Source organism: Candidatus Microthrix parvicella Bio17-1 (assembly GCF_000299415.1).
Lineage (GTDB): Bacteria > Actinomycetota > Acidimicrobiia > Acidimicrobiales > Microtrichaceae > Microthrix > Microthrix parvicella.
In genome coordinates this window covers 1-922746 of record NZ_AMPG01000001.1, presented here as the reverse complement: position 1 = coordinate 922746, position 922746 = coordinate 1, and the positions used below count along the sequence as shown (strand labels likewise).

At 66.5% G+C, this 922746-nt stretch carries 850 protein-coding genes, 13 tRNA genes, 3 rRNA genes, 1 other RNA gene, 15 pseudogenes and 2 riboswitches; of the genes and pseudogenes, 492 read left to right on the top strand and 390 right to left on the bottom strand.

Annotation, left to right across the window (positions count from 1 at the left end; genetic code table 11):
- The first annotated feature begins 47 nt into the window (after positions 1–47).
- From MPARV_RS0104530 to MPARV_RS0104520, 3 genes are all read left to right on the top strand, one after another.
- A complete protein-coding gene (locus MPARV_RS0104530) occupies positions 48–707 on the top strand; it encodes an ABC transporter permease (RefSeq protein ID WP_020377404.1) in 660 nt (219 codons plus the stop codon).
- Between the two features lie 108 nt (positions 708–815).
- Positions 816–2084, top strand: a complete 1269-nt coding sequence (locus tag MPARV_RS0104525; protein WP_012231581.1) for an ATP-binding cassette domain-containing protein — start codon at positions 816–818, stop codon at positions 2082–2084.
- The gene (locus MPARV_RS0104520) at positions 2081–2881 is read left to right on the top strand and encodes an ABC transporter permease (protein ID WP_012231579.1); all 801 of its coding nucleotides are present in this window, start codon (positions 2081–2083) and stop codon (positions 2879–2881) included. Before MPARV_RS0104525 ends, MPARV_RS0104520 begins: the two co-directional genes overlap by 4 nt.
- A 42-nt stretch (positions 2882–2923) precedes the next feature.
- On the opposite strand, the gene MPARV_RS0104515 is transcribed toward MPARV_RS0104520, so the two are convergent.
- The 5 genes from MPARV_RS0104515 to MPARV_RS0104495 form a co-directional block, all read right to left on the bottom strand.
- Complete coding sequence (locus MPARV_RS0104515) at positions 2924–3751, bottom strand: PhzF family phenazine biosynthesis protein (RefSeq protein WP_012231577.1); 828 nt, start codon at positions 3749–3751, stop codon at positions 2924–2926.
- A 48-nt stretch (positions 3752–3799) separates the two neighbouring features.
- Positions 3800–4885, bottom strand: a complete 1086-nt coding sequence (locus tag MPARV_RS0104510) for a CPBP family intramembrane glutamic endopeptidase (protein WP_031277254.1) — start codon at positions 4883–4885, stop codon at positions 3800–3802.
- Between the two features lie 46 nt (positions 4886–4931).
- Entirely contained in the window at positions 4932–5936 is a 1005-nt protein-coding gene (locus MPARV_RS0104505) for an aldo/keto reductase family protein (RefSeq protein WP_012231573.1), read from the bottom strand.
- A gap of 38 nt (positions 5937–5974) precedes the next feature.
- Positions 5975–7198, bottom strand: a complete 1224-nt coding sequence (locus MPARV_RS20815; protein ID WP_202948805.1) for an ABC transporter ATP-binding protein — start codon at positions 7196–7198, stop codon at positions 5975–5977.
- 89 nt (positions 7199–7287) lie between these two features.
- Complete coding sequence (locus tag MPARV_RS0104495; protein WP_100221219.1) at positions 7288–8502, bottom strand: undecaprenyl-diphosphate phosphatase; 1215 nt, start codon at positions 8500–8502, stop codon at positions 7288–7290.
- Positions 8503–8555: 53 nt separating this feature from the next.
- Between MPARV_RS0104495 and MPARV_RS0104490 the strand changes: the two genes are divergently transcribed.
- Positions 8556–9782 carry a YncE family protein gene (locus MPARV_RS0104490; RefSeq protein ID WP_100221218.1) on the top strand — a complete coding sequence of 409 codons (1227 nt, stop codon included), beginning with the start codon at positions 8556–8558 and terminating at the stop codon, positions 9780–9782.
- Between the two features lie 12 nt (positions 9783–9794).
- Here MPARV_RS0104490 and MPARV_RS20810 read toward each other — a convergent pair whose 3' ends face one another.
- The 3 genes from MPARV_RS20810 to lepB all read right to left on the bottom strand — a co-directional run bounded on the left by MPARV_RS20810 (position 9795) and on the right by lepB (position 13087).
- On the bottom strand, positions 9795–11828 hold the full coding sequence (locus MPARV_RS20810; protein WP_020377397.1) for a sensor histidine kinase: 2034 nt from the start codon (positions 11826–11828) through the stop codon (positions 9795–9797).
- Positions 11829–11895: 67 nt separating this feature from the next.
- Complete coding sequence (locus MPARV_RS0104480; protein ID WP_012231562.1) at positions 11896–12555, bottom strand: response regulator transcription factor; 660 nt, start codon at positions 12553–12555, stop codon at positions 11896–11898.
- 67 nt (positions 12556–12622) lie between these two features.
- Complete coding sequence (lepB, locus tag MPARV_RS22210) at positions 12623–13087, bottom strand: signal peptidase I (RefSeq protein WP_020377395.1); 465 nt, start codon at positions 13085–13087, stop codon at positions 12623–12625.
- An 83-nt stretch (positions 13088–13170) separates the two neighbouring features.
- Between lepB and sodN the strand changes: the two genes are divergently transcribed.
- Positions 13171–13584: a superoxide dismutase, Ni gene (gene sodN / locus MPARV_RS0104470; protein WP_012231558.1), complete on the top strand. Its 414-nt coding sequence runs from the start codon at positions 13171–13173 to the stop codon at positions 13582–13584.
- 49 nt (positions 13585–13633) lie between these two features.
- On the opposite strand, the gene MPARV_RS0104465 is transcribed toward sodN, so the two are convergent.
- The 6 genes from MPARV_RS0104465 to MPARV_RS22205 all read right to left on the bottom strand — a co-directional run bounded on the left by MPARV_RS0104465 (position 13634) and on the right by MPARV_RS22205 (position 20856).
- On the bottom strand, positions 13634–14395 hold the full coding sequence (locus MPARV_RS0104465; RefSeq protein ID WP_031277249.1) for a nitrilase-related carbon-nitrogen hydrolase: 762 nt from the start codon (positions 14393–14395) through the stop codon (positions 13634–13636).
- Positions 14396–14616: 221 nt separating this feature from the next.
- A complete protein-coding gene (locus tag MPARV_RS0104460; protein ID WP_020377394.1) occupies positions 14617–15519 on the bottom strand; it encodes an HNH endonuclease signature motif containing protein in 903 nt (300 codons plus the stop codon).
- A 766-nt stretch (positions 15520–16285) separates the two neighbouring features.
- Positions 16286–17662: an aminotransferase class I/II-fold pyridoxal phosphate-dependent enzyme gene (locus MPARV_RS0104450; RefSeq protein WP_020377392.1), complete on the bottom strand. Its 1377-nt coding sequence runs from the start codon at positions 17660–17662 to the stop codon at positions 16286–16288.
- Positions 17659–18699 carry an NAD-dependent epimerase/dehydratase family protein gene (locus tag MPARV_RS0104445; protein WP_020377391.1) on the bottom strand — a complete coding sequence of 347 codons (1041 nt, stop codon included), beginning with the start codon at positions 18697–18699 and terminating at the stop codon, positions 17659–17661. Before MPARV_RS0104445 ends, MPARV_RS0104450 begins: the two co-directional genes overlap by 4 nt.
- Before the next feature lie 244 nt (positions 18700–18943).
- A complete protein-coding gene (locus MPARV_RS0104440; RefSeq protein ID WP_012231547.1) occupies positions 18944–20146 on the bottom strand; it encodes an acetyl-CoA C-acetyltransferase in 1203 nt (400 codons plus the stop codon).
- Positions 20147–20283: 137 nt separating this feature from the next.
- Positions 20284–20856 carry a DUF1990 family protein gene (locus tag MPARV_RS22205; RefSeq protein WP_020377389.1) on the bottom strand — a complete coding sequence of 191 codons (573 nt, stop codon included), beginning with the start codon at positions 20854–20856 and terminating at the stop codon, positions 20284–20286.
- A 121-nt stretch (positions 20857–20977) separates the two neighbouring features.
- Here MPARV_RS22205 and MPARV_RS0104425 point away from each other — a divergent pair, with 121 nt between their 5' ends.
- Positions 20978–21166: a hypothetical protein gene (locus MPARV_RS0104425; protein ID WP_020377388.1), complete on the top strand. Its 189-nt coding sequence runs from the start codon at positions 20978–20980 to the stop codon at positions 21164–21166.
- A 13-nt stretch (positions 21167–21179) separates the two neighbouring features.
- On the opposite strand, the gene MPARV_RS0104420 is transcribed toward MPARV_RS0104425, so the two are convergent.
- From MPARV_RS0104420 to MPARV_RS0104410, 3 genes are all read right to left on the bottom strand, one after another.
- Positions 21180–21701, bottom strand: a complete 522-nt coding sequence (locus tag MPARV_RS0104420; RefSeq protein ID WP_020377387.1) for a MaoC family dehydratase — start codon at positions 21699–21701, stop codon at positions 21180–21182.
- A gap of 85 nt (positions 21702–21786) precedes the next feature.
- Positions 21787–22581: an SDR family oxidoreductase gene (locus MPARV_RS0104415; RefSeq protein ID WP_020377386.1), complete on the bottom strand. Its 795-nt coding sequence runs from the start codon at positions 22579–22581 to the stop codon at positions 21787–21789.
- A gap of 51 nt (positions 22582–22632) precedes the next feature.
- Positions 22633–23844 carry an acyl-CoA dehydrogenase family protein gene (locus MPARV_RS0104410; RefSeq protein ID WP_020377385.1) on the bottom strand — a complete coding sequence of 404 codons (1212 nt, stop codon included), beginning with the start codon at positions 23842–23844 and terminating at the stop codon, positions 22633–22635.
- A gap of 140 nt (positions 23845–23984) precedes the next feature.
- On the opposite strand from MPARV_RS0104410, the gene MPARV_RS22200 reads away from it, so the two are divergent.
- Positions 23985–24866 carry a CE1 family esterase gene (locus MPARV_RS22200; protein WP_020377384.1) on the top strand — a complete coding sequence of 294 codons (882 nt, stop codon included), beginning with the start codon at positions 23985–23987 and terminating at the stop codon, positions 24864–24866.
- A 22-nt stretch (positions 24867–24888) separates the two neighbouring features.
- Here the strand turns inward: MPARV_RS22200 and MPARV_RS0104400 are convergent, their stop codons facing one another.
- The 4 genes from MPARV_RS0104400 to MPARV_RS24100 all read right to left on the bottom strand — a co-directional run bounded on the left by MPARV_RS0104400 (position 24889) and on the right by MPARV_RS24100 (position 28750).
- Entirely contained in the window at positions 24889–25428 is a 540-nt protein-coding gene (locus MPARV_RS0104400; RefSeq protein ID WP_020377383.1) for a hypothetical protein, read from the bottom strand.
- A 57-nt stretch (positions 25429–25485) separates the two neighbouring features.
- Positions 25486–26202, bottom strand: a complete 717-nt coding sequence (locus MPARV_RS22195) for an iron-sulfur cluster biogenesis protein NfuA (RefSeq protein WP_012231535.1) — start codon at positions 26200–26202, stop codon at positions 25486–25488.
- Between the two features lie 104 nt (positions 26203–26306).
- Positions 26307–28262 (bottom strand): ABC-F family ATP-binding cassette domain-containing protein, encoded by a 1956-nt coding sequence (locus MPARV_RS0104390; protein WP_020377382.1) that lies wholly within the window; start codon positions 28260–28262, stop codon positions 26307–26309.
- Positions 28263–28306: 44 nt separating this feature from the next.
- Positions 28307–28750: a hypothetical protein gene (locus MPARV_RS24100; RefSeq protein WP_020377381.1), complete on the bottom strand. Its 444-nt coding sequence runs from the start codon at positions 28748–28750 to the stop codon at positions 28307–28309.
- 174 nt (positions 28751–28924) lie between these two features.
- Here MPARV_RS24100 and MPARV_RS0104380 point away from each other — a divergent pair, with 174 nt between their 5' ends.
- Complete coding sequence (locus tag MPARV_RS0104380; protein ID WP_051011884.1) at positions 28925–29638, top strand: crotonase/enoyl-CoA hydratase family protein; 714 nt, start codon at positions 28925–28927, stop codon at positions 29636–29638.
- 17 nt (positions 29639–29655) lie between these two features.
- Here the strand turns inward: MPARV_RS0104380 and MPARV_RS0104375 are convergent, their stop codons facing one another.
- The 3 genes from MPARV_RS0104375 to MPARV_RS22190 all read right to left on the bottom strand — a co-directional run bounded on the left by MPARV_RS0104375 (position 29656) and on the right by MPARV_RS22190 (position 31634).
- Positions 29656–30168, bottom strand: coding sequence for a hypothetical protein (locus tag MPARV_RS0104375; RefSeq protein WP_155852311.1), 513 nt, complete (start codon positions 30166–30168; stop codon positions 29656–29658).
- A complete protein-coding gene (locus MPARV_RS0104370) occupies positions 30168–30962 on the bottom strand; it encodes a ParA family protein (RefSeq protein ID WP_238538815.1) in 795 nt (264 codons plus the stop codon). Before MPARV_RS0104370 ends, MPARV_RS0104375 begins: the two co-directional genes overlap by 1 nt.
- A 63-nt stretch (positions 30963–31025) precedes the next feature.
- Positions 31026–31634, bottom strand: coding sequence for a TetR/AcrR family transcriptional regulator (locus MPARV_RS22190; protein WP_051011883.1), 609 nt, complete (start codon positions 31632–31634; stop codon positions 31026–31028).
- A 152-nt stretch (positions 31635–31786) separates the two neighbouring features.
- On the opposite strand from MPARV_RS22190, the gene mutM reads away from it, so the two are divergent.
- Entirely contained in the window at positions 31787–32674 is an 888-nt protein-coding gene (gene mutM, locus MPARV_RS0104360; RefSeq protein ID WP_031277240.1) for a bifunctional DNA-formamidopyrimidine glycosylase/DNA-(apurinic or apyrimidinic site) lyase, read from the top strand.
- A gap of 25 nt (positions 32675–32699) precedes the next feature.
- Here the strand turns inward: mutM and MPARV_RS22185 are convergent, their stop codons facing one another.
- On the bottom strand, positions 32700–34532 hold the full coding sequence (locus tag MPARV_RS22185) for a sensor domain-containing diguanylate cyclase (protein ID WP_238538814.1): 1833 nt from the start codon (positions 34530–34532) through the stop codon (positions 32700–32702).
- A gap of 390 nt (positions 34533–34922) precedes the next feature.
- Here MPARV_RS22185 and MPARV_RS0104350 point away from each other — a divergent pair, with 390 nt between their 5' ends.
- The gene (locus tag MPARV_RS0104350) at positions 34923–35375 is read left to right on the top strand and encodes a hypothetical protein (protein ID WP_155852310.1); all 453 of its coding nucleotides are present in this window, start codon (positions 34923–34925) and stop codon (positions 35373–35375) included.
- A 72-nt stretch (positions 35376–35447) separates the two neighbouring features.
- On the opposite strand, the gene dxs is transcribed toward MPARV_RS0104350, so the two are convergent.
- From dxs to MPARV_RS0104330, 4 genes are all read right to left on the bottom strand, one after another.
- Positions 35448–37307, bottom strand: coding sequence for a 1-deoxy-D-xylulose-5-phosphate synthase (gene dxs, locus MPARV_RS0104345; RefSeq protein ID WP_040055444.1), 1860 nt, complete (start codon positions 37305–37307; stop codon positions 35448–35450).
- 66 nt (positions 37308–37373) lie between these two features.
- Positions 37374–38495, bottom strand: a complete 1122-nt coding sequence (locus MPARV_RS0104340) for a lysylphosphatidylglycerol synthase transmembrane domain-containing protein (RefSeq protein WP_012231506.1) — start codon at positions 38493–38495, stop codon at positions 37374–37376.
- Positions 38492–39496: an alanine racemase gene (locus tag MPARV_RS0104335; RefSeq protein WP_012231504.1), complete on the bottom strand. Its 1005-nt coding sequence runs from the start codon at positions 39494–39496 to the stop codon at positions 38492–38494. Before MPARV_RS0104335 ends, MPARV_RS0104340 begins: the two co-directional genes overlap by 4 nt.
- Positions 39497–39531: 35 nt before the next feature.
- On the bottom strand, positions 39532–39909 hold the full coding sequence (locus MPARV_RS0104330; protein WP_012231502.1) for a thioesterase family protein: 378 nt from the start codon (positions 39907–39909) through the stop codon (positions 39532–39534).
- A 208-nt stretch (positions 39910–40117) separates the two neighbouring features.
- On the opposite strand from MPARV_RS0104330, the gene MPARV_RS0104325 reads away from it, so the two are divergent.
- From MPARV_RS0104325 to MPARV_RS0104315, 3 genes are read left to right on the top strand one after another with little or no spacing between them, the layout of a single operon-like run.
- Entirely contained in the window at positions 40118–41509 is a 1392-nt protein-coding gene (locus tag MPARV_RS0104325) for a TldD/PmbA family protein (protein ID WP_012231498.1), read from the top strand.
- 8 nt (positions 41510–41517) lie between these two features.
- Positions 41518–42894: a TldD/PmbA family protein gene (locus MPARV_RS0104320; RefSeq protein WP_157789454.1), complete on the top strand. Its 1377-nt coding sequence runs from the start codon at positions 41518–41520 to the stop codon at positions 42892–42894.
- Positions 42891–44339, top strand: coding sequence for a TldD/PmbA family protein (locus tag MPARV_RS0104315; RefSeq protein WP_020377373.1), 1449 nt, complete (start codon positions 42891–42893; stop codon positions 44337–44339). Before MPARV_RS0104320 ends, MPARV_RS0104315 begins: the two co-directional genes overlap by 4 nt.
- Before the next feature lie 10 nt (positions 44340–44349).
- On the opposite strand, the gene MPARV_RS0104310 is transcribed toward MPARV_RS0104315, so the two are convergent.
- The gene (locus tag MPARV_RS0104310) at positions 44350–45084 is read right to left on the bottom strand and encodes an SAF domain-containing protein (protein ID WP_031277238.1); all 735 of its coding nucleotides are present in this window, start codon (positions 45082–45084) and stop codon (positions 44350–44352) included.
- 281 nt (positions 45085–45365) lie between these two features.
- Between MPARV_RS0104310 and MPARV_RS22180 the strand changes: the two genes are divergently transcribed.
- The gene (locus MPARV_RS22180; RefSeq protein WP_012231480.1) at positions 45366–46718 is read left to right on the top strand and encodes a D-alanyl-D-alanine carboxypeptidase family protein; all 1353 of its coding nucleotides are present in this window, start codon (positions 45366–45368) and stop codon (positions 46716–46718) included.
- A gap of 20 nt (positions 46719–46738) precedes the next feature.
- On the opposite strand, the gene map is transcribed toward MPARV_RS22180, so the two are convergent.
- Complete coding sequence (gene map, locus MPARV_RS0104300; RefSeq protein WP_020377370.1) at positions 46739–47701, bottom strand: type I methionyl aminopeptidase; 963 nt, start codon at positions 47699–47701, stop codon at positions 46739–46741.
- 30 nt (positions 47702–47731) lie between these two features.
- Complete coding sequence (locus MPARV_RS0104295; protein ID WP_020377369.1) at positions 47732–48118, bottom strand: FmdB family zinc ribbon protein; 387 nt, start codon at positions 48116–48118, stop codon at positions 47732–47734.
- Between the two features lie 117 nt (positions 48119–48235).
- Here MPARV_RS0104295 and galU point away from each other — a divergent pair, with 117 nt between their 5' ends.
- The 6 genes from galU to MPARV_RS0104265 all read left to right on the top strand — a co-directional run bounded on the left by galU (position 48236) and on the right by MPARV_RS0104265 (position 53158).
- Positions 48236–49132, top strand: coding sequence for a UTP--glucose-1-phosphate uridylyltransferase GalU (gene galU / locus MPARV_RS0104290; protein WP_012231474.1), 897 nt, complete (start codon positions 48236–48238; stop codon positions 49130–49132).
- The gene (locus tag MPARV_RS0104285) at positions 49129–50340 is read left to right on the top strand and encodes a molybdopterin molybdotransferase MoeA (RefSeq protein WP_020377367.1); all 1212 of its coding nucleotides are present in this window, start codon (positions 49129–49131) and stop codon (positions 50338–50340) included. Before galU ends, MPARV_RS0104285 begins: the two co-directional genes overlap by 4 nt.
- 10 nt (positions 50341–50350) lie before the next feature.
- Positions 50351–51346, top strand: a complete 996-nt coding sequence (gene moaA / locus MPARV_RS0104280) for a GTP 3',8-cyclase MoaA (protein WP_020377366.1) — start codon at positions 50351–50353, stop codon at positions 51344–51346.
- Between the two features lie 17 nt (positions 51347–51363).
- The gene (gene moaC, locus MPARV_RS0104275; protein WP_012231468.1) at positions 51364–51903 is read left to right on the top strand and encodes a cyclic pyranopterin monophosphate synthase MoaC; all 540 of its coding nucleotides are present in this window, start codon (positions 51364–51366) and stop codon (positions 51901–51903) included.
- Positions 51904–52311: 408 nt separating this feature from the next.
- The gene (locus MPARV_RS0104270) at positions 52312–53043 is read left to right on the top strand and encodes a hypothetical protein (protein WP_155852309.1); all 732 of its coding nucleotides are present in this window, start codon (positions 52312–52314) and stop codon (positions 53041–53043) included.
- Between the two features lie 41 nt (positions 53044–53084).
- Positions 53085–53158, top strand: a tRNA-Ala gene (locus MPARV_RS0104265).
- Between the two features lie 90 nt (positions 53159–53248).
- Here MPARV_RS0104265 and MPARV_RS0104260 read toward each other — a convergent pair.
- Positions 53249–53818 (bottom strand): hypothetical protein, encoded by a 570-nt coding sequence (locus tag MPARV_RS0104260; RefSeq protein ID WP_012231462.1) that lies wholly within the window; start codon positions 53816–53818, stop codon positions 53249–53251.
- A 302-nt stretch (positions 53819–54120) separates the two neighbouring features.
- On the opposite strand from MPARV_RS0104260, the gene MPARV_RS0104255 reads away from it, so the two are divergent.
- Positions 54121–55896, top strand: a complete 1776-nt coding sequence (locus MPARV_RS0104255) for an MBOAT family O-acyltransferase (RefSeq protein ID WP_020377364.1) — start codon at positions 54121–54123, stop codon at positions 55894–55896.
- A gap of 361 nt (positions 55897–56257) precedes the next feature.
- Here the strand turns inward: MPARV_RS0104255 and MPARV_RS0104250 are convergent, their stop codons facing one another.
- From MPARV_RS0104250 to MPARV_RS0104240, 3 genes and pseudogenes are all read right to left on the bottom strand, one after another.
- Positions 56258–57058: a transposase gene (locus MPARV_RS0104250; RefSeq protein WP_274517206.1), complete on the bottom strand. Its 801-nt coding sequence runs from the start codon at positions 57056–57058 to the stop codon at positions 56258–56260.
- 173 nt (positions 57059–57231) lie between these two features.
- The gene (locus tag MPARV_RS25985; RefSeq protein ID WP_020377361.1) at positions 57232–57507 is read right to left on the bottom strand and encodes a helix-turn-helix domain-containing protein; all 276 of its coding nucleotides are present in this window, start codon (positions 57505–57507) and stop codon (positions 57232–57234) included.
- 128 nt (positions 57508–57635) lie between these two features.
- A pseudogene (locus MPARV_RS0104240) lies at positions 57636–58863 on the bottom strand (IS110 family RNA-guided transposase).
- A 729-nt stretch (positions 58864–59592) separates the two neighbouring features.
- Between MPARV_RS0104240 and MPARV_RS0104235 the strand changes: the two are divergent.
- From MPARV_RS0104235 to MPARV_RS0104225, 3 genes are read left to right on the top strand one after another with little or no spacing between them, the layout of a single operon-like run.
- On the top strand, positions 59593–60645 hold the full coding sequence (locus MPARV_RS0104235) for a chymotrypsin family serine protease (protein ID WP_155852308.1): 1053 nt from the start codon (positions 59593–59595) through the stop codon (positions 60643–60645).
- 54 nt (positions 60646–60699) lie between these two features.
- Entirely contained in the window at positions 60700–61728 is a 1029-nt protein-coding gene (locus tag MPARV_RS0104230) for a hypothetical protein (RefSeq protein WP_020377360.1), read from the top strand.
- Between the two features lie 2 nt (positions 61729–61730).
- On the top strand, positions 61731–62555 hold the full coding sequence (locus MPARV_RS0104225) for a GNAT family N-acetyltransferase (protein WP_031277235.1): 825 nt from the start codon (positions 61731–61733) through the stop codon (positions 62553–62555).
- A gap of 504 nt (positions 62556–63059) precedes the next feature.
- On the opposite strand, the gene MPARV_RS0104220 is transcribed toward MPARV_RS0104225, so the two are convergent.
- Positions 63060–63932 carry a tyrosine-type recombinase/integrase gene (locus MPARV_RS0104220; RefSeq protein ID WP_012231440.1) on the bottom strand — a complete coding sequence of 291 codons (873 nt, stop codon included), beginning with the start codon at positions 63930–63932 and terminating at the stop codon, positions 63060–63062.
- A gap of 149 nt (positions 63933–64081) precedes the next feature.
- Between MPARV_RS0104220 and MPARV_RS24545 the strand changes: the two genes are divergently transcribed.
- The 6 genes from MPARV_RS24545 (at position 64082) to MPARV_RS22165 (ending at position 68007) form a co-directional block, all read left to right on the top strand.
- The gene (locus MPARV_RS24545; protein WP_020377358.1) at positions 64082–64288 is read left to right on the top strand and encodes a restriction endonuclease; all 207 of its coding nucleotides are present in this window, start codon (positions 64082–64084) and stop codon (positions 64286–64288) included.
- A 35-nt stretch (positions 64289–64323) separates the two neighbouring features.
- Entirely contained in the window at positions 64324–64515 is a 192-nt protein-coding gene (locus MPARV_RS0104210; protein ID WP_020377357.1) for a hypothetical protein, read from the top strand.
- 65 nt (positions 64516–64580) lie between these two features.
- Entirely contained in the window at positions 64581–65369 is a 789-nt protein-coding gene (locus MPARV_RS0104205; protein ID WP_157789452.1) for a M90 family metallopeptidase, read from the top strand.
- Between the two features lie 197 nt (positions 65370–65566).
- On the top strand, positions 65567–66130 hold the full coding sequence (locus MPARV_RS22170) for a carboxymuconolactone decarboxylase family protein (RefSeq protein WP_172636554.1): 564 nt from the start codon (positions 65567–65569) through the stop codon (positions 66128–66130).
- Entirely contained in the window at positions 66127–67008 is an 882-nt protein-coding gene (locus MPARV_RS0104195; RefSeq protein ID WP_020377355.1) for a radical SAM protein, read from the top strand. Before MPARV_RS22170 ends, MPARV_RS0104195 begins: the two co-directional genes overlap by 4 nt.
- 78 nt (positions 67009–67086) lie before the next feature.
- Positions 67087–68007, top strand: coding sequence for a hypothetical protein (locus MPARV_RS22165; protein WP_012231412.1), 921 nt, complete (start codon positions 67087–67089; stop codon positions 68005–68007).
- On the opposite strand, the gene MPARV_RS0104185 is transcribed toward MPARV_RS22165, so the two are convergent.
- The gene (locus tag MPARV_RS0104185; protein WP_020377354.1) at positions 67997–68311 is read right to left on the bottom strand and encodes a GNAT family N-acetyltransferase; all 315 of its coding nucleotides are present in this window, start codon (positions 68309–68311) and stop codon (positions 67997–67999) included. The genes MPARV_RS22165 and MPARV_RS0104185 overlap by 11 nt on opposite strands.
- A 49-nt stretch (positions 68312–68360) precedes the next feature.
- Entirely contained in the window at positions 68361–68939 is a 579-nt protein-coding gene (locus MPARV_RS0104180; protein ID WP_020377353.1) for a thioredoxin family protein, read from the bottom strand.
- A 58-nt stretch (positions 68940–68997) separates the two neighbouring features.
- On the opposite strand from MPARV_RS0104180, the gene MPARV_RS0104175 reads away from it, so the two are divergent.
- The gene (locus MPARV_RS0104175) at positions 68998–69423 is read left to right on the top strand and encodes a CBS domain-containing protein (RefSeq protein WP_031277226.1); all 426 of its coding nucleotides are present in this window, start codon (positions 68998–69000) and stop codon (positions 69421–69423) included.
- 373 nt (positions 69424–69796) lie between these two features.
- Positions 69797–70888 (top strand): DUF459 domain-containing protein, encoded by a 1092-nt coding sequence (locus tag MPARV_RS0104165; RefSeq protein WP_157789451.1) that lies wholly within the window; start codon positions 69797–69799, stop codon positions 70886–70888.
- 48 nt (positions 70889–70936) lie between these two features.
- Here MPARV_RS0104165 and MPARV_RS0104160 read toward each other — a convergent pair whose 3' ends face one another.
- From MPARV_RS0104160 to MPARV_RS0104145, 4 genes are read right to left on the bottom strand one after another with little or no spacing between them, the layout of a single operon-like run.
- Positions 70937–71704, bottom strand: a complete 768-nt coding sequence (locus tag MPARV_RS0104160; RefSeq protein ID WP_020377351.1) for a prepilin peptidase — start codon at positions 71702–71704, stop codon at positions 70937–70939.
- A 57-nt stretch (positions 71705–71761) separates the two neighbouring features.
- Positions 71762–72493 (bottom strand): PIG-L deacetylase family protein, encoded by a 732-nt coding sequence (locus MPARV_RS0104155; RefSeq protein WP_012231401.1) that lies wholly within the window; start codon positions 72491–72493, stop codon positions 71762–71764.
- Positions 72490–74103 carry a class I adenylate-forming enzyme family protein gene (locus MPARV_RS0104150; RefSeq protein ID WP_012231399.1) on the bottom strand — a complete coding sequence of 538 codons (1614 nt, stop codon included), beginning with the start codon at positions 74101–74103 and terminating at the stop codon, positions 72490–72492. Before MPARV_RS0104150 ends, MPARV_RS0104155 begins: the two co-directional genes overlap by 4 nt.
- 3 nt (positions 74104–74106) lie before the next feature.
- The gene (locus MPARV_RS0104145) at positions 74107–74904 is read right to left on the bottom strand and encodes an enoyl-CoA hydratase/isomerase family protein (RefSeq protein WP_012231397.1); all 798 of its coding nucleotides are present in this window, start codon (positions 74902–74904) and stop codon (positions 74107–74109) included.
- Between the two features lie 129 nt (positions 74905–75033).
- On the opposite strand from MPARV_RS0104145, the gene MPARV_RS0104140 reads away from it, so the two are divergent.
- Complete coding sequence (locus MPARV_RS0104140) at positions 75034–76563, top strand: class I adenylate-forming enzyme family protein (protein WP_020377350.1); 1530 nt, start codon at positions 75034–75036, stop codon at positions 76561–76563.
- 39 nt (positions 76564–76602) lie between these two features.
- On the opposite strand, the gene MPARV_RS0104135 is transcribed toward MPARV_RS0104140, so the two are convergent.
- On the bottom strand, positions 76603–77925 hold the full coding sequence (locus tag MPARV_RS0104135) for a glycoside hydrolase family 3 N-terminal domain-containing protein (RefSeq protein ID WP_012231393.1): 1323 nt from the start codon (positions 77923–77925) through the stop codon (positions 76603–76605).
- 73 nt (positions 77926–77998) lie between these two features.
- Here MPARV_RS0104135 and MPARV_RS0104125 point away from each other — a divergent pair, with 73 nt between their 5' ends.
- The 7 genes from MPARV_RS0104125 to MPARV_RS0104090 all read left to right on the top strand — a co-directional run bounded on the left by MPARV_RS0104125 (position 77999) and on the right by MPARV_RS0104090 (position 86579).
- Complete coding sequence (locus tag MPARV_RS0104125; RefSeq protein WP_020377349.1) at positions 77999–80143, top strand: oxidoreductase; 2145 nt, start codon at positions 77999–78001, stop codon at positions 80141–80143.
- Positions 80144–80312: 169 nt separating this feature from the next.
- The gene (locus tag MPARV_RS22160; protein ID WP_020377348.1) at positions 80313–83435 is read left to right on the top strand and encodes a DEAD/DEAH box helicase; all 3123 of its coding nucleotides are present in this window, start codon (positions 80313–80315) and stop codon (positions 83433–83435) included.
- Positions 83436–83453: 18 nt separating this feature from the next.
- Positions 83454–83729, top strand: coding sequence for a hypothetical protein (locus MPARV_RS0104115; RefSeq protein WP_012231389.1), 276 nt, complete (start codon positions 83454–83456; stop codon positions 83727–83729).
- A 50-nt stretch (positions 83730–83779) separates the two neighbouring features.
- Positions 83780–84616, top strand: coding sequence for an SDR family NAD(P)-dependent oxidoreductase (locus MPARV_RS0104110; RefSeq protein ID WP_020377347.1), 837 nt, complete (start codon positions 83780–83782; stop codon positions 84614–84616).
- A gap of 233 nt (positions 84617–84849) precedes the next feature.
- Positions 84850–85398 carry an SRPBCC family protein gene (locus MPARV_RS0104105; protein ID WP_012231386.1) on the top strand — a complete coding sequence of 183 codons (549 nt, stop codon included), beginning with the start codon at positions 84850–84852 and terminating at the stop codon, positions 85396–85398.
- A gap of 293 nt (positions 85399–85691) precedes the next feature.
- Positions 85692–85850, top strand: a complete 159-nt coding sequence (locus tag MPARV_RS24540) for a hypothetical protein (RefSeq protein WP_020377346.1) — start codon at positions 85692–85694, stop codon at positions 85848–85850.
- Between the two features lie 33 nt (positions 85851–85883).
- Positions 85884–86579: an SDR family NAD(P)-dependent oxidoreductase gene (locus tag MPARV_RS0104090; protein WP_012231382.1), complete on the top strand. Its 696-nt coding sequence runs from the start codon at positions 85884–85886 to the stop codon at positions 86577–86579.
- Positions 86580–86614: 35 nt separating this feature from the next.
- Here the strand turns inward: MPARV_RS0104090 and MPARV_RS0104085 are convergent, their stop codons facing one another.
- From MPARV_RS0104085 to MPARV_RS0104075, 3 genes are read right to left on the bottom strand one after another with little or no spacing between them, the layout of a single operon-like run.
- Complete coding sequence (locus MPARV_RS0104085) at positions 86615–87253, bottom strand: alpha/beta fold hydrolase (protein WP_020377344.1); 639 nt, start codon at positions 87251–87253, stop codon at positions 86615–86617.
- 17 nt (positions 87254–87270) lie between these two features.
- Entirely contained in the window at positions 87271–87399 is a 129-nt protein-coding gene (locus tag MPARV_RS25780; RefSeq protein ID WP_274517200.1) for a hypothetical protein, read from the bottom strand.
- Positions 87400–87459: 60 nt separating this feature from the next.
- Positions 87460–88704, bottom strand: coding sequence for a GNAT family N-acetyltransferase (locus tag MPARV_RS0104075; protein ID WP_012231378.1), 1245 nt, complete (start codon positions 88702–88704; stop codon positions 87460–87462).
- 158 nt (positions 88705–88862) lie between these two features.
- Between MPARV_RS0104075 and MPARV_RS0104070 the strand changes: the two genes are divergently transcribed.
- The 5 genes from MPARV_RS0104070 (at position 88863) to MPARV_RS0104050 (ending at position 93545) form a co-directional block, all read left to right on the top strand.
- The gene (locus tag MPARV_RS0104070) at positions 88863–90104 is read left to right on the top strand and encodes a CaiB/BaiF CoA transferase family protein (RefSeq protein ID WP_020377341.1); all 1242 of its coding nucleotides are present in this window, start codon (positions 88863–88865) and stop codon (positions 90102–90104) included.
- A 157-nt stretch (positions 90105–90261) separates the two neighbouring features.
- A complete protein-coding gene (locus MPARV_RS0104065) occupies positions 90262–90564 on the top strand; it encodes a hypothetical protein (protein ID WP_012231373.1) in 303 nt (100 codons plus the stop codon).
- 113 nt (positions 90565–90677) lie between these two features.
- Positions 90678–91226 (top strand): DUF4112 domain-containing protein, encoded by a 549-nt coding sequence (locus MPARV_RS0104060; protein WP_157789450.1) that lies wholly within the window; start codon positions 90678–90680, stop codon positions 91224–91226.
- A 34-nt stretch (positions 91227–91260) separates the two neighbouring features.
- Entirely contained in the window at positions 91261–92916 is a 1656-nt protein-coding gene (locus MPARV_RS0104055; protein ID WP_020377339.1) for a FadD3 family acyl-CoA ligase, read from the top strand.
- A complete protein-coding gene (locus MPARV_RS0104050; protein WP_012231367.1) occupies positions 92913–93545 on the top strand; it encodes a TetR family transcriptional regulator in 633 nt (210 codons plus the stop codon). The genes MPARV_RS0104055 and MPARV_RS0104050 overlap by 4 nt, the downstream gene beginning before the upstream one ends.
- A gap of 22 nt (positions 93546–93567) precedes the next feature.
- Here MPARV_RS0104050 and MPARV_RS0104045 read toward each other — a convergent pair whose 3' ends face one another.
- The 3 genes from MPARV_RS0104045 to MPARV_RS0104035 all read right to left on the bottom strand — a co-directional run bounded on the left by MPARV_RS0104045 (position 93568) and on the right by MPARV_RS0104035 (position 96332).
- A complete protein-coding gene (locus MPARV_RS0104045; RefSeq protein WP_020377338.1) occupies positions 93568–94152 on the bottom strand; it encodes a TetR/AcrR family transcriptional regulator in 585 nt (194 codons plus the stop codon).
- Positions 94149–95768 (bottom strand): MFS transporter, encoded by a 1620-nt coding sequence (locus tag MPARV_RS0104040; protein WP_020377337.1) that lies wholly within the window; start codon positions 95766–95768, stop codon positions 94149–94151. The genes MPARV_RS0104045 and MPARV_RS0104040 overlap by 4 nt, the downstream gene beginning before the upstream one ends.
- A 108-nt stretch (positions 95769–95876) precedes the next feature.
- Positions 95877–96332 carry a cyclic nucleotide-binding domain-containing protein gene (locus MPARV_RS0104035; protein WP_012231361.1) on the bottom strand — a complete coding sequence of 152 codons (456 nt, stop codon included), beginning with the start codon at positions 96330–96332 and terminating at the stop codon, positions 95877–95879.
- 71 nt (positions 96333–96403) lie between these two features.
- Between MPARV_RS0104035 and MPARV_RS0104030 the strand changes: the two genes are divergently transcribed.
- From MPARV_RS0104030 to MPARV_RS0103980, 12 genes are all read left to right on the top strand, one after another.
- Positions 96404–96793: an EthD domain-containing protein gene (locus tag MPARV_RS0104030; RefSeq protein WP_020377336.1), complete on the top strand. Its 390-nt coding sequence runs from the start codon at positions 96404–96406 to the stop codon at positions 96791–96793.
- A complete protein-coding gene (locus MPARV_RS0104025; protein WP_157789449.1) occupies positions 96777–97646 on the top strand; it encodes an SDR family NAD(P)-dependent oxidoreductase in 870 nt (289 codons plus the stop codon). Before MPARV_RS0104030 ends, MPARV_RS0104025 begins: the two co-directional genes overlap by 17 nt.
- A 75-nt stretch (positions 97647–97721) precedes the next feature.
- Positions 97722–99539: a thiamine pyrophosphate-requiring protein gene (locus MPARV_RS0104020; RefSeq protein WP_020377334.1), complete on the top strand. Its 1818-nt coding sequence runs from the start codon at positions 97722–97724 to the stop codon at positions 99537–99539.
- Entirely contained in the window at positions 99539–101146 is a 1608-nt protein-coding gene (locus tag MPARV_RS0104015; RefSeq protein WP_020377333.1) for an FMN-binding glutamate synthase family protein, read from the top strand. Before MPARV_RS0104020 ends, MPARV_RS0104015 begins: the two co-directional genes overlap by 1 nt.
- Before the next feature lie 93 nt (positions 101147–101239).
- The gene (locus tag MPARV_RS0104010) at positions 101240–102583 is read left to right on the top strand and encodes an alkyl sulfatase dimerization domain-containing protein (protein WP_020377332.1); all 1344 of its coding nucleotides are present in this window, start codon (positions 101240–101242) and stop codon (positions 102581–102583) included.
- A gap of 65 nt (positions 102584–102648) precedes the next feature.
- Complete coding sequence (locus MPARV_RS0104005) at positions 102649–103836, top strand: amidohydrolase family protein (RefSeq protein WP_012231349.1); 1188 nt, start codon at positions 102649–102651, stop codon at positions 103834–103836.
- Between the two features lie 393 nt (positions 103837–104229).
- Positions 104230–104379: a hypothetical protein gene (locus MPARV_RS25520; RefSeq protein ID WP_238538812.1), complete on the top strand. Its 150-nt coding sequence runs from the start codon at positions 104230–104232 to the stop codon at positions 104377–104379.
- Positions 104367–105947, top strand: a complete 1581-nt coding sequence (locus tag MPARV_RS0104000) for an HNH endonuclease signature motif containing protein (protein ID WP_238538811.1) — start codon at positions 104367–104369, stop codon at positions 105945–105947. Before MPARV_RS25520 ends, MPARV_RS0104000 begins: the two co-directional genes overlap by 13 nt.
- 222 nt (positions 105948–106169) lie before the next feature.
- On the top strand, positions 106170–106673 hold the full coding sequence (locus MPARV_RS0103995; protein WP_020377330.1) for a hypothetical protein: 504 nt from the start codon (positions 106170–106172) through the stop codon (positions 106671–106673).
- A 101-nt stretch (positions 106674–106774) separates the two neighbouring features.
- A complete protein-coding gene (locus MPARV_RS0103990) occupies positions 106775–107659 on the top strand; it encodes an AzlC family ABC transporter permease (RefSeq protein WP_157789448.1) in 885 nt (294 codons plus the stop codon).
- On the top strand, positions 107656–107958 hold the full coding sequence (locus tag MPARV_RS0103985) for an AzlD domain-containing protein (protein WP_012227259.1): 303 nt from the start codon (positions 107656–107658) through the stop codon (positions 107956–107958). The genes MPARV_RS0103990 and MPARV_RS0103985 overlap by 4 nt, the downstream gene beginning before the upstream one ends.
- A 23-nt stretch (positions 107959–107981) precedes the next feature.
- Entirely contained in the window at positions 107982–108377 is a 396-nt protein-coding gene (locus MPARV_RS0103980; RefSeq protein WP_012227260.1) for a PaaI family thioesterase, read from the top strand.
- A gap of 16 nt (positions 108378–108393) precedes the next feature.
- On the opposite strand, the gene MPARV_RS0103975 is transcribed toward MPARV_RS0103980, so the two are convergent.
- Positions 108394–109968 carry a Ca2+-dependent phosphoinositide-specific phospholipase C gene (locus MPARV_RS0103975; protein WP_172636552.1) on the bottom strand — a complete coding sequence of 525 codons (1575 nt, stop codon included), beginning with the start codon at positions 109966–109968 and terminating at the stop codon, positions 108394–108396.
- A 131-nt stretch (positions 109969–110099) separates the two neighbouring features.
- On the opposite strand from MPARV_RS0103975, the gene MPARV_RS0103970 reads away from it, so the two are divergent.
- From MPARV_RS0103970 to MPARV_RS0103960, 3 genes are all read left to right on the top strand, one after another.
- On the top strand, positions 110100–110819 hold the full coding sequence (locus MPARV_RS0103970) for an enoyl-CoA hydratase/isomerase family protein (RefSeq protein ID WP_081582065.1): 720 nt from the start codon (positions 110100–110102) through the stop codon (positions 110817–110819).
- Between the two features lie 120 nt (positions 110820–110939).
- Positions 110940–112013: a Zn-dependent alcohol dehydrogenase gene (locus MPARV_RS0103965; RefSeq protein WP_031277202.1), complete on the top strand. Its 1074-nt coding sequence runs from the start codon at positions 110940–110942 to the stop codon at positions 112011–112013.
- A 64-nt stretch (positions 112014–112077) separates the two neighbouring features.
- The gene (locus tag MPARV_RS0103960; protein WP_012227266.1) at positions 112078–113037 is read left to right on the top strand and encodes a cyclase family protein; all 960 of its coding nucleotides are present in this window, start codon (positions 112078–112080) and stop codon (positions 113035–113037) included.
- Positions 113038–113039: 2 nt separating this feature from the next.
- On the opposite strand, the gene MPARV_RS0103955 is transcribed toward MPARV_RS0103960, so the two are convergent.
- A complete protein-coding gene (locus tag MPARV_RS0103955) occupies positions 113040–113501 on the bottom strand; it encodes an Hsp20/alpha crystallin family protein (RefSeq protein WP_012227268.1) in 462 nt (153 codons plus the stop codon).
- Positions 113502–113655: 154 nt separating this feature from the next.
- Here MPARV_RS0103955 and MPARV_RS0103950 point away from each other — a divergent pair, with 154 nt between their 5' ends.
- The 7 genes from MPARV_RS0103950 (at position 113656) to MPARV_RS0103920 (ending at position 120053) form a co-directional block, all read left to right on the top strand.
- Positions 113656–114144: a DUF2505 domain-containing protein gene (locus MPARV_RS0103950; protein ID WP_034393328.1), complete on the top strand. Its 489-nt coding sequence runs from the start codon at positions 113656–113658 to the stop codon at positions 114142–114144.
- A 33-nt stretch (positions 114145–114177) separates the two neighbouring features.
- On the top strand, positions 114178–115113 hold the full coding sequence (gene coaA, locus MPARV_RS0103945) for a type I pantothenate kinase (RefSeq protein ID WP_012227272.1): 936 nt from the start codon (positions 114178–114180) through the stop codon (positions 115111–115113).
- 144 nt (positions 115114–115257) lie between these two features.
- Positions 115258–116175: an SDR family NAD(P)-dependent oxidoreductase gene (locus tag MPARV_RS0103940; RefSeq protein WP_012227274.1), complete on the top strand. Its 918-nt coding sequence runs from the start codon at positions 115258–115260 to the stop codon at positions 116173–116175.
- A 77-nt stretch (positions 116176–116252) separates the two neighbouring features.
- A complete protein-coding gene (locus MPARV_RS0103935; protein ID WP_012227276.1) occupies positions 116253–117098 on the top strand; it encodes a DUF3097 family protein in 846 nt (281 codons plus the stop codon).
- Positions 117095–118399, top strand: coding sequence for a hypothetical protein (locus MPARV_RS0103930; RefSeq protein WP_020377325.1), 1305 nt, complete (start codon positions 117095–117097; stop codon positions 118397–118399). Before MPARV_RS0103935 ends, MPARV_RS0103930 begins: the two co-directional genes overlap by 4 nt.
- The gene (locus MPARV_RS0103925; RefSeq protein ID WP_031277201.1) at positions 118396–118980 is read left to right on the top strand and encodes a TetR family transcriptional regulator; all 585 of its coding nucleotides are present in this window, start codon (positions 118396–118398) and stop codon (positions 118978–118980) included. The genes MPARV_RS0103930 and MPARV_RS0103925 overlap by 4 nt, the downstream gene beginning before the upstream one ends.
- A gap of 74 nt (positions 118981–119054) precedes the next feature.
- Positions 119055–120053 carry an alpha/beta fold hydrolase gene (locus MPARV_RS0103920; protein WP_020377324.1) on the top strand — a complete coding sequence of 333 codons (999 nt, stop codon included), beginning with the start codon at positions 119055–119057 and terminating at the stop codon, positions 120051–120053.
- Positions 120054–120632: 579 nt separating this feature from the next.
- Here the strand turns inward: MPARV_RS0103920 and MPARV_RS0103910 are convergent.
- Positions 120633–121502 (bottom strand): amidohydrolase family protein, encoded by an 870-nt coding sequence (locus tag MPARV_RS0103910; protein ID WP_031277199.1) that lies wholly within the window; start codon positions 121500–121502, stop codon positions 120633–120635.
- A 79-nt stretch (positions 121503–121581) separates the two neighbouring features.
- Here MPARV_RS0103910 and MPARV_RS0103905 point away from each other — a divergent pair, with 79 nt between their 5' ends.
- The 4 genes from MPARV_RS0103905 to MPARV_RS0103890 all read left to right on the top strand — a co-directional run bounded on the left by MPARV_RS0103905 (position 121582) and on the right by MPARV_RS0103890 (position 127606).
- Positions 121582–123243 (top strand): acyl-CoA synthetase, encoded by a 1662-nt coding sequence (locus tag MPARV_RS0103905; RefSeq protein ID WP_020377322.1) that lies wholly within the window; start codon positions 121582–121584, stop codon positions 123241–123243.
- On the top strand, positions 123210–124367 hold the full coding sequence (locus MPARV_RS0103900) for an EamA family transporter (RefSeq protein WP_081582064.1): 1158 nt from the start codon (positions 123210–123212) through the stop codon (positions 124365–124367). The genes MPARV_RS0103905 and MPARV_RS0103900 overlap by 34 nt, the downstream gene beginning before the upstream one ends.
- A gap of 103 nt (positions 124368–124470) precedes the next feature.
- Positions 124471–126636 (top strand): ABC-F family ATP-binding cassette domain-containing protein, encoded by a 2166-nt coding sequence (locus MPARV_RS0103895; RefSeq protein ID WP_020377321.1) that lies wholly within the window; start codon positions 124471–124473, stop codon positions 126634–126636.
- Complete coding sequence (locus MPARV_RS0103890; protein ID WP_020377320.1) at positions 126629–127606, top strand: hypothetical protein; 978 nt, start codon at positions 126629–126631, stop codon at positions 127604–127606. The genes MPARV_RS0103895 and MPARV_RS0103890 overlap by 8 nt, the downstream gene beginning before the upstream one ends.
- Positions 127607–127639: 33 nt before the next feature.
- Here MPARV_RS0103890 and MPARV_RS0103885 read toward each other — a convergent pair whose 3' ends face one another.
- From MPARV_RS0103885 to MPARV_RS0103865, 5 genes are all read right to left on the bottom strand, one after another.
- A complete protein-coding gene (locus tag MPARV_RS0103885; RefSeq protein ID WP_012227291.1) occupies positions 127640–128299 on the bottom strand; it encodes a J domain-containing protein in 660 nt (219 codons plus the stop codon).
- A complete protein-coding gene (locus tag MPARV_RS0103880; RefSeq protein ID WP_040055359.1) occupies positions 128296–129624 on the bottom strand; it encodes an amidohydrolase family protein in 1329 nt (442 codons plus the stop codon). Before MPARV_RS0103880 ends, MPARV_RS0103885 begins: the two co-directional genes overlap by 4 nt.
- Entirely contained in the window at positions 129621–130523 is a 903-nt protein-coding gene (locus MPARV_RS0103875; protein ID WP_020377318.1) for a purine-nucleoside phosphorylase, read from the bottom strand. Before MPARV_RS0103875 ends, MPARV_RS0103880 begins: the two co-directional genes overlap by 4 nt.
- 43 nt (positions 130524–130566) lie before the next feature.
- Positions 130567–132222 carry an alkaline phosphatase D family protein gene (locus MPARV_RS0103870; protein WP_012227297.1) on the bottom strand — a complete coding sequence of 552 codons (1656 nt, stop codon included), beginning with the start codon at positions 132220–132222 and terminating at the stop codon, positions 130567–130569.
- 84 nt (positions 132223–132306) lie between these two features.
- Positions 132307–134868 (bottom strand): ABC transporter permease, encoded by a 2562-nt coding sequence (locus tag MPARV_RS0103865; RefSeq protein ID WP_020377317.1) that lies wholly within the window; start codon positions 134866–134868, stop codon positions 132307–132309.
- 81 nt (positions 134869–134949) lie between these two features.
- Here MPARV_RS0103865 and MPARV_RS0103860 point away from each other — a divergent pair, with 81 nt between their 5' ends.
- Entirely contained in the window at positions 134950–135846 is an 897-nt protein-coding gene (locus MPARV_RS0103860) for an enoyl-CoA hydratase-related protein (protein WP_020377316.1), read from the top strand.
- A gap of 1 nt (position 135847) precedes the next feature.
- Complete coding sequence (locus MPARV_RS0103855; protein WP_020377315.1) at positions 135848–136483, top strand: HAD family hydrolase; 636 nt, start codon at positions 135848–135850, stop codon at positions 136481–136483.
- A 212-nt stretch (positions 136484–136695) separates the two neighbouring features.
- On the opposite strand, the gene MPARV_RS0103845 is transcribed toward MPARV_RS0103855, so the two are convergent.
- The 5 genes from MPARV_RS0103845 to MPARV_RS0103825 all read right to left on the bottom strand — a co-directional run bounded on the left by MPARV_RS0103845 (position 136696) and on the right by MPARV_RS0103825 (position 141218).
- Positions 136696–137298, bottom strand: coding sequence for a hypothetical protein (locus MPARV_RS0103845; protein ID WP_012227305.1), 603 nt, complete (start codon positions 137296–137298; stop codon positions 136696–136698).
- 34 nt (positions 137299–137332) lie between these two features.
- A complete protein-coding gene (locus MPARV_RS20775) occupies positions 137333–138067 on the bottom strand; it encodes a VOC family protein (RefSeq protein ID WP_012227312.1) in 735 nt (244 codons plus the stop codon).
- A 20-nt stretch (positions 138068–138087) separates the two neighbouring features.
- The gene (locus MPARV_RS0103835) at positions 138088–139533 is read right to left on the bottom strand and encodes a cryptochrome/photolyase family protein (protein ID WP_031277191.1); all 1446 of its coding nucleotides are present in this window, start codon (positions 139531–139533) and stop codon (positions 138088–138090) included.
- A 13-nt stretch (positions 139534–139546) separates the two neighbouring features.
- Positions 139547–140077: a DUF4395 domain-containing protein gene (locus tag MPARV_RS0103830; RefSeq protein WP_020377312.1), complete on the bottom strand. Its 531-nt coding sequence runs from the start codon at positions 140075–140077 to the stop codon at positions 139547–139549.
- Positions 140078–140141: 64 nt separating this feature from the next.
- The gene (locus MPARV_RS0103825; protein WP_020377311.1) at positions 140142–141218 is read right to left on the bottom strand and encodes a Rieske 2Fe-2S domain-containing protein; all 1077 of its coding nucleotides are present in this window, start codon (positions 141216–141218) and stop codon (positions 140142–140144) included.
- A 165-nt stretch (positions 141219–141383) separates the two neighbouring features.
- On the opposite strand from MPARV_RS0103825, the gene MPARV_RS0103820 reads away from it, so the two are divergent.
- Positions 141384–142052 carry a histidine phosphatase family protein gene (locus tag MPARV_RS0103820; protein ID WP_012227322.1) on the top strand — a complete coding sequence of 223 codons (669 nt, stop codon included), beginning with the start codon at positions 141384–141386 and terminating at the stop codon, positions 142050–142052.
- 27 nt (positions 142053–142079) lie between these two features.
- On the opposite strand, the gene MPARV_RS0103815 is transcribed toward MPARV_RS0103820, so the two are convergent.
- Together MPARV_RS0103815 and MPARV_RS0103810 are read right to left on the bottom strand one after the other, a co-directional pair.
- Positions 142080–142568, bottom strand: a complete 489-nt coding sequence (locus tag MPARV_RS0103815) for an inorganic diphosphatase (RefSeq protein WP_012227324.1) — start codon at positions 142566–142568, stop codon at positions 142080–142082.
- 35 nt (positions 142569–142603) lie between these two features.
- On the bottom strand, positions 142604–143185 hold the full coding sequence (locus MPARV_RS0103810; RefSeq protein WP_012227326.1) for a TetR/AcrR family transcriptional regulator: 582 nt from the start codon (positions 143183–143185) through the stop codon (positions 142604–142606).
- Positions 143186–143282: 97 nt separating this feature from the next.
- On the opposite strand from MPARV_RS0103810, the gene MPARV_RS0103805 reads away from it, so the two are divergent.
- Entirely contained in the window at positions 143283–144299 is a 1017-nt protein-coding gene (locus tag MPARV_RS0103805; protein WP_012227328.1) for a polysaccharide deacetylase family protein, read from the top strand.
- Positions 144296–144559 carry a hypothetical protein gene (locus MPARV_RS0103800; RefSeq protein ID WP_012227330.1) on the top strand — a complete coding sequence of 88 codons (264 nt, stop codon included), beginning with the start codon at positions 144296–144298 and terminating at the stop codon, positions 144557–144559. The genes MPARV_RS0103805 and MPARV_RS0103800 overlap by 4 nt, the downstream gene beginning before the upstream one ends.
- 30 nt (positions 144560–144589) lie before the next feature.
- On the opposite strand, the gene folP is transcribed toward MPARV_RS0103800, so the two are convergent.
- From folP to MPARV_RS24530, 3 genes are read right to left on the bottom strand one after another with little or no spacing between them, the layout of a single operon-like run.
- Complete coding sequence (folP, locus tag MPARV_RS0103795) at positions 144590–145486, bottom strand: dihydropteroate synthase (RefSeq protein WP_012227332.1); 897 nt, start codon at positions 145484–145486, stop codon at positions 144590–144592.
- A 15-nt stretch (positions 145487–145501) separates the two neighbouring features.
- Positions 145502–145684, bottom strand: a complete 183-nt coding sequence (locus tag MPARV_RS24535) for a hypothetical protein (protein ID WP_020377310.1) — start codon at positions 145682–145684, stop codon at positions 145502–145504.
- Positions 145681–147300, bottom strand: coding sequence for a DUF5317 family protein (locus MPARV_RS24530; RefSeq protein ID WP_157789447.1), 1620 nt, complete (start codon positions 147298–147300; stop codon positions 145681–145683). The genes MPARV_RS24535 and MPARV_RS24530 overlap by 4 nt, the downstream gene beginning before the upstream one ends.
- A gap of 58 nt (positions 147301–147358) precedes the next feature.
- Between MPARV_RS24530 and MPARV_RS0103785 the strand changes: the two genes are divergently transcribed.
- Both MPARV_RS0103785 and MPARV_RS0103780 read left to right on the top strand, forming a co-directional pair.
- On the top strand, positions 147359–148258 hold the full coding sequence (locus MPARV_RS0103785) for an enoyl-CoA hydratase/isomerase family protein (RefSeq protein ID WP_157789446.1): 900 nt from the start codon (positions 147359–147361) through the stop codon (positions 148256–148258).
- The gene (locus MPARV_RS0103780; protein WP_020377307.1) at positions 148255–149016 is read left to right on the top strand and encodes an enoyl-CoA hydratase-related protein; all 762 of its coding nucleotides are present in this window, start codon (positions 148255–148257) and stop codon (positions 149014–149016) included. The genes MPARV_RS0103785 and MPARV_RS0103780 overlap by 4 nt, the downstream gene beginning before the upstream one ends.
- Before the next feature lie 57 nt (positions 149017–149073).
- Here the strand turns inward: MPARV_RS0103780 and MPARV_RS22155 are convergent, their stop codons facing one another.
- Positions 149074–149643, bottom strand: coding sequence for a septum formation family protein (locus MPARV_RS22155; protein WP_051011878.1), 570 nt, complete (start codon positions 149641–149643; stop codon positions 149074–149076).
- A 28-nt stretch (positions 149644–149671) separates the two neighbouring features.
- Positions 149672–150673: a sortase gene (locus tag MPARV_RS0103770; protein ID WP_020377305.1), complete on the bottom strand. Its 1002-nt coding sequence runs from the start codon at positions 150671–150673 to the stop codon at positions 149672–149674.
- Between the two features lie 57 nt (positions 150674–150730).
- On the opposite strand from MPARV_RS0103770, the gene ccmA reads away from it, so the two are divergent.
- The 9 genes from ccmA to MPARV_RS20765 are packed head-to-tail and all read left to right on the top strand — an operon-like array spanning position 150731 to position 158376.
- Positions 150731–151501, top strand: a complete 771-nt coding sequence (gene ccmA / locus MPARV_RS0103765; protein ID WP_012227342.1) for a heme ABC exporter ATP-binding protein CcmA — start codon at positions 150731–150733, stop codon at positions 151499–151501.
- A 4-nt stretch (positions 151502–151505) separates the two neighbouring features.
- A complete protein-coding gene (locus MPARV_RS0103760) occupies positions 151506–152186 on the top strand; it encodes a heme exporter protein CcmB (protein ID WP_172636551.1) in 681 nt (226 codons plus the stop codon).
- The gene (gene ccsA, locus MPARV_RS0103755) at positions 152183–153040 is read left to right on the top strand and encodes a cytochrome c biogenesis protein CcsA (RefSeq protein ID WP_012227344.1); all 858 of its coding nucleotides are present in this window, start codon (positions 152183–152185) and stop codon (positions 153038–153040) included. The genes MPARV_RS0103760 and ccsA overlap by 4 nt, the downstream gene beginning before the upstream one ends.
- Complete coding sequence (locus MPARV_RS0103750) at positions 153037–153267, top strand: hypothetical protein (protein WP_012227345.1); 231 nt, start codon at positions 153037–153039, stop codon at positions 153265–153267. The genes ccsA and MPARV_RS0103750 overlap by 4 nt, the downstream gene beginning before the upstream one ends.
- Entirely contained in the window at positions 153260–153745 is a 486-nt protein-coding gene (locus MPARV_RS0103745; protein ID WP_157789445.1) for a cytochrome c maturation protein CcmE, read from the top strand. The genes MPARV_RS0103750 and MPARV_RS0103745 overlap by 8 nt, the downstream gene beginning before the upstream one ends.
- Before the next feature lie 19 nt (positions 153746–153764).
- Positions 153765–155810: a heme lyase CcmF/NrfE family subunit gene (locus tag MPARV_RS0103740; RefSeq protein WP_012227347.1), complete on the top strand. Its 2046-nt coding sequence runs from the start codon at positions 153765–153767 to the stop codon at positions 155808–155810.
- Entirely contained in the window at positions 155807–156469 is a 663-nt protein-coding gene (locus MPARV_RS0103735; protein WP_012227348.1) for a TlpA family protein disulfide reductase, read from the top strand. The genes MPARV_RS0103740 and MPARV_RS0103735 overlap by 4 nt, the downstream gene beginning before the upstream one ends.
- Positions 156459–156971 (top strand): cytochrome c-type biogenesis protein, encoded by a 513-nt coding sequence (locus MPARV_RS0103730; protein WP_162143644.1) that lies wholly within the window; start codon positions 156459–156461, stop codon positions 156969–156971. The genes MPARV_RS0103735 and MPARV_RS0103730 overlap by 11 nt, the downstream gene beginning before the upstream one ends.
- The gene (locus tag MPARV_RS20765) at positions 156964–158376 is read left to right on the top strand and encodes a tetratricopeptide repeat protein (RefSeq protein ID WP_020377302.1); all 1413 of its coding nucleotides are present in this window, start codon (positions 156964–156966) and stop codon (positions 158374–158376) included. The genes MPARV_RS0103730 and MPARV_RS20765 overlap by 8 nt, the downstream gene beginning before the upstream one ends.
- Positions 158377–158461: 85 nt before the next feature.
- On the opposite strand, the gene MPARV_RS0103720 is transcribed toward MPARV_RS20765, so the two are convergent.
- Both MPARV_RS0103720 and MPARV_RS20760 read right to left on the bottom strand, forming a co-directional pair.
- On the bottom strand, positions 158462–159754 hold the full coding sequence (locus MPARV_RS0103720) for an HNH endonuclease signature motif containing protein (RefSeq protein ID WP_081582060.1): 1293 nt from the start codon (positions 159752–159754) through the stop codon (positions 158462–158464).
- Between the two features lie 148 nt (positions 159755–159902).
- A complete protein-coding gene (locus tag MPARV_RS20760; RefSeq protein ID WP_020377300.1) occupies positions 159903–160391 on the bottom strand; it encodes a SixA phosphatase family protein in 489 nt (162 codons plus the stop codon).
- Here MPARV_RS20760 and MPARV_RS25885 point away from each other — a divergent pair.
- Positions 160317–160670, top strand: a complete 354-nt coding sequence (locus MPARV_RS25885) for an acyl-CoA thioesterase domain-containing protein (protein WP_320408782.1) — start codon at positions 160317–160319, stop codon at positions 160668–160670. The genes MPARV_RS20760 and MPARV_RS25885 overlap by 75 nt on opposite strands.
- 44 nt (positions 160671–160714) lie before the next feature.
- Here the strand turns inward: MPARV_RS25885 and MPARV_RS0103705 are convergent, their stop codons facing one another.
- Positions 160715–161854: a cysteine desulfurase family protein gene (locus MPARV_RS0103705; protein ID WP_020377298.1), complete on the bottom strand. Its 1140-nt coding sequence runs from the start codon at positions 161852–161854 to the stop codon at positions 160715–160717.
- 115 nt (positions 161855–161969) lie between these two features.
- Between MPARV_RS0103705 and MPARV_RS0103700 the strand changes: the two genes are divergently transcribed.
- Entirely contained in the window at positions 161970–163124 is a 1155-nt protein-coding gene (locus MPARV_RS0103700) for an Mrp/NBP35 family ATP-binding protein (RefSeq protein ID WP_020377297.1), read from the top strand.
- On the opposite strand, the gene MPARV_RS0103695 is transcribed toward MPARV_RS0103700, so the two are convergent.
- Together MPARV_RS0103695 and MPARV_RS0103690 are read right to left on the bottom strand one after the other, a co-directional pair.
- On the bottom strand, positions 163111–164547 hold the full coding sequence (locus MPARV_RS0103695; protein ID WP_020377296.1) for a WS/DGAT/MGAT family O-acyltransferase: 1437 nt from the start codon (positions 164545–164547) through the stop codon (positions 163111–163113). The two genes, MPARV_RS0103700 and MPARV_RS0103695, sit on opposite strands and share 14 nt — an antisense overlap.
- Before the next feature lie 80 nt (positions 164548–164627).
- On the bottom strand, positions 164628–165734 hold the full coding sequence (locus MPARV_RS0103690; RefSeq protein ID WP_020377295.1) for a D-cysteine desulfhydrase family protein: 1107 nt from the start codon (positions 165732–165734) through the stop codon (positions 164628–164630).
- A gap of 205 nt (positions 165735–165939) precedes the next feature.
- On the opposite strand from MPARV_RS0103690, the gene MPARV_RS0103685 reads away from it, so the two are divergent.
- The 4 genes from MPARV_RS0103685 to MPARV_RS0103670 are packed head-to-tail and all read left to right on the top strand — an operon-like array spanning position 165940 to position 169896.
- On the top strand, positions 165940–166170 hold the full coding sequence (locus MPARV_RS0103685) for a DUF3107 domain-containing protein (RefSeq protein ID WP_012227361.1): 231 nt from the start codon (positions 165940–165942) through the stop codon (positions 166168–166170).
- 15 nt (positions 166171–166185) lie between these two features.
- Positions 166186–167157 (top strand): ArsA family ATPase, encoded by a 972-nt coding sequence (locus MPARV_RS0103680; RefSeq protein WP_012227363.1) that lies wholly within the window; start codon positions 166186–166188, stop codon positions 167155–167157.
- A 46-nt stretch (positions 167158–167203) separates the two neighbouring features.
- The gene (locus tag MPARV_RS0103675; protein WP_012227365.1) at positions 167204–168379 is read left to right on the top strand and encodes an ArsA family ATPase; all 1176 of its coding nucleotides are present in this window, start codon (positions 167204–167206) and stop codon (positions 168377–168379) included.
- Positions 168376–169896 (top strand): sensor histidine kinase, encoded by a 1521-nt coding sequence (locus tag MPARV_RS0103670; protein ID WP_020377292.1) that lies wholly within the window; start codon positions 168376–168378, stop codon positions 169894–169896. The genes MPARV_RS0103675 and MPARV_RS0103670 overlap by 4 nt, the downstream gene beginning before the upstream one ends.
- Before the next feature lie 65 nt (positions 169897–169961).
- On the opposite strand, the gene MPARV_RS0103665 is transcribed toward MPARV_RS0103670, so the two are convergent.
- Positions 169962–170252: a WhiB family transcriptional regulator gene (locus MPARV_RS0103665; RefSeq protein ID WP_012227369.1), complete on the bottom strand. Its 291-nt coding sequence runs from the start codon at positions 170250–170252 to the stop codon at positions 169962–169964.
- Positions 170253–170472: 220 nt separating this feature from the next.
- Between MPARV_RS0103665 and MPARV_RS22150 the strand changes: the two genes are divergently transcribed.
- Positions 170473–171249 (top strand): glycerophosphodiester phosphodiesterase, encoded by a 777-nt coding sequence (locus MPARV_RS22150; RefSeq protein WP_157789444.1) that lies wholly within the window; start codon positions 170473–170475, stop codon positions 171247–171249.
- Here the strand turns inward: MPARV_RS22150 and MPARV_RS0103655 are convergent.
- Complete coding sequence (locus MPARV_RS0103655; protein WP_012227373.1) at positions 171155–172249, bottom strand: diacylglycerol/lipid kinase family protein; 1095 nt, start codon at positions 172247–172249, stop codon at positions 171155–171157. The two genes, MPARV_RS22150 and MPARV_RS0103655, sit on opposite strands and share 95 nt — an antisense overlap.
- A 106-nt stretch (positions 172250–172355) precedes the next feature.
- Between MPARV_RS0103655 and MPARV_RS0103650 the strand changes: the two genes are divergently transcribed.
- Positions 172356–173138 carry an electron transfer flavoprotein subunit beta/FixA family protein gene (locus MPARV_RS0103650; protein WP_031277176.1) on the top strand — a complete coding sequence of 261 codons (783 nt, stop codon included), beginning with the start codon at positions 172356–172358 and terminating at the stop codon, positions 173136–173138.
- Positions 173139–173148: 10 nt separating this feature from the next.
- On the top strand, positions 173149–174129 hold the full coding sequence (locus MPARV_RS0103645) for an electron transfer flavoprotein subunit alpha/FixB family protein (protein ID WP_012227376.1): 981 nt from the start codon (positions 173149–173151) through the stop codon (positions 174127–174129).
- Positions 174130–174142: 13 nt separating this feature from the next.
- Here the strand turns inward: MPARV_RS0103645 and MPARV_RS0103640 are convergent, their stop codons facing one another.
- Genes MPARV_RS0103640 through MPARV_RS0103630 form a run of 3 tightly spaced genes read right to left on the bottom strand, consistent with a single transcriptional unit; the run spans position 174143 to position 176141 of the window.
- Entirely contained in the window at positions 174143–174880 is a 738-nt protein-coding gene (locus MPARV_RS0103640; RefSeq protein WP_020377288.1) for an SCO1664 family protein, read from the bottom strand.
- Positions 174881–174894: 14 nt separating this feature from the next.
- On the bottom strand, positions 174895–175374 hold the full coding sequence (locus MPARV_RS0103635) for a DUF3090 family protein (RefSeq protein WP_012227380.1): 480 nt from the start codon (positions 175372–175374) through the stop codon (positions 174895–174897).
- Between the two features lie 53 nt (positions 175375–175427).
- On the bottom strand, positions 175428–176141 hold the full coding sequence (locus MPARV_RS0103630; protein WP_020377286.1) for a histidine phosphatase family protein: 714 nt from the start codon (positions 176139–176141) through the stop codon (positions 175428–175430).
- Positions 176142–176242: 101 nt separating this feature from the next.
- On the opposite strand from MPARV_RS0103630, the gene MPARV_RS0103625 reads away from it, so the two are divergent.
- Entirely contained in the window at positions 176243–176965 is a 723-nt protein-coding gene (locus MPARV_RS0103625) for a uracil-DNA glycosylase (RefSeq protein WP_012227384.1), read from the top strand.
- Positions 176966–177021: 56 nt separating this feature from the next.
- A complete protein-coding gene (locus MPARV_RS0103620) occupies positions 177022–177435 on the top strand; it encodes a hypothetical protein (RefSeq protein WP_012227386.1) in 414 nt (137 codons plus the stop codon).
- Between the two features lie 48 nt (positions 177436–177483).
- Here MPARV_RS0103620 and MPARV_RS0103615 read toward each other — a convergent pair whose 3' ends face one another.
- The gene (locus MPARV_RS0103615; RefSeq protein ID WP_020377285.1) at positions 177484–178662 is read right to left on the bottom strand and encodes a Coenzyme F420 hydrogenase/dehydrogenase, beta subunit C-terminal domain; all 1179 of its coding nucleotides are present in this window, start codon (positions 178660–178662) and stop codon (positions 177484–177486) included.
- Positions 178663–178786: 124 nt separating this feature from the next.
- Between MPARV_RS0103615 and MPARV_RS0103610 the strand changes: the two genes are divergently transcribed.
- Positions 178787–180268, top strand: a complete 1482-nt coding sequence (locus MPARV_RS0103610; protein WP_172636549.1) for an LCP family protein — start codon at positions 178787–178789, stop codon at positions 180266–180268.
- A gap of 42 nt (positions 180269–180310) precedes the next feature.
- Here the strand turns inward: MPARV_RS0103610 and MPARV_RS0103605 are convergent, their stop codons facing one another.
- A complete protein-coding gene (locus MPARV_RS0103605; protein WP_020377283.1) occupies positions 180311–180793 on the bottom strand; it encodes a hypothetical protein in 483 nt (160 codons plus the stop codon).
- Positions 180794–180857: 64 nt separating this feature from the next.
- Between MPARV_RS0103605 and MPARV_RS0103600 the strand changes: the two genes are divergently transcribed.
- Positions 180858–181751, top strand: a complete 894-nt coding sequence (locus MPARV_RS0103600) for a hypothetical protein (RefSeq protein ID WP_012227394.1) — start codon at positions 180858–180860, stop codon at positions 181749–181751.
- Between the two features lie 92 nt (positions 181752–181843).
- On the top strand, positions 181844–182314 hold the full coding sequence (locus MPARV_RS0103590) for a TIGR03618 family F420-dependent PPOX class oxidoreductase (protein WP_031277173.1): 471 nt from the start codon (positions 181844–181846) through the stop codon (positions 182312–182314).
- 55 nt (positions 182315–182369) lie between these two features.
- Here MPARV_RS0103590 and MPARV_RS0103585 read toward each other — a convergent pair whose 3' ends face one another.
- Genes MPARV_RS0103585 through MPARV_RS0103575 form a run of 3 tightly spaced genes read right to left on the bottom strand, consistent with a single transcriptional unit; the run spans position 182370 to position 186171 of the window.
- Complete coding sequence (locus MPARV_RS0103585; RefSeq protein WP_020377279.1) at positions 182370–183188, bottom strand: Cof-type HAD-IIB family hydrolase; 819 nt, start codon at positions 183186–183188, stop codon at positions 182370–182372.
- Positions 183185–184438, bottom strand: a complete 1254-nt coding sequence (locus MPARV_RS0103580; protein WP_012227401.1) for an acyltransferase family protein — start codon at positions 184436–184438, stop codon at positions 183185–183187. Before MPARV_RS0103580 ends, MPARV_RS0103585 begins: the two co-directional genes overlap by 4 nt.
- Positions 184435–186171, bottom strand: a complete 1737-nt coding sequence (locus MPARV_RS0103575; RefSeq protein WP_020377277.1) for a hypothetical protein — start codon at positions 186169–186171, stop codon at positions 184435–184437. Before MPARV_RS0103575 ends, MPARV_RS0103580 begins: the two co-directional genes overlap by 4 nt.
- Before the next feature lie 120 nt (positions 186172–186291).
- Between MPARV_RS0103575 and MPARV_RS0103570 the strand changes: the two genes are divergently transcribed.
- The 5 genes from MPARV_RS0103570 to MPARV_RS0103550 are packed head-to-tail and all read left to right on the top strand — an operon-like array spanning position 186292 to position 197720.
- Positions 186292–187815 carry an ArnT family glycosyltransferase gene (locus MPARV_RS0103570; RefSeq protein WP_157789443.1) on the top strand — a complete coding sequence of 508 codons (1524 nt, stop codon included), beginning with the start codon at positions 186292–186294 and terminating at the stop codon, positions 187813–187815.
- Positions 187812–189629: a hypothetical protein gene (locus MPARV_RS0103565; RefSeq protein WP_012227408.1), complete on the top strand. Its 1818-nt coding sequence runs from the start codon at positions 187812–187814 to the stop codon at positions 189627–189629. The genes MPARV_RS0103570 and MPARV_RS0103565 overlap by 4 nt, the downstream gene beginning before the upstream one ends.
- Complete coding sequence (locus MPARV_RS0103560) at positions 189626–190786, top strand: acyltransferase family protein (RefSeq protein WP_020377275.1); 1161 nt, start codon at positions 189626–189628, stop codon at positions 190784–190786. The genes MPARV_RS0103565 and MPARV_RS0103560 overlap by 4 nt, the downstream gene beginning before the upstream one ends.
- The gene (locus tag MPARV_RS0103555) at positions 190783–193266 is read left to right on the top strand and encodes a YfhO family protein (protein WP_020377274.1); all 2484 of its coding nucleotides are present in this window, start codon (positions 190783–190785) and stop codon (positions 193264–193266) included. The genes MPARV_RS0103560 and MPARV_RS0103555 overlap by 4 nt, the downstream gene beginning before the upstream one ends.
- Positions 193267–193289: 23 nt before the next feature.
- Complete coding sequence (locus tag MPARV_RS0103550) at positions 193290–197720, top strand: glycosyltransferase family 39 protein (RefSeq protein WP_157789442.1); 4431 nt, start codon at positions 193290–193292, stop codon at positions 197718–197720.
- Positions 197721–197766: 46 nt separating this feature from the next.
- Here the strand turns inward: MPARV_RS0103550 and ppk2 (MPARV_RS0103545) are convergent, their stop codons facing one another.
- Together ppk2 (MPARV_RS0103545) and ppk2 (MPARV_RS20750) are read right to left on the bottom strand one after the other, a co-directional pair.
- Positions 197767–198621 (bottom strand): polyphosphate kinase 2, encoded by an 855-nt coding sequence (ppk2, locus tag MPARV_RS0103545; protein WP_020377273.1) that lies wholly within the window; start codon positions 198619–198621, stop codon positions 197767–197769.
- A 28-nt stretch (positions 198622–198649) separates the two neighbouring features.
- Positions 198650–199777: a polyphosphate kinase 2 gene (gene ppk2 / locus MPARV_RS20750; protein ID WP_020377272.1), complete on the bottom strand. Its 1128-nt coding sequence runs from the start codon at positions 199775–199777 to the stop codon at positions 198650–198652.
- Positions 199778–200023: 246 nt separating this feature from the next.
- Between ppk2 (MPARV_RS20750) and MPARV_RS0103530 the strand changes: the two genes are divergently transcribed.
- Positions 200024–200599 (top strand): hypothetical protein, encoded by a 576-nt coding sequence (locus MPARV_RS0103530; RefSeq protein ID WP_157789441.1) that lies wholly within the window; start codon positions 200024–200026, stop codon positions 200597–200599.
- On the top strand, positions 200592–202718 hold the full coding sequence (locus MPARV_RS0103525; protein ID WP_157789440.1) for an esterase/lipase family protein: 2127 nt from the start codon (positions 200592–200594) through the stop codon (positions 202716–202718). Before MPARV_RS0103530 ends, MPARV_RS0103525 begins: the two co-directional genes overlap by 8 nt.
- Before the next feature lie 251 nt (positions 202719–202969).
- Here MPARV_RS0103525 and MPARV_RS25775 read toward each other — a convergent pair whose 3' ends face one another.
- Positions 202970–203098, bottom strand: coding sequence for a hypothetical protein (locus tag MPARV_RS25775; protein WP_020377269.1), 129 nt, complete (start codon positions 203096–203098; stop codon positions 202970–202972).
- A gap of 219 nt (positions 203099–203317) precedes the next feature.
- On the opposite strand from MPARV_RS25775, the gene MPARV_RS0103515 reads away from it, so the two are divergent.
- The gene (locus MPARV_RS0103515; protein ID WP_020377268.1) at positions 203318–203578 is read left to right on the top strand and encodes a hypothetical protein; all 261 of its coding nucleotides are present in this window, start codon (positions 203318–203320) and stop codon (positions 203576–203578) included.
- A 105-nt stretch (positions 203579–203683) separates the two neighbouring features.
- Here the strand turns inward: MPARV_RS0103515 and MPARV_RS0103510 are convergent, their stop codons facing one another.
- The 6 genes from MPARV_RS0103510 to MPARV_RS0103485 form a co-directional block, all read right to left on the bottom strand.
- The gene (locus MPARV_RS0103510; RefSeq protein WP_020377267.1) at positions 203684–205381 is read right to left on the bottom strand and encodes a hypothetical protein; all 1698 of its coding nucleotides are present in this window, start codon (positions 205379–205381) and stop codon (positions 203684–203686) included.
- Positions 205382–205447: 66 nt separating this feature from the next.
- Positions 205448–208993: an NACHT and WD40 repeat domain-containing protein gene (locus MPARV_RS0103505; protein ID WP_020377266.1), complete on the bottom strand. Its 3546-nt coding sequence runs from the start codon at positions 208991–208993 to the stop codon at positions 205448–205450.
- Positions 208993–209520 (bottom strand): toll/interleukin-1 receptor domain-containing protein, encoded by a 528-nt coding sequence (locus MPARV_RS0103500; RefSeq protein WP_100221255.1) that lies wholly within the window; start codon positions 209518–209520, stop codon positions 208993–208995. The genes MPARV_RS0103505 and MPARV_RS0103500 overlap by 1 nt, the downstream gene beginning before the upstream one ends.
- Positions 209521–209668: 148 nt before the next feature.
- On the bottom strand, positions 209669–210706 hold the full coding sequence (locus MPARV_RS0103495; protein ID WP_020377264.1) for an NAD-dependent epimerase/dehydratase family protein: 1038 nt from the start codon (positions 210704–210706) through the stop codon (positions 209669–209671).
- Complete coding sequence (locus MPARV_RS0103490; protein ID WP_020377263.1) at positions 210703–212427, bottom strand: thiamine pyrophosphate-binding protein; 1725 nt, start codon at positions 212425–212427, stop codon at positions 210703–210705. Before MPARV_RS0103490 ends, MPARV_RS0103495 begins: the two co-directional genes overlap by 4 nt.
- A gap of 45 nt (positions 212428–212472) precedes the next feature.
- Positions 212473–213309 carry an SDR family NAD(P)-dependent oxidoreductase gene (locus MPARV_RS0103485; RefSeq protein ID WP_020377262.1) on the bottom strand — a complete coding sequence of 279 codons (837 nt, stop codon included), beginning with the start codon at positions 213307–213309 and terminating at the stop codon, positions 212473–212475.
- Positions 213310–213588: 279 nt separating this feature from the next.
- On the opposite strand from MPARV_RS0103485, the gene MPARV_RS0103480 reads away from it, so the two are divergent.
- Positions 213589–213765 (top strand): SulP family inorganic anion transporter, encoded by a 177-nt coding sequence (locus MPARV_RS0103480; protein WP_012227435.1) that lies wholly within the window; start codon positions 213589–213591, stop codon positions 213763–213765.
- 140 nt (positions 213766–213905) lie between these two features.
- Here the strand turns inward: MPARV_RS0103480 and MPARV_RS0103475 are convergent.
- From MPARV_RS0103475 to MPARV_RS0103460, 4 genes and pseudogenes are all read right to left on the bottom strand, one after another.
- A pseudogene (locus MPARV_RS0103475) lies at positions 213906–214604 on the bottom strand (ArsR/SmtB family transcription factor); the annotation flags it as partial.
- A gap of 3 nt (positions 214605–214607) precedes the next feature.
- Positions 214608–215042 (bottom strand): VOC family protein, encoded by a 435-nt coding sequence (locus tag MPARV_RS0103470; protein ID WP_012227439.1) that lies wholly within the window; start codon positions 215040–215042, stop codon positions 214608–214610.
- Positions 215043–215231: 189 nt separating this feature from the next.
- Complete coding sequence (locus MPARV_RS0103465; RefSeq protein ID WP_020377259.1) at positions 215232–215471, bottom strand: hypothetical protein; 240 nt, start codon at positions 215469–215471, stop codon at positions 215232–215234.
- 78 nt (positions 215472–215549) lie between these two features.
- On the bottom strand, positions 215550–216689 hold the full coding sequence (locus MPARV_RS0103460; protein ID WP_020377258.1) for a hypothetical protein: 1140 nt from the start codon (positions 216687–216689) through the stop codon (positions 215550–215552).
- A gap of 294 nt (positions 216690–216983) precedes the next feature.
- On the opposite strand from MPARV_RS0103460, the pseudogene MPARV_RS25980 reads away from it, so the two are divergent.
- Positions 216984–217058, top strand: a pseudogene (locus MPARV_RS25980) (hypothetical protein); the annotation flags it as partial.
- A gap of 139 nt (positions 217059–217197) precedes the next feature.
- On the opposite strand, the gene MPARV_RS25975 reads toward MPARV_RS25980, so the two are convergent.
- Positions 217198–217425: a transposase gene (locus MPARV_RS25975; RefSeq protein ID WP_420886229.1), complete on the bottom strand. Its 228-nt coding sequence runs from the start codon at positions 217423–217425 to the stop codon at positions 217198–217200.
- On the opposite strand from MPARV_RS25975, the gene MPARV_RS25515 reads away from it, so the two are divergent.
- Positions 217345–217746 (top strand): hypothetical protein, encoded by a 402-nt coding sequence (locus tag MPARV_RS25515; RefSeq protein ID WP_020377256.1) that lies wholly within the window; start codon positions 217345–217347, stop codon positions 217744–217746. The two genes, MPARV_RS25975 and MPARV_RS25515, sit on opposite strands and share 81 nt — an antisense overlap.
- Positions 217747–217786: 40 nt before the next feature.
- On the opposite strand, the gene MPARV_RS24525 is transcribed toward MPARV_RS25515, so the two are convergent.
- Together MPARV_RS24525 and MPARV_RS24520 are read right to left on the bottom strand one after the other, a co-directional pair.
- Positions 217787–217924 (bottom strand): hypothetical protein, encoded by a 138-nt coding sequence (locus MPARV_RS24525; RefSeq protein WP_020377255.1) that lies wholly within the window; start codon positions 217922–217924, stop codon positions 217787–217789.
- A gap of 28 nt (positions 217925–217952) precedes the next feature.
- Positions 217953–218099 (bottom strand): hypothetical protein, encoded by a 147-nt coding sequence (locus MPARV_RS24520; RefSeq protein WP_020377254.1) that lies wholly within the window; start codon positions 218097–218099, stop codon positions 217953–217955.
- A gap of 871 nt (positions 218100–218970) precedes the next feature.
- Here MPARV_RS24520 and MPARV_RS0103435 point away from each other — a divergent pair.
- On the top strand, positions 218971–220728 hold the full coding sequence (locus MPARV_RS0103435) for an SEC-C domain-containing protein (RefSeq protein ID WP_420886228.1): 1758 nt from the start codon (positions 218971–218973) through the stop codon (positions 220726–220728).
- A gap of 115 nt (positions 220729–220843) precedes the next feature.
- Here the strand turns inward: MPARV_RS0103435 and MPARV_RS0103430 are convergent, their stop codons facing one another.
- Complete coding sequence (locus tag MPARV_RS0103430) at positions 220844–222085, bottom strand: ATP-binding protein (protein ID WP_031277164.1); 1242 nt, start codon at positions 222083–222085, stop codon at positions 220844–220846.
- Positions 222086–222209: 124 nt separating this feature from the next.
- Entirely contained in the window at positions 222210–222389 is a 180-nt protein-coding gene (locus tag MPARV_RS0103425; protein ID WP_020377251.1) for a PIN domain-containing protein, read from the bottom strand.
- A 169-nt stretch (positions 222390–222558) separates the two neighbouring features.
- Here MPARV_RS0103425 and MPARV_RS0103415 point away from each other — a divergent pair, with 169 nt between their 5' ends.
- Positions 222559–222963 carry a hypothetical protein gene (locus tag MPARV_RS0103415; RefSeq protein ID WP_238538810.1) on the top strand — a complete coding sequence of 135 codons (405 nt, stop codon included), beginning with the start codon at positions 222559–222561 and terminating at the stop codon, positions 222961–222963.
- Between the two features lie 72 nt (positions 222964–223035).
- Here the strand turns inward: MPARV_RS0103415 and MPARV_RS24515 are convergent, their stop codons facing one another.
- Positions 223036–223200, bottom strand: a complete 165-nt coding sequence (locus tag MPARV_RS24515; protein WP_012225758.1) for a hypothetical protein — start codon at positions 223198–223200, stop codon at positions 223036–223038.
- Positions 223201–223342: 142 nt separating this feature from the next.
- Here MPARV_RS24515 and MPARV_RS0103405 point away from each other — a divergent pair, with 142 nt between their 5' ends.
- A complete protein-coding gene (locus MPARV_RS0103405; RefSeq protein ID WP_012225765.1) occupies positions 223343–223573 on the top strand; it encodes a hypothetical protein in 231 nt (76 codons plus the stop codon).
- Here MPARV_RS0103405 and MPARV_RS24270 read toward each other — a convergent pair.
- Positions 223570–223761 (bottom strand): hypothetical protein, encoded by a 192-nt coding sequence (locus MPARV_RS24270; RefSeq protein ID WP_012225767.1) that lies wholly within the window; start codon positions 223759–223761, stop codon positions 223570–223572. The two genes, MPARV_RS0103405 and MPARV_RS24270, sit on opposite strands and share 4 nt — an antisense overlap.
- Positions 223762–223784: 23 nt before the next feature.
- On the opposite strand from MPARV_RS24270, the gene MPARV_RS0103395 reads away from it, so the two are divergent.
- Both MPARV_RS0103395 and MPARV_RS24510 read left to right on the top strand, forming a co-directional pair.
- Positions 223785–224351, top strand: a complete 567-nt coding sequence (locus MPARV_RS0103395; protein WP_012225769.1) for a MarR family transcriptional regulator — start codon at positions 223785–223787, stop codon at positions 224349–224351.
- 160 nt (positions 224352–224511) lie between these two features.
- Complete coding sequence (locus MPARV_RS24510; protein ID WP_157789439.1) at positions 224512–224823, top strand: hypothetical protein; 312 nt, start codon at positions 224512–224514, stop codon at positions 224821–224823.
- A gap of 36 nt (positions 224824–224859) precedes the next feature.
- Here the strand turns inward: MPARV_RS24510 and MPARV_RS0103385 are convergent, their stop codons facing one another.
- The 5 genes from MPARV_RS0103385 to MPARV_RS22140 form a co-directional block, all read right to left on the bottom strand.
- On the bottom strand, positions 224860–228372 hold the full coding sequence (locus tag MPARV_RS0103385; protein ID WP_020377245.1) for a type I restriction endonuclease: 3513 nt from the start codon (positions 228370–228372) through the stop codon (positions 224860–224862).
- Positions 228369–229526, bottom strand: a complete 1158-nt coding sequence (locus MPARV_RS0103380; protein ID WP_157789438.1) for a restriction endonuclease subunit S — start codon at positions 229524–229526, stop codon at positions 228369–228371. Before MPARV_RS0103380 ends, MPARV_RS0103385 begins: the two co-directional genes overlap by 4 nt.
- Positions 229527–229636: 110 nt before the next feature.
- On the bottom strand, positions 229637–231694 hold the full coding sequence (locus tag MPARV_RS0103375) for a type I restriction-modification system subunit M (RefSeq protein ID WP_020377243.1): 2058 nt from the start codon (positions 231692–231694) through the stop codon (positions 229637–229639).
- Positions 231695–231785: 91 nt separating this feature from the next.
- Positions 231786–236522 (bottom strand): pentapeptide repeat-containing protein, encoded by a 4737-nt coding sequence (locus tag MPARV_RS22145; protein WP_172636548.1) that lies wholly within the window; start codon positions 236520–236522, stop codon positions 231786–231788.
- On the bottom strand, positions 236515–237018 hold the full coding sequence (locus tag MPARV_RS22140; protein ID WP_020377241.1) for a toll/interleukin-1 receptor domain-containing protein: 504 nt from the start codon (positions 237016–237018) through the stop codon (positions 236515–236517). Before MPARV_RS22140 ends, MPARV_RS22145 begins: the two co-directional genes overlap by 8 nt.
- A 251-nt stretch (positions 237019–237269) precedes the next feature.
- On the opposite strand from MPARV_RS22140, the gene MPARV_RS0103360 reads away from it, so the two are divergent.
- The 7 genes and pseudogenes from MPARV_RS0103360 to MPARV_RS0103335 all read left to right on the top strand — a co-directional run bounded on the left by MPARV_RS0103360 (position 237270) and on the right by MPARV_RS0103335 (position 241293).
- A complete protein-coding gene (locus MPARV_RS0103360; RefSeq protein ID WP_020377240.1) occupies positions 237270–237734 on the top strand; it encodes a helix-turn-helix domain-containing protein in 465 nt (154 codons plus the stop codon).
- A gap of 112 nt (positions 237735–237846) precedes the next feature.
- Positions 237847–238113 carry a VapC50 family PIN domain-containing toxin gene (locus MPARV_RS0103355; RefSeq protein ID WP_020377239.1) on the top strand — a complete coding sequence of 89 codons (267 nt, stop codon included), beginning with the start codon at positions 237847–237849 and terminating at the stop codon, positions 238111–238113.
- A gap of 152 nt (positions 238114–238265) precedes the next feature.
- A pseudogene (locus MPARV_RS25970) lies at positions 238266–239205 on the top strand (phosphotransferase).
- A gap of 49 nt (positions 239206–239254) precedes the next feature.
- Entirely contained in the window at positions 239255–239977 is a 723-nt protein-coding gene (locus MPARV_RS25965) for a DUF433 domain-containing protein (protein ID WP_031277155.1), read from the top strand.
- Positions 239952–240365 carry a PIN-like domain-containing protein gene (locus MPARV_RS24265; RefSeq protein ID WP_020377237.1) on the top strand — a complete coding sequence of 138 codons (414 nt, stop codon included), beginning with the start codon at positions 239952–239954 and terminating at the stop codon, positions 240363–240365. Before MPARV_RS25965 ends, MPARV_RS24265 begins: the two co-directional genes overlap by 26 nt.
- A gap of 200 nt (positions 240366–240565) precedes the next feature.
- Positions 240566–240835 carry a type II toxin-antitoxin system Phd/YefM family antitoxin gene (locus MPARV_RS0103340; protein WP_012225785.1) on the top strand — a complete coding sequence of 90 codons (270 nt, stop codon included), beginning with the start codon at positions 240566–240568 and terminating at the stop codon, positions 240833–240835.
- Positions 240835–241293, top strand: coding sequence for a type II toxin-antitoxin system VapC family toxin (locus MPARV_RS0103335; RefSeq protein ID WP_157789437.1), 459 nt, complete (start codon positions 240835–240837; stop codon positions 241291–241293). The genes MPARV_RS0103340 and MPARV_RS0103335 overlap by 1 nt, the downstream gene beginning before the upstream one ends.
- 208 nt (positions 241294–241501) lie before the next feature.
- Here the strand turns inward: MPARV_RS0103335 and MPARV_RS0103330 are convergent, their stop codons facing one another.
- Together MPARV_RS0103330 and MPARV_RS0103325 are read right to left on the bottom strand one after the other, a co-directional pair.
- Entirely contained in the window at positions 241502–243172 is a 1671-nt protein-coding gene (locus tag MPARV_RS0103330) for a CocE/NonD family hydrolase (RefSeq protein ID WP_051011875.1), read from the bottom strand.
- Between the two features lie 87 nt (positions 243173–243259).
- A complete protein-coding gene (locus tag MPARV_RS0103325; protein WP_012225788.1) occupies positions 243260–243688 on the bottom strand; it encodes a cupin domain-containing protein in 429 nt (142 codons plus the stop codon).
- A gap of 178 nt (positions 243689–243866) precedes the next feature.
- On the opposite strand from MPARV_RS0103325, the gene MPARV_RS0103320 reads away from it, so the two are divergent.
- Positions 243867–244679 (top strand): hypothetical protein, encoded by an 813-nt coding sequence (locus tag MPARV_RS0103320; RefSeq protein ID WP_157789436.1) that lies wholly within the window; start codon positions 243867–243869, stop codon positions 244677–244679.
- Positions 244680–244954: 275 nt separating this feature from the next.
- Here MPARV_RS0103320 and MPARV_RS25880 read toward each other — a convergent pair whose 3' ends face one another.
- From MPARV_RS25880 to MPARV_RS0103270, 9 genes are all read right to left on the bottom strand, one after another.
- Complete coding sequence (locus MPARV_RS25880) at positions 244955–245113, bottom strand: hypothetical protein (RefSeq protein ID WP_155852388.1); 159 nt, start codon at positions 245111–245113, stop codon at positions 244955–244957.
- Positions 245114–245375: 262 nt separating this feature from the next.
- Positions 245376–245873, bottom strand: a complete 498-nt coding sequence (locus MPARV_RS0103310; protein WP_020377232.1) for a hypothetical protein — start codon at positions 245871–245873, stop codon at positions 245376–245378.
- Between the two features lie 293 nt (positions 245874–246166).
- Positions 246167–246331, bottom strand: a complete 165-nt coding sequence (locus MPARV_RS24505) for a hypothetical protein (protein WP_157789435.1) — start codon at positions 246329–246331, stop codon at positions 246167–246169.
- 287 nt (positions 246332–246618) lie between these two features.
- Entirely contained in the window at positions 246619–247143 is a 525-nt protein-coding gene (locus MPARV_RS25960) for an FAD-dependent oxidoreductase (RefSeq protein WP_420886214.1), read from the bottom strand.
- A gap of 137 nt (positions 247144–247280) precedes the next feature.
- Positions 247281–247802 carry a hypothetical protein gene (locus MPARV_RS0103295; RefSeq protein WP_012225804.1) on the bottom strand — a complete coding sequence of 174 codons (522 nt, stop codon included), beginning with the start codon at positions 247800–247802 and terminating at the stop codon, positions 247281–247283.
- Positions 247803–248370: 568 nt separating this feature from the next.
- Positions 248371–248823 carry a DUF6325 family protein gene (locus MPARV_RS0103285; RefSeq protein ID WP_020377230.1) on the bottom strand — a complete coding sequence of 151 codons (453 nt, stop codon included), beginning with the start codon at positions 248821–248823 and terminating at the stop codon, positions 248371–248373.
- Positions 248824–249025: 202 nt separating this feature from the next.
- Positions 249026–249334, bottom strand: coding sequence for an SHOCT domain-containing protein (locus tag MPARV_RS0103280; protein ID WP_012225807.1), 309 nt, complete (start codon positions 249332–249334; stop codon positions 249026–249028).
- A 31-nt stretch (positions 249335–249365) separates the two neighbouring features.
- Positions 249366–249791: a DUF6325 family protein gene (locus tag MPARV_RS0103275; RefSeq protein ID WP_012225809.1), complete on the bottom strand. Its 426-nt coding sequence runs from the start codon at positions 249789–249791 to the stop codon at positions 249366–249368.
- Positions 249792–249829: 38 nt separating this feature from the next.
- Positions 249830–250633 (bottom strand): class I SAM-dependent methyltransferase, encoded by an 804-nt coding sequence (locus MPARV_RS0103270; RefSeq protein WP_020377228.1) that lies wholly within the window; start codon positions 250631–250633, stop codon positions 249830–249832.
- A gap of 125 nt (positions 250634–250758) precedes the next feature.
- On the opposite strand from MPARV_RS0103270, the gene MPARV_RS0103265 reads away from it, so the two are divergent.
- Positions 250759–252666: a CASTOR/POLLUX-related putative ion channel gene (locus MPARV_RS0103265; RefSeq protein ID WP_020377227.1), complete on the top strand. Its 1908-nt coding sequence runs from the start codon at positions 250759–250761 to the stop codon at positions 252664–252666.
- Between the two features lie 34 nt (positions 252667–252700).
- On the opposite strand, the gene MPARV_RS0103260 is transcribed toward MPARV_RS0103265, so the two are convergent.
- On the bottom strand, positions 252701–254059 hold the full coding sequence (locus MPARV_RS0103260) for an anaerobic sulfatase maturase (protein WP_020377226.1): 1359 nt from the start codon (positions 254057–254059) through the stop codon (positions 252701–252703).
- A gap of 170 nt (positions 254060–254229) precedes the next feature.
- Here MPARV_RS0103260 and MPARV_RS0103255 point away from each other — a divergent pair, with 170 nt between their 5' ends.
- Together MPARV_RS0103255 and MPARV_RS0103250 are read left to right on the top strand one after the other, a co-directional pair.
- Positions 254230–255333: a baeRF11 domain-containing protein gene (locus MPARV_RS0103255; RefSeq protein ID WP_020377225.1), complete on the top strand. Its 1104-nt coding sequence runs from the start codon at positions 254230–254232 to the stop codon at positions 255331–255333.
- Between the two features lie 279 nt (positions 255334–255612).
- Positions 255613–257097, top strand: coding sequence for an FAD-dependent monooxygenase (locus MPARV_RS0103250; RefSeq protein ID WP_020377224.1), 1485 nt, complete (start codon positions 255613–255615; stop codon positions 257095–257097).
- 32 nt (positions 257098–257129) lie between these two features.
- Here the strand turns inward: MPARV_RS0103250 and MPARV_RS25955 are convergent.
- Together MPARV_RS25955 and MPARV_RS0103240 are read right to left on the bottom strand one after the other, a co-directional pair.
- A pseudogene (locus MPARV_RS25955) lies at positions 257130–257502 on the bottom strand (VOC family protein).
- Positions 257503–257582: 80 nt separating this feature from the next.
- Positions 257583–258149, bottom strand: a complete 567-nt coding sequence (locus MPARV_RS0103240; RefSeq protein WP_020377221.1) for a TetR/AcrR family transcriptional regulator — start codon at positions 258147–258149, stop codon at positions 257583–257585.
- A gap of 76 nt (positions 258150–258225) precedes the next feature.
- Between MPARV_RS0103240 and MPARV_RS0103235 the strand changes: the two genes are divergently transcribed.
- Positions 258226–258807 carry a dihydrofolate reductase family protein gene (locus MPARV_RS0103235; protein WP_020377220.1) on the top strand — a complete coding sequence of 194 codons (582 nt, stop codon included), beginning with the start codon at positions 258226–258228 and terminating at the stop codon, positions 258805–258807.
- A 21-nt stretch (positions 258808–258828) separates the two neighbouring features.
- Here MPARV_RS0103235 and MPARV_RS0103230 read toward each other — a convergent pair whose 3' ends face one another.
- The 3 genes from MPARV_RS0103230 to MPARV_RS0103220 form a co-directional block, all read right to left on the bottom strand.
- On the bottom strand, positions 258829–259527 hold the full coding sequence (locus tag MPARV_RS0103230) for a RodZ family helix-turn-helix domain-containing protein (protein ID WP_157789433.1): 699 nt from the start codon (positions 259525–259527) through the stop codon (positions 258829–258831).
- 142 nt (positions 259528–259669) lie between these two features.
- Positions 259670–260272, bottom strand: coding sequence for a DUF998 domain-containing protein (locus MPARV_RS0103225; protein ID WP_020377219.1), 603 nt, complete (start codon positions 260270–260272; stop codon positions 259670–259672).
- Between the two features lie 43 nt (positions 260273–260315).
- Positions 260316–260846 carry a hypothetical protein gene (locus MPARV_RS0103220; RefSeq protein ID WP_020377218.1) on the bottom strand — a complete coding sequence of 177 codons (531 nt, stop codon included), beginning with the start codon at positions 260844–260846 and terminating at the stop codon, positions 260316–260318.
- Between the two features lie 292 nt (positions 260847–261138).
- On the opposite strand from MPARV_RS0103220, the gene MPARV_RS0103215 reads away from it, so the two are divergent.
- Together MPARV_RS0103215 and MPARV_RS0103210 are read left to right on the top strand one after the other, a co-directional pair.
- The gene (locus tag MPARV_RS0103215; protein WP_020377217.1) at positions 261139–262113 is read left to right on the top strand and encodes an ABC transporter ATP-binding protein; all 975 of its coding nucleotides are present in this window, start codon (positions 261139–261141) and stop codon (positions 262111–262113) included.
- Entirely contained in the window at positions 262110–262856 is a 747-nt protein-coding gene (locus MPARV_RS0103210; protein ID WP_020377216.1) for an ABC transporter permease, read from the top strand. Before MPARV_RS0103215 ends, MPARV_RS0103210 begins: the two co-directional genes overlap by 4 nt.
- Before the next feature lie 27 nt (positions 262857–262883).
- On the opposite strand, the gene MPARV_RS20740 is transcribed toward MPARV_RS0103210, so the two are convergent.
- Together MPARV_RS20740 and MPARV_RS25950 are read right to left on the bottom strand one after the other, a co-directional pair.
- On the bottom strand, positions 262884–263801 hold the full coding sequence (locus MPARV_RS20740; protein ID WP_051011874.1) for a flavin monoamine oxidase family protein: 918 nt from the start codon (positions 263799–263801) through the stop codon (positions 262884–262886).
- Positions 263802–263811: 10 nt separating this feature from the next.
- Positions 263812–264018, bottom strand: a pseudogene (locus tag MPARV_RS25950) (NAD(P)-binding protein); the annotation flags it as partial.
- A 99-nt stretch (positions 264019–264117) separates the two neighbouring features.
- On the opposite strand from MPARV_RS25950, the gene MPARV_RS0103200 reads away from it, so the two are divergent.
- The 3 genes from MPARV_RS0103200 to MPARV_RS0103190 are packed head-to-tail and all read left to right on the top strand — an operon-like array spanning position 264118 to position 266346.
- The gene (locus tag MPARV_RS0103200; protein WP_031277144.1) at positions 264118–264525 is read left to right on the top strand and encodes a YciI family protein; all 408 of its coding nucleotides are present in this window, start codon (positions 264118–264120) and stop codon (positions 264523–264525) included.
- Entirely contained in the window at positions 264474–265688 is a 1215-nt protein-coding gene (locus tag MPARV_RS0103195) for an RNA polymerase sigma factor (RefSeq protein ID WP_081582050.1), read from the top strand. The genes MPARV_RS0103200 and MPARV_RS0103195 overlap by 52 nt, the downstream gene beginning before the upstream one ends.
- A 49-nt stretch (positions 265689–265737) precedes the next feature.
- Complete coding sequence (locus MPARV_RS0103190) at positions 265738–266346, top strand: YdeI/OmpD-associated family protein (RefSeq protein ID WP_031277143.1); 609 nt, start codon at positions 265738–265740, stop codon at positions 266344–266346.
- 72 nt (positions 266347–266418) lie between these two features.
- Here MPARV_RS0103190 and MPARV_RS0103185 read toward each other — a convergent pair whose 3' ends face one another.
- Both MPARV_RS0103185 and MPARV_RS0103180 read right to left on the bottom strand, forming a co-directional pair.
- Positions 266419–266688, bottom strand: coding sequence for a hypothetical protein (locus MPARV_RS0103185; protein ID WP_020377212.1), 270 nt, complete (start codon positions 266686–266688; stop codon positions 266419–266421).
- 11 nt (positions 266689–266699) lie between these two features.
- On the bottom strand, positions 266700–267584 hold the full coding sequence (locus MPARV_RS0103180; RefSeq protein ID WP_020377211.1) for a hypothetical protein: 885 nt from the start codon (positions 267582–267584) through the stop codon (positions 266700–266702).
- 80 nt (positions 267585–267664) lie between these two features.
- On the opposite strand from MPARV_RS0103180, the gene MPARV_RS0103175 reads away from it, so the two are divergent.
- Together MPARV_RS0103175 and MPARV_RS0103170 are read left to right on the top strand one after the other, a co-directional pair.
- Entirely contained in the window at positions 267665–269803 is a 2139-nt protein-coding gene (locus MPARV_RS0103175; protein ID WP_020377210.1) for a sensor histidine kinase, read from the top strand.
- Entirely contained in the window at positions 269803–270504 is a 702-nt protein-coding gene (locus tag MPARV_RS0103170; protein WP_012225837.1) for a response regulator transcription factor, read from the top strand. Before MPARV_RS0103175 ends, MPARV_RS0103170 begins: the two co-directional genes overlap by 1 nt.
- A 501-nt stretch (positions 270505–271005) precedes the next feature.
- On the opposite strand, the gene MPARV_RS24500 is transcribed toward MPARV_RS0103170, so the two are convergent.
- Positions 271006–271173 carry a TIR domain-containing protein gene (locus MPARV_RS24500; RefSeq protein WP_012225839.1) on the bottom strand — a complete coding sequence of 56 codons (168 nt, stop codon included), beginning with the start codon at positions 271171–271173 and terminating at the stop codon, positions 271006–271008.
- 192 nt (positions 271174–271365) lie between these two features.
- Between MPARV_RS24500 and MPARV_RS22120 the strand changes: the two genes are divergently transcribed.
- Positions 271366–273339, top strand: a complete 1974-nt coding sequence (locus tag MPARV_RS22120; protein ID WP_051011873.1) for a RyR domain-containing protein — start codon at positions 271366–271368, stop codon at positions 273337–273339.
- Between the two features lie 21 nt (positions 273340–273360).
- Here the strand turns inward: MPARV_RS22120 and MPARV_RS22115 are convergent, their stop codons facing one another.
- Together MPARV_RS22115 and MPARV_RS22110 are read right to left on the bottom strand one after the other, a co-directional pair.
- Positions 273361–277716 carry an NACHT and WD40 repeat domain-containing protein gene (locus MPARV_RS22115; RefSeq protein ID WP_081582049.1) on the bottom strand — a complete coding sequence of 1452 codons (4356 nt, stop codon included), beginning with the start codon at positions 277714–277716 and terminating at the stop codon, positions 273361–273363.
- Positions 277709–278209, bottom strand: a complete 501-nt coding sequence (locus MPARV_RS22110; RefSeq protein WP_157789432.1) for a toll/interleukin-1 receptor domain-containing protein — start codon at positions 278207–278209, stop codon at positions 277709–277711. Before MPARV_RS22110 ends, MPARV_RS22115 begins: the two co-directional genes overlap by 8 nt.
- 127 nt (positions 278210–278336) lie before the next feature.
- Between MPARV_RS22110 and MPARV_RS25280 the strand changes: the two genes are divergently transcribed.
- On the top strand, positions 278337–278726 hold the full coding sequence (locus tag MPARV_RS25280; RefSeq protein ID WP_202948802.1) for a FitA-like ribbon-helix-helix domain-containing protein: 390 nt from the start codon (positions 278337–278339) through the stop codon (positions 278724–278726).
- Between the two features lie 249 nt (positions 278727–278975).
- Here MPARV_RS25280 and MPARV_RS0103135 read toward each other — a convergent pair whose 3' ends face one another.
- Positions 278976–280592, bottom strand: a complete 1617-nt coding sequence (locus MPARV_RS0103135) for an acyl-CoA dehydrogenase family protein (protein ID WP_020377203.1) — start codon at positions 280590–280592, stop codon at positions 278976–278978.
- A gap of 171 nt (positions 280593–280763) precedes the next feature.
- Here MPARV_RS0103135 and MPARV_RS0103130 point away from each other — a divergent pair, with 171 nt between their 5' ends.
- From MPARV_RS0103130 to MPARV_RS0103110, 5 genes are all read left to right on the top strand, one after another.
- Positions 280764–282677: a clostripain-related cysteine peptidase gene (locus MPARV_RS0103130; RefSeq protein ID WP_157789431.1), complete on the top strand. Its 1914-nt coding sequence runs from the start codon at positions 280764–280766 to the stop codon at positions 282675–282677.
- Between the two features lie 131 nt (positions 282678–282808).
- A complete protein-coding gene (locus MPARV_RS0103125) occupies positions 282809–283657 on the top strand; it encodes a class I SAM-dependent methyltransferase (RefSeq protein WP_020377201.1) in 849 nt (282 codons plus the stop codon).
- Positions 283654–284571, top strand: coding sequence for an HhH-GPD family protein (locus tag MPARV_RS22095; protein ID WP_100221216.1), 918 nt, complete (start codon positions 283654–283656; stop codon positions 284569–284571). The genes MPARV_RS0103125 and MPARV_RS22095 overlap by 4 nt, the downstream gene beginning before the upstream one ends.
- Before the next feature lie 21 nt (positions 284572–284592).
- Positions 284593–285417 carry an AraC family transcriptional regulator gene (locus MPARV_RS0103115; RefSeq protein ID WP_012225859.1) on the top strand — a complete coding sequence of 275 codons (825 nt, stop codon included), beginning with the start codon at positions 284593–284595 and terminating at the stop codon, positions 285415–285417.
- Positions 285418–285473: 56 nt separating this feature from the next.
- Positions 285474–285884 (top strand): VOC family protein, encoded by a 411-nt coding sequence (locus MPARV_RS0103110; protein WP_012225861.1) that lies wholly within the window; start codon positions 285474–285476, stop codon positions 285882–285884.
- Here MPARV_RS0103110 and MPARV_RS0103105 read toward each other — a convergent pair.
- From MPARV_RS0103105 to MPARV_RS0103080, 4 genes are all read right to left on the bottom strand, one after another.
- Positions 285869–287311, bottom strand: coding sequence for a lipase maturation factor family protein (locus MPARV_RS0103105; protein ID WP_020377198.1), 1443 nt, complete (start codon positions 287309–287311; stop codon positions 285869–285871). The two genes, MPARV_RS0103110 and MPARV_RS0103105, sit on opposite strands and share 16 nt — an antisense overlap.
- A gap of 98 nt (positions 287312–287409) precedes the next feature.
- On the bottom strand, positions 287410–287718 hold the full coding sequence (locus tag MPARV_RS0103095) for a hypothetical protein (RefSeq protein ID WP_020377196.1): 309 nt from the start codon (positions 287716–287718) through the stop codon (positions 287410–287412).
- Between the two features lie 25 nt (positions 287719–287743).
- Positions 287744–288289, bottom strand: a complete 546-nt coding sequence (locus MPARV_RS25875; RefSeq protein WP_320408784.1) for a UGSC family (seleno)protein — start codon at positions 288287–288289, stop codon at positions 287744–287746.
- 47 nt (positions 288290–288336) lie between these two features.
- Complete coding sequence (locus tag MPARV_RS0103080; protein ID WP_012225874.1) at positions 288337–289785, bottom strand: thioredoxin family protein; 1449 nt, start codon at positions 289783–289785, stop codon at positions 288337–288339.
- Between the two features lie 235 nt (positions 289786–290020).
- Between MPARV_RS0103080 and MPARV_RS0103075 the strand changes: the two genes are divergently transcribed.
- The 3 genes from MPARV_RS0103075 to MPARV_RS25765 all read left to right on the top strand — a co-directional run bounded on the left by MPARV_RS0103075 (position 290021) and on the right by MPARV_RS25765 (position 292164).
- The gene (locus tag MPARV_RS0103075; RefSeq protein WP_012225876.1) at positions 290021–290989 is read left to right on the top strand and encodes an MBL fold metallo-hydrolase; all 969 of its coding nucleotides are present in this window, start codon (positions 290021–290023) and stop codon (positions 290987–290989) included.
- An 85-nt stretch (positions 290990–291074) separates the two neighbouring features.
- The gene (locus tag MPARV_RS0103070; RefSeq protein ID WP_012225879.1) at positions 291075–291629 is read left to right on the top strand and encodes a flavin reductase family protein; all 555 of its coding nucleotides are present in this window, start codon (positions 291075–291077) and stop codon (positions 291627–291629) included.
- Positions 291630–291633: 4 nt separating this feature from the next.
- Positions 291634–292164, top strand: coding sequence for a gamma carbonic anhydrase family protein (locus MPARV_RS25765; protein ID WP_020377193.1), 531 nt, complete (start codon positions 291634–291636; stop codon positions 292162–292164).
- Positions 292165–292196: 32 nt separating this feature from the next.
- On the opposite strand, the gene MPARV_RS0103060 is transcribed toward MPARV_RS25765, so the two are convergent.
- Complete coding sequence (locus MPARV_RS0103060) at positions 292197–292706, bottom strand: DUF2752 domain-containing protein (protein WP_012225882.1); 510 nt, start codon at positions 292704–292706, stop codon at positions 292197–292199.
- On the opposite strand from MPARV_RS0103060, the gene MPARV_RS0103055 reads away from it, so the two are divergent.
- Positions 292707–293186, top strand: a complete 480-nt coding sequence (locus MPARV_RS0103055; RefSeq protein ID WP_155852391.1) for a hypothetical protein — start codon at positions 292707–292709, stop codon at positions 293184–293186.
- Positions 293165–293695 (top strand): EVE domain-containing protein, encoded by a 531-nt coding sequence (locus tag MPARV_RS0103050; protein WP_020377190.1) that lies wholly within the window; start codon positions 293165–293167, stop codon positions 293693–293695. The genes MPARV_RS0103055 and MPARV_RS0103050 overlap by 22 nt, the downstream gene beginning before the upstream one ends.
- 99 nt (positions 293696–293794) lie before the next feature.
- Here MPARV_RS0103050 and MPARV_RS25945 read toward each other — a convergent pair.
- Positions 293795–293965 (bottom strand): annotated as a pseudogene (locus tag MPARV_RS25945) (transcriptional repressor); the annotation flags it as partial.
- Positions 293966–294001: 36 nt separating this feature from the next.
- Between MPARV_RS25945 and MPARV_RS0103040 the strand changes: the two are divergent.
- On the top strand, positions 294002–295486 hold the full coding sequence (locus tag MPARV_RS0103040; protein WP_020377188.1) for a catalase: 1485 nt from the start codon (positions 294002–294004) through the stop codon (positions 295484–295486).
- Between the two features lie 64 nt (positions 295487–295550).
- Here MPARV_RS0103040 and MPARV_RS0103035 read toward each other — a convergent pair whose 3' ends face one another.
- The 4 genes from MPARV_RS0103035 to MPARV_RS0103020 all read right to left on the bottom strand — a co-directional run bounded on the left by MPARV_RS0103035 (position 295551) and on the right by MPARV_RS0103020 (position 301751).
- Positions 295551–297407: an ABC transporter ATP-binding protein gene (locus tag MPARV_RS0103035; protein WP_020377187.1), complete on the bottom strand. Its 1857-nt coding sequence runs from the start codon at positions 297405–297407 to the stop codon at positions 295551–295553.
- Positions 297408–297464: 57 nt separating this feature from the next.
- Complete coding sequence (locus tag MPARV_RS0103030; protein ID WP_012225888.1) at positions 297465–297998, bottom strand: hypothetical protein; 534 nt, start codon at positions 297996–297998, stop codon at positions 297465–297467.
- A gap of 75 nt (positions 297999–298073) precedes the next feature.
- Entirely contained in the window at positions 298074–299111 is a 1038-nt protein-coding gene (locus tag MPARV_RS0103025) for a hypothetical protein (RefSeq protein ID WP_012225889.1), read from the bottom strand.
- A 132-nt stretch (positions 299112–299243) separates the two neighbouring features.
- Positions 299244–301751: a DUF2157 domain-containing protein gene (locus tag MPARV_RS0103020; protein ID WP_020377186.1), complete on the bottom strand. Its 2508-nt coding sequence runs from the start codon at positions 301749–301751 to the stop codon at positions 299244–299246.
- 272 nt (positions 301752–302023) lie between these two features.
- Between MPARV_RS0103020 and MPARV_RS0103015 the strand changes: the two genes are divergently transcribed.
- Complete coding sequence (locus tag MPARV_RS0103015) at positions 302024–302374, top strand: 4a-hydroxytetrahydrobiopterin dehydratase (RefSeq protein ID WP_238538807.1); 351 nt, start codon at positions 302024–302026, stop codon at positions 302372–302374.
- Positions 302375–302414: 40 nt separating this feature from the next.
- Here MPARV_RS0103015 and MPARV_RS0103010 read toward each other — a convergent pair whose 3' ends face one another.
- Entirely contained in the window at positions 302415–303458 is a 1044-nt protein-coding gene (locus MPARV_RS0103010; RefSeq protein ID WP_020377184.1) for a TIGR03621 family F420-dependent LLM class oxidoreductase, read from the bottom strand.
- A gap of 78 nt (positions 303459–303536) precedes the next feature.
- Positions 303537–305102 carry an IMP dehydrogenase gene (gene guaB, locus MPARV_RS0103005; RefSeq protein ID WP_012225895.1) on the bottom strand — a complete coding sequence of 522 codons (1566 nt, stop codon included), beginning with the start codon at positions 305100–305102 and terminating at the stop codon, positions 303537–303539.
- A gap of 58 nt (positions 305103–305160) precedes the next feature.
- On the opposite strand from guaB, the gene MPARV_RS22090 reads away from it, so the two are divergent.
- On the top strand, positions 305161–307176 hold the full coding sequence (locus MPARV_RS22090) for a M23 family metallopeptidase (protein ID WP_051011870.1): 2016 nt from the start codon (positions 305161–305163) through the stop codon (positions 307174–307176).
- 25 nt (positions 307177–307201) lie between these two features.
- Here the strand turns inward: MPARV_RS22090 and sufU are convergent, their stop codons facing one another.
- The 3 genes from sufU to MPARV_RS0102985 all read right to left on the bottom strand — a co-directional run bounded on the left by sufU (position 307202) and on the right by MPARV_RS0102985 (position 309768).
- Positions 307202–307687 (bottom strand): Fe-S cluster assembly sulfur transfer protein SufU, encoded by a 486-nt coding sequence (gene sufU, locus MPARV_RS0102995; protein ID WP_012225899.1) that lies wholly within the window; start codon positions 307685–307687, stop codon positions 307202–307204.
- A 65-nt stretch (positions 307688–307752) separates the two neighbouring features.
- Positions 307753–309009 (bottom strand): aminotransferase class V-fold PLP-dependent enzyme, encoded by a 1257-nt coding sequence (locus MPARV_RS0102990; RefSeq protein ID WP_012225901.1) that lies wholly within the window; start codon positions 309007–309009, stop codon positions 307753–307755.
- Between the two features lie 132 nt (positions 309010–309141).
- A complete protein-coding gene (locus MPARV_RS0102985) occupies positions 309142–309768 on the bottom strand; it encodes an MBL fold metallo-hydrolase (protein WP_012225903.1) in 627 nt (208 codons plus the stop codon).
- A gap of 107 nt (positions 309769–309875) precedes the next feature.
- Here MPARV_RS0102985 and cysS point away from each other — a divergent pair, with 107 nt between their 5' ends.
- Both cysS and tpx read left to right on the top strand, forming a co-directional pair.
- On the top strand, positions 309876–311426 hold the full coding sequence (gene cysS / locus MPARV_RS0102980) for a cysteine--tRNA ligase (RefSeq protein WP_020377182.1): 1551 nt from the start codon (positions 309876–309878) through the stop codon (positions 311424–311426).
- Between the two features lie 117 nt (positions 311427–311543).
- A complete protein-coding gene (gene tpx / locus MPARV_RS0102975; protein ID WP_031277127.1) occupies positions 311544–312041 on the top strand; it encodes a thiol peroxidase in 498 nt (165 codons plus the stop codon).
- Between the two features lie 54 nt (positions 312042–312095).
- Here the strand turns inward: tpx and MPARV_RS0102970 are convergent, their stop codons facing one another.
- Both MPARV_RS0102970 and MPARV_RS0102965 read right to left on the bottom strand, forming a co-directional pair.
- Complete coding sequence (locus tag MPARV_RS0102970; RefSeq protein WP_012225909.1) at positions 312096–312515, bottom strand: type II toxin-antitoxin system VapC family toxin; 420 nt, start codon at positions 312513–312515, stop codon at positions 312096–312098.
- Positions 312512–312808, bottom strand: coding sequence for a type II toxin-antitoxin system Phd/YefM family antitoxin (locus MPARV_RS0102965; RefSeq protein WP_040055358.1), 297 nt, complete (start codon positions 312806–312808; stop codon positions 312512–312514). Before MPARV_RS0102965 ends, MPARV_RS0102970 begins: the two co-directional genes overlap by 4 nt.
- 165 nt (positions 312809–312973) lie before the next feature.
- Here MPARV_RS0102965 and MPARV_RS0102960 point away from each other — a divergent pair, with 165 nt between their 5' ends.
- The 9 genes from MPARV_RS0102960 to MPARV_RS0102920 all read left to right on the top strand — a co-directional run bounded on the left by MPARV_RS0102960 (position 312974) and on the right by MPARV_RS0102920 (position 325494).
- Positions 312974–314089: an acyl-CoA dehydrogenase family protein gene (locus MPARV_RS0102960; RefSeq protein ID WP_020377180.1), complete on the top strand. Its 1116-nt coding sequence runs from the start codon at positions 312974–312976 to the stop codon at positions 314087–314089.
- Positions 314090–314145: 56 nt separating this feature from the next.
- Positions 314146–314598, top strand: coding sequence for a hypothetical protein (locus MPARV_RS0102955; RefSeq protein ID WP_020377179.1), 453 nt, complete (start codon positions 314146–314148; stop codon positions 314596–314598).
- Between the two features lie 46 nt (positions 314599–314644).
- Positions 314645–314863 (top strand): hypothetical protein, encoded by a 219-nt coding sequence (locus MPARV_RS0102950; RefSeq protein ID WP_020377178.1) that lies wholly within the window; start codon positions 314645–314647, stop codon positions 314861–314863.
- 9 nt (positions 314864–314872) lie between these two features.
- Positions 314873–315673, top strand: coding sequence for an alpha/beta hydrolase family protein (locus MPARV_RS0102945; RefSeq protein ID WP_020377177.1), 801 nt, complete (start codon positions 314873–314875; stop codon positions 315671–315673).
- 89 nt (positions 315674–315762) lie between these two features.
- Entirely contained in the window at positions 315763–318507 is a 2745-nt protein-coding gene (gene aceE / locus MPARV_RS0102940) for a pyruvate dehydrogenase (acetyl-transferring), homodimeric type (RefSeq protein ID WP_020377176.1), read from the top strand.
- Between the two features lies 1 nt (position 318508).
- Positions 318509–319525: a ribonuclease H family protein gene (locus tag MPARV_RS23380; RefSeq protein WP_020377175.1), complete on the top strand. Its 1017-nt coding sequence runs from the start codon at positions 318509–318511 to the stop codon at positions 319523–319525.
- Between the two features lie 10 nt (positions 319526–319535).
- Positions 319536–323075, top strand: a complete 3540-nt coding sequence (locus MPARV_RS0102930) for a hydantoinase B/oxoprolinase family protein (RefSeq protein ID WP_172636547.1) — start codon at positions 319536–319538, stop codon at positions 323073–323075.
- An 88-nt stretch (positions 323076–323163) separates the two neighbouring features.
- Complete coding sequence (locus MPARV_RS0102925) at positions 323164–323949, top strand: SDR family NAD(P)-dependent oxidoreductase (protein ID WP_012225925.1); 786 nt, start codon at positions 323164–323166, stop codon at positions 323947–323949.
- A gap of 75 nt (positions 323950–324024) precedes the next feature.
- On the top strand, positions 324025–325494 hold the full coding sequence (locus MPARV_RS0102920) for a DUF3048 domain-containing protein (protein WP_012225926.1): 1470 nt from the start codon (positions 324025–324027) through the stop codon (positions 325492–325494).
- Between the two features lie 600 nt (positions 325495–326094).
- Here MPARV_RS0102920 and MPARV_RS0102915 read toward each other — a convergent pair.
- The 4 genes from MPARV_RS0102915 to MPARV_RS0102900 all read right to left on the bottom strand — a co-directional run bounded on the left by MPARV_RS0102915 (position 326095) and on the right by MPARV_RS0102900 (position 330143).
- Positions 326095–326733, bottom strand: coding sequence for an HAD-IB family hydrolase (locus MPARV_RS0102915; protein ID WP_031277124.1), 639 nt, complete (start codon positions 326731–326733; stop codon positions 326095–326097).
- A gap of 5 nt (positions 326734–326738) precedes the next feature.
- Entirely contained in the window at positions 326739–327173 is a 435-nt protein-coding gene (locus MPARV_RS0102910; RefSeq protein WP_012225929.1) for an SRPBCC family protein, read from the bottom strand.
- A 93-nt stretch (positions 327174–327266) separates the two neighbouring features.
- Complete coding sequence (locus MPARV_RS0102905) at positions 327267–328178, bottom strand: TIGR01777 family oxidoreductase (RefSeq protein ID WP_031277123.1); 912 nt, start codon at positions 328176–328178, stop codon at positions 327267–327269.
- A gap of 45 nt (positions 328179–328223) precedes the next feature.
- Positions 328224–330143, bottom strand: a complete 1920-nt coding sequence (locus tag MPARV_RS0102900) for an acyltransferase family protein (RefSeq protein ID WP_157789430.1) — start codon at positions 330141–330143, stop codon at positions 328224–328226.
- Positions 330144–330401: 258 nt separating this feature from the next.
- Here MPARV_RS0102900 and lpdA point away from each other — a divergent pair, with 258 nt between their 5' ends.
- From lpdA to MPARV_RS0102865, 7 genes and pseudogenes are all read left to right on the top strand, one after another.
- Entirely contained in the window at positions 330402–331829 is a 1428-nt protein-coding gene (gene lpdA, locus MPARV_RS0102890; protein ID WP_012225932.1) for a dihydrolipoyl dehydrogenase, read from the top strand.
- 56 nt (positions 331830–331885) lie between these two features.
- Entirely contained in the window at positions 331886–333391 is a 1506-nt protein-coding gene (locus tag MPARV_RS0102885) for a dihydrolipoamide acetyltransferase family protein (RefSeq protein WP_012225933.1), read from the top strand.
- Between the two features lie 25 nt (positions 333392–333416).
- Positions 333417–334034 (top strand): annotated as a pseudogene (gene lipB, locus MPARV_RS25940) (lipoyl(octanoyl) transferase LipB); the annotation flags it as partial.
- A gap of 204 nt (positions 334035–334238) precedes the next feature.
- Positions 334239–335192 (top strand): lipoyl synthase, encoded by a 954-nt coding sequence (lipA, locus tag MPARV_RS25935; RefSeq protein WP_051011921.1) that lies wholly within the window; start codon positions 334239–334241, stop codon positions 335190–335192.
- 31 nt (positions 335193–335223) lie between these two features.
- Entirely contained in the window at positions 335224–336477 is a 1254-nt protein-coding gene (locus MPARV_RS0102875; RefSeq protein ID WP_020377169.1) for an acyl-CoA dehydrogenase family protein, read from the top strand.
- A gap of 31 nt (positions 336478–336508) precedes the next feature.
- Entirely contained in the window at positions 336509–337369 is an 861-nt protein-coding gene (locus MPARV_RS0102870; RefSeq protein ID WP_020377168.1) for a hypothetical protein, read from the top strand.
- A 27-nt stretch (positions 337370–337396) separates the two neighbouring features.
- Positions 337397–338206, top strand: coding sequence for a fumarylacetoacetate hydrolase family protein (locus MPARV_RS0102865; RefSeq protein ID WP_202948801.1), 810 nt, complete (start codon positions 337397–337399; stop codon positions 338204–338206).
- A gap of 73 nt (positions 338207–338279) precedes the next feature.
- Here MPARV_RS0102865 and MPARV_RS22085 read toward each other — a convergent pair whose 3' ends face one another.
- Entirely contained in the window at positions 338280–339104 is an 825-nt protein-coding gene (locus MPARV_RS22085; RefSeq protein ID WP_202948800.1) for a transglycosylase family protein, read from the bottom strand.
- A 319-nt stretch (positions 339105–339423) separates the two neighbouring features.
- Here MPARV_RS22085 and ku point away from each other — a divergent pair, with 319 nt between their 5' ends.
- The 3 genes from ku (at position 339424) to MPARV_RS0102845 (ending at position 342661) form a co-directional block, all read left to right on the top strand.
- On the top strand, positions 339424–340260 hold the full coding sequence (ku, locus tag MPARV_RS0102855; protein ID WP_031277120.1) for a non-homologous end joining protein Ku: 837 nt from the start codon (positions 339424–339426) through the stop codon (positions 340258–340260).
- Positions 340261–340269: 9 nt separating this feature from the next.
- Positions 340270–341190 carry a non-homologous end-joining DNA ligase gene (gene ligD / locus MPARV_RS0102850; protein ID WP_020377164.1) on the top strand — a complete coding sequence of 307 codons (921 nt, stop codon included), beginning with the start codon at positions 340270–340272 and terminating at the stop codon, positions 341188–341190.
- A 76-nt stretch (positions 341191–341266) separates the two neighbouring features.
- On the top strand, positions 341267–342661 hold the full coding sequence (locus tag MPARV_RS0102845) for an ATP-binding protein (RefSeq protein WP_020377163.1): 1395 nt from the start codon (positions 341267–341269) through the stop codon (positions 342659–342661).
- Positions 342662–342670: 9 nt separating this feature from the next.
- Here MPARV_RS0102845 and MPARV_RS0102840 read toward each other — a convergent pair whose 3' ends face one another.
- The 3 genes from MPARV_RS0102840 to MPARV_RS24495 form a co-directional block, all read right to left on the bottom strand.
- On the bottom strand, positions 342671–343090 hold the full coding sequence (locus MPARV_RS0102840; protein ID WP_051011920.1) for a PIN domain-containing protein: 420 nt from the start codon (positions 343088–343090) through the stop codon (positions 342671–342673).
- Positions 343087–343341: a type II toxin-antitoxin system Phd/YefM family antitoxin gene (locus MPARV_RS0102835; RefSeq protein ID WP_020377161.1), complete on the bottom strand. Its 255-nt coding sequence runs from the start codon at positions 343339–343341 to the stop codon at positions 343087–343089. The genes MPARV_RS0102840 and MPARV_RS0102835 overlap by 4 nt, the downstream gene beginning before the upstream one ends.
- 168 nt (positions 343342–343509) lie before the next feature.
- Positions 343510–343650, bottom strand: a complete 141-nt coding sequence (locus MPARV_RS24495) for a hypothetical protein (RefSeq protein WP_020377160.1) — start codon at positions 343648–343650, stop codon at positions 343510–343512.
- A 186-nt stretch (positions 343651–343836) separates the two neighbouring features.
- Between MPARV_RS24495 and MPARV_RS0102825 the strand changes: the two genes are divergently transcribed.
- The 5 genes and pseudogenes from MPARV_RS0102825 to MPARV_RS25930 all read left to right on the top strand — a co-directional run.
- Positions 343837–345351, top strand: coding sequence for a hypothetical protein (locus tag MPARV_RS0102825; protein WP_020377159.1), 1515 nt, complete (start codon positions 343837–343839; stop codon positions 345349–345351).
- 57 nt (positions 345352–345408) lie between these two features.
- Entirely contained in the window at positions 345409–347319 is a 1911-nt protein-coding gene (locus MPARV_RS0102820) for a hypothetical protein (RefSeq protein ID WP_020377158.1), read from the top strand.
- A 227-nt stretch (positions 347320–347546) separates the two neighbouring features.
- Positions 347547–348398 (top strand): hypothetical protein, encoded by an 852-nt coding sequence (locus MPARV_RS0102810; RefSeq protein WP_020377156.1) that lies wholly within the window; start codon positions 347547–347549, stop codon positions 348396–348398.
- A 148-nt stretch (positions 348399–348546) separates the two neighbouring features.
- The gene (locus MPARV_RS0102800) at positions 348547–348852 is read left to right on the top strand and encodes a nucleotidyltransferase family protein (RefSeq protein WP_172636546.1); all 306 of its coding nucleotides are present in this window, start codon (positions 348547–348549) and stop codon (positions 348850–348852) included.
- 73 nt (positions 348853–348925) lie between these two features.
- Positions 348926–349186: pseudogene (locus tag MPARV_RS25930) on the top strand (HepT-like ribonuclease domain-containing protein); the annotation flags it as partial.
- Positions 349187–349391: 205 nt separating this feature from the next.
- On the opposite strand, the gene metH reads toward MPARV_RS25930, so the two are convergent.
- Entirely contained in the window at positions 349392–352955 is a 3564-nt protein-coding gene (gene metH / locus MPARV_RS0102790; protein WP_020377152.1) for a methionine synthase, read from the bottom strand.
- A gap of 271 nt (positions 352956–353226) precedes the next feature.
- On the opposite strand from metH, the gene MPARV_RS0102785 reads away from it, so the two are divergent.
- Genes MPARV_RS0102785 through MPARV_RS0102770 form a run of 4 tightly spaced genes read left to right on the top strand, consistent with a single transcriptional unit; the run spans position 353227 to position 359055 of the window.
- Positions 353227–353721: a hypothetical protein gene (locus MPARV_RS0102785; protein WP_012230245.1), complete on the top strand. Its 495-nt coding sequence runs from the start codon at positions 353227–353229 to the stop codon at positions 353719–353721.
- 1 nt (position 353722) lies between these two features.
- Positions 353723–356893, top strand: coding sequence for an S-layer homology domain-containing protein (locus MPARV_RS20695; protein ID WP_020377150.1), 3171 nt, complete (start codon positions 353723–353725; stop codon positions 356891–356893).
- Positions 356894–356930: 37 nt separating this feature from the next.
- Positions 356931–357587 (top strand): cob(I)yrinic acid a,c-diamide adenosyltransferase, encoded by a 657-nt coding sequence (locus tag MPARV_RS0102775; RefSeq protein WP_020377149.1) that lies wholly within the window; start codon positions 356931–356933, stop codon positions 357585–357587.
- Entirely contained in the window at positions 357580–359055 is a 1476-nt protein-coding gene (locus MPARV_RS0102770) for a leucyl aminopeptidase (RefSeq protein WP_020377148.1), read from the top strand. Before MPARV_RS0102775 ends, MPARV_RS0102770 begins: the two co-directional genes overlap by 8 nt.
- 42 nt (positions 359056–359097) lie before the next feature.
- Here the strand turns inward: MPARV_RS0102770 and MPARV_RS0102765 are convergent, their stop codons facing one another.
- On the bottom strand, positions 359098–360369 hold the full coding sequence (locus MPARV_RS0102765) for a GNAT family N-acetyltransferase (RefSeq protein WP_020377147.1): 1272 nt from the start codon (positions 360367–360369) through the stop codon (positions 359098–359100).
- Between the two features lie 72 nt (positions 360370–360441).
- Between MPARV_RS0102765 and MPARV_RS0102760 the strand changes: the two genes are divergently transcribed.
- Positions 360442–360894: a hypothetical protein gene (locus MPARV_RS0102760; protein WP_020377146.1), complete on the top strand. Its 453-nt coding sequence runs from the start codon at positions 360442–360444 to the stop codon at positions 360892–360894.
- A 32-nt stretch (positions 360895–360926) separates the two neighbouring features.
- Here the strand turns inward: MPARV_RS0102760 and MPARV_RS24490 are convergent, their stop codons facing one another.
- From MPARV_RS24490 to ung, 3 genes are all read right to left on the bottom strand, one after another.
- Complete coding sequence (locus tag MPARV_RS24490; protein ID WP_157789429.1) at positions 360927–361601, bottom strand: hypothetical protein; 675 nt, start codon at positions 361599–361601, stop codon at positions 360927–360929.
- Between the two features lie 103 nt (positions 361602–361704).
- Positions 361705–363024: an MATE family efflux transporter gene (locus tag MPARV_RS0102750; protein ID WP_020377144.1), complete on the bottom strand. Its 1320-nt coding sequence runs from the start codon at positions 363022–363024 to the stop codon at positions 361705–361707.
- Between the two features lie 70 nt (positions 363025–363094).
- A complete protein-coding gene (gene ung, locus MPARV_RS0102745; protein ID WP_020377143.1) occupies positions 363095–363757 on the bottom strand; it encodes a uracil-DNA glycosylase in 663 nt (220 codons plus the stop codon).
- Positions 363758–363812: 55 nt separating this feature from the next.
- On the opposite strand from ung, the gene MPARV_RS22080 reads away from it, so the two are divergent.
- From MPARV_RS22080 to MPARV_RS0102730, 3 genes are read left to right on the top strand one after another with little or no spacing between them, the layout of a single operon-like run.
- Positions 363813–364292 (top strand): SRPBCC family protein, encoded by a 480-nt coding sequence (locus MPARV_RS22080; RefSeq protein WP_012230258.1) that lies wholly within the window; start codon positions 363813–363815, stop codon positions 364290–364292.
- 59 nt (positions 364293–364351) lie between these two features.
- Positions 364352–365113, top strand: coding sequence for an ABC transporter ATP-binding protein (locus MPARV_RS0102735; RefSeq protein ID WP_020377142.1), 762 nt, complete (start codon positions 364352–364354; stop codon positions 365111–365113).
- Positions 365110–366777, top strand: a complete 1668-nt coding sequence (locus MPARV_RS0102730) for a hypothetical protein (RefSeq protein ID WP_020377141.1) — start codon at positions 365110–365112, stop codon at positions 366775–366777. The genes MPARV_RS0102735 and MPARV_RS0102730 overlap by 4 nt, the downstream gene beginning before the upstream one ends.
- Before the next feature lie 40 nt (positions 366778–366817).
- On the opposite strand, the gene MPARV_RS0102725 is transcribed toward MPARV_RS0102730, so the two are convergent.
- Together MPARV_RS0102725 and MPARV_RS0102720 are read right to left on the bottom strand one after the other, a co-directional pair.
- On the bottom strand, positions 366818–367339 hold the full coding sequence (locus tag MPARV_RS0102725) for a nucleotidyl transferase family protein (protein WP_012230266.1): 522 nt from the start codon (positions 367337–367339) through the stop codon (positions 366818–366820).
- Positions 367336–368052, bottom strand: a complete 717-nt coding sequence (locus tag MPARV_RS0102720; protein ID WP_020377139.1) for a type 1 glutamine amidotransferase — start codon at positions 368050–368052, stop codon at positions 367336–367338. Before MPARV_RS0102720 ends, MPARV_RS0102725 begins: the two co-directional genes overlap by 4 nt.
- A gap of 301 nt (positions 368053–368353) precedes the next feature.
- On the opposite strand from MPARV_RS0102720, the gene MPARV_RS0102715 reads away from it, so the two are divergent.
- Together MPARV_RS0102715 and ilvN are read left to right on the top strand one after the other, a co-directional pair.
- The gene (locus MPARV_RS0102715) at positions 368354–370219 is read left to right on the top strand and encodes an acetolactate synthase large subunit (protein WP_020377138.1); all 1866 of its coding nucleotides are present in this window, start codon (positions 368354–368356) and stop codon (positions 370217–370219) included.
- Complete coding sequence (gene ilvN / locus MPARV_RS0102710) at positions 370219–370722, top strand: acetolactate synthase small subunit (protein ID WP_012230273.1); 504 nt, start codon at positions 370219–370221, stop codon at positions 370720–370722. The genes MPARV_RS0102715 and ilvN overlap by 1 nt, the downstream gene beginning before the upstream one ends.
- Positions 370723–370741: 19 nt before the next feature.
- On the opposite strand, the gene MPARV_RS0102705 is transcribed toward ilvN, so the two are convergent.
- A complete protein-coding gene (locus MPARV_RS0102705; protein WP_157789427.1) occupies positions 370742–371440 on the bottom strand; it encodes a hypothetical protein in 699 nt (232 codons plus the stop codon).
- A gap of 239 nt (positions 371441–371679) precedes the next feature.
- Positions 371680–372534: a hypothetical protein gene (locus tag MPARV_RS0102700; protein ID WP_157789426.1), complete on the bottom strand. Its 855-nt coding sequence runs from the start codon at positions 372532–372534 to the stop codon at positions 371680–371682.
- A gap of 240 nt (positions 372535–372774) precedes the next feature.
- Between MPARV_RS0102700 and ilvC the strand changes: the two genes are divergently transcribed.
- Positions 372775–373803, top strand: a complete 1029-nt coding sequence (gene ilvC / locus MPARV_RS0102695; RefSeq protein ID WP_034394448.1) for a ketol-acid reductoisomerase — start codon at positions 372775–372777, stop codon at positions 373801–373803.
- Between the two features lie 123 nt (positions 373804–373926).
- Complete coding sequence (locus tag MPARV_RS0102690; protein ID WP_020377135.1) at positions 373927–374829, top strand: TIGR03564 family F420-dependent LLM class oxidoreductase; 903 nt, start codon at positions 373927–373929, stop codon at positions 374827–374829.
- A 29-nt stretch (positions 374830–374858) separates the two neighbouring features.
- Here the strand turns inward: MPARV_RS0102690 and MPARV_RS0102685 are convergent, their stop codons facing one another.
- Together MPARV_RS0102685 and MPARV_RS0102680 are read right to left on the bottom strand one after the other, a co-directional pair.
- Positions 374859–375413, bottom strand: coding sequence for an NUDIX hydrolase (locus MPARV_RS0102685; RefSeq protein WP_020377134.1), 555 nt, complete (start codon positions 375411–375413; stop codon positions 374859–374861).
- On the bottom strand, positions 375410–376132 hold the full coding sequence (locus MPARV_RS0102680; RefSeq protein ID WP_020377133.1) for a carboxymuconolactone decarboxylase family protein: 723 nt from the start codon (positions 376130–376132) through the stop codon (positions 375410–375412). The genes MPARV_RS0102685 and MPARV_RS0102680 overlap by 4 nt, the downstream gene beginning before the upstream one ends.
- Before the next feature lie 149 nt (positions 376133–376281).
- Between MPARV_RS0102680 and MPARV_RS0102675 the strand changes: the two genes are divergently transcribed.
- Entirely contained in the window at positions 376282–377607 is a 1326-nt protein-coding gene (locus MPARV_RS0102675) for a bifunctional o-acetylhomoserine/o-acetylserine sulfhydrylase (RefSeq protein WP_012230286.1), read from the top strand.
- A gap of 18 nt (positions 377608–377625) precedes the next feature.
- Here the strand turns inward: MPARV_RS0102675 and MPARV_RS22075 are convergent, their stop codons facing one another.
- The 3 genes from MPARV_RS22075 to MPARV_RS0102660 all read right to left on the bottom strand — a co-directional run bounded on the left by MPARV_RS22075 (position 377626) and on the right by MPARV_RS0102660 (position 380624).
- Complete coding sequence (locus MPARV_RS22075; RefSeq protein ID WP_012230288.1) at positions 377626–377916, bottom strand: hypothetical protein; 291 nt, start codon at positions 377914–377916, stop codon at positions 377626–377628.
- Between the two features lie 54 nt (positions 377917–377970).
- On the bottom strand, positions 377971–378741 hold the full coding sequence (locus MPARV_RS0102665) for an alpha/beta fold hydrolase (protein WP_012230289.1): 771 nt from the start codon (positions 378739–378741) through the stop codon (positions 377971–377973).
- A 74-nt stretch (positions 378742–378815) separates the two neighbouring features.
- Positions 378816–380624 (bottom strand): class I adenylate-forming enzyme family protein, encoded by a 1809-nt coding sequence (locus MPARV_RS0102660; protein WP_012230290.1) that lies wholly within the window; start codon positions 380622–380624, stop codon positions 378816–378818.
- 134 nt (positions 380625–380758) lie between these two features.
- On the opposite strand from MPARV_RS0102660, the gene MPARV_RS0102655 reads away from it, so the two are divergent.
- Positions 380759–381406, top strand: a complete 648-nt coding sequence (locus tag MPARV_RS0102655) for a hypothetical protein (RefSeq protein WP_012230291.1) — start codon at positions 380759–380761, stop codon at positions 381404–381406.
- A 1-nt stretch (position 381407) separates the two neighbouring features.
- On the opposite strand, the gene serC is transcribed toward MPARV_RS0102655, so the two are convergent.
- On the bottom strand, positions 381408–382535 hold the full coding sequence (gene serC / locus MPARV_RS0102650; RefSeq protein WP_020377132.1) for a phosphoserine transaminase: 1128 nt from the start codon (positions 382533–382535) through the stop codon (positions 381408–381410).
- Between the two features lie 134 nt (positions 382536–382669).
- Here serC and MPARV_RS0102645 point away from each other — a divergent pair, with 134 nt between their 5' ends.
- The 7 genes from MPARV_RS0102645 to MPARV_RS22070 all read left to right on the top strand — a co-directional run bounded on the left by MPARV_RS0102645 (position 382670) and on the right by MPARV_RS22070 (position 390239).
- Entirely contained in the window at positions 382670–383872 is a 1203-nt protein-coding gene (locus MPARV_RS0102645) for a pyridoxal phosphate-dependent aminotransferase (RefSeq protein ID WP_012230296.1), read from the top strand.
- A 145-nt stretch (positions 383873–384017) separates the two neighbouring features.
- Entirely contained in the window at positions 384018–386081 is a 2064-nt protein-coding gene (locus tag MPARV_RS0102640; RefSeq protein WP_202948799.1) for a S9 family peptidase, read from the top strand.
- A 141-nt stretch (positions 386082–386222) separates the two neighbouring features.
- Positions 386223–386951 (top strand): MBL fold metallo-hydrolase, encoded by a 729-nt coding sequence (locus MPARV_RS0102635; protein WP_012230300.1) that lies wholly within the window; start codon positions 386223–386225, stop codon positions 386949–386951.
- 13 nt (positions 386952–386964) lie between these two features.
- Positions 386965–387720 (top strand): ribonuclease PH, encoded by a 756-nt coding sequence (gene rph / locus MPARV_RS0102630; protein WP_020377130.1) that lies wholly within the window; start codon positions 386965–386967, stop codon positions 387718–387720.
- Positions 387721–387776: 56 nt separating this feature from the next.
- Positions 387777–388469 carry an RdgB/HAM1 family non-canonical purine NTP pyrophosphatase gene (gene rdgB, locus MPARV_RS0102625; protein ID WP_012230304.1) on the top strand — a complete coding sequence of 231 codons (693 nt, stop codon included), beginning with the start codon at positions 387777–387779 and terminating at the stop codon, positions 388467–388469.
- 114 nt (positions 388470–388583) lie between these two features.
- Positions 388584–389105, top strand: coding sequence for an HNH endonuclease (locus MPARV_RS0102620; protein ID WP_031277107.1), 522 nt, complete (start codon positions 388584–388586; stop codon positions 389103–389105).
- Between the two features lie 117 nt (positions 389106–389222).
- A complete protein-coding gene (locus MPARV_RS22070) occupies positions 389223–390239 on the top strand; it encodes a hypothetical protein (protein ID WP_051011868.1) in 1017 nt (338 codons plus the stop codon).
- Positions 390240–390285: 46 nt separating this feature from the next.
- On the opposite strand, the gene MPARV_RS0102610 is transcribed toward MPARV_RS22070, so the two are convergent.
- A tRNA-Leu gene (locus tag MPARV_RS0102610) sits at positions 390286–390369 on the bottom strand.
- 171 nt (positions 390370–390540) lie between these two features.
- On the opposite strand from MPARV_RS0102610, the gene MPARV_RS0102605 reads away from it, so the two are divergent.
- Positions 390541–391158 (top strand): ATP-dependent Clp protease proteolytic subunit, encoded by a 618-nt coding sequence (locus MPARV_RS0102605; RefSeq protein WP_012230309.1) that lies wholly within the window; start codon positions 390541–390543, stop codon positions 391156–391158.
- A gap of 16 nt (positions 391159–391174) precedes the next feature.
- On the opposite strand, the gene rpe is transcribed toward MPARV_RS0102605, so the two are convergent.
- Positions 391175–391849 carry a ribulose-phosphate 3-epimerase gene (rpe, locus tag MPARV_RS0102600; protein ID WP_100221249.1) on the bottom strand — a complete coding sequence of 225 codons (675 nt, stop codon included), beginning with the start codon at positions 391847–391849 and terminating at the stop codon, positions 391175–391177.
- A gap of 106 nt (positions 391850–391955) precedes the next feature.
- Here rpe and MPARV_RS0102595 point away from each other — a divergent pair, with 106 nt between their 5' ends.
- The 3 genes from MPARV_RS0102595 (at position 391956) to MPARV_RS0102580 (ending at position 395551) form a co-directional block, all read left to right on the top strand.
- Positions 391956–393182, top strand: a complete 1227-nt coding sequence (locus MPARV_RS0102595; RefSeq protein WP_031277103.1) for a class I SAM-dependent RNA methyltransferase — start codon at positions 391956–391958, stop codon at positions 393180–393182.
- 717 nt (positions 393183–393899) lie between these two features.
- A complete protein-coding gene (locus MPARV_RS0102585) occupies positions 393900–394751 on the top strand; it encodes a glutaminyl-peptide cyclotransferase (RefSeq protein ID WP_020377126.1) in 852 nt (283 codons plus the stop codon).
- The gene (locus MPARV_RS0102580; RefSeq protein ID WP_012230322.1) at positions 394748–395551 is read left to right on the top strand and encodes an oxygenase MpaB family protein; all 804 of its coding nucleotides are present in this window, start codon (positions 394748–394750) and stop codon (positions 395549–395551) included. Before MPARV_RS0102585 ends, MPARV_RS0102580 begins: the two co-directional genes overlap by 4 nt.
- Here MPARV_RS0102580 and MPARV_RS0102575 read toward each other — a convergent pair.
- From MPARV_RS0102575 to MPARV_RS0102560, 4 genes are all read right to left on the bottom strand, one after another.
- The gene (locus MPARV_RS0102575; RefSeq protein ID WP_020377125.1) at positions 395517–396542 is read right to left on the bottom strand and encodes a sucrase ferredoxin; all 1026 of its coding nucleotides are present in this window, start codon (positions 396540–396542) and stop codon (positions 395517–395519) included. The genes MPARV_RS0102580 and MPARV_RS0102575 overlap by 35 nt on opposite strands.
- On the bottom strand, positions 396529–397704 hold the full coding sequence (locus MPARV_RS0102570) for a JmjC domain-containing protein (protein ID WP_020377124.1): 1176 nt from the start codon (positions 397702–397704) through the stop codon (positions 396529–396531). Before MPARV_RS0102570 ends, MPARV_RS0102575 begins: the two co-directional genes overlap by 14 nt.
- Before the next feature lie 110 nt (positions 397705–397814).
- On the bottom strand, positions 397815–398000 hold the full coding sequence (locus MPARV_RS0102565) for a hypothetical protein (protein ID WP_012230328.1): 186 nt from the start codon (positions 397998–398000) through the stop codon (positions 397815–397817).
- An 82-nt stretch (positions 398001–398082) separates the two neighbouring features.
- Positions 398083–398544, bottom strand: coding sequence for an AMIN-like domain-containing (lipo)protein (locus MPARV_RS0102560; RefSeq protein ID WP_020377123.1), 462 nt, complete (start codon positions 398542–398544; stop codon positions 398083–398085).
- A gap of 439 nt (positions 398545–398983) precedes the next feature.
- On the opposite strand from MPARV_RS0102560, the gene MPARV_RS22060 reads away from it, so the two are divergent.
- On the top strand, positions 398984–399859 hold the full coding sequence (locus MPARV_RS22060; RefSeq protein ID WP_157789425.1) for an MOSC domain-containing protein: 876 nt from the start codon (positions 398984–398986) through the stop codon (positions 399857–399859).
- A gap of 16 nt (positions 399860–399875) precedes the next feature.
- Here the strand turns inward: MPARV_RS22060 and MPARV_RS0102550 are convergent, their stop codons facing one another.
- The 5 genes from MPARV_RS0102550 to MPARV_RS0102530 all read right to left on the bottom strand — a co-directional run bounded on the left by MPARV_RS0102550 (position 399876) and on the right by MPARV_RS0102530 (position 402982).
- On the bottom strand, positions 399876–400226 hold the full coding sequence (locus tag MPARV_RS0102550) for a YciI family protein (RefSeq protein ID WP_012230334.1): 351 nt from the start codon (positions 400224–400226) through the stop codon (positions 399876–399878).
- A gap of 87 nt (positions 400227–400313) precedes the next feature.
- Entirely contained in the window at positions 400314–400838 is a 525-nt protein-coding gene (locus tag MPARV_RS22055) for a RodZ family helix-turn-helix domain-containing protein (protein ID WP_238538804.1), read from the bottom strand.
- Between the two features lie 131 nt (positions 400839–400969).
- Positions 400970–401043, bottom strand: a tRNA-Lys gene (locus tag MPARV_RS0102540).
- 126 nt (positions 401044–401169) lie between these two features.
- Positions 401170–401246 (bottom strand) — tRNA-His (locus tag MPARV_RS0102535).
- 80 nt (positions 401247–401326) lie between these two features.
- A complete protein-coding gene (locus MPARV_RS0102530) occupies positions 401327–402982 on the bottom strand; it encodes a cellulase family glycosylhydrolase (RefSeq protein ID WP_020377120.1) in 1656 nt (551 codons plus the stop codon).
- Between the two features lie 208 nt (positions 402983–403190).
- Here MPARV_RS0102530 and MPARV_RS0102525 point away from each other — a divergent pair.
- Together MPARV_RS0102525 and MPARV_RS0102520 are read left to right on the top strand one after the other, a co-directional pair.
- Positions 403191–403264, top strand: a tRNA-Arg gene (locus MPARV_RS0102525).
- Positions 403265–403521: 257 nt separating this feature from the next.
- Entirely contained in the window at positions 403522–404583 is a 1062-nt protein-coding gene (locus MPARV_RS0102520) for a tyrosine-type recombinase/integrase (protein ID WP_020377119.1), read from the top strand.
- Here MPARV_RS0102520 and MPARV_RS0102515 read toward each other — a convergent pair.
- The 3 genes from MPARV_RS0102515 to MPARV_RS0102505 are packed head-to-tail and all read right to left on the bottom strand — an operon-like array spanning position 404555 to position 405399.
- Complete coding sequence (locus MPARV_RS0102515; RefSeq protein ID WP_020377118.1) at positions 404555–404767, bottom strand: MerR family transcriptional regulator; 213 nt, start codon at positions 404765–404767, stop codon at positions 404555–404557. The two genes, MPARV_RS0102520 and MPARV_RS0102515, sit on opposite strands and share 29 nt — an antisense overlap.
- On the bottom strand, positions 404764–405156 hold the full coding sequence (locus MPARV_RS0102510) for a hypothetical protein (RefSeq protein WP_020377117.1): 393 nt from the start codon (positions 405154–405156) through the stop codon (positions 404764–404766). The genes MPARV_RS0102515 and MPARV_RS0102510 overlap by 4 nt, the downstream gene beginning before the upstream one ends.
- A gap of 24 nt (positions 405157–405180) precedes the next feature.
- A complete protein-coding gene (locus MPARV_RS0102505) occupies positions 405181–405399 on the bottom strand; it encodes a hypothetical protein (RefSeq protein WP_020377116.1) in 219 nt (72 codons plus the stop codon).
- A 546-nt stretch (positions 405400–405945) separates the two neighbouring features.
- Here MPARV_RS0102505 and MPARV_RS0102495 point away from each other — a divergent pair.
- A complete protein-coding gene (locus MPARV_RS0102495; protein WP_020377114.1) occupies positions 405946–406320 on the top strand; it encodes a hypothetical protein in 375 nt (124 codons plus the stop codon).
- Between the two features lie 865 nt (positions 406321–407185).
- Here MPARV_RS0102495 and MPARV_RS0102490 read toward each other — a convergent pair.
- The 3 genes from MPARV_RS0102490 to MPARV_RS0102480 all read right to left on the bottom strand — a co-directional run bounded on the left by MPARV_RS0102490 (position 407186) and on the right by MPARV_RS0102480 (position 410251).
- Positions 407186–408682, bottom strand: a complete 1497-nt coding sequence (locus MPARV_RS0102490; protein WP_020377113.1) for a recombinase family protein — start codon at positions 408680–408682, stop codon at positions 407186–407188.
- Between the two features lie 93 nt (positions 408683–408775).
- Positions 408776–409861 carry a hypothetical protein gene (locus MPARV_RS22050; protein WP_157789424.1) on the bottom strand — a complete coding sequence of 362 codons (1086 nt, stop codon included), beginning with the start codon at positions 409859–409861 and terminating at the stop codon, positions 408776–408778.
- A gap of 9 nt (positions 409862–409870) precedes the next feature.
- Positions 409871–410251: a hypothetical protein gene (locus MPARV_RS0102480; RefSeq protein ID WP_020377111.1), complete on the bottom strand. Its 381-nt coding sequence runs from the start codon at positions 410249–410251 to the stop codon at positions 409871–409873.
- A gap of 245 nt (positions 410252–410496) precedes the next feature.
- On the opposite strand from MPARV_RS0102480, the gene MPARV_RS0102475 reads away from it, so the two are divergent.
- Complete coding sequence (locus MPARV_RS0102475) at positions 410497–411849, top strand: hypothetical protein (protein ID WP_157789423.1); 1353 nt, start codon at positions 410497–410499, stop codon at positions 411847–411849.
- Positions 411850–412007: 158 nt separating this feature from the next.
- Here MPARV_RS0102475 and MPARV_RS0102470 read toward each other — a convergent pair whose 3' ends face one another.
- A complete protein-coding gene (locus MPARV_RS0102470) occupies positions 412008–412589 on the bottom strand; it encodes a hypothetical protein (protein WP_157789422.1) in 582 nt (193 codons plus the stop codon).
- 266 nt (positions 412590–412855) lie between these two features.
- Positions 412856–414082, bottom strand: a pseudogene (locus tag MPARV_RS20675) (IS110 family RNA-guided transposase).
- 531 nt (positions 414083–414613) lie between these two features.
- Between MPARV_RS20675 and MPARV_RS22045 the strand changes: the two are divergent.
- Entirely contained in the window at positions 414614–414859 is a 246-nt protein-coding gene (locus MPARV_RS22045) for a hypothetical protein (protein ID WP_020377106.1), read from the top strand.
- Positions 414860–415348: 489 nt separating this feature from the next.
- Here the strand turns inward: MPARV_RS22045 and MPARV_RS0102455 are convergent, their stop codons facing one another.
- The 3 genes from MPARV_RS0102455 to MPARV_RS0102445 all read right to left on the bottom strand — a co-directional run bounded on the left by MPARV_RS0102455 (position 415349) and on the right by MPARV_RS0102445 (position 418317).
- Positions 415349–416341 carry an HTTM domain-containing protein gene (locus MPARV_RS0102455; RefSeq protein ID WP_020377105.1) on the bottom strand — a complete coding sequence of 331 codons (993 nt, stop codon included), beginning with the start codon at positions 416339–416341 and terminating at the stop codon, positions 415349–415351.
- On the bottom strand, positions 416338–417057 hold the full coding sequence (locus MPARV_RS0102450; RefSeq protein ID WP_020377104.1) for a hypothetical protein: 720 nt from the start codon (positions 417055–417057) through the stop codon (positions 416338–416340). Before MPARV_RS0102450 ends, MPARV_RS0102455 begins: the two co-directional genes overlap by 4 nt.
- Before the next feature lie 111 nt (positions 417058–417168).
- On the bottom strand, positions 417169–418317 hold the full coding sequence (locus tag MPARV_RS0102445; RefSeq protein ID WP_031277094.1) for an acyl-CoA dehydrogenase family protein: 1149 nt from the start codon (positions 418315–418317) through the stop codon (positions 417169–417171).
- A gap of 95 nt (positions 418318–418412) precedes the next feature.
- Here MPARV_RS0102445 and argJ point away from each other — a divergent pair, with 95 nt between their 5' ends.
- Positions 418413–419576 carry a bifunctional glutamate N-acetyltransferase/amino-acid acetyltransferase ArgJ gene (argJ, locus tag MPARV_RS0102440; protein ID WP_012230356.1) on the top strand — a complete coding sequence of 388 codons (1164 nt, stop codon included), beginning with the start codon at positions 418413–418415 and terminating at the stop codon, positions 419574–419576.
- A 47-nt stretch (positions 419577–419623) separates the two neighbouring features.
- Positions 419624–419890, top strand: a complete 267-nt coding sequence (locus tag MPARV_RS0102435; RefSeq protein WP_020377102.1) for a hypothetical protein — start codon at positions 419624–419626, stop codon at positions 419888–419890.
- A gap of 53 nt (positions 419891–419943) precedes the next feature.
- On the opposite strand, the gene MPARV_RS0102430 is transcribed toward MPARV_RS0102435, so the two are convergent.
- The 3 genes from MPARV_RS0102430 to MPARV_RS0102420 all read right to left on the bottom strand — a co-directional run bounded on the left by MPARV_RS0102430 (position 419944) and on the right by MPARV_RS0102420 (position 420514).
- Positions 419944–420015, bottom strand: a tRNA-Gly gene (locus MPARV_RS0102430).
- Positions 420016–420114: 99 nt separating this feature from the next.
- Positions 420115–420357 (bottom strand): microaggregate-binding protein 1, encoded by a 243-nt coding sequence (gene mbp1, locus MPARV_RS0102425; protein WP_012230359.1) that lies wholly within the window; start codon positions 420355–420357, stop codon positions 420115–420117.
- 83 nt (positions 420358–420440) lie between these two features.
- Positions 420441–420514, bottom strand: a tRNA-Pro gene (locus MPARV_RS0102420).
- A gap of 102 nt (positions 420515–420616) precedes the next feature.
- On the opposite strand from MPARV_RS0102420, the gene MPARV_RS0102415 reads away from it, so the two are divergent.
- The 21 genes from MPARV_RS0102415 (at position 420617) to MPARV_RS0102315 (ending at position 444291) form a co-directional block, all read left to right on the top strand.
- Complete coding sequence (locus tag MPARV_RS0102415; protein ID WP_012230361.1) at positions 420617–420904, top strand: DUF2516 family protein; 288 nt, start codon at positions 420617–420619, stop codon at positions 420902–420904.
- A 12-nt stretch (positions 420905–420916) separates the two neighbouring features.
- Entirely contained in the window at positions 420917–422410 is a 1494-nt protein-coding gene (gene tig, locus MPARV_RS0102410) for a trigger factor (protein ID WP_020377101.1), read from the top strand.
- A gap of 1 nt (position 422411) precedes the next feature.
- A complete protein-coding gene (locus MPARV_RS0102405) occupies positions 422412–423104 on the top strand; it encodes an ATP-dependent Clp protease proteolytic subunit (RefSeq protein ID WP_020377100.1) in 693 nt (230 codons plus the stop codon).
- Positions 423105–423265: 161 nt separating this feature from the next.
- Positions 423266–424543, top strand: coding sequence for an ATP-dependent Clp protease ATP-binding subunit ClpX (clpX, locus tag MPARV_RS0102400; protein WP_031277093.1), 1278 nt, complete (start codon positions 423266–423268; stop codon positions 424541–424543).
- 41 nt (positions 424544–424584) lie between these two features.
- On the top strand, positions 424585–425958 hold the full coding sequence (locus tag MPARV_RS0102395) for a bifunctional folylpolyglutamate synthase/dihydrofolate synthase (protein ID WP_020377099.1): 1374 nt from the start codon (positions 424585–424587) through the stop codon (positions 425956–425958).
- 99 nt (positions 425959–426057) lie between these two features.
- Entirely contained in the window at positions 426058–426465 is a 408-nt protein-coding gene (ndk, locus tag MPARV_RS0102390) for a nucleoside-diphosphate kinase (protein WP_012230372.1), read from the top strand.
- Between the two features lie 215 nt (positions 426466–426680).
- Entirely contained in the window at positions 426681–427712 is a 1032-nt protein-coding gene (locus MPARV_RS0102385; RefSeq protein WP_012230376.1) for a rod shape-determining protein, read from the top strand.
- A 67-nt stretch (positions 427713–427779) separates the two neighbouring features.
- On the top strand, positions 427780–428784 hold the full coding sequence (gene mreC / locus MPARV_RS0102380; protein WP_157789421.1) for a rod shape-determining protein MreC: 1005 nt from the start codon (positions 427780–427782) through the stop codon (positions 428782–428784).
- A gap of 18 nt (positions 428785–428802) precedes the next feature.
- Positions 428803–429306: a rod shape-determining protein MreD gene (gene mreD / locus MPARV_RS0102375; protein ID WP_012230380.1), complete on the top strand. Its 504-nt coding sequence runs from the start codon at positions 428803–428805 to the stop codon at positions 429304–429306.
- A gap of 144 nt (positions 429307–429450) precedes the next feature.
- Positions 429451–431496, top strand: a complete 2046-nt coding sequence (locus tag MPARV_RS0102370) for a penicillin-binding transpeptidase domain-containing protein (protein WP_020377096.1) — start codon at positions 429451–429453, stop codon at positions 431494–431496.
- Positions 431493–432653, top strand: coding sequence for a rod shape-determining protein RodA (rodA, locus tag MPARV_RS0102365; protein WP_081582043.1), 1161 nt, complete (start codon positions 431493–431495; stop codon positions 432651–432653). The genes MPARV_RS0102370 and rodA overlap by 4 nt, the downstream gene beginning before the upstream one ends.
- Positions 432654–432713: 60 nt before the next feature.
- Positions 432714–434696, top strand: a complete 1983-nt coding sequence (locus MPARV_RS0102360) for a TIGR03960 family B12-binding radical SAM protein (protein WP_012230387.1) — start codon at positions 432714–432716, stop codon at positions 434694–434696.
- A complete protein-coding gene (locus MPARV_RS0102355) occupies positions 434693–435391 on the top strand; it encodes a TIGR03936 family radical SAM-associated protein (protein WP_157789420.1) in 699 nt (232 codons plus the stop codon). The genes MPARV_RS0102360 and MPARV_RS0102355 overlap by 4 nt, the downstream gene beginning before the upstream one ends.
- Before the next feature lie 12 nt (positions 435392–435403).
- Complete coding sequence (locus MPARV_RS0102350) at positions 435404–437182, top strand: Rne/Rng family ribonuclease (RefSeq protein WP_081582041.1); 1779 nt, start codon at positions 435404–435406, stop codon at positions 437180–437182.
- 75 nt (positions 437183–437257) lie between these two features.
- Positions 437258–437563, top strand: coding sequence for a 50S ribosomal protein L21 (gene rplU, locus MPARV_RS0102345; protein ID WP_012230392.1), 306 nt, complete (start codon positions 437258–437260; stop codon positions 437561–437563).
- A gap of 15 nt (positions 437564–437578) precedes the next feature.
- Positions 437579–437833 carry a 50S ribosomal protein L27 gene (rpmA, locus tag MPARV_RS0102340; protein WP_020377092.1) on the top strand — a complete coding sequence of 85 codons (255 nt, stop codon included), beginning with the start codon at positions 437579–437581 and terminating at the stop codon, positions 437831–437833.
- 85 nt (positions 437834–437918) lie between these two features.
- Complete coding sequence (locus MPARV_RS22040) at positions 437919–438602, top strand: ComF family protein (RefSeq protein ID WP_020377091.1); 684 nt, start codon at positions 437919–437921, stop codon at positions 438600–438602.
- A gap of 13 nt (positions 438603–438615) precedes the next feature.
- Positions 438616–441357 carry a preprotein translocase subunit SecA gene (gene secA / locus MPARV_RS0102330; RefSeq protein WP_020377090.1) on the top strand — a complete coding sequence of 914 codons (2742 nt, stop codon included), beginning with the start codon at positions 438616–438618 and terminating at the stop codon, positions 441355–441357.
- 60 nt (positions 441358–441417) lie between these two features.
- Positions 441418–442524, top strand: coding sequence for a peptide chain release factor 2 (gene prfB, locus MPARV_RS0102325; RefSeq protein ID WP_012230399.1), 1107 nt, complete (start codon positions 441418–441420; stop codon positions 442522–442524).
- A 118-nt stretch (positions 442525–442642) separates the two neighbouring features.
- Complete coding sequence (gene ftsE, locus MPARV_RS0102320) at positions 442643–443320, top strand: cell division ATP-binding protein FtsE (protein ID WP_012230401.1); 678 nt, start codon at positions 442643–442645, stop codon at positions 443318–443320.
- Positions 443321–443394: 74 nt separating this feature from the next.
- Positions 443395–444291: a cell division protein FtsX gene (locus MPARV_RS0102315; RefSeq protein WP_020377089.1), complete on the top strand. Its 897-nt coding sequence runs from the start codon at positions 443395–443397 to the stop codon at positions 444289–444291.
- On the opposite strand, the gene MPARV_RS0102310 is transcribed toward MPARV_RS0102315, so the two are convergent.
- Entirely contained in the window at positions 444288–445034 is a 747-nt protein-coding gene (locus tag MPARV_RS0102310) for an aspartyl/asparaginyl beta-hydroxylase domain-containing protein (protein ID WP_020377088.1), read from the bottom strand. The two genes, MPARV_RS0102315 and MPARV_RS0102310, sit on opposite strands and share 4 nt — an antisense overlap.
- A 54-nt stretch (positions 445035–445088) precedes the next feature.
- Between MPARV_RS0102310 and MPARV_RS0102305 the strand changes: the two genes are divergently transcribed.
- On the top strand, positions 445089–447008 hold the full coding sequence (locus MPARV_RS0102305) for a DUF2207 domain-containing protein (protein WP_012230411.1): 1920 nt from the start codon (positions 445089–445091) through the stop codon (positions 447006–447008).
- Positions 447009–447047: 39 nt separating this feature from the next.
- On the opposite strand, the gene ssrA is transcribed toward MPARV_RS0102305, so the two are convergent.
- The 3 genes from ssrA to smpB all read right to left on the bottom strand — a co-directional run bounded on the left by ssrA (position 447048) and on the right by smpB (position 448841).
- Positions 447048–447430, bottom strand: a transfer-messenger RNA (tmRNA) gene (gene ssrA / locus MPARV_RS23370).
- A gap of 116 nt (positions 447431–447546) precedes the next feature.
- Positions 447547–448368, bottom strand: a complete 822-nt coding sequence (locus MPARV_RS0102300; RefSeq protein WP_157789419.1) for a hypothetical protein — start codon at positions 448366–448368, stop codon at positions 447547–447549.
- On the bottom strand, positions 448365–448841 hold the full coding sequence (gene smpB / locus MPARV_RS0102295; RefSeq protein ID WP_012230421.1) for an SsrA-binding protein SmpB: 477 nt from the start codon (positions 448839–448841) through the stop codon (positions 448365–448367). The genes MPARV_RS0102300 and smpB overlap by 4 nt, the downstream gene beginning before the upstream one ends.
- Before the next feature lie 48 nt (positions 448842–448889).
- Between smpB and MPARV_RS0102290 the strand changes: the two genes are divergently transcribed.
- The 4 genes from MPARV_RS0102290 (at position 448890) to trhA (ending at position 452291) form a co-directional block, all read left to right on the top strand.
- Complete coding sequence (locus MPARV_RS0102290) at positions 448890–449315, top strand: M67 family metallopeptidase (protein WP_020377085.1); 426 nt, start codon at positions 448890–448892, stop codon at positions 449313–449315.
- 168 nt (positions 449316–449483) lie between these two features.
- Complete coding sequence (locus MPARV_RS0102285) at positions 449484–450431, top strand: PLP-dependent cysteine synthase family protein (protein ID WP_031277083.1); 948 nt, start codon at positions 449484–449486, stop codon at positions 450429–450431.
- Between the two features lie 82 nt (positions 450432–450513).
- Entirely contained in the window at positions 450514–451512 is a 999-nt protein-coding gene (locus MPARV_RS0102280) for a pirin family protein (protein ID WP_020377083.1), read from the top strand.
- A gap of 83 nt (positions 451513–451595) precedes the next feature.
- Positions 451596–452291, top strand: coding sequence for a PAQR family membrane homeostasis protein TrhA (gene trhA, locus MPARV_RS0102275; protein WP_157789418.1), 696 nt, complete (start codon positions 451596–451598; stop codon positions 452289–452291).
- Between the two features lie 14 nt (positions 452292–452305).
- On the opposite strand, the gene MPARV_RS0102270 is transcribed toward trhA, so the two are convergent.
- The 3 genes from MPARV_RS0102270 to MPARV_RS0102260 form a co-directional block, all read right to left on the bottom strand.
- On the bottom strand, positions 452306–452752 hold the full coding sequence (locus tag MPARV_RS0102270) for a CAP domain-containing protein (RefSeq protein WP_031277081.1): 447 nt from the start codon (positions 452750–452752) through the stop codon (positions 452306–452308).
- 124 nt (positions 452753–452876) lie between these two features.
- Positions 452877–453338, bottom strand: a complete 462-nt coding sequence (locus MPARV_RS0102265; protein WP_235045288.1) for a cobalamin B12-binding domain-containing protein — start codon at positions 453336–453338, stop codon at positions 452877–452879.
- A 1-nt stretch (position 453339) separates the two neighbouring features.
- Positions 453340–455052 (bottom strand): acyl-CoA mutase large subunit family protein, encoded by a 1713-nt coding sequence (locus MPARV_RS0102260; protein ID WP_020377080.1) that lies wholly within the window; start codon positions 455050–455052, stop codon positions 453340–453342.
- 53 nt (positions 455053–455105) lie between these two features.
- Between MPARV_RS0102260 and MPARV_RS0102255 the strand changes: the two genes are divergently transcribed.
- The gene (locus MPARV_RS0102255; protein ID WP_012230445.1) at positions 455106–455753 is read left to right on the top strand and encodes an HAD family hydrolase; all 648 of its coding nucleotides are present in this window, start codon (positions 455106–455108) and stop codon (positions 455751–455753) included.
- Between the two features lie 9 nt (positions 455754–455762).
- Positions 455763–456797 carry a UDP-glucose 4-epimerase GalE gene (gene galE / locus MPARV_RS0102250; protein WP_012230454.1) on the top strand — a complete coding sequence of 345 codons (1035 nt, stop codon included), beginning with the start codon at positions 455763–455765 and terminating at the stop codon, positions 456795–456797.
- 72 nt (positions 456798–456869) lie between these two features.
- Here the strand turns inward: galE and MPARV_RS0102245 are convergent, their stop codons facing one another.
- Complete coding sequence (locus MPARV_RS0102245; RefSeq protein ID WP_202948798.1) at positions 456870–457766, bottom strand: EamA family transporter; 897 nt, start codon at positions 457764–457766, stop codon at positions 456870–456872.
- Between the two features lie 74 nt (positions 457767–457840).
- Between MPARV_RS0102245 and MPARV_RS0102240 the strand changes: the two genes are divergently transcribed.
- A complete protein-coding gene (locus tag MPARV_RS0102240) occupies positions 457841–458617 on the top strand; it encodes an SDR family oxidoreductase (protein WP_012230457.1) in 777 nt (258 codons plus the stop codon).
- A 48-nt stretch (positions 458618–458665) separates the two neighbouring features.
- Here the strand turns inward: MPARV_RS0102240 and MPARV_RS0102235 are convergent, their stop codons facing one another.
- Positions 458666–460147: an SDR family oxidoreductase gene (locus tag MPARV_RS0102235; protein WP_020377077.1), complete on the bottom strand. Its 1482-nt coding sequence runs from the start codon at positions 460145–460147 to the stop codon at positions 458666–458668.
- Positions 460148–460283: 136 nt separating this feature from the next.
- On the opposite strand from MPARV_RS0102235, the gene serA reads away from it, so the two are divergent.
- The 3 genes from serA (at position 460284) to MPARV_RS22035 (ending at position 462997) form a co-directional block, all read left to right on the top strand.
- Positions 460284–461846 (top strand): phosphoglycerate dehydrogenase, encoded by a 1563-nt coding sequence (gene serA / locus MPARV_RS0102230; protein WP_020377076.1) that lies wholly within the window; start codon positions 460284–460286, stop codon positions 461844–461846.
- 224 nt (positions 461847–462070) lie between these two features.
- Positions 462071–462304 (top strand): type IV toxin-antitoxin system AbiEi family antitoxin domain-containing protein, encoded by a 234-nt coding sequence (locus MPARV_RS0102225; RefSeq protein ID WP_020377075.1) that lies wholly within the window; start codon positions 462071–462073, stop codon positions 462302–462304.
- A 60-nt stretch (positions 462305–462364) separates the two neighbouring features.
- The gene (locus tag MPARV_RS22035; RefSeq protein ID WP_020377074.1) at positions 462365–462997 is read left to right on the top strand and encodes a hypothetical protein; all 633 of its coding nucleotides are present in this window, start codon (positions 462365–462367) and stop codon (positions 462995–462997) included.
- 34 nt (positions 462998–463031) lie between these two features.
- Here MPARV_RS22035 and MPARV_RS0102215 read toward each other — a convergent pair whose 3' ends face one another.
- From MPARV_RS0102215 to leuC, 3 genes are all read right to left on the bottom strand, one after another.
- Entirely contained in the window at positions 463032–463877 is an 846-nt protein-coding gene (locus MPARV_RS0102215) for a Bax inhibitor-1/YccA family protein (protein ID WP_020377073.1), read from the bottom strand.
- A gap of 39 nt (positions 463878–463916) precedes the next feature.
- The gene (gene leuD / locus MPARV_RS0102210; protein ID WP_012230462.1) at positions 463917–464519 is read right to left on the bottom strand and encodes a 3-isopropylmalate dehydratase small subunit; all 603 of its coding nucleotides are present in this window, start codon (positions 464517–464519) and stop codon (positions 463917–463919) included.
- A gap of 68 nt (positions 464520–464587) precedes the next feature.
- Positions 464588–466009, bottom strand: coding sequence for a 3-isopropylmalate dehydratase large subunit (leuC, locus tag MPARV_RS0102205; RefSeq protein ID WP_012230463.1), 1422 nt, complete (start codon positions 466007–466009; stop codon positions 464588–464590).
- A gap of 120 nt (positions 466010–466129) precedes the next feature.
- Between leuC and MPARV_RS0102200 the strand changes: the two genes are divergently transcribed.
- The gene (locus tag MPARV_RS0102200; RefSeq protein ID WP_020377072.1) at positions 466130–466804 is read left to right on the top strand and encodes an IclR family transcriptional regulator; all 675 of its coding nucleotides are present in this window, start codon (positions 466130–466132) and stop codon (positions 466802–466804) included.
- Positions 466797–468233 carry a gamma-glutamyltransferase gene (locus tag MPARV_RS0102195; protein WP_020377071.1) on the top strand — a complete coding sequence of 479 codons (1437 nt, stop codon included), beginning with the start codon at positions 466797–466799 and terminating at the stop codon, positions 468231–468233. The genes MPARV_RS0102200 and MPARV_RS0102195 overlap by 8 nt, the downstream gene beginning before the upstream one ends.
- A gap of 46 nt (positions 468234–468279) precedes the next feature.
- Here MPARV_RS0102195 and MPARV_RS0102190 read toward each other — a convergent pair whose 3' ends face one another.
- Positions 468280–469191: a 1,4-dihydroxy-2-naphthoyl-CoA synthase gene (locus MPARV_RS0102190; RefSeq protein WP_012230466.1), complete on the bottom strand. Its 912-nt coding sequence runs from the start codon at positions 469189–469191 to the stop codon at positions 468280–468282.
- A 100-nt stretch (positions 469192–469291) separates the two neighbouring features.
- Entirely contained in the window at positions 469292–470335 is a 1044-nt protein-coding gene (gene rsgA, locus MPARV_RS24485) for a ribosome small subunit-dependent GTPase A (protein WP_012230467.1), read from the bottom strand.
- A gap of 93 nt (positions 470336–470428) precedes the next feature.
- Here rsgA and MPARV_RS23365 point away from each other — a divergent pair, with 93 nt between their 5' ends.
- Entirely contained in the window at positions 470429–472045 is a 1617-nt protein-coding gene (locus MPARV_RS23365) for a Ppx/GppA phosphatase family protein (RefSeq protein WP_012230483.1), read from the top strand.
- A gap of 32 nt (positions 472046–472077) precedes the next feature.
- On the opposite strand, the gene mscL is transcribed toward MPARV_RS23365, so the two are convergent.
- Positions 472078–472455 carry a large conductance mechanosensitive channel protein MscL gene (gene mscL / locus MPARV_RS0102175; RefSeq protein ID WP_012230485.1) on the bottom strand — a complete coding sequence of 126 codons (378 nt, stop codon included), beginning with the start codon at positions 472453–472455 and terminating at the stop codon, positions 472078–472080.
- Between the two features lie 101 nt (positions 472456–472556).
- Positions 472557–473030 (bottom strand): GreA/GreB family elongation factor, encoded by a 474-nt coding sequence (locus MPARV_RS0102170; RefSeq protein WP_012230490.1) that lies wholly within the window; start codon positions 473028–473030, stop codon positions 472557–472559.
- Positions 473031–473307: 277 nt separating this feature from the next.
- Between MPARV_RS0102170 and MPARV_RS0102165 the strand changes: the two genes are divergently transcribed.
- From MPARV_RS0102165 to MPARV_RS0102150, 4 genes are all read left to right on the top strand, one after another.
- Entirely contained in the window at positions 473308–474321 is a 1014-nt protein-coding gene (locus tag MPARV_RS0102165) for a 3-isopropylmalate dehydrogenase (protein ID WP_031277074.1), read from the top strand.
- Between the two features lie 50 nt (positions 474322–474371).
- Positions 474372–475286 (top strand): branched-chain amino acid transaminase, encoded by a 915-nt coding sequence (locus tag MPARV_RS0102160; RefSeq protein ID WP_012230493.1) that lies wholly within the window; start codon positions 474372–474374, stop codon positions 475284–475286.
- Complete coding sequence (cimA, locus tag MPARV_RS0102155; RefSeq protein WP_020377066.1) at positions 475283–476908, top strand: citramalate synthase; 1626 nt, start codon at positions 475283–475285, stop codon at positions 476906–476908. Before MPARV_RS0102160 ends, cimA begins: the two co-directional genes overlap by 4 nt.
- 81 nt (positions 476909–476989) lie before the next feature.
- Positions 476990–477520: a hypothetical protein gene (locus MPARV_RS0102150; protein ID WP_172636543.1), complete on the top strand. Its 531-nt coding sequence runs from the start codon at positions 476990–476992 to the stop codon at positions 477518–477520.
- 22 nt (positions 477521–477542) lie between these two features.
- On the opposite strand, the gene MPARV_RS22030 is transcribed toward MPARV_RS0102150, so the two are convergent.
- The 9 genes from MPARV_RS22030 to MPARV_RS0102105 form a co-directional block, all read right to left on the bottom strand.
- Positions 477543–478550, bottom strand: a complete 1008-nt coding sequence (locus MPARV_RS22030; protein WP_051011865.1) for a L,D-transpeptidase family protein — start codon at positions 478548–478550, stop codon at positions 477543–477545.
- Positions 478551–478618: 68 nt separating this feature from the next.
- Positions 478619–479029, bottom strand: coding sequence for a MarR family winged helix-turn-helix transcriptional regulator (locus MPARV_RS0102140; protein WP_012230501.1), 411 nt, complete (start codon positions 479027–479029; stop codon positions 478619–478621).
- Positions 479022–480281, bottom strand: coding sequence for a chloride channel protein (locus MPARV_RS0102135; protein WP_012230503.1), 1260 nt, complete (start codon positions 480279–480281; stop codon positions 479022–479024). The genes MPARV_RS0102140 and MPARV_RS0102135 overlap by 8 nt, the downstream gene beginning before the upstream one ends.
- A 153-nt stretch (positions 480282–480434) precedes the next feature.
- Positions 480435–480507, bottom strand: a tRNA-Glu gene (locus MPARV_RS0102130).
- 78 nt (positions 480508–480585) lie between these two features.
- Positions 480586–480657, bottom strand: a tRNA-Gln gene (locus tag MPARV_RS0102125).
- Between the two features lie 92 nt (positions 480658–480749).
- Positions 480750–481358, bottom strand: a complete 609-nt coding sequence (locus MPARV_RS0102120; RefSeq protein WP_012230505.1) for a YdcF family protein — start codon at positions 481356–481358, stop codon at positions 480750–480752.
- Positions 481355–482779, bottom strand: coding sequence for a glutamate--tRNA ligase (gene gltX / locus MPARV_RS0102115; protein ID WP_031277068.1), 1425 nt, complete (start codon positions 482777–482779; stop codon positions 481355–481357). Before gltX ends, MPARV_RS0102120 begins: the two co-directional genes overlap by 4 nt.
- Positions 482780–482853: 74 nt before the next feature.
- Positions 482854–483501 carry a nitroreductase family protein gene (locus tag MPARV_RS0102110; RefSeq protein ID WP_012230509.1) on the bottom strand — a complete coding sequence of 216 codons (648 nt, stop codon included), beginning with the start codon at positions 483499–483501 and terminating at the stop codon, positions 482854–482856.
- A gap of 52 nt (positions 483502–483553) precedes the next feature.
- A complete protein-coding gene (locus MPARV_RS0102105; protein WP_012230511.1) occupies positions 483554–484438 on the bottom strand; it encodes a hypothetical protein in 885 nt (294 codons plus the stop codon).
- A 77-nt stretch (positions 484439–484515) separates the two neighbouring features.
- Between MPARV_RS0102105 and MPARV_RS0102100 the strand changes: the two genes are divergently transcribed.
- Both MPARV_RS0102100 and MPARV_RS0102095 read left to right on the top strand, forming a co-directional pair.
- On the top strand, positions 484516–485007 hold the full coding sequence (locus MPARV_RS0102100) for an HIT family protein (protein WP_020377060.1): 492 nt from the start codon (positions 484516–484518) through the stop codon (positions 485005–485007).
- A 32-nt stretch (positions 485008–485039) separates the two neighbouring features.
- Entirely contained in the window at positions 485040–485918 is an 879-nt protein-coding gene (locus tag MPARV_RS0102095) for a hypothetical protein (RefSeq protein ID WP_012230513.1), read from the top strand.
- Between the two features lie 11 nt (positions 485919–485929).
- On the opposite strand, the gene MPARV_RS20660 is transcribed toward MPARV_RS0102095, so the two are convergent.
- Together MPARV_RS20660 and cofC are read right to left on the bottom strand one after the other, a co-directional pair.
- Positions 485930–486748 carry a PIG-L deacetylase family protein gene (locus tag MPARV_RS20660; protein ID WP_012230514.1) on the bottom strand — a complete coding sequence of 273 codons (819 nt, stop codon included), beginning with the start codon at positions 486746–486748 and terminating at the stop codon, positions 485930–485932.
- 10 nt (positions 486749–486758) lie between these two features.
- Positions 486759–487442: a 2-phospho-L-lactate guanylyltransferase gene (gene cofC, locus MPARV_RS22025; RefSeq protein WP_012230517.1), complete on the bottom strand. Its 684-nt coding sequence runs from the start codon at positions 487440–487442 to the stop codon at positions 486759–486761.
- Positions 487443–487537: 95 nt separating this feature from the next.
- On the opposite strand from cofC, the gene MPARV_RS0102080 reads away from it, so the two are divergent.
- Together MPARV_RS0102080 and MPARV_RS20650 are read left to right on the top strand one after the other, a co-directional pair.
- Complete coding sequence (locus tag MPARV_RS0102080; protein ID WP_012230519.1) at positions 487538–488545, top strand: NAD(P)H-dependent glycerol-3-phosphate dehydrogenase; 1008 nt, start codon at positions 487538–487540, stop codon at positions 488543–488545.
- Positions 488538–490715 (top strand): hypothetical protein, encoded by a 2178-nt coding sequence (locus MPARV_RS20650; RefSeq protein ID WP_020377057.1) that lies wholly within the window; start codon positions 488538–488540, stop codon positions 490713–490715. Before MPARV_RS0102080 ends, MPARV_RS20650 begins: the two co-directional genes overlap by 8 nt.
- A gap of 113 nt (positions 490716–490828) precedes the next feature.
- Here the strand turns inward: MPARV_RS20650 and MPARV_RS0102070 are convergent, their stop codons facing one another.
- Positions 490829–491470, bottom strand: a complete 642-nt coding sequence (locus MPARV_RS0102070; RefSeq protein WP_020377056.1) for a tetratricopeptide repeat protein — start codon at positions 491468–491470, stop codon at positions 490829–490831.
- Between the two features lie 38 nt (positions 491471–491508).
- Here MPARV_RS0102070 and MPARV_RS0102065 point away from each other — a divergent pair, with 38 nt between their 5' ends.
- The 4 genes from MPARV_RS0102065 to MPARV_RS0102050 are packed head-to-tail and all read left to right on the top strand — an operon-like array spanning position 491509 to position 493986.
- Positions 491509–491946, top strand: coding sequence for an RpiB/LacA/LacB family sugar-phosphate isomerase (locus MPARV_RS0102065; RefSeq protein WP_012230524.1), 438 nt, complete (start codon positions 491509–491511; stop codon positions 491944–491946).
- Complete coding sequence (locus tag MPARV_RS0102060) at positions 491939–492661, top strand: ribonuclease HII (protein WP_020377055.1); 723 nt, start codon at positions 491939–491941, stop codon at positions 492659–492661. The genes MPARV_RS0102065 and MPARV_RS0102060 overlap by 8 nt, the downstream gene beginning before the upstream one ends.
- A 22-nt stretch (positions 492662–492683) precedes the next feature.
- Positions 492684–493634 (top strand): KPN_02809 family neutral zinc metallopeptidase, encoded by a 951-nt coding sequence (gene ypfJ / locus MPARV_RS0102055; protein ID WP_020377054.1) that lies wholly within the window; start codon positions 492684–492686, stop codon positions 493632–493634.
- Positions 493635–493653: 19 nt separating this feature from the next.
- Positions 493654–493986, top strand: coding sequence for a hypothetical protein (locus MPARV_RS0102050; protein WP_012230532.1), 333 nt, complete (start codon positions 493654–493656; stop codon positions 493984–493986).
- Positions 493987–494029: 43 nt separating this feature from the next.
- Here MPARV_RS0102050 and MPARV_RS0102045 read toward each other — a convergent pair whose 3' ends face one another.
- Positions 494030–494668, bottom strand: a complete 639-nt coding sequence (locus MPARV_RS0102045) for a hypothetical protein (protein WP_020377053.1) — start codon at positions 494666–494668, stop codon at positions 494030–494032.
- Positions 494669–494731: 63 nt separating this feature from the next.
- Here MPARV_RS0102045 and MPARV_RS0102040 point away from each other — a divergent pair, with 63 nt between their 5' ends.
- Complete coding sequence (locus MPARV_RS0102040; RefSeq protein ID WP_020377052.1) at positions 494732–495088, top strand: Lrp/AsnC family transcriptional regulator; 357 nt, start codon at positions 494732–494734, stop codon at positions 495086–495088.
- A gap of 148 nt (positions 495089–495236) precedes the next feature.
- On the opposite strand, the gene MPARV_RS0102035 is transcribed toward MPARV_RS0102040, so the two are convergent.
- Positions 495237–496637, bottom strand: a complete 1401-nt coding sequence (locus MPARV_RS0102035; RefSeq protein ID WP_012231233.1) for an IS1380 family transposase — start codon at positions 496635–496637, stop codon at positions 495237–495239.
- 349 nt (positions 496638–496986) lie between these two features.
- Here MPARV_RS0102035 and MPARV_RS0102025 point away from each other — a divergent pair, with 349 nt between their 5' ends.
- The 5 genes from MPARV_RS0102025 (at position 496987) to MPARV_RS0102005 (ending at position 500552) form a co-directional block, all read left to right on the top strand.
- Positions 496987–497547, top strand: a complete 561-nt coding sequence (locus MPARV_RS0102025; protein ID WP_238538801.1) for an O-acetyl-ADP-ribose deacetylase — start codon at positions 496987–496989, stop codon at positions 497545–497547.
- 156 nt (positions 497548–497703) lie between these two features.
- The gene (locus tag MPARV_RS0102020) at positions 497704–498789 is read left to right on the top strand and encodes an ABC transporter permease (protein WP_020377049.1); all 1086 of its coding nucleotides are present in this window, start codon (positions 497704–497706) and stop codon (positions 498787–498789) included.
- Positions 498790–498836: 47 nt separating this feature from the next.
- Entirely contained in the window at positions 498837–499520 is a 684-nt protein-coding gene (locus MPARV_RS0102015) for an ABC transporter ATP-binding protein (RefSeq protein ID WP_020377048.1), read from the top strand.
- 1 nt (position 499521) lies between these two features.
- On the top strand, positions 499522–500112 hold the full coding sequence (locus MPARV_RS22020; protein WP_012230542.1) for a TetR/AcrR family transcriptional regulator: 591 nt from the start codon (positions 499522–499524) through the stop codon (positions 500110–500112).
- 68 nt (positions 500113–500180) lie between these two features.
- On the top strand, positions 500181–500552 hold the full coding sequence (locus tag MPARV_RS0102005; protein ID WP_012230543.1) for an HNH endonuclease: 372 nt from the start codon (positions 500181–500183) through the stop codon (positions 500550–500552).
- Between the two features lie 29 nt (positions 500553–500581).
- Here the strand turns inward: MPARV_RS0102005 and MPARV_RS0102000 are convergent, their stop codons facing one another.
- Positions 500582–502150: a glycosyltransferase family 39 protein gene (locus MPARV_RS0102000; protein ID WP_031277059.1), complete on the bottom strand. Its 1569-nt coding sequence runs from the start codon at positions 502148–502150 to the stop codon at positions 500582–500584.
- A 62-nt stretch (positions 502151–502212) separates the two neighbouring features.
- Positions 502213–502818 carry a DJ-1/PfpI family protein gene (locus tag MPARV_RS0101995; RefSeq protein WP_012230545.1) on the bottom strand — a complete coding sequence of 202 codons (606 nt, stop codon included), beginning with the start codon at positions 502816–502818 and terminating at the stop codon, positions 502213–502215.
- A gap of 187 nt (positions 502819–503005) precedes the next feature.
- Here MPARV_RS0101995 and MPARV_RS0101990 point away from each other — a divergent pair, with 187 nt between their 5' ends.
- Positions 503006–503620 carry a hypothetical protein gene (locus MPARV_RS0101990; RefSeq protein ID WP_020377046.1) on the top strand — a complete coding sequence of 205 codons (615 nt, stop codon included), beginning with the start codon at positions 503006–503008 and terminating at the stop codon, positions 503618–503620.
- A gap of 18 nt (positions 503621–503638) precedes the next feature.
- Positions 503639–503983 (top strand): hypothetical protein, encoded by a 345-nt coding sequence (locus MPARV_RS0101985; protein ID WP_020377045.1) that lies wholly within the window; start codon positions 503639–503641, stop codon positions 503981–503983.
- On the opposite strand, the gene MPARV_RS0101980 is transcribed toward MPARV_RS0101985, so the two are convergent.
- Complete coding sequence (locus MPARV_RS0101980; RefSeq protein ID WP_012230550.1) at positions 503976–504272, bottom strand: hypothetical protein; 297 nt, start codon at positions 504270–504272, stop codon at positions 503976–503978. The two genes, MPARV_RS0101985 and MPARV_RS0101980, sit on opposite strands and share 8 nt — an antisense overlap.
- A 30-nt stretch (positions 504273–504302) precedes the next feature.
- Entirely contained in the window at positions 504303–505118 is an 816-nt protein-coding gene (locus MPARV_RS0101975) for a universal stress protein (RefSeq protein WP_012230551.1), read from the bottom strand.
- Between the two features lie 276 nt (positions 505119–505394).
- Between MPARV_RS0101975 and MPARV_RS0101965 the strand changes: the two genes are divergently transcribed.
- Positions 505395–506225: an EamA family transporter gene (locus tag MPARV_RS0101965; protein WP_020377044.1), complete on the top strand. Its 831-nt coding sequence runs from the start codon at positions 505395–505397 to the stop codon at positions 506223–506225.
- Positions 506226–506267: 42 nt separating this feature from the next.
- Here the strand turns inward: MPARV_RS0101965 and MPARV_RS0101960 are convergent, their stop codons facing one another.
- Together MPARV_RS0101960 and MPARV_RS0101955 are read right to left on the bottom strand one after the other, a co-directional pair.
- Positions 506268–507428 carry a serine hydrolase domain-containing protein gene (locus MPARV_RS0101960; RefSeq protein ID WP_051011864.1) on the bottom strand — a complete coding sequence of 387 codons (1161 nt, stop codon included), beginning with the start codon at positions 507426–507428 and terminating at the stop codon, positions 506268–506270.
- A gap of 28 nt (positions 507429–507456) precedes the next feature.
- A complete protein-coding gene (locus tag MPARV_RS0101955; RefSeq protein WP_020377042.1) occupies positions 507457–508521 on the bottom strand; it encodes an isopenicillin N synthase family dioxygenase in 1065 nt (354 codons plus the stop codon).
- A 35-nt stretch (positions 508522–508556) separates the two neighbouring features.
- Here MPARV_RS0101955 and MPARV_RS22015 point away from each other — a divergent pair, with 35 nt between their 5' ends.
- The 5 genes from MPARV_RS22015 (at position 508557) to MPARV_RS22010 (ending at position 514117) form a co-directional block, all read left to right on the top strand.
- Complete coding sequence (locus MPARV_RS22015) at positions 508557–509489, top strand: hypothetical protein (protein WP_020377041.1); 933 nt, start codon at positions 508557–508559, stop codon at positions 509487–509489.
- Positions 509490–509565: 76 nt separating this feature from the next.
- Positions 509566–511179, top strand: coding sequence for a DNA polymerase Y family protein (locus tag MPARV_RS0101945; RefSeq protein WP_020377040.1), 1614 nt, complete (start codon positions 509566–509568; stop codon positions 511177–511179).
- A gap of 48 nt (positions 511180–511227) precedes the next feature.
- Positions 511228–511968 (top strand): response regulator transcription factor, encoded by a 741-nt coding sequence (locus MPARV_RS0101940; RefSeq protein ID WP_012230562.1) that lies wholly within the window; start codon positions 511228–511230, stop codon positions 511966–511968.
- Between the two features lie 3 nt (positions 511969–511971).
- Entirely contained in the window at positions 511972–513372 is a 1401-nt protein-coding gene (locus MPARV_RS0101935) for a sensor histidine kinase (RefSeq protein WP_012230564.1), read from the top strand.
- 151 nt (positions 513373–513523) lie between these two features.
- Entirely contained in the window at positions 513524–514117 is a 594-nt protein-coding gene (locus MPARV_RS22010) for a M23 family metallopeptidase (protein ID WP_155852282.1), read from the top strand.
- Between the two features lie 17 nt (positions 514118–514134).
- Here MPARV_RS22010 and MPARV_RS0101925 read toward each other — a convergent pair whose 3' ends face one another.
- The 3 genes from MPARV_RS0101925 to rarD all read right to left on the bottom strand — a co-directional run bounded on the left by MPARV_RS0101925 (position 514135) and on the right by rarD (position 517616).
- On the bottom strand, positions 514135–514581 hold the full coding sequence (locus MPARV_RS0101925; protein ID WP_020377038.1) for a hypothetical protein: 447 nt from the start codon (positions 514579–514581) through the stop codon (positions 514135–514137).
- A gap of 116 nt (positions 514582–514697) precedes the next feature.
- Positions 514698–516569 carry a M3 family oligoendopeptidase gene (locus MPARV_RS0101920; RefSeq protein WP_020377037.1) on the bottom strand — a complete coding sequence of 624 codons (1872 nt, stop codon included), beginning with the start codon at positions 516567–516569 and terminating at the stop codon, positions 514698–514700.
- A 63-nt stretch (positions 516570–516632) separates the two neighbouring features.
- Positions 516633–517616, bottom strand: a complete 984-nt coding sequence (rarD, locus tag MPARV_RS0101915) for an EamA family transporter RarD (RefSeq protein WP_020377036.1) — start codon at positions 517614–517616, stop codon at positions 516633–516635.
- 127 nt (positions 517617–517743) lie between these two features.
- Between rarD and MPARV_RS0101910 the strand changes: the two genes are divergently transcribed.
- The 3 genes from MPARV_RS0101910 (at position 517744) to MPARV_RS0101900 (ending at position 522690) form a co-directional block, all read left to right on the top strand.
- Positions 517744–518880: a glutamate--cysteine ligase gene (locus tag MPARV_RS0101910; protein ID WP_020377035.1), complete on the top strand. Its 1137-nt coding sequence runs from the start codon at positions 517744–517746 to the stop codon at positions 518878–518880.
- The gene (locus MPARV_RS0101905) at positions 518864–520120 is read left to right on the top strand and encodes an amidohydrolase (protein ID WP_020377034.1); all 1257 of its coding nucleotides are present in this window, start codon (positions 518864–518866) and stop codon (positions 520118–520120) included. Before MPARV_RS0101910 ends, MPARV_RS0101905 begins: the two co-directional genes overlap by 17 nt.
- A gap of 155 nt (positions 520121–520275) precedes the next feature.
- Positions 520276–522690 carry a tetratricopeptide repeat protein gene (locus MPARV_RS0101900; protein WP_031277049.1) on the top strand — a complete coding sequence of 805 codons (2415 nt, stop codon included), beginning with the start codon at positions 520276–520278 and terminating at the stop codon, positions 522688–522690.
- A 127-nt stretch (positions 522691–522817) separates the two neighbouring features.
- Here MPARV_RS0101900 and MPARV_RS22005 read toward each other — a convergent pair whose 3' ends face one another.
- The 7 genes and pseudogenes from MPARV_RS22005 to MPARV_RS0101870 form a co-directional block, all read right to left on the bottom strand.
- Positions 522818–523306 (bottom strand): hypothetical protein, encoded by a 489-nt coding sequence (locus MPARV_RS22005; protein WP_020377032.1) that lies wholly within the window; start codon positions 523304–523306, stop codon positions 522818–522820.
- 39 nt (positions 523307–523345) lie between these two features.
- Positions 523346–524196 (bottom strand): annotated as a pseudogene (locus MPARV_RS20640) (ABC1 kinase family protein); the annotation flags it as partial.
- A gap of 172 nt (positions 524197–524368) precedes the next feature.
- Positions 524369–524773, bottom strand: a complete 405-nt coding sequence (locus MPARV_RS0101890; RefSeq protein WP_012230580.1) for a globin — start codon at positions 524771–524773, stop codon at positions 524369–524371.
- Positions 524770–525024, bottom strand: a complete 255-nt coding sequence (locus MPARV_RS0101885; RefSeq protein WP_012230581.1) for a GlsB/YeaQ/YmgE family stress response membrane protein — start codon at positions 525022–525024, stop codon at positions 524770–524772. The genes MPARV_RS0101890 and MPARV_RS0101885 overlap by 4 nt, the downstream gene beginning before the upstream one ends.
- 54 nt (positions 525025–525078) lie before the next feature.
- Positions 525079–525810: a PIG-L deacetylase family protein gene (locus MPARV_RS0101880; protein ID WP_020377029.1), complete on the bottom strand. Its 732-nt coding sequence runs from the start codon at positions 525808–525810 to the stop codon at positions 525079–525081.
- An 8-nt stretch (positions 525811–525818) separates the two neighbouring features.
- Positions 525819–526505 carry a potassium channel family protein gene (locus tag MPARV_RS0101875; protein WP_012230583.1) on the bottom strand — a complete coding sequence of 229 codons (687 nt, stop codon included), beginning with the start codon at positions 526503–526505 and terminating at the stop codon, positions 525819–525821.
- On the bottom strand, positions 526498–527853 hold the full coding sequence (locus tag MPARV_RS0101870; protein ID WP_020377028.1) for a TrkH family potassium uptake protein: 1356 nt from the start codon (positions 527851–527853) through the stop codon (positions 526498–526500). The genes MPARV_RS0101875 and MPARV_RS0101870 overlap by 8 nt, the downstream gene beginning before the upstream one ends.
- Positions 527854–527903: 50 nt before the next feature.
- Between MPARV_RS0101870 and MPARV_RS0101865 the strand changes: the two genes are divergently transcribed.
- From MPARV_RS0101865 to MPARV_RS0101850, 4 genes are all read left to right on the top strand, one after another.
- Positions 527904–528890 carry a potassium channel family protein gene (locus MPARV_RS0101865; protein ID WP_100221214.1) on the top strand — a complete coding sequence of 329 codons (987 nt, stop codon included), beginning with the start codon at positions 527904–527906 and terminating at the stop codon, positions 528888–528890.
- A gap of 81 nt (positions 528891–528971) precedes the next feature.
- Positions 528972–532556 (top strand): error-prone DNA polymerase, encoded by a 3585-nt coding sequence (locus MPARV_RS0101860; protein WP_020377026.1) that lies wholly within the window; start codon positions 528972–528974, stop codon positions 532554–532556.
- Between the two features lie 156 nt (positions 532557–532712).
- Entirely contained in the window at positions 532713–533738 is a 1026-nt protein-coding gene (locus MPARV_RS0101855; protein WP_202948797.1) for an acyl-CoA desaturase, read from the top strand.
- A gap of 131 nt (positions 533739–533869) precedes the next feature.
- Positions 533870–534601, top strand: a complete 732-nt coding sequence (locus MPARV_RS0101850) for an AIM24 family protein (protein WP_012230593.1) — start codon at positions 533870–533872, stop codon at positions 534599–534601.
- Here the strand turns inward: MPARV_RS0101850 and MPARV_RS0101845 are convergent.
- Entirely contained in the window at positions 534582–535202 is a 621-nt protein-coding gene (locus tag MPARV_RS0101845) for a DUF998 domain-containing protein (protein ID WP_020377024.1), read from the bottom strand. The two genes, MPARV_RS0101850 and MPARV_RS0101845, sit on opposite strands and share 20 nt — an antisense overlap.
- A 123-nt stretch (positions 535203–535325) precedes the next feature.
- On the opposite strand from MPARV_RS0101845, the gene MPARV_RS0101840 reads away from it, so the two are divergent.
- A complete protein-coding gene (locus MPARV_RS0101840; protein ID WP_235045290.1) occupies positions 535326–535715 on the top strand; it encodes an MmcQ/YjbR family DNA-binding protein in 390 nt (129 codons plus the stop codon).
- 69 nt (positions 535716–535784) lie between these two features.
- Here the strand turns inward: MPARV_RS0101840 and MPARV_RS0101835 are convergent, their stop codons facing one another.
- Both MPARV_RS0101835 and MPARV_RS0101830 read right to left on the bottom strand, forming a co-directional pair.
- Entirely contained in the window at positions 535785–538475 is a 2691-nt protein-coding gene (locus tag MPARV_RS0101835; protein WP_020377023.1) for an efflux RND transporter permease subunit, read from the bottom strand.
- A gap of 103 nt (positions 538476–538578) precedes the next feature.
- Positions 538579–539901 carry a DUF2254 domain-containing protein gene (locus MPARV_RS0101830; RefSeq protein WP_012230597.1) on the bottom strand — a complete coding sequence of 441 codons (1323 nt, stop codon included), beginning with the start codon at positions 539899–539901 and terminating at the stop codon, positions 538579–538581.
- A gap of 18 nt (positions 539902–539919) precedes the next feature.
- Here MPARV_RS0101830 and MPARV_RS0101825 point away from each other — a divergent pair, with 18 nt between their 5' ends.
- Entirely contained in the window at positions 539920–540474 is a 555-nt protein-coding gene (locus tag MPARV_RS0101825) for a phosphatase PAP2 family protein (RefSeq protein WP_012230598.1), read from the top strand.
- 67 nt (positions 540475–540541) lie between these two features.
- Complete coding sequence (locus MPARV_RS0101820) at positions 540542–541795, top strand: potassium channel family protein (RefSeq protein ID WP_012230599.1); 1254 nt, start codon at positions 540542–540544, stop codon at positions 541793–541795.
- Between the two features lie 9 nt (positions 541796–541804).
- Here the strand turns inward: MPARV_RS0101820 and MPARV_RS0101815 are convergent, their stop codons facing one another.
- From MPARV_RS0101815 to MPARV_RS21995, 3 genes are all read right to left on the bottom strand, one after another.
- Complete coding sequence (locus MPARV_RS0101815) at positions 541805–542764, bottom strand: cytochrome c oxidase assembly protein (protein ID WP_031277039.1); 960 nt, start codon at positions 542762–542764, stop codon at positions 541805–541807.
- 30 nt (positions 542765–542794) lie between these two features.
- Entirely contained in the window at positions 542795–543970 is a 1176-nt protein-coding gene (locus MPARV_RS22000) for an SCO family protein (RefSeq protein ID WP_020377020.1), read from the bottom strand.
- A gap of 115 nt (positions 543971–544085) precedes the next feature.
- Positions 544086–544727, bottom strand: coding sequence for a copper chaperone PCu(A)C (locus tag MPARV_RS21995; RefSeq protein ID WP_020377019.1), 642 nt, complete (start codon positions 544725–544727; stop codon positions 544086–544088).
- A gap of 126 nt (positions 544728–544853) precedes the next feature.
- Between MPARV_RS21995 and mca the strand changes: the two genes are divergently transcribed.
- The 3 genes from mca (at position 544854) to MPARV_RS0101785 (ending at position 547581) form a co-directional block, all read left to right on the top strand.
- Positions 544854–545777: a mycothiol conjugate amidase Mca gene (gene mca, locus MPARV_RS0101795; RefSeq protein ID WP_012230621.1), complete on the top strand. Its 924-nt coding sequence runs from the start codon at positions 544854–544856 to the stop codon at positions 545775–545777.
- A 104-nt stretch (positions 545778–545881) separates the two neighbouring features.
- Positions 545882–546607 carry a hypothetical protein gene (locus MPARV_RS0101790; RefSeq protein ID WP_155852285.1) on the top strand — a complete coding sequence of 242 codons (726 nt, stop codon included), beginning with the start codon at positions 545882–545884 and terminating at the stop codon, positions 546605–546607.
- A 104-nt stretch (positions 546608–546711) separates the two neighbouring features.
- Positions 546712–547581, top strand: a complete 870-nt coding sequence (locus tag MPARV_RS0101785) for a ChbG/HpnK family deacetylase (protein WP_020377016.1) — start codon at positions 546712–546714, stop codon at positions 547579–547581.
- Between the two features lie 42 nt (positions 547582–547623).
- On the opposite strand, the gene MPARV_RS20635 is transcribed toward MPARV_RS0101785, so the two are convergent.
- From MPARV_RS20635 to MPARV_RS0101770, 3 genes are all read right to left on the bottom strand, one after another.
- Positions 547624–548118 carry a thermonuclease family protein gene (locus MPARV_RS20635; protein WP_155852286.1) on the bottom strand — a complete coding sequence of 165 codons (495 nt, stop codon included), beginning with the start codon at positions 548116–548118 and terminating at the stop codon, positions 547624–547626.
- Positions 548119–548193: 75 nt separating this feature from the next.
- On the bottom strand, positions 548194–548571 hold the full coding sequence (locus MPARV_RS0101775; RefSeq protein WP_155852287.1) for a hypothetical protein: 378 nt from the start codon (positions 548569–548571) through the stop codon (positions 548194–548196).
- Between the two features lie 69 nt (positions 548572–548640).
- Positions 548641–550035, bottom strand: a complete 1395-nt coding sequence (locus MPARV_RS0101770; RefSeq protein WP_020377015.1) for an amidase — start codon at positions 550033–550035, stop codon at positions 548641–548643.
- Between the two features lie 24 nt (positions 550036–550059).
- On the opposite strand from MPARV_RS0101770, the gene MPARV_RS0101765 reads away from it, so the two are divergent.
- Both MPARV_RS0101765 and MPARV_RS0101760 read left to right on the top strand, forming a co-directional pair.
- Positions 550060–550923, top strand: a complete 864-nt coding sequence (locus tag MPARV_RS0101765; RefSeq protein ID WP_012230640.1) for an acyl-CoA thioesterase — start codon at positions 550060–550062, stop codon at positions 550921–550923.
- Positions 550924–550934: 11 nt separating this feature from the next.
- Entirely contained in the window at positions 550935–551888 is a 954-nt protein-coding gene (locus tag MPARV_RS0101760; protein WP_031277032.1) for an LLM class F420-dependent oxidoreductase, read from the top strand.
- Here the strand turns inward: MPARV_RS0101760 and MPARV_RS0101755 are convergent.
- A complete protein-coding gene (locus MPARV_RS0101755) occupies positions 551809–553410 on the bottom strand; it encodes a carotenoid oxygenase family protein (protein WP_020377014.1) in 1602 nt (533 codons plus the stop codon). The genes MPARV_RS0101760 and MPARV_RS0101755 overlap by 80 nt on opposite strands.
- Positions 553411–553541: 131 nt before the next feature.
- On the opposite strand from MPARV_RS0101755, the gene MPARV_RS0101750 reads away from it, so the two are divergent.
- Positions 553542–555077 carry a trypsin-like peptidase domain-containing protein gene (locus tag MPARV_RS0101750; protein ID WP_031277030.1) on the top strand — a complete coding sequence of 512 codons (1536 nt, stop codon included), beginning with the start codon at positions 553542–553544 and terminating at the stop codon, positions 555075–555077.
- Positions 555078–555102: 25 nt separating this feature from the next.
- Here the strand turns inward: MPARV_RS0101750 and MPARV_RS0101745 are convergent, their stop codons facing one another.
- Both MPARV_RS0101745 and MPARV_RS23360 read right to left on the bottom strand, forming a co-directional pair.
- Entirely contained in the window at positions 555103–555909 is an 807-nt protein-coding gene (locus MPARV_RS0101745; protein ID WP_012230648.1) for an SDR family oxidoreductase, read from the bottom strand.
- 46 nt (positions 555910–555955) lie between these two features.
- Complete coding sequence (locus MPARV_RS23360) at positions 555956–558466, bottom strand: LLM class flavin-dependent oxidoreductase (RefSeq protein WP_012230650.1); 2511 nt, start codon at positions 558464–558466, stop codon at positions 555956–555958.
- A 71-nt stretch (positions 558467–558537) separates the two neighbouring features.
- On the opposite strand from MPARV_RS23360, the gene MPARV_RS0101735 reads away from it, so the two are divergent.
- Positions 558538–558744, top strand: a complete 207-nt coding sequence (locus tag MPARV_RS0101735; RefSeq protein ID WP_155852288.1) for a hypothetical protein — start codon at positions 558538–558540, stop codon at positions 558742–558744.
- A gap of 54 nt (positions 558745–558798) precedes the next feature.
- Here the strand turns inward: MPARV_RS0101735 and MPARV_RS0101730 are convergent, their stop codons facing one another.
- The 5 genes from MPARV_RS0101730 to MPARV_RS0101710 all read right to left on the bottom strand — a co-directional run bounded on the left by MPARV_RS0101730 (position 558799) and on the right by MPARV_RS0101710 (position 564299).
- A complete protein-coding gene (locus tag MPARV_RS0101730; protein WP_172636542.1) occupies positions 558799–560205 on the bottom strand; it encodes a wax ester/triacylglycerol synthase domain-containing protein in 1407 nt (468 codons plus the stop codon).
- 34 nt (positions 560206–560239) lie between these two features.
- A complete protein-coding gene (locus MPARV_RS20630) occupies positions 560240–560899 on the bottom strand; it encodes a phosphatase PAP2 family protein (RefSeq protein WP_020377010.1) in 660 nt (219 codons plus the stop codon).
- Positions 560900–560990: 91 nt separating this feature from the next.
- Positions 560991–561812, bottom strand: coding sequence for a RecB family exonuclease (locus MPARV_RS0101720; RefSeq protein ID WP_020377009.1), 822 nt, complete (start codon positions 561810–561812; stop codon positions 560991–560993).
- A 364-nt stretch (positions 561813–562176) separates the two neighbouring features.
- Complete coding sequence (locus tag MPARV_RS0101715; protein WP_020377008.1) at positions 562177–563115, bottom strand: alpha/beta fold hydrolase; 939 nt, start codon at positions 563113–563115, stop codon at positions 562177–562179.
- Entirely contained in the window at positions 563112–564299 is a 1188-nt protein-coding gene (locus tag MPARV_RS0101710) for an acyl-CoA dehydrogenase family protein (RefSeq protein WP_031277023.1), read from the bottom strand. Before MPARV_RS0101710 ends, MPARV_RS0101715 begins: the two co-directional genes overlap by 4 nt.
- Before the next feature lie 114 nt (positions 564300–564413).
- Between MPARV_RS0101710 and betB the strand changes: the two genes are divergently transcribed.
- From betB to MPARV_RS0101695, 3 genes are read left to right on the top strand one after another with little or no spacing between them, the layout of a single operon-like run.
- Positions 564414–565922, top strand: a complete 1509-nt coding sequence (gene betB, locus MPARV_RS0101705) for a betaine-aldehyde dehydrogenase (protein WP_020377006.1) — start codon at positions 564414–564416, stop codon at positions 565920–565922.
- 55 nt (positions 565923–565977) lie between these two features.
- Complete coding sequence (gene betA / locus MPARV_RS0101700) at positions 565978–567636, top strand: choline dehydrogenase (RefSeq protein ID WP_020377005.1); 1659 nt, start codon at positions 565978–565980, stop codon at positions 567634–567636.
- 40 nt (positions 567637–567676) lie between these two features.
- Positions 567677–569497 carry a CAP domain-containing protein gene (locus MPARV_RS0101695; RefSeq protein ID WP_157789416.1) on the top strand — a complete coding sequence of 607 codons (1821 nt, stop codon included), beginning with the start codon at positions 567677–567679 and terminating at the stop codon, positions 569495–569497.
- Positions 569498–569541: 44 nt separating this feature from the next.
- Here the strand turns inward: MPARV_RS0101695 and MPARV_RS20625 are convergent, their stop codons facing one another.
- From MPARV_RS20625 to MPARV_RS0101670, 5 genes are all read right to left on the bottom strand, one after another.
- Positions 569542–570447, bottom strand: coding sequence for an SDR family oxidoreductase (locus MPARV_RS20625; protein ID WP_051011914.1), 906 nt, complete (start codon positions 570445–570447; stop codon positions 569542–569544).
- A 161-nt stretch (positions 570448–570608) separates the two neighbouring features.
- Positions 570609–572252 (bottom strand): RnfABCDGE type electron transport complex subunit D, encoded by a 1644-nt coding sequence (locus tag MPARV_RS0101685; RefSeq protein ID WP_020377003.1) that lies wholly within the window; start codon positions 572250–572252, stop codon positions 570609–570611.
- Positions 572249–573868, bottom strand: a complete 1620-nt coding sequence (locus MPARV_RS0101680) for a xylulokinase (protein ID WP_020377002.1) — start codon at positions 573866–573868, stop codon at positions 572249–572251. The genes MPARV_RS0101685 and MPARV_RS0101680 overlap by 4 nt, the downstream gene beginning before the upstream one ends.
- A gap of 20 nt (positions 573869–573888) precedes the next feature.
- Entirely contained in the window at positions 573889–575154 is a 1266-nt protein-coding gene (locus tag MPARV_RS0101675; RefSeq protein ID WP_081582029.1) for a saccharopine dehydrogenase family protein, read from the bottom strand.
- A gap of 35 nt (positions 575155–575189) precedes the next feature.
- A complete protein-coding gene (locus MPARV_RS0101670; protein ID WP_012230675.1) occupies positions 575190–576851 on the bottom strand; it encodes an acyl-CoA synthetase in 1662 nt (553 codons plus the stop codon).
- Between the two features lie 119 nt (positions 576852–576970).
- Here MPARV_RS0101670 and MPARV_RS0101665 point away from each other — a divergent pair, with 119 nt between their 5' ends.
- From MPARV_RS0101665 to MPARV_RS0101655, 3 genes are all read left to right on the top strand, one after another.
- On the top strand, positions 576971–578125 hold the full coding sequence (locus tag MPARV_RS0101665; RefSeq protein WP_012230676.1) for an acyl-CoA dehydrogenase family protein: 1155 nt from the start codon (positions 576971–576973) through the stop codon (positions 578123–578125).
- On the top strand, positions 578122–578868 hold the full coding sequence (locus MPARV_RS0101660; protein WP_012230677.1) for a class I SAM-dependent methyltransferase: 747 nt from the start codon (positions 578122–578124) through the stop codon (positions 578866–578868). The genes MPARV_RS0101665 and MPARV_RS0101660 overlap by 4 nt, the downstream gene beginning before the upstream one ends.
- Positions 578869–579015: 147 nt before the next feature.
- Positions 579016–579276 carry a hypothetical protein gene (locus tag MPARV_RS0101655; protein ID WP_157789415.1) on the top strand — a complete coding sequence of 87 codons (261 nt, stop codon included), beginning with the start codon at positions 579016–579018 and terminating at the stop codon, positions 579274–579276.
- Between the two features lie 13 nt (positions 579277–579289).
- On the opposite strand, the gene MPARV_RS0101650 is transcribed toward MPARV_RS0101655, so the two are convergent.
- Genes MPARV_RS0101650 through MPARV_RS0101640 form a run of 3 tightly spaced genes read right to left on the bottom strand, consistent with a single transcriptional unit; the run spans position 579290 to position 583715 of the window.
- Positions 579290–580909, bottom strand: coding sequence for a hypothetical protein (locus tag MPARV_RS0101650; protein WP_020376999.1), 1620 nt, complete (start codon positions 580907–580909; stop codon positions 579290–579292).
- Between the two features lie 5 nt (positions 580910–580914).
- Positions 580915–582726, bottom strand: a complete 1812-nt coding sequence (locus MPARV_RS0101645; protein ID WP_157789414.1) for a glycosyltransferase family protein — start codon at positions 582724–582726, stop codon at positions 580915–580917.
- 29 nt (positions 582727–582755) lie between these two features.
- Complete coding sequence (locus tag MPARV_RS0101640) at positions 582756–583715, bottom strand: glycosyltransferase family 2 protein (RefSeq protein ID WP_020376997.1); 960 nt, start codon at positions 583713–583715, stop codon at positions 582756–582758.
- 171 nt (positions 583716–583886) lie between these two features.
- Here MPARV_RS0101640 and MPARV_RS0101635 point away from each other — a divergent pair, with 171 nt between their 5' ends.
- The gene (locus MPARV_RS0101635; protein ID WP_157789413.1) at positions 583887–584873 is read left to right on the top strand and encodes a hypothetical protein; all 987 of its coding nucleotides are present in this window, start codon (positions 583887–583889) and stop codon (positions 584871–584873) included.
- Here the strand turns inward: MPARV_RS0101635 and MPARV_RS0101630 are convergent.
- Entirely contained in the window at positions 584845–585888 is a 1044-nt protein-coding gene (locus MPARV_RS0101630; protein ID WP_020376995.1) for a polysaccharide pyruvyl transferase family protein, read from the bottom strand. The two genes, MPARV_RS0101635 and MPARV_RS0101630, sit on opposite strands and share 29 nt — an antisense overlap.
- An 80-nt stretch (positions 585889–585968) precedes the next feature.
- Here MPARV_RS0101630 and MPARV_RS0101625 point away from each other — a divergent pair, with 80 nt between their 5' ends.
- From MPARV_RS0101625 to MPARV_RS21985, 4 genes are all read left to right on the top strand, one after another.
- Entirely contained in the window at positions 585969–587033 is a 1065-nt protein-coding gene (locus MPARV_RS0101625; RefSeq protein ID WP_020376994.1) for a hypothetical protein, read from the top strand.
- A gap of 82 nt (positions 587034–587115) precedes the next feature.
- The gene (locus MPARV_RS21990) at positions 587116–589428 is read left to right on the top strand and encodes an S-layer homology domain-containing protein (protein ID WP_020376993.1); all 2313 of its coding nucleotides are present in this window, start codon (positions 587116–587118) and stop codon (positions 589426–589428) included.
- A 9-nt stretch (positions 589429–589437) separates the two neighbouring features.
- On the top strand, positions 589438–590568 hold the full coding sequence (gene wecB / locus MPARV_RS0101615; protein ID WP_031277007.1) for a non-hydrolyzing UDP-N-acetylglucosamine 2-epimerase: 1131 nt from the start codon (positions 589438–589440) through the stop codon (positions 590566–590568).
- 244 nt (positions 590569–590812) lie between these two features.
- Complete coding sequence (locus MPARV_RS21985; protein WP_051011861.1) at positions 590813–592621, top strand: RCC1 domain-containing protein; 1809 nt, start codon at positions 590813–590815, stop codon at positions 592619–592621.
- A gap of 165 nt (positions 592622–592786) precedes the next feature.
- Here the strand turns inward: MPARV_RS21985 and MPARV_RS21980 are convergent, their stop codons facing one another.
- The 3 genes from MPARV_RS21980 to MPARV_RS0101595 all read right to left on the bottom strand — a co-directional run bounded on the left by MPARV_RS21980 (position 592787) and on the right by MPARV_RS0101595 (position 598368).
- Positions 592787–594592: an RCC1 domain-containing protein gene (locus tag MPARV_RS21980; RefSeq protein WP_051011860.1), complete on the bottom strand. Its 1806-nt coding sequence runs from the start codon at positions 594590–594592 to the stop codon at positions 592787–592789.
- A 40-nt stretch (positions 594593–594632) separates the two neighbouring features.
- The gene (locus MPARV_RS21975; RefSeq protein ID WP_012230714.1) at positions 594633–596405 is read right to left on the bottom strand and encodes an S-layer homology domain-containing protein; all 1773 of its coding nucleotides are present in this window, start codon (positions 596403–596405) and stop codon (positions 594633–594635) included.
- A gap of 262 nt (positions 596406–596667) precedes the next feature.
- Positions 596668–598368: an N-acyl-D-amino-acid deacylase family protein gene (locus tag MPARV_RS0101595; RefSeq protein WP_012230717.1), complete on the bottom strand. Its 1701-nt coding sequence runs from the start codon at positions 598366–598368 to the stop codon at positions 596668–596670.
- 101 nt (positions 598369–598469) lie between these two features.
- Here MPARV_RS0101595 and MPARV_RS0101590 point away from each other — a divergent pair, with 101 nt between their 5' ends.
- On the top strand, positions 598470–599132 hold the full coding sequence (locus tag MPARV_RS0101590; protein ID WP_012230718.1) for a hypothetical protein: 663 nt from the start codon (positions 598470–598472) through the stop codon (positions 599130–599132).
- A gap of 71 nt (positions 599133–599203) precedes the next feature.
- Positions 599204–600247, top strand: a complete 1044-nt coding sequence (locus MPARV_RS0101585) for an LLM class F420-dependent oxidoreductase (RefSeq protein ID WP_031276999.1) — start codon at positions 599204–599206, stop codon at positions 600245–600247.
- Positions 600248–600289: 42 nt separating this feature from the next.
- Here the strand turns inward: MPARV_RS0101585 and MPARV_RS0101580 are convergent, their stop codons facing one another.
- The 6 genes from MPARV_RS0101580 to MPARV_RS0101555 form a co-directional block, all read right to left on the bottom strand.
- Positions 600290–602827 carry a glycoside hydrolase family 65 protein gene (locus MPARV_RS0101580; RefSeq protein ID WP_020376988.1) on the bottom strand — a complete coding sequence of 846 codons (2538 nt, stop codon included), beginning with the start codon at positions 602825–602827 and terminating at the stop codon, positions 600290–600292.
- Positions 602824–603576: an HAD family hydrolase gene (locus tag MPARV_RS0101575; RefSeq protein ID WP_040055398.1), complete on the bottom strand. Its 753-nt coding sequence runs from the start codon at positions 603574–603576 to the stop codon at positions 602824–602826. Before MPARV_RS0101575 ends, MPARV_RS0101580 begins: the two co-directional genes overlap by 4 nt.
- 76 nt (positions 603577–603652) lie before the next feature.
- Complete coding sequence (gene rpsT / locus MPARV_RS0101570; RefSeq protein ID WP_012230722.1) at positions 603653–603922, bottom strand: 30S ribosomal protein S20; 270 nt, start codon at positions 603920–603922, stop codon at positions 603653–603655.
- Positions 603923–604081: 159 nt separating this feature from the next.
- Positions 604082–605392, bottom strand: a complete 1311-nt coding sequence (locus MPARV_RS0101565; protein ID WP_020376986.1) for a glycosyltransferase — start codon at positions 605390–605392, stop codon at positions 604082–604084.
- On the bottom strand, positions 605389–607026 hold the full coding sequence (locus MPARV_RS0101560) for a Mur ligase family protein (RefSeq protein ID WP_020376985.1): 1638 nt from the start codon (positions 607024–607026) through the stop codon (positions 605389–605391). The genes MPARV_RS0101565 and MPARV_RS0101560 overlap by 4 nt, the downstream gene beginning before the upstream one ends.
- The gene (locus MPARV_RS0101555; RefSeq protein WP_020376984.1) at positions 607023–608423 is read right to left on the bottom strand and encodes a hypothetical protein; all 1401 of its coding nucleotides are present in this window, start codon (positions 608421–608423) and stop codon (positions 607023–607025) included. Before MPARV_RS0101555 ends, MPARV_RS0101560 begins: the two co-directional genes overlap by 4 nt.
- A 72-nt stretch (positions 608424–608495) precedes the next feature.
- Between MPARV_RS0101555 and MPARV_RS21970 the strand changes: the two genes are divergently transcribed.
- The gene (locus tag MPARV_RS21970) at positions 608496–610073 is read left to right on the top strand and encodes a D-alanine--D-alanine ligase (protein ID WP_081582026.1); all 1578 of its coding nucleotides are present in this window, start codon (positions 608496–608498) and stop codon (positions 610071–610073) included.
- A gap of 54 nt (positions 610074–610127) precedes the next feature.
- Here MPARV_RS21970 and MPARV_RS0101545 read toward each other — a convergent pair whose 3' ends face one another.
- On the bottom strand, positions 610128–611450 hold the full coding sequence (locus MPARV_RS0101545) for a UDP-N-acetylmuramoyl-tripeptide--D-alanyl-D-alanine ligase (RefSeq protein WP_020376982.1): 1323 nt from the start codon (positions 611448–611450) through the stop codon (positions 610128–610130).
- 125 nt (positions 611451–611575) lie between these two features.
- On the opposite strand from MPARV_RS0101545, the gene MPARV_RS0101540 reads away from it, so the two are divergent.
- The 10 genes from MPARV_RS0101540 to MPARV_RS25275 all read left to right on the top strand — a co-directional run bounded on the left by MPARV_RS0101540 (position 611576) and on the right by MPARV_RS25275 (position 623604).
- Entirely contained in the window at positions 611576–611881 is a 306-nt protein-coding gene (locus MPARV_RS0101540; protein WP_012230733.1) for a trypco2 family protein, read from the top strand.
- A 3-nt stretch (positions 611882–611884) separates the two neighbouring features.
- On the top strand, positions 611885–612859 hold the full coding sequence (locus MPARV_RS0101535) for a trypsin-like peptidase domain-containing protein (protein ID WP_020376981.1): 975 nt from the start codon (positions 611885–611887) through the stop codon (positions 612857–612859).
- A 98-nt stretch (positions 612860–612957) separates the two neighbouring features.
- On the top strand, positions 612958–614358 hold the full coding sequence (locus tag MPARV_RS0101530) for an IS1380 family transposase (protein WP_238538799.1): 1401 nt from the start codon (positions 612958–612960) through the stop codon (positions 614356–614358).
- Between the two features lie 132 nt (positions 614359–614490).
- Positions 614491–616710 carry a tetratricopeptide repeat protein gene (locus MPARV_RS21965; protein WP_020376979.1) on the top strand — a complete coding sequence of 740 codons (2220 nt, stop codon included), beginning with the start codon at positions 614491–614493 and terminating at the stop codon, positions 616708–616710.
- Between the two features lie 14 nt (positions 616711–616724).
- Complete coding sequence (gene lepA / locus MPARV_RS0101520) at positions 616725–618506, top strand: translation elongation factor 4 (protein WP_012230748.1); 1782 nt, start codon at positions 616725–616727, stop codon at positions 618504–618506.
- Between the two features lie 174 nt (positions 618507–618680).
- The gene (gene hrcA / locus MPARV_RS0101515) at positions 618681–619736 is read left to right on the top strand and encodes a heat-inducible transcriptional repressor HrcA (protein ID WP_020376978.1); all 1056 of its coding nucleotides are present in this window, start codon (positions 618681–618683) and stop codon (positions 619734–619736) included.
- Between the two features lie 100 nt (positions 619737–619836).
- Positions 619837–620985 carry a molecular chaperone DnaJ gene (gene dnaJ / locus MPARV_RS0101510; protein ID WP_020376977.1) on the top strand — a complete coding sequence of 383 codons (1149 nt, stop codon included), beginning with the start codon at positions 619837–619839 and terminating at the stop codon, positions 620983–620985.
- Between the two features lie 37 nt (positions 620986–621022).
- Positions 621023–621784, top strand: a complete 762-nt coding sequence (locus tag MPARV_RS0101505; RefSeq protein WP_020376976.1) for an RsmE family RNA methyltransferase — start codon at positions 621023–621025, stop codon at positions 621782–621784.
- A gap of 127 nt (positions 621785–621911) precedes the next feature.
- The gene (locus MPARV_RS0101500) at positions 621912–622421 is read left to right on the top strand and encodes a transcriptional regulator (protein ID WP_012230758.1); all 510 of its coding nucleotides are present in this window, start codon (positions 621912–621914) and stop codon (positions 622419–622421) included.
- Between the two features lie 262 nt (positions 622422–622683).
- Positions 622684–623604 carry an Ltp family lipoprotein gene (locus MPARV_RS25275; protein WP_202948796.1) on the top strand — a complete coding sequence of 307 codons (921 nt, stop codon included), beginning with the start codon at positions 622684–622686 and terminating at the stop codon, positions 623602–623604.
- 52 nt (positions 623605–623656) lie between these two features.
- Here MPARV_RS25275 and MPARV_RS0101485 read toward each other — a convergent pair whose 3' ends face one another.
- The 12 genes from MPARV_RS0101485 to MPARV_RS0101430 form a co-directional block, all read right to left on the bottom strand.
- Positions 623657–624862, bottom strand: a complete 1206-nt coding sequence (locus tag MPARV_RS0101485) for an enolase C-terminal domain-like protein (protein ID WP_020376974.1) — start codon at positions 624860–624862, stop codon at positions 623657–623659.
- Positions 624863–624913: 51 nt separating this feature from the next.
- Positions 624914–625747, bottom strand: coding sequence for a hypothetical protein (locus MPARV_RS0101480; RefSeq protein ID WP_012230771.1), 834 nt, complete (start codon positions 625745–625747; stop codon positions 624914–624916).
- Positions 625744–627012, bottom strand: coding sequence for a serine/threonine-protein kinase (locus MPARV_RS0101475; RefSeq protein WP_020376973.1), 1269 nt, complete (start codon positions 627010–627012; stop codon positions 625744–625746). Before MPARV_RS0101475 ends, MPARV_RS0101480 begins: the two co-directional genes overlap by 4 nt.
- A 4-nt stretch (positions 627013–627016) precedes the next feature.
- Complete coding sequence (locus MPARV_RS0101470) at positions 627017–627472, bottom strand: pilus assembly protein TadG-related protein (RefSeq protein ID WP_012230773.1); 456 nt, start codon at positions 627470–627472, stop codon at positions 627017–627019.
- A gap of 23 nt (positions 627473–627495) precedes the next feature.
- Entirely contained in the window at positions 627496–627966 is a 471-nt protein-coding gene (locus tag MPARV_RS0101465; RefSeq protein WP_157789412.1) for a hypothetical protein, read from the bottom strand.
- Positions 627963–628295, bottom strand: coding sequence for a hypothetical protein (locus MPARV_RS0101460; protein WP_012230775.1), 333 nt, complete (start codon positions 628293–628295; stop codon positions 627963–627965). Before MPARV_RS0101460 ends, MPARV_RS0101465 begins: the two co-directional genes overlap by 4 nt.
- Before the next feature lie 83 nt (positions 628296–628378).
- Positions 628379–628618 (bottom strand): hypothetical protein, encoded by a 240-nt coding sequence (locus MPARV_RS0101455; protein ID WP_155852295.1) that lies wholly within the window; start codon positions 628616–628618, stop codon positions 628379–628381.
- Positions 628619–628690: 72 nt separating this feature from the next.
- The gene (locus MPARV_RS0101450; RefSeq protein ID WP_012230783.1) at positions 628691–629584 is read right to left on the bottom strand and encodes a type II secretion system F family protein; all 894 of its coding nucleotides are present in this window, start codon (positions 629582–629584) and stop codon (positions 628691–628693) included.
- Positions 629581–630465, bottom strand: coding sequence for a type II secretion system F family protein (locus MPARV_RS0101445; RefSeq protein WP_012230784.1), 885 nt, complete (start codon positions 630463–630465; stop codon positions 629581–629583). Before MPARV_RS0101445 ends, MPARV_RS0101450 begins: the two co-directional genes overlap by 4 nt.
- Positions 630462–631940, bottom strand: coding sequence for a TadA family conjugal transfer-associated ATPase (locus MPARV_RS0101440; RefSeq protein WP_020376970.1), 1479 nt, complete (start codon positions 631938–631940; stop codon positions 630462–630464). The genes MPARV_RS0101445 and MPARV_RS0101440 overlap by 4 nt, the downstream gene beginning before the upstream one ends.
- A complete protein-coding gene (locus tag MPARV_RS0101435) occupies positions 631937–633277 on the bottom strand; it encodes a CpaE/TadZ family protein (RefSeq protein ID WP_031276986.1) in 1341 nt (446 codons plus the stop codon). Before MPARV_RS0101435 ends, MPARV_RS0101440 begins: the two co-directional genes overlap by 4 nt.
- Positions 633270–634007, bottom strand: coding sequence for an SAF domain-containing protein (locus MPARV_RS0101430; protein WP_020376968.1), 738 nt, complete (start codon positions 634005–634007; stop codon positions 633270–633272). The genes MPARV_RS0101435 and MPARV_RS0101430 overlap by 8 nt, the downstream gene beginning before the upstream one ends.
- A gap of 468 nt (positions 634008–634475) precedes the next feature.
- Between MPARV_RS0101430 and MPARV_RS0101420 the strand changes: the two genes are divergently transcribed.
- The 8 genes from MPARV_RS0101420 (at position 634476) to MPARV_RS0101385 (ending at position 643254) form a co-directional block, all read left to right on the top strand.
- Entirely contained in the window at positions 634476–636113 is a 1638-nt protein-coding gene (locus MPARV_RS0101420; RefSeq protein WP_020376966.1) for a long-chain fatty acid--CoA ligase, read from the top strand.
- Between the two features lie 64 nt (positions 636114–636177).
- The gene (locus tag MPARV_RS21960; RefSeq protein WP_012230790.1) at positions 636178–637020 is read left to right on the top strand and encodes an SURF1 family protein; all 843 of its coding nucleotides are present in this window, start codon (positions 636178–636180) and stop codon (positions 637018–637020) included.
- Positions 637013–637648 carry a TetR/AcrR family transcriptional regulator gene (locus MPARV_RS0101410; RefSeq protein ID WP_020376964.1) on the top strand — a complete coding sequence of 212 codons (636 nt, stop codon included), beginning with the start codon at positions 637013–637015 and terminating at the stop codon, positions 637646–637648. Before MPARV_RS21960 ends, MPARV_RS0101410 begins: the two co-directional genes overlap by 8 nt.
- Before the next feature lie 87 nt (positions 637649–637735).
- Positions 637736–638638: a TetR/AcrR family transcriptional regulator gene (locus MPARV_RS21955; protein ID WP_012230793.1), complete on the top strand. Its 903-nt coding sequence runs from the start codon at positions 637736–637738 to the stop codon at positions 638636–638638.
- The gene (locus MPARV_RS0101400) at positions 638635–639801 is read left to right on the top strand and encodes a ferritin-like domain-containing protein (RefSeq protein WP_012230794.1); all 1167 of its coding nucleotides are present in this window, start codon (positions 638635–638637) and stop codon (positions 639799–639801) included. The genes MPARV_RS21955 and MPARV_RS0101400 overlap by 4 nt, the downstream gene beginning before the upstream one ends.
- A gap of 149 nt (positions 639802–639950) precedes the next feature.
- Positions 639951–640829, top strand: coding sequence for a 4-hydroxy-tetrahydrodipicolinate synthase (dapA, locus tag MPARV_RS0101395; RefSeq protein ID WP_012230795.1), 879 nt, complete (start codon positions 639951–639953; stop codon positions 640827–640829).
- 60 nt (positions 640830–640889) lie between these two features.
- Positions 640890–642551: a ribonuclease J gene (locus MPARV_RS0101390; protein ID WP_020376962.1), complete on the top strand. Its 1662-nt coding sequence runs from the start codon at positions 640890–640892 to the stop codon at positions 642549–642551.
- 34 nt (positions 642552–642585) lie between these two features.
- Positions 642586–643254: an alpha/beta fold hydrolase gene (locus tag MPARV_RS0101385; protein WP_051011913.1), complete on the top strand. Its 669-nt coding sequence runs from the start codon at positions 642586–642588 to the stop codon at positions 643252–643254.
- 1 nt (position 643255) lies between these two features.
- On the opposite strand, the gene MPARV_RS25490 is transcribed toward MPARV_RS0101385, so the two are convergent.
- The 3 genes and pseudogenes from MPARV_RS25490 to MPARV_RS0101370 form a co-directional block, all read right to left on the bottom strand.
- Complete coding sequence (locus tag MPARV_RS25490; protein ID WP_020376960.1) at positions 643256–643588, bottom strand: hypothetical protein; 333 nt, start codon at positions 643586–643588, stop codon at positions 643256–643258.
- A gap of 352 nt (positions 643589–643940) precedes the next feature.
- Positions 643941–644177 (bottom strand): annotated as a pseudogene (locus MPARV_RS25925) (hypothetical protein); the annotation flags it as partial.
- 131 nt (positions 644178–644308) lie between these two features.
- Entirely contained in the window at positions 644309–644779 is a 471-nt protein-coding gene (locus MPARV_RS0101370; RefSeq protein ID WP_012230807.1) for a flavodoxin family protein, read from the bottom strand.
- Positions 644780–644862: 83 nt separating this feature from the next.
- Here MPARV_RS0101370 and MPARV_RS0101365 point away from each other — a divergent pair, with 83 nt between their 5' ends.
- The 7 genes from MPARV_RS0101365 (at position 644863) to MPARV_RS0101335 (ending at position 654797) form a co-directional block, all read left to right on the top strand.
- Entirely contained in the window at positions 644863–647409 is a 2547-nt protein-coding gene (locus MPARV_RS0101365; RefSeq protein WP_157789411.1) for an FtsK/SpoIIIE family DNA translocase, read from the top strand.
- Between the two features lie 84 nt (positions 647410–647493).
- Positions 647494–648909: a MiaB/RimO family radical SAM methylthiotransferase gene (locus MPARV_RS0101360; protein WP_012230816.1), complete on the top strand. Its 1416-nt coding sequence runs from the start codon at positions 647494–647496 to the stop codon at positions 648907–648909.
- Between the two features lie 7 nt (positions 648910–648916).
- A complete protein-coding gene (locus tag MPARV_RS0101355) occupies positions 648917–649516 on the top strand; it encodes a CDP-alcohol phosphatidyltransferase family protein (RefSeq protein WP_157789410.1) in 600 nt (199 codons plus the stop codon).
- A gap of 52 nt (positions 649517–649568) precedes the next feature.
- Complete coding sequence (locus MPARV_RS25205) at positions 649569–650438, top strand: hypothetical protein (protein WP_031276981.1); 870 nt, start codon at positions 649569–649571, stop codon at positions 650436–650438.
- Positions 650439–650566: 128 nt separating this feature from the next.
- Positions 650567–651808 (top strand): competence/damage-inducible protein A, encoded by a 1242-nt coding sequence (locus MPARV_RS0101345; RefSeq protein ID WP_012230822.1) that lies wholly within the window; start codon positions 650567–650569, stop codon positions 651806–651808.
- On the top strand, positions 651805–653367 hold the full coding sequence (locus MPARV_RS0101340) for a MurL-like N-terminal domain-containing (protein WP_020376957.1): 1563 nt from the start codon (positions 651805–651807) through the stop codon (positions 653365–653367). Before MPARV_RS0101345 ends, MPARV_RS0101340 begins: the two co-directional genes overlap by 4 nt.
- 8 nt (positions 653368–653375) lie before the next feature.
- The gene (locus MPARV_RS0101335; RefSeq protein ID WP_020376956.1) at positions 653376–654797 is read left to right on the top strand and encodes a Mur ligase family protein; all 1422 of its coding nucleotides are present in this window, start codon (positions 653376–653378) and stop codon (positions 654795–654797) included.
- Here MPARV_RS0101335 and MPARV_RS0101330 read toward each other — a convergent pair.
- Positions 654784–655254 carry a nitroreductase family deazaflavin-dependent oxidoreductase gene (locus MPARV_RS0101330; RefSeq protein ID WP_020376955.1) on the bottom strand — a complete coding sequence of 157 codons (471 nt, stop codon included), beginning with the start codon at positions 655252–655254 and terminating at the stop codon, positions 654784–654786. The two genes, MPARV_RS0101335 and MPARV_RS0101330, sit on opposite strands and share 14 nt — an antisense overlap.
- 275 nt (positions 655255–655529) lie before the next feature.
- Between MPARV_RS0101330 and recA the strand changes: the two genes are divergently transcribed.
- Complete coding sequence (gene recA, locus MPARV_RS0101325) at positions 655530–656615, top strand: recombinase RecA (protein ID WP_012230830.1); 1086 nt, start codon at positions 655530–655532, stop codon at positions 656613–656615.
- A gap of 45 nt (positions 656616–656660) precedes the next feature.
- Here recA and fdhD read toward each other — a convergent pair whose 3' ends face one another.
- A complete protein-coding gene (gene fdhD / locus MPARV_RS0101320) occupies positions 656661–657632 on the bottom strand; it encodes a formate dehydrogenase accessory sulfurtransferase FdhD (protein WP_193788465.1) in 972 nt (323 codons plus the stop codon).
- Positions 657633–657795: 163 nt separating this feature from the next.
- Between fdhD and MPARV_RS21945 the strand changes: the two genes are divergently transcribed.
- Entirely contained in the window at positions 657796–658698 is a 903-nt protein-coding gene (locus MPARV_RS21945) for a nucleotidyltransferase family protein (protein ID WP_157789409.1), read from the top strand.
- Here MPARV_RS21945 and MPARV_RS0101310 read toward each other — a convergent pair.
- The gene (locus MPARV_RS0101310) at positions 658695–659966 is read right to left on the bottom strand and encodes an MFS transporter (RefSeq protein ID WP_020376952.1); all 1272 of its coding nucleotides are present in this window, start codon (positions 659964–659966) and stop codon (positions 658695–658697) included. The genes MPARV_RS21945 and MPARV_RS0101310 overlap by 4 nt on opposite strands.
- A gap of 91 nt (positions 659967–660057) precedes the next feature.
- Here MPARV_RS0101310 and MPARV_RS0101305 point away from each other — a divergent pair, with 91 nt between their 5' ends.
- Positions 660058–660447 (top strand): VOC family protein, encoded by a 390-nt coding sequence (locus tag MPARV_RS0101305; protein WP_012230835.1) that lies wholly within the window; start codon positions 660058–660060, stop codon positions 660445–660447.
- 30 nt (positions 660448–660477) lie between these two features.
- Here MPARV_RS0101305 and MPARV_RS0101300 read toward each other — a convergent pair whose 3' ends face one another.
- Positions 660478–662661: a glutamine synthetase III family protein gene (locus tag MPARV_RS0101300; RefSeq protein ID WP_020376951.1), complete on the bottom strand. Its 2184-nt coding sequence runs from the start codon at positions 662659–662661 to the stop codon at positions 660478–660480.
- Between the two features lie 161 nt (positions 662662–662822).
- Between MPARV_RS0101300 and MPARV_RS0101295 the strand changes: the two genes are divergently transcribed.
- From MPARV_RS0101295 to MPARV_RS0101240, 12 genes are all read left to right on the top strand, one after another.
- Entirely contained in the window at positions 662823–664322 is a 1500-nt protein-coding gene (locus tag MPARV_RS0101295) for a MiaB/RimO family radical SAM methylthiotransferase (RefSeq protein WP_020376950.1), read from the top strand.
- Complete coding sequence (locus tag MPARV_RS0101290; protein WP_012230841.1) at positions 664319–665047, top strand: phosphotransferase; 729 nt, start codon at positions 664319–664321, stop codon at positions 665045–665047. The genes MPARV_RS0101295 and MPARV_RS0101290 overlap by 4 nt, the downstream gene beginning before the upstream one ends.
- A 180-nt stretch (positions 665048–665227) precedes the next feature.
- On the top strand, positions 665228–665905 hold the full coding sequence (locus MPARV_RS0101285; protein ID WP_051011912.1) for a DNA-3-methyladenine glycosylase I: 678 nt from the start codon (positions 665228–665230) through the stop codon (positions 665903–665905).
- Positions 665902–668445, top strand: a complete 2544-nt coding sequence (locus tag MPARV_RS0101280) for a DEAD/DEAH box helicase (protein ID WP_020376948.1) — start codon at positions 665902–665904, stop codon at positions 668443–668445. Before MPARV_RS0101285 ends, MPARV_RS0101280 begins: the two co-directional genes overlap by 4 nt.
- A 137-nt stretch (positions 668446–668582) precedes the next feature.
- The gene (gene miaA, locus MPARV_RS0101275) at positions 668583–669575 is read left to right on the top strand and encodes a tRNA (adenosine(37)-N6)-dimethylallyltransferase MiaA (RefSeq protein WP_012230852.1); all 993 of its coding nucleotides are present in this window, start codon (positions 668583–668585) and stop codon (positions 669573–669575) included.
- 12 nt (positions 669576–669587) lie between these two features.
- Positions 669588–670391: a diaminopimelate epimerase gene (dapF, locus tag MPARV_RS0101270; RefSeq protein WP_012230853.1), complete on the top strand. Its 804-nt coding sequence runs from the start codon at positions 669588–669590 to the stop codon at positions 670389–670391.
- The gene (gene hflX, locus MPARV_RS0101265; protein WP_020376947.1) at positions 670388–671836 is read left to right on the top strand and encodes a GTPase HflX; all 1449 of its coding nucleotides are present in this window, start codon (positions 670388–670390) and stop codon (positions 671834–671836) included. The genes dapF and hflX overlap by 4 nt, the downstream gene beginning before the upstream one ends.
- 31 nt (positions 671837–671867) lie before the next feature.
- Positions 671868–672965: an aminotransferase class I/II-fold pyridoxal phosphate-dependent enzyme gene (locus MPARV_RS0101260; RefSeq protein ID WP_012230855.1), complete on the top strand. Its 1098-nt coding sequence runs from the start codon at positions 671868–671870 to the stop codon at positions 672963–672965.
- A 51-nt stretch (positions 672966–673016) separates the two neighbouring features.
- Positions 673017–673682: a hypothetical protein gene (locus tag MPARV_RS0101255; RefSeq protein WP_031276973.1), complete on the top strand. Its 666-nt coding sequence runs from the start codon at positions 673017–673019 to the stop codon at positions 673680–673682.
- A 53-nt stretch (positions 673683–673735) separates the two neighbouring features.
- Positions 673736–674461, top strand: a complete 726-nt coding sequence (locus tag MPARV_RS0101250) for a hypothetical protein (protein ID WP_012230861.1) — start codon at positions 673736–673738, stop codon at positions 674459–674461.
- The gene (gene dapE / locus MPARV_RS0101245; RefSeq protein WP_020376944.1) at positions 674418–675551 is read left to right on the top strand and encodes a succinyl-diaminopimelate desuccinylase; all 1134 of its coding nucleotides are present in this window, start codon (positions 674418–674420) and stop codon (positions 675549–675551) included. The genes MPARV_RS0101250 and dapE overlap by 44 nt, the downstream gene beginning before the upstream one ends.
- Before the next feature lie 101 nt (positions 675552–675652).
- Positions 675653–676726: a DapH/DapD/GlmU-related protein gene (locus MPARV_RS0101240; protein ID WP_012230866.1), complete on the top strand. Its 1074-nt coding sequence runs from the start codon at positions 675653–675655 to the stop codon at positions 676724–676726.
- A gap of 30 nt (positions 676727–676756) precedes the next feature.
- On the opposite strand, the gene lexA is transcribed toward MPARV_RS0101240, so the two are convergent.
- Positions 676757–677455, bottom strand: coding sequence for a transcriptional repressor LexA (lexA, locus tag MPARV_RS0101235; protein WP_012230868.1), 699 nt, complete (start codon positions 677453–677455; stop codon positions 676757–676759).
- A gap of 222 nt (positions 677456–677677) precedes the next feature.
- Between lexA and MPARV_RS0101230 the strand changes: the two genes are divergently transcribed.
- Both MPARV_RS0101230 and nrdR read left to right on the top strand, forming a co-directional pair.
- Positions 677678–678214: a LysM peptidoglycan-binding domain-containing protein gene (locus MPARV_RS0101230; protein WP_012230872.1), complete on the top strand. Its 537-nt coding sequence runs from the start codon at positions 677678–677680 to the stop codon at positions 678212–678214.
- A gap of 45 nt (positions 678215–678259) precedes the next feature.
- The gene (gene nrdR / locus MPARV_RS0101225) at positions 678260–678715 is read left to right on the top strand and encodes a transcriptional regulator NrdR (protein ID WP_031276970.1); all 456 of its coding nucleotides are present in this window, start codon (positions 678260–678262) and stop codon (positions 678713–678715) included.
- Position 678716: 1 nt separating this feature from the next.
- Here the strand turns inward: nrdR and MPARV_RS20595 are convergent, their stop codons facing one another.
- Positions 678717–679469 carry a dihydrofolate reductase family protein gene (locus MPARV_RS20595; protein ID WP_020376942.1) on the bottom strand — a complete coding sequence of 251 codons (753 nt, stop codon included), beginning with the start codon at positions 679467–679469 and terminating at the stop codon, positions 678717–678719.
- Positions 679470–680015: 546 nt separating this feature from the next.
- Here MPARV_RS20595 and MPARV_RS0101215 point away from each other — a divergent pair.
- The 3 genes from MPARV_RS0101215 (at position 680016) to lgt (ending at position 684579) form a co-directional block, all read left to right on the top strand.
- Positions 680016–682781: a vitamin B12-dependent ribonucleotide reductase gene (locus tag MPARV_RS0101215; RefSeq protein ID WP_020376941.1), complete on the top strand. Its 2766-nt coding sequence runs from the start codon at positions 680016–680018 to the stop codon at positions 682779–682781.
- A 217-nt stretch (positions 682782–682998) separates the two neighbouring features.
- Positions 682999–683502 (top strand): CarD family transcriptional regulator, encoded by a 504-nt coding sequence (locus MPARV_RS0101210; RefSeq protein WP_012230882.1) that lies wholly within the window; start codon positions 682999–683001, stop codon positions 683500–683502.
- 12 nt (positions 683503–683514) lie between these two features.
- Positions 683515–684579, top strand: coding sequence for a prolipoprotein diacylglyceryl transferase (gene lgt, locus MPARV_RS0101205; RefSeq protein ID WP_020376940.1), 1065 nt, complete (start codon positions 683515–683517; stop codon positions 684577–684579).
- Positions 684580–684623: 44 nt separating this feature from the next.
- Here the strand turns inward: lgt and MPARV_RS0101200 are convergent, their stop codons facing one another.
- Entirely contained in the window at positions 684624–685460 is an 837-nt protein-coding gene (locus tag MPARV_RS0101200; RefSeq protein WP_020376939.1) for a serine hydrolase domain-containing protein, read from the bottom strand.
- Positions 685461–685562: 102 nt separating this feature from the next.
- Between MPARV_RS0101200 and MPARV_RS0101195 the strand changes: the two genes are divergently transcribed.
- Positions 685563–686732 carry a DEAD/DEAH box helicase gene (locus MPARV_RS0101195; RefSeq protein ID WP_020376938.1) on the top strand — a complete coding sequence of 390 codons (1170 nt, stop codon included), beginning with the start codon at positions 685563–685565 and terminating at the stop codon, positions 686730–686732.
- A 140-nt stretch (positions 686733–686872) separates the two neighbouring features.
- Positions 686873–688603, top strand: coding sequence for an N-6 DNA methylase (locus MPARV_RS0101190; RefSeq protein ID WP_157789408.1), 1731 nt, complete (start codon positions 686873–686875; stop codon positions 688601–688603).
- On the opposite strand, the gene MPARV_RS21940 is transcribed toward MPARV_RS0101190, so the two are convergent.
- Positions 688604–690232 (bottom strand): N-acetylmuramoyl-L-alanine amidase, encoded by a 1629-nt coding sequence (locus MPARV_RS21940; RefSeq protein WP_172636541.1) that lies wholly within the window; start codon positions 690230–690232, stop codon positions 688604–688606.
- Positions 690233–691744: 1512 nt separating this feature from the next.
- Here MPARV_RS21940 and MPARV_RS0101175 point away from each other — a divergent pair.
- From MPARV_RS0101175 to MPARV_RS0101165, 3 genes are read left to right on the top strand one after another with little or no spacing between them, the layout of a single operon-like run.
- Positions 691745–692005 (top strand): hypothetical protein, encoded by a 261-nt coding sequence (locus MPARV_RS0101175; protein ID WP_020376934.1) that lies wholly within the window; start codon positions 691745–691747, stop codon positions 692003–692005.
- A gap of 6 nt (positions 692006–692011) precedes the next feature.
- Positions 692012–692302, top strand: a complete 291-nt coding sequence (locus tag MPARV_RS0101170) for a hypothetical protein (protein ID WP_020376933.1) — start codon at positions 692012–692014, stop codon at positions 692300–692302.
- A 10-nt stretch (positions 692303–692312) separates the two neighbouring features.
- A complete protein-coding gene (locus MPARV_RS0101165) occupies positions 692313–692930 on the top strand; it encodes a hypothetical protein (protein ID WP_020376932.1) in 618 nt (205 codons plus the stop codon).
- Between the two features lie 6 nt (positions 692931–692936).
- Here MPARV_RS0101165 and MPARV_RS0101160 read toward each other — a convergent pair whose 3' ends face one another.
- From MPARV_RS0101160 to MPARV_RS21935, 7 genes are all read right to left on the bottom strand, one after another.
- A complete protein-coding gene (locus MPARV_RS0101160; RefSeq protein ID WP_020376931.1) occupies positions 692937–694487 on the bottom strand; it encodes an AAA family ATPase in 1551 nt (516 codons plus the stop codon).
- Positions 694487–695020 (bottom strand): hypothetical protein, encoded by a 534-nt coding sequence (locus MPARV_RS0101155; protein WP_157789406.1) that lies wholly within the window; start codon positions 695018–695020, stop codon positions 694487–694489. The genes MPARV_RS0101160 and MPARV_RS0101155 overlap by 1 nt, the downstream gene beginning before the upstream one ends.
- Before the next feature lie 382 nt (positions 695021–695402).
- Positions 695403–697160, bottom strand: coding sequence for a CvpA family protein (locus tag MPARV_RS0101150; RefSeq protein WP_020376929.1), 1758 nt, complete (start codon positions 697158–697160; stop codon positions 695403–695405).
- 19 nt (positions 697161–697179) lie between these two features.
- On the bottom strand, positions 697180–697641 hold the full coding sequence (locus tag MPARV_RS24475) for a hypothetical protein (RefSeq protein ID WP_157789405.1): 462 nt from the start codon (positions 697639–697641) through the stop codon (positions 697180–697182).
- A gap of 38 nt (positions 697642–697679) precedes the next feature.
- The gene (locus tag MPARV_RS0101140) at positions 697680–698216 is read right to left on the bottom strand and encodes a hypothetical protein (RefSeq protein ID WP_020376927.1); all 537 of its coding nucleotides are present in this window, start codon (positions 698214–698216) and stop codon (positions 697680–697682) included.
- On the bottom strand, positions 698213–700366 hold the full coding sequence (locus MPARV_RS0101135; protein WP_157789404.1) for an FtsK/SpoIIIE domain-containing protein: 2154 nt from the start codon (positions 700364–700366) through the stop codon (positions 698213–698215). The genes MPARV_RS0101140 and MPARV_RS0101135 overlap by 4 nt, the downstream gene beginning before the upstream one ends.
- A 1343-nt stretch (positions 700367–701709) precedes the next feature.
- Positions 701710–702219 carry a hypothetical protein gene (locus tag MPARV_RS21935; RefSeq protein ID WP_020376925.1) on the bottom strand — a complete coding sequence of 170 codons (510 nt, stop codon included), beginning with the start codon at positions 702217–702219 and terminating at the stop codon, positions 701710–701712.
- A gap of 86 nt (positions 702220–702305) precedes the next feature.
- A riboswitch (SAM-I-IV-variant riboswitch) is annotated at positions 702306–702422 on the top strand.
- Positions 702423–702466: 44 nt separating this feature from the next.
- On the opposite strand from MPARV_RS21935, the gene metX reads away from it, so the two are divergent.
- The 7 genes from metX (at position 702467) to MPARV_RS0101095 (ending at position 708909) form a co-directional block, all read left to right on the top strand.
- The gene (metX, locus tag MPARV_RS0101125) at positions 702467–703759 is read left to right on the top strand and encodes a homoserine O-acetyltransferase MetX (protein ID WP_020376924.1); all 1293 of its coding nucleotides are present in this window, start codon (positions 702467–702469) and stop codon (positions 703757–703759) included.
- Positions 703756–704922, top strand: a complete 1167-nt coding sequence (locus tag MPARV_RS0101120; protein WP_012230908.1) for a trans-sulfuration enzyme family protein — start codon at positions 703756–703758, stop codon at positions 704920–704922. Before metX ends, MPARV_RS0101120 begins: the two co-directional genes overlap by 4 nt.
- Positions 704910–705713: a DNA-formamidopyrimidine glycosylase family protein gene (locus MPARV_RS0101115; RefSeq protein WP_012230910.1), complete on the top strand. Its 804-nt coding sequence runs from the start codon at positions 704910–704912 to the stop codon at positions 705711–705713. The genes MPARV_RS0101120 and MPARV_RS0101115 overlap by 13 nt, the downstream gene beginning before the upstream one ends.
- Before the next feature lie 110 nt (positions 705714–705823).
- Positions 705824–706948: a hypothetical protein gene (locus MPARV_RS0101110; protein WP_020376923.1), complete on the top strand. Its 1125-nt coding sequence runs from the start codon at positions 705824–705826 to the stop codon at positions 706946–706948.
- Positions 706949–706990: 42 nt separating this feature from the next.
- Positions 706991–707066, top strand: a tRNA-Gly gene (locus tag MPARV_RS0101105).
- A gap of 72 nt (positions 707067–707138) precedes the next feature.
- Positions 707139–708770, top strand: a complete 1632-nt coding sequence (locus MPARV_RS0101100) for an FAD-binding oxidoreductase (RefSeq protein WP_031276955.1) — start codon at positions 707139–707141, stop codon at positions 708768–708770.
- A 68-nt stretch (positions 708771–708838) separates the two neighbouring features.
- Positions 708839–708909 (top strand) — tRNA-Cys (locus MPARV_RS0101095).
- 492 nt (positions 708910–709401) lie between these two features.
- Here MPARV_RS0101095 and MPARV_RS24470 read toward each other — a convergent pair.
- Positions 709402–709554, bottom strand: a complete 153-nt coding sequence (locus MPARV_RS24470) for a hypothetical protein (RefSeq protein ID WP_020376921.1) — start codon at positions 709552–709554, stop codon at positions 709402–709404.
- A 24-nt stretch (positions 709555–709578) separates the two neighbouring features.
- Between MPARV_RS24470 and MPARV_RS0101085 the strand changes: the two genes are divergently transcribed.
- Both MPARV_RS0101085 and MPARV_RS0101080 read left to right on the top strand, forming a co-directional pair.
- Positions 709579–710196, top strand: a complete 618-nt coding sequence (locus MPARV_RS0101085) for a hypothetical protein (protein WP_157789403.1) — start codon at positions 709579–709581, stop codon at positions 710194–710196.
- 57 nt (positions 710197–710253) lie between these two features.
- A tRNA-Val gene (locus MPARV_RS0101080) sits at positions 710254–710327 on the top strand.
- Positions 710328–710346: 19 nt separating this feature from the next.
- Here the strand turns inward: MPARV_RS0101080 and MPARV_RS0101075 are convergent.
- Entirely contained in the window at positions 710347–710997 is a 651-nt protein-coding gene (locus MPARV_RS0101075) for a TIGR04282 family arsenosugar biosynthesis glycosyltransferase (RefSeq protein ID WP_012230920.1), read from the bottom strand.
- Complete coding sequence (locus MPARV_RS0101070; RefSeq protein WP_012230922.1) at positions 710990–711682, bottom strand: glycosyltransferase family 2 protein; 693 nt, start codon at positions 711680–711682, stop codon at positions 710990–710992. The genes MPARV_RS0101075 and MPARV_RS0101070 overlap by 8 nt, the downstream gene beginning before the upstream one ends.
- A 44-nt stretch (positions 711683–711726) precedes the next feature.
- Between MPARV_RS0101070 and MPARV_RS0101065 the strand changes: the two genes are divergently transcribed.
- From MPARV_RS0101065 to MPARV_RS0101055, 3 genes are all read left to right on the top strand, one after another.
- On the top strand, positions 711727–712812 hold the full coding sequence (locus MPARV_RS0101065; protein ID WP_020376919.1) for an NAD-dependent epimerase/dehydratase family protein: 1086 nt from the start codon (positions 711727–711729) through the stop codon (positions 712810–712812).
- Positions 712813–712889: 77 nt separating this feature from the next.
- The gene (locus MPARV_RS0101060; protein ID WP_020376918.1) at positions 712890–714203 is read left to right on the top strand and encodes a hypothetical protein; all 1314 of its coding nucleotides are present in this window, start codon (positions 712890–712892) and stop codon (positions 714201–714203) included.
- An 11-nt stretch (positions 714204–714214) separates the two neighbouring features.
- Positions 714215–715237, top strand: a complete 1023-nt coding sequence (locus MPARV_RS0101055) for an alpha/beta fold hydrolase (RefSeq protein ID WP_020376917.1) — start codon at positions 714215–714217, stop codon at positions 715235–715237.
- On the opposite strand, the gene MPARV_RS24465 is transcribed toward MPARV_RS0101055, so the two are convergent.
- Positions 715223–715414, bottom strand: coding sequence for a hypothetical protein (locus MPARV_RS24465; RefSeq protein ID WP_012230930.1), 192 nt, complete (start codon positions 715412–715414; stop codon positions 715223–715225). The two genes, MPARV_RS0101055 and MPARV_RS24465, sit on opposite strands and share 15 nt — an antisense overlap.
- Positions 715415–715438: 24 nt before the next feature.
- On the opposite strand from MPARV_RS24465, the gene hisD reads away from it, so the two are divergent.
- Genes hisD through MPARV_RS0101035 form a run of 3 tightly spaced genes read left to right on the top strand, consistent with a single transcriptional unit; the run spans position 715439 to position 718781 of the window.
- Positions 715439–716728: a histidinol dehydrogenase gene (gene hisD / locus MPARV_RS0101045; protein WP_012230932.1), complete on the top strand. Its 1290-nt coding sequence runs from the start codon at positions 715439–715441 to the stop codon at positions 716726–716728.
- Positions 716725–717813, top strand: a complete 1089-nt coding sequence (gene hisC / locus MPARV_RS0101040; protein ID WP_020376916.1) for a histidinol-phosphate transaminase — start codon at positions 716725–716727, stop codon at positions 717811–717813. The genes hisD and hisC (MPARV_RS0101040) overlap by 4 nt, the downstream gene beginning before the upstream one ends.
- Before the next feature lie 44 nt (positions 717814–717857).
- A complete protein-coding gene (locus MPARV_RS0101035; RefSeq protein ID WP_020376915.1) occupies positions 717858–718781 on the top strand; it encodes a hypothetical protein in 924 nt (307 codons plus the stop codon).
- A gap of 1 nt (position 718782) precedes the next feature.
- Here MPARV_RS0101035 and MPARV_RS0101030 read toward each other — a convergent pair whose 3' ends face one another.
- From MPARV_RS0101030 to MPARV_RS21930, 3 genes are read right to left on the bottom strand one after another with little or no spacing between them, the layout of a single operon-like run.
- The gene (locus tag MPARV_RS0101030) at positions 718783–719667 is read right to left on the bottom strand and encodes a DUF1996 domain-containing protein (protein WP_012230939.1); all 885 of its coding nucleotides are present in this window, start codon (positions 719665–719667) and stop codon (positions 718783–718785) included.
- On the bottom strand, positions 719664–721091 hold the full coding sequence (locus MPARV_RS20585; protein WP_012230941.1) for a right-handed parallel beta-helix repeat-containing protein: 1428 nt from the start codon (positions 721089–721091) through the stop codon (positions 719664–719666). Before MPARV_RS20585 ends, MPARV_RS0101030 begins: the two co-directional genes overlap by 4 nt.
- A gap of 43 nt (positions 721092–721134) precedes the next feature.
- Complete coding sequence (locus MPARV_RS21930; RefSeq protein WP_012230943.1) at positions 721135–721581, bottom strand: cupredoxin domain-containing protein; 447 nt, start codon at positions 721579–721581, stop codon at positions 721135–721137.
- Between the two features lie 105 nt (positions 721582–721686).
- On the opposite strand from MPARV_RS21930, the gene hisB reads away from it, so the two are divergent.
- The 12 genes from hisB (at position 721687) to MPARV_RS0100960 (ending at position 734713) form a co-directional block, all read left to right on the top strand.
- Positions 721687–722292: an imidazoleglycerol-phosphate dehydratase HisB gene (hisB, locus tag MPARV_RS0101015; protein WP_020376914.1), complete on the top strand. Its 606-nt coding sequence runs from the start codon at positions 721687–721689 to the stop codon at positions 722290–722292.
- Positions 722289–722915 (top strand): imidazole glycerol phosphate synthase subunit HisH, encoded by a 627-nt coding sequence (hisH, locus tag MPARV_RS0101010; protein ID WP_020376913.1) that lies wholly within the window; start codon positions 722289–722291, stop codon positions 722913–722915. The genes hisB and hisH overlap by 4 nt, the downstream gene beginning before the upstream one ends.
- Positions 722912–723703 carry an imidazole glycerol phosphate synthase subunit HisF gene (gene hisF / locus MPARV_RS0101005; protein ID WP_020376912.1) on the top strand — a complete coding sequence of 264 codons (792 nt, stop codon included), beginning with the start codon at positions 722912–722914 and terminating at the stop codon, positions 723701–723703. Before hisH ends, hisF begins: the two co-directional genes overlap by 4 nt.
- A 123-nt stretch (positions 723704–723826) precedes the next feature.
- Positions 723827–725689, top strand: coding sequence for a 2-oxoacid:acceptor oxidoreductase subunit alpha (locus tag MPARV_RS0101000; RefSeq protein WP_012230951.1), 1863 nt, complete (start codon positions 723827–723829; stop codon positions 725687–725689).
- A complete protein-coding gene (locus tag MPARV_RS0100995; RefSeq protein WP_031276943.1) occupies positions 725686–726720 on the top strand; it encodes a 2-oxoacid:ferredoxin oxidoreductase subunit beta in 1035 nt (344 codons plus the stop codon). Before MPARV_RS0101000 ends, MPARV_RS0100995 begins: the two co-directional genes overlap by 4 nt.
- Before the next feature lie 31 nt (positions 726721–726751).
- Positions 726752–727114, top strand: a complete 363-nt coding sequence (locus MPARV_RS0100990) for a GroES family chaperonin (protein ID WP_012230955.1) — start codon at positions 726752–726754, stop codon at positions 727112–727114.
- On the top strand, positions 727111–727443 hold the full coding sequence (gene hisI, locus MPARV_RS0100985; protein WP_020376910.1) for a phosphoribosyl-AMP cyclohydrolase: 333 nt from the start codon (positions 727111–727113) through the stop codon (positions 727441–727443). The genes MPARV_RS0100990 and hisI overlap by 4 nt, the downstream gene beginning before the upstream one ends.
- Positions 727443–729029, top strand: coding sequence for an anthranilate synthase component I (locus tag MPARV_RS0100980; protein WP_020376909.1), 1587 nt, complete (start codon positions 727443–727445; stop codon positions 729027–729029). Before hisI ends, MPARV_RS0100980 begins: the two co-directional genes overlap by 1 nt.
- Positions 729030–729206: 177 nt before the next feature.
- A complete protein-coding gene (locus MPARV_RS21925; RefSeq protein WP_172636540.1) occupies positions 729207–730670 on the top strand; it encodes a plastocyanin/azurin family copper-binding protein in 1464 nt (487 codons plus the stop codon).
- A 190-nt stretch (positions 730671–730860) separates the two neighbouring features.
- The gene (locus MPARV_RS0100970) at positions 730861–732294 is read left to right on the top strand and encodes an NADH-ubiquinone oxidoreductase-F iron-sulfur binding region domain-containing protein (RefSeq protein WP_172636539.1); all 1434 of its coding nucleotides are present in this window, start codon (positions 730861–730863) and stop codon (positions 732292–732294) included.
- 26 nt (positions 732295–732320) lie between these two features.
- Positions 732321–733463, top strand: a complete 1143-nt coding sequence (locus MPARV_RS0100965) for a zinc-binding dehydrogenase (RefSeq protein WP_020376906.1) — start codon at positions 732321–732323, stop codon at positions 733461–733463.
- Between the two features lie 122 nt (positions 733464–733585).
- Positions 733586–734713: an acyl-CoA dehydrogenase family protein gene (locus MPARV_RS0100960; protein ID WP_020376905.1), complete on the top strand. Its 1128-nt coding sequence runs from the start codon at positions 733586–733588 to the stop codon at positions 734711–734713.
- A gap of 22 nt (positions 734714–734735) precedes the next feature.
- Here MPARV_RS0100960 and MPARV_RS0100955 read toward each other — a convergent pair whose 3' ends face one another.
- Positions 734736–736289 (bottom strand): acyl-CoA synthetase, encoded by a 1554-nt coding sequence (locus MPARV_RS0100955; RefSeq protein ID WP_020376904.1) that lies wholly within the window; start codon positions 736287–736289, stop codon positions 734736–734738.
- 178 nt (positions 736290–736467) lie between these two features.
- Between MPARV_RS0100955 and MPARV_RS0100945 the strand changes: the two genes are divergently transcribed.
- Complete coding sequence (locus MPARV_RS0100945) at positions 736468–737568, top strand: pirin family protein (protein ID WP_020376903.1); 1101 nt, start codon at positions 736468–736470, stop codon at positions 737566–737568.
- Between the two features lie 67 nt (positions 737569–737635).
- Here MPARV_RS0100945 and MPARV_RS25920 read toward each other — a convergent pair.
- Positions 737636–737749: pseudogene (locus MPARV_RS25920) on the bottom strand (enoyl-CoA hydratase); the annotation flags it as partial.
- A gap of 212 nt (positions 737750–737961) precedes the next feature.
- Between MPARV_RS25920 and ygfZ the strand changes: the two are divergent.
- The 4 genes from ygfZ (at position 737962) to MPARV_RS0100920 (ending at position 742470) form a co-directional block, all read left to right on the top strand.
- Positions 737962–738942 (top strand): CAF17-like 4Fe-4S cluster assembly/insertion protein YgfZ, encoded by a 981-nt coding sequence (gene ygfZ / locus MPARV_RS20580; RefSeq protein WP_020376901.1) that lies wholly within the window; start codon positions 737962–737964, stop codon positions 738940–738942.
- Between the two features lie 101 nt (positions 738943–739043).
- Positions 739044–740393 carry an NAD(P)/FAD-dependent oxidoreductase gene (locus tag MPARV_RS0100930; RefSeq protein ID WP_020376900.1) on the top strand — a complete coding sequence of 450 codons (1350 nt, stop codon included), beginning with the start codon at positions 739044–739046 and terminating at the stop codon, positions 740391–740393.
- Positions 740390–741268: a DUF1365 domain-containing protein gene (locus MPARV_RS0100925; RefSeq protein WP_012230976.1), complete on the top strand. Its 879-nt coding sequence runs from the start codon at positions 740390–740392 to the stop codon at positions 741266–741268. Before MPARV_RS0100930 ends, MPARV_RS0100925 begins: the two co-directional genes overlap by 4 nt.
- Complete coding sequence (locus tag MPARV_RS0100920) at positions 741265–742470, top strand: SAM-dependent methyltransferase (RefSeq protein WP_012230978.1); 1206 nt, start codon at positions 741265–741267, stop codon at positions 742468–742470. The genes MPARV_RS0100925 and MPARV_RS0100920 overlap by 4 nt, the downstream gene beginning before the upstream one ends.
- Before the next feature lie 109 nt (positions 742471–742579).
- On the opposite strand, the gene rpiB is transcribed toward MPARV_RS0100920, so the two are convergent.
- Genes rpiB through MPARV_RS0100905 form a run of 3 tightly spaced genes read right to left on the bottom strand, consistent with a single transcriptional unit; the run spans position 742580 to position 744433 of the window.
- A complete protein-coding gene (gene rpiB / locus MPARV_RS0100915; RefSeq protein ID WP_012230980.1) occupies positions 742580–743026 on the bottom strand; it encodes a ribose 5-phosphate isomerase B in 447 nt (148 codons plus the stop codon).
- Between the two features lie 33 nt (positions 743027–743059).
- Entirely contained in the window at positions 743060–743848 is a 789-nt protein-coding gene (gene trpC / locus MPARV_RS0100910; RefSeq protein WP_031276932.1) for an indole-3-glycerol phosphate synthase TrpC, read from the bottom strand.
- Between the two features lie 30 nt (positions 743849–743878).
- Positions 743879–744433, bottom strand: a complete 555-nt coding sequence (locus tag MPARV_RS0100905) for a J domain-containing protein (RefSeq protein WP_012230982.1) — start codon at positions 744431–744433, stop codon at positions 743879–743881.
- Between the two features lie 139 nt (positions 744434–744572).
- Here MPARV_RS0100905 and MPARV_RS0100900 point away from each other — a divergent pair, with 139 nt between their 5' ends.
- From MPARV_RS0100900 to MPARV_RS0100890, 3 genes are read left to right on the top strand one after another with little or no spacing between them, the layout of a single operon-like run.
- Complete coding sequence (locus tag MPARV_RS0100900; RefSeq protein ID WP_020376898.1) at positions 744573–745226, top strand: phosphoribosylanthranilate isomerase; 654 nt, start codon at positions 744573–744575, stop codon at positions 745224–745226.
- A gap of 13 nt (positions 745227–745239) precedes the next feature.
- On the top strand, positions 745240–745968 hold the full coding sequence (deoC, locus tag MPARV_RS0100895) for a deoxyribose-phosphate aldolase (RefSeq protein ID WP_020376897.1): 729 nt from the start codon (positions 745240–745242) through the stop codon (positions 745966–745968).
- Entirely contained in the window at positions 745965–747299 is a 1335-nt protein-coding gene (locus tag MPARV_RS0100890; RefSeq protein ID WP_020376896.1) for an FAD-dependent oxidoreductase, read from the top strand. The genes deoC and MPARV_RS0100890 overlap by 4 nt, the downstream gene beginning before the upstream one ends.
- A 50-nt stretch (positions 747300–747349) precedes the next feature.
- Here MPARV_RS0100890 and MPARV_RS0100885 read toward each other — a convergent pair whose 3' ends face one another.
- From MPARV_RS0100885 to MPARV_RS0100865, 5 genes are read right to left on the bottom strand one after another with little or no spacing between them, the layout of a single operon-like run.
- A complete protein-coding gene (locus MPARV_RS0100885) occupies positions 747350–748957 on the bottom strand; it encodes a class I adenylate-forming enzyme family protein (RefSeq protein ID WP_020376895.1) in 1608 nt (535 codons plus the stop codon).
- Between the two features lie 2 nt (positions 748958–748959).
- Positions 748960–749883: an alpha/beta fold hydrolase gene (locus MPARV_RS0100880; RefSeq protein ID WP_020376894.1), complete on the bottom strand. Its 924-nt coding sequence runs from the start codon at positions 749881–749883 to the stop codon at positions 748960–748962.
- 58 nt (positions 749884–749941) lie between these two features.
- A complete protein-coding gene (locus MPARV_RS0100875) occupies positions 749942–750841 on the bottom strand; it encodes an SDR family oxidoreductase (protein WP_020376893.1) in 900 nt (299 codons plus the stop codon).
- A gap of 2 nt (positions 750842–750843) precedes the next feature.
- Positions 750844–751623 (bottom strand): enoyl-CoA hydratase/isomerase family protein, encoded by a 780-nt coding sequence (locus MPARV_RS0100870; RefSeq protein ID WP_020376892.1) that lies wholly within the window; start codon positions 751621–751623, stop codon positions 750844–750846.
- A complete protein-coding gene (locus MPARV_RS0100865) occupies positions 751620–753689 on the bottom strand; it encodes an adenylate/guanylate cyclase domain-containing protein (protein ID WP_020376891.1) in 2070 nt (689 codons plus the stop codon). Before MPARV_RS0100865 ends, MPARV_RS0100870 begins: the two co-directional genes overlap by 4 nt.
- 40 nt (positions 753690–753729) lie before the next feature.
- Here MPARV_RS0100865 and MPARV_RS0100860 point away from each other — a divergent pair, with 40 nt between their 5' ends.
- The 13 genes from MPARV_RS0100860 (at position 753730) to MPARV_RS21920 (ending at position 767615) form a co-directional block, all read left to right on the top strand.
- Positions 753730–754545: a thymidine kinase gene (locus tag MPARV_RS0100860; RefSeq protein WP_020376890.1), complete on the top strand. Its 816-nt coding sequence runs from the start codon at positions 753730–753732 to the stop codon at positions 754543–754545.
- Complete coding sequence (locus tag MPARV_RS0100855) at positions 754542–755345, top strand: class I SAM-dependent methyltransferase (RefSeq protein ID WP_020376889.1); 804 nt, start codon at positions 754542–754544, stop codon at positions 755343–755345. Before MPARV_RS0100860 ends, MPARV_RS0100855 begins: the two co-directional genes overlap by 4 nt.
- Positions 755346–755350: 5 nt before the next feature.
- The gene (gene rapZ / locus MPARV_RS0100850; RefSeq protein ID WP_031276926.1) at positions 755351–756202 is read left to right on the top strand and encodes an RNase adapter RapZ; all 852 of its coding nucleotides are present in this window, start codon (positions 755351–755353) and stop codon (positions 756200–756202) included.
- A 56-nt stretch (positions 756203–756258) separates the two neighbouring features.
- The gene (locus MPARV_RS0100845) at positions 756259–757194 is read left to right on the top strand and encodes a gluconeogenesis factor YvcK family protein (RefSeq protein ID WP_012231017.1); all 936 of its coding nucleotides are present in this window, start codon (positions 756259–756261) and stop codon (positions 757192–757194) included.
- Between the two features lie 102 nt (positions 757195–757296).
- Positions 757297–758304 (top strand): type I glyceraldehyde-3-phosphate dehydrogenase, encoded by a 1008-nt coding sequence (gene gap, locus MPARV_RS0100840; RefSeq protein WP_012231018.1) that lies wholly within the window; start codon positions 757297–757299, stop codon positions 758302–758304.
- Between the two features lie 6 nt (positions 758305–758310).
- Entirely contained in the window at positions 758311–759474 is a 1164-nt protein-coding gene (locus tag MPARV_RS0100835; RefSeq protein WP_020376887.1) for a phosphoglycerate kinase, read from the top strand.
- Positions 759475–759530: 56 nt separating this feature from the next.
- Positions 759531–760304 carry a triose-phosphate isomerase gene (gene tpiA / locus MPARV_RS0100830; RefSeq protein ID WP_012231021.1) on the top strand — a complete coding sequence of 258 codons (774 nt, stop codon included), beginning with the start codon at positions 759531–759533 and terminating at the stop codon, positions 760302–760304.
- Between the two features lie 47 nt (positions 760305–760351).
- Positions 760352–760582, top strand: coding sequence for a preprotein translocase subunit SecG (gene secG / locus MPARV_RS0100825; protein ID WP_012231023.1), 231 nt, complete (start codon positions 760352–760354; stop codon positions 760580–760582).
- Positions 760583–760676: 94 nt separating this feature from the next.
- On the top strand, positions 760677–760973 hold the full coding sequence (locus tag MPARV_RS0100820) for a hypothetical protein (RefSeq protein ID WP_155852302.1): 297 nt from the start codon (positions 760677–760679) through the stop codon (positions 760971–760973).
- A 43-nt stretch (positions 760974–761016) separates the two neighbouring features.
- Entirely contained in the window at positions 761017–761622 is a 606-nt protein-coding gene (locus tag MPARV_RS0100815; RefSeq protein WP_012231027.1) for an ANTAR domain-containing response regulator, read from the top strand.
- 10 nt (positions 761623–761632) lie between these two features.
- The gene (polA, locus tag MPARV_RS0100810) at positions 761633–764329 is read left to right on the top strand and encodes a DNA polymerase I (protein WP_020376885.1); all 2697 of its coding nucleotides are present in this window, start codon (positions 761633–761635) and stop codon (positions 764327–764329) included.
- A gap of 160 nt (positions 764330–764489) precedes the next feature.
- Positions 764490–766004: a 30S ribosomal protein S1 gene (gene rpsA / locus MPARV_RS0100805; protein ID WP_012231034.1), complete on the top strand. Its 1515-nt coding sequence runs from the start codon at positions 764490–764492 to the stop codon at positions 766002–766004.
- Positions 766005–766265: 261 nt separating this feature from the next.
- Entirely contained in the window at positions 766266–767615 is a 1350-nt protein-coding gene (locus MPARV_RS21920) for a CpaE/TadZ family protein (protein ID WP_020376884.1), read from the top strand.
- A 43-nt stretch (positions 767616–767658) separates the two neighbouring features.
- Here MPARV_RS21920 and MPARV_RS0100795 read toward each other — a convergent pair whose 3' ends face one another.
- A complete protein-coding gene (locus MPARV_RS0100795; protein ID WP_012231037.1) occupies positions 767659–768843 on the bottom strand; it encodes a D-alanine--D-alanine ligase family protein in 1185 nt (394 codons plus the stop codon).
- A gap of 142 nt (positions 768844–768985) precedes the next feature.
- Here MPARV_RS0100795 and MPARV_RS0100790 point away from each other — a divergent pair, with 142 nt between their 5' ends.
- Complete coding sequence (locus MPARV_RS0100790; protein ID WP_020376883.1) at positions 768986–770305, top strand: UDP-N-acetylmuramoyl-tripeptide--D-alanyl-D-alanine ligase; 1320 nt, start codon at positions 768986–768988, stop codon at positions 770303–770305.
- On the opposite strand, the gene MPARV_RS0100785 is transcribed toward MPARV_RS0100790, so the two are convergent.
- Positions 770283–771671, bottom strand: coding sequence for an MFS transporter (locus tag MPARV_RS0100785; RefSeq protein ID WP_020376882.1), 1389 nt, complete (start codon positions 771669–771671; stop codon positions 770283–770285). The two genes, MPARV_RS0100790 and MPARV_RS0100785, sit on opposite strands and share 23 nt — an antisense overlap.
- Positions 771672–771901: 230 nt before the next feature.
- Here MPARV_RS0100785 and MPARV_RS0100780 point away from each other — a divergent pair, with 230 nt between their 5' ends.
- Positions 771902–772549 (top strand): J domain-containing protein, encoded by a 648-nt coding sequence (locus MPARV_RS0100780; RefSeq protein WP_031276915.1) that lies wholly within the window; start codon positions 771902–771904, stop codon positions 772547–772549.
- A gap of 69 nt (positions 772550–772618) precedes the next feature.
- Positions 772619–772692, top strand: a tRNA-Val gene (locus tag MPARV_RS0100775).
- 195 nt (positions 772693–772887) lie between these two features.
- On the opposite strand, the gene MPARV_RS0100770 is transcribed toward MPARV_RS0100775, so the two are convergent.
- From MPARV_RS0100770 to MPARV_RS0100755, 4 genes are all read right to left on the bottom strand, one after another.
- Positions 772888–773112: a hypothetical protein gene (locus MPARV_RS0100770; RefSeq protein ID WP_020376881.1), complete on the bottom strand. Its 225-nt coding sequence runs from the start codon at positions 773110–773112 to the stop codon at positions 772888–772890.
- A 106-nt stretch (positions 773113–773218) separates the two neighbouring features.
- Positions 773219–773734 (bottom strand): hypothetical protein, encoded by a 516-nt coding sequence (locus MPARV_RS0100765; RefSeq protein WP_020376880.1) that lies wholly within the window; start codon positions 773732–773734, stop codon positions 773219–773221.
- The gene (locus tag MPARV_RS20575; RefSeq protein WP_012226895.1) at positions 773731–774144 is read right to left on the bottom strand and encodes a hypothetical protein; all 414 of its coding nucleotides are present in this window, start codon (positions 774142–774144) and stop codon (positions 773731–773733) included. Before MPARV_RS20575 ends, MPARV_RS0100765 begins: the two co-directional genes overlap by 4 nt.
- 108 nt (positions 774145–774252) lie before the next feature.
- Positions 774253–774450: a hypothetical protein gene (locus tag MPARV_RS0100755; protein WP_012226893.1), complete on the bottom strand. Its 198-nt coding sequence runs from the start codon at positions 774448–774450 to the stop codon at positions 774253–774255.
- 91 nt (positions 774451–774541) lie between these two features.
- Here MPARV_RS0100755 and MPARV_RS0100750 point away from each other — a divergent pair, with 91 nt between their 5' ends.
- From MPARV_RS0100750 to MPARV_RS0100740, 3 genes are all read left to right on the top strand, one after another.
- Complete coding sequence (locus MPARV_RS0100750) at positions 774542–775948, top strand: Fic family protein (RefSeq protein ID WP_020376878.1); 1407 nt, start codon at positions 774542–774544, stop codon at positions 775946–775948.
- 154 nt (positions 775949–776102) lie between these two features.
- On the top strand, positions 776103–777326 hold the full coding sequence (locus MPARV_RS0100745; protein WP_020376877.1) for an IS110 family RNA-guided transposase: 1224 nt from the start codon (positions 776103–776105) through the stop codon (positions 777324–777326).
- A gap of 52 nt (positions 777327–777378) precedes the next feature.
- Entirely contained in the window at positions 777379–777738 is a 360-nt protein-coding gene (locus MPARV_RS0100740) for a hypothetical protein (protein WP_012226889.1), read from the top strand.
- A 195-nt stretch (positions 777739–777933) separates the two neighbouring features.
- On the opposite strand, the gene MPARV_RS0100735 is transcribed toward MPARV_RS0100740, so the two are convergent.
- The 8 genes and pseudogenes from MPARV_RS0100735 to MPARV_RS25115 form a co-directional block, all read right to left on the bottom strand.
- The gene (locus MPARV_RS0100735) at positions 777934–778338 is read right to left on the bottom strand and encodes a type II toxin-antitoxin system VapC family toxin (protein WP_020376876.1); all 405 of its coding nucleotides are present in this window, start codon (positions 778336–778338) and stop codon (positions 777934–777936) included.
- Positions 778335–778565, bottom strand: coding sequence for a hypothetical protein (locus MPARV_RS0100730; protein ID WP_020376875.1), 231 nt, complete (start codon positions 778563–778565; stop codon positions 778335–778337). The genes MPARV_RS0100735 and MPARV_RS0100730 overlap by 4 nt, the downstream gene beginning before the upstream one ends.
- Positions 778566–778824: 259 nt before the next feature.
- Positions 778825–779274: a helix-turn-helix domain-containing protein gene (locus tag MPARV_RS0100725; RefSeq protein ID WP_012226881.1), complete on the bottom strand. Its 450-nt coding sequence runs from the start codon at positions 779272–779274 to the stop codon at positions 778825–778827.
- Position 779275: 1 nt separating this feature from the next.
- Entirely contained in the window at positions 779276–779671 is a 396-nt protein-coding gene (locus MPARV_RS0100720) for a hypothetical protein (RefSeq protein WP_157789402.1), read from the bottom strand.
- 30 nt (positions 779672–779701) lie between these two features.
- Positions 779702–780169 carry a YdeI/OmpD-associated family protein gene (locus MPARV_RS0100715; RefSeq protein ID WP_020376873.1) on the bottom strand — a complete coding sequence of 156 codons (468 nt, stop codon included), beginning with the start codon at positions 780167–780169 and terminating at the stop codon, positions 779702–779704.
- A 48-nt stretch (positions 780170–780217) separates the two neighbouring features.
- Positions 780218–780607, bottom strand: a pseudogene (locus MPARV_RS25915) (VOC family protein).
- A 25-nt stretch (positions 780608–780632) separates the two neighbouring features.
- Positions 780633–780887 (bottom strand): AraC family transcriptional regulator, encoded by a 255-nt coding sequence (locus MPARV_RS20565; RefSeq protein ID WP_040055379.1) that lies wholly within the window; start codon positions 780885–780887, stop codon positions 780633–780635.
- Between the two features lie 50 nt (positions 780888–780937).
- Positions 780938–781081: a hypothetical protein gene (locus MPARV_RS25115; RefSeq protein ID WP_020376871.1), complete on the bottom strand. Its 144-nt coding sequence runs from the start codon at positions 781079–781081 to the stop codon at positions 780938–780940.
- A 152-nt stretch (positions 781082–781233) separates the two neighbouring features.
- Here MPARV_RS25115 and MPARV_RS0100695 point away from each other — a divergent pair, with 152 nt between their 5' ends.
- Together MPARV_RS0100695 and MPARV_RS0100690 are read left to right on the top strand one after the other, a co-directional pair.
- A complete protein-coding gene (locus tag MPARV_RS0100695; protein WP_020376870.1) occupies positions 781234–782748 on the top strand; it encodes a flavin-containing monooxygenase in 1515 nt (504 codons plus the stop codon).
- Positions 782748–783602, top strand: coding sequence for an SDR family NAD(P)-dependent oxidoreductase (locus MPARV_RS0100690; protein ID WP_012226871.1), 855 nt, complete (start codon positions 782748–782750; stop codon positions 783600–783602). Before MPARV_RS0100695 ends, MPARV_RS0100690 begins: the two co-directional genes overlap by 1 nt.
- Before the next feature lie 46 nt (positions 783603–783648).
- On the opposite strand, the gene MPARV_RS0100685 is transcribed toward MPARV_RS0100690, so the two are convergent.
- Entirely contained in the window at positions 783649–785283 is a 1635-nt protein-coding gene (locus MPARV_RS0100685; protein WP_020376869.1) for an acyl-CoA dehydrogenase family protein, read from the bottom strand.
- 151 nt (positions 785284–785434) lie between these two features.
- Here MPARV_RS0100685 and MPARV_RS20560 point away from each other — a divergent pair, with 151 nt between their 5' ends.
- From MPARV_RS20560 to hisC (MPARV_RS0100635), 10 genes are all read left to right on the top strand, one after another.
- Positions 785435–786484 carry an alpha/beta hydrolase gene (locus MPARV_RS20560; RefSeq protein ID WP_012226867.1) on the top strand — a complete coding sequence of 350 codons (1050 nt, stop codon included), beginning with the start codon at positions 785435–785437 and terminating at the stop codon, positions 786482–786484.
- Positions 786485–786490: 6 nt separating this feature from the next.
- Positions 786491–786892 carry a hypothetical protein gene (locus MPARV_RS0100675; protein WP_012226866.1) on the top strand — a complete coding sequence of 134 codons (402 nt, stop codon included), beginning with the start codon at positions 786491–786493 and terminating at the stop codon, positions 786890–786892.
- Positions 786892–788040 (top strand): acyl-CoA dehydrogenase family protein, encoded by a 1149-nt coding sequence (locus tag MPARV_RS0100670; RefSeq protein ID WP_031276900.1) that lies wholly within the window; start codon positions 786892–786894, stop codon positions 788038–788040. The genes MPARV_RS0100675 and MPARV_RS0100670 overlap by 1 nt, the downstream gene beginning before the upstream one ends.
- Before the next feature lie 53 nt (positions 788041–788093).
- Positions 788094–788200, top strand: a riboswitch (TPP riboswitch).
- Positions 788187–788942, top strand: coding sequence for a thiamine diphosphokinase (locus MPARV_RS0100665; protein WP_157789400.1), 756 nt, complete (start codon positions 788187–788189; stop codon positions 788940–788942). It overlaps the preceding riboswitch by 14 nt.
- The gene (locus MPARV_RS0100660; RefSeq protein ID WP_020376867.1) at positions 788939–790096 is read left to right on the top strand and encodes a thiamine ABC transporter substrate-binding protein; all 1158 of its coding nucleotides are present in this window, start codon (positions 788939–788941) and stop codon (positions 790094–790096) included. The genes MPARV_RS0100665 and MPARV_RS0100660 overlap by 4 nt, the downstream gene beginning before the upstream one ends.
- On the top strand, positions 790093–791733 hold the full coding sequence (locus tag MPARV_RS0100655; protein ID WP_172636537.1) for an ABC transporter permease: 1641 nt from the start codon (positions 790093–790095) through the stop codon (positions 791731–791733). Before MPARV_RS0100660 ends, MPARV_RS0100655 begins: the two co-directional genes overlap by 4 nt.
- An 11-nt stretch (positions 791734–791744) precedes the next feature.
- A complete protein-coding gene (locus MPARV_RS0100650) occupies positions 791745–792212 on the top strand; it encodes an SRPBCC family protein (RefSeq protein ID WP_012226855.1) in 468 nt (155 codons plus the stop codon).
- A 32-nt stretch (positions 792213–792244) separates the two neighbouring features.
- Complete coding sequence (locus MPARV_RS0100645; RefSeq protein ID WP_020376865.1) at positions 792245–793228, top strand: 3-deoxy-7-phosphoheptulonate synthase; 984 nt, start codon at positions 792245–792247, stop codon at positions 793226–793228.
- Positions 793225–794841, top strand: coding sequence for a hypothetical protein (locus MPARV_RS0100640; RefSeq protein ID WP_020376864.1), 1617 nt, complete (start codon positions 793225–793227; stop codon positions 794839–794841). The genes MPARV_RS0100645 and MPARV_RS0100640 overlap by 4 nt, the downstream gene beginning before the upstream one ends.
- A gap of 15 nt (positions 794842–794856) precedes the next feature.
- Positions 794857–795927 carry a histidinol-phosphate transaminase gene (hisC, locus tag MPARV_RS0100635; protein WP_012226849.1) on the top strand — a complete coding sequence of 357 codons (1071 nt, stop codon included), beginning with the start codon at positions 794857–794859 and terminating at the stop codon, positions 795925–795927.
- 11 nt (positions 795928–795938) lie between these two features.
- Here hisC (MPARV_RS0100635) and MPARV_RS0100630 read toward each other — a convergent pair whose 3' ends face one another.
- A complete protein-coding gene (locus MPARV_RS0100630) occupies positions 795939–796208 on the bottom strand; it encodes a S1 domain-containing protein (protein ID WP_012226847.1) in 270 nt (89 codons plus the stop codon).
- A gap of 14 nt (positions 796209–796222) precedes the next feature.
- Positions 796223–796780, bottom strand: a complete 558-nt coding sequence (locus tag MPARV_RS0100625) for a hypothetical protein (protein WP_012226845.1) — start codon at positions 796778–796780, stop codon at positions 796223–796225.
- 464 nt (positions 796781–797244) lie between these two features.
- Here MPARV_RS0100625 and infC point away from each other — a divergent pair, with 464 nt between their 5' ends.
- The 6 genes from infC (at position 797245) to pheT (ending at position 803178) form a co-directional block, all read left to right on the top strand.
- Entirely contained in the window at positions 797245–797955 is a 711-nt protein-coding gene (infC, locus tag MPARV_RS0100620) for a translation initiation factor IF-3 (protein WP_320408726.1), read from the top strand.
- 105 nt (positions 797956–798060) lie between these two features.
- Positions 798061–798258, top strand: coding sequence for a 50S ribosomal protein L35 (gene rpmI / locus MPARV_RS0100615; protein ID WP_012226839.1), 198 nt, complete (start codon positions 798061–798063; stop codon positions 798256–798258).
- 70 nt (positions 798259–798328) lie between these two features.
- Complete coding sequence (gene rplT / locus MPARV_RS0100610; RefSeq protein WP_012226838.1) at positions 798329–798706, top strand: 50S ribosomal protein L20; 378 nt, start codon at positions 798329–798331, stop codon at positions 798704–798706.
- Between the two features lie 35 nt (positions 798707–798741).
- Positions 798742–799551 (top strand): TrmH family RNA methyltransferase, encoded by an 810-nt coding sequence (locus MPARV_RS0100605; protein ID WP_020376862.1) that lies wholly within the window; start codon positions 798742–798744, stop codon positions 799549–799551.
- A gap of 165 nt (positions 799552–799716) precedes the next feature.
- Entirely contained in the window at positions 799717–800745 is a 1029-nt protein-coding gene (gene pheS / locus MPARV_RS0100595) for a phenylalanine--tRNA ligase subunit alpha (RefSeq protein WP_012226834.1), read from the top strand.
- A gap of 18 nt (positions 800746–800763) precedes the next feature.
- The gene (pheT, locus tag MPARV_RS0100590) at positions 800764–803178 is read left to right on the top strand and encodes a phenylalanine--tRNA ligase subunit beta (protein WP_031276893.1); all 2415 of its coding nucleotides are present in this window, start codon (positions 800764–800766) and stop codon (positions 803176–803178) included.
- Between the two features lie 66 nt (positions 803179–803244).
- Here the strand turns inward: pheT and MPARV_RS0100585 are convergent, their stop codons facing one another.
- From MPARV_RS0100585 to argC, 4 genes are read right to left on the bottom strand one after another with little or no spacing between them, the layout of a single operon-like run.
- A complete protein-coding gene (locus MPARV_RS0100585; protein WP_012226830.1) occupies positions 803245–803598 on the bottom strand; it encodes a hypothetical protein in 354 nt (117 codons plus the stop codon).
- Complete coding sequence (locus MPARV_RS0100580; RefSeq protein WP_012226828.1) at positions 803595–804026, bottom strand: hypothetical protein; 432 nt, start codon at positions 804024–804026, stop codon at positions 803595–803597. Before MPARV_RS0100580 ends, MPARV_RS0100585 begins: the two co-directional genes overlap by 4 nt.
- 13 nt (positions 804027–804039) lie before the next feature.
- Positions 804040–805662, bottom strand: a complete 1623-nt coding sequence (locus tag MPARV_RS0100575) for a succinic semialdehyde dehydrogenase (protein ID WP_012226826.1) — start codon at positions 805660–805662, stop codon at positions 804040–804042.
- Between the two features lie 57 nt (positions 805663–805719).
- Positions 805720–806826, bottom strand: a complete 1107-nt coding sequence (argC, locus tag MPARV_RS0100570; RefSeq protein WP_012226824.1) for an N-acetyl-gamma-glutamyl-phosphate reductase — start codon at positions 806824–806826, stop codon at positions 805720–805722.
- 75 nt (positions 806827–806901) lie between these two features.
- On the opposite strand from argC, the gene argB reads away from it, so the two are divergent.
- From argB to MPARV_RS0100545, 5 genes are all read left to right on the top strand, one after another.
- The gene (gene argB / locus MPARV_RS0100565) at positions 806902–807852 is read left to right on the top strand and encodes an acetylglutamate kinase (RefSeq protein WP_020376860.1); all 951 of its coding nucleotides are present in this window, start codon (positions 806902–806904) and stop codon (positions 807850–807852) included.
- Between the two features lie 67 nt (positions 807853–807919).
- Entirely contained in the window at positions 807920–809101 is a 1182-nt protein-coding gene (locus MPARV_RS0100560) for an acetylornithine transaminase (RefSeq protein WP_034395753.1), read from the top strand.
- A gap of 70 nt (positions 809102–809171) precedes the next feature.
- A complete protein-coding gene (gene argF, locus MPARV_RS0100555; RefSeq protein WP_012226819.1) occupies positions 809172–810164 on the top strand; it encodes an ornithine carbamoyltransferase in 993 nt (330 codons plus the stop codon).
- Entirely contained in the window at positions 810157–810705 is a 549-nt protein-coding gene (locus MPARV_RS0100550) for an arginine repressor (RefSeq protein WP_020376857.1), read from the top strand. The genes argF and MPARV_RS0100550 overlap by 8 nt, the downstream gene beginning before the upstream one ends.
- Entirely contained in the window at positions 810702–811343 is a 642-nt protein-coding gene (locus MPARV_RS0100545; protein ID WP_020376856.1) for an ATP-dependent zinc protease family protein, read from the top strand. The genes MPARV_RS0100550 and MPARV_RS0100545 overlap by 4 nt, the downstream gene beginning before the upstream one ends.
- A gap of 6 nt (positions 811344–811349) precedes the next feature.
- Here the strand turns inward: MPARV_RS0100545 and argG are convergent, their stop codons facing one another.
- Positions 811350–812744 carry an argininosuccinate synthase gene (gene argG, locus MPARV_RS0100540; RefSeq protein WP_020376855.1) on the bottom strand — a complete coding sequence of 465 codons (1395 nt, stop codon included), beginning with the start codon at positions 812742–812744 and terminating at the stop codon, positions 811350–811352.
- Between the two features lie 178 nt (positions 812745–812922).
- On the opposite strand from argG, the gene rimK reads away from it, so the two are divergent.
- The 4 genes from rimK (at position 812923) to bfr (ending at position 815711) form a co-directional block, all read left to right on the top strand.
- Positions 812923–813834: a 30S ribosomal protein S6--L-glutamate ligase gene (rimK, locus tag MPARV_RS0100535; RefSeq protein WP_012226812.1), complete on the top strand. Its 912-nt coding sequence runs from the start codon at positions 812923–812925 to the stop codon at positions 813832–813834.
- A gap of 19 nt (positions 813835–813853) precedes the next feature.
- Complete coding sequence (locus MPARV_RS0100530) at positions 813854–814864, top strand: succinylglutamate desuccinylase/aspartoacylase family protein (RefSeq protein ID WP_051011858.1); 1011 nt, start codon at positions 813854–813856, stop codon at positions 814862–814864.
- 152 nt (positions 814865–815016) lie between these two features.
- Positions 815017–815244, top strand: a complete 228-nt coding sequence (locus MPARV_RS25910) for a (2Fe-2S)-binding protein (RefSeq protein WP_031276882.1) — start codon at positions 815017–815019, stop codon at positions 815242–815244.
- Positions 815241–815711 carry a bacterioferritin gene (gene bfr / locus MPARV_RS0100520; RefSeq protein WP_020376852.1) on the top strand — a complete coding sequence of 157 codons (471 nt, stop codon included), beginning with the start codon at positions 815241–815243 and terminating at the stop codon, positions 815709–815711. The genes MPARV_RS25910 and bfr overlap by 4 nt, the downstream gene beginning before the upstream one ends.
- Positions 815712–815744: 33 nt before the next feature.
- Here bfr and mgtE read toward each other — a convergent pair whose 3' ends face one another.
- The 3 genes from mgtE to MPARV_RS0100505 form a co-directional block, all read right to left on the bottom strand.
- Positions 815745–817106, bottom strand: coding sequence for a magnesium transporter (mgtE, locus tag MPARV_RS0100515; protein ID WP_012226800.1), 1362 nt, complete (start codon positions 817104–817106; stop codon positions 815745–815747).
- A gap of 108 nt (positions 817107–817214) precedes the next feature.
- Positions 817215–818480: a glutaminase A gene (gene glsA / locus MPARV_RS0100510; RefSeq protein WP_100221239.1), complete on the bottom strand. Its 1266-nt coding sequence runs from the start codon at positions 818478–818480 to the stop codon at positions 817215–817217.
- 11 nt (positions 818481–818491) lie between these two features.
- A complete protein-coding gene (locus MPARV_RS0100505; protein ID WP_020376850.1) occupies positions 818492–819463 on the bottom strand; it encodes a ribonuclease Z in 972 nt (323 codons plus the stop codon).
- A 208-nt stretch (positions 819464–819671) separates the two neighbouring features.
- On the opposite strand from MPARV_RS0100505, the gene argH reads away from it, so the two are divergent.
- Entirely contained in the window at positions 819672–821162 is a 1491-nt protein-coding gene (gene argH, locus MPARV_RS0100500; protein ID WP_238538791.1) for an argininosuccinate lyase, read from the top strand.
- A 100-nt stretch (positions 821163–821262) separates the two neighbouring features.
- The gene (locus MPARV_RS0100495) at positions 821263–821838 is read left to right on the top strand and encodes a DNA-3-methyladenine glycosylase (RefSeq protein ID WP_157789399.1); all 576 of its coding nucleotides are present in this window, start codon (positions 821263–821265) and stop codon (positions 821836–821838) included.
- A 48-nt stretch (positions 821839–821886) separates the two neighbouring features.
- Here the strand turns inward: MPARV_RS0100495 and MPARV_RS0100490 are convergent, their stop codons facing one another.
- Together MPARV_RS0100490 and MPARV_RS0100485 are read right to left on the bottom strand one after the other, a co-directional pair.
- Positions 821887–822492, bottom strand: coding sequence for a hypothetical protein (locus tag MPARV_RS0100490; RefSeq protein ID WP_012226794.1), 606 nt, complete (start codon positions 822490–822492; stop codon positions 821887–821889).
- Between the two features lie 107 nt (positions 822493–822599).
- Positions 822600–825056 carry a transglycosylase domain-containing protein gene (locus tag MPARV_RS0100485; RefSeq protein ID WP_051011857.1) on the bottom strand — a complete coding sequence of 819 codons (2457 nt, stop codon included), beginning with the start codon at positions 825054–825056 and terminating at the stop codon, positions 822600–822602.
- 110 nt (positions 825057–825166) lie between these two features.
- Between MPARV_RS0100485 and tyrS the strand changes: the two genes are divergently transcribed.
- From tyrS to MPARV_RS0100370, 23 genes are all read left to right on the top strand, one after another.
- Positions 825167–826531, top strand: coding sequence for a tyrosine--tRNA ligase (gene tyrS, locus MPARV_RS0100480; RefSeq protein WP_020376846.1), 1365 nt, complete (start codon positions 825167–825169; stop codon positions 826529–826531).
- Between the two features lie 531 nt (positions 826532–827062).
- A 16S ribosomal RNA gene (locus MPARV_RS0100475) occupies positions 827063–828585 on the top strand.
- A 238-nt stretch (positions 828586–828823) separates the two neighbouring features.
- A 23S ribosomal RNA gene (locus MPARV_RS0100470) occupies positions 828824–831886 on the top strand.
- A gap of 61 nt (positions 831887–831947) precedes the next feature.
- Positions 831948–832064 (top strand): 5S ribosomal RNA (gene rrf, locus MPARV_RS0100465).
- The 16S, 23S and 5S rRNA genes sit together here, the layout of an rRNA operon.
- Before the next feature lie 273 nt (positions 832065–832337).
- Positions 832338–832670 (top strand): hypothetical protein, encoded by a 333-nt coding sequence (locus MPARV_RS21915; protein WP_157789398.1) that lies wholly within the window; start codon positions 832338–832340, stop codon positions 832668–832670.
- A gap of 29 nt (positions 832671–832699) precedes the next feature.
- Positions 832700–833287 carry a tetratricopeptide repeat protein gene (locus tag MPARV_RS21910; RefSeq protein WP_157789397.1) on the top strand — a complete coding sequence of 196 codons (588 nt, stop codon included), beginning with the start codon at positions 832700–832702 and terminating at the stop codon, positions 833285–833287.
- A gap of 58 nt (positions 833288–833345) precedes the next feature.
- Entirely contained in the window at positions 833346–834401 is a 1056-nt protein-coding gene (locus tag MPARV_RS0100450) for a class I fructose-bisphosphate aldolase (protein ID WP_012226785.1), read from the top strand.
- 1 nt (position 834402) lies between these two features.
- A complete protein-coding gene (locus tag MPARV_RS0100445; RefSeq protein WP_020376842.1) occupies positions 834403–834774 on the top strand; it encodes a hypothetical protein in 372 nt (123 codons plus the stop codon).
- Positions 834775–834827: 53 nt separating this feature from the next.
- The gene (locus MPARV_RS0100440) at positions 834828–835634 is read left to right on the top strand and encodes a TlyA family RNA methyltransferase (RefSeq protein ID WP_274517202.1); all 807 of its coding nucleotides are present in this window, start codon (positions 834828–834830) and stop codon (positions 835632–835634) included.
- Positions 835627–836499, top strand: a complete 873-nt coding sequence (locus MPARV_RS0100435) for an NAD(+)/NADH kinase (RefSeq protein WP_020376840.1) — start codon at positions 835627–835629, stop codon at positions 836497–836499. The genes MPARV_RS0100440 and MPARV_RS0100435 overlap by 8 nt, the downstream gene beginning before the upstream one ends.
- An 82-nt stretch (positions 836500–836581) precedes the next feature.
- Complete coding sequence (locus MPARV_RS0100430) at positions 836582–838198, top strand: DNA repair protein RecN (protein WP_020376839.1); 1617 nt, start codon at positions 836582–836584, stop codon at positions 838196–838198.
- 53 nt (positions 838199–838251) lie between these two features.
- Positions 838252–839415: a putative cytokinetic ring protein SteA gene (gene steA / locus MPARV_RS0100425; protein ID WP_100221207.1), complete on the top strand. Its 1164-nt coding sequence runs from the start codon at positions 838252–838254 to the stop codon at positions 839413–839415.
- A complete protein-coding gene (locus tag MPARV_RS0100420) occupies positions 839412–840515 on the top strand; it encodes a copper transporter (protein ID WP_020376838.1) in 1104 nt (367 codons plus the stop codon). Before steA ends, MPARV_RS0100420 begins: the two co-directional genes overlap by 4 nt.
- Before the next feature lie 47 nt (positions 840516–840562).
- Positions 840563–842170 carry a lipid II flippase MurJ gene (locus MPARV_RS0100415; protein WP_020376837.1) on the top strand — a complete coding sequence of 536 codons (1608 nt, stop codon included), beginning with the start codon at positions 840563–840565 and terminating at the stop codon, positions 842168–842170.
- Between the two features lie 25 nt (positions 842171–842195).
- Positions 842196–845051, top strand: a complete 2856-nt coding sequence (locus MPARV_RS21905) for a glycosyltransferase family 2 protein (protein ID WP_157789396.1) — start codon at positions 842196–842198, stop codon at positions 845049–845051.
- A 39-nt stretch (positions 845052–845090) separates the two neighbouring features.
- Positions 845091–846860, top strand: a complete 1770-nt coding sequence (locus tag MPARV_RS0100405; RefSeq protein WP_020376835.1) for a CTP synthase — start codon at positions 845091–845093, stop codon at positions 846858–846860.
- Entirely contained in the window at positions 846853–847437 is a 585-nt protein-coding gene (locus tag MPARV_RS25270) for an NUDIX domain-containing protein (protein WP_020376834.1), read from the top strand. The genes MPARV_RS0100405 and MPARV_RS25270 overlap by 8 nt, the downstream gene beginning before the upstream one ends.
- Positions 847438–847447: 10 nt before the next feature.
- Positions 847448–848476 carry a tyrosine recombinase gene (locus tag MPARV_RS0100395; protein ID WP_031276859.1) on the top strand — a complete coding sequence of 343 codons (1029 nt, stop codon included), beginning with the start codon at positions 847448–847450 and terminating at the stop codon, positions 848474–848476.
- Complete coding sequence (locus MPARV_RS25110; RefSeq protein ID WP_020376832.1) at positions 848473–849108, top strand: hypothetical protein; 636 nt, start codon at positions 848473–848475, stop codon at positions 849106–849108. The genes MPARV_RS0100395 and MPARV_RS25110 overlap by 4 nt, the downstream gene beginning before the upstream one ends.
- A gap of 7 nt (positions 849109–849115) precedes the next feature.
- Positions 849116–849601 (top strand): hypothetical protein, encoded by a 486-nt coding sequence (locus tag MPARV_RS0100385; RefSeq protein WP_157789395.1) that lies wholly within the window; start codon positions 849116–849118, stop codon positions 849599–849601.
- Positions 849598–850464 carry a hypothetical protein gene (locus MPARV_RS0100380; RefSeq protein ID WP_020376830.1) on the top strand — a complete coding sequence of 289 codons (867 nt, stop codon included), beginning with the start codon at positions 849598–849600 and terminating at the stop codon, positions 850462–850464. Before MPARV_RS0100385 ends, MPARV_RS0100380 begins: the two co-directional genes overlap by 4 nt.
- Before the next feature lie 123 nt (positions 850465–850587).
- On the top strand, positions 850588–850776 hold the full coding sequence (locus MPARV_RS0100375) for a hypothetical protein (protein ID WP_157789394.1): 189 nt from the start codon (positions 850588–850590) through the stop codon (positions 850774–850776).
- Positions 850755–851069 carry an amidohydrolase family protein gene (locus tag MPARV_RS0100370; RefSeq protein WP_020376828.1) on the top strand — a complete coding sequence of 105 codons (315 nt, stop codon included), beginning with the start codon at positions 850755–850757 and terminating at the stop codon, positions 851067–851069. Before MPARV_RS0100375 ends, MPARV_RS0100370 begins: the two co-directional genes overlap by 22 nt.
- A gap of 130 nt (positions 851070–851199) precedes the next feature.
- Here the strand turns inward: MPARV_RS0100370 and trpS are convergent, their stop codons facing one another.
- Positions 851200–852222, bottom strand: a complete 1023-nt coding sequence (gene trpS, locus MPARV_RS0100365) for a tryptophan--tRNA ligase (RefSeq protein WP_012226759.1) — start codon at positions 852220–852222, stop codon at positions 851200–851202.
- A 242-nt stretch (positions 852223–852464) separates the two neighbouring features.
- Between trpS and MPARV_RS0100360 the strand changes: the two genes are divergently transcribed.
- Genes MPARV_RS0100360 through cmk form a run of 8 tightly spaced genes read left to right on the top strand, consistent with a single transcriptional unit; the run spans position 852465 to position 858676 of the window.
- A complete protein-coding gene (locus tag MPARV_RS0100360; protein ID WP_012226757.1) occupies positions 852465–853367 on the top strand; it encodes a ferritin-like domain-containing protein in 903 nt (300 codons plus the stop codon).
- A 2-nt stretch (positions 853368–853369) separates the two neighbouring features.
- Complete coding sequence (locus MPARV_RS0100355) at positions 853370–854170, top strand: ferritin-like domain-containing protein (protein ID WP_157789392.1); 801 nt, start codon at positions 853370–853372, stop codon at positions 854168–854170.
- Complete coding sequence (locus MPARV_RS0100350; protein WP_012226748.1) at positions 854167–854499, top strand: hypothetical protein; 333 nt, start codon at positions 854167–854169, stop codon at positions 854497–854499. Before MPARV_RS0100355 ends, MPARV_RS0100350 begins: the two co-directional genes overlap by 4 nt.
- 24 nt (positions 854500–854523) lie before the next feature.
- Positions 854524–855297 carry a segregation and condensation protein A gene (locus MPARV_RS0100345; protein ID WP_020376825.1) on the top strand — a complete coding sequence of 258 codons (774 nt, stop codon included), beginning with the start codon at positions 854524–854526 and terminating at the stop codon, positions 855295–855297.
- Positions 855287–855955: an SMC-Scp complex subunit ScpB gene (scpB, locus tag MPARV_RS0100340; protein ID WP_020376824.1), complete on the top strand. Its 669-nt coding sequence runs from the start codon at positions 855287–855289 to the stop codon at positions 855953–855955. The genes MPARV_RS0100345 and scpB overlap by 11 nt, the downstream gene beginning before the upstream one ends.
- Positions 855952–856785 (top strand): pseudouridine synthase, encoded by an 834-nt coding sequence (locus MPARV_RS0100335; protein ID WP_100221206.1) that lies wholly within the window; start codon positions 855952–855954, stop codon positions 856783–856785. Before scpB ends, MPARV_RS0100335 begins: the two co-directional genes overlap by 4 nt.
- 11 nt (positions 856786–856796) lie before the next feature.
- On the top strand, positions 856797–857201 hold the full coding sequence (gene aroH, locus MPARV_RS0100330; protein ID WP_012226742.1) for a chorismate mutase: 405 nt from the start codon (positions 856797–856799) through the stop codon (positions 857199–857201).
- Positions 857198–858676 (top strand): (d)CMP kinase, encoded by a 1479-nt coding sequence (gene cmk / locus MPARV_RS23350; protein ID WP_020376822.1) that lies wholly within the window; start codon positions 857198–857200, stop codon positions 858674–858676. Before aroH ends, cmk begins: the two co-directional genes overlap by 4 nt.
- A gap of 29 nt (positions 858677–858705) precedes the next feature.
- Here the strand turns inward: cmk and MPARV_RS21900 are convergent, their stop codons facing one another.
- Complete coding sequence (locus tag MPARV_RS21900; RefSeq protein WP_020376821.1) at positions 858706–860616, bottom strand: amidohydrolase; 1911 nt, start codon at positions 860614–860616, stop codon at positions 858706–858708.
- Positions 860617–860768: 152 nt separating this feature from the next.
- Here MPARV_RS21900 and gdhA point away from each other — a divergent pair, with 152 nt between their 5' ends.
- Positions 860769–862109: an NADP-specific glutamate dehydrogenase gene (gene gdhA / locus MPARV_RS0100310; protein ID WP_012226739.1), complete on the top strand. Its 1341-nt coding sequence runs from the start codon at positions 860769–860771 to the stop codon at positions 862107–862109.
- Between the two features lie 633 nt (positions 862110–862742).
- On the opposite strand, the gene MPARV_RS0100300 is transcribed toward gdhA, so the two are convergent.
- Together MPARV_RS0100300 and MPARV_RS0100295 are read right to left on the bottom strand one after the other, a co-directional pair.
- Entirely contained in the window at positions 862743–864407 is a 1665-nt protein-coding gene (locus tag MPARV_RS0100300; RefSeq protein WP_020376817.1) for a glycerol-3-phosphate dehydrogenase/oxidase, read from the bottom strand.
- Positions 864404–865477, bottom strand: coding sequence for a Gfo/Idh/MocA family protein (locus MPARV_RS0100295; RefSeq protein ID WP_020376816.1), 1074 nt, complete (start codon positions 865475–865477; stop codon positions 864404–864406). The genes MPARV_RS0100300 and MPARV_RS0100295 overlap by 4 nt, the downstream gene beginning before the upstream one ends.
- A 182-nt stretch (positions 865478–865659) precedes the next feature.
- Here MPARV_RS0100295 and MPARV_RS0100290 point away from each other — a divergent pair, with 182 nt between their 5' ends.
- The 6 genes from MPARV_RS0100290 to MPARV_RS0100265 all read left to right on the top strand — a co-directional run bounded on the left by MPARV_RS0100290 (position 865660) and on the right by MPARV_RS0100265 (position 873068).
- Positions 865660–867921, top strand: coding sequence for an arylsulfatase (locus MPARV_RS0100290; RefSeq protein WP_012226725.1), 2262 nt, complete (start codon positions 865660–865662; stop codon positions 867919–867921).
- 28 nt (positions 867922–867949) lie between these two features.
- Positions 867950–868795 carry a ribonuclease Z gene (locus tag MPARV_RS0100285; protein WP_020376815.1) on the top strand — a complete coding sequence of 282 codons (846 nt, stop codon included), beginning with the start codon at positions 867950–867952 and terminating at the stop codon, positions 868793–868795.
- Positions 868796–868851: 56 nt separating this feature from the next.
- Positions 868852–869724 carry an LLM class F420-dependent oxidoreductase gene (locus MPARV_RS0100280; protein WP_020376814.1) on the top strand — a complete coding sequence of 291 codons (873 nt, stop codon included), beginning with the start codon at positions 868852–868854 and terminating at the stop codon, positions 869722–869724.
- Between the two features lie 84 nt (positions 869725–869808).
- Positions 869809–870174 (top strand): DsrE family protein, encoded by a 366-nt coding sequence (locus MPARV_RS0100275; RefSeq protein WP_012226719.1) that lies wholly within the window; start codon positions 869809–869811, stop codon positions 870172–870174.
- A 43-nt stretch (positions 870175–870217) separates the two neighbouring features.
- Complete coding sequence (locus MPARV_RS0100270) at positions 870218–871390, top strand: alpha/beta hydrolase family protein (RefSeq protein WP_157789391.1); 1173 nt, start codon at positions 870218–870220, stop codon at positions 871388–871390.
- Positions 871391–871667: 277 nt separating this feature from the next.
- Positions 871668–873068 (top strand): IS1380 family transposase, encoded by a 1401-nt coding sequence (locus tag MPARV_RS0100265; protein ID WP_012231233.1) that lies wholly within the window; start codon positions 871668–871670, stop codon positions 873066–873068.
- Positions 873069–873242: 174 nt separating this feature from the next.
- Here MPARV_RS0100265 and MPARV_RS0100260 read toward each other — a convergent pair whose 3' ends face one another.
- Positions 873243–874868 carry an ABC-F family ATP-binding cassette domain-containing protein gene (locus tag MPARV_RS0100260; RefSeq protein WP_031276847.1) on the bottom strand — a complete coding sequence of 542 codons (1626 nt, stop codon included), beginning with the start codon at positions 874866–874868 and terminating at the stop codon, positions 873243–873245.
- A 25-nt stretch (positions 874869–874893) separates the two neighbouring features.
- Positions 874894–876642: an MFS transporter gene (locus MPARV_RS21895; protein WP_012226713.1), complete on the bottom strand. Its 1749-nt coding sequence runs from the start codon at positions 876640–876642 to the stop codon at positions 874894–874896.
- Positions 876643–876743: 101 nt separating this feature from the next.
- Here MPARV_RS21895 and MPARV_RS25265 point away from each other — a divergent pair, with 101 nt between their 5' ends.
- Complete coding sequence (locus MPARV_RS25265) at positions 876744–877412, top strand: alpha/beta hydrolase (protein ID WP_020376810.1); 669 nt, start codon at positions 876744–876746, stop codon at positions 877410–877412.
- Positions 877413–877434: 22 nt separating this feature from the next.
- Here the strand turns inward: MPARV_RS25265 and MPARV_RS0100245 are convergent, their stop codons facing one another.
- The 7 genes from MPARV_RS0100245 to MPARV_RS0100215 all read right to left on the bottom strand — a co-directional run bounded on the left by MPARV_RS0100245 (position 877435) and on the right by MPARV_RS0100215 (position 884700).
- Positions 877435–877806, bottom strand: a complete 372-nt coding sequence (locus MPARV_RS0100245; RefSeq protein WP_012226709.1) for a GntR family transcriptional regulator — start codon at positions 877804–877806, stop codon at positions 877435–877437.
- Positions 877803–878687, bottom strand: coding sequence for a hypothetical protein (locus tag MPARV_RS0100240; protein WP_020376809.1), 885 nt, complete (start codon positions 878685–878687; stop codon positions 877803–877805). The genes MPARV_RS0100245 and MPARV_RS0100240 overlap by 4 nt, the downstream gene beginning before the upstream one ends.
- A gap of 372 nt (positions 878688–879059) precedes the next feature.
- Positions 879060–880973 carry an alkyl/aryl-sulfatase gene (locus tag MPARV_RS0100235; protein ID WP_020376808.1) on the bottom strand — a complete coding sequence of 638 codons (1914 nt, stop codon included), beginning with the start codon at positions 880971–880973 and terminating at the stop codon, positions 879060–879062.
- Positions 880974–881026: 53 nt separating this feature from the next.
- Complete coding sequence (locus MPARV_RS0100230) at positions 881027–881329, bottom strand: GlsB/YeaQ/YmgE family stress response membrane protein (RefSeq protein ID WP_012226705.1); 303 nt, start codon at positions 881327–881329, stop codon at positions 881027–881029.
- Between the two features lie 254 nt (positions 881330–881583).
- Positions 881584–881937, bottom strand: coding sequence for a DUF202 domain-containing protein (locus MPARV_RS20540; RefSeq protein ID WP_020376807.1), 354 nt, complete (start codon positions 881935–881937; stop codon positions 881584–881586).
- The gene (locus MPARV_RS0100220; protein ID WP_012226701.1) at positions 881934–882350 is read right to left on the bottom strand and encodes a YidH family protein; all 417 of its coding nucleotides are present in this window, start codon (positions 882348–882350) and stop codon (positions 881934–881936) included. The genes MPARV_RS20540 and MPARV_RS0100220 overlap by 4 nt, the downstream gene beginning before the upstream one ends.
- 112 nt (positions 882351–882462) lie before the next feature.
- On the bottom strand, positions 882463–884700 hold the full coding sequence (locus MPARV_RS0100215; protein WP_157789389.1) for a CocE/NonD family hydrolase: 2238 nt from the start codon (positions 884698–884700) through the stop codon (positions 882463–882465).
- A gap of 73 nt (positions 884701–884773) precedes the next feature.
- On the opposite strand from MPARV_RS0100215, the gene MPARV_RS0100210 reads away from it, so the two are divergent.
- Entirely contained in the window at positions 884774–885463 is a 690-nt protein-coding gene (locus tag MPARV_RS0100210; RefSeq protein ID WP_202948794.1) for a protein-L-isoaspartate(D-aspartate) O-methyltransferase, read from the top strand.
- A gap of 9 nt (positions 885464–885472) precedes the next feature.
- Here MPARV_RS0100210 and MPARV_RS0100205 read toward each other — a convergent pair whose 3' ends face one another.
- From MPARV_RS0100205 to MPARV_RS20535, 5 genes are all read right to left on the bottom strand, one after another.
- Positions 885473–885802 carry an endonuclease/exonuclease/phosphatase family protein gene (locus MPARV_RS0100205; protein WP_031276844.1) on the bottom strand — a complete coding sequence of 110 codons (330 nt, stop codon included), beginning with the start codon at positions 885800–885802 and terminating at the stop codon, positions 885473–885475.
- A complete protein-coding gene (locus MPARV_RS0100200; RefSeq protein WP_157789388.1) occupies positions 885760–886272 on the bottom strand; it encodes an exonuclease/endonuclease/phosphatase family protein in 513 nt (170 codons plus the stop codon). Before MPARV_RS0100200 ends, MPARV_RS0100205 begins: the two co-directional genes overlap by 43 nt.
- A 93-nt stretch (positions 886273–886365) precedes the next feature.
- On the bottom strand, positions 886366–887580 hold the full coding sequence (locus tag MPARV_RS0100195; protein WP_012226693.1) for an NADH:flavin oxidoreductase: 1215 nt from the start codon (positions 887578–887580) through the stop codon (positions 886366–886368).
- 4 nt (positions 887581–887584) lie between these two features.
- Positions 887585–888421 (bottom strand): MOSC domain-containing protein, encoded by an 837-nt coding sequence (locus MPARV_RS0100190; RefSeq protein ID WP_020376804.1) that lies wholly within the window; start codon positions 888419–888421, stop codon positions 887585–887587.
- Positions 888422–888430: 9 nt separating this feature from the next.
- Positions 888431–889927, bottom strand: coding sequence for an alpha-L-fucosidase (locus MPARV_RS20535; protein WP_020376803.1), 1497 nt, complete (start codon positions 889925–889927; stop codon positions 888431–888433).
- Between the two features lie 147 nt (positions 889928–890074).
- On the opposite strand from MPARV_RS20535, the gene MPARV_RS0100180 reads away from it, so the two are divergent.
- Both MPARV_RS0100180 and MPARV_RS21890 read left to right on the top strand, forming a co-directional pair.
- The gene (locus MPARV_RS0100180) at positions 890075–891436 is read left to right on the top strand and encodes a diacylglycerol/lipid kinase family protein (RefSeq protein ID WP_031276842.1); all 1362 of its coding nucleotides are present in this window, start codon (positions 890075–890077) and stop codon (positions 891434–891436) included.
- A gap of 55 nt (positions 891437–891491) precedes the next feature.
- Complete coding sequence (locus MPARV_RS21890; RefSeq protein ID WP_020376801.1) at positions 891492–892145, top strand: phosphatase PAP2 family protein; 654 nt, start codon at positions 891492–891494, stop codon at positions 892143–892145.
- A gap of 18 nt (positions 892146–892163) precedes the next feature.
- Here MPARV_RS21890 and MPARV_RS0100170 read toward each other — a convergent pair whose 3' ends face one another.
- Positions 892164–892739, bottom strand: coding sequence for an HdeD family acid-resistance protein (locus MPARV_RS0100170; protein WP_012226684.1), 576 nt, complete (start codon positions 892737–892739; stop codon positions 892164–892166).
- Positions 892740–892911: 172 nt separating this feature from the next.
- Between MPARV_RS0100170 and MPARV_RS0100165 the strand changes: the two genes are divergently transcribed.
- Positions 892912–893559 carry an HD domain-containing protein gene (locus MPARV_RS0100165; RefSeq protein WP_020376800.1) on the top strand — a complete coding sequence of 216 codons (648 nt, stop codon included), beginning with the start codon at positions 892912–892914 and terminating at the stop codon, positions 893557–893559.
- Positions 893556–894509 carry an oxidoreductase gene (locus MPARV_RS0100160; protein WP_020376799.1) on the top strand — a complete coding sequence of 318 codons (954 nt, stop codon included), beginning with the start codon at positions 893556–893558 and terminating at the stop codon, positions 894507–894509. The genes MPARV_RS0100165 and MPARV_RS0100160 overlap by 4 nt, the downstream gene beginning before the upstream one ends.
- Before the next feature lie 84 nt (positions 894510–894593).
- On the opposite strand, the gene MPARV_RS25480 is transcribed toward MPARV_RS0100160, so the two are convergent.
- Positions 894594–896786 carry a RecQ family ATP-dependent DNA helicase gene (locus tag MPARV_RS25480; protein ID WP_020376798.1) on the bottom strand — a complete coding sequence of 731 codons (2193 nt, stop codon included), beginning with the start codon at positions 896784–896786 and terminating at the stop codon, positions 894594–894596.
- A gap of 44 nt (positions 896787–896830) precedes the next feature.
- Positions 896831–897739, bottom strand: coding sequence for a patatin-like phospholipase family protein (locus tag MPARV_RS20530; protein ID WP_012226676.1), 909 nt, complete (start codon positions 897737–897739; stop codon positions 896831–896833).
- Positions 897740–897942: 203 nt separating this feature from the next.
- Here MPARV_RS20530 and MPARV_RS0100145 point away from each other — a divergent pair, with 203 nt between their 5' ends.
- From MPARV_RS0100145 to MPARV_RS0100135, 3 genes are all read left to right on the top strand, one after another.
- The gene (locus MPARV_RS0100145; RefSeq protein ID WP_012226674.1) at positions 897943–900261 is read left to right on the top strand and encodes an arylsulfatase; all 2319 of its coding nucleotides are present in this window, start codon (positions 897943–897945) and stop codon (positions 900259–900261) included.
- Between the two features lie 63 nt (positions 900262–900324).
- On the top strand, positions 900325–900924 hold the full coding sequence (locus MPARV_RS0100140; protein ID WP_020376796.1) for a TetR family transcriptional regulator: 600 nt from the start codon (positions 900325–900327) through the stop codon (positions 900922–900924).
- Between the two features lie 78 nt (positions 900925–901002).
- The gene (locus tag MPARV_RS0100135) at positions 901003–902052 is read left to right on the top strand and encodes an SAM-dependent methyltransferase (protein WP_031276837.1); all 1050 of its coding nucleotides are present in this window, start codon (positions 901003–901005) and stop codon (positions 902050–902052) included.
- Positions 902053–902213: 161 nt separating this feature from the next.
- On the opposite strand, the gene MPARV_RS0100130 is transcribed toward MPARV_RS0100135, so the two are convergent.
- Entirely contained in the window at positions 902214–902414 is a 201-nt protein-coding gene (locus MPARV_RS0100130) for a cold-shock protein (RefSeq protein ID WP_012226668.1), read from the bottom strand.
- A 539-nt stretch (positions 902415–902953) separates the two neighbouring features.
- Here MPARV_RS0100130 and MPARV_RS0100125 point away from each other — a divergent pair.
- The gene (locus tag MPARV_RS0100125; protein WP_020376794.1) at positions 902954–903673 is read left to right on the top strand and encodes an EthD domain-containing protein; all 720 of its coding nucleotides are present in this window, start codon (positions 902954–902956) and stop codon (positions 903671–903673) included.
- Positions 903674–903704: 31 nt separating this feature from the next.
- Here the strand turns inward: MPARV_RS0100125 and MPARV_RS0100120 are convergent, their stop codons facing one another.
- Entirely contained in the window at positions 903705–905564 is a 1860-nt protein-coding gene (locus tag MPARV_RS0100120) for an acyclic terpene utilization AtuA family protein (protein WP_020376793.1), read from the bottom strand.
- Positions 905565–905569: 5 nt separating this feature from the next.
- Positions 905570–905857 (bottom strand): encapsulin-associated ferritin-like protein, encoded by a 288-nt coding sequence (locus MPARV_RS0100115; protein ID WP_012226662.1) that lies wholly within the window; start codon positions 905855–905857, stop codon positions 905570–905572.
- A gap of 438 nt (positions 905858–906295) precedes the next feature.
- On the opposite strand from MPARV_RS0100115, the gene MPARV_RS24070 reads away from it, so the two are divergent.
- Entirely contained in the window at positions 906296–907639 is a 1344-nt protein-coding gene (locus tag MPARV_RS24070) for a hypothetical protein (RefSeq protein ID WP_020376790.1), read from the top strand.
- Here MPARV_RS24070 and MPARV_RS24450 read toward each other — a convergent pair.
- From MPARV_RS24450 to MPARV_RS0100070, 7 genes are all read right to left on the bottom strand, one after another.
- The gene (locus MPARV_RS24450) at positions 907539–908318 is read right to left on the bottom strand and encodes a sulfotransferase family protein (protein WP_155852428.1); all 780 of its coding nucleotides are present in this window, start codon (positions 908316–908318) and stop codon (positions 907539–907541) included. The two genes, MPARV_RS24070 and MPARV_RS24450, sit on opposite strands and share 101 nt — an antisense overlap.
- Positions 908315–909367, bottom strand: a complete 1053-nt coding sequence (locus tag MPARV_RS0100095) for a glycosyltransferase family 2 protein (protein WP_020376788.1) — start codon at positions 909365–909367, stop codon at positions 908315–908317. Before MPARV_RS0100095 ends, MPARV_RS24450 begins: the two co-directional genes overlap by 4 nt.
- Complete coding sequence (rffA, locus tag MPARV_RS0100090; protein ID WP_157789387.1) at positions 909364–910536, bottom strand: dTDP-4-amino-4,6-dideoxygalactose transaminase; 1173 nt, start codon at positions 910534–910536, stop codon at positions 909364–909366. Before rffA ends, MPARV_RS0100095 begins: the two co-directional genes overlap by 4 nt.
- 102 nt (positions 910537–910638) lie before the next feature.
- Entirely contained in the window at positions 910639–911439 is an 801-nt protein-coding gene (locus MPARV_RS0100085; RefSeq protein ID WP_020376786.1) for a sulfite exporter TauE/SafE family protein, read from the bottom strand.
- Positions 911436–912227 carry a TVP38/TMEM64 family protein gene (locus tag MPARV_RS0100080; protein WP_020376785.1) on the bottom strand — a complete coding sequence of 264 codons (792 nt, stop codon included), beginning with the start codon at positions 912225–912227 and terminating at the stop codon, positions 911436–911438. Before MPARV_RS0100080 ends, MPARV_RS0100085 begins: the two co-directional genes overlap by 4 nt.
- 22 nt (positions 912228–912249) lie before the next feature.
- Positions 912250–913137, bottom strand: a complete 888-nt coding sequence (locus MPARV_RS0100075) for a maleylpyruvate isomerase family mycothiol-dependent enzyme (RefSeq protein WP_020376784.1) — start codon at positions 913135–913137, stop codon at positions 912250–912252.
- 127 nt (positions 913138–913264) lie between these two features.
- Positions 913265–914083 (bottom strand): SDR family NAD(P)-dependent oxidoreductase, encoded by an 819-nt coding sequence (locus MPARV_RS0100070; RefSeq protein WP_020376783.1) that lies wholly within the window; start codon positions 914081–914083, stop codon positions 913265–913267.
- 118 nt (positions 914084–914201) lie between these two features.
- Between MPARV_RS0100070 and MPARV_RS0100065 the strand changes: the two genes are divergently transcribed.
- The 8 genes and pseudogenes from MPARV_RS0100065 to MPARV_RS0100025 all read left to right on the top strand — a co-directional run bounded on the left by MPARV_RS0100065 (position 914202) and on the right by MPARV_RS0100025 (position 921256).
- Positions 914202–915224, top strand: coding sequence for a CE1 family esterase (locus tag MPARV_RS0100065; protein WP_031276833.1), 1023 nt, complete (start codon positions 914202–914204; stop codon positions 915222–915224).
- A gap of 169 nt (positions 915225–915393) precedes the next feature.
- Positions 915394–916059 carry a NeuD/PglB/VioB family sugar acetyltransferase gene (locus MPARV_RS0100060; protein ID WP_012226639.1) on the top strand — a complete coding sequence of 222 codons (666 nt, stop codon included), beginning with the start codon at positions 915394–915396 and terminating at the stop codon, positions 916057–916059.
- 82 nt (positions 916060–916141) lie between these two features.
- Positions 916142–917563: an amidase gene (locus tag MPARV_RS0100055; RefSeq protein WP_051011853.1), complete on the top strand. Its 1422-nt coding sequence runs from the start codon at positions 916142–916144 to the stop codon at positions 917561–917563.
- 45 nt (positions 917564–917608) lie between these two features.
- On the top strand, positions 917609–918412 hold the full coding sequence (locus tag MPARV_RS0100050) for an enoyl-CoA hydratase/isomerase family protein (protein ID WP_020376779.1): 804 nt from the start codon (positions 917609–917611) through the stop codon (positions 918410–918412).
- A 43-nt stretch (positions 918413–918455) separates the two neighbouring features.
- Positions 918456–919241 carry a siderophore-interacting protein gene (locus MPARV_RS20525; protein ID WP_020376778.1) on the top strand — a complete coding sequence of 262 codons (786 nt, stop codon included), beginning with the start codon at positions 918456–918458 and terminating at the stop codon, positions 919239–919241.
- 110 nt (positions 919242–919351) lie between these two features.
- Positions 919352–919845, top strand: a pseudogene (locus MPARV_RS25905) (aldo/keto reductase).
- Positions 919846–919853: 8 nt separating this feature from the next.
- Positions 919854–920156, top strand: coding sequence for a hypothetical protein (locus tag MPARV_RS0100030; protein WP_020376775.1), 303 nt, complete (start codon positions 919854–919856; stop codon positions 920154–920156).
- On the top strand, positions 920153–921256 hold the full coding sequence (locus MPARV_RS0100025; protein WP_020376774.1) for a nucleotidyltransferase family protein: 1104 nt from the start codon (positions 920153–920155) through the stop codon (positions 921254–921256). Before MPARV_RS0100030 ends, MPARV_RS0100025 begins: the two co-directional genes overlap by 4 nt.
- Before the next feature lie 38 nt (positions 921257–921294).
- On the opposite strand, the gene MPARV_RS25900 is transcribed toward MPARV_RS0100025, so the two are convergent.
- The 3 genes from MPARV_RS25900 to MPARV_RS0100010 form a co-directional block, all read right to left on the bottom strand.
- A complete protein-coding gene (locus MPARV_RS25900; RefSeq protein ID WP_202948792.1) occupies positions 921295–921615 on the bottom strand; it encodes a type II toxin-antitoxin system RelE family toxin in 321 nt (106 codons plus the stop codon).
- Positions 921569–921838, bottom strand: a complete 270-nt coding sequence (locus MPARV_RS0100015) for a type II toxin-antitoxin system Phd/YefM family antitoxin (RefSeq protein ID WP_020376773.1) — start codon at positions 921836–921838, stop codon at positions 921569–921571. Before MPARV_RS0100015 ends, MPARV_RS25900 begins: the two co-directional genes overlap by 47 nt.
- 79 nt (positions 921839–921917) lie before the next feature.
- Entirely contained in the window at positions 921918–922181 is a 264-nt protein-coding gene (locus MPARV_RS0100010; RefSeq protein ID WP_020376772.1) for a hypothetical protein, read from the bottom strand.
- Positions 922182–922746: the final 565 nt, after the last annotated feature.

Below are 922746 nucleotides of genomic sequence, written 5' to 3'. Positions count from 1 at the left end.
CCGCTGGGGCTCTCCGCCCCACCAACCTCGAGGGAGAGCAGCGCCGGATGGGTGAAAGCCTCAACAGTTTTCTCGAGTTCTTCTCAAAGAACTCAGACGATTTCATGGAGGCGTTGATTCGTCACGCCACCTACGTCGTCACGGTCACCATCACCGCCACCATCATTGCGGTGGCGGTGGGGGTGCTCGTCAGGCGCCGTCCGGTGGCCAGGGAGGTGGCGCTGGGAACCACCAGCGTCTTCATCACCATTCCCTCCCTGGCCCTGTTCACCCTGTTCATCCCGGTGCTGGGCCTGGGGTTCGCCCCCAGTTTCGTCGCCTTGTTGCTGTACGCCCTGTTGCCGATCATGCGCAACACCGTCACCGGGCTGAACAGCGTGAGCCCCGAGGTCCTGGAGTCGGCCAAGGGCATGGGCATGTCCAGCACTGAACGATTGTTCAAGGTTGAACTGCCCCTGGCCTGGCCGGTGATCATCACCGGAATCCGTGTTTCGGCGCTGCTGACCACAGGCATTGCAGCCATCGCCACGCTGATTGCGGGCGGCGGCTTCGGCGATTTCATCAAGAAGGGCCTCAGCCGCCTGGGCCTGCCGAACAGCCTGGAGGCGATCTGGCTGGGCACCCTGGGCACCATCGCCCTCGCCCTGACGTTTGACCTGATCTTCGTGATGGTTCGGCGTTTCACGACACCTCGTGGCATCCGCTGAACACGGCGACCTGATGCACAAACGTTCCGAACCACAGCCGTCCACGAACAACCATCGACGAACAAACCTTCGCGTGATCCCAGGACACGCACTTCAGGGGAGTCAACCGTGACCGAAACGCTCATCCAACTTCAGGGGGTCGGCAAGACCTATCCCGGCAGCGATGTCGCAGCGGTCGCCGACCTCGACCTTGAGATCAAGCGGGGCGAGATCCTGGTTCTGGTCGGCCCGTCCGGCTGCGGCAAGAGCACCACGCTGCGGTTGATCAACCGCATGATCGAGCCGACGACCGGCCGGATCATCTTCGAGGGCAACGACGTGACCAACGTCAACCCCGATCAGCTTCGACGCCAAATGGGTTACGTCATTCAGCAGATCGGGCTGTTCCCGCACCGCAACATCTATCAGAACATCGCGACGGTGCCTCGCCTGCTCGGTTGGAACAACTCCGACATTTTGGAGCGCGCCCGCTACCTGCTGACCATGGTGGGCATGGACCCCGATCAGTACCTGGGGCGGTACCCCAAGGAGTTGTCCGGTGGCCAGGCACAGCGGGTGGGTGTGGCTCGGGCGTTGGCCGCCGATCCGGACGTGTTGTTGATGGATGAGCCCTTCGGCGCCATCGACCCCATTACCCGCGACCGCTTGCAGAACGAGTTTCTCCGCCTGCAGGAGGAGATGCAGAAGACGATCGTGTTCGTCACCCACGACATCGACGAGGCGGTGAAGATGGGTGACAAGATCGCCATCCTGCGCGAGCAGTCCGTGGTGGCCCAGTTGGACACACCGACCAACATTTTGGCCAGTCCCGCCAACCCGTTCGTCGAGGAGTTCCTGGGCTCGGGCGCATTGCTGAAGGGCCTGACCCTGGCGAGGGTCCGCGATATCGAATTGCCGGAGTACCCGGTGGTCAGGATGCCCACCGATCGACCGGCCGTGCTTGCCGCGCTCGCCAACGCCGATTCCGATTGGGCGGTACTGCTCTCGCCGGACGATAAGCCACTGCGCTGGTTGAACGAGGCCGGCATCGAGCGAGGGGACAGCGCCATCGAACGGTCGGGCTCCGTCGTGCGGGTGACGGTCGAGCAGGAGGACACCCTGCGAGATGCGTTGGAGGCCATGATCCGGTCGACGGCAGGCTCTGCGTTGGTGGTGGATGCCGCCGGCCGATATCAGGGTGTGCTGACGCTGGAGGCGCTGGCCGAAATCACCCGTCACACCGAGGCCGGAGCACGGAACGAACAGGCCGTTCGCCGGGCGGAGGCGAGGGGGACGCCGGATCAGTCCACGGTGAGCGCCCCACCCGGCGATGCTCAGCCACCGACGGGTGATCAGGCGTCTGCTCGGGACATCGGGACCACGGCGGATCCATCGTGAGCGATCCAAACGCCTGGTCCGTCGCCAATGCCAAGGCGGCCGCACCCGCCGAGGTCGAGTCGGACGCGCCGGGACGGTCCTGGAACTTCGATCTGATCGTCACCCCCATCGCCATGTTGATGCTGTTGATCCTCTTGGTCACGGTGTGGACGTTTGCCGACATGGACAGAACCACTCAACGCATCCTGGCACCGGCCAACCTCCGCATCCAGACGCTGCAACACCTTCAGATCACGTTCTGGTCCACGCTGTTGGTGATCCTGATCGCCATACCGCTGGGGGTCTTTGTGACCCGGGAGGGCTTTCGTAAGTTCTCCGGCCCGATCTTGGCCGTGGCCAACTCGGGTCAGGCAATACCCGCCTTTGGGCTGCTGGTGTTGTTCGCAGCGTGGCTGGGCACTGGAGCTCGAACGGTGATTTTTGCACTGATCGTGTTCGGCATTTTGCCGGTGCTGCGCAACACCATGGTGGGTCTCGATCAGGTGGACCGCTCGTATATGGAAGCCGGCAAGGGCATGGGCTATTCCCGGTTCCATGTGCTGTCCCGCATCGAGTTGCCGTTGGCGGTGCCCATCATCCTGGCCGGGGTTCGTACGGCTTTGGTGATCAATGTCGGCACTGCTGCGTTGGCCACTTTCATCGGCGGTGGTGCGTTGGGCGAGACGATCAACTCAGGCCTGAAACTGCAGCGCAACACCGCGTTGTTTGTGGGCGCCGCACTCGTTGGCCTACTGGCGCTGCTGATCGACTGGTTGGCGGCCCTGGCCCAGTACTTCCTGAAACCAAAGGGCATCTAGGTCGCCGCGCCGGGGTACTGCTCTGGCGCTGCTGCTCTGGCGCTATCCCTCCAGGGCGGCCGCCTGGGTGAGGATCAGGTGACCCATCACCACCGCCCTGGCCGTGAGGATCACGCGGTCGCCATCCAGCGATGCTCGGAGGTTGCCACCCCGCTCCGACGCCTGGTCACATGCCAGGGTGTCTCGGCCCAGCCGGGAGCACCAGTACGGCGCGAGGAGGGCGTGGGCCGACCCGGTCACCGGATCCTCGGGTACGCCGAGCGTGGGCGCAAACACCCGGCTGACCACATCGAACGCGCCGTCGCCCTCGGCGGTGAGGATCAGCGGGCGAGCTTCGTGGGCGGCCAGGACCGACAGGTCGAGCCGGGCCGAACGAACCTGCTCGGCGTCGCTCAACACGGCCATGAGGAAGCCTGCATCGATGGCGCCGGGGCCACCGAGCACTTCCACGGGCGGTTGCGTCAGGCCCAGGCTCGGCCAATCCAACGACACCGTGGTCGGCTCAGCCGTCAGGGCCGGAAGGTCCATGTCGATTTCGCCACCGGCACTACGGCGACAGCACAACGTGCCGGACCTGGTGAAGAATTCGGCCACCTCGTCACGGTGGAGGTGCCCGTCGGCCCACAGCGTCGCAGCCGCAGCCACGGTGGCATGACCGCACAGGTTCACCTCGACCGTTGGCGTAAACCAGCGCAGCCGGTGGCCGCTGCCCTCGGGCCAGCAGAACGCGGTCTCAGACAGGCGCAGTTCGTTGGCGACCGACTGCATCCAGGAGTCCGACGGTGCCTGTGCCATGACGGCGACGGCCGCCTGATTGCCAGTGAACGGTCGGGAGGCGAACGCGTCGATGAGGGTGAGCGTGGTCGACATGGGGTCGAGTCTGGCCTTCGGGAGATCGGCGTTGGTGGATGCGGCCCGTTAGCGCATCTGGCCCGGGGGCCATGGCGGGGGCCGGCCGTGGGGCCATTGGGCGGTTGCATCCAAGCGTCCCAACGGTGGCTGCTGGGCTGATACCGGGTGCTGAAATTGGTCGGGGTACGTGCGGAGTGAGGCGGCCTGGTTGATGCGCCAGGTGCCGTAAAGATCCATACCCAATGCCGTGATCGATGCCAGCCCCAGCAGGGTGATCGCCCCCAGAATCGCCAATCCCGCCATGCCCTGGGCCAAGTCGCTCTTGGCATACCGGGGCAGCAGTCCGAAGCCCACGGCCACGGCATTGTTCAGTGCGTGGATGCCCACTCCCATCCACCACGACCTGGTGACCCGCACGTAGGCCAGCACCATGCCCACCAGTAGCTGAGGCAGGATGAAGGCCGGCAGAAACCAGGTGAACTCCGAGAAGTTGCCCAGATGTGCTGCGGCGAACACGGCGGTCAGTATCACGATGACGACGAACCGCGCCCGGGTTGGGATCAACACGGCGCCCCGCTCGGGACCCTTGGGAAGCAACAGCCGCAGCACGAGGCCGAGCACCACGATGATGGCCACCGTCATGCCAACCTCGACGAGCGAGGCCAACGCCTCCTGACGATCGCCCACGATCGCAGTTCCCAGCGACACACCGAACAGTCCGGGAACAAACATCACCGACAGCACGCCGACCCCGCCGGCGACGTGCCAGGGGCGAAGTGACATCGGCAGCCGGAAGGCCACCTCCTCCAGCAGCGGAGCGAGTAGCACCGCCGTGATCACGAGGACGATGGCCGAGCCGTTCTCCACCAGGTCACCGACGGCATTGTCGGGTTGCTTGCCTCCGAGACCGACGACCACCATGGTGACCATTACCGATGATGCGTAGGCGACCGCCAACGAGAGGCCCCACAACGGCAGAAACCACCTGGCGGCGGGTTGGTCGCGGAGGCGGTAGTTGCCACGCCCAGCCCAAAAACGCAGGTAGTCGCCCACCACGCTGACCGCCCGCTGGGCCGGGGGAGGGGTCTGCACAGTTGCAGGCGTGCTGCCGGCGACCGTCCATGGCGGCGGGTTTGATGTGGTGATGCTCACGGATTCCTCACCGGTCGAAGTGCCTGACCGCCAATCATGGTGCGGTCTACAACCGCTGCTTGGGCTGATCCTTGAGGGTTCGCTTGGCATCAGAGATCGATACGGGTTCAAGGATCGCCTCCACCTGGGCGACCAGGTCGTCGTCGAGGGTGATGTCCACCGCTTCGACGTTTCGGGTGACCTGATCGGCCCTTGATGCCCCGACGATCGCCGAGGCAACGTTGGGATTGCGCAGCACCCAGGCCAGGGCCATGTTGGCCATCGTCAACCCGGCTTCGTCGGCCAACGCAGACACCTGCTGAACGGCGGTGAGCACGTCGTCGTTCATCCAGCGGGAGATCATGTTCTTACCTCCGGCCTCGTCGGTGGCGCGACTGCCATCGGGTGGTTCCTCGCCGGGCTGATACTTACCGGTGAGGACCCCTTGGGCCAGAGGCGACCAGACGATCTGGCTGATACCCAACTCCTCGCAGGTGGGCACCACCTCCTCTTCGATCACCCGCCACAACAGCGAGTACTGGGGCTGGCTGGATACCAGTGGCACCTTCAGATCATCGGCCAACACCTTCGCATCGCGAATCTGCTCAGCCGTCCACTCGGAGACTCCCAGGTAGGCCACCTTCCCCTGATGGACCAGGTCGGCGAATGCCGACATGGTGACCTCCAGCGGAGTGCAATGGTCGTAGCGGTGAGCCTGATACAGGTCGATGTGGTCGGTGCCAAGCCGCTTGAGCGACCCATCGATTGACTCCATGATGTGCTTACGTGAGAGGCCCTGTTGGTTCAGGCCCGGCCCGGTGGGCCAGAACACTTTGGTAAACAACTCGATTGACTCGCGCTGGACACCCCGAAGTGCCTCTCCCAGCACGGTCTCGGCCTTGGTGCCTGCGTAAACGTCGGCGGTGTCGAAGGTGGTGATGCCTGCATCGAGTGCGGCGTGAACCGCCTCGATGGCTGCATCGTCCTCCACCTGTGATCCGTGGGTCAGCCAGTTGCCGTAGCTGATGGCCGACACCCGCATGCCCGAATTTCCCAAAAAACGATGCTCCATGGAGGCTCACCTTATGGGGCGGATCCGCCTCCCGGCGGTCACGGGTTTGGTCCGGGGGTAGGGCTCGGGCCCAGAGTTTGACCTCGGGCTACCTGCAGCGGAGGCCCGCCTTCGCCGTTGGTCTCCTGCCAGGCGGCGGTGACTGGCCCGCTTGGTGACACCACGGCCCGATCACCCTCGATCAGTGTCGGTGGGCCGAGCGTTCTGCTGGTGATGATGACGTCGTCGGATTGCAGGCGGGTCAAGGTGGAGTGACCCAGAAACTCCACCTGAGTCACGATCCACGCCCCGGTTGGCGAAGCCCGATGTGTCAGCGACTCCGGGCGGATCAGCACGGTTACGGGCACCGGTCCGGCGCCCGCGGTCCTGTCCGATGGCTCGGTTGTGTCGGCGGGCTCGGGTCGGTCGGCGGGTTCGGTTCGGTCGTGCAGCGACCCGGTATCCAGTGGCAGGTCACCCAAGGCGGTTGTCACGTGCGTTCGTCGCCCTTCGCCGGTGCCCGAAGCGACGGTGCCCCCTTCGACGGTGCCTGCGGGGACGGTTCCCGGCAACAGGTTGGCATCGCCCAGGAACGAGGCCACCCACGGATCGGCCGGGCACGCGTACACGTCGGCGGGTCGACCCACCTGAGCGATGCGGCCATCCCGAATCACCGCCACCCGGTCGCCGAGGGCGAATGCCTCATCACGGTCATGCGTGACGAACACTCCGGTGACCCCGATCGCACGCAGGGTGTGCCGGACCTCCCCTCGAACCGCGGCGCGGAGACCCGCGTCGAGGTTGGAGAAAGGTTCGTCCAACAAGACCACCCTGGGGCGTGGGGCGAGCGCTCGGGCCAGCGCCACCCGTTGTTGTTGGCCACCCGACAGGGTGTCGATTCTTCGGTCGCCAAAACCGGTCAGGTCCACCTGCCGCAATGCCTCGTCGATGCGTGGCGAACGTCGGCGCTCGCCCTTGGGCAGTCCAAACCCCACGTTGGATGCCACGGAAAGGTGCGGGAACAGTGCCCAGTCCTGAAACACCATGCCGACGCCACGACGCTCGGCCGGTACGAATCCGGTTCCTCCCGCCACGCGACGGTTGCCCAAGTCGATGGTTCCCCCGTCGGGACGATCCAGACCGGCGATCAGTCGCAAAAGTGTGGTCTTGCCTGAACCCGAAGGACCCAGGAGCGCCAGCAGTTCGCCCGGTTCGATGTCGAGGTCGATGCCGCCGAGCACCTCCACCCCGTCGAAGCGGCGGATGATGTTGTGCAACCTCACGGAGGTCCCCGTCGGTGAGGTCCCCGTCGGTGAGGTCCTGGTTACAGAGGGCGAAACCTCGGCGCCGGACGGTGGGCGCGCGAACTTGGTCAACCGATGGTTCCGGTGATCAACAACAGCGCACCGACGCCGGCGGCGACCAGGCGGTACCAGCCGAAGATGGCCAATGAACGCTGCTCCAACCATCTGACCATCCAGGTGATTGCGGCGGCGGCTGTTACGAAGGCCACCACGAGACCGAGGGTGATCTCGATTCCTCCGTACGCCTCGACGAGCAGCGACCCGTTGCTCAGAGCCTCGTACGCGGTGGCCGCCCCCAGTGTCAGCAACCCCAGAAGGAAGCTGAACTCCACTGCGGCCGACACGCTGAGCCCGACCAGTACGGCGGCCACGATGGTGACCAACGACCGGCTGGTGCCTGGCCACATGGCAAAAGCCTGGGCCACTCCAATGATCAACGCATGGCGGGGAGTGATGGCATCGAGTGACCGGCCCACTCTCCCCGGCGGTCGGGCGTCCTGACCGGGGGTGGTGCCTATCGACCCAGCGGTGTCGGCCCCCTTCCCACCTCCACTTCCACTTCCACCCGCAGCGGCCTCGGCGGCCTGCTTCTTGGCGATCCGGTCGCTGATCAACAGGATGGCCACGCCGCCGACCGCCCATGCGGCCACGATGGGCCACCCGGCGAACAGCCGTGACTTGATGGGGCCCTCGAAGAGAAACCCGATGACGGCCGCTGGAAGAAACGCCACCACGAGTGCGATCAGCAGGTTGCGGCCTTCCTCGGAGCGGCCGATCAGCCCTTGAAACACGGTGGCAATCCGTCTGCGATACAACACCAGCACCGCCAGGATGGCGCCCGCCTGAATGACGATGGCAAAGCTGTCGGCAGGCGCCTCCGTCGCCCGGGTGTCACCTACCCCGAGAAGACGCTGGGTGACATACAGGTGACCGGTGGACGAGATGGGCAGGTACTCAGTGACCCCCTCCACCACGCCAAGCACCACGGCCTTGGCCGGGTTCATCTGCTCTCGGGCTGCGGCAGTGTCGGGTGGGATCTCGTCGGTCGGGGACGCGCCTCCGTCAGTACCAGGGACGTCGGCCGTGCCGTTGGTGGCCCCAGCGGTGGTCGCACCGATCGGCGACCCGGACGAGGCGCCCACCCGTGACGTGACGAAGGTGCCGGCAATTGTCAGGGTTCCCAGCATCAACACCAGGATGAGTGCCGCCCTCATGGTCGGTGGATGGTGGAATCGACGTTCCCGCGGCATCGGCGGATTGGGAACGACTGGGGTGAGGCTCATCGGGCTCCGACGCTAACCCAGTCACGGTCGGCCGGATTTACTACAGTCCTGTGATGGCCCGTGCGGCACCTGGCACTCCAGTGTTTGCGGGCGCGTTGGTGCTCACGATTGTGGCGGTTCTGGCCGCGGGCATTCTGGGCGACCCGGGGCCAACGCAGCAGGTCAGCGCGTCCGACACGACGTCTCGTGACCTTGCCCCGGCCAAAACCGTCGCACAAGGCGGCACACCGGAACCGACTTCGACGGCGGTGCCCAACACCGCACCCGACGATGGCAAGACCGCCGATCAGCGCACCCTGAGCCTGGCGGGCACGATCACCGACCCCGCGCTGCGGCCCAAGTCGGTGGTTGCCTCGGGGAACGGCCTGTTCTTTGCACAGAACATGATGTACGCCCACAACGTGGCCGTGTACGACCGCGACCTCAAGCAGGTGAAGGTGATCGACGATGAGGTGGTCCCCTCCCTCTTCGGGCTCGAGGGCAGCGCGTCGTTGGAGGGCGCTCCGGTGGAGGCGGTGTTCACCTCGGACGGGTCTGAGGCGTACGTGTCTCAATACAAGCTGTATGGCCCCGGGAAGGACAATCCGGGCACCGATACATGCGCCAAGGGAACCTGGGACGACAGTTTCCTGTACCGAATCGCCACCGACACGCTGACGATCGATCAGGTGATTCCGGTTGGGCCGGTCCCCAAGTTCGTGGCGATCACACACGATGACGCCATGGTGCTGGTTTCCAATTGGTGCGGCTACGACCTGTCGATCGTCGATACGGCCACCGGAAAGGAGACCCGGCGGGTGGACATCGGTCGGTTCCCGCGTGGCATCGCGGTGGCCCCCGACGACTCGGTGGCGTACGTGACCGCCATGGGTACGTCCGACATCGCCGTGGTCGACCTGAAAACCTTCGATGTCTCGTGGATCAAGGGTGTGGGCGAGGCGCCCAGAAGCGTTGCGCTGTCCCCCGATGGCAAAACGCTGTACGTCACGCTGAATGGCGAAGCCGAGGTGAAGCGCATCGACACGGCGACGCGCCAGGTGACCGGCGAGGTGGTGACCGGCAATCAGCCCCGCTCGATGGTGCTCTCCGACGACGGCACGGCCCTGTACGTCGTGAACTATGCCGACGACACGGTATCGATGGTTCGCACCTCCGACATGACCGAGTTGCAGGAGTTGCCCACTCGGCATCACCCCATTGGCATCACCTACGACAAGGCCACCCGTCGCGTGTGGGTGGCGTGCTACGTGGGGGCCTTGATGGTGTTCGACAACACCTGAACCTTCGGCGGTTCACCATCGGGGCGTGCTCGCCGGAGAACCATCGGCCGAGAGCGGCAGCCGGAGGACCAACTGGGTGAGCGTCGGGTGATCGCCCCACTCCAAACTGCCGCCCAGCGCGTCGACGGCTCGGCGGGCCGAGGCGAGCCCGAACCCCCCGGACGGATGGTCCTCGGGCTGTTCATCGGTGCCCAGCGCAACTGCTGCTTCGTCCATCGAGGGCCCGCGGTACGGATTGGTGGCCTGGTTGGCCACCGTCAGGAGGGCACCGTCCTCATCCAGTACCAGGCTGATCTCAGGCGTCGGGTCGCTCGAATGTGCGAGCGCGTTGCTCAGGCCCTGATTGGCAACCTGCACCAGCACCTCCACGGCCTCACCACCCACCGGACGGTCGCCATGCACCGAGACCCGCGCGGCGAGCCCCAAGAGTTCATATCCGGCTGCGCAGGCCCCCAGCGCGTCGGTCAGCGCCTCGGACTCGTCAGCTTCGGCGCCGCTCAGCTCGGTCTCAAGGCTCGAAATGGTGGCGCCGATGATCCCTGCCAGGCGCTCGGGTGCATCATCGGGGTGGGTGAGCAGGTATCGCAACGACTGACAGGCTGTGTCGTGGACAGCGTCTTGAGCCGCCGCCAGTTCGGCCTCCGCGACCTGTTTGGCGACCGCCTCGATCGTGTAGTTGGCGCTGCGCTCCAGCTTGTCCAGTGCGGCCCAGATGGCGGTGTGTGAACGCCGAAGGGCCAACCCTGCCACCATGCCGTTCACCCAGTCGGCCTGCCAACGAAATCGGTGGGTTCGCACCTCCGGGGCGTAGTACCGATCCGCGAGGAACATGGCCGCCCCCATGAGGCTCCAGGTCGTGACCAGGTGCGCCCGGTCGGGAATCCTGGTTGCCGCCAATGCGACGTGCACCTGGGTTTGTCCGGCCGACCAGGTGCTGGCAACGTGTCGATCACTCGAGGCGCATTCGAAGGCCACCAGAAGGATGGCGAAGAGCGTGTCGGACCAAGGGCTCAGCGTTCGATCAAGAGCGGCGGGAGGTTCCTTCGAAGCTCCCGGACGCTGCCGGAGCCCGAATCGGCCCCAGGCGACCGAGGCGGTGTAGATCACCGTTGACGTCAGCCCGGCAACCACCCAGCCGCGACGCCGCTGTCGGTTGAAACGCGACACGGTCACGCTCACCGTGTTGAGCGCGGCCGTGGCGGCCACGGCGATATCGCCGACGGACAGCCCCCGTTCGGTGCGGTTCACCAGCCGTGTCATCTGGTCGATGTGTCCCCGGGCCGCGCTGGTGAGCGATGCTGCCCCGGTGTCTTCGGATCCGGCGAGCCACGCCCGAAGCGGCTCGTAGGTGGCGGCCGATTGGGTGAGCGCGGTATCCACACGTCCTGCTGTCAAGTGCTCCCGGATCTCGCGCAACGAGTCGACGGTGCGTTGCAGGTGCCGTTCCTGGACCTCTCGACGGGTTTGATCCGTGACCACCCGGGCCTGCTCCTCAACCAGGCGTGCGCTGGCCCGGTCGGCCTCAGCGCCAACCTTGGCGACTGCGGAGACGGCCCACCTCGACCCTGCTGCGACCCCGACGGCGTTCAGCATGTTTCGGCTGGCGGTCTCATGGGGCAACCAGGGTCGCCGGTAGGTGAACGCGTCCACCTGCGGGAGTAGATGGGCCAGCATCGCCGGTTCGGGGCGATGGGGCATCGCCAGTGCGATGGCCGACTGGCCCCACCATCCCCAGAGCCCAAACCAGTCGTCGCCGCGTCCGCGGTCGGCGTCGCGCACGATGGCGGGGGAGAGGGCCAGCAGCGCCAGCGAGGTGCCGATGACCTCGATCGCCGTCGCCGGATCGTTGACGGTGAGGTCCCGGCCTCGCCGACGGCGCCACTCCCACACCGTGGCCCCTCCGGCGATGCCGGTTGCCAGCCATCCCAGCGGTCTGCTTCGCGGGCCTCGGGTCGGGTCCATGGTGACCGCCGCGGCGTTTACCACCTGGCTTGCCCTCAGCAGGAGGTAGCCCTCCCACAGCGCCTTGACCACCAGGTGTTCCATGGAGGATGAAGCCGGTGTTGGTGCGGAGGGTTCATTCGGGGCGCTCTCGGGGCCTCGCACCGGAAAACTACGACTCGCTGGGGCCGAGGCCGTGTTCCACCGCCCAGGATGCAAGGGCCGAGCGCTTCTTGCCCTTCAGGTTCAGCTTGGTGATGATCGAACTGATCACATTGTCCACCGTGCCTCCGGCCAACCCCACCCGTTCGGCGATTTCCTTGCTGGTTGCACCGCTGGGGATTTCGTGGAGGACACGGCGTTCCAGGTCGGTCAACTCCTCGCCACCGGGCAGATACTCCACGCCTGCCTCGTAGGTTCGACCGGCGGCGGCCTCCAGTACGGCCGTGACCAATTCGCCGCCGGCGGCCGATTTGGAGACGAACCCCAGCGCACCGGCCTTCAGCGCCTCGTCGCGAATGATGGCCGATCCGTGCATCGTGTAGACGACTGACGGTATGCCCCATCCGGCCACGAGCGCCACGCTTTCGACACCTCGCGTCTCGTGGCGCACGGCCAGGTCGATCACGGCCACCTGCACCTGTGAAGGCGTTCGCAGTGGCAGCGGTACGGCACCGAAGGACGGGAAAGCCCCCAGGACCTCCAGCCTGGCGTCATCTCGTAACTCCTCGGCCACGCCCCGTCGGGTGAGCGGATGGTCGTCAACCGCAATCACTCGCACCGGCTTGTTGGGCACTGCCGATGAGTTGCCCCCTTGGTAACCCAAATTCATAGGTCCCTCCCTGGTCGGCAGGATAGCGCAAGTACATCGTTCTCTCATGAGACCAGTAGGTGGTCTCTCACGTCGGAACGGCTGAGGTCTTTCCACGGTGGACGACGTGAATCACCCTGCGCGTGCCGGCGATCGGTAGGGGGCCGAAGCTGCGTGAGTCCGATCGCGTCAGTTCGCGGGCGTCCGATGCCACAAACATCGACGATGTGGATACGTCCCAGCGTCCGTTTCGCCCAGAATGCCCTTGTGCCCAAGGTTCGGTGAGGGGTGCGTTGTCGATCAGCACCTGCCCATCCTCGATCGCCACCGTCTCGCCCGGCAGCCCCACGATGCGTTTCACCAGGATGAACCCGGGGCGCTCGGGGTGCTCCAGCACCACGATCGTTCCGCGTCGGGGTCGATGTAGCCGCATGGTCAACAGCCCGTCGTCCGGGCGCAGGGCCGGAGTCATCGAGTCCTCCGCCACCCGGTAGGGCGTGATGCCCAAACGTGCCAGCACCGCGGTGGTTCCGATCCCGAGATGGTGCTTCACGTGACGAGCATGCCAGTTTGGCAGTTCGGTTGACGGGTATATGTTGGGAGTTCAGAGTTCACGACCCGAGGAGAGTCTTCACGATGTTTACCGATGCACCCCTGGCCCACGCCCACTGCGACCTCTACTGCGGCGTGTACGACCCGGCTCAGGCCATGATCGAGGCGATGTCCTGCCTGAAGATCGCCAAGAAGTATGCCGATTCCGACGACGAGGTCTTTCGTGCCCGCTGCATCATCTTGAAGGAGGAGCGGGCCGAGTTGGTGAAGCAGCACATCATGGTGTTGTGGGCCGACTTCTTCACCGCCGATCACCGTAAGGAGTTCGCCAACCTGGACGATCTCGTGTGGCGGGCCATCCATCAGGGTGGTGAGGCGAAGAAGTCCATGGACCCGGCCGTCAGCCAGACCCTGGTCGACCTCATCAACGAGATCGCCGAGATCTTCTGGAAGACCGAGAAGTCCAAGGCCTCTGGCGTGTACCCGCCCAACGCCTAAGGGCCACACGCATTGACGCAGCGTTCTCGGGAGCGGCCGATCGGTGAGCTCAGGCTCGCCGATCGGCCAGGAACCCAAAGCGTTCCCGGGTGGCTGCTGTTGCTTGAGGGTCGATGTCGACGAGCAGCAGTGCCTCGCGTTCGGACGCTTGGGCCAGCACCTCACCGTTGGGGCTGATGACGGCCGAGTCCCCCGCATAGTTCAGGCCCGCGCCGTCGGTCCCCACGCGGTTCACTCCAATCACATATGCCAGGTTCTCGACCGCTCGAGCCCGCAGCAATGCCTGCCAGTGCTCGCGTCGAGGCCGTGGCCAGTTGGCAACCACCAGGTAGCCGTCCAAGTCGTTGGCTCGACTCCAGTAGTCGTAGCTGAAGCGAAGGTCGTAACACACGGTGAGGCCCCAGATCATGCCGTCGATCTCAACGGTGGCCAGGTCCTCGCCGGCGTCGTACACCTCGGGCTCCTTACCGAAGCTGAACGGATGGCGCTTGTCGTAAGTGGTCAATTCCCCTTCAGGCTCGGCCGCCACCAGGCGATTGACCGGCCGGCCGGAACCCGTGTCAATTGCGAGTGATCCAGCAATCCAGCAGCCCAGCGAGCGTGCCTGGTCGGCCATCCACGTGACGCTTGGGCCGTCGGGCGCCTCGGCGACCGCATCGCCATCGAGACTGAATCCGGTGGCGAACATCTCGGCCAGCACGATGAGACGGGCACCTGCGGCGGCTGCAGCCGCCAGGCGGGGCTCCAACGCAGCCCGAGTGGCGGGGGCATCCTCCCAGACGATGTCGTGTTGAACGGCGGCGATCAGCATGCTCCAAGTGTGCCGCTCGATCGACTCGACCGCACAGTTCATCGGGAGCACCCGGCCGTTCAGCCACTCGGCCGATCAGGGCGCAGGGGTACTTGGCCGACTTCTGCGGCGATGCACCCGGCCGATCAGGGCGCAGGGGCACTTGGCTGACTTCTGCGGCGACGCACACGGGCGTTCAGGCATTCGGGCAATCAGGGAGCGGCCTCGCCTGCCTCTTCCACCTACGCTGCTGTGGCATCCCGGGGTGGCCCGCCGGGAGATTGGCGGGATAGCCGTTGGGGTGGGCCTGGCCGCTGCCGGGTGTCTGGTTGCCGAGTGTCTGGTTGCTGTGACCTGTTCGGTTGCTGGGTATCCAATGGTGGGTCGCCGGTGCCGTCGGGCGGTTGGGTGACCATTCGGAACGCCCTGGCAGGGGGTGGTTGAACCTTCATGCCGTCGGAGGTCTTGGCGATGGTGAGGCCTTGTTCGTGGATCATGGTGTGGTGCCTTGAACAGACGATGCAAAGGTTATCGAGATCGGTGCCGCCGCCCGCTGACCACCAGGTGATGTGGTGAACCTGGCAGAACTCGGGGGAGGCGTGGCAGACGATGCAGCCGAGATCGCGAGCGGTGACTGCCAGCCTTTGAGCCGATGTGGCGAGGCGTGTTCGGCGGCCGAGCCACAACGGTTGGCCCTTTGCCCCGAAGATGGCAGGGATGATCTCGGCATCGCAGGCCAGCCGAGCGATCGTGTCGATGGGCAGCGGAGTGCCGTCTTCGAGCGTGCCGGCGCCGAGTTGTTGGCTGAGAAGGTCGAGGTTGGCGATGACGAGCAGTTGCGTGTGGTTTGGAGGGGGTGGCAGCGGAGCTTGGGCGGTGGGCAAGGTGTGGTCAGGAGTCGGCACGGCAGCGGTGTCGTTGGTGGGGGTGCTGTCGTTGGGGGTGCTGCCGCTGTGCGGGTCGACCTGATCGCCCTTGCTCGTGCTGGTGCTGGTGCTGGTGCTGGTGCCCGTGCCGGTGCTTGTGCTTGTGCCGGCGGACTGGCAGATGAGGGTTTCGAGGGCATCGGCGCGGCGTTGATCGACCTGACGCTTGTTTCGGACGCCTCCAGCCAGGTTCTCGGCCCTCCAAAGTTTGTCGACCATGGCCTGAAGCGGGTTGAGACCCGGGCGCCGGTGACCGGATCAAACTTGGCGAACAGGTGATGCATGCCGGTGTCAGGATCGATCCACATGGAGGCCATGCGGGCCCGTCGCTGACACCGGGCCTGGGTGTTGCCGCCGTCGGGTGAACCGTCGAGGTCGTCCTTACGCATGGTGCGGGCGAACTCGTCGGTGCTTTCGCCTCTTGCTCGCTCCAACAACGCTTCTTCGTTGGCGCGCACGTGCTTGGCGAGCGCCGGTTTGTTCATGCGTGACGCGAGTTGCTCGGCCTGGCCCTTGCTCATCTCGCCAGCCGCGAGCGCCTCACGGGTTTTGGACAACTTTTCCAACCCTTCGGCGGTTTTGGCTGCCCGGTTCGCCTCCCGGGACGACATTCCCCCGGCTTTGGTGAGTCGATCCGCTGGATCACTTCGACGGCGCTTCACCTCGGCGGCCACCAGCGATCGGCGGGCGGCGACCGCCGAGTCGACCTTGGCCAACGCGGTCAGCTCGGCATCCAAGGCTGCCAGGTCCAATCCGGATACGGCTCGACCGGCAGAGAGTCCTCTGCACAAGCAATTCATAGAACTCACCTCCCGTTGAAACTCGAAGAACTCGTCCGCCTCCGAAACCTCACCCGGTTGATAAACCTCGGATGAGGTGCCGAAACGAGCTGTGATGACAACAACCATGATACCGAACATGTGTTCGTAAGTCCAGGGATTGTTGTGGGATGCTGAGCGGTGGTGATCGGCGCCGTCGCTGAGGCCTACGAGGATGAACGCAACGGTCCTTGGGTCAGCGCGGAGAGGCGGCGGCCGGCCTCGGCAATCTGATCGGGTTGTTTGCAGAAGGCAAACCGCACCATTGCCCCGCCGCGGTCTGGGTCGACGTAGAACGCGCCCAACGGGATGGCACCCACGCCCACAGCCTCGGGGAGTCGCAGGCAGAAGTCACGGCCGTCAGCCACGCCGGTCCACGAGGCATCTGCGGTAATGAAGTAGCCGGCCTCGGGCGGGGTCACGTCGAATCCCACCCCGGCGAGGACATCCAACAGCAGACCTCGCTGCTGGTCGAGTCCGGCCCGTACCGCGTCGATCGGTGCCTCACCCATCGCCAATCCGGCGACGACACCCCTCTGAAGCGCGCCGGGAGAGGTGTAGGTGAGGAACTGCTGAGTGCGCCGCACCGCTTTGATCAGTTCTGGTGGACCGGATGCCCAGCCCACCTTCCATCCCGTCAGCGCAAAGGTCTTGCCCGCCGATGACAGGGTGATGGTGCGCTCGAACATGCCCGGCATGGTGGCCAGAGGTACGTGGCGGTGACCGTCGAAGCACAGGTGTTCGTAGACCTCGTCCGTGATCACCACCAGGTCTGCATCGATGGCCACCTTGGCGATGGCGTTGCGCTCTTCGTCGTCGAGCACCCGCCCGGTGGGGTTGTGGGGCGAGTTGATCAGCAGGGCCCGGGTGCGGTCGGTGACGGCGGCCTCGAGCGCATCGCCGTCGAGCCGCCACTTCGGCGGACGGAGCGTCACCGGTACCAGGCGTGCACCCGCCAGCGCTGCGACCGCTCCGTAGCTGTCGTAGCTGGGCTCAAGCACGATCACCTCGTCCCCCGGGGCACAGATGCCGAGCACCGATGCAGCGATGCCTTCCGTGCAGCCGACGGTCACCAACACGCCGGCGTCGGGGTCGACCTCGAGGTCGTAGTAGTGCCGCTGGTGGTGTGCGATGGCCTGACGCAACTCGGGAATGCCGGTGGCGGGGGCGTACTGGTTGGGACCGGACCGAAGTGCTGCGGCGGCTGCCTCGATCATCTCGATGGGACCGTCTGCGTCGGGTGCTCCTTGACCGAGGTTGATGGCGCCGTGGGCAGTGGCCAGCGCGCCCATCTCTGCGAAGATCGTGGTGCCAACGTCGGCCAGCGGATGGTGGGTCGAGAGCAATGGCCTCCGGGCCTTGGTGCCCGGGGCAGAGGTGCTGAGGGCAGAGTTGCCTGGGGCGGTTCGCTCCGGCGTGTCTGTCGACGAAGCGCCGATGGCTTCGGGCGTTGCGCCTTCGGGTGATGCGCCTTCGGGTGATGCGCCTTCGGGTGATGCGCCTTCGGGCGAAGGGTGAGCCGAGGAGCTGTGGGCGTTGCTCATCTCGTGATCGAACCTTCCGGGGTGGTGACGTTCAGACGGCCCGCCCATTGGGGATCGACGTGCCCCTCGGCGACGAGCCATCGGTAGGTGTCGGCGATGGTGCTCCATCGATCTCGAAACACGATGCCCAGGGTGTCGAGCGTCGGGGTTGAGTCCACCGGGACCATCCGGGTGGCGTTCTCCATGGCCTCACGAGTTAGTTCGAAGTCCACGGGGGCACGCACCGGGGCGGCTTCGGCGACGCGCCCCAATCCGCGCATGACGGCGCCCGGCACCCTTCGACGCCTTGGAGCCCGTCCGGTCATTTCGTCGAGAATGTCGGCCAGTTCGCCCCAGCGCACAAAGTGTCCACCCAGCATGAATCGGCGGGGTCCGCGGCCGGGGCGCATCATCGCAACGTGGGCGGCGGCAACGTCGCGTACATCCACCAGGTTGAGGCCGCTGGGCAGCACCCAACGGTCGCGAATCCAAGAGATGGCCGCCTGGTGCATGGCAGGCAACGTGGCGCCCGGCACGATTGGACCGAAAACACCGCCCGGGTAGGTGATGGTCACCGGGGCGCCGGCGACCTGCATCCCCCGAGCAAATCGCTCGGCATCGCATTTGGCACGGGAGTAGCCGTGAGCGACGGAACTCAACGGCGAGTTGACGGTGACGACCGATTCGTCCAGGTCGAACACCGACACCGACGACACCGAGATGATCGGATCCAACCGGGCTGCGGAGGCCAGTTCCAGCACGGTTTCTGCCGCCTGTGTGTTGAGGCGGTTAACCCGCTCGGCATCGCTGCGCTTGAGCGCAACGGTGGCGGCGGCGTGCAGCACGGCGTCACAGCCGTCGATCGCCCGGTGTACCGCTTCCCGGTCGGTGGCGTCCCCCACCATCACCTCGGTTGGCTCGGTGGCGAACGGGCGGAAGGTCCGGGCGATCCGTTCCGGTCGACGAACCAACAGCCTCACCTCATGGCCGTCCCGCAAGAGCGCCGCGGCGGTATGCGACCCGACCAAACCTGTACCACCAGTGACCAGAACCTTCACGTATGCCTCCCGGACACCATGGTGGCACCGTCCAGCCGTCGCGCCCAACGCCTGTGACCACGGGTCACGGCCCACGGGTCACGACCACGGCCACGGCCACGGCCACGGCCGCGGCGCCATAAGCCGCCGAGGCGCACACGGGCCTGGAATGCAAGCGAGCCCCACCGTGGTCGCCGCTTGGGCGATGAGGTGGGGCTCGCTGCGGAGGTCGCTCTGAGGAGCTCCTCCATTGGTGTGGGTGTTGTCAGCTCAGACGCTCGACCACCATGGCCATGCCCTGACCGCCGCCGACGCACATGCTTTCCACACCGAAGGTCTTGTCTGCGGTCTGGAGGTTGTGGATGAGGGTGGTCATGATGCGGGCGCCGGTCATGCCGAACGGGTGGCCCAGTGCGATTGAGCCGCCGCGGGTGTTCAGCTTGTCCATCGGGATGCCCAACTCGTCGGCGGACGGCAGCACCTGTGCGGCGAACGCCTCGTTGATCTCGACCAGGTCGATATCGTCGATCGACATGTTGGCTCGCCCGAGCGCCTGCTTGATCGCCTCGACCGGGCCGAGGCCCATGATCTCGGGGTTCAGGCCGGACACGCCGGAAGACACGATGCGGGCCAGCGGGGTCAGCCCCAACTCCTTGGCCAGGGTGTCCGACATGACGACGACGCCGGCAGCGCCATCGTTGAGCGGGCAGGCATTGCCGGCCGTCACGGTGCCGCCTGGGCGGAACACGGGCTGAAGGCCGGACAGCTTCTCGGCGGTGGTGCCACGACGGATGCCGTCATCGTCCTTGACGACGGTGCCGTCTGGCAGCGTGATCGGGGTGATCTCGTCCGCCCAGTAGCCCTCGTCCAGGCTTTGCTCGGACAGGTTCTGGCTGCGGGCGGCGAACTCGTCCTGCGCCTCGCGGCTGACCTGCTTGTACTCGGCCACGTTCTCGGCGGTCTGGCCCATGGCGATGTACACGTCGGGCAGGTTGTCGTGGGGCGCCCAGTCGGCTTCGTTGCCTTCGGCCAGCGTGGCGGTGCGTGCCTCGGCGTCGGCGAAGAGCGGGTTGTGGGGACCATCGGCCATGCCGTAGATGAACCGGCTGACCGTCTCGACCCCGGCTGCGACAAAGCAGTCGCCCTCGCCGGCCTTGATGGCGTGTGCGGCCATGCGGATCGTCATCAGGGACGAGGAGCAGTAGCGGTTGACGGTGACACCGGGGACCTGGTTCCAGCCCATGAGCACGGCGGTGGCCCGACCGATGTTGTGACCGGACTCGCCGGCCGGCTGACCACAGCCCATGATCAGGTCGTCGATGTGGTCGGGGGTGATCTGCGGGACCTTGCTCATCAGGTCGGTCAGCACCTGGGCGGACAGGTCGTCCGGGCGCATGTCCTTCAGGGAGCCCTTCATGGCCCGACCGATGGGGCTGCGGGCGGTGGCGACGATGACTGCTTCGGGCATGTTTCCTCCGGTAGTGGGTCGGCTGAATGCCGGCGACGCCGATCGACCAGGAGCGGTCGACGGCTGGATCGAGCGCTCAGCCGATCGTGGTTACCGCATGGTAACAACCGCTGGGCTCACGGCGCGAGCCGACGCGTTCAGCGGTGTGCCGTGACGGCGGGAACGGTGGTGAGACCGACGAGGTAGCTGTCGGTGGCGCGACGCTGGAAGAACCGCGTCACCGGCAGGCCAATGCGGGTGATCAGGTTGGCGGGACGCCATACCGCGTCGATCGCGGCGGTGAGTGCGCCACCGTCGTCCCGCTCGACGAGAAACAGCTCTTCGCCCACCTCCGGGTGGTGTGGGAGCGTGGCGTACACGAAGCCAAACCGGTCGGGCTCGTCGATCACCTCGACGATGCGGCAGGTGCCGGTGACCGAACCGGGTCCGACGGGGTAGGCGAAGGCCAGCGTGGTGCCGATCGCGATGTCGGGCGACGGGGGCGAGAGCGTGACGCCGGCCGATCGTTGCGCGGCCCAGTCGGTGATGGCCCGACGGGCGAGGTCGAAGTCGTCGTGTTCGACCAGGCGTGTCCAGCGGTCCCGCCGAAAGCCGCTCGGAACGGGGGAGTGCAGCATGCCCGCCGGTGCGGTTGGTGCCTCTGTCGCCGCCGACGCCGCCAGCCGGGCCAGCACATCGGTCGCCGGCTTGCCGAGGTGGAAGATCGACATGGCGGTCGCTCCTTGGTGTGGGTCGACGAAGGGGAGCTCGGCAAGCGATGCGAGGCCAACGTGCCGAACCCGAGGGCATTCAACGTACCTGTGTTCGCACCATGCCGTCGAGCGCCAGGGAGTGCCGCCGGGGCGCCATGGCGGTGGCGCCGTCTCACTCCAGATCGACGCCGAACTCGAACGGTTGGCGCACAGTGCCGAGGCGTTGTCGTCGGCTGTGGGTGAGGTGGTGCTCGCCGAATTGCGGCGGCACTTTGGCGGCTTCGTCACCGACTACCTGGACCGTGCGCGCAATCCCGAACCCGACTGACGGTCCGGGTGCTTCAGGGAAAAAAGCGGCTGACCGTGTCGACGACGCAGCTGGGCTTGGGGGCGCCGTCGACGGTGAGGCTCACCCGCACGACGGCCTGGGTGCCCCCGCCCACCTCATCGACCGACATCACCTCGGCGGTGCCCCGAACGAGCGAGCCAACCGGCACGGGCGACGGGAACCGCACCTTGTTGACGCCGACGTTGACGCCCATCGAGGTGCCGGTGACCTCCAGCATCTTTGGCAGCAGGTCGTTGACGAGCGACAGCGTGAGGTAGCCGTGGGCGATCGGCCCGCCGAAGGGGCTCTCGGCGTTGGCCCGCTCGACGTCGACGTGGATCCACTGATGATCGCCGGTGGCGGTGGCGAACGTGTTGACCCGCTCCTGGGTGACCTCCACACCTTCGCTGGGGCCCAGCGTGGTGCCGACCAGTGAGGCCAGGTCACCCAGGGCCACGGTCGTGACCGGCTGGGGGTTGACCGGCTGGGGGTTGACCGGCTGAGGGTTGGGCGTGGGGCTGGATGCGTCGCTCATCACTGGGTCCTGATCGCTTGAGGGGCGGGGTTGCTTGAGGGGCGGGGTTGCTTGAGGGCTGTCTATACGATCGGGCGGGGCCGGTTCAGGCGTGCTGGCTGGAGACCGAGATGACCTCGCCGGTCAGGTAGCTGGCCAGGTCCGAGGCGAGGAACACCATCACGTTGGCCACCTCCCACGGTTCGGCGCCCCGCCCGAAGGCCTCTTGGCCACGTAGCTGGTCGAGGAGCCCGTCGGGGGTGACCTTCTCGAGGAAGGCGTGCATTGCCAGGCTTGGTGCCACAGCGTTGATGCGCACGCCGTGCTCGGCCGCCTCCATGGCCGCCGAGCGCGTCAAAGCCATGACGCCGGCCTTGGCTGCCGCGTAGTGGGCCTGCAACTCCTGGGCGCGCCAGCCGAGCACCGAGGCGTTGTTGACGATGGCGCCTCGACTCCGTTCGTACATGTGGGGCAGAACGGCCCGCAGGCAACGGAAGGTGCCGGTGAGGGTGACGTCCAGCACCACCGACCACTGCTCGTCGGTCATATCGACGATCGGGGCGTTGCCGCCCAGGCCCGCGTTGTTCATCCACACGTCGATGCCGCCGAGCGCCTCGATGGAACCCGCGACCAGGTTTTGGACCTGGGCCTCGTCGGTGACGTTGCACAGGATGGTGGTGGGCCGGTCGCCCAGCTCGGCCAGCCGATCGGCGGTCTCGTTCAGGCGTCGCTCGTGGAGGTCGGAGATCACCAGTCGGGCACCCTCCAGCTGGCAGCGTTCGGCCAGAGCGGATCCGATACCGGTGCCGGCAGCGGCGGTGATGACCACGCCCTGGTCGGCCAACAGGTTCCGCCCCGGGGGTGGAGTTGGTGCGGTTGGGGCGGCGTGGTTTTCGGTCATGGTGGCTGCCTGTCGTTGCTCGGGTTGTGGGTGGACGTTGCCCGTGGTGTGCTACTTGGCGGCGGGTCGGGGCTCACGGGGCAGCCCAAGTGCACGCTCGCCGATGACGTTGCGTTGGATCTGGTTGGAACCGCCGTAGAGGGTGTCGGAACGGGTGAAGAAGAACAACCGGTGCGGCGCCGCCATCTCGTCGCCATCATGGGAGTTGTCCGCACGGCCATACGGCGTGAGCGTTGCCTCGGGCCCCAGTGCGGACATGGCGGCCTCGCCCATGTCGCGGTGCAGCGACGCCCAGTACAGCTTGTGGATCATCGCCTCGGGCATCAACTCGCCTGAGTCGCTCACACCCAGGCTGCGCACCGAGTTCCATCGCATGATCCGAAGTCGCACCGAGAGCGCCGCCAACTGCTGGCGCAGCGCCGGGTCGTCCCAGCGGCCCGTCCGTTTGGCGTCGGCGACGATGTCGGCGAACTCCCGCTCGAAGGCGGCCTGCTGGCCCAGCGTCAGTGCACCCCGCTCGAACGCGAGGGTGCCCATGGCCACTTTCCAGCCTTCTCCCGGTTGGCCGACCACCAGGTCGGCGTCGGTGCGGGCCCCATCGAAAAACACCTCGTTGAACTCGGCGGTGCCGGTGATCTGGCGGATTGGCCTGGTCTCCACCCCATCGGCATCCATCGGCACCAGCAGATAGCTGAGACCGTGGTGTCGGGTGCTGTCGGCCTCGGTGCGGGCCACGACGAAGCACCAATCCGACCATTGGGCCAGCGAGGTCCAGACCTTCTGTCCGTCGATCACCCACTGGTCGCCTTCAAGGCGAGCCTTGGTGGAGACGTTGGCCAGGTCGGAGCCGGCGTTGGGTTCGGAATAGCCCTGGCACCAGTACTCGGTGCCGTCGACGATGCCGGGGAGGAAGCGTTGCTGTTGTTCGGGGCTGCCGAAGTGGATCAGCGTGGGGCCAAGGAGGCCCTCACCGATCAGCCCGGCTCGACCCGGGCCTCCGGCCCGTGCATATTCCTCGTGGAAGATCACCTCCAGGTGCAACGGCAGGCCCCGGCCGCCGTGCTCGGTGGGCCAGCCCACACACGTCCAACCACCCGAGGCGAGCTCACGCTCCCACGCCATGCGCTCCGCAATGAAGGCGTGCTCGTCGCCGGGGCCTCCACGGCCCTTGAGCACGGCAAACTCGTCGGTCAGATGCTGGTGCATCCACGTGCGCACCTCGTCACGAAAGCTGTGCTCCTCGGCGGAGCGCCCGAAGTCCATGGTTACGTCTCCTCGGCGGTACGGGGGGGGGTGACCTACCGGGCGGATACTGCCATATCGGCGGCCCCGGAGCCTGATCACGGCACGGGTTCAGGCTTGCTGATTCGGACCCGCCACACTGGTGCGGTGGAGAAGGCGACGTGAAGCGAGGTCGACGGCGGCGCTGGCCATGGCTGCTGCTGATCATGATCGTCGCCGGCGGCGCGCTGGGTTGGTGGCTGAACGGTCGATCCTCGTCGTCCATGGAACGCCGCAGCATCTCGTCGGCGGGCGTCAAGCGGAACTTCGCCTGGTTCACACCGGAGTCGATTGCGCTGGAAGGCGGTCGGCATCCGTTGGTGATCGTGCTGCACAGCCTGGGCATGGAAGGCGAGGGGATCGCCTTCATCGGCGCCTGGGGTGCACCGGCCGAGCAGGAACGGTTCATGTTGGCGTTCCCCGATGGCTTCAATGACTCTTGGAATGCCGGCGTCTGTTGCGGCGCAAGCATGCGCAACGGCGTCGCCGATGTGACCTTCATCAACGATCTTGTGGCGTGGGCCAGGCAGCAGCCCAACGTTGATCCCAACCGCATCTCGTTGGCTGGATTCTCAAACGGGGGCATGCTGGCGCTGGCGGTTGCGTGCAACCCACCGGACGGCCTGGTTTCGGTGGCCACCTCCGGCTCGTTGCCCACGGCGGGTTGTACACCGGAGCTGCCTCCCGACGTGATGTTGATCACGTCGTCCTCCGATCCCATCGTGCCGCCCGACGGTGGATTTGGCACCCTCGCCCGCCAGGACGTGTCGGGGCCGTTTCCCTCCTTGGATGACTCGGTCCGGCTCATGTCCGAGTCGAGGGGCTGCGGCAAGGCACGGCCCGGTGAGGCACCGTTCCCTGGAACGTTCACCACGAGGACCTGCGCCGACGATGCCCGACTGGACACCGCCTACTGGCCCCAGCTTGGTCACAACTACGACGGCAGGGTGACCGAGTTGATGGTGTGGTGGTTGGGCCTCGGCTCCCCGGCCGGGCGGAACTGAGACCTCGTTTCGGGGAGCGCCGCTACGAGATGCCCGCCTGGGCGCGCGCCCTGCGGAGTGACGTGACCGAGCCGCCTGAGCCGCCCGCACCAACCCGGGCAGTACCTGCGGGATGACCGGCCCCAGCGCGACCGCCAACCCGTCGCACCGGTGGCTTGCGATCATGGCGGGGCCGGGTCTCTCGGCCGTCACGATCGAGGAAGCCCACCTCGGCGAGAGCCTCGAAGAGACGAACCGGGTGTGACGAGCGGGCGGCCAGACCCGGCTCGGTGGCCGGGTCGGCCAAGAACGCCAGGTAGGTCCACAACGACTCGGCCAGGTGCGGCGGTGCGTCGAGGCCCGTGGTGCGGCAGTACCTGGGCACCATCTCGTGGAGGAACACAGGAAAGTCGTTGATGCGGAAGCGCCGTTCGGGGCGACGGGCGGCTCGCGCGTCGGCGCGCGAGGTGCCCAGGATGATGGTGATGGCGGTGCGGTTGAGCGGGCGCCCGTTGGCCAAGGCCCAGCGGGCCGCCGCCACACGCAGGTTGCGAAGGTCGGGAGGGAGATCGGTGGAGGTCATGGCCCCATCATGCTGATGAGGTGTGACAATCTCACCCGTTCCGCTCACGCCCCAAACTCAGTAGAAGGGGTTGTCTCCGGAAGCGTGGTCGGTGACGTCGATGACGTTGCCGATCTCGGGGATGGCGGCGTTCAACTGCACCTGGATGCCCTGGGTGAGCGTCATCTGGGTCATGGAGCAGCCCTGACAGCCACCCCCCAGGGTGATGTACACCTGGTTGTCGTCGTCAACCCCCACCAGTGTGGCGAAGCCGCCGTGTGAGGCGAGGCCCGGGTTGATCACCTGCTCCAGAAGTTGCTGCACCTGGGAGGCCATGTCCCCGGAGCGGTCCAGCTCGACGCCGGCCAGCGGATCGGGGCGGTTGGGGTTGCGGATCACCAGGCCTGCCGAACCCGCCGCAGGCGTGTCCAGGACTGCACCGGTGAGGTCTGGAACCGTGGCTGCGGGGATCATGACGGTGAGGCCGTCCTGGAGGACCCTCAGATCGTCGTCGGCCGCATCAGACAGGTTCTCAAAGCTGAGGTCGTAGCTGTACTCGGCGCCGTTGGTGCCGGTGATCTCCACCCGCAGACCCAGTTGCTCCGGGTCCGGCTCGGTGTTCAGCACGCCCTGCACGACCTCCATGGCGGCCGGGGTGACGGTGAGTACCACGGCCTGTTCGGTCGCCCCGTCCGCGCCAACCTCGCTGACTGCGGGACCTGGGCGTTCGGCGGTGGCGACCGCCGATCCCTGATCGCTGTCACTGGTTGGGGTTGGGTCGGTGTCGACGGACACTTGGCCTCCAATTCGGGGTGGTTACGAAACAACTTTACCGGCCGAGGCGGCGCTGCCCCCAGCCGCGCCGGGCGTTGCTACTCGCCGGTTGGCCCGGCGCCGGGCTAAGCGGTCAGGCCCCGGCGCTCCAGGTCGTCGGCCATTTCCAGCCAGCGTTCCTCGGCAGACTCCAACTCGGCTTCCACCGCAGCAAGGTTGGCGCCGGCCTCGGCCAGCCGTTGGTGATCGTCGCCGATCCGGTGAAGCTCGTCGGTCAGGCGGTCCCGTTTGGCGCGGATCGAGTTCATCGATCGCTCCAATTCGCGCATACGGAAGCGCAAGGTGTTGGGGCTGGGCTGCTTGGCGCTGTCAGCACCAGGCGTGGGTGGAGTATTCGAGCCCTGCTTGGCGGCAGCGGCTCGTTTGGTCGCTTTGCTGCTGTGCGGCGTTGCACCTGCGCCGGGCGGGTTTCGGCTCGCTTCGTCGGTGGGGTCGCCTTGGGGGGTGGCGGGTGTCGAGGTGGTGACGGCTGACGTTGCGTGGCCCCGGCGGCGGCGCAGCCTGCGTTCGGCCTCCCATGCACCGAAGCCGCCTGGGCGTCGTCCGGCGAACCCGTCACCGTCCATGACGATCACGTCGGCCACGGTGCGCTCAAGAAACGCCCGGTCGTGGCTGACCACCACCAGGGCGCCGGGCCACTCGTCGAGAAAGTCCTCCAAGGCACGCAACGTGTCGAGGTCCAGGTCGTTGGTGGGTTCGTCCAAGAACAAAACATTGGGCCGCTTGGCAAGCGTCAGCACCAACTGCAGGCGGCGCTGCTCGCCACCCGAAAGCGTCCCGACCGGGGCCCATTGCGCATCGGTGTCGAACCAGAACGACTCCATCAGGGCCTTGTCGCGCCAGTCCGGCCGGCCGTCAACACCGCAGATGGCTTCCCACACGCGGTGCTTGGGGTTGAGACGGTCGCCGGTCTGGTCGAGCAGGGCCGTCACCGCGGTGTGGCCCTTGCGCCGGGTGCCCTCGGCCGGTTCGAGACGACCCGACAGGATGCTCATCAGGGTGGTCTTGCCGGCGCCGTTCGGCCCAACGATGCCCAGGCGCTCACGAGGGTCGAGGCGAAGTTCGACGTTGCGGAAGAGCCAACCGTCGTCGCGGTTCGCGTTTCCGGCCCGGTCGTTTGAGTGGCCCATCGGATGGTCGTTCGAGTGCGCCGGCGAGGTTTGGTATCGATGGCCGACACCCTCGAGTTCGACAACGACGTCGCCAAGACGTGGGGTGTCTCCGTGCAGTGCAAGTGCCTCGCCGCGGGTTGCGGTTGGGCGTTTCGTGCTGGTGATGGCCTCGGCGGTGGCGATCCGTGCTTTGGGCTTCGAGGTTCGAGCGGGCGCTCCACGTCGCAGCCAGGCCAGCTCGCTCTTGGCCAGGTTGCGTCGCACCGTCTCGGCCTGGACCGCCTCACTCTCGCGTCTGGCCTTGCCCTCCAGGTAACCGCCGTAGCCGCCCTGGTGCCGATGTGCGGTGCCCCGTTCCAACTCCACCACCGAGTTGCTGACCGCATCGAGCACGTGTCGATCGTGGGTGATCAACATGAGGGCGCCTTGGTAGCCGGCCAGGCGTTCCTCCAGCCAGGCGATCGCGTCGAGGTCCAGGTGGTTGGTCGGTTCGTCCAACAGCAGCAGGTCGGAGGGCACCGCCAGAGCCCGGGCCAGCGCCGCACGTTTCAACTGCCCGCCCGACAGGCGATCCACCGGGGCGTCCAGTAGTTCGCTCATACCCAGACGGTCGGCGACCGCCTGGGTTTCCCAGCCTCCGCCCATGGCCTCGGCCACGGTGCCCGAGCCCAGGTCGGGACGTTGTGTCATTTCGGCGGTGACCAGGTCCTTGCCTCGCCGAACGGTTCCCCGTTCGGGTTGGATGCGGCCCGAGATGACACCCATCAAGGTGGATTTGCCCGTGCCGTTGATGCCCACGATGCCCACCCGGTCGCCTTGGTGGATGGTGAGGTCAACGTTGTCGAGCAGTTCCCTGCCGGGGCGCGACATGCCAACGCCGACGAGGTCGACCACCACCTGGCCGCTCAACGGTTCATCACCGCCAGGTCAGGGTGTGAAATGGGCGTGCGCGCTCACGAACTCGGTGGCGGCGGTGGTGGTGGCGGGGAGGAGGGACCCGGCGGCGGCGCTGCAGTGGGTGCCGGGGGTGCGCCTGCCCCGGGAGGCGGGGGAGCCCCACCCGGGGGAGGTGGTGCTGTGGCCACCCCCGCGGCGGTGTGGGTGGCCTGACCTGGCGGAGGTGGTGGGGCTGCTGAGGTTCCGCCCGAGTGCACATGCTTTCGAACCACGTTGAGTGATCGTTGTGGATCGATCTTGGCCAGCTCTTCGAGAATCGTCTGGATCTCATCGGCGGTCGCCTGCGTGGCGGATCCTCGGTGTTGCGCCCACGTGAGTGCCCCCAGGTCGCGGAACAACTGCTCGCCACGCCGCTCGTTCTCGCCGTCGGGTGCGAACGTCGAATCCATGCTGCTGATCGCCTGATCGGCCATGGCCTTGGCCTTGTCCATGAAACCCATCGGTTACTCCCCTCGAGGTGGTAGATGCGCCTGTCGTTCAGCATAGGACCGCATCGATGCGTGGTGTTGTTGCCTCGATCGCCGAGAGCTGCTCAAGTACCGTGCCGAGACCGTCCGACGAGGTGGCCGAACCACATCGTTGACGAAGATCATCCCGACCAACAGGAGACCAAGATGAGCGAGCACGCGACCGACCAGGCGGTCCAGGTGAGCACGGAGGGCGACGTGGTGGTGGTCCGTCTTGATGACGGCAAGGCCAACGCGCTGAGCCACGGCATCATCGATGCCGTGGCGGCGGCGCTCGACGATGCCGCACTTGCCAAGGCGATGGTCCTCATCGGTCGTGAGGGAAAGTTCTCGGCCGGGTTCGATCTGTCGGTGATGACCAGCGGACCCCAGCAGGCCCGAGACCTCTTGGAGGCGGGCGCGAACCTGGCGATGAAGGCGTACCTCAGCCCGGTTCCGGTGGTGTTCGGCGTGACCGGCCACGCGTTGGCGATGGGCGCCATTCTCGCCTCGGTGGCCGACTACCGGGTGGGCGCCGAGGGCCCCTTCAAGCTGGGCCTCAACGAGGTGGGTATCGGTATGCCGGTGCCGCGCTTCGCGGTGGAATTGGTTCGTGACCGCCTGGCCCCGGCATGGTTCACCCGTTCCGCCCAGCATGGAGAGGTACTCGACCCGGCTCAGGCGTTGGCCGCCGGCTACCTCGACGAGCTGGCGGCGCTTGACGACGTGGAGGGGCGGGCCATCGCGGTGGCGACCGGCCTTGCCGAGCGGGTGCACCAGGGGTCGTTTCGCCTGACCCGGACCAACATCAGGGGGGCATTGGCCGCCCGGCTGGCCGAGGAGTTGGCAGAGGATCTGGCCGAGTTCAGCGTTGCAGGCTGAGCCCGCAACGCTGCGGGTTAGTTGGTGCGCCGTCTCCAGGCGATCATCCCGCCACCGAGCAGCGCAAGGATCAGCGCCACCAGTGAAGCGATGAGCAACCGGCGGTCCTGCTCGTCGGGCGGCGGCGCCGCCGGCACGAGCGGCTCGCGGCGAGCAGGCGCGCTGGGCAGATCGATTGCGTCGACGTCGGGTTCGACCGGGCCGGCGGCGCCGAGCAGTGGTGCCTCGGGCGGGGTGGGGTCGGTCGGGTCTGCGGCTGCTGCCTGATCCACCGGCTCGACGTCGGTCGGGCTCACCTGCACGGTCTCGGTGGATTCGGTGTTGCGCTTGCCCTCCCGGGAGGCTTTGGGAGGCAGCGACGCCGATTCGAGGTCTGACACGTCGACGCCTTCGGGCGGAGTGGGCGTGGGGTCCACCTTCACTGCTGCATGCTCGCCGGTGGCGTTCAGCATGGCGTCCATGGGCACGGCGCCCCCACGACCGGGATCGGTCGAGCGGGCTCGCTTCCCCTTGGGGTCGTATCCCGCCATCAAGCCACGCCCGAGATGCTGAGCTCGTGGCCCATGCGGTCCCACATGGCGTCGTACAGGTCGGCAAACTCGATGGATGCCTCCTCGGCGCCCGGCCGGGTCAGCGCATGGATGGGCAGCGATTGCGCAGCGGCCTCGGTCAGCGCCGCCCGTTGATGCACCGCCGGAAGGATCGCGTCGCCGTGGGTGGCCATCAACTCGTTGTGCCAGTACTGGGCATCACGTGTGCGGCCAACCCGGTTGACTGCAATGCCCACCAGTTCGGGCAGGCCGTTGCGACGGGCCTGCACACGCTCGAGGTTGGCCAGGATCTGATCGACCCCGTCGGAGGCCCAGGCCCCCGGCTCGGTGACGATCAACGTATGGGTCGCAGCGAACAAGGCGTTGATGGTGAGGAGGCCCAACGAGGGCGGACAGTCGATGAGGGTGAGGTCTGCATCGATGCCCTGCAACGCGGACGCGAGCCGATCTTGTGCGCCCACCGGATCGGTGGCCAACTGCATCTCGCGCTGGGCCAGGAGCGGCGAGCTAGGTGCAACACGTGGGATCGAGCGCAGGGGCGGTCGCTCCCAGGAGGAGAACTCGATCGATTGCGCCATCGAGCCGGGTTGAGCGCCAGCCAGTGCGTCGTCGACGCTTCTGGGCGCACCCGCGACACCAAGGCCGGAGGTGGCGTTTGCCTGTGGGTCAAGGTCCACCACCAACACCCGGGCACCGCGCATGGCGGCGGTTGCGGCCAGACCAAGGGTGACGGTGGTCTTGCCCACGCCGCCCTTCTGATTCACTACTGCCACTCTCGTCACGTTTGCAACGCTAGCCACCCGGGTTGTCCAACTCGGTGATGGGTGGTGGGGGCGTCAAGTGGTGGTGCCCCGCATCCGCAGGAGGAGGTCATCGACACGGTCGGTGTCGGCCCTGGGAAGGTCCAGTGCCCGGATGATGGTGCTCCCCAGGATGATGGAGAGGTACAGCAGCGATATGGCGTGCGGGTCCGTCGAGTCAGAGACCACGCCGAGGTCCCGGGCCAACACCGCCAGATCGGAGAGCTGTTCGCCGATCTGAACCAGATCGGGAACGATCGCTTCGCGCGCGTCTTCGTCGCGGGTGGCCATGGTGATGGCCTCCAGCATCAAGCGGTCGATGTCTCGGGTCTCGCCGGTGAGACGTTCGGCGACGCGTCTTGAGACGTTGGAATCCTCGATGTCCGCATGGGCGGCCTGATCGGTCATGTCGGCGACCAGACGCCGGCCCTCGGTCAGCAGTGCCTCGGCCAGGATCTCCATGCGGCTGCCGAAGTGGGCGTACAGCGCCCCCGTCGTGAACCCGGCGGCGTTGGTGATGTCCTGAACGCGGGTGTCGGCGTAGCCACGCTCAAGAAACACCTCGATTGCGGCAGCGATGAGGCGGGCGCGTGTGTCGGCCGATGTTCCTGGGCGCCCGCGTGGTCTGGGGGCTGAATCGGTCATGGTCGTCCCTCACGGAAGTAAAATTGTCGGTTCTTCACAATAGTTCAACGAAACACCCTTCGCGTCGGAGGCAGAAGTCTGTTTGAGTACCGGCCGGCCATCCGGTGGCTGCCACTGTCAAGGGCGGGGCGTTGCGGTGGCAGAGTGTTGCGGTGCCCGAACTGCCTGAGGTCGAGACGATTCGAGCGGCCCTGGCGCCTGAACTCACCGGTCGAACCGTTCTGGAGGCGTGGGGGCACCCGTCGGCCAAGTTCGTCCAGGCTCCCGGGGCCATCGGTGGCACGTTCACCGAGGTCGGCCGTCGGGGCAAGTACCTGCTGATGGGCTTGGCGGGCTTGTCGGGCTTGGACGAGGCCGAGCCAGTGCCGGGTCACCTCCGGACGTCCAGCGCCGAATCGTCAGGTTCCAGGTTGTCTGGCACCGAATTGGTGGTGCATCTGGGAATGACGGGGGTGCTGAGCCTGCAGCACGCCACAACGGTGGATCCGAGTGCGCATGTGCGCGCCTGGTGGGCGCTCGACGATGGTCGGTCGCTGGTGTTCAACGACGTGCGGCGCTTTGGACGAGTGGCCGTCGTTCCACGTGGGGGTCATTCATCCCTGGCCACGTTGGCAGCGCTGGGACCCGAACCCTTCGATCCCGGGTTCACGCCGACGGTGCTGAGAAGGGGTATCAACGCCACGACCCGTGCGATCAAGACGGCGTTGTTGTCACAGCGGATCGTGGCCGGTCTCGGCAACATCTATGCCGACGAGGCGCTGTGGCGGGCCGGCATCGATCCCCGACGTCGCGGGGGCCTGGGGGCACGACGGGCGGAGGCGTTGCACGGGGCCATCGTCGACGTGCTTGGCGATGCCATCGGACGCGGCGGCACGACGCTCCGCGACTACCGCACCCTCGATGGGGCCACGGGAAATTACCAGCAGCGACTTGAGGTGTATGGCCGTAATGGCCGGCCCTGCGTTCGATGTGGCACGGCGTTGCGAAGCATCACCCTGGATGCTCGAACCACAACGTGGTGTGTGCGTTGCCAACGATGATGGCCTTGCCGGGGGACGATATCGATCAGGCCCGGGTCGATCGCTCTCCGCCGAACACCTCCTCGGCAAGGGCGGGGGTGGCATAGACCGCCTGGTTTCGGCCTCGTTGTTTGGCCATCAACAACCCTGCGTCGGCAATCCGCACGATGTCCGGGAAGGCATCGCCCACCGAGGAGTGAGTGACGCCGAAGCTGGCGGTGAACAATGGGATGTCGTCGGTTCCGACGATTTTGGCGAGGGCGAGTTGGAGGCGCTCGAGAGCCTCCATCGAGGCCGAAACCGACAGCTCCGGGCAGATGATGAGAAACTCCTCTCCACCCAGCCGTGCCACCACGTCGGCGTCGCGCACGTTGGCCACCAGCATGGCGGCGAACGATTGCAGGGCACGATCGCCAACCTCGTGGCCAAACCGATCATTGATCGACTTGAATCGATCCAGGTCCGCCAGGACCATGACGAACGGCACCCCTTGGCTGAGCAACTGGCCAACCTGCATCTCGACCACCCGTCGGTTGACCAGCCCGGTGAGGCCATCGGTACTCGCCTGTTGTCTGGTGACCTCCAGCGTTCGAAGCGTGCCGATGTGGGTGGCAGCCTGATTGGCCAAATCGATGAGTTGGTCCCGGGTGCGGCTGTCGGGAGGGAGACGGTTGGGGGCGGCCACGTGGACCACGCCCAGGCCCTTCGAGTTGAAGGTCATGGGCACGCACACCGCCGAAACAGGTCCGCTCGGCCGTCCCCGCAACATCGGGCAACTGTTCATCGACTCCGAACTGTCGAACACCACGGTGTGGCCGCGGCGTAAGGCAAAGCAGCCGGCCTGATCGGTTACCGGGCAGCCCGGTGACCCGGCCGTGGGACCGGCTGCAACCTCGCTCAGCTCACCCGAGATCGGGTTGGCCAGCAACAACTCGCCCGGCAGCGCCGGCGCGACGAGTCCCAGGGCCTGCTCGACCACCGCAAACATGGCGGCTTCGGAGTCGGCGATCTCGAGTGCCTCGGCGATCACCCGATTCTGGGTGCCTCGTCGTGCGTCCTCGGACAGCCTGGAGAATCGCTCGCCCAGCTGCTCCGCCAGCCGATCGACGGCCTCCCCCAGACGTCCGAAGTCGTCGTTACCGACGAGGTTGGTGCGCACTTGGAACTGGCCCTGGGCGATCCAGTCCAGCGTCTGAACGACAGCGCGCAGTTGCCCGATGATCGGTCGCCATGCCCGCCATGTGAGCGCAACTCCTGCCAGGAGCAACAAGATGGGGATGACGGGAAAGTCGAGGCCACCACGTGCTCGGTTCGCTTCGAGCATCGTCGTCACCGATGGCATCGCGCCGGCCAGGTCGCTTTCGAGTTGGTCGTGGGCGGACCGACGCTGCTGGAAGAACTCCAGGTGTGAGTTGCGCGGCCCCTGGGCCGTCTTGGGGTCGTCCTGAGCCTGGGTCACCAGTCGTTGGATGAGGTCCATGTACGACCGGTCGGAGGCAAGGAGTCCGGCAACGGGTTCGCTCAACGAGTTGTCGATGTTCAGAGCCGTGGTTCTGGCGATGATCTTGTCGAGGGCGTCCGATTGCCCGGTCACCTGTTTGGCCGTCTCGGCCAGGTCGGCCTCGTTGCCACTGGTGAGGCCCTGAACCGCTACGGACCGGGCCAAGGCCACAGACACCTCGGCGTCGGAAACCGCTTGATACTGCCCGTGGGTCAGGCTCAGATGTCGGGCCATCTGACCGGTATGTTCGTTTCTGCTGCCGGCAGAGAAGGCGGCCAGTGCCGCCAGCACGACCACGACCAGCATCGGTCCTGCGATTCGAATCGCCAACGGCAGGTGCCAGGCGTCGCCGGGGTTGGTTGGCGGTGATGACTCCAAGGGCCAGCCTGCACCACCGGGTGCGGTCGGCCGGGCGGGTGGCCTCACCTCGTCCGGATCCGCGTTCGGAAGTGGCACGAACCATACGGCGGGCTCCGCGTGGAATGTCGCCCCTGGTGTGGATGCCTCGGTCCGCGCCCGGGTCATCGAATTTGGCTTGTGAACCATTGCCCGCCCTTGTTGCGTCGGCCTTGGATATGCCCGTGCTTCGGCTCATCGCCATGGCCCCAAGGGGCCTCAAACCGTCGTCTCGTGAATGGCGCACAGCCACCGATGGCGGTGCGCCAACGCAGGGTACGGAGGAGCGCGCTCTAAGTCCATGGGTTCCTTGGACGCATGCGGTGGTGCATCATCGCCAAATTCGGTTTCCGCTCGGGTAGCTTCATCGTCGTGTTTCTCCTTCTCCTGGTGTCCATGGCAGTGGCCGCCGGAGCGGTCGCCGCCAGATTCGCCCTCATGTGGTGGGCTCGCCAGCCGATCGGCGTGGTCCATATCGACCAGCGGGCCAGCCTTCACGTGGGTGCCAGGCTGATGGACGCCTCTGGTCGCTGCCACGGCGATGGTGAACTGGTGGTTGAGGACGGTCGGATTCGGGTGACGATGGGGGATGCGACGGTGCTGTGGCAGGCGGTGGTGGCCGTGGCGGGTGCGGTCTGCACCCAGCCTCGTCCGGCGGTCAGGTTGTCCGGCGAGGGCTGGAGCCTGCTGGTGGTGGTTGATCGCGCCCGGCCGGTTCCGGTGGCCGTCGGGCAGATCGGACGATTGCGGCAAACGACCACCGCTCAGCTGGTGATCGATGCCATCGGTGAGGTGGCGCCGAGCGACCACGCCGACGTGACCTAGCGGCAGCGCGTGGTGGAGCGGCAGCGCGTGCTGGAGCGGCGGCCGAGGCGATTGCCGAAAACCCGCCGGCGGTTACCCGGTCTGGTTTGAGGTGGTCCGCCGCCAGGCGGTGACCTCGGCCACGACCCCGTCGGCGTCGAGCCCGAGATCGGCGAGGATGACGTCCACGTTGCCGTGCGGAAGGTAGGCGACTGGAACGCCCAGGACACGCACGTCCGGGCCACCAACCGGCGCCAGGTCGCGCAGAGAGTCGGCGATCGCCGAGCCCACGCCGCCTTCTCTGAGCCCATCCTCGATGGTGACCACCAGATGGTGCCGGGCGGCGTCGGTCAGCAACTCGGCGTCCAAGGGCTTGACCACCCGTGGGTCCCACACGGTGCAGGCGATGCCCTCGTCGGCAAGCCGATCGGCGGCATCCTGGGCGGCGGCCAGCATCTTGCCCACCCCGATCAGGCACACGTCGGCGGCCTCGTCGGCGCGGGTGCATCGAGCCGACAGGCCCGACCCCACCTCGTCGGGTCCGACGTGTGGGGCGGCGGTCTTGGTCCAACGGATGGCAGCCGGGCCGTCGCAGAGGTCGAGTGCGTCGCCCATCATCTGCGGCAACTCCTGATACGACGAGGGGGCGAACACCACCATGTCTGGAACCTTGGTCAACAACACCATGTCCAACAGGCCATGGTGGGAGGCGCCATCGTTGCCGGTCACGCCCGCACGATCGAGGCAAAAGAGCACCGGCAGGTGGTGCAGGCCCACGTCCAGGTTCACCTGGTCGAACGCCCGGGTGAGGAAGGTGGAGTACACGGCGAAGACCGGCCGCAGCCCCATCATGGCCATGCCGGCGGCCGAGGTCACGGCATGCTGCTCGGCGATGCCCACATCGAAGACCCGATCGGGGAACCGCTCCATCATGGGCAGCAACCCAATGGAGTCGGGCATGGCGGCGGTCAGGGCCACCACCTCCGGGCGGGCTGCGGCTTCGGCGACGATCGCTTTGGAGAACGCGTCGGTGTAACTGCCTTCCTTCACCGAGCCCATGTCGTGCAGGTGCTTCACCGGGTCGTTCTCGGCGGGTGCGTAGCCCCGACCCTTTTGGGTCAGAACGTGAACCACCACCGGGCGGTCCATCTCCTTGGCCGTGGTCAGCGCTGTTTCCAGCGCGTCGATGTCGTGGCCGTCGAGGGGGCCCAGGTATGACACCCCGAGGTCTTCGAAGAACGCCGGCGGTTCAAACATCTCCCGCAGCGCGTGGGTGGCCGAATCCCAGCCTCGTTCGAGCACCTCACCCCCGGGCAGGTCGCGCACCAGCCGCTCGATCCGTGCGGTGTTTCGTCGGTACATGGGGTGAGCCCGCAGCTTCACCAGGCTGTCGCCCAGCCGGGAGGCCGTGGGGGCGTAGCTGCGGCCGTTGTCGTTGAGGATGGTGATCACCCTCCGGCCGCTGTTGCCGATGTTGTTAAGGCCTTCAAACGCCATGCCGCCGGTCAACGCACCGTCGCCGATCACTGCAACCACGTGGCGTTTCGGGCCGTCGCCCAGCTCGAGCGCGGTGGCCATGCCGTGGGCATAGGACAACACGGTGGACGCGTGTGAGTTCTCGATGAAGTCGTGTTCGGACTCGGCACGGCTGGGGTAACCCGACATGCCCCCTGCCTCGCGCAGGGTGGTGAACTCGGCGTGCCGGCCGGTGAGCAACTTGTGAACGTAGGCCTGGTGGCCGGTGTCCCACAGGATCAGGTCGTGGGGGGAGTGGAAGCTGCGGTGGAGTGCCAGGGTCAGTTCGACGGCGCCCAGGTTGGAGCCCAGGTGGCCGCCGCTGGGGCTGGCGTTCACCGAATCGACGATGAAGGTACGGATCTCCTCGGCCAGTTCTGCAAGCTGGTCACCGTCCAGTTTGCGAACATCCTTCGGGCCCTTGATCTCCTCCAGCAGCACGCTGGTCACCTCCACATTGCGAACGCTTCGATGCCGGGGCGTTCGCTCGACAAGGTGATGAGCCTACTCAGAGAAGGGTTCGTGCGAGGTCGGGCCCGACAGGCTGGGCCGGTAGCCGGTGGCGAACGCGGGGGCTCCCAGCGCCGAGACCGCCACCGTCGTCAGGTAATGCAACAGGCCAAGGGCGATCGCCTGGCCGTCCGGTGTTCCGATGGCGCCGAGGAGCACCACGAACGCTCCTTCGCGCACGCCCAGACCTCCCAGTCCGACGGGAAGATTCTGGGCGATGGCCACCGGTGGGAACAGCGCCAACACCACAAGCGGGGTCAGTCCGTTGATGCCGATGATTTGGCCCTCGGCCCACACCGAGGCGCACAGCACCAGTTGAAAGGCCAGCCCGGCCGCCAGCACGGTGGCGGCTCGGGCGGGATGGTGACGGGCCGCGGCCACCCCTCGGTGGATGCCAAACAGCAGGCCACGCCAGCCGGTGGGCGCGGCGCCGTCGATCACCCGCGACACCGCCACCCGGCCGACGGCGGCGTGACCCGCAGCGGCGAGCAGCGACATCAGCGCCACAAGTGTCCCCACGTTGATCGCCACCGCCAACGTCGTGGGCGTACCGGCCGACAGCAGCGACGGATGTACCGCCAGCGCCACCAGGCTGATCACCGGTAACACCACCCAACCGGTGAGGCGCTCCAGGGTGATCGAGGCGAATGCCGTGCCCACGTTGTCGAGGTCGGGGGTGGAGCGGGCGATTCGCACCACGTCGCCCCCAAAGGCGGTGGGCAGCACGTTGGAGACGAACTGGCCGGCCCAGGTCATCGACAACAGCCGACGGATCGGCAGCGGTTGATCGAACAGCATGAGTACCCGTTCCCAGCGCACCGCCTGCAGCGAGAGCGCACCGGCCTGCAGCCCGAGCGCCAACGCGATCCACCATGGCGTGGCGGCGGTCCAGGTGGGGACCAGGTCGGCGGCCGCCACGTCGGGCAGTTGCCAGATGAGCAGACCGAGGATGGCGGCGCTCAGCACCATCCGCAGCCAGGTGCTGCCCAGTGCCCGGCGAAGGGTGCTCGACGGATCCTTGTCCGCTGGGTGGTGGTTGGCGATCTGGTCGAGGGTACTGCCGCTCCAACCCGCAGAACCGCAGGTCCCCAGAACCCCAGAAACCCAGAACCTCACCAGTGGCGCAGGTCGATCTCCCAGGTGTCCACCACCTGGTCGCCGTTCACCAGTTGGAACCGCTCGTGACGGGCCACGGTTGGGTCGACGTGGGCGGACCAGAGCCGAACGCGGTCGCCCACCCGCCAGCTCTCAAATGTGTTGGGCAGCAGCGTGATGTGTTCGTCGGAGCAGAAGAACACCTCGCCGTCATCCCACGACGGGTTGCCGTGGTCCATACCGAAGGCCTTCAGGCCCGCATCGGCGATGATCCACCCCTTGGCGCTGACCGACACCACGGTGGCCAGCACCGACAGCGCCTTGGAAAACGGCAGGTCCAGCTTGGCGTAGTCGGTGTCCATCAGCGCATAGGACCCGGCCTGGATCTCGGTGCAGTGGGTGTTGACGTCGAACGTGCCGGTGCCGCCGCCCGAGACGACATCTCCCCCAACCTCGGCTGCGGCGGCAAGCAGCAGGTTCATCGCCTCGGCGGTGCGTTCGACGCGTTCGGTGCGGTCGGCCACCATCATCAGGTGGCCCTCGTAGCCCATCACCCCGCGCACTTCGAGCCCCGCCGAGCGGGCGGCCTCCCCAAGACGTGGTGCGTCGGCCGGATCGCAGCCACATCGGGGGAGCCCGACGTTGACGTCGATGAGCACCGAGCGCACCCCTCCGGTCGACGCAGCCGCAATCGTCTCGTCACTGTCGACTGCGACGGTGATGTTGGCCCGGTCGGCCAAGGCACCGAGGCGGGCGGTGTCCAGGGTTTCGTTGGCCAGCAGCAGGTCGTCGGTCAGCCCGGCCGCCACGAGCCCCTCGATCTCGCGGGGCGTCGCAGCGCAGAACCCGTGGTGCCCACCGGCAGCGAGGTGGCGAGCCAGCGCGGTGCTCTTGGTGGCCTTGACGTGCGGGCGCAGCGCCTCGCCGGGCAGCACCGCGTCCATGGCGGCCAGGTTGGCCTCGAACGCGGTGGTGTCGATCAACAGCGCCGGGGTGGTCAGGTCGTGGATGGAACGGGCCATCGGTCGGGTCTCCCAGGCGGGTTGAGGTGGTGTGATCAGTCCAGCTTGGACAGGAACTCGTCGGTGTTCACGACCACGCGGGTGACTTTGCCCGCGGCCACCAACCGGCCGTCCTCGTGGGCCGACACGGTGAAGGTCAGCCGGCGGCCCTCCACCTTGTCCAGGCTGGAGTCGACTCGGATCACGGCGCCGATGGCCGAGGGGGCGATGTGCTCCAGTTGGACACGCATGCCCACCGTGGTCATGCCTGCGGGCAACGTGTCCGCCAACGCCGATATTGAGGCCGCCTCGCACCACGCCAGCACCCGGGGCGTGCCCAGAACCTCAACGGAACCGGAGCCCAACGAGCGCGCGGTGTCGGCGTCGGCGACCGTGAACTCGACTTCGCCGCGAAGTCCGGGTGAGATTCCCATGGGTGCCCCTTGAGGGGCAGAGCCGCCCCGCGTCCGTCAGAGCAGGCAAGGCTAGTCACCCTGCGGTCCCAGGGATGTGGCCGAAGCCCCCGGCCGGCACGAGCCCTGCGACCGCGCCGGATCGGGCGCCCAGTGCCGGGGGGCCCGGTGTTGCGAGCGGTAGATTGCTCTGTTCACCTTGTTCCGCACCCGATCGAGAGCAGCGCCCGTGATTGAAGAGTCCACCCTGTCCGAGGTTCTGGCCACCGGCCTGTCCGGCGGTGCCGAGTTTGCCGAGGTGTTCGTGGAGGATCGACGTTCCACCTCGGCGGTCCTCGACGACGGCCGGGTGGAGGATGTGGCCACCGGTCGCGACCGGGGCGCCGGAATTCGGGTGGTGGTGGGGGAATCCACGGGTTTCGCCCACACCACCGACCTGAGCCCCGAGGGCCTGAATGCAGCAGCCCGCACTGCCGCGGCCGCTGCCCGCGACGGCAAGGGCGGCGCCACCATGGTGGAGCTCACGTCGGTGGAGGCGGCCAACCCGTCGGTGGTGCGCCTGTTCCCGGGCGACGTGGCCACCAGCGCCAAGGTGGAACTGCTCGGTCGGGCCGATCGCGCTGCCAGGGCGGCCGGATCGTCGATCAGCCAGGTGTCGGCCCGCTACGGGGACAGCAGGCGCCGTATTCAGGTGGCCAACTCCGATGGTGTGCTGGCGTCCGACGACCAGGTACGCACGTTGTTTTCGGTGTCGGCGGTGGCCAACGGCGACACCGGCATGCAGACCGGACGCGAGAGCATCGGCCACACGGTCGGATTTGAGCTGTTTGACGACCACAGCGTGGAGGAGTTGGCCGAGCGTGCCGCCCGCCGGGCGATCGTCAAGCTGGACGCCCGTCCGGCGCCATCGGGCACCCGCACCGTGGTGATCGGTCCGGGGGGTGGTGGCGTGATGTTCCACGAGGCGTGCGGCCACGGCTTGGAGGCCGATTTGGTTGGGAAGGCGGCGTCGGTCTTTGCCGGGCGTGTGGGTGAGCAGGTGGCCTCGCCGCTGGTGACGCTGGTTGACGACGGCACGATGGGCGGCGAATGGGGTGCCTTCGCCATCGACGATGAGGGCCGCCCCGCCCAACGCAACGTGCTGATCGAAGACGGCGTGTTGACCGATTTCATGTGGGATCTGCTGCGGGCCAGGAAGGAAGGCCGTGCCAGCTCCGGCAACGGTCGCCGCCAGAGCTACCAGCACCTGCCGATGGTGCGCATGACCAACACCTATCTGCTGGGCGGGGAAAGCGAACCCGACGACATCGTGGCCGACACCCCCAACGGTGTCTACATCGCGCACCTGGGAGGCGGCCAGGTGAACACCGCCACCGGCGACTTCGTGTTCGGTATGACCGAGGCCTACCTGATCGAGGACGGCAAGATCACCGAGCCGCTTCGTGACGGCAACCTGATCGGCAATGGTCCGGCTGCGTTGGCGTCGATCGACGCGGTGGGCAACGACTTTGCCATGGGCTCACCCGGTACCTGCGGTAAGGACGGTCAGGGTGTGCCGGTCGGTGACGGGGTGCCAACGCTTCGCGTCGGTGGGCTCACCGTCGGCGGCACCGCCGCGTGAGTGGCGGGGTGAGCGCCGCATCGAAGAACGCGGTCGGGTTGGACGATCCCGAGGCACTCCTCCAGCGGGCCGATGCCGTCATCGCGGCCGCCCGGCCCGGAGAGCAGGTGGAGGTCAGCCTGGGCGAGTCGATCGATACCGAGATCCGCGCCTACGGCGGTGCCGTCGAGTCGTTGTCCTCTGCGCGTTCCGTCGGCGCGTTGGTTCGGGTGATCGTCGGTGGCCGCAGCGGGGTGGCAACCACCACGCTGACCGACCCCGAGACGCTGGCCGGCCTGTTGGTCGAGGCCCGCACCAACGCTGCGGATGCCGGCGTTGATCCGGTGGCGGCGGTGGCCCGTCCGGACGGTGTGGCGCAACCGGACCTCGAACTGTACGACCCCAGGTTCGAGCTGTTGAGCGTCGACGACAAGGTCGACCTGGCCCTCGCCTTGGAGGCTGCCGTCATGTCCGGTGACCCCAGGATGAGCGGGGTTGAGGGTGCCGACTACGGCGACTCCGTGGTGGTCTCGGCGGTGGCGAACACGGCCGGGATCCGGGCGGCGCAGCGCGAAAGCGGCGCCGGGCTGTCGGTGTACGCGATGGCGACGGAGCGTGGCGAGACCCAGACCGGGTTCGGTTTTGCGGTCGGCCGCAGCGCCCAGGAGTTGTCGGTCGAGACCACTGCCGCCGAGGCCGTCGCCCGTACGGTTCAGCTGCTCGGTGCCACCAAACCGCCCAGTGGCAAAATGAACGTGGTGCTCGATCCTTGGGTCACCGCCCAGTTCATCGGCGTGATCGCCGAGATGTTGTCCGGCGAGGAGGTGCGTAAGAGGCGCACCCCATTCGCCGACCGGCTGGGTCAGGCGGTGGCCTCGAACCTGGTGACGTTGCTGGACGACCCGACCGATCCGAGGGCACCGGGCGCATCGCTCACCGATGACGAGGGCCTTGCCTGCCGCCGGGTCAACCTGATCGATGGCGGCACGCTGGTCGGCTACCTGCACAATTCGGTGACCGGCGGGGTGCTCGGGGGTGGTTCCACCGGCTCTGCGATTCGCTCCGGCTCGTCGCTCAGCGTCGGCCCCCGCGCCGTGCGTCTCATGCCGGGTCAGACCCCCCGGCCGGACGTGCTGGCGGCGGTCGGCGACGGTGTGCTGGTGACCGAGGTGTCCGGGCTGCACTCGGGGGTCAACCCCACATCGGGCGACTTCAGTTGCGGCGTGGAGGGGCTCCTCATCCGCAATGGCTGCGTGGCCGAGCCGATCCGGGAGGCCATCGTGGCGTCCACGCTGCAGCGGATGCTGACCGACGTGCTGGCGGTCGGTAACGACGAGACCTGGTTTCCGGTGGATGCTTCGGGCGTCACGCTGGCCATCGAGGGCCTCAGCCTGGCGGGCGCATGAGTGGCTCGGCCGCAGCGGTTGCCGCCGGCGTTCCTCCGGCTGGGGCTGATCGGGGACACCCCCCCGGGGGTGGTGACGGCGGCGCCGTGGCGCAGGCCACCGAGGCCGAGCTCCTGGCGCTGTGCCGGCGGGTTCGGGACCAGGCCTCACCGGGCGAGTATGTCGAGGTGGTGGCTGCCCGCAATGAAGGCACGTCCGTCAAGGTGCACGGCGGTGAGGTGGAGTCGCTGACCGCGTCGGTCACCGCTTCACTGGGCATCCGCGTGGTCGTCGATGGCCGGGCGGGCTTTGCCCATGCCGGTTCCCTTGCCGACGACGTGGTGGCCGAGACCCTGGCCCAGGCCCGGGAGAACGTGGCCTTCGCCGAGGTTGACCCCTTTCTGACTCTGGCCACTCCTGACGGGGTGGAGGTGGTGGCTCAGCCGGCGCTCCGCAACAACCTGGTGGCGGCCATTGCAGTGGACTCCAAGGTGGACCGGGCCCTCGAGCTTGAGCGCCGTACCCTCGACCTCGATCCTCGGGTCACCGGTGTGCGGGTTGCGAGCTACTCCGATGGCTGGGGCTCGAGTGCGCTGTGTTCCACCAACGACATCGAGGTTGCCTCGTCCGGCTCGCACTGCGCGGCGGCCACCCAGCCGCTGGTGGTGGCCGACGGTCAAACCCAGATCGGTGTCGGTTGGGATGCGACGCGTGACCCGGAACTGCTCGACCTGGCCGAGATCGCCGCCGATGGGGTGGAGCGTGCCACCCGTCTGCTGGGTGCCGTGCAACCGTCGAGTGGCCGGCTGCCCATCATGTTGGAGCCCCGCCTGGCCGCCACGCTGTGGGGCATCGTCGCCGGCATGTTGTCGGGGGAGGCGATCGTGAAAGGTCGGTCACCTTTTGCCGATCGCGTGGGTGAGATCGTGGCTGCATCCGGCTTCACGCTGTTGGACGACCCCACCGACCCGGCAGGCCTGGGCGCCGAGGAATTCGATGGCGAGGGCCTGGCGTGTCGCCGCAACGTGCTGATCGACGGTGGAACCCTCAGCGGATACCTGCACAACAGCACGACGGCCCATCGGATGGGAGTCGCCTCCAACGCATGCGCGGTGCGCGGCAGCCGATCGTTACCGGGCGCAGGTGCCGTGGCGTTGGCCATGATGCCGGGCTCCGGCACTCCCGAGCAGCTGCGGGCGCCGTTGGGGGAGGCCCTGCTGGTGAACAGCTTCACGGGTTTGCACTCGGGGGTGAACCCCACCTCGGGCGACTTCTCGGTGGGAGGCGATGGGCTGATGATCCGCAACGGCGAGCTTGCAGAGCCGGTGCGTGAGCTGACGCTTGCCTCGACCATTCAGCGGCTGATGAGCGGGGTGATCGCCATCGGCGGTGAGCTCGAGCGTCTTCCTTCGGGCTCGTCGATGCCGTGGGTCGTGATCGACGACGTGTCCATCGGCGGCAGCTGACGGCCGGCGGTTATCCGGGAGCGTCCAGCACGAGGGCAACCGAGCCTGAGAGTGCGATGCGTGCCACCTCATCGGCATCCCCCGGCGACACGGCCACCCAGGCCACCCAGCCGGTGGTGTCGGCGCCGGCACCCTGCGTCTCGTCGGCGGGTACGTGCTCTGAACTGCCTGCGGGTGGCGGACCCACCACCACGCCTGCGGAGGCAATCGGGAATTGCGTGCGTTCGGTATCGACCCCGATGGACGCCCCGGCCACCACCCGCACGCGGTCGCCCGGCTCCAACCGAGGTGCCAGCGTGCCCTCGGGGAACGCCACCACCGACCGGGTTCCCGCACCCGGGGTGCCGTCACCGACCAGCATGCCGGATCGGATGGGCTCGCCCTTTCCGACACTGCGGTCGAGCACCGGGGGGACGCCCTTTCGATTCAGATCGGTCCAGGAGTCTTCGTTGAGGGCGTCAACGGCCAAGGCCACGGCGGGAAGGCGCTTGATGCTGACCTGCTCGGCATCAAGGGTTGTGCCGGCGGCCAGGTTGCTGTTGGCCACCACCACCGCGTTCAGCGTTCCCCAGCGGTGATCGGCTGCTGTTGCGCGTGACTCGGCTCGTGCCACCAGACCGGTGCTGATCGCGGCCAACACGATGGCCGCCAGTACCTGAGGTGCCCGTTGGCGACGCAGCAGGTGCGCCAGATCGCCCAGTGGGTGTTCGGGCAGGGTGGTTGGGAGGAAACGGTGCCAGCTCACGGGGTCACCGTACGGATGGGACGCCACCGTTTCATCGGGTCGCCGGCACCGGGTTGCGAGGCTCGCAGGTCATCGGCGCGGCGAGGCGTGCAAGGCGTCACACTGAGCGAATGTTTTGACGAATGACCAGTTCGTACCTCATCGGCGCGCTATCGTTACAGAACCGTAACCCAATTGAGAGTTTTGTCATGCGCGTCTCGGCCGGAAGTCTTTGATGTCCCGACCGGCCCTCGCAACGTGATCCTCAGCCCGTTGTCCGTCCCCCGAACCCCCGAGGTGTGATGCGCTCACTCAAGCCCCGCTCTCCCCTGATCGTTGGCCTTGTCACCGTGTTGGCCAGCGTGACGATGTCGTCGGTTCCCGCCGGCGCCGCGCCGGTCAAGGTCGATCCGGCCAGCGAGGCGAAGCGTCTGGGCTCCGAGCGTGAACAGGTTCGTGCTCAGCGAGCCTCGAAGGCGACGCAGATCAACGCCCTCCGGGCCGATGACGACAAGGTGTCGGCTGCGCTCTCCGACCTGAGTAAGAACGTGTCCTCCCAGCAGGACCTGTTGTTGGAGGCGCAGAACGGTGTGCGCGACTCGGAACGACAGGCGAAAGAGGCGGAGCAGCGGGCAAAGGAGGCCGGGACCAAGCTTGGGTCGCTGCGCGACGGCCTGGCCGACCGTGCCGCCCAGGCCTTCGTCACGATGCCATCTCACAGCTTTGGTGCAGCGTCGGAGGATTCCAGCCCGAACCAGTTGATGACCCGGCGTACCTACCTCAACCTCGTGGCGGGTAACGACCGAACCCAGGTGGAAGACCTTCGAGCCACCGAGCAGGACCTGACCACGGCCAAGGCGAGCGCCAAGTCGGCCTCCGAACGGGCCCAGGCGCGCCGTGCCGAGGTCTCCTCACGCCTGGCCAAGCTGCAGGCGGCCCAAGCCGAGCAACTGGACTTTCAAGAGGCTGTGGCCGACCGGATTGCGTCCGCCTCGGCCGAGGCGGCGGGGCTGGAAAAGGCTGACGAGAAGCTGTCGACCGAGTTGGTGAAGCAGCAGTTGGCGCTGACCGCGCAACTGAAGCAGGCCGAGGAGCAGCGCAAGGCCAAGATCGCGGCGTTGCAGGCGGCCAAGCTGCAACAGGCGGCCCAGTTGAAGGCCGCCGGTGAAGCCCAAAGGTCCGGTGGCGGTGGTTCCTCGGCACCCTCAGGTGGCGGTGGCGGTGGCGGTGGAGGTGGCGGTGGAGCGCCCGTGGGTATCACGGGTAGCGGGAGCATCGTCAGCGTGGGCGGAATCCGCGTGCATCAGTCGATCGCCGGCAACCTGTCTCAGATGTTGGGCGCGGCCCGGGCATCCGGGATCAACCTTGGTGGCGGAGGGTTTCGTGACCCGGCCGACCAGGTTCGGGTGCGGCGGAGCAACTGTGGTTCGTCCAGCTACTCCATCTATCAGGCGCCGTCCTCATCGTGTCGGCCGCCGACGGCCATCCCCGGGACTTCGCAGCACGAGCGTGGCCTGGCCATCGACTTCACCTCGGGTGGTTCGGCGCTGAGCTCCGGCGGTTCCGGTTACAGCTGGTTGAAGGCCAACGCCTCCCGGTATGGCTTCCACAACCTCCCGGGAGAGCCCTGGCACTGGTCGACGACCGGCTCGTAGCCGAGCGGCCTTGACCCCGCTTAGGCGGTTGCGTCGACCTCGGTCACCGCAAAACGCTCCTCGGCGGGCTCGCCGTCGCTCGGCAGGGTCAACAGGTCAACACCGGCATCGGTGACCACCATGGTGTGTTCAAACTGAGCGGTGCGTTGCCCGGTGACGGTGAGCGCAGTCCAGTCGTCGTCCCACATCCACATGTCGGCAGGGCCAACGGTGATCATCGGCTCGATCGTGAAGGTCATGCCCTGCTCGAACACCGTGCCGGCCCGAGGGTCGAAGTAGTGCGGGATCTGCAGGCTGGTGTGGAACTGATCGCCAATGCCATGCCCGATGAACTCGCGCACGATACCGAATCGACCGCCGTGGCGGTCGACCTCGGCCTCGATGGCCCGACCGATGTCGTGGACACGACCGCCGGGTTTCACAGCATCGATTCCCGCGTGCATGGCGGCGCGGGTGACCTGCACCAGCCGCCTGCTCTCCTCGTCGACGTGGCCCACCAACACGGTGCAACTGGTGTCGCCGTGAACGCCGTTGTGGTACACGGTGACGTCCACGTTGATGATGTCGCCGTCGGCCAGTCGCCGACTGTCGGGAATGCCGTGACAGATCACTTCATTGACCGACGTGCACAGCGACTTGGGGAACCCGCGATAGTTGAGCGGGCTGGGGTAACAGTTGCGGGTGATCGAGGCCTCGTGGCCGATGCGGTCGAGCTCGTCGGTGGTGATGCCAACCTCAACTGCGGCGCACACCTCGTTGAGCACCTCGGCGGCCAGCCGGCCGGCCACCCGCATGCGTTCGATCTCATCGGGGGTGCGCACCGCTTGAGCCGCTCGTCGCGACGGCTCGCCGTCGGTTGCATACTCAGGTCGTCCGATGCCGCCGGGTACCGGACGGCGCGGGCTGATCAGGCCAGCCTCAACGGGCGGTGAGGGCGGGGGACTGGAGACGCGCCGGGTGCGACGCCGCTTGCGTTTTGCCATAGCGGCAGTCTGTCACGCCTGCCGCGTTGTTCAGTCGGCGGGCGACGATGCACCGGCGGTGGATTTCGCCGCGGACCCGGTGGGCTTTGAGTCTGACTTCTTGGATTCGGACGAGGTCGAGGAGGATTCCGAGCTGCTCGGCTTGTCGGAGCCGGAGGAGGGTTTGGAGTCGGAGGAGGACGCGCCATCGGCGCCGGTCTTGGCGGTCGATGGGGCGCTTGAGGACGAACCAGAACCGCCGCTGCGGCTGTCGGTCTTGTAGAAGCCCGAGCCTTTGAAGGAGATGCCGGGGGTGGAGAACAGCTTGCGCAGGCTGCCCGAGCAGTTGGGGCACTCGGTGAGCGCGTCGTCGGTGAACGCCTGGCGCACCTCCAACGACTCTCCGCAGTCCCTGCATCGGTATTCGTAGATCGGCATCACAACTCCAAGGGGGCGCTGGCACTCTCACCTGTCGAGTGCCAACGATACCGGGCGCTGGTGAGATCCCCAAAGCGGAAGGTCGTTTCCTTGGGTTCTGGTCGTAGGCTGTTGGCTATGAGTACAGCTGTTTCATCGCGTGTGACCAAGGCCGTGATCCCAGCCGCCGGATTGGGTACCCGCTTCCTGCCGGCCACCAAGGCGCAGCCCAAGGAGATGTTGCCGGTGGTCGATCGACCGGCCATCCAGTATGTGGTTGAGGAGGCGGTCGCCGCCGGAATCGATGACATCCTCATCATCACGGGCCGTAACAAACGCAGCTTGGAGGACCACTTCGATCGCAACTTCGAGCTGGAGTACCTGCTGGAGGCCAAGGGCAAGATGGACGAGCTGGGTGAGGTGGTCAACCTCGCCGACCTGGCCGACATTCACTTCGTGCGTCAGGGCGAACCGCTGGGTCTGGGGCATGCGGTCTCGGTGGCCCGCAAGCACATTGGGGACAATCCGTTCGTGGTCATGCTCGGCGACGACATCATGACCCACAGGCCGCCGTTGATCTCCGAGATGATGGATCTCCACTCCGAAACCGGCGGGTCGGTCATCGCCCTCAAGGAGGTGCCCCACAGCGACATCTCGTTGTATGGCTGCGCCGAGCCCGGCGCCCGCGACGGCAACGTGGTGGAGTTCCGAGGGGTGGTCGAGAAGCCGGCTCCAGAGGACGCCCCGTCCGACCTGGCGGTGGTGGGCAGATATCTGTTTACCCCCCGAATCTTCGAGTTTCTGGAGAACGCCGAGCCGGGTGTGGGTGGCGAGATCCAACTGACCGATGCCATGGATCAACTGCTCAAGGTGGAGCCGATGCACGGCCTGGTGTTCGATTCGGGTCGCTACGACATCGGGCAAAAGCTCGACTTCCTGCGTGCCACCGTGGAGCTGACCCTCGAGCGGGAGGACCTGGCGCCGGAGTTCTCGAAGTTCTTGGCCAAGCTGGTGGTCGACCGGGGTCTGGTGTGATTCCACTGGAGGAGGCCCGCTCCTACGTCCTGGGGCTGGGCACGCCCCTGGAATCCGTCGAGATGCCGGTGGGTGAGGCGGCGGGGCTGGTGTTGGCCGCCGATGTCGTGGCGGCGGACGCGGTACCGGGCGACGACAATTCGGCGATGGACGGCTGGGGCCTGCGTGCTGCCGATGCGACCGAACCCGGCACCACGTTGCGTGTGGTCGGTGCGCAGATGGCGGGTGTCGCCGACGAGGCCCTTCGCGTTGGGCCCGGGGAGGCGGTGCGGATCATGACCGGCGCCACGATCCCAGCCGGAGTCGACGCGGTCGAGATGGTCGAGCGCGCCGATGTGGACGGCGACTCGGTCACGCTGCACCTCCCGGTACCCGCTGCACAGTTCATTCGACGAGCCGGCGAGGATGCGGTCGCCGGTCAACGTGTGCTGCCGATCGGCACCCTGCTGACGCCGGCCGGCGTCGGGGTGGCCACGTCGGTCGGCGCCGCCCGGGTGACCGTGACGCGCCGACCCCGAGTTGGTGTGGTGTCCACCGGTGACGAACTGGTGAGCGGCGATCGGCCGCTTCGCAGCGGGGAGCTTCGCGACTCCAATCGTCCGGGGCTGCTGGCCGCCGTTGCCCGGTTGGGCGCCGAACCGGTGGATCTGGGCTGGGTTCCCGACGACGAGGCGCGCATCTCCGAGGTGCTGTTGCGCGGAGCCGAGAGCTGCGACCTGGTGCTCAGCTCGGGTGGTGTCTCGATGGGCGACGCCGACCTGGTGAAGGTGATCCTTGCCCGCCTGGGCGAGATGCGGTGGATGCAGGTGGCCATCAAGCCCGCCAAGCCGCTTGCCGCCGGAGTGGTCGGATCTACCCCGGTGGTGGGCCTTCCCGGTAACCCGGTGTCGTCGCACGTGTCGCTGCTGTTGTTTGGTGCCCCGCTGATCGCCCGGTTGGCCGGACGTCGCGACGACCCCATCGTTCGGGTTCGGGCGCTGGTCTCCGGCGGTCTGCCAGGTCACGCTGCCGGTGGTGGTGACGAGAAGACCCATTTCACCCGGGTTCAAACGTCGTGCGATGCGAACGGTGAGTGGACGGTTCGATCCGCAGGCGCTCAGGGCAGCCACCAACTGTCCACGATGGCGCTGGCCAATGGTCTGGCGGTGCAGCCTGGCGGGGTGGAGGTCCCGGCGGGCGCCACGGCGACGGTGTTGTTGCTGCCCTAGTCTGAGTCGGATGCAAGAGCTCACCGACACCTTTGGCAGAGTCCATCGAGACCTGCGTATCTCGGTGACCGATCGTTGCAATTTTCGCTGTACCTACTGCATGCCGGCGGAGGGCATGGACTGGCTGCCTCGGGACGAGGTGCTGAGTTTTGAAGAGATCGAGCGGATCGCCTCCTTGTTGGTGGATCGCTACGGCTTCGATTCCATCCGGCTCACGGGCGGCGAGCCCACCGTTCGGGCGCACCTGCCCCAACTGGTCGCCAAATTGGCCCGCCTGGACGTTGACCTGGCGCTCACCACCAATGGCGCCACGCTGGCACTGGTGGCCCCGGCGCTCGCCGATGCCGGGCTTGACCGCATCAACGTTTCGCTCGACACCTTGCACCCCGCCAGGTTCGTTGAGATGACTCGCCGCGACTCGCTTGCGGCGGTCATCGACGGGGTTCGTGCGGCCAAGGCGGCCGGGCTCGATCCCGTGAAGGTCAACGTGGTTGCCATGGCAGGGGTCAACGAGGACGAATTGATCGACTTTGCCGCCTTCGGTCGGGCCGAAGGCGTCGAGGTGCGTTTCATCGAGTTCATGCCCCTCGATGCCGACCAGGCTTGGAAGCGCTCCTCGGTGCTGACCCAGGCGGACATTGTCGAGCGCATCAGCGAGAGGTTTCCGCTGGTCGCCGAGCGTCGCGGGCACGCACCGGCCGACCGATTCGCCTACGTCGACGGCGGAGGTGCGCCGGGCAGCAGCCACGTCGGTGTGATCGCATCGGTCACCGAGCCGTTCTGCGGCAGCTGTGATCGGGTTCGTTTAACCGCCGACGGCAAACTTCGCAGTTGTCTGTTCGCCATGACCGAGACCGACCTCCGGGGCCTGATCCGCGCGGGTGCCGACGATGAAGCGTTGGCAGCCGCGATCGAGGGCTGTGTGCACGGCAAGTGGGCCGGTCACCGCATCGACCAGGTGAACTTCATCCGTCCTTCCCGTTCGATGAGCCAACTCGGCGGGTAGGGATAACCTCGCCGCTCATGGCCAACCAACCCCTCACTCACCTCGATCCGCTGGGGCGTGCCCGCATGGTGGATGTCACTCAGAAGGAGGTCACGGCCCGCCGTGCGCTGGCGAGGGGACGGGTCTTGATGACGGCGGAGACCACGGCGTTGATCGCCAGGGGCGAGGTCTCGAAGGGCGATGTCCTGGCAGTTGCCCGGGTTGCGGGTATCCAGGCGGCCAAGCGCACCAGCGATCTCATCCCGCTGTGTCACCCGGTGGGCATCGGCGGCATCTTCATCAACTTTCGCATCGATGATGAGTGGGTGGAGGTGGAGGCTCAGGTGGAAACGGTGGATCGCACCGGTGTGGAGATGGAGGCGCTGACCGCCGTCTCGGTGTCATGTCTCACCATTTACGACATGTGCAAGTCGGTCGATCGCTCGATGATGTTGGGGGAGATCACCCTGTGGGAGAAGACCGGCGGCCGGTCGGGCACGTACCGTCGTGAGGCAGTGGCTGAGAGTGGCAATGACCGTGACGACGATTCCGAGTCCTTGAGACCCTTCAACCGCTGAGAAATTCAGACGTGAAGTTTGTCACGCGAATGTCATGATTGGGCAAGGCGCCCCGCCGGACGGCCATCAATCCTCGTGCTCGAGAAACCGGCTCGAAGCCTTGCAGTGCCTTGAAATCCCGGGCTTGTAGCCTATTTTGAATGAGGTATAGCCGCTGAATCCCTTGTGGGCAACGGTAAGTGGGCGGCCGGCGATGGGCGGATTCTGCGACTGGCTCGTTGGCGAGTTGGTGTCGTTCGTTCGTAGCAATCGTATGGCGTACGTGTTACAGTTCGTCGTTGTAACGAGAACATTCAGCTGTCGAGCTGAGTGGTTTCACCCCCCGACGCCCCCCGATTGGCGCCGGTATCCACCATCCAGCGTCCCTCGGTTCGTACCGTGGGCAGAGTCCAGGGAGTACAGGACCACGTGAGGAACCCTACGGTGCTGGTGTTGTTGGGATTGGCTGTGGTGTGGGCACTTGTGCTCACACCCGATTTGGTGCGGATGTATCGCCAAACCACGTCGCGCCGTCCCACAGGCCTTCGAAACGTCACACAACCCGTTGCACGGCGCAGCGGCTCGGGCGCGGTGAGCGCTCTTGGTGCTCCGACGGCAGTGTCGAACGCCGCCATGAGCAGAACGCAGGCACAGCAGCGCCGGGCCATGGTGTTATTCGCCTTGATGGTGCTCTGCGCCGTCACTCTGATCGGCGGGGTGCTCAAGGGTGGTTCGGTGTGGGCCGTACACCTCGGCGTCGACGTGCTGCTGGCCGGCTACGTCTACATGCTGGCCACCCGCGCCCAGAACGCACGTGCCTCAAAGGCCCACCGCTCCGAGCGTGCTGCCCGGCGTGGTGCCGCACGGCCCCGCCCCTCCTACCTGCAGCACCAGGCCCCGTCGCCGCAGCCGGCCGGTGCTGTCGGCGAGGTCTACTACCTCGATGATGTCAGGCCCGGCAACGCCGTTGCAGGCTACGCGGCGCAACCCGCAGCCGAACCTGCGGCGTACTACGACGACTCCTACGTCGACGCCGAGACCTACTACTCCGACGTGGACGGCCAAGATGCCGCCTACGCCGGGTACGAGGTCGACGACTCCCAGAGCGAGTACTACGACGAGTGGGCCCAGCAGCCCCTCCGTCGTTCAGTGGGCTGGTAACGCACTCCGGTTGAGCCGGTAGTGTGTCGTGATCCCAACATGGGGGTGTAGCTCAGTTGGCTAGAGCGCATCGTTCGCAACGATGAGGTCGTGGGTTCGATTCCCATCACCTCCACCCATGTGATGCAGACGTAAACGCAGAAGCCCCCGAACCAGTGGTTCGGGGGCTTCTCCATGCACGGGCTGAGTTGCCCTTTCGGGTGTGTCAGGCGGCGGTGAACAGGTTGGGTGCGCGGCCCCTGCTGGCGTGGTCGGGGTCGGGCCCCAGCGACTTCACCTTCTTGGCGGCCACCAGATCGTCAACCACCTTGCGCACGGTGCCGATGCTGGCACCGGTGCCGGATTCGATGTCGTTGTAGGTCCACGTGCCGCTGCGACCTTGAACGTGGGCGGCGACGGTGGCGGCGTTGACCCGCTGCGAGCGAGCCGAAGTGGCCTTTCCACCCTTCGTGCCAAACCCGGCCTGGGCAAGCACCTCGGTGGGCACACCTTGACGACGAAATGCGTCAGCGGTGATGTCCTCTTCTTCGGCAAACTGCTTGGCCACGGAAATGAACTCTCGGACCACGGATTCGCCATCGGTGCTGCGCACACGATCGAGCTCTGACTCCAAACGCAGACGCTCGATCTGGTCGTCAGTAGCACTCAGTTCTGCCTGTACCTCCTCAACTCGATCGTGGTCGATCACAGAAGTTGGATCACTGAGGTAGTTGAGGTACCGGCGGACTGCGGCTTCCGGATTGGTTGTGTCTTGGGTTCGTGTGCTTGATGCCATGAAGCCACCATAGGCCTCAGAAATGAACTTTGCACTTTGAACGTCATCCGTATCGCTCGAACCGTGTTGGCTACCCTATGAACGCTCTGGGTCCATAGGGTGAATCACCCGGCACCTTGTGGGGTTTGATCTCAGGGGCTGCATCACGGGGCCGCCTGGAGCGGCACATCAAACCGACTGGCTATTGCCGCCTGGCGCCCACCCGAAGGCGCTGAACATCCACGAATCGGCGGCCGGCGTGTGGTTGACTGACCGGGCGTTGGGCACGCGGGCGGAGCCGCACCTGAAAGAGGCGCGCCACCATGCTCTTCCCCACCATGAGTTTCGCCCTCTTCTTTGTGGTGGTGCTTGGGGTCTCCTGGAGGCTCAACGAACGGCCTCAGGCATGGAAACTCTTCATGCTTGCAGCCAGCTACGTGTTTTACGGGGCCTGGAACTGGCGGTTTTTGGCGCTCATCATCGGGGCGAGCGTGGTCAACCATCTGGTGACCAAGGCAATGGAACCCCGTGCAGGCGCAGCGCGTCGTGCCTGGCTGGTTGTCGGCCTGCTCGCCAACCTGGGCACGCTGGGCTACTTCAAGTACTACGAGTTCTTTACCGAGTCGCTGGTGAGATTGCTGTCTCCGTTCGGGCTGGAGCCGCACGGCCTGGTGAAAACCGTGGCGTTACCGATTGCCATCAGCTTTTTCACCTTTCAGGGTCTCAGCTACCTCATCGACGTGTACCGGGGTGATGAGCGGACGTACTCCCTGCTGGACGTCAGCCTCTTTCTGGCGTTCTTCCCGCAATTGGTGGCCGGGCCCATCGTGCGCACCAGCGAGTTCATGCCCGAACTGCACAGCCGTCGCAACCCCGACGGGGTGGATGTGGCCCGCGCGGTGCGTCTGATTGGTCGAGGCCTGATCAAAAAGGTGGTGATCGCATCGTTGATGGCACAACTGGTCGATCCGGTGTTTGCCGCACCAGGCGGCTACACGGCATTCACGGTGTTTGTGGCGGTCCTGGCCTACGCCGTCCAGATCTACGCCGATTTCTCCGGCTACACCGACATTGCCATTGGCGTGGCGTTGTTGCTGGGCTTTCACTTCCCAGACAACTTCGACCGTCCTTATGCGTCGAGCAGTATTCAAGACTTTTGGCGTCGTTGGCACATGACGCTGTCGCGTTGGTTGCTCGACTATCTCTATATTCCGCTGGGGGGCAACCAGGGCGGCCGGGCACGCCAGTACCGCAACCTCATCTTGACCATGGCGCTCGGAGGACTCTGGCATGGCGCCAGCGGCACGTTCATCGTGTGGGGCCTCTACCAGGGGCTTGGCCTGGCGGGCGAGCGGTGGATGAGGGACCGCCGCCAAGAGGGTCGACCGCTGTCGGCAGGGGTGCGAGCCGCGTGGGTTCAGCGCCGTCAGGCGGTGAAGGCGCTTGCGCAGGAGAACGCCGCGTTCGAGGCCACGGGGCAGGCGCCTACGGTGCCCGTCTCGCACGATCAATGGAGCTTTGGGGGCTCCGGCAGGGCCCGGGCCACCTACGACACTGCGGGGCTGCGCCTCGACGCCGTTGAGGTGCGGGATGCCGGCCAGGGAGTCGGGTACGACGACGAAAGTTCGAACGACATGGGGGTGGCTCAGGCTGGTGCAGGAGGCCGGTGGCGCCGTCGCCGCCGCACCGATGAGATCCCCTTCGACGAGGAGTGGAGCCGGCTTCGGGCGGAGCTGGAAGACGACCGCCCGCCCCGCAGCGGGTGGCCACTGCCGGTGAAACGGGCGTTGGTGTTTGCCTTTGTGTGCGTCGGATGGGTGTTCTTCCGGGCACCGTCGCTGGGTGACGCGTTCGCCGTGCTCGGCCGGTTGTTCACCGGCTGGACAGGCGGGCAATCGCTGGTCACGCCGCTGATACTCGTGGTGGTCGCCGGCGCGATCGCTGCTCAGTACCTGCCCTCCAAGGTGGGCGACACCCTGGAGGTGGGGTTCTCCCGTTGGGCGCCACTTGCTCAGGCGCTGGCATTCGGCATCCTGCTCGCCGGGATCGACATCCTCGGTCCCCAGGGTGTGGCGCCCTTCATCTATTTTCAATTCTAGGAAAAACTAGAACAAAGCACTGGCTAACGTAGCATGCAATTGAGGTCGAACCTGATCGGGCGTCTCAGCCACCCGAGGTGGTGGGTTGTTGGCGATGAGTTCCTTGGTGAGGATCCTGGGGCCGAAGTCGGCTCTGGCTTGGGTGAGGACATCGGCGTCGGGGAGTTCGGTTGAGTACTAGGTGGCTGGTGTCTTTCGGGGTGACCTGAGGGCCGGGCCGGACCGGATGGTGGGGCTGGCTGTGACGGTGCTGGGTTGGGCTGGCTGGAGGGTGTGTGGGATGGGTGGGAACTGGGTCGGGCCGGTCGTGGTGCTGTGGTGGGGCCGGCGGTGGCGCCCGAGGAGGGCTTCTCTTGGTCTTTTAGGTTGCCGTGGCCCATCCGGTGGGGGTTGATCTCATCTCGAGCGCGCCGAGTCTGGCGACGTTCCGTGCTGCTGCGAGCAGCGCGAAGTCGGCGGCGACTTTCGTTTGGCCTCGGACTCTGGCCCGCCGTCCGCCGTGTTTGCGGAACATCAGGTGCGCGAGTTTCCGTTCGACCTTGGACCGGGTTGCCCGGTAGTCGGCCTGCCAATCGCTGTTGGTCTGTCGTTGCCGGGCGGCAGCTAACGCTGCTTCGAATTGTCCGACGCTGATCGTCCGCCCCGCCTTCGAGGTGGTGCACGCCTCGCGAAGCGGACACTCGCCACACGCGTCTCCGAAGGCGGCGGTGCCTGTGGTGGCGTCGGTGCTGCGACGGATCGTGACGGTCACGTTGTTCGGGCAGGTGACCGTGTCAGCGTCGAGATCGATGTTGAACTTGGCTTTCGAGAACCGGCCGTTCCGGTTGACGGGCTGCTGGGTCCGGCATCTCGACTCGACACCCGCATCGGTGAGGGCCTGTTGCATCCCGCCGGTCCCATACGCGGAGTCCCCATAAACAACCGGCACCTCGCCGTCGCCGTCGCCGTCGCCGTCGTGGGTGTCGGTGTCGGTGGGGAGGATGTCGTCGATGAGGTCGTTGGCGACCGCAGCATCACCGACGTTGCCCGGGGTGACGATCGTGGCGGTGATGATCTCGGAGTCAGGATCTTCGGCGATGTGGCCCTTGTATCCGTCAAAGCTCCGGGCTGCGGTCTTGTGGCCATGGAGAGGTCCTGTAAAACGATTTGTGTAAGTCCCTATGGCGGGTGCGCCACCGTGGTAGGGATGAAATGATGGGCGGGTGGCCGCTGGGGTGTGGTCGCCGTTCCCCCTTGGAGCTGTTAGCCCGTTGTAAGTCTGGTGCGAGGCCCGAAGGACCGGGGAGTGTTGCTTCGAGCACGAACCCCAGATTTTGATTCATTCCTGGTCTTCCCTCAGCGGCTGCACCGACGGGCATGACCTGGGAGGGTGAGCATCATTAGACGGTCCTGAGCGAAACGGTGACGCCACTTCGACACCGTCGCCGGGTTGCAGCCCTGCTCGGCCGCGATTGCGGTGTTGGTCTTGACGCTGTCCGCGCACGCCAACACGATCCGGCAACGCAACGCCAACGCTTGGGACGACGAATGCCGTCGCGCCCACCGTTCAAGCGTTTTTCGTTCGTTGCCGGACAGAGTGATCTGCACGGTTGGTCGTCCACGTCGGGCCATAGCGATTCCTCCACATGTTGGTCGGTTACACCCCGACCAACGCGCCCGAACCGCGAAAATTCCCGCTTCCACCATTTTCTTTACGAATTAGCCTGACAGCACACTAGACACCCCAGGTGTGGAAGGGGTCAAGCAGCGGTCTGGGTTGGGGCTGGTTGGCGGTGGGCCCAGGCGGTGTGTTCGTTGTAGGTGCTGCGGGTTCGTAGGCAGCCGTGGAGGTAGCCGACGAGCCGGTTGCCGAGGGCTCTGAGGGCTTGGTGGTGGAGGTCACCTGTGGTTCGTCGGTGGTCGTAGAACTGGCGGCAGCCGGGGCTTGTCGTGATCGCACAGAATGCCCATTGGTCGATGGCGTCGTAGAGGCGCCGGTTGCGGACGTGTCGGGCGAGGACTGCGTGTTTTTTGCCGGAGGCGATGGTGAGCGGTGACGTGCCGGCGTAGTTCCTGCGAGACTTGGCGGTGTCGTAGCGGTCGGGGTCGTCCCCGAACTCTGCGAGCACCCGGGCGCCGAGCACAACACCGAGTCCTGGCAGGGAGAGGTAGATGTCGGCGTCCGGGTGTTCATCAAAATGGGTGGCCAGCTCGGTTTCGAGTTCGCCAATGGCGTCGTTCAGCCCGGCGATCACCTCGACCAGCGCTTTCGTGGTCGCAGCAAACGCGGCCGCGACATCTGGTGGTGCGGTCAGTTGTGGTGTGCGCAACGCGGCTTGGATCTGGGTGGCCCGGTCGTCGAGGTTCCGTTGCCGTCCGCCTTTGCGGAGTGCTGAGCGGATCTGGGCGACCGACAGACGGCGGGCCAGCTCAGGATGCGGGGCTTTGCCCAGCACCGCGACCGCGTCACGATCGGCAAGGCTCTCGAATGCGACGAGTGCGGCGGGGAAGAACTCGCGGAGATCGTTGCGCAACCGGTTGGTGTGACGGGTCCGGTCCCAGATCAGGTTCTGATGTGACCGTGCCAGCACCTTCAACCCGGCGGCCTCGTCGGAGTCGCCGGCGACGGGCCGGTGGTTGTGCCGGTCGGTGCGAACCAGATCAGCCAACAGCTTGGCGTCACCAGGGTCGGACTTAGCGCCGGCGACGTTGTGTCGGTCCCGGTAGCGAGACACCGACAACGGGTTGATCGCATACACCCGATACCCGCCGGCGATCAGCGCTTGGACCCACATGCCCCGCTCGGTCTCGATCCCGACAATCACCTCGCCAGGGTCGGTGGTGTGCTCCGCGATCAACGCGTGGAGACCCGCGATCCCCTCGAGCCCTTCAGGGAACCGTTTCGCGGCAAGCTTTTCGCCGGTGTCGTTCATCAGATGGACGTCGTGATGGGGTCTCGGCCCAGTCATCGCCCACGAAAATGGTCATCGCATGCCCCCCTCGGTTTGGTTGGTTCAGATGTGTGAGCCTGCGGGCTTCCCGAGCGGCGACCTAATGGATCAGTGCTCTACGGCACGACACCCCATGAGCGCTTGATGGGCAACCCGAACCTGCCGACCGGGGCACGCTCTAGCGCTAGGAATCCCCGAAGGGCTCCAGGGCGTAACAGTGCTCACCGACCAGCGGCCCGAAACCAGGATCTCACGAACCCAGCACACCCATTAGGGCGTGAGGTCGGGTGCTTCGACGAGGTGGCGGCCGTGCCCAAGGTCGGTGATGTTCCAGCCCGTGAGGTCGTTGGCGTTGTCGAGGTGTGCTTGCTGGAGTACTTGGATACCGTGAGCGTCCGGGGTGTGGGTGCTTGGCCGGGCTCCAACGTCATGCGACGTTCACCTATTGACCCGCATGGTCGCAGCTCTCCAACTGTCGCGGGCCGGGACGACGATGGTGGACCCCATCGGTTCTGCCAAATCGAACAGAGTTGAAACATCTTCTTGTGCTGGCCTCGGTCGCATTGTACGTTCTTCATTCATGGGATTGAACCGTAACCCTCAAGCCAAGGCACTCGCCCGTGCACTCGGAGCATCTGCGCTCCTCGCTCCGTTGGCCCTATCGGGTGTCAGCACTGCTGGCGCTAGCCCGGCAGGCCCGTCACCTGAGCCCGATCCGTCGATCGATGACCCGCAGGTCAGCTACACCATCACAGCGGAGCGGTACTTGGATGAGGCTGCCAACGAGGAACTCGGGAAGGTCGAGGAGTCGATCCTCGGAGCGGTCGACTCTGCTCGCTTCGGAGGGCTCTGGCTGACAGCTGAAGGCGACGAGACCGGCGTGACGGTCGGGATCGTGGGGCCGACGTCGCGCGATCGTGAAGTACTGGAGGCGCTGGACCTCCCTGTCGACGTGAGCGTCGTCGAGTCGACGAGGTCAGCCGCTTCTCTTCGAGAGGAAGCGGGGAGCATCAATGAGAGGCTGTTGGAGGCGGGCATCGACGCGTCCGCAGTCCGCTACGACTTCAAGACCGGCCTGATCTACCTCAGCGTTGGCTCGAACGTCAACGATGAGGATCTCGCATCCGTCCAGGACACCTGGGAAGCTGACTGGGTGGTGTACGAGGGCCGGCAGGAAATCGGGATGACCTACCCGGACCCATCAGCTTCCGGAGTGCGCGAGTTCCACGAGACATCTCCCGGGTACTACGGCGCTTGTACCGCAGGGTTCTCCGGGGCGGTCAACGGCGGAGCCAAAGTGCAGTTCACGGCAGCGCATTGCGCGACCGGTGCTGGCAAAGCGGTCAACGCATCCCACGGCGACGCCAACGTCTCAGGGAACATTGCGAGCTACTACGGATCAGGGACCGTCTGGTCCCCAACCGGTGCGAACCAGCTCGACGTGATGCTGCACTCGTCCCCGAACGCAAGCCCGCACGTCTACATCAACTCGAACTACAAGCGGACCGTTGTCGGCCAGGCGAATCCCGTATGGCTGGAGACCAATATCTGCTACCGGGGCGCAACATCCGCATCTGAGAAATGCGGTGGGGTCAGCTATTTCTCCAACTTCAACGTGGGCGGACGCACATTCGACGGGTTCTGCCTGGGCGGAGCGAAGCCTCTTGGAGGTGACTCCGGCTCCGGCATGTACAAGAAGCTCTCCAATGACCGGGCGTCGGCCCGTGGTATCCTCTGGGGCTACCAGGGGTCAAACGGTTGCGGCACGTCGATCAACGACGACAGCGCGTTCATGGGCGCTCTCGTCTTGACAGGCTGAGCAGCTGCGGTCCAGACGTTGCAAATGTTCACACGACAGGCAGGGAGAACCGCAATGAGTAGGTCCATCTTCAGGTCAACCTCGATCGGCGTCTTCGCGATCGGTGCTTTGATCGGCGGGGTTGCGTTCATGACGGGAGCGTCCGGCATCGTAGGCAGCCCGACAGCTGCTGCCGTGCCATCTCAGGAGGAGCCTGAGCCGTATGTGATCTGCACAAGGGGCACCGACGATGAGGGCAAAGACACCATTGACCACGCAGTTGCTGCTCCGTGGGCCCCTGGGGCAGTCGCGTTGGAGCCAGGCGATCCGTTGCCCGAACCCGACGACGACCCGGACAACGTGATCGAGCCCCCCATCACGAACGGGATGATCGTCGAAGGTCGGGGTGCAGGGGAAGGCACGACCTACCTGATCACGATTGACTCCACTTGCGGGCTGGCAGACGATCCGCCAAGTGCCGCCGATCCGGTCCCACCCACGTCCTATCTGATTTGCACACAGGGCACCGACGATGAGGGTAAAGACACCATTGACCACCCGATCATTGCTCCGTGGGCCCCTGGGGCAGTCGCGTTGGAGCCAGGCGATCCGTTGCCCGAACCCGACAGCGACCCGGACAACGTGATCGAGCCCCCCATCACGAACGGGATGATCGTCGAAGGTCGGGGTGCAGGGGAAGGCACGACCTACCTGATCACGATTGACTCCACTTGCGGGCTGGCAGACGATCCGCCAAGTGCCGCCGATCCGGTCCCACCCACGTCCTATCTGATTTGCACACAGGGCACCGACGATGAGGGTAAAGACACCATTGACCACCCGATCATTGCTCCGTGGGCCCCTGGGGCAGTCGCGTTGGAGCCAGGCGATCCGTTGCCCGAACCCGACAGCGACCCGGACAACGTGATCGAGCCTCCCATCACGAACGGGATGACCGTCGAAGGTCGGGGTGCAGGGGAAGGCACGACCTACGTGATCACGATTGACTCCACTTGCGGGCTGGCAGATGCCGCTCCCGTCACAACAAGTCCGACTACAACCACGCAACCAGGGAATACCCTGCAGCCCTCATTTACGGGCTGAGCGTGGCATCTGGAACCGACGACACCTACAACGGGGCATCGCTCAACGCGATTGCGGCCCGTATGGCCAAGGATCCTGATGACCTCGACCTCGACGTCGGGTTGGATGAGCTGAGCAAGTACGACCGGACAAGAGTCTTGGCTCTGTTGACCGAGGGCGTAGAGCCTTCGAACGACGGCCTGTTGGAGTCCATCAGGACACTGCGCGAGGTTGCAGAGTGGCTGGATATCCGGGGCGCCAAGAGTCGGCGAATTATCCCGGTGGACCTCGCAACTGGGACGACGAGTCTGGTCAGGATCCGAGCTGTCCGGGGCGATGACCTGGAGCGGATTTATAGCGAGGTTTCAGACCCCGCCGTGGCAAACCGCTGGCGCTACCGTGGCCAGATCCCCTCCGCCGAACAGTTCGCCTCCACATTCGGAGAGGATGTCCTGGTTCAGTTCATCGCAGAAGAGCTGGTATCCAAAGCGCCCCTGTTCCTCAACGTGCTGTACGGATACGACTCGTTCGTCAACATCGCCTATTTCGGAGTTCTAGGACTGGGAAGTACTGGATCCGGAGTGGCGTTGCGCCGAGTTCACGGTGTAGTTCTGGCAATGGCCTACGGGTTCACGCGTTGGCCCCTTCGGAAGATCTACCTAGAGATACCCGGGTACAACGAGAACGTCATCGAGGGGCTGCCTCCCGACATTTGCCGGGTTGAGGGTCGACTGAAGGACTTCTACTTCCACGATGGAGTGTACTGGGACAAGCTCATCGTCGGCATCGAACGCACAGCGTTCTTCAGCGCTCTGGCCGAGCACTTTCCGCCGTCGATGACGGCGTAGGGCCTGTCGACCGACGCTCGCTCCCGTCCGTTACCGCCTTCTCCGCCAACACGCAGGCCACGACACGGTCTCGCCACCCATCCCCCAACACTGCGGACACCGCTGCGACGTGCGCTATACAGTTTTCTGTCGCAGCTACCTTCCGCCGGTCGAGGGTGGGACAGTCGGTCGTGCGAGCCCATTCGGTCGTGGAATCCTGATGCGTCAAGGAAGCGCTGAACGGACATAGCACCAGAGTCGCCACCCCCAAACCAGAACTACGAAACAGATCAGGGAGGTCGCGACGTCCGGCCCGAGTCGGCCGATCCAATCGGCCTTGCGACTGACCGCAGCCTGAACGCCATCGACTATCGCCGCTGCCAGCGCCACCCCCCCCGCTGGCCCCAGCGAGACCACACCGGCCGGTCCGCCAGCCCGGATCAGACGACGAAACCGGCACCTGACAACACAACCGACACCGCCCGGACCCCAGTTCCGGCCGACACCCCCATTTTCAGCACCCTGTTAGAGCGCGTTGACGGCTTGGGATGCGTCGGCTGGGTCGACCCAGGTGTAGATGGCGGTGCTGAGGGGTGTGGCGTGGCGGAGGAGTTCTTGGGTGGTGCGGAGGTCTCGGCCGGAGGTTTGGTAGACGGCGGTTGCGAAACGGTGTCGGAGTTGGTGGATGGTGGCGTCGATCCCGCATGAGCGGAGGTAGTCGGCGGCCTTGTGGGAGACGGACCATGCCTTGATGGGCTCGTCGTGTTTGTAGGTGTGGGGGAACACCCATCCTGCTTGGGGGAGTCCCCAGTCGGTGAGCGATTGGAGGACCGACGGGTGGGCGGGGACTACGCCCGGTCGTCCGCCCTTGCCTTCAGCGATCACGATCAGGTGTTGGGACAACAGCACGTTCTCGCCTCGGAGCATCGAGATTTCGGCGGCTCTGAGCCCGGTGTAGGCGGCGAGGCGGAGCCATGCGCGCATTCGTGCGTCTGCGAGAGCGATGGCCATTTCGAGGTCTGGTTCTCCGATTGGACGGGGGAGTCGTCGTGGGTGTTTCGGTCTCGGGAGGTATTCGGTGGGGTTGTCGGCGCGTCGACCGGTTCGGTGGAGCCACCCGAAATAGGAGCGGAGCCAGGATGCCTCCCCAGCGCGTGTGCCTTGGCTGAGCGGCTGACCGTTGGCCTTTGAACGAAGCAAGAAGTCACGGAGCTGGTCGGAGGTGGCATCTCGGAGCTGCGTGGGGCTGATGTGTCGAGACAATCGACCCAGCAGCGTGTTGTGCTGGTAGCGGGTCACAGGGCGAAGCCCGGCGAGTTCTTGGTCGGCCAGGTACTCACCAACGCATGAGTCGACCTCCTTGGGGTGAGCATTCACGATCCGCAGTCGGATCGCCACTTCCGGCAGCCTCTCATGACGCCGCAGGAACCTTGAGCAAGTCCACCCAGGCACCGTCACAACCGAGCCTTTGGGTAAATCGACTGGGGTTCAATCTACTTCCAGTTCTGACCCCCGGGGTACAGGCCCCGCCTACGACGTTCCGCCAGTTGCTGGAGAAGTTCGACGATTCGGCGAAAACGACCGCTGCGAAGGGCAACCGGTTCGAGAAGTTCTGTGAGGCCTATTTCCAGACCGACCCGCTGTGGGTGGAGCGGTTCGACGCGGTGTGGTTGTGGATGGATCGGCCCGGCCGGGATGGTCAGCCTGACACCGGGGTCGATTTGGTGGCCCGAGAGCGTGGCACCGGCCACTGATTCTTCGCCCTCACCAGGAGGCCGCTGTCGCCGACGTGATCGACGGCTTCAAGGCGGCGGATCGTGGCCAGCTGATCATGGCGAATCGATTGTCAACGGTCGAGATGACGGGCCCTGACAAGGCCTGGGATGTAGGCACCGAAATCGGGACTCTGCGGAACGAATCGCTTCGTCCGATGAGGGTGATCTCGCCGGTGGCTTGCTCGAACATCGACGGTTTCGCCTGATGCTGCGAGGATGGGTTCATGCTTGAACGCCTCAGTCCCAGTGGCCCAGCAGGGTGCTTCCCTCGATGACGGCCCTGGGCGACTGGTGGCGGAACCGCCGCGAACCGTTTGAATTTCCTGACGAGTGGCGCCGCATGCTGGAAGCGTGCGTGGCGCCGTGGGACACCTTGTCGGCGGACGAACGTGAGCGCATGGAACAACTGGTGCTGCAACTGATCGTCAACAAGCGGTGGGAGGCCACCGCCGGCATGGCCATCACCGACGAAATGAAGGTGGTGATCGCCGGGAATGCCGCCCTGTTGGTGCTGGAACTGGGCATCGAAGCGTACGGAAAGGTGGGGTCGATTCTGGTGGCGCCCCACGAAGTGCGGGTGTCGGGCAGGGAGTTCTCGTTTGTGCCGGGCCTGCTGACCGACGGGCCGGTGACGCTCTCGGGCGAGACCAGCGAGCGGGGTCCGGTGATGATCACGTGGAACTCGGTCACCCGGGAGGCCCGCCACCCGGAGCATGGACACAACGTGGTGTTCCACGAGTTCGCCCACAAGCTGGACCTGCTGGACGGGGTGGTGGACGGCACCCCGCCGCTGAGCGACCCGGCGTTGGTGGACCGCTGGGTGGAGGTGTTCACCCGGGAGTATGAGGCGGTGGGGCGGGGCGAGGGTTCGCCACTGCTGCGGGCGTACGCCTCGGTGAACCCGGGCGAGTTCTTTGCCGTGGTGACCGAGGTGTTTTTCACCCGAGGGTCGGAGCTGCGAGAGGATCGTGCCGATCTCTACGAACTGCTGGCGGGCTTCTACCGTCAGGACCCCGCCAAGCGAACCAGAATCGTCCGCAACGGCCTGCGCCGGGAATGAGTGAAGGGCTTGGTTGGCAGCGGGGCAGATGGCTCTGCGGCACCGACCACCGAACCGATTTCTCCCACCGTCAGCGGTTGAGTGACCCTCACCCCCATTCCGGCGGCGGGTCGGTAGGGTCACAGCCGTAGCCGGCGTGACGAGCAACGCTCACGGCCGGGTGGGGTTCAACCGACAATGGAATGAGAAACAAGCCCGTGACTCAAGTGGAACTGCTCGACCCAACCACGGCGCCGCTGTTGGTGGAGGATCTCTTCGCCGGTGGGGACCCCGGCCCGATTGCAGCAGCCTTCGCCCAGGTGCCCGAGCTGGCGTTGGTGGCCTTGCCGTTTTTGGGGGCGTCCTTGGGTGCTGGAAGCACCGGTGCCCGCGTGAAGGAACTGGCCATCCTGCGCACCTCGGCGGTGTTGGCCTGCCGCTACTGCGTGGCCGCCCACACGACGGTGGCGTTGGACGTGGGACTGACCGATGCCGAGGTACGGGGCCTTCGGGGCGAGGTGCAGTGGGCCGACGAGTTTGACGATCCGGCCGAGCTGGCGTTGCTGGCGTGGATCGACGAGGTGGCCGGAGGCCGGGGTGCCGTGAGCGCTGCGGTGACCGAGGCGGCCAAAGCACACTTTGAGGACTACGAACTGGTGGAGCTGACCAACACCATTGGGGTGACGATGTTGTTGAACAGGTTCTGCTCCGCGTTGAAATTGCCTGTGGGAGACGACACGCTGGCGAGGCTTGCCTCCGGCGGATTTGAGGTGGACCTGTGAGCGTCGAAGCACCAACGGATCCCGAAGCGACCGTGAACGAAACCGTCGGGCCCATCGCAGCGGCGATCGAGTCGGGCCTGCTGCCGGGCCGGGTCTGGGTGTACTCCAATTATCACTGCAACCTGGAGTGCGCCTACTGCCTGACCGAGTCGGCGCCCAGATCGACCCGTCGCATCATCGGCCCCGAGCAGATGGTGGCCATCGCAGAACAGGCCGCAGCGCTTGGCTTCAAAGAGGTGGGCGTCACCGGCGGCGAACCCTTCCTGCGGCGCGACCTGCCCGACATCATCGTGGCCATGTCGGAACACCTTCCGGTGACCGTGCTGACCAACGGCACGCTGTTTGGCGGCGACCGCCTGGATGCACTCGATGTGTTGGTGGATCGGCCGGTGCGCTTCCAGATTTCGTTGGACTCGCCCGACCCGGAGCCCAACGACGCGATGCGCGGTCCGTTGAACTACGCCAAGGTGGTGGACGCTGTGCCCCGCATGGTGGGGCGCGGTCACACCGTGCGGATCGCCACCACCGTGGATGAGGGCGCCATGATGCCCGATGACCAGGTCAGGCTGTGCGCCCTGCACCGCAGCTGGGGCATCACCGATGACGACCACCTGGTGCGCCCGATCATCACCAGCGGCCGTGCCGAAGACTCCGGCATGGGTGAACGCTTCGCCCGCGACCAGCTTCCACCCGAACTTACGATCTCCGACCACGGCGCCTTCTGGTCGGCGTTTGGGCCGACCGTGCACAAGGGGCGTACGGACACGCATCTGCTGATCACCCGAACCACCCTGCCGCTGGAGGTGCCCGCCCTGGCGCTGCTGGGCCTGGTGGAGGGGCGCCCGCCCGGTGCCGATGCCAGCATCGGCATCCGTTGAGCGTAAACGAACACGCCGACCGGTCGGTCGGCCCCATCATGAACCTTCAACCGGTCGACAACTGAGGAGCATTCGCTCATGTCCAAGACCATCCAGAAACCATCAGACCGGATTGCCGCCCTCACCGAGCGCACCGATGAGTTGTCCCGTCGATGGGCGCCCGCAGTGCTCCGGTGGACGGCAGCATTGTTGTGGCTGTCCAACCTGTCCTGGAAGGTGCCGACCGCCTTCGGTCGCACCGCCGACGGGTGCGGCAGCCTCTGCGCCTACGTGAACAAGGGCATCGAGTTTCGGGTGCTCCCCGGAAGCCCATGGGTCTTCGAAAACCTCGTTGCCCCCAACCTGTCGGTTTTCGGGTGGATCACCTTGTTTGTCGAGGCCACGCTGGTGGCCCTGTTGCTCTCGGGCCGCTACCTGCGCTTTGCGGCGGTGCTCGGGTTTGTGCAGGCGTTCGGCATTGGATTGTCCGTCGCCAATGCCGACGGCGAGTGGTACTGGAGCTACCTGCTGATGATGGCGCTGCACGTGGCCATCCTGGTGCTGGCACCCCGAACCCGTCCGGTCGGTAGGGCCGCCTTCGGTTGGATCCTGGTGGGGTACGGCGCCCTGGTGTCCATCGGCCACCTCAGCGGTCCAGTTGCCGGCGACGGCAACGGCACCTGGTGGGGCCCGTTCGCCGAACCGAATCAGGTGCCCGGCGACTTTGCCCGGAACGTGTTCCCAGGATCGATCCTGCTGGGACTGGTCCTCATCGCACTCGGCCTGGCGATGGCGTTGCTGGCGCCCCGACTGGATGAGTCGGTGCTGGTGCCCGCCGGGTGGGCGGTCGTTGGTGTCGCCGCCCTGTTGATGCTGACGTTCCGGGCTGACGGGCTGATCGTTGGCATGGGGTCGAAGGCCAGCACGGCGGCTGTGCTGGCCGCTGCAGGGTTGGCCCTCGCCGGCGTCGGCGCGTCGAACCGACCGGACGCCGACCAGCCGCAGCGATCTACCGCTTGATGAGGTAGGCCAGGTCTGGGTTGTCGTGCAGGTAGGCGGCGGCGAACGGGCACACGGGCACGACCGACAGGTTGCGCTCCACCACGTCGGCGATCACGCCGGCCATCAGCGCCGACCCCAAACCCTGGTTGCGAAGGGCGGGATCGGTTTCCACATGCGGGATGGTGATCTCGTCGCCATTCAGCGAATAGGCGGCGTGGCCAATGACCGAGCCGTCTCGAAGCAGTTCGTATCGACCATCCTCCGGTCGATTCACCACCTCGAGCGTGGCGGTGCTGTCGTTGACGTCGGCGCTGTTGCTCACATATCCCCCTTGGACCGTGGTCGACGCGGTGTGCGTCTTGCCTGCGACCCTAGCCAAGCCAGTTGGGCTCGCGGCCCACAGGCCACTTGATGTTGCAGCCCATCGACGGAAGCTGTTCCGCCGGAGGGGGAGCTCCGTCAAACACGGCATTGACGGCGGCCCGAAGGTCCGAGCCGGTGACGGGAATGTCGTTGCCCGGCCGGGCGGCATCGAAACGCCCCCGGTACGTCAAGGTTCCGGTGCCGTCGAAAAGGAAAAAGTCGGGGGTGCAGGCAGCACGGAACGCCTCGGCCACCTTGGCACCGGTATCCACCAGGTACGGAAAATCCCACCCGAAGGAGCGAGCCGTGGGTGCCATCCGTTCCGGGGCGTCATCGGGATACGCATCGGTGTCGTTCGAGTTGACGGCGACGACGGTGAGCCCACGGGCCGACCAACGTTGGGTCAGCAGGCCCAACTCGCGCCCGATATGCACCACGAACGGGCAGTGATTGCAGATGAACATCACCAGCACACCGGGGGTGCCCGGCGCCGCCGACGTGCTCCAGGTGGTGCCGTCGGCTTCCGGCAGCTCGAACGCCGGCAGCCTGGTGCCGAGGGGCATCATGGTGGAGAGTGTTCGGCTCATCGGGTGACTCCCATCCTTGGAACTGGCCGGGTCGGCTGTTCAGCGTACGCTGGGGGGCATGAGCGACAAGGCTGCACCGTCCATTTCCGAGGTGATGACCACAGAGGTGATCACCGCCGACCGGTCTCAGGCGTTGTCGGAGGTCTACGACCTGTTTGAGTCCCGGAACATCCACCACCTACCGGTGATGGATGGCCAGAAGCCGGTGGGCATGGTGTCGGCCAGCGACGTATTGCGGTTGGTCTACGACATCGAGGATCCGACCGACCGGATGATGCGGTCGATGCTGGACCACCAGTTCAACATCGATGATGCGATGACCGCTGATCTGGACACGCTGACGGTGGACGCCACCGTCCGCGACGCGGCCGACCGCCTGTCGGGCGGCGACTATCACTCGGTGGTGGTGATCGACGCCGTTGGGCACCTGGCTGGAATTGTCACCTCCACCGACTTGATTCGTTACCTGCGCGACCACGTCTGACCGCGAGGTCACGGGTGGGCGACCTGCTCGACGGGGGCATCCCCCGCGCGGTGCCTGGTCGGCCCTAACATCACCATCGGAGTTCGGATGACCCCCGCAGCGGCGGGCGGTTGACCCCATCACGCGAGCGGCACTGCCGACTGCGGAGGACTCCATGGCAATCCCAACCCGACCACGACGAACCGCCGGGCGTCGCTCCGACGGTAGGCCGGTTGACCGCCACGGGGATGGACGTCGGCACCACGGGCCCGTTCACCTGGAAGAGGCCTGGGAACCGGCGGAGCCGGCCGAAACTCTGGTACGAGGCCGCCGGCCTGAGCAGCCACCTCGACAAGCTGGTGGGGGAACACATCGCGGCCTGAAAAGAGTTCGTTTGGCGGACGGACAATCCGGGGGTCGGGTGCGCCTTGGCGTGCCCTACCAGTCGGTCTGGCTGAGCTACGTGATTGCGCTTCTGCTGTTTCTGATGTTGACCTCCGGCGACCTGGTCCGCACGGTGCGCGCCATGGACATTGGGCCGGTTCGCGCTGTCACGCTGCCGGTCGCCCAGGGGATCGATCGGGTGTCCAACCTGCTGTCGATCAACCGCCCGGCCGACGCGCTGGGTGCGGCGCTTGGGCGTGAGGTGCATGATCCGCCCGAACAACAGGTTGATTTCAAGGCGTCGAAGACCACCCCGGAGGACGCCACGCCGCCGCTGCGCGAGGTGACGGCCAACGTTCCCCTGGAGGTGCACGTGGTGGGCGACTCGATGGGCCAGCCGTTGGGCCAGTTGATGGAGTCGGCTGCGGTGAAGGACCCCACCTTGGACGTGACCTACGAGTACAAGATCTCCTCTGGCCTGGCGAGGCCGGACTACTACAACTGGCCGGCCCGACTGGCCGACGTCGCCTCCGAGGTCAAGCCGGAGGCCCTGGTGATGATGATCGGAGGCAACGACGCACAGGAGCTCACCGATCCCGGTGGCAACGTCGTGGCACGCCCCGGAACCCCCGGGTGGAGCGTCGAGTACCGGCACCGGGTTGATCAGGTGTTCGACGGGCTTCGGGCCGACAACCGGCGGCTCTTCTGGGTGTTGCAACCGAATGTGGCCTCGGCCAAGCACCAGGCCTCGGTGGTGGCAATGAACACCCAGGTGAGAGAATCCGCCGCCGATCGGCCCTGGGTGACCCTGATCGATGGGCCGGCGCTGACCGCCGGACCGGACGGCGGGTATGCCGACTTCGTCACGTTGCCCGACGGCAAGCAGATCAGCTGCCGCCATGGCGATGGTGTGCACCTCACCGTCGGCTGCACCCAATTGGTGAGCGACGCCACCGTCGATGAGATTGCCAAGACGTGGGCCATCGGCGAAACCGCTGCGCCCGCCGGCACCCCACTGGACCCGACCGACGGCAAGGATGCCTCCGGACCTCAGGGCGCCGCGGCGCCACCAACGGATCCGGCCGCATCCACTGACGGATAGCGGCCCTTCGGGTCAACGGTCGGCCTTCTGCCGAGGCGACGGAGTAGCTCAGAGCAGGTTGAGGATGGGACCGTGCACCCAGATGGTGACCAACGCGCCCAGGCCCAGGGCAGGGCCAAACGGAATGGGAGTCGAGCGTCCTGAGATCCCGTTGACGGCCAAACCCTGCACCACGGTGAGGGCCGACCCGAGGATCATGGCGGGGAGGACCAGCGGCCACGAGATCCAACCGAGGAACAGCCCCAGCAGTGCACCGAGCCGGACGTCGCCAAAGCCCAGACCGCTGGGCAGGATGAACCACGAGATGAGCAGGAACACGAAGTAGGCGGCGGCGCCGATCAGCGCGCCGATCAGGTTGCCCCAGCCGCCGATCCACAGCGAGGTGGCCGCCATGGCCACCAACCCGCCCGCCAGGCCACCCCAGACCAGCCGGCGAGGGATCAGCATGGTGCGAAGGTCGATGACCGACGTCATCACCAGGATCACCACCAGCAGCAGGTAGGCGGGAAGGGACGAGACCGGGCCGAGGGCGACCGTGGTGATGAGCGCCAACACCGGAGTGGCCAGCTGCGGCGCGATCCAACTCCAGCCACGCCGGGTGCGGCATGTGGTGCAGCTGCGTCCCGCTCCGAACCAGGATCTCACCGGAACGATGTCGCCGGTGGTGACCTCGGTGCCGCAGGCGTCGCATGCGGCCGGGCACGCAACGGCGAAGCCCTCGCCGTCGGCGTCTTCTGCGAAGCGGTGCACCGGCACGGCGACGACCCATCCGACGAGCAGTGAGCACAGCAACACCACGAGGATCACGCCGGCCATCACCCCAAGCCCATCGGCAGGGGCATCCGGATTTTCAGGGTCGCTCGACCCCCGACCTCAAGCGGTGTCGATGCGCTGAAACGTCTCGGCGAAGCGGCCCTCGGGCAGTGCGCACTCGACGGCGTTGGCGGCCATCATGTCCCGCACCATGCGATGAAGTTCGCTCTGCTCGGGGTGCTGGCTGCGATGACACGACAGGGCGGCCAGCTTGGCGTCGAGCGTGTCGGTGATGTCGACGTGTGTGTTGGGGTCTCGGCCCACCATCAGCCACACCTGGGGAACCGCCCAGGGGGCCAACCCCGCCTCGGCCAGCTCCCGATGTGCAAACTTTGTTCGGGCGTCGGGAAACACGGCCCGCATCGCGGCCTCCCCGGTGGCGAGATGGTCGGGGTGGGAGCGCCCGATTCGGACCCACTGTCGCTCTGGACTCATGGTGATCAGGCGGTGGGGCCGGTGGGTGCGGATGACCCGGGTGATGTCCCGGCGCAGCGCCAGGGTCGGCTCCACCGCACAATCCGGATAGCCCAGAAACTCCAGCCTGGTCACGCCCACGACGGCCGCCGCCTGCGTCTGCTCCTGGCGGCGGAGTTGGGCCACCGCCTCGCGGTCGGGCTCGTCGTCGAGCCCCCCGGCCTCGCCGTCGGTGACCACGCAGTAGGTCACCTCCACGCCGGCGGCGGTCCAGCGGGCCACGGTGCCGGCCGCCCCGAAATCGATGTCGTCGGGGTGGGCGAACACCGCAAGCACGCGTTCGATGCCGTCCAGCTGCGGGTCGTTGGAGAGGGTCATGCCCCGGAGCCTTCCCGGCGGTCCGGTCGCCCGCCAAGCTCGATGAGGAGCCGCCGGTCGACCTTGCCGGTGGTCCCCAGCGGAAGTGCCTCCAGCATGATCATCGCCTCGGGCAGTTTGTATCGGGCGATCAAGGCTTCGCCGTGCCGTCGCAGCGATTCGAGCGTTGGTGCAGCGAGCCCCGGTCGTGGCACCACGACGGCCACCCCCACCTCGCCCATCACCTCGTCGACCCTCGGCACGACCGCCACCTGTGCGACGGCGGGGTGATCGGCAAGAACTGCCTCCACCTCGGCGGGAAACACGTTGTACCCGCCGCGGATGTACATGTCGCCTCGCCGTCCCGCCAACCGGTAACGGCCAGGTCGTTCCGGGGTTGCCGGCTCCCGAACGGCCAGGTCACCGGTGCGAACCCAGCCGTCGGAGAGGGCGACGGCGGTGGCCTCCGGCGCCTCCCAGTACCCGGACATGGCACTCGGTGTTCGGATCCAGAGTTCGCCGAGCGAGTCGTCCGGTACCTCGGCGCCGTCGTCGTCTCGAATCGAGGCTTCGATGCCCGGACGTGGCCGCCCGATGGTGCGATCGTCGCCCGGGTGCTCCGGCCACGGCGGTGTGGCCAACCCGCAGCCGCCGGTCTCAGTGGACGAGTAGCGAATGGTGTACCCGGCGGCGAAGCGCTCGCGGGCCTCCCTCACCAGGGGGGTCGGGCTGGCGGCGCCTCCCACGATCAGCAGGTTCACCGCCGAGAGGTCGAGGGCGTCCATCTGCGCGGAACGCAACATCAGCGCCACTTGCGGCGCCACCGCACCGATCACGCCCATGCGCTCCCGTGCGACCAGCTCGAGCACGTCGTCGGCCCGCCAACGGTTGACCAGGTGAAGCCTGGTACCGGTTCGGAGGTACCACGGAAGCTTGGTCATCAGACCCACATGGGCAAACTGGGTGGACACGAACATCGGCCCACCGCCGCCCCACCGGTGGGCGATGGCGCCGAGATCGAGGGCGGCCACCGCCGAGAGCGCACCCTCGGTGAACCGCGCGGCCTTGGGCAGGCCGGTGGTACCCGAGGTGAACACCAGCGCCGCAGCGCGGCCGGGTAACGGTTGAGGGGCGCCGTCGAGCGGCGGAGGGCCTGCCACGCCGCCACCCTGGAACGCACATCGGTCCGCCTCCAGCTGTGCCGCCCACGGCGCACGACCCGGCTCGCAGGGCGTGACCAGCTCCACGTTGCGGTCGGCCGGAAGGCCGTCGGTCAGGGTCGGATCGGAGACCACCAGGACGGGATCGACCAGCTCCACCAGCGCGGCGCGTTCGGCCGGGGCGAGCGACGGGTTGACCCCCGCCGTGACGGCGCCCAGCGCCGACGCGGCAGCGTAGGCCACCAGATACTCCAGGCCCGATGGCAGGATCAATGCCACCCGGTCGCCCTCGCTGACACCCCGCCGGGCCATCCACCGGGCGACCGCCAGCGCCTGTTGCCACCAGCCTGCGTAACCCAGCGGCTCGTCATCCCAGCGGACCACCGCCGGCGCGTCGCCAAAGCGAACTGCGGCCTCGGCCAGCGTGGCTGCCAGGCTGACCGCCGGGCCCAGGGTTTGGGTGACTACCACCGGTTATCGAACGTTGGGCTTCACGCGTTTGCCGGAGGCGAAGAACGCCTGGCCCTCGGCCAGCGCCTCCACCGAGTTGCCGGCAGCCAGCAGAAAGCTGCCGAGGTCGAGGGCCTGACGGCGCGACAGCTCCTGGGCCATCCACAGGTTGCGGACCGTCGCAACAACGGCATCAGCCGGCTGGGAGGCGATCGCCTCGGCCGCCCAACGGGCCCGCTCGGCCAACCGATCGGCAGGGGTCACTTCGCTGACCAGCCCCACCTCCAGCGCGCGGGCCGCCGAGAGCCGCTCGTGGGCACCCAACAGCATCATCCGCATCAGGTCGCCGAAGGGCATGCGGGGTGCCAACAGCGTGGGTTCGAGCACCGCCGCCATGCCGTAGGTGACGTGGGGATCGAAGAAGGTGGCGCCCTCGGCGGCGATCAGAAACTCCACCTCGCCCAGCAGATAGAACGCGCCGCCACAGGCCATGCCGTTGACCGCTGCGATCACCGGCTTCCACATGCCGTGGGTTTTGGGCCCCAGCGCCTCGCCCGGATCCTGGTAGGTGTAGGGGTCGAAGCTGTAGTCGCCCTCGGTGGTGGGCACGGCATCCCGGTCGATACCGGTGCAGAACGCCGCATCGCCGGCGCCGGTCAGGACGACCGCACGCACCTCGCCGTCGTCGCGCAGGCGGGCCCACGCCTGCGGCAACTCCTCCAACATGGTGGCGTCGAACGCGTTGTAGCGGTCGGGGCGGTTCAGCGTCAGGGTGGCCACCCCGTCGGAGATGTCCAACAGCAAGGTCTGGTAGTCGCTCACCGCGTCACCCTACCCGGCTGATCTGACGGATCGTCAGGTGGCGAGGGGCTGCGTCGGCATCCGGTCGGGCGGTACCGTGACACCGTGCCGCGGAGGGGTCCCGGCACGTCACCGGGGGAGAGCAAGCACATGAAGGTTGACCTGAGCGTCATCGATTTCCTCGATCGGGCCGAGACCGTGTTTCCGGACCGGGTGGTGTTCGTGGACGAACCCGATCAAATCGCCGAGTCGTGGGGCGAGGTGACCGGCGCCGAGTTCGCCCGTCGGGCCCGCAACCAGGCCGCTCACCTGGACGCGCTTGGCATCGGGGTGGGGGAACGGGTGGCGATCATCTCGCAGAACTCGGCCCGCCTGGCCTGTGGATTCTTCGGGGTGTCGGGCTGGGGACGCGTCTACGTGCCGGTCAACTTCCGCCTCAGCCCGGCCGAGGTCGCCTACATCGTCGACCACTGCGGGGCCACGGTGTTGTTGTACGACCCGGAACTGGCCGACACCGTTGCCGACCTTGACGTCGCCCACAAGGTGATGCTGGGCACCGACAGCGATGTCGAATGGTTTTTCACCGACGGCGAGCCCGCACCCTGGGAGCCCGACGAGGACGCCACCGCCACCATCAACTACACGTCGGGCACCACCGCCCGCCCCAAGGGGGTGGAGCAGACCCACCGCTCGCTGTGGCTCAACGCCTCCACCTTTGGCTGGCACGCCGGGGTGAACGAGCGGGACGTCTACCTGCACACGCTGCCGATGTTTCACTGCAACGGGTGGGGCATGGTGTACGCCTCGCTGGGCATGGGCGTGAAACAGGTGGTGCTGCGCAAGGTGGACGGTGCCGAGATCCTGCGACGGATCGACCGCCACGGTGTCACGTTTGCCTGCGCCGCCCCGGCGGTCGTCGCGGCCGCCCTCGAAGCTGCGCCCGAGTTCGACCCGGTGCCCGGCCGTGACCGCATGCGGGTGATCGTGGCCGGTGCGCCCCCACCAACGCAGACCATCGAACGGGTGGAGGCCGAGCTTGGTTGGGAGTTCATCCAGATCTACGGGCTGACCGAGACCGCCCCGCTGATGACGATGAACCGCTGCCGGAGCGAATGGGACGACCTCGCACCATCGGAGCGGGCGTCCAACCTGGCGGCCGCCGGATCACCAACGATCGGCATGCGGGTGAGCGTGGACGCCTACGGGGAGGTGCTCGCCCGGGGCAACCACGTGCTCGAGGGGTACTGGGCTCAGCCGGAGGCCACCGCCGCGGCCATCGTCGACGGTTGGTTCCACACCGGCGACGGCGGCACGGTCGAGGGTGGCGTGGTCACCATCTCGGATCGCAAGAAGGACGTGATCATCTCGGGCGGCGAGAACGTCTCGTCGATCGAGGTGGAGGACGCGGTGTTCAGCCATCCCGAGGTGGCCGAAGTGGCGGTGATCGGGGTGCCGTCGGACAAGTGGGGCGAAACGGTGATGGCCCTGGTGGTGCGCACGGACGGCTCCACCCTCACCGAGGAGGCACTGATCGCCCACACCCGGCAGCGGCTGGCGGGTTACAAGTGCCCCAAGACGATCGAGTTTCGTGAGGAGTTGGTGCGGACCGCCACCGGCAAGCTGCAGAAGTTCAAGCTGCGTGCGCCCTACTGGGAGGGCCTCGACCGTCAGGTGAACTGAGCCGAGGCCGGCCTGATCAGCCGCTGCTCGGCGGACGGGTTACCCCTGGTCGGCCGGCTGGCCGCCACCCACCGGGTCGCGTTCCAGCACGGTGGTGCCCGAAGCGGCGCTGGTGCTCGTTTGGGCGTCGCCCGACGTGGTCGGCTGCGCGCCACCCTTGGAACAAGGTCCCTTCACACCCTTGAAGTCCAGCACCCGCTTGACCGACTCGTTCAGCCGCTTCTCCGAGATGGTGCCGTCCGCAACGGCCGCCACCAGCGCCGTGTGCACCTCGTCAACGTTCTGGGCTCCTGCGATCAATGCCACGTCGTTGCCGGCAACCAACGCCTGCACGGCGGCCTGGCTCTGTGTCCTCTGGTCGGCGATGGCGCCCATGATCAACGAGTCGGTGACGATCAGACCCTTGAAACCCAGGTCGTCGCGCAACAGCGCGATGCCTTCCGGCGACATCGTCACCGGCTCGCCGTTGGTGACGTCGGGGATCACCGCATGGGTGGTCATGATGGCGGGAATGCCGGCGTCGATGGCTGCTTTGAACGGAAGAAACTCCCGTTGCTTCAGTTCGTTGAGGCTGCTGACCCGCACCAACTCGCCGTGCGGGTCGGCGGTGGCGTAGCCGATTCCGGGAAAGTGCTTGGCGATTGGCTTGATCCCACCCTCGGTCATGCCATCGGCGGCCGCCAGCGCGAAGTCGACCACCACCTGCGGGTCGAGGGCGTACGAGCGACTCTTCAACGCGACGCCGAAGCCGACGTCGAGCACCGGAGCGAAGTTGGCCGTAAACCCCAACCCCGCCATCGACGTGGAGTACTTGGTCCACATCGCCTTGGTTTGGGCGGTCGACAGCGTACCCGTGGTGTCACGGGCCGACGGCAGCGGCTCGATCACCTTGTCCAGCCGTTGCACCGTGCCACCCTCCTCGTCGGACGCGACGGTCATGGGGACCTTGGTGTCGGCCGTGACGGCGGTGATCTGGCCCGCAATGTCGCCGCCCTGGTCCTCCAGCGCCCCGACCCCACCGATCTTTCCGGCTTTGGCGGAATCGGCGACGTTGGCCGGGGTTGCGGTCATCACCCACAACACCTGCCCGGCTTTTTCCTCGACGCTCAAGGTGTCGAGGCACGGCTTGAGCGGATCAAGGTCGATGCTCGCAGCGTCGGTGCCGCCCGATGAGGTGGTGCTCGGCGCGCTGTTGGTCGATACCGGGTCCTGAACGCCCACTGCGGTGACGTCCGACGACGTGGTGCCTGCGCATGCCCCGATGAGCGAGGTGGCGCCCAGCAGGGCGATGGCCGTACCGACGCGTCGGCGCCGCAGCCCGACCCCGCCGGCACCGAGGGAGGAGCGCCGATGATGGATCACCAGTGAATCGTACCGGCTGTGGTGCCGGCGTCGGTGGCCACCACCACGCCGCTGCGTTTGACACGCTGGTGGAATGGTCGCCTCATCCTCCGGTCCGCACCCCGAATTGCACCAATCGCTGACCCTTGGGCCGAAGACCGCTCGCAACCGGGTGTTGTTCGGTGCCCACCACACGTTGTTCGCCGAACCATCGCCGACCTATGGCGAGCCCGGCCTGGTGGGGGACCGACTGGTGACGTACCTGGCCGAGCGTGCTGCGGGTGGCGTCGGCACGGTGATCTGCGGCCCAACAGCGGTTCACCCCGACGCCGTCGCTGCTGCGCCGAACCTGCCCATCGCCTGGGACCGGCGGGTCATCGCCGGGTGGTCGTTGCTCGCCCGCACGCTTCAGGCCCACGGAGCGCTGGCCATGATCCAGTTGGGACACGACGGTCCAACGGCTGGGAGTGGCTGGACCAAACGGGCTGCGGTGTCGGCCGGTGGCGTCGGCTATCGCTTCGAGGCCCCCCGGTCGCTGAGCCTTGACGACCTGTCCGACCTGGTGACCCACTACGGGCGTGCGGCACGGCATGCCCGATCGGCTGGATTGGACGGCATCGAGGTGGATGCTGCGCACGGTGGCCTGCTGCATGGGTTTCTGTCTCCGGTCTTGAACGGCCGGCAGGACCGGTACGGGCGGGGCGCCGACGGTCGGCTGCGATTGCTGCGGGAGGTGCTGGTGGCGGTGCGGGAACGGGCGGGAGACGGGATGGCGGTCGGGCTGAGACTCGGCGTCGGCGTCGGCGTCGACGCCGGGGTGCGCTCCGGCCCGACCGGCGATCCGTCGGGCACGGTTGGATCGGGCGCCGGTGACCCGGCTGAGGTTGCCTCAGCCCTGGTGGTCGATGGCCTGGTCGACTTCCTCAATGTGGCCGTGGATCCGACGGCATCTTCTGGCTGGGGAGTCCAGGGTGGGTCGCCGTCGCTGTATCGCGACCACGGATACGGGATGGAGGCGGGCGCCGCGATCCGGGCCCGGGTGCGCAACGTCGGCGATGAGCGTCGACCGGTGCCCGTACTGGTCGGCGGCCGGTTGATCACCCCCGCCGAAGCAGCCAACGTGCTGGCTGTGGGGGCCGCCGACGGGGTGTGCATGGTGCGGGCCCTGATCGCCGACCCCGCATGGGTGTCCCGTGATCACGACGGCGAGGGTGGCCGCATTCGAGTCTGCACGGGTTGTAACGAGAGCTGTCACGGCAATGCTGTGCGAGGCGAGCCGGTCACCTGCGCCACCAACCCGGTGGTTGGGCGGGAAGCAACCCTGGGCCGAGACACCATGTTCAAGACGCGGGTGGGGCGCAGCGTGGTGGTCGTGGGGGCGGGTCCGGCGGGGCTGGAGGCAGCGTGGGTGGCGGCCGCTCGCGGCCATCGGGTCACCCTGCTGGAACGCGAGGCGCTCACCGGCGGGCGTATCAACCTTGCAAGCCGGTTGCCCGGGCGGGGTGAGCTGACCGGGTTTGTGACGTGGCGTGCCGCCGAATGCGAGCGGCGTGGAGTGACGCTGCGAACCGGCGAGACCGCCACGGCCGACTCGGTGCTGACCCTGGAGCCCGACGCCGTGGTGGTGGCCACCGGCGCGGTCGGCGACGCGTCGTCCGAGGTCGCCTGGCACCCGCCGATCATCGGGGTGGATCGTCCCGGCGTGCTCGACCATGAGGCTGCGCTCCGTGTCGTGCTGGCCGCCGGACCGCGGGCCTTGGGGGACCGCGTGGTGGTCGTCGACCTGGTGGGGTTCGTCGAGGCGTTCGGTCTGGCCGGGTTGCTGGCGGACGGCGAGGTGGAGACCACGCTGGTGTCGCCGTTTGCCGAGCCGACCGCCACCGACCCGGAGACCCGGCTGGAGTTGCTGCGACGCGCTCGACGGGCGGGTGTGGCGCATCTGCCGCACCACCTGGTGGAGGCGATCGAGCCGGCCGATCCGGCGGCTGAGCCCGACCCTGGGACGGGGTGGTGCGCGCTGCGAGTGAGGGGACGGGACAACCTTGGCCAGGCCGGCCTGTCGATCGATTGCGTCAGCACCGTGATCGTCAGAGCGCCCGCCCGTTCGGTCGACGGCCTGGCGGCCCAACTGGCCGAGGCCCGCCCAGGCCTTGAGGTGCACACCGTGGGCGACGCCCTGGCGCCGCGTTGGGCGGACCAGGCCATCGCCGACGGGCATCGGGTCGGCCGCCTGCTGTAGCGGGTGAGGCGGCCACCCGCTACGCTACGACTTCCGGAACTCCACCCGGACGGCGCGGCCAAGGGAACGGCCTGCACCATCCGAACCTTGGGGTGTCCGATGTCTTGGCGGTCGTGCCCCGCACCAGCGGGCGTGACGGTCAGTAGTTCGAAGGAGAACCCGCACAGGGATGAACCACCTGAGCCCTGCCCTTGAAGCCGCAGCCTGGGCCGCTGCCGACGGTGTCGCCACCGAAACCGACGTAGCGCTGCTCGAACGCGATCCGCTGCTGTGGCGTCGCCAGCTTGAAGTGTTGATCGACGACACCGAGGACTCGCTCGACCACGTGCGCAAGTTGCGTGGACCTGAGCGGGGTCGGGTGGTGGCTGATATCGAGGCCGAACTCGCACGCCTGGAGAGCGCCTATGACCGCATGCTGGCGCCGGGTGACCTGAGCGAAGTGTTGGTCGAGGCGGATCCGCCCGGCGAGGTTCGTTTGCAGGCCTCGTGGGCCGGCGGTCAGATCGTCGTTTGGGCTGCGGGTCCGAGCACGCTTCCGGCCGACAACGACGGTCTGGCCGACATTCTGGAACGCATCGGTGGGCCTGCGGTGGGTTGGAGCGTTCACCGGGATGTGTCGCTTCCCAACGGTGCCACCGCAGCGGCGTTGTCGATTCCTGTGGAGGAGTCACTGGGGTGGCTGGTTGCCGTCGGTGGAGGCCTGGGGCGCGACGGAGTGGGTGGAAGCGTCGCCTGGCTGGGCCGGGTTGCCGTCGCCGCCGTGCGCCAGGTTGCAACGGGGGCCATCGTCCCCATGCTGCACGGCGAGAAGCGTGATCGCGGTGGCGTGATGGACATGTCGGTGCGCTGGGTCCCTGCGCTGCTCGACCAGATCGACCTGGAGGAGATGTCCTCGGCCATGCCCGAGGCCGTCATCCTGCTGGCCCGCGCCGACGCCCGCTCGGTCACCTTGTCGGTGCTGCGTGCCGTCACCGACGCCATCGTGCGGGAGGCGTCGTCGCGCATCGAACTGCCCGCCCCACCGCCTCAGGTTCGCAACGCCTCAGGGGTGGCCGAAGCGTTCCTCACCCGGCTGGACGGATCGGCCTTCGAAGCGCCGATTTCGGCCGGGGCCGAAGTGTCCAAGCGTCTCGACCGCTGGTCGAAGTCGGTCACCGGATCTGGTCGCACCAGGCTGGTGGTGCAACTCGACCCGCCGGATTCCTCCGACGCATGGTTCCTGTCGGTGCTGGGCCCCGGGGCGGAGGGCAACCTCATGCCCATCGAGTTGGCGCTGACCGATCGCCCCGGGACGAAGGTTCTGGGTGACGAGCTGAATCGCCTGGAGCGCATTCTGCCCGCCCTGTTACGTCCGGGTGCGATGCGAAGGGGCCAGGTCTACCTCTCCACCGAGGAGGCCTGGGAGCTGATGAGTAGGGGCGGGCCCAGCCTTGCTGCTGCGGGTTACGACCTGCGGCTGCCGGCGTTGTCGCGCCGGAAGCCGTCGCCGTCGCTGCGGTTGTTCACCGAGCCCACCGGAGACTCGGTGGTGGGCGCCAACCAGCTGTCCAACGTGTCATGGTCGGCGCTGTTTGATGACGTCGAGCTGAGCGCCGAGGAGATCGCCCGCCTGGCCACCCAGGCCCGCCCGCTGGTGCAGAGCCATGGCAAGTGGGTGGAGCTCGACAAGGTGGACCTGAAGGAGGCGGCGGCGGCGCTGGCCGAGCGCTCGGTGCGTAGCCAGATGACCGGCGCCGAGATCCTGCGGGCCTCCGTCGGGCTCGACCGCGTGGCGCTCTCCGGTGGCGTGTCGGTTGAGGGCGAAAGCTGGGCGGGCCAGTTGCTGGCCCAAGCCCGCAACCTGCCCGTGCCCGACGCCAAGCCGGAAGGCTTCCACGGCGAACTGCGCGCCTACCAGGCCGAGGCGTTGGCGTGGCTCGGTTTCCTCGATGCCGTCGACCTGGGCGGCTGCCTGGCGCTCGACATGGGCCTGGGCAAAACCCCCACGGTGCTCGCTCACCTGGCCGCCCCCGGTTCAGAGGGTCCGTCGTTGGTGATCGCCCCGCCGGCGGTGGTTGGCAACTGGGCCGCCGAGGCCCGCCGGTTTACGCCAGGGCTGTCGGTGGTGGTGCACCACGGCGCAAACCGCGCTCAGGGAGCGGCATTCAAGCGGGCGGTGCGCAACAACGATGTGATTCTCACCACGTACGGCACGGCGGTGCGCGACGTGGGTCTGCTGGAGGATCACAACTGGGACAGGGTGGTGCTCGACGAGGCCCAGGCCATCAAGAACCCGGCCAATGAGACCTCACAACAGCTGCGTCGCCTCACCGCCCGCAGCCGAATCGCCCTCACCGGCACCCCCATTGAAAATGGGCTGGGCGATCTGTGGGCCATCCTCGACTTCTGTAATCCCGGGTTGGTCGGTTCCCGACCCGAGTTCATCGCCGGTCTTTCCGGCGAGGCCGAGGCGGCGCTGCGGGCGCTCAACGGCCTGTTGGTGTTCCGTCGCACCAAGTCCGAACCCGAGGTGGCCAAGGAGCTTCCCGACCGCATCGACGAGCTCGATCACTGCGCGATGACCAAGGAGCAGATCGGCCTGTACCAGGCGGTGCTCGACTCGCTGGTCGCCGACAGCTCCGAGGTGGGGGGCGACCCAAAGAAGGGTGCGGTGCTGGCGGCGATCACCGCGCTCAAGCAGATCTGCAACCACCCGGCCGCCTACCAACACGACGACCTGCCCCTCGATGGTCGGTCGGGCAAGCTGGCCCGGCTGGAAGAGATCATCGACACGGTGTTCGCCTCCGGCGAGCGCGTGCTGATCTTCACCCACTTCGCCTCGTGGGGCCGGCGGCTGGCCGAGTACCTCACCGAGAAGACCGGGGTGAAGATCTCCTCCTACGACGGGTCGCTGGCACGGGGTGCCCGCGACCGGTTGGTCAAGCAGTTTCAGGAGGGCGAAGGCCCGGGCGCGTTGGTGCTGTCACTGAAGGCGGGTGGCACCGGCCTCAACCTCACCGCGGCCAACCACGTGGTGCTCTACGACCGCTGGTGGAACCCGGCGGTGGAGGACCAGGCACGCGACCGCGCCTGGCGCATTGGCCAAACCAAGACCGTGATCTCGCACCGCCTGGTGTGCCCGGGCACCGTCGACGAACGGGTGGAGGAGGTGGTTTCGGGCAAGCGCCACATCGCCAACCTGGTGTTGCCCAAATCGTCGTCGCTTTCCGACCTCAACGGCGACCAGCTGCGCACGGCGCTTGGTCTCGAACCCGATGCAATGTTGACCGAGGACGATGTCGATGAACTGTGAACGGAAGGCCGGGGCCTGATGGTCAACCGATCGAAAAACAACCGACGCCGCAACAAGCGTAAGAAGTCGGTCGACCTCTGGCGGCCCGTGCCCATGCTGCCCGACCCGCGGCCGATCTCGGTGCAGGGTGATCCCACCACGTTGGTGCGGTCGCTCGGCAACCCGCCGCTCCCGGGGCAGCACAGCGTCGCCGAGCACTACCTGGCGGCAGTGGCAGAACGGGCCTCAGGCATGGCCGAGGCCCTCGCCGCGGCATCCGGACTGCTGGCGGTGCCCGAGGGCGATGATGACTAGGCGCCCACGAGCCACCGCCGGGGGCGGCCGATGACCGTCGGGGGCGGCCGATGACCGCCGTCGCAGACACTCCCGATGAGGCCTTCGGGCCGGACTGGGCCCGCCTGGACGATCGTTGGGTGCTCGTCACCGGCGCCGCCCGCGGCCTCGGCCGGGCCATAGCGCTCGGTGCCGCACGGTTTGGGGCCAACATCGTGGCGATCGACCGTGACGAGGTTGGTGTCATCAGTCTGCGGGGCGTCATCGAATCGCTAGGGGCCACCTGCCTGACCGGCGTCTGTGACGTTCGCGATTCAGATGCGGTCGACGAGGTGTTGGCCGACACGATGGCGCGTATCGACGGGCTTGATGTTCTGGTGAACAACGCGGGTGGCGGCTTCTGGGCTCCGTTTCTTGACGTGACGGCCAGGGGGGAGGCGGCGCTCATCGCCGAGAACTTCACCCAGGTCACCCACATGATTCGTAGCTGCGTGCCATACCTGGTGGAGGGCGGATCGATCGTGTCGGTCACCTCCATCGAGGGGCATCGGGCGGGCCCCGGTTTCGCGATCTATTCGGCGATGAAGGCGGCGGTCGAGAATCTCACCCGCACTCTGGCACTCGAGCTGGCCGATCGGCGCATCCGGGTGAACGCCGTGGCCCCCGACATGATCCCCACACCCGGCGACGATGCCTTGGCGGAAGCGGCCGGTGCGTTGGTCGACGACACCTACGATTCGCAACCATGGCCCGAGACGGGCACGCCCGATGACGCCGCCGGTGCCGTGATTTTTCTGGCCTCAGACATGTCCCGGTTCATCACCGGCTCCACCATTCACCTCGATGGTGGCACGTACGCCGCCTCCGGGTGGAAGCGCCGGCGATCCGACGGGGCCTGGCTGTTGTAGCCGGGCCGCAACATCGACAGCGTCTCCGCGCCTGGCCCCGCTGGCCCCGCTGGCCGCGCCCCACCCGCCCAGCCACCCTCGCCTGGCCACCGTCGCTGCACCCGAGCCCGATTCCACCCAGCGGGCCAGTTGTGGACTTTGGGTGGAATCCAACTCGGAAACCGAGTCCGAATCTACCCAAACAGAAAATCGCCTGGCGCCAGCTCCTGTGCTCAGCCTGACACGATGGGCGCATGGAGCTTCGCTCGGATAGCTCGTTTCGTTTCTCGCAGCCGCGGGCGGAAATGTGGGATGCCTTCACCAGCGTTGGCGAGTATCAACGATGGTGGCCATGGCTGGCCGGCTTCGATGGAACGGCGTTCGGGCAGGGGGAGCAGTGGTTCTGCGAGGTAAGTCCTCCGTTGCCCTACCGCCTGAACTTCTCGGTCACACTGACCGACGTGGTCCCCGAGAAGTTCGTGCGGGCCCGCATCGGCGGCGATATTGGTGGCTGGGCCGAGCTGAGCGCCACCGATGCGCCAGCCAAGGTGCGGCGCGGCGAACGAGTGACCCATGGTGAGGGAACAGCCGGGAGCGCTGGCTCGGTCGATTACCACGGATCAGCCGAGCGCGCCGGCGATCGGCAAGGTTGCGAGTTGCGGCTGCGCTCAGCGCTGTCGCCACAGAATCGCGTGCTGCGGCTGGTCACGCTGGGCGCCCGACCCGTGGCTCGCTTCGGTCACGACTGGGTGCTCGACAGCGGCGTCCGCCAGTTTCGACGCCGGCTCGACGACGAAGCCTAGATGACCACTCCGGTGATCCCCGAGGATGGCGTGAATCCGTGGGGGTCACGGCTGCCTGCAGCAGTGGTCGCCAAGGCGACGGTGTGAGGCTGCCGCCCGGCTGTGGCGCCCGGCGCCGGACAGCGGGCTGCGCACCGGACGGGATCAGGCCGCAACATTGATCGAGATGATCCCCCGGCTATGGGCGGAGCTCGACCGCCCGTGCTCCGAGGCTGCGGTCGACCATGCGATCGCTTGCGCCCAACGACGACTGGAGGCTCACGACGACGAGCGGGCCGTGTTGATGCACGGACGTGCACGAGTGGAACGCCCTTCGCTCGGACGACGCGTTCAAGCTGGTGGACGCCGAAGGCCTTCTGGCCGAACCGGCTGGGTGCCTGGACGGGTGTGGCACCGGAGCCGATCTGGGAATGGGGAGTGGCGGAACGCGTGTCTACCGCTGGGATGCCTAATGGCACCGCTGGGGAGCCTGGCAGACTGTCCCGGTGGGACGACGGGTGTTCATCACCGGGGTTGGCCGGGGGTTGGGGCGGGCGATCGCTGCCGGCCTCATGGCACAGGGCGACGACGTGTGGGGGTCGACCAGGTCGGGTGAGTGCGACCTTGGGCCGGCCGGAAGCGTGGCCCTGGACCTGAGAGACGAGGCGAGCATCGCCGCCGGAATCGCCGACCTCGCGGGACGGGTGGCCTCCATCGACCTGCTGATCAACTGCGCCGGTGCGGACGCACGGGCGTTCGGTCAGCCCAAGGGTGACAGCGGCCCGTTCGACTTCGATGCGGCCACGTTCAACGCGCTCTTGAACGTCAACGTCACGGGGCCGATGGTGGTGACCCGCGAGGCGATGCCGCTGCTGCGGGCCGGAGCCGACCCGATGATCGTCAACGTCAGCTCGCAGTTGGGCTCGATGCAGGTGGCCGCGCGGAAGGGGCGTGACAGCGCCTACTGCGTGTCGAAAGCGGCGCTCAACATGTTGAGCGTGAAGACGGCTGCGGCGCTTCGAGGCGAGGGCATCGGAGTCGTCATGTTGCACCCCGGGTGGGTGCAGACCGACATGGGAGGGCCCGCTGCCCCGATGAGCATCGACGAGTCGGTCGACGCCATCATCGAGACGCTGGGGTCGCTCACCATCGCAGATTCGGGCCGTTTCGTTCGTTGGGACGGCCACGATCACCCGTGGTAGCCAATGCGCTCCGAAGGTGAGGTTGGCTTGAGGACCTATCCGGCGTTGAGAACGTGGGCAAGCGTCCGGTCGGCTAGCTCGTCCCACACCGACGGTTGCGGGAGGTGGCCCATGCCGGACACCACGACCAATTCGGCGTCGGCGATGCCGGCGGCCAACGACTCGGCATGACGTAACGGCAGCACCCGGTCCAAGTCGCCGTGCACCACCAATGCCGACACCTCGATCCGAGCCAGACAGTCGACGGACGGCCGGCTGCCACGAAACGCCGCGTCCTGATGAATGGCCACGGCGTCGGGCCGGGGTTCTGCCCGTTCGGCGGCGCGTGCGAACTCCGCCTCCACCCAGGCGCGGTCGGAGGCCTCGGTCGTGGCCATGGCTCGAAGCATGCCGTCGACGGGGTCGGCCTCGAGCGCGGCAAAGAAGTCCTCTCCCATGCCAGCCTCAGGGTCCGGGCTCATGGCGGCGATGAAGGTGAGCGATGCCACCAGGTCGCTGCGACGATCCGCCAGGTCCACCAGCGTCATTCCGCCCATCGACACGCCGACGAGGTGCACGGGGCCGGCGCCGGTCGCAGCGATCACGGCGTCGGCATCATCGGTGAGGTCGCTCAGCGTGTAGCGGCCTCCGCCCGGGCCCGACAAGCCCGTGTCGCGTGGGTCGTAGCGGACCACGCTGCAACCTCCGGCGATCAGGCGATCCGAAACCGGGCAGGGAACAGGTCGCTGGAGTCGCCCCTGCCTGGAACCAGGAAGACCGTCGGTCCCGTTCCCAGCAACTCCCACCAGAGCGCTACTTCGCCGGCAGTTTCGGTGAACATGCGCCAACCATAGATCTCGCTCCCTTTCATCCTGTTGTGTTGCGTGAGGGCCTCGAACCCTCAGTACGGCCAATCGGAGAGGGGCGGCGGTAGGCGAAAGGCCACGTCGAGCGCAGTGAGTATCTCGGGCGGCCCGGCGAGCTGGTCGGTGATCGTGAGGCCCGTGGCGGGCCGGACACCCAGCCACAGCCGGGTGAAGGCGCCGACCGAAGCATCGAGCACAGGTGCCGAACCGGTGGGCAGCCCGTCGGTCACCCCCGACTCCTCACCGAGGTGCACCGTGTAGTCGCCGCCGATGCCCGGCCAGGTGGCGCCGGACCGCTCGACCAGCGGGTCGTGCAGCCGCAGGCCGAACGTGAGGTTGATCCCGGGCAGAGCGCAGGCCTCAATACAGCTGGCCAGATCGAGCAGGCGCCACTGCACCTTGGACCAGGCGGTGTGCAGCGGGCGGGCTGAGGCTCCGAAGTTGGCCTGGGATAGCTGGCGCATCGGCTCGGCGAGGAGCGCCTGCAACTGCACACCGGACGGCTCGCGGCTGATCGTCACCGACCGCACCTGGTCGCCGAGCGCCCGCAGCAGGCCCAACAGGTCGCGTAGCTGGTGGGGCTCCTCGTAGATCAGCCACTCGACGGTCAGCGGACCGTGGTGGCCAGCCATCGAACCCAGCAGGCAGTGGGTGAGGCGACCGTCATCGGAACGGAAACCCAGACCGACCGGTCGCTCCAGCTCGGCCAGGGCCTCGGGGACCAATGCCGGAAGCTCGACCATGACCGACCCGTGACCTCGATGTCGACGTAGCAACAGGTCGTAGATCTCGCGATGGTCCTCGACGCCGATCCTGACCGGTGGGCGATTGGGGACGGCAACGTCCAACGTGGCCGGATCGAACGACACGACATGGTCCTCGGCTCCGGTGCCGAAGCCGAACCGGTCGTAGTAGCCCTGATCGAAGATGCCCAGGCTGGCCATTGCGGCGCCGTCGTCGGCCGCTTCGGCCAGCGAACGGGCCACGAGCCCGCCGGCCAGCCCTTGATGCCGCGCCACGTGGCCGGCGGCGACGAAGGTGATCACCGCAAGGTCGAGGTCGAGCGCCGAAGGTCCAACGCCGTAGCGCATCGATCCTGGCACCGTTTGCACGACGCACTCGGCCGAACCGTTGAGATCGGCCACCACGGTTCGGCCGCCGTCGAGGATCTCGCCCAGCGCCGATGCTCGTGCCTCGGAGTTGTCGATCCACCCCGCCTCCCGCCAGATGCGGGTGACGGCTGCCAGGTCGCGCTCGGATTGGTACGGGCGCCCGGCCATCACCCCAGTCTTGTGCCCCTCGAGCTGCGGGGCAATCGAGTTGCGGTGGCGAGACTTGGGTGGGGTACCCCGATAGCCAGCTAGTTTCTGACGATCCGTCAGGTCGAGCGATCCGCTGCTCGACCGACCCTGTACCGACACAGCTCAAGGAGTACCCCGTGGCCGAAACCGCCAAGCCCCTGGCCGGCGTCCGCATCATCGAAAGCTCGCTGCTGGGCCCGGGCGCCGTCGGCACCCACCTGGCCGATTTGGGTGCCGAGGTGATCAAGGTGGAGAGTCCGGCCGGTGACTACATCCGGCGCATGACCTGGCCGATCATCGAGGGCGACTCGCTGCTGCACCACCACATCAGCCGCGGCAAGCGGTCGATCACCCTCGACCTGCGCACGCCCGAAGGCGTCGAGGTGTACAAGGACCTGGTGCGGGGCGCCGACGCCGTGGTGGAGGCCATGCGTCCCGGCGCCCTGGCCCGGCGTGGCCTGGGCTTCGACGACCTCAAGGAGGTCAACCCGTCGATCGTGTTCTGCACGATCTCGGGCTACGGCATGACCGGCCCGTACAAGGACCTGCCCAGCCACGGCATCGCCTACGACGCCTGGGGCGGGCTGATCAGCCCGGGTCGGGACGAGGAGGGCTTCCCCCGCATCGACGAGCACGCCTCGGTGGGCATGCACTCCGGCCCGCTGTTCGCCGCCTACGGCATCCTCGCCGGCATCATTCGTGCCCGCAGCACCGGCGAGCCCACCTACCTCGACATCGCCCAGAGCGACGCCTCGGTGGCGATGGACTGGCTGCGCATCGAGACCTACCTGGCCTACGAGCGGCCGGAGGATGTGGTGACCGGCAACCCTGCCGACGACTACGAGCGGCGCGAGCCGGGTACCGCCGGCATGCTCGGTGGGGTCCGCTACCAGTTCTACGATTCCTCCGACGGCATGGTGCTGTTCATGTCCTCCGAGCAGGAGTTCTGGAAGAACTTCTGTGGTGGCGTGGATCGCATGGACCTGTTCGAGAAGTGGCCGGGCAGCCAGTACGGCGACCATGCCCGGGGCAACCGGGAACTGCAGCGCGAGCTGGTGGCGATCTTCGCCTCCAAGACCACCGAGGAATGGGTGGAGTTCGCCGATGAGGTGAACACCCCGATCTGCCCGGTGAACACGCCCAAGACCGTGGCGGACGACCCGCAGTTTCAGGACCGCTTCCCGCTGCTCGGTCACGAGGAGCACGGCGCCGACATGATCGGCTCGGCCATCCACCTGGTGGGCGAGGAGCTGCCGGTGCCCACCCGTGCACCGACGGTCGGTCAGCACAACGACGAGATCCTTGCCGAGGTGCTGGGCTACGACGAAGCCAAGGTCGCAGCGCTGCGCCAGGCGGGTGCGCTGGGCGCCCCGCAGTAATCGCACCCGTGGTCCATCTGGGTGTGATCGCTGTGGCCCGGTCCGCAGTGATCACACCCAGTTCGGGCTTGGGTGGCTTTGCTGTGGCTCCGGCGGTGCGCCGATGGGAAGGGCACTGCGACCGGGCGTGTGCGGGCGGCCGCGTGAAGCTGCCGGCATGGCCTCCGCACCGATCGAATCGTCACCAACCTCGCCCGGCTGGTGGTTTCGCAGCCGGGAGACCGGCCGGATCACGATCGCCCAGGCGCCCAACCCGCCGTTGTGGATCTTCCTGGCCGCAACGCTGGGACGGTGGTTCGTCTCGGACGCCGGACCGTGGGCCGACCTCTTCTGGTGGGTCTCGACCGGGGCGCTGGCCTGGTGGGCGGCCGATGAGGTGATTCGGGGTGTCAATCCTTGGCGCCGGGTGATCGGTGGCGTGGGGCTGTTGTTCTTCGCCATGCGGCTGATCGGTCGCTGACGGTCGTCGTCCGTCGCAGCCTGTGGCCGTCCCTCGCGGCCCGTGGCCGTCACTCGTGCCCGGGCTGAGGCGAGGGGGCGTGCCGTCCACGCCACGTGTACAACAATGATGGGGTGTCCGCAGGTGAAGACGAGGTGATCGAGCCCGACGAGGTCATTCCCCCCGGGGACGACTCGGAGGCCGGCGGAACCGAGGGTGGACCTGCCGTGCCGCCCTACGTGGAGATGCTGGCGTGGATCCTCGACGACTGGTTTCGTATCCCGTTGACCAACAAGCGGGTGGGCATCGATGGGGCCATCGGCATGGTGCCCGTTGTTGGCGACGGCGCCGGCCTGGTGACCTCGGCCATCGTCATCGTCAGCGCGGTCGGCCAGGGCGTTTCGGCGCCCACGGTGATACGCATGGTCGGCAACGTCCTCTTCGACTCGATGCTGGGTGTGGTGCCGTTCATGGGCGATGCGTTCGACTTTGCATGGAAGTCGAACGCCAAGAACGTGCGACTCCTCAAAGCCGACCTTGCCGATCCGCAGCGGACGCGAAGATCGTCGCTGGCCGTGATGGCCATCTCGGTTGGCGTGGTGTTGGTTCTCACCGCGGCGACGGTGGCGGCCGCTGCGCTCGGGTTGTGGTTGATGGTGCGGCTGGGCGAAGCCATCTTCTGAGCAACGCGCTTGGTCGGCACTACCATCCAACGCTGTGTCAGAGCACCCAACAAATGACCCGCTTGCAGGCGATGTAACCGCTCCGCAGACCACCCCGGCGCTGCTCGCCCAGGTGGCGTCGCGCTATGGCGACGACCCGGGGGTGGTCGACGGCGACGTCGCCCTCACCTGGGCGCAGCTGGCCGGCCGCGCCGCAGAGTTGGCGAGGGCGGTGGCAGCACACGGCATCGAGGCGGGCGACCGGGTGGCCATCTGGGCGCCGAACTGTTGGGAGTGGGTGGTGGCCGTCCTGGGTCTGCACTCGGCCGGTGCGGTGCTGGTGCCGATCAACACGAGGTATCGGGGGGAGGAGGCGGCCCATCTGCTCGAGCGTTCGCAGGCACGGTTGCTTTTTACGGTGGGCGAGTTTTTGGGCACCGACTATCTGGCGTTGTTGGGCGACCGTCGCCCGGCGGTGACCGACACGGTGGTGGTGCTTCGCAGCGATGCCGACACGAACGATCTCACGACCGGTGAGACTCAGGGCGGCGCCGTGCTCGACCTGGCGACGTTCCTGGGTCGAGCCGGGGAGGTGGCCGACGCGGAGATCGACGCTCGCATTGCAGCGCTTGACGGCGACAGTCCCTCGGACATCCTCTTCACCTCCGGCACCACCGGGCAGCCGAAGGGGGCGGTCTGCACGCACGGCCAGGTGGTGCGGGCCTATGCCGCCTGGGCCAACGTGGTCGGGTTGACCCATGACGACCGCTACCTGGTGGTCAGCCCGTTCTTTCACGCCTTTGGCTACAAGGCGGGCATCATCGCCGCCATGACGGTGGGTTCGCCCATCTACCCCGAGCCGGTGTTCGACGTGAACAAGGTGATGGAGCGGGTTGCGGCCGAACAGATCTCGATGCTGCCCGGCCCGCCGACGCTGTACCAGAGCATGCTGAACCATCCGGATCTGGATACAGAGGCGCTGGCCGGCCTGCGCCTGGCGGTCACGGGTGCCGCGTCGGTGCCCGTCGAGCTGATCGAGGCGATGGGTGACACGCTCGGCTTCGAGACGGTGATCACCGGGTACGGGCTGACCGAGGCCTGCGGCATCGCCACGATGTGTCGCGACGGCGACGATCCGATGACCATCGCCACCACCTCGGGACGCGCGATCCCCGGCGTGGAGGTGGTCACGTTCGACGAGGCAGGCAACCCGACCGCAGCGGGTGTGCCGGGTGAGGTGCGCATACGTGGCTACAACGTCATGGTCGGGTACCTGGACGACCCGGAGGCGACTGCCGAGACCATCGACGCCGATGGATGGCTGGCCACCGGCGACATCGGGGTGCTCGATGCTGACGGCAACCTGGCCATCACCGACCGGTTGAAGGACATGTTCATCGTGGGTGGGTTCAACGCGTACCCCGCCGAGATCGAACGCCAACTGCTGTTGCACCCGGACGTGGCCCAGGCCGCGGTGATCGGGGTGCCCGACGGCCGGCTGGGTGAGGTCGGATACGCCTTTGTGGTGCCGACTGCCGGCGTGTCGATCGACGGCGCCGCCATCATCGCCTGGTGCCGCGAACACCTGGCCAACTTCAAAGTGCCCCGGTATGTGGAGTCGATCGACGAGTTGCCGTTCAACGCTGGTGGCAAGGTGATGAAGTTCCAGTTGCGGGATCGAGCGGCGGAGACGCTGGGCGACCACTCGTGAGCGCGCGGGCCGTCGACGGCCGCGTGCCGGGCCGGCGAGGCCTGGCCACCCGCCGACGGCTCCTCGAGTGCACCCGAACCATGCTGGGCTCGACCTCCTACCGGGACTTGAAGGTGGTGGACATTGCACGCGAGGCGGGCACATCGCCCGCCACCTTCTATCAGTACTTCACCGACGTTGACGCGGCCATCGCCGAGTTGGCGGGCGAGATGGCCACCGAGGGCGCCACCCGGCTGAGCGAGTTGTTGGCCAACACCACCTGGGCCGGCGAGGAGGCGGGTGATTCGGTGCGGGGCCTCGTCATCGGGTTCCTTCAGTTCTGGGAGGCCAATCGTCCATTGATGTCGGTGATCGACCTGTTGGCGGCCGAGGGGGAGGGGCAGGTTCGGGCGACGCGTGCGGACCTACTGGCCACATTCTCCACGGGTCTTGCCGACCGGGTTCGGTCCGACGGCAACCGCTCGGGTGCGACCAGCCCCTGGGCCATGGCCTCGGTGGCGGTGACGATGTTGGTGAACGTGGCCATCCAACGGGAGATGTTCGAAGCGTCGAAAATCCCTGCCGACGACCTGATCGACTCGGTGGCCCGGCTGCTGCAGGCTGCCGTCACCGGAACCGTCGACGCCTGAGCCTGTCACCGGGTACCGACGGTCAGGAGCTCGGGCCCAACAGCTGAGCGACGATTCGTCGGGGCAGGTCGGCGTCCGGCTCGGTGCCCCCCACCATCAGGCGGTGGGCCAGCACAGCCGGGCCGAATTCGGCGAACAGTTCCACATCGGTGCTTGGGGGCAGCTCGCCCCGTTTGACCGCTGAGGCGATCAGGGCCTGGACGTGGGCCCTTCTCTCGGCCACGAACGCACGCTGGTACTCGTCGTGAAGTTCGGGATACCGCGCCTTCTCGGAGACGAACGCGCACATCACCGGACCGTCGTCGCCTGCCATCGCCCGCTGCGCACCCTGCAACATCGCCAGCAGGTCGGCCCGAAGGTCGCCGGTGTCCACCAGCGGGACCAACGCCGAGCTGTGGCTGCGAAGCGCCTCCACCACCAGTTGTTCCTTGCTGGAAAACCGGCGGTAGATTGCCGCCTTCCCCACGCCCGCCCGGGTGGCGACCGCCTCCATCGACATGCCGCCAAAGCCAACGTCCACCAGCAGGTCGATCGCCGCGTCGAGGATGGCCCGTTCGGTTTCCGCCGACCGGGGTCGGCCCGGAGAGCGCACGACCGGCCCGCTCACGGCTCGACGGCGGGTACTCGCAAGCCGGCACCGGTGCCGATGGGCTCACCCGGAGGTGCCATGGTGGATCGCTCGTCGTCGAGGGCCCGGGCCGGGAGCCACTTCACAACCGACAACGCCGCGACGAACAGGATGCCGGCGGCCACGATGGAGGCCAGGTGCATGCCGGACACGAAGCTCTCCCGGGCCGCGGATTCGATCAGCGGTCGGACCGCTGAGGGCGCCTTTTCGGCGATGCCCAACGTCTTGCCGATTGAGTCGGTCAGCGGCTGGATGAACTGCTCGGGCACCTTGCCGGTGAGCTTCGCCGTCATCTCCGGTGCATAGCGAGACGACAACAACGAGCCCAGCACGGCCACGCCGACGGCACCGCCCGTTTGGCGGGTGGTGTCGTTCATCGCCGAGCCGACGCCGGCCTTGGCACGAGGCAGCGAACCCATGATTGAGTCGGTGGCGGGGGCCATGACGTTGCCCATGCCGAGCCCGAGCAGGCACGTCAGCAGGATCACCGGAACCATCGGGGTGGTCACCGTCAACTGGGTGAACGTGAGGAATGCCAGCCCACACACGGTGAGCCCGCCGGCGACCACCACCTTGTTGCCCAGCCGGTTTACCCAGATGCTGCTGAGCGGCGCGGCGATCATGATCACCACGGCCTGAGGCAACAGCACGGCCCCGGCCTTGATCGTCGAGTAGCCCAGCACCGACTGCAGGTATTGGGTGAGCAGGAAGATCATGCCGAACAGGCCGAGGAACGTCAGCGTGATGGCCCCGCTGGCGGCAGAGAAGCGGGGGTTCTTGAAGAACTCCAGGTTGAGCATCGGGTGATCACAACGCATCTCCCACACCATGAAGCCGACGAACAACGCGATCCCGGTGGCAAACCCGGCGAGGATCTCGGGCGAGGTCCAGCCGTGTGCCGGTGCCTCGATCACCGCGGCCAACAGCACGCCCAGGGCGGCGATCGACAGCAGCGCGCCCAACGGGTCGGCCTTTGACGGGTTGGGATCCTTGGACTCGGGGATGTAGCGGTAGCCGAAGATCAGCCCGGCGATCACGACGGGGATGTTGACCAGGAAGATCGAGCCCCACCAGAAGTGCGCCAGAAGAAAGCCACCGGTGACAGGCCCCACGCCCAGACCAAGTGCGGACACCCCCGCCCAGATTCCGATGGCCTTGGCGCGCTCCCTGGGTTCGGTGAAGACGTTGGTGAGTATGGAGAGGGTGGCGGGCATGATGAACGCGCCGCCGACTCCCATCAGCGCCCGGGTTCCGATCAGCAGGTTGGCGTCGGTCGCCATGGCGGAGAGCGCGGAGCCGATACCGAAGACGATGAGACCAACGGTGAGGAACCGGTAGCGGCCAAACCGGTCGCCGATGGTTCCGGTCGTCAGGAGCAATCCCGCAAACACGATGGTGTAGCTGTCGACGATCCATTGCAACTGGCTCTGTGACGCGCCGAGGCCCCCCTCGACCGGCAGCTTGGAGAGCCGAGGCAGCGCCACGTTGAGGATCGTGTTGTCCAACACGATCACCAGCAGGCTGACGCACAGCACGACCAGCGTGATCCATCGGTCGCGGTAGACCTCGTCGGGTTTGTTGACTTGGTCTCTCACGGGGGTTTCCTTCGTCGTGCGGGGACAGGCTGATTACGGAACGGTTCCGTATTGTTATGCGGTCACGCCTGTCCTGCCAACCCGCTCCACTGACATCGGACGGTCGGGCTACCCGGTGGGGTGCTGGAGTTGAGCTCGCAACTGCTGGTTCTCGTCGGACAATTCGACGAGGCGGTGGGTGATCCCGGTCAGCAGGGTGCGAGACATGGTTGGAAACTCATCCAACAGGCTGCGGAACGATCGCCGGTCGAGTACCTCCAGCGTGGAGTCCTCGGCAGCGGTCACCGTGGCCGTGCGTACCACATCGTCCAGCAAGGCGATCTCACCGAAGTAGTCACCGGCACCGATGGTGGCCAACTCCCGACCGTCCCGGCTGATGGTGGCCGAGCCCGACATGATCACAGCGAACTCCTTGCCCACTTTGCCCTCTTGGGCCAGGACGGTGCCTGTGGTCACGTCCAGCGTGTCGCTCAGTTGGTCGATTCGATCCAGTTCCTTTGGCGAACAGCCCTCGAACAACTTGATCTTGCGGAGGAAATCTCGGGGCACTGTGTGGTTGGACATGAGCCCAGGGTACCTACGCTGCGAAATGCGCAGGCGGCATTGTGGCCCATGGGTCTGGCAAGCTCGGACCCATGGTTCGGCTCTTCGCATTTCTTACCCGTCGTTCAGAACTGAGCCACGAGGAGTTCCTGGATCACTGGCTGAATGTTCATGGCCCGCTGATCGCCGGCACACCCGAGCTGGCACGGCACATCCGGCGCTACGAGCAGCACCCCCGGGCGGAAGCCGGCCCGATGTCGGGGAGCGAGCACTGCGATGGCGTCACCGTGCAGCACTTCGACTCGGCCGATGACCTGTGGGCGTTCACCGCCGAGCCCGCCTACGCCGAATTGATCGCTCCCGACGAGGCGGCGCTGTTGGACCTCCAGCGGTTGGTGTGGGTGATCACGGGCGAGCCGACCGTGGTGATTGGGGACGGGACGTCGACCGGTGGGGTTGGTGGCGATGTCGCCGGTGCCTGAGGTGGGGGACTTCGACGGGGCCCGTGTGTTGATCACCGGCGCAGCGTCGGGCATCGGCGAGGCGACAGCCCGGCTGCTCGCCGCCGGCGGCGCCCGACTGGCGCTGCTGGATCGCGATGGCGTGGAGCTGACCCGAGTGTCCGAAGAACTGGGTGCCGAGGCGATCGTCGCCAACGTGGCCGATGCCGATGCGGTTCGTTCGGGGGTCGAATCCGCTGCAGCGGCGCTCGGCGGGTTGGATCACCTGGTGAACAACGCGGGGACGGGTTCGCTCGGTCGCATCGAGCGGTACTCGGATCGAGACCTCGACCGGCTGATCGCCGTGAACCTCACCGGCGCCTACCGGGTTCTGGCCGCCGCGCTGGGGCATCTCCGGGAGCCACCGGCAGCCCTGCCCGGCGCCGGAGCGACGCCACAACACCGCAGCTCGGTGGTGAACGTGGCCTCTGCATCGGGGGTGAGACCGACGCTGGGGGAGGCCCCGTATTCGGCGGCCAAGGCGGGCCTGATCAGCCTCACTCAGTCCGCGGCGATGGAGGCGGCGCCCGAGGTGCGGGTGAACTGTGTGTCGCCCGGCTTCGTCGCCACGCCACTCAACCGGATGCTGTTGGATCTGCCCGACATCGAGGACACCTTGGCGGCAGCGACCCCGTTGGGTCGCGTGGGCACTGCCGACGAGGTGGCCCGGGTGATCGCCTTCCTGCTCTCCGAGGCCGCCTCGTATATCACCGGCCAAAACCTGGTGGTCGACGGCGGCAGCCTGCTGCCGAACTCCCAGGTTGACCCGGTGCTGGGCCCACTGCTCGGTTCGCGAAGCGCGGTCGAGTCGGAGGCTGCCTCCGGCCTCGCCTGAGAGCGATCTTCTCAAAATCGGAGGTGGAGCCGAACCGATGGAGTGAACCGTGAGCCCCCTGGGTACTGCTCCGGCATGGCGAACGTTTCCGACTACATCGTGCAGCGAATTCAAGAGTGGGGGGTCGATCTCGTTTTCGGCTACCCGGGTGACGGCATCAACGGGGTGGTCGGCGCCATCGACCGCTCGGACGGCGCGGTGCGCTTCGTGCAGGTGGCTCATGAAGAACTGGGCTCGTTCGGGGCCTGCGCGTACGCCAAGTATCACGATGACCCGGATGCGGTTGGCGTGTGCCTGTCCACCGGCGGGCCGGGTGCGGCGCACCTGATGGTGGGGCTCTACGACGCCAAGGCCGACCATCAGCCCGTCGTGGCCATCGTTGGGCAGGTGGCCCGCAGGTCGATCGGCGGTTCCTACCACCAGGAACTCGACCTCCTCACGATGTTCGCCGGGGTGGCTGACTACGTGGTGGAGGTGTCGACGCCGGCACAGGTTCGCCAAAGTGTCGACCGGGCCTTCCGGACCGCACTGGCCGACCGCACCGTCGCGGTGGTGATCCTGCCCAGCGACGTGCAGGAGGCCGACGCCGTACCCACGCCAGAACGAAGCAGGGGCGCGATTTACACCGGCACCAGCTATCAGCGCAGCGCGCCGTTGCCGTCCGACGAGCAACTCGATGCCGCAGCCGAGATCCTGAACACCGGAAGGAAGGTGGCGTTGCTCGTGGGCGCCGGTGCCCTCGGCGAAGGCGACGCTGTGTTGGAGGTGGCCGATCGGCTGGGTGCCGGGGTGGTGAAGGCGCTGCTGGGCAAGGCGGTGGTGAGCGACGACCACCCCAACGTCACGGGCCACCTTGGGCTGCTGGGCACCCGAGCCAGCTTCGAGCTGATGCAGGGCTGCGACACGCTGTTCATGATCGGTACCTCGTTTCCCTATGCCGATTGGCTGCCGCCCGATGGGGCGGTGCGTACCGTGCAGGTCGACATCGACGCCGCCCAGATCGGGCTGCACTATCCGGCCGATGTGGGGCTCGTGGGCGACACCGGGCGTACGTTGGCGGCGTTGCTCCCGCGGCTCCAGCGAACCGACGACCGCAGTTTCGTCGATGAGGTTGCCACGTGGCGGCGTCGCGACGATGCGATCCACGAGCAGCGGGCACTGTCGGACCACACGCCGATCACGCCGCAGCGCCCGTTCTGGGAGGCCAACCTGCGACTGCCCGACGATGCGGTCATTTCAGCCGACTCGGGGACCTCGGCCAACTGGTTTGCGCGCTACATCCACCCTCGGGGTACCCAGAAGACCTCGGTGTCGGGCAACCTCGGCTCGATGGTGCCCGGTGCCGCGTATGCCCTGGCCGCCAAGTTCGCGTGCCCCGATCGCCTGTCGGTCGGCTTCGTCGGCGACGGCGCCATGCAGATGTTGGGCATCAACGCCCTGATTACCGCCAAGCATTACTACGACACCTGGGACGATCCCCGCATGGTGCTGTGCGTGCTGAACAACGGCGACCTCAACCAGGTCACCTGGGAGATGCGGGCCATGGCCGGCAACCCCCGCTTCGAAGGCAGCCAGGCGCTGCCGGAGTTTCCGTTTGCGGACTACGCCGAACTGCTGGGCCTGGTGGGGGTCCGGGTGGAGGAGCCCGATGCGGTGGGCGCAGCATGGGACACCGTGCTTGCCGCCGATCGCCCCGCCGTGCTCGAGGTGATGTGTGATCCCAACGTGCCCACCGTGCCCGGGCACCTCACCATCGGCGAGGCGACCAACTACATCGAGGCGCTCGCCAAGGGTGACCCCGATGCTGCCCAGGTGGTGCTGCAATCGGCCCGGGAGTTGTGGGAGTCGGCCTCGGGGACCATGAAGGCTGCAATCAGTGAAAGGCTTGGATGATGAGTTTTCAGTTTCACCGGAGCGCTCCGTCACGGTTTGGTCCGTGGGCCACCTGCCTGGTGGGCATGCTGGCCGGAATCGTGCTGGTCGTCTTGCTCAGCTGGTGGTGGCTGTTCCTGGCCGTGCCGGCCACGGTGCTGTGGGTCATCGGAGTGATCGACTATCTCCAGCCTCACCACTCCATTCGCCGGATCTACCCGGTCATTGGGCGAATGCGATGGCTCGCAGAGGACCTGCGCCCCAAGATCCGTCAATACTTCGTCGAATCGGACACCGACGGTGCTCCGTACACCCTGGACACCCGGGCCGACGTGTACGACCGGGCCAAGGGCGGCGAGGGCATCGAGTCCTTCGGCACCGAACTCGACGTCTATGCCCAGGGATACGAGTGGTTCCTGCACTCGATCTACCCCAAGGTGCCGGCCGAAGGACAACACCGGGTGCGCATCGGCGAGGCCAGTGGAGCCATCCCGTATGACATGGCGCTGATGAACATCTCGGCGATGAGCTTTGGCTCGCTGTCGGGCCCGGCGATCACCGCGCTGAACGAGGGTGCCCGGCGGGGTGGCTTCGCCCACGACACCGGCGAGGGTGCGGTATCGCCGTACCATCGCCAGGGCGGCGACCTCGTGTGGGAGATCGGTACCGCCTACTTCGGCTGCCGCACCCCCGACGGCAAGTTCGACGCCGACCAGTTCGTCGATGAGTGCCGACAGACCGATGCCATCAAGATGATCTCGATCAAGTTGTCGCAGGGGGCCAAGCCGGGTCTGGGCGGGGTGCTGCCCGGCTCGAAGGTCACCCAGGAGATCGCCGACACCCGCGGGGTGCCGGTCGGGGAGACCGTCGTGTCGCCGGGGCACCACTCGGCCTTCGACGGGCCGGACGGCCTGGTGGAGTTCGTGGCCCGCCTGCGAGAGATCTCGGGCAATCGCCCCACCGGCTTCAAGCTGTGTGTGGGCCAGCGTACCGAGTTTCTGTCGGCGATCCGGGCGATGATCTCCGCCGACGTCTATCCCGACTTCATTATCGTGGACGGCTCCGAGGGCGGCACCGGCGCGGCGCCGCTCGAGTTTGAGGACCACGCCGGCGTGCCCCTCGACGACGGCCTCGCCACCGTCCACAGCGCGCTGGTCGGTGCCGGGATCCGCGGGCGGATTCGCATCGGCGCATCGGGCAAGGTGGGCAGCGGCTTCGATATCGCCCGTCGCCTCGCCCAGGGGGCCGACTACACCAACTCGGCCCGCACCATGATGTTTGCGCTGGGCTGCATCCAGGCCCAGGAGTGCCACACCAACAAGTGCCCCTCCGGGGTCACCAGCCACAACCCGATGGTCACTCGCGGCATCGACGTTGAGGACAAGGCCCAGCGGGTCTGCACCTACCAGCGGTCGACGGTCAACAACTTCAACACGATCCTGGGAGTACTGGGCCACACGTCGGCGTGCGACGTTCGACCGGACCAGTTCATGCGTCGGATCTCCCAGACCGAGAGCGTCCGGTACGACGAACTCTGGCCGGTGCTGCCCGAGGGCAGCCTGCTGGACGGCTCGGCGCCCGAGGCTTGGATGGACGATTGGAAGGCTGCCGGAGGAATCGCCGGCTGAGGAGGCACCGCCAACGCATACCGGCGGGTCGGCCGGCAAGATCGAGCGCAGTCGCTTCCGAATCTGTGAGGGTCTGATCGACGGGGGAAACACATGTCCGAGCATCCGATCGAGCTGTCCACCCGCATCATCGACACCGGCGCCACCGATGCGCCCAACCGGGTCACCAACGAGCTGTCCGAGTTGGTCGACGGAGTGGCCCTGGTCGAGTCATTCAGCCACTCGATCGCAGTCGACTCGGGCGACGGCCTTGCGGTGTTCGATACCTCTGGGGTGTTCACCGGGCAGGCGGTCACCGAGGCCTTGCGCGCCTGGTCGACCGACCCGGTGGACACCATCGTCTACACCCACGGGCACGCCGACCACGTGGGTGGCTCTGGTGCCCTGCTGGCCGATGGCCGGGCGCGGGGCCATCGCACTCCGACGGTGATCGGACACGAGGCGGTTCCTCAACGTATGGCCCGTTACGAACGCACCAATGGGTGGAACCTGGCCATCAACGCCCGCCAGTTCGGGGGCATCGGCCCCAAGGCCGGGTTGGGTGTTGGCGGCAATGCCCGGTTTCTGCCCGAGGATGTCGCATGGCCCACGCTGACCTACGCCGAGGCAACCACGGTGCGGGTGGGGGACCGCAGCTTCGAGCTGCACCATGACCGGGGCGAGACCGACGACCACAGCTGGGCCTGGTTCCCCGAGGAGCGCATGCTGCTCCCCGGCGATCTGTTCATCTGGGTCTTCCCGAACGCCGGCAACCCGCAGAAGGTACAGCGCTACGCCGACGAGTGGGCCGTGGCGCTGCGCAAGATGGCGGCGTTGCGCCCCGAGTTGTTCCTACCGGCCCATGGCCTTCCGATCGCCGGTGCTGACCGCATCGCGATGGTGCTCGACGAAGCCGCCACGGTGCTGGAGTACCTGGTGGGCGCCGTACTGGATCGTATGAATGCAGGCCTGGAATTGGAGCAGATCGTCGAGGAGGTGAAGGTACCGGCCGAGGTTTTGGAGAAGCCGTACCTGACTCCGACCTACGACGAGCCCGAGTTCGTGGTGCGCAACATCTGGCGTCGGTTCGGCGGCTGGTGGGATGGCAATGCCGCCTCGTTGAAGCCGCCGACGCGGGCTGCGGTCGGTGTCGAGCTGCTCGCGCTGGCCGGTGGCGCCGCCCCCGTCGTGGAGCGTGCCAAGGCATTGGCAGGTGAGGGCGACTTCCGTCTGGCCTGCGAGTTGGTGGAACTGGTTTCACGGGCGCTTCCCGATGATGCCGACGTCCACGAGGTGCGGGCCGAGCTCTACCTGGGGCGGCGTGACCGGGAGCTTTCGCTGATGTCCAAAGGGATTTTCGCGGCTGCAGCGCGATCCAGCCAGCACGCTGCGGGGGCCAAGGTCGAGCGTGGCGGCACCCGATCTACTGCCGGGCTCCACCTTTCAGGTGGCGGATAGCGCTGCCCAGGGCTTGACGCGGCCGTTTCTGACACACCGTCAGATTTGGGGGTTAGGCTGTCACCATGGACCTCCCGAAGATCATCTCGATCGACGACCACGTGATTGAACCGGCCGATGTTTGGCAGAGCCGTCTTCCGGCCAAGTACCGCGATGTAGGGCCCCGCGTCATCCAGGAGCGGGGCAAGATGCAGTTCGTTGGGGGCGTGTTCAGCTACGAACCCTCCGACGAGGGCGAGCTGTGTGACTGGTGGCTTTATGAGGACAAGCGGGTGCCGCAGACCCGCCTGTCGGCCGCAGCGGGCTTCAGCCGCGAAGAGGTGAAGGTCACCGGCATCACCTACGAGGAGATGCGCGACGGTTGCTACGACCCGGTCGCACGCCTGGCCGACATGGACATGAACCACACCGAAGCGCAGATGAGCTTCCCGTCGTTCCCCCGCTTCTGTGGCCAGACCTTCATGGAGGCCGAGGACAAGGAGCTGTCCGACCTGTGCGTGAAGGCCTACAACGACTGGATGGTCGAGGAGTGGTGCGCCGGCTCCGACGGCCGCCTGATTCCGCTGACGATCGTCCAACTGTGGGACGCCGAGTTGGCCGCCGCCGAGATCCATCGCAACGCCGAGCGAGGCGTGCGTGCGGTGTGCTTCTCGGAGATTCCCCCGTACCTCAACCTGCCCTCGATCCACACCGACTACTGGGAGCCGTTCTTCCGAGCGTGTGAGGAGACCGGGACGGTCATCAACATGCACATCGGGTCGAGCTCGAAGATGCCGTCGACGTCGACCGATGCGCCTGCTGCCGTCGGTTCCACGCTCACCTTTGGCAATGCGATGTCGTCGATGGCCGACTGGCTGTTCTCGGGCTGGCTCGACCGGCTGCCCACGCTGAAGCTGGCCTACTCCGAGGGTCAGATCGGCTGGATTCCCTACATCCTCGAGCGGGCCGACAACGTTTGGGAGGAGAACCGGGCGTGGGGCGGGTTCGGCGACAAGGTGCCCGAGCCGCCGTCCACCTACTACTACCGCCAGATCTACGGTTGCTTCTTCGATGACGTGTACGGCCTCGACAACCTGGAGAAGGTCGGGGTCAACAACATCTGCTTCGAGACCGATTATCCCCACTCTGACTCGACCTGGCCGCATTCCAAGGAGACGGCCGAGAAGCTGATGGGTCACCTCCCCGAGGACGTGATCTACAAACTGATGCGCGGCAACGCCATCGAAATGCTGGGCCTCGATTTCGACAAGTAAGTCGCTCTGCGCAGCCGCTAGCGGCTAGCCGCTAGCCGCTAGCCGCTCGGCCTGAGCTGACCTGCGGATTGTTCTCAAACAGGGTTTGTGGCGGCTTCGTTGTCACAGGCCATCGTCATACTGGCCTCATGCTCGACGTTTTCGACACGACTGAGGCGAAAGACTTTTCGGTGTATTTCGCCGAGGTCGACGCACGGTGGCATCCCGATTGGGGGTCCTCGGTGCCGGTCAGCGTGTTGGCGGGTTCGGTGGCCGACGCGGCACGCCTGTTGGTCGAGCGAGGAGTCGGCAAAGCACAGCCCCGCCAACCGTTGTGGGGTTCGGCTGTGGTTGCCGACGTTGCCGAGTCCGGCACCGCCAACCCGGGTGTAGCCGCTGCTGCAGGCACGGCAGATGCCGGGTCCGCTGGTGCCGCCGCCGACGGTGCCGACGGTGCCGCCGCCGACGGTGCTGCTGGTGCTGGTGCTGGTGCTGGTGCTGGTGCTGGTGCTGGTGCTGGTGCTGGTGCTGGTGCTGGGGGTGGGGTGGATGTGGCTGATTTGATGGTCGCGGTCGAGGCGATCGGCTTGTGCCGCCGGTTCCTGGCATCGGCCGAAGCCCAGATGATCGCCCGCCTTGAAGACACCAACGCGTCACTCAAACAACTCGGTGAACGCACCACGTCCTGGCTGAGCCGCACCCAGGAGGTCCCAGGCCCCCAGGCTGCTGAGACCACCCGGGTCGCCGCCAAACTCGATTCCACGTTCCACCGGTTCGCAGCAGCCTTGGCCGCAGGTGAGATCGATCACTCCTATTGTGCGGCGCTGGTGCGTGCCTCCAACGACCGCACCGAAACAGCGTTGGTTGATCTCCAGGACGAACTGTTGGGCCGTGTGACGGGACGCCGGTTCGGTTCGTGGCGACGCGAACTGTCTGCGGTGTGTGCCCTGTTGGACACTGAGGGCCCCGAACCTGCGGTCGAACACGACGACAAGGTGTTTCTGTCCGAAACCCTTGACGGTCTCGTTGATCTGAAGGGCACCTTCACCGGGTCGACCGCGGAGGAGATCCGACAGTTGGTCGAGGCCCACACCGACCGGTTGTACCGCCAGGCCCGCCGAGACACGAACCTTACCCCCGACCTGAGAGTCCCAACCCGGGCGGTCCTCCGAGCACGAGCATTGCTGGACCTGTTACGCCGGGGTTCCTCCGAGCAGTCCACCGGCGGTCCCGTCACCCACATCAACCTCGACATCGAAGCCGCACCCATCCCCGCCACCAACACCAACACCACCAACCCCGCAGACCGCAACGCCCAACATCCCGCCGTCGGGGATCCGCCCCCCGAGGTTCCCGCTGCCGAGGTTCCCGCTGCCGAGGTTCCCGCCGCCGGGGATCCGCCCCCCGACGATCCCGCTGCCGAGGTTCCCGCTGCCGGGGATCACCGCGCCGACGATCCCGCTGCCGGGGGTACCGCTGCCGGGGGTACCGCTGCCGGTCGTGGGCAGGCTCCCACACCGAACGACCGTGACGTTCCCACGAACGGTCGCAACGACGAGGGAAACAACAACCCTGCCAACCCTGCCGATCCGTTGGTGGTGTCGCAGGCCCCACCAGGAGGAGAAACCTCCCGTGACTGGTTCCGACGGATCCTCGGCCAACGCGGCGACGTCCTCGCCGGAACCGCCAAACTCGCCGACAACAACCTCTGGCGGCTCCTCTGCAACCCCACCATCCACACCTTCGTCACCACCTCCGCCCACGAAATCCTCCAAATGGGCCGAGCAGTCCGCACCGCCACCCCCGCACAACAACGCGCCCTCCGGGTCCGCGATGGCGGCTGCGTGTTCCCCGGCTGCGACACCCCCATTGGCTGGACCCAAGCCCACCACACCATCCACTGGTCCAAAGGCGGCCCCACCAACCTCGACTCAATGGCACTGCTCTGCACCACCCACCACGACATCACCCACCGCCACCACTGGCAGATGTCACCCAACCACCACCCCAACGGCCAACCCAACGGCACCTTCCACTGGACCACCCCCTCCGGACAAACCCTCCACTCACAACGCCACAGCGAAACCATCCCCTCACAACCAGGCGACGACGAGAGCGAAACCATCCCCTGAGCTGTCCGTGGGAACCGAGCCAGGCGGGTGCTGCTGTCGATGCTCCTGTGGGTCAGCAACTCCCACATCGGCCGTACACGCATCTCACTTCATCTGGAGCGTCGGAGGGCTCGATGTCGGAGACCGGATTTGTTGTGACAGTTCAACGGTGAGGTGCAGCCTCGGGACGCCCCGAATCGAAGGGTATGCACGTCGTGTACCCTGCATGTCGAAGGGGTGAATATGACGACGAGAACTGAAGTCCAAAACAACGGCCTGCGGCGTCGCTCGCTGGCCTCGCTGGTTGGCCTGGTTGCGGTGCTCTCGATGGTGACCGGGTGCGGTTGTTCGGCAACGCCACCTCCGGTGCACTCCGATCCCACCGTTGCGGTGATTCGACACGTCGTCGCCGAGGCCAACACGTTCGGTGGGGGAGGCAACCCGTTCAGCCGTGTGGTGATCGCACCCAAGCGGCTCAATGGTACCAACTTGAGCTCGTCGACCAAGGCTGCCATCAACGCCCAGTTGCGGGACCTGGGCCGCATCGAGGTATCGACCGCCAAGATTCGCGATGGTGAGGCGGCGATTCGGGTCGGCGCAGTTGTCCAGACCGCCCGCGGTGTGAACATCGAGGCCGACTTGTACTGCGGAAATGTGTGCGGTCAGTCCGCCACGTTCACCCTGGCACGAGGTGCGGGCGGAGGTTGGAGGGTCACCGGCACGTCCGGTGCGATCTCTGTTTCCTGACCGTCTCGCCTCCACCTGAAGACGGCTCGGTGAGGGCTTGACGGTGAGCGACCGGGAATCGGCGCTGCTCGACCGGGCGTGGCGTTCTAGAGTGCGCCGCTGTGTCGACTGAAGCGGGGGCATCCCCACTGCCGCCTTCGCCAACTCGGCGGGCGATCACGGGTTCCGTGTCGCTGTTCGTGCCGGCGATCCCGTTCGCCATGGTGCTTGGGGTGGCGATCGGTGAGTCGTCGATCAACAACCTGGTGGGCTGGTCGAGTTCGTGGATCATCTTTGGAGGTGCCAGCCAGCTGACCCTGATCACCATCCTGGCCGCCGGGGGCGCACCGCTCTCCGCCCTGGGCGCCGCACTGGCGGTCAACTCGCGTCACCTCATGTACTCAGCAGCGATCTCGTCCCGGTTCACAGACCAGCCGCGATGGTTCCGATGGTTGGCGCCGTACGTGCTGATCGACCAGCAGTTCGCTCTCACCGAACGGCTGGAGTACGACGCCGATGACTGGCGCCGCTTCTATCTGACCTCTGGAGCGGTGTTCTGGACGTTTTGGCAGACCACCGTGGCACTCGGAATCCTGCTGGGACCCCTCGTTCCGGCGTCGTGGGGGCTGGATTTTGCCGTGCCGCTGATGTTCCTCGGCTTGGTGGTTGTGGCCCTGAATCGCATGCCGGCAGTGGTGGCGGCGGTCAGCGGTGGGGTCGCCGCCTGGCTGTTCGCCGGGATGCCGAACAACCTGGGGCTGCTCTCCGGTGGCGTGGTTGGCGTGGTGATCGGCACGTTGGCCGACCGGGGGGATGCCGGCGACGGCGACAAGGCCGCCGAGCGGGTGGCGCTTGAAGCGGCAGAGGACATCGCCGATGAGTTCGCTCACCAGGAACACCCGGTAGATGGTGCGGTGGGCGGCTCGACCGATCGGCCGAGCGCAGGTCCGGCAGACGGCTCACCTGGTGGTCCACCTGACGGTCCGGCGGAAGGGCTTGAGCAGTGACGCTGCTGATCATTGTGCTCGTGGGAGTCGGCAGCTACCTCTTTCGCAGCGTGTTCATTTTGGCGCTGTCGGACCGGACCCCGCCTCCGGTCGTGTCCAAGGCGCTGCGCAACGTGGGGCCCGCCGTGTTGTCGGCCCTGGTCGCCACCGACCTGTGGGGCACCAACGCGCCTGCGGTGGGCACCCCTGAAATGGTCGGGGTGGTGGCAGCCGGCCTGGCAGCGTGGCGAACCCGCAACCTGATCGTGGCGGTGGTGGTGGGCATGGTCGTGCGCTGGGTGCTGATGGCCTGGCTGTAGACCACGGAACGTATCGTGGTTGGATGACCGCTCGACCTGAGAAGACGTCGTTCCCGCTGAAGGAGCACCTTGGCTTCACCATTCACGATGGTGAAGCCACCGGCACGGCCACGCTGCAACTCGACGAGCGCCACATGAACCCCCATGACGTCGCACATGGTTCAGTGGCATTTGCGTTGATGGACACCGCCATGGGGGCTGCGGTGATGAGCGTGATCGACGAAGGTGCCACGTGCGCCACCATCGAGATCCAAACACGCTTTCATCGTCCCGTCTCGAGCGGGCTGATCACGTCGGTCGCGACCGTGCTGACCGCTGGGCGTCGCGTCGTGCATCTTGAGGCCAAGACCTTCGACGAATCGGGCCATCTGATTGCGAGCGCAACCGGGAGCTTTGCGGTGATCCAGCCGTCGGCCTGACCCCGAGGCTGAACCCTTAGCCGGTGAACGAAGGGGCCAGGGGGGTGACTCCAGGGGCGCGTCCGCCGGACCCCGGCCCACCACCCGGACCGTTGCCGCCACCACCCGGACCATTGCCGGCGCTGCCGGGCCCGTTGCCGGCGCTACCCGGGCCGCTGGCGCCTGGGCCGTTGCCTGTACCCGCGGGGCCGTTGTTGCTGGACGGGCCGTTGTTGCTGGACGGGCCGTTGGGGGTCGACGGCGATTCCGTGGGCGGAGTGGGGGTCGGGGGCGGCGCAGGTGGCTCCGGCTCGGTCAGCGCCACGTCGTAACAGAACGCTGGTGCGCTCACCGGATTGCAGCGGGCGACCCGGTCGGGCCCAGCGGCCTTGGCGTTGAACGAGAGCGGCGAACGAAGTGCCGCGGAAGATTCACCCGGCGGGGACTCGTTGGGCGGCAGCGGCGACACGTAATCGGCGAACGGCAGACCGTACGTGCCGAGCAGTTCGGTGAGGCCCGGCACCGGATAGTCGGTGGACACCCATTGCGCGCCGGAGGCGAATGCCGCCCGCTGCATGGCCGTGTCGCCCGACTGGGCCTGACTGATCGGCGTGTCGGCCCGGGTTCGAACCACGTAACCGGCCTCGACTGCGTCAGTGATGGCCTGGGCGTCGCTGAATGGGTCGTTGAGCTTCACAAACGCCGCATCGGGCTGGCCGGGTGTGCCGGACGTGAACATCACCCGTCCTTCAAGCGCGGGATGACCCTCCTTGTAGCGCTCGGCGATGGCGCCGCCGTTGTCCATGAGGAACATGGTTTGACCCCGCATGGCAGCCATGTCGGGCCAGCCAGAACCGGTGACCACCTCGGGCAGCGTGGCGGCGTCACCGCGCAGGTCGTCCGGGGTGAAGATCTCGTCGTCGTTGAACACCGAACGAATCTCGGCGTCCAGGTCGTTGAGGCGCTCGGCGGTGTAGGGGAGCGGTGTCACCAGGTCGATGGGGAAGTCACCCGAGATTTCTTCGTCCTTCAGTTCCATCAGCACGGCGATTGGGAAGTGACCGGGGTGACCCTTGGACCAGGTCTTGATCTGTTCGAGGCACTGGGTCAGGAGCACGCAGGTGGTGCGCATATCGAAGTCGGGAATGTGCAGCACCTTGGTGCCGGGCTCCATCAGCTCGGGCGGATCCCAGACGGTGTAGTCGGCGTTGTACGGCGGAACCCCCTGGAGGATGTTTGCTGCCGGATTGGCGAATCGGCCGCCGTCGGGGTCGGCCGACACGTCAAGCTCGATCTGGCGGATGCCCTCGTTTGAGAACTGGTCAGGAAGCGGCGCGTGTTCGTACAGCAGTTCATTCGGGTTCAGACCGTCGGGCGCCACCGTCTTGGCGAAGTCGTACAGGCCTTTGTCGGGGGGCAGGTGGTAGCTGTTGTGAGTGCCCAGAAACTGCAACTGGTTGAGCTTCAGATCGTCCTGAGTGGGCGGCGTCGAAGGGGCGGACGGGTCTTGGGATGGGGAGGCGCCGACGTTGGTGGACGCCAACGGAATGAAGATCGCAGCGGCGGCGAGCGCCGCCGTTACCCGGTGGCGTACAAGCTTGCGATGCGACACGGTCCCTCCGACCTCTCCCGATGGGAGCATGATTCCATCGACACCGTACCGCTGTGTGACGCGGCGCACATGATGAAACGTCGGCAGGCCCTGTGCCCCCGGACTGATTTGCTGTGCGTCACACTGAGGTGATGAACCAACACGCCGGCGGGTCGGACCTCCAGAAGCAGTCGGAACAACCCTGGGGTTCGGTGACGCTGTCGGAGTCGGACGGCGTCGCGGTGCTCCGCCTGGGGGATGGCCTGAACACGGTTGACGGCTCGGTGTTGGATGCCGTGTTGGCCCTACTCGATCGGTTGGAGGCGGCCGAGGTGCCACCGGCTCTGGTCACGGTCGGTTCTCAGCGGGCCTACTGCACGGGCTATGACCTTGAATTCCTGGCAGGGCTCGAGCAACACGCGATGGAGTTTGAGGTCGAGCGGTCGTTGGACCTCCTGGCTCGGGTCCTGACCTACCCCGGAGCCACCGTTGCTGCGATATCGGGCCACGCCTTTGGTTACGGGGCCATGCTGGCCCTGGCCCACGATCAGCGTGTGATGCGCGCCGACCGCGGCTGGTTCTGTCTGCCGGAGGTGGACCTGGGGCTCGAGTTCCAGCCGTTCCAGTTGGCGCTGGTTCGGGCCCGGATGACACCTCAGGCGGCCCATCGGGCCATCACCACCGGGCACCGGTTCGGCGCTGCCGAAGCGGTGGCCGCAGGCATCGTCGAGGAGGTGGCCGAACTCGAAGAGACGGAGCGTCGAGCTTGCGAACTGGCTGGTGAGGGAGTCGGAAAGGCACCCGCCGTTTTGAAGGCCTTGAAGGCGGCGTTGTACGCCGAGGTGCTGGTGGCGCCCCGTCTTGGTCGTTGAACGCCATGGGCAGATGATCGGTTAGTTTCTGACGCATCGTCAGGAACGCTTCGGGGCGTCGACGCCCCGAAGCGACCATCGCAGATGAAGGGCAGTGGGGATATGAACGGCAGCGGTCAGTTGAGAGGCATCGTGTTCGACGGTGCCAAGGCGTCGGTTCGCGATGACATCGAACTTCGCGACCTGCGCGCCGGTGAGGTTCGGGTGCGAATCGAAGCGGCCGGGTTGTGTCACAGCGACGTGTCGGTGATCGACGGAACGATCCAGTTTCCACCGCCGGTGGTGCTGGGGCACGAGGGTGCCGGTGTCGTCGTGGGCGTTGCCCCTGACGTCACCAACCTGGCCGAGGGCGATCACGTGGTGCTGAGCACGCTTGGCAACTGCGGCACATGCGCGGAATGCGCCCGGGGCAAGCCGACGTTTTGCCGGGCCAACGCCGGTCGACTCGGTCGACCGTTCACGGTCGGAGGTCAGAAGGCATTTCAATTCGCCAACACGTCGGCCTTCGTCGAGGAGACGGTGGTGAAGGCCACGTCGGCCATCGCCATCCCGAAGGAGATGCCGCTGACCTCTGCGTCGCTGGTTGGCTGTGGCGTGATCACCGGTGTGGGTGCCGTGATCAACCGGGCCAAGGTCAGCCACGGCGAGTCGGCGGTTGTCATCGGCGTCGGTGGCATCGGCCTCAACGTGGTGCAGGGTCTGGCGCTGTCCGATGCGCTGCCGATCATTGCGGTGGACACCAACCCCGCCAAGGAACAGTTGGCCCGCGAGTTCGGCGCCACCCACTTCATCTGCGCGGGTGAGGGCGTCGACCTGGTCGAGGCCATCAGGGAGATCCGCCCCAACGGCGTCAATTACGTGTTCGAATGCGTGGGCTCGACCGCGTTGATCCGTCAATCCACCGACATGTTGGACTTCGGCGGAACCGTGGTGATGGTGGGTGTGCCCAAGATGGGTGCCGAAGCGAGCTTTGTAGTGAACACCATGTACAACGACAAGTCGATCACCGGCTGCCGTTACGGCTCGTCCCGTCCCGCCTACGACATCCCCATGCTGATTCGCCTCTACCAGGCGGGTCGCCTGAAGCTGGACGAGCTGGTCAGCGCCACGTATCCGCTGGAGGACTTCAACAAGGCGCTCGACGAACTGCACGAGGGCAAGTTGGCCCGTGGCGTGTTGTCGGTGTCGGGTTGAACCAAGTGCACCGGCGACGACGGCCCTCCGCCCCCGGGGCTGTGGGCCAAGGGAGTGTGACCTGATGGCGTTCTCCGAGGAGCTGCGCGAACTGGCCCAGAGGATCTCCAACTGGGGTCGTTGGGGCGATGACGACCAGAGGGGAACCGGCAACCTGTTGACACCCGAAGCGGCCCGGCGAGGCGCCGAGAGCGTGGTGGACGGCACGGCAATCCCGCTGGCGCTGCCCCTGTTGGGTGAGGGCAAAGGTGTGCAGATCGGCCAACCGGCAGGGCGTCTGAACGCCGTGCTGACGTTCACGACGATGAACGAACGAGACCCGATGGCACCCGGCATCTGGACCGGATGCGACGATCAGCTGACCATGTCGACCTCGGCCGGAACCCACATGGACGCACTGTCGCACGTGGCCTACGACGGGCTGCTCTACAACGGCCGGTCGACCGACACGATCGGCGCCGCCTCCGGTGCTACCTGGTGTGGCGCCGAGCAACTGCGACCGATCAGCACCCGGGCGATTCTCGTCGATGTGCCCCGCACCTTGGAGATCGAGTTCATGGATCCGGGGCAGCCGGTCACCGGCGCCGTGCTCGATGCCGCCATGGAGCGAGCTCGTGTCACCCCCGAGCCCGGCGACGTGTTGCTGGTGCGCACCGGTGATGTGCGCCACTATCTGAACGGCGACCGTCGCCGGTATGCCGTGGGCAAGGACTGGAAGCTGCCGGGTATCGGGGTGAGCTGCGTGGACTGGTTTGCGTCCCACGACGTGGCCGGGGTGTTCACCGACACCTACAGCCACGAGGTGTTTCCCCCAGAGACCGGTAACTGGGACGATCTGCTGGCCGTCCACCTGCTGTGCCTGCGCGACCTCGGGCTGATGCAGGGACAAAACTGGAACCTTGAGGAACTTGCCGACCACTGCGATGCGCATCCCGATCGCCCGGCGACCGCCCAGCTGACCGCCGTGCCCGAGCCGTTGGTGGGTGCCACCTCCACCCCGGTTGCGCCGGTGGCCCTCAGGTAGCGCTAGTCGTTGGAGGGTGCGCCGGCCGTGGCGACGACGACGGCCTCGCCCCCGAACTCACCGGTGGTCACACGGATGGCCAGTTGCCCGTGGCCGAGGCTGGCGGACACCGACGCACCGAACCCGTTGGGTACGTCGACGGTGCGCTCGTAGCCGCCATAGTGCCATTCGTGCAGGTCGTAGGTGCGGGTGGGTTCGGAACGCACGTGAGTCCAGAATCGCACCGTGCCGTCCCGAAGCTCGACGTTGACGTCCTCAGGGCTGACCCCGGGCACAGGCGCCACGATCACGTAGGCGCCGTCGGTTCGGTAGGTGTTCACCGCCACGTCCTGCGGCGAGCGCTCGAGGCTGTGCTCGGACGCTTTGGTGGAGGCGATGACGTCGTCGTGCTTGGCGACGTTCTCGGCCCGCGTTCCGATTGGGGTCTGTGTGGAGGATGCCGGGTTGGACGAGGTGGTGGTCATGTCAGCGACATACCCAGGTTCGGGGAGGTTCAATCCCGATCACGCGATTGGTCAGGGCTCAATCGCTGAGGGGGTGGGCCTGTGACCTACGCTCTCGGGTGTCGCACGACACCACACCCACCTCGGTGGGGTCAGGAGCCACAGCACCGTGAAGATGACCATGACCCACGACTTCGACCATCCCATCGACGAGGTCTGGGCGATGTTCTCAGACCCGGCCGCCCACGTGGCGAAATTTGAGGCGATGGGACACCGCGACATCGAGGTGATCGAAGAGGAGTCCTCCGATGATGGGCTGCGCATGGTGATCAAGCGGGTCACCGACCTTGACGTCCCCTCGATCGCCAAGAAGGTGCTGCCCTCCAGCCCAACCGTGACCACCGACGACGTGTGGAAGGACCACGGCGACGGCACCTACGGCGGACATTTCGCGGTCCAGATGGACGGCGTGCCCCAGCGGACCAAGGGCACCACCAGCCTGACCGCCAACGACGACGGCACCACGCACTACGAGGTGGAAATCGACGTTTCGGTGAAGGTGCCGCTGATCGGCGACAAGATCGCCAAGGCGTCCAAAGGCGAGCTGGAGAAGCAGCTCAACGCCGAATTCGCCGCCGGTGACGCCTGGCTTGCACAGGCCTGACCGGTCCGACCTGACAATCAGTCGAAACGCCGCGTGAACGCTCCGTCCCGCTATCGCAGCTTCGACCGCAACACCTGGGCGGGGTTGCGTGCCGCCACCCCGCTGACCCTGAGCGAGGCTGACGTTGCGGATCTGCGCGGCATCAACGATCGGCTCGACCTGCACGAGGTGGAGGAGGTATATCTGCCGCTGTCGAGGCTGCTGAGCCTGAGGGTCAGCGCCTCGCAGGAGCTTTTTCGTGCAACCGACACCTTTCTGGGTTCGCCGGCGGTCAAGGTGCCCTACCTTTTGGGCGTCGCCGGCTCGGTGGCGGTCGGCAAGTCGACGACGGCCCGTGTGCTGGCGGCCCTACTCAGCCGGTGGCCGCTCCACCCCAACGTGGCGCTGATCACCACCGACAACTTTCTGCACCCCAACGCCGTGCTGGCCGAGCGCGGTCTTATGGACCGCAAGGGCTTTCCGGAGAGTTACGATCGAGCGGCGCTCATCGACTTGCTCAGCCGCCTGAAGAGTGGCGATACCCAGGTCACCACACCCACCTACAGCCACGTCAGCTACGACATCGTGCCGGATGAGGTGCAAGCGATCCACGATCCGGACATCGTGATTGTTGAGGGGCTGAACGTTTTGCAGGCCCCCATGGTTGAGCGGGGGACCCCGGTGGTGTTCGTCTCGGACTTCTTCGACTCGTCGCTCTACGTCGACGCGCCGGAGGAGTTGGTGGAGCAGTGGTACGTCGAACGGTTCTTCAAGCTGCGCGAGACCGTGTTCCAGACCTCGGACAGCTACTTCACCACCTACGCCACGCTTGACGATGCCGACGCCGAGGCGACTGCCCGGCGGATCTGGCGCACCGTCAACGGTGCCAACCTGGCCGAAAACATTCTGCCCACCAGGGAGCGCGCCGACGTGATTTTGGAGAAGGGGCCTGCCCACCGCGTCGAACGGGTCCGCCTCCGGCGGCTGTGACCCCGCCTCCGGCGGCTGTGACCCCGCCTCCGGCGGCTGTGACCCCGCCTCCGGCGGCTGTGACCCCGCCTCGTCTGTAGCGCCTGGAGCCCCTCACCCTAGAATCTGACGGTCCGTCAGATTTCGTCGATGAGGAGCACACGCATGAGCAGGTTGTTGGAAGGCAAAGTGGCAGTGGTGACGGGGGCCGGCCAGGGCATCGGCCGCGGCCATGCGTTGGAGTTGGCCAAGCACGGCGCCAAAGTGCTGGTCAACGACCTGGGCAGTTCGGTGCACGGCGAAGGCACCGGCCGGGCGGCCGACGACACGGTGGCGTTGATCGTCGAGCGTGGCGGTGAGGCCGCCGCCAACTATGCCAACGTGGCCGACTACGCCGCTGCCGGCGAGATGGTTGCCCAGGCGGTTGACACCTTCGGGCAGCTCGACATCCTGGTGAACAACGCAGGCATCGTGCGGGACAGTGCCATCTGGAACATGGATGAGGCCGACTTCGACTCGGTGATCGCCGTGCACCTCAAGGGTGCGTGGGCTCCGTCCAAGCACGCCGCCGTCCACTGGCGGGAGCGCAACAAGGCCAACGGTGCCCCGGTGGGCGGCCGCATCATCAACACCACGTCGGGTGCGGGCCTGGTGGGCAACTTTGGCCAAACCAACTACGCCACCGCCAAGGCGGGCATCGCAGGCATGACCCAGACCCTCAGCCTGGAACTGGCCAAGATGGGCGTCACCGTCAACTGCGTGGGTCCGGCGGCAGCCACCCGCATCACCGCCACCATGCCCGGCGCACCCGCCGTCATCGAGGCCAACGACGTTGACGAGGGCGAGTGGAACCCGATGGATCCGTCGGTGTCGTCACCGCTGGTGGTCTGGCTGGCCTCTGACGAGGCGGCCCATGTCAACGGGCAGGTGATCAGGGCCGTGGCCGAGAACATCATCTGGATGAAGGGCTGGGCCGACGGACCGACGCTGAACAACAAGGGCAGGCGTTGGGACGCCTCCAAGTTGGGCGCCCAACTTGGTATCGACATCTTTGGCACGCGGGCCCCGGGCCTGCGTTACTGAGGTCGGCCGGTTGCGTTCGGCCCGACCGGCAGCGCGTATGCGCCAGTCGGGTCGTCCCTTCTTCTACCTTGGCGACCATGGCCCGTCGATCCCGCCCCGAATCCGCACCGGTACCCGGTGACGTGTTGGACCCGCGCAACGACGTCATCGCCGCGGGGCCACCGCAGCGGAGCGTGACGCCCACCGACGAGGTGGTGCATCGTGCTACAGGCGCGCGTGGCACGGTCGAGAAGTGGCACCGCGACTGGGTGGTGCTTCGGCTGCGCGGCGGAAGCACTCGGCGGGTGAACAATCTGGCGGGCGGGTTCTCGATGCACGGCGAAACCTTCTCGCTGACCGGGGTCTCCCGGACCCCAACGTCAACGGCGGTGCGGCGAACCGCCTCCGGGTCGATCGCTGCGCCGGACAGTGGGGCCAAGGTGGCCCGTGCGAGCCGTCTGTGGGTGGAGGGCGACCACGATGCCCGGCTGATCGAGCGCGTCTGGGGCGACGATCTGCGAGACGCCGCCATCGTGGTGGAGCCGCTGGGTGGAATCGATGATCTGGATGCGGCGGTCGCGCGCTTTGGGCCCGGCCCACAGGCCCGGTTGGCCGTCCTGGTGGACCATCTGGTGCCCGGAACGAAGGAGTGGCGTCTGACCGAGAACCAGCGCAGCGGCGCATCTCCTGACGTCACCGTCGTGGGGCATCCGTTCGTTGACGTGTGGCAGTGCGTACGACCGGGTGCGGTGGGCATCACGTCATGGCCCGAGGTGCCCAAGGGCGAGGACTGGAAGACCGGGATCTGTCGACGCCTGGGCTGGGGGACACCCCAGGACGGTTGGCGTCGTATCCTCGCCTCGGTGGACAGCTTCTCGGACCTTGATCCGACCCTGGTTGGCGCCGTGGAGTCGGCGCTCGACGCGTTGATCGACCTGACATGACCGAGCGCACGCTGCGCGCAGCGTTGGCCGGCGCACTGGCGGCATTGGGTGTTCGCCGGACGGTTGGGCTCGACCTCGGGCTGACCGGGGAAGGCCTGCCCCACATCGACGTGGAGGATCCCGACCTGGCCGTGCTGCTGGCCGACGCCGACGGGACGGTCAACGGCGGTCTCGGTGCGGCGGTGCTGGCCGGGCAACTGCTACACCTGTCCTCGCTGCCCGGCGGTACCGCGTACCCCGACACGGTCGGCTCGGCGGAGGAACTCCTGGACACCCTGGCCGCCATCGATCCGATGATGCCCGCCACGACGGCGCTGCACCTGGACCTCGACCTCGGCCAGGACGTTCCCTCCGACCTGTCGGTCACCGGTGAGCCCGAGCGGCAGATGGCCTTCCAGCTGAGCCCGTCGATGCAGGGTGCCAGGTTGGCGGTGGTCGCCGGTGTCGGCGTGGTGCGGGCCGATGCAACGTTTGCGCTGGCAGGTTTTGCGGAGCGCCTCGGGGTGCCGGTGCTGAACACCCCGATGGCCAAGGGCGTGTTCCGCTGGAACAGTCCCTACCATGCCGGAACCTGTGGTCTGCAGGCACGTGACCCCGAGCTGGGTGGGCTGAACTCGGCACAGGTGGTGATCCTCACCGGGGTTGGTGAGGACGAACTGCCATCCCGCCCAACAGGCAATGTGGTGGAGCTAGATCCTCGCCAGTTGTCGCTTGCGGCCGAGGGCTGGACCGCCCCCGATGGTGGGCCCGCCGCCCGTCCACCGCTGTACGACGCGCTGGCCGCGATCATCGGTCCGGCCTACGAAAGCGAAGGGTCGCCGCTGTCGGCCCCCCGGGCGGCGCTGCACCTGTCGGGAGCCGCGCCCGACCATGCCGTGGCGGTCGCTGAAGCCGATCTGGTTGGGTTCTGGGTTGGACGTGCCTTCCCGACCGCCACCGCAGGATCGGTGGTGATTCCCACCACACCGCTGCCCGGCTTTGCTGCTGCCGGTGCGCTGATGGCCCGCTTGGCCGGTCGGCCCGCAGTGGGAGTGCGCGCCGGTTCGGCCTCCGGCGAGCTGGAGGCGGCGACGCTGGCGCTGGCCGAGCGGCTTGGGGTTGGCGTTGCGGTTCAGGCTTGGTCACCGGACGCGCCTCGGCTGAGCGCTGACGACCACGCGCGGGCCACCGAAGAGGACTACCGCAGGGTTGGTGCTGCCGCTACCGGCTCGGCGGTTCGTCAGGTGGCCGTCGCCGTCGACGATCTCGATGCCATCGTCGAGGTTGCGGGTGCCCCGGTGGCGTGGGCGACGGGTACGTGAACGACACGATCCGATCAGGCCTGACCGTCGCCCAGGACGCACGCCGAACGCGCATGCTGCGCGAGTGCACGGCGCTGGCGTCGGAGGGTGGGTTCGACGGCGTGCAGATGCGGGACGTGGCCGCTCGCGCCGAGGTGGCGATCGGCACGCTCTACAGGTACTTCCCATCAAAGGAGTACCTGCTGGCCTCGGTGATGGAGTCTGAGGTGCGCGCGCTGGCCGATCACCTGGAGAACCGGCCGGCCGTGGGCGTCACTGCGGCCGAGCGGGTGCTCAACGTGCTCGGCCGTGCCAATCGTGCCCTTCTGGCCCGGCCCGACGTGTCCACCGCCCAGATCCGTGCGCTGGTCTCTGGCAACGCCGAGCTGGCCGAGGTGGTGCAGAGCGTCACCGATGCCATGCGCGCCCTGATCGTGACCGCGATGGGCGCGGAGCCGACCCCCGAGTCGATCGATATGGCCGACACCCTCTTCGACGTCTGGCTGGCCGCGCTGGTGGGCTGGATCTCGGGGATGACCGAGGGCGACGAGGTGCAGCGAAAGTTGGCTCGCACCGTGAGGCAGCTGTTGGGCGTGTCATAAGCTGACGGCTACATCCGACCCGGCATCCGGAACCCCCAGATGCCCGTGAGGTTCGGTGTCCCGGGGGCATTTTCATGGTTGAGCAGCTCAACGGCCGGTCCCACGGCGCAGGGAACACGGTGAGCCGGGCGGGAGGTGTCGACGATGATCGGCCGATCGACGAGGCCGAGGAGCACAACGTGCTTGGGTTGCCCTGGGGCGAGCGGATCGAGCTGCCCGGCCGGGGCAAGACGTTTTTCCGGCGGGTCGAGGGTCCGCCCGGGGCACCGACCGTTCTGTTGCTTCACGGCTGGGTCGCCAGCGGCGGCATGAACTACTTCAACGCCTTCGACGACCTGTCGAAACACTTCAACATCGTGGCCCCCGACATGCGGGGCCATGGCCGGGGCATTCGCTCGTGGCGCCGCTTCCGCCTGACCGACTGTGCCGACGATGCCGCCGCGCTGATCGAGCACCTGGGCTGCGGCCCGGTGATCGCCGTCGGGTACTCGATGGGCGGGCCGGTCGCGCAGCTACTGTGGAAGCGGCACCCCGAGCTGGTGTCAGGGCTGGTACTCGCCGCCACCGGCAGCTGGTTGGTGCCCGGCCTGCGTCAGCAGATCGTACTGGTCGGAGCCGTCTCGGCGGTCGCCGGGCCGCTGCGCCTCACCTGGGGGCTGCCCAAGTCGGTGCGAAAGCGGATCCCGATCGCCCCGAGCGGGTCGAGGCCCTCCACGATGCAACGGTGGGCCTCCGAGGAGATGCGACGCCATGACTGGCGCATGGTCACCGAGGCGGGCATGGCGGTCGCCACCTTCGACTCCCGGCGCTGGATCAGGCACTGCGACGTGCCGACCACCGTGCTGGTCACGACGCGCGACCGCGCCGTGTCCCCCCTCGAGCAGGCCCGCACCGCGCTGCTGATCCCCACCGCCGAGTTTGTGCGCTACGACGAGGGGCACCTGGCCCCGGCCATGGTGAGCTTCGGCCCCAAGCTCACCGAGGCGTGCCTCCACACGGCCAAACGAATCAGCGCCCCATCGTCGGCTGACACCACCGAGCCGGTCGATCTTCGGTTGGTCGAGTCGGACTGATGCCAGGCCGCATGGGGTTTGGGCCACCTGGGTCCTGACTGGTGACGAGGAGCAGGTTTCGAACCGGCGCTTTCGTGGCCGCCACAACCTTGTTGGCTGCGGGTTGTGGATGTTCGACGGCGCCGCCGCCGTTGCCGACGGGCACGACCAGCCAGACACTGAAGTCGGGGGAACGCAGCGCAGCTATCAGCTGACCATGCCGCAATCGGCGCAGCAGGCACGTGCCGGTTCGGTGACCTTGGTGATTGGCCTTCACGGCGGTATCGGGAGCGGTTCGCAGTTCGCGTCGACCACGAGGTCTCCCGCACTGACGGTGACGATCGGCAAGGTGGCGATCGTCGGTCATTCCAACGGCGCCATGCCGGCCTGGCGCAGCGCCTGTGAGAGCCCGGCCTGGCCTCGGCAGACGGGCCGGTCGCCGGGTCCTTCGAGGGTACCCAAGGGTGCGCCAAGGCCTCGGGTACCTCCCTGTTGGGGATTCACGGCGACGCGGGTCAGAACCACCCGATCGGCGGTGGCACAGGTTCCCGGAGCCTCGCCGGTGTCCAATATCGTTCGATGGCCGCGTCGCTCAGGCGTTCACGCGTTCAGGCCCAAAATCCGCTCGGCGTTGGTGCGCAGAAACCTGGGCCACACGTCGTCGTTGAACCCCACGTTGGGCAGCTCGGAGAAGATGCGCTCGTAGGTCAGCCCGGCGGGGAAGTATCCGGCGTAGATGATCTTTTCGCCGCCCCGGCTGTTGGCGTAGTCGATAATGGCCTGCGGGTAGTACTTCGGGGCGAAGGCCGAGGTGGAGTAATACAGGTTGGGCCACTTGATCATCAGCTTGACCGCCAGCGCCTCCCAGGGCTCGGCACCATGGCGCATCACAAACTTCAGCTCGGGAAAGAACCAGCACACCTCGTCGATCAGCTCAACCTTCTGGTCGGCCATCGGCACCCGCGGGCCGGGCACGCCGGCGGTGACGAAGATGGGCAGGTCCAACTCGACGCACTTGGCGTACAGCGGGTAGTAGCGGGCATCGTTGATGGCCACCCGGTAGGCGAACGGGGTGGTGGTCACCGCACGCACGCCGAACTCGGTGACGAGTCGCTCCAACAGGCGGACGGTGTCCATGCCGCCGTTGGGGTCCAACTCGGCGCAGGGGATGAACCGGTCGGGAAAGTCACGCAGTGCCCGGCGGGGTGCCTCGCGGTCGTCCTTGGCGACGTTCACCATGGCGCGCTCGACGCCGTGGGCATCCATGTTCATCAGCACCACCGCCACCGGGTCGGCCTCGGGATCGATCTCCGGGGGGATGTCCTTGAACATGTACGCGGCCGGCATCGTGAAGCTCTTCGACTCCTCATCTCGCAGATGAGGCTGTATGAACTTGTACACCTGGCTACGGTCTGGGGACGGAAACCCGACCATGGTGTCGATGATTCCAAGATCCGATGGCATACCCATCGGCTCAGACTAGAACACGTTGCAGTTTCAAGGGTCGGCGCAAGCGGGCACGAGCAGCATTGCCACACACAGGGGGAACATGAACGAACAGAGCACGACCGCAGCGACCTCACCGGTTCCTTGGAACCTGGCCGATCTTTGGGAGCTGACCACCGATCAGTATCCAGACCGCGAAGCGCTCGTGGTGGGGGAGCAGCGGGTCTCCTACCGGCAGATTGAGGAGCGGGCCAATGCGCTGGCACACGTCCTGACCGACGCGGGGGTGGGGCCGGGCGACCACGTGGCCTGCTACCTGCAGAACTGCGCGGAGTATGTCGAGACGATGCTGGCCGCGTTCAAGATCCGTGCAGTTCCGCTCAACGTCAACTACCGCTATGTGGCTGCCGAGCTGTCGCATCTGCTTCGGGATGGCGACGCGGTGGCGGTTGTCTTCCACCGGCGCTTCAGCGATTCCCTGGCCGAGGTGGCACCCGAACTCGACGACCTTCGCATCAGCCTGGTGGTTGACGACATCGACCCCCGGGCGGACGTGCCCACCACCGACCCGACCACGTTCGGGGCGCTCGACTACGACGACGCGGTGGGGGCGGCCTCGACCGATCGGGACTTCCCGGCTCGAAGCGGCGACGACGTCTACCTGATGTACACCGGCGGCACCACCGGTATGCCCAAGGGCGTCGAGTGGCGCATGGAGGATGCCTTCTTCGCCTGTGTCGGTGGAGGCGACCCGATGCGGCTCGTGGGCCCGGTGTCCACGGCCGAGGAACTGACCGAGCGAATCCTTGATGACGCCGTGGTGACGATGGCCTGCGCGCCGCTGATCCACGCCGCAGCCCAGTGGACCTCGATGTCCTGGTGGCTGTGCGGCGGACGGATGGTGCTGCTGCCCGGCAGCTTCGACGGTGCCGAGGTGTGGCGGCAGGTTGCCGCCGAAGGGGTCAACATCCTGATCCTCATCGGTGATGCGATGGCCCGCCCGCTGCTGGACGCGTGGGAGGCCGAGGGGCCCTTCGAGGTGCCCTCGCTGTACACGATTTCCTCCGGTGGGGCGCCGCTTCACCCCACTAACAAGACCCGTCTTCAGGAGATTCTCCCCAACCTGATCCTGGCCGACGGCTACGGCAGTTCCGAGACCGGATCACACGCCACCCAGCGGCTCATGCCGGGCGAGGATGCCAGCAAGGGCACTCGTTTTGCGATGGACCCGGCGGTGACCTGCGTGCTCGACGAGAACCTGCAGCCGGTCGAGCCGGGGTCGGGCAACATGGGCAGGGTTGCCCGCACCGGGCGAATGCCGCTGAGGTACTACGGCGACCCCAAGAAGACCGCAGAGACGTTTGTCGAGGTCGGCGGCGTCCGTTGGGCGGTCACCGGCGATCAGGCCACCGTCGACACCGACGGCACCATCACCGTGCTGGGCCGTGGCTCGGTCAGCATCAACACCGGCGGGGAAAAGGTGTTTCCCGAGGAGGTCGAGGCGGCGCTGAAAACCCACCCGGGCGTTTTCGACACCGTGGTGGTGGGCGTGCCCGACGAACGCTGGGGCGAGACGGTAGCCGCCGTCGTTGCGCCCAGGGAGGGCACCGAGCTGACCCTTGACGACCTGAAAGCACACGTGAAAGGCACGATCGCCGGGTACAAGGCCCCTCGCAAGCTGGTGCTGGTTGACGAGGTGGTGCGCTCGCCGACCGGCAAGGCCGACTACCCGTGGGCCAAGGAGCGGGCATCCTCGGAGGCGTGAACCAACGCTCGCACGGCAGTGATGGGCACGGCGGTAGTGGGCACGGCGGTAGTGGGCACGGCGGTAGTGGGCACGGCGGTAGTGGGCACGGCGGTAGTGGGCACAGCGGTAGTGGGCACGGCGGTAGTGGGCACGGCGGTAGTGGGCACAGCGGTGATGGGCACGGCGGTAGTGGGCACAGCCCGGGGACGATCGGTGCGCTGGCGGTCCTTGGTGCAGCGGTGCTGTGGGGCACGATCGGCCCGGTGGCCAACGGGTTGGCCGACCGTGGTCTGAGCCCGGTCACGATGGCCACGTGGCGGGCACTGGTGGCGGGCGTGGGGTTCTCGATGATCTGGCTGGTGCAGGCGCTGCGGGCACGGTTGCGGGGCTCCGGTGGCACGACCGGTGCTTCGGCATCGCCGTTGCGTCGACCCATGGTGTGGGTTCGGCTGGTGACGCTTGGGCTCATCGGCGTGTCGGTCTTCTACACGGCGCTGCCCGCAGCCATCGAGCGGGGCGGCATCACGCTGGCGTGGGTGCTGTTGTACACCGCACCGGTGTGGGTGTTGATCGGTTCGGTCATGCTGGGCTGGATGCGGCCGACGCCTCGCTCCGTCACGCTGGTGCTGGTGGCATCTGGCGGGGTGGCCCTTACCGCAGCGGCCGGAGGCGAAGGCGTGACCGTGAGCGCAGCGTCGGTCGCCTGGGGGCTGACCGCAGGGTTGAGCTACGCGAGCTACTACCTGGTTGGACGCACCCTGGTGGAGCTGCTGGGCCCGATTCGCACCTACGCCATCGCCATGCTGATCGGCGGGCTGGTGCTGGTGCCTTTTGCCGATCTGGCATGGCCCTCCTGGGATGTTGCCGGTCTGCTCGCTTTGCTGTCGTTGGCGTCAACGCTGCTGGCCTACCTGTTGCTTGGGGCGGGGCTGACCCGCATCTCGTCCACCCGGGCCTCGGTGATCGCCACCGCCGAACCGGTGGTGGCCACCGTGATGGCGGTGGCGGTGGCGGGGGAACGCCCCGGTGCGCCCGCCATCGTGGGCGGTGCGCTGGTGGTCGGCTCGGCCCTGGCGGCCGGCCTCGGCTCGCTCGACCCGTCCGCTCCGACCCCGGGCCCGGGAGCGGCGAGCGCCCTCTGAGGCGACGGTTTGCACCGGCCGGCGCTGTGAGCGCGCACCGCCCGCCGGTGTGGCGGGGCACGATGACCGAGCGGAGGGTCCCGCTCGGTAGCCTCGGCTGCTCATGATTTCGGTCTCCTCGCTCGAAAAGGCCCACGGCGGCCGTACGTTGTTTCGCAACGTCACCTTTCGGCTGCTGCCAGGCCGACGTATCGCCCTGGTGGGCGGCAACGGTGTTGGCAAGACCACGATCCTTGAGATCGTCGTTGGTCACCAGCAGGCTGATGCGGGCGACGTGCACCGCACCAAGGACCTGAGCGTCGGCTACCTGCCCCAGGACCTGACCGATGAGGTGCACGACACCGTGCTGGCTCACGTGATGGCGGGCGCAGGCGACCTGGCGGGCATGGAGAACGAACTGCGCTCGCTCGAGGCCGAAATGGCCTCGCCGGACGCGACCAAAGCAGAAGCGGCACTCGACGCGTACGGCGAGATCAGCACCCGCTTTGAGGCCGCCGGCGGCTATCAACTGGAGGCCGAGGCCCAGCGGGTGCTCGCCGGGTTGGGATTCAAGGCGACCGACGCCAACCGCAGCGTGTCCGAGCTGTCCGGGGGCTGGCGGATGCGGGCAACGCTGGCCCAGCTGCTGCTGTCCAAGCCGGAGGTGCTGGTGCTCGATGAGCCCACCAACCACCTCGACGTCGACTCGGTGACCTGGCTGGAGGAGCAGCTGGCCGCCTGGCCCGGATCGATCCTGTTTGTGTCCCACGACCGCGATTTCATCGATGCTGTGGCCGAGCGGGTCATCGAGGTGGTCGGTGGCGGCGCCACCGAATACGTCGGCGGGTTTGCCGAGTTCATCGTGCAACGCGAGGAACGGCTGGCCAACCTGCAGGCCCAGGCGGCCAGCCAGGCCAAGTCGGTGGCGGCCACCGAAAAGTTCATCGACCGATTCCGATACAAGGCCACCAAGGCCCGCCAGGTGCAGAGCCGCCTCAAGACCCTGGAAAAGCTCGACCGCATCGAACTGCCCGACCACCGCCAACTGGTGGCGAAGTTTGGATTCCCCAAGCCGCAGCGGTCCGCCCGTGTCGTGGCCGAGCTCGAAGACATCTCGGTGGGTTACGACGACGATGCACCGATCCTGACCGGGGTGAACCTGGTGGTCGAACGGGGCGAAAAGTGGGCGCTGGTGGGGCCCAATGGTGCAGGCAAGTCCACACTGGTGAAGCTCTTGCTGGGACAGCTCCAGGCCTCGGCGGGCCATGCCCAGCTGGGGGCCAACGTCGACGTGGCGTACTTCGCCCAGCAGCAGGTGGACGAGCTCGATCTTGACGCCACCGTGGAGGACACCTTTCGGGGGGCGGTTGGCGCCGACCCTGCGGGTCGCAACCTGCGGTCGATCCTGGGCAGTTTCGGGTTTCGCGGCGATGCCGTCGATCGGCTGGTGGGCGACATCTCCGGCGGTGAGCGCACCCGGCTGGCGCTCGCTTCGATCATGGTGAACCCGGTGAACCTGCTGGTGCTCGACGAGCCGACCAACCACCTCGACCTGCCCAGTTGCGACGTGCTGGAGGATGCGCTGGATGCCTATCCGGGCACGGTGTTGCTGGTGACCCACGATCGGCACCTGATCCGGTCGGTGGCCGAAGGGCTGATCGAGGTGCGCAACGGCACGGTGACGGTGCACACCGAGGTTGACGACGCCGTGCTGCATCCACACCCGCTGACCGGCTCGGTTTCGGGCTCGGGCGGGGGCAAGGCAGGGTCGAACAAATCGGGGTCGGGTCAATCCGGGTCGGGTAAATCCGGGTCGAGTAGGTCGACCGGCAGCGGCAGCGGCTCTGCCAGGGGCCCAAAAAGGGCTCAGAGTCAGGCGGCCAAGCAACGCACGCCTCGGGGCGCAGGCACTACTTCCGCCTCGGCTGGGGGCGCGTCGCCTCCCGCCTCCGGCGCCATGGCCACAGGCGCGTCGTCGAGCACAGCCGGCCGTGGCGGCAACCCCGCCGATCGGCGTAAGGCCTCCGCCGAGGAACGACAGCGTCACTCCAACGCAACCCGGGAGCTTCGCAAGCGGGTTCAGGCGGCCGAGAAGCGGGTGGGGCGCACCGAGGGCAGGGTCCTGGAGATCCAGGCCAAGATGGGTGACCCCGCCGTGTACGACGACGGCGACAAGGTGAAGGTGTTGGTTGCCGAACTGTCCGAGGCCAAGGACAAGGCCGCAGCCACCATGGCCGAGTGGGAGGGCCTGATGGCCGAGTTGGACGAGGTCGAAGCCGATCTTGGGTGAACAGCCGGGGCCGTTGGTGAGTTGGTGGCGGCGGCTTTTCGGTGGCGGTAGCGACGGTCTTGACGGCACCCGTGGCGTGGAACGGACCCGGGGGTACCCAACGTCGGGCAACCGGGCATCGTCGATGCACCTGTTCTGGGACCTGCCCGGACGATTCGTCGAAGTTGCGGTGACCGTCACGATCCTCGACGAGCCACCGACACACGATCTGTATTTCTGGGCGCTGCAGGTGAGCTTTGAGGACGCGGCGACCGGCCGCCGTGAGGGCGCCGCTCACACCGGCCCGCAATGGGCGTCCCAGCACCCGGGGCACGGCGCTGTGAACTGGGGCGGATACGGAGCCCGCGGCGAGTTGGACGGCGGGCCTGGTTGGCTGCCGTCCGCGGCCGGCAACGCCAACTCGATCGACTATCGGTGGCGGGTCGGCGTGCCCTACCGGCTGACCGTCTCGCGTGCCCCGGTGAGCACCGGGGCCGCCGACGATGGTCAAGCTCCGGGTGGTTACCCGGACGACTGGGATGGCTACCGTGCCGGCTCGAAGCATCTCAGCGGCGCCGCGGCGCCGACCGGATTCACGGCATGGCGGGCGACGATCACGCCGTTGGAGGGTTCGCGCGATGAGCTCAATGAGCTGTCCGAGCCGCAATCACAGCAACCGCAGGTAATCCGCGACCTCTGGGCGCCCGGTGACCTGCTGGTGTCACCGATGGTTTGGTCGGAGGTGTTCGCGCGATGCGATGCCGACAGCGTCCGCGTGGCGTGGGCCGAGCCGGTCGGCATCGATGAGCGGGGGCAGGAGCACCGTGCGACCTCGGCCAGGGTCAACTACCAGGCGGTTGGCGACGGTGGGTGTACCAACACCAACGTGGTCACGCTGGTCACCCCGGATGGTCCGGCCTGGGTGCAGACCACCAACGCTGAACGCACCACCCCGCAGGGTGCTTCCCTGCGTCTCGCCGATTCTCGCTGAGGCGGTTGGCGCAGCGTCGACCGCGTCGGTCCGTCAGCTCCAGCCGCGCTCGTTGCGGATCAGGCGGTAGGCCTCGTTGAGAATGCTCACGGTTGCTGCGGCACGAGTTCGCTGGGGTGTGAAGTCGGCCGAGTCGGGATAGTTGGCCGGCCGATCCCGTTCCACAAGTGCGAGGTAACGCCCGCGGACGGCTTGATCATCGGCGGTCCGGCCGACGCCGAGCACCCGATAAGGATCGACACCTACGGTTTGCATGGGGAGGTGCTCCGCCTGGCCGATGCCAGGAGCTGGTGCAGGCTCGTTCAGAGAGTCGGCCCAGCCGCCATAGTCCCGCTGGAACTGCGTCAGCAGATCTCGCAACGTGTCCGTGGCTTGTGAAGCTTGCTCGGCTTCGGGCTCCCCGTCGGGTGGCGCCCTCGATATGAGCCGCGTGAGGGTGCGGCTCAGCGCGGTGCCGATGATGGCGACCGCACCACCGACCGCCGCAGTGATCACGCCCTCCAGTGGCCGCGCCGGGGTGATCCGGCCAAGGAGGACCAGCAGACCGATCGCGGCCCCCGCTCCGGCGATCCACACGAGCGACCGCCGGACCTCGCTTCGACGCGTGCGTGCAAGATACAGGGTGGCGAGGCGAAAACCGGCCGCAAACGTGAATATGGTCCAGAGCGGTAGCCCCTGTGTGGATTTGCTCACCGAATTGCGGCCAGCACTTCGGGACGTCGCGCCGAGACGGCCGCCCGGGCGGCGGCGACATCCATGGTGAGCAGTGCGCGGTCGGCGACCACCCGGCGGCCGCCGACCCACACGTCGGTGACGTCGCCACGCCCAGCGGCGTACACCACCGTGCCCACGGGGTCGTAGGTCGGGGTGAGGTGTGGCGCACCGGGGTCGAGCACGACCAGGTCGGCCAGCTTGCCCGGCTCGATCGACCCCAACTCGTCGCCGGCGCCCAACAGCGTGGCCCCACCGATGGTCGCGGCCCGCAACACCTGGTGAGCGGTCATCACCGAGGCGTCGCCAGAGACACCCTTGTGGATGAGGGCCGCCAGGCGCATGGTGGCGAACAGGTCCAGGTCGTTGCTGGATGCCGGTCCGTCGGTACCAAGGCCCACGGTGACTCCGGCGTCGAGCAGCTCGGGGATGCGGGCGACGCCCGATCCCAACTTCAGGTTGGAGCCGGGGCAGTGGGCCACCGATGTGCCCGACCTGGCGATGGCGGCGATTTCGTCGTCGTCGAGGTGGACGGCGTGGGCCAGCACCACGTCGGCACCGAGCAGGCCAAGCGTGTCGAGCAGTTCGACGGGACGGAGACCGTGAGCTTCGCTGACCATGGCCACCTCACCTTCGGACTCGGCCGCGTGGGTGTGGATGCGGGCCCCAACCTCCCGGGCGGCGGCGGCCACGGCGCTGAGCTGGTCGGGAGCGAGGGTGTAGGTGGCGTGGGGGTGGGCCCAGCGGCCGATGGCCGTGTGCCACCCCTCGGCGGGTTCCCGGGTCCACAGGCGCCGGGCCCGTTGGACCTGTGCGTCGAAGCTGTTGCCCTCCGGCCCGGTGCCGCCCAGAAACGCAGGCCCTCCCGCCAGGCGCAGCCCGGCGTCGTGGGCCACCTCGGAGGCCACCTCATCCCAGAAGTACATGTCGAGGGCGGAGGTCACGCCACCCAGCAGCGACTCGGCGACGGCCAGCGCCACCCCGTCGCGCACGGCAGCGCTCGACAGCACTGCTGCCTCGGCGGGCATGACGAGTGCGAGGAAGCCCTCAAGGTTCACGTCGTCGGCCAGCCCCCGAAAGAGCGTCATGGCCAAATGCGTGTGGGCGTTGATCAGGCCCGGCATGACGATGGCGCCGCCCAACGGCCGGTGGACGGCTCCGGGCAGGAGGGCGGCCACCTCGGCGCCGGAGCCGACGGCGACGATCCGCTCACCCTCGATGGCGATGGCGCCGTGGTTGATCACGCGATCGGTTGGGTCGCAGGTGATCACCGTGCCTCCGGTGAGTACCACGCGCTCGCTGCTCATGATGGTGGGTCCTGCCAGAGGTCGTGGTGGGCGGCCAGCGCGGCGAGCACATCAGCCAGCAGGACGGCCAGCTCCGGGGCCGCTGCGTGGGCCACGTCCACCACCTCCTGGGCCGACAGCTTGCCGCCCAACCCGGCGGCGGCGTTGGTGATCAGGCTGATGCCGAGCACCTCCAGCCCCACCTGCCGGGCCGCGATGGTTTCGAGCACCATCGACTGGCCCACCAGGTCGGCACCCAGGCGACGGGCGGCAACGATCTCGGCCGGTGTCTCAAACTCGGGCCCGTGGAACCCTGCGTACACGCCCTCGGGCAGGTCGGGTGCCGCGTTGCGGGCCAGGTCACGCAGGCGGGGGTGATACGCGTCGGTGAGGTCGACGTGGCGCGAGTCGTTCGGCGGTGGGGGCAGCGGGCCGGTCAGCGGGGAGGCCCCGGTGAGGTTGAGCTGGTCGGTGACCAACGCGGGGCGACCCACCCCCCAGCCCTCCCGCATGCACCCTGCGGCGTTGGTCAGCACCACCACCCGGCATCCCGCCGCAGCGGCGGTGCGAACGCCGTGGGCGACGGCAGCCGGGCCGTGGCCCTCATAGAGGTGGGTGCGCCCGGTGAAAACCAGCGCTTGGACGCCGATACCGTCCGGTGTTTCGATCCGGACGCTGTGGACGTCGGAGCCGTGCCCCATGGCACCGGCGCGATGAAACCCGGCCAGGTCGGCGGTGGACACCGTGGCCGTGACGCCGAGCCGGTCGACCGCCCGCTGCCAGCCCGAACCCAGCCAAACGGCCAGGCGGTGGTCGTTTCGTCCCAGGGCCTCGGTCAGCTGTGCGGCCGCCAACCGGGCCGTCTCGAAGGGGCCGTGGCCCGCCGCCGGGTCGGCCGAGATCGGCGTCGGGGTCAGCAAGGCGAGATCGTGGCGGGATGCACGGCTGACAACGGCCTGGGGGTCATCCTTGCGTGACCTCGGTGGCCGTGTGCTCGCCTTTGGCGACCGCCCAGGTGGGGCCCACCGTGATCGGGCTGTCGGCATCCCAGACGTCGTCGACGTACCGGAACTCGCAGCTGAAGTCTTCCTGGGTGACGGTGCACACCGCGTAGCCGTGCTTGGCCTCGAAGTACCGCACCTGCGGGTTGAACTTGGTGTAGTCCTCAGAGAACAGGAAGGAACTGATGGCGGTGACGAGGAACTCGGGGCAGACCGCCGGGCCCTCCGCCGGGGGGATGGCGTCGGTGTCGTTCACATCGAACACGAAGCCGGCGTGGTAATCGCCGGTGAGCACCACCGGGTTGTCCACCTTGGCCAGCGCCGAGCGGATGGTGGCCCGCTCGGCGGGAAAGCCGTCCCAGGTGTCCTGGAAGAAGGTGGGGACCTGCGCCTTCGTTGCTGGATCCTCCACGGTGCCGGTCACCAGCCCGGCGAACAGCACGGGGTTGGCCAGCGCCGTCCAGGTCGTGGTCGACTGCTCCAGGCCCTCCAACAGCCAGGCCTTCTGGGTGTCGCCCAGGAGGGTGCGGTCCTTGTCGGACCGGGCCTCGCAGTCCGGAACCGTTCCCACCGGGTTGTCGCCCGGGCAGGCGCCCGGGTCGGTGTACTGGCGGGTGTCCAGGATGAACAGCTGGATCAGGCCGCCCACGTCGAGGGTGCGGTACACGACCAGCTCGCCGTTCTGCGGCGGCGGGAGCCGCACCGGCATGTGCTCCCACCAGGCCTGGTAGCCGGCCTGGCGCAGTTCGGGGTCGACGTCCTTGGTGTAGTTGTTCTGCACCTCGTGGTCGTCCCACGTGGCGAAGAACGGTGCCGTTTCGTGCGCCGCCTGCAACTGCTTGTCGCCTTTGACCTGGGCGTAGCGGGCTCGAAATCCGGGGAGGTCGGTGGGCACCTCGGAGGTGTAGTGACGGCTGGTGTCGCCGTTCGGGCCGGTGAGGATGTTTGGCAGTTCGTAGATGTAGTCGCCGAGGAACACGATTGCGTCCAAGTCGTCCAGCTTGGCCGCATCACCCCACGCCCCGTAGCGGCCTCCCTGGAAGTCCTGGCACGTGGCCATGGCAAACCGGAATTGGCCCGAGGACGGCTGGGAGTCATCGGTGGGCATGGTGCGGGTCCGGCCTACGGGTGACACGGCAGCGCCGATGGAGAATCGATACCAGTAGGTGCCATCGGGCTTGAGTCCGTCGACGGTGGCGTGCACCGAATGCGCGAAGTCGGCGGTGGCCACCTCGGCCCCGGATGCGACCACACTGTCGAACTTGGCGTCGGTGGCCACTTCCCAGCTCACGGGCACGGGTACCGAACCGATGCCTCCGTCCGCCTTGGAGGGGTTGGTTATCACGCGTGTCCAGAGGATCACGGAGGTGTCGTTGGGGTCGCCCGAGGCCACGCCAAGCGCAAACGGATCGCCGTTGAGTTTGGGCACCGGTGGCAGGCTGGTGGAGGTCTCGGTGGGTGGGATCGCCGTGCCGGTGGGGGAGTCGTCGGAACCGCACGCCGACAACGCGCCGACGCCAACCAGCGCAGTACCTCCGAGAAAGGTTCGCCTGGTGGTGGCCTGTGTCCTGCCGCTTGGCATTGGCGTCGCTCCGATGGTGTTGTCACCCGAGTCCATCGCGCTCAGTACACCACACCGAACCTTGCGGTCACCATTGATGCCGCCCCTTGTGGACCGCACTCGAAGCGCCGGGTGTGCGAACTACTCCTGCGAGATGGCATCCAGCACGTTCATTCTCGACGCTCGCCATGCGGGCCACAGGGCGGCGAACAGGCCCATGATCACCGTGACGAAGATGCACAGAATGATCCAGCTCCACGGGATGACGAGGGTGCCCGACAACGCGTCCGGAAGGACCTTGACCGCAGCGATGCCAAGGGTCGTGCCCACGGCCACGCCAAGTAGCCCGCCGAACACCGACGTGATCACCGCCTCCCGACGAACGATCTTGCGGATCTGCCTGCGGGTGGTGCCCACCGCGCGCAGCAGGCCGATCTCCCGCGTGCGTTCGTAGACCGAAAGCGCCAGCGTGTTGGCCACCCCGAGGCCGGCCACCAGCACCGACACCAGCAACAGCATCGACACCGCCTTGACCGCGATGTCCAGCGGCCCGGTCTGGCTTTTCTCGAATTCTCTGGGTGTGATCACCTCGGCGTTGGCAAATTCGCCCGCCACCGGCTCGATGGCCGCCTTGAGCGCCGTGTCGCTGGTGCCCGGTGTGCCTTTGACGGCGATCGCCTGGACGAACGTCTGGGCGCCCACCTGGTCGGCGATCGACTGGTCGATGATCACGTCCGACAGCGCGGCCGTGCGGGTGTAGATGGCACCAACCGTGGTGGTGGCGGTGGCCCCGGTGCCGGTGGACACCGTGATCCGGTCGCCCAGCTTGACGCCCTGCCTCTTCGCCGCATCGGCGGACAACCAGACCTGGCCGTCATCGGTGTTGGCTTGGCGGGTGGGACCTTCGGTGACACCCAGGTCATACACCTTGGGCACCTCGGCCAGGCCGGCCACCGCAACACCCGATGCCTCACCCCGAGGGCCGGCGACGGTGGCGTTGGAGAACGCCGTCGGCACCACGGCGGCAACACCCTGCGCCTTGGCTAGTGCGTCGGTGATGGAGGTGGGGTCGGGTGGGACCAGCTGGTTTGGGACCACGAACCAGGCGGCGGTGGTGTTGTTCCTCAGTTGGTTCTCAAGGCTCTGCTTCACCGACAACCCCACCGTGGCCACCAGTGCGATGAGTGCGAGGCCGATCATGAGCGCCCCGGCGGTGGTGGCGGTGCGGCGTGGGTTGCGCGCCGCGTTCGTGCGCGCCAGCGTCGCAATGGGGCCTCGTCCCAAGGGTGCGCCGATCAGCCGCACGGCCGGAGCGGCGATCAGCCGTGAGAGGCCGGCCAGGGCCAGGAACATCACCACTGCGCCGCCACCGATCAGGCCGATCCTGGAGCTGATCGAACGGCCGTCGCCCAGGCCGACGACGATGCCGGCAATGCCGATCACCAAGGCGATCGGTGCAATCAACAGGCCGCGAAGGCCACGGCCGGCCGGGGTGGCCTCGTGTTGGCGCATTGCCGCCACCGGCGCCACCCGCATGGCCCGCAGCGCGGGGAAGAGGGCCGAGGCGAGCGTGACGCCCATGCCGATGCCCAGGCCGACGGCCACCGTGCGGGTCGAGATCACCAGGTGCGCCCCGCGCTCGGTGTCGATGGCCCAGCCGGCGAGCGTGGACAATGCCAGCCCCGTCGCCAAACCGAGGATCGATGCCAGTACCCCGATCACGGCGGCCTCTCCGAGGACCGATGCGAACACCTGGCGTCTGCCGGCGCCGACGGCACGCAGTACCGCAAGTTCCTTGGTGCGTTGGGCGACCACGATGGAAAACGTGTTGGCCACCAGGAACGTGCCCACAAACAGGGTGATGCCGGCGAACACCAGCATGCCGGTCTCTATGCCGTCCACGATCGTGTTGATGATGCCGACCACCTGGGCGGTGAGATCGTCTGCGCTCCCGACGGTGACCCCGCTGGGCAGCCGGTCTTCGATTGCGGCCTTGACCGCACCGACGTCGGCGTCTGGAGCGACCGCCACCAGGATCGTGTCGACCCGATCGTCGCCGCCGAACAGCTCGGCGTTCACCACCGGGTCAAACACCGCTACGGCATCGGTGAACTGGAACATGGAGTTGGTGTCGGGCACCACCGGCGACACGATGGCCGTCATCGTCATCTGTCGACGGCCGGTGGGGAGGAACACCACAACGGTGTCACCCACCTGTGCGTTGGCTGCGGTCGTGCCGCCCTCGTTGACCGCCAACTGGTCGGGGCCCTTCGGCGCTGTGCCGGAGACGAGGTTCCACTGGGCCGGGTCGTAGGCCGAGGTGGTGGCCGAGCTTTGGATCTGACCCAGGGTGCCCTCGGTTCGGTCCGGCACCTCGAAGGCCACCCCCCGTTGGGTCTGCCCCACGGTGGTCGCTACGCCGTCCACACCCTTCAACTCGTCGGCCAACGAGGCGTCGAGGGTGCCGCTGAAACCAAAAGCAGTGAGTTTGGGGGAGACGAACAGCAAGCGATCGGTGCCCGGCACGCCGGTATCGGAACCCGGCAAGGCAGTCGAGGTTTGGTCGTCGAGGATGCCCCGCAGCTGATCGGCCAATCCGTAGGCCGTCGTGATGAACGTGACGCCGATGAACACGGCGAACGTGGTGAGCAGAAAGCGGAGGAGGTGCGCTCGGGTGCTTCGCAGGGTCAATCGCAGGATCACCGGTCCATTCTGTCAGCCGTCGCCCGGGTACCGTGGCGGCGAGCACCCGTTCGCCGATGCCTTCGATCACAGGAGTAAGCCATGAGCCCCGATGTCGCGGAGAATTCGCCCCAGAGCCCGGTGTCCCCGGCCGACTCGACCTGGGAGTGCTTCGACGTCGATCTGAGCGACGGGGTCGCCCACGTCCGGTTGAACCGTCCGGAGGCCTACAACTCGATGGTCCCGGCGTTCTGGACCGAGCTCCCCGCCATCGTGGAGGGGCTCGATGCCGCAGGCACCACCCGCGTGATGGTGCTGTCGTCGACCGGCAAGCACTTCTCGGCCGGAATGGACCTGGCGGTGTTCACCGAGGGCGGCCTTGGTGGTGCGTCGGGCGTGTCCGAGCAGGGGCGCCGCAACGCAGGCCTGTGGCTCATGGTGCAGCACCTCCAGCGCAGCTTCACCGCCCTGGCGAACGCCCGGTTTCCCGTGCTCGCAGCGGTGCAGGGCGGCTGTATCGGGGGCGCGGTCGACATGGTCGCGGCGGCCGATTGCCGCTATGGCACCGAGGACAGCTTCGTCTGCATTCAGGAGATCAACATCGCCATGACGGCCGACGTCGGCACGCTGCAGCGCCTGGGCAGGCTGGTGCCCGAGGGCGTGGCCCGCGAGTGGGCCTACACCGGCGACCGAATCCCGGCCGGACGCGTCCGTGAGGTTGGGTTTTTCAACGAGACCTTTGCCGACCATGAAGCGCTCGTCGCCGGCGTGCTCGAAATCGCACGGCGTATCGCCACCCAGTCGCCGCTGGCGATCTGGGGCACCAAAGAGGCCATCAGCTATGCCCGGGACCACTCCACTGCCGACGCCCTGCATCAGATGGCCGGGTGGCAGTCGGGCATGTTCCAGCCTGGCGACATGATGGAGGCCTTCACCGCCAAAGGCGAAAAGCGTGCGCCCGTGTTCGAGGGGCTGCCGCCACTCCCCGGAGCCCGCTGACGTGACGCTCGGCCTTTTCGACCTGGACAACACGTTGATCGACCGGCGTGCGATGTTTGCACGCTGGGCCTCGGGCATGCTGGAACGCCTTGGAATCGGCGAGGCCGACGGCCTGGCCTGGCTGATCGAGGTGGACGGCAACGGCTATGGCGACAAGGCCCGCTGGATGCCGCAGGCCGCCAAACGGTTCGACGTACCCGAAGAGGCGATCGCAGCAGACCGGACGACCCACTGGGTGGCGTCGATTCAGGTCGACCCAAACGTCGGGCCGGCCTTGGAGCGACTGAGTGATGCCGGGTGGACCCTGGGCATGGTGACCAACGGCCCGTCAACCCAGTGGGACAAGATCAACGCGACCGGGTTGGGAGTGCATTTCGACGCCGTGGTCGTGTCGGAGGTGGTCGGCACCCGCAAGCCCGACCCGGCCATCTTTGAGCTGGCCGCCGAGATGTGCGGCCGGCCGCTGGAGGGCTGGATGGTGGGAGACCATCCGCACTTCGACGTGGCGGGTGGCCGGGCCGTTGGTCTGTCGGGTGCCTGGATGCGAGGACCCGACCCGTGGCCGACGGGTCTTGAGCCGCCTGATCTGACGGTGGAGTCAATCGCGGAATTCGTCGACGCGGTGCTGGCCGGGTAGCCCGATTCCACCGGGGTTTCAGCCGGGCGTGATCAACCGTTCACGCCCTCGGGCCGGCGAACCACCTCGGTGCCCGGGCCCAACATCACGGCCGGTGCGCGGCGGGGTGTAGGCGTCGGCCCTGGCCACGTTGACCGAGTAGCCGAGGTCGTCCACCTTGGACGGCGGGGCGGGCGCACAACCGCAGCCCACCACCAGGAGCCCGATGGTGGCTAGGACTCGTCGTCGCTGGACGGCAGGAACTGGAAGGTCAGGTCACCCAGCTTGACCAGGGTGGAGGCCACCCAACCACCCATCGCCCCAAAATGGTCGTCGAGCACCGAGCCGTCCGCCAGCGTGGACTCGTCCAACTCGTAGGTTCCCTCGTAGGACACCTCGGCCGACCACTCGGTGCTGGTCAACTCTGCGTTGTGCAGGGCTTCGGTGGTCAGCCCCTCCCGGTGCAGTCGCTCCGGGCCCACCGCCGGACTGTCCGCGGGGAGGGCGGCCAACAACCCGGACAGGTCGGGCTGTTCGGACAGACGCTGGATGCGAAACGACACCTCGATCTCGATGCTGGGAGCCTCGGCGAGATCCTCGTCGATGTACCAGGAGCGGTACGCGGTCTGGCTCCAGGTGGGCCACTCCAGGGTGAGATCGGCCCGTATCCGTGGGGGTGTGCCTTCGCCGGGCAGCCCGTAGGAGGTTTCCCAGGTGACGTCTCCCAGCAGAATGTCGGTCTGGAAGCGCTCCTCGAAGGCCTGACGTTCCAACATGGCCCGTTCCATGGCGTCGCGCAGCGCTCCGATGGCGTCGGTGAAGACATGGTCGAGCATGGTCGGCGACCCTACTGTCACGCTCCTGGCGATGTCAGCCGCTGGACGTGAGGTGGGGGCTCATCACCACGGTGGGGACCGAGCCGCCGACCGCCTTGAATCGCAGGGTGGCGATGCGCCGTCCCGGCTGCACCGCCGGGCGGGGCGGCCCCAGGAGTTCGCCGAGACGGGCCGCGGTGTCGTCGAGATCGCCGGAGTTCAGCGCAAGTCCGAAGAAGGCGGCCGGCGCGTCGGGGGAGGCCGCCGCGGCGCCGACGTCGGCGGGTCCCACCAGCTCCACGATCACGGGTCCGGCCCAGAAAAAAACCTGCCGCATCGCTTCGCCGTCGCCGTCGGTGTCCCGGGTGCGACGGGCCTCGAAGCCGGCGCCGAGGAGCGCAGCGGTCGTTCGCTGCACGTGTGGTGAGCCGATGACGAGGTGATCCAGCCCGGTCACTCCGTTGTGATGGCCGGGGACGGATGTCCGGGCATCTTCGGCAACTTCGGCAACCTCGTCGGTCGGCTCGTCCGGCACCCAGGCGGTCGGCAGCCCGTCAATGTCTGCCGCGTTGATTGTGCCTTGCGTTGGCAGACCCTCGGCATGGGACACCAGGTCCCATCGCAGCAGGCCGCGCGGCCCGCCGTCGCCATGAAGCAGCACGCGCACTGCGCCCAGCAGCACCGAGTGGGGCGCAGCGCCCGTGGGTTCAGCGACAGCGAAACCGGCGCGACTCCAAGCTGACGCCGCGTCACCGACATGGAGGGTGTGGAGTTGAGGTCCGGCGGTCATCGTCGCGACGATACCGGTCCTTACCCTCGTTCACGGGCGTGCTGATACACGGCCAGCGTGCGCTGTCGAGCATCGCCATGGTCGACGATCGGGCGAGGATAGTGAGTGCCCAACTCGACGCCCGCTTCGGCAAGCACCCGGTCGGGTGCGGCCCCCGGCTCGTGGATCCAGGCGCGCGGGAGGTTGACGAGTTCCGGTACCCAACTGCGCACGAAGTCACCGTCGGGGTCGAACTTTTTGGCCTGTGTCGTCGGGTTGAAGATCCGAAAGTACGGCGCGGCGTCGGGACCGGTGCCAGCGACCCACTGCCAGTTGCCGACGTTCTGGGTGGTGTCGCCGTCCACCAGCAGGCGACGAAAGTGGGCTTCCCCCCAACGCCAGTCCACCAGCAGGTCCTTCACCAGAAAGGAGGCGACGATCATGCGCACGCGGTTGTGCATCCAGCCGGTGGCGGCCAACTGACGCATGCCGGCGTCGACGATTGGATAGCCGGTGGTGCCGGCACACCACGCCTCAAACTCCTCGTTGTCGTTCTGCCACTGCAACGCCTCGTAGGCGGGCCGCATGGGGTGCCGGGTGAGCCGTGGGTGCTCCCAGAGCAGGTGGGCGTACCAGTCGCGCCACGCCAACTGTCGAACGATCGCAGCGCCTCCGGGAACGTCGCGGAGTGCGACTGCGGCCCGTCGTGGCGACAGGGTGCCGAAGTGCAGGTCAACCGACAGCTCCGAGGTTGAGGCCAGATCGGGTCGATCCCGCTCGTCGCTGTAGCGGGCCGCCCGCTGCACGGCGGCATCGAGTCGGCCCAGCGCGGCCCGTGAGCCACCGGAGTGATGTGGGTCGTCGCCCGACCCGGGCAGGTCGCCAAGCGTGGTGGTGGTGCCGGTACCCCAGGCGGCCGAGGCCGGTGGCCGGGTGACCTCGGCAACCGAACGGTCGGGATCGGTCCTGTGATCCACCCAAGGATCCCAGGGGGTGTCCCGCCAGCGCTTGTAGAACGGGGTGAACACCTGGGACACGTCGCCCTTTGCCGTCGTCACCGACCTGGGGGGCACTACCAACGTGCCCCAGAAGGTGTGGAACGGCACCGGTTGATCACCATGAGTTCGGGCGGCGAGGGAATCCAGGGCGCGAAACACCCGTTGGTCCCGCCTGCGGCTGCCCGGTGCGGCGTCGGCGTTGGCGTACAGCGCATCGGCGCCCGCTTCCTCCATCACCTGGGGCACCACCGTGGCAGGGTCGCCGCTGCGCAGCCTCAGACGCCCGCCGAGCGCCTGCAGATCCTCGTCCAGCGCCCGAAGGTGGGCGGCAAGTTGGGTGCGCCGGTGCGGGCCGGCCAGGTCCATCACCGCGGGGTCCACCACGAACAGCGCCGTCACCCGGCGACATGCCCCCACCGCGGTGTCCCAGGCCGGGTTGTCGATCAGCCTGAGGTCCTTGCGGAACCAGACCACTCCGTGATCGTTCACTGCTGTAGCTGGTTCAGGTGCGTGGGGCCAGGGTGTCGTTGCCTCGAAGGCGCAGGGAGATGTCGGCGCATTCCGGGCAGTCTGCCGCGGAGAACACGCCCGCCTTTGCCAGGTAGCCGTACATGACGCATCCCAGGCACAGCCCGAACGCCGCCTCCAGTGATGCGGCCACCATGATCGCCGCCACCAGCGTGACACCCGGGCCGGTCAGGCCGAAGGCGAGCCAGGCCACTGCGGCGGCGGTGGACAATGCCGTGCCGATGCCCTGGGCGAATCGCTTGGGGGCGCCCGGTACCAGGCGCTCGGCATGGGCAAGCCGTGGTGCCACCACACGGGTGGCCAATTGTCCAAGGGGGCTGAGCGTCGGGCCGGTCAGCACCCGGGCCCAGAACCCCAATGCCAAGGGCACGACAAGCCAGCGGGCGCCGTCGATTCCGGCGGCGGTGGCCGCCAGGATGAGCCCGGTCAACAGCACCACTCCGGTGGCGACACTGCGGGCCGCCACCTCGTTGACCGGGTTGGGAAAGGAGAAGAGTGAGCGCACCGCAATACCCTACCAACTTGGTCGGGTATTGCCGCGATCGTCGCTCAGGCCAGAGTTGGGACGCCTACAGCTTGAACGCCGGGTCGGGGGTACCGAACTTCTTGGATGCGGTCAACTCCCGATCGTTCTCGGCCGGGTACGAGCCGTTGGGCGGGTACACCATGGCCTCGCCGTCCACCGGCTCGGCGTAGAACTGGCTGGCCCACTTGCGGAACTTCATGAACGGTCCGTCGTTGTCGGCCAGCGCCGGACGCACCAGGTGCGCCTTGTTCTGCCAGATCGGCATGTCCTCCAGCACCTGGTTGCCCACCTCGTCGGCGAACGCCTTGCCCACCGTGGATTCGGTGTCGGCGTCACCCAGCTTCTTGACGCGGAAGGTGAAGCGCAGCACGCACTTGTTGGCGCTGATCGGGGTGTTGCACCCCATCAGAAACGTGTCGACGATGCCCGAGAAGTGAATGACCGAGAGCCCGGGGCCCCAACTGTCGGAGTCGATGCGCCCGTCGACCACCCCACGCGGGGTCGGAAACTTTTGGACGCTGCGCATGAACGAGCGCTCGCCGTCGGTGTCGTAGCGCTCGAGCTCGGGCACCATGTCGGTGTTGTGCACGTACCGGAAGTGGGCGGCGTCCACGCCGTTCTCGGCGATCTCCTGCCACGGGGCCTCGATGACGTACTCCCGATGGATTGGGTCGGTCCATTGGTCGCTGTCCTCACCGAACTCCGCCAGTTCGGGCACCTCGAAGCTGGGGGGCGCATCGGTGGGGTGATACCACGCCATGATCACGCTGTTGCGTTCGACCGTGGGGTAGGGCTGCACCACCTCGCGCTTGTTCACGCGGGTCGAATACGGAATGTTGGTGTTCTTGCCCTCGCTGTCGAAGCGCCAGCCGTGGAAGGGGCACACGATCTCGCAGTTCTCGACCACGCCGCCGTGCCCCAGGTGGGCGCCCATGTGGGGGCAGAACGCATCCTGAACATGGGCCTCACCGTCGTTGTCGCGCCACAGCACCAGGTGGCGGCCGAAGTACTCCAGGGGCTCGACATCGCCGACGGCGAGGTCGGCGGAATACGCAACGACGAACCAGCCGAACGGTACGGGGAACGGTGATCTGATGGTGCCTAGGGGGCCGGTGACCATGGTGTCTCCTCTTTGGGACGTCGACGCCGGGTGGATGGCGCCGGGTGTCGTTCGACGACAAAACTAGAACGCGTTCTAGTCTAGGCCCCTGGCCTTCCCGTGCGCCCACCTCACCGGGTCGTGTGGCGTTCGACACGGCGGCGGGGTCGCTGGAACACTGAGCCGATGGCCTCCGACGCCCCGCTGCATCAACGCCCCTACGAGCCGCCCCCGGGCTCGGTGACCGTGACGCTGATCCGTCATGGGGCCTCCGCCCCCGTGGTGCCTGGGCGGCGACAGCCGATGTTGGACGGTCAGGGCAACCCGCCGCTCGACCCCATCGGGGTGGAGCAGGCCGAACGCACCGCCGAGGCACTGTGTCGGCCCGACCGGCATCCGTTCGAGGCCATCTATTGCTCGACGATGGTGCGCACCCAGCAGACCGCCGAGCCGTTGGCGCAACGCACCGGCCTCACGCCGGTGGTGCTGGCCGACCTTCGAGAGGTGTACCTGGGGGACCTGGAAGGCGGACTGTTGCGGGAGGCGGTTGCCACCGGCGACCCGATCTTTGAGCAGACGATGAGGGCCGAGCGCTGGGACACCATCCCGGGCGCCGAGTCCGAGGAGGCGTTCTCCGAACGGCTGGCCCGTGGGCTGGCAGTCGCGGTTGAGGGGCGGGTTGACCAGCGGGTGGCCCTGGTGGTGCACGGCGGCGTGATCGCCCGGATGTTGGCCGACCTGACCGGCGCCTCCAACTTTGCCTTCAAAGGTGCCGACAACGCGTCGGTGTCGGAGTTTGTGCTCTTGGAGGACGGCCGGCGCTGGCTGCGCAGCTACAACATCAGGTACTGGTAACGCGTTCTCGGCGCCACCACGCGCCTTTCAGGTCGGGTAGTTGGCCTTGGCGGCGGCGACGACCTTGAGGGCTTCCTCGCGGGTGTGCCAACCCCCCACCTTCACGTACTTGCCCGGCTCCAGGTCCTTGTAGACCTCGAAGAAGTGGCTGATCTCGGCCAACAGGTGCTCCGGGAGGTCGTCGATGTCCCGGTACTGCTCCTGGCGATGGTCGCCGTGCAGTACGCACAGGATCTTCTCGTCCCTGCCCTTCTCGTCGTGCATCATCAGCATGCCCACCACCCGCACCCGCAGGTGAACGCCCGGGTAGGTCGGCTCGCCGAGCAGCACCAGCGCATCGAGCGGATCGTCATCGTCGGCCAGCGTCTCGGGAAAGAAGCCGTACTCCATCGGGTAGACGGTGGCCTGAAACAGGTGGCGGTCCAGCCAGACGTCGCCGGTGTCGTGATCGATTTCGTACTTGTTGCGGGATCCCCTGGGGATCTCAACCACCACTTCGAACCAGTCTTCAGCCATGACCCAGCAACCTACCTGGCTGAGCCCGAGCCGGCTCAGGCCGTGCGGATGCCTCTCAGGCCGAACCAGGCCAGCTCACCCAACTGCGCAGCCAGTTCGGCGTGGTCGATGGTGCCCGGGTCGGCCATCCAACGCCGACACGTGGCCTCCGCCATGCCGACGATGCCGTGGGCCAACAAGCCCCGACGCTCCCGCGTGAGGCCGCTGATCACGATGTTGTTGGCAACGACGTCGGCGATGGCGTCCTCCACCTGGTGTGCCGCGGCCAGAAAATCGGGGTCGCGTTGGGTGCCCGCCGAGAACAACAGGTTGAACGCGCCGCGGTTGTCGTTGACCCAACCGAAGTAGGCGTCAAACCCCGCCTCGAGTTGTTGGCGGGGGGAGGGTGCGTCGACGGTGGCCTTGCCGATGACCTCCGAGAGACCGGCACCGATCTCGCCCAGCAGCTCGACGAACAGCTCCCGCTTGGATCCGAAGTGCTGATACAGCACCGGCTTGGTGACACCGGCGGCGTCGGCCACGTCGTTCATCGACGTGGAATAGAAGCCCCGTTCGGCAAACACGTCCAGTGCCACAGCCAGAAGCTGGAGGCGACGTTTGGCGGCGGGAAGACGCATGCCAGGAGTGTAGGAGCGCGGTCGGAGCCTGCGGGTAACCCGCTCGCAACCACGACCCGGCGGCGGTTGACGCGGCGTTGCCGGCTACCATGCCCGCGTGGCCGGCGGCATCACCTTCACCCTCGACTTTGAAGACCACTGGGCCGACCCGTCCGGCGAGTTGCGCTACGAGCAACTGGCCTGGGAGGTCTTGGGCTGGCTGGACTCCCTTGGTGTTCGGGGCAGCTGGTACTTCGTGGGCGAGCTGGGCAGCCGCCACCCGGACCTCGTCGCTGCGGTGGGGGCGGCAGGCCACGAGGTTGGTGTCCACGGCTGGACCCACACGCCCCTGCCGGAGTTGACACCCGCACGGTTCCGCGATGACGCGCGTCGGGCCAAGGGCGTGCTGGAGGATCTGAGCGGTACCGAGGTGGCGGGTTTTCGTGCACCCACCTACTCGCTGGTGAAGGAGTCGGTGTGGGCGACCGAGCTGCTGGCCGAGGAGGGGTACCGGTACTCCTCCGGGGTCTCGTCGCAGCGCAACCCGCTGTGGTGGTACCCGGGCGTGCCACCACACCCGTTCAGATGGCCCTCCGGGTTGTTGGAGACCTCGGGCCAGTTCGCCCGTGTGGCGGGCTTCGTCTACTACTTCGGCGGCGGCACCTTTCTTCGCGCCACGCCATGGTGGATGGTGCGGGAGGGGTTCGATCAGTGGGCCGAGCAGGGACTCGCCTTCGTGTACTGCCACCCCTACGATTTCGATCCCGGCGAGGAGCGCTTCCGGATCCCGGACGTGCCCGCCGTGCTGTCGCCCCTGCTGTGGGCCGGGCGTCGCAACATGTGGAGCCGGGTCGGCGCGCTGTTGGCCGACGCCGCACCCCCGTTGCTGGAACGCATCGACGAGATGGAGGCGCTGGCCGTCGCCGGTGGGGCCAACCCGATTTCCTTGAGTGCCTCCGGCGACGTGTGCGGGCCGCAGGCCTGGGCCGAGCGGCGGCATCTGCCCGTGTCGTCGACCGCAGGGCTGGGATCGTTGAAGCAACGTTGGAGAGGCCCCACGCCCGCGGACGCCGTCCGTTCGCGGCGCGGCCGGATTGGGCCACAGACCATCGCGAACACGAAGGAGCGAACATGACCGACCCCAACACCCCCATCGACCCGGTTCTGGCCAAGCGCGCCAGGGCCTCCGAGCTGGCCAACCTGGGTAAGCGGCTGGGCTACTCGGTGATTGGAATCGCCATCGTGGTGTTCGCCTTCGGCGCGATCACCCGATTCGAGGAGTGGATGGCGGTGGTGGTGACCACGTGCATGGTGCTGTCGGCCGTGTTCCTGGTGCCGGCGGTCATCGTCGGTTACGGGGTCAGCGCCGCCAACCGTGAGGAGCGGAACGCCTGACGCGTCCGTGGGACGGACGGCGGGGAGGCGTCAGGCCCGTCGTCGTCTCAGCTCGGCGGCCAGCCGTGCGTCGGGGGCCAACGACTCGAACCCGTCGAGGTGCCTCGTAACCATGAGGTAACGCCGCGCCTCGGCCACGTCATGCAGCCGGAAGATTCGCCGACCACCTCGACGGAGGTGGCCGAGTGCCGCCAACGTGCCGGCCAGACGCTCGTCGGGTGGCGATTGGGTCATCACGCCGATGACGTCCTTGCGGGAGATGGCCATCAGCACGGGTACGCCCAGCTCGTCAAACTCCTCGGCCCGCCGCAGCAACTCGAGGCTCTGTGCGGGGGTCTTGGCCAGGTCGACACCCGGATCGACGATGGTGGCGTCCACCGCTCCCGCTACCTGGCTCAGCTCGGCGAGTTGGAGTCGGAAGTAGTCGCCCACATCGGTGACGACGTCGTCGTAACGTTCGTTTTCCAGCAGCTTGGTCTTGGGCGCACCTGGATTGTGAGTGATCACGTGTGCGGCGCCGTACCGGACCGCCAGAGTGGCGAAGGCCACATGTTGTGCCCCGATGATGTTGTTGAGGACCGAGGCGCCTGCCCTCAACGCGGCCTCGGCAACCTCCACCCGATAGGAATCGACCGACAGCGGCACGTGGGGGAGCGCTTCGGCCAGTGCCTCGATGACCGGTATCACCCGCTCCAGTTCCTCGTCGACACCGATCTCGGGTACCGCCGGTGAGGCGGTCTGCCCGCCGACGTCCAGCAGGTCGGCGCCACCTGACACCAAGGACGCAGCGTGATCGATCACCAACTGCGGGGAGCTGTCCGAGCGGGGATCGGAGAAGGAGTCGGTATTGGCGTTGACAACCCCCATGATCAGGGGCCCGTCGTCAAAGTTGAGCCGCAGCCCGCGCTGAAGGAGGAGGTCGGTCATCCGGTTGCCGGTCGCTCAGTCCGAGGCCCCGGGCATCTCTGCGCCCGTGCCGGGAGTGCCGTCGGGTGGGTCGAGGTCGCGTCGGGGGCGACGGCCACGGGCAGATGCCGGCACCCGCCAGCGACCGGGAGTCGGCTCCTCGGGAGCGACCGCCGGGGTCGACTGAGTTTGGCTGAACGCCTCGTGCTCGGCCGTCAATGATCCCTCATCGATGCCGACGTCGTCGATGATGAAGTCGCTGACGTCGAGGTCGGCATGCTCGTCGAAGTCGACCTGCTCGTTCTGGTCGGGGGTGCCGACGTTTGCGTGCTCGACCGGCTGGACCCCTTGAGCGTCCGGTGGCGGAGGGGGCGGCGTTTCGAAGGTGGGTGGGGGTGCCCCGCGCCGTCGGACTCCTCCGGGCCGGGTGCCGGCCTCTGGCCTGGGTGGATCCGGCGGTGGCGGTGCCGGCGGTCCTGCCTGTGCCGGTTGTGCCGGTTGTGCCGGTTGTGCCGGTTGTGCCGGTTGTGCCGGTTGTGCCGGTTGTGCCGGTTGTGCCGGTTGTGCCGGTTGTGGGCTGGGTCGTATGACCGGGCGGAGTGCTGTCCGGCTGGACCGGTGACGGGCACCGCGGCGGTGGCATCGCTCGGCTCGGCGGCGGCGTTGTCGTCACCGATCGGTTGGTTGGTTGGTTCGACCCGTGGCGTGGGTGACGCAACGTAGGGGGCGGCCGCGTGGGACCGTTGCTGATCTCGCGTCTGGTTGGCCGCCCGAGACCAGCCGGGCGGCAGGTCGGCCGGGCCGCCGGAGTCCGTTGGGCGGCCGGATTCATCGGGCGTCGTGCGGGGCGGCAGTGAGGTCAGGGCGACCACGGACGACTCCCCGGTGTCCGGGTCGAGTCCGGACGGGGCGGGTCGGATGTCACCGTGGGGCGGCACCACGCGGCGTCGGGGGCGGTGGTCGTCGGCGTAGGCGTCGGGGCGGATCACACCCTCGCCCCGATCGCTGCGCGACACCGGTGAAACGGTGACGCCGGCATCGTTCAGGTCGCCCACCGAGTGCTCGTCGTCGAAGCCCTCCAGGCGGGGACCCAACACGTCGAGGGGAGCGGACGCGTCGGCGTTGCGCATCGGAACTGGGCGGACGTTGCCCGAACTGCCCAGTGTGACGTGCTCGACCTCGACGCCGTTCCGGTTGTCGGCGGGGCCCTGCCCCAAGGTCTCCAGAGCTTCCTGGTAGGTGGCCAGCGTGACCCGCGGGTTGCGGGCAGGTGGGGCGGGACCGCCGGCACGCACCTGTCTGCGGCGCAGGACCGCCTGGGTCACCAGGGTCACCCCGAGCAGCGCCACCAGGTCGCCGAAGGAGATGACCAACCCGATCGGCAGTGGCACCACCGCTCCAAGCGGGCGTAACAGGTCGTCGGCGTCGGCCAGATGGCGGGGACCTGTGAGCTGCACCGACGCCACCTGGGCCTGTTCGACGGCACCGGAGGACACCAGCGCCTCGGCGGACACCGGGGTGCCGCCGTTGATCAACATCGGCACGAGGTTCATCGCCAGGCCGATCGCAACCACCACCATGCCGCCGACGCGACGGTTCATCCAGGCGACGTAGACCAGCGCGGCCACCGAGGCGAGCCCGAGGATGAAGGGCACCACCCCGGACCAACTGAAGGCGTCGGCCAGCACCTGCACTGCGATCGCGCCGGCTGCCACCTCCCACGCGGCAGGACGCCACTGGAGGAGGTTGCCGAGGTTGCCGCCACCCAGCAATCCGATGCCGATACCGATGGCAATGGCGACCAGCACGGGAATTAGTGCCAGGAGCGCGCTCATGTGAACGACGCTAGTGGACCCCGGCACAGGGCGGCGCCATGGCGGTACCGTGGCAACCGTGACCGAATCGCCCCACTCGTCGAGCACCGTCCCCGCGTCCCCGCCTCAAGCGGCAACCTCCGGTGGCCGGCCGCCCGACGGTGACGTGCCGGCGGCGCCGATCAGGGCCCTGCCGGGCGAAGGGGTGGACGGCCTGGCCGTGGCGTTGTCGGGCCGGGTGCTGCGGGTCACGTTGAACCGTCCCGATCAGCGCAACTCCCTGACCTGGGCGATGATCGATGGGCTGCGTCGGATCTTCGTCGAGGTGCGAGGTGATGATCGGGTGGGAGCAGTGGTGCTGACCGGGGCCGGTGACCGGGCCTTCAGCGCCGGCGCGGACCTGTCGGGCATGACGGGGGGCTCGGCCCTGGCCATGCATGAGGCGCGGGGCCAACTTCCGGCGCTGTTTGAGGCCATGTGGGCCGCCGGAACGCCGACGGTGGCGTCGGTGCGGGGATACTGCCTTGCCGGGGGCATGGGCCTGGCCTTGGCGTGCGACCTGGTGGTGGCGGCCGACGACGCCGTGTTCGGCACGCCCGAGATCAATGTGGGTCTGTGGCCCTATGTCATCACGGTGCCGCTGCTCCGGTCGATGCCGCCGAAGCGGGCCCTGGAGTTGATGATGACCGGCCGTCGTATCGACGCCGCCGAGGCCGACCGGTTTGGCTTCTTGGCCCGCACGGTGCCGGTCGAGGAGTTGGAGGCGACGACCGACGAGTTGGCGGCCGGCCTGTCACGGGCGCCGAGCGGGGTGATGGCCTTGGGTCGCGACTCGTTCTACCGGGCGGTCGACGCGACGGCCGCCGACGCACTGTCTCACCTGCAGGCCATGCTGAGCCTGGGATCATCGTTGGACGACGCCGCCGAGGGCACCACGGCGTTCCTTGAAAAGCGTCAACCGAATTGGAGCGGATCATGATCAGCCCGGTCGAGCCCACCGATGCCCCAACCGTGCTCAGCGAGCGTCTCGTCGACGTTGCGGTGATCACCATCAATCGGCCTCGGCGGCGCAACGCCTTGGACGGTGCCACCGTTGCTGCGCTGCACCAGGCGATCTCCGACGCGGCGTCGGGGGCCCCCCGGGTCCTGGTGCTCACCGGAGCCGATGGCCACTTCTGCGCCGGTGCCGATATCACCACCACCGAGGATCCCGACTACACGATCGGGCTGCGGGCCATGCTGGATGCACTCGCCGGTCTCGCCTTTCCAACGATTGCCGCCATCGAGGGGTCCTGCATGGGGTTGGGTGTGCAACTGGCCCTGTCGGTCGACCTGCGGGTGGCCGCCGAGGATGTCCGATTTGCCGTGCCGGTGGCCCGCTTGGGCCTGTTGACCGATCATCGAACCCTGCAACGACTGGCCCTGGCGGTTGGATGGGGCATGGCCCGCTCGATGGTGCTCGCCGGTGATGTGTTGAACTTCGACGACGCCTGGCGGCTGGGCCTGGTGCAGCGTCGAGGGGGAGTGAACACGGCGCTGGAGTGGGCCGAGGACATCGCCAAGCTGGCGCCGCTCTCCCAGGCCGGAGCGAAGCTGGGGCTTGATCTGCTGGAGGAGCCGGTGGCCGACGATCCGCGCTATCGCGAGGCATTCCTGCGGGCCTGGGCGTCAGATGACCTGGCCGAAGGTCGCGCCGCATTCGCCGAAAGGCGCTCGCCCACATTCCGCGGCCGCTGACCCGCTGCGGCGCGGCGGTGTTCGGCACACGCCGTCACCGGTCGGATTCGGCCGGCGTCAGTACCCCGAGCCCTGCATCGAACCGGTGAGGTCGGCCTTCTTGCGGTGGTAGAGCACACAGCTCAGCTTTCGGTCGGCGCCCTTGGTCCACGAGACCCTCGTAGGAAACCAGGTCTCGATGTCCAGCTCGCTGTCCCTCCAAACCTGCCCAACGAAGCCTTCGAAACCTTGGAAGCAGTACTCCTCCGCGTAGTTTCGAACCGCGTCGTCGCCGGGGAAATCGGCATCGGTGCCCTCCGTAAAGGCGGCCACCTCGTACACCTCATACTGGTGGGGCTGGTCGCAGGGGACGATCAGCACCATCACGTTGCGCTGGCTGGGATCGGGCGCCGGGTCGTAGCAGTCGCCCACCCGAAGGTTCTCGACCCCGTCTGGCACGGCGTTGTCGGCCGGTTGAGACAGGTCGCGGTCGGTGCGGGAGGCCTCGGTCGTGGAGGTCGGCGCGGTGGTCGGCGGCACCGGGGCGTCGTTGCCGCCGCACCCAACGATCACGACCGCCGCCGCCACCACGGTGACCAACGAGGCGAAGGCCGCCCTGCGACGCCGTGAACCAGGCTGGTGTGTCACCGGGTGATCCAACGGAAGGTTCGACAACTCAGAGGCTGGGAATCCAGCGATTGATCCAGGTAAAGGCGAACCACAGGCAGTAGGTGAAGACGGGCAGCGCCACCAAATAGGCGATCCAACGCTTGGGTCCGAGGAACTGACCCACGCCGAAGGCAACCAGCCACACACCGAATGTTGCCGCCGACCAGGCCAACGCATTGGGCAGATGCTCCGAGTGCCAGCCCAGATCATCGAATGCCTCGTCCGGCCCGGCGGCCACCTCCAGCTCCTCGCCCGCCACTTCGGTGGTGGTGTCGGCCTTGTTGCCCCTCGTCGTGGCGGCAGGGTTACCGGTCAACTCGGCCGCCACGATGATGCGTTCGGCGGCGGAGTACTTCGGGTGGCACGCGGTCAGGGTCAGCCGGTTGTCGTCGAAGTCCTCCAGTACCGACACGTCCGAAGGATCGACGATCCAGTAGGCGGGGCCCTTCCGGCCCTTGGCGTCGGCGGGCGGTGGCAAAACCCGGTAGGTGAACTGGCCCTGACGGGTGTACACGCTGATGAGGTCGCCGGGCACCAACTCGTCGATGCGGTGAAACGGGGCGCCGTAGGTCACCCGGTGACCGGCGATGGCGGCATTGCCCTTTTGCCCGGGGAAGGGCGAGCCCAGGTAGTGGCCGGGGCCCTTCTTGAGGTCGTCCTTGTTGGTGCCCTCGACGAAGACCTTGCGCATGTCGATGCCCGCCTTGTTGAGGTCGGGCTTGAACTGGATGATGCCCAGGCTGTCGCCCTCAGCGGGTTTCGGCAGCTTCTTGACGTCGGCCGGGTCGATCGCGCCCAGCGACGCTGCCACCTTGTCGAGTTCCTCGGCATCGTCGGAAACCTTGGGGGTATCGGCGGGCAGGCTGTCCACCAGGTCGGCGGTGAGGTCGTTCTGGGCTCGGGACTCTTCCAGCTCGGTCCCCCACAGCTGGAACGCCACGAAGAGAAAGGTGATCACGCCCAGGGCGATCATCGTCTTACCCAAACCGGACAGCAGCCGCGCAAACATCGCGTGGAACTCTAGAGGGGACGGCCCGCAACGTGTCGGCACTAGGGTGGTCAGCCCATGGCCCCCGTCGTCCAGCTCTCGTCGGCGGTTGCCCTCCTGGGGCGCTTTCCGGCGTTGGCGGGCGTGGATCTCACCGTCGATGCGGGCGAAGTGGTGCTGTTGCAGGGCCCCAACGGCGCCGGCAAGACCACGCTGCTGCGGGTGTGCGCCGGCTTGGTTCCCGTGGTCGAGGGCACAGCCGTGGTGTTGGGCAGCGACCTGGTGGTCGATCCCACCACCGTCAGGCGACGGGTTGGCTACCTGGGCCATGGCTCGGGGCTCTACCCGGACCTGACGATTGCGGAGAACCTTCGGTTCTGGACCCGGGCCGCCGGCATCGACCTGGGACGGGCCGACGGACGAGCCGACTCCGAACTCACCGAGGTGACCGTTCGCCTCGGCCTGGACGGGAGATTGAAGGACCTGGCCGTTGCCCGACTGTCGGAGGGCCAGCGAAAGCGTGCCGCCCTGGCCGTCCTGGTGCTGAGGCGGCCCGAGCTGTGGCTGCTGGACGAGCCCCATGCCGGGTTGGACCGGGCGGGACGGGACCTGACCGACCAACTGATCGGAGACGCCGCCGCGGCGGGTGCGACGGTGATCATGTCCAGCCACGAGTTGGATCGGGCCCGCTCGGTGGCACGACGCATGGTCACCGTGGCGGGCGGCGTCATCACCAACGACACGATCAGCCCCGACATGATCAGCCCCGACCCCATCAGTCTCGTGGCGAACGACCCTTCGGCGCCGGCGGCCACCGACCCGACCGGGCCGGGGGTGTCCGATGGCTGACGGCATGAGGCGAATGATCGGCGATGCGTTGCTGATGGCCGCCAAAGACCTCCGTTTGGAATTCAAGGCCCGCGTGGGGTTGACGCAGGTGCTGCCCTTCGGGGTGTTGGTGTTGGTGGTGATGGCTTTTGCCCTCGACGCGGAGAGTCGGCTGCTGGTCGAGGTGTCCCCGGGATTGTTCTGGGTCACGGTCACCTTTGCCGCCGTGTTGATGGTGACCCGCTCGTCCGGGCTGGAGACCGAGGCGGGGGTTGGCGACGCGCTGCGCCTGTCGGGCATGGCTCCGTCGGCGGTGTTCCTGGGCAAGGCGGCGGCGGTGGCCGCCCAACTACTGGTTCTGGAGGTGACCCTGGCGGCCACGATGGCGGTGTTGTACCGCACGCCCCTCTCGGGCCCGGCCCTGGGGCTGGCCACCATGGTGGCCGCCACGGCAGGCATGGCCGCGGTCGGTACGCTGCTGGCTGCGCTGGCCTCCTCCACCGGGGGACGAGAAAGCCTCATCCCCCTGTTGATGCTGCCAGTGCTGGCCCCGGTGCTCATCGGTGCCACCCGTGCCACCGACGTGGCGCTGGGCGGCTCGGACGGCACCGGGGGATGGCCCTGGGTGGCGCTGCTCGGGGTGTTTGCGCTCAGCTATGTGTTACTCGGCGCACTGGCCTACCGGTCGCTGATGGAGGAATCATGACCACGACCCAGCCTGGACATTCAAGCGTCGCAGGCCCGCCGACGGATACTCGGGCCGATGCTGCCCAAGCCCCAACCGGTGGCTGGCCCACCGGAACCGGCTCAAAGGCCACGTTGGTGCTGGGCACCATCGTGGTGCTGGGCGGCGTGCTGTTGGCGGTGCTTGGCCTGGCGATTACCAAGCCGGACGTGCAACTGGGTGAGCGCATGCGGCCCATCTACGTGCACGTGCCCACCGTCTCGGCGGCGTATCTGTTGTTTGTCGTCAACGCCGTCGGCTCGGCCATGTGGCTGTGGCGCAAGTCTCGATTCTGGGATCAACTGGCCGCCGCCGCCGCCGAGGTCGGCCTGGTGTTTCTGGGCCTGACGCTGCTCACGGGCGCATTCTGGGGTCGGATCACCTGGGGCGTCTACTGGGACTGGGATGCACGCCTCACCTCGACGCTGGTGATGTTCCTGGCCTATCTGGGCTACGTGGCCTTGCGGGGTTCGATCCTCGACCCGACCACCCGCGCCACCCGTGCGGCGGTGCTGGGCCTCGGCTCGGCGCTGTTGATACCCCTGGTGCACAAGTCGGTCGACTGGTGGCGTTCCTACCATCAGGGAAGCACCCTGTTTGGCGAGCTCGACCCGGCGATGGGTGGGCTCCAGCTCTTCACCTTGTTTCTTGGGCTCACCGTGGGCACGGCCCTGGCCGCCTGGCTCCTGATCCACCGATTCCGGGTGGGCTGGCTGGAGTTGCAGGTGGAGGAGGGTGGCCTGTCCGAGGCCATCGATGCCCGACGGGCTGAGGCCGCCGGTGCTTCAGACGGCACGGCCGTCGAGCCGGTCGCAACCAAGGGGATGGACGCGTGAGCGCGATGGTGGCGGTGCAACAACTCAGAGCCGTTCTGGCCACTCCTCAGATCACCGCTGACGACCCCTGGCCGCTGATCTGGGTCGCCTGGGTGGTGACCTTTGGCACCTTCGCGGTGTATGCCTTCGTGCTGGTGCGGCGCGGCCGCCGCCTCAGTCGGCAGGTGCCGGGTGAGCGACGCCGCTTCCTGATCGGCGATGGCCAAGATGGAGGCACCCATGGCTGAATCACCGCTCGACCTTTCGCCCCGCACCGGCCCCGCTGACGCCGTTGCGCCTCGCAGCCGTTCAAGTCGCCGTGCCTGGATGCTGGTGGGCGTCGCGGTGCTGGCTGCGCTGGTGGTGGCCGTGGTGATGGGCCTGTCGGACGCCACCGTGTTTTTCCGCAACGTGGACGAGGCGGTGGCCCAGCGCAGCGAACTGGGCGACCAGGCGTTTCGTATGCAGGGATCGGTGGTCCCGGACAGCGTGACCAAGACCCCCAACGGGGTCACCTTCGACCTCACCTACAACGGCGCCACGGCCACCGTGGAACACTCGGGCAGCGAGCCTGCACTGTTTGAGAACACCGATATCCCCGTGGTGGCCGAGGGACAGTGGAAGGGCGACGTTTTTGAGAGCGAACGCCTGGTGATCAAGCACGACGAGAGCTACGACGAGGACAACCCCGACCGTATCGACGCCGCAAAGAACCAGGGCCGATGACGCGCGTGGCCGCCCGCCGGTGAGCAACGTCGGGCTCGGTCGTTTGGGCATCACCATCGGCCTGGTGGCTGCCGTCATGGGTGCCCTCGGCACCGCCATCGGCATGATCCGGAACCGCCCGGCCATGGTGCAATCGTCGCGCACCTACGCCTGGGCGGTGTTCGCCGGCGCGGTCACGGCGGTCATTGCCATGGAACGTGCGCTGATCACCCGCGACTTCACCGTGAAGTACGTGGCCGAGCACGGGTCCTCGAAGACCCCACCGTTGTTCAACGTGGCCACGATGTGGTCGGCCCTTGAGGGATCGATCCTGCTGTGGGTGATCCTGCTGTCGGGGTACCTGGCCTCGGTGGCCTGGCGATTCCGCAAGCGCGTCGACGACCACCTGGTGGGCTGGGCCCTGGTCACGATGTTCGGCATCGCCACCTTCTTCTTCCTGCTGTTGATGGGCCCTGCGAACCCGTTCGTGGCCACCCAGGTGCCGCCCGGCTTCGACGGCCCCGGCCCCAACCCGCTGCTGCAGAACCACATCCTGGTGGCCTTTCACCCGCCGCTGCTCTACTTGGGCTACGTCGGGTTTTCCGTGCCGTTTGCGTTTGCAGTCGGTGCGTTGGTCACCGGCCGCCTGGGGGAGGGCTGGCTGATCGAGACCCGTCGTTGGACCCTGCTGGCGTGGGGCGCCCTCACCGGCGGCATCGTGTTGGGGGCCTGGTGGAGCTACGAGGTGCTTGGCTGGGGCGGCTATTGGGGCTGGGATCCGGTGGAGATCGCCTCGTTCATGCCATGGCTGACCGCCACGGCCTTCCTGCACTCGGTGCTGGTGCAGGAACGGCGGGGCATGCTGCGGGTGTGGAACCTGGCGCTCCTGTGTTCCACGTTTGCGCTCACCATCTTCGGCACGTTCCTCACCCGATCGGGCGTGGTCAACTCGGTGCACGCCTTCTCCAACGGCACGGTCGGCCCGGTGCTGTTGGGCGGCTTCGGCCTGGTGGTCGCGCTCTCGATCGGTCTGATCGCCTGGCGTGGCGATCTGCTGCGTGGCGAGGGCCGCATCGACCGGGCCATGTCCAAGGAGGGGGCGCTGCTGGCGAACAACATCTTGTTTGCCGCGTTCACCTTCGTGATGCTGTTGGGCACCACGTTCCCCCTGGTGGTCGAGGCGCTCAACCGTGGCACCCTGTCCATCGGCGAGCCCTACTTCGAGCGCATGTCGGGCCCCATCGGCCTGGGGCTGCTGGGGTTGATGGCGATCGCGCCGGTCCTGCCGTGGCGGAGCGCCAACCCGGAGCTGCTGTCAAAGCGCCTGTTGTGGCCCGCCTGGTGCGGCGCTGCGGCGCTGGTGTTGGCGCTGCTGCTGGGCGCCCGCGGGGTGCAACCCCTGGTGGCGATCGGCCTGGCCGGGTTCGCCGGCGGTACCGCCATCCGTCACCTGATCCTTGCGGTGCGACGTCACGGCGTGCGGGGTCTTTTCGGTCGGGCATCGGGGGGCATGGTGGTGCACCTGGGCCTCGTGATCGTGGCGCTTGCGTTCACCGTGAGTGCCGCCTACTCCAGCAATGGGCAGTTCACGATGTCGAAGGGTGACACCGTGAAGCTGTCGGGTCACACGCTGACATACGAGGGCGTGACCCAGCGCGACCTGCCCCAGGGCATGGAGTACGTCATGGCGGTGCGCATCGACGACCAGGTGTACGAGCCGACGGTCACCCGGTATGCCTCGACCGGCCAGGTGATCGGCACGCCCTCGGTGAAGACCGGTCCGGCTCGGGACATCTACCTTGCGGTATCGGCGCCTCCCACTGAGTCGGAGCCACGCATCACGTTGCGGGCCATCATCCAACCCGGCATCTCGTGGCTGTGGGTTGGTGGCCTGGTGATGGTTCTGGGCACGGCCATGGCCGCTGTCCCGGAGGCGGGTCGTCGCCGTCGCGGCGGGCTCGCCGCCGACCCGTCGCCCGCCGCAACCCGCCCGACCCCCGACCCCACCGACGATGGTGCCGCACCCGATGTCGCCGGTGTGGATGGGCAGTCGAACGGCGAGTTGACGGGGGCGTCGACGTCGTGACCGACACAGCCGGTCCTGACGTGGAACGTCCGGCCCCATCGCGGGCCGAGGCCCCCGAGGTCACGAGGCCCGTGCCCGATGAGGGGCCGCGCTCCAACGTGCGTCGGACCGCCCTCGTGGTTGCGGGGGTCATGGTGCTGCTCTTTGGCGTGCTCGTCGTGGCCACCAAGGACAGCGATGATCCGAAGGACCCGGCCTCCTCGCCGCTGGTGGGTAAGCCCGCCCCGCCCTTGGCCACCACGACGCTCTCCGGCGGCAGCGTCGATCTGCGCGACTATCGGGGTCAGTGGGTATTGGTGAACTTCTTCGCCACCTGGTGCGTGCCGTGTCAGCAGGAGCACCCCGAGTTGGTGCGGTTCGCCGAGCAGCACGCCGCCTCCGGCGATGCCTCGGTGATCTCGGTGGCATTTCAGGACCAGCCCGAGGACCTGAAGGCGTTCTTTGAGAAGAACGGGGGCGACTGGCCGGTGGCGGTGGGTGACACCGCCCCGATTGCGCTGGACTTCGGCGTCGTGAAACTGCCCGAGAGTTACCTGGTGGCGCCCAACGGCGTGATCGCCGCCAAGGTTGCGGGTGGGGTGCGCGCCGACGATCTCGATCGGGTGATCTCCGAGGTGGGCGGCTCCGCTCAGGAGGGCCGGGGTGGCGATGGGAGCTGAGCGTCGTGCTCCGTTGTCGACGCGGCGGCTGGCCTGGGGACTGTTGGGCGTCGTCGTGTTGGTGGCGCTCGTTATCGGGGCCCTGGGACGTCGCAGTGCCGACGGCGAGGACCGGGTGATGGCGCTGGCCGCCCAGATCAGGTGTGTGCAGTGCTCGGGCGAGTCGGTGGCAGGCTCCCAGACCGATTTCGCCGTCGAGGCCCGGGAGGACATCCGCAAGCGGGTGGCCGCCGGTGCGACCGATGACGAGATCTTCGGCTACTTCTCGTCGCGTTACGACGACGTGCTCCTCAACCCGTCCTCATCGGGCCTGAGCGCCTTGGTGTGGGTGCTGCCGGTGGTGGTGTTCGGCGCCGCGGTGGCCGGGGCCGGCGTCAGCCTGCGTCAACGTAACGAACGCGGCGCCCGTCCAAGCGCCGAGGACCGACGCCTGGTTGAGACGGCCCTCGACGAGTGGCTGCGCACCGGGGACGACCACCACGAACGCGCCGATCATGGCTGAGCCCATCGAGGGCGACCGAGCAGGCGGCCGAGCGGAGGACCCCCACCTGGATCCCGCGCAGCGGCTTGCGTCGGAAGCCGAACGTGACGAACTGCTGGGCGCACTGGCCCGCCTGGAGGAGGACGCCGCGGCCGGCGACCTCGATGCTGAAGAGGCCGACGGGGTACGCGACGACCTGACGCTTCGGTTGGCGTCGGTGCTGCGGCGGCTGGACCCAAAGCCTGCTCCCACCGCCCAACGAAGTCGCCGGGCCCCTGGCGCCCAAGGAGCCCGACGCTCGTCCGATGGCTCCGATGGCTCCGATGGCTCCGATGGCTCCGATGGCTCCGATGGCTCCGATGGCTCCGACGGGTCCGACGGCGAATCGAACGGCCGTTCCTCGACGCCGCTTTGGCGCCGGAAGGGCAACCTGGCCGTGCTCGGCACGCTGTTGGTGATCGCGGTCATCGGCGGCGTATTGGTCGCTCAATCTGCGGGTACCCGGGCCCCGGGCGGGGCCATCTCCGGCGTCACCGGATTCAACGAACGTCTCGATGCGTGTCGCACCGAGCGGGGCGATCCCGACGCCGAAATCGCCTGCTACGAGGCGCTGCTCGACGAACGACCCGACGACAACGAGGCGCTCACCTACAGCGGTTGGGCGCTGGCCCGGGCCGGTCGGACCGATGAGGCCAGGAAGCGGTTCGACCGCGTGGTCAAGGCCGATCCCAGCTACCCGGACGTGCGCGTGTTTCGGGCCTCGGTCGACCTGCGCGCGGGTGACGCCAAGGCGGCACAGGCCGAGATCGATGCGTTCTGGGCCTCCGATCCGCCGCCGGGCATGGTGACGATCCTGCGCCAGCAGGGCCTCGAGTCGGCGGTGGCCGAGGCCAACCTGCCCGCCGACGTGCGGGAGTGCTGGCGCACAGTGTCCGATGCGGCGTCGGCCGCTGCGACCACAACGACCGCAGGCCAACCGCTCCCCGACGCCGAAGGGGCGCTCGGCCTGACCGACGGGCTGAAGTGCTTCGACGACCTGATCGAGGCCGAGCCGGACAACGTCGTGGCGCTCACCACCCAGGGTCTGGTCTTCACGGCTCTTGGCCAGGGTGTGTTCTACGACCAGGCGGTGAAGCGCCTGGACGAGGCGCTGAAGGTTGACCCGGAGGAGCCGACCGCGCTGCTGCTGTCGGCCGGGATCGCCAACGCCCGCGAAAACCCGAAGCTGGCGCTGGAGCTGCTGGATCGTTTCGACAAGCTGGGGGAGCGGCCCAGCGGCCTGCTGCCCCCCGACGTGACTGCGGAGGCGATCCGGGGCGTGGCCGAGGAACAGCTTGCAGCGAACTCGACCTCGACAACCGGCTCGACGTCGCCGGGCGAACCGCCGGCCGGCGCGACGACGACCACCACCCAAACCGGCGGCTGACCCGTTCGGCGAGCTTGGCGAAAGCCTGGTAGCCGCATCGGCGGAAGTATTCGGAGTGTCCCGCGGCCGCGTTCGACCCGGTCATTCAGGCGGCTTGGGTTCCGTCTGGTCGGGTGAGGCGCCAGGTGCCGTCGGGTTCTCGATGCACGGTGAACCCTTTTTGTTTCCATCGGTTGTGACGGCCACACAACGGTATTCCGTTGGTTGGGTTGGTGCCGCCGCCTTTGGCGTGTTCGTGGAGATGGTCGATCTCACAGGCTGAGACTTGGACCCAGCAGCCGGGCCACACACATCGTTGGTGGGGGCCGGAGGCTGCGGTGCGGGCCGATCCGGTGAACCGGCGGGCACGCCCGAGATCAATCACGACGCCTTTGGCGTCGACGACCATCCGCCGGAACGAGAACAGCAGCGAGTTGGTGGCTGCTTCGGTGGGGTCGATATCGAACCCGTCGGGGGTGCGACACATGTGGGTGTCCGGGCCGGGGCGCGGTGCACGATTGTCGCTCAGGGACGCCAGGAGTTCTTCGTAGGTTTCGGCCGACCAATGAATGTTGTGTATGAACCCAGGCGGCACAGCACCTTCAGGGGCCGCTGCAGCATCACGGAACAACCGGTGGAGTGCGTCCGCGCGACGTTGGGCGTCAGTGCGTTCCAAGTCGGCTTTGGTGACCCGGTCGCCCACCAGCACTTTCGCGGCGGCCCAGTCGGCCTTGAATTCTGCGTCGATGAAATGATCGAAGATCTCGCGCATCTCAGCGCCTTGCATCGTCCCAAACGATCCTGACAGGGTCCACGACGCGTCGATTGGATCCGGGATCAGTTTGAAGTCGCGCCCTTCGTGGTTGCGTTCGCCGGCCGGCTGGGGGCCGTCTTGGTCGACAAGGCGGGCCCAGCTGCGGGTTGTTTGGGCGAACCGTCGCGCGCTCATCAGCTTCGCGTCGTCCAACAACCGAAGCTGGCGGGCTTCCATCTCTGGGCGGACACGCGGGTTGGCGTGCACTTCACCGATGACCCGCATCTGGCTGGCACCCACCTGTCCGGCCTGCCATGCCTCAGCAACATCCGGGAGGTCACGGCACGCGGCCGCCACCTGGGTTCGAGCCTTGGCGTCGCCTTCAGAGAGTTTGGCGTGATGTCGGACCATCACCTTCGCCGACGCGTGACCATCAGCCGCGTGGAGGTTGTCGCGGTCGATCACAGCTACCAGCCCGGTTTGGGCGGCCGCCACGCGACGACTCAATGTTTCGAGTTCGGTGATCCACTGAATCGCATCACGGTCGTCGGCCGGGCTCATCCCGGTGGCAAACAAGGCGTCCAGCCCGTTGCCAATCGTGTCGATTGCTTCAGCCGCCTCCGCCAAGAGGACTATCGAACCCATGTTCGTAGTGTACCTCAATGAGCCGGTCTCGACCACCCAAAACCCTCTGATTTACAGGGTTTTCGAAGGTTTTCTCGACCGGATCGAACAAGTCGACACCACCCGTTGCGGATGGTTCACTGCGGGTGGCAAATGTCTGCCGGGGCCCCTACGAATTGGGCAGCTCCGAGGTGGCGGGAGGGGCGACGTAGGTACCTCCGCTGATACGGTCGCCATCGACGGTCAGAATCCAGATGGACCCTTTCACGAACCCTGCCGGACCCTCCACGGTCATGCCTCTGCCCTCGGCCCGGTGGATCAATGCCGGGATGAGGTCGCCGTGCGAGCACAGCACGGTGTCGGTGCCTCGTAGCAGCGCCTGCTCGACGACCCGCCACGTGATCTCGAGATCCGTGCCTTCGGCGAGCGCCTCGGTGGGCTCCACGTCGAGGCCGAGCCGGGCCGCAATCGGCTCGACGGTCTCAAGGCAGCGGGGCAGCGGGCTAGACCACAGGGCGCCGATCGGGCGGCCCCCCAATTGGTCGGCCATCCAGACCGCCTGGCGCAACCCCTTCCGATCCAGGTGCCGTTGAGTGTCCAGCGGGTCGCTGTTGTCGCGGGTTCCGGCTTTCCCGTGGCGGACGAGGTAGAGCGTCACGGCCGAAACGCTACTACCCGAACTGGGCCGTCCCTGCCGGGCCTTTGGTCACATTCTGGACACCTCCGACGAGCTCGCTGGAACGTGGCGTGGGGTCGCGTAGCGCCGTCTCCACCAGCGCCGGGTTGGTTGGCGTGCGTGTTCACTACCCGGTTCGTCACCGACGGCGTGATCGAGGAGGACGGCGAGATCTGGGACTCGGAGGGTCACCTGGTGGCACAGGGCCGTCAGCTGGCGTTGGTGCCCCGGCCCACAGGAAAGCTGCCCTCCGGGCTCTGATCCTCTGCCGACCAGCTCGCGATCGGCAGTTGTAGCCGGTCGGACTATCGGAGCGCTTGGAGCCGGTCGAGCACCTCGGGGGCTGCCTGGAGAAAACGGTCGATGTCGGCCGCGGTGGTCGACCAGCTGAGCGAAACCCTCATCGAGCGTTGGTCGTCGACACCCATTGCGGCCAGCACGGGGGAGGGCTCAAGACCCTCGGAGGCACACGACGAGCCCGAATGCACCGACACACCCGCCTGATCCAGCCCGATGAGGAGGGGCTGCGGTTCGATCTCGTCGAAGCCGAGGCAGATCAGATGGTCCAGCCGGTCAACGGGGTCGCCAAGCACCCGCACTCCGTCGGTGGCGTCGGCCCAGGTGGCGACCCGGTCGGTCTGGATGCGGGCGAATGCTGCGTGATGTTCTCGCCCAGCGACTGCGGCGTCCAACGCCGCGGCGAAGCCGAGGGCGAGGGCCACCGGTTCCATGCCGGCCCGCCGGGCCCGTTCCTGATCGCCGCCGACGATCAGGGGATCCAGCCGCAGTCCCCGCCTCACGAGGAGTGCCCCGATGCCGGGTGGACCGCCCAGCTTGTGGGCGGACAGCGACATCAGGTCGGCGCCAAGCTCGTCGAACGCGATGGGCTCGTGGCCGAGCGCGCCGCAGGCGTCGACGTGGCACAACACGCCCAGCTCCCGACAGGCGGCCACCGCGTCGGTGACGCGTTGACGGGTGCCCACCTCGTGGTTGGCCCACTGCAGGTGAACCAGACCGGTTGTCGTGGCTGTGGCCCGGTCGTCGGCCTGGATCGCGGCGATGAGCGAGTCGAGGTCCACCCTCCCGGTGTGGTCGACGGCCGCCCAGGTCACCGGACCTCGCTCGGCCCAGGCACGCACCGCCGAGTGCTCGATGGGCGCGGCGACGCTGTGCGGGCCGCGCCGGGCGGCGCCGAAGCAGGCGGCGGCGATCGCCTCGGACCCGCCGGAGGTGAACACGACCGATCTCGGTCGGGCACCCACCGCAGCGGCGACGTGTTCACGGGCCCATTCCAGCCGAGCCCGTGCCTCGGTGCCCTCGGTGTGGATGCGGCCGGGGTCGCCCAGCGGCCCGGTCCAGGCTTCGAGGAGCGCGGCCCGGGCCTCGGGGCGGAGGGGCTGGGTGGAGGCGCCGTCGAGGTACGCCCGGGTCGTTGAGGTGCCCATGGGAGGCGAATCCTATGGGCACTTCGTCGTGTAGTTCCCCTGGTGTCTCGTATTCCGACGTGACGTCGGTCGGCCCTCTTGGCGGAACGCTCGTGCCGCGGGAGACTGGCCGTCTATGGCATCCTCCTCCGTCCCCACCCGCGACGACATCATCGAGGCGCTCCGACCGGTGGAGGACCCCGAACTGCATCGATCGATCGTCGACCTCAACATGGTGCGCGACATCGATATTGACCTTCCGGTGGTGACGGTGCTGATCGCCCTCACCATTTCCGGGTGTCCGTTGAAGGACGAGATCACGCGGCGGGTGTCCGAGGCGGTCACCTCGCTGGAGGGCGTCGATCAGCTGAAGTTGAACTTCACCTCGATGACCGATGCCGAGCGTGCGGCGCTGCGCGAACAACTGCACGGCGACCCTGCCGCCACGGCGGGCAGCCACCAGGGGCACGGGCACGCCGAGGGTCGCCAGATCCCCTTCGCCCAACCCGGCAACAAAACCCGGGTGCTGCTGATCGCCTCGGGCAAGGGAGGCGTGGGTAAAAGCTCGGTCACCACCAACCTGGGCATCGCCCTGGCCCGTCAGGGCAAGAAGGTGTCGATCGTCGATGCCGACGTGTGGGGCTTCTCCATCCCACGCATGCTGGGCATCGAGCAACCGCCCACGGTGATCGACTCGATGATCGTGCCGCCCGAGGCCAACGGGGTCACCTGCATCTCGATGGGGTTCTTCGCTCAGGAGGATCAGGCGGTGATCTGGCGCGGCCCGATGCTGCACAAGGCCCTGGAGCAGTTCCTCACCGACGTGTACTGGGACGACCCTGACTATCTGGTGGTGGACCTGCCGCCGGGCACCGGCGACATCTCGCTGTCACTGGCCCAGTTTCTGCCTCGGGCCGAGGTGTACGTGGTGACCACACCCAACCCGGCCGCTCAGCGGGTGGCTCAGCGCAGCGCGTTCATGAGCCACAAGGTGAACCTCGAGGTGAAGGGCGTGATCGAGAACATGTCCTGGTTCACCGGGGACGACGGCAAGCGGTACGAGCTGTTCGGCGCCGGCGGCGGCCAGGAGTTGGCCGATCGCCTGGAGGTGCCCTTGTTGGGGCAGATCCCACTGGTTTCGGCGCTGCGCGAGGGTGGTGACCACGGCAACCCGATCATGTCGGTGGACCCCGATGCGGAAGCGTCAAAGGTGTTCGAGGTCATGGCCTCTCGCATCGACACCGAGTTGGCGCCCACCAGGCGCAGTCACCCCGAACTCAAGATTCTGTAGTTGGGGGCAGCTGGTCGCCGCGGTCGGCGGCGGCGGTGAGTGCGTCCAAACCCTGACCGATGGCGTCCAACACCTTGCGAACGTCAGGGATCAGCTCGGGGCACGTCACCACACCCAGCATCATCTCGCCGTCTGCCGAGAACACCGTGACGTTCAGTCCGGCGCCCTCGAGGAGCGGCCCAAACGGCCACATCCCGGTGACTTTGGCACCGGCCATGAACACCGGCACGGGTGCACCGGCCACGTTGGAGATCACCAGGTTGTGGACAGGTGGCAGCCGGTCGGCCAGGCCCAACCGCTTGTAGAGGTCGACCCCCACGCTGAACACCGGGCCTGGAATCAGTTCGGCGACATCGCCGATGAGGTCGGACCCCATCGCCGCATTGACCTCTTTGGATGCGGTGGAACTGCGTGACACGGCGGCGAGCATGGTCGCCGGATCGTCGAGGCCCATCGGCAACTCCACGAACATGGCCGATACCTGGTTGGAGGAGGCGTCGTCGGCGGCGCCGTGCACCGAGACCGGCACCGACACCACCAACGGTCGGTCCACCGCTTCACCGAGGTCGCTCAGATGGTTGCGCAGCCCGATGCCGGTGGCACACATCACCACGTCGTTGATCGTGACGCCGAAGTGATGGCGCAACCGCCGAAACTCCTCGAACGGGCGGCTGGTGAACGCAACCGAGCGTTCTGGCGTGAGGGACCGGTTGAACGGAGTGCGGGGCGCGTTCATCGGCTGGCCCGCGGCGGTGGAACCGCGGCGGCGCTGGGCGGCGGTGGCCAAGCCCGCGTCGGCCAGTGCCCGAGTGGTCCGCGAGAGGATCTGCAGGGGTCGCAGCGGCTCGGCGATGCGGGCACCGAGGCCGTCGCCCAGCAGGCGCGTGGCCGACGGCATTGCTTCGGGATCCCAACCTGGATCGTCCTCGGTGCGGCGAGGGCTGTCGGGCGTGAGGTCGAACAGGTCGGCCATCAGGGCAACGCCGGAGATGCCGTCGACGATGGCGTGATGCATCCGAAGCACCACGGCGGCGGCACCGCCGGTGAGGCCTTCGAGCAGCGTCATCTCCCAAAGCGGCCGATCCCGGGGCAGACGCCGACTCATCAGCTCGCCGATGTAGGCGGCCAGGTCATCGTGGGATGCGGGCTCGTCGAACCTGTGGAGCGAAAGGTGATGGTCGAGGTCGAAGTCGGGGTCGTCGACCCAGCGGGGCCTGTCGGCGCTGAGGGGCACGGTTGCCAGTCGCCGGCGGAAGGCTGGAATCAGCGGCACCCGGTCCGCCATGTGTGTCCGCAACGAGGCCGGATCGAAGCCGTCCGGGGCGGTTGACGGGTCGAGGCCGATGACCCCGGTGACCACCATGGGCGCAGACGGCGTTTCCAGGGAGAGGTACCACGCGTCGGATCCGCTGAGTCGTTCCATGCCACGAGCATCGCATCGCCCCGCCGTTCGAGCCAGCGATGTGTCCGGAGACCCCGACGGGCCGTGCTTGGCGTCCGCGGTCAGCGAAACTCGCCGGAGTAGGCAAACAGCCCGGGTGCCCCGCCGGTGTGCAGGAAGACCACCCGTTCATCGTCGCCGATGAGGCCCCGGCGCACCACGTCGATCAGCCCGGCGGCGGCCTTGCCGCTGTAGACCGGATCCAGCAGCAGGCCCTCGGTGCGGGCGAACAACTCGATGGCCTCGGTCGCCTCCCTGGTCGGTATGCCGTAACCATCCCCGCAGTAGCCGTCGAGAATGTCCACCGAGCCCTCGGCCACCGGGTTTCGGCCCAACATGGGTCCCAGCGCATCGAGCAGCGTGCGGGCGGCGGCCCTTGAGCGGGCGGCGCCCTCGTAGGTGTCGAACCCGGTGACCGCGGTGCCTGCACCCAGGGCATCCATGCCCGCCAGCAGCCCGGCATAGGTACCGCCGGTGGAAGTGGCCAGGACGATGCGGTGGAATCCCACCTCGGCCTCCACCGCCTGATGCACCAGTTCGATGGCGGCGTTGACGTAGCCGAGGGCACCCACGGGCGACGACCCGCCGGTGGGGATCCAGCTGACGATCTCGCCCGCTTCGGCCGCCGCCTCCTCGACGGCGCTGATGGCCGCCGCCGAGGACACGTCGTCGGTCACGCGATGGGTCGGCACACCAAGGATGCGAAACAGTGTCTGGTTGCCGTTGTCGACGTAGTCGTGGTCGTCGCGGGGCACCATCTCGGTGAGGACAAGCTCGCAGCCAAGCCCAAGCGCGTTGGCGGCGGCTGCGGTCTGCCGTGCGTGGTTGGACTGCAACGCACCGAAGGTACCCACGCGGGAGGCGCCCTCGGCGATCGCCTGGCCCATCAGGTACTCCAGCTTGCGAACCTTGTTGCCGCCCAGCGCCAGGCCGGTGCAATCGTCGCGCTTCACCCAGATCTCCGGCCCTCCGAGGGCCTCGGACAGCCGCTCGCACGGCTGCAGCGGCGTGGGCAGTGTGGCCAGGTGCCGACGCGGGTACGGGTCGAGCAGTGCCTGGGTGTCGGCGATGACCTGGGCCGCTGTGGGCGGCTCGTTGTCGGTCTGGGCCGGGTCGGTCCGGGCCGGGTCGGTCTGGGCCGGGTCGGTCTGGGCTGGGTCTTGAGCCATCCCCCCATCTTCGCAGGCAGGAACGGGGTGCCGGTCGCCCGCCTCGATATTTGGTCCTTCGGCGAGCGCTGCGGTTGGTGACGCGGTTGGTGACGCGGTGAGGCACCGGTCCGGCCGTCGGGCCGCGAATCGGCCGAGCGGGCAGGGCCGCGTAGCATGTGCGTGCGCCGCAACCGGCGCCGCCCACCACCTTCAGGAGCATGCAGTGGACATACGCATCGGAGTGACCCAGGCACCACGTGAGCTGGATCTGACCGTGGACGACGACCTGCGCGACGAATTGCACGACCGCATCGACGAGGCGGTGTCCGCCGGTGACGGGGTGCTGTGGCTGACCGACACGTCGGGGCGCGAGGTGGCGGTGCCGGTGGCCAAGATCGCGTACCTCGAGATGGGTCGCGACACCGGTGGGCGCTCCATCGGGTTCTCCAGCTAGCAACCCGACCCGCTGATGTCTTCGCTTCTGGATCGCAGACTGCTGTTCGTCACCGGCAAAGGTGGCGTCGGCAAGACGTCGGTGGCGTCGGCGTTGGCCCTGATGGGTGCACGGGCGGGCAAGCGCACCTTGGTGTGCGAGGTGGACGCCAAGGGCAACCTGGCCGACTTCTACGGTGTGGGGCCCCTGGCGTTTCAGCCCACCGAGGTGCAGCACAACCTGTTCGCCATGGCGATGAACACCGAGGAGTCCCTGCGGGAGTACCTCAAGTTGCAGCTCAAGTTGCCACTGCTGGCCCGGTTGGGCCCCATCGCCCGAGTATTTGATTTTGTGGCCACAGCGGCCCCCGGCGTGAAGGAGATTCTGACCGTCGGCAAGATCGCCTACGAGGTTCGGGAACGCAACTACGACCTGGTGGTGGTCGATGCGTCCGCCTCCGGGCACGTGGTGGGTCAGCTGGCGTCGCCGGTGGCGCTGGGCGAGCTGATCGGTGTCGGCGTGGTGCAGGCGCAGACCGCCTGGATGATCGATCTGCTGAAGGATCCTGCGACGACCGGGGTGGTGGTTGTGGCCACGCCGGAGGAGATGCCGGTGAACGAGACCCTCGAGCTGGTGGGACGCCTGGGCACCGAAACCGAAATCGACCTGGCCGGAGTGGTGGCCAACCGGGTACTGCCCGAGCTGTTCAGCCGGACGGAGGAGGAGTTGTTCGACGAGTTGGCCGAGTCGGTCCGTTCCGACGGGGATGCGTTGACCGGGGTCGACGACTCCCTGGGTGCCACCACCGGCGCCGGCCTCCAGGGCGTGGTCGAGGCGGCCGAGTTGGCGGTGGGGTTGCGCCGCTCACGCGTGCCGCATCTGCAACGGCTTCGAGCGGGGCTCCCGGAGGGCGTGCCATTGGTCAACCTGCCGATGCTGTTCATCCGCACACACGGCACACGGGTGACGCACGCCATCGCCGATCTTCTGGAAGAGGAGCTGGTCTGATGGGTTCGATCTCTCTGAGGAGTCCGACCCCGGGCGGGTGGCTGCGATGAGCGGCGCAAGCCTGCGAAACCTGGCATCGGCCCGGGAGGTGCTGGTGACGGCCGGCTCCGGTGGTGTGGGCAAGACCACCACCGCCGCAGCCGTGGCCACGATGGCGGCGTCGACGTTGGGGTTGAAGGTGTTGGTGGTCACCGTCGACCCGGCTCGTCGGTTGGCCAACGCCATGGGCCTGGAACGCTTCGGCAACGTCGAGGTTCGGGTGCCCGACGAGGCGTTCACCTCGGTGGGCATTCGCCCGACGGGCGAGCTGTGGGCGGCCATGTTGGACACCAAGGAGAGCTGGGACGACCTGGTGCGCAGCCATGCGCCCGACGCCGCCACCCGCGACGCCATCCTGGCCAACCCGCTCTACACCAACATCTCCTCGAAGTTCGTGCAGAGCCACGACTACGTCGCCATGGAGCGGCTCTACGAGCTGCACTCGTCTGGACGCTTCGACCTGATCGTGGTGGACACCCCACCCACCCGCAACGCACTCGACTTTCTTGATGCTCCAGAGCGCATGGCGGACTTCTTCTCCAGCCGCCTGCTGCGCTGGTTGATCGCCCCAAGCCGCTCGCGGGTGATCAACCTGGCCTCCAAACCGTTCTACACGGTCGCCGACCGCATCCTGGGCAGCCAGTTTCTGTCCGACATCGCCGAGTTCTTCATGTTGTTCCAGTCGATGTACGACGGTTTCGTCGAGCGTTCCCAGGCGGTCAGTCGGTTGCTGGCCTCCGCCGACACCAGCTTTGTGGTGGTGTCCACCCTGGAGGCGGCCGCGGCGCGCGAGGCGCGGCTTTTCATCGCCGAGCTGGACAAGCGCAACTACGACGTCGGCGCGCTGGTGCTCAACAAGACGCTGCCGGCGGGATTGACCGACAGGGCCGCCACCGTCACCGCCCACGACCTGGCCGAACACGGCGCCGCCCGCGCCGAGGTGCTGGCGGAACGCCTGGGGGTGGGCGAGGACGGCCGGGTGCCGCTGGGTCGCATGCTTCCCGAACTGGGGGAGAACTTCCTCCGCTTTCAGCTGGTGGCCGGACGCGAGGCCGAGGAGCGAGACCGCTTGACGGCCGATGCCGCCGTGGTGGCGAGCGTGCCCTACTTCGCCGAGGACATCACCGACATTGCGGGCCTTGTTCGCCTGGGTCGGCAACTCTGGGACGACTCCGAGAGGTGAACGAACTGCCCGAGGCACCCAACGCTCAGGTGGTGGTGCCGGAGGACCCACAGGAGGATCACCTCCGTCGCCTGGTGACCATGTGGGGTGTGCTGTCGGATCTGTCGTTTGGTGACCTGCTGTTGTACGTGCCGGCCGGTCGTGGCTACATGGTGCGCAGCCAGGTGCGGCCGGCGACGGGCCAGACGCTCTACAAGTCGGACCGGGTGGGCTCGTGGGCGGCCGGGGCCGATCGGCCCCATGTCGAGCGGGCATGGCGCTCTGGTGCGATCGAAGGGGGTGACCTGTTTGTCGAGGAGTTGGGTGTCAGCGTGACGGTTCAGGCCATTCCGGTTCGTTGGCGGAATCGCGTGGTTGCGGTGATGACCAGCGAGCAGGCGCCCACCCATCGTCAACCGGGCGAATTGGAGCGCACCTACCAGGCGATCTTCGAGCGTTTCGTTTCCATGATCGCCGCCGGCGAGTTTCCCTATGCGCCCGGCCCCGAGGACCGGGTGCTGAGCGAGCCGCCCCGGGTGGGCGACGGCATCCTCTTGTTGGATGGTGACGGCCGGGTGGTTTTTGCGTCGCCCAATGCCGTGTCGGCGTTGAACCGGGCGGGCGTCGAAGGTTCGGTGATGAACACGCACCTGGCCGAGGCGGGTTTGGACCAACTGGCCACGCGCCTGGCCTTTCGCACGCGTCGCCCCACGTCCGAGGAGGTGGCGGCCGGCTCGGTGGTGATCGACCTCGAGGTGCTCCCACTGCTGGAGCGGCAGGCGGTCAACGGTGCAGTGGTGTTTCTTCGGGATGTGTCGGAGATCCGCCAGCTCGACCTGTTGCTTCTCAGCAAGGACGCCACGATCCGAGAGATCCATCACCGGGTCAAGAACAACCTGCAGACCATCTCGTCCCTACTGCGGCTGCAGGGACGCCGGATTGCTCACCCAGAGGCCGATCGGGCCGTGAACGAGTCGGTACAGCGCATCCAGGCGATCGCAGTGGTGTACGAGCTGCTCAGCCGTGAGCATCGCGACGACGTGGAGCTGCGCGAGATCGTGGCGGCGATCGTGCGCACCATGGACCAGGTCACCGGCGCGCACGTGCTGATCCGCCTCTCGGGCACGGCGGGTCGGGTGCCATCCGACGCTGCCACCGCGCTGGCCATCGTGGTCAACGAGCTGATCCAAAACGCGCTCGACCACGCGTTTCCGCAGCTGGGGGAGGACGATCTCCCTCAGCCGATGGTGTGGGTCACCCTTGATCGGGAGGCCTCATCACTGCGGGTCGAGGTGGTGGACAACGGCATCGGGGTGCCCGAGGCGCTCGACCCGGCCGGTGGAGGGTTGGGCCTGACGATCGTCTCCTCGTTGGTCACCGAGGAGTTGGCCGGAACGATCGAGATTGGGCCCCGGCAGGGCGAGGGCGCAGGCCTGTCTGGCACCCGGGCACAGGTGGAGGTTGAGGTGGCCGACGTTGCGCCCGGTGGGAAGAACGACCCGACGCAGGAACTGCCCATCCTCCGCCTCGGCGGGTAACGACCGGAAGGCCGCCCGGGGTGGGGCGCGGCCGTTGGGCCGGGTTCAAACCCGGCGGTGTGGGTTCAGCTGGCCTTGCGGCGGGCTGCCACCCACTGGCGGCGCAGCTTGCGGCGCTCCTCCTCGGAGGTGCCGCCCCAGATACCGGAGTCCTGGTTGGTGGCGAGGGCGAACTCCAGGCACTGGGCCTTCGAGTCGCACGCATCGCACACCTCCTTGGCACTGTCGATTTGCTCGATCGCCGGCCCGGTGGTGCCGATGGGGAAGAACAGGTCCGGGTCGGTGTCCCGACACGCAGCTGTTGAACGCCAATCATCGGTATCGGTGAAGCTGCCGGGCTTGAGCGTCAGTGCCACTGTGATCCTCCAAGGGATTCGAGCGCGTTGCTGAACGCGCCATGGGTTACGTTGCAGCACGGTTCCAGGGGGGAAAACGTCGAGCGGGGTTCCTGGTTCGACGCACGGCGTGCTGGGTGAGCGGTCAGAACCTATCCAGAAGTGGCAGAGCTGTAAAGGAAAAGTTTCACAAAGTACGATGTGACATGCGTCTCGTGCTTGTGCGTGGAACCCTGTCACGGTGAACGAATCCACTTCCTCCAGCCCGCCGAGACCCACGATGCCGTTGGTGATCGCCCATCGAGGGGCCTCCGCCGAACGACCCGAGAACTCGCTGGCGGCGTTCGAGGAGGCGGCCCGGCAGGGCGCCGACGGTGTGGAGCTTGACGTTCGACTCACCGCAGACGACCAACTGGTGTTGTCTCACGATCGGCGGCTGAGCGATGGCACGGTGATCGATCGCACCACGGCGGCGGAACTGCGTCTGCGCCAGACGTTGGAGTCGTTGCCCGACGCGCTCGGGGTGGCACCCGGCATCGTCAACGTCGAGGTGAAATCCGATGAGTCCGCCGAGCATTTGGCCCGCCGCATGTTGGTGCTCGACCTGGTGCTGGCGCAGTTGGACGACCGGCCCGGATCGCAACGATTTGTGTTGTCGTCTTTTGATCTCGACATCCTGGCCCTGCTCCAGGGCATGGATTGTGCCCATCCCACCGGGTATCTGACCATGGGGGTACCCAAGCCGGCGCTGGCCCTCGACGTGGCCGCCTCGCTGGGCTGTAGCGCCTACAACCCGTGGTATCCCGAGGTGGATGAGGCGCTGGTCGCCGCTGCGCAGGCCCGTGGCTTGGAGGTGTGGACCTGGACGGTCAACGACTTCGACCATGCCGTCGACCTGGCGAAGCTGGGCGTGACCGCGTTGATCACCGACCACCCCGGAGCCATGCGGGCACACCTCGCCGCCGCCGGCTTCGTTGCCCCGGCCCCGGCCGACGGGGACGAGGGGGCCCCGGCGTGACCAGCGAGAGGTTGGCGGGTCGGGCATCGATCGTCAGCCCGGCCACCTCGCCGAGGTAGTCGCCGTCGACCTGCCACGGCAACGGGCGCAACGCCTCGATCCTGGCGTTTTCGAAGCCGCGGAACATTCGCACGGTGCGATGTTCGGCGACGCCTCCGCCTCGAAGGGCCGCCGTGGTCAGGCTGAGAAAGTCGAGCGCCCCAAACCGGGTGGCCACCACCAGTGTCGGGCGGGCGTCGAGGGTTGCCCTCGGGTCGACATCAAAGGCGCGGCTGCCAACGAAGGTGTACGGGTTTGAGTTGAGCACGAGGCACTGCCAACCCTCGACGACCTCACCGTCCACCTCGACGCGCATCCACGGTGACGTGCGGTCGGTGTCGCGAAAGAACGCCTTCAGGCCGGCATAGATGAACAGCAGGTGGTTGAGGTAACGCTTGAGGCTGCCGCGTCGCTCCACCTCGGCGACGGTGGCGGCGTCCCAACCGATGCCCACATGAAAGGTGAACCATCGTGGCGCCTCGCTCGGCGGGGAGGCCGGGCCGCGCCGGCGCGATGGGGCGCGATTCCCCGGTGCGGCTTCGTTCGCCAAGGGCACGCTGTCGTCCAACGGCGTCAGCGAGCTGACCCGACCCAACGACACTCGACGGATCAGCCCGAGGTCCAGGGCGTCGAGCAGCTGCAAGGTCGCCTGGATCGGGTCGTCGGCCAGCCCAAGCGTTCTGGCCAGCACATTGGTGGACCCGCCCGGCAGCACCGCGAGGGCGCAGTCGGTGCCCGCCAGGCCGTTGGCCACCTCGTTGAGGGTGCCATCGCCGCCGAGTGCCACCACCACCTCGATCCCGGAGGTGGACGCGGCCGCCGCCAACTCGGTGGCGTGCCCACGATGCTGGGTCAAGGCCACGTCAACCTCGTGGGCACCCGAGAGCAGCCTGGTGATGACCACTCGCTTGCGGGCGGTCACCGACGAGGCGGTGCAGTTGGCGATCAGCAGAATTCTCAAGGCGGCCGACGATACCGCCCTCGGAGGGGGCGAGGCGGGGAGCGAGGAGTCACCGGGAGACGGCGCGGTTTTGTTTGGACGCCGACCCGGAGGCACACTGTCCCCCATGAACGTCGTCGTCTGTGTCAAGCAGATCCCGGACCCGGCCGAGCCCGGTGACCTGGATCCCGAAACCAAGACCCTCAAGCGTGAGGGCAAGCTCATCCTGGATGAGTCCGACAGCTATGGCGTTGAAATGGCGCTGCAGCTGGTGGACACCGCCGGTGAGGGCGAGGTCACGCTGATCTCCATGGCCCCCAACGAGGAGGTGTCCGGCCTGCGCACCGCGCTGGCCATGGGCGCCGCCAAGGCGATCCTGGTGAGCGACCCTGCGTTGGCGGGCAGCGATGCGCTGACCACCGCCAAGGTGCTGGCCGCCGCCGCCAAGAAGGTGGAGGGCGCCGACCTGATCCTGACCGCCACCGAGAGCTCCGACGGCTACACGGGCACCGTGCCCGAGCAGCTCGCCGCCGTGCTCGATCTGCCGTCGGTCACGTTTGCCAAAGAGGTCGAGATCGCCGACGGCACCGTCAAGGTTCGCCGCCAGACCGAAGCCGGCTACAACGACGTCGAGTGCTCGCTGCCCGCCGTCGTGTCGGTGACCGCAGGCGTGGTCGAGCCCAGGTACCCGTCCTTCAAGGGCATCATGGCGGCCAAGTCCAAGCCGGTCGAAAACCTCACGGCGGCCGATCTCGGCTTCGACGCCTCCCAGGTGGGTTGGGCCGGTGCCGGCCAGGAGATCATCGACATCGCCAAGGCCCCCGAGCGCGAGGCCGGAGAAATCATCGAGGACGAGGGCGAAGCCTTCCAGTCCGTTGTGGACTATCTCGCCAACCTGAAGATCATCTGAGGAGTCGGACATGTCTGTTTCAACCATCTGGGTCTATACCGACCTCACCCAGCCGGAAGAGGGCCACGGCGAGCCCACCTCCACCACGCTGGAGTTGCTGGCCAAGGCCTCCGAACTGGCCGACACGGTGGTGGCCGTGGTCGGTGGTGACGGCGACGCCGTTGCGGCCACCCTGGGCGCCCACGGCGCCTCCAAGGTGCTGGCCACCGGCGACCTCACCGGTCGCCTCCCCGGCCCGCCGCTGGCAGCCGCCCTGGCCGACGCCATCGCCTCCGATGCGCCGGCCGCCATCCTCTTTGGCACCAGCTACGACGGTCGCGACGTTGCGGCCCGGCTGTCGGTCAAGCTCGACGCACCAGTGATCACCAACGTGGTGGACCTCATCGAGTCGGACGGTGCCCTGGTGGGCGTCGAGCCCATCTTCGGTGGCGCCACCAACGTGACCACCAGGTTCACCGGCGATCAGCCTGGAATCTTCCTCGTGCGACCCAAGTCGTTCGCTCCCGCGGAGGCGCCTTCGGGCGACGCGGCCACCGTCGAGGCGCTGCCTGTGCCCGATGTGGGTCAGTCCGGTGGCGCCAAGGTGACCAACGTGCACGTCGAGGAGACCGAGGGCCCGTCGCTGGACGACGCCACCGTCGTCGTCGCCGGCGGTCGTGGCATGGGCGACGCCGAGAAGTACCAGGCGGTGGAGGATCTGGCCAAGTTGCTGGGCGCCGCACCCGGTGCCTCGCGGGCCATCGTCGATGCCGGTTGGGTGCCCTACAGCTATCAGGTCGGTCAGACCGGCAAGGTGGTGAAGCCCGACGTCTATATCGCCGCCGGTATCTCGGGTGCCACCCAGCACCTGGTCGGCATGAAGGGCTCCAAGCACATCATCGCCATCAACAAGGATGCGGAGGCGCCGATCTTTTCGGTGGCCGACCTGGGCATCGTCGGCGACGTGCACAAGGTGCTGCCCAAGTTGATCGAGGCGATCCAGGCCCGCTGAGTCGGGTCGGTTGCTAGACGAGTGGCCAGGGGTAGCGCCGGCCGGTCGGGTCGCTGGGCAGTATGCCCGCCTCGGCCAGCCGGTGCGCCCGTTCCACCATTGCGCTCACCTCGTCGCGGTCCAGCAGGTCGGCAAACTCCGGGTCGATTGACTCGGTCGACCATGCGCCCAGCAACGAGCGCAGCTCGGCGTCGATCGGCTCGCCGGCAAAGTCCCACAAAACCGTGCGCACCTTCTCCTCGGTGTGAAAGCACAGGCCGTGGTCGATGGCATAGAGCCGATCGTCTGCGCCCAACAGACAGTGACCGGCCTTGCGGTCGGTGTTGTTGGCGACGATGTCGAACGCGGCCAGTCGAGCCAGGTCGGTTGCCCATCGCGGTTGTGTCACCAGGTCGAACGCGGTGACGTTCACGTCGCTGGGGATGAAGTATTGGACGGTGCCCACCCCCAGTGGAGCGTCGTGGCGCACCACGGTTGGCGGTACGAACGTCCAGCCGAGTTGAAGATCGAGCAGCTTGGCGGCCCGTTCGCGCCGCCACAGCCCGGCCGGAAAATCCCACAACGGGCGTTCACCGCGCTCGGGCTTGTAGATGGCGGTCAACCGCTGTCCCAACCGGCACACCCGCACGACGAACGTGGCATTGGAACTCCACGGGATGCGGCCGAGCACCTCGATGTCGCCGGCAGCCAACGCCGCCTCGACGGTTGGGTCGTCCGGTTCCAGCGTGGAGCCGAGGTCGAGTTCGGGCACGGGCTAGGCCGTCACTAGTTCAACCGTGGGCAGGCGTGCCCATGGGGGTCCATCGGCCGCCCGCACAGTTCGCAGATGGGTCGGCTGCCTGCCAACAGCCGTCCGGCCCGCTGCGCAAACCCTCGGGCGGTGGCCGCGGTCATGCGCACCTGCAACTCCCGGGGTTCCCCGGAGGCGGGCGCATCGTCGGATTCCGGCACCAGTTCCTCGGCGACCACCAGCACCGACCCGTCGGCGTCCTCGGCTGAAACCAGAAGGTTTCCCACCGTGAAGCCTTCGATGACCGGTTCGATGAGCTCACCCAGCGGTTCGATGGCACCCTCGTCGCCCACCAGCCGCATCAGAAACTGGGCCAGTGCCAGCACCTGCTCCTTCTCGCAACGCAGCGTGGTGATCCGGTGACCGTCCCGTGCCTGCAGGTAGAACACGCGGGCACCCGGATCGCCCACGGCGCCGGGAAGAAAGTCATCGGGATGGTCGAACATCTCAGACATGAACGCTCACGCTCCCGTCGATGGCTGCTGACCGCCTGAACTCATTGGGGGGATCATGCCGGAGCCAGGGCGGCGAGGTCGCCACCGGTCGAGTTCACGGCCAACACGATGGGCGCCCCGGCCCCCAGCAGGATCGGAGTGACCGAGGTGGGGCTGATCACCAGCCGCTGGAACTGGTCCAGGTGTGTGCCCGCCGCAAAGGCCACGTAGGTCTTGATCAGGTCGGCGTGGGAGACCAACACCACCGTGCCCCCAACACAGCGGTCGGCCCAGTGGTGCACGGCGCCCACCATGCGCTGTTGCATCTCCATGAACGACTCGCCACCGGGAAATCGAAACGTGGACGGATGGTTCTGCACACTGTGCCACTCGGGCCTGGTGCGGAGCCGATCGAGTGGCTGGTTGGTCCACTCGCCGAAGTCGGCCTCCAGGAGTGCATCGTCGGTGTCGACGGTGAGGTTGAGCGCTGCGGCGATCGGTGCTGCGGTCTCCTGAGTGCGTTCGATGTTGGAGGCCACCACCGCCCGCACACGGTCGCCGAGTGGGGCGATGCGTTTGGCCACGGCCTCGGCCTGGGTGACGCCCTGTTCGGACAGGTGGTTGCCGGGGGTGCGGCCATAGAGGACGCTGCCGGTCAGCTCCGTCAGCCCGTGACGGACCAACAGCACCAGCGTGTGGCTCGCTGTGTTTGCCGGGTCGGTCGGGTTTGCCGGGTCGGTCGGGTTGGGCTGGTCGGTCGGGTGATGGTCGTGCGAGGGGGTGGTCATTCCCCCACGAGGATACCGAGCAGGCGGCCCTCGGCCGACTCGGCGACCCGGCCGCCAGGCCCGCTCCCCTCCTCGGCAGGGGCGCGTGGCAGGCTGACAGCGTGACCAGCACCGGCTCAGATCCCTCGTCTGCGGAGGTACTCGCACAGATTGAAACGGAGATCGTTGCGTGCCGGGCCTGTCCGCGCCTGGTCGAGTGGCGAGAGCGCGTGGCCCGGGAAAAGCGTGCGGCCTTCGCCGACTGGGACTATTGGGGGCGCGGGGTGCCTGGCTGGGGGGACCCGCAGGCGTCGGTGGCGGTGGTGGGCTTGGCCCCGGCGGCACATGGGGCCAACCGCACCGGCCGGATGTTCTGCGGGGACCGATCCGGTGAGTGGCTGTACCGGGCGTTGTGGCGGGCCGGGTTTGCCAGCCAGGGCCACACCGAGTCGCGCGACGACGACATGGTTCTGTCCGACGTCTGGATCACCTCACCGGTGCATTGTGCCCCTCCGGACAACAAGCCGACCATCACCGAACGTGACAACTGCGTGGGCTATCTGGAGCGGGAGTTGGCGGCGCTGAGCAACGTGTCGGTGGTGGTGTCGCTGGGCGGGTTTGGGTTCTCGGTGCTTGCCCGCCTCTTTGACGTGTCACCCCGGCCCCGGTTTGGCCACGGCGTGGAGGTGGCCACGGCGGCCGGCCCCACCATCCTGGGCTGCTACCACGTCAGCCAGCAGAACACCTTCACCGGGCGCCTGACCGAGAACATGTTGGATGACACGTTTGCCCGAGCCCGGGCCATCGCCGGCCTTGCGGCGCACGACAATCGGGCACGTGGTTGAGCCGAACACGCGCTTCGAACTGCCTTGGGTGAGGGCCACTGGTACGCTCCGCAGCCGTGTTCAACCGTTTGGCCAGCCGCTCCCCTCAGCCCGCATCTCAGCCGAAGGCCTTCAGCGGCGCGCGGCGGGGCAGGTATGCCTCGGCCCTGATCGTTGGCATCCTGGTGCTGGGCGGCTGCTCCGATCTGCCCACCAATTACAACGAGCGGGCGGAAGCCAACTTCATGGTGGGCTGCAAGGACGGCTCCTCGGCTGAGTACTGCCGGTGCGTCTGGGCGCAACTGAAGAAGACCGTGCCCTGGAAAGAGTTCAACAAGTTCGACAAGTCGCAGTCGACCGCCGAAGAGGAAAACCGCAAGATCGTGATTCCGGCCGGTATCCAGGCGGCGATCGACAAGTGCAAGGAGGGTGGTTCGGACGCATCACCCACCACGACCGAGGCGCAAACCTCGACCACCAAGCCCGGGTAGTCGCCCAACCTCGGTTGATCCCCGGTTGAGACCCGGCGGGTGTGTCCGCTATTTCTTGACCGGCAGGCCCAGGCGTATCTCGGGTGCGGCCGTCGTTGGCCAGCGGGCCCGGCTGTTCTCGGCGAGGCGCCGCATGAGGGCGATCGCTCCGGGGTCGGAGTCGCCAGGTCGGGTCTCGAGTGACCCGTCGGCGATCATCCGCGACATGATCTCCCGGCCGAGATCGGTGCGCACGATCGTGAGCGTCCAGTCGGCGTTTGCTCCGATGCCGCCACAGCTGATGTCGGCGTGCTCGGCGGCGAAGTCGGGGCACATCTTGCAGCCTTCGCGGGTCCAGGCGTGGCACTCCTTGAGCGGCACCTCACGGTAGGTGCCGTCGGTCGTCCAAATCTGGAAGACGCCTTTGATGTTCATCTTGGCGATCTCGGAGCGCTTCAAGCCGTACTTTGGCCAGAAGAGTTCCTCGAAGATGGCGTCGTCAAACGTTTTGGAGCACAGCAGGCCCAGGTTGAACTTCACCGGCTTGGAGATCTTGCCCACCTTGCGGCTCCACATCACCGGCGGCACCGAACTCTGGCAGCTCATGCCGACCAACGCCAGATTCTTGTGGCCGGCTTCGAGGGCCTCGTCCATGGCCAGGGTGTTGGCCGAATAGGTGTAGCGGCTGCCCGCTGCGGCCAGGATCTCCTCGCGGTTGGCGGCGACTCCCGGCTTGGCCACCCACGAGTTGGCGTCACCCTCCAGAAAGCTCACCAGTGCGGCGTCGATGTAGTCGTGCTCCATCGCCCAGATCAGGATCGCCGACACCAGCCCGCCGTCCTGGCCCATTTCGTGCACCATCTTGTCCGACGCCCGGGTCAACAGGATGTCCTGGTAGATGCCGGCGACCTCGTCGTCGGTGCGTTCGCGTGCAAACAGGTGCTCGTTGGCCTGGGGTTCCCAGGCACGGAATCGTGGGCACGCCCTGGTGCAGGAGGTGCATCCCTTCTGGCCGTGGATGCAGTCGTCGGGCCCCAGTTCGTCCTCCAGGTGGAACGGCCGGTAACCGCCCTGGGCGTGGTCGTAACCGATCACGTCATGGGGGCAGGCGATGACGCATCCGGCACAGCCGGTGCACAGGCCGGTGTCGATGACCTCGGCCTTCAGTTCCTGCCACTGGTAGGTCCAGCGGGGTGGCTTGGCCGGCACGCCAGACGTGGGAGCGGCTTCGGGTGCGGTGTCAACCATGGGCGCAAATCTTACTGCCACCGTCCGGCGGCCTCCCACCGATATCGTGGTCGGACCGGGCCGTGGCGACCACCCCGTTTCGCTGTCGCCTCCCGGTGGCCCAACCCCCCGAGTTTGGCGACGTATGTCCAAAGTTGTTCTCAGATCCCGCAACCCTCGGCAACGCCGCCTCATGGCCCTGTGCGGCGCAGGGCTGGCGATGGTGTTGGTGGTTGCTGCGGCCGGCACCTGGGCGTGGGGGCGATACGCCAACGTGGACCGGGTGGATGTCGACCTGGAGGCCGTCTCCAAGCAGGGGCCCAGCAACTACCTGGTGGTCGGCTCGGACACCCGGGAGGGCATTACCTCCGACGCTGCCGGGTCTGGCGCCTTTCTCGATACTGCCGAGCAACAATCCGGCCACCGCTCCGACACCTTGATGGTGGTGCGGGTCGACCCGTCCAAAAAGGCGGTGTCGGTACTTTCGGTTCCCCGCGATCTGTGGGTGCAGATCGACGGCGAGGGTCACCGCATCAACGCCGCGTACAACGATGGCCCACAGGCGGTGATCGATGCGGTTCAGGAAAACCTCGGTGTGCCCGTCAACCACTACGTCGAGGTCGACTTCGTCGCCTTTCAGCGTCTGGTGGAAGCGGTCGGCGGCGTGCCCGTCTACGTGCCCGCACCGGTTCGGGACCGAAACTCCGGCCTGAACATCGGGGCCAAGGGTTGCGTCATGTTGGACCCCTACCAGGCGCTTGCGTTTTCGCGGGCCCGACACCTGCAATATCAAGAGCCGGACGGTACCTGGAGCACCGATCCCACCGGCGACCTCGGCCGCGTGACCCGCCAACAGATCTTTCTTCGCCGGGCCTTGAGCAGGGTGTCCAAGCTGAGCGTCACCAACGTCGGGGCCTTCGACACGCTGGGCTCCACCCTCACCAAGACCGTCACCCTCGACCAGGATCTGTCGTTGCGCACCCTGTTGGCGCTGGGCAGGCGGTTCCGCAGTTTCTCACCCGACGACCTTCAAACCTCGGTGGTGCCCACCACCGACGACACGTTGTCCTCCGGTGCGCAGGTGCAGCGGTTGGACGAGGCCGCGGCCCCGGCGGTGCTTGCGCCGTTCCGGGGGGAGGCACCCCAGCAGGCGCATGTCGATGCCGGACCGCAGCCGGAGCAGGTCAGCTTCGAGCTGCTCAACGGCACCGGCCGTGACGGCCTGGCTGCAAGCCTGGCCACCGAGTTCGAACGCTTTGGGTTCGTTTCCACCGGTGTCGGCAACCCGGCCGGTGGCAAGGTTGATCAATCGGAGATCCGCCACGGGCCCGACTCAAAGCCGTTGGCCGAGTTGGCGGCGTCCTACTTCGTCACCCCGGTGGACCTGGTGGAGGACGACAGCCTCGGTCCCGGCGACGTGCAGTTGGTGATCGGCACCGACTTCAACCGCTTTGATTGGCCCAAGGCCCAGGCCGCCGGGTCGGATGCAGGGGACCCGTCGCCTGACGAGGCCGCCGACGACGAGGCTGCGCCCGGTTCCGCAGCGCCCGCAAGCGCCCCGGCACCGCCGGCAGATCCGGTGGGTGTGGCCGTCGGCGATCCGCCCCCAGGCGTCACCTGTGGGTAGGGAGGCCCAGCCACCCGGCTCAACTCGGTGAACGAGCGTGCGTTAGGTGGCCGGCGACCCGGCGAATGCCACGGGATCGCCCACCTTGGGGATGGGAGGCGCCGACCACGACATGTCCTTGGCCAGACGATGGGCCAGCTCACGCCACTCGTCGGGTTGCCATCCCTCGGCGCGACCGACGATGTTGCAGTCGTTGTCGATATGCAAAATGGCGGGCAGTTCGGTGACCTCGGCGGCCTTGGCCAGGGTGCGGTCGGGGTCGGCGTAGGTGAGCAACCGCTCGGCCCACGGCCCAAGGAAGGCCCTGGTGTCGTACTCGTCGGCGGTGGCAACGAACGCCACCCGGCAGTCGGCGCCAAAGAACTGCGTCAGCATCTCACCGGCGGTGTCGAGCAGCCATGAACTCTCCACCGTGTAGGGGTCGACCACGACGACCACCAGATGGAACATCACCACCTGATCGGCGAGGGTGAGGGGCTTGCCCTGCAACGGGTGCAGTTCCAGGTCGGGTGAGAGCTGATCCACAGCCGCAAATCTAGCCCGCCGAGCTGTCAAAGCGCCCCTTTTCGCACTGTGCCCACGTTGTAGGTTGACGGACCTGCATCCCATCGAGCACCTCCGCTACGTCGCCCGGTCGGGTGGTGTCCCCGCCGCCATGCTGGTGGAGGAGACCGCCGAGGCCGTTCTGGGCCTGTCGTCGCGGTTCGGCCAGGTCGATTCCGCGGAGCTGTTGGTGGCATGTCGGCGTATTCTCAGCCGCCGTCCGGTCAGTGGGCCGCTGTGGTGGATGGCTGCCCGGGTGGTGACCGCAGCGGACGTGCGCCGCGAGGTCGCCGAGCTGCTGAGGGAGCTGGCCGCCGACCGAACGGCGGTGGAGTTGGAGGCGGCGTTGCCTCACGGAGCCACCGTGACCGTCGTGGGATGGTCGATCCAGGCCGCTCAGGGCCTCCTGCGTCGGGGCGATGTCAGTGTGTTGGCGCTCGACGCGCTGGGGGAGGGCGCCGAGTTGGCTCGGCAGCTGGGCCTGCGTGGCATCGTTGCCACCCGGGTGGCTCCCGAGGCCGTGGCGGCTGCGGTGGCTGCCAGCGATGCGGTGCTGGTGGAGGCGTCCATCGCAGGTCCCGGCGAGGCGCTGTGCGTCACCGGCTCGGTGCCGGCGGCGGCAGTGGCGCGCCACCTGGGCGTGCCGGTGTGGCTGGTGGCCGGTGTCGGGTACCGGGTGCCGCAGGCCCTCTATGACGTTGCCATCGCACGCTGGCAGGCCGAGCCCGATGGCCGCGTCGAGCCCGAACCCGCCGATGTGGGCCGGGACCCGACCGAGCCTCGCTTACGGAATGAGGAGCGCCTCGACGTGGCCTTGGTGGACCGCGTGGCGTGCGAGGCGGGCCTCCTGGCCGCGCCACCCATCCCGACGACGCCAAACTTTCCCCGGGTGCCCGAGCTGGAGCATTTGGGCGTGGTGTTGGCCGAGCGCGACCTGTAACGACGTGTGGCACGGCAACGCCATAGCCTCGGCGCCGACCACCGGCATCGTCGTGTTCGAGGTGTCCGATTCGACCAACACGTGGGGGACCCATGGCAAGTAACCGTCGAGACCAGATCCGCATGTCCGATGATGAGCAGGCCGAGTTTCTTGGTGGCCGTCGCTCCATGCAGGTTGCCACCCATGGCAAGGACGGCACCATCCATCTGGTGGCGATGTGGTACGGGTTCGAGGAAGGTCGCCCGGCCTTCGAGACCTTTGCCCGGAGCCAGAAGGTGGCCAACCTGCGCCGCGACGCCAACATCACGGTTCTGGTGGAGGACGGCGACAGCTACGAGACGCTGCGCGGTGTGCAGATCGTGGGGCGCGCCGAGCTGATCGAGGAGGGCGACCCCCGGGTGATCGATATCGCCGAGTCGGTGGTTGGCCGGTATATCGAGACCTCCAGCGCCCAGGAGCGGCGGGCCGTGGCCGAGGCGATGTCCAACAAGCGGGCCGCCGTGGTGGTTCACGCCGACAAGGTGGTCACCTGGGACCACCACAAGCTGGGCGGCGCCTACTGAGGTGGCTCACGCCGCCATCGGCTGCGGCGTCGCCGACCCCACGCCTGGGCGCCGCTCAGCCGAGCTCGGGAAATTCGCGTTCGAGGATGTGGGCCACGCCGCCCTCGTCGTTGGTGCCGGTGACCTCGTCGGCCATGCGACGCACGTGCGGTGCGCCGTTGGCCATCGCCACGCCCCAACCCGCCCAGCCGAGCATCTCCTCGTCGTTGACCTGATCGCCGAATGCCAGCACGTCGTCGGGTCGAAGCGACCACTCATCAACCAGCGCAGCCAGCGTCGCCGCCTTGTGCACGCCGGGAGCACTGATCTCGATCAGCGCCTCGTTCCCCGAGTGCGTCACCTTCGCCGCATCACCCACCTGGGTGCGGATGCGCTCGAAACGATCGGGATGAAACCGTTCGGCCCGGCACAGCACCTTGGTGATGGTGCCCGACAGCAGTTCGTCGAGCGGGCCCACCTCGGCGCCGTCGGCACTCAAATGTGGAGCGAAATCGGGGGTTCGGGCGTGCCGCATCGGGCGCTCCACGGCCCAGAGCAAATCGGGGTCCTCGCCCGCCAGCCGTTCGATGAGCCCGCCGATCAGGTCGACGTCGAGCGGAGCCGAACGCATCACCTCGCCGCTGCCGGGATCCCACACGACGGCACCGTTCAGGGCAATGACCGGGTCGGTGGTGCCGAGCCGCTCGGCCAGTTCGACGATCCAGCGCACGGGTCGCCCCGTGACCATGAGAAACCTTCCGCCGTGCGCTCGTACCCGATCGATGGCGCTCACGGTGCGGTCGGCCACGGCGTGGTCGGAACCCAGCAGGGTGCCATCCAGGTCGGAGGCCACGACGGGCCACCCGGCCCTCGAGAGGTCGGCGGCGTGCGTCATGTCCGAAACAACGACCTGAACCGTTGCAGAGGTTCCTCGACGACGAACCAGCCGATGGCGCCGCAAATCAATCCCAGAACAAAACCCACGGCCAGGGTGGCGGGAAACCAGACGTTGCCGAACCCCGTGCCGAGAAATGCCGGCAGACCCGGGTTGGGTTGGGCCAGCTCGGCGCCCAGGCGCTCGATCCAGGCGTTGTGCCACAGGTAGAGGCCATAGGAGAACGCACCAAACCACACCCCGATGCTGGAGGCCAACACCCGCCGGGTGATGCCTGCGCCGCCGGGCCGGCTCAGCGGGAACACCAACGCCAGGCCGATCAGCCCGTAGACCAACTGGCGGCGCTCCCAGAACCAGCCGGTGTAGCCCACGTTGAAGTCGGCGGGGCCGACCGCATAGGCGTACAGCACCAGGAGTGCCGCCGCCGCCAGCCACCACGGCCCAGCAAGGCGCGAGGCCTGCTGGAGGCGCCGAGTGGCCTGCGCGACTCGGGGTCGCAGGTGTTCGGCGACGCTTGTGCCGACCAGGTTGCGGGTGTGGAACACGGCAATCGCCATGCCGATGGCGAACAGGTCGATGTTGGTTGGCAGCCAAAGAAACGACATGCCACGCAGGGTGGAGTCGCCCCAGGAAACCTCGCCGAGCGACAAAACGAACCGGACCAGGTAGCCCGTGAGGAACAAGGCTCCGACCATTCCCCACTCCCGTCGGTCCGAGACGGCACCGCCGGACACCCGACGGCGACGTACCACCCATGAGATCAAAGGGACGACGGCGTAAAAGCTGAGTTCCACCGACAGCGACCAGCTCTGCGAGATGCCCTGAAACGCCAGACCGGGCCCGAACACGTGGGTCAGCGTGGCCTGGCTGAGCATCTCCCCAACCGAGTTGAAGGTGTTGAGCCCGAGGGCCCACAGGCCGAACAGGGCAAACCAGTACGCAGGCAGCAGGCGCAGCGCACGACGCCACCAGAAGGGCACGGTGGCAGGAACCGATCTGCCCGACAGGTGGGCTGCGGCGAAGGGTCGGTAGATGACAAACCCCGACAGCACGAAGAACACGGCGACGCCCACGTCGGCCACCCACGCCACTTCCGTAAACGGTGCGGTTCGCTGTGGTCCGGACACGTTGGCCGCGTGGTGCACCACGATCAACGATGCCGCGACCCCCCGAAGCCCATCCAGCCCCAGCAGGCGTGTGCGGTCACTGAGCGCCCTCGGTGCCACCGCACGCTTTGATGGGAGGCTCATCGACAGCGTTCCGACAACACGACGGTGTCCCACTCGCCGACCACGCAGAACTTCTCTTTCAGCACCTCGTTGGGTAGCGGGTCGCCCGGGTTGGCCGAGTCGTTGGGCTCGTCCCAGTCATCCCAAAACCGAGTTTGCAGCACCCAGTCGGCATTGGAGATGTCGGTGGCCAGTCCGTTACCGGCACGGTTGGCCAGTCCGGGGTCCATTTCGATGAAGTAGGTGCCGGGCACCAACTCGGGAAACATCCAATACACGATCGCGTCGGAGTAGGGCGTGAACCGAAGGTCTCCCGTGGCCACCACCAGGCTCTGGCCGCGCTTGGCCCGCTGGTCCAGCATGTCGATGGCGGCCTGCAGGTCGGCTGCCCGCTGGTGGTCTCCGTAGTAGTAGTGGCGGTCACCCCGGGACACTTTGATCGCATCCCGGTTGATGCCGACGCTTTGGCCCACCAGGTCGATGTAGGCCCGGGAGGTGTACTGGGGGGCCGACATCACCAGGCCGCCTCCGACCACCAGGGCGATGATGGCCGGCGCGAACCGGTTGGCCGAGTTGGCGTCGATGAGGTGGCCCTTCACGCGCCACTCGCCGGGCAACCAACCCTTCGAGCGCATCAGTTCGGCCGCAGCGACGGCCACCGCCGGCAGCGTGAGGCATCCCACCCAGGCCAGGTGGGTGGTGTCGGGTCGTTGCAACGCCTGGGGCAGGACGCCGACCGCCAGCGCACCAAGGGCGAGAAACCGGGCGGTGCGCGGGGTGTTGCGGTGACGCCACAGCACCGCCGCCACGCCGATCACCCCCAACGTGACCAAGACGAGCGCCCAAAACCACACGGCCACCTGCATCGGCGGGCTCAGTTGGGGCAGGGGCCAGCCGTTGGTGCGCAACGCAGCGGCCCGTTGCAGGGTGGAGGCGAGTTCGGTTGTTGATGGTGGGCTGGGCAGCGAACGTCCGCCGCGGAGTCGCAGCACCGGGTCGAGCACCATGCCGTTGATCGTCCGCGCCGGGCCCGCCAGTGCCAACTGGATCAGCATCGGTGCCACGCCCGCCGCAACGCCGGCGCCCAGCAACCGGCGGTCCCGCCCGGCCATCAGCCACCACATCAGGCCCAGCGACAACCCGATGGCCACGATCAGGTCGGGGCGATACAGCAAGGCCAGCCCGCCCAGCAGCCCGGCGATGGCGGGGCGCCACCGCACCCATCGGGAGATCGGAGGGCTGATGTCGGCATCGGTCAGGTCGGGGCCGGCGGTCTGCAGATCCAACGATGCAGTGGCCAGCACCAGCGACCACACCGCCAACGCAATGGCGCCGTCCCAAGCCAGGGCGGTCAGGCCCACCGGGGTGATCACCTGCACCAGCGCCGTGAGCGCCACGCCGGTGGCCAACAGTCGGGACCAGGGCCGAATCAAGGTGTAGAGACCAACGACCAGGGCCCCGTGTTGGAACCAGCCCACCAGGCGCTGCACCTCCAGCGACGCGCCGAACACCTTGTACACGCCGGCCAGCGCCCACAGGCTGCCGGGGCCATAGAGGTGCAGAAAGTCGACGTTGGGGACCTTGCCCGCAGCCACCAACTGGGGGAACAGCAGCATGAACCCCTCCTCCATCGGAGGCCCGGTGAAGCGAATCAGGCCGGGTAGGGGAGCGAGCAATGCCGCGGCCAACACTCCCCAGGCGATCAGGTCGCCGTTGTTTGGGCGGGGGAGGCGCACCACCCCAGCTTCACCCATGCCGCGTGCCGGCGTCCACGCTGGCGGTCTTGGACGCAACCTGGCTGTCGGTTGCGGCCAACGGGTTCCATGCCGGGTTCGCTCCAGGCCGTGAGGCGCTTGGACAACTACGCTCGCAGCGTGGCCCAACCCCCTCGCGACGAGAGCACCGCCTCCACTCGCACCGATCCCTCACCGCTCGACCCCTCTGCATCAGACTCCCCTGCGGTCGAGCCCTTCAACGACCCCTCCGTCGACGCCGACGCCGACATCGCTTCGCGGAGCTCGTTTCAGCGGCGGCTGTGGATGGTGGTGGCCCTTGCTCTGGTCGTCCGCCTGATCTGGGTGGTGTTCGCCGCGCGACAGCCCCAAGGCCTCACCGACATGACGCGTTACCTGGCGGCGGCCAGAGATATTGCTCTGGGCAAGGGCTACATCGATTTCTCCACGGCGCAACCGACCACCTACTACCCGCCGGGATACCCGATCTTCATCGGGGCGATCGCCTTCGTAATGCGCCCGTTCGGGTCGTTTGAGGATCGGCTGCCCTACGCCATTGCGGTGGTCCAGGCGTTTCTTGGTGCCGGTTCGGTGTATTTCCTCGGTCGCCTTGGCCGAAGCCTGTGGTCGGCCAAGGCGGGCCTGATTGCCGCGTTGGGCCTTGCGCTGTACCCAAACCTGGTCATGCACACCTCGGGGGTCCTGTCCGAGACGTTCTACATCTTCTTGATTCTGGCCTCGCTACACGTGCTGTTGGCCGTGCCGTTCGAGTCGTGGACAGGCCGACAGGCGTGGCTGCGCGCCGGCGGTTTCGGAGTGCTGTTCGGCATGGCGGCGCTGGTTCGACCCATTGCGCTTCCTGCGGTTGGGGTGCTGGTGGTGATCTGGCTTCGAGGCCGTACTGCGGCCTCCGGGAAAGATGGCCCGGCCCGCGGCTGGAGTCGGGCCTCCGCCATGAGGTGGAGTGCGGTGGCAGTGGTTGCCACCCTTGCGGTGGTCGGCGCCTGGACGGTGCGCAACACCCTGCGTATGAACCAGGTGGTGCTCATCTCGACCAACACCGGCGACAACCTGTGCATCGGCCACAGCTCTCAGGCCACCGGCGGGTTCCACCTGCGTCCGGGGTGCGTGGCCGTGGCCGGCGACACCACCGACGGCACCGCGGCGGAGGTGGCCCACGACAAGGAACTCACCAAGCGGTCGATCCGATGGACCATCGAGCATCCTGGCGAGGAACCCCGCCTGATGGTCAGCCGCATCTACCAGACCTTTCACGCCGACGACGACGCGGTGATGGTGGTGCAGGACTACCAGCACGAGTTGTGGCTGTCGCCCCTTCAGGAGGGCGCGCTGCGCATCGCCGCCAACGTCGCCTACGTCGTGGTGGGTATCGGTGGCCTGGTGGCATTGTTGTGGCGCCGCGAGTGGTGGCGGGGTCCCCGGCGGCAGATGTTTGTGTGGACCATGTTGGTGATGGCGGTCGTGCCGCTGGCCTTCTTCGGTGAGCCACGGTTCAAGGTTCCCGTGATCCCGTTTCTCATCGTGTTGGCGGCGGGGCTCTTCGGCCCCCCGGACACAGTGCTTCTCGATGACACAGTGCCTCTCGATGACACGGTGCTTCTTGATGACACGGTGCCCGCCGACGATCCAATGGAGGCCCGGTGACCGAGGCCCCGGCGAGATCACGCCGGGAGGTGGCCGTTGCTGCGGCGCTGGTGCTCGTTCCGTTGGCGATCACCGTGGTGGTGTTGGCGTTTCGTCACTGGTATCCCACCGGCGACCTGGCCCAGGCCGAGTTGCGGTTGCGCAGCTTCCCCTCCCACCCTCCGCTGGTGGGCGCGGCGGGCCGCATCGTGTCCGACGCCGGGGTGCAGGGCAACCATCCCGGCCCGGCGTTCTTCTGGGCGGCCTACCCGTTCTACCTGGTGCTCGGACGCTCGGCCTGGGCGTCCGAGGCCGCGGTCGCCATCCTGGGGGCCGCCTGGGTGACCACGGCGTTGTGGCTGGTTCGGCGAGTGGCGGGCACGGCCGTGATGGCGGGTGTCGCCGTGACCTTCGCCGTGCTGCTTGGCGGGTACGGGCTGGATGCGGGCACCCAGCTGTGGAACCCGTGGATGGCGCTGTGGCCCTTTACCGTGCTGGTTGTGGCGGTGTGGGCGGCGCTGACGGGACGCCGCACCCTGCCCCTTGCGGTCGCTGCGGCGTCGGTGGCGGTTCAGGCTCACGCCGGCTATGCCGTGGTGGCGCCCGCCTTGGTGCTGTCCGCAATCGCCGGAGTGGTCGCCCAGTTGTGGTGGGCCCGCCGCGGGGCCGACGGGGATTCGTCGTTCGGCGACCTCGGCGCCATGACCCCTCGCAGCTTTGGTGTCGACGTGGTGGTTGCGGCCGTGGTGGGTGCCTTGATGTGGAGCCCCCCGGTGGTCGACCAGTTCACCCACGATCCCGGCAACCTCACCATTCTCTGGCAGCACTTCACCTCCCCGGACGAAGCGGTGTTGGGCATGGGCCAGGCGGCACGCATCACGCTGCGACTGCTCGATCCGTTCGGCCAGTGGATCACCGGCGGGCTGTTCATCGAGGGTTCGCTGTGGCTGGGCCTGGCCATGGTGCTGGCCTGGCTGGCTTCGATGGTGCTCGCGTGGCGTCGGCGCTGGTGGGACGTGGTTCGTCTCGATGTCGTGGTGGGTGTGGCGGTGGCGGTGAGTGCCCTGTCAATCTCCCGGGCCTTCGGCGTGGTGGTGCTGTACCTGTTTCGCTGGGTGGTCGGCCTGACCGCCATGATGATCGTGGCCACGCTGTGGCCGGTCGTCCGTGAGTTGTGGGCCCGCTTCGGCGAGCGGGCCGATGGCTCGAAGGTGCGACGCGTTGCGACGATCGGCGCCGTCGGCGTGCTCGTGGCGCTCGGCGGTCTCAACACCGCCCGCATGGTCTCCACGGAGATCCCGTATCAGAACAGTTGGGCTCAGATGCCCGAGCTGATCAACCCGATCGTCGGTGCTCTCGACCCCGAGGCCACCTACGACGTGCGCTGGGAGGACCCGCTCAACCTGGGTGGCCTCGGCTTCGGCACCATCCTCGAGTTGGAGCGGCGCGGCTTTCACGTGGGTGCCCCGCCTCAGTTCTCGGCCGCCGTCGAACCGCATCGGGTGATTCAGCCGGGACAGGCCGACGCTGAGCTGTGGGTGGTGACCGGCAGCCGGACCAAGGCCTGGCGGGCCACCGCCGGGGTGGAGGAGTTGGCGTCGTTCGATCCGCGTAACGCCGCGCAGCGGGCCGAGACCGCTCGGCTCAAGTCCGAGGTGGCGGACGAGCTGGGGGCGGCGGGCATCGACTACGACCCCGACGCGCCCGTGGCCGTCTACCTGTTCGGCACCCAGGACATCCCCAAGGCGACGTTCAACAAGCTCACCCGCCTCACCGAACTGGGCGAGGAAACGGCGGTGTTCCGGGCACCTCCGGGCACGCTGCCCGCACCATGACCCGACCCCTCACCGTTGAACGGCCCCGAGGGTACGTCGACTCGCTCGATGGCATCCGGGCGCTGGCCGTTGCGGCGGTTTTTCTCTATCACACCGCCATCGGTTCCCAGCCGGGTGGGTTTCTGGGCGTCTCCACCTTCTTCACCCTGTCGGGTTTTCTCATCACCTCGCTGCTGATGCGGGAGCGTGATCGCACCGACACGATCGCACTGCCCAACTTCTGGTCCAGGCGTATTCGTCGCCTGGCGCCGGCCTCGTTCCTCAACGTGGCGCTGGTGTTGGCCATCACCGTGGCGGTGCCCTCGGCCTGGCCCCGAACGGGCATGGGTTGGGACACGGTGTCGGTGTTTGGCAACGTGTTCAACTGGCGCATCATCGCCGAGGGCGGCACCGCGGTGACCAGGTTCCTGTCGCCGTACTCGCCGCTCTGGTCGCTGGCGGTTGAAGAGCAGTTTTACGTGGTGTTCCCGGTGGTCGTCCTGGCGGTTGGAGCCGTTGCCGCCGGGCGGTCACGCCGTGCGCTGGCGTGGGTGTGTGGCGCCGGGGTGGTCGCCTCGATCCTGGCATCGTTGCTGATCACGCCCAGTGCTGCCTTTGGCCCGTCGGCACCATTGATGGAGCAGTTCCGCACCGATGTGCGCATGGGGGAGATTTTCGTCGGCTCGCTTTTGGCGTTGGCGGTCCCCACCTGGCGGGTGGTCAACGAGCGGTTCGCCGACGTGTTGGGTTGGGCGGGTCTGGCGGCCACGCTGGTGATCTGGCAGGTGGCCCGCGAACCACAGGCGTGGATTGTGCATGGGGGCTTGGTGCTGGTGGCCGTCGCCTCCGCGGCCCTGGTGTACGGGGCGTTGGCCGAGGGCTCCCTTGCCAAGGTGCTGGCCCTGCCACCTCTGCGCTACCTGGGTCGCATCAGCTATGGCGTGTATCTGTTTCATTGGCCGATCTTCCTGGCCACCCGTGACATTTTCTATTCCGACAACCGTCCGGCGTTGTTTGTCACCCGGGTGGTGCTGACGCTGGTCGTCGCCGCCCTCAGCTTCCACCTGGTGGAGGCGCCGATCCGCCACGGTCGTGCGCTTCCTGCGCCCTACCTGGCCATCGTTTGGGTGGCGGGTGCGGTCGGCCTCAGCGCAGTGGCATGGAGCCTCGCAACATGAGTGATGAGACCCCGGTGACAGACGATCCGTCCACGCAATCGCCCGAACCCTCGCCCAAGCCATCGTCCGAACCGTCGTCCGAACCGTCGTCCTCGGTGTGGACCAAGATTCGGGTGGGCCTGAGGCCGCCCGCCGAGCAGTCAATCGACGACGCCACCGACGGCTGGGGTCTGGCTCCGACCCGAGGAACCCCGCGCGAACACCTGGTTGCGGCGGTGTGGTTCGTCATGGTGGCCGCCGTGTTTCTCGCTCCGCTGTTCGGTGGCAAGTCGTTCTCGGTCGTCGGATCCAGGCAGACCGACGTGTACCCCTGGACCGCTCAGGACGGACCCCCCCAGGTTCCGGCGCAGTTCGACTCGGCCGACCTGAGCTATCCGTGGCAGTTGCAGCTGCAGGCCGCGCTGGATGAGGGCACGCTGCCGTTTTGGTCGCCCGACGTCTTCTCCGGCGGTGCCCCGCTCTACGCCAACGGAACCAGCGGGCAGCTGTACCCGCCTCGGCTGATCGCAGCGATGGCGCCGGAGCGTTGGGCTCACGACCTGTACGTTGCGTTCCACCTGGTGGCCGGCGGCCTCGTCACCTACCTCCTGTGTCGGGAGTTCAAGCGCTCCGCCCTGGCGGCGGTGATCGCCGGTACGGCCTGGATGCTGGGAAGCTTCAACCTGGGGTGGGTGCACCTCGAGGTGGTCACGTCGATGTTGGTGGCGTTGCCGCTGGGGCCGCTGCTTGTTCACCGCATGTGGCGCCGCAAAACCATGGGTTCGGTGGTGGCGACCGCAGCCGGGTTTGCCGTCATGATCATCTCGGGCCACCTGCTGTGGCAGTTGCTCGGTTGGCTGATCGCGTTGCTGTACGCCGCGGCGCTGGGCCTCACTTCGGCCGTCCGCTCCTGGCGATCCGGCGACCGCTCCGACGCCTGGGGTCACCTGTGGCGACCTCCCGTGGCCTTCGGGCTGGGCGGCGCACTGTCGGCGGTGGTGTTGGTGCCCACCCTGGTGAACCTCACCCAAACGCCTCGAAAGGCGTTCCCGGTCGATCTTCTCAAGGCGTTCGAGACACCCGCTGCAACCTTCACCTCCGAGTTCGTCGTCGGGCCGTCGTTCACCACTATGACCACCGGGGTCATGAACTATCATCTGGCCTTCGTGGGCACGGTGGTGGCGTTGCTTGCGGTGGTGGGGTTCTTCAGTCGACGTCCGGGATCGGCTCTGGCCCGCACGATCATGATCGTGACCGCGGGCGTGGCCACGGTGGGCTGGTTGGGACGCCTGGCCTACGACCTGGTGCCGGGCATGGACGTGTTCTACCCCTACGGGCGCCTGGCCGGGTGGTTTGCCCTCGGTGCGGTGCTGGCTGCGGCGTTGGGCTTCGATCTGCTCGTCGAGTTGGTGCAGCGACGATGGCCAACGGCGGCTGCGGGTCGGTGGGCCATGGCGGCGCCGGTGGCCGGAGTGTCGATCTGCGTGCTGACGGTGGCGCAACTGGTGCCGCTGGGCCACAACCTCAACCCGCCGTTTCAGCCCCGCGACGACGCCCATTGGTTTCCAGATACCCCGCTGATCCGCGAGGCTCGAAAACTCCAGCAGGACGCCCCCGGTGCGGGCCGCCTGGCTCCGATCGTGCTGGACCACGTCAAGTGGACCGAGGGTGGCCCAGCGATCCTTCGGTCCAACCACGCCGCCGCCGTCGGCCTTGATTCCACCTCCGGCTACGACTCCACCCTGCCCCTCCCGGCAGCCCAGACGCTCCGTTACCTGGGCGGCATGCCGGTGAAGCAGGTGCTGTCCGATCCGCTGGTTGGTGCGTTCGTGACCAACCTGGAGGTCGGCGTCACCAACTACGCCGCGTTGCGCTCGCAGGGCGTCACCGCCGTGGTGACCGTGCCCGAGATCGACCCCAACGACCCCAGGCTGGCGCCGCTGCGCCCCTACGAGGTCGCCTACAGCGGCCCCGACGGCAACCTGCTGCGTTTAGGCAATTCCGCCGGCGTCGTCTCGGTGCGCGACGACCTCAAGGTGCTCAACACCGACGCTGCAGTGTTCGAGGCGCTGCCGCTGGCGTCCAGCCCCAACGCGCCCATCTTCACCAGCGCGGCCGCCGTGGCCGACTCGGACCTCAGCGAGGCGACGATCGCGTCCCGCAACGATGAGGCGGCAAAGCAGGGTTCACGCACCTCGGCGAAGGTGACCGACCAGGGCATCAACAGCATCGTCGTCGATGTGCGCTCCGCCGGGCCTGCCTGGCTGCTGGTTGGAGCCAACGACGCGCCCGGCTGGACCGCCGACATCGACGGCGTATCGGTACCGATCGTGCGGGCCAACCACAACCACATGGCGGTGCCCATCGACGGCCCGGGAAGGGTCGAGTTCCACTACCGCCCGCCGGGGTTGCTCAGCGGGCTGGTGATCACGTTGGTGGCGCTCGCCCTGTGTGCCGGTCTGCTGGTCGCCGAGCGGGCCCGACGTCGCCTGATGGCCTGACCGGTCAACTAGCCTCACCCCCCGTGCCGACCAGGGACTCGCCAGTGCCAACGGGCGCCCCATCGGCCGCCGGCCCCCGTGGCGGCTCGGCGTTTGCCATGCTGGCGTTGGGTGCCGTCACCGCCGTGGCGCTGGGGTCGATGGCGGCCGCGGCCAATGGTCATCGGTTCTCGCTCGGTGCGGTGACCGCCCGGCTCGATGTTGGCATCACCGTGCTGTTCGTCATGGCCGGGTACCTGCTGTATCTGCCACTTGCCCGGGCCGTCACGGCGGACACCGCCCGGCCCGCGGCGCGCCGCTCGCTTCGGCGGTTGGCGCTCCGATTCCTCCCTGCCTACTGGGTGGTGTTGCTGATCGCCGCGTTCATCTATCGGCAGGCCCAGCCGATGACCGCGCTCGACCTGGCCTCCTACCTGACGCTCACCAACATCTATGCCCCGGACACGTTCCTTGGGCCCATCCCCCTGGCCTGGGCGCTGGCCACAGGCGCAGCGTTCTGCGTGTTTCTGCCGCTGTTTGCCTGGTGCGTGGCCAGGCCATCGGCCGAGGAGTCCCGACGGGTGCGTCACCAGTGGATCGGCCTGGCCGCCATGGTGCTCGTCGCCGTCGTGTTCCGCACCTGGGTCGTGTCGCTGGATGCACCTCAGCTCACCGTGCTCAGCCGCAGGGCCTGGCTGTTCAATCACCTCGACACCTTTGCGGTCGGCATGGCGTTGGCGCTGGCGCAGGTGGTTCGGGAGCGACGCATCGAGCAGGGCGAGTCGTCTGCCTGGTCGGCGCAGGTGTGGCGGCGCATTTCGTTCGCCGGTGCTGCGGTGGCGGTGGTGGCATTCGTCGTGCTGGTGGCGCTTGGGCTGTCCCGTCAGGCGTTGGTGTTCCCGGCCCCCCAGGAGTGGGCTCGTCATGTCCTCACCCTGGCGATCGGTGCCGGGTTGGTGATCGCCGTTGCGGCGGGATCCCGCGGGCCTTGGTTTGCTGTGCCGACACTGCCCTGGGGCCTGGGCCGGTGGCCGGCCCGTCTGGCCTACGGCGTGTTTCTGTGGCATGGCCTGGTGATCACCGTCTACGGATCCCGGCATCCCGACGCCGCGTTCAACCTGTCGTTCCTGCGCATGGCGTTGTTCGTCATCCCCATCGTGGTGCTGCTCGCGGCCCTCACCTGGGGTCTCGTGCAACGCCCGTCGTTGACGTACCTCGATCGACGCCTCCCCACCTTCGCCGCCGGCATGTGGGGCATCGGCATCGCCGGGTTGCTCTGGCGGCTGGTGTCGGTGCTGCACATCACCACGGTGCGTCCGGATGGCGGCGACCCGTTCTACTATCACATTCAGGCAGGTCTGCTCAGCGCCGGGCGGGGCTTCTCCGAGCCGTTCCGCTGGACGATGGACGGCACCCTGGAACCGACCGCCATCCATCCACCGCTCTATTCGATGTACCTGTCGATCAGTTCGTTCCTGGGCGCCGACACCTACCTGGCCCACAAGACCCTGTCGATTGTGGCCGGGGTGGGCGTCGTGGTCGTGATCGGGTTGATCGCTCGCCGCCTGGGCGGCGACTGGGCGGGGTGGATCGCCGCAGCCCTCGCAGCGTTCTACCCGCAGTTCTGGATCGTCGACGGGATCCTCTGGTCTGAGGGGCTGTTCACCCTGTTCATCGCGCTCACCGTGTGGGCCGCGTTCGCCTACAGCGATCGGCCCAGCCGGTGGGGCGCCGTGTGGCTGGGCCTGGCCGTGTCCGGCGCCGTGCTCACCCGGGGCGAGGCGCTCATCCTGGCTCCGATGCTGGTGGCGCCCCTGGTGTTCTTTGGTCCGTACCCGTTGCGGAGGTGGTGCCGCTCTCGGGCGGCGAAGGCCGAAGGCTCCGTTGCGTCGGATGAAACGCCGCCCGGCGAGCCGATGGGTAGCCGGCCGCCATGGAAGGAGCGGACCCTCCGCCTCGGCATCGCTGCGCTGGCTGTTGCGCTTCCCATCGTGCCGTGGTTGGCCCGCAACATGACCGCGTTCGAGCAGCCGATCACCCTGTCGTCCAATTCCGACGAGGTGCTGTACTACGCCAACTGCGTCGACAGCTATTACGGCGACTTCATCGGGTACTGGTCGTTCCCGTGCCAGGAGCGCGAGCGGCAGGTGGTTCAGGAGCCACGCGACGAGTCGGTACGGGTCAAGTTCTGGCGTGACAAGGGCATCGACTACGCCATGTCGCACAAGAGCCGCTGGCCGGTGGTCGTGGCGGCCCGCATCGGTCGTGTGCTCGAGGTCTACCGACCGGCTCAGGGGGCGAGGATCCTGTCGATCGAGGGGCGACCGCTGGGTTGGACCCAGTTCGGCCAGGTGATGTGGTGGTCGATGCTGCCCATCGCTGCGGTCGGCGCCTGGTTGTTGCGACGCCGCGGCCGATGGGCGTGGCCGCTGTGGTCGCAGGTGGTCATGGTGGTGGCGGTCAGCGTCCTCGTCTACGGCCACGTTCGGTTTCGTCCTCCGCTCGATCTGGCGGTGATCGTGTTCGCAGCGGTGGCCCTGTCCGCCGCGCTGCGCCGCGGCGCGGCGCGGGTGCTGACCACGTCGGCCGCCGCCCCGATCCTTGCGGCGCGGCCCGCTCCCGCCGGCCAGCACCTCGGCGATCGCCACGTCGACGGTCAGCACCTCCAAGATCACGGTGCTGAGCAGCCGACCGATCTCGATGATGCGAAGCCGCGCACCGCCCTCGGGGGTTGGTGGGGTGCGCGTCCGCGCCTGCGCACCGGCGTGGGGGTGGCCATCGTGGTGCTTGCGGTGTTGGCCCCGTTGCGTGAGTTGTTGCGCCGCCAGGGCGTACCCATGGAGGAGGGCTTCATGTTGGCCTTCCCTCAGCGGGTGCTGGCGGGCGACGTGCCCAACAAGGACTTTCTGCACCTCTACGGTCCTGGTGGCCTCTGGGCGCTCGCCGCCTGGTACAAGGTGTTCGGGGTCAACCTGGCTGCCGAGCGTTGGTTCGGCCTGTTGCAGTTGACGGGCATCATCGGAGGTGTCGCTGCGCTGGCCCGGGCCTGGGGTCGCCGCATGATGGTGATCGCCGGGGTGGCCTGCGCGGTCATTTCGCTGACCGCCGTTGGTCTGGTCGCCCTGGCCTGGAACGGCGGGCTGGCCTTGCTGGTGGGCTCGGTGGTGGCGCTTCGCTGGGCGCTCGCCGACGATTCGGATCACACCGCGCCGCTCGTGGCGACGGGTGTCCTGGGCGGCGCGGCTCTGCTGTTTCGGCCCGACCTCGTGCTGGTGGTGGGCCTGGTGGGCGTGGTCGCCCTCTGGCTGGCGGGCGACGGCCGGAAGCGGTTGTGGAAGGCGGGCGCGTCGGTGATGGCCGTCGGCTCACTCATTCTGATCCAGCTTGCGCTCGCCGGTCCCGGGGCCGCCATCAAGGGCATGCTCATCCAGCCGGTGTTCGATCTGCGCGCCGGGCGGGCGCTGCCGGTTCCGCCGTCGTGGGGCTCGATCGACGGGTTCGCACAGCGGGCGGCCATGATCGCCCCGCCCAGTTGGCCCCTGCCCATGCCCGGGCCCTCTCAGCAGGTGTTCCTCTGGTTCGTTGGGCTGCTGGCTGCCACGCTGCTGGCGGTGGTGACCGCCCTGGTGGTCGCCCACCGCAGCGGCTGGAGTGCCGTAGCGATCCGGGCCGACCGGGGTGCCCTCACCACGCTGCTCGTCGCTCCGCTGGCGCTCGGCATCCTGCCCCAGGCCATGCAGCGGGCCGACACCACGCACCTTGCCTGGGTGGGGTGCATCGTCATCCCGTTGACGCCCGGCCTGGTGTTCCAGCTCACCCGAGGTTGGGTGCGGCCCCGGTATCGCGGGGCGCTGGCTGTGGTGCTCGGTGGGGCACTGGTGGCGTCGATGGTGATCGTTGCGCCCATCTACACGCTTCGGCCCTACGCCGAGCGGGTGGTCGAGTCGGCCTCGTCGCCGCCGCCGGCCCAGTGGTCGCTGGCACGCGATGGCAAGAACTTTTGGTTGGGTGGCACCCCCATCACCACCGCCGCCCAGGCGCTTGCAGCCGACCTCGATGCCCTGAGCGAGCCGGGTCAGCGGCTCTTCGTCGGTCCGTCCGACCTATCGAAGACCCCGTACAGCGACGCCTACTGGTACTACATGTTCGGCGATCTCACCCCGGCCACCCGCTACATCGAGATGGATCCGGGCATCGCCGATGCGGCCGATTCTGGCCTGGCCGACGATCTGGCCGGCGCCGATTGGGTCATCCTCTCCCACCTCTGGGACAGCTGGGACGAGGCCAACACGTCGGGTGATACGGGTTCCAACGAGCCCAATGAGGTGCTGAACGCCCGGTTCTGTCGATACCGCAGCTACGGCGACAGCTTTGAGTTGTGGGCGCGCAGGCCGGCGACCGGCGACTGCCCGGCGCCTCAACCTCCCGTGCCGGTCAGCGCGCCACCCGCCAGAGACGCCCCTGTCTCAAACTGACACGGCCCACCACCGACTCACCGAAATCTCCAAGACCGCCGAGTCGTCAGGGGTAGTGGTCCGAAACGTACGTCTGGGTGTCGATCGGTGGCCTGATGTAGGTGTCAGCCTGGCGGGGCGGCAGCTCCAGACGCTGTGAGGTGAGGTCTTGATACGGCACCGAACCCAGCAGATGGCGGATGCAGTTCAGGCGGGCCTTGCGTTTGTCGTCGGCCTCCACCACCCACCACGGCGACTGCTTCGTGTCGGTGGCGGCAAACATCCGGTCCTTCGCCTTGGAGTAGTCCACCCATCGGGCCCGTGACTCCAGGTCCATCGGGCTCAGCTTCCAGCGCTTCTCGATGTTGTCGATTCGTCCTTGGAAGCGCTTCTCCTGCTCCTCGTCGGACACCGAGAACCAGTACTTCACCAGGATGATCCCGGCGCGCAGCAGCATGCGCTCAAAGTCGGGGCACGAGCGCAAAAACTCCTCGTACTCGTCGTCGGTGCAGAATCCCATCACGTGCTCGACCCCGGCACGGTTGTACCAACTTCGGTCGAACAGCACGATCTCCCCGGCTGCGGGCAGGTGCGCCGCGTAGCGCTGGAAGTACCACTGGGTTTCTTCGCGGTCGGTCGGCTTGTCGAGGGCGACCACCCGCACGATACGGGGATTGGTGCGTTCCACAATGCGCTTGATCGAACCGCCCTTGCCTGCGGCGTCGCGCCCCTCGAAGAGCACGCACACCCGCAGCCCTTCGTGGCGCACCCACTCCTGCAGCTTCACCAGCTCGCGCTGGAGGTGGCGCAGCTCGGCCTCGTACTCGGCTTTCGGTATCCGCCGGCCGCGCTGCTGCTCCACCTTGGCCTTGTTCTTCTTTTTGTTTTTCTTCTTGTTCTTTTTCTTCTCGTTTTTCGCCATGGTGCTCCTGTTCGTGCCCGGGTTCGGCTTAGCTCCGGAACTTGCCTCGTCGCATGCGTTCGGCCTCCATCAGCTCCACCTCTCGGGCGCCGGAGAGCACGATCTTGGGGTCGGGAACGAAGTCCAGGTCTGGGTTGCGGTCCTCGTAGTCCACCGAGTTGAGGATCACCTTCATGGCGTTGAGCCGCGCCTTGCGCTTGTTCTCCGAGCGAATCACCGACCAAGGCGTCTGGGCGGTGTGGCTGCGGCGCAGCATCTCGTACTTGTGGGTGGTGAATTCGTCCCAGTGCTCCTGGGCCTGCAGGTCGATCTCCGACAGCTTCCATTGCCGCAGGGGGTCATCCCGGCGGCGCTCGAAGCGGCGTTGCTGTTCCTTCTTCGACACCGAGAAGTACAGCTTCACCATGGCCGTGCCTTGACGCACCAGGTCTTTCTCAAATCCGACAACGCCGCGCAGGAAGTCGTCGTATTCCTTCTGGGTGCAAAAGCCGAACACCGGTTCGACCATTGCCCGGTTGTACCAACTGCGGTCGAAGAGCACCATCTCGCCGCCATGGGGAAACTGGGCGACGTAACGCTGCACGTACCACTGGGTGCGCTGCTCGTCGCTCGGCTTGCCCAGGGCCACGACGCGGTAGTGCTTCTCGTTCATGTAGCGGGTGACCCGGCGGATGGTGCCGCCCTTGCCGGCGGCGTCGCGGCCCTCGAACAGCACAATCATGCGCTTGTCGGTGTTCTCCAGATGACGTTGCAGCTTCAGCAGCTCCACCTGATAGGGCTTCAGCTTCTCCTCGCGGCGGTCGCGCTTGACCAGCTTTCGGTAGGCGCGGTCCCGCTCCTTGATCTCGCGACGCAGTTGTTTCACTTCGGTCGCCAGGTCGGGCTTCGAGCTGTTGCCCGCTTCTTCGGTGCCGCCATCTTTCGCCGCCGGCTCGACCGTTTTGTCGGACGTGCCGGTGGTGGGCATTGCGGCCACCCCGGCGGCTGCGTCACCGGGTTCAGGGCTGTTCATTGCATGCTCCGGCGTCCCGTCGGTGGTGGTGCTGTCGCTGGTCACGTGACCCTCCAGTAGCGTCGGCCGGGCCTGGTTGGTGGTGCGGACCAGACCTGACCGGTGGTCGGTCGGTTTGACCGGATCTCCCGTTGAACTCGTCATTCACGAGGTCTTCAACCGGCCTCACTGTGCTGGGTTGCGTGGCCGGAGTCGCTCGTGTCGACAGCCCCCGATCCTACTCTGATTCGGTCCTGGCCGGCTTCCGAAGTGTGTCCGGGTCGTACGGGCACCGATGGGGTCGACGGACGCAACGATGACCGGGTGGTCGACGTCTCCGGTGGCCTCAAGTCGGTGACCCTGGCATGCACAATGCGGTTGAGCTTTATTCAGCCGAAGGGATGAGTTCCTATGGATATGAAGATTTTTCACGTCACCGGAGGAGCAGATACGTTTTCCAGGATCGTGGTTCAGATTTCCTGCTGTTCGAACGCCGCCACCCTGGCCGCACTGTCGCCTCGATGGCTCACCCGACGTCGAGTAGCGGGTGTGCTCGCGGTCACAACAATGATGGCGGTCGGCTGCACCAGCAAGGTGACGTCGCCGTCGACGACGACCTCCGCGACCGTGGTCTCGACCGTGGTCTCGACCGAGGACGTGGAGCGGATCGTTGCGGCGGTCGTCGGTGAGGATGGCGCCGGGCCGGCGTTGGATCCGGTGGCGATGGAGGCCGCTGAGGGGCCGGTGCTCCCTGAGGGTGCCGAACTGACCCCCGACCCAGTGTCGGTCTTCGTGGAGGGTGACCAGGCCACCATTGACGTCTCCGTCGAAGTCGATGGGAAGACGCCCAGCCGCTATTGGGCCTTCCTGCACGAGGTGGACGGGAAGTGGCGGATCTACGCCACGATGCCCCTGGACCCACTCAAGTTGGACGGCGTGCCGCAGCCCTCCAGCACCGTCACCGCACGGGAGTCGTCCGATGGGTAGACCCGTCGCCGTGATCCTGCTGGTGGTGGGGGTGCTGTCCGGCATGGTGTCTCCCACACAGTCCGGTGCCACCAGCGATCCGTGGGTCTGCGGGGCCTATGACCAAACGGCGGAGGCGGGCCGCAAAGCAACCCCGGACGGCAACGGAACCACCCATCCCATCGTCTTCATTCATGGCATCACCGATAGTGACGCCGCCTGGACCGCCAAGCTTGATCGCTCGGACAATCCCTACACCAAGCTGGATCCTCCCCGATCCTTCGTCGACCAGATGGTGGGGATGGACGGAGCAACGGGCACCGTTCCGCAGGGCATCAAGCATGCCCAGGTGTACACCTTTTCGTACACAAAGAATTCCCTCCGCTGGGTTGACGACGAGCATGTGGGCGGGGAGTTCGCCAAGACCATCGATTGTCTGTACGAGAAGCACGGAACCCCGGTGGCGGTTGTTGCTCACTCGATGGGCGGGCTCGTCACCCGCTGGGTTGCCAACACCGACGACGGCGAGGGTCAACCGCGATCCGAGAAGCTGGGAAAGATCATCACGATCGGTACCCCGTACGACGGCTCCGCGCTCGCCACGGTTGCCAACGCCGGCATCGACGCGGCATCCAATCCCGCGTTGCCCACCAATTGGCTGCTGTGGCTGATGACCAGAGCATGCGGAGATCGGGGCACGGCCACGGGGGACGGGGACTGCGCTCTGCTGCCCGGACTCGGGTCACTGAAGAGCGAAGCGGGGAAGAAGCTGGCCTGGAAGTCCTCTGCGATTCGAGCGCTCGATCGCTGGCCGTCGACGAGCGACGTCTCAGCGGTTGCGGGTTCCATGCCAGTGCCCATCGGGCTCTTCGAGGCGCCCCTGATCGGCGAGCAGTCGGTCGATCTTGGCGATGTTGTGGTGACGACCGCCTCGGCAACGGCCGATCCTGGCCCGACCCGTGTTCAAACGTGTGACTTCTCCAAGAACGCGTCCGTGATGGAGAAGCTCAGCCAGTTGAGGCGCGGAGGCGATCGTCTGAATCGCCTCGGCGCCATGACGGTGGCCAGCGCGTGCTACCACAGCAATCTGACCAAGAACGTCGAGATCGGCGTGTACAGCCTGGGCCTGATGGCCGATTGGGTGGAGGCGCAGTCAGCGTCGATCTCCGAGATCGACCTGACCAATGCAACATTGCCGGCGGGATCCTGTCGATCTCCCGAAGCATGGACCAACGATGTGCCGATCCCGCTCAATGACGGGAAGGGCGAAGCGGAGAACTCCGACGGGTCATGGGCGTCGGTGATGGGTATCTCGGTGGCGGGTTACGGAGACCTGGACGGCGACGGCACCGAGGATGCATTGATCTCCGCAGAATGCACCGGTGGCACCCTCGAAGGGTGTTGCGCCGGGCAAACAAGCTTGCTGATCGTCGGGTTGGCCGTCCGTCAAGGGCCCAATGGGCTGGAGCTGATCGGTGATCCGCTCTGGCCATCCGATCGTGGCGAGTCGCTGGTGACCACCGACTCTCTTGAGCTCGACGGAACCACGGCGGTGCTCCACGAACGATTTGCTCGTCCGGGCGAGCAGGACTGTTGTCGCACCGCCTCTGCGCCCAGCCGGTGGACCTACTCCAAGGGCACGTGGAACATGGAGGGGCCGGTCGCCGACACCTCGCCAGACACCTCGACATCGGGTGGGCTGGTCATGACCGAGCAGTCTCTGGGGCCGGTTTCCATCGGTGATGAGCCGGCCATGGCGACAGCCGAGTTTTCCAAGCTGCTCGGCCCACCTCAGCGGGAAGGGGAGGCTCCCACCGAATGCATGGGCACAGGTCCGGTCGACTCCCAGATGGTGTCCTGGCCAGGTTTGACCATCATCTCGATCGATGAGGGGTCAGGGGTACGGGTCTACTCGATCAGCCTGAACAGCCAGGGGGACCTGGGCGGATCAACGGCGGCTGGACTTCGGGTTGGATCCCAAGAGTCCGAACTGCTCAACCTCTATTCAGACGCGGCAGGCCAACGAAATGACTACCCATCGCTCGAAGGTGCTTCCTACGACCTGGGCGGGGCGTTGAGCGCGTTTGTCGCCGACGGCGAGGTCACGGCTCTCTCGCTGAATCAGGTCGTCTGCACCTAGCGGAACTTTCCGGGCCATCGAGCTGAGGGCTGTTCGGTTTTGAGGTCGGGTTGGGGCTGGTTGCCTGTCGCCCCTTGGGATCCAGAGGTGGAGCATCCACCCTTTCGAGTGTCCGATCTGGTTTCCCAGGTCGCACCTGATGACCAACAGGGATGGCCGGCGTAGCTGCACAAGCATCCACAAAGGGAGGGGCGGGCACTGCCGGATGGGTAATGCTCGCCGGAGAACTGATGCGGCTCTCTCAGGCGCTTTCAGAGCTGCATCAGGCCAGAGGCGAGGCCCAACGAGCAACCGCCGTGCTCGAACATGCCCGAGCATCCCAGGCCAAACAACCCAAACCGAGCCGATCCGATCAGACCCACCAGGTCCAGCAGGCTCACCAGCTCAAACCCCAACGAGAGACCGGTTTCGGGCGGTAGGCCAGCGGGTGGAATGCTGCGGGCTTACTGGTGGTTGAGCGTCAGAGCCGGCGGCGCTCTGGCTCGCCGCTGGCTGAGCTGCGTTCCCGGTACTGGAGAAGTTTGATCACGAGATCAAAGACACCGAGGTAGAGCAAGGGGAGCACGAAACCTTGCCAATGGCCTCTCAGGACGACGACGGTGACCACCGCTGCAAGGAATGGCTGCCTTGGCGTAACAGCCAGACTCCTCGAACGCACCGCCCACCAAGCAGGCCATTACCTGTCGCTACGCCGACTCCTCGCGGACCTGGCCGGGATCCAAGAAACCACCCTGCTCTACCAAGGCGACAAAGGCCGGCCATGCGCCCGCCACATGACCACCACCATGACCCCCAACCAGCAACAGCTCTACGACCTGTTCAACCTCGACCAATACTCCCCAACCAAACGGCTTAGGTAATACACCCACCACACCCAAAACCCCTGTCACACCAACGAAAACCGGCCCTCCACGCCCACTAGCCAGGAAAGTCCCGCTGGCGCCAACGGTCGGGAAACCGGCCGATCATGGCACCCGGTAGTGGACGTCCCCGTTGGGTTCGATGCCGACCAACTCGAGGGTTCCGGCATCGTCCGGGTTCAGGAGCCCCGCCCACGGCGTGCCTGCAACGGCCGGCGTCACCACCACATCGGTGACGCCGAGACGCTTCAGTTCGGCCATTGCGGCCGGGCTTGGCAGATCCTTCAACGCGTTCGACCTGATGATGAACGACTGAGGGAAGGTGCCCGAGTAGCCGTTGAGTATCGGCCGGTGGTGTGCGGTCGATCGGAACACCGCGGAGATCTCGTGTTGGGGGATGAAGTCGATGCCGTCGTCGGCGATGTTCAGCGGCAGGTAGGCCACGGTGCCCGAGCCCTCGGCGAGTTGATGGTCCAGTGGGGTGACCGAAGCGGTGGGCAGATCGGACAGGTCAGGCCAGCCCTCGACGATGGGTATCAGCAGCAACGCCCCGGCGAGGGCGACGCGGGCGCCCATGCCGGCGCCGCGGCGCCGCACCAACGCATCGTCGAGCCACATGACGGCACCGGCGCACAGTACGGCCAGCCCCAACAACGCCAGCGTCCAGTAGCGGCCCGCCCCTCTGATGGCATCGAACCCCGGCAACTCGAAGAGCAGCCGCATCGGGGTGAACCGTCGCCATCCCGTGTCGCTCAGCCCGAAGCCCAGCACGGCGCCGAGCAGCACCAGGGCCAGGCCCAGGCTGCGTTGCGTGCGGCCCGTACGCCGCCATCCGAACCACCCGGCGGCGGCACCCAGCAGCGGGGCGAGCCCGGCAAACATCGGCAACAGCAGGCGGTCGGCGGGTGTCTTTGGTCCCAACCAGCGCCGCCACACCAGCACCCGGCTGTCCACCTGGCCCACCTGAGCCGACAGCGCGGCCACGGCAGCCAGCCCGTAGCTCGCCACCTCGCCCGAGTTCAGCACCCGCAGGTGCGCCAATGCGATGGGTACACATGGAATCGCACCCACGGCCAGGGAGCCCACCACGGCGCCAAACCGTCGCCACGACAGGTTTCGGTGGCGCACCGCCAACACCACCACCACGGTGAGGGCAAGAAACCCGGCCTGGTACACCGACGTTCCAATCGACACCAGCGCCGCCGATGCCAGTGCGAGGCACCCAAGAATGTCGGGCCGTTCGCCGTCGTCCTGGTCGAGCAGGCGCCAGATCCCCACCACCGCCAACGGCAGGCCCATGCGCCAGGTCATGTGCACGTGCAGCATGAAGAACGACGGCAGCGGGCCAAACGCGTACACCACACCCATCACCGCGCCCGCCAAATGTGAGCGTCGCAGCGTCCACCCGGCCCACCAGGCGGCGGCGAAGTTGGCGACCACGCCGATCAGCAACGCGGCGTTCACCACCGTGGTGGGGGAGCCACCCAACCAGCGCACCGGAAGGGTCACCAGCGCCGGTGCGATGCGGGTGTCGGAGTAGGCCAGCGTGTCGGGGGTGGGGGCAAAGATGTTGGCGTCAAACAACTTGTCGTCCGAAGTGACGGCGTGCTGCACCCAGTCCAGGTTCCACGCCTCGAACACCGGGTCGCCGGGGTCCAGCAGGGTGCCGCCGCCCCGAAGTATCAAGGGCCCCCAGACGACCAAGGTCAACAGCAGGCCACCAACGACCACCACCAGTGGCATGGGCACCCGCTGCCACGGAGCGCGTCCGTCCGGCTCGGCGTGCGCCTCTGGTGCGGTCATTCGACGCCGGGAGCCGAGAGCAAAGTCACCCGGTTAGTCAAGCGCCTCGGCAGATGCAGCGCACACTCAGGGTGTGTCGGCGAACGGGTGGGACCCAAAAGCATCCGGTGCCACAGCCTCGATCGGCAATCGAACCGGACCGTCGGGAGCCATCACGAGGGCACTGAGGTATCGCCAGGCGCCGGGTGTAGCCGCCAGTAAGTCCCCCCGAGCCGAAACCGTAGCTCGTTCAGGCACTGGTAGGGGCACGATTGGCGTGGTGAGCGTGCCGGTGGCGGCGTCGAAGACCCGCGCGGTCCCATCGATACCGGCGGTGGCGATCCGGGTGCCGTCGGGGCTGTAGGCCACCCCGCTCACCGAGCCGTTGTGGCCGGTGCACACGGTGAGTTCCTCGCCGGTGGCGGCGTCGAAGACCCGCGCGGTCCCATCGAGACCGGCGGTGGCGATCCGGGTGCCGTCGGGGCTGTAGGCCACCCCGCTCACCGAGCCGTTGTGGCCGGTGCACACGGTGAGTTCCTCGCCGGTGGCGGCGTCGAAGACCCGCGCGGTCCCATCGTCACCGGCGGTGGCGATCCGGGTGCCGTCGGGGCTGTAGGCCACCCCGCTCACCGAGCCGTTGTGGCCGCCCGGCAAGAGCCGGGCGAGAGGATTGATGCGTTGGGGCTGGGGCCAGTTGGGGGCGGGGGGGCGGGTGGCACCAATGTTGTCGGCGCCCAGAATGTCGCCGGCGGTCTCGCCGGTGCCGTCGGGCCAGATGCATCCGGTGATTCGACACCGAACCACCTTGCCTCGGGTCGTGGTGGCCGAGGAGAGGTCCATGTCGTTCAGCCGGCTCTCACGCATGAGCGCTGCCGGGAGCGAGGCGTCCTGCAGGTCGATCGTGCTCAGCGAGCAACCAAGGAACTCGGTCCGGTCCAGTCGGGCGGAGCGCATCGAGACCCGGTCCATCCGCACCCGGGAGAACACCGTGTCACGCAGATCCGTCTGGTCGAACGTGCAGCCCGAGAGGTTCAGCATTGCTCCGGTGGTGGGGCCCGCGACGTGTAAGTGTCGGAGCGAGGCACCGGTCAGGTTGAACCCGGTGAGGGTCCGGCCGGGGGCCTGCCGATCGTTGGCCGCCAGGCAATAACGAAACGCCAGCTCCGATGCCAGCGGGCGGGGGACCCGTGCCAGTTCGTCCAGTGTGGCCTGGAGTGCCGCCACGTCGCGGGCGGCATCGGGGTCGCTGCCCAGGCCAAGCGCCAGATCGACCAGAAACACGAGTGTTTCGGGCGAAGGGTTGGGGATGGCCCACGCCTCGTGGCGGCCTTCGACCAGGGCTCGCATCAGGTACCGGGCCAGGAAAAACTCCAGCAGCGAGGTGTGGGCAAACTCGAAACGATCCACGCCGGGCCGCACCACGAAGGTGGACGTGCGCAGGTCCTCGGCGAGCAATTCAAGTGCCGCCCGGTCGCCCCCGTAGAAGCGTTGCATTTCGGGTAGCGACTCGAGACGCTCGAACAGCCAGTTGTCGAGTGCAGCGTGGTCGATGCCCCTGCCTCCGCGACGCCAGAGGTGCGCCGCCAGGTCTTCCATCAGCAGCCGCTTGTCGGCTGAACGAATCAGATGATGGTTCTCGCCCCGCTCCAACCATTGGGTGACAAAGCCGTTATACAGCGTGGCGAGGCTGACCGGACGTTTCTCCTGGCGGGCCTGCCGCAATGCCGGCAACTGATCAGAGATGAGGCGCAGGTTGTAGGGCCGCTCGGCCAACTCCATCAGGTTGTGCACCATGGACAGCAACTCCATGGCTTGTCGAACCGAATCGGGGGTGTCCACCTCCCGTTCGATCTCGGTGAAGTGTTGCTGGAGGTAGTCGCGAATCTGAGCATCGTTGAACGGCAACAGATAGATGGCGCGGTACAGGTTCTTGACGGGTTCCTTGTCCTCACCGCCGAAGAACGAGCGTTCACGGTCGATCGTCGGGAAATAGTGGGTGCGACACGTCATCAACAGTCGGCCCGTGTGCTGACCGTCGTCCTCGATCATGGCGGGAGGCAGCGCCCGCCACAGTTCGCGTAGGAAGTCTCGGCCCTTGGCGGGGCTGAGATGCACCAGCACCTCGTCGAGGCCATCGAAGATCAGCAGCGCCCCTTGGTTGCGAACATGGTCCAGCACCACCCGGGCGTTCACGCTTTCACTATCGGCCACCTGCCAGGCATTTCGTAGCACGCTGTCGATCACCTCATTCAAGCGTGGAGCGCTTCGCAGTCCCGCCTCAACTGTGCGAAGGTCCAGATAGATGGACAGTGGTGGCGCCTCGTCCTGTGGCTCCTCGGTCCAGTCATGCCAGGCGTCGTTCAAATCGTTGTTCAGCACCATGGCGGTGGTGGTCTTGCCGGTGCCCAGGTCGCCAAGCATCACCCCATATGGCGCACCGTCCGGGTCGTTGGCCCATTGCCGCAGGTTGGTGACGGCGTCGAACGCCTCCGAGCGGTCAGAGCGCTGGGTGGCCAGTTGCTGCGAGCTGGACGTGCCCTCGGTGAGGTCGTAGCGGGCGGCGTCACCGTGGACGAAGATCTGCTCGGTCGGCAGCCTGCGGGCTAAAAGCCTCCCCTGGTGTTCGTGCTGCTTGGAGGGGTTGCACGGTTCGGTCATATCGCCGGTACTGAGAGATTCGAGGGTCTCGTCGCCGTGACGAGCAGTGCGGACGCCCCCCAGCAACAGCGCCACTACGGCGTCCGCCAACTCATCGGCGGCACGTGGCAGCGAATCTCTGCGGTTGGGCCAGGGCTTGCCTCCCCGAAAGACCATGGGTCGGTTGGTGGCAGATCCAAGCCTCCCGACGAGGTGCCCGTTCTTGATGTGGTCGGTTAGCGGTTCAATGCACACCGGCGCCGTACACGTGGTTGCCGGCCAGGGTGGGCCCTCGGCCAACCGCTTCAGCTCGGCATGGGTCAACAGCGGAATCACGATCGTCGCTTGGTTTCTGCGCCTCTTCCGGTGGGCCTCGGTTTGGCCCGCAACCAGGTTGCAGGTGGAGTAGCGCACAGCCAGGTTGGCGGCGGCGAGGTTGAGGTTCGTTTGGGTTCGCTGGTCGAGCAGCGTCTCCATCGCTTCAGCCATTTCCGACTCCTCCTCGCCGTGCTCAAGGTGCACCCACAGCGTGGTGGCGCCCAATTGCCGGGCGGTCCGCTCGTGGTCCGCCTGGTCGACGGCGTCCAACGTGACCGGGGAGGTCTCCAACGTGCGGCTGGCCAAGGTCGATACCCGGGCAACCTCGGCGCTGCCGGCCGGCATGCCCTCGGCCCACCAACCCCGACGTCCGGCGTCACCGGTGCGCTGGGTGTCGGTCTGTACCCGTATCGGCACTCCCGCCCGTTCGGCCTCACCGTTCAGCGCGTAGCGGAAGTCGCGAAACCTGTTGACCGCCTGCGGATGGTCGGGGAACAGCCTGTCCAGCGCAGCGCTCAGTAGAAACTCGGTGTCTGCCCCCTGTGTGGTGGCCAGCACGTCGGCCAGTTGGGTGCACCGGCCGCGCAGCGTGTGGCGGCCGCTCATGGTGGCCGACAGTTGATGCAGCAGAGGTACCGCCTGAGTGGCGGTCAGGCGTGGCCAGTCGTCGGTGGCCATCAGCCCAGCAGGCCGTTCTCGTCGAATCGGGTGGTCATGTCCTGCACCAGTTGATTGCAGAAGCGCTTCAGGTTCATCCCGCCGCATTCGCTGAACCACTGTCGCTGGGGCTTGCCCTTCTGTCTTAGCCGGTGGATCTGGTGTTGTTCCAGACCCTTCAGGTTGGCCGTCTGGAGGTTCACCGTTTCCAGCCCGACCGGCAGGATGATGGCGTCGTCGCGGTTGAGGAAGTGGGGCAGTTCCTCGGTGCCGATGTAGTCGCTGACCAAGAACGCAGGTGACACGAGGAACAGGCCGAAGTCGCTCTCGTCCATTGCCCGGTCGATCTCCTCCTGCCACCGGTGACCGGTGGCAAGGTGGCGTCGAGCGAACCATGCATCCACTCGGAAGCCGGCTGCCGAGTCCAGGCGGGGGCGAAGCAGGTCAAGAAAGCGGTCGACGAGTGCGATGTCGAACTCCGCGTAGCTGACGAAGCCCTTCAAGAGGGGAGAGTGTGGCTCTTCTGGCGTGGGATCGGGTTCGATCATCTGGCCATCGTAAGGATCCCGACCGGTATCGTCAACCGCTTTGAACAACGAATACAACGATCACGCAACGAACCTGACCAGATATGCACTCGCATCGACGAGAGAACGCCGGTCGAGCTCCGTCGGCGGGCCGGCGCCGCGGTGGCGGTCATTCCTCCAGGTCGTCGAGGTGGCCGTTGGCTCGGAGCCACTCCTCGGTGTGGGCCATGCCTTGGGCCAGGCTCACCTGCGGCGCCCAGCCCAGCAGCTCGTGGGCCTTGGCGTTGGACACGGGCCGTGACTTGTTGAGCATCTCCATGACGCCCCGGCCCAACTCGGTGGGTTTGCCCGCAAGCTGGAGGCTGCGCCTGGCGGCCTCGGCGATGGCGATCGCAGTACGGGTGGAGTAGCTGCGGGGTGGGCCGTCCAGCCCCAGCATGCGGTAGAAGTGCCCGAAGTATTCGGCGGTGCTGACCGGCTCCTCGCCGCCCAGATGGATGATGTGCCCGGCGGCCGCCTCGGTGGTGGCTGCGGCCAGGATGCCGTCGACCAGGTCGTCGACGTAGATGGCGGTGAACAGCCCCTCGCCGTGGTTCGGCAGCAGGAATCGGCCGGATCGAATGGCGGCCAGCGGCTCGAGCACCCAGGGCCGACAGCCCGGCCCGTAGACGTCGGCCGGGCGGATGATCGTGGCGGCCAGTTCGCCCGCGGCATGGGCGGCCAGCACCGCGTGCTCCCCCGCGATCTTGGTGTCGGTGTAGGGGTTGCCGGTGGGCATCAGCGGCCAGTGCTCGTCCAGGGGCGCATCAGGGTGAAACCGCTCGACCGCCTCGGTCTGGATCTGGGCGAATCGGCCCACGCCCATGGTGGACAGGTGCACGAACCGGCCGACCCCGGCGTCGGCCGCCGCCTCGATCACCCGGCGCGTGCCCACCACGTTCACCCCCCACGCCACGGCGGGGTTGACGTTGTTGGTCATCACCGCCGCGGTGTGGATCAGCACGTCGCACCCGTCCAGCAACCCCTGCCACGCCGCCGGATCGCAAATGTCGCCCGCCACGACACCCCGCTCCACTTCGGCAACGGTGTCCAGGCCCATCACCTCGGCACCCAGGCCCCGGCAGCGTTCGGCCAGTTTACGGCCCACAAAGCCGTTGGCGCCGGTGATGAACACCGAGCGTCCAGCGAGGGAGGGGAGCTCGCTCACAGCGTTCGGCTGTACTGGAACTGCTCGTAGCCGATGGCGTTGGTGTTCAGCTCGCCGTCGACCCGCACGTGGATCACCGCCGGTTTCCCCGACGCCACGGCGGCCTCCAGCGCTGGGACGAACCCGTCCATCGCGGTGACGTATTCGCCGTGGGCGCCCATCGCTTCGGCCATCAGGTCGTAACGCACGTCGGGTGAGATGTCGGTGCCCTGGTGGCGGGCCTCGTCGATGCCCTTGAACCGGTGGGCCGCCCGCTCCATGCCCCAGCCGCTGTCCACCGACACGATCGAGATCACCGGAAGCCCGGCCCGCACCGCGGTCTCGATCTCCATCGGGTTGAACCCGAAGGCGCCGTCGCCGCTGAGCAGGTAGACGGTTCGGTCGGGGGCGGCCAACTGGGCGCCGATGGCGAACGGCAGGCCCGTTCCCAGGTAGCCCATCTTCACCGAGTACAGGAACGAGTCGGGCCCGAAGATGGGGTTGAGCGCCACCGCCCAGAGGGTGGTGTTGCCGCCGTCGACCACGCAGATGGCGTCGCGGTCGAAGAACTCCCGAGCCGCCATCACCATCTGCCCCGGGTTGACGCCGTCGGTGCCTTCCGCCATCACAAACGGCACTGCGTTGTTCACGGTCTCGGCGTTCAAGGCGGCGTACTTCTCGGCATCGACCAGCGCAGCACGCCGTTCGCAGCGGACCTGCACCGCCTCGCCCAGCGCCGCCAGCGCGGCCTTGGCGTCGGCCACGATGGCTTCGTCCACCGGCCGGTTAAGGCCCATCGACATCGGGTCGCAGTCGATCTGAATGGTGTGCTGGGCGGCGGGGTCGCCCCAGGCCGGCGGCATGCCCCAGCCGTCGTACTCGCCCAGGCGGGCGCCCACCACCAGCACCACGTCGGCGTCGCTGCGCACGGCGCTGGTGGTGGCCATATCGAAGATGTGGAAGTAGTGGGGGTGATCCTCGGGCACCACCCCGCGGGCGCCCAGGCTGGTGCTCATACCGGCGGCCAGGTGGTCGCCGAGCGCCACGAACTCGTCGGCCGCCTTGGCCCAGGCGACGCCTTTGCCCGCATACAGGAAGGGGTGCTCGGCGTTGGCCAGCGCCTCCGCCGCCCGCTCGATGGCGGTCGGATCGCCTGAGCCCAGGTCGATCACCCGGTTCTGGACGGCCGGGGTGACGCGCAGGTCCGAGATGTCGATCTCCTGGGCCAGCAGTTCGTCGGGGATGGCCAGAAACGCCGGCCCGGGGCGGCCGGTGGTGGCCGCGCGGAACGCCGCCCGAATCAGCTCGGGCACCCGATCGGCCCGGGCGATCAGCGCCGAATACTTGGTGATCGGCCTGGCCATGTCCACCAGGTCGGTGGCCTGCCAGGCGCCGCCCCGCTCGGGCTGGGTGGTGGCGCTGCGCCGGGTGCAGGCGATGGCCACCACCGGGTGCCCCTCGCCGTGGGCGCTGGTAAGGCCCGCCAGCATGTTGGCTCCGCCCGGCCCCGGGTTGCCGATCACCACGGTGGGCCGGTGTCCGATGCGGGCATGGGCCTCGGCGATGTGGGTGGCCGCCTCCTCGTGGTGGGTGTTGAGGTAGTCGATCCCGTAGTCGCCCAACTGCGACACGAGCGGAATGTGGGCGCCGTCGACGATGCCGCACATAAACGTCACCCCCTCGGCCTGGAGACACTTCGCCATCAGCTCGCCCACGGTCATCGTTGTTCGCTCATCGGCCATGGAAGAAGGATGAACCATGCAGGGCGGAAGGGCCAGGGGCGATCGTCACAGGTCGTTCCGCCCGGCACTTTTTACGGCCCTGGCGACGATGCGGTCGGCCACGGCGGTGGTGACCCGCTCGGGCAACATCCGGGTCATCAGCGCGGCTCGGCGCGCCTTGGCGCCGGGGATCACGGTGAACCGGCCCCGGGCCAGGCCGTCGAGCATCTCCCGGCACGCCTCGTCGATGGGTAGCGTGCCCGCCACGTCCTTCAGCGCGCGGGTGGCCGGGTGCATGGTGGCGTCGTACTGGCGAACCATCGGGGTCATGATCTCCGGCGGGCAGATCACCGACACGCCGATGCCCTCGGGCGCGTACTCCAGGCGTAGCACCCGGGCCAGGCCGATCACGCCGGCCTTGGAGGCGGCGTATCCGGCGTAGGTGTAGCCGCCGGTGATGCCGGCCAGGGAGGCGATCAGCCCCAGCCGGGAGCCCGTGCCCATGTGGGGCAGCACTGCGGCGGCAAAGTTGCGGCTGCCGAACAGGTTGACCGCCACGGTGCGCTCGAAATCCTCCCGTTTCGCCTCGGCGAAGCGGTCGTTGATGCTCACCCCTGCGCTGTTGATCGCCAGTCGGGGCGCGCCGATGGCGGCCACGGCCTCGGCGACCGCCGCCGCCAGCGCGTCGGCGTCGCACACGTCCACCTCGGCGGTGCGCACCTGTTGGTCGACGTCGCTCCGTGCCCTCTCGATCTCGCCGCGCACCTCGGCCGGGATACTGCGGTCGAACACCGCCACCGAGGCGCCCCGGGCAGCCAGCAACCCCGCCAGGTGACGGCCGATGCCGCTTCCCCCGCCGGTGACGTAGAAGGTTCCCCAGTCGGCCGTCCGTGTCCTGCCCATGCGCCCCCCGACCCTGCGGGTCCGTTCTGTCGTGTCTATCGCACCGCCCACCCCTGAGTGTTCGACAACAGCCGAGCCGGGCGGCTGGGCTACGTGGCGGTCCCCGTTCGCCTCGTTTCAACCCGCCTGGGTGGGGTGCCACCGGTGAAGCGCCCACTGCCCACCGTCGAGTGGCTGCCCAGGTATCGGCGATCGCCGCCGTTGCCGCCAGCGCAGTGGTGACGACGGGGATGCCGGGCGGACGACAAGACCCCACAGCTGGTTGGTGCGGTGACCTTGATGGCGGGAGTGCTGTTTCTCGTGCTGGCGGTGCTCAAGATGGGATGGATCTCGCGGTTCCTCTCCAAGGCGGTCATCACCGGCTTCCTGCTCGGCGCTGCGATCGAGGTCGTCGTCGGTGAGCTTCCAAAAACGACGGGCACGGAGGTTGGACTTCGAGGCCGTCAACTCCATTGACTCCCCAGGTGTCGGAGAACTCGACCGCTTGGCGGGTGTTGACGGCGACCTGGGGGTCACGGTTCACTTCGCCCGCATGAAGCCTGACGCGCGAGCGGTGCTTGCGGCCCGACACACCCGGTGACCCGAGCGACGCTCCGTTAGGGCGAGCCCTCGGGTGGGCGATCCCCCAGGTACATCAGCGAGCCGGGGGTTGTGAGCAGTTCGCCCGTTTCGAGCCAGGTCTTCAGCCCGGACAGGATCATCGGCCAGCCGCCGAACAGCTGGTCGTTGGCGCCCTCTCGCAGTTGGTCGTGGGTGACGGTCAAGCGGCACGAGTCGCCGACGGGTTCGATCTCCCAGGTGACCCGGCTGGTCCCCTCGGCGATCACCTCGGGCCCCCACAGGGCCCGCATCGATTGCACCAGCTTGCGGGGTGGCTCCACCTCCAGGTTCTCGCCCTCGCCGAGCGGGTCCGAGCCGTTCGGGTGCGACATGGTGAACGAGGAGCCGGGCGTCCAGTCCGACCTCACGGCGGCCCCGAAGTTGTACTTCGCCCTGATGTCCGGGTCGGTGATCGCCTCCCACAGCCGCTCGGGCGTGGTCCGAATGTAGATCTCGAAAACCTTTTCCATGGTGTGCTCCAGTTCTTCCTTGAGGTCGACGAGGCCGGTGGTCCAGCCTTCGGTGAATTTGGACACCCAGCGGTCGTGGACCAGCCGGATGGGAACCGGGTTGAGGTAGTGCAACTTCTCGCGACCCCGTCGCTTGGTGACGACCAGCCCTGCCTCTTCCAGCAGACGCAGGTGCTTGGCCACCCCGACGCGGGACATGTCGAAGCGCTCGACCAAGGCGTTCAGCGGCTACTGCACGCAGAACTCGTTGCCCTCGGGGTCGGCCATCGTCACGTGATGACCCCCGGGCTCGTCGATCTCGTACAGGACCTCGGCACCGAGTTGGCGGAGCCGTTCCACCTCGTCGTCGCGGCGCTCGGCGCCGACGTTGAGGTCGAGGTGCAGCCGGTTCTTGTCGGTCTTGGCCGCGGGGTTGCGCTGAAACAGCAGGCGTGGCCCGGTCCCGCCGGGGTCGCCGACGCCGACCAGATCGTTCCAGTAGAGACGTCCGTCGTCCTCGTGGATAATGTCCCGAGTGGCCAGCCCGGCCTCGATCACCCGGTTGATCAGGTCGGTGGTGTTCTCCACCTCGTAGTGCAGCGCCTCGGCCCAGAAGCGGGCCTGGGCGAGCGGGTCGGTCGCATCGATGACGATCTGGATCGGAGTAGCGGCGTCGGTGCTCATGCAACCGGTTTACCGGGCACCGCCGGGCCAGTGCAACGGATTGGTGTACCCCCTGGAGCAGCGACCGAGCGCCGATATCGGGATCACTCCGAGACGTTTAGCGCCTCGGGCCCGGCCAGGTCGGTGGCTTTCCCCGGACCCACGATCCGTGTATCGGCCCGATGTCGTTGTCGATCATTCCGTTGATCGTCACCGTGATCCCCCGGCCCTCCCAACCGTGATCCCGGTCTCGGCACGCCACGTGAGGTAGGGGTTGAACTGCAACTGCGCCATGGGGAATGACGCTTTGATCGCGTGGTGTTCGCCGCGCACCAGCAGGTAGCTGGCGACGCCCACACCTCTGGTCGCGCCGGTCAGCGTGCCAACCGCCAACACGACGCCGTTGCGGGTGGAGGTTGCCAACAGCGAATACCCCGCGCTGATCGCCACAACCAACGCAAACCAGATGACCTACCAGGTCAGGATGATGCGTTCCCCGGCGTGCGACGCCGGGTCGCTTGTCGGAAGTCAGCGCACCGGTGGCGGCCAGGGCGGTGGTTGTCCCTCGACCCACGACCCGTGGACCGGCCCGATGTCGTCGTTCACCATGCCGAGGATCGTGACGACGACTCCATCGACCTCACCCGGTGCCGCTGACCATTCGGCCGCCCCTCGGGTCAGGCCGCGGAACACCGCTGCAGCCTCATCCCATCTCGCCTTGGTCGCCGGGCCGGCCCGCACGCAGACGTCCTCAACCAGCGATGCCCGCATCAGCAACTCGCCGTCGTTGAGCATTTCGGTTGACGCCTTGGAGACCTCTGTGCCGTTGACTTCCAGGCTCGACGATGAGTGCTTGCGAACCGGCACCACCCAGTAGTGGTCACCCTGTCCGAGCCACGCCTTGGTCGGCACCGGGTCGCCGTTGTGAGAGGCCACCCGCCGAAGGCCGTGAACCAATGGTCCGGGGTGACGTGTCGTCGCGACGGCCACCCCGTCGCTCAGCAGCCCCCAACCCCAGCGAATCCGTCGCCGAAGCTGAACGAGCAGCGCCACGGCGCCGATGGTCATGAACACCCCGATGATCAGGCGAGGCATCCCCTCGCCGCTCGTGGCGGCTCCAATCGCCGCGGCGGTCAACCAGAACGCCGCCACAAAGCCGATCACCAGGTTGGATGCAACGACCGCACGCCTGTTGCGGCGGGCCTTCGGATGGTGCAGGAGGCTCAACTGCAACGCCATCAACGAGTCGAGTTCTCCCGGTGTCAGGCCGTACTGCGCGGCTGACGACACCATCACTGCGCTCCCGTCCGCCCACGGGAGTGCGGCGACGTTGGGGCCTTCGCCCTCAAAGCGGTACACGGTTGGAGGCGCGATCCCGAGGGCGTTCGCATACTTCTCGGCGCGGCCGGTGAGCTCAGCGTCGTACTGCGATGGTGCTTTGGGGAACGCCGCCTTGATTGCGTGATGCTCGCCACGCACCAGCAGGTAGACGGCCGAACACGCTCCAACCAGCGCGCCGGCAACCAGACCGATCACCATCACGGTGACGCCACCTCCGACGGTGGCCAAGAGCGAGTAGCCGGCGCCGATCGCCACGACCACGACGAACCACACGATTATCCAGTTCCGGATGATGCGGGCCCCGGCGCCGCTGAGCTCCTCATGCATCGACCCATTCTGGTCGGCCGGGCCAACGGGGGTGATCCAGGCTCCGCCGAGGCAGCGGCGTTGCCGCAGTGTTTTGGCTGTCGATTGTGTCCGAACCCGGGTTGAGCTTGGGCTCATCGCAAGCCTCGCCACGGGGGTGCCGGTCAGCTCAGACCAGGTCGATCGGGCCCTGTCCGACCTGGGACATGCAGGGCTGATCCGGTTGCCGGTCAACGACCTCGCCCGACGTCGGTTGCTCGGTTTTCCCGTCGGGATGGCCGTTGGCCTCGACGCACCCAGTCCGACGGGCCGAACGGGGTGGCGGTCGGCGCCGACGGCACCGTCTACGTCGCCGACTCTGGCAACAGTCGCATTCGAAAGATCACCTGAACCCGGCGACTGGCCCCACCGCTCATCATGCGCGGGGACGGTTGACAACAGTTGTTGGGCGAATCAACGTGCCCGCCCTGAGCAGAAACAGTGACCCGTCGATGGCGATCTCCGACATGTCGAGCCCGATGATCCGGTCCTACGCGACCACCGCGTTCGCTGCAACCTTTTTGAACACCCCGGCATCGACCCACAGGCTGTAGCGCTCTCTGACGGTGGAATCGGAGACCTTCCCGCCACAGATCCTTTCGGCGTCTACCCAGGAGCAGCCGGTGGTCAAACGGACGTGCACAACGTCGAAACAGGTGCGGTCATCGATCCGTGGTCGGTGACCTCCTTTGGGATGATTGTCGACGTGTCGGGGGATGAACTGCTCGATAGATGCCCAGGCAGCATCATGACTTCGGGGTGGAACGCGCGCATAATGGTGGCCTCCACCGTTTTCGGGTGTTTGGTTGCACCTGCCATAAAAGCACAGGACAAACCCCGACCGGTGGACCCTTCGCCTCAGGTCCCAGCCGCCTTCACCAGCCAGCTGGACGACCCGCCGTTCGCTTCGAACGTACGTTCCCTCTTTCTACCCGCGCGGCCTCTTATTGCAGAAGGCCTCGATTCGGGTGCGGCCCGACCGTTGACAGGTGACGTGCTGGCCGAGATCCGAGCCAAGTCGTTTGAATCCGACGAGTGATTGCCAACCTGGGAGACGAGCCGAGGCGGTCGGTGGGCCGCTACGCCTCGGTGAGTTCCGTGGTCGTGGGAAGCGACACGTTCAGTGAGGACACGTCGATCTCGCCAACCAGTTCGGGCTTGGCAGAGGCACCCGTCGAGGCCACCACCTGCAACGTGAGCGACGACTTGGCCTCCATGTGCTGGGCGATGATCTGGACGCTCCGATCATGCCGCTCCGAGGGTCACCCGGTCGTAGGCGGGTTTGGCCACCGTTTCGATCTCGACCTCATCGGTCGTGGCGCCCTGGTCACACGTCGGGGCCGAGGCGATGGTCGTCGTCGAGGCCGCCCCGTCGTCCGCCGACGCTGCCATGTCGACGTTCCCCGGTTCACACTCATCTCAGCCTCGTCGTTCACGCCGCAAAGCACAGTAGCCACCGGCGCGGTGGCAAACTGGTGCCATGGTCATGAGCGACAAGGATGCTGGTGCGGCACTCGCAGAGGTGATCGGTGGTGGCGTCGTCCCCCGCTCCGAACTTCGCGATCGGCTGGCCGAGGCTGGGTACCGAATCAGCGCGAACGACGTCGATCGCCGCATCCAGATGGACCCTCGGTTCCTCGAGTTGGGGGACGGCATCGGATACATCCCCGGATTGACGGATGGCGTGGCGTTCAGCGTGTGGATCGACCCGGCGACGGCCGCTGAGGGCTACATCCTGATGAAGCCGGAACTGGACGCGATCGGGTGGTGGATCGTCGAATGCGCAGTCGATGTGTTCGACGAGTCAGGCGAGCGGATCGGTGACATCCAGAGCGACGGCTGGATGATCGACGACGTCGACACCGACGTGGTGGTGGGCCCCGACGGATGGCTTGATGCGTTCTCCGACTCGTGGGTGGCGTTCCGGGTCCGTCAGGGCAAGCTCGTGATCGAGCAACTCGTCGGCCCACCCGAAGTCGATCCCGATCGCGCCGCCGCAGCGCGGACGGCGTTTTACGCCGTCGCCGATCACCAGCAGTACCAGCCCCACGGTAGCGACGAGGTGGTTGACGTGATGCGGAGCCAGGTGTCGACCGTGCTCCACGAGGCCATTCGTGCCGATCATTCGCTGATGGCGGGCGAGCCGCTGCCATCGTCGACCGATCTTCTCGCCGCTGCGGGTCTGCGGGTCGAGCGGCGCTCGGTCGTGCCCGCCGATCTGGATCCCGAGGTGCTCGCCGACGCGGACAGGGAACGCCAATCGATGTTCCGATGGGGCGTCGACGCCGACGACGCGCTGGGAGCACAGATTCTGCTGGGCGCCATCGGACTTTATGCCGTGGAGAGCCCGATGGCGTTCGGGGCAACTCCCGACGAGCAGGAGACGTCTCCGGTGATGTTCGAGGCCCTGCTCGAACGAAAGTCGATCGCCACGGTCGTCGCGTACGAATGCTCCGAAACCGAGGGATGCGAAGCCGCCAGGGGCTTGGCGGCGACGGTCGCGGCGCTCTTCGAGGACGACCCGACCAGCTGGGCCATGCGGTGGCTGGTGGCCCACTGCGATCTCGTCCTCGGCGATATCGATTCCGCGGCAGTGGTGCTCGATGACCTGCCCGGCAGCACCGGCTACCTCCCGGTACTGATCGACCGCGCCCGGCTCGCCATCGCTCGCAGCCAGGCCAAGGAGGCACAGAAGCTCCTGCGGGAAGCCGAACGGTTGGTCGAAGACCTCCCCAAGCTCACCCTGCTGCCGCACACCTACCGCAAGGTCATCGACGACCTTCAGGACGAGATCGAGGTCTGGGCGGACAACACTCCGCCGCCGATGGCTCGCCGCAACGAGCGCTGTCCATGCGGGTCGGGCCGCAAGTACAAGGTGTGTCACCTCGGGCGCGAGCTGCACCCGATCGAAGATCGCTCACTTTGGCTGTATCACAAGATGGTTCGATTTGCGCGTGAGCAGGCGGACGACGAGATCGATTCGCTCGCTGGGATTCTGACCGATGTCATGGGCGAACCCTCACTCTGGGCCGAGATGATCAAGGCGCCGTTGATCTCCGACGTCGTGCTCCACGAAGAGGAGTTCGAGCAGGGCTTCCTTGACGGACGACTATCGACTCTCCCCGACGACGAGGTGCTTCTCGCTCAGCAGTGGATGCTGGTCGACCGCACAGTGTTCGAGGTCGAATCGACCAGTCCGGGCTCTATCGAGCTTCGCGATCTTGGCACCGGCGAGATGATCGAGGTCGTCAACGTGGACGATAACCCGATGTCGAGGCCCGGTAGCCTCCTGATCGGTCGCCCTCTGCCGGTCGGGGACATCTACCGTGCATTCTCGGGGTTTATGGCGCTCCGACCAGATCTCGTGCAGGCTGCGTTGTCGGTACTTGACGACAAGGACCCCGACGCACTGATGGAGTTGCTCGGTTCGATGCACCGTGCGCCGGAAATCCGTAACACCGATGGCCATGAGATGGAGCCGACCGAAGTCACCTGGTCGCTGCCCGACGGCGCCGACGTGGCTGAGGCTTTGGGTCGGGCAGGTCTCACCGACGATGGAGACAGCTGGACGTTGGTGCGGGACACCGCCAACCAATCGAATGCGCTCGTCGCGTCGATCCAGCTGGACGGCGACACGATGTTGGGCAGCACCAACTCGGTCGAGCGGGCCGGGGAACTCCTGGAGTTGATCGCCGAGCACGTTCCGGATGCGGTCCACCTCAGTACCAAGCTGAGCGCCTTGGACGAGTTCGACGAGAACGATCCGCCCGAGCTGCCCAATCAGGCCGAGATGCTCGCCAACCCCGAGATCCGGGCGGCGATTGAGGCCCACATGGCGACCTACGAAACGGAATGGCTGGATTCCACTATTCCGGCGCTGGGTGGCCGCACGCCCCGGGAAGCTGCCGCCGACCCGATCGCTCGCGAGGACCTCATACGGCTTCTGGCCTCGTTCCCCGAGGTGGACGATGGCGCCGTCGGCATGAGTCCCGCCCGCCTGCGAGCAGCGCTTGGTCTCTGACCGAGCAAGCTCCACAAACTGACTAGCCGAAGCTCCACAAACTGACGAGCGCGTCACGAGCCGAAGCCGATACGCGGGTTCAAGTAGCAAGGGCGCCTTGACCTCGGTCAGCAGCTCAGGCCCAAAGCGAGCTGATCGGCTGGGCGGTGAGTCCAGCCCCAAACGACAGCACCTCGTCGCCGGTGTACAAGACCACGCCGTGATGGAAGCGCTGGGGCACTCGGCTTTGAAGGTGCTTGAGACCGCGGAAGTCTTCGGACCGAACCGACCTAGCGGACTTGACCTCAATGCCAACGATGCGTCGGTCCGGGGCTTCCAGAACACCGTCGACCTCATCCCCGTCACGGGTGCGATAGTGACCAAGCCATGGCCGGGTTAACGACCAGGAAATCTGCTTGGCAAGCTCCGATAGCACCAGGTTCTCCAATACAGGACCGGCCAGCGCCTCATCCCGTTGCAGACGGCCGAGCCCCAGCCCGGCCAAGTGCGACCCAATACCGGTGTCGACGAACAGCGTCTTCGGCGTCCGCGATGCCCGCTTGGTGGCGGTTGCCGACCATGCGGGCAACCGCTTAATCAGGAAGACCTCCTCGAACAGTGAGAGATAGCGGCGGGTCGTGGATTCGGGAAGTTGGAGCGCAGAGCTCACTCGGGCAATCACCATCGGCTGAGCCATCGAGTCTGCTACGAGCCTCAAGAGCCGATGGAGATCAGAGCGGCGTTGAATGTCAGCCAACTGGGTGACGTCCCGGTCGAGGAGATCGTTGACGTAGGACTCGAAGAATCGCTCTCGACGGCGGCCCTGCCGACGGACGGCTTCGGGAAAGCCTCCCCGGACGGACCGCTCCAAGTAGTCGGTGCGCTCCAACACTTCCGGGCTCCGCCAGTCCGGCGAAACGTCAAAGACGCGGTCTACCCATTCGTCGGGCGATCCATCCAACTCGCCTTGGGAGAATGGCCACAGCTCCACGGTCTCGGTGCGTCCCACCAGCGCGTCGGGAACGTTGCGTAACCCGAGCAACCGGGCAGAGCCCGTCAGGATGTATTGGCCCGGACGCGGGTCTTCATCGACCCGAGCCTTGATGGGAAGCAGCAGCTCAGGAGCTCGTTGGATCTCGTCCACCACCAGCAGGCCGTCATGCTCAACGAAGGCGACCGGGTCTGCAGCCGCCGCCTGGAGTTCGTTGGGACGGTCCAGGCGACGCTCTCGCACGTTGGAGATGTCTCGTGATACCTCGTGGACCAACGTGCTCTTGCCGGCCTGGCGTGCCCCGATCACGACGACCACGCGCGTGTCGCCCAGCGCCTCGGTCACCAAAGGGGCGGCTCGTCGGTCGAGGTAAGAAGGCAGATTCATCAGGCACCTAGGGTGTTTCAACCGTTGACGTGGTGGATCTGCCACTGTACCCGTGGTGGATCTGCCATCCTGTTCGTGGTGGATCTGCCATCCTCGGCATGAAGCTTCCGCAGGGGCAGTGAGCTCATCGCAGAACGACTCGAACCAGGTACCGGATCGGTGAACCCTGGGTCGATGGGGAGGTTGCGAATCGTCGGCTGTCGCCGAGCAACTGGCGCGCCCGCTCATGGTGTTCGTGATCGGCGATGGTGGCGGCGATCAGCACGTTGGCGTCGAGGAGTAGCGCGTCAGCCGTCGAGGGCATCCGCTACATCTTCGGAACTCACGGGGTAGCCGAGTTGGACCACGCCCAAGCCGGTCACAGCGTCGCGCTCCACCAGTGGCACGGGCCGAAGCGATTTGCGGAGCGCCTCGTTGACGAGCGAACTCAGCGACACGCGGCGGCGTCGCCGCGCGTAGGCCTGGGCTTCGGCATGAAGCTCGGGATCGAGATCGACGGTTGTTCGCATCAGGATGTGGCGAGCGCACGCAAGCACGGTGTCGCTGAACACGACATGATCCACGCCTATCGAAACCACTGGCGCACCTTTGAGACCGATGATGTGGAGGCCATGACAAAGTCACGAGAAGATCAAGCGGCGGCGTTGGAAGCGTGGGCGGACTCGGTCGAGTTTGAAGATCTCCAGGAGGTCGATACCGCTTCGCTGCGGGCCATCGCCGAGGTCGTCGACCGGCGCGATGCTGTAGATAAGGAACTCTGGGCGGTCGTGCGGAATGCAAGGTTGGACGGCCGGAGCTGGTCGGAGATCGCAACCATGCTCGGAGTGAGCAAGCGGGCCGCACAACAGAAATACGGGCCGATGCCAGCGGCATCGTAGGTACACGCAGCGTCAGGCGTAGACCGACGTGGTACCCGGGGCCGCTGGCGGCGCCCGGAAGTGAGGAGCTCGTCAGGCGATGTCGGGAGTGCCGGGCCAGCGTTGGGCGATGTACTTCTGCTTCTCGACCTCGTCGAGGGCCTTGGTGCCGTTCAGGCCGCGCACGTAGAGCTCGGTGCCCTTCTCGTTGGGGCCGCCGGGCTCTGCTTGATTACTGGCCCTTAGCGCCGGAGCCACCAGCCCGGCCCGCTGAGCGCATCTTGGTCATCGGTCCAGCCCGGGATGGACAGCTACTGGAAATCGTCTACCTCACGACCGATACTGGCTACCGGGTGATTCACTCGATGAAGCTCCGCCCGAGCACACTGCGAGGTCCCTCATGAGCTCCACAAAGACCGCACCCAAACCGACGCCGTCGAACCCGCTCTATCCCTATGGCGACATGCTCGCCGACTCGGATGGTCGGCTCTATGACCCGAACGGCCAGGCAGTCATCATCGATGGTCGCCATGCCACGACCCACGCGCTGGAAGCGGAGGCTGACGCGTACGAGCAAGGCATCTTCCGTCGTCCTCCGAGCGGGGCAGGTAGCGTCGAAGCGGCTTCCTAAGCGTCGTCGGGCGTGCCGGGCCGGCGTTGGGCGATGTACTTCTGCTTCTCGACCACGTCGAGGGCCTTGGTGCCGTTGAGGCCCCGAACGTAGAACCCGGTGACCTTCTCCTTGGTACGCCGGGGCTCTGCTTGATGAGTGAACCCGGTCGGGTCGCCGCTACCCACATTACGGGTTGATCTACCCATAATGCGGGTGTATGTTGCGCCGCATGGCGATGCCGAGTTCTGCCCTGCTACCGCTGTTCAGGTCAGCACAACAGATGCGGCTACTCGCTGAAATTTTTCACGGCGTGCCGGCAACCGGCGCGGAACTGGCACGGCGACTCGGCATTCCGCAGTCGACCGTGGCCCGCGAACTCGCCAGGCTGGAAGGGTCAGGACTCATCCGAACCGAGATCGTCGGTACCGGCCAGGTCGCCGTGCCGGCCGATGACCTGCCATTCGCCCCGGCCCTGCGACAGCTGCTGGCGTATGTAGGAGGCATCGTTCCCGTGCTGATCGCCGAGTACGACGGCCGTCCCGAGATCGACGAGGTCTTCATTTTTGGATCATGGGCCGATCGCGTCAACGGCATCTCCGGCCCTCCGCCAAACGACATCGACATAGCGATCGTCGCCGACTCCCTCACTCGCTTCGATCTCGCCGAGGAACGGCTGCGGCTCGAAGCGAGCACCGGTGCAAAGATCGACCAGTTCGTCGTCGAACCCGACAACGAACGACTTGCCGAACTGCGCCAGCACTCGATCCCGGTGCTGAGGCGCCAACATGCGAGGTGACCGGCCGGTTCCACTCGCCGCGATCGAACGCGATCAGATGCATCAATTGGTGGCTCGGAGTGCTGAGAACCGATCAGCCGCCCGTCGAACCCTGCTAGAAGCACGCTCGTTCCAGACGCTTGCGGAGCTCGGCCTCGAAACGGGACTGTCGTTGCCGGCCGTGTCGAACTTCCACGAAGCCGCCCGACTCTCGGTCACGGCGATCGCCACCCTCAACGGATACCGATTTCGCAACGCTCCTGGCGCCCACGAGGCAGTCGTCGACTACGCACTCGCCATCGGGATCGTGGACACGAAGGGCCACGCACAACTCGATCAATTGCGGCAGCTGCGCCACGACATCAACTACCCGGCCGACCTTGTCGAGCCCTCACGCAGAGAGCTTGACGTGATCGCAAGCCTCGTGACAAGCGTGATTGGGTCCGCCTCTGAGAAGCTGCCGGCTCCCCGAATACCACCCCCTCCCGACTAACCCAGGCGATGAGCGCAACTCGCCTCGACCCTCACATCAGGAGGCTTCAGGGGTGCCGGGCCAGCGTTGGGCGATGTACTTCTGCTTCTCCACCACGTCGAGGGCTTTGGTGCCGTTGAGTCCTCGCACGTAGAACTCGGTGACCTTCTCTTTGGGGCCACCGGGCTTCTGCTTGATCACGGTGGCGTCGACGGGGAACCCCGAGGGGTCCACCTGCACCCGGCAGATGTCGTGGCCATCCACGTGGTGCATCTGCGCCCGCACGTTGGTGACCGCAGCGTCGCCCATCGACGTCGAGATGATGTTGGACAGGTGCTGCTGAAACCAGTCCCGCTGGTCCTGGCCTTGTTTGGAATGGTTGGCGTAGTCGCTGTCCAGCCCGTGGACGGTGCCGTCGTCGGATACGCCGATCAGCAGGGTGCCGCCCTCGTGACCGTTCATGAACGCGGCGATCGTCTTCAGCGAGGCGCCCTCAAGCGGCTTGAACGTCCCGCCCGAGTCCTGATGGGTGCGCAGCGTGGCCTTGTATTCCAGGCTCGCCGACTCCCGGTCGGGTCCCAGTAGCTCGGTCACGTCGCAGTGCTCCTGGTGCGCAACCTTCGCCTTCCCCTGGATGAACGGCAGGTACGCCTTCAGCACCTCGCCCTGCAGCTCGGTGTTGTCGATGTAGGCCAGCGCCATGTCCTCGGAGGTGCCCAGCTGGTCGAGCACGCCCGACTGGAACTCTTTGGCCAGGATCAGCCCGAAGTTCTCGGGGCTGTTGGCTGACGCCTGCTGTTGGATGTCGCTGCGCTCGATCAGCTTCTCGGCGACCGTGTCGTAGAACACCCGATCCTTGGGGTCCCAGCTGGTGCCGAAGCGCTCGTTCAGCATGGCGATGATGTTGGACAGCGGCTCGGGTTCGGGCTCGTGCATCTTGCCGGTGCCACCGAAGATCGACACCACCTCGCCGACGGTGCCGTCCAGGGTGACCGACCCCTCGAAGGTCTGCTCCAGCTTCAGGTGGGTCAGCTCCACGTCGGGGTGCACCGCCACCGAGCCGTCGGCCTTCACGAACGCAGCGAGGGCCTTGCAGTACAGATAGTCGCGTTCCAGCTTGATGTCGGTGAACGCCACCACCTGCGACAGAAACGCGTAGGTGCGCACGAAGCGGCCCAGGTCGTCGCGGAACCGCTCCTGTTCGTCCTCCTCGAGGTCGTAGAGAAACCGGTCGATCGCCGGCGCCAGCGCTGCGTGGACCCGCTGGGTCACCGTGGCGCCCTTGGCCAGCAGCAGGTCGACGGTCCGTTCGATCTCTTCTGGCCACAGCACCCCAAACTCGTCCAGCGCATGGCGGGTGTCGTAGAGCAGGTTGGGGTCGGTCGGCGGCGCCACCGTCTCGCCGTACCAGGGCTCGAACGCCGCCCGGATGTCGTCGGCGTCGTTGCGAAAGTCCAGCACGAACGTGCCGTCCTTGCGGATCCCGTCGCGGTCGTAGGTGCGGTTGAGACGCGACAGCGTCTGCACGGCGGCCAGGCCGTTCAGCGGCTTGTCGACGTACATCGCATACAGCTTCGGCTGGTCGAACCCGGTCTGGTACTTCTCGGCCACCACCAGGATCTGCCACTCGCCGCCGTCGAACTCGGCGGGGGTCTGGCTGTCGGGGAAGCCGTTCATCGACGACTCGGTCTCGGTGCCACCGTCCAGATCCAACGTGCCCGAGAACGCCACCAGCACCCCGACGTCGGTGTAGCCCTTGTCGTTCACGTACTTGCGCAGCGCCAGCACATAACGGGCGGCGTGCTCCCGCGACGACGTCACCACCATCGCCTTGGCCATGCCCCCGATGCGATGGGCGACGTTCTCCCGGAAGTGCTCGACGATCACCTCGGCCTTCTGGGCCAGCGTGTGCTCGTGCAACGCCACAAACTTGGCGATCGCCGCGCGGGCTTTGCCCGGGTCGAAGTCGGGGTCGTCCGGCGTGGTGTTCTCGATGTTCCAGTAGGTCTTGTAGGTGACGTAGCTGGCCAGCACGTCGAGGATGAACCCCTCCTCGATCGCCTGACGCATCGAGTACAGGTGAAACGGCACGTGCCGCCCAGTGCCGCGATCCAATCGGCCGAACAGCTCCAGCGTGCGGGCCTTCGGTGTGGCGGTGAACGCAAAGAACGACAGGTTGGGCTGCTTGCCCCGGGCGGCCACGGCAGCGGCAAGCGCATCCTCGGCCGGGTCGGTCAGCTCGTCCGGCGCCGCGGCGCCGTCCGCCGAACCCAGCACCTCTTTCAGCTTGGTGGCCGACTCGCCGGTCTGGCTGCTGTGGGCCTCGTCCACGATCACCGCATACGTGCGGTCGGGGAGCGAGTCGATCTTCTCGGTGACGTAGGGGAACTTCTGCAGCGTCGTGATGATGATGCGGGCCTGCTGGCCGGTCAGCGCCTCGGCCAGCTGGGTGGAGTCCTCGTCGATGCGCTGCACCACGCCGTGCACGTGCTCAAACTGGTGAACGGTGTCCTGCAGCTGCTTGTCGAGCACCCGCCGGTCGGTGATCACCACCACCTTGTCGAACACCTTCTCGTCGGCGTCGTTGTGCAGCGACGACAGCCGGTGCGCCAGCCAGGCGATCGTGTTGCTCTTGCCCGACCCGGCCGAGTGCTGAACAAGGTAGTCGTCACCGGCGCCGTTGCTGCGGGCGGCGGCCGTCATGGCCAGCACCGCATCCCACTGATGGAAGCGGGGGAAGATCGTCAGCTGCGCCTGCTTCTTCGAGCCCTTTGGTGTGGGCTCCACGTGGACGAAGCGGTTCAGCAGGTCCAGCCACGCGTCGCGCTGCCACACCCGTTCCCACAGGTAGGCGGTGCGGTGCCCGTCCGGGTTGGGCGGATTGCCCGCACCCAGGTCGTGGCCCCGGTTGAACGGAAGGAACCGGGTCGCCTTGCCCGCCAGGCGCGTGGTCATCGCCGCCTGCTCGGTGTCGACGGCAAAGTGCACCACCGCCCGCTTCAGCAGCGTGTTCTTGGGATCCCGATCGGTGCGGTACTGCTCGACGGCCTGCGCCACGGTCTGCCCGGTCAGATGGTTCTTCAACTCCGCGGTCGCCACCGGCACCCCATTGACGAACAGGCAGAGGTCCAGCGTCTTGGTGGAGCCGGCCTCGTAGGGGAGCTGCCGGGTGACGGTCAGCCGGTTCTTGCCGTAGCGCTCGATCAGCTCCGGCGACAGACCCGATGCCGGCCGGAAGAACGCCAGCTTGATCGTCTGGCCCAGGTCGACCACGCCGTGACGCAGCACATCCACGGTGCCTCGCTTGTCTTGCTCCTGAGCCACCCGGTCGGCGAGGCCCTTCTGGGCTTTGGTGATGTCGCCGCCGTAGAGCGTGACCAACTTGTCCCATTCAGGTCGCTGGGTGGCATCGATGAACTGGAACAACTCGAACGTGTCCAGCGCTCGGACCACATCGAAGTCCTGCTGCGGTTCCTTCGGATTGCCGATCTTCACGGCGTCGTAGCCGCCCGACCCCACCAGCCAGTCGCAGATGAACTGCTCAAACGCTGCCTCGTCCACGTTGCTCATGCCGCCACTCCCGGGATCTCCAGCTCGCCGGTCACGGCAGCGGTGATCAACGCCTGCCGCCGCTCAGCAAGCAGGTCGATTTGCTTGGTCAACCGTTCAACCATGCCTTCGACCTTTGCGCGTGATTGATCCAGGTGTCGCACGATCTCCCGCTGTTCGGCGAGTGGGGGCCATGGGAAGCGATGCTCGCGCAGTTTCTCTCCGGTCAGGTGAACGATGGTTGCTTGATTTCCTTCGACTGCGAAGACGTTCATGTTCGCTGCTGCCCAGAGGCAGTACATCGTGTACCTGGGCTCGGCCTCACTGACCGGTCGGACCCGGTGAATCGCCTTCTGGAAGAAGACGTCTTTCGGGGCTCCAGGCCAGACGGCCGCACGGCCCACCTCTCCGCCTTCGCATACCAGAAGGTCTCCCTCATCCAGGTTGCAGCGGACCCGATCGCTCGCATCGAACGTCATGGTCGGAAGGTCGGTGAGATCGAACCGGTCCCATTGGACATTGGTATTCTTCACGTACGGATACTGCTCTGGGCCAGATGCCACAGAGGCGCTGAGCATCTTGCCCAACTGCGTCGTGTGGTTTGCGCCAAGCCACGGGCTACCCCAGTGGCTCGGAATAGTGTCCAGCCACGGGATCTGCGTGTGCTTGCGTGGCGTAGAACCGGCCGTGAGGCTGCCGCTCACTGCGGCGAAGACCTGAGCGTCGACCTGTTCGCCGAGGAGGTCAATCATGCGGCGCTTCTTGGTGATGAGGGCGTCGATACGGGCGGTCTCGGCGTCGAGGTAGTCGGCAATCGCTCGCTGTACCTCAGGTGGCGGCAGAGCGAGATCAATCTCCCGAAACTGATCCCAGCTGATATCGAACTGCGAGGGAGGCATGAACTTTCCTCGTCGTTCGTATTCGCTGATGTAGAGCCTCGTTCGAAGAAGGTGGTGTGCGAAGCGTGGATGGATGCGGTCGCTGAGTTCAGCGATGAAGTATGCGGGGCTAATGATCCCGTGGAAGCCCGAGACGCCAAGTGCGCCGTGCGGCTTGCCAAGCTGGTTCATCACAAGGTCGCCAGGCCTGACTTCTTGGTATGCGGACAGGTCCGTTGACGGCGCCGCGCGTCCGTCTCCCGTTCGTCGCATCACCACACCTTCCGGGAGGTTCACCGAGAGCAACGGAAGCCCTACCTGGCCTGTCCGCTTTCTCCGCGTCAGGACCGAACGGAGCTTCGCCGGTTCCCAGCCATCTGGCGTGTGTCCGTATCCAAATGGGCGGCTCACTCGGTCACCTCGGCGAGCAGGTTCTGGATTTCGGCTTCGAGTTGTTTGATTTCGGCGTCGATCTCGTCGAGCGGGCGGGGTGGTGTGTAGGTGTAGAAGTGCCGGGTCAGCGGTATCTCATAGCCGATCTTGGTCTTGTCGTGATCGACCCAGGCGTCTGGCACGTAGGGGTGCACCTCGGCGGTCATGTAGTCGTCGATGGCGGTGCGGTATTCGATGGTCTCAAGCCGGGCGTCGACGTCGGCCTCGTAGGTGACCTGTACTGCGGGGAGCGGCACGTTTTCGTTGTCGCGCAGGTCGGGGTCGGGCTGAACGTTGCCCTTGTTGTCGGTCACCGGGTCGGCGTCGGGGTCGCGGATGGCGAATGCGTCGACGATGGCGTTCTCGTAGGGCTTGCCCTTGATATCGGCCCGTCTAAGCGCCGTCTTGGCCAGGTCGCGCAGAGCGTCGTCGGTGGCATGGGTGCCGATGCTGTGGCCCAGGTCGGCGATGATCGAGTTCTGGTCGTCCTCGGTGAGCTTGGCGAACTTCTTGTCGGCCCGCAGCGCCTCGACGCCCTCGTCGGTCACCTCCCATCGCAAGCGAAGGGGCCGCTCCACGGTGATGCGCAGGAAGCCGAACGCTTCGTTGGGGAAGATCTTGACGCTGGGCTTGGGGTCGGTGTCGGCGGCGTCGCCACCATCGACCTCAGTGAAGTCGCCGTAGGCACGGACGATGTCGGCGATCTGGCCGTCGCTGACCTGCTTACGCTTCTCGCCCAGGCTCTTGCGCATCTTCACGAAGCAGTTGCGGGCATCCACCAGCTGCACCTTGCCCCGGCGTTTGGGTGACTTCCGGTTGGTGACGATCCAGAAGTAGGTGGAGATGCCGGTGTTGTAGAACAGCTGGTCGGGGAGGGCGACCACGGCCTCCAGCCAGTCGTTCTCGATGATCCAGCGGCGGATCTCGGACTCGCCCGATCCGGCCGCACCGGTGAACAACGGCGAGCCGTTGAACACGATGGCCACCCGCGAGCCGCCCTCTGCCACCGGCTTCATCTTGGAGATGGAGTTCTGGAGGAACAGGAAGCTGCCGTCGTTGATGCGGGGCAGGCCGGCGCCGAAGCGACCGGCGAGACCCCGATCGTTGTGTTCGTCTTTGACGGCGTCGGCCACCTTCTTCCACTCCACACCGAAGGGCGGGTTCTGGATGGAGTAGTCCACCTTGAGGCCGGGATGTCCGTCCTCGGAGAAGCTGTTGCCGTAGGCGATGTTGGAGGCGTCCTGGCCCTTCAGCATCATGTCGGAGCGGCAGATGGCGTAGGTCTCGGCGTTCAGTTCCTGGCCGTACACCTTCAGCCTGGCGGCGGGGTTGAGCTCGCGCAGGCGATCCTCGGCCACCGACAACATGCCGCCGGTGCCACAGGCCCCGTCGTAGATGGTCTTGATGGCGCCCGGCTTGGTCAGCTGATCGTCGTCCTCGATGAACAACAGGTCGACCATCAGGCGGATCACCTCCCGTGGGGTGAAGTGCTCGCCCGCCGTCTCGTTGGACAGCTCGGAGAAGCGTCGGATCAGCTCCTCGTACAGGTAGCCCATCTCCAGGTTGGAGACCTGGTCGGGGTGGAGGTCGATCTCGGCGAACTTGGACATCACCAGGTAGAGCAGCTTGGAGCGATCCAGCCGGTCGATCTGGGTGGTGACGTCGAACTTGTCCAGCACGTCGCGGGCCGAAGCGGAGAAGCTGGCGATGTAGTGCTTGAGGTTGTCGGCCAGGTCGTCGGGGGCGGCGATCAACGTGGCGAAGTCGAACCGGGAGGTGTTGTAGAACTGTTCCCCGGCCGTCTTCTCGAGGATCGGGTCGAGGTTGTCGACTTTTTTGGTGGCCATCTGCTTGGCTCGGTCGAGCACGGCCTGCTTGGTGGGCTCCAGCACGCAGTCCAACCGGCGCAGCACGGTGAGGGGCAGGATCACCTTGCCGTACTCGGACTGCTTGTAGTCGCCTCGCAGCAGGTCGGCGACCGACCAGATGAACTGGGCGTGATTCTGGATTGCGTTCGAGTCACCCGAGGTCATGTGTGGCGATGCTCCCAAATCGTGAGTGCCTATCGTGGCACCTCGGCCGGTTTGGGTGGCCAATCCCGGGCGCCTCAGCGTCGCAACGTCGTCATGATGTCGCGGCTTTCGCGAAGGGGCCGGGGCCGATACCCGGGAGCGGACCGTAGACCTCGGCGGGGACCCGAAGCAGCTCTCCGTCAGGGCTGGTCACCAACACGCCGAGGTGACGCCATGCCTCGCCGTCGGCCCAGACCAACTGCCCTGAACCGGCGACGGTGGCGGCAGAGCGAGCATCTAGGCAGTGGAGTTGCAGCCCCACGGCGCCGGTGGTCCCGTCCCAGATACGGGCCGTGTTGTCGGCGCTGGCGGTGATCACTCGGGAACCGTCGGCCGAACACGCCACGCCCAACACCGAGTCGGTGTGGCCGGTGAGGGTGTGGAGTACCTCGCCGGTGGTTCCATCCCAGATACGGGCCGTGTTGTCGGCGCTGGCGATGATCACTCGGGAACCGTCGGCCGAACACGCCACACCCAGCACCGAGTCGGTGTGACTGGTTAGCGCGTGCAAGACCTCGCCGGTGGTGCCGTCCCAAATGCATGTGGTGCCGTCGTCGCTGCCCGTGACCACCCGGCCACCATCGGACGAACATGCCACAGCTTCCACCCAGCCGACCTGACCGGTGAGGGTGTGCAAGACCGCGCCGGTAGTCCCGTGCCAAATGCGAGTGACGCCGTCGCCGCTGACGGTCGCCACCCGATCGCCATTGGACGAACATGCCACTCCTACCACCCAATCGGTGTGGCCGGTGAGGGTGTGCAAGACCTCGCCAGTAGCCGCATTCCAGACGCGTGCCGTGCCGTCATCGCTGCCTGTGACCACCCGGTCGCCATTGGACGAACATGCCACAGCTACGATCCAATCGGTGTGGCCGGTGAGGGTGTGCAAGACCTCGCCTGTAGTCCCATTCCAGACGCGTGCCGTGCCGTCGCGGCTGCCCGTGACCACCCGGTCGCCGTTGGAGGAGGACGCTACGCCCTCTACCGGTTCCCTACGGCCGGTGAGGGCGTAGATGACCTCCCCAGTAGCGGCATTCCAGACGCGTGCCGTGCCGTCGCGGCTGCCCGTGACCACCCGCTCACCATTGAATGAGCACGCGACACCCCCCACCCAGCCACCGTGCCGGGTGAGGGTGTGCAAGACCTCGCCGGTGGTGCCGTCCCAGATGAGAGCGGTGTCGTCGCGGCTGCCTGTGACCACCCGATCGCCATTGGACGAACATGCCACTCCGACCACCCAATCGGTGTGGCCGGTGAGGGTGTGGAGTACCTCGCCGGTGGTGCCGTCCCAGATACGGGCCGTGTTGTCGCGGCTGCCTGTGACCACTCGGGAACCATCAGACGAACATGCCACTCCGCCCACCGAGTCGGTGTGGCCGGTGAGGGTGTGCAAGACCTCGCCGGTGGTGCCGTCCCAGATGCGGGCCGTGTTGTCGTGGCTGCCTGTGATCACTCGGGAACCATCAGACGAACATGCCACTCCGCCCACCGAGTCGGTGTGGCCGGTGAGGGTGTGCAAGACCTCGCCGGTGGTGCCGTCCCAGATGCGGGCCGTGTTGTCGTGGCTGCCTGTGATCACTCGGGAACCGTCGGCCGAACACGCCACTCCGCCCACCGAGTCGGTGTGGCCGGTGAGGGTGTGGAGTACCTCGCCGGTGGTGCCGTCCCAGATGCGCGCCGTGCCGTCGCGGCTGCCCGTGACCACCCGGGAACCATCGGAGGAACACGCCACATCCAAGATCTCGCTAGAGTGATCGGTCAGCGTGTGCAGGGCCTCGCCGGTGGTCCCATCCCATACACGGCCAGTGCTATCGGCACTGCCGGTGATCACGCGGCCAGCTTCAGCGGAACACGCCACACCCGTCACCGTCTCGCAGTGACCGGCAGGAAACAAGCCAACGACAGAGGGCGAGCTGCTGGCCAGCTCGGTTGAGTCCGTTTGATTGGCGGCGCTGGCCGGGGTGACGAACACGTCCCCAAGGCGCTGTGGCCCCAACGCTGCACCTGAGGCATCGCACTGCAGAACCTTGGTGCGATGGACGGTCGCCGCCGCCAGGTTGATTTCGGTGAGTCGACAGTCCCGGAACGTGGTGGCAATGAGGTCGGCTTGATCGAAGTCTGCCCGCAACAACGAACAACCATGAAGTTCCGCCCGGTTGACTCGCGTGCCGGTGAAGCTAGCGTCGTCGAGGCGTACCCGGTGCAGCCGGGCGTCGCGCAGGTCGGCGCCAGCGAGGTTGCACCCCGACAGGTTGAGCAGCGGTTGGTCGGGCTCACTCCTCAGCTCCAAGTGTCGCAACGTCGCACCTGCAAGGTTGAACCCCGCTAGCGGGCGCGTGATGGCGTCGGTGCCTTGCGTCTTGACGCAATAGCGGAACGCCAGCTCCGATGCCTGACGTCGGTACGTGTCCCCGAGTTCTCGGAGAGTCGATTTGGCGGAATCGGCCTGCACTGCCCGATCGGATTCGCCCCTTAATGAGGTGAGTAGGTTGGCGACAAACTCCAGCGTTTCGTCCGAGGGAACCGGCATCGCCCAGCTCTCGGGTCGGCCATCGATCAGTGCCCGCACCAGGTAGGACGCCAGGAAGAACTCCAGCAGCGAGGTGTGGGCAAACTCGAAGCGTTCGGCACCGGGACGAACCAAAAAGGTTGCCGTTCGCAGGTCTTCAACAGCGAGCTCAAATTGGGGCCGCTCGACGGCAAACCAGCGGCCCAGGTCGGTGTTCTCGCTCAACTGCGTCATCAACCAGTTGGAGAGGTCCTTGTGGGACATCGAGCGAGTGGAATCGCGCCACAGCTTTCCAGCGAGGTCTTCCATGAGGGTGCGTTTGTCGTCGGGCCGCAGGACGTGTTTGGTGTCGTCTCGCGACAACCAGTCGCGGACGAAGCCGTCGTAGAGCGTTGCCAGACTGACCGTTGCGCCGCTCGCACGGATGCTCTCGAGGTTGCCGAGTTGTTGCGAGATCAACCGCAGGTTGTAGGGCCGTCCGGCGAGCTCAAGCAGATTGTGAACGTCGGCAAGCATGGTCATGGCTGCGTCCACCTGACCAAGGCCTGGTTGGTGCTCGTCCCGCTTGCGGAAGTGCTGGGAGAGGTAGTCGCGGATCTGGGCCTCGTTGAACGGCAAGAGGTGTAGCGCCTCGTACATGGTTGGCACGCCGTCCGTCCGGTCTTGTCCACCGAAAAACGATCGCTCGCTGTCGAGGGTTGGGAAGTAGTGCGTACGGCAGGTCATGACCAACCGGCCGGTATTCCTGTCGTCGTCCTTAACCATCTCCGGGGGCAGCGCACGCCACAGTTGTTGGATGAACTCCATGCCACGCTGCTCGTTAACCCGCACCAGCACCTCGTCAAGGCCATCGAAGATGAGCACGGCGCCGTGGTTGCGTACCTGGTCGAGGATGACGTCGGGGGTGATGGTCCGTGCCGCTTCCTCTTCCCAGGTGCGTTCCATCACGTTGTTGATGAGCCTTTCGAGTTCCGGTGACTGGCGTTCGTCGAGATCGGCTTTGCGGAGGTCGAGGTAGATGGAAAGCCGTGCATCGGCGCGATCGGCGCCCTGGTGTTCCAGGTGCTTGCGATAGGTGGCGTTGAGGCGGTTGTTCAGCACCTGGGCGGCGGTCGTCTTTCCACTTCCCGAATCTCCAAGCAGCACGGCATACGGCTTGCCCTCCGACGCAGCCGCCCACGCCTCCAGATGGTCGACCACATGAACGGCTTCAGTTCGATCATGGCGAGGTGTGGCGTTGCCCAGCGATCTGCTGCTGGCATCAGTCAGCCCGATCTGAACCGCCTCGTGGTCCACAGTGGTGACGTCGTCAAGCTCGACCCGTCGGGCCATGCCCTGACGCTGGAGTTGTTGGTAGCTCTCCTTGACCCGAGCGACCAACTGGTCTGCCAGTTCCTCTGTGAACGTCTCGTTGCCTCCGGCCCGATTGGGCCAAGGCTTGCCACCCTGAAACACCTGCATGGGAGCGTTGTCGGCTAGAAGGATCTTTCCGTTCTCAATCTTGGTCCTCATGGCCGTCACGCAGACCGGTACGAGTTGTGCGGCCGCAGGCCAATGTGTTTCCCGATGGTCGGCGACCCATTTGGGCGTCAGGAGCGGAACGATCACGACAGCCTGTTGGCGACGGTCGTTGAGTTGCTTGCTGCTCTGCCCGGCAAGAAGGTGGCTGTTGCTGATCCGGACCCCGATGCCGAGCTTGGCCAGTTGGTCGTGCATGGAGAGCCATGGCTCGAGCAATTCCTCAAGCTTCTCTGCCGTTGCGGTGGTGTTGGGATCATGCTCGAGGTGGATCCAGACCGTGACCTCCTTCTCGGCAGTCCGGGCGACGTCCTCGACGGCATCTTGGGGTAACGCATCGGCGCTGACCAGCGACTCCTCGTCAACGGAGCGGGTGAGCGCGGCGGAGGTGTTCGATAGCTCGATGCCACGCTGCGACTGGCCAGTGAACCAGCAGCGGCGCCCTTCGGCGCCTTGCTTCTTGTTGCCGTCGACTTCGAGTGTCATCGGGGTGCCGAGCTGATTTGACGCTTCGCTGAAGTTCGAGCGAAAGGTTCGAAACGAGTCGGCAGCGCTTGGGCCGTCGCCGACCGTGGCGAAGCGAACGGCGACGTAGTCGAGCGTGTCGGCGTCGGGTGCCACCGCCTCGACTGCTGCGAGCAACGCTTCGAGCCGTCGCCGAGTTGTTTGGTGCTCGGTTCGTTGGAGCAGGCGACGGATCTTGGCTGCCGCATCTCCGGCGGAGAGTTGGGGCAAGGCCTCGTTGGGCCGATGGTTAGACATCGAGCAAGCCTTCCTGGCGGAACCGCTGCAGCATCTCGTCGACGAGCTGATCGCAGAACCTGTCTTGGTTGGCGCCATTGGTGGTGTTGAACCAGCGACCGCCCGGTTCGCCGTCCTTGCGGTAGCGAAAGAGCTGCTTCTCGGCCAACCCCTTCATGTTGCTGGTCTGGAGGTTGACGGTCTTGAGTCCAACCGGGAACAGCAGGGCATCGGAGCGTTCCAGGAAGTGCGCCAGCTCGACGTCACCGATGAACTCGCTCCCAAGAAACGCCGGGCTCACCAAGAAGAGCCCGAAGTCCGCATCCTGCATGGCAACGTCGATCTCATCGCTCCATTCATGGCCAATCAGCAGGTGTTGACGCGCCCACCATGCATCGATGCTGCACTCGCTCAGAATCGCGAGACGCTCCTTCATCAGTTCGACGAACGACGTCACCAACTTGGTGTCGCGTTCGGCGTAGCTGATGAAGCCCTTCAACGTTCTGCGGTCGCTCATACGCTCACAGTAGCGACGATGCAGTTGAGGTTCAACACGTTCAACACGATTACAGCACGATTAGGAGGGGTAGGGGGCGTATCTGATGGCCGAACTCTGCGGCCGTCCGTCAAAGTGTCGCCTGAGTACGCCGAAAAGTGCCGAGTTGCCAGGTCTTGGCCGCCGGTGGCTCACCCAATGAGACGGGCTCGCGGGTTGCGATTCTTTCGAATTCGTCATACCCTTTTGTGAGGTTGACGAGGAGATCCGAGATGGCGACCCCAACGATTGAACGAACCGTGCTGCCGCCCGCTGAGCCGTTGGAGGCGCTAGCGGCGATGCTTGGCAGCCTCGGCGCGGAGCCGATCACAACCTTGTCGGGCCCCAATGGTGAGCACTTGGTGCTTCCGCCGGAGGTCTTCGAGGTGCTGCGCGATTTGGTCGACGCGATGGCCCAGGGCCAAGCGGTGACGGTCGTTCCCGTGCACCAGCGACTCACCACACAGCAGGCGGCTGATCTTTTGGGCGTCAGCCGTCCCACGGTCGTGAAGCTCCTCGAGTCGGGTGAAATTCCCTTCGAACAGCCCGGCCGTCATCGCCGGGTCCGCCTCGCCGATGTTCTCGCGTATCGCGAGCGGGCATCGAACGAGCGGCGCGCCGCACTCGATCGCATGGTCGGGATCGCCGATGAAGCCGATCTCTATGAGAGCACCGCAACTCCCAAACGCACCCGCTGAGCCATCGTGACGTTCGCGGTGGTGCTCGACACCTGCGTCCTCTACCCAGCGCATCTACGCGACAGCTTGCTCCGCTTGCGACCCCAAAGACCGTCACGTTCTCGCCGCCGCGGTGAGAGCCAACGCCGGAGCGATCGTCACCTTCAACACCAGCGACTTTCCAAACCACAGCGTCGAGCCGTTTGCTCTCGAGGTTGTACACCCCGACACCTTCCTCCTCGACCTGCTTGACCTCGCACCTGGGGTGGTCATCGGAGAACTCAATCGACAGGCGTCGGCCAACCGGCGAGCCCCGAAGACGCTGTCGCAGGTCCTCGACGCACTCGATAGAGCCGGGGTGCCGGCCTTCGCCGACGAGGTCCGACGCCGAACAGCGTGATCGGCCAGCGGTCAGGCCGAGACTGTCGACGCCCTTGCCCGCACTCTGCCTGGCACGACTGAGCTTCCCTGGGTGACGACAGGCCCGCACTCGTCGCTCGGTTGGCGTTCTCGGGCGTGGCCATTCTCGATCGGTTCCGCAAGAAGGCCAAGATCGAGCTGACTGCCGACCTCGTCCGAGATCTGCTGCGGGATCAGCATCCCGATTTGGCTGACCTACCTCTTGAACTCGGTGCCCGCGGCTGGTCCAACCAGATGTGGAGACTCGGCGACGACCTCGTCGTCCGGATCCCCCGGCAGACCAACAGTGCAGATTCGCAACTGCTCAACGAGCACACCTGGCTTCCCGTCCTCGCCCCGGTGTTGCCCCTTCCGGTCCCCGTACCGCTACGGCTCGGTCAGCCATCGCAGCGATACCCCCACCCGTGGATCGTCACCACGTGGGTTTCGGAAATGCCCGCCGACATTGCGCCGGTCACGAGCAGTATTCCGGCTGCCGATGCGCTGGCCACGTTCCTGACCGCCATGCACCGGCCGGCCCCCGCCGAGGCACCAGAAGACCGCGTGAGAGGCGGACCCCTGGCGCACGCCGTGAAAAGGGGCCGCGCAGCAGTTCATGTTCAAGGCGGTGACCGACGCGTGCGCTGCAATCGCGACGACCGAGCAGAAGCCGACCCCCCGATCCACACGTCATCCGTGCGATCTGGGACGACGCCGTGGCCGCACCCCGCTGGGCTGGGCAGTCGCTGTGGCTCCACGGGGACCTGCACCCAGCCAACGTGCTCACCTCGGACGGAGACCTCTGTGGCATGGTCGACTTCGGCGACCTGTGCGCTGGCGATCCGGCCTTCGACCTGGCCGCCTGCTGGATACTCCTTCCCGATCACGAAGCAATCGAACACTTCCGAGCGGCCTACCCGCTGGCTGCGGACAAGGCGACCTGGCGTCGAGCCCGGGGCTGGGCCATTTGGCGGGCCAGCGGCAGCCTCACGGTCGCAACGGCTGGTCACCCCGGCGGGCAACCCAGCTGGGTCCGCCAGCGCTCGCCTCGCTGCAACGCCTCACCGAGTCGGTTGCGGACCCTCGGGGATAATCTGAAGGCCCTGCGGCTGGGCAGGATTGGCTACCTGAGGAGGTTCGATATGTCTGTTGTCGACAGTGATCTCCGCTTCGACGTCCCGCTCTACTCGGTGGCTGAGGCAGCGCGGTTCTTGGGCGTGGCCAACACGACCTTCTCAAGCTGGGCGAAGGGGTACGTCCGTCATGCTCTCGGCCGGCAGCCAGTCAGCAGCGCGCCGGTGCTCTCGACGCCAACCAGCGCAGACGGAGCCTCTGTGCCGTTCATCACCTTGGCCGAGGGCATGGTGTTGGCAGCGATTCGGAAGACCGGTGTTCCGATGCAGCGGATCCGTCCGGCGCTGCTCGCGCTGCAGGATCATCTTGGCATTGAGCACGCCTTGGCGAGCCAGCGGTTGTACTCCGACGGTGCCGAGGTGCTGTTCGACTTCGCCCAGCAGAGCAACGAGGCGGCTGAAGCAACAACGGCTGCGCGGGACCTGGTTGTTCTTCGCAATGGCCAACGAGTCTTCACCGAAACCGTCAGCGACTATCTGCAACGAATCGACTACGGGGACGATGGGTACGCACGTCTCCTCCATCTGCCCGGATATCAACACCGACAAGTGGTGGTCGACCCCGAGCGGTCCTTCGGCCAGCCCGTTTTCGTCAGCGGAGGGGCCAAAGTCAGCGATGTGATCGATCGCTTCCAAGCGGGCGAGTCGCTGCCCGACCTCTCGGAAGACTTCGGCGTCCCGATTGACGATCTTGAGGACGCCCTGCGTGTCGCATCCCGACGGGCTGCCTGACCTCTTCCTTGATCGAAGCCTTGGGAGGATCCAGGTTCCGCGGCTGTTGCGAGACTCCGGTTTGCGTCTCGTCACGCTCGCAGAGCACTACGGAATTCCTTCGGACGAAGATGTGTCCGATGTCGACTGGCTGGAGCTGGCAGGCACCGAGGGCTGGGCTGAGCTCATGAAGGATGCACGCATTCGAGGCCGAGCGGTGGAGCGCGAAGCAGTTCAAGCCTTCGGTGTCCGATGCTTCTGCATCACACGCCAGGATCTGACCGCCGCACAGATGGTGGAGCGCTATCTGACTCACCTGGATGCGATTGCAGCGGCGTGCCAGGAGCCAGGTCCGTTCATCTACGCCGTTCAGGAGCGCCGGATCGAACGACTGGACCTGAATCCTTGAGCCGTCGGGTATCGACCCATTTGGCCTGTGGCCATTGAACTGCCGAGAACCCAGGGGAGTTCGATCGCGTCCAAGGCCATCGTCGCGTGCCGACTTCTCGGCTGGCGACATGGCTCGCCACTTGGAACCCACCAGTTGGCCAACTGTTCGGGTCGTGACAGTGGTAGCACCTGCGTATCCTTGGTGCTACATTTTGGAATATGGCCGTCAAAGAGTTTGGGATGCGTGAACTTCGCAACAACACGAACTCGCTCCTTGATGCCCTTGACTCCGGGCACCAGGTCTTCATCACGCGGCGCGGTGCCAGGGTGGCAGAGCTACGGGTGCCCGAGCCGGTCGAGGAGATCGAACGGCTTCTCGCAGACGCCGACCGGTTGCCCGCTGTCGACACCGGGATGTACGACGAACTGTTCGAGGCCAAGGACGACGACGTTGCTGCGCAGTCCGACCGAGACGCCCTGTGGCGTTGATGCTCGACACGTCGGCCGTGCTCGGCTGGCTTGAACGGAAGACTCCTGGGGTCAGCGACGCTGTCCGCTCGACCGGAGCGACTCCGCTGATCCACATCGCCACGCTGGCCGAGCTCGAAGAGGGGGTCGCTCGGGCCGAAGCAGTTGGCGCAGCGAGCACCGATCAGCGCAGGCAGACGCTCGAGTTCGTACTGCAACGGCTCGGTCGAACGCCGGGGCCGTCCGAAGTTGATGCAGAGTGCTTCGGCCGTCTCTCGGCGTGCACCAGCGGAAAGTTGTCACACAACGACAAGTGGATCGTTGCGGCTTCGATCATCGGTGGACATCGACTGCTCACCGAGGACGCAAGACTCCGGGCTCAAGTGATGGGTAACGCCGAGCTCGACCGGACGGTGGTTGGCCGGGGCTGGTCGAGCCCTCAAGTCGTGCTCGTCGGTCCAACGGGAGCCAACGCGTAGACGAGCACGGCGGTACAATCCGGATCGCTCACGAGATGATCCGGCCAGAGCGCAAGCTGTGCGAAGGACGAGCCTCAAAGCAGCGTGACGTTCGGCTTGTACTCGGAGTGCCCGTTGACGTCGTCGGAGACGTCGATATCCGTTGGCTTCGATGGCGGCCCCCAAGAGGTGGGCTGCTTCGATTAGCGGTCCGTAACCGGCTGGACCGCTACGCCTCGGTGAGTTCCGTGGTCGTGGGAAGCGACACGTTCAGTGAGGACACGTCGATCTCGCCGCCGAGTTCGGGCTTGGCATAGGCACCCGTCGAGGCCACCACCTGCAATGTGAGCGACGACTTGGCCAACATGTGCTGGGCGATGATCTCCAGATCGACCTCGGCGGTGTGCTCCTCGCCGTCCAGGGTCACTGGCACCGGGGTGATCTGGTTGCCGACCACCGTGTTGGTTTCCGGGTCGACCAGCTGCGCAAACACGTGGGTGGAGGCCTCGCCCGGGGTGGTGCCCGAGTAGGTCATCGTCAGCTTGGGGGCACCCACGACCAGCACGTCGCCCTTGGCGGTCACCTTGGCCTCAACCGCCTGGTCGGCCGCCACGGGATACGGGGTGATCGTCGTGACGAGCCCGCCGAGCAGGCCCTTTCCCGCACCGTCTGGGAGCGGCCCGGATTGGCTGTCGGCGGTCAGCTTCAACGTCGAGCCGTCGGAGTTACCGGTGACCGTCCCCGAGCCGGGCTGGTCAGCGGTGGGGTAGTCGTCGCCCAACCAGTGCTGGTCGTTCTGGTCGACGACCTCCACCGGGCTGCCCAGGTCGACCGAGGTGTCGTCCTTCAGGTAGCGGGCAAGCCATGCGGTCGTTGCTTCGGTCACCCGGTCGGTGTTGCCGTCGCTGGTGAGGCAGACGCCATGGCCGCCGCAGTACCACATCAGGTGCACCGGGGTGCCGGCCGCAGACAGGCTCTCGTAGTTGGCAACCGACTCCTGCAGGGCGAAGAGCGTGTCCACCGTTCCCGCCAGCAACAACGTGGGGACCCCGATGTTGGACACCTGGTCGCCGGGACCCCGATCGAGGAACCACTGGTAGTCCTCGTCGCTCAGGGTGCCACCGTTCAGCCCCGACTTCGCTGCGCTGGTGATGTGTGGGTCGAGGTTGTCGCCGCCGATGCTCACCAGCTTGCCCGCCCAGCCCTCCTTGACGATCTTGTTGGGATACAGGCTGGTCTTGAGGGAGTGCCAGGCCATGTTGGGCACCAGGGCGTCTACTCGGCAGTCGATGCTGGCCACCGTCAGCTGGATGCCGCCGCCGTAGGAGGCTCCGATCATGCCGCTCCGGGGATCACCCGTTGCGTCGAGCTCCGCCTCGGGCTGTTCGGCCACCCAGTCGAGCAGGATCTGCACGTCGCGTCCCTCGCGCTTCGGGTCGTTCACCGAGGCGACCCCGCCCGACTTGCCGAAGCCGCGCGGGTCCCACGTGAGCACGTTGTAGGCGTCGTCGTTGAGCGACCCGATGCTGAGCGCCCCGAACAGCTCGATGTCGCTGTCCTGGGTGGCTCCGGCCAGCGACCACCCCGGGCCCATCAGCACGGTTGGTGCCGGCTTGTCCGCTGCGCCCGGCGCAGGAAACCAGTGCACTCGAATCTTCGTGTCGTCGAACGAGGTGATCACCCGGTCGTAGGCGGGCTTGGCCACTGCCTCGACCTCGATGTCGTCGGTCGTGGCGCCTTGCTCGCATGTCGGGGCGGAGGCGACGGCCGTCGTCGAGGCGGCCCCGCTGTCGGCCGAAGCGGCCTCGTCGCCCTCACCGGAGGAACAGGCGCCGAGGAGCACCGTCGCCAACAGCAAACCAACCGCGCGCCGTGTCGCCGTTCGCCGGTTCCCGCTCATCTCAGCCTCCTCGTTTCAGCCGAGCAGCACGGTACCCGCGGTCGGCTGATGAACCCCCAAGGCGCACAGCGGGGATCTCGGTTGGGCTCAGTGGTGGTGGTGCTCGTCCGCGTCGGCCTCGGCCTTCGTTGCGTGGTCGGTGCCGTGGGGGTGCTCGGGTGGTCCGTAGATCGCATAGACCTTGAGCGGGTCGTCACCGATGTTGGTGATGTTGTGCCACGACCCCGCCGGCACGAAGATCGCCCAGTCGTCGCCAACCTCGCGGTCGAAGTTCAGGTCATCTTCGGACGGGCCCATCTGCACCCGTGCCCGTCCGGCTTCGACCCGCAGAAACTGGTCGCCGTGTTCGTGGACCTCGAGGCCGATGTCTCGGCCCGGCTCAATGCTCATCAGCGTGAGCTGGATGTTGGACCCGGTCCAGCGGGTCGTGCGGTAGTTGTCGTTGGCCAGCGTGTCGGCCTCGATGTTCGTGACGAACGGGTTTGGTCCCTCGTCATTCAAGTTGCGGTCGCCCATCGTCTGTCCTCCGTCGGTTGATGGAACATCCAGGTCTACCCCGAAAACCAACTATGGCGAGATCGAGCGGCAAAGGGCAGGTCCATTCGCTACCCGAAAAATTGTCGGGGTCGGTCCCAGTTGTTAGCGTGGCAACGAGCGAGCCCTCCACTGGGGCGAGGCCACCGGAGGCAGATACATGAACCGCATTGCAAGCCGAAGTCGATGGATCCCTTTGGCGGTCACAGCGGTGTTGTGCAGTTTCGTGGCACTGGTCATGCCGAATGCTGCCGGCGCCGCAGATCCGCCCGCCTACACGCTCAATATCTCCGGCACCTGCCCATCCATCAACGAACTGTCGATCTACACGTTGGTGATAAAGAACAACAGTGCAGCCACGATCGAGGTTTCTGCACTTGGGAGCACTTTGTCCGTCCCCGCTGGCGGCTTGGATTACATCGAGTTCCCCGAAGCCGCCTTAGGCAACGGTCTTCAGGATTCCATCCGAGTCGACGGCGCAACCCCAGCGGAAATTCCAGTGAGCATTCCCTCGTGCTTGAGCCCGCCCTCCAAATACACGGTCGAATACACCCCGGCGTGCTCTGGTGACACCGGACCCGGATCCGTGACGGTCACCAACACGGTCACCAACGAGGGCACCCGTGACGTCGTGGTTACCGTCGCCGGTTCCACCTTTGTTGTGGGAGCAGGCGCCACCGTCACTAAGGACGCTCCCAGCGGACTCTCTGCCGGAGACTTCGCCATCAACGGGGATCCCGTCGTCGGTGGTGCTTTCACGGTCGGGAACGCCGACTGTGCAGAAGCACCGCCCTCCTCGACTGCGCCGTCGTCTGACGACGACGCACCGTCGTCCGCCGACGACGCACCGTCGTCCTCAAACGATGCGCCATCGTCGTCCGACGACGCGCCGTCGTCCACCGACAACGCACCGGCATCCGTTGAAGACGGAGTGCCGATCGCCGCCCCGCTGCCGGTCGCATTCACCGGCTGATCAAACCGAAGCTCCTGAAGTTCGTGTGAGCCTGATTTCAGGCTGAGGAACGGCGGATCTGTTGGAGCGAGCGGCCCGAAGGGCGGTGAGACGCGGGCTTCATCGGTCGGTTGTGACTGGAGCGGAATCAGGGTTGTTCTAGGACCGTCATCGAACGGAGATCACTCCCGCGTCACCACAGCATTCAACCGTCTTCTTGGCCTGTCTGACACCGCCCCAAACCATCACGCCGGCGGCACCTCGACGTCTGCGGCCTATCACCGACACCGGACCTCTCACGCATCGAGGGGCTCGTCCACATCGGTGTCGATGAGATCTCCTGGAAACGCGACCACAAATATCTGACGTTGGTTGTCGATCACGGCACCGGTGATGTCATCTGGGGCGCGAAAGACTGCGCAGCGGTCACCCTTGAGAACCTCACAGACAACCACGCCACCCAACTCACCGACATCAAACGGTTCGGGCGGGGGATCTGGCGTGCCTACCAATTCAAAGAAGCGCTTCGGGCGACTCTGCTGACCACACGCTCAGCTTTGATGACTCAAGGTGGCTTCTCGACCGTTGGATCTCCCAGGTCCAACGGTCCCAGCTGCCGCAGTTCATCGCACCCAGTCCCCGGCCCCCACCCGACCCAAGTTCAGGCCGCCTGAACACCCACACAAACATCAGGAGAACCACCAAACGTCCCGAGCGCTATGGCGTGTACACCTGGGTCAGCACGCTGGCGCAGGCTCCGCTCGATCGAACCGTCATTTTGGTCAGACCGCTGTAGGAGTAGATGGAGGGATCGTTCAAGGTGCCCTTCACCTGCTTCAGATAGTTGCTGATGGTGAGTTGCTTGTAACCGTCACCGTTGAGGTACTTGGGGGCGTAGGCCTTTGCGTTGCTGCACACCGGAACGTTTCGGCCTACGGCAGACTGGTTGCGGATGTAAAAGTCTTGGGCGTCAATGGGGTCCTTGCCGTCCTCGATGGCGGCCGCAACAGCATTGGGCCCGTTGAAGAGGCAGACGACATCGAAGGAGATGGTCTTGGTGGTGGATGCACTCTTGACGCCGCCGTACCAGGTGCCTGCGGGGATGGTGCTCTTGAGGCCGCTGCATCCCGACCCCTCGGCCTTGGGCTTGACGGGAGCGGGGGAGCACCCGCAACCGGCGACCAGGAGGGCGACGGCGACAACCAAGGTCGTCACCCCAATTCCGAGATGGCGATATTGCGACTTCATGATGTATTTCCAATCCCCTGAGGCAATCACCGGAATTCCCGGCATAACACTGCCGAATGATCTCTTCATCATGCCAGCCCTAATGGCATGACACAAGGGGCAATGTAAGGAAATGCCGAGCTCTCCCTTGATGAGGTGCTTCGGGCCGGCCGTCGATCGCGTACGGCGGCCACACTTGTTGAACCGCGGACCCACGGTTGCGGGACAGTGCCGGAATGCGCCCGGCTTCTCCGAGCACCACGATCTGATTTCTGTTCATCTCAGATCGCCAGAGCGGGCGAGTTGCAGGTGGCACGCAACACGCCGGCGCCCGATTTGCTCCATGCGTTCTCTCGGGCCCACGGTCTGCTGCCGTCCAGAACACCCAGGTCGATGACTACCTGCCGCAGTCCTGCCTGGCGCACGACATGGTGGTCGACGCTCACTGTCTCCATTCGATGTCGAATGACTACGGGTACGTGTGCCACGCCTTCGAGGGAGTGGTGCCCGGTGGTATCCCGGGAGGGATCCGCTACGTCAGGATCTCAGGTCACCACGTGAACAGGGACTGCTTTGAGATTGTTCGAGCCCCTGGCCCGCCCGACGTGCTCATTTCCGCCCTTGAGGTTCAGGGGCCGCAGCGTGGCGAACTGAGGACCTACGGCGGTCATCGCACAGCAGATGCTCCGTTCGGAGTGGGCGACGTCCGAAAGCGAGACCTCCCCGGCGTCCGTCACCATCGGGCGCGAGCGCCACGAAACTTTTCGACGGATGGATCAGCGTCTTCCGCCTCGAATCGAGAGAGACTCCCGACGCGGAAATCTTCCCGGCACTCTGCGATTCGACGGTGCGCTTTGCCGCGGCGTGCCGATGTAGAGCAGCCGCTCCCTCCAGGTGGGGAGCGCCGAAGAGGTCGTAGCGGGGGCTGGGACCAACCGTGTTGGCGTGGTGAACGCTTCCTGACCCCAGTTGACGACATAGACGGCGACGGCCTTGGTGACACCGCCCATCCACACCGGCATCGACGTTGCGGTTCTTGCGACCGAAGGATAGAGGTCGGCACCAGGCGGGAGAGCCGTTGCTCCCCGTGCCTGAACCAGGTGGGGCCCAGGTCGGCGTGACCACCGGGCACCTCGCCGGATCGAATCCGACCACCGAGGTAGGGTCGGGCTTCGAACACTCGCACCGACCGGCCCGCCTGAGCAGCCAGCGTCGAGAGTGAGCCCGCTGAACACCGACCTTGGGCACTCGCTTGCACTCCTTGTTGGCCTGGCTCCAGATATACCCGAGCGGAACGCCGACCTTGTTCGTATTCTGCGCCGGAAACTGGGCGGCACCACCTACCGGCTTCAACCGTAATCACTGATGAAGCCGGTAGGGGTTCGACCGCGGGAGTTACGCCTCGGCGGTCTCGAAGGCCTGGTCGAGCGCGCCGTCGGCATCGCCAATACCTGTCGAGCTGACAACGCTCGCAGCGTTGGTCAGGAGACCGGCGATATCGACACCCTGCGGGTTAACGGCAACGATGACAAGACCGGCATCACCGCTCTCGAGCAGGTCGCCCATCTTGCGGACCTCATCCTTGGGGATGTTGTTCCAGAAGTGGCCGGCAAAACCACCCACGCCCGCCCACACGGCGGACGTGGCGGCGAGGGGGCCAAGGAACACGATTCCCAAGGGTGCGGAAATGACGGCGAGCGCGCCGCCCAGCACTCCGGTGCCCCAAGCCGCATGCTTGGCGCTCGTGTTGTGCCGATCGATGCTGAGCTTGCCGTCGGCGTCCTTCCGGACGACAGCGACCGCAAGGTGGTCGATCTGGCCCTCGTGCTTTACGCCGTGAAGGGCATCAAAGTCCTGCTCGGCGAGTGCCTTGTTGGCATAGGTGGCGACCGCAACGGTGACGGGTTTGTTGGACATGGTGGAATTCCTCTCGATGGTTGGAAACCGAGGGAGACGGCATGCGATGACACCGGGCACCTCGACTGATTGGCAGAGCAGACGTCGATAATTCCAACGGGCTGCACAGGCTCAGAGTAAGGATGTGCCAGGTCCCGGGCATCGCCCAGAGTGGAGGATTTCGTGGTCGGTCATCTGCACAACGCAAGACGCCGCTGACGACGGAAACCGGAGCTAAACGAGCCCGGCCACGGGCGTGGGTGTGGACGCGCCGGCAGAAACATCGGTAAACGAATGAGGCGCCGGCGCATAGTACGACGCCACAATCACTGACCTCATTGGTCTCAGCATGAGGCCACCTTTGCTCTGGAAGTCCCGTGCTCGTTGGTGTTCTTTATCTTGTCGCTTGCTTTGTGACGTGAGCCGACGCGGATGTCAGCGTCGGCCGAGGCGACGGTCCTCACGCCGGTCACCGCGGCGTCGTACGCCTCGGGCGACCACGGCTGCGGTCCCTACGGTTGCGGCGGTTCGCGCTACTGGAGCGCCGATCACACCTCGTCGTCTGCGTCGTGCGGGTCGTAGTGGCATGTCACTCAGCTCCTTCGTTGTCATCGTTTTCGAATGAGGCGATCAGCGCCTGGGTCGGGATGCGTCCGCTGGCGATCAGTTGTCCGCCCGACTGCCGAGCGGCCACTGCGAAGGGCGCCGCCCAGGTGTTCTCCCAAATGAGCACACCAGCCGTTGATCCGGGTTCCATCGCTGCAGCGAGGTTTTCCACGTCTTCGAAGGCGAGGATCTCCGCGAGATCCGCCTCGATCGAACCAAGCTCACCGGTCCCGTCGAGGTCTTCAACCTCGAGCACCTCGATGTTGCCGTCCTGGTCCTTCGTGAGAATCATCAGGTCGAGCACCCGGATGAGTTCTGCTTCAGCGAGGGCCGCGAGCTCGGCGGCCATCGCCCCGCTGAAGTTGGACGTACCGGCTGGAAACTCCACAACCACGTAGTCGATCGGCCCTAGCTCTTCCTCGGAGACATCGTTCATAGCCTTGCCCTTCGTAGCTGTGGGAACACGGAGGCGCCACTCGTCATGGGCGCTCAGGGCAACTTACGAATTTGACGGAGCCGTGCCGTCACCCAGTTGGGGTGAAACGACACAGGGGAGGTGGTTTCTTGGCAAGCGCGATCAACCGGCGATCGGCCGGTGATGAAGATCGCGCTCAGACGGAAGCCAACCGCCGGCCTGATTAGAGGCCGAGGATCTTGGCTTTCTGTGCAGAGAACTCTGCTTCGGTGAGGATCCCTTGTTCTTTGAGGTCGCCGAGCCTCTGCAACTGATCAAGCGTGTCGGGCTCACTCGATGGAGCGGGGCCCGGCGCGGCGGAGGCCTGCGGGGGAGCGGTCTGCTGCTCGTAAGCCTGCTCACGTTCTGCGTAGATGTTTGCGTCGCGACCGGCGAAGCGCTCGGCCTGGCGGCGCTGCACCCGACCGCTCACAGCGGTGGCGGTTCCGGCTACGGCCGCTGTTCGGACGATACCTCTGAGTAGTCCTGGCATGTTGTGGTCCTCTCGTCGGGGTGGGGATTCGTCAGGACTGGGATTCTGTTGCGTCGAGCGCTTCGTTGACCACCGATGCCGGGATGCGTCCGCCCGCGATGACCTGACCGTCGGCGTCGAGCGCAGCAGCCACGAATGGAATGGCCCATGAGTTCTCGTACGCCACCATCAGCGCCTGCGTGCCGGCTTCCATGGCGCCGATGGCCTGGCTGATGTCTTCGTCGTCGAAGAGTCCGGACTGGGCTCCGACGAACGCCGCAAGTGTGGTGTCCGCGGTCAGGTCCCGTCGGCCGAAGTCTGCCTCGCCGGCCTTGTACACCAGCGCGATGTCAAAGAGAACGATCGTGCCCTGGTCGACCAGGTCTGAGAGTGCCGCAGCCATCGAAGAGGCGTCCGCTGCGAGCGGGAACTCGATCAACAGGAAGTCGATCGGGGCGTGGGTGTTCGTGTTGGTCATCTGGGCTCCATTTCGCTCGTGCGGAAGTTATACCCCGGTCAGCGCGAGCGCACGACTCTCGGGCGATGTGCCACCCACACGTCCTCGGCCGGCCAGCGCTCCGACCAACGCCGCGTCACGATCTCGTAGTACTCGTGGTCGGGTCCCTTGTCGGGTGGTTCCAATTCGTGCAGTGCATCCACCACAAGTCCGGCTTCGGCGAGTCGGCGAATCCATTCGCCGTGGCCTGGGTGGTACTCGACGCCTCCCCCAGGCCAACTCACCGGGTTCACGTCGGTCGCGCCGCGTAGCAGCGTGGTGCCGGCAGGACCACCTTCGGCCGGAACGCACATGGCTGCGAGAACGGAATTGGTGAGAAACACCAGCCGCCCACCGGGTCGCAGCACTCGGGCCGCCTCGAGCGGCCACCTGGCCGGGTCACACCAGGGACTGGCTCCATACTCGCTCAATACAAGATCGAACGAACCGTTTCGGAAGGGGAGGGTGGCCCCGTCGCCCTCGACAAGGGGAAAGTGGGGCCCGAACCGGTCTTGGCAGCGTTGGGCGGTCACGAGCTGCTCCGGGCTCAGGTCGAGCGCGACCACCCGTGCGCCTGCTCGGGTCAGCCAGGCCGAGAGGTACGCGGTGCCGCACCCGATCTCGAGGACGTCGGAGCCAGTGAGATCCCCCAGCAGTTGCAGTGAGCCCTCGGGTTGTCGAAACAGGCCCCAGGAGACGCCCGACCGCGTCCACATCTGTTGCGCGTCGGTATCGGTGAAGTCGGCATTGACCTGAGACCACAACGACCGATTGCGGGCCCTGGTGTCCAGATCGTCATCCGTGTCAACCACGGGTTTGGTCATCGAGTGTCCCCTCGGATCGGCTCCAACAGGTGCCCGGCAGCGCACGCGGGTCGACGGATTGTTGCCAGACTCTCACGGACACAGCGCAACCATTACGGTCACGTGCGAGACGAGGTAGATGACCGATGGCACAAGATGCCGACCAAGACCGGCCGGACAGGCTTCCCGGCGGCCTCCGGTCGCTGATCCGTTATCGGGTCGACAACCTGTTGTCGCGCGGCACCTGGGCCGTGCTTCTTTGGCTGGCCGGCGTCACCACGATGGTGGTGCTGGCCAGCTCTGCGATCATGGCCATCTTCCGGGTCACGTTCTCAGGCGGCGGAGATCGCAGCTGGGGGGAGGACACCTGGCAAAGCCTGCTGCGGACGATCGACTCCGGAACCATGGCGGCCGACGTCGGTTGGGGGCCGAGGGCGATTGCGCTGATCGTCACGCTGTCGGGGCTCCTCCTTGCGGGCACCCTCATCGGACTGATCGCCAACGGCGTTGAGCAACGGGTTGAGCAGATGCAACGGGGGAAGAACACCGTCGTCGAAACGGGCCACATCGTGATCCTGGGTACATCAGCACGGCTGCCGGTGCTCATCGAGCAGTTGGCAATCGCCGATCGAGCCCGTCGTGACAACGTCATCGTTGTACTGGCAAACCGGGAGCCGCGGGAGCTTCGGGAGACCGCAGCGGCCCATGCGGCCGGGCTTCGGAGTAGTCGGCTGGTGGTCAGGTCCGGGGAGACCGACACGGTCGGCGACCTGGAGATGGTTCGCGTCCAGGACGCACGGGCCGTGATCGTCATGGCCGACGACGATGCCGACAACGACACCGGTGTGGTGAAGACCGTGTTGGCGGTTGGTGCCGCCAACGGCGGGTTTGACCGTATGCCGATCATCGTCGAGTTGCAGGAGCCGGCGATGGCCGAGCGTCTTGCCCGTGCCTGCGGGGGAGACGTCCACCCGGTGGTGACCACGGTGACCATCGCGCGGCTCACCTCCTACTTCCTTCGGGAGCCCGGCCTGCGGGGGATCGTTGACGAACTGATGGATGCCCGCGGATGCGGTATCGACCTGGTCGAGGTGCCTGAACTTGTCGGCGTTCCGTTCGCTGAGATCGTTCGACGCTTCGGCGCCGTGCGCCCAATCGGCCTGCTCGGAACCGATGGGGTGGTCACGCTCAACCCCAATGGAGCGACCGCCCCAAAGGAGGGTGACCGTCTGGTGATGATCACCGATCACGCGGGTCCTGCCGTCCCCAGCGCACTGTCGTTTGCCGCTGCGGCAGCGAAGCCCGCCGCGCACCACGAAGTAGCGACTCCCCAGCCTGCTGAACACCTGGTGGTTGTCGGCTGGAACGGGCTCGGCGCCACGCTCGTCGGCTCGGTCGGTCAGTTCTGCTCTCCTGGCTCCACCGCCGAGATCGCGTTCGACCCCGAACTCTTTGACGTCGAGGAGATTGCGGTCCCCCGCTCGGAGAACCTTGAGGTGCGGCTGACGCCGAGCCCTCGACTCACCTGGGAGTTGAACGAGGATCCCGAGGGCGGGCGGGTCACCTCCATCGTGTTGCTCGCCTACCAGCGGGGGTTGACCGCCGGTGAGGCCGACAGCAGAACGCTGCTGGCGCTCATGTTGCTCCGACAGCAACTTGAGCAGAGAAGCGGGCCCCGGCCGCGGGTGATTGTCGAGTTGAGGGATGCCGGCAACGTCGAACTCGCCCGTCGGTCGGGCGCGGATGACTACATCGTGAGCGACGCCATCGCCGGCCGCATCATGACCCAGTTGGCCGAACAACCTGAGCGCCGCCAGGTCCTCCTGTCGTTGTATGCGCCAGGAGAACCATCACTCAGGCTCATCACGGTCGCCGATCTCGGTTTGAGTGGAACCATCTGCTTCGGCGATGTGGTCGCGGCGGCGCAGGCAGCGGGGCTGCTGGCGATCGGTTGGCGATCCGGCGCCTCGGACGGCGGGGACGTGGTCTTGGACCCACATGTTTCGAGAACCGTCGACCTGGCGCCGGACGGCCGGCTGGTGGTCATCGACTGAATGACGTCAAGCGCGTGTGACCGGCGGGTCGGGTTCAGAGTGCGACGGGTGACGCCGCCGGGGTGACAGGGCCGCCGTGGCACTTCTTGTACTTGGTTCCGCTTCCGCACGGGCACGGCTCATTGCGCTTTGCGTCCTTGTAGAGGGCGGCCTCGCGGGCGGCGAGTACGTCAGGCAGCTCGGAAGGGGCGCGATCCTCGCGCAGCAGGTCGCACATGATCCGCATCGACTCGTCGATGTGGTCGAAGAAGACCTTGTAGCCGCCACAGAGGTAGTTGAGCCCGTCCTCGCCTTCCGGTGTCTGCGTGAACCGGTTCTTGGGGCAGCCGCCGTGGCACGCAAACCGGACCTTGCAGGTCCGGCAGAACTCGGGCAGCCTGTCGAGCTTGTCCTGGCCAAACCTCATCTGACGATCTGACCGGACCAGCTCGCCCAGCGGCGTCTCGGTGATGTTGCCCAAGAGGTAGTCCGGTTCGACGAAATGGTCGCACGAGTACACGTCGCCGTTGTGCTCGAGGGCCACCGCCGACCCGCACGTCTCGGAGAAGACACAGACGCCGGCAGGCTCGCCGTACCAGTTGGCCAGTGCGGCATCGAAGTGCTGGACGTACATCTCGCCGATGTCCATGCGTGACCACTCGTCGAAGATGGTGGTGAGGAACCGCCCGAACGCCTCGGGCGCCACGCTTCGCTCGGTGACCAGGTCCCCCTGCTGAACGTACAGCGGGCGTTTCTCCTTGTTGGCACTGCTCCAGCCGAGGTTGGCCAGCGGCAGGAGGGTTTGGGTGGTCCGCTCGACGACGGGAATGAACTGCACAAACTTGACCCCCATCTCGTCACGGAAGAACCGGTAGACGTCGAGCGGGTGATCCTGGTTGGCGGCGTTGACCGTGCACAGAACGTTCACGTCGACATCGGCCGCCCGGAGATGCTCGTAGCCGGCCATGACCCGGTCGAACGAGCCCTCGCCGCGCTTGTCGACCCGATACGCGTCGTGAAGGGCCCTTGGCCCGTCGACCGACACGCCGACGAGCACGTTGTTCTCCTTGAAGAACCCCGCCCAGCTCTCGTCGATGAGGACACCGTTGGTCTGGATCGAGTAGCTGATCCGCTGGTGAGGCCGGCGCAACTGTTCGACCAGCTCCACGGATCGCTTGAAGAAGTCCAAACCCATCATGGTCGGCTCGCCCCCCTGCCAGGCGACGGTCACCTCGGGGGTCAGGTGAGATTCGAGGAGCTGGCGGAGGTAGGTCTCCAACAACTCATCGGCCATTCGGAACCGGTCTCCCGGATAGAGCATCTCCTTCGACAGGAAGAAGCAGTACTCACAATCCAGGTTGCAGATCGGGCCGGTCGGCTTGGCGAGAACGTGATAAGCGGGCGCGAATGTCACGTCTGCGAGTATGTCAGTTGGTTTGGGACGCTCCGTTCGACGTGAGCATCGGCACCTCCGGATGCTGCGGACTCCGACCTCGCAGCTGGGCGGCGAAGCTGGGCGCCGGTGACGAACCCAGTAGGTTGTTGCGACCCCATTCCCCAATCTGACAAAGGGATCGCACCCGCATGGCGCTGCATACCGACATTCCGACCCGGCCCGAACTCGAGCGGCTGTTGACGGCGACCGCCGATCATTGCGTCTCGATCTACCTGCCGACCCACCGGGTGACCCAGGAAACCCATCAGGACCGCCTGGTGTTGCGTGACCTCACCCGTCAGGCGGTCGAGCAACTCGAAGCCGCCGGCGCCGATGCCGATGCGGTGGCCGACATTGAGGCCAACCTGGTGCACCTCGCCGAGGGTGATGACGAGGGCGACGATCCTGCCGTTGAGGAGTTCTGGGCCAACCAGGCTGAGAGCCTGGCCATCTTTGCCAGTCCGGGCCGTTTCGAAACCCACCGGTTGCCCAACCATCTCACCGCCATGGTTGAGGTGTCGGACCGCTTCCACATCACCCCGCTGCTGCGGGCGGTGACGTTCCCCCACGCTGCGTGGATCCTGGCGTTGTCCCAGGGCGCAGTTCGGCTACTTGAGGTCGGCCCGTCGGGCGCCCCCGTGGAGGTCCGGGTCGAGGACCTGCCCAAGGATGCGTGGCAGTCGTCGGGCAACAAAGTCGTCCGGGCCCGTGAGGGCGCCTACGCCCGCAGGGTGGACACGGCGCTGCGCACCGTGCTGACCGGCTCCGACCTGCCGCTGATCCTGGCGGCTTCCCAGCCGATGGCCGCGCTCTACCGGTCGGTCAACACCTACCCCCACCTGGTGGCCGAGCGCGAGCACGGTAACCCCGAGACCAGCACCGACGCCGAGCTGGCCGACGCGGCCCGGACGATCCTCGACGAGGTCTATGCCAACCAGGTCGCCGAGTTGGCGGAGCGTTTCGGTGACCTCAGCGGACAAGGGCGCACTGCAACCGACGCGTCCGACCTGGCCCGCCTGTCCACGCTCGGTGCGGTCGACACGCTGCTGGTCGACATCGACGCCAGCGTCCCCGGCACCATTGACGACATTGGTGCGGTCACGTTGGCCGACGCCGAGGGCGCCGGCAACTACGGAGTGACCGACGAGATCGCCCGCCGGGTGCTGCTCGCCGGAGGCAGGGTGTTGGCCGTTCGTGCCGAGGACATCCCCCAAGGCGGCCCGCTGGCCGGCCTGTTGCGCTTCGTCGTCTGACGCCGTCGGGGCCTGGCCCCGCATCTGGATTGATCAACGTCCTGCGGTATCGCTCAGATACCGCAGGACGTTTGTTTTTATGAATCTGGCGTGGTTGCCCCCACCGTCCCTGAAGCTGACCGATCCCGCCATTCTCAATGTAGGGCGTGTCGGGGGGCTTGTAGCAAGTGCAGATTTCTGGTTTCGTCAACCTTGCCTTGAGCCCGATCCGGGCTCGCCGGCCGGCAGCACCGCCGGGCGATGGCAGTCAGCTCGGCCGGTAGAACAGGGGAGCGATTGATGGATCAACACGACGCGTCGGCGCAAGATCATGCGGTGGTTGTTGCAGGAGGTGGGCCGACCGGCTTGATGCTGGCGGGAGAACTGGCGATCGCGGGCGTCGACGTCGCCATCGTCGAACGGCGAGCGGACCAGAGCCTGGACGGCTCCCGCTCGGGCGGGCTGCACGCCCGCACGCTCGAGCTGCTCGACCAGCGCGGCATCGTCGATCGGTTCGTCGAGGCCGGGCAGACGCACCCGGCCCTCGGCTACTCCGGGCTCTGGCTGGATATCACCGATTTCCCGACCCGCCACCCCTACGTGCTGGCGTTGTGGCAGAAGGACTTCGAGCCGATCCTGGCCGGCTGGATCGACGAGCTCGGGGTGCCGTTCTACCGGCAGACCGACGTGGCCGGCTTCGTCCAGGACGACGACGGCGTCGAGACCGAACTGGCCGATGGCCGGGTGCTGCGCAGCCAGTTTCTGGTGGGATGCGACGGTGGCCGCAGCACGGTCCGGACTGCCGCCGGCATCGATTTTGTCGGGGTGGATGCAGCCACCAGCTGGATCATCGCCGAGGTGGTGATGGACGGCGAACCCGAGGTGGGGATGCGACACGACAGCCTTGGCACCCACGGCATCGGCCCGAGCGGTCACGACGGGTTGATGCGCGTGGTGCTGACCGAACGGGAGCTCGGCGACGGCCGCCCCGACCTCGACGACCTGCGCGCCGCCCTCGAAGTTGTCTACGGCAGCGACTTTGGCCTGCGCAGCGCCGACTGGATCTCCAGGTTCACCGACATGACCCGCCAGGCGACGACCTACCGCGACCGGCGGGTGCTGCTGGCCGGCGATGCCGCCCACGTCCACCCGCCGCAGGGCGGCCAGGGCCTCAACATCGGCGTTCAGGATGCGGTCAACCTGGGTTGGAAGCTCGCCCAGGTGGTCGACGGCGTCTCACCGGGCAGCCTGCTCGACACCTACACGGACGAACGCCACCCGGTCGGCGCCCGGGTGCTGCGCAACACGATGGTTCAGGCGGCGCTCGGCAAGCCCGACGATCGGCACCAGGCGCTGCGTGACGCGATGAGCGAACTGCTCGAGATGGACGAACCACGTCGCCACGTGGCCGCCATGCTCTCCGGTCTCGACGTCCACTACGACCTGAGCGCCGGCCACCCGCTGTTGGGACGGCGGATGCCCGACCTCGACCTCGACACCGCCCAAGGGCGGATCCGGGTGTTCGATCTGCTCCACGAGGCCCGGCCGGTCCTGTTGAACCTCGCCGGTTCGGGCGACGTCGACATCGGGCCGTGGGCCGACCGGGTCACCGTGGTCGCCGCCACGCACAGCGGTGCGTGGGAGCTGCCGGTCATCGGCGAGGTGCCGGCTCCCGCCGCAGTGCTGATCCGCCCCGACGGCTACGTCGCATGGACCGGCGACGTCGGCAAGGACGATCTGCCCGCAGCGCTGACCGCCTGGTTCGGCGCGTCCACAGACCGCTGACCCAGGCCACTGCTGCCCGCGCTCCGGCCGCGTCAGCCGGGGGAGTGACAGACCGCTTCGACGTTGTTGCCGTCCGGGTCGCGGACGAACGCCCCGTAGTAGTTGGGGTGGTACTCCGGCCACACCCGGGGGCGGGTGGAGCGCCTCGGCGCCCGATGCGACCGCCGCCTCGAAAAACGTGTCGACCGCTTGGCGGTCGGGTGCGGCGAAGGCGATGTGGCTCTCTCGGAAGCCGTCGCCGCTTGTCTGCGCCCCCAGCCAGAAGGTGGGCATCGGCGGAACGCCGTAGCCGATCACGCCGGGGAACTCCATGATCCGTTGGCCGCCGAGGGTGGCCAGAACCTGGTCGTAGAACTGGGCGCTGGCATCGACATCGGAGCATTGAATGGAGAGATGGTCGAGCATGGTTTCGATCATCGCACTTGAGCGACGCAACTGGAACTGTCTCGTGCGGTGCGCTTCTGGAAGGTGTGGATTCGCTTCGGCTACTTCAGTAGCCCATCGACGAGCCGATCGATGACCTGGTCGGTCGACGTCGACGGATCGATCGGCGCCGTCAGGCGATCGAGCATGAGTCCGTCGAGCGCATAGTGGAACAGCGCGAGCTGTTCTCGGCCGCCGGGCAGGCCCGCCCCATCGTTGAAGGCCACGTCGGCGGCAAACCCTGTGCTGACCCAGTTCTGCACCAGCTCGGCGATCCTGGGGTTTCGGCTCGCCTCGAGGCGCAGTTCGAACAGTGCGATGGTCACGTCGCGCTCGGCCGAGAGCCGGGCGACGATGTAGCGCATGTAGTCGGCGAACAGCTCCGTGGAGGGCGTCCGCTGCGACAGCCGGTCAACCTCGTCGGGGTCAGGCGCCAGGCGGACGCCAATCTGTTCGAAAACCTGAGCGATCAGCTCGTCCCGGTTGGCGAAGTAGTTGGATGCGGTGCCGACCGGGGTGCCGGCGTTGGCGTCGACCGCTCGGAACGTCAGCCCTCGGGTGCCCCGTTCGGCGAGGACAGCGATGGCGGCGTCGAGGAGCGCCTCGCGTCGTAGAGCGTTGGCAGCCATAGCCGCAACACTAGGCAAACCACGACGGATGCTGTAGTTTGTCAAACCGCTACACCCGTCGTGAACCAGGAGAACGATGCGACAACTCACCTATCAGGTCGCCGTCAGCCTCGACGGCTACATCGCCGCCGCCGGCGGATCGTTCGATGCGTTCGCTCAGACCGGCGACCACATCGATGCGCTGCTGGACGAGTGGCCCGAGACCATGCCCGGCCACGTGTTGGCAGCGCTCGGTGTCGAGGCGACAACCAATACGTTCGACACCGTAATCATGGGGTGGAACACATTCGCCGTAGGGCTGCCGCACGGCATCGACAGCCCCTACCCGCACCTGCGCCAGTACGTCCTCAGTCGAACGCGCCGCCTCGAGGATGTGGGCGTCGGCGTCGAGCTTGTGTCCGACGATCCGATTGCCCTGGTTCGCTCCTTAAAAGGAGAGCCCGGGGCGGGGATCTGGCTGTGTGGCGGGGGAGTGGTTGCGGCTGCGGTTCGCGACGAGATCGACCGCCTGGTATTGAAGATCAACCCGGTGATGCTCGGCGATGGCATCCCGTTGTTCCAACCCGGCCCTGCCCCGACCCGTTCGTTCCAGCTTGAGTCCAGCCGACGGTTTGACTCCGGGGTTCTGATGGCGGCCTACCGTGCGTCCGGGTGCTGACCGTGCTCGCCACCAGCGCGGTCACAGGCAGGCCAGGTACGCCGCCTCCGAATCGGCGGTGGTGATGCTGCCCGAGTCGACGTCGACCGTGTAGGAGGCGGTGAATGGGTCGGAGTCGTCCCACACGAAGCGGGCCTCAACCTTGTAGATGCTGTCGTTGCCGGTCGGGGAACCCTTGATGGTGTCGACAAACCCCAGCCCTCCGCAGTTCTCGATGGCGTCACCGACGAGTCCGGCGGCCACTTCGCTTCGGTCGGTCGGTGCCGCTTCGGGTTCAGTGGTCGGCGCTGACGTCGGGCTCGGGGCGGCTGTGGTCGTCTGCGAACCCTTGGTCGTCGGCGACTGCCTGGGGGTGGTGGTGGACGCTGGACCCTTGGTGGTCGGCGCCCGCGTCTCTTCGGTGTCGCCGGCGGCGGGCTGAGCTTCGGCGGGCGGCACCCCGGTGGTCGTCGAGAGGGATGTCTCGGTGGCACCTGGCTCGGCTACGACGTCCTCGGTGGAGACAGACCCGTCATCGCGGAGCAGGAGCAACGCTGCGATCCCCGCAATGATGAGAGCCACGGCGATTCCGCCGATGACCCACCACGCTCGGGGTGCTGCGCCGTCCACCTGGGGCTCGACCTGCATCGGGAGTTCGGTGCCACACGAGGCACAGAAGTGGGTTTGGTCTGCGGCGGGGGTCCCGCAGTTGGGGCAGATGGTGTTGGGGGTTTCGGCCATGATCACTCCAGAGCGGGGTCTCAAGGGTCGGTTTCCGATCATACCCCCAGGGGTATTCGAATCCCAATCGTGGCGGGGTGCTGCCACACGGTTTGCCGGTCAACACCGATGGGAGTGCGTCAACGAGCGGTCTCATGACGGCTCAGCCGACGAGCAGACCAACCGCCGTGGCCAACAGCCAGGCGAGCATCGCCGCATACCAACACCGCTCGACCAGGCCGAAGTAGGTGCGCAAGATGCAGGGAGCCAGCCAGGCGACCGCCAGCGCCACGGCGGTGATCGCCACCAAGGCTCCCAGCCATCCGAACCACGAGCCGGCAAAGACCCACGATGGACTGTCCGCGAGTCCGCCGCCGAGTCTGCTGGCTGCGATCGCGATGGACCCAAAAGCCGTGGCGGCGAGCAGATTGTGGATGATGCCGGTGCTGGTCCGTTCGGCCCCGGGCAGGTCGGTCGCGAACCCGGCGATCGCCAGGCGGCTGATTGCGAACACGAGCAGCCAGGTGCTGTCGTCGCCGTCGAGATCGGCCGATCGCAGCCCAAACCAGATGGCGACGGACGCGAGCCCGACGAGGATGACCTGAGCTCGGTACCACGCAGCGTGCGGGCCGGCGCCGTAGTCGCTGACCGGGTCATGCATCGGTGCCACGTCGGGCGCCACGCGATGGAGTTGGACCAGGCCGGCGACGGCTGCGGCAAGCGCTACCAGCGCGGCGATAGCCAAGACGGTTGCTGTCGTCCCCACGTCGTGCGACCCTACGCCAACGGCGACGAACGACCCTGCTGAACTACGGCAGGTAGATCTGGGTCATCGTCGTTGCGCAGGCACCGTTTGAGCGGACCGTCAGCTTGGTGAGGCCGCCATATGAATAGATGCTGGGGTTGTTCAACGTGCCCTTGACGTGCTTGAGGTAGTCGCCGACGGAGAGCTGCTTGATGATGTCGATGTCGGCAGCGCTTGGGGCAAAGGCCTTGGCTCCGCTGCACACCGGCACGCTTCGGGCCTTGGTCGAAGCGTTGCGGATGTAGAAGTCGAAGATGTCGGTTGGGTCCCGGCCGTCCTCGATGGCCGCAGCGCGTGCGCTGGGACCGACGTACAGACACTCCACGTCGAAGGAGAGCTTGCCCGTGGTCGACGAGCTCTTGACGGCGCCGTACCAGGTGCCGGCAGGGATGCCGGTCGTCAGGCCGCTGCAACCGGACCCCTCAGCCTTGGGCTTGACCGGGGCGGGAGAGCAACCGCAGCCGGCGGCCAACAGGGCCACGGTGACGACGAGCGTGGTTGCCCAGATTGCGTGACGGTGTTCGTGCATCTTCATGTGGTGTGTCCAGTCTCAAGCGCTGTTCGCCGAGCGGTCCGACACAACCTCGTGTGAATGATCTCCGAAATCTTGCGCCTCATGAAGGGCTGGAACAAGGGGAAATACCGCAGATGTAGTGGGCTTGCTTGAGAACAGGCAGTGACCGCCTGCGGATCCGAGCGAGGGCGGCGCCGAGGCGATCAGCTCAGCCGGTGGAACTGTCTGGCCGCTCCCCTAGGGTGACGCGTGGACGACGCATGCGCTTGACGCACGACGAGGGAACGCACCCGTTTCAGCGAGGCAACGACCTATGAGACCGGAATCGCACGCATCCGCTGCACCGACGGGACGGAACCCGGAGGACGCTTCGGCCGACGGTGACGTTGTTCTTCGGGTTGATCACCTCACGAAGCGCTACTGCGACCACACGGTGGTCGATGACCTCACCTTCGTGGCGTCGCCCGGCCGGGTGACCGGATTTCTTGGGCCGAACGGCTCCGGAAAGTCCACGGCCATGAAGGTGATGCTCGATCTTGCCGCCGCCGATCAAGGGACGTGCACGATCGGCGGTCGCCGCTACCGCGACCTGGTGAACCCCGCCCGGACCGTCGGGGCGCTGCTCGAGTCCAACGCCTTTCACCCGGGCCGAAGTGGCCGCAACCATCTGATGATTCTGGCCGATGCCACCGGTACCGCTTACTCGCGGGTGGACGAGATGCTCGAACAGGTCGGGCTCGCCCACGCAGCGAACCGACGAGCGGGTGCCTACTCCCTCGGCATGGGTCAGCGCCTCGGCCTTGCCGCTGCGCTTCTCGGTGAGCCGAAGGTGCTTATCCTCGACGAGCCGGGCAACGGGCTCGACCCCCAGGGCACCCGGACGCTGCGCGACCTGCTCCGTGCCCACGCCGCTGGTGGCGGAACGGTGCTGGTGTCGAGCCACCTGCTCGGGGAGGTCGAGCACCTGGTCGACGATGTCGTCGTCATCAACGAGGGCCGATTGGTCGCCCAGGGTGCCCTCGCAGATCTTCAGCAGCCGGCGTCGCTCGTCCGAGCCCGCGAGTCGGATCGTCTGGCCGCAGTGCTCGAGGGCGAGGGCGCCACCACGTCGGCCCACGCAGCCAACACGCTGGTCGTTCGCGGCATGCCGATCGACGAGATCGGCGACCGGGCCTTCACCAACGGCATCGCGCTGAACGAGCTGTCTCCACACGGAGCATCGCTCGAAGAGCTGTTTCTGGGTTGGACCTCCGACCTGGCCACCGCCGAGGAGGGCCTCACGCCATGACCATGAGACGACTGGTTCGGTCGGAGTTTCGCAAGCTCACCAGTACCAAGATGCCGTTGGCGTTCCTTGGGGTGCTGCTCGCCTTTGCGGTCATCAACGCGGTCATCGTCGTTGCCGGTACCGACATGGACGGTTCCAAAACCTTCATCTCGACCGCTGCCGACCAGCAATCGCTGGTTGCGTTCGCCGCCAACGGCTTCATTCTCGCCGCACTGTTCGGTGCGATCGCCGTCGCCCGCGAATACGGGCATCACACCGTCATTCCGATGTTTCTCGCCTCGCCCCGACGGCACCGGGCGGTCGGGGCGCAACTCGGCGCGGTCGCAGTCGGCGGGGCCGTTCTGAGCGTCGTCGGTACGGCACTGACGATTGCCGCGGTTGCGTTGGCGTTGCCCACCACCGACTACGGCTTTCTCGTGTCGGCCGGGAACGTGCTGCGACTGCTCGGCGCTGCCGCGTTCGCCGGAGCGGCCGGTGCGGTATTTGGCGCCGGGTTTGGTTCGATCGTGCGCTCCGTCGGCGGGGCCGTCACCGGCACCACCATCGCGCTCATCATCGCCCCACCGCTGATCGTGCAGATGGCCAACGACACCGCATCCTGGATGCCCAACATCCTCGCAAACGTGCTCGCCGGCGCCGGAACCGACGTCAGCACACCGGCCGCTCTGGCAGCGCTCGCCGCTTGGGCGCTCGTCCCGGCTGCGATCGGGCTTTGGGCCGTCGAGCGGCGCGACGTCGTCTGACCTCACACGTCGAGAGCGCACGCTCGCTCAGGGAGCGAGAAGGGCCCCGAGGGTTCGCTCGGCGGCGGCGAGGGCCCCCTCGATGTGACCCGGCGCGGTGGTGGCGGTCTCGGTCGACGCCCAGTGGAGCCGACCCGCCCAGCTCGGCGTGGTGAGGTGCGGCGATCCGTACAGGTCATACCGGCTGGTGAGTCCGAGGCGGGTCGGCGCAGTGAACGGTTGCCGGCCCCAGTCGACGACGAGCACCTGTGCCGGTTCTGCGGCCTTCGGCCCGAACAGGGCGGTCAGCTGTTCGACGAACGCCTCGGCTGGATCCGCGAGCGGCGCCTGGCCGAACCCGAAAAGCATGGCGGGTGTGCCGTCCGGGCCGCTCATGTCGTGAACCTCACCGAACGGCTGGCCGGGACCGAAGGCCGTTCCGGACAGCCCGAGCTGGCGCCAGAACGGCACGGGATAGATGGCCACCGCCTTGGTGACGCCGCCCATCCACACCGGTATCGACGACGCTGCTTCGGCGACCGACGGCTCGAGATCGCCCGGGTCGATGATCCCGGTGTCCAGTGCGAGCGACGGCGGAACGGCGGCGATGACCGCTCCGGCGGTAGATGAGCCCTGCGACGTGTAGATGGTGACGCGATCGTCGGCTCGCTCGACCCGCGTGACCGGGCAGTCGACCGTCACCGTGCCGGAGGGCAGTCGGCCCGCCAGTCCGTCGACGAGCGAGATGGCGCCGTTGGTGAACCGGTAGGACGGCGGCATCACCGGACGATCGATGCGTCGAACAACCCCGTCGGCGGCGACGAGCGCGCCGCCGGTGGTCCACTGATCGTGAACCGGGAGACCGAACTCGTCGACCAGTCGAGCGACCCGTTGCTCGCCGGGCCAAAACCAGGTGGGGCAGGTCGGCGTGCCCGCCGGGTACCTCGACGGACCGAATCCGGCCACCGGGGATGGGCCCGGCCTCGAACACCCGGACGGACCGGCCTGCCCGGGTCAGTCCGTCGGCGACGGCCAGGCCGCTGATGCCCGCACCGACGACAACGAAGTCAACGTCGCTCACCGGGCTGGCATCATCGGGCGGGGCCCATCGGGCAGGGCGCAGGGTCGACCATTGGGCAACACTGTCACCCCTCCAGCCGAAGTCGTTAGGTAGAACGGGCATCGGTGCATTTTGTTGACGCACGATGTCGAGAACCCGACGGCGGCTCCGTCATCAAGATGAGTGCGACCACCCCGGTCGCTCAACACCAAGGAGAACGACATGGCCAAGTACCTGCTGCTCAAGCACTACCGGGGAGCTCCGGCACCGATCAACAACGTTTCGATGGACCGGTGGTCGCCGGAGGAGGTCGATGCTCACGTTCAGTTCATGCACGACCTCAACTCGCGGTTGGAGACGACCGGCGAGTTCGTTGACGGCCAGGGCCTGTCGCCCGACGGGATGTGGGTTCGCTCCGATGGGGCGGGCAAGCCGCCCGTCACCGACGGGCCGTTCGCCGAGTCCAAGGACCTGATCGCCGGATGGTTGGTGATCGACGTCGAGAGCGAGGAGCGTGCCATCGAGATCGCCGGCGAGCTCTCCGCTGCGCCTGGTGCGGGCGGCGAGCCGATCCACGAATGGCTCGAGCTGCGAAAGTTCATGTCGGCCCCCTCGTCAGCGGACGTCTGACCAAGGCGGTGGGTGTCGACGCATCGCTGCTGCGCTCGTCAGTACCCAAGGTGCTCGCCGTCCTCGTCCGTCGCGGAGCCGACTTTGCGACGGCCGAGGACGCCGTGCAGGAGGCGCTGATCAAGGCGCTCGGTGCATGGGAGCGGACCGTGCCCGACGACCCCACGGCCTGGCTGACCACCGTTGCGTGGCGGTCGTACCTCGACCTGATGCGGTCGCAGTCGGCCCGCAGCGACCGGGAACGGCGCGTGGCCACCGAACCCCGGCCGGGCGACGCTTCGGGTGCCGACGACACGCTGGCGCTCTACTTCCTGTGCGCCCACCCGACGCTGTCGCCGTCATCGGCGGTTGCGTTGACGCTTCGTGCGGTCGGGGGGCTGACCACCCGACAGATTGCCGAGGCATACCTGGTGCCGGAGGCGACGATGGCTCAACGCATCAGCCGGGCCAAGGCCAAGGTGTCCGGCGTCAGCCTCGACCAGCCCGGCGACCTCGTCGCCGTGATGCACGTGTTGTATCTGATGTTCAACGAGGGCTACTCCGGCGACGTCGACCTGGCGGCCGAGGCCATTGCGCTGGCGCTGCGGCTGGCCCGTGTCGTCGACGACCCCGAGGTGGCCGGGCTGGCGTCCCTGATGCTGTTACACCACGCCCGACGACCGGCCCGAACCCGCACCGACGGCAGCCTGGTGCCGCTGGCCGAACAGGACCGCTGCCTGTGGGACGTCGGGTCGATCGCCGAGGGCGTGACGCTGTTGCAGCGGGCGCTCGCCGAGGACCGGCTTGGGCCGTACCAGGCCCAGGCTGCAATCGCGGCGCTGCACGCCGACGCACGCAGCGTGAAGGAGACCGACTGGATCCAGATCGTCGAGTGGTACGACGAGCTGCTCGCGCTCACCGACACACCCGTCGTGAGGCTCAACCGGGCGGTGGCGGTGTGCGAGGCCGATGGAGCACCTTCGGGGCTGGCGGCACTGGGAGAGGTCGACGAGGGCGTGCCCCGACGCAGCGCGGTGGCGGCCTATTTGCACGAACGCAACGGTGCCTTCCAGACGGCTGCGCAGTTGTACGCGGAAGCGGCGCTCCAGGCGCCCAGCCTGCCGGAACGTCAGCACCTGACCAGGCAGGCCGCCCGGATCAATCAGCTCCTGCGCGACCGGTGAGTACCTCGGACACGGCCCGGTGGTGACGACTGGGCCGTAGCCTGTGGTGATGGCAACCGTGTCGCCGTCGTCATCGAGCCATCCGGCCGTGTGGAAGTTCGAGTATCCGATGTACCACGCCGAATCGCGGGGCCAGGTGCGCGCTTGGTTGGAGCGGCACCACGACACAGCGAGGGGCGTTTGGCTGTGCTCGTGGCGCACGCCGACCGGGAGGCCCAGGTGCCCGTACCCCGAGCTCGTCGAGGAGGCGATCTGTTTCGGCTGGATCGACTCGACGGCCGGCACGCTGGACGAGGAGCGCGGGTTGCAGATGCTCACCCCACGAAAGCCGAAGAGCTCCTGGACCCGGCTGAACCGTCGGCGGGTGGCGGAGATGGAGGCGGCCGGGCTGATGACCGAGGCCGGTCGCCGGGCGGTTCGGGTGGCTCGGGACAACGGCTGGTGGTCGATCTACGACCAGGTGGAGGATCTGATCGAGCCGGACCAGTTGCGTGAGGCGCTCGATGCCAATCCGTCCGCCCGGCTCGCGTGGGACGGATTTCCCCCCAGCGCCCGCAAGATGATGCTGTGGTCGGTGGTCAGCGCCGCTCAGGACTCGACGCGCCGGCGACGGATCGCAACGATCGTCGCCAAGGCCGAACTGGGCCGGCGCGTCTGAGCCTCTGGCGACGCCGACGTCTGCAACTCCCGTTCACCGTGCGCCTGATTCGGTCCTGAGCGACCCGCCGTGTCACCGTCGAGTTGCGACCGGATGTTGCGTCGCCGCACGGCGGTTGGTCGAGGCGTGGTGCCCCCACACGACCAGGCCCGCCGCCACCGCATAGGTGACCGCCTGGATCACCCAGTAGATGGCGTCGATGCGGTCGTCGTGTCCGACGGCGATCGTCTGGGCGGCGAGCAACGCCGTCAAGAGGACCCCCATCGCCACGAGGGCGACGCGCTGGTTACGGATGAAGTATCCGGCCGGAAAGCCGAGCAGCAGTGCTGCGAGTTGAACCATGACGTGTCCTTTCAGTTGACGGGGAACTCGGTGGCCATGCCCATGGCCAGATGGAGCACTCCGTCGCTGCCGGGCAGGGCGCAATACACGAGGTAGTTGCCCGGGGCTTGCTTCGGGCCGAGGTCGACCCACCCCTGATGTCCTGGGCTGATCGCCCCGAACCCGCCCACGGTCTCGATCGGCGGCGGGCCATTGAAGTCCTTGGCCCAGGCGACCGCGTCGGCGCTGGTCTTGTTCGGAGCGAGCCTGCCGACCCCCGCCTCGTGGGGCAGGGACGGGTCGTCGTTGACCACCTTCCACACCCCGCTGCCGTCGAACCCCTTGGGCAGCGTGATCTTCATGCCCGGTCCGAGCTTGATCGTTCCCTTGGCGGTCGGCTCGGCGGCTCCCCGAGTTCGGGCACCCACCGTGGTCTCTCCGATGAGCATGTTCTGTTGTTCGTCGAAGTCGATCACGGTGTAGTTGCCGGGGTCGAGGTCGAAGGTAAGAGCCTGCGAGGCTCCGGCGTTCACCTGGGCGTTGCCGCCCTCGTAGGTGACCAGGGATTCGAACTCGGCGTCGCTGGCCTGCTCCAGTTGCTTGGCACTGACCCCGTCGTCCCGGCGGAAGAAGGCCAGGTGGTGGCTGCGCTTGGTGCTCGGCGAGGCGTCGAGTTGCACGTCGACCAGGCCGCCCGGCATCTGAGCGGGCATGTCGACCGCCGTGTCGCTCAGCTTGATCTCGCTCTTCGGCCTGGCGACGGTCGCTTCGGCCTGTGCTTGCGGCGCGCTGTCCTGGTCGCCGCATGCTGCGACGCCGGTGAGCAGCAGCACACCGGTGAGGGCTGTGCCGAACCGCGAGGCGCCACGGATCTTGGATGGTTGTTGCTGACTGCGTTGCTTGAGGTGATTGGTCATGGTCCGAGTGGACCTCGGAGGGGATCACGCCGTCATCGGTGACAGACGCCGATCATCCGTGAGATCTGCACGGTCGGGTCGTGACCCTTTCCCGTGACACCGGACACGCTCCGTGCGACGATGACGACATGACCATCGACGGCCAGCCGGCCGTACAAGCTGCGCTGTCTCACGGAGCGGCTCCGCTGCGTGGGGGAGAGGCTCCGCTGCGCAGATCGCTTGCGTCGTTGCCGGTGCCGTGGGTCCTGACCCTTGCGGTCACGTCCGTGTGCGCATTGGCCACCATCCCGCTGGTGCTCGTGAGCGTCCGACAGGGGACGGAGCAGTTCGTGGGCGAATGGATCTTCGTCACGTTCACCCCCGGCTTCGCCGTGGCCGGTTGGTGGCTGCTGAGCCGCCGACCCGGCATGTGGATTGGCCGGCTGTACCTGGTCGCGGGCCTGACGACGGCGGTCACCGGGCTGGCCGCCGGGATCGCCGGCGTGGCCTACCCGGACCACGGGGCGCTGGTGGCCTGGTCGATGTGGGTGGTGTCGTGGCTGTGGCTGGTGCACGACTCCGTGATCACCGTCGTGGTCGTGCTGTTTCCCCGTCGGGTGCCCCGCGGCCGGCTGGATCGGCTGCTGATCGGGATCGTCGCGGTCTCGACGGGCGTCTCGATGCTGGCTGCGGCGTTGCGGCCGGGGCTGATCGTGACCACGCCGGACAACCCCGGGGGTGCCCCGGTGAGCACGCCGAACCCGGTGGGCATTCCGGGGCTCAAGGGCATCGTCAACTCGATCGGAGGCTCGTATCTGGTCCTGGGATTGGCGCTGAACGTGGTGATTCTCGGCTTGATCGCCACCCGTTGGTGGAGGGCCTCAGGCATCGAACGGCGTCAGTACCGCTGGGTGTTTCTTCTGTCGGTCGGCAGCTCGCTGGTGTTACCACTCGTGGTCGTGTTCCCGGTGTGGATCGGCCCGTTCGTAGCTGTTACCACGACCTTCGCGTTTCAGATGCTGGTGGTGGTGGCCATCCTGAAATGGGACGTCTACGAGGCAGGGGTGGTGCTGCGGCGATCGGCGTTGGCCGCAGCCCTGTTGGCCGTCGCACTGGGGGTGTACGGCGCGGTGGTGGTGGTCACGGCCGTGGCCGTCGGTGGGTTCGGACCGCTGCCGGCGACGGTGGGGGCGATGGTGGCCGTCTTTGCCTTCGGACCGCTGTCGCTGGTGGTCCGGCGCCGGGTCAACCGACTCTTCTACGGGCAGCGGGACGACCCGTACTCGGTGTTGGCATCGGTCGGCCGCGGACAGGCGGAGGCGTCGGACGCCGATGATGCCCTCGACCGTCTGCTCGCATCGATCTGCGCCGAGCTTCGGCTGCCGGGCGCCGCAGTGAGGGCCGCTGACGGCGATGTGCTCGCTCTGGTCGGTGACGCCGACCTGCCCGCCGCCGACCGGCTCGAGCTCCGTCACCTCGGGGAGCGGGTCGGCACACTGCAGATTGCGGCGCGGCGGGGGACCGACGGCCTGACCGAGGCCGACCGTCCGCTGCTCAACTCGCTGGCCGACGCCATCGCCGCCGTCGTGGCGGCGCGCCGGGCGGCGGATCACCTCCAGGTGGCCCGGGACCGCCTGCTGATCGCTCAAGACGAGGAGCGTTCCCGGTACCAGCGAGATCTTCACGACGGGCTGGGGCCGCGGCTGACCTCGGTGGTGTTCAAGCTGGACGCGATCTCCAATCACCTGAACGCTGGTCGACCCGACACGGCCCGGGTGCTGGCGGACGACGCCCGGGCTGAGCTGCGGGACGGGGTGGACGAGATCCGCACCTACATCAACCAGTTGGGCGATCAGGTGGTGGCCGCATCCGGGCTGCGAGACGCGCTGCTGGAACGCATCGCCAGCCTGACCAGCGCTCGGCCGGTGGACATGCGGGTGACGATCGGTGACCTCGGGGCGTTGTCCGCCGCGATCGAATCGGCCGTTCTGGCCGTCGCCTGCGAGGCGGTGACCAACGTGCTGCGACACACCGCAGCTCGGACCTGTTGCGTCGAGTTGCGACGCGACCGTGACCTGTTGCTCACCATCAGCGACGATGGGGGCGGCCTGGGTAGTGGCTTCACCCCCGGTGTGGGCGTCGGCTCGATGCGGCACCGCATCGAGCGCCTCGGCGGCCGGTTCGACATCGCCAGCGGTGACGGCGGGGCGACCGTCTCGTGCCTGGTGCCGGTGAGCTGATGGGTGAGCCCGCCACGATCCGGGTGGTGGTCGCCGACGACCACGCGTTGATCCGGACGGGCATCGCCACGCTGCTCGACTCCCTGGACGACCTCGAGCTGGTGGGCGACGCCGCCGACGGCGAAGCGTTGCTGGCCGTCGTCGAGGCCACCCGGCCGGATGTGGTGGTGATGGACGTCAACATGGCGGGCATGGATGGGATCACCGCAACCCGGCTGGTGCTGGAACGGCATCCCGAGGTGGTGGTGCTGGTGCTGTCGATGGTCGAGGACGACGCCAGCCTGGCCGCGGCGATCGAAGCCAAGGCGTCGGGGTACATCCTCAAGGCCTCGACCACCGACCAGCTGCCGCACGCCATCCGCACGGTCGCCGCGGGAGGCGCCGTCTTCGATTCCCGGATGGTCGAACGGCTGGTCCACCAACATCCGGCTCCGGTGGCGGAGCGGCCTTTCCCGATGCTGACCGACCGCGAGCTTGAGGTGCTCGGCCATCTTGCGAGGGGCGAAGCCAACCAGACGATCGCCAGGTCGCTGGTGATCAGCCCCCGAACCGTGGCCAACCACGTCTCCAACATCCTGATGAAGCTGCCGGCGCTCGATCGGACCGACGCCGTGATCAAGGCGCGTGCGGCCGGCCTCGACCGGGTGCTCGATCAGGAGCTTCCCCGCTATGGCGCCGCCTTCAGACGCCTGGGCGAATAGGCATTGGTGGGACGCCGGAGGAGCATGCAACTGCCTTTGCACTCGGCTTGCGGTGTCTGAGGCTCGAAGGTCTGCCGGGGTATCGACCACGCACCGGGACAGATTGAGAGGTCCCTCGCCCTTTCGGCCTCATCCATGGGCACGCGCTCGAGGACGTGTTAATCAGGACAACACTCACATGGTCCGGCAGGTACGCCGTCGGTGAGATGAGTCCCGTCGAATGCTCAATGTCCGCGATGATCCGCTGCATGCTCGCCGCAAACAGGTCTTCGTACACTTCCATCCACTGGACAGCCGGCAGCCTGGCCCTCAGTTCCTCGGGTAAGTCCGCCAGGTCTGGCATGGCCGCCGAGTGGACACGAACCGGGTTAACGGGAATCCCCCGGTCGAGTGCCATGGTGAGCTCTCTCAGGTGGTAGTCGATTTCGGGACGTGCGGTCCGTTCCTGGATGCACCGCAACCACCTCGGGCCGACGATAAGAATCACCGACTGCGACTGGATCAGCGCCGAGTCGATGGCGCATCCTCCCAACGCTGACCGGCACGGATCGAGTTGACGTCGAAGAACACGTTGTCGTCGCCGAAGTGGTGAGCCAGCGAGTCACGCACCCGGCCTGCCCAGCCGGGGTCGTCGTCCTTGCGGTAACTGACGAATACTCCTGCTCCCACGGGTGCTCCTTCTAATAATGCTCGGCCGACCAACTCTGCGCTGTCCGCACACCGTGGGAGTAAATTGAACCCCATCGAAACTCATCACGTCCGCGCCGGACTGGGCCAGCTGACGGAAGCGACACCATGAGGGCGGGGTGGGCGTTGCGGCCTGCTGGTGGGTGGTCGGTGCTGCTGGCTCGCCTGAGCTCCATGGGCGACCATGCGGTGGCGGTGAGGCGAACCGCCTTGGCGCTGGTCGGACTGGTCACCGTGGTGTTCGGGTGGTGGGGCTTCGCCCGGTATTCGGGGCAGCACCCCGATGTCGGGCTGGGCTGGCCGGAGTGGCTTTACGGCACGATGAACCTGTTCATCAACGGTGCCGATGTTGCGCCCGTCCCATGGCAGCTCGGTGTTGCGCGGATGTTGGCGCCGCTGGTCACCTTCGGCGTGTTGGTGGAGGTGTTGCTGGTGGGCTCCGCTCAGCGAATTCGCCGCTGGGCTGCGTCGAGGGCATCGGGCCACGTGCTCGTGGTTGGTCCGACGGAGCGGGTGCGTCCATACCTCCAGGGCTCTGCTGACGATCGAGGACTGGGCGACGGCACCGAGTTGATCGTGCATATCGGACAGGACGGTTCGGCCTTAGGGCCGACCGTCATCGGATTGCCGGCGACGCCCACCCCGATCGAGTGGGTTGCCGTCACCCCGGCACGGGCCGCACGCCGGATCGTGTTGGCCCTCGGCCGGGACGACCTGACGTTGTCGGCGCTGCGGGGAGCGCTCGACCATGGTCTCCCCGAGGCGGGCTGCAGCCTGGTGGTTGAGTTGGACGACATCGAGCTAAGCGGTCGGATGGCGGTGGCGGTGGCGGGCAAACGGCCCGACGCCGACATCGATTTTGTCTGCCCGGAGGAACTGGACGCGTTGTTGATCTCCGCCAGCGTGACCGACGAGTTGGTCGGTTCCCACGGGTCGGATCGGGGTTGGGCCGTCTCGATCGTGGGTGACACTCCCACGTGTGACCGGGTGACCGCCCAGTTGGTGCGGGCCTTCACGCGTTCGGCGCTTCGGGGAGGCGCCGTCAGACCATGCATCCTGCGGGTGCGGCCCGGTGGGAGTGAGCGCGAGGCCCAGATCGTTGACAACCATCGGGTCGTGGTGGATGTCGTCGACCGGATCGATGACATCTTCCAACCGGGTGCGCCGGACCACCTGGTGATCGATCTGCATGACGAGGAGATGTCGACCCGGCTGGCGATGGAGGCGGCGCTGCGGCGCCGGGGGAGCGTGGTGTGGACGACGCACGGCTTCGCTCTGCCGTGGGCGACGACCGGATGCCCTGCCGACGGTTCGCCGGTCGACCTGCGCCAGGTGTCGCTGTCGGCGGCGGCCATGGCGGGGACGCTGCACGGACCGTTCGGCCGAATAGCGGCTGCGCGGGCGTCGCGCTCTGGACAGCCGCCCTCGCGTCCGTCGGCGGATGCTGTGCGGCGGGCGGTTGCGATCTTGCTTGACGAGGGGTGGGCCGTGGTGCCCGAATCGGACCTGCAACCCGCCGAGCGAGGCCGACTGCCCAGGTACGTCGACCAGCACACCGCCCGGCTCCTCCGCTCGTTGCCCGGTCTTGCAGAGGACCCCTCCCAGCTGCTGTACGAGCTGCAGCGCGAGGGTTTGATGGCAATCCCTCGTCACTGGGAGTCCGATCGCGGCGTCGGCCCGGTTGAGATGCCCCCGGACGAGACCATCGAGGTGATGGCCCAAGCGATCCACGACCACTATCTGGCCGAGCAGGCCGAGCAGGCGAACCTTCCTGCCTTGCGCCCTTGGGCAGAGCTCGACGAGAGGTTTCGAGCCCAGAACCGGGACCAGGCGCGGGACAACATCTCAAAGCTGCACTCCCTTGCGCTGAGGGTCGTGGCGACAAGTTCGTTCACGAGCGAACCCGTCCGCCTGGGGGAGGCCTACATCGAAAGAATGGGAATCGCCGAACATGACCGGTGGTCACATCAGAAGCGTGAGCAGGGCTACCGCTTCGGTCCGGAGCTGATTCTGGAAGGGGCAGACCTGCGTCATCCCAGCCTGCTCCCGTGGGACGAGCTGCCCGCGTCCGAGCAGGAGAAGGACTTGGCCCCCATCCGCCAGATCCCAGCGGTCCTCGCAGCGGCCGGGTTGGTGGTAACGCGCTGAGATCAAGTGGGTCGGTCAGGGTTACGGTACCCGCGCAGCAAACGGCCCGGGGCCGGTACCCGGGAGAGGTCCGAAGGTTTCGGCGGGTAGGCGGACCTGCTGCCCATCGGGCAAGTTCGCCAGGTAACCGAGGTACCGCCAGGCGTCTCCCTCTGCCCATAACAGGTCCCCCGAGTCCGAGAACGTAGCAGTGGATTGGTGGTCCAGATGATGGTGAGATCGCAGGGTTTCGCCGGTGGTGGTGTCCCAGATGCGGGCGGTGCCGTCCCAGCTGGCGGTGGCGATGCGGGTGCCGTCGGGGGAGTAGGCCACCCCCCACACCGGGCTGGTGTGGCCGGTGAGGGTGTGGAGGGTTTCGCCGGTGGTGGTGTCCCAGATGCGGGCGGTGTCGTCGTCGCTGGCGGTGGCGATGCGGGTGCCGTCGGGGGAGTACGCCACCCCCCACACCGGGCTGGTGTGGCCGGTGAGGGTGTGGAGGGTTTCGCCGGTGGTGGTGTCCCAGATGCGGGCGGTGCTGTCCCCGCTGGCGGTGGCGATGCGGGTGCCGTCGGGGGAGTACGCCACCCCCCACACCGGGCTGGTGTGGCCGGTGAGGGTGTGGAGGGTTTCGCCGGTGGTGGTGTCCCAGATGCGGGCGGTGTCGTCGTCGCTGGCGGTGGCGATGCGGGTGCCGTCGGGGGAGTACGCCACCCCCAACACCAGGCCGGTGTGGCCGGTGAGGGTGTGGAGGGTTTCGCCGGTGGTGGTGTCCCAGATGCGGGCGGTGTCGTCCCAGCTGGCGGTGGCGATGCGGGTGCCGTCGGGGGAGTAGGCCACCCCCCACACCGGGCTGGTGTGGCCGGTGAGGGTGTGGAGGGTTTCGCCGGTGGTGGTGTCCCAGATGCGGGCGGTGTCGTCGTCGCTGGCGGTGGCGATGCGGGTGCCGTCGGGGGAGTAGGCCACCCCCCGCACCGGGTTGGTGTGGCCGGTGAGGGTGTGGAGGGTTTCGCCGGTGGTGGTGTCCCAGATGCGGGCGGTGTTGTCCCGGCTGGCGGTGGCGATGCGGGTGCCGTCGGGGGAGTAGGCCACCCCCCGCACCGGGCTGGTGTGGCCGGTGAGGGTGTGGAGGGTTTCGCCGGTGGTGGTGTCCCAGATGCGGGCGGTGTTGTCGTCGCTGGCGGTGGCGATGCGGGTGCCGTCGGGGGAGTAGGCCACCCCCGGCACCGGGCTGGTGTGGCCGGTGAGGGTGTGGAGGGTTTCGCCGGTGGTGGTGTCCCAGATTCGGGCGGTGTTGTCCCCGCTGGCGGTGGCGATGCGGGTGCCGTCGGGGGAGTAGGCCACCCCCCACACCGGGCTGGTGTGGCCGGTGAGGGTGTGGAGGGTTTCGCCGGTGGTGGTGTCCCAGATGCGGGCGGTGTCGTCGTCGCTGGCGGTGGCGATGCGGGTGCCGTCGGGGGAGTACGCCACCCCCAACACCAGGCCGGTGTGGCCTCTGGGGAATGCACGAAGCGCCCCGTAGGAGACAGAAGGAGTTGCCGGGGTGATTTCGCCAGAAGTGACATTCAACGCCTGGAGAAGTGCTGGCGCCGAATGTGCTGAACGGGTTGCATCGGTCGTGTCACATCGCAGCAGCCGGGTTCGGTTGGTGCGCGCAGCGTCCAAACCGAGGGCGGTGAGGCGGCAGTCTCGGAAGATGGTTCCGGACAGGCCAGCGTTCTTCATCTGCACTTGATGTAGCGAACACCCATGAAGTTCTGCTCGGTCCAAGCGGGCGTCGGCGAGATCAGAATGGTCAAAGCGGGCGCGACTGATGTGCATGTCCCGCAGGTCGGCGCCCCGTAAGTCGCAGCCGCTGATGTTGAGAAGATGGTCTGACAGCCCGTGTAAATTCAGATGCCTGAGCGATGCCCCGGCGAGATCAAATCCGGCGAGGGCCCGAGCGGGAGCACCCGACCGTGGCGCCATCACGCAGTAGCGAAAAGCCAGTTCGGTTGCCCGAGGCGTGTAGCTGTCCCCTAGCGACTGCAACGTCCGCTTGGCTGCCTCAAATTCCTCGGTCCGCTCGGGGTCCTGCGCTAGCGAACCCATGAGGTCGACCAGGAACGTGAGGGTCTCATCTGACGGTTGGGGTACGGACCAAGTCTCTGGGTCACCCGTAGTGAGCCCTCGCGCGAGATGTGAAGCAAGGAAAAACTCCAGGAGTGAGCTGTGAGCAAACTCAAATCGGTCCACCCCAGGGCGCACCACGAAGGTGGCCGTCCGGAGATCTTCTATCAGCCTGCTCAGATCGGGTCGCTGCTGTTGGAACCAGCGACGAAGCGATTGCACCTCGTCCAACTGAACGGACAGCCACTCATCGAGCGCCGCGTAATTCATGGAGCGGGTTCCGTCTCGCCAGAGCTGCGCGGCGAGTCGTTCCATCAGTAGCCGCTTTTGGGGGATGTCGAACTGATGCTTGCCATCGTCGCGGTGCAGCCAGTCGGTGACGAAGCCCTCATACAGGGTTGACAGACTGACCACTCGCCCCGAAGCGCGGACCTGCTCCAACCGTTCAACCTGACTGGCGATCAACAACAGGTTGTACGGGCGTTCCGCCAACTCGGTGAGGTTGTGAATCTCCGCCAGTAGCGACATGGCCGCCTCGGTGCTCAGCCTGGGCAGCGCGTTGTCGGTGCCGGACGAGCTCGCTTGAGAAAGGAAGTGGTCGAAGTAGGCACGAACCTGAGTTTCGGTGAATGGGAGCAGGTGGACTGCCTCGTAGCGCTTTTCGATTCCGCCCTCCCTGTCCTCACCCCCTAGAAAGGACCTCTCGGCATGGATACTCGGGAAATAGTGGGTGCGGCAGGTCAGGAGCAGGCGACCTGGTGAACCACCATGTTTCGGTGGGTCGACAGCAGGTGGTGGTGGGAGTGCTCGCCACAGCTGCCGCACAAAGTCTCGGCCTTCTTGGTCGTCCAGATGTACCAGCACTTCGTCGAGGCCGTCGAAAATCAGCAGAGCACCATGGTTCCGAACCTGGTCAAGCACCGACTCGGAGTCGATGGAACGAGCCTCGTCGGTTGACCAAACCTTGGCGATGACGTTGTTGATCAGCGAATGCAGGTCTGGTGAGCGTCTATGTGTCGTGTCCACCAAACGAAGGTCGAGATAGATCGAGAGCGGTGCCAATTCCCGGTCGCCCGGTGACTGCGACCGCCAACGAGCGTTGAGGCGATTGTTCAACACTTTGGCTGCTGTCGTCTTTCCGCTTCCGGTTTCGCCAAGGATCACCCCGTAGGGCTTGTACTCGGCCGAGCAGGCCCACCGTTCGAGGAAGTCCACTACCTGCACCGCGTCGGGACGGCGCGATCTGAACGCAGCAGACGCCGCCCAGTCGGCGCCACGCGCCGCTAAGTCAAACCGGACACCCTCGCCAGGGATGTGGGTTCCGTGTTCGAGCGGCGTATCTCGGTCGAACCGCTGCTGACTATCCCTCGGAGCTTGCTTGGGCAGTTCTGTGGCGAGGTGCTCCACAAGCGCATCTGCAAACCTGCCTTGTCGCTCCTTTTGTTTGGGCCAGCTCTCCGTCGGCCGAAACACCCCGAGCGCAGTTTCCTTGCCCAGATGGACAATCCCATTCGTGAGGGCAGTTGGCACCAGTTCGCCACAAATGGGGACGACGAATTGATTGGCCGACCAGGGCGCATGGGTGCTGTTGTATTTCAGCCAGGAGTAACTGAGGATCACGACGATGACGTCTGCCTCATCTCGGCGCGTCTGAACTTGGGAGAACTCCTGACCGCCTAGAAGTTCGCATGTCGTCACGATGGACGACACGTCGTTGATGATGAACTGCGGCAGTAACCCCAACCGAAGACCGAGCGACTCGCCAAGTTTTCGAGCGGTATCGAGTTGGTCAGCGGCGTGGTCGATATGCACGCTCAAGGTGGTCCTTGCGGCTGCAGCTCGCCGACGGGTCTCGACCGCCTCTTGGGGGAGCCCGTCCGATGGAACGGTTGGACCTTGGGTGGTGGTTGCCGATGAAGAACGCTCGATCTGTTGAGCCGTCAGCGGTGCACCTTCGAACCAACACTGTCGGCCCGTAGCACCGCTCTTGCGGTTGGTGTCCGCTTCGAGCGACAGCGATAAGCCTTGTTCTTTGGCGGCGTCGTTGAGGTCTCCCCTGAACTTGCGAAAAGCGTCCACCTCACCTGCACCAACGGTCCCTTCTACGAGTAACTCGTAGTCAAAGGTGGCCAGGTGAGGCGCGGAGGCGGCTACAGCGCTGAGCAGGGCAATGGCCCGCCGGTGGAGGACCTTGGCCTCGTCGAGTTCAGCCACCAACTGACGAAGGGCAGACTCTGCCTGGCCAGCGGTCAGGCGGACCACGCCTGCTGGCCAGAGGAGCGGCTTACTCATCGATCAGGCCTTCCCGTTCGAACCGCTCCACCATCTGCCCTAATAGGTCCTCGCAGAATCGCTTGCGATTATTGCCCCCGAGCTCGCTAAACCACCTCGGGTCCGGTTCTCCCTTCAAGAGCAGACGAAAGATCTGTAAGTGGTCAAGCTTCCGCAGGTCGGCGCGGCCGAGGTCAATCGATTCCAACCCCACGGGAATGATGAGGTTGCCTGGCCGCCTGAGGAGCCCGGGGAGTTCAACACCGACGATGAAGGGACTGGCGAGGAACGAAGGGGAGAGCAGCAGAAGTCCGAAATCGGCCACCTCGATCGCAGCCTCAATCTCGGACTTCCAAGTCTGACCGACCAATAGGCGACGGTCGCACCATGGGTCAATGGTGCATTGGCGGAGAATGTTGCATCGGGGCGACATCAAGTTCAGGAAGGTGTCGGCCAAGACGGCGTCGTCGTGGGCGTAGCTGACGAACCCAGAAAGGTGAGGCTTGGTCTTCATCCCGTCACCGTACGGGACCGTAACTGAGAGCACAAGGGCGATTACGACGAATATACCCCGAATAAGGGCGCCCAACTCGGTTGACAGCCTGTAAGGGTGCTTGCGACATGCAAGCTATGACGAACGGTTGATCAGAGATCTTCCCGACGATGTTCATCGAGAACTGCGCCGACGGGCCGAGGCAAGCGGGCAGTCGGTCCAGAGCTACCTATCCATGCAGTTGGCCCGCATGGTGGAACGCACCCAACGTCCGACGAGCTTCTGGAACGGGTTGCTCGGCGAGCGACCGGCACGATCGGCATCGAGGCGGCGGTCGCCGACCTCCGTGGCATTAGGGCAGAGCGATGATCGTCGTCGACGCTTCGGTGCTTGTGAACGCACGGTGATGGATCAGCGGCCGGCGACGCCGCCCGGGCTGCGGCTCTTCGGCGAGGGTCTGGCGGCGCCGGATCTGGTGGATCTGGTGACGATGTCGGTCATGCGCAAGCACTGGTTGGGGGCACGAGCTGACCGATGAGGAGTTCGCCGACGGCGTGGACGCGTTGTGGCAACTCGAGATGGCGAGGTACCCCGCGCTCCCGCTTTCCCCAGCGCGTTTGAGTTGCGCCTTACCATGATCCCGTACGACGCCGCTTACGTGGTGCTGGCGGAGTTGCTGGAGTGCCCGCTCATCACTGCGGATCGCCGACTGGCGGACGCGCCAGGGCCACAGTGCGAGTTCCGCTTGGTTGCATCAGCCGGCTGAGCGGCGCTTACCCGAGGGCGACTACTTGTCGGCGTTGTGGCGGCCGACCAATTGGCGGGCGATCACCTTGACGCAGAGCACCTCGTCGGCGCCCTCGAAGATCGACAGCACCCGGGCGTCGACGAAGAGGCGGCTCACCGTGTACTCCTCGGCGTAGCCCATGCCGCCGTGGATCTGCATCGCCTCGCGGGTGACCCACTCGGCAGCCTTGCAGACATACGCCTTCACCATGGAGGCCTCCATGGCCCCCTCGCCCTTGGCCATCAGTTTGGCCACCTCGTAGCTGTACTGGCGAGCGCCCTGAATGATGACCGCCATGCGGGCCAGCTTGGCCTGGGTCAGCTGGTACTCGGCGATGTTCTCGCCGAACACCACACGGTTGTTGGCGTAGTCGCGGGCAGCCTCAAGGGCGGCCTGCATGACGCCGACTGCGCGTGCGGCGGTCTGAAGACGACCGTTCTCGAAGCCCGCCATCTGGTAGTAGAAGCCGCGGCCCTCACCGCCCTCGAGGCCGATGAGGTTGTCGGCGGGCACGAACCAGTTCTCGATGGCCACCTCGTAGCTGTGCATGCCGCGGTAGCCGATCGTGTCGATCGGGCGGCCCTCCATCTTGCCACCGCCGGAGTCGTTCTCCTGGGTGAGCTCGAAGCCGTGGCCATCGCCGCGCTCCTTGGGCACGATGAACATCGACAGGCCCCTGTGGCCCACCGAGCGGTCGGTGTCGGTGCGGGCCAGCACCATCAGCACGTCGGCGCGGGCGCCGTAGGTGCACCACGTCTTCACGCCGTTCAGTAGCCAGCCGCCGTCGGTTTGCGTGGCGGTCACCTTCACGCCGGCCACGTCGGAACCGAAGTCGGGCTCGGTGACCGCAACCGCGTTCATCACCTCGGCGGTTGCCAGCTTGGGCATCCACTCCTGCTTCTGCTCCTCGGTGCCGCCGGCCTCGAGGGCGCGGGCCAGGATCTCGGGTCGGGTGATCAGCGAGCCGCCGGCGCCGAGCGAACCGCGGGACAGTTCCTCGGTGGCGACCACCATGGCGATGTAGTCCGATGCGCCGCCCGAGGCGTAGCCGCCGTACTCCTCCGGAATCGACAGACCGAAGGCCCCCATCTCCGCGAGGCCGGTGACGATCTCCTCGGGGATGTCGCCGTTGTGGCGGTGGATCTCTTCGGCGATCGGCATGATCTTGTCCTCGGCGAAACGCCGAAAGGCGTCCTGCACCATTTCGAAGTCGTCGCCGAGGTGGCGGGGGCCGTCGGTGTTGGCCAAGGAGGCGAGGAAATCGGACGCCCGGTAGGTGGCGACGAAATCTCGGGCATTGTCGAGGGCGTCGTTCGCAACCCCCCACTCGGCCTCCCGGCCGAACAGCTTGGCGCCCAGGTCGGCCAATGCGTCGGCGATGAACGCCGCCGTGATGCGGCCCTCGTCGTCGCCCTTCGAGCCGTAGTCGAGCAGGCCTCGACCGCACATCAGGGCGGCGGCGGCGTGAGCGACGTCGTAGGCCAACACCTGGTTGGCGTCGATGCCGTGCTCGGCGAGCCTGCCGACCGCCGAGTCGATCACGGCCTGGCCCACATCCAGGGCGGCTGCGGCGGCGGCGAGGTCGGGGGTGACGGGGGGTGCAGCGACGTCGGTCATCGGGCCATGTTACGGGTGGGTAGCCTTGTGTTCCCAGACGCAATCAGCGGGACTCGCGACGGATCTTCTCCGGCGGTTCACAGGATCCAGCTCGACCTGACCGCCACCTCACGTGTCGAGCTATGTTCTGCGTGAGTCGCTGGCACCTCCGGGGCGAGAGGAGTCGATGACGTGAGACGCGCAGCGGTGGTCGGGCTTGTGTTCGTGATGTTGGCAGGTGCCTGCAGTCGCACCGACGACGCCTCGATATCCGGGGAGCCATCGGCACGCGGCGAGGACGCCGCCGCCGAAGACGGGAGCTGGACGATCCTTCAGTACTCGATGGCGGACAACAACCTCGAGGAGTTCATGATGGTGGACCTCGAGGAGCTCGCGGAGGTCGAATCCGACGACGGTCCCAACATCGTTGCCCTGGTCGATCGCAGCGAAGAGGAGTCCGAAGTGGCTCTCGGTGACCAGGGTGACTGGGCCGGAGCGAGGATTCTGCGGCTGGGGAACGGCGAGTTCAGCACCCTGAGCGAACTCGGCGACGTGAACACCGGCGACCCCGCGTTGCTGGCGGACTTCATCAGCGAATCGATCAAGGAGAACCCCGCTGATCACTACGGCCTGGTGATCTCCGATCACGGCGCATCGTGGCCCGGGATCGGTCCTGACGATTCCTTCGACGACAGCCTCGAGCTCGCCGAGCTGCAGACCGCGCTCGGCGATGGCCTGGAAGCTGCGGGCGTCGAGCGGCTCGATGTCCTCGGCTTCGACGCCTGCCTTATGGCCAGCTACGAGGTGGCGAGCGCCATGGCGCCGTTCGCCGACCGGATGATCGCCTCGGAGCAGCTCGAACCTGGCCATGGCTGGGACTACCGGTCGTTCCAGGTGCTCGCCGACGAGGTCGATGCCGACACGTTCGGGCGAGCGGTGATCGAGGGGTTTGCCGAACAGGCCGTCGAGTCCGATACCGAACAGGACATCACCCTCTCGCTCCTCGATCTGACCAAGATGGGCGCCCTCGACCAGGCGATCGAGGACTTTGCCGGTGCCCTCACCGAGCGCGGGGCCAACGTTGCGCCTGTGGTGGGTAGGGAGCGTGCCTCAACGTTGGAGTTCGGCCGCTCACCCGACGAAACCGAAGCCTCGCACGTGGTCGACCTGCGCATGCTGGCCTCCCAGATCGGCGTCGAGTCCCTCGACCTGTCGGAGTTCACCGACGAGGTCGAGAAGTCGCTGAACGACGTGGTGGTCCAGTCGATCGACAGCCCGGCCAACCTCGGCGCGTCGGGCATGACCATCTACTTCCCGCCGGCCGTCGACTACTACGACGCCGGCTACGAGGACGCGCCGTCGACCGGCCCGTGGTCCGCCTTCCTCGACGGCTACTACGGCTCCGGCGCCGAGATTCCCGACACCGACCAGGCCCGATTCGTCGACGCGGAACCCGAGGTGTTCTTCGACGACGACGGTGTCAACATCCAGGCCGAAATCGAGTCCGCAACGACGCCGAACGTTGCCGACTCGTTCATCCGCTATGGGGTCGTCGGCGACGACGGCACGGTCACCTACCTCGGCGAGGAACCGGCGACGAGCTTCGACGACGGCACCGCCCAGGGGACCTACGACCTCACCGAGCTGGTCATCTCCGACGGGGAGGACGAAGCCCGGGCGTACGTCGACCTCCAGTTCGAGGAGGACGACGAGGTCGGGACCATCGACGTCCCGATCGCCTACTACGGACCGGACGACGAGGCCGGTGGCAGCGACTACCAGGATGCGCTGCTCTCGATCACCTTCGACACCGAATCGGGCGACGTCCTGCAAGAGACCTACTACGCCTACCACGAAAACACCGGTGGATACGGCGAGCTGCAGACGAGCCCTGAAGGCATCGTCGTTCCCGAGGTCCTGGTCCTCGACGATGATGGGGGCGAAACCTGGGAACCGACGAGCGGCGTCGGCCTGTTCGCCGATCTGCCGAGCCTGTCCTACGAGCTCCGCCCCCTCGCCTCGGGAACCCTCCTCCAGATCGAGCTCGGCGTCACCGACTTTGGCGATAACGCCGACATCGTGTCCGCAGAGGTCGAGCTGCCATGACACATCGGGGAGTAAACGGTCGGTCGCCCCGGGATCGGATCGTTCGTCGCCTCCGAGACCCGGGACAGGACTGCCAAAGAAAGCCATGAGATCCGGGCCACCCGAGTGATGCGGCGTCGTAGGATCGGGCGATGGGGACCGGGGTGACCGACACCGAGAAAAACGGAAACGTCGAGTTGGATGCGGCAGACCTGCACCGCGACGGGGTGGAACCGGCCGCTGCGGTGGGGTTCGGCCGACAGGCGGGCTCCTATGCCAAGGTGCGTCCGGCTTATCCAGCGGCAGTGATGGAGACCCTCACGAGCCTGCTGCCGCCTACGCCGGACGTACACGTCTGCGACCTGGCCGCCGGCACCGGCATCCTCACCCGGCAGCTGCTCGACAGCGGCTACCGGGTGACCGCCGTCGAGCCGGTGGGGGGCATGCGCGAGGAGCTTGAGCGGCAGCTGGCCAAGGCTGGCGTCGACATCCTCGATGGCACCGCAGAGCACCTGCCACTCGACGATCGGTCGGTCGATGCGGTCACCGTCGGTCAGGCATTCCATTGGTTTGACCCCCAACCGGCACTGACCGACATCGCCCGGGTGCTGAAGCCCGGTGGCGTGTTGCTGATGGTGTGGAACGCCCGAGACGAGAACGTCGACTGGATGCGCCAGTGGGGCGACCTGGTGGCTGATCTGGGTGGCGGCCGCCCATATCAGGACCACCGCGAGCTGTTGTGGGAGGACGTGGTGGCCGAGAGCGGGCTGTTCACGCCCTTGGAGCATCTGGAGGTTCCGCAAGGCCAAACCGGCACTCCGGAGCTCGTGATTGAGCGCACGCGTTCCACCAGCTTCATCGCTGCCCTACCGCCCGAGCGTCACCAGCATGCGCTGGACGCGGTGGCCGAGCTGTTGGCCACCCACCCCGACACCAGGGGCCGTGACCAGATCACCATCCCCTACAACACCCAGATCTACTGGTGCCGCCTGAACCGATGATCTCGGCCGCAGCGCAGGGGCTGGTGCTGAGCTGGTGGGACCGGCATCGGCGCGACCTGCCATGGCGAGACACCCGCGACCCATGGGCCGTGCTGATCGCCGAGATCATGGCGCAACAGACCCAGGTGAACCGCGTGGTACCGCGCTGGCACGAGTTCCTTGAACGCTGGCCAACACCGGCGGTGCTGGCGGCTGCGTCATTGGCCGACGTGCTGCGGGCCTGGCAGGGGTTGGGCTACCCCCGCCGGGCGGCCAACCTGCACCGCAGCGCCCAGGTGGTGGTAGCCGACCCGGGGTTGGGGGGTTCACTACCCGACACCCTGGAAGGACTGCTGGCGTTACCCGGTATTGGCCCCTACACCGCCCGGGCGGTCCTGGCGTTCGCCCACGAGGCCGACGTTGGCGTGGTCGACACCAACACCGGCCGCATCCTGGCCCGCGTCGGCGGCCGGCGTCTGGGCGCCCGCGCCGCGCAGGTCGCCGCAGACGCGTGGGTGCCGGCGGGTGAGGGATGGGCGTGGAACCAGGCGATGCTCGATGTGGGGGCGTTGTTGTGCCGACCGGTGCCCCGATGCCACGACTGCGCTCTGGCCATCTCGTGCCGCTGGGCGCTGGACGGGTGGACAAACCCCGATCCGGCCGCCAAGTCGGCGGGGGTGTCGGTGCGCCAAGCCCCATACCGGGGGTCGATGCGCGAGGTTCGCGGTCGTGTGCTGGACGTGCTCGCCGAGGGTGGTGCCACCACCGACGACGTGATCGCCTCGTCGGTGCGGGCACTGGCGCCCAGCGCAGCCCATCACGCAGAACCCCTTGACGTGCGGGTCGTCGAGGCCCTCACGCAGCTGGAGGCCGACGGGCTGGTTGCGGTCTCCGCGTCGATCGTGACGCTTGCCGGGGACCCTGCCGTCGCTTGAGGGGAGCCATAAGGTGATCGTGTGGGAGTGCTGATCAACGAGTTTGCGACGGGATTGCCGCATGCGCGTCTGCGGCCGTACGTCTCGGAGTATTCCGGGTATCGCATCGTCGGCGCCGAGCCCGGCCTGCACATGGGGCTGCCCTCCCGGTCGTTGACGTTCATCGTGGCGTTCGACGAGCCACTCGACGTGACGACGGCCATCGACGGGCCCCATCGGGACACCTACTGGGCGATGCTGGGCGGACTCCACGATGCCCCTGCGGTCGTTCGACACGATGGCCGTCAACACGGTGTGCAGTTGGGGGTGACCCCGCGGGGTGCTGCGGCGCTTTTCGGGGTACCTGCGGGGGCACTCGCGTCTTCGGTGGTCCACCTCGATGCCATCGTCCCGACGTTTTCTGCGGAGCTCGTCGACCGCCTGTCGGAAGCCACCACCTGGGCCGCACGATGGGAGGTCCTCGATGACGTGTTCCTTCGGCAAGTGTGCCTCGACACTTCGCTGCCGAGCGAACTCGAGCACGCATGGTCGCTGATCGTGGGCAGCCACGGCCTGATGCCGGTTGGCCGGTTGGCCGACGAGGTCGGTTGGAGCCGACGCCACCTGGGCCAACGATTCACCTCCACCTTCGGCTTGACCCCGAAGGTGATGAGCCGAGTACTTCGCTTTGAGCGGGCCAAGGGGTTGATCCAGGCGCCGACCCGCCCATCGCTGTCCGGCGTGGCCGCTGCGTGTGGCTACGCCGACCAGGCGCACCTCACCCGGGAGTGGTCCGCGTTTGCGGGCTCATCGCCCACCCGCTGGATGCGCGATGACACCCTGGTGTTGCTCGACGACTCGGCGTAATCGCCAAGGTCACATTTGTTCAAGACATCGACGTGGGGCGGTGGCATGGTGGGCACATGGAGAACAACATCACCGAAACGCCCAGCATGGTCTGGCCCACACTGATCTACAACGACGCACCTGCTGCCATCAAGTTTTTGAAAGCGGTCGGCTTCACCGCCGCCATCGTCGTGCCGAACGATGAAGACGCCTCGGTGATCGAGCACTGCCAGCTGCGGTGGCCCGAGGGGGGCGGTGTCATGTTGGGTACCGCCGGGCGTGACGGCAACGAATTTTCCCAACGCCCCACCGGAGGAGGTGCGGTCTACGTGGTGACGGCCGGCCCGGATCAGGCGTTTGAGCGGGCGGTTGCTGCCGGCGCCTCGGTGTTTCGGCAGATGGAGGGCCAGGACTACGGGGGGCGTGGCGGCACGGTCGCCGATGCCGAGGGCAACCTCTGGAGCTTCGGCGACTACCGGGGCGAGTAGCGGGTCGGGGGCGCCCCGACGGGTCGGATCAACTCCCGGATGTACGTGCGGTGCCACCAGTTGCCGGTGGCCCGGCGCTCATCGCGGCTGGTGAACCGGTACCGATACAGGCGAGCGCGAACGAAGGCGGGGCCTTCAGCTTCAAACGGACAGCGGCGCAGCAGCGAACGCGTCCCGGGGTCGTTGGCGGCCAGGCGCTCGACGAACGGCTGCAGCCATCCGGCGCCGTAGGCCGGTGAGATCGCGACGAACCACATCAGCCAGTCGAGACGCAGGTGGTAGGGCGCAAACTGCGGGGGGCGTCGGGACACGTCGGTGGGCTTGGCCTTGAACTCGTACTCCAACCACACGGTCTCGGGGCCCGGGCTTGGGTCATCGGTGGCCTCGAACACCACCTCGCGCCGCTCCTTGGTGACGCTGCCGAACGCTCCGTAGGTGTTGACCAGGCGCAACGAGTCGAAGCTGGCGTTCATCTGCTGCCGTTTGGACAGGAGATTTCGAACCGGCTGGTAACTGAGCGCCACCAGCCCCACGGCAACCGCAGCGGTGAGGATGCCAAACCAAGCGGGTTTGGACAGATCGATCGGTTGCCCCACCGGAAGCAGCCATGCCAGAAGCCGCCCGTCCAACGCGCCGAGCGCCAGCACTGCGGTCAGCAGGTTGAGCCACGCAAAGTTGCCGCTGAGCATCAGCCACCCCTGCGTGACGATGATGATCATCGCGGCAACAGTGGCTATCGGCTGGGGCGCGAACAGCCCGAACACCACCACCAGTTGAGTGACGTGGTTGGCCAGCACCTCCACCCGGTGCAGCTTGGATGGCAGGCGGTGAAAGGAGCGGCTGAACGGGTTGGGCATCGGCTGGGTTTCGTGGTGAAAATCGAGACACGTCAGATCGCGCCAGCATCGGTCACCCCGCAGCTTCACCAGCCCGGCGCCGAACTCAACCCGAAACAACAGCCAACGCAGGGCCCACATGATCACCAGCGGCGGGGCCACGTGCGCCGGCCCCACGAAGATCGCAAGGAATCCGGCTTCGGCCAACAGGATCTCCCAGCCAAAGCCGTACCAGCGCTGCCCGACGTTGAGGATGGAGAGTTGGAGCGCCCACAACGTCGCCCATACCAGCACCCAGGTCCAGATCGGTGATCGTTCGACCAGGCCAACCAGCGCCAGCGTGGCCAGCGCGATGCCGGCCCAGCAGGAAGCGGCAAAGAACCGGTCGCTGTAGTGCACGTGAAACACGCTGGGGCTCCGCCGGAACGGGGTGATTGCGATGAAGCGGGGGATCGGCAGCAGCCCCCGCTCGCCAAGGAGCGGGCGAAACTGTCGCAGCGCAGCGACAAATGCGATCAGGTAGACGAGCGCCAGGCCCCGCGTGAACGCCAGCCTCGCCAACGCGTCGCCGGGTGGCATCCACCAATCCATGGGTCCTTCCTACTCCTCCGGAAAATCGCCAACCAGACGGGTACCCACCTGGAGCGTGGAGAACCCGGTCGGGCCGAGGTCTGACGGGAAGTCGGGCGTCATGGGGTCCTGGCCGGCCCTCGGAAACGCAGCTGTGCCGACGGGTGGGCACCGCATGCGGCGGCGATACGACCGGCGTAGCGGCCGCTGGTGCGTCGCGACCCAAACAGCGCCGGTGCCAGGAGCAGCAGGCGCCGGGCAGCAGTAGCCGGGGCATCGCCCGGATGGGCGGCGTCCAGCAGGTGTGCTGCTACCGCCAGGCGAGGCACCGGAGTCGGCATCCGCTGGGACAGGTTGGCGATCAGCGCCAGATCGGCCCGGTTGGCGGATGGCCACGTGGTGCCCGGTGACCATTCGGAGGTCCACAAAAGTTGAGCGCCGGGGAGTGGTGTATCAGGGGGCCGGAGATGGTGAGGGTCCACCGGTGAGGGCGGCGATCAGATCGTCGACGGCGCCGTCGGCCAACGCAGCCATCTCCTCATCGGTGCGGTCCTGAATGGGATGGGCCACGAAGACACCACGCACCGCGGACCCCAGGGCTGCCCGTTGGGTATCGGCAGCGTCGATGAACTCGGTTGAGGCCACGAACACCGACGGCACGCCCCGTCGCTCCAGATCGTCCAGGTCGTGCACACTGCACGACGTGCAACTGCCTCAATCGGCGAGCGCCTCGACGATGGCCCCGCACTCCCGGGCGATCTCGGCTCGCAGGTCGGGGTGTGCCGGTTTGGTGAACGTGGGTTTGCGGTAGCGCTTGGTGCTGATACCCCGCTCCTCGAACACCGCCTCGATGCGGTCGAGAAACACGTTCCCGCGGGGCTTGGAGATGTCGAGCAGGCCCACTGTGAGCCCGTCCAACGAGGGGGGCCGGGCGCTGAGCTCGCGGATGGCCTCGGAGCGTTCGCCGGTGGGATCGAGCACGGTGCGCTCGCCGGGCATGGGCTGAGCGCCTGGAATCGGATCGGCGGTCGAAGCGGGCCTGGTGGTCATGTGGTTGCCTCCTCGGGCGTATGAATCGGCAGCGTCACCGGCGTCGATCCCAGGTCGCCCGCCGCCCAGCCGCCGATCACGGCCGAGAACATGCCGGCGCCGCCTCCGGCCTGAAAGATGGACAGGCCGCCTTCGCGAAACTTTGGCAGCGTGCCGCCGCAGAACCCTTCGGGCATGCCCTCGGCGATGTCACGAGCGCCTCGGACCAAATCCGCGCCATCCAGCGTGAGCAGCTTGGACAACTCCCCCCTCAGTCGGGCTTTGTTCCACCCGGCTTCGCGGAACACCCGCAGGTGCTCGGGCGAGATCACCAGTGAGGCGTCGAAGATGAAGGCGAGCTTGGGATGGGCGACGGTGGCCAGCACCTCGGCGAAGCTTCGTGCCAGCGACTCGGGAGTACGGGAGAGCTGATCGATGATGCCCGTCACCCCCTCAGCGGCAACCAGCGTGACCGCCGACGTGTCGGGAGCGAGGCCCGTCTCGGTGGCCTGGTTCGGCCAGTCGGGATCCGGCGCGGGCGTCTCGGCGAAACAGAAGGTGTACTTGCCTGGATTGCCAAGCGTGGCCCGGTCGACCCCGCCCGGACGACCCCCTCCGATGTTGCGAACCACCAGGTTGAGGGCCCGGCCGATGGTGGCGTTGGCCCGGTTGCCCTGCCCGAGCGCACCCAGGCCGTCGTTCATCGAAATGTCGCGGGCGATCGGCCCTGACACCACCACCATCGGACCCGCGAACCAGGTGGTGGCCAGCAGCCCGTGCATGTTGAAGGCATCGGTGCATGCCGCCTCCACCGCGGTCAGTACCACGGGTAGGTACTCCGGGCGACAACCCGCCAGCACGGCGTTGATCGCCACCTTTTCCACGGTGGCAGGGGTGAGGTCGGGGGGGACGATGGCCACGACGTCGCCGGGGGTCCGGTCGGTGCACTCCAACATGCGGAGCACTCGGGCCTCGGTGGGGGGCACCACGGGCAGGCCGTCGCTCCAACCCCTGGCCTCGTAGGCATCTGCGTCGTCCTCCAGGGCGGTGAGGGTGATGCGGCGGCCGATCAACTCGTCCGAGCGCGCCCGCACCAACAACTCGTCGGCCCGCGACGGATCCAGCGTGAGTGAACCGCAGCCCGGCCGGCGGTCGGGGAGCCCGGCGCCCAGGCCGTCAATGCCGGACACCTCGACCCAGCGTGCCCGGTCCCAACCCTCCACCCGGTCGACCTCGACGCCGTCACTCACCCGGAGCAGCGTGGGAACCACCTCGATGCCCCACCGAGCCGACAACACGAGGTCGGTGTCGTCGGTGACGTGGGCAATGCCCTCCGGGAAGTGCGGGTCGTCCTGGCTCAGCAGCGAGGCGCCCTGTGCGGCCAACCGCTGAAGGGCGGGAGTGGCCATGACACAGGTGGGGCAATCCGCCTTGACCACCGCCAGCAGTGCGTCGTCGTCACTCATCGGACCCCCTCGACCGGCCGCACTCTATCCCTCGCGTGACGTGCAACATGTCACACGACTCGACTGCTTGGGGAAGTTACGATGAATTTCAGAGTGGCCGAAGATGTGAAGCGGACCCGGGGACGTTGTTGGCGGGTCTCGATCCGTTGTGGCCGACCCGGCCAAGGTTCGTGCAGCGGGCACACTGGTAGCTGGGAGGGGGCGGTCGGTCGATGACCGATCGTGACATCGAGGCTTGGAGGACGCCACGCTCAACGTCACGTTTTACGGGGTTCGGGGCTCGACGCCCAGCTGCGAGCCGGCATTGCAGCGCTACGGCGGCAATACGGCCTGCGTGGTCTTGGAGCAGCCCGGTGAGCATCCGATCATCTGTGACCTTGGCACCGGCTTGCGGTTCTTCGGTCGCAGCCACGATCCATCGGTGCCATTTCAAGGCACCGCGCTGGTATCCCACCTGCACTGGGATCACATTCAGGGGCTTCCATTCTTCACGCCCGTGCTGGCTCCCGGGTCGAAGTTGGAGGTCTTTGCACCGGCCACCGCCCAACACGGCGTCGAGGTCGAGGCTGATGAGGCCGTGCGGTCGTTTTTGGCACCACCGTTTTTTCCGGTGTCGCTGGACGCGCTGCGAGGTGAGGTCACCGTGCGGTCCACCCCCCGGGAGCCGTTCTCTATCGGGTCGGCGCACGTGACCTCCGCCGAGGTTCCCCACTGCGGTCGGACCTTGGGGTACCGCATCGAGGCCGGTGGAGTGTCGGTGGCGTACGTGCCCGACCACCAGCAGCCGGGCCCTGAGGCCATCGACGTTGCACCCGCAGTGCTGGAGTTGGCCAGAGACGTCGACCTGCTCATTCACGACGCACAGTTTGATGCCGTTGATTTTGAGGCAAAATCCGACTGGGGCCATTGCACCGTGAAATATGCAGTTCGGGTTGCGGCGCAATGCGGTGCCCGGCGCCTGGCGCTGTTTCATCACGACCCGAGCCACGATGACGACACGATCGATGCCCTGGCCGACGCCGCCTCCCTCCATGCAGCGGACTTGGGTGTGAGCGAAGTGATCGCAGCGTCGGAGGGGTTGACGTTGTCGATGCGTCCGCCTTCCGACGTAGAACCCTCCACAGCTGTAGCTCCGGATTTGGGTGTCGGCACTGAGGTCGCAAGAGCATCGGGTGTCGCCGTCTCGGTGCTGGCGAACCGATGAAGCGATCGGGCGTGCGAAACCGCTGAACTACACTGAGGTGGTCGACCAGGTTCATGGGCGAGACCGATTTCAAGGGAGATGAGCTGTGGCGATCAGCGACGCGGAGGCGTTTCGGGAGTGTCTCGGACACTTCCCGACCGGGGTCACCGTCGTCACCTCTCGAACGTCGGATGGACCGGTTGGGTTCGTCGTGGGTTCGTTCTTCTCGGTGTCGCTCGATCCGTTGTTGGTGGGTTTTGCCGCAGGACGCAACTCGTACACCTGGTCGGCCATCAAGCGAACCGGCTCGTTCTGCGTCAACGTGCTGGGCACCCATCAGCTGGAGTTGTCAGCCCGCATGTCCGGGCCGGGAGATCGCTTTGAGGGGATCAGTCATGGTGACGCGCCCGTCAGCGGGGCACCGCTGCTCGACGGCGTGCCGGCCTGGGTGGATTGCACCATCGATGCCATCCACCCGGCGGGTGACCACGACCTGGTGGTTGGACGTGTTGAGGCCTTCGATGTGGCCGGTGACAACCTCGAGCCGCTGATCTTTCACCGACGTTTGTTCGGTGGTTTCGTGCAGGTCCAGGGAGGGTCCAACGGTGAGGTCGGCGGTGCGGTTTCAGGCGCTGCCACCGATGAGCGGGCGGCGTCGTAAACCGATGACGCTCTACGGCATCGGCGAATTCGAACCGACCATCGCGCCGAGTGCGTTCGTTCATCCCGATGCCGTGGTGATTGGTGATGTCACGATCGGGGAGCACAGTTCGGTGTGGCCCACGGCGGTACTCCGAGGCGACAACGGCCCGATCGTGGTCGGCGCTCGAACCTCGGTCCAGGATGGCACCATCGTGCACACGATTCCCTGGTCGCCCACCTGGATCGGAGATGAGGTGACCATCGGCCACAACGCCCACCTGGAGGGCTGCCGGGTGGAGCACCGGGCGCTGGTGGGCTCGGGGTCGATCGTGTTGCACCGGGCGGTGGTCGGCGAAGCGGCCCTGGTCGGGGCCGGCGCGCTGGTGGGCAACAACAAGACGGTCCCAGCGGGCGCACGTGCGCTGGGCGTGCCGGCGGTCATCTCCGAGGGCATGGCCTCCTTCGACCAGTGGTCGGAGGGGGTGGCCGTCTATGTCGAGAAGGCCAGGTGGTATCTGGAGTCGCTCCGGGTGGTTGATCCCGGTAGCGGGTAGCGACCGGGTCGGGATCGAGCCACGTGGGGTGGCTAGATCGAAACCGAATCGGCGCCGAGCCAACGGGTCAGCGGGGACACATCCAGGTTTCGCGCCACCCCGAAGGCCGCCAGTGCCACCAGCACCGACACCCACACCCAGCGCGGGAGTGAAACCTTCGGCATCGGCCGATCGGTGAAGGCGACGAACACCCAGACCATGAACCAGGCCACGACGAACGGCACCATGGCGGTCCAGAGGGCGTTGTGATCAAAGGCCCGGCCGAGGTGACCGCGGGCCAAGGCCGCAGTGGCTCGTGTCGCTCCGCAGAAGGGGCAGTCGATGCCGAGCAGAAACTTCGACGGGCACAGGGGGAAGCCGGTGTCGCCCGGGTTCCACCACATGATGCCGAGCGTTGCCAGCGCTGTGAACGCACCGGTCGCCACCGGTGCGAGCCGGCGCATCGAAGGGGAAAGCCCAGGGGTCACCGAAGTGAGACCCTCGACGGGCGGCCCGCCCGGATCGACCACCTGGTGGGCCGGTTGGGTGTCTTGCACGCTCACGTGCCCACCTTATCGACGCCGGGTGCCGGTGGGGCGGCGGAGACCGGGCATCCGCTGTCGGTGGGTGGTGCCGTTCGATCGCGGTGGTACGGCAATATCGTGGGAGGGTCGATCTGGAAGGATGCCCCCACGATGCCCATGCGGGAGAACTGCAAGTACTACGAGAGCCGCAGCTACCCAAACGGCGAAACAGTGCGAAAGTGCGACCTGGACCTTGCGCCGGAGGCGCCGTGGCGCTGTCCAGAGAATTGCGAGGCGTTCACGCCCCGCCTGGCCGACATCAACTGGAAGCACGGTTCCCTGATCACGCCACCCACGCCGGAGGCCCCCAAGAGCGTTGGTGAGGACCCCTCCATCGCAGCGCTGCTCGATGCCGCCGAGGACATCGTGAACGAGGCCGGGCCGCGCATCCGGTCGGAGGTGGATGCCGACCGCGAGAAGGCCGCTCGCCCGAAACGATGGAAGTTCTGGAAGCGCTGAGTACATCCCCCGGCGATCCCGTGGAGGTGCGCCGGCTCCGTGACGGCACCGAAATCGGCGGATGGTTGCTGAAGGCGGCACCCGGAGTGTGGGACCTGGAGGCCGCCCTGGCCGAGGGCGACGTGCCGACGTCGTGGCGTCTGGCGTTCAGCTATCGGGTGGGTCTCATCAACGACGGCGACCCGGTGGTGCTGTGGCGCACCAGGGGGTGGTCCGGCCCCTCGGGCGTGGTGGCGATCGGGCAGGTGAACGAACCTCCGGATCTCGCCGCTGAGCGTCCCGGTGATCCCGACGACCATCGCTGGGTCAGCCCCTCGGAGCGGGACCGTCCCCGCCCGAGGGTTGGGGTGGCGTTGCGGGTTCTGGAGGTGCCGGTACCGGTGGAGCGCATCGACGCCGTGGGGGCGTTGCGCTCGCTGGAGGTTCGGCGCGTGCCCCGAATCGGCAACCCGTCGGTGATCACGCCGGGCCAGTGGGCGGCGCTGATGGCGATGTTGGAGCATCGCTGACCGTTGGCAGGTCCTGCAACGACCTCGGTAGATGATCTCGGTGGCGGTCACTTCGAACTGGTGAGGGTCGCCTGCGGGGGCGGTTTGGGCGGAGGGATCAGCATCGACATCCAGAATCAGGCCGCAGCCGTCGCACACCAGATGGTCATGGTGGACGGACGCATTGGCGTGGTAGCGAGTTGGGCCCGCCCCCACATTGGCCCGGCGAACCTCCCCCATGGCGACCAACTCGCCAAGAGTGTTGTGGACGGTGCGTCGTTGCGCGGCCAACCGCCGGCCACGCAGACGCAGACGTAACCTCTGACCATGACCTCATCATCACCAGCCGGCCCAGGTTCACGACCCACCCTCACCAACGAGGCGGGTGCGCCGGTGACCGACAATCAGAATTCACAGAGCGCCGGGCCCGGGGGTCCCCTGCTGTTGCAGGACCAGCACCTCACCCAGAAGCTGGCGCACTTCAATCGGGAGGAGATCCCTGAACGAATCGTGCACGCGGTGGGAATCGCCGCCGGAGGCACCTTCGAGGTCACCCACGACGTCTCCGGGTTGACCAGAGCGCACTTCCTCGGTGAGGTGGGTCGGCGCACCGAGGTGTTTGCCCGGTTCTCCACCGTGGCGGGCTCGCGCGGTGCCGCCGACAGCGTGCGCGATCCACGCGGGTTCGCCATCAAGTTCTACACCGAGGACGGCAACTACGATCTGGTGGGCAACAACACACCGATCTTCTTCATTCGTGACCCACTGAAGTTCCCCGACTTCATCCACACACAGAAGGCCGATCCCCGCACCAACCGCCAAGAGCCGGACAACGTGTGGGACTTCTTCAGCCTGTCACCCGAGTTGACCCACCAGTTCACCTGGCTGAACGGGGACCGTGGGCGTCCCACGTCGGTGCGCCACATGGACGGCTTCGGGTCGCACACCTACAGCTGGGTGAACGCCTCCGACGATGGGCACTGGGTGAAGTACCACTGGAAGACCAACCAGGGCATCGACTCGGTCACCGACGACGCTGCCGCAGACGCAGCCGGCGGCGCGGACCCCACCATGCACCTCCAAGACCTCCGCCAGGCCATCGAGGCCGGCGATCCGCCTTCCTGGACGCTCAAGGTGCAGGTGATGCCGTTCGCCGACGCTCAGGACTACCGCTTCAACCCCTTCGACCTGACCAAGGTGTGGCCGCACGCCGACTATCCGCTCAGCGAGGTGGGGGTGATGACCCTCGACCGATTCCCCGAGAACTTCTTTGCCGAGGCCGAGCAGTCGGCGTTCGACCCCGCCAACTTTGTGCCGGGCATCGGTCCGTCGCCCGACAAGATGCTGCAGGGGCGGCTGTTCGCCTACGCCGATGCGCACCGCTACCGCCTCACCGGCAACTCCCACCAACTGCCGGTGAACGCGGCGAAGGCCGGCGCCGTGCACACGTACCAGCGCAATGGCGTCATGGCGGGCGGTGACAACGGTGGCCGTTCCAAGAACTACGAGCCCAACAGCTTCGACGGCCCGGTTGAAACCGGGGTGCCCCCCCACCCCCCGATGCCCACCGATGGCCCGTCGGGCCACTACGAGCCGCACCTGCACACCGAGGACGACGATTTCGTTCAGGCGGGCAACCTGTATCGCCTGATGGGCTCCGACGAACAGGAGCGCCTGGTAAATCGCATCGCCGGCGGTCTGGCACAGGTGTCGAAAGACGACATCATCGCCAGGTCGGTGGCGCACTTCAGCGCTGCTGATGCCGAGTATGGCGCCCGGGTGCAGGCCAAAGTGGCCGAACTGCGGGGCTGAACCTGGCTGTTGCTGAGCGCCCCGGTTTGGCCGGGGCGCTCGCCACCAGCCGGCGGACATGGGCTCAGCCTGCGTTCAGCGCGGCCTCGCCTGTCTGCACTCGCCACAGTGCCGCGTACAGGCCGCCGTGCTCCAGCAACTCGTCGTGGGTGCCGGACTCGGCGATGCGTCCGCCCTCCAAGACATGAATGGCATGGGCTCGACGAACCGTCGAGAGCCGGTGGGCGATGATGATGGTCGTACGGTCGATCGATACCTTCGCCAGCGATCGCTGGATGGCGGCCTCGGTTTCGTTGTCGACCGCCGAGGTGGCCTCGTCGAGTACCAGGATTGCAGGGTCGGCCACAATGGCACGGGCGATCGACAGCCGCTGGCGTTGACCACCAGAGAGCTTCTGGCCACGTTCACCCACCCGGGTGTCGAACCCCTCGGGTAGCGCCCGGATGAACCCGGCGGCCTCGGCCAACTCGGCGGCTCGTATCAACTCGTCGCGACCGGCGTCCGGGCGGGCGTATGCGAGGTTCTCGGCGACGGTGCCATCGAAGAGAAACGCGTCCTGGCTGACGTAGCCGATGGCCCCGCGCAGCGACGCGAACCCCAGTTCGGCGGTGTCGACCCCGTCGATGGTGATCGATCCTCCGGTTGGCTCATAGAACCGCAACAACAACTTGAGCACGGTCGACTTGCCGGCGCCGGTGGTGCCGACAAGGGCATGGGTCTCGCCGGCGGCAACGTCCAGGTTGAAGCCCGCCAATACCGGCAGGGTGCGACGTGGCGGTTCCCCTCCGGCGAGTTCCATCTCGGTGTCACGCTCGACCCCATACACAAAATCCACGTCGCGAAACACCACGTCGCCTCGAACAGGCGCGACCAAACGGCGGGTACCGGAGATGATGCCGGGCGTGACCTCCAGCAGATCGAGGATGCGAACCACCGATGCCGCGGCACGCTGATACAGGTCGAGCACCTCACCCATGCGGGTGAGCGGCCAGAGCAACCGTTGGGTCATGAACACCAGTGTGGAAAACACTCCCACCGCAAGCGTGCCTGCGATGGCGGCGCGGCCGCCGACCAGCAGGGTCACCACGAATGCGGCCAGGATGGCCATGCGGATCAGCGGGACGAATGCTGAGCTCACCTTGATTGCACGGTGGTTGGCGTCGCGGTACTGCGCGCTCAGCCCATCGACCCGCTGCGCCTCCCGCCGCTCGGCGACGAAGGCCTTGATGGTGGCGATACCGCCCAGGTTGTTGGTGAGCGTGCCAGACAGGTCGCCGACGCTTTCCCGAACGGCGGCGTAGTGGGGTTCGAGGCGACGCTGATATCGCAGCGAACCGGCAACGATCACCGGGATCGGCACGAATGCCACCAGGGCCAGCGTTGGGGAGACCACGAAGAAGAACGCGCCGACCAGCACCACGTTGGTGGCCGTGCGAATCACCTCCGCGGCGCCAACGTCAAGGAACCGTTCCAGTTGGTTGACGTCGTCGTTGACCACCGACAACAACCCACCCGAGGAACGGTCCTCAAACCAGGCGAGTTCCAACGTTTGCAGATGGCGGTACAACTCCGAGCGGGCGGAATGCTCGATCGATTGTGCCAGGTTTCGCCAAACCAGCGTGGCGGCGTAGTCGGTGATCGATTCGAGTACCCAGATCACCACCGTTGCCGCCGCCAACACCAGCAACTGGGTCCAGCGGTCATCGATACCGAGCCAGTCGGCCAGGAGGGAGGCGTCGCCGCGCACCACCACGTCCACGGCCACACCGATGAGCAGCTCCGGCAGCACATCAAAAAACTTGTTGAGCACCGACAGCCCGGCGCCCAGGCGTACGGCGCGGTGGTCGTCCTGGGCGAAGTCCCATAACCGTCGAAGCGGGTGACGGGGGATCTGTTGCGCCTGGGGCTCGGGTGGTGCCATGCCGCTCAAGTTATGCCGATGCCGTGCTGCGACCCAGCGCGTCTGGCTGGGCGCCGATCAGCGCTTCTTGAGCGGCTCCAGCTGGGCGCGAAGCTCCAGAAACTGGGCTTGGGCCCACTCGACCAGGGCGCCCAGGCTGACCTGGGCGCCGGACACGTACTGGTCGATGTCCACCAGGTGGTGGGTGCGGGCCACCACACGGTTCAGCTGATGGTTGATGCGCACCTCCCCGGCGACGGGCAACTTGAACATGTTGGCCATGTCGGTCCGCCACATCAGCGCCAGGTCGTCGGGGTCGACGATCTTGTTGTGGATCTCGGCGATGAATCCCAGAACGGTGCGGGAACCCAGTTTCTGGGAGACCACCCCGGAACCACTCTTGCGGTCAACGATGAGGGAATAGTCGGAGATCACGTCGTCGCCCGGCACCTTGAAGCCCACAGCCTGCCGATCGGCGTCGGCCACCAGACGGTACGGGTTCCATCCCAGTTCCGAGAGCCCACGGATCAACTCGCCGAACAGCATTTCGTCCTTGGACTCTCGGAGCTCGGCCTTGTGCTGGTAGTTGGTGGCGGTGTCGAACAGGCCCATGTTGAACTCCTGGAACGCTTTGGTGGGATGACGGTGGTTTGCGGTTGGAGGCGGTGTGATCGGCCGGCCGGCGGGTCACCCGGCGAAACGGAGTCTGAGAAACTTCCGCATGGTGTGGACGATTGCGGCGAGGTGCTTGTGGAGCAGTTCCGCGTCGACATCCATCGAGTCGTCCACATAACGATCCAGCTCCCACAGCAGGTCGGTCTGGCAGTACACGAATCCACTGGACAGATCGGCGTCGAAGGTGACCCGACCGGGTTCGGGCGACACCACGAAGGTCGACGCCATCTCCTGGCGGAGGGCTCGGCCGACCTGCCCGAAGTTTGGGATGCGCTCGCCGTAGCCCAGCTGGAGGCGGGCCCGCTGGCCCAACACCTTGGCCGAGCCCACGTCCGGGGTGAGGTGATCCACGATGAGCGCCACCCGGGCACCGCTCGGCGGGTGTTCGAAGCGGAGTTCGTGACGGTTGATCGGGGTGGACACCTGCGGAGCGGCGGAGGCAGAGCCGCTGGACCGCAGCGAGCCCCCGGTGAAGATGTCGATGAGGAGGAAACCGTTGGCGCCGAACGCGGCGATCACGCCGCCGAGAAACACCTCGTCCATCGACGTCGCCCGCTCGGACTCCTTGTAGAGGTCGGAGCTGCGTGACACCAGGTCCATGAACGCGTCATCGAGTTCCTGGTCGTCGAAGGCGTCGGTGATTTCCGGGGACGCCGCGGCGACCGGGAGGTCCGCCACCTGCGGGGCGTCGGGCTGCGGGGCGTCGGCCTGCGGCTCGGTGACCTGTGGGGTGTTCACCTGGGGTTCGCTGAGCTGCGGGGTGGAGGCGGCCGGCTGGTCGGTTGGGGCCACCCCGGTCGCAGCGTTGTCGGTCGGCAAGGGAGGCATGGCCGGAGCATCCTGGAGGGCGGGTGAGACCCGCAGCTGAGCGGCGGTGGTCCACCCATCGAGTCCCTCCCACCAGGCGGGGGTGTCGACGGGCAGGTGTCCCGCATCGATCCAGCCCAGCAGTGTGGTTCGGGGCACGGGGGCCTGAGGGACTCCGGCGGTGTCCACCCAGTGGATGAGTGGTTCGTTGTTGCCGGGAGTGGAATCGCTGAAGTCGGGCACGTCGATGAACCTACTGCCCAAACTGGACCCGGCGCTGCGCCGCCCGCTGGAAGGTGGGCGGCGTACCTGGACAGAGCGTTGCCTGGTGCCGAGCCGGACGGGGAGCGATCGGGGGTCGAGGACCGGTGGGCGTCAGCGAAGGGCCCGAAGCCGCCGGTGCGCAGCGGCCAGGTCGGCACGGCGTCGCTCGAAGGTGGCGCCGGTCAGCAACAGTGCTGCGCCGGCCGCCCCGAAGGTGAGGTAGCGGGGGAGTGAGCCGATGACCGGAGCCAACTCCACCAGCGACAGCAGCACCACGCAGGCGGCCCCGATGACCACCGGGGCAGCAAGCCGTCCAACGCCACCCAGCACGGTGATCAGCGCCGCCGCGCCGATCACCGCAAGCGCCCTTGGCCCTCCATCGAACATCGCCACCAGCGACGACGGAACCAGACCGACCATCAGGGCGGGCCCAAGCGCACCCCAGGAGCTCACCCGAGGTGATCGCCACAGCCACCAGCCACCCGTGGCCAGCAGCGCCAGCGCGCCCGGCAGGGTGTAGGCCTCGAGGATGCTCACTCCCGCCAAACCCAGAAGCAGCCAGGCGGCCAACTGGGCCTGGATGGCGGCCGGGACGGCTGCGACCCACCGCGTGGTGATCGCTGCGACCAACATCCAGGTGAGGGCGCCGGTCAGTAATGCGACGGCACCCGGGGATGCGGAGTCGGCATCGACCGAGGCTCCCAGCGCCCACAGGGCGAGTATCCCCTGCGCGCTCAGCATCAGGCCGGTGATGGGCCAGGTCAGCGTTCGCACCCAGGGTGGGAGTACCGAGTTTGGCCAGAAGCCGACGGTTTCTCGGTTGAGCGGATCGTGGCCGTCCTTGTCAGGTCCAGCGAGGGCGACGGCCAAGATGGCGATCGCGCTTGACGCAATCGCCGCGGTGACGGAGATCCACATGTCATCGGCACCCACGAACCAGCAGGTGTAGCCGGCGGCGGCGACGGCGCCCAACGTCCCGACCGCCGCTGTCGAGGTGGCCTCGACGTCACGTCCTGTGAAGCCCAACCAGGCTGCGACGCCAAGCGCTCCAAGGGCCAGCAGACCCAGCTCGCCGAGCGCCAAGGCCGGTGTGGCGTGGGCCAGGATCAGCGACAAGAGCGCACCCAGCCCTGCCAGGGACCATCCGAGGTACCTCTCGGCCGATCCGGACCGGCTCACCACCGCCACGGCCGCGGCGGTGGCCGCGGTGGCGATCAGGACCATGGCCCAGACCGGACCGTTCGCCCCGAACATCGGCGGGCTGATCACGGCCAGGTAGCCAACCAGAGCAAGGCCCACCGGTGGTCTGCGTCGCGACCACCGGGCCGATCTCGATGACCCTGCTCCGATCGGCCACAAGACCGCCGCGGCGGTCACGATCGACAGCACCACGCACACGTCGACCCAGGAATATCCGGGGGTGGCATCGGCGGTGACCGGATTTCCGTCGACCAGTTCGGTGAGCCGGATCACCGCCTGCACCCCGGCCGCCACCAGCACCCAGCAGGTTCCCAGCAGGGCCACCCCGCCGGTTGCTCCGGCACCCGCGGAGCAGCGGCTGGGAAGCAGCCGCGAGGCGACCAGGACGGTCGCAGCGCCCGCTGCGACCCAGATCGTGAACGACACCTCGGGCGGCGCCGGCGCCATCCATGCGCCCAGCGCGGCGGCTGCGGACGCGCCGGCGGCCAGCGAGGCGCCCGGTGTCTTGAGCTGCGGGAGCGCAGCGGCCACTGCTGCGGCGAGTGCGGCTCCGGCCAGAATAGCCGTCATGGCGGTTGATTGAGACAGCGCCACGGTCATGCCTATGGCCACCAGCCAGAGTGACGTGGCGGTGACCAGGGTCGCAGCGACCATCGGGGAGGTGGGCTTCCAACCGCGCACCCATGCGACGAGAGCGACTACCAGTGCCTGCACGATCAACACCACCGCAACGCCTGCAAGCCCGGCTTGGGTCAACCCTGGGTCCCACAAGGTCAGGTCGAATCCGGTCGACGCCGAGGGCCCCAGCACAGCGGCGGCGCCGATCGGAGCGGCCAACTGGGCCGCGACCGCAGCGATGATGCCCCCGGCGAGAGGGCGAGGACCTCCCGCTCGACCGCCCCAGCGGCGGGTGGCCGCCCCCAGCGCGGCCAGGATGGCCATTCCGACGCTCCAGAATCGCAGGTCGGTTGTACCCGCACCCAGCGCTGACCCGAAGGTGGCGATGTTCACCATCACCATCAACCCGCTCAGTCCCAGTACGGCCTCGCCGGTGGCCCGGAGTCCGCGGCGAAACAGCGCCACGCCGCCGAGGCCGGCGGCAAGGGTGGCCCCCAGCAGTACGGCGGCCTGGCCCCAAGGGTTGAGACGGTCCCAGCCGACGGCGGCGAAGACGGCCGCTGCGATTGCCAGACACAGCACCCCGAGTGCCAACAACAGCGTCTGCGTGCCGGCGCCGTGGCCGCCGGCACGCTGCGGTGCCGCCACCGGAGCAGCAGGAGTGGGCTGGCCGAGTTCCCGCAGCACTTCGGCACGCCGGGCGTCGATGGCGGCGAACTCGCCGTCCAACGACGCGATGACCTCAATCCGGCGATGCCGTGCCACCTCGTGGCGAAGGTTCAGGTCGGAAAGCTCCGCCACCAGCGGCAGAGCCAGGTTGAGACCACAGCGGCCACAGGTTGCGCTCCGGCCCGTGAGTGGCGCGCCACATCGGGGACAGACCCCCGCGAAGCCGCCGCCCGGAGAAGACGGTGCACCCGTCGGTGTCGTTGTCGGCCTGTCCATGACATGGTCGGTCGCGCTCATTTGCCCATGCTGACCGAGTTTGAACGCCAACAAAACCGGGGATTACCCCTACATTGCTCTGGGGGCGTTGCGCTTTCGGAACGCCCACTGCAGCGGCCGTGCAAACCATGATGATCACAGAGGAAGAGGCCACGACGATGACCGAACCATCAAATGCCGAGAGCGATGACCAGCCCCAGAACGAGGGCCTCACCGACGACGAGGTGCGGGCCGCCCTGCGGCGCCTGCCCGGATGGCAATTGCACGACGGTGCGCTGCGCCGCCGCTTCGAGTTCGCCGACTTTGCTGAGGCCTTCGCGTTCATGAGCCGGGTGGCGCCATTGGCCGAAGCGGCCAATCATCACCCGGACTGGTCAAACAGCTACAACGTCGTGACCGTCGACCTCATCAGCCATGACGCCGGCACGCTGACCATGCGAGACACCGACCTGGCCGCAGCGATCCAACGCGTCGCCTGATACGGGGACCGGAAGGGGGGCCCGCCGTGTTTCGGGGGCCTCAGGTGCCGGTCAATGTGGCGATCAGCGGCGCCAGGTTGAGCGCCTCGGGCCCTTGCAGCGTGATGTAGCTGATGCCCCAGCGCTCGCGCCGCTCGCGCAGGGTGTCGGCCATCTCGTCCAGCGTCCCCAAGAGGATGGCCGGCGCACCCAACACGGTGTCGGTCGTGAATCCGCCCGACGAGTTGGACGCTGCATCGCTTGTTGGGGCCTTGTCGTCGTGAGCCCCGTTTGCAGCAGCATTGACGGCCGCGCCCACCCCACGCTCGATGCTGGGCTCGCCTCCGAACATCGCAGCGATGCCCTGGGCCATGCCCCGTGCGTCATCGGTGATCGTGGCCAAGAACACCAGTACGTTCAACTCGATGTCATCAAAGCGGTTCCCGGCAGCGGCACGGATCCATTCCAGCTTCTGGTCGATGCGTTCCGGGGCGAAGTCTTTGGCCGCCTCGGCGTCGACGGCGCCGGAAGGGATGCGGGCATTGACCCCGATGATGTCGGCGTGGGCTCCGGCGATGCCCAGCATGCGGGGGCCACCGGCTCCGATCATGATCGGCGGTCCGCCCTCCACGGTGGGGCGCGGCAGCCCTTCAAGCGCATCGATCGTGTAGTGCGTGCCATGGTGGCTGAACTCGCCGGAGGCAAACAGCCCCTTGAGCACCAGAAGGGCCTCCTCAAAGCGGTCGACGCGGATCTTGGGCTCGTCGTAGTCCATCCCGGATCGCTCGTAGTCCCACCGCATCCAGCCGGCGCCCAGGCCCAGCTCTACGCGGCCGCCCGTCAACGCGTCCAGCGTGGCCAGTTCCTTGTGTAACACCACCGGGTGGCGGTAGTCGTTGTCGAACACCAGCGCCCCCACCTTCAGCTCCTCGGTGGCCGCAGCGGCCCAGGCCATGGCGGTCACCGGTGCCAGCTGATCGCCAAAGTGATCGGGCATGTGGAGTGCCGAGAAGCCGACCTGTTCCACGCGGCGCGCGGTCTCGGCCCAGGTGGTTCCGGGCAGCGGATGCGACAACTGGATGGCGAAACGAAATGGTGTGGGCATCGACCCATCGTGCCATTGCCGGCTGCTCAACGCCGGCGGTGGAGCCGCCGGCTCGAAACCAAGACGCGTTCGCCTCTCTTACCTCAGGCGGTAGTTGGGGGCCTGCTCGGTGATCGTGACGTCGTGGGGGTGGCTCTCCCTCAGGCCGGCTGCGGTCATGCGTACGAACCGGGCCTCGCTGCGCAGCTGGTCCAGCGTGGCACAGCCGGTGTACCCCATGGCCTGCTGGAGGCCTCCCACCAACTGGCCGACGACACCGCTCAACGGACCCTTGTAGGGAACGCGGGCCTCGATCCCCTCGGGTACCAACTTGTCGGCCTCGGTGACGTGCGCCTGAAAGTAGCGGTCCTTGGAGAACGATCGGGCCTTCATCGCCCCGATCGAGCCCATGCCGCGGTACTCCTTGTAGCGCTCGCCCTGATAGAACACGATTTCGCCGGGGCTCTCGTCGACGCCGGCCAGGTAGCCGCCCAACATCACGGTTGATGCGCCGGCGCCGATGGCCTTGGGCACGTCGCCGGTGTATTGGATGCCGCCGTCGGCGATCACCGGCACGCCGTGGCGCTGGGCGACCTGTGAGCATTCCCACACCGCGGTGATCTGGGGGGCTCCGATGCCGGTGACCACCCGGGTGGTGCAGATTGCGCCGGGGCCGATCCCCACCTTGATGGCGTCCGCGCCGGCCCCGATCAGCGCCTCGGCCGCCTCAGCGGTGGCGATGTTGCCGGCCACGATGGGACCATCCCAGTCGCTCCGCAGGCCGCGCACGGTGTCGATGACGGCAAAGCTGTGGCCGTGGGATGTGTCGACGATGAGGGCATCGACGCCCGCATCCACCAACAACTTCGCGCGCCCGAGGGCGTCGGCCCCGACGCCGATGGCCGCTGCCACCCGGAGGCGGCCATCGGAATCCTTGGTGGCCTGAGGATGGTCGATGCGCTTTTGAAGGTCCTTGACGGTGATCAGGCCACAAAGCCGGCCCTCGTCGTCCACGACGGGCAACTTTTCGATCTTGTGCCGGGCGAACAGCACCCGGGCCTCGTCGAGGGTGGTGCCCACCGGTGTGGTCACCAGCGGGATGGGGGTCATCACGGCCGAAATCAGCTGGTCGTTGTCGGTTTCGAACCGCAGGTCGCGGTTGGTGAGGATGCCCACGAGCGTCCCGGCGGCGTCGGTGATGGGCACCCCTGAGATGTGGAACCGGGCCATCAGGTCCAGCGCGTCGGCCACGGGACGGTCGGCGGTCAAGGTGACCGGGTCGGAGATCATGCCCGACTCCGAGCGCTTCACCCGGTCCACCTCGTGAGCCTGTTCCTCCGGTGACAGGTTGCGGTGCACCACTCCGAGACCGCCCAGCCGGGCCAGTGCGATCGCCATGCCCGCTTCGGTCACCGTGTCCATGGCGGCCGACACGATGGGCACCGAGAGCCGAATGTCCCGCGCGAACACCGCTGAAGTGTCGGCATTTTGGGGCAGCACGTCGGAGGCGGCCGGCAACAACATCACGTCGTCGAACGTCAGGCCCGGAGGGCCGAACCTGGCGTTGAAGGCCGAAAGCCGGGACCCGCTGTCGCTTCCGTCCTCCGCCGCATAGTGTAGGGCGTTCGGCCCGGGACGATCGGAGAGGTTGTGCGGGGTCGACATGGACGAAGTGTAACGACACACAAGATCACGGTCTCTGGCCGATAACCTGTACCTGGTGATGATGACCCCTCTGAGCAGCCTGGCTAAGCAACGTGGCCGACGAACCCTGGGCGCAGCCGCGCTGTCGGGAGCGCTGCTCATTGGCACGGTCGGTGGTGGAGTGCCGGCGGGTGCAGAGGAAGAGCCACCTGAGGCGACCGAACCGGTGGCTCCGCCGACCACTGCTGCGCCCGCGACGACGGCGGCGCCGACCACTGCTGCGCCCACCACTGCTGCGCCCACGACGGCGGCCCCGGTGACCGCTCCTCCGGTGACAGCGCCTCCGCCCACCCAGGCCCCCGAGACCACCCAGGCGCCGGGACCGACGCCGACGGCACCGCCGGCCACCCAGGCGCCGACACAAACCACCCCGACGCTTCCCGAGGCAACGCTTCCTCCGCCGGGTGCCGAGGAGCCGGAGGAAGACGGCGGCGGTGACGTGGGCGAGGTTGTTACGCCGCCTCCCGCGCCTTCAGGCGACCCGGGAGATGCAGGGGGAAGCAACACCGGTGGCGGTGCGGTCGTTGGATCAAGCCCCATTCGCGAGTTGGCGCCGGGCATCTGGGAGACCCCGGTCCTGGTTGGCGGCGAGGCCGGCGTTCAGGGTGTCAGCCTGCGTGAGACCGCCACCAAGGTGCGCAAGGAGGCCGAATCGGTCGCCTTCTCGGTTGAGGAGCAGCGGTCGGCCGCCAAGGCCCGGGTCATCGAGGCTGAAACGGCCCTGGTACAGGCGGAACGTGCGGTCAACAACGCTCGGAAGGACCTCGACAGTCGAGAGGCCACCTCCGAGCTGGCCCGCAAGCAGCTGTCCCGCATGAGTGTGGCGTCCTACACCAACCTCTACGGAGAGAATGATCCCGACGTGCTGGCGTTGACCGGCCAGACCATGCGGTCGAGCGTGGTTCGCGAGTATTCGGGCACCGTCATGGTGGGCGCCGACGAGAACCAGGTGAGTGCGTCGAAAGGCCTCGAGTCCGCGCAGGCGAGCGTCAAGAAGCTGACCACTGCACGTGAAGGTGCCAAGGCGGCGCTCGCTGAGTCCCGGAAGGGGTTGGCGGACACCGAGGCCAGCTTGGCCAAGGTGGTGTCCGAGGCCTCGTCGCTGACGTTTGATGACCCCGACGTCCCCGACGAAACCACGCCCGCACTGCCCGAACTGCCGGAGGGGGCACTGGCGACGACGACCGCCGGAGGCTCGCCGGAAGCGCAGCAGCCCGATGCGGCGCTCGCAGCGCTGCTGGCCAACGACCTCACCGTCACCTACCCCATTGCCGGCGATTGGAACTTCATCGACTCGTGGGGGTACGACCGGGACGGCGGCAAGCGCCGTCACCAGGGCGCCGACATGTTCTCCCGTTACGGCACCCCGGTGGTGGCGGTGGAGGACGGCGTGGTGCGGGTGGCAACCAACCGGCTCGGTGGCAACACGGTGTATCTCTACGGTCGGTCCGGAAACCGTTACTACTACGCCCACCTGTCGGCGGTGGCCGAGGGCGTCGACGGTCAACAGGTGGAGGTGGGCCAGTTCTTGGGCAAGGTGGGTACCTCGGGTAACGCCATCGGCACGCCTCCCCACCTTCACTTCGAGGTGAAGCCGTCCGGGGGGGAGACCTCCAACCCCTATCCGGTGGCCAAAGCGCTGGCGCTGGCCGTCACCCAGGCCCGGGAGGCCGGTGCCACGCCCACCGTTCGTGCCCAAGACCTCCCAAAGCTGCCGGAGGAGCTCGGTCGCACACTGTGGACCTCGGGCAAGGTGCGTTCGGACACCCTGCTCAAACTTGGCACCGACGACTGGGTCACGCTGATCAATCGCACGGTGCTGCCCGTTGAGGCCCTGTCGCTGGCCGATCCGCTGATCGCCACCGCCGTCGCTCAACGGTTGGGTGACAAGGTGGACCCCGAATCGCTCCCCAAGGTGACCGGAGGTGTGGTGACCACCGCTCCGGCGCCGGTGGCGTTGCCGTCCGACGCAAAAGCCCCGATGCCGTCGCCTCCAACCAGCCAGGCCGCTCCGACCAACCTCGGCGGCGGCTAGCGGGCCCCCGGCTTGCGGCCCTTGGTTAGACGCCGGCGTCGTCGAGGGCCTGCACCAGGGTGTTCCACGAGAGGGTGGCGCACTTGATTCGCACCGGAAACTTCACTACTCCCTGCAGGGCCGCCAGGTCGCCCAGGTCTGGGGCTTCCGGCTCGCCGGCCGGTTCTTCATCGCCGTCGTCGTCTTCCCCACTGAGTTCGTTTTCGTGGATTGACATCATCTGCTTGAACGAGCGCACCAACGCCCGCACCTCGTCGACGGTGCGGCCCTGAATGGCCGCACTCATCATCGATGCGGATGACTGGCTGATCGAACAACCCTGGCCGTCGATGGCCACGTCGGCCACCACGCCCGCATCGTTGACGTCCAGGTAGACCACCACTTCGTCGCCGCACAGCGGGTTGTAGCCCTCTGCCCGCACGGCGGGCGGTGTTTCCAGTTGGCCGCGGTGGCGCGGGCTTCGGTAGTGATCGAGGATGATCTCGCGGTACAGGTCTTCGAGACCGGCCATGGGTACTCCGATGGTTTTGGGTGGCAAGTGGGGAGGGTGGAGTGGGGAGGGTGGGGCGGGGACGCCTACAGAAAGAACCGGGCCGTGGCTTCCAGGCCGTCGGCGAGGGCGTCGATGTCGTCGGGGGTGTTGTAGAGGTACCACGATGCCCGGGCCGTGGCGCCAACGCCCAGCGCCTTCATCAGCGGTTTGGCGCAATGGTGTCCGGCCCGCACCGCAACACCGTGTTCGTCGAGGATCTGGGACACGTCGTGGGGGTGAACGTCGCCCAATGCAAAGCTCATCACCCCGGCTCGTTGATCCGGCTCGGCGGGGCCGTGGATCACCATGCGTTCGCCAAAGCGTTCGGTCAGCGTGCGAAAGGCGTAAGCGGACATGGCCTGCTCATGGGCCTGAACGGCTTCCATCCCCACCTCGTTGAGGAAGGCGATTGCCTCTCCCAGCCCGATGATCTCGGCGATGGGCGGGGTACCTGCCTCAAATCGATGAGGTATGCCGGTGGGGACGAACCCGTCGAGGCGAACGTCCTGAATCATCGAACCGCCACCGAGAAACGGGGGCATGTCCTCAAGGATGCTGCGTCGGGCCCACAGCACACCGATGCCGGTCGGCCCGCACATCTTGTGGCCGGAGAACGCCAAAAAATCGGCGCCGAGCGCGTTGACGTCGCAGGCGGCGTGTGGCACGTACTGGCAGGCGTCGACGCACACGAGCGCACCGGCGTCGTGAGCGGCGTCAGCGATGCGTCGAACGGGGGTGAGGGTGCCGGTGACGTTGGATGCGGCGGTGAGGCCCACCAGCTTTGCGCCATCCAACAGCGTGTCGAGGTTGCCAAGGTCCAGTTGGGCGTCCTCGGTCAGCGGGATCCATCGGATGTCGAACCCGCGCTCGGACGCCAGCATCTGCCAGGGGACGATGTTGGCGTGGTGTTCCAACATGGTGAGCACGATGGCGTCGCCGGGACCCAGGTTGGCCCTGCCCCACGACCCTGCAACCAGGTTGAGTGACTCGGTGGCGTTCTTTGTGAACACCACCTCGTCGACGTCGGACGCTCCGATGAATCGGGCGACATCGGAGCGGACCCCCTCCAACGCATTGGTGGCCTGCTCGGAGATCTCATAGACGCCCCGGTGAACATTGGCGTTGATCGTCTCGTAAAAGCCGGACATCGCATCGATGACACGTTGAGGCTTCTGCGACGACGCGGCGCTGTCGAGAAAGGCCATGCGATGGCCTTTGATGGAGCGCTGAAGGACCGGAAACTGCCGCTGCAGCGCAACGGCGTCCAGAGGGTCGCCCGGCAGGTTTCGCAGTTCGCTCATACGCTCACAACCTGCGTCGCCTCTGGTGTCATGAGGCGCAGTCTATTTCTCCGGCCGGGAGCGGGGAAATAGGCAGGCGTCACCGACCGCACGTCGGCCGGTTGCAGCGAACCCGGTGTTCCTGGCGTCCAACTACCACCCGCGATCCACCCACTCGTCGAGGTGCGGTGCCTCCGTGCCGATCGTGGTGTGATCGCCGTGCCCGGGCAGCACCAGCGTGTCGGCGGCGAGGGGGCGGAAGAGCCGCTGTTCCAGCGACTCGATGATCGTGTTGAAGTCGCCACCCTCGAAGGTGGTGTTGCCCGGGCCGCCAGGAAAGAGCGTGTCGCCCGAGAACAACACGGGTGCCCCCTCGATGGAAAAACACATCGATCCTGGTGTGTGGCCCGGGGTGTGGATGGTGTGCAGCCGGAGATCGCCCACCTGAATCACCTCCTCGTCACCGAGAATCTCGTCGTAGGAGGGCAGCATCGAGGCATCCTCGGAGGTGATGCCCACCGAGTAGCCCGCGTCGCGCATCTGTGTCACCGCCTGGATGTGGTCCCAGTGGCCGTGGGTCTCCAGAACCTGGCGAACGCCCAGATTCTTGGCCAACTCGAGGAGCACGTCGTGTTCGTTGGCTGCATCGATCAGCACGGCGTCGCCCGACCGTCGGCAGCGCAACACGTAGACGTTGTTGTCCATCGGGCCCACCACGACCTGATGGATCTCGGCTCGGGCGTCGGACCAGATACGGGTGTTGACGGCGTCGGTGGTCATCCGGGCAGGGTACCGCCGGCCGGGACCGCCCGACGGCAGGAGGAGGGGGTGGCCACGACGGCCGACGCTTGATGCGGCCGGCGAGGTCGAGGCGCCATGATGGTGTCATGTCAGCTTCCGACAGCGATGTTCCTTTCGACGGCGCTGCACGTCCCGCTCCCTTGGTCAATCTGCGACTGTTCGACACCCGTCGTCGAAGCGTCGAGCCGTTTCTTCCGCTGAACCCGCCCCACGTTGGCATCTACACCTGTGGGCCCACGGTGTATGCGCCACAACACCTGGGCAACATGCGAAGCCAGCTCACCCCGGACCTGTTGCGACGCGTTCTTCTGGTTGGGGGGTACGACGTCACCTACGTCACCAACATCACCGACGTGGGCCACCTCACCGACGACGCCGACCAGGGCGATGACAAAATGGAGGCCGCCGCCGCACGCACGGGGAGAACCGCCGAGGACATTGCGGCCCACTACACCTCCCAGTGGGCCGACGATCGCCGCGCCCTGGGCTGCCTCGAACCCGATGAGTTGCCACGGGCCGCCGCACACGTGGCCGAGCAGATCGAGCTGATCGGAATCCTGGAGCGGGGCGGGCACACCTACGTCATCGACGATGGGGTCTACTTCGACATCTCCACCTTCCCGGCCTACGCCGACTTCGCTGGCTTGAACGTGGCCGCCCAGACGACGAGCGGTCGGGTTGACAACACCGGAGCCAAGCGAAATCCGCCCGATTTCGCGTTGTGGAAGTTCACCCCCGAGGGCGTGAGACGGCAACAGGAGTGGGATTCTCCGTGGGGCCGCGGGTTTCCCGGCTGGCACATCGAGTGCTCGGCGATGTCCCGCCGGTACCTGGGCGATTCCTTCGACATCCACACCGGCGGCATCGACCACATCGGCGTGCATCACACCAACGAGGTCGCCCAGAGCGAGGCGGCGCTCGGCGTGCACCCCTGGGTCGGTCACTGGGTGCACAACGAGTTTCTCAACCTGTCGGGCGCCAAGCTGTCGAAATCGGCAGGACACGCACTCACGGTGGAAACGCTGGTCGATCGCGGCTACGAACCGCTGGCGTTTCGGTACCTCTTCCTCACCGCTCACTACCGCCAGCAGCAGGACTTCACCTGGGCGGCCATGGATCAGGCGGCGGTGGCGTTCAGGCGGCTTCGCAAGGCGGCCGCCACGGCCCGTACCGAGGCCATCGCAGCAGGTGGGCTCCCCGCCGACATCGTTGCGCCCGACGACAGCCCGACCCGCAACGACGACATCGTTCAGCGGCTGGTGGGGTCGGAGCCCGTGATCGCGCACGTCGCCGCGTTCTGGGAGGCGCTCGCCGACGACCTGGCTTCTCCCAGGGCGGTGGCGGCGCTTTGGGATGCGCTCCGGGATGACGATCTTGGTCCTGCGGAGCGCTGGGCGTTGCTGGCCGACGTCGACCGGGCGCTGGGGCTGGGCCTCGCCGCCGCCGCTGACCCCGATGCGGTGGCCGAGGCCACCGGCACCGACGAGCGCATCGATGCGTTGCTGGCCGAGCGGCAGGTGGCTCGCGCCGAACGCAATTTTGTTCGGGCGGACGAAATCCGCGACGAGCTGGTCGCTGAGAACGTCATCGTGACCGACACGGCCGACGGGGCGACGTGGCGGCGCTCCGCCGGCTGAACTCCATGAGCCCGCAGGATGAAAAACCTCGGTGGGTCGGACGACGCTAGATTTGCCGGCCTGCCCTTCCTCCCGGCCTCACGTCCGCCGGCGACCCCCAACCAATTGGAGACCAACATGGCCAGCATCACCATCGGTGGCAACGAGGTCCACACCGTCGGTACGCCGCCCGCCGAGGGCGCCCATGCGCCGAGCTTCGACCTGACCGGCGTCGACCTGGGCGAGATCTCCTTGGGCGGGCTCTCCGGTCAGAACGTCGTGCTCAACATCTTCCCGTCGATCGACACCCCCACGTGTGCCGCTTCGGTGCGGGCGTTCAACGAGCGGGCGGCGGCTCTCGACAACACCACGGTGTTGTGCGTCTCGGCGGACCTACCGTTTGCCCAGCAGCGCTTCTGTGGCGCCGAGGGGATCGACGGCGTGCTGATGGGCTCCACCTTCCGCACGGCTGCGTTCGGCAAGGACTACGGCCTGACCATGGGCGATGGCCCCATGGCCGGCCTGTTGGCCCGAGCCGTCCTGGTGGTCGACGGTGACGGCCAGGTGGTGCACAGCCAGTTGGTGCCCGAACTGGCCGACGAGCCCGACTACGACGAGGCGTTGGCTGCGCTGTAGCCCCGACGTCGGGGTGGTGGCCCACGTCTGCATAATCAACAGATGCGCTGGGTTTCAGGGCCGGGTCAGGTCATCTTCCGGTAGTGAGAACCCGAGCGACAGGGCGACGGGGATCTGAGCCGGGTCGAACGTGAGGTAGGTCACCGGGCGAGGCAGGCGGTCGGCGGCCGCCAGGTGGAGCGCATCCACCGTGCGCAACGGTTGGGTCCGTCCCAATTCGGCTGCCCGATCGAGACACTTGCGGTCGAGGGGCACCACGGCGCACCGTTCCCAGTCGTCGCGAAGCGCCTGGCGAAGCCGGTCCGCCCGATCGGCGTCCAGCCCCAGCCGGTCCATCAACATCATCGCCTCGCTCAGCACCAGTGCGGACGCACACCAGTCGGGGTCGGAGTTCATGGCCTGCACCGCAACGGCGTGGGTTGGGCCCTCCAGGTAGCGGGCCAGCAGCCCGGTGGTGTCAAGGGCCAGCGTCATCGGCCCCGGACCTCTCGAATGAGCGTGTCGAGGCGCACCCCGGCCCAGGTTGGCACGGTCAAGGACGGTTCGGGGCGGTCCGCCCGCCGCGGTGCCTCAACCTCGCCTCGGGCAACGAGGTCGGCCAGGGTCAGCGGTCCCACCGTTGGCTCCACCGGGCCCAACTGGGCCACCGGACGCCCCGCCACGGTGATCACCACTCGTTCGCCGGATCCGGCCCGCCGAACCAACGACGCAAGCTCGGCCCGAAGTTGCCGAACGCCCAGTTGCAAGGTTCCTCCGGTGAGGTCCATGACGGTCACCCTACCGACGCACGACCCAGTGAGTACCCATGTGTACACAAGTTGACCTGACATCGATCGACCCGCAGGGCAGACTGGAACGCGTACAACACCGCTCGAGGCCACCGCAGCGCACCGCTGTGGAGCGGGCTCGAACCACTCATCCAGGGGACACCCATGAACTTCGCATTCTCCGAAGAACAGGTCGAGCTGCGCAAGGTCGCCGCCGACTTCCTGACGAACAAGAGCGCCGAGGCCGACGTGCGAGCCCTCATGGAGACCGACGAGGGCTACGACCCCGCCGTGTGGAGCCAGATGGCCGAGCAACTGGGGCTGCAGGGCCTGGCGATTCCCGAGGAGTACGGCGGCTCCGGCTACAGCTACGTCGAGCTCTGCGTGATCTTCGAGGAGATGGGCCGTCGCCTGCTGTGTGCACCGTTCTTCTCCACGGTGGCGCTGGCGGCCAACGCCCTGTTGCACTCGGGTGACGACGACGCCAAGGCCAGGTATCTGCCGGGCATCGCCTCAGGCGAGACGATCGCGACGGTCGCCTTCACCGAGGAGAACGGTCGGTGGGACGAGTCGGGCATCGAGATGGAGGCCGCAGCCTCCGACGAGGGCCACACGCTGACCGGCACCAAGAGCTATGTCATCGATGGCCACATCGCATCCTTGATCCTCGTCGCGGCGCGCACGCCCGAGGGCGTGAGCCTGTTCGCTGTCGACGGCGACGCCTCCGGGCTGGGCCGTACTCCGCTGTCCACCATGGACCAGACCCGAAAGCAGGCGAAGCTCGATTTCGACAACACGCCCGCCACACTCATCGGGGCCGCGGGGTCGGGGTGGGACACGCTGCGCACCATGTTGCAGCTGGCCGTCGTGGCGCTGGCTTCCGAGCAGATGGGTGGCGCCCAGGAGTGCCTCGACTCGGCGGTTCAGTACGCCAAGGACCGGGTGCAGTTCGGACGTCCCATCGGCTCATTCCAGGCGATCAAGCACAAGCTGGCCGATATGTTGTTGGAGGTTGAGTCGGGCAAGTCCGCCGCCTACTACTCCTCCTGGTGCGCAGCCGAGATGAACGACGAGCTGACCTCGGTGTCGTCCCTGGCCAAGTCGTACTGCTCGGAGGCCTACTTCCACACGACCGCCGAGAACATCCAGATCCACGGCGGTATCGGCTTCACCTGGGAACATCCTGCGCACCTGTACTTCAAGCGGGCCAAGAGCTCCGAGTTGTTGTTCGGCGATCCGACCTACCACCGGGAGCTGTTGGCCCAGGCCATCGGCATCTGAGTTGATCGGCTCGGCCGTTCGTTGGCTCGTGGTGGGACTGTGACAGGCTCACCCTCGTGATCGCGCTGTTTTGGGTGCTCTGCGCGTTGGTGTCCTTCGTCATCGCCGCGCTGGCGGTTGGGTCGGTCACCGGCGTCCAGGCCCAGCGACCGCTGCGGGCCGTTTACGTGGTGGAGGACGCGGTGACCTATGTCGCCGATCATCTGCCCGACGACGTGTCCGCCCAGGTGAGCTACGACGATGTGCGGGCCGTCGTCGACGCCCAAATCGGTTATCTCGGCAGGCGGGGCCTGGCGTCGGGGCGCACCTTCGACACGGTTGCCGACGATCTGGTGGTGGTGGACGAGGACGAGCCCCTGGCATGGGTGTTGGGCGAACTTGAGGATCGTGAGCTGACCGACGACCAGGTGGTCGTGATCCTCCGCGCGGAGGCCGGCTATCAGCGCAGCATCGGCGCCGTCGGACCGCCATTGGCAGATGGCGATGCAACTCAAGATGAAGCCTCCTGACTGCTCGAAGTAGGGTCTGGCTTTCATCGCAGAGGAGATTGATACGATGGACCGCCCCAAGCAGTTCGCGGAGAATCAGTATGTGGGCGATAAGTGCTCGCAGGTGGTCTACGACGTCGACGCCCTGACCGGCGCCGACGAGGCGTTGCTCACCGAGCTCCTCGCCGCAGAAACGTTCATTTGCTTCGGTCCCGACACGCTGGCCGAGGCGCGCAATCGGGGCTATCGCCCCCACGCCGGTTCCCGCGCAGCGGCAACCGCCTAACGCCCGCCGGTGGGCGCCAACGAGTCCGGAGTTGGTGAAGGTTTGTCGCCGGTGGGCGGCAACCTTCGGTTCTCATCGGACGGGCTCTCGCTGGCCGGTTACCTGGCCCAGCCCTCCGGGGCACGGGCCTCGGGCCATGGGGTGGTGCTGTGCCATGGGTTCCCCAACAAGGGTCGCGGTGCCGAAAACTCGGGCAAGTCGTTTCCCGAGTTGGCCGACCGGCTGTCCGCCTCGTTGTCCTGGCCGGTGCTCACGATCAACTTCCGGGGCTGCGCCACCTCGGAGGGCAACTTTGAACTCGACGGATGGCAGCGTGACGTGGCCGCAGCGGTCGCCGAGTTGACCTCCCTGGGTGTCACCGCCGTGTGGCTGGTGGGTTTCGGCACCGGTGGTTCATTGTGTATCTGTGAGGGTGCGTCCAACCCGGCGGTGGTCGGCGTTTCGGCTGCCGCATCGCCCGGTGACTTCGACGATTGGGCCCGTCACCCACGGGCGTTGTTGGACCATGCCCGCGAGGTCGGGGTGATCCGGGACGCCGGCTTTCCGGCAGACGTTGGCGAATGGGCACGTGGGCTGGCCGCCACCCGCCCCGTCGACCGGGTGGCGGAATTGGCACCCCGGCCGCTGCTGCTGCTTCATGGCTCGGCAGACGAGATCGTACCCACGGTGGATCCTCTGGCGCTGGCCGATGCTCACGGCTCTGCGGAGTTTCGCATGATCGACGGCGCCGGCCACGAGCTGCGTCACGACCCACGCGCCGTGGCCATGTTGACGGGGTGGCTTTCACGCACCTCTCGGCTGGTCGAGTAGCGCGGCGTCTGTAATCCGGCCGGTACCCGGAGCGGCCGGGCATGGCCATAGTCTGGCGATGAAGAGCTCGACCAGACGAGGGAGTTCCGATGCTCAACGATGCGTTCTCGCACCAGTTGCCCGATGTCGACCCGGGCGAGACCCAGGAGTGGCTCGACTCGCTGGATGCCGTCGTGGAGCACCGGGGTAAGGCCCGAGCGCGGTACCTGTTGGCCCGGCTGGGCGAGGCCGCCCACGATCGGCAACTTGGTGTTGCGGCGTCGGTGTGGACCCCGTATGTGAACACGATTCCAACCGATGGGCAGCCGTGGTTTCCCGGTGACTTCGAAATGGAGCGCCGCATCAGGGCGTTCATTCGCTGGAACGCGGTGGCCATGGTGGTTCGTGCCAACAAGGCGGCGCCGGGCATCGGCGGGCACCTGTCCACCTACGCGTCCTCGGCGGCGCTGTACGAGGTGGGGTTCAACCACTTCTTCCGTGGCCAGGCCGACGGTACCCCGGGCGACCACGTCTACATCCAGGGTCACGCTTCACCTGGCATCTACGCCCGGGCGTACCTGGAGGGCCGCTTCGATGAGGTCGACCTCGACCGTTTTCGTCTCGACATCGATACCCCCGCCCGGGCCGGCCGGGGCCTCAGCAGTTACCCCCATCCGCATCTCATGGGTGACTTTTGGCAGTTTCCCACCGTGTCGATGGGTCTGGGACCGATCAACTCGATCTACCAGGCACGTTTCGACCGGTACCTGAACAACCGCCACATCGATGACACCTCCCGCTCTCGGGTGTGGGCCTTTGTCGGAGATGGAGAAACCGATGAACCCGAGACACTGGGTTCGATCGACCTGGCGGCGCGGGAGGGGCTGGACAATCTCACGTGGGTGGTCAACTGCAACCTGCAGCGCCTGGACGGGCCGGTGCGGGGCAACGGCAAGATCATCCAGGAGCTCGAGGGCATCTTCCGCGGCAATGGCTGGAACGTCATCAAGGTGGTCTGGGGCGCCGCTTGGGACGAGTTGTTGGCACAGGATGTCGATGGCGTGCTGCTCAACAAGATGAACACCACCGTCGATGGTGAGTTTCAGAGGTACGCCGTCGAGTCGGGCGCCTACATCCGCGAGCATTTCTTTGGGCCCGACCCGCGCCTGCGGAAGCTGGTCGAACACCTTTCCGATGAGCAGTTGCAGAGCCTGCCACGGGGTGGTCACGACTACGCCAAGGTGTATGCCGCCTATCGGGCCGCCACCGAGATGACCGGCGCTCCGACCGCCATCCTGGCTCAGACCGTGAAGGGCTGGGCGCTGGGTTCAAAGGTGGAAGGGCGCAACTCCACCCACCAGATCAAGAAGATGGACACCGAGCAGTTGCTGGAGCTTCGAGAGCGCCTGCACCTGGAGGACGACGTGTCCGAGGCCGACCTGGCAGGCGGTGATCCGCCCTACCTGCGGTTTGCCGATGACTCGCCCGAGCATCGGTATCTCATGGAGCGGCGGAGGGGTTTGGACGGCCCGCTGCCTGCTCGCACCCTGCCGGTTCGCCGGGGTCTCGGTTCGGTCGAGGAGGGCACCTGGAACGAGCTTTTGGCGGGCTCCCACGGGCAGGAGGTGTCGACCACGATGGCGTTCACCCGGCTGCTTCGCAGCCTTGCCCGCGACCCCGTGGTCGGCGATCGGGTGGTGCCGATCATCCCCGATGAGGCACGCACTTTTGGCATGGATGCGCTGTTTCGCGAGCTGGGGATCTACGCCGCCAAGGGACAGCGCTACGAGCCGGTGGACCATCACCTGTTGTTGTCCTACGTCGAGAAGTCCGATGGGCAGATCCTGGAGGAGGGCATCACCGAGGCCGGATCGATGGCGTCATGGACCGCCGCTGCAACGGCCTATGCCACCACCGGCGTGCCGATGCTGCCGTTCTTCACGTTCTATTCCATGTTCGGATTCCAGCGGGTGGGCGACCTGATCTGGGCCGCCGGCGACGCTCGGGCCCGCGGCTTCCTCCTGGGGGCGACCGCCGGTCGGACCACCCTGCAGGGTGAGGGGTTGCAACACACGGATGGTCACAGCCAACTGCTGGCTTCGACGGTGCCGGCGTGCCGTGCCTATGACCCGGCTTTTGCTTGGGAGATGGCGCTGATCATTCGTGACGGCCTTGCTCGCATGTACCCGCCGTCCGCAGCGGGCGAGAAGGTGGGTGGCGAGGACGTGTTTTATTACCTTACCCTCTACAACGAGAACTACGAGATGCCCCCGATGCCAGAGACAGACGGGGGAATCGACGAGCTGACCGGGTGGGTCACCCGCGGGTTGTACCACAGTCACGGCGCGCCGCAGGCCGCTCATCAGGCCTCGGTGCTGTACTCGGGCTCGGGCTGGACTGCGGCCAAGGAGGCCCAGCGATTGCTGCACGAGGACTATGACGTGGGGGTCGACCTGTGGTCGGCAACCTCCTACAACGAGCTCCGGCGAGAGGCCCTGGCGGTCGAGCGTTGGAACCGGCTGCACCCGGACGCGCCCGAGGCGCTGCCGCTGATCACCCGTCTGCTGTCAGCGGGCACGGGGCCGGTGGTGGCGGTCTCGGACTTCCTCTCCGCCTGGGCCGACCAGGTGGTGCGCTGGGTGCCGCGCCCGTTCAGCGTGTTGGGCACCGACGGCTATGGTCGGTCCGACGATCGGGCCCATCTTCGGCGCTTCTTCGAGACCGACGCAGCACACGTGGTGGTGGCGGTGCTGTCGGCGCTGGTCCGCAGCGGGGAGCTTGACCCGTCGGTTGCCACGGGGGCCATCGACCGCTTCGGCATCGACCCTGACATCGACCCACCCTGGACCCGCTGAAGTGGACTCCAGGTCAACGGGGCCGGCCGATCGGCCCGCTCGGGTCTGGACCGATGGTTCATGCCGTGGCAATCCCGGCCCCGGCGGCTGGGGATGGGTGGACGATGGAGGATCCTCCGATTCCGGGGCCGAAGCCCACACCACCAACCAGCGCATGGAGTTGACGGCCGCGCGTGAAGCGGTGGCGACGCACCCAGGTCCGGTCGAGGTGGTGTCCGACTCCAAGTACGTCGTTTCTGCGTTCAACGAAGGCTGGATCGAGGGCTGGCTGAGGCGGGGCTGGAAGAATTCCAAGAAGGAGCCGGTGGCCAACAAGGATTTGTGGCAGCCCTTCGTCGAGGAGGTGGCGGAGCACGGCGCTGTGCGGTTCGCTTGGGTGAAGGGCCACGCCGGCGACCCGATGAACGAGGAGGCCGACCGGCTGGCGACCGAGGCGGCGGCCACCGTCGGGGCCAACGCGTCAACTGCTGCGGCAACTGCTCCGGCAACTGCTGCGTCAACACCGGCACGTCGTGATGACCCTCGGGCACCGGCGGGTTTCCGCTACGCCGTGACCGGCACCCGCCGCCTCGATGCCCGAGCGCTTGGTGCCGCTCGGGCTCAGCTGGCCAAAATCCTGCCGGCGCAACAGGAGTTTCATCCAGACCTTGTGGTGTTGCTGGGCCTGCGCCCGGGGCCTGAGGCCATGGCCGCTGAGGTGGCCCTTGAGGCCGGCCTGACCGTGGTTGCCGTGCTGCCGTGGCCCGACCCGCAGACAACGCTGCGCTCAGCAGACCGGGAGGCCTTTGGTCGCTTGCTGGCCCGGGTGGACGAAACCATCGTGTTGGAGCGGTCCCAACCGACCGACGCTGATGGACGCGCTCAGGCGCTGGCGCGCCGAGACTCCTGGTTGGCGGGTGTTGCCGATGGGGCACTGTTGGTTCGACAGGGCGACTCCTCCGAGAGCCGAGCGCTGCTACGACGGTTCGCCGGCCTTGGCGCAGAGGTCTGGGACCTGGACCTCGCAGCCGAACAGTAGGTTCGACCCCGTGCCGGCTGAACGGTCACAACCGCACCGACCGCCTGGCGCCCGGCCACCGGCCTTTCGGTCGATCAAAATCGGTGTGGACACCGGCGGCACGTTCACCGATGTGGTGACGATGGACGGCACGGTGATGAAGGTGCCGTCGACACCGGAAAACCCGGGTGACGCCATCCGGCAGGGCCTCGCTCGCCTGGGGACGGGCCAGGTGGCCTATCTCGCTCACGGCACCACCGTGGCCACCAACGCGGTGTTGGAAGGGACGCTGGCTCGCGTGGCCCTGTTGGTGACGGAGGGGTTTGGGGATCTGATCGAGATCGGTCGTCAGCATCGGCCCTCGCTTGCGGACCATTTCGTTGATCGGCCTCGTCCGTTGGTCAACCGCGTCGATCGCTTGGAGGTGCGCGAGCGGACCTTCCCGGATGGGGTGGTGGAGACCGCTCCCAGCCTCGACCTGCTTCCAGAGATCCCGGAGGGTGTCGAAGCGATTGCGGTGTGCTTCCTTCATGCCGATCTCAACGCCGAGGGGGAGTCAATGGTGGCCGAGGCGTATCGAGCACGCGGTTGGGACGTGACGGCAAGCCACGAGCTCTCGCCGCTGTTCAGAGAGTTCGAACGGGCTTCAACGACGGTGATGAACGCGGCGCTGCGTCCGCGTGTTCGCCGCTACCTCGAGGGGCTGTCCGGCTTGGCCGAGCAACTGTGGATCATGACGTCGGCGGGTGGAATGTGGCCGCTTGCCAAGGCGCTTGAGGCCCCCGTTGGGTTGGCCCTGTCCGGACCGGCCGGCGGGGTGCGGGCGGCGGCGGTGGTGGCGGCGGCATGCGGCTTTCCCGGCGCGATCTCGCTCGACATGGGTGGGACGTCGACCGACGTGTGCCTCATCACCGGCGGCGAACCGGCGCCGGCGGCCGAACGTGACCTGGTGGGCCATCCGGTTCGGTTGCCGTCACTGGACGTCGTCACAATCGGCGCCGGGGGCGGCTCCATCGGCTCGATCGACTCGGGCGGAGCGGTCGCCGTGGGGCCACGCTCGGCGGGCGCCGTGCCCGGCCCGGTGGCCTACGGGCGGGGCGGCACCGAACCTACGGTTACCGATGCCAATGTGGCGCTGGGTCGAATTCCGACCGAGGGGAGTGGGGCCCTCGGCGACCTCGACGTCGCCGGTGCCGCCGCAGCGTTGAGCGAAGCAGGGTTGAGCGCTCAAGGACTGCTCGATGTGGTGACGGCGAACATGGAGCGCGCGCTTCGCAGCGTCAGCGTGTCACGTGGCATCGATCCGGCAGGGTTGGCACTGGTGGCGTTCGGCGGCGCAGGACCGCTTCACGCGTGCGAGTTGGCCGCGTCGTTGGGCATGGCGGCGGTCATCGTCCCGCCGCTCGCAGGGGTGCTGTCTGCGGTCGGCATTCTGGGCGCACCGGAACGTCACGACCTCACTCAAACATGGCCCACCCCACGGCGCAGGAACGGACTGAACGAGGCCAGGCAAACCCTTGAGTCACGGGTGGAGGCGTTGCTCGGCGTTGGTGACCACGGAGATTCTCGGACGAGTGCTGTCGCACGGGCGGACGGCGAGGTGACGGTGTCCTCGTGGCTGTCCTGTCGCTATGTCGGGCAGTCTCATGAGATCGAGGTCGAGGACGTGGACGATTTTGGGGCGATCCATCAACGGCGCAACGGGTACTCGCTGCCCGATGCTGTCATCGAGGTCGTGTCATTGCGTGCCACCGGTGAGCGTCACTCACTGCTGGGTGTTGTGGAGTTGCTGACCGGGGCGGATCCGGTGACGACCACCGAGGTGCGAGGCCCCATCTCCCTGCCGGCGGCAGACCATACGGTCTGGATCCCCAGGGGCTGGACGGGCAGACCTGGGCCGCTGGGATCGCTGGTGATCACCGCCGATGCCGTCGCCGACGCGGTGCACACCACCGATCCAAACCCGACCGCGGGCTCAGGCGAGGGTGACGTCAAGGTGGGGGGTGGCGGCGCAGGGTTGGCGGTGCTCCTGTCCCGACTGACCGGGGTGGCCGATGAGGCGGGAGCCGTATTGCGACGCGCCGCGTTCAGCGCCAACATCAAGGAACGGGCCGACTGCTCGGTTGCGCTGTTCGACGCACAAGGGCGATTACTGGTTCAAGCCGAACACATCCCCGTGCACCTCGGGTCGATGCCGGCGGCGGTGGCGGCAGTCGTCGAACGACTGGGCGACTTGCCCGCCGGCGAGCAGGCCGTGGTCAACGATCCCTTCGCGGGCGGCACCCACCTGAATGATCTCACCCTGGTGGCGCCCGTACACTGCGACGCCACCCTGGTGGGGTGGCTTGCCACTCGGGCGCATCACGCCGACGTCGGCGGCTCGGCCCCCGGGTCGCTTCCCGCCGACGCCACCCATATTGCCCAGGAGGGTTTGCGGCTTCCGCCGATGCGCTTCACCCCCGAGGTGGCGGCGCTGGTGGTTGCCAACAGCCGAACCCCGGACGAACGGCGAGGTGACCTTGATGCCCAGGCGGGTGCCAACCGGGTGGGGGTCGAGCGGCTGGCGACCATCGTGGAGGAGTTGGGCGGACCCGAGGCCGCCGCCGTCGCATTTGCCGAGGTGCTCGATCATGGCGAACGAGCCGTGGCGGCGGCGTTGGCTCGGGCCCCGGTGGGTCAGTGGGACGCTGCGGACGTGATGGACTCGTCCGGGCCCGCGCCGAACCAGCGCGAGCCGGTGCCCGTTCGGGTGCGGCTCACCTTGGACGGCCACCGGGCCGTGTTCGACTACTCGGCCAGCGGTGCCTCGGCGCCGGGCAACGTGTGGGCGCCACCGGCCGTCACCATCTCGGCGACCTTCTGGGCGCTACGTTCCGTGCTGGATCCGTCGCTTCCGGCCAATGCGGGCACCTTCCGCCGACTGGAGGTTGTCACCCGTCCCGGCACGGTGACCCATGCCGTGGCGCCCAGCGCGGTTGGTGCCGGCAACGTCGAAGTGAGCCAGCGGGTGGCCGATGTGGCGCTGGGCGCGTTGGCGGGGCCGTTCCCCGGGCGGGTGCCGGCCGATTCGCAGGGCACTATGAACAGCATTCTTCTGGGTGGGGACGGCTGGGTCAGCTACGAGACGGTGGGTGGTGGCCAGGGAGGTCGGCCGGTCGGGGTTGCTGATGAGCCCTTGCCGGGCATGTCGGGAGTGCACACGGCGATGACCAATACCCTCAACACGCCGATCGAGGCCGCCGAGCGGGTGTTACCGGTGCGGGTGCGGCGCTACACCCTGCGTCGGGGCAGCGGCGGTGCGGGCAGGTCGCCGGGTGGGGAGGGCATCGAGCGCGAACTCGAAGTGCTCGAGCCGGTCACCGTGTCGTTGATCTGCGACCGACGCGTGGTGGCGCCCCGAGGTCGTGCGGGTGGGGGTGACGGCGCCGTGGGTGAAAACTGGCTGCTGCCTGGAGGTGACACCTCACGTGCCGAGCGCCTGCCCGACAAGTGCACCATCGCGCTTCAGGCGGGCGACGTTTTGCGCATGCTTACTCCCGGTGGTGCGGCCTGGGGCCCGACCTCAAGCTGAGGCCCGATCCTCCCCGGTTGAGCGATCGAAAAGCGGGCGGTAGCGGCAGAATCTGCATTGAACGCGGGTCGCTCCCTACGATGTTGTCATGCTTGACATCAACGGAGCTTCTGCACTCGTCACCGGAGGGGCCTCTGGCCTCGGGGAGGCCACCGCCAAGGCGTTGGCAGAGAAGGGTGCCAAGGTCGTCATCTGCGACTTGGATCGCCAGGCCGAGGCCGGCGAGGCCTTGGCAAAGGAGATCGGTGGTGTGTTCGCCCCCACCGACGTGACCGACACCGACCAGATCATTGCCGCCATCGAGGCCGGCAAGGAGTTGGGTCCGGTGAAGGCCCTGGTCAACTGCGCCGGTATTGGTTGGGCCACGCGCACCATCGGTCGTGATGGCGAATACAGCTCGGCACACGACCTGGAGATCTTTCGCAAGGTCATCGAGATCAACCTGATCGGCAGCTTCGACGCCATCCGCTTGGCGGCAACGGCCATGAGCCAGAACGAGCCCAACGAGTCGGGGGAGCGCGGCGCCATCGTGAACACCGCCTCGGTTGCGGCCTTTGACGGCCAGATTGGTCAGGCCAGCTACTCGGCGTCCAAGGGCGGAGTTGTCGGCATGACCCTGCCGGTGGCCCGTGACCTGTCCGCCTCGGGCATCCGCGTGAACACCATTGCTCCCGGCCTGTTTGACACCCCCATTTATGGCACTGGCGAGGCCTCCGAGCAGTTCAAGGAGAAGCTGGCGGCCAACCTGCTGTTTCCGAAGCGCCTCGGGTTCTCCTCCGAGTTCGCCTCGCTTGCCGTCGAGATGATCACCAACTCCTACTTCAACGCTGAAACGGTTCGCCTCGACGCGGGCACGCGGATGCAGCCCAAGTAGCGAGGGACGCGGCCCCGCGATCCCGTGGTGGTCCGCCCTGAGCTAGCATCGTCAGTTGGACCGGGAGGTACGCCGGTGGCAATTGCTGCTTCCATCACCAAAATCCTGCAAGCCGCCGCAGCGGGGCTCACGTCTCGGCGCGCCATCGCTGCAGCGCCCGTGGTTGCGGTGTCACTCGTGGTGGGCATCTCGGTGCTGTCCACCCGGAGTGATCCTGCCAAAGTGGCCACTCGCGAAGACGCTGCACCAATGGCTCGTCGTTGGGTTTCAACGTCGGAGGGTGTGACCGACGTCGCGGATGGCAAGGCCAAGGTCGACGCCAAGGCGAAGGCCACCAGCAAGGCCAAGGCCGATGGGAAGACCAAAGCGTCCACCACGCCCGGAGGCCAGTCCGCGTTGGGTGGCAACCAGCCTGGCGGTACCCAGCCAGGGGGCAAGCAGCCAGGGGGCAAGCAGCCAGGGGGCAAGCAGCCTGGCGCCACGCCGGCGGCCGGCGGGACACCGAGCACGACGCCTGCCACACCCAGCACAGCCGCCCCCAACCCCGAACTGCCGCCGCTGGTGCAGGGCACCCCACCGGATCCCTCGCTCAATCTCATTGGGGCACCGCCCGAACCCTGGCCCGATAACTGTCGTTGCGCTCCGCTGACTGGCATGGGCATCGATTCCCCATTTGGTGCCAAAGGCTCGGCGGTTGCGATCAAGGTGTCCAACGCACCTCGGGCCGACCCACAGACCGGCCTGAACCGTGCCGACTTGATCTATGAGGAGCCTGCGCACGGCATCATGGACGCCAGCCGTTTCCTGGCGGTGTTCCATTCTCGGGAGATTGACACCATTGGTGCAGTCCGATCGGCCCGCACCTCCGACATGCAGTTGTTGCTGCCCCTGGGACGCCCGATCTTCGCTTATGCGGGATCGAACGATCGAACGGAATGGGCGGTCTCGGAGCGCGAACGAGATGGCTGGTTCGTCCATGCCAGCGAACGCCAGGACGGCACCTCGGTGTACTCCAGGACAGACCAGTCTGAACATGGTTTGTTTGTCAGCCGCAACAACCTCCAGAATAAGTACGGTGGGGCCACCGCCCCACCCAATCCACAGTTCTCCTTTATGGATGCGGGCAATCAGAACGCCAGTGCACAACCGGCCAAGCGGGTTGATCTGCTCGTGGCCGGCAATCACTCGGGGTTCCTCTGGGACGCCAAGTCCAAGATGTGGCTGCGCTTCCAGGCAGGCAAACCTCACGTGAACAAGACGAATGGTGCGCAGATCGGCCGAAGCTCGGTGATCGTGTTGACCACGAGGTACCAGGGCTCGTACGCCGACATGAACAGTATGGAGGCGGTCACGTTTCCGATGCCGGGAGAACCGGCGAGGGGCCAGGCCTTTGTGCTCACCGGCCCGACGGTGACCCAGGGGACGTGGAGTCGCAGCGCGGATGGCGACCTGTTCGATCTGCGTGACCTGCAGGGCCGAGCGATCAGTCTGCAGCGGGGCCCGGTGTACGTCGGTCTGGTCAGCAGCCTTCCCACCGTTTCCTGACCGCGGGAGCGTTCAAGGTGGGCGGGCGGGCTGCTCAGGTCCTGCAGACGGCGCAGAACGACCGCTGTGGCCCAAGTCGAGCCGCCCGTGCGGGTGCCGGTCTCCGAGGAATCCGGTGGCAAGACCGGCCCACGACTGCTTCCGGTGCTGCCCCTCCGAGGCATGGCCGCAGGGATGTTGTGCTCCTCTGACCAATCTGGGTTTCGATGCTCCTGAGGGCGAGGCCGGCCCTGCGGTGGCGGTCAAGGTGTCCAACGCACCTGAGCCGGACCCGCTCGTCGTCAAGAGTCTGGGTCGGCCCAAGCCGGCCGTTTCAGGCGGCAGCGATTACGTCATGGCGATGATGGAGGCACGAGAGGCCGCCGGCACGCTCGTTCGTATAACCAACAGCAGGGCGGTCGGCGGCTTCTTCGGTGTCGGTCCACATCGGACAGTCCCATTCTTGGTGGCAGTGGGACGAGTCCTCGCAGATGTGGCGTCGCTTTCAGCACTACCGACCCCCGCCATCTGCCGCAGACAAGCGGTCACCCGAGGCGGTGTCCACCGGTGTGGGTGACGCCTGGGTGATGACCGGCCGTGATTACATCCATGGGGCCGGACTCAGCCCGTTCGAGAGCGCGGGCGGCTGCAGCGGTGGCGATGGTCGGCTACAGCCAGCAGTTCGTCGTCACCGGAGGAGTCCCCGTAGGCCCACAGCTCGATCCCGGAGCGGTCGATGCCCTCTGTTGCCAGCCACCGGTCCAGGCGTACCACCTTCTCGGGGCCTCGACAGTTGGGGCCTGTCATCTCGCCGGAGAGCCTGCCGTCTCCATCGACGATCAGCTCGACGGCCTCGACGCCGTCCAGTTTCAGAGCCTCTGCCAAGGGCCTGAGATACACCCCCAGGGACGCCGACACGAGCACCACACGGTGGTGTCGTTCCTGATGCCACGCCACCTGCTTCAACCCGTCAAGCCGGAGCCGGGGTTGGAGGAACGCGGCGTAGTGGCGGCCGGCTTCACCCACATCTGTTGCCAGGCGGCCCGTCATCACCCGTCGGAGCATCAGTGCTTTGGCCGTGTCTCGGCTTCGGTCGCCGCGTCGCAGCAGTTCTGCGCCAACGCCGGCGACGACCGAGGACATCGCTCGCCGTCCTGCCACACGGACAAGAAACGGCATCAGGCTGTCGCGTCCGGTCAGTGTGCCGTCAAAGTCGAATGCCGCCAGGCCGGGCCTGGCCGTGGGCCGGTCATTCTCCACCGGCACTAGTGCTCGGTCACCTCAGCCAACCGCTCAAGTGTGGCGGTCATGTTCTTGGTGTGCTTCTCGGGCCACTTCATCATGGTGATGTACGCCTTGATCGGAGCCTTGGACCAGTCGAAGGTCTCGGTCACCAGCGTGCCGTCTTCGGTTGGCTGCAGTTCGTAGCGCCAGATGTGGCGACCGAAGTGCCGCCAGGCGATCCGCCGGCCCTCTTCGAACTCCACCACCGTGTTTTTGATGATGTACGGCAGGCCGATCCGCATGTCCATGCCGAACTTGGCGCCCTGGCTCAGCCGTTCGTCGGCTCCGCCGCGGCTGGCTTTCACCGTGCCCGAACCGTCGATCTCCGAATGCCGGGCCGGGTGGGCCAACACGTCGAAGATGTCCTCCGGTGATGCCTTGATCGTTCGGGACACCGAGACCTGCTCGTCGTTCATGTTTGATCTGCCTTTGTTTTGAGTATTCCGGAAGGGTGGGTGCGACGTTGACGGCTGATGGCGGCCAGTCTGGCTGAAACCCGGCGACCGGTTCTAGCCGCCGGCGTCGATGATGCTGCGGAGGGCGTCGACCAGGTTCGTATGAGTGAACTTGTAGCCCGTTGCGCTCAGTACGCCGTCGCTCACCCGCTGACTGGTCTTCAGGAGCGACTCGGCCAGCTCGGAGCCGAAGAGCAACTTTGGTCCAAACAGGGGGATGATGAACGTTGGGCGATGCAGGACCTTGCCCAGGGTGGACGCATAGTCGGCATTGGTGACCGGGTTGGGGGCCACCAGGTTGACCGGGCCCGACACCTCGGGTGTGTCAAGGGCGTGCAGGATGGCACCGACTTCGTCGTCGATCGTGATCCAACTGATCCACTGGGTTCCGGGCAGAACCTTGCCGCCAAGACCCAGCTTGAACGGCAGGAGCTGTTTGGCCAGCGCCCCACCGCGTGTCGACTGCACGATGCCGGTGCGCAGATGCGCGGTGCGGATTCCTGCGTCTTCGGCGGCGCCGGTTGCGGCCTCCCATGCCACGCAGATATCGGCGAGAAAATCTGTGCCGGGGGGCGAGGACTCGTCCACCAGGTTCTGGCCGGTATCGCCGTAGTACCCGATGGCCGAGGCGGACAGCAGCGTTTGCGGTGGTCTGGCGAGCCCAGCCAACGTTTTGGAGATCAGGGTGGTGCCGTCTGTCCGGCTGCTGAGGAGCTCGCGCTTCTGGGCATCGGTCCACCGTTTCTCGGCGATCGGCTCACCAGCAAGATGGATCACCGCGTCGATGCCGTCCAGCCCGGCAGTATCGATTTCGCCGTCGTGGGGCGACCAGAAGACCGCATCGTTGTCGGTGCGGGCCCGATCGGCCGATCGGGTCAGCGACAAGATCCGATCGCCTCGTGCTTGGAGCGCACTTACCAGCGCCTTGCCGATAAGTCCGCCTGAGCCGGTCATTGCAATGTCCATGCGATGCAGTCAACCGCACCGCCACCACCGGTGCTTAACCAGTCGTCAGGTGTCGACGCCCAAGGCTGCGAAAAGGGCCTTCACGATCCGAGGCACGATCAAGGTGGCGCTGTCGTCGCTGTAGTGCATGCCATCCGGACGAAGTTCGGTTCCATCGATCTCGCGGATACATTGCGACTCCGGGCAAATCAGCGACTGCAGGTCGAGCAGCACCACCTCGCTGCGCTCCTCATCCAAGGTGCGCAACAGGCCACGCCAGGCCTCGTAGCGAACGTTGGCTGCATCGGCATTGAAGTAGGCCACGTTGGCCGGAAGTGCAATCACCATGGTGGCTCCTCCCACGGTGAGGCGGTCGACCGCCTTGTTCAGGAGAGCGAGGTACTCATCCGGAGACTCCTCGAAGTCGATCACGGTGCCATCGGGAAGCTTTCGACGGTACGAATCGACCTGCGCGATCACCAGGATCACGTCTGGGGCCTGTTGGGCGACCAGTTGATCCTGCAGGGCCTGATGCTTGGGGCACCCGGGGGCCATCGGGGTCAGATCGCCGTTTGCAGTGAGCTCCATTCCCTCGACGATGCCGCAGCCGTAGCGAACAGCCGATGCGGTACTGACGCCGTCACCGGCCAACTCGCGGGCGAGTTCCTCTTGAATCGACGCAGCGACGCTGTCACCAATGAGCAGTAGGGAGTCGATGGGCGTGCCAACGGCACCCGTCGGTGCGGTGATGCCTTGGTTGGCCTGCACCGTGCCCGTGGCACCTCCCGCCTGCTGCTGATAACGGTTGGCCGTTGCACCAGCCGTGGAGGCCAGCACCAGAACGATCACCCCGATCGGCGCAAGGGGCCACCATCGGGGGAGCGGCGCTCGGCGGGCAAGAACGGGTCGTTCAAGAAACCGATACGACGCCCACGTGAGCGTGGAGAACACGGCCACGCGGATCGCCGTCGCGGGCACGTGCCCGATGCCCAGTCGATCATCGGTGAGGAACACCATGACCGGCCAGTGCCACAGGTAGAGGCCATAGGAACGACGGCCGATCTCCACCAATGCCCGGTTGCTCAACAGCGGCAGAGTGACTTGAGTGGAACAGCCGGCGACGACCAGCATCGTCACGGCAGCAAAAATCACCAGTCCGGCGGGAAAGAACCCGGTGTTGTCTTCGGCGATGAACACCATGGCGCCTCCGAGAGCGGCAACGCCGATCAGGGTGACCAGGGTGGACGCCCCAAGACGCCGCACCAGATCGGGCCGCTTGGATTCGAGGATCGCCAGGAGGCAGCCCGCCATGATCACGTGCAGGCGGGTGTCGGTGCCGTAGTAGACGCGCGAGAGGCCGCCGCCCACCAGCGTCATGGCGGCGACGGAGGCTACAAAAGCCGCGGAGGCGACCAAGGCGAGTGCGCGACGCGATCTGGCCATGGCAATCGCCGCAACGATCGGCCACACCAGGTAGAACTGTTCCTCCACCGACAGGGACCACACGTGACGCAATGGGGATACGGCGAACGTGCTGAAGTAGCTGTCGCCGGTGAGAATCAAACGCCAGTTCATGACGTAGCCCAGCGAGGCCAACTCGTCGCCGCGCAACGAGCCCCACTGGCTGCTGGGCAACCACAGACGGCCCACGACCACAACCACCGACAACATCACCAGCAGCGCGGGCCCAAGTCGGCGGGCTCGTCGCCGCCAGAACCTCCGCATGTCGATGTGGTGCGTCGAAGCATGTTCACGTAGGAGCAGGGCGGTGATCAGGTAACCGCTGATGACAAAGAACACGTCGACGCCCAGGAACCCGCCGGGCAGGAGGCTGGGTTCGGCGTGATAGATGATCACGCCGATCACCGCCAACGCCCTCAGACCATCGAGTGATGACATGTAGGTCAGCCGGCGAGCGGCTGATTCTGCAGAGCGGCCCACCGGCTCGGGGTCCGACCGGGTGCCCCACCGAGCTACTTGAACCACTCCCAGACTCTACCAGCCTGGAGGGATCCGGGCAGCGGCGCTAGCGTTCAACCTGTGAGTACCAAGCGCCTCATCATCGCAGCCGTCCTCTGTGGTGTGTTGATCGTGGCGGCCTTCGTCACCCAGGTGGTCATGGTCGCCGGTCAGGGCTGAACGGTCAGGCACCGCAGACCACGTAGGGCCGGCCGGTTGGCGGACGCCATCGGGGTAGTCTCGACCTTGGGTCGGCCAAACGGCCCGTGACGAGGAGATGGGTGCGTGAGCGACGCGTCGCAGCAGGAATCCAGTGACAACTTCGATGTGGTGATCATCGGGGGTGGGCCTGGCGGATATGGCGCCGCTTTGTACGGAGCAAGCGCGGGCCTACGGATCGTCATGGTGGAGAAGGACAAGGTGGGCGGCACCTGTCTGCATCGGGGGTGTATCCCGGCCAAGGAACTGCTCGAGACCGCGCACGTGCGTCAAACGGTGCTTGGTGCCGATCGTTTCGGCATCACCACCGGTGAGGCCACAGTGGACTGGTCGGTGACCCAGACGCGCAAGCAGACCGTCATCGACCAGTTGCACAAGGGTCTGTCCGGCCTGATCAAGAAGCGCAAGATCGAGACCGTGTCCGGTACGGGCCGCCTTGAGGCCGACCGCAGCGTCAGCGTGAAGTTGGCCGACGGAGGCACTCGCACATTGCGAGGCGACACGGTCATCCTGGCCACCGGCTCGGTGCCGCGAACCATTCCGGGGTTCGAGCCGGACGGGACGGTGGTGTGCACCTCAGACGAATTTCTCGAGCTTGCCGATCTGCCACGCCGTGCGGTTGTGATTGGCGGCGGCGCCATCGGCTGCGAGTTTGCGTCCACGATGGCCGACATGGGTGCCGAGGTCACCATCCTCGAGGCGATGCCCAAGATCCTTCCCGGCCTGGACGAGGATGTTGCCAAGCAGGTTCTGCGGTCGTTCAAGAAGAAGAAGATCACTGTTCGGGCAGGGGTGAAGGTCAGCGGGCACAGCCCCGACGGGTCGGGCGGTACCACGGTCAACTTCGGCGATGGCGAGAGCATCGAGTGCGACATGGTGGTCGTCTCGGTGGGTCGGCGGCCCTACACCGATACGTTGCTGGCCGAGGGCACCGGCGTCGAACTCGACGATCGGGGGTTCGTCACGGTGAACGACACCTGTCGAACGACCGTGGACGGCGTGTGGGCCGTCGGTGACTGCATCGCCACCCCACAGCTGGCTCATGTGGGCTTCGCCGAAGGTATCTGCGTGATCGGTGACATTTTGGGTGAGCACCCCGTGCCGGTCGACTACCACAACGTGCCCTGGGCCATCTACTGCCAACCGGAAGTGGCCTTCGCCGGATACTCCGAGGCAGCGGCCAAGGAGGCCGGTTTTGATGTGGTGGTGTCCACGCATCGCTACATGGGCAACAGTCGTGCCCAAATCATCGGGGCGACCGACGGGTTGGTGAAGATCATCGCCGAGAATCAGGGCGATGGCACCGGTGGCAGGGTGCTGGGCGTGCACATGGTGGGTCCCTGGGTCACCGAGCAACTCGGTCAGGGCTACCTGGCCGTCAATTGGGAGGCCACGGTGGATGAGATCGCTCACTTCATCCAGCCGCACCCCAGCCTGTCCGAACTCTTTGGCGAATCGGTGTTGGCCCTCACCGGCAGAAGCCTCCACGGATAGTTTCGACCCGCGCCCTCAATTCACACAACAAATCGCACATCACAGGAGCACTCAACATGTCCGACGTCACCATGCCCCAACTGGGCGAGTCCGTCACCGAGGGAACCATCACCCGCTGGTTCAAGCAGCCGGGCGACGAGGTGGCGGAGGACGAGATTCTGCTTGAGGTGTCCACCGACAAGGTCGATACCGAAGTGCCATCCCCAGTAGCCGGCACCCTCCAGGAACTGCGCGCCGAAGAGGGCGACACCGTGGATGTGGGCACGGTGATCGCCGTCGTCGGGGAGGGCGCCGTACCGGAAGGCGACAGTGCCGAAACCGACCAGGCTGATGACGGGGAAGCGTCGGAGACCGCCGATGTTGCAGACGAGGCGATCCCGCCGCAGCCTGCCGAAGCGGAGGAAGCGCAGGCCCCTGCGGAGACCGCTGCAGAACAACCGTCTTCGGCACCCGAAGCTCAGGCACCGCCAGAGCGGCAGACGGACACCCAACCTCGGCCGGCGTCCGGCGAGGAGACTGACCGCCAGAGTGACGACCCCGGTGCTGCGTCGGCCGGCGGCGCGCTGTTGTCGCCGCTGGTGCGGCGCCTGCTCAGCGATGCCGACGTCGATGCGGCCGACGTGAAGGGCACCGGCCCGGGCGGACGAATCACCCGCGAGGATGCCGTGAACCACGTTGAGGCTCGTGGGGGACAAGGCGCCCCGCAGGCCGCTCCCGCTCCTCAGGCCGCTCCCGCTCCGCAGGCCGCTCCGGTCGTTCAACCGTCGGTGGCGCCCGCAGCCCCAAGTCCGGCGCCGCAAAGCACTCCGCAGTCGTCGGTGCCGACGCCTCAGCCGATGTCGCCGGCCGAGGGGGACACCAAGGTGCCCTTCTCCAACATCCGTCGCCGCACCGGCGAACACATGGTGGGCTCCAAGCACACATCGCCACACGTCATCTCGGCGGTCGAGGTTGATTACGAGGGCGTCGAAACCGCCCGGGCCATGTTTGGTGCCGACTTCAAGGCGTCGGAGGGCGTCACACTGACCTACCTGCCCTTCGTCGCCCGGGCCGCTGTGGACGCCATCGAGGAGTTCCCGTTCATGAACGCCTCGGTCGACGACGACGGCCTGATGGTTCACCGTGATGTCAACCTGTCGGTGGCGGTCGATCTCAACTTCGAGGGCCTGCTGGCCCCGGTGGTGCGACAGGCCTCCGACAAGCGGCTGCGTGCGATCGCCCGCGATATCGCCGACCTGGCCAACCGGGCGCGTAGCAAGCAGTTGAGCCCCGACGACCTGGTTGGTGGCACGTTCACGCTGTCCAACTCCGGCAGCTTTGGATCGCTGTTTGTGGCGCCGATCATCAATCAGCCCCAGGTGGCCATCTTGTCGACCGACGGCATCACCCGACGTCCGGTGGCGGTCACCGACCAGCGCGGTCACGAGTCCATCGCCATCCATTCGGTGGGCAACCTCACCATGTCATGGGATCACCGGGCCTTTGACGGCGCCTATGCGGCAGCGTTCCTGGCCCGGATGAAGGAGATCCTCCAGACACGTGATTGGACCGCCGAGCTGTGAGTTCGCTCCCGGGCCGTTGCGGGCGATGAGTTCCCGCCCGTTACACGTCCGCTGGTTGGGTCGCACCAAGTACCGCGACGCCTACGCGCTGCAACACGCGCTCGCTCTGCGTGGCACCGACGATTGGCTGCTGTGTCAGGAGCACGAGCCGACCTACACCATGGGTGTTCGCACCGACCCTGCCAACGTGCTTGTGGACCCGGCGACGGTCGGCGCCGAACTGGTGCGTGCCGACCGGGGCGGGGACGTCACGTTCCACGGTCCGGGTCAGCTCACGGCCTATCCGGTACTCACCCTGCCCGGGAGGGGCGCCGGTGACAAGCCGGACACGCCGGCCTACGTGCGGACCGTCGAGCAGGTGGTCATCGACACACTCTCTGACCTCGGGCTGCCCGGCGCCACCCGATTGGATGACTATCCGGGTGTCTGGATCGCCCGGCCGGGGCAACGGCCTCGCAAGATCGCCGCCATCGGGGTGCGCATGGCGCACAACCGCACGCTGCACGGCGTGGCCCTCAACGTGTGCCCCGACCTTGGGTTCTTCGAACACATCGTGCCCTGTGGCATCACCGAGTATGGCGTGACCTCGCTGGCGGCAGAGGGCATCGACGTTGGATTGGAAGAGGCCACCGACGCGTTCATCGCACGGGCCGCCCAGCGTTGGGGTGGCGGGCCGATCGACCGATCCGACGTGGTGTGGCGTCACCACGTCACCGACCTGGCCCCGTTCAGCCGCCCGGCTCCGGATGGAGGTACGGCCGATCCGTCGCCCATCGATCCACCCTCAACGACCCTGCCCCCAACGACCCTGCCCCCAACGACCCTGCCTCCTGTGATCCCGTCGCCGGTGACCCTCTCACCCCGGCGGTCCAAGCGCCTGGCCGATGCCGGCGTTTCCGAAGCGGTGCCGTATCGGCAACGCAAGCCTGAATGGATGCGGGCGCGGGTCGAACACGGCGCGGAGGTCACGGCGCTCAAACGTCAGATCGGGTCGCTCGACCTGGTGACGGTGTGCGAGGAGGCGGGCTGCCCCAACCTGTCTGAGTGTTGGGCCGACGGGACGGCCACGTTCATGATCAACGGTGAGCGGTGCACCAGGGCCTGCGGGTTCTGCCTGGTGGACACACGACGACCCGCCCCACTCGATGCCGACGAACCAAGTCGGGTGGCCCAGGCGGTCGTGTCGATGGGGCTCGACTTCGCAGTCGTGACCGCCGTGGCGCGAGACGATCTCGACGACGGCGGCGCAGCAGCGTTCGCGGCCACCATCGAGGCGATTCGGGCGGCGAGGCCGCACTGTCGGGTCGAGGTGCTGATCCCGGACTGTAAGGGCGACGCCGACGCGCTCGACCGCATCTTCGAGGCACGGCCCGATGTGCTGAACCACAATATTGAGACGGTGGCCCGTCTTCAGCGGGCGGCACGGCCCTCCGCCGACTACACCCGCAGCCTCGCAGTGCTCGCTCGTGCCGCCGATGCGGGTCTGGTGACGAAGTCGGGCATGGTGCTTGGCCTTGGCGAGACCGAGGCTGAGATCGGCTCGACGCTGACCGACCTGGCGGGGGTGGGTGTCAGTATCGTCACCATGGGTCAGTACCTGCGGCCCACGGCGGCTCACCTTCCGGTGGCTCACTGGTGGGCTCCGAGCGACTTCGACCGATTCGCACTCATGGCGACGCAGGCGGGCATCGCTCACGCCGAGTCGTCGCCCTTCACCCGGAGCTCCCACCATGCCGCGCAGGCTGCGGACGCCGCTTCCGTCGCGGGTCGCCAGGTCAAAGCCGTCAGCGTTACCCCGTAGCCAGGGTCGGACCCCCCGAGGAGCGAACGAGATGTATCAGTGGAATGACGAGCACCAGATGATCAGGGCCGCGGTGCGTCAGTACGTCGAAGCCGAGATCGAGCCTCGCCGGGACGAGTTGGAGTTTGGCGACCTCCCGCCCTATGACCTGCTGCGGGGGCTGTTCGCCACCTTCGGCATGGATCAGATGGCTCGGGACGGATTCGATCGGGCGATCGAGCGCGAGCGGGCTGCGCAGGTTGGCGAAGACCCGAACGGCGAGTCCGCAAAGCCGGCGGTGCCGGCCGAGGGTGCAGCGCGCGACCCGTCGATGACGTTGATCCCCATCATCGAGTTGTGTCGGGTGTGCCCGGGCATGGTCACGGCGATGGGCGTGTCGATGGGGTTGACCGCATCGGCAATCATGTCGAAGGGCACAATCGACCAGAAGGTGCGATGGGCTCGTGACCTGCTGAGCTTCGACAAGATCGGGGCATGGGCCATCACCGAGCCGGGCTCGGGATCCGACGCATTCGGCTCGATGAAGGCGTCGGCGAAGCGAGACGGAGACGGCTACCTGCTGTCGGGTTCCAAGACGTTCATCACCAACGGTCCCTATGCCGACACGATCGTGTTCATCTGCAAGCTGGATGAGGGCAATCCGCCCGAGGAGCGGGCCATCCTGCAGTTCGTGTTGGATACGGGCATGGAGGGCCTCACCCAGTCCAAGCCCCTGCGAAAGATGGGCATCCATTCCAGCCCAACCGGCGAACTGTTCCTCGACGAGGTTCGGGTGGGTCCCGATCGGCTTCTGGGCGAGTCCGAGGAGGCGTTTCGCGGCGCCGGTGGTCGGTCGGCATCCAAGGCGACCTTTTCGATCGAGCGTGCCGGGGTGGCGGCCATGGCGCTGGGCATCGTTGAGCGCTGCCTCGAGTTGTCGGTGGCCTATGCCAAAGACCGGGTTCAGTTTGGTCGCCCGATTGGCGAGTTCCAGCTGATCCAGCTGAAGCTGGCCCGCATGGAGGTGGCCCGACTGAATATCGAGAACCTGGTGTTCCGCTTCATTGAGATGGGTGCGGCGGGCGAGCAGGTGGGGTTTGCCGAGGCGTCCGCAGCCAAGCTGTATGCGGCGCAGGCGGCCACCGAGGTGGCGATGGAGGCCGTCCAGCTTTTTGGCGGCAATGGCTACATGTCGGAGTACCCGGTGGAGCAGCTGGCACGTGATGCCAAGGTGCTGCAAATTTATGCCGGTACTGACGAGATCCAGATCTCACAAATCGCGCGCAGCCTGCTGGCGGACGTGTGAACCCCCGGGTGACGAGCGGGGTGATCGCACCGTGATCGAGTTGGACGCAGCAACGTTCCTGGTGGCGTGGGCCACCGGCATGGCGGGATTCCTCTGGCTCACTGGTCGCAGGCGTGAGGTGGGCATCGGCTACGGCTGGACCGTCAGGGGCACCAACATTGCCCTGTTGGCGGGTGCTGTGCTGGTGGGGCTGCGCTATCACCCGGTGGTGGGGCGTGACCTGGCCGCAGCAGGGGCGCTCGTCGCCACCTTGGGGGTCACCATCGTGTCCTGGCGGCGCCGCGGCGCCGGGGTACAGCTGCAACGCGAACGAAGCCAGGCGCGGTCCGCACGGGTGACCCAGATGACCGGCATCGACAAGGAGGAGCAAACCTTCGACGATTCGATCCCCGAGTTTCCGCCCGAGCTTGACCTGATTCCCGTTGTCTTTGGCGTGGTGGCGCTGATCGTCGGGGGAATCGCCACCGGCGGTGACGCCCAGGTGCTCTCGGTCGCCCGCTGGCTGGCCGGCGCTGCGTTTCTGGGTGCCGTGTCCGATGGAATGCTGCTGGGCCACTGGTACCTGGTGCAGCCGGGCCTGCCTCGCGCTCCGCTGCTGGAGTTGGTGCGCTGGGTGGGTTACACGTGGCCGGTCGAGGTGGCGCTGTTCCTGGTGCCCACTGGCATGTTCTCGGTGTTTTCAGGAGCGATCGACGATGGCTACGGCGGCATGTTGGGGTGGTTTTGGGCCGCCAGCGCCATCACCACCATCGGCCTGGTCATCGTCACCCGTGCAGCACTCAGAGAGCGTCAGTACGCGGCGGTCATGGCGGCCACCGGCCTGCTGTACCTGGCAATCCTGACCGCATTCGGCACTGACCTGGTGGCCCGGGCCCTCCTGTCAGGCAACTGAGGCAGAGCAGGGGTACTTGTGCGGTTGGTGCGGTTTGCGACGGCGGAGGGTCGCCTCGGTGTCGGCATGCTGGACGGCGAGGACGTCGTCGAGGTGGTGCACGCCACCGACCGTGTGCCACTGGGTGAACGCGTTCAGGCAACAGACCGGTTGCTGGACCGGTCGCAGGTGTGCCTGTTGGCGCCGATCGCCCGGCCACCCAAGTTTTTGGCCATTGGCAAGAACTACGTTGCACACACCGCTGAGATGGGCATGCCCGCCCCCGATGCGCCGCTGTTTTTCAACAAGCAGAGCACCTGCGTGATCGGCCCCACGGACGACATCTGGGCGCCCCAGGATGCCCCCTCGTTGGACTACGAGGGGGAACTTGGCGTGGTGATCGGCCGTCGCGTGCGACGTGTGGGGGCTGACGAGTCGATGGAAGCGGTCGCCGGGTACCTGGTTGTCAACGACGTGTCGGTTCGGGAGTGGCAACGCCGAAGTCCCACCTTCACCCTGGGTAAAAGCTTCGATACCCACGGCCCCATTGGCCCGTGGGTGCTCACGCGGGACGAGGTGCCCGCCCCGCAGGATCTGCGCCTGCGCACCTGGGTCAACGGAGAGTTGCGCCAGGACGGCTCGACGAGCGAGATGGTGGTGCCCATCGCCGAGCAGATCGCGTACCTGTCACAGTCGACCACGCTCGAGGTGGGCGACGTGATCACCACCGGCACCCCTGCCGGTGTCGGCGCGGGGTTCGACCCGCCCCGGTGGCTGGTGCCGGGCGACGTCGTCAGGGTGGAGATCGACGGGGTTGGTGCGATCGAGAACCGCGTGGTCTCAGAACCTGGTAGGTGAGCCGGAGGCGCCCGAGGTTTGGGCCCAGATTGGTCAGCCTCGCCGCAGTGCTTGTGCGCGCAACCCAGATTGGTTAGCGGAGACCGATCTTGCGGGAGCATGCTGGCCAGGCGCCCCAGCCCTGCTTGGCCTGCACCCGCTTGGCGATCTCGATCTGCTGAGCGGGGCTGTTGTCGTTTGGCAACCCTTGGCCGCCGTAGGAGCGCCAGGTCCCCAGGTTGAACTGCAGACCGCCGTAGTAGCCGTTGCCGCTGTTGATGGCCCAGTCGCCGCTGGACTCGCATTGGGCCAGTGACACCCAGGGCTCGCCGACGGGAGCGGAGGCCGAGGCGGCTGCCGCATCGTTTTTGGCCTTGGCGGCGTCCATCCATGTCTTCGTATCGGCCGCCTGCTTGGCGTCGGCGGCCTGTTGGGCTGTGGCGGCCAGTTCCGCCTCGGATGGGCCGGTGGATGGCGCTGGAGCGGCCGGTTCGCTCGCACGGGTGGTGGTCGGCGTGGCAACTTCCTCCCGATCCGCGGCCAGTTCGGCCGCCTTCTCGGCTTTGGCCGCTGCCTTGGCCTTGGCGATGCGGTCGGCCGACGTGGCCTTCACCTCGGCTGCCTTCTGTTCGGCGGCCTGCTTGGCGGCCTCGGCATCGGCGGCACGCCGGCGACTCTCCAGTTCTGCGGCTGCAACACGAAGGTCTGATGCCACCTCGGTGCTCTTGACGGCCCGCTCGAACAGGGCGTCGGCCCGCTCGGTTCGCTCGGCACTCGCCTTGGCCTGTTGGGCGTCCGCCACTCGGCCGGCGTTCTTGTGAACCTCGGCCGTGGGTTGCGCCTCGGCGCTTCCGGCGTCGGTGGCGGTCAGATCGGTGACCACCGCCATGCCGACGAGCCCGAGGCACAAGGCGGCCACGCCGGCCACCAGGCGGGTTCGTATCACAGTCTCGGTGCCATGCGAGGCGCCGCGGTTTCGTGATGGGCGGCTTCGGATGGGGTCCAAGGGACGACTCCGTGGTCTGGGGGGAGGGGGGCGGAAGGTCTCAAGCGGCTCGTGCGCCATTGCACCAGGGGAGGCCGTCCGGGTGGTGGAGGAACACAGATAGTTGCGCATCCGTAACCATTTCGCAATATGACGGTCGTCACGTGCCATCGCGTCGCCTGGGCAAAGCATGCGCCTGACCGTCGCCAGGTCGCGGTAACCTGACCGGTCTCGGGTGCGAGCTGGGAGTGCCATGCCACGCGCAATTTGGAGCGGATCAATCAGTTTTGGGCTCGTCTCGATCCCCGTGAAGCTGTTCTCGGCGGTGTCGGAGCAGTCGGTGCGGTTCAACCAACTCGATGGTCGCAACAATGCCCGGGTGCGCCAGCGGCGGGTCAACGAGGCCACCGGCGAGGAGGTGCCGCACTCCGAAATCGTCAAGGGCTACGAGTTGGGTTCCGGCCGCTGGATCACGATCACCGACGACGATCTGGCGCAGTTGATGCCCGAACAGAACCGGCTGATCGAGCTGGAGGAGTTCGTCGATCTCGACGAGATCGACCCCGTCTACTACTCAGGCAGCTACTGGCTGGGCCCCGCTGATGCCGCCAAGCCGTATGCGCTGCTGGCCACGGCGTTGCACCAGTCGAACAAGGTCGGCCTCGGCCGCTTCGTTCTGCGTTCCAACCAGCACCTGGCCGTCGTGCGGTCGGTGGAGGGGTGCCTCATGTTGTCGCTGATGGTGTGGGCCGACGAGGTGAACCCGCCCGAGGCCATTCCCGGCATGGACAAGGCCGCCGACGTGGAGCTCAACGACAAGGAGTTGGCGATGGCCACGTCGCTCATCGAGTCGTTGACCGAGACCTTCGAGCCCGAGAAGTACCACGACACCTATCGCCAGGCGGTGCTCGAGTTGATCGACCGCAAGGCCGATGGTGAGGAGGCGCCGGTGCCGGCACCGGCCGATGATCGCGACGACACGGTGGTCGACCTGATGGCGGCGTTGGAGGCCAGCGTTGCGGCGGCCAAGAAATCGCGCAGGCCGAAAGACGTCGAGGCGGAGGACCAGCCCGCCGCCGAGTCGGCGTAGGCGTTCTCCGTGGGGGACTCGGGCACGGCGGCCCCGTCGTCGCAGACGGTCGATGTCGACGGGCGCCACCTGAAGGTGTCCAATCTGGACAAGGTGCTCTATCCACTCACCGGCACCACCAAGGCCGACCTGATCGGCTACTACGTCGCCATTGCGCCGACGATGTTGCCGCATCTGGCCGGACGGGGGGTCACGCTGGTGCGCCATCCCAACGGGGTGGGGGAGCCGGGTTTCTTCGAAAAGCGTTGCCCGTCGCATCGGCCCGACTGGCTGGACACCGTCGACGACCCCGGCGACAAGCGAGGTGCCATCGCCGCCTGTGCGCTCGACGAACCCGCGGCCTTGGTGTGGACCGCCAACCTGGCCGCCCTCGAACTGCACACCCACATGGCGCTCGGCGACGACCTCGACACCCCCACGATGTTGGTCCTCGACCTTGACCCCGGGCCGGACGTGGACCTGTCCGGCTGCTGCGAGGTGGCGCTGTGGTTGCGGGAGGTCCTCGACTCGGTCGATCTGATGGGGTTCGCCAAGACGTCCGGATCCAAGGGCATGCAGCTGTACGTGCCGCTCAACACGCCGCACGACTACGACCACACCTCCAGCTTTGCCCTCGCCATGGGTCAGCTGCTGGCCAAGCGGGAGCCCAAGCGGGTGCTCACCGAGATGACCAAGGCCAAGCGCAACGGCAAGGTGTTCATCGACTGGTCGCAAAACACCCGCCACAAGACCACCATCACGCCGTACTCCACGAGGGCCCGGGATCGGCCCACCGTGTCCACCCCCATCAGCTGGGACGAGGTGTCCGCCGGCGCCGAGGGCGAGCCGCTCAGCTTCGACATTCATGACGTGCCCGACCGCGTCGAAGAGTTCGGTGACCTCTTCGCCGACACCCTCACCCTCAAGCAGCACCTGCCCCAACGAGGCTGACCCGCCCCGATCCATAGTTATATAACTCCGGCGGGCCGTTGACGAAGTTATACAACTATGCAGAACCTCGCCTCCGATGCGGGTCCACGTCGACCTCACCTCGATCGAGGGCGTGGAGGTTGTCAGCGTCGAGGTGCCGGCCGCTCAGATGGTCACGGCCACCAACGGCGGCAAATACCTGCGGCGGGCGATGGGTGTGAAAGGTGAACCCGAGTGCATCCCCCAGGCTCCCCAGGAGGTGATCTCCCGAGCTGGCAGCATCGGCGAGCAGGACTTCTCCCATGCGGCAATGGCGTCGGCGACCATTGACGACCTGGAGTCCGAGGAGTTCGACCGCATGCGCCGGTTGGCCATGGCGGGCGGGGATGAGGTGCTCGCGACGCTGGCAGACGAGGAGATTCTCAAGGCGTTGAATCTGGTCACCAGGGCGGGCGAACTCACCGTTGGCGCCTTGCTGCCTTTCGGGAGCGAGGACTCCATCGGGCACTTCCTCCCGGCCCATGAGGTGGCGTTTCAGGAACTGGTCGGGTTGGAGATCAGGTCTCAATGGAGCGGTCGGGTGCCGTTGCTCAGAGCTATGGACGAGCTGGTCCAACGAGTCGCGGTGAGGGATCAGGAGGCGGAGGTCAACCTCGGCACCCAGCGAATTGGGCGGCCGCTGTTCGATCCCGTTGCCATCAGGGAGCTGATCGCCAACGCGTTGGTACATCGCGACTACGCCCGGCTCGGCTCGGTGCTGGTACAGATCTCCGATCACGTGTTGACCGTCTCGAATCCGGGTGGGTTCCCCCAGGGCGTGACCGTCGCCAACCTGCTGTCGACGCCGCCCACGCCCCGCAATCACACCTTGGCTGATGTCTTCAAGCGGGCGGGCCTGGTGGACCGCACCAGCCGCCGGGTCAACCGAGTCTTCGAACGCCAACTGCGAAACGGACGGCCGCCACCCGACTACTCCGATTCCACAGGGGAGTCCGTGGTGGTTCGGCTCGCGCCTGGCGACGATGCGTCCACGTTCGCAGCTGCGACATCGCTGGCGCGAGTGTGGGATGGCACCCTCTCGCTTGATGACTTGCGCGTGCTCTACGAGATCGAGCGGAACGGAAGCGTCTCAGTCAGCAGAACCGTCGATCTCCTCGGCGTCGAGGAAACCGCCGCAAGGCGGGTGCTTGCTCGATTGATTTATCAGCGCTTTGTCCAGATGACTCCTGATCGCTCGGCCGTTCGGTTTGCTGGCGGCATCGACGAGGGCGTACTGGGCCCGGGATCGTCCAACGGTCGGCCCAGCCGGGAGAGGATGGAAAAGCAGATCCGTCAGTTCGTGCAGAAAGACGGCTCAATCAGCCGCAGCCAAGCTGCGGAACTCTGCGAGATCGAGCCCGTCTTGGCTGGACAAGTTTTGCGGGATATGCGCGACGAGGGTCTGTTGGACATGGTGGGCGAACGTCGTGGGGCACGCTACGTGGCGCCGTGAGTGGCAGTCCTATACCTGGATGACGGCCAGTTCCTCGAGGTCGGGGAAGCCCGTGTTCTGGGTGACCACCGGCATGTCGTGTGCCATGGCTGTTGCGGCGATCCATGAGTCATTGATGCCCATGCGAAGTCCCTCATGAGTCAGGATGCTCCGAAGCCGAGCCCATTTCGCGGCAACCGCTTGGTCAATCGGCAACGGGTCCAGGGTGAGCGCCGTGGTCAACGTTTCCAAGCGGATGGCGCGGGTGGATATGTCAGAAGCGCTCAGTACACCCGATCGCAGCTCGCCGATCGTGATGATCGAAACGAGACTCGAAGGGGGAATGCGGGTCCGGTCGATGTGGCGACCGGTCTCCTCGGCAATAAAGATCGAGGTGTCGAACAGCCCGGCGGCTGCGGCGTCGTCACTGGCCGAGCCTTCGCTCGTCACCACCGCAGGTCGTCGGTGGTCTCGGCGCCCATCATCTCATCGAGTTCGATGGTCAGCTTGGGGTCGGCCTGAGTCGCCTCGATCATGTCGAGGAACACGTTGGAGTCAATCGATCGGGGGCGACTTCCCACGGGGGCCAACCGTGCCACGTCGCGTCCGTTCACGGTGATCGTGATCTCCTCCCCAGCCTCGACGCGTTCGAGGAGCGCCCTGGTTTGGTTTCGAAGCTCACGTGATGCAACCCGCGCCATGCGACAAGTGTAGCAACAATGCGACGTCCAGCTTGGCCAAGCGCTACCCCCCCGACTCCACAGCGGAATCCGGACGCCCTCCAGGTCGGGAGGCAAAGCATGGTCCAACGGCCCATCGGATCCGAGGGCAATCAAAACCGACGTGTCGACAACGCCCTGGTTGGCTGATCAGAACTCAAGGTCGTCGGTGGTCTCGGTACCGAGCAGATCTGTCAGCTCGTCCCTGAGCGCGGGGTCGGCCGGGTGGGGAAGCACCTCTCGAATGAGCTCCTCCCGAGCGAAGTACTTCGACCGCCGATCGACCGGCACCAGATATGCGACTTCACGCCTGTAGACCGGGACCGTGATCTCCTCACCTGCGTCAACGCGGTTGAGAAGTGCCGCGTGTGACTGCGAAGTTCTCCTGACGCGACCCGTGCCATGAAGCTAATGGAGCAATGCTGACGCACGTGGCCTCGCTACTTTTGGACGGTCGTGTGCAGGTACCGTGAGTGCGTGATTGATGGCGAGGGCGACGAGCAGCAGCGGGGCCTGGACGAACCGTCGCTGATCGGCCAGGAGACTCCCCAACGACCCGAGCGGCCATTCGCCAGGCCCGACCAGATAGAACTCGTCGAGGTTCTCGATGACGCGGTCATGCTCCGGCGCCTGGTGACCCTGGTGGGCTACATCGGGGATGGCCGCCCCGTGGACGAGATGGGCGACCTCACGCCGTATGACACCGATCAGCTGCGTCGATTGCTTGACATTGACGACCCGGTGGAGGGCCTGGCTGAGCAACTGGGGCATCTGCCCACCAGCGGGCTCCTTCCCAGCCTCAACTACGTGATCCAGGTGGCGCTGGTGGCAGGATTACTGAGGATCACCGCGGCGGTCGACATAGGCGACCTCGACGACGAGCGGGACCTGGACCTCGACTTGGAGGACCCGTTCGACGCGGCGATAGACGACGCCGACATCGTGCCGGGACCGCAGGCGCACCTTGCCGAGGGGGTGTCCTTGCAGCTGGCCGAGGTGGCCTTCCAGGCCATGTTGGAAGATGCGGGACCGACGACGGTCAGCGACGACTTCGACCCCCGCTACGGCTTTGCGTCGCTTGCCGAGGAAATCGACGCGATGGCGGTCAAGCTCCTCTTCTGGCTCGACCAGGACGACGGCCGACTCTTCGCCGTGGACGATCTCGCCACACGCGTCTGGCAGCTCCTCCAACGCGAACTCAACCTCGATGCGATCTCCGGATATGCCTTGGACGACCTCCGGCGCCTGGTCGTCAACGACGTCAGCCACCTGCTGCGCCGCTACGCCGAGCTGGGTGTCGTGTTCATCATCGACGAGTACGAGGTCGGGGACGGCGAGGGTCGGACGGGCGTCGAGGGCGGTCGGGTTGGGCTCGAGCCTTTGGGTCGCTGGCTGCTCCTCCGACTCGCGGCAGAGGTCTTGGGCACACGGGGAACGGCGGAGGACTTCGTCAACCTTGGCGCCGCCGACATGTTGCGGGCGGCAGCCGACCTGCCTGGCGCCCAGGTTGAGGCCCGCATCGATGGGTGGCTTGATGCCACCGGCGAGGGCGCTGCGGAGGCCCTGGTCGAGGCTTGGTCTGTCGTGTCGTCCGTTGAGCGACGCTTGGCCTATCACACCCTGTTGCGCCTTGGGTCCGACCGAGCGCCAAGCCCGAGCCGGATGGAAGAACTGGGTCAGGCCGAGCTGGCCTTCGTCTACGGGGTTGACTCGGGCCAGGCGCCGCTGCGGGAAGTCGATCGCGCAGGTGACCCTGCGGGCTGGGTGGCGCTGGTGGCGACGGTCATCGAGCTGTTGGGATCGGCTGCCGCGATGGAATGGGCCGGAGCGAGCTCCGGATCCCTAGGCATCATCGTCATGTTGGAGCGAGCCTGGCGGGTGGGTGGCACCGATACCCCCTACGTGCTGGACACCATCGGGTCGAGCCACCCCGATAAGAAGACCGCAAAGGCCGCCCGCAAGGCGCTCTTCAAGCTCCGCTCGGCGGACTAGCCCTTGGATGAGCACTCACCCAAAGCCGGGTCGGCGGAGGGCCACTACCGTGCGCGGATGGCTCAAGGCAATGGGATCGACAATCGACAGCAGCGGGTGATCGATCGGCTGGTGCGCGAGTTCACCAAGCAGGAAGGCGATCGGCTCAGCGATGCTGTCGAGCGGCTGCTCGAGGTGAAATGTGACTTTTTGGGCGGCGCCCCCGACGATTGGGACCTCCGCGATGTCGCCGAGGTGCTGCTCGATCTTCACCCGGTCAACGTGATCCTTGAACCCGACGAGTTCCCTCAGGTCGTGCCAGCGGCCGCCGCTCTCATGAGGTTTCTGGCCGAGCGACACCCCAGCAGGGCCGAGATGTTCGAGACTGCCGCCGAGGGCGCAGAGCAGATGGCCGATCAGTTCGTCTCGGAGATGGCCGACGAACGCCTCTGGGCTGCTGAAAAACGTCTGTGGTCCCGCGCTCAGGCCGAGGGGGTCGACCTGGACGACCAGTTCGCCATGGACGAGTGGTTGGAAGAGTTCAGCCAGCGCCCTCGGGCTGAGCGCGACCGGGTACTCGGCACGCGGGGCATACCGATGTCTGGGTTGATGGCCCCCCGAATGGCCCCCACCGATGCGATTCCGGGGGGTGACGAGCTCACCCAGGCGCTCGACGATGCGGTCATGCTCCGCCAGCTCGTGGCGCTGGTGCGCTACGTCGGCGAATCAAGGGGGGTGGGGGAGATGGGCGAGTTCAGCTCGGAGGACACCTTCGAGCTGGTCCAGCTGCTCAACACCGGCGATCTGCAGGATCATTCCGGCGACCCCTCGGACGACGACGCGCCAGCCAGCGACCAGCTGGCAGGCCTCGATCTGATCTACCAGGTGGCGCTGCATGCCGACCTGTTGACGCTGACGGACCTGGGGGTGACGCTGGTTCCGGGCGCTCGGGCGAGTCTGGCGACCGAAGCGACGATCGAGCTGGCCGACGCGGTGTTCACTGCCATGCTCTTCGAGGCGGGCTCGGCTGGGTCGGGCGAACGCCACAGCCGTTACGGGTTCTCGTGGTTCGTCGACGAGGTCGACGAACGGATGTTGGGCCTGCTGCTCGACCTGTACGAGACCGAGACCCCGGTCGACGTCGACGAGTTCGGTCGCCACACCTGGGACCAGATCGAGGAGTCCTACGACTGGGAGAGCTTCTCCGAATCTGAGCGCTTCGACCCGGACAACCTGGACTTCTACAGCCAACTGGTTGTCGAGGACACCCGCTACGCGCTGGGCCGTTTCGCTGAGCTGGGGGTGGTGCGACTCGTTGATGCCAGCGCGACGACCGGCGCAGACACCACATCCGGAGGCCGAGTCGAACTCGACGTGTTGGGGAAGGTCTTGGTCCACCGCCTGGTGGCCGAGATGGCAGGGATTCCGTTGCCCGGCTCCCTCGAACATCTCAGCCCAGTCGAGCTACTCACTGCCGTGGCCAAGCTCCCCAACGACGCCGCTGTTGCCGAACTCGACAATTGGCTCGCCGTCGGTGATGAGACCGCCGTGGAGCGAATGATCGCGGCGATGGCAGAGGTGTCCCCGCCCCAACGTCATGGCGCCTACCACGCGTTGCTTCGTCTCGGCCCGAACGACGCTCCAACGTGTCAGCAGTTTGAAGCGGTTGGGCTCGACTTCATGGCGCTGGTCTACGGCGTAGATACCGGACGGTTCGACCCCAGTATTTTCGAGATGGGGAATGACCCCGAGTCTTGGGTCGAACTGCTGGCGACGGTAGCGGGCCTCTGGGGACCCGAGGTGGCTGCCACTGGGTGGGCGGAACAGGCCGCCGCCCCGGCTGGCCTCTCCGACATGCTGGACCGGGCATGGAGGGTTGGCGGTGACGACACCGAGCCGGCGATCGAGGCCATCGGGTCGAGCCATCCCGATAAGAAGGTCGCCAAGGCGGCCCGCAAGGCCCTCTTCAAGCTCCGCTCGGCCGGGTAGCGCCAGCCCCGACCGGTGACCTCCGGCGCACGTCACCGAGGTGTTGTTGTCCGTCTACCCGGGGCCAAGACGCAGTTCGTCTCGGCGATGTCCGACGAAAGCAACTGGGGTTTCGGGAAGCGCATGTGGACCACGGCAAGGCGGAAGGGGTGGTTCTAGGCGATCAGGCGTCGATGGATGCCTGGAAGGGGGAGTTCAACCAACGGCCCCGCGCTGAACGTGACTAGGTGCTGGGCCCCACCGCCTACCCGCCGGAGGCGATGGGAAAGCGTCCGCCGTTCCTCCCGGTGACCCTCCCCACCGACGACGAACTCGAGCAGGCGCTCACCAGGGCGCCGTTCCTCTACCAGCTGATCGGATTGGTCGACTACATCGGCAAGGGTAAGGCCCTGACCCAGACGGGCAACCTCAAGTTGGCCGACGGCATGGAACTGGTCGAGGTGTTGCGCACGGGCGACCGGGTCGACGAGTGGATCGGCGACAGGCAGTTCAAGACCCGCAGCAGCGCCGACCTGGGCGGCCTCGACCTCGTCTTCCAGGTGGCCATCGACGCCAAGTTGCTGAAACGCCCTCGCACGGGCAACAAGGTGGTGCCGGGGCCCAAGGCGCATCTGGCCAGGCAACCCACCCTCAAGTTGGCCGATGCGGCATTCCGGTCGCTGATCTTCGACGTGTGCCCGCCCCGAGACCTCAACCGCATCGATCCCTATGGCTTCGGCTGGTTCGCCGAGAGTCTCGATGAGCAACTGCCCGACATGCTGCTCTACCTCTGCGGCGAGCAGAACGACGAGGTGTCCGAGGTCTCCTCCGGCGGACAGGAGGTTTCCGGTGGCTGGGTGGAGATGGACGTGCTCGGTTGGTGGCTCGTGCACCGGTGGGCCGCCGAGGTGGCCGAGGCACCGGTCATCGGCGGGCTCCGCGACTCGGACGCCGCCGATCTGCCGGGGGCCGGCGCCGATCTGCCGGATGCGGAGGAGAGGGCGGAGATCGATCACTGGCTCTACGCCGGTGGCGAGTCGGCCGTCGGACGGCTGGCCGACGCCATGATCGATGCGGGCCTGGCGAGTCCCGGGCGATGACACCGAGACGGTCCTCGGCGCTATCGCATCGAGTCACCCCGACAAGTCGGTGGCCAAGGCCGCGCGCAAGGCCCTCTTCAAGCTCCGCTCGGCAAAGTAGCGGTCGAGTCGGCATCACGACGTGGCAGAATGACGACGAGGAGGCTCCGTGTCCGCGGTCCCGACTTTGGAGAGCCAAGCGATCGCCAAGCTGTGTCGAGCCCACGGCGTGAGTCGATTGGTGATCTTTGGTTCAGCCGTGAGAGGCGACTGGGACCCTGCGACCAGCGACCTGGACTTCTTGGTCGAGTTCCATCCATCGACCCCTTCGCTCTTCGACGCCTACTTCAATTTGAAGGACGGACTCGAGCAGCTTCTTGGGTCTCCCGTCGACCTCGTCATGGCTCGTGCCATGGAGAATCCCTACTTCGCCGACTCCGTGGCTGAGAACTCCCGAGTCATGTATGCAGCCTGACTCGCGAGCGCTCCTTTGGGACGCCATCCGGGCTGGCGAACTGATCGTGTAGTTCGTTGGCGAGTCGTCGCTCGATGACTACCTCAACGACGCAAAGACCCGATCAGCAGTTGAGCGGCAATTCGAGATCATCGGAGAGGCGTTGAACCAAATTTTCAAGGCGGACCCAGAGATGGCGAGTGAGATCCCCGACCTCCGCCGGATCGTCGCGTTTAGAAACGTCCTCATCCACGGGTACGCCAAGATCGACAGCGAGATCGTTTGGGAAGTTGTCGAGACCAGACTCGATGATTTGCTCGGTTGCCTTCGGTCGATCCTCCGTGACCAGGCCTAGGACGAGGCCTCAGACCTCAAGGAGTGGCTCGTCGGGCCATACCTTCGCCGTCAGCTCGTCGCCGTAGCGCATCGCGGCCGGGCAGGATTGCGTAGGCCAGGATTGGAGCGAGCTAATCGCGATCCGTCACGGACCTCTGCCTGAGGTGATTTCGGTGTGATTCGGGGGGTAGTGGCTGGGGTGGGTGTGCGGGAGAGAAGGCTTGTCACCGGGCGACGAAGTACTTGGCCCGGGGGTGGTGACAGATGATGGCCGACGTGGTCTGCTCGGGGTGGTATTGCCAGCCGGTGTCCTCGTTGCACTCGATACCGATCGACTCGGCGTCGAGAAGCTCGGCCAGGATGGCGTTGTCCTCCAGGTCGGGGCACGCGGGGTAGCCGAAGCTGTAGCGGCCGCTGCGGTACTTCTGGCGGAACAGACCGGTGAGTGCCGTGCGGTCTGGTGAGGACCCGTCCCACGCGGGGTCCTCGTCGGCGAAGCCCCACTCCTCGCGGATGCGACGGTGCCAGCGCTCGGCCAGCGCCTCTGCCATTTCGACGCCCAGCCCATGCAGGTACAGGTATTCGGTGTAGTTGTTGGCGGCGAACAGCTCGGCAGTGCGCTCGGACACCTTGGAACCCATCGTGACGATTTGAGCGGCCAGGTAATCGGGTTCACCTGAGTCGACCGACCGGAAGAAGTCGGCGATGCACAGGTAGGGCTCCTTGTGCTGACGGGGCAGCTTGAAGCGCGCCCGCTCGGTATTGCGATTCTCGTCGGTCCAGACCACCACGTCGTTCCCGTCACCGTTGACGGGGAAGTACCCATAGGCCACTGTGGGCACCAGCAGGTCGTCCTCACGGGCCTTGGCGAGTTCCTCACGGAACCTCGAACGCAGCCTGTCCTTAAACGCCACGTCGTCCTCGCCCGTCTCGGGACGGAACTGCCACTGATTGCGATACAGGGTGGTCTCGTTGATCCAGGTGGCGATCTCGTCGATCGGGATCCCTTTGATCACCCGGGTGCCGAGGAACGGGGGCATGAACACGTGGTTGTCGGTGGCAACGTCGGGAGAGCGGGCCGGGAGGTCCGCGGGCGCCTGGACGGTGGTCTCGCCTGCCCGAGCGGCCATGCGCTCGGACAGGCCGGGAATCTCACGACCGCCGGGCTCGATGCCCCACGTCTTGTCGTCCTCCTGCTCGCCCTCGGCCTTGATCTTCATCAGCCGGTCCATCGTGTGCAGGCCTTCGAAGGCGTCCTTGCCGTAGAACAAGCGGCCGGGATGGTTCTCGCGAAGATCCCGCTCGACGTAGGCCCGGGTGAGGGCCGCACCGCCGAGCATCACCGGAATGTGTTCGAGGTCGCGGGAGGTCAGCTCGAGCAGGTTGTCGCGCATGACCAGCGTGGACTTCACCAGCAGGCCCGACATGCCGATGGCATCGGCCTTGGTCTCCAACGCTTTGTCGATCATCTCGGTGATCGGCACCTTGATGCCCATGTTGTGCACCGTGTAGCCGTTGTTGGTGAGGATGATGTCCACCAGGTTCTTGCCGATGTCGTGCACGTCGCCCTTGACGGTGCCCAACACGATCGAGCCCTTGCCGGTGTCGTCCTCGGCGGTCTCCATGTGCGGCTCGAGGTGCGCCACCGACGCCTTCATCGTCTCGGCTGACTGCAACACGAACGGCAGCTGCATCTCACCGGCACCGAAGCGTTCGCCGACGATCTTCATGCCGGCCAGCAGGATGTCGTTGATGATCGACAGGGGGGCGATGCCCTGAGCCATTGCTTTGTCGAGGTCGTCGGTGAGGCCCTCCTTGTCGCCGTCGATGATGCGGTGGCTGAGGATGTCCTCCAGCGTCCAGTCGGTCCGGTCTTCGACGACCGCCTCGGCTGCGTTGACATCGCTGAACACCTCGAGCAGTTTCACCAGCGGGTCGTAGTCCTTGTCGCCCTCGGACAGCGTGCCCTCGGTGCCCCGACGGTTGTAGATGAGGTCGAGCGCCACCTCCTTCTGCTCCTCGGGGATCTTCGCCAACGGCATGATGCGGGCGGCGTGCACGATGGCCGAGTCCAACCCGGCCTTGACGCACTCGTTGAGGAACACCGAGTTGAGGACGTGCCGGGCGGCGGGGTTGAGGCCGAAGCTGACGTTGGACACGCCAAGCGCCGTGTGCACGCCGGGCAGCTCCTCCTTGATGCGGCGAATCGCGTTGATCGTGGCCATGGCGTCCTCGCGCAGGTCGTCGTCGCCGGTGGACAGCGGGAAGGTGAGCGCATCGAAGATCAGGTCGGAGGACTCCAGCCCGTAGCGGTTGATCGCCAGGTCGTGGATGCGGTGGGCGATCGCCACCTTCCAGTCGACATCGCGGGCCTGGCCCTTCTCGTCGATCAGCAGGCAGATCACTGCGGCGCCGTACTGACCGGCCAGCTTCATCACCCGGTCGAGGCGTGAGCCCTCGGCCTCGCCGTCCTCCAGGTTGGCCGAGTTGAGGATGGCCCGGCCGCCCATCCATCGCAGCCCGGCCTCCATCACCTCGGGCTCGGTGGAGTCGAGCACCAGGGGCGCGGTCGACTGTGTGGCGAAGCGGCTGGCGATCTCCTCCATGTCGGCGACCCCGTCGCGGCCGACGTAGTCGACGCACACGTCCAGGACGTGGGCGCCCTCCTTCACCTGGTCCTTGGCCATCTTCACGCAGGTGTCCCAGTCGCCTTCAAGCAGGGCCTCGCGGAACCGCTTGGAGCCGTTGGCGTTGGTGCGCTCGCCGATGATCAGGAAGCTGGCGTCCTGCTCGAAGGGCACCAGGCTGTAGATCGACGTGGCGCCGGGCTCGAACTCGCCGGGCTTCCAGGTGGCGGGCCGCCCGCCGACCGCCTCGGCCAGCTGACGGATGTAGTCCGGGGTGGTGCCGCAGCAGCCGCCGACGATCGTGACGCCCAGCTCCTCGACGAAACGGGTCTGGTGCTCGACGAACTGCTCGGCGGTCAGGTCGTAGTGCATCTTGCCGTCGACCACCGAGGGCAACCCGGCATTGGGCATGACCACGATGGGCACACGACTGTTTTGGGACAGGTGACGGACGTGCTCGGCCATCTCCACCGGACCGGTGGCGCAGTTGATGCCGATGACGTCGGGACCCATCGCATCGAGTGCCACGAGCGCCGCCGAGATCTCGGTGCCCGGCAGCATGCGGCCGGTGAGCTCGATGGTGACCTGCACCTGGATGGGCACCTCACGGCCCACCTCGGCCATGGCATCGCGGCAGGCGGCCATGGCGGCCTTGGCGCCCAGGAGGTCGAATTGGGTCTCGATGACGAACAGGTCGACCCCACCCTCCAACAAGCCCAAAGCAGATGGGTAGTAGCTGGCCCGCAGATCCTCGTAGCTGATGTTGCCCAAGGTGGCGAATTTGGTGCCGGGCCCCATCGACCCACCGACCCATCGGGGCTTCTTGGGTGTGGAGAATTCGTCGGCGGCGGCGCGGGCCAGCTGCGCCGACTTCAGCGACAGCTCGTGGGCCCGCTCGGGCATGTCGTACTCGGCCAGCGGCACACCGAAGGCGCCGAAACTGTTGGTCTCGATAACGTCGGCACCCGCCTCCAAATACTCGCGGTGCATCTGGGAGATCAACTCTGGACGGGTATCGCAGAGGATTTCGTTGCAGCCCTCCAGCGCCTCGCCGCCGAAGTCGTCCGGCCCCAGCTCATGAGCCTGTAACCAAGTTCCCGACGCGCCATCGAAGATCACCACGCGCTCGCGAACTGCCGACAGGTAAGAAGACTGGGTCATAGGGCGTCAAGGTTACCGTCCAAGGGCGGAAATCCGAATTGCGCGGTCGGACCCAAACGACCCTTGGAGCCGCCACGACGGCCTCTGCCGACGGGCGAATGCTCGGCGGCCTTGAGGCAGAAGGTGAAGTTGGCACACTTTCGGGGTGTACACGAACGAAGGGTTTCGTAGAATCTCTCGTGAGGTGGCTGGCCCAGCGACGGTTGTCACAGCGACGATTTTCAGCGAGGGCTGGCCCAGCGACGGTGCGTCGAACACCCGAGGAGAGAACATGGAGCTCAATGAGAAGCGGCCGGGGACGGCGGGTTCCGCCAAGAACTCCGGATTGCATCGCACAGTGTTGAGGTCCCGATCGGTTCGCTTGGCGGTCGTGGGCGCTGCGTTCGCGCTGCTGCTTGGATCATGTGGGTGTGCTGCCGTGCCGCCTCCGCCGAAACCCAAGCCACCGGCGTCGGGCTCGGCTCAGGTGTGTTTCGGCGCCTGGAACAACATCGGGTACGGAGCCTTCTGGGGCAGCTACACCGGTCCTGTCAACGTCGATGCATGGATCAAGGGACAGTCGTCACAGGTGACCACCGTGGAGACCAATAGCAGGGGCTGCGTCAACATGGCGCTGATCGCCGGCTACTCCTGGCGGTTTCGGGTGTACAGCCACCAATCCAATTCGTACTGGGTCGGCTCCTCCGAGTGGAAGTACGTGAGGGCGGGTGGCCGCTACGACTACGGCACGGTTCCGGTGGACATCATCTACGACGGAGGAAGCTGACATGGCAGGGAGATGCGCCAACCGCAGACGGCATCGCAACATCGTTGGGGCGTGCATCGCCGCACTGGTCATCGCAGGCTCGGTGGTCGCCCAGACGAGGCCTGCCGGTGCAGCAGTGCCGACGATCTCGGTTGTGTCGTCCATGCAGCAGGTGCGACCCACTCAGACCCTGTCGCCTACACCGGGGTCGGTTTCGCTCACATCTGCCCGCAACGAGGTCGAGTCATTTCAGATAGTCGTTCAGGGCCCCGCAACCAATGTTTCGTTGTCGGGCGACCTATTTGGCTGGGGTACCACGGGGCGATATCGCATGGCCTATAACGACGTCGTCGAGCCATCGGACGGCGAAGGGGCTGTCGGCCGCTGGGGTGATGCGCTGATTCCCGAGGTCGACCAGCTGTATTCGCAGAACCGCAACGCCTTCCCTTTCGACGTGCCGTCCGGGGAAAACCGGGTGATCTGGGTTGACGTGTTCGTGCCGACCACCGTGGGTTCGGGAGTGTTTGCCGACTCGCTGACACTGTCCGCCAACGGCACCTCGACCCAGGTGGCAGTGACGCTGGAGGTGCTCAACCTCACGATTCCGGCCACCTCCAGCCTGCGCAGTGCGTTTTACCTGAACTATCAGAGCGGCAGCGACGATTCGATCTGCCGCGCCCACACGGGTACAAACAACTGTGGCGGCGATGCCACACTGCGCCGGACGCTGTACTCGATGTACTCCCGTCTGGCGCTGGACAACCGGACGACGCTGGCCAACGGTTCGGGGTTGCGGGCCGATCAGAACCCGGCGAACTACCTCACAGCAGAGTGGGAGAACCTCATCGAGGGCCCCACCATCCGTGGAACGGGGGCCGTGCCGGCCGGTGCCAAGTGGCGGTTGGGGAATGCCCAGGCCACCACGGTGTCGCAATACGCCTACCGGGATTGGCACTGTCGCACCGCGTGCGCCAACGCCTGGGAGGCAGAGGCCACCGAGGCCGGACAGGACTTCTCGAACAAGTTTGTTTGGTACGGATGCGATGAGCCGAACGACTCGGCCACGGAGTGGGCCACGTGCGCTCCGTTTGCGAACGAGGCCAAGACCGCTTGGAATCGCCCCTCGATGGTGACCGCCACGATCGGCCAACTCAACGCCAGGGCGGGCCCGGCGGGCATGCCGGACACGGGCATCCTGGTGCCGCCGCTCAACCGAATTCACGATAAGCCGGGCCAGCTGCTGGCAGGCGACCAGAGGCCGACCTACAACGCCTTTCTGGGTACTCCCGGCCGGGAGCTCTGGCTCTATGCCTCGTGCTTGTCTCATGGGTGCGGCGGCGACACCTTTGGCAGCCCGATCAGCTATTGGGATGGTTGGCCCGGTTACGCCGTGGATGCGCCGGCCGTGCAGTCACGGGCCATGAGTTGGATGGCCTGGCGTTATGACGCAACCGGTGAGCTGTACTGGTCGGTCAATGCGCGCCTCGACTCGGCCTTCTCCTCGGGTGGGTTGTTTGAGAGCGGGGCCAACGGCGACGGCACCCTCTTTGCGCCGGGCACCGTGGCCAACATCGGTGGTACCAACGCCATCCCGCTGGAGACGGTTCGACTCAAGCGCATACGCGACGGTCGTGAGGACTACGAGTTGATGAAGTGGCTTGACGGCCATGGTCGAGGGGCCGATGTCGACGCCGTGGTGGACACCGCGTTCCCCACCGCCTACTCGGCGACGTCGGTCAAGGACGGCACCGGGTCGGCATCGTTGCTGTCGGCCCGCGACTCGCTGCTGGCCCTGGCCCGATCCGAGCTGGGTGCTGAGACGACCGCCGACGTCGCGTTCTCCTCCGATCGGGACGGCAACCTTGAGCTGTACACGATGGAGGATGATGGCGGGGTCCAGACCCGGCTCACCGACGATCCGGCCGCCGATCGGTTCCCCGCATGGAGCCCTGACGGGCAGCGCATCGCCTGGACGAGAGGTAGCGACCTGTGGGTAATGGCCGCCGATGGCACCAGCCCGGTGAACCTCTCGGAAGGTATTGCGGACACGCTCTCCAAACCCGCTTGGAGCAAGGACGGCTCGCAGTTGGTGTTCGTCCGCCGCACTGGCGGGCACGACGAGATTTGGCGCATGAACGCCGACGGCGGCGGTATCGCTGCGGTGGTCACGTTCGCCGCTGCAGGAGCGAACTCATATGACCCGACGGTGAACGCCTCGGACGTGGTGTTCTACTCGCATGCCGGTGACCTGTATCGGGTGAACCTGAGCGGTACCGGCAGGACGCCGGTGCTGACGGGCACCACTGTGGACGAGGTCCCGGACCTGGGCAACGGCGGCAAGCGCATGGCCTTCAGCCGTTCCAATACCGGCGCCACACCGTACGACGTGTTCACCAGTCGTCTCGACGGCACTGATCGTCACAACCTCACCGCAACTTCGGCAGGAGGAGCCGGAGTCAATGACCTCCACGCCTCATTTTCACCCGATGACCTGCGGCTGGTCTTTGTGTCGTTCGTTGGAGGTGACGCCGAGATCTGGCGGATCGGTGCCGATGGTCTGGGTGCCGGTGCACTCACCAGCAACACCGCGGGCGATATGGACCCGGACTGGCGAACCATGTCCCCGCCGACCCCGGCCTATCCGTGCCTGACCAATCCCCCTGGGCCGCCGCACGGGTTTGGTGACGTTGCGGCCGGTGCCTACTACTCGGATTCGGTGGCTTGGCTGGTGTCGTCGGGTATCACCTCCGGCGTGGGCCCCGGCATGTTCGGGCCGTCGCAGCAGGTCACTCGCGCGCAGATGGCGGCCTTCCTGTGGAAGGTCGTGTGCTCGCCAACACCCGCACAGCGCCACACCTTTGGCGATGTGTCGACCAACGCCTATTACGACCAGGCCGTGTCGTGGCTGGTGGGAGCGGGGGTCACGGGCGGAACCGGCCCGGAGACCTACTCGCCTGCTCAGCCGGTGACACGCGGGCAGATGGCCACGTTCCTCTGGAAACTCGCCGGAAGCCCCCCGCCCTCGCAAACCAACTCATTTGGGGACGTGTCGCCAAGCGCCTACTACAGCCAAGCGGTGTCGTGGCTGACCGAGGCGCAGATCACCTCCGGCGTCGCCCCGGGGATGTTCGGCCCGAACCTCAAGTTGAATCGATGGCAAATGGCGGTGTTCCTCGACCGCTACGCCAACTGAGGTCGGCAGGGGTCGCGTCGTCGGTAGTCTCGGCGCCATGAAGGTGTACACACGTAAGGGTGATGACGGCACCACCGGGCTGTTCTACGGGGGTCGCGTTCGTAAGGATTCGCCGGCGCCGACCGCCTACGGCGGTGTGGACGAAGCGCAGGCCCACATCGGCCTTGCGCGAGCGCTGGCGGCCGAAGCCGAGCAGGTACCGGGTGGGCACGGCGTCCTGGACGAGATTCTGGTTTCGTTGGGCCGAGACCTCTGGGTGCTGATGGCCGAGTTGGCCACCGCCCCGGAGAACCACGCCAAGCTGAGCGACGGGAGCACCAGGGTCACGGCGCCGATGGTCGAGCGCCTGGAAGGCCTGATCGACCACACGTCGGCGCTGTTCGACCTCCCCACCGAGTTTGTGGTGCCCGGCGAGTCCGTGGTGGCTGCGCAACTCGATGTCGCCCGCACGGCGACCCGTCGGGCCGAACGCGACTCGCTGGGGGTTGAAGGCGTTGGTACTCAGGTGCTGGCCTATCTCAACCGCTTGTCTGATCTGTTGTGGACCCTGGCACGCTGGGTGGAGGGCGAATCGCTGACCGCCCGGTCGGTTCCCGAGGGTGACGCCGCATTCACCGAGGACCCTGCCGCCAACGAACCTGCCCCCAATGAACCTGCATCCGAAGGTGAGTCGGGGGTTCCAACCGATGGCTGACGTTCCCAAGATCAAGGTCAGTGCCAAGCCACCCATCCGCACCGATGCGCTTGTGATGTTGCTCGACACCGATCGGGTTGACACCGACGGGGTCGACTGGGGTTACCTCGATCGGATTGGGTTCGAGGCCAAGCCTGGAACGCACGTGATGGTCCCGGGTGACGGCAATTTGGTGCGCATCCTGGTGGGGCTTGGCGACCGGGCAGAGGTCACCCCGGACACCTTCCGTCGCGCCGGGGCGGTGGCGGCCAAGGCCGGGGCCAAATTCGGTCGTATCAACGTGGACTTCCCGGATGCGTCGTCGGAACTTCTCGACCCCCGGGCCATGGGTCAGGCGTTGGCCGAGGGCCTGGCATCCGGTGCATACAGCTACGACCGCTACAAGTCATCCGAGGTCAAACTGCGCGACATCGTGGTGGTGTCAAAGCTGGGACGTGAGCTGTCCTCAGGCGTGCAGCGGGGCCGAGTGGTGGGGGAGGCGGTCGCGTTCGCCCGGGATCTGGTGAACGAGCCGGGTGGATCGGCCACTCCGGCCGCGCTCGCCAAGACGGTGGCCGAGCGGGCCATGGCCGCTGGGCTCGGCGTGAAGTTGATGGACGAGAAGGCCATCGCCAAGGCGGGCATGGGTGGCCTGATCGCCGTCAACAAGGGCTCAACGCAGCCCCCCAGGTTTATTCAACTGACCTACCAACCCAGCGGCGGGTCGAAGAACTCCGACGGGTCGGGCGCCCACTTGGCGCTGGTGGGCAAGGGCATCACCTTCGACTCGGGCGGCCTCTCGCTGAAGTCCGGTGATGGCATGATGACGATGAAGATGGACAAGGGGGGCGGCGCCGCGGTGCTGGCTGCCATGTGCGCCCTCCCGGCCTTGAAGGTTCGCCAGCGGGTGTCGGCCTACGTGCCGCTGACCGACAACATGCCCGGTCCCGATGCTCAGCGACCTGGCGACGTCTTCACCGCCCACAACGGCAAGACGGTGGAGGTCCTCAACACCGACGCGGAGGGCCGACTGGTGCTGGCGGACGCCCTGTCGGTGGCTGCAGACGCCGAGCCGGACGCCATCATCGACCTGGCCACGTTGACCGGCGCCGTGATGGTTGCCCTGGGTCAGCGCATCGCCGGCCTGATGGGCAACAACACCGACTTCTCCGGCCAGATCTCCGACGCCGCCAAATGGGCGGGAGAATCGGTGTGGGAGCTACCGCTGCCCGAGGAGTACCGCTCGGCTCTGGACAGCCCGGTGGCCGACCTGAAGAACATCGGGGGTGACCGCTACGGCGGAGCGCTGACCGCCGGCTTGTTCCTGTCGGAGTTCGTGCCCGAGGGCATGCCATGGGCACACCTCGATATCGCCGGGACCGCGTGGTCCGACAGCGACACCGCCGAGGCCGGCAAGGGCGGCACGGGGTTTGGAGTGCGCACGTTGCTTCGGCTGGTGGAGCGCTTCTCGGTTCCGGCAGCCGGGTAGCCGCGGCGCTCTGAGCCGGCCATCGGGCCGCGGGTCCGGGCGTTAAAAGTAGTCCTGGCTGTTTGCCGGCGGATGTGAAGCGAACGCAGCGTCGGCGGCTCTGGCCACGGCTGGGTTGGAGACACTGGCCCTGCCGGCGGCGACCAAGGTGCTCCAGGGCGTAGTCCCCAAAACCGCCATGCCCAGCGTGGTCCGATCGCAGACCAGGTCGGGCTGTGGATCCTGGGACCTCGACGGTGGGGTCTCATCGAGCACCTCCACCTCGGCCTGCTCGCCGGGCCGAGCGGTGAGTCGCAGCGCGATGGTGGGAGCAGACCAACCGGAGGCGTGATCGTCCACCCGAAGCGTCAGATCGAGCGGTGCCCCGTAGGTTCTGGCCGCCAGCAGTGCCGACACATCCAGGGGACACAGCCACAGTTGGTCTCGCACCCCGGTGACGTGACACCTCCGAGGGTCGGTCGTCGCCGCCGGGATGGGGGAATCGGCGGGTGCGGTGTCCCAGCGCACCGATGTGGCCAGATCGATGTCGGCACAATGCCGAAACAGCGCCAGCTCAACCGCCGGGTCGATCGTGTGCAGTTCCCTGATGACGATGGTGCGTTCGCCCCAGAGGCCTTCGGTGCGCCACAGTGCATAGCCGTCGACCTCGCCCTGATCGTCCCGGTGCAGCGAGACGAACTGCGGGCCACCACCTTCGAAGCTGACCTGGTCCCCCAGCACCAGTTGGTCCCACCACTCCTCGGGACGCTCCAGCGTGCCGGGACGATGTCTGGCCGAACGTCGGCGAAACTTCACGATCTCGTCGCGGAACACCGACGCATCGTCCAATTCGATGCGCCCGGGCCTGACGTGGTCGAGCCCGTGACCGTGGACCGGAGCTTCGAGTCGGTGTTGGGACGTGGCCACACCGAAGCCGAACCGCCCGTAGATGGTGCCCTCAGACGCGGTGAGTACCGCTGCTGCCAGGCCTTCGGTGGCCATGGCGCGCAGTTGTGCGCTCATGAGGGAACGAAGTACCCCCTGCCTGCGGTGTGTGGCCCGGGTGGTCACGGCCAGGATTGCCCCCACCGGCATCGTGGCGCCACCGGGCAGCGTGAGATGCCACACGAGGTCGGCCGACGTGCCAACGATGACCCCGGCGTCCTCAACCGCCCAGGCCCGACGCCCCAGGTCCTCGATCTGGTCGACCGACCAATGGTCGTCAGGCTCGACGGAACCAAAGCCGATCGCCGCCGCCCGCTCCCAGCGGCGTTGCTCGTCTGGCGGAATGGTGCTGGGGTGCCACTCGCTCGGTCGACGGTCGTTGTTGCTCACCCGGCTTACCGTACGGCCTGCGGGTCGAGCTCCCCATCGACCTCTTCGGCGAGGTTCCGTACCGTCGATCCCATGTACCTCTCAGGGACACTGACGATTCGCTACTGGCGCCGGTCGGCACCCGGTTCGCATCCGGCGGAGGGCGACTACGCCGAGCGGTTCTGGCTGCCGGTGATCGGCCCTTCGGGGCTTTGGCTGTTGCGCTGGGCCAAGCGCGAGTTGCAACAGCGCGGCGGTGCGTTCGACATCGGGTCGGACGACCTTGCGCTCCGCTTGGGCCTGGGCGCAGGCACAGCGCGGCAGTCACCGCTGCGACGCAGCCTGAAGCGACTCGAGACGTTCGATCTGGCCCGGCGGATCAGTGAGTCGGTGGTGGAGGTGGGCACTGAGTTGCCTTCGCTCAGCCATCGGCAGGTGGAGCGACTTCCTGTTGAGCTGAGGCGAGAGCACCGGGCATGGTGGGTCGAACGTTCCGTCGGGCGATCGCCTGACGACCTTCGATCAACCCAAACCGTCACCAACTGACCAGGTACTTCGGCCCGATCGGGCCCGCGCATTCAGCAACCTTGGGAGATCCGCACCAGGACCACCTTGCCCTCTTTGCTGAACATCAACGACACCTGGTCACTGTCGGGGGTCCCGATGCGGAACAGGTCCTCGACGGTGCCCGACTGCCATTCAGGACTTTCGGTCTGGTCGTTTCCGCCGCACGCAATCCTGCCCGGGTTGGCAAGGCTCAACACTTCGGCCTCCGGGTCGAGCACGTAGGTGCGTTCCTTGGGGTTGTCGTTCACCCAGGGGACGTCGGAGTTCCCCACCACGATCGGCTCCTCGGTGAAGTTGGCGGCGCTCAGCAACTCTCCCCCATCGCCGTAAAGCTGGTATCGATCGAAGGTGATCAGGTCCTGGTTCTCGTTGCTGCTGAGCCCGGTGATGCGGCCGAAGTCGTATCGGACACCGTCCCAATCGAGGGTGCCCGAGGTGGTTGCGGCCGTGGGCGGGGGAGCCGTGGGCGTGGCCGGCGCGACCGAGGCCTGCGGCCTGGTTGCTGGGGCCGCCGTGGTCACCGGCACGGTGACGATGCTCGTCACCACCACTGTGGTCGGCGGGGCGCCTGCGGTGGTGGTCGAGGCGGATGTCTCGTTGCCCACGTCGTTGCCGCAGCCGGCGAGCAGGCCAACGCCACACATCAGGAGAACAACGGCGGCCGAATGTCGCATGCGCTGTGTCACACACTCCATGATGCCCCGCCGAACCGGACCGTGCACCCGGCTTGGGAATCCGGAGTGAAGTATCCGGAGTGAGAATCCGGGGGTCACCGACGCAGTGGCACCGTCAGCTGGTCGTGATCAAATCTGGGTTGACCCATCTGCCCGAGCGGAATCTGCCGCTCATCAGGGCGGTGCGGACGGTCATGGCCGCTGTCAGGGTGGCCCACAACGCCCAAAGGCCTGCGCCGGTGGCGAGGGTGAGCGCGGCGCCGAGGGCGAAGGTGGCGGCGACCCCCAGCATGGCCTTGGCGAGGAACCGCAGGTCGCCCGCACCAACCAGCACGCCGTCGAGGGCGAACGCCGGCCCAGCGACGGGTTGGCCGATCCCCACCCACACCAGCGCACCGGCGGCAGCGGTCACCACGAGAGGATCGCCGCTGAACAGGCCTGCGACCACCGAGTGCCCCAGCAGGGTCGCCAGCCCCAGCGCAATCGACACCGCGATCGACCAGGACAGCACACGCGCTGCCGCTGACTGAGCGAGTGCGTGTCGACGGCCGCCGAGCTCACGAGCCACCAGCGCCTGACCGGCGGTCTCGATGCCGTCGTAGGCGAAGGCGAGAAACGTCCATACCCCGATGCCGATCTGGTACGCAGCGAGTTCCACCGTGCCCATCTGTCCGGCCACGAAAACCGCCATGAGAAAGATCGATCGCAGGGCCACCGTGCGCACGATCAGGGCGGAGCCGACGCGAAGCTGGGTTCCGATTCGCCCCAGGTGCGGCGCCAGGCCCACCTGGTGGCGACGTGCCTCGGCGGCCACCAGCGCGACGTACACCAGTGCGCCGACCCACTGGGCGATCACCGTCGAGAGGGCCGAGGCGCCGATGCCGAAGTCCAACACGATCAGGAGCACCACCTCGATCACCAGGTTGATCAGCGCCGTGCCGAAGCCGACGTACAACGGCGTCCGGGTGTCGTGGTGCCCGCGACGAAAGCCCGCTCCGGCCATCACGATCAACAACGCGGGGAACCCTGCGGTGGAGATGCGCAGGTACGTGACCGCGTCGGCGACCACTGCTGCCTCCGCCCCAAAAAGACGGGCAAGGGTGGGCGCCAGCGGCAACACCACCGCCGCCACCATGACTCCGAGCATGGCGCCAAGCCACGTGGCGGTGACGCCCTCCTCTGCTGCATCCCGGTGCCGCTCGGCGCCCAGGAGTCGTGCCACGGCGGCAGTGGTGGCGAAGGTCAAAAAGATGAACACCGTGTAGGCGGCCAGGATGATCGTGTTGGCCACCGCCAGGCCTGCCAGTGCCTCGGTGCCCAGCGTGCCCACCAGAGCGGTGTCGGTGAGCAGGTAGGCGGGCTCGGCGGCCAGGGTGGCCGCAGCGGGCACGGCCAGCGCGACGATCTCGCCATCCCAACGTCGGTCGGTGCGCATCGTCACAGTGTGCCCAGTGGCCTTCCGGCGAACCATGTGGTGGCGAGCAGTCGAAGGCGGAAGCGGGGCGTCAGGCGAGACACCAATCGATGGGCGTGCGACCGGCCTCAAGCAGCGCGGCGTTGGCCCGGCTGAACGGTTTGGAGCCAAAGAACCCACGATGAGCCGAGAGCGGTGACGGGTGTGGCGCCTTGATGACCGTGTGGCGTTTGGCATCGATCAGCGAGTGTTTCCGCTGGGCCGAGGCACCCCACAGAATGAACACCACGCGTTTGGTTTGAGCCGTTGCGGCAGCGATCACCCGGTCGGTAAAGGTCTCCCACCCATGGCCCTGATGTGATGCGGCGGCTCCCGCTCGCACCGTCAGGGTGGTGTTCAACAACAACACGCCCTGGGTGGCCCACGCCGAAAGGTTGCCGTTGGCGGGCGTGGAGCAGCCCAGATCATCGGCCAGTTCGACGAAGATGTTGCGCAGCGAAGGCGGATGCGCCACCCCGTCGGCCACGGAGAACGCCAGGCCGTGAGCCTGTCCCGGGCCGTGGTAGGGGTCCTGCCCCAGGATCACCACTCGAAGGTTGGCATAGGACGTGAGATGGAGCGCCGCAAACACCTGGTTCTGGGGCGGGTACACCGGCCCGTTCGCCCGCTCGGCGGCGACGAAGGACATCAGGGCGGGCCAATAGGGGGCCTCGAACTGTTCGCGAAGAAGCGGGTTCCAATCGGTGGTTGGCACAGCTCCAGTTTGCCTCGTGGCGCGCGGCCCTTGCGTGAGGCGCGAGGATGGTGCCATGACACGCCGCACCGTGACCGTCCGCCGTTTCATCGCCGCATCTCCAGAGGAGGTGTTCGACCTGGTGGCCGACAATTCGGCATGGGGCCGGTGGGCGATCGGGATCGAATCCGAGCGTGAGGCCGAGGGGGAAGGCCACCCGGACGGCGTGGGCGCCATTCGCAAGGTTGGACGTCCCCCCGTGGAAAGTCGGGAGCAGATCACTGCTTTCGACCCACCGCGGTCGCTCAGCTACAAGTTGCTCACCGGCCTACCGCTGCAGGACTACGAGGCCACGGTCAGCGTCGAGCCGGTGGCCGAGGGCAGCCTGCTGACCTGGGCGGGCTCGTTTGTTCCGATCAACGGCGTGCAGTCGGCGGGCGCCGCCACGGCGCTGCGCGCGGCGCTGGGTGGCTTCTGCATGAGTATCGCTCGTCACGTATCCCGGGACGACGGCGACAACGATCAATCGATCCACGAGAACACGGTGGAGGAGTAGCCAGAACCGTCCTTGGGGTCTGCCGGGGCCAACGGCCCATCGGTCGATACGCTCGCCCGATGGTGTCAGCGCTGTCCACCCGTGACCTGGCTAAAGCCTTTGGGAGCAATGTGGCGGTGGCGGGGCTCAACCTCGAGGTGCCCCGTGCAAGTTGCTTTGGGTTGATCGGCCCCAACGGTTCCGGCAAGACGACCACCATGCGGATGTGTGCCGGGTTGCTCCGGCCGGACCGCGGTGGGGTGCTCGTCGATGGCATCGACGTGTGGGCCGACCCCGTTGAGGCCCGCCGCCGCGTCGGCGTCGTACCCGACCCACTGTTGTTGTTCGAGCGTCTCACCGGCATCGAACAGCTCGTTCACATCGGCCTGCTGCGCAACCTTGGGCGGATCGAAACCGAGACCCGCTCCAGGGGACTACTCGAGGTTTTGGGCTTGACGGAAGCCGCCGACGAGGCCATCGGCGACTACAGCCACGGCATGCGTAAAAAGTTGTCGCTGGCCACGGCGTTACTCCACCGTCCTGCGCTACTCCTCCTGGATGAGCCGTTTGAGGGCGTGGACCCCGTGTCGGCAATGACCGTTCGCCAGGTGCTGGACCGCTACCGGGAGGCGGGCGGCACCGTGGTGGTGTCCAGTCACGTCATGGAGGTCTTGCAAAAGGTCTGCGATCACGTGGCGATCATCCGGCGAGGCGAGGTGCTTGCCGCCGGGGCCGTCGAGGAACTGTCGGGCAACAGCACGCTGGAGGACGCGTTCATCTCGATCGTGGGTGAGGCACCCACGGATGCAGCGCTGCTGGACTGGCTGGACGCGCCGGCGTGACCGAACTGAACCTCATCACGGAAACGCCGGCACCGGCTGTGGCCGTGGTGGCGGCTCATGGGGCCCCTCCGCCGCTGGGAGCCCTCGCCGCAACCCGAAGAATCTTGGCGCTCAAGGTGGCGTTGCTGACGTCGCTGGCACGGAGTTCCGCGATGCACGCCGTTGGTCTGGTGGTGGGAACGGCCGCTGCCGGGCTCTTCGCCGGCACCATGGGGGTGGGCATCGCAGTGGCTGCCCGGCAGACCGATTGGCTGGACCCGGTGCTGGTGGTGGGGGCCACGATCGCACCGATCGTGGCCGTGTTGTTCGGTGCCATGGTGGGTTCGGAGGGCACGATCGACCCCCGCAGGCTGGCGGTGCTACCCCTCTCAAACTCGGCGCTGTCTGGCGGGGTGTTGGCATCGTCGCTGGTAGGACCGGCCGGCTTGGCCGGACTGTTGCTGTGCCTTGGAATCATTGCCGGCTACGCGTCCGTAGGCCTCGGCGCGCCGATCGTGGTGCTTGCGGTCGGAGCGATGCTGGCGCTCGTCGCCGTCTGTGCGCGTCTGACGACCAATGCCCTGGGCATCCTGTCGGGAGGTCGCGGCCGTCGCTTCGCCAACCTGTTGACGGCGTCGGCGGGGCTGTTGCTGGCCGCTGCGGCCCAATCGGTGAGCTACCTGATGACCCGTGAGAGCGACTGGTGGAATGCTGCCTCAGACAAGTTGGTGTGGACACCCACCGGGCAGTTGGCTCGGGCGGTGACCCAGGCGGGGGCCTCGCCCGCTTCGGCGCTTGGGCACCTTGTCCTGGGTTTGGTCGTGTTGCCACCGCTGTTCGTGCTTCATGGCCGTACCTTTCGAAAGTTCCTGGTGGCGACGCCGGGAGCGGGACCCACCTCACGAGCGGCGCGTCGGCGTCGACGGAGGCGGCCTTACCCCCGCTGGATTCCCGAATCGTCGGCCTGGACCGTTGCGGTTCGATCGGTACGGCTCAAGCTACGTTCGCCAAGGCTCGTCACCGGTTACGTGGCCGCGCTGGCGCTTGGTATCGGTGGCTCGTTGGCGGTGGTGCTGTCGGCAGGGGAAACCCGAAGCCCCACCCTGGTCTTGTTGGGCACGGCGGCCCAGTTTTCGGTGATCTTCGACAACCAGAACGCGTTGGGTACCGATGGCCGGGCCTTGGCAGCCGACGTGCTGGCCAACGGCGACCTGCGTCATCTGGTGCGTGGCAAGCGATTGGCAGCCATGTTCTCGGGTGCCCTGCCGGTGGTGGTGGTGCCGCCGATGGTGGCAGCCCTCACCGGAGGGTGGTCGCTGGTGCCGGTTGGCCTGGTTCTCGCCGCCGGGTCGGTGGTGCTTGCCTCCGGGGTGGCCGTGTTCGTCAGCGTCAACGCACCGGTGGCCCAGCCTGAATCGTCCAACCCGTTCGCGTCGGCCGACGCCGGGCAGGGTTGCCTGTCCGGACTGTTCCTGGGCGTCAGCCTGGTGTTGATGGGCCTGGTCACGCTGCCCCCGGCATTGGCCATCGGCTACCTGGGCGCTGGGCGGCCCGTGGTGGTTGTGGCCCTGGTGGCCGGCTCGCTGCTGGTGGACGTGGGGCTGGGCGCCATCGCCGAGCGATCAGCCACCAGGATGTTCACCGGTCGTGTGGACCGGGTGCTGAGCGCGGTCGACCCGCGGTGACGGCCCGCTGCCGGTTGTCATCCGAGGAAACGCCGGCAGCTCAGTGCTCGCCGGTCGGAGCCCGCCACTCGTCCCGGCCGGCGCGCACCGCGGTGGCGGAGACGCCTTCAAAGTTCGGCGAGAGGTGCAGTCGGTGCTCCGGCGGGGCGGACCAACCGAGGCGGGGTGCCACCGCCACATCGGGCAGTGATGCAACGGCGGCGTCGCGGGCACTCACCCTGCCGTCGTAAAATCGCAGCTCGTGTAACTGGTGCCACTTGTCGGCGCCCATCACCACTGCGTCGTAGCCGCGTGCAACGTCGGCGATCAAACGGTGCTCCGTCACGATCACTCCGACCTCAAGTCGATGAGTGAACGAACGACGAAGCGCGTCGACGCGCTCGCCGAGGTGAGCGTCGAGGTGGGACTTGTCGAAGGCGGCCCTGCTGATCGACAGGTCCAACCGGGCCAGATCCAACTGCTGGAGCGCGGCATCGATGATGGCCACGTGGGCGATGGTGAGCGGGTGGAACGATCCTGGGTACACCCCGAGGCGCGCGGGCCGTTCACCAGGTGCTGTCATCGTCGGCTGCGCTCCGCCATGCTCCGGCGCACAAACTCGACGATCCAGTCGGCCACCAGGCCTTGGGTGACGCCCCGGTCCAGTGAGGCCAGGCCACGCTGGGTCTCGTCCTCTCCGATGCGGTCCCGGCGGTCCAGGGTCAGCAGGTGAGACAGCTCCGGGGTGTATTCGGGGTGGCCCTGAAATGAGATGGCCGAGCCGAAGGCCATGCCCGCCACCGGACACTCGGGACCCTCAGCGAACACCGTGGCGCCCTCAGGCGGCACGGTCACCTGATCCTGATGGGAGGCGACCAGCCGGAATGTCTCGGCATCCGGGATCATCCACGGCCGGCGCGCCGTCACCCGGTAGTTCTGCACCCCCACCCGGAAGAGCGAGGTCCGCTCGACGGTGCCGCCGAGCGCCCGCCCCAGGAGCTGATGGCCGAAACAGTCGCCGATGTAGGGGCGGTTCTCGGCGACCAACGTGCGGACCAGGTCAAGCGCATCGGCCAACCACGGCAGGTCATCCACCACCATTGAGTGGGCCGAACCGGTGGTGATCCATCCATCCATCGCATCGAGATCGTCGGGGAGCCTGCCCTGGTCGAGGTCGATCTGTTGCAGGGTGATGTCATGTTGGGCGAAGAACGTTGCGAACAACTCGGGGTAATCGCCCCCGGCTCGCTGCGCGGCCGGCGCCACCCGTCCGCACATCAGCAGACCAAGTCGCATGGTGAAACCTCCGTGTTGAGTAAGGGGATTGTGCTTCCCGGTTGTGAAAGGCGCCGTCCGCGGTGCACACTGGGGGGGTGAACGACCTCATGTTGCTCGTAGTGCGCTAAGGCGCACACCCGAGACCCTCTGTTCGCGTGTGTGATGACCTCCCCCAGTGGGAGGTCGTTCCCGTTTTCGGCGCCGTATCCTTCGCTCTCAAGCACCTCACCATCGAACCACATCGACCGCAGGTCACACCCTTCCCGTCCTCCCTCTCCCAGATCACCGCCCCACCCTCCCAACATCCCGAGGAATCACCATGGAAGCCGCAGCGTCCACATCATCGTCAGGCACATCATCGTCAGGCACAGCAGCGACACCGGCTGCCACGCCATCGGCCCCCCCGGCCGCTGAGCGCATCAACGGCGGTCAGGCACTGATCCGCTCGTTGGAGCTGGAGGGTACCGACACGATCTTCGGGCTGCCCGGCGGCGCCATTCTGCCGGTGTATGACCCCATTCTCGATAGTCCGATCCGTCACATCCTGGTGCGCCATGAGCAGGGAGCCGGTCACATGGCGGAGGGGTACGCCCACGCCACCGGGCGGCCGGGTGTGGCCATGGTGACCTCAGGGCCCGCGGCCACCAACATCGTCACGCCACTGTGCGACGCCTACATGGACTCGGTGCCGATGGTGTGCATCACCGGCCAGGTGGGCACCAAGTCGCTTGGCACTGACGCCTTTCAGGAGGCCGATACGGTTGGCATCACCCGTTCGGTGACCAAGCACAACGAGCTGGTCACGTTGGCCGCCGACATCCCCCTCAAGGTGCGTCAGGCGTTTCACCTGGCCACTACCGGCCGCCCCGGCCCGGTGCTGTTGGACATCCCGAAGGACATCGTCGACCCGAACAATCCGGACGCCTGGTTTGACTGGCGTTGGCCCACCGACGAGGAGGTGCTGGCCTCGCTGCCCGGATATCGGCCCACCACCACCGGACACCCTCGGAAGATCAGTGAGGCCGCTGAGATGATCCTGGCCGCCGAGCGGCCGGTGCTGTACATCGGTGGTGGCATCCTGAAGGCTCGGGCGGCCGAGGCGCTGCGCGAGCTGGCCGAGCTGCTCCGCATCCCGGTGGTGACCACCCTCATGGCCCGCGGTGCCTTCCCCGACGATCACGAGCTGTGCCTGGGCATGCCAGGCATGCACGGCAACTACACGGCGGTCACCGCTATGCAGCGCAGCGACCTGCTGATCGCCTTGGGCAGCCGATTCGACGACCGGGTCACCGGCAAGCTGGATGAGTTCGCCCCCGAGGCCAAAGTGATTCACGTTGACATCGACCCTGCCGAGTTGGGCAAGGTTCGAAACGCAAACGTGCCCATCGTGGGTGATGCGAAGGAGGTGATCGAGGCGCTGCTGGTGGACCTGGAGCGCCTCGGCGGAGCGGAGGTGGCCACCGACATTTCGGCCTGGCGGTCGACGGTGTCCGGATGGCAGGAGAAGTTCCCGTTGTCCTACGAGCAATCCGAGCCGGGCGAGCTGCTGAAGCCGCAGTTCGTGCTGGAGCAGCTGCGTGACCTGTCGCCGGAGGACACCATCGTCGTCTCAGGCGTGGGACAGCATCAAATGTGGACGAGCCAGTTCTGGACGTTCCGGCACCCCTACACCTGGATCAACTCCGGTGGTCTGGGAACGATGGGTTTCTCGGTGCCGGCGGCAATCGGCGCCAAGGTGGGCATGCCTCAGCGCACCGTTTGGTCGGTGGATGGCGACGGTTGTTTTCAAATGACGGCCCAGGAACTGGTGACCGCCGCCACCGAACGCATCCCGGTGAAGGTGGCCATCCTGAACAACGCCTACCTCGGCATGGTGCGCCAGTGGCAGGAGATGTTTTACGAGGAGCGCTACAGCGAGGTGTATCTCAGCCCCGATCTGCCCGATTACGTCAAGTGGGCCGAGGCGATGGGTTGCGTCGCCTTCCGGGTTGAATCGCCCGAGGAGGTGGCGCCGACCATCATCAAGGCCAACGAGATCGACGACCGTCCGGTGGTGATCGAATTCCGCACCGACTCCTCCGAGAAGGTGTTTCCGATGGTGCCCTCGGGCAAGGGCAACGACGAGATCGTGGTTTCCCAGAACCTGGATGCCCCGAATGTTCGTCCCGACGAAAGGATCAAGTGATGATCGACGAGGTGCACCATCACGTGTTGTCGGTGCTGGTTGAGAACAAGTCCGGTGTCCTGGCCCGGGTGGCCGGTCTTTTCGCCCGCCGCGGCTACAACATCGAATCCCTTGCGGTGGCCCCCACCTCCGACCCCGGGCTCAGCCGAATCACCGTGACGGTCAACGTCGACACGGCTCCTCTCGAGCAGATGGTCAAACAGCTCAACAAGCTGGTGAACGTGTTGAAGATCACCGAGCTCGACCCTCGCGAGTCGGTGGAGCGCGAGCTGATGCTGGTGACGGTGAAGGCAGAGTCGGACCGACGGCGTGAGGTGATCGAGCTCACCCAGGTGTTCAACGGTCGAATTCTGGATGTTGGCCATCACGCCATCACCGTGGCCCTCGACGCACGCCCCGACCGGCTGGACACCTTCGAGCAGTTGCTCCTGCCCTACGGGGTGGCGTCATTGCAACGCACCGGCCGGGTGGCGTTGCCCAAGATCGACAATCGGAACGGCTGACCCAGAACCCGCTGGAGCGTTAGCCGGGCTGCCTGCCGACCTTTTTGGGGTCGCACTCCAGGGTTACATCTTTCAGGTCCAGGGCCAGCGTTGGGGAGAGTTGCTTTTCGAAGTTGGTGATCCCACCCTCGTCAAGCACGTCCGAAATGGTGATGCGTGGCATGAAACCAAAGGCCATGCAGGAGGCGGTTGTGCTGGAGTAACCACCGCGGACGTAGTGGTCGATCAGCATTCTTTGCAGGTGCGTGTTGCCACAGGGGTCGACCACCGCCTTCACGGCCTGCGGCAGCTTCTGGCCTCCTCGACCTGCCACCCTGGCCACTTCCATTACCAATCTGCCGCTCTCACCACGTATCTGCTCGGTGATACAGGCTGCGAACTTGGGATCGGTCCGCTTATCGACGCGAAGGCGCATCGCGTACTCTTCGCCGAGGCGCTCGGCCAGCACCTTGGGAGGCAGGCAGGCATTGATGGCTTTGGTCACGATGACGGTGCCAGAGACCGTCAGGTCGACGAACCCACCGTTGGTGGTGAGGGTACGCAGATCTGCCCGCTCCAAGGCGGACGCCTCCCGCTCCAGGCATGCCTGCTGTTCGGGCGTGACCCTCACGTTCGCCATGGAGGTGTTGCCCAAGCCGGGCACGCCCGCGTTGTTGATCAGCAGGGCGATCGGCGCACCGAGACCGGCCACTGGTTTCATCATCGTGGAGGCCGTCACATCGGTGTCCGATGGTGCCGTCGCCTGTGTGCCCTCGGCGGTGGAGGACACAACATCGGGGTTGCGTGCCTGCCGGGCGGCGTCTTCGTCGCTCAGGGTGCATCCCGAAAGGGCGAGCATCCCGAGGGCGATCGTCACCGTCAGGACGAGCGAAATGGCGGAAGAACGGGTTCTGCGTCGTTGACGACTCACCGGGCGAGGCTAACCGGTTGGTGGGGCGGGCACCTCGGGGGAGGTGCCTAACCGTCGGCTGCACACGATTGGGCGAGGCTGGTGATCTCGGCCTCCAGGTCCGCCGGGATCTCTCCACCTTGGCCCATCTCGACGAGGCCCGACATCGTGAGCTTGCCGCCGAGCCCGTCGGCGATGCAACGGGCCGTTTCCTCCGAGAGTCCGGCCTTGACGAACTGGTCAGCGAACAAGTCGCCGATGATGATGTCACCGCACGCGTCCAACACATCCAGCACCGGTTGAGGAATAGCGTCGTCCCCGGCCTTCGAAGCAGCTGCCGACTGGAGGAGTACGTCACCCACCTGCCCATCCAGTTCGCTGGTCAAGCAACTGGTGAACTCCGGGTTGGGCTCGCTTCCGAGCGACTTGAAGAACTCGGTGGCAAACAGGTCACCCAGGCTGTCGGCCGGGATGCAGGTGTTCATGGCGTCGGTCACGATGCGGGTGCCCTCCTCGGAAAGACCCGAGAAGGTGTCATCGTTTTGCACGGACTCTGCGTCGGAGGCGGAGAGGTCGGAAGCCTCCTGGTCAAGGCACTGCTCCACGTCGGCGCCAAAGGCGTCTTCGGTCGAGTCGGAACCGGTGTCGAGCCCGGGCAGGGACACCGCCTCGCCGCCCAACTTCGCTCCAAGCCCACTGTTGGTGCCAGTGAGCTCACCCGCTTTGGTGGTGGTGGGCTGCTCTGACTCAGTGGTGCTTGATGCAATGCTGGTGCTCTCCGGTGCGTCGACAGCGGTCGAACCTGTCGACGCCTCCTCCAGTTTGTTGCCACAGCCCCCGAGAGCGCCCAGCAGGACAAGTGCCCCGGCAAGGCCCATGGCAGAGCGGATTGGTCGGCGGCTGAACACTTTGAGCGAACTCATGGTGGTCTATATTACCCTGGTTTTTGGCCGAACCCGGCACATTTTCTTGAGAAATCTGAGAAAGCGCCTGCATTTGGCATTGAAGGTCTCACCAAGCCCCGTCGCCGCTGACCAGGTGGGAGCGCGTCGTTGATATCGCTTCCCGTCGGTTCGTGGCGGGCGCCTACGCTGGGGGCGTCCCCTCGGCAGTCTCCTGTCGTGGTTGGATCCGTCCTACCCCACCCACGAATGGAGCCCTACATGGCCACCGTGTCCTACGAACGTGACGCCGACCGATCCCTTATCGCCAACCGTAAGGTGGCCATCCTCGGCTATGGCTCCCAGGGTCACGCTCATGCGCTGAACCTCTTGGAATCCGGCGTGGACGTCCGCGTGGGCCTGCGGGAGGGCTCGTCCTCACGCGCCAAGGCGGAGGCCGCCGGGCTGGCGGTGACCGACCTGGCGACGGCCGCCGCCCAGGCTGACGTGATCATGATGCTGTTACCCGACACGGACATCGGCCCGGCGTACGAGGAACACGTTGCCCCCAACCTGAACGATGGCGACGCGTTGTTCTTCGCTCATGGCTTCAACGTGCGTTTTGGCTACGTGAAGGCGCCAGATGGCGTTGACGTGGGCATGGTGGCCCCAAAGGGCCCGGGTCACCTGGTGCGACGCACCTATACCGAGGGTGGAGGCGTGCCGTGCCTCATCGCGGTGGCACAGGACGCTTCGGGGTCGGCCCGCGGCCTGGCGCTGGCGTATGCCGACGCCATCGGTGGCACCCGCGCCGGCGTGCTCGACACCACCTTCGAGGAAGAAACCGAGACCGACCTCTTCGGTGAGCAGGTGGTGCTGTGCGGCGGGCTCACCGCACTGGTTCAGTCCGGATTCGAGACGCTGGTCGACGCCGGCTATCAGCCGGAATCGGCCTACTTCGAGTGCCTGCATGAGCTCAAGCTCATCATCGACCTGATGTACGAGCAGGGCATCTCCGGAATGCGTTACTCCATCTCCACCACCGCCGAGTACGGCGACCTCACCCGTGGCCCCCGCGTGATCAACGATGGGGTCCGGGCCGAGATGCGCAAGATCCTCGACGAGATCCGCAGCGGCGAGTTTGCCGACGAGTTCATCGAGGAGGTGCGCTCCGGTGGCTCCCGCTTCGCCGAACTGCGCCAGGCCGGTCAGGAGCATCAGGTGGAGCAGGTGGGCGCCGAACTGCGCTCGATGATGCCGTGGATCTCGCAGGGTAAGGCCAAGGTCGAGGATATTTCCGGCGGCGACTGAGCCCGCCTGCCAGACTCCCTGCCGAGCACGAAGTCAGCGTCGTCCGGCGAACGGTCGTGGTGAAGGATGGGTCCGTGCCACACAGGTACGGACCCATCCGGTCACATCAAGAGGGGATCACACATGAAGTTGGGTATTTTCGACGGCAACTCGGGACCTCACGTGACCGTCGACGATTACGTGGCGACGGCACGAGCGGCGGCCGACGCTGGGTTTGACAGCTATTGGCTGCCCCAGATTTTTGGCATGGAGGCCCTCTCGTTGTTGGGGATGATCGGGCGTGAGGTACCCGGTATCAACCTCGGAACGTCCGTGGTGCCGACCTATCCCCGGCATCCGGTGACGATGGCTGCCGAGGCGTTGACCGCCCAAAAGGCGTCGGGTGGCCGCTTGCATCTGGGCATTGGCCTCAGCCATCAAATGGTGATCGAGAACATGTTCGGCATGAGCTTCGACCGCCCGGCGGGTCACATGGCCGAGTACCTCGAGGCCCTGACCCCGCTGCTGCGTGGCGAGGCGGCCGCCGCCTCGGGTGAGCGCATCTCGGCTCACGTTTCGCTCGAGATCGAAGCCGATCCGGTGCCGTTGTTGATCGCGGCCTTGGGCCCCAAAATGCTTCGACTGGCGGCTGAATACGCCGACGGCACCATCACCTGGATGACCGGCCCGGCCACGCTGGCCGACCACACGATTCCGACGCTGAACGCTGCCCGGGACGACCTGGGTCGGGGCCCGGCACGGGTCGCCGCTGCGTTGCCGGTTGCGGTCACCGCCGACGTTGCCGCTGCCAGGGAGGTGGCGGCCAAGGCGTTCGCTGTGTACGGCATGTTGCCTTCGTATCGGGCCATGCTCGACCGCGAGGGTGCCGCGGGTCCCGCCGACGTGGCGATCATCGGCTCCGCAGGTGAGGTCGGCGACCGCATCGGGCAATTGGCCGAGATCGGCGTCACCGATTTTGCCGCCGTTGAGTTCTTGCGGGGTGACGACGGCGCGGCCACCCGAGCGGTCCTTACCGGCCTGCTGTAGGCCGGTGATGGGGTTCGTTCGGGTGATCCCTACAGCCTGGTGACCGACCAGCCGATGGGGCGCCCTTGCTCCCAGGGCATCAGGGCGTGGAACGGCCGGGGATCGTCGTCGAACAGCAGCGGCAGAAAGTGGGTGTCACCTTCGTGGAGGTCGAGGCCGCTGTCGGCCCGTGTGGCCGGATCGCACCAGGCCATCAGACGGCTGCGGGGCACCCAGGACAACTCACCTTCGTCGTTGCTGTCGGGTATCTCGCCGGTCCAGCGGGTGATGAGAAACAGGAATCCAAACCAATCGTCGCCGCCAGGCCCTTCGAACCCGGGCCACGAGATGGTGCCCCGAAGCCGCATGGCGGTCGGCACGATTGCGGCCTCCTCGTGGAGTTCCCGTGCCATTCCGGTGACGATGTCCTCGTTGGGCTCCAACTTGCCGCCCAACCCGTTGTGCTTACGATCAGGCCGCCTGGTGCGATGGATGAGCAGCACCTGGTCGGCGGCCTGATCCCACACGAAGCCGAGCGTGCCCAACACCGGTTGGTAGCGAGCCGACGGCGCCGTCCTTCGACCAGCAACGTCCTCGACGGTCACGATCCGGGCGTCTCCGAAGCCGACGCGTCCGCTTCCGTCTGTGGTGCCGGTGTGCCCAAGGTGGGGCCGTGCCTGCGAAACCGGCCGCCGCCAAAACCGGGCTCGATCACGTCCACCGCGCCGTCACCTCCATCCATCTCGGCCACCGGGTCAGCGACGTCGTCCCACTCCAGGCGCAACGCCTTGGAGATGTCAGCGTGCATGGCATACCAGGCGGTGATGTAGGTGAACTCGACGATCTCCTCGTCGTTCAGGTGCCGCTGCAACTCGGTGAACACCGCGTCGGGCACCCGCCCGTGATCGCCCACCAGGCCGTCGGTGTAGGCCAACACCGCCCGCTCAGTGGGGGAGAACTCGTCCGACAGTTCCCAGGCGCAGATGGCGTCGATCTTTGCCTCGGTCATGCCCAACCCGCGACATGATTTGCGATGCTGGCTGTACACGAAGTTGCTGGCCCGGAGCCAGCCGGCGCGGGTCTGCCCGAGTTCACGAAGGATGGGGTCCAGCTTCCGTTCGGGATCGCGATACAACGCAAATCCGGCAAGATTGTGCGCGAACACGTCGGGTGATGCGGCGAAGGTGGTCCACCAGTCCCCAGGCGATCCCGTGGCGGTTCCGGGCTCAGCGACAGGGTCCTTGTCTCCAAAGATGTATCGGTATGTTGCGGCGACCCTTGGGTCGTTCACCTCATCCAGCGGTACCTGGCGCAGTCTCCCCATCGCCGCAGGATACGACAACACCCGGCGACGTCCGATGTTCTTGAAACCCGGACTCTAAACCCGACCTTGTTAGTCGGGTTTGACGATGCCTAGGCTCATCGATTCCGGTCACCGACCGATCCACCACAACGATACCGAGGCGAAGATACATGAGCGACGAGACCACCGAGCGTCCCCAGGGCTTTGAGACCCGGCAGGTGCATGCCGGGCAAGTGAGCGATCCCACCACCGGCGCCTGTGCCACCCCGATCTATCAAACCACGGCTTTCAGCTTCCGAGACGCGGCCCACGGCGCAGCGCTGTTCTCGCTCGCGGAGATGGGCAACATCTACACGCGCATCATGAACCCCACGCAGGGGGTGTTCGAGGCTCGTGTGGCCGCACTCGAGGGCGGTGTTACCACGGCTGTCGGGCTGCCGGGCGCGCTGGCGGTGGCCAGCGGGATGGCGGCCGAGACGTGCGCAATCATGACCCTCGCCGAAGCCGGATCCCACATTGTCACCGGCTCATCGCTGTATGGCGGCACGTACAACCTGTTCCGGCACACGCTTCCCAAGATGGGCATCGAGGTCACCTTTGTTGAAGACGCCGCCGACTTGGAGGCGTGGAAGGCCGCGGTGAAGCCGAACACCAAGGCGTTCTACGCCGAGACGATCGGCAACCCACGCAACGACATCCTCGACATTTCGGCGGTGGCCGATGTGGCTCACGCTGCCGGCGTGCCGCTGATCGTCGACAACACGGTGGCCTCCCCGTTCCTGTGCCGCCCACTGGAGCACGGCGCCGACATCGTGGTGCACTCGGCCACCAAGTTCATCGGCGGCCACGGCACCTCGATCGGTGGCGTCATCGTCGATGGCGGCAGTTTCGACTTTGGCGACGCCGAAAGGTTCCCGGGCTTCAACGACCCGGACGAAAGCTACGGCGGCCTGACCTTCTGGCCGTCCTTGGGCCACGGCAGCTTCATCCTCAAGGCCCGCCTCCAGTGGCTCCGCGACACCGGTGCAGCGATCTCACCGTTCAACGCGTTCCTTCTGTTGCAGGGCCTCGAGACGCTGTCGCTGCGCATGGAGCGTCACGTGGAAAACGCCAAGGCGGTCGTGGAGTTCCTCGACGGTCACAATCAGGTTGAGTCGGTGAATTACGCCGGGCTGGCGTCGTCTCCGTGGGCCGCACAGGCGGCGAAGTACGTCCCGGCCGGTGCCGGCTCGGTGCCCAGCTTCGTGATCAAGGGTGGCCGGGATGCAGGGGAGCGCTTCGCGAACGCGCTGGAACTGCACGAGCAACTGGCCAACCTGGGCGACGCACGCTCGTTGGTGGTGCATCCCGGTTCCACCACCCACAGCCAGCTCAACGATGAGGAGCAGCGCTCTGCAGGCGTCGAGCCCGGCCTGGTGCGCCTGTCGGTCGGCATCGAGACCATCGGCGACATCATCGCCGACCTCGAGGTGGGCTTCGCCGCCGCGAAGGCCTAAGCCGCGCCGGCCTGCGGTTTAGCGGTCGAGCCGAAACCGGGGTGCCCCGTCGACGACGGTGAGCACCCCGGTTTCGCCGAGCAGATCGATTGGATCGCCCGTCGGTCCGAGAACCTCGGTGGAGGGGCATCCCACCGAGAGCACGAATCCCTTGGCGTCACCCTCGAGCAGCGTCACTTCAACCAGGATCCGGGCTGGGTCGGCAATGTCCGCGTGGGCGTCCACCAGAAAGACGTCGTAGGCGCCGTCGGCGAGGGGAGCGGCCACGGGTTCCTGTTTGGACGCTGACTGATCGACGCCTTCGCACATGCACCAACGCTACCGGCGCTCGCCACAGGTGGGTTGTGATTGGGTCGAGGCGGTTCAGACCGCCAGGCAGCTCAGGGTGATTGCGCGGTTGGCCAGGGCATCGGCCACGCCTGAGTAGACCGTGCCGTCAGCGATGAGCCCAAGGTGGCCGACCGTGCGCACCGGGCATTGGCTCTGCACCTTGACGTTGGTGGCGCCGTCCTTCAGCGCGGCGTTGCCGGTCGGGAACACGACCTCGTCGAGGGCGGAATAGATGCTGACGTACTTGACCGGGGAGATGACGTCAGGCCCGGCGTTCAGCGAGTTGAGGTAGGTCGACCCCACTGCCATCTGCTTGCAGGCGGTGAGGTTGACACAGGTTCCCAAGGTCACGGCGGTGGCCAGGTTGGCCAGTGCCGTGCCGTAGTTGGGCGCACCCAACATGACCAGCTTGTCGACCTTGGTCTTTCCGCCGTAGTTCTTGATGCAGTCCCGAGCCACCAGGCCGCCTTGGCTGTGGCCGACCAGGTCGACCTTGGCGGCCCCGGTGCTGGACCTGACCGCATCGATCTTCTTGCAGAGCGACTGGGCGGTGGCACGGATGTCCTGGGTGCCCAGGGTGGGCAGCTGGAAGACGGTCGTGTTGTAGCCGTCCTTGCGCAGCCGGTTGGCGATCACCTCGTTGGCAAACCCGGGGGAGAAGGTTCCGGCGACCACGATCACCGGATCGCGCCCGGGTGTGGGGGCCGGCTGACACGCGGTGGCCACGGTCGCTGCGATCAGCAGCGCCGCCGTGAGGGCGAACTTGAGCGGACGAGACGGATTTGCACGAGAGGTGTGGCCCATGACACGGATGGTAGTCACTAATTCCGCCGCTAACAAGAGTTAGCGGGGCAGTGATTAGCGGCACGTCGGCCGGGTTACATCGTTTCGGCGAAGCTGACCGGGCCGGAGCCGCGTAGGACGTTCTTGAGCAGCTTGCCGGAGGCGTTGCGCGGCAGCTTGCCCGGCCATCGTTCGATGATCGCCGGCACCTTGAACGTTGCGAGTGCGTCGCCCACCCATGACCGAAGCTGGGCGTCGTCGATGTCGGCGTCGGCGACCAATTCGACGACCGCCTTCACCTGTTCGCCCAGTTCGGCGTGCGGTACCCCCACCACTGCGGCGTCGGCCACTTGTGGGTGCTCCACCAGACGCTGTTCAATCTCCACGCAATACACGTTTTCACCACCTCGGATGATCATGTCCTTGGCACGGTCGGTGATGAACAGGTAGCCGTCCTCATCCACATGTCCGAGGTCGCCGGTGTGCAGCCAACCATCCCGAAGTGTCGTCGCTGTGGCATCGGGGCGGTTCCAGTATCCGGGCATGATGATCGGCCCCCGGATCAGCACCTCACCCTGAACGTTCGGTCCAAGGTGACTTCCGTCGGCATCGGCAATAGCCAACTCGACCACAGGCATGGGCAGGCCTACCGAATCCGGACGGTCGAGCGTTGCACCGGCCAGATGCAGGGTGGCCACCGACGACGATTCAGTCAGGCCGTATGCATTGGACGTTGCCCGGACATTGGGAAATGTCTCCCGAATCATGCGCTGCAGTTCAGCTGCCGAGGGTGAACCCCCAAAGGCCACCGAGGTGATCGATGACGTGTTGTAGTCGGCTCGCCCCGGGTACTCACACGTGCGCCAGATCATGGTGGGGACGGTGGACCAGATGGTGACCTGCTCGTCCTGGATCAGGGCCAACGCCGCCTCCGGGGTGAAGCGATCCTCCATCATCACCAGTTTCAGCCCGCCGAGCAGACCAACCACCAGGGTGGAGTGGCAGCCGGACACATGGAACAACGGAGAGGTGAAGAGTGCCGTCGGGGGGCCGCCGGGTGCGGTCGAGCTGGGTTCACCAAGCCGATCGAGCACCATGCCGTTGGCGGTCAATGAAAACACGGTGTTTTGCAGGTTGGCCACCATGCCGCGGTGTGTCGAGATGGCACCCTTGGGGCGGCCTGTGGTCCCCGAGGTGTAGAAGATGACGGCGGGGTCGGCTTCGGCCAATGGTGTGGCCGGAGGTGCTGGATCCTCCCCTGCCAACAGATCGGCAAATGGGCGAACCGGCACTGAGTCGCTCTGGTCGTTTGGGTCACGCGCTCCGATCACCACCACCTGTTGCAGGTCGGGCAGGCCGTCGAGCGAGCCCGACACCCGGGCCAGCCGTTTGGGGTCCGCCACCAAAATCTTGGCGCCGCTATCGGATAAACCGAAGAGAATCTCGTCGGTGTTCCACCATCCGTTGAGCCCCACCAGGATCGCGCCGAGGTTGACCGTGGCCCAGAAGGTGAGGCACCACTCGGGGTTGTTTTGGCTGAGCACGGCAACCCGGTCGCCGTGTCCCACCCCGAGGGTGGCCAGGTTGGCTGCCACCCGGTTGGCATCGGCGACGAACTGGGAGAACGTGATGCGTCGCTCGCCGTAGACGATGAAGGTGGCGTCGCCGTGTGCTGCGGCGAATGCAAAGACCTCGCGTAGATGTGCGAGCCGATTGGCGTACACCAGCATGTCGATGGGGCCCGGTTGACCGATGCCCCCGACCGGCTCGGTGACCACCTCGAAGGCCCCGCCGGGACCGATCAGTTGGGACCGTACCTCCGCGATGATCTCGGTCGTCGTGGGGGTCGAGACCTTGTTTCGAGCGGGGTCCCCGTCGCCTGGCTGCTCGACTCCATGTGTCATGGGTCTCAGTATGGCCCCGGGTTTGCATCGCTGCCGGCCATGGACGCGCCATGAAGTCCACGAGTTTGCCACGCCTCGGTGATGCCGGCCCGAGTCGGTGACACGCCGTGACGCCCGCTGGATAGGGTTCGACCGTGGCACACACGTTCTTCAACACCTCGCCTGGTCAACGCAGACCACTCCAGGGCCGGGGCCGCAGGTCGCTTGCATCGCTGGCAGGCGTTGTCATCGTCGGCTCCGGGGCAGTGGCGTCATGTGGGGGATCCGACGGCGACCTGTTTGGTTCCGGGAGCGAGAGCACGACGCCCGCACCCACGACCATTACCGGGGTGGCTCCAACACCGGGCCCGACACCCGGCCCCACGTCCAACGCGACCACCACGACCGAAACGCCCTATCTGCTGCCGGAACTGGGCCCCGAGAGCGCCGTCGGAGCGGGAATGCCCGACGGCACCTATGCGGCCACGATCAACACGGTGGATGCCCCGGACTCGAGGCTCGGGTTGAACCTGGTGAGCGTGGGCCTCGTCGACGGCGTGCCGGTGGCCACCGACGAGGACCCGTTGGGGCTGGCCGATCTGTCGATCTCATCGGCAACCGAAATTCTGTTGGTGCCCGTTGGCGGTGGAGGGTTGCAGTCGGCGACTCCACGTCAACTGTGGAACACCATGGGCAAAAAGGACACCGGTTTCGACGTTCGAGACTCGTCGGTGTTGTTCTTCACCGTCGAAGGCGGTGCCATCACCCGAGTCGAGCAGCAGCCCTACATCGCGGTGAGCTGAGCTACGTCAGGGTCTCGAGGGTCCAGTCGATACAGGCGCACAGCGCAGACACGTCGCTTGGCTCGATGGCTGGAAACATGGCAACGCGAAGTTGGTTACGGCCCAGCTTTCGGTACGGCTCGGTGTCGACGATGTCGTTGGCGCGGAGGATGGCTGCAACCTGTGCGGCGTCGACCGAGTCTGCGAAGTCGATGGTGCCGATCACCGGTGACCGCAGCGCTTCGTCGGTGACGAACGGAGTGGCCAACTCGTGGGCGTCGGCCCAGCCGTAGAGTCTGGATGCGGAGTCCGCACTGCGTCCGGCCGAGAACGGCAATCCGCCGTTGCTCAGAATCCACTGCACCTGTTCGTTCGCCAACATCAGGGTTGCCAACGCAGGTGTGTTGTAGGTCTGGTCCTTGCGTGAGTTGTCGAGCGCTGTGCCCAGGTTGAGAAATTCCGGAGCCCAGCGGCTGGCTGACAAGGTCTCGATACGTTCGATCGCGGCGGGGGAGCACGCCGCCAGCCAGAGTCCACCGTCGGCCGCCAGACACTTCTGAGGGGCGAAGTAATAGACGTCAACCTGGGAGGCGTCGAAGCGAATACCGCCGGCCGCAGAGGTGGCGTCCACCGCAACCAGGGCGCCATCGTCAGCAGCGCCGGGACGCGAGAGCTCGATGGCGACGCCGGTTGAGGTCTCGTTGTGGGTGAGGGCATACAGGTCGACGCCCTCGACCGCTTCGATCGCCGGTGCCGAGCCCGCCACGGCCTGGGCAACCGATGGCTCGCCCAGATGTGGGGCAATGCGGGCTGCGGTGGCGAACTTTGAGCTGAACTCGCCGAAGCTCAGGTGATGGCTGCGCTCGGAGATGAGCCCGAAGGTGGCCGCATCCCAGAATGCCGTTGTGCCGCCGTTGCCGAGCAGGATCTCGTACCCATCGGGCAGGCAGAGCAGTTCGGCCAGACCGTTGCGCAGCTCACCGACCAGGAACTTCACTGGTAGCTGGCGGTGGCTGGTGCCCATCAGCGTTGATCCGGTGGCGGCCAGCGCCTCCATGGCCTCGGGCCGAACCTTGGACGGGCCCGCACCGAAGCGGCCGTCGGAGGGTCGGAGGTCGTCGGGGATGGTGGGTGGAGGAGCATTGGTCACGGTCTCAGTGTGGGTGAACCGGGGCGGCGATGCCAAGCTGGATTGCCCGTAAACCGTTGCCGGCGCCACTGCCTCGGCAGGTAGGTTCGCCGGTAGGCAGCGTCCACTACCGTCGATGTGAGGAATCCACCGCCATGACCAACTCCCGTGTGTCCGCGCTGATCGGCGGCATCGCACCCTCCGCCACCCTGGCCGTCGATGCCAAGGCCAAGGCGTTGCGTGCGTCCGGCGAATCGGTGATTGGTTTCGGCGCCGGCGAACCCGATTTCCCCACCCCCGAGGCCGTGGTACAGGTGGCGGTCGAAGCCGCCTCCGACCCTCGCTGGCATCACTACTCTCCGGTGGCGGGTCACCCGGATCTGCGCGAGGCGATCGCCCAAAAGACCGCCAGAGACTCCGGCTACGAGGTGAAGCCGAGTCAGGTGCTGGTCACCAACGGTGGCAAGCAGGCCGTCTATCAGACGCTGCTCACCCTCTTGGATCCGGGAGACGAGGCGATCATCCCGGCTCCGTACTGGACCACCTACCCCGAGCCGGTGCGGCTCGCCGGTGCCACCCCGGTCTACATCGAGACGACCGAGAGCACCGGGTTTCGGGTCACGGTCGAACAACTGGAGGCTGCCCGCACCGAGCGCACCAAGTTGCTGATCTTTGTGTCGCCATCCAACCCGACCGGCGCGGTCTACCCCCGCGAACAGATCGAGCAGATCGGCCGCTGGGCCGTGGAGCACGGCATCTGGGTGGTCACCGACGAGATCTACGAGCACCTCACCTATGGCGAAACCGAGTTTCACTCGATGCCGGTGGTGGTGCCCGAGTTGGCCGACCAATGCGTGGTGCTCAACGGGGTCGCCAAGACCTACGCCATGACGGGCTGGCGGGTGGGCTGGATGATTGGGCCGGCCGACGTCATCGGTGCTGCCACCAACCTGCAGAGCCACTCCACGTCCAACGTGTGCAACGTTGCCCAGAGGGCGGCGCTGCAGGCCGTCAGCGGTGACCTGGAGGCTGTTGGCGTCATGCGCGCCACCTTCGACCGGCGCCGACTCACCATCCACCGCATGCTGAATGAGATCCCGGGTGTCAGCTGCATGGAACCCGAGGGAGCGTTCTACGCATTCCCAAGTGTTGTCGGGTTGTTGGGGCGGTCGCTGGCCGGTCACACTCCACAGACCACCCTCGAACTGGCTGATCTGGTGTTGTCGGAGGCCAAGGTGGCGTTTGTGCCCGGTGAGGCCTTCGGTGCTCCCGGGTACGCTCGCTTCTCCTTTGCATTGGCCGACGATGACATGATCGAGGGGGTCGCACGCATCGCTCGTCTGGTAGCAGCCGGATGAGGCGGGGCCCTGCGGTGGTTCGGCCCGGATTCCTGCGACCCGCCGACTTTCGATGAACAGGGGGTCGCCCGAGCCGGGGCACTGGCCCAGTCCCCTGAGTGCCCGCCAGGTTGCGGCGCCAGGCTCTCGCCCCAGCGAGGTGCAGGTGGCCGATGGTGCCCTGTTCTGGTCGGAAGGTCGAGCTGCTGAGGGCGGCAGGGTGGCCATCGTTCGTTGGGCCCCGGAGGATGGCGCCGTCGACGTGGTGCCGGCCGACGCGGACGTTCGCACCCGTGTGAACGAGTACGGCGGCGGTGCATGGCGCGTGGCGCCCGGCGTGCTGTACGCCTCAGCGCGGTCTGACGGACGAGTCTGGGCATTCCCGTTTGGCCCACGGGGCGCTCTGAGCGCCCCGCAGCCGGTGACGGCGGCTTGTCCGTCAGACGCCACCATCCGATATGCCGACTTGCAGCTCACCCCGGACGGCGGGACGCTTCTGTGCGTTCGGGAACGGCCGGTGCCCGGCGCCGAGGCGCTGCAGGAGTTGGTGGCGATCCGGCTGTCGGACGGCGCAGTAAACATCCTGGCCGCCGGGTCCAGCTTCGTCGCCGACCCCCGGGTGTCGGTCGACGGCTCGATGCTGTGCTGGCTGGCGTGGAGTCATCCAGACATGCCATGGGACGCTTCGGCATTGTGGGTGGCCGACCTGTCGGCCAATGCCGCCGGGCTGTTGGACATCGACGATCCGCGGGTGGTTGCAGGCGGCCGCATGGCCCCCGAGAACCGGGGTGGTCCGGTTTCGGTGTCCGACGCGGCCTGGGGTGACGATGGGGCGCTGTGGTTCGCCTCCGATGGCCTCAACGGTTACTGGAACGCCATGGTGTGCCCGCCGGGTGACGCTCGACCCGGCTCGGCTCGGCCGGTGGACCCCGGGCCTTGGGAGTTGGCCCAGCCTCATTGGGTGTTTGGCCGGACCCGTCTGGCCCCACTTCCCGGTGGTGGTCTGCTGTGCGCCCGACGCCTCGGTGGTCGGGACCACTTGACCCTGCTTCCTTCGCACGCGTCCCCAGCAGGTCTGGGCGAGGCGGTCGCCGTCCGGTTGAGCAGCCGGGACGGAGCGGGCCGGGCGAGTGTGGACGTCCCAGCCTCCGTCGGGTTGGACGTGGCGCCTGAGCTCACCCAGGTGGAGACGTTCGCAGTGGGTGATGGCCCCGGCGGCGGACGTGTGGTGGCGGCCGTGGTGATGGGGGCGGACGTTGCGCCGCATGTGCGGTGGTGGACCGTCGACGAGTTGGTGGCCGCGATCGGAGGCTCACCTGGTCCCGAGGGCCGCGCTGCCACCCCGACCGACGCACCGCCCGGCCGTGCACCGGCGGGGCGGCTGATGGCCGGGTTCGGTGTGCCCAGCGGCCAGGCGGACCTGGCTCCCGAGTGGATCTCGGTTCCGCAGCACCTGAGTTTCCCCATCGAGCATCCGGGGGCCGACGCAGCGGTCGAGAACACCCACGCGCTGTACTACCCGCCCCGTAACCCAGACGTCGGCGAGCCGAATGAGCCGCCGCCGCTGGTGGTCCGCATCCACGGGGGCCCAACGGCCGCAGCCGAGTGGCGTTACCGCCCGGACGTGCAGTTTTGGACCACCAGGGGTTTCGCCGTCGCCGACGTGAACTACCGCGGATCCACCGGATACGGCCGCCCTTACCGGGATGCGCTGAAGGGTCGTTGGGGCATCGTCGATGTGGCCGATTGCGTCACGGTGGCCGATGGTCTCGCTGCGGCAGGTCTGGCCGATCCGGAGCGGTTGTTTATCCGGGGTGGGTCGGCAGGGGGGTTCACGGCACTGGCTGCGGTTGCATTCCACGACACCTTCGCTGCGGCGGCCTCCAGCTACGGGGTGGCGGATCTGGCCTTGCTGGCCGCCGAGACCCACAAGTTTGAGAGTCGCTACCTGGACTCGCTGGTGGGCCTGTACCCGCAGGAGGCGGAGCGATACCGGGCCCGTTCGCCGCTCTTTCACGTGGATGGCATCGACGTGCCGGTGCTGGTGCTGCAGGGCAGCGACGACCCGGTGGTTCCCCCCAGCCAGGCGGACGCGCTGGTGGCCGCACTTCGTGAACGTGGAGTGCGGGTGGAGGAGCGTCGCTACGAGGGGGAGGCTCATGGTTGGCGCCGAGCCGACACCATCGTCGACGCGCTCGACACCGAGTTGGAGTTCTTCCGGTCCATCTGAATCGGTGGCGCCGAGCCGTCCGTTCGGTGAACGCGGTATTGGCAAGATCGCCGACGAAACGGTCGTTGGTGAGCGCGGATTCTGTGGCGGGTTCCGTTACGCTACGTGACTTCAGCGACACATTCGGAGGAATCTGACCCTATGCGTCTCACAGTGCTTGGATCATCCGGCACGTTTGCCGGTCCGGACGACGCATGCTCCGGCTATCTGGTCGAGCACGACGGTTTTCGGCTGCTCATGGATGCGGGCCCCGGCACGCTGTCAAACCTGCAGCAACACGTTCCACTCGATCGGTTGGACGCCGTCCTCTTGTCACACGCCCACCCCGACCATTGGACGGAACTTCCCACTCTGTGCAATGCCTTCAGGTTCGTCTTGGGGCGTGACGACCTTCCGGTCATCGGTCCGCAAGAGGTGCTCACCTGCCTGGAGGAGGCGTTCGGTGCCCCGGTGAGTCCGACGTTTGCGCTCGAAGAGGCCGCAGATGGCGACGAGTTCGACCTGGGTCCCATCGAGCTGCGCTGTTCGGCCACCGATCATCCCGGCAACACCCTGGCTTTTCACATGTCGGCGGGCGAGGCCGCAATCGCCTATTCGGCCGACACCGGGCCGGGGTGGAGCTTCAAAGAGTTCAACGCCCCGATCACGCTCGGTGTCTGCGAAGCGTCGTACCTGGATGATGCCGACACCGGCGGACTCCACCTCTCGGCGGCACAAGCCGGCAACATGGCCCGCGACGCCGACGTGCCATTTCTTTCGGTCACCCATATCGTGCCCGGACAGGATCGCACCGCCATCGAGGCCGCAGCCGCCGACGCCTTCGGCAGCGAGGTCCACATGGCCACCCCCCACCTTCGATTTGAACTGTGAGCGTGATTTTTTCATGACCCAATCTCCCCGTGCCGACGGTCGAGCCAACGATGAGCTTCGGGCGATCAGCTTCGAGCGCGACGCCACCGAGTTCGCGCTCGGATCGGTGATGGCAAAGTGTGGCCACACCTGGGTGCTGTGCACGGTCAGTCTTGACGAGGACGTGCCGCGTTGGATGCGTGGCCGTGGATCGGGCTGGGTCACCGCCGAGTACTCGATGCTGCCCGGGTCGTCACCGGAACGGATTCGCCGTGAGACCAAGGGGCCCAAAGGGCGTACCCAGGAGATTCAGCGGTTGATCGGTCGCTCGCTTCGGGCCGTGGTCGACCACGCCGCGCTGGGTGAGCGCCAGCTGCTGGTTGACTGCGACGTGCTGCAGGCCGACGGTGGCACCAGGACCACTTCAATCACGGGCGCCTGGCTTGCGCTGTGGGACGCATGCGAGCGGTTGGTTCAGGCCGGTCTGGTGGAGTCCAACCCCATCTCCCAGCCGTTGGCGGCCGTGTCGGTGGGTCTCATCGATGGCGAGGCACGGCTGGATCTTCCCTATGAGGAGGATTCACGCGCCGAGGTGGATATGAACGTGGTGGTGGCCGGTGATGGGCGGTTCGTTGAGGTGCAGGGAACCGCCGAGGGGTCGCCATTCAGCCGGGCACAGCTCGATGAGCTGATGGCGCTGGCCGAAGGTGGGGCCGCGACGCTGTTCGAGCATCAGCGGCGTTACACGGCGACTCGCCCCGAGCCCCGGTCGATCGGTCGACCCGATTAGTGGCGTGAGCGGTTGTTTGGGGCACGGGCTCGACCGTGTAGCGCAGAGGTGTCGTCGTGGCGCCTGAGGTAACCAGGCTGGTACTGGCGACTGCCAATCCGAACAAGGTGACCGAGCTGGCGGAGTTGTTGGCCGCACTGCCCCGCGACATCGAAGTGCTGGCACGGCCACAGTGGGTGGCTGAGGTGGCCGAGACAGGCACCACGTTTGAAGCCAACGCAGACCTGAAGGCGGTGGCGGTTGCCGGCGCTGTGGGGGAGTGGGCCTTGGCCGACGATTCCGGCTTGGAGGTTGATGCGCTTGGCGGCGCTCCTGGCGTGCGCTCCGCACGATATGCGGCCGACCTTGCAGCGCTCGGTGACACGTGGGACGGTACCGGCAATGGCGTGACGGCCGAGTCGGAGGACGAGGCCAACCGGCGAGCGTTGGCCGCCAAGTTGGCGTCGCGGCCTGGTGCATCGTCGGACCGGTCACGGTTTCGGTGTGCGCTGTCGTTGGCCGATCCGACGGGCAAGGTCTGGCTGCGTGCTGATGGCGTGGTCGAGGGTCGGGTCGTCACCACCTGTCGCGGTGAGAATGGCTTCGGTTATGACCCGATGTTCGTTCCGGACGATGGGCACGGGGCCACCTTCGCCGAGATGAGCCGAGCCGAGAAGGCGTCGATATCGCACCGAGGCCGGGCACTGACCGCGCTGATCCGGACGATGGCGTCGCATGGATGGCCAGCCGGGATGGCCACACCGGGCTGATCCTGTGGCCGCCTACCGAAAAACGGGCGCATCTTCGGCCGTACTCGGCAATGCTTGTGCCAGTCGGGTGCCGTCAGCTCCGGCGAGCAACTCGACGAGTGGAAGGGATCCGACGTGACCACCGAACAGGTGCTGGTGCTCAACGTCTCCTACGAACCCCTGGCTCTCATCCACTGGCACCGGGCCATCTGTCTGGTTCTGGCCGAGAAGGTCACGGTGGAAGCGTTTGAGGAGGGGCGCGGCATCCGTTCGGCGCGGGCCGAATACCCGTTCCCGGCGGTGATCCGCCTGAGGCGCTACGTGTACTCGTCCGCCGAAAATCTCGGCGGGTCAACGCGCAGATCGGTGCTGCGGCGCGACGGGCACCTGTGTGCCTATCGCACCTCCAGCCCCGTGTGCGTCGAACGGGCGACATCGATCGATCATGTGATGCCGCGCTCTCGGGGCGGCGGCGATGAGCCCACCAACCTGGTGGCCGCCTGCCTGCCATGCAATCAGCTGAAGGGCAATCGCACCCCAGGGGAGTTGGGCTGGAGGCTTCACCTTCAGCCGCCCGCGGAGGGTGGTGCCTGGCCGCTGTTGGACGTTGACGATGTGCCGGTGACCTGGCGGCCGTTTCTCTCGGCGGTCGCCTGACGCCGGCAGGTGCATCGGGGAATTGGTTCTGCCAACCCTTGCCCCAATCCGTGCTGCGTGGTTGGCTGGTCGACCTCTGGGGGCTCGGCGGAGCCGGCCGGAAGAGGGGGCGTCAGCATGGGAAGTTTGGGAAGCATCGTGATTCCACTGGTGGCGGCGGCCGTCATCGGCTTTGTGGCGGGTTGGTTCTTTGCCCGGACCGGCGAGCGAACAGAGTCCGCCGAACCGGATCTGGTATCGGTCGGCAGGTTGTCTGGGTCCGATGAGTCGACCGGCGCGTTGTCGGATGCAGAGTCTGCAACGTTCGACCGTCGTCTGGCGCAGTTGGAAGCGGACTACTCGCAACGATCCGACACGTTCGTCAAGCGGGAAGCAGAATTGACCGCGGCCGGACGCAAGTTGGTCGAGCAACTGCGGCACCGTGAGCGCGAGCTCGGGGTCTTACGGGAACAACACGAAGCGATCGACGCCGAAGCCGTTCCCGTCGCAGCCGTCGACTCCGAACCTGTGGATGTTGAACCGGCGGACGTCGCTGAAGTTGCCGCAGGGTCCGAATCCGTCCCACCTCCGGTATTGGCGATTTCGGTGGAACCCTCGCAGATTCGTTCAAGACGCCGTTCGGTCATCGATCCTGCCACCGGCCTCCCGCTCGGCGCAGAACCCACCGTGTCGGAATCAACGGCGAACGTTGACGATCCCCAAATGATCGGCTCCTCCCCCACGGGGGAGTCGGATATCCAGCACGGTGGGGTCGCCAAGCCCGACCCCCAACCGCCGAGACTCTCGGTTCGAATGGTGGGACCGCGCGTGCGTCAGGACGATCCGCAGATCATCGATCTTCGAGAGCGCCGCCAGGCGCGCCAGGCTCAAAGGGGCAGCGATCCTCAGCGTCCGATGGCTCCGGCGGGTGGAGGGGGGCCGCTGGAGGTCCCTCTCGACTCGCCGGATGACCTCACCAAGCTGGTGGGAATCGGCCCAAAGATCGCCGGAGAGTTGACCGATGCGGGCATCTCATCGTTTGCACGGTTGGCTCGTCTGGACCCCGCCGGTCCACTTCCTTCTTCGCTTGAAGGCCTCAGGGGTCGCATGCGTCGCAATGGCTGGGTCCAACAGGCCCAAGCGTTGGCTGAATAGCTCCTCGCCAGGCAACCGCTTGACCGTGGGTGCCCTGGTGTTTCGGTGCGGACGGTGGGATTCGAACCCACACACCCTTTCGGATACCAGGACCTAAACCTGGCGCGTCTGCCAACTCCGCCACGTCCGCGTGGCACAGCACATTCGCTGTAGCGCTCAACGCTACCTGTCCCTTGACGGTGGCGTTGAGTTGGAAGCGGCGGGGCGATGGTCTGGACACCGGGTAGCCTCTCGCACCGGCCCGGCATCCAGCCTCGGCCGTATTCAGCCCCGTTGACGTCAGCAGTAGTTGAGGAGTTTTATGAGCGACTCGTTGTTCGCACCCACCGGTTACCAGGCCCCCCGCTCGGGCCCGCTGTCGGGCATGGATCCCTCGGCGGACATCTACAAGCTGCTGTTGAAGGACCGCATTGTGTTTCTGGGCGCCGAGGTGTCCGACGAGCTTGCCAACTTCGTCACGGCACAGATGCTGTACCTCGATGCCGAGGACTCCAGCAAGGACATCATGCTGTACGTGAATTCGCCCGGGGGCTCGGTGACGGCGGGCATGGCCATCTACGACACCATGCAGTTCGTCAACGCCGACGTGGGCACGGTGTGTGTTGGCCTTGCAGCGTCGATGGGGCAGTTCCTGTTGTGTGCGGGCACCGCCGGCAAGCGCTTCGCATTGCCGCACAGCCGAATCATGATGCACCAGCCGTTGGGTGGGATTCAGGGCCAGGCGGCCGACATCGCAATTCAGGCCGAGCAGATGATCTACGTCAAGAAGATGCTGGCGGAACGCATCGCCTTCCATACCGGCCAAACCGCGGAGCAGATCAACACCGACTCCGATCGGGATCGTTGGTTCACCGCCGACGAGGCGAAGGACTACGGCATTATCGACAACGTCATCATCGGCAAGGGCGAACTGGCCTGATCGTCAGCGCCGGAGGCTAACCGGCCTGCCCGACGGCGGTCGTTGCCTGGTCCCGCAACTCGGTCACGGCGTGGGCGAGGCCCTCAGGGTCCTTGTAGAGGGCGCTGCCGGCGACCAGCACATTGGCCCCCGATGCCGCTGCTCCAGAGATGGTGGCGGGGCCGATGCCTCCGTCCACCTCAATGTCGCAGTTCAACCCGGCGTCGGTGATCCAGCGGCGCAGCGTGGCAACCTTGGGCTCCATTTCGGAAATGTACGCCTGTCCGCCGAACCCGGGGTTCACGGTCATCACCAACACCATGTCGCACAACTCCAGCACGTAGCGCACGCTCTCGGGTGGCGTCGACGGATTGAGTGCCACGGCGGGTTGCGCTCCCAGGTCACGGATCGAGCCGAGGGTTCGGTGGAGGTGCTTGGTGGATTCGGCATGCACGATCAGCATCTGGCAACCCGCCTCTACATACAGATGAGCCAGCTCCTCGGGTGCCTCCACCATCAGGTGCGCCTCAAAGGGCACGTCGGTTCTGTCGCGGCAGGCGGCGATGACATCGGGGCCAAAGGTGAGGTTGGGTACGAACCGCCCGTCCATCACGTCCCACTGAATTCGGTCCACCCCGGCATCGGCGAGCGCTGCGCACTCCTCGCCCAATCGCGAGAAGTCGGCGGGCAGCACGGAGGGCACGATCTCGATGTTTCGGTCGGTCCCGGGGTTCGACCCGATGGCGTTCGAAGCGGACGTGGACGGAGCGAATGAGGGCGAAGCGGTGGGAGGCACAACCTCATGGTACGAATTGGGGGTGGAACAGGTCGAGTTGCGGGTAGAACGTCCGGTTGCGGGTGGGCTGGGTCTGGCCCGACGTGATGATGGTCGGGTGGTGCTGGTGGACGGCGCCCTGCCCGGTGAACTGGTGCGGGTGGACCTCGTGGAAGACCAACGGACCACGTTTGGTGAGGTCGTTGAGGTGCTGGAGGCGAACCCCGGTCGGGTTGAGGTGCCGCACTGTCCTCATGTGGCAGACGGGTGCGGCGGTTGCGATCACGCCGACGCACAACCGGCACTGTTGCGTCGGATGAAGGCAGAGGTGCTTGCCGATGCGGTCAAGCGCTTGGGCAAGATCGAGCCACCCGAGGTTGGCGCCGGTCCCGACCTTCCCACCGAGAACTTTCGGACCACAATGCGGCTCGGCGTGACCGATGGTCGAGCGGGTCTCTTTGAGGTGGGAACCCACGACCTGGTGCCGCTGTCGGTATGCGTCGTGGCCCATCCCCGTGTGGAACGCATCGTGACTGAGGGCGGGTTCGCCGACGCCACCGAGGCGATGGTGCGCGTCGGGTCGGCCACCGGCGAAGCGCTGGTCCTCGTCACCCCCAACGCCAAGGACGTGACGGTGCCCGATCCCGATCTCGATGGCGCCGAGTCCGAGGTGCGGGTGGTGGGACTGGACGAGCTGGCCGCCCGGAGGGCTTGGATCCACGAGGAGGTGGCCGGGCGTCGCTTCCGTATCTCGGCGCAGTCGTTCTTTCAGACCCGTCTGGATGGCGCCGAGGCGCTGGTGTCGTTGGTCGCCGACGGCCTGGGGCCTCTCGCCGCGGGCGACCGCCTGGTCGACCTGTACGCCGGCGTGGGTTTGTTTGGTGCTGCCCTCGCAGACCGCACACCCGGCTTGAAGGTGACCGCCGTGGAGTCGGCGCGCTCATCGGTGGCGGATGCCAAAGTGAACCTTGCCAACGCCAATGAGGCGGGCGAGGCACGGGTGATCGCCTCGCAGGTTGCCAAGTGGCGCCCATCCAAGGCCGACGCGCTGGTGGCCGACCCACCTCGGGCGGGCCTGGGCAAGGCCGGCGTGGGCAAGGTGGAGGACACGGGTGCCGCCAGGGTGGTGCTCATCAGCTGTGATGCAGCCGCAGCCGGTCGTGACGTCGGGCTGCTGGTGCGGCGGGGCTACACCCTCGAGTCGTTGACGCTGGTGGACCTGTTCCCTCATACTCACCACACCGAGTCGGTTGCGGTCTTCTCCCGGTAGCGTTCGTTCAAGCGAGGCTCAGACGGGCCCGAATGGGCTCCAGGCGCTACCCGGCGGGTTGGGCGGGGTGCCCAAGCCGCTTGCTTGAATGGCGTACTGCGCTTGGATGAGCTGGTCGTAGACCGCAGCGCCATTCTCGATTTGTTCGAAGGCGGGAGCAACGACGCCGCCACGTCTTGGCGAACGAGACGCCGGCATCCCGTCCGGCGATGGGAAGGCCCCGAACGTGATCGTTGCCCGGCTGTTCCTGTGTTGGCGAACCGACACATCACCAAGCGTGGACAGCGGAAGCGATCTGATCTCTGTGTTCGTTTTTCCACTTCGGATCAGCACACGGCGATCGGTCAGTCCGTATTCGGTCCTGCGCCTTCGCCGCGCATCGATCGCGAACCGGCCGATGAACCCGTGGATGCCGATTGCTACGAATGGAAGCCCGAACAATGCGAACACGAGGGAGGCCGTCGCCGCTCCAAGTGTCCAGAAGATCGCGAACGCCAACCAGAGCATGGAAAACGGAACTGCATACGCGTCCTCCGCTCGAAACATCAGGCCTTGGCGAGGGCGGCCAGACCACAGCAGCCGCTCGTGTGCTTGGAGCACGAACTGCGGGGGAGGGTCAGGGTCAAACGGATCGGACATTTGGCTGCAGACTACTCGGGGGAATGGCCCGGATTGGCTGGACCGAACCCGCAGCCCCCGAGCCGGTAGCGTTCGCCGGTGGGCAACGTCGATGAGGATACCGAATCGGGTCAGCCACTTCTCCGTAAGCGCCGCCTGATGGTCTTGGCGGCGCTGATTGCGACGGTGTTGTTGGCGGCAGTCTGGTGGGGGCAGCGTGATTCGAGCCCCGAGGCGGCCGGGGAACTCACCGTCAGCGTGCAACGGCGGCTACCCCATGACGCTTCGGCCTTCACCCAGGGCTTGGAGGTGGTCAACGGTGAAGTCATCGAGTCGACCGGTCTCTACGGCCGGTCGACGGCCCGACGTTGGAACCTTGGCACCGGCACGACCACCGCCGAGGTGGAGGTACCCAAGCAATACTTTGCCGAGGGTATGACCGAGTTGCCCGATGGCCGACTGGTTCAGATCACCTGGAAGGAGGGCACGGCGTTGGTGCGGGATCCCGACACCCTGCGCGAAGTCGATCGTTTCACCTATCAGGGGGAAGGGTGGGGTATCTGTATGGATGAGACGACCAATCGGTTGATCATGAGCGACGGTTCGGCAACCCTGACCTTCCGCGACCCGGTCACCTTCAAGGTGACAGGAACCGAGGAGGTGACCGATGCCAACGACAAGCCGGTCACCCGGCTCAATGAGCTGGAGTGCGTCGCTGGTCGTGTGTGGGCCAACGTGTGGCAGACCGACACCATCGTGGGCATCGACGCCGCCACCGGCCGGCTGGTCGCCACGGTTGATGCGTCCGGGTTGTTGAGCGATGAACAGGCGACCGATGCCGATGTGCTCAACGGCATTGCGGCGCTCCCCGACGATGAGTTCCTGATCACGGGAAAGCTCTGGCCGGAGGCCTTTGTGGTGCGCTTCGTCCCGATTGAGGATGGGAAATGAATTTCAACACCCGACCAGCCCAGGACGCACTGCTGGACAGCACCTCGGTGGCATGGGACACGGCGGCCCGGTGGTGGGCGGTCCTGGGTGGGCAACGTGCCCTGCTTTTGCAGGTGGCGCACCCTCAGGTGGCGGCAGCCGTTTCCGAGCACTCCAACTGGGAGGCTCGCAGCCTGCAGCGGCTGGTAGCAACGCTGAGGGCCATGCTCCGGCTTTCGTTTGGCTCGGCTTCGGCCGCAAGTGACCAAGCGGAGGCGCTCGGCAGGGTGCACGGCTCGATCGTGGGACGAACCGACGATGGCGTGGGCTACGACGCCGACGACCCCGATGCGCAGGCCTGGGTGCTGGCCACCCTGATTGACAGCCTGTGGGAGGTGGAGCGCCGCTTTGTTGGCCGCCTGAGCGAGACCGACCGAAATCGGTCGGTCACCGAAACGCGGATGTTGGCCCGTTCCTTCAACATTGATCTCGACCGGTTCCCGGCCGATGCAACCGAGTTTCGTGCGTGGTTCTCCTCCAGAGCGGAGGCGCTGCAACCCGATGATCGGTCGCGGGCTTCGGCGCGCTCGATCCTCGACCCGCCGCTGCGTTGGGTGCCTGGCCCTGCCAAGCGGTTTGGCGCGGTGCTGGCATGCGATCTGCTCCCCCCAACAGTGCGGGAAGCACTCGAGTTGCCGGCGGCGAGGCCCGGCGAGGTGGCCAAGATTCTGGCCTGGCAGCGGCGGGGCAGGCGGGTCATTCCGCGTTTGCCTCAGACGCTCACCCTCAATCCGCTGGTGCCGTGGAGCCTTCGGGAGTGATCAGACCGGACCCAGGTGGCTCTGCGGCCTCGGCGAGGTCCACCAACCGATAGACGGGATAGGAGACCTCGTCGGGCCCTTTGCAGGTGAGCGGCGATGGGCTGGGGGTGGTGTTGCGTTCCACGACCACCTCATAGGCGCCCGTCGCCGTCTCGCTGCCGTTCTCGTAGGTGTCGACCCTGAAACACAGTTGATGTCCACTCTCGCCACCGGTGGTGCGCTCCACTCGATGAACGGCGCCTACGTCTCTCAGGCGGTCCAGCCCCACCTCGGTCCGCACGAAGTACTCGGCCGCCTGCTGGGTGAACCCCAGCGTCGAACGTCCTCGATAGTTGGGGAGGTGGATGCGGCCGTCGGCGTGCGCCTCCAGCACGGCATCGGCCGACTCGGGATCACAACGACCGAAGTACAGGCTGTCGGGCAACAGCACCATGTTGGCGGCGAAGCGATCGCCGCCCAGGTGTGAGCTCTCCCAGGCGCTGTCGGCCCAGTGGCTTTCCCTCAGATGGCGGATCAGGGGCCGTCCAAAGCTTGCGCAACAGGCATCATGGCGGCCGTGAGTGCACACCAACGTCAATGGCTGGGTCCAGCAGTCCCAACCGTCGGGTGCTCCCCGTTGGTTGACACCCGGAAGGTCTGAGGTGGCAGCGGCCACACCTGCCAGGTCGTCAACCTGGCGGTGCCAGGCTTGGCCGCCCCGGCCACCGGATACGGCCGGATCGACATAGATCAACTCAACGCGGGTGTCAGCCTCCCCTGCGCCACCTGGTCGCCTCAGGTTGCGGCGCACGGTCAAGGTGCGTATCCCCCGAGTTTTGTTGGCCGCCAGCCACGCCCGGTCGACGTGGTCCCCGAGGTCGGAGTCGATGGGGGCGTTGTGCCCCCAAGAGCCACAGACCTCAACCAACAGCCAGCGGCGCACGCCCGAAGCGGTGGCGAAGATCGACTCGGATCGTTCGAAGGCTGCCCGAGCGCAGCTATAGGGGGCCATGTGCCACCACTCCTTCCCGGTGCAGAGCGGTCAGTACCGTCTGCACCGATGCGTCATCCAGGTCGTGCCCGGGCGCATCGGCAAGGGATCTGACCGTGAAGGGTGCATCCTCATTCAGCAGCAGTGCGAGAAACGGCGCGGCCTCGCTCGGAAAGGTCAATGCCATGTCCCCCAGCTGTAGTGAGACCGAGGCCTCATCGCCACCGGGACCGGCGTTGACGGCGGCAGAAGCCTTGAGTGCTCGGCGGTCATGGTCGAGCCACAGCAGCGGGCCAGGGGTGAACCGCAGCGGTGCTTCCGGGGCGAACACTGCCCGTCGTGGGCGTAACCGGGTACGCGGTTGTCGCTTCCACACCTCCAGCCGGTGAGCGCGTTGCAGGACGTCCTCGTTGAATTGCGAGTCCAGCGACTTCAGCGCATCGAGTCGACCGTCGGCATCGAAGCTGGCGGTCGCAGCCAACGCCGATCCGCCGGTGCTGCTGCGAAGTAGTTGAGCGAAGAGCGCCTGCCAGGTGAGCGACATCACCCCGACGGTCAGGTGCGCAGATTCGTCATCGTTGGTGGACGCAGCATGGGGATGACCGCGAGGGATCACCAGAGCATCACCTGGCTTCAGCACCGCTTCGATGAGCGGATCGCTCAGCTCATCCCACTGCGGCCTGGGGATGCCGGCGCCACGCTTCTGGGGCAGACGGGAACGTTCCAGTGGATGCCAGGTACGCCATGCTTTTGAACCGGTCAGCTGCACCACGATCACGTCGTGATAGTCGAAGTGGAGGTCCAACCCCCGGGCCGAAGACGGGCTGAGGTAGGCGTTCAGCTGGATCGGCTGGTTCAGCTCAAGTGCCAGGTTGGTAGACAACTTGGCCATCGCCGGATCGCTGTGTTGTAGACCTTGGAGTACCAGCGAGGCGCCGTTCTCGTAGGCCTGCAACACCCGGTTGGGTTCGACCAGGTCGTCCAGTTGCTGGTGGCCGACACCCGCCCGTCGGCACAGCAGGTTTCGAGGCAGGACGGCACCGTCACGCACCATTCGGAACGAGGGCGCACGCTGTGAACGGTGAAGCAGATCTTCCCACCAGACGTCAGGGTCGGCTCGATGGGTCGGTTCGACGATGCCGCGAAGATGGCGAGGGGTCGTGCCCAGCGGTTCGCCGGGCACGACCCCTCGTTGGTCGCTCAGGTCGGCGAGTCGGGGAGCTTCGGCATGAAACTCCCGGCGAGTAGCCGGTGGGAAGGTGCCGCTGGAGGCGGTCAACTCGGAGAGCAGTTTCAGGCATCCCCGCCGTCGGTATCGCCGCCGTCGGTGTCACCAGCACCGGCGTCGCCGTCGCCGTCATCACCGGCGTCTCCATCACCGTCTCCGGGATCGGAGGCATCGCCGTCTCCATCGGTGGAGGCAACAATCGTCTCATCTTCGGGCCAGTCGGTACGGATTTCTTCAAGTGTGATGCTCATGTAAGCCAACCTACCCGGCCGCTGCTGTCGGTAACCGGCGAAACCGCGTCAAAGGTCGTTGCTCGTCGTCGACGCTCGCGGGCTAGTGCTGGATGTCGATGACCAAGCGGGATGGAGACTTCAGAACGGTCACCTGAAAGGCCGCCATGTTTTCCAATCCGATCACATGGTTGACGTGGCCTTCAAAGTCTCCGTTGCGCACGATTTCGGTCACGTTCGGGGTGCCAGGCGGACTGAAGCGGGTGGGGCCGACGAACCAGGAGTGAGCGTCGGCGTTGGTGAGTTTGACCGCCAGGAATGCGTGGCCGGACACCTTCACCTTCTTGCCGCTGCCATCCTGGTAGAACGGTGGCGTCGCAAGTCGTACATCCCAATTGGGTAACTGCTTGTTTGCGAACTCGATGACCACACGGTCGGTGTCGCCCTGCCGGGCGCTGCGCACATCGGTGATGTAGGCCATGCCGTTTCCTGATCCGGACTTGGGATCGAGCGAGAAACACGCGGTGGCGGCGATCATCAGCACCACGATGCCGATCGCGGCCACGGCGCGACGGTGGCGACGGCGAGCGTGGGTGCCGGCGGACGGATGAGTAGACATTCTGGGACCTCCGAAGAACCACGGCCGAACTTCGGCCAAAGGACCTGCGAGTCGCCTCGCCCCCATCTGCTTCCAGCCGCAAGGCTTGAGCGCGTCGTAAATCCCTTTGGATCACGCTACGCCGAAGAGCGGGTGATGTGAAGCCCTGCCGAAGCATTGTGAAGCCATATCAACATCCGACCCCGAACCCGGCGCCGGTGCTTGGGCTCTGACACCGCCCGGTCCGCGGTCGGTACCTTGGACGCATCGGACGCGACCTGTGATTGCTGAACCTCCCGTCTCCCGGCCGGAAACCTGTACCGAGTGTGGTTTCGATGCCTCGCACTGGTCTCGCCAGGATGCGATTCGTACGATCGAGAAAGCCGGGTGGCTCACCGGATTGGCCGTGGAGCGCCTCCCGGAGGATATGTGGCTCACCCGGGTGGACCAATTCAACGGGGCCGTCGGCGACCACGTCGCTGACCTTGTCGGCGTCGTCATGTCTCACCGTCATGTCGCCGAGACATTGGTTGAGGCCCCTGGGACCGATCTTGGTGGCATCCCGGACCCGCCGGCCTCGCCCGAGGTTCCCAGCCTCAATTCAGTCGCCACGCTCGAAGGGCTGGATGGCCAGGCTCGCCGCTTCGGCAGTGTGCTCCGCTCGGTCGACGACGAGCAGTGGCGCCATACCGTCACGGTCGGGACGGAGGTCCTGTCGCTGGAATGGCTCGTGCGCAAAGGCGCCCACGAGGTGATGCATCATCTCGCCGACATCGCACGGCTTCGCCACCGACTGGGCGATGTTGTCCAACCGGTCACTGGGATGGTGGCGTCGCTGCATGCAAGCGAGGGCGGGGTTCCCAAGCCGTCGATTCCCCGCGCTGACATTGATGCCGGGGGCGTGATCGGCGATACCCAGGCGGCTCGTCAGTATCACGGACGACCGTGGCAGGCATTGTGTCTGTGGTCGGTTGAAGTGGTCGAGGCGTGGGCGGCCGAAGGCCACCCCATCTTTCCTGGCGCTGCTGGTGAGAACCTGAGCATCGCGGGTCTTGACTGGGCCACGATGCGGTCCGGTCTGATCATCGAGGTTGGCGAGATGTCCGCCAGGATCTCCGCCCCGGCGGTACCGTGCGCCAAGAACAGCCGTTGGTTCACCGACGGCGACCAGCAGCGCCTGGGCCACGACGTCAGTCCGGGTCGGGCCCGCTGGTACGCCGCAGTACTTACCGCTGGGAGCATCCGGCCGGGTGATGTGGTCGTGGTGCGTTCCTCAGCCTGACCACTTTCGGCCGCCGTTACCCGCCCTGGAGCGGGCGAACCTCGACGGGGTTCATGCAGGCTTCGGACGCCTTGCGTGCCCAAACGTGCGCTGCGTCCAGGTCGGTGGTTTCGAGGAGCCAAAACCCACCGATGTACTTGTTTGCCTCGGCGAGTGGGCCGTCGGTGACCGACGTCCCCGAGTCGGTGACCCGCACGACGCTGGCGGACGAAGGCGGTTGGAGCCCGCCTGCGAACAACCAGGATCCGGATGCTTGGAGCTCTTCGTTGAATGCGTCCACCTGTGTGAACGCACGCTGCATCGTTTCGTCGTCGGGGTACACCTCGGCGTCCTCGGCGTGCCACACCGACAGTAGGTACTGCGTCATATCGTCATCTCCTTGGTTTCGGGGCTGGACCGCCGCTCGACACGCACACGGTGAGCGAACCGGAGCGATCGACGCAAGCGCCCTGAGCTAGATCGCGCCATTGAACAGCGGTGGACCGTTGCCGTTGATTTTGATGATCTTCAAGCGGTTGTTTCGCTTGACGTAGATCGACTTGTAGACCTTCTGCCCGGCAGCGTTGGCATACAGGATCACCCGTGTGTTCGGGTTGTCGGTTTCGATCGTGGGTGTCAGCGAGCCCAGATCATCGAGCGTGCTCTGGAGCACGGAGTATTCCTCGAAGTCGGCGAGCGGTGACGCGGCCGACGGGCTCGTGGTTGCCGGGGCAACGGCCGGTGGCGCCGTCGTTACCGGCGCTGTGCTGGTTGGCAGGGCTGTGCTGGTTGGCAGGGCTGTGCTGGTTGGCAGGGAGGTGCTGGACTCCGTTGGCTGGGAGGACGAGGCCGGAGCCGCTTTGGTCGACTCGACTGGCTGCGCTGCCGTTGACGTCGCGGCCTCGCTCGTCGTGTCGACATCCTCGGAGTTGCCACACGCGGTCAAGCCAATCGAACCGATCAGCGTGATCGACAGCAGATAACGACGTAGCGGCTTCAAGGTGGGCCCCTCGGTGGCGGTGTGTGGATGGGTTCGACAGGCAATCAGCGGATGCAAAGTACCCGCATCCTTCGAGAACAAACGAGACCCCAGGCCTCCCGGAAGCCGGGTGACCTGGGGTCTCAGTGGTGTACGCCCCCCGGGACTCGAACCCGGAACCTACGGATTAAGAGTCCGACGCTCTAACCAATTGAGCTAGAGGCGCAAGGAGCCCAAGTGTACAGGCCGGCGTGCGCGCGCCACCAACGATTCGAGGTGGACCGTAGAAAGCGGCCCTGATTCGCCCAGGCGCGAGACGACCGCCCGACCCAATGGGCCGGACGGTCGTCGGTGGGGTGAGCGAGGGGTCTCGAACCCCCGGCCTCCAGGATCACAACCTGGCGCTCTAACCAACTGAGCTACGCCCACCAAGTGCGCCCGATGTTAGGCCGTGGCGCCGCGCCGGTGGAAGTCGATTACCCACCGGCCGTGCTTCCGGCCGTGTCGACTCAGCCGGTGAACCGGGGCGAAAGGGGCCTGGCAATCGCACCGGATGTCGGTTGGTTCTCGCTGGATGGAGCGTTGTTCTCCGATGGTGAAGCATTGTTCCCCGACGATGGGGGGTCGTTGGGTGAGGAGGGACCGACGGGCGGGGGAGATCCTGCATCGACGGGTGCCGTCGCGCAGCTCTGCGGAGCCTCGGTTGGCGTGAGGCACAGCGTGTGTGTTGTTCCGTTGTTTGGTACTTCCACCGAAATGAGGTCGACGCCAGGCGCAGGCTGCTCGGTGCTGGGCTCGACCTTGGTTCCATCGACATCGAGGCGCCAACCCTTGGGGTAGAGCTTCGTCGCCGGTACGGCGATCTCAGTGGCACCGGTGGCGTCACCATCGGCGTAGGTGATCCGCAGGGTGCGCGTCGCCGGGTCGTAGTGATGGTTGTCGGGTAGCCCCGCGATCGCCTGGGCATAGGGCTGGACGATCTGGTCGATTTGTACGCGGTCCTCGCCGTCGGGGCCGAAGGTGCAGTAGCCCTCACCGAAGCATCCGTTGAACTGGGCCCAACCTGACGTGGTCGCCTCCATGGTTTCCAGCACCTGGGCGATGTAGCGGTCGATGCCGGGATATGGCGTGGGGACACCCCATTCGCCCACCATCATCGGCACCTTGTAACTATCGGTGTAGGTGGTGATCGCGTTCGCCCAGTTCTCGAAGAACGCCGGGTTGTAGCCACTCGGGTCACCAGAGCCGTTGTAGATCTCGAGCTCGATATCGGTGTTGTACATGTGCGGGAAGAAGACGACGCGCTCATCGTTGACACGGCCGAGGGAGGTGGCGATGCCGAGTGATGCAAGGTTCGGGGCCTCGATAAACATCCAGCCTTGTTCGTCGGCGGTGCGGATGGCATCGGTGAGACGCTGGTACATCGCCGTCAGTTGGACCGACTCGACCCGTTTGGCGGCAGTGAAGAGGTCTTCGCCTTCGCGTATCTTGCCAAAGGGCTCATTGAGCAGGTCGTAACCGATCACGTTGGGATGGTCGCTGTACTCGGCTGCCACGTGGGTCCAGGTGGCGGCCTGGGCGGCGCGGATGTCCGGGTCCTCGTACAGGTTCTCCCATGCAGCCTGAACTCCGGGTTGAAGGTAGTTGGTGAGGAAGCTGCCGGTGTCCTCAAACGGCAGGCCGTCGTCCTTGGTGGCCCACGGCGGGATGCCGTGCCCACCAAATGCGGAGCCAAAGGTGTCTTGATGGAAGCTCACGACCACCCAGATGCCCCGCTGCTCAGCTGAGGTGATCACGGCATCGATGTCGTCGAGGTACGCCTGGTCGTACTCGCCCTGTTCGGGCTCGACCTGCTCCCAGAACACCGATAGCCGCAGAAGGTTGAATCCTCGGGCGGCGATGGCGTCGAGCACCTCGTCGCGCGCTCCATCGGCTGGGTCGCCGGTCTTGATGTTGACGCCTCGGAGTTGGAGGGCCCGGCCTTGAGAGTCGGCGATGTACTCCCGGCCGTTCGCCCCGGTCACCTGCTCGAAGGCATCCCATGAGTGAGTCGTTTGGGCGCCGGCAGGGTGCACCGGGGCGAGCGCCAGCAGTGCGATGCCGACCAGCGCCAGCAGGCCCGCCCTTCGTCGTCGGTGTGGCTGAAGGGTTGGGCTTGCGGCCATGGGGCCTCCTGGTCGCGGACAACGCTGAGATCAGCGGGAACGATACCGGAGCGGGTTGAAATGGGTGACTTCCGTCCACTCCGTCTGAAGGGCGACCACACAGCGATGCGATGTCGACGCGTGGAAAATGCCGGGGCAGCCCGTTCCCATAGACTCACCTGAGACCCAGCGCCACGAGAACGATGGTCGTGTCGCTGCATCGAAGCGGGCCCCTGTAGCTCAATTGGATAGAGCATCGGACTTCTAATCCGACGGTTGCAGGTTCGAGTCCTGCCGGGGGCACTTCTAAAACCCTTGCAAGCAAAGGGTTCCTAGCGCCAACAGCTGAGCTGTGCAGGAGCCCATCCCACGGTTATCCCACGCTGTCATACCTCGCCGCTACGGTCAGAGGTATGAGAGGTGGCCTCCGAGAGCGTTCGTCAGGTGTGTGGGAAGTCCGAGCCGAGTCGGGCCGGGACCCAGTGAGCGGCAAGCGGCGACAGATCAGCCGCACTGTTAGGGGATCGAGGCGTGATGCCGAGAAGGTCCTTAACGCCCTCGTGGCCGACTCTGACCAGGGCCGAGACCACGGCACCGACGCAACGTTCCGAGAACTCTCGGATCGCTGGCTGGCGCAATCGGGCCCGGATCTGAGCCCGACGACGTTGCGCCGATATGAGGACCTGTTGAGGCTGCACATTTTGCCCGGGCTCGGTTCGGTGAAGATCAGCAGGGTGCGAACGGCTGACCTCGACCGGCTCTACGTCGGGCTCGTGAAGGAGCGAGGACTGTCCCCGGCATCGGTGCGCCAAATCCACGCAATCATTCGGCGGGCGCTGCGCCAGGCCGTTCGATGGGGTTGGATCGCCACCAACCCAGCCGCCGAGGCCAGCCCGCCCAGGGTACGACGTCCTGAGCTGTCGCCCCCCGACGTCGAGCAGGTTGGCCAGTTGCTCGACTACGCCAAGGAGCACCGCCCGGAGTTCGGCCGGTACCTCCACCTCGCAGCAACCACCGGCGCCCGGCGAGGCGAGTTGTGCGCCCTGCGCTGGCAGAACATCGACGTGAACGCCAGCACCCTGACGATCGGACGGGCAATCGTGGCGGTGAGGGGCGGCCTGGTCGAGAAGGACACCAAGAACCACGCCGCCCGACGCATCGCCCTCGATGCCGGAACGCTGAGCGTTCTGGCTGACCAACGCAGGGTGGCTGAAGAGCGAGCCGACGCCGCCGAGGTCGTCCTCCCCGAAGCTGGCTACGTGTTCTCAGCCGAGCCGGACTGCAGCATTCCCTGGACCCCGACTACCACGACCAAGTGGTTTCAATCGGCAAGAGACGCCCTCGGCTTCGAGAATGTCCGGCTTCACGACCTCCGGCATTTTGCCGCCACACGCCTCCTGGGCGCAGGCGTCCCGGTCCGAACCGTCTCGGGTCGGCTCGGCCACGCCAATGCAGCCACGACGTTCACCATCTACGCCCACTTCCTGGAGGCGAGCGACCAGTCAGCCGCCGACGTGATGGGTGACCTGGTCGCCAATCCTGACGCCAGCCGTCCCCGCAGTGCCGCAACGGGAGGGCAGTCCGGTCCGACGATCAGCGGTCAGCCAACAGAAACCGGCTGAGGTGGTGCTTCGTCACTCGGAGCCGGTTCCCGATCTGCAGAACAGGAACCGGGAACTCGTCCCGCTTGTACAGCTCCCATGCGGTGCGATGCACGCCGAGAACCTTGGCAGCCTCGGTCAGGCTCAGAGTGGCGCACGTCCAGAAGTCGATGGCACCTTCGTCGGGGTCGTCCACCGCACTCACAGCGACCACTCCCGCCGCTTCCTGTCCACCCGTGCCGAGAAGTCCTCACCCGACGATCTTGCGTATCGCTGGAGCTCAGGTCCCAACGCCTGCAGGGTGTCGCTGATGCCCTCCGTACCGAGATGCACCGCAGCGCTCGAGGCGCAACCGTTGAGCAACGGCATCAGAAGTCGAAGTGCGCCCTTCCGGCTGCCCTCCTTCAAGCGGGCGACGCCAAGCAGGTCGTGGTTCAGGCTGCTGCGTTGAATGTCAGCCCACTCAGGAGCGATCGGCCACCGAGACTTGGTCTCGTCGCTCGTCGGATTGCGCAGGGTCAGCCACTCTGAAGTCCCGTACTTCCACAGGTCTCCCGTCGCCGCCAACACGTCAACCGGAGTGTCGAGCTGCATTGACCGAAGGGCGTCACGCCCCCACTAAAACTCCAACCGGTGCACGCCTCGGGTGGGGTCGTAGCGCTCGCCCCACACGTCGAACCAGTAGTCATTTCCCGTTCGATTGATCTCGGCGACCTTGTCGTAAAGGCGGGCGGAGAGGCCGCCGCCGTTTCCGGCACCAAAGGTGAAGCCAGTGCACAGGTCAGCGTCCTCGAAGATCGCCCGAGCATCGGCACGACCAACGAATCGCTCAGACATCGAGCGATGCAGGTCAAGCCCTGCCAATCAGAGTGCACGTCCACCCGAGACACCGACCACGTCAGCGGGCCTAGTGCCGCTTCGAACGGTTCAGTCATCATCAGGACCGTGTCGGCTGGGCCGATTGCATGCAGCAACTCTGCCCGAGGCTGAATCCTGACAGTCGGCAGGTGATCGCTGTCCGTCAAGCCCACCCGCCCTCGGGAGTTGTCCAAACAGAATCGATATTTCCCCCACCCATGGCCGGCCAACCTCCACTGGCTGCCACCTACCTCAACGTCGGCAGGTTCGCCGGCTTCGCCTGCTTCCGTCCGAGCGGACTCAAGGCTCTCGACCAAGGGCGAGGGCAACGAGCCCAGCCCAGACAGATAAAGGGCGTCGATGCCAGCAGCAAGTTCTTGAAGAGGGGGAGTCCCTCGGCCTTGGTCGGGTAGTGCCATAAGCTGGCACCATAGCGCTAGTGCCAGACGTTGGCACTGCATTCGTGTAAGTTTCTTGAGACGTCGAGGTCCACTGTGGGTCTCGGAGCAGGCAGGGAGGACAACGATGGCCCTCAAACGCAAGGCGACCTGGCTCGACGTCGCAGTCTCTAACGGAGGGTTTCGGAACGCCGTCAAGGCGCTCAGTTGGGCTCACTCCTGGGTTCACGTCCAAGTTGCCCTCGATCGGGACCCCTCCGTCGATGAGGTCGCCGAGTGGTGGAACACGCCTCGACGGTCTGCGTTCCGGGAGCAGTCAGCGTTCAGGAAGTGCTTCCCTATGCTCGAAAGCCCCGCTGCGATCTACTCCACCGACGAAGCCATGCGGAAGGTTCGGCGGACCGTCGACGTCCTGGCAAAGTACGACGCTTGGCGCCGATCCGATGAAGCGCCCGAGGACACTGAGCTGCTCAACGTGGGTCTCCACGCTTCGGAGTCTTGAACATCGTCTAGTCTCGATGCAGTTTGCGGGTGCTGTGTTACAGGGAACGCACCTGCCCGGAAGGAGCCCAGTGACAGTCCTTGAAGGTAGCCCAGCCAGACTGCTTCTTCGGCACCTCAGGGGTGCCGAACAAGTCGGACGCAGTGAGACAGCTAGCTCTGCTAAATCCATATGGGCGAAGTACTTTGGTGCTAACTGGACTCACGAGATTAGCCAATGTGTACTTTTAACTCAAAGATATGACGATGGAATAACTCTACGGCCGCTAGGCGAGCTCTTGATAGGGAGCTTAAATGCCAAATGGGAAACATTCGCATATGACGTGTCCCCGTACGAACACATTCTGACGTTACAAGCGCAATTGGATGAAACATCGCCGAACGACCTATTCCGAATTGCGGACAGCGACGAACTGGTTTCTGCGTTCGCGCAACTGTTGGAATTGCTCGACGAGGTCCCATTGGTCGAACCCGACGACCTAATAGTCGGTCAGATGCGATCCGCCGTCCAGGAAATATTGCGAGCCGCTCAGAGCGGCTCGCGGACGACGAGCGACCTCACGGGGCCGTGCTTGCGGCTATTAGAGCGACTTTCTGTCCTCCAAGACCGCACAAAGCGTTCAGGAGAGAATGGCGAGGAAATGCGCCAATGGTTGATACGCGCAAACTCTGGTCTCCAAACAGCTGCGGCCATTTGCGCTCTAGTTGGATTCGCCCCGTTTGCAGGTTTGCTGGGCCCGACGCACCATCAAGTGGAGATCACTGCGGTTTCCTGTGCGACGACGATCGAAATTGACCTGACCCCGAAGGCCCTTATGCCGGGTCCCGAACCATCTTCCGAGCCAGCCGCCTTAGAGCCATCTACGTCAGGCGACCCAGTCGATCAGTCGGGTCCTACCTGACAGACCCCAGGCGCCACTCGAACGAAAGTCCGTTAGGTCCTCCGACACAACAGGTGCCGTACCAGGCTCCCGAAGTCCGACTTCGGCAAGGGTGACGAGTAGCGGCGGTGCTCCGGTGACGTTCACTTCGAGTCGGTCGGCGTAGATGGTGACTGACTCGATGAGTTCTTCGACGATCACTCGTCGTTCGGCTGCGGAAGCGTTGTCCCATATCTCGGCGAGTTCGAACGCTGGATCTCGGAGCATGGCGGCGGCTTGTTCGAATGCTTCGGCCAGAGCGTTGTGGTGGCGGTGGGTCTCGATCGCTTCGGTGCGATGGGCTTCGGTGGCTTCGATCTTGGCGGTGAGCTGGCGTTCTTGTTCGGCAAAGAAGTCGTCGGTGATCTTGCCGGCGAGCAGCAGTTCGAAGAGCTTCTGCCGCTTCGAGCGGAGGGAGCCGAGCGTGCCGGCCCGGGACGGCTCCGCCGTCCCCGCTCCGGCTCGCTCCGTCTTCTCCGCAAAATGCGTCCGGATCGCTTCGACTAGCTGGTCGTCGGTCCGGAGCAGCTCGACGCTGAGTCGGGCCGCTCGGCGAAGTCCAGCTGCAGACCGGCCAGGGATGGCGCAGCCATTGCCTCGGGTGCGACACCGGTAGATCGGTTTGCCCCGGCCGTTGGTGTCGATGCCGGTGATCCGTCCGCATTCTCCGCAGCGAACTCTGCCGCTGAGGAGGTCTTTGCCTCGACGACGGCCAGGGGTGTGTGCCCGCTGGGCTGCATCGAACTCGGCCTGGCTCACAAGCGGCTCGTGCTTGCCCGGGAACCGCTCATCTCGCAGGCGGGTGAACCCGAGGTAAACCTTGTTCTCCAAGGCGTGGCGGACGGTCGAGTACTTGAGCCCGGTGCCCTGTTCGATCTGGGGGTAGGACTGGCCGCCTGCTCGAAGCTTGAAGGCTCGTCGGATCAGGTGGGCGTCGTCGTTGGGGACCAGGACCCGGTCCACAGTGTCGTAACCAGTCGGGGCCCGGTTGATCCAGAAGCCGGTACGAACAGCTTGTTCGTTCCCGAGGTGGATGTTTTCGGTGATCTTCTCCCGCTCGAGTTGGGCAAGGAGCCCGTGAAGCCCGGCGGTGAAGCGTCCCGAGGCCGATCCTGTTTCTAGGTCGCCCTCGTTGAGCGAGTGCACGTTGACGCAGTGCTGTTCGAACAGCCGTAGCAGTCGGCTGGTGTCGCCGCTGTCTCGGGAAAGCCGGTCCATGCGCCACACGATGAGATTCGTGACTTGGCCGGCCTCGATAAGACCGACGAGTTCCTGCATGGCAGGACGTTCGAGGTCTTTGCCGGATTGGCCCTCGTCAGACAGGAACTTGACCGGGCCGAGGTTCCTCTGGGCGGCGTACTCGGCGCAGCGTCGGCGTTGGGCGTCAGGGGAGTGTTCGACCTGGTCGTCGGTTGACACCCTTACGTACGCGACGGTCAGCATCGGGTTGAGTCTCCTCGTCGGCCCCAGCAGACAAGACCATACGGGTCATGACCGCAGCAAATACGATTGCCAGGCGTTGGTAGTCGGGCTTGGTCATAGCTGTCGCCGCTTGTCGGCGACTCGCTGGTCGAACCACACCCCGGTTTGTTCGGCGTAAGCGTCGAGGTAGGGACGGATTGCTTCGAGGGTGTCGTCGACGTCGTTGGTGCCCAGCGGAACAGCGGCGCCGGTCAGATAACCAACGAGGCCAGGCAGAAGCCGTCGCATCGTTCCAGCGTTTTCACCGGCCCGAATCCGTTCAGCGGGTAGCGCCGCACCGGCCAACGTCGCTTGCTGGACGGCGGTCCACCGGGGATCGACCGGCCAGCGGGCACGGGTGGCGTCATCGGCTGGCACCCGAAGCGAAAGCCATCGGCCGGTGGCGTAGACCCAGAGCGGCCCGACCTGGTCGAATGCGTCCTCAGGAATCGTGACGCCGAACTCTTTGAGGCCTTGCCGGGAGAACTCGAACTCGACCCGCAGGACCCGTTCACCACGCCGGTAGGCGCTGCCCCAGACGTCGAGCCACCAGTCGTCGCCCTTGGCTTCCATTTCGCGGGTCTTGTCGTACAGGCGGGCGTAGAGCGCTGCGCCCCGGGTGCCGAAGTTCAACCCCGACAAGTCCTCAGTGACCTCGTAAAGCGAGCGACGGTCAGAGTAGGTAACGAAGTTCGACCGCTCTTCGGCCTCGATCCACAGGCCCTGCCAGTCGGAATGCAGATCAAGGCGAGCAACTTGCAACCTCACGTCAATCCCGGCGTTGGCAAGGACACCACGAACCCAGGCAACCGTGCCCTCTGGGCCGAGCCCGTGAAGAGCGTGCGATGTCGGCTGGACCCGCACCGCCGGAAGTGCCTCGCTTGGCGTGAAACCAAACCGGGCCAACTCATGGGCCACGCAGTATCGGCACTTGCCCATCGCCGTGCCGATCACCCTCACGGGATAGCCGCCCAGCACGGAATCGACCGGAGCACCGGTCTCGACCGCTTCCGTCTTCAGCACGTCGAGCTCGTCGAGCAGCCCGACCGGGGCTGTTCCGATGCCGGAGAGGTAGAGCGCATCAATCCCCGAGCAAAGCTCTCGACGTTCTACTCCCGTCTTTGCGAGTATGGGTTGAGAAGGATGCGCTGTTGCGGGCACGACGACCACTCAGCTCTCGGAGTCAGTCGCCGGATTCGCCACCGTCTCAGCAGCGTTCCAGAACAACTTCGGATCGAGGCTCACACCAGCGAACTTTGCCTCGTCAGGGTGCACCCCGAACATCTTCCGGAACTTCGCAACCTTCCGCCAGATCGTGGAGGGGTGCATGCCAAGCGTTTCCTGCAAACCCTCGAACCCCCCGTACAGGTGCCAGGCGACGTAGAAGCCGAACATCTCAACTATCCACTTACGAGCAACCGCCTCGCCCAGAGGCAGAAAGACCGGGTCAGTCACCGGCCTCATCTTCGACTCGTACGAATCCCACGCACGACGAGCAATCCCCTTACCCTCGGGGGAGTCACTGGGTTCCGAACGGAAGTCAGCGGCCACGGTCGAACGACCCACTTGCGAACATGCGAGTAACACTCGCAGAGCTGCGAGCGAATGTCAACGCTGTGGTTCGCCAGGACGTCGGCTAATCTCGAATGCAGTTTGTGGGTGCTGTGTTACAGGAAGCGCACCCGACCGAAAGGTCGGCGTTACCGCAAGAAGGGCATTCCGTGGTTAACAACCCAGATAGATCAGGTCCGAAGCGTGATGTACCCCCAAATCAGGCGAGGGACGCCCCTGACGCTTTGACCGACGAGAACTCAGAAGCTAACTCGGACTTTGCTGGGGTTGATATCTGGGAGCGGATTGATCCATCACTTGCAGCTGTCATCGTTCCGGAAACTGACGAGGCCTCAGAACAAGGTGAGACGAAACCGCAATTGGGTTCGCCCTTAAATAAACCTACTAAACGCATGATGATGGCATGGACCGCCGTTGCGATCATCATATGGGTCTACGTCTTCCTTAAGGTATTTGTTTTCGACTTGGATAGATGGCTCGCAAGTTCGCTACTTGGCAACGACGCCATTGTGAATTATCGCCCTTTTATCATATTGGCTCTTGTGGCCTTGACCGTTCTGCTGGTCAGACGTTCATGGATGCCTCTAGCTTATGTGTTTTTCTTCCCTGTTATCGTCACCTGCGTCTATCTGCCGATGCTCATATACAAAAAAGGCACCATGCAGCTGCTGTTCGCTGCTGTTCATATCATAAGTTCAGCAGGCTACCGCTTTCGCTGGCGATTTGCCGCTGGGGCGACAACTATCCTCCTCGCCTCTGCAATATTTCTATCACAGAATCGGGCGGTTCTAGGATTCGCGGGTGTCTGGATGATGGCATTCTTGCTTGTCCTCTATTTTCGAGGCTTCCGTTCGGCCCTTAGCCCATCCCGTTTCGTGCGTCAGCAGCTAGAGTCCATCCAGTGGTTGGTCCGTTCCGAATTGACATGGAAAATGGTGGGCCTTGAAGACGAACTTAAGGCCCCCGGTATCGTTAAGTACAACGCTACACAGATTCAATCGATCACCACTAAGATCGGATTCGGATTGACTCTACACAGAGCGGTGTATGTCTGGGCCAAGAACCTTCAGCGGTACGGAAAGAGCGGCACGAGCGCCATGATTTCCACCCTGTACTTTGTAGCGCTATTTATTACGTCGTTCGTCCTACTCGGATTGACGAACATGGCGCTTTACGGTATCAATCCGTCGCAATTTGACGTCGCTGTTGCGCCCTCGCTGGTGAAGTGGTGGTTTTATTCTCTTTCCGCTCTAGCGCTGAGCGGAACTGAGGGCATCGCGCCAGCGGGAGACCTAGCCGTCGCCATCAGGATCTACGCGGGCATCCTGGGCCCCGTACTTTTGCTTACTTTGCTGGCGAATATACGGCTCGATCGCCGGAACGCAAGGCAGGATGAGGATCTCGACTCAGCGGTGGACGATCTGCGGCAACAGGGTGGTTTGGTTAGTGACCGGTTTCGCAAGGACTTTGGCGTTTCTCCGAGGGAGGCCGCAGCCAGGCTCGAACAGCTTGGATTGACCATCGGTCTGAGCTTGTTCGGTTCGGCTTTGCCAGAGAACTACGACGAGCTGGAGTGAGACCCGCTGGCTGGGTCGTGGAGCCGCCAACCCGTGTTGCGTCCGTTCGGTCCTCCGACACTGAAAAGTCCGCTACGGCGGCATGGGATCCGAGGCAGACGAGCCAGGATTTGTCATCACTTCGTCATCACCGCTGCATTGGTCGGGCCTCGATCGGCCTATCCGCCCTCGACAGGTGTGGTTGTCGTTGGGGCTGAACTTGGCGCAAGGTCGTCGGGCACGACCGGTACCTCGATGGAGCGGAAGAAGGCGTCATCAAGCCCGCAGGCCTCCGCACTTCGAAAGCGGTCCGTCAGCTGCAGACTGGGGTAACTCGTCTTTGCGGCCACTACCGAATCGAGAACCGCTGCGCAATCGCTCGGATTCCTCTGAAGCCCGGTGACCAGCACAGCGATCGATGCAAGTATGCCCACGAATAGCGGACCAAATACTTTGACCCCGCCGTACCGCCCAGACTGCTCTGGCACGTCCCGGCTGAGTAGCGCAGCAACAGCCAGTTGGTTGGCACGGGCAAGGTCCGTTGCTGATGTCGCGGAAAGGTCCGCCTCCTCTGCCGTTGGCGTAGCTGGTGCCTGGCGGTCTGAGCCCTCATCGACGGGGGATACCTCGTCCTCCCACTCGGTGGACACCCATTCAACTAACGCCTCAAGGTCCTCCAACGAAAGAAGGTCGAGCTGCTCGGACGTCAGCGATACCGGGTCAAGGTTGGTCTGATCGAAGCCGCCCTTCGGCTGACGCACTTTAGCGTTCTGGCGGTCGCGGGCGAATTGGACTGCCGATGATACGAGTCCCCAAGGTGCGGTCACCAGGAATAAGGCGGAGAGTACGTACGGGACTCCAACATCGATACTAAGCGGTGCTGCAAACATGGGGGAGGCGACCGATCTGTAGCGGCGTGAACCAGGTTGATCACGGAAACGCTTGGATCGTAGCTCTCGGGTGTTTGAGGCCCAATAGGGTGAGTCGCAAGGTGGGTGGGTTCTAGATACCCCAGGTGTGGAAGGTGTCAAGCAGCAGTCTGGGTTTGGGCTGGTTGGCGGTGTGCCCATGCGGTGTGTTCGTCGTAGGGGCTGCGTGTTCGGAGGCAGCCGTGGAGGTAGCCGACGAGCCGGTTGCCGAGCGCTCTGAGTGCTTGGTGGTGGAGGTCGCAAGCGGTTCGTCGTTGGTCGTAGAACTCGCGGCAACCGGGGCTGGTGTGCAGCGAGCAGAACGCCCATTGGTCGATCGCGTCGTAGAGGCGCCGGTTGCGGACATGTCGGGCAAGGACGGCGTGTTTCTTGCCTGAGGCGATGGTGAGCGGTGACGTGCCCGCGTAGTTCCTGCGAGACTTGGCGTTGTCGTAGTGGTCGGGGTCGTCCCCGAACTCTGCGAGCACCCGGGCGCCGAGCACAACACCGAGTCCTGGCAGGGAGAGGTAAATGTCGGCGTCCGGGTGTTCATCAAAATGGGTGGCCAGCTCCCGCTCGATGTCTGCGATGGCCCCGTTGAGCCCAGCAGTGACCTCAATCAGCGCTTTGGTGGTCGCAGCGAACGCGACCGCGACTGCTGGGGGCGCAGCAAGCTGAGGCGTACGCAACGCGGCATGGATCTCGGTGGCCCGCGCTTCAAGGTTCCGTTGCCGTCCACCGCGTTTGAGCGCGGAACGGAGCTGTGTAACCGACAACCGTCGGGCCTGGTCCGGGTGCGGCGCTTTGGTCAACACCGCGACAGCGTCACGATCGGCGAGGCTCTCGAACGCTTAAAGTGCGGCGGGGAAGAACTCGCGGAGGTCGTTGCGGAGACGGTTGGTGTGACGGGTCCGGTCCCAGATCAGGTTCTGGTGTGCCCGCGCCAGCACCTTCAGCCCGGCAGCCTGGTCGGTGTCACCGGCGACTGGCCGGTGGTTGTGCCGATCGGTGCGCACCAGATCCGCCAGCAGTTTGGCGTCGCCCGGGTCGGACTTCGCCCCGGCCACATTGTGGCGGCCTCGATAATGCGACACCGACAACGGGTTGATCGCGTACACCCGGTAGCCGGCGGCGATCAGCGCTTGGACCCACATGCCTCGCTCGGTTTCGATCCCGATGATCACGTCGCCAGGGTCGGTGGTGTGCTCGGCGATCAGGGCGTGGAGCCCGGCGATCCCCTCGAGTCCTTCAGGAAACTGTTTGGCGGCGAGCCTGTCGCCGGTGTCGTTCATCAGATGGACGTCATGATGGGTCTCGGCCCAGTCATCGCCCACAAAGATTGTCATCGTGTGCCTCCTTGGTTGGGTTTCAACAGGTGAGCGTGCGGGCTTCCCGAGCGGCGACCTAATGGATCAGTGCTCTGCGGCACGACACCCCATGAGCGCTTGATGGGCAACCCGAACCGACCAGCCGGGGCACGATCTAGAACTAGGAATCCCAAAGGGCTCCAGCGTCAGGAAGTGCTCACCGACTGGTAGCTCGAAACCAGGATCTCACGAACCCAGCGCCCCCATTAGCGGGTGCGGCGTAGCGGCTTGTCGTGCTGAACGCCTATTGAAGACCGCCGGTGCTGGTCCGGCAGCGGCCCCACCATGGGAGCCCTTGAACGGCCAACCTCGGCCAGTTTCTACCCGTGCTGTTGCACCCGTGTGCGGAGCCTCAAGGAACGCTGCGACATGCTCCGCTGCGCTCCCCGTGTCTCCGCTCTTCGCCCTTGACCCACCGCCCCCGAGCGCACCCTGTCGACACATGGTCGAGGCGCCGTTCCGGACGCCTCAACCGTCCGAAAGCCTCAGTACCGACAGGAGCCACCCAACATGGGCCGATCACTTGCGGACCTCGCAGCACTCGCCACCGATCCCGACCTGGACCCGTTCGAGCGCATGTGTCACGCCGCAACGCTCACCAACCGGGCGCACGCCGCCACCGTCACTCACGCCCATACGTGTGCCGCCCGGGGCGAGGAGACCTTGAAGGACCTGGGGAACGTTCTGGCCATGTCCGCCGAGGACGTCGGCCGCCTGGTCGGCTCGGACCACCTGCGCCTTGGTGGCGTTGGCTGAGCGTCGGCGGGCGCCCCGAGCGTGGCGCCGTCCCGGGCGGTGCTCGCTGCGCTGCGCTCCGCTCCGGGCGGCGCTCCCGTTCGGTGCTGCCGTCGTCGTTCAGACACCGACCTCCATCGCCCAGTTCGACCAGCTTGACCAGCCACGAACCTCCACGGGTGCCTTCATCCGGGCCTGGGTGAGCCTCGATATCCCACGCCCTATCCCACGGACCAGGCGCACGGAGCCCGACCCAAACGACCTTGGCCGACGGGATTGCCCTGTTTGCGGGACGCTTCCGACGCTGTAGGACCGAGTGGACGGCCTGAAGCTCACTTCTAATCCGACGGTTGCAGGTTCGAGTCCTGCCGGGGGCACTTCCAGGACGCTGTTTGGCACACCAGCGTCCTTCTCGGTAGCGACCGCCATGAGGGCCGGGCGTGAAAGCGTGACTTGCAAGCGCCAATTTGAGCTGCCCGCGGACGCCAGGCTCGGCGACGGAAGTCCGGGTCACCCAGCGTGGTGTGTGTCGGTTCCGGTGAGGATCACCTGATCGGCAGGCTGCGTTCGCTTGACGCGACCGAGCTGGCGCCTTACCCAGGCGATGACAGCGCTTGCATCCTCAGCAGAGAGGAATGCCAGGTATGCAACGCCAACCGTGGCGGGAAACAATCCCAGCCGCATCGCATACCCCAGCAAGGCGTGGAATCCGAGACCCAACACGATGCCCCACCGTCGGGTCTTTCGATTCACGAGCAGGATCGGCAGGGAAACCTCGATGACCAAGGTGCCCCAGGTCATCAGGTTGTGGGCGAGGGAGGAAGTGATGATGAAGTCGGGAATCCAGAAACGGCGCATCGATTGGAGGTAGAGGGCCCGAACGGTGGCGGTGCCCCCCAACCACGTGCTGCCTTCCATCTTGTCCATCACCGTGACCACGTACATGGCAACGATCTGGAGGCGGATCACCGCCAAACCCCAAGGCGGGCCCCAGGGTGGTTGTGCCACCCCAAGGCCGCTGAGCGGAGTGTTCAGCCCGGTTGCCGGAGCGATGAGCGCGTACAGCGCGAGGAACAAAAGGAGGAGCCGCAGAACATCGTCGCCCCCGTTGAGCATGAGTGGCGACGATGCCATGAGGCTGGTGACCGTCACGAAGGCGACCGGTGCTGCCAGGCGCACCGCCACCCCGACGATCAATGCCAGTCCGCCCAGCACGGCCAGGCCGAGCACCACACCCACCGCCACATCGCCGCTCCACCACCTGAAGATGGAGAGTTGGGCGGGGCGGGGCCCCTGCGACGGCACGATCGACGTCGGGCCGTAAAGATCGTTCAGGTCCGGCAACAGGATCATGGCCCAGAACACCACCAAGGTGCCGACGCCGCTGCGAAGCAGGATCCAACTGTCCAACCGTTGCGGTCGCAACAGAACGGAATTGAGCCTTCCCGCCGGCACCTCGACCAGACGCGAGAGCCAAGATCGGTGGGCTGCGGGGTTGCTCATTGGTCGGACTTCTTCGCTCGTCCGTCAGGGGAATCGTCGACCGGTGGGTTCTTGACCGCACCCGGGGCGTCGGGGTCGAGCACCACATAGGTGTCGGTTGACACCTCCAGCCGGGCAAACGGAAAGGTCCTCTCGGTCCCTCGGTCGTCGGGGTCGTCGGCCCGTCGTTCGATCCAACGACGGCGCAGTTCGATTCGCTGAGGGTCCCGGCCCCGTGATCGGAGTTGCCGCAACGACCATTGCAGTACCTCTGGCCAACGTTCAGCTCCGGACGTGGGGGTGACGCGCTCCCGAACCTTGCGCCAGCGTTCGGATCGCACCGTCGGCACCCACACTGGACCGGTTGGCAACGATTCCACGGTGATGGCGCCGTCGGCGTCGGTCACCACCACGTCCAACTGCACATCGGTGGTTGGAGGGTCAGGAGCAAACAGCGCCCAGTTCTGATTGAGGGACAGGGCGTCGCCGGTGTGGAAAACCCAAAGCGGAACGTGGCGCTTGATGGGGGAATCGGGGAGGGCGTAGATGACGATGAACAGCCCGGTGACCGCCACGACGGCCACGCCGAGGATCGAGCGGATCTTCGAAGCCGCGGATCGGACCTCACGTTCCGCCGGTTGGGGGTCGGTGTTCGTCTCCATCGGCTCGGGGCCGGTGGTCATCTCGATTGGTTCGGAGTCGGCGCCTGCCTCGTCAGTCTGGGCTGGATCGGACATTCGTCAACGCTACCGACAATTGTGAAGAGCCGTTCGATGACGGGCCGCCGGACATCCGCATCCAACCCTTGCTTCCGGCCTGTGGCGGCACCGGCAGGTCTTGGGTGGGAGCTAAAGACCGAGCGAGCGACCGATGATTTCCTTCATGATCTCGGTGGTGCCGCCGTAGATCGTGGTCACCCTGGCGTCTGCGTAGGCGCGTGCAATCGGATACTCGGTCATGTAGCCGTAGCCCCCGTGCAACTGGACACCCCGGTCGACCACGCGACCCTGCAACTCGGTGCACCACCATTTGGCCATGGCGGCCTCCTCGACGGTGAGGCTGCCCGCGTTGAGGGCGACGATGGCCTGGTCGACGAACGCCTGGGCGACCTCCACCTCGGTGTGGCACTCGGCCAGAACAAACCGGCTGTTTTGAAACGAGCCGATGCCCTGACCAAATGCCTGACGTTCCTTGGCGTACTCCAGCGTCCAACCCAACGCCGCTCGGGCCGTCGCAACGCCGGTGACGGCGATACTCAGCCGCTCCTGGGCCAGGTTGGAAACCAGGTAGCCGAACCCGCCACCCTCGTCGCCCAGGAGGTTGGCGACCGGCACCTCGACGTCGTTGAAGAAGAGCTCGGCGGTGTCCTGGGAGTGGAGGCCGATCTTGTCCAGGTTGCGGCCCCGGTCGAAGCCGGCCATGCCCGCCTCGACCACCATCAGTGAGATGCCGCGGTGGCGCTGGGTCGGATCGGTCTTCGCCGCCACGATCACCAAATCGGCGTTGATGCCGTTGGTGATGAAGGTCTTCGACCCCGACAGCACGTAGTGGTCGCCGTCGCGGATGGCGGTGGTGGTCATCGAGGCCAAGTCGGATCCGATGCCCGGCTCGGTCATTGCAACGGCGGTGATCAGCTCGCCTGAGGCGATACCCGGCAGCCAGCGGTTGCGTTGGTCTTCGTCGCAGTAGGTCAGGAAGTAGGGCGTGGTGATGTCGTTGTGCAGCGTGAGACCCAGGCCCGCCCCACCGATGCCGGCTGCGGCCAACTCTTCGGCCAGCACCACGTTGAAGCGAAAGTCGTCGCTGCCCCCGCCGCCAAGGCTTTGGGGTACGGCCATGCCCAAAAATCCGTGCGAACCGGCATCGGCGAACAGGCTGCGCGGTGCCAAACCGGCCGTCTCCCACTGCAGATAGTGCGGCACGACGTCGGCCGTGATCCAGTCGGCGACGCTGCGGCGAAACAACTCGTGGTCGTCGTCGAACAGGGTGCGTTCCATGGTGATCCTTGCTGGGGTCGTGGCCATGAGGGGCCGCTGAACGGAGGTTCCAAGCCGGGTTCCATGCCGGTTCGGGCCAAACCTAATGTGGGGATATGGAACTTCCCTCAGGCTTCACCGCCCACGTGGGCCACATCGGCATCCGCGACGACAGCACCGACTTTGCCATTGTTGCCGCCTCGGGTGTCACCACGGCCTCGGCCCGCTTCACCCGCAGCCGATTCGCAGGACCGTCGGTGGAGGTGTCCCGTCGATCGATGGCAGACGAACAGCTGCGGGCGGTGGTGGTCGTCTCCAAGAACGCAAACGTGGCCACCGGCCCGACAGGTCTGGCCGACGCCGAGGAGTTGGCCGAGCGGGTCGGTGACCTGGTGGGGGGCATGGCAACCGACGTGTTGGTCACCTCGACGGGGGTGATCGGACGGCCCTACCCGATGGACAGGGTGCGGGCGTACCTCGACGGCATCGCCGGAGCCGAATGGACCGACCGGTTTCCGGTCACCGATGCCACCGTTGTGGCGTCGGCGATGATGACCACCGACACGGTGCCCAAGGTGGCGGAGGCGCGGGTGGGGGAGTGCCGGGTGGTCGGGGTGGCAAAGGGCGTCGGCATGATCGAGCCCGACATGGCCACGATGCTGGCGTTCGTCTTCACGGACGCGGAATTGCCGGCGGCCGAGTTGGATCGGGTCTTCGGGAGCGTGGTCGATCGCACGTTCAACTCGCTGTCGGTGGACACCGATACCTCCACCTCCGACACTGCCGCTGTGCTGGCCTCGGGTCTGGCAGGCCCAGTGGACACTGCCGCGTTCGCGGCAGGTCTCGAGGACGTGTGCGTCAGCCTCACCCGCCAGTTGGCGAGCGATGGCGAGGGGGCCGAGACGCTGATCGTTGTCCGAGTGGAGGGCGCACGGGATGATGATCAGGCTCGGCGAGCAGCCAAATCGGTGGTGAACTCACCTTTGGTGAAAACGGCGGTGCACGGCGCCGATCCCAATTGGGGTCGGGTGGCGATGGCCATCGGCAAACTGTCCGATGACGTCGATATCGATCAACAGGCCGTTTCGATTCGTTTCGGCAACGACGAGGTGTACCCCGGAGTGCCCGACGAGGCCGGCCTGGAATCGTTGGCCGAGTACATGCGTGGCGACGAGGTTCACATTGGCGTGGACCTCGGCATCGCCGATGGGGCCTGGACGGTCTATGGATGCGACCTGACCGACGGCTACGTCCGCATCAACGCCGACTACACCACATGACCTTGGCTCTCCCCATATCCTCGACGCCACCCGTTGCTGGAGGCCCCATGACCGTTCCACGTATTGATCTGCCCGCCGATCTCGCCGCGGCAGGCGCCGACGGCGTGGGTCGGTCGCTGTTGCGGGACGCGCTGGATGCGCCCAGCGTGGTGCCTGGGCTGGTGGCCACCGCCGGGATGGCCAACCGCTGGGCCGTGGTCCGGGTCACCAAGGTGGACGATGCCGGACAGGTGCACTTCATTCAACTGGAGGCGGACGACCCGGCGGCGCAGGCAGTGCTCGCAGACGCTCGGGCGGCCGCCGACCCTCTTTGAGCTTCGGCTGCGAGGAACCGGCCTGACAGCTTGAACTTTCCGAGACGAAAGAGAGCGGGTGACGAGAATCGAACTCGCATAACCAGTTTGGAAGACTGGGACTCTAGCCATTGAGCTACACCCGCGGGTGGCGCCGATTGTAGCCCCCCGGACGCGACAACGGCCCACCGAGAAGGGTCCCGATGGGCCGTCACGTCGTGCGCAACCGTCGCTGCGCCTGCGCCTCAGTCCTGGTTGGCCTTCTGGCGTGCCTCGGATGCCTCGGCCTTGGCGTCGGCCTTGCGGGCCTCGGTCTGTGCCTCGGCGGCCTCGCGCTGAGCCTCAGCCTTGTCCTGCTGGGCCTGGCCTTCGTCTTTGAGGTCGTCGTTGCCGACCAGCGAGCCGACGGCTTCCTTGGCCCGACCCTTTACGTCCTCGACGACGCCCTCGACGCCCTTCTTGGCTGCGGAATCGTTGTGATCTGCCATGTTGTGAACTCCTCGTTCGGTGGGGGAGCAGCTGCTGTACCCGCACTCGTGAGCTCTAAACATTTCTGGCTGAGAAGTTTTCGTCGGGACGGGGAGATTTGAACTCCCGACCCCCTGCTCCCAAAGCAGGTGCGCTACCAGGCTGCGCCACGTCCCGTGGTCGACGTCGTCGACGGCCCATGACACTATCGGCTCCGCCGTTGGCGCCCCTCACAGGGGTGGCGGCTCCGGCGCGTCTGGACCGGCCACACTTGGTGAGATGGGCGACGTGCTGGTGATGCTGGGGGTGCTGTTGGTGGCCGCAACGCCGTTGGCCTTGTCGGTGTTTGCGCTGTTGGATGCTGCTCGTCGTCCGGCCTGGGCATGGTCGTTGGCCGAGCGGCCGCAGGCCATGTGGATGGGGATGATCCTGGTGGGGACCTTCCTTTCGATCCTCGGGATCGGGCTCTCGCTGTACTACCTGACACGGGTTCGTCCGGCCGTCGCTGCGGCCGAAAACGGCAAGATCTCGTCGCCCCGTTCGGTGACCCCCCGTGTTGACCCCTAGGATGCCCGACCGATGAAGTCTGTTGTAGAGCCTCTTGAAGGCAACAAGGTCAAGGTCCGGATCGAACTCGACGACGCGGAGTTCACCACCGCGCTCGACGAAGCATGGGGAACCATCGCCAAAGAGGCGAGCCTCCCCGGCTTCCGAAAGGGCAAAGTGCCCAAGCAGGTGGTGAAGAGTCGCGTCGATGCGTCCTTCGCACGAGGCGAGGCGATTCAGACCGCCGTACCCCGCGCCTATGAGGATGCGATTCGCGAACACGAGATCGATGCGATCGATCAGCCTGACATCGAACTCGATGAGGGTGCCGAGGAAGGCCCGGTGATCTTCACCGCCACGGTGGAGGTACGGCCCGAGTTGACCCTGGAGGGCTACGGCAGCCTCGAGGTCACCGTGGCAAACCCGCATCCGGCTGACGACGAGGTCGCCGACCAGATCGACAAACTGCGCACCCAGTTCGGTGGACTGGTGGACGTCGAGCGGGCGGTGGGCCAGGACGACTACGTCACGATCAACCTGGTGGCGAGCCGTGACGGCGAGGAGATCGCCGGCATGACCGCCGAGAACTACCTGTACCAGGTGGGTTCCGGCGGCGTCGTACCCGAACTCGACACCAACCTGGTTGGTTTGGAGCAGGGTGAGAGTTCCACCTTCGAGGCCGCTGACCCCACAGCCGCCCCCTCCGAGGCGGATGAGGACGACGCGGACGACAGCCAGGCCACCATCACCCTCGAGGTGGAGGTGCTGGGGATCCAGGAGCGCGAGCTTCCCGAGCTGACCGACGAGTGGGTCGCGGATGCCACCGAGTTCGAAACCGTCGCAGAACTGCGCGACGACATCGTGGACCGCATGAGCGGCCAGGCACGCGATCGGGCCCAGTCTCAGGTTCGTAACGAACTGGCCACCGCTCTGGTGGAGTTGGTCACCGACGAGGTTCCGGAGGCCCTGGTGCAGGCGGCCGCCCAGGAACAGCTGGAGTCGATGGCTCGTATGTTGAGCCAGTCGGGCATTGAGCTTGGCCAGTACCTGCAGATGACCGGTCAGCAGCCCGACGAGTTCCGCGCCCAACTCACCGAGGAAGGTGCGCGGCAGGCCAAGGTGGACCTGGCATTGCGTGCTGTGGCAGCCGACCAGAACCTGGCCCCGTCCGACGAGGAACTGGACGAGGAGCTGGCGCACCTGGCGGTGCACGCTGAGGTGGAGCTTGAGACCGCCCGTACCAACCTGGCCGACAACGGTCAGATGCCGGCGCTGCGCGCCGACATCGCCAAGCGCAAGGCAATGGATTGGCTCATCGACACCGCGTCGATCACGGACGCCTCCGGTGCCCCGGTCGACCCGGAACTGCTGAAGATCGATCCGCACGATCACGGGCATGACGAGCATTCTGAGGAAGATGAGCCGGGCGACGGGGCAAATGAGGGCGACGCGGCCGACACTGGTCAGCCCACCGGTGCAGACGTCGTCGAAGACGACGCTGAGATCGACCCCGAAGATGAGGCCTGAGATGACCTACCTGCCCCCGACTGCAAGCGTTCACCAGGCCGGATCCGGGTTGGCCTCGCTGCAGGTCACCAATTACATGGTGCCCAACGTCATCGAGCAGACCTCGCGGGGTGAGCGCTACAGCGACCTGTACTCCAGGTTGCTGCGGGAGAACATCATCTTCCTGTCGACGCCGATCGACGACACGGTGGCCAACCTGGTGTGCGCCCAGCTGTTGTTCCTCGAGGGCGAGGATCCCGACAAGGAGATCAACCTCTACATCAACTCACCCGGCGGTGACATCAACGCGCTGTTCGCCATCTACGACACGATGCAGTTCATCCGTCCCGAGATCAACACGATCTGCCTGGGTCAGGCTGCCTCGGCCGCAGCGGTGCTGCTGGCCGCCGGCACGAAGGGCAAGCGCATGGCGCTGCCCCACGCCCGTGTCCTGATCCATCAGCCCCATGGTCAGTCGGGTTACGCCCAGGCGTCCGATATCGAGATCGCCGCCAAGGAGATCCTTCGCATGAAGGTCGCCCTGGAGGAGGTGCTGGCCCATCACACCGGTCAGGACCTGGAGAAGATCGCCAGGGACACCGAGCGTGACTTCATCATGACCGCCGAGGAGGCCTTGGCCTACGGCGTGATCGACGAGATCATCACCGCACGTTCCGGCGAGCGGACCGACGGCCCCATCGCGCCTGCGAAGTAGCCGGCCGGCGCCGGTGTAGGAGCACAAAAGGCTCCTGCTCGGCGTCCTGTTGTCCTACACTGTGGGCGGAACAGCTGCTGAGCGAAGGTCCCCGAGGTCGGGCTCCGAAGCGCCTACGCTGGGTAGCCGATCGTGTGAGTGACGAGGGAGAAGCCAACGACGTGGCCAAGTTCGATGGAGGAAGCGAACTCCTCAAGTGCTCGTTCTGCGGAAAGTCGCAGAAGCAGGTGAAGAAGCTGATCGCCGGTCCCGGCGTGTACATCTGCGATGAGTGCATTGAGTTGTGCAACGAGATCATCGAAGAGGAACTCGCCGAGGGTTCCGACTTCACGCTGGAGCATCTGCCGAAGCCGAAGGAGATCTCGGCGTTTCTCGACGATTACATCATCGGTCAAGAGTCGGCCAAGCGTATTTTCAGCGTGGCGGTGTACAACCACTACAAGCGGGTGCAACACCAGCAGAAGTCCGCGCGCGACGACGTGGAGTTGTCGAAGAGCAACCTGTTGCTGGTCGGCCCCACCGGCTGCGGCAAGACGTTGATGGCCCAGACCCTGGCCCGCATGTTGAACGTGCCGTTCGCCGTTGCCGACGCCACCAGCCTGACCGAGGCCGGCTATGTGGGCGAGGACGTCGAGAACATCCTGCTGAAGCTGTTGCAGGCGGCCGACTTCGATGTGAAGAAGGCCGAGACCGGCATCATCTACATCGACGAGATCGACAAGGTCGCACGCAAGGCCGAGAACCCCTCGATCACCCGGGACGTCTCTGGGGAGGGCGTGCAACAGGCGCTGTTGAAGATCCTGGAGGGCACGGTGGCGTCGGTGCCGCCTCAGGGTGGGCGCAAGCATCCCCACCAGGAGTTCATCCAGATCGACACGTCCAACGTGTTGTTCATCTGTGCTGGGGCCTTTGCCGGGCTCGAGGGCATCATCGAACATCGTGTCGGTAAAAAGTCGATGGGGTTCGGGGCGGATGTGCGCACCCTCCACGAAAAGGATGCCGGTGCGCTGTTCCGGCAACTGATGCCCGAGGACCTGTTGAAGTTCGGGTTGATCCCGGAGTTTGTAGGTCGCCTGCCGGTGATCGGGGTGGTGGACGGGCTCGATCGAGAGGCGCTGACCTCCATTCTCACCGAGCCGAAAAACGCCTTGGTGGCGCAATTTCAGCGCATGTTCGAGTTGGACGATGTTGAGCTGGAGTTCACCGACGACGCCCTGTCCGCCATAGCGGATCTGGCGTTGGTGCGTGGTACCGGGGCCCGTGGGCTTCGTGCGTTGATGGAGGAGGTGTTGCTGGGCGTCATGTACGACCTGCCCGGTCGCACCGATGTGGGCAAGGTGCTCATCGACGATGCTGTGGTGCTGGATAAGGTGAACCCAACGCTGGTGCTTCGCAAGGAAATGGCGCGCACCACCCGGCCGAGCCGGGCCGCCTCCTGAGCGCGTCGGGCACGCCCTCAACCGGCGATCCCTTCCGCTGGTTGGACGGACTCGTCGACCACGAGACGTCGACGCCAGGCATTGCCGAGGGTCGTCTCCGGCCTGGGGGTACTTCGGTTGCCGGGTCGGACATCGCCGATGACGAACTGGAGTCGATGCGCCAGTTGTGCGGGCTTCTGGGCGATCCGCAGCACGCAGCGCCGGTGATCCTGGTGACCGGCACCAACGGCAAGGGCACGGTGGCCACGCTGCTCACCCGTCTGCTGATGGCATCTGGCCTGACGGTCGGCACCACCACGTCCCCCGATCTTGGCTCTGTCCTCCAGCGGGTGATGTTGGATGACGAGCCTCTTGAGGCCGAGGTGCTGTCCGAGGCGTTGGAGGCCGTTCAGTTGGCGGCGGGGGCGCTGGAGGCACCGCCAACGCGATTCGAGGCGCTGATCGCTGCCGCATACCGGTCGTTCGCCGATGCTGCGGTTGAGGTGATGGTGGTCGAGGTGGGCATGTTGGGTCGCAGCGACGCAACGAACGTGGCCGATGCGCAGGTGGCTGTCGTGACCAACATCGGCCGTGATCACACGCCGGGCGGGCCGGGTTGGGAGCAACAGGTTGCTGCGGCCAAGGCGGGCATCGTACGACGTGAGTCCACCGTGGTGCTGGGCGGGATGGACGATGAGTTGGCCGCCGTGATCGAGGCTGAGGGGCCTGAGCGCGTGGTGCGGGTGGGTCATGGGTTGGAGGTGGATGGCGACCAGTTGGCGGTGGGTGGCCACCAGGCTGAGTTGCGCACCGAATGGGGAATCCATCCGGAGGTCTTTGTGCCGGCGTTCGGTTCGTGGGTGGCGCCGAACGCGTTGCTGGCGGTCGCGGCCGCCGAGGCGTTCTTCGACCGGGCCCTGGACGATGAGGTGATCGACGAGGCATTTGCCGGAGTGCGCCTTCGGGGTCGCGCCGAGGTGCTTGCTCGGCAGCCGTTGATCATCCTTGATTCGGCCCACAACCCCGAGGCGGTGATGGCCCTGGCCGACACGCTGAGCACCGAGTTTGATGTGGTGGGCTCACGCATGGCCGTGGTGGGCCTGCTGGTCGGTCGTGATCCGCGGTTGATCGCCGAGGCGCTGGTGCAGGCCCGTCTGGATTCGGTGATTCTCACCAGTCCGCCGTCGCCGCGCGCCGCCGACCTGGCCGACGTGGTCGCCGCCTTCACCGCCGCCGGATTGTCCGTGGAGTCGGTGGTCGACCCCGAAACCGCCCTCGCCCGGGCGATGCGCCACACCGAGGAGGAGGACCTCCTGGTCGTCGCCGGTTCGATGACACTCCTGCCATTGGCGCGCGATGTGATCGAGGCCATTCTCGAGGTTGATGGTCGTGGCTCGGGACAGGGACCCGAACCGGAGTTCCTCGAGCCCGACTGATCCGACCCCAGGCCAAGTGGGTGGCTGAGGTCTGCTCCGAGGTTGCTCCGGGAGGCCCCGGTTCGGGGTGGCGGGTGAGGTGAACTATCGTTCGGCGCCGTGAACCGTACCTTCATCATCTGCAAACCTGACGCCGTCGAACGCAACCTCGTGGGCGAGATCCTCGGTCGATTTGAGGCCAAGGGACTTCGCCTCGTCGCCGCCGAACTACGCGTGATCGACGTGGAGACCTCCCGCCGGCACTATGCCGAACACGTCGAGAAGGGCTTCTACGCCGAGCTGGAGGATTTCATCACCCGCGGGCCAAGCCTGCTGGCGGTGCTGGAGGGTCCGACCGACACGTGGGCGATGGTTCGGTCGATGATGGGTGCGACCAACCCGGCCGACGCCGCCCCCGGAACGATTCGAGGCGATCTCGGCACCCTCTTCACCGAGAACCTGATCCACGGTTCGGACTCGGGTGATTCGGCAGCGCGTGAGATCGGGATCTTCTTTCCCAACCTGTAGGGAGCGCACGGTGGACCGGCGCTCCGAGAATTTCTGTGGCCCTGCCCTGGACCGCGGCCCTCAATGGATCTAACATTGAGATCTGGTTACGGTGCCGCGATGGTACTGTAACGATCCCATTCGTCGTTCGTCCCTACCGGTCGTCATCATGGGTCTGGTCTAGGGTTGGTCCATGGGCTGGCTCCGACCGGCACCAGTGAGGCAGAGGTACCCCCATGGCCATACGAAACCCGTTCTCGATGGGCCGAGATCTTGCGATCGACCTTGGCACTGCCAACACGTTGGTGTACGTGCGTGGCGAGGGCATCGTCCTCAACGAGCCGTCCGTGGTAGCGGTCAACACCATCGACGGGTCGCCGTTGGCGGTCGGCATGGAGGCCAAGAAAATGATTGGCCGCACACCGAGCCACATCCAGGCGATCCGTCCGTTGAAGGATGGCGTGATCTCGGACTTCGAGATCTGCGAGAAGATGCTCCGGTACTTCATCCAGAAGGTGCACAAGGGTCGCTTTGCCAAGCCGCGCATGGTGATCTGCGTGCCGGGCGGGGTCACCGGCGTGGAGCAGCGAGCCGTCAAAGAGGCGGCCGAGCGGGCTGGGGCCCGTAAGCCCGTCTACATCATCGAGGAACCGGTGGCGGCGGCGATCGGTGCCGGCCTTCCCATCCACGAGCCCCGAGGCAACATGATCGTGGACATTGGTGGTGGCACCACCGAGGTTGCCGTGATCTCGCTGGGTGGGGTGGTCGCCAGCCAGTCGGTTCGGGTCGGCGGCGACGAACTGGACGATGCCATCATCCAGTACGTGAAGAAGGAGTACAGCCTGGCTCTGGGTGAGCGCTCCGCCGAAGAGATCAAGATCAAGCTTGGCTCGGCCAACGAACTGCCCGAAGAGATCTACGCGGAGATCCGGGGCCGCGACCTCGTGTCCGGTCTGCCGAAGACGGTGGTCACCTCGACCAAGGAAATCCGCGAAGCATTGGCGGAGCAGGTCTCTGCCATCGTGGATGCGGTCAAAGTGACCTTGGACAAGACGCCGCCGGAACTGTCGGCCGACATCATGGATCAGGGAATCGTCCTGGCCGGAGGTGGCGCCTACCTCGCAGGGTTGGACGTTCGTCTGGCCAACGAAACGGGAATGCCCGTCAATCTGGCCGCCTTCCCGCTTGATGCGGTGGCGTTGGGTTCGGGGCAGTCGCTGGAGGCATTCGATGCCTATGGCTCCGTGCTGATGACCGAACCCGAATAGCCGAAGCCTCGTGCAAATCCGGGATCGTCGGACGCGTCTGCGAATCACTGTGTCAGTGGTGCTGTTGTTGTCGATCACCTTGATCACGCTGGACGCTCGTGACGTGGCGGTGGTTGAGTCGGTCAAGTCGTCGATGGGCGATGGCCTGACCGGCGGTGACGGTGCGCTCGGCGCTCTCACCCGTCCGTTCCGCAACATGTGGCACGGAGTGCAGTCCTACGACAGGTTGAAAGACGAGAACGGAAAGCTTCGCGAGGAGATGGCGAGACAGAAGAACGCCGGACGTGACGACCAGATGGCAGCGCGGAAGTTGAAGGAGTTGGCCGACCTCGTGGGCATCACCTTCACGTCCGACTACGAAACCGTGGTGGCTCGACGTACGTCGGGACCCAACAGCAATTGGGACTCCAACACTGCGTACATCGACGTTGGTCGAGCCGACGGGGTCGCCGAGGGCATGCCCGTGGTCAATGCCGACGGGTTGGTCGGTGTGGTGGAGAAGGCCTACGAGTCTCGTTCTCAGATTCGCCTGATCACTGAGGTCGACCTGCGGTTCAGCGTCCGAATTGGCGATGAGGGCCTACCCGGCGTGGGCCACGGTGTGGGCAGCTTCGACCGTCCATGGGTGATCGACTCGGCCGTGGATTTGGGTGCGCCGGTCACCCCGGGGCAACAGGTGGTGACCTCGGGGGTGGCCGACAGCCGATTCCCGGCCGACATCCCGGTTGGATCGGTGAGTCGTGTGAAGGCCGATGATGCACAGAAGCTGACTCGCCTCGATGTGGATCTGGCTGTCGACTTCGCCACCTTCGACTTCGTCGAGGTCATCAAGTGGACACCTGACGGCCCACGTGCCAAACCCGCCGGAAGCCCCACCACCACGGTGACCCAAGACGGCGCTGGGGACGATCCGGTCACCACCACCGGCAGGGCCAAAGCCGATCCGTTCGACCCGGGTGACAGCCAGGTTGGGATCGATCCGGACTCGTCGACCACGGTGCCCGGCGTCGGTGCCGACACCACGCCGGTGCCCTCCGCCCCGGCCGCGGTCGGAGCCGCCACCGGTGGTTAGCGGACGGATACAACAACCATGAGCTGGAACGCGCGTGGCCGTTACGCGTTGGTTCTGGCCAGCATGACGGTTCTACAGCTTGGCCTGTTCTCCGACCTGCGCATCGGCGGCGTACACCCTGACATCACGCTGCTGGTGGCGGTGGTGTCCGGCCTGGTGGCCGGGCCGCGACGAGGCGCGGTGATTGGCTTCTGGGCCGGGCTGCTGATCGACCCGGTGCTCCCCACGCCGCTGGGGATGACAGCGCTGGTGTGGGCCACGGTTGGGTTTGCGGCGGGGATGGCGGAGGAGCTGATCAACAGCCACACCCCGCTCGGGCTGTCACTGTTTGTGCTGGGTGGGTCGGCCGGCGGCTCGCTGATGTATGCCGTCGTTGGTCAACTCTTCGGGGCTCAGACCCTGACCGGCAACGACGTCGGCCGGGTGGTGGGGTTGATCTCGGCGACCAACGCGTTGCTGGCGCTGCCCACGATCGCCGTCGTGGAGTGGGCCGAGGAGTCGCGGTCAAACATCACTCGATAGGTGGCATGAACACCTCCACAGCAAGCGGGCGCGCGGCGCCGCTGAGGCGGTTGCGGCTGGCAGACTGGGCGGCCCGTTATGGATGACACCCCGCGCCTCCGACTTTCAATTCTGGGAATTGTCTGCGTTTCCCTCTTCGCGTCCTTGACCGCGCGCCTGTGGTACCTGCAGGCGATCGACCGTGAAGAGTTCGCGGCCACAGGTGAGACGTTTCGACTGCGAACGGTGAAGCAGGCCGGACCTCGTGGCCGGGTTCTGGATCGCAACGGCAAGATCCTGGTGGACAATCGGTTGTCGGTGGTGGTGGGCATCGTTCGCGACGACGTCAACAAGCTCTCTGCACAGGAAACGAGCGACCTCTACGGCGCTCTGGCCGACAAGTTCAACCGCTATGACATTGAGGCTCTGAAGCGTGCGGACATCGCCGACGCCGTCAACGATCCCAGGTACAAGCCGCTGGACTTCATCCCGCTCTACCGGGACGCACCGGCGGAGATGGAGCTGTTCTTTGCCGAGCATCGCGAGGAGTACCCGGGGGTTCGGGTGCGACGCGAGACCGTGCGCACCTATCCCTACGGTCACATCGGCGCCAGCATCCTGGGGTATGTGGGCCAGATCGCTCCGGCCGAATTGGAGGACAAGGATGTGGTCGCGGCAGCGGCCAAGGCCGGCAAGCCCTACATCGAGGGTGGCGATGAGATCGGCAAGGGCGGCGTGGAGCAGTCGATGGAGGCCGACCTGCGCGGCACGCCGGGCACCACCACCGTCGAGGTGTCGCGCACCGGGGAGGTCGTGCAGGTGCGCGACGAGACCCCGCCCGAGGTTGGTTCCGACGTCTGGCTGAACATCGACATCGACGCACAGGCCTGGGCCGAACATGTGCTGAAGGCCAACATGCGCGCCGTGCGTGGGCATCTCAGCAAGGACGGCAAGGTATATCGGGCGCCCGAAGGAGCGGCGGCCATCGTCAGCCCGCACGACGGCTCGATCGTGGCCCTTGCCTCGGTGCCCACCTACGACCCGTCGGCGCTGGTGGGGGGCATCTCAACCGACGTGTGGAACGAACTGAACGACCCCAAAAACGGCTATCCGCTGAACAACTGGGCGGTCAGCGGCCAGTTTCCGCCCGGCTCCACGTTCAAGTTGATCTCGCTGTACGCCGCGCTGGAGAACAACATGTTCGGGCCCGGCAACCCGCCCGGCTTTGAGGACTCCTCCGGCAAATACACGATCGCCGACTGCGAGGGGCCCACCTGCACCCGTCAGAACGCCGGCGGAAACGCCCTGGGGTTTGCGGATCCGCAGACGTCGATCACCATCAGTTCCGACGTGTTTTATTACTGGCTGGCCGATCGCATGTGGCAGGGGCGGGCGCTCCTGGGCGAGACGCCGATTCAGGATGCCGGCACCAAGTTTGGACTGGGCGAGAAGACAGGCATCCCGCTGGCGGGGGAGCGGGGCGGTCGGTTGCCGACGCCGGAACTGTTCCGCGAACGCTACGACGATGCCGGGAAGAACCTGAAACCGGGCGAGACCAACCCGATGGGACGCCGCAACTGGACGGCGGGCGACAACGTCAACATGTCGATCGGCCAGGGCGAGGTGTTGGTGACACCGCTGCAGTTGGCCAACGCCTACGCCACCTTGGCGAACGGTGGCACGCACTACAAGCCGTTGCTCGTGCAGAAGGTGACCAAGCCCACCGATGCCAACAAGGATCCCCTGGCCGCCGACAATCCCGCCGAGGAGGTGCAGGTGTTCAACCCGGTGGTGAAGAACCAGCTCACCTTCGGCACCGCCACTGACGGACGAAGTCACCTGGAGGTTCTCCAGGCCGGCTTCCAGGGCGTGATCAGCAACGGGCGCGGGACCGCCAACAAGATGTGGGAGGAGACCGGCGGCCTGCCCGGCATCTGGAGCGCGAAGACCGGCACCGCCGAGTTGGGAACCAAGTCCAAACCCAAGGCCGACGGATCGGTCTTTGCCCTGTATGGCCCGGTTGACGCGCCCTTTGGTCCCAACTACGCCATCTCGGTGATCATCCCCGAGTCTGGATTCGGGGCGGACACCGCCGGCCCAACGGCGGTGCGCATCATGGCTCCGCTGGTGAACGGCAACCTTCCTCCCGCGCCGAAGGTGGATGAAGACCGCGCACTGCCCCCGGTGCCGCCGTTGAAGGTCAAGCCATGAGTGTGCAACCCGGGTTCGGGTACAGCCCGAGGGCGCCCCTGCGCGTCCGTACGCCCGACATGACGGCTGCCTGGCGGCACGTCGACTGGCTGATCGTCGGGGCGGTCACAGCGCTGACCCTCATTGGGTTTGCACTGGTGCACTCGGCCAGCAGGCAGTTTGCGACCGGGTCGCTCCTGCCTCGTCAGTTGGTGTTTGCCCTCATGTCGGCCGGCATCGTCGCAGCCGTTGCGGCGCTCGACTACCGCCGTATCATCGCCCACGCCCACTGGGTGTATCTGGCGGCGATGGGCCTCCTGGCGGCGGTGCTGGTTCCCGGCGTTTCCAAAACCGTCAACGGCACCCAGGGCTGGTTCGACCTGGGCGTGTTCCAGTTCCAGCCCGCCGAGACCGCCAAGTTGGCCAGCATCGTCGCCCTGGCGGCGTTGCTCGGCGGCGATCGCATCACCAGCCGTCCGCTGCGTCTGGTGGCCTGCCTGTCGCTGGTCGGGCTGCCGATGGCCATGGTGCTGCTGCAGCCGGACCTGGGGTCGGCCCTGGTGTTTCTTTTCATTGGCGCCGGCATCATGTTCGTCGGCGGTATTCGTGGCCGTTATCTGGCGGTCCTCGCCGCGGTGGCGGTGCTCGGCGTGGTGGGCATCCTCAACTCAGGTGCGCTGGATCAGTATCAGCAGGACCGGATCACGACTTTTGTCCAGGAGCGGTGCCCCGCCTCGGAGGATGCCTGCTACAACGTGCAGCAGGCCCAGATAGCGGTGTCGTCGGGCGGTCTCACCGGCTACGGCTATGGCAGGGGGCCCCAGACAACCGGTCGATTCGTACCCGAGCAGCAGACCGACTTCATCTTCACCGTGGCCGGCGAGGAGTTTGGGTTTGTCGGTTCGGTGGCCATCCTCGGGCTGTACGCGGTCTTGATCTGGCGCATGTGGTACGCCGCCATGGTCGCTCCCGACCAGCAGGGCCGGTTGCTGTGCGTGGGTGTGATGTGCATGATGATGTTCCACCTGTTTGAGAACGTCGGGATGAGTATCGGGATGATGCCGGTCACCGGTATCCCACTGCCGTTCATCAGCTACGGGGGATCGTCCCTGATCACGATGTTTGCGGCGGTCGGTCTGGTGCTCAACGTGCACATGCGCAAGTGGGACGTGTCCTGACCCGAGGTTCCTGAGGTGACCAGCCCGCAGCGGCCGGACTCCGAGTAGATTGGTGGAACCATGTCGTCGATTTGGAGTTCCCTTGAACCGTTGCTCGAGCGGGTGCAGCGCCCCGCTCGCTACATCGGTCTGGAGGACGGCGCGATCCTTCCCAGCTACGACGACGAGGGTGCCCCCGGCCGCGTGTCGTGGTTGCTGACCTATCCCGACAGCTACGAGATCGGGTTGCCAAATCAGGGTCTGCAGATCCTGTGCGAGATACTCAACGAGCGCCAGGACGCCTGCGCTGAACGTGCCTACGCCCCCTGGGTTGACCTGGAGGCCGAGCTTCGTGCCGCCGGTCTGCCGCTGTTCTCTGTGGGCACTCACCGCCCCGCAAACGAGTTTGACGTCATCGCGTTCAACCTGTCCGCCGAGCTCACGTTCACCAACGTGCTCAACTGCATCGACCTGGCCGACGTGCCCCTGCGTGCCGCCGATCGGACTGCATCGCATCCTCTGGTCGGCGCCGGTGGTCATTGCACCACCAATCCAGAACCACTGGCCGACTTCCTCGACTTTGTGGTGTTGGGCGACGGGGAGGAGGTGGTGGGCGAACTCACCGAGGTGATCGGCTGTTGGAAGCGCTCGAGCTCGGACGACAGGCAGGCGCTTCTGGAGGAACTTGCCACGGTCGAGGGCGTCTACGTGCCGTCGCTGTACGAGCCGATCTATTCGGCTGAGGGCGACCTGGTGGAGACCGTGCCGTTGGCGGCCTCCGCACCCGACGTGATCGAGAAGCGCACGGTGGCCGATCTTGCGGCGTGGCCCTATCCCCGCAATCAGTTGGTGCCGCTCACCGAGGTGGTGCACGACCGGCTGAACGTGGAGGTCTTTCGGGGCTGCACCCGTGGCTGCCGGTTCTGTCAGGCGGGCATGATCACCCGCCCGGTGCGGGAGCGCCCGGCCGAGCAGGTGCGAGCAATGATCTCGAACGGGCTGGCTCGCACCGGTTACGACGAGGTGGCACTGACCTCGCTGTCGACCGCCGATTTCTCGGGCATCCAGCCGGTGGTGGACGGCATCATGTCCGACCCGATCTCTGCCGGACAGGTCTCGGTGTCGTTGCCCAGCCTTCGGGTGGATGCGTTCACGGTGGGTCTGGCCACGTCGATCCGCCAGGGTCGTCGCACCGGGCTGACGTTCGCCCCCGAGGCGGGCACGTGGCGCATGCGCCAGATCATCAACAAGTTGATCCGGGAGGAAGACCTCTACGAGGCCGTCGAGTCGGCCTATTCCGAGGGATGGCGGCGTATGAAGCTGTACTTCCTCACCGGGCTTCCGTCTGAGACCGATGAGGACACCCTCGGTATTGCGACGTTGGCCCGCAAGTGCGTTGAGATCGGGAAGAAGTACCACAAGTACCCGTCGGTCACCGTGTCGGTGGGCGGGTTCGTACCCAAGTCGAACACGCCGTTCCAGTGGTTCGGTCAGAATACGGTCACCGAACTGCAACGCAAGATCTACCTGCTTCGTGATGAACTGCGACGCGATCACGGCGTACAACTGAAGTGGCATGATCCAAAGACCACCCTGATCGAGGGGGTGTTCAGCCGGGGAGACCGCCGGTTGGGTGATGTGCTGGAGTCGGTCTGGCGTACCGGCGGCACTTTTCAGGAATGGACGGAATACTTCGAGCTCGAACGCTGGGAGACCGCGCTGGCCGAAGCCGGGCTCAGCCCCGAGTACTACGCCAACCGCCACCGTCATATCGACGAGGCGCTGCCATGGGATCACCTGTCCGCCGGTCTCCACAAGGATTTTCTCGCCCAGGACTGGGCCGACGCGCTTGCGGAGGTCGGCCTGCCCGATTGCCGCTGGACGCCGTGCTACGACTGTGGCGCGTGCACCGGCTACGGCATCGAGCACGTCGTCGCCTCGGCCGTGCCGCCTGCGGGCGGCAGTCAGGGCACCGGGCAGAACGTCACATCGGATCTGGGCGCTGTGCCGGTGATGCTTGGCGCCTCCGCCTCCGTTCGTGCACCTGTTGGGGTCACCCCGTGAGAGTGCGAATTCGTTACACCGTCACCGGACGAATCCGGTTTCTGGGTCATCGAGACGTTGCACGTGCGTGGGAGCGCGCGCTGCGTCGTGCCGGACAGCCGGTGGCCTACTCCGAGGGATTCTCCCCCCGTCCCAAGTTGCACTTTGGCTTGGCACTGTCGGTGGGTCACGAATCGCTCGCCGAATACGTCGACGTCGACTTCGCTGGACCGGTGGATGTCGTCATGCTGCCGACGGCGTTGTCGCCCCACCTCCCGGTGGGCATCGACGCAGTTGGTGCCGTGGCCATTCAGCGAGCCGACGGGTCGTTGCAATCAATCGTCGACGCCTGTACCTGGCAATTGATGTGCAGCAACGTTGCGACCGAGACTCTGGCGCAACGGGCGGCCGAACTGATGGCCGCCACCGAACTGCCTGCGACGGTGACCCGCAAGGGCAAACCGGTGGCGTGGGACCTTCGACCCATCATCATTGCACTTGATGTTGCCCCCGATGATGGCGCAAGCCTGCTCACAGTCGAGCTGGCGACCGCCCCACGCGGCATCCGAATCTCCGAGCTGCTGGCGGCCTTTGAACCGCTGGAGTTCTCGGCCCGGGTGACGCGACTCAACCAATGGACGACCACCGATGGGAGCCGCACCGAACCGGTGCCGATGCCCCATCTGGTGAGCCACGCTCTCAAGCGTGCGTCATGAGAGGACCAACCGATGGCCGACACAGGCCCAACTTCATCCCCCGTTCCCCGCAAGCCGCAGATCGGAGACTCGATACCGGCGAAGGTGGTGGCTGAACGCAGCAGTACCAACACCGAATCGTCCTCCGGCGGAGGTGGAAGCACGTCGGGAGGCGCCGGCTCGTCCGGCAAGTCTCGCCGGAGGTCGCGAGGCTCCGGCGGCGGCGCTGCCTCGTCGCAGCCCGCAGACGGAGGCGGCGACTCGACCAACGCCTCTTCCGGTGGACCGGGTTCCGACGGTGGGGCCTCGAACTCGGCTCCGACCAAGGGCGGTGGTGGTGGTGACCAGTCGTCGGCAGGCCGGACCCAGGGCGGATCGCCCGGTGGCCAGCCCAAGAAGCGGCGGCGCCGACGTGGCGGCAAGGGCAAGGGCGGCGGAGGCGGCTCGCCCATCAACCCGGTTGAGGCGGTGCTCACCGACGACGCCGGGCCCATCGAGCTCGATGAGGCCACGATGGAGCAACGTCGCGGCCGGCATCGAAATGGTCAGGCGGTCGGTCGGTATCAGATGAATATCCACGTCACTCCGGAGGCCACCCACGTGGCCGTCATGGAGGGGCGCCAGCTCATCGAGCACTACGTGTCACGTCAAGCCGATGACGACACCCAGATCCACGGCAACGTGTACATCGGTCGTGTGGAGAACGTGCTGCCGGGCATGGAGGCGGCATTCGTTGACATCGCGACGCCAAAGAACGCGGTCGTGTATCGCAGCGATGTCATCGTGCCCGAAGGCAAGTCCAAGAAGTCGGCCAGAATCGAGGAGATTCTGAAGGCCCGGCAGCTGATCCTGTGTCAGGTCACGAAGAACCCCATTGCCCACAAGGGGGCTCGGCTCACCCAGGAGGTGTCACTGCCCGGCCGGTTCGTGGTGCTGGTGCCCAACTCCAGCACCTATGGCATCTCCAAGCGACTTCCCGACGACGAACGCAAGCGGTTGCGCAAGATCCTCGACAAGGCCAAACCCTCCCAGCACGGCGTGATCGTCCGAACCGCCGCTCAGAACATCACCGCCGAGGAGATCCAGCGGGACGTGGCGCGCCTGCTGCGCCAGTGGGACCAGATCGAGGCGCTGGCGGCCAAGCAAACACGGCCGGCATTGCTCTACCGGGAGCCGGATGTGGCCACCCGCATTGTCCGCGAGGAGTTCAACGCCGACTACCGTTCGGTGGTGATTGACGATCGGTCACTGTTCGACGAGTTGTCGGAGTACGTGGCGTCGGTGTCGCCCGCGCTCGCAGACCGTATCCAGTACTACGACCCTGCCGCAGAGGGGCTGTCGCTGTTCGAGCGCCACCACGTCTACGAGCAACTGCACAAGGCGCTCGATCGCAAGGTGTGGCTGCCCTCCGGCGGTTCCCTCATCATCGAGGGCACCGAGGCCCTGACCGTGATCGATGTGAACACCGGCCGCAACGTCGGGAAGTCGTCCCTGGAGGAGACGGTGTTCCGCAACAACCTGGAAGCAGCGGTGGAGGTGGCCCGCCAGTTGCGGTTGCGCGACATCGGCGGCATCATCGTGATCGATTTCGTCGACATGGACGTGAAAAAGCATCGCGACGAGGTGCTGAAGACTTTCAAGGCCGCCCTGGCCCGCGACAAAACCCGCACCCACGTGGCGCCCATCTCCGACCTGGGCCTGGTGGAGATGACCCGCAAGCGCATCGGGGAGGGGCTGCTGGAGAGCTTCGCCGATCGTTGTGAAAGCTGTGAGGGTCGCGGCATGACCCTGCCGGAGCATCTGCTTGGCTGATCGTTTCGATCGCCGGGTGCTCTCCGGCCCCGTCGACGTGACGAATCGGGGCGGGGCCACTATCATCGGCAAGCTATGTATGCAGTCATCAAGACCGGCGGTAAGCAGTACCGCGTTCAAGAGGGCCAACGGCTCGACGTCGAACGGCTCAACGAGGATGGGGACGACGTCTCCCTGACCCCGGTCATGCTGGTGGACGGCGAGACCGTGCTGGCCACCCCCGACCAACTGGACGGCGTCAGCGTGTCGGCACGCATCGTCGGCGAAGGTCGTGGCAAGAAGATCGACGGCTTCACGTATAAGAACAAGAGCAACAACCGGCGTCGCTATGGCCACCGGCAGAGCTTCTCCACCATCGAAATCGTCGGCATCAGCCGCTGAGCACGGAGTTCACAGATGTCAAAGACCAAGGGCGGCGGTTCAACCAAGAACGGCCGCGATTCCAATAGTCAGCGCCTCGGCGTCAAGGTGTATGCAGGTACCGAGGTGACCGCAGGGTCGATCATCGTGCGCCAGCGTGGCACCCGCATCCATGCGGGAGAGAACGTGGGTCGTGGTAAGGACGACACCTTGTTCGCTCTTTCCGACGGCACCGTGCGCTTCGACCAGCGCCGCAACCGCAAGCTGGTCGACGTTCTCACCGCTGAGTAGCCACCCGGGCGGTCCGGGTCGCTCGACCCGCTGACTGCCGCGCCGCGGTGCGTCAGAGTGCAGCGTGTGGCTGTGGTCGACGTGCGTGTTGTGTCATCGGAACGGGCCCAGCCCGTGCGCGGCCTGTGTTGATGCGCTGAGGCCGCTGGCGGCCGGCGGGTTGGAGCCGCTTCCCAACGGCTTGGACGGCGCTGCGGCGCTGTGCCGGTACGAGGGCATCGCCACCGGTTTGGTGACGTCGCTGAAGTTTCGGCACCACCGCGATGCGGTTGGTGCCATCGGCGCGGCATTGGCGGTGATGGGCGGCCCGTGGCTGGAGCAGGCAACCATCTGTTGGGTCCCGGCGGCGCCCGCCAATCGAGCTCGCCGAGGATTTGATCAAGGCGAGCTGCTGGCAACGGCCACCGCGCGGGCAGCATCCGACCGACTGGGACAACGAATCCCATCTCGGGCGCTGTTGAGGCGTGAGCCGTCGGACCTCGGAGAATCTGGCCAAACCCCGGGACAAACGGGTCGAACCCGGGTTGAACGCCTGGTTGGACCGGTTCTGCGGCCCACCATGGCGGTGCCTCACCGTGTGGTCGTGATCGATGATGTCACCACCACGGGTACCAGCCTGGAGCGGGCGGCCATGGCGCTGCGTTCCGCCGGTGCCGGTGAGGTCTATGCCCTGTGCGTTGCTGCCACCCCTGTTGGCGCCACGGTCTCGAGGGTTGATGATGCCGATGATGGGGACCGAGCGAGGAGACCTGGGTCACCGCATCGGTAGACTTCTCGACGCTATGGGAATCCTTGACAAAATCCTCCACGCCGGTGAAGGCCGCAAGCTGCGCGCCCTGTCCGACCTCGTCCCTGATATCGGCGCACTCGAGCCGGAGATGGAGGCGTTGTCCGACGACGAACTCGCTGCCACCACCGCCGACTTCCGCAACCGCCTCAACAACGGGGAGCAGCTCGACAACCTGGTGATCGAGTCGTTCGCCGTCGTGCGGGAGACCGCACGCCGGGTGATCGGCCAACGGCACTACGACGTGCAGTTGATGGGTGGCGCAGCCCTGCACTTCGGTTGGATCGCAGAGATGAAGACCGGTGAGGGCAAGACCCTGGTCTCCACCCTGCCGGTGTACCTCAACGGACTGACCGGCAAGGGCGTCCACGTGGTGACGGTCAACGAGTACCTCGCCAAACGCGATGCCGAGTGGATGGGCCAGGTCCACGGCTTTCTCGGCCTCGACATTGGCATGGTGTTGCCGAATCAGAACGACCCGGTGCACAAGCGGGCACAGTATGCCTGCGACATCACCTATGGCACCAACAACGAGTTTGGTTTCGACTATCTGCGCGACAACATGGCGCTGTCCCGTGGCGAGCAGGTGCAGCGGGGGTTCAACTACTGCATCGTGGATGAGGTGGACTCGATCCTCATCGACGAGGCCAGGACGCCGCTGATCATCTCCGGGCAGGTCACCGACGCGGCCAAGCTGTACTACCGCTTCGCAGCGGTGGTGCGCGCGCTGAAGCGCGACGAGGACTACGAGGTGGACGAAGAGAAGCGGCAGGTGTCGCCCCTCGAACCCGGCATCGAAAAGGTGGAGAAGGCGCTGGGCGTCGAGAACCTGTACGACGACCCCACCGCCAACTTTGTGCACCAATTGACCGTGGCGCTGAAGGCCAAGGAGCTGTACCACCGCGATAAGGACTACCTGGTGTCGCAGGGCCAGGTGAAGATCGTCGACGAGTTCACCGGCCGTGTGCTGGAGGGCCGTCGCTGGTCTGAGGGCCTCCACCAGGCGGTCGAAGCCAAGGAGGGGGTGCGCATCAAGGAGGAAAACCAGACCTTGGCCACCGTCACCCTGCAGAACTACTTCCGCATGTACGAAAAGCTGGGCGGCATGACCGGTACTGCGGTCACCGAGGCTGCCGAGTTCATGGGTACCTATGGGCTGCAGGTGGTTCCGATTCCGACCCACAAGCCGCTCGCCCGAGCAGATGAGGGCGACCTGATCTTCAAGGGTGAGGCCGGCAAGTTTTCGGCGGTGGCCGACGACATCGAGGAGCGCATCGCCACCGGGCAGCCGGTGTTGGTGGGCACCGTCTCGGTGGAGAAGTCGGAGGTGCTTTCACGAGAACTTGAAAAGCGGGGCATCGCTCACGAGGTGCTCAACGCCAAGCAGCACACCCGTGAGGCCGAGGTGGTGGCACAGGCCGGCCGGCTCGGCGGGGTGACCGTGGCCACCAACATGGCCGGTCGAGGCGTGGACATCATCCTCGGTGGTAACCCCGAGGGCCTGGCCGAGCGTGATCTGGCAGGGAAGGAACTCGATCCTGACTCGGAGGAGGGCCAGGCCTTCCTGCAGGAGCGTGTCGACCATTGGGCCGCCGAGGTCAAGGCCGAGGGCGACAAGGTGCGTGAGCTGGGTGGCCTGTATGTGCTGGGCACCGAGCGACACGAAAGCCGCCGCATCGACAACCAGCTGCGCGGCCGTTCCGGCCGTCAGGGTGACCCGGGGGAGAGCCGCTTCTACCTGTCGCTCGAGGACGAGCTGATGCGCATCTTCGCCACCGGCGCCATCCAGTTCGTGATGGGTAAGGACTGGCCCGAGGACGTCCCGATCGAGGCCAAAATGGTCTCGAAGGCAATCGAGCGGGCCCAGAACACCGTGGAGACCCGCAACGGTGAGATCCGCAAGAACGTGCTGAAGTACGACGAGGTGATGAACGAACAGCGGAAGGTGATCTACCGCCGCCGTGACCAGGTGCTCGATGGCCTGGATCTCCGCGACGAGGCGCTTGAGGCACTGGCCGACGCCGTCGACACCTCGATCCGCACGTATTGCGTGTCGGAGTTCTCCGAGGAGTGGGACCTGAAGGGTCTGTTGGCTGAGATCGGCACGTTCTGGCCCACAGAGCTGACCGAGGATGCACTCGCGGCGGCCGTTTCCACCGATGAGGTGTACGACCTGTTGATGGGTGAGGCCAACGGGCAGTACCACGCCCGCGAGGAGAGCCTCGGCGAAGACACGATGCGCGATATTGAGCGTCAGGTGATGCTGCGCATCATCGACGCCCGCTGGCGTGACCACCTGCGCGAAATGGATCACTTGGAGGACGGCATCGGCCTGCGCGCCATGGGCCAGCGCGACCCGCTCACCGAGTGGCAGCGTGAGGGCTACGGGATGTTCGAGCAGCTGATCCACACGATTGCTCAAGAGTTCGTCAAGTACCTGATGCACGTCAACGTGGTGCGTGAAGAGCCCACAGAGGCACAGGTCGGCAACATCCAGACGCAGGGACCAAGCGACCCAAGCGACACCTCCGGCACCCCCAAGGTGGCCACGATGGCAAGCGGCGAAGGCGCCAACACTGCTCAGGAACAGGGCGAAGGTGCTGCGCAGGCAGAGCCGGAGCAGGCTCAGCCCGTGGTGAAGAGTGAGTGGGACAAGACACCTCGCAACGGTCCTTGCCCGTGCGGCAGCGGCAAGAAGTTCAAGAAGTGTCACGGGTCGCCCGCAGGCGCCGGCTGATGCCCGGGTTCCACCTCAGTTCAATCGATCAGCACATCGTGGCGGGAGGGTAGAGCCCCCGTGCAGGATCTCACCGACGCGCTTCGGAGACTGGCCGCTGAGCGAGATGAGGCGGCCGAGTATCTGCGCGTCGAAGAACTACGTCGACGCATGCCGCAGTTGGAGGTGGAGCTCGCACGGCCCGACCTGTGGGATGACGCCGAGACGGCCCAGAGCATCCAACGGGAGTTCGCCGAGGCAAGCGACGACCTGAAGCTGTTCGACCGCTTGGACAGCACACTCGACGACCTGATCACGCTGCATGAACTGGCGCGGGAGGAAGGCGACGAGTCGCTGGAAGGCGAGCTTCAGGCGGGCGTCGACACGCTGAGCGACGACTTTGCCAAGCTGGAGCTTCGCGCGCTGTTCACCGGTGAATACGACTCGGGTGACGCCATCATCGAGTTAAATTCGGGTGCCGGGGGCGTTGATGCGCAGGACTGGACCGAGATGCTGCTGCGTATGTATCAGCGCTGGGCTGAGCGCCACGGATTCTCGCTCGAGTTGCAAGAGGTGTCGGAGGGCACCGAGGCCGGGCTGTCCTCGGCCACCTTCCTCCTGAAAGGCCGAAACGCATACGGCTGGTTCCGATCCGAGCACGGTGTGCACCGCCTGGTGCGCATCTCGCCCTTCGACAACAACGCCCGACGCCAGACCAGCTTCGCCTCGGTGCGGGTCACCCCGTTCATCGATGATGTGGGTAAGGACGTGGAGATCGAGGACAAGGATCTGCGAATCGATGTGTACCGATCATCGGGGGCGGGCGGCCAGCACGTGAACACCACCGACTCGGCGGTACGCATCACACACCTTCCGAGCGGCACGGTGGTAGCGGTGCAGAACGAGCGATCGCAGTTCCAGAACAAGGACAAGGCAATGCAGATCCTCAAGGCCAAGTTGCTGGAGCTGGAGCGTCGCAAGCGGATGGATCAGATCAACGACCTCTCCGGTGGGGGCGCCGCCGTGGACTTTGGCAGCCAGGACCGCAACTACGTGCTGCAGCCCTATCAGCAGGTGAAGGATCTTCGCTCCGGCCTGGAGCTCAGCCAGCCCGAAGCGGTCTTGGATGGTGAGCTGGACCCCCTGATGGAGGCGTGGCTGCGCTGGAATCGCACCGTTGGCGGGTAGTTTCACCGGGTGGCACCGCGCCGGTGTTGCGGCTTTGTAACATCTTTGGGTCGAGTCCGTCACAGTGATGCCCAGGCCGGGCTTGCGTTTGTGAATCCCCAGTTCGAGAGGCGACCACGTGATCAAGTTTGAAAGCGTCACCAAGGCCTACAGGTCTGATTCGGTGGCGTTGCGCGATGCCAACGTGGACATCGCCAAGGGAGAGTTCGTCTTCCTCGTGGGCCCGTCCGGGTCTGGTAAGTCCACGTTCATGCGTTTGGTGAACAAGTCCGAGAAGCCCGAAGAGGGTCGAATCTTTGTGGCGGGAAAGGACATCGGAGAGCTTCCCGGCTACAAGGTGCCGTATCTGCGACGCAATATCGGGGCGGTGTTCCAGGACTTCAAGCTGCTGCCGAACAAGACGGTCTCCGAGAACGTGGCCTTTGCGCTGGAGGCGATCGGGCGGCCGCGTCACGTGGTGCGCACCCAGGTGCCGGCCATCCTCGACCTGGTGGGACTCTCCAAAAAATCCGAGAACTATCCCCACGAGCTCTCGGGCGGCGAACAACAGCGGGTCTCGATCGCTCGGGCGTTCGTCAACCGTCCGCTCATCCTGTTGGCCGACGAACCCACCGGCAACCTCGACCCCGCGACCTCGGTGGGCATCATGAAGCTGCTGGATCGAATCAACCGCACCGGCACCACCGTGGTGATGGCCACACACGACCGAGGCATCGTCGACACCATGCGACGTCGGGTGATCGAGCTGGACCGTGGCCGCATCGTGCGGGACCAGGCCCGCGGCGTGTACGAGTGAGGCGGCTCGCTGCAATGCACCGCCACCCACGAGGGAACGAGTGTGAACGCATGACCGAGAACCGAGGCTGAACCATGGCAATGCGACTCGACTACGTCGTACGAGAGACATCCAACAACCTGTTGCGCAACCTGCTGTTGACCGTTGCCAGCATCATCACCTTCGGTGTGTCGCTGGGCATTCTTGGTGGCGCCCTGTTGTTTGTGGCCGGTGTTGACCACGCGTTTGAACGGTGGAAGGACGGTGTGGAGTTCATCGTCTACATGCAGCCCGGCGCCGACCAGGAAAAGATCGATCAGGTCAAAGGCAAGCTGGCAGCGTCGCCGCAGGTCTCCGACATCAAGTTCGTAGACACTGGGGCGACGTTCAAGGAGTTTCAGCAACTGTTCCGAGACGACCCCGATATCGTGGCCTCGGTCAAGCCGCAGGACCTGCCGCAATCGTTCCGCGTGACGCCCACCAATCCCCAGTCCAACGTGGTGTCGGAGTTGGGGCAGAGCTTCCAGAACGAGCCGGGCGTGTACAAAGTGGAGTTCGCGCTCGACGCGGTGAAACAGATGGAGCGGTTCCTCAAGAACCTCTCGACCTTCTTCATCGTGTTGGCGGTCGTGTTGCTCATGGCCACCGCACTGCTCATCGTGTTCATGATCCAAACGGCGGTATTTGCGCGCCGACGAGAGATAGAAGTGCAGCGCCTGGTGGGGGCCACCAACTGGTTCATCCGAATACCCTTTATTTTGGAGGGGGTGGTGCACGCCATCATCGGCTGGGCAGCCGCCACCGCGGGCCTGTGGGGGCTCACCTGGGTATGGCGAACCAACTTCGTGAACAAGGACGTGCAATCGTTCTTCGGCGCCATCTGGTGGACCGATTTCAATGTGCTCGTGGTGATGGGGCTGCTGATCGTGGTGGCGCTGGTGGTTGGCGCCATCGGCTCGACCCTGTCGGTGTCCTGGTACCTGAAGACCTAGTTTTCGGGTTCGATTCTCATCAGGTCGTCGCCCCGCTGGGCGGCGCCGCGTATCCGTTCCGTGCGGCTGAGGTGTTTGAGAACGGCCGCATTCAACCGCCGCTGCCAGCGGTGTGGCATGGGCCGCACGATGTCGATGAACAGCACCACCCGCTCCTCGTCGCTGTGATTCCAGGCGGTGTGGGGGTAGGTGTCGTCGAACACCAGAAGACCGCCGTTGCGCCAGTAGCGTCGTTGCCGACCAACCTGGATGCCGCACTGGCCGCCCGGGGGTACGTCGATGCCGAGGTGCACCCGCAACACGCCTGCGTAGGGGCCCATGTGCCACGGTAGGGACGCTTTGGGTGCGAGTGATGAATGAAGGGCTGTTTGCAGACCGTCGATGTGGCTGAGGACCTCGGCTGTTCTTGGACACTCGGCCAGGTTTGTGCGCGATGGTTGACCCCAGAACCAAAGGAGTACCGCCCTCCACCGGTCGGTGGCCAGCCTGGCCTGCCCCGGGTCGATGGCGCCGAACATCGGGGTGTGTGTCGCTGCCCGGAGGCGGTCGAACTCCTCGCGGATCTCGGGCCAGGCCTCTTCGAGTTCGGCGACCCCAGCGAACTCCGCCGGGTCTTCAAAGGGCCGCCGGTCGAGGGTGAGCCACCAGATGACGTTGACGCCGTACACCCAGGCAAACGGGAGATTGTGACGTAATGCGAGCCACCACTTGGTGACGAAGGCTTGGGCGCGTGAAAGTGCCATGGATCTCCGAAGCTGTGGGCCTGGACCCAGGATGGTACCGGTAGGGTGGCAAATATGGGCAGGTCAAGCAGGTCATGGTCGTACAGCCGATCGCTCCGACGGTTGGTGCTTGGTCTGCTGGCCCTCGGCGGCGGCATGGTGGTGGTTGGCGCCGGCACGGCGTCGGCCGCACCTCCGGCGGCGACACAGTTCGGCGAACGGATCGACTCCTACGACGTCAACGCGGTTGTGGGCAAGGACGGCACGGCCAGGGTTACCGAGACCATCGAGTACAACTTCGGCGCCAACAACAAGCACGGTATCGAGCGCTTCATCCAGGTGCGGTTCGAGCTGAACTCGGACGATCCGATCCTGGAGGGTCGGGACACCTCAAGCCGCTGGGAGCGGGTGACTCCATTGGAGAACCTGTCGGTGTCGAGCCCTACCGGCGCGCCGAGCGACGTGAAGGTCGAGCACCAGGGCGCCATCGAACTAATTCGAATCGGTGATCCGGACCAGACCATCTCAGGCACACAGACCTACGTCATCTCTTATGAGCTGAAGGGCGTGGTCAACGCGTTTGATGCCAATGGCGATTCTCCGGAACCCTACGAGGAGGTGCCGCTCAACATCGTGGGTGATCAGTGGACCGTCCCGATCTCAAATGCACGTGGCAGTGTCACGATGCCTGCCCCCGTGACCAAGGTGAACTGCTTCTCTGGACCGAACGGCGCCACGTCCCCGTGCGGCACGTCAGCGATCAGCGGCGACACCGGCACTGCCTCCAAGGACCAATTGGGGCCGGGGTCGGGAATGACGATGTACCTGAAGGTGCCTGCAGGTACATTCGCCTCCACAGAGCCGATCCTGGACGAGATGTGGAGCCTGCAGCGTGCATTCACCCTGTCGCCTGCGACGGTCGGCGCGGGCGCAGGCCTGGGTGCGCTGTTGGCCGCCCTCGTCGCTCTCGTCGGCTACCGCGTGGGTCGTGACCGGGCGTTTGTGGGCTCGGTGGTCGACCAGAGCTTCGGCACCGACACCGAGAGCGAGCACCGCCTGGGCTTGGGGCGTCACGAGGGCATCACGGTCGAGTTTGTGCCGCCGGCTCAGATTCTTGCTGGAGCTGCCGGCACCATCATCGACGAGCGGGCCGACAACATCGATGTATCAGCCACGCTGATCGACCTGGCGGTCAAGGGCTACCTGAGCATCGAGGATCTCACCGATGGCGACTATCGCCTCAGGCAACTCAACCAGGACCATGCCGGTCTGGTCGAGTACGAAAAGACCCTGTTGACGTCGTTGTTCGTGGCGGGATCGGAAACCACACTGAGCGAACTGAAGTACAGCTTCAGTACTCGTCTCAAGCTTGTGCAGTCGCAGATGTACGACGACATGGTGGCGCGCGGCTGGTATCGCAGCCGCCCTGACCGCACCCGGGCCACCTGGCTGGGGGTGGGGTTCATGGCGCTGCTGGCCGCCGGGGCACTGTCGCTCGCACTGATTGCCTTCACCCGTTGGGCGCTGATTGGGGTCCCGCTGGTGCTGGCGGCGCTGGCGCTGATGGCGCTGTCGATCAACATGCCTGCGCGCACGGGCAAGGGCACGGCCATGTACCGGCGGGTGCTGGGCTTCCGCGAGATGTTTGTTGCGGGCGAGGGCGACCGTCAGAACTGGGCCGCCGAACAGAATCTATTCAGCCGTTACCTGCCCTATGCGATGGTGTTCGGGATGACGGAGCAGTGGGCGCGAACCTTTGCGCAGCTGAGTGCCGAGGGCGTTGTGCAGACCGAACAGATGGGCTGGTGGATGTCACCCCGGCCCTTCGATTGGATCATCTTCTCCCAAAGCGTGAACCACTTCGGCTCCTATGCCGCCGGTACGTTCTCAGCGGTGGTGCGCTCGAGCGCCGGGGGAGCGGGCGGCATGTCCGGCTTCGGTGGGGGCGGCTTCTCCGGCGGTGGCTTCGGCGGAGGCGGTGGCGGTAGCTGGTAGCCCACGTGGAGGGTCTGCCGGCCCGACGGTGGAGGTTTTTGGTGGAGCTGGGGGGAATCGAACCCCCGTCCGCTAAGTGGTTACCGTCCGCGCTACGACCGTTCCCGACGTGTGGCTTGCGGTTGCCACGCTGGCGGGTCAACTGATCTTGCGATCTCCGCCGAGTCTTTCCTCGAAGTCAGCGTTCTTTCACACCGTCAGCGGTCTTTCCCTGCTGTCCATCCTCACTTCTGTTGCCGGGCTGTGAGGATCTGGCCCCGTGCGCCATTGCTGGTCACTATGACTCTCTTCAGACTGAACTAAATCAGGCTGCGAGAGCGAACTCGGAGTTGCCGGTTCTTTGGTTGCCCCGTTTAGCGAGTCTGAGCAACTCGGGTCGCACGAGCGACTTCCTGGTCTCAACGTCGAAACCGATCAGCCCCTGGTGTGGACCCTGCAGGCTATCGGATGGCGGGAGCGACAACCGGTCGGGGGAGTGCTGAGGTTGCGAAGCCTCTGATGGCGGGGTGGCCGGTTGTTGCTCGGCCGGTGAAGTTGGTCACTTCAAGGGCGTGGTGTCGGTGGACGGCGGTGTCGTGACGGGTACCGGCGCCCCGAGTTCGGTCAGGGTAAGCGTGTAGGGCCCCGCCGGAGTGGTTCCCTCCGGATCGAAAACCACTTGGTCGATCAGCCCACCGTCGGTCAACGATGTCTTGACGACGATCTGGCGCTCCCCGCCTTTGCGGGCCCACAATCCGGCCCACGCAACAACGGCGCCTTGGTCCCGGGGGTTGACCTTGTCCATGTTCGACAGGTCGAGCCGTGCCCAGAGCGTGTCGTCCTTGCGGCTGGTTGCCTCGGTTGCCGTGCGCATTGCCGCCAGGGCCGGGCCGATGCCCGGCGGGGCGGCGCCGGCAAGGGCGGCCACCTCGTCGGCCAGGCCTGGGGAGCGGTTTTCCAAAGGCGCCAGGTTGGACAGGGGCACCGAGAGCCACGGTGTCCGAGCCGGTGCTTGAGGGAACCACGACGACTGGAGGTACACCTGGGTTCCCGCCACGAGGACCTCCGGGCCTCCGTCGGGCCGCACACTGAGCCTGCCCGAATCGTAAGCGCCGTTGGTGGAGCGCTTCTCCGAATCGGAGCGGTATCGTCCGGAAGGCTCGGCGCGGGTGGCGTCCACCGCGATGAACAACTCGTCCAGGGCCTGGGCGGTGGGCGGGGAGCCCAGGTCCGACACGGCGCCCGCCCCCTTCGGTGACGGTTCGTCGCTGCGGCAACCACCTGCAATCACCAGCGCACACAGCACCGCCACCGTGATGGAGAGGAGACCCCGATTGCATGACTGCCAACTGGCGTGCCGGCGGCCGAGGTGCCCACTCACCTGTGCTTGGCTGCTCGGGCCAACTCTCGCTCCGTGTCTCGTGCCACATCCCGAGCGGCGATATCCCGACGGCGATCCACGGTCTTCTTCGGCTTGCCCAAGGCAAACTCCAATTTCACCTTGGAGCCCTTGAAATAGATACGCAGTGGCACGATTGACAGCCGCTCCTGCGCCACCTTGGCCGCCAGCCGGTCGAGTTCGGTGCGGTGCAACAGCATCTTGCGCGGCCGGGTGGGTTCGTGCCCCGAATGGTCTTGTGAGTGGCTGTAAGCCGCGATGTGCAGCCCGCGCAGCCACATTTCGCCGGACCGGGTGAGGTCGGCGTAAGCCTCGGTGACCTGCGTGCCCTTGGCCTCGCGCAGCGACTTCACCTCGGAGCCCAACAGCACCAACCCGGCCTCATAGGTGTCTCGCAGCTCGAAGCGACGTGACGCCTGACGGTTGGTGGCGATCACCTGGATATCGTCGCCCATCACACCAGGCTACCGCCCCGCTGCCGGTTGCTCAGTTAGATTTCGCTGGTGCTGGTGTTGAGCAACGACGACCTTGATGGCCTGTATGCGCATGCGCTGCGGGGCTACCCGCTGGAGGCGTGTGGTCTGCTGATTGGCCAGTGGCAGGGCGACGAGGTCCATCGGTTCGTTCCCACTCCCAACGCAGCGGCCTCCAGCCGGATCTACGAGGTGGACGGACGCACCTTTATGGCCGTCGAACGCGCAGCCGATGACGATGGCCTGGCCATCATCGGGGTGGCGCACTCGCACACCCATACCGATGCCTACCCGTCGCCCACCGATGTGAAGGCAGCGCCTGACCCCGACTGGCACTACCCGATTGTGTCGCTTCGAGGCGACGAACCTGTGTTGCGCAGCTTTCGAATCGTGGCCGGCGACGTCTCCGAGGAGGAGGTGGTGGTGACCGACCGCCCGCCTTCCCGACCGGGCTAGACGCACGACGTTCTTGGGTGTCACACAACGCTGCCGGCTCTCGATGGGAGGCGCGCGGGTACAATGTCTACAGAGGTGGTCGGGTTTGTCGGGTTTAGCCGGCACCGGCCGAGCTTCACCCTCGAAACCGTCCTCAACCTCCAGTCCAGATCCAGTGAGGTCTTCCCCATGGCAGTGGCATCCAGCGTGTTGGATCTGATCGGCTCCACACCGATGATCGACGTCTCCGAGCTCAGCCCAAATCCCAACGTACGCATCCTGGGCAAGGCCGAGTTTCTGAATCCCGCCGGGTCGGTCAAGGACCGAATTGCCCGCCAGATGATCCTCGAGGCTGAGGAGGACGGAACGCTTCGTCCAGGCTCGGTGATCATCGAGCCATCGTCGGGCAACACCGGTATCGCCATGGCCATGATCTGTCGGGTGCGGGGATATCACCTCAAAGTGGTGCTGCCCGAGAACGTCACCCAGGAGCGCCGCGGAGCGCTGTTGGCCTTCGGTGCCGAGATTATTGACTCGCCGGGTCCGGAAGGTTCCAACGGTGCGGTGCGAAGGGCCATCGAGTTGGCCGATCAGCACCCCGAGTGGGTGTTCCTCTACCAATACGCAAACGAGGCCAACCCGCGGGCTCACTATGAGACCACTGGTCCCGAGATCGCAGCGGATTGCCCCGAGATCACCCACTTCGTTGCAGGATTGGGAACCTCGGGCACCCTTTTGGGGGTGGGTACCTACCTGAAGGAACTGAATCCCGACGTGAAGGTGCTGGCGGTGGAGCCACCCTCCGGCGAACGGGTGGAGGGGCTTCGTAGCCTGGAAGATGGTTTCATCCCGCCCGTATTCGACAAGTGGGGCGGGGTCGACCTGTTGGATGGTAAATCGATCGTGCGACCGAGAGAGTCGCTCATCTGGACTCGTCGGCTCGGCGACGTGGGCGTGTTTGCCGGCATCTCGTCGGGTGCGGCGTTGGCCGGCGCGGTCAAGGTGGCCGAACGTATCGAATCGGGCACCATCTGCTTCGTCATCTGCGACGCCGGATGGAAATACCTGTCCACCGGCGCCTACTCGGACGATCTGGACACCGCTGCCACCAACGTTGAACAGGTCATCTACTTCTGACCTCACGGCCGAACCCGGAAGGTTTGGGGTCATGGGCCGGTTGTTCCCCATGACCTGATTGTCTGAGGCCATCGGAGGAATCGTGCCGGCCATCACCGCTGCTACCAGCACGCTGCAACGACTGCCCGCTGAGCGGCCCGAGGAGCGGGACCGTCCGGTGCGGTCGATCACCAACGCCCCGGCCGGCTTTGAGGGGGAGGGGTTTCCCGTGCGGAGAGGATTCGCCGGCGTGGCCCTGGCCGACCTCGACCCGTTCGTGCACTTCGACCAGATGGGCGAGGTCGAGTATGCCCCGATGGAGCCCAAGGGCACGCCCTGGCATCCGCACCGCGGGTTCGAAACCGTGACGTACATGATCGACGGGGAAATGGTTCACCAGGACAGTCACGGTGGTGGCGGGGTGATTCGTGACAGCGCAACCCAGTGGATGACCGCCGGCTCTGGCATTCTGCACCTCGAGACGCCTCCGGAGGCGTTGGTGCGGTCCGGCGGACTGTTCCATGGGGTGCAGCTCTGGGTGAACCTTCCGGCCAAGGACAAGATGATCCCTCCCGGCTATCAGGCGATCGACGGCCCGGACCTGATGCTGGTGTCGTCAGCTGATGGCGGCTCGCTCCTGCGGATCATTGCGGGCAACCTGCTTCTTGGCGCGGACGGGTCACCTGATGAACGGGTGGCACGGGGTCCCGGGTCGACGCACAGCCCGATCGTCATGATGCACGCAACAGTGAAACCTGGCGAACAGTTGGTGGTGCCGTGGGACCAGACCCATAACGCCTTGGCCTACGTCCTCGCGGGTTCGGGTGCGGTCGGCCCGGACTCGGCACCCATCGGCACCGGGCAGTTGGCGCTGTTCGGGCAGGGCGATCGCCTGCGCCTGCGTGCCGCCGCCGACCAGGGGTCACACTACGGTGCGCTGGAGTTGATGTTGTTGGGCGGTCGCCCAATCGGCGAGGCCGTGACCCACAGTGGACCATTTGTCATGAACACGCGAGACGAGTTGGTTACGGCCTTCGCCGACTACGAAGCCGGCAGGCTGGGCACGGTCCCCGCAGGGGCACTCCAGTCCTACCGCGGGTAATCAACCTTGAGTGAGGTCTCTCAGCAAATCCGCCTCACGCGCTTGCCCTGGTGTCCTCGGGGGATACGTTTCGGGGAGTGAACTTGAGCAAACACGCGGCGGCGACCACCGTGTCGCCGGAGCTGACCAATCTGCATCACTACGAGGAGCTCGATGCGCGGCCTCGGTTACGCGGGCGCATTCATCTCGGCGCCGCCTTCGTGTCGGTGGCCGCCCTCGCGTGGCTGGTGGGGGTTGCGGCAACGCCCCGAGCGGAGCTGGCCGCCTGGGTCTATGGGCTTTCGGCCATCGCCTGCTATGCCACCAGCGGCATCTACCACGTCTTCGCCCGTTCGCCGGTCGCGCGCCGCCGCTGGCGCCAGGCCGATCACGCCATGATCTACGTGCTGATCGCCGGTACCGCCACGCCCATGTACCTGCTGGCGGCGTCGGGCATGTGGCGTTGGGTGATGTTCGGCCTGATGTGGGCGGGTGCGGGGGTGGGCATCACCCTCAAACTGGTATCGATCGAGCGGTTTCGGGTCGCCGGCGGTGTGTTGTACATCGGCCTTGGCTGGATGGGACTCGCCCTGATCCCCAACTTCTGGGATCGACCCCGTTTGCTCATGTTGGTCGTCATCGCCGGCGTGACCTACACGGTTGGTGCCGTGCTGTTTGCCCAGGGACGTCCAAATCCAATCCCTCGCTGGTTTGGCTATCACGAGGTGTGGCATACCCTCGGGGTTGCCGCGGGTGCGGTCTTCTTCGTAGCGATTCTGCCACTGGTGCAGGCCGGGTAGCGGTGCCTCGGCGATCAGATCGCTTGGGCGAAGACCTCCACCACGTAGACCGTCTGGTAGCCACGACATTTGCCGGTGGCAACACCGACTCCAACCCGGTTGAAGGCCTTGTTCAACATGTTGGCCTTGTGTCGCTTCGAGGCCATCAGGTTGGCGTGAACTTCGGGGATGGTTTTGCCGTAGCCAACGTTCTCTCCGAGAGACTTCCATTTGAAGGTAATACCGTCGGTGAGTATGGAGTGGCTGATGTTGCAGTCGTCGCGCATTTTGGCCGCCCAGTTGCCCGCCTTGGTGTTGAGTTCGGCGGACTGGCTGAGCCTGCCGATGTTCTGGCCGGAGCGTTCGGAGTTGATCAGGGAAACAACCTGGGATCGCTGCCCCGAGGTGGTTTCATCGCATGCGGTGATGAACACCCCGAGAAGTACGACGGCTGACGCAAGAGCGATTCGGCGGAAATGCATGGTACCCCTAAGATGTTACGACTGATGACGCGTGTTCAACACACTAGGGGACCTTGCGGCGGTTGTCACTACCCTGCGTGAAGGTGCTGTGCTCAGCTTGGCTGAAAGCGAGCCGACGTGCTGGTCAGGATGAGATGGCGCTGCGGACTGCCGCCACCACTTCCTGACCAGAGGCGCCAGGGGTCAGGATGGCGGCGACGCCGGCGTTGCGCAGCGTGACACGGTCGGCATCGGGAATGATGCCACCCACGATGACCGGTGTGTACAGGCCGGCTTCGGTCACGGCATCGACCATTCTTGGCGCCAGCGTGAGATGCCCGCCGTTGTGCATGGAGATCCCTATTGCGTCGGCATCCTCGTCGATGGCGGCGGCCACGACTGTGGCGGCGCTCTGGCGCAGCCCCAGGTAGATCACCTCGCAGCCTGCATCCCGCAGGGTGCGGGCCACCACCTTCAATCCTCGATCGTGCCCATCCAAGCCCAATTTGGCCAGCACCACGCGTATGGGCATGCCGTCGGCGCGGGTGGCGCGAGACCCCGATCCAATGCTGGTCCTGCTCTGGCCGTCGTTCATAGCCGGGCTCATCTCAAAGCACCTCCGCCTCCCGGTAGCTGCCGAAGACACCCTCCAGACAGGCGGTGGTCTCTCCCAGCGTCACGTGGGCCCTCATCGCCTCGATCAGCGGCGGCATCAGGTTGATGGTCGAGTCGGCGGCCGAGGTGGCCAGGCAGCTCAGCGCCTCGTTCACGGAGTCGTTGTTGCGGGAGCGCCGCACGTTTTCCAATCGTTTGAGCTGCAAGGCCTCGACCTCCGGGTTGATCGAGAGCAGGCGCGGGGAGCCGTCGTCGCCATCGGTGTAGCCGTTGACTCCAACGGTGATGCGATCGCCAGTGTTCACCGCTCGCTCGAACGTGTAGGAGGCTTCAGAGATCTCGCGCATGAAATATCCCGCCTCAATGCCCTCGTAGACGCCCTCCAGCATCGACCCCGAGCCGAGTTTGTCGAGGTGATCGAAGATCTCCCCGGCCTGTCGTTCCATCTCGTCGGTCATCCACTCGACGTACTCCGAGCCGCCAAGAGGGTCGGCCACCGCGGTCACGCCGGTCTCCTCGGCGATGATCTGCTGGGTGCGGAGGGCGATGCGGGCTGCCTGCTCGGTTGGCAGGGCCAGCGCCTCATCGTGGCTGTCGGTGTGGAGGCTCTGCGTGCCTCCGAGCACGGCGGCCAACGCCTGAGTGGCCACCCGTGCAATGTTGATCTCACTCTGCTGTGCGGTGAGCGAGACGCCGGCGGTCTGTGTGTGGAAACGCAACTTCATCGACCGCTCGTCGGTGGCGCCGTAGCGGTGGCGCATCCAAGTGGCCCAGATGCGACGGGCAGCGCGAAATTTCCCAATCTCCTCAAAAAAGTCCGAGTGGCTGTTGAAGAAGAACGAGAGGCGGGGAGCGAACGTATCGACATCGAGCCCGGCGGCGATGGCAGCCTCGACATAGGCAAATCCGTCGGCCAGGGTGAACGCCAGTTCTTGGGCGGCGGTCGAGCCTGCCTCTCGAATGTGGTAGCCGGACACCGAGACGGGGTTCCACTTGGGTATCTCGGCGGCAGCGAACGCCATCAGATCGGTGACCAGCCGCATCGATGGCCGCGGCGGAAACAGGTACTCCTTCTGGGCGTGGTACTCCTTGAGAATGTCGTTCTGAATGGTGCCGCCCAAGCGGGCACGGGGCGTGCCGTTGCCCTCCGCCACGGCAACGTAGGCGGCCATGATCGGTGCCGCTGGACCGTTGATGGTCATCGACGTGGTGACCTGGCTCAGGTCGATACCCGCAAACAGGTCCTCCATATCGGCCAGGCTGTCGACGGCCACACCGGCCCGACCCACCTCGCCGATCGACCACTCGTGGTCCGAATCACGGCCCAGCAGCGTGGGCATGTCGAACGCGGTCGACAGGCCGGTGCCCCCGGCCGCCAACAGTTCGTGAAAGCGGGCGTTGGTGTCACCCGCTGTGCCGAACCCGGCGAACATGCGCATGGTCCAATTGCGGGTTCGGTACATCGAGGCGTGAATGCCGCGGGTGTAGGGGAACTGGCCGGGATAGGGCGGGTGTCCGTAGACACCATCAACGGGCACTCCCGACATGGTGGCGTGGGGCACGTCGGCGCCCGGTGAGGCATCGAATGCGGCCTGCCACGCCTCCCGGGAGCCCGTCGCCGTGTCGTTGGAACCCGGTGGTGTCGGCGGGCTGTCACCGGTTGGGCCGTCGCCGCCGGGGGCGTGAGGGGTCGAACCTGGTGCCATCACGCCATGGTATCGCCGTGACGTCCGACGCCATCGTGAACTAGAAAGCCGCCATGACCGGAACTCCGCAGGTGGTGTTCTTCGACCTTGGCAACGTGGTGATGCCGTGGTCTCCTCGACGGCTCTACGCCGAATTGATCCCCGATCCCGTCGAGCTTGGGAGGTTTACCTCCGAGGTGATGACGGTGGCGGTCAACGAGGAACTCGACCGTGGCCGTTCCCACACCGACGTTCTGGCCGAGGTCGAGGCTCGCCACCCGGAGCATGGCGAACTGATCTGGGCGTACTGGACGCGATGGCCCGAAACCCTGGCCGAGCCGATCGCCGGCACGGTGGAGATCATCGACGAATTGGGCAGGGCCGGAGTTCCCCGGTACGCGCTTTCCAACTTCGCCCGTTCCACCTTCGACCGTATCGTTGAGGATCCACGCTTTGCGGTGCTGCACCGCTTGGACGGGTGGCTGCTGTCGGGGGACGTCGGAGTGATCAAGCCCGATCCGGCCATCTACGCAATGGCGTGCGAGCGGTTTCGGGTCGAGGCCTCCCATGCGGTGTTCATCGACGATCGCCTCGACAACGTGGACGCCGCCCGAAACTTTGGAATGACGGCACTGCTCTTTACCAACCCCGACAAGCTGCGACATGAACTGATCTCGCTCGGCCTGCCCCTCGAAGCCGACCCGGGCCGACACGCCTCATAACCTGGCACCATGACCGACGCAAACGACGACAGTGGCACGATCCTGGTGACCGGGGGCGCCGGCTACATCGGCGCCCACATCAGCCATGCGCTGGCCTCCTCGGGGCGGCGGGTGGCGGTGCTCGACGACTTGTCGACCGGAACGGCAGACCGGTTGCCTGACGGTGTCCCGTTTGTTGAGGGTGACGTTGGTGATGCCCGTGTGGTGTCGGCGGTCCTCGGCGACCTCGGGGTCACCTCGGTGATCCACATCGCCGCCAAGAAACAGGTGGGCGAGTCGGTGGCACGCCCGCTGTGGTACTACCGCCAGAACGTCACCGCCATGGCCACGCTGCTGGAGTGCTGCGTCGATGCGGGCGTCGACCGCTTTCTGTTCTCGTCGTCGGCCGCCACCTACGGCATGGCGACCGATGGGCTGATCAGCGAAGACACCCCGGCTCAGCCGATCAACCCGTACGGCGAATCGAAGCTGATCGGCGAGTGGCTGCTGGCCGATGTTGCCCGCTCCGCAGGCCTGAGTTACGCCGCACTCCGATACTTCAACGTGGCAGGCGCGGCCACCCCCGAACTGGGCGATCCTGGGGTGTTCAACCTGATCCCGATGGTGTTTGACGCGCTGACGCGCGGCGAGGCGCCCCGGATCTTCGGCGCCGACTGGCCCACCCCCGACGGCACCTGCATCCGCGACTACGTGCACATCGCAGACCTGGCCGATGCCCACATCTGCGCGCTCGACGCGCTCGCTGCCGGTTCTGGCGGTTCTGGCGGGGGTGCCGAGGTGAACGGTCTGGTGCTCAACGTTGGCACGGGCGAAGGATCGTCGGTGCAGGAGGTGATTGACGCCATCGGTCGAGTGCTTGGCCGCCCGGTGGGCGCACAGGTGGTGGCGCGACGCCCCGGCGACCCTGCCGCGCTGGTGGCCAAAGTGGATCGCATCGCCGACGTCCTGGGGTGGACCGCCAGCCGCAACCTGGACGACATGGTTGCCTCGGCGTGGGAGGGTTGGGTGGCGTTACACCCCGAGGCCGCCTCGCTGGCCACGTAGGGCGACGAGGCGCTCCTGGCTCACGGCTCACGGCATGCCTTCGTGCAGCATGCTTACTCACCGCCCGCCTGTTCAGAGCAGCGCGTCCGTTGTCAGCTCAGGGGTCGAGGGCGCGTCGCGTAGGGCGACACCAGCCGACACGGCGATGATGCCGAGCAACTCGACCGTTGTTGGAATCTGGCGCAAGGTGATCGCAGCCACCAGGGTGGCGGTTGCCGGAAGCACCGCCAGCAGCAGGGCGAACTGGCCGTGGGTCAGGCGGGGCAACACCAACTGGTCGATGCCGTAGGGCACCACATTGGCCAGCACCCCCACCGCAAGCGCCGTCAGGGCCAGTGTCGGGCTGGTCAGCGCCGGCACGGCCCCCGGGGCGAAGACGGGCGCGAGTGCGAGCGTGCCCATCAAAGTGGAGAGGCACAACCCGGTCACCCCCAGGCCGTGACCCGCCAGCCGTTTGCCGAGGATGACGTACCCGGCCCAACACGCTGCTGCGATCGCCACGAAGAGGAGGCCGTTGGCATTGGCCCGCCATTCGATGCGGGCCAGCAGGATCACGCCCGCCGACGCCAGTGCCACTGCGGCAACGTTGCGGCGGGTTCGGGCCGCCCAGAGACCCACGGCGATGGGCCCTGTGAACTCAAGCGCCACGGCCGTACCCAACGGCAGGCTGTTGAGGGCGAGGTAGAACGACGTGTTCATGGTCGCCGAGATGATCCCGAAGGTGAGCGCGGCGCCGAGCACCGTCCGGGACGCCAGGAGGTGCCGCAGGCGCCGACGCCAAGGGCGGGTAAGAACCACCAAGGCGACGGTCGCTCCGAACAATCGAAGCCAGGCGGTGCTGCCCGCACCGACCTCGTCGAACAGGCCGACCGCAATGGCGGCTCCGACGTACATCGAAACCCCACCGAGCATGAACGCAGCGATCGGCGCCTCGCCGAGCGAAGTGGCGACGGTGTGGCGCTCGGTCACCGACACATCCTTTCAGGGTGTGCGCTGCTGGGTCTCGGTACACTCGCTCGCCACAACCAAGCTGGGGGAACAACATGAGTGACGACCTGTTTTCGGTGAGGGGCAAGACCGCATTGGTCACGGGCGGTTCCCGAGGCATCGGTGCCATGATCGCCCGCGGGTTCGTCGCAGACGGGGCCCGAGTGTTCATCGCCGCCCGGAAGGCTGCGGAACTGGAGACGACCGCCGCCGAACTCAATGATCTGGGCGGCGGAAGCGCCTCGGCAATCGTGGCCGACCTCAGCAGCGAGGATGGCGCTCGGGCACTGGCCGACGCTGTTGGCGCCCAGACCGATCACCTGGACGTGCTGGTGAACAACGCCGGTGCCACCTGGGGTGCGCCCCTGGAGGATCACGACCAGGCATCGTGGGACCGGGTACTCAACCTGAACGTGGCCGGCGTGTTTCACGTGACCAAGTTCTGTCTGCCCCTTCTCCGTGCGGCCGGCAGCGCCGAGGAGCCGGCGCGGGTGATCAACATCGGCTCGATCGATGGCATCCAGGTGCCGATCATGGAGACGTATTCGTACTCGTCATCCAAGGCGGCGGTCCACCAACTCACCCGGCACCTCGCCAAGCAACTCGCACCGGCGATCACCGTGAACGCGGTTGCACCTGGACCGTTCGAGTCGAAGATGATGGCGGCCACGCTGGAGAGCTTCGGCGAGCAGATCGCCGAGCAGGCGCCGCTGAAGCGGATTGGGCGCCCCGACGACATGGCCGGGGTTGCCCGCTTCCTTGCTTCCCGTGCCGGTGCCTACGTCACCGGTGCGATCATCCCCGTCGATGGTGGCTTGGCGACCGTGGGATAAGGCCCGACGGAGCATCGGGCGAGGAGGACGACCGGGCTCAGGATCGCCTCAGCTTCGGTTTTCAAGTTCGCGGTGCCGCTCGGCGCTTTTGGCGATGTTGCGCAACATGCCGCCAAAAACGATCCCGTGGAACGGCCAGACCAGCCACCAGTAGACGTGGCCCGCCAGCCCGGTGGGCACAAACGTCGCCAGTTGATGCAGCGTTGATGTGGAATCCCCGGTTGACCCCGGCTCGACCCGGAACTCCAGCCACGCCAGGCCCGGCACCTTCATCTCGGCCCGGAGCCGAAGCAGGCGGCCCCGTTCAAGCTCCTCGACCCGCCAGAAGTCCAACGCCTCGCCGACAAAGAGCCGGTTGGGGTTGCGGCGCCCGCGTCGCAGCCCAACTCCGCCGACCAGGCGGTCCATCCATCCTCGCACCGACCAGGCGAGGGGGAACGAGTACCAGCCCCGATCGCCGCCGATGCCCTCGACCACCTCCCAGAGCAGGCCCGGACCGGCGTCGCAGGCCAATTCGCGCCGGTCGAGGTAGATGCTGCCGCCGGTCCAGTCCGGATCGCTGGGCAGCGGATCAGACGGTGCTCCGGCGGTCGAGGCGTTCGACCAGCGGGTGGTGACCTCGCCCCGCTTGATGCGTTCGAGCGCCAGCGATACCGCTTGTTCGTATCCGGTGGGACCCCACGGCGGCTCCCCGACCTGGTCGGCCAGGTCGTGCTCGTCGGTGACCACCTCGTGGATCACCGACTCGATCAACGGCGCTGCGATGGAGCGGGGCACCGGGGTGACCACGTTGACCCAGTGGGCCGACGACTTGGGGGTGAGCACCGGCACGGGGATGATGATGCGACGGCGCAACCCCGCAACCTTGGCGTATCGCTGCATCATCTCCACGTAGGTGAACACTTCGGGGCCGCCAATATCGAAGGTGCGGTTGACGTCGTCGTCGAGGTGCACCGCCTGGGCGAGGTACCAGATGACGTCTCGCACCGCGATCGGCTGGATGCGGTTGTGGACCCACTTCGGCGTGATCATCGCGGGCAACCGCTCGGTGAGGTATCGCATCATCTCGAAGGACGCCGAGCCCGAACCCAAAATGATCGCGGCCTGAAGCACCGCGGCGGGCACCTCGCCGTCGAGAAACACCTGCCCCACCTCCTGGCGGGAGGCCAGGTGATCTGAAAGCTCGTCGCCCTCCGGGTGGAGGCCGCCCAGGTAGATGATGCGCTTCACCCCGGCGTGCTCGGCCGCCTTGGCAACGTTGGAGGCGGCTCGACGATCCACCTCGACAAAGTCGGCGCCGCCGAGCGAGTGGACGAGGTAGTAGACGACGTCGATGCCCTCCATCGCCTGTTCGAGCGTCTCGGGTCGGAGCACGTCGCCGTCGGCGAGCTCGACCGAATCCCGCCACGGCACGTCGCGAAGCTTGGATGGGGTTCGTACGAGGCATCGGACCTGGTGTCCATCATCGAGAAGACGGGGCGCCAGCCGCCCGCCGATGTAGCCGGTCGCTCCGGTGAGCAGGATGTTCATGCAGCCAGAATGCTACGTCCCGTTGGCGTTGCCCGGTCGCTTCGTGGCGGTGGGAGCGTGACCGTTGCAGGTGTCGGATCGCACTGCGATACCGGTCACGTTGTGGCGAGGGCCGGGGAGCGGTCACGATGAAGACATGGCTCGTATCCTGGTAACCGAGAAGATCGCCGATCCTGGGCTCGACCGCCTTCGGGAGGCCGGGCACTCCGTCGACGTCCAGCTGGGCCTCAGCCCGAAACAACTGGTAGAGGCCGTGCCCGGTGCTGCGGCGCTGATCATCCGATCGGCCACGCAGGTGACCGACGAGGTGCTGGCCGCCGGGAGCGACCTGGTGATGGTGGGCCGTGCCGGTATCGGGTTGGACAACGTGGACGTCGCCGCCGCCACCAAGCGGGGCGTGATGGTGGTGAACGCACCGCAGTCCAACACGCTGTCTGCAGCCGAACACACCATGGCCATGCTGTTGGCGCTCGCCCGGAACGTTCCTCAGGCATGCGCTGCGCTGCGACAGGGCCGATGGGAACGCAGCCAGTGGAACGGCGTGGAATTGGCCGACAAAACCCTGGGCGTGATCGGCCTGGGCCGCATCGGCACGCTGGTTGCCCAACGGGCCATGGCCTTCGGCATGAAGTTGGTGGCCTATGACCCGTTCGTGTCCGCCGAGCGGGCCAGACAGCTCAACGTCGAGTTGTTGGAACTGGACGACCTGTTGCAACGGTCCGACTTCGTCACCCTGCATCTGGCAAGGACCCCCGAGACGGTGGGACTCCTCGACGCCGATCGGCTGGCAAAGGCACGCCCCGGCCTGCGGATCGTCAACGTGGCCCGGGGCGGGATCATCGTTGAGCAGGATCTGGCCGACGCCGTGCGCTCGGGTCACGTCGCCGGTGCGGCGCTGGATGTGTTCGCATCAGAGCCCACCACTGAATCACCCCTGTTTGAGCTGGACAACGTCATCGTCACCCCCCATTTGGGTGCTTCAACCACCGAGGCCCAGGACAAGGCGGGCGATGTGATCGCCGACATGGTGCTGCTGGCGCTGGCGGGTGACTTCGTTCCCTTTGCCGTGAACGTCGAGGCGGCCGAGGTGCCGACGACGGTGCGCCCGTTCCTCGGCCTGGCCGACGAACTGGGCCGGATCTTCGCCGGGCTGGTGGGTGCCAACGCCCCGCACGTCGAAATCGAGCTGTGCGGGCAGATCGCCGAGCACGACACCCGCCTGCTCGCCCTGTCCGCCCAGAAGGGCTTTTTCGGGGCGATCACCGGCCAGCCGGTCAGCTACGTCAACGCCCCCCAGATCGCCGAGCAGCAAGGCATCGAGGTGCGAGCGATCAGCTGCACCGAAGCGGTTGATTACCTGAGCCGCATCACCATCAGCGGTGGCGGTCGGTCGGTGTCAGGAGCGTTGGTGGGACTCAAGCAGATGCCCAAGGTCGTTGGCGTGGACGACCACACCGTCGACATCTCGGTCGGCGCCCACATGCTGGTCATTCACAACAGCGACGTGCCTGGCCGCATCGGCTTTGTCGGTGGCGTGCTCGGCGAGGCCAAGGTGAACATCGAGGACATGAACGTGGGGAAGGACCCGTCGGGCGAGGGTTCACTCATGGTGGTCACCACCACGCAGGCGACTCCGGCCAAGGTGGTTGAAGTGTTGCGCACCGGCGATGGGATCGAGTCGGTTCAGTCGATCGGCTGAGGTGGGCCCCGCAGGCGCACCCGCAGGCACCGCCGCGACTTGGTGACCGTCGGAGCACTCAAATGTGTTCTCGGGCCGCGCCGGCGTCACCTTCAGCCAGTTGAATCCCGGTTGGCCCCACCTCGACGCGCGACGTCCGTAGGGCACCAGCGCGGTGGCCGGCTCGAAGTACCCGGGGACGGGCACCCGGTGACATCTGGTCAAGCCGGAACGAGGATTCGTTCATGCTGAACGAGGCGGTGCTGAGACGGTTGGCGGCCAAGCAACACGGGGTGGCATCGCGCACCCAGCTACTCCAGGTTGGACTGACCCCACGGATGGTTCGCCACCGGATCGCATCGGGCAGGTGGGTGGCGCTTGGGCGTAACGTGGTGGCGCTCGGGCCGGTGCCCACCGACACCTTGGGCCGTGCCCATGCCGGCTCGCTTGCGGTGCCGGGCGCGACCGTCAGCCACTGAACCGCCGGTCACCTCCATGACCTCCCAGGTCTGCGCATTTCGGCCGGTGGACCCGTCGACGTGTCGACGACCGACCTCAACGCCGCAGGGCCGGCAGGGGTGCGACTCTTTCGTCGACGCCGTCGCGTTCGTTCTCAGTACCTCGATGGAGTAATCGTCACGACGGTGCCTCAGACGCTTTTCGACCTGGCAGCGGTGTTGCCCGCCGGTGAGCTGGATCGGGTGGTTGACCTGAGCTTTGCTCAGCGCCGGCTGCCGTTGGCGGCCCTGGAGCAGATGGTCGATGACCAGGCCGGTCGCGGTATTCGTGGCACGCCTGCGCTTCGTCGCATCCTGAGCGAGCGGCGTACGGGCGGCGGCTCGGAGAGCGAACTGGAGCGATTGTTTCTGGAGCGATGGGCCGCCTCTGGGGGACTGCCCCCTCGTCAGCAGGTGCGGATGCCTTGGGATGTTCGGGTGGACCATCTGTGGGCTGACGAGATGGTGATCGGCGAGAACGACTCCCGCAGCTGGCACACCAGGGAGCGTGACTTCGAGTCGGATCGGCTGCGCGACGCCGAGGCGGCCTCGTTCGGCTATCTCACCGTGCGCATCACCTGGGGGCAGGTGAAGTACGACCTTGAGGAAACGCTCGTGCGCCTGGCCAAGATCCTACGGGTCAGGGCCGGAACGGCGAGCCGCGATCCGACGTGAGCCGGTCGGGCCGCCAGTGCCGCTCCGGTCCGCCTCAGTTGCGGAGCTTGGAGAGCAGGCGCAGCAGCTCCAGGTACAGCCAGATGATGGTGACCAGCAGACCGAAGGCGCCGTACCACTCGAAGTCGCGGTCGAGGCCCATCTTTTCGCCACGCTCGATGAAGTCGAAGTCGAGCGCCAGGTTCATGGCGGCGATGCCGGCGACGATGACGCTGAAGCCGATGCTGAGTGGGGTCGAGCTGGAGAGGAAGCTCACCGACCCAGCGCCTGCGAACAGGCTGATGATGAAGCTGACGCCGTAGAACACCATGATGCCGAGGGTGGCGAAGATGACCGTGCGACGGAACTTGTCGGTCACCTTGATGATGCGGAAGCCGTACAGGAACAACATGACCAGGAACACGGCGAGCGTGGCCCCGATCGCCTGCACGACGATGCCGCCCTGGAACGACTCGTACATCTTGGAGATGGCGCCGACGAAGAAGCCTTGGGCCAGCGCGTAGATCGGGCCGATGACCTTGGCCATACGGGGTTTGAAGTAGAGGCCGATGACGCAGATGAAGCCCACGCCGACGCCCACCCAGGCCAGCATCGGGATGGTGTAGTTGACCACCGGTTGTCCTGCGGAGTTCAGGCTCGTCGTGGGTGAGCCGGTCTGCACCCACCCGTACGTGGCGCTGATCAACAGCAACGCCAGGAGCGCAGCGGTTGCCCAGGCGGTGCCCCGCATCGTCATGCCCCGGCTTTCGCCGTCGAGCCCAACAGGGCGTTCCATGCCGGGCGGCGGCCACTGGGTCATCGTGTCGGCCGAGGCCGCCGACCCAGGGCCCCAGGTGGACGCCTTCTCCAGCGATTTGTCGTTGAGCATCGGGTTGGCCATCGCCTCAGCCTACTGAGAAATCGGGCCAAGCTGGCGGCATCAGCCGGCGGCCTCCAGGCTTGGCATCCAGACGGGACGCCGGGCCTCGAACGCGTCGATGGCGTCGGTGTGGGAGAGCGTGAGGGAGATGTCGTCCAGGCCGTTGACCAGGCGGTACTGGGCGGAAGGCTCCAGGGTGAAGGACTCCTCCACGCCGAGTGCCTGTACCTCGACGGTGGCTGCCTCCACGTCGATCTCCAACATCAGCGTGGGGTCTTCTTCGAGGGCTTTGAGAAGGCGCTCACCCAACTCGAAGCTGACCGTCACCGGCACCAGGCCCACCTTGGTGGCGTTATTGACGAAGATGGGGCCGAACCGGGGTGAGATGACGGCGTCGAACCCGTATTGCTGCAGCGCCCACACGGCGTGTTCGCGAGACGAACCCGTGCCGAAGTTGGGTCCGGCAACCAGGATGTTGGCGCCCTGGTAGCGCTCGTCGTTCAGCACGAAGTTGCGGTCGTCGCGCCACTCGGAGAACAGACCACGGTCAAAGCCGTTGCGCTCCACCCGCTTGAGCCAGTCGGAGGGGATGATCTGATCGGTGTCGACGTCGGAGCGGTCGAGAGGGACGGCGCGGCCGGAGATGATGCGGACTGGATCCATGATGGTGGTCCTTTCGGGGAAACGGAGAACTGATTCGGGCGGAAAGCTGAGGGAGGGGTCGGCGCGGCTTACAGGTCGGCGGGCTCGGCGAAGTGGCCGGCGATCGCCGTGGCCGCGGCCACCTCGGGCGAGACCAGGTGGGTCCGTCCGCCGCGGCCCTGACGACCTTCAAAGTTGCGGTTCGAGGTGGACGCCGACCGTTCGCCGGGGGCAAGGGTGTCGGGGTTCATGCCCAAACACATCGAGCACCCGGGCTCACGCCAGTCGAATCCTGCGTCGGTGAACACGGCGTCGAGGCCCTCGGCTTCGGCTTGGGCCTTCACCGCGTGGGAGCCCGGCACCACGAAGGTGCGCAGCCCGGCGGCCACCCTGCGGCCCGCAACGACGGCGGCGGCGGCACGTAGGTCCTCGATGCGGGCGTTGGTGCACGAGCCGATGAAGATCACGTCCACGCCCACCTCCTTCATCGGTTGCCCCGCCTTGAGGTCCATGTACTCGAGTGCACGCTCGGCGGCGGAGGCCTCGGTGGGGTCATCGAACGAGGCCGGGTCGGGTACGACGCCGTCCAGGGGTACCACCTGCCCGGGGTTGGTCCCCCAGGAGATGTGCGGGCGGATCTCGGCGGCGTCGAGGGTGATCTCCTTATCGAAGATCGCGCCCTCGTCGGTGGCCAGTTGCGACCAGTCGGCGATCGCCTGCTCCCAGGCCTCGCCGGTGGGCGCGTGGGGACGGCCCTGGACGTAGTCGTAGGTGGTCTGGTCCGGGGCGATCAGTCCGGCCTTGGCGCCCGCCTCGATCGACATGTTGCACACGGTCATGCGCCCCTCCATGGAGAGCGCGCGGATTGCCGAGCCGCGGTACTCGGCGATGTAGCCGATGCCGCCGCCGGTGCCGAGGCGACCGAGGATGGCCAGGATGATGTCCTTCGCCGTCGAGCCGGCAGGCAGTTCGCCCTCGACGTTGATGGCCAGCGTCTTCGGCTTGACCTGGCTGAGGCACTGGGTGGCCATCACGTGTTCCACCTCGGAGGTGCCGATGCCGAAGGCCAGCGATCCGAAGGCACCGTGTGTGGCGGTATGGGAGTCACCGCACACGATGGTCATGCCGGGCAGGGTGAGGCCCTGCTCGGGGCCGATGATGTGAACGATTCCCTGGCGCTTGTTGCCCATCGGGTAGGCGGTGACACCGAAGTCGTCGGCGTTGGAGCGCAGCGTGTCGATCTGCTTACGGGACACCGGGTCGACGATCGGCAGCCCGATGTCGGCGGTGGGCACGTTGTGGTCCTCGGTGGCGAGGGTCAACTCGGGCCGACGCATCGACCGTCCGGCCATGCGGAGGCCTTCGAACGCCTGCGGCGAGGTCACCTCGTGGATCAGGTGAAGGTCGATGTACAGGACGTCGGGCTCGCCCTCGGCCGAATGGACCACGTGGTGATCCCAGACCTTTTGGCTGAGCGTTCGTGGGCCGGTGGTTGTTGGAGCGTTCGACATCTCGTTTCCTCTCGTTGCACCGAGTTGCAGGTGAGTTTCTGGTGGCGGGGGGGCTGGTGCGTTCTCGAAACCATCTCACATAATGAGATTGGCGTCTTGCCCTGTGGTACGATGGTAGCCATGTCTTCAACCGACGGCAACCCGGGCACCGGGGTTGGGGTACTCGATAAGGCGATGTCGATCGTGGCGGCCCTTGAGCAGGGCCCCGCCAAGCTGGCCGAGCTGACCGAAGCAACTGGTATGAGTCGGGCCACGGTTCACCGACTGGCCTCGTCGCTGGACGATCACGGCCTGCTCCGACGCACGGCGGATGGCAGCTTCGCCCTGGGGTATCGCCTGGTGGGGCTGGCGGCGCTGGCGCTGTCCGACTCGGCGCTCGCCGATACCGCCCGCCCGGTGGTCACGCGCCTCAGGGACGTCACGGGGGAGAGCGCCCAGCTGTGGCTGCCCGACGGTGAGTGGCGGGTGTGCGTGGTGTCGGTGGAGGCCACGCACGAGCTTCGAACCATTGTGGGCGAGGGAGCCCGCGTGCCCATCGAGGTTGGTTCGGGGGGGCGGGCGCTGTTGGGTGCGGTCGGACCCGAGGGCTGGGTCGTCACCGTCGGGGAGCGTGCCGATGGCGTGGGTTCGGTCTCGGCGCCGGTGAGGGGTGCGGGCGCCACGGTGGTGGCCGCCGTCGGAATCTCGGGGCCCGTCGACCGGATCGGTGTCGACCCCGGCGCCAGCTACGGAACGCACGTCCTGCAGGCGGCAGCCGAGCTCTCACTGGCCGTTGGCGGTCGTCGGCATGGGTGACGGCGCCGCGCTGGGCCTGGTGGCAGCCGGCCACCCGGTGACCGCGGATGCGGCTGCCGCCATGTTGGGGGCGGGCGGCAACGCCTGGGATGCTGCTGTTGCGGCTGGTTTTGCGGCCACCGCCGCCGAACCGTTGTACACCAGCCTGGCCGGCGGCGGGTTTTTGTTGGCAACCGGCCCCGGACGCGCCCCGGTGCTGTTTGACTTCTTCACCGCAGTGCCCGGCCTGGGCAGGGTCCGGCCGGTGGCGCCACCCGTGGCGGTGCCGATCGCCTTCGGGGCGGCCACGCAGACCTTCCACGTCGGTCCGGGCTCTGTGGCCGTGCCGGGCCTGCTTCCCGGACTTTTGGAGGTGCACGGCCTACTGGGCAGCCTGCCGCTGGCGCAGGTGGTGCGTCCTGCGATTGAGGCGGCCGGCCTCGGGCAGAGTGCGGCCCCGATGGTGCGGGTGGTGTCGCTGCTGGCGCCGGTCATGGCCCGAAGCTCAACCGGCGCAGCGCTGTACCTCCGGGATGGTCGGCCGCTCGGCGTCAACGACCATTTTCACAACCCTCGCCAGGCCGCGGTGCTGGCCGAGATCGCTGCAGGCGATCGCAACGGGTTCTCGGCCGACGAACTTGGTGGTGCGGTCACCTCCGCCGACCTGGACGACTACCGGGTGGAAGCAAGGACACCGCTGTCGCTCGACCTGACCGGTGAGGGAGGGTGGACCAACCCGGCGCCTGCATTCGGTGGTCGCCTGGTGGCGCTGGGGCTACAGCGGCTGCTCGCCGACCGTCGGGGTTCGGATCGGCGAGTCCCTGACGGTGCCGTCGCTCTGGCCGACGCCATGGTGGCGCAGGCCGAGGCCCGCAGCCGCCTGGTCGGCGCCGTTCAGGGCACCACCCATCTCTCGGTGATCGACCGCTGGGGCAATGTGGCGTCGATGACCGCCTCCAACGGGTCCGGGTCGGGTGAGTTCATACCGGGCACCGGCATACAACTCAACAACATGATGGGAGAGGAAGACCTCCACCCCGCCGGTTTTGAGGCCGCGGAGCCCGGCTCGCGCATCCCCTCGATGATGGCACCGACGGCGCTGGCCCTCCATGGAGGGGACCGCGTGATGGCGCTGGGCAGCGGCGGCTCGGAACGCATCCGCTCAACCATCATGCAGGTGGCCGCCGACTTGGTCGCAGGTCGGCTGACCCCGGCGGAGGCGGTTGAGGCGCCACGGATGCACTGGGATGGCAGTTCGCTGCAGGTGGAACCCGGCATGCCGATCGAGGTGTTGGCGGCGCTGGAGGAGCGATACCGAGTGGTCGAGTGGGATCACCAGGACCTCTACTTCGGTGGCCTCCACCTGGTGGCCACCCCCAACGTGGCCGTCGGTGACCAGCGACGAGACGGGGTCGCCCGGGTGGTGGCCCCGGCCGACCGGGTTCAGTAGTACCAGGAAGTTCCCTACCACCACGGATTCCGTAGTACCAGGGGTTTCAGTAGTACCAGGGGTACGGCGACCAGTCAGGGTCGCGTTTCTCGAGGAAGGAATCCCGACCCTCGGCGGCCTCCTCGGTCATGTAGCCCAGGCGCGTGGCCTCACCGGCGAACAGTTGCTGCCCGACCAGGCCGTCGTCGATCAGGTTGAACGAGTACTTCAGCATCCGCTGGGCCATCGGGCTTTTGGCGTTGATTTTCGCTCCCCACTCGAGTGCGACGTTCTCGAGCTGGCCGTGGTCGACCACGGCGTTCACCATGCCCATTCGGTGGGCGTCTTCGGCGGAGTACTCATCGCCGAGGAAGAAGATCTCGCGCGCGAACTTCTGGCCCACCTGACGGGCGAGGTAGGCCGAGCCGTAGCCGCCGTCAAAGCTGGCGACGTCCGCATCGGTCTGCTTGAACCGGGCATGCTGCCTGCTGGCCACGGTGAGGTCGGAGACGACGTGCAGGCTGTGGCCGCCGCCGGCCGCCCATCCGGGCACGACGCAGATCACCACCTTGGGCATGAACCTGATCAATCGCTGCACCTCCAGGATGTGCAGCCGCCCGGAGCGGGCAGGGTCGATGCTCTCGGCGGTGTCACCCTCTGCATAGCGGTAGCCGTCGCGGCCCCGAATGCGTTGGTCGCCGCCTGAACAGAACGCCCATCCGCCATCTTTGGGCGAGGGGCCGTTGCCGGTCAGCAGCACACATCCAACGTCGGAGGTGGTACGGGCATGCTCAAGCACGCGGTACAGCTCATCGACGGTGTCGGGACGGAAGGCGTTGCGTACCTTTGGTCGGTTGAATGCAACTCGAACCGTGCCCTGATCGATGGCCCGGTGATACGTGATGTCTGCGAGCGCCTCGAAGCCGGGCACCTCGGCCCAGAGGTCGGGATCGAACAGTTCCGAGACGTTGACGGTCATGGGGTTCCACGCTACCGGCGCTGGGTCGGCATCGGGGCCTACGGACGCGCTGCGGTGTTGCTCGGCGCTGCCGGGTTTGGGTGCCGCGGGTGGGTGAGGGTCAGGTCGGGGGGCGACGCCGTTGTGCTTTGCGCCTGGATCGCTGGTTGGTCTCGCGCTGGACGTCCCGCGTGCGAATCTCAAGCTGTTCGTCCAGGCGGGTCAACTCGGCGGAGAGCGACCGGTACAGCTCCAGCCGATCAGCCTCGATGGCGTCGACGACCGAGCAGCCGGCCTCGCCGGTGTGGGCGCAGTCTTCGAATCGGCAGGTATCAGCCACCGACTCAACGTCGGAGAAGGCCATGGCCAACCCGTCCCATGCCCGCCACAGACCCACCCCGCGAATGCCGGGGGTATCGATCAGCAGCCCGCCGTCCCTGAGTGCCAACAACTGTCCGGTGACCGTGGTGTGGCGCCCCCGCAGATCGCTCTCGCGTACGTTGCCGGTGAGGGCCACCCGACGTCCGGCCAGCGCATTGACGAGACTGGACTTTCCGGCACCGGAGGCCCCGAGCAGCGCAACCGTGATGCCCGGCCGAAGCAGCGGGCGCAGCTCGTGCAGCCCGTGTCCGGTGAGGTTGGACACCGCCACCACATCCACACCCGGCGCTGCGGCGCCGGCGGCTGCTCGGGCCTCGGCCAGCGCCGAGGCATCCACCTGGTCGGACTTCGTCAGCACCACCGCCGGTTGAGCGCCGCTTTCCCAGGCGATCACCAACTCGCGGACGAGACGGGCAGGGTTGACCCCCACGTCCAGCGGCTGGAGCACCAGCAGGTGGTCCAGGTTGGCGGCGACCGCCTTGGCGCTGAGCGCCAGGTCGTCCCGGTCGGCACCGGGCGAGCGTCGCTCCAACACGCTTCGGCGCGGCAGCCTCAGCTCGATGCGCGCCGTGTCCGGGTCGAGCCCACACCAATCGCCCACCACGGCGTCGCGCGCCTTCTTGCCGGCCACGATCAGCTGACGTCCAAAGGAGACGTCTGCACCGTCGACGCTGAGCCCGCCCTTGTCGATCCGGGTCACCCTGGCGGGTACCAGCCCGGGGCGGCACGCGTCGGCCCAGGTTTCCTCCCAGGTGTCGTCCCATCCGAGCTCGCGTCGCTGCACCACTCCAGTCTGGCCGGATCACGCTGTGTCGTGCGACGGTGGCATCGGTCGCACCGTGCCGATGGTGAGCGTGGCACGGTTACCCTTCGGTCGGTGAGCGGCGACGAACCCAGCGATTCCCCCGGCCAGGAACTCGGCGCGATCGCTGCGATCGACATCGGCACCAACTCGATTCACACCGTGTTGGCGCGCGCACTCGACCAGGGTCGCTACGAGGTGCTGACCCGGGAGAAGGCCACCGTTCGGCTGGGCTCCGGTGGCGGCGACATGGACACCCTGGACGACGACGCGATCGACCGTGGTATTGCAGCCCTGGCCAGGGCGGCGCAGCTGGCTGCTGATCGCAACGCACTCGTCGTCGCCGTGGCGACCAGCGCCGTGCGGGAGGCCTCCAACCGTTCGGTGTTCATCCGCCGTGCGAGCGAGGAGGCCGGCGTGAGCGTGGAGGTGATCTCGGGTGTGGAAGAGGCTCGCCTGATCCATTTGGGCGTTCTGGGAGCGCTGCCCGTATTCGATCGACCTCACGCGTTGATCGACATCGGCGGTGGCAGCACCGAGGTGCTCTATGGCACCGGCGACGAGGTGGCGGCCTCGCGCAGCTTCAAGCTGGGGGCCATCAGAACCACGCGGCGATTCTTTCCAGACGGGCTGTTCGGCGAGGGATCCGAGAAATCCCGCAGCAGGCAGCTGAGGGCAGCCCGGGCACACGTGGCATCGGCGCTGGCCCCCTTCGCCACGGCGGTGGCCGACCTGCCGTTCGAGGTCATCGCCGGGTGTTCCGGCACGATCGAGACCCTGGCGGCGATGGCGCGCGCCAAGGCGGGGGAGAACGGCAGGTCGGCCAACGGGTCGATGATGACCCGCAAGGAGCTCGACGCCGTGGTCGACGCCATTCTGGGGGCGGCGTCGGCCGAGGAGTTGAAGGCGCTGCCCGGCATGGAATCGAGCCGGGCCGACATCATCGTTGGGGGGGCGTTGATCGTTCAGGGGGCGATGGAGGCCTTTGGATGGGAGCGCCTGACCATCTCGGAGGGCTCTCTCCGGGAGGGGGTGCTCCAGGAGGCCCAGGCCCGGCTCACCGGCGGAGACACCGCCCACCTTGCCGACCTCCGGCGCCATTCGGTGGAGCACTTGCTGATCGCCGCCGACGAGGACCCGGATCACGCCCGCTGCATCGCCCGCCTGAGCCTGGAGATTTTCGATGGTCTCGAGCGGGTGCACGGCCTGGGTGCCGAGCACCGCGAGCTGCTCGAGGCCGGTGCCCTGCTGGCCAACGTGGGCCTGATGATCAGCCACAGCGCCCACCACAAGCACGGCTACTACATCGTCCGCAACACCGACCGGCTCTCCGGGTTCAACGATCGTGAGATCGAGCTGGTCGCCCAGCTGGCCCGCTTCCACCGCAAGGCCCGACCCGACGAGCAGCGCCACCCCGAGTTTGGTGCCCTGTCGCTGGTCGACCGTGCGGTCGTGCGCACCCTGGCCGGCATCCTGCGGGTGGCGGTGGGCCTCGACCGCTCGCACGCAAACAAGGTGGGCGACGTCGAGGTGCTGGTCTCGGCCGATGAGGTGTCGCTGGTGGCGAACCCCGCCGAAGCAGGCGACGACATCGACCTGGAGTTGTACGCGGGCTCGGCCAACACCAACCTGCTGGCCGAGGTACTCGGCCGCAGCGTCAGCGTCACCGGCCCGGCGCCGTCAGCGGACTGACCGATCCGGGCCGGTGACGCTCAACCGGTGAGTCAGCGTGGCTGGCGGGCGATCTCTTCGAGCAGCGCCACCATCTTCTCCTCGTTGGTCGGTTCGACATCGGCGTCGGTGGCGGAGCGCTCCTTGAACTTGTTGTAGGGCCGCACGACGAGGAAGAAGATCGTGGCGGCGATGGCGATGAAGGTGATGACGGCCACGATCACTGCGCCGTAGACGAACGTGGAGTCGCCGATCTTGAAACTGGCGGTGGCGAGATTGTCCATGCCGGGCAGGATCAGTCCGATCAGCGGGCTGATCAAACCATCGACGAACGCGTTGATGATGACAGCGAAGGCAGCGCCGATGACCAGGCCGACCGCCAGGTCCAACACGTTGCCTTGGTTGATGAACTTCTTGAAGTCGTCGATCATGAGCTGGGCTCCTCCTGGATGGTGCGCAGAGTCGATACGGGCAGCTCCCCAGCCTGCCCGTGCGGGGTCTCGCACATGAGGCATGGTACCCGCCCTGGCCTCTAGCCGTCGATGGCGACGATCTTCACATTGATCTCGTTGCCGTTGGGGGCCGTGAACGAAACGGTGTCGCCCACGCGCTTGCCGGCGAGGGTCTCGCCCAGCGGTGAGGTGGGTGAAACCACGTCCAAGTCGCCCCCCTGCTCCTCGATCGAGCCATACAGATACCGGTCGACCTCGTCGTCATCCTCGTAGCGCAACGACACGCTCACCCCGGTGCGCACGACATCGGACGGGCCGTCGCTGCCCACCACCACGGCGTCCTCCAGGATGCCGGCGATCTGGCCGATGCGAGCCTCCATCTTGCCCTGCTCGTCTTTGGCGGCGTGGTAATCGCCATTTTCCTTCAGGTCGCCCAACTCTCGTGCGGCCTCGATCTTCTCTGCGATCTCCAAGCGTCCGCGTGACGTCAGATCGTTGAGTTCGGTGCTGAGTCGGTCGTGTGCGGCCTGGGACAGCTCATGGGTGGATGCCATAACCAACCAACGATACCGCCGAAGGGCCGACTCATCACGCGTGGGGTGGTATCGCTGAATGTCTCATGACAGGTCGTCGGTGGCGCTGGTAGCATCGTGGGTCATGACCCGGGCATCAAATCGTGATCACCACGGCCATTTCGCCGTAACCATCATTCGTTAGCACGCACCGAGTCTCGGTGCGTGCATCCAGCCGTCCACCAAAGTGGGCGGTTTTTTCTTGCCCCGAACCCGCCGGCCCGTACCCGAGAGCCCCGATCCTGAGAGCAACGACCTCATGACCTCCACCAAGAACCCACCACACCACGTCGGCGTGATCGGCGGCGATGGCATCGGCCCCGAGGTCACCGCCCAAGCGCTCCGAGTGCTCGAAGCCGCAGGTCTCCAGATGGAGTTGACCCACTACGACCTCGGCGCCGCCCGCTACCTGCGCGATGGCACGGTGCTGCCCGACGAGACGATGGCCGAGTGGCGTGGCCTCGATGCACTTCTGCTGGGCGCCGTCGGCGACCCCGCGCCGGGCCAGGCCGCACCGGCGGGGCTGGTGGAGCGCGGGATTCTGCTGCGGATGCGGTTCGAGCTGGACATGTACGTCAACTACCGGCCTTTCCGCCTGCCCCCGACGGTGAACTTCGAGGTGATCCGCGAGAACACCGAGGGGACCTATGCGGGGGAAGGCGGCTTTTTGCGGAAGAACACCCCGAACGAGATCGCCACGCAGGGCTCGGTCAACACCCGTCACGGCGTCGAACGCTGTATCCGGTACTCCTTCGAGCAGGCGGCCAACAGCGAGCGCCACCACCTCACGCTGGTTCACAAGAAGAACGTGCTGACCTTCGCAGGAGACTTGTGGCAGCGGGCCTTTGATGAGGTGGCGGTCGAGTATCCGCAGGTTGAGACCGCGTATCAACATGTGGACGCGGCCTGCATCCACTTTGTTGAGCGGCCCGAGATCTACGACGTCGTCGTGACCGACAACCTTTTCGGTGACATCCTCACCGACTTGGGCGGGGCGGTGGCCGGAGGGGTTGCCTATGCGGCGTCGGCCAACCTGAACCCCGACCGCACCGGGCCGTCGATGTTCGAGCCGGTACACGGCACGGCGCCCGACATCGCCGGCAAAAATATTGCCAACCCGATTGCTGCGGTCATCTCGGCGGGCCTGATGGCCGGCTTCCTTGGGGAGACCGAGGTGGCCGAGGCGATTGAGATCGCCACCGCGGATCCGCGCCGCTACGTCGGGTCCACCTCAGAGATCGGCGACGCGTTGGTCGCCGCCGTCACGCGTTAGCTCAACACCACCCACACGCCCGGCCACCCGCCCAAATCAGGAGCGCCACCATGCCACTCACCCCCACGCCCTTCATCTGGATGAACGGCTCGCTGGTTCCGTGGGACGAGGCACAGATCCACGTGCTCACCCACACCCTCCACTACGGCACCGGCGTGTTCGAGGGTATTCGGGCCTATCCGACCCCTGACGGGCCGGGCATTTTCCGCTTGACCGATCACATCGCCCGTCTCAAGCGTTCGGCGGACATCCTCATGATGCCGATGCCCTACAGCGAGGACGAGTTGGTGGCCGCCACCAAACAAACGGTGGCATCGACCGGCCTTGACGGCTGTTACGTGCGCCCGATCGCGTACTACGGATACGGCGAAATGGGCCTGTCGACCATCGGCTTGAAGGTGGACGTTGCCATCGCCTGCTGGCCGTGGGGGTCCTACCTGGGGGATGACGCAGTGACCAAGGGCGTCAAACTGAAGATCAGCTCCTGGCAGCGCCATGACCACAACATCATGCCCCCGGCGGCCAAGACCACCGGCAACTACGTCAACTCGTCGTTGGCCAAAGTGGAGGCGCTCAACGCCGGGTATGACGAGGCGGTGCTCTTGAACCGGGCCGGTTTGATCGCCGAATGCTCCGGCGAAAACCTGTTCACCGTGAGCAACGGACGAATCACCACGCCTCCATTGCACGCCGGCGCGCTCGAGGGCATCACCCAGCACACCGTGACGCGGTTGTTGGGCGACATGGGCCACGAGGTGGTGGAGGGCAACCTGGTGCGCAGCGATCTGTACACCGCTGACGAGGCGTTTTTGGTGGGCACGGCAGCGGAGGTGTCGGCGGTGAACTCGGTGGACGACCGCCCCATCGCCTGTCCGGGGGCCATCACCACCGAGCTGGCCGAGCGTTACGCCAACGTGGTGCGCGGAGGCGACGATGCGTACCTCCACTGGGTGGAGCGTCCGTGAGCACGCTCGAATCAGACACATCGTTCGGTCTCGAACTGCCCGAACGGGTCGACGTGTTCGACACCACGTTGCGGGACGGCTCGCAGTTTGAGGGCATTTCGCTGTCGGTGGACGACAAGCTGCGCATCGCCGAACAGCTTGATTATCTGGGTGTGACCTGGATTGAGGGTGGGTATCCGCAGGCCAACCCGAAGGACTCCGAGTTCTTCCGGCGGGCTGCTGCAGGAGAGTTGCAACTGGACACGTCCCGTCTGCTGGCCTTCGGTTCCACCCGGAAGCCGCTGGGCAAGACCGATAGCGACCCCACCCTGCAGGCACTGCTCGACGCAGGCACCGAGACGCTGTGCATCGTGGGTAAGGGATCCGCCTGGCAGGTGCGCGAGGCGCTGGGCACCACGTTGGAGGAGGGCCGCGCGATGGCGGCCGACTCGGTTCGCTTCCTGAAGGCCGCCGGCCGTCGAGTGTTTTTCGACGTCGAGCACTGCTTCGACGGCTACAAGGAAGACTCGGAGTTCACGCTGTCGGTGCTGGAATCGGCGGCGTTGGCCGGAGCGGACTGCATCGTGTTGTGCGACACCAAGGGCGGGTCCCTCCCGCACGAGGTACAGGCGATCACCGCCGAGATCGCCCGCTATCTCGATGGCGTGAACCTGGGCATCCACACCCAGGACGACACCGGGTGTGCCGTTGCCAACGCCGTGGCCGGTGTCTTGGGCGGAGCAACCCAGGTGCAGGGCACGATCAACGGCTACGGCGAGCGCACCGGCAATGCCGATTTGATCACCGTCATACCGAACCTCACCCTCAAGCTTGGAATCGAGACCCTGCCGGAGGGGCGGATGGAACGCCTGGGGCCGGTCAGCCGGCACGTGGCCGAACTGGTGAACCTGCCGCTCAACCCGGCAGCCCCCTACGTGGGAACCTCGGCGTTTGCTCACAAGGCAGGGCTGCATACCTCGGCGCTCCGTCGAGCCGGCACGACGGCCTACGAGCACGTCGACCCGGCCCTCGTGGGAAACCACAGCCGGGTGCTGGTGTCCGACCTTGGGGGGCGAACCGGCATGTCGATGAAGGCCGACGAATTTGGGGTGGACCTGGACGGTCGCGCCGCCGGCTCGCTGAACGACACGCTGAAGGACCTGGAGGCACAGGGGTGGGTGTTCGAGGCCGCCGATGCGTCGCTGGAACTGCTGATGCGCCGGGCAGCCGGTTGGACCCAGCCGTATTTTCGAACCGAGGCCTACCGGGTGTCGGGGTATCACCGCGAGGGAGCCGATGGGGATGCCGAACTCGCCACCGAAGCCACGCTGAAGGTGTGGGTGGGCGACGACCGCATCGCCTCGGTGGGGGAGGGCAACGGCCCGGTCAACGCATTGGATGCTGCGTTGCGCACTGCGTTGGCGCCGCACTACCCGCAGTTGGACCGCATCCACCTCACCGACTTCAAGGTGCGGGTGCTCGACGGAGGCGCCGCCACGGGTGCGACCACACGCGTGCTGATCGATTCGACCGACGGCGAGGAAACCTGGACCACCATCGGGGTTTCACCCAACGTCATCGAGGCTTCCTGGATGGCGCTGGTGGACTCGCTGGTCTTCGGCTTGAACCACTCGGCGGTCTGATCAGCGCGAGTTCGAGGTGGACCGGGTCTGAACCGCAACGCACACAGCGGGTTGTGCTGGGGCCGGTATCATGGGTGCACCATGGCAGCGCCTCCACACATCTCTGAAGACCCCACCCTTCTGGCACGGAGCTATACGTCGGCACCGCGGGTTCCACCCCCATGGACGCCGGGACGTTCGGGTGAACTCGATGGGCCCCAGCCGTGGGGACCGCGGTTGGGTAACCCCGGACCGGACACCGGCTATGCCCTGACACTGGTCGGGCGTTGCGTCGACAACCTGACGCTTGGCGCAGGGGAGCACCGGGAGGACTTGGTTTCCGGTTTGGCGGCGCTGGCGGCCAAGCGCGCCGCTTCCTATGGCCGGGCTCCTGTGCGCCATGACCTGGACGTCGCCGTCACCATCTGGGGCTTTGCGTCAACAGCGATCGACCCCGAGTTGGCCGAGTTGCGTCGCACCACGTTCGAGGGTGTGGGCGATCCACATCACTATGAGGCGAGGCGGGCCTTGGTGGACATGGTGCCCGAGTCGGCCTTGCGCCAGACGCCGGACGCGGTGGTTCAGGCGCACGCTGCCGACTGGCGCTCCCTGTTCGTTGCCGGTCGGGTCTGAGCCAGGGTCGGACCACCGAGCGTCAGCTCGGGTAGACGTCCACCGGGGTGCCCAACGGCATCGCCGCCAGCTGATTGACCACATCGGTGGGGACGCGGATGCAGCCGTTGGATTTCGCCTTGCCGAAGACCGATGCGTCTCGCCAACCGTGCATGGCGATCTGTGGAGCGCCGCCATCGAAGGTGTCGAGTTGCTCGGAGTAGGCGCTGATGCCCAGGCTCCACGGGTAGCGGCTGGCGCCGGCCGGCTCATCCAACTTGTCGGTGATGAAGTGTCGCCCCGTGGGGGTCCGCGTGGCGTCCACACCCACGGCGACCGGGGTCTCGGCGATCAAGGTGGACCCCTCAAAGACACGGAGCGTGCGCTGGGCCAAGTTCACCTCGACGTGGCCGGGGACCTCGCCAAGCGTGACATCGGATGCCCTGACCCACGCCGTGGTGCCGTTAGGGCGGACCGGGAGCTGTACCTGCACCCAGTCGCCTGAGCGTTGAACGACAAGGAATGTGAGGGCGTCGCCGAAGGGTTGGGGATTCTCGAATCGATACCCGGTGGCGGTGGCGAAGCGGCCCTCAACGGGTTGCTCAATACGGGGGAGGGGTTGGGCGCCTTGCTGATTACCGGCGAAGGCAGGCCGACCGGTCGTCACGGCCGGTTTGGCTTCGACACCGGTGGGTGCCGCCAGCTGTGCCTCCACCGAGGGGACCTTGGCGGTGGCCACCTGGAACGGACCCGGGTTACTGCGGGGCCCCACCGCCTCGGCGGTTTGGGCGGGTTGCTGCCCGCTCTCGCCGGGCTCAGACACCTCGTTGGTTGGGGTCGTGGTGGCCTTGGTCGTGGGCGTGGTCTTCGGCTTGGCTTTGGCCGTGGTGGACGAAGTGGATGGTTTTGCTGCGCCGGTCGGGGCGGTCAAGGGAGGACCCGCCCGCTCAGGGTCGTTGCCCGTGGTGAACCAAATCACGCCGCCGCCGACCACAACGACCGCCAGGGCGGCAAGCATGGCCTTGCGTCGGGTGCTCATCAATGCGATCACGATTCCTCACCTGCATGGGCCGGCCCGTCAGAGCCGTTGTCCGAAAGGTGACAGTCTGCCATCCGTCGTCAGTTCAGTTCGCGCAGGACGTCGTTCATCTCGGTACGGAATCGGCGCAGTTCGTCGCGATGCAGCAACGACAGCGATGCAATGGAAGCCTCGCCACGTTCGGTCAGTCGGGTCAGATGCTGCCGGCGGTCGAGCGGATTGGGGTCGCTGCGCACCAACTCGGCGGCGGCGGCCCGTTGCACCAGCTCCACCGTGGAGTTGTGTTTGAGCTGCAGTTGGTGTGCCAACTCCGCAACGGTGGGCGGGAGCGGCCCGGACCAACCCTTGATCGCCAGCATCAATTGATGCTGGGCGGGGGTGACATCGGCCTCCCGGGCCGCCTCCTCCGAGAAACGGAGGAACACCCGTAAGGCGTGTCGAAATGAGGCGAGGGCCTGGTGGTCGCGATCGGAGAGTTGGCGGTCATCCATGTGCAGTGCTCGCAGGTTGGGATGCGGCGCGTTCCCGCTGGGTGTCGATCAATGAGACGCGATTCGCAACGAGTATGGAGGTGACCGCCGAGATCAGCAAGACGGGAAGCAGGGGAAGCCCTGCCATTTCGGTGACCACCAACGTGGTGCCCAGCGGTGTCTTGGTCACACCGACGCACAGCGCCACCATGGCGCAGGCCATCAGCACCGATTCGTTGGTGTCGTTCAGCCAGACGTGTGAGAGCTGCCCGAACGCAGCACCGATGAAGAAGAGGGGGATGATGAACCCTCCCTTCCAGCCCGCGGCGAGGGTGACCGTGGTGCCCAGCAGTTTGGCGAGCATCGCCACGGCCAATGCGCCGGCGCCCAACCGAACGTCGAGGAGGTCGGACACCTGAACCTCGCCAAAGGTCAGAGCGAACGGCGACCACCAGCCGAGGAGCCCCAGCACCAAGCCGCCCAGTACATAACGCCACGAGGTGGGCACCGCGGCAAGAGCCCAACGCCAGATCATGGTGACCCGGGTGAAGATGGCGGCGCCGAGGGCGCCGAGCATGCCGATGACGACCGCCAGGCCCAAATCGCCGAGTGTGAGGTCGCTCACCGTGGGGAACGCCCACACCGAACTGATGCCCAGGCCGCTGAGGCCCAGGTAGACCGCGTAGCCACACAACGAGCCGACCACGGCGGGCAGCAGCGCCTCGTAGTACTGCAGCCCCCGTCGGTGCAGAATCTCCAGCGCGAAGATGGCCGAACCAAGGGGGGCGCCAAACAAGACGGTGAAACCCGCCGCCATCCCGGTGATGGTCAGCACTCGGACGTCTCGGGTGGAGCGGCCGCTGTGTGTGCCGACCAACGTGCCGATTGTGCCGGTGGTTTGCACCAGTGGCGCCTCCGGGCCCATGCCGGCACCCGAGGCGACGCACAGGAGCGACGTGGGGATCAGGGTTCGAAGCGCCCGCACATCCTCCGCGCCGCCGAGGACGTGGATGTTGTCCACGAGCAACTCGGTGTTGCCGGTTTCCCCCCAGGTTCGGGTGATCAGCGCCACCGCAGCGCCGACGGCCACCATGATGCCCAATTGCACCGGGGCGGCATGGTGGTCGGGGCCCATCACGTGGGTCAGCACATGAAGCACGCCGACGTATGCGGCCCCCACGACGCCGCCGGCGACACCAACGGCCACCACTGCCGGGCCCATGCCCTCGCGGACTTGGATGACCGCGTTGTCGAGAACATCGTGGACGCGCACCCGCTCAATATATCGTGATGCGATACGGAGGTGTCAGTTGGCGCCGGGCTCAGGTCTACCGGCCCGGCAATGCGGATTGCGCACGCCCCAACAAACGACGAGAACCCTGGCCAACCGCCCTGAATCGGGAAGCTCACCAGGGTTTCTCTGTTGCACCCCCAACGGGATTCGAACCCGTGCCGCCACCTTGAGAGGGTGGTGTCCTAGGCCGCTAGACGATGGGGGCAGGACGCCGGGTGACGATAGCAGTACCGACCTGGGTCGATCGCTCGAGTGTCATCACCCGCAAATAAGTTGTCTTGAGCTCGGGGGGGAGGACTCGAACCCCCAATAGATGGACCAGAACCACCTGTGTTGCCGATTACACCACCCCCGAAGGGTCCCAGGACTTTAGCGCCCTGTGCCCGACGGCGCACACTCCGATTGTTGTGCGGTAGGTCACCACAGCAAGGGGACGCCTCGCCGCGGTCACCCGAAGCGCAGCAGCCGTCGGTACCCGATGAGTCTTCCCAGCGACACTGCACCGGTCTCGGCCAGCAGATGGCGAAAGTCGGTGTCCCGCTCGGTTGGTGAGACACCGCCGTTCATTCCCAAGTCGCCGGCGGTGCCCAACAATCGCTGGTTGTGGTACGGATCGGACACCATCACCACGTCGCGTTGATCGCCGCTCTTCAACTGTCGCGCGGCGGCGGCCAGCGACTCCCAGGTGTTGGCACCGTCGGTGATGACCACCAGGTCGCTGTCGGGTACCCCGGCCTTCCGCAGGTACGTGAAACCGGTGAACGCCTCGGTGAAGCGATCGCCGGCCTGCTTGCCTCCGGTCAAGACGATCTTGCGTGCGACGCCTTCGCGGTACAACTCGAGCGCATGATCGAGCCTGGCCTGAAGCACCGGGCTGGGACGACCGTCGTATTGGGCGGCGCCCAACACCACGATGGCATCGACGGGGTCCCGATCGTCACGTCCGGTCGCCCGCGTCACCTGAACGAAGGTGAGGCCGAGGTACGCGATGACGATCATCGGCACGGCCAACACCAGCCAGGTGCGAAGACGGCGAGGTCGGGCGATGCGTCTCACGTGATCGTGGTGGCCTCATCGGGTATCGAACGGGATGCGCGCTTCAGTCGATCCAAGGTGGTCGTCCGCCCCAGAAGGACCAAGGCCTCGAAGAGTGGCGGGCCCACGGTGCGCCCGGTGACGGCCACCCGTATTGGAGCCTGCGCCTTGCCCAGCTTGAGCCCGTGAGCCTCCCCCAGCTCGAGGGTGGCGGCGTGTAGTGCCTCGGCGCTCCAGGTTTCGGACTCGAACCGCCTGATCGCACCCGCCAACAACTCCGGGGCGTCGGGGTTGTTGGTGATGGCCTTCGCGACCGAGGCCTCGTCCATGAGCGGTGCATCGAGAAAAAAGAAGTCCACCATGGCGGGCACCTCACCGAGGGTCTTGACCCGGCTCTGTACCTCGGGGGCGATCGCCACGAACACGTCCCGGTCAAAGCCGGCCGGTTCCCACGGAGCACCGGCCAGGAAGGGCTCGCTGGCTCGCAGAAACTCGTCGGCATCGAGCGCCCGGAGCTTCTCGGCGTTGACGTGCGCCAGTTTCTTGGCATCGAAGGCGGCGGGTGACGGGTTGATGGCCTCCAACGAGAACATCTCCACGATCTCGTTCAGCGGGCGCACCTCGATGCCGTCCGACGGACCCCAACCGAGTAGGGCCAGGTAGTTCACCATCGCCTCCGGGAGGTACCCGGCATCGCGATAGTTCTCGACCGCCACGTCATCTCGCCGCTTGGAGAGCTTCTTGCGGCCCTCACCGACGATCAACGGCAGGTGGGCGTACACCGGCGGTTCCCCACCGCCGATCGCTTGGCGCAGCAACAGGCTCTTTGGAGTGGTGTTCAGCAGGTCCTCGCCTCGCATCACGTGGGTGATGCCCATGGCGTCGTCGTCGATGGCGTTGGCCAGCAGGAAGGTGACCGAGCCATCGCTGCGCGCAATGACGAAGTCCTCCAGGTTGGCGCATTCGAAGCTGACGTGGCCCCGGATCACGTCGTCGAACTCGACGGTTCCAGCGGACGGCGTGGCGAAGCGGGCCACCGTGTCCGGACCCACGGTCAAGGCGCGATCACGACAAAAGCCGTCGTAGCCGGGCGGACGACCGGCGGCGGAGTTGCGTGCGTCAACCGCCGCACGTTCGCAGTTGCAGGCGTAGGCCCGACCCTCGGCCAACATCCGATCAACCGCCTCGCGATACTGATCGGCGCGCTCAGACTGCCTGGGTTCGTCGCCGCGGTTGTCCCAGTCGAGCCCCAACCACTCCAGCGTGTCGAACACCTGCTGGATCAGCTCCGGTCGGGAGCGTTCGGCGTCGGTGTCTTCGATGCGCACCAGGAACTCACCGCCCGCAGAGCGGGCAAACAGCCAGTTGAACAGGGCCGTGCGGGCCGAGCCCAGATGCAACGAGCCGGTAGGGGAGGGGGCGAAACGTACGCGGGTGGTCACCCATTGAAGGGTAGCGTCGCTCGGTCTCAACCCTTGATCGCCGGCTCGTTGCGTCTGGGCGGCGGAACGGCCGATCACCATCGATCGTGGTGGATGACCTTGGTCTTGTCGCGACGGGGACCGGGTTTGAAGTCGGTGCCCAGCGTGTAGGCCGTTGGAATGAGGGCCACCTGCGTGACCCGGTCGTAGGGGATGCCCAGAAGCTCCGCAGCCTGCTGCTCAAACGGTAGGTGCAGCGTGGTCCAAACCGTGCCCAGTCCCCGATCACGGGCGGCCAGCATGTAGCTCCAGGTGGCGGGCAGTATCGAGCCGTACAACCCGGCCATCATCGATTGGTGGAGTTTCTCGGGTCGCCCGGAAATGCAGGGGATCAGATGAACCGGAACCTCGTGAAGATGCTCGGCCAGGTACTCGGCCGACGAACGCACACGTTGTTGGGTGTCGGCCGTCTCCGATGGACCCAGCTTCGCGGCTGCCTCCTTTTGCAGGGCGATGTAACCGGAAAATGCCTCGCGATACAGGTCGGCCAGGCCGCGGCGAAGCTCGGGATCCCGCACCACCAGAAAGTGCCAGCCCTGGGTGTTTGAGCCGGTGGGGGCCTGGAGGGCAGCGTTGAGACACTCGTCGATCACTTCGGGCTCCACATCCCGTGTGAGGTCAAGGCGCTTGCGCACCGCGCGTGTGGTTGCCAAGAGCTCGTCGCTTGTCAGGTTCAGCCGCATGATCACCTGTGTAGTCGATGGAAACCATGGTCGAAACCGTTCGGATGCGGCATCACCGACGATGAGTGAGCGATGCCGACACGGCGTGGCGAACCGTGTGGGCCAATCGGGTTGGCATGACGGCCGAAAGGACGCGGCATTGATCATCAAGATCCGGGTACCGGTCCAGGAGGCGGCGGGCGAACGCACCCCGATCCATCCACGCGGCTCCGACCGGATCGAGGTCGACCCAGTCGGTGGAGCCGGCCGCCACCGCCAGCCGCATCGGGTCCCACCCCATCGCGCCCAGGTCTTGGGTGATCGCAGCCAATTCGGGTGCCGTGGTGCCGCCGGAGCTCAACGGATGGTGCCGTATGGCCGCCGTCCAGGTGGTGACGCGCCCGGGTTCGAGCACCGTCGCAGCCAGCAGGCGGTCGAGCCAAACCGAGCAAACCAAGTGTGCGGGCGTTCGCGGTTCCGCCGCCGTGGGCAGGCCCAGATACAGCATCAGGGCGTCGACCACGAGGCTGCGCCCCCCGGCGTTGGTGAGGTCTGCTCCGGTGCCGGTCGTGACCGAGCAGTCGCCGGTGCGGGTCGCCACCACTGCGGCTGCTGTTGAGACGCCCGGAAGGCCTGCGTGGGCGTCGGGTGCGGTCCGGCCGAGCGCCAAACCTGCGAGCTGCACGTCGGCTTCGGCCCGCTGTGCCCAGACCAGGCTGATCGGATCGGCCTGGTCGCCGTCGTGCGGTGACCACCAGCGCACCGATCCGGCAGCGGTGAGTTCCACCAGGACCGGAGCGTGATCGGCCAGGCCGACCAGCGCCGCAGCCCAGGCGGTGTGGGACTGGCTGGACAACGGCAGTGCCGGGCCCCGACCCGCCGGAGCTGTGGGGATGCGACGTGGAAGGGGCAGCCGGGGCGGATCGGGCCGCGTTGGCGAGGATGGGACTTCGGACATGTGGACTCCCGTGGTGAGGGCGCGTGCAGTGCGCCTGATGCAAGACCCGGGAGTGGGCGAGTCCGACCCGTGGCACCATGGTGTCGATGACCGGTGACAATGAAGCTCAGGTTGCGGATCCAGCGGAGGAACATGGCTGCGTGTTCTGCCGGATTGTTGCCGGAGCGTCAAAGGCGCACGTGGTGTTTGCCGACGAGGTGGCGGTGGCCTTCCTCGACAAGGTGCCGTTGTTTCCGGGCCATGTCCTCGTCGTGCCTCGGAGCCATGTCGAGACACTCACCGATCTGCCAACCGATCAGCTTCAGGGGTACTTCTCCCGTGTGCAGCGGGTCGCAGCGGTGGTCGAGGCCACCATGGATGCGGGCGGCACGTTCGTCGCCATGAACAACCGCGTGAGCCAGTCCGTCCCTCACCTGCACACACACGTGGTGCCACGGCGTCGAAAGGACGGACTGCGGGGGTTCTTCTGGCCGCGCAACCCCTACGAGAGCGACGCGACCGCTGCCGACGTGGCCCTCCGGTTGGCGTCGGCCTGGGACGAGGCGGGAACCAAGACGGCCCTCCGCTGAGCCTGACCCGGGGCCGAGTAGCATCTTCGCCCGTGGCGGACGCACCGGCCCCTCGGCACCCCATCTTGAAGCGCCTCGGCGGATCGGCCGTTCGGCTGGTGTTGGTGGCCGCCATCGTTGCAGCCGTGGGGCTGGGTATCGGGCAGGCGTTGGGGCAGGCCATCAGCAAACTGCCGGATCCCACCGAAGGTGCCGTCGTTCTGGATCAATTGAGCCTGGGAGGGATCGAGCCCACCACCATGCTCCTGCAGGAGGGCGACATCCCCGCGGACTGGGAGGTGGTGCCGTCGTTTCCGGGTCTGGTGGGCGAACCGTGGTGTGGCGAGAAGGTGGAGACCACGGGCATTCGTTCCTCGCCGCTGGACACCGCGACCTTCGTCTACCCCAAGAACAACAGCGTGTTGGTGTCCGAGGTGGCCACCTTTGACCGCCCTCAATTTGCTGCCAACTATGTCAGCGATGTCACCAAGATTCTGCTCAGCTGCCCGGACTACTTTGTGTCGGGACTCGACGGAAAAACCAAGATTCGCATCGACGTCACCGACCCTGGCGGCCAGCAACCGATCACCGATTACGTCAGCCGGGTGTTTCAGCCGAAGGACCGGTCGAGTTACGACGTACGAACCGTCTTTCAGGTCGGGTCGTCGGTGGTGACCTTGCATTTCACCGGCCCCGAACGTCCGTCCCGAACGCTGATGGCCGATGCGGAGCAGGCGATTCTGGCCCGGGTGAACCCCGACGAGTTTGGTGACGCCTCCACCACGGTCCCGGGTGTTGCCCCGCTGCCCCCGGAGTCGACGAACAAGCTGGATTCCAGCAGCTTGGAGCCCGCCGGCGAGGCAGACGACGCCAAGACCGGAATCCCGGCACCAACGACGCCCGGACAGCCGCCTCCCAGCGCTACGGGCTGACGACCGGACCGCTACAAGTCGTTCATCAGCTTGAACGCCTCACCCAACTCGGCGTCGAATGGGAGCGCGGCCTCGGCCAGCAACCGCCGCTCGCGCAGGACGAACTGGGTGTGGAGGGAGCGTTCGTCGAGGCCGGATTTTGCCCCACCAACCCGGTGGTGATGGGTGGTTTCAAACTGAGACCGGTGAGCCTCCAAGGCAGCGATCCTGGCCTGGAGCGCGGCTTCGTCGGCCGGCTCGAGGTGGTCGACCTCGTCGGCCTCGAACAACAACAGCGCTTCAGGCCGATGGTGCTCCAAGCGGAGGTGGGGCAGAAAATGCGGATCTCGCGCTGCGACGATCCCATCGATCGTCAGCCATCCGGCGGCCCGGTGATCAGGGTGAAGGCGATAGCGCTTCCAGGGGTCATGGCCCAACACCACGTCGGGCTTCACGGTGCGGATGGCGCTGACCACCTCGGCGAGGGTGTTGGGGTCGTTGTCGAGTTCGCCATCGATGCGGTTGAGGAACGTGACCTCGCCCGACCCTCCAAGGGCGCGCGATGCGGCTCGTTGCTCGTCCCGGCGTCTCGCCACCAAGGCCGTCAGGTCGGCGTCAACGTCCCAGGTGCCCTTGGACCCATCGGTGCAGATGAGGTGGTGGATTCGGGTGCCTTGAGCCGCCCAGCGGGCCAGCGTGGCGCCGCACCCGAACTCCACATCGTCGGGATGCGCGCCGATGGCAAGCGCCACCGCTGGAGGCGGGAGCCCCATGTTTGCGGAGCCCGGTTGCGGGTCCAGGCGCTGAGCTGCCGGCGGCCGGGCATGCGGCGGAAGGTCGCTATGAGACACCGTGATCTCCTCAGGGCAGACTTCGACAGGGCTCGGCGGGCGCCGGGCGCGGGAGTTCGTCGGGCCACTCGCCCACCTCGGATGGTGGCCACAGGTCGTCGGCGGTGTCCACGTCCCAGCTGAGGGCCGAATCATGCAGGGATTGGACCTCCAGCCCCAGGCGGTCTGCCTCGGCGCGGTGCCGCTCGGCCGAATGGGCGCCGTAGGCAGGACGGAACCCCACGTCGGTGGGGATGGCCATCACGTTGGTGCCATCGGCGTGGCGGTCAGGAAACACCACCACCCGCCCCGGCGACACCAGGGTGGAAAGGTCGCGGGCGAACGGCAGGTCGGCGTGGGCAACGATCGCTTCGAGCAGACCCGCTGCTGCTGCCTGAGCGAGCGCCTCGGCCACTGCGCCATTGAGCCCCAGGCCGGGCGTCCAGCACACCTCGGCCCCGTGACGGCGAGCGAAGTCGGCCACGCGTTCGTCGTCGCACACCACCCACACAGGCGCCGGCGCACCGGCTGCGATCACCCGGGCGGCCATTCCCTGAGCCAACCTGGACCGCTGCCCCGGAGACAGCACGGGGCCCAGCCGGGCCTTGGCATCGCAAAACGCCTTCACCGGGATGAGCACCACGTCGGCACGGGGCGCGCCACCGGGGTGGGGCGGGACCTGCGGGCTCGTCGACGTTGTGCTCGTGCTCGCCATCGGGCTCGATGGTAGCGGTGGATCAGGCCTGCCCTCGGCGGGCGCCCGGCAACGCCCGGTGGGCTAGTTTCGGCTCATTCGAGGGAGGTCCGCAGATGAAACCAGTATCGGTGTCGGTGATCGGGGGCGGCTCGTGGGGAACCACGGTTGGTCACCTGGCTGCTCATAATGCCAAAACCCTGTTGTGGGCCCGGGCCCCGGAAACCGTGGTCGAGATCAACGAGTCGAACGTCAACAGGCGCTACCTGGAGGGTTACGACCTCCATCCCGACCTCACCGCCACAGCCGATCTGGAAGAGGCGGTTCGTTGCGCCGACGTGCTGGTGATGGGCGTGCCCAGCCAGGCGTTTCGGGAGACATTGGGCAGGGTCGGCGAGTTCCTTCGCCCCTGGGTGCCGGTGGTGAGCTTGACCAAGGGTCTGGAGCAGGGCACCCGCAAGCGCATGAGTCAGTTGATCCATGAGGTGCTTCCAGGGCACCCGGCCGCAGTCTTGACGGGGCCCAACCTGGCCAAGGAGATTCTGGTTGGCGACGCTGCCGCAGCGGTGATCGCAACGCCCGACCCGGTGGTGGCCGAGACGTTGCAGGCGGTTTTTGCCACCGATCGCTTCCGGGTGTACTCCAACCCCGACGTCATCGGGTGCGAATTGGGAGGTGCGCTGAAAAACGTCATCGCCATCGCCTCCGGCATGGCCGACGGGCTGGGCACCGGTGACAACACGAGGGCCGCGGTCATCACACGAGGGCTGGCCGAGTTGACCGCGCTGGGCGTTGCGATGGGCGGCCAGCAGGTGACCTTCGCCGGGCTTGCCGGCATGGGCGATCTCATCGCCACCTGCATTTCCCCGCAGAGCCGTAATCGCCATGTGGGGGAGCAACTGGGCAAGGGGCGCACGATCGAGGAGATCGTCGACGAGATGAACATGGTGGCCGAGGGCGTCAAGACATCCACCGCGGTGATGGAGTTGGCTGAGGAATACGAGGTGGATGTGCCGATCACCGCCCAGGTGCGGGCGGTGTGCCACGAGGGGCTGTCCGCGTCGGAGGCCTACGACGGCCTGATGGGCCGTCAGTCCGGGGTGGAGCATCCTGCGTATGAGTGATCGCAGGCAGCGCCGCGCCGCTCACCGGGTCTCCGCCGCTCAGACGCTGGTGGCCCCGGGTTGGTGGACCCGACAACACGACCCCGACTCCTCGCTCTACCTGCCCACCCCGTTGGCCGGCCGCAACCGCATGGAGATGGGTTGGTCGTTGCTGTCCACCCTGGATGGGGCCGGTGCTGCATCGCTTGATCGGCGCGGGGCGGTGGCGCTGCCCGGTGCCACCTGGGTGTTGGACTGGTGGTTCAACCATGACGGAACCTGGCAACGCGCTGCCGAGGCTGCCGGCGTTCGACAGGTGCGCACCGACCACCTCCCGGTGGCGGAGACACGCGTCCGGGTCGGCCCCAACGAACTGGTGATCCGGCAGGGCGCCGCTCCACGCAGCGGAGAGCCCGGTTCGGCCTGGGTGACGATGGAGGTTGAGGTGGATGGGCCCGACCCGGTGGGCCTGGCAATGGTGGCCACCCCGTGGACGCTGAGCGACGTGGGCCGCATCGATCGGGTCGAGGTTTCGGGCGGTGTGCTGTCGGTCAACGGGGCGACGGTGTTGGTGGCCCAGCGCCCGCCGCGAGCGGCGCATCTGGTTGATCGGGCCGATGACCTGGTGGACCTGGTTGCACGGATGCCCGAGGGGTCCGACGGCCCGGTCGCGCCCGTGGTGTCTCGTCACGGTACGGGTGGGGCGGCCCTCGTGTGGCCGATGGCGCATCGTTCCATGCTGCGCATGGGGCTGCCGCTCGGCTCGTTCGAGTCGTCCGAGGTCGACGCGGTCGCAGAGTTGGAACGCCTGCCCGACACGACGGCGATGGCAAAGGGGTGGGCACGGCACCTTGAAGTCGGCGCTGCACTGGAACTTCCGGAGAGTTCCCTGACCGACATGGCCCGGGCTGCCCGGGCTCAACTGCTGGCTGCCGCCGATGGCGCATGGTTTACCGGCGCCGACCCGGTGTCGGCCGCGTTGGCTGCCGGGACACTGGCACGGCTTGGCCATGCCGATGTGGTTGGCCCGGTGGTTGGGCAGGTGGCCCGCGCCGTCGATGACGACCCTGCGGGTCTGGCCGCCGTGCTGGAGGCATCGCTCGGGCTCGGCGTGTCGCTGACGCGTGACGAGGTGATCGATGCGCCTGAGCACCTGCTGGTGCATCTGGCCAGGGCGCTGCACATCACCCTGCGGCAGCTGCGCCGCCGTGGCGTGCAGTGGTGGCCTGAGGCACAACGGCCTCGATTGGCGTCGATGGTTGAAGCGGTGGCCGTCATGGCCGACGGGTGGGGGCAGCAGGGTGTGGCGGACAACGCGCGCGCCATCGCAGCAGCTCTTCCGACGGGTGCGGAGCCCGAGCCCGAGCCTGAGCCTGAGCAGGCGTCCGAGGTGCCGTCCGAGGTGTCCTCCGAGCCATCGGCTTCTCTGGGCCGGGTTCGGTGGGTCCGCCGGGAACCGGGCGCCGACCTGGATCTGCCCGCAACGTTGGATGCGGCCCGGCGGGATATCGCCGCAGGCCGACCGGATGGTGCGCTGACGGTGGCGGCGGTGTCGGCGTTGCTGGAGCGGCTGGGGTGTTGGCCCGACGTGGTGCATCCCACCCGTCCGTTGGGTATCGGAGAGGACGGCGCTTCGGTGGCCACGATGGCGCGTCTGCTGGCTGCCACGCTCGACCTGGCAGCGCCACTCAACGGCTCGTCCGTCGATGCGTTCGGTTCCTTCCCTTCGGAGTGGTGGGGTCGTCCGGCCCAGTTCAGCGACCTTCCGGTTGCCGGGGGCTCGGTCTCGTGCGCGCTGCGCTGGCACGGTGCCCGTCCGGCGCTGATCTGGGAACTCACCCCGGATGGCCTCGGGCATTGTCCCGAAACCGATGGTGCGTCCTCGACCGGGACACCACCGAGCGTGCTCCTGCTTCGTGCTCCTGCTTTGGACCCGGTGTTTACCGGCAGCGAGCTTGTTGGAGAGGCGCTGCTGGAGGTGCCGCCGGGTGCCGTCGAGTTGTTGACGGCCCGGGCGGAGTCGGCCGCGGCCGCAGCAGAGACCACGGTCGCAAGCACGGACGAAAGCACGGAGTCCGGCGGGGACTCAGCCGGCGGCGGTTCGGTGAGCACCCCGGAGGCCGGGCGCTCAGGCGGCGCGGTCACCATGGGCGTCGACATGCCCACCCGTCGCCGGCCCGACGGCACCTGAGTCGAGCAAACCTGGGCGTGTGCGCTGCTGTGACCGTCGCGTCACCCACCTCGTGTTCAGTTGCTCAACCGATCTCCCCGGCCCTTTTGGGCGGTCGCCGGCCCTCGTCGGGGTCAGGACGAACGGCGGAACCGGGCAGCGATGCGGGCAAAGAAACCCTGCTTCGGCGCCGTCACCAGGTCGGCGTCGATGGCGAGGCGAAGCCGTCGCACACCACTGTGCCCGGGATGGGACGCTTCCAGTTGTGTGATCAGACCGTCGGCCCGTCCCAGGCGTCCCCGGCGGCGGGCCACCTCTGCCTCACCCAACGCTCCATCAGGGCGCTCCGGGGCCAGACGCGCGCAGGCCACAGCCCCGGCCTGCGCTGCGTCCAGGTTGTTGGCGGCGAAACCGGCCCGCATCAGTGCCCGTTGGTAGGTCGGCACCAGTGGCTCCCGAGCCACGGCGGCCTCAGCCGCTGCCAGGGCAGGGCCGGCCTGACCCAGCTGTAGCAGAATTCTGGCGCGTAGGTGGTGGCCTTCGGCGGCATCGGGTGCCGACTGCACCGCAGCGTCGGCGGCGCGCAGGGCCTCTTCGGGCTGATGCAGGCTGAGCAACGTTGACGCCAGCAGCGCGTGGCCCTCGCCCAGATTTGGCTCGTCGTGAAGCAACCGACGCAGGCGGCTGACGGCCAGTTCCGCCCGTCCGTCGGCCACCAGCGCCCGCAGCGTGCTGAGCCGGGCCCAGGTGTCGGGCGCCATGGCGTCGTCGTTCACCTCGCAACGCTATCGAGCGTTCGGGTTACCGTGAACCCATGCGCATTGCCTACGGCGCCGACGAGGCGACCCCAACCACCGATTCGGTGGCCGCATGGCTGCGGGCGTCGGGCCACCAACTGGTGAGGGAGTTGGTAGGTGCGCCCTGGCCGTCGGTGGGCGCAGGCGTCGCCCAGGCAGTGGTCGACGGCGTGGCCGAGGTGGGTGTGGTGTGGTGTTACACCGGAACCGGGGTTGCCATGGCCGCCAACAAGGTGGCGGGAGCGCGTGCGGCCCTGTGTGTTGACGCCGACACCGCCACGGGCGCCCGACGTTGGAACGATGCCAATGTGCTGGCGTTGTCACAGCGCCTGACCACCGAAGAGTTGGCTCGGGAGATCATCGGCGCATTTGCATCCGGGGTTCCAGATGCCGACGAGCTCCAGGTCATCGCCGGGTTGGAGCCACAGACCCATTCGGCCGCCCCACATGGCTGAACCGGTGTCGCCGGCACGTCGGACCCGCAAGGCAACCGCACCTTCCCGGCGGCGGACCCGTCCGCCCACCCTTGAATTCGAGCGGTTGTGGTGGGAGCGGGGCGCCGAGTGTGTGGTGGGTATCGACGAGGTGGGTCGGGGTTCGTGGGCTGGGCCCCTGACCGTTGGCGTGGCCGTGCTGCCGGCCGACCGACGTATCAATGGTGTGCGCGATTCCAAGATGCTCTCGGAGGCGCGCCGGGAAGCACTCTTCGACCGTGTGGCCGACTGGTGTCGGGGCTGGGCGGTGGGTCACGCGTGGCCTCGGGAGTGTGACGAGCTGGGCATGTCGGCGGCACAGCGGCTGGCAGCGTCTCGCGCCCTCGACTCGTTGGGGCTGGCGGTCGACGCGGTGCTGTTGGACGGCAAGTGGGACTTCGTGGGTCACGAGAACACCACGATGTTGGTCAAGGGCGATGCCCGCTGTCTCTCGATCGCAACGGCATCCATCCTGGCCAAGGTCAGCCGCGACCGAATGATGCGGGAGGCCGCAGCAAATCACCCCGGATACGACTTCGAATACAACAAGGGATATCCGTGTCCCAAGCACCAGATGGCGTTGCTGGGGTACGGGCCCACGGCCATCCACCGTCGCAGCTGGTCGTTCTGCGATGACCTTCCCTGGCCTCATCAGCGCTACGTGCGGCCCGACCCGCAGCTTTCCCTGTTCGCCTGAGCCGCCCAGGTAGCGTGTCCCCGTGAAGTGGGACCAGGACGCCACACCCGACATGAGCAACGTGGACGACCAGCGATCGTCGGGGGGCGCAGGCGGTGGTTTCCAGTTCCCATTGCCGGGTGGAGGCGGCCGGGGCGGCGGCATGGGCCTTCCCATCGGCAAGGGCTCCGGCATCTTGGGCATCGTGATCGCTTTGGCGGCCATCTTCATTCTGCCGCGCCTGACCGGAGGCGGCGACCTCCCGTTCAACGTCGAGCAGATGGATCTGCCTGGTGCCGTGCCGGAGGCGTCAGGTCCGACGGGCCGTGCGGACGATGCCCCCACCGATGAAACCGGACGCTTCATTGTCTGGGTGTTTAACGATGTGCAACGCACCTGGACCAAGCAGTTCGCTGAGGGACAACAGAAGTATTCAAATGCCAAGCTCAACCTGTTTCGCAGTTCGGTCAACACCGGGTGCGGGCAGGCCTCGTCGGCCGTGGGGCCCTTCTATTGCCCGGCCGACTCTGAGGTGTACATCGATGAAACCTTCTTCGATGAGTTGGCCGACCGTTTCGGCGCACCGGGCGACTTCGCTCAGGCCTACGTGGTGGCACACGAAATGGGCCATCACGTTCAGAATGTGCTGGGTATCTCGGACGACGCGCAGCGCCTGAGCCGAAAGAACCCGGATCAGGCCAACGCGCTGTCCATCCGCCTCGAGCTGCAGGCAGACTGCTTCGCCGACGTCTGGGCCCGCAACGTGTATCTGGACGACTCGGCCAACCGAGGACTCGAGCAGGGCGACATTGAGGAGGGCCTCGGTGCCGCATCGGCGGTTGGTGACGACCGCATCCAGGAACAGGCCACTGGACGCATCGACCCGGAGACGTGGAACCACGGCAGTTCGGAGCAGCGGGTGAAGTGGTTCAAGGTGGGGTTTGACAACGGCCAGGCTGAGCAATGCGACACCTTTGGGGTGGACCGCCCCTGAGCGGTACGATCCTGCCCCTATGGGTCAGCCGGTTGTCGTCACGCAGAAGCAGTCCAGTCGTCCCGGGGTGGTTCGCTACGAGCTGAACCGAACGCTGACCGGTACGGGCCACGAGGTGTACCGGCCCGGGACCGAGATCTCCGGGCATCGCCCGCCGGACCTGCTGGCCAAGAGGTTGCTCGATGGCGTGCGCGGCATCGAGTCGATTCACATCAACGGTGGCGTCGTCACCGTTGAGATGTCGTTTGGCTCGGATGCAGATGCGGCACAGGTCATTATCGAGGACATGTACACCTACTACCGGCCCGGTGTGGCGCTGCCGTCGTTCGAGCGCGAGGAACCCGTCGCGTAGTTGCGGCCGTCGTGACCTCGGCGGCTGCGAGCTCCGTCGTTCTTCAGAGGACGCCGAGCATCGTGTGCAAGCCAAGCGCGGCAACGCCCAGGCAGCCCAGCAGTCGTCCGCGATGGATGAGCGCCGGGGTGAGTACGCGTCCGAGGGTGTCGCCAAGGACTAGAAATCCTCCGTGCACCAGCAGCGACGCGCAGACGATGCCGACGACCCACCCGGGGCCGATGTTGGCTCCAGCGCTCACCGCCAGGGATGCAAATGCCACCAGTGTGAGCGGGTTGATGGCGCACAGGCCGGCGAAGCGTGCGGCCAGGCCCGCCGGGGCGCGGCCGGTGGCCGCCTGCGGGTGACGCGGTGCAGTGCCGGAATCGGTGGAAGCGGTCGCTGTGCAGGACGGCTGAGTCGATCGGGCATGAACGAGCAGGTGGGCGGCCAACACCAACAGTGTCAGACCTCCGGCCACGCCGATGGCAGAGCGATGGGTGCCCAGTAGCCGCTGGAGGCCCAGCCCGGCCGTTGCCGCCACCGACCCGTAGAGCAGGTCGACGGTGGCGATGCCCAGCGGCGCCGGCCAGCCGCGTCGCACGCCGTCGGTCAGGCCGATGTCCACGACCATCAGCGCGATCGGCCCGATGATCATCAGGAGGGGAAGCGATGTGGTGAAGCCCACGACCAATCCGTTCATGGAGTGCAGTGTGGCGGCACCATCACCGTGACGAGCGGGGTTCCCGGCGGCTAGAACGACACGATGACCGTGGAAACCGTGCTACTTGATGACATTGACCATGCTCTCCTTGGCCTGCTTCGCAAAATGGGACGAATGTCATACCGTGACCTGAGCATCGAGGTGTCGTTGGGGGCCAGTGCCACGGCCGACCGGGTGAAACGGTTGGAGCGAATCGGTGTGATCGCCGGATACTCGGCGGTGATCGATCCGGAGACGATCGGACGCACGCTCAGGGCGGCGGTCGACGTCCGGCTCCCCGCCGACGGTGACCATGAGGGTTTCGAGGCTGAGATGAGCCAACTGGACGAGGTGGACCTGGCGGCACACGTCACCGGCCCATTCGACTATCTGACCCGGATATTGCAGCCCGGTTCTTGAACGGCGTGTAGGCCACTGGTTTGGGTGGGTGCTGCCTCTGGTGTGAGGTTGAATGGTGTTTGTCTGGTTTTGGGGCGCGGTGAGGCAGAAGGTTGTGGTGTGGTCGGGTTGTCCGGGCTGAGTCTGGGTGTGTGGGTGCCTGGCCGGGTCAGGCGAACGCGGGCAGGGCCCGGATGCGTGTGAGGGCTTCGATGAACGCGTCGGCCCAGGCGTGGGATCGTGGGAGCCGCAACTCGAGGCCGCCGGCGTGGTTGACAACTCGTGCTGCGACATTGAAGAACGCGAGGCGGAGCCGTTTCCCACGGCACCGTTTGAACGTCGGGGGCAGCCCGAGGTGACGGACCCAGCGGGCGGTGTTGTGAGCAAGCACAGAGGCGTGCCACCACAACCAGTTCCCGAAGAAGTTCTTCACCGGCGCGTGGATCAGCCCAAAGTCTTCCTTGAGTTGCCGGATGGTGTCCTCGGGGATCCCGCCACGAAGCCGATGGTGGGCCTCGACCTCTGCTGGGGGTGCGAACAGGGCGGGAAGGTTCGTGACAATCGCATGGAACCTCCAACCGTCAAGATCATCAAAGGACAACTGGTCACCGGCGCTGGTGCGTTGACGGCGCACGATCATCCGCAACATGCGCCGGGTCTTGCCTTGCCCCATCACGAAAGGTGTTTCTGCGACCTCGGAACCCCGCTTGGCCTCGCCGGCCAACGCTGGCACCCATTGCGTGTCAGGGTTGGTGGCCAACGCCCGGACTTTCGCTTTCACGTTGGACCGTTGTGGCGCGGTCACGGAGAACACCCCACCCAGCGCCTCGACGGTGTCGAACACGGCGTGTTGGTAGCCGGCGGAATCGACACGGACCCACAGGTTCGTTGTTTCCCGGACCGGGCCGGGGATCGCCGACACACACTCTCGAATGAACCCGGCGTTGTCCCGGCCCGGATGGGCATTCCCAGACCGGGCACGGATCGCGAGCACGTCACCGGTCTCACCACACACCCCGATCAGCGGTGACAAGCCAACCTCGCCCCGGTAGGAGAACTTCGAACCTTCCTTGTCCGGCCCGTAGGTGTCGACCAGCGTGGCATCGGGATCAACCGTGACCATCCCACCAGAAGGTCCCGCACCCGACGCCCACGCCCGAGCCAACATCGTCCGGTTCACCGCCGCGGCTTTCTGGACCCGACCAAAATCGGCTCCGCCACAAAACCGGAACATCGTCGCGTGTGAGGGCAACACGTGAGCGCCCCGCAACTGTTGGGTCGGCCCATCCAACAGGGACCGGTCCGACAAGAAATCGCCTCCGGCCAACAGGATCTCGACCAACGCCCGATAGCACTCCCCGCCGGTGTAGCCGCCAGGCCCGATCGGCCGCAACCGGCGCCCATCGGCGACACCGACCAGGTTCAGGTTGTCCAACATCGGTCCCCACAACGCCACCCCGCCCACCCCGGTCACCTTGTCATCGCTCACCTTGACCTTCACCGAAGCACTCCGGCGGCGGGGCTGTCCGATCAGTTCCCCGGCATCAAACAACGCGCCTGTAGCATTCACCTGGCAGGTGCTCCTGTCGCTAGTCGAATAGAGCTGTTCGTACTCTCCATTCTTCCAGCCAGCAGGGGCACCTGCCGCGTCAAACCACCAACAACCCGCTACCCGGCTGCAATATCCGGGTCTGATCCTGATGTCGGTGGCGGGCGTGCCACGCCTGGATGACATCGTCCGCAGTTGGGGTCGCTCGTTTCTTGCCGAAACCTCCACTCGTATTCTGTTGCATACCGTCGAGTTGGCCAATCAACCCGGGTGAATCGTTGCTGGGTTTTGTCGGAATTCGTCGATCGTCTCGATGCAGCGGCAGAGAGCCGGGTTGGCCGGCTCGGAGCGGCGGCGACACCATGCAACGATGGATGACGTGGCTGCGGGTGACGGTTTCGATGACGCGGGGATGGTGGCTGAGATGCCACGCTTGGACGCCGTCCTTGGCGACATCACCGGTGAAGCGGTTGATGCCATCGTGAATGCCGCAAACTCGTCGCTGCTTGGTGGTGGAGGGGTCGACGGTGCAATCCACCTGGCCGCTGGTCCCGAACTGGTGGACTTCTGTCGACATCTGGGGGGCTGTCGAACCGGGCAGGCCAAGACCTCGCCGGGGTTCAAGCTTGCTGCCCGATGGATTATCCACACGGTTGGACCCGTGTGGCGGGGCGGTGAGGTTGGCGAGCCCGAAGCACTGGCCTCGTGCTACCGGGAGTCGCTGATGCGAGCCGACGAGGTGGGTGCCCGGAGCATTGCGTTTCCGGCGATCTCCACCGGCGTCTTTGGGTACCCTGCTCAGCCGGCCGCTCGGATTGCGGTCGAAACGGTGCTGAGCACGTCGACCTCCGTGTCGCTGGTGCGGTTCGTGTGCTTCAGCCGGGACGACCTGGACCTGTACACGGTGCTTCTGGCCGACCTCGTGCGCTGACGGTCAAAGATGCACCGCCGGCAGGCGCGGCAGGCCGGTGCCGGGTTGGTCGGGATGCGCCATCTCCTTGGTTTGTCGACAGTCCGTCGCTATGATGTCAACACAGTGTCGCCATCTGGACGATGCGCAGTCAGTGTCCCTGCGAAGGAGACCCGCATGTTCCTTGCGTTACGAGACCTTCGGTTCGCCCGAGGGAGGTTTGCGCTGGTTGGCCTGGTCATTGGGCTGGTGGCGCTGATGGCCACGCTGTTGTCGGGTCTGGCCAACGGGCTGGTCGACGACGGCATTTCCGGCCTGCGCAACCTGCCGCTGACCAACCTGGCCTTTCAACCGGGCGCCGACGGCACATTCAGCCGATCCACGTTGACCGATGCCAACCTCCAGGCGTTTGAGGGGCTTGACGGCGTGCAGGCGTCACCGATCGGCGTGTCGTTCTTCAACGCGAAGAAGGCCGATGGTTCAACCATCGACATGGCGCTGTTTGGTATCAGCGAGAACAGTTTCCTCGCCCCGGCTGGAGAGGCGAAGCGCTCGCTTGCCGGGCCACCCGGCATCATTCTGAGCCACGAGTTTGAGGCTGAGGGGCTGTCGGTGGGTGACGAACTGACCATCGTGGGCGTCGATGAGCGGCTTCCGGTCCTTGGCTTCACCTACTCGGGGTCGTACGGCCACGTGCCCATCGCCTTCACCTCGCTGCCCACCTGGCAGAGCCTGTTGTACGGCAACAACGCCAAAGGTCGCTTCTCCGCCATTGCGTTGAAAGCGCCCGATGGCATGTCGTTTACGTCAGCCGAGAAGGCCTCCGACACCGAGGTGATCTCCAAGGTGGCGGCCTACGCCGGTTCGCCCGGATACACGGGGGAGACCTCCACCATGAGCCTCATCCAAAACTTCTTGGTGGTGATCTCGGCGCTCATCGTCGGTGCCTTCTTCACCGTGTGGACCGTGCAGCGCACAGGTCAGATCGGGCTGCTCAAGGCGCTGGGCGCGTCCAACGGCTACGTGCTGCGGGACGCGCTCGGTCAGATGGCGATCGTGCTGGTGGGCACCGTTGCCACGGGTTCGCTGGTCGCCGTGGGCCTGGGGCAGTTTGTTGGCGGCGAGGCCCCGTTCCGGCTGGCGGCAGGGCCGATCCTCACGTCGATGGGCCTGCTGATCGTGTTCGGTCTGGTCGGTTGTCTGATCGCCGTGCGTCGAATCACGTCGGTTGATCCGATTGTCGCGCTGAGGAGCCAACCGTGAACCCGTCAACCTCAACCATCGTTTGTACCAGCGGCGGGAGCCCGGCCATGAGCCTCAACCTTGACAACGTCACGGTCACCGTGCCGGACGGCCTGGCCGAGCGCACGATCCTCGACCGGGTCTCGCTCAGCGTCGAACCGGGTGAGATCGTCGCACTCACCGGCGCCTCCGGATCGGGCAAGTCCACGCTGTTGGCCGTCGCTGCGTTGCTGATGGTGCCACAGACCGGTCGAATCACGGTGGCCGGTACCAATGCCTCCGAAGCCGGCGACAAACAGCGAACCGCGCTCCGGCGCCGTCACATCGGCGTGATCTATCAATCGGCCAACCTTTTCCCGTCGCTGACCGCCAGGGAGCAGTTGCACCTGACCGCCCATGTTGGCGGCCACCTCGACTCGGCTGCCCGTCAGCGTGCCGACGAGTTGCTTGATCATGTTGGGCTGACGTCCCGCGCCGGCGCCAGGCCCGCCGAGCTGTCCGGCGGCGAGCGGCAGCGGGTGGGTATCGCCCGGGCGCTCATGGGGCGCCCCTCGGTCTTGTTGGCCGACGAACCGACGGCGGCCCTGGACAGCGAGCGAGGCGAGGCGATCATGGCCCTGCTCGCCGAGCAGGCTGAGGCTGCGGGTGCTGCGACGATGGTGGTGACCCACGTGCCCGAACAGCTTCACGCCACCCGTACGCTGTCGATCGCCAATGGCCGGGTGTCCGAGTTGATGGCGGCACGCGGCTGACATGCCGAAGATCACGGGGGATTCCATCGCCGAACACGTGGCGGCACAGGAGACGGCAGTCATTGGGGCCACGGTGGCGCTGTTTGCCGAGCGTGGTGCCGTCAACGTCACGATGGCTGATATCGCCGGCGAGGTGGGCCTGGCGCGGACCTCGGTGTATCGCTACTTCCCCACGAAAGGGGCGATCGTGGCCCGCTGGTTTGAGACGGCCATCAAGCCGATCATCGAATCCGGAAATCGGATAGCGGCCGACGACGCCGACCCGCAGCTGCGTTTGGGGCGCTGGGTGGAGGCACAGCTGACGTTTCTCGCCCACGACGAGCACCAGGCGATGATTGCGGCCGCCCGCGACCTTGACGACATGCCCGAGGATGTTCGGCTCAGCATCGGAGCGCGCCATCGGGAACTGTACGCGTCGCTTCGGCGCATTCTCGGCGAGCTGTCAGGGCCGGTGGACGATGCGGTGGTGGAGGCTCGCGTGCTCATGATCACCGGGTTGCTTGCGGGCTTCGGCGACCTGCTGGACACCGGGATGAACGAAGCCCGGTGCCGGGCCGAAATGCAGCGGGTCGCCCGCTGCATCGCCGGGTAACCGGTCGCTTCGAGCGGTTGAACCGGGGGTCGCCCGGTTCGGCCCGACGGTCACCTACCGTTTCGGCCATGGCCGTCAACCGCAGCCGCCGCGCCAGGGCGTCCCGCAAACGCAAGCGTCGCATGGACCGGGTCGATCACGACCTCACCGACGAACAATGGTCGGCCATCCAGGAGGCCTGGGAAGGCTGCGCCTACTGCGGGACCGGCGCAGAACCCCTCCAGAAGGACTGCGTGCTGGCGCTGTCACGGGGCGGTCGTTACACGCTGGACAACATCGTCCCGGCATGCCGCTCGTGTAACGCCAGCAAGTGCAACGACGAGGTCACCGGGTGGCTCCGCCGCAAGCGCCTCGACGAAGCAACCTTTCTGACCCGCCACTACGAGATCCGGGCCGGGCTCGCCGCTCGGTTTGCGTCGGAGCCCACCGCAAGTCCGTGAGAACTCAGGTCCTCGAATCGCCGGTCGGCCTAATTCTCCTCCCAGAACTGAATCATCTCAACGTCGCCGATTTTATGTGAGCCGATCTGAGACCAGGAGCTCCTCGACCGAGGGGGGATGACCAACATGTCGCGCTGGGTATTGGAGAGATAGGTGACCGCAACGTGAGGGCCTTCACCAGGGGGACAGATCACCCCGAGCACCCGCACGTTGCAGAGCACATAATTGTCGGTCCCGAAGCGTTCATCCAACCAGTCATTCGCCACGAACTTTTCCTCGCCCCAACTCACCATCAGGTCGCCAGACGCCGAATTCAACCCGCCGACCATCGGGTTGAAGTAGGTGAAATCTCGATCGGCAACCACAAGGATGTGACCCCAGAGGACGATCACGGCCACCGAGCACACGGCGGCGCTGAGCGCCGCAGGTTGACTCCGGATCAGGCGGCGAACGTGATCGCCGACGAGTAGGTCGGTCGAGATGGCGATCAGAACCAGCACCCCGGCCACCAGTGCTGCGCTGTAACGATCGAATTTCTTTGCCGACATGCCGATGACCAACAACTGCGAGGCGTTGAAGACTCCGAAGAGCAACCATCTTGTGTCGAGTCGTCGGGCCAGAAGCGCTGCCGGAATGGTGAGCAGGCCGAGAAACGACCACGGCGTGAGGCGGTACGCAAGGACCCACAAGTAGTAGTACCAGGGCGGCGCCATCGTCACGGCACCTCGAAAGAACTGAATGTGCCCCGATTCCATCAAGCGCGCCGAGGACCTGAGGGCCTCGATCTGCCGAGCCGGATCCACGACGAGTGCGGGCCAGGCCACCGCCACCGTGATGATCCCCGCGCCAAGGCAGGCCCCGAGCACCCCGGTGAGACGACTGTGTGCCAACCCTCGGATCCGGTCGCCCCAGGACCCGGATTGTCGTTGCCAGGTTCGTGCTCCGACCCAGATCACGCACACGGCAAGCGCCGGCACAACGGCTGCGGCCGACAACTTGGTCAGGCCGGCGAAACCGAGGGTCACGCCCGCCAGAGCACCCAGTGCCACCGGAGAGCGCTCCTTTCCGGCAAACCCAAGTGCGCGACAAAACGCCACAAAACCGATCAATGAAAACGACATGACGAGAGAATCGGTATGAAACATGGTACGAAGTGCTGTCAGGAATGGTTCTGTCGCTATGAGGAGACATGCAAGAAGGGCGGTCATGGTGCCCAGAAGCCGGCGACTCACCAGCCACAACAGCGCCACCAGTGCGGCACCCAACAGCGCCATTGCCCGGTGGACGTTCGGCAGGCCCGGGCCGTTGGATCGCTCCACGCAGGTGCGTAACGACGACGGGGTGGTGTCCGAGACGCACTCCGCAATGATCACGAGGGAACCGACCCACAGCGTTGGTACGCCCGGCATGGTGATGCTGACCGATGTGGTATCAAAGTTGACGTCATAGGCGGTCAGCCGATTGAGGTCACCAGTGACCAAACCGGTGGCAAACTGCTGCGAGCGTTGTTGCCACAATTCTTCATCGTTGTATTTGGAACGGTTTGCTGTGACCAAAGAGCCGGACAGCGCGATGGCGAAGAGCGCGCAGGCAACCATGACCCCAACCCGGCGCTGACCGCTTGTGGTTGGGCCGACGTCGAGGGGCAGGTCGCAGCGGCTCAAACGTCGGCCTGATACGGCGGTGCCGGGTCGTAGGCGATGTAGCGCTGCACCGCCCTGGCGTGGGCCGGGTCGTGGATCTGGCCGATCAGCCACAGTGCCATGTCGATGCCGGCGGACACACCTTTGCTGGTGACGACGTTGCCGTCTCGCACCCAACGGGCGTCCCGGACCACGGTGCAGTCGCCCCGCTCGGCCAGCGTGTCCTCGAATCCCCAATGGGTGGCCACGCGCCGGCCGGCGCCCAGCCCGGAACCGACGAGCAACAGCGACCCCGTGCAGACGCTGGTGACCCACGAGGCGGTTTGGCCGACCGAAGCCAACCAATCCAACAACGTGGCGTTATCGATCTGAGTTCGGGTTCCCTGCCCGCCCGGCACCACGATCACGTCGAGCGGTGGGTGATCGGCGAAGGTGTGATGCGGCACCACCACCATGCCTTTGGCGCAGCGCACCGGTTGGTCGCGCTCCGCGATCATCACCGTCGTGTCGGGATTGGCGCCTTCGGAGGCACGCAGCATCGCCGATGCGGTGATCACCTCCCATGGGCCGACAACGTCCAACTCCTCAACGTCGTCGAACAACAGGAACCCGTAACTGGTCATGGGGTGTGCCTTCTTGGTCAAGCTACGAACGTCACGACGTGGGTTCGGCCTCCGGGGCGACTCCGATCCTGAACCAATGGGCACGTGACGTCAATCGCCGGAGCCTGCGCCACCGACGGATTGGTTCCTGCCGGTCTGTCCACGGCTCGGTGCGAGCCTTCCGGCGTTTTCTCCTACCGTGTTGAGGATGGACCGTTTGGGTGTTCCGGATTCCGAGGCGTTGGCGCTCGACGAGGCGGTGGCTCAGATCTGTGGTCCGGGCGCCTCGTTCAGCAGTTCTCAGCGCACCGCTATGGCGACCATGGCGCGCCGAATCTGGATGGATGGGCTTGCGTCTTCCACCGCTGACGTGATTGCCGAAGCCGTCGCTCGTTTGACGTTGGATGCACACCGCGTTCGGCCCGAGTGGATCGCCTCGGTGTCCGACCGGGGAGTGACCCCCATTGAACTGGTTGAACTCCTTGGTGTCGTGTCCAGAACCGTGGCCGTTGACACGTTTTGCTTTGCGCTCGGGGTTGCCCCGTGGCCGCTCACCGAGCCGCCGGGCAACGGTGAACCCCATGGAGAGGTCGACCCCGCAGCAACGAACAACGGGGGATGGCTACCGACGGTTGGACGTGCCTGGCCGACCAACGCCCTCTCCGCGCTTCCCTCCGATGAACGGGCGATGCACCGCCTCCATGCGGCGCTGTATCTGGCGATGGACCAGATGGGCGACATGGATGCGCATCGAGGACTTCACCGAACCCAGATGGAGTTGGTGGCTGCCCGAACCTCGCTGCTGAACGAATGCTTCTTTTGACTGCTCGCTCATGCCGGCATGCTCCGTGCGAGCGCCACCCGAACCGATCGACCGTTGAACCTGGCCGCGGTCACCGACCCAACGCAGGACTCACAACTTGAATGGGGTCGGGAACTGTTGGTGTTCACCGATGCAGCGCTCGCACGCGATCGTGCGGCGATGAGGTCGGCGAGGGAGGCGCTGAAACTTGTGGCCGGGCCCGAAGCGGTCGTTCGGGCTGCTGGGTGCGCTGGCAACTTTCAGATCATGAACCGCCTGATGGACACCCTTGGGGTACCGGTGAGCCGCGCCGGCCTGGCGCTCGCAGAAGAATTGGGATTGGACCTACCCGACCATTTGATGCCGCCGCCCGGTACTACTTGATGGGATCGTCCGATTTGGGGTCGTGCTTGCGTGACAGCATGGCCCAGACGTCATCGGAGCCCATCGCCAGATGCTCGTGGCGGGTCAACGCGTGGATGACGTCATGGAGGCTTGACTGCAACCGCTCGGTCTTGGCCAACGCATCCTGGTGAAGATCGCCACCCTCCGCATGATGTGCGGTCAGCATTGCCATGACGTCGTCGGCATCCGCTGCCAGGTGCCCCAGGTGGTGGGCAAGGGTTTCCTGGTCGGTGCCGCCTGGTTGGCTACTTTCAGATTCCGTTGGCATGCGACGGCTCCTTTCGTGTGGGTGAACGGGTCAGGTGTTGCTCCGCGCTGCTGGGTGCGGCACCACGATCAAGGGACGGTTGGCGTGGCTCAGAAGCTGGGCTGGAACCCGGCCGAGAATCAGACCCCCAAACCCGCCGCTGCCACGGGTGCCCGTCACGATGGCGGCGGCGTCATGGGCATCGCCGTGTTCCAGGATCACCTGTGCCGGATGGCCTGCGGTGGGGAAGAACTTGAGCGGTGCGGCGACGCCGCCCGCCAGGTCGGCTTCGATCTGGCGCCAACGCTCGGCCTCGTCCTCGCTGAGCGATTCGTAGGCGTGCACCGCATGCACGGTCCCGTTCGTAGCCGACGCCAACGTCGATGCCAATTGAAGCGCCGGCGACGGGTCGCCGGTTGCCTCCACCCCGACCACGAAGACCCCTCCATCCAGCGTTGGGGCGCCCGGGCCGACCATGGCCACCGGGACGTGGCAGTGGTGCAGCAGGTGGTGGGCGGGGTTGCCCTCGCCGAGTCCTCCCGGTTCGTGTGAGTCGTGGGTGCCGACCACGCACATGGTTGGCTGATGCTCGTTCACGTAGGAGGCGATGGCGGCGAGAGGCTTGTGTTCGTTGAGCACCACGACGTCGGCGCTCGCCGCGCCCGCGTTCTTCGTGGCCTGCTCGATGTCCTGTCGGCGGCGCTGGTCCAGTTCGGCGAAGAACTCGGGAGGAGCCTCGGCTGAGACCGGGGCAACGATGCTCAGCACCTGCAGCGGGGCCTCGAGGTGTTGGGCCAATCGGGCTGACCACGTCAGGGGCTCGATGGAACTGTCGTGGGTTCCAAAGGCGACGGTGATGGCATTCATGATGCACCCTCCATTCCCAACCAGCCGGTTGAATCCGACCTGGCTTTCTTCTGTTCCCGTGCAGTATCCCCCTCAACCATCTTCTTTGCAGCGCGGCTTCGCACGGTTGGCGGACGGTGCCTTCCGTTGCGCGGTCCCACCTGACGATATGGGCTGTCGCCGGTGCCTGTGGGCCGGTCATGCTGGTGCGGTGCCGCTGCCGGGTTTCGCGATGATGGCCAGGGGCGGTCGATGGTGCTGTTCGAACGTGCGTAGTCGCAGGGCGGCGCAGCGCACGTGAGCCTCGGCACCTTTGTGATGGTGTTGGTGGCGGCCATGTTGCATGCCGCCTGGAACCTGGCGATGAAGGACAGCGGCGATCGGCTGGTGGCGGCGTGGGCGATCATGGGGGTCGGCGGGCTGGCGAGCGTGCCGGTGCTGGCTGCGCTGGGCCCGCCGCCATCCGCAGCGCTTGGTTGGCTCGGCGTTTCGGTGTGTATCCACGTGGGCTACGCGCTGGCCTTGGCCCGGGCCTACGAGCTGACGGACCTGGCCGTGGCCTATCCGGTTGCCCGTGGCACCGCGCCGTTGCTGGTCACCATCGGCGGAGTGACGCTGCTGGGCGATTCGATCGCCCCGCTCGGCGTCGTGGGCGTGGTCGTGGTCTCGGCCGCGCTGATGTCGATGATGCGCCGGGGCAGCCTTGCCGGCTACCGGTGGGCGGTGCTCACGGGGCTGTTCATCGCCGGGTACACGCTGAGCGACGGCGCCGGGGTGAGGGCCGGTGACGACGCCATCCGCTACATCGCCGTGCTGTTTGTGTTGCAAACCCTGGTGTTGAGCGTTGTGGTGCTGCGCATGCGGGGATCCGGAGCCATGGCGGCGGCGGTCCGGGCACAGCCGTTGCGGCTGACCCTGGCGGGCCTTGGCGGAGTGACGGCCTACCTGCTGGTGCTCATCGCTTCGCGAACCAGCCCGCTGGGCCTGGTTTCGGGGCTGAGGGAGACCTCCACGGCCTTCGGGGCGCTGGGCGGGTACCTGTTCCTGGGTGAGTCGGTGACGCCAAAGCATGCGGCGGCCATCGCAGCGGCCATCGTTGGGGCGCTGTTGATCCTCGCCGGTTCCTGATCGGCGAACCCGCCCTTGCGGCAGACCCGCTTGCGTCGATACTCAGGCGGTCCAGATGCTCAGCAACTCGTCCGCAACCTCGCCGGTGACCGGTCCGTCGGGGGTGTTGCACGTGACGGCCACGGCGGTTTGCCCGGTTGGGGCGACGACGAAGCCGGTGTCGAAACCCGACCATTCGCCCGAGTGGGTGAGGATGGAGTCCTCGACGCTGCCGGTGCCTTCGATTCCGGCGCCCCGGCTCGGTTCGGGGTAGCTCATGATCCCGAGGCCGTACCGGCCGCCGTCGCCCATGTCGACGGCGTGGTCCATCCGCAGGTCGGTCAGACCCGGCGGCAGGTCTGAGGACCAGTACTGGGTGCCCCACAACGCGAGTTGCCCGGGTGTGGTCTGCACGGCGCCGTCGCCCACCTGCGCCCAAGGGCTGTCGGCGGGCTTCCACCCGGCGTCGTCCTCGTAACTCTGGGCTGTTCCAGCCGGCGATGGGACCCTCGCCGAGTTGCCAGGGCTCATCTCGGCATCCAGGTCCAGCGGCCCAAACACCTGGTCATCCAGGTAGCTCGGCAGGTCCTGGCCGGTGGCGGCCTGCACGATCTCGGCCAGCAGCACGTAGTTGCTGTTGGAGTACTCAAACTTCGAGCCGGGCTCGAACGCCGGCCTGGTGCCACGCAACGCGTCGACCGCATCGGCCTGGGTGGACGGGGCCATCAACTCCACCCCTCCATCCTCCAGCAGTTCGATGTAGTCGGGGAGTCCGCTGGTGTGGTGCACCAGGTCATCGATGGTGACCTGTGCCGACCAGTCGGGAAGTTTGTTGAGGTGGTCGCTCACCGAATCGTCCCACGAGATCGTGCCATCGTCGATCAGCAAACCCAGAGCGGTCGCGGTGAACTGCTTGGAGGTGGACCCGATGTCCACCAGCGTTTCGGGGGTGAAAGGTTCGTCGCGCTCAAGGGACGCCCGGCCGTAGGCGGCGGACCACACGATCTGACCGTCGACGTTTACTGCGGCGCTGCAACCCGGACCGTCAGGCCCGATCGGAGCGAACAAGGCCTCGGAGTCGGCCGAGCGAAGGCGCCCGGTGCTCTCGGCGCCGGAGGCGCTGATGCCCGATGGGCCGCAGGCGACGGCGACGGTCAGCAACCCGGCGACGGCGGGTTTGAGGCACCGCGATCGGTTGGGGGGAGCGGGTCGAGGTGCGGTCATCGGGTGAGGCGGTCGGGACGGCCTGGTCTCAGGGACCGACCGAGCTGAAGAGTTCGGGAAACACCCGCGCCACCTTGGCGGTGAGGTACTGGCCGTAGGTGCCGGACCAGGCGGCCGGATCGGCGCCGTCCCAACGGGCTGAGGTGGTGGGGGGTGTCGCCGGATCGTCGGCGGTGATCGGTAGCGGGCGCACCTGGGCATCCCAGGACGGGTCGAAGAACAGCGGGAACGACAGTCGGCTGCGGCCGCTGGTGTTTCGGACGCGGTGCAGCGTCGAGCGATAGCGGCCGGCGGTGATCGCCTCCAGCATGTCCCCCAGGTTGCACACCATTACGCCGGGCTCGGCGGGGACCTTCACCCAACCGTCGGCCACTCGAACCTCCAGACCGCCGCTGTCGTCTTGGGCCAGCAGCGTGAGCAGCCCGTAGTCGGTGTGCTCTGCGACGCCCCAGGCAGGGGGCGTCGCAGCGTTCGGATGCGCATCGGCATCGGTAGCGGGCGCTGGGCCGTCAGGCGGTCGCGTGTCGGGGGGATATCGGAAGATGCGAAACAACACGGTGGGGTCGGCGGTCAGGTGTGTGGCGAACCAGTGGGGATCGAGCCCGAGCGCGATGGCCAGGCCCGACATGATGGCGTGGCCCACCTCGGTGACGGCCTCCATCCAGTCGATCGCTGCCGGGCCGAGCCCATCGGGGTGGTCCGGAAACAGGTTGGGGCCGTGCAGAGGGAGCTGCGCCAGCACCCGCGGATCGTCCGACGGCAACTCGGTGCCGATATAGAGCCCCTCCTTCCGGTCGGGTCGACCCGAGGTCAGCTCGGCACCCACCGGAAACCAGCCCCGCCAGGCCGACCCGGCCTTGGCCATGGCCACCTGGGACTTCTCCTCGTCGCTGCGGGCAAAGAAGTTGCGGGCCTGCCCGTCGAGTTTGCGCAACAAAGCCGGGTCGATGCCGTGGCCGGTGATTCGGAAGAAACCCCAGGTGCCACATGCCTCGTTCAGCGCGTCGGACACCTGTCGCCGGGCCGGACTCACCGGTGACCCGTGTGAGGCACTCATCAGCGGGCCGATGTCGACCAACGGCGGAACATTCACGCCCTCAGTCTTGCCGGTGGACAGCGGCCATTGACATGAACGAACGAGTGTTCGATGCTGTGGCGATGGCCCTTGCGCTCCCACACGACCTGTCGATCCCAGCGTTGGCAACCCGAATCGAGGACCCGGCGGAGCGGCGGGCCCGCGTGCGACAGCTGGCGGCGGGGCTGGCCCCGGTCAGCCTGGCATCCCAGCAGCGGTTGCCGGTGGTGCCGGCGCTGGCCCAGATGCTGCCCGCCGGTGGGCCGTCCCGCGGTTCCACCGTCTCGGTGGGAGGGCGGTGTGGTGCGTTGTCGTTGGCCGCCTTGTTGGCGGTGGAGGCGAGCAAGGCCGGTTCGTGGGTGGTGGCCGTGGGGATGGCCGAGTTCAACTGGGAGGCGGCGCTGGCGTTGGGTGTGGTGGCCGAGCGGTCGGTGGTCGTCCGGCTGACCGAGCGGTCGCGGGCCACCGAGGTGATGGCGGCCCTGGTCGATGCCGCCGACGTGGTGCTGGTGGGGCCCGAGGTGGTGCTGGCGGCCTCGGCGGTGCGCCGGCTGCGGGCACGGGCGCGGGAGCGGGGCAGCGTGTTGATCCGGGTACAGCCTCAACACGCCCGGAGGGTCGCTCAGGGGGCGGTCACCCGAGAGGTGGGGCGGCGTGGTCTCACCGCTGCTTCGGATGATCGCTGGGAGGGTGTCGAGCTGTCGCTTCATGCCCGCACCCTCCAGTGGAGTGGGCTGGGGCAGGGCTGGGGCCATCTGGCCGGTCGGCTGGTGGAGGTGGTTGTGGGCGGTCGCCGACAGTCCAGTGGCGGGGGCCGAAGCCTGCTCTGGTTGCCTGATGTGCAGGGTCGAGTGCGGGTACCCGAGCCGGGCGAACTGAGTGGGCTCGAACGCGAGGGCCTGGTCGGCGCCGACGGGCGGGTCGCTCACGCGGCCGTCGGTCGGCTTGCCCCGGTGGTGGCGTTGCGTCCCACCGGCACCGGCTGAGGCTGCCGCCATGTCGAGGTTGTCGAACGGCCCGCAGGTGGCGAAACCGGCTGGACCTCACCGGGGGCCCGAGCGGATGCTGTCGTTGTGGTGCCCTGATTGGGCGGTGGTTGCATGGGGGGTACCGTCCGATCAGCCGTCGGTGGTGCTCGCAGCCAACCGGGTGGTTGCGGCCAACCAGGCGGCACGGCGCGACGGCGTGGCGATCGGCCTCCGTCGCCGTGAGGCTCAGGCGCGCTGTCCCGAGGTGCGGCTGCTCGATCGTGACCCCGCTCGTGAGGCCCGAGCATTCGAACCGGTGGTTCGGGCGCTCGACGCGGTGACGCCCAGGATCGAACTGCACCGGCCGGGTCGGGCGTCGTTTCCTGCCGGACCACCGGCCCGTCATCTCGGGGGTGACGAAGAGCTCGTGACCCGGGTGCTGCAACTCACGACTGAGGCGATGTCCGATGGGTCGAAGCTGTTCGAAGGGGCGGTCAGGGTGGGCGTGGCCGAGGGGGCCTTTGCCGCACGCACGGCCGCCCGGCGCGCCGTCGATGGCCCGCTGATTGTTCGACCCGGCACCACGCCGGCATTCCTGGCCGAGCTACCGGTGGCCCAACTGCGTCGCGATGATGCCCGCCGGGAGGAGTTGGTCGACCTGTTGGAACGCCTGGGCTTGCGCACCCTGGGGGCCTTCGCAGCGCTGGATCCGGCGGATGTGGCCGGGCGCTTCGGCGCAGCGGGTCTGGACGCCTGGCGCCTGGCCTGGGGCGACGACGACGTGCCCACTGACGCTGTCGAGCCCCCCGTCGATCTGCGGGTGATGCGAGAACTGGACCCGCCCGCCGAGCGGGTGGATGCGGCAGCGTTCGTGGTGCGGGCCCTGGCCGAGGAGTTCCACGGCGCGCTGACCGCCCGGGGCCTGGCGTGCGAGTCGGTGGTGGTGATCGCCGAGACCGAGCACGGCGAGCGCATCGAGCGATGCTGGCGTCACGAGGGGGTGCTGAGCGCCACCGGGGTGGCCCAACGCCTGCGCTGGCAGCTGGAGGGCTGGCTGTCAGGAAGGGGTGCAGGGGGCAGTCCGGCCCATCGCGTACCGTTGGCCGAACGCCTCCAGGGTGGGGTGGTGCGTCTCGAGCTGGTGCCCGACCGGGTGGTGGCGGCCACCGGCCGGCAGCTGGGTTTTTGGGGTGGCCGCGACTCGGCGTCGGAACGAGCCCGTCGTGCGCTGGCCCGGGTGGAGGGCCTACTGGGTGCCGATGCGGTGCTGATGTTGGAGCCCGCCGGCGGTCGGGCGCCGGGGGAGGGGGTGGCGCTGGTGCCCTACGACACCCGGCTGGACGGCGGCGCTGCGGCCGGTGTGCCCGCCCGGTCCAGCACTCCCAGCCCGTGGCCCGGCCGGCTTCCGGCACCCGCCCCTGCGGTGGTGCACGACCCACCGCTGCCCACCCGGGTGATCGATGGCGAGGGTCGGTTGGTGGGGGTCAGCGGTAGGGGGCAGTTGAGCGCGCCACCGCAGGCGGCGGAGGTGGGTGGCGTGCGGTTGGAGATCACAGCGTGGGCCGGGCCGTGGCCCATCGATGAGCGGTGGTGGGACGCCACCGAAGGACGCCGTCGGGCCCGTATCCAGGCGGTGACCGCCGATGGCGTGGCCCGGCTCTACACCGTGGAGGCCGGGCACTGGGGCGTCGAGGCCACCTACGACTGACCGGTCGCCGCAGGTGCCGCCACAGATGTGTTCTCAGGTTGGTCCCCGATGGAACGCGCCGGCAATGCCATGACGGGTAACAATGGTGCGGTGCGAGTACTGGTAGTTGACGACGAAGTAGAGCTGGCCGCGGCGGTTGCCCACGGATTGAGGGAGGAGGGGTTCGACGTCGACGTCACCAACGACGGCAAGGACGGCTACGAACGTGCCCGTTCGGCCACCTATGACGCCATCGTGTTGGACATCCTGCTTCCGGGCATGAACGGTTTCCAGGTGTGCCGATCTCTGCGGGAGGCGGGCGTGTGGACGCCAATCCTCATGCTGACGGCCAAAGAAGGCGAGTACGACGAGGCCGAGGCGCTCGATACCGGCGCCGACGACTTCCTGCGCAAGCCCTTCAGCTACGTGGTGTTGATCGCCAGGCTGCGAGCGCTGACCCGTCGGGTGAACGAGGGTGCGCTGGCACCGGTGATCGTGGGCGACCTGGAACTGGACCCCGTGGGTCGCAAGGTGCGCCGCGATGGAACCGACATCTCGCTGTCGCCTCGGGAGTACGGGTTGTTGGAGGTGCTGATGCGCCGTGCCGGCGAAGCGGTGCCCAAGCGCGAGCTGCTGGAGCAGGTGTGGGGCCAGGATTTCGCCGGTGACCCCAACGTGGTCGAGGTGTACGTGGGCTACCTGCGGCGCAAGATCGACCGGCCGTTCGACCGCGAGGATCTGCGCACGATTCGCGGGTCGGGGTACATCCTGGGCAAGCCCCCGGCACATGCCGACACCTCCGGGGGGTAGGCCATGACCGCCTGGTCACGAATGTCGGTGCGAGGTCGCCTGACCCTCACCGTGACGGTGGCCTCGGCAGTGGCGTTGCTGGCGCTGTCATGGCTGATGCTGTTCTGGCTGCGCGGCGCACTGGTGAGCGAGGTGGCCCGCAGGAACGATGTTGCGCTGGATGCTTATGTGGACTTTGCGAGGAAGGAGCCCAAATCGGTCACCCAATTGATCCTCGCTCAAAATTCGGAGGCGGTGACGCTTCCGGTGAGGCTCTTGACCCCCTTGGGCGTAGGGCCCAGCGACACGCTGGCGGCGGTGGCCTTCGAGCCGTATCCGACCCCGGGCATGGTTGTGCCGGAATCGGGGCGGGACCCACTGGTGCTGGCGCTTCAGGGTCGGGAGCTTCCCCGCGAGGTGGATCGATCAGAGTTCGTGACGAAATCGAAGAGGGTGCCGACTGAACAAGGCATACTGATCGTGCAGGTGGCCACCAGCCTGAGTGACGTCAACCGCAGTGTCGCGGTGGTCCGATTGGCGCTGTGGGTGGTGGTTCCGTCGTTGCTTGTGGCCGTCGGGATGGGCTCGTGGGTGATGACCCGTCGAAGCCTGGAGCCGGTTGCCGACCTACGACGCCGGGTGGGGGACATCACCTCCCGGACACTCGACGAGCGGCTGCCGGTGCCGCCGACCGACGACGAGGTGGCACACCTGGCCGTCACCATGAACGCCATGTTGGATCGGTTGGAGGCCAGTTCGAAGCGGGAGCGTCAGTTCGTGTCCGATGCGGGACACGAACTGCGCAGCCCGGTCGCCGCAATCCGGGCCCAGGTGGAGACGGCGCTGGCCTATCCCGACACCGCCGACTGGTCGTCGGTCGGCGTCACCGTGTTGGCCCAGGGCGAACGGCTGGACCGCCTGGTCGGTGATCTGTTCACGCTGGCGCGCCTGGAGGAGGGTGCGTTCGGCCCGGTACCGGACACCGAGGTCGATCTGGACGAGTTGGTGCTCGAGCAGGTTGGGCACCTCAAGGGCCGGCGGCTGGACCTGTCGGGCTTGAGTGCGGCCCGGGTGCATGGCGATGCGGGTCAGTTGGCCAGCGTGGTGCGCAACCTGGTGGAGAACGCCGGGCGTCACGCCTCGGAAACGGTGCGGGTGTCGGTGGGTACCGAAGGGGACTACGCCCGAATGGTGGTCGAGGACGACGGGCCGGGTATCCCCGCCGAACAGCGGGACATGGTTTTCGAACGCTTTGGTCGGTTGGAGGAGGCTCGCAGCCGAGATCGCGGGGGCGCCGGCCTGGGCCTGCCGTTGGCCGGTCGGATCGTTGCTCGCCACGGCGGCACGCTGGAGTTGGACGACAGCGAGTTGGGCGGGGCCCGCTTCGAGGTCAGGCTGCCGCTCGCCCAGCCCGAGCCGGAGTGACTCCTTGACCTCCACTCCGCCATCCTGCCTTGTATGACGGTTGGGTGTCGGTAAGCCCCCCATTGTGACGATATGCTGGTGATTGTGACGATGAGGTAACGATTGATCCGTGTGTGGGTGCCTGCCCGCCATCAGTCGTTGTCACGTGATCATGAACCTGTCTCCCCGTTTCCCCGACCTGTCGTCGCGCGTGCGCTCGGTTGCAGCCGGACTTGTTGTTGCGGTGGCGCTTGGCGCCGCCGGATGCGTCGCTGCGCCTCACTCGGCGGTCACAACCACCAACGCCGTCAATGGATTTGATCGGTTTCCGGTGGTTGGCCCGGTGCGTTACCAGAACGACTACGGATTCTCCAGGGGAGGTGGGAGCCGTCGCCACCAGGGTGTGGACGTGATGGCCACTCGGGGACAGAAGGTGGTGGCCATCGAGTCGGGCACCATCACCACCAGGGTGTACTCGTCCAGCTGCGGGCATTCCCTGGGAATCAGCGGCGATGACGGCGGCTACTACCTCTATTGCCACATGAACAACTATGCGGCCGGCGTTGCCAAGGGTGGCCGGGTCTGGGCCGGAAGGCCGGTGGGTAACGTCGGCAGTTCCGGCAACGCGGCATACGCCTATCCGCACCTTCATGTGGAGGTTCACCCCGGCGGGGCCACCGGTGCTGCACGCAATCCCTATGAACGGCTCCGCGACGCCGAGCGCCGAACCGGCGTCATCACCCGGCCACCCACCGGTTGGCGTTAACCGGGGCGCTGGATGGCTCAGTCGACGGTCCGGTCGATCCAGTCGGTCACGCGCCGTCGATGGCATCCAGCGTGGTGTCGCCGCCGACCCCTTGGGACGCCGCACTTCGAAGATCCAGCACGCCGGCCACCGAGACGTCGATACTCCAGGTTGGCCACCGGGTGGCCCCGCTCCAGCAGGTCGCAGGCCAACGGCTTCATCAGGTCGGCGCCATAGGTGTCTCTCCAGAAGCCGCCGTGGATCAGAGCGGTCAGTTCTACTGAGCGGTTGATCTCGTTGGCGGCAGTGGTGGACACGGCTGTTGGGAGCGCCACATCGATCCAGTGGCTGGGAGCGTCCCAGTAGGCCGGCCGCTGGGCGCCTGCTACCTCGGGCAGCGAGTTCGCATCGGGTCCGTCGCCGTGAGCCGTGGGCTTGACACACCCGGTGAGCGCGGTCGGCCCGGCCCCGAGGCCGACGCCCATGGAGCGGCGCAGCAGGCTTCAACGATTCGTGTGCCTGCCATATCTCCGGCGACGTGGCGTCTGGCGGAACACCGGCCACGAGCACCCAACGTCGTTCGCACCCCCGGTTCGCCGGATTACGACAGACGTCCGGCCGCCCGCGCTGCGGCCTCGGCCGCGTCCAACTGCCCGGCCACGATGTCGAGTCCGGCATCCCAGAAGCCCGGGTCGGTCAGGTCGCAGCCCACCATGGCGGCCAGGTCTTCGGGGCTCTTCGAGCCGCCTGCGGCCAGCATGTCCAGGTAGCTGGGCACGAAGGCCTCGCCCTCGGCCTGGTAGCGGGCGTACACCGACAGCGCCAGGAGCTGGCCAAACGCGTAGGCGTAGACGTATCCGGGGGTGGCCATGAAGTGGGGCACATAGCTCCACCAGTTTCGGTAGCCGTCGGTGACCTCCACGGTGTCCCCGAGCAGCTCGGTTTGGGTGTCGGCCCAGTGGTTACCGAAGTCGTCCACCGACAGCTCGCCGACGTCTCGTCGATGGGTGTGACACGCCGCTTCGAAGCGGCTCATCGCCACCTGGCGGAACACGGTGGCGATTGAGTCCTCCAGCGTGGACGCCAGCAGGGCGAAGCGTTCGTTGGGGTCGTCCAGTTGGGCGAGCAGTGCATTGTTGGTCACCGCCTCGCCGAACACCGAGGCGGTCTCAGCCATCGTCAGTGGCGTGTCCTGGGCGAAGATGCCCTGGGGGCGGGCCAGGTAGGCGTGGATGCCGTGCCCCAGTTCGTGTGCCAGCGTCAGCACATCCCGGTTCGAGCCGGTCCAGTTCAACAGCAGGTACGGGTGGTGGCTCGCCACGGTGTAGGCGCAGAAGGCGCCCGGTCGCTTGCCGGAACGCACCGGGGCGTCGATCCAGTTGCCGTCGATGAACTCTCGCACGATGCCGGCCAGCCTGGGGGAGAAGCTGTCGTAGGCGTCGATCACCAGCGATGAGGCCTCGCTCCAGCCCACCTTGCGGTCGCTCTCGGCCACCGAGGCCGAACGGTCGTAATCGGCCAACCGGTCCAGGCCCAACACCTGGGCCTTCAACGAATACCAGCGTCGGGGCAGGTCGTAGCGGGCCACCACCGCCTCGATCAGGGCGGCCACCGACTCGTCGGAGGCCTCGTTGGCCAGGTTGCGGCTGGACAGCCAGCTTGGGTACGAACGCAGCCGGTCCTGCACCGACTTGTCGAGTAGCAGCGTGTTGTAGATGTAGGCCCGGGTCCGCAGCCCGGGCTCCAGCGCGTCCGAAACGGCCTCGGCGGCGTCGGCCCGCACGGCACGGTCGGGGTGCTGCAGCAACGACAGACCCTCCTCCAGCGATGCGGTGCGCGCACCACCTGGTGATGATTCGGGCATCGCCACCTCGATGGCCGAGGTCTGTTCGTCGAAGAGGCGCACCCAGGCGGCGGCGCCGCTGACCGATGTTTCGGTCAGCACCTGCTCTTCGGCCTCGCTCATCAGGTGATCGCGGTAGCGACGCATGGTGCGCAGGTGATGGGCGCAGAAGTCCAGCGCCGGGTCGGCCAGCAACGCCTCGGCCTGCTCGTCGGGCACCGCTGCCCATTCCAGCTCGAAGAACACCAACTTGGTTGACAGCTCGGTGGCGGCCTCGGACAGATTTGCCATGGCGGCGCCACGTTCGGGATCGAGGCTGTTCTCGGCCAACCTCAGCCCCACGTACGAGCCGGCTCGACCGAGCAGATCGTGGAGGTCGCCCAGCCGGTGCATCAGCGTGGCCAGCCCGGCGGCATCCAAATCACCGACCGTGCCTCGGGCTGCGGCAACCTCGTCGGTCACTTTGGCGGCGCGTGCCATCAGGTCGTCGGTGGTGGTGCCGTCGAGCAGGTCGTCGAGTTCCCAGGCAACGTCCGCAGCAGTGAGATCGGCGGCGGTGAGGTCGGCTTCGGCTGCCTCGGCGGTGTCGAGAGCGTCGGTGTCGGCAGGGGCGTTGGGCGGGGGAGTCATGGGCGTCCAAGCTACCGGCGTCGGCCCGTCGGCAGGCCGTCACCGCGTGGTTGCCGGTGCTGGTTACCGGTCGTCGGTTTTCGCCTTCTGAACCGCGGCCGTGGCGGTGGTGCGCGCCGCCCGTCGTACGCCGGCCTGACGGTGACCCTGGCGGAGCCCGTCGGCGCTCAGCAGCGCAAGCGCCACCCAGACGCAGGCGAACCCGGCCAGCCGGGCCGGAGGTACCTCTTCGCCAAACACGAACACTCCCAGGATGAACTGGATGATCGGGGTGAGATACTGGAGCAGGCCGATGATCGACAGCGGTATGCGGTTGGTGGCCACGCCAAAGGCCAGCAGTGGGGCGGCGGTGACGGCACCGGCGGCCAGCAGCAGCAGCTTCATGCTGATCGGCGCGGCGGGGAAGTCCAGTTCGCCGGCGACCAGCGCCCAGCCCATGCCGCCCAGGGCGAGGGGTACGACCGCAAACGTCTCCGCGGTCAGGGCCTCCACGGCGCCCAGACCCACCTGCTTTTTCAAGAGTCCATAGGTCCCGAACGATGCCGCCAGCCCCAGGCTGACCCAGGGCACCGAGCCGTACCCCAGCACGAGGACGAGCACCGACACCGCCCCGGCGATCACCGCCGCCCATTGCAGCGGGCGGAGACGCTCGTGCAGCACGAGCACGCCGAGCAGCACGGTGACCAGTGGGTTGATGAAGTAACCCAGCGAGGCGTCGACCACCCGGTCGTTGGTCACCGCCCACACGTAGATCAGCCAGTTGGCGGATAACAACACCCCTGCCAACGCCACCGAAACGGTGCGGCGGCGGTCGGCCAGCAGCGGACGGACCCAGCCCCAGCCCGCCCCGAGTGACAGCACGCCGACCATGAGCACCGCCGTCCAGATGACGCGATGCCCGATGATTTCCAGGGGTGAAGTGGGCTCCAGCCGATGGAAAAACAGCGGGAACAGGCCCCACATGGTGTAAGCGCCGATTCCGCCGATCACCCCGATGCGGTACTGGGCGGCTGCGTGCTCCTCGGTGCTCTGGTCGGTTTCCGCCACGCGGCGCACGCTACCGGCGTGGGCTGGCAGCGGCCGACCCTGCGGATGCTGAGCCAAGCGTCACGCCGTTGTCTGGCGCCACCTACCATGGGCCGATGATCCGTGAATCCCTCGTTCGGGCCGAGCCATGACGATCGAGTTCCATTCGTCGCCAACTTCGTCGTTGGGGGTGGAGGTGGAGCTGAGCCTGGTGGATCGGGAGACTCACGGGCTCACCGCGGCGGCCACCGACACCCTGGCCGATGTGGAGCCTGACGACGGGTCCGAGCATCCGGCGCTCAAGCACGAGCTGTTTGAGTCGACGGTGGAGACCATCACCGGCATCTGCGACACGGTGAGCGACGCACGGCGCGACCTGGAGGCGGGCATTTCCGAGCTGCGCCAGGCGGCAGATGCCCGAGGGGTTGGCCTGCTGTGTTCGGGCACGCACCCGTTCAGTTCCTACCGCGACCTGCAGGTCAGCCCGTCGGCGCGCTACCAGAAGCTGCTCGACGAGATGCAGTGGCCGGTGCGTCGCCTGGCGATCTACGGCATCCACTATCACGTCGGGGTTCGGTCGGCGGAGAAGTGTGTGGCGACCGTCAACTCGCTCACCACCTATCTGCCGGTGTTCCTGGCGCTGTCGGCGTCTTCGCCGTTCTGGCACGGCTACGACACAGGGCTGGCCTCGGCTCGAACCAAGATTTTCGAGGGTCTTCCCACCGCCGGGTTGCCGCCTCGGCTGACCTCGTGGGTCGACTTCGAGGCCTTCCTCGATGCGCTGATTCGCGCTGAGGCGATCGAGTCGGTGCGGGAGGTGTGGTGGGATGTCCGCCCTCACCCCGATTTCGGCACGGTCGAGCTGCGGATGTGCGACGGTATGCCAACGATGACCGAGATCTGTGGCGTGGCGTCGCTGGCTCAGTGCCTGGTGGCGTGGATGGATGCGCAGATCGACAACGGGGTGCCCCTGCCCGGAGTGCGGGAGTGGGTGGTGCGTCAGAACAAGTGGCTGGCCGCCCGCCACGGGTTGGATGCCCAACTCATCGTGGATGACAACGGCAATCGGAAGCCGGCCCGCCAGATCGTCGACGAGTTGGTGGAGTTGTTGTCGGGCACGGCGGCCCGCCTGGGGTGCTCGGACGAACTGGCTTCGTTAAGCGACCTGGTACGGACCGGCAACTCGGCCGAGCGGCAGCGCCGGATCGTGGCACAGGGTGGCACCTTGGTGGACGTGACCGCCGCCCTGCAACAGGAACTCCTGACCGATGCCCCCGTTGGCTGAGGACGCGTCACCCCAACCGGTGCCCCCATGGCTCGACGGGTTTCTCGATGCCCACCTCGACGAACTGGTGGCGTTTCGCCGCCGTTTGCACGCTCATCCCGAGGTGTCGTGGGCCGAGGTGGAGACCACGGCGGCGGTCATCGACCGGCTCCGTGTCGCCGGTCTTTCGCCGTCGCAACTGCCCGAAAGCACCGGGTTGGTGTGCGATCTGGCCACGGGGACCGCATCGTCCTTCGAGGCACCGTCCGACGGTCGCCCGGTGGTGGCGCTGCGCGCCGACCTGGACGCGCTCGCCATGGAGGATGAGAAGGACGTGGCGTATCGGTCCACCCTGCCGGGTGTGGCCCATGCGTGTGGCCACGACGTGCACACCACGGTGGTACTCGGTGCGGCGCTGGCGCTCGCCGAGGCGGTTAAGGAGGGCGAACTCACCGGCGCCTTCCGATTCATCTTCGAACCTGCCGAGGAGGCGTTGCCGGGTGGGGCGCCCAGCGTGATCGACGCCGGAGCGTTGGGCGGTGTCAGCTCGATGCTGGGGGTTCACTGCGATCCCAAGATCGATGTCGGCCAGGTGGCGCTGCGAACCGGGCCAATCACCTCGGCCGCCGACATGGCACGCATCACCATTCTTGGCCCGGGCGGTCACACCGCCCGTCCGGAACTCACCGTCAACCTGTTGGCGGTGCTGGGCCAGGTGCTCAGCCAGGTGCCCGAGCGAGTGGCCAAGGCGGCTGCGCCCGCAGAGGCGTTGGTGGTGTTCGGGTCGACCCACGGCGGTGATGCACCCAACGTCATTCCCACACGAGCGACGGCCACAGCCACTATTCGCACCCCGGATGTCGAGGCGTGGGAGCACGCTGCCGAGTTGTTGGAGCAGGCGACCCGGGCGGTGGTCGAGCCGACCGGCGCCACGCTGGAGTTCGCTTATCGCAAAGGCGTGCCACCCTCGGTCAACGCTGCTGCCCCGACCCGCTCCCTTCGCCGGGCGGCGGCCTCGGTAGTGGGGGAACACAACACCGTCGAGGCTCAACACAGCCGCGGTGGCGACAGTTTCGCCTGGTATGCGCGCCAGGTGCCCGCCTCGTATGCCCGCCTGGGCACGTTCAACCCGGCCTCCGGAGCGCCCCGCCCCGACATCCACTCCGGCGCCTTCGACGTCGACGAGCGGTCGATTGGAATCGGGGTTCGACTGTTGGTGGGGGCCGCACTGGCCGAGCGCGACCGCCTGGCATCCGGCTGAGTCGTCCTGACGCCTTCTTCCATCGACCCGTGTCGGTGGAGGGTGCTCAGACGTATCGGTAGTATCTGGGTACGGGCGGCAACCGAGGGGGTCCTGCCATCGAATATCTGAGCCCGCCTTTGCCGCCTGCAGCGCTGCTCGAAGAGCTGCGCTGCATGGCGTCGGGCCTCGGTTTGGTCCACCCGATTCGGCCTCCAATTGTGGTGCTCGGGGGCAACGCCCGTTGGGTCAGCGAGCACATCGCGAGCGAAGGGTTGGGCGTCCCCAGCATCGGGGTTGCCTCCATGCTTCCCAGGGCGGGACCGGACGACGAACTGCTCGACGAATTGATGGATCTGACGGGTCAGTCGGGCGCATTGCTTCTGCCGGTCGTTGGGATTCTGGCTCCGCTCACCAAGCTTTCCCGTCGCATGTTGGCTCGTTGGAAGCAGAGTCCGCCGTCGACCGCTTCGGACATGCTCTGGGAGTCGATCACGGAGTTGGCTCGTGATCGACCCCGGGTCCTCGTGTTCGGAGATGTGACTGATGCGGCCCAGACGGCGTTGTGGCAGACCATTCGTTACGTCCTGACCACCCACCTGCCACACCCGTTGTTGGTGGTGTGTGAGGCCAGCGGTCACGAATTGCTCTCTGGACGGCAGCCGGACGTCGGTGCGGTTGGAGCCGAGTTCCCTGCTTCTTCGGCGTTGGCAGACGTGATTGCAGCAAGGGATCAGGGCATTGCTGTGTTTCGTTGGATCGGCATTCTCGATCGCGTACAGGTCGAGCGTTGGTTAGGCGCCTGCAGTATCGACGTCGCTGACCGCCTGATTGCGGTCTCCGGGGGCAGCACGACGGACGCGGCCAAGGTGTGGCAGGCGTGGCGAGCCGCCCACCGGGTGGCTCGAATCGACGGAGCTTGGCGATTCACCAGCTCCGAAGAGCCCATGGAGGACGACATCCGACGGATTCTTGCTCCGCTCAGCGGAGAGCGCAGGTACGCCGGGGCTGATGCGCCGGAAGTAGCTCGTCGCGCCCTCCACTTGGCGGCACTGAGCGGTCCGACCTTCTCTGGAACTGCCGTGTCGACCGTCGTGGCGGAAGAGTACGGGTGCGAGACGGACGAGGTCCTCGACCTGCTCGATGATTTGGTCGACCAGAGTGTCCCGGCACCACCCGAATTGGGAGGTCGTCCGTTGGTCTCGAAGGCGGGAGCCATACACACCATTCGAGATCCTGTAGAGGCCAACGGTGACTACCACTGGACCTATGGGTGGCGATCCGAAACTCTGCGACGATTTCTGGCAGCTACGGATGGGCCAGCATCGGTGGTGTCAGCCGAGAATCGGCGAAGTGCGAGCCGGTTGGTGGAAGCGGGGCGAGACGCGTATGGGTGGCATCCCGAATTCTTCGATGCAACCATCCCGCTGCTTCGCTTGGCCGGGCGACCTGACGAGGCCGAAGTATTGGTTGAACGGCTGGCTAACCGCACGAGGCGTCGGATGCTCGAGCCTCAGGCAACGGCGATGTTGGCTGGGCCGACCGACGACCCATTGGCCGCCGAACCATTGACCTCGCTTTGCTTCGAACTCATCACTTGCGGATTTCCGAAGCTTGCGATTGCGGTCGGAGAGCGCAGCGTCAGCTGTGCTGAAGCTGGGAGCAACCTGATGGCGCAGGGATTCGCCAGCCTACGTTTTGGAGAGGCGCTGCATCAGAGAGGAGATGAACGCGCAGTCCCCCGGTTGAAGCTAGCCGTCAACAAGCTGAGAAGGGTGTTGGAAAGCGACCCCGACAACCCCACCTACCTCCGCGCCCTCGGGATCGGACTCGGGGCTCTGGGGGACGACTACCGGGGTCAGGGCAACCTGGCTGACGCGGTTGGAGCACACACCGAATCTGTCACCCACCGACGGAGGGTGTTGGAAAGCGACCCCGACAACCCCACCTACCTCCGCGACCTCGGGATCGGCCTCGGGGCTCTGGGGAACGCCTACCGGGGTCAGGGCAACCTGGCTGACGCGGTTGGAGCACACACCGAATCTGTCACCCACTATCGGAGGGTGTTGGAAAGCGACCCCGACAACCCCACCTACCTCCGCGCCCTCGGGACCGGCCTCGGGGATCTGGGGAACGACTACCAGGGTCAGGGCAACCTGGCTGACGCGGTTGGAGCACACACCGAATCTGTCACCCACTATCGGAGGGTGTTGGAAAGCGACCCCGACAACCCCACCTACCTCCGCGCCCTCGGGATCGGCCTCGGGTCTCTGGGGGACGACTACCGGGGTCAGGGCAACCTGGCTGACGCGGTTGGAGCACACACCGAATCTGTCACCCACTATCGGAGGGTGTTGGAAAGCGACCCCGACAACCCCACCTACCTCCGCGACCTCGGGATCGGCCTCGGGTCTCTGGGGGACGACTACCGGGGTCAGGGCAACCTGGCTGACGCGGTTGGAGCACACACCGAATCTGTCACCCACCGACGGAGGGTGTTGGAAAGCGACCCCGACAACCAAAGGTGGATTAGCGAGTTGGATCGGGCATTACAGAAACTCACCGATCTTCGGGGCACGAACGAGAACTAATTGGACACACAAGGTGACGGTCAATGTGTGTGGATATCGTCACAACGCGTCCGCAGGTCAAACAGTGTCGATATCCACACAGTCCTGCGGCGTTGGTCTTCACCTCACCGGTGAGTCCTGTTCGTCGTTACTGGCCAGCGTCGTCCGTCTTCGCAGCCGCTGGGTCGTGGCCAAGGGCGGTGACGAAGAACTCGCGGTCGTCGAACAGCGAGACGTCCCGCATGTACATCTTGCCGTAGCGCTCGAAGTACATCAGCTGTTTGGACAGCAGGAAGGTGGCGCGGTCGAAGTCGGTGGCCACGGCACCTTCGGTCTCCACCAGCTTGCGGGCCTTGCGCTGCTCGTTCAGCCGCTGGATTCGGGCCTTGAACGAACCATCAGCCGGGTCGATCCCTGAGGCCTCGGCCACCGCCCGCTGGGGTGCCAGAATCAGGTCGGCCAGGCTGACCTGCCCAAAGGGCTGGGTCAGCACCGGTTGGATCATCATCTTGATGAACGCGGTCAGCCCGTCGTCGTCCCACCCCAGTGCCGCCTCGATCACGTCGCCGTAGTTGCGCTTGAACACGGCGGCGATGTCGGTCCAAGCGGTCTCGTCGCCCAACGCGGCCTCGATCATCTTCCGGAAGAGCAGATGGGTGTCGGGGTCGAGCCGCCCGACGATGCCCCAGTCGATGACGCCGATGCGTCCGTCGGGGCGGAACAGCAGGTTGCCCGCGTGTACGTCGCCGTGGAAAGTGCCCCAGCGCAGTGCGGTTAAGAGAAACGCTGCACCACCTGCTGGACCACGGCACCGGCGTCGGTGCCGTAACCGTCGATCGTGGCCAGGTCGTCCACCGGCACACCGTCGATGAACTCCATAGTGAGCACCCGGCCGTTGCTCAGGTTGGGGTACACCATCGGCACGGTCACCATCGGTAGGTCGACGACGCCCAGCAGGTCACGGAAGTGATCCATCGCCCGGGCCTCGTTGCGCAGGTCGAGTTCCTCGCCCAACTGCAGGCGGAATCCGTCGAACTGTTGCAGCATTGAAACGGCGGCCTGTTCGCCGGTGAATTCGACCACCTTGGCCAGCAGCGGTTGCAGCAGGTCGAGATCCACCGCCACCCGACGGTCGACCCCGGGACGTAAGACCTTGACGGCCACCTCGTCGCCTTCATGGGTGGTGGCGCGGTGAACGACGGCGATCGAGGCTCGGCCGATGGGTTCGGGGTCGAAGGTGGCGAAGGCATCTTCGAGTGAGCGGCCGAGTTGGTCCTCGATCAGCGCCCGAACCTCGTCGGCGGGTACCGCCGGACCGGTGTCGAGGCAGCTGCGGAACTCCGCAGCGACCCCCTCGCCGAACACGCCGGGGGCGGAGCCCACAAGTTGGCCGAACTTGAGGAACGTGGTGCCCAGGTCTTCAAACGTGTGGCGGAGCGCCGGTACCCAGTCATGGGTATTGACCTGGCGGTGGCGGGCACCGTGGGCAAGCACCGGGCCAAACCGTCGGGCGACCACCGCTCCCATCGCCGCCGCCCGCCTGGTTCGTTCGGCGACGGTGGTGGCGGGCAGACGCCGCCCGAACAGGTAGGGCGGGTCGAGTGCCACGGCATCGGCCGCTTCCAGCTCCTCGGTTGAGATGGCTATGGCGGTGCCGGTTTGGGCTGGCGGTGGCATCCGGGGATGCTACCGAGCATGCTCAGCGGGCGTTGACGAGGTGGTCGGCGGCCGAGGCGAAGTAGCTGATCAGCTCGCTGCGCTCGGGCTCGGCCACCTCAAGGACGTCGATCGCTCCGGCCATGGCCGCCAGCCACTGGTTGCGGGCGGTGGCGTCGATCCGATACGGGGCGTGGCGCATACGCAGGCGCGGGTGGCCCCGCTGTTCGACGTACGTGGTGGGCCCACCCCAGAACTGCTCGAGAAACATGCGCAACCGGTCGCGGGCACCTTGTAGATCGTCGAGGTCCGGGTAGTGACCGAGCAGTTCGGCGTCGGCCTCGACTCGATCGTAGAACTCGTCCACCAGGCGCTTGAAAAAATCATGGCCGCCCACCCGTTCGAACAAGGGTGGCGGAGCTGGTGTGGAGTCGATACCGACGCTCATCGGCTGAGTACCCGGACGAGCACCAACAGCCCGCACGCGCCAAGCACCGATCCGATGAAACCGCTGGTTGCAAACTCGATGCCGCGGCCATCGATCAGGTTGCCCACGGTGCCGCCGATCAGCGAGCCGATCACCCCCAGAAAGACGGTGCCGATACAGCCCAGGTCGCGTCCACCCCTGCCGGACGGCACCAGCATGCGGGCGATGAAGCCTGCGAAGAGGCCGAAGATGATCCAAATGAGCAGTCCCATCCCACCAATCTGCCACGCGGCGGAGGCGGCGGGTGGCAGTGGGCGCTGCGTCGGCTACATGGGCACGACCTCGAAGCTGGCGGCAAAGTCGACCCCGAAGCGCCGGCCCTGCTCGGCGGCCACATCGGTCAGCCACTGCTGGGTTGCGCCGGGAGTGTCGTCGACGTGATCGAGGTAGAGGCGATGCTCGGCCAGCGACGCCATGCCGGTGGCGTGGGTGGCGGAGGTGTCCACCCAATGGGTGGCCTGCGGCGAACCGCCGAAGGCGACGAACCGAGTGCCCTCCCATGCAGGTCCCCGGTCGCCGAACACCCACGGGTTGGCGGCGTCGCGCACCGCATCGAGCAGGGCCACTCCCACATGACGGTGGTCAACGTGGTTCCAGCCCGGCACCCCCCAGGTGTCGCGATGGTTGATCGACAGGATCACCTCGGGTCGGTGGTGTCGGATCGCCCCGGTCAGGTCGGCACGCAGCTTCAGGTCGGCCTCCACCAGGCCGTCGCGATGATCAAGAAACGACAGGTCGGTCACGCCGACAACAGCGCAACTGCGATGCTGTTCCTCCTCGCGCAGCGGGCCACATTGACCTGGAGGTAGTGAGGAGATACCCGCCTCGCCTCGGGTGACCAACACGTAGGCCACCTCCTTACCGGCAGACGTCCAGCGAGCAACCGCAGCGGCGGCGCCGTACTCCATGTCGTCGGGGTGGGCGACCACCGCCAACGCCCGCTGCCAGTCCTCGCGCATCGGAGGCAGTTCGTTCGTGCTTGGTGCTGATTCGACCATGGCTTCCTCTACTTCTGTCGGGTGAACCTCTCGGCGGCGTCGGTGTTGGCCGCTACCAGCAGGATGTCACCCTCGCCGATCACAGTGTCGGCGGTTGCGTAGGTGAACGGCGCCCCCATGGGCTTGATGCTGACCACGGTGATGCCAAAGCGGCTGCGGACTTTGAGCTGTTCCAGCGTTTTCCCGATCATCGAGACGGGCGCGGCCGCCTCGACGAGGGCGAACCCGTCATCGAGCTGAAACCAGTCGATCATTCGTCGGGTCACCTGATGGGCAACCCGCACGCCCATATCACGCTCGGGGAACACCACCTCGGTGGCACCGATCCGTTCGAGGATGCGGGCGTGAGGTTCGGTGAGGGCCTTGGCCCAGATCGACGGGACCTCCAGGTCGACGAGCGCAGCGGTGGTCAGGATGGATGCCTCGATGTCGGTGCCGATGGCAACCACCGCCGCGCTCACATCCTCGGCGCCGATCTGGCGCAAGGTCTCCAGGCGGGTGGTGTCGGCCTCGAGGACGTGGCTGAGTGCGCTGGCGTGGTCGGCGACGAGGTTGGGGTCGAGGTCGACCCCCATGACGTCGTGACCCATCTCCTCCAACGAGATGGCGAGCGCCGAGCCGAAGCGGCCGAGACCGATCACCAGCACGGTGTCGGCGTGGCCCAGTGGGCCGAGGAGTGTTTGGTGTTTAGCCAATGAGTGGACGCTCCTCGGGATACTTGAATCGACGGCTGCGCTCGCGGAGCACCAAGGCGGCGCCGAGGGTGATGGGCCCGACCCGTCCGACAAACATCATGACGATCAGCACCGCGTGGGAGCCGCCTCCGAGGGTGGGCGTGATGCCGGTGGTCAGGCCGACGGTGCCAAACGCGCTGGTGGCCTCAAACAGGCCTTCGCCCAAGGGAACGCGATCGAACGTCACCAAGGCCATCGTACCGGCCGCGACCAGCGCGACGCCGGAGAGCGCCACCGTGATCGCTTGGCGTTGTGCGGCCGCGGGGATGCGTCGCCGAAACGCATCGACCTCGCGGTCGCCGCGCAGTTCCGCCCAGATCACCCAACCCAGCACGGCAAACGTGGTCACCTTGATGCCGCTGGCGGTGGATGCGCTGCCGCCTCCGATGAACATCAACACGATGGTCACCAGGATCGAGGACTCGCGCATGGCGCCGTAGTCGATGGTGTTGAACCCGGCGGTGCGGGGCGTGATGCCCTGAAAGACACCGGCCGTCACCTTGTCGATCACGCCCATCGGTCCGAGCGTGCTGGGGTTGGTCCACTCCAGCACCAGCACGGCGGTTGCGCCAACGACGATCAACACGCCCGTTGCCAACAGGGTGATCTTGGTGTGCAGCGACCAGCGCTTGGGGAAGTGGTACTGGCGTCGGAGCTCCATCAGTACGGGGAAGCCGATGCCGCCGAGCACGATCGAGGTGGCGATCACCCCCGAAATCCAAGGGTCGTCGACGAACCCAACCAGATTGTCGCTGAACAGTGCGAAACCGGCGTTGTTGAACGACGTCACGGCGTGGAACAGCCCAAGCCAGGCAGCTCGACCTACCGGCTCGCCGTGTATGCCGGCGAACCCGATGAACAGGGCAGCCGCAACCGTGGCCTCGACGCCCATCGACCACTTGAACACCCCGAGGATGACCGAGCGAAAGTTGGCGGCGCCGTCCAGGTTGACCTCTGCCTGGGTGGCCAGGCGGTGACGCAGCTCAAGCCGGCCTGCCAGAGCAACGGCCACCACCGAACTCACCGCCATCAACCCAAACCCGCCGATCTGAGCCAGCACCATGATCACCACCTGGCCAAAGTGGGTCCAGCCCGACGCGGTGTCCACCACCTGTAGACCCGTGACGGTGCCCGCCGACGTGGCGGTGAACAACCGGTCGCCAAAGCTGTAGTCCACCCCGGTGGTGGCGATGGGCAGGTGTAGGAGGGCTGCTCCGCTCAGGATGACCGCGATGAACCCGACCACCACCACCTGGGATGGATGCCAACGGCGGAGCGGGCCGTCCCACAGGCGTGATCGGTCGGCCACGTCCAACAGGGTAGAGGTACCGGCCCAACGGCGTCCTAGTGTGGATGCCGATGGGGCAGGGACGGCGTCTGACCAACGCATTGATCGTGTTGGTTGGCGTGCTGGTGGTGGGCGTCGTCGGCTACCTGCTGTTGGGGTTCAGCCCGCTCGACGCGGTGTACCAGACGGTCACCACGGTCTCGACAGTCGGTTTCGGCGAGGTCAAGCCGCTGTCCCGACTGGGTATGGCCTTCACCATCGCGCTGATCATGGTGGGTGTCTCCTCGGCGCTGTATGCGTTCAGCGTGCTGGTTGAGGGATTGATTGAGGGTCGCATCAACGAGTTGTTTGGGAGACGCCGTATGAATCATTCCATTGCATCGTTGCGTGGCCACGTGATCATTTGTGGTTGGGGTTTGGTTGGTCAGGCGATCGCCGAGGAGGTTGCCGAGGCGGGGCGGGAACTGGTGATCGTCGACACCGACCCCGACTGTTTGGTGGGGGTCGACCATCGGGTGATCGTTGGCGATGCCACCGTCGACGATGTGCTGCGTCAGGCCGGTATCGAGCGTGCTGCCACGCTGGTGGCCGCGGTTGATGGCGACGCCGAGAACTCGTTCATCACGTTGAGTGCCCGTTCGTTGAGGCCGGACCTGTTCATCGTCACGAGGGCCCGCAGCCCCGAGAGCAGCGAGAAGCTGATGCGGGCGGGCGCCGATCGGGTGGTCAACCCGCAGAGCATCGGCGGTGTCCGCATGGCGGCCTTTGTGCTGCATCCCCACGTGGCCGAATTTGTCGACGTGGTGATGCACGAACGTTCGCTTGAGTTCCGCCTGGAGGAGGTGCCGGTGGCCGAGGGTTCGCAGCTGGTGGGCAAGTCTCTGCGTGACACCCACCTGCGCGACGAGACCGGTGCGCTCGTGCTGGCGCTGCGGCGCCTGGACGGTTCCTTCCAGACCAACCCCTCGCCCGACACCGCAATCACGATCGGCGAGGTGATCATCGCCATTGGCACTCAGGAGGAACTGGAGGCGCTGGTGGCCTTCGCCGCCCCGTAAACCCTCCGGCCGGGCGGCACGGACCTGGGCGTGGTGACGTTTGGCTCTTGAAAACGAACAGGCGTTCGATATGGTGTCTCCGTGGGATGGAGGAACCCAGCCAAGTCGTGGTCGGAGCTGGAAGCCCAGCTCTCGGCGGTCTCCGGATCACCTGGCCGTGCCACAAAGCGGGGGCCATCCCCATCCGGTGTCGACCCGGACGAACCGGCGACGCGAGGCGACGTTATCGAGCCTCGTCAACGTGGGGGAGTCCGGGGTCGTCCCAGACCGGACGGTGCCAAGCGGCCTGGTGCCGCACAGCGCCAACCACCGAGCCGGCGAAGGGGCGTCGCATACGCCGAACTGCACACCCACTCGCACTTCAGCTTCCTCGATGGCGCTTCGTCGCCGGAGGACCTGGCAAACGAGGCGGTCGCTCTGGAACTGGACGCGTTGGCGCTCACCGATCACAACGGCTTCTACGGCGTGGTGCGTTTTGCCGAGGTGGCACGCGAGCTGGGGTTGCCCACCGTGTTTGGCGCCGAGGTGTCGATCGGGGCGGCCGAACCCCGGGCAGGTGAGGGCACCAGCCACGATCCGGCCGCCCGCCACCTGGTGATTTTGGCTCGCGACCCGGAGGGGTACGCACGGCTGGGCACGCTGTTGTCGACCGCCCAGATGGCGGGACAGAAGGGGCGGCCACGGCTGAGCTTTGCCGAGGTCGCCGAGGCGGCCGGACGAGCCCGTGGGCATTGGGCGGCGCTCACCGGTTGTCGCAAGGGCACGGTGCCGGGGGCGTTGATGGCCGATGGGCCCCGGGCGGCCGCCCGTGAGCTGCGGGCGCTGACGGCGTCGTTCGGTGCCGACTCGGTCTTCGCCGAGCTGTGGGATCACGGCGACCCGCTGGACTCGGCCCGCAATGACGCACTGGTGCGCCTGGCGGCGGCGGCCGGGGTGCAGCCGCTGGCCACCAACAACGTGCACTACGCCACCCCGGCGGCCCGCCGCCTGGCAGCGGCGATGGCGGCGGTTCGGTCACGCTCCAGCCTGGACGCCAGCGATGGCCACCTGCCCGCCAACGGTGGTGCGCACCTGCGCTCGGGGGCCGAACAGCTGACGCGATTTGCCCGCTACCCGGGTGTGGTGGCCGCCGCCGGAGCGCTGGGCGCCGAGTGCGCCTTTGATCTGTCGTTGGTGGCCCCATCGCTGCCGCCGTATCCCTGTCCCGAGGGGCCCGCCGGCAAGCCGATGAGCGAGATGGCGTTCCTGCGGCGTTTGACCGAGGAGGGCGCCACCGTCCGCTACGGCTCCCGCCGGGCCGAGACCGCTCCGGGTGCCTGGACCCAGATCGACCACGAACTGGGGGTGATCGAACAGCTCGGGTTTCCCGGCTACTTCCTGGTGGTGTGGGACATCGTGGAGTTTTGCCGTCGCAACGACATCTACTGTCAGGGGCGGGGGTCGGCGGCCAACTCGGCGGTGTGCTTCGCCCTCGGGGTCACCAAGGCCGACGCCGTGCGCCTGGGCCTGCTGTTCGAGCGCTTCCTGTCGCCTGAACGCGAGGGACCGCCCGATATCGACCTCGACATCGAGTCGGGGCGCAGAGAGGAGGTGATCCAGTACGTCTACGAGCGTCACGGCCGCAGCCACGCCGCCCAGGTGGCCAACGTGATCACCTACCGGGGTCGGTCGGCGATGCGTGACGCAGCGAAGGCGCTGGGCTACTCGGTGGGCCAACAGGACGCGTGGTCCAAGGAGTTGGGGCGCTGGGGCCCGCTGCCCAAGCCCGGCGAGGGCACCGCCGAGGGGTTGAGCGCGCCGGACGCGGTGATCGAGTTGGCCGGGCAGCTTCAGGGCGCGCCACGGCACCTGGGCATTCACTCGGGGGGCATGGTGATGTGCGACCGGCCGGTGGTGGAGGTCTGCCCAACCGAGTGGGGGCGGATGCAGAACCGCTCGGTGTTGCAGTGGGACAAGGACGACTGTGCGACGGCCGGATTGGTGAAGTTCGATCTGTTGGGCCTGGGCATGCTGACAGCGCTGCACGCGTCGGTGGACCACGTGGCCGCCGCCCGGGGCGAAACCATCGACCTGGCGACGATCCCGCAGGACGACGAGGTGTATGACATGTTGTGCCGTGGCGATTCGGTGGGTGTGTTCCAGGTGGAGTCGCGGGCACAGATGGCCACCCTGCCTCGGCTTCAGCCGCGCTGCTTCTCCGATCTGGTGGTTGAGGTGGCGCTGATCCGTCCCGGCCCCATTCAGGGCGGCTCGGTGCATCCGTACCTGCGTCGCCGCCGGGGCGAGGAGCCGGTGACGTACCTGCACCCGCTGTGCGAGCCGGCGCTTCGCAAAACCCTGGGTGTGCCGCTGTTTCAGGAGCAACTGATGCAGTTGGCCATCGACGTGGCCGGGTTCACCCCCACGGAGGCCGATCAACTACGCCAGGCGATGGCGGCCAAGCGGTCGGCCAAGGCGATGGCCCGGCTGGCCAGGCGCTTCGACGAGGGCACCGCCGCCAACGGGCTGGACGAGGCCACCCGGGAGGAGCTGTGGTCCAAGCTGGCCGCCTTCTCCAACTATGGCTTTCCCGAGAGCCACTCGGTGAGCTTCGCCTACATGGTGTACTCGTCGGCCTGGCTGAAATACCACGACCCGGCGGCATTCCTTGCGGGCTTGTTGGATGCTCAGCCGATGGGGTTCTGGTCGCCGCACTCGCTGGTGCAGGATGCCCGACGCCACGGGGTGCAGGTGGACGCCCCGGACGTGGCGACTTCGGCGGCCAAGAGCCGACTGTGGTGGCCCGAGGGGTCGAGTGGCCATGGGGTTGACCCGGTTGATGGCGCCGCGGCGCCGTGGCCCGATCGACGGCATCGCTGGAACCGGCACCGGCCCCAGCCGCGGGTTCGGCTGGGGCTCTCCGGCGTGCGGCACCTGGGTGACGACGCGGCTGCGGCGGTGGTGGCGGGTCGGCCGTACTCGTCGGTGGAGGATCTGGCCCGGCGTGCCGGTTTGACCCGCAACCAGCTGGAGGCGCTGGCCACCGCCGGGGCGCTGGGCTGCTTTGATGACGAACAGCGGGGCGGACGTCCGCTCAGCCGTCGTGCCGCGCTGTGGGCGGTTGGCGCGGCGGCACAAAGCACGCCCGACAGGCTGGCGGGCATCGTCACCGGTGCCGAGGCGCCGCGCCTGCCGGGCATGGCACAGTGGGAGGAGGCCCAGGCCGACCTGTGGGCCACCGGGGTCTCGGCCGATGGGCACCCCACCCGGTTTGTGCGCCATCGTCTCGATGCGTTGGGGGTGTGTACCACCGACGGGTTGTTCTCGCTGCCCGACGGGGCGAAGGTGAAGGTGGGCGGCATCGTCACCCACCGCCAGCGTCCCCAAACCGCCGGGGGCACCATCTTCTTCAACCTCGAGGACGAGACGGGCCTGGTCAACATCGTGTGCTCGCCGGGCTGTTGGGTGCGCTACCGCAACCTCGCGCGCGATGCGCCTGCGCTGATCGTGTCGGGTCGCCTGGAGCGCACCGTCGACGATGTCGTGGCGGTTGCCGCAGAACGTTTCGACCCGCTGCCGGTACCCACCGGCACCAACCCGGGCGGGCGTTACTCGGGCACTACCGGCGGGCGGGGTCGAGGTTCGGGCGGCGGCCGAACCGGCCTACGTTCCCGTGACTTTCAGTAAACGGGCGTGTACCGGCGAAGGCACCGTGGTGGTAGCGTGAGGTGCCCAGTATCCTTCGTTGATTCGTCGTGGCCATTCCGGCGTCAGTCCCCCGACCATGCGAGGCCCCCCGTGCACACCGCCACCCACGGTCGACTCCCTGACGAACGCGTTCAGGTGAGGTCGTCCATCCCGTTCTTTCTGGTCCATTTGTCGCCGTTGGCGCTGTTCTTCACCGGCATCAGCCGCACCGCCGTGGTGCTGTTCATCGCCACCTACACGGTGCGGATGTTTTTTATTACGGCCGGTTACCACCGCTACTTCGCCCATCGCAGCTACAAGACCAGCCGGGTCTTCCAGTTCATCCTGGCCTTCGGCGGCACCATGGCCGTGCAGAAGGGCCCGCTGTGGTGGGCGGGTAACCACCGCCTCCACCACCGGTATTCCGACACCGAGGCGGACCTGCACTCGCCCATCAAGGGGTTTTGGTGGAGCCACATGGGTTGGATCCTGTCCGAGAAGTCTTCGCCGACACCCACCGAGGTGATCTCGGACTTCGCCAAGTACCCGGAGATCCGTTTCGTCAACGAGAAGGACTGGATCGGCCCGGTCACCCTTGCGGCGTTCTGTGCGCTCGTCGGTGGCTGGTCGGGCCTGGTGCTGGGCTTCTTCGTCTCCACCGTTGCCTTGTGGCACGCCACGTTCCTGGTCAACTCGTTGGCACACGTCATGGGCCGTCGCCGCTTCGTCACCAACGACACCAGCCGCAACTCGGCCATCATCGCAGCGCTCACCATGGGGGAGGGGTGGCACAACAACCACCACCACTACCCGGCATCGGCACGTCAGGGCTTCTATTGGTGGGAGTACGACGTGAGTTACTACGTGCTGAGAGCGTTGGCTGCCGTGCGGGTGGTCCACTCGGTGAAGGTGCCCAACGCCAAGGCGCTTGAGAACGCACGCCTGCGCGACGGCGCCTTCGATGTGGGCATGTTCAGGTCGCACCTGGAGCAGGCCGCCACCGCCGTGGTTGCATCCCGGGACAGCGCCGCGCACCTGATGACCGACGGCCGCGTCGCCATTGCCGATCGTGCCGGAGCGGCCCGTGAAGGTCTTGAGGCCATGATGGAGGGCACGCTGGTGCGCGCCGACGAGGTGGCCAAGCTGACCCGTCGCCCAGGCGTCGCCACTGCGGTCGAGTAGCGGGGCGTTCGGCGCCGGTGGGCGGTGAGGCGGACGGCATCGGCCACGGAAATCTCGACGATTTGGGTATGTGTACCCCTTAGGTTCGGTACTGTGCCAGTGCACACCATCGGACATGACGGGGATGAAACATGCCTATCCACTGCAACGAACTGACCACGTTCTCCGAAGCGGAGGCGACCGACCAGTTCGTCCACCAGAACAAGAAGTTGCTCAAGATCAACCTGGCGTACGGCCCCGTACATGCCCGCACGGGCTCGATGGTCGGGTACCAGGGTGATGCCCGCTTCGAGAACACGGGTTCGGGCGGCATGTCCAAGATGTTCAAGAAGGCCGTGACCGGCGAGGGCGTGGACGTGATGAAGATCACCGGTTCGGGCGAGGTGTTTATCGCTGACCAGGCCACCGACATCATCATCATGTACCTGGAGAACGACATGGTGTCGGTGAACGGCAAGAACGTGCTGGCCTTCTCGGACTCGATCGAGTGGGACATCCAACGGGTGGGTAGCGGCATGGCCGGAATGCAGGCAGGTGGTCTGTACAACGTGGTGCTGCGCGGCACCGGTTATGTGGCGGTCACCACCGATGGCCCGCCCGTCATGCTGGACGTGACCCAACAGGCCACGTTTGGGGATGCCCAGGCCGTGGTGCTGTGGAGCGCCGGGGTGCAGATGAACATCAAGACCGACACCGGCGGCATGAAGTCGATGCTGCGCGGTGGCACCGGAGAGACGTTCCAAATGGCATTCGGTGGGCAGGGCTTCGTCCTCATCCAGCCATCGGAGGGTGCCATGGGCGGTCCGGCAGCGGCCAGCGGCGGTGGGGGTGGCGGAGGCCTCCTCAGCCAACTGGGCGGCTAACGGCAGCGCCGTTCGGGCGTCCCGAGCCGCTTGCAGGTGCCGGGGTCCGGCCGGGACCAAGGCGACCCGTCAGGATCTGGGTGGACACGCTCACCAACCAAACATCCAGGCTCGTGAGCCCGACCCGTTGCAGAAGGCCGCTCGCCTCGACGAAGGGCGTTGCCGCCAACGTGGTTGTGGCCAGCACCGCGACGCCCAGCGACAGCGCGGCCAGCCCCCGTCGACCCGAAGCGTGAAACGGAGGCGTCGCCGCTGCGGCGGCGTAGACGAACAACACGTAGCCGGCGGCGGCCGCAAGCCCGTGGGCTGCATCGACCGTGTCGCTGCGGTCCAGCGGAAGTGCCGCCACGGCCGCAGTGGCCAGGCCCGTGCCCAGCACCCCGGTCCAGGCGCTGCCGGGAACGGCCCTGCGAACGGCGGCCGCGGCGGGCACGGAGGCCGCCGCAAATGCAAGGAACCCGGTGCTCATCAGCCACCGGGTGTCTGCTCCCACTGCGGCCAGCCTGCTGATGGCGTCGGTGATGGGGGAGTACCCATCGAGTACCACCGTGCCGGCGACCCACGCGCCGATGAAGGCCGCCGGGCCAACAATGCCGCCCACGGCCAGGCGCCGCCATCGTGGATCATCCGAAGGGCTGCTCGATCCACCGCCCAACGTCGGAAGTTGAGGGGACGGTCGCTGAGCATGTGTCACCACGGCAGCCTGCCACGCGACACTGTTGGCATGGCCGATGGCAACCACACCGAAGCTGAGATGTTGCATGCGCTGGAACGCGTCCGTGAGATCTGCATGGCCCTGCCCGAAGTGAGCGAGCGGTTGAGCCACGGGGCGCCATCGTTCTTCATCCGAGAGAAGAAGACGCTGGTGATGTTCCACGACGACCATCACGGTGACGGAGAACTTGGTATTTGGTGCCCTGCACCGCCCGGAGTTCAGGCACAGGTGACCGAGACCGAACCCGACCGCTTCTACGTGCCGGCCTACGTGGGGCACCGGGGCTGGTTGGGGATGCGCCTTGATCGAAACCCTGATTGGGCCGAGGTGGCCGCGGTGCTCACCGAGGCCTACCGGACGGTGGCGCCCAAGAAGCTGGTGGCACTCCTGGACGTGTGACTTCCGATGTCACCGCGCGGTTGTGGTGATTCGGGTATGGCGGGCCGCGCAGGCACCGTCACGACGACGTTAGGTTCGGGTGGGGGCGTCGATGGCGCCGTCGCCGGCTTTCGGACCGTCGGTGGTTGACGTGTCCTTCACCCGCTTGCGGCCGCCACCCCCACGGCTGGCGGCCAGGTCTTCTTCGCTGACCAGGTGGCGGCTGACCCACTCCCGGCCCTCGGCATCGGCCCAGACCAACATGGGCGGCAAGATCACCAATGCGGAGGCCAGCGCGATGACCACGTTGAGGGCCACGATTGCGCCGAAGTCACGCAGGAGGGGCAGCGGTGAGGTGGCGATGACGGCCACACCGGCAACGCCGGTGAGGCCCGACACGATGAACGCTCGACCCGTGCGGGCGGCTGCGGTGTCGGCGGCCTCAAGCGGCGCCATGTGCCGCTTTCGTTCCTCGACAAACCGTAAGAGCATCAGCGACGTGAACTCGGTACAGATGGCAACGATGAGCGGCCCGCCCACGGCGGTCATCGGCGAGAGCTTCAAGCCGAGTGCGAAGGCCACCAGCGATGCCATTCCGGTTGCGATCATGACCGGCACCAGCGAGAGCACCGATCGCACCACGCTCCGCAGTCGCACGGCCAGGAACAGGCCGACGAATGCGATCGACAGGTAGGTCAACAGGATTCGGTTGGACTCGATGTTCTCCAGCAGGCCGACACCAACCACGGCGAGGCCGGAGGGAACCGCCCTCACCCCTTCCGGAGAGGACTCCTTGACGTCGCCTCGGACGTCCTTGACCACGCCCTCACCATCGGTCAGCGAGGTGTAGCCCACCCGGAAGATCAGGTTGAGGTTCTTTGCCGCCTGACCGGGGCCGGTGGGTGGGGTTGCAGTGAACTCCTGCAGGCTCGGAGGTGCAACCTGCCACGCGGCCCTCACCAGGTCGGCGTTCGGCGCCCGAGGAACCTCGCCAGCGGGTGTCGCACCGGGAACGTTGAGGATGCCGCTGAGCGTGGTGACGATGCTGGATGCGGTCAACAGCGCCGGCGTGTCCTTGCCCTCCGAGTTGGTGAAGGTGCGTTCGCCCAACTGGTTGTAGGCGAATTTGTGCACAAAGTCGACCGTTTCCTGGTCGAACACGTCGTCGGAGCTGACGAAGATCCCAAGTTCGGACGAGCTCTTGGTCTGCTCCTTGATCGTGTTGATCTTCTTGATGGTGGGCGAACTCTGGTTGACCCAGTCGATCGGGTCGCCCTGGATGGTGAGGCTGGACTCCACCAACAGGCCACCGACGAAGATCAGTAGCGCTCCGATGGCAAAGGGGATGGCCAACTTGGACGGCAGGCTGCCGATTTTGACCACGAATCGACCCAGCCGACCTTCGGAGAAGTCTGTGTCGGAACTGGTCGGCGACTTGTACTCGCGGATGCCCAGTGCGGCCAGCGGTGCGATGATCGACACCACACAGATGACGGCGATGCCAACGGCCAGCAGCAGCCCGAAGTCGCGGATCATCGGCACCTTGGCGAAGCGAAGCGCCGTAAAGGCAAAGACGGCATCCAGGGTGACGACCAGCAGCGCCGGACCCAGGTTGACCGCCGCCTCCTGGATGGGGTGGTCCTCCCGGTCGAGTAACACCTCCTCCTCGATGCGGCTGTGCATTTGGATGGCGTAGTCGATGCCCACACCCAACATCACCGGCAGGCCGGAGATCGTGACGAGCGACAACGGAATACCCAGGTAACCGGCAAGGCCGAAGGCCCAGGTGACGCCGATGAGGATGACGCCAAGTGGCAGAAGCCGCCAGCGCACATCGAAGAGCACCAGGAGGATCAGAATCATCGCCAGGATCGCGATGGCGCCCAGCTTGAGGATCCCGCCGCGCAGGTAGTCGTTGATGTCCTTGAGCAGGGTGGGCGCGCCCACCACGGTGACCTCGGCCGCCGCAGGGTCGAGGTTCTTTGCCGCCTTGTCGATGGTGTTGGTGGTAAAGGTGGCGGCCTCACCCTCCAACTCGATCGACATGTTGCCCTTCAGCCGCGTGACGATCTGGGCCGTGTTCGCGTTGGGGAAGAACGGCCGCAGCGACTCGCGCACCTCGCCGGCGTTGTCGTAGAGCAGAAACTTGCGCCACTCAACATTGTCGAGTGTTCGCTCGGCCTCGGGAATGGCAAGGAGGCGGGCGGCGGTTGCGCCCGTGTCCTCGCTTCGCTTTGCGGCTTCGGTGGTGTTGCCGTCCGCCTCTGCCGCCGCGGCCGCTCCGAAGAGCGACTTTCCGGCGATCGACGCCGTCGGGTCCGATTCGGTCGGTAGCTCCGATGCGGTGATGGTGCCGTTGGCAAGTTCTTTGGCCTGTTCCTTGGTTGGCGGCGCCTTCTGGATCAGCGTGTCCGACAACAGCAACGTGTTGTACGGGGTGGCGACGGCCTCGATGCCATCCTGGGCGACCAGCGTCTTTTCGATCTCCTGGAAAATCTTCTGATTCTCCGGTGAGAGGAAGTCCTCGAGCGTCATGCCCTCGTCCAGACGGATCGCAGCCAACATCGCCTGGCCACCGAACAGGTCCTGATACTCGACGCTGTCCTTGAGGACCTGCTCGTCCTTGTTGAGGTAGGCGTCCTGGTCGGTGGCGAAGTCCAGCTTGGTCAGCCCGAAGCCCATGATGATCGTGATGGCCAACCCGACCACCGACACGATCCCGGCGTGCTTGCCCATGTTGACGGCCAGCCAACGCCAAGTCCTGTCCATACGTTCCTTCATGCGCACCGTTCCTTCATGAGTGACCTGGTGAGAAGTTAGTGGTGTGACCCAGGACACGACGATTCCTGCGGTGGGTGCTGCAACCGCCTGTGATCCGGGCGGCTCAGTGAGGTCCCCCGCCGAGACCCTGTTCGTCCGGGACCCGAGCCAGCTCGCGGTCGCCCTCGGGCAAGCCGGTCAGCACCGACAGTTCCAACAGTTCCAGATGCCTCGTAATCGGCCGGGCCCGCTCGGGTGCATCGCGGGTGGCCTCGGTCAGGTCGGCCAGCAGGGCCCGGAGACGTCGTTGCACCTGGACCGAAGTGGCTCCGTACTGTCGAATCTCGGTGAGTGCCAGATCGAGGTAGTCGTCCCAACGGTGGAGTGGGCGCATGGCTCGCAGCGCTCCAGGTTCGTCGAGGTAGTAGCCGGTTGGATAGTCGGCGGTCGCCAGGCGGCGCAGCAGGTCGTGGATCTGGTCGATGGCCTGCACCGCGGTGGTGGGGTCGTTCATCGCCGGTGAGAGGGCCTTCTCGGCTATGTCAACCAACTGGCGAAAGCCGAAGGCGGCGTCCTGGCCCATCGTGCGCTCGCGGCCAAGGGCAACGTGATCCCCCAACTGCTCCGGCGTTGGCATCCCGGAGTGTCCGGGATCGAACCAAACCCGGGCCAAGGGCGCACGGAGGGGCACGAAGTCGCCCACGTAGGGCACGATGCCGAGACAACAATGGTGGCGGCGGGCCAGCGCCACGAGCCCGGCCGAATCGATGTCGGTCACGATGCCCGGCCGGCGGTGGTTGTTGAGCACGGCGTCGGGTGGCCCCGATGGCAGCGTCGTTGGGTCGGGAACCGTCCCCGGTCCCATGAGCGCGCCGAGGGTTTCCCTGGTCTCCTCGGCGACCGCCTCGATGATGTGCACCACCCGAATCGCGTGGGCCACGTGATCGACGTAATAGATGAACACGCCGAGTGAGATCAGGGTGAGCAGGAATGCGCCCGAGACCGCAACGCTGGGGACAAACGCTTCCATCGCCTCGGACTGCGGCACCACCGAACGCAGCACGAGGATGCTGTAGACGAACGTGCCGAGCAGCATGCCGATCGCCACCTTGGTGCCACGATCGCGAAAGAACGTCCGCATGACACGGGGTGAGAACTGTTGAGACGCCAGTTGCAGGGCAACGATGGTGATCGACAAGCCGAGGGTGGCCATCGACAGAATGGCGGCTGCGATGGTGGACAGCAGGTCTTGGGCGCTGGAGGCGCCCCCGACAAACGTGTAGGGCACCCAGGCGGCCAGCGCGGAGTCGAAGGCCACAATGACCAGGGCGAGCACGCCGTACCCGGCCGCGAGCCCCATCGGCAGAAACCAGAGGCTGTCCGACAGCGCCTCCCGGGACGTGCCGATCCACAGGTGGCGCTTCTGGTTCTTGGTGGAGACCGCCACGGAGGTCAAGCTAGCTGGATGGAAGCTTTCAATACCGGCTTGGATGCGGTTGATGCGGTCGGCGAGCGGCTGGTGGCACCGCTTCGGGCTCAGGGTTTGATCGACCGGGCTGCGGTGGTCGCCTCGGGTGCCGGTGAGGGCGCTGCGGTGTGGTTTGGCTGGGGGGTGCTTCGCCTGATGGCGGACCGTCGGGACGACCCTCGCCAGGCCTTGATCGAAGCGGGTGGGCTGGCGGCGACCCTTGGCATCGAGTCTGCGGCGGTGAATGTTGGGCTGAAGGGGATTGTGCGACGTCCGCGCCCCGTGGAGGTGGCGCGATCCGGACGAGAGTTTCGCACCACCAGCTTTCCGTCCGGACATGCGGCGTCGTCGTTTGCCTCGGCCACCTTTTTGGGGCGGCCGGGTGCGTGGGGGTCGCTCTTCGGTGTGGCAACCGTGGTGACCACCAGCAGGGTGGTGCTCGGTGTGCATCATCTCTCCGACGTACTCGCCGGAGCCGTCGTGGGTGTTGGTTTCGGTTTGCTGGGCCGTCGGGCCACCGCAGCCTTGACCCGGCGGCTCTCTCAGGGCTGACGGGCCGGGCGCCCGGCAGTCGTCGGTGCAAAGGAACGCGCCGCACAGGTAGTGTGCGTTGGCGCCTATGGACGATCGCCCACGCAGTCTCCGAGCCATGCTGGCGGAGGCCAAGGACAACTCCGAGTTGATGATCGACCTGGCGTATGCCGCGGTGTTTTTCAACGATCCGGGGATGGCCGACGAGGTGGCGCACCTCGAGGAGCACATGAATGATCTCGTGCAGTCGATGCGGGAGGTGTGCATCCTGGCTTGTCGACGGCCGGCCGAGGCCGAGTCGATGGCCTCGGTGTTGCAGTTGATCTCGGCGATTGAGGGCATTGCCAACACCGCCATCGACATCACGCGAATCGTCACTCATCGGTTGGGAATCCCGCCTGAACTGATCGCCGACCTGTCCAACGCCGAGGAAGTGTCGCACCGGGTCTGGGTGCGGGACGATTCCCACATGGTCCGTCGCAGCCTGGCTGCCCTCGAGCTGCCAGTGGCCGCAGGCATGCGTGTCATGGCGATTCGCCGAGACCGTTCCTGGATCACCGATATCGACGGCGACGAGATCCTGCTGCCCGGCGACGTGCTGTTTGTCCACGGGTCGCCTGCCGGTCTGGTTCGTCTGCACGAACTGGCTGCGGCGCCCACCTGGGAGCCGCCCGCCCCGGCAACGTCGGGTGCGCTGACCGAGTTGGACCGGGCCGTCGACGTGTTGGTTGAGATGAAGAACATCTCCGAGGCGGCTGTTGGCCTGGCCTATTCGGCGTTGGCACTGCGCGACGACGGCCTGGCCTCCGAGGTGCTGCACCTGGCCGAACGTCTGGATGAGATGAAGGATCATCTGCAGCTGTGGGTGCTGCGCGCCGCCGCCAACGACGCGGATCATTCGAAGCTGCGGGGCCTACTGCAACTGTCTCAAGCAGCCGAGGAACTGGGTGACCAGGCCAATCAGATGACCTGGTTGATTCGGGAGGAGATGGACTTCCATCCAGTGGTGGGCATTGCGCTCGGCGACGCCGACGAGGTGGTGGTGCGCATGCCGATCGCGTCCGGCTCGCCGACCGATGGTGCAACCCTGCTGGAGCTTCAACTGGATATCGAGCCGGGCTTCGCCGTGCTGGCCATCCGCCGCGAGGGTCGCTATGTCTATCGCCCCAGGGGTCTTGCCCAGCTACACGGGGGTGACGAGTTGATCGCCACCGGCCCGGATGAAGGCCGGGCACGGCTGGCCGAGTTGGCCGGCTGGCGCCTGATCGATGAGGACGAGGAGGCCGGTGGCGGGTTTCGCCTGGAGCCGCTGCAGGCCACGTCAGCACAGCGCCCGGGCTGATCCCCTGTGTCAGTTCAACTGTTCGGGTTGGAGCCCGGCCATGGCCGGTACGTCGGGCTTGCGTCGGGCAGACGCAATGTCCTGAGCCGTCCGTTGATCGGATTCGGCATCGACCGTTCCGTCTGCGTGCACGAGACGTCCGTGGTACTTGGGCCCGAACTTGTTGGATAGGCCCGACTCGTTGGTCCACCGAATAAACATCGCCAGGATGGCGCCCCAAACGATCGGTGTGGCGCCCAGCTTCATGATCACCCCGGCGAACTGTTGGTCTTCCAGGGCCGACCAACTGGAGAGCACCCTGGGAGCAAGCTCGTAGGTGAGATACATCGGCTCTTCAGTGATGATCAGCGCTGCCGACGGCACGATGACCACGATGCCGACGGTGACGAACAGGTAGACCATCTTGCCGGGGTACGAGCTCAAGCGATGTGATTCGATCGGGCTGATCAAGGGCAGCCAGAGCGCTACCGCCCCGACGATCCACAACAGGTCCATGGCGAACGAACCCGTTTGGCTGCCCCGCAAAAAGTCGGTGACCGGTGGTGAGTGGGTGGTCACCATGATGATATTGAACGTGGCTGCTGCGACCAGTGGCTTTGACAGGAATCTGGTCGCCGACGTGAGCCGCAGCCCGGCGAGCGTCCTCCGAAACATCTCGGCCGGGACGCCAAGAAGTATCAGCGGGATTGCCGCCATCGTGTAGAGGATGAACTGGGCCATGTGGGCCGACGCCAGGTACCCGGCGCCGAGCGTTCCCAGCGGCCAGTCGCTGGCGCCCCAAAGCACCAGGATGCCCACAGTGAACAACGTCTTCTGCTTTCGGCTGGTTGTGAACCACCCTGCAGACCGCGCCTTTGAGGCCCCGCCGAAGTAGGCGAGCAGCGTTGCGCCCATCAACAGCCAGATACCCACGTAGATCTGGGGGGACCACGTCCATGGCTTCGTGCTGGCTGCGCACCACCAACTCATGGCGTTACCCCGATCATGAGAATCTCCTGCTCACTTGGACGCCCCGGCGACCGGGACCACGGGTACCAGGACATCGAGGTCACCCCCGCTCTCAAACGTAAACGTCACCGCCATCATGTCGCCGGCTTTGATCGGTTTGATGTCGATCAATTTTGCATAGACGCCGCCCGGCTCCAGAGGGACGCTGCCGTCGGCCGGAACCTCGAGAGCGGTCAGCGGCGCGCTTGCCGCAGCGCCCTCGGTGGACGCATCTCGGAACGTGACCCTGGCGGCCGACTGGGTGGTCACTGCGGTCAGTTTGTCGGCACCTCCGGAGTTCGTCACGGTGAAGTACAACGCACCGGCGTCCCCTGTTGACTGGCCCGGACTCCCCGGTATGCCGCCGTGACCCTCGTGCCTGGGATCCTTGACCGGCTTGGGGAGCGCCACCGCTCTGGCATCGGCGATGGTGAGGTTGCCCAACTTGGCGCCGCCCCATTGGACGGAGGGTTCGGTGGTGGTGGTTTGACCGACGGCCTGGTCGCCGCTCTCGGCCTTGATTTTGGAGAGGACCGGGATGTCGGCTGCGTATTGAGCGGTGCGGGTGCCGAACGGATACACGGTGTAGCCAAGGTCGTCGGGGGCGAATGCCAGCACCTGGCCCGCATGCGACACGGTGTATCCGCCCTCCGGGTCGGGCTTGCCGTCCTTGGTGTCGATCTGTGCCGGGGGAACCCCCGCGGCCAGCTCGGCGGCGCGGATCTCCTTGTCGGTGCCCGTCAGCCCTATGAAGTCCGGGTTGAAGTTGCCGAGGAACTTCTTGAGCGCCTCTGGAGTGTCACGGGTGGGGTCGGCGGTGACGAACACCACCTTGGCGGTCGGCATGCCGGGGCGAGCCAGGATTTCCGACAGCTGGGCCATGTGTACCGGGCAGACGTCGGGACAGTTGGTGTAGCCAAAGAAGAGAAAGGTCAGCTCACCTTTGGTTTCGTCGAAGAAATCGAATGGCTTGCCGTCGGGACCCGTCAGCGTGAAATGCGGACGTTCGGTCGGTTTGCCAAGCACCACACCTGCGAACTTCGACGGCGTATCGCCCGCCGCCTGTTCGGAGTCTTCGGAGCCGCACCCCGCAACGAGCAGCAGCGTCATGGCGGAGATGGCCAAGATGGCCCGCTTCAGCCCGACTCGCCGGCGTTTCAGAAGGTGAGCGGTGAGGGAGCTGCTCATGGTCGCACGCTAGGCCGATCTTTGGAGGTGGCACAGTCAGCGACGGAGGAAACCGGTCACATCGCCAGGCCGAGGCGTCGCCGGCCCCGGCCTGGCGGGCAGCGTGCGTGCCGGGTTAACCGTCGCTGTGAGCGTCGGCATCGTCGCCCTTGTCCGTGTCGTCCATGTGCCCGTCGCCCCCGAGTTCAGCCAGGGGCACCACGAGCACGTCCATCTCGACGTCGCCGGCATTCTTGAAGGTGAGGGTCACCGGCACCTCGTCGCCCGCCGCCAGCCTGTCCACCTTCATCATCATGGCGTGGGTGCCGCCGGGCTTGAGGATCACCGATGCTTGTGCCGGCACCTGAACGCCGCCGGGTAGTTCCTTCATCGCCGTGCTGTCGCCGTCCTTGATCGTCTCGTGAAGCTGCACCTCGGGCGACACCTTGGTGGTGACCGCCACCAGCGTGTCCGGCTGATCGCCGGTGTTGTCGATCGTCAGGAACATCCCGGTGGCCGGACCAGCGGGCTCTCCGATACGCGCCTCGGTGAGCTTGAGGTCGCCCACCTCGGCCGAACCGCCCTTGTTTGAGGCACCCATCTTCATCGACGTCGAGGTCTGAGCGGCCGCAGTCGTCTCGCTCGGGCTCGCCGAGTCGTCGGAGCTGCAGCCTGCGCCCAGCATCACACCGGTGACCAGAAGCGCCCCAAGGGCCAACTGCCGCGGCTTCCTGACCATTCGGAGGGTCTGACCGACGGGTGCGATGGTGTTTGTCATCATGTTGGCTTAGATGGCCACTGTGGTGAGCGGCAAGTTTTGGTTCTGTCGCTCTGGTCACATGATCGTTGGGGCTCCCGGACGATGGTCGGTATCCTCGCTCACCGTGAACATCAAGGAGACGCTGTGACCCATCATGGAGCATCGGTCTTGGACCAGGCCGACCCGGCGCCGACCGATCGGCACGGCAGGCCGCTTCGGTTGCTGAGCATTCACGCGCACCCGGACGACGAGGCGTCGAAGGGCGCCGGGACGGTTCGTCGATACGTCAACGCCGGCATCGGGGCAACGCTGGTGTGCTGCACCGGCGGAGAGGCGGGGGACATTCTCAACCCTGCGATGGATCGGCCCAGTGTGGTCGAGAATCTTCAGGCGGTGCGCATGGTGGAGCTGGGCCGGTCCGCGCAGATCATCGGCTACGACCGGGTTGAGCTACTCGGTTATCGCGACTCCGGCATGGAGGGAACCGAGCCCAACGCGCACCCGGACAACTTCGCCAATGCGCCGTTTGATGAGGCGGTGGGTCGTTTGGTGGCCATGCTTCGCCGGGAGCAACCCCAGGTGGTGATCACCTATGGCGACGACCAGCGGGCCTATGGCCACCCGGATCATCTGCGGGTTCACGAGATCTCCATGCCGGCGGTCGAGGCCGCCGCTGACCCTGCATATCGACCCGAGTTGGGCGACCCGCACCAGGTGGACAAGGTGTATTCCACCGTGTGGTACCGCAAGCGCATGGAAGCGTTGCATCACGCCATGGAGGAAGCCGGCCTGGAATCGCCCTTCGACGAGGAGTGGCGCAAACGCTGGGCCGACTTCGATCAGGACCACCGGGTAACCGCCTTTGTGGACGTGTCGGGCTATTACTGGGTGCGTCAGGACGCATTGTTGGCCCATGCCACCCAGGTGGACCCCAACGTGGGGTTCTGGTTCGGGGTGCCCGACGAGGTGGCCGACCGGGTGGAGCCCTACGACACCTACGTGCTCGACCACTCGGTCGTGGCAACACAGTCGCCGGAGCACGACCTGTTCGCCGGCGTGCGCGCCTGAGGGGCCACCGCCGAGGACCTGACCGACCATCCGCCGACGCCCCGCGAGTCGCTTGTAGCGTCGTTGGGTCGGCAGGCGAGCCTGGGAGGTGTGCCGTGAAACACATGGCGGCCACACGCGCGACCCCTCATCGGCCGCCCCTCGGACCCTCGTCCCGTCGGCTGGTGGCGGTGATCGCCATGGTGATGCTGTTGGTGGTCGCCGGGTGCACCGATGAGGGTGACGCCGACTTTGGCAGCGTCTTGGTCGACGACACGCTGGTGGACAGCCCCCCGGCCAAAGGGCCGCTGAAGATGAGCTTGTCGCGTGGTTTCGACGAGGAGATCGCAGACGCCCCGGTTGGTGAGACCTACGCGCTGCGATTTACCCTTCGCAACGGCACCGAAGGTCCTGTCAGCATGGGCGGCATACAACTGGATCAGGTGCAGGGAGACCTGCGCTTTGTGGACGCGCTGGCCGAGGTCCGGGTCAAGGGGCTGGATCGCGAGGCCAGGGTCTTCAAGGGGTGGCCGCCATCCAAGAAGCGGGTGGGCATGGAGGAGTTCGATCAGTTCTCGACGGCCACCGTTCCCGCCGGCGGGGCAATTGACGTACTGGTCGCGTTTCAACTCGGGTCGGGCCTGATCGGTCGGTTCTCCGGTGTCACGATCGTGTATTCCGCCGGGGGCGTGAACTTTCGGCCGGTGTTCGATCTGGCGGTTGCGCTGTGCAGTGGCGCCTACGTCGATGGCGAGGACTGTGCCGGCGAGTCGCAACTCGACAAGCTGATCGATTTGAACGACCTGGGACGGGAGACCGACCCCTCCGCTGACGTCGACTCCGCCAACTGATCTCGACTCCGCCAACTGATCTCGACTCCGCCAACTGATCCCGACCCACCGCTGAAGGCTCTGTGGCGGCCATCGGCCATGGCACGCCGGTACGCTTCCGTGAAGTGAGCGAACTCTGCGAGGCGATGGGCCGGTCGAGCACTGACCGGCTGGTTATTTTCACGATGGATGGGCTGGGCCGCAGTCACGCGTCCAACGAGGGGGTCTATTCGGCGCTGCGTCGAGGTCTTGGCACCTCGGCTGGCTTGATGGTGCCGACTCCTTGGGCCCGACACGCAGCGAAGCGTTATCGGGGTGAGCAGGTGGGGCTGCTGCTGACGCTGATCGCCGAGTCCGACCTGTATCGCTGGGGTCCCGTCACCAGCGCGCCGTCGCTGTTGGACGGCGATGGCGGGTTTCCACGGACCTTGGAGGATCTGTGGGATCACGCCGACCTCGACGAGGTGTTCCGAGAGGCTCACGCACAGATCGAACGGGCGATTTTGTGGGGTTTCGACGTGACGTACCTGTCGTCGCACCTGGGAGCGATGGAGCGTCGGGCCGAGTTCTTCGGTGTCTATCTGGAACTGGCCGAGGAGTATCGGTTGCCCGTGCGGCTCCCGTCGGCGTCCGATCAGCGCAGCCTGGGCGTGCCGCTGAGCAGCCTGGCGGCGCAAGCGGGGGTGCTTTCGCCCGACCACGTCGTGGCTGTGCGCGGTGGTTCGGCCCGCGGCACGATCGAGCAGGCGCTGTCGAACCTCGAGCCCGGCGTGACCGAGTTGCGGCTGCGCCCGGCGGTGGACACCCCCGAACTGCGTGCGCTGGGCGGCGACTGGGCCGATCGGGTGGGGGACCTGGATGTGGCCATGGACGCCGATATCTCGGTGTTGATGCAGCGCGCAGGAGCCGAGCTGATCGGCTGGGCGGAGTTGCGCAGGGCGATGGGTCGCCGCTCAGGCTCGTCGGTGGAGGCGGCCCGTACGGGCAGAACCTGACGCTCCCTGGCGGGGAGTGAGCGCGGGTTGGCAGATGTCGGTTCACTCGAAGGGGCTTGGACATGCCCCCCAGGCCCCCAGCTTCTGCGCACGAGCCTGGTTGCGAGCCGCTGCAAAATCGGCCAGGTACGCCTTGTTTGGGCCGATTCGCAGGGTATCGGCGAACCCGCCGGCCAGCAGGTGCCGGTTGACCACCAGTTTGTCGGGCATCCGTGTGACGTAGGCCAACAGTCGCCCATATCGATCACGGAGCTCGACGTCGCGCTCAAGTCGTACCCAGGTGCCGGGCGGGAGCAACGCCTTGGTCTCGTGGCTGGCCTCCGGCCCGAAGCACCCAACCGGCCGCCGAGGGTCGACCGTTTCTGGCGTGTCGATGCCCAGCAGGCGCACTCGTTCGGTATGACCGTCGAGGGTGACGTCGATGGTGTCGCCGTCGGCTACCGAGCTGACCTGGGCCATGCCCGGTTTGGTGGACTGGGACGTGACCCGACCGACACGAGCCCAAACCAGAAGGCCCACCAGCACGACGCCGATCATGACAGCGACCAACGGCACACGCTTTGTGTTCACATCACTCGGGCCCGGGTAGCGGCGGCGAGGTGGGTGGCCGACTCATGCGGCGGGCCTGGCGCGGCGTGGCCGGCGAAGGGGCACCTGCAAGGCGTCGGCGACGTTGGCGGGGTTGTTCAGGCTGATGACCCCGGACAGGGCGGCACGTTGGCGGGCATCCGCCTCGTTCCGCGCGACCTCCTCGGCGCGGATGCGCGCGGCGGCGATGACCTCACGAGCCTTGGCAACGCGACGGCGTCCCAGCTCGCAGGTGCCGGCGTCCAGATGCACCGCCACCCAGCGCTGTGCCGGCTCGGCCTGACGCCGCCGGAGCGAGGCCTGCGCCAACGACTCGCGGGCCGCCGCCACGCGTGGGTCACCACCTGCAGCGGGGCCCACCTGGTCCGAGATGAGGTCGAGGAGAGACAACTGGGTACTCATGGCGCCCATCATGACGACGACCTGTGACAAACAAGGATGGGGGCTGCTCCCCGGGGAGGAGGTGCGCCTCTACGAGATGTTGGGCGCCACCAGCGGCCAAGGGCACTGTGCCTCGGCAAGCGCGGCCAGATCCAGCAGCAGTTCCTCGCTGTGATGCCGAGAGGCCACCTGCATGCCCACCGGCAGTCCGTTCAGTTGCTCCACGGGAATGGAGATCGCCGGGTTGCCGACAATGTTGTACGGGATGGTGAGTGCGCCATTGTTGCCCAGGTCGACCTTTGTGCCCGCCACCCGGGTGTTCACCTCGAGATGGGCCGGGAACGCGGTATCGGGGTTGGTGGCAGAGATGATGAAGTCCACCTGAGCGAACAGCTCGGCCAGGGTGGCGTTGGCCCGGGTCCGGGCCGCCTCTGCGGCGCCCATCGTGTCCAGGTTCATGGCCGAGTCGGCCATCTCCAGACCAAACGCCATCGCCGGTGTGAGTTGCTGCAGCTTGTCTCGCCAGTCGTCGCCCAGCTCGTGGCGCAGGTGGCACAGGTTGCCCATGGCCCACTCCAGACCCAGCCCGGGCAGCTCCACAGGTACGTCCACCAGCACCAGCCCGGCATCGGCCGCCAGGGCCTCGCCGGCGTCGCGTACGCGTCGGGCCACCTCGGGGTTCACGGTCGCCACGCCCAAATCGGGGCTGATCACTGCTCGACGGCCACGCAGGCTGTCGCCGTAGCTGCCAAGGTTGGCTTCCCAACCATCCCGGCGGGGCAGCGAGTACGGATCGACGGGGTCGTAGCCGGACGCCACGTCGAGGTGGCGGGCAAGGTCGCGCACCGAGCGGGCCAACACCCCATTGACCACGGTCATCGGGTGGACCGAGGCGTTGGGGCCCCGAGGAATCCGCCCGGCGGTGGTCTTCAAGCCGGGGAGCCCGCAGAAGCCTGCGGGGATGCGGATGGAACCACCCCCGTCGCCTCCGCTGGCCAGCGGGCAGATGCCGGCGGCTACCGCCGACGCCGATCCGCCCGAGCTTCCACCTGGCGTCATCTCCGGCTTCCAAGCGTTGCCCGTGACACCGTTGAGCCGGGTGTTGGAGACGTTGAGACCGCCAAATTCGCTGGCCGTGGTCAGCCCAAAGGGCACGGCGCCGCCGAGCTTCTCGGTCCGGTCCACGTTGAGCGACGTGTCGGTGGCGACCTCCTCGGCGAACAACAGGGAGGCCTGCGTGGCCGGCCAGCCGACATAGTGGTCCAACTCCTTCACCCCCAGCGGCACCCCGCCGAACGGCTTGGACGTATCGGCCTTGGCCGCCTTGGCAATGGCCATCTCGGGGTCGAGGTGGCTGAAGCAGTTCAAGCGGGTGGCATCGGCGGCGGCCAGCGTGGCCTCCATCTCCTCGATTGGAGACCGGTCTCCGCTGCGAAAGGCCTCGACGAGCGAGCTGGCGTCTCCGGTCCACGGTGCGTCGGTCATGTGCGTGAAGCTACCCTCGGCGTTGTGGATGTCGGAGAATTCTTGGGCCTCGAGGCCACGCACAACCCCCATCGTTGGTACCTGCCGGTGGCACCCGGTCTGGCCACCTTGGGCCGGTTTCTCTTCGGTGGCGCTGGGCTGGGTGCCGCCATCCTGGCACTCGAGCGCACCACCGGCCGGCCGTTGGTGTGGGCCACCGCGCAGTACCTCAGCTACGCCATGATCGACGAGATCATGGACTTGGACGTGACCATCCCGGCGGCTGGGCGCCACACCGCCCAGGCCCGCGTGGTCGGACGGGTCGGCGACCGGGAGATTCTCACCGTGAACGCTGCACTGGGTCAGCGTGACCTGGATGACACCGGCCAGTGGACGGTGATGCCGGAGGTACCGGGCCCGAACGAGTGTGAGGTTCGTGAGTCAACGGGCGGGCTCGGCACCTCGATCATGTCCCGCATTGAAAGCCGTCTGGCCGTGGGCCACCAGTGGGATCGTCTCAACGGCGACCCGGCGCCCGGGGGACGGGCCGCCATGTGGGTGCGGCTCCGGGACGTGGAGCCGTCGGCCGCCAGCCTTGCGGTCCTCGGCGACTACGTGCCGTGGGGCATCAGCCAGGCGTTCGGCTCGTGGACCCGCTCGAACAGTCTGGACAACACGCTGCGAGTGGTTCGCGTGGTGCCCACCGAGTGGGTGTTGCTCGATGTGCGAATCCAGGCGGTGCACAACGGTTTCGGCCACGGTGACGTGTACCAGTGGTCGGAGGACGGCACCCTGATGGGCATCGCCAGCCAGTCGGCCATCGTGCGGGAAGTGTCCGAGCCGACGCCCGGCAGATTGCCGCCGTGGATGGAGAAGGAGCTCAAGGGCGTCCGTGGGGTGACCCCGTGAAGCGACTGGGAATGACCGTTCCGTTTGACAATGTGCCACTGGGCGAACAGCGGGACCGTTTCGTGGAGCTGGAGGACGCCGGCTACAGCGACCTGTGGTCGGCCGAGGCGATGGGTACTGACGCGTTCACCCCGCTGGCCCTGGCCTCGGTGTGGACACCGTCGATGCGTCTCGGCACGGCGATCGTGCCGGCGTTCACCAGGGGGCCCGCCCTGTTGGCACAGTCGGTCGCCTCGCTGGCCCAAGCTGCGCCGGGACGCTTCACCCTGGGGCTCGGAACCAGCTCGGATGTGATTGTGGAGCGCTGGAACGGCATCGACTTCGATCGTCCATACCATCAGGTACGGGACATGGTGCGCTTTCTCCGAGCTGCGATGTCGGGTGAAAAGGTCACGACCGAGGTGAACCACCACCAGGTGAAGGGCTTCCGGCTGGGAGTGCTGCCGCCTGAGCCGGTGCCGATCCACATTGCGGCCCTGCGTGAGGGCATGTTGGCGCTCGCCGGACGCGAGGCCGACGGAGTGATCCTCAACTGGTTGGCCGCCACCGACGTGCCGCGGGTGACCAAGATCGTTCACGATGCCGCCGATGGCGCCGAACGCGAGGTGGTGGCCCGCCTGTTCGTTGCGGTCACCGAGGACCGCGACACCGTGATGGCCCTTGGCCGTCACGCCATTGCGGCCTACCTGAACGTTCCTGTCTACCGGGCCTTTCACGAGTGGCTGGGCCGAGGGGAGCAGCTTGGTGAGATGTGGCGGCTCTGGGGCGAAGGAGATCGCAAGGGCGCGCTCGAGGCCATTCCCGATTCGGTGGTGGACGAGCTGATCATCTGGGGTTCGGCCGGCCAGTGCCGCGAGCACCTCGGCGCCTACGTCGATGCCGGGGTCACCACGCCGGTGGTGGCGTTGTTGCCCTTCGGCTACGACGAGCGCGCCGCCGCGCGTGCCCTGGCTGTGTCCGGCTGAGCCTGAAAGACCCTCGTTGCAGCGAATTCAGTCCCACCGCAAACGCAGTCCCACCGCAAACGCAGTCCGCCGCAAACCAGTTGCCGTGAAAACCGAAGGGAACGCGGCGAGGCATCTTCACCCTGGCCACTGGGCCTGCGGCCACGTCGCGGGCATCGATGACGTCGAGGTAGCTGTGATCACGGGCCAGGTCGGTGGTCAAGGTCACCAACCAACCGTCGTTTTCGGCTGTTCCTTCCGGATCGGCTGCAAACGACGGTTCGCCGCACACCTCCGCCGGTGCGCACTCCCAGGTCACCGACTCGTTACGCTCCAGGTCCCAGGCGGTCACCCCGCCGAAGGTGGCATCGCCCTGCACCACGTCGCGGAGCCACCCGACATAGCCGAATCGATTGGTGCGCCCGGTGAGCGCATCGTTGATGCGGGGGAAATCGCCCGGACGATCATCGAGTTGGGTCGTGGTCACCGTTCCGGCGGCGTCGATGTGCCAGCGGTGCAGGGTCGGGGATACGTCGGCAGCGGGTTGGTCACCAAAGCTGACCGGCAGGGATGATGACCGGCAGCCGACCACGTCGAAGTTTCCGGCGGCGTCCTCCGACGCGTTGAGAAAGTGGAAGACATAGCAGGGGTCGATATCGGACCAGCGAACCTGCCCGCTGCCGTCGAGGGCCAGCACACCAATGCGTGCACCCAGGTCGGGCTCCCAACGGGTGAAGGGCTTGCCCTCCATCAGCGCATTGACGTCGAACACTGCGGGAAGGTCGAAGAACAGCGCATGTTTGTCGGTGATGGCGAAGTCGTGCATCATCACCGCCTGCGGCAGGTCGATCTCGACGCTGGTCAGCAGGTCACCGTGGGCTGAGACCACGTGGTAGCGCAGGTACGGGGGAAACGGCCCATAACCAAAGAAGTGCATGTTGCCGGTTGCCGGGTCGACCTTTGGGTGAGCCGTCATCGCCCCCGCGAGCGCGCCGTCGTAATCGAAGACGCCCAGCGTCGCCAACGTGTCTGGGTCGACCTGGGTGGGGGGAGAGGCCTCCATGAGCGCCAGCATGCGTCCGGCATGAGACACGATGTTGGTATTGGCCGTGTTCTTCATCATGCCAACCTTGGCCATGACGTCGTCCGGCGGCGGCCTGAATCCGGCGAGGCCCCCGAACAGCGGCCGGCCCGCCTCGGCCTCGGCCATCATCCCTGCCGACCGAACCCAACGGTTGCGATAGGAGGCACCCGAGTGACCCAACGTGACCCCGTGCAGCATCGCGTCGCCGTCGAAGAGGTGGTAGGGGCCGTGCGGGGCAAGGAGTGGGTTGGGGCCGTTGCGCAGGTAACTGCCCGTCAGCCCTTCGGGTAGCTCGCCTTCCACCAGCAAGTCGGTGGCATCAATCTCGTCATGAACCGGTCGGTACTGGCCCAAGAGGTGCGGCACCCCACAGCGGGTCCAGTCGGCAAGTGCGGCATCGTCCAGCGACAGGCCGTCGGTCGGTGGTTCCACCTTTGGTGTCAGGCCGGTCTGGTTCATGGGGTTCCCTCCGCATCGACTGGTCGCACGCTATTACCCATCGCCGGTTGATGCCTCGGATCCACCTGTTGCGGGCGTGAAGCGGGCACACTGGAGTGCGACGGGCGATTGACCGGGAGGTCTCCTCCATCATGCGCGTTCGCCGAGCCAACAGCGTGAAGCCATTGATCGCCGCCGGGTTGACGGCGGCAACAGTGATTGCCGTGGGATTTTCGGGTTGCAGCGGGGCCCCCGCCGGTACTGGGCGCGCATCGACGATCACCACCACCTCCCCGGCCGGCTCCTCCCCGGCCACGACCGCTTCCCCGGACAGCACTGCGGTTGTTGTCGATGCGGCCGGCGGCGAGGGGCTGGGTGCGCCGGGGGCAACGTTGCCTCAGGTGAGCGGAAAATCGACCGGCCCTTTTGATTCGGGCAGGTTGGTCGCCTCCACCGGTCCAGCCGTCGCCGCCGTGGTGGCCCGTGCCTGCGACGGTGGGGTCGTACCGTCGACCGCATTCGCCATCGACGACCATCACCTGGTCACCGCGTCGACGTCGTTGGCTGATGACGGGCATGATCCCACCAAGGGAATCGACCCCCGACCGTGGCTCCACCTGGGCGACGGCTCGTGGGTTCGAGGGACGGTGATCGGCGCTTGGCCGGCGCCGAACCTGGCGGTGATCGAAGTGGACCGGGCGATCGAAGGGTCGCTCGGATGGTCCGAGGCGCGTCCGAAGCAGGACGAGTGGGGCGCCGTGGTGGGCTATGCGGCCCGCTCCGACAATGGTTCCGAACTACTGGCAACCAAGGTCACGGGGACGGTGGGCGGTCCGGATCTTCCGATGGTGACGGTCACCGGGGCGGCCGCTGGTCTCGCCGGTCCGGGGCATGTGGGAGCCCCGCTGGTCGATGACCAGGGACGGATCCAGGGCATGGTCGTTCTTCCGGATCCCAAGGGAGACTCGATGGTCGTTCAGGAGGCCACCGTCATGCGAGCTCTGGCAGAGGAGTTCGTGGCGAAGCCGGTGGACCCCAAGCCGGTGTGCGACGCCGACGCCCCGACGCGGCTGGGGCTTGGCTGGGGCCTGTTGCTCGAGCGCCACGGCAGCGACACCGAGGTGACTCAGCTTGGCGGCCGCGATGCCCTCACCAAATATGGACGGGTGGGGTTGGTCGATGCCTCGATGCCGTCGTTTGTGGCCGGTGGGGCATCGGTCGCCGTTGCGCTTGGACCCTTCGGCAGCGAGGCCCAGGCGAAGCTCGCGCAGCCGGCGGTGCGCCAGACGCTCGCCAAGCTGGACCTCGATGGGGAGGCCGAATTGATGCTGGTTCCGTGGAGCACGTTTCCCGACGTGAGGCCGGCGCCCCCAACGACCATTCGGGTGGCGCCGGCGGCCACGGCACCTCCCAAGACCGCAGCGCCTCCAAAGACCAAAACCACTACCGACGAGCGCGCCTCGACTTCGGACTGCTCCGACCCGACCTCGGTGCGGATCATCAGCGGAGCGCCGGCGGGGTACAGCTACAAAATGCGATCGGCGCCGTCAGCGGGCGCATCTGCAGATGCCATGGGGGCCAACGGCCGGCAGGTGTCGGTGGTCAACGGCTCCGAACGCAACGGCTTTGTGCTGATCGCATTGCCCGATGGGCGCTGCCTGTGGGGTTCCAGCCAGTTCCTCGGTTAGGACAACCTCAAACCGGTCGACGTGGTCAGACCAACGAGGCTTGAAGTTTGCGCATGCCCTTGATCCACCGCTCCCGGTCGGTTCCCTTGTGCGCGGCGTAGCGGCCCACCTCCTCGTGGGGGAGTATGAGGAACCGTTCATCGGCCAATCCTTGAAGTACCGCCTCAGCCACCTCCTCCGGTTCGATGATGTTCATCGCACGCACCACATCTGCGGCCAGGGGTGCTGGCTCACCCTCCTGGCCGGGAGGAAACAGGAGGGGCGTCCGGACACCCTGAGGGCACAGGCACGACACCTTGACGCCGCGGTCGCCGTAGGTGATCGAGATCCATTCGGCGAACGCCACAGCAGCCGCCTTGGTCACGGAGTAGGGCGCATCGCCCAGGTTGGTCAGGAGCCCGGCGGCGGAGGCGGTGGTCAACAGGTAGCCGCCACCCCGCTCCAGCCACAATGGGATGAGGGCACGAGCAGATCGAACGTGGGCCATGGTGTTGATATCCCAGATGGCGTCCCAGGTGGCGTCGTCACCCTGTTCTGAGGCGCCGGTTGCGATGCCGGCGTTGGCGACAAACAAGTCGATTGGGCCGATGTTGGCCTCGACCTCCGCGATGAACGCCTCGTTTGCGCCCTCCCGCCCCACGTCGAGCGACCATGCCACGCACTGACCGGACACGCCGTCTTCGATCGACCGGACCACGGCACCGGCGCCCTCGATGTCCCGGTCGGCCAGCACCAGGTTGGCGGGCCGCTCATCGGCACACCGTCGTGCCAGGGCCGCGCCGATGCCGCTGGCCGCTCCGGTGATCACGATGGTGGTGCCGGTGAGTTCCATGGTTGGCGACCCTACGCCGCTGCGTTCGCCAGCCGTCGACCGAACGTCACTGCGAAGCCGACGTGTCGATGAACCGCCAGAACCCTTCGACGGTCGCCCGGGTGGTACGAGGGCTGCCGATCGCCACCCGAACGGCCAACCGGCCGTCGACGAGTGTGCGGGTGCACAGGTAGCGAGGGTCGGAGTCGATGGCATCCAACAGATGCTGCGTCGCCTCGTCTCCAGCGACGTGGGCCAGGCACACGAGCGCCAACGAGCGCGGTGCCACCAACTCGAGGTTGGAGTGCCTGTCGATCTGCTCCTCCAGCCATGTTGCGTCTGCAACCCCCGCACGAATGTGCTCTCTGAGACCCTCCAGTCCGTAGTGGCGCAGGACAAAGAAAAGCTTGAGGGATCTGAAGCGCCGTCCGAGCGGCACCTGCCAGTCTCGAAAATCCACCACCTCGCCGGCGTCTGACCGGGCGGTGCGGAGGTATTCGGGCACGATGCTGAGGGCCTCGGTGAGCGCCGCGCGGTCGCGCACCCAGAACGCGGAGCAGTCGAAGTTGACCATGAGCCACTTGTGGGGGTTGAACAGGTAGCTGTCGGCGCGTTCGACGCCGGCGATCACCCAGCGATACTCGGGATCGATCGCCGCCGAACCCGCCCACGCCGCATCGACGTGGAGCCATATCCCGAGCGGTTCGGTGACCTCGGCGATGGCCTCCACCGGGTCGAATGCCCCGGTGGAGGTGGTCCCGGCGGTGGCGCACACCAACAACGGCACCAGCCCGGCCGCTTGATCGTCGGCCAGCATGGTTTTCAGCGCTGATGGGTCCATGGCGAGATCCGGGTCGGTGGGCACCGCGCGCACTCGCGAGCCTGGAATGCCTGCCACCCGGGCATCTTTTTCGAGTGACGAATGAGTTTCGGCGGTGCCGTACACCACGCAGTCGTCCACCGACGGACCGTCGCTGGTTCCGATGCCCAGGCGGTGGCGGGCGGCCAGGATGGCGCAAAGGGTGCCCGACGACGCCGAGTCCTGCAGCACACCTCCGCCCTCGCCGGTGCTGCCGTCGGCCCGGCGGTGACGGAACACCTCGGGCAGCCCGCAGGCCTCCACCAGCCAGTCCAGCATGTGCTGTTCCAACTCGGTGACCGCCGGCGACGTCGCCCACAGCATGCCCTGCACGCCAAGTCCGGCCGATACCAACTCGGCCAGCACCGCCGGCGGGGAGGCGTTGGCAGGGAAGTAGCCGAAGAAGCCGGGTGCCTGCCAGTGGGTGAGCGCCGGCACGATCACCCGGTCGAGGTCGGCCAGTGCTCCGGCCAGGTCGCCCCCAAGTTGGGGCGGGTGGGGATCGAGTTGGTCACGCACCCACCCCGGCTCGACCGAAGGCCCCACTGGGAGGTCGTCGGTGCGCTGCCAGTAATCCGCCACCCACTCGATCATCTGATGGCCCTGGGTTCGAAAGCCCGACTCGGCGATGCTCAATCGTTCCCGGCGAATGTTCCCGTCGGTGCTGACACGCAGCGGCGCCGTCGCCTCCATCGTGGCGCGAATCGTGGCCATCCGGTCCTCGCCCCATGGCAGCGGCATGATGATCGCCTCGTCGACCCCGGCCTGGTGGTAGGCCTCGACCGCATCGGAAACGGTGGCCGCATCCCCGCAGATGTCGATGGCATCGACCATTGCGTCGCTCATGGCGGTGATCGCGGTGTCGCGGTCGCCGACGTCCATTGCGGCGGTGAACGCAGCGATCTCCTCACCGAACCCAGCTCGGGTAAAGGCTCGTGCGTAGGCGGGCACCACCGCGTACCCAAACAGGTCGCGTCGGCCTTTCGGACGGGCGACTTCGGGATCACACACGCCGACGTGAACGTAGGCGGAGATCCGCACTGACCCGGGTGGGCGCCCTGCGGTTTGCTCGCCGGTGCGCACCTGTTGGATGCACCACGGCACGGCCGACGCCGGGAGGTAGTTCAGGAGCACCCCGTCGGCGGTTGCTCCTGCAAGCCGCAGCATCTGGGTGTTGAGCGCGCCCAGTACAAGTCGTGGCCGTCTGTGGTCCAGACGCACACCCAGGCGGGTCGGTCCCAGCGAGTAGTGGGTGCTCTCGTGACGAACCTTGTCGCCTCCGATCAAGGCACGGGCCACGGCCATCCAGTCGCGTGCCTGGGCGAGCGGGGCATCGCCGTAGGTGGCCCCGTGCCACCGGTCCACCACCACCGGAGAGGAAACCCCGACGCCCAGGCTGATCTCCCGGTCCGGATGCAGCGCCTGCAGGGTGGCGGCCCCCTGCACCGCCAGAAGTGGAGTCCGAAGCTGGAGGGCCAGCACGCCGGTTCCCAGCCCGAGCCGCGTTGCCGCTGCACCTGCGGCGGCCAGGGTGGCGAAGGCCTCGGCGCCGGTGGTCTCCGCTGTCCAGAAGCTGTTGAACCCCAGTTCCTCCGCCCACCTGGCGGCTTCGAGCCCGGCGTCCATGCCCAGCGCCTGGAACGAGGCGAACGTGACGCCGGGTCGGGTCCGCCGACTGTCGGCGCTGGTGGCGGCGTGATGGTCGATGCGTGCGGGCATGGCCGGACCGTACCGGGCGACCGCTCGGTGGGGTGCTGGTCACGTTCGGATTCCCGCATAGACTGCCGGACGTGACCGAGACGACCGTAGATGATGCAGCCGCCACGACCACCGCCGCGACTCCCGAGACGACCCTGGCCGAACTCAAGGCCCTTGTCGACCGTGGGCTGGGCGACATCAATGATCGCAGGCTGATGCCTTCCGGCGAAGTGGCCGATCTCCTGCTGGATGTGCGGACGCTGCTCCGCCTGCTCGAAAGCGACACGCTGGTCAACTGACCGCTCGGTTTCACCGCAGCGAGAGGTCGCTTCAGCGGCCCGTCAACTTGCAGATCAGCTGGTGAGCGCCTCGAAGGCAGCCAAGATCCCGTCAGTAAAGTCTTTTGCGTTGTGGACCGCTGCGCTGTCGGTGTGAACGCCGATGTCCATCCTGCCTCGATAGCTCATGGTGGTGACGTTGACGGCTGCGCCGGTGAGCGGCCCAATCGGGTAGTTGGCCTCCACGAGCGCGCCCCCCATGAACGTGTCGAACGGCGCCGCCCGCAGGTTGGAAAGCACCAGGTCGATGTTGGAGGTCACCCATTTGCCCACCTGCGTCAGCACCGTGGTCGGCATCAGGCGGGCTCCAGCGGCCAGCGACCCCATGGCGGCCACCGACCGTTCGCTCTTGGCCCGGTTCATCACCTCGGCCACTGCGTGTAGGCGCTCCTCCGGGGAGAGGTCGGGTGAGGCCGGAAGGATGGTGAGGGTGGGTGAAAACAGGTTGCCGCCGGATGCGCCGTCTCGGGTGCTGATGGGTACTGCAGCACGGAACTCGGTGGGAACCGTACCTGCATCGATGTGCAGGTTGACCGCCGCCTCCACCACGGCGGTGGTGAAGAGATCGTTTACGGTCACCCCGGCTGACCGTGACGCGTCGATCACCCGTTGAAGGGGGAACTGGGTGGTGGCCAGCGATCGGTCCTGCGAGCGTTCGGTCCACAGCGGGCTGAGGCGCCGGTCGACGCTCCGGGCCTGGCGGGCCAGCGACCCGGCCACATCGATGACCTCGGCCCCTGTTTGGACCAGACGCGTGGGGTGTCGTACGTGATCGACCACCTCGCCGATGCCGGACACCGTCCAGTTCCATCGCTTTCTGGTCGAATGCCCAATGGTCTCCAACAGGTTGCCAAGTGGAAGCCCCCCACCGCTGGATCCGGTCGCCCGTTCCACCGGGGGCGGATCCGGGGCATCGCGTTCCAGGTCGATGAAGGCCATCGACATGCGCAGACCACCCTCGCCATCGGTCACCGTGTGATCCATGCGCTGAACCATCGCCGCCCGGTCCCCATCCAGGCCGGTGATCAGCACAAACTCCCACAATGGTCGGTCGCGATGGAGCGGCTCCTGGTCGAGGGCACAGGCAAACCGCTCCAGTCCGCCGGGTCGCCGGTACTCCGCCGGGAGTTCGGTCACCCGGAAGTGATGGTCGATATGGAAGTCGGCGTCCGGCCGCCAGCACGGTGCTGCGATGCGCGCCGGTGCCTCCTCCACCCACTGGTGCAGGCGGGGAACGATCTGCGCAGCCCGATCGAGCCGAGCCCGCAGGCGATCGATGTCGGGCACCGAGTCGAGCATCGTCAGGTTGGCAAACTGCGAGGTCAGCAGCGGGTCGGCCTCGAGCAGCCACATGAGGTACTCGAGGTTGTTCATCCGCTGGACCTGCGTACTTGACCGCTGCTCGCCGTCAACCTGTGCCATGGCTGCATGGTAGGTGGCGGTCCCGGGTGATGGCCTACCGATGAGCCCCGGAGGTCGCTCTTGGCGGTGTGTCGCCGGTGCGACGCGATTCAAGCGGAACGAGCCGAACAGCGATTTTGCCGATGGCGTAGCCGAACAGCCCGCCACCGATGGTGTCCAACATCCAATGAATGCCCACATGCACACGGCTGAGCGCCACGGCTCCGGCCAGGGTGAACCACACCTCCTTGGGCACGTCGCTGTCGTCGGACAGCAGCACGGCAGCGCAGAACGCCGAGCTTGAGTGACCGCTGGGGAACGACGAGGTGCGGGGCGTGCGCAGGCTCCATTCCCGAAATCGGGGGATGGGTCGCGGGCGGAGCACCAGGGCCTTGAGTGGTCCGTTCACCAGTGCCGATTCGGCGCCCAGCGCAGCGGCGAACCGGCCTGCCCGTTTCCAGCGATCCTGGCGAGGCAGCGACTGGGCTGCGCCAAGGACCGCCCACAGCACGCCATGGTTGGCCGCTTCCGTCAGCCCAAAGACCGTGCGATCCACCGGATCGTGACCGCGCAGCCGGTCCCACCACGAATCAATCCTGCCGTCGACGTGGTCGACCCACGCTGGAACGCCGATGAGCCCTGCCGATTTTGGCTCCGGTGCGGCCTTGACCGGCTCGCCAAATCCAGGAAGTGGAGGAATGACCGATTCGTTCATCGGAGTGATGGTACGCGTGATGCCGGGCCGGCTGAAGGGTTCGCACCGCAAGGCTCCCCGAGGGAGTCCCGTGGTGTGGGGAGCGCCACGGTCAGCTGGGGCGGGTGGGCTTGCTACCCAGTTCGACCGCCGCTTGAGCGGGGTCTCCGCCCTGGGTGGGGCAGTACTTGGCGAACGCGCACCAATTGCACAGCGGGCCTGGCTTTGGGCGAAAGTCCTCGTGCTCGCAGGCCCGCACGACCGCCGTCCAAATTGCGCCCACGCGACGTTCCAGCCCCTTGGTGGACTGTTCGCTTGGGGTGGCGATGATCGCCTGCGGGTTCTTCCCGAGAAACAGCAGCTGAACCCGGGCGGGTCGTCGGCCCAGCACCCGTTCACACAACAGCGAGTAGAGATGCACCCCGCCCAGCTTCGACTGCTCGTAGCGCTCGGAGGGTGGCCGCCCGGTCTTGTAGTCGGTGACCACCAGTTCGCCGTCGGTGGTGAGCTCCAGGCGGTCGATGATGCCGCGGAGGCGTGTGCCCGCGAGTTCGGTCTCCATACGCAGCTCGAGCCCTACGGCGTTGACCCGGGTGGGGTCCTCCAGCATGAAGATGCGCTGGGTCATCTCTGCGGCCTCTGCCTGGAAGGTGGCTTTGCCGGCGTCGTCCAGGCCCAGGGCCTGAACATCGGGATCGTCCCAGGCCTCCAGGGCGGCCTGGTCGAGGCACGCCGCTGCGGCATCGGGGGTGCGGTCGGCAGGCGTCAACACATAGAGATGCTCGAGCGCCCGGTGCACCAGCGTGCCCCGCTCGGCGGCAATCGATGGAGGCTCCGGCAGCCGCTCGACGGCCGAGAAGCGAAATGAGAGCGCGCAGTCGGTGAAGGTGGAGACCTTGGAGGGGCTCAGTGTTTTGGGCAGGTCGAACGCCATGAGGTCATGGTATGGGAGCCCGGTGACAGTGCCGGCCGAACTCAGCCGAACCGACACGATAGGGCTGCGAGAGGTCGCTGAGGGTCGCTCCGCACCAGGTAAGCGACGATGGCGACCCACATCGACCAGACGCCGGCTCTTGACCAGCTGGTCTGGCCACCGAGATGCTGCTCGGCGACCATGCCCAGGCATTGCCGGCTACGGCGGCGCTGAGGAGCACTTGGTGGACGGGGCCGACATGCTGAGTGCCGGTCCGGCCCGCACAGTAAAGCCACCCGCGGTCGATCTGGGTGTGATCGCTGTGACCCGGTCCACAGCGATCACACCCAGATCGAGCATGGGTGCCATCACTGCGGGCGCGCCGTCAGACCGGCAACAACGCTGCAGTGATCGAGCCGGCGATGGCGTCGGGCACCTGCATGGGGCCGAAGTGACCCAGGTCGGGGTGCGGCTCCAGCATGGCGCCGGGGATGTGATTGGCGATGTGGCCGGCAAAGCCCGACGGCGTGAAGCTCTCGACTCGTCCCAGTGCCACAGTGACCGGACGTTCGATCGAGGGCACCTCGCTCCAGAACGAATGCCTCGACCCCTCGACGTAGGTGCGGGATTCCACCTCGGGGGTGCAGCGCAGGCAGATCGGCCCGTCGGGTTGATCCGAGGCGGGGTCGGCCGGGGCGAACCCCCAGGTGAGGTAGGCCTCCATCGCCGCCGCCGAGAACACGTTGAGCGGGGCCTTGGTGGAGAAGTTGGTGCGGGCCACGATGCGACTGTCGAAGGTTGAGCGGCGGCGCAGGGCGCCGACCGCCAGCGGGCTGTCCTCGGGGTCGGGCAGGTCGGCTCCCGGAGGGATGCCCAGCTCCTCGGCGGGAGGAAAGATGATCGGCTCGTAGGCCCAAAGTGCGGTGAACAGCTCGGGGCGACGTGCGGCGGCAGCCAGCACGGCTGCTCCGCCCATCGAGTGCCCGGCGGCGCCGACCGGGGTGCCGGTGGCCTCGACGATGTACTCGGCGGCGGCGATGGCGTCCTCGGTAACCCGGGTCCACACCATGTCGTCCGGCTTGGCGGGGGAGTGGCCGTGGCCCCGAAAGTCGACCGCCCAGCACGAGGCACCGTCGGTCAGGTGGGCGGCAACCGGCTGCCAGATCCCGCCGGCAAACCCGGTGGCGTGGGCCAGCAACAGCGGCGGCCCCTCGCCGCCGAGGTGCCACAGCGCCAACTCGAGGCCGTCGGCCGACGTGATGATCGCGGTTGGGTGGCCGGGAGTTGGGTGACCGGGCAGCGGACGTCCGGTCTCGGCGCTCATGAGAAGGCAGCCTGGCCGGTGATGGCCTGGCCGAGGATCAGCGTGTGGATCTCGTTGGTGCCCTCGTAGGTGTACACCGACTCCAGGTTGTTCATGTGGCGCATCACCGGGTACTCCAGCGTGATGCCGTTGGCACCCAGCACCGACCGGGCGGTGCCGGCCACCTCCCTGGCCATGGCCACGTTGTCCATCTTGCCGAAGCTGACGTGCGGCGTGGCCAGGGTGCCGGCGTCTTTCATCCTGCCAAGGTGCATCGCCACGAGCGTGCCCCGTTGGACCGCCACCATCATCTCGACCAGCTTGCGCTGGGTCAGCTGGAACGACGAGATCGGCCGGTCGAACTGCACCCGCTCGCCGGCGTAGTCCAACGCCGCCTCGTAACAGGCACGGGCGGCGCCGCAGGCACCGAAGAGGATGCCGAATCGGGCCTCGTTGAGGCACGACAGCGGCCCCTTCATGCCTCGTACGCCGGGCAGCACCGCGTCGGCCGGAAGCCGCACGTTGTCCATGACCAGCTCGGAGGTGATCGACGCCCGCAGCGACACCTTCCGGTGGATCTCCGGGGCCGAGAATCCGGGCGTGTCGGTGGGGACGACAAAGCCGCGCACCCCATCGTCGGTGCCCGCCCACACCACGGCCACGTCGGCGACCGAGCCGTTGGTGATCCACATCTTGGTGCCGTTGAGGATCCAGTCGCCGCCGGGCTGCTGCTTGGCGAAGGTGCGCATCGAGCTGGGGTCGGAGCCGGAGTCGGGTTCGGTCAGCCCGAAGCAGCCGATTGCCTCGCCGGTCGCCATCGCCGGCAGCCAGCGCTGCTTCTGGTCCTCGGACCCGAAGGCCCAGATGGGGAACATCGCCAGGCTGCCCTGCACCGATACGAAGCTGCGGGCACCGGAATCGCCCGCCTCCAGCTCCAGGCAGGCCAGCCCGTAGGCGGTGGCGCTGGTGCCGGCACAGCCGTACCCCTCCAGGTGCATGCCGAGCAGGCCAAGCCTGCCGAATTCGAGCGCCATCTCCTTGGGAAACGTGCCGCGCTCGTACCAGTCGGCGACTTCGGGCAGGATCCGATCGCCGACGAACCGTCGGACGGTATCGCGCAGCAGAACCTCGTCCTGGTTCAACAGCGCATCCAGCGCCAGCACGTCGCGAGGGTTCACCTGGTGGGAAAGCGGCTGGTGACTCATGGCTCGCAGCGTACCGGTGGGTCCGCTCGCAGGGTGCCGAATCCTGCGTCGTCGGCGCCCGGCCGGCGCTGCGACACGTTCGGTGCCGAAGCCAGGACCGGTAGGGTCGGCCGTATGAGCGATACGCCCGGTGAGCCATCAACGACCGCTGCGAGCACGGCTGGAATTGAGGCGGAGGCCCAGCTCTATGTCGATGGTCACACGACTGGCGCCACCTCGGGAGAGCGGTTTCCCACGTTCAACCCGGCCACCGGCGCGGTGCTCGCTCAGGTGCATCAGGCGAGCGATGCTGACGTCGACCTGGCGGTTGCCTCGGCCCGGGCGGCGTTTCCTGCCTGGGCCGCCCGCACCGGCGCCGAGCGGGGACGCATCCTCAATCGGGCTGCGGCGCTGCTGCGTGAACGCAACGAGGAGTTGGCCCGCATCGAGGTGGCCGACACCGGAAAGCCGATCGCCGAGGCCTCCACAGTGGACGTGCTGTCCGGGGCCGACGCCATCGAGTACTTCGCAGGGGCGGCAGCCACGTTGACCGGCGAGCATGTCACCTTGGGCGACAACTTCGTCTACGTGCGACGCGAACCGCTGGGTGTGTGTGCCGGCATCGGCGCCTGGAACTATCCGATCCAGATCGCGTGCTGGAAGTCGGCTCCGGCGTTGGCTGCCGGAAACACGATGGTTTTCAAACCGGCCGAGCTGACCCCGTTGTCGGCGCTGGAATTGGCGGCGATCTATACCGAGGCGGGCGTCCCTCCCGGGGTGTTCAACGTGGTGCAGGGCGACGCCCGAACCGGACGGGCGCTCGTGGCCCACCTGGACGTTGCCAAGGTGAGCCTCACCGGTGAGGTGGGCACCGGCAAGGCGGTCATGGCGGCGGCCGCGGAAACGCTGAAGGCCGTCACCCTGGAACTCGGTGGCAAATCGCCGCTGGTCGTCTTCGACGACGCCGACGTCGACAACGCGGTTTCGGGTGCGCTGATGGGCAACTTCTACACGCAGGGCGAGGTGTGCTCCAACGGCACCCGGGTGTTCGTGCAGGCCGGCATCCACGATGAGTTCGTCGCCAAGCTGGTGGAGCGCACCGAAAAGATGGTGGTGGGCGACCCGCTGGACCCGACCACCGACGTGGGGGCACTGATCAGCGCCGATCATCTGGCCAAGGTCGCCGGCTATATGGCGGCCGGGAAGGCGGCCGGCGCCACCGTGGCCGTCGGCGGAGCCCGCCGCACCGAGGGTGCCATGGCCGACGGATACTTCGTGGAGCCCACCGTGTTTACCGAATGCACCGACGCCATGACGATCGTCACCGACGAGATCTTCGGGCCGGTCATGGCCGTCCTCGTCTTCGATGACGAGGACGAGGTGATCGCCCGTGCCAACGCCACTCCCTACGGGTTGGCGGCCGGCGTGTTCACCCGGGACCTCTCCCGGGGGCATCGGGTGGCGGCGGCGCTGCAAGCAGGAACCGTGTGGATCAACAATTACAACCTGACCCCGATTGAGATGCCGTTCGGAGGGGTCAACTGGTCGGGTATCGGGCGAGAGAACTCGATGGCGGCATTCGAGCATTACACCCAACGCAAGGCCGTCTATGTGGAGACCGGCGATGTCGAGGCGCCGTACTGATGAGCGCACGAGACCACAGCGTTCGCTTCTTCAGCGGAGGCAGGAGGATCAGCAGATGAGCACCACCAGCGACATCGAGTCGACCGATTGGGACTACGTGATCGTCGGCGGCGGCTCCGCCGGCTCCGCGTTGGCCAACCGTTTGTCGGCCGACCCGGCCACCAAGGTGCTGGTGCTGGAGGCGGGCCGTAACGACTCGAAGTGGGACGTGTTCATCCACATGCCGGCGGCGTTCTCGTTTCCGATCGGCAGCCGCCTTTACGACTGGAAGTACGAGACCGAACCCGAGCCCCACATGGGCGGGCGCCGGGTGTACCACGCTCGCGGCAAGGTGCTGGGTGGGTCATCGTCGATCAATGGGATGATCTTCCAGCGCGGCAACCCGATGGACTATGAGCGGTGGGCGGCCGACCCGGGCATGCAACGTTGGGACTACGCCCACTGCCTGCCGTACTTCAAACGTATGGAGACCACCCTGGCGGGCGGCGACGACTATCGGGGCGACGACGGGCCCTTGATCCTCGAACGGGCCGATGCAGCCAACCCGCTGTGCCAGGCGTTCTTCGAGGCCACGGGGCAGGCCGGCTACCCCCGCACCAGCGATGTCAACGGCTATCAGCAGGAGGGTTTCGCCGAGTTCGATCGCAACGTGCATAGGGGCCGCCGCCTCTCTGCAGCCCGGGCCTACCTCCACCCGGTGATGAGCCGGACCAACCTCACCGTGGTCACGCGGGCCATGGCCACCACCATCAACTTCGACGGTACCTGCGCCACCGGGGTCAACTTCACCGCCGGGCGCAAACGCCACACCGCCAACGCAGCCGAGGTGATCCTGTGCGGAGGCGCGTTCAACTCGCCGCAACTGCTCCAGCTCTCCGGCGTGGGCGAAGCGGAACATCTGCGGAGTCTCGGGATTGACGTGGTTGCCGACGTGCCCGGTGTCGGCGCCAACCTGCAGGACCACCTGGAGGTGTACATCCAGCACTCGTCGACCCAGCCGGTGTCGATGCAGCCTCACCTGTCCAAGTGGCGGCGCCCGTGGATCGGCCTCCAATGGCTGTTCCGCAAGGGCCCGGCCACCTCCAACCAGTTCGAAGCCGGCGGGTTTGTGCGCAGCAACGATGAGGTGGCCTACCCCAACCTCATGTACCACTTCCTTCCGCTTGCGATCCGCTACGACGGCACCACCCCAACCAAGGGGCACGGCTATCAGGTGCACGTCGGGCCGATGTACTCCGACGTGCGGGGCACCGTGAGGATCACCAGTACCGACCCGCGGACACACCCGGCGATCCGGTTCAACTACCTGTCGACCGAACAGGACCGGCGTGAGTGGGTGGAGGCGATCCGGGTGACCCGCAATATTTTGAGCCAGGATGCCTTTGGGCCCTTTGATGGCGGCGAACTCTCGCCCGGCCCGACGGTGAAGACGGACGAGCAGATCCTGGAGTGGGTGGCCAAGGACGCAGAGACGGCGTTGCATCCGTCGTGTACCGCCCGTATGGGTACCGACGAAACATCGGTGTTGGACCCGGACACGTTGCGGGTCCGCGGCACGCAGGGCTTGCGGGTGGTGGATGCTTCTTCCATGCCGTATGTGACCAACGGGAACATCTACGCCCCGGTGATGATGCTGGCCGAGAAGGCTGCCGATCTGATCCTGGGCAACACCCCGCTGGAGCCCTCCGATGTTGCCTGGTATCGCGCCAACTGACCGCAACCGTTCCTTGGTCCGGCGTGGGGCGATCGCGGCGGTGACTCTGGCGTGCGTGGCGCTGGCGGTGACGATCAACCCGGCGGGAGCGGAGGGCTCGACCCTCATCCCGGCTGTGGGTGGAGCAGCTCATTCGGCGCCGGTCCCGCCGGGGCGGATCGGCGTCGAGGACCGGGCAGCCGTCGAGGAGGACCTGGCCTGGTTGGTCAACCAGCGGCGTCAACAGGCGGGGCTGCGCCCCTTACTGCTCGCACCCCAGGTGATCCCCGCTGCTCGGGAGTGGGCACAGCATCAGGCGGCGGCCGACGGAATCTCGCACCGAGCCGACCTCAGCCCGTATCCCGGCTCGGTGCCAGGACTGCCGTGGGTCCTCACCGGTGAGAACGTCGGACATTCCGGATCGGCGCAGGTGTTGGGACCAGCGGTGCTGACCGCCTTGGACCAGGCCTTTTACGATTCCCCCAAGCACCGCGACAACGTGCTGGGACCCTACAGCCACGTCGCAGTCGGTGCCGTCGATGACGGCGTCGACCTGTACGTGACCGTTGCCTTCGTCGACTGGGGAGGGGCGAGCGTAGGAGGCGAGCGGTTGCCGGAATCGACGTTGCACGACACCAGATCGGCCCTCGACCGGGTTGAGGCCGTCGAGGGTGGTGTGCAGATCACGGGTTGGGTGAGCGACCCGGATGGAGACCCGTCGATGAACGCGTCGATCCGGGGGGATGCGACCAAACTTCAACCCGACGTGATCCGGTCCGATCTCCTTTCGGTTCTGGGTTCCCGCCCCGACCTGAAGAACGGGGTCGATCAGGTGGTGCCCGCCCATCCCGGCCCTGCGTCGGTGTGTGTCGAGGCACCCCCGGTGGGGTTCGGCAAGGGGACCGACCTGGGCTGTCGCGACGTGGTGGTGCCCCAGGGCTGGGATGGCATGATCGGGCCACCGGCGTCGGCCAAGGCGGTGAGCTTCGCAGCCACCGGTCCGCTGCCGGGAAGGGCCGACGGTGTTGACCCCACTGCCACCAGCACCAGCACCAGCACAACAACCGCCGCCGTCACCAGTACATCGGTCACCCTTGGGGCGCCGACATCGACTTCGACTTCGACTTCGACTTCGACTTCGACGTCCGCTCCCGCAACCGGTTCGTCGGTGCCGCCGAGGGACACGGTTGTGTCGAGGTGGTGGCTCGGTCGCTCTCCAGCCACGTTGCAGCACTACCCGAACGACGGCCATGCCTCAGCGCCGATTCTTGTGCACGCCGATCCGTTCGGCCGGCTGCACTGGAGCCTGCCCGACGGCACCGCCGCGGTGGCCAGGCCCCCCGGGGGAGCTGTCGCGCCTGGGACGCTCCCGGTTGACCTGGGGGATGTCGACGGCGATGGCGACGATGACCTGGTGGTGCTCGTTCGGTCCGACGATGGCTGGGCGGCCACCGGCTTCGAGAACGCCGATCCGTCCAAGCCGCTTCCGGTGGTGAACCTCCCACAGTCGGACGACCTTCGCGAGGTGCAGGCGGCGGTGCTTCCCGACCCGGTCGTCAAAGGAGCCTCCAAGCCACGTGCAGGGGAAATCCTGGTGGAACGCCTGGCGGTCACGGGCCGCACGGCAGACAGCTCACAAGTATGGGCCTCGTTGAGAGGCGCAGCGGCATTCCCATTGGGCGTGTCGGTGCCGCGCTCGCTGGTCGTCGACGTGGAGTGGTTGGATGCCGATGGCGACGGTGTCCCGGATGTGGTGGTGAGCTCGCCCGGGGGTTCGGCGGGAACCACCCGGGTTCAGCTGTTCACCGCAGCGGGCTTGTACCAACGGGTCGACGACACCGTCACCCGATCGGGCTCGCCGATCGACCTCGAGTCTCGGTAACAAGAACCCACAACGAGTTGCTTCCCAGAAGGTCTTGCGTGGGCTCAGTCCTCGGAGGGGCTCAGCAGGCCCATGAGCTTCATGAGCTCGCCGGACGGGTCGGCGAAGATGTCGTAATTGGAATCGTCGCGGATCGCTTCGAAGTTGTCGCGCACATCCTCCACGGTGTGGCCGGGCGAGAACCAGCCCTCGGTGAGGCCGATGAAGTAGCGGGCCACGTATCCACCGGCCACGGAGAACACCTCGCCGGACACCGGCACGTCCTCGTGGGCCAGCCATGCCACGGTGGGGGAGATGGCCTCTGGGGCCATCAGGTCGCCGGCGGCGCCAAACAGTTCCTCGGTCATGCGGGTCTTGGCGACGGGTGCAATGGCGTTGACCTTGATGTTGCGCTTGGCGCCCTCGTTGGCCAGCACCCGCGTGAAGCCAACCAGGCCCAGCTTGGCGGCGCCGTAGTTGCTTTGGCCGAAGTTGCCGAGCAGGCCGCTGTTGGAGGTGGTGTTGACGATGCGGCCGTAGTTCTTCTCGCGCATGATCTTGTAGGCGGGAAGCGTGGTGTAGAAGGCGCCGCGCAGGTGCACGTCGATGACGGCGTCGATCAGTTCCGGGGTCATGTTGTGGAACGTCTTGTCACGCAGGATGCCTGCGTTGTTGATCACGATGTCGACGGTGCCGAAGGCCTCGACCGCAGAGGCGACGATGGCCTCGCCGCCCTCGGGGGTGGCCACCGAGTCGGTGTTGGCGATGGCTTCGCCTCCCAGAGCCTCGATCTCGGCGACGACCTGGTCGGCGGGCCCATCCGCGTGCCCGACGCCGTCCAACGAACCACCGAGGTCGTTGACCACGATGCGTGCGCCGCGCCGGGCGAGCTCCAGGGCATGTTGGCGGCCCAGCCCACCGCCGGCGCCGGTGATGATCGCCACCTTGTTGTCGAATCCGAGATCAGCCATGTGTCGCTCCATGTGTCCATGTGGGGGGGGGGTGTGCTCTTCGGCACGTTGTGCCGACCAGCCTACCGACCACGGCTGGGTGTTCCGGAGTCGAGTGGCTGCCCTGAAGCCAAGCGGTCTACTCCGGTCCGCCGTGGCAACCCGATGGTTTCGACCGTCGGTCAGCTGCCGGGCAGGGTGGTCGGGTCGACCACGTCGACCAGCAGGTAGGAATCACCGGGCTTGGTCATGACGAACGCCGAGGAGAACTCGACATCATCGGCGGTGCCATCGGCGAGCACCGCAAGGCTGGGGAGTGCCTGAGGACTGTCGCTGGTGCGAACGATGGTCACCTTGGCCTCCTTCAGGCCCACACGTTGGCCCGGGGTGGGTGGGGTGCCCGCAGGCTCCTCAACGCCTGGGAGGCTGCCGGGCAGGTTGGTGCTTCCGGGCTCCGAGGACGTGTCGGTAGGCGTGGCGAGGGTGGGGTCGATGGCGACTCGGGCCGCCTCCAGCCGTGGCCCGATGAGCGCCGAAGCCAACGGTGCGGGTTCACCGGCGTCGATGGCCTCGGCCTCGATCACCAGATCGGCAGCCAGGTCGTTGACCAGTTGGTCGGCCTGGGCCTGGTCGAACCCGGGGATCAGTTCGGCCACCGAGGGGTCCAGGGTGGCCTTTGGCGGAGTGCCGACCAGTGATGACACGTCGGGCCGTGCAACCTCGGCTGCGGAGACGGGCGTCCGCTGCCCCATGCCGGCGCCGGTGAGCATGGCGGCGGCCAGCAGCACAGCCACCCCGGACATGGCTGCTGCGGTGACACGGGGGTGGCCCGGGCCGACTCGGTGTGCCAAGCGCCCAAGACCGGCCCGAACATCGTCGCTCGGGTCGCCGGGGCTTGGTGTGAGTCGCTCGATGAGTGGGCGGAACAAGCACACCAGCGTGAGGGCGCCGAGCAAGGCCACCTTGGTGGCGAACTCGGTGCCCTGAGCCGCCATGAGCGTGGCGGCGAGCAGACCGACGACGGCCCCGTAGACGGCGCCGCCCACCTTGCCCTTCGCCGCTGTGGGGGGGTCGGTGATCATGAAGAACAAGAAGATGAACACCTCTGGCGATGCGACGACGATCCACCACCAACTCCATCCGGTCACCGGGCCGACGCTCCAGCGGGCGGTCATCGAGTGGCCGGACGCGGCAACGATGGCCAACGACGTCGCGTAGGTGATGACGAACGGCCACACCACGCGCTGGGTGCCGATTCGTCGGGTCAGGGCCACCCCGGCACCCACGATGATCACGTAGGTCAGCGCCAGCCCCAACGACCATGGCCCCCACCAGAGGTCCTGCGGGTCGGCCAGGTTGGAGCCGAACAGGAGGAACGCCACAACCAACGCACCATTGGATGGGTTGAGCAGTGGTCGACCCCCGACCCGGGTGACGTACTTCGACAGCACGGCCACCGCAGCGGTGGAGGCGAAGATCGGCCAGCCCCGGGTGCTCCACCAGTCGCCGTGCTCGGTGCCCGGGACCCGCATGATCAGCGCGACGCCATTGCCGGTGAGCAACGCCGAGGCGGGCCACGCGATGATGCCCTGCTCCCACGCCACCAGCACCAGGTCGAGCCCCCCGGCAACGCCGATCGAGATCAAAATCTGGGCGATCGACAGGTTGAAGCCCAGCACGGTCTGGCCCAGGATCTGCACGCTGATGATCACCGCCGCCACCGCCAGGCGTGGGTCGCCCCGCCTTGGCAGCGCAACGGGATAGGTGCGGCCGAACAGGTCGATCGACGGGCCGTGGGTCGGCGGGGCCAGCACCTCGGTGGTCATCTCAGCTTGGCCAGCCGTGTGTACATCTTGGCTTCGATCTTATGCAGCTTGAGGAACTCGGCGTACATGGCGTCGTAGACGTGCCGGGTGGACGGGTCTGGTCGGAACACGCGTTCAACCGGCACCACCGAGGCGATGTCATCGGTGCTGATGAGGCCCAGTGAGACCCCGGCAAACAGCGCGGCGCCGCGTACGGTGGCCATCAGCGGGGCCTCGATGCGGTGGATGGGACGGTTCATCACGTCTGCGTGGATCTGACACCAGAGGTCGGACTGTGCGCCGCCCCCGACGCCCCGCAGCTCACCCAGCGACGAGCCAAGGAACTTCTCGGACTCTTCGAGCAGCCACCTCGCGTTGTGGGCCACGCCCTCGAGTACCGACCGGATCAGATCCGCCCGGGTGGTCGACAACGACAGTCCGTGGAATCCGCCTCGCAGGTTGGCATCGGCCACGGGCGACCGTTCACCGTTGAGCCAAGGAGCAAACAACACGCCGCCGCTGCCGGGCTCCGCCGTGGCTGCGACGGCGACCAGGTCCTCGTAAGACTCGGTGATCGGGGTTGTGAGGCCATCGGTGGGGTTGACCAGCAGCCCCCGTGCCCACTCGAGGCACACGCCTGCGGTGTCGTGGTTGTTTGCCAGCACGTAACGACCGGGCAAAGCGGCCGGGATGGTGGCCATCATCTTCATGAGGGACGTTTTCTTGGAGGGTGCGTGACAGCCGATCCACGCCGACGTTGAGATCGACACGTGTCCTTCGTAATCGCCGATCGCTCCAGAGCCGAGCGTGACGGCATGCAGGTCGGGAATGGCGGTCAGTACCGGGAGGTCCGAGGCGATGCCCATTACCGCGGCCACCTCCGCCAGCACGGTTCCCACCACCGAGCCGGCCGCCAGCAGGGGCGGCAGTTTGGCTGGATCCGTGCCCGCCAGGGCGACCAACTTGGGATCGTAGGAGCACGTGTCGTCTCCCCGGTTGTCGGTGAGCCACGACAGGGCCATCGAGGGGCGCGATGCCGCCACCCGGCCGGTGAATCGGCCAACGAGGTAGTCGAGGGGTTCGACGAAGGCTGCGGTCCGGTTGTACAGGTCCTGCTGATGGGTGGCCATGTAGAGGCGGTGGCCCAATGGATCGTTGCCCTCGGTGCTGGGGGCGCCACCCGAGCGGTGGATCCAGCGCAGTGCCTTCGTTGGGCCGAATCCCTCGATTTTGACCCGGCCCCCCACCTGCGCGGCTGCCAGGGCGGCGCCTCGGGTGTCCATCCACGACATGCAGTCGCCCACGGCATGGCCGGTGGCGTCCACCGGTACGGTGGATCCCCACTGGCCGGTAACCGCGACCGCCACCAGGGCCGCTGCGGCCTTGGGGTGAGCTGCGGTCAGTTCGGCAGCGCCGTCGGTGACCGCGGTCCACCATTCGTCCGGCGATTGGGTGGCGGTGCCGTCCGAGGCCACCTTCGGCTCCACCCGGCGATAGGCGGACCCGATGATCGGACCACCCAATGACACGAGCGCGACCTTGGGGCCGCCAGTACCCAGGTCCACCGCCAATACCACCGGATCGTCAGGCCCCGGCGTTGTGGAGGATGCGGGGTTGCTCGGTGTCGAGATGGTCATCAAGTTGCTCCGTTCAAGGCTCAGCCCAGCGCCATCGGGATGATCTCGGTGGTTCCGTCCGGGCTGGTGTGTTCGATGGTTAAAGGGATCCCTGCGGCGCCGTGTCCGGCGCCGGCGCGACCGATGCCGAGGGTGCTCACCACGGTGCTCGCCAGATTCAGAATGTCGTCAACCGGCACGATCGCCTCGGGTGGATACACGCCCGGAGTCTCGCCGAGGATGCCTCGTTGCATCAGGGCTGCGCCAAGCGCCGCCGGTATGCCGGTGCCTTCGCCCGCACCCGCCCCTTGTGAGTTCAATGAACACACGTAGGTGTGGGGTTCGCCATCGACCACGCCGGTCACCTGCACGCGCAGGCAGCCGCCCGGCTCTGTGACCCCGGCCTCCGCGAGGAGGCGTGGCCGTTCCCGCTGGAGTAGGGCAACGGTGGCGTCGATGGGGGCCACCTGCACCTGCGTGCCGGCGGTGTCGAGCAGGCTGATCGGCCGATCGTCGGCCATACCCGAGCGAACCAGCGCCTGGGTCATGGCGAAGTACGCCAACGGATACACCGACCCCAGGTTGGTGGCCCGGGTGAGGGTCGGGAATGCCGCCGGCAGCGTGATGGTCTCGGGGTGGGGGTAGGGGTGAACGACTGTGGGGCCAACACCGGCAAAGTCGATCTCACGCACATGGCGCGCCCCGTCGTCGTCGAGCTGATGGACCTCGACGAACTCTCCGTCGATGAACAGCGGCACCGGGTCGACCATGGCGTGAATGCGGTGCTTGAGCACCGCGGCACCCTCGCTGGTTTCGCCGCCGTGTACGTGGCAGATCTCGGCCGTGTGCAGCTCGTCCAAGAGCTGTTCGGCGCACATCTTGACGAAGATGTTGGCAAGGCCGGGAGAGTTGCCCATGCCGATCAGGGCCGTGACTCCGGCCGACCGTGCGTCGTCGTCAAGTGCCATCATGGCCCGGGTGGCATCTAGGTCATCGCAGATGTCCACGTAGTTCACCCCGGCCTCGATGGCGGCGGCCAGGGTGGGTGGACCGAACCGGTAAAACGGTCCCACGCAGTTGAGCACCACGTCGGCCCCGCCAAGGAACGACGCCAATGCGGCCTGGTTGGTGACGTCCACGGTCGCCGCCGCCAGGCGAGGGTCGCCGAGCTCGTCGATCACGGACCTGACTGCCTCGGGCCGGGCATCGGCCACGACGATCGAGGAGCTGTCCGGCAATACCGTCAAGGCCTCGACGGCGACGCGACCAACGCCGCCTGCACCTCCCAGCACGACAATCGATCCCATTCTGGTGCTCCCTGGTCGTTTCGGCGGAGTGGGGTTCAGGCCCCGACGTGCTCAGCGGCGTAGGACTTCCAACGCTTGTAATCCACCTTTGCGTTGGGCGCTCTGCCGATACTGTCCACCACCAGCACCGTGCGGGGGGCCTTGTAACCGGCCAGCGAGTGTTTGGTGTGCGCCACCAACTCGTCGGCGTCGATCGAGCTGCCTTCGGTTGGTTGAACAACGGCGGCGATCGTCTCGCCGAAGCGGTCGTCGGGCACGCCAACGACCACGGCGTCGTACACGCTGGCATGGGTCTTCAGCGCCTCCTCCACCTCTTCGGGAAACACCTTCTCGCCCGCCGTGTTGATGCACACCGACCCGCGGCCCAGCAGGGTGATCGACCCGTCCGCCTCCACGGTGGCCCAGTCACCTGGGCAGCTGTAGCTCTTTCCGTCGATTTGGATGAACGTTGAGGCCGACTTTTCGGGGTCCTTGTAGTAGCCGATCGGCACGTGGCCGCCGACGGCCACTCGGCCCCGCTCTCCCGAACCTGGTTCTACGTCGCTACCGTCGTCACGGACCACTCGGGCGGCCACCCCGAGTGCAAACGAGGCTGTGTCGGCGGCTGAGTCGCCGGCGGAGACCGACTGGCCCAGCCCGATGGCCTCCGATGAGCTGAAGCTGTCGATCAGCATCATGTTCGGGTGATGTGCCAGCAGACCCAACTTGGCCGACTCCGACCACATCACCCCCGACGAGGTGATCAGCACGATCGAGCTGATGTCCCAACGATCCGGCTCGGCGTCCAGCGCGGCCACAATCGGCTTGGCGAACGCATCACCGACGATGGTGACTGCGGCGATCTTCTCCTGCTCGACGACGTCGAGCAGCTCGGGGATGTCCAGATGTCGGCTGGGAAGGCACACCACCGACCCGCCATTGGTCAGGTACATGTTGGCGGTGAACCAGCCGGTGCCGTGCATCAGCGGGCAGGCCGGCAGCCCGGGAGCCGCGGAGGCGCCGATCGTCTCCAGCGCGGCGTCGTATCCGGCGGTCTCGCACTCCTCGCCCAAAACCGGGTTACCGGTGGCGCACAGGGCGCGGATCAGGTCGTCCTGGCGCCACATGGTGCCCTTGGGCATGCCGGTGGTGCCACCGGTGTAGATCATCAGAATGTCGTCCCCGCTGCGCCCCCAGGGGGCCACGGTGTGGCCATCGGTTTCGGTTGCCGCCGCCACCTCGTAGGGAAACGCCCAATCGGGGCAGGGGCCCGAGCCGTCGTCCACCCACAGCCAGGTCCGTGCGGTGGGAACGCGGTTGCGTACCGCTGCGACGCGGTCGGTGAAACAGCCGTGAAACACGATGGCGACGGCATCGGCGTTGTCCCAAAGGTAGGCGAGCTCGTCCTCGACGTACCGGTAGTTGGTGTTCACCGGAACCAGCCCGGCCTTGTAACACGCAAACGTGGTTTCTAGATACTCCGGGCAGTTGTACAGATAAACGGCGACCTTGTCCTGGTGCTGGGCCCCTTGGTCCAGCAGGTGACGGGCCAGCCCATCGGCACGTCGGTCGAACTCGCTCCAGCTGATTCGGCGGTCGCCTTGGACCTGGGCCTCGGCATCCGGTTGTTTTGATGCAATCCGTTCCCACAACTCGGCAAAGTTCCATCCGGCCATGCTGTCCCCCAACGTGTCGAGCTCCTTCGATTCTCTCAGCATAGGGGCGCAGGGAGGAGGCCAAGAGTGGCGGCCGCCGGGATGCGGTGCCCCGACGAAGGGCATCACGGGGTGTTCGCCCACCCGCGTCCGACGTCGGGCCCCGGGCTACGGTTTGGCTGATGGACTTCAACCTCCCGGGGAAGGACGACCCTCGGCGCCAGGCGGTGCGTGCATTCCTGGCCGAGCACCCTGCGCCCTCCGGGCCTCAACTGGGCGATGCCGGCTACATGGTGCCGCACTGGCCTCGACCCTGGGGCCTGGGCGCCGACCCGATCCATCAGTTGATCATCGACGAGGAGTTCCGGTCAGCCGGGGTGAGGCGTCCCCCCAACCCCATCGGGCTGGGTTGGGCCGGGCCGACCCTGATCGAGGCCGGCACCGAGGAGCAGCAGCAGCGGTGGCTCCACGGGCTCGTGTCCGGAGAGGACCTGTGGTGTCAGCTGTTCTCCGAGCCGGGTGCAGGATCGGATTTGGCGGCGATCAGCACCGTGGCCGAGCGTGACGGCGACGAGTGGGTGGTGAATGGTCAGAAGGTGTGGACCAGCCTGGCCCACCATGCCCGTTGGGGCATCCTGATCGCCCGCACCGGGCCGTCGGTCGAAGCCGCGCGTGACTCCGACGGCGGCGATTCCAAACACAGTGGCATCACCTACTTCGTCTGCCCGATGGACGCTGAAGGTATCGAGATCCGCCCGCTGATCGAGATGACCGGCGCCCATACCTTCAACGAGGTCTTTTTCACCGACGTGCGTTTGCCCGACGCCTACCGGGTGGGGGACGTCGGCCAGGGCTGGTCGTTGGCAAAGATCACGCTGGCCAACGAGCGCGTGTCGCTGTCGTCCGGCGGCGTGCTGTGGGGCCAGGGGCCGCACACCGAGACGCTTTTCGACGAGGTCCGGGCGGCCGGCGGCGTCGTCGACCCGGTGATGCGCCAGCGCCTGGCCCAAACCTGGATCGAGGGTGAGGTGCTGCGCCTCATTCGTATGCGGACGATCTCGGCGGTGGTGGCCGGGAAGAGCCCGGGGCCGGAGGCGTCGGTGCGTAAGGTGGTGGCCGATGAACACGGCCAGGCGGTGATGGAGTTGGCTAAAGACCTTGCCGGTCCGGCCGGCATGCTCACCGACGGCGGCCCGCTTGGCCGGTCGGTGGCGCTGTGGCACTACGGATACCTGTTTGCCCGGGCGCTCACGGTGGGGGGTGGCACCGGCGAGGTGCAACGCAACATCCTGGGGGAGCGGGTGCTTGGCCTGCCCCATGAGCCGAGCACGTCATGAGCGGCGAATCGACGGTGAGCGGCAAATCAACGGTGATGGCCATTCACCGCAGCGGTGTCGTGACCGATGCCGAAGGGACCGAGTACCCGATTCGACCCATGTCCATCCTGGAGGTCGAGGGCCGGGCGCTTCGAGATTTCATGGTGCAGCGTGGCTACTCCCAGAGCCTGGAGACCGGGATGGCCTACGGCGTGTCCACCCTGTGGCTGGCGGACGCAGCGGCCAGGGTGGAAGGCGGCCATCACATCGCCATCGATCCACGGCAGCACAGCGGGTACCACTCGATCGGCATGCTCAACGTCGAGCGAGCCGGGCTGAACAACGTGGTCGACACCTACGTCGAGTCGTCGGAGTTGCGCCTTCCCAAACTGGTGGAGGCCAAGACCAAGCTGGACTTTGCCTTCATCGATGGTCGGCACCTGTTCGACTCGGCGCTGATCGACTTCTTCTACGTCGATCGCATGCTGCGTGTTGGCGGCGCGGTCGCTCTGCATGACCTGTGGATGCCCAGCCTTCGCAAGGTTGCGGGGTTCATTCGCCAGAACCGCAATTACCGGCTGGTTCCGGTGGACTCGGTGTCTCAGCTTGGGTTGCCGCTTCGGGCGTACAAGGTGGCGAAGCGTCTTCGAACCTCCACCCTCGGGCGCGATCGATCGGGTTTCCGGGCCCGGGCGGAGAACCTGTGCGTCCTCGAGAAGGTCGCCGGCGACGATCGCCACCACGAGCATTTCGAGCCGTTTTAGCCGACCGACCGGGTTCGACCTGTTCACAGCGTCGGTGGTGCCGTCCGGGCGATGGCGACCACCGCTTCGAAGCGGGCGTGGCTCGATGGCTACAGTTGGAGCGGCTCTGAGCGAGTCGACCTGACCCCGAGACCGAGCGGAGCATCCGTGGCAGCCCCCAGAATCATCACCCCGGCCGACGAAGCCCGCGACATCACCAAGAACGACATCGTCGAGCTGATCGAGGACCTGCCGGGAGTCCCCGCCGGTACGTTGGGCAAGGTGTTGATGGTCACCGGATTCACCTGGATCCGCTTCAATGTGCTGTTCACCAACAGCGTCAACGTCGGCCAGATCGACCGGGCAAAGCTCCGCCTGCTGACCAAGGCCGAGGCCAAGGCGGCACGTAAGGCCCGACGCGCCGCCTGAGCGGTTTCTCGCACTACCCCTGGTCGAGATCACCCAGTTGGCGCCGGTGCCATTCCTCGAGCGGCAACGGATACCAATACGCGGGGCATTCTTCGAGCGGCCTGAGTCGCTTCAACGATTCGAGCAGCGCCGTTGTGTAGTAGCGCTGCCCTGGTTGTTGCGCAAGGTCGTACAGGTCGTTTGCCAGGTCGCAGGTTTGGTCCTCGTCGGGTGGCGAGGCGAACAGGTCGTCGATGCGGCCGTACAGCATGTTCGGGCTGATGCTTCGTGTCTGCGCAATGGTTCCGGTGTTGAGAGCGAACTGCACACCGGCGAGCAACGCCACTGCGGCGACGGCGGCCCTGAGTGCCTGTCCTGAGCCGCTTCTCGAAACGTGCTCGATGAGCGCCCACAGCAGAGTGGCGATGGCGAGAAACCCGAAGATTCCATCCCGCCATGGTGTCTGAGGGTCGAAACCGATCCGTTGCTGGCTGACGCTCAGTGCACTCATCGATGCGGCGGCCGCCCATGCCGTGAGCATCACCACCGTGACCACGATCGAGGGGCCCGGTGCTGGGGGCGCCGAGACCTCGTCGGCGCCGGCGAGGTCGGCCCCACGATCGGCCCCATCTTCGATCCCGTGTTCGGCCTCGACCCCGGGTTCCACACCATCGTGCTCTTGGCGGGTGGCCCACATCGCAGCGAGCCCGACGCCGCCGCCAACCGCAATGGCCACGAGCGCGCCGGCGACCGTTGGTTGCTCCCACCCCATCGACCAATACGACTGCGGCACTGCCGACAGCAACCGTCCCGCCAGGGTGGGTGCCGCCCGCCCCGTCACCGCCAACTCCGACCCGGAATAGCAGGCCTGCTCGGCGCAGGCCCGGGCGATCATCACACGAATGGGGAGGAACACCAATGAAAAACCTGCGATGAGCGGAATGCAGGATGACCATGATGCGCGAAGAAGCCCGCTTCGTTTCTGGAGCACCCGCAGGCCCACGATGGATACCGGCACAGCGACCACCACCACGTAGGCCAGGTCGTAGAAGCATGCGCATACTGCGCCGAGCGACGCACAGCACCCGGCGAGCCTCCATCCGCCCTGGTTTGAAAAGCGGAGGGTGAAGGCACTGGCAAGGCAGACCAACGCGACGCTCAACAGGCCCTGGGTCGGGAAGAAGACGAGGGGTTGGTAGCTCCATGTTGCAAGGGTCGCAACAGCGGCGGCGCAGGCCACGAGGCCGATCGAACGGGTCAACTGCGGTCGGAGGTGTCGGCCGCTGGTTTCGACCGCCCGCCAGAGGACGACGACCGCAGCCACCGCCGCCCACAGCGCTGCCGTTCTGACCACGGCGTGGATGGTGGGCAACGGCACCGCGAGCGTGTCGGCGATGGCTTTCGAGTACACAAATTCGAACGAGTACGCGATTCGGCCCAGCGGTCGGATATTGCCGAGGTCGAGGAATGGGCGGATGTCCTTGAGGTTGCCCATGACGATCTTGATGGGGTTCAGGCCATATCGCACGGTCATGGTGTACGGATCCCGCATTTCGTCCGCGAACCGGGGGGCGGAGAAGTAGACGAGAAACGGAATCGACACGCCGATCACGGCAAGCACCGATTCGAAGGATCGACGTCGGGTTGAGGACATCACCGTCAAGGGCGCACGAACACCTGGTAGGGACGGTGGACCGGCCCAAGATCCTGAGGCTGCCATGCGGCGCAGCCGGTCCATTCGGCCACGACGCGTGCCGCCGCAGTGCGTTCATAACCAATGCGCAGGTAATCGGTCACGATCACCACGTCGACATCGGAATCGGCAAGGTCCTTGAACGCTTCCTGATGGGACTTCTGGGACATCGTGGGCTCCCAGTAGGCGTCAGCTCGGTCGGGCCGCCGGATCCCCGGGGCCATCTGATACAGCATGGGCATATAAGGGATGGTCATCACCGTGTCGCCTGGCTCCACGCAACCGCCTGGCTTGGCGAGGTCCTCGTTGACGAACGAAGCGACCACTCCTGCTTGCCGTCGAGTCCAACTGTTGTTGTTCCGGGGGTTCGGCGTGGCATCGATGGCGACGGCCTGCACCCCAAGAGCCAGGATGACAACACCGGCAAGGGTCGCCTTTGGAAGCCGTGGCACGAAACGGTTCCACAGGTCGTCGGTGGTCAGCATCACGGCGCCGAACATAAAGGGAACGACCGGCAGCAGGTAGCGGGTGTTGGTCGACAGGACGGCGCCGCCCCGCGCCGCGGCCGTGGCGAACAGCAACAGGCTGCCGAGGTACATGGCGCCCACGGCGCTGCGGCCGAGCAGGGTCGCGTCTCGGCGTCCCTTGCGGTACAGGCCGAGGGCCACAACGATGGTGCCAACAAACATGGCCGCCTCCAGCACCGACATCGCCACCAGGCCATAGGACGGGTCGATCCAGCTGACCGGCCCCTCCAACGACAGCGGGTTGTGCAGTGAGTTGAGGGCGCCCTTGAGGAAGTCGGCTTGGAAAAGACGGCTCTTGTAAAACGAGGCGAACTCCGACCTGGTTCCCCGAACCGCGAACTGGAGCCAGAGTTGGAAGGCGATCGTCGCAGCGACGAGTCCGGCCCCCACAAAGAAGGTTGGACGGAGCCGACCCGCGGTCGATCGCACCTGTTTGCTCCACTGGGCCTTCGTCGAGGTTCGGTTCAGGTCGCGCCAACGCAGGTCAGACGGTTCGAGCGCCTGGAGCAGATACAGGACGGTTGCGACGTGAGCTGCGATGAAGGTGGGTTTGGCCAGCGCAACCGCGAACGCCACTGGGAACAACAGCAGCGCCGGTGACCGGTTGCCCAGTACCCGCCGGGCGGTCAACAACAGCGCCACCCCTCCGGGGATGGCCAGTGCGTCGTTGTTGATGAAGGCGTGCGACATCGTGAAGTTGGAGGCCCCCACGATGGCCAGTGCCCCGGCGGCGGCGACCCATGGCGAGACCTTGAGCGCGCGGGCCAGCCACAGCAGCGAACCCACCGTGAGCACGGTGAAGATGAGGCCGGCGACCCGGTACGTGTCCACGAACGGATCGAGGTTGGTCACCTTGTCGACCACCTTGGCGCTGAGGGCCAGCGGCAGGTAGTAGATCGGCGTGTGTTGGGCCTGGTGGGACGGGGACTGCAAATCGAACTCGCTGATGAACTCCGCGCTGAGACACTCTTTTCGAGAACCGATCGGATACCCCGGGTCGGCCGTACTCCCAAGCAGGCGATAGCGCTCGCAACGCCACGCCGAGGTCATTCCCGGCGACATGACGTCGTCGTGGGAGGCGAGGTGGCCTTGGCGAAGCCGCTCGGCATGGGTGATGTGGGCTGACTCGTCCACGCCGAGTCCCGGAACCTGAAGGGCGACGAACCCGACGTACCCCACTGCGAACACCACTGTGAGCAGGGCGACGAGCAGGCCCCAACGTGGACGGAGCAGGTATCGGAGGCCCGCCACTGGACCGTCCACTTGTTGGGAGTCCTCGATCAAGTGCCGCCTCGCTCAGCGTCCGGCTCGGGCACCTCAACGACGTAGGCGGGGAGCACGCGCGAGGGCGCCTTACTGGTTCGGACCACCAGGTCGGCCAAGAAGCCGATTGCCAGGAGGAGTCCTCCGAACGTGGCCATCAACATCGTCGACACCGCCAGCTGTGGTGCGCCGAAACCGAAGTCGGTGAGCACCTTGATGGCGGTCGCAAGGAGGATCAGCAGCGAGGTTGGCAGGAACAGACGGAGGGGTTCCCACGACAGGGCCATCCGAACGACCTGAACCGCATACCGGCGCGTGTCCCGGTACCAATGAAACTTCGATTCGCCTGCGCGCTCCCGGTACTCGATCTCAACGTAGCGAACGGTATAGCCATTGGTGAGGAATGCCATCGTCAACGTGGTGACGCAGGAGAAACCTTTGGGGAGCAGGTGGGTGTATTGCCAGGCGACGTCGCGTCGAAACGCGCGATAACCGGAGTTGAGGTCGGGGATCCTGGTGCTGGCGAGGTACTGCGCCAGCCTCCGGATCAGCCACTTGGCCGCCGTGCGAAGCACCTTGTGAGTGCCCTCCTCGGTGGTTCGAGCGCCCACGACCTGGTCGGCGCCTTCAAGTTGGCCAACCAACTCGGCGATCCGGTCGTTGGGGTAGGTCATGTCGGCATCGGTCCAAACGACGACGGCGCCCCGGGCCGCCTCCGTTCCCACCCGGCGCGAACCGCCCGAGCCTTGGTTGACCCGTTGGCGAATCAGCCGGATGCCGTTGCCGGGCACCAGGTTGTCGACCGAGCCGTCAGTGGATGCGTCATCGACAACGATGATCTCCCACGAGTACCCGCTCGCCTCCAGGCTCGTTCGAATTCGAGCGAGTTCGGCGTCAAGATGGCCGGCCTCGTTGTGGACGGGGAGTACGACGGTGACATCCAGCTCGGCCGGCGATGAAGACAAGGGTGGGGCCACCGGTCGAGCTTACCTGTCGAGATGAGACCGCCGAGTTCCGCACCGATACGCCCTGAGCCCCCTCCGGTGGGGTGGTGAAACGCGCCGGAACCCAGGCTCGTGGGGTTGCGGTTGACGGCTGATCGACGATCGATCCTTTGGCGTCCGACCGGATCGCTTAGCGTGCCGGACATGGGTCAGGCACGGATCGCCCGAACGCGGCGCGCTGTGGTGCGGTTGGTCACCGTTGTTGGCGGTCTGCCGGCACGGGCCTCCAATGTTCCCTATCTGCGGCCGCTGGCGGCCATCGCGGGGACCGCCCTGGTCATCACCGTGAGCTGGGGTGCATGGCGGTCAGCTGATCTGGATGGTCTGCCCACGTGGGCGCTCCTTGGAGTTGGCGTCCTCATGATGCCGCTGGTGCTGGCACTCAACGGTGCCGAGTTCAAACTGCAGGCGTCGATGGTGGGGGTCCACCTGGGCTGGTCGGAGACCGCTCGTTACGTGGGCCAGGCCAGCGTCGCCAACATGTTGCCGGTCCCGGGTGGACCCATCCTGCGTCATCGGGTCCTCGCAACGCGTGGAGCATCCCAGCGGATGGCGGTTCGGGCCCAGCTGATGACCGCCATTTGGTGGCTTGCGGCCGGCCTGGTTGTCTCCGGACTGAGTTTTGTGGCCGCAGCAGGAAGATGGTGGCTGGGTTTGGCAATGGCGGCGGGCGGAGGCGTGTTGTGGGTCGCCGGATGGTCGATGCGCCCGACGACAACGGATCGACTTGGTGACTTGGGATGGCTGGCGCTGGTTGAGGTGGCGACCGTCATGCTTGGTGCGATCCGGTTCTGGGCGGTGGCGGTGCTGATCGGTGCCACGCTCGATGCCGCAGGTGCGTTCTCGATGGCGTTCACGTCGCCGGCTGCGGCAGCTCTGGGAATCTTTCCGTCAGGAATCGGGGCGCGGGAAGCGCTGATCGGCGTGACGGCTAAGGTCATTGAGGCCGACGCGTCGCTCCTGTTTCTTGCCGCAGCCATCGAGCGGGTGGTGAGCCTGGTTGCCGCTGTTCCGGTACTGACCTGGTCGCTGTGGGGTCGCCGTCACCCCTCCCACTCTGAGGCGGGCCTGCCCGATGCCCCACCCGAACTCGGGGAGGATGTCAACCCGATGCCCGCCTCGCTTGACTGATGAGCTGCTCGAGCGCTGAATAGAGAGGCTCGTATTCACGTTCGGTTGGAGGTTGGGGGCGCAATCTGTGGTGCGACGGCACCGATTCCAGTGCCTTGGTGAGCCCTGCTTCGGTCTCGGGGTAGGTGGACACACCGCTGTCGTGCGCGTAGCTCCGCATTTTGTGACCGGAGTCGATGGCACTCCAACCGTTGCCGAAGTGGTTGGCCATCAGCGCCACATGAAATCGGCCTGAGATGACGTGGTCACCGGGTTGAAGCAGCGACGAGGCCTCGGCCGGCGTTGGGCGCACCATGCTGGGAATCCGATCGCGCGAGCTCTGTTCGATCAGGCTGATCGCGTCGGCGCCCACTGCCTCATCCTCCGGCGTCATCGCCAGCAGGGCCACATCCACTCGTTCGTGGATGCGACTCGTCGTGATCGCAGCAGCGAGTTCAGCGGCACGGTCACTTCGGTTGACGACGGTCCCCCGTGGGGCCAGCACGACCCGGCGAACGTCGTGCTCGCTGTGCTGGTGGTTGGGTTTGGCGAGGGCCAGGTGTGCCAGGTCGGGGGCGACTGCGGTGTGCCGAAACCCCAGCGTCGCAAGTAGCTCCTGTGAGGCCCGGTCGCGTGTGATCCACCGAGGTTGGGTTCGGGCCGCCAACCGAAGCGAGGCGCGTGAGGGCCAGCGGCTGATCGGGCCGACACCCAGCCCGATTCCGGCCGTTGGTCGCGCTGCGCCAACCACGGCAAATCGGCCAAGGTGGACGGCGCAGCTGATGGCGCTGGTCTGATCCTGCAACAATCCGCCGGGTCCGAGGATGAACCCGTCGGCCCAGCGCCTCGGCGCCCGAATGCTGCGCGTCGGGAATGCGATCACCCCGTGGAGTGCCGAGGTGGCGGGAGGGTCCTCGGAATACATGCCGGCCACGGCCCCGCGCTCGTGCAGGAGGTTGGCAAGTGCCGCGGCGATGAGTTCATCGCCCAGGTTCCCGGCCCCTGCCCAACCGGCGATCAGAATGTGGGGACTCATGAACCTGACAGACTGATCATGGCGCACCACCCGTGATTTGAGACGCCATGCCACCCCCGCAACGAAGGCGACGACGAGCTGTGCGGCACACCTTCCTGTTCGACATGGTCCATCCAGCCGATTTCCACTTCTTCGCCCCGATGATCGATGAGGTCCAGCGTCGGGGTGATCGGGCGGTGGTGGCCACGCGGCACAAGGACGTACTGGTTGATTTGGCCGACGAGGCGGGTATCGCCCAGGTGGTCGTGAGCAGTGCCGGATCACGGTCCCGGGTCCGGGAGGCAAAGGAGCTGAGCACCCGGGTGGGTGGGCTGTGCTCCCTGATCCGGCGGGAGGGCGTGGATCTGGTCATGACGAGAAACCCGTCGGGGGCGCTGGCGGCGAGGCTCATGAGGATTCCCTCCATGTTCGACACCGACGACGGCCCTGCGGTCGGCTTACTGTACTGGGCTGCTGCGATCCCGGCGACGGTGATCACCAGCCCGGCGTCTGGTGATGTCGACTATGGACGAAAGCACCAGGCCTATCGGGGATTCAAGGAGACTGCCTCCTTGCGGCCCGAGCGTTTCGTTCCCGACGCCACCCTGGTGAGGGGAGCCGGACCGGATCCGTCGCGCCCCTACACCCTGGTCCGCGCCGTGGCGATGGAGGCCACCCACGATCACGGTGAGGACGGTCTTGACGACCCCACCCTGCGTCGGGTGGTCGAGTTGCTCTCGCCGGTGGGACCGGTGTGGATCAGTAGCGAGCGCCAACTCCCCGTGGATCTTGAGCGACGCAGGCTGCCCAGGTCCGGCGCCTCGTTTCGCCATGTGGTGGCAATGGCTCAGGTGCTGGTGGGCGATAGTCAGACCACGGCGGCGGAGGCGGCGATTCTGGGTGTCCCGAGCCTGCGGCTGAGTTCCTGGGCGGGGAGATTGCCGTATTTGGTTGATCTGGAACGGCGTGGCATGACCCAAGCGTTCCTCCCCGAGCATCGCGACGCGTTCCTGCAACGGTTGGAAGCGATGACCAACAGTCTCCAAGCCGAACGGGACGAGCTTCGGCTGCGCAGGGATCAGCTGTTGGCCGAGACCGTGGATGTCGCCGATTGGATGATCGAGCGGATGTACAGGTTGGTCGAGCGCAGCCGGGACGCCAGGTAGGCGGTCTGTGGCTCTCCGTCGAGGAGCAGACCAGTTCCGGAACCGTGGTGAAACTGTTCAGCTGGGTGACTACCATTCTCGGATGAACAGAGTCGGTGAGGGTGGCGCTGCAGCGCCGCGACGCAACGTGTGGGTTTTGCTCGGTCTCGTGGCGATTCTCGGGGGCTTGGTGGCTCAGCCGATCATCGCCGGAACGGCTGGGGCCACCGGCCCAGGGGACAATCCGGCCAAGGGTGAGGTCTCACCTGTCACCGACTCCCAGGACGGTCTCCGCTCAGATCCCATCCCGCCCGAGTTGGTCGGCAACGAGGCTGTCCCGCTGCCGGCGTCAAAGTCGGCGCTTGCGCTGGACGACATTGCATGCGTCGGTAATGGCACGTCCGGTAAACGGGTGCAGCTGGTGTACGCCTATCGAGCCGGCTCCAGCAACCGTTCGGCAGCGTATGCGGCGTCCATCCGGAGCTGGGCAACCCGGTTCGACGACTTTCTGGCAGGTGAGGGCGCAGCAACCGGTGGACAGCGCCGCATCCGCTTCGTCCACGATGGCGCATGCCAACCAACCGTGCTGACCGTCCAGGTGCCTTCGACGGTCAAAGATTTCGATACAGCAACTGAGGCTCTGGCCGCAGCCGGATTGACCAACCCCAACCGCAAATACCTCACCTATGCGGATTGGAACGTGTCAGGTCTCTGTGGCACCGCCACCTATTGGGGAGACGAGGATCCCAGTGCAAACAACTTCAACAACACCGAGATCGGTTACGCACTGACGTATCAGTCCTGCTGGGATTGGAGCAGCTCCCGAACAGCGCTCCACGAGTTGTTTCACACCTTTGGGGCGGTGCAGGGCGGGTCGCCAAACGGCAACGGCGGGCACTGTGATGACGGAGAGCTGGGCGGAGCCGACATCATGTGCTACGGCGATTACGCCCTCGACGCGTGCGACGCGGGTGGGCCTCGGGTCATGGATTGCGGCCGGGACGACTACTTCAACGTCACCCCGGTGAGCGGGTCGTACCTGGCTCAGTACTGGAACCCGACCAACAGCGCCTACCTGACGGTGCCGACCGGGTGCGCTCCTCAAGACTCGTTCGCATCGAGCTATCCGATCGGTGGCAACCGAGGGACGGTCAAGGGTTCCAATGCAGGTTGCGGCGTGGAGACCGGAGAGCCCACACATGCTGGTTCGCGGGCAAGTTCGGTGTGGTGGACCTACACCGCCCCTTCGAGTGGTCTGGTCACCATCGATACCTTTGGCTCGGCATTCGATACCGTCCTGGCGGTGTACACCGGCAATACCGTCGGTGCCCTGACGTTGGTCAACAGCAACGATGACACCGCCCCCGGCAGCCGGAGCAAGGTGGCCTTTGCGGCGACGGGAGGCCAGCGGTATCGCATTGCCGTGGACGGCAGAAACGCCAACACCGGCGCGATCAAGTTGAACTGGAAGCACGCGGCCTCGCCGGCCAACGACAACCTTGCTGACGCGTGGGTGGTGGCGGGGGCCAACGGTGCCACCGGCGGATCAACCAACGGCGCCACGCGCGAGACCGGCGAGCCGATGCACCGGCATCGCGGTTTCGCCTCCGTCTGGTGGTCGTGGACGGCTCCCAGCACCGGCAACCTTCGCCTGAGCACCAGCGGGTCGAACTTTGACACGGTGCTCAGCGTCTACACCGGGACCGACGCAGGTGCGGCGGTGGCGAGGGCCCAGAACGATGATGATCCGACCAGCTACACCAGTGAGGTGTTGGTGCCGGTGAAGGCAGGCGTCACGTATCGCTGGGCTGTCAGCGGCTACGCCGGGTCTACCGGTGCGGTCTCGCTGAACTGGAACCTCCAACCGGTGCAGTGCTCGATCACCAACAGCAACCCCTTCTCTGACGTCCCCAACTCTGCCTGGTACCGCAACTCTGTGCTGTGGCTGGTGCAACGAGCCATCACTTCGGGGACCGGGCCGGGTAAGTACTCGCCGAATGCGCCCGTGACCCGTGGCCAGATGGCGATGTTCCTCTGGAATGTCTCCGGGCAGCCGGCGGCAACTTATTCGCACGGGTTCAGCGATGTGTCGCCCGACAGCTACTACAACGACGCAGTCTCGTGGCTGGTCGAGAACGACATCACCTCAGGAACCAGTTGGGACACCTTCTCGCCCAACAACAAGGTGAGCAGAGCGCAGATGGCCACGTTCCTTTGGAAGTTGGTGGGCGCGGTGTATCCCGGCTTCATCCATGACTTCTACGATGTGTATGAGGGTGCCTACTACAACCAGGCGGTCGCCTGGTTGGTGCGGGCCGGCATCACCGCCGGCACGGGTCCCGGGCAGTTCTCTCCCAACCAGAACGTCACGCGGGCTCAAATGGCAGCGTTCCTCAAGATTCGGACCTGTGGGTAGACCCTGACGGTGTCCGTGCGCGTGGCAGTCGTGGTTGGTACCCGTCCAGAGGCGATCAAGCTCGCTCCAGTTGTGCACGTGCTGCGCGAACAGCGCGGTGCGGACCCGGTGGTGTTCTCCACCGGGCAGCACCTTGAGATGGCGCAGGAGGCGCTGTCCATGTTTGGCGTGGTTCCCGACCGGCAACTGAGGATCGGGCAGCCCGCGAACGGTCCGACCGGCCTCTTGGCGGCGGGCGTGGCAGAGCTGGGCGCAGAGATCGGTGTCGGCGAGTTCGATTGGGTGTTGGTGCAGGGCGATACCACCTCGGCTCTGGCGGGAGCCTTGGCCGGGATGGCCCACAACGTGCCGGTCGCTCACCTCGAGGCCGGGCTTCGTTCGGGCGACGTCAACCACCCGTTCCCCGAGGAGCACCACCGAAAAGCAATCACCGCAGTCGCTCGGCTGCACTTGGCCCCCACACCTGAGGCACAGGCGCACCTGCTCCATGAGGGTGTGGCCGCGGTCGATGCGCCGGTGGTGGGCAATACCGTGATTGACGCGCTTTGGTGGATGCGTAAACGTCTTGACGGCACCGAGTTGGACCACCTGGGGCTTCCGACGAACCGTACGCTCGTTCTGCTGACCTGTCACCGGCGCGAGTCCCAAGGCCGGCCGATGAGGCGGGCGCTGGATGCGGTGGCCGAGGTTGCGGCCGCTCGTGCTGACGAACTGTGCGTCGTGGTGCCGGTGCACCCAAACCCGGTGGTGTCCGAAGCGGTTCGAGATCGGCTCTCAAACATTCCTGGCGTGGCCTTGGTGGAACCTCTTGACTACCGCACGATGGTGGCGCTGCTGAGCGCCGGCCGGATGGTCGTGACCGATTCTGGGGGGCTTCAGGAGGAGGCACCGGCACTCGGTCTGCCGGTACTGGTTCTACGCGAGAAGACCGAACGACCGGAGGGGGTGGCAGCCGGGGGTGTCGAACTGGTCGGCACCGACCCTGATGCCATCAAGCGAGGCATCGAACGGATCCTCGACTCGCCGGCGGACGCAGCGGTGGGTTCAGAGTGTTCGTCGCCCTATGGCGATGGGTTGGCCTCCGCACGTGTTGCCGACGCGCTCATGGGGCGCAGGCCAACCCAGTTTCGTCCTCAGTAAACACTTGTTTCTAGCTAGGTGCTGGACTCGGTTTGTTCGGTTGGTCGATGTTGACGTCCTGTGTGGTCTGGTGCCTTTCCCTCAAAGCCTGACCTCTTTGAGGCGATGTGGTGCTGCGTCAGAGGCACGACCGGCGGTCTGAATTCCCCGTCAGTAAACACCTGTAGCAACTTGATCCAAGCTCAATTGTTCGCGGTTGGGTGGAAGGGCGATGATGCCGGTTCGCAAACCAAACGAAGGGGCAATGAGCGATCTCATGACCAAAAAATTAGCAATCTCACAATGGCTTTCTCGGCTGTTGGCGCTGTTGATGCTTGGCTCGTTGGTGAGCCTGGGGTCCGCAGCGACCGCCGGCGCTTCCGAGCCGAACGCGGAGGCGGGCACCGAGGGAGTGACGCAGCCGTCGGCCGAGGCAGAGGCAGCCGGCCCGGTTTCGTGCTTCTCGCCAAAGCCCCACCAATTCACCGATGTTGCTCCGGACGACTACTTCGATCAGGCAGTCTCATGGCTGTTCGAAAGTGAGATCACCGGTGGGGTCACCGCCGACCGGTATGGCCCGAGCGTGAACGTCTCCCGCGGCCAGATGGCGATGTTCCTCTGGAAGGACGCCGGGTCGCCGCCGCCGAGCCGGCCCCACAGCTTCGGAGATGTCGCCCCCGATGCCTACTACAACACCGCGGTGTCGTGGTTGGCTGGCGAGGGCATCACCGGCGGCGTTGCTGAGGGCCGTTACGGCCCGAACGTGAACGTCTCACGCGGCCAGATGGCTGTGTTTCTGCACACCGCTTCAGGAAGCCCGGCTCCGTTGGCGCCCCACAGCTTCACCGATGTGGCTGCTGACGCCTACTACAACACGGCCGTATCGTGGCTGGTTGGAACCGGTATCACCGCCGGCGTCGCCCCGGGCAAGTACGCCCCGAATGCAAATGTGACCCGTGCCCAGATGGCGGTGTTCCTGCACACCAATTCATGTGGGACCAAGCCGATCGCGGTTGACGGCGGCGAGCGCCACAACTGCGCCTTGAAGGCTGACGGAACGATCGCATGCTGGGGACACAACAGCGATGGCCAGATGGGCATCGGCACCAGCAACAATCAGCAGTGGATCCCGGTGACCGTCCGTGGAATTAGCGGTGCGACCGACATCGCCACCGGCTCGTTCCACACCTGTGCGGTCAAAGCGGACACCACGGTCGCCTGCTGGGGCAACAACCGCAATGGCCAGTTGGGTGACAACACCACGACCAATCGCAGCCTCCCGGTTGCGGTTTCGGGCCTGAGTGGCGTCCGCAACATCACCGCCGGCTCGTACCACACCTGTGCCACCAAGAACGACGGCACGGTCGCCTGCTGGGGAGAGAACAACAACGGTCAGCTCGGTGACGGCTCCACCACAGAGCGGCGGACCCCCGTCGCCGTCGGTGCGGGGCTGAGCGGAGTGACCGCCGTTTCCGGCGGTTCCGTGCACAACTGCGCCCAGAAGAGCAACGGCACCGTTGCCTGTTGGGGTCGCAACGACCGAGGTCAGCTCGGTGACGGAAGCAACACCACCCGCACAACGCCGGTGACCGTTGCCAACCTCAGCGGCGTGACCGCTGTCGACAGCGGCTGGCTCCACACCTGTGCCGCGAAGAGCGACGGCACGGTTGACTGCTGGGGCTACAACGGTGATGGCCAGCTCGGACTGGGCAACACCACCGACCGCAACACCCCGGCGACCATTCCGGCTCTGGCCGGCGTGACCACCATCGGTGTGGGCGCCTACCACGGCTGTGCAGTGAAGGCCGGCGGCACGGTCGCATGCTGGGGCTACAACAAGGACGGTCAGGCCGGCGATGGAACCACCAGCGTCAACCGGAAGTCCCCCGTTGATGTCGTTGGGCTGACCGGCGCCAAGTCCGTCGCCGGTGGCTCGTACACCAACTGCGCGGTCAAGGCCTCCGGTGCCACCCTCTGTTGGGGACTCAACTGGCATGGCCGGCTGGGTGACGGAACCGGCACCACCCGGACCACGCCCGTCCAGGTGGCCTATCCCAACCCCATCGTGAGGTAGGGAACCAACGCCACTCGGCTCAATTGAGGCCCATCCCAAGCGATCTCCGGATCGATGGGGTGGGCCTCGCCGCGTGCGGCGAGGGTTGCTGTCTTTGGACCGAACGCGGCCCTCTCAGTTGGAACCAGGCAGGTGGACTCGATGATTGACCTGGCGCTTCTCAACTTATGTGGATGGTGGTACCGGTCGCCCGGTGACGGGCGTGAGGCGGCAGGTGTTGTTCTTGAGGAAGACGGCCATCTGGGCGCGTGTGACTTTCGCGTTGGGCGAGTACTTACCGGGAGCGGTGCCGCCGGTGATGCCGGTTTCGACCAGCCAGCTGACCGCGGCGCTGTAATAGCTGAAAGGAGGTACATCGCTGAACCCGTGGTAGCCGGCGGCTCCGAGTCGACCGTTGTACTGCCAGAGGAAGACGGCCATTTGGGCGCGTGTGACTTTCGCGTTGGGCGAGTATTTGCCGGGAGCGGTGCCGCTGGTGACACCGGTGCGGACCAGCCAGGAGACGGCGTCGTTGTAGTAGGAGTCTGTTGGGACGTCGCTGAAGCTGTGGGGTGGGGTGGGGGTGGGTTGTCCGGCGTTGGTCCAGAGGAAGACGGCCATTTGTGCGCGTGTGACTTTGGCGTTGGGCGAGTATTTGCCGGGTGCGGTACCGCCGGTGATGCCGGCTTGCACGAGCCAGGCAACCGAGTCGTAGTAATAGGCGTCGAGGGCAACGTCGCTGAAGCCGGGGTCGGGAGCGCTGGCGCAGGTCCCGCTGATCACCGTCACCGGTGTGGTTGAGATTGTCGGGCTGCCATTGCCGAGCCGGCCCTCGTCGTTGCTTCCCCAGCAGCGTGCCTGCCCGGAGTTCAGCTTGGCGCAGGAGAGTTCGCGCCCGGCCGCGACGGTGACGGCATTGGTGATGTTGCTGACGGGGACCGGCTGTGATCGGTGGGTGGTGGTGCCGTCCCCAACCTGGCCATCGTCGTTGTAACCCCAGCAGCGGACCCCACCGGTACCGAGGGTGGCGCAAGTATGTTCGTAACCGGCTGATATTGAGACGGCGTCGGAAACACCTGCGACGGCCAATGGAGTCGAGGAGGGGAGGAAGGTTCCCGCTCCGAGCTGTCCCTCGAAGCTGTCGCCCCAGCATCGTGCCTCACCCGACGCAAGCAGTGCGCATGAGTGCCGGTTACCGGCGGTGATACTGACCGCGTTGGCGATGCCGCTCACTGATACGGGAGTTGATGAGCTGTCGCTGGTCGTGTCGCCGAGTTGGCCGTAGGCGTTGTCCCCCCAGCAGCTTGCCGCACCCGTGGAGAGCGTGGCGCACGAATGGTCACCGCCGGCGGCGACCGAGGTCGCATTTGTCAGGCCGCTGACCAGCACGGGGATGCTGGAGTGGGTCGTCGATCCGTTGCCGAGTTTCCCGTCTGTGTTGTGTCCCCAACACTTCACCTCACCCGACGTGAGGGTGCTACAGGTGTGCCGGTCGCCGGCGGCGATCGTGGTGGCATTGGTGATCCCGGTTACGGCGACGGGAGTGTTGGAGCTGACCTCCGTCCCGGTGCCGAGTTGCCCGTACGGGTTCTCCCCCCAGCAGCGGACCGTTCCGGTGGCGAGCACGGCGCAGGTGTAAAGAGAACCTGCAGCGATCGCAGTGGCATTGGTAATACCGCTTACCGGCACCTGAATGTTTGAGGAAGTGCCGGCACCGTTGCCAAGCTGGCCGTACACGCCATTTCCCCAACACGTGACCGTCCCGTTGGTGAGTAGGGCACACGTGTGGTACGAGCCGGCGGTGAGTTGGCTGATGCCGGTGAGTGGTGGTGGGCCGGTGGCTCCTGCCGGAGTGCCGGGAACGAGGCCGGTCAGGATGCCGAGCAAGAGGGCCAGGGTGGCGAGAACCCTGGTGGCGATCGACCTTGACCTGGACCTGCGTTGTGGCGAGTTGGGGTGTGCGTTCAGGCCGTTCTCGCTGGAGGTCGTCATGGCTGTTGCTTCCTGCTCGGTGGGGCGGATGGGGCTGGTGTTAGGCGGTGGTGGGGCCGCAGGTGTTGGCTTTCAGGAAAACCGCCATTTGGGCGCGTGTGACCTTGGCGTTGGGTGAGTATTTGCCGGGTGCGGTGCCGCCGGTGATGCCGGCTTCGATCAGCCAGCTGACCGCGGTGCTGTAGTAGCTGTTGGTGGGGACGTCGGTGAAGGTGTGGGGCGCGGTGGGCGTGGGCTTCGCGGCGTTGGTCCAGAGGAAGACGGCCATTTGGGCGCGTGTGACTTTCGCGTTGGGTGAGTATTTGCCGGGTGCGGTGCCGCCGGTGATGCCGGCTTCGATCAGCCAGCTGACCGCGGTGCTGTAGTAGCTGTTGGTGGGGACGTCGGTGAAGGTGTGGGGCGCGGTGGGCGTGGGCTTCGCGGCGTTGGTCCAGAGGAAGACGGCCATTTGGGCGCGTGTGACCTTGGCGTTGGGCGAGTACTTACCGGGAGCGGTGCCGCCAGTGATCCCGGCCCTCACCAGCCAGGCCACTGCGTTGTAGTAGTTCGCACCCGTGGAAACGTCGATGAAGCCTGGATCCGGGGCGGCTTCGCAAACGCCAACCACCACCGTCGGCAGCGGGGAGGCTGCGATGGTGCCGTTGCCGAGTTGGCCCGACCCGTTGTACCCCCAGCATCGGCCCTGCCCGGTGCTGAGCAGCGCGCACGACTGGCTCTGACCTGCGGCCATCTTGGTGGCGCTGCCAAGGCTGCTGACGGTTACAGGTGTTGTCGAATCGGTGGTGGTCCCGTCGCCGAGCAGCCCTGCGTAGTTGTAGCCCCAGCAGCTTGCACCACCGTCCGCGAGTCTGACGCACGAATGTTGGTAGCCGCCGCTGACGCTGGTGGCGTTGGTGATATTGGAGACGGCCACCGGTGTCGTCGAGTCGGTGGTGGTGCCGTCGCCGAGTTGTCCGTCGATGTTCTGGCCCCAGCATCGGACCCCACCGGAGGTGAGGGTGGCACAGGTGTGCGCGAAGCCGCTGGAGATGGCCGTTGCGGTTGAGATTCCCGACACCATGACGGGAACTTTGGAGTCGGTCGCAGAGGATCCGTTGCCGAGCGCACCCCAGGCGTTGCTGCCCCAGCAGCGGACCGATTGGTCGGTGAGGGCCGCGCAGGTGTGGCCGCCACCGGCGGAAACGGCCGCCGCTCCGGTGAGGCCGGTGACGGTGGCGGGCACCAGCGTGTCGGTGGTGGTGCCGTTGCCCAACTGTCCGCGGTTGTTCCACCCCCAGCAGCGTGCCTCCCCGTTGCTGAGGGCGACGCAGGTATGGTCCTGGCCGGCAGCGATGCTGGTGGCGCCGGTGATGTTGGAGACGGCCACCGGAGTGGTGGAGTCGGTGGTGGTGCCGTTGCCGAGTTGACCGTGATGGTTCCGACCCCAGCAGCGGACGCCACCGGTGGCCAGCACGGCACACGTGCTCAGGCTGGTGGAGGCGCTGTCGATGGCCACCGCGTTGGTGATCCCGGCCACTGCCAGTGGGACGGATGCGTCCCTGGTGGTGCCGTTGCCAAGCTGGCCAAACCCGTTGTCGCCCCAGCAGCGAACCGACCCGGAGTTCAGCAGGGCGCACGAGTGCATGGCGCCAGACGTGATTTGGGTGATGCCGGTGAGTGGGGGTGGCCCCGTGGCTCCTGCAGACGAACCGGGAACGACCCCGGTGAGCACGCCCAGGACGAGGGCGAGCGTGGCGAGGGCCCCGCCGCACCTGGCCCGCACGGTCGACGTGCCCTTGAGGGTGGCGGCGGTGGGCGTCGTGCCTGTCGTCATGAGGTTGCTTCCTGTTCGGAGATGGCCGAGGACGGGTCATTGGCCGAAGGCGAGGCTGGCGACGCGACCCGTCTGAACGAGGGTTCTGGTCCAAGCTCATCATGTTTGGGCTTTGACCGCCACCCCCTTTCGGTGATTTGCCCACAAAAGGCAGTTCACCTTCCCTTTACGTCATGGCTGGACGATTCGTGGGTGGCGGCACGGTGAAATCCCAACAGATGGTGCCGGTCTCTCGCCCCTGAGGTGAACCCGATGGAACGCGTTATGCGTCGGTGGAGCGCAGCAGGCGACCAGCCAACGCTCCGGTGTGTTCGCCTGCTTCCATGAAGGGCAAACCGTTGACGATCGAGTGGTCGATGCCGGTGGCCTTTTGTACAAAACGCGGCGCGTTCCCAGGGAAGTCGTGAACGATCTCGGGCAGGGCCAGCGCCATTTCGTCGATGTTCAACACGTTGAGGTCGGCGTAGGCCCCCTCCTTGACGACCCCTCGGTCGACGTAGCCGATGAAGTTGGCCGTGTCGGATGTGAGCCGTCGAATGCCTTCCTGGAGTGACAGCACGCCCAGGTCGCGCACCCAGTGGCTGAGGAGGTACGTCGGTTGGGATGCGTCCATGATCTGGGTTGCGTGAGCCCCGGTGTCGGCCAAACCCAGAATGGTCACCGGTGAGGTGACCATCTCCTCGATGGCCTCGGAACTCTGGTTCATCACCGGCCAGTTGACGATCGCCCGCCCGTCCGATCGATCCAGCGAGTCCAGGTAGGCCTCCACCGGATGGATGCCGGCCCGCTGGGCAATGGCTGCGATCGAGTCGTCGTCGGTGTACTCGTAGCGCACCGGCTCATCGGCCGGCATCAGAAACATGCGGGCGAACGGATCGACGTCCTTACTTGAGCCCTGCTCGATAATGCGGTCACGTCGCTCGGGGTCTCGGATGCCGGCCAGCCGCCCGGCCAGGTCGCGGTCGGCGATCTCGGCGAAGGCGGGCACGTCGTCGATCAGGGTGTTGGCGGCCAGGCTGAACAGCACGCCCACGCTGCGTGGGGTGATCTGCGGACGTAGCTGCGAGCCGTTGTCGTTGGCCTGCTCGGCCAACTCCATCACCTGGCGATAGTGGTCGCCCATGTCACGGATCTGTTGCAGGTTGAAGCTGAACGGTCGGCCCAGGGATCGGCTGATCTCGGCCATCCACGCCAGTTCCTCTTCCACCCGCGATCCTGGCTGGTTCTCCAGGTTGTAGCGGGGGGCGCTTTCGAGCACACCCCTGCCAAGTTCGCCCAGGGGCGCGGCGATGGTGAAGAACTCGGAGGGGTCGCTCCACGTGCCGGGCACGTTGCGTCCGTCCGGCACGCGGTGAAACAGGCTGCGGCTGATCGAATACCCGAAGGCGCCACTTCGAATGGCCTCGTCCACCTGCGCGGCCATTTGGGTGAGTTGCTCGGGCGTAGCGACGAAGTCGCGCTCGCAGGCGGCGTCCCCGGCCACGTACAGCCGAATGGCAACGTCGCCCACGTAGCCGCCGGTGTTGATGCCCTTGGGCACCTCGTCGATGGCATCGAGGTATTGGCCGTAGGTCTCCCAGTCCCAGCTGAGGCCTTGAAGAATTGACGATGCGGGGATGTCCTCCACCGACTCCATCGCGTTGGCCAGCACTTCTGCCTGTCCAGGCCGTAGCGGGGCGAACGTCATGCCGCAGTTGCCCATCATCACGGAGGTGACCCCGTGGTAACACGACGAACTCATCTGCGGGTCCCAGGCGACCTGGGCGTCGAGGTGGCTGTGGAGGTCGACGAACCCGGGAGTGACGTGTCGCCCCTCGGCGTCGATCACCCGGCCCGCCCCTGCGGCGTCCACGGTGCCGACCGCCGTGATGCGGTCGCCATCCACCGCCACGTCGGCGCGCACCGGCTCGGCCCCGGTTCCGTCCACCACCGTACCGCCCGTGATCACCAAATCGTGTGCCATGGTCGCCCCCTCGGCGTCGAGATACGGGCCACGGTACGCCAACGTGGGTTCGTCTGTCCGAAACGGGTGCGAACGTGGTGGCCGATCTCTAAGGTGCAGGAATGCGTTGGTCTCGTGGTTTCGTCGGAGTTGTCATCCTGGTGAGTGCGACGGGTTGCTCCGCCGGACTGGGTGGGGGCTCGCAAACCGCCGACCCGGAGTCGACCAAGGTCCAAACCACCGGCCCCGCTTCCGAGGGAGCAGAGGTCGGCACGGGCGATGCCGGACCTGCCAACGACGCGCTTCCGTCCGGTACGAGCCTGCGCTTCGAGGCACAGCCCTTTGCGCTTGATGATGATGGTGAATACTCCGCCACCATCGTGGCGCCGGTCGGCTGGGACGAGGGCCGATTCTTGGGGGTTGCCTTTGAGCCACCGTCCGACGAAGACCTGGGGTTCTTCACGAAGATGAGCGTCGAAACCGGGTGCGACGGGATGTGTGAGCCGACCGACTGGGAGAAGCGGCTCAACGGACCAGACGGGTTTCTCACCCTGCAAACCAAGGATGTCGACGTCGTCGAACAGCGATCGACCAAGGGCTCCGATGGCACGGTCTTGATTACCGAGGACAGCTTTGGCACCAACGTGTTGGTGTTGCGTTGGGACGATTCGGCCGATCACTTCTTCCAGTGTGAGGCCGACCTTGACGAGGACGACGCCAACTTGGCTGAGGCGTTCACAGCCGCGTGTGAAGCATCGTTACCAGACTGGTTTCCGGTCGGATAGGCCCGTCGGTCGACCGGCGATGGGTGCATCTGTCAGGCTCGGCCGTTCGGTTCGACAACGAAGGGGAGCGCATGAAGCTGGCCATGCAGATCGGATACTCGGGGGGCTTTGAGGCGTCCGTCGCACAGGTTCAGGCCTTGGAGAAGGCTGGGATGGACATTGCCTATGTGGCTGAGGCCTACGGCTACGACGGCGTCAGCCTGATGGGCTACCTGGCCGCCAAGACCGAGACCGTCCAGATCGCGGCGGGCATTCTTCCCATCTACACGCGCACCCCGACGCTTTTGGCCATGACGGCGGCCGGGGTTGACGACCTGTCCAAGGGGCGCTGCATCCTGGGGCTGGGTGCCAGCGGGCCCCAGGTAATCGAGGGGTTCCACGGGGTTCCGTACGACGCACCGATCGGACGAACCCGCGAGATCATCCAAATCTGCCGCCAGGTGTGGGCCCGAAAGGAGCCGGTGGTCCACGACGGCCGCTATTACCAACTGCCTCTCTCGGAGGATCAGGGCACCGGCCTGGGCAAGCCGTTGAAGATCATCACCAAGCCGCTCCGTCCCAACATCCCCATCCACGTGGCCGCGCTGGGACCAAAGAACGTGTCGATGACCGCCGAGATCGCCGACGGATGGTTGCCGATCCTCTATCACCCCGACCGGGCCGCCGACGTCTGGGGCGCCGACTTGGCGGCCGGGGCGGCAAAACGCTCCGACGACCTGGGAACGCTGGACGTCATCGCCGGGGGGCTGTTGGCCATCGGCGAAGGAGCCGAGGCCGTGCGCGACTTCGCCCGTCCCATGGTGGCGCTGTACGTGGGTGGCATGGGCGCCCGGGACAAGAACTTTTACAACAACCTGTTCCAGCGGTACGGCTACGAGGACGCCGCCGCAGAGATTCAGAACCTGTACCTGGATGGCAAGAAGCAGGAGGCGGGCGCTGCGGTGCCCGACTCATTCCTGGCCGAGACGTCGCTGGCGGGCGACGAGGGGTTCGTACGGGAACAGATTCAGCGCTATGCGGACTCAGGAGTCACCGTGCTGAACGTCACCCCAATTGCAGCCGACCTTGACGGTCAAGCACGGCTGATTGAAAAGGTGAAGGGCTGGATCGGCTGACGCCTCGGATCGACCTCCCAGGTTCAGCCGTCGCACGACGGCTCAGCCGAGGTTCGTCCCCGCTGATGCGGTGCCATGAAGATCGGTGATGTCGGTGTCGTGGGCAACGTGGGGCACGACACCGACCTCGGCCATGCGTGGCGCGACGCCGGGGATGCGGGGCCCCTGATCAGCGAGCGTCACCACCGTGGGTTGGTCGTCGCCGACCCTGAAGCGTGAATCCCCAACCTCCACGTGCACCGGTTCGCCGTCCAACAGTGTGAACGAGATGGTTTCGGGTGTGAGTTCCACCAGCAGGCGGCATCCCAGCCTGTGCAGCCTGAAGGAGATGCCGGCCCAACCCTCCGGCAGACGGGGGTCGAAGCGCATGGTTCCCCACAGGTCGCGCATTCCGGCGAAGCCCTGAACCAGGGTGGTCCACACCCCGCCGGTCGATGCCACGTGTACCCCGTCGACGGTGTTTCCCTGAAGGTCGGCCAGGTCGACGAACAGGGCCCGGTAGAAGTACTCGACCGCCAGCTCCGAGTAGCCCACCTCTGCGGCCAGGATGGCCTGGGCGCAGGCCGACAGCGACGAATCACCCGTGGTGATCGGGTCGTAGTACTCAAAGTTGCGCCGCTTCTCGTCCCGGCTGAAGTACTCGCCCTGGAGGAACATGGCCAAGACGACATCGGCCTGCTTCAGTACCTGGTGCCGGTAGATCACCAGCGGGTGGTAGTGCAGCAGCAGCGGCCGCTTCTCTTCGGGGGTGTCGGGCAGATCCCACACCTCCTTATCGAGAAACGCGTCGTCCTGGGGGTGGACGGCCAACTCGGTGTCGTAGGGGATGAACATGGCGCGTTCGGCGGCCCGCCACTCCGCCATCTCCTCGTCCCGAAGGCCCACCACCCGTTTGAGCCGGTCGTATGCCTCCGGGTCGGCGCTGCGAAGCACCTCGCACGCCTCGGCGGCCCGGCGCAGGTTGAAGCGGGCCATCAGGTTGGTGAACAGGTTGTCGTTCACGACCGTCGTGTACTCGTCAGGGCCCGTGACGCCGAAGATATGAAAGGTGCTGGGTCCGTTGGGCTTATAAAACCCAAGGTCGGCGTACAGCCTGGCGGTCTCCACCAGTAGCTCGGCGCCCTCGGAGCGAAGAAAGCTCCAGTCTCCGGTCGCCTCGATGTACTGGCTGAGGGCATGGGTGACGTCGGCATTGATGTGGTACTGCGCAGTGCCGGCGGCATAGAAGGCGGAGGCCTCGTCGCCGTTGATCGTGCGCCAGGGAAACAGCGCCCCACGCTGGGAGAGTTCGGCGGCCCGCTCCCGAGCTTTGGGCAGCATCAGGTACCTGAACCTCAGCAGGTTCCGGGCCTGCCGGGGATTGGTGTAGGTACAGAACGGCATGACGTAGATCTCGGTGTCCCAGAAGTAGTGACCGCCGTACCCGTCGCCGGTCACCCCCTTCGCCGCCACGCCATGGTCTTCCACCCGCCCGGTGGCCTGGGCCAACTGAAAGAGATTCCAGCGCACGGCCTGCTGCGTGCGGGGCCGGTCAGCCACCACAACGTCCGAACGCTCCCAGAAGTCGTCGAGCCAGTGGCGCTGGTCAAGGGTGAGCGCATCGGCGCCGCGTTTGATGGCGCGATCCAAAGTATCGTCGCAGCGATCGGCCAGTTCGTCGGGTGGCACCCCGCGGGAGGTGTGGAAGGCGGCGAACTTGGTGATCTTCAGTGTCTGCCCGGCCACCATGCGGGTGTGGACGACGCTCTTTGCCGTGTCGTCGTCGACCTCGGTCTTCACCTCCAACTCGCAGTCGGCCTCCACCAGATGCTCCACCGCGCACGCCACGGTCATCTGGGAGTTGGCACAGCAGTAGCCCAGGGTGGCGCGCCCGTTTCGAACCCGGCTGAGCCGAGGCAAAAGCACCCGATGATCCATGGGTTGCGCCTGACGCGGGTCGTCGCCCTCACCCAGCGCCGCATCGGCAACGTGATACTCGTCCTGGCCATCCTGGCGATTCAACAACTGCGACGAGACGGTCACCGGCGCAACGCCCTCCAGCAGGGTCACCTCCAGCGTCATCAGCGTGAGGTGCCGTTCGGTGAAGCTGACCTGGCGGGTGGAACGCACCTGCAATCGTTCTCCGGCCGGGGTACGCCACAGCAGTGTGCGCTCCAGGGTTCCCGTACGGAAGTCCAGGCGCCGCGAGTACTCCTCGCAATCGGCCTCGCCCACCAGCAGCGGTTCGTCGTTGACGTACAGCTTGATCAGCTTGGGGTCCGGCACGTGCACCAGCGTCTGGCCCACCTTGGCAAACCCGAACGCGTCCTCGGCGTGCTGGATTGACCAGGTCTCGTGAAACCCGTTGACGAAGGTGCCGTGCGTGTGGGCGTCCCGACCCTCCTCGGCGTTTCCGCGAAGACCGAGGTAGCCGTTGCCCAACGCAAACAATGTCTCCGTGGTGCCCAGGTCATGAACCGAGTATTCGCTCTCGACGAGCGCCCACTCGTCGACGGGAAATCTGCCGGGGTCCAGCGCGGCGTCGACATCGAATGGGTGGGCCGGATCAGCCTCTCCGGGGCTGCCCGGACCTCGGTTCATGGTGTTCCCTGCATCTGGGTGGGATCCGCGTCGCCGGCCGGGAGCAACTCGTCCAGGTCGCTCACCACCTGGTGGGCACCGGCATTGACCAGGGCGTTGTGCCCAGCGCCCCGATCCACCCCGATCACCAGCCCGAAGGTTCCGGCTGCCCCCGCTTGAACGCCGGAGATCGCGTCCTCCAGCACCACGGCATGCTCAGGGGCAGCGTTGAGGGCGGCCGCCGCATGGAGGAAGTAGTCGGGGGCGGGTTTGCCGTCGAGGTGTGCCTCGGCGCCGACGTTGCCGTCGACGATCACCTCGAATCGATCGAGCAGCCCGGCTGCTGAAAGGACGGCGCGTGCGTTGCGGGAGGAGCTGACGATTGCCAGCCGCAAGCCGGCGGGCTTCAAGGCATCCAACAGTGCGATCGAGCCGGGGTAGGCATCCACGCCGTCCCGTTGGAGGATCTCGTTGAAGCGATCGTTTTTGCGGGTGCCCAGGCCTGCGACGGTGTGCGCGGCCGCGGGGTCATCGGCGTCTCCGTCGGGCAGGTCGATGCTTCGCGAACTCAGGAAGCTGCGCACGCCATCGGCCCTCGGCTTGCCGTCCACAAACTTGACGTAGTCGTCGTCGGTGAACGGCTGTTGACCATCCAAACCGGCGAGGAAACCGTTGAACATGTCGGTCCATGCACGCCGATGAACATCGGCCGTCGGAGTGATCACTCCGTCGAGGTCAAACAGAACAGCTGCGAACGGTGACCAGTCCATCATCCGAGCGTGTCACATGATGGGGTGCTCATGGGGGTTGGAGCGTCGCTGCGTTGCGGATGCCCGCAACGATGGCTTAGGCGTCGGCGCCGGCCGCCGCCAGGTGCTTGGCCAGGCGTGCCTTGCGGTGGGCGGCGGTGTTCTTGTGCAGCACACCCTTGAGCACGGCGCGATCGATGCGGCTCTGGGCTTCGCGCACCAGTTGCTCGGCGTCGTCGCTTCCCTGGTCGGCGGCCGCCACAGCCAGCTTGACGCGGCTGCGGATCTCGGATCGGACCGCCTTGTTGCGCTCGTGTGCCCGCTCGTTCTGGCGGTTTCGCTTGATCTGGCTCTTGATGTTTGCCACAGGGGGCTCCTGGAGAGAGGGGAGAGGGGATGACCGCGTGCTGCGGCAAGCCCGTGAAGGATAGCGGGCCGCCCGGGGTGGCTGCGACACGCCGGGTGATCGGAGGCCTGTTCTGTGTCTCAGACCGGGTCGAGATCATTTGCTTGTGGGCCGGGGAGCTCAGCTTCGGCCGAGCAGGTTCAGGGCCGCTCGGTACGAACCCTTCAGCAGCGGTGCTGATCGCACCCTGTGTTGGGCCCGCACCGCTCGGGAGCCCATCAGCGCATCGAGCCGCTTTTGTTGGTGATGGGCACGCGTCCGGGTTCGTCCCAGATCCCGTTCGGCGGTCTTCAGCCGTTTCCGAGTCTCGGCCAGCTCTTGTCGCAGGGTGTTTCGTTCACCCTGCACCATCGTCAGGTTTTTGGTGTCCCGATCGCTTCGAGCGGCTCGTGGACGCAGGTCCCACACCTCGGTCTCCAGGTTGTTGACATCACGAGTGACGCCCGACAGGAAGGTACCCATGGCGTGAGCGGACTCGAGAGCGTCCGGCAGTTCGGACGCGAGGGTGTCAACGGCTGCCTGGTACACGTCGACCAGCGCGTCCACTGCTTGAGTCACCCCGGTGTTGGCCCGCACCCAGTTGGTCACCGCGGCGGCGTCCGAAGGGTCATAGCCGGTGATCTGATCGAGGATGGTGGCGCTGGTGGCCGGTAGCGTTTGGGCGCGGATCCCGAAGTTCAGGCGTCGCAGATGCTCCACGTTGTCGCTGCGCACCAGCGGGCCGAAGGCCCGAGAGGATCCGACCATCACCGTTGCGCCCGCGGCGATGGCCTCCAGAGCGGAGCGTCCCTGGGCCAGCACCAGGTCGTACTCCCCCAACAGCTTCTCCGGGTTGGGCGTGGAGGTGCCCATCTTGTCGCCAACAACGTCCAGGTGGGCGCCAATCGTGCCTGCCGCCTCCCTGGCCGCCTTCAGGTAGGGCGAGCCCTCGGAGACGTAGTTCGAGAACAGCAGCATTCGTCGGGGGGTGGGCCCGGGCTCGGCGACCAGTTGAAATCGGTCGAGGTCGACGAAGTTGGGCACCACGACGACGCGTTCGTCGGGCACGCCGTGCTGGAGGGTCAGGCGGTCGCGGACCGCCTCGTCGACGGCAACGTAGCGGGTGACGTTGGGGTGCAGCACCGGCTGCTCGGGCCATGGCCGCCACCCGTGGCTCACTCCCACCATTGGCACGTCGCCGTAGTAGGCAAGCGCCGACATGGCAACCAGATGGTGCTGGCCGTGGATGACGTCCGGCCGAACACCGAAGGTGGTCAGGTCGTCGCTCACCGGCACCGTGGCGTTCAGGAGTTCGTCGGCCACAGCGCCCAGCTCGGAGCAGTACACCATGGGCCGATGGCCCCGCCGCAGCAGTTCGATGGCCAGGTCGCGGACGTAGAGCTCTGAGCCCCACCGGCTGGACATCTTCCGGTTGGTGATCAGAATCTTCATGGGCGGTTTCCAATCCGGTCGGTTGGTTTGGTGATCGATGCCGACGAGCGTCCGGCGGCGCGGGCAAGCAGCTCGTCCGCAGAGGGAGCGAAGTTGGTCAACGCCCGGCGGCCCCGGCGGCCGTCGCCGGCCAACAACTCTCGCAGCATGTCCACGCCGGGAGCGGGGCGGTGGGGCCCGATCAACAACGCCAGATCGTCCCGGCGGAGGCTGCGGTGCAGCGCCTCCACCAACGGACGAATCTCCCGGTACACGGTGACCTCCAGGCCCCATGAGCGGAGGGCCCCGAGGAGGGCCTGTTCCTCCGCATCGGTTGCCCAGTCGACCGGGCCCACGAAGTCTTCGTTTCGGGTGACGTGCACCTCGTCCACGTCGAGGCGCACCAGGATGCCGCCCAGGATCTCGCCCAGCTGGGCGTTCATGGGGATTCCACGGTTGCCCCGGACGGAGATACCGGCCAAGAAACGTCTGGCATCTCGGCGCAGTGGCGCCAAAGCATCCTCCAGGGTGTTGGCCACGCTGAGGGGGTTGCACATGTCATCGACGAGCGTGAACGGATGACGGGTCACCACCTGGAGTCGACGAGGCAGTCCCGCGTAACCGGCAAGCCCAGCCTCGACGCCCGCCGGGTTTGCCCCGGCGACCAGCGCAGCCGTCGCGGCCAGCGCAGCGTTGGTCAGCACGTGCGCGCGCAGCAGCGGGTTGGTGATGGGGACGATGGCCTGGGGGCGGCCGGTCAGCCGGGCGAACTCGGGGCCGAAGTGCAGCGCGTCGTCGGTGATTCGCGCCACCGACCCGGGTGATCGGCCGACGGGGATGTCGATGGCGCCGGTGCCGGCGGCCACTTCCACCACGGCTGCGTCATCGCCGTGGAAGACCGCCACCCCGTCGGGCCCGAGTCCCTCGAACAGCGAGCGCTTGACGGCACGGTAGCCGGCCTCGCTGCCGTGCACATCAAGGTGGTCCACCCCAATCGTGGTGCACACGGCGATGCCGACGGCCACATCGGCGACCCGTGCATCCGAGATGGCCTGCGACGAGACCTCAAGCACTGCGGTGGTGCTGCCCGAATCCCGAACTTCGCCCAGCCAACGCTGCAGCTCGGGAGCGTCGGGAGTGGTCAGGGTGGGTTTGGTCGTCGCATGGTCGATGCCCGCCAACTCGCTGCACGAGAAGGCGCTGGACATGCCGGAGCGGTGCAGGCAGGCGGCGGTCATCAACGTGCACGTGGTTTTGGCGTTGGTGCCGGTGATGCCGATCATGGCGATGTCTTTGGAGGGAAACCCGTGGAGAAGGGCGGAGCTCAGCGACATGGCCCGCCGCTCGTCGTTCACCTCCAGCACCGGCACGCCCTGGGCCCGCAGTTCTTCGACCAACTCGGCGTTGGGCTTGCTCCAGCACACCGCCACCGCGCCATCGAGCACCGCCCTTCGAACCGCAGCCGGAGCCCGCTTGGCGCCAAGCAGGTTGATGTGCAGGTCGCCGGGTCGGGTGGGTTCCAGGCTCCAGGTCACTCCCTGGTAGTCGGGCGCACCGGCCAGGTCGGGCACCCGGTCGAGCAATCCGAGCCTCGTGAGCCGGGTTGCCAGATCGGCCAGCGGTGTCTGAGGGCGAGTGAGGGTGGCGCCGGTCATGATTTGGGTTGCGCCATCGAGAGCAGCCGGTCGCGCACGCTCAGCAGATCGGCCCCGGTACCTGCCAACACCACCACCGCACCATCTCCGGCCGCGGCCAGTTCATCGGCCATCGTCACCGGGTGGTCCAGGTGGTCGGTCCCGATGCCCCAGCCTCCGGCGGCGATGCCGACCACTCCCGCTGCCGCAGCCCGATCCAGGATCGAACAATGCAGCCCCTCGACGGCGGTGGGTCCGTCGTCCACCGGACCCAGAATCGCGTAGCGTGCGTCGGCCGGGTGTTCGGCCAGGGCGGCGACGGCGCCGATCACGGCGCCCACCGAGGTGGCATCGCTGCGGTCCCAGACCGCCACCCCGTCCGGCAACGTGTGAACGGTGGCGTCGGTCAAGCGGGTCGACATGGCGGTCACCGCATCGTCGACCTCGGGCCCCGTGCGTGCGAGCGCAGCGCACGCCGTCAACGCGGCACCCTGAGCGTTCGCCAACCATCGGCGGCTCGCGTCGGTGGGTAGCGCCCCGCTGCTGGTTCTCCCCGACACGTCAAGGTGCAGCGTTGTCTCGCCGGCCGCGTTGGTGCCGACGCGGTAGGTGTGGCGTGGTCGTGGGGCGATCCATGGGTCGAGGTCGTCCTGCAGGCCCTCTGGGATCACCACGTGTGTGTCGGGTCCGCAGGCTGCCAGCACCTCTTCGGTCTGCCTCAGCGTTCCGTCCGTCCCCATCATGGCAACCTGTCGGGGTCCCAGGTCACCGATGACAAGCACGTGGGGATCCAGCAATGCCGCATCGGCGCCGGCGCACCCTCGATGGCGACGGTTGAGTTCCACGACCAGTGGCTGATCAGGCCCGTGGTTCAGCAGTGCCAGCGGAACCCGAAAGCGTTCGGTGCCGGGGATCTCCCGTTCGTCCGGCGGCCCGGGTCGGACCGGGGTGTCAGTGCGGCCACTCAAGGCAACCCGAAGGAGTTCGGCCATGGCCCATGGCGCGTCCGTGGCGATGACACCGACCCGGAGCGCGCCGGCCGGTCGCCCGCGATCGTCCCCGGCCATCGACCGCAACATGGCCTCGGTGCTGGGTCCGATGACCGCGGTACCCCCCACCCACGGGCGCTCCGTCAGGTAGGGCACCCGTTCGGCGATTTCGTCCTCCAACCTCAGGCTGGTGTCACCAAGCGGCGGCGGGTGAGCGGACGTGGCGAAGAGCAGGTTGTCTTCGCCCACCACCTCACCGGGATCGATCGCAACCCGCTGCACCACACACGAGGGTCCCTCATGGCCGGCACCGGTTAGTTCAGCGATCTCCAGCGTGGTGAAGTTCATCGTCGTCGTCCGTCGGTGGAGGCTGAAGCGTGGTTCGGGCAGGTTGTTGGTTGGCCTCGGGCGCAGCTCCTGGCTGCTCACGGGGCAGGGTGAAATCACTCATTAGTATGTCAAACGCTCAGGGTGGTGGAGGACAAAGAACGGGGGTGATACGTGCGGGTTTTGGTGGTACTTGGAGGTCAATCCCCAGAGCATGAGGTGTCGGTGGCCTCCGGTCTTGCCGTCATCTCCGGGCTTGAACAGGCTGGACATGAGCTCACCGCCGCCTATATCGACCGTGATGGTTCGTGGCATTCGGTCGAGGTTGAGGGTGTGTTGCCGAGCGACGCCGACCCGGGCGAATGGGCGCTGTCGGATCCTTGGAGCCTGCTGACCGCTTCGGGCACGGCACCTCGGGTGGTGATGGCGGTGCTTCACGGTCCCTGTGGCGAGGATGGCGTCATCGCAGCGTTGGCCCAACTGGCAGGGGTCGCCTGTGTCGGCAGCGGCATGTTGGCGAGTGCACTGTGTATGGACAAGACCGCAGCAGGCGATGTGCTCGATGCCCGAGGGATCGCTCAGACCCCCTGGCTGGGCATCCATCCCGGCTCGACATTGCCGTCCTACGAGGAGGCCGCCGAACGGCTTGGCTCAACAACCCTGTTCGTGAAACCCGCCAACCTGGGTTCGTCGATCGGTATCACCAGGGTGACCGAGGCCACCGGATGGGGCCCCGCCCTGTCCCAGGCGCTGGGTTATGACGACACGCTGATCGTCGAGGCCGCGGTCGAAGGACGCGAGCTGAGCGTGTCGATGCTGGGAAACCGCGCGGATGGATATGAGGTGTCCGAGGTGTCCGAAACAAAGCCGCATGGTGCGTTCCTCGACCATGCGGACAAGTACGGCGACGGTGCCGCCATGGCCCAGGTACCGGCGGGCATTGACGCTGACCTGCGTGACCGCGTGCGTGCCACGGCGCCGGTGGTGGCCGATGCGCTCCGCGTTGACGGCATCGCTCGGGTCGATCTGTTTCTCACCGTCGACGGACAACTGCTGGTGAACGAGGTCAACACGATGCCCGGCTTCACGGCCGCATCCACCTTTCCCCGCATGTGGGCGGCCGCCGGTGTGGAGTTTCCCGATCTCCTCGATCGTGTCTGTGCCCTCGCCATTCGCCGGCATCAGCGGGCCCGCCTGCGAACCGACGCAGGCGTTCCTCGTGCAGCCCAGCATGCGGCCGAGGTTGAGGAGGCGGCTGACCAATCGGAGAACTCCGGCGCGGTCACCGTCAGGGACGCCAAGGTGGGCGACTGGGGCCGCATCGGCGAATTGACCGTGGCGGCCTACGCGGCGGTACCCGGAAGGCCTTGGATGCCGGAGTACGACAGCGTGTTGGCCGACACCGAGGCACGGGCGGGGCGGGCCACGCTGTTGGTGGCCGAGGACGCCGCGGGCCGCGTGGTGGGCTCCGTTGGCTACTCACCAGTGGCCGGCACCGACGGTCGGGTGGGGCGAGCCCGTCAGGTGGCGGTCGACCCTGAGGCGCGGGGTCAGGGGGTTGGCAGCGCACTGATGATCGAGGTCATGAACCGCCTGCGGGCGGGTGGCGCCACCGAGATGGTGGAGCGCACGGCCGACTACATGACCGGTGCCCAGGCGCTCTACAGGTCCCTGGACTTTCGGCGGGCACCGGAGTGGGACGAGGTACAGCGCGACGGCCCGCCATTGCTGGCCTTCCGCCGCCACCTGTAAACCGCCCTGCGCTGTTCCGGATCGGGCGGCACAAGGCGTGCCCTGGTGGGTCGCTCAGATTCCCGGATGGTCGATCAGTTCGGCGATCACCTCGTCGATCACGTCGTTGCGGCTTCCTTTGATCAAGACCGCCGAGCCGTCAGGGAGCGCGTCCACCCGTTCGCGCAGTTGGCGGCGATGTTCCACCACGGGTGTGCCGTAGTTCGGCGCCCGGTACGCCAGCATTTCCAGACCCAATTGCTCGGCTCGCTCCCGTGCGATGGTGTGGATCAGTTCCACGTAGGCCTTGCCATCGACGAGCGGTCCCATCACGGCCAAACGGTCCGGCGCGTCGATGGCGGCCAGCGCCTCCAGGGCACCCAGCACCGATTCGAGGGTGGCGTTGAAGCTGTCGTCGATCACCAGGATGTCGCGGTCGATCCGGTGCATCTGCATGCGTCGGGCAGGTGGTTCGGCCTGCTCGATACCAGCGACCGCCGCATCCAGCGGAACGCCCACGGCAAGTGCCCCGGCCAACGACGCCAACACGTTGGTCACGTGATGCTCGCCTCGCACGGCGGGGCGAAGGTCGGCCTCACCCCACGGCGTGGCCACCGACAGGCTCAACGACAGATCCCCGGAGAGGCGCACACCGGTTGCCCGAACATCGCCGACTGAGCCATAGGTCAACACGGTCGCGGTGGTTCGGCCGGGCAGCCCCTGGGCCAGCGGGTCGTCGGTTGAGATCACGGCGGTACCGCTCGCTGGAAGGTCCTCCACCAGCTCGCCTTTGGTGGCCACGATGCCGGCCTGTCCGATCATCGAGCCCTGATGCGCCCAGCCAAGCTTGGTGATGATCGCCACGGACGGCTTTGCCACCCCGCCCATCAGGTGCAGGTCGCCCCGGTAGCGGGCTCCAAACTCAAGGACCAGGCATTCGGTGTCGGACGGGGCCGAGGCGAGGACGCCCGGCATGGAGAACTTGGTGTTGAACGAGCGAGGCGTGGCGTGGGTGCGATACGTCGTCGACGTGGCCGCCGCGGTCAACTGTTTCACCGTGGTCTTGCCCACCGACCCGGTAATGCCGATGCAGCGATCGGTGAGCCGGGGTCGGACGTAGCGCCCCAACGCCAACATGGCGGGTTCCACCTCGGCCACCACGATGGCGGAGCCCCCAACGGGGGCCACCTCGCACAGGTACGGCCGGTCGGCGCTGACCGCCCGTGGCGTGTGACGGTTGGTGTCGTCGCGGAGAAACCGGTGGTGCCCGGCAACGAACAGTTCGTTGGGGCTGGTGCCCAGCTCGCGCACGTCAAAGCGGTACTCGTCGACCGGCCGGGAACGCCCCTCATGGACGCCTCCTACCGCCGCAGCGATCTCAACGGTGCTCAGCCGCATGCCCGGTCCTGTGGGTCGGGTTTGCTGATCGAGGGGTTCACGCCGACCGATCGTAGGGTTTCAACCCCTCGGCGGGTGGAGCGTTCAGGCTACGTTCAACAAATCCCCTTACTTCGGAGTTGAACATGGCCGAGTTCCCGAGCGTCGCCGACGTCATCCAACAGCTGCGATCCGATCTGGAGAAGGCGGTTTCCGAGGGGGACGATCACGACATCCGATTTGGTCTGGGCGATATCCAGGTCGAACTCGAGGCTGTCGTATCTGCCGAGGCGGGCGGTGGCCTCAACCTGAAGGTCCTGGGCGTAGGCTTCGAAGGTGCCGGGAAGGGCACCTCAGCCTCCACCATCAAGCTCACGCTCAACCTCAACCCCAAGCGGTCCGATGGTGACGGCGGATGGGACAACGTCGTTGCCGCCCGTCCCATCGGGTAGATCGTGCCGACACCCCGCCCCGACCTGGCAGGCTCGTGGCGCTTCGACGGTCCGGCGCGCCTGTGCGAGGTCGAACTTGGTGGGTCCTTGTTGAGCGGCTGTGCCATCGCCAACTCGCTGGTGGTCACCTGCGCCCACACCACTGGCCAGCCGGTGCCGCTGGGAGGTCAGGCTCTCGTTCGTCGTCAAGGGCCCGATGGTGCTACCGAGGTTGTCGCGACCACGGTGTTCCTGGGGAGCGAGGTCGACGTTCGTCTGCTGTACACCCATGAGCCGGTGGTGCACCTTGCCTACCCCGTGCCCTGGGGCGGGTTGTTGAGCGACGCTGTAGACGACTGTCGGGTGTGGGGCGCTCCAACCGCGTCGATGCGTGGCAACGGCGACCTCTTCGACGGGGCCTGCATGGTGGAAAGCGGCGCTGGCGGTAGCCGCCGATTGACGGTGAGGTTGCGACCCCGATCGGTACGGACCGATTCCGAAATCAATTCGGAGAAGCAGGCGTCGGACGCGGCGCTCTGGGCCGGTATGTCCGGCGGTCCGGTAGCCCACAGCGGTCGGCTGGTGGGCCTGGTGCGCGCCGTCGATGGCCGGTTTGATGCGCTGGAGGTACTCACCTCGTCGGCCCTTTTGGGGGCCGAGGGGCGGTGGCTGGAAGCAGAAGGTGACGGGTTCGGCGGCGTGTCCAAAGCCGGTACGTTGCGCGCCGCCATCTGGGCGGCTCTCGCCGAGCAGGTGGCCGCCTCCAATCGCGGCCTGCTGGTGCCGGTGCCGGTCACGCCGGTCGGCCCGCCCGGCGGGCCGGCCATGGTGTTGGAGGCACCGGTGGTGCCGCCCCTCGACGAGCGCCTTCGGCCCATCGAAGCCCTCCAGTACCGCCACGCGGTGGTGCCACTGATCGAGGGCGACCCGGTGACGCCACGGGTGGAACACGGCGATGTCACAACTGGCCACTCTGACCCGGATATTGCAGCCGGGTAGCGGGTTGTTGGTGGTTTGACGCGGCAGGTGCCCCTGCTGGCTGGAAGAATGGAGAGTACGAACAGCTCTATTCGACTAGCGAGAGGAGCACCTGCCAGGTGAATGCTACAGGCGCGTTGTTTGATGCCGGGGAACTGATCGGACAGCCCCGCCGCCGGAGTGCTTCGGTGAAGGTCAAGGTGAGCGATGACAAGGTGACCGGGGTGGGCGGGGTGGCGTTGTGGGGACCGATGTTGGACAACCTGAACCTGGTCGGTGTCGCCGATGGGCGCCGGTTGCGGCCGATCGGGCCTGGCGGCTACACCGGCGGGGAGTGCTATCGGGCGTTGGTCGAGATCCTGTTGGCCGGAGGCGATTTCTTGTCGGACCGGTCCCTGTTGGATGGGCCGACCCAACAGTTGCGGGGCGCTCACGTGTTGCCCTCACACGCGACGATGTTCCGGTTTTGTGGCGGAGCCGATTTTGGTCGGGTCCAGAAAGCCGCGGCGGTGAACCGGACGATGTTGGCTCGGGCGTGGGCGTCGGGTGCGGGACCTTCTGGTGGGATGGTCACGGTTGATCCCGATGCCACGCTGGTCGACACCTACGGGCCGGACAAGGAAGGTTCGAAGTTCTCCTACCGGGGCGAGGTTGGCTTGTCACCGCTGATCGGGGTGTGTGGTGAGACCGGTGACGTGCTCGCGATCCGTGCCCGGTCTGGGAATGCCCATCCGGGCCGGGACAACGCCGGGTTCATTCGAGAGTGTGTGTCGGCGATCCCCGGCCCGGTCCGGGAAACAACGAACCTGTGGGTCCGTGTCGATTCCGCCGGCTACCAACACGCCGTGTTCGACACCGTCGAGGCGCTGGGTGGGGTGTTCTCCGTGACCGCGCCACAACGGTCCAACGTGAAAGCGAAAGTCCGGGCGTTGGCCACCAACCCTGACACGCAATGGGTGCCAGCGTTGGCCGGCGAGGCCAAGCGGGGTTCCGAGGTCGCAGAAACACCTTTCGTGATGGGGCAAGGCAAGACCCGGCGCATGTTGCGGATGATCGTGCGCCGTCAACGCACCAGCGCCGGTGACCAGTTGTCCTTTGATGATCTTGACGGTTGGAGGTTCCATGCGATTGTCACGAACCTTCCCGCCCTGTTCGCACCCCCAGCAGAGGTCGAGGCCCACCATCGGCTTCGTGGCGGGATCCCCGAGGACACCATCCGGCAACTCAAGGAAGACTTTGGGCTGATCCACGCGCCGGTGAAGAACTTCTTCGGGAACTGGTTGTGGTGGCACGCCTCTGTGCTTGCTCACAACACCGCCCGCTGGGTCCGTCACCTCGGGCTGCCCCCGACGTTCAAACGGTGCCGTGGGAAACGGCTCCGCCTCGCGTTCTTCAATGTCGCAGCACGAGTTGTCAACCACGCCGGCGGCCTCGAGTTGCGGCTCCCACGATCCCACGCCTGGGTCGACGCGTTCATCGAAGCCCTCACACGCATCCGGGCCCTGCCCGCGTTCGCCTGACCCGGCCAGGCACCCACACACCCAGACTCAGCCCGGACAACCCGCCCACACCACAACCTTCTGCCTCACCGCGCCCCAAAACCAGACAAACACCATTCAACCTCACACCAGAGGCAGCACCCACCCAAACCAGTGGCCTACACGCCGTTCAAGAACCGGGCTGCAATATCCGGGTCTGAGACGGTCGAGTCGATTCTGGACCAATTCCTGAACGGCGAGGTGCGCTTTGATGCTGCGATGCTCACCGGCGCAGGGGGCATGGGCAAGTCCCGAGCGGCTCAAGAACTCATGATCCGTGCGGCTGAGGCCGGTTGGACGATCGGCTTGACCCGCGGCGGGCTTGCGGCGGCCGCCGAGGGCGCCGGCCTGCCTGCCGGACCTCTGCTGGTTGTGGTCGACTACCCCGAGGATTCCCCAACCGAGGTGGGGCGGTGGATGGAGGCCCTGATGCGCTCGGCGGGTGGATCTGGGCAGCGGGTTCGGGTGTTGCTGCTCAGCAGGCGTCGAGGTTCGCTGGTGAGCGCAATGGTGCGCGAACTCACGCTGGACGCCGAGGATGTTCGTCCGCTGGGTCAGAAGGGCACCGGAGACCTTTCTGCGCTGGCGTCGTCAGCTCGACATCAATTCCGTCGGCTTGGGCTGGACGTGGCCGCAGTCGATGCAGGCCGACCGGTATCGGCCGGCGACACCACGCTGTTGGCGCTGGCGTCGGTGCTCGTCGGTGGTACCGCCGCCAAGGACGTCTTTGCCAAGCTGCTCGCTCGGGAGCGACGGTTCTGGCGCCGGCATCTGGTTCGGACGCAGTCGCAGGAAGCGGTGTCCGACGAAGTGCTGGACCGCGCGGTCGCCGGGCTCTCACTCGGCGGGAACGACGGCCCGGCTGCGGCAGCGGTACGGCTCGCCCAGGTTGGCGTCCCCTCCGAGTGCCGGGAGGCTGTCGTCGATGGCTTCCCGGGGCTGTACGGGCCGGGGTTCGCCGCGTTGCATCCCGACCCCGTCGCCGACCATCTCATTCGCTCGACGCTCACGCCCAACGACTTGCTTGTCGCTGCTCTGGCTAGTGAGGGCCGTCAGGCAATCGAGGTGTTGTCGTCGATCGCTCGCACGGTAACGGCGACGGATCCTGGCGATTTCGCGCAAGACCTCAGGTGGTGCCTGGTGGATTTTGCGCAACAGTTCGGTGGTTGGCTGAACGCCGAGTTCACGCGTCTTGTTGGTGAGGATGGTGGCAGACCAACCGCCTTGGGGTTGGGGCTCGCCGCGGCCCGCTTGGTCGATGCGCTGCCATGGGGTGATCATCCCGCTCTCGACAGTTCGGTTGGTTCGGTGCTCGCTCGTGAAATCTCGGCGCTCAACAGCCTGGAGAGTGCGGTCGGAACCGAAGCCAGCAACCTGGCTATCCCCCAACAGCATCTCGCAGTGAGCATTGATCGCCAACAACAGCGGGTTGCGCGTGCCCAAGCCGAACAGAACCCCGCCTACCAACCCAACCTCGCCGCGGCGTTGAACAACCTCGCCATCACACTCGCTGCAACCGGTGACCGTGCCGGTGCGCTCCCCCCAGCCCAAGAAGCCGTCACCCTCTACCGTGCCCAAGCCGAACAGAACCCCGCCTACCAACCCGACCTCGCCATGGCGTTGAACAACCTCGCCATCACACTCGCTGCAACCGGTGACCGTGCCGGTGCGCTCCCCCCAGCCCAAGAAGCCGTCACCCTCTACCGTGCCCAAGCCGAACAGAACCCCGCCTACCAACCCGACCTCGCCATGGCGTTGAACAACCTCGCCATCAGGCTCGCTGAAACCGGTGACCGTGCCGGTGCGCTCCCCCCAGCCCAAGAAGCCGTCACCCTCTGGCGTGCCCAAGCCGAACAGAACCCCGCCTACCAACCCGACCTCGCCGTGGCGTTGAACAACCTCGCCAACAGGCTCGCTGAAACCGGTGACCGTGCCGGTGCGCTCCCCCCAGCCCAAGAAGCCGTCACCCTCTGGCGTGCCCAAGCCGAACAGAACCCCGCCTACCAACCCGACCTCGCCGTGGCGTTGAACAACCTCGCCAACAGGCTCGCTGAAACCGGTGACCGTGCCGGTGCGCTCCCCCCAGCCCAAGAAGCCGTCACCCTCTACCGTGCCCAAGCCGAACAGAACCCCGCCTACCAACCCGACCTCGCCATGGCGTTGAACAACCTCGCCATCACACTCGCTGAAACCGGTGACCGTGCCGGTGCGCTCCCCCCAGCCCAAGAAGCCGTCACCCTCTACGAGCGGCTGGCAGCGGAGGAGCCGGTTTACGCCGATGTTTTGGCACAGGCAAAGGAGACGCTGCGGGGGCTGCAGGATGCCCCCGAGTAGCCTGACCGGTTCTCATGGCCACGCTTGACCACATCCGCAATTTTTCGATCATCGCCCACATCGACCACGGGAAGTCGACCCTGGCCGACCGGCTGCTGGAGATCTCTGGAGCGGTCAACGCCCGGGACATGCGTGCCCAGTACCTCGACTCGATGGACCTGGAGCGCGAGCGGGGTATCACCATCAAGTTGCAGTCGGTACAGATCGACTGGGCCGACCACAAGCTTCACCTGATCGACACGCCGGGCCACGTCGACTTCGGTTACGAGGTCAGCCGCAGCCTGGCCGCCTGCGAGGGCGTGGTTCTGGTTGTTGACGCCAGCCAGGGGATTGAGGCTCAGACGCTGGCCAACTGCTATCTGGCGCTGGAGAACGACCTCGAAATTGTCGCCTGCCTCAACAAGATCGACCTGCCCGCGGCCGAACCGGAGCGGGTGGCGGCCGAGATCGAGTCGGTGCTTGGGATTCCGGCCGACCAGGTGCTGCACATCTCGGCCAAGACCGGCGAGGGCGTGGGCGCCCTGCTGGACGCGGTCATCGAGCGCATCCCGGCACCGGAGGGCGACAAGGACGCCGACCTTCAGGCGCTGATCTTCGACTCCCACTTCGACCAGTACCGCGGCGTGGTCAGCTCGGTGCGGGTGATGAACGGGGTCATGCGGACCAACCAGAAGCTGTCGTTCCTTCAGGCGGGCAGTACCCACTCGGCCGAGGAGATCGGCGTTCGCCGCCCGATCAACACCCCCACCAAGGAACTGGGCCCCGGCGAGGTGGGCTACCTCATTGCCGGAATCAAGGATGTGGGTGAGGCACGCTCGGGCGAGACCGTCACCGGGTTCGGGCATCCGGGCGAGCCACTGGACGGTTACGCCGAGCCCAAGCCCATGGTGTTCTGCGGCCTCTACCCGGTGGAGGGCGACGCCTTCGAGGAACTGCGGGAGAGCCTGGAGAAGCTTCGACTGAACGACAGTTCGTTCACCTACGAACCCGAGACGTCCGGGGCGTTGGGATTTGGGTTTCGCTGCGGGTTCCTGGGCCTGCTGCACATGGAGATCGTGCGCGAACGACTGGAGCGCGAGTTTGACCTTTCACTCATCGCCACCGCCCCGTCGGTGAACTACGAGGTGGAGACCACCGCCGGCGAGATGTTGCAGGTGCACAACCCTTCCAGCCTGCCACCGCCCACCGAGATCGAACAGATCAGCGAGCCGCAGCTGCGCATGACCATCCTGACCCCGGCCGAGTACGTCGGCACGATCATGGAGCTGTGCCTCAGCCGTCGGGGCGAGCAACGCTCCATGGAGTACCTGTCACCCGAACGGGTTGAATTCGTCTACCGGCTGCCGCTGGCCGAGGTGGTCATCGACTTCTTCGATGCGCTGAAGAGCCGCACGCAGGGCTACGCCAGCCTGGATTACGACACCGACGGCTACCTGCCCGCCGAGTTGGTGCGGGTGGACATCATGTTGAGCGGCGAGAACGTGGATGCCTTCTCTGCCATCGTGCACAAGGAACGGTCCTATGAATATGGCCGCCGAACTGCGGAGAAGCTGAAGGAACTGATTCCTCGGCAACAGTTTGATGTGCCGATTCAGGCCGCCATCGGAGGGCAGATCATCGCCCGCGAGACGGTCAAGGCGTTCCGTAAGGACGTCACCGAAAAGCTCTATGGCGGCGACATCACCCGCAAGCGCAAGCTGCTTGAAAAGCAGAAGGCGGGCAAGAAACGCATGAAGTCGATCGGCAAGGTGGACATCCCGCCGGACACGTTTATCAAGGCCCTCCGGATGGACTGAGGGTTGCTGGTGGCGGCGCCGCGGCGCCACCGTGCGGTGCTCGACTCATGTCTGTGGGGTCTCACCGGTAGAATCCCCTGTCCATGACTTCGATCGGCTTTCTCCTGCGCGCAATTTGCAACAGCGCAGCGGGTGATGCCCGGGTGGGCGGCGCCGCCGTCGGCGAGGTGCGCCATGGCTGATGAACGCAAGGTCGTGCTGGACGACCGCAAGTCGGCGGTGCTGCGAGCCGTGGTGCAGAGCTACATCGAAACCGCCCAGCCGGTGGGATCGGGCAACGTTGCCGGCGTCCCCGGGGTGGAGGTGTCGTCGGCCACGGTCCGAAACGACATGACCTTCCTCGAGCAGGAGGGTTACCTGGCTCAGCCCCACAAGTCGGCCGGACGAATCCCCACCGAGAAGGGGTACCGGTTTTTCGTCGACCACCTGGAGTTGCCCAGCGAACTGGACGAGCCCGAGTCTCAGCGTGTGGGGCAGTTCTTCGCCCACGCTCACGGCGAGTTGGAGGGACTGTTTCAGGAGGCATCTCACCACCTTGCTCGGCTGACGTCGACGGCCGCATTAACCGTGGGGGAGCGGGGCAGCACCGAGACGGTGCGCTCGGTGCAACTGGTGTCGCTTTCGGACCGGCTGGTGGTTGCCGTGGCAGTGCTGAGCAACGGCATGTTGGCCAAGCGGACCGTCGAGTTGTTAACGCCCCTGGACGACGCTCAGTTGGCAGTGGCCACCTCGGTGCTGTCCGCCCGGATGGACGGTGTGTCGGTGGACGACATGGTTGGCGGCAGAACGCCCACACTGGCCGAAGCCGCCCCCAGGGTGGCGCCGGGCACCCCGGAGGTTGCGCTGGTCGACGAGGTTCTCGCCGGGCTGGCCGAGGCGATGGGCCACGATCACACCGGCCTGTACGTCGAGGGTGCGTCCAACATGGCACGCAGCTTTGAGGAGATTGACACCCTGCATCGTGTCCTTGCCCTGCTCGAGCAGCAGGTGGTGGTGGTGGGACTGCTGAGGGAGTTGATCGAGAAGGGCCTGACGGTGGCCATCGGCTCTGAAACCGGGCTGTCGCCGCTGAGCGATTGTTCGCTGGTGGTGGCCCCGGTGATGGTGGGCCCCGACCGGGCGGCCACGCTGGCCGTGCTCGGCCCCACCCGGATGAACTACTCCGACACGTTGTCGGCGGTCGACACCGTGAGCCGAGAGCTCACCCGGGCTCTCGGCGAAGGCGACTAACCGACTTGGGCGGTCCGGCAGCGCCCGGACCGTCGAGTCGAGCAGCACCCACCCAATCGACACCCATTCCCCCCCCAACTCTGAATCGCAAGGAGCAACGATGGCCCAGATCACCGAGGATCCCTATGAGGTCCTGGGCGTTCATCGCGAAGCCACCCATATTGAGATCAAGGCGGCCTATCGAAAGGCTGCCCGAGACAGTCATCCGGACGCCAACCCGGACGACCCCGGGGCCGAGGCCCGGTTCAAATCGGTGGCCGTGGCCTACGAGATCCTCTCCGACGGCCAGAAGCGCGAGAATTACGACCGGTTCGGCTCGGTGGACGGCAGCGCCGGCATGGGCGACGGCGTGGGCGGCCTTGGCGACCTGTTCGACGCCTTCTTTGGAGGTGGCGGCGGCGGGTTTGGCGCTGGTTTCGGTGGCGGTGCCGCCCGCGGCCGAACCGGACCACAGCGAGGCCCCGACCTGGAGACCACCCTTCGGCTGGACTTCGAGAAGGCCGTGTTCGGCGGCGCTCAGGATGTCACGGTACGAACCGCCGTGGCGTGCGGCACCTGTGAGGCCACCGGCGCCGCACCAGGTACGAGCCCCAAAACGTGTGAAACCTGTGGTGGGCAGGGCCAGGTGCAGTCGGTGCGCCGATCGATCCTTGGCCAGATGGTGACCGCGTCGGCCTGCCCCACGTGTCAGGGCACGGGTGAACTGATTCCCAGCCCCTGCTCGCGCTGCGACGGCGACGGTCGCGTGGTGGAGGACGCAACCCTCACCGTGGATGTGCCCGCCGGCGTCGACGATGGTTCCACCCTTCGGCTGACCGGACGAGGCGCGGTGGGTGGCCGCGGCGGACCTGCCGGTGACCTGTATGTGCACCTCAACGTGGCGAACCACGCGGGCCTGGTGCGCGACGGAACCACCCTGCACCTGGAGGTCCCGGTGTCGGTTGCCCAGGCGACGTTGGGCACCCAGGTGCAGATCGACACGCTGGACGGCCCCGAGGAACTGATCGTCCCTGCAGGCACCCAGTCGGGCTGGGACCACCGGTTTCGAGGTCTGGGCGTGCCCCGTCTGGACGGGCGTGGTCGAGACCGCGGCCGGGGTGAGTTGGTGGCACACGTGGTGGTGGAAACCCCGAACGACCTCACCGATGAGCAGGAAGGCCTGTTGCGCCAGTTCGCAGAACTGCGTGGCGAGGCGGTGACGCCGCCGAAGACCGGACTGGGCAAGAAACTGCGCAGTGCCTTTAAGTGAGTGAGGCGGTGGTCCGGCGCGTTCCGGGTGGCGTCCGATGAATCTGGTCGGGCCACCGACGGACCTGGTGGCCCACGCGCTCGTCGACTCGCTGGGCGCGCTAGCGGCGGACGACGAGCTGACCAGGCATCTATGGACCGCACGACGCTTGAAGGCGGGCACTGCTGTGAGTGTGACCGACGGGGCGGGGTCGTGGCGGCTCGCCCGACTGGGAGCTCCCGGCGAACTGATACCTGACGGCGCCGTGCAGTCGGTCGCCACCCCCGACCCTGTGAGCGTTGCATTTGCGCCCGTCAAAGCGGAGCGGCCGGAGTGGTGCGTGCAGAAGCTGACGGAGGTCGGAGTCGATCGGATCGTCGTGCTTCAGACCGATCGTTCCGTAGTCCGCTGGAAGGGCGATCGCGGGTGCGGCCAGGTGGCCAAACTGGCTCGGGTCGCGAAGGCGGCGCTCGAGCAGTGCCGTCGGGTGTGGCTACCGACCATCGTGGGCCCTTGCACGTTGGATGAGCTGATCGGAAGCGTCGAGTCGGTCACGGATCTGGTGGTTGACCGCCCATGGGTGAGGGCCGACGGGTCGGGACGGCAGGCATCGACCGAAGATCGTTCGCTGCTGATCGGCCCCGAGGGCGGGTTCACCCCCCGGGAGCGGTCGTTGGTGACCGAGGCCATTTCGCTTGGACCCCATGTGATGCGAGCCGAAACGGCGGCGATGGTGGGCGGTGCCCAGTTGGTCGCGCTGCGTGAGTACGGTGAGCGCGGCGACCACGGAGAGCTAAGCTCGGGCGTCACGTTGCACTGATCCGTGGGAGGCGAGGTCCACGGCTGAGACCGGTGGTGAAGGGCCGACGGCCTTTCACGCCGATCGTTGCCGGGGTGCTCCTCGATCGGCGATTGGGCGCGATCCACCGGTCGAAAGGCACACGCAGATGAGCACCGCCGCTTTGGCAGAGGACGAGCATGCGCACAGTCAATATGGCCGCCAGGTGGGGGAGCGACTGCGGCTGATTCGCCGTCAGAAGCGGTTTTCCCTCCAAGAGGTCGAGGCAATCTCCGACCAGGAGTTCAAGGCCTCGGTTCTTGGTGCCTACGAGCGCGGCGAGCGAGCGATCTCGGTTCCTCGTTTGCAGCGCCTCGCCCACTTCTACAAGGTGCCGGTTGATCAGCTTCTGCCCGAAGGCGATGAAGACGAGGCCGCCAAGAGCGACCAGACCGACTCCGGCGCGAAGATCAACCTCGCCCGGCTCGAGGGGCTTGAGGGGTCTGAGGCCGACATGTTGAGCCGCTACCTGCTCATGATCCAGGTGCAACGTCAAGACTTCAACGGTCGGGTGATCACCATCCGCCGGGACGATATGCGGGCCATCGCCTGCATCTTGGGTATGGCTGAGGAGCACGTCCCAGGGCGCCTCGCCGAACTGGGCCTCCGCCTGAACTAGCGACTTGCGACCTCGCCGCGGAACCGGCGTTGGCTTCGGCGTGACCTCACGAGGGCGATGCGTGATGAAGGTAGTCCCGGTTCTGCCTGGCGCGGGTGAGCATCAGGTGAAAGGCATGATCGCGTCTTCGGAACGGAAGGATGCAACGACCACGAAACGAGGACAGCTGCTCTCACCTCAAATAGCGACTTTCGAAATACCATTTTCGGCTGCCTGCTAGTAGACAGATCAGCAGCCAACTCGTCCATCCAGGAGGGCCGAAGTGAGTGATCAGGCGCAAGGGCCGGGGTGGTGGCAGGCCTCGGACGGCAAGTGGTACCCGCCGCAGACCGCCGCTCAACCATTTCCGTCTACCGCTCAAGGCCTTCCAGTCGCATCAGCAGCGAACCCCGGTTCGGGCGATCTTGAAGCAGGCAAGCAAACCCCGTGGTACGAACGAACCTGGGTCCTCGCCCTGTCATTACTGTTTTGCTTTCCAATCGGGCTGATCCTTCTGTGGGTGAACAAGCGGTTCACCCCGACGACCAAGATCATTGTCACAGCGGTAGTGCTTGCCCTCGCTCTGATTGCTGGGATCGCTGACTCCTTGAGCCCACCGGACGAATCGAAGGAGGCGAAGGGGGCCGCCACGTCGGAGGCGCAGACAACTGCGAAACCGACAACCACGGCGCCTCCTGCAACGACTGCGAAGCCGACCACCACGGCGGCACCTGCAACGACTGCGAAGCCGACCACCACGGCGGCACCTGCATCGACAGCAAAGCCGACCACCACGGCGCCTCCTGCAACGACTGCGAAACCAACGACAACCCCGCCGCCTACAACAGCGCCCCCGCCGCCAAAAACGGCTCCGCCTCCAACTCAACCGGCCTTGTCTGTGTCAGAGCAGCAAGCGGTTCGCGCCGCTCAGTCATACCTCGATTATTCCGGCTTCTCACGCCAAGGACTCATCGACCAACTCTCATCCGAGTACGGCGATCAATTCAACGTGCGGGACGCCACCGCCGCCGTTGACAGTTTGACCGTTGATTACAACGCCGAAGCAGTCGAAAGTGCTCGCTCCTACCTTGAGTTTTCCAGCTTCTCCTGCCAAGGGCTCATCGACCAACTTTCATCCCAAGCGGGCGACCAGTTCACCGTCGATCAGGCGACCTTTGCAGCGGGTCAGACTGGGCTCTGCTGACGACGGTGTGGGTTACGCATGGGAGTCGACGAGAAATGCACGACCGGACGACTCATTGCCTTCTTGATTCAGCAGGTGGGGCGCCGTTCTCAATGGTCCACCGCCAATTTTCGCTCGTAAGTCTGGCCACCGCTGAGGCGCTGACGGTGACGCCCAACCCGTGGACGGCCGGGTCGGCGATCACCGGCACGGTGTCGTCGCTGACCGCGAACGGAGCGGTCACGTCCGCACCGAAATACTCCACGTCGGCGCCGATGTCGCCGATCAGCGTGGCGCCCGGCAACGCAGCCAACGCTCGGTCGGCAGCCCGACCGATCCCGGACGAGAGCATGCCTCCGACGTACGCGTCGAAGTTGTGGGAGTGACACCAGCCGAGCACCTCCCGCGCAGCCCGGGGGCCACCAAGCCGGGCCTGCTTGACGCACACCACCGGTCGCATGCCAAGCGCTCGGGCTGCACGGAGTTGCCCCAACGACGTGACGGACTCGTCCAGGCAGATGGGGGTGTCCAACCGCTGGACCAAACGAGCCAGGTCCACCAGCAGCTCGGCCGGGAAGGGTTGTTCGATCCAAGCGAGGCCCAGCGCATCGAGTCGTCGGAGAGCGTCTGCGTGAGCGGGCTGGGTGGGTCGGTAGGAGCCGTTGGCGTCCGCCGCCACCTGCACGTTGGCGTGACCCGTTGCGCGGAGCGAATCGATGACCGCCTGGAGGGGGGCGACGTCATGGCTGGGTGAGACCTTGACCTTCAGCCGCCGATAGCCGGCTGCGGCCAGGACGGACGCACGCTTGCCGAGCTCTGCCAAACCGGCGTCCGAGTTGGGCCCGGTTCCGGTGGTGGTGCTGACGGAGGTACCGGGTGGCAGCCGGTCGCGGACCGCCCCCCACCGCTGTGACAGCGTTGATCGTTCGACGCGGGCGGTCAGGTCTTCGGCGGCGAGCGCCAGGGCGGAACGGGCCATCGGGTGCCCGGGTGCGATGGCGGTTGCCGCATCGACAGCATCCGGGCTGAGCGATCCACCGGCGACGACAGCCGGGATCAGCAGGTTGGTCAGCATGGCCTGCGCTCCGTCGGTGTACTCGTGGAAATAGCCGGGATCGGGCAGAGCCGGGCATTCGCCCCATCCCGAGACGGCAGTGCCGTCATGCATCTGACGAAACTCGACGAGGAGCGTCGGCCGGGTCGAGACGGTTCCATGAGCCGCACGGTGCTCATGGGCCAGGCGCAACTCCACCCGGCGCAGGATGATCTCGGCGCCCACGCTTCCAGCCTGTCACGCGTGCGTGCCCGCTGTGGTTTGGAAGCGGGCCGATTACAGGGTGCGGGGGAGTTCGGGAAGTTCGAGGAGCCTGCCCGGGGGCACCACGTCGGGCACGCCAGGGTCGGGGAGGCGGTCGGCGTTGTGAACCACACACCGATCCCAGTAGGCCTCGGCCTCCTGGGTTGACGATGGACGGCCCAGGGCCTCGTCGAGGTGGGCCCGGGCCTGCTCGAACCAGTGCACATCGCTGCGGGTGACGATGGTGGGACACGTGGTGTTGTCGGCGGACCGCCCGGCGTCTACCTCGGGCTGTTGTGTCGAAACCGCACCGGCCGGCGTCGAGGCCGGCGCCGGGGCGGTACCGACGGTAGGCGACCGGGGGTCGGGGTGGCTCGAGTCGGGCCCTGCGGGAACGGGGGACAATTCCAGCACGTTGGTGTCGGCCGCCGGGCTGGAGCCGGTGACGGCGGTCGTGCTGGTGGGTACCCCGCTTGGCGGCTGCTGTTGGGCTCCGGCCAGGGTTGCCGGGATCGAGATCAGTACCGGCGAGAGGCTGAGTGTGACGGCGACCCGCAACGGGGTTGGCAGGCGTTTGGCATAGCGGGCTGCTCGCTCGTCCCGACCCTGGAGCGCAGCCAACCAGGTGGCCAACATGAGTCCAAGCCACCAAAGCGCCAATGCCCCGGCAACGATGCGCACCGTGAGAACAGCCCACAGCGCCGGTTCGGAGGAGGCAATGAGCTTGAACTCCCGGCCGTTGACTGGAACCGCGCCCGCAGGAGCGCCCCCCATTCGAACCACGCCGGCCGCAACCACAGCGACGCCGACGGTGCCGAGCACTCCCGGCAGCCACCGGGCTCGGCGGAAGGTGTCGCAAACGCTCATGACGCACTCACCGAGGTGTCGAGGGGTGTGGCGTCGCCGTGGGAATCGACGGTGGCCAGGCCGCCGAGGCCTGAGCCGCCTGGCCGTCGGGTCAGCGATTGAGCGCTGGGAACCGTCGCGATCGGACGGAACCGCATTCGATGCTCGGTCGAGGACGGAAATCGGCGGACCAGGAACACCTCGCCGGTGCGTCGCAGCGCCACCAACTCGGTCCAACCGTCGTGGTCGGTGTCGATCAGGACACCGTCGACAACATCGTTGCCGAGCGACCATCGATCATGACCTACCGTCAGCACGCCTGCGCGGTAGTCAACCGAGACGCCACATCCGCTTCCGGTTGGATCCACGCGAGGAGGCGGCACCGCCGGGCGGATGCAGCGCTCCGGCGAACCCACCGCTGGGGGCGGGTCGCCGAGTGCTTTGAGAGCCACGGTGCCTGAGAGGAGGACGAGCGTCAGGCCAACGGCAACGCCAACCCCACGGCGCACGTGGCGACGAGCGGGTGAGTAACGCGTGGTGAGTCGTTTGACCCAGGCCGGTTGGCTGGATGGCGGATGTCGATCGCCGGCTTGTCGAGGCGGTGGGCCTTCCCCGGGGCGTTGAACGAAAGGCCCGGCCACGGCGGCGTCGTCGGCCAGGTGGTCCAAGGAGGAGGCCGCCGAGGCAAGATCGACCAGGTTGCCCGATCGAAGCTCGGCCGCCAGGGCCCCGATTGCCGAGCGCAGCCCGGGTGGCGCATGGTGCATCGCCGAAGCCACCAGCGCGGCAACCATCACTTCGGCCAACGCCTCGCGATCGGCGTACTGCTCGGCAGGTCCGGCAGGCTGGACCGCCGAGCCCAGCGAGCACAGGGTGATCGCCACGTCCGGGTTGGACCCGGGGCGGGACGTATCCGGGGCGGAACTTCTCCAAATGACGTGTGCGGGTTCCAAGTTCAGGTGAGCCCAACCGGAACGGTGCAAGGATCCCAGCGTGCCGGCCAGGTTTGCCAATGCCCGGGTCAGCTGTGATGCGTCGATGGGTGGGGATGCCAGCGTGTGAGCGCCGGCGTCTTCGGTCTCGAACCACGGCACCGGTCGTTCGCCGTGTGCCAGCAGACGAACCACCCCCGGACACTCACATCGCGACAGGGTGTCGATCTCCCGCCGGATCGCCTCCGCAGCCGGCGATGCCTGTGGATGCTCGACGGCGCCCGCCGCATCGGAGATCGGTGCGGCACTTTTGTGAACGAGGCGAACGGTGGCACCGCGTGTGGTGAAGGTCATGGTGTCACTCCAGCCGGGCCGTGGCCCGAGCCGTGACGCGATAGGTGGGCGCGACGCCAGGGAGCGCTGCGCCGAACAGCCGCCTGACGGTGGCCGTGGTGCTGACGGTGACACTGCGTCCATCCCGTCCGATCGACACGACCGTGCCCGTGTTCTGCAACGCCGGAACGTCGAAGGCTGACACCTGCAACCGGGCCAGGTTCTGTGCGGCGCCAGGGCTGACACGTGCGGGTCCACCGGATCGAAGCGAATCGCTGTCCAACATGCCGGCAGCATCGTCGGCGGCGCGCTCGGTGACCTGCACCAGGCGCCGCTGCGCCAGATGAGCCGCCGACAGGTCGATCGCAATGCCCCCGAGCAAGACGATCACGAGGATGCCGGCAGGCACCAGCATCAGCGACGAGGCCCGGTCGTTTCGGCGCGATGCTGTGGCGGCGCGCCGCCCTGCGCCCCACGACATCCACCTCCTCGGCCGCCGTCGGATCACCCCCCGCATGCTGCGCCCCCGCTACGCCAGCCGGTGCCTCGCTCCATCGACCGCCAGGGATCGATCACCTCGGCGCCGGCAGCGGTGACGGTCTTGGATCCGCGACCGACGAAACCGGGCACCCCCACCAGCGGAGCCTGCAGCCGCACCGTCACCCGGGCCAGTCCACATGGGCCAAAGGTCTCGGCATCGGGTGGTGTGATCGACACCGCAACATCGCTGCGGCCCGAAGCGACCAGCGCCGCGCGCGCCGCCGCCTCGGCCCGCGCTGCGCCGCTACCGGGACCATCGGCCTTGGTGTACACCCGCAGGTACTCCCGCACCGCCGCGTCGGCGTCGGTGCGAGCAGCGATGACCGACCAGACGTTGGCGATCATCAAGGTGCCGACCATGGCGACCAGGACACCCGCCAGCAGCCCGTCGGTGCCACCGACGACGCCCCGTTCGTCCACGGGTCGACGCCTCATGTCGGCTCCCGCCGTACCACCACATCTTCGTGAACCCCGCCCAGTCCGGACGCGGCGCCAAGAATGGTGGCGGGTCGGGATCGCACTCGCAGCACCACCGATGCCCCGCCCGGGTCACCAACAAAGCTCAGCTGCACCTGGTCGGCGTGGCCACCCAGGCGGGACCGAGCCCAGGACAGCCCTTCGGCCTGCACCTGTCCGGGTTCGGAGGCGTATCGAGGGTCGGAGGCGGCACGTCGGGCCGTGTCCCACGCAACGTGGTCCACCAGCGAGGAGACCCAGAGGTTCACCAGCACATGGGTGGCCAACAACATGAAGGCCAGGAACACGGTGACTCCAAAAGCCGCCGACAGGGTGCCCGAGCCACGATCCGGTACCCGATGAACTGGTGACAGACGCCGCCGAGAGGTGTTCAGTTGCCGATCTGCTCGATGGTCTGATTGGCCTTGTTGGTCGCCGAGTTGAACATCGCCCGAAACCCCATCCACATCAGGAGGCCCAAGAACGCGATGACCAACACGGCGATCGCCGTGGAAATCACGCCCTCGGCCACGTCGGCCCGGCGGTTGCGTCGGCGCGCCGCCGTCGAGGCGTCGGAGCGCCGGGCCTTGCTCTGAGATGCCTTCATTGGCGCCTGCTCGGTGGTGGCCATGGCATTCATGGTGGGTCCTCTCGGATGGTGATCGGTTGGAGTTGGCGGGGGGAGGGTTGGCGCACATTGCGCTCAACCCGTGAACTGATTGAGCGCGTGGACGAAGGGAACGACCAGGAAGATCACGCCTGGTATGAGGGTGGCCACCGTCACCGGCACCCAGACCATCTGTTCGCGGCGTTCGATGGTTTCCATCAACTCGCGGTGGACCTCCCGCCGGATGCTTCGGGCCTCGAGGCCGATAAGCGCACCGAGGTCACCGGCCTCCTGGTTGAGAGCGAGCACACCCACCAGCCGTGACACCGCATCCACCTTGGCGAGCTGCGCCCATTCGCGAAGCGCCGAGAGCTCGGAGGTGCCACCGCGGATTCGTCGTGAAACCACCCGCAGGTCCTGGGCGCACGCACCACGTGAGCGTCGTCCCAAGCGGGACACTGAGGCCGAAAGGGAATAGCCGGCGGACAGGTGCATGGCCAACTGTTCGGCGACGACCGGCAGCTCGTGCAACACCCGGGTGCGACGCTGCTGGTCGGCCCGGGCCAGACGTTGTTCGATGACCAAAAACGTCAGCAGGGGGGCCGCAACCATCACAAAGATGGTGAGCCCCCATTGCAGTCCGAGCGCCGCAGCCAACAGCGTGCCGCCAACGAGCGCCAGAAGACCCCACATGAGTTGACGAACCCGGAAAGCAGTGGGTTCGTCGTTGCGGTGCAGGCGAAGGAGTCGATCACCGATGTCCTCGTCCAGGCCTACGAGACGGGCGAGCGAATCGCCCCAGGTCTTCGCCAGCGGGGCCACCAGTGCCTGAATCCCGTTGAGTGTGGCTACCCGACGCGCGGGCGCGCCCGGAAGGTAGGGCCGCAGCCGGTGATGCAGCGGCGCCGGATTGAGCCGTGGGAAGGACGCGATCACCAGCACCGAACCGGCAAACAACCCCACGAAGGCGAGCGCAATCGTCCGGGTCATGAACCGAACACCCGTTGTTCATTGGGCAAACGCAGTATTCGTCCAGACCAGACCCAGCAGGAGAAAAGAACTCCGAGAGCCGCCAGGGCCAGCATCTGGCCCAGCGCGCTTTGATAGGCCGCTCGTCCGTCGCCAATCGAAAGTCCGACCAGCGCCATGCCCAGCGGCACCAGCAACACGAATCGACGGGCGAAGCGCACGCCCGCCTGACGGGACTTGGCATCCTTCCGGTCCAGGAGATCCTGACGGCGGTCGTCGGCCAATGCCGCCAGCCGGCGGTCAAGATCGGCGCCGCCCAGTTGATGTGCGATCAGCAGGGTCTCGCAGGCGGAGTCTGCGGTGGGATCCGCCAGTTGATCCCGCAACAGTTCGGTGGTGACCGTGAGGTCGCGGGTGAGCAGCCACTCGCGGTGGGCCGCCTCGAAAGCCGGTCGGAGTTCCTCCGGTGCACGCCGACCCACCTCGAACAGCGCCTGGGGGATGGAGCGGCCCACCGAGGAACACAGCAGGCGGATCTCCTCGATCATGGCGGGCCAGGCCTCGCGGGCCTCCTCCAACTGGTGACGACGGCGGCGGCGGATGAGTCCAACGGGCGTGACGGTGCCGATGGCTGCCAGCATCAGCGACGGCACAGCGGCTCCCATCACGGCCAAGCCGACCACCAAGGCCCCGATGCCGGCCCCCAGCGACATCCCCAGGAGCTGACCCACCGACACCTCGGTCAGGCCGGCCTGGTCCAGCCGCATCCGAGCCGAGTCCCGAAGCTTGGCCGAGTCGAATCTCACGGTGCGACTCACAGGCCCGCCCAGGAGGGGATCGACCAGCAGCGCCATACCCGCCGCTCCGCAGGCAGCCAGCCCCAGGCCGGTTGCGGTGCTCATGTGGCCACCTCGTTCTGGACCGGGCCTGCGCCGTTGCTGTTGGCAGCTTTCTCGACCCGGCTCCTGGCTGCATGGGCCAACGGCAGGGCGTCGTCCAATGCGATCCCGACGCGGGCAAACGCAGCCCCCATGCGCACAGGTACCAGACCGCTCCATTCGAGGGGGCCGTCGTGCCGGCCGCGTCCGAACAACGGAGTCACGGTGAATTGCGCCGCGTCCGTGCCTCCCGCCAGGTCCTCGACGGCCAGGATTTCGGTGACCTGGGGTCCGCTGGACGTGCGTTCGGTGTGCACCACCACGTCAACGGCCTCGCTCACCAGGGTGTTCAATGCCGAGAGCGGCAGGTTGGCTCCCGCCTCGGCCAATTGGCTGATGAAGCGCAGCCGGGTGAGTGCCTGACGGGCTGATCCGGCGTGGATCGTGGTGTAGCCCTTGACCCCGGATGACAAGGTGCGCAGCAGCGGGAGCGCCTCCTCGTCGCGAACCTCACCCACGATGGCCACATCCGGCGCCATGCGCAGGAATCCCGCCACCAGCTGCCGCAGGGTGACCTCCTCCCGCTCGCCCCGGCCTCCACGGGTTTGCATGGACGCCACATTGGCCAGCGGAATGTCGGTCTCGAAGACCTCCTCGGCCACCACCACTCGAAGGGAGGGGTCGAGGTGACCGGCGGCGCAGTTCAAGAGGGTCGTCTTGCCCGAACCTGGAGCGCCGGCGATCACCATGGACAACCGGGCCCCAACGACTGCCCGCAGGAGACGGGCGGCCTCGGTGCTGAGCATGTTGCGATCCACCAGCTCATCGAGTGAGGAGAACGCGACCCCGGTGAACTTTCTGATGTTCACCATCAAGTGGCCACCTCGTGCGAGGTCACGGTGGACGATGTGCAACCGTGAGCCGTCTGGCAGTTGCGCGTCCTGCAGTCCCATCAGCGGTTCGAGGGTGCGGTGCGATCCCGCAGCGTCATCGAGCAGCCTGGTGAGGGTGCGGATGACGTGATCGTCGTCGTGGAACACGTCATGGTGAAACCCACTGTGACCGGCATGCCGCTTCACGAAGATGGCGTCGGGGGCGTTCACCATGATCTCCCACACGTCGGAGTCTTCGAGCAACTCGGTGAGGGGTCCGTACATCGCCAGGTTGAGGAAGGCACGCCGGGCCACCTGTGCCGGATCGGGGATGTCGTGGCTGCGCAGCCCGCGGCGGCACTCCATTGACCAGGCCGCCAACTCATCGGCGATGAGATCGCGTAGGGCATCCTGAGAGCCGCCGACGTCAAGGTCGAGGGCCATGGATTTGGCCCGACGTTGAACGCGTGCCTCGATCTCGGCCAGTGGTGAGCCTGCTTCGTCCTGCTCCTTGATGCTGAGCCTCTGGGCTTGGTCGGCGTCCCGGCCACCGTGGCTCGTCGGTTCCCGATGTTTCGTGCCGGGGACGTGAGGAGCAACGCCGTCGTTCAGGGGTTCTGCGTTCACGGTCGCTCCTCGGAGACGGCGCCATCGTGGAGGTCAATGGGCTCCGGTCCAGCAGCCGCCTGAGTGGCAGGGGACCCTCGACGGTTGCCCTCGGCCGCATGGAGAAGTGCCGCCACCGGTCGCACCATGCTTTTGGGCAGTGGGGTGGCGGCCCGCTGGGCCGCTTCAACCGAATGGCGCTCGGGTAGGAAGGCGTTGGTGCTGACGCCTGACATGCGCCGGTTGGCGTCATCTGCGGTCACCTGATGAGCAACCCGGCCAAGACGAACTCCCAAGGAGCCATCGAGTGAGAGCGCCCGAAGCATCTCGGCTCGACGCGCAGGCGATCGGGGTGCGCGATTGATCACCGTTGAGATCGTGGCCGAGTCGATGCCGAAGCGCCCGAGGTCATCGAGCAGACCCGCCAAGTGGGCGACGCCCCACAAACCGGCGGAGCCGACGGCGAGCACATGGTCGGCTTGGGCGAGCACGGTGCGGGCTGCCAAGTGCTGTTCCTCGGTGTCGGGTGATGCGGTCTCGGCCTCACCGTCAAGATTGGAGTCCAGGTCGGCCACCACGGTGGCGTAGGTGGCCCGTAGGCCCTCCAGCGCGGCGGAGAAGGCGTGGGGTCGAAGGGCGGTCCAGTCGCGTCGGCGTCGGAGGCCCGCCAACAGGTGGTACTGACGGTTCGGGAGTTCAAAGAGCTGCTCGCGGACCCGATCGCGGGTCAAGCGGCCGTGCCGGTGTGCCTCGGACAGTTCGACCACCCCCGGCACCACGTCACCGGTGTCGTGGTACATGGCCTGCGAAGCGCCCGATGACAGGTCGGCGAGTGCCACGGTGCCGTCGAGGCCCTCGGCCTCCGCCAGCGCCTGGGCGGCGGCCATCGCGACCGTGGACGTGCCCACGCCGCCACGACCAATCACGGCGATCAGGCGACCGGTCCAACGCGGCTCGGCGCCGAGCGGCGCGGCCTCGATCTTGTGGGAGTCCTTGATCGGTGCTGCCGCAACGGCGAGCGCGTCGGTGAGGTCGTCGCACCCAAACGTGTCGGGAAGAACGGCGGCTGCACCCAGTTCCAACCAGTTGCGGTCAACCCGTGGGTCATCGACCACCAGGGTGGCGGCACCGACGTCCCGCGCCGCTGCGATCAGGTCCCGGTCGGCTCCGACCGCGGCGCCATCGATCAGTAATGCCGAGTGCGGTCGGCCCGTGGCGAGCCGGGCGCGTACCTCCGATGCCGAAATGCATTTGGCGAAGTCCACCGGGGCCATGCCGGAGGTGGCCCACCGAGTGACGTCGGAGAACCAAGCCGTTCGCGGCGGTGCCAACCCGAGCACGACCCAACGATCAGTCACCGTCGGTCCCGCCTGAGGACGCCTTTGGTGCCGGTTCGGCCGGATCGGCAGGGATCGTGGCTGGAGTCGGATGGGCCGGAGTGCCCGCGGAGGGCGTCGCGAGGGTGATCGTGCCGGCCGTGTTGGCTCCCACCACGGCCGCAAGCGCCCGCTCGGATTGAACCTCGATCGTGACGACCAGCGAGCCCATCTGCCCAAGGTCCCCCGACGAACTGTCGTTCAGGGCCACCACGCGAGCTCGTCGGGCTACCACTGTGGCCTTGGTGTCACCGTCGGTGCCGGCCAAGACGTCAACGATGGCGCCTGCCTGAAGCGCACCGTCGATGGCACCGGCTCGGGTCAATTCGAGCGCCACCCGTCGGGCAGGCCCGTCGGACGTGCCGGGCTCGGCCAAGGAGGCCGGGTTCAAGAACTGGTGGCGACCAAGCGCTGCCGTGGTGACCCTGCCCACCAGAGGCGCCCAGTCACGGGTCATCTCGTCGGCCATCTCGGGTGGCACCTCGGCCGGGGCCAGGCCGAGGTCGTCGCGCTGCACGATCTCGCCCGGTGCGAGGGAGCGGGTCGTGACGACGTACCGCGTTTGAGGGGCGGCGTTGGACTGCTGGTAGGCAGCGAAGAGCCCGACCCCCGAGGCGGCGATGAGGAATCCGCCCAAGACCGCCCGTCCGTTTGGGAGTAGCGAGCGGTCCCGGCCTCGCTGAGGTTGGCCGGTGACCGACTGCGATCCCACCGAGGGAGGCGTCGAAGACGCGTGGCGTCCCCTGAAGGCGAGTTGCTTGCGAGCCGTCGCCGGCGGAGGTCCCGCCTCCGTTGACCCCGCCGTTTGCGCCACAAATCCTCCTCCTCAGCGTCGACGAAAACAAATGTCGACAATGGTTCATGAAACGGCAGGCCCTCTGGCACGCCGCAGGTTGGCGCCTGGTTCCGCCTGGCGTCGTGGTGAACGGCCCGCTCTTCGAGATCGGTCGATCAGTTCGTCAGTGTGCGTGCAAAGCTCACGAGGCACAAGGGCTGTTTGCCTCTGATCCGGCTCACCCGCCATGTCGTTCGACCCAGTGCGTCGTGCGCTGGTTTGTCGATGACGGAAACCTGAAGTGGCCAACCTGGTAACGCCGGAACGGGGCGGCCAGGTGGTGTCCTCGGCACTAAGGTGACCGTTCGGCGGAGAGGCCGTCGAGACCACTTAGGGGGACCGCAGATGCTGGGCACGATGCAGGAACGTCAACTGACCTTGGACCATTTCGTCAACCGGGCTGAGACGTACTTCCCGGACCGCGAGATCGTCACAAACACGGCGGCGGGCCTGCAGCGAACCACCTATGGGGCGTGGGCGGACCGTACCCACAGGTTGGCGGGAGTGCTGGACAACCTGGGCATCTCCGCCGAGGGTCGCGTTGCCACCTTTGCATGGAACACCGCCCGTCACCTGGAGTTGTATTTCGCCGCCCCGTGCAGCGGTCGGGTGCTGCACACCCTCAACCTGCGGCTCTTTCCCGAGCAGTTGACCTACATCGTCAACCACGCTGAGGACGAGGTGATCTTCGTTGATCGCAGCCTGTTGGGTCTGCTCGTGCCTCGGGTCGGCGAGTTCAACACCGTGAAGCACATCGTCGTCATGGACGATGGCGTGCCCAACGAGATCCCCAGCTTCGACGGAGGCCCCGAGGTGCACGACTACGAGGAACTGCTGGCAGGTGCCGAGCGCACCGAGTTCCGCTGCGACGACGAGTGGGCCGCCGCCTCGATGTGTTACACCTCCGGCACGACGGGTAACCCCAAGGGCGTCACCTACACCCATCGGTCCACCTACCTGCACACGATGGCTGCCATGTTGGCCGACACGATCGGGGTGACCGAGGCCGACGTCATCCTGCCCGTGGTGCCCATGTTCCATGCCAATGCGTGGGGTCTGGCCCATGCCGCGGTGGCGAGCGGGGCGAAGCTGGTCCAGCCCGGGCCGGACCTGTCGCCGGGCACGCTGGCACGTCTCATTGAGGAGGAGAAGGTCACGCTTGCCGCCGGCGTGCCCACCATCTGGATGGGCGTGGTCGAGGAGCTGGAGGGGCGCGACACCTCGGCGTTGCGGGTGGTCCCATGTGGGGGTTCTGCGGTACCGACCTCACTGTCGAAACGATTTGAAGAGGTCACAGGCCTACCGATCCTGCAGGCTTGGGGGATGACCGAAACCTCGCCGGTCGGCTCGGTCGCCAAGGTGATCTCCTCGCTGGAGGACTCGTCCGAGGAGAAGCTGGACGAGTTGCGGGCGTCGCAGGGTCTTCCTGTGCTGGGCGTCGAGCTTCGCGTGGTGACGCCCGACGGCGAGCAGGTGCCGTGGGACGGTGAGACCCAGGGCGAGCTTCAAGCCGCGGGCCCCTGGATCACCAACGGCTATTACAACGATGAGCGCTCGGCCGAGGCGATGACCGAGGACGGCTGGTGCCGAACCGGTGACGTGGCCGTGATGCTGCCCGAGGGCTACCTGAAGCTGGTGGATCGCACCAAGGACGTCATCAAGACCGGTGGCGAGTGGATCAGCTCGGTCGAGCTCGAAAACGAGATCATGGCCCATCCGGCGGTGGCCGAAGCCGCCGTGATCGCCGTGGCGCACCCCAAGTGGGCCGAACGTCCGCTGGCCTGCGTTGTCCTGCGGGACGGCGCTGAGGCGACCAGGGACGAGATCCTGGCCTTTCTCGACGGCCGGGTGGCCAAGTGGTGGATTCCCGACGACGTGGTGTTCATCGACGAGGTGCCCAAGACGTCGGTTGGCAAGTTCTCCAAAAAGACCCTGCGGGAGCAGTTCGCCGACTACGAACTCCCCGGCGTCGCCGACGCCTGAGCGGCAACCCCTGAACGACGACGGCTGCGGGGGGTAAGGAGCCGGGTGCGGGTACCCTGAAGGGGTGCCTCAGCGCTATCGATTTACCCTGCGCCCATGGTGGATCGTCACCCATGTGATCTTGATCACGGCGGTGGTGGTCATGGTCAACCTCGGGTTTTGGCAACTCGATCGCCTCAACGACAAGCGCGAACTGGCCGACACGCTGGAGGCCCGAGCCGGAGAACCGGCAGTGCCGCTCGATGCCTTGATCGATCCCGGGGACACGGCCGAGACGGCCGACCGATTGATGTATCGCAACGTCACGGCCACCGGCACCTACGTGGTCGATGAGGAGGTACTCGTCGCAAATCGCACTCAGGACAGCCTTCCGGGCTATTGGGTGGTCACTCCATTGAAGGTGTCACCCAACGAGGCCGTGGCGGTGGTGCGTGGTTTCGTCGAGTTGGTCATCGGCGATGAGGGTGTGCCGGTGGCGGCGGTGGCGCCGCCGAGCGGCACGGTCACGGTCAGCGGTTGGGTGGAGGGCACCGCAGAGCGAGGCCGGTTTGGCGGCAGCGATGACCGGCCGGGTCGCATCGACCGGTTCAATCGGCTGGACCTTGCCCGCCTGGCCGATCAGGTGGAGCTGCCGCTTGCCCCGGTGGCACTCATGGCCACCGACCAGCAGCCGCCGTCGAGCGATCAGTTGAGGGCGGTGCCCCGGCCCGAGCCCGATTTGGGCCCGCATCTGGGCTATGCGGGTCAGTGGTTCCTGTTTGCCCTGGTGTTCGCGCTTGGCTATCCGTTCATGCTGCGTCGCCAGGCCCGAACCTACGAGGAGCGTGATCGGGAGCGACTCGACCCGCCGCCCTCGCCGACTGCCACGGGAGCCTCGGGGGTCGCCGATTCCCATCAGCATGTCTGAGGCGGTGGGGTCGAGCGGTTCTGCCCCGGACGGTGGGCTCGACCCGCTGCGGGGGCTGGGGCCGGACGATCCTCGGCGTCGCCTGGTCCGGGCAACCATGGATTGCCTCGAGGACGCAGCGCTCAGCGACCTGAGCCTCGAGCGCGTGGCCAAGTCGGCGGGGTTGTCCCGCTCCACGTTGTATCGCTGGTTTCCCGATGGACGGGATGCGCTGTTGCGAGCCGCACTTGGCGTGGAAGTGGCGGAGTTCTGGCAGGGCCTCGCCGCTGCGGTTGCGTCCGAGGCCAGGCTTGAAGGGCGACTCACCCGAGGCTTGATGGAGGGCGTTCGTCGTATCGAGGACCACTCGCTCCTGCAGCGTCTGGTGAACAACGAGGCCGATCAGTTGGCGCCGTTTCTTGATGAACTGCAACCGATCGTGTTCGCACTCTTGGCGGCCTACCTGGCCGACCTGTTGGACCGTTTTTCGGAGGACCTGGCGGAGGGGGTCGACCGCGAGGAGGCGTCCCGGTACCTGGCAACCCTGATCCTCAGCTATCTGGGGAGTCCGGCGCGGGTGGACTTTGGCGATGAGGACCGCGTGGCCCGTCTTGTCCGCACCCAGCTCCTGGGCGGAATCTTGGACTGAGCGGACTGTTCCGTTCGACCCGAGAGTGACCAACGCCACATACATGGCCCGGGCATTGAGACACATGATGTCTTAGTGTGTCACCCGATGCGGGCAGGTGAGACAGCGGCGGACCATCCGGTCCAACATGTAGCCGACCCCGACGCCGACTCCTTTGCATCGGCGTCGCTTCTCACGCTGCCGCTTCCGGCTTCGGGAGTACGTGCACGTCGCGAGGGAGCGCCCAGACTGCTCCCGCCCTCCCTTGAGTCCGAGATCCGCTTGGAAATCCCGGCGCTGTTGTCCTGGCTCAGTCGAGCCACCGGCGGCCATGAGGCAGAGACCTTGCCCCTCCTGGACGCGGCCGCAGCGTGCATCGCCCGCTGGGGTGCTGCCAAGACCACCGCCGCTGACATCGCGGCCGAGGCCGGTTGCTCCCGGGCAACGCTCTATCGCCGTTTCCCAGGCGGCTCCAACGAGTGGTTGCGGGCCGTGGTGGAACGCGAGGCGGGCGAGGTCGTCGCCGAGGTCCTCGGTGAGGTTGCAGCCTCCCGTGATCTCGTCCGGGCAATCGCCATCGGGGTCTCGGGCTCCATCGGTGCCATGTGGCGGCGACCGGTGCTGGCGCGGCTGCTCGAACACGAGCGTGAGCTGGTGCTCCCAGCGGTGCTGATGGATCGGGCCTCACCCATCTACGCCACCCTCGGTGAGGTGGTGGCCCCGGCGCTCGCCCATCTGTGCGACGACGAGAGTGCCCAGGCGATCGGCGAATGGGGTGCGCGGCTGGTGGTCGCCCGCGCCCTGCAGCCCGAGTTGCCCGGCGGCCTCGCGGTCGAAGACCCGGAGGTCGTCGCTCACCTGGCGGCCACCTATCTGCTGCCCGGTATGGGTTTGCCCAACGGGGGGCAGGCCAACGGTCGCCGAGGTTGGAGCGACGCCTCACCATCGATCAGACCATTCCCAACACCAGCACAACCACATTCCAACCACCATGAAAGGGAGGCGCAATGACCGCCACCATGCCCACTCACTCAGACAACCGCGCCCTGATTGGTCGGGACGAGATCAACGACCTGGACGAGATCCTGGCGATCACCAACACCGACCGTGACGAGACGATTCACCACGTCCAAAACCATGCCGACACCATCTACACCTGGAACTATGACAAGGGCGAGCGTCCGGCGCTGAACAAGCTGTATGAGAAGGCAAAGAACGCCCAGTGGAACGGCGAGACCGACCTGCCCTGGGACACCGACGTCGACCCAGAGAAGGTCATCGCCGAGAATGCAATCGCCAACGCCGGGGTCGCCAGCGACGCCTCATCCATGCGGGCGCTCGGTGGACCTTTCGCCAAGCTGTCGGACGAGGACTACCTGCGCTTTGGCATCGAGTCGAACATCTGGACGCTGTCGCAGTTCCTCCACGGTGAGCAGGGCGCCCTGGTATGCACGGCCAAGATCGTCGAGACGGTGCCCTGGATCGATGCCAAGTACTACGCATCCACCCAGGTGATGGACGAGGCGCGCCACGTCGAGGTGTTCGCCAAGTACCTCCAGGACAAGTGGGGTGGCCACTACCCGGTCAACGCCCACCTGAAGATGTTGCTGGACGACATCGTCAACGACACCCGTTGGGACATGACCTACCTCGGTATGCAGATCATGGTGGAGGGTTTGGCGTTGGCCGCCTTCGGGTTCATGCAGCAGATGACCACCGAGCCGCTGCTCAAAAAGCTGCTGCGTTACGTGATGAGCGACGAGGCGCGGCACGTGGCGTTTGGTGTGCTGTCGCTTCGGGAGTACTACGCCGAACTGAGCGACGCCGAGATCTTTGAGCGCCAGCAGTTCGCCTTCGAGGCGGGTGTGCGCATGCGGGACCGATTCCTCCAGCAGGAGGTGTGGGAGCGCATGGGCATGAACGTCAAAGAGGCCATCGAGTGCACCCTGGCGGTGCCTGAACGCGAGTTGTTCCAGATGATGCTGTTCTCCAAGATCGTGCCCAACGCCAAAAAGCTGGGCCTGTTGGACCGCAACAATTCTTGGCTCCGTCGACGGTATGAGGAGCTGGGGGTGATCCAGTTCGAAGACCTGGTCGACACCGGTAACGAGTACGAGAACTTCTCGCTCGAGCAGATCGCCGCTGAGGATGCCAAGGCGGCCGCCGGAGCTTGAGGTCGTCCCTTCGTTGGTGATTCCCCGCGAGCCACGAGGGAAACCGGTCGCCCCGCAGTCCGTGGCTCCGCGGCACCGATACGGCAACCTCTTACCGTCTGGGGTGCGCGTCGTGGCACCATTGGCGCAGACCGCGACGAGGAGGGCACATGGCGAGGTTTGGCAGGGTAATCACAGCGATGGTGACGCCGTTTGACGACCGCGGTGAGCTCGACCTGGACGCGGCCGCCCGCCTCGCCCAGTGGCTCACCGAGAACGGCTCCGAGGGCCTGGTCCTGGCCGGAACCACCGGAGAGGGCCCGGTGTTGTCCCAGGCCGAGGTGGTGGCGCTGACCCGTCGGGTGAGGGACTCGGTCGAGGTTCCGATCCTGGTGGGCACCGGCACGAATGACACTGCTGAAACCATCGAGCTGACCCGTCGGGTCTCCGACATCGGCATCGAGGGCGTGCTCGTCGTCACGCCGTACTACTCCCGGCCCTCACAGGCCGGCCTGGCCGACCACTTCACCCAGGTGGCCAACTCCACCCACCTCGACGTGGTGCTCTACGACATTCCTGTTCGCACCGGCCGTCGAATCGAGCCGGAGACGCTGCTGACGCTGGCCCGAGACGTCGACAACATCGTTGCGGTCAAGGATGCCGCCAACACCCCGACTGTCACGGCGGTGGTGGCCGCGTCGGCACCCGAGGGCTTCGAGATCTACTCGGGTGAGGATGCCATGACGCTTCCCATCGTGGCGGTCGGCGGGGTTGGCGTGATCTCGGTGGCCAGCCACTGGGTGGGCCGGCAGTTTCAGGCGTTCTTCGACGCCATCGAACTGGGGGACCTGGTTGAGGCCAGGCGGCAGAATGCCCGCATGCTGCCGTCGTTTGCTTTCGAGGGTGGCGATGAAACCCCCAACCCGATCCCCACCAAGGCGATGATGCGCGTCCTGGGTTTGGCGGTGGGGCAGTGCCGGCCACCCGTCGGTGTGTCACCCGCCGGCTTGGAGGAACGGGCCCGGGAGCTCCTCGCGGGCCTGAGGTAGCGCTGCGGGCGTCGGCCCGGTGGTGAAGGGTCGGGTTGGGGCACGTAGTGTGCCCATCCAATGGCATCACCACTGAAAATCACGTTCCTGGGCGGCCTGGGAGAAATCGGACGCAACTGCGCGGCGTTCGAGTATGAAGACCAGATCCTGCTGCTCGACTGCGGGCTCATGTTTCCCGACCACGACATGCTCGGCGTCGACATTGTTTTGCCCGACTTCTCGTGGGTACACGAACGGGCCGACAAGATCGTCGGCTGCGTGTTGACGCACGGCCATGAGGATCACGTCGGGGCGCTCAGCTACCTGCTGCCCGACGTCTCGTTCCCGCTCTATGGCACCGAGGTGACCCTCGGCCTGGCCTACCCGCGCATCGAGGAGAACGGCCTGCTCGGGCGCACCGAGTTCAACGAGGTGCGCGACGGCGAGACCCACCAGATCGGGCCGTTCAGCTGTCAGTTCTTCGCGATGACCCACTCGGTGCCACAGGCGGTGGCCACTGCGATCACGACCGGCCAGGGCACCGTGCTGCACTCCGGCGACTTCAAGATCGACCTCACGCCGGTCGACGGGCGCCTCAGCGACCTGTCCGGCATCGGAGCCATCGCCACCGACCCGGGGATCCGCCTGCTGCTCGCCGACTCGACCAATGCCGGCTCGGCGGGCTACTCGGTCTCGGAGACCGAGGTGGGCAAGGTGTTGTACGACCTGATGCACCGCTACCGGGGCCGGCGCATCGTCACCGCCTGCTTCGCCTCCCACATCCACCGGGTGCAGCAGATCGCCGATGCGGCGATCGAGTACGACCGCAAGGTGGCCACGCTCGGCCGCTCGATGAAACGCAACGTGGCCATGGGCCGCGAGATGGGCGTCCTGCACATTCCCGATGACGCCCTGATCGACATCGAAGAGATCGACAAGTACGACCCGGGTGAGGTCATCGTGATCTCCACCGGCTCGCAGGGCGAGGCGATGTCGGCACTGACGCTGATGGCCACCCGCGAGAGCCGCTGGCTCAACGTGGGCGAGGAGGACGTGGTGATCCTGTCGTCGCACCCCATCCCCGGCAACGAGCATGCGGTCAACAAGGTGATCGACAAGCTGACCCGCCAGGGGGTCGAGGTGGTGCACTCCGGCATCGAGGACGTGCACGCCACCGGCCACGCCAAGCGCGAGGAGCTGAAGCTGTTGCAGTCGCTCACCCACGCCGACTGGTTCGTACCGGTGCACGGCGAGTACACCCACATGGTCCATCATGCCAAGATCGCCGAGCAGATGGGCACCCCCGCCGATCGCATCCTGGTGTGCGAGGACGGCGACACGCTCGTGCTCGATGACGACGGCTTGACCAGGGGCGACCGGGTCTCGGCCGAGTACATCTACGTCGACGGTAAGACGGTGGGCGAGATCGGCACCTCGGTGCTGCGCGATCGTCAGGTGCTGGGCGAAGAGGGCGTGGTCACCATCGTCATGATGGTCGACCTGGACCGACGCGAGATCGTGTCCGGCCCCGAACTGATCACCCGCGGTTGGGTGCAGGAGGTCGAGTCGACCGACCTGCTCGCCGAGGGCGCCAAGCGCGCCGCCAAGGCGGTCAACGACTCGCTCTCCGGCGGCGGCAACGCCGACCAGGTCGGTAAGGCGGCCCGGAAGGCCGTCGGCTCGTTCGTCAACCAGCGCACCCGTCGCCGTCCGATGATCGTGCCGGTCGTCCTCGAGGCATAGCCGTCGGGCGCCGGTGAATGGCTACGGTCGCCAGGTGCGCCTCAACGTGATCAGCCGGGGTTCCGGCCCGCCCATCGTGTTTCTCCACGGCATGGGGGCTTCGGCCGCCACGTGGGACGCCGTCGGCGAGGCGCTGTCGGACCGGTACCTCACCGTGGCGGTCGATCTGCCCGGTCACGGCGGGTCGCCCTGTCCGGACGACCCGGATCGGTTCACGAGGGACGCTGCCCTCGCCGACGTCGACGAGTTGCTCGCCACCTTGGCCGAGCCCGCGATCCTCGTCGGTCACTCGCTGGGCGGCTACCTGGCGCTCGCCCATGCGGCGACCCGCCCGGGGGCGGCACGCGGCATCGTCGTGGCGAACACCGGCCCCGGCTTCCGTGACCCGGAGAAGCGGGAGGCGTGGAACGCGCGCTCGCGGCGCAACGCCCACCGCTTCGGCGTGCCCGAACGGGTGGCCGACCTCAACCTGCAACACGACTCGGTGGTGATGGACCGCCTCGCCGAGATCGCGACGCCGACCCTGGTACTGGTCGGCGGAGCCGATCGGCCTGAGTACGTGGGGTCGGGCCAGTACCTGGAGCGAAAGATGCCCGACGCCAGGCTGGTGGTGATCGATGGTGGGGAGCATTCGATGCACGAGCACACCCACGCAGCCGACGTCGCCGAGCACATCGCCCACTTCGAGGCCGTATGCCCGTGACCTACTCAGCCGCCGACCGAGAGATGTTTCCGGTTAACGGCGTCGGAGGTTTATCCGGTGACTCGTGCCGGGCGCGACGTGTGAGGCGCCACAACCGGAACGCGGCGATGGTGCAGTGGCCGAAAATCAGGATGGTCAAGGCCGGCGGAACGATGATCACTGCAAGGAGGCCGGAGGTCTCCTCCCCGGACGCACACGCGAACGTCCCGGAACAGTTCGGATCCGGCTTGAACAACAGGGCGATCAGGAGCGCACCTACGGGGACGATCACGGTCAATGCCCAGACCACGTGTGCGGTGAGGAGCGAGCCGCCGCGTTTGGTGGTTCGTTTCATGCATTCCAACGTGGCGTAGCAGCGACGTTCGAGCCATCCGGGCAAGCCCCCAGATTCTGCTGGGGACGGCACGTGGCAATCCGAGCGAAGCTCTGGCCAGGAGCGGACCTCGGATGAGCCTCAGCTCTGGGCAGCCAACGCCTGGTAGGCGGACATGACGATCATGGCGCCGCGCAGGTCGCGGACGAGGCCGGAGCCCATCGTGTTCATCGCGTAGCTGACCGTGAGTTTGCGCCTCGAGATCGATGAGGGCGATCGAGCCGCCCCAGCCTGCTGCTGGGCTCGAAGATGGGTTCGGCGCCCGCCGTCCGATGTGAAAGTCGGCGCCGAGCGGGCCGGCCACCTCCTCCCGGAAGAACGTGCCGATCGAGCGACCGGTGACGCGGCGCACGACCCCCGCCTCAACGTTGCCCTGGGCGGTCGCGTGGTAGCCGGAGTGCGTGCCGGGCTCCCACCAGGGGGTCTGCGCTCCAGGAGGTGCTCGATCGCCTCCTCGTCGTAGAGGTGCTCGGGCGCGATGGCAGGGTCGAAGCCGGCCGGCATCAACATGACCGTGGCGGCCACCGGCTGACCGGCCGGGGTGACGCACACCGAGGCGCCGAGCTCCTGCCCGCTGTCGAAGTAGGCGGCCATGGCCGCCTGAACCGGCTCGAACCCGTCGTCGCAGGTCCCAGGGATCTCGGTCATCTCGTTGTCCCTGTAGTGATCTGCTCCGACACGCTACGAGCACGCTTCCAGCACCGCTGCGGCGGTGACGGCTCCGAGCTCCCACAGCCGGTCGGTGTCGTCGGACGCAGGCGCACCGATGACGAGCGTCGGGGGCCTCACCGCCGACCAGCCGAGGCCGGCCACAATGCGTTCCACGGCGAGCGCAGCGCCCTCCACATCGTTGTTTCCATGCACCCAAAGACCCCATGGCCGCCCCCTGGTCGCATCGAGGCACGGGTAGTAGACGGTGTCGAGGAAGTGCTTGAGCGCGCCGGACATGTACCCGAAGTTGGCGGGCGTGCCCAACAGGTAGCCGTCGGCGTCCAGCACATCGGGCACGGTCGCCCCCAGCGCCGGCTTGAGCAGCACCTCGAGCTCCTGGTCGAGCGCTGCGGCGGCGGAGATCGAGCCCTCTCGAACCGAATGCAGCATCTCGTGGGTAAAGGGAGACGGAGTGTGGTGGACCAGCAGGAGGCGAGCCATACCTCAGCCTGTCTCATGGCTCCGTCCGCTTCCGAACGGGGGTGCGCGGGATTGTCGCTGTGCACAGGTACCTTGGAGTTCTCGTGGCTACCAGTAAGTCCTCAAACCGCTCCGGCGGCACCCGCACCACACGCTCCACCTCGGTGGCGGGACGTACCGGCCGCTCGACGGCCACCAGCCGCGGGCGTACGCCGTCGCAGCCACAGGCTCGCTCTCGTCCAAATGCGAGGCCGCGCAACACCAAAAAGCCCGGTTCGGGAAGACGTGCCGCACGAAGTGGATGGTTCTCCGAGGCGTTTGAGGGTTACGGCGACGATGTGGCCGGCACCCTGCTGATCGGTGTGGCCATCGTGTGCGGGTTGGGTATTTACGGTGGACTTGGCGCTTTGGGTCGCTTCTTTCGCGACATCGTCGTCAATGTCACGGGCGTTTTCGCCTACGTCGTGCCGGTGCTGATGGCCGCAGTGGGCGTGTGGCTGATCGCTCGCCCCCATGAGGCCGACGACCCGGCCGAGTCGGCAAGCACCCGCCGACGTCTGGTGGGCGCACTGGTGGGTTTTGCCGGTCTCGCCGGCGCCGCGCACCTGATCGTCGGGCCTGCGTCCATCGGTGAGGCGGGTGTGTTCGACGCCAATGACAACGCCGGCGGCCTGTTCGGCTGGCTGGTGGCCGGCCCCCTGGACGCGCTGCTCAGTCGTTGGGGTGCATTGGCCCTCATGCCGGTGGTCTTGTTTTTCGCTGCGTCGCTGCTGAGCGGTCGCCGTATGCGAACCCTCTTTGGTGACGCCAAGGTTGCGTTGGCGCCGGCGGGGCGCGTGATCGGCCATGCTGCGGGCGCGCTGTTTCGGCTTGGCCCGCGGGAGGCCATTCTCGATGGACCCGAGACCGAGGAGGACGTTGACCCCAACGCTCCGACCCGGGTGATGGACGGGCCCGGTGGCCGGGCGCGGTTCTTCGACCAGGATGCCAACCCGGAAACCGGTGCGCTGGACGTGCCGCCCGAGTTGCCCCCCAGCGGGCCCCCGCCGGCCACCTCGACCGTCGCCCAGGCCTCGCCGCCAAAGCGCCCCAAGGTCGTGGTGCCCATCGACGACTCGGTCGATCCCGAGCAGCTGAGGATGGACCTAAGCCCCGCCGAGGGTTCGGAGTGGACGCTTCCCAACATGAACCTGCTGGGCCGCAGCGGTTCGAAGGAGGTGGACGAGGCTGCGGTGGCCGAGCGTGGTCAACGCCTGGAGGCCTCGTTGGCCGAGCACGGCGTGGAAACCCGGCTGGTGGGCATGGTGGTGGGCCCGACGGTGACCCGCTACGAGTTGGAGCTGGGCATCGGCGTGAAGGTGTCCAAGATCACCAACCTCAACCGGGACATCGCGTACGCCTTGGCGTCGTCCGACGTGCGCATCATCGCCCCCATACCGGGGCGCCAGGCCATCGGCGTGGAGGTGCCCAACGACGAACGGGACGTGGTGGCACTGGGCGACATTCTCACGTCGGCGGAGGCCGCAAAGGCCAAGGCCCCGCTGGAGGTTGGCGTGGGCCGCGACATCGCCGGTCGATCGGTGATGGTCAACCTGGCCACCATGCCTCACGTGCTGATCGCCGGGCAGACCGGCGCCGGTAAGTCCAGCTGCCTCAACTCGATCCTCACCTCGCTGATGATGCGGGTGACGCCGGACCAGGTTGGGCTGATCCTCATCGACCCGAAACGGGTGGAACTTACCCAGTACGACCGCATTCCGCACCTGCTGACGAGCGTGGTGACCGACCCCAAGAAGGCCGCCAACGCCCTCGATTGGGCGGTCCGGGAGATGGAGCGCCGCTACGACCTGCTTCAGGAGGCGGGGGTTCGCGATATTGGCGGATACAACTCCAACTTTGACGCCGACAAACTGTCGTCGCCTCTGGGGGCGGAGCGCGAGTGGGAACGCATGCGCTACATACTCGTCGTCGTTGACGAGCTGTCCGACCTGATGATGGTGGCCGCACGCGATGTGGAGAACTCGATTTGCCGTCTGGCCCAGATGGCACGTGCGGTTGGTATCCACCTGGTGATCGCCACCCAGCGACCGTCGGTCAACGTGATCACCGGCGTGATCAAGGCCAACGTGCCCGCCCGCATGGCCTTTGCCGTGGCGTCGGCCACGGACTCCAAGGTGGTGCTCGATCAAACCGGCGCCGAGCGACTGGTCGGCCGTGGCGACATGTTGTTGCTCGGCCCGGCCGCCTCAACCCCGCAGCGCATCCAGGGCGCCTGGGTTGAGGAGAGCGAGGTGCACGACATCGTGTCGCACTGGCGGGAACAGGCACCCGCCGTCGAGGCCCGCTACACCGAGGGTGTCGCGGACGAGACCGAACGCCCCGGGGGCGACGACCCGGTCACCGCCGGATCGGCCGACCCTCACGACGACGATGAGCTGCTGAAGCAGGCCTGGGAGCTGGTGGTTCGTTCCCAGCTGGGCTCCACGTCCATGCTGCAGCGAAAGCTGCGGGTTGGCTTCGCCCGGGCCGGGCGCCTCATGGACCTGCTCGAGGAGCGAAGCATCGTCGGTCCCTCAGAGGGCTCGAAGGCCCGAACCGTCAACATGACACCCGAGGAACTCGAGGATCTGATCAACTCGGGCAACTTCTGATTCGGCCATCGGCCGCCATCGGCCGAAGCGCCCGATGGCGGCCGAAATGGGAGATTGCGGCGGGCCATCTACTCTGTTGGTTTCATGTCGAAGCGCTACTGGTTGGAAACACTCGGCTGTCCGAAGAACCAGGTGGACTCGGACAAGTTGGAGGGCACGCTCCTGGCCGCGGGCTACGAGGCCGCGCCCGGGCCGGGTGAGGCTGAGCTGGTGGTGGTGAACACCTGCGCGTTCATCGAAGATGCGCGGGCCGAGTCGGTGGAGGCCGTGCTGGGGCTGGCCGAGGACCGAGCCGAAGGTGCCGAGTTGGTGGTCACCGGGTGCCTGGCGGAACGGGCCGGTGCCGAGTTGGCTGAGGCCATTCCGGAGATCGACCGTGTGGCGCCCTTTGGGATGGACCTACTCGGTCGGTTCGGCGCAGTGGATACTGGTGCGCCAGGCCCCCCTGAAACCTCCGGATCGGTCACCGACACGGTGAGCGTCACGCTGGGACCGTCACGGCTGGGCGGAAGCTCGTCCGGCGTGGTGGTGCCGGATATGGACCTGCTGGAGCTGCCCCGGCCCCCCTCCACCTCGCCATGGGCCTATGTGAAGATCGCCGAAGGCTGTGACCGGGCCTGCGGATTTTGCGCCATCCCAAGCTTTCGGGGTCCGCAACGATCTCGCACCATCGAATCGATACTGGCCGAGGTGGACGTACTCGCCAGGTCAAACCGATCGTCGGGTCGTGAAGGTGGTGGCGAAGACGCAACCCTGAGGGCCAGGGAAATCGTCTTGGTCGCTCAGGATCTCGCTGCCTACGGCCGCGATCAGGGTATTGGACAGCGGGACATCATCCCGTTGCTCACGGCGGTGTCTCAACGTGTCGATTGGGTGCGGTTGCTCTACCTCTATCCCTCAGACCTCACCGAGGCACTGATCGACGCAATCCTGTCCACTGGCGTGCCGTATTTCGACCTGTCGTTACAGCACACGTCACGCCCGGTGTTGCGCCGTATGAAGCGTTGGGGTGACGGCGAGCAGTTCTTGGAGCGCATCGCACGCATCAGGGAACTGGAACCCGATGCCGTCTTTCGGTCCAACTTCCTCATCGGATACCCGGGAGAGACCGAGGAGGACCACGATGACCTGCTCGCGTTCATGGAGGCCGCTCAGGTTGACTGGTGTGGGCTCTTTACATTTTCTCGGGAATCGGGCACCTACGCCGCATCCCTTCCGGATCAGGTCGCTCCCGAATTGATGGCCGAGCGCCATGCGGAGGCGTCCGAACTGGCTGAGACCATCACGGCCGAGCGTCGCCTCGATCGGGTTGGCCGCACCATCGAGGTGCTGGTCGATGCCCCCGGGGTTGCGCGCAGCACCGGAGAGGCCCCCGAAATCGACGGCATCATCGCGGTTCCGGAAGATCTGACGGTCGGTTCGCTGCTGGAAGTTCTCGTTGTCGACGCCGAAGGGCCCGACTTGGAGGCCGTGCCGGTGAGCGACCATACCGGTGGGTGACCAGTCGTTGAGAGAACCGCAGCCCAGCGAACATCCCAAATGGTTCGGTCCATCGGCGCTGCTGACCCCCGCCAATCTGGTGACGCTGGCCCGGATCGCAGCGGCGCCGGTGGCGTTCGCCATGATGCTCGACAACGATGGGCTGGGCTCCTGGGGCCTCCTGGTGCTGTGGTTCGTGCTCGCCGTCACCGACTTTGTTGACGGCTACCTGGCTCGGAAGCAGGGTTCCACGAGGTCCGGGGCCTTTCTTGACCCGCTGGCCGACAAGGTGTTGGTGCTCGGCGGGTTCATCACCTTGGCTGTGGTGGGTCGGTTTCCTTGGGCTGCGGTGATTCTGACGATTGTGCGGGAGCTGGGCATCTCTGCATTTCGTTCGTACTGGGGCCGACGCGGCCTTTCGGTGCCCGCGTCCGAGCTGGCCAAGTGGAAAACCTTCATTCAGCTGGGGGCGGTGGGTTGGACCACGTGGCCCACGTTTACCGACTGGCGCTGGCTGTCCGACAGTTGGCTGTGGGCCAGCGTCGTGATCGCCTGGGTCACGGCACTGCAGTACGTCGTTGCGGGAAGCCGGGCGACGTCCACGACGGGCGAGTCGGTCAAGACCTGACCCTCGCAGGTCGGGTAGATTGAGGCGACGACCTCGACGAAAGTAGGGAACCGTGGCCGGAGACGCCAAGCCGAAGAAGATGCTCATCGGCGGCATTGTGATGATGGTCATCGCCACCATCGGTGGCATCACATTTGCCGTGATTGGTGGAAGCAAGTTCTTTGGAGCGATCAACGACCTCACCAATACGGAGAAGGTCCAACTGCCCGGCACGTCGTCGGTGGTCGGAAGCGGGAATCAGTTCACCGTGTGGTCGTCCGCCTCGTTCGCCAACTGCTCGGTCAACGGCGGTGAGGTCAACTTCGATTCATCGGGGAGCACCGAGCAGTCGGCGGACGTCAACGGGGAGTCGTTCGCCCTGGTTGGATGGTTCGACACAGTGAACGGCGAGGATTACTCGGTTGACTGTGACGGAACACCCGGAGAGACCTTCTCGGTCGTCGAGCTGTCGTTTTCCGAGTTCGCTGTGGCGGCGGCGATGTTCTTCGGGTCGTTTATCGGCGGGTTTGGGCTGTTCTTCATCGGATTGATCTTCACGATCATCGCCCTGTTCCGTCGCTCCAGTTGGACCAAGAAGCAGGGCGGGCAGGGCGGGGGGTACTACCCGCAGCAACCGGGTCAGCCGCTGCCCGGCCAGCAGGCTTGGAGCACTGCGGCGCCCGGTGCCCCGGCGGCGCCGACCTTCGGGGCCCAGCCACCCCCTCCGGCGGGCATCCCACCCGGCCCCGGTGGCCCACCACCTTTCGTAGGGCAGGCACCTCCGCCGGGGGGGCCACCTCCGGGGCAGAGCGCACCGACTCCTCCGCCTGCCCCTCCCGCCCCTCCCGCGTCGGCTCCATCGGCTCCGCCGCCCGCTCCTCCCGCTCCTCCTGCGTCGGCTCCTCCGCCGGCTCCGCCGACCCATCCGCCCCCGGCCGGATAGCGCCGGGGTCCGGCGAAGTTTGGTCATGAAAAGCGTCCGACCGGGACGTGGTGCTGCTGACGAAGACACTCAAGGTCGATGCGTCGCCGGCATCTGGTACTCCAAGCACGGTTGGGTAGGTTGCTGAGATGAACGTCGAAGTCGTCGCAGTCGGTACCGAACTGCTCCTGGGACAGATCGTCGACACCAACTCCAGCTGGATTGGCGAGCAACTGGCGTTGGTCGGGCTCAACTCGCATTTCCAGACCAAGGTTGGTGACAACCTCGGTCGCATCGTCGACACGCTCAGCCGGGCGCTGGAGCGGTCGGATGCGGTGATCGTGTGCGGCGGTCTGGGCCCGACCCAGGATGATCTCACCCGTGAGGCGCTCGCCGAGCTCGCCGGGGAGCAGCTCGACGAGGACGAGACCATGATCGACACGATTACGGCCATGTTCGGCGAGCGAGGGCGACGCATGCCCATGAACAACCTCAACCAGGCCCGCAAGCCGGCGTCGGCCGAGTTCATCCCGGTGCAGCCCGGGACCGCACCCGGATTGGTACTTCCGCTGCAAAAGGGCGTTGTGTACGCCGTGCCCGGCGTGCCTTGGGAGATGAAGGAGATGTTGAGCGGCTACGTGTTGAGCGACCTGTCCCGTCGCAGCGGCGACCCGGCGGCCATCGCCAGCCGTACGCTGCGAACCTGGGGCGAGTCAGAATCCGGTCTCGACGAGTTGTTGGCCCCCCGTATGGCCGAGCTCGACCAGCTGGGAAACCCGACCCTCGCGTTTCTGGCGTCGGGGGTGGAGGGTTTGAAGGTGCGGATCACGGCCAAAGCGGCCGATACCGCCACCGCCACCTCGATCGTCGACGATGAGGCCGATCGGCTCCGAACGCTGTTGGGTCCGCTGGTGTTTGGCACCGACCACGACAACATGGAGTCGGCCGTGCTGGCAATGCTGGAGGCTCGCGGGCACACCCTCGGTGTGGCCGAGTCGCTCACCGGCGGCCTGTTGGGATCGCGCCTGGCGTCGGTCCCCGGCGCATCAGCGGTGTTTCGTGGGGGCATCGTGGCATACCACCCGGAGGTGAAACAGCAGTTGCTGGACGTGCCCGTCGGCCCAGTGGTGACCGAAACCGTCGCGCTGGCGATGGCCCGGGGGGCGTGCGCTCGCCTGGGTACCGAGGTGGGCTTGGCGACCACCGGCGTGGCAGGACCTGACGCGTTGGAGGGCCACTCGCCCGGCACCGTGTGCATGGCAGCGGTGTGGCCGGGCGGCGAGGCGGCGATCACGCTGAAGCTGCCGGGTGGCCGTCAGCAGGTGCGGGAGTTCGCCTGTATCTCGGTGCTCGACCTGTTGCGCCGCCGGCTGATGACGGACGATGCATGACCACCACCACCCCGGCTGCGATTTTGGCCGATCGGTGCCCTGAGCTGGCCACGGTTGACCGGTTCGAGATCCTCACCCCCGAACTGACCTTTGAGCTCGACAAGGCCGCTGGCGGGGTCGGGTCCAGCACCGGCCGCTATCGCCTGGTGACCCATTTCCGGCTCACTGGAGGGGGCGACGAGGTGGCTCGGTTTGCCGAGGAGGTTGTCTTCAGAGGACCGCCGCCCAACCGGCCGTCCGCCTCGGCGGACGATTCTGGTGCGCTTGGCGACCCGGGGAAGCCGGTGGACCTCATGGCAGACGGGCGCGGCGGATGGGCGGCTTTGGCCCGGCTGGTGGCTCTGGCAACCGGCACCAGCTATTACAAGGTGGCTGCTCCGACGATGATCTCGGTCGGGCTGGGTCCCATCACCCCGGCCGAGGATGCGTTCGTCCGGGCGCTCTACGACCACGGCATGCGCGAGTTCGCCGTTCGCAACGACCTTCCGGTGCCGTTGATTCAACGCTGGGAGTCGCAGCTGGACGACCAATCCGTCCCATCCGCATCGCTCGGTCGGATCGGGAAAGACTCGATGGTTGGTCCCGACGCGTTGGCTGCTGACGGGTCTGGGGTGACGCCGTTGGTTCCGGTGGGCGGTGGGAAGGACTCGGCGTTGGTCCTGTCGGTGCTGGGTACCCGGGCGGTCGCCTTCACGATCAATGCCACCGCGGCGCCCCGTCGGGTGGCGGCCGCCGCTGGGCTGAAGTTGCTCACTGCGACGCGTCGCCTGGATCCGTCACTTCGAAACTGGAACCAGCGCGGAGCGCTCAACGGACACATTCCGGTCACGGCTGTGGTCACCGCCATCTCAGCACTGGTCGCGCGGGCACACGGCTGCTCGGACGTGGTGTTGGGCAACGAACGATCGGCGTCCGAACCCACTCGCTGGGTGCACGGCGAGCCGGTGAATCACCAATGGGCCAAATCATTGGAGGCGGAGGACCTCACCCAGGCCGCGCTGCACGCAGTCACCGGTGGTCGGTTGCGCACGTTCTCGATCCTGCGGCCGTTCACCGAGGTGGCGATCGCTTCGGGTCTGGTCGCCGATGAGGCCCAACTTGGTGCCTTCCTCTCCTGTAACGAAGCGTTCACCATCTGGCGTGAGACCAGCCAGCGAACCGATGCCACCTGGTGCTTGAACTGCCCGAAGTGCCGGTTTACGTCACTGATGCTGGCCCCCCACGTGACGTCCGACCGATTCGAGGTGATCTTCGGCGGTCGCCCGCTGCACGATCCGCGGCAGGTTGACGGCTATCGGGAGCTTTGGGACGAGGAATCGAAGCCCTACGAGTGCGTGGGGGAGATGGTGGAGTCGGCGGCTGCCATGGCGGAGCTGAGCACCCGGCCAGAGTGGGCGAATGCAGCCGTGGTCCAGGCGCTCGGCGCCGAGGCCACCCGGTATGCCGAAAAGCACCAGGCCTCCCTTGTCAGCTTGATGACGCCCACGTCCGAGCACCGTGTGCCAGAGCCGTACCTGGGCTGGATGCTCGATCGTCTCGACCCAACCCGGGCGGGATAGGGGCGGTCGTGCGGCTCGACGAACTTGCCGGGGCCCGAGTGCTCATGCTGGGGCTGGGGATCGACAACCTCGCCGCTCTCGCCGCGGTGAGCGGCGCCGGGCCTGCGTCGCTCACCGCGGCAGTGGACGATGTTGATGCGGTCACCGACGCGGACTGCTTGGTGCTGGTCGCCGCAGGGGCTGAACTCGTGACGACCGCCCTGGCCATCGATGTCGTTGAAGCAGCGGGAGGCGGCTCCGGGTTACGTGGGGGTTCGGGCAGCTCCGAAGGGTCGGTCGTGGTCCTGCGCGCACCGGGCTACCCCAGACACGGACCGGTGTGCGCACGCTTGGAGCGTTCGGGCGCACGGTTCACCACGGCGGTCGACCTGTGGATGGGTACCTACGGCTCCGACCGTGAGGTGGTGGGGATCACCGGCACCAAGGGCAAGTCGACGGTGACGTCGCTCCTGGATCAGCTGCTCGACCTGCTGGGCATCGAACACCTGATGGGCGGCAACATCGGCTTGGCGATCTGGGAGCAGGCGCCCCTGCCGCCATCGGGCGTGCCGGCCGTGATCGAGGTGTCCTCCTACATGGCCGCCGATGCTCATCACCCCCCCAGCATCGGGGTGCTCACCTCGTTGGACGCCGATCACCTCACCTGGCACGGTTCGGTCGAGGCCTACCGCACCGACAAGTTGCGGTTGTTCACCGGCGGAGGCGCCGAGACGCCGCGCATCGTCCTCGTCAACAGTGCCGACCCGGTTGCGGTGGGATCACTCGAGACCTCGGGTGTCGAGGTGCGATGCATCGCTCAGAAGCGCTCGCGCTCCCTCCCGGCTGCGGAGCGGCTGGTCGAGCGTGGATTTCCAACGCACCTGGGTTCCAACCTGGCGCTGGCGGTCGCCGCAGCCGAGGAACTGTGCCTCGCTCTCGGGCGGGGGACCGATGCACTCGACGCGGCGTTACTCGAGCTGGCCGACCGTTACGAGGCACTGCCCTCTCGGCATGTGACCATCGCCGAACACGATGGGGTGCGCTACATCGACGACGCGTTGGCCTCCAATCCGTTTGCGGCCGCAGCGGCAATTGGTGCGGTCGGCGACCGGCCGGTGACCTGGCTGATCGGAGGCCAGTCTCGCGACGTGTCGCTGGAACCGATGTTGCAGGCGCTGGTCGCCGCGTCGAAGCCGGTGCTGCTGGTGGGGCTGCCCGACACGGGATTGGATTGGTGCGAGCGGTTGGTCGATGGGGTCGAAGGATCCGCAGAGGTGTCGGCAACATCGGCCGCCGATCTGGTTGAGGCGGTGCGGATCGCCGCCGACCGCACCCCACCCGGTGGCGTGGTGCTGTTTGCTCCCGGTGCGCCCACCCCACCCCGCCTCGGCACCTATCGCGAGCGCGCGGCCGCCTTTTCCGCTGCTGTTGGGATGCTCAGGCCGGGCTGAGCCTGATCACCGGGATCGTCCGCTCTGTGCGTGCGGCATAGTCGGTGTAGTCGGCGTACATCTCCACCAGACGGGGCCACAGCTCGGCTCGTTCGGACCCCTTGACCTCTCGTGCCACCATGCCGGCCTGCTGACCTCGGCGGTTCACTGTGACGTCGGGGTGTTGTGTGACGTTGTAGTACCAGGCCGGATTGGTTGGCATTCCGCCCTGCGACGCCACCACGATCAGATCGTCTCCGTCCTCGAGGTACAGCAGCGGCACGGTGCGTTCCTTGCCGGAGTGGCGGCCGGTGGTGGTGACGAGGATGACGTCGGTGCCCTTGAGGAATCGACCGCCGATCACCCCGTTCGTCATGCGGTAGAACCACGTGGTGACACGGCTCATCACCTTGATGACGGCGGCTCCCACCTTGACCTGGCGTGCGTTGTAGGAGTGGGTGGGCTCGGTGGATTCCATATCGGGTGAGGCTACCGGCCAAGAATGACGAGGCTGAGGCTTGACCGAACAGGCGTTCGTAACTACACTGACGTCATCTTGCAGCTGAGAGTTGCGGTCCGCAGGCAAATGCTGCGGCCTGCAGAGAGCAGCTGTGGCTCGCGGCCTCAGCAGCGAATATGACCGGGCCGTCAGGGTTTGGCTTCGTTGTCACACCCCGTCCGTAGCGTCGACACCAAGCACAACCCACACAGCACAGGGACCGCAGGTGTCCCCCAATCGCCAAGGAGATCACCATGGCAAATGATCCGGATCGCAGCAAGGCACTCGACATGGCTCTCGGCCAAATCGATAAGCAGTTTGGCAAAGGCTCGGTCATGCGGATGGGGGAGAAGACCTCCCTGAACGTCGAGGCCATCTCCACCGGCGCACTGTCGCTTGACGTGGCGCTGGGCATCGGCGGCCTTCCCCGCGGCCGTGTCACTGAGATCTACGGCCCGGAGGCCTCGGGCAAGTCCACCCTCGCCATGCACGTGGTGGCCGAAGCGCAGCGCAATGGCGGCACCTGCGCCTATGTCGATGCCGAGCACGCCATGGATCCGTCCTATGCATCCAGAATTGGCGTGGACATCGACCAGTTGCTGATCTCCCAGCCGGACACCGGCGAGCAGGCGCTCGAGATCACCGACATGTTGGTGCGCTCCGGTGCGATTGACGTGGTGGTGATCGACTCGGTGGCTGCGCTGACGCCACGGGCCGAAATCGAGGGTGATATGGGCGACACCCACGTTGGGCTGCAGGCCCGCCTCATGTCTCAGGCGCTGCGCAAGCTCACGGCCAACCTCAACCGGTCCAACACCATCTGCATCTTCATCAACCAGTTGCGAGAGAAGATCGGTGTCATGTTTGGGTCGCCCGAAACCACCTCCGGTGGTCGTGCGCTCAAGTTCTACTCGTCGGTCCGCCTCGACATCCGTCGCATTGAGGCGATCAAGAACGGTGTTGAGGTGGTGGGCAACCGCACCCGGGTCAAGGTGGTCAAGAACAAGATGGCCCCGCCGTTCAAACAGTGCGAGTTCGACATCATGTACGGCCAGGGCATCAGCCGTGAGGGCTCGTTGCTCGATATGGCGGTTGATCTCAACATCGTGAAGAAGTCCGGTGCCTGGTACACCTATGACGGCGAACAGTTGGGGCAGGGGCGAGAAAACGCCAAGCAGTTCCTCACCGACAATCCCGAGATCATGGTGGAGGTCTCCGAGTTGGTCCGCAACCAGATGGGCATCGGCGACAAGCCTGATGAGCCGGAGGATGCCGAGGGCAGCCTCGACCCCGATGGATTCACCGACGCCGACGACGTGCCGATCGCCCTCGACAGCTGACCTGCTGCAACGTTCCGGCCGTCGCGGTCCCGCCCGCGACGGCCCTCAATCTCGGAGACCCGCCGCCATCCCAGTCGGTGGTGGGTTTCCGGTCCAGGTGGTGGTTTCACAGCCACCCCCGACGTGGGACTCCCGAGCCTGCCAGCCACCAGTCCCGCTTTCCGGCGGGGAGAACGGACCTCCAGCCCGTTCTCCCCGCTGTTCGTCGCTCTTGGCCTCGACGGTTTTGCCGCGTTCGACCTCGGCGCAACCGATGATGCGATCTGGCCGCGAGTAGATGTTGGCGCCACGGTCTCGCACGAAACCCACCAGGGTGATGCCGGTGTGATTGGCAACCTCGACGGCCAGGGCGGTGGGCGCTCCAACGGCCACCACCACTGGTATCCCGGCCATGGCGGCCTTCTGCACCAGTTCGAAGCCCGCCCTTCCCGAGAGCACCAATGCACGCCCGGTCAACGGCATCAGGTTCTGTATCACCGCCCATCCAATGACCTTGTCCACGGCGTTGTGTCGGCCCACGTCCTCCCGGACGGCGATCATTGAGCCGTCGCACGTTGCAAGCCCGGCACCGTGAGTACCGCCGGTTTGGTCGAACAGGTATTGGTCGGCGCGGAGGAGGTCCGGCAATCCGACGACCACGTCGCTCGTCATCGAGCTGGAGTCATCGTGGGGTGGATACCTGGTGCTGACGGCGATCGCGTCAAGCGCCGAGGTACCGCAGATGCCGCACGATGACGTGGTGGTGGTCAGGCGTTCCCTCTCAGGTGGTGGCGCATCCATGCCGGGTGCCAGCGAGACATCGAGGACGTTCATTGAATCGTCACCAGCGATACCCAGGTCGAACTGGGCAGAGCGGACGTCCCCGCCGTTGGAGATGATGCCCTCGGCAAGGAGCCACCCGTGAGCCAGCTCAACGTCGTCACCAGGCGTTCGCATCGTGGTGGTCAGCACCCGGCCATCGAGGCGCAGCTCCAACGGTTCCTCGGTGGCCAGGCGATCAGCGGTGGTGCCGTCCATCCGGTGACCACCACGGAGCACGGTCACCGGGTGAGTTCGGGCGTTCTTGGGCATCCCCCAGCGTGCCACGGTCGCCCCGTCTGGCCCCTTCTGGCCCCGTCTGGCCTCTTCTGGATCGGAGGCGTTGGGGTGCGCGTCCTCTCGGGATGAGAGAGTGCACACCATGCAACGCCATGCGGCACCACCACCACATCATCTCGTGGTGGTGGCCGGGGGTTCGGGTCAACGTCTGGGCGGCATCGACAAGGCACTGTGTGTGATTGGCGGGGTGCGGCTGGTCGATTGGGCGTTGGCGACGCCCGTGCCCGGTCGGACGGTGGTGGTTCGTCCGGCCGGGAGGGCCCCGGTCGGCAGGTCGCCGGACGGGCGACAGGTGGAGGTCGTCTCGGAACGACCTGCCGATGGTGGTCCGGCCGCAGGCCTGGCGGCAGGCGCCCGCAGGCTGATCGACCCGTTTGCTGTCGAGAGCGACTTGTGCTTGGGAGCGGATCTGCATCCCGTCGACCCGAATGACCTTGTCGCTGTCCTCGCGGTGGATCACCTTGGCCCGACGGACGACATGATCCTTCAGGTGACGGCTGCGCTGCGCCGTCACCCAAACCGGGGTGTCGCCGTGGCCGCGCCGGACGGCGACCCACAATGGCTCACCGCCGTCTGGCGAACCTGGGCGTTGGCCGACGCATTGATCGCGTTGGAAGATCCAAGGGACAAAGCGGCGCGGAGGCTGGTGCAACTGGCCGACCCGTTGATGGCTGATGTGCCCCGGGTCCCCAGCCTGGATCGTCCCGAGGATCTGGTGAAGGTGCTGGGCGACGCGGTCCACCTTGGGCTGAGCGGCACGGAGCAGCATCGAACTCAAATCGCCTCGGCAATTGGCGGAGGGATGGGCTGGACGAGCCGAGAGACACGCAACCCGGATGGTGCCCCCGCATCCCTGCTGAGCGCCCCCGGTCATGTCGATCCAGCCGGTGGCGCGCAGAGGGCCTGGCTCGAGGTCGGCCCCCCGGAACAAGCGATGCCGAGGTGGGCGGACGCGCGGCTGGTGCCGATCGAAGGGTCGGGCTAGTCGTCCAGGTGCCCCAGCCATGAGGGGCGCCGAAGGGCGAGGGTGGCGGCCAGGTAGGCGCACCCGGCGATGATCACGGTGGTACGCGCGCCGATGACGTCGCTGGACCATCCCTGCACCAAGGATCCGACCGGAATCGAGATGGTGAACAGGGTGAGATACAGCGCCAACACCTTGCCACGCATGGCCTCGTCCACCTGGATCTGCAGCGTGGTGTTGAGGGTTGCGGCGATCGGCAGGTAGGCGCCACCGGCGATGAGCAGTGCGAGCAACCCCAGCAGGTAGATCGGCGCCGCTGCGAAACACACCAGGGCGATGCCGTACACAACCATGGAATTCCCGGCCAGCCGGCTTCTTGCAACTCCAGAACCAGGTCCGGCGACGACCGGTGCCGCAATCACCGACCCGATGCCGAGGGCTGCGCTGAGCAACCCGTATCGCAAACCTCCAACTTGAAAGACCTCCTCGGCGAACACGATCACCAAGGAGAAGATCGGTTGACCGAAGAGTCCCAAGGCAACCACTGCGACGTAACAGGCCAACATGCCACGGCGGTCCTGGACGTAGCCGATGGTGGCGCGGGCATCGGAGAGAATGCGGGGGCGAGGCGTGGACACGGGCGGTCGTTTGGGCGTAGCGATCAACGCCAGGGCCACCAGCACGGCGCCGTAGGAGGCGGCGTTGATGAAGAAGGCCGGGCCGGGCCCGAGGGTGACCAACACCAGCCCGCCAAGTGCCGGGCCGAAGGCGCGGGCTGCATTGAACTGTGCCGAGTTGAGGGTCACGGCGTTGAGGAGCGCGTCGCGCGGCACCAATTCGGAGACGAACGCCTGCCATGCGGGCGCGTTGATACCGGTGATGACGCCTCCCACGGCCACGAGGCCGATGATCACCGGCACCGAGGCCACGCCGGTGACCCACGCGCCTCCCATCATGATGGCCACCACTCCCATGGCGACCTGGGTGACGAGTAGTACCCGTCGCCGATCCAACCGATCGGCGATGGTGCCGCCCAACGGTGACATCATCGCCATGGGTGCCAGTTGGCTGAAGGCCGCAATGCCCACCCAGGTGGACGAATGGGTCAGCTGAAACACCACGTAGGGCACCGTGAGGTTCTGCACCCAGGTGCCGCTGTTGGACAGCAACGCGCCGATCCAGAACAGGCGGAAGTTGCGAAATCGAAAGGCGGCTGCGGCATCTCGCAGGCCGGGCTTGGACGGTGCGCCGGCCGCGCCGCCTGAAGGTTCTGTCGCGATGTCGGACAACCTAGCCGGCCCACTTCCGCCGAGCGGGCGCTCCGTCGACCTCGGCACGAATGCTCGGCCCCGGACCACGTCAGGTCGCTATCGTCGAAGCGTGGATGTGCTCTCCTCGCGCCTCTTGGTTCGGACCGACGACCTGGCGGCGTCGACTGCGTGGTGGCGCGACACACTCGGGCTGAGCGTGGCCCGTGAGTACGGTGCCGAAGGGGTGGCCACCGGGGTGGCGTTCTTCTGTGGCGGTGTGCTGGTGGAGTTCAGCGGACACGGCTCGGACCCCGCCGGCCTCGTGTTGTGGCTGCAGGTGCCGGACGTAATGGTCGAATCAGATCGGTTGATTCAGGCGGACGTCGCTCATGACGGGCGACCTGAGCGCATGCCATGGGGATTGATCGAGTGGTGGATCAGGTCGCCGGAGGGTGTTCGGCTGGTCTTGGTGGAGATCCCGAAGGACCACCCGCTTCGCAGCCGACGGGTCCTCGAGTAATCAGGTCGGGCTCACTGCGCCGGCTCGGGACTACTTGATGTAGAGCATCTCCTGGTAGGTCAGCAGCGGCCACAGCTCGTCGTCAGCGATCTCCTCGAGCGAGTCGGTGGCCGCACGGACGGCGGTCATCGCCGGGAGAATCTCCTCTCTGCAGTAGTTACCCTGTTCGCCGATTGGGGCATCCCCCGGCAGGCCCTCGATCGCCCGGCCAAGCGGCGCGGTGGCGCCGATCAGTTGGGCGATCAGGTCGGTTACCCGGGTGAGGGTCTCGGTGTCCCCACCGAGACCAAGCGCCACCAGGTTGGTCTCCGTCGTGGCGAGATTGGACTGGAATCGTTTGACCGCCGGGTAGATCAGGGTGCGGGCCAGCTCCAGCGTGGAGCGGGCCTCGACGCCGATCGACATGACGTACTGCGCCATGTAGGCCTCAAACCTGCTGTGCAACTCGCGGGGCGTCAGCACGTCGAGCCGATCGAACAGGTCCTGAGCCTCCTTGGTCTCGTAGGCGGCGAGGGCCTCGGGGGTGGAGCGGAGGTTCGGAAGACCCCGAGCAGCAGCCTCGACCTGCCACTCCTCGGCATATCCATCCCCGTTGAAGATCACCCGGCCATGCTTGGTCATCACGTCTTTGAGCACATCCTGCACGGCCTCGTTGAAGTCGGCTCCACCATCCACGGCGTTCTCGATTTCGGTGGCCAGATAGTCCAGGCTGTCGGCCACGATGCTGTTAAGCACCACCAGAGGTCCGGAGATCGACTGTGACGAGCCAACCGCCCTGAACTCGAAGCGGTTGCCGGTGAACGCGAATGGGCTGGTGCGGTTGCGGTCGCCCGGATCCTTCGGCAACTGGGGCAGCGTGTCCGCGCCCACCTTCAGGGTGCCGTGCTCCTTCGAGGTGGTGGCGCCGCCGCCTTGGGCCACCTGTTCGAAGACGTCAGCCAGTTGGTCACCCAAAAACACCGACATGATCGAGGGTGGAGCCTCGTTGGCTCCCAAACGATGGTCGTTGGCAGACGAGGCGACCGCAGCCCGCATGACGGCCCCGTGTTTGTCGACGCCACGGATCACCGCCGCACAGAACACCAAAAACTGCGCGTTGGCGTGCGGCGTGTCGCCGGGATTCAACAGGTTGCCCTGCTCTGCGTTGCCCAACGACCAATTGACGTGCTTGCCCGAGCCGTTGACGCCCTTGAACGGCTTCTCGTGACGCAGGCACACCAACCCGTGACGATGCGCCACCCGGCTCAAGGTGGACATCGTCAACTGTTGGTGGTCGGCCGCGACGTTGCCCTCCTCGTGGATCGGCGCCAGTTCGTATTGGCCGGGAGCAACCTCGTTGTGGCGGGTCTTTGTGGGGATACCCAGCTTCAGCATCTCGCGTTCTGCGTCCAACATGAACGAGAGGACACGCTCAGGGATGGCGCCGAAATAGTGATCGTCGAACTCCTGCCCCTTTGGTGGGGCGGCGCCCATCAGCGTGCGACCTGTGGACATCAGGTCGGGTCGAGCGAAATAGAAGTTGCGATCGATCAGGAAGTACTCCTGCTCGGCACCGGCGAAACACGAGACCCGCGGTGGATCCTCGTGGCCGAACAGCCTCAGCATGCGCTGGGCCTGCACGTTGAGGGCCTGCTGGGAGCGCAGCACCGGGGTCTTTTTGTCGAGTGCCTCGCCGGTCCATGACACGAAGGCGGTAGGAATGCACAGGGTGTTGCCGTTTGGGTTTTCGAGGATGTAGGCCGGGCTGGTGACGTCCCAGGCGGTGTACCCGCGAGCCTCAAAGGTCTCGCGGATGCCGCCGCTTGGAAAAGACGAAGCGTCAGGTTCGCCCTGCACCAGGGAGCCGCCTGAGAAGTTGGAGATGGCCAGCCCCGCGCCGTCAGTGTCGAGAAAGCTGTCGTGCTTCTCGGCGCTGAGACCCGTGAGCGGATAGAAGACGTGGGCGAAGTAGCTGGCGCCGTGCTCGGCCGCCCAATCCTTCATCGCGGATGCAACGACGTCGGCAACCGATGGGTCGAGTCGGGCCCCCTCGTCGACGGTGGCCTGGAGGGATTCGTAGACACCCTTGGGAAGCCTGCTCTGCATCACCGTCTTTGAGAACACGTTCCGGCCGAACAGTTCGGACGGCGTCTCGATGCTCGATCCGGGTGGGATGCTGCTCGGACGGTTGGTGGCGGCTGCGAGGGCCTGGGTGCGAACGGCTCGACCGCTCATGAGTGACTGCTCCTGTGGATGGGGGACGGAACCGGCTCACGCCCGTACATGCCGGGTCCGCCCAGAGAGCCCGTGGTTTCGTCGTGCCTGCTGAGGCGGCGCCGGTGCTTGCAAAAGTATAGGCGCGGCTCGACGTGGGGACGCACCGTTAGCATGGGCAAATGGCTCGGAAATACCTGGTACGCACCTTTGGGTGTCAGATGAACGAGCACGACTCGGAGCGGATCGCAGGCGTGCTTGAGGCCGATGGGCTGGAAGTGACCACCGAGGTGAGCGAGGCCGACGTCGTGGTGCTCAACACCTGCTGCATCCGTGAGAATGCCGACAACAAGTTGTACGGCACGCTGGGACACCTCAAGTCGGAGAAGGACCGTCGACCCGAACTGGAGATCGTCGTCGGCGGCTGTCTTGCCCAAAAGGACCGCGAGGTTGTGCAGCAACGGGCGCCCTACGTCGACGTGGTCATGGGCACCCACAATGTGGGCCGTGTCAGCGAACTGTTGGAGGCGGCCCGGCGGGACGGTCCGACGATGGAGATCCTGGAGGCGACCGCCGCCGCGGACCACGAGGCCTTCCCATCGGCACTTCCCGCCAAGCGGGAGCAAGGCTGGGCCGCCTGGGTCACCATCCAGTTTGGCTGCGACAACAGTTGTGCGTTCTGCATCGTTCCTGCTGTTCGAGGTCCTGAGATCAGCCGTCCCTTCGGCGACGTGCTGGACGAGGTGCGTCGGGTGGCGGCCGATGGCGTGACCGAGGTGACCCTGCTCGGCCAGAACGTGGACAGCTACGGGCGCGACCTCACGCTCAGGGTCCGTGGGGAACACGACGGCGCACCGGCCGGCACCCCGTCGCACGAGTTCGTCGTGGGTGAGGCGTGGTTGACGGAGCGGGAGGCGATGGGCGCGTCCGGTCGGGCACGGCCGCTCTTCGCCGACCTGCTGCGCGCGGTCGGCTCGGTGCCCGGCATCCGCCGGGTTCGCTTCACCAGCCCGCACCCGAAGGACATGCGCGCAGAAACGATCGCCGCCATGGCCCACACCGCTGCGGTCTGCGAACACCTGCACCTGCCGATGCAGTCCGGCAGCAACGAGGTGCTGGCGGCGATGCACCGGGGCTATACCGCCGAGCGGTATCTCAGGGTTGTACACGATGCCAGGATCGGTATCGACGACCTGGCGCTGACCACCGATGTGATCGTGGGGTTTCCGGGTGAGACCGAGGCCGACTTTGAGGCAACCCTTGAGGTGTGCGCCGAGGCGCAGTTCGACTCGGCGTACACGTTCATCTATTCGTCCCGTCCCGGCACCGAAGCCGCCGAGATGACCGCTGCCTTCGTTGATCACGCCGTCTCGGTCAACCGAATGGAACGCCTGAGAGTGGTGATCGAGCGGTCGGCGGTTCGTGCCAACAAAGCTCGTATCGGCCGGGTTGACGAGGTGGTCGTCACCGGTCCCTCACGCAGAGATCCATCGATGATCACGGGCCTGACCCGCCACAACAAACGGATCCACCTGCCTGCTCCGGCGGGTGTTCGGCCCCGGCCAGGCACCTACGTGAGCGCCCTGGTCACGGAGGCCCGAATGACCAGCCTGGTGGGGGAGATCGTCGATATCGGCGATTCGCCGGTGCATCGCACGCGCATCCCGGTGAGCGCCGGATGAGCGACACCACCGTGGAGTTCGTCGAGCGCGAGGACGGCGTCCTGGTCGTCGCCAAGACCGGCCCGATCGGACAGGACGCAACGTGGGGCAACGTCGCCGACGAGTCGCAGCGCCTGGAGTGGTTGGCGATGGCCGGAGCCCCGGTGCCGAAGGTGATCGAGTTCGTCGACCACGGCGACGGCACGGCGACGCTGCTGACCGAACGGATCCCGGGCTTTGATGCCACCCGACGGGAGGCGCGCGCCCGCCCGGAGGAACTCGTCGACCTTTTTGCGAAGGCCCTGCGCGTGTGGCACGACAACCTCAGCGTCGCCGACTGCCCGTTTCGAAGCGACTGGGCGACCCGGCTTGAGGTGGCCAAGGCACGCTTGAAGCGGGGACTCATTGCATCGGAAAACCTCGACGATGCCTACCGCCGCGTCGGGTTCGACACCCTGGTGGCCTCCCTGGATCGAACTGATCCCGACGATCACGACGACCTGGTCGTCATCCATGGCGACCCGTCGCTACCCAACTTGATCCTTGGCGCCGGCGGGTTTGCCGGCTGGGTCGACGTAGGCCGGGTCGGTGTGGGTTCCCGATGGTGCGATCTGATGATCGCAGCCACCACGATCGCCTCCAACATGGGGCCAATGCTGGTGCCCACGTTGTTCGAGGCCTACGGTGCCGATTCGGCCGACACCCTTGCCGTCGACGCCTATCAACTGCTGGAGCAGTTCTTGTAGCTCGTGTGGCGGCGCCGGTCTGGGATGCGAGCCTGGACGGATCGTGCTTGGTCTCCAACATCGGGTGCCGCCGGGTCGGCTCCCCCCGGGGTGCGAGGCCCCTGCGATGCGCTGGCATCGGCGCTGAAATCGGTGGAGGGTGAACCTATGGCGATCACCAACAACTCCACGGCGAACGAGATGGCGGCGACGGCCACAGCCATCCTCCAAACCGGCGCTGGAACACGACAGGACCTGGCGGTCGGCGGGGACGGCCACGCCAGGTGCATGTGGGGTGTCCAACCCAAGATCTACCGCACCTACCACGACACCGAGTGGGGCCGTCCGGTCATCGACGAGCGGGCGATCTTCGAAAAGCTGTGCCTCGAAGGATTTCAGGCAGGTCTGAGTTGGCTGACGATCCTGAAGAAGCGAGAGGCCTTCAGGGAGCGGTTTCAGGGCTTCGACCCGGAGGTGCTGGCAGGGTGGGGCGAAGCTGAGGTTGCCGACGCGCTCGCCGACTCGAACATTGTGCGCAACCGCGCCAAGATCGAGGCGACGTTGGGCAATGCTCGGGCGGCGATCCAACTGTGGGCCGCAGGTGATTCACTCGCCGAACTGTTGTGGTCGGCGGGGGACGAGCCCGAGCACGTGGCGCCCGTCTCGATGCTCGATGCTTCGGCGGTCCCACTCGGCGCGACGGCGCTCTCGAAGATACTCAAGAAGCGAGGCTTCAGATTTGTCGGCCCCACGACCGTCCACTCGACCATGCAGTCGCTCGGCGTGGCCAACGATCATCTGCTTGGGTGCTGGGTGCGGGACGTCTGTGAGACCGAACGAGACGAGGCAAGGCAAGGGCTGTCAGACTCCAGCGGGTGACCCGCCTTGAGCTGCCACCCAACCCCAGCCAGGACGAGGCGCTCGAGGTGTTTCTCGGCTGGGTGGCGGACCAGGGCCTCGAGTTGTACCCCGCCCAGGAGGAGGCGATCCTGGCGCTGTTTTCCGGCAGCCACGTGATCCTCACCACGCCGACCGGGTCGGGTAAGTCGTTGGTGGCCACCGCCGGTCACGTGGCCGCCCTGGCTGCGGGGGAGCGCTCGGTGTACACGGCGCCGATCAAGGCGTTGGTGTCGGAAAAGTTCTTTCAGTTGCGTGAGGCGCTGGGTGATGACGCGGTCGGCATGCTCACCGGCGACGCCACGATCAACCCGGATGCGCCGGTGATCTGCGCAACCGCCGAAATTCTGGCGCACCAGGCGCTGGCCGGAGCGCCCGGCGGCGCACCAAGCCACGTGACGATGGACGAGTTCCACTATTACGACGAGCCAGACCGCGGCTGGGCCTGGCAGGTACCGATCCTGGAACTGCCCAACACCCGGCTGCTCGCCATGTCGGCGACTCTTGGTGACGTGGGTTGGTTGGCAGACGACCTGGTCGGACGTTCCGGCCGCAGCATCGAGGTGGTCACCGGAGTGGAACGACCGGTGCCACTCAGCTTTGAGTACCGAACCACACCGCTGATCGAAACCGTTGAAGACCTGATCGCCGCAGACCGGGTGCCCGCCTACGTCGTGCACTTCACCCAGCAGGCGGCGACCGAGCAGGCCCAGGCGTTTACCTCACTCAGCGTGCTCACGAAGGCCGAACGCCGTGAGTTGGCCGAGGTGTTGGCGGGCGTCCGTTTTGACACGCCCTTCGGCAAGGACTTGAAGCGTTTCCTGTCTCACGGCGTGGGCGTGCATCACGCAGGCTTGCTGCCGCGATACCGGTTGCTGGTTGAACGCCTGGCCAAGGAGGGGTGGCTGCGCCTGATCTGCGGCACCGACACCTTGGGCGTCGGCGTCAACATCCCAATCCGAACTGTGATCTTCACACAGTTGTACAAATACGATGGTACCGAGACCCGCATCCTGACCGCACGCGAGTTCGCCCAGGTGGCGGGTCGGGCGGGCCGTCGGGGTTACGACACCGAGGGATACGTCGTGGCCCAGGCCCCACCACATGTCGTGGAAAACCTGCGTGCCGAGCAGAAGGCCGGGACGAACACCACCAAGCTGCGCAAGATCGTGAGGAAAAAGGCCCCGGAGCGAGGCTACGCCCATTGGAACAACGACACTTTTGCCCGGCTTTGCTCGGCATTGCCTGAAAAGCTCAACTCCCGGATGGCCATGACGCACTCGATGGTGCTCCATGTGCTGTCGCGCCCGGGCGACGGTGAGGCCGCCCTGAGGCGCATGATCGAACACTCCCATGAGAGCGACGGGGCCAAGTTGGCTTTGCTTGGCCGGGCGGAGGCAATCATCACCTCGCTGGAGGAGGCGGGGATTCTGGCTCGGTCGGAGGAGCCCGATTCACAGGGTCGCAGCCTCGTGGTTCACGGCGATCTACAGGCTGACTTTGCACTCGATCGGCCTCTGGCGCCGTTTGTCGTCGAGGTGGTGAACAGCTATGAGCCAGACGATCCCGAGTACGCACTGTCGGTACTGTCGGTCGTTGAGGCCTCGTTGGACGATCCCCGACAGGTGCTCATCGCTCAGCAACGGAAGGCTCGCGATGAGGCCTACACGCGGATGAAGATGGAGGGCGTCGACTTCGACGAGCGTCAGGAGCGCCTTGGGGAGATCCGCTGGCCTCAACCGTTGCGCGATGAGTTGTTGTCCATGCTGGCCACATTCTCCGAGCACCATCCGTGGGTGACCGGCGAGTGGCTTCGCCCCAAAGCGGTGGCCCGCGACCTGTACGAGCAGGGCTTGGGCTTTCGTGATTACGTCACCTCGTTGGGCGTGAAGCGCTCCGAGGGCGTACTGCTGCGCTATCTCACCGAGGTGTACCGAACGCTGCAGCGAAACGTGCCGGAGGAGTCTCGTACCGAGGAGTTGGAAGAGATCACCGCATGGGTCGGTGCCGTGATCCGGCAGGTCGACTCGTCCCTGCTGGAAGAGTATGCGCTGTTGGAGGGGGCGCTCGGTGATGGGGTTTCGTCGGATGGGCTCGATGCTGCGGCCATCGCCTCGACACCTCCGCCGATCACGGCCGACGAGCGGGCCTTTCGGGCGATGGTGCGCACCGAGGTGTTTCGGTGGGTGCAGGCACTGGCCCGCCATGACCATGGGTCGCTCTCAAGGCTGGTGTTCGATGATGGTGAGCAACACGATCTCGTGTGGTGGCGCGACCTGATGGAGCCCTACTGGGAGGAATGGGACTCGATCGGCATCGACGCCGATGCCCGCAGTGCAAGATTTCTGCGAATCGAGGAACGCCCCGACCATTGGGACGTCACGCAGTGGCTGGTCGATCCCGACGAAACCAACGAGTGGAGCCTGATCGCGCGGGTCGACCTGCGGGCCTCCGACGAAGCCGGCGAGGCCGTGGTGAAACCGGTCAGGATCGGGTTTGATGACGACGACCATGACGCTTGAGCGGATGACCCGACCGGAGCTCAGGATGGTCCGCAGGCTGTACGGGGCGTCGCCCCTTTCAACCCTGCCTCCTCCTGCCACTCCGTCGTTGTGATCCACGTGTGGGTCGTTCCCGGCCGAGCGCGGCGAGGTGGCAGATGAATTGGGGTCCGTCCCGGTGGGACGGTGCCGAGGGCGTCGGGCGACCTCTGGCGCTGGTGGGGCCCACGGCGTCGGGCAAGACGTCGGTCACGCTGGCGTTGGCCGACCTGGTCCAGCCGCTCGAGGCGGTCGCCGCCGACTCGATGACCGTGTACCGCCACATGAATGTCGGCACTGCAACGCCTTCTCTCGCAGAACGGGCGCTCGTGCCCCATCACCTGATCGACCTGGTCGATGCTGACGAGGAGTTCTCGGTGGCCCGCTTCCAACGGGCTGCGAACGAGGCGTTCGATGACATCGCAACCCGCAGCGCGCACGTCGTGGTGGTGGGGGGCACCGGCCTGTATCACCAGGCGTTGATCGATCACCTCAGCCTGCCCGGTCGATACCCCGATGTGGCGCTACAACTCGAGGCCGACGCAGCAGGTGAGTCGGACGTCAAGGCGCTGCACGCCCGGTTGGCCGGACTGGACCCGACGGCGGCCGCCCGTATCCAGCCCACCAACCGGCGTCGGGTGATTCGAGCCTTGGAGGTCACCCTGGGTTCGGGACGTCCCTTCTCATCGTTTGGGCCGGGACTGGAGGCGTACCCGCCGAGCCCGTTCGTATTGGTGGGCTTGAGGCTCGGCCGTGATGTAACCGCCCGCCGTGTCGAGAAGCGCTTCATGGCGATGATGGATGCAGGCCTGCTCGACGAGGTGCGGGCACTGCTCGACCGACCTCAACCAATGTCGAGGACCGCAGCGCAGGCGCTCGGCTACCGGGAACTTGCTGAACACCTCCGGGGGGAGCGCACGCTCGACAACGCCGTCAGCACCGCCATCGTTCGTACCCGGCAGTTCGCTGTTCGCCAAGAACGCTGGTTTCGTCGCGACCCTCGGCTGACGTGGGTCGATGGGGAGGCCGACGCAGCGACGGTGGCCTCGGCGGCGCACCGGGTCTGGACCGACGCCAAAAAGTGGGGCGGACCGGGAGCGTCGGGTCGTTAGGTTGGTGCGCCCATGCACCTCTCCAAGCATCACGGCCTCGGTAACGACTTTCTGGTGGTCCTCGAGGCGACCAACGGGCCGTTGCCAAACAGCCCCGACTTGGCGCGTGCCCTGTGCGATCGTCACACGGGTATTGGCGCTGACGGTCTGATCTGGGGCGGGGTGTCCGACCGGGCAGACGTGGCGTTTCGGCTTCACAACGCCGACGGCACCGAGGCGGAGATCTCGGGTAATGGCCTTCGCTGCCTGGTTCAGGCCCACCTTCGAGCCGCAGGCTTACACGAGGGCACGGTCACCGTGGCAACCCCAGGGGGTGTTCGTCAGGCGGTGGCGACGGCCGCATCCGACCCGTTGACACTGTCGGTCCTGGCAGAGATGGGGCCGGTGTCGGCAGGCCCAACGCTCCCGGCGGTGGTTGGGGAGATGGGGTTTGCGCAGGCGGCCACCGGTTCGGTGGGCAATCCCCACGTTGTGCTCCTGGGCGCCGGATCGTTGGTCCCCGACCTGACGTCGATCGACCTCGCCAAGGTTGGCCGCCGGGTGGAGGACGCCATACCTGGTGGCGCCAACGTGCATGTCGTTGAGTCAGTCGGGCCCGACACCCTGGTGATGCGGTCCTGGGAGCGGGGCGTCGGCCTGACAGAGGCCTGCGGCTCGGGTGCCACCGTGGCTGCCTGGGTCGCCCGCACCTGGGGACTGGTGGGCGACCGGGTCACCATTCGCATGCCCGGCGGGGAGGCGGTCGTCGAGCTCGGCGAAACGGAGGCATCACTCGTTGGGCCCGCCACGTTCGTCGCCGACCTGGAGACGCCGTGAGTATCGATGAGGACGGCTGGGAGCCCACCGTGGTTGGGCAAGCTGGGCAGGTGGCCGGTCCGAACAGCGAGCCGGTGCAGGAAGCGGATGTGGAGCCGGTGACGGCTGGGCACCCCGCCGAGACCGCCGAGACCCACCGAGGCGGGTTCGGTGAGTTCGGCGGCGAGTCCCGTGGCCTGATCGAGCGGACGTTCCGAGAGAAGATCCTTCTGGTGGCGGTTGTGGTCGACGGTCACGACGACGACACCGACGCGTCGCTGGACGAACTTGAGTTGTTGGTGGACACGGCCGGCGCTGACGTGGTTGGTCGGCTCACCCAACGGCGGAGGGCACCGGACCCGGCCACCTACGTTGGTTCCGGCAAGGCTGCCGAGATCAAGCAGATGGCCGAGGCCACCGACTGTGACACCGTCGTCTTCGACGATCAGCTCAGCCCGGCCCAACAGTTCAACCTGGAAAAGCTGCTTGGAAGGTCTGCGATCGATCGCACTGCGGTCATCCTTGACATCTTCGCCCAGAACGCATCCAGCCAGGAGGGCAAGGCCCAGGTTGAGCTGGCCCAGCTGCGTTACCTGGCACCTCGGCTGAAGGGACGGGGCAAGGCGCTTTCACAGCAGGCAGGCGGTTTGGGCGGCGCACGCCGCGGTCCCGGTGAGAAGGCCTTGGAGACAGACCGCAGGCGCCTGGACCGACGGGTCCACAAGCTGGAGGCGGAGCTGCGCGAGGTGCGACAACATCGGTCGACGCAGTCGAAGGCGCGGCGCCGGTCGGGCGTGGCCCACGTCGTCATCGTCGGCTACACCAACGCGGGGAAGTCATCGTTGGAGAACCGGTTGACAGACGCCGGCGTGCTCGTTGAGGACCGCCTGTTCGCAACCCTCGATCCCACCACCCGCAAGCTCGCGCTGCCCGGTGGCGAGGTGGTGCTGTTGACCGACACCGTTGGGTTCGTTCGCAAGCTGCCTCACGAACTGGTCGAAGCGTTCAAGACCACACTTTCGGTGGTGCCCGAGGCCGATTTGCTGGTTCACGTGGTCGATGCCTCAGCGCCGGACCCGGCCGGGGAGATCGCCGTCGTTCGGGCCATTATGGCCGAGATCGGCGGCGGTGATCGGCCTGAGTTGTTGGTTTTCAACAAGGCCGATCGTGGGGCCGACGCGGCCCGTCTCGCTGCGGCCACGCCCGGCTCGGTGGCTGTTTCGGCCGCTACCGGGCAGGGAATCGACGGGCTGGTCCAAGCCATCGGTGACCGACTGCGCTCGCAGCGGCCCGTGATCGAGCTGCACATCCCGTGGGCGCGCGGCGATGTGATCGCTGCGGTTCATGCACTCGGCGAGGTGCTCTCGGAGGTGTCGGAGGAGGAACAGATGGTCATGAGGACCCGGCTGCCGGAGGAACAACGAGGCCGGTTCTCCGAGTTCGAGCCGGTGGCCGTGGGGGAGTGATGGCGATGATCATGTCGGAGGTCGGACGGCCATGATCGACGGGCCAATCGACCTCAGGTTGGGTTCACCGTGTGACCCACCGCCCGCCTGCGCAGTCCGGGCGATGAACGCCGCAGGGGACTCGCTCGGACCCTATGGAAAGTCGGTGGGTTCACCCGAGTTCCGCGCTGCGGCCTCGGATTGGATGCGGCGACGCCTGGACCTGGAGATTTCACCGGATGCGGTGGCGGCCTGCGTGGGAACGAAGGAGTTCGTTGGCAGCCTTGCGTTGCTGCTGGGGCCGCTGGTCGCTTCGCACCGTGACACGGTCCTCGTTCCAGCGGTGGCGTATCCCACCTATGCGGTTGGAGCGGACCTGGCGGGCTGTCGCGTGGTCCGGGTGCCGATGACGAGTCGATTCTCCCTCGACCTGGACGCAGTCGAACCTGAAGATGCCGCCAGGGCTCGCCTGCTCTGGGTGAACTCGCCCGGCAACCCGGCCGGTGGCCTTGACGACCTCGGTGCGGTTGCGAGTTGGGCACGCGAGCGAGGAATCATCGTGTGCTCCGACGAGTGCTATCTCGAGTACACGTGGAGCGGGGGCCCTGCAGGTGAGGACCAGCTTCCCGCATCAACTGTGCTGTCCTCTGGAGGCGAAGGTTTGTTGGCGCTTCACTCGCTGTCGAAGCGCTCCAACCTGGCCGGAGGCAGAGTGGGCTGTTACGCGGGCGACGCACAATTGGTCGCTGCCTTGGGTGAGCGGAGGCGGGAGTTGGGCCTGGTGGTGCCGGGGCCGATGCAGGCTGCTGCCGTCGCGGCATGGTGCGATCAGTCACACGTCGCCGAGCAGCGGAATCGATACCGCCACCGACTGGAGGTGCTTGCCGAGTCGGTCAGGCAGGCCGGTTTGGCGGATGTGGAACTTCCCGCGGGTGGTTTCTACCTGTGGGCCAAGGTCGGCGGAGACGATCGGGCGGCTGCCGCCCGCCTTGCCGCCGCCGGGGTTCTTGTTCAACCCGGCATCCTCTATGGACCGGACGGAGCTGGGCGGATTCGTCTCGCCGCTGTTCGGCCTGATGACGAGATCGTCGAGGCGGCCCGCCGAATCGCAGCTCTTGCAGATGGTGCAGCGTTGGTGCGAGGCGGTTGAGTTGACGGGCCAATCGGTACCCATGCCCGCACGTTGACCGGTGCGGCTGCGATGATGGAGACGATGATCCCGTCGGCCCAACCGCGCCCGCAGATGCCTGGTGCCTCCACCCGCCCTCAGGCGGTCAGGCCATCGGTGGCATGGGTCTACGGCGGCGCCGGGCTGGCGTTGGCCGGGATCATCATCGGGGTGACCCTGGTCGTCGTGGGATTCCTCTCCGACGGCGGCCCCGAGACGTTGGGGCGCTCGGACTTCCCCGGCCAGGTGGAGTTTTCCTCGCCGGTCCGCTCCGGCCGGTTGGGTATCTACCTGGAGCGCTCAACGATGTCGGGTGACCCGGCGCTTCCGGGCTATCTCGATCCCATCGTGATCCGCGGGGACGGCGAGGTCGAGGTCGATCCCAAGCCAAACCTTCCTCGTCATGCGGGGATGTCCACCGAACTGATCCCCATCGGCTCATTCCAAGTCGTTGGGGGGGACTACACGGTGACCGTCGATCCCGATGGCACCTTGACCGGAAGCAACGTCTCGGTGGTGGTCGCCGACCCCAATTCCGACTCTCGGGGAATCGACCTGATGCTGTGGGGGGGTATCGGCGGCGCCGTGGCAGCCCTTCTCGGATCCGGAGTGGTGGTTGGAGTTGGACGAGCGCGTGATCGTGCCCGGGTCCGGGCGCTGGTTCAGAGCAGAAGCGACCGCAGTGGCGGAAGTTCGTGAACACATCGAACGACGCCTCGGGGCCAATTCATGACGAGGCTTGGCTCAGAACCATGCGCTGGTCGATGGGCCTGTTGTGGGCGGCCGGGGTGGCGGTGATGTTGGGGTTCCTCACCACGCAGTGGCTCTCGGACGGGTCGGCGGAACGTCTCGGCAGTCCATCCAAGAACGCCGTTGCGCGTGAGCGTGTGCCGTCATCGGAGAGCTTCACCGTCGACCGCCCCGGTACCTACGACCTCTACTACGAGCAGGAGGCGCCCTCGGTGGGGGTACCCCGCAGCCTGGACGTGACGATCAGTTCTGAGGTCGGCGAACTCAGCCTCGACACTCCGGATACGGTGTTCAGCACGTCCGTCGATCAACGCAGCTACATCACGTTTCGCACGGTCACGATACCCCGATCCGGCACCTACACCCTTGACGTGAAATCTGGTGCAAATGCCAAGGAGGATGCGCCGAACTCCGATGACCGTGTGGTGGTGGATCGTGTCGACCGATCGACTGATGCCCTGTGGGTGCTGCTCGGTCTGACCCCGGCCGCTGCTGGTATGGCCCTGGGTGCGTGTTTGGTAGCTGCATCGGTGTGGCTTCGTTCGCGCACCCTGAAATCGCTTCGCGGAAGTGATGGCCAAGGACAGGGCCCTCCCGACCACCCATGGGGTCCGCCGGCATCGCAGCCCTTCCGCGACGTGTCTCCTCCACCCGACGCCTCGGGGCCCTCTGGACCACACGGCGATGGCGATCTGGGCAATCAAGGCACAGGCGACCGTGGCGACTGACTCCGATCCCGACCTGTTGGCGGCCACGAGCGGGCTGATCTCGATTCCTTCGGAAAGTCGCCACGAGGCGCAACTCGCCGACCTCGTGGAGAAGGAACTCGAGAAGGTCGCCGACCGTCGGCCGCACTTCAGCGTGGACCGGGTGGGCGACAACGTGGTGGCCCGCACCCACCTCGACCGACCAAACCGGCTGATTCTGGGTGGACACCTCGATACCGTGCCCGCCAATGGCAACGCGACTCCTCGAACCGAGGGCAACGTGCTGTGGGGGCTTGGCTCCGCCGATATGAAGGGTGGACTTGCGGTGATGTTGGAGTTGGCGCGCCGGGTGGAACGTCCTGCGGTGGACGTCACATGGGTGTTTTATGCCAGGGAGGAGATCGCAACTGTTCATTCCGGCCTGCTGGAATTGCAACGGGAGCGCCCCGACTTGTTGGAGGGCGATGTGGCCCTCCTAGGAGAGCCCACCGACGGTGCGTTGGAGGCCGGTTGTCAGGGCTCTGTTCGGATCGAAATTGAGTTCCGTGGTCGTCGGGCTCACACGGCTCGGGCATGGATGGGTGAGAACGCCATCCATCGCGCCGGTGCATTGCTCACCCGCCTGGACGACTGGGTTGCCAGACGGCCCACGATCGATGGTTGCACCTATCACGAGGCGCTTCAGGCGGTTGCGATCAACGGTGGTGTTGCCGGCAACGTGGTGCCCGATCGGGTTGTGGTCACCGTGGCGCACCGCTTTGCGCCCGACCGCAGTCTGGCCCAGGCAGAAGCCGCCTTACGGCAGTTCGTGGCACCGTCCATGACCGATCTGGACGTGTTGACCGTCGTCGACCGGGCCCGTGCCGCACCTCCGGGCCTCAGCCACCCTTTGCTCTCGTATCCGATTCGCCGCCACGATCTTGAGGTGCGGGCAAAACTGGGGTGGACCGACGCTGCGTTCTTCGCCGAGCGCGGGATCCCGGCGGCCAACTTTGGCCCGGGCGATCCCGTGGTAGCCCACACCGCGGCTGAGCACCTGGAGCGCGCCAGTATCGACAGGGTCTGGACGGTCATGGTCGACCTGTTGCGCAACGGGGTGAGCGCTCCCTGACCGTACGGGCTTGAACGGCAGGCGAGCCGCCTCCATAGGATGCAGACCCATCCTGGCTTGCGTTGCGCAAACCGGGTATCGACCCATCACGGAGCATTCCGATGCCAGCACATCCCTTAGCAGCCTTCGGAATCGGTACGGCGACGTTTTCGTCCGCCGGTGACGGAACCAAGGTGCTCGACAGCAACTTCGCGGTGGTCAATCTGGGCACGCACGCCGATGTGGCCGAGGTGCTGGCGCGCCACGGCCAACATGCCGGGGGCTCCGGCACGCTGACGTTTTCGCCGAACCGGTTGGCCGAGGTGGTCATGGAGCTGAAAACCACAGGCGGGGCCGACGAGGCCAACCGGAGGTGCCTCGCCACCCTCAGAGAAAGCAGATTTGCCGAGAACCCCGGACTGGGCACTCGTCTCGCCGTGATCGTCACATTCATCGACAGTCTGGACGTTCCGCCCGTGGACGCCCATGATGCCTACCTGAGACTTCATCTGCTGTCGCACCGGCTGCGCACCCCCCACAGCATCAACCTGGAGGGACTCTTCGAACGGTTGTCAACGGTGGCCTGGACCAGCCAGGGTCCGGCCGACCCGGACACGTTGGCCGAGGTTCAGAGTCGTCTTCGGGCCGAGGGCCGCCAAATCACCGTGAACTCGGTCGACAAATTCCCTCGGATGGTCGACTACGTCGTACCCGCCGGGGTTCGTATCGCCGACGGCGCACGGGTGCGGCTCGGGGCCTACCTGGGCGAAGGCACCACCGTGATGCACGAGGGGTTTGTCAACTTCAACGCGGGCACGCTGGGCGCAGCCATGATCGAGGGTCGCATCTCATCGGGGGTGGTGCTGGGCGACCAGTCTGACCTTGGGGGCGGGGCATCGGTGATGGGAACCCTCTCCGGAGGAGGCAAGGAGGTCATCAGCCTGGGCCGACGCTGTCTCGTTGGTGCCAACGGCGGTTGTGGAATCTCGCTAGGAGACGACTGCGTGATCGAAGCCGGTCTCTACCTCACTGCAGGCACAAAGGTCACCATGGAGGACGGCTCGGTTCGTAAGGCACGCGAATTGTCCGGAGGAAGTCAGATGCTGTTTCGTCGCAACTCAACGACCGGCTCGGTGGAGATGGTCCCCCGGGTGCCGGACTGGGGCGGGCTCAACCAAGAGCTTCACAACAACTGACCCTGCGCCCAAGCCTGGATTTGGGCAGTGTCAAAGTTTGCGGAGCACGGTCACCACGCGGCCGAAGATCACCACTTCTCCGGGGGGAAAGTTCATGGGGGACATGGTGGCGTTGGCGGGCGTGAGCGTGGTGCCCTTTGTCGAATGTGTGGTGAGCGTCTTGACCGTGGCCTCCTCGCCGGGAATGCCTGCCACGACGACGTCGCCGCGATCGGCAGTGGTTTGCTGGCGCGCCACGACGTAATCGCCATGAAAGATCCCGGCGTCAACCATGGAGTCGCCGCGGACGGTCAGCATGAACAGGTCGCCGTCTCCGGTGAGGTCGGCCGGTAGCGGAAGCATCTCCTCGATTTGCTCTTGCGCTATGACTCCCGTGCCGGCAGCCACCGAGCCGACGAGGGGTACATGGCGAACCGGGCGCCGCTCGGCCACATCGGCTTTGCCGTCGGTATGAACCTCGATGGCACGTGGCTTGGTGGAATCACGCTTCAAGTAGCCGAGTCGCTGCAACGTGGCGAGATGTGAGTGCACGGTTGAGGGGGAGGTGAGCCCGACAGCGGTCCCGATTTCTCGAACCGACGGTGGGTAACCGCGGGTGCTCACCGAGTCGATCACGCAGTCGAGAACCTCACGCTGACGCGCCGTCAGGGGATCGGTGTTTGACGCGGAGGCCGAAGACGTTGCCTTCCGACCACGTGACTGGTCGTTTGCTGGGTTGCTGTGGGACATGAGGTCTCCTCGGTCGAACGAGCGTTCCCCACCCTAGCCCGGTGACCGTCGACGTGCAAGAACATTCGTTCGACGAACATTTGCTCGACTGGCCCTTGACAGTCGAACGCGCGTTCCTCATGCTATTCGAACGTTCGTTCGTTCGAGGGTTTGTTCGATCGCACCCGAGCGTGCACACGACGACAACGGCTCGTTGTCACACCCCATGAGGAAGCTTGAGACATGGTTGCACTTCAGACATCCGATCCCGACCGTTCCAGCCGCACCACTCGGCCAAACCTCCAGGTGATCGAGGGCGGCGATGCCCCGAAACCCACCTGGTCCTCGACGCACCCTGCCGTCCGAGCACGCATGGGCCAGTTGCATGCCGTGCAACGGTTGCCGACACCGGCGTCCAGCAGCCTGCGGGGTTCTGGTGGCCTGGTCGATGCGGCGCCTCCCGTGGATGAGCGGGTGGTTCCGGGCGGTACGCATCGGTTCGTGTACCTCCGACGTCGAGCGGTGGCGGCGCTGTTGCTGTTGGCGCTGCTCTGGGCGGTGGTTGCGGTTGCGGGCGACGTGTTCGGTGGTTCGTCGAACGAGGCCGGGGCCTCGCAGGCTCTGACGACGCGGGTCGTTGTTCCCGGCGATACGTGGTGGTCGTTGGCGAACGAATTGGACCGCCCGGGTGATATCCGTGACACCGTGGCTTCGCTGGTGGAGCTCAACGATGGTGAGCAACTGCTGGTAGGCCAACGTGTGGTCCTTCCGGCCGGGTAGGTGGCATCGTGCAGTTGAGGCCGGGGGGCGTTACCGTGCCACCTCGTGCGTTGTCCGCGGTGCAGTGAACCTGAAGACCGGGTGGTTGATTCTCGGTCGGTGGATGATGGCGCCGGAATTCGTCGTCGCCGTCAGTGCGCCGGTTGCGGCGCACGGTTTACCACCTTCGAGCGGGTGGAGCAGGCGCCGTTGGTCGTTATCAAGAGCGACGGAACAACGCAGCCGTTCGAGCGGTCCAAGATCGAGGCCGGCGTGCTGTCGGCGGCGAAGGGACGGCCGGTGTCGGCCGCCGACGCGGGTGTGCTCGCCGCCGCTGTTGAGGAGGCGCTCTCAACCGTCGGGGTGGAGGCGTCGACGGCCGACATCGGCCGTCTGGTGCTGGAGCGTCTGGCACAGACCGACGACGTCACCTACCTACGCTTCGCAAGCGTTTACAAGGCGTTCCAGGGCCTCGGCGACTTTCAGGCCGAGCTGGGCCGTCTGTCGAAGGTGTCGGACTGAGTCAGTCCTGTGCGGCTGGGCGCTGATAGCTGAGGTAGAGGTCATCGTCGGCGGCCCAGCAATGCTGAAGCTGCCAGCGTCGTCCTTCCAGGCCGGACCTCTCGATCAGGTTGAGGCCGTCTCCAAGCAGGCGGGGGGCCAGCGTCAGGCACAACTCGTCCAGCCGATCAGCCTCGATGATGTCGGCCAGCACCGATGGGCCGCCCTCGGTCAGCACCACGTTTGCACCGGTTTCGGACAGGCGGTCCAGGGCGGCGGCCACGGTCGAATCAGACTCCCCAAGCTGTTCCACGCGGATACCGGCGTCTTCGGCCTGGCGTATCCGATCGGGCGGAGCGTCGGCGCCGGTCATCAGCACCAGTCCTTCCGGGGCGTCCAGCAATCCTCTGCCGTTCGGAAGCGACAGCGTTCGAGACAGCACGGCGAGCAGCGGGTTGGGGGCCATGCCGGCGTCGCTGCGGGCCGATTGCAGGTCTTGGGACAGCTGGATGGGCCCATAACGCTCGGTTCGGACGGTTTGGGCACCCACCAGCACAACGTCAGCCAGAGCCCTGATCGCCTGAAACATGACCCGGTCGAGTGGCCCACCCAGTTTGCCGCTTCGGCCGTTCAAGGCGGCTTTGCCATCGAGCGAGCTGACCATATTGGCCAGTGTCCACGGGCGGGGACGGGAACCGTGCCGCCCTTCGACGCGGAGCTTGTGCCACATGGCCAACGGCGAGGTTTCAGGGTTGATGCATTCCAGCGGTGGCACGGCTCGACCCTAGCCCCCGAAAGAATTTCTTGGATGGTGTCGAACGGAGTTCCGAGCGTCACTGAGCGCGGACAATCCACACCATGTGGATTGGGCTCGGGTCGGCCCCGCGTACCGAGTTCAGTTATACCGGTCGGCGAGTTTGGTCGTTTGAACGCGTTGGGCCGCAAGCGCTATCAGCGAATGGGCTGCCTGGTTGCCCACAGCCTGAAATCTCCCCTGTGGACAACCGAGGCTCTTTCCACAGCCAACCCACAGAATCTGGGCTCGACAGGACCCATGGCGCGGTCTCTAGGGTGGTCCGAGCGATCGTTGCATGGGCGGTCGGGACGGTGGTGGCTGGCAAGTCAACCCTCGGTTGACAACACCTGGGATGAGGAAAAATCTCTACCGGCTAGGGCTTCGGGCCCGATGCCGGGTCGATGTTTCGGGATCCCCCCCCTTCCGCCCATGCAACGGTCAAACCCGTTCGACCGCGATTTCGGTTGACATGGGACCCGGTCACCAACCAGCTCGCCACCGACCATCCACGTCGAGGAGTTCGCCATGAGCACCGTTACAGCCAGACCAGCGGAAACAACCGGCGCCGCCGTGCAGCGTCGGTTCACGTCGGGACACGATGACGGCTATGCCGACGTGACCTGGGGTCGGAGGGACGCCAGAATCACCGACTACCGCACCGGTGAGGCCGCGTTCGAGCAGGACGATGTTGAGTTTCCAGAGTCCTGGTCGCAAAACGCCTCCAATATCGTGGCGCAGAAGTACTTCCGAGGTCCGATGGATTCACCGGAGCGCGAAAGCTCGCTTCGGCAGGTGATCGATCGGGTGGTGTCGACGGTGACGGGTTGGGGCGTCGAAGGCGGCTACTTCGCCGACGAACCCGAGGCGCTCGCGTTCTCGGGGGAACTCACGTGGCTGCTGGTGCACCAACGGGTGGCCTTCAACTCGCCGGTTTGGTTCAACATCGGAGTCAAGGGTGCACCGAAGCAGGCCTCTGCCTGCTTCATCCTCTCGGTCGAGGACACGATGGACTCGATCCTCAACTGGTACCGGGAGGAGGGGGTGATTTTCAAGGGTGGCTCCGGCGCCGGCGTCAACCTGTCGGGCATTCGGTCCTCCTACGAGCGGCTCTCCAGCGGCGGTTCGCCATCGGGGCCGGTGTCGTTCATGCGGGGAGCCGACGCGTCGGCCGGCACGATCAAATCGGGTGGTACCACCCGACGTGCCGCCAAGATGGTGGTGCTGGATGTTGAACACCCCGACGTTGAGGACTTCATCTGGTGCAAGGCCATTGAGGAACGCAAGGCCCGGGTGTTGGCCGACGCCGGTTTCGACATGGACCTGGACGGCGCGGACTCCCACTCGGTGCAATACCAGAACGCCAACAATTCGGTTCGGCTCTCGGACGAGTTCATGGAGGCCGTGGAGTCCGATGCCGAGTGGGCACTGCGATCGGTGGCAACCGGCGAGGTGCTTCGCACGGTTCGGGCTCGTGAGCTGCTCCATCAAATCGCAGAGGCCGCCTGGGAATGCGCGGATCCGGGTGTGCAGTTCAGCTCCACCATCAACCGTTGGCACACAGCCTCGGTCACCGGTCCGATCAACGCGTCAAACCCGTGCAGCGAGTACCTGCATTTGGACGACTCGGCCTGCAACCTGGCCAGCCTGAACCTGTTGTCCTTTCTGGACGAGCATGGAGAGTTTGACATCGATGGGTTCGCTCACGCCGTCAACATCACGTTGATCGCTCAAGAGATCTTGGTGGGCAACGCCGACTACCCAACCGAAGCGATCGGTGAAACGACGCGCCGCTTCCGTCAGCTCGGCCTGGGATACGCAAACCTGGGCGCTTTGCTGATGGCTCTTGGGTTGCCGTACGACTCCGAGGCTGGACGGGCCTGGGCCGGTTCGATCACCGCCCTGATGACCGGTGCCGCCTATCGAACCTCGGCCCATCTGGCCGAGCGTCTTGGCCCGTATGCCGGCTTTGCCGAGAATCGTGAGCCGCAACTGGGTGTGCTCCGGGCACACCGCAAGGCCCTGGCGGGTCTCTCCACGCTGCAGTCGTCGACGGCACTCAATGCGGCTGCGGCAGCGGCCTGGGATGAGGCCATCGAGATGGGCGATCGGGTCGGGGTGCGGAACGCCCAAGTATCGGTCTTGGCCCCAACCGGCACGATCAGCTTCATGATGGACTGCGACACCACCGGCATTGAGCCCGATCTGGGCCTGGTGAAGACCAAGAAGCTCGTCGGTGGTGGCACCATGGCCATCGTCAACCAGACCGTGCCCCGTGCCCTGAGGCGCTTGGGCTACGACGCCGCCGAGATCGACGCCATCGTCGCCTACATCGCTGAGGAACGCACGGCGGTTGGTGCCCCCAGCCTTCGGGCCGAGCACGTCGACGTGTTTGCGTGTGCCATGGGTCGCCCCACGATTGGGGCGCTCGGTCATCTGCGCATGATGGCTGCGGTCCAGCCGTTTCTTTCCGGAGGGATCTCGAAGACGGTCAACCTGAAGGAGGAAACGACCGTCGGAGAGTTGGAGGCGCTCCTGATCGAATCGTGGAAGCTGGGCATCAAAGCGGTGGCGGTGTATCGCGATAACTGCAAAGTGGGACAGCCGCTGTCGGCCGGTAAGGACCCGACGCCGGCTGTGGGTGATGCCACCGCGCCGGTGGCACCGGATACCGCCGTGATCCGTGGGGCAAAGGACCGCCTGCCACGTTCCAGGCGGTCACGTACCTTCGAGTTCCGGGTGGCCGACTGCAAGGGCTATGCCACGGTCGGAGAATACGACGACGGTCGGCCGGGCGAACTGTTCGTTCGGGTGTCCAAGCAGGGTTCGACCCTGGCAGGCATCATGGACGCCTTCGCCATCTCGGTCAGTCACGGTCTGCAATACGGCGTTCCGCTGGCGTCGTACGTGCGAGGCTTGACGGGCATGCGTTTTGAGCCGGCCGGCATGACCGACGATCCGGACATCCGCATCGCCAACAGCCTGATGGACTACCTGTTCAGGAGGCTGGCACTGGACTACCTCAGCGAGACCGATCGCGCCGAGTTGGGCATCTTCTCGGTCTCGGAGCGTCTCCAGCCCACACTGCCGGGCGTCGAGGAGGGGGCCGTCGAGACGGTGACCGGCCAGGACCTGGCGCCCATCGACGTTGGTGCGAGCACCTCCGGCGGGCCGCCCCGAGGCGCCTCGCAGGACTCCCACGCACCGTTGTGTATGCAGTGTGGAGTGCAGATGGTTCGCTCGGGCTCATGCCACGCATGCCCTGAGTGTGGATCGACCTCCGGCTGTTCCTAAACCAACCGGAGGGCGAATCAAGCCTGCCGTCTCCGGGGAGAGAAGGGGCCGGACCGGCCCTGAGCGACCTGCAATCACCCCCATGAGCCGGTTTGGTCATCGGAAATCATGATCGGCTCGCCGCGGCGACTGGGCGCGTGGGCCTGAGCCGTGCAAAACTGTTGAGTTCCCTTTCGGGGCGTTGCTCCGAACCATCCGTTCTTCGATAGAGGTGTCTGTGGCGTTTGACGTTGGTGACCGAGTTGTCTACCCCCATCACGGAGCGGCGATCATCGTCCGTAAGGAGACGAGGGAGTTCAATGGGGAGGACGCCGAGTACCTCGTCCTCGAGGTCAAGCGTGAAGAGACCCGGGTGACAATCTCGGTACCCTCCGCCAAGGTGGACGACGTGGGCATGCGGCCGCCCATCAGCCGCGACGAGGTCGAGGACCTCTTCGATCTCCTCGCAAAGCGTGACATCCGCGAACCGGCCAACTGGAGTCGTAGGTTCAAGAACCACCAGGAGAAGTTGAAGTCCGGCGACGTCTATCAGGTTGCCGAGGTGGTGCGGAACCTCTCGCTTCGCGATCAGGCCAAAGGTCTGTCCGCAGGTGAGAAGTCGATGTTCCTCAAGGCTCGCAGCGTCCTCGTGTCGGAGTTGAGTTTCGCACTCGACCTCACCGAGGAGGACGCTCTCGACAAGGTGATCGACACGCTGACCGCCGAACCGAGCGACGTCTAAGTCGGTCACGCCATGATGTCAGCCGCACCGGCGTTCATACCCGCCCCTCCCTTCGATTCGCTCGGGCCGTTTCGCTTGTACGGGCTGATGATCGCACTGGGGGTCCTGGCGTCGGTTGCGTTGGCGCGGCGGCGTTGGGCGGCGCGCGGTAACGATCCGGAGCAGATCTCTGCGATCGCCCTGTGGGCGGTGCCGGCGGGCCTGATCGGCTCGCGGATCTATCACGTGATCACCGACTACGACCGTCTCTACTGCGGTCAGCCCAGGTGCGAGCGAAGCCTCATTCCGGGAGCGTTCGAGATTTGGAACGGCGGTCTGGGCATCCCGGGCGGAATCATCGCAGGTGTGGCGGTGGGCATCTTTGTCGGATACCGGATGGGTGTCGATTGGCGTGACTGCGTCGACGCTGCGATACCCGGGCTGCCCTTGGCGCAGGCCATCGGACGCCTCGGCAACTATTTCAACCAGGAGCTTTTTGGCCGCCCCACGACGGTTCCTTGGGCTCTGAAGGTGGAACCCAAGGGTGGTATGCCCCTCGACGGTTACGTCCCTGGTTTCGAGACCTATCACCCGACGTTTGCCTATGAACTCATCTGGAACCTCGGCGTGGTGGGGGTGCTGCTGTGGATCGACTCCAAGCGCAGGCTGGGTAAAGGCAAGCTTCTGGGGGCCTACGTTGCGCTCTACTTTCTGGGGCGGCTGTGGATCGAGGCGATGCGCTCCGACACCGCCACCGAGGTCTTCGGTATCCGAGTCAATATCTGGACCTCGATCGTCGGCATCACGATCGGCGTCGTGATTGTGTTGTGGAAGGGCCCGCTTCGGTCGCATGCCGCCACTGCCGAAGCATTGGCGGTGGAGCCGTTTCTTTCGGTGGAGGCCGGGTCCGTTGAGGATGGAGATGATCCCCACGCCGCCGACGCCGCAGCTGAGGAGACCGAAGCGGCTGCCCCTGACGCCGGAAGCATCGACCCGGATGAGGTTGAGCCGGCGGATCCTGTTGCCGGGCCCGAGGAACATGCAGAGGCGGGCGATCAGGCCGGTGCCCTCGACGACTCCGAGTCGCCGAAAACTTAAATCAACGGAAGTCCGAGGCGTCCGGGGGCCGCTGCGGTTCTGGGTCAGCCGGGCAGTTCGAGGTCGAGTGCGGCGTCGCTGATTGTCGGCCAGGCTTCGATTGCCCACGGCCCGAAATCGCGGTCACCCAAGAACACTGCTGTGCGCCTGGCGATGGGGTCGACCCAGATGAACGTGCCGGACCGTCCAAAGTGGCCGAACGTATGGTGCGAGTTGTTTGATCCGGTCCAGTGTGGCGCCTTGTCGCCCCGCACCTCGATGCCCAGCCCCCACGGGTTGGGTGTCTGGCGCCCGTAGCCGGGCAGCACGCCATCCAGGTGTCCGAAGGCCACCCTGGTGACGTGGTCGATCGTCGCCCGGGTGAGCACGCTGGGTCCGAGCAACTCCTGGCCGAAGCGAATCAGGTCGGCTGCGGTGGAGGTTGCGCCCCACGCGGGGCTGGCCGTCAGGCGGGTGGAGGTCATCGCGAGGGACTCGCAGATGCCTTCATGCAGGTAGGTGGCAAGCGTGAGTCCGCTTGCCGCAGCCAGGTGTTCGGCAGCCAACTCGAACCCGGTGTTGGAGTAGATCCTCCGGGTGCCGACCGCGGCCACCGGGGTGTGACCCTCGAGCGGCAGTCCGGACGCGTGGGCCAGCAGGTGCGCCAACGTGGAACCCGGAGGGCCCACGTGGTCGTCCCAGTTGACCGTGCCCTCCTCGACGGCGAGCCAGAGTGCGGCGGCCGAGAGGGGTTTGGTGACCGATGCCAGCGGAAAGGATGCGTGTGGGTCCCCCACCGACAGCGGTGGACCCTGTGGCCCCGCCACCGCCACCACCCAGTTTGTCGGTGAATCGACCAGGGCGCCGATGACGCGTTGCTCAAAGCCAGCTGGGGATCCCATGTGGCCGAGGGTAGGCGAAGCCTTGAATCCACCGGTCTCAGGTCGGGTTTGTGCCGCCGATCGTGGTGCGGGAGGCACTTGGCAGTATCGTGATCACCCAACATGACAACAACCTTTGCTGATCTTGGCGTCGACCCTGCTTTGGTCGACACTCTCGCCGAGCGGGGCATTACCTCGCCCTTTCCCATCCAAACCCTGACCATCCCCGATGCCTTGGCCGGCCGAGACGTACTCGGCAAGGCCAAAACCGGCTCCGGGAAAACCCTGGCCTTCGGTTTGCCGTTGCTCCAGCGCCTGGAAACGGCCCGACCGAAGCGGCCGAAGGCGATCTGCCTGGTACCCACGAGGGAGTTGGCCACCCAGGTACGCGATGAACTGGCACCGCTGGGTGAGGGGACCGACGTTCGGGTCACCGCCATTTATGGCGGGGCACCCATCGAGAAGCAGATCTCGACGCTGAACCGTGGAGTCGAACTGGTCGTGGCCACGCCTGGCCGGGCGATCGACCTGATTGACCGGGACGCGCTCGACCTCTCCGAGGTGACCCACATCGTCATCGACGAAGCCGACCGCATGGCCGACATGGGCTTCTTGCCGCAGGTGGAGTGGATTCTGCGCAATGTCGAAGGCAAGTGCCAGACCCTGCTGTTCTCTGCGACGCTCGACGGCGTGGTGAACACCTTGGTGAGCCGCTATCAGGAGAACCCCAGCTTCCACGAGGTGGCCTCTAAGGGGCAGACGGTGGCTGAAATGCACCACGCCTTCCTCAAGGTGCACGATCGGGACAAGCCAAAGGTGGCTGCGGCGATCATTCAGGGCACGGGGCGCACGTTGGTGTTCTGTTCCACCAAGCACGGCACCGACCGGGTGGCCCAAGAACTGAACGACCTGGGGGTGAACGCCGAGGCCATGCACGGCGGAGTGCCACAGAAGCACCGTGAGAAGGCCCTCTCCAACTTCATGAAGGGCAAGCTGGACGCCATGGTGGCAACCGACGTGGCTGCGCGGGGCATCCATGTGGACGATGTGGAGGTGGTCATTCACTTCGATCCGCCCGCCGACCACAAGACCTATCTGCACCGATCGGGGCGCACGGCGCGTGCGGGCGCCTCAGGGCATGTGGTCAGCCTGGTGTTGTGGAAGGACGAGCTCGAGGTGCGGCGCATTCAACGTCGTCTGGGGTTGGAGCTTCCGATGTATGAGGTGTTCTCCAACGACCCACGCCTGGCTCATCTCGAGGCCTTCGACTCGCCAGACGCAGTAGTCATCTGAACGTCCTCGCCGATCCGACGGCGCGTTGGCTCACCCGGACCGCGTCGGATTTTCGAGCCGACGGTGTGTCGCCGCTGTCGGCGGTCGCCACCTTGGCCGTACACGGTCGTGCCCCAAGCGAGTTGCCGTCGTGGTGTGACGTGACCGACCACCTGGCCGGGGGCGCTGCTGCGGCGCTGGACCCTCCGCCCGGTGCGGCGATTTGTGACCTGCTCGGACCCCTGTACGAGTTGATGCTGGCCGATGCGGTTCGGCGTTCGGCCGGCGTGCATTTCACCAGTCCGGCGCTCGCGTCGGGCCTGGTGAACTTTGCGGCGTCAATCCGCGTTGGCGAGCGCTTCCGGACCGGCGAGGTGGTGCTCGATCCGGCGTGCGGCGCCGGTGCGTTTCTGGTGGCGGTTGCCCGGCATCTGTGGGTTGAGGCGGGCGCTGATGGCCGATCGACCTCGGTGGGGGGGATCCTGAGCCGGCTGGTCGGTGCCGACCTGGATCCCGATGTGCTGGTGGTGGCCCGCGCCGCCCTGGCCCGGTGGGCGCTCGACGAGGCCGATGCGCCCGGAGCCGACGAAGCCGTCGCTCGTGCCCGTGCCTCAGGGTTGTCATCGGACGAACCGACCCTGGTGTGCTGCGACGCGCTGACCCAACCCGATGTCCTGGCTCGGGCGATCGGTGGTGCGCCGGTGGGGTGGGTTGTTGGCAACCCGCCGTTTCTGGCTCAGCTCAGGGCGGGAACCCGCCATGACGCCCGCCGTCGCTCATCACTGACGGAACGATTCGGGGCCGAGGTGGGCGCCTATACCGATACTGCGGCGCTGTTTCTTCTCGCTGCAACCGAACTGGTTGCGGACACAGGCGTGGTGTGTTTGATCCAGCCCCGTTCGGTGCTGGCCGCCCGGGATGCGGCGGGCGTGCGCCAGACGGTGACCAAACGAATGCCTCTGGCCGCCGCCTGGGTGGGTGATGGGGGCTTCGGTGCTGCGGTTGAGGTCTGGGCGCCGGTGCTGGGTGGCTTCGCCGCTGCACCGGTCGGGGAGGTTCCGGTGAGGGGCGGCTCGACCGTCGAAATGGAGCTCGGGATGGTTCCGGTTGGGGCCCTCTCCAGCGAGAGTTGGGGTGCACTGGTGGCGGCCGCCGAGGGGCTCCCAGCGGTCCGCCGGACATCCGGCACGCCGCTGGGTCGGTTGGGGGAGGTCGTGAGGTTCAGCGCAGGGTTTCGCGATGAGTACTACGCCATGTTGGAACTGGCCCAGGAAGCCACCCTGACCGAGCGGGAGGGGCGCCCGGAGGTGCCGGCCGGATTCGCGGCGCTGGTGTCCTCCGGGCTGATCGATCCGGGCGTTTGTCGGTGGGGCGGGAAGTCGATGAGGTTTGGGAAGCGGCGTTGGGAGTCGCCGGTGGTTGACCTGGGAGCGCTGGCAGCCGACGATGCACCGACCACGGCCTGGGCGAAGCGCCAGTTGGTGCCCAAAGTGCTCGTCGCCAGTCAGACCCGAGTGATCGAGGCGGCGCCCGACGGCCAGGGGCGGGCCATCGGCCTGACCCCGGTGATCGCCGGAGTGCCCAAGGGCATCACACTGGGCCATCTGTTGGCTGTGCTGTGTTCGCCGGTCAGCACACTGAGCCTGGTGTCTGCCATGGCGGGCAGTGGTATGGGACGCGCAGGCGTCCGGGTGTCCACCAGGGCGCTCGGCGACCTCGACCTCCCGGTCCATCAAGGCCCGTGGGATGAGGCCGCCGGTCTGCTTGCCGGACGCTGTGACCTTGGCGACGGCATCGAGTCGGCAACGCTGACCTGGGTGCACGAACTGATGGTCGCGGCATCAGGTATCGATGGTGGTGACGCTGTGCTGTCATGGTTCGACGGCTGCTGATCAGGGAGACTCCGGCTTGTTGGCTGGCGGAACGAGGCGCACGCCCAGGTACCCCTCGGCGCTCCCCAAGAGCTCGGGATCCTGCTCGCGTCCCTGAGCGAGGTTCGCTGCGACGATCTCGGGGCCAACGGACAGCGTCCCAGGTCCTCCCAGCCAGCCGGCCAACCACGTGACACCGACCGGGATGTTCCAGCGGTGGGCCATGCCGGAACGAGGGTCGATTCCCGGCAACGGAGGCCGAGGCTTATGGCGGCCGGTGACCTCCGGAATGTCGACGCGTGCGTTGCCGGCGCTGAGTGCGAGGCACTGTCCGCTCGTCGCGAGCCCAAGCAGGAGGCCACTCCCCGGCGGATGCGTGAGGCCAGGCAAAATGGTGGAGAGCATCTGGGTAAACCACGGTCCGGGGCTAACCCAGCCCGTGGCGCCGAACCGGTCGAGCGAGGCCCGCATCGAGGATTCGATGCGGGTTCGAGCCGGCTGTGAGTAGGCGGACCCCACGAGCCAGAAGACGAGCGTCTCGTTGGCAGTCGCTGCGCCTGCTGTGCCGGACGATGTCGTGTTTGGCCACCAGACGGCCGGTGAACCAACTGTCGTCACGTTACGGTTTGGTTCACTGCCAACCGGCTCGTTTACCGAAGGAACGAATCGCGATGCTGACGGGGCGATCGCATTGGTTGGGTTGGAGGTTGCCGTGGGGAGCCCAGCAGTGCCCGGTTCGCCGGAGACGGCCGGCGCGATGGCTCTCGAACGCGTATTGGACCAGGCCCCTACGGCCAGCGCGCCTGCGACCGCGGCGGCTCCAGAGCCGAGGATGATCGGCAGCGGCCCGCTCCCGGAGTCGGTTCTGGAGCCGGTGGGACGTGGGGCCCCGGCCTGCTCAGCGCGATTACGACCGGCCTCGAGCACGGTCGTTGAGTCGGACGGCGGCGTGGCAACGACTCCGGGAGAACTTGTTGTTGGCGGCGTCGTCGGCTCGGTGGTGCCCGGGGGAGCGGCGGGAGGGATCTGAGCTGCGACCAGCCCTTGGAACTGGTCGACCACCATCTGGTGGCACGCGGTCCCCGGACAAGCCGTCTGCGACATCTGTCGGTGGGTCGAGATCGTTCCAGTGATCACCTCCTTACCTGGCGGGTGAAGGTTGGAGCCCCTGGAGGCGAACGTGGTCGTGGCTCCCGGAGTGACGTCGACCTTGTATCGGTCCGCAAGCCAGGCCAGCAATGTGATCATCGATGACACCGCTGCTTCGGGCGGCGGCTCGGCTTCGAAGTCGCCCAAGAAACAGCACAACTGACTGAATCCCTGGTTTCCGCCGGTTGCCGAGCCCCGAATTGGACCATCGACACTTCCCGTCCTGCCCTCCCAGATTGTTCCGAACTTGTCGACGAAGAAGTTGTACGCGATGTCGGGCCAGTCCTTCTCCGCGCCGGTGTGGAAGCTGTAAATCTGACGTAAGATACCCTCGACGTCCTCGGGCTGATAGTCGGAACCCGGCTCGGAGGTGTGGTGGACGAGGAGAAATCTGACCTGCTCAGCCTCGATGGGGGCTTTGATGGGGAGGTCGGGCGCCCAATCCCGTCGTCGTCGTATCTGTGGGGCGTTCAACGCGCCAGGCCCAGGCCTGTGTGTCACCTCAGAACGCTTGGTGAGGCCGTGGGTGGCAGCCAACGGGACTACTGCGGTCGCGCCCAAGAACCGGCGTCGACTGGTTGTGATACTTCCCATGGGATCGCAGTCCCGAATTCCGCACATGCCGTTGGCTCGTCCTTGCACCCTGTCCATCAGCCCAACAGGAATCAACCATGAGCGTACTACTTCAGTCCGTGACTAGGCTGTGGATGGTCAGAACTCAGATCCTAGACCGATTTCTGGTTTGCCACACCTTCCAGAGCTACGATGAGCGACGTTCTCGTCACCCATCGTGGTTCGCCGTGCTGGATTCGTCAGCGGTCCAGCACCTCGACGCCGTGGGCTATCCCAGGAGTTGAACCATGACAGAACCAGTTCGTCCACCTTCGCCCGACCTGCCGGCCCCTCCACGGAGCCGAGACCTCCCTGCTCCACCGTCTCCGGTATTGCAACAGCCCAGCGCCCAACCTGCACACGCTGGTGATACCCGGCCAAGCATCAGCCTGGGATCCGTGACGAGCGTCGCTGGTTCTAGAACCTCAAACTCGAAGACCACGCTGATCGGCATGTCAATTGTAGGCCTACTCTTGGCAGGAGGAGGTGTGCTTGCGGTTGCGCTTGGGGGAAGGGCCAGTTCTGAGGACACGAGTGATGAAGTCGTGCAGTCAGATGATTCGGCTGGGGGGTTGGGCGATTCGAGTGACAGCGGCGACTCGCTTGATTCGGACGGACCGACCGGACGGAACCTTGATTCAGCAGCCGCTGACGAGTCCAGCCTTGGTTCCCCCGACGGTTCGTCGCCTCAGCCGTCGCTGGATGAATCGTCAGGCACGTCGCAAGACTCGGCGTCGATCTATATGGAACGCGACGAAATTTATGGCGAGGCAGTCGCCGTCGTCTGGAGCCAGGTCGCGAACGCGGATGACCCGTCGTGGGCGGAGACCGTTCAAGAGCAGGTCGATCAGTACTCGAGCGAGTATGGAGGTGACTTTGTCGGGATTCGGGGAGACGAATTCCGGTCGACTAAGGGAGGCACCGTGGCGGTTGTGCACAGAGGTGGGTTCAGCGACGCTCGCGCAGGCGCCTCTTGGTGTCGAAGCCAGGGGCTCACTGAGGACTACGCGTGTTTTGGTCTTCGGCTGAGCGATGACTTCGATTTCGAGGCCCGGGGACCTGATCAGCGTATGTATCCAGCGAACTTGTAACACCTCTCCACGCCCCGCCGTAGCTTGGAGATCGATTGTGGCAAGCGTCTCGAACGTAAGTAGAGTGAGGATGACTATTCGAGCTTTGTAACTGTTCGAAGATTGCTCTAAACTAAAAGAGGTGTTCCTTGTCAAATTCGGTTAAGGATTCGTCGACACTTGCAGAAGGTCGATGCAGCGCGATCGCTGGCGCAAGGCCTGCGGGGTGTGGCAACAACAGGGCAGGGTTGGGCGCCGGTCTTTGGGGCAGCCATTCCGCCTGCGTCTGCCGTCCGAAATCCGTCGCAAATGAGATCAAGAAGGATCGAGAATGTCACAACTGAAGCAACTCAAGAGCACGGTGAACCAACTTGCGGCCTCCTCCAAGAAGACGGCTGGAAGTCTGGCGGGATACGAACGAGAGCTGTCTAAGCACCAGGCGGCGGTGCAGCAGGCGATCGCAGGGAGTTCGCAGCGCAAGGATGCTGAAATCATGTCGGCTTTGCAACAGGCATCCACCGCGGTCAAGCAGGCGACGTCTCAGCTTCAGAACGTCGCCAGGATCGCCCAGTCGTATGGTCAATCCCTCTGACAGCTGATGTCTGCCGCTGAGTTCCGCCAGATCGCCAGGGACGCGTCGAAGCAAGCCGCCGCGCTGGATGACCTAGCAAAGAGGCTGTCGAGTCTTGAGTCCAAGACGTCCGCAGCCATCAAGGGCACCGCAACTCAAGACGATCGAAAGATGATCGCCCTTGTCGGATCCAGCTCTGACAGTATCCGCTCCTCTGCCGCAGGATTCAGGCAGGTCGCGGCGGCAGCCAAGGACGTGGCCGGCGAGCTCGCCGCTCAGGACAAGCAGCATCAGAAGCACGCTCGCAAAGCTCGCTGAAGGTAGGGACATGGCATCAGATCTGGAGAAGCTCGCCGATTCAGTTCGTGCGCTTGGTGACTCCGGGAGCCCATTCCTCGAGGTGGTTTCGGCCGCTGCGAAATCGGCGTCGCACTTGGCCAACAAGATTCCCGATGCGAAGGGAGTGCAAGGCGTCAAGGCGGTACATGCTGGGCTTCAAGCGGCGCAGGCTGGTGCTCGGGCAGCCACCTCTGACCTTGAGGAGTTCAACAGGAGCGCGAGTGCTTTCGCCGCCCGCCTTGCAAAGGGGGGCGGTTCGTCGGGATGGGAGAAGGCCGGAAAGTTTGGAATCGCGGCTATCGGCACCGCAAACGTTGTCGCGCATGCGGCCCTCAACCCGCCGTTCCCCAACCAGAACCGGTACCAACCAGCACCAACTCCCGAACAGGGCCACGAGCTGAGGATTGAGCGGCCGGCACCCAAAGGGGCTGTGGGATGGGCCCGCAGTTGGTATCAGGACCGGGACGCCAATATGGAGGCGGCTGGGATCTCGGATGATCACGAAAAGCTGAATGATGTACAGAAAAACAGCAACGAAGAAACGAAGTGGAAGGGGCCCCCAAAGGACCCCCCATACGGCGATCACGGGTCACCACCTCCGAAGTAGGACTGACTACGTCAGCACGACTCGGCGGGGTTGACTCTGACCGTCGCTCTCCGGCAACGCCAGGCTGCCTGCGGGGAGGCAACGATGCTGGCCCCACGCCCGGATGGCGGCGACATCCTCGGCGTTGGTTTGGCTGTAGGGAATCACGTTACGGAAATGCAGTCGGATCTCGTCGTCGCTGGGCAGCGCGCCGGTCCCACGCCCGAACATCTTCTGGGCCAGTTCATTGACGACGGCGTCGATGTCGCTCCCGGAGAATCCATCCGACAGGGTCACCAGCTCCTGGATGAGCGAGGGCGACAGTGCTTGAGTGAAGTGATGGGTGAAGTAGAGGTCGAGTATCTCTTCGCGGTCTGCCGGATCAGGGAGATCCACGAAGAAGATCTCGTCGAATCGTCCCTTGCGGAGCAGCTCGGGGGGGAGTGACTGGACCTCGTTGGCCGTCGCCACGATGAACACCTTGGAGGTGGACTCCTGAAGCCAGAAGAGGAACTGGCCGATCAAGCGGCGGGTGGTGCCGCCGTCGCCAGGGCCCGAGGCGAGTGCTTTTTCGATCTCATCGATCCAGAGCACGCAAGGCGCCACACGGTCGGCCATCTCGAGTGCTTCCCGCAGCCGACTTTCCGATTGCCCGACGTACATGCCCATGATCGACGACATGTCCAGCCGATACAGCGGCAGCATCCATTCCTGCGCAACCGCTTTTGCCGAGAGCGACTTGCCGCACCCGGGGACGCCGACGAGCAGCATGCCCTTCGGCGGGGCAAAGGTGGTCTGCGAGAGATCGGCCGTAATGAGCGACTGCTTGGTCGCCAGCCACTCCCGAAGTGTGTGTAGACCTCCTACCTTGTTAGCCCCTTCCTTGAGCTGCACTCGCTCGATACCCGAAAGGTCACCGAAGATGCGATCCTTGTATCGGGACAGCTCTGGCATGTCGTCCTTATTGAGTTGACCCCTCGCCATCATGCTTGCCAGAACGTTGATGGCCTCCATTTCGGTGATGCCCGACAGGATCTCGGCAGCTCGTCGCAGGTCGTCGTAGTCCCACTCCACCGTGACTGGTCCGCGGTTGCCCTCGATGAAGTCGCTAAGGGACTCGGCCATCTCGTCCATAGTCGGCAGGTCGAGGCGTTCGGTCATGCCGAGTCGAGACAGACCGGGCCACACCGGTTTGGTCGTGACGACGATGATGCTGCAGCTGCGGGATTCGGCCAATCGGACCATCTCGGCAAAGTGACGCGACTGGGAGGTCTCCTGGTCCAGCTCGTCGACGTCGGTGAAGATGAAGTTGACGTTCGTTCGGGCCTTGAAGGTTGTCCGAGCATGCTCAAGTGCGACAACCAAGGAAGTCTCGTCTGACACCGATTGGCTGGAGAGGAGATCCCGAACACCCTCGGTTCGGGAGTGCTCATAGAACTGCATGGTGCTAAGCGTGCTCGCGCACTCACTCAGAACTTCCATGACCCGGTTCGGCTCATAGGACTGGATCACGATGAGCGGGACCCGGGCCTTGAGGTAACGCTCGACGCTGTCGACAACTGTCGCCTTGTCCGGCACTACTCGTCTCCTCGGGCCGTGAACGGCCGTATCTTGCGCCAGCGTTTAGAGCCGGGCGCTTCGGTTGGATTGACTTCCCTGAGCGGAGCGGCGACTACCCGCTGACCAGCAGAGTTTGCTGCGAATGCCATGACGGCTTCGAAGGAGTGCTCACGGACCACATCGAGCATCCCCTCGGCCTCGGTCCTGCTGAGGTGCCCTTCATTGGCCTGTCGCTGGATGTGATCCACGATCTGCTGTTGGCTTCTGGCAATGTCCTCGGCGGTCTGTTTGGTGAATGAATCCCGTGCCTCGGCAGGCAGCGATGGATGCGACACCAGTTGCACCCGTCGAGTGAGCCTGGTCCTGAGCTGCACCAGGTCGTGTCCAAGCGCGAATCGGTCCTGGCTCAACCGCAGTGTCTTGCCGAGATCATCGCTCCACTGGGTGGTGACGGACTGCAAAGCTTGGCGCAGGTGGTTGAAGAGGCGCTGGTAGGTATCGGGGGTGAAGGTCTCAAGGGCGAGGGACGGCAGGTGGTCGAGCGGGGTCATCGGGTCATTGCCCCAAGCTCGCAAGGTCAGCACCCAGGTCTCGTATGGAGTTCTGCCGACAAGTTCGGAGCCAGTCATCTCAGGTTACATTCATCGCTGGACGGTGAGTTCTCCCGGCGGCAATGGCTCCCAGTCTGGCAGATTCCCTGCGATCAATCGCTCGCGGGAAGTCTGCGATTTGCCCTGCTTGGCTCGCATGGCGAGGACCCCTCGGGCAACTACGACGCCGTCCTTGGAGCCGGTTCCTGCAGCTTCTGGCCTGCGCTGGAACTTCCCTACACTCCTCGTCCGCCGGATCAGTGGTGAGGCGTCGGGGGGCGCAGCAGCGTTGGTCAGATCGATCTCGCTGGGGTCTTCCGAGGTGCTTGAGCTGGTCATTGGACTACGCCACCATTTTCTTGGTTCGGGTGGCGGTTGGCCACGTGTCGATGATTTGGAGGAGGCCGTCCTCGTTGGAGTCGAGTTCTCCGTAGGTCAGTTGTAGGTCGACGAACTGGGCCATGGCGTCGCGATACATCGAGACGCTGTGCTCGACGGCAGCCTCCTGCTGGCGCCACGCGGCCGCCACGGCGTCATCGCACTTCTGGCGCTTTTGTTGTCCGAGGAAGAACACGGCGCCGCCGGCTGCGATCCAGCCGAGAAGAATCCCAATGATGGGGAACCCGATAACTGCGCCGAGGATCGCCCCGCCGATGAGGCCGACGAGGAAGCCGATCATTGCCGGCGCGACGTACCAGCTGTTCTTGAACGAGATCGTCTTGATGTACTCCGCAAAGGTTGACTGCCAGGTGGCCGCCAGGCGAGCGACGCCTGCATCCTCCTGTTCGGAGGTTTCGATGGTGCAGCCCTGAAAGCTGTAGGTTTGGGCGTAGTTGGAGTGATCTCCGGTGAAGGAAAGGCTGACCTCATCGACAGCCGATGACCGGTAGTAGACGCAATACCGACCGACCGCGACTCGGAAGTCCTCTTGCCCGACGCCGATCGCGATTCGTTGGGTCTGTGTGCTGACACCGAGGGTGTCGGGGTTGATGGCGGCTTGCGTTTGCATCGACACGACGTCAGACGTCTCCTCCAATGCCTTATTCAGCTCGTCAGCTCGTTCTCGAGCGCGGGTCAGGTCGCCGTCCTCCTCGATTACAGCGTCGTGGAACACCACCTCACGCTTGAGGGGCAACTCCTCCTCGTCATATTCGGTCACCAACTGATCGAGTATGTCGTCGAGGAGGTCCTCCAGGAAACTGGGAATCGACGCGTCGTGCTTCGCAATGGCGTCGTACTTCTCGATCGTGGCAGGCAGGGCGGAGGCCATCTCCAGCTGGAACTCGAGGGTCTTCCATTCCGGCGTGAGGTGGGCCAAGGCCGCATATTCGCCGCCGGCGGAGAACTGCATGCGTTGTACGCCGATCTCGCTCGCCCATTGTTCGACCTGGGCCTCAACGATGTCCTTCCGGTCGCGGAGCTCGGAGCACCAGCGCCCCATCGACTCGGACACCACGTCGCGACCTGTGGTGCCAAAGGCGTCGTACGACGCTGCCTCCAGGATCACCGCAAACTCGCGAGTCAACGAACTCGGGTCCAGCGTCAGTAGGTAGTGGCGGAGCCACCTGACCGACGACTCGATGCGACCCTGACGGCGCAGCACGAGAGCGAAGAAGAGGCTGGCCTTGTTCTTGTCCCGTGAGAATGTTTCCTGAACGGACTTCTCGGCCATCTCCGGATCGTCCTTCGACCAGGCTGCCAGCGCCACCAACGCTGGTGCCAGCCAGTACCTCGGAGTCTGGATCATCAACTCCTCACTCACCGATGAGACGGTGTCGTTGGAGACGTTGCCTACGTCGAAGCTCTGAAGTATGCCAACCGATGTGAGGCGGACCTTGGTGTAGTGGCCAAACTGGCGGTCGAGGTCGGCGCGGAGTGCTGCAACTTTCGTCTCAGACCGCTGAACGTTGGCGACCCTTGCGGCGGTCTGTGTGAACTCCTCAAAGTCTGCCTTGAGCTGACGGAGCTCGTCGGAGGCGAGCCGAAGGTCGCCGCGGACCTGGCCGACCTCTGTTCCAACGCCGTCGATTCGACTCGACAGGTTGGACTCGAGGTTGCCGATTGCCCTCGTGATGGGGGAGAGGTCAACGTACTCTGCCATGGGAAACCCTTCATGGTTGCTAGGCGACTTGCGATCCGTCAGAACGAATGGGTATGACCTGGCCATCTGAATAGATCTCGACAAACAGGTAGGCGTCTGATCTGACCAAAGGTCGTGCGGCCGTGAACGGTGGTGGGACGACCTGGTCGTGGGTGAAATGTTCGATGATTGAACCAACGATGGTCATGCGATGATCAACATACGGGTGCCCTAAGTAGCATTTGCTGAACAGGCCGACCAGCTCTCCGCCGCCACGGTCGTCGTAGGCCTCGCGAATCCACTGCATCAGTTCCCGCTGCCCTGCGGGGTCAACGGTCGAGTCGATGCGAAGGATCGCGTCGACCAGTTGGGCGCTCCTCGGGCGGCTTCGTTGCGTGATGGCGAACTGGTTGGTTGTGGCGACGCGCGATGTCTGCTGGTGAGGAGGTATGGACCTTGTCAAGTGTGTCGTGTTCTGAGGCTGCCTGAAACGATGGAGCAAGGTCCCTCCTTCCTGATGAGCAAAGTAGTTCGTAGTAACTAGGTAAGCAAGATGAGGACGACGGCCAAGGCGACAGCCACGGCGGCGCTGAGGCCGATGACCAGGCGGCGATTCCAGGAGGCATCGCCCGGTGGTTCAGCGACGGATGTGCCACCAATCGAAAGCTGAACCGAATCGGAAGAGCCGACCGTGTTAGCGACTTGTTGGGCGTTCTCGCGACGTGCTTTCTCCACCCACTGCCATGACTGTTCCGCACCGCGGAGTTCGGCCGTCAATCCCTTCACTTCACGCTCAAACTGGTCCGGGCCTGAGAAGCTCAGTGGCTCGGTGGTCGCGTTGAGGGAAACCGAAGCGCGAGCGACCAACTGGTTCACGGAAGGTCGAAGGTGCCTGAGGGAGGAATCTAGGTTCTTGAGGGCGGCCGCCGCCGTGCGTTGATCCTTGAGAGCGGCGTCGACCTCGGCGGTCCCGGCTTCTCGGGCCGCCTGGAGTAGGCGGCTGTGGTTTGCTTCGCGTTCGACCGTGGCATGTACCTCGCTGACGTACCGGTCGTAATCTGCGTTGGTCGACGTCATGCGGGCACCCCCGACGCGTTGGGGTCGGCGTAGGGCACCACGGTCTCCAGGCCCTCTCCCGATCGGTCATGAATGCCGAGGCGAGGACGGCCGTCGACACGGGAGACGGAAGGGCCTGCGATTGATTTCAGGTCATCGCGGCCAAGATCTGCGGTGACGAACAGTGCCACACCTGGCTCGTAGGAGAGGTCTACCTCAAGGGTTCGTAGATTGTGCCACCAACCGATCAAGTACATGCCATGGATGGCCCCTTCCTCGGCCAACCGTCTTAGCGCCGTCCGCCCTGACGGGCCCGGCGGGACATACTCGTCCTCGTTCCCATCGTCGCCTTGGACCTCTTCATCCATTCCGCGCACTCGTTGAAGACCGAGGCCGACGATGAGATCATGCCCCGATGCACCGCTGTCCATTCGTTGAGCAACGGCCTCACGAAGAAACGCTGCAATGTCTTGCTGGGCGAGTACATTGACGGGTACGCCACACTCGGTTGCGTAGTCGTTCGCTTGCTCGAACCAGGCCTGACCCGTCTCGCCGTTCCCGTCGAGAACGGTCAAAGTGCCCCCTCCTGCCAGGGAGTGACAGGCGGTCATAATCATCGTCAAAAGCGCAGCGCGAGCGAGGGTCTCGTCGGCTCCGACGATGGCTACCGCTTGGTCGGCGTCGGGCGCCATGTGATGGACCCTGGGTTCAGCCGAGACCGCTACGGGACGGCCTAACCAGATTGAAAGGCCGTCGGCCGAGTCCTGGAGAGCAGAAAGTCGACGGTGCTCCCCGAGCGATGTCGGATCGAGTTCAGCGAAGTCGTTCCCCATGAACAGGACTGGGCGTTCTCCGTGTCGGAGGGTCCAGAGGTCTCGTTGCAGTTGCGCCATGGCGGATGGTTCTGCGAAAGCGATGGTGCCCCGAATGTTGTCGAGCTCGGGATTGCCGCCAAAGTTCTTGTTGAGGATCGCTTCGCCCCGATAGGTGAGCTCGGAAGCCGCCTTGTTTCCCTGGCTCAGGATCGCCTGCGACTCGCCCGGCGTGTTCTTGAGTGACATGCGGAGGGGGAACTGTCCGAAGATTGCGTCGCCCTTCACGGCGAGCCCGCGAATGCCGGAGATAGTCTGAGAAGCCAGGAGCAGGTGGATCCCGTACGCTCGGCCCTGCTTCGCTAATGCCTCGGTGAGTTCGACGCAGGTGTCCACGTAGCCTTCGTCGCCCTCGAACAGCACATGGAACTCGTCGATTACGAGCAATACTCGCGGCATGAGCGCCTTGGTGGTTCCTCGATACTCGTCGATCGAACCCGCGTTGACCGACTTGAACAGATCTGAGCGCCGCTCCATCTCATCGTGCACGTGTTGGAGGACAGCGACACCAAACGCGTGGTTGGACTCCAAGCCGAGGACCTTGGTGTGGGGAAGCCAGGCCTCGCCCTGGCTGTCTGCGTCGAATCTTTTAAACTCCAAACCGCGTTTGAAGTCAAGCAAGTAAAGCTCGAGTTCATCGGGGGAGTAGCGCGTGGCGAACCCGTAGATGATGCTCAGCAACAAGTTTGATTTGCCTTGCCCGACGGCGCCTCCAATCAGCAGGTTGGGTAAGGGCGGGTTTTCGGTGCGGAGATCCAAGGTCATCGGATCGCGACCGGAGCGCCCGATCACCACACCGAGGCCTGCCGCTGCCGAGTGCTTCCACGGGGACTTGATGTCCGCCTCCAGCAACTCAATCAATGGGATGAGTGGGCCCGCAACCGAACTCGACCGTATCGCCGACAGTTCCACAACCGACGAAATGACTTCATCGTCCGGCCGCGGATCGATCTCGATCGATACCCCGGCGTTGAACTGCGGCGCCGTGAGGTTCCCGCCCTGAACTCGGAGGTCGACCAGTGCGGATCGCAGATCATCGATGTGGACCTCGGCGGCAGGGGTAACCGCTTCATCGGTGGCGACGAGAAGTGAGACCCCCGTGCGGCCTCCGACCTTCGCAGCCCGAACCAACTGCTGCTGGAGGCGTTCGTCGATGCCGAACGGGTAGTCGAGGACTACGACGACCGACAGTGTTCCTTCAGGAACGTCTGCGTTGCGCCAGAGGTCGCCCAAGCTGCTGACTCCGGAAGAAACCGCAAGCTCAGCGTTGACGGCTGCCTGGCTGATTGTTCGTTCCACGGACATAGCGAACTCGTTGGGATCAGTGGCCGGCGTCGGAAATGAGGACCCTCTGATCCGGCGAAGGCCCACGAAGCGGCCCACTTGCCCGCTGAGTCGCGGATCAAAGACCGTGATGGAGAGATGTTTGATGGGACACTGAGCCACCAAACGGGTGAGGGCACCCAACACCATTGCGTTGCGTTGCTCCTCGTCCCCGCTTACAAACCAGCCGGCGCCGTCGACAAGCGGAACCAGTGCGGGGAGGCCCTGAGCAGGACCCGATGAGATTTGGCCGACCCGGAAGTGCCTTGCGGGCAAACTACCGTCAGCTGCATCGATGAGATTGGGCCATGGTGCAGAGGCGGCCCCGGGAGCGAGATCATCGATGATTTGGTTGAGCGTCGATCGAGCGGCCTCGCTTGCCGTCGCATGTGAACGTTCCTCTTCGGTAGTCAGCTGAGTCTGCTGAGATTTAGATAGGGATCGAAACTGCTGAACCCGCTTAGCGTGCTCGGACTCCGATTGAGTCCGCATGAAGGGCAGTGCCAACTCCAGGCTCCTGAAACGTTGAGCCACAGATTGCACACGTTCGATCGCAACCCTTTCACCCTCATTGAGGTGATGAATCCGACCGGACTCCGACAGGTTCTCGGCAAAGACCCGAGGTTCGATGGGGGGCGAGGCGGGATCGGGAGGGTTCTGGCGTCGGGGTTGCCGAAGGTCCCCCTGAGTGCCGGGAGGCGGCGGCCGCTTGTCGGCGCCGTCTACATGAACACGTCTCCGGCTTGCAGACGAACCGCTAACCACAGCGACTCCGAGACTCATCTGGGAGGGGATTGGCTCGGGCCGTAGCCGTCACCACGTGAACATGATTGTCCGTTCCAATAGGCATGCAGGTGAGCGCCTTTCGGGTCTCCGCTATGTTGCCGCTCAGTACCGTACATGAACATGCACCGCTGATTCCACGTCGGTCGAGAAGGGCGAACGAAGGAGCAATGCTTACGGCGTCGCGGTGTGTGCCTTGCATCGCCATGTCCCGAAGCGTCCCAGCGGCCCGTCTGGCCGTGAATGCGATTGCCGGCGGAGCAATTTAGGTTGGTTTCATCGGTCTGGTGGTTTGGTCGGAGCTGTTGAAACGCAGAAAGTGTCATACTGAAGAGGAGGATGACGGTGTTGATTCAATCATAACCCAGATCAGAAAGACACTTCCAGCCAGCGCACCTTTGTACGACCCGGACGAGGTCGAGGACGTCTTCGACCATCCGAACCTGGTGTCCGAATCGAATCTGTTGTTGATGGCCACCCTGGCCAGACGCGTCGGGATCCCCGCCCTGGTCCGATGTGGCGCTCCTCCCGCGACGTCAGGTGACCAGCGTGCGGACGTCGATGAACAACTGGGCGATCAGCAGGATGTACACCCCACCGGCGATGATCGAGTAGCGCCATCGCCACGGGTGGTCACCCGCAAAGAAGCGCCGGGCCGAGTAGAAGATGGCCACCATCGACACCAACGACAGTGCGATTCCCAGGATCGGGCCCAGGTCGCCGGTCAGGTTGATGATCGGCGCGAGCAACGGAATCACCACGTAGATCAGCAGACAACGGGTGGCAGAAATCCACAGTGACTTGGCAAATGCGTCGTTGGCCCCCAACAGGCTCTGGGGCGCCGCATCGGCCGGCAGAAACAGCAACTTCCGGGCTCGCTGATCCCAGACCGAACGCTGCTGGTGACCGGCTCGTGTGGCGGCGGCATCGATTGGGCACTGAGCGGCAGGCGCCTCGACAACCGTATGCATCGGGCACCCGGCAGCGGCGGTTGCCGATTCGGGCGATGCGGCGTCGGTGCCGGTGGGGGGCTCGGCGAGATCCATTTGCAGAGGCTATGCCCTGAAAGGTGCCGTGACCCAGCGCCGTCTCGAACGTGCTGGGGGCCCGCGCCGCAGCTGGGCTATGGTCGGCGTTTCATTCCGAGCGATCCGGCGGCGTCGGGTCCGGCAACCTGGGACGGACTCCCAAGGTGCCATCCCACCGCACGGTGGGGATGTGGTCCGCAGGGACAACCAAGGGTCCGATACTTGGATCCTTGCGGCGCCGCTCTCAACACACCCCCGAGCGACCATGAGCCCCGAACCCACCAAACCAGCAGCCGTTGCGTCGTCCGCCGGCCCGGTTCCGGTGAGCGGCGCCTGGGTGCCGGGCGATCCGCCGGGGTGCCGTGAGTTTGCACCGGTGGGGCGCGGCCGCAGCTTTCAGTTGGAGGCGGGCGGGCAGCTGTCGGAAGTGATGGTGGCCTACGAGACGTGGGGGGAGCTGAATGCTGCAGCCTCCAACGCGGTGTTGGTGCCCCACGCGTTGACCGGTGACAGCCATGCTGCTGGGCGGGCGGGCCCGGCCCATCCAACGCCCGGCTGGTGGGACGACATGATCGGTCCGGGCGCCGCAATCGATACCGACCACTACTTCGTGGTGTGCCCCAACGTGCTGGGCGGCTGTCAGGGCACCACCGGACCGGCGCATCCTGAACCCGGCTCGACCCGTCCCTACGGCTCGCGGTTCCCCTGGGTGACCATTCGCGACATGGTCCGCACCCAGGCGGATCTGGCCGATCACCTGGGCATCGAACGGTGGCACGCGGTGGTGGGCGGATCGATGGGGGGCATGCAGGCGCTTGAATGGTCGGTGATGTATCCCCATCGGGTGGGCCGCCTGGTTGCGCTGGCAACCACTGCTGCGGCGTCGGCCCAACAGATCGGTTGGTCGCTGGTTGGCCGACGGGCCATCGAGGTGGACCCCAACTTTTCGGGTGGCGACTTCTACGACCGGGCCCCTGGCTTTGGTCCGCACGCCGGGCTCTCGATCGCACGGTCGGTGGCCCAAATTACCTATCGCAGCGAACCCGCCTATGCGCAGCGATTCGGCCGGGCGCGCGTGGCGAACCGCGGTGATCTGGGCGCGCCCGTGCGCTACGACGTGGAAAGTTACCTGGACTATCACGGCGAGAAGTTGGCCCGCCGCTTCGATGCCAACAGCTACTTGCGGGTGAATCGGGCGATGGACCTGCACGACCTGGGTCGCGGGCGTAACGGTATTGCCCGAGCACTGGAACGCATCCGTGCCCCAATTCAGGTGATTTCGATCAACTCCGACGCGCTCTATCCGCCCTCTCAGCAGGAGGACCTGTACCGCGGCTTGATCCAGGCCGGGGCGGAGGCCGGTTTCGTCTCGATCGACAGCGTCGAGGGCCACGACGGCTTCCTCCTGGCGATCGATGCGATCGCCCCGATCGTGGCGTCATTTCTCGCAGGCGGGCAACCGGGCGGCAGACCTGGGGACCCGGTCGTTTCCGCGCGCCACACCACTTCCGTCGAACCGTCGGGATTCCCCGATCACCATGAAAGGCCTGACCGATGACCGACCACCTGGAGACACGGGCCATCCTGGCCGGGCGACCCGGCGGGGATGCCGACCTGGCGCCCGTGATGCATCCGTCCACCACGTTCGAGCTCGAGAGCGTGGACGAGGGGCGTGCCATGGCCACCTCAACCGGCTCGACCACCTTTTACAGCCGCTACGGCAATCCGTCGGTTGCCGCGTTCGAGTCGGCGGTGGCCGATCTGGAAGGCGCCGAAGCGGCGCGCGCCTTCGCGTCGGGCATGGGCGCCATGGCGGCGGTGGTGCTTGGACTGTGTTCAACGGGTGACCACATCGTCACGCAGAACCGTCTGTATGCGGGCACCCAGATGCTGTTCTCTGCGGTTTGCCCGCGGTTCGGCATCGAGGTGACGTCGGTGGATGGCGCCGACCCCGACGCGTGGGAGGCGGCCATCCGGCCCGGAAAGACGATGTTGTGCGTGGCGGAGACGCCGGCAAATCCACGCTTGGAGCTGGTTGATCTGGAGCGGTTTGGGGCAATCGCCGGTCCGATGTGCGTCGTCGACTCCACCTTCGCCACACCGTTGGCCCAGCGGCCGTTGGAACACGGCGTGGACCTGGTGGTGCACTCGGCGACCAAGGCGATGTCCGGCCACAACGATGCGTCGCTGGGCGTGGTTGTCGGTTCGCGCGAGTTGCTGGACTGGGTGTGGGGTTTCGCCGTGCTCCAGGGGGCCAACGCCTCCCCTTTTGACGCGGTCAACGGCCTGCGCGGTCTGCGCACCCTGGGGGTGCGCCTGACTCGTCAGAGCGCCACCGCAGATCGGCTCGCCCACGAGCTTTTGGGCCATGGCGAAGTGAGCGAGGTGTTGTATCCGGGACTACCCAGCTTCCCCCAAGCCGAGTTGGCCAAGCGTCAGATGGACCTGTGCGGAGGACTCTTGACCATCGAGTTGGAGGGAGGCCTCGAAGCCGGGCGTCGCTTTGTGGAGTCCACTCGCATCGCCCGGTTGGCCCCCTCGTTGGGTGGCCCCGAGACCCTGGTGACCCACCCGGCGTCCACCACCCACGTCAGCCTGTTCCCCGAGGAGCAGGTAGCGGCAGGGATCGGTCCAGGAACCGTTCGAATCTCGGTGGGCCTCGAGCACCCCGACGACCTGGTGGCCGACATTCTGGCGGCGTTGGACGCGTGCCGGAACTGATCGAGGCCGAGGCCTACGCCCGAGCAGCCCGCCAGGCGGTGGGGTCGGTCATCGAGCATTTTGTAGTGAACGATCCGTCGTGGGTTCGGGGAGGCTTGAGCGGGCAAGATGTAGGTGCGGCACTGGACGGAACCATCATCACCGAGGTGGATCGTGTCGGGAAAGTGGTCGTGGTGCAGACCGACGGACCATCGGTGGCGCTTCGATTTGGGATGACGGGACGGCTGTTGTGGGACGGGGACGGGCCGATCGACGCCTTGATCTATGGACCCAAACGGGCCGACGAAGCGTGGGTTCGGTGCGCATTCCGGCTGCGTGCTCCTGACGGCACCCGGCACCGCCTGGCGGTGGAGGACGCCCGACGATTGGGTTCGCTGGAGCTTGACGCCGACCTGTCGCAACTCGGGCCCGACGCGGCGCGTTTGACCATCGAGACCCTTGCAGGAGCGCTTGGCAACAGCCGCACTCCGCTGAAGGCTGCATTGCTCGACCAGAGGCGGGTGGCGGGTTTGGGCAACCTGCTGTGCGACGAGACGCTGTGGCGTGTCGGACTGCACCCGGCCAGACCTGCAGGGTCGCTTGATCCGCCCGAACTCTCAGCGCTCTGCGCCACGATCTCCGAGGTGCTGGCCGATCTTGGCCGACGCGGCGGGTCCCACACCGGTGACCTGCAGCCGCAACGGCGACCCGGGGGCGTGTGCCCCCGGGATTCGGCTTCTCTACTGCGAAGGCAGGTGGGCGGACGCACCACGTGGTGGTGTCCGCAGCATCAACCGCCAAGTCCCGGCTGACGGTCAACGGATTGGCTTGCATTTCGTGCTTGACTGGAGTCGAGCGCCCCGGTTCGTCCATGTGACCGATCCGCCCATGCGACCGATCCGCCCATGTGAAGGAGCAACGAGTGCACCTGGAGTTCACCAAGACAGCGCAGGGTCGCCGATGGGCGGCCAAGGTTGCCCTTGTTGCGATGGGCTGTTCCGCCGCCTTGGGCGTGGGAATTGCTGCACCCATCGGTGCCCAGGACCCCGCTGCGCCTGCGACCGGCGCTCCTGCTTCGACGTCCGCCACGGAGCAAACCGTCGCACCCGGACAGCGTGATGCGGTGACCAACGAGCCCGCACCGGTCAAGGACACAGCCAAATCCGATGAGCGGTTGTTGAACCTGATCATCATCGGCCTGCTGGTCTTGGCGGCCGTGATCGCCCTGGCCACCCTGTTGTTCTGGAAGTCCACCGCACCCGAAGAGCAGGAGGAGCCGGAAGCCGCCGACGGCGAGCGGCCCGTCAGCCCAGGTCAGGACCCGCCTGTTGAGCCAGGCATCGACCTGGGTCTGTTGGAGGCTCCGCTACCGGTGGAGTCCTCGCCGGCTCCGGCAGGTGAAGCTCCGGCGCCCGCGCCGCTTCGACGCGTGATGGCAAGCTTCCCCTCGTCCCCGATGGGCGACGTGGCTCACGTGTCGCCACCCGAACCGGTCGACCAACGTCCCTCGGCTCCGGTGGCACCCGGCGATTCGTCCGACGGTGACATCAGCACGTTGGGAGCAGGGGCATCACCTGGCCGCCCTTCTGTGGCGCCTCCCGACGCCGTTCGGCCGTCCCCCCAACGTGCCGGGGCGTATCGCATACCGGCGCCCGACGAGTTGCCGCCTCAGCCGGAACGCCCCTTCGCAGACGCTGAGACCCGTCCGCCGGTGCAACGGGCCGAACCCCAGACACCAACGGTCCCTCGGCGGGTTTCACCACCTGACCAGCCAGTGGGCGACTCGGCGATCGTGACCACTTCGAGGCCGATCCCCGGCGTGCCGGTGGCGGGAGGTGACCACGCGGACGATGATGAGCCACCAGTGGTGGTTCGCCGTCGGCGTCGGGACCGACCGGCCGGGCCATGGGGCGAGGGAGCGGGTGGAGGCCACCGGCCCGACGTCCCGCCGTTGCCGCCGCCGGACCCGCAGGATCAGGGCTACCAGCGGGGCGTGCGGGTGGTTCGCCCCGGCGAACCGGAGGGTGCCGACGTCGACGAGCAGTGATGGTTGGTGGGCCGTGCCGATGTACTAAGGTAATGCGCCGTTGCGGACGTAGCTCAGCTGGTAGAGCGCAACCTTGCCAAGGTTGAGGTCGCGAGTTCGAACCTCGTCGTCCGCTCCAAATTTGCCCCCCGGTTTCGGCCGGGGGGCAATGTGCTTTTTGCGCAGAGGCGCCTGATCCGAGGGGGATCACATGAGGTCACACTGGGGATGGGGAGTGGAGGCGGATGCGCCGGACGCCGCCGCGCAGCGGAAGCTGGCACGGACCCTGAAGGAACAGCTGGGATGGGACTCCCTCCTGCCCACCGAGGCGGTCGCTGTGGAGGACCTGACGTTGCCCGAGCCGAAGGTTGCCCTTCCCGCCACCCTGGCGACCTTGGCATCGGTCGACGTTCGTGACCGGGCACAGCACACCTACGGCCGGTCGTATCGGGACGTGGCCCGCGCTCATGCCGGACGCTTCGACCACCCCCCGGATGCGGTGGTACGCCCAACCTCGCAGGCGGAGGTGGCCAACGTGTTGGACTGGGCCTCGGAGGTCGATGTCGCCGTGATTCCCTATGGGGGTGGGTCGTCGGTGTGCGGCGGCGTGGAACCAGACGTCGGTACTCCCGGCCGGGGCGTGATCTCGCTCGACATGGAGGCGCTGGCGGGCCTGATCGACCTGGAGGTGACCGACCGCGCAGCCAGGTTTGCGGCCGGTACCTATGGCCCGGCGGTCAACGACGCCCTGCGACCTCACGGGCTGACATTGCGACACTTTCCGCAAAGCTTCGAGTTCTCCACCGTCGGCGGCTGGGTGGCCACCCGGGCGGGCGGTCACTTCGCCACCGGCCCCACGCACATCGACGACTTCGTCGAGTCGATCACGATGGAGACTCCGGCGGGTGCCTGGGAGAGCCGTCGGCTTCCGGGGAGCGGCGCGGGGCCGTCACCTGACCGGCTGGTCATGGGGTCGGAGGGGGTCCTGGGTGTGATCTGCGAGGCCTGGCTGCGCGTCCAGCCCCGTCCGACGTTCCGGGCGTCGGCGTCGGTGGGCTTTGAGACGCTCGACGCCGGAGTTCGGGCGGTTCGTGCGCTGGCACAGAGCGGCCTGAGCCCCGCCAACTGCCGGCTGCTCGACCCGGTTGAGGCTCTCCTGGCCGGGGCGGCGGCGAGCGGCGCAACCGGAGGGGTGTTGATCGTGGGATTCGAAGGTGCTGACCATGCCCTGGGTGAGGTGCTCAGCCGAGCCCTCGAACTGTGCGGGGACCATGGGGGCGACGTCGCCCCCGGGGCCATGTCGGTCCGTGAGGGCTCCGGCGAACCGGCACGGAGCGGTGCGGAGGAGGCTTGGCGGTCGTCGTTCCTGCGGGCCCCGTATCAGCGGGACGCGCTGGTCGGGCTGGGCGTTGTTGTCGAGACGTTCGAGACAGCGTGCCTCTGGAGCCGGTTCGAGGCGACCGACGCGGCGATACGGGCCTCAATTCGCAACGCCATGGACCAGGCGGGCCTGGAGGGCATCGTGTCGATGCGGGTGACCCACGCCTACCCGGATGGAGTGGCGCCGTACTACACCGTCATGGCCCGGCCGACCCCGGCGCATGGCCAACCCGTCGGCGTCAACGACCGTATCGCCCGGTGGGATGCGGTGAAGGAAGCCTCGATGGAGGCGATTACGACCGAGCGGGCAACCGCAACCCACCATCACGCGGTCGGGCGGGATCACCGGAGCGCCTACGACCGCCAACGTCCGCCGCTTTTCGCCGAAGCTCTGCGCGCCGTCAAGTCACGACTGGACCCGAGTGGGATCATGAACCCCGGGGTACTGATCGACGCGGGGTGACGGTGCTCCAGCCGCTCGGCGGCCCATGACGGATTCGTTCGGCTGCTCCGCTAAGATGGCTGATTCGTGGCCACGTGGCCGAGTGGTTAGGCAGAGGCCTGCAAAGCCTTGTACACCGGTTCGAATCCGGTCGTGGCCTCCGACGGGGTCGGACCTTCGGGTCCGGCCCCGCAGTGTCTCACCGCAGATGTCGCTCTGCGGCGCTGATGAAACCTGTCGGAGCGCCCGTCGCATTGGGTACCGTGGGAGGGTTGCGTCCGTGCAACACCGAGGAGGACCCATGGTGACCGACGGCGAGGACCCAGTGCGCGAGGGTGATGATGTGGCTGAGACGGGTGAGAGCGGCGCTGACCCGGAGGGCTCGAACACGTGGCGGGGGCTCGATGGCCAACCTGACGCCTCCGATGGATCCGATGTGAACGCCGCTGCCGGGCCTGAGGGCGGACCCGAGGCTGAGGCCAATGTGGAAGCGGCTGAGAGCGAAGCGGCTCCAGCGGCTCCTCCGGCACCGGTTCAACCCCCGCCGTACGTGCCGCCGGTGCCAGAGGCGCCGCCGACCCAGCAACAACCGACGACTCAGCCTGCTCCGGAGCAACCGGCGGCTCCTTGGGGTGCGCCCGGTGCCGACTTTTCAGCGCCCGGCGCTGCTGCGCCGCTGCCGCCTCAACAGTCGTGGCCTCAGCAACAGCCCGTTCAACAACAGCCAGTCCAACAACAGCCCGTCCAACAACAGCCCGTTCAACAACAGCCACAGCAGTGGCAGCAGCCGCCCGTCGCTCCGCAAGCGCCCCCTGCCCAGAGTTGGACGGTGCCGGGTTCACCACCCACTCAGCAGCAGCCGGTGGCCAACGTCGCCCCACCACCGGTGGTGGGGCAGCCGCTTGGTCAACCGCAGGCCTATCCACCACAGGGCTATCAGCAGCAGGGGTATCAACAGCCGGGCCGGACCTATGGCGCGCCGTCGCAGCCGGTGGCCCCAGGGGTACCCACCAGGGGGGGTGGCCCACTGGCCCTCCTGGGCGGGTTGCTCCTGTTGCTGGGAGGCGTCTCCCTGATCGTCGGGAGCTTCCTGGATTGGGCTCAGGCGAGCGTCAACGGACAGACCATCACCCTGACCGGGTTTAAGAACGCGCAGGAGCAACTCTGGGGCGCCCCGGGCACGCTGGCTGCCGGGGGAGCCTTGATCATCGCGGCGGTGCTGTACTTCGCATCGATGAAGCGGGGTGTAGGCGCCCTGAAGCGGACGCTGGCGCTGCTGCCGTCACTCGCCGCTCTGGTCTGGGTGGTGTACCTGTTGGTCACCTTGCAGATCGACAAGGCCAACGCTCAAATCGGGCTCTGGCTCTGCCTGCTTGGCGCAGTTCTTGGCCTGGCTGGAACCTTCCTCGGGCGGGGCAGGAAGAAGGCGGCTCTTCCCAAGAGCTAAGGGCTCGTGCTGGTGCTTCGCGTCGGCTACAGTTCATCCCTCCCGAGCTTTGCTCATGGGCCGTTGGCGCAGTTGGCTAGCGCACCTGCATGACGCGCAGGGGGTCACAGGTTCGAATCCTGTACGGCCCACTCTCCGTGACCGCCCGCCTCACACGAGGCGGGCGGTCACGCGTTCAACCGCACGGGCGAACTGGCCGTGCGGTGCCACCTTCGCAACCGAGCGTGCCTCGTCCCAACGGTCGACATCGGTGAGGGTGCTCACTTGGTCAACGATCAGGCCGCGTTGCGTCAAGCGGTCCAGTTGCCGCGAACCCGTGTCGTCGACGCTCATCGGTACCCCCTCGAAATCCGCCGGTCCGCCCCGTGCGAGCGCAACGATCCAGAATCCGCCGTCGTTGGCCAGGCCGAGCACTGCTCGCCGGTGATCGGAGGCGACCGTCCGGCCGGCTGCCTCGACGATCGTCGGGTCGAGTTGGGGAGTGTCCATGCCGACCAGCACGGCGGGGCCGGCCACGTTGGCGAACGCGGCCCCCAGGCGACGGTCGAGACCCCCCTCGCATTGGGGAATCACCTCCCAATCCTCAGGCAGCCAGGCTCCGGGAGTGCCGTCGAGCACCAACAGGTGACGATCGGCGGGTACGAGACCTACCGAGTTCAAGGTATCGAGCAAGGCACCAAGTGCGATGTCTGCCGCCTCGTCCGGGCGGCAAGGCGGGCACAGGCGGGTCTTGACACGGCCTGGCACGGGTGTCTTCGCCAGCACGATCGCTGTAAATGCCGGACCGGCCTGCTCAGCCATCGCGCTCACCGAGGATCCGACCCATGTCGGCCACGGCCGTCAACGTGCCGCGAAGCGTTCCAGTGACCTTGGAGCGACCGGCTCTGGTCAGGTACTGAACGGGTACCTCCTCGATCCGCCAACCGGCGTCGGCCGCCCGGAGGACCATTTCCAGCGGCCAGCCTGACCGGCGGTCGGTGAGTTGCAGTTCCAGCAGATGCTCGCGGTGGGCGGCCCTCATGGGTCCGAGGTCGGTCAGTGTCAAACCCGCGCGTCGGCGGAGCTCCCAGGCCAGGAAACGGTTGGCAAGTCTGGCGTGCGCCGGCCAGGCGGTCGATCGGTCAAGCGGCGAGCGGGCTCCCAGCATGAGGTCGACCTCCCCCGAGGCGACGGGGCCGGTTACGCGAGGGAGGTCGACGGGGTCGAAGCTGGCGTCGGCATCCATGAACGCCACGATCGGCGCGGTCGCTGCGGACAGCCCGGCGAAGCAGGCGGCACCAAAGCCCCGGGTGGGCTCGTGCACCACCAACGCACCGCCGGCCTCGGCGATGTCGTCGGTGCCGTCGGTGGAGCCGTTGTCCACCACGATGGCCCGGTGCCCTTCCGGCAGACGCGGCAACAGCCACCGGATGCCTGCCGCCTCGTTCAGCGCCGGGAGAATGACATCGACGGTCTCGGCCCATGGGTCATGCTGTGTGTTGTCCAAGCCGACCTACGGTATGCGACGCAACGTTCCGAGGGAGGGTGACGATGAACGTTCTCGTAACCGGAGGTGCCGGCTTCATCGGTTCACACATCGTCGATGCGCTGGTGGAACGCAATCACACGGTGACGGTGATCGACAGCCTGGACCCGGCCGCCCACGATGGTCCGCCGGAGTGGATGAATCCCAACGCCACCTGGCGACTCGGCCCCGCCTCGGGTGAGGCACGGTCGGCCGACGTGGCGGAGGAGGCGACCTGGGATGGGGCGCTCGAGGGCATCGACGCGGTGTGTCATCAGGCGGCCAAGGTGGGGCTCGGCGTTGATCTGACCGATGCCCCGGCCTACGCGATCAACAATGATCTGGGCACCGCCCGGATGCTCGCCGCCATGTCCGCCTCGGGCTGGGGTGGTCGCATCGTGCTGGCGTCCTCGATGGTGGTCTACGGCGAGGGTCGTTACGCGTGCCCCGACCACGGCATCGTGGCGCCGCTGCCAAGACGAAGCGACGACCTTGACGCCGACCGATGGGAGCCCCGGTGCCCGACGTGTCGACGCGAGCTGACCACCGGGCTGGTGCCCGAGGATGCGGCGATCGATCCCCGCAATGTGTACGCCGCCACCAAAGTCCACCAGGAACACCTGTGCGGTGCGGCCTCCGCCGAGTTGGGCACCGTCACCACGGCCCTTCGCTACCACAACGTGTACGGGCCGCGGATGCCGCGCGACACCCCCTATGCCGGCGTGGCATCCATCTTTCGCTCGCAGTTGGCCAACGGTCGGCCCCCGCAGGTGTTTGAAGACGGTGGGCAGCGGCGCGACTTCGTGCACGTCAGCGATGTGGCCGCCGCCAACATTGCTGCGCTCGAACGGCCGGTGCCCTACGCCGGAGCGCTCAACGTTGCCTCCGGGCATCCGTTCACCTTGCTGGACATGGCGCGGACGATGGCGGCGGAGGACGGGCGTGGCCTGGAACCCGCGGTGGTTGGGGGCTATCGAATCGGTGATGTTCGCCACGTCACGGCCGATGCGAACCTGGCACGAAGCGTGTTGGGCTTTGAGGCGCAGGTACAACCTTCCGATGGGCTGGCGGCATTCGTACACGAACCACTCCGCCGCCCGCCCGCCCGATGAGGGTGACCGGTGGGACCCCACCGACGGTCGACACGCAGGTGGATGACTGCGAGCGGCGAAGGTGGAGCGCCTGGCGGGTGGGACTCGGGCTGACGTTGCCGTTGGCTGCGGTGGTGCTGATGTGGGTTCTGCTCGCATGGCGTCGCAACATCCTCGACGAGGGCGGGACGGTGTTTGTTGGAGCGGCGCCCCTGATGGGTCGCTGGCGACTCGATTTCAAACCGGAGTTCGTCGTTGCCGTGGTGTTGGGTCTGGCGTTGTTGGTGTGGTGGCCGCCGCTCGTTCGACGACTTGCTTGGAACCGGCTCCTCCCCGGTTCGTGGCTGGTGTCGTTGGGCTGGACCCTGGCGATCAACATGCATGGGGGTTGGCGGCGCCTGGGAGCGCCACTCGACAGCCGCCAGGACTACCTGTACACCGCCCGCAACACGGTGACCGATCCCTTCGATTTTCTCCGTACCTTCACCCGGGAGCTTCGCACCTACCCAATTCATGTGCAGGGCCACCCTCCGGGCCCGGTGTTGGGTCTTGAGGCGCTCGAGCGGCTGGGGATCAGCGGGGCGAGTGGCTCAGCGCTGGTGCTGGTGGGCATCGCCTGCCTTGCAAGCCCGCTGGTGCTCATAGCGGTCCGCGCGCTGGTGGACGAGTCGGAGGCCAGGAGGGTGGCGGTGTTCGTGGGGCTGACCCCGTCGGTCATCTGGGTGGCAACCTCGGTGGACGCCGTGTTCGCTGCGGTGGCGGTGGCTTCAGGCACAGCCTTGGCGCTGGCTGCCGTTCGGTCGGGCGCTTGGCACGGCGATGACCGTGCGAGATCGAACCCCTGGGCCGGCGGCACCATGGCGATGCTGGGAGGCCTGCTGGCCGGGTTGCTTGCCCACGGCACCTACGGGGCTGCCTTGTTCCTGGTTCCCACTGCCTTGTGCCTGGTGGTGTTGGCCCGGCACCGACGGTGGGCGCCGGTCGGCCTGGCGCTGTTTGCAGCAGCGCTCCCGACCCTGCTGATGGCCGGTGCGGGTTTCTGGTTGCTCGATGGTCTGCGCGGCACTGTGGAGGCATACCACGATGGGGTGGCGTCGCAACGACCGGCGGGGTTTTTTCGATTGTCCAACCCCCTGGCCCTGGCCATCTCAATCGGGCCGGTGGTGCTGGCCGCGCTGCCCGGGAAACGTCGGGTGGGTGCGTGGATCTTGGTGGGCGGCGCACTGGCCGGGTTGGCGGTCGCCGAGATGTCGGGGTTGTCCAAGGGTGAGGTTGAGCGCATTTGGTTGCCGTTCGTCCCTTGGCTGACCGTGGCGACCGGGGCCATCCCGTTGCGTTGGCAGCGCGGCGCGCTGGGCGTTCAACTCGTCTCCGGCCTTGCCATGGCCGTGATGCTGGGCTCGCCCTGGTAAGACTGATCGGCGTGACCCGCGACGATGAGGACCGTGACTTCGACTCCGGCGATTCCCAGGGTGTTCTGCATCCGGACCGCCCTGAGTTTGTGTACGACGAGTTTGACTACTTCGCCCAGAACCGCGCCGAGTACAACCTGGGCGGGCCTCAGCCGCCGAACGTCACCCGCCACCGGGTGAGCCTCGATGACGGACGCCCCGACCTGTCGTTCCTGCGGTGGGGATCGGGGACCCCGCAGTGGGTGTTCCTCCACGGAGGTGCACAGAATGCCCACACGTGGGACACCGTGCTGTTGGCGCTGTCCGATCCGGCGCGCAATCCCATCCTGGGTACCGACCCCACGGTTGACGCGGTGGCCTTCGACCTGCCTGGACACGGACACTCGGCCTGGCGGAGCGACGCACGATACGACCCCCAGACCAATGCCGAGACGGTTGCCATGGCCATGGCGCAGCTGAACTTTGAGCCCGAAACGGTGGTGGGCATGTCGCTGGGGGGCCTGACGGCGACCGCGCTGGTGGCCGCCAACCCTGAACTGTGCCGACGCTTGGCGCTGATCGACATCACGCCCGGGGTCACCCGGGACAAGGCCGCTGATGTACATGCCTTTATCGAGGGGCCGCAGAGCTTTGCCGGGTTCGGGGAGATCTTCGACCGCACGTTGGAGTTCAATCCAACCCGGAGCACCGATTCGCTTCGGCGTGGCATCCTTCACAATGCCCACCGGACCGAGGACGGCTCGTGGCAATGGAATTACGATCGGCGTCCAATGGGCCAACGGCCCAATGGTGCCCACGGCGACTTGTGGGGGGACGTCTCGGCCATCACCCGGCCGCTTTTGCTGGTACGTGGTGCCACCTCGCCGGTGGTCGACGACGACGACGAGGCCGAGTTGAGGCGTCGTCAGCCCGATGCCCGGGTATGCACGGTTGTTGGGGCGGGCCATTCGGTGCAGGGCGACCGGCCGGTGGAACTTGCGTCGCTGCTCACGTCGTTTTCGGTGGGCGCCGAAGTGCCCTCACGCATTGAGTGAACGCAGCGACTTGGCCACCCTGCGGGCCGCCTGCGTCAGCTGTCGTTCAACCTCTTGGAGGTCGGCGCGGATGGGGTCTTCATCGTCGGCTCCGCGCCCGTCAGCCAGGCCGACCACCCGGGCGGTCAGCTCGTCCAGGGCGGTGGACAGCGCGGACAACTCGGCGGTGATGCTCATCGGCCTGTTATAGCCTCCGCGCCCGTGCTGAGCATTCTTGACCGACGAAACACCGCCGACCCCGCCGCCGACCTGCCCCGTCCCGTGCTGGACGGCGACGAACCAACCGAGGTGGTGCGCGGCATCATCGAGTCGGTGCGCGCCGACGGCGACGCCGCATTGATCGAGCTGACGACCCGCTTTGACGGCGCCCACCTGGACGACGTGCGGGTGCCCACCGACGATCTGGATCGCGCCTGGGAACAGACCGCGCCCGTCCTGCAGCGGGCATTGGAGGCGGCGGTGGCGTCTGTCGACGCCTATCACCGCCACCAGATGCGGACGTCCAGCGAGTTCGTCAACCCAACCACCGGGGTGCGGATCGTGTCGGCCTACTCGCCTGTGCGTCGTGCCGGGTGCTACGTGCCAGGCGGTCGGGCGGCCTACCCCTCCACGGTCATCCACACCGCCGTGCCCGCCAGGGTCGCCGGTGTCGAGCAGGTGGTGGTCTGTGTGCCTCCGGCGGGCGCCGATGGCGTCGCCCCGGTCACGCTGGCCGCGGCCCGGGCAGCGGGTGTTGACGAGGTCTTCGCGGTCGGGGGTGCGCAGGCGATCGCTGCGCTGGCCTACGGAACCGAGACGATTGCGCCGGTGGACGTGATCTGCGGTCCTGGTAACCGATACGTGGCGTTGGCCAAGCGCGAGGTGGCCGGTGTGGTCGGCGTTCCCAGCGCGTTCGCCGGACCCTCGGAGGTGGTGGTGATCGCCGACGGCTCGGTTCCGGCAGCAGAGGCAGCGGCCGACGTGATCCTGCAGGCCGAACATGGGCCTGACGGACTGGCGTGGTTGATCACCTGGGACGAGGCCGTGGCCGAGGCGGTAGGCGCGGAGATCACGGCCCAGGTGGCGGCGGCACCGCGGCGGAGCGATATCGAGGCCACGCTGGCGAGCGCAGGACACCTGGTGCTGGTGGATGACCTGGACTCCGCACTGGCGGTGAGCGATCGGATCGCCCCCGAGCACCTCGAGCTTCTGGTCGTCGACGCCGAGACGGTGGCAACCCGGGTACGCAACGCCGGCGCGGTGTTCTGTGGGCGCTTCAGCCCGGCCTCGGTGGGCGACTACCTGGCCGGGCCCTCCCACGTGCTGCCCACCAGCGGAACCGCACGGTTCTCCTCCGCCCTGACGGTGGACGACTTCCTGCGCCGGCACCACACGGTCACCGTCGACGAAACGGCACTGGGGCGAATCGGCCCGGATGTCATCGCGTTGGCCGAGGCCGAGGGTCTCGTGGCCCACGCCGAGTCGGTACGCATGAGGATGGGAAGGTCATGAACCGCCCCACCGTTCGGCCGAAGGTGCGCAGCGACGTCGCGCTGATTCCCGGGTACCACTCGCCTCAGCTGGACGTGGCGGTCCGCCTGAACACCAACGAGGCCCCGGAGCCGCCACCTGTCGACTTTGGTCGGCGCCTCGGTGAGTTGCTGGCCAACGCCGACTGGAACCGCTACCCGGATCGTGAAGCCACTCGGCTGCGGACCCGCATCGCCGAGGTGGAGGGCACCACCGCCGACCGGGTTTTTGCGGCCAACGGCTCCAACGAGGTGTTGCAGTGCCTGGCCCTCGCCTTCGGCGGTGCGGGCAGGCGGGCGCTCACGTTTGAACCGACGTACGCGCTGCACGGCCATATCTGCCGGATGACCGGCACCGACGTGGTCAGCGAGCCGCGTGCGGAGGATTTCACGCTCGACCCTGCCACGGTGGCCGAGGCCATCGCCCGTCACCAGCCGAGCATCACCTTCCTGTGCAATCCAAACAATCCCACAGGTCTGGCCGAGACCCGGGAGGTGGTGGTCGCCGCTCTTGAGGCATGCGGCGCAGTGGGTTCCCTGCTGGTGGTCGACGAGGCCTACGGTCAGTTCGCCCCATGGACGGCCGCCGAACTGGCCGGGCCCGAAGTGTCACTGGTGGTTACCCGGACCTTCTCCAAGACCTGGTCGATGGCCGCGGTCAGGCTGGGTTACCTCGTTGGCCCGCAGTGGGTGATCTCGGCGGTCGAAAAGGTAGCCCTGCCCTATCACCTCGACGTCATGACTCAGACCGCCGGTGTATTGGCGCTCGAACATGTCGATGAGATGGACCGCCGGGTCTCACGGATCACCGAACAGCGGGGCTGGATCGAGGCACGTTTTGGCGAACTCGACGTGGAGTCGTGGCCCTCCTCGGCCAATTTCGTGCTCTTCCGCCCGGCTGCTCAGAAGGGGGCCGACGTCTGGCAACGTTTGGTCGACCGGGGGGTGCTGGTGCGCAACTGTGCGTCCTGGCCGGGCCTGGACGGCTGCCTCAGGGTCACGGTGGGCACACCCAAGGAGAATCGGGCGTTTATCGAGGCGCTCACGTTGGTACTCGAATTGGACTGAGCGCCACTAAGGTACGCACCCACACCCGCCCGCGGAGGAATCACATGACCAAGACCCAGGACGCAGTCGACGACGTTCGTCACACGGCCGAGGAGGGTGCTGAAAGCGCCAAGCGGTTCCTCGGAGTGTTCAAGAAGAGCGCATTGGACGTGGCCGATGTGGCCCGCCATGAACTGGTCGACACCCTCGAGGACACCAAGGAATTGGCTGCGAAGGTGGCCGAGGTGGCCAGGACCGAGGGAGCCGAGGTGGTGGACGCGGCCCGGGGGCGGACCAAGAAGGTGACCCGGCAAAGCCGCAGGTCCCGCAAGCAGACCGCGAAGGCGGCCAAGCGGGCGCAGGCGGATGGCGCGAGGCTGGCGAAGAAGGCCCGCAAGCAGGGCAGGCAGACCACGGACGAGGCCCGTGCCCAGTTGACCGTGCTGGCTCATGACGCACGCGATGGTGGGCGCAAGGCCAAGCGTTCGCTGCAGCATGCCGCTCGTGCCGAGGCCGATGCGGTGAGTAAGTCCTCCCGAAAGGCTCGCAAGCAGGCCAAGACGCTGATGGCTGATGCGCTCGCCAACGCCAAGGCACAGGCACAGGAGGCCGCCGACGCGGTGGATGCGGCCAAGGTGAAGGGGCGTAAGGCTCGTAAGCGGGCGAAGGCCCAGGCCAAGGAGGCCGCAGACAAGGCGCGCGAGGACGCCATCGATCAGGCGGTGGCCCTTCGGTTGGCCGGTGAGGACCGCGCCCACGAGCTTCGCGACGCCGCAGCGGATGCCGGACGGCGGAGCCGGAAGAAGGCGGCCAAGGCGGCCGCGTCGGTGCAGCGAGATGCGGAGGCCAACGCCAAAGCGCTGCTGGCATCGGTGGAAGAGACCGGCCGCAGGTCCCGCAAGGGCCTCGACAGGGCAGTGGCCCGCGCCCGGTCGAGCCGTCCGTCCGGCGGCACATCCTCCGGTGAGCTGATCGACCGCCTGGGCTGAGTCAGGAAGTGGGTCGGTTCGACGCCACCCCGCAGATCACCTCGCGGTGGAGACACGAGGTGATCTCGCCGGCAAGCGTGTCGGGATCCCAGGCATTGAAGAAGTCGGCGTGGGCGGATCCGGTGGTTCCAGAGGCCAACAGCAGGTCATGTCCGGGCCCGGAGATCGGGTAGGTGTAGGCCAGCATCAACTGTGGCACCGGCACAGGATGAGCTTGGGGGCAGACGCCTTCCACGGATCGGGCCATATGGCTGCGGTGGTCGGCCGAGTCGGTGTCGACGCCGTTCCAGCAGTCGGGAAAGACCACCTCAAGACGCAGGTTTCGCCCCTTGGGGCACTCGGGCGCAGTCGCTCGGCGTTCCCCGCTGGTGCCGCAGCTCCAGCGGGCCACCTCGGGTGGCTGAGCGCTTCTGGTGTGATCTCCGGACACGATTTTCAGGCCGTGCGGGTAGGTCTTGATGGTGGTCGGATCCACCATCGGTCCCGGCCGGTAGTAGGCGTCGGCCTTGTCGGGCACGACCGGCTTGCGATGGTCGTACAGGGTCGGCGCCCAATAGGCGGCACGGTCCAACTGGTTTTTGCAGGTGGTGCCCGCCCGGTCCAGCGACGCCACCGTGGAGGCGGCGTCGGTGGAGTCGTTGCCAACGAACGTGTGGCTGTGGGATCGTCCCGGCTGGTTGGGCCACACGATCGGGTCATCGGGTGCGAAGTGGCTGAATTGGCACTCGACCAGAAACTGGGGAACCCGACCCTGTGGGCCGGTGCGCTTGGCCAGCGCTACCGTCCGGAGGGCTGAATCGGCGGGTGCAGCCTTCGGCTGGTCGCCGCCGCACGACGCGGCGACCAACAACAGGGCACAGAGCGCCAGGCGACCCGATCGTTTCACGAAGCGGGCTTCTCCGGAACCTTGATGGCGTCCAAGTCAACCTTCGGCGGCATGTTGGTGGCCGGTTCGGCGGGTGCCGTCGCCGCGTCGGGCATGTTCTCCTGAGCGGGTGGCTCGGGCGTGGTCTTGTAGTCCTTGGGTTTGGGCTGATCGTCCTGCTCGGCCAGCCAGCTGGCCACGTTCAACTCGTCGACGTCCCAGCCCTCGGCGGCCACCTCGCCCACCTTGTCGCCATCGCACGGTGCCAGCGCCTGGAGGTTCTTCGGGCGGGTGCTGGTGGCCTCGTTGTCGGACCAGCAGTTGCCGAGGTCGGACAGGTCGGTGCCGACCGAACCGATGCCCAGGTCGGCGAGCCTCGAATCGGAGACCACGTTGTCGCGCACGATGTTCTGCTGCGGATTCCAGAGCAGCGGGTTCTCGATGTCCTCGGGTGCGGTTGCCGGCTTGGCCTTCTGCTCGGCGCAGTCGATGTCCCAATCGGCCTCGGTTGGCAGGTTGTCGTTGGCATCCTCCTCCAGGAACGGCACCAACCCGATGCCGGTGCGCGTGTGGTCCCACACCCGGTTGCGTTCGATGGTGTTGCGAACCCCACCGGGAACCACGATGCCATTGCCCATTGCCAGCAGGGCCACATCGATTGCCGGGGTGTCACCGTTGTTGTTGGAGTAGATGAGGTTGCCGACGACCTGGGTCTCCCGCTCGGGGTAGCACAACTCGTAGCTGCCGGAGTTGGGCACGATGCCGGCCCGGTTGTTGCGGAACGTGGAGTTGATGATCGTCAGGTTGCCGCCCGAGTTGGTGCCCGAGTAGCCGAGGCCGTTGTTCTCGGAGACGAAGTCGTCGATCACGGCGTTGCAGGGATAGCACTGGCCGATGTACAGGCCTGCGTCCGGGCTGCCCGAGCCGTAGCTGTGCTCCACCAGGCCGTTCACCGAGTCGAACGCATACACGCCGTAGTCGCCGTTGCGGTAGGCGGTGAGGTAGCTGCCGCGGTAGCCGTCGACACCGGTCCAAAAGAAGCCGTTGGTGGTGTAGTTGCGGGCGGTCATGTTCTCGATGGCGACACCCTTGGCGGACAGCACGCGGATGCCGTTCTCCAACTTGAATCCGCCGTCGAGGATGGTGGTGTTGCGATCGGCGCCGCGGATGGTGAGGCGGTCGGTTTCGACGTCGACCGCCTCCTTGTAGGTCCCGGCGGCCACCATGATCAGATCGCCCGGCTTGGCGGCATCGACGGCCTTCTGAATCGTCGGTTGATCGTCGGGCACGCTGATCGTGTTGCCGGACGCACCTTGATCGCCTGCTGCCTCGGAACCCCCGTCCTTGGAGGCAGCGTCCTTGGAGTCGCCCGAACACGACGACCCCACCAGCACGAGTGCGAGCATCACCCCCAACAGCCTGGCGAGCGTTCGTGAATTTTTCATGGTTCCCCCTGGATGATTCGATTGATGACGAGCTTGAAGTGGGTCAGCCCTCGACCACGTCGGTGGCCGAGTCGGCGTCCAGCACCACCACGGAGCCCCGCATCGATCCTGCGGTGGCGGTGGCGTGGAGCGAACAGAAGTAGCGGTAGGTCCCCGGCGTACCGAAGGTGGCCGAGTGTTCCTTGCCGGGAGCAAAGTCGGCTGTCTCCACCCCGAAGTCGTCCTTGGACTCGTTGGGGATCACGTTGTGGTCGTTTCGGCCGTCGTTGCTCCACACCACCTCGGTGTCGGTGACCACCTTGAGCGCTTCGGGCCGGTAGATGTTGTCCAATGCGGAGACCCGCACGGTGCCGCTGTAGGCCGGGCCGGGAATTTCGGGCGCATCGGCCACCGTGTCCTTGTCGGCGCATGCGGTGGTGGCCACCACCAGGCCGGTGAGCACCACGACCCGAACGAGCCGTCGTCGAAGCGAACCTCGAATGGGTGTCATTGTGCTGTTCCCCTCGTGTCACGCCATGTCCAACGGCGGGAAACATCATGCCCCGAATCCGGATTCAAGTTCCACCTGGAGGCTCGTGACGGGCAGACTGGAACCATGAACGACCAAGCGGCTCTTCGACGTGGCACGGTGCAGCGGACCACCGCCGAGACCGACATCTCGGTGTCGATCGACCTCGACGGTTCGGGCACGGCCGATGTATCCACGGGGTTGCCGTTCTTCGACCACATGCTCGATCAGATCGGTCGACACGGCGGCTTTGACCTGACCGTCAGTGCCACGGGCGACCTGCACGTCGACGGACATCACACGGTGGAGGATGTTGGCATCGCAGTGGGAGAGGCCTTCCGTGAGGCCGTGGGCGACAAGGCGGGCGTTCGTCGGTTTGCCAGCGGGCTTTACCCACTCGACGAGGCGCTGATCGAAGTGGCGCTCGATCTTTCGGGTCGACCGTACGTCGTTGTCGATCTGCCGTTCGGCGAGGTGCTGGCATTGGGAAGTCCGCCGTTCAATCCGGAGATGGCCGAGCACTTTCTGGTCAGCTTCGCCACCTCGGCCGCCATCACCCTGCACGTCACCAAGCGGGGGGGCACCAACACCCACCACATCATCGAGGCCACCTTCAAGGGCCTGGCCCGCACGCTGCGCGATGCGGTACGGGTGGAAGGTGTGGGCGTCCCCTCCACCAAGGGCACCCTGTGACCGACGCGCCCCCCCGAATCGCTGTGATCGACTACGGCATCGGCAACCTTCGGTCGGCAGAGAAGGCGCTCCTCCATCTTGGTGCCGACGCTGCGCTGGTTGGTGATCCGGAGGCGATCGAGGCCGCCGACGCCGCCGTGCTGCCTGGCGTGGGAGCGTTCGGAGCCTGCATGGATGCGCTGGATGCTTCCGGCCTGGCAGACGTCGCCCGTAGTTTCGCTGCGTCGGGTCGGCCGTTCCTCGGGATCTGCGTGGGTATGCAGTTGCTCTATGAGGCCAGTGATGAAACCCCCGGGCGCACCGGCCTGGGCATCCTCGAAGGCACCGTGGGCCTGATCGAGGGCGCGGTGAAGCGCCCGCAGATGCAGTGGAACCGTTTGAGCGTTTCGTCGCAGAACCATCCGCTGATCGCCGGTGCCGACGGGGCCTGGATGTATTTCGTGCATTCCTATGCGGCTCCGTCGGGCGACGAGGTGATCGCCACGTGCGACTACGGGGGTGCGGTCACCGCAGCGGTGGCTCGCGACAACGTGTGGGCGGTGCAGTTCCACCCTGAAAAGTCTGGTGACGCCGGTTTGGCGCTGCTCGAAAACTTCGTCGCCTACGTTGGGAGCGGGTCGTGAAGGTTGCGCGTGTAATTCCTTGCCTCGATGTCGATGCCGGCCGGGTGGTGAAGGGCGTCAACTTTGTCGGACTGCGTGACGCCGGAGATCCGGTGGAGTTGGCGGCCCGCTATGACGCCGAGGGCGCTGACGAACTGGTGTTTCTTGACATCACGGCCAGTTCCGACGGCCGCGACACGATTGTCGACGTTGTTGAGCGCACCGCCGAGCAGGTGTTCATTCCGTTCACGATCGGTGGGGGTATCCGGTCGGTGTCCGACGCCCGGCGGCTGCTGCGTGCCGGTGCCGACAAGGTGTCGATCAACACCGCTGCGGTGCAGCGTCCGGAACTGATCGGTGAACTGGCCGCGGAGTTTGGAAGCCAGTGCGTGGTCGTGTCGATCGACTCCCGACGCGGTGACGCCCCAAGCGGCTTTCAAGTGTTCATCCACGGGGGCCGCACCCCGACTGAACTCGACACGCTGGAGTGGGCCGACCGGGTGGTGGCGCTGGGCGCCGGCGAGATCATGTTGACGTCGATGGATCGCGACGGCACCAGGGACGGCTTCGACCTGCCGCTCACCGCAGCGGTTGCCGACGCAGTAACCGTTCCGGTCATTGCATCCGGAGGGGTCGGCACGCTGGAACACCTGGCGGAGGGCATCACCGTCGGGCACGCCGAAGCCGTGCTGGCGGCGTCGATCTTCCATTTCGGTGAACACACTGTTGCAGAGGCAAAGGCGCACCTTCAAACAGCCGGCGTCAACGTTCGCCCCGGGCCGCTCGTTCCGGGGAGCGATGCTCCCTAATCGCATGCGCGGTCGGTGGTACGTTCAATTGCAGGTCGCTACCGCTCGTTCGGCGTGGACACCTGCCGACGGGTAGACCCAAGCTCAGTACGTTCACAGGGAATGCACCTTCAAGGGGAACATATGTCGGTCGAAGTGACCACACCGCAGGTCGTCCACGACGTCACCATCCGAATGGCGGGTGACTCCGGCGACGGCATGCAGCTCACCGGGGATCGCTTCACGGCGCTGGCGGCCCTTGCCGGCAACGACTTGGCCACGCTGCCCGACTTTCCTGCGGAGATTCGTGCTCCGGCAGGCACCCTTCCGGGTGTGTCGGCGTTTCAGGTGCGCATCGCAGATCGGGAGGTGACCACCCCTGGCGACGATGCCGCTGTGCTGGTCGCCATGAACCCGGCAGCGCTGCGCAGCGAGTTGCCCCGCCTGGCGAAGGGCGGAACGCTGATCCTCAACGGTGATGGATTCGACGAGCGGAGTCTGATCAAGGCCGGCTACGACGCCGACCCGCGCGAGACCGGCGAGCTCGAGGCCTTTGCCGTGATCGATGTGCCGATGACCAGCCTGACCAAAACGGCGGTCAAGGGCACCGGTGTGTCCGGCCGACACGCCGGCCGGTCGAAGAACTTCTTTGCGCTCGGCGTCCTCTCCTGGATGTACAGCCGGGACACCGAGCCGGTGAATGCCTGGATCGATTCGAAGTTCGCGAAGGACGATGCGGTTCGCCAGGCCAACCGCAAGGCGCTGTTCGCCGGCCACGCCTTCGGTGAAACCGCCGAGTTGGCGGCTGTTCAGATGATTGTTCCGCCGGCGGTCCGGGCGCCGGGCACCTACCGCTCCGTCGATGGCAACACGGCATTGGCGTGGGGTCTGATCGCCGCCGGCGTGTGCGCGAGGCTGCCGGTGTTCCTCGGCAGCTACCCGATCACACCGGCGTCGGCGATCCTGCATGAGTTGGCTCATCACCCCGACGCCGGGGTTCGAACCTTTCAAGCCGAGGACGAGATCGCCGCCATCACAGCAGCGATCGGTGCCGCGTTTGGCGGGCATCTGGCCATGACCACCACGTCGGGTCCCGGTCTCTCGCTGAAGGCCGAGGCGCTGGGTCTCGTCGATGCCCTGGAACTCCCGCTGGTGGTGGTCAACATCCAACGCGGTGGCCCCTCCACCGGCCTCCCCACCAAAACCGAGGCGTCCGATCTGATGCAGGCGATGTACGGACGCCATGGCGAGAGTCCTCTGCCGGTGATCGCCGCATCCCGCCCAAGCGAATGCTTCGAGGTGGCCATTGAGGCTGCGCGACTGGCGTTGAAGTACCGCACGCCGGTGATCCTCCTCAGCGACGGATACCTGGCCAACTCGTCCGAGCCCTGGTTGGTCCCGGACGTTGACACGCTTCCCGACATCTCGGTGGAGCAGACGACCGAACTCAACCATGACCGCGGTGACGGGTCTGCGGAATTCTGGCCCTATGAACGTGACCCCGAAACGCTGGCCCGCCCCTGGGCGGTGCCGGGCACGCCAGGCCTGGAGCACCGCATTGGCGGCATCGAGAAGGCCGACGGCACCGGCAACATCAGCTACGACCCCGACAACCACCAGCGCATGACCGACCTGCGCGCGGCAAAAGTGGCGGGTATCGCAGCGGACATTCCTCTGGTGGAGGTGTCCGGCAAGGTGGATTCGGACGTGCTGATCGTGGGCTGGGGCTCCACCTGGGGTGCCATCACACACGCCATGGCCCGGCTGAAGAACGCAGGCCATCAGGTGGCTCACGTGCATCTGCGACATCTCAACCCGTTTCCGGCGAACCTCGGAGAGGTGCTCGGGCGGTATTCCACCATCGTCGTGCCCGAACTGAACTCCGGCCAGCTGTCCCGACTGCTGCGGGCCGAATTCCTCGTAGACGCCCACTCAATCTCCAAAGTGGCCGGACAGCCCTTCTCGGCCGCCGAACTCACCGCTCGAATCTCGGAGGTACTGCGATGAGCCCAGTTACGGTTGAACCACGTGCCGAAGAGCAGCGGGTGCCGATTCCCACAACCACCCGGACCGATTGGCAGACCGACCAGGAGGTGCGCTGGTGCCCGGGCTGCGGGGACTATTCCATCCTGGCCGCCATGCAGTTGGCGCTGCCCGACATGGGTATTCGCCGGGAGCAGACCGTGGTGATCTCCGGCATCGGTTGCGCAGCCCGCTTCCCGTATTACATGGACACCTACGGGGTTCACTCGATTCATGGGCGGGCACCCGCACTGGCGACCGGCCTGGCCTTGGCTCGTCCCGAGCTCTCGGTGTTCGTGGTCGGCGGTGATGGCGACCTGTTGTCGATCGGCGGCAACCATCTGCTGCACGCGTTGCGTCGCAACGTCAACCTGACCATCCTGTTGTTCAACAATCGGATCTACGGCCTGACCAAGGGCCAGTACTCGCCCACCTCCGAGGTTGGCAAGCACACCAAGAGCACGCCGTTTGGTTCGGTGGACGCCCCGCTTCACCCGCTCGTGGTGGCGCTTGGCGCAGGCGCCACCTTCGTTGCTCGAACCCACGACATGGATCGGTTGGGTATGCAGGAGATCTTCACGAGGGCGCACGCGCATCAGGGCGCGGCGTTTGTCGAGGTGTTGCAGAACTGCAACGTCTTCAACGATGGTGCATTCACCGACGTGACCGGCAAATCGGTGCGTGAGGAGATGCTGATCCCCCTCGTCCACGGTGAGGCCGTCACCTTCGGCGAGGATGGACACGCGGGGGTGCAGGTCGACCTCGATGGTGGCCGGGTGGTGGAGGTGGCCGATGTTGGGGCCGACACGCTGTACGTGCACGACGAGCACCGCGCCAGTCCGACCGCAGCGATGGCGTTGGCGCTGATGGCGCCGGAGCCCTCCGAGCCCACGCCCATGGGCGTGTTCCGCGATGTGGCGATGCCGATGCATCACACCGCCCAGGTTGATGGCCCCGGTAGCCGCGACGATCTCGCCGCGCTGTTGTCATCCGGGACCACGTGGACCGTCGATTGACGGTTTCGGGCGAGTAGGTTGCCCGGTGCCCATGACTGATTCAGAATCCTCCCCGTCCAGCGGCCCCATCGATCACGACGGCGAGCCGCTGCCGATCAAGATGCTTGCCGACCGTCTGCTCGTCGCGCCGGACTCCGAGGGCGAACGCCGCTCCACCGGCGGCATCCTCATTCCCGCAACCGCCGAGCGAGGCAAGCGCTTGAGTTGGGCCGAGGTTCGGGCGTTGGGCCCCAACGTGCGCAGCGTGAAGGATGGCGATCAGGTGCTGTTCAACCCGGAGGACGTCTTCGAGGTGGAGGTGCGCGGTGAGACCTTCATCATCCTCAGGGAACGCGACGTGCACGCGGTCGCCGCGCAACGCCTGGCCGAGAACTCCACCGGGCTCTATCTGTGAATATTGATCAACTTCAGTTTGATGGGCAGGGCCTGATCTGCGCCGTTGTGGTGGACGACGAATGCGGCGACGTGCTGATGGTGGCCTGGATGAACCGCGACACCCTGGCCGAGACCTTGGAGACCGGTCGCATGGTGTACTGGTCCCGGTCGCGTCAGGAACGCTGGCGGAAGGGCGATACCTCCGGGGACGTGCAGCACGTTCGCTCTGCGGCGCTCGACTGCGACGGCGATGCATTGCTGTTTCGGGTCGAGCAGGTGGGCGTCGCCTGCCATACGGGGGAGCGCAGCTGTTTCCATCGTCCTCTCGCCTTCGAACCGGTCGACTGATGACGTCGGAGCTCACACGGGACCGCTTCGGCACACTCGCCACCGAGTTCACCGTCATCCCTGTCTGGCGGCAGCTTCTCGCCGATCTGACCACCCCGGTGGCCGCCTTCGCCCGGCTGTGTCCCGAGGACGAGGCCGGGTTCCTACTCGAGTCGGTTGATCACGGCGGTGGATGGGGTCGCTGGTCGTTCGTCGGCCGGCGGCCGTTGGCCAGGTTGACGCTGCGCGACGGCGATGTGGCGGTCTCCACCGGCGAGGGGCTCCTCGATGAACTGCTCGCCGCACTCCCGCTGGGGCAGGGCATGTTGGCCACCATCGAGGCGATCGGTCGGGTGCTCACCGCCCCCGATGCCGTGCGGGTCGGCTTCCCCGAGGGCCACGAACCGCCGCTTCATTCGGGCCTGGTTGGTTACCTGGGCTACGACGTGATGCGCGAGGTTGAACACCTTCCCAACATCCCGACCGACGACCGCGCGTACCCCGATGCGGTCCAATCGGTCATCGGCGAGCTGGCGGCGTATGACCACTACAGCCAGCGGGTGACGTTGATCGTCAACGTGGTCATCCCGCCAGGTTCGAGTGGCGACGACCTCGACCGGCTCTACGCCGATGCGCTGAGCTCGCTCGATGTGCTGACCGCCGACGGGGCGCGGCCGCTGGACGAGCCCCTGGTGCACCCGCCTCACCCGGACGATGAGGTTCCGCCGGTTCGTCCCAGCCTGGACGAGCAGACCTATTGCCGCGCCGTTGAGGTGGCCAAGGAGCACATTCTGGAAGGGGACATCTTCCAGGTGGTGCTGTCCACCCGCTACGAGTTCGACCTGAACGCCGACCCGTTTGACGTCTACCGGGTGCTGCGCCAGGTCAACCCCAGCCCCTACATGTACTTCGTGCGTGAGCCCGAGCTGTTGCTGGTGGGCTGCTCGCCGGAGCCGATGGTGCAATTGCTCGGCAACCGGGTGATCTCCCGGCCGATCGCGGGCACCCGGTTTCGGGGTCGCACCCCCGAGCACGATCGAAGGCTGGGCGCCGAACTGGCCGAGCACCCCAAGGAGCGGGCCGAGCACATCATGTTGGTCGACCTGGCACGCAACGACGTTGGCCGAGTGGTCGAGTTCGGTACCTGCGAGGTGGAGGAGCTCATGACGCTGGAGCGCTTCAGTCATGTGATGCACCTCACCAGCCAGGTTGCCGGAACCCTCGCTGAGGGCAGGACCCCCGCCGACGTGCTGGCCGCAACGCTGCCCGCCGGCACCGTCTCGGGTGCCCCCAAGGTGAGCGCCATGCAGATCATCGACGAGCTGGAGCCGATCAAGCGAGGCCCGTATGCGGGCATCGTCGGCTACCTGGACTTCTCGGGCAACATCGACACCGCCATCGCCATTCGCACCATGGTGATCGACCGCAACCCCGACCAGGCGGCCGCCCCGTGGCGCGGGACCGTGCAGGCCGGCGCGGGCATCGTTGCCGACTCGGATCCGGCCGATGAGTATTTGGAAACCCGCAACAAGGCGAAGGCGCTGTTGGTGGCGGTCCCGGCCGCCGAACGAATGACCGCTCAGCGTCGTCGGCGTCCCACCGAATAGCCGAACTGCTCGCCGCCCTCGGGTGAACCTGTCTGCTCATGTGACTGGTATCTATCGGAGTACGAGAGAGTGACGCTCGTGGACTTGTCCTAGTGGAAAATAGAAGTAATCTGTCGGGCCATGGAGTCACAAACCCACCTACACAAAACGAAACTGCAACGCCGGACCATGCTTGGCATGCTGGCGTCGACCCCCGTCGTCGTTGCTGCATGCACCGACAACGATCTGGGTGCCGACGGTAGTAGTGCGGCGCTTGCCGCCGAGGTCGTGCCCGAGATGGTGCCGCTGTCGGCCATTCAGGAGGCCGATCCCAAGGAGGTCCACCTTTCGTACGCCCCCGCGGTTCCACCGACGATCACGCGCAAGGAGCCCCGTCGATTCGACGTGCACCTCGAGGCGGTCGAAGGCATGGCAATGCTGGACCCCGCCAACGATGTCATGACCGAGAAGTGGGGCTTCAAGGTGGCCGGGGACAAGACCGACGTCAGCGGTGTTCCGGGCCCGGTGATCCGCGGCCGGGTCGGCGACGTGGTCAGGATTACGCTGTCCAACCCGACGACGGGCAAGCACCCGCACAACATCGACTTTCACTCCGTCACCGGTATGCATGGCGGTGCTTCGGACCTGCTGGTGGCCCCAGGAGAATCGGCGGCCATCCAGGCCCGCCTGCTGTATCCGGGTGCGTTCATGTATCACTGCACCGCCGAGGACACGCTGCACCACATTGCGATGGGCATGTATGGCATGTTCATCGTCGATCCTGCTGAGCCCTTGCCGGAGGTCGAGCACGAGTGGGCGGTCATGCAGAGCGAGTGGTACGTCGACGCGCCGGACGCCAGTGGCATGGCCAAGTTCAATCGCGACAGAGTGACCAACGAGGATCCCCGCTACGTCACCTTCAACGGTTCGGTGGGCGCGATCGCCGACGACAACTCACTGAAGATGAAGCTGGGGGAGCGGTCCAGGATCTACTTCGTGAACGAGGGCCTCAACCTGACCGCCAACTTCCACCCGATCGGCTCGCATTGGGACAAGGTGTATCCGGAGGCGGCCACTCACCCCGACAACTCGATCATTCGTGGCTCCCAGTCCACCTCGGTGGTTGCCGGTGGCGGCACCGTGGTGGAGATGCTTGGGATGTCCCCGTCCAGCATCGTGTTGGTGGACCACGCATTGACCCGGGCCTTCGACAAGGGCGCGATTGGTCACGTCGACATCGACGGCAAGGAAGACCCCGAGATCTATTCCAAGATCGAGCCGCCGAAGGGCGGCAGCGGGGGCGGCGAGGTCATCACACCGACGACGGCTGCCGCTGCGGTCGACCCGGACACGCCGGTCGAGACCACCGAGGTCACCATCCCCAAGGGATCGTTCGATCCGGCCAATGCCGCCACGGCGTACAGCCCGCCCACGATCAAGGTGGCTGTTGGTGACAAGGTGACCTGGAGTAACAAGGACACCGTCTTCCACACCGTGACCTCCGGCAAGTCCGACGGGTCCAAGGCCACCCCCGACGGGAAGTTCAACTCGGGCAACATCGAAGCGGGCGACGAGTTCTCCTTCACCTTCGATACCGCCGGTGAGTATCCGTACCACTGCGAACCGCACCCATGGATGCGGGGCACGGTCATCGTCGGCTAGCCCACGACCGATCGGTCACACCAGTCGGCCTCCTCCGACTCCATGAGGGGGACGAGTAGCCGCCGGGGCCCCTGACCCCGGCGGCTACAATGTCTCTCGGTGCGCGTGAAGGCCGGGGGAAGCCGACGCTGGTGGTTTCGGTGAGCTGAGAAGTGTTGCTCGAGGAAGCAACGTGATGCTGGAGGGCCCTGTGAGTTCGACCGTGACGGATCCAGCCGACGCCGACGACCACAGCGGCGTCGGGATCGGGCCGAGGATTCTCTCTGGGGCGCCGGTCGTTTCGCTGGAGGACCACCTGAGCCGTGGCGGCGGGGCGGCACTCGCACGAGCGCTGGAGCTTGGGCCGGAGGCCACCATCGCCGAGGTGAACGCCGCCGGGCTCAGAGGGCGCGGCGGTGCGGGCTTCCCAGCGGGACGCAAGTGGGACTCCATCCTCAACGGTGGCGGCAGACACCACTTCGCAGTCTGCAACGCCGCAGAGGGGGAGCCCGGCACCTTCAAGGATCGGGCGGTACTGCGCCACAATCCCTATGCGGTACTGGAGGGGTTGCTGGTGGCCGCTCACAGCGTCGGAGCGTTGGAGGCCTTCATTGCGCTCAAGGCGAGTTTCGGTGCGGAACTGACCCGAATCCGCACGGCGATCGCAGAGTTGGCTGATGCTGGATGGCTTGAGGGCCTGAACGTCACCGTGGTCGAAGGGCCCGAGGAATACCTGTTCGGAGAGGAAAAGGCCCTGCTGGAGGTGATCGAGGGCAATGAGCCCTTGCCCCGTTGGCTTCCGCCGTTTCTGCACGGGCTGTTCGCCACCGCACCGCAGCTGGGTTGGGAGTCGGCCGAAGCCGAACCTGGTCACGACGCCGGGCACGAGTCCAACCCGACCCTGGTGAACAACGCCGAGACGCTGGCGCAGGCGGCGTGGATCCTGGCCAACGGTGCTGCGGCATTTCGGTCGGTTGGCACCGACGAGTCACCGGGAACCGTGATCTGCACCGTCGTGGGAGACGTCGAGCTGCCGGGCGTGGTCGAAGTGCCGATGGGCACATCGCTTCGCCAGGTGATTGAGGCGTGTGGTGGCGTCGCCGATGGCCGCGCCGTCAAGGCGGTGTTGCCCGGGGTGGCCAACGCAGTGCTGGCCGCAGAGCACCTCGACGTCCCGCTCAGCCACGAGCACTTCGCCGCTGTTGGCTCGGGCCTGGGCGCTGCCGGGTTCATCGTGTACGACGACAGCGCCTGCATGGTGGAGGTGGCGGCCATGCTGTCGAGGTTCCTGTACGTCGAGTCCTGTGGGCAGTGTCCGCCTTGCAAACTGGGCACCGGAGCGATCACCGATGCGCTCGATCGCATCCGTGATGGCGATGGCACCGACGGCGACCTCGATACGATCCAACGCCGTTTGGAGGTGGTGGCCGATGGCAACCGCTGCTACCTGCCGGTGCAGGAACGCGAGCTGATCTCAAGCTTTCTACGCACCTTCCCTGAGGATGTCGTGACCCATCTCGACGGCCGCTGCGGTTCGGACCGCGTCGATCTTCCGGTCCCCAAGATCATCGACCTGGCCAACGGTGTGGTCACCTATGACGAGCGGCAGGCTCGCAAGCGGCCCGATTGGACCTACACCGACTGACGCCGTCGATCGGGCAGACTGAAGCCATGACCCGGCACGATGTCCCCAAGACCGCCCTGGAGTTACGTTCGACCCTCACGGGTGACGGTGTGGTCACCCTCGGCATCGAGCAGTTTGAGGTCGACGATCCGACGGGCAGCCAGGTGGTCATTCGGGTAGAGGCGGCCCCGATCAACCCGTCGGACCAGGGGATGTTGTTCGCAATGGGCGACGCCTCCCGAGCATCGGCGGTCGTTGGCACCGGGTTGCCGGCGGTGGCGGTGCCGGTGTCAGACGGCGCCGTTGCCGGCCAGCGAGGGCGGGTCGACCAGCCGATGCCGGTCGGCAACGAGGGGGCAGGCACCGTTGTGGCCGCCGGACCGGATCCCACAGCTCAGGCACTGCTCAACAAGGTTGTCGGGTTCCTGTCCGGCAACGCGTATGCCCAGTACCGCACCATCGACGCGTCGCAGTGCCTGGTGATGCAGGACGGCACGGACCCGGCTGATGCGGCGGCCGCGTTCGTCAACCCGCTCACCGCGCTCGGCATGATCGAGACGATGAAGACGGAGGGTCACACGGCCCTGGTTCACACCGTTGGTGCATCAAACCTCGGCCAGATACTCAACCGCGTCTGCCGGGCTGACGGCATCGGCCTGGTCAACGTCGTTCGCTCGCAGGAACATGTTGACCTCCTCCGCGAAGCAGGAGCCGACGTTGTGTGCAACTCCTCCGACGCGTCGTTCCACAACGACCTCGAAGATGCACTGCGCTCGACCGGCGCAACCATCGCATTCGACGCGATCGGTGGCGGCGAGCTTGCCGACACGCTGCTGTCGGCGATGGAGCGGGTGGCCGGCGAGCAGGCTGATGGGTTCAGCCGCTATGGCTCCGACACACACAAGCAGGTCTACATCTACGGTGGTCTTGACCGCGGCCCGACGACGCTGTCCCGCAGCTACGGCATGTCGTGGGCGCTCGGCGGCTGGCTGCTCACGCCGTTCCTTCAAAATATCGGCAAGGAGGCTGTGGATCGTCTCCGCACCCGCGTTGCCGATGAGATCACCACCACGTTCGCCGGCTCGTACGGCATGGTGCTGTCGCTCGAGGACGCTGTCGATCCCGAGATGGTCAAGCGGTACGCAAAGATGGCCACGGGCGATAAGGCGCTCGTGACCCCGCAGGCCTGACAACCTGATGTGGACCAACCGGCGGCAGCGATCACCCTTTCGACACAGGCGGGTTTCGGGTGGTGGTGCTCTCCACCCAGCTTGCTCCGGCCTCTGCACCGTCGGAATGAACGGGAGCAAACGTGGATTTTGAGCTGGGCGTCGAGCTGACGGCGCTGCGGCGCCGGGCGCGGGACGTGGCGCTGGCCGGGGTGGCCGAGCACGGCGCGGTCAACGACTCGTGGATCAACGGCTACTCCCGCGGGTTCTCACGGACCCTCGCCGCCGAGGGCTGGATCGGCATGACCTGGCCGACCGGGCACGGCGGCGGAGGCCGACCACCGATCGAGCGCATCGTGATGGCCGAGGAAATGATCAGCGTTGGTGCCCCGATCGCCGCCAGTTGGTTCGCCGATCGACAGATTGGGCCGTCCCTCATCGCCTACGGCACGCCCGCGCAGCAGGCGCGGTTCCTGCCCGGCATGTTGTCGGGTGAAGTCACCTGGTGCATCGGGATGTCCGAGCCGGATTCGGGTTCGGACCTGGCCTCCCTGTCCACAACGGCCCGGCGGGAGGGTGAGCACTGGGTGATCTCCGGGCAGAAGATCTGGACCAGCTTCGCCGCGGTAGCCGATTACTGCTACCTGATCTGTCGGACCACCACGGAGGGCCCGCCACACCGCGGTATCAGCGAGATCATTGTGCCGATGAACACGCCGGGCGTCGAGGTGCGGCCGGTGCTGGACATGACCACCAATGCCCATTTCTGTGAGGTGTTCTTCTCCGATGTGCGGGTGCCGGTCGATCACCTGGTCGGGGTTGAGGGCGACGCGTTCAAGCAGACGATGCGTCAGTTGGAACACGAGCGGGGTGGTATCGATCGGCTTGTGTCCAACCGGGCGTTGTACGAGCGGGCCCTTGAAGGCTGCGACCGAAGCGACCCGTTGATTCGCCAGGAGATCGCCCGGCTGGAAGCCGGATACCGACTCGGCCGACTGTTGGTTTACCGGGAGGCGCTGGGCCAGGCCCCCGGCGGCTTCAGCGCGGCGACGAAGTGCTTTTGCACCGAGCACGAGCAGCGGGTGGCCGAGTTCGCCGCACTGGTGATGGGATCGCGGGCGGTTGCCCACCTGCCGCCCGCCGACCAGGCGCACGCCAAGGCCATCGCCTACGCCCCGGCCTACACGATCATGGGCGGTACCTCGTCGGTGATGCGCAATATCCTTGGTGAGCGGGTGCTGGGCCTCCCGAGGGAGCCGAAAGTCGGGTAAGCCCGCGCCCCGCAGGGACGCCTCAGATGCGGGAGCCGTGGCCCTCCCAGTACTTGTCCTTGAGCAGGCGTTTCAGCAGCTTGCCCGTTGGTAGGCGGGGCAACTCATCGACGAAGTCCACGCTGCGCGGGCACTTGATGTCGGCCAACCGCTCCCGGCAGTACGCGATGAGCGCCCCGGCCGTCTCGTCGGACGTCTCGACGCCGTCCGTCACCTGCACCACCGCCTTGACCTCCTCGCCGAAGTCCTCGTTTGGGATGCCGATCACGGCCACGTCGTAAATGTCGGGATGCGAGGCGAGCACGTTCTCCGCCTCCTGGGGGTACACGTTGACGCCGCCGGAAATGATCATGTTGCTCTGACGGTCGGTGAGGTACAGGAAGCCGTCCTCGTCGACTTTGCCGATGTCGCCCAGGGTGGACCAGCCCCGTTCGTTGTAGGCCTCGGCGGTCTTTTCGGGATCGTTGTGGTATTCGAACTGGGGGCCCTCACCGAAGTACACGACCCCCTCCTCGCCGACCGGCAGCTCCTCACCGTCGGGATCGACGATGTGGATCACACCGACCAGCGGCTTTCCAACCGTGCCAGGGTGGGTCAGCCAGTCCTCCGCCGAGGCCCAGCAGAAACCCGACCCCTCGGTACCGGCGTAGTACTCGTTGATGATCGGACCCATCCAGGCGATCATCGCCCGCTTCACGTCCTCTGGGCATGGGGCCGCGGCGTGGATGATCGCCTGCAGGCTGGAGACGTCGTACCGGTTGCGCACCTCTTCGGGCAGCTTCAGCATGCGCACGAACATGGTGGGTACGAACTGGCCGTGCGTCACCCCGTGAGTCTCGATGGCCGACAGCAACGCCTCGGGCTCGAAGCGCTCCATCAGCACCACCGACGCGCCCAGCGCCAGGCTCTCGAGGCTCCACTTGAGCGGGGCCGCGTGATACATCGGGGCGGGGGAGAGGTACACGCTCTCCGGGCTCATCCCCATGAGGAACTCGCCCAACAACGCCAAACCCGCAGTGGTGCCCAGCGGTTCGCCTGAAAGGGCTCGAAGCACGCCCTTGGGGCGGCCGGTGGTGCCCGAGGAATACAGCATGTCGGCGCCCTCGGTGGCGTCGGGAATCGGGTCGGGTGACCGTTCCGCCGCCAGCGCCATCAGATCGTCAGCGCCGTCGACCTCGCCGCCGATCGACACGAAGGTGACGTCGTCGTCGACCAACCCGGCGAGGGCAGGCATCAGTACCCGGCCCAGCTGGGGCGTGAGCACGACCACCTTGGAGCCGGAGTCTCCGATGATGAACGCAGCTTCGTCCGGGGTGAGCCGGGTGGAGATGAAGGTGTAGTGCAGCCCGGCGTAATGGGCGCCCCAGGCCACTTCCAGCACCTCGACCCGGTTTTCCATGCAGGTTGCCACGTGTCCACCCGCCTCCAGCCCCAAGGACCGAAAGGTGCGGGCCAGCCGGTTGGAAATTGCGTCGAGCTCGCCGAAGGTGACCTGTTCGCCGGTGCCGGCCATGGTGATGGCCACACGGCCGGGGTCAGCCTGGGCGTGAACTCCGGGAAATCGCAGCTGGGTCAACGAAGCTCTCCTCGATCTGGATGCGCTGATCGGTGCGCACCTGGGCGGGTTGGAACCTATCCGGTGTGCATCCGCAGTGGCGCTGCGACCGATACGCGACGCGGGATTGGGAATAGCGACCGACCTTGATGGTTCTCTTCAGGGGCACACGATCGAGTCGCGACCGACGGGAACCGCCATGAGCGCCACCACCACACCACCTCCCAACACCCCATCACCCGCCGGCACCACTCCGGCGAAGGCGTCAACGACAACCGACGCAGTGATTCATGAGGTGTTTCCGCTGGGCAACCAGTGGCCCACCCTGGACCCGTTCCTGTTCGTGGCGCACCACCGTGACGCCTACCCGGCCGGCACCGGGGCGATGGGCCCCGACGCTCCACTCGATGGACGGGAGATCGGGGCGGACTTTGCCGACATCGACGGCTGGAACATGTATCACGGCTCGGCCGTGCCCGGCTTCCCCCAGCATCCTCACCGGGGCTTCGAGACGATCACCTACGTCAGACATGGGCTGATCGACCATGCCGACTCGCTCGGAGCAGCCGCCCGATTTGGTCACGGCGATATGCAATGGGTGACGGCAGGCAATGGCATCGTCCACTCGGAGATGTTCCCGCTGCTGAACCGTGACGAAGCCAACCCCCTCGAGCTGTTTCAGATCTGGCTGAATCTGCCGGCGGCCGATAAGGGGGCCGCCCCGGCATTCACGATGTACTGGAGCGACGTCCTCCCGATGATCGAACACACCGATGCAAACGGGGCCGGTACCTCGGTGCGGGTGATCGTCGGTGCCCTCGGCGAGCACGCCCCTCCGGCGCCGCCGCCCGACTCCTGGGCGGCACGGAACTCCGACGTGGCCATCTGGCACGTGTGCCTCGACGGCAGCGCCATCTGGCAACTGCCCGCTGCGGAGGAGGGCGACACACAACGCGTGGTGTATGCCTTCGAAGGTGACCATGTGAGTATCGACCATGAACGCCTCGATGCCGGTAACGGTGCGCGGGTCGATGCCACCCGGCAGCTCACCCTGGTGGGTGGCCCTGGCGGGGCCGAACTGCTGGTCATGCAGGGTCGTCCAATCGCCGAACCGGTGGCCCGCTACGGCCCATTCGTGATGAACACCAGGGCCGAGATCGCCCAGGCGTTCGACGATTACCGGGCCACCGGCTTTGGTGGTTGGCCGTGGACGGTCGACGATCCGGTCCATGGCACAGATCCGAAACGGTTTGCTCGTCGTCCCGACGGCCGCACCGATGGTCCACCGGTCGAACTGTAGGGCTCGATGGCGGCCCGCAGGCCGGCGGTTTCCAGTCCCGCCCACGTCGTTGTCGGGCACCACCCGTGAGACACAACCCACCGCCGATGGCCGCGCCGTTGACGGCGCAGATCACCGGCTGGGGCATGCGCTGCATGGCGGGCACCAGATCGGCCAACAACGACATGGCGCGGCTGGCAATGGGCTCATCGGGTTCATCCGATCTGGCCGATCGAGTGTGATGAGCGTGGTGTGAGGTCTGGGATTGTCGACCAGTATCCAAGGCGAGGCGGAGCCGTGCTGGGTGATGGGTGAAGCGTCCCCGTGTGCCCGGTCCATGGCGACACTGTGCCCGGTGCTCCGGTGCTCCGCCCGCTCAACAAGTCGCTTGGCCCGCCGGGGTAGGTTGCCGCGATGGCCGACCACCCGACCGATCCCAGCTCTGAGCCGATGCCCGCTGAGTCGTGGGCTGCACGCACCACCATGGATGTGCTGGAGGTGGCTGGTGTGGATGCGGCCGCCTACCTGCAGGGCCAGCTCAGCCAGGATGTTGCCGGGCTCGCTGTTGGCGGTTGGGCCCACGCCCTGTTGCTCGAGCCACAGGGCAAGATGTGTGCGTGGATGAGGGTGCACCGGGCCGCCGCTGACGCGTTCGACCTGGTGGTGGATGCTGGATTCGGTGAGCTGGTGGAGCAGCGGCTCCGCAGGTTTTGGTTGCGTACCAAGGCCGAGCTGACCGTTCGGCCGGGCGTGCCCGCGTTGGCGGTGCGCAACTGGCCGGTGGGCCAGACCGCGCCCGACCCGACCGTGGGCTCGAACGTTGAGGCAACCCCGGCTGACCGGCTGCTGCTCGCCCCGGTTGACTGGCCCCGTCACCGGGGTTTCGATGTGATTGGCGCCGGTGCTGTGGCGCCAGATGGGGTGCGCGTGATCGAAGGCGATGTTGGCGCAGCGGCGCTGCTGCTGGCTCGGGTGGAGGCCGGTGTGCCGGCCATGGGTTCCGAGATCGGACCTGACACGATTCCTGCTGCGGCGGGCGTGGTCGAGGCCTCGGTGAGCTTCACCAAGGGTTGCTATACCGGCCAGGAGCTGGTGGCCCGGGTCGACAGCCGGGGCAACAGGACGCCAAACCGTCTGGTTCGGCTGGCGGGTGAGGGAACGGCGCCCGAACCGGGGACCCAGCTCAGCGTCGACGGCACCGAGCGGGCCGTCGTCACCAGCGCTGTAACCGATGTTTCCGCCAAAGAGGCCACCGACGCGGTTCCTCACGTTGGGGCTTGGCTGGGTCTCGGTTACCTGCATCGCAGCGTGGAGACCCCGGCGGAGCTGCGCACGTCGGCCAACACGTCGGCGACCGCGGTGGCGATCGAACGGTCGGACGTCACTTCACGCTGACCCGCAGGGCGCCCCTGAAGCGCCGGAGCCGACCATGGTCGGCGGGCCCGGGTTGGCCGCTGATGTGATCCGAGGGTGGGCCCGGCTCCGAACTATGAGCGATGAAGCACTCAACGATCGTGATCGGTGCCGGGATCGGTGGTCTCTCAGCAGCATGGGCCCTCAGAAACGACCCCGATGTCCTGGTACTCGACGCTGGGGATCATGTCGGAGGCCACAGCGATACCGCCGTGGTACGCCCGGATGGACCTGATGGCCCGGAGGTGGCGGTGGACACCGGCTTCATCGTCCACAACGATTTGACCTACCCAAACCTGCTGGCCCTCTTCGAGCATCTTGGGGTTCAGCGGGCGCCCAGCGACATGTCGTTTGCGTTTACACGCTCGGAGTCCGGCGCTGACGCCGAGTATTCGGGAACGCTGCGTGGCCTGCTGGGACACGGTGCCTGGCGGCGACGCAGCCAGCGGAGGTTGACCGCCGATATCGTGGCGTTCGGCAAGGTGGCGGCCGAGATCACTCCAGCGCAGGAAGCCGCGACGCACGCCGGCGCCGAGCTGACGGTGGCGGAGCTGGCGGCGCGATTCTCACCGGAGTTTCGGGAGCGGTACCTGTACCCGATGGCGGCGGCCATCTGGTCGTCCCCCGATCTTGATGTGGCCGCCATGCCCGCTCGGTCGCTGATTGCCTTCTTTCATCAGCACGGGCTGTTTCGGCTTCGGGGACGCCCGCAATGGTCCACCCTTGCGGGCGGAAGTCGCAGCTACGTCGGTGCGTTGGTCGATTCGTTGGCCGGCGAGGTTCGACACGGTGTGCCCGTTCGCAGTGTGACCCGGGTGGGCGGCCTCGCTGAAGGTCGGATGGTGGTTGCCGCCGCGGATGGGGAAAGCTGGCGTGCGGACCGGGTGGTGCTGGCCACGCACGCCGACACCTCCCTGGCCCTGCTGGGCGACGACGCCACCGAGGCCGAGCGTCACGTGCTGGGTCGGTTTCGTTTCAGCCCGAACGTTGCCTACCTGCACGGCGACCCCACCTGGATGCCGAAGGACCGCAGGCACTGGTCCGCCTGGAACGTTGCGGGCACCCCCGCCGATGAGGTCACCGTGACCTACTGGATGAACCGCCTGCAACCGCTGAACACCTCCACCGACCTGTTCGTCACGCTCAACCCACCGTGGCGCCCAGAGGGTGTGTTGCGTCGACGGGACTACACACACCCGGTGATGTCGGCCGAGTCGACCGCCGCGCAACGTGATCTCCCCGCGATTCAGGGCGTCGGGGGCCTCTGGCACTGCGGTGCATGGACCGGCTACGGCTTTCACGAGGACGGCGCCGAATCCGGTCTGGCGGTTGGCGCCGCCATCGGCGGCGATGTGCCGTGGAGCCTTCGTCCTCGGGCGGAGAGGCCGGCCTCGATGGTGACCTCGGGTATTCGGATGCGTGAGCTGGTATGAGAGACCGTCCAAACTCGTTCGCCTCGGCCTGGTACGTCGGTCGCATCACCCATACCCGACATGCTCCGGTGCGCCATCACTTCGATCACTCGATCATGATGGGTCTGTTCGACCTGGACGAGATGGATCGCCTCCAGGCGGCAGTTCGTGGCTTTGGCGTGGATCGCTGGTCCCCGATCGGCTTTCGCACCGCCGATCACGGTCCGGCCGACGGCTCGTCCCTGCGTGCCTGGGCAACCGGGCAGCTGAGCAACGCCGGGCTTGACCCCGGCAAGGCGAGCGGGCCGATCCGTCTTCTCTGCATGCCTCGCACCTGTGGCTTTGGCTTCGACCCGATCACCGTGTGGTTCCTGCACGATGCCGACGGCGTGCCGAGCGCGCTGATCCACGAGGTGCGCAACACCTTCGGCCACCGGCACGCCTACGTGGCCCCCATCGATCGTCCAGCCCACACGCCGTGGCGCCAGCATGCAGACAAGACCATGCACGTGTCGCCGTTCTTTGACCGCGATGGTGGCTACGACTTCACCGTGATGCCGCCGCAGCCGACCGCTGGATCCCGAATGTCGCTGCGAATCGACTACCGCAACGTCGACGGCCTGCTGCTGACCGCGTCGTTCGTTGGCGAGCGGCGCCCGTTCAGCACCAGGGGAATGCTCGGAGCTGTGCTGCACAGCCCGGCGGTCACCCACAAGGCGATCGTTGGCATCCATGTCGAGGCGCTGAAGTTGTGGCGCAAGGGGTTGGCCTACCGCAGCGTTCCCCTGCCCCCACAGCAGGGGGTCACCGCCGGCACCGCCTGCCCGATAGCCCGAAGCCAAGACCAAACCAACCCCTCAACCCAGAACCAACTCCTGAAAGGAACGTCCAGATGAATGCAGAGACTTCCCAACGCTCCACTCGATTCGCGGCGCAGCTGTCCCAGACCCTCGGGCGGACGGTTGCCGGTCGGGTCTCCAACGGGACGCTGCACCTGGTGTCGCCTGACGGGACGCGCTCCACCCACGCAGGCGTTGCGCCTGGGCCCGAGGTCACGCTGGAAGCGCACGACCCGGCCCTGGCCCGCCGGTTGCTCACCGAAGGGGCCGCAGGGCTTGGCGCGGGCTACGTCGATGGCCAGTGGGACACCGATGACCTGCCGGGGTTTCTCAAGTTGGCTGCCGCCTCGCTGGACGACGCCAATGCCGGCCCAGTTGGTGCGGCGCTCCAGCGCGGTGCGTCGGCGCTGTGGGACCGGCGGCCGCGACGCCGCAGCGGGGCCGTCGACGCCATGACCGACCATTACAACCTGGGAAACAGGTTCTACGAGCAGTGGCTGGACCCGTCGGTCACCTACTCCTCGGGCTACTACGACGGCGCCGACGACCTGGAGGAGGCCCAGCGGGCGAAGTACGACCGGGTGCTCGACCGAGCCCGCATCGGGACCAACTCGGACGTGCTGGAGATCGGTTGCGGTTGGGGGGGCTTCGCCGAGGCCGCCACGGCGGCCGGTGCTCATCTCACCGGCGTGACCATCGCCCAGGAACAACTCGATTACGCCGAGAAGCGAGCGGCTGAGGGCGGTTGGACTCATCAGAGCGACTTCCAGCTGCGGGATTTCGCCGAGATCACCGGTGCCTACGACGCCGTCGTGTCGATCGAGATGATCGAGTCGGTGGATCATGACCGCTGGCCGGAGTTGTTCGAGACCGTGGCGCGCCATCTCAAACCGGACGGTCGGGCCACGTTCCAGATCATCACCATCGACGATCGCGTCTGGGACACCTATCGGGGCCGCAACGACTTCATCCGTGAGTACATCTTCCCGGGCGGCCGCCTGCCGGCTCCCAAGGTGATCTCCGAGCTGTCCGGGGCGGCCGGCCTGGACACGGTTGACGTGCTGGACTTTGGAAGCTCCTACGCGCGGACCCTCGCCGCATGGTCGGATCGCTTCGAGGCCGCGTGGCCAACCATCGAGGCGATGGGTTTCGATGATCGATTCCGTCGCATGTGGCGCTACTACCTGGCCTACTGCCAGGCAGGGTTCGAGCTGGGTCGCATCTCGGTGCAGCAGTGGACCTGGCAGCACGCCGCCTGAACCTGGCGAACGGCGCTTCGATGATGCCGAAGCGCGTCAACTGCACTGGGTCGACAACGTGGCGGACGCCGTGGCCGCGCAGGGCTGAGCGGACCGGCGGGTCGGCGGCTCAGAACTCGGCTTCGAGCGCGACGATCTGGTCCACCCTTCGCTGATGGCGACCGCCGTCGAACCCGGTGGCGAGAAAGGTGGCGACGATCTCCTCGGCCAAACCGATCCCCACCACCCGTGCGCCCATCGACAGCACGTTGGCGTCGTTGTGGGCCCGGGCCATACGGGCTGTGTAGAGGTCGTTGCACAGCGCCGCTCTCACCCCCCGAACCTTGTTGGCCGCCAGTTGTTCCCCCTGGCCGCTGCCGCCCAGCACGATGCCCAGGTCGGCGTCGCCGTCACGGACGACCCGGCCGACCGCGGCGCAGAACTTGGGATAGTCGACGCTTTCGGTGGAACCGGTTCCCAGGTCGACGACGTCGTGGCCCTCAGCGCCCAGAAGGTCGATGAGATGGGACTTCAGCTCGAAGCCTGCGTGGTCGGAGCCGATGGCGATGCGGGTCATCTGCTCATCGTAGGGCCGGGCCCCACAGGCACGTCAGCCGCGACGCGGCACCGCCAAGGCCGCCGCCGCCAGCGCCGGGTCGGCGGAGGTGACCAGGTGCTCGCCGACCAATACGGCGTGGTAGCCGGCATCGGCCAGCGTCCGGGCATCCCCGGGGCCGGTGATGCCGGACTCCGCCACGGCCACCACATCGTCGGGGATCCCGGCGGCCACTCGGACCGCACGGGCGGTGTCCACCTGGAACGTCACCAGGTCCCGCTGGTTCACGCCAATCAGCGAGGCGTCGGCAACCTCGACGGCTCTGGCCACCTCGGCCTCGTCGTGGGTTTCGACCAGCGCGGTCAGGCCCACCTCGGATGCCAAAGCGGCGAAGTCGGCCAACTCGGCATCGTCGAGGGCTGCGGCGATCAGGAGGACGACGTCAGCGCCCATGAGGCGCGCGTCGCACACGTCGGCCGGCGAGACGGTGAAGTCCTTGCGCAGGATCGGTCCGGCAAAGGCGCTGCGGACGGCTCGAAGGTCGGCCTCCGAACCTTGGAAAAACACCTCGTCGGTGAGCACCGACACCATGGCCGCGCCGGCGGAGCCGTAGATGCGGGCAAGCCGCGCCGGATCGAGGTTGGCGTGAAGCAGTCCCTTCGAGGGGCTGGCCCGCTTCACCTCGGCGATCACCGCCAGATTTTCTCCGGCGCTGAGCGCCGGAGAAGCAGCAACGGCGGGGGGCATCGCCTTGGCCTGTTCGATCAACGCCTCCAGGGGGCGCCGATCCTCTGCCGCAGCAGCGCGGTGGGAGGCGAGGATGTTGTCGAGATAGGTGGCGATGGGGTGATGTCCTCTCGTGACCGATGGTGGCTAGCGGTGTGAGCTTGACCGCTCTGCCCGTGCCCCGGCCAGCATGGCCAGCAGCGGAACCAGCAGAAACGAGATCCCGGCGAGGAACCCGAACACAACCGCCAAGCCGATCATGCGGTCGTTGTGGATCACGAAGCTGGAGAGCAGGGTGAGGATCGCAGCGGCACCAAGGCCGATCGGTATGAACTGCAACGCCGGATGGACCTCGGTTCCCGGTACGCCGACATCCGATTCCTCACGCCAACCGGTGTCGTCATCGTCGGGGTGCAGCGGGCGAAACGGCCGCTCCGGCCTGGAGGTGGCGGCTCCGTGGCGCCCGGCTGAGAAGCTTCGGTCGCCGCCGCCGCGAAGCTGGGCGTCGTAGGCGGCCCGCTTGTCGTCGTCGGACAGCACGGCCCATGCGGCATTCAGCTCGCGCATGCGCGCCTCGCGGGCTGCCCGCTCGGTTGGAGGCCCCACGTCCGGGTGAGACCTTCGTACTTCGGCCAGGTAGGCGCGGCGCATCGTCGGAGCATCGTCGGAGGCCCGGGCGCCAACCACTTCGTAGTGCGTCACCCCCCGATCGTACCGACCCGGTTGGGAATCAACCCACGCACGGGCTCGCCAGAGCGGTAGGTTGCGGTGCCGAGCGTCCTTCGCACCGCGATGGATCTACGGAGTTCAAGGTGTGTCGCGTCAAGGTTGGAGAAGCACAGTGTTCGTCAAGATCTGCGGCATCACCAACGAGGAGGACGCGCTGATGGCCGTGGCTCTGGGTGCCGACGCCCTGGGCTTCGTCTTTGCGACATCGTCCCGTCAGATCACCCCGGGTGCGGCCGCCGACATCATCAAGCGCCTTCCTCCCGACGTGTTGCCCGTTGGAGTGTTCCGCGACCAGGCTCCCGACCGGGTGATCGACGTGGCGTTGCGGGTTGGGTGTCGGGGGGTGCAGTTGCATGGCCACGAGACCCCCGGCATGGCCGATCGCATCCGGCCCCACGTGCCCGTGCTGATCGTCGGTATGTCGGCCGGTTCGTCGGCCCTCGAACACTTCGATCGATTTGGCGCCGACGCGTTGCTGCTCGACGGGCATTCGCCTGGCTCGGGCCAGGTGTTCGACTGGTCGCTCACCGAGGGCATGCCCTCGAACCGCCGGGTCATTCTGGCGGGAGGCCTGACCCCGGACAACGTGGCCGATGGCGTCTCGATCGTCCGGCCCTGGGGCGTGGATGTCTCCACCGGGGTGGAGAGCCAACCGGGGGTGAAGGACCCGCGGCTGGTTCGCTCGTTCATCCACGCCGCCCGCGACGCCGAGGACCCCGTGCGTCGGGCCGAGGGGCCCGGCCCCTTCGACTGGGACATGGACTGAGGGCGGGGTTTCCATGACCCTCAGGAGGGCGCAGCTGGCAGCGATGATCGACCACACCCTGCTGGCTCCCACGGCATCGGATGGCGACGTTCGTGCCCTGGTGGCCGAGGCCATCGACCTTGGGGTGGGTGCGGTGTGCGTGTCGCCGTCGAAGGTGGTGATCGCCGCAGCGGCTTTGGTGGAAGCCGAATCGACGGTGATGCTGGCGTCGGTGGCCGGTTTCCCCTCCGGTGCCCACCGTGTGCCCATCAAGGTGGCCGAGGCGGCGACGGCGGTGGCCGATGGTGCCGCCGAGGTGGATCTGGTGGCCGACCTGGCCCTGGTCGTTGGTGGCCACGCGGAGCTGCTGGCGGCCGAGGTGGAGGCGGTCCGGGCGGCGGTGGGCCCCGATGTGGTGCTGAAGGTGATCCTGGAGAGCGCCGCCGTGCTCGAGACCGACGCAGGTGAGCGTCGCCTGGCCGAGGCATGCCAGGCGGCGGCCGACGCGGGTGCCGACCTGGTGAAGACCTCCACCGGATTCCACCCCGCCGGCGGCGCCACCACCGAGGCGGTCGCGCTGATGGCGGCGGCGGTCGCTGGACGAGGTTCGGGGCGGGTGGGCGTGAAGGCGTCGGGTGGGATCCGTTCGGCCGCCGATGCGGTCGCACTGATCAATTCCGGCGCCACCCGCATCGGCGCCTCGGCGTCGAGAGCGATCCTGGGAGACTCGATGCTTTTCGAAGCACAAGGGAGCCAAACATGACTGAACGACTGCTGGTGATCGGCGGAGACGCCGCCGGGATGTCGGCGGCGTCACGGGCCAAGCGGCGCAGGCCATCCCTCGACGTCGTCGCGTTCGAACGGGGCGAGCACACCAGCTTCGCCGCCTGCGGTATCCCGTACGTGCTCGGTGGCGACATCGCCTCCACCGAGGAACTGGTGGCCCGCAGCCCGGCCGAGCACGCAGAGCACGGCATCGACGTGAAGATGCGCACCGAGGCAATCGAGCTCGATGCCGCCGGGGCCCGGGTCAAGGTCCGGGAGCTCGACACCGGCACCGAACGCTGGGAGGCCTACGACCGGTTGATGGTGGGCACCGGCGCGTCGCCACTGCGGCCACCGATCGACGGCATCGACGCCCCGAATGTGCACGGCGTTCAGCACCTCGATGCGGTTCCGCCCCTGCTGGAGGAGGCGGAGCGGTCCAGCGGCACCAACGTGGTGCTGATCGGGGCGGGCTACATCGGAGTGGAGTTGGCGGAGGCGTTCGCCAAGCGCGGCGCCAACGTCACGATGCTTGAGGCCGGCGACCAGGCGATCCTCCGCCTCCCCGCCGATCTGGCCGAGGATCTGCGAGCCGGCATTGAGAACATCGGTGTCCAGCTGAAGACCAACGAGTCGGTGCAGGCGATCGGGTCCGACCACGTCTCCACCTCGGAGGGCGCCTATCCGGCCGATCTGGTGGTTCTCGGCCTGGGGGTCCGGCCCAACACCTCGCTGGCCGAGGATGCGGGCATGAAGCTGGGGCCTGCAGGTGGGATCGTCACCGACGACCGCCAGCAAACCAGCATCGAGGGCGTGTATGCCGCCGGTGACTGCTGCGTTGCCCGTCATCGCATCTCCGGCGAGTTGGCCTACGTGCCGCTTGGTACCACCGCCAACCGCCAGGGCCGGGTGGCCGGCACCAACCTGGGCGGGGGCGATGCCCGGTTTCCCGGCATCCTCGGGACCGCCGTGCTGAAGCTGTGTGGTGTGGAGATCGGCATGACCGGCCTGAACCTGGCCGAGGCCCTCGACGCCGGCTTCGACGCGGTGGCCAACACGATCACCTCGTCGACGACTGCCGGTTACTACCCGACGTCCGAACAGGTGCGGGTGACCATGGTGGCCGAGCGGGGTACCGGCCGGTTGCTTGGCTGCTTCATTGTCGGAGGTGCCGGGTCGGCGAAGCGCATCGACACCGCAGCGACCGCGCTGTGGAACGAGATGACCGCCGAGGCGCTGGCCGAGGTCGACCTCAGCTATGCGCCGCCGTTCTCACCGGTGTGGGACCCGATCTCGATCGCGGCTCGTCAGGTGGCCGAGGCCACCTGACTGCGGTTCCGTTCACGCTGAGCGGTGCAGTCTGCACTACGCGACGGGCGTCAGAACCGGCCCAGGGTTGCCCGCAGGGCCACCTTGTCGACCTTGCCGGTGGCGTTCTGGGGCAGGGCCTCCACCATCTCGATGCGCTTTGGCACCTTGAACGGCGCCAGCGACGATCGAACGTGAGCCTGGAGTTCGGCATGGTCGATGGTCCGCCCATCGCGGGCGACGACGACCGCGGTGACCACCTCGCCCCAGCGTGCGTCCGGCGAGCCGACGACGGCCACCGCTTTGACGGCCGGATGTGTGGCCAACACCAACTCCACCTCGCGGGCCGACACGTTCTCACCACCGGAGATCACCAGGTCCTTCAGGCGGTCGGTGACCCAGAGCCGCCCATCGTCGTCGAGACGGCCGAGGTCGCCGGTGCGCAGCCAGCCGTCGCTGCCAAACGTGTCGGCGGTGGCGTCCGGTCGACCCCAGTACCCGGCCGCCACCTGAGGACCGGCCAGCTCGATCTGGCCCACCTCGCCGGTTCGCACCTCCGCCCCACGCACGGCCGCAGCTACGGTCCCGGCGATGGGCCCGGCGATGGGGCTGTGGTCTGGGCCATCGGCGGGGACGGGGGTGATCCGGGCCCGTGTCAGCGGCCCTGGGAACCCGGCGGAGGTCAGCGGCCGCGCGTCGCCGTGGAGAGCCAGCCGGTGGGCGGCGGCGTCGAGGAACACGGCGTTGCCCGATGCCTCGGTCATGCCGTATCCGCCGGAGAATTCGCACCCCAGCCGCTGGGAGGCCTCGGTGAGCAGTTCTGGAGTGATCGCAGAGGCGCCGTAGCCGATCGCTCGAAGGGCGCCGCGACCCGCCGAGTCGGTGGCCGGATCATCGAGCAGCATGGCAAGCATCGTGGGGGCCAGGCTGACCATGGTGACGCCCCAGCGCCGGGTCTGCTCCCACAGGAGCGCCGGCTCAAAGCGCTCGGTGAGCACCACGGGCCGACGTGCCAGGTGCAACGCCAACACGTTGTGGGCCGACACGTGACACAGGGGGAACGGGTACAGGTAGGTGTCGGCTGGACCCACCGGACGGCCGAACAGGGCGGTGGTCGCACCAGCCAGCAGGGAGGCGTGGGTCAGCACCACGCCTTTGGGGGTGCCGGTGGTGCCCGACGTGTGGATGATCCACGCCGGATCGCCCGGCGTGGGACTGGGAGCAGGCGCGGTTGCGTCCGGTTGTCGGGGGGAGGGTTGCTCGACGGGTTGGTCGCCAAGCAGTTCGTCGATCTCGAAGAGACCCCAGCGCTGTGGCATGAGGCCACGCTCGGCGAGAAGTTTCATCACCGGGTCGACCAAATCGGCAGTGCCGATGATCAGTTCGGCGCCCACGTCCTCGATCACGTCTGCGATCTCGGCGGGATGCAGGCGCCAGTTGGGCATCGACAGCACCCGTCCGGCCCGGGGCACGGCGCTGAGCGCCAGTGCCACCGTGGGGTGGTTGGTTGCAAGCACCGCCACCCGCCCGGTCGGGGCGACCGAATCGGCCACCCTGGCTGCCAGCGCCAACGAGGCGCGGTTCCACTCGGTGAAGGTCCAACTGCGGTCGCCACATGCCAGCGCCGGGGTGTCGGGCGCGTGGCGTGAGGCTGCATCCAGTTCGTCGCCCAGCAGCACGATCAGCCCGCGGTGACGGGGGATGGGCCGGCGGGGCGCGAGTGGTCCCAGTCGGCCAGCAGGGTGCGCAACGCGGTCAGCAGGCTCAGCGGCTGGTCGAGCATCATGTGATGTCCGGCTTCGGGGATCTCCACCACCGGAGCGCGGCGGCCGAGCCGCTCGTACATGTAGGCGCCGATGTCCGGTGTCACCAGGCCGTCCTCGGCCCGGAAGAGCGCCACCCGGCAGGTCACCTGGTCGAGCAGGTCTCGGGGGGCGGAACGTGGTGGCACGAAGATCTCCGGGTGGAACTTCCAGGTCCACCCCGGCTCGGAGCCGTGATCGTCCGGTTGGTAGGGCGTCAGCGAATGCCGGGCCACCCAATCGAACACCTCGGGCACGTAGCTGGACTGCTCGGGCACGGTGCGAAACCGGCTGACCGCATCCTCGAAGTCGGAGTACACCTTGCGGTTGGCGAAGAGTTTTCCCACACGGGACGCCTCCACCTCGGGGTCGGGTTTGGATACGGGCGAGTCGAGTATGACGATTCCGGTGAGCCGGCCTCCGTGCCGGGCGGCGGTGGCGATCGAGACGAACCCACCCATTGAGTGGCCGATGATCACCGGGTTCGGGGCCATCGCAGCGTCGTTGGCGACCGCGAGCACCTCGTCGCACCAGGCGTCCAGCGTGTACTCGTCGCGTCGGCCCGAGTCGCCGTGACCCGACAGGTCCAGCGCGGCCACCCGATGGTCGTCGGCGAGCAAGGGCACGAGAAAACTCCACCAGTGCGCATGGGCGGCTCCGCCGTGCACGAACACCAGCCCCGGTGCGCCCTCCGGTCCCCAGGCGAGGTAGTGGATGTCGGCACCGCCCGAGCCCACGATGTGCTCGCTGGGTGGCATCGAGGTGGCTCGCTCAAACCAGCGGTGCGGGGTTTCGATGGTCACCGTCCCGACGATAGATGTTGCAACCTCACGCCGTGGTCAATCGGCGTACCGGCGCCGACTACGGCTGGAAGGGGTCTCGACCAAGTTGCTCTCGAACGGTGACCACATCGGGGTTGGTCAGGTGGCGTCGTTGCCAGTTGGCACCGTCGACTGCGAGGGAGTGACCGGAGATGAAGCGACCGTAGGGCGATGCCAGGAAGGTTGCGGCCCAACCGAGCTCGCGGGGTTCGCCCAATCGGAGTGCGGGCTGGCTGCGGCCTCGGGCCTCGTTGCGGTCGAGGTTGGTGCGAATGTCGAGCGTCATGTCGTCGTGTGGCATGAGGCCTGGAACCAGGCCGTTGACCTGGATGCCGAATGGCCCCCACTCGACGGCGAGGGTCTCCACCAGGTTCTTCACCCCTGCCTTGGCGGCTGACGAGTGGGCAAATCCGGGCCCGCCGGTCCAGGCGTAGGAGGCGCCGACGCAGATGATCGACCCGGGCGTCCCCGCCGCCAGGTGTCGCCGGCCGAATTCACGAGCGCACAGATAGGTGCCGTTGAGCGTGATGTCGACCACCGTGCGCCAGGCGTTGGGGGAGAGGTCCTCGGCAGGTGAGGGAAAGTTGGCGGCGGCGTTGTTGACCAGTACGTCGGGTGGTCCGAACGCCTCGGTTGCAACGTCGAAGGCGTGGGCCACCGCCTCGGCGTCGCGAATATCGCAGGGCACGGTCAGCACCTCAGCGCCCATCGCTCCGAGCGCCGTGGCCGCGGCGGCGAGGTGATCGGGTTTGCGGCTGACCACCACCAGGGCGGCGCCCAGCCTGGCGAACTCGGCTGCGATGGCGGCGCCGAGGCCGGTGCCGCCACCGGTCACCATCACCACCGAGCCGTCGAAGGTGCCGCCGGGCAGCGCTGCGGCACCGAGCGGTGGCGGTGCGGGAAGACCGGCAGGTTGAACCTGGTCCGGTGTTTCTGCCATGCTCAGCTCCCCGTGTAGCGGGGGGCTCGTCCGTCGGCGCGAGCCGCTCGAAATTCGGCGAAGTCATCGGACCGGTTGATGTAGGTCTGGCCGATCAATTCGTCTTCCATCGACGCCCGAATCTGCGGCTCGGCCAGACGCCCGATCACCCGGCGGGCCATCGACACGGTGGCGGCAGGCGCCGCTGCAATGCGCTCGGCCATCTCCATGGCGGTGTCGTCGAGGGACTCGGGTGAGACCACTCGGGACACGATCCCGTGGGCAAGCGCCTCGTCGGCATCCATCACCCGGCCGGTGAGCACCAGGTCGCTCACCACGCCCGGACCGCAGATCTGATACAGCCTGGCCACGCCGCCCGTGTCGGGGATGACCCCGTGGCCAACCTCGGGCAGCCTGAAGCGTGCTCCGGTGGAGGCGATACGAATGTCGCACAGCAACGCTCGCTGGAATGATCCTCCCAACGTCCAACCATGGCACGCTGCGATGATCGGCGCGTCCAGGTCGAAGAGCTGTTGGATGCCCCGATGACCGCGAGCCATCAGTTGGTGGTGGGTCAATGCCGTTGTGTTTGCGCCGATGGCGCTCACGTCCCGACCGGAGGAGAACGATGCACCTTCGCCGCGCCACACGACTGCCCGCACGTCGGAACGCACTCGCAGCTCTGCCAGGATGTCGAACAGCGCCACGTCCATTTCGTCGTCGAACGCATTGTGTTTGTCGGGGTGATCGTTGCTGATCACGGCGATGCCATCGCCGATCTCCAAACGAACTCGGTCGGTCATGGTGCTCCTGTCGGGCCTTCCGTCGGCGGTGCGGTGCGGTAGTGGTAGCGGTAGGCCTCGGCGAAACCAAGCTTGGTGTACACGCTGCGACCGGTGCGGTTGGTTTCCTCAACCTGCAGGTAGGCCAGGCGGCACCCCTCACGGGTGCCCCAGGCGGCCAGCTCGGCCAGCACCGCAGCCGCCAGTCCCCGTCGGCGTCGGCCGGCCCGGGTCCACATCGAGAAGACCCCAAGCCAGGGGCCGTCGACGATGCCGGCGCCGACGGCCTCGGTGTCTGGGGTGGCGCCCGAGGGGGCTCCAGCGGCCTCTGCTTCCAACGCGGCGGCGAACAGCCGAGGCCGAGCGGTCGTTCCCAGGTCCAGCGGGGGGAGGCCCCGCCGCAGGGATCCCAGCCCGGACTCGATGATCGGATTGGTCTCGCCGGCGCCGTACATGATCGCCAAATCGGCATCGGCGGTCTCGCCGGCCAGATCGTCGAACCCAACCCTCCAGGAGGGAAACGGACGGTGATACGACATGAGGGGCACGCGAGCGCTGCGTCGCTCGGAGAGGTGACGAATCTCGCGCAGGTCGCCCACCATCACCAGGGTGACCGCCTCGGACCGCCAGCCCTTCGCCTGCAACGTCGCGTCGAGACCGTCCGGTTGACTGAGCGGCGTGATCACCACCCGGGGTGGCAGGCCGAGCGACTCATAGCGCGACCTCAGCGACCGGAGTGCGTCGTCCAGGCCGATGCCGGGATGGTCGAGCGTGGAGACCGAGTTGGCGCGCCGCCGACCGCCGCCGGCCAGCCGCATGGTCCATCCCCCCAAACCTTCGGTTGGGACATTGCTGAAGGCCCGATTGCCCAGTCGGGTCAGCTGCTCGATCTCCTCCGGCGTGGCCGGAACGGGCACGTGTACCTGTGGTTGTACCGAGGCCAGCTTCATGGTGCCGATGCCGCGCACGTCCCTGGGGAAGCGCATGGTCGACCAGCGATAGCCGGTGGTGTCGCCCGGTTGGTGAACCAGGCCTCCACGGGCGGCGTCGGCGGGCGGTTCCTCGGGCGGGGCCAAGTCTGCGGGTGCGAGCACGGTGCCGGGTTGGGCGAGCGACGAAATACGGTGGGCCAGGTTGGCGGCGGGGCCGATGATGTCGCCGTCCTGGTCGATGGCGGATCCGCAGGCGAACCCTGCCCGGAGGGTGGTGAGTGCCTCGTCCACCTCGCACAGGTCGATGAGGCGCCAGCAGATCGCGGCGGCGGATTCGACGCCGGGGGCACAGAACATGACCTCATCGCCGATCATCTTCACCACCCGTCCGCCGAGGGCGGACACGGTGTCGAAGGCCACGTCGTCAAACCGCGCCATGGCGGCGGCCAGGTCGGTCTCATCGAGTTGTTCGGTACGTTCGGTGAAGTCGACCAGATCGGCGAACCCGACCACGACGGTGCCGGTGTCGATGTCGTCAGCGCCGGCCGCCAGTACCGCCCGTCGTGCGGCCGACGCCAGGTGTCGACGCCAGACCAGGCCGATGGTTCGGTCGAGCATCGGCAGGGTCAGCCGCATCGCCTGGATGATCTGGCTCAGGTCCAGGTCGTCCAGCTCGGATGCCGTGCCCATGCCGTCCTCGGCGTCGAGCGCCTCGACGAACGCAGCGATCGCTGCCGACGCGACCCTGGACATGGACGAGCCGAGCACCCGGTTGAGCGCAAGTTGCCGATCGAGGTCGATCGCGCCGGCATCCATGGCGGTGTTGATAACTCCGACGATTGCCTCGTCGTCCTCGGAGAAGACGGGCTCTCCAGCCGGTGGATCGGCAAAACCCAGCGAGCGCCGCATGCGAAGCAGGACGGTGGCGTCCACGCCGGTTCGTGCGGCGAACTGATCCGCGGTCCAGCGGGGGGGATGGACACCAAGAACGGAGGCCACCAACTGGGCAACCGCTTCGGGATCATCGGTGGTCACGTCGGCGGCGCGCCCCGACGGAGGACGCCCCACCTCGGGCATCGGCACGGAGGGAATCTCGGGGAGCGCCCCGGGCAGCAGGGCACCGGGGGTTGGGGGCGCGGCCGGAGGGGAGGCCATCCGGTTCTTCTCACCGCCATCGGAGCCTGATCGTGTGCCGATGCACCATCTTGGACGCTGTGGCCACTCGCCGCACGCCGAATCGGTGTCGGCGGGGACGGTGGGTGGCTTCGGCGCCGTCGGCCCGTCCGCAGCCAACTACGGTTCGGCGGTGGCCAAGTTGCGGTTCTTCTTCGGCACGATGGGGTCGGGCAAGAGCACCCAGGCGCTCCAGATCCACCACAACCTCCGCGCTCGGGGCCTGACCGGGGTGCTGGCCACCAAGCTGGACCGCTCGGGGGGTCAGGTGTCATCCCGGCTGGGGGTGGCGGCCGAGGCATTGGAGGTAACGCCCGGCATGGACCTGGGTGCCGTGCTGGGTCCTGACGCGGAGGGCTCTGCGGCGAGGGCGGTGCGACGCCAGGCCGGCGGTCCGGTGACCTACGTGGTCGCCGACGAGGCTCAGTTCTACGACGAGACCCAGGTGGAGCAGTTGGCCCACCTGGTGGACGATCACGGCGTCGATGTCTACGCGTTTGGGCTGTTGACCTCGTTCCAGGGTCGATTGTTTCCCGCCACGGCGCGCTGGCTGGAATTGGCTGACGAGCGGTCGGAGCTGCAGGTGGAGGCGAGATGCTGGTGCGGGGCGAGGGCCACACACAATGCCCGACTGATCGACGGACGCCAGATCTACGAGGGCGATCTGTTGGTGGTGGGGGACACCCCTCCATCGGGCCCCGACGCGCAAACCTCCATGGAGTTGGACGAGCACCGTGTCACCTACGAGCTGCTGTGCCGCTCCCACTGGGTTCAAGGCCGGACGGGTCCGGATCCTGAAACGCACCACCTGGTGAGGAACGAGAGGATTGATTCATGAACAATGCGGGCCTTGGCTTCGACCCATGGGACGAGCATGCCGATTGGTGGCAACGCGAGTTCACCGAGGGGGCCGACCCCGAGTACGTCGAGCAGATCCTCCCGTTGATCGAGTCGCGCCTCCCGAAGGCGGGTTGTGTGCTGGACGTTGGCTGCGGCGAGGGTCAGGTCACCAGGCTGGCGGTCAAGGCGGGCCTTGACGCGGTCGGCCTCGATGCCGCCGGCGCGCAGCTGTCCGTGGCCAAACAGCGAGGTCGCCGACGTTCGACGGCCGGCCAAGGCGCTGTACCCGGGCGTGGCGTGGCGTTTGCGCAGGCCAGCGTCACGGACCTTCCGGTCGCGGATGCCTCGATGGGGATGGTGGTGGCGTCGCTGGTCTTCGAGCACGTCCCGGCGTATCGCCGGGGCCTGGCCGAGGTGGCCCGGGTACTCGCCCCCGGTGGACGTTTCCTGCTGTTGTTGAACCATCCGTTGTTGCAGACCCCAGACTCGGGGTGGATCGACGACCACATTCTGGAGCCACCCGAGCAGTATTGGCGTGTCGGCGCCTATCTGACCGAGGCCGACACGGTGGAGGAGGTGGAGCCCGATGTCTTCATCAGGTTCTTCCATCGGCCGTTGTCGTCCTACCTGAACACGGCCATCGACGCGGGACTTGTCCTGGAGCGAATGGATGAGCCCGCCCCCCCGCCGGGTTTTGTCGCCCGGGCGCCGGAGTATGCCGAGGCGGCCTCCATCCCAAGGCTTTTGGTGCTGCAGTTCAAGCGAGGTCCCGGGCCGATCGGCGATGCTCTAGCGTGACGGCCGTGGCACAATTTGTCGTGGTTGCCGGCATGTCGGGCGCGGGGCGTACCCAGGTGGGGCACGTCCTGGAGGACCTGGGTTGGTTTGTGATCGACAACCTGCCGCCGTCGCTGGTGCCCAAGGTGGCCGAGTTGGCCCAGCTCCCGGGAAGCGACCTGGACCGCATCGCCTTGGTGGTCGGTCCGGCGACGAAGAACGAACGCCTGCTCGATGCCATCTCCGGACTGCGCGACGGTGGGGCTGACGTGCAGTTGATGTTCCTGGATGCCGACACCGACACGCTCGTGCGCCGCTATGAGAGCACCCGGCGGCGCCATCCGCAGCGGACTGAAGAAGGCCTGTCGGAGGCGATTGAGGCGGAGCGCAGCGATCTGGAGCCGGTCAAGGTCGCCTCCGACCTGGTGATCGACACCACGTCGATGAGCGTGCACGACCTGCGACGCCGGCTGGGCGATGATTACGCGCCCGAGCAGGGGCAGGCGAAGGTGCTGGTCAGCGTCGAGAGTTTCGCCTACCCCAAGGGGGTGCCCGGGGACGCCGACCTGGTGATCGACTGCCGGTTCCTCCCCAACCCGCATTGGAATGAGGACCTGCGGGATCACGATGGGCGGGAGGACGCGGTGCAACGGTGGTTGAGGGATCAGCCGATCACCGATCAGGCCTACGAGCAGCTGCGCTCGTTCCTGACCACCGCCATTCCCGGCTACCTGCACGAAGGGCGGGCCTACCTCAACCTGGCCATGGGATGTACCGGCGGCAAGCATCGCTCGGTGGCCATGACGGAGCGGTTTGCGGCGTGGCTTCGAACCGAGGGCTACACCGTTCGCGTTCGTCACCGCGAGCTGGATGCGTAAGGGATGCGAAGAGGGTTGCGTCCAGCTGGTCGCTCCGCTGTGGCGGGAGGGTCGTAGTGGCCCTCAACGTGGTGGCGATCGGAGGTGGCCATGGCCTGTCGGCCACCCTTCGGGCGGTGCGACGCTACGCGGACGGCATCTGTGGTGTGGTGACCGTTGGCGACGACGGTGGCTCGACCGGCCGGTTGCGGCGGGCGGGCTGGGACGTGGTGCCGGGCGACCTGCGTAAAACCCTGGTGGCGCTCGCTCCCCCCGGGTCGCTGCTGGCGGCCGGCCTGGAGCATCGCTTTGCGTCCGGTGAGCTGGCTGGTCATGCCGCAGGCAACCTGCTCGTCGGCGCCATGATGCAGGAGTGCGACGGCGATCTCATCGCCGTGCTGGACGCGCTGGGCGAAGCGCTGGGCGCTGTGGGCCGGGTGCTCCCGGCGGCGGTCAGCCCGGTGACCCTGCTGGGGGAGACCACCTCTGGATGGGTTCGTGGCCAGGTGGAGGTCGCCGGCAGGACCGATCTGGTGCGGTTGGGCTTCGATCCGGTCGACCCGGAGGTCCCCGATGCCGCCGTCGACGCCATTGTGACGGCCGACCAGGTGATCCTGGGGCCGGGAAGCCTCTACACCTCGGTGCTGGCCGCAGCGGCCGTGCCGGGCATCCGGCGGGCGGTGGCACGATCGACGGCACAGGTGGTCTACGTCGCCAACCTGGCCTCCCACGAGGCCGAGAGCGAGGGCTATGACGTTGCCGATCACGTGGCCGCCCTGACCGATCATGGTCTGTCTCCGGACGCCGTGCTCTATGACCCAGACCGGCTTGCCGGGGTGGCCGGGTTGGACACCGCCGTAGGGGGGCATCTGACCGCCACCAACCTTGCCGTGCACGACCCGGAGCGCCTCGCCGAGGCGCTGGCAGGCCTGATCGGGGCACCGTTGGGCCGTGTCCCGGAGGTGTCGCAGTCCGTCCAAACTGGCGGAGTTGGCGCCCATCTGGTGCCATAGGCGCAGCGTCGGGCCCATCACCGACGTACCGGACGTCCGCTGGGCGTCCGATTATTCGCCTCGGCATGGCGCCGGGGAGCACTCCAACAACGAGGGAATCACATGACAGTTCGAGTAGGTATCAATGGATTCGGCCGCATCGGACGGAACTTCTTTCGTGCCGCCAAGGCGTCCGGCGCGGACGTCGACTTTGTCGCCGTGAACGACCTCGGGTCGCTCGACATCATGGCCGGCCTGTTGCAGCGTGACTCGGTGCACGGTCGCTACCCGGGCACGGTCACCGTGACCGACGATGGCCTCGACGTCGATGGTGACACCTTGAAGGTGCTCTCGACCCGCAATCCGGCCGACCTGCCGTGGGGCGACCTCGGCGTCGACGTGGTGATCGAGTCGACCGGCTTTTTCGCCACCCGCGATGCGGCGGCGGCTCACTTGGACGGCGGCGCCCCCCGGGTGATTGTCTCCGCCCCCGCAAAGGGTGCCGACGCCACCTTCGTCGTCGGAGTCAACGACGACACCTTCGATCCGGCCAAGCACACGGTGGTGTCCAACGCCAGTTGCACCACCAACTGCTTTGTGCCCATGGTCAAGGTGCTCGATGACGCCTTCGGCGTGGAGCACGGCCTGATGACCACCACCCACGGCTACACCGGCGACCAGTCCATGGTCGACGGCCCACACAGCGACCCTCGTCGGGCGCGCGCCGGGGCGGTCAACATCATCCCCACGTCGACCGGTGCCGCCAGGGCGACCGGCCTGGTGCTGTCGGCCCTCGACGGCAAGCTGGACGGCACCTCGCTGCGGGTGCCGATTCCCGACGGTTCGATCACCGACTTTGTGGCGGTTGTCGGCCGCGACGTGACCGTCGACGAGGTCAACGCCGCTTTTGAGGCGGCCGCCACCGACGGTCCGATGTCCAAGGTGCTCGACTACTCAACCGAGCCGCTGGTGTCCTCCGACATCGTCGGCACCGCGGCCAGTTGCACGTTCGACTCCGGGCTGACCATGACTCAGGGCAGCCTGGTGAAGGTGCTGGGTTGGTATGACAACGAGTGGGGCTACTCCAACCGTCTGGTCGACCTGGCCGCCATCGTCGGCGCAGCGGGCTGAGTCGACGTGCCCTACGGCGTCCCGGTTCTGGAGGATCTCCCCTCGGTTGAGGGCCGATCCGTGTTGGTGCGTTGCGATTTCAACGTGCCGCTTCGCGACGGCGAAATCGCCGATGACCACCGCATTCGTGCGGCGTTGCCCACGCTGGAGTGGCTGACGTCGCGCGGGGCGGAGGTGACCGCTGTGACCCACCTGGGACGCCCCAAGGGTGCGCCGGATCCGGCCTTCGATGTGGCGCCGGTTCGTGCCCGCCTGGCCGAGTTGGCACCGGGCGTGACCCTGGGGGAGAACCTGCGGTTCTCCCCGGGGGAAACCGCCAACGACCCCGATTTCGTCGATGAACTGGTCGCCGGTCACGACTTGTACGTCAACGATGCGTTTGGTGCCTCGCATCGGGCACACGCCTCGATCGTTGGCCCACCCAGCCGGTTGCCGTCGGCGGCGGGACGCTTGTTGGCCCAAGAGGTCAGCGTGCTCCTGGACCTTCGCCGTCAGCCTCGACGCCCGTTTGTTGCGATCACCGGCGGGGCCAAGGTGTCGGACAAGCTCGGGGTGATTCGAGCGCTGCTCAACATCGCTGACGAGATCCTCATCGGCGGTGGTATGTGCTTCACGTTCTTTGCTGCGATGGGCCATTCGGTGGGTTCGTCACTGCTCGAACCCGACCGTGTCGACGACTGCCGGGCGCTCCTCGACGAGTTTGGTGACCGGTTGGTGCTGCCAACCGATGTGGTGGCGTTGGGTCCCGGCGGCAGGCTGGGCGATCCTTCGGCGGGCGGCGAGGTGCGAAACACCGGTCGTTCGTTACCCGAAGGCTGGATGGGGCTTGATATCGGCCCCGGAGCCGCTGCGGAGTTTGGTGATCGCATCGCCGAGGCGTCGACCGTGCTGTGGAACGGACCCATGGGCGTCTTCGAGGACCCGCGTTTCGAAGCCGGAACGCGCTCGGTTGCCCAGTCGGTTGCCGATTGCCGGGGCTTCACCGTGATCGGCGGGGGCGATTCGGCGGCGGCGATCGCCCAGTTTGGGTTGGGCGATCGCGTGGATCACATCTCCACCGGTGGCGGCGCCAGCCTCGAACTCATCGAACAGGGCGACCTGCCGGGGTTGGAGGCGTTGCGTCGGGCACCCAACGCCGCCACCGACGATGATGATGACGAGACCGAGTGAGCCGTGAATCCGAACAGCACGCAACCGACCAGCAGATCTACGAGTAGGGAGCCATCATGAGCCGACGCACGCCGCTGATCAGCGGTAACTGGAAGATGCATCACAACCACTTCGAGGCCATTCAGGTGACTCAGAAGTTGCATTACCGCCTCGGCGATCATGACTACGACGGGGTGGGCGTGTCGATCCATCCGCCGTTCACCGACCTGCGATCGGTGCAGACGGTCATCGGCGCCGACAGGATGAAGATCGCACTCGGCGCCCAAAACTGTCACGCGGAGGAGAAGGGCGCCTTTACGGGCGAGGTTTCGGCGCCCATGCTGGCCAAGCTGGAGGTTGCCCTGGTGATTGTGGGGCACAGCGAGCGTCGCCAATTGTTCGGTGAAACGGACGACATGGTGAACGCCAAGGTGAAGGCGGTGCTTGCGTCGGCGATGACGCCCATCATGTGTTGTGGCGAGACCCTCGAGGAGCGGGAGGCGGGCGACGCGGAAGCCAAGGTCGCCTCCCAGGTTCGGGGTGGGTTGGCAGGTGTGGCGGCCGACTCCGTGGCCAACATGGTGATCGCCTACGAGCCCATCTGGGCCATCGGAACCGGCAGGACGGCGACGTCCGAGGATGCGCAGGCGATGTGTGCCGCGGTGCGTTCGGTGGTCAGCGAGGTGGCCGGTACCGCGGCAGCCGATTGCGTGCGCATTCAATACGGCGGGTCGGTCAAGCCCGGCAACATCGCCGAGTTGATGTCTCAGGCCGACATCGACGGCGCCCTGGTCGGCGGCGCCAGCCTGGATCCCGACGACTTTGCCTCCATCTGCGCCTATCGCAGCTGAGGCGCTACGCTGCCCTGCCGCATTGCCGACGCTTCCCCGGAGTTCTCATGCAGATCGTTGCCACCATCACCCAGGTGCTGTTTTCGCTGGGATTGATCATCTTGGTGCTGGTCCACTCCGGTAAGGGCGGTGGGCTGTCCGACATGTTCGGCGGCGGAATGGGATCGGCGGCGGCGGGCTCGACGGTGATGGAAAAGAACCTGGACCGCATCACGGTGGTGATTGCGCTGTTGTTCACGTTCAATACGCTCATCCTCGCGTTCTTGATGAACAGCTGACGCCCGGTGGGCGTCGTCGATTCAGCGGGTTGCCCGCCTCATGGTGCACCGGAGTCCAACCGAGGCGCGTGGTTCTCGTAGTATGGGGCCCGTGATGGCAACACGTATTGAGCGACGCCTTCGGTCCAACCAAGAGAAGCTTCGACAGTTCCATGAGGATCTGTCGGTGGTTTCCGAGCAGCTGCAAGCGGTGAACGATGTAGCCGACGATGCCGAGCTGAGGTCGATCGTGTCCGAAACCCCACTCGCCGCCCACGAGGCCGGTGACGCCGTTCGTCAACGGGATGCGCTCTCTCGGGAACGTGACCACATCGTTGGGCGGATCGCCAAGCTGGAGATGGAACAGGACAAGCTGTTGGAAGACCTCACCGAACGCCAGGACCGTCGTTGATGTCCCGGTCGCCCGGCCGGTCGCCCGACCAACCACTGCGCCGATGAGCGCACGCATCCTGATCGCCGAAGACGAGGTGATCATTCGGATGGACCTGGTCGAGATGCTCGTCGCCGAGGGTTACGACGTGATCGAGCAGGTGGGGCGTGGTGATGAGGCCGTGGCCCGGGCCCGTGAGCTGGAACCCGATCTGTGCATTCTCGATGTGAAAATGCCCGGACTCGATGGTCTTGCCGCAGCACGAATCGTGATCGAGGAGGATCTCGCCGCGGTTGTGATCCTCACTTCGTTCTCGCAGCGCGAGCTGATCGGCGAGGCGGTGAGTGTGGGCGTTGGTGCCTATGTGGTGAAGCCATTTCAAGCGAGCGACCTTGTCCCGGCAATCGAGGTGGCCCTGGCCGGACGTGCGCAGTTGCAGGCCATGTCTGGACGGGCCGATGAGGCCGAACGGCGCCTGGAGCAGCGTAAATCGCTGGACAAGGCCAAGGGGGTGCTGATGGACGATTTCGCCATGGGCGAGCACGAGGCGTTCAGGTTCCTGCAAACCACGGCGATGTCCCGACGTTCCACCATGGCCCAGGTGGCCGCCGAGGTGGTTGGGGGCACCCTTCGCCCGGGCAACGGCGAGGGGCTCACGCCGAGCCAATAGGGTGGCGGGAATGCCCACCGTGATGCTCGTCGACGGGAACTCGCTCACCTATCGGGCGTACTTCGCCCTTCCAACCGACCTGGCGACCGCCTCCGGCCAGGTGACCAACGCCGTGTTTGGATTCACGTCGATGTTGGTCAACCTGGTGCGAGACCATCGGCCCGACCGGATCGTGGTCACCTTCGATCTGCCGGAGCCCACTTTTCGGCATAAGGCGGTCACAACCTACAAGGCCAATCGGGATGCCACCCCCGACCTGTTGGTGCAGCAGATGGAGTTGGTCCGACGCGTGGTGGACACCCTGGCGCTCCCCGTGGTGGAGGCGCCGGGCTTCGAGGCCGACGACGTGATCGCCACCCTGGCCGAACGGGCCAAGGTCGCCGGTGAGGACGTCATCATCGTCACCGGAGACCGCGACAGCTACCAACTGGTGGAAAACCCGCACGTACGGGTGCTGTACAACCGGCGGGGCGTGTCTGACTACGCGCTGTACGACGAGGAGGGAATCCTCGAGCGCACCGGCGTCAAGCCGTCTGACTACGTGTTCTACGCGGCGCTGCGCGGCGACCCATCGGACAACCTGCCCGGCGTTCCGGGAGTGGGGGAAAAGACGGCGGCCAAGCTGGTGAACAAGTACGGCACGATCGATGAACTGTTCGCCCATGCCGCCGAGCAGACCCCCAAGCTGGCCCAATCACTCGAAGCCAACGAGGATCAGGTGCGCATGAACGCCCAGATGATGGCGTTGATTCGCGATGTGGATCTGGCCGAGGAGGTCACGTCGCTGCGGGTGGGGAGTATCGATGCCGACGAAGTGGCCGAACTGTTCGGCTTTCTCGAGTTTTCCAGTCTGCAAGCCCGGTTTTCCGAGGCGTTCGGCGCGTACCTGAGTGCTCCGCTGGCCGCCGGCGATGCACGAGTGTTGGAGGCCGAGGTGACCGTGCCGGGCACCGCCGTCGAGGCCGCAAAGGCGCTGGAGGCGGCGATCGCCTCCGGGGTCGATGGCCCGGTGGGTGTCGCCGCCGACTGGCTGGGCGATCCCGGGCGTTCACCGCTGGCGGGTCTGGCGGTGGTGACCGATGCGGCTGCCGGGGAGGTGGCGTGGTTTCCTGATCCCGCCACCGGCGTATTGACCGGCTGCGACGACCAGGTGGTGGCGCTGCTCGGAGGCGACGTGCCGTTGGTCGCCCACGACGCAAAGCCGTTGTTGCGGTCGCTGCTGGGCCTGGAGGTGGAGGTGTCCGGCCTGGCGTTGGACACCAAGTTGGCCGCCTACCTGTTGGACCCCGCCGACGCACGGTACGACCTGGCCGAACTGCTGGCGCGCTACGCCGGTGCTGAGATGGCGGGTGCCGAGCCCACCCCGTCCGACCAGTTGGACCTTGGCGATGGACCCAGCGACCAACCCCACCAGGTGATCGCCCGGCGGGCATTGGCGGTGGAGGCGCTGGCCGGGCCGATGCGCGAGGCGCTTGAGGTCCGCGGGCTCGCAGCGCTGAACGACGACGTGGAGGTGCCGTTGGTGCGGGTGTTGGCGCGTATGGAGGACCTCGGCGTTGGCGTCGATCGGGACGCATTGCAGGGCCTGGCCGACCGTCTGGTGGCCGAGGTGGCCGAGGAGCGGGCGGCCATTGTTGCTACCGCAGGCCACGAGTTCAACGTCAACTCCACCCCGCAGCTCCGGCAGGTGCTCTTCGACGAGTTGGGCCTGACCCCGCACAAGAAGACCAAGACCGGCTACTCAACCGATGCCGCCACGTTGGAGAAGCTGCGGGGCGAACATCCCATCGTCGAACACCTGCTTCGCTACCGTGAGGTGGAGAAGCTGCGAAGCACCTACGGGGAGGGACTGCTGTCGGAGATCGCCCCCGACGGTCGCATTCACGCGACCTTCAACCAGACGGTGGCCCGCACCGGTCGGTTGAGTTCGGATCAGCCCAACCTGCACAACATCCCGGTCCGGTCCGAGGAGGGGCGTCTGTTTCGTCGAGCGTTCGTACCGGCGCCCGGCTATCGCCTCTGCGTCGCCGACTACAACCAGATCGAGTTGCGCTGCATCGCCCACCTTTCCCAGGACCCCGGCCTGGTCGGCGCCTTCACGGCAGGCGACGACATTCATGCCCAGACCGCGGCCCGCATCTTCGAGGTGGATGCCGATGAGGTCACGGTTGCCCAACGATCCACGGCCAAGATGGTCAGCTACGGGCTGGCCTACGGCATGGAGGCCTACGGTCTGGGCCAGCGACTGTCGATTCCCACCGGCGAGGCCCAGGTCATCCTGGACGCCTACTTCGAGGGCTTCCCCAACGTTCGGGCCTATATGGAGGGGGCGGTCGCCGACGCCCGGGAGAAGGGCTACACCGAGACGCTGTTCGGCCGGCGCCGTCAGATTCCCGAGCTTGCCTCGCGTGTGCGCGCAGTGCGACAGGCGGGTGAACGTCAGGCGATGAACGCCGGCATCCAGGGCTTGGCGGCCGACATCTTCAAGCTGGCCCTCGTGCGTCTTGATCGCGGGCTCGAGGATCGCGGTGGCACGTCGCGTTTGATCCTCCAGGTCCACGACGAGGTGGTGCTCGAGGTGCCGCCCGCCGATGAGGCTGAAATCACCGCCGTGGTGCTGGACGCGATGTCGGGGGCGTTTGACCTGGCCGTTCCGCTGGAGGTCAACCTGGCATTCGGTGACACTTGGGCCGACGCCAAGGCCTGACCGCTTCGAGCGGAGGTCGATGCGGAGCGCATAACCGGCACCACATCATCCAAGATGCGGGCTGGGCGGGGCGTGCGGGGCTTGTGATGATGAGGTGGCCCGGTGACCGCCGGTGGTACGCTTGACGGTCCCTCTATTTCCCAACCCCAAGGCAGTATTCGTGTCCGATCCGACCCCGACCCCCTCCGAAACCTCCGCATCCAGCGAGGCTTTGGAGTCCAGCACCGACGGCGACGCCGTGGTGGCCACCGCAACCAACGACTCCGGCGAAGAATTTGTCGCTGCGGTCGAAGAGTTTGTTCGCAGCGACGACGACATCGTGTTCGATGACGTCGGTGACGCCCTCGATGACCTGTACAACTCCTCCATGGTGGACGTGGAGGACGGGCAAATGGTCACCGGCTCGGTCGTTCGGATCGATCGTGACGAGGTGTTGTTGGACATCGGCTACAAGTCCGAGGGCGTCATTCCCGTCCGCGAACTGTCGATTCGCAACGATGTCGACCCCTCCGAGATTGTGTCGCCTGGAGAGGAGATCGAGGCCCTCGTCGTCCAGAAGGAAGACAAGGACGGTCGCCTGATCCTGTCCAAGAAGCGCGCCCAGTACGAGCGCGCATGGGGCACGATCGAAGAGATCAAAGAGTCCACCGGCATCGTCACCGGCCCGGTCATCGAGGTGGTCAAGGGCGGCCTCATCATCGACATCGGTCTCCGTGGCTTCCTGCCGGCATCGCTGGTCGAACTGCGTCGTGTGCGCGACCTCGCCCCATACCTGGGCCGCGAACTCGAAGCCAAGATCATCGAGCTCGACCGCAACCGCAACAACGTGGTGCTGTCACGCCGTGCCTACCTGGAGGAGACCCAGAAGGAGCAGCGCGACGAGTTTCTGGCCAACCTGGCCCCGGGCGAGCGCCGCAAGGGCGTCGTGTCGTCGGTGGTCAACTTCGGTGCCTTCGTCGACCTGGGTGGCATGGACGGACTGATTCACGTCTCCGAGCTGTCCTGGAAGCACGTCGATCACCCCAGCTCCGTCGTGACCGTCGGCGACGAGGTGGACGTCGAGGTGCTCGAGGTCGATCTCGACCGCGAGCGCATCTCCCTCTCGCTCAAGGCCACCCAACAGGATCCGTGGCAGGAGTTCGCTTCCGCCCACCAGGTTGGGGAGCTGGTCTACGGCCGGGTCACCAAGCTGGTGCCCTTCGGTTCGTTCGTCCAGGTGGGCGAGGGCATCGAGGGCCTGGTGCACATCTCCGAGATGTCCCAGCATCACGTCGACCTGCCCGAGCAAGTTGTCACCCCTGGCGAGGAGCTGTGGGTGAAGATCATCGATCTCGACCTGCAGCGTCGCCGGATCAGCCTGTCGATCAAGCAGGCCGCCGAGGGTGGCATCGTGGCCGCCGAGTACCAGGAGCACTTCGGCGAGCACGCCTACGACGATGAGGGCAACTACATCGGTTCGGGTATCGAGGGTGAGGGCCCCAGCGAAGCCGAGGAGGCCTGGGCGGCGTACTACGCCGAGCAGGGCGACGGCGAGGCCCCCGGGTCGCCCGAGCCATCCGCCGAATCCCCGGCTGAGGCAGAGACCCCGGCTGAAGCCGAGTCTCCGGCTGAGGAGGAAGCGGTCGTTGAGGCGGAGCCTGCCGGCGAGGCGTCGGACGATTCCCCCGACGCCTAACACGGCCCGACGGGGCTGAAGCCCTGGGCAGAGAATGAGATATCCGGGTGCGGGGAGGCCAATGCGGTCTCCCCGCTCCCGCGTTCTGTCCGATGCCGGTGGGCGGGCCGTCTGCTGCCTGTGGCCGGTGGGCCCTTTTGACCCAAAAGACTCAACGGACGGTCCGGGCAGCCGAATGGTGGGAGACGGCAGCGGCGCCATCGGAGTGGCCGGTGGCCTGACGTTCGCAGACGACGAAGGTCAGGGTGGTTGCGATGTCTCATGGCCGAGGCACTACCGGGATGGACCGACGTGGCTGATCCACCAACAACCAAACCCGCCATCAAGGTGTCGGTGGCGATCGTGGAGGCCCATCAGTCGACTCGGGACCACCTGATCAAGTTGCTGCGCAGCGGAGGCACCCCTTTTGGGTCGATGGCCGATCTGGCCGCCCGAGTCACCGGCAACGTGCCGGTGGTGATGGTGCTCGGCCCGTCCTGCAACAACCACAACGATCTGGGCGCTGCCCAGCGGGTGATTCAAACGAATCCCACGCTGGGGGCGATCCTGATCGCCGAGCAGCGTGACCGCAACTCGCTACAGACGGCGATGCGGTATGACATTCCCGATGTCATCGAGTTGGGCAACGAGGCTGCAGAGCTCTCCGACACCGTGCGTCGGGTTGCCCTCACCCTCGATGCCGACGCCAGGTTGGAGGTCCTCGACCCTCAAAAGGTTCCTCTCGGCACGTCGAGCATCCAACCAGCGCCTCCGCCCCGACGTGGCGCCGAACCTGGAGAACCAGCTCAGACGGTGTCGAGACAGCCCCGTTTCGATGCAGGTCACCTCATCGCCGGCCTGGAAGGCGGTCGCCCCGGGGATGGCCTGGGCAAGGTCATCACCGTGTTCTCCACGAAGGGCGGAGCCGGCACGTCGATGCTGGCAACCTCTCTGGCGGTTTCGTTGACCCAACGGTCGTCCGGTCCGGTCTGCTTGATCGACGCTGATCTGCAATTCGGTGACGCTGCGGTCATGTTGAAGCTGACGCCTCGTCACACCATCGTGGACGCGGTGGCGGCATTGGATCGGATCGACCCCAACTTTCTGGGCCAGTTGCTGATGACCCATGAACCATCGGGGCTGCGCGTGCTTGCCGCCCCTTTGGAGCCTGCGTTTGCGGATCGGATTGGGGCGTCCGACATGGTGCAGATCGTCGAGATGCTCCGAACCTTCTGCTCGGTGGTGGTGATCGACACCCCCGCCTACTTCAACGACGTGGTGCTGAGTCTGGTGGAGATCTCCGATGAGATCCTGCTGCTGGCCGGAATGGACATTCCCAACATCAAAAACGTCAAGACCGGGCTGCAGACGCTGCGTCTCCTCGGCACCCCGATGGAGCGGGTCCGGTTGGTGCTCAACCGTGCCAACGCCAAGGTGAAGCTGGACGTTGGCGAGGTGGAACGCACCCTGCAGCTCACGGCCGACTCACTGATCCCATCGGACATCTGCGTGCCGCAGGCCGTCAACAAGGGGGTGCCGGTGGTGTTACACGCTCCACGTTCGGGCGTCGCAAAGGCCATCAACGCGCTGGCCGATCTGGTTGCGCCGCAGCCGCGTACTCGGCGCCGCTGAGCGGCCCGACCAAAAACGCAATCACGATGGGGAGCGAGCCTGGCTACCGTCGGCGGGACCCGCGGTGTGCGTGGCGCTCCAGCGCCAGGCGCACCAGCTCGTCGATCAGCTCGGTATAGGGCAGGCCGCTGGCCTGCCACAACCGTGGATACATCGATGCCGGAGTGAAACCCGGCATCGTGTTCATCTCGTTGAGCAACAGGCCCCGACCGGGCGACTCGTAGAAGAAGTCCACCCGGCCCAGGTCGGCGCCGCGCAACGCCCGGTAGGCGACGAGCGCCAAGCGCTGGGCCTCCTCGATCGCCTCGGGGGGCAGCTCCGCCGGAATGACCAGCTCGGCCGAGCCGGTCACGTACTTGTCCTCGTAGTCGTAGAACTCGGCGCCGGTGACGATCTCGCCGGGCAGCGAGACCCGGGGGGCCTCGTTGCCGAGCACGCCAAGCTCGATCTCCCGGCCGGTCACGGCCTCCTCGAGCACGATGTACTCGTCGTGGTCGAGTGCGGTGGCGACCGCCGAAGCCAGCTCGTCGGCGGTCGCCACCTTGGAGATACCCACCGAGCTGCCCAAGTTGGCCGGCTTGACAAAGATCGGCAGGCCCAGCCGCTCGATCGCCGAGGCGAGCGCCTCGACGTCGACCTCACGCTCGTGCAGCGCCACCCAGCCGGCCTGAGGGATACCGGCATGACCGCACAGCTCCTTGGCCACCGCCTTGTCCATCGACACGGCCGACCCCAACACGCCGCTGCCGACGTAGGGGAGGCCGCTCATCTCGAGCAGCCCCTGCAGGGTGCCGTCCTCGCCGTTGGGCCCGTGCAGCAGCGGCAGCACCACCGTCGCCAGGTCGTCGCCGTTCAGATCGTCATCATGACGACGGGTGCTGGTGTGGCGCAGGTGGCCGATCGGGTCGACGTGGTTGCCCGAGACGGTCAGGGCCGTGGCCTCGGCGCCGTCGAGTGCCGGGAGGCCCTGCAGCTGCAGCCAGCGCCCGTTGCGGGCGATGCCGATCAGATGAACGTCGTAACGATCGGGGTCGAGGGCAGCCAGCACGTTGCGGGCGGTCACCCGCGACACGTCGTGCTCGGCGGACTGGCCGCCGAAGAGCACCACCAGGCGCACCCGTTCTGGGAGGTCGACGCGACCGGTGCGGGGCGTCTGCCGGTTGGCACCGCCCACCGGGTTCGGCTCGCCGGCGGAGGCCGAACTCTCAAGTGCCACTGGTTCGGCCATGTCACGCTCCGCGCTGGTCGGTCAATCGGTCGAGGGGAGGTTTGCGATGCTGCCTGCGCACCGCTCACCGATGCACGACTTTACGCGTTCCCCTCACGGGCCGGAGTGAGGCTGGGTGGGTCGGTCGTGGGAGACTTGCCGCATGCAGGTACCCCTCGCTGCGCTCACCGAGCCGCTCCGCGCCACCCTCGTCGGCTCCGATGCGACCATCGAGCGGGTCATCACCGATTCCCGCCTGGCCCGGCCCGGGGACCTGTTCGTTCCGCTGGTCGCCGAGCGCGACGGTCATGACTTCATCGGCGCAGCGCTGGCCGCCGGGGCGACGGCGGCGCTGTCGGAGCGCAGCGCCGACAACCTGGGGCTCGACCTCGCTGCCCGCCTGCTGCTCGTGGCCCACACCGGGGCGGCGCTGAACGATCTGGCAGGTTTCGCCCGGGCCCGCATGTCAGGGAGCGTCATCGGTGTCACCGGCTCGGTCGGAAAGACCACCGTGAAGGACCTGATGGCGGGGGTGCTGGCCACCAAGCTGGTCACCTCGGCGAGCGAACGGTCCTTCAACAACGAGATCGGCGTGCCGCTCACCCTGTGCAATGCGCCGGACGACGTCGAGGCGCTGGTCGTCGAGATGGGCGCCAGGGGCCCGGGCCACATCGCTGCGCTGTGCGAGCTGGCCCACCCGCGGGTGGGCGTGGTCACCGTGGTCGCCGGTGCGCACCTGGAACTCTTTGGCGACCTGGCCGGTGTTGCAGTGGCCAAGGGCGAGCTGATCGAGGCGCTGCCGGCCGACGGCACGGCGGTTCTCAACGCCGACGATCCGTTCGTCGCCGCCATGGCCGCTCGCAGCGCGGCGCCGGTGCTCACCTTCGGGCGCGCGGCAGGCGACGTGCGGGCCGGCGACATCGCCCTGGGCGACGACCTGCGGGCCTCCTTCCTCTTGACCAGCCCGTGGGGGTCGGCCTCGGTGCACCTGGCGATCGCCGGCGAGCATCACGTCACCAACGCGTTGGCGGCGGCTGCGGTCGCCCTCGACGCCGGCATCTCGGTCGAGTCGGTTGCCGAGGCGCTGGGCGCAGCGACGATCAGCCCGTGGCGCATGGAGGTGGTCACCACCCCCGGTGGGGCCACGCTGATCAACGACGCCTACAACGCCAACCCCACGTCGATGAGCGCAGCGCTGACCGCGCTGGGGGCGCTGCCCGCCCGCCGCCGGGTGGCGGTGCTCGGCGAGATGGCCGAGCTGGGAGCGGACGCCGAGGCGCTGCATCACGAGATGGTGTCCCAGGCCCGCAGCCTCGGCATCGAGGTGGTTGCCGTCGGCACCGACGCCTACGGGATCGCCGAGGTCCCACCGGCCGATGCGGCGGCGGTGTTGAGCTCGCTCGGGGAAGGGGAGGCGGCGCTGGTCAAGGGCAGCCGGGTGGCGGGACTCGAGCAGCTCGTCAGTTGGGTAGTGGGCGGGTAAGCGGTCGGCGCTCGGGAAGCTGGTTGCGGTCGAGGTTGCCCACCTTCGTGAGTGCGAGGGCGACCACCGCCCCAAACAGCAGCACCGGCGTGCCACCCACCTTGTCGATCACCGGGCCGGCCAGCAGGCTGCCCACCGGCACCAGCCCGGCCCAGGCGATCATCCACAGGCCCATCACCCGGCCGCGGTGCTCGTCGTCGACCTCCTCCTGAAGCGTGGTCGACAGCGCCGTCACCAGGGTGAAGTAGAAGAAGCCGAGCGCAAAGATAATGAAGTGGGCGGCCACCGGGTCGTGGGTGAATGCAAACGCTGCGAGCGTGACCGCGAAGGCGGGCAGGGCGAAGAGCGGCACCCGGTGCAGCGGCCGTCCGCCCAGCACAGTGCCCAGCAGGATGGCGCCGCCGGCCGCTCCCAACCCGAAGGCGGCAAACAGCCGGTAGAAGGCGCTGCCGGTGATGCCCAGCTGGTTCTCGGCCAGGCCGGGCAGCTGGTAGATGAACACCAGCGAGCACAGCGAGAACAGGCTGACGATGCCCAGCACCCGCCGGAGCACCGGATCCTCTCGGGCGGTGTCCAGCCCCTGGCGGAAGCGGGCCCACGGCCCGACCGCCCCATCGGTCGGAGGCGCAAACGCCACCTTGGCGGCCCCGACTGCGGCGATGACGAACACGTAAGTGCCGGCGTTGATCATGAAGATCCAGCCGGTGCCCAGCGAGGAGACAAGGGCGGCCAGCAGCGGGCCGAGCACCCGCGATCCGTTCATCGCAGCCGAGTTGACCGCGACCGCACCGGACAGGTCCCGGCGGTCCACCAGGTGGGGGAGGAGTGCGCCGTTGGACGGGGCGATCAGGGCGTTGGCCATGCCGATGCCCAGCACGATCAGCACCAGCGCCCAGGGCGGCGGGTTGCCGTTCCAGGCGACGATGGCCAGCACCACCGACAGGCTGCCCTGCACGGCGGACCCGGCCATGATGATGTGGCGGCGGTCGAAGCGATCGGCCAGCACCCCGCCGACCGGGGAGGCGAGCAGCATCGGCCCCAGCTGGGCGAAGGACACCAACCCGACGAAGGCGCCGGAGTGCGTCAGCTGGTTGGCCAGCGCAATCAGCGTGACGTTCTGCATCCAGGTGCCGATGTTGGATGCGAAGGCCCCGGCGGCAACGCGCCGGAACGCCTGGTGGCTCAGCGCCGCGCCGACGGTCCCGTGGCGCCGCCCACTGCGGTCACCGGAGCTTCGACGTCGGCGTCGCAGGCGTAGTGTCGGCTCGGCAAGCGCCGTCGGGTCCTTCACCTCGGTGGGCAGGTCGTCTCCGCTCAGCTCGTGACGGGCGGTCGGAGTGGCGGTGATGGGAGAAGGAGGGTTCATGGGCGTCAACGGAGCACCGCTCAACCCAAGAAGCACATCTCAGAACCTTACGGTGTCATACAGATGATACGGCACCTCCGTCCAGCCGTGACCGGGGGAGCCCCGATCCAATTCGGTCATCTGTCACAACTGCCAGTTTGTGAAGGCAACGGCGTTCTCGCTGTGCGGCATCACGCCCGCAGCAAAAGACCGAACCAAACCGACCTCTTCCCTCGGCGTATCCTGGGGCAATGGCGACCAATCACAGCGTGGGGGAGCGCGATTGGTACCGGGTCCTTGGGGTCGATCGTCAAGCGGGCGGCGACACCATTCGCGTTGCGTATCGGGAGCTGGCGTGGCGCCTCCATCCCGACAGGCAGCAGTCGCCCGCGGCGGCCGGAGGCCTGTCCCACGCCGAACGACGGGTGGCCGAGCGGCGGATGCGTGAGGTCAACGAGGCCTTCCGGGTGTTGGGTGAGCCCGCTCGTCGGCGAGCCTACGACCATGGTCGCTTCGGGGCTGAGACGCCGAAGCGACCAAGCCGATCGGCCACCGGTCGTGCCGAACGTCCGCGCCGCACGGTGGTCGAGGTGCCGGACGATCACGGCGACGACATGGTGGACGTGGCCGGCGACGGCGTGCACGGACTGTTGTTCTCGCGCCTGGTTCCGGCGATGGTGGCGGTGCTTCTCCTGGGGATCGTCGTGTTCAGTGCGTTTGCCGGCGGTGGCGTCAAGGACCCGTCGTCGGCCACCCCCGGCTGCGTGCTGGGGAACACGCTGGTCGATTGCGCCAAGCCCAACGAAGGGCGCATCGTCGGCCTCGCCGACAGTGCCCATCGGTGCCCCGACGGGTCGGGGCTGGTCAGGCTGGCTGTCGAGTACTGCGTCGAGTCGTAATCGCCCTGTGGCCACGGTGGTTCCGACCTTGGCGTGGTGACCCGAGCCCGGGTATGGTTTGCCGCTTCGGGGCCCATAGCTCAGCTGGTTAGAGCGCTGCCTTCACACGGCAGAGGTCAGAGGTTCGAGTCCTCTTGGGCCCACTACACGTTGTGGATTTCGCCAGGCGAGGTCGGAGTGCTGGACGGGCGAGTCGCCAACGCAGCGCTCTTCCTGTGTTCCCCGGCTGCGGCCTGGATCAGTGGGCAGATCATCACCGTGCCCGGCGGCGGACACCAGGAACTGGACCGAACCAGGAGGGCCAAGCCGCGCTGGACAGGGTGGCCGAATGGCCGGATTCAGGCATGCCGACGACCGAGGATCCCGACAAAGAACTGGTTGAGCGGCGAGTCATCACGTCCGGCTTCCCATATGCCATCCGTTTTCGAACCATCGATGAGGTGGTCGTTGTAGTCGCCGTCTACCACCAGCCCCGACGCCCAGACTCCGGTAGCGGCCAGACCCAATGACATGTCGATTACGCCTGGTTGTTTTGGTTCAAACTGGCCGGAGTCGGATTCCACCAGAGATCCCGAAAGCTCGAGATTCGTCGGGATTCCGGGCTCTTCCGATGGTAGCGGGGACCGGTTTTCAAACGTGCGACCTTCGGGTTATGAGCCCGACGATCCCCTATGGCAGCGCCAATCCACAGCGTCTGCCAGGCTCCGTTCGAGGTTTTGCGAACGCTGCGGCCTTCGGCTGGGGCCTGCGCGCCCAGATCTGGTCGGTGCCGACAATCGCGCTCGACTCCTCGTCGTCGAACCAGTCGGGTTCGACCGTTGGCGATGCGTCGCCGTGCCAGACCGAGATGTAGCTGTGGGCGTCGATGGCCGGCAGCGTGGTCAGACCGGCGCCGGACGGGAGGTTGTCCCTGTCGCCGTCGGCTGCGGTGCGTACCAGGTGTTGGCGACGAGTGACTCCATGGCGATCTTCTCTCGAACGGCTGGGGTGCGGTTGGTCACTGGTCGCGCGTTCGGTAGGCCACGAAGGCGGAGAGCACAGAGGCCACGGCGGCGGCGCACCGGCTGCGAGTGCAACCAGCAATCCGGCGAAGGCCAGCAGGGTCCCGCAGGCGCCGGCAGCAGCGTTGCTGACCAGGGGCGTGTCCGCCGGACGGCTGGGTGCCTGGTTGACCGGGGCGCTCATCGTGTGGTCCTGACGGGGGTGCGATCTCGCAAGAGGGTGATGCCGACACCGAGGAACCAGATGATCGATCCGAGGCTGAAGACCATCTCGACCGCTTCGAAATCCGGGACGACCGTGACCAGCCCGACGACCGCAGTGATGAGGCAGACGACGTTCAGCCAACGCGGCAGTCTCGTGGTGATCAGACCGGCGATCGATACGAGGAGGATCCAGATGCCGCCGACGAGTTCGTTGCCGCCGCCCAGGCCGTTGGTGACGATGTCGAGGGTCGACCAGACGGCGACGGCCCGGTCTGGTTCTGAGGCGGCGAGGTCCGCCACAGCTTCGATCCCGACGTTGGAGATCATCCCGGAGGCGTACATGAGCGCCGCCCAGATTCCGGCGAAGACCATCGAGGAGTTCGCGAGCACCGGCGCGCCGTGAGCCAGTCGGTTGCGCAGGGCGAGTCCGAGCGGGACGAGTGCTGCGCCGATGAAGATGAAGATGAAGATGCCGATGTACCAGGCGAGCAGCGATCCCTAATGTCCGATGAGGAAGTCGACGGACTCGGACGGAGTGGCGTCGGGGTCGGTGTAGTCGACGAACGTCGTTGCGAACATGACGATGCCGTAGAAGAAGGTTCCGGCGGCGAGCAGCGCTGCTGCGCCACCGATGCGGGTGAGTCGGCCAGGTTCGGTGCTGCTCGGAGCGGCTGACCCCTGGCGTGTTGAGCCCAATCGGATCTAAGTTACAGTTATCAAGTAACCGATACTTAGAGGTGTCATGGCTTCACACTTGCGGAAGCGCTGGGACGCGAACTTCCAGGGGATGAGTCGGCGAGATCGACGCGGTTGTGACTACGACGCGTACCTCGCCGACCCACTTGCCGACTGGGACCTGTCGATCCCCGCCGACGTCGCCGCCGACGTCGCCGACGCCGAAGCTGCGGTTCGCGCGCTCAACGACGCGGGCACGACGCATGTGAGCCTCGAGGGCCTGGCCCGCTTCTTGCTGCGCGCCGAGTCGGTCGGATCGTCAAAGATCGAAGGCCTTGAGGCTGCGGCTCGTCGCCTCGCCCGAGCCGAGGCTGCGATCGTGCTCGGAGGCGAAGCGAATGATCGAGTCGCGGCCGAGGTGATCGGCAACATCGCCGCAATGGAATCTGCAGTCGAGCTCGCCACGAGCGCCGACCCGTTCGAGCTCGACGACCTGCTCTCCGTGCACCGCACCCTGATGGACAACTCACCGTCGCCCGAGCTCGGCGGGGTCGTTCGGGAGGAGCAGAACTGGATCGGAGGGAACTCGTTCAACCCGTGCAGCGCGGCGTTCGTCCCACCGCCCCACGAGTACCTCCCGGATCTGTTGGCCGACCTGCTCGGCTACGTCAACGGCGACGAGCACTCCCCCCTCGTCCAGGCCGCCATCGCCCACGCCCAGTTCGAGACGCTCCACCCCTTCGTCGACGGGAACGGTCGTACCGGCCGGGCGTTGATCCACGTCGTGCTACGACGCCGGGGCCTCGCCCCAACCTTCGTGCCACCGATCAGCCTCGTGTTGGCTACTTGGTCCGACGACTACGTCAACGGACTGATGACGTACCGCCACCTCAGCGAACCCGAGAGCACTCAGCGATCCGCTACCGCTGTCGAATGGCTGCGCATGTTCGCCACCGCCACGAGCCGGGCATGCCAAGACGCCGGAACATACAGCGATGACATCGGTGAGCTCACCGCGACCTGGCGTTCAAAGCTCGGCCGCGTCCGCGCCAACTCGAGCGCCGACTTGTTGCTGCGCGTCCTACCGGGCGCACCGATCGTCACCGTGGGTTCAGCCAGCAAGCTGATCGGCCGATCCAAAGCGCGCACGACCGACGCAGTCAACGCGCTCGCCAGAGCAGGCATATTGCAACAGCGCAACGTTGGCCGACATCGCTACCGCGTCTTCGAGGCAACTGAAGTGCTCGATTTGTTCACCGGTCTCGAGCGGGTGCTCGCGAGCCAAACCGGCGACACCACGAGTGGCCCACCCATCCGTCGAGTGCCGCAGCACCCGGGAAGCGCTGAGCCCACCGGCCAGACGAGAAGCCATCCGCCCATTCCATCTTCGGCTTCGGCTTCGGCTTCGGCATCCTCAAGACCCGACGACAGCCCCCTTACCTTGTTGGTAGGTCCTGAGCAAGACTTGGGGCTGACCGCTCGACATGGCGGGCAGGGCTCCTGCCCCCTGTCACTTTGATGGCCTGGGGGGTGTTGCCACCCGCCGTGTTCGGGTTGGGTTGACCTCTGACAGGAACATGCCTTGAGGGGCTGATTCGTAAGGTGGTTGACGGCGACCTCACCCATGAGTCGAGCGGTTTCCAGAACCGACAATCCAAGGGGAGCAGCGATCGATGGGAGACCAACCAACCGCCACCGATGTCGACGTTTTCGTCGGGGTCGACATGGCCAAAGAAGACCACTACGCCCACGCGATCGGGCCTGACGGGAACGAGCTGTACGCGAGGACGGTCCGCAACGACCAGGCTGATATCGAAGCCGCGATCGACACCGCCAGCGCTGCGGGTCGAACGGTTTTGGTGATCGATATGACAGCGTCGTCGGCGCACTTGTTGTTGGCGACCGCCGCAGCACGGCAGGTCCCGGTGGCGTATGTGACCGGTCTGCAGATGCGACGCGCGGCTGACTTGTACGCGGGTTCCGCGAAGACCGACCCTCGTGATGCGTTCATCCTCGCTGACTACGCGCGCCGTCATGTCGACCGGCTCGCGTGGCTCGATATCGACGACGAGCTGTTGGTTCGTTTGCGGGTGTTGAACGGCCGAGACGTCGATCTGGCTGGTGACGCCACCCGAACCATCAACCGATGCCGTGACGCTCTCGTGTCGATTTCTCCAGCGTTGGAGCGGGTTGTCGGCCCCAAACTCGGCCACGGAGGTGTGCAGGATCTGATGGGTCGTTGGGCTACACCGACCGCCCTCCGGGCAGCCGGGAAAACCCGGGTTCGGACGCTGGTCTCGAAACGGTCGCCGCGTTTGGCCGACAAACTCACCGACCAAATCTGGGAGGCATTGGATGCGCAAACGTTGACGCTGCCAGCCGAGGACACCTGGGGTGAGGTGATCGCCGATCTCGCGGGTGACCTCACCAAGATCGCTGCCCGGCGTGATGCCCTCAAGGGTGACATCGAGGAGGCGTTCCTTGCGCACCCTCTCGGGAAGGTTCTGGTGACCCTGTGCGGGTTCGGGCCCAGAACCGGAGCGAGGACCCTCGCCGAGATCGGTGACCCCCACCGGTTCGCGACCGGAGGGCACCTCGCCTCGTACGCCGCGCTCGCCCCAGTGAACCGGCAATCCGGACGGACGCTCGACACCGCCACCAGGCAACGCCGAGGGAACCACCGGCTCAAGAACGCCCTGTTCCTCGCCGCGTTCGTCGCGACCCAACACGACCCCGACGCCCGCGCCTACTACCAACGCAAACGAGCCGAAGGCAAGAAGCACAACGCCGCCGTCATCTGCGTCGCCAGACGACGCTGCGACCTCATCCTCGCCATGCTCAAGAACCGCGAGCCCTACCGGCAACCCCAACCCGAAAACCTCCCCCAAGCCGCTTGACAACAAGACAGGAACACCCCCCCGCCAACGCCACCATCCGGAGCCTTCGCCGATGAATCATGACGACAAGGTCGGCCACGCCGGCTGGCTGGACGACCTTGACGAACTGGACCGCCACGAGCTGATCGAGCAGATCACGGTCGATGCCTATGGCGACGAGGCCTACTGGTCGTTCCACCAGGTGATCGGGGAACACGTCCAGTTCCCCGTAAGGGCTTCGATCGCCGGTGCCGACGTCACCGTGACCGAGATCGACTTCGACGGCGACGAACGCCGCGGCCTCACCGCGACGGCCCACCGCGACGACCACACCTGGAGCGTTTCGCTCCTCGACGTCGAATTCGATGCCGGTCAGCCGCGGATCGCCCGCCTCGCCGACGCCTACCGCCGCTGGCTCGGCATCGACAAGTAGTGCAGCGGCGGGCCGATCCCGTGACATGGTCCAGCATCGACCGTTGTCGCGCCGGACCACAACCCACACAAAGGCCCGGAACCCACGAGGATTCCGCGCCTTGCCGATTTCCTTGGGGGAAGGGGCAGGATTTGAACCCGTGACCTTCGGGTGATGAGCCCGACGAGCCTCCAGAGTCGCCCGGTCGAGCCACTGCTACCCGACCGCTGAATCAGCCGACAGTACTTCGACTTCGACATCGTCGATGGCAGGCCACTTTGCATCACAGGTGACCACGGGCAGGTTGCGTTCTGCACCGAAAGCCACCACGACCGCATCGACCATAGGGAAGTTCTTGTTGCCGTGGTCGGCGCGGAGTTGGCGTGCCCGATCGGCTACGGCATGGTCGAGTGGCTCGGTGGTGAACCCGAGACGGCGTAGCTCAGCATCGGCGTCGTCGAGCTGCCCCGACCGCGTGGGGTGGATCAGAGCCTCCGCTCGTGTGATTCCCTGGATCAGTGGCTGGCCATCGCGCAAGCACCTCTCAAGCGCCGCTTCATGAAAGAGATGATTGGGATTGAGCACGGCGATCACCACGTTCGCGTCGACGACGATGGTCATCGTTCGCTGGCCTGCGCCCGCTCCTCTTGGAGGGATTGGGGAGGCCAGTCGATCTCAAGTCGCCTGATCCGATCACTGGCCGCCTTCACCCGCACCGCAAGGGCTTCGTCCTCGCGTTCGGCTGCGACCCGCTCGATTGCCTGCTGGGTCAGCTGAGACAGGTTGAGCTCAAAGTGACGACTGAGTTCATCCAGCTCCTCAGGCAAATACACGGTCCGATTCGGCATACGCATAGTGTAGCCGTACCTCTACGTATGTCAACGCCAAGCTCACGTACTGATCGATCTCACGCCGACAGTCGAGAACGTTAGTGGCGGGGGCCGGATTTGGACCTGCGACCTTCGGGTGATGAGCCCGACGGGCTTCCAAGAGATGGCCCCGGGACAGGACTGGCGCCACTTGCTCTCTGGGTAAACCTGGCCGAACGGGCTCGACATTGGCAGTGTCCAGCGGCGCCGTCCACGTGGTGCGAATCAAGCGAACCCGTTACTCGGCTGCGCAGGGTTCCTCTTCTTCTCCGGCGCGCTCGATCCGGATGAGCATGGAAGCAGATGGCGTCACCGAACCTGTTGCGTAGGTGCTGAGCCGGGAAGCGCTTGTGCCCACCTCGTTGGCGAACTGGGCGCTGGTGAGCCCGGAACGGGCAATGGCATCGCGAACCCGCTCTGCAACCTCGCCCTTCTCGGCGGCTTCGGCGACCTCCCGGGCTCGATCGATCGCAAGTTGAAAGAGCACCGTTGAACCGTCGCGGTCGCTGACCTCCAGGTAACGCTCAATGCTGCGAGCGACCTGCCCCCAAGGCGCACGACGGATCTCCGCAAAAATTGGCTGCCAATCTGGGACCAGGCCACGGTCGATAGCCGTCACCAGTGCCTCGAAGGGCCACGTTGTGACCTGATCGGTTGGCTCTGCTTCGACGTTTCGAAATTGCAACACCTCAGGTTGCTCCGCTGATCTCGATGGCAAGGTCGCGGCAGACGCGCACGACCCCGTTCCAGTCGTGCCAACGCTCGTCGAGGTTCTTGTAGCGGACGAGTTCTGCGATGACCGTGGTGTCGCGTGGAGCGGGATCCGCCAACGCGAGCGCGAGGGAGGTCAATACCGAACCAGAGGCATCGGATCGGTCGTCGTAGTACTCATCGATCGCCGCCAGGATGGCAGCGGCAGCGTCGCTGCGCGCCCCCACGGTGAGGCCGCCGCCCAGGTCCACGACCGTCGTCTCCAACGGGCGCGTCCGCCGCATCTGACGCAGGCCGGCCTCAATGCCATCAAGCGACCCCATGATCGTGAAGGGAGGCTTGGTCGCCCGGTCCACCCCGCCCACCCCGCCCACCCGGTCCACCCTGTTAGACCGGGCGAGCGCTCAACGGGGCTTGCGCTCAAGAAACAGGGCCACACACTTGTCGATGCGACGCTGTCGCGTCTCGGGTGCCTTCGCCGCATTGATGTGATCGACGTGCATTCGCTGGAGACTGTTGGACAGGTTGGCGAAGAACGCCTTGGCGGTGGGCTCCCGTTCAAGGGCTTCGGCCAGATCGCTCGGAACATCAGCCGTGCGGGGTCCCGCTGCCAGCGTCAGGGTGACCTGGACGTGGCTTCCAGCAGCGACGCCGGTCGCTTTGCGGATCGCGGCGCTGACGGGGACGAGGTGCTGCCCGCCCATCACCCCGACCGAGGTTTGGTAGGTGTACCCGTCGAGTGTCACGACGACCGCCGGCCGCTGTCCGGCATCGAGTTGATCAAGAACCCCGTTGGGGACGGGGATGCCGGTCTTTGTCGGTGATCCGGTGATGAGGGCGTCAAACGCCACGCTGGTCGGGTCAGTGCTCATGGAGGCGTCTCCACTCGGATGAAGGCGGCGCTGGCGTGCCGGCGAGCTTCATCGAATCACTCCTTTGAGCATCTGACCGATCCGAATGGCGTGACCGAACGGATCCCGGATTCCGAAGTCAATGCCGTACGGCTTTGGCGACGGTTCGCCCGTGACGTCGACCCGCGGGCTTCGAGCGTCTCGAACACACCCTGTGCGTCGTCGGTGGTCAAACACAGCCATCCGCCCATCGCTCTTGGTCACCAGCTCGCGTACCTGCAGAGCGGTCGCCTCGTCCATCGCTGGCGGACCGGGTTGCTCCAGGAGGATCTCGCGACTGTCGTCGCCCGGGACGCGAACGGTGAGCCACCGCATGAACCCAAGGACATCCACGTAGAAGTGACGGGCCTCGTCCTGGTCGAGAACGAAGATCGGTGATCGGTTGACGGTGTTGTACATGTTGGTCACGATACGGATCGACGTTTCACGACGCTTCTCCGAAACTGCTCGGCCGCACCCACGCCTTCACAAAGCAGTTCGGCACCGCTTCGACATCGCCCCGTTGGCGGTATCGGGTCGGTGATTCGCCCACGATCTCGGTGAACGAGCGGCTGAAATGCGCCTGCGAGCAGCAGGCGATCCTGGCGAGAGCAGGCACATCCAGCGGATCATGGAAGCTGCGGGCCATGTGATCACGGGCCCGCAACAGCAATCGGTTGGAGGCCTCCCGATGGCTCATCACCCAGAACATTGTGCGCAATGACGGCTTCCACCGGTCAGCCGAACGGGCTACCCGTCCTTGACGCGCTCCATCTGCTCACCACAGCAGATCTCGGAGTGCACCTTCTCCGGCGGGCACGGGCAGGGCTTCTCGTAGACGAGTTGGGCGCCGCACTTCTCGCAGGCATACCGCTCACCGGTTTCACGGGACATGGAGGCTCCTTCATCGTCGGGCGGCTTGCCGTGCCCACGGGCTCGGTGCCGTGGTCCAAGTATGCCCCCCCGCCGCTTGGCGGAGTCCATGGTTCACATCTGACCGACAAGTGATGAAATAACGATATTCCTCAAGGTGTAGCATTTCGAACGTGGAGCATCTCAACGTCATCGTCGTCGGGGCCGGCCTGTCGGGTATCGCCGCCGGGCACTACCTGAACACCGAGTGCCCGTGGGCGGACTACGCCATTCTGGAGGGCCGCGAGGCGCTGGGGGGCACGTGGGACCTGTTCCGCTACCCGGGCCTGCGCTCGGACTCGGACATGTTTACGTTGGGCTACTCCTTCCGCCCATGGGCCGGCGCCAAGGCGATCGCCGACGGCGATTCGATCCTCAACTACGTCCGGGAGACCGCGGCAGAGGAGGGCATCGACGGAAAGATTCGCTACGGCCACCGCATCGTCGCGGCCAACTGGTCGACCGAGGATGCGCGTTGGACCGTGCAGGTCGAGCGATCGGGCAGCGACGGGCCGACCACCCTCACGTGTGACTTTCTGTTCTCCTGCACCGGCTACTACCGCTACGACCACGGCTACACCCCGGACTTTCCAGGCATGGACAGCTTTGGCGGCACGGTGGTGCACCCCCAGCACTGGCCCGACGACCTGGACGTCGCCGGTAAGCGGGTCGTGGTGATCGGCAGCGGTGCCACCGCGATCACCCTGATCCCGTCGCTCGCACGCGACGCCGAGCACGTCACCATGTTGCAGCGCACGCCCAGCTACGTCGCCTCACTGCCGGCGATCAACCCGCTGGCCGACCGGGCACGGCGCTGGCTGCCCGCCAGGGTGTCGGGCCCGGTGGTCCGCTGGGCGTTCGCCCTGGGCACGCTCGGCTCCTACAAGCTGTCCCGATGGCGCCCGGCCGTCGTGAAGAAGGCGCTGCGCCGCGAGGCCGCCCGCCGGCTGCCCGACGGTTACGACCTCGACACGCACTTCAACCCGCCGTACGACCCGTGGGACCAGCGGCTGTGCGTCGTGCCAGACGGCGACCTGTTTGCTGCGATCAGCGACGGCTCGGCCTCGGTGGTGACCGACCACGTGGAGACGTTCACCGAGACCGGAATCCGGCTGAAGTCCGGCGACGAGCTGGAAGCCGACATCGTCGTGACCGCCACCGGCCTGGAGCTGCTCTTCGCCGGCGGGATGGAGCTGAGCGTCGACGGCGAACCCCTCGACCTGCCCAGCAAGCTGACCTACAAGGGCATGATGCTCGAGGACGTGCCCAACCTGGCCCTGGCCATCGGGTACACCAACGCCTCGTGGACGCTGAAGGCCGAGCTGACGTGCCAGTACGTCACCCGCATCCTCAACCACCTGCGCGACACCGGGCTGCGCCAGGCGACGCCGCGCAACCGGGATGCCTCGATCACGGCGGCGCCGCTGCTGGGCCTCACCTCGGGCTACATCACCCGGGCATCCGACCGGTTTCCCCAGCAGGGCAGCCGCTTCCCGTGGCAGGTGCACCAGAGCTACCTGCGCGACTACCGGGCCATGCGTATGCACGGGCTGGCCGACGAAGCGATGGAGTTCTCCAACCGGCCACCGGCACCCCCAATTGGGGTGGCCGGCGCCAAGGCCCACCTGCCTGGCAAAGTTGTTGCCTGATGAAGAACCTGAACGGACGCATCGCCGCCATCACCGGGGCCGGATCGGGCATCGGTCGTGCCCTGGCCGAAGAGCTGAGCCGTCGGGGCGCCCACCTGGCGCTCTCCGACGTGAACGAGGTGGGCCTGGCCGAGACGGTGGCCCGTTGCGAGGGTCGTGGGGTCAAGGTGACCTCGCAGATCGTCGATGTGGCCGATCGCGCGGCGGTCGAGGCCTGGGCCGATTTGGTGGTCGACGAGCACGGCGCAGTCAACCTGATCTTCAACAATGCCGGGGTTGCCGTGGCCGCCACGGTCGAATCGATCTCCTATGAGGACTTCGAGTGGTTGATGAACATCAACTTCTGGGGTGTGGTCCACGGCACCAAGGCGTTCCTCCCGCATCTGAAGGCGGCGGGAGAGGGTCACGTCGTCAACGTCTCCAGCGTGTTCGGGTTGGTGTCGATTCCGTCGCAGTCGGCTTACAACGCCGCGAAATTCGCAGTACGAGGCTTCACCGACGCGCTCCGTATCGAGTTGGAAATCGACCCGTGCGGCGTCTCCGCCACGACGATCCATCCGGGCGGCATCGCCACCAACATCGCCAGGGACGCCCGCGTGGACGACAGCGTCGCTGACGTCGCGGGGTCGACCGAAGAGGCGATGGTCGAGTTCGACAAGTTCCTACGAACCCCTCCTGAGAAGGCGGCGCGCCAGATTTTGAAGGCGGTGGAGCGCAACCGTCGAAGGGCTTTGATCGGCCCCGACGCCGTGGTTTTTGACGCCGTCTCGCGTCTACCTGCGGGCCTGTACCAACGGGTGCTGGCAGGCGGGGCCCGCCTCCAACGCCGAGAGCGTGCGCCTGACGCCCCGTAGCCGACCGCGTTGGTGCCCAGCCAAGGCGCGTTGCGAGGGTGCTCGCTCAGTCGGTGTGGATGAGGGCACGCTGAACGATGGCAGCGCAGTCTGCGGCGGGCGCCAGCGTGCCGAAGGCACGACCTCCTTCTGTTCCCAGTCGGCTCTCCACGAACGCATCGGCCACCTCCGGTGGCGCATGGCGGATCAACAATGATGCCTGCAACGCCAGCGCCAGCCGCTCGACCACGAGGCGGGCGCGACGCTGCAACTCTGCGGGCCGGTCCAGCAGCGCCTGGAGTTGGGTGAGCGCAATCTGAAGCGTCGGGGACACTTCGGCCGCCGGTCGGAGTTCGGCCAGCAGCGCCGCTGTGGATTCGGGCGATCGCTCCATGCTCCTCAGCACGTCCAGGCAGATCACATTGCCTGAGCCCTCCCACACTCCGTTGAGCGGGCTCTGGCGGAAGAGGCGGGGCATGGGCGACTCCTCAACGAATCCATTTCCGCCGAAGCACTCCAGCGCCTCTGCGGCATGCACCGGAGCGCGTTTGCAGATCCAGTACTTCAAGACCGGCGTGGCCAAGCGGGCGATCAAACGGGCGTGGTCATCGCCGCGTGCCGCAGCGTCGAACAGGCCGGCCAGCCACATGGCCGAGGTGGTGGCGGCCTCGGACTCGAGGGCCAGGTCGGCCAGGACGCAACTCATCAGCGGGTGATCGACCAGGGTGGTGCCGAACGTGGCTCGATGCCGGGCGTGCCAGATGGCCTGGGCAGTGCCTTGGCGCATGATCGACGTGGCGCCCAGCACACAGTCCAGCCGGGTGTGGTTGACCATCTCGATGATGGTGGACACCCCACGGCCCTCATCGCCCACCCGCCGAACCCAGGCCCCGTCGAACTCCATCTCGCTCGATGCATTGGAACGGTCGCCGAGCTTGTCCTTCAACCGTTGAATGGCGATGGCATTGCGCGTGCCGTCCGGGCGCCATCTGGGCAGCAGGAAGCAGGTGAGTCCGGCGTCGGTCTGAGCCAGGGTGAGAAATGCATCGCTCATCGGCGCCGAGCAGAACCACTTGTGGCCGGTGATGAGGTACTCGTCACCGGCCAGGTGGCGTGCGGTCGTGGTGTTGGCCCGCACATCGCTGCCGCCCTGCTTCTCGGTCATGGCCATGCCGCAGGTCAGGCCCGACTTCTGGTCAGCGGGGACGAACCGGGCGTCGTAGGTGCCCGAGGTGAGGCCGGGCCGCCACTCGTCGAACAGGTCTGGGGCGTGCCGCAGCGCAGGCACGACGGAATAGGTCATCGAGGTCGGGCAGATGTGGCCGCCATCGGTTTGATACCAAACCATCACCTTGGCGCAGCGTGCCACGTGGGCGCCCGGCGTGGTTTGGCCCCAGGGGACGGCACCCAGCCCCTCACCGATGGCCACCTTCATCAGCGCGTGGTAGGCGGGGTGAAAGCGCACCTCGTCAATGCGGTGGCCGTATCGGTCGTGGGTGAGCAACTGGGGAGGGTTGGCGTTTGCGGCGCGGCCCCACTCCTGGGCCTCGGCCCCACCCGCCAGCGCACCAAGACGTTCCAGCGCGTCGGTTGCCCACGCAGCGCCCTCGCGGTTCAACGCCTCGACCAGAGCCGGATCGGCGCCGAACACGTTGTAGCCGACAAGCGGCGTGGCCTGGTTGGTGACCGTGTGGGTGACCATGAGATCAAGTTAGCCGGCCAGCCACCCGAGCGGAGCGCGAACATGGTTGCACGACTGGCCGGCTCGCCTGCCGAGGGCCATATGGCCACCTTCATTGGTTCGGCGGCGGGCCGAAAGGAAAGCTGTGAGCCGACGTTGACCGGGGAGAGCCATGAACGAGATCTCAGACCAACACGAAATCGCCGGTCGCGAAACCGACCCCGTTGTCCTTCGACCGTTGGAGACGTCCACCGGCCCGGCTGACTCGTTGGGCGCGAGCTTTCGAGCCACCGAGGTGCCCGCATGGTCGTCGCCCCGACGGCTTCGTGCCGTCAACGCGGCGGCGCGGCGCCTTGCCTCACCCCGCCTTGCCACCGACCCACTGGAGATCCGCGCGGTCATCGACCGGCTGGCCCGACTTCAGCCGCCGCCTCACGGTGTGGTCACCCGACGTGGCACCGTGGCCGGTGTACCCGGCGAATGGGTACTGCCCAAGAAGATGAGTGGCACCAACACGTTGCTGTACCTGCACGGCGGGGGATACATCGCGGGCGGACCCCACACTCACCGATCGTTGGTGGGTGCGTTGGCCCGACGTCTAGGCCACCGGGCATTCGTCCCGGACTATCGGCTGGCCCCGGAGCACCGATATCCCGCAGCACTCGACGATGCCCGCTCGGTGTACGACCATCTCGTCGTCGACGTTGGGGAGCGTTCGCTGGTCGTGGCGGGCGACAGCGCCGGAGGTGGCCTGGCGACGGCGTTGTTGCTGGATCGACGCGACGCCGGGGTGGCCATGCCGGCGCGCTTGGCCCTGATCTCGCCATGGGTCGACCTGACCGGGCCACACGCCGAGGCCATCGAGAGCCGAGCCGCCACGGATGTGGTCATGCGGGCCGACCAGATTCGAGCGGCTGCCCGCTCCTATGCCGGCGATGACGTGGCGGCACCCGGCGCGTCGCCGCTCTGGGCCGATCTGAGTGGTCTGCCAAGCACGCTGGTCCAGGTGGGGTCCGCGGAACTGCTCGGGGTTGAGGGGGAGATATTGGCCGGGCGCATGGCCGCGGTTGGTGTGCCGGTGCGCCTGGAGGTGTGGCAACACATGGCGCACGTTTTTCAGACGGTGCCGGTGCTGAAGGAGCAGCGGCCGGCGCTGGACCGGCTGGCGGCTCACCTGCTGGGCTCGGATGGCGATTCAGGGGATCGGGCCCAACTACCATGATCTGCCATGGGAATCGGCTCAACTGGTTACAACATCCTCAACGTCCTGCACATCCTGTGCGCAGTGGTGGCCTTCGGGCCGCTGTTTCTGTATCCGTCCCTGCAGCGGGCCGGCGCAACCGCTCAGATCGCCAAACTGCACCTCTACATGGTCATTCCGGCCATGGTGCTCCTGTGGGTCTTCGGCATGGGTTTGGTGGGCATGTCCGACGAGGCGATTCAAATGTCCGACGTCTGGATCTCAGGGGGCCTCGGTGCGTGGCTGGTGGCGCTGGGTGTCAGCGTGTTTCTGGTTCGCCCGGCGCTGACCGAGGTCGGTGATTCGGCCAAGTCCAAGCTGGCGGCCGGTACCGGCGTCATTCACCTGATGTTGGTGATCGGCCTCTACTTCATGGTGTTCAAGCCATGATCACGTTCACCGACGAGCACGAACTGTTCCGCTCGACGGTCCGCGGGTTTGTCGAGACCGACATCAACCCCCATGTCGACGAGTGGGAGACAGCGGGGACCTTCCCGGCCCGGGAACTGTTCACCAAGATGGGTGCCCTCGGGCTGCTCGGTCTGGAATACGACGAGGTGGTGGGCGGCGGCGGCGCCGACCACCTCTACACCCTGATCCTGTTCGAGGAGCTGGGCCGGTCCGAGTCGATGGGCATTCCGATGGCCATCGGCGTGCAGACCGACATGGCCACCCCTGCGCTGGCGGCGTTCGGCTCCGCCGAGCTGAAACAGCAGTACCTGGTGCCTGCCATCACCGGTGAAGCGGTGGCGGCGATTGCAGTCACCGAACCCGACGCAGGCTCCGACGTGGCCGCGCTGACCACCCGTGCGGTGCGCGACGGCGACGACTGGATCATCTCCGGCGCCAAGCTGTACATCACCAACGGCACCCAGGCCGACTGGCTGTGTGCGTTGGTGCGAACCTCCGACGAGGGCGGCTCGCGCGGGGTCAGCCAGATCGTCATCCCCACCGACGTTGCCGGGTTCTCGGTAGCGCGCAAGCTGGACAAGCTGGGCATGCGCGGCTCGGACACCGCCGAGCTGGTCTTCGACGAGGTGAGGGTGCCGGTCGCCAACACGATCGGCGAGATCGGCCGTGGCTTCCCCCAGCAGATGCAGCAGTTCCAGAACGAGCGGCTCGTTGCGTCCTACCAGGCGGTTGGGGCGATGGAGCACGCGCTGGAGCGCACCCGCGACTATTTGCACCAGCGCCAGGCGTTCGGCGCCCCGTTGTCCGCCAACCAGTACCCGCAGTTCACGCTCGCCGAGCTGACCGCCGAGATGGAGATGGTGCGGTCGCTCAACTACCGGGCCGCGGCCGCGATGATCGCCGGTGAGGACGTCACCCGGCTGGCGACGATCGCCAAGCTGACCTCGGCCCGCTCGCTGCGGCGGGTGGCCGACTGGTGCCTCCAGTTTCACGGCGGCATCGGCTTCATGGAGGAGACCTGGACCGCCAGGTTCTTCCGGGACGCACGGCTGTGGTCGATCGGTGGTGGGGCCGACGAGGTCATGTTGCGCCAGCTGGCCCGCATGGACGGCTACGCCCCCAGGTAACGCAACCTCACCGACGCGCAACGGGGCCGTTTCCGCGCGTTGAGCTAGGGTGACACCACCAACCGGGGAGCTCGAAGTACGGGCTGAGAGGGCGGATGTATCCGCCGACCCGCAACCTGAACTGGGTAATGCCAGCGGAGGGAGTCATGGTCGCCATCATCGTTGTGGGGGGCGTTGCCCCGTCGTCTGCGCCGCCATTGCCATCCAACCCGGTGCTCACCGTGGCTGCCGATGGCGGGCTCGATGTTGCGGCGGCACTTGCGATCGAGGTGGATTTGGTGGTCGGCGACCTTGATTCGGTCGACCCCGCCGGCCTGGCTGAGGCGCGCGAACGCGGGATGGAGGTCCGCCGGTTTGCCGCCGCCAAGAACCACACCGACCTGGAGCTGGCCATCGACGCGGCGCTGGAAGTGGAACCCTCCGAGCTGGTGATCGTCGGCGGCGGGGGCGGGCGTCTTGATCACCTCATCGGAGTGCTGGCGGCATTGGCAGGCGCTGCCGGACGGGGAGCCAACGTCACCGGTTACGTCGGCACCGATTTGATCTGGCTGGTGGGCGCCGAGGTTTGCCTGGACATCACCGCGCCTCCCGGAACCACGCTCTCGCTGATGCCCCTTGGAGGCCCGGCCACTGTGAGGCGGGCAATCGGGCTGCGCTGGCCGCTCAGCGGGGTGATGCTCTCCCCATGGGAAGCACTTGGCGTCAGCAATCTGACCGAATCACCGGAGGTCTCGATCGAGGTGAGCGACGGTGTCGTGGCTGTGATTGCGCCCGGCCCGGAGACTCCCGCCCGCACCCACCGCCCGCCTTTGGTCACCGGGCTGGTCGGCACCTCCCATCCGGTCGGGTGCTTCCGCACCACCAGACCGCCTTCGTCCCCCCAACCTGGAGAACCCCGATGAGGCGAGCCCCGTCACCCCCTGAGGCACGGCGTTCACGCACACATGACCTGACAGCGGTCGGCGCTGCGGCCCGGTCCCGTCCGCAGCGGCCGCTCGGCCGGCTTGCGGCGGTCGGCGCCCTCGTCGTTGCCGCGCTGCTTGTCGCCTGTGGTGACGACACCACGGCGACGAACGACGGCAATCCACCTGATGCGACCGGCGACGTGCAACTTCTGACCTACGACGCATTCGCGCTGGATGACACCACCGCAGCTGCGTTCGCCAAGCAGTCGGGGCGGGACATCGCGCTGCTGCAACAGGGTGACGCAGGGTCGATGACCGCCAGGGCGGTGCTCTCGGCCGGCAGGCCGGAGGGCGACGTGCTGTTCGGTGTCGACAACACGTTGCTCACCCGCGCGCTCGCAGCCAAGCTGTTCGAGCCGCTGCCCAAGGACATCCTCGAGCTGGTGCCGCAGGGCTACCGGGTGGAGGGCCCGGGGGGAGACACCGTGGTCGCCATCGACTCCGGCCAGGTGTGCGTCAACGCAGACCAGGCCTGGTTTGATGAGCGGAACCTGGCGGTGCCGACCTCGCTGGAGGACCTGACCGATGCCAGGTACCGAGGCCTGCTGGTGACACAGAACGCAGCGGCCTCCTCGCCTGGCCTCGCCTTTGTGCTGGGCACGATCGCCCACTTCGGGGAGGATGGTTGGCAGGACTACTGGAAGGCGTTGAAGGCCAACGGCGTTCGCATCGCCGCCGACTGGTCCGATGCCTACGAGGCGGCCTACACCGTCTCGGGCGGCGACCGTCCGTTGGTGGTGTCGTACGGATCCAGCCCACCGGCCGAGGTGTTCTACTCCGAGGGCAAACGGACCAGGCCGCAGAGCTCGGTGATCGAGGCCACCTGCGTCGAACAGGTGGAATATGCAGGCGTACTGGCGGGCACAAAGCGGCCTGAGGCAGGGCGGCAACTGGTGCGCTTCATGCTTGAAGACGACTTCCAGCGAGCGATTCCACTCTCCAACTTCGTGTTTCCCATTCGTGATGTGCCGGTGCCCGAGGTGTTCGAGCGGTTTTCGGTGAAGTCACCCGACCCGCTGCGGCTCGACCCGACCGATATCGCCACCAACCGGGACCGGTGGACCGAGGAATGGCGAACGATCACCGGATGACCTCTGTCCGGCGCAGCGTGCGCTCGGCAGCGGCGCTGGCGCCGACCTGGACGCTGATCACCCTCGGCGTGTTGGTGCCGTTGGCGGCGCTGATGTGGGGGGCACGCACGGGCATTGCCGGGTCGGTCGATTCGTCGGTTTCCATCGGTGCCCGCCTGGCCCGAACCGGTCGGGTCACGCTGATCCAGGCCGGTGCCTCCACCGTGGCCACGCTGGTGGTCGGGCTTCCGGTCGCATGGGTGCTCGCCAGGTTCCGGTTCTTCGGCCGTGGCCTGATTCGGGCGCTGGTCGCCGCACCGTTCGTGTTGCCAAGCGTGGTCGTTGGCGCAGCGGTCCTGGCGCTTGCGGGGCCTTCTGGGCCGTTCGGCTCGTTTGCCCCACAACCGGGATCGGCCGGATCGCTGGCGCTGGTGGTCTTCGCCCATGTCGGGTACGAGTTGATCGTGGTGGTGGTCATCGTGGGAGCGCGGCTCGAGTCGATGCCTTCGACACACATGGAGGCGGCGCGAACGATGGGCGCCGGGTCGTGGCGCCGCGGCGCTTCCATCGTCGTGCCGCAGGTGCTGCCCGCGGTTGCCGGCGCCGGGGCTCTGGTGTTCCTCCTGACGGCAGGGTCGCTGGGGGTGGTGTTGGTGCTCGGCGGCCCCCGCTGGGGCACCCTCGATTCGGAGGTCTGGTACTTGGGCACTCAGCTGCTCGATCTCAAGGGTGCCGCGGTTCTGGCGCTGGTTCAGGCTGCCGCGGTGGTGGTGGTGGGCCTGGTGGCTGCGGTGGTTCGGCGGGGAGGACAATCCGGTCGGCCGGGCGTCCACGCTGTCGAGTGGAGCGGAGGTGGCACTACGGGTGCACGCGCTCCACGGGGTGGGGAGTGGGCGCTGGTGATCGCAGCGTTGGGCCTGGTGGCGGTGTTCAGCGTGGCGCCCTTTGTGGCATTGGCGACCCGTTTGGGTTCGGTGAGTGCTCAAGGCTTCGGAAGGTTGTGGACCGACGGCGGAAGGGGCATCCCACCGCTGGGTCCGGCTGCAGGCCGCTCGCTGGCGTACGCCGTGGTGGTCGCATTGGTTTGCACGGCGGCTGCGCTGGGGGTGGGCCTGGCGGCCCGTGAAGGACGCGGAAGCCGCACCCAGGGTGTCATCGCATTGCCCGTTGGGGTCTCGGCTGCAGCGGTGGGCCTTGGGGTGGTGTTGATGTCGCTGATCGGCCCTGTTGACCTGCGGGGCAGCGTCGCAGCGGTGGTGCTGGTGCAGGCGGCCATGGCCCTGCCGTTCGCCGGCGGAGTGATCGTTCCGGTGCTGACGGCGGTCCCGAAGCGCCTGGAGGAGGCTGCGGCCACCCTGGGAGCCGGCGTGTCACAGCAGCGACGTCGGGTGGTGGTTCCCCTCGCCGCCGCCGGCATTGCAGGAGGCGCTGCCCTGGCGGCTGCTGCTGCGCTGGGCGAGTTTGGTGCGTCGACGTTCGTGGTGCGCGGCGATGCGCCCACCCTGCCCACGCTGGTAGGACGTCTCTTGTCTCGCCAGGCGCCGGAGGCGGTGGCCACGGGGACACTGGTTGCGGCCGTCTTGGGCCTGCTCTGCGGGCTGTTGGTGGTGCTGGCCCAGAGCCTGGCCCGGCGTGCCCACGAGGGACCGGAGCCGTAGAGTTGCCCCCCGTGCAGGTGACCGCTTCGATCGAGACGCCGCTGGAACCGTCGGCGCTGTTCCCGCGAATCAACAAGCTGGAGCACTACCCGCCCTGGCTCGACATCATCCAACGTGTGGACGCCGCCGAGTCGCACCCGGACGACGAGGGCCCTGCATGGACCGTGGACCTGGGCACCCGGGTGGGTCCGTTGCAGCGCTCGAAGCGACTGCGCATGGTTCGCACCGTGTGCCACGACCCGGTGGAAGTGCGCTTCGAGCGGCGAGAACACGACGGCCGTGACCACAGCCCCTGGGTGCTGTCGGCCAACATCGACCCTTGGGGCCCGCAGGGTTCTTGTCTGGCGATGGAGCTCAGCTACGGCGGCTCGATGTTCGGCCCGGTACTCGAGCGGCTACTGCAGCGGGAGATCGATGCCGGCCGCCCCAGGCTGTTGGCATGGCTGACGGCGGAAGAAGACACCGATCAACGTATGTGACCGGGTCGAGGGGCGCAGCTAGCGTCCAGTCGATGCTGGTCATCACCAACGAGCTCGAACGCTTTCGGAGCGATACCGACGCCCTCGCCCGCCGGGACAGTCGATTCCTCCGGGCCGCCGTGCGGGGTCCGGTGGTTCAGCCCGAGCATCTGGAGGCCGCGCTGGGGCTGATCCTGGCGCTCACCGGCATGTCGATGTCCGAGGAGGGCCGCAGGACGCTCAAGGTGGTCGAACTGGGCGTCGATTCGGGCGCAACCGGTGGTTCTCCCAGTATCGGGATCGACGATGGGTCGGCTCGCGCCAACCTGTTGCGGGCCCTGGTGGCCAGCGGCTTTTCGGCGTTTGACCGGTCGGACCGTTGGCTCGATCACGTCACCGACGACGCGGTCGCCGATCGGTGGGCGCAGGTGCGGGACAACCTCCGTCGCGACCTGGCGTTCATCGAGGCGTGTGGCGTCGATCCCGACGTCTACACCCAGATTCAGCGTGCATCGCTGTATTTCTCCAGCCGCCTGACCTCCGACACCACGTCGGACGGGGCGAGGGCGCTGCTTGACGCGCACCTGCTGGTGGCCAGTGCGGTCGACCTGCAGGTCGATTCGGCCCAGGTCCGGCTGCTGGCCCGCATGGACAACCCGGTGCTCATCCAGGTCGCTCCCGGTGTGGAGTCGACGGGTCTTCTCGGGGTGCTGGAAACCATCGACCGACTGCGTAACCCGGGTCGGGTCATCGTGTCGCTCCAGCCCGCCGGTTCGGACGCCGCATCCCTCTCCGAGTTGGTCAACGGTGTCGCAGCGGTGCGGCCGGGCACCACCTGGGTTGGCAATCCGGCGGTCGAGCTGGGCACGCCCGGCGGCGGCGCCGTCGACGGGGCCGCGGTCAGGGTTCGCACCGAGGCGCTCTCCGAGTTGGTTGACGCCGCCGGATCCCATCTGGCCGGTTTCGACATTGAAGTACACGCCGACCGGATCGGCGAGGCGGCCGTGGTGCTGGCTGCGTTGGGCTACGACCGGTGACGACAACCAGCTTCGAACGCACCGGGCAGGACTCGACGCTGCTGGTGGTGGGTGGCGCCGGTGCCACCGGTCATTGGGTGGTGCGGCACCTCGGTTCGCGTCTGAAACTTGCCGACGGCTTCGTGCCGGCCCGCATCCTGGTGGCCGACACCGACCCGGATGTGGTCGATCGGCTGCCGCCGGCGTCCTCCGGTGGTCCAGTGCTGGAAGCGGTTCATCTGGTGATTTCCGCCGATGGCCACGAGGCCACCGAGGCAGGGGTCTCACTGGCCCACCTGGCCGCCGGAGCCGCTGAGGTGTGGGTCGCGGTGGGCCCGGACGACCTGATGCCGGTCGCCGGCTCGATCGCCCCCGGCCTGGCCGGTGGCACCACGCCGTTGCTGGTCTTCTCCGCCGCTCAGGTGGAAGCCGTCGAGGCGTTTGTCGGGGTCACCGCACCGGAGGCGCTGGTCGGCCTGCACGTGTTGGTGGGGCCCGACACCCCGTCGGCGGTTGGACACACCGCAGTGGTGTGCGTCGATCCCGAACTGGGCGGTGAGGGCGGGCAGCGCACCCGCACCCTTGCGATGCTGGCCGATGCCGGTATGCGCCCCGTGCTGCTCAGCCCCACCGACCACGACAGGGCCATGGCCTGGGTGGAGGGCGTCAGCGAGTACGTCCTGCTGGCATTGGGGGCCGCATTGGTCGACTCGGGTGTTCCGTTGGAATTGCTCTGGGAGGTGCGCACCCCGACGTTCCAGCTCCTGTCGGCGTTGGTGGCACGCACCTACGACACCGTGCGCTTTGAACAGGTGGCCGGCGCGCAGCTGAGCGCCTCGCGCACCGACCCGTTGGTGCGCGAAAGCCTGCGTCGCTCGATTGCCGACCTGGCCCGTCGGGTGGATCCGGTGACCGGGGCCACCACCGGCGAGCTGATCGCCGAACTGGATCGCGTGGCCCGGGGGTTGCCCACCTGGTTTCGTCGCACCCTTGCCCAAGGCTCGGAGGGCGCAGTCGAGGCCGTGCGCAGCACCGAACGGCAGTTGATGATCGCGTCCCGGGTCGCCTCGATGGTGGGCGTCCGTCGCCTGTCGGGAGGCCGCCCCACCCACGTGGGTCGGGTGATTGCGGCCGATGACGACCAGTTGGAACTCGACGATCGGCTGGTGGAGACACCGCATGGCGCCGTCGTGGTCGATACCCCGTGGGCGGAGGAGTTTCTCGCCGCAATCGGCATCGACGCCAGAGTCGGGCCGGTGTCGCTTCGGGTGCACAACCATGCCACGGTCACCGGAGCCGAGCTGGACGCGTGGCGCCACGAGCACCTGGCTCGCTACCGGCTGGTGGTCAGCGTCGACTGGCGGGTGGAGGAGTCCCCCAATGTTGACCTTGGTGAGGCGGTTTCGCTGCTGGCGCCTCCCTCGGTCGAGTCGGTGGAGGTCACCGACACCTACGTCGCCGACGGTCTCACACGGGTCACCGTCGAGGCCCGGGTGCGCATCGATCACCCGCCCGACGGCGTCGTGACGACGTGGACCAACGCGCTGGCCCGACTGTTGAAGCCCGAGGTGACCGTTCGTCACTCCGTGCCCGGCGCCGCCGCGCCGGGCCCAGGCACGGCGCCGTCGATCTGAATCGGAGAATGGCACATGGCTGACAACCCGACCGGCCCGAGGATCCGTCCGGAGGTCCACGCCGGTGCCCCGTATCGGCCCGGCCGCGCGGCAACCGGGGTCGACGTCGTCAAGCTGTCGTCCAATGAGTTGCCCACCGCGACGACGGTGGCGGCCGTAGCCGCTGCAGCGGCCGCCGGCGAGGGGGCCAACCGCTATCCCGACCCGACGACCGGAGCGCTTCGACAGGCACTCGCCGCCCACCACGGCCTCGACGCCGCCCAAGTGAGCGTCGGCGCCGGTTCGGTGGCGTTGATCAGCGAGGCGATCACCGCCACCAGCTCGGAGGGCCACAGCGTGGTCCATGGGCTGCCCTCGTTCGAGGCCTATCCACAGCTCGTTCGCCTGGCCGGTGCCAGGTCGGCGGAGGTGCCCAACGACGCGTCCAGGCTTGACCCGAACGGGTTCGTCACGGTTGCCAACGTCGAAGATGCCCGGCTGGTGCTGATCGCCAATCCGAACAATCCCACCGGCACCGCCTGGAGGACCGATGAGGTGCTCAGCGTGCTCAACGGTGTTGCGTCGGACACGATGGTCGTGCTGGACGAGGCCTACCACGAGTTTGTCACCGATCCCGACGTGCCCGACGGGGTCGCACTGTTGGCGGATCACCCCAACCTGGTGGTGCTGCGCACGTTCTCCAAGGCGTGGGGTCTGGCGGGGCTGCGGATTGGCTATGCCATGGGCGCGTCCGAAGTGATGGCGGCGCTGGACGCGGTGCGCCTGCCGTTCTCGGTCTCTGCTCCCGCCCAGGCCGCAGCGCTGGCGGCGTTGGGTGAGCGCACGGCGATGGAGGCGGCGGTGGCGTCGGTGCTGGCCGAGCGGGCTCGCCTCCTCGAGGGCCTGAACGCCGCCGGTTGGACGATGCCCGACAGCCAGGCCAACTTCGTGTGGTTCGGGGTGGGGGAGCGGGCCGTCGAGCTCGGCGACCGTCTCGAGGCCGCCGGCATCATCGCCCGGGTGTTCCCCGGTGTGGGTGTTCGTCTCACCGTGGGCACGGCTGCCGACACCGACCGCATCCTGGCCGGTCTGTCCACACCGATCTGAGGCGCGACGGCCTACTCGCCCGGCGACATGTTCGACGGTTGAGGGCGGAGTGGGCTGATGCGGTCGGCCTCAAGGCGACCACCAGGACGGCGAACGACCACAAACATCACCGCGGTGCCGGGTTGCACCTCACGGGTGCCGTCCACCAGGGCGGTGCAGTGAAACGGCCAGTCGCCGCCGGTCGCTCCCAGGATGGTGCCCAGGCACGCGTGTGAATCGAACGCCTCCACCACGCCGTGCTGCGGGCCGACGGGCGGGAAGACGATGGCGGCGGCGTTCATGGGAGGGGCGTCACTCAGGCGTCGTCGGCATCCGACGAGGCCGCGCTGCCGTCGGCCTCACCGGCAGCGGCGGCTGCGTATTGATCCTTCACCTGCACGAAGGCCATCTGAATTTGGCTCTGTGCCTGGTTGAGCACCGGGCCGGCCTCGCCAAGGCGGTCGCCCACCCGCTCGAGTACGGCGCGGAGCGCGTCGATGGCCAGGGCGGCGTCCTCGAATGCCGGTGGCTGACGGCTGAGGTGGATGGCGCCCAACTCATAGAACCCCATCAGGTGGTTGGCGATCACCTCGGATGCAGGGGTCTCGGCCAGCCGGGCGCGGGTCTCGGCCATCTCGGCGACGGCGGCCTCGGCCTGGGCCCGCTCCTCCGGGCTGAGCGAGTCGAGGTCGATGCCCAGCTGCTCGGCCTGAGCCTTCAACTCGGAGGCGGAAAGCGGTGAGCCGTCGGCGGCTCCCGACGCTCCGGCGGGCGCCTTTGAGGCCTCCGTCGGTGCCCCAACGGGTTCGGTCGGGGGTGTGGGGCTCTCGCGCTCGACGTTGCGTTCGCCGTCCGGGGTCCAAAGGGTGGGCATGGTGGTGTCTCCAGGGAGGTTGCCGAATGGAACATCGACGGCGCCGCGGCGCCGTGACCGTGGGGCGCGAGGGTACGCCGCGTGCCCGTCCGGAGTCAGACCGAGCAGGGTGGGGGCCAGTTGGCGGGTGCGAGGGCGGGTGGGTGAGATGGTGGCAATGCCCGGCAGGTGGTGGCTGATGTCCGGGTACTGGTAGGGTGGCCGCTCTTACAACAGGAAGCGGGGCGTGCCCCCACCTGGGAAGCGCTTGAGCTGCCCGGGTCAATCCGTCGGCGTTTGACCTTGTCGAGCCCGGAGGTGCGGTTTCTTGAAGACGCGCCCGGCTCTGAGCAACGCTTTGGCTCGGGAGTGGCTCCACGTTGGTGGAGTGAGAACCGGCTGCTTCGGTGGCCGCATCCCATACCCGCAGTGCCAAGCACTGCTGCCGTTTCGAAAGGACGTGCATTGCTGAGGAGTGATCGGTCATAGCACCGCCAGCCGACGAACCACGGATCAACGACCGGATTCGAGCCCGCGAAGTGCGGGTCATCGATCAGGACGGCGAGCAACTCGGAATCCGCCCCTTGCCCGAGGCCTTGAACCTTGCACGAGACCGGGATCTGGACCTGGTGGAGGTGGCCGACAAGGCCAAGCCACCGGTTGTCCGCATCATGGACTACCGCAAGTTCAAGTACGAGGAGCAGCAGCGGGTCAAGGAATCCCGCAAAAAGTCGACCAACATCGTGGTCAAGGAGATGAAGTACCGCCCCAAGATCGGGGTGGGCGACTTCGACACCAAGACCCGCAAGGTGACCGAGTTCCTCGAAGAGGGGCACAAGGTCAAGGTCACGATCATGTTCCGTGGTCGAGAGATGCAGCACCCCGAACTGGGCAGGAAGATTCTGGACCGCATCGCCGAGCAGGTGAAGAACCTGGCCCGGGTCGAGAACCCGGCTCGCCAGGACGGTCGCAACATGACCATGGTGCTTGGCCCGGACAAGAAGGCGCAGGCGGCCTATGCCGCCGAACTGAAGAAGGCCGAGGCCGAAGCTGCTGCTCAGGCGGCGGCAGAGGCCGAGGTGGCGACACCGGCCCCGACGCCCGTCGAGGCCGATACCTCCTCCGAGACCGAGTTGGTCGAGGTCGAACCGGTCGAGGCTGACTCAAGCGAGACCGTCGCCGCTGCCATCGAGTAGCTGGTCAACCGGTATCAACCGACCAGCACCATCCACCCACGAAGAGATGCCGCCCGCCGAGATGGTGGGCGACGACCCGGCCCAGCGCCGGAAGGAGCAATCGCCATGCCGAAGATGAAGACGCACCGCGGTGCCAAGGCCAGGTTCAAGGTCACCGGGTCGGGCAAGGTCATGCGCCGGCACCGGGGCAAGAACCACCTGCTGTCCAAGAAGTCGGCCGCTCGCAAGCGTCGGCTGGGCAGGGAGGCCGAAGTCACCGGTGGCGATAAAGACAAGGCACTTCGCCTGCTGGGTAAGCGCTGAGCAGTTTCTGAAATGGGGCACCGTCCCCACTGAATCCCCCACATTCGTTCGAGAGTAAAGGAGCCCCGACATGGCACGTGTCAAGAGAGCCGTCCACGCCCGCAAGAAGCGCCGCACAGTAATGGAGCGGGCCAAGGGCCACTACGGCAACCGCAGTCGCACCTTCAAGGCCGCAAATGAATCGGTCATGCACGCCGGGCAGTACGCCTACCGTGACCGCCGGGCCCGCAAGGGTGAGTTCCGCAAGCTGTGGATCCAGCGCATCAACGCCGGGTGCCGCGCCGAGGGCATGAGCTACTCGCGTTTCATCGCCGGTTTGAAGGCCGCCGAGGTCGAGGTGGACCGCAAGGTGCTCGCCGACCTTGCAGTGCACGAACCGGCAGCCTTCGCCGCACTGGTGGAGGTTGCTCGGAACGCTGATGTGGCCACCCACCAGGCTGCGTCCTGAAGCGGTCTCACGTCGATCCCCAACGGGCCGCCGAAGTGCGGACCATCGGGGCCAAACACCCACACATCATCGAACTGCGGCGCCTCGTGGGGCGTCGTAGTTCGCGTCTTGATGCGGGTGTGGCCGTGGTGGAGGGCCCCAAGGTGCTCGGCGAACTGATCAAGGTGGGCTCGCCGGTGCAACGGGTGCTCTACGACGTTGCCTCCGCTTCGACCGAGTCGATAGCCGACGTGATCGTGGCTGCGGACCGGGCCGGTATTCCTCTGGAGGCGGTCGGTCGGGGCGTACTGGACAAGGTGCTCGACTCGACCACCCCGCAGGGTGTGGCGGCGCTGGTTCCCCGCCCCCAACACGATCTCGCAGCGTTGGCCGGTGCCACCGCCGGTGGGGCGCCAACGTTGGTGGCGGCCGGGGTGCAGGACCCGGGCAACCTGGGCGCACTCGTCCGCGTTGCTGCGGCAGCCGGCAGCCCCGCACTGGTGTGCGACCGAGGCTCGGCGGACCCTTGGGCTCCCAAGGCCTTGCGGGCCTCCACCGGCTGGGCTCTTCGCTTTCCAGTGGTGGAGACCGACGACCTGCTCGACACCCTTTGCCGTCTCAGGGACGACGGCGTGACGGTGGTGTTGGCCGCTCCCGGTGGGCCCGCCCACGACGAGATCGGCTGGATGAGTCCCACCGCGCTGGTGATGGGCTCGGAGGGTCAGGGAGTGGACCCGGCGGTCCTGGCCGAGTTCCCCGACCGCGTGTCGATCCCGATGGCGGGTGGGGTCGAGTCCCTCAACGTGGCCACTGCCGCCGCGGTGGTGGCCTTCGAGGCCGCTCGCCAGGCCCGCGCCGGCGACTGAGATACTCAGCGTCCATGCGCGAGGCGGTGCGCACGTGGCTTGGAGACCGCCACGTCAACGATGGCGACGCGATGCACTTCCCGGCGGCCGGGTTCGTCGAGGTGCGCCCGCCCCGAACCTGAGCACGGATTCGGCCTCAGTCCGCGCAGCCGCGATGATGGTGCGATGACCGACGAGGCCTCGCAGGACGCTGCGACACGCATTGCCGACACCGGGCGGCAGGTGGTGGCCGCCGCCGAGACGCTCGCCGACCTTGCAGTGTTGGAAACGACCCTCCTGGGCAAGAAGAGCGAACTGTCGCTGGCCCGTCGTTCGCTGGGTTCGATGGAGCCGGATCAACGCAAGGAGGCGGGGGCCGCATTCAACGCCACCCGCGAGGCCTTGGGCGACGCCATCGAGGCCCGCCGGGCGGAGCTGGCCGATGCCGAGCTGCGGGCGACCCTGGATGCCGAGGCGCTGGACCTCACCCGTTATGTCGAACCGGTCGAGCGCGGCCACGTCCACCCGGTGACCGCCACCCGGGAACGTCTTGAGGACATCTTCGTCGGCCTTGGTTTCGAGGTGGTCGAGGGCCCCAACCTCGAGACCGATTGGTTCAACTTCGGCGCGCTCAACATTCCTGCCCATCACCCGGCCCGGGGTATGCACGACACCTTTCACCTCGACGTGGGCGAACCCGGCGAGTACGTGCTGCGCACCCATACGTCGCCGGTGCAGATCCGCCACATGCGGGCGGTCACAGCGCATCGTGGGGGTCCACCGATCTATGCGGTCATGCCCGGGCGGGTCTACCGAAACGAGCGTACCGACGCCACCCACCTGGCAGCGCTGCACCAGCTGGAGGGGCTGGTCATCGACCGCCAGATCACGCTGGGCCATCTTGAGGGGACGATCGACACCTTCATTCGCGCGTATTTCGGGTCGGAGTTCGAGACCCGGTTCCGGCCGAGCTATTTCCCCTTTACCGAACCGTCCGCCGAGGTGGACATGCGGGTGCCGGGCGGGGAGTGGCTGGAAATCGCCGGCTGCGGCATGGTGCATCCCACCGTGCTACGCAACGGCGGTATCGACCCCGAGGAATGGTCGGGTTTTGCGTTCGGATTCGGTATCGATCGCCTGGCCAAGATGCGCCATGACGTCAGCGATATCCGGGAGTTTGTCGCCAATGACGTGCGCTTCCTGTCGCAGTTCTAACCAGTTACGGAGTTTCCTTTGAGAGTCGTCCTGTCCTGGATGTCCGAGTTCGCCGAGTTGCCCGACGACCCGGCGCGTATCGCCGAGGCCTGCGGCAACCTGGGGCTGTCGGTTGAATCGATCGAAACGGTTGGATCCAACCTCGCCGGCATCGTGGTGGGCAAGGTGCTCGAGGTTCGGGCCCACCCCGATGCGGACCGGATCCGGCTGGTCGACGTCGACGCCGGCGACGGCGAGGCGTTGCAGATCGCCTGCGGTGCCTCCAACCTTGAGGTGGGCATCCTGGTTCCGCTGGCCACGCTCGACACGGTGATGCCCGACGGCATGGAGATCGCTCGACGCAAGATGCGTGGGGAGTGGTCCAACGGCATGCTGTGCTCGGCCAAGGAGCTGGGCCTGGGCGACGACCACGCGGGCATTCTGCACCTCCCTGCCGACCTGCCCCTCGGCGCACCGGTGGGCGAGGCCTTGGGTGTGGTCGCCGACACGGTGATCGAGTTGGAGGTGGAGGCCAACCGTCCTGACGCGCTGTCGATGGCCGGGGTGGCCCGCGACCTGGCTGCGTATTTCGGAGTGCCGTTTTCGCTACCGGACCCGCAGGTACAAACGTCGGGCACCGACGCCACCGACCTGGCGTCGGTCCGCATCGAGGACACCGAGCTGTGCGGCCGGTTCGTGGCTCGCGTGTTGTCGGGCATCGATCCGACCGCCACTTCGCCCCGGTGGATGGCTCAGCGCCTGACCGCGGCCGGTATGCGGCCCATTTCTGCCGTGGTCGACGTGTCCAACTACGTGATGTTGGAGCTGGGGCAGCCAAGCCACACGTATGACCTGGCCAGGTTGCCGGGGGGTGCGCTGGTGGTGCGCGACGCCGTCGACGGCGAGACGATCGTGACCCTCGACGACGTCACCCGCACGCTGAGCGCAGGGGACGGCGTGATCTCCGACGGCGACGGTGCCGCCGTGGGCATCGCCGGGGTGATGGGCGGCGCCTCAACCGAGATCTCCGAGACGACCACCAGCGTGTTGTTGGAGCAGGCCTGGTGGCGCCCCGAGCGCGTGCAGGTGACCACCGACCGGCTCAATTTGCACTCCGAGGCCGGGACCCGATTTCGACGAGGCGCCGACGTGGAGTTGCCGCCGTTGGCCGCCCGTCGGGCCGCTCAGCTGCTGGTGGAGATCACCGGTGCCCGGTTGCATCCGGGTGTCATCGACGAGCGCGGGGCTGATACGACGCCGCCGGTCATTTCGCTGCGGACCGCCCAGGTGAACCGCATCACCGGCGGTTCGCTGACCGCCGAGCGCAGTGCCGGGCACCTGCGCTCGATCGGCTTCGAGGTCGACCGGTTCCAGGTTGATCAGGGCGCCGGAGAGCCTGAGAGCCTGCAGGTCACCGTGCCCTCATGGCGCACCGATGTGACCGAGGAGATCAACCTCATCGAGGAGGTGGCCCGCCTCGAGGGCTACAACACCTTCCCGAACGTCACCGTCACCTCCCCGTTCATCGGAGCGCTCACCCCGGCGCAGGCCGATACCCGCCTGCTGCGCCGCACCCTGGAGGGTCGGGGCCTCACCGAGGTGTCGCCACTGCCGTTCCTGTCGGCCGATGCGCTCAGGCGTTGCAACTTGGACGATGTTGGCGCGCCGGGCGTGCTCAACCCGTTGGTCGCCGACCAGTCGGTCCTCCGGCCGTCGTTGCTGCCGGGCCTGGTTGACACGCTGGCCGCCAACGCGCGCACCCGCTCGGTGGGGCTGTCGATCTACGAAATCGGCAGGGTGTTCCCCGGCCGGGAGATCGTCGCCGACCCGTTTGCGGCCGACACCGTGCTGGCGGGGGAGCGGACCGACCTGGCCGTCGCGCTCGGCGGCGCCGCGGCGCCGCAGGCGGTCCAGCTCCTCGGCGTGCTGTTGGACACGCTGGGATTCGCCGCCCCCGAGCTGGATCAGGCGCCTGACGCTCTACCGGGCGGACTGCACCCGACCCGATCCGCAATCGTCAGCCTGGCCGGCGTGCCGGTTGGTGATGTCGGGGAGGTGGACCCGGGCGTGCTGGGCGCCTCCGAGGTGCACGAGCGCGTCGCCTGGGTGCGTCTCGATCTTGGCGTGCTGCTGGCGCTGCCCCATCCTCCCGCCCAGGCCCAACCCGTCAGCCACTTCCCGGCGGCGGTGATGGACCTTGCCTTCGTCATCGATGCCGAGGTCCCGGCAGCGGTCCTGCGCCGGGCCTTGGCCGTGGCCGGCGGCGACCTGCTGGAACGCCTCAGCCTGTTCGACGAGTTTCGGGGTGGGTCGATCGGCGAATCCAAGAAGTCGCTGGCCTTTTCGGTGGTGCTGCGGGCGCAGGATCACACCCTCGGCGATGACGAGGTGACCGTTGCGAGGGCAGCGCTGCTTTTGGCGGCCGAATCCCTCGGTGCCGTGCTCCGCTCCTGATTCGGGGCCACGCCCACGCCTGACACGGACCGCCCACAAGCAGTGGTCGGTGCGGATGCCGAGGGCTCAGGCCTTGCCGTGATTGCGGCGACGGATCGCACCAAAGACAACCAGGTTGATCAGGTGGGTCACGCCGACGATGAGCAGCAGCAGAGCCACCCGGCTGATCAGTACCCGAATGGCCGCCTCGCCGCCTGACGGTATGCCGATGCCCACCATCAACATGGCCAAGGCCAAGGTGAACAGGGCCGAGCCCACCAGCATCATCTGGTTGACCGACCTGGCCTGGTCAGGATCCGGGAAAACGTCCTCAAGATAGGTCTGACCGCTCTCTCGCATCAAAGGGCCCAGTGCGGCCAGCAGCGCAATGGCCACCCCCAGGTAGACCACGGCCGAGATCACCAGCGAACCCATGCTCACGCCTCCTTGTTCGGGACGATCGGGGCCACCGCGGTTGGACCGTGCCCGACCGGTTCGTCGACGGCCGGACCGTCGGTGTCCGCTCGCTCCTCGGCGATGCGACGGCCGAGGTACCAGTAGGCACCGAGGTTGACGAAGAAGGCCGCTCCGACGAGTGCCAGCAGGCCCGCCAATCGGATGAACAACGACATGACGGCCTCTTCGGAGGTGTCAGCCGACCCGATCCCCATCAGGAACAAGGCAAGTGACATCGTGATCAGCGAGAGCCCGGTGACCAGCAGACGGTTGACCGCTTCGGCGCGTTCCTCCGTGCTGAACACGTGCGTCAGGTACTCCTTGCCGGACCGCTGCCACTGGGGGATCACGGCGATCACCAGGGCGAACGCGATCACCAGGTAGATGAACGTGGTCACGACGACGGCGTTCATTGCGCGTCGGCCATCAGAACGGCAGATATTTCTGAAGTCGCAACGCGGCGCTGAGCCGCTCGGCGTACTCCTTTGGGTGGCTGGGGCGCTGCACCAGATCAAGCAGGTGTGAGCGGGTGGAGATGTTCTGAGACTCGGTGTACTTCAGCAGCCCGACCGCGCCGTGGCGCCGCCCAACGCCGGACACCCCAACACCGCCCATCGGTGCGTCAAGGCTGGACCATGCCGCCGCGTAGCCGTCGTTGACGTTGACGGTGCCGGCCTGCAGACGGCGCGCGATGGCCCGACCGCGTGAGGCGTTGTTGCACAGGACGCTGGCGTTGAGCCCGTACTCGGTGTCGTTGGCGGCGGCGACGGCCTCGTCGACGTTGGCCACCGGATAGATCGACACCAGCGGGCCGAAGGTCTCCCCCCGGTACACGTCGGCGTTCTCCGGCACGTCGACGAGGATGGTCGGCTCGTGAAACCAGGGCGCCAGATCGGGTCGGGCGTTGCCGCCGCTGAGTACCCGGGCGCCCTTGGCGACGGCGTCGGTCACGTGTTCGCGCATCTTGTCCAGTTGGTCCTGTGAAGCCAGCGGCCCCATCTCGGGCCCGTAGCCCACCTCGGCGCCCAGGCGAAGCGCAGCGGTGGCCTCGGCAAAGGCGTCCATGAACCGGGCCGCCACCTCCTGCAGGACGTAGATGCGTTCGATCGAGATGCAGAGCTGGCCTGAGTTGGCGAAGCAGGCGATCGTGGCCAACCTGGCGGCCCGCTCGATGTCGATGTCGTCGGTGATGACCATGGCGTTTTTGCCGCCAAGCTCGGCCGAGAAGTCCACCAAACGGGCGGCGGACTGCTGGGCGATCTTGGCGCCGGTCTCGCTCGAGCCGGTGAACATCACGTAGTCGGCCCCTTCGATGATGGCGGTGCCCACCACACGACCCTGCCCGGTGACCACGCGCATCAGGCCCTTGGGTAGGCCGGCCTGCTCCAGCAGTTCCACGGCACGCAGCGCGGTGTAGGGGGTCTGGCTGTCGGGCTTGATCACCACGCCGTTGCCCGCCATCAACGCAGCGATGGCATCGCCCACGGCCAGCGACAGCGGGTAGTTCCAAGGCGAGATGATGCCGACGACGCCCTTGGGCACCCGGCGCTCGATCGTGGTGATCAGCCCGGGGAAGGCACTGGCCCGCTTCGTCTCGGCCAGCAGCCTGGGGCCCTTTTTGGCGTAATAGCGGGCGGTGATGGTGGTGTCGGCCACCTCCTCGAACGCCCAGGCTCGGCTCTTGCCGTTCTCGAGCTGGATCAGGTCACACAGCTCTTCGCGATGGTCCAACACCAGGTCGGCATAGTCGGCCAGAATCGCTGCCCGCTCCTTGGTGGAGGTCTCGGCCCACATGCGCTGGGCGCGGCGGGCGCCGGCGAGCGCCGCGGTCACGTCGTCGACGGTGCCGATCGGCATCAGGCCCAACGCCGAACCGTCGATCGGTGACATCACGGTGTGCTGGGGTCGATCGTCGTCCAGCAGATCCACGCGTCGGGCCAGACGATTCAGCTCGGGCCGCTCGGGTGCCGAACCCTGACGGGCGCCCGTGGTGGGCGTCGGGCCCTTGGGGGTCGTCGTGCCGGCAGTGTGTGGTTCGGTCGTCGTCATGGCCGGCAGGTTACAGCGGAGCCCGGTATTCGACCTCAGCCCGGACGAACCGTCCGGTCAGGGCATGAGGCCGACGGTGGGGAGTCCGGCGACTTCGCGAAGCCCAAGCATCAGGTTGGCGTTCTGGATGGCCTGGCCGGATGCTCCCTTCACCAGGTTGTCGAGCGCCGAGATCACCACCAACCAGCCGGTCCGGGGGTCGACCCGGGCGGTGAGGTGCACCGTGTTGGCACCAAGGGTGGCCTTGGTCGAGGGGCCGGCCTCGGAGACCACGACGAACGGCTCGTCAGCGTAGGTTTCGTGCAGCAGGTCAAGCGCCTTGGCGGTGGTGAGGTCGTCGGTGGGCCGCGCATAGCTGGTGGCCAGGATGCCTCGGTTCATCGGTGCGAGGTGCGGGGTGAACAGCACCTGGGCGCCGGTGGTCAACTCCATCTCGGCGGTGTGGCGATGGTCGAGCAGGCCGTAGGCGGTGAAATTCTCGTCGACAGTGCAGAACGTGGTGTTGGGCTTTGGAGGACGACCGGCACCCGACACGCCGGAGGCCGCATCGACGATGATGCCGGTCAGCTCCACCAGACCGGCGCTCGTGAACGGCACCAGCCCCAGCGAGGGGCCGGTCGGATAACAGCCGGGATTGGCCACGAGCGACGCCTCCGACACCCGGTCACGACACAGCTCGGTCAGCCCGAAGACCGCCTGATCGAGCAGTTCGGGGGCGGTGTGCACGTCGCCGTACCACTGTTGATAGCCGGCGGCGCTGGGCAGTCGAAAGTCTGCGCCGAGGTCAACGACCTTGCCCGCCCGGGGCAACAGCTCGGCCATGAGTTCCATCGACGATCCGTGGGGGAGACCGCAGAACACCAACTCGACGTCGTCGGCCAGGCCGGGCTCGTAGGGCACGAATGCCACGTTGGCGTAGGCGGCGGCCAGCGACGGATACAGCTCGCCCACCGGCGTTCCCGCCTGGGATGCGCCGGTGGCGAAGGCGATCTCCAGGTTGGGATGACCGGCCAGCAGGCGCATCAATTCGGCGCCGGTGTACCCGGACGCCCCCACGATGCCCACGCGGACGGTCCGGTCGGTTGCGCCGGCCGGCCCGGTGCCCCGATGTGGAGCCTCGGACCCGTGCGTCGTGCCCGGGGTTTCGGAAGAGCTGGTCGTCATAGGAGGGCAGGGTACCAGCGTTACAAGTTTGTGCAATGCGTTGCATGAACTACTGGCTCTGGGTAGTGTCACGTGATGACCGAGCCCATGGCCACGGATCGCCGGCAACATGGCGGCGATCCGTCACCCGTCGGTGAAACCGCCCTCAACGATGACGAGGGGTCGAGCGACGCGTTGGGCGGTTTTCGGCGTGACGTTGACGTGCTGTTGCAGGCCTTGCCGTACATCCAACAGTTTCGGGGCGCCACGGTGGTGGTGAAGTTCGGCGGCAACGCCATGGTGGACGCTGCGCTGGCGAACGAGTTCGCACGAGACATCGTGTTGATGCATCAGGTTGGGCTCCGACCGGTGGTGGTGCATGGTGGCGGACCGCAGATCGGCGCATGGCTTGACCGCCTGGGGCTCACCTCCAGCTTTGTCGGCGGGCGTCGGGTGACCACCGCTGAGACGCTGGAGGTGGCGTCGATGGTGTTGGTCGGCAAGGTGAACCATGAGCTGGTTGCCTCGATCAACGCCCACCATCCGGTGGCGGTCGGGCTCTCGGGCTCGGCCGCACAGCTGCTTGAGCTGACGCCGGCGGCTGAGGAACTGGGGTTCGTCGGCCAGGTCACCAACGTGAAGCCCGAGCTGATCAAACGGCTGCTGGACGAGCAACTGGTGCCTGTGATCTCCACCATCGGCACCGCCGGAGGCCAGAGCTACAACGTGAACGCCGACGACGTGGCCGCCGCGGTGGCCGAGGCGCTGCGGGCCGAGAAGCTGATCTTCCTCACCGACGTGCCGGGCGTGCTCACCGACCAGGACGACCCCAACAGCCTGCTCGCCACCCTGACCGCCGGTCGGGCGAGGGCACTGATCGGTGACGGCACCATCGGTGGGGGCATGGTGCCCAAGATCGAGGGCTGCCTCCGGGCGCTCGACGCCGGGGTGGGCAGCGTGCACCTGGTGGACGGGCGCCAGCCGCACGTGTTGCTCCTGGAGCTGCTGACCGACGCCGGCGTGGGCACCATGCTCACGCGCACCTGAACTGGAGCCCGATATGCAAAGCGCGAACGCCGCCAATCCACACCTGCACCAGCCTCATGCCGCCGCCATGGGCGCGCCCGCCGGCATGGAGCACTGCCCGATCATGCCCACGTACGGCCCTCCGTCCATCATGTTCGTCGAGGGATCCGGTTGTTGGCTGACCGACCGTGAGGGCAAGCGTTACCTCGACCTGTTGTCCGGTCTGGCGGTCACCTCGCTGGGACACTCGCACCCGGCGGTGGCCGAGGCCGTGTCGCGGCAGGCCCAGCGGTTGGTGCACACCTCAAACCTGTATGCCACCGAGCACGCCGGGCCGGTGGCCCAAACGCTGGACCGGCTGCTGGGCGGCGGCGGGCAGGTGTTCTTTGCCAACAGTGGGGCTGAGGCCAACGAGTGCGCCATGAAGCTGGCCCGAAAGTGGGCCGGGCACGGTCGTCATGTGGTGGTCAGCACGTATGGATCGTTTCACGGACGGACGATGGCCACCCTGGCCGCCACCGGGCAGCCGGCCAAGCACGAGCCGTTTGCCCCGATGCCCGATGGCTATCGGCATGTGGCGTGGGCCGACCTTGCACACCTTGAGTCCGCGATCGACGAGACCGTGTCCGCCGTGATCATTGAGCCCATCCAGGGCGAGGGCGGTGTGCACCCGGCCGACCCCGAATACCTGGCGGGAATCCGTCGGCTGTGCGATGAGCGCAACCTGCTGATGATCCTCGATGAAGTGCAGACCGGCCTGGGTCGCACCGGCGAGTGGTTCGGTTTCCAGCATGCTGATGTGGCCCCGGACGTGGTGACCATGGCCAAGGCGCTGGGCAACGGGGTGCCCATCTCCGCATGCTGGGCCAAGGCGGAGGTGGCGGCGGCGTTCCAGCCGGGCGACCATGCCACGACCTTTGGTGGCAACCCCCTGTGCACGGCTGCCGCCCGGGCCACCCTGGAGGTGATGGAGGACGAGGACGTTCCCGGGAAGGCCCGGCACGCCGGTGCCTTGCTGCGCGGGGCCTTGGAGGAACTGCGAGGGGTTTCCTCGGTTCGCGGTGCCGGGCTGCTGTTGGCGGTTGAACTGGATGGTCTTGACGCCCCGAAGGTTGCGGGCGACCTGTTGAGCGCCGGGGTGATCGTCAATGCCGTGACGCCAACGGCACTCCGGTTGGCGCCCAGCCTGTTGATCAGCGACGACGAGGTCGCCGAGGCCACCCGGCGCATCGGGGTCACGCTTGCGGCCAATCGGGCTGAGGTCGACTGATGGACGCCGGAACCTTGCCCCCGACCTTCCAGATCCCAGCCTTCCCGGACTCGATCGATTGGATCCACACATGACCGATGCAACGCCCGTCAATGGCGCAGTGGCTCACTTCTTGTCGTTGACCGACCTGACGGTGGCCGACCTGGCCGATGTGCTCGCTCGTTCGGCCGACCCCAATCCGCCGGCGGAGCTCTTGAAGGGACGGGGTGCAGGACTGATCTTTGAGAAGCCGTCGGCCCGCACTCGCAACTCCACCGAAATGGCGGTGGTGCAACTCGGAGGGCATCCGGTGACGATTCGGCCCGATGAGATCGGCCTGGGTGAGCGCGAGGCGATCCGCGATGTGGCCCGGGTGTTGTCGCGCTACTTCGCCGTGCTGGGTGCCCGCACGTTCGCACACAAGACGCTGACCGATCTGGCCGAATGGTCGCAGGTGCCGGTGGTGAACCTGCTGACCGACGACGGACACCCCATTCAGATCCTGGCCGACCTGCTGACCCTCCAGGCCGAGTTCAACACGTTGGAAGGCCTGGAGGTGGCTTGGGTGGGCGATGCCAACAACGTGGCGCGATCGTTGATTGAGGGCTCGGCGTTGGCGGGCTACTCCGTGCGGATGTGTGGGCCGGACGGCTATCGGTTTGATGATGAGGAGTTGGCTCGGGCCGTCGGTGCGGGCGCCAACGTCACCGTGGTGAACCGTCCGGTCGAGGCGGTGGCCGGGGCGCACGCCATCTACACCGACACCTGGACGTCGATGGGCCAGGAGGACGAGGCGCAACGTCGTCGCGTGGCATTTGCTCAATTTCAGGTGACCGAGGCGTTGCTCGACGCGGCCCACCCCGATGCCATCCTGTTGCATTGTCTGCCGGCCCACCGTGGCGAGGAGGTGACCGATGCGGCGCTCGACGGGCCCCGCAGTCGGGTGTTTGACCAGGCCGAGAACCGCATGCACGCCGCTCGGGGGCTGATCTGGTGGTTGGTCGAGCGAACGGACGGATCACGAACCTCAACCTCGGGCAACGGAGACCTGTCCCTGAACCTGGCGGGGCGGTCCGGTGGGTGAGCCCAAGGCGTTGTCGAAGCATCAGCGGCAGCATCGCATTGCGTTGCTCCTGAGCGACGTGCGCGTGACCAGTCAGGCGCACCTGGCCGAGCTGTTGACCGGGGACGGCATCGACGTCAATCCGTCCACGGTCAGTCGCGACCTGGACGAGCTGGGTGCGGTCAAGGTGCGGATTCCAGGCGGCGATGCGGCCTACGTGATCCCCGAACTGCCCCGAGATCAGCTGGCTCCAGTCGATCACCTGCGACGCGTGCTGGGTGAGTGGGTGGTGGAGGTGGCCCGCAGCGGGGAACTGGTGGTGCTGGCCACCCCGCCCGGTTGTGCCCATGTGGTGGGATCCGCCTTGGACCGCTCGGGCCTCGCCGGCGTGCTGGGAACGGTGGCGGGCGACGACACGCTGCTGGTGATCGCAGCCGAGGATCCGGGCGGCGCCGCAGTGGCCGGGTCGATCGCCGAACTCGCCGGGCTGGAGGGTGGTGGATCCCGACCCGGCCCAACCGTGAACCCAACCGGGTTCATCGCCCCGCCGGGGCGACGGTGAACGACCCTCCCAGCGGGTCGGGAATCCAAACAGGTACCGACGTGGTGCCGGAGTCCGAGCTGCGGTTGATCCGGCCAAACGGCTCGGTGCGGGATGCCTGGATCGCCGGCTGGCGCGAGCACATCAACCTGCCCGGTTTGAAGGTGAGGGGTCTGGTGGCCAAGCTGGATACGGGCGCGCGCACCTCTGCGCTGCACGCCCGAGTGCTCAACCGCTCCGCCGATCGCAGGGGCCGTATCTGGTTGAGTTTCGAGTTGCTTGCCCCCGAGGAGGACGCCGGAGCCGACCCGCCCGAGCCGGCTCGGAAGCCGCCGGCGGCCGACGCCGCAGCCGGGCAACGGCCGGCCGGGGTCACCTCCACTTCGGTTCCATTGGTGGTACCCGAGGGTCCGGCTCGTGCGTTGTGGGTTGGGGATCGGGTGATCCGGTCATCCAATGGGGCCGAGGAGCTTCGCCCGGTTATCCGCACCAAGATCGAGCTGGGCGGACACCGCTGGAGGGCCGAGGTGACCCTGGCCGAACGGGGGACGATGGGCTACCCGCTGTTGTTGGGGCGCACCGCTCTCCGGCAGCGCTTTCTGGTGCACCCGGGGCGCAGCTTTCTTGCCGACGCGCCCTCGGTGGTGGCCGACACCTGAACCGTCCTACTCGCCTCGGTCGAGGGCGGGGGTGATGTCGCCCTGCGTGAGCGTGCCGATCTTGCGGTAGATGTCCAGCTTGTCCCTGGTGTCGGTGATGTCGAGATTGCGCATCGTCAGCTGCCCAATGCGGTCGAGCGGCCCGAAGGCCGAGTCCTCAACACGCTCCATCGACAGGCGCTCCTCGGCGTAGGTGAAGTTCTCGCCGACCGTGTTGAGAATCGTGTAGTCGTCGCCGCGTCGCAGTTTGATGGTGACCTCGCCGGTGATCGTCGAGCCCACCCAACGCATCAGCGGCTCACGGAGCATCAAACACTGGGGGTCGAACCAGCGGCCCTCGTACAGCAGGCGCCCCAGACGGCGGCCCATCGTGGCGTAGTTCTCCAGCGTGTTCTCGTTGTGGACGGCGGACAGGAGTCGTTCGTAGCCGATCTGCAGCAGCGCCATGCCGGGCCCCTCGTAGATTCCCCGAGACTTGGCCTCGATGATCCGGTTCTCGATCTGGTCGGACATGCCCAGCCCGTGGCGGCCTCCGATGGCGTTGGCTTCCAACACCAGGTCGACCTGGGAGTCGAACGCAGCGCCGTTGAGGGTGGTGGGCCAGCCCTCGGTGAACCCGATGGTCACCTCCTCGGTGGCGATCTCCACCTCGGGGTCCCAGTGGGCCACACCCATGATCGGGGTGACGAGCTCCATCGAGGTGCCAAGGTCTTCGAGCGCCTTCGCCTCATGGGTGGCGCCCCAGATGTTGGCGTCGGTTGAGTACGCCTTCTCGGTCGGGTCGCGATAGGGCAGGTTGTTTGCCTGGAGGAACTCGCTCATGCCCTGACGGCCGCCGAGCTCGTCGACGAAGGTGGGGTCGAGCCATGGTTTGTAAATGCGAAGGTTGGGGTTGACCAGCAGTCCGTAGCGATAGAAGCGCTCGATGTCGTTGCCCTTGTAGGTGGAGCCGTCTCCCCAGATGTCGACGCCGTCGTCGGCCATCGCCCGCACCAACAGCGTTCCGGTGACCGCCCGGCCGAGCGGGGTGGAGTTGAAGTAGGTGCGTCCGGCGGTCTTGATGTGAAACGCCCCGCACTGGAGCGCGATGAGGCCTTCGCGCACCAGTTCGGCCTTGCAGTCAACCAACCGGGCCAGCTCGGCGCCGTACTCCTTGGCTCTGACGGGCACCGAGTCGAGGTCGGGCTCGTCGGGCTGACCGATATCGGCTGTGTAGGCACACGGGATGGCGCCCCGTTTGCGCATCCATGCGACCGCCGCCGAAGTGTCGAGGCCGCCGGAGAACGCGATGCCCACCCGCTCGTCACACGGGAGCTCGGTCAGCACCTTGGCGGCAGACTGCGAGTCGGGACGCGGGGGCGTGGTGGTGTTCGTCTCGGGTTCGTTGGAGGGAAGCGACATGGCCGCCAGACTAGTGGTGGCCTGTGTGGTTCCCGACCGGTCGACCAGGGTCGGTGGCCGTCGGAATGGGGGGCGTGCCCCGCGGGGTCTGCGGTCAGTTCACGCCATCGAAGCCGATAGGGTGCGCCGGGCTCTCAGCCACCGCTCGCTTTGCCCTTCGACGCTTTCAAGGCCGCACATGAAGATCGCCATCCTGTCCCGCAATTCCAACCTGTACTCGACGAATCGATTGAAGGAAGCAGCCGCCGAGCGAGGTCACGACGCCAGGGTCGTCGATTACCTCCGTTGCTACATGAACATCACGGCCCACCGACCTCAGATCATCTATCAGGGGAGCGAGCTGGAGGGCTTCGACGCCGTCGTGCCCCGCATCGGTGCCAGCCACACCTTTTATGGCACCGCGGTCGTGCGGCAGTTCGAGATGATGAAGGTGTTCTCGGTCAATGGCAGCCAGGCGATCAGCCGCAGCCGTGACAAACTGCGATCCCTGCAGCTGCTCAGCCAGGGCGGTATCGGCCTGCCGGTCACCGGCTTCGCCCACTCGACCAAGGACATCGAAGGGCTCTTGGAGACGGTGGGCGGCGCTCCGGTGGTGGTGAAGTTGCTCGAGGGCACTCAAGGCATGGGCGTGGTGCTGGCCGAGACCAAGAAGGCCGCCGAATCTGTGATCGGTGCGTTCCGGCAGTTGGACGCGAATATTCTGGTGCAGGAGTTCATCAAGGAGGCCAAGGGTGCCGATATCCGGGCGCTGGTGGTGGGCGGCCGTGTGGTGGCATCCATGCGCAGACAGGGTCCGCCAGGGGAGTTTCGCTCCAACCTGCACCGTGGCGGATCGGCCGAAGTGATCAAGCTGACCCCCGAGGAGCGCTCGACGGCGTCACGGGCGGCCAAGATCACCGGCTTGGCGGTGGCCGGGGTGGACCTGCTTCGGTCCAACCACGGGCCGGTGGTGATGGAGGTGAACTCGTCGCCCGGCCTGGAGGGCATCGAGCAGGCGACCAACATCGACGTGGCGGGCAAGATCATCGCCTACGTTGAAAAGAATCAGCCGGCGGCGGCGACGAAGCGGCCTCGCCGTTCCAGCACCTGAGCTGAGCCGGACGACGACGATGGCGCCTCGCGAACGAGTGCCAAAGAACGACCCCGTCGAACTGGGTGGCGTCACGGTGCTTCCAGGACGTCGAGCGTCGATCGAGTTGCCGGTGGCCCGTCTGCCCACGCGGTCGTGGATGTCGTTGCCGGTCGTGGTCCTGTGCGGAGCCCGACCCGGGCCGACGGTTTGGTTGTCGGCGGCGGTTCACGGCGATGAGTTGGTGGGTGTCGAGATCATCCGGCAGGTGATGCGGGGCATCGACCCGCGACGCCTGTCGGGCACGGTGCTCGCCGTGCCGGTGGTCAACGTGCCCGGGTTTCTCGCACAGAGCCGCTACACACCTGACCGTCGCGACCTCAACCGTTCCTTTCCCGGGTCACCGAGGGGCTCCCTGGCCAGCCGCCTGGCACACCTCTTCATGACCGAGATCGTGTCTCGTTGCGACGTCGGACTCGATCTGCACACGGGGTCGAACCACCGCGAGAACCTGCCGCAGATCCGCTGCAACACCGACGATCCGGTGACGCTGGCCATGGCGAAGGCGTTTGCGCCGCCGGTGATCATGCACTCCAGGCTGCGTCCGGGTTCGCTGCGCGATGCCTGCACCAAACGGGGTATCCCCGTGTTGCTGCTCGAAGCCGGCGAGGCCCTGCGGTACGCCGAGTACCCGGTGGAGGTGGGGGTGCTTGGGGTGCGCCGCACCCTGGCCCACCTCGGGATGCTGCGCGATGCACCCGACCCGCCACGCCGACGGCCGCCGGTGATCCGATCCTCAACCTGGGTGCGGGCCCGCCGAAGCGGACTGGTGCGTTTCAGCGTGGACCTTGGCGATCGGGTGATCGCCGGCGAACGGATCGGGACGGTGGCAGACGCTCATGGCCATACCCGGTCGATGGTCAAGAGCCGGGCCGATGGCGTGGTGATCGGCATCACCCGCAACCCGCTGGTGAACCAGGGTGATGCGCTGGTCCACCTGGGTGAGTTCGCCGATTCAGGCCGTGGCATCGCCCGCGATCCGGGTTCGTAGCAGCGCCTGGCCGGTCTGGCCGAAACGCATCGAGGTAGGTGGAGGCCGGCTGCCGCGCAACAGATCGTTGCGCTCAGTTAGGAACCCCTTATAGGCTTGGTAAGGCGACCTCCAGGAGGGGGCCTCTTGTCGAGACGGGGAGCTGGTAATCAATGGTCGTTTGTCATTGTCTGGCGTTGAATGATCGAACGATCACCGAGTTGTGCACCGACGGCCCGGTGACGGTGGATGACGTGGTGGCCCAGTGTGGAGCCGGGGGGCGTTGCGGCGGCTGTCGACCGACGATCGAAGCTCTGCTGGCCGACCGCCAGGCGAGATCGGCGACGCCGGTCAGACTCGGGTCTGCAACCGACCCCAATCGGGTAGCGTCGGCGGCATGAAGGGTTCCCCGCAGATCATCGAGTTCCTGAACGAGGCGCTGACCGCCGAGCTCACTGCCATCAACCAGTACTTCGCCCACGCCAAGCTGTGTGAGAGCTGGGGTTGGCACCGCCTGGCCGGCAAGTATCGCGAGGAGTCGATCGAGGAGATGCGCGACGCCGAGAAGCTGATGGACCGCATCCTGCTGCTGGATGGCATGCCCAACATGCAGCGCCTGGGCAGCGTGAGGGTGGGTGAGACCCCGCTGGAGCAGTTCGAGTTGGACAAGGCGCTTGAGGAGGCTGCGGTGGCGATGTACCGACGCGGCTCGGCGCTTGCGTCGGCAGAGGGCGACCCCGGCACCCGGGAGTTGCTCGATGACCTCGTGGTCGGCGAGGAGGAGCATCTCGATTGGATCGAGACCCAGTTGCACGCAATCGGCGACATCGGCATCGAGCGATATCTCCAATCGCAACTCGGCGGCTGACTCGGGCCGCCGCCTTGAGCGGTTCCACAACCCTCAGATGTTGAGGATCAGGTTGGCGAACCCGAAGTAGATCAGCAGCCCCGACGCGTCGACCAGCGTGGTGATCAGCGGCGCCGAGACGACCGCCGGGTCGATGCCAAGCCGTCGGGCGACGAAGGGCAACGCTGCGCCGGCCATCGTCGCCCAGGTGCAGATCGACACGAGCGTGGCAGCGACGACGAGGGCCAGGTTGGGTTCCCAGATCAGCGCCACCGGGACGAAGGCCGCCGCGCCGAGCATCAACCCGAGCATCAACCCCACCCGGGCCTCCCGCCAGACGACACGCCGCACGTCCTCGGGGCGCACGTCGGCGACGGCCAGCGCGCGCACCATCGACGTGGAGGCCTGGGACCCGCAGTTGCCGCCGGTGTCGATGAGGAGCGGAATGAACAGCGCCAGGGCCACCACCTGAGCCAGCGAATCCTCGAAGACCTGCAAGACGTTCACGGTCAACGCGGCAGCCACGATCAGCACCAGCAGCCAGAGGGCGCGAGTGCGGGCAATGCTCACGACCGACATTGCCAGATATGGCGTCTTTGCCGGGGTGCGGGCTCCCTGAAGGGCCGCGTCCTCGCTTTCTTCGGCCGCGAGCACGTCCATGGCGTCATCGACGGTCAGCACGCCCACCAGACGCTGCTCGGCGTCGACCACCGGCAGGGCGATCAACCCCTCGGTGCTGACCAGCCGGGCTGCCACCTCCTGGTCCGCGTGGGTGGACACGAACTTGACGTCGGTGTTCATCAGGTCGCCGACCAGGTTGTCCCGATCGGTCACCACCAGCGCTCGCAACCCGGTGACGCCGATCAGGTGACGCTCGTCGTCGAGCACGGGCAGTGCGTAGATCGTTTCTGCGTCGACCCCATCGGTGCGGATCTTGGCCAGCGCCTCACCGACGGTCATCGCCGCCCGGAGCGAGACAAACTCCGGGCTCATCAGGCGACCGGCCGACTCCTCGGGGTACCCGAGCAACGTCGTGGTGAGCGTGAGTTCCTCGGGGCTCAGCGCCGCCAAAAGTCGGTTGGCCACCTTGGCGGGCACCTCGTCGAGCAGGCGCACGCGGTCGTCGGGGTCGAGTTCCTCGATCAGGTGCACCACCCGATCGGCCCGCAGCCCGCCCAGCAGACGTTGCTGATAGGTGGGCTCGAGGGCCTCGAATACCTCGGCCGCCCGATCGCGTTCGAGCAGCCTGAATGCGACGCCCATCGCGTCGTCGTCCAGCCGGGCCAGCTCGGCGACGAGGTCGCGCATTCCCATCGTGGCCAGGTGATCGCTCAGGGCCTGGGTGTCCTCCGAGCGCACCAACGAGGCGATCGGAACGTGGGCAGTGGCGGGGTCGTTCGGCAATGAGGCGGCCATTCCTGGGCGGGTTGGGACTGATGTTGCCCTCCACCATCACATATTCGGCCGGCCTCACATATTCGAACGGTCTCACATATTCGGCCGGCCGCCCGTAGGCGGCAGGCCTCAGGCGGGGCTGAGCAGGCAGGCAGAGTCCAGCATCTGGAACTCCCAGCCGACCACCCTGAGGTCGTCGGCGGTTGCGTTCAGCAGCCGACCGGTGATCGGTCGGGCCCGGGTGACGGCCGAGAGGTCCACCCGAACGGTGCCCGGCGTTGCGGAGGCACAGTGATCGGTGAGGTGGTGCACCAACTGTTCCGTGGACACGAAGTCCAGTTCCCCGCGCACGATCACCGTGTGGACCCCGTCAACGTCGCTGGTCTCAGCGATGGGCGACAGCGGCGACCTGGGGTGGCGCAGGAGGTGCATGCCGAAGTGGTCCGACAGTTCGGTCAGGGCCTCGACCCCCCGGACGCTGTTGCCGCGCTGGTCCAGCGGGGCGCTGTGTACGCCGATGCCGAACTGGCCGGGCAGAATCGCCACGATGCCGCCACCCACTCCGCTCTTGGCGGGCAGCCCCACCCGCACCATCCATTCACCGGAGTAGTCGTACATGCCGCAGCTGGTCATCATCGACAGGGTGTGGCGGGCCGCGGGTTCGCTGACCACCCGGTCGCCGGTCACCGGGTTGATGCCGCCGTGGGCGAGCGTGGATCCCATGATCGCCAGATCCTCCACGGTCACCTCAAGCGAGCATTGCCGGAAATAGACCTCGATGGCGTCGTCGACCGGGGTGGCCAGACGACCTGCGGCCAGGGCCAGGTAGGCAAGTGCCCGATTTCGGTCGCCGGTGGCCGTCTCCGACGCCAGTACGGCATCGTCGAGGTGCAGGTCTCGCCCTGCGAAGGCCGACAGGACCGCCTGCACGTTGTGACCCTGGTGCTCGACGTCGGCGCCAGGCACCATCGAGCTGATCACGATGGCGCCGGCGTTGATCATCGGGTTGTCCGGACGGCCGGTGTCGGGTTCCAGGCTGATGGCGTTGAACGGCTCGCCGCTTGGTTCGAAACCGACGTTGTTCGCCACCTCCTCAAGCCCGAGCGCATCGAGCACCATGGCGTACACGAACGGCTTTGAGATCGACTGGATGCTGAACGCCGTATGGTCACCGGCTCGATAGCTGCGACCCAGCACGCTGGTCATCGCGATGCCGAACCGGTTTGGGTCGGCGGTGGCCAACTCCGGTATGTAGTCGGCCACCCGGCCGCCGTGCTGCCTGCACGCGGTGATCAGGAGGTCGGCGAGGCCGGCACTGATGTGGTCGGCGGCATGGTCGGGCAGATCGGGCTGGGGGCGCGCCGACGCGGTGGTGGGTGTCACTGGGGTCAACACGGTGGCGGACACTACCCCTCGGCAACGGTTGAGCCGCCCGGTCGGATCACGTCGACCCAGAGGAGTTCCTGCGCAACGCTGGTTTCCGGAAACCGGGCTTGGGCCTCGTCAAGGAGCCCGTCGATGGTGTCGTAGCGCGACGAAAAGTGGGTGAGCAGCAGGCGTTTGGCGTGTGCCGCCTCGGCTAGGTGGGCAGCGTCGAGTGCGGTCGAATGCCCATGTTTGTCGGCCAGTGATGCGTCGGTCCGGGCGAAGGTTGCCTCGTGGACCAGCAGGTCGACGCCCGCGGCCAGGGCGCGGGCGCCCTCGCATGGACGGGTGTCGTAGGCGAATGCCACCGATGACCCCGCTCTGACGGGCCCGGTGACGTCGGACGCCCAAATGGTGGATCCATCCGGCGCGCTGACCGGTTCGCCGCGTTGGAGGCGTCCGAGCAGTGGGCCATGCGGTACGCCGAGCTGTTCGAGACGCGCAACGTCGAGGCTTCCCGGAGCATCGGGCGCCTCGAAACGGAACCCGATTGTTGGCACCCGATGGTCGAGTGGCGCGATCGCCACGGAGACCTCGGAGATCGGTGTGAGGTGCGTCAGTGCCTGGCCGGACAACACCGCAGGGTCGTGCTCCTCGAGTTCGAGGGGAATGGTGATCGTCAGCGCCGGGGTCGCGGCCAGTCCATCGATCAGGTCGGACAGGCCCGTGGGGCCGATGAGGCGCAACGGGCGTCGGCGGTCGTCCATGCCCATCGTGCCGAGCAGGCCGGGCAGGCCGAGGACGTGATCGCCGTGCAGGTGGGTACAACACACCGCGTCGATCGAGTTGGGCGGGATCCTGGCGGCAAACAGGCGATGCTGGGCTGCTTCGCCGCAGTCGACCAGCACCCTCACCCGTGGTCGGTTCGGGTGCGGAATCTCCAGCAGGCTGGCCGAGGTGTATCGGTCCCGGGTTGGTCGGCCGGCTCCCGTGCCGAGGGGCAATAAGCGCATCGCTCAGCCGCCCGGCGTCGGGGCGTTGAGTCTGCCGGCGACGGCTCTGTTGCCTTGAGGTCGGGCTTGATGAGACACGCCATCAACCTACGGGACCCACACCAGCGGTGGCGACGGAGGTCCCGCCGTGAACCGGGGCCTCCGTGAGCCGGTCGTTCGAGGGGATGGATATCGTGTCGATCATGATTCCGGCGACGAGGCAACCGCAGTGACCGACCCAGAGCATCCCACCGGCGCCACGGGCGATATCGCAGCGGTGGAACGTCCGACCGCGGAGGGTGGCATCGCCGGCGGGGGTGCGCTGTGGCACGGACGGTTTGGTTCCGGCCCGGCCGAGTCGCTGATGGCCTACACCGAGTCGATCAGCTTCGATCGACGATTGCTCGCCGATGACGTCACCGCATCAAAGGCACATGTCCGCGGGTTGGCCCGGGGTGGGTTGCTCGACGCCGACGAGGAGCGGGCGGTGCTCGATGCCCTCGACGCCGTGCTCGAGGAGGAGTTGGCGGGCGAACTGGTGGCCCACGCCGACGACGAGGACATCCACACGCTGATCGAGCGTCGCGTCACCGAGTTGGCCGGCACGGCCGGGGCAAAGTTGCACACCGGCCGTAGCCGCAACGACCAGGTGGCCACTGCGTTTCGGCTGTGGAGCCGCCGGGCGATGGCTGAGCTGGCTGCTGGCCTGGTGGGCCTGGCCCAGGTCCTGACCGATCGCGCTGTCGCTGCGGGAACCGGTGTCGATGCGCCGTCGATCCCCGGCTACACCCACCTGCAGCGGGCTCAACCCGTGCTGCTGGCCCACCACCTGGCCGCCCACGCCTGGGCGCTGCTACGAGACACCGACCGCATCAGCGACTGGATGGCGCGTACCGATTGGAGTCCCCTGGGGGCCGGTGCCCTGGCCGGGTCGTCGCTGCCCCTCGATCCTGCGGGCACCGCGTCCGATCTGGGCCTCGCCAGACCCTTCGACAACTCTCTTGACGCCACTTCGGACCGGGATTGGGTGGCCGAGGCCACGTTCATCGTGGCGATGGCGGGCGTACACCTGTCGCGCATGGGTGAGGAGGTGGTGTTGTGGACCTCCGACGAGTTCGGCTTTGCCGTGCTCGATGATGCCTACGCCACCGGGTCGTCGATGCTCCCTCAGAAGAAGAATCCCGATATCGCCGAGCTGGCTCGGGGCAAGGCGGGGCGTCTCATCGGCAACCACACCGGGCTGCTCGCCACCCTGAAGAGCCTGCCGATGGCCTACAACCGGGACCTCCAGGAGGACAAGGAGCCGCTCTTCGATGGTGTCGACCAGCTGGGCCGGGCGCTGTTGGCCATGTCGGGCCTGTACGCGACGCTGCGGTTCAACACCGAGGCGATGGCTCGCGCGGCCAATGCCCCTGGTGCGGTGGCCACCGACCTGGCCGAACTGTTGGTGGTCTCGGGCATGGCATTTCGGGAGGCCCATGCGGTGGTGGGCGCACTGGTGCGACGATCCCTGGACGAGGGGGTCGCCCTCGTTGATCTGGTGGCGGAGGAACCCAGGCTGGGGCCGCGCGCCGTCAAACTGTTCGAGCCGGGCGCATCGGTCGCCAACCGCACCACCCCGGGAGGTGCCGGTCACGCACCGGTCAGCGCTCAGTTGAAGGCGTTGACCGATGCAGTGGCCGCTTCCGCGCAGCGCTGGGTGGGCTGGTCGCTTCCGTGAGCTGGGTTCGCACCGCTGCGCCCCGGCGGCTTTGGTGACGGCCGGGAGCCCGGGTTCGTGGGCACCCCCGCCTGGGGAGGCCGGTCCGCTGGTGGTCGAGGTGGCACGTGCGTTGCTCGGCTGGCGGCTGATCAGCGACGTGGGACTCGAAGATGGCGACGCTTCGCTGGATGCCCGGATCATGGAGACGGAGGCCTACGGCTCGGCCGAGATCCACGGTGGCCCCAACGACCCTGCCTCCCATGCGTTTCGCGGTCCGACCTCGCGTAACCGTTCCATGTTCGGCCCCGCCGGGTGCCTGTACGTCTACCGGTCCTATGGCATCCATTGGTGCGCCAACGTGGTGGTTGAGCCGGAGGGGTCCGCGGCGGCGGTGCTGCTGCGGGCCGCCGAGCTGTCAACTGGAAACCCGACGGTCCGGCGGCTGATGGGACAGCGTCGCCCCAAGGCCCGGTGTGACACCGACTGGGCAAACGGACCGGGCAAGCTCTGCGCTGCGCTCGCCATCACCGGGGAGCACGACGGCCTCGACCTGTTTGACCCGGCGTCACCGCTGCGATTGGTTCCACCTGAGCCTGGATCGCAACCGCGTGGGGGCGCACCGGCGGCGAATGTCACGCCGAGGATCGGCATCAGCAAGGCCGTCGACCTGCCCTGGCGCTTCACCGCAGCTTGAACGCAAGCGAGCTTGCTCCACGCCGGTGCGATTGGTGACGTAGGCCGCTCAGACGTCGTCGGGGGTGGCGCACAGGTTGATGTTGTTTACCCTTGCGAATCGATCGATGTAACGGCTGACCTGCTTGTCGTCGCGCAGCGACTCGGTGAACACGGCGTCTTTGCGGCCTTGTTCCAACTGTGTGGCGAAACGTTGCCGGTCGTCCAAGTGCCTGTCCCAGTCACCCAGCCATTCGGTGACCAGGTCGGCGTCGGCGCCCGTCGATGGCGGCGGGATCGCAGCCAACTCGTCGGTCATGGTGGTGAAGATGGTGATCGTGCTGTTGACGGTGTCGGCCCGGTCCTGCGGGGTCTTGGCGTCGGAGGCCTGGGGCAACTTGTCGTAGGCGGCCCGTTGTTCGGTGCACACGTCTCGGGCCGCTGAGGTCCAACGCTTGTCGTTGAGACGATCGATTGACTGGGTGGAACCGACACCGGCGAAGGCGGCCACCCACATGATGACGACGGCGAGGATGGCCACGCCGCCCAACACCATGCCGATTCGGCGCCGTTTCAGCTCATCAGCGGTGAGCGGTTCATGGGGTGAGTCATCGGCAGCGACGGGGGAGGCAGAATCCTTCGGTGGACGAGGGTCGCTGGCTGAGGGCTGGTTCACCTTCCCAGCCTGTCACCGCAACGGCATGGTCGGCACTTCGTCCCCTCGTGGCAGGGGACACGTACTCGGCGGCTCAGGGGCGCGACCCGGATGCGGCAGAGGTCCCCTCAGCCCCCGGTCGGCGCCGTGGTGGCGGGCGCCTTCGGCGCCGATGTCGGGCTCGCCTTGCCGGGCTGAGGCACCACACGAATCTCCACCCGTTTGTTTTTGGGTGGCGCGTCGCCGGGACCGGGGGTCTGACTCCACACGGTTCCCGGTCCCACGGGTGCTCCATTGGGTCCAACCGTGCCCGTGGGGGCCGCCGCCGGCACCTGTTTGACCTCCAGGCCGGCCCGCTTCAGCTTGGCCTTCGCCTCGGTATCGCTCAGCCCCAGCAATGACGGCACGGTCTGTGCGCCCGGGGCGGTCTCAATGGAGACGTCGGCACCCTTCGTCAACGCGCGCCCCGGGCGAGGGCTTTGATTGACCACCTCCCCGGGTTCGTTCCGGGGATCCTCCTCCAGCTCCCGGGAGGTCACCTTCAGCCCGAGCTCCTCAAGGCGAGCCAGCGCATCATCACGTCCACGACCAACGATGTCGGGCATCTGCACGATGTCGGGTGGCTCCACCGGTTCGAACCGGCGGACTTCGGGGATGGTTGGAGCCGGTTGCTGGGGGATCGGCTTGGTGAACGGCGTCGGTGGCGTGAACACCAGCGCCTGGGTCATGAAGCTGGCCCAGATCTGGGCGGGGACCTTGCCGCCCTGCACCGAACCGAGGTCCTTCGGTCGCAACGGCCGGCCGTCGGGAGCCTTGGTCGACTGTGAGTAGCCGACCCACACCGCGGTGGCCAGGTCGGGGGTGTAACCCACAAACCAGGCGTCGCTGTTGGCGCCGTTCTTGAGCTCGACCGTGCCGGTCTTGCCGGCCTCCGGGCGACCGATATTGGCGTTGTTCTTACCGGTGCCCTTGGTGATCACCCCGGTGAGGATGCGGCTCACCTCAAATGCGAGTTCGGGTTCGAGCACCTTGCGTTGGCGGTGTTGGTTCTGGAACACCACCGAGCCGTCGGCCTTGGTGATGCGCGTGACCAGCACGGGGTCGACGCGTATGCCCCTGTTGGCAAAGGTGGAATACGCCGAGGCCATCTCGAGCACCGTGGTGTTGTAGGTGCCCAGGGTGATGGTGGCGTTGACGCTGCCGTCGCGCTCCTTCAGCTTGTCTTGGCTGATGCCCAGGTCGTAGGCCATGGTGCGAATCTTCTGGGGGCCCAGCACCTTCGAAGCCAGATAGGCGAAACAGGTGTTGGACGAGAATGCTGCGCAGTCTTCAAGGCGGGCTGAGCCGCCCAGGCCGGCGCCACCCGATGGGCACCATCCCGAGAAGCACGCCTGCCCCGGGGAAGGAAACCGGTCGTCAGCCGTGATGCCCTGCTGAAGCGCCGTCGCCAGGGTAATGCCCTTGAAGCTCGATCCTGTCGGCCGCCCTCCGCCCACCGCCAGGTTCACCTTTGCGTACTCGGTGGGACCGAAATAGTCCTTTCCTCCCACCATGGCTCGAACGAAACCCGTGCGAGGTTCGACGGTGACCAACGCTGCATCGGGGTCGTGGCTGCTGTCGTTGGGATCTCCTTCGAACCCTGGATTTGGGAGGTGCCCGGCCACGGCGGCCTCGGCCTGAGCCTGAGTGTTGAGGTCGATCGTCGTGTAAATGCGCAGGCCACCGCCGTAGAGCAACTCCGCGCGTTCGGCCCTGGTGGTACCGAACTCTGGATTGTCGAGGAACCACTCGCGAACCTCGGACACGAAGTGCCCGGCCGGGTAGGCCGCCTCCCCGGGACGCTGTCCCTTGGGGATCACGCCCAGTGCGGCTGCCTCGGCCTGCTTCGCGGTGGTCGGGCTGATGTAGCCCTCGTCCAGCATTGCCCGCAGCACCGTGTCGCGTCGCTGCTTTGCGTTCTTGGCGTGCTTGTAGGGATCGTGAAGCGAAGGCGACTGCACGATCCCGGCCAGCATCGCCGCCTGGGTCAGGTTGAGTTCGTTCGATGACACGCCGAAGTAGGTGTTGGCGGCAGCCTCGATACCGCTGGCCCCGTTACCGAAATAGACGGTGTTGAGGTAGAGCTCCAGGATGCGTTCTTTGGAATAGGTGCGCTCGATCTCCATCGAAAGCGCAGCCTCCTCCAGTTTGCGACTGAGGGTTTCGTCGTCACCCAACAGTGCGTTCTTCACGTACTGCTGGGTGATGGTCGACCCGCCCTGGCTGACCTGCCCGGACTCGTTGTTCTCCTTCACCGCACGGGCGATCGCGCGGGGGTCGACGCCGTTGTGTTCCCAGAACCTGCGGTCCTCGATGGAGACGATGGCGTTCTGCATGCTGGCCGGCACCTGCTTGAGCGGCACGCTGATGCGGTTCTGTTCCGCCTGCAGCTTGGTGATCTGGGTGCCGTTGGTGTCGTAGATCGATGACGTCTCGGCGGTGTCGGGAAGCGGAATGGGCAGGGCGCGCTTCTCGGTGGTGCATGAGGCGAGGGCGCCTGCCACCACGACGAGGGCGGTGATGATCAACAGGGGGCGGGGCGTCACCCTCCTATTCTGCCGGGCCCGCACCTCTCACACCGTGCACCCTGCTGAGAGTCGGCCGGGTACCCCAAATCGCAGGAGTTCGTGTCCGGAGATCGCTACGCTCCCAGGTCATGGCCACTGACGCCCCTGACATCACCCCAGACGAGGATGGCCCTGGCGATGCTGTCGGTTGGAGCCCGGAAACCGCCCGGGGGGGCGAGGAGGCCTCGCTGCTGGACGACCTCGCCGCCCGCGGCCTGATCAGCGACAGCACGGACCTGGATGCTCTGGCTCATCGCCTGGCCGAGGGGCCGATCACCTTGTATTGCGGCTTTGACCCCACGGCGTCGTCCCTGCACGCCGGCAACCTGCAGCAGCTGATGCTGTTGGCCCGTTTTGCCCGTGCCGGTCATCGGCCGCTGGTGTTGGTGGGTGGTGCGACCGGACGCATCGGAGACCCGTCCGGACGCGACAACGAGCGACCGCTGCTCGATGAGGCGACGCTCGCGGCCAACGTGGCGGCCATCCGGGATCAGGTGGGTCGCTTTGTCGACGTGGTCTCCGAGGGGGCGTTGGTGGACAACCACGACTGGACCGGGCCGCTCACCCTGCTCGACTTCCTCCGCGACGTGGGCAAGCACGTCAATATCGGCGCCATGTTGGCGAGGGACTCGGTGCGGTCGCGCATCGACCGGGACGCCGGGATGTCGTTCACCGAGTTCTCCTACCAGTTGCTCCAGGCGCACGACTTTGTTCAGCTCCACCGGAGCCACAACTGCGAACTGCAGGTGGCGGGCTCGGATCAGTGGGGCAATATCACCGCCGGGATTGATCTGGCCCGCAGAATGGATGGCGCTGCACTGCATGGCCTCACGAGTCCACTGATCGTCCGAGCGGACGGCAAGAAATTCGGCAAGTCAACCGGCGGCGCCATCTGGTTGGCTGCTGACGAGACGAGTCCGTACGCGTTCTATCAATACTGGATGCAGATTCCCGACGACGACGTCGAATCGATGTTGCTGCGTCTCACGTTTCTCTCCGTTCTGGACATCTCGGCCATCATCACCGTCCACCGGAAGGAACCGCACCGACGACAGGGGCAACGGGCTCTGGCTCACCATCTCACCGCCATCGTGCATGGCGACGACGCGGCCAGGTCTGCTGCTAATGCCAGCGAAGTGATCTTTGGGGGCCGGCCGGCAGGTCTCGATCGTCCCAGCCTCGAGATGCTGGCCAACGAGGTCGGCTTCACCGGTGTCGGCGACGAAGAACTTCAGGACGGCCTTGACCCTGCCGAGCTCTTCGTACGTTCGGGACTGGCGCGATCCAAGGGCGAGGTGCGCAAGAACGCCCATGGATTCCGTGTGAACGGCTCTCCGGTTGACCTCGATCGTTCGATCGGTGCCGACGACCTCCTGGCCGGTTACGCCGCGATGTTGAGCCATGGCAAGCGAAAGCACCACTTGTTGGTGCACGCCGATTCCGTGGTCGGGTGAAGCCGGGCCTCCGAATCCCGACGTGTGACGCACGGCTCGCCGTCACGATTGGCGGACCCCTCGGCGGGCTGCATAGGTTACCCCTCGCTGCTTCGGCAGGGAGTCCCGGTCACGAGGGTCGCAAACCAGAGTCACGGTGGTCACACCAAAACTTCTGGAAATCGACTTGACAGGCCAAGCAAGGGTCTCTAAAGTAACAAGCTCGCTCGGGGCACAGTCCAGAGCGGGAAACACGGATCAACGGTCCCAACGTGCGCCTTCCACGGCCACAGGGATACGCATCCAGCCAGCAACCAGCAAATGGTTGTGGCGCTCCTTGACAACGGAATAGAGGACGCAGCGAGTGCGGGCCAACCACGTCGACTTGTCGACCTGGTTGGACCAATCAATTTAGCAATACCAGCAATATGGACCGATCCCGTCTCACGGGATCGCGACGTACTGTTCCAGTTGGCAAAGGGACTACTCCCAATGCCGGCTCTTCATGATCGTCACCCGCTCTCACTTCATTGTGGGGGCGGTTGTCAATCTTCGACGGAGAGTTTGATCCTGGCTCAGGACGAACGCTGGCGGCATGCCTAATACATGCAAGTCGAACGCGGCCATCCGGTGCTTGCACTGGTGAAGCCGAGTGGCGAACGGGTGAGTAACACGTGAGAAACCTGCCCTGGAGTGGGGAATAACTCGAAGAAATTCGAGCTAATACCGCATACCTTCTCTTCACCGCATGGTGAGTTGAAGAAAGATTTATCGCTCTAGGAGGGTCTCGCGGCCTATCAGCTAGTTGGTGAGGTAATGGCTCACCAAGGCATCGACGGGTAGCTGGTCTGAGAGGACGATCAGCCACACTGGGACTGAGACACGGCCCAGACTCCTACGGGAGGCAGCAGTAGGGAATCTTGCGCAATGGGCGAAAGCCTGACGCAGCAATGCCGCGTGCGGGACGAAGGCCCTAGGGTCGTAAACCGCTTTCAGTAGGGACGAAAATGACGGTACCTGCAGAAGAAGCTCCGGCCAACTACGTGCCAGCAGCCGCGGTGATACGTAGGGAGCAAGCGTTGTCCGGAATTACTGGGCGTAAAGGGCTCGTAGGTGGTTGAGTAAGTCAGATGTGAAATCTCAGGGCCCAACCCTGAGCCTGCATTTGATACTGCTCTGACTAGAGTCCGGTAGGGGAGTGCGGAACTCCTGGTGTAGCGGTGAAATGCGCAGATATCAGGAAGAACACCGACAGCGAAGGCAGCACTCTGGGCCGGTACTGACACTGAGGAGCGAAAGCATGGGTAGCAAACAGGATTAGATACCCTGGTAGTCCATGCCGTAAACGTTGGGCACTAGGTGTGGGGAGAACTCAACTCTCTCCGCGCCGTAGCTAACGCATTAAGTGCCCCGCCTGGGGAGTACGGCCGCAAGGCTAAAACTCAAAGGAATTGACGGGGGCCCGCACAAGCGGCGGAGCATGTTGCTTAATTCGAGGCAACGCGAAGAACCTTACCTGGGTTGAACTACGTGGGAAAAGCCGCAGAGATGCGGTGTCCTTCGGGGTCCACGATAGGTGGTGCATGGCTGTCGTCAGCTCGTGTCGTGAGATGTTGGGTTAAGTCCCGCAACGAGCGCAACCCTTGTCCTATGTTGCCAGCGGGTAAAGCCGGGGACTCGTAGGAGACTGCCGGGGTCAACTCGGAGGAAGGTGGGGACGACGTCAAGTCATCATGCCCCTTATGTCCAGGGCTGCAAACATGCTACAATGGCCGGTACAAAGGGCAGCTAAACCGCGAGGTCAAGCGAATCCCAAAAAGCCGGTCTCAGTTCGGATTGAAGTCTGCAACTCGACTTCATGAAGCTGGAGTCGCTAGTAATCCCGGATCAGCAACGCCGGGGTGAATACGTTCCCGGGCCTTGTACACACCGCCCGTCACACGCCGAAAGTCGATAACACCCGAAGTCAGTGGCCCAACCCTTTAGGGAGGGAGCTGCCGAAGGTGGGATTGGCGATTGGGGTGAAGTCGTAACAAGGTAGCCGTACCGGAAGGTGCGGCTGGATCACCTCCTTTCTAAGGAGTTCCTTTCCTCGCACACTCGATCGAATGATCGGGGTGAGAGAGGAACATCTAGTTGAGGCACTCGTTGGTGCCGACCCCACTGGGGTTGGCCACCGTTCTCTATTCCGTTGTGAGGGAGCGCCCGGACCATTTTGGTCCGGTCTTCCCCTCGTGTAGCGCACCCCCGCGGGTGCGCTACCGGTCGTTCCTTGAGAATTTCATTGCGAGCACGAGCATCTTTGTGAGAAATATTCAAGTTATGAAGGGCCAACGGTGAATGCCTTGGCGTCTGCTGCCGATGAAGGACGTGGGAGGCTGCGATAAGCCACGGGGAAGTGCCGACCAACTGTCGATCCGTGGATGTCCGAATGGGGAAACCCAGCACCCGTAATGGGGTGTTACTCCGACCTGAACGCATAGGGTCGGTAGAGGGAACTGCGTGAACTGAAACATCTCAGTAACGCGAGGAACGTAAAGCAAAAGCGACTCCCTGAGTAGCGGCGAGCGAAATGGGATCAGCCTAAACCGTACTGGTGTTAAAGCCCGATGGCGTTGCCAGTGTGGGGTTGTGGGAACCAACCGAGGGAACATCGGACCCTCAAGGAGTTACAAAACTGATGACTAGTGGAAGCGTCCTGTGAACGGCGCGCCGTAGAGGGTAAGAGCCCCGTACACGAAAGTTATCAGTCTCCTGTTGTGTCTCCCGAGTAACGCCGGATCCGGGAAAGCCGGCGTGAATCAGCGAGGACCACCTCGTAAGGCTAAGTACATGCAGACGACCGATAGTGAACTAGTACCGTGAGGGAAAGGTGAAAAGTACCCCGGGAGGGGAGTGAAATAGTACCTGAAACCGTTGGTCTACAAACAGTCAAAGCAGACTTGTTCTGCGATGGCGTGCCTTTTGAAGAATGAGCCAACGAGTTACGGTGTGTGGCAAGGTTAACCCGATGAGGGGAAGCCGGAGCGAAAGCGAGTCTGAACAGGGCGTTCAGTCGCATGCCGTAGACCCGAAGCCGAGTGAGCTATCCATGGGCAGTGTGAAGCGGAGGTAAGACTCTGTGGAGGCGCGAACCGACTTCAGTTGAAAATGGAGCGGATGACCTGTGGATAGGGGTGAAAGGCCAATCAAACTCGGTGATAGCTGGTTCTCCGCGAAATGCATTTAGGTGCAGCGTCGTGCGTTCAACGATGGGGGTAGAGCACTGAATGGGCTAGGGGTCCTACAAGACTACCGACCCCAATCAAACTCCGAATACCATCGTTCCAGAGCACGGCAGTGAGACCTCGGGGGATGAGCTTCGAGGTCGAGAGGGAAACAGCCCAGACCGCCGGCTAAGGTCCCAAAATCTGAACTAAGTGGTAAACGATGTGAGATTGCGAAGACAGCCAGGAGGTTGGCTTGGAAGCAGCCATCCTTGAAAGAGTGCGTAACAGCTCACTGGTCGAGTGATCTTGCGCGGACAATGTAACGGGGCTCAAGTTCAGTACCGAAGCCGCGGATGCGACTCTTTGAGTCGTGTGGTAGCGGAGCGTCGAGCGTGCAGCGAAGCGGCGGGACAACCCAGCCGTGGAGCGCGTTCGAGTGCGAATGTTGGCATGAGTAGCGAATGAGGGGTGAGAACCCCCTCCGCCGTATGTCCAAGGGTTCCTGGGCGAGGCCAATCCTCCCAGGGTGAGTCGGGAGCTAAGGCGAGGCCGAGAGGCGTAGTCGATGCACAACTGGTTGATATTCCAGTACCACCATGTTCGCGTCCGTCCCAATACTCTGTTGCTAAGGGGCTGTGTTGACTTCGGTCAACGCGAACCGACCCACATTGTTGCGGGAAGCTGTAGGGGGACGCAGGAAGGTAGATGAACCCGGTGAATGGTAGAACCGGGGTAAGCGTGTAGGAGGAGGACCAGGTAAATCCGGGCCTCATAAACTCTGAGACGTGATACCGAGCCGCTTCAGGCGAAGTCATTGATCCTATGCTGCCTAGAAAAGCCCAGCAGCGAGTTGACATGGTGCCCGTACCCCAAACCAACACAGGTGGACAGGTAGAGCATACCAAGGCGAGTGGGATAACTATGGTTAAGGAACTCGGCAAATTGCCTCCGTAACTTCGGGAGAAGGAGGACCCCAGTAGCGTGATGAGACTTGCTCTCTGAGCGTGAAGGGGTGGCACAAAATTGAGGGAAGCGACTGTTTACCAAAAACACAGCAGCGTGCTAAGCCGTAAGGCGCTGTATACGCTGTGACTCCTGCCCGGTGCTGGAAGGTTACGGGGATGGGTTAGTCCTTCGGGACGAAGCTCTGAACCTAAGCCCCAGTAAACGGCGGCCGTAACTATAACGGTCCTAAGGTAGCGAAATTCCTTGTCGGGTAAGTTCCGACCTGCACGAATGGAGTAACGACTTCCCTACTGTCTCAACCATAGACCCAGCGAAATTGAAGTACGAGTAAAGATGCTCGTTAGCTGCAGAAGGACGGAAAGACCCCGTGGACCTTTACTATAACTTGATGTTGTGTTTTGTCATATGTTGTGTAGGATAGGTGGGAGACTTGGAAGCATGGACGCTAGTCTGTGTGGAGTCATCGTTGAAATACCACCCTGCATATGGTGAGGCTCTAACCTAGACCCGTTATCCGGGTTGGGGACAGCGTCAGGCGGGTAGTTTAACTGGGGCGGTTGCCTCCTAAAGAGTAACGGAGGCGCCCAAAGGTTCCCTCAGCCTGGTTGGCAATCAGGCGTTGAGTGCAATGGCAAAAGGGAGCTTGACTGCGAGACCTACAAGTCGAGCAGGAGCGAAAGCTGGGCATAGTGATCCGGCGGTTGCGTGTGGAAGCGCCGTCGCTCAACGGATAAAAGGTACCCCGGGGATAACAGGCTAATCTTGCCCAAGCGTCCATAGCGACGGCAAGGTTTGGCACCTCGATGTCGGCTCATCGCATCCTGGGGCTGAAGCAGGTCCCAAGGGTTGGGCTGTTCGCCCATTAAAGCGGTACGCGAGCTGGGTTCAGAACGTCGTGAGACAGTTCGGTCCCTATCCTCTGCAGCCGGAGGTGAATTGAGGAAAGCTGTCCCTAGTACGAGAGGACCGGGACGGACGCAGCTCTCGTGTGCCAGTTGTCCTGCCAAGGGCATGGCTGGTTAGCGACCTGCGGAAAGGATAACCGCTGAAAGCATCTAAGCGGGAAGCCTCTTCCAAGATGAATTCACCCACAGGGTTAACCTGGTAAGGCCCGTGGTAGACCACCACGTTGATAGGCCGGAAGTGTAAGCGTGGCAACACGTTCAGCTGACCGGTACTAATCGGCCGAGGGCTTGAGTTCACACAAAAGTTCGTGCTCGCAATGAAATTCTTAAGGGCGACCGCCCACACGAGGCCTAGGTCTCGGTGGCCATAGCGGAGGGGTCCCACCCGTTCCCATCCCGAACACGGAAGTTAAGCCCTCCAGCGCCGATGGTACTTGGGACGAGAGTCCCTGGGAGAGTAGGTCGCCGCCGGTTTCGAACGAACGAGGGGAGCCCCAGGGCTCCCCTCGATTCGCGTCCGGGCTGAAGTTCCGGGCAATGTGTGTGCTAGAGCGAGTTGTGGCACCGTGGGTTTCCGTGGTGTACGTGCCGAGTCGGAAGTGAGCGACCCGGCGAGTCGACCGGTGAGGAGCGAGATGGCAGATTCCAGGGGCGGTTCGGAAGGCGGCGGCCGGCGCGGTTCGTCGTCGCGCGGGCAGGGCAACGCTGGAGGCAGAGGTCGCGATTCTGGCGGGACTCGTGGCGCCGGTGGACGGAACAGCGGATCTGGCAGTCGAAGCGGTGCTGGAGGACGAACCGGTGGACCTGGTGGCCGAGGTGGTTCCGGTGGGCGGAAGAGCGGGCCCGGCGGTCGAGGCGGTTCCGCCCGCTCAGGTGGGTTTGGTGGAGGATCCCGAGAAGGCGGTGGCGGAGGGCAGCGGGCACCCCGGGAGCCGCGCGTGGTGCCCGATAGCGCAATCGTCGACCGTCCCGAGCGCGATGAATGGCGCGACGGCGGTCGTGTCGACGGTGGGGGCGCCGCTCGCGCCGAACGACCAAAGCGTTCCTCGCGGGGCGAGGCTGCGAGAGCAGCCCGTCTGAGCGTGTCGCCCGAGGCCTTCGGTCAGGCGGTGAGCCCAAGGCGTGCGGATCGTCTGGCGCGGCGGGTGGGCGACGCAGCGGTGTCCTTTGAGGCAGACCGGTTCGATGAGGCCCGCTCGATCCTTGGGCCGATCGCCAAAGAGACCCCAGACGTCGCCGAAGTGCGCGAGCTTCTGGGTCTCACCTATTACAGGCTTGGTCGATGGCGCGATGCGGTGCGGGAACTCGAGGCGTTCTTTGCGCTCACGTCGAGTACGGAGCAGCATCCGGTGCTGGCCGATTCCTACCGTGCGTTGGGTCGACACGCCCGCGTGGAAGAACTCTGGAGTGAGCTGCGGGAGGACTCGCCATCTGCAGAACTGGTGCACGAAGGTCGCATCGTGTCGGCCGGTTCGCTGGCAGATCAAGATCGGCTTGCTGATGCAATCCGTCTGTTGGAGAAGGGGTGGAAGACCCCCCGTCAGCCTAAGGACCACCATCTTCGGCGCGGCTATGCCCTGGCCGATCTCTATGAGCGAGCCGGCTCGGTGCCAAGGGCCCGACAGCTGTTCGTATGGCTGAATCAGGTGGCGCCGGACTTTGCCGACGTCGTTGTGCGACTGGACTCCTTGGAGTGAACGTGTGTGTTGAGCGTGGGTCTTCTACGCTGGGTGGTCCCCGGACAAGGAGCTGACCTTGGTTGCTATTTCAAACCTGTTGGGCGATGACGCACAGGCACTGCTGGATTACGAGGCCACTGCCATCCCCAAGGAGCGTCTGACGCTGCCAGGACCCGACTTCATCGAGCGGTCCATGATGAACTCAGATCGGTCCCCGCAGGTGTTGCGGAGCCTGGCAGGTCTCTACAACCACGGACGCCTCGGTGGGTCGGGCTACGTGTCGATCCTGCCGGTTGATCAGGGCATCGAGCACTCAGGCGCAGCGAGCTTCGCCCCCAACATCGATTACTTCGATCCGTTGAAGATTGTGGACTTGGCGATCGAAGGCGGCTGTAACGCCGTGGCGACCACGTTTGGCGTTTTGGGCATGGCCAGCCGCAGCCATGCGCACCGGATTCCTTTCATCGCAAAGCTGAACCACAATGAGCTGCTGACCTACCCCAACACGTTTGATCAGATCATGTTCGGCTCGGTTCAACAGGCCTACGACCTGGGCGCCGCAGGTGTGGGAGCCACGATCTACTTCGGTTCGGAGGAGTCTCGCCGGCAGATCCAGGAGGTGGCCGACGCATTCGAAGAGGCACACCAGCTGGGCATGTTCACGGTGCTGTGGTGCTACCTGCGCAACAACGACTTCAAGGTGGACGGCGTCGACTATCACGCCGCTGCCGATCTGACGGGGCAGGCCAATCACATCGGTGTGACCATCGGTGCAGACATCATCAAGCAGAAGCTTCCCGAGAACAATGGTGGTTTCAAGGCCATCCCGGGCCTCGGAAAGACCCACGACCTTGTCTACGACGAGCTGACGACGGACCATCCGATCGACCTGTGCCGCTGGCAGGTGGCCAACTGCTACATGGGCCGTATCGGCCTGATCAACTCGGGCGGAGCGTCCTCCGGCGCAACCGACCTTGCGGAGGCCGTGCGCACTGCGGTGATCAACAAGCGAGCCGGTGGTACCGGGCTCATTTCGGGTCGCAAGGCGTTCCAACGCCCCATGGCCGAGGGCGTTGAACTGCTTAACGCCATCCAAGACGTATACCTCGACGACTCCATCACGGTGGCTTGACATGACCGACTTGAACAAACTGACCGACGCTGCGCGTAAAGCAACCGAGACCCTGAAGGACTACCTCGAGCAGGTGGGGGAGGCATTGCGTCAGGCGCCGGAACGCATTTCCGATTCCGTCCTGGAAACCGCAAACGAAGCGGTGGAGCGCATCCAGCCGTTGGCCGAGTCGCTGAAGCCCCGCCTGGAGAAGTTGCCCATGGTGGGCGACCTGGTGGCTGAGCCGCTCGAGGTGCCCGCCAAGAAGGCTCCTGCCAAGAAGGCTCCTGCCAAGAAGGCTCCTGCCAAGAAGGCTCCTGCCAAGAAGGCTCCTGCCAAGAAGGCTCCCGCCAAGAAGGCTCCCTCAACGGGTGATTCGGCGCCGAGCGCGTAGTTTCGTTTGCCTGATCAAGGCGCCCGACGGCAGAAGACCAGAAGCGTGATGCCCTGAGGCGCCGACTTGATGCTGCGATGGTTCGGCGCGGGTTGGCGGTCGACGCGGTGGCCGCTGCCTCGCTGGTGGCGGCCGGTCGCGTGCTGGTTGGCGGGGCCCCTGCGCTCACCCCGAAGCGGTTGACCGATGACGGCGAGCCGGTGCGAGTCCTCGAGCTGCGCGCCTTCGTGGGGCGTGGCGGCGACAAACTGGATGGCGCCCTCGTCGCACTCGCCTTGGCGGTGAACGGACGGCGGGTACTCGACGTTGGGTCGTCCACCGGTGGGTTCACCGATTGTCTCTTGCAACGCGGCGCCGATGCCGTTGTGGCGATCGATGTCGGTACCCATCAACTCAGCCAGTCGCTACGGGATGACGAACGTGTCACGGTGCTGGAACAGACCGATATTCGTTCGGTGCAAGCCGACTCGCTGGGGGGAAGGTTTGGACTGGTCACCGTGGACGTCTCGTTCATCTCGCTTGGGGCGATCATGCGCGCGTTGGCGGGCCTGAGGAAGCCGGACGGTGACCTCCTGGTGTTGGTGAAGCCGCAGTTTGAGGTGTCCCGCAGCGACGCTTCACGCGGGCGGGGCGTCATCCGCAACCCAAAGCTCTGGACCGAGGCGCTGGAGTCGGTCGTCGAGGCGGCCGGGGAACACGGGTTGACACCGCTCGGGGCTACGGTCTCGGGGGTGAGGGGCGCCAAGGGCAACACCGAGTTCTTTGTTCGCCTTGGCCTCCCTGGGAATGCCCGGACCGCGAGCCCGTCAGGGTGGATGAAGGATCTGGTTGAGTCGGCCGGGGGTGATGAGAATGAATGAGCGCCGGGCATTGCACCGGGTGGCGGTCGTGGTACATCACGACCGGCCGTTGGCGCTGGAGTTGGCGTCCACGGTTATTGAATGGGCCGCATCCATCGGCGCCTCCGTGATGATGACGGAGGATGATGCGGCGATCGTCAGGGATCTGGCGACGAGGGGGGCTGCGCCCCAAGGCGTTGAACCAGGGCAGCTGTCGACCGCGGATGTGACCATTGCCATTGGCGGTGACGGCACGGTGCTGCGAGCAGTTCGGCTGGTGGCCGATGCCGGCGTGCCGATCGTGGCGTTCAACGCCGGACAGCTTGGCTATCTCGCCGACGTCGCACCTGAGCGTGCCCGGTGGGCGCTTGGGGAGTTGGCAGCGGGCCGTGGCCGAACCGAGGAGCGCATGCGAGTGCAGGCGAACGTCGGCGGAGAGGTGGTCACCGGCCTGAACGAGGTCGTGGTGGAGCGGGCCTTCACCGGCCACACAGTCCGCCTGCGGGTGTACTTCGACGGCGAGTTCTTCACGTCCTACGTGAGTGACGGCATGGTGGTGGCCACGCCGACCGGGTCCACGGCCTATGCGTTTTCGGTGCGGGGCCCCATCGTCGCACCGACCCATCGGGCCTTGCTGATGGTGCCGGTTGCCCCGCACCTGCTCTTCGACCGTGCGTTGGTGTTGGAGGCCACCTCCACCATCGAGCTGGAGGTGGTGGGACACCGGCCGGCCAAGGTGTCCATCGACGGACAGGGTGGATTCGACGTGACCCCCGGAAACCGGATTGTCTGCTCGACGGCATCGAAGCCCGCCCGGTTCATTCGTTTCGAGGAACTGCGGTTTCACCACGTGCTGAAACGCAAGTTCTCGTTGGCAGACCGCTGACCACACGCCTTGGGCGGCCCTGGACACGGGCGGGGGCGGCCTGCCGGTGGGTGGTAGGCGGGGGCTCTACGATGGAGGGTTCATGTTGGACGAGCTCGCTGTTACCGACCTGGGCGTCATCGCCAAGGCCCGTCTGGAGCTGCGCGGCCACATGACCGCGCTGACGGGCGAAACCGGTGCCGGCAAGACGCTGCTGCTCGGTGCGCTGGAGCTGCTGTCAGGTGCCCGGGCGGACGCCTCGGTGGTGCGCGCAGGGGCCGAACAGGCCGTTGTCGAGGGGCGCTTTATCAACGGCGACGGCGACGAACTGGTGCTGCGGAGGGTGGTGCCACGCGACGGTCGAAGCCGTGCCTATTGCAATGGCTCGCTGGTGACGGCGGCCGAGTTGGCAGAGGCGGCGGCGGGACTGCTGGAAATCCACTCCCAGGGTGCTCAGCTGGCCTTGACCACGCCTGGGGTGCAGCGCCAGGCCCTCGACCGCTGGGCGAATGTTGACCTGAGCGAGTTGACCGCCGCCGAATCCTCCGTCGGATCGCTTCGTGCTGCGCTGGTCGAGTTGGGGGGAGACGAACGGGCACGGGTTCGTGAGATGGACCTGTTGGCATTTCAGGTTGCAGAGATCGGGTCGGCCGGCTTGTCCGATCCTGACGAGGATGCGGCCTTGGCCGCTGAGGAAGCGTTGTTGGCGGATGCGGTCGGGCATCGGGAGGCCGCTTCCAAAGCTCTCGGCGTGTACGACGAGGAGGGCGGTCTGTCCGACGCCCTCGCCGCCATGGCGGGCGCACTGGACGATCGCAGGCCGTTCGACGGCACGCTCACCCGGGTGCTCGCCCAACAGGCGGAGCTGTCCGATCTGGTCGCCGAGTTACGCAGACAGGCCGATTCGATCGAGGAGGACCCCGAACGGCTGGAGGTGGTTCGGCTCCGTCGGGTTGAACTGCGGGACCTGGGGCGCAAGTACGGCGATACCCTCGCCGAGGTGATGGCATTCGGTCAGGAGTGCCAGGTGCGTCTTGACGAGCTGGGCGACCGGGAGCGACGCGCGGCTGCTCTGGAGGACGACCTGGCGGCGGCGTGCCTGGTGCGCGACGAGGCGGCGGCCAAGGTGGGAGCAGCGAGGCGCTCCGCTGCTCCACAGCTGGCCACCGCGGTGCAGGCACGACTGGCGGCCTTGGCCATGCCCAAAGCCACGCTGGAGATCACCGTCGGCGACGACGACCCCGGCGACCGCGTGACGTTTCTGCTCGCCGCCAACCCGGGCATGGCGCCGGCCCCGATCCAGCGGGCGGCCTCGGGGGGTGAGCTGTCACGAGTCCTGCTCGCCCTCCGCCTGGTGCTGTCCGGCGGCCCGGACACCATGGTGTTCGACGAGGTCGATGCAGGCATCGGTGGGGCGACCGCGTTGGAGGTGGGGAGTGCGCTGTCCGAGGTGGCCGAGACGTCCCAGGTGTTGGTGGTGACCCACCTGGCCCAGGTGGCCGCCCACGCGGACCAGCAGGTTCGGATCGCCAAGTCGGCCGATGAGGACGCCACGACCACCACGGTCGAGTCGGTTGGCGGAGAAGCCCGGGTGGTCGAGCTGTCCCGGATGCTGTCGGGCACCCCAGACTCGGCGGCGGCCCGGTCAAATGCCAAGGATCTGCTGGAACGCGTGCCCCGGCGCGCCCCCGACCCTTCGACCGCCGGACCCACCCGCTGATGGCCCGCTGGTCGCCAGGTCAGCGCCGCCCCGTCGAAGCGACCGATGGGGATATGCCGACGCACAGCAGCGGCACGGCCCGGGTGGACCGGCGAACCAAGGACCTGGTGAAACGGCTGAACCCGGGCGATGTTGCGGTGATCTCGCACCGTGACCTGGATGTGGTGGCAGCCGAAACGTTGGTGGAGGCCCACCCGGCGGCGGTCGTGAACTCGGAGCCGTCCTCCTCCGGCCGCTACCCGAACGAGGGGCCACTCCTGGTGATTCGGGCCGGTATCCCGCTGGTGGACCTCTGTGGCGCCGAGCTGATGGACATGATCTCGGAGGGCGACCTGGTGCAGGTGGTGGGCTCGGAGGTGTACCGGGGCGACGAACTGGTGGCCCGTGGCATCGAGGAGAGCATCGAAACGATCGGGGTCGCTCATGCACGGGCGATGGAGGGCCTCGATGCAGAGTTCGGCAGGTTTGTCACCAACACGCTGAACTACATCGAGCAGGACCAGGACCTCCTCGGGAGTGACCTGGAGTTTCCCGACGTTGGAATCGACTTCCAAGATCGACATGTCTTGATTGTGGTTCGTGGCTCCACCTACCGGGAGGACCTGCAGATCCTGTCGGACAACGGCTACATGTCCGACCTCAAACCCATCCTGATCGGTGTGGACGGTGGGTCTGATGCGCTGTTGGAGCTGGGACACACCCCGGATCTCATTGTGGGCGACTTCGACTCGGTCACCGAACGTGCCCTTCGCTCGGGTGCCCAACTGGTGGTGCATGCCTACAAGGACGGTCGTGCCCCCGGAGCGGCACGACTTGAGAAGCTGGGTCTGGAATATCACACGATGTCGGCGTCGGGAACCAGCGAGGACATCGCGATGCTGTTGGCCTACGAACAGGGCGCCGAACTGATCGTGGCCGTGGGAACCCACACCTCGATGGTTGAGTTTCTGGACAAGGGCCGTGCCGGCATGGCGTCGACGGTTCTGGTGCGCATGAAGATCGGTACCCGTCTGGTGGATGCCAAAGGCGTGTCGAAGCTGTACCGCACCGAAGTGCACACCCGCGATCTGATCTTCATGGTGCTGGCCGCCGTTTTCGCCCTGGGAGTGGTGGTGATGATTTCGGCGCCCATCCGGCTGATCATCAAGACGGCCTGGCTGAACCTGACCAATCTGATGGCCGCCACTGCGTTGGTGTCCCCCTGGAGTCTCCTGTGATCAAGCTGCGAACCCACATCATCAGCCTGACGGCTGTCTTCCTGGCGTTGGGCATCGGCCTGATGCTGGGATCAACCTTCCTCGACCGCACCTTCGTGGATGCGCTCGATGCCCAGGTGAAGAGCCTCAACGGACGACTTGAGGACCGCACAGCCGAGGTGAAGTCGCTGACCGAGGTACTCGATGAGCAGACCCTGAGCGAGGCTGCGATTCAACCGGCGCACCTCGAGCGTTTGTTGGCCGGTCGGCTTTCCGGCAGCGAGGTGGTGATACTGGCCAACCGCGGGGTGGACAGCGACCAGGTGGCGCGCACCGTTGCGGTTCTTCAAGCGGCGGGGGCGGAGATTCCCGCCGTGCTGTGGCTGACCGATCGTTGGAATCCGGCCGACCCCAAGACGAGCGTCGAGATTGCCGACTCGTTGGGGCTGGTTGGAGCGGACGACCCCCAGCAGGTGACCGTGGCAGCGGCGGACCTGTTGGCCACCGCCCTTGCCGGCCCGACCCGCGCCACAAACCCCACGGCGACGACCGCCACGACAACCGCCACGACCACCGGTGGTGGCGCCGCTCCTGGCGAGCCGACGGCCGCGCCCCCGTCAACAACCCCGACGCCGTCATCGAGCGCCACCACGACGACGCTGCCCCCCGAGCCCGAAGACGTGCTTGCGGCGTTGGCGAAGGCAGACCTGATCGAACCTGAGGCGGCGCCTGCGGGCAATCTGTCGGCGCCGGCACCCGAGGCCCTGATCATGTACATCACGGGTGAGGGCAGTGTGCTGAAGCCAAAGGAGGCGTTTGTGCCGGTGGCAACCGCGCTGGCGGCGACCAGCCCGGGGCGCGTCCTGTTGGCTGAGACCCGGACCACCAGATCGTTGGCCGAGCTGGCCACCGACGAGGATGTCGCCGCCCGTGGTGCGTCGCTCGAAGCGGCGCGGGACCTGACGGCGCTGGCAGGGCAGGTGTCGACACTGGACGGGCTGGAGACGCCCCTTGGAAAGGTTGCTGCCGTCGCAGCCTTGATGGAGTTGGCCGAAGGAAAGACAGGCAACTACGGGATGGCCAAGGGGGTCGACTCGGTGCTGCCTGAGGTTGGCGGATGATCCAAGGCCGACCGCGACAGGCGACGCCGTCGGCTGATTCGCCTCCTGTGGCAAGGGCTTCGGACGGCGAGGCGGCCCGCTTTTCCCTGTTGGTGGCGGCCAGCCGCGCCACCGGCTTTGTTCGCATGCTGGCCGGGTTCGCGGTTTTGGGTACCAGTACCCAGCTCGGCAACGTGGTGCAAAGCGCCAACCTGGTGCCCACCCTGCTCTTTGAACTGTTGGCAGCGGGCGCTCTCGGCGCGGTGTTCATCCCCATGCTCGTCGACGAGGAGCGGCGCTTTGCCGGGCCGGTCGACGCGTTCCGGTCCCGCCTGGCCGGCACGGTGATGTTCTACCTCGGGGCCGTACTGGCCGTCGTGGTGGCCGTGGCGCTGCTCGCCCGGGGCCAGGTGACCGACTACCTGTTGGGCAACGTACCGGTTGAGGATCGGCGCCAAGCCCAGCTCTTGGGGACCTACCTGCTCTGGTGGTTTCTTCCTCAGGTTTTCGCCTACCTGGCCAACGGGGTGGCTGTAGCGCTGCTGAACGCCCGCAACCGGTTCTGGGCGGGGGCCGTGTGCCCGCTGGTCAACAACGTGGTGGTGTCCATCACGCTTGGTGCGCTGGCGATCATGCGAGGCGGCGACGTCTCGCTGCCCCTGAGCGGCACCGAGAAGTTGGTGATCGGCGGGGGGTTCACAGCCGGTGTCGTGGCCATGGCCGCCGTGCCCCTCCTGGACGCGTTCAACCACGCCGCGCCGCTGGGTCGACCGCTGCCGCCTCGATCCGGGCAACTGCGTTCGCTGGGGCGTGCCGTGTGGTGGGCGGTGCTGTTCCTCGGGGCGGCACAGTTGCCGATGCTGGCGGTATTGCCGTTGACCAACGCCGTTGACGGCCACACCCAGGTATGGATCCTCACCTGGCAGATTCTGCTTCTGCCCCATGCGTTGTTGGCTTCTCCCATCTACACCACCCGCCTGCCGGCGCTCGCAACTGCGTTTCAGCAAACCGATACCCGCTCATTCGCCGAGCTGTCGGGCGCGTCGGTTCGGTCGGTGTTGACCACCGGTGCCTTGGCCGGAGCACTACTGGCTGCACTCTCCCCGCAGGTCGCCCAGGCCGTGTCGATTGGTGCCGCGGCAGATTCGACGGCGGCGGTGACCGCAGCTGTAGCCGGGTTTGCCGTTGGGGTGCCTGCCTATGCGCTGTGGATGACGCTGGTGCGCATCAGCTACGCCACCTCCGATGCGCGCACCCCGGCCCTGGTGGCGGTCGTGGTGGCCGTGGCGGCCGTCGCGGGCTTCTACGTGGTCAATGCCACTGTCGAGGGCGACGCCCGGGTGGGTGCATTCGCTCTGGTGTGGTCGCTCACCATCGGTGTGGGTGCGGTCGTCCTGGCGATCAGGCTCCGTCACCTTCTAGGTGGGCGAGCTGAATTTCGGGCCTCCTGGGTGCGTCGGCGAACGCTGGCGGTGGCGGCGGCGGGCCTCGCGGCAGCCCTGCTGGGGCTGACGGTGAGCACCGATCTTGCCGTGATGGCGCTGATCGTCGGCGCCGTTGGTGGCACGCTTGGATTGGGTGCCTTTTTCGGGGTCGATCGAGGACTGGGCGGTCCCGCCATGATGACGACGATCGGTAGCTTTGGTGGCGCCCCCGACAGCGAGCCCGTTGCGTGAAGACCCAGACCGTGAGGCGACCAGCGTGAACCCCTCCGACGTGCCCAACGAGGGCACCGAGCCGGACGTCGGCGGTATCGCGGTCGTCCCCGCCAAGAATTCGCCCAGCATCGAGGCCACCGTCGCGGCCCTCCGCCGCATCCGGGGCGTGACCCGGGTGGTGGTGGTGGACGATGGCTCCACCGACGACACCGGCGCCCGCGCATTGACCGCGGGAGCGGAGGTATTGGCGCTGCCGGTGAATCGCGGAAAGGGCGCCGCCCTTGGCGAGGCGGTCCTGGCCCACCCTGACGCCCCATGGTATTTGCTGGCCGACGCCGACCTGGCGGAGACCGCCGAACACCTGACGGCGTTGGTGGAGCGGTTGCTGGTCGGCGACGAGGAACTGGTCGTCGCGCGATTCCCACCCGCCGGCACCCAGGCCGGTGCCGGGAGGATCAAGGCGCTGTCGGCGGCGGCGATCCGCAGCACCACGGGTGTCGAAGTGCTCGAGCCGTTGTCGGGCCAACGGGCGATCGATGGTGCCACGTTGCGCTCGCTGCACCCAGCCCCAAGGTTCGGGGTGGAGGTGGGCATGTCGATCGATGCGCTTCGGGCGGGGGCACGCCTCGCCGAGGTGTCGCTGCCGCTGGATCACGATCACACGGGTCGGGGCTGGGCCGGACGACGTCATCGAATCCGTCAGGGAATCGACATTGTCCGCACCGTGTGGCCACGGCTGGGTACACCCCGACTTCGCCTGGCGGTGGTGTTGGCCCTCAGCGTGGTTGCCATCGTGGCGTCGGTCGGACTTGGAAAGGCGACGCGGTGGCATGGCGAGGCGCTGCCCGCCCCCAGCGCAAAGCCGCGCGTGATTCTGGTGACGATCGCCGGCGCCGGAATGGACCTGCTCGAGGACCCACGGGCCCCGGCCATCTCGTCGTTGGCCCGGTCGTCGGCGACCGCTTCAGTGTCCACCCGGGTTCCGGCTCCGCCCGGTGACCTCGCATCCCAGCACGCCTCCTTGGGCGCCGGCGCGCCGGTGGCGCTGGTGGTACCTGGAGGCGATCTCGAGTTTGGTGAGGCTGAGGGACTCACCAACGAGTCCCCCGCCACGGCAGCCGGACCGGTCAAGGTGCAGGCGCTGCCGGATGGTTCGGCCCAGGTGATCGATCCGTTGACGGTGTCCGACGACAGCCGCAGTTACGGCACCCGGGGTCTGCTGGGCGACTCGATCCGGCGCGACGGTGGAAGGGTTGGCTACGTCTGGGCGGGCAAGGGTCGGGCACAGTTGGCCAACGGGGCGGCGGCGGTGGCCGATGACGGCGGCACGATCGACACGGTGGACATCGCCGGAGTGGGCGATGACCCCGACGCAGCGGCCCGCCGGTACGTCGACTTGGACGCGGACCTGATCCTGGTGGAAACCCGTCGCAGCGCATTGACCCCGTCGACGCTTGCAGTGTCCGACGTCGATCGGGTGGTGGCTGCCATCGATGCGCACCGGCGGCCCACCGACACGCTGATTGTGCTGGGCCTCGGACACGACGCACGCTGGCACCTTTCACCCTTGATCCTCTCCGAGCCGGGCCTCCGAGGTACCCTGGGGTCGGATTCCACCCGTCGTCAGGGCATCATGACGATGGGTGACGTGTCCGCCACGGTGCTGAACCGACTGGATCGTCCCCGCCCGAAGGGGCTGGGGGGAGCGGTGGCGCGCATCGAGCGGGGCGCCCCCGACATTGGGGCATTGGTGGATCTCGACCGGAGAGTGGATCAGCGGGAACGAAGCTATGCGCCGACGGTGACCATCTTCATCGTGATTCAGGCGTTGGCCTACATCATCGCCCCGCTCGTGGCGCGACGGTCCGGGCGATCCTCCCAACTGCCGGGGGTGTTGGTTGCGGTCACGTTGGGTTCGGCGGCATTTCCGGTGTTGACGTTTCTGTGGCGACTGATGCCGGTGTCCTTGCAGGGACCGTTTGTCACCATCCCGGCTCTCACGATGCTGTGCGCCGCCGCCGCCCTGCTGGCCATGCAAGCGAGACGATTCGGTTTGAGCCCTCTCAACGCGGTGGCAGGGGTGACCCTGGCGGTCATGGTGGTGGATGCTTCGCTCGGTGCCCCGCTGCAACAGATCAGCCTGCTGGGCTACTCGCCGGTGACCGCAGCCCGGTTCTACGGCCTCGGCAACATGGCCTTCGCCGTGTTGGGGGCCTGCGCCGTCATTGTGGCGGCCTCCTGGTTGCACGCCGCCACAGATCGACGGGCCGCGTTTGTTGCCGTTGCCGGGATGTTTGCGCTGGTGGTGGTCGTGGACGCGGCACCGATGCTGGGTGCCGACTTCGGCGGCGTCCTGACTTTTGTGCCGGCGTTCGGGTTGCTGCTGGCGGCCTGGTCACCGATCACTTGGAATCGACGCAACGTGGCGCTCGCTGTGCTCGTCGGCCTGGTGGGCTTTGCTGTCGCCGTGGGCGTCGCTCTGAAGCTGGGGTCGGGGACCCATCTCGATACGGTGACCAACGGGGGCTGGGACGGCTTCACCGAGATCGTTCGCCGAAAGGTGGCCACCAACCTGCGTGTGATGCGCCTCACCGTGTGGTCGTGGATGGTGCCGATCGCAGCGTTCTTCCTGCTGCTGAGCCTGACCACATCCGGAACGTGGCGGGAGCGTTTCCGGGGTGCGACCGATCTGCGCACCGGGCTGATGGGACTGTTCGTCGTGGGATTCCTCGGCGGTGCGGTGAACGATTCGGGAATCGTCATCCCAGCTCTGGCACTGGTGTACATCGGCGCCTTCCTGATGCTGGTGCAGGTACGCAAGCCGTTTGAAGCGCCCGAAGTGCGGTTGCCCGAGGACGCTTCACCGCCGATCAAACCGGCCCCGGCGGTCTCGGGTTAGATTTGAGTGGACCGGCGAACGACCTTCCGCGGGAGAGACATGGCCAAGCACATTTTCGTCACCGGTGGGGTGGTCAGCGGTCTCGGTAAAGGCCTGACCGCCTCCTCGCTGGGCACGCTGTTGAAGGCCCGGGGACTGCGGGTGACCCTGCAGAAGCTGGATCCTTACATCAACGTCGATCCGGGCACGATGAACCCGTTTGAACACGGTGAGGTGTTCGTCACCGAGGACGGGGGCGAGACCGACCTCGACCTGGGCCACTACGAGCGCTTTATCGACGAGTTCCTCACCCGCAACTCCAACGCCACCACGGGCTCGATCTACCAGGAGGTGTTGGCCAAGGAGCGCCGGGGCGACTACCTGGGCAAAACCGTGCAGGTGATCCCGCACATCACCGACGAGATCAAGCGCCGCATTTTTGCGTTGGCCACCGACGACGTCGACGTGGTGATCACCGAAGTGGGCGGCACGGTGGGTGACATCGAGATTCTGCCGTTCCTCGATGCGATTCGTCAGATGCGCCTCGACGTCGGCCGGGCCAACGTCTGTTACGTGCATGTCACCCTGGTGCCCTACATCAGCCCATCACGCGAGCTGAAGACCAAGCCCACCCAGCACTCGGTCACCGAGTTGCGCAGCCGGGGGATCACCCCGGACGTCATCGTGTGCCGCTCCGAGGGTGAGCTCGAGGCCGATTTACGACTCAAGATCTCCTCGATGTGCGACGTCGAACTGAACGCGGTCATTTCTGCAGCCGACGCCTCAAGCCTGTACGAATTGCCGCTGATCATGCACGACGAGGGCCTCGATACCGTGGTGGGGCAGGTGTTGGGCCTGGAGCAGGCCGAGGTCGACCTGACCGAGTGGGAGGCGGTGGTGTCCCACGTGGCCTCCGCCACCGCGCCGTTGCGCATTGGCATCGTTGGCAAGTACGTCAGCCTGGCCGACGCCTACCTGTCGGTGGTGGAGGCGCTCAATCACGCGTCGGCGGCCGCCGGGGTCAAGCCGACGATCGACTGGATTCAGGCCGAGGACGCCGAGGGCCTGCTGGCCGAGGGCCGCCTCCACGACCTGGATGGCATTGTGATCCCGGGCGGGTTCGGGCCCCGCGGCGTGGAAGGCAAGATCGCCGCGGCCAACTGGGCTCGCGAGCACGGCGTGCCGTGCCTGGGCCTGTGCCTGGGTATGCAGGTGATGACCATCGAGTATGCCCGCAATGCACTCGGGCTCGAACGAGCCAATTCGTCGGAGTTTGACCGCTCCACTCCGCACCCGGTGATCGACATCATGGAGACCCAGCGGGGCGTGACCGACAAGGGCGGCACCATGCGTCTTGGTGCCTACATCGCCCGGCTCAAGCCGGGCTCGCAGGTGGCCGAGGCCTATGGGGCGGAGGTGGTGTCGGAACGGCACCGGCACCGCTTCGAGTTCAATCCCCGTTACCGGGGCCGGTTCGACGCCTCCGCGCTGAGTTGCTCGGGTACCTCGCCGGATGGCCGCCTGGTGGAGTTTATCGAGTTGGAGGATCACCCTTTCTGGGTGGCCACCCAGGGGCACCCGGAGTTTAAGAGCCGTCCCACCCGACCGGCGCCGCTTTTTGCCGCGTTTGTTGCCGCAGCCGCCGCCCGCACCGCCGCCACGCGGGTCGAGGTTCCCCAGGGGGAGGCCGCCTCCTCCGAGCCTCAGGTCTCGGATGAAACGACGGCGGGTCGCGTGCGGGGGCGCAGGTCGAGCCAGGCCGAGCGGCCCGACGTTGCCGTCGATCGCGACCCGGTTGGGGTGGGAGACGGCCCGGTCTCTCGTGGTTGAGCCCGGCTCGGCGGGGTGGCGGCGACCGGAGCTGACCTCGGCGTCCGGGTTTGAGATCGTTGGTGACACCGCCGTGCACACGGGTTTTGTGATCGATGTGGTGCAGGCGCAAATGCGTGACCCCGAAGGCGGGATGCACAGCCGCGATGTGGTGCGTCACCCGGGCGCCGTGTCGGTGCTTCCCCTGCACGACGACGACACGGTCACGTTGGTGCGTCAGTACCGGGTTGCCCCTGATGGCGACCTGCTCGAGATTCCAGCGGGCAAGGCTGACGTCGAGGGGGAGGCGGCGGTGGAACTCGCCCGCCGCGAGTTGGCTGAGGAGGTCGGACTCGAGGCGGAGAGCTGTGAGCGGCTTGCCGGGTTCTTCCTGTCTCCCGGTTACTCGAACGAATGGCATGAGACCTTTCTTGCAACCGGTCTCAGCAAGGTTCCATCAGCGGCCGACGGCGCCGAGGAGCGCCACATGGACGTGTTACGGCTGGGCCTGGACGAGGCGATCGAAGGCATCGCCACCGGTCGCATCGTGGACGCCAAGACGATCATCGCCCTCCTGGCCGCCGCACGGCGTGGCTGAAGTTGTCCACGTGGCCACCGGTAACTCGGGCAGCGCGCCACGTTCGGATGTCACCGTCGAGGCGTTCCTCGGCTGGCTCCAGGTGGAGCGGGGCCGGGCAAGCGCCACGGTCGAGGCCTATCGGCGGGATCTGACCGCCCATCTGACATGGCTGGACGATGCCGGACTGCGGACTGATGGCGAGGTCTCACCCGCCGTCTCCCGCACCGATCTGGAGCGCTGGGTGCGTGGTTTGATCGACGAGGGTCGGGCCAGGTCGTCGGTGGCGCGGGCGGTGGCTGCGGTGCGGGGCTGGTACCGGTATCGGGCTGAGGAGTTGGGCGTGGCCGACCCTGCCGTCGACCTGGACGGCGTCGGCATTGCCGACACAGTGCCCAAGGCCTTGTCGGTGGAGGTGGTCGGTGGCCTCCTCGACGGAATCGATGGCGACGACCCACCATCGCTGCGTGACCGGGCACTGCTCGAGTTGCTCTACGGCGCCGGGGTGCGTGTGTCGGAGGCGACCGGACTGTCGCTGGGCGACGTCGACCTCGACGGGGCGCTGGTGCGGGTGATGGGTAAAGGCTCCAAGGAGCGCATTCTGCCGGTGGGCCGGTCGGTGCTCGCCACGATGGCGTGCTACTTCGATGGAGGCCGTGGCCCGTTGGCGGAGCGGGCTCGTCGGCCCAGCCGCGACGACGCCGACGCCGTGTTCCTCAACCAGCGTGGTGGCCGCCTGTCCCGCCAGGGAGCCTGGCTGATCCTCCAGCGTCGGGCCGCCTCAGCCGGCCTTGACGTCCGGACGATGTCGCCCCATGTGTTGCGTCACAGCTATGCCACCCATCTCGTCGATGGCGGTGCCGACCTGCGCACCGTGCAGGAACTGCTGGGCCACGCACGCCTGACCACGACGCAGCGATACACCCGGGTGGCGATGGATCGCCTGGTGGCCACCTACCGTTCGGCGCATCCCCGGGCCGCGCACGTCGGAGCGAAACGGACGCGGGCCGGAGCGGGGAAAGCCGGTGGGTTGCAATCGCACCAGGGGGGAGCGCCATGAAGGACTCACCGGCACACCTGTACCGGCGTTTCCGCTATCACGTGGGGCCCGAGCCCGATCCTGCGGCGGCAGACCGATGGGCGGCCGCACGGCTGGACGGCGAAGAGTGGGCACTGTTCGCCTCGATGACCGTGCGCGACCGGGTGCACTCGGTGGCGGTCGCCCGCCGTGTTGAGCAGGTGCTGGCTGGTGAGGGCCATGCAGCCGGTGAGGGCCATGCAGCCGGTGATGGCCATGCAGCCGGTGAGGGCCATGCAGCCGGGGGTGGAGCCCGCAAGGATACGACGGACGGCTGGCAGGTGCGGGCCGGTCTGCTGCATGACGCGGGTAAGGCGTTGGCCCCGCTTGGCACGACAGGCCGGGTGGTTGCGTCACTTGCGGAGGGCACCGTCGCCGGCGACTGGCTGGAGCGGCGGGCCACCGACCGGACCGGTGCGCCGCGGCGCCGCGGTCCGATGGTGGCCATGGGCGCGTATCTCACCTACACCGAACTCGGCGCTCAGCGGCTCGAAGCGATCGGGAGCCACCCGATGGTGGCGGCCTGGGCCCGTGAGCATCATTGGTCACCGGAACGTTGGACGGTGCCGCAGAGCGCAGGTGCTGTGCTGGCGGAATGCGATGAGGAACTGTGAGCCCGAGGTGAGCGCCGCAGCCACACCCACGCCCGCAGCCACACCCACGCCCGCAGCCACACTTACGCCCGCAGGCGAGCGGTGGCGGGCCCGCCTGGTGGCCTATGGCATGGTGCTCATGCTGGGGGTCTGCGCCGTGTTCACGCTGGAGCCGTGGCCGCTGACGTCGTTGCGGCTCTTCAGCCAGATTCGTACCGATCGTCAAACGCAGGTGCAGTTGGTGGTTGTCGAAGCCGAAGGGACGCGGCGGGTGATCGATTTTGGCGACAACGCGTTCGTGTCGGATTCCGCCCAGCGCCGACTGCCGGAGATTGCATCGCTTCCCGTCGCAGAACAGCGCTCGGCGGTTGAGGACGTCCTGAAGGTCGCCGGAGTCGATCCGACCACGGTCGATGCCGTTGCCGTGAGTCGGACGGTACGTCGGCTGGATGCCGATGGAGGCCCGGCCACAGTGCTGTCCTCGCGTGACGTCGTGACCGTCGAGTTGCCGTGAGGTCGCCGAACGTTCACGTACTCGGTGGCCTCGATCGGCGCCTGGTCGCGCCGGGTCCGGCCGCCCGCTTCGAGACCGCCCGCACCGGGTTGGCGGTGGTGCTTGGCATTCGTCTGGCGCTGCGCCACTGGAGCGCGGCTGCGGCCATCCCGGACCCGTTGTTTCGGCGGGCGTTCGCGGTGGCCTGGCTGCCGTCGGTGCCCCCCGGCTGGCTGCTGAACGTCGTGGCGGTCGCCGGCGTGGTCGGTGCCATGGCGGTCGTCGCCAGGATGAGCCCACGGATCGGCTTTGTCGTGGCGTGGTTGGCACTGCTGTTCGTTGCCGGGGTGTGGGGCAGCGCCGGCAAGATCATGCACAACGACGTGCTGTTGTTGTTGACGGCGGTGCCCTTCGTGGTTGCGAAAGGTGGGACGGCCAACACCCGCGACGGCGCCGACCGTTCGGTGGCCGACGGCTGGCCACCCCGCGCAGCGCTGATGATCATCGCCGCCGTCTACTTCATCGCCGGTGTCCAAAAGCTTCACCACAGTGGTCTGGATTGGATCTCCGGTGACAATATGGCGTGGGTGCTGCGTCAGGGCGCAGCAGGCGCCGCTTCTCCCTTTCCCGGTCTGGCCCGCTCCATCGCCAACGCCCCTCCGTTGCCGTTTCTCATCGTGGTGGGTTCGATCGTTTTTGAGTTGGCCGCCCCGCTGATGTTGTGGTGGCGCCGGGGTCGCATCCCCTTCGCAGTGGGTGCCGCCTGTCTGCACGGCGCCATCTGGTTGACGATCGGGCTGGACTATTACGGCTGGATTCTCACGGTGGCGGCGGTGGCCGTCCCCTTGGGCCGGCCAATCCAACATCGAAAGAAACCTGCGTGAGCACGCTTATCCGAAACGGCACGGTGTTTGGCGGCGAGGATGCCCCGCCAAAGCGAGCCGACGTGCTCGTCGACGACAATGGCACGGTTGAGGCGATCGGCCCGTCGTTGGAGGTGGTACTCGGTGGTGGCCAACGGAAACACCAAGAACCTGCAGTGGATCACCGCCAACCCGGCTGCCATGATCGGTTTCTCCGACGCCGGCGCACACCTGCGCAACATGGCGTTCTACAACTTTCAGTTGCGCATGCTGAAGCGGGTGGGCGACGCCCAATTGGCCGGGTCGTCGTCATGTCGGTGCATCAGGCGGTGAACAAGCTGACCTCCGATATCGCCGACTTCCACCGGATCGATGCCGGTCGTCCGGCGGTGGGTCGGCGGGCCGACCTGGTGGTGCTTGACCCCGAGCGCCTCAACGACACCGTTGAGGAGATCCACGAGGAGCCGATGGCGGGCTTCGGTGACCAAAACCGTTTGGTGCGCCGCAACGACGACAGCGTCAGGGCGGTGATGGTCAACGGTAACGTCGCCTGGCGCGGTGGCACCCCCGCCGACGATCTCGGCACCGCCAGGCGCTACGGCCGGTTCCTGCCCCTCGGCGGCTGACAGCAATGGGTCGAGCGCTCGTTTTGGGCAACCTCGACCGCGCTGACGGAACCTCAAGTGTGTCTACCTGACGCTGGAGAGGCTTCCAGACACATTTGATGCCAACTGCGCCGAGCGCCGAGCGCCGAGCTCAGGCGCGGAGGGTGCCAAGACGGTCCCAGACGCGGTCCATCACGTCGGTCGCCTGGGCGGTGGCCCGTTCGGTGCCCAACGCCAGGCGGCGACGTACCTCACCCGGATCGGCCTGAAGCTCGGCAACGCGTGCCTGGATCGGGGTGAGCAACTCGACGACGGCCTCGGCGGTTGCCGCCTTGAGGTCGCCGTATCGTTCGATGCCAACCGCTGCGGCCTCCGGGGTTTGGCCGGTTGCCGCGCCGAGGATCGACAGCAGGTTGGACACACCCGGTTTGGCGGCGACATCGAAGCGCACCTCGGTCTCCGAGTCGGTGACCGCCCGCTTGAACTTCTTGGTGATCGCAGCGGGAGAGTCGCTCAGATTGATGATGCCCGCCTCGGTTTCGGTCGACTTCGACATCTTGTTGTTGGGCGCCTGGAGGTCCATCACCCGGGCGCCCGCCAACGGCAGCGTGGCCTGGGGGATGACAAACGTCTCGCCGTAGCGCGAGTTGAACCGGTTGGCGGCGTCGCGGGTGAGCTCGACGTGCTGGCCCTGGTCATCGCCCACCGGCACCTCGGTGGTGTCATACAGCAGGATGTCGGCCGCCATGAGGGCCGGATAGGTGAACAGACCGGCCGAGATGAATCCGTCGCCCGACTCCGCCCGGCCTCGCTTCTCTTTGAACTGGGTCATGCGGCTGAGCTCGCCAAAGGCCGTGACCGTCTGCATCACCCAGGCCAGTTCGGCGTGCTGGGGCACGGTCGACTGCACGAAGAACACGCACTTGTCGGGGTCGAGCCCGACTGCGAACAGGTTGGTGGCCAACTCAAGGGAGGCCTGACCGATCTCGCCGGGGGCCTTCGGCGTGGTCAACGCGTGCAGGTCGACCACGCAGAAGACGGCGTCGGACCGATCTTGTTCCGTGACCCAGCGGAGATTGGCCCCCAACAGGTTTCCCAGGTGCAGCGCACCCGAGGGTTGGATACCCGAGAACACGCGGGGGCGTTTGGGGCTCGTTTGGGGGGAGGAGACCATGGACCCGAAGCTACCGGATCGGCCTCTCCCCGAACCCGGGGGCCGGCAACCGCAGGAATGCCCCGTTACGGGAGCAGGCCTGGGTTGGGGCACCCGGTGGACGCCTGCCGAGTGGCCCCGGTTGTTCCCGCAAACGTTGGGGATGCGAGGAGCCGGCGGGGGGTGACATCTGGCCACTATCCAGGCTCGGCCGGTATCCCTACCATCGGGTAGAACAATTCGATCCAGGGGGGGCTCCTGCCGTGTCCGATTTCCTATCCCAGTATTCGATCCAACGTTGGCTGGAGGCGTGTCCCCAGGGCTATTTGGATGAGACCGTTTTTGGGCACGCAGAGGGGTTGAAGGAGCCTTCCGAGATCCTGGAGAACGAACTGATGCTCGAGAGCACCATCGGGTCGACGGTGCAACTGGTGGTGGGGGAGCGTGCGGCGCTGGCCGCCTCCTCGGGCCTCGTGAACGCCGCCCCGGATTACGCGTCGAAGCGGTTTCTGGCCACCCAGACGCTGGACGAGGCCCGGCACGTGGAGATCTTCACCCAGCGACTGTTCGACCTGGGGGTGAAGCCCGAGGACCTGGAATCCACCATCGACCAGTTTGCAAACCCGAACCTGGTCAAGTTCGCAGAGGTGTTGCTGGAGAAGGTGGAGGCGGGCGACTTCATCGCCGGAGTGGTCGGGCAGAACATCGTGTTGGAGGGCATGGCCTTCACCGTGTTTGAGATGTTCGAGGCGGCATCCCGTGATTCCAACCCGAAGTTCGCGCAGACCCTGAAGGGCACCATCGCCGATGAACGACGACACGTGGGTTTTGGTGAGAACCGCATCGGCGGTCTGATCGCACAACATCCCGAGAAGAAGCCCGAGATCGAGCGGATGCAGAAGGAGATGAGCTATCACATGCTCGCCACGTTCGCCGATGCCTTCGCCGACTCTGGGGCGTCGATCGAGGAGGGGCGGCGCCTGGCCGAGGAGGCTGCCAAAGCCGACGGAAAGGAGGTGGGCAACACCAACTGGCACGGCGCCAACCTGGCGATGGTGTCGCCCGACGAACTGGAGGCCGTGCTGAGCGACACCGTGCTGGGTGAGTTCAAGGTTCGCCTCGAGCGGATCGGTTTGGAGTATCAATCACCGCTGCTGCCGGTGTGATCGTGGGGTTCCCCGACTCCTTTGGGCCCGACGGCAGCGATGAACCCCATGGGATGGATCAGGACGACTTTTACGATGAGGTGCAGTCGTTCTCGTTCTGGTTCGGTGCCGTCGAGGGCTATCTGACCGACCGCCCCTACGGGTACGATCCGGCCACGGTGGACGAGCCGCTGGGGGAGACCCGGCGACAGAACGTCATCACCGCGCTGTGCAACTACTGCGTGGGTGAGGCGGCGGCGTTGGAAGCCTCCAGCGGCATGGTGCGCCTGGCGCCCAACCACAACGCCCGCATCTTCATGGCCACCCAGGTGGTGGACGAGGCTCGACACCTGGAGGTGTTTCTGCATCGCTTGGGCCGGTTGGGGGTGAGTGACACCGCCACCGAGATCGCGCGGCGGGCGACCCCCTCGATCGTTGAGTTCAAGGCCCGCCTCCTGGAACTGGTGGATGCCGGCGACTGGGAGGCGGCGGTACTGGCTCAGAATGTCATCCTGGAAACGATGGAGTTCACCGTCTTCCGTCACCATGCACAGACTGCGGATCCGGTGACCAGACAGGTGCTGACTGGCGTAATCTCCGACGAGCGTCGTCATCTTGGATTCGGTGAGAACGACCTGGGCCCCCGGTTGTTGGGCGACGTCGACACGCGGGAGCGGTTGGCCGGAACTCGTGCAGAGTTGGATGCGTTGGTGCTGGCGTCCTTCGACGCGACCTTCGACGCACTCGGTCGGCCCAGAGACCGGCGTCCCGACCTCGGACGTGACTATCTCGATGCCGTCGACCGATTGGGGTTGGTGGGATGAGTGACATCGCCACCGAGACCCCGGAGCGTGATACCGCCACTCACAACGATGCTCCCGACGCACCGCCCCGGCGCCGATACGAGTTGGACGACCGGGGGTTCCGCGAGGTGCCCAAACGGTGGCGAAAGTTCTACCGGGTCTGGCAGGGCGATGGGGACACGCTGGCGCCAAACGAAGTGATCTGTCCGGTCTGCAAGGTGGTGATCCGTTCGGTGCGGGAGTTTCGGGCGGGCGACCGGGTGTACTGCATGCCGTGTATGTCGCGCATGATCATCGTCGAGCGGCCCGACGGCACCTTGGAGCCCGAGGTCACGTACGAACGCTCGTAACTACGATGGTGTAACTTGAGTGCCGTGAGCTACGAAGTGTCCACACCGGTGTTCGAGGGGCCCTTCGACCTGCTGTTGCACCTGATCCTCGCCGATCAGGTCGACCTGTACGAGGTCTCGCTCTCCCGCATCGTCGATGCCTACCTGGTCGAGCTGGCGCGGATGGATCACCTCGACCTGGAGGTGGCCACCGAATTTCTGTTGATCGCCGCAACCCTGGTGGAGTTGAAGGCCCGTCGGTTGCTGCCTGCGGACGAGGGCATCGACCTGGATGACGAACTCGCGCTCTTCGAAGAGCGTGACCTTTTGTTGTCGCGTCTGCTGGACGCCAAGACCTTTAAGGACGCCGCGCGGGTGCTCGAGGTGCTGCACGTGCGCGCCGCCCGCTCGGTGCCGCGGCGAAGTGGCCCGGAGGAGCAGTTCTGGCAGCTGGCCCCCGACCTGTTGGAGGGCGTCAGCCCGTTGGATCTTCGCCGGGCCTATCTGGCGGCGATCGCTCCAAAGCCGACGCCGGCCGTCGACCTGTCGCACGTGGCCACCATCAAGATCTCCGTCACCGACGTGGTCGCCGACCTGATCAACGAACTGCCCAACACCGGTCCAATCGGGTTTCGGGCCCTCACCGAAGGGCTGGCCGATCGGGTGGAGGTGGTGGTGCACTTTCTCGCCCTACTGGAACTGTTCAAGCAGGGTCGGGTGGATCTTGCCCAAACCGAGTCGTTCGGCGACATCATGGTGACCTGGATGGCCGGAGACCTGGCGTTCGACCTGGCATCGGTCGACAGCTATGACGGTTGAGCGGCGTCACGACGACCCGGTGGAGGCATTGCAGCCGTCCGGCGGGTCCGACGAGCTGCGGCAAGCACTCGAAGCACTGATCATGGTGTCGGACCAACCGGCAGAACCGGCGATGCTGGCCGAACTACTCGGCGTTTCTGCCGCACGGGTGGACGAACTGGCGCGGCAGGTGGCGGCCGAGTTTGCCGAGCGGCGCAGCGGGTTTGTGCTGGCCCGCGTGGCCGGAGGGTGGCGTTTCGAGAGCCACCCGGACTGTGCCCCGTGGGTGGAGCGCTTGGTGCTGGCCGGCCAGTCCACCCGGCTGTCGGCAGCAGCGTTGGAGACGCTGGCGATCATCGCCTACAAACAGCCGATCAGCCGTGCCCAGGTGAGTGCCGTGCGTGGCGTGAACGCCGACGGCGTGATCCGCACGTTGACCCAGCGGGGCTACATCGACGAAATCGCCCGCGATCCCGGCCCGGGCCAGGCGGTGCTGTTGGGCACCACCCGGGACTTCCTCGAACGCATGGGCCTGGACAGCCTGGAGGAACTGCCCGGCGTCGCCGATTTTGTTCCCGGTCCGGAGGTGGTGGAGGCCCTCGAACGGGGCCTGGCGCTCGACGCCACCGAACCGATCCAGGACCAACCCGACCCGCACGACGAGCCGGACCCCCGGTGACCCCGGAAGATCCAGGTGGGGAGCCTCACCAGGATGAGGGGCCACAGCGGGTGCAGAAGGTGCTGGCACGGGCGGGTGTCGCCAGCCGTCGGGTGGCAGAGAACCTGATTGAGGCCGGACGGGTGAAGGTGGACGGCAAGGTGGTGGTGCTGGGCAACCGGGTCGATCCCGCCACCCAACTGCTGGAACTGGACGGCGCCCCCATCGCCTTGGCGCCGGGGCTGGTGCACTACCTGCTCAACAAACCCACGGGTGTGATCTCCACCGCATCGGACACGCACGGTCGGCGCACCGTGGTGGACCTGGTACCCGACGAACCACGAGTGTTCCCGGTCGGCCGTCTTGATGGCGAGACTGAGGGGTTGTTGCTGTTGACCAACAACGGGGAGCTGACCCACCGTCTCACCCATCCGTCCTACGGAGTGGAGAAGGAGTATTTGGCCGAGGTGGCCGGCACGGTCAGCTCCGGCAACTTGCGCCGCCTTCGCGAAGGTGTGGAATTGGACGATGGCATCACGTCGCCCGCCAAGGCCTCGCAACCATCGCCGGGCATGGTGCGCCTGACGATTCATGAGGGACGCAACCGTCAGGTACGCCGCATGCTGGACGCCGTCGGCCACCCTGTGCGACGGCTGGTGCGCACCCGGATCGGTCCGATCTCCGACCGCAACCTGGCGCCTGGCGGCTGGCGTCACCTGAGCGACGACGAACTGCGTCGGCTGGAGCGGGCCGTCAGCGGTAACCCGGCGCCCCAGACCCGGGCTGAGCGGCGGGCTGCTGCGGCGGAGGCGGGTCAGGCGGAGGCGGGTCAGGCCCCTGACGGGCAGTAGGATCGCCCGCCGTGACCGAGCCACCGTCCGAGCCACGCGCAACCCAGCCGGCGCCCGTCATGCGCGGCCTGCGTGGGGCCACCACCTTTGACGTCGATGAGCGCGATCACGTGTGTGAACGCACCGTGGAACTGCTGCATGCGATGGTGGACCGCAACGGCCTTGAACACAACGATCTGGTGTCGGTGCTGTTTACCGCCACCGACGATCTGCACTCGGTGTTTCCGGCGTTGGGCGCCCGCAAGGCGGGGTTTGGTGACATCCCGCTGATCTGCGCCCGCGAACTCGATATCCACGGCGCCACGCCGCAGTGCATACGAATCCTGCTGCACGTCAACACGAGCACCCCTCGCAACGGCCTGCACCACGTCTACCTGCACGGCGCCATGGCGCTGCGCGACGATCTGCCCTCATGAACCCCAACAGATCGGTCGATGGACAACCGGCATCAGCGCCGTCGGGCGCCGCACGGGTCGTAGCGATCGACGGCCCAGCGGGCTCGGGAAAGTCCACCGTGGCCCGCACGGTGGCCGGGCGGCTGGGCATGGCCCACCTGGACACCGGGGCGATGTACCGAGGTGTTGCCTTCGCAGCGCTTGAGGCCGGCATCGATCTTGGCGATGGAGACGCGCTGGACGCCTTGGCAGAGCGGGTGGACATGGCCTTCGATGGCTCGCGACTGTTGGTGGACGGTGCCGACGCCACCGAGGCCATCCGGGGCCAGGCGGTGTCCACCGCGGTCAGCCCGGTGGCGACCAACGCCGGTGTGCGAGAGGTGATGGTGCAGCGTCAGCGTGAGTGGGCAGCCGATCACGACGGAGGAGTGATCGAGGGGCGCGACATCGGTACCGCCGTCTTTCCCGACGCGCCGGTGAAGGTGTTCCTCACCGCCACTCCTGAGGAACGGGCCCGGCGCCGTTCCGACGAGACCGACGACGTCGACCTGGAGACGCTGGCTGCCCAGATCGCCGAGCGCGACGAACGCGACGCCAATCGAGCGGTCAACCCCATGCGTCCCGCCGACGATGGTGTGGTGATCGATACCACCGACCTCAATCTGGATCAGGTGGTGGATGCCGTGATCGCTCTGGTGCCTTGGGTCGGGGAGGACCGGAAGTCGCGGCCCCCGGCAGAGCCTGAACCGGCCGCCGATACCGTCGCTGAGGGCACGGCGCCAAGCCTGCCCAGGGTGTTTGTGCGGCCTGCCCAACCCGTCGTCGATGCCCCTGCGCTGGGCATTGGCGCCCGCCTCGGTTACCGGGCCATCTCCGGCACGTCACGCGCCCTGGCCAAGGTCGCCTACCGCAGCGAGATCATGGGCAAGGAACGGTTGCCCCGCACGGGGCCCTACATCCTGGCACCGTCGCACCGGTCGGGTCTCGATTTCCTCTTCGCCGCCATGGTCACCCGTCGCCGGGTGCGGTGGATGGCCAAGGAGTCGCTGTGGACGTACCCCGCGCTTGGATCGTTTGTTGATGTGATGGGTGGGTTCCAGGTCAATCGCGGCACCGCCGACCGGCGTTCGTTGCGGGTGGCCGAGGCGGTCCTGGCCGACGGGCAGCCGCTGGTTGTCTTCCCTGAGGGCACCCGACGCAACGGTGCCGTGGTCGAGGGCCTGTTCGACGGGGCCGCCTGGCTGGCGTCGCGGCAGCGCGTGCCCTTGGTGCCCGTTGGTATCGCCGGGACCGAGGAGGCCATGTCGACGGGCACCAGGCTGCCCCGTCCAGGCAAAATCGTGATCTGGATCGGCGAACCACTCTGGCCGGACGTGCCGAGAGCCGGTCGCGTTCCACGCCGAGAGGTCACGGCCTTCAGCGATCGCCTTCTTCCCGAACTTCAGGATGCGTTCGATCGGGCCAACGCACACCGCGGCCTCACCACCTTGGGCTGAGGCCTTCGCCGGCCAGACCACAGGTGGCCCTACGCAGGCAGCGGGTGGACCTGCTCGCCACCCAGCCAGGTCTCGAGGACCTCGATGTGGCGGATTCGGTCGGGAGCGACCGCTCGCGGGTCATCGGTCAGCACCACGAAATCGGCCAGCTTGCCCACCTCGAGCGTTCCGATCTCACCATCGGAATGACACTGCCAGGCAGCATCGGCGGTCATGGCTCGGATGGCCGTCGCCACGTCAACTCGTTCCTGGGGTGCCAAGACGCCGTCTGGCTCACGCCACATGTTGCGGGTCACAGCGTTCTCGATATACCGGAGCGGCCCGATGGGCGTGACCATCTCGTCCGAGTGGAGCGTCCAGCGGATACCGGCGGCCGAACACGAGGCGGTGCGGTCGAGCAACTCGGCCTTTTCCGGCCCGACGATCTCGTCGCGAAACGCCTGCCCCCAGTAGTGGACGTGGCCGATGAGGAAACTGGGGCTCAGCCCCATGGCGGCAATGCGGGCGATCTGGTCGTCGTGGAGGAACGAGCAGTGCTCGATGCGGTGACGTCGATCGGCCCGCAGGTCCGCCGGTAGAGCCTCGAACGCGTCGAGTGCGTCATCGATGGCGCGGTCGCCGTTGGCGTGGATGACCAGCTGCCAACCCTGCTCTGCGCGGCGCGCCACAATGTCGCACAGCGTGTTCGCTTCCACATAGGCGATGCCACAATCACCGCCGGCGGCGCCAGACCCACCGCCGGCGGCGCCAGACCCACCGCCGGCAGCGCCAGACCCACCGCCGGCGGCGCCAGACCCACCGCCGGCAGCGCCGGTGTTGGAATTGCCGGCCGGCAGGTAGGGCTCTCGCTGGTGACCGGTCCGGCCCTGGTTCGACCCGTCGGCGATCACCTTCCAACCGACCGCTCGAAGCATCTCATCGCCGGTGCCCGGGGTCAGGGCGATGGCGTCGAATGCGTCGGCGCGGAGGTCCATGGCCGAATAGCGCAGGCGGGTGGCCATGCGTCCACTGAGGACCATGTTGGCGTACACGTCCAGGTCGTCCGGGCCACCGATGCCGCCGGCACCCTGGTCGCAGATGGTGGTGACCCCCGCCGCTGATGCTCGGCTGGTGAGTGCGAGTGCCCCCTCCAGCAGGTCGACCTCGAGGAGCGTTGGGTTGTGGCTGAGTACCGACAACATGGCGGCCTGGCCCTTCAGGATGCCGTTGGGGGTGCCATCGGGGTGACGCCCGTAGGGCGAGCCTTCGATATCGGGCGTCGCCGAGTTCACCCCTGCGACCGCCAGGGCGGCCGAGTTCACGTAGGCCAGGTGCAGCGACGCATTGAGCACGGCGACCGGCACTTCGCTGGACACCCGGTCCAGCATGTCGGTGGTCAGTTCGTCACCTCCGCGCTGGAGTGAGGGGTCGAAGAGCTTGCCCAGGATCCAGGCGTCGGAGCCCTCGACGGCTTGACTCGTCAGATGCGTGAGCACGGCCTCAATCGTGTCGAAGCGCTGAGCGCCGACGTCGGTCCAGTTGGCAAAGAGCGCCGTCGGCAGCACGTGCGCATGAGGCTCGATGAACCCGGGCAGGATGGTGGTGCCGGGTCGATCGATGATGGTCACGTCATCGGAGCAGGCCCGTGCGGCGCCGGTGACCTCATCGACCGAGCCGACCGCAATGATGCGTCCGTCGTGAACGCCAAGTGCGTCGACGGTCGAGAAGTCGTCATCGACGGTGAGGATGGTTGCGCCCCGAACGACGAAGGTTCCAGTGGCGGTTCGATTGGCACGGGCGGCATCGTTGCCGAAGCTGTGATGGCTCCGAGCGGCGGAGCCGGTTCGGCTCAGTGCACCGAGTCCGGCGCCCAGCAGGCCGGAGCCGCAGCACCCTGCCACGGCTTGAGCACTGAGGGCGTTGGCCTGGGCGGCCGAAATTTCGGTCGGTGATGACGTCATGGCGCTGAACCTAGCGGCCGCGGTCGGGCGCTGAAGCCGACCCGCCCGGTCGGTCTTTGGAGCTCAACGATCAGCGAACCTGGCCGCTGCAGCACGCGACCCGGTGGTCCAGTTGGTCGTCGGAGCCGTTTTCGCGGGAGGCTGGGAACATCATGATCGATGAGAAGCTCAAGTCCGTCTACCACGACATCGTGTCCCGCAGCGCGGCCCAGGAGGAGTTCCACCAGGCGACCCGCGAGGTGCTCGAGACGCTGGGTCCCGTGGTGGCCAAGCATCCGGAGTATCTGCATGCCCGCATTATCCAAATGCTGGCCGAGCCGGAGCGCCAGATCATCTTTCGGGTTCCCTGGGCCGATGACACCGGCCAGGTGCACATCAACCGGGGCTTTCGCATCGAGTTCAACAGCGCCCTGGGGCCCTATAAGGGTGGCTTGCGGTTCCATCCGTCGGTCAACCTTGGCATCGTCAAGTTCCTCGGCTTTGAACAAGTGTTCAAAAATGCGCTGACCGGGCTGCCGATCGGCGGCGGCAAGGGCGGGGCTGACTTCGACCCCAAGGGGCGTTCCGATGCCGAGGTGATGCGGTTCTGTCAGAGCTTCATGACCGAGCTCTACCGCCATTTGGGTGAATACACCGACGTGCCGGCCGGGGATATCGGCGTGGGCACCCGCGAGATCGGTTACCTGTTCGGTCAGTACAAGCGCATCACCAACCGGTATGAGTCAGCGGTGATCACCGGTAAGAGCACCGAGTGGGGTGGCTCTCAGGTGCGCACCGAGGCAACCGGATACGGCGCCGTGTTCTTCGCCAAGGAGATGCTTGCGGCTCAGAGGAACACGCTCGACGGTAAGGAATGCATCGTCTCGGGCTCCGGCAACGTGGCGATCTACGCCATCGAGAAGCTCCACCAACTGGGTGCCCGGGTGATCGCCTGCTCCGACTCCGATGGCTACATCCACGACCCGGACGGCATCGACCTGGACCTGCTGAAGCAGGTCAAGACGGTGGACCGCCAACGGCTGACCGCCTATGCGGAGCAGCGTTCGAGCGCTACCCACCACACGTTGGGCAGCGTTTGGTCCCTGCCGGCCGAGGTGGTGTTTCCGTGCGCCACCCAGAACGAACTGTCGGGTAAGGACGCACTGAACCTGGCCAAGAACGGCTGCATCGCCGTGGTTGAGGGGGCCAACATGCCGTGCACGGCTGATGCGGTGGAGATCTTCAGGGAGGCCGGCGTGTTGTTTGGTCCGGCCAAGGCGGCCAACGCCGGGGGCGTCGCCACCTCAGCCCTGGAGATGCAACAAAATGCCAGCCGCGATTCGTGGGAGTTCGGTTACACCGAGGACCGACTTGCCAAGATCATGACCAACATCCATGACACGTGCCTGACCACAGCGGCGGAGTACGGGCGTCCCGACGACTACGTCACCGGCGCCAACGTGGCCGGTTTTTTGCGGGTTGCCGACGCCATGATGGCCTTCGGCCTGGTGTAACGCTGAAGCGGGCGTTTCAGGTCCAACCCGACGATGGGCACCTCGACCAGGCTGCCGGCGCCAAGGTCGGCGGCCACCGTCAAACGGCTCAGAACCGCAAGTCCGACGCCGCCCAACACGGCCCCCGCACCGCGCTGGTCGACCCCGGCTCGAGCGATGCTTTTGGGGCCTGGGCCCCGATTGCGTGGAGTGCCTTCTCCAAGGTCTGCCGTGTGCCCGATCCTGCCTCCCGGCAGACGAGTTCGATGCTGGCCAGGCGAGCCCGTCGATCTTGCCGGTGGTCTCGACGAACCCCAGGTCCACGTCGTCCCGAGCGGCGCGGAGCAGTACCTCGGTCGAGTTGACCACATCAAGTTCGACGCCCCGATCGCTGGTTGAGCGCCACGTGCCCAGCCGGCCGGGGAGCAGGAACCCGGCGATGGTGTAGCCGGCGTGACGCTGTCCCGTCGTCGTCGTAACCAAAGCCGTGCCGCCGACATGGTCGAACCGTTGGGCGGTGCGGTGCCTGCGGACCGCGCGGCAGCGCCACTCATTCTCCCACTGTTCGTCGTTTGCGTTCTTGTCGCAATCGCAGTGCGCAGCGCCGGTGTGCGGCTCATCGCCGCCTGAGGCGAACGGCGGATTGCGGAACGCTCAGCCGTCGTGGTGGTTCGGGGAGCGTTCAAGTTCCACGTCGGGTCCATAGGGGCCGTTGAAGAACTCTGCCAGTTTCGCCTCGGCCTTGTCGCCAAAGAGGATGTTGCAGACCTCTCGCAACCCCTCGGTGTCGCCAAGGTCGGCGTTGGGAACCACCTGTTCGATCTTCGACCGGCGTCGCATGAAGTCCTCCAACCGGGTCACCATCTCGGTGCTGGCGGCCAGATACAACTCGACGCGCAGGTAGTCGGTGCCGCCGAGGATGTCCTCACCCATCGACGGGTCGGCCCGAATGGCCTCCAACATGGCGAACGCCCGCCGCCCATAGCGTCGCCACAGCCGGTCGGACAGCGGCTCGACGTCGGGGCGAACCCTCAGGTCGTCCAACCGCATCAGGCGGGCCTGCCGGTAGAACACCGACCGGGTCTGCGCGGTCGGTTCGCCGTACCAGGTGCCGAGGTCCTCCTCGAGCGGCAGACCGAGGGCCTCGACCGCATCGGCCACCTCCTCGCCGACGTTGAGGCAGTCGGTCAACTTGCCGCCGAAGATGGTGATCACGCTGCGGGCCCGGTCCACCTCGATCTCGTGCTTGCGGCTGAGCGACGTCCAGTCCACCTCGGTTTGGTCACCACCGGAGTTGGGCACGACGAGGGGCCGCACGCCGCAGCGTTCGGCGATGATGTCGTCGGTGGTCAGCGGCGTGGGCAGGTCGAGGCGCTTGTTGATCTGGGTGAGCAGGAAGGCGCGATCGTCGTCGGTGACGCCGGCGTGTGGATCGTCGGTGCGGGTGTCGGTGGTGCCGATCACCGACCGCAGACCCATCGGAATCACATAGAACAGCCGTCCGCTGTCGTCGAAGAAGGCCAACACCCGCTGATGCTCCGATGTGGTCAGCCGGTTCACGATCAGGTGGATGCCCTTTGAGTAGACGATCCGATGATCGGTGTTTACCCCCCAATCGCTGTTGAGCCCGTCGACGTAGGGTCCGGCGGCGTTGACGAGCGTGCGGGCCCGCATCTCGAACCGCTCGCCGGATTCCAGATCGTGAAGGCCGACCAGCCAGTGACGGTCGACCCGACGGGCGTCGGTGAGTTCGACGTAGTTGGCCACCGCCGCGCCAGACTCGATGGCCGAGCGGACAAAGCCGAAGACGAAGCGCGCGTCGTTGTCGCGCAGGTAGGCGTCGCGATATTCGATGCCGCCGCGCACACCCGAGATGTCGATGGCCGGTTCGGTGTCCTTGATCGCCTCAGCGCTGAGCAGCCGGGGGGACCGGGTTCGGAACCTGCCGATGCCCCAATAGGCGGTCGCTCCGAGTGCTGCAAACCACGGGGGATACGGTGAGCTGTCGTCGAGGGCGGCCAGAAAGGAGAGCTCGGCGACGTTGTCCGGGTAGGCCTTCATCAGCCGGTTACGGCTCTGGCACAGCTTGTACACCAGTGGCAGCTCGTAGTTCTCCAGGTACTTGAATCCGCCCCAGACCAGGTTGGAACTCTGCTGGCTGGTCTCGGAAGCGAAGTCCGCCCGATCAACCAGGGCCACCGATGCGCCCCGACCAGCCAAGGACGCTGCGGTGACCGCCCCGTTGATTCCGCCGCCGATGATGGCCACGTCGACCACTCCGTCGCGCATGCGGTCGATGTTGGTGTCACGCAGGCTCATGGCCGAACGGTACCAATGTCGGCGCTCGCATTGGTCACCCGGGCATCTGCCTGTGCCGCACCCCAGCTGTTGGCTCGGGCCTGGGCGGTGAGGGTGAGATCGCACACGGCCAACACGTGCGCCTGGCTCATCAGCCGGGCGCCTCCGTCCACGAGGTCGGCCGCCAGGCGCCCGGCCCAGTCGACATCGACGCCGGAGCAGTCCACCCGGCGGGTCGACTCGCGGTCGACGAGGATCAGGTGTTCGGCGCCCGGCGCCCCGGCCGGATCGATGTTGGACCTCGCCTCCAGGGTGCCTTCGGTGCCGATGATGGCGAGGCGAACGTCTCCCCAACATCCAAGACCCGCGGGGGACAACAGGTCGACCCGGTGGTCGCCGATCACCGGCGAACCGTGGGTGGTCGTTCCGGCCAACCGAATCGTCCCGACGTCGGCGAAGGCAGGATGCTCGTGGCAGGCGACGTTGCCGATCGAGGAGTGGCTCACCGTGGCGTTCAGTTCGCCGGTGATGGCAAGAAACTGATCGACCTGATGCGAGGCGAGGTCCACCAGGATGCCGCCGGAGGCGGAGGGATCGAAGAACCAATCGGGGCGCCCCTCCAGGTTGAGCGTGTGGGGGCCCGCACCGATCACGTGCACCACCTCACCGATCGCCCCCGAGCGGGCCAGGCGAACCGCCTCGGATGTGGCCCGGTTGGTGAACCGCTCGGTAAAGAGCACGGTCCAGCGCCGCCCGGAAGCCTCGACGGCGTGGGTGATGCGTTTCAGGTCGTCGACGGTGGTGACGCCGGGCTTGACGCTCAGCACATGCTTGCCGCTCTCCAGTGCTGCGAGCGCAACGGCGGCCCGCTCGGAGGGGACGCCCGCGGTGACGATCAGATCGAGGTTGCCGTCGGCGAGCAACTCGGCCAGTTCGACCGGCCGGGAGTCGGGCCTCCAACCCTCGTACACGTCCAGCAGTTCGCCGTCGGGCACGTGAGCAACGGTTTCGGCGCCAGCGTCGAGCAGGCCCTGAACCAGTTCGAACAGGTGAAGGTGAGCCATGCCAACCACGGCAACGCGCAGATTCACGATGCGGCACCCTCCTCGGTTCGATGTTGCGAGGACCGTACCGCACACGTCGTCGACGGCTGCGGCCGGGTTCGCTCAGGTCAATGTTCTGACAGTCGCACTTGCAGAAGGTTGGGAAGGGTCTAGAGTTTCGGCGGCCTTGACGAGCTCGGCTGCGAATGACCAGGTCGAGGGGGACCCACATGTCACGACCGTCAACGTTCAAAGGTCGGATCGGCCGTACCGTGGCCGAATCGGAGCCGTACTTCGACGAGGGACCGCATCCTGACGACGGTGCCCCCAACGTCGTCGTGGTGCTCTTGGACGACACCGGATTCGCCCAATTCGGCTGTTACGGCTCCGACATCGACACGTCGAACATCGACGCGCTCGCGGCCGAAGGGGTGCAGTTCACCAACTTTCACGTCACCCCGCTGTGCTCGCCCACCAGAGCGTCGCTGCTCACCGGCCGGTCCGCCCACGCTGTGGGTATGCGGGCCGTGTCCAACTTTCGCACCGGGTTTCCCAACATGTTGGGCCACCTCACCAATCACGCCGCCACGATGGCCGAGGTGCTGTCGGCCGAGGGGTACGCCACCTTCTGTCTGGGCAAGTGGCACCTGGCGCGCATGGAGCAGTGCTCAGCGGCCGGTCCATTCGATCAGTGGCCGTTGGGCCGCGGCTTCGACCGCTTCTACGGATTCCTGGAAGGGGAGACCGACCAGTTCCACCCCGATCTGGTGTGCGACAACCATCACGTGGAGGTCCCGGCAACCTCCGAGAACGCCTATCACCTGTCGGAGGACCTGGTTGATCAGGCGTTGGGCATGATCGCCGACTCGGTGGGTGTCCGCCCGGACCGGCCCTTCTTCACCTATCTGGCCTTCGGCGCCACCCATGCCCCGCATCAGGCGCCCGAGGCCTACCTGGCGAAATATCGGGGCCGCTACGACGAGGGCTGGGACGTCGTGCGACAGCGTTGGTTTGAGCGGCAGTTGGAGCTGGGCGTGATCCCCGAGGGCACCGGGTTGGCGCCGCGCAACCCGGGGGTCGAACCGTGGGACGACCTGCCCGAGAACCAGCGGCGCCTGGCTGCCCGGCTTCAGGAGGCGTTTGCCGCTTTTCTTGACCACACCGACGACCAGGTTGGCCGTCTGGTGGCCGGCCTCGACCGCCTCGGTCAACTGGACAACACCATCCTGTGCGTACTGGCCGATAACGGCGCGTCTCAGGAGGGTGGCCCGTTCGGCGTCATGCACGAGATGAAGTTCTTCAACGGCATCCTCGAGACTCCCGATGAGGCGATCGAGCGAATCGATGACATCGGAGGGCCCCACAGCCACACCAACTATCCGTGGGGTTGGGCCCAGTGCGGCAACTCGCCGTTCAAGTGGTACAAGCAGAACACCCATGAGGGCGGCGTGCACGTGCCGATGGTGGTGTCCTGGCCGGACCGGTTCCAGGCTGGGCAACACGGCACGCAACGAGACCAGTTCGTCAACGTGGCCGACATTGCGCCCACGATCTACGAGCTCGTCGGGGCGGAGGCACCGGTGACCTACCGGGGGGTGGAGCAGTTGCCGGTGACCGGCCACAGCTTCGCCGATCTGCTCGACGATGCGGATGCTCCCGGCACCAACACGTTGCAGTATTTCGAGATGGGAGGCAGCCGGGCGTTGGTGGCAGGGGAGTGGAAGGCGGTCTGCAAGCACACGGTTGGAGCCGACTACGACACCGAGTCGTGGGAGCTGTACCACCTGTCCGTCGATCGCTCGGAGTGCACCGATCTGGCCGAGGCCGAGCCTGATCGGCTTGCCGAGCTGGTGGCGCTGTGGTGGTCCGAGGCGGAGCGTCACGGTGTGCTCCCACTGGACGACCGCACGTTCGAGCTGTTCGGCGCCCGGTTTCGCGACCACTCGCCGCACCCGGTTGATCGCCGCTACGTCTACCGGCCGCCGATGTCGCCGCTTCCCGGCCAGGCTTCGGCGGCAATCGGCGGGCGCAACTTCACCCTGACCGCGCAGGTCACCGGAGATGGCACCGCCGAGGGCGTGTTGTTCGCCACCGGCACCGAGAACTCCGGTATCTCGGTCTTCGTGCAGGGTGGTCGCCTGGTGCTCGACTACAACGCCTTCGACACGCATTCCATCCTGGAATCCGACGTCGCGGTCCCAACCGGGGACGCCGAGCTGTCGGTGGCGTTCACCCGGGGCGAGGCCATGGCGGGAACCGCAGAGCTGTTCATCGATGGTGCATCGGCAGGTGCGGTCGACCTACCGCTGTACATGCGCATGATCTCCTCGGTGGGGTCATCCATCGGCTATGACGCCGGTTCGGTGGTGTCGAAGCGCTACGCAGGCCCGTTTGCGTTCTCCGGGGTACTGCACGAGTTGGAGATCCGGCTTGGTGAGCCCGGGAGGGGCACCGCCGAGGCGATTGCCCGCGCCGAGATGTCCCGTCAATGAGAAGCCCCATCATGAAGAGGTTGAGACCATGAGCACCGCCTTGACGATCACCCTGCTCGGCACCGGCAGCCCGCTGCCCGATGCCGACCGGGCCGGCCCTGCCACGCTCCTTCAGGGCGGAGGGCAGAACTTTCTGGTCGATGCCGGACGCGGCGTGCTGATGCGCCTCACCGCGGTGGGCGTTCAGGCCTCCAACCTGACCGCCGTGCTCATCACCCACCTTCACTCCGATCACATCACCGACCTGGGTGACCTGATCACCGCGGTGTGGATCGGTACGTTCCAGCCGACGCCCCTTCGTGTCATCGGCCCCGCCGGCACGGCAGGTGTGGTCGATCACATCCTCGCTTCGTTGGAGCCGGACATCGGCTACCGCATGGCCCATCACGACGACCTCGCTGAGCGGCCCCGGGTGTTGGTCACCGAGGTTGGCGACGGGCCGATCCCGCTGCCGGGCCCGGTGCGGGTCGGCTGCGCCCCCACCGATCACCGTCCGGTGGAGCCCAGCATCGGCTTTCGCTTCGACCACGACGACGCAGCGGTGGTCGTTGCGGGCGACACCGTGCCGTGCGGAGGACTGGATCGGCTGTGTTCCGGCGCGCAGGCGCTCGTCCACACGGTGATCCGCAAGGATGTGATCGAGCAGATCCCCATCCAGCGGCTGATCGACACGCTCGACTATCACTCCTCCCCGGAGGAGGCGGCTCAGACCGCCCAGCGGGCGGGTCTGAACACGCTGGTGATGACCCACTACGTGCCTGCGTTTCCCTCCGGCGGCGGGGACGACTGGCGTGCGCTGGCAGCCGCCCACTTCGATGGAGCGGTCGAGCTGGGCGATGACCTGCATCGGGTCGAGGTGCCCGCTCCGGCCTGACCCCCCTCAACATCGGTCGTGCTCCCGGCGTCCATGCTTCGCAGTACGTTGCCTGGATGGACTTTGGGATCGTCTTCGCCAACACCGGACCGTTCGTCGAGCCGGACGCAGCCGCAGCCTTCGCCTCCCACGCCGAGGCAGCGGGTTTCGAGTCCCTGTGGACCGTCGAGCACGTCGTCGTGCCTGCCGGTTACGAGTCGACGTACCCCTACGACCCGTCAGGCAGGATGCCTGGAAACGATGACGCGCCGATCCCGGATCCGTTGGTGTGGCTGTCGTACCTGGCGGCGGTCACGTCGCGGATTCGTCTGGCGACGGGCATTCTCATCGTGCCGCAGCGCAACCCGTTGGTGCTTGCCAAGCAGTTGGCCACCCTCGACGCGTTGTCGGGGGGGCGGATGGAGTTCGGCATAGGCGTGGGTTGGCTCGAGGAGGAGTTCGACGCGCTCGGGGTGCCGTTCGACGATCGTGGGCGCCGAACCGACGACTATGTGGTTGCCATGCGAGCCCTCTGGGCCGACGAGCGGGCCACTCACCATGGTGAGTTTGCGAGCTTTGACGAGTGCGTCATGCGGCCTCAGCCCAGGCGGGGCACCATCCCCGTGCACGTCGGCGGGCACTCCGACGCAGCCGCGCGAAGGGCCGGCCGTCTTGGCGACGGGTTCTTCCCCGGCAAAGGTGATCACGCCGAACTTGAGCGACTTTTCGGCGTCGCCCGTCAGGCCGCCTTCGAGGCGGGACGCAACCCGGATGTGTTGACGTTCACCTCCGGCGGCAATGGGGCGATTGGCTCAAGGGCTCTGGACGAGGTGGGGGAGTTGGCCGCAATGGGCGTCACCCGGGTGGTGCTTCCATCGTCCCTGTTCTGGCAGGACACCGAGGAGGCACTGGCACGCTACGGCGCCGAGATCATTGCCAAGGCGCCGTAATCCCTCCGCACTTCTGCTTGGCCTTCGGTCTTCAAGGGCTGCTGGTTGCGCTAGGTTCGCAAACCAACCCATGAGGAGCAACCGATGAGCAACAAAGCAGTGGTCAGCCTGAACACCGGACTTGAGGACGCAGAGACCGTCACCATTGCCTTGCTGGTTGCGGTCGGCGCCGCCGAGGCGGGTCGCCCCACCCTGATGTTTCTCACCAAGGAAGCGGTACGCCTTGCACTCGCCGGGGTTGCTGTTGGCTCCGCCTGCGACGGCTGCCCGCCGATCCAGGACCTGTTGAGCAGGTATCTGGCGGCCTCTGGCAAGTTGCTGGTGTGCCCGGTCTGTTTCAACTCCAAGCAACTCGATACTGCATCGCTGATCGACGGTGCCGAGATGGGCGGAACGGTGCCCATGTGGGAGTGGATCGGTGATGAAGGGGCCACGACCTTCAGCTACTGACCCATCGGCCGGGCGGGCGTCGCTCGCCGGGTACCCTGCGTTGATGCGTAGTCGTCGTGTGTTGGTGCCGATCCTGACCCTGAGCGTGTTGATCGTGGGTTGTTCGTCCGGGGAGGACGGCTCGGACGGTGGTTCCGCCCAGCCGACCGCCGGGCCCTCCACGACGGCCGCCGCCGACCTGGGAACCGACCCGGCTTACGCAGAGCCCGGACCAGCTGAGGTGGGTACCACGGCGTTCAAGTTGGACGATGGCCGCCGGGTGCAGGCGTGGTACCCCGCCGCCGACAGCGCGGCCGAGCTTCCAACGGAACAGTTCGACATCGCCGGGCTGCTCAGCCCCGAACTCCAGTCACAGATACCCGCCGACAAGCGTCCGATGTACGAGATCGCCGCCCACCCGGCGGCTGATCCCGGCGCCGACGGCCCCTATCCCGTGGTGATGTTCAGCCACGGCTTCGCCGGCTTCCCGGAGCAGTCCGCCGATCTGGTCACCCATCTGGCCTCGTGGGGTTTCGTCGTCGTGGCCCCTGACCACGTGGAGCGAAGCCTGAGTGGCCAGTTGGGGGTGGCGGCCAAGGGCGTGACCCCACGCGAGGACCCGGAGGTGCTCTCCGCTTCGCTGGACGCAGCGCTGGCGCTGAAGGGCTCGCCGCTCACCGGGCTGTTGGATGAGTCGAAGGTGACCGTTGCCGGCCACTCTGCCGGTGCCGGAGCCGCCTATCGGGAGGCGTCCGCCGACCCCCGCGTCAAGGCGTTCATCGCCTACTCGGTCGGCAACCGTCCCGGGGAGAAAAAGCCGCCGGTTCCCAAGGTGCCCGGCATGGTGATGGCGGGCACCGACGACGGCATCATCCCTCCTGCCGCGTCCCAGGAGATCTTTGACGGAATGAACCCGCCCAAGTACTTCGTGTCGATCGACGGCGCCGGGCACCTGGTGTTCTCCGACATCTGCCTCATCGGCCGTGACCAGGGAGGCCTGGTGGGCCTCATCGGCGAGGTGGGCCTCGACCTACCCGAGAGCATGACCCGGCTGGCCTCGGACGGTTGTGAGGACGGGCAGCTCGATCCCGCCAAGGCATTCCCGGCCATCGACCACCTGAGCGTTGCCTTCCTTCGCTACAGCCTGGGTATCGACCCCGAACCGGTGGGCCTCGATCCTGCGGTGACCAAGAACCTCACCGACGCCAAGGTGACCCTCACCGCCGACCCGGGGTAGCACCGGCGCGACGGTTGGTTCTGGTCGGAAACGAGGCGGCCCGGCCGACGAATCGCGCGGGCCACATCGTGATGGCTGATCTACCGTCCATGACTCTTCCCCAACTTCGACCTTGGAAAGCGTTCGAGTCCCAGTCAAATGGACGTCTTGTTTCAGACCCGGATATTGCAGCCGGGTAGCGGGTTGTTGGTGGTTTGACGCGGCAGGTGCCCCTGCTGGCTGGAAGAATGGAGAGTACGAACAGCTCTATTCGACTAGCGAGAGGAGCACCTGCCAGGTGAATGCTACAGGCGCGTTGTTTGATGCCGGGGAACTGATCGGACAGCCCCGCCGCCGGAGTGCTTCGGTGAAGGTCAAGGTGAGCGATGACAAGGTGACCGGGGTGGGCGGGGTGGCGTTGTGGGGACCGATGTTGGACAACCTGAACCTGGTCGGTGTCGCCGATGGGCGCCGGTTGCGGCCGATCGGGCCTGGCGGCTACACCGGCGGGGAGTGCTATCGGGCGTTGGTCGAGATCCTGTTGGCCGGAGGCGATTTCTTGTCGGACCGGTCCCTGTTGGATGGGCCGACCCAACAGTTGCGGGGCGCTCACGTGTTGCCCTCACACGCGACGATGTTCCGGTTTTGTGGCGGAGCCGATTTTGGTCGGGTCCAGAAAGCCGCGGCGGTGAACCGGACGATGTTGGCTCGGGCGTGGGCGTCGGGTGCGGGACCTTCTGGTGGGATGGTCACGGTTGATCCCGATGCCACGCTGGTCGACACCTACGGGCCGGACAAGGAAGGTTCGAAGTTCTCCTACCGGGGCGAGGTTGGCTTGTCACCGCTGATCGGGGTGTGTGGTGAGACCGGTGACGTGCTCGCGATCCGTGCCCGGTCTGGGAATGCCCATCCGGGCCGGGACAACGCCGGGTTCATTCGAGAGTGTGTGTCGGCGATCCCCGGCCCGGTCCGGGAAACAACGAACCTGTGGGTCCGTGTCGATTCCGCCGGCTACCAACACGCCGTGTTCGACACCGTCGAGGCGCTGGGTGGGGTGTTCTCCGTGACCGCGCCACAACGGTCCAACGTGAAAGCGAAAGTCCGGGCGTTGGCCACCAACCCTGACACGCAATGGGTGCCAGCGTTGGCCGGCGAGGCCAAGCGGGGTTCCGAGGTCGCAGAAACACCTTTCGTGATGGGGCAAGGCAAGACCCGGCGCATGTTGCGGATGATCGTGCGCCGTCAACGCACCAGCGCCGGTGACCAGTTGTCCTTTGATGATCTTGACGGTTGGAGGTTCCATGCGATTGTCACGAACCTTCCCGCCCTGTTCGCACCCCCAGCAGAGGTCGAGGCCCACCATCGGCTTCGTGGCGGGATCCCCGAGGACACCATCCGGCAACTCAAGGAAGACTTTGGGCTGATCCACGCGCCGGTGAAGAACTTCTTCGGGAACTGGTTGTGGTGGCACGCCTCTGTGCTTGCTCACAACACCGCCCGCTGGGTCCGTCACCTCGGGCTGCCCCCGACGTTCAAACGGTGCCGTGGGAAACGGCTCCGCCTCGCGTTCTTCAATGTCGCAGCACGAGTTGTCAACCACGCCGGCGGCCTCGAGTTGCGGCTCCCACGATCCCACGCCTGGGCCGACGCGTTCATCGAAGCCCTCACACGCATCCGGGCCCTGCCCGCGTTCGCCTGACCCGGCCAGGCACCCACACACCCAGACTCAGCCCGGACAACCCGACCACACCACAACCTTCTGCCTCACCGCGCCCCAAAACCAGACAAACACCATTCAACCTCACACCAGAGGCAGCACCCACCCAAACCAGTGGCCTACACGCCGTTCAAGAACCGGGCTGCAATATCCGGGTCAGAGTGCGAGCACGTCGATCGTTCGAGTGATTTCGACCGCCTCCAGAAACCGGCGGTCGTGGGTAATCAGCAGCAAGGTTCCATCCCAGGTTCGCAGCGCCGACTCAAGTTGTTCAATTGCAGGTAGGTCCAAGTGGTTGGTGGGTTCGTCGAGCACCAGACAGTTGACACCTTGTGCCATCAGCAGGGCCAAGGAGGCCCGGGTGCGTTCGCCCGGCGACAGGTCTGCGGCGTGACGGTTGACATCGCCCGCGTCCAGCCCAAACTTGGCCAACAGCGAGCGGGCGTCGGCGATCAGCAGGTTGGATGCAGCGATAAAGCCGTCCAGCAGTGAGGCGTCCTCAGCGAAGACGCGACGGGCCTGATGCAACTCGCCCAGCTCGACCGATCGTCCGAGGTTCGCCTCGCCCGACTCCAGCGGAATGCGGCCGAGGAGCGCCTCCAGCAAGGTGGATTTGCCGGATCCGTTGGGACCGACGAGCGCCACCCGCTCGGCCCAGGAGATCTCCACGTTCGCTGGTCCCAGCACGAAATCGCCTCGGCGGATGACTGCGTTGGCCAGTGTGGCCACCACGTCCCCGCCGCGCGAAGATGCGGTGAGCTCCATCTGAAGGTTCCAGCCCTCCCACGGCTTGTCCACCACCTCGAGGCGTTCGATGGCCTTGTCCAACCGGGCGGCCTTTCCGGCCAGCTTCTCGGTCTGAGCGATGTTGTGAGCCTTGATGAACTTGTCGCCGTCGCGCGGGTTTCGCCCGGCCCTTCGGGCGCCTGTGGTCGCCCACTCGCGGGTGCGTTGCGCTCGCGCTGTCAGATCGGCCCTGGTGCGCTCGTAGTTGTCGTGGGCCTCTTCAGCGTGGTTTTGCGCGACGTCCCGCTCGCGGAGGAACGCCTCCCAGCCGCCTGAGAACACCGAGCCGCTGCGGGAGTGCTCGTCCAACTCGAGGACGTGGGTGACGGTGCGCTCGAGAAAGGCCCGATCGTGGCTGACGATCACCATCGCCCCTGCGAAGCCACGGACGTAGGCCTCGAGCCGGGCCAGCCCGTCGAAGTCGAGGTCGTTGGTCGGCTCGTCCAAGAGCACGACGTCTGCGTTGGTGAGGAGGATTGCCGCCAGGGCCGCCCGTCCGGCCTGCCCGCCCGACAGTGTGGAGGTCGCCTGGTCGAGCAGCGCCGGAGGCTGTCCGAGTTGGGCCCAGACCTCTTCGCTGCGCGCCGGAAACTCGGCGACCCCGATGTCGATCCATCGGTCGAATGCCAGCTGGTAATGCTCGCCGGCACCCGCCTGAGCGGCGGTGAGGGCACGCGTGGCCGCCTCGAAGTCGGCCTCGACTGCGGCCACGCCGCTGCGACGGGCCAGCATGGCTCGCACCGTCTCGTTGGGTGAGCGTTCCCGTTCCTGGTCCAGCAGGGCGATGTGAGCGTTGGGCGGTGTCACCTCGACCGTCCCGGAATCGAGGTGGACGGCTCCGCTCAGCGCGGCGAGCAGCGTCGACTTGCCGACGCCGTTGGGTCCCACCACCCCCAGCCGGTCGCGGCCGGACACGGTGAGGTCGATGTCGGCGAGCACCGGACTTCCGGCGCGGTCGACGGTCAGGTGGCGTGCAGCGAGGGTGATTGATTGCATGGAGCGGTGGGCGGGCACGGTTGGCCTATCGGTAGCGGAACGACTCTGCGATGCGGTCTGCGAGCGATTCGGGGTTGTCCCACAGATCGTGGTCGACCTCAAGTCTGGGGACGGACGTCACCCCGTTGAGCAGGACCGCGTCGGCCGGCGGATGGTGCTCGTCGATCTCGCACACCACCAGGGTGCCGTCGGTTCGGTCCGGGTGGTTGGCGGCAAGGTCGGCAATCGCCGCTGCGCCGTGTCCGGCACCGACGTAGGACGCCCATGGCAGTTCCAGGTGATGGAGCAACTCCAGAACGTCGTCGGCGGTCAGGGCACGACCGGGGTCGTCAGCGGTCCACACGGTGATCGCCCGGTAGCCGTCGTAGGCCAAGGCGCCAAGGACGTTGCGCCACTCGACGTCGCGGCCCATCGGCGTGCCCAGCAGCACGACGGCGTCGCGGTCCGTCGGGCCGCGTTCCTGATAACCGATGGTGCGACCCGTGCCCTCGATCGTGTCGCCGGTTGCGGGAAAGAGATCGTCGAGGTCGGCTGCGAAGCCCGACACGGTGGTGCCACCGACGGTGACCGGGGCGAACTCGGCGCGGTCCTCTTCGGCTGCGGCGGCACGGATGAAGATCCGTGCCAGAGCGAAGATGGAGGCCACGCTGTAGGCGACGGCCATGGCCACGAACAACGCCCCCGGGCCCACCTGCTCCACCAATGCCGAGCCCACCACCGGCCCGGCGACCGCGCCGGCACCTTGCAACAGCACCATCCTGGCTCCGGCCGCAACAGTGTGACGATCCTCCAGGTAGTCGTTGAGGTGGGCCAGAGTGAGGGAATAGAGCGAGAAGGTGGCGCCGCCGGCCACGGTGGTGAGCCCGATGACCACCAGACGGTGGGTCGGGCCCACTGCGGCCACGGCCAGGCTGGCTGCGGCCCCGGCCGCCGAAGCGACGGCGATCACCAGGCGGCGGTCCACGCGGTCCGACCAGCGGCCGAGGGGAACCTGGAGGGCTACTCCCCCCAGAAGCGCAGCACCGATGAACGCACCGGTGGCCAGGCGGTCAAGGCCCGCCTCTGCTGCGTACACCACGCCACCGCTCAACATCGCGGCCACCACGAACCCCGACGCAACTGCACCGACCGGCGCCAGCGGCGCGGTCGTGATCATGTGACCCCAACTCAGATTGGATGGCTCCGGCATCTCTGGGGCCTTGAAGGTGGCCAGTGAGACAGGAACCACCGCCATCGACACCAGCACCGACGCGAGTACCAACGCGCCAACCCCGGCCGGGTCGGAAGCGGCATAGAGCATCTGACCCGAGAACACCGAGGCACCCACCACCACCATGTAGGTCGCCAACAGGGTTCCCCGTGTCTCGTTGGTGGCGGCGCCGTTCAGCCAGGTTTCGCTGACGATGAACAACCCGGCGATGCACAACCCGGAGATGGCCCGCATCATGAACCACGTGGGGGCGTCGGGAGTGACCAGGTGTATCAGCAGTGCCCCTGAGCCAAGCGACGCCAGCCCGGCGAACACACGCACGTGCCCCACCCGGGCGATCGTGGCCGGCGTGACGACCGACCCGAGCACGAAACCGACGTAGTAGCCGGACAGGATCACGCCGATCACGGTCGGGGAGAAGCCGACCAGGCCACCTCGGATGCCCAACAACGTGGAACTGAGGCCGTTACCCGCCATCAGCAACGCCACACCCACGAGGAGCGGAGCGGCGTTTCGGAGGGCGACCTTGGTCCCTGAACGGTTCGGGTGGGTGATGGCGGTCACGGCCCGATACTCGCAGTTGCAGGCACCTCGATGACGAACCCGAAGCGCGCGGCCGCTTCGGCGGCGACGCCCTGATCCTTTGCTCCCTGTACCCTTGATGAATGCGTCGCACGCCGTCCTGTCTGTTTGCCGTGCTCATCTGCACGCTCCTGTTGGGCGCCGCCTGCGGCTCGGACTCCGGTCCGGCCGAAACGGGCGAGGGCGACACAGCAGCGACGACCACCGCTGGTGAGCGGATCGACACCGACGTCGGGGAGGCGTTGTTGTGGGGGGACGGCGACTCCGGTGTGGTGCTGGCGCACGGTGCCGCATTTGACGCCGAGAGCTGGACCGACCAGGCCACGCAGATCGCTGCTGAAGGCACCACGGTCGTTGCGGTCGAGGACATCAGTCCCGAAGGAATCGAGGCTGCGGTGACCTACCTCAAGGACGAGCGGGGCATCGCTGGGGTGGCGCTGATCGGAGCCAGTGCCGGGGCGGACGGGATCTTGGATTTGGTGTCCCAGCAGCCCGACCTGCCCGACCAGCTCATCGTGTTGTCGCCCAACTCGGTCGTTGACGGTTTGGGCGTGTCCCCGAAGCTGTTCATCGCCAGCGAGGACGAGCCGGTGGCCGACGTGTCCACCGAGATGGCCGACACAGCGGAGGGCGATGACAACGAGGCGATCATCCTGCCCGGCTCGGCCCACGCCCAGAACATCTTTGACACCGACCAGGCCGAGCCCACCATGACGGCCATCCTCGACCGGCTCAACGAATTCGCCAACTGACCGCCGCCCCAGCTCGGCGCAGCTACGTGGCCAGGGTTCGGGTGAGAGCGCCGACGATCTCATCGCTGGGCACCCCGATGGCCCGGGCGCCGTCGATGTAGTTGCGTACCAGCTCGTCCAGGCGTTGGCTGCGGGCGTCGGGCACCACGTCGGTCGCCTTGTCGCGTACGAACGTGCCGCGCCGACCTCGCGACTCGAGCACGCCGTCGGCGAGTAGCTCCCGATACGCGCGGGCCACCGTGTTGTTGGCGAGGCCGAGGTCGCCGGCGAGCTGGCGAATGGTCGGCAGGCGGGTGCCCGACGTGAGCGCTCCGGTGGCGATCGCCTCCAACAACTGGCTGCGCACCTGGGCAAACGGCGCGGCCTCGGCGGCCGGGTCGACGGTGATGATCATGCGCTGACCGACTCCGCAGCCGGATCCGGGCCAGACACCGGTTCGGCTCGCAGCGATCGTCGCCGGCCCGGGGCCCATGGTTGCTGTGTGACGATGACCCAGAACGCCCCGTAGGTCATGCCCGTCACGAGCAGCATCAAGGGAACACCGATCCACGCACGATGTCCCGAGCCCAGCAGCGCAGAGATCGCCGAGTTGAGCGTGAAGAGCGAGAGCATGATCGAAGAGGCCACGGCTGCGGTGGCGCCGGTGGACCGCAGCGCGTTGTCGGCGAGTCGACGGGTGGGGCTGTCGGTCACCTGCGGGCGGGCGGCAACCATCCGGAGTGCAACTTCCGCGAGCACGGCGACGACAACCGCCGTGACAAAGAGCGGGATCTGCGTGCGGAGCGACTGCGGGAACCGGGGCGGAAACGCCTTGATCGAAACGAGCGCTGCGGCCGTCACCCCCAGCACCAACCAAGGAGCCAGTCGCTCGCGACGCGGGACGTAGCTCGACGGCAGCCTCGGGGAGAGGTCGGCGACGCGGAGCCCGCCGGTCTTCTCAGTGTTGGATACGGCGGCGAGGATGGAACCGAGCACATACCCGGTCAGAGGTATCCAGATGACGTCGTTGGCCCACTCGGGGAGTGGTCCGGTAATGACCGGCACTGCGAGGACCCACCAGAAGGGAAAGCTGACCAACGAGCGGTACCGGCGAGCCCGGGCGAGGCGCCGGCGTATCATGTCCTCGTTTTCCGTGGTGATGGTCACCTGGGCTTGTGTGGCCCAGCGGGTCATCTGCTTCCACGATGGGCTTCGAAATGCTAGGACCAGCAGCGCTGCCGGGACGATGATCCCCGGGACGACAAACCAGATCAGGCTCCAACCGTCGAGATCCATAGCGCCCCTGCCTTGACGTGCGGCCCCCGATGGGCCGTCAAGTAACTGTATCAAATGAGGCGATACAAACAACACGTTTGTCTCGATCGCTTCGGGCGGGCGATCAACGACACGTCGAAGTCGGGAGTGGAAACGCCGTCGTGTGGTGGGGGCCAGAGGGCGTGGCGGCAACGAAGCTGACCCGGTCTGGGTCGTGGCCTGCCTGTTCGGCGGCTTCGCACATGAGCGTTCTGATCGCGTAGTGGCAGCACCGGCGCCCCCAGAGCACCCATCCGCCATACAAGGCCGACGATCCGACTCGGGCTTCAGCTGCCCAGCACGCGGCATCCACCAAACCACACCCCCTGTACCCCCAACTGGACGGTATTGGGGCTAGGGCTCGATGATGTTGGCGGTCTGGAAGACGTCGAGGGCCGCCAGGAACTCGGCGGCCACGGCTGCGTCGCCGGACTCGATCGTGATCGTGCCGTCGTCGACCAGCGGGCCGAAGCTTTCGGCCTCGTCGATGATCGTCACCATCGTCGCCCGGTCGAGCGACAGTGTGACGTCGACTTCATCGGGCTCTGCGGACCAGTCCGGATCGACCTCGTCGAGTCGCCGCTGCGAGATGGCGTGATTGCTGACCTCCAGCAGGTGATCCTCGCCCAGGTCGGTGATCCGCCAGATCATGGTGGCGGCGTCCCGATAACCGGCGGGGTTGAAGCGAACACCCATCGCATCGATCAACAGCTCCCCGGTCATGGCCTTGGCCATCGCCGGCTGACGGGCCCGGCCGAGCTGGAGCGAGCCGTGGCGCAGTTCGAACGCGCCCATCAGGTACGAGTTGCGCCAGGTGGCCGACTCGGATTGATAGCCCAGTTGCTCCATCGCATCGGCCGACAGTCGGCGTGCCGTCTGATTGGTCGGGTCGTCGAAGATCACATGGTTGAGCACCTGTGCCACCCAGCGGTAGTCGCCCTCGTCATAGGCCCGCCGGGCGCCGGCGATCACGTTGTCGGCTCCACCCATCATCTCGACGTAGCGACCGGCGGCCTCGACCGGCGGCAGCGGGTGCAGATTGGCCGGGTTGCCGTCGTACCAACCCAGGTAGCGGTTGTACACCGAGCGAACGTTGTGGCTGACCGTGCCGTAGTAGCCCTGCACGTGGCTCTGGTGGGAGAAGCACTCGGGCAGGGTGAGCTCGTCGGCGATCTCGTCGGGGGTGTGGCCGTGGTTGGCCAGGCGCAACGTCTGGTCGTGCATCCAGCGGTAGACGTCGCGCTGCATGGCGATGAACGCCTTGGCGTCCTCCCGTCCAAAGCGGGGCCAGTGGTGGCTGGCGAAGCAGATGTCGGTGTGGTCGCCCCACATCACCAGCGCCTCCTGGAGGTACTTGCTCCAGGCGAGCGCATCGCGGGTCTGGGCGCCGCGAATCGGGTACAGGTTGTGCAGGTTGTGGGTGCAGTTCTCGGCCAGGCACAGCAGCGACTTGTCAGGGAAGAAGAAGTTCATCTCCGACGGTGCCTCGGCGTCGGGGGTGTTTTGGAACACGATGCGGATGCCGTCGACGGTCAACTCCTCGCCGGTGGCGGCGATCGTCTCGGTGGGTGCCAGCAGGTTGTTGGCCCCGAGCGGCAGCGCCTGGCCAAGCCCGGCGTCGACCTGCCCGCGGGGGCCCGGGGCGAGCAGCGGGCCGAACTGGAACAGCGCCCGGCGGGACATGATGGGGCCGGCGTGACCGTTCTCCTTGACCGCCTCCTCAAGGAACCCGTCTGGGGCGATGATGCGCACGTCGCCTGCCGTGACCGCCTCCTCGGAGGTCACGCCGAGCACTCCGCCGAAGTGGTCGACATGGCTGTGGGTGTAGATCACCGCGCTCACTGGTCGTGTGCCCAGGGTGTCGTTGGCGAGTGCAAGGCAGGCGGCGGCGGTGGCCTCGGTGGTCAGCGGGTCGATGATCAACCAGCCGTCGTCGGCGGCCATGAAGGTGATGTTGGAGATGTCGTACCCGCGTGCCTGCCACACGCCGTCTGCCACCTCAAACAGGCCGTGGTTCGAGTTGAGGCGGCCCTGGCGCCACAGCCCGGGGTGCACGCTGGGGGGAGGTGGATCGTCGGTGCGAAGGAAGTCGTGGGAGGCCACGTCCCACACCGCGTTGCCGGCCTGCTCGACGCGCCCGCCTGGCAATTGCGCGATCAGGCCGCGTTGGGCCGCTGCGAAGTCGACCTCGTCGTCGAAGTCGACGACGGCCGCGGAGTTGGCCGCCTCGGTGAACCCGGTGGCCGGGCGCGGATCAAGATCGCTCACGTCATGTCCCCCTTGGTGTCAACCACGGGGAAGGGTAGCGGCCCGCCGCGTGATCAGCGGTTGGTTTTGGTGCGCTTCGGTGGCGGGGTTTTGGCGTCGGCGGCCTTCCTGGCGTTGAGACCCTGCCAGATGGCAGTGACGATCAGGGCGCCGACGAGCGAACCGATCAGTCCGCTCGGACCGAGCTTCACCCCATCGCCATTGATCAGGTTGATGAGGAACCCCCCGATAAACGAACCGACGATTCCGGCGACGAGGGCCATCTGCCAGTCGACCTTGCCGCCCTCCCGTCCAAGAATGAACTGCGCGACTGCGCCGACGACCATACCCGTGATGATGATTCCGATGAGGAGCACGACACGACGTTACCGGGTGGCGGCCACCTTCGGAATGGAGCGCATTGACTCGCGCCAAACCTCCGCGTAGGAGGGTTCGTTGCCTCACGTATGAATCTCCGTTTGGGGTCGGGCTCGGCGACGCCTGAGAGCCCGTCTACACCCCGGAGGTGGTCTCTGCGTTGGAGTTGTGCTGGCGGACCGCACGCTGTCCCTGGTTGTGCGCCGACGCCGGCCGTGTGGTCACCGGCAACGTGATCCGCCTCAGGTGGCGGTTACGTCAGGATCATGTCGATCGCAACCGCCAGGCTGACCGCAGTGAACACAATCGTGATCCACCCGACCGTTCGGGCGGCTCCCGGATGGACGACGCCGTCGCCGCCGTGCTCGATCGGTCCGTGCAGGCGGCGGTAGTTGAAACCGGCCCAGATGAGCACCGCCGAACCGACCACGGTCTGGGCCAGCCCGGCCAGCGCGATCTCCCAGTGCCCACCCTTCGATCCGGCTCGTGCCAGCAGCACGCCGAGAAGCAGCATCGAGATGGCGGTTCGCTCCCAGGCCAGGGCGTTCCGCTCGGGCTGAAGCCCCGGTTTATCCAGTTCGGGGGCGAGCCGCGGCTTCTGGCTCACAGCTTGCCGACGATGACGAGCACGCTGGCAGCGATCGCTACCAGCGCCGTGCCGATCGTCATCACCTGGGGGAGGATCGACGGGGGTAGCGGCCGCTCGAGACGTATCGATCGCTCGTTGGCCGACCATCGCCGATACGAGGTGGCGGCGGTGATGAAGCTGAGGCCGAGCAACAAGAGGCCCATCAGTTCCTGGCCATAGAACGTATCGATCACCGTGATCGTTCCCAGCCCGCCGGCCGCCAGTGCGAGGGCGGTGCGGATCCAGGCGAGGTACGTGCGCTCGTTGGCCAGCGTGAACCGGTAGTCGGGCTCGGAGCCCACCCGGCGCGGATCGGTGCCAAAGCCCTGTGCCAGCGTCTGCCTGGTGGGCACGACCCGGCGTCGAGTCGGCTTTTCTGCGCGGGCGGTCATGGTTGGCCGACGTTACCCGCCCGGCATTGCAACGAACCGGCATTGCAACGAACCGGCGAGCGCCCAGGCGGGCGGGTGGGTCGGCCGGTGGGCCCCCGAGTCGCCGGTGGGTCTAGATTGCGGTGTTGGCGATGGGACGAGCCGGTCGTGCCGGTTGGCCTCGTTGAGCATCGGCGGCCGGATATTCGAGCGGGTGCTCCACGCCGTCAAGCACCGGAAGCACCAGGGCCGATGGCCGGGCACCGCCCCAGCCGATGTCGTGGCCGGCACCCGGCTCGACCGGGTTGTCGAAGCGCCAAAACGGATGGTCCCGTCCCGGTGTGGACAGCGTGAGGCGGAGCGCCGAGCCGGGCCTCACCACGTGGGCCAGCGGCATGAACGGCAGCCGGAACCGCACCCACTCGCCGGGCACCAGCGGTTGACGATGCTCGGGGAGAAACGTGTAGTCCACGGTCAGGTCGCCACTGCGCTCGCCGTCTTCCATCCGGTGCACCGGGCGATGCCAACCGGCTTGCATCCGCACCTGTTGTCCGTCTGGTCGAACCTCGGTGAGCGAGGCCTGCACCGAGGTGTCCGTGGTGCCGGGACGCATCCAAAGGTCAACGTGGCCCTGACCCATGACGGCGACCGGCTCGGTCAACGGTTCGCTCTGGTAGGCGGCGGTGTGTTCGTCGGCAAAATGGGTCCACTCGATCGGCACGGTGGGCTGGATGAACGCGTCGAAGTCGTCGGTGAGTGCGTAGGACTCCGCCCCGGCGTCGGGGTCGTCGAGGTAGCGATCGGCGCCGTCCTCGCTGGGCACCTCGTCACCCAGCGTGGCGCCCGGACCGAGATACCAACGTCGGGCGCGGCACCCCGCGGGCGGGAACGAGTTGGCGGTGATCTCGTACCTGGCGCCCGGCGCTCCGGGCACCTCGTGAACGGTGCCGCTTTCAAACAGTATGCGCACCGATGGCTCGGCCAGATACCTGGCCCGGGCCTGCTCGAAGTCGTCGGCCCACTCGGTGAAGCGGTCCTGCTCCAGTTCGTGGGTGGCACCGAAGTGTTCTGCGAACTGCGATGGTGCCACTGCGCGCACCAGGTCATGAAACCTCGGAACCCGCTGGGCCACATGGAAGTTGAGGAACTCGAACCATCGCCCGATCATCGGAGCGCTGTAGCCGTCGGGGTGGTGCCCATTGAACAGGGTGAAGACGGTGTGGGGCGACGAGGTGAAGTCGTTGAGCATGAGGGCGAAACGGCTGCCGGTCTGCTCATCGTGCCAGGACCCGGTGAGAAACACGGGCACTTCGATCCGGCTGACTTGATCGGCGGTGCGGCGAGGGGACATCGACGGCCGGAAATTCTCCAGGGCCCGTCCGAAGCTCTCAAAGTCGAGGTTCTGCGTGCGGACCGCCTGGTTGGCACGGGCGACCTCATCGCCTGCATCGATGCGTGCCTGGTCCCAGGCCATGCCACCCTGCTTGGTCTGAGCGTCGCGCTGGGCCAGCCACACCCGGGTGAAACCCGAGTTGTAGGTGCCACCGGGCCACTGTTGACGCCACAGGTCATCGATCACCGACTGCGGAGCGATGGCCGCCAGATGTGGCGGGCGGGTGGCTGCGACGTAGAGCTGGGCGATACCCGGGTAGCTGAGTCCGATCATGCCGACGCGGTCGCCGAGCACGAAGTCCTGGCGGGCCACCGTCTCGATGATGTCGAAGCCGTCGGCTGCCTGGGCGGGACTGAAGACGTCGAAGATGCCCCCCGAACAGCCGGTGCCGCGGATGTTCACACCAACGACGGCAAATCCGAACAGGGTGGCCAACAAGGTGCCCGGTTGGGGGGCGTCGGGGTCCGACGGGCCATAGCCGGAGTACTCAACCACCGTTGGCCATGGACCGGGGCCATACAGGTTCTCGTCGGGGAACCGAACCATCGCCGACAACAGCACGTCGTCGCGCACCGACAGGTAGCCGAAACCCTCGGCGAGCGTCTGGTCGTAGAGCGACGGGTGGGGGTGGTCATCGACCGCCATCACCCGAACCAGGTTGCTGACCCAGGGCTCGGTGGCACCGCCGGGGTCGCCCGCCACCACCCGATACTCGCCGGGCTCCAGCGTGTGGCCACCGCGGATGGCGGCCTGCAGGGCGTCTGAGTCGGCGAGCACGGCGTGCTCGTCGGGGATGAAGGTGACGTGGGCGTTGCCGGCATGATCGGCGAGCAGCGTGACCACCGGATCGCCGTCGACGGTCTCCACCCGGAGGTGGGTACCTGGCGCGGCGTCGGTGATCGTCAGCGTCTCGACCCCGGGGCGAAGCGACGGATGCGACGCCACCCCGTCTCCTGTCGGCGGGGGATTGGATGTCACGGCCAGCTCCAGTCGACCACGGCGTTCGGTGCTGTGGCCCCCCGAACCTAGCGAGCGTCGCTACGTTGAGGTCGTGAGCGGCCACGATCCAAACGCCCGGCATCAACGTCGACTTGTCATGGTGCGCGAGCAACTGGAGGCTCGCGGCATCGCCAACACCGGGGTGCTCGATGCCATGGGGGAGGTTCCCCGGGAGCGGTTTGTGCCCGACCGGTTGGCACCTCGCGCCTACAACGATGAGCCGTTGCCGATCAGTGAGGGACAGACCATCTCTCAGCCGTACATCGTGGCGGCCATGATCGATAGTGCGCTGGTGGGCCCGACCGACCGGGTGTTGGAGGTGGGCACCGGGTCCGGATACGGCGCCGCTGTGCTCAGCCGGGTGGTGGCCGAGGTGGTGAGCGTCGAACGTCACCCCTCGTTGTCTGAAACTGCCGCAGTTCGGCTGAATGCACTGGGGTACGACAACGTGGAGGTGGTGGTCGGCGATGGATCGCTGGGGTACGCCGAGCGGGCACCCTACGACGCGGTGATCGTGACCGCGGCCGGTCCCGGAGTGCCCAGGGCGCTCGTGGAACAGCTGGCCGAGGGCGGGCGCCTGGTGATGCCGATCGAACGCGCGGCGAACGATCAGCACCTCATTCGAGCGACGCTTCGCGATGGCCTGCTTGGGGAGGAGGATCTGGGCGCAGTCAGGTTTGTGCCCTTGATCGGCGCCCAGGGTTGGCCCGCTCAAGCGAGCACTCGAACCCGGGCCCGCTGAGCACGGGGCTTACCGGGTCGGACGCAACTCCCAGTCGAAGTCGACGCGCAGCGGGTCGTGATCGCTCAAGGGTTGGCCGGCCCCGTCGACGAACAGCTCCCGTTCAAAGGTGTGGGAGGTTGGCGTCAGCTTCACGTCATCGGTCGAGCGGAACACCACTTTGTCGATGACGTCCCCGTCGTTGCCGCAGTCGACCGACCCGCACACGTCGGACATGCCGGTGGTGGCGAGGAAGTCGGCGAACTGGGCTGCGTCCGGCTCCTCGTCGGTGTGCAGATTCCAGTCGCCGCCGATGATCACCGGGCGATCGGCGGGTTGTTTGGCCAGGTAGGCGGCCAACTGGTCGAGGTCGTCGCCCGCAGGTCGTGGTCAACGCCGCCGGCCTCCAGGTGAAGCGAATACAGGTCGACCTGCGCTTCGGCCTTGGGGTCGTCGGTATCCGCAGCGAGGGTCAAGGTGGTTCGCGCAAAGCCCTTCAATGCCAGGCAGTCGGCGGCGGCCGGACCGCACCCGGCCCATGGCACCCGGTCGAGCTCCGGGTCGATCGGCAGGTTGGACATGATGTTGAGACCATCGCCTGCGATGGCCTCGGTTCGTTTGATCGGGTTCAACACGCTCGGCCCCGGATGAGGCGTGGACTTGTACTTCTGGGGGGCCTTGGAGCGAATGGCATCGGTGTAGAACCCAAAGTCCTCCTGGGTGAGCACGACGTCGAAGTCTCCAAGCAGGCCGGAGATGATGGGTGCGTTGGCCTCGGGGTGGCTCTGAGAAATGCCCTCCGGCAGCCCGGCCACGTTGTAGGTGAGCAACGAGAACGAACCCTCCGCCTTGGGTGTCGTTGCCCGAACACCCGGTTGCTGCCAGGAACGCAATGGCAGCGCCCACGGCGATGAGGCGTTTGATCAGTGGGCCGCCGAGGCGGTTTCGGGTACCAGCACGCAGCGAGTGCCCGAGTAGATGGTGGGCAGACACTTGTTGCAGTGGACGCACAGCCCGTTGGAGTGCCCGGGTTCGTCTCGCATCAGGTTGGGCAGGTTTGGTTCGCGAAGCAGCGACCGGGCCATGGCCACCAGTTCGAAACCCTCGTCGAGCGCACCTTCGATGGTGTCGCGCCGGTTGATGCCGCCCAGCAACATGAGTGGCATGGTGAGCGCCTCCCGGAACTGACGGGCGAAGGGCAAAAAGAACGCCTCCTCGAACGGCATCTCGGGAAAGATCTTGTGACCCATCACCCGCATGCCCCAGCCGACCACCTTGGATTGGGTGGCGATGAACTCCTCCATGGGCACGTCACCTCGGAAGAAGTACATGCCGTTGAGCAGCGAGCTGCCGCCGGTCAGCTGGATGGCGTCGAGTTGGCCGTCGGCCTCGAGCATCGAGGCAAACTGCAGGCTCTCCTCCAGCCACAGGCCCTTCTCGACCCCGTCGGCCATGTTGAGCTTGGCGACGACGGCCACCCGGTCGTCGACCGCACCACGTACGGCATCGATGATGCGGCGGGGAAACCTCAGGCGGTTTTTCAGGCTGCCGCCGTAGCGGTCCTTTCGCTTGTTGAGGTTGGGGCTGAGGAACGAGGAGGGCAGGTAGTTGTGGCCCAGGTGTATCTCCAACACGTCGAAGCCCGCGTTTTGAGCCACGCGGGCGGCGGTGGCAAAGTCGGCCACCACCTCGTCCAGCTGAGCCTCGGTGGCTCCTTTGACGATGCCCATGCCGGGGGCACTCAAGCGGGTGGATGGCGCCAGGGTGGGGGTGCGGTTGGCGCGGGCGTTGGCCACCAGCCCGCCGTGGCCCAACTGGGCGGAGACTGCGGCGCCCTCTTCGTGGACGGCGTTGGTGAGACGCTCCAGGTCGGCGGTGAGTTCCGGCTTCATCACCAGGGAGTGGGGGTTGACCCGTCCTCCCATCGACACTGCGCAGTAGGCCACCGTGGACAATGCGGCGCCACCGGCGGCCACGCGCCGGTGGAAGGCGATCAGCTCATCGGAGACCGCACCCCTGGGCATGACCCCTTCAAAGGTGGCGGCCTTCACGATGCGGTTGCGCAGTTTGATCGGCCCAAGCTGGTAGGGGTCGAACGGTCCTGGAGTCGGTGTGGTGCTGTCCGAGGAGATGGCCATGAGTTCAGTCTTCCAGTTTGATCGGGTCGCCGACGGCTACCGTGCCGGGCCGGACGACCTGAAGGTAGATGCCCAGGTGATTGGGGTGGGTTCCGTTGAGCTCGTTCATCGCTGCAAACATTCCACGTTGCCGTTGGAGGTCGGGCTCAGCGCCCTCAGCGGGTTGCGCCCGCAGCGGCATGGCGCATCGCACCGTCGGCGACTGTACCGACAACACCGCAGTGCCCACGTGCAGGTTGCGGCCCACCCAGGCCTCCTCGCCGAAGGGTCCGACGCCGTCGGCGACGTCGATCAGCAGGTTGGGCCGAAAGCGTCGAACGTCCCAGTTGAGATCACCCCGCGCCTCGGCACAGGCCGCCAGCGTGGCCGAGCTCATCAGGTGCGCAGCGGCCAGGTCGAGGAACGTTCCGGGTGGAGTGGGAATCTCGTAGTACTCGGCATCATCGTTGGGCGGATCGAAGGTCATCTCGTAGCCGGTGTCGGGCACCTCGCCCGCACGGCAGAGGGTGACTGCCCGGCCCAGCCACTCGGACAGCGCGCCCGACGCCGTTGGGGAATCGATCTCGATTCGGCGACCGTCAGCGAGCGTGATCGTGGTGTCGTCTGCGCCTGCCTCCAGCAAGCGGCCGTAACGCTTGGCGGTCATCAGCTTGCCTGTGGTGTCGTCGATCAGGCCCCAGGAGCGGTCGCCCACCGCGGCGGACTCCCCGAACTCCAGTGAGTCAACCCACAGCCCCTGCATCGACTTGACCGGAGCCCGGAAGCACCGCGCAACGGTGCCCACCGTTCCATCGGTTTGGTTGGTGACGCCGTCGATGTGCTCGTTGGTGTTCTCGCTCATGGGGCGAGTTCACCACACCGCCCGTTCGGGGTGCAGCCCAGAACGGGCCGCCACTGCGCCGCTCACGCTGAACAGGGCCACCGGTCCATCACCGCCGCCCTGCCAATGAATCGTCAGTGGACCGGTGGTGGCGGTGGCGGTGGAGTGGGCCTCCCCCCGGCCGAGGGCTCGCACCCGGGTTGCTGCGGTGGCTGCGAGGTCCCACAGTTCAAGCGAGCCGGTCGGGCCGGGATGGTGGATGGCCACAGTGACGTTGCCACGGTCGGCCCAGTACCGCACCTCCCGCCCGCCGCCCCGATCGCCGGGTGTCACCCAGGGCCGGCTGCCGACAATGCCGTCGGCGTCGGTGCCCAGCAGCTCGGCCAGCCAGTGGAGTCGGGTCAGTTGCGGGTCGGGGATCCGTCCGTCGGCGCCTCTCGGCCCCACATTCAACAGGAGGTTGCCACCCTTGGACACCACATCACAGAACGACCACGACAGCTGATCTTTGGTGAGGAAGTGGGCCGGGTCCGAGTTGCGGTTGAACCCGAAGCTCCGGTCGATACCTCGGACCGACTCCCAGGCGGTGTGACTGACCCGGTCGATCGCCGAGTACTCGGGACTACGGGTGTCGAAGATCGGCGGCTTTGGCGGCACGATGCCCCGGTCACGCTGAGCCATCCTGCGGGCGCCCCCGTTGATCAGCACCGCGGCGGCCCGATTTTTCAGTGCACCCGACAGCACCGAGTGGGGCATGAAGCGATCGTTGACCACACCGTCGGGTACGACGGCACGATAGTGAGCGACCAGGTTGGTGAGCGCCTTGCGGTTGCCGGGCCAGGCGATGTCTCCCCACAGCACGTCAGGTCGAAAGCGGTCGATCAACTCGCGAACGTGAGCGTCGGCGTAAGCGGCATAGCTCCCGTCGGGAACCGCCGCGAACAGGTCGCTCGGCGAACCGATCGGGTGGTCGTTGAACGTCCAGTCGAGGCCGCCCGAGTAGTACACGCCGAAACGCAGGCCCTCCCCGCGCGCCGCCTCGCCAAGTTCGCCCACCACGTCCCGTTCGGTACACCAGTTGGCCCGATGCGGGTTGGGCACGGCGGTCGGCCACAGGCAGAACCCGTCGTGATGCTTGGCCACCAGCACCAGGTATCGGGCGCCGGCGGCACGAAAGCGGCGGGCCCAGTCCTGCGGATCCCAGGTGTCCAGCCCTGCCCGGAAGTCGGCTGCGAAATCGGCGTAGGGGCGGTTGGGGTACACCTCGGCGTGGTGGCGCGAGACGGAGCTGTTGGGGAAGCGCAGCGAGTTCTCGTACCACTCGGTATAGGGGATCTCGGCCAGTGGGTTGTGGCGGTCCGACGCCAACAACGGGCCGATCTCGTGCTCGGTCGGGGCCCAACCGGGCACCGACGCCGGGGTCCAGTGGATGAAGATGCCGAGTTTGGCGTCCCGCCACCAGGCAGGAACGGTGGGGCCGCCCCTGTCGGCCAGTGGCCGGTTGCCGGAGTCGGGTCGTGGGCCCATCGCTGCGACCCTACCTGTGGCGTTCGCTCGGTGGGGTCGACGTCATCGGCGTCAAAGCGGACAGAGCGGAGTTTCGCAGGCCTGCGAGGAGTCGGGCGATCTTGACGGTGGAGTGAAACCGGCGCGGTCCGGGTACGGTCCGCTGTCATGGGAACAATGAGTTTGGGTTTGAAGCGTGTGGTCGTGTCGAGGTGGCGTCCGCAGAAGGTCGGGTCGCAGCAGTTGGCATCGGCCCGTATGAGCGGCGCCATGCTGCGGGGGCCGGCCTGGCTTGCCATGGGTTTGGCCGGCGGGCGACGGGGCCGAAGGGCGGCGATGCGTGGCGCCATGGCCGTCGGCGTGACCGAGGTGGTGTTCCGATCTGAGCGGGTGGCCTCCAAGAGCGTGGTCGATTCGGAGGCGGCGGCCGCCGGAGCGTTCGTCGCAGCGACCGCGCTGGAATCGCTGCCGTGGACCGCCCCGGCGACGGTACTCGGCCTCGCAACGATCGGCGCGTCCGCCCGCCGCAGCGGCCCGGCTGCAACCGCCACGGGGGCGGCGCTCGGCGCCGCTGCCGCGCTCGCCACGCTTCGGTGGTGGCCGCGCATCGACACCTCGCCGGCGGATGCGCCGCCTGCCCCCCGCCGGCACCGCGGCGCGGTCGATGCCGACGGAGCCGGCTTGACCCTGGTGGCCAATCCGAGCGCCGGACCCGACGGGTCTGACGGCCCGCTTGAAGAGATCCGTCAGGGTCTCCCCGCGGCCCGAGTGGTTGCTTTGGGTGGCGACGATGACCTGCTGGAGGTGTTGGGCGAGGCGGCTGAATCGGCGGCGGCGTTGGGCATCCTTGGGGGAGACGGCAGTATCAACGCCGCCGCCTCAGTGGCGATGAAACACGAAATCCCCTTGGCGGTGTTTCCGGGAGGCACGCTGAACCACTTCGCCCGAGACCTGGGCCTCGACACGGTGGCTGACGCCATCGCAGCGGTCACGGACGGCACGGTGATCGAGGTTGACACCGCCTCGATTGCCGATCGTGCGTTCCTCAACACGGCCAGCCTGGGCAGCTACCCGGAGTTGGTCATGGCACGGGAGCGCCTGGAGGACCGCATCGGGAAGTGGCCGGCGATGTTGGTGGCCTTGATCAAGGTGTTGCGGACCGCCACCCCGACGAGGATCACCCTCAACGGTGAGCGACGGGATGTGTGGATGATCTTCATCGGCAACTGCGCGTACGATCCCGCCGGCTTTGCACCGGCCACCCGGTCCCGTCTGGATGATCGGCGTCTGGATGTGCGCCTGGTCGATGGCTCGCACCCGGCGGCGCGTGGACGTTTGATGATGTCGTTGCTCACCGGCACACTGGCCCGCAGCCGGGTGTACGAGCGGCGCCTGGTCGACCACCTGGAGATCTGTACCGACGGATCCAGCGCCATGTTGGCGACCGATGGCGAGGCGTTCGACGGACCGGCCGAGTTCGTGGTGGCGAAGCATCCTCGATCTCTGCTGGTTCATGCCCCGACCAACTGACCGGCGGGAGACTCGCCGGAGGGACGGGCCGGATCAAGGGGTTGGTACCGGCGATGTGGGTGAGGCGCCAGGCCGATGGGGTCTGGCCATGGCGGTGGTGTACCTGACCGGCCTGGCACTGAGCCTGCCGGTGAGGTGGGGGCCTGTGGACCGCATCGACGAGCGGTTGACCACGGCGGTGGTCGGTTGGGTGGGCAGGCACCGGATCGTGCGGGAAACCGCGCTGGTGGTGACCAACCTGGGTGCGCCGGTGCTGCTGGCGTTGGTGGTCGCCATCGGCGCAGGCCTGCTGTGGCGTCGAGGCGACCTCAACGGGGCCCGAACCTTGCTGCTGTGCGGGGTGCTCGGTGCGGTCGTCGAGACGGCGTTGAAGCTGACGGTGGCCAGGGCCCGTCCCGATCTCGACTCGTTGGTGACGGCGCGCGGTACCAGCTTTCCGTCCGGGCACGCGATGAACTCGATGATCGTCTGGGTGTCGACGATGTGGCTTCTCGCCCGACCCGCGCACAGCGCTGGCAGGCCCGCAGCACGGGTTCGTTCCTGGAGTCCCGGCCCGGTGATCGCCGGTGCTGCGACCCTGGCGGTGCTGGTTGGCAGCAGCCGGGTGGCACTTGGCGCCCACCATCCCGGTGACGTGGCGGCAGGTTGGCTGCTCGCCGGGATGTGGCTGTTGCTCCTTCGGCGGCTGGTGGTTGAACCAGGCCGCTGACTGTGGCGCTCCTGATCCTCAGGCTGCTGGAAGCGCCTTGCCCACGCTTCGAATGGTGAAGCCGATGGCCAGCAGGGCGATGCCCCGCGAGATTGCCGCAATGCCGATCCACAGCACCAGCAGCACCACCGACCGGCCCGGGTAGCGAACCGCCCAGATCGCCACACCGATCTCCAGGGTGGCCAGCACCAGCGAGATCCACCACAGTTCGATCCCGGCGTGGCGAGACTCGAAGGCGCCGATGATGCCGAACACGCCCCGGAACAACAGCAGCCAGGCCACCAGCTTGGCGAGCACCACGAAGGTGGCGGCGGGCCATGCAAAGGCGACGATGCCCGCACCGATGGCCAGCACTCCAAGCACCAGCCCCACCCACCGCTGGGCACCCTTGGCGTCAATTGCGGCGCTCAGGTCGGCGACGCCGGTGAGGATGAACCCAACGCCTGCGGCAATCGTGACCGCCCACAACGTCGTGTAATTGAACGACAGGACGAGGAAACCGAACACCACGGCGATCACCCCGCCAACGACGGGAATCCACCAACCTCCTGTGCGGCTGCGCGGGTCGGCACCGACCTGGGGTGTGTTCACCATGGTGGTGTTCTCCTGAGTGATCTCGAACGGCCTGTGGCCGGGGGCGGATTGGTTGGCCGGAGGATAGCGAACGCGGCGGGCGTTCGCAGCGGAAGGTGCGAGACTGCTGGGAAGCTGGCAATCAGCGGTTGCATGGCCCTGACGCTCAGCCCGGTTGCGCCAGACTGGCGGGATGAGCACGTTTGAATCCGGCATCGACCCGACAGCCATCGCGCCGCGCCAACCCGGCGCCGACGCCTCTGGCGGCGCGCTCAGGGCGGGATTCACCGCCATGACCGAGGGCACCCAGGCCGACTGGAACCGCATCGTCGAAGCTCAGCTGGAGTTCTACCCTGGCCTGACCGACCGGGTGATGTCCCACCTTGGCGTGTTGTCGGGTGACTACGGGGGCTTCACCGTCGACCGCCTGAGCCACTCGCTCCAGACCGCCACCCGTGCGGTGCGGGCAAACCGCAGCGACTCCTACGTGGCCTGCGCGCTGTTGCACGACATCGGCGACACGCTCGGCAGTTTCAACCATCCAGACATCGGCGCTGCAATCGTGTGGCCCTTTGTCGACGATGACCTGCACTGGATGGTGCAACAGCACGGGATCTTCCAGGGGTACTACTTCTTTGAGTACCTCGGACTCGACCCCAACATGCGCGATCGGTTTGAGGGGCACCCGCATTACGACCTGTGCGCAGAGTTCTGCGCCGACTTCGATCAGCCGGCATTCGATCCGGACTACCCCAGCCTTGCGCTCGAAGAGTTTCGCCCGCTGCTCGAGGGGTTCTTCGCCTCGCCGAAGCGCTCGATCTACAAGCGTGATCAGTCGTGAGCTGGACGCAGAGCGATATTGGTGACCTTTCCGGCCGCACCGCCGTTGTCACCGGTGCAAACGGCGGCCTGGGACTGGAGACCGCCAAGGCGCTGGCCGGCGCCGGCGCGCACGTGGTGATGGCGGCGCGGAACCAGGCCAAGGCGGCAGTGGCCAGGGCGGAGATCCTCGGCACTCACCCGGCAGCGTCGCTGGAGGTCGTCGAACTGGACCTTGGTGACCTGGCGTCGGTGCGCACGGCGACCGATGAAATCGTCGGCTCGCATCGCAGTATCGACCTGCTGGTGAACAATGCCGGGCTCATGGCGCTGCCAGAACGGGTGACCACAGACGGGTTCGAGATGCAGTTCGGCGTCAACCATCTGGGCCACTGGGCGTTGACGTCGCACCTCCTGGTGCCATTGTTGCGAGCGGTCGATGCCCGGGTGGTGACCGTCACCAGCGTCGCCCGCCTTCAAGGCCGTCCCGTCGACCCGGACAACCCGCACCTGCGGGGCAATTACGCGCCGTGGAAGGCCTATGGGCAGTCAAAGCTGGCCAACTACCACTTCGGTCTGGGCCTCCAGCGAAGCTTCGAAGCTGCTGGGACGACTGCGTCCAGCCTGCTGGCCCACCCGGGATTGTCCAACACCAACCTCCAATCCCACACGGCCACCGAGGGTGGCGGCGGTCTGGTGGGCATGATCGGCGCCCCCTTCACTGCCCTGGCCGGCATGTCGACGGTGGTGGGTGTTCGTCCGCAGCTGCGGGCCGCCACCGACCCTGGTGCCTCCGGCGGGGAACTCTACGGGCCGCTCTTTACCTCCAGCGGCCCCGCCGTGAGGCGTCCGCTGCTGCTCCTGCCAGGCAGCGACGCGGCCATCGACACGCTGTGGGAGGTGTCCGAACGCGAGACCGGCATCGCCATGGACGTGGTGGCGGCTCTCGCCGAGGCCGAACGCGACGGCTAAGCAGCATTCATCGATCTACGTGCACGGCGTTGCGACGACGTGGGTCGGGGCGCGTCTCCGTTGCCCGGGTGGCGCGGGCGGCGCTCATCGGGAGCGAAGCGCCAGCGGCAGCACCGGCCCGCTGCCGGCCTCCGTGAGCCGCCAGGCGGCCACCGTGACGGTCCAGCGGCTTGCGATTTCGTCGTCGATGAGCAGCACCGGCCCGGCCAGGACCCCGGCCTCGGGCAGGGCGGCGGGGTCGACGACGAGCCGGTGCCAGACGTTCACCACCTGGTGAGCCGAGTTGGCCTGATCGGCCTGGAAGGCCTCGGGGGATGCGCGCGGCCCCGAACCGGCGGTGAGTGCCCGGTGCACCGGCAGCCTGCCGAGTTCGCCCAATCCATCCGCCACAGCGTCGATGACGGCGCGGCGGCGCCGTGATGGCATCGGACAGATCCACGTAGGCCGCGCCTGCCAGTCCCAGCGTTTGAGGATGCCGGCGATGGCCCACAGCAGGTCGTCGTTCAGCTCGACGGTCGGCTCGGTGCCGGCGTCGGCCCGGGAGACGAGGCGCTCGATGACCGGACCCCACCCGCCATCGCCCAGACGAGCGAGCGCCCGACCCGGACGAGGTTGCCGATCGGCGGCGATCCGCCCCTTCGGTTCGCCCAACCCGCTGGGCCACTGCTTGCGCGGCGGCACGATCACGTCGCCACCACGCAGCAGTTGCTGTGCCCGGGCGACCCCCTCGGGGTCGGGGTCGGACTGCCAGGTGCTGTCGGTACATCGGTCGCAGCGTCCACAGTCGCCGGCTTCGGCGTCGTCAAGGGCTTCACGGAGGTAGCGCAGACGACAACCGTCCAGCTCGGCCCACGTCCGCATCTGCTCGGACTCGGCCCGCCGCAGCTCGCGCAGGTTGGTGGCCAGTGCGTGGTTGTAGGCCCAGTCCGACCTGGTTCGAATCCAGCCACCGCCCACCCGTTCGACGGCCCCGTCCACCTCGAGGATGTTCATCAGGGTGCCGAGCCGGTTGCGGCCCAGGTTGACGGTGTGTTCGAGGATGGCGATCGATGTCGGCTCGACGAGATCGAGCTGATCGAGGGTGCTGCGGCAGAGCTCCTCGGAGGGGAGCGAGACCGACTCGAACCAGCGCCAGATCGCAGCGTCCTCGCTTGGGCGAGGCAACGCGATCACCTCGGCGGTGTCCAACGAGCGGCCGGCGCGTCCGATCTGCTGGTAGTAGGCCACCGGTGACGGCGGGAGTCCCAGGTGAACACAGAAGGCCAGGTCGCCCTTGTCGAACCCCATTCCCAGCGCTGAGGTTGCCACCAGCGCCTTGAGTTTGTTTGCCCGGAGTGCCTCCTCCAAGCGGAGCCGATCGTCGGGCTCGACCGAACCGGTGTAGGCGGCGGCATCGTGGCCCTCATCGCGCAGCCAGCGGGCCGTGGTCTCCGCCTGATCGACCGTGAGGCAGTAGACGATTCCCGAGCCCGGCAGCTCGTCGAAGCGCTCGCTCAGCCACGCCAGGCGATGGGCGTCGTCGGGCAGATCGACCACCGACAACCGCAGCGACCCGCGGTCCAGAGAGGTGCGAAGCACCAGGGTGTCGTCGCCCAACTGGGCGGCCACGTCCTCGGTGACCCGCGCGTTGGCGGTGGCGGTTGTGGCAAGCACCGGCGTCCATGGCGGCACCTCGGCCAGCAAGCGGCGCAAACGCCGGTAGTCCGGTCGGAAGTCGTGGCCCCAGTCGGAGATGCAGTGCGCCTCGTCGCACACCAGGGTGAACGCCCTGGATCGCAATGAGTCGAACACCCGCCGCCGGAAGCCCGGGTTGGCCAGGCGCTCCGGTGCGATCAGCAACAGGTCCACCTCGTCGGAGGTCAAGCGTGCCTCCAGGTCGTCCCAGGCATCGACATTGGACGAATTGATGGTGACAGCGGTGAGCCCGAGACGTTCGGCGGCGGCCACCTGGTCGCGCATCAGCGCCAGCAACGGTGAGATCACCACGGTGGGGCCCCAGCCGCGTGCGCGCAGCATCGCGGTGGCCGAGAAGTACACCGCCGACTTGCCAAAGCCGGTGCGGGCCACCAGAAGGGTGCGCTGCCGGTCGGCGACCACCGCGGTGACCGCGTCGACCTGTTCGGGCCGGGGGAGTGCGTTTGGCCCCGCCAGCGCCCTGACGTGGGCGGTGAGTTCCTCGGCGACCTCGGCCCGGCTGGGTCGTGGAGGCTCAACCACCGACGGGGCGCGGGTGTCGCCGGGGGAAGGCGGGGGTGTCGATGCTGTCGGGACGGCCATGTACCGACCGTACCGACCCCCGGTGACAGCCCCGTCCGTGCCGCTTAGGCCGGGCCGGAACCAGACTCGGCCCAGCGGCGCAATGCCTGCCGGGTGAGTCCGGCCGCGTGCTGCTGGATCACCGGTCCATTGTCGCTGCTGCTGCGGGGAAAGCCACGAAACCAGGCGTTGGTGGCATCATCCACCTCGACCAGGACGGTGGGGAGGCCCGCATCGGACAGCGCCGCCAACTCCGAGCCCAGCCGCCGTCGGGCCTGCACCCGGGTGGCGCGCAGCCCCGGACGGCTCTGCACGCTCACCAGGATCACCAGGTCGCAGGGGTCCTCCAGCGCCAGTTTCGCGTGGTTGGGCGACACCAGGCCGCCATCGACGTAGCGTTCACCGTTGATCTCCACGGGGGCGAACGCACCAGGGATGGCCTGGCTTGCCTGCACCGCAAGCTGGAGTGGGGCATCCAACCGGCCCGGTCCGAAGACACACGGTTGCCCGTCGCTCAGACGGGTGGCGGTGATCCACAGCGACGGTGGCCAGCGGTCGGTGTCACGAACCGAGTCGGCGCGCGCCAGCCCGGTGGTGGGGATGATGCCGGCGGGCAACAAGCCGGAACCTGCCAGGATCGGGTTGGAAAGCACCCGGGAGGCCAAGTTCGGTGCTGCCGGCACAAAACGCTCGAGCCCACGGTCGCGGTTGGCGTCGCGTGCCTCGGAGAAGGCCTCGCGCTCATCCCCCGAGGGGGGCGTCATCAGCGCGGCCTCGGTATCGGCCGGCGACGTGCCCATCAGCACCGGTGCGGCCACGCCGGCGCCTGCGGACGTGGCGATCACGCGGCTTGCGTCGGAAAGGAGGAAGTCGGCCTCGCTCTGGAGCGCTCGGAGGACACCCAGGTGAAACATCCATCCGCCGGCGCCGCCGGAACCGAGCACCACGGTGACTCGGGGGGGAAGTTGGATCATCGAGGCGAGCCTGTCGGGTGAGCGGGCAAAGGAGGGCAAGCGTGTGGCGGAGTGACGCTGACGCCGGAACAGGTTGTCGGGCGACGTGCCGGCGAAGGTTACGGCGTGAGGGCCAACTCGCGAGGGCGGCCGTGGTGCGACAGACTTCACGAGGTCGTCGGCGTTGCCACGTGGCGTCGGTCGACCCTGAGGGAGGAAACCACATGAGCCACACCGCATCCACCGGCGCCTACCAGAATTTTGAGGGCAGAATCGGCCGCACCGTTGCCGGGTCTGACGCGTGGTGGCCGCCCGAGGCGGCGGCGCCCAAAGGCGCCCCCAACGTGATCGTGATCATGGCCGATGACCTCGGCTACTCCGACCTGGGCTGTTACGGGTCCGAGATCGCCACCCCGAATCTGGACGAGTTGGCCGCTGGAGCCCTGCGTTTCTCCAACTATCACGCCACTCCGATGTGCTCGCCAACCCGGGCCGCGCTGCTGACGGGCGTCAATTCGCACCTGGCCGGGGTGGGCCACGTTGCCCACTCCGATGCCGGGTTCCCGGGATATGCCATGGAATTGGCCGACGACGTGGCGTCCGCGGCCGAAATCTTCTCCGATGCCGGCTACTTCACCGCCATGGTGGGCAAGTGGCATCTGACCAAGGACAGTCACTGCTCGGACGCCGGACCGTTCGACTCCTGGCCCGTCCAGCGTGGTTTCGACCGGTTCTACGGCTTCTTGGACGGGTTCACCAACCTGCACCACCCGCACCGACTCATCGATGGCAACTCGCCGGTCACCGTCGACACCTACCCGGAGGGCTACTACCTCACCGACGACCTGACCGACCGGGCCGTCGAGATGTTGCAGGGCGCCAAGGCCTCCAATCCCGCCAAGCCCTTTTTTCTCTACTTCAGTCACGGTTCGGTGCATGCGCCGCTGCACGCCAAGCCTGCCGATATCGAGGCGCAGCGAGGCCGCTACGACGCGGGTTGGGATGACCTCCGGGAGGAGCGCTTCGCCCGGATGAAGGCGATGGGCCTGGTCGATGAGTCGATCACCCTGCCGCCCCGAAACGCGGAGCCGGGCCAGGAAGTGGCGCCATGGGACTCGTTGAGTTCGGACGAGCAGCGGCTGTTCGCCCGGTACATGGAGGTGTATGCCGCCATGGTCACCTCGGTCGACGAGAGCTTCGGCAGGTTGCGTTCGGCGCTGGAACGGATGGGCGAGTTGGACAACACCATCATCATGTTCACCTCCGACAACGGCGCCTCCCGAGAGGGCGAGGCCGAGGGCACCACCGCCTACTACGTGCACCTGCTGGGAGCCACCGACACCACAGCCGACCTGGCCCGTATCGACGACATCGGCGGCCCCACCACGATGCCGCACTATCCGCGCGGTTGGGCGGCGTGCGGCAACACGCCGTTTCGTCTCTACAAGATCAACACCCACGCAGGCGGGCACCAGGTACCGATGATCCTGGCTGGGCCCGGCGTGGCCGAATCGACGGACGATGGCGCCGCCGGAACCTGGCGGGACCAGTACGTGCACGTCGTCGATGTCCTCCCGACGCTGCTGGAACTGACGGGGGTGGCGGCGCCATCGGAACGCAACGGCAAGGCACTCAAGGCGATGCAGGGCATCAGCTTCGCCCCCGTTCTTGCAAATCCGGCGGCCTCGTCAGCGCGCACCGAGCAGTACTACGAGATGCTCGGCCATCGGGGCTACTACCGCGACGGCTGGGAGGTGGTCAGCCTGCACTACCCGCTCACCCGGTTCTCCGACGAGGAGTGGGAGCTGTACGACTTGACGAGCGACCCCACCGAGACCCGGAATCTGGCCGGTGCCCACCCCGACCTCGTCGCCGAACTCTCCCAGGCATGGGACCAGGCGGCCTGGGCCAACCAGGTGTACCCGCTCGATGAGGGCAGCGGGCTGAAGTACCTGCAACGTCCGCCGTGGAATGAGGTGTACGAGCGGCCGGTCACCCTCACGCCCGGCACACCGACGCTGGAGCGGTGGCGTTCGCTGCAACTGGTGATGATCCGCAGTTTCAGCGTGACCGCCCGAATATCGATCAACCCGTCGGATGAGGGCATCGTCATGGCGCACGGCGACCAGGGCGGCGGCTACTCGATGTGGCTGGATGCCGCCGGTGTTCACCTGACCTATAACAGCGGCCGGGGACTGCTGGAGACCATCGATGCGCCCCGTCCCGACGGCGGCGAGCACGCGATCGTCGCCGACTTCGTGGCGCCGGGGGGAAATGTCTGGAACGTGACGTTGAGCGTCGACGGCACCAAGGTGGGCGCCGCCGACGGCTGGACCTGCCTCTTCCCCATGGCTCCATTTGAAGGTATCGACGTCGGCCTCGACCGCCGTTCGCCGGTCCACTGGGACCTCTACCAGGCCCACGGCGCCTACCCGTTCACCGGTACGATCCACGGCGTCGACGTGCAGCCAGGGGAGGCACCGGCGGACTCGCCCAACTCGCTGATCGAGGTGCTACGCGAGATGGGTGCAGCCTTCGAGTAGTCCGCCAAGCGGTCAGGTCGTACCGAATCCCGGCGGGGAAGTTCGCCGGCCTACCATCGAACCATGGCCGAATCCGCAACCTCCAAGCGGGAGCGCAAAAAGCAGGCCACCCATCTGGCCATCACCGAGGCGGCCTGGGAACTCTTTGCCGACCATGGCTATGACGCCACCACGGTTGACGACATCGCTGCTGCCGCCGAGGTGTCCCAGCGCACCTTTTTTCGCTACTTCGATTCGAAGGAGGCGGTGCTCTTCGGTGCCTGGCGGGACGAGTTCGACGAGTTGGCCCGGCGAATGCGGGAGCGTCCTGTGGACGAGCCGCCGATGGCGGCCATGCACGAGGCCCTGATCAGCCTGGCCGGGTACTACAAACGCCAGCGCGCCGTGCGCATCCAGCGGGCCCGCCTGGTGGCGACGTCACCCAACGTGGGCCGCTACCAGCAGGTGACGATTTCGCCGGCCTTTCAGGCGATGCTCACCGATGCCCTCGCGCACCGTCTCGGTGTTGATCCCACCGATGACCTCCGCCCGGCGTTGTACGCAGCGGTTGGCATGGCCGTGGTGCGCACGGCGACCGATCGGTGGTTGGTCGATCCAGACCGGCTCGATCTGGCACAGCTGGTGCATGCCGGGTTTGCTGCGCTGCCCGGCCCGACCAGCTGAGCGCGGTCACCCGCATCCGACGATGAGTTCTGGCAGCAACCCATCCAACAGCGCACGCGGCGTCGGATGCAGTACATGATGAACACGCTGATCGACCGCGCCGAATCGGGACGCCTCCCCAAGCGGGCGGTGCGGCTGGGGATCCGAGCTCGTATCGCCCGCCGGGTCTCCCAACTGAACTCCGGCACGATCGAGGACTTCTCGCAACGCCAGCGTGCGCTGATGGCCGAGCGGGCGTCAGGCCCGATCACCACGCATACGGTCGAGGCCAACGAGCAGCACTACGAGGTACCCACCGAGTACTTCCAGGCGGTGCTGGGGCCTCGCCTCAAATACTCCTCCGCGTACTGGCCGGTGGGCATCACAACACTGGGACAGGCCGAGGAGGCAATGCTGGAGCTTTCCTGTGACCGGGCCCGTCTCGCCGACGGCCAGCGGGTGCTCGAGCTGGGATGCGGGTGGGGATCGCTCACCCTGTGGATGGCCGATCGCTATCCGGCCTCGGAGATTGTGGCGGTGTCCAACTCGGCCACCCAGCGGCGGCACATCACCTCCGAGGCAGAGCGGAGGGGACTGAGCAACGTGGTCGTGTTCACGGCAGACGTTGCCGACTTCGAGCCCGAAGGCCACTTTGATCGTGTCGTCTCGGTGGAGATGTTCGAGCACGTGAACAATCATCGGGCGCTGATGGCCAAGGTCGCCCAATGGCTGAAGCCTGACGGCCTGGCGTTCGTGCACATCTTCACCAATCGCAGCGGATCATGGGCCTTCGAGACCACCTCGGAGCGAGATTGGATGGGTCGGTACTTCTTCTCGGGTGGGGTGATGCCCGCCGACGACCTGCTGCTGCACGAACAGCGCGATCTGGTGGTCGAGGACCATTGGCGCCTGGACGGCACGCACTACGCGAAGACCCTGGCCGCATGGCGCGAGACCCACGAGGAACGGCAGGACGAGATCGTTGCGTTGTTCTCATCGCCCGACGCTTACGGCGAGCATGCCGAGCGCTGGTACTGGCGCTGGTGGCTTTTCCATCTGGCCTGCGAGGAACTGTTCGCCTATCGGGGTGGATCGGAGTTCTGGGTATCGCACTACCTGTTCAGCCCACGCTCCTCACCCGCTCGCTGAGCGGCACGACCAACAAACGTGGGTCCGGGGTCGGCGCCCGGGCGAGATTCGGGCGTGGACGCGACGAATCCCCGGCCACCTGGGCGACCGGGGATTCGAGGAGGTTCGTGCGCTGCGCCGGCCCGCAAGGGGCTCAGTGCAGCGACGGGTTCAGGATCGGCTCAGACGGGCCGAACGTTCAGGGCCTCGGGGCCCTTGCGGCCGGGGCCGATCTCGAAATCGACGACCTGACCCTCCTCGAGGGACTTGTAGCCCGCGACGTCGATGTTGGAGTAGTGAACGAAGACGTCCTCGCCGTCTTCACGGGAGATGAAGCCATATCCCTTGTCGGCGTTGAAGAACTTGACGGTGCCCTGTGGCATTCGGTTGCCTTTCTTTGGCGTTGAACCGACCGCTATGCGGACGGGTATTGGATGATGGACGCGACCGAGCGCCGGGCGAACCCGGCATCGACGCGACCGATTGATCGAGACGGACTGGTGCCCACTCGATGCCGGTCAGAGGTGTTGACAGAGGTGACCGGCGCGGACGGAAGTCCAACCCGGGGGAGTAGCGGCATCATATTTTGCGTTTACTCCCAGAGGCGTGGGAACGCCCCCTCACTGCAACTCGCATCGGCGACAACGTTGTCGCCCTTACGTACTGCACTCTCGCCAACGATCCCGACCGTTGGTGGGCGTCTGTTCGACTCCCAGCGACACTCTAACCCCATTTCGATGGCCGGTGCGCGTCATTACATCATTTGTCCTGGTTTCGGGGTCGCGTTGACGGTCGCCACGACCCTGGGCGCTCGCACGCCGTCTGGTTGGGAAACCGGCAAGGTCCCTTCTGTTGCGACAAGATGAACAGGCACCGGGAGGCCAACCCCGGTGTGGTTGGTGTCTGAACGGGAGGGGTCGTCGTGGAGAAGCTGGTGTACTTGGGGTGGGCCTCAGAGGGCTTGGGGCGGGCCTCAGCGGGCATGGCCGGGGACGTGCTTCGAGACCGACTGCTGAGCGAGGTGGTTCCGGCATTGCAGGCGGGGGGAGCGGGGTCCGTGCAGGTGGCCGTGGCGGATGCAGCGGTCGGCGGTGATGGAGTGTTCTCGTTCTCGTCGGAGGGCACCCCGAAGGATGCGGTGGTGTCGTTCTGGCTGGAGGTGTCCGCCGAACGGGCCTGGGCCGAGGCGCTGCTGACGGGTGTGTTCGACGCGATGCACGGCTACCTGGTGTGCGAATCGCGCCCGATCGTGCCCCAAGCGGTGGCCGCTCCCGGCGACCGCAGTGTCGGTGCCAGCCAGATCACCTGTATCGCAGCGCGCCCCGACCTGAGCCACGATGAGTTCATCGCCCGGTGGCAGGGTGCCTTCTGCGATGTGGCAATCGAGTGTCAGCACACGATCGCCTACGTCCGCAATGAGGTGGTGCGGGCGCTGACCGACGGGGCGCCCGACTGGTGGGCGATCGTCGAGGAGAGTTTCCCGGTCGAGGCGATGACCGACCCCGCCGTGTTCTACGACGCTCAGGGCGACCCTGAACTCCTGGCCGCCAATCAGGCCCGACTGTTCGAGTCGGTTGGTGAACTCATCGATTTGGCACGGGTGGATGCCCGCTTCTACTCCGAGTATCGCTTCGAAGGCTGACGGCCCGGTAAAGGCCGGCCGGGAGTGTCGCTCAGCTCTGTTCCTGCCCCATCGTGGCCTCGTGGATGATGCGGGAACGGACGAACTCGCCCAGCGATTTGGCCTGGGTGTCCTGACGCGAGTTCTGGGCAACGCCGCGGCCAAGCAGGCCCACGATGACGAAGTTGACTGCCAGCAGGTTGTCGAACTCGTACCGGTGTACCGCCAGGCCGTCGGTTTCGGCCGGTGCCAACGTCCGCAGCCGGTCGGTGGTGAGCCACTCGCGAAGCCACGACCAGGCCTCGTCACTCCGGGCGAACAGACCGACATTGGCCGAGCCCCCCTTGTCTCCGGATCGTGCACCGATCAGCGACGCCAGGTCGGGCGGTGCAATGCGGGGCGATCGGTCGCTCCCAGCCGCAGCCCCGTCCGATGCGGGTTGTGTCATGGCCGGCCCTGCGTCCGAAACGGGCTGAGACGCTGAGGCCGGTCCGTCGCCAGCGACGCCGACCTCCGGTGAGGTCGCGCCGGGCATCGGCACCTCCCAGGTGCGGTCGCCCAGTGTGACCCGCTGGCTCACCAGCGACGCGGGGATCAGCGCGGGCCAATACACCCCGAAAGCCGATGCGGAACCGGGTGGGGTCGAGGCGTAGAAGCCGGGGATCGACGACAGCGCCAGCTGTGTGGCCGCGCCGGAGAACGACCGACCGGCCTGCTTTTCCTCGTCGTCCCAGACGGTGACCCGCAGCCAGGCGGTGGCCGCCTCGTTGCCGGTGGCGTCGGGGGAGTCGGTGCGAACCAGACGTGTCTCGGTATCGTCGAAGGCGTCGCGGCCACCGGGCACGGTGGCCCACAACTGGTTGGTGACCAACTCGGCCTTTGCCTCGATGTCGAGGCCGCACAGGCCGACCGCCATCGAATTGCGGTACCCGCCGTGGTAGTTGATGGCCACCTTGGCCGTCGGGGGCGCGGGCAGGCCGACCGTGCCGGACAGGCGCACCCGGTCGGGACCCTCCTGGGTCACCACCGTGGTGTCGAAGCGGCTCATCACGTCGGGGTTGGCATAGACCGGCCCGCCGATCTCATACACCAGCTGGCTGGTGACCGTGCCCACGGTGACCCCGCCGGCGGTACCGTCGTGCTTGCCGATCACCGAGGAGCCGTCGGCGGCGATCTCGGCCCAGGGAAACCCGGGAAGGAGCCCCTCGGCCATGCCGGGCAGTTCGGTGAAGAAGCTGTAGTTGCCTCCGGTGGCCTGGGCTCCACACTCGATGACATGGCCGGCTGCAACCGCACCGGCGAGGGCGTCCCAGTCGTCGCGTGCCCAGCCGTGATGCCAGGCTGCCGGGCCCATCACCACCGCTGCATCAGTGACGCGGCCGGTGACCACCACGTCGGCCCCGGCATCGAGCGCCTCGACGATGCCCCAGCAGCCCAGGTAGGCGTTGGCGGTGACCACCCGGTCAACCACGTCGCCCAGCGGCTCGCCGGTGTCGATGTTGGACAACGAGTGTCCGGCAGCGGTCAGCACCTCCAGGCGATCGATGAGGTCGTCGCCGTCGACCACCGCCACCGACACCTCGCGCCCTGCGGCACGGGCCGCTTCGCGAACCGCCTCGGCGCACCCGTGCGGGTCGAGGCCACCGGCGTTGGACACCACCTTGATGCCCCGGTCGAGACAGGTGGTGAGCACCTGATGCATCTGCGCGACAAACGTGCGTGCGTAGCCGCCGTCGGCGCGCCGAGCCTTGGTTCGGCTGAGCACGTACATCGTCAGCTCGGCCAACCAGTCGCCGGTGAGCACGTCGATGTCACCGCCATCCACCATCTCGCGGGCGCCGTCCAGGCGGTCGCCGTAGAAGCCGGAGCAGTTGGCAATTCGGACTGGTTCGGTCGAACCGGGGGTGGCCATCTTGTTCAGTCCTTCTCGAGACTCTGATCGCTGAACAGGTACTTCTTCAACTGCTCGTCCATGACGGGGTCGCGGCGGCGGATCCACTCCAACACCATGGCGGCATGCTCCTTCTCCTCGTCCCGGTTGTGGATGAGGAGGCCCCGAAGCTCCTCGTCGGTGGTCACCTGGACCCGTTGGTTGTACCAGTCGACCGCCTCGAGTTCCTCCATCAGCGACTCGATGGCCCGGTGCATGTCACGGGTCTCGGCGGTGAGTTCCTCGTACGGTTCGTGGTAGCTCTCGCTGCTCATCGTCACACTCCTGTGTGGTCGGTTCGGTGTTGGCTGTGCAGCCAACGGTAACCTCGGCGAGAGCACTCCTCGAACCGTCCGTTCGACGGACTCGTCGGTGCCGCGGCCGACTCCCACAGGTGACCATGTTCGAGACGATGATGTCCCGTGCTCCGGCGTGAGCAGCGACGTTCCCAACTTCGTCCGGGTCGTGCCGGCTCGGGCTGCTGGAAGACCCGGTGGTTGGTTGAAGATCGGTGGCAGAGGAACCGAATTGGTCGACCATCTCAGCGAACCCCACCACGATGGTCGTCACCGACACGATCACGGTGCCACCTTCGGGTTGGTCCTGGTCACCGCTGAGAGACGCCATCGGGCCTGCGTGGGTGCGCCTGACCGACGGCCGGTTGAATCCGTGGCGTGTCGACGCTTCGCTTCGGACACCCCGATCGGTGCTCGATGACCCGTGTGACGTTGCGCAGCGGCGTATTCGGCGACGGCGTGTCGTTGGGTGCCGGAGCGGCGCTGAACGGGCTGTTCGCCTATGGGTTTCTGCTGGTCGGGTCGCGCTCGTTCGGGGTGGCCTTCGCTCCGGTGTCGTCGGTCTGGAGCGTCTGGGCGCTCACCGCTGCGGCGGTGACGGTGCCGACCCATCACTCGGTGTTGCGTCGGGCCGTGAGCCAGGGCCAATCCACTCACCTGCGGTCGCTGCTCGTTCCGGCGATTGGGGCCGGACTCGTCGTGTCGATGGCCACTTGGCCGTTTCGATCGCACCTGTTCTCAACCTGGTCGCTGATCCCCCCGCTGGTGTGTGGGGCGTTGGTGCCGGCGGCCGCGCTGTTGGGGTGGTGGCGGGGCTCGCTCTCCTCGGAGGGACGGTACGGTCGGGTGGGCGTCAACCTCGCCATGGAAGGCGGGGTTCGGCTGGGGACGGCGTTGGTGCTGATTGCGCTGAACGCGCCGCCGGTGGCGCTGGCATTGGCGATCCTGTCCGGCTACCTCCCGACGATGGTCACCTTGGCGGCCTCACGAGCAGGCTGGCGCTCCGAGGTTGCGATCCCCGAGGTTGCGATCCCCGAGGTTGCGATCCCCGAGGTTGAGCTGTTGGAGCGTCCTCAGGCGAACGAACTGACAGATGCGGCGTTCTCCGCCGGGGTGGTCGCCGTTGCGCTGGCCGTACAGGTGGCCCAGACCGTGCCGGTGCTGTCCACGTCGGCCAGAGCGACGCGCGCCGATGTTGTGGGGCTGTTCAACCTGATTGCCATTGGGCGTGTTCCGTTGCTGATTGGCGGCGCGGCCCTGTTTCGGCTCACACACTGGTTGTCTGAGGGCGCTCCCAACGAGCGGGCGCTTCGGGCCAGGTCGATGGTGGGTTGGGCCTCGGCGCCGGTGCTCGTGCTGAGCGCTGGAGCAGGAGCACTTCTGGGACCACCGCTGTTGCCGGTTCTTTTTGGCCCCACGTCGCAGACGTCTTCCACGCTGGCCGCACTGGTTGGGGCCGCGTCGGCTGCGGCGCTGTTGGCCACCGCCGGGGCCGTCGTGTTGGCGGTGCAGCATCAGGGCTGGAGGTTGATGTGGTGGTCGGTGGCATCGGTGGGGGTGGGAGCGACGGTGGCGCTTGGGGTTCCGGCCGACGTTGCCGTACGAGGTGCATCCGGGTACCTGACGGTGACCCTGCTGTTGTTGGCGGGTGCGTTGCTGATCAGTCCCGGGGCACGGGATCTCCCCACGGCAGAGCCCGGTTCAACAGTTCCTCCAGTGGCCGCCGGTGGGGACGGTAATACTCGGCGAGTCGATCCCTGACCCCTTGTGAGACCGGGACGCGATCGGTTGATGCGTTGACCGAGCCGGGCGGGTGCGCTGCCGTGGGGGCGACGCCCAGTTCCCGCAAAAGGGTCGTGCGTGCCGTCTCGCGATGCAGAAGTTCCTCCAGCACCACGACGTGGAGACGATCCCCGAACCGGTCACTCCACGGCAGGAGAAGCTCGGAGTAGCGGCCACGCTGAAGGTAGCGGCGTGGCTGCACGTTGCCGGGGGAGTTGCCGTCATCATTCGTCACGGCATCGCCGTTCGGGGTGTGCTCCGGATCGAGTGCCACCTCGGCGGGGCGGTCCTCCAATCCGTTGAAGGTGGAGAACCGCCAGTTGGAGATCGCCCGCTCCACCGGGTCGCGAATGACCGCCACCACCTCAACATCGCTCAGCTCAGTCCAGATTCGTCCAATGACCTCGGGACGTTCCAGGTACGACGTCGACTTCTCGGCCACCCAGGTGGCGGAGCCGTCATCGCCGGTGTCCTGGGGCGAACAGCGGCGCCACCAGTCGGCGGCGCCGGCGTTGGGGTCGAGGAACACCTTCGGTTCGGGTCGGTACGGTCGGGCAAGGTTGATCTCCGGGTGAGAGTCCAAAAACCGTGCGAGCCATGTTGACCCGCAGCGCTGTCCACCTGGGATGATCAGCGGCCTGGCGCCGGGCACGGTCAACGCCCGACCGTCCGGCTGATCACGTAGGTGGGGGTGCTCGACACCTGCTGCAGCACGCGGACCGTGTACTCGCCGATCATCGACACGATCAGCACCGTCATGCCGTTGGTGAAGGCGAGCGCCACCATCATCGACGCCCAGCCGGGGACCGATGTCCCCGAGATCAGCTTGTGGCCGATGACCCCCACTCCGAGCGCGAAGGCAATGAACGAGGTGGCAAGACCGGCCGCCGAAGCCAGCCTGAGGGGCGCCGGGGAGTAGCTGAAAAGGATGCGGAGCACCAGGCTGAGGATGCGTCGCACCGTGTAGTTGGACTCACCGATCGCCCGGGACTTGTGATGCACCTCCACGTTGGATCGACGGCGGGAAGCCAGCAGGGCCTGCCCGGTGATGTAGGGAAAGGAGGTCTGAGCAGCGGAGATTCGCTGTGCGACGGCACTGGTCATGATGCGAAAGTTGGACACCACCAGGTCGTCGGGCTGACCAAACACGCGCCGGTTGATCTGGCTGATCATGGCGGAGCCCACGCGTCGAAGCCCGCTGGCCTTCTTCGAGTCGAAACGGCCGAACACGACGTCATCGTCTCGTTCGACGATTGCTGCGATCAGCTTGAGCGCCTCGCCTGGTGGGTTCTGACCGTCGTCGTCCATCGTGATCAGGTAGTCACCTGTGGCCTCCCGAAGCCCTGCCAGGTTGGCGTTGTGTTGGCCATAGTTCCTCAGGAGGTCGATGGCCACCACCTCGCCATGTTCGTCCGCCAGTTGTCTGATCACCTCCCAACTGCGGTCGACCGACCCGTCATTGACGCAGACCACTTCCAGGTTCAACCCGGCCTCGTCGAACGTTCTCAAGAGACCCTCAATGACGCTGGCGACCAGGTCTTCGCTGTTGAACACGGGAATGATCACCGAGTAGGTGAACCCGGCGGTTGCCTCCGGAAGGGGCGTCATCTCGTTGACGAGCGCACCGTCGGTGTCGGCACCGGCGCCGCGGGAACCGGCGACGTCCGGCTCGTTCGACGACCCGTCCGTCGACGACGCTGGGCTCACGTCCGCTCCAATGCGTCGATCAGCGCGTCGATCACCCGGTCGGCGTCGGTGCTCGACAGGCGGTTATGGAAGGGCAACCGCAAGAGCTGCGCCGACACCGCGTCGGTGACCGGGCAGTGTGCCGGACGGTCGGCCAACGCCCGCCCGGCGGGGCTGGCATGAAGCGGTTGGTAGTGGAAGGTTGCTCCAATGCCTGCGCTGTGAAGCTGGGCCAGCACCCGATCTCGACGATGTTCGCCCTCGATCAGCAGGTGGAACATGTGCCAGGCCGAGACATCACCGTCGGGCACCTCGGGCAGCGTGACACCGAGCTCCTCTGAGCGTGGGGCGAGCGCGTCCCGATACCGGTGCCACAACAAGCCCCGCAACCCCAGAATCTCTTCGCGGGCCTCCAACTGGCCGACCAGGTAGGCGGCCAGCACGTCTGAGAGCCCAAACGACGAGCCCGTGAGCTGCCACGTGTACTTGTCCACCTGCCCTCGGTCGAAGCGCCGCCGGTCGGTGCCCTTGTGCAACAGAATCTCGGCGTTCTCCAGATGCGAGCGGTCGTTGATCACCAAAGCGCCGCCCTCGCCGCAGATGAAGTTCTTCGTCTCGTGGAAGCTCAGGGTGGACATCGACCCGAAGGTGCCAAGCGCCTTTCCGCCGTGGGCCCCAAACATGCCGTGGGCGTTGTCCTCCACGACCTGAGCGCCAACCCGATCGGCTGCAGCGCAGACCGCCTCGATCGAAGCCTGGCGGCCGGCGTAGTGCACCGGCACCACCGCCTTCACCCGGTGATCGAGCTGTTCGGCCAGGTGGTCGGCATCCATACCCAGGGTGTTGGGGTCGATGTCGATGAAGCGCAGTCGTGCTCCGGTGCGGGCGAACGCCGATGCGGTGCTGGGGAACGTGAAGCTGGGGACTGCCACGACGTCGCCCGGCCCGATCCCCAGTGTCATGGCCGCCAACTCCAATGCTCCGGTGCACGACGTGCACAGCAGCACTGCGGCGCCGTCATGGGCATCGCTCAGGAGCTGCTCGGCGATGCGGCTGAACGGCCCGGCTGCCGCGGTCCAGCCACCGTCCATGGCCTCGGCGACCAACTCCAACTCACGCCCCATCAACGTCGGCCGATTGAACCTGATTGGTGTAGCCGCTGGTGATGGTTGATCGCCGTCGGTCCCCACGGTTGGGAGGTTAGCCGGCGCCCGGTTGCCGGGCCTCAGCCGAAGGGTCCCGATGGCGGGCCCCGCTCCGAGCCCGGACTGTCGGGCTTCACCAGCCGCAACTCAGTTCATCAACACCGACGCGGCTGCAAGCAGCCCCACGATCGCCATCACGGTTCTGAGCAGCCGATCGGGGATGCGGCGACCCAGGAGGGCACCCAGATGCCCACCCACCAGCGCGCCCAGCGCCACTGCGCCGGCGAGGGCCCAACGCACCTCGCCACTGAACGCAAATATGACGGCTGCCAGCAGGTTGGCGGCGGCCGACAGTGCGTTCTTCACCGCGTTGGTGCCCTGCAACTCATCGGGATGCAGCGTGCCCAAGACGGCCAGCATCACGATGCCCAGACCGGCACCGAAGTAGCCGCCGTACACCCCGGCGCCTGCGGTGGCCGCCAGCAAACGGGTGTCGCCGGGGTTGCGGTCCTCGCTGCGTTGTCGGCCCTGGGCTGGGTTGTCGACCTCGCTACTCGCGTCAATCCGGGCTTTGACTCGACGGGCGATCAGCGGCTGAGCCACCAGCAGGGCGGTGGCGCCCAGGATCAGCAGCGGCACGACGGCCTCGAAGATCTGGGGCGGCGCGGCCAAGACGAGCAACGAACCGAAGGCCGCCCCAACGCACACCGCCGGAACCAGGCGTCGGACGATGGCCCACCTTGATGCCAACTCGTTCCGATACCCGTATGACCCGCTGAGGGATCCGAACACCAGGCCTACCGTTGAGGTGGCGTTGGCGGCGACCGGCGGGACGCCGAGCGCCACGAGTGCCGGGAAGGTCACAAGCGTGCCCGAGCCGACCACAACATTGATCATCCCCGCGGCCAGGCCCGCCAATCCGGCCCCGGCCAGATCCCCCCAGCTCACCGGGGCGTGTCGGGGTCGGATTGAGGGGCGCCCGTCGGGTCGGCGGCGAGCGGTGGGGGCGATCGGCGGGCAACGAGTGCGGCGAGGCCGATGCTGAGTGCGTACGCAGCAGCGGCGAAGACGAGGGTCGTCGCGCTCAGATCGGCCAGACCGGCATCGACCCGCCCCACCGACGCGCCCGCCAGCACCAACGCGGCCACCCACGGCACGATTCCGATGGCGGTGCCCGCCAGGAAGGTCCGGCGTGGGATGTGTAGGCCACCGGCCAGCAGGTTCACCGGGTCGAACGGCACCATCAGCAGGCGCATCGTCAGCACGGTGGCAAACCCGGCGTGCTGGATGCGATGGGCCCAACGGCCGACCGGAGGGCGGTTCAGCGTGTCATCGGATGGTCCGACGGTGTGGGCCACCTCGTAGCTGATGGCGGCGGACACCAGTGCGCCCAACATGGCCAACGGAATGCCCAGCCACGGACCAAAGAGCACCCCGGCCGACACGGTCATCAACGATGCGGGGAAGAGCACCAGTGATCTGGCCGCGTAGGCCACCAGAAATGCCGGAGCGGCCCACCAGGACCCGCGGACCAACTCAACGGCATCGGAGAACCACTCCACGGTGCCCTTCCCGCTGCGGGCTATCGCCAGTTGCGCTGCGATGAACAGCGCGGCCACCAGGGCCAGCACGCCCAAACGATGAACCCTGCGCCGCCGGATTGAACCGTCCGTATCGGGCGGTTCGGGCGGTTCGGGCGGTTCGGGCGGTTCGTTCGGCTCGGATGGGCCGTTCATGGTTGCGTCGGGATGGGGCGGCTCACCGAAACGCCGCCCCGGCCAGCCAGCGCTGGAACACCTCCGGGTTGCCGAACACCTCGATGTCCGCCCTGCCGGCTTCCTGAATGCTGTCGCCCTTGTCGCTGTCGCCGGCCTGGCCGCCATCATCACGATCGCCTCCGAGGGTTCGGCGCCCCAGCGCGAGCAGTTCCAACGTTTCCGCAGGTGCCCGAACGGCCACATCACCCTTGCCGTGACCATGTTCGAAACGGTAGCCGGCGGCATCGAACTCGATCATCCATTCGCCCAAACCGTCGGCAAGGTCGGGATCGGTGGCGTGGAGGTGCACCGTGCCCGAACCGACGAACGGCGTTTCAGAAGTCGCAAAGGCGCGAAGGTAAGCCCGGTTCTCCAGGTACTCGTCCAGTCCGTCGATCGCCACCGCCGGCTCGATCCTGAACCCGGTGTTGGTGGCCAGGTGCCCATCGACGGCATGGATCACGGTCTCGTGCGCCATGCGCCGGGCCCAGAACGAGACACGTTGGTCGACGCCCCACGACCACATTGCGTCAGTCGGTTGGGCGGCGCGCAGTTCGGCGATCAACTGGGCGGCGCCATCGCAGAACCATGCGGTCCACGCGCTTTGGTCTGCCTCGCTACCGGGCTGGTTGATGGCGACCGTGTCGTGGTCTGGCGGGCTGCTGATGCGAAGTCGCACCAACCCGGTCACATGTCGGTGCACCCGACCCGTGTGACGCAGCAGCTTGGACAGGTCCCAACCTGGGCAGGTGGGTACCGGCGTGGAGGGGGGGTGGCTCTCGGCGCTGTCGGCGAGGGCCTCGGCCCACCGCTCGACGGTGCTGATGGCATCGTCGTAGCTCAGAACAGGAGCCGAGATTGATCCGCTGGACGAAGAAGCGATGCTCATGGCTCCAGTGTGCCCGACGGCCACATGCTGGGGCTGGCTACTTGGAGTGGTTGCATCGCGTTGCGCTCGGGCAGGTGGCAGGTGGCCGATGGGGAGGTTGCCCGCTGGGATAGTGCACCTGGCCTGCTCAGTGGTGGGTCATGCCACCGTCGACCACCAGCACCTGACCGGTCATAAACGACGACGCGTCCGAGGCCAGGAAGGCGGCAGCGGGCACCATCTCAGCCGGCTCGGCCATGCGTTTGATCAGTTGGGCGTCCACCATCGCCTGCTGGATTGGCTCGGGGTTGTTTTTCACCATGTCGGTGGCCACGGTGCCCGGTGCGAGGGCGTTCACCCGGATGTGGTCGGCGGCCAGTTCGGTGGCCATCGACCTGGTCATCGAGGCCATGGCCGACTTGGCCGCGAGGTACATCGACATCCATCCGCCTCCGGTGTAGATCCCGGCGGACACCACGTTGATGACGGCAGGGTGGGTCGAGGCCCGGAGGTGGGGGAGTGCCTCCTGGATTAGAAACACCGGACCTCGCAGGTTGGTGGCGAAGGACTTCTCCCAGGCCTCCGGCGTGATGGCGCCCACTGGTTGCGCCAGTGCGTTGGCGGCGTTGTTGACCACGATGTCCACCCCGCCGAACTCCTTCACGGTCGCTTGAACCAGGGCCGCACCGTCCTCCAACCTCCCGAGGTGGGCGGATACGCCGATGGCCCTGCCCACGGCCCTTGAACCTCCGGCGGTTCTGGCCGCTGCGGTGTTGATGGTTGCGGCGGCCGAGTCGCAGGCGTCCGCCTTGCGGCCGGCGATCACCACGTTGGCGCCCAGTGCGGCAAATCCCTGGGCGATCGCCCGGCCGATTCCCCGGCTGCCGCCGGTGACGATGGCGGTGCGGCCGGTCAGATCAAAACGGTCGAGCAGTGCAGAGCGGTCGAGAAGTGCAGAGTGGTCCATCCGTCCATTGTGCGCCGCGGCGACGGGCGTCTGCTCACCCGACGGTTGGGGATGTCGAACGCGGGCGCGGCGACGGTGGCGCCCGAGGTTGCTCGAGTGCCCAACGTAGGGTTCTGGCGTGACAACGAGGCTGGGCATCGCCGCCACTGTGATGCGCCTGTTCGCAGCGGTGATCGTGGCTACCTCATGTGTCGGCGGTCGTTCGACCGAGTTGCCTGAGCAGGCAGGACGGGCGACGGGGATGCGACTGGGTGCCCGCCCGTCGGCAACCGACGTGTGTCCGCCTGAGGACCGGCCGGTTGAGGTCCCAGTCGGTGGGGTCACCCGCCGTGCGGTCGTTCGGGTGCCCGATGATGCCGTGGCGCCGTTGCCGGCCGTCGTGTTGGTTCATGGCTTTGCGGCTCAGGCCGATGAGTTCGTCGTCAGCTCCGGGGTCGGCGCGCAGGCTGATGAAGCCGGGGTGATGGTGATCGCACCTCAAGGCCGGGGTGACCCGTCCGGGTGGGGCGTACTGGCCGACTTTGATGCCGATGACGCGTTCCTCACCAAGCTGTTGGACAGCTTGATCAACTCGGGGTGCATCGACCGTCACCGCGTCGCGATGGGCGGCCACAGTGCCGGTTCGGCCTTCGCCGCCTTCTTTGGATGCGCCCACCCCGACAGGTTCAACGCGCTGGTACTCAACGCCGGTCTGCCGCCCCCGATCTGCGTGCGGGGCACACCCAATCTGGTGGTGACACACGGCGTTGACGATCCGGTCGTTCCCTATGGCGGCGGTGAACAGCGGGTGGGCGATGCCACGGTCAAGTTGGACTCCGTGCCCGACTCGGTGCAGCGGTGGGCTGATCAAGCCGGGTGCGCCGCCGACCCGGCGGTCAAGGTCGCCTCGAAGGGCGCCGATCCGGGCGAAGGTGGGCCGGTGACCTGGACCCGATGGCGAGGCTGTGTCGGCGGTGACGGCAACCCGGCCGGTACCCGTCGCGTGAGCGTTGGATTGGCGGCGCTTGCGGGCTGGAGCCACGCCTGGCCGGGTTCCGTCACCGAGTCGGGTGCGTCGTCGGGGCTGGATGATGGCTGCGTGCTGATCATCGCGGCACGTACAGGCGCACCACCGGTCAACCCGGCCGACGCGTGTCCCTGACCCACCGGGAACATCCGCCTGGTCGAGGACTCATCCCGTCAAGATCTGATCAAGCCTGCTGTGGGGTGCTGTACGTGTCGGACCGCGTTCGGTGTGACCACCACGCCATTGCGACCCCGGGATTTCGAATGGGCCGAACGGTCGCCGTGAGGCGACGTAGATTGGCCCGGTGCATCGGCTGATGGTGATCGGGGCGTCGGGACACGCCCGGTGTGTGATCGATGCGGCCCGGGCCGGTTCGACCGGCGAGGTTGTGGCCGTTGCCGACGACGACGTCGTTCCGACGGCACGCGAGGTCTTGGGCGTGCCGGTGGTTGGCGGCTCTGATTCGGTCGGTGAATGGTGGAGCGAGGGGCGGATCGACGGGGTGGTCGTCGGTATCGGCGATAACGACACCCGTATGGTGGTCGTCGAGCGTCTGCTGGCCATCGAACCGTCCTTGAGGTTCTCCACCGTGGCGCACCCGACGGCCTCGATCGCCGCCTCAGCCCGCCTGGGCGACGGTGCCGTCGTGCTGGCCGGTGCCTCGGTTGGGCCGCAGGCGTCGGTGGGAGCGCACGCGCTGTTGGGGGCGCAGGCGAACCTCGATCACGACACGGTTTTGAGCGAGGGGGCGAGCCTTGGACCCGGTGCGCTGATCGGTGGGGCGGCGAGGATCGGGTGCGCTTCGGTGGTTGGAATTGGTGCCGTCGTGCGGCACGGGCTGACCATCGGCAACCATTCGGTGCTGGGTGCCGGGGCGGTGCTCACCCGAGATTTACCCGATGGCGTGGTGGCCTGGGGAGCGCCCGCCCGCATTCAACGATCTCGGGAGCCGGGCGAGCGCTACCTCTGAACCCCGCGATCCATACGCCCGCTTCCTCAGCGCCAAGCCTGGGGAATCTGGCACGATGGGGTTGACGACCTGGGGGGAACCGTTGAGCGGGATTGAGCAACCGACGGCCATTGAGATTTCCGATGGCGTTCGCAAGGGCGAGTTGTCGGCCCGTGAGGTGGTCGACGACTACCTGGGACGGATCGATGCGGGCAACGGGGCGCTGAACGCCTTCGTGCACGTCGATGCCGCCGGGGCGCGGGATCAGGCCGACCGGGTGGACGCCCGGGTGGCGGCGGGGGAGGACCCCGGACCGTTCGCCGGCGTTCCCTTCGGGGTCAAAGACCTGGAGCATTGCGCCGGCATGCCGACGTCCCACGGGTCGACGGTGTACGCCGGTCGAGGGCCGGTGGCGGCCGATTCCATCCACGTCGCCCGGTTGCGCGCCGCCGGCGGTGTCCCGGTGGGCAAGACGGCGGCGCCCGAGTTCGGCACGCTGAGCTTCACCCGCACCCTCGCGTTTGGGGTCACCACCAGCCCGTGGGGTGAGGGGCGCACGCCGGGCGGTTCCAGCGGGGGGTCGGCCGCTGCAGTCGCGGCGGGGTTGGTGCCGGTGTCCACCGCGTCGGATGGGGGAGGCTCCACCCGAATCCCGGCATCGTTCGCGGGGTTGGTGGGCATGAAACCCAGCCACGGGCGCATCCCGATCGAGGGCCCGAGCGGATCGCAGACAGCGGTGGCCGGGCTGTTGACCACCACGGTGGCCGAGGCGGCCCGACACCTTGACGTCACTGCGGGGCCCGATGCTCGCGACCGGCTGTCGCTTCCCTCGACCGACCTGAACTACTGCAATCTGATCGAGACCCTGGAGACCGCCGGGCTGCGGGCCCGCTGGTCGCCCGACCTGGGCTTCGGGGTGACCGATCCCGAGGTCGAGTCCCTCTGCCGCTCGGCGGCCGAGGAGTTGGCCGATGCTGCGGGTCTGGCGGTGGACGAGGGTGTCGTCGACCTGGGGGATCCGGTGCGGCTGTGGTTTCAGGCGGGTGCAGCGGATCTGTGGTTGAGCCTGGAGCCGGGCATGTGGCCGCAGTTGGCCGACGACTTCACCCCGTTTGTGCGCCGAGGCCTGGAGATGACCGAGGAGCTGGCGATGCCCCGCTACGCCGACACCCTGCGGTTGCGCGAGGACCTGCAGGACCACATGGCCGCCCTGTTCGACGAGGTGGATGTGGTGTTGTGTCCCACCACGGCGGTGGCGGCGTTTGCCGACAAGGGGCCGCCTCCCTCGGTGATCGCCGGGCAGGAACTGGGCATGGGCATGGCAACCCCGTACACGATGCCCGCCAACCTGTGTTGGAATCCGGCCGTCTCGGTGCCGGCCGGGCTCACGGGCGACGGCCTGCCGGTGGGCCTCCAGATCGTCACCCAGCGTCACCGAGACGAGGTGCCGTTGCGCCTGGCCCGCATCCTGGAGCAGGTCCGACCCTGGCCTCGCCACGCCCCGGGCGCCGGAGCGTCGTCCTGAGCAGTCGTGGCGGTCGTTGTTCGTGATGAATGCCAGACTCGAACCATGAAGGATGCGGACGGTCTCTACGGCGATTTCACTGGGTTCGGGGTGGACCGGCCGGCCGACGGGGTGCTGCGCCTCACGCTCGACGCGCCGGGCCTCAACGCGGTCGACGCCGACGCTCACCGCAGCCTGGCTGACGTGTGGCGGGTGATCGACCGCGATCCGGACACCCGGGTGGCGCTGATCCGCGGCGCAGGCAAAGGGTTTTCCGCCGGGGGAAGCTTCGAACTGCTCGACGAGATCATGGCCGATCGTGCGGCCCGCACCCGGGTGTTGAACGAGGCGCGCGACCTGGTGTGGGGCATCATCGACTGCTCCAAGCCGGTGGTGTCGGCAATTCACGGCCCTGCGGTTGGCGCCGGTTTGGTGGCGGCGCTGCTGGCCGACGTGTCGGTTGCGGCGCGCAGCGCAAAGATCATCGACGGTCACACCCGCCTGGGGGTGGCGGCCGGCGACCATGCGGCGGTGGCGTGGCCGCTGCTGTGCGGCATGGCCAAGGCCAAGTACCACCTGCTGACCAACCGTCCGCTCAGCGGCGAGGAGGCCGAGCGCATTGGGCTGGTGTCGCTGTGCGTCGACGACGACGCCGTGCAGGACGAGGCGATGAGCATCGCCACCGACCTGGCCGCCGGATCGGCCGAGGCGATCGCCTTCACCAAGCACACGCTCAACCACCACTACCGCTCGGCCGGCCCCGCATTCGACGCCTCGCTGTACGCCGAGTTCTACGGCTTCGGTGGCCCGGACGCCCGCGAGGGGCTGGCCTCCCACCGCGAGAAGCGATCGCCCAACTTCGGGGGTTGAGGGGCGTGCGTCTGGTTGCCGTTCGCTCTGGAAGGGTGGTGCGATGAGCTCACAGCGATCCAACCCGGTGCCGGTGCGCCGGGAGCCGCCCCGGTTTCGCCGGGCGACCGTGCGCCGCACCGAGGATCTGTCACCCCGCATGCGAAGGTTCGTCCTCGCCGGTCCCGAGCTCGACGGGATGGTGATCGACGAACCGGCGGCGTCGGTGCGCCTGCTGTTGCCGCGCTCGGACGGCCGGCTGGAGCTGCCGAGCTGGACCGGCAACCAGTTCGAGCTGTCCGACGGATCCCGTGCCCCGATTCGCACGTTCACGCCCCGGGGTCACGACGCCGAGGCCGACGAGCTGACGATCGATGTCGTCGCCCACGGCGATGGTGCCGCGGCCGGCTGGGCCGCCTCGGCCACTCCCGGCGACGAGGTTGCCATCTCCGGACCGGGCCGGGGGTATGCCATCGATGTGAACGCTGCGTCCTACCTGCTGGCCGGCGACGAGACCGCCATCCCGGCCATCGACCAACTGCTTGAGGCGATGCCGCCCGAACTGACGGTCACCGTTCGGATCGAGCTGACCGAGCCGGAGGCCCGCCTGAAGCTGCACGCCGGTCCGGCGACGTCGGTCCGCTGGCTCAACCTGCCGGATGGTTCGCCACCGGGAACAGCGATGATCGAGGCGATCGAGAACCTACGGGTCATGCCGGAGGTGGTCTGGGTGGCCGGCGAGGCGGCGGCGATGCAGCGGATCCGCACCCACCTGTTCGACGAGCGCAACCTGACCCGATCCCAGGCGACGGTGCGGGGCTACTGGAAGCTGGGCCGCTCGGCGACCTGAGCCGAGGACGAGCCGACTTCGGGTCGCGAACGCACGGCGTGCTGTGAGTTGAGCCCGTTTGGCAGCCGACCCCTCTGGGTACGGTCCACGATGCCAAGGAAACCCGGCAGATGATCTCGGTCCCCAACGTCACGATCAACGACCGAGCGCACATCCCGCAGCTCGGGTTTGGGGTGATCCAGATCGATCCGGTCGACACGAAGGAAGCAACGCTCACGGCGTTGAACGCCGGGTATCGCCACATCGACACGGCCCAGACGTACGGCAACGAGATGCAGGTGGGTGAGGCGTTGCGGGCCTTCGAGGGGGAAAGCTCGGAGGTGTTGGTCACCAGCAAGCTCAACAGGTGCTCGACGACGCCACGCTGATCGGGATCGGCGAGGCGCACGACAAGACCGCAGCCCAGGTGGCGCTGCGCCGGCACATCCAGCGGGGAGACATCATCTTCCCCAAGTCGACCACGGCCAGCGGGGTCGAGGAGAACTTCAACATCTTCGACTTCGAGCTGACCGACGACGAGATGGCACGGGTGACCGGGCTGGACCGAGGTCAGCGCAACGGACCCAACCCGGACGAGTTCAACATGATCTCGTTGCGAATATGATCCATTGAGTGTCAGCCCCTCCTCTCCGCTACCGGCGCGCCCACGGCATGGTGTTCCGTGCCCTGCATGGTCGGGCATGGGTTGGCGCCTCGGGGCACGACACGGTGGGCATTGAGGGGTCGGCCCTCTTCGTCTGGCTGGTACTCGACGAGATGGGCTCGGTTGACGAGATGACCGAGCGGATCCGGGAGATCTGGCCCGAGCTGGGCGAGGTCCGGACCGACGAGGTGCAGGCAGCCGTCGACTCGCTGGTCGACGCGCAGCTGATCGAGTCGGTTGCGGACGCCGTCGTTCCGGCCGGGTCGCCATGACCGCAACGGTCGCTTCGCCCGAGACCGCGTTGCACGCGATCGCCGCCTGGGGGCTTCCGGGCGCGTCGGGCATCGAGCTTCCTCCGGAAAGCGACGAGCCGGGGTTTGCCGGGCGGCTGCAACAGACGCGGCTGACCGGGCCACTGCTGGCCGCCGCTGCGTCCGGCGACGTCGAGTTGTCGCCGGAGCTCGAGGCCGACCTGGTGGAGCGCCAGCACGGCGCGCTGCTGTGGTGCATCCAGCTGGAGGTTCGCCTGTTGGAGGTGCGGGAGGCGTTCGATGCGGCGGGTGGCGTCGAGCACCTGGTGATCAAGGGCCCGGCGATCGCCCACCTGGACGCGCTCGATCCGTCGGTGCGTACGTTCGCTGACGTCGACCTGCTGGTGGCGGCCCACGACATCGATCGGGCCGTCGCGGTGCTCACCGCGATGGGAGGCACGCTGCCGTGGGCCGAGCGGCGCAACGGCTTCGATCGACGGTTCGCCAAATCGGTCACCCCGACGCTTCCCGACGGCGTCGAGTTCGACCTGCACCGAACGCCGGCCGACGGGGTCTTCGGGCATCGCATCCCGCTCGACCGGCTCTTCGCTGATCCGGATCATTTCGAGATCGGCGGGGTGAGCTTCGGGGCGCTGAGCTCGAAGCACCGCCTGTTGCACTCGGCCTATCACCTGCTTTTGGGGTCGCCTCAGCCGGCGCTGATGAACCTGCGGGACCTGGCCGGTTACCTGGCCAACGGCGAACTCGGGCCGGACGTGGTCGTGCCCGAGGCGGAGCTGTGGCGCGGCGGCGCCGTGCTGGCGATGGCGGTCGACCTGGTCGCCGATCGACTCGGCGTCAAGGTTCCGGCGTGGGTGAAGTGGCGGGCCGGTTACCGGTTGGACCCCGACGAGGTTGTGATGGTTGAGCGACATCGGCGGGAGGGCTCCAGCCTGGGTCGGGCCAAGCTGGACGTGGCCCGGGAGATGTCACTGCGGGATCGGGCCGCGTACCTCACCGCCCTCGCCTGGCCGTCCAAGGCCCACCTGGAGGACAGATCGCTGCGGCGCCGGGACGCCCTGGCGTCACTGATCGGCGTCGTCAGGCCAGGACCCCGCTGATCTGTGAGGGCCCCACGCCGAAAGCATGAGCGGAGGTTCTACGTCGAGTACACGTCACGACGATGGGCGATGCGCAGAACGAACACCGAATGCGTCGACTGATCGATGCGGTACACGGTTCGGTACGTGCCTCGTCGGGCGCTTCGACAGCCCCTTCGAGCTCGCCGTGCAGCGGGCCCCCGACCCGTTGCTGATTGTCGGACAGCGGACCGTTGATGAAGTCGATCGCCGCAACTGCAACCGCCGCGGGGAGCCGCTCTCCTAGTGCCCGTGCCGCAGGCCGCGAAAACACGACGTTGTAGCTGCCCTCGGTCACCTTGGGCGGAGGCCAGCGATGGCGTCGGCTCCAGCGACGACATCGCCATCGAGGATCGACTGCTCGGCTTCCGCCAGCTCTTCCCGGGCACCGGGCTCCGACAGGATGGTGAGCGTTTCCTCCATCGAATCGAGGTCTTCGGGGCTGATGAGTACGGCTGCGGGCTCACCGTTTTTGGTGATCGTCACCCGTTCATGATGCTGCTGCACCCGTCCGATGAAATCAGAGAAGTTGTTGCGGACGGATCGCACCGACTCAGTCGTCATGACGCAATTGAGTCACGTGGTATGGGGCCGGTCAGTGCGGTCAACGTCTGCGGAACGTGATGGCTTCGGACACTGCGGGTCAGTTGGGCCCGAACACCGAGAGCGCAGCGAGAATGCTGGTGGCAGCGACGATCGCTGTGAGGACCACGGCATGCATCCGCCGACCCGACTCTGCCAGGTCGGCACGAAAGTTGGCCACGGTTGCGTCGAAGCGAAGGTCCATGCTTTCCTCGACCTTGTCGCATTGAAGGTCCATGCGCTCTTCAAACTGGTCAAACTGCAGGTCCACGCGTTCCCCCAGATGGTCGAGGTCGCGTTTGGTGGCGACGTCGACCCAGCCCACCCGGTGGGAGCAGTTCCATCATTGTGGTGGCTCCTCGTGCATCCAGTGCTCCTTCGAGCTGTTGGTAGGGATGGTATCGGTCGTCCTCGGTCATCGTCATCGGCTTGACCTGTCTTCAGGCAGCGATGTGCGTCGGTCTGGGGTAGGTTGCTGAGCGTCGCGGTGGAGGGCGACTGGGTCGTGTGTCGATTCTGGGACCGTCGGAAGTTGTCACGATCGTCAGGTGGTGTTCGTGCACCAGGTGGTGATGCCTGGAGCATTATGCCGACCACCGGATTATGCCGACTGGGTTGACGTTGGCGGTGTGATGCGGGGTTTTCGGTGGGTTTGGTCGGCATAATCAGATGCCCTCGAGGAAGGCGATGAGTTCGTCGGGTGGTTGGTAGCGGCCGGGTTTGGCGCCGATGGGGTGGTGCGGTCGATGGCTTTTTGTTTGAGGGTCATGTCGGCGTGCTATGCCGACATCGGCATAGCACGCACTATGCCGACACCGCGACTATGCCGACCTTTCGGTGGGTGGCTGGTGGTGGCGTGTTGTCCAGGTGTGTGTGGTCGGCATAGTTAC

What these genes read in the sequence shown, in the direction of transcription:
- MPARV_RS0104530 (WP_020377404.1), top strand. Translation starts at nt 48, where the DNA reads ATGGGTGAAAGCCTCAACAGTTTTCTCGAGTTCTTCTCAAAGAACTCA.
- MPARV_RS0104515 (WP_012231577.1), bottom strand. Translation starts at nt 3,751, where the DNA reads ATGTCGACCACGCTCACCCTCATCGACGCGTTCGCCTCCCGACCGTTC.
- MPARV_RS0104505 (WP_012231573.1), bottom strand. Translation starts at nt 5,936, where the DNA reads ATGGAGCATCGTTTTTTGGGAAATTCGGGCATGCGGGTGTCGGCCATC.
- MPARV_RS0104495 (WP_100221219.1), bottom strand. Translation starts at nt 8,502, where the DNA reads ATGAGCCTCACCCCAGTCGTTCCCAATCCGCCGATGCCGCGGGAACGT.
- MPARV_RS0104490 (WP_100221218.1), top strand. Translation starts at nt 8,556, where the DNA reads ATGGCCCGTGCGGCACCTGGCACTCCAGTGTTTGCGGGCGCGTTGGTG.
- MPARV_RS20810 (WP_020377397.1), bottom strand. Translation starts at nt 11,828, where the DNA reads ATGGAACACCTGGTGGTCAAGGCGCTGTGGGAGGGCTACCTCCTGCTG.
- MPARV_RS0104480 (WP_012231562.1), bottom strand. Translation starts at nt 12,555, where the DNA reads ATGAATTTGGGTTACCAAGGGGGCAACTCATCGGCAGTGCCCAACAAG.
- sodN (WP_012231558.1), top strand. Translation starts at nt 13,171, where the DNA reads ATGTTTACCGATGCACCCCTGGCCCACGCCCACTGCGACCTCTACTGC.
- MPARV_RS0104465 (WP_031277249.1), bottom strand. Translation starts at nt 14,395, where the DNA reads ATGCTGATCGCCGCCGTTCAACACGACATCGTCTGGGAGGATGCCCCC.
- MPARV_RS0104460 (WP_020377394.1), bottom strand. Translation starts at nt 15,519, where the DNA reads ATGGTCGACAAACTTTGGAGGGCCGAGAACCTGGCTGGAGGCGTCCGA.
- MPARV_RS0104450 (WP_020377392.1), bottom strand. Translation starts at nt 17,662, where the DNA reads ATGAGCAACGCCCACAGCTCCTCGGCTCACCCTTCGCCCGAAGGCGCA.
- MPARV_RS0104440 (WP_012231547.1), bottom strand. Translation starts at nt 20,146, where the DNA reads ATGCCCGAAGCAGTCATCGTCGCCACCGCCCGCAGCCCCATCGGTCGG.
- MPARV_RS22205 (WP_020377389.1), bottom strand. Translation starts at nt 20,856, where the DNA reads ATGTCGATCTTCCACCTCGGCAAGCCGGCGACCGATGTGCTGGCCCGG.
- MPARV_RS0104420 (WP_020377387.1), bottom strand. Translation starts at nt 21,701, where the DNA reads ATGAGCGACGCATCCAGCCCCACGCCCAACCCTCAGCCGGTCAACCCC.
- MPARV_RS0104415 (WP_020377386.1), bottom strand. Translation starts at nt 22,581, where the DNA reads ATGACCGAAAACCACGCCGCCCCAACCGCACCAACTCCACCCCCGGGG.
- MPARV_RS0104410 (WP_020377385.1), bottom strand. Translation starts at nt 23,844, where the DNA reads ATGGACTTCGGGCGCTCCGCCGAGGAGCACAGCTTTCGTGACGAGGTG.
- MPARV_RS0104400 (WP_020377383.1), bottom strand. Translation starts at nt 25,428, where the DNA reads ATGACCTCCACCGATCTCCCTCCCGACCTTCGCAACCTGCGTGTGGCG.
- MPARV_RS24100 (WP_020377381.1), bottom strand. Translation starts at nt 28,750, where the DNA reads ATGGGTTTCATGGACAAGGCCAAGGCCATGGCCGATCAGGCGATCAGC.
- MPARV_RS0104380 (WP_051011884.1), top strand. Translation starts at nt 28,925, where the DNA reads ATGAGCGAGCACGCGACCGACCAGGCGGTCCAGGTGAGCACGGAGGGC.
- MPARV_RS0104375 (WP_155852311.1), bottom strand. Translation starts at nt 30,168, where the DNA reads ATGGCGGGATACGACCCCAAGGGGAAGCGAGCCCGCTCGACCGATCCC.
- MPARV_RS22190 (WP_051011883.1), bottom strand. Translation starts at nt 31,634, where the DNA reads ATGACCGATTCAGCCCCCAGACCACGCGGGCGCCCAGGAACATCGGCC.
- MPARV_RS0104335 (WP_012231504.1), bottom strand. Translation starts at nt 39,496, where the DNA reads ATGGCCCGTTCCATCCACGACCTGACCACCCCGGCGCTGTTGATCGAC.
- MPARV_RS0104330 (WP_012231502.1), bottom strand. Translation starts at nt 39,909, where the DNA reads ATGGGAATCTCACCCGGACTTCGCGGCGAAGTCGAGTTCACGGTCGCC.
- MPARV_RS0104315 (WP_020377373.1), top strand. Translation starts at nt 42,891, where the DNA reads ATGAGTGGCTCGGCCGCAGCGGTTGCCGCCGGCGTTCCTCCGGCTGGG.
- MPARV_RS22180 (WP_012231480.1), top strand. Translation starts at nt 45,366, where the DNA reads ATGCGCTCACTCAAGCCCCGCTCTCCCCTGATCGTTGGCCTTGTCACC.
- map (WP_020377370.1), bottom strand. Translation starts at nt 47,701, where the DNA reads ATGGCAAAACGCAAGCGGCGTCGCACCCGGCGCGTCTCCAGTCCCCCG.
- MPARV_RS0104295 (WP_020377369.1), bottom strand. Translation starts at nt 48,118, where the DNA reads ATGCCGATCTACGAATACCGATGCAGGGACTGCGGAGAGTCGTTGGAG.
- galU (WP_012231474.1), top strand. Translation starts at nt 48,236, where the DNA reads ATGAGTACAGCTGTTTCATCGCGTGTGACCAAGGCCGTGATCCCAGCC.
- moaA (WP_020377366.1), top strand. Translation starts at nt 50,351, where the DNA reads ATGCAAGAGCTCACCGACACCTTTGGCAGAGTCCATCGAGACCTGCGT.
- moaC (WP_012231468.1), top strand. Translation starts at nt 51,364, where the DNA reads ATGGCCAACCAACCCCTCACTCACCTCGATCCGCTGGGGCGTGCCCGC.
- MPARV_RS0104260 (WP_012231462.1), bottom strand. Translation starts at nt 53,818, where the DNA reads ATGGCATCAAGCACACGAACCCAAGACACAACCAATCCGGAAGCCGCA.
- MPARV_RS0104255 (WP_020377364.1), top strand. Translation starts at nt 54,121, where the DNA reads ATGCTCTTCCCCACCATGAGTTTCGCCCTCTTCTTTGTGGTGGTGCTT.
- MPARV_RS25985 (WP_020377361.1), bottom strand. Translation starts at nt 57,507, where the DNA reads ATGGCCCGACGTGGACGACCAACCGTGCAGATCACTCTGTCCGGCAAC.
- MPARV_RS0104230 (WP_020377360.1), top strand. Translation starts at nt 60,700, where the DNA reads ATGAGTAGGTCCATCTTCAGGTCAACCTCGATCGGCGTCTTCGCGATC.
- MPARV_RS0104205 (WP_157789452.1), top strand. Translation starts at nt 64,581, where the DNA reads ATGACGGCCCTGGGCGACTGGTGGCGGAACCGCCGCGAACCGTTTGAA.
- MPARV_RS22165 (WP_012231412.1), top strand. Translation starts at nt 67,087, where the DNA reads ATGTCCAAGACCATCCAGAAACCATCAGACCGGATTGCCGCCCTCACC.
- MPARV_RS0104180 (WP_020377353.1), bottom strand. Translation starts at nt 68,939, where the DNA reads ATGAGCCGAACACTCTCCACCATGATGCCCCTCGGCACCAGGCTGCCG.
- MPARV_RS0104175 (WP_031277226.1), top strand. Translation starts at nt 68,998, where the DNA reads ATGAGCGACAAGGCTGCACCGTCCATTTCCGAGGTGATGACCACAGAG.
- MPARV_RS0104160 (WP_020377351.1), bottom strand. Translation starts at nt 71,704, where the DNA reads ATGGCCGGCGTGATCCTCGTGGTGTTGCTGTGCTCACTGCTCGTCGGA.
- MPARV_RS0104155 (WP_012231401.1), bottom strand. Translation starts at nt 72,493, where the DNA reads ATGACCCTCTCCAACGACCCGCAGCTGGACGGCATCGAACGCGTGCTT.
- MPARV_RS0104140 (WP_020377350.1), top strand. Translation starts at nt 75,034, where the DNA reads ATGAAGGTTGACCTGAGCGTCATCGATTTCCTCGATCGGGCCGAGACC.
- MPARV_RS0104125 (WP_020377349.1), top strand. Translation starts at nt 77,999, where the DNA reads ATGGTCGCCTCATCCTCCGGTCCGCACCCCGAATTGCACCAATCGCTG.
- MPARV_RS22160 (WP_020377348.1), top strand. Translation starts at nt 80,313, where the DNA reads ATGAACCACCTGAGCCCTGCCCTTGAAGCCGCAGCCTGGGCCGCTGCC.
- MPARV_RS0104115 (WP_012231389.1), top strand. Translation starts at nt 83,454, where the DNA reads ATGGTCAACCGATCGAAAAACAACCGACGCCGCAACAAGCGTAAGAAG.
- MPARV_RS0104110 (WP_020377347.1), top strand. Translation starts at nt 83,780, where the DNA reads ATGACCGCCGTCGCAGACACTCCCGATGAGGCCTTCGGGCCGGACTGG.
- MPARV_RS0104105 (WP_012231386.1), top strand. Translation starts at nt 84,850, where the DNA reads ATGGAGCTTCGCTCGGATAGCTCGTTTCGTTTCTCGCAGCCGCGGGCG.
- MPARV_RS25780 (WP_274517200.1), bottom strand. Translation starts at nt 87,399, where the DNA reads ATGTTCACCGAAACTGCCGGCGAAGTAGCGCTCTGGTGGGAGTTGCTG.
- MPARV_RS0104075 (WP_012231378.1), bottom strand. Translation starts at nt 88,704, where the DNA reads ATGGCCGGGCGCCCGTACCAATCCGAGCGCGACCTGGCAGCCGTCACC.
- MPARV_RS0104065 (WP_012231373.1), top strand. Translation starts at nt 90,262, where the DNA reads ATGGCCTCCGCACCGATCGAATCGTCACCAACCTCGCCCGGCTGGTGG.
- MPARV_RS0104035 (WP_012231361.1), bottom strand. Translation starts at nt 96,332, where the DNA reads ATGTCCAACCACACAGTGCCCCGAGATTTCCTCCGCAAGATCAAGTTG.
- MPARV_RS0104030 (WP_020377336.1), top strand. Translation starts at nt 96,404, where the DNA reads ATGGTTCGGCTCTTCGCATTTCTTACCCGTCGTTCAGAACTGAGCCAC.
- MPARV_RS0104025 (WP_157789449.1), top strand. Translation starts at nt 96,777, where the DNA reads ATGTCGCCGGTGCCTGAGGTGGGGGACTTCGACGGGGCCCGTGTGTTG.
- MPARV_RS0104020 (WP_020377334.1), top strand. Translation starts at nt 97,722, where the DNA reads ATGGCGAACGTTTCCGACTACATCGTGCAGCGAATTCAAGAGTGGGGG.
- MPARV_RS0104015 (WP_020377333.1), top strand. Translation starts at nt 99,539, where the DNA reads ATGAGTTTTCAGTTTCACCGGAGCGCTCCGTCACGGTTTGGTCCGTGG.
- MPARV_RS0104010 (WP_020377332.1), top strand. Translation starts at nt 101,240, where the DNA reads ATGTCCGAGCATCCGATCGAGCTGTCCACCCGCATCATCGACACCGGC.
- MPARV_RS0104005 (WP_012231349.1), top strand. Translation starts at nt 102,649, where the DNA reads ATGGACCTCCCGAAGATCATCTCGATCGACGACCACGTGATTGAACCG.
- MPARV_RS25520 (WP_238538812.1), top strand. Translation starts at nt 104,230, where the DNA reads ATGCCGGGTCCGCTGGTGCCGCCGCCGACGGTGCCGACGGTGCCGCCG.
- MPARV_RS0103995 (WP_020377330.1), top strand. Translation starts at nt 106,170, where the DNA reads ATGACGACGAGAACTGAAGTCCAAAACAACGGCCTGCGGCGTCGCTCG.
- MPARV_RS0103980 (WP_012227260.1), top strand. Translation starts at nt 107,982, where the DNA reads ATGACCGCTCGACCTGAGAAGACGTCGTTCCCGCTGAAGGAGCACCTT.
- MPARV_RS0103970 (WP_081582065.1), top strand. Translation starts at nt 110,100, where the DNA reads ATGAACCAACACGCCGGCGGGTCGGACCTCCAGAAGCAGTCGGAACAA.
- MPARV_RS0103960 (WP_012227266.1), top strand. Translation starts at nt 112,078, where the DNA reads ATGGCGTTCTCCGAGGAGCTGCGCGAACTGGCCCAGAGGATCTCCAAC.
- MPARV_RS0103955 (WP_012227268.1), bottom strand. Translation starts at nt 113,501, where the DNA reads ATGACCACCACCTCGTCCAACCCGGCATCCTCCACACAGACCCCAATC.
- MPARV_RS0103950 (WP_034393328.1), top strand. Translation starts at nt 113,656, where the DNA reads ATGACCATGACCCACGACTTCGACCATCCCATCGACGAGGTCTGGGCG.
- MPARV_RS0103940 (WP_012227274.1), top strand. Translation starts at nt 115,258, where the DNA reads ATGAGCAGGTTGTTGGAAGGCAAAGTGGCAGTGGTGACGGGGGCCGGC.
- MPARV_RS0103935 (WP_012227276.1), top strand. Translation starts at nt 116,253, where the DNA reads ATGGCCCGTCGATCCCGCCCCGAATCCGCACCGGTACCCGGTGACGTG.
- MPARV_RS0103930 (WP_020377325.1), top strand. Translation starts at nt 117,095, where the DNA reads ATGACCGAGCGCACGCTGCGCGCAGCGTTGGCCGGCGCACTGGCGGCA.
- MPARV_RS0103920 (WP_020377324.1), top strand. Translation starts at nt 119,055, where the DNA reads ATGGTTGAGCAGCTCAACGGCCGGTCCCACGGCGCAGGGAACACGGTG.
- MPARV_RS0103910 (WP_031277199.1), bottom strand. Translation starts at nt 121,502, where the DNA reads ATGGGTATGCCATCGGATCTTGGAATCATCGACACCATGGTCGGGTTT.
- MPARV_RS0103905 (WP_020377322.1), top strand. Translation starts at nt 121,582, where the DNA reads ATGAACGAACAGAGCACGACCGCAGCGACCTCACCGGTTCCTTGGAAC.
- MPARV_RS0103895 (WP_020377321.1), top strand. Translation starts at nt 124,471, where the DNA reads ATGATTTCGGTCTCCTCGCTCGAAAAGGCCCACGGCGGCCGTACGTTG.
- MPARV_RS0103880 (WP_040055359.1), bottom strand. Translation starts at nt 129,624, where the DNA reads ATGAGCAGCGAGCGCGTGGTACTCACCGGAGGCACGGTGATCACCTGC.
- MPARV_RS0103870 (WP_012227297.1), bottom strand. Translation starts at nt 132,222, where the DNA reads ATGGACTCGGGTGACAACACCATCGGAGCGACGCCAATGCCAAGCGGC.
- MPARV_RS0103860 (WP_020377316.1), top strand. Translation starts at nt 134,950, where the DNA reads ATGAGCCCCGATGTCGCGGAGAATTCGCCCCAGAGCCCGGTGTCCCCG.
- MPARV_RS0103845 (WP_012227305.1), bottom strand. Translation starts at nt 137,298, where the DNA reads ATGCTCGACCATGTCTTCACCGACGCCATCGGAGCGCTGCGCGACGCC.
- MPARV_RS20775 (WP_012227312.1), bottom strand. Translation starts at nt 138,067, where the DNA reads ATGACCGCCGGACCTCAACTCCACACCCTCCATGTCGGTGACGCGGCG.
- MPARV_RS0103825 (WP_020377311.1), bottom strand. Translation starts at nt 141,218, where the DNA reads ATGGTCACCGGCCCCCTAGGCACCATCAGATCACCGTTCCCCGTACCG.
- MPARV_RS0103820 (WP_012227322.1), top strand. Translation starts at nt 141,384, where the DNA reads ATGGCCTCCGACGCCCCGCTGCATCAACGCCCCTACGAGCCGCCCCCG.
- MPARV_RS0103815 (WP_012227324.1), bottom strand. Translation starts at nt 142,568, where the DNA reads ATGGCTGAAGACTGGTTCGAAGTGGTGGTTGAGATCCCCAGGGGATCC.
- MPARV_RS0103810 (WP_012227326.1), bottom strand. Translation starts at nt 143,185, where the DNA reads ATGCGTCTTCCCGCCGCCAAACGTCGCCTCCAGCTTCTGGCTGTGGCA.
- MPARV_RS0103800 (WP_012227330.1), top strand. Translation starts at nt 144,296, where the DNA reads ATGACCGACCCCAACACCCCCATCGACCCGGTTCTGGCCAAGCGCGCC.
- folP (WP_012227332.1), bottom strand. Translation starts at nt 145,486, where the DNA reads ATGACCGACCTCCTCCTTCAGCGCGGGCTGCGGCTCAACTTTGACGAC.
- MPARV_RS24530 (WP_157789447.1), bottom strand. Translation starts at nt 147,300, where the DNA reads ATGAGCGCGCTCCTGGCACTAATTCCCGTGCTGGTCGCCATTGCCATC.
- MPARV_RS0103780 (WP_020377307.1), top strand. Translation starts at nt 148,255, where the DNA reads ATGATCAGCCCGGTCGAGCCCACCGATGCCCCAACCGTGCTCAGCGAG.
- MPARV_RS0103770 (WP_020377305.1), bottom strand. Translation starts at nt 150,673, where the DNA reads ATGTTTGCGCGGCTGCTGTCCGGTTTGGGTAAGACGATGATCGCCCTG.
- ccmA (WP_012227342.1), top strand. Translation starts at nt 150,731, where the DNA reads ATGGCCCCCGTCGTCCAGCTCTCGTCGGCGGTTGCCCTCCTGGGGCGC.
- MPARV_RS0103760 (WP_172636551.1), top strand. Translation starts at nt 151,506, where the DNA reads ATGAGGCGAATGATCGGCGATGCGTTGCTGATGGCCGCCAAAGACCTC.
- ccsA (WP_012227344.1), top strand. Translation starts at nt 152,183, where the DNA reads ATGACCACGACCCAGCCTGGACATTCAAGCGTCGCAGGCCCGCCGACG.
- MPARV_RS0103745 (WP_157789445.1), top strand. Translation starts at nt 153,260, where the DNA reads ATGGCTGAATCACCGCTCGACCTTTCGCCCCGCACCGGCCCCGCTGAC.
- MPARV_RS0103730 (WP_162143644.1), top strand. Translation starts at nt 156,459, where the DNA reads ATGGGAGCTGAGCGTCGTGCTCCGTTGTCGACGCGGCGGCTGGCCTGG.
- MPARV_RS20765 (WP_020377302.1), top strand. Translation starts at nt 156,964, where the DNA reads ATGGCTGAGCCCATCGAGGGCGACCGAGCAGGCGGCCGAGCGGAGGAC.
- MPARV_RS0103720 (WP_081582060.1), bottom strand. Translation starts at nt 159,754, where the DNA reads ATGGGTTCGATAGTCCTCTTGGCGGAGGCGGCTGAAGCAATCGACACG.
- MPARV_RS0103705 (WP_020377298.1), bottom strand. Translation starts at nt 161,854, where the DNA reads ATGGGCACCTCAACGACCCGGGCGTACCTCGACGGCGCCTCCACCCAG.
- MPARV_RS0103700 (WP_020377297.1), top strand. Translation starts at nt 161,970, where the DNA reads ATGGCATCCTCCTCCGTCCCCACCCGCGACGACATCATCGAGGCGCTC.
- MPARV_RS0103695 (WP_020377296.1), bottom strand. Translation starts at nt 164,547, where the DNA reads ATGGAACGACTCAGCGGATCCGACGCGTGGTACCTCTCCCTGGAAACG.
- MPARV_RS0103690 (WP_020377295.1), bottom strand. Translation starts at nt 165,734, where the DNA reads ATGGCTCAAGACCCAGCCCAGACCGACCCGGCCCAGACCGACCCGGCC.
- MPARV_RS0103680 (WP_012227363.1), top strand. Translation starts at nt 166,186, where the DNA reads ATGTCTTCGCTTCTGGATCGCAGACTGCTGTTCGTCACCGGCAAAGGT.
- MPARV_RS0103675 (WP_012227365.1), top strand. Translation starts at nt 167,204, where the DNA reads ATGAGCGGCGCAAGCCTGCGAAACCTGGCATCGGCCCGGGAGGTGCTG.
- MPARV_RS0103650 (WP_031277176.1), top strand. Translation starts at nt 172,356, where the DNA reads ATGAACGTCGTCGTCTGTGTCAAGCAGATCCCGGACCCGGCCGAGCCC.
- MPARV_RS0103645 (WP_012227376.1), top strand. Translation starts at nt 173,149, where the DNA reads ATGTCTGTTTCAACCATCTGGGTCTATACCGACCTCACCCAGCCGGAA.
- MPARV_RS0103635 (WP_012227380.1), bottom strand. Translation starts at nt 175,374, where the DNA reads ATGTCTGAGATGTTCGACCATCCCGATGACTTTCTTCCCGGCGCCGTG.
- MPARV_RS0103630 (WP_020377286.1), bottom strand. Translation starts at nt 176,141, where the DNA reads ATGACCACCCCCTCGCACGACCATCACCCGACCGACCAGCCCAACCCG.
- MPARV_RS0103615 (WP_020377285.1), bottom strand. Translation starts at nt 178,662, where the DNA reads ATGGTTGACACCGCACCCGAAGCCGCTCCCACGTCTGGCGTGCCGGCC.
- MPARV_RS0103610 (WP_172636549.1), top strand. Translation starts at nt 178,787, where the DNA reads ATGTCCAAAGTTGTTCTCAGATCCCGCAACCCTCGGCAACGCCGCCTC.
- MPARV_RS0103590 (WP_031277173.1), top strand. Translation starts at nt 181,844, where the DNA reads ATGGCAAGTAACCGTCGAGACCAGATCCGCATGTCCGATGATGAGCAG.
- MPARV_RS0103585 (WP_020377279.1), bottom strand. Translation starts at nt 183,188, where the DNA reads ATGACGCACGCCGCCGACCTCTCGAGGGCCGGGTGGCCCGTCGTGGCC.
- MPARV_RS0103580 (WP_012227401.1), bottom strand. Translation starts at nt 184,438, where the DNA reads ATGAGCCTCCCATCAAAGCGTGCGGTGGCACCGAGGGCGCTCAGTGAC.
- MPARV_RS0103575 (WP_020377277.1), bottom strand. Translation starts at nt 186,171, where the DNA reads ATGGGTGAAGCTGGGGTGGTGCGCCTCCCCCGCCCAAACAACGGCGAC.
- MPARV_RS0103560 (WP_020377275.1), top strand. Translation starts at nt 189,626, where the DNA reads ATGACCCGACCCCTCACCGTTGAACGGCCCCGAGGGTACGTCGACTCG.
- MPARV_RS0103555 (WP_020377274.1), top strand. Translation starts at nt 190,783, where the DNA reads ATGAGTGATGAGACCCCGGTGACAGACGATCCGTCCACGCAATCGCCC.
- ppk2 (WP_020377273.1), bottom strand. Translation starts at nt 198,621, where the DNA reads ATGGCGAAAAACGAGAAGAAAAAGAACAAGAAGAAAAACAAAAAGAAG.
- ppk2 (WP_020377272.1), bottom strand. Translation starts at nt 199,777, where the DNA reads ATGACGAGTTCAACGGGAGATCCGGTCAAACCGACCGACCACCGGTCA.
- MPARV_RS0103530 (WP_157789441.1), top strand. Translation starts at nt 200,024, where the DNA reads ATGGATATGAAGATTTTTCACGTCACCGGAGGAGCAGATACGTTTTCC.
- MPARV_RS0103525 (WP_157789440.1), top strand. Translation starts at nt 200,592, where the DNA reads ATGGGTAGACCCGTCGCCGTGATCCTGCTGGTGGTGGGGGTGCTGTCC.
- MPARV_RS0103510 (WP_020377267.1), bottom strand. Translation starts at nt 205,381, where the DNA reads ATGACCGCACCAGAGGCGCACGCCGAGCCGGACGGACGCGCTCCGTGG.
- MPARV_RS0103505 (WP_020377266.1), bottom strand. Translation starts at nt 208,993, where the DNA reads ATGGCCACCGACGACTGGCCACGCCTGACCGCCACTCAGGCGGTACCT.
- MPARV_RS0103500 (WP_100221255.1), bottom strand. Translation starts at nt 209,520, where the DNA reads ATGATCGAACCCGATCCCACGCCAGAAGAGCCACACTCTCCCCTCTTG.
- MPARV_RS0103490 (WP_020377263.1), bottom strand. Translation starts at nt 212,427, where the DNA reads ATGGCCGATGAGCGAACAACGATGACCGTGGGCGAGCTGATGGCGAAG.
- MPARV_RS0103485 (WP_020377262.1), bottom strand. Translation starts at nt 213,309, where the DNA reads ATGGGCAGGACACGGACGGCCGACTGGGGAACCTTCTACGTCACCGGC.
- MPARV_RS0103480 (WP_012227435.1), top strand. Translation starts at nt 213,589, where the DNA reads ATGGCGGGAGTGCTGTTTCTCGTGCTGGCGGTGCTCAAGATGGGATGG.
- MPARV_RS0103470 (WP_012227439.1), bottom strand. Translation starts at nt 215,042, where the DNA reads ATGAGCACCGACGCCGCTACTCCGATCCAGATCGTCATCGATGCGACC.
- MPARV_RS0103460 (WP_020377258.1), bottom strand. Translation starts at nt 216,689, where the DNA reads ATGCATGAGGAGCTCAGCGGCGCCGGGGCCCGCATCATCCGGAACTGG.
- MPARV_RS24525 (WP_020377255.1), bottom strand. Translation starts at nt 217,924, where the DNA reads ATGGAGGCCAAGTCGTCGCTCACGTTGCAGGTGGTGGCCTCGACGGGT.
- MPARV_RS24520 (WP_020377254.1), bottom strand. Translation starts at nt 218,099, where the DNA reads ATGGCAGCGTCGGCGGACGACGGGGCGGCCTCGACGACGACCATCGCC.
- MPARV_RS0103435 (WP_420886228.1), top strand. Translation starts at nt 218,971, where the DNA reads ATGTTCCGATGGGGCGTCGACGCCGACGACGCGCTGGGAGCACAGATT.
- MPARV_RS0103430 (WP_031277164.1), bottom strand. Translation starts at nt 222,085, where the DNA reads ATGAATCTGCCTTCTTACCTCGACCGACGAGCCGCCCCTTTGGTGACC.
- MPARV_RS0103425 (WP_020377251.1), bottom strand. Translation starts at nt 222,389, where the DNA reads ATGCCCTCGACGGCTGACGCGCTACTCCTCGACGCCAACGTGCTGATC.
- MPARV_RS0103415 (WP_238538810.1), top strand. Translation starts at nt 222,559, where the DNA reads ATGAAGCTCGGGATCGAGATCGACGGTTGTTCGCATCAGGATGTGGCG.
- MPARV_RS0103405 (WP_012225765.1), top strand. Translation starts at nt 223,343, where the DNA reads ATGAGCTCCACAAAGACCGCACCCAAACCGACGCCGTCGAACCCGCTC.
- MPARV_RS24270 (WP_012225767.1), bottom strand. Translation starts at nt 223,761, where the DNA reads ATGGGTAGATCAACCCGTAATGTGGGTAGCGGCGACCCGACCGGGTTC.
- MPARV_RS0103395 (WP_012225769.1), top strand. Translation starts at nt 223,785, where the DNA reads ATGGCGATGCCGAGTTCTGCCCTGCTACCGCTGTTCAGGTCAGCACAA.
- MPARV_RS0103385 (WP_020377245.1), bottom strand. Translation starts at nt 228,372, where the DNA reads ATGAGCAACGTGGACGAGGCAGCGTTTGAGCAGTTCATCTGCGACTGG.
- MPARV_RS0103375 (WP_020377243.1), bottom strand. Translation starts at nt 231,694, where the DNA reads ATGACCTCGGGTGACTCGAACGCAATCCAGAATCACGCCCAGTTCATC.
- MPARV_RS22145 (WP_172636548.1), bottom strand. Translation starts at nt 236,522, where the DNA reads ATGTCTAACCATCGGCCCAACGAGGCCTTGCCCCAACTCTCCGCCGGA.
- MPARV_RS22140 (WP_020377241.1), bottom strand. Translation starts at nt 237,018, where the DNA reads ATGAGCGACCGCAGAACGTTGAAGGGCTTCATCAGCTACGCCGAACGC.
- MPARV_RS0103360 (WP_020377240.1), top strand. Translation starts at nt 237,270, where the DNA reads ATGGCGACCCCAACGATTGAACGAACCGTGCTGCCGCCCGCTGAGCCG.
- MPARV_RS25965 (WP_031277155.1), top strand. Translation starts at nt 239,255, where the DNA reads ATGTCTGTTGTCGACAGTGATCTCCGCTTCGACGTCCCGCTCTACTCG.
- MPARV_RS0103340 (WP_012225785.1), top strand. Translation starts at nt 240,566, where the DNA reads ATGGCCGTCAAAGAGTTTGGGATGCGTGAACTTCGCAACAACACGAAC.
- MPARV_RS0103335 (WP_157789437.1), top strand. Translation starts at nt 240,835, where the DNA reads ATGCTCGACACGTCGGCCGTGCTCGGCTGGCTTGAACGGAAGACTCCT.
- MPARV_RS0103330 (WP_051011875.1), bottom strand. Translation starts at nt 243,172, where the DNA reads ATGAGCGGGAACCGGCGAACGGCGACACGGCGCGCGGTTGGTTTGCTG.
- MPARV_RS0103325 (WP_012225788.1), bottom strand. Translation starts at nt 243,688, where the DNA reads ATGGGCGACCGCAACTTGAATGACGAGGGACCAAACCCGTTCGTCACG.
- MPARV_RS0103320 (WP_157789436.1), top strand. Translation starts at nt 243,867, where the DNA reads ATGAACCGCATTGCAAGCCGAAGTCGATGGATCCCTTTGGCGGTCACA.
- MPARV_RS0103295 (WP_012225804.1), bottom strand. Translation starts at nt 247,802, where the DNA reads ATGTCCAACAAACCCGTCACCGTTGCGGTCGCCACCTATGCCAACAAG.
- MPARV_RS0103285 (WP_020377230.1), bottom strand. Translation starts at nt 248,823, where the DNA reads ATGAACGATGTCTCCGAGGAAGAGCTAGGGCCGATCGACTACGTGGTT.
- MPARV_RS0103280 (WP_012225807.1), bottom strand. Translation starts at nt 249,334, where the DNA reads ATGCCAGGACTACTCAGAGGTATCGTCCGAACAGCGGCCGTAGCCGGA.
- MPARV_RS0103275 (WP_012225809.1), bottom strand. Translation starts at nt 249,791, where the DNA reads ATGACCAACACGAACACCCACGCCCCGATCGACTTCCTGTTGATCGAG.
- MPARV_RS0103270 (WP_020377228.1), bottom strand. Translation starts at nt 250,633, where the DNA reads ATGACCAAACCCGTGGTTGACACGGATGACGATCTGGACACCAGGGCC.
- MPARV_RS0103265 (WP_020377227.1), top strand. Translation starts at nt 250,759, where the DNA reads ATGGCACAAGATGCCGACCAAGACCGGCCGGACAGGCTTCCCGGCGGC.
- MPARV_RS0103255 (WP_020377225.1), top strand. Translation starts at nt 254,230, where the DNA reads ATGGCGCTGCATACCGACATTCCGACCCGGCCCGAACTCGAGCGGCTG.
- MPARV_RS0103250 (WP_020377224.1), top strand. Translation starts at nt 255,613, where the DNA reads ATGGATCAACACGACGCGTCGGCGCAAGATCATGCGGTGGTTGTTGCA.
- MPARV_RS0103240 (WP_020377221.1), bottom strand. Translation starts at nt 258,149, where the DNA reads ATGGCTGCCAACGCTCTACGACGCGAGGCGCTCCTCGACGCCGCCATC.
- MPARV_RS0103235 (WP_020377220.1), top strand. Translation starts at nt 258,226, where the DNA reads ATGCGACAACTCACCTATCAGGTCGCCGTCAGCCTCGACGGCTACATC.
- MPARV_RS0103230 (WP_157789433.1), bottom strand. Translation starts at nt 259,527, where the DNA reads ATGGCCGAAACCCCCAACACCATCTGCCCCAACTGCGGGACCCCCGCC.
- MPARV_RS0103220 (WP_020377218.1), bottom strand. Translation starts at nt 260,846, where the DNA reads ATGAAGATGCACGAACACCGTCACGCAATCTGGGCAACCACGCTCGTC.
- MPARV_RS0103215 (WP_020377217.1), top strand. Translation starts at nt 261,139, where the DNA reads ATGAGACCGGAATCGCACGCATCCGCTGCACCGACGGGACGGAACCCG.
- MPARV_RS0103210 (WP_020377216.1), top strand. Translation starts at nt 262,110, where the DNA reads ATGACCATGAGACGACTGGTTCGGTCGGAGTTTCGCAAGCTCACCAGT.
- MPARV_RS0103200 (WP_031277144.1), top strand. Translation starts at nt 264,118, where the DNA reads ATGGCCAAGTACCTGCTGCTCAAGCACTACCGGGGAGCTCCGGCACCG.
- MPARV_RS0103195 (WP_081582050.1), top strand. Translation starts at nt 264,474, where the DNA reads ATGGCTCGAGCTGCGAAAGTTCATGTCGGCCCCCTCGTCAGCGGACGT.
- MPARV_RS0103190 (WP_031277143.1), top strand. Translation starts at nt 265,738, where the DNA reads ATGGCAACCGTGTCGCCGTCGTCATCGAGCCATCCGGCCGTGTGGAAG.
- MPARV_RS0103185 (WP_020377212.1), bottom strand. Translation starts at nt 266,688, where the DNA reads ATGGTTCAACTCGCAGCACTGCTGCTCGGCTTTCCGGCCGGATACTTC.
- MPARV_RS0103180 (WP_020377211.1), bottom strand. Translation starts at nt 267,584, where the DNA reads ATGACCAATCACCTCAAGCAACGCAGTCAGCAACAACCATCCAAGATC.
- MPARV_RS0103170 (WP_012225837.1), top strand. Translation starts at nt 269,803, where the DNA reads ATGGGTGAGCCCGCCACGATCCGGGTGGTGGTCGCCGACGACCACGCG.
- MPARV_RS22120 (WP_051011873.1), top strand. Translation starts at nt 271,366, where the DNA reads ATGGGCGACCATGCGGTGGCGGTGAGGCGAACCGCCTTGGCGCTGGTC.
- MPARV_RS22115 (WP_081582049.1), bottom strand. Translation starts at nt 277,716, where the DNA reads ATGAGTAAGCCGCTCCTCTGGCCAGCAGGCGTGGTCCGCCTGACCGCT.
- MPARV_RS22110 (WP_157789432.1), bottom strand. Translation starts at nt 278,209, where the DNA reads ATGAAGACCAAGCCTCACCTTTCTGGGTTCGTCAGCTACGCCCACGAC.
- MPARV_RS0103135 (WP_020377203.1), bottom strand. Translation starts at nt 280,592, where the DNA reads ATGACCGACGTCGCTGCACCCCCCGTCACCCCCGACCTCGCCGCCGCC.
- MPARV_RS0103125 (WP_020377201.1), top strand. Translation starts at nt 282,809, where the DNA reads ATGGGGACCGGGGTGACCGACACCGAGAAAAACGGAAACGTCGAGTTG.
- MPARV_RS22095 (WP_100221216.1), top strand. Translation starts at nt 283,654, where the DNA reads ATGATCTCGGCCGCAGCGCAGGGGCTGGTGCTGAGCTGGTGGGACCGG.
- MPARV_RS0103110 (WP_012225861.1), top strand. Translation starts at nt 285,474, where the DNA reads ATGGAGAACAACATCACCGAAACGCCCAGCATGGTCTGGCCCACACTG.
- MPARV_RS0103105 (WP_020377198.1), bottom strand. Translation starts at nt 287,311, where the DNA reads ATGGATTGGTGGATGCCACCCGGCGACGCGTTGGCGAGGCTGGCGTTC.
- MPARV_RS0103080 (WP_012225874.1), bottom strand. Translation starts at nt 289,785, where the DNA reads ATGAGTGACGACGACGCACTGCTGGCGGTGGTCAAGGCGGATTGCCCC.
- MPARV_RS25765 (WP_020377193.1), top strand. Translation starts at nt 291,634, where the DNA reads ATGACGCTCTACGGCATCGGCGAATTCGAACCGACCATCGCGCCGAGT.
- MPARV_RS0103050 (WP_020377190.1), top strand. Translation starts at nt 293,165, where the DNA reads ATGGAAGTTCTGGAAGCGCTGAGTACATCCCCCGGCGATCCCGTGGAG.
- MPARV_RS0103040 (WP_020377188.1), top strand. Translation starts at nt 294,002, where the DNA reads ATGACCTCATCATCACCAGCCGGCCCAGGTTCACGACCCACCCTCACC.
- MPARV_RS0103035 (WP_020377187.1), bottom strand. Translation starts at nt 297,407, where the DNA reads ATGGCACCACCCGAGCCCCAGGCGCAACAGATCCCCCGTCACCCGCTT.
- MPARV_RS0103030 (WP_012225888.1), bottom strand. Translation starts at nt 297,998, where the DNA reads ATGGGCCTGTTCGACACCGCCACCAACTACCAGCACAAGGCCGAGCTC.
- MPARV_RS0103015 (WP_238538807.1), top strand. Translation starts at nt 302,024, where the DNA reads ATGATGATCACAGAGGAAGAGGCCACGACGATGACCGAACCATCAAAT.
- MPARV_RS0103010 (WP_020377184.1), bottom strand. Translation starts at nt 303,458, where the DNA reads ATGCCCACACCATTTCGTTTCGCCATCCAGTTGTCGCATCCGCTGCCC.
- guaB (WP_012225895.1), bottom strand. Translation starts at nt 305,102, where the DNA reads ATGTCGACCCCGCACAACCTCTCCGATCGTCCCGGGCCGAACGCCCTA.
- MPARV_RS22090 (WP_051011870.1), top strand. Translation starts at nt 305,161, where the DNA reads ATGATGACCCCTCTGAGCAGCCTGGCTAAGCAACGTGGCCGACGAACC.
- sufU (WP_012225899.1), bottom strand. Translation starts at nt 307,687, where the DNA reads ATGGCCGGTCTCGAAGACCTGTACCGCGAGATCATCCTCGATCACTAC.
- MPARV_RS0102990 (WP_012225901.1), bottom strand. Translation starts at nt 309,009, where the DNA reads ATGAGCGAACTGCGAAACCTGCCGGGCGACCCTCTGGACGCCGTTGCG.
- MPARV_RS0102985 (WP_012225903.1), bottom strand. Translation starts at nt 309,768, where the DNA reads ATGACCACCGACGCCGTCAACACCCGTATCTGGTCCGACGCCCGAGCC.
- cysS (WP_020377182.1), top strand. Translation starts at nt 309,876, where the DNA reads ATGTCAGCTTCCGACAGCGATGTTCCTTTCGACGGCGCTGCACGTCCC.
- tpx (WP_031277127.1), top strand. Translation starts at nt 311,544, where the DNA reads ATGGCCAGCATCACCATCGGTGGCAACGAGGTCCACACCGTCGGTACG.
- MPARV_RS0102970 (WP_012225909.1), bottom strand. Translation starts at nt 312,515, where the DNA reads ATGACGCTGGCCCTTGACACCACCGGGCTGCTGGCCCGCTACCTGGAG.
- MPARV_RS0102965 (WP_040055358.1), bottom strand. Translation starts at nt 312,808, where the DNA reads ATGGACCTCACCGGAGGAACCTTGCAACTGGGCGTTCGGCAACTTCGG.
- MPARV_RS0102960 (WP_020377180.1), top strand. Translation starts at nt 312,974, where the DNA reads ATGAACTTCGCATTCTCCGAAGAACAGGTCGAGCTGCGCAAGGTCGCC.
- MPARV_RS0102950 (WP_020377178.1), top strand. Translation starts at nt 314,645, where the DNA reads ATGGACCGCCCCAAGCAGTTCGCGGAGAATCAGTATGTGGGCGATAAG.
- aceE (WP_020377176.1), top strand. Translation starts at nt 315,763, where the DNA reads ATGCTCAACGATGCGTTCTCGCACCAGTTGCCCGATGTCGACCCGGGC.
- MPARV_RS0102925 (WP_012225925.1), top strand. Translation starts at nt 323,164, where the DNA reads ATGCTTGACATCAACGGAGCTTCTGCACTCGTCACCGGAGGGGCCTCT.
- MPARV_RS0102910 (WP_012225929.1), bottom strand. Translation starts at nt 327,173, where the DNA reads ATGAACGACGAGCAGGTCTCGGTGTCCCGAACGATCAAGGCATCACCG.
- MPARV_RS0102905 (WP_031277123.1), bottom strand. Translation starts at nt 328,178, where the DNA reads ATGGACATTGCAATGACCGGCTCAGGCGGACTTATCGGCAAGGCGCTG.
- MPARV_RS0102885 (WP_012225933.1), top strand. Translation starts at nt 331,886, where the DNA reads ATGTCCGACGTCACCATGCCCCAACTGGGCGAGTCCGTCACCGAGGGA.
- MPARV_RS0102875 (WP_020377169.1), top strand. Translation starts at nt 335,224, where the DNA reads ATGTATCAGTGGAATGACGAGCACCAGATGATCAGGGCCGCGGTGCGT.
- ku (WP_031277120.1), top strand. Translation starts at nt 339,424, where the DNA reads ATGCCACGCGCAATTTGGAGCGGATCAATCAGTTTTGGGCTCGTCTCG.
- MPARV_RS0102845 (WP_020377163.1), top strand. Translation starts at nt 341,267, where the DNA reads ATGCGGGTCCACGTCGACCTCACCTCGATCGAGGGCGTGGAGGTTGTC.
- MPARV_RS0102835 (WP_020377161.1), bottom strand. Translation starts at nt 343,341, where the DNA reads ATGGCGCGGGTTGCATCACGTGAGCTTCGAAACCAAACCAGGGCGCTC.
- MPARV_RS0102820 (WP_020377158.1), top strand. Translation starts at nt 345,409, where the DNA reads ATGGCTCAAGGCAATGGGATCGACAATCGACAGCAGCGGGTGATCGAT.
- metH (WP_020377152.1), bottom strand. Translation starts at nt 352,955, where the DNA reads ATGACCCAGTCTTCTTACCTGTCGGCAGTTCGCGAGCGCGTGGTGATC.
- MPARV_RS0102785 (WP_012230245.1), top strand. Translation starts at nt 353,227, where the DNA reads ATGGAGCTCAATGAGAAGCGGCCGGGGACGGCGGGTTCCGCCAAGAAC.
- MPARV_RS20695 (WP_020377150.1), top strand. Translation starts at nt 353,723, where the DNA reads ATGGCAGGGAGATGCGCCAACCGCAGACGGCATCGCAACATCGTTGGG.
- MPARV_RS0102775 (WP_020377149.1), top strand. Translation starts at nt 356,931, where the DNA reads ATGAAGGTGTACACACGTAAGGGTGATGACGGCACCACCGGGCTGTTC.
- MPARV_RS0102770 (WP_020377148.1), top strand. Translation starts at nt 357,580, where the DNA reads ATGGCTGACGTTCCCAAGATCAAGGTCAGTGCCAAGCCACCCATCCGC.
- MPARV_RS0102760 (WP_020377146.1), top strand. Translation starts at nt 360,442, where the DNA reads ATGTACCTCTCAGGGACACTGACGATTCGCTACTGGCGCCGGTCGGCA.
- MPARV_RS0102750 (WP_020377144.1), bottom strand. Translation starts at nt 363,024, where the DNA reads ATGCGCACCGACCGACGTTGGGATGGCGAGATCGTCGCGCTGGCCGTG.
- MPARV_RS22080 (WP_012230258.1), top strand. Translation starts at nt 363,813, where the DNA reads ATGACACGCCGCACCGTGACCGTCCGCCGTTTCATCGCCGCATCTCCA.
- MPARV_RS0102735 (WP_020377142.1), top strand. Translation starts at nt 364,352, where the DNA reads ATGGTGTCAGCGCTGTCCACCCGTGACCTGGCTAAAGCCTTTGGGAGC.
- MPARV_RS0102725 (WP_012230266.1), bottom strand. Translation starts at nt 367,339, where the DNA reads ATGACAGCACCTGGTGAACGGCCCGCGCGCCTCGGGGTGTACCCAGGA.
- MPARV_RS0102720 (WP_020377139.1), bottom strand. Translation starts at nt 368,052, where the DNA reads ATGCGACTTGGTCTGCTGATGTGCGGACGGGTGGCGCCGGCCGCGCAG.
- MPARV_RS0102715 (WP_020377138.1), top strand. Translation starts at nt 368,354, where the DNA reads ATGGAAGCCGCAGCGTCCACATCATCGTCAGGCACATCATCGTCAGGC.
- ilvN (WP_012230273.1), top strand. Translation starts at nt 370,219, where the DNA reads ATGATCGACGAGGTGCACCATCACGTGTTGTCGGTGCTGGTTGAGAAC.
- MPARV_RS0102700 (WP_157789426.1), bottom strand. Translation starts at nt 372,534, where the DNA reads ATGAGTTCGCTCAAAGTGTTCAGCCGCCGACCAATCCGCTCTGCCATG.
- ilvC (WP_034394448.1), top strand. Translation starts at nt 372,775, where the DNA reads ATGGCCACCGTGTCCTACGAACGTGACGCCGACCGATCCCTTATCGCC.
- MPARV_RS0102690 (WP_020377135.1), top strand. Translation starts at nt 373,927, where the DNA reads ATGAAGTTGGGTATTTTCGACGGCAACTCGGGACCTCACGTGACCGTC.
- MPARV_RS0102680 (WP_020377133.1), bottom strand. Translation starts at nt 376,132, where the DNA reads ATGGGGAGACTGCGCCAGGTACCGCTGGATGAGGTGAACGACCCAAGG.
- MPARV_RS0102675 (WP_012230286.1), top strand. Translation starts at nt 376,282, where the DNA reads ATGAGCGACGAGACCACCGAGCGTCCCCAGGGCTTTGAGACCCGGCAG.
- MPARV_RS22075 (WP_012230288.1), bottom strand. Translation starts at nt 377,916, where the DNA reads ATGTGCGAAGGCGTCGATCAGTCAGCGTCCAAACAGGAACCCGTGGCC.
- MPARV_RS0102665 (WP_012230289.1), bottom strand. Translation starts at nt 378,741, where the DNA reads ATGGGCCACACCTCTCGTGCAAATCCGTCTCGTCCGCTCAAGTTCGCC.
- MPARV_RS0102660 (WP_012230290.1), bottom strand. Translation starts at nt 380,624, where the DNA reads ATGACACATGGAGTCGAGCAGCCAGGCGACGGGGACCCCGCTCGAAAC.
- MPARV_RS0102645 (WP_012230296.1), top strand. Translation starts at nt 382,670, where the DNA reads ATGACCAACTCCCGTGTGTCCGCGCTGATCGGCGGCATCGCACCCTCC.
- MPARV_RS0102635 (WP_012230300.1), top strand. Translation starts at nt 386,223, where the DNA reads ATGCGTCTCACAGTGCTTGGATCATCCGGCACGTTTGCCGGTCCGGAC.
- rph (WP_020377130.1), top strand. Translation starts at nt 386,965, where the DNA reads ATGACCCAATCTCCCCGTGCCGACGGTCGAGCCAACGATGAGCTTCGG.
- MPARV_RS22070 (WP_051011868.1), top strand. Translation starts at nt 389,223, where the DNA reads ATGGGAAGTTTGGGAAGCATCGTGATTCCACTGGTGGCGGCGGCCGTC.
- MPARV_RS0102605 (WP_012230309.1), top strand. Translation starts at nt 390,541, where the DNA reads ATGAGCGACTCGTTGTTCGCACCCACCGGTTACCAGGCCCCCCGCTCG.
- MPARV_RS0102580 (WP_012230322.1), top strand. Translation starts at nt 394,748, where the DNA reads ATGAATTTCAACACCCGACCAGCCCAGGACGCACTGCTGGACAGCACC.
- MPARV_RS0102575 (WP_020377125.1), bottom strand. Translation starts at nt 396,542, where the DNA reads ATGGCCCCCTATAGCTGCGCTCGGGCAGCCTTCGAACGATCCGAGTCG.
- MPARV_RS0102565 (WP_012230328.1), bottom strand. Translation starts at nt 398,000, where the DNA reads ATGAGCATCACACTTGAAGAAATCCGTACCGACTGGCCCGAAGATGAG.
- MPARV_RS0102550 (WP_012230334.1), bottom strand. Translation starts at nt 400,226, where the DNA reads ATGACGCAGTACCTACTGTCGGTGTGGCACGCCGAGGACGCCGAGGTG.
- MPARV_RS0102530 (WP_020377120.1), bottom strand. Translation starts at nt 402,982, where the DNA reads ATGGCCGCAAGCCCAACCCTTCAGCCACACCGACGACGAAGGGCGGGC.
- MPARV_RS0102510 (WP_020377117.1), bottom strand. Translation starts at nt 405,156, where the DNA reads ATGCAGCTCGACACTCCGGTTGACGTGTTGGCGGCGACGGGAGACCTG.
- MPARV_RS0102505 (WP_020377116.1), bottom strand. Translation starts at nt 405,399, where the DNA reads ATGTCTGAGCGATTCGTTGGTCGTGCCGATGCTCGGGCGATCTTCGAG.
- MPARV_RS0102495 (WP_020377114.1), top strand. Translation starts at nt 405,946, where the DNA reads ATGGCCCTCAAACGCAAGGCGACCTGGCTCGACGTCGCAGTCTCTAAC.
- MPARV_RS0102490 (WP_020377113.1), bottom strand. Translation starts at nt 408,682, where the DNA reads ATGCTGACCGTCGCGTACGTAAGGGTGTCAACCGACGACCAGGTCGAA.
- MPARV_RS22045 (WP_020377106.1), top strand. Translation starts at nt 414,614, where the DNA reads ATGGGCCGATCACTTGCGGACCTCGCAGCACTCGCCACCGATCCCGAC.
- MPARV_RS0102455 (WP_020377105.1), bottom strand. Translation starts at nt 416,341, where the DNA reads ATGAGCAACCCCGCAGCCCACCGATCTTGGCTCTCGCGTCTGGTCGAG.
- MPARV_RS0102450 (WP_020377104.1), bottom strand. Translation starts at nt 417,057, where the DNA reads ATGTCCGATCCAGCCCAGACTGACGAGGCAGGCGCCGACTCCGAACCA.
- MPARV_RS0102445 (WP_031277094.1), bottom strand. Translation starts at nt 418,317, where the DNA reads ATGGAACGCACCCTGTTCGACGACGACCACGAGTTGTTTCGCCGCAGC.
- argJ (WP_012230356.1), top strand. Translation starts at nt 418,413, where the DNA reads ATGGAACTTCCCTCAGGCTTCACCGCCCACGTGGGCCACATCGGCATC.
- MPARV_RS0102435 (WP_020377102.1), top strand. Translation starts at nt 419,624, where the DNA reads ATGACCGTTCCACGTATTGATCTGCCCGCCGATCTCGCCGCGGCAGGC.
- mbp1 (WP_012230359.1), bottom strand. Translation starts at nt 420,357, where the DNA reads ATGGCAGATCACAACGATTCCGCAGCCAAGAAGGGCGTCGAGGGCGTC.
- MPARV_RS0102415 (WP_012230361.1), top strand. Translation starts at nt 420,617, where the DNA reads ATGGGCGACGTGCTGGTGATGCTGGGGGTGCTGTTGGTGGCCGCAACG.
- tig (WP_020377101.1), top strand. Translation starts at nt 420,917, where the DNA reads ATGAAGTCTGTTGTAGAGCCTCTTGAAGGCAACAAGGTCAAGGTCCGG.
- MPARV_RS0102405 (WP_020377100.1), top strand. Translation starts at nt 422,412, where the DNA reads ATGACCTACCTGCCCCCGACTGCAAGCGTTCACCAGGCCGGATCCGGG.
- MPARV_RS0102385 (WP_012230376.1), top strand. Translation starts at nt 426,681, where the DNA reads ATGGCCATACGAAACCCGTTCTCGATGGGCCGAGATCTTGCGATCGAC.
- mreD (WP_012230380.1), top strand. Translation starts at nt 428,803, where the DNA reads ATGAGCTGGAACGCGCGTGGCCGTTACGCGTTGGTTCTGGCCAGCATG.
- rodA (WP_081582043.1), top strand. Translation starts at nt 431,493, where the DNA reads ATGAGTGTGCAACCCGGGTTCGGGTACAGCCCGAGGGCGCCCCTGCGC.
- MPARV_RS0102360 (WP_012230387.1), top strand. Translation starts at nt 432,714, where the DNA reads ATGTCGTCGATTTGGAGTTCCCTTGAACCGTTGCTCGAGCGGGTGCAG.
- MPARV_RS0102350 (WP_081582041.1), top strand. Translation starts at nt 435,404, where the DNA reads ATGGCCGACACAGGCCCAACTTCATCCCCCGTTCCCCGCAAGCCGCAG.
- rplU (WP_012230392.1), top strand. Translation starts at nt 437,258, where the DNA reads ATGTATGCAGTCATCAAGACCGGCGGTAAGCAGTACCGCGTTCAAGAG.
- rpmA (WP_020377092.1), top strand. Translation starts at nt 437,579, where the DNA reads ATGTCAAAGACCAAGGGCGGCGGTTCAACCAAGAACGGCCGCGATTCC.
- secA (WP_020377090.1), top strand. Translation starts at nt 438,616, where the DNA reads ATGGGAATCCTTGACAAAATCCTCCACGCCGGTGAAGGCCGCAAGCTG.
- MPARV_RS0102315 (WP_020377089.1), top strand. Translation starts at nt 443,395, where the DNA reads ATGGCAATGCGACTCGACTACGTCGTACGAGAGACATCCAACAACCTG.
- MPARV_RS0102310 (WP_020377088.1), bottom strand. Translation starts at nt 445,034, where the DNA reads ATGGCACTTTCACGCGCCCAAGCCTTCGTCACCAAGTGGTGGCTCGCA.
- MPARV_RS0102305 (WP_012230411.1), top strand. Translation starts at nt 445,089, where the DNA reads ATGGGCAGGTCAAGCAGGTCATGGTCGTACAGCCGATCGCTCCGACGG.
- smpB (WP_012230421.1), bottom strand. Translation starts at nt 448,841, where the DNA reads ATGGGCGACGATATCCAGGTGATCGCCACCAACCGTCAGGCGTCACGT.
- MPARV_RS0102285 (WP_031277083.1), top strand. Translation starts at nt 449,484, where the DNA reads ATGGCAGTGGCATCCAGCGTGTTGGATCTGATCGGCTCCACACCGATG.
- MPARV_RS0102270 (WP_031277081.1), bottom strand. Translation starts at nt 452,752, where the DNA reads ATGCATTTCCGCCGAATCGCTCTTGCGTCAGCCGTCGTACTTCTCGGG.
- MPARV_RS0102265 (WP_235045288.1), bottom strand. Translation starts at nt 453,338, where the DNA reads ATGAGCCCGGCTATGAACGACGGCCAGAGCAGGACCAGCATTGGATCG.
- MPARV_RS0102260 (WP_020377080.1), bottom strand. Translation starts at nt 455,052, where the DNA reads ATGGCACCAGGTTCGACCCCTCACGCCCCCGGCGGCGACGGCCCAACC.
- MPARV_RS0102255 (WP_012230445.1), top strand. Translation starts at nt 455,106, where the DNA reads ATGACCGGAACTCCGCAGGTGGTGTTCTTCGACCTTGGCAACGTGGTG.
- galE (WP_012230454.1), top strand. Translation starts at nt 455,763, where the DNA reads ATGACCGACGCAAACGACGACAGTGGCACGATCCTGGTGACCGGGGGC.
- MPARV_RS0102240 (WP_012230457.1), top strand. Translation starts at nt 457,841, where the DNA reads ATGAGTGACGACCTGTTTTCGGTGAGGGGCAAGACCGCATTGGTCACG.
- MPARV_RS0102235 (WP_020377077.1), bottom strand. Translation starts at nt 460,147, where the DNA reads ATGAACATCCTGCTCACCGGAGCGACCGGCTACATCGGCGGGCGGCTG.
- serA (WP_020377076.1), top strand. Translation starts at nt 460,284, where the DNA reads ATGGCTCGTATCCTGGTAACCGAGAAGATCGCCGATCCTGGGCTCGAC.
- MPARV_RS0102225 (WP_020377075.1), top strand. Translation starts at nt 462,071, where the DNA reads ATGCTGAACGAGGCGGTGCTGAGACGGTTGGCGGCCAAGCAACACGGG.
- MPARV_RS0102215 (WP_020377073.1), bottom strand. Translation starts at nt 463,877, where the DNA reads ATGGCCAACCCGATGCTCAACGACAAATCGCTGGAGAAGGCGTCCACC.
- leuD (WP_012230462.1), bottom strand. Translation starts at nt 464,519, where the DNA reads ATGGATCCAGTCCGCATCATCTCCGGCCGCGCCGTCCCTCTCGACCGC.
- leuC (WP_012230463.1), bottom strand. Translation starts at nt 466,009, where the DNA reads ATGTCGAACGCTCCAACAACCACCGGCCCACGAACGCTCAGCCAAAAG.
- MPARV_RS0102200 (WP_020377072.1), top strand. Translation starts at nt 466,130, where the DNA reads ATGTCTTCAACCGACGGCAACCCGGGCACCGGGGTTGGGGTACTCGAT.
- MPARV_RS0102195 (WP_020377071.1), top strand. Translation starts at nt 466,797, where the DNA reads ATGGGTGACGGCGCCGCGCTGGGCCTGGTGGCAGCCGGCCACCCGGTG.
- MPARV_RS0102190 (WP_012230466.1), bottom strand. Translation starts at nt 469,191, where the DNA reads ATGACCGTCAACGTCTCGGAACTGTTCGATCCCGACCTCTGGGCCGAG.
- mscL (WP_012230485.1), bottom strand. Translation starts at nt 472,455, where the DNA reads ATGATCGACGACTTCAAGAAGTTCATCAACCAAGGCAACGTGTTGGAC.
- MPARV_RS0102170 (WP_012230490.1), bottom strand. Translation starts at nt 473,030, where the DNA reads ATGGCATCCACCCATGAGCTGTCCCAGGCCGCACACGACCGACTCAGC.
- MPARV_RS0102165 (WP_031277074.1), top strand. Translation starts at nt 473,308, where the DNA reads ATGACCTCCACCAAGAACCCACCACACCACGTCGGCGTGATCGGCGGC.
- MPARV_RS0102160 (WP_012230493.1), top strand. Translation starts at nt 474,372, where the DNA reads ATGCCACTCACCCCCACGCCCTTCATCTGGATGAACGGCTCGCTGGTT.
- MPARV_RS0102150 (WP_172636543.1), top strand. Translation starts at nt 476,990, where the DNA reads ATGGCAGCGCCTCCACACATCTCTGAAGACCCCACCCTTCTGGCACGG.
- MPARV_RS0102140 (WP_012230501.1), bottom strand. Translation starts at nt 479,029, where the DNA reads ATGGATGACCGCCAACTCTCCGATCGCGACCACCAGGCCCTCGCCTCA.
- MPARV_RS0102110 (WP_012230509.1), bottom strand. Translation starts at nt 483,501, where the DNA reads ATGCGGCTGAACCTGACAAGCGACGAGCTCTTGGCAACCACACGCGCG.
- MPARV_RS0102105 (WP_012230511.1), bottom strand. Translation starts at nt 484,438, where the DNA reads ATGTCCGAAGTCCCATCCTCGCCAACGCGGCCCGATCCGCCCCGGCTG.
- MPARV_RS0102100 (WP_020377060.1), top strand. Translation starts at nt 484,516, where the DNA reads ATGGTGTCGATGACCGGTGACAATGAAGCTCAGGTTGCGGATCCAGCG.
- cofC (WP_012230517.1), bottom strand. Translation starts at nt 487,442, where the DNA reads ATGGCGAGCACGAGCACAACGTCGACGAGCCCGCAGGTCCCGCCCCAC.
- MPARV_RS0102080 (WP_012230519.1), top strand. Translation starts at nt 487,538, where the DNA reads ATGAAACCAGTATCGGTGTCGGTGATCGGGGGCGGCTCGTGGGGAACC.
- MPARV_RS20650 (WP_020377057.1), top strand. Translation starts at nt 488,538, where the DNA reads ATGAGTGATCGCAGGCAGCGCCGCGCCGCTCACCGGGTCTCCGCCGCT.
- MPARV_RS0102065 (WP_012230524.1), top strand. Translation starts at nt 491,509, where the DNA reads ATGCGCATTGCCTACGGCGCCGACGAGGCGACCCCAACCACCGATTCG.
- MPARV_RS0102060 (WP_020377055.1), top strand. Translation starts at nt 491,939, where the DNA reads ATGGCTGAACCGGTGTCGCCGGCACGTCGGACCCGCAAGGCAACCGCA.
- MPARV_RS0102050 (WP_012230532.1), top strand. Translation starts at nt 493,654, where the DNA reads ATGGGTCAGCCGGTTGTCGTCACGCAGAAGCAGTCCAGTCGTCCCGGG.
- MPARV_RS0102045 (WP_020377053.1), bottom strand. Translation starts at nt 494,668, where the DNA reads ATGAACGGATTGGTCGTGGGCTTCACCACATCGCTTCCCCTCCTGATG.
- MPARV_RS0102040 (WP_020377052.1), top strand. Translation starts at nt 494,732, where the DNA reads ATGACCGTGGAAACCGTGCTACTTGATGACATTGACCATGCTCTCCTT.
- MPARV_RS0102025 (WP_238538801.1), top strand. Translation starts at nt 496,987, where the DNA reads ATGGATGACGTGGCTGCGGGTGACGGTTTCGATGACGCGGGGATGGTG.
- MPARV_RS0102020 (WP_020377049.1), top strand. Translation starts at nt 497,704, where the DNA reads ATGTTCCTTGCGTTACGAGACCTTCGGTTCGCCCGAGGGAGGTTTGCG.
- MPARV_RS0102015 (WP_020377048.1), top strand. Translation starts at nt 498,837, where the DNA reads ATGAGCCTCAACCTTGACAACGTCACGGTCACCGTGCCGGACGGCCTG.
- MPARV_RS22020 (WP_012230542.1), top strand. Translation starts at nt 499,522, where the DNA reads ATGCCGAAGATCACGGGGGATTCCATCGCCGAACACGTGGCGGCACAG.
- MPARV_RS0102005 (WP_012230543.1), top strand. Translation starts at nt 500,181, where the DNA reads ATGGCCGTCAACCGCAGCCGCCGCGCCAGGGCGTCCCGCAAACGCAAG.
- MPARV_RS0102000 (WP_031277059.1), bottom strand. Translation starts at nt 502,150, where the DNA reads ATGGTTGCCTGCGCGCTCTTCGCCATCGCGCTGTCCGGCTCTTTGGTC.
- MPARV_RS0101995 (WP_012230545.1), bottom strand. Translation starts at nt 502,818, where the DNA reads ATGACCAGTTACGGGTTCCTGTTGTTCGACGACGTTGAGGAGTTGGAC.
- MPARV_RS0101990 (WP_020377046.1), top strand. Translation starts at nt 503,006, where the DNA reads ATGGACCGTTTGGGTGTTCCGGATTCCGAGGCGTTGGCGCTCGACGAG.
- MPARV_RS0101985 (WP_020377045.1), top strand. Translation starts at nt 503,639, where the DNA reads ATGCTCCGTGCGAGCGCCACCCGAACCGATCGACCGTTGAACCTGGCC.
- MPARV_RS0101980 (WP_012230550.1), bottom strand. Translation starts at nt 504,272, where the DNA reads ATGCCAACGGAATCTGAAAGTAGCCAACCAGGCGGCACCGACCAGGAA.
- MPARV_RS0101975 (WP_012230551.1), bottom strand. Translation starts at nt 505,118, where the DNA reads ATGAATGCCATCACCGTCGCCTTTGGAACCCACGACAGTTCCATCGAG.
- MPARV_RS0101960 (WP_051011864.1), bottom strand. Translation starts at nt 507,428, where the DNA reads ATGACCGCACCTCGACCCGCTCCCCCCAACCGATCGCGGTGCCTCAAA.
- MPARV_RS22015 (WP_020377041.1), top strand. Translation starts at nt 508,557, where the DNA reads ATGAACGAACGAGTGTTCGATGCTGTGGCGATGGCCCTTGCGCTCCCA.
- MPARV_RS0101945 (WP_020377040.1), top strand. Translation starts at nt 509,566, where the DNA reads ATGCTGTCGTTGTGGTGCCCTGATTGGGCGGTGGTTGCATGGGGGGTA.
- MPARV_RS0101940 (WP_012230562.1), top strand. Translation starts at nt 511,228, where the DNA reads ATGGAACGCGCCGGCAATGCCATGACGGGTAACAATGGTGCGGTGCGA.
- MPARV_RS0101935 (WP_012230564.1), top strand. Translation starts at nt 511,972, where the DNA reads ATGACCGCCTGGTCACGAATGTCGGTGCGAGGTCGCCTGACCCTCACC.
- MPARV_RS22010 (WP_155852282.1), top strand. Translation starts at nt 513,524, where the DNA reads ATGAACCTGTCTCCCCGTTTCCCCGACCTGTCGTCGCGCGTGCGCTCG.
- MPARV_RS0101925 (WP_020377038.1), bottom strand. Translation starts at nt 514,581, where the DNA reads ATGGGCGTCGGCCTCGGGGCCGGGCCGACCGCGCTCACCGGGTGTGTC.
- MPARV_RS0101920 (WP_020377037.1), bottom strand. Translation starts at nt 516,569, where the DNA reads ATGACTCCCCCGCCCAACGCCCCTGCCGACACCGACGCTCTCGACACC.
- MPARV_RS0101910 (WP_020377035.1), top strand. Translation starts at nt 517,744, where the DNA reads ATGACGATCGAGTTCCATTCGTCGCCAACTTCGTCGTTGGGGGTGGAG.
- MPARV_RS0101905 (WP_020377034.1), top strand. Translation starts at nt 518,864, where the DNA reads ATGCCCCCGTTGGCTGAGGACGCGTCACCCCAACCGGTGCCCCCATGG.
- MPARV_RS0101900 (WP_031277049.1), top strand. Translation starts at nt 520,276, where the DNA reads ATGGCGTCGGGCCTCGGTTTGGTCCACCCGATTCGGCCTCCAATTGTG.
- MPARV_RS22005 (WP_020377032.1), bottom strand. Translation starts at nt 523,306, where the DNA reads ATGATCGAGGCCGCGTTGGGCGACGAGACCGCTTGGACCGACATCGCC.
- MPARV_RS0101890 (WP_012230580.1), bottom strand. Translation starts at nt 524,773, where the DNA reads ATGAGCGTCGGTATCGACTCCACACCAGCTCCGCCACCCTTGTTCGAA.
- MPARV_RS0101885 (WP_012230581.1), bottom strand. Translation starts at nt 525,024, where the DNA reads ATGGGACTGCTCATTTGGATCATCTTCGGCCTCTTCGCAGGCTTCATC.
- MPARV_RS0101880 (WP_020377029.1), bottom strand. Translation starts at nt 525,810, where the DNA reads ATGGTCGAATCAGCACCAAGCACGAACGAACTGCCTCCGATGCGCGAG.
- MPARV_RS0101865 (WP_100221214.1), top strand. Translation starts at nt 527,904, where the DNA reads ATGGGGCAGGGACGGCGTCTGACCAACGCATTGATCGTGTTGGTTGGC.
- MPARV_RS0101850 (WP_012230593.1), top strand. Translation starts at nt 533,870, where the DNA reads ATGCCTATCCACTGCAACGAACTGACCACGTTCTCCGAAGCGGAGGCG.
- MPARV_RS0101840 (WP_235045290.1), top strand. Translation starts at nt 535,326, where the DNA reads ATGGCCGATGGCAACCACACCGAAGCTGAGATGTTGCATGCGCTGGAA.
- MPARV_RS0101835 (WP_020377023.1), bottom strand. Translation starts at nt 538,475, where the DNA reads ATGAAGGAACGTATGGACAGGACTTGGCGTTGGCTGGCCGTCAACATG.
- MPARV_RS0101825 (WP_012230598.1), top strand. Translation starts at nt 539,920, where the DNA reads ATGGAAGCTTTCAATACCGGCTTGGATGCGGTTGATGCGGTCGGCGAG.
- MPARV_RS0101820 (WP_012230599.1), top strand. Translation starts at nt 540,542, where the DNA reads ATGGACGATCGCCCACGCAGTCTCCGAGCCATGCTGGCGGAGGCCAAG.
- MPARV_RS0101815 (WP_031277039.1), bottom strand. Translation starts at nt 542,764, where the DNA reads ATGAGTTGGTGGTGCGCAGCCAGCACGAAGCCATGGACGTGGTCCCCC.
- MPARV_RS22000 (WP_020377020.1), bottom strand. Translation starts at nt 543,970, where the DNA reads ATGAGCAGCTCCCTCACCGCTCACCTTCTGAAACGCCGGCGAGTCGGG.
- MPARV_RS21995 (WP_020377019.1), bottom strand. Translation starts at nt 544,727, where the DNA reads ATGACAAACACCATCGCACCCGTCGGTCAGACCCTCCGAATGGTCAGG.
- MPARV_RS0101790 (WP_155852285.1), top strand. Translation starts at nt 545,882, where the DNA reads ATGGCGGCCACACGCGCGACCCCTCATCGGCCGCCCCTCGGACCCTCG.
- MPARV_RS20635 (WP_155852286.1), bottom strand. Translation starts at nt 548,118, where the DNA reads ATGATCGGCGTCGTGCTGGTGGGCCTTCTGGTTTGGGCTCGTGTCGGT.
- MPARV_RS0101775 (WP_155852287.1), bottom strand. Translation starts at nt 548,571, where the DNA reads ATGAGTACCCAGTTGTCTCTCCTCGACCTCATCTCGGACCAGGTGGGC.
- MPARV_RS0101770 (WP_020377015.1), bottom strand. Translation starts at nt 550,035, where the DNA reads ATGACCGACGCACCGTGGACCGGAGACGCCAGCTCGCTCGTCGAGGCC.
- MPARV_RS0101760 (WP_031277032.1), top strand. Translation starts at nt 550,935, where the DNA reads ATGACCGTTCCGTTTGACAATGTGCCACTGGGCGAACAGCGGGACCGT.
- MPARV_RS0101755 (WP_020377014.1), bottom strand. Translation starts at nt 553,410, where the DNA reads ATGAACCAGACCGGCCTGACACCAAAGGTGGAACCACCGACCGACGGC.
- MPARV_RS0101750 (WP_031277030.1), top strand. Translation starts at nt 553,542, where the DNA reads ATGCGCGTTCGCCGAGCCAACAGCGTGAAGCCATTGATCGCCGCCGGG.
- MPARV_RS0101745 (WP_012230648.1), bottom strand. Translation starts at nt 555,909, where the DNA reads ATGGAACTCACCGGCACCACCATCGTGATCACCGGAGCGGCCAGCGGC.
- MPARV_RS23360 (WP_012230650.1), bottom strand. Translation starts at nt 558,466, where the DNA reads ATGCCCGCACGCATCGACCATCACGCCGCCACCAGCGCCGACAGTCGG.
- MPARV_RS0101730 (WP_172636542.1), bottom strand. Translation starts at nt 560,205, where the DNA reads ATGGCACAGGTTGACGGCGAGCAGCGGTCAAGTACGCAGGTCCAGCGG.
- MPARV_RS20630 (WP_020377010.1), bottom strand. Translation starts at nt 560,899, where the DNA reads ATGAACGAATCGGTCATTCCTCCACTTCCTGGATTTGGCGAGCCGGTC.
- MPARV_RS0101720 (WP_020377009.1), bottom strand. Translation starts at nt 561,812, where the DNA reads ATGGCGTTCGACCTGCCCAAAACACTGAGCCCCTCCAAGGTCTCCACC.
- MPARV_RS0101715 (WP_020377008.1), bottom strand. Translation starts at nt 563,115, where the DNA reads ATGAGCGCCGAGACCGGACGTCCGCTGCCCGGTCACCCAACTCCCGGC.
- MPARV_RS0101710 (WP_031277023.1), bottom strand. Translation starts at nt 564,299, where the DNA reads ATGAGTCACCAGCCGCTTTCCCACCAGGTGAACCCTCGCGACGTGCTG.
- betB (WP_020377006.1), top strand. Translation starts at nt 564,414, where the DNA reads ATGAGCGATACGCCCGGTGAGCCATCAACGACCGCTGCGAGCACGGCT.
- betA (WP_020377005.1), top strand. Translation starts at nt 565,978, where the DNA reads ATGAGCACCACCAGCGACATCGAGTCGACCGATTGGGACTACGTGATC.
- MPARV_RS20625 (WP_051011914.1), bottom strand. Translation starts at nt 570,447, where the DNA reads ATGGCTGATCTCGGATTCGACAACAAGGTGGCGATCATCACCGGCGCC.
- MPARV_RS0101685 (WP_020377003.1), bottom strand. Translation starts at nt 572,252, where the DNA reads ATGACCACCGAGGTGCTGGCCCCGCCGACCCACGGCCCGTCGATCGAC.
- MPARV_RS0101680 (WP_020377002.1), bottom strand. Translation starts at nt 573,868, where the DNA reads ATGACCATCTCGACACCGAGCAACCCCGCATCCTCCACAACGCCGGGG.
- MPARV_RS0101675 (WP_081582029.1), bottom strand. Translation starts at nt 575,154, where the DNA reads ATGGGATCGATTGTCGTGCTGGGAGGTGCAGGCGGCGTTGGTCGCGTC.
- MPARV_RS0101670 (WP_012230675.1), bottom strand. Translation starts at nt 576,851, where the DNA reads ATGCTGAGAGAATCGAAGGAGCTCGACACGTTGGGGGACAGCATGGCC.
- MPARV_RS0101665 (WP_012230676.1), top strand. Translation starts at nt 576,971, where the DNA reads ATGGACTTCAACCTCCCGGGGAAGGACGACCCTCGGCGCCAGGCGGTG.
- MPARV_RS0101660 (WP_012230677.1), top strand. Translation starts at nt 578,122, where the DNA reads ATGAGCGGCGAATCGACGGTGAGCGGCAAATCAACGGTGATGGCCATT.
- MPARV_RS0101650 (WP_020376999.1), bottom strand. Translation starts at nt 580,909, where the DNA reads ATGTCCTCAACCCGACGTCGATCCTTCGAATCGGTGCTTGCCGTGATC.
- MPARV_RS0101635 (WP_157789413.1), top strand. Translation starts at nt 583,887, where the DNA reads ATGGGTCAGGCACGGATCGCCCGAACGCGGCGCGCTGTGGTGCGGTTG.
- MPARV_RS0101630 (WP_020376995.1), bottom strand. Translation starts at nt 585,888, where the DNA reads ATGAGTCCCCACATTCTGATCGCCGGTTGGGCAGGGGCCGGGAACCTG.
- MPARV_RS21990 (WP_020376993.1), top strand. Translation starts at nt 587,116, where the DNA reads ATGAACAGAGTCGGTGAGGGTGGCGCTGCAGCGCCGCGACGCAACGTG.
- MPARV_RS21985 (WP_051011861.1), top strand. Translation starts at nt 590,813, where the DNA reads ATGAGCGATCTCATGACCAAAAAATTAGCAATCTCACAATGGCTTTCT.
- MPARV_RS21980 (WP_051011860.1), bottom strand. Translation starts at nt 594,592, where the DNA reads ATGACGACCTCCAGCGAGAACGGCCTGAACGCACACCCCAACTCGCCA.
- MPARV_RS21975 (WP_012230714.1), bottom strand. Translation starts at nt 596,405, where the DNA reads ATGACGACAGGCACGACGCCCACCGCCGCCACCCTCAAGGGCACGTCG.
- MPARV_RS0101595 (WP_012230717.1), bottom strand. Translation starts at nt 598,368, where the DNA reads ATGGCACACGATTTGGTGATCACGGGCGGTACGGTGGTGGACGGAACC.
- MPARV_RS0101590 (WP_012230718.1), top strand. Translation starts at nt 598,470, where the DNA reads ATGCGTTGGTCTCGTGGTTTCGTCGGAGTTGTCATCCTGGTGAGTGCG.
- MPARV_RS0101585 (WP_031276999.1), top strand. Translation starts at nt 599,204, where the DNA reads ATGAAGCTGGCCATGCAGATCGGATACTCGGGGGGCTTTGAGGCGTCC.
- MPARV_RS0101580 (WP_020376988.1), bottom strand. Translation starts at nt 602,827, where the DNA reads ATGAACCGAGGTCCGGGCAGCCCCGGAGAGGCTGATCCGGCCCACCCA.
- MPARV_RS0101575 (WP_040055398.1), bottom strand. Translation starts at nt 603,576, where the DNA reads ATGGACTGGTCACCGTTCGCAGCTGTTCTGTTTGACCTCGACGGAGTG.
- MPARV_RS0101565 (WP_020376986.1), bottom strand. Translation starts at nt 605,392, where the DNA reads ATGAAGATTCTGATCACCAACCGGAAGATGTCCAGCCGGTGGGGCTCA.
- MPARV_RS0101560 (WP_020376985.1), bottom strand. Translation starts at nt 607,026, where the DNA reads ATGACCGGCGCCACCCTCACTCGCCCTCAGACACCGCTGGCCGATCTG.
- MPARV_RS0101545 (WP_020376982.1), bottom strand. Translation starts at nt 611,450, where the DNA reads ATGCGGCTGAGCACCGTTGAGATCGCTGCGGCGGTAGGAGGCGTCCAT.
- MPARV_RS0101540 (WP_012230733.1), top strand. Translation starts at nt 611,576, where the DNA reads ATGGCCGAGTTCCCGAGCGTCGCCGACGTCATCCAACAGCTGCGATCC.
- lepA (WP_012230748.1), top strand. Translation starts at nt 616,725, where the DNA reads ATGGCCACGCTTGACCACATCCGCAATTTTTCGATCATCGCCCACATC.
- hrcA (WP_020376978.1), top strand. Translation starts at nt 618,681, where the DNA reads ATGGCTGATGAACGCAAGGTCGTGCTGGACGACCGCAAGTCGGCGGTG.
- dnaJ (WP_020376977.1), top strand. Translation starts at nt 619,837, where the DNA reads ATGGCCCAGATCACCGAGGATCCCTATGAGGTCCTGGGCGTTCATCGC.
- MPARV_RS0101505 (WP_020376976.1), top strand. Translation starts at nt 621,023, where the DNA reads ATGAATCTGGTCGGGCCACCGACGGACCTGGTGGCCCACGCGCTCGTC.
- MPARV_RS0101500 (WP_012230758.1), top strand. Translation starts at nt 621,912, where the DNA reads ATGAGCACCGCCGCTTTGGCAGAGGACGAGCATGCGCACAGTCAATAT.
- MPARV_RS0101480 (WP_012230771.1), bottom strand. Translation starts at nt 625,747, where the DNA reads ATGAGCGTTTGCGACACCTTCCGCCGAGCCCGGTGGCTGCCGGGAGTG.
- MPARV_RS0101475 (WP_020376973.1), bottom strand. Translation starts at nt 627,012, where the DNA reads ATGACCTTCACCACACGCGGTGCCACCGTTCGCCTCGTTCACAAAAGT.
- MPARV_RS0101470 (WP_012230773.1), bottom strand. Translation starts at nt 627,472, where the DNA reads ATGTCGTGGGGCGCAGGGCGGCGCGCCGCCACAGCATCGCGCCGAAAC.
- MPARV_RS0101465 (WP_157789412.1), bottom strand. Translation starts at nt 627,966, where the DNA reads ATGAGGCGTCGACCCGTGGACGAACGGGGCGTCGTCGGTGGCACCGAC.
- MPARV_RS0101455 (WP_155852295.1), bottom strand. Translation starts at nt 628,618, where the DNA reads ATGGCCACCACCGAGCAGGCGCCAATGAAGGCATCTCAGAGCAAGGCC.
- MPARV_RS0101450 (WP_012230783.1), bottom strand. Translation starts at nt 629,584, where the DNA reads ATGACCCGGACGATTGCGCTCGCCTTCGTGGGGTTGTTTGCCGGTTCG.
- MPARV_RS0101445 (WP_012230784.1), bottom strand. Translation starts at nt 630,465, where the DNA reads ATGAGCACCGCAACCGGCCTGGGGCTGGCTGCCTGCGGAGCGGCGGGT.
- MPARV_RS0101420 (WP_020376966.1), top strand. Translation starts at nt 634,476, where the DNA reads ATGCTGGGCACGATGCAGGAACGTCAACTGACCTTGGACCATTTCGTC.
- MPARV_RS0101410 (WP_020376964.1), top strand. Translation starts at nt 637,013, where the DNA reads ATGTCTGAGGCGGTGGGGTCGAGCGGTTCTGCCCCGGACGGTGGGCTC.
- MPARV_RS21955 (WP_012230793.1), top strand. Translation starts at nt 637,736, where the DNA reads ATGCGGGCAGGTGAGACAGCGGCGGACCATCCGGTCCAACATGTAGCC.
- MPARV_RS0101400 (WP_012230794.1), top strand. Translation starts at nt 638,635, where the DNA reads ATGACCGCCACCATGCCCACTCACTCAGACAACCGCGCCCTGATTGGT.
- dapA (WP_012230795.1), top strand. Translation starts at nt 639,951, where the DNA reads ATGGCGAGGTTTGGCAGGGTAATCACAGCGATGGTGACGCCGTTTGAC.
- MPARV_RS0101390 (WP_020376962.1), top strand. Translation starts at nt 640,890, where the DNA reads ATGGCATCACCACTGAAAATCACGTTCCTGGGCGGCCTGGGAGAAATC.
- MPARV_RS25490 (WP_020376960.1), bottom strand. Translation starts at nt 643,588, where the DNA reads ATGAAACGAACCACCAAACGCGGCGGCTCGCTCCTCACCGCACACGTG.
- MPARV_RS0101370 (WP_012230807.1), bottom strand. Translation starts at nt 644,779, where the DNA reads ATGGCTCGCCTCCTGCTGGTCCACCACACTCCGTCTCCCTTTACCCAC.
- MPARV_RS0101360 (WP_012230816.1), top strand. Translation starts at nt 647,494, where the DNA reads ATGTCGAAGCGCTACTGGTTGGAAACACTCGGCTGTCCGAAGAACCAG.
- MPARV_RS0101345 (WP_012230822.1), top strand. Translation starts at nt 650,567, where the DNA reads ATGAACGTCGAAGTCGTCGCAGTCGGTACCGAACTGCTCCTGGGACAG.
- MPARV_RS0101340 (WP_020376957.1), top strand. Translation starts at nt 651,805, where the DNA reads ATGACCACCACCACCCCGGCTGCGATTTTGGCCGATCGGTGCCCTGAG.
- MPARV_RS0101330 (WP_020376955.1), bottom strand. Translation starts at nt 655,254, where the DNA reads ATGGAATCCACCGAGCCCACCCACTCCTACAACGCACGCCAGGTCAAG.
- recA (WP_012230830.1), top strand. Translation starts at nt 655,530, where the DNA reads ATGGCAAATGATCCGGATCGCAGCAAGGCACTCGACATGGCTCTCGGC.
- fdhD (WP_193788465.1), bottom strand. Translation starts at nt 657,632, where the DNA reads ATGGACGGCACCACCGCTGATCGCCTGGCCACCGAGGAACCGTTGGAG.
- MPARV_RS21945 (WP_157789409.1), top strand. Translation starts at nt 657,796, where the DNA reads ATGCAACGCCATGCGGCACCACCACCACATCATCTCGTGGTGGTGGCC.
- MPARV_RS0101300 (WP_020376951.1), bottom strand. Translation starts at nt 662,661, where the DNA reads ATGAGCGGTCGAGCCGTTCGCACCCAGGCCCTCGCAGCCGCCACCAAC.
- MPARV_RS0101295 (WP_020376950.1), top strand. Translation starts at nt 662,823, where the DNA reads ATGGCTCGGAAATACCTGGTACGCACCTTTGGGTGTCAGATGAACGAG.
- MPARV_RS0101290 (WP_012230841.1), top strand. Translation starts at nt 664,319, where the DNA reads ATGAGCGACACCACCGTGGAGTTCGTCGAGCGCGAGGACGGCGTCCTG.
- MPARV_RS0101285 (WP_051011912.1), top strand. Translation starts at nt 665,228, where the DNA reads ATGGCGGCGACGGCCACAGCCATCCTCCAAACCGGCGCTGGAACACGA.
- miaA (WP_012230852.1), top strand. Translation starts at nt 668,583, where the DNA reads ATGAATTGGGGTCCGTCCCGGTGGGACGGTGCCGAGGGCGTCGGGCGA.
- dapF (WP_012230853.1), top strand. Translation starts at nt 669,588, where the DNA reads ATGCACCTCTCCAAGCATCACGGCCTCGGTAACGACTTTCTGGTGGTC.
- MPARV_RS0101260 (WP_012230855.1), top strand. Translation starts at nt 671,868, where the DNA reads ATGATCGACGGGCCAATCGACCTCAGGTTGGGTTCACCGTGTGACCCA.
- MPARV_RS0101255 (WP_031276973.1), top strand. Translation starts at nt 673,017, where the DNA reads ATGATGGAGACGATGATCCCGTCGGCCCAACCGCGCCCGCAGATGCCT.
- MPARV_RS0101250 (WP_012230861.1), top strand. Translation starts at nt 673,736, where the DNA reads ATGCGCTGGTCGATGGGCCTGTTGTGGGCGGCCGGGGTGGCGGTGATG.
- dapE (WP_020376944.1), top strand. Translation starts at nt 674,418, where the DNA reads ATGGCGATCTGGGCAATCAAGGCACAGGCGACCGTGGCGACTGACTCC.
- MPARV_RS0101240 (WP_012230866.1), top strand. Translation starts at nt 675,653, where the DNA reads ATGCCAGCACATCCCTTAGCAGCCTTCGGAATCGGTACGGCGACGTTT.
- lexA (WP_012230868.1), bottom strand. Translation starts at nt 677,455, where the DNA reads ATGTCCCACAGCAACCCAGCAAACGACCAGTCACGTGGTCGGAAGGCA.
- MPARV_RS0101230 (WP_012230872.1), top strand. Translation starts at nt 677,678, where the DNA reads ATGGTTGCACTTCAGACATCCGATCCCGACCGTTCCAGCCGCACCACT.
- MPARV_RS0101215 (WP_020376941.1), top strand. Translation starts at nt 680,016, where the DNA reads ATGAGCACCGTTACAGCCAGACCAGCGGAAACAACCGGCGCCGCCGTG.
- lgt (WP_020376940.1), top strand. Translation starts at nt 683,515, where the DNA reads ATGATGTCAGCCGCACCGGCGTTCATACCCGCCCCTCCCTTCGATTCG.
- MPARV_RS0101200 (WP_020376939.1), bottom strand. Translation starts at nt 685,460, where the DNA reads ATGGGATCCCCAGCTGGCTTTGAGCAACGCGTCATCGGCGCCCTGGTC.
- MPARV_RS0101195 (WP_020376938.1), top strand. Translation starts at nt 685,563, where the DNA reads ATGACAACAACCTTTGCTGATCTTGGCGTCGACCCTGCTTTGGTCGAC.
- MPARV_RS0101175 (WP_020376934.1), top strand. Translation starts at nt 691,745, where the DNA reads ATGTCACAACTGAAGCAACTCAAGAGCACGGTGAACCAACTTGCGGCC.
- MPARV_RS0101170 (WP_020376933.1), top strand. Translation starts at nt 692,012, where the DNA reads ATGTCTGCCGCTGAGTTCCGCCAGATCGCCAGGGACGCGTCGAAGCAA.
- MPARV_RS0101165 (WP_020376932.1), top strand. Translation starts at nt 692,313, where the DNA reads ATGGCATCAGATCTGGAGAAGCTCGCCGATTCAGTTCGTGCGCTTGGT.
- MPARV_RS0101155 (WP_157789406.1), bottom strand. Translation starts at nt 695,020, where the DNA reads ATGACCCCGCTCGACCACCTGCCGTCCCTCGCCCTTGAGACCTTCACC.
- MPARV_RS0101150 (WP_020376929.1), bottom strand. Translation starts at nt 697,160, where the DNA reads ATGGCAGAGTACGTTGACCTCTCCCCCATCACGAGGGCAATCGGCAAC.
- MPARV_RS0101140 (WP_020376927.1), bottom strand. Translation starts at nt 698,216, where the DNA reads ATGACGTCGACCAACGCAGATTACGACCGGTACGTCAGCGAGGTACAT.
- MPARV_RS21935 (WP_020376925.1), bottom strand. Translation starts at nt 702,219, where the DNA reads ATGGATCTCGCCGAGCCCCCCACCGGCACCGACGCCGCATCGCCCGAA.
- metX (WP_020376924.1), top strand. Translation starts at nt 702,467, where the DNA reads ATGAGCCCCGAACCCACCAAACCAGCAGCCGTTGCGTCGTCCGCCGGC.
- MPARV_RS0101120 (WP_012230908.1), top strand. Translation starts at nt 703,756, where the DNA reads ATGACCGACCACCTGGAGACACGGGCCATCCTGGCCGGGCGACCCGGC.
- MPARV_RS0101100 (WP_031276955.1), top strand. Translation starts at nt 707,139, where the DNA reads ATGAGGTCACACTGGGGATGGGGAGTGGAGGCGGATGCGCCGGACGCC.
- MPARV_RS0101075 (WP_012230920.1), bottom strand. Translation starts at nt 710,997, where the DNA reads ATGGCTGAGCAGGCCGGTCCGGCATTTACAGCGATCGTGCTGGCGAAG.
- MPARV_RS0101065 (WP_020376919.1), top strand. Translation starts at nt 711,727, where the DNA reads ATGAACGTTCTCGTAACCGGAGGTGCCGGCTTCATCGGTTCACACATC.
- MPARV_RS24465 (WP_012230930.1), bottom strand. Translation starts at nt 715,414, where the DNA reads ATGAGCATCACCGCCGAGTTGTCCGCGCTGTCCACCGCCCTGGACGAG.
- hisC (WP_020376916.1), top strand. Translation starts at nt 716,725, where the DNA reads ATGAACCGCCCCACCGTTCGGCCGAAGGTGCGCAGCGACGTCGCGCTG.
- MPARV_RS0101035 (WP_020376915.1), top strand. Translation starts at nt 717,858, where the DNA reads ATGACCAAGACCCAGGACGCAGTCGACGACGTTCGTCACACGGCCGAG.
- MPARV_RS20585 (WP_012230941.1), bottom strand. Translation starts at nt 721,091, where the DNA reads ATGAAAAATTCACGAACGCTCGCCAGGCTGTTGGGGGTGATGCTCGCA.
- MPARV_RS21930 (WP_012230943.1), bottom strand. Translation starts at nt 721,581, where the DNA reads ATGACACCCATTCGAGGTTCGCTTCGACGACGGCTCGTTCGGGTCGTG.
- hisB (WP_020376914.1), top strand. Translation starts at nt 721,687, where the DNA reads ATGAACGACCAAGCGGCTCTTCGACGTGGCACGGTGCAGCGGACCACC.
- MPARV_RS0101000 (WP_012230951.1), top strand. Translation starts at nt 723,827, where the DNA reads ATGTCGGTCGAAGTGACCACACCGCAGGTCGTCCACGACGTCACCATC.
- MPARV_RS0100995 (WP_031276943.1), top strand. Translation starts at nt 725,686, where the DNA reads ATGAGCCCAGTTACGGTTGAACCACGTGCCGAAGAGCAGCGGGTGCCG.
- MPARV_RS0100990 (WP_012230955.1), top strand. Translation starts at nt 726,752, where the DNA reads ATGACTGATTCAGAATCCTCCCCGTCCAGCGGCCCCATCGATCACGAC.
- MPARV_RS0100980 (WP_020376909.1), top strand. Translation starts at nt 727,443, where the DNA reads ATGACGTCGGAGCTCACACGGGACCGCTTCGGCACACTCGCCACCGAG.
- MPARV_RS21925 (WP_172636540.1), top strand. Translation starts at nt 729,207, where the DNA reads ATGCTGGCGTCGACCCCCGTCGTCGTTGCTGCATGCACCGACAACGAT.
- MPARV_RS0100965 (WP_020376906.1), top strand. Translation starts at nt 732,321, where the DNA reads ATGACCCGGCACGATGTCCCCAAGACCGCCCTGGAGTTACGTTCGACC.
- MPARV_RS0100945 (WP_020376903.1), top strand. Translation starts at nt 736,468, where the DNA reads ATGAGCGCCACCACCACACCACCTCCCAACACCCCATCACCCGCCGGC.
- ygfZ (WP_020376901.1), top strand. Translation starts at nt 737,962, where the DNA reads ATGGCCGACCACCCGACCGATCCCAGCTCTGAGCCGATGCCCGCTGAG.
- MPARV_RS0100930 (WP_020376900.1), top strand. Translation starts at nt 739,044, where the DNA reads ATGAAGCACTCAACGATCGTGATCGGTGCCGGGATCGGTGGTCTCTCA.
- MPARV_RS0100925 (WP_012230976.1), top strand. Translation starts at nt 740,390, where the DNA reads ATGAGAGACCGTCCAAACTCGTTCGCCTCGGCCTGGTACGTCGGTCGC.
- MPARV_RS0100920 (WP_012230978.1), top strand. Translation starts at nt 741,265, where the DNA reads ATGAATGCAGAGACTTCCCAACGCTCCACTCGATTCGCGGCGCAGCTG.
- rpiB (WP_012230980.1), bottom strand. Translation starts at nt 743,026, where the DNA reads ATGACCCGCATCGCCATCGGCTCCGACCACGCAGGCTTCGAGCTGAAG.
- deoC (WP_020376897.1), top strand. Translation starts at nt 745,240, where the DNA reads ATGACCCTCAGGAGGGCGCAGCTGGCAGCGATGATCGACCACACCCTG.
- MPARV_RS0100890 (WP_020376896.1), top strand. Translation starts at nt 745,965, where the DNA reads ATGACTGAACGACTGCTGGTGATCGGCGGAGACGCCGCCGGGATGTCG.
- MPARV_RS0100875 (WP_020376893.1), bottom strand. Translation starts at nt 750,841, where the DNA reads ATGGCAGAAACACCGGACCAGGTTCAACCTGCCGGTCTTCCCGCACCG.
- MPARV_RS0100870 (WP_020376892.1), bottom strand. Translation starts at nt 751,623, where the DNA reads ATGACCGACCGAGTTCGTTTGGAGATCGGCGATGGCATCGCCGTGATC.
- MPARV_RS0100865 (WP_020376891.1), bottom strand. Translation starts at nt 753,689, where the DNA reads ATGGCCTCCCCTCCGGCCGCGCCCCCAACCCCCGGTGCCCTGCTGCCC.
- MPARV_RS0100860 (WP_020376890.1), top strand. Translation starts at nt 753,730, where the DNA reads ATGCACCATCTTGGACGCTGTGGCCACTCGCCGCACGCCGAATCGGTG.
- MPARV_RS0100855 (WP_020376889.1), top strand. Translation starts at nt 754,542, where the DNA reads ATGAACAATGCGGGCCTTGGCTTCGACCCATGGGACGAGCATGCCGAT.
- gap (WP_012231018.1), top strand. Translation starts at nt 757,297, where the DNA reads ATGACAGTTCGAGTAGGTATCAATGGATTCGGCCGCATCGGACGGAAC.
- tpiA (WP_012231021.1), top strand. Translation starts at nt 759,531, where the DNA reads ATGAGCCGACGCACGCCGCTGATCAGCGGTAACTGGAAGATGCATCAC.
- secG (WP_012231023.1), top strand. Translation starts at nt 760,352, where the DNA reads ATGCAGATCGTTGCCACCATCACCCAGGTGCTGTTTTCGCTGGGATTG.
- MPARV_RS0100820 (WP_155852302.1), top strand. Translation starts at nt 760,677, where the DNA reads ATGGCAACACGTATTGAGCGACGCCTTCGGTCCAACCAAGAGAAGCTT.
- MPARV_RS0100815 (WP_012231027.1), top strand. Translation starts at nt 761,017, where the DNA reads ATGAGCGCACGCATCCTGATCGCCGAAGACGAGGTGATCATTCGGATG.
- polA (WP_020376885.1), top strand. Translation starts at nt 761,633, where the DNA reads ATGCCCACCGTGATGCTCGTCGACGGGAACTCGCTCACCTATCGGGCG.
- MPARV_RS21920 (WP_020376884.1), top strand. Translation starts at nt 766,266, where the DNA reads ATGGCCGAGGCACTACCGGGATGGACCGACGTGGCTGATCCACCAACA.
- MPARV_RS0100795 (WP_012231037.1), bottom strand. Translation starts at nt 768,843, where the DNA reads ATGGCCGAACCAGTGGCACTTGAGAGTTCGGCCTCCGCCGGCGAGCCG.
- MPARV_RS0100790 (WP_020376883.1), top strand. Translation starts at nt 768,986, where the DNA reads ATGCAGGTACCCCTCGCTGCGCTCACCGAGCCGCTCCGCGCCACCCTC.
- MPARV_RS0100785 (WP_020376882.1), bottom strand. Translation starts at nt 771,671, where the DNA reads ATGAACCCTCCTTCTCCCATCACCGCCACTCCGACCGCCCGTCACGAG.
- MPARV_RS0100780 (WP_031276915.1), top strand. Translation starts at nt 771,902, where the DNA reads ATGGCGACCAATCACAGCGTGGGGGAGCGCGATTGGTACCGGGTCCTT.
- MPARV_RS0100765 (WP_020376880.1), bottom strand. Translation starts at nt 773,734, where the DNA reads ATGAGCGCCCCGGTCAACCAGGCACCCAGCCGTCCGGCGGACACGCCC.
- MPARV_RS0100750 (WP_020376878.1), top strand. Translation starts at nt 774,542, where the DNA reads ATGAGTCGGCGAGATCGACGCGGTTGTGACTACGACGCGTACCTCGCC.
- MPARV_RS0100745 (WP_020376877.1), top strand. Translation starts at nt 776,103, where the DNA reads ATGGGAGACCAACCAACCGCCACCGATGTCGACGTTTTCGTCGGGGTC.
- MPARV_RS0100740 (WP_012226889.1), top strand. Translation starts at nt 777,379, where the DNA reads ATGAATCATGACGACAAGGTCGGCCACGCCGGCTGGCTGGACGACCTT.
- MPARV_RS0100735 (WP_020376876.1), bottom strand. Translation starts at nt 778,338, where the DNA reads ATGACCATCGTCGTCGACGCGAACGTGGTGATCGCCGTGCTCAATCCC.
- MPARV_RS0100730 (WP_020376875.1), bottom strand. Translation starts at nt 778,565, where the DNA reads ATGCCGAATCGGACCGTGTATTTGCCTGAGGAGCTGGATGAACTCAGT.
- MPARV_RS0100715 (WP_020376873.1), bottom strand. Translation starts at nt 780,169, where the DNA reads ATGAGCACTGACCCGACCAGCGTGGCGTTTGACGCCCTCATCACCGGA.
- MPARV_RS20565 (WP_040055379.1), bottom strand. Translation starts at nt 780,887, where the DNA reads ATGAGCCATCGGGAGGCCTCCAACCGATTGCTGTTGCGGGCCCGTGAT.
- MPARV_RS25115 (WP_020376871.1), bottom strand. Translation starts at nt 781,081, where the DNA reads ATGTCCCGTGAAACCGGTGAGCGGTATGCCTGCGAGAAGTGCGGCGCC.
- MPARV_RS0100690 (WP_012226871.1), top strand. Translation starts at nt 782,748, where the DNA reads ATGAAGAACCTGAACGGACGCATCGCCGCCATCACCGGGGCCGGATCG.
- MPARV_RS0100685 (WP_020376869.1), bottom strand. Translation starts at nt 785,283, where the DNA reads ATGGTCACCCACACGGTCACCAACCAGGCCACGCCGCTTGTCGGCTAC.
- MPARV_RS20560 (WP_012226867.1), top strand. Translation starts at nt 785,435, where the DNA reads ATGAACGAGATCTCAGACCAACACGAAATCGCCGGTCGCGAAACCGAC.
- MPARV_RS0100675 (WP_012226866.1), top strand. Translation starts at nt 786,491, where the DNA reads ATGGGAATCGGCTCAACTGGTTACAACATCCTCAACGTCCTGCACATC.
- MPARV_RS0100665 (WP_157789400.1), top strand. Translation starts at nt 788,187, where the DNA reads ATGGTCGCCATCATCGTTGTGGGGGGCGTTGCCCCGTCGTCTGCGCCG.
- MPARV_RS0100660 (WP_020376867.1), top strand. Translation starts at nt 788,939, where the DNA reads ATGAGGCGAGCCCCGTCACCCCCTGAGGCACGGCGTTCACGCACACAT.
- MPARV_RS0100655 (WP_172636537.1), top strand. Translation starts at nt 790,093, where the DNA reads ATGACCTCTGTCCGGCGCAGCGTGCGCTCGGCAGCGGCGCTGGCGCCG.
- MPARV_RS0100645 (WP_020376865.1), top strand. Translation starts at nt 792,245, where the DNA reads ATGCTGGTCATCACCAACGAGCTCGAACGCTTTCGGAGCGATACCGAC.
- hisC (WP_012226849.1), top strand. Translation starts at nt 794,857, where the DNA reads ATGGCTGACAACCCGACCGGCCCGAGGATCCGTCCGGAGGTCCACGCC.
- MPARV_RS0100630 (WP_012226847.1), bottom strand. Translation starts at nt 796,208, where the DNA reads ATGAACGCCGCCGCCATCGTCTTCCCGCCCGTCGGCCCGCAGCACGGC.
- MPARV_RS0100625 (WP_012226845.1), bottom strand. Translation starts at nt 796,780, where the DNA reads ATGCCCACCCTTTGGACCCCGGACGGCGAACGCAACGTCGAGCGCGAG.
- rpmI (WP_012226839.1), top strand. Translation starts at nt 798,061, where the DNA reads ATGCCGAAGATGAAGACGCACCGCGGTGCCAAGGCCAGGTTCAAGGTC.
- rplT (WP_012226838.1), top strand. Translation starts at nt 798,329, where the DNA reads ATGGCACGTGTCAAGAGAGCCGTCCACGCCCGCAAGAAGCGCCGCACA.
- pheS (WP_012226834.1), top strand. Translation starts at nt 799,717, where the DNA reads ATGACCGACGAGGCCTCGCAGGACGCTGCGACACGCATTGCCGACACC.
- MPARV_RS0100580 (WP_012226828.1), bottom strand. Translation starts at nt 804,026, where the DNA reads ATGAACGCCGTCGTCGTGACCACGTTCATCTACCTGGTGATCGCGTTC.
- MPARV_RS0100575 (WP_012226826.1), bottom strand. Translation starts at nt 805,662, where the DNA reads ATGACGACGACCGAACCACACACTGCCGGCACGACGACCCCCAAGGGC.
- argC (WP_012226824.1), bottom strand. Translation starts at nt 806,826, where the DNA reads ATGACGACCAGCTCTTCCGAAACCCCGGGCACGACGCACGGGTCCGAG.
- argB (WP_020376860.1), top strand. Translation starts at nt 806,902, where the DNA reads ATGACCGAGCCCATGGCCACGGATCGCCGGCAACATGGCGGCGATCCG.
- MPARV_RS0100560 (WP_034395753.1), top strand. Translation starts at nt 807,920, where the DNA reads ATGGGCGCGCCCGCCGGCATGGAGCACTGCCCGATCATGCCCACGTAC.
- argF (WP_012226819.1), top strand. Translation starts at nt 809,172, where the DNA reads ATGACCGATGCAACGCCCGTCAATGGCGCAGTGGCTCACTTCTTGTCG.
- argG (WP_020376855.1), bottom strand. Translation starts at nt 812,744, where the DNA reads ATGTCGCTTCCCTCCAACGAACCCGAGACGAACACCACCACGCCCCCG.
- rimK (WP_012226812.1), top strand. Translation starts at nt 812,923, where the DNA reads ATGAAGATCGCCATCCTGTCCCGCAATTCCAACCTGTACTCGACGAAT.
- MPARV_RS0100530 (WP_051011858.1), top strand. Translation starts at nt 813,854, where the DNA reads ATGGCGCCTCGCGAACGAGTGCCAAAGAACGACCCCGTCGAACTGGGT.
- MPARV_RS25910 (WP_031276882.1), top strand. Translation starts at nt 815,017, where the DNA reads ATGGTCGTTTGTCATTGTCTGGCGTTGAATGATCGAACGATCACCGAG.
- bfr (WP_020376852.1), top strand. Translation starts at nt 815,241, where the DNA reads ATGAAGGGTTCCCCGCAGATCATCGAGTTCCTGAACGAGGCGCTGACC.
- mgtE (WP_012226800.1), bottom strand. Translation starts at nt 817,106, where the DNA reads ATGGCCGCCTCATTGCCGAACGACCCCGCCACTGCCCACGTTCCGATC.
- MPARV_RS0100505 (WP_020376850.1), bottom strand. Translation starts at nt 819,463, where the DNA reads ATGCGCTTATTGCCCCTCGGCACGGGAGCCGGCCGACCAACCCGGGAC.
- tyrS (WP_020376846.1), top strand. Translation starts at nt 825,167, where the DNA reads ATGGCCACTGACGCCCCTGACATCACCCCAGACGAGGATGGCCCTGGC.
- MPARV_RS0100445 (WP_020376842.1), top strand. Translation starts at nt 834,403, where the DNA reads ATGACCGACTTGAACAAACTGACCGACGCTGCGCGTAAAGCAACCGAG.
- MPARV_RS0100435 (WP_020376840.1), top strand. Translation starts at nt 835,627, where the DNA reads ATGAATGAGCGCCGGGCATTGCACCGGGTGGCGGTCGTGGTACATCAC.
- MPARV_RS0100430 (WP_020376839.1), top strand. Translation starts at nt 836,582, where the DNA reads ATGTTGGACGAGCTCGCTGTTACCGACCTGGGCGTCATCGCCAAGGCC.
- steA (WP_100221207.1), top strand. Translation starts at nt 838,252, where the DNA reads ATGCCGACGCACAGCAGCGGCACGGCCCGGGTGGACCGGCGAACCAAG.
- MPARV_RS0100405 (WP_020376835.1), top strand. Translation starts at nt 845,091, where the DNA reads ATGGCCAAGCACATTTTCGTCACCGGTGGGGTGGTCAGCGGTCTCGGT.
- MPARV_RS25110 (WP_020376832.1), top strand. Translation starts at nt 848,473, where the DNA reads ATGAAGGACTCACCGGCACACCTGTACCGGCGTTTCCGCTATCACGTG.
- MPARV_RS0100370 (WP_020376828.1), top strand. Translation starts at nt 850,755, where the DNA reads ATGTCGGTGCATCAGGCGGTGAACAAGCTGACCTCCGATATCGCCGAC.
- trpS (WP_012226759.1), bottom strand. Translation starts at nt 852,222, where the DNA reads ATGGTCTCCTCCCCCCAAACGAGCCCCAAACGCCCCCGCGTGTTCTCG.
- MPARV_RS0100350 (WP_012226748.1), top strand. Translation starts at nt 854,167, where the DNA reads ATGAGTGACATCGCCACCGAGACCCCGGAGCGTGATACCGCCACTCAC.
- scpB (WP_020376824.1), top strand. Translation starts at nt 855,287, where the DNA reads ATGACGGTTGAGCGGCGTCACGACGACCCGGTGGAGGCATTGCAGCCG.
- cmk (WP_020376822.1), top strand. Translation starts at nt 857,198, where the DNA reads ATGAACCCCAACAGATCGGTCGATGGACAACCGGCATCAGCGCCGTCG.
- MPARV_RS21900 (WP_020376821.1), bottom strand. Translation starts at nt 860,616, where the DNA reads ATGACGTCATCACCGACCGAAATTTCGGCCGCCCAGGCCAACGCCCTC.
- gdhA (WP_012226739.1), top strand. Translation starts at nt 860,769, where the DNA reads ATGATCGATGAGAAGCTCAAGTCCGTCTACCACGACATCGTGTCCCGC.
- MPARV_RS0100300 (WP_020376817.1), bottom strand. Translation starts at nt 864,407, where the DNA reads ATGAGCCTGCGTGACACCAACATCGACCGCATGCGCGACGGAGTGGTC.
- MPARV_RS0100290 (WP_012226725.1), top strand. Translation starts at nt 865,660, where the DNA reads ATGTCACGACCGTCAACGTTCAAAGGTCGGATCGGCCGTACCGTGGCC.
- MPARV_RS0100285 (WP_020376815.1), top strand. Translation starts at nt 867,950, where the DNA reads ATGAGCACCGCCTTGACGATCACCCTGCTCGGCACCGGCAGCCCGCTG.
- MPARV_RS0100280 (WP_020376814.1), top strand. Translation starts at nt 868,852, where the DNA reads ATGGACTTTGGGATCGTCTTCGCCAACACCGGACCGTTCGTCGAGCCG.
- MPARV_RS0100275 (WP_012226719.1), top strand. Translation starts at nt 869,809, where the DNA reads ATGAGCAACAAAGCAGTGGTCAGCCTGAACACCGGACTTGAGGACGCA.
- MPARV_RS0100270 (WP_157789391.1), top strand. Translation starts at nt 870,218, where the DNA reads ATGCGTAGTCGTCGTGTGTTGGTGCCGATCCTGACCCTGAGCGTGTTG.
- MPARV_RS0100260 (WP_031276847.1), bottom strand. Translation starts at nt 874,868, where the DNA reads ATGCAATCAATCACCCTCGCTGCACGCCACCTGACCGTCGACCGCGCC.
- MPARV_RS25265 (WP_020376810.1), top strand. Translation starts at nt 876,744, where the DNA reads ATGCGTCGCACGCCGTCCTGTCTGTTTGCCGTGCTCATCTGCACGCTC.
- MPARV_RS0100245 (WP_012226709.1), bottom strand. Translation starts at nt 877,806, where the DNA reads ATGATCATCACCGTCGACCCGGCCGCCGAGGCCGCGCCGTTTGCCCAG.
- MPARV_RS0100240 (WP_020376809.1), bottom strand. Translation starts at nt 878,687, where the DNA reads ATGGATCTCGACGGTTGGAGCCTGATCTGGTTTGTCGTCCCGGGGATC.
- MPARV_RS0100220 (WP_012226701.1), bottom strand. Translation starts at nt 882,350, where the DNA reads ATGACCGCCCGCGCAGAAAAGCCGACTCGACGCCGGGTCGTGCCCACC.
- MPARV_RS0100195 (WP_012226693.1), bottom strand. Translation starts at nt 887,580, where the DNA reads ATGGCCATCTCCTCGGACAGCACCACACCGACTCCAGGACCGTTCGAC.
- MPARV_RS0100190 (WP_020376804.1), bottom strand. Translation starts at nt 888,421, where the DNA reads ATGAGCGAGAACACCAACGAGCACATCGACGGCGTCACCAACCAAACC.
- MPARV_RS20535 (WP_020376803.1), bottom strand. Translation starts at nt 889,927, where the DNA reads ATGGGCCCACGACCCGACTCCGGCAACCGGCCACTGGCCGACAGGGGC.
- MPARV_RS0100180 (WP_031276842.1), top strand. Translation starts at nt 890,075, where the DNA reads ATGGGAACAATGAGTTTGGGTTTGAAGCGTGTGGTCGTGTCGAGGTGG.
- MPARV_RS0100170 (WP_012226684.1), bottom strand. Translation starts at nt 892,739, where the DNA reads ATGGTGAACACACCCCAGGTCGGTGCCGACCCGCGCAGCCGCACAGGA.
- MPARV_RS0100165 (WP_020376800.1), top strand. Translation starts at nt 892,912, where the DNA reads ATGAGCACGTTTGAATCCGGCATCGACCCGACAGCCATCGCGCCGCGC.
- MPARV_RS25480 (WP_020376798.1), bottom strand. Translation starts at nt 896,786, where the DNA reads ATGGCCGTCCCGACAGCATCGACACCCCCGCCTTCCCCCGGCGACACC.
- MPARV_RS20530 (WP_012226676.1), bottom strand. Translation starts at nt 897,739, where the DNA reads ATGATCCAACTTCCCCCCCGAGTCACCGTGGTGCTCGGTTCCGGCGGC.
- MPARV_RS0100145 (WP_012226674.1), top strand. Translation starts at nt 897,943, where the DNA reads ATGAGCCACACCGCATCCACCGGCGCCTACCAGAATTTTGAGGGCAGA.
- MPARV_RS0100140 (WP_020376796.1), top strand. Translation starts at nt 900,325, where the DNA reads ATGGCCGAATCCGCAACCTCCAAGCGGGAGCGCAAAAAGCAGGCCACC.
- MPARV_RS0100135 (WP_031276837.1), top strand. Translation starts at nt 901,003, where the DNA reads ATGAACACGCTGATCGACCGCGCCGAATCGGGACGCCTCCCCAAGCGG.
- MPARV_RS0100130 (WP_012226668.1), bottom strand. Translation starts at nt 902,414, where the DNA reads ATGCCACAGGGCACCGTCAAGTTCTTCAACGCCGACAAGGGATATGGC.
- MPARV_RS0100120 (WP_020376793.1), bottom strand. Translation starts at nt 905,564, where the DNA reads ATGGCCACCCCCGGTTCGACCGAACCAGTCCGAATTGCCAACTGCTCC.
- MPARV_RS0100115 (WP_012226662.1), bottom strand. Translation starts at nt 905,857, where the DNA reads ATGAGCAGCGAGAGCTACCACGAACCGTACGAGGAACTCACCGCCGAG.
- MPARV_RS24070 (WP_020376790.1), top strand. Translation starts at nt 906,296, where the DNA reads ATGACCCGTGTGACGTTGCGCAGCGGCGTATTCGGCGACGGCGTGTCG.
- MPARV_RS0100080 (WP_020376785.1), bottom strand. Translation starts at nt 912,227, where the DNA reads ATGAACGGCCCATCCGAGCCGAACGAACCGCCCGAACCGCCCGAACCG.
- MPARV_RS0100075 (WP_020376784.1), bottom strand. Translation starts at nt 913,137, where the DNA reads ATGAGCATCGCTTCTTCGTCCAGCGGATCAATCTCGGCTCCTGTTCTG.
- MPARV_RS0100070 (WP_020376783.1), bottom strand. Translation starts at nt 914,083, where the DNA reads ATGGACCACTCTGCACTTCTCGACCGCTCTGCACTGCTCGACCGTTTT.
- MPARV_RS0100050 (WP_020376779.1), top strand. Translation starts at nt 917,609, where the DNA reads ATGAAGGATGCGGACGGTCTCTACGGCGATTTCACTGGGTTCGGGGTG.
- MPARV_RS20525 (WP_020376778.1), top strand. Translation starts at nt 918,456, where the DNA reads ATGAGCTCACAGCGATCCAACCCGGTGCCGGTGCGCCGGGAGCCGCCC.
- MPARV_RS0100025 (WP_020376774.1), top strand. Translation starts at nt 920,153, where the DNA reads ATGACCGCAACGGTCGCTTCGCCCGAGACCGCGTTGCACGCGATCGCC.
- MPARV_RS25900 (WP_202948792.1), bottom strand. Translation starts at nt 921,615, where the DNA reads ATGTCGTCGCTGGAGCCGACGCCATCGCTGGCCTCCGCCCAAGGTGAC.
- MPARV_RS0100015 (WP_020376773.1), bottom strand. Translation starts at nt 921,838, where the DNA reads ATGACGACTGAGTCGGTGCGATCCGTCCGCAACAACTTCTCTGATTTC.